This window comes from Ignavibacteria bacterium (assembly GCA_017303675.1).
Lineage (GTDB): Bacteria > Bacteroidota > Ignavibacteria > Tepidaquicellales > OLB5 > OLB5.
In genome coordinates, this window is sequence record JAFLBX010000001.1 from 1 (window position 1) to 922,746 (window position 922,746).

At 37.8% G+C, this 922,746-nt stretch carries 829 protein-coding genes, 6 tRNA genes, 3 rRNA genes and 2 pseudogenes (1 of these 840 only partly in view); 404 read left to right on the forward strand and 436 right to left on the reverse strand.

Annotation, left to right across the window (positions count from 1 at the left end; genetic code table 11):
* Nucleotides 1–127: 127 nt before the first annotated feature.
* The 8 genes from J0M37_00005 to moeB all read right to left on the reverse strand — a co-directional run bounded on the left by J0M37_00005 (nucleotide 128) and on the right by moeB (nucleotide 8,822).
* Entirely contained in the window at nucleotides 128–1,366 is a 1,239-nt protein-coding gene (locus J0M37_00005) for a hypothetical protein (GenBank protein ID MBN8583446.1), read from the reverse strand.
* Between the two features lie 17 nt (nucleotides 1,367–1,383).
* Nucleotides 1,384–2,841 (reverse strand): T9SS type A sorting domain-containing protein, encoded by a 1,458-nt coding sequence (locus J0M37_00010; protein ID MBN8583447.1) that lies wholly within the window; start codon nucleotides 2,839–2,841, stop codon nucleotides 1,384–1,386.
* Between the two features lie 364 nt (nucleotides 2,842–3,205).
* Nucleotides 3,206–5,830: a T9SS type A sorting domain-containing protein gene (locus J0M37_00015; protein ID MBN8583448.1), complete on the reverse strand. Its 2,625-nt coding sequence runs from the start codon at nucleotides 5,828–5,830 to the stop codon at nucleotides 3,206–3,208.
* A gap of 78 nt (nucleotides 5,831–5,908) precedes the next feature.
* Nucleotides 5,909–6,226: a DUF971 domain-containing protein gene (locus tag J0M37_00020; protein MBN8583449.1), complete on the reverse strand. Its 318-nt coding sequence runs from the start codon at nucleotides 6,224–6,226 to the stop codon at nucleotides 5,909–5,911.
* A gap of 4 nt (nucleotides 6,227–6,230) precedes the next feature.
* Entirely contained in the window at nucleotides 6,231–7,190 is a 960-nt protein-coding gene (gene nadA / locus J0M37_00025; GenBank protein MBN8583450.1) for a quinolinate synthase NadA, read from the reverse strand.
* 1 nt (nucleotide 7,191) lies between these two features.
* Nucleotides 7,192–7,419 (reverse strand): type II toxin-antitoxin system HicA family toxin, encoded by a 228-nt coding sequence (locus J0M37_00030; GenBank protein ID MBN8583451.1) that lies wholly within the window; start codon nucleotides 7,417–7,419, stop codon nucleotides 7,192–7,194.
* On the reverse strand, nucleotides 7,416–7,619 hold the full coding sequence (locus J0M37_00035) for a type II toxin-antitoxin system HicB family antitoxin (protein MBN8583452.1): 204 nt from the start codon (nucleotides 7,617–7,619) through the stop codon (nucleotides 7,416–7,418). Before J0M37_00035 ends, J0M37_00030 begins: the two co-directional genes overlap by 4 nt.
* Nucleotides 7,620–7,634: 15 nt before the next feature.
* Nucleotides 7,635–8,822 carry a molybdopterin-synthase adenylyltransferase MoeB gene (moeB, locus tag J0M37_00040; protein ID MBN8583453.1) on the reverse strand — a complete coding sequence of 396 codons (1,188 nt, stop codon included), beginning with the start codon at nucleotides 8,820–8,822 and terminating at the stop codon, nucleotides 7,635–7,637.
* A 146-nt stretch (nucleotides 8,823–8,968) separates the two neighbouring features.
* Between moeB and J0M37_00045 the strand changes: the two genes are divergently transcribed.
* From J0M37_00045 to J0M37_00055, 3 genes are read left to right on the forward strand one after another with little or no spacing between them, the layout of a single operon-like run.
* On the forward strand, nucleotides 8,969–9,268 hold the full coding sequence (locus J0M37_00045; GenBank protein ID MBN8583454.1) for a nucleotidyltransferase domain-containing protein: 300 nt from the start codon (nucleotides 8,969–8,971) through the stop codon (nucleotides 9,266–9,268).
* Complete coding sequence (locus J0M37_00050) at nucleotides 9,261–9,632, forward strand: DUF86 domain-containing protein (protein ID MBN8583455.1); 372 nt, start codon at nucleotides 9,261–9,263, stop codon at nucleotides 9,630–9,632. Before J0M37_00045 ends, J0M37_00050 begins: the two co-directional genes overlap by 8 nt.
* Before the next feature lie 6 nt (nucleotides 9,633–9,638).
* A complete protein-coding gene (locus tag J0M37_00055) occupies nucleotides 9,639–11,321 on the forward strand; it encodes a methylmalonyl-CoA mutase family protein (protein ID MBN8583456.1) in 1,683 nt (560 codons plus the stop codon).
* 435 nt (nucleotides 11,322–11,756) lie between these two features.
* Here J0M37_00055 and J0M37_00060 read toward each other — a convergent pair whose 3' ends face one another.
* Nucleotides 11,757–11,903, reverse strand: a complete 147-nt coding sequence (locus tag J0M37_00060) for a hypothetical protein (GenBank protein MBN8583457.1) — start codon at nucleotides 11,901–11,903, stop codon at nucleotides 11,757–11,759.
* 70 nt (nucleotides 11,904–11,973) lie between these two features.
* On the opposite strand from J0M37_00060, the gene J0M37_00065 reads away from it, so the two are divergent.
* Genes J0M37_00065 through J0M37_00075 form a run of 3 tightly spaced genes read left to right on the forward strand, consistent with a single transcriptional unit; the run spans nucleotide 11,974 to nucleotide 14,977 of the window.
* Entirely contained in the window at nucleotides 11,974–13,128 is a 1,155-nt protein-coding gene (locus tag J0M37_00065) for a hypothetical protein (GenBank protein MBN8583458.1), read from the forward strand.
* 34 nt (nucleotides 13,129–13,162) lie between these two features.
* Nucleotides 13,163–14,083, forward strand: coding sequence for a decaprenyl-phosphate phosphoribosyltransferase (locus J0M37_00070; protein MBN8583459.1), 921 nt, complete (start codon nucleotides 13,163–13,165; stop codon nucleotides 14,081–14,083).
* Between the two features lie 9 nt (nucleotides 14,084–14,092).
* A complete protein-coding gene (locus J0M37_00075) occupies nucleotides 14,093–14,977 on the forward strand; it encodes an EamA family transporter (GenBank protein MBN8583460.1) in 885 nt (294 codons plus the stop codon).
* Nucleotides 14,978–15,324: 347 nt separating this feature from the next.
* Here the strand turns inward: J0M37_00075 and J0M37_00080 are convergent, their stop codons facing one another.
* Nucleotides 15,325–15,693 carry a hypothetical protein gene (locus J0M37_00080; GenBank protein MBN8583461.1) on the reverse strand — a complete coding sequence of 123 codons (369 nt, stop codon included), beginning with the start codon at nucleotides 15,691–15,693 and terminating at the stop codon, nucleotides 15,325–15,327.
* Nucleotides 15,694–16,917: 1,224 nt separating this feature from the next.
* Between J0M37_00080 and J0M37_00085 the strand changes: the two genes are divergently transcribed.
* From J0M37_00085 to J0M37_00115, 7 genes are all read left to right on the forward strand, one after another.
* Entirely contained in the window at nucleotides 16,918–17,202 is a 285-nt protein-coding gene (locus J0M37_00085) for an acylphosphatase (protein MBN8583462.1), read from the forward strand.
* 78 nt (nucleotides 17,203–17,280) lie between these two features.
* Nucleotides 17,281–18,237 carry a type IX secretion system protein PorQ gene (porQ, locus tag J0M37_00090; protein MBN8583463.1) on the forward strand — a complete coding sequence of 319 codons (957 nt, stop codon included), beginning with the start codon at nucleotides 17,281–17,283 and terminating at the stop codon, nucleotides 18,235–18,237.
* 6 nt (nucleotides 18,238–18,243) lie between these two features.
* The gene (locus J0M37_00095; protein ID MBN8583464.1) at nucleotides 18,244–18,444 is read left to right on the forward strand and encodes a hypothetical protein; all 201 of its coding nucleotides are present in this window, start codon (nucleotides 18,244–18,246) and stop codon (nucleotides 18,442–18,444) included.
* Nucleotides 18,445–18,452: 8 nt separating this feature from the next.
* Nucleotides 18,453–18,716 (forward strand): type II toxin-antitoxin system RelE/ParE family toxin, encoded by a 264-nt coding sequence (locus J0M37_00100; GenBank protein ID MBN8583465.1) that lies wholly within the window; start codon nucleotides 18,453–18,455, stop codon nucleotides 18,714–18,716.
* Between the two features lie 19 nt (nucleotides 18,717–18,735).
* Entirely contained in the window at nucleotides 18,736–18,963 is a 228-nt protein-coding gene (locus J0M37_00105) for a LysM peptidoglycan-binding domain-containing protein (protein ID MBN8583466.1), read from the forward strand.
* Nucleotides 18,964–19,020: 57 nt separating this feature from the next.
* Nucleotides 19,021–19,872 carry a hypothetical protein gene (locus tag J0M37_00110; protein ID MBN8583467.1) on the forward strand — a complete coding sequence of 284 codons (852 nt, stop codon included), beginning with the start codon at nucleotides 19,021–19,023 and terminating at the stop codon, nucleotides 19,870–19,872.
* 10 nt (nucleotides 19,873–19,882) lie between these two features.
* Nucleotides 19,883–20,734, forward strand: coding sequence for a hypothetical protein (locus tag J0M37_00115; GenBank protein ID MBN8583468.1), 852 nt, complete (start codon nucleotides 19,883–19,885; stop codon nucleotides 20,732–20,734).
* Nucleotides 20,735–20,743: 9 nt separating this feature from the next.
* Here J0M37_00115 and J0M37_00120 read toward each other — a convergent pair whose 3' ends face one another.
* From J0M37_00120 to J0M37_00230, 23 genes are all read right to left on the reverse strand, one after another.
* On the reverse strand, nucleotides 20,744–21,883 hold the full coding sequence (locus J0M37_00120; GenBank protein ID MBN8583469.1) for a tetratricopeptide repeat protein: 1,140 nt from the start codon (nucleotides 21,881–21,883) through the stop codon (nucleotides 20,744–20,746).
* A gap of 92 nt (nucleotides 21,884–21,975) precedes the next feature.
* Nucleotides 21,976–23,283, reverse strand: a complete 1,308-nt coding sequence (locus J0M37_00125; GenBank protein ID MBN8583470.1) for a UDP-glucose/GDP-mannose dehydrogenase family protein — start codon at nucleotides 23,281–23,283, stop codon at nucleotides 21,976–21,978.
* Between the two features lie 13 nt (nucleotides 23,284–23,296).
* A complete protein-coding gene (locus J0M37_00130) occupies nucleotides 23,297–24,286 on the reverse strand; it encodes a flippase-like domain-containing protein (GenBank protein MBN8583471.1) in 990 nt (329 codons plus the stop codon).
* Between the two features lie 48 nt (nucleotides 24,287–24,334).
* Nucleotides 24,335–24,976, reverse strand: a complete 642-nt coding sequence (gene lolA / locus J0M37_00135) for an outer membrane lipoprotein chaperone LolA (protein MBN8583472.1) — start codon at nucleotides 24,974–24,976, stop codon at nucleotides 24,335–24,337.
* 168 nt (nucleotides 24,977–25,144) lie between these two features.
* Nucleotides 25,145–27,580, reverse strand: coding sequence for a TonB-dependent receptor (locus tag J0M37_00140; protein MBN8583473.1), 2,436 nt, complete (start codon nucleotides 27,578–27,580; stop codon nucleotides 25,145–25,147).
* 757 nt (nucleotides 27,581–28,337) lie between these two features.
* Nucleotides 28,338–29,969 carry a T9SS type A sorting domain-containing protein gene (locus tag J0M37_00145; protein MBN8583474.1) on the reverse strand — a complete coding sequence of 544 codons (1,632 nt, stop codon included), beginning with the start codon at nucleotides 29,967–29,969 and terminating at the stop codon, nucleotides 28,338–28,340.
* A 170-nt stretch (nucleotides 29,970–30,139) separates the two neighbouring features.
* Nucleotides 30,140–32,683, reverse strand: coding sequence for a DNA translocase FtsK 4TM domain-containing protein (locus J0M37_00150; protein MBN8583475.1), 2,544 nt, complete (start codon nucleotides 32,681–32,683; stop codon nucleotides 30,140–30,142).
* Between the two features lie 52 nt (nucleotides 32,684–32,735).
* The gene (locus tag J0M37_00155; GenBank protein MBN8583476.1) at nucleotides 32,736–33,536 is read right to left on the reverse strand and encodes a 2-phosphosulfolactate phosphatase; all 801 of its coding nucleotides are present in this window, start codon (nucleotides 33,534–33,536) and stop codon (nucleotides 32,736–32,738) included.
* Nucleotides 33,537–33,575: 39 nt separating this feature from the next.
* A complete protein-coding gene (gcvT, locus tag J0M37_00160; GenBank protein ID MBN8583477.1) occupies nucleotides 33,576–34,670 on the reverse strand; it encodes a glycine cleavage system aminomethyltransferase GcvT in 1,095 nt (364 codons plus the stop codon).
* A gap of 2 nt (nucleotides 34,671–34,672) precedes the next feature.
* A complete protein-coding gene (locus J0M37_00165; protein ID MBN8583478.1) occupies nucleotides 34,673–34,897 on the reverse strand; it encodes a type II toxin-antitoxin system HicA family toxin in 225 nt (74 codons plus the stop codon).
* The gene (locus tag J0M37_00170; protein MBN8583479.1) at nucleotides 34,890–35,123 is read right to left on the reverse strand and encodes a type II toxin-antitoxin system HicB family antitoxin; all 234 of its coding nucleotides are present in this window, start codon (nucleotides 35,121–35,123) and stop codon (nucleotides 34,890–34,892) included. Before J0M37_00170 ends, J0M37_00165 begins: the two co-directional genes overlap by 8 nt.
* Before the next feature lie 10 nt (nucleotides 35,124–35,133).
* On the reverse strand, nucleotides 35,134–35,781 hold the full coding sequence (gene fsa, locus J0M37_00175) for a fructose-6-phosphate aldolase (GenBank protein ID MBN8583480.1): 648 nt from the start codon (nucleotides 35,779–35,781) through the stop codon (nucleotides 35,134–35,136).
* Between the two features lie 82 nt (nucleotides 35,782–35,863).
* Nucleotides 35,864–36,337: a DUF2752 domain-containing protein gene (locus tag J0M37_00180; protein ID MBN8583481.1), complete on the reverse strand. Its 474-nt coding sequence runs from the start codon at nucleotides 36,335–36,337 to the stop codon at nucleotides 35,864–35,866.
* A 233-nt stretch (nucleotides 36,338–36,570) separates the two neighbouring features.
* Nucleotides 36,571–37,080: a hypothetical protein gene (locus tag J0M37_00185; protein MBN8583482.1), complete on the reverse strand. Its 510-nt coding sequence runs from the start codon at nucleotides 37,078–37,080 to the stop codon at nucleotides 36,571–36,573.
* A gap of 120 nt (nucleotides 37,081–37,200) precedes the next feature.
* Nucleotides 37,201–37,704 carry a DUF2085 domain-containing protein gene (locus tag J0M37_00190; protein ID MBN8583483.1) on the reverse strand — a complete coding sequence of 168 codons (504 nt, stop codon included), beginning with the start codon at nucleotides 37,702–37,704 and terminating at the stop codon, nucleotides 37,201–37,203.
* A 137-nt stretch (nucleotides 37,705–37,841) separates the two neighbouring features.
* On the reverse strand, nucleotides 37,842–38,870 hold the full coding sequence (locus J0M37_00195; GenBank protein ID MBN8583484.1) for a PorV/PorQ family protein: 1,029 nt from the start codon (nucleotides 38,868–38,870) through the stop codon (nucleotides 37,842–37,844).
* 180 nt (nucleotides 38,871–39,050) lie between these two features.
* Complete coding sequence (locus J0M37_00200; GenBank protein MBN8583485.1) at nucleotides 39,051–39,953, reverse strand: TraB/GumN family protein; 903 nt, start codon at nucleotides 39,951–39,953, stop codon at nucleotides 39,051–39,053.
* 29 nt (nucleotides 39,954–39,982) lie between these two features.
* On the reverse strand, nucleotides 39,983–40,567 hold the full coding sequence (locus J0M37_00205; GenBank protein ID MBN8583486.1) for a hypothetical protein: 585 nt from the start codon (nucleotides 40,565–40,567) through the stop codon (nucleotides 39,983–39,985).
* A gap of 96 nt (nucleotides 40,568–40,663) precedes the next feature.
* Entirely contained in the window at nucleotides 40,664–42,181 is a 1,518-nt protein-coding gene (locus J0M37_00210; GenBank protein ID MBN8583487.1) for a T9SS type A sorting domain-containing protein, read from the reverse strand.
* Nucleotides 42,182–42,342: 161 nt separating this feature from the next.
* Entirely contained in the window at nucleotides 42,343–43,845 is a 1,503-nt protein-coding gene (locus J0M37_00215; GenBank protein ID MBN8583488.1) for a VWA domain-containing protein, read from the reverse strand.
* Between the two features lie 178 nt (nucleotides 43,846–44,023).
* Nucleotides 44,024–45,163 (reverse strand): T9SS type A sorting domain-containing protein, encoded by a 1,140-nt coding sequence (locus tag J0M37_00220; protein MBN8583489.1) that lies wholly within the window; start codon nucleotides 45,161–45,163, stop codon nucleotides 44,024–44,026.
* Between the two features lie 34 nt (nucleotides 45,164–45,197).
* Nucleotides 45,198–45,626, reverse strand: coding sequence for a winged helix-turn-helix transcriptional regulator (locus tag J0M37_00225; GenBank protein ID MBN8583490.1), 429 nt, complete (start codon nucleotides 45,624–45,626; stop codon nucleotides 45,198–45,200).
* 80 nt (nucleotides 45,627–45,706) lie between these two features.
* The gene (locus tag J0M37_00230) at nucleotides 45,707–45,925 is read right to left on the reverse strand and encodes a DUF167 domain-containing protein (protein ID MBN8583491.1); all 219 of its coding nucleotides are present in this window, start codon (nucleotides 45,923–45,925) and stop codon (nucleotides 45,707–45,709) included.
* Nucleotides 45,926–46,083: 158 nt separating this feature from the next.
* Here J0M37_00230 and J0M37_00235 point away from each other — a divergent pair, with 158 nt between their 5' ends.
* Nucleotides 46,084–46,395, forward strand: a complete 312-nt coding sequence (locus tag J0M37_00235; GenBank protein MBN8583492.1) for a heavy-metal-associated domain-containing protein — start codon at nucleotides 46,084–46,086, stop codon at nucleotides 46,393–46,395.
* Between the two features lie 70 nt (nucleotides 46,396–46,465).
* Here the strand turns inward: J0M37_00235 and J0M37_00240 are convergent, their stop codons facing one another.
* A complete protein-coding gene (locus tag J0M37_00240; protein MBN8583493.1) occupies nucleotides 46,466–48,274 on the reverse strand; it encodes a T9SS type A sorting domain-containing protein in 1,809 nt (602 codons plus the stop codon).
* Nucleotides 48,271–48,480, reverse strand: a complete 210-nt coding sequence (locus tag J0M37_00245) for a hypothetical protein (protein ID MBN8583494.1) — start codon at nucleotides 48,478–48,480, stop codon at nucleotides 48,271–48,273. The genes J0M37_00240 and J0M37_00245 overlap by 4 nt, the downstream gene beginning before the upstream one ends.
* 326 nt (nucleotides 48,481–48,806) lie before the next feature.
* Here J0M37_00245 and J0M37_00250 point away from each other — a divergent pair, with 326 nt between their 5' ends.
* Nucleotides 48,807–50,264, forward strand: a complete 1,458-nt coding sequence (locus J0M37_00250; GenBank protein ID MBN8583495.1) for a hypothetical protein — start codon at nucleotides 48,807–48,809, stop codon at nucleotides 50,262–50,264.
* A 151-nt stretch (nucleotides 50,265–50,415) separates the two neighbouring features.
* Here J0M37_00250 and J0M37_00255 read toward each other — a convergent pair whose 3' ends face one another.
* From J0M37_00255 to J0M37_00270, 4 genes are read right to left on the reverse strand one after another with little or no spacing between them, the layout of a single operon-like run.
* On the reverse strand, nucleotides 50,416–53,607 hold the full coding sequence (locus J0M37_00255) for an efflux RND transporter permease subunit (protein MBN8583496.1): 3,192 nt from the start codon (nucleotides 53,605–53,607) through the stop codon (nucleotides 50,416–50,418).
* A gap of 23 nt (nucleotides 53,608–53,630) precedes the next feature.
* Entirely contained in the window at nucleotides 53,631–54,683 is a 1,053-nt protein-coding gene (locus J0M37_00260; protein ID MBN8583497.1) for an efflux RND transporter periplasmic adaptor subunit, read from the reverse strand.
* A gap of 38 nt (nucleotides 54,684–54,721) precedes the next feature.
* Nucleotides 54,722–56,029 (reverse strand): TolC family protein, encoded by a 1,308-nt coding sequence (locus J0M37_00265; protein MBN8583498.1) that lies wholly within the window; start codon nucleotides 56,027–56,029, stop codon nucleotides 54,722–54,724.
* Nucleotides 56,030–56,072: 43 nt separating this feature from the next.
* Nucleotides 56,073–56,702 carry a TetR/AcrR family transcriptional regulator gene (locus J0M37_00270; GenBank protein MBN8583499.1) on the reverse strand — a complete coding sequence of 210 codons (630 nt, stop codon included), beginning with the start codon at nucleotides 56,700–56,702 and terminating at the stop codon, nucleotides 56,073–56,075.
* A 154-nt stretch (nucleotides 56,703–56,856) separates the two neighbouring features.
* Here J0M37_00270 and J0M37_00275 point away from each other — a divergent pair, with 154 nt between their 5' ends.
* A complete protein-coding gene (locus J0M37_00275) occupies nucleotides 56,857–57,870 on the forward strand; it encodes a cation transporter (protein MBN8583500.1) in 1,014 nt (337 codons plus the stop codon).
* Between the two features lie 2 nt (nucleotides 57,871–57,872).
* On the opposite strand, the gene J0M37_00280 is transcribed toward J0M37_00275, so the two are convergent.
* From J0M37_00280 to J0M37_00295, 4 genes are all read right to left on the reverse strand, one after another.
* Nucleotides 57,873–58,853 (reverse strand): T9SS type A sorting domain-containing protein, encoded by a 981-nt coding sequence (locus tag J0M37_00280; GenBank protein MBN8583501.1) that lies wholly within the window; start codon nucleotides 58,851–58,853, stop codon nucleotides 57,873–57,875.
* A 947-nt stretch (nucleotides 58,854–59,800) separates the two neighbouring features.
* On the reverse strand, nucleotides 59,801–61,444 hold the full coding sequence (locus J0M37_00285) for an SBBP repeat-containing protein (GenBank protein MBN8583502.1): 1,644 nt from the start codon (nucleotides 61,442–61,444) through the stop codon (nucleotides 59,801–59,803).
* A gap of 12 nt (nucleotides 61,445–61,456) precedes the next feature.
* Complete coding sequence (locus J0M37_00290) at nucleotides 61,457–62,656, reverse strand: T9SS type A sorting domain-containing protein (GenBank protein MBN8583503.1); 1,200 nt, start codon at nucleotides 62,654–62,656, stop codon at nucleotides 61,457–61,459.
* Nucleotides 62,657–62,840: 184 nt separating this feature from the next.
* Nucleotides 62,841–64,172, reverse strand: coding sequence for a T9SS type A sorting domain-containing protein (locus J0M37_00295; protein ID MBN8583504.1), 1,332 nt, complete (start codon nucleotides 64,170–64,172; stop codon nucleotides 62,841–62,843).
* 243 nt (nucleotides 64,173–64,415) lie between these two features.
* Between J0M37_00295 and J0M37_00300 the strand changes: the two genes are divergently transcribed.
* The 7 genes from J0M37_00300 to J0M37_00330 all read left to right on the forward strand — a co-directional run bounded on the left by J0M37_00300 (nucleotide 64,416) and on the right by J0M37_00330 (nucleotide 71,850).
* Nucleotides 64,416–65,315: a hypothetical protein gene (locus J0M37_00300; protein MBN8583505.1), complete on the forward strand. Its 900-nt coding sequence runs from the start codon at nucleotides 64,416–64,418 to the stop codon at nucleotides 65,313–65,315.
* 315 nt (nucleotides 65,316–65,630) lie between these two features.
* Nucleotides 65,631–67,178 (forward strand): glutamine-hydrolyzing GMP synthase, encoded by a 1,548-nt coding sequence (guaA, locus tag J0M37_00305; GenBank protein MBN8583506.1) that lies wholly within the window; start codon nucleotides 65,631–65,633, stop codon nucleotides 67,176–67,178.
* A gap of 17 nt (nucleotides 67,179–67,195) precedes the next feature.
* Nucleotides 67,196–68,554, forward strand: coding sequence for an ABC transporter substrate-binding protein (locus J0M37_00310; protein ID MBN8583507.1), 1,359 nt, complete (start codon nucleotides 67,196–67,198; stop codon nucleotides 68,552–68,554).
* 19 nt (nucleotides 68,555–68,573) lie between these two features.
* Nucleotides 68,574–69,215, forward strand: a complete 642-nt coding sequence (locus tag J0M37_00315; GenBank protein ID MBN8583508.1) for a LysM peptidoglycan-binding domain-containing protein — start codon at nucleotides 68,574–68,576, stop codon at nucleotides 69,213–69,215.
* A gap of 220 nt (nucleotides 69,216–69,435) precedes the next feature.
* Nucleotides 69,436–69,714 (forward strand): hypothetical protein, encoded by a 279-nt coding sequence (locus tag J0M37_00320; GenBank protein ID MBN8583509.1) that lies wholly within the window; start codon nucleotides 69,436–69,438, stop codon nucleotides 69,712–69,714.
* Nucleotides 69,715–69,716: 2 nt separating this feature from the next.
* Nucleotides 69,717–70,601: a LysM peptidoglycan-binding domain-containing protein gene (locus tag J0M37_00325; GenBank protein ID MBN8583510.1), complete on the forward strand. Its 885-nt coding sequence runs from the start codon at nucleotides 69,717–69,719 to the stop codon at nucleotides 70,599–70,601.
* A gap of 169 nt (nucleotides 70,602–70,770) precedes the next feature.
* On the forward strand, nucleotides 70,771–71,850 hold the full coding sequence (locus tag J0M37_00330; protein MBN8583511.1) for a PhoH family protein: 1,080 nt from the start codon (nucleotides 70,771–70,773) through the stop codon (nucleotides 71,848–71,850).
* On the opposite strand, the gene J0M37_00335 is transcribed toward J0M37_00330, so the two are convergent.
* The 3 genes from J0M37_00335 to tmk are packed head-to-tail and all read right to left on the reverse strand — an operon-like array spanning nucleotide 71,800 to nucleotide 74,915.
* Nucleotides 71,800–72,615 carry a sulfite exporter TauE/SafE family protein gene (locus J0M37_00335; protein MBN8583512.1) on the reverse strand — a complete coding sequence of 272 codons (816 nt, stop codon included), beginning with the start codon at nucleotides 72,613–72,615 and terminating at the stop codon, nucleotides 71,800–71,802. The two genes, J0M37_00330 and J0M37_00335, sit on opposite strands and share 51 nt — an antisense overlap.
* A 6-nt stretch (nucleotides 72,616–72,621) precedes the next feature.
* Complete coding sequence (locus tag J0M37_00340; GenBank protein ID MBN8583513.1) at nucleotides 72,622–74,283, reverse strand: S41 family peptidase; 1,662 nt, start codon at nucleotides 74,281–74,283, stop codon at nucleotides 72,622–72,624.
* 8 nt (nucleotides 74,284–74,291) lie between these two features.
* The gene (gene tmk, locus J0M37_00345; GenBank protein MBN8583514.1) at nucleotides 74,292–74,915 is read right to left on the reverse strand and encodes a dTMP kinase; all 624 of its coding nucleotides are present in this window, start codon (nucleotides 74,913–74,915) and stop codon (nucleotides 74,292–74,294) included.
* A 164-nt stretch (nucleotides 74,916–75,079) separates the two neighbouring features.
* Between tmk and J0M37_00350 the strand changes: the two genes are divergently transcribed.
* The 5 genes from J0M37_00350 to J0M37_00370 all read left to right on the forward strand — a co-directional run bounded on the left by J0M37_00350 (nucleotide 75,080) and on the right by J0M37_00370 (nucleotide 81,133).
* Entirely contained in the window at nucleotides 75,080–76,027 is a 948-nt protein-coding gene (locus J0M37_00350; protein MBN8583515.1) for a sodium-dependent bicarbonate transport family permease, read from the forward strand.
* Between the two features lie 111 nt (nucleotides 76,028–76,138).
* On the forward strand, nucleotides 76,139–78,730 hold the full coding sequence (gene mutS, locus J0M37_00355; GenBank protein MBN8583516.1) for a DNA mismatch repair protein MutS: 2,592 nt from the start codon (nucleotides 76,139–76,141) through the stop codon (nucleotides 78,728–78,730).
* On the forward strand, nucleotides 78,727–79,155 hold the full coding sequence (locus J0M37_00360) for a GxxExxY protein (protein MBN8583517.1): 429 nt from the start codon (nucleotides 78,727–78,729) through the stop codon (nucleotides 79,153–79,155). The genes mutS and J0M37_00360 overlap by 4 nt, the downstream gene beginning before the upstream one ends.
* Nucleotides 79,156–79,202: 47 nt before the next feature.
* Nucleotides 79,203–79,658, forward strand: a complete 456-nt coding sequence (gene tadA, locus J0M37_00365; protein ID MBN8583518.1) for a tRNA adenosine(34) deaminase TadA — start codon at nucleotides 79,203–79,205, stop codon at nucleotides 79,656–79,658.
* 77 nt (nucleotides 79,659–79,735) lie between these two features.
* Nucleotides 79,736–81,133, forward strand: coding sequence for an MATE family efflux transporter (locus J0M37_00370; GenBank protein MBN8583519.1), 1,398 nt, complete (start codon nucleotides 79,736–79,738; stop codon nucleotides 81,131–81,133).
* A 30-nt stretch (nucleotides 81,134–81,163) separates the two neighbouring features.
* Here the strand turns inward: J0M37_00370 and J0M37_00375 are convergent, their stop codons facing one another.
* Together J0M37_00375 and J0M37_00380 are read right to left on the reverse strand one after the other, a co-directional pair.
* Nucleotides 81,164–81,802, reverse strand: coding sequence for a hypothetical protein (locus tag J0M37_00375; GenBank protein ID MBN8583520.1), 639 nt, complete (start codon nucleotides 81,800–81,802; stop codon nucleotides 81,164–81,166).
* Nucleotides 81,803–81,809: 7 nt separating this feature from the next.
* Complete coding sequence (locus tag J0M37_00380; GenBank protein ID MBN8583521.1) at nucleotides 81,810–82,568, reverse strand: hypothetical protein; 759 nt, start codon at nucleotides 82,566–82,568, stop codon at nucleotides 81,810–81,812.
* A gap of 144 nt (nucleotides 82,569–82,712) precedes the next feature.
* Between J0M37_00380 and J0M37_00385 the strand changes: the two genes are divergently transcribed.
* From J0M37_00385 to paaJ, 6 genes are all read left to right on the forward strand, one after another.
* The gene (locus tag J0M37_00385) at nucleotides 82,713–83,291 is read left to right on the forward strand and encodes a TetR family transcriptional regulator (protein MBN8583522.1); all 579 of its coding nucleotides are present in this window, start codon (nucleotides 82,713–82,715) and stop codon (nucleotides 83,289–83,291) included.
* 169 nt (nucleotides 83,292–83,460) lie between these two features.
* Nucleotides 83,461–84,450: a 1,2-phenylacetyl-CoA epoxidase subunit A gene (gene paaA, locus J0M37_00390; protein ID MBN8583523.1), complete on the forward strand. Its 990-nt coding sequence runs from the start codon at nucleotides 83,461–83,463 to the stop codon at nucleotides 84,448–84,450.
* A 60-nt stretch (nucleotides 84,451–84,510) separates the two neighbouring features.
* Nucleotides 84,511–84,885, forward strand: a complete 375-nt coding sequence (locus J0M37_00395) for a four helix bundle protein (GenBank protein ID MBN8583524.1) — start codon at nucleotides 84,511–84,513, stop codon at nucleotides 84,883–84,885.
* A 29-nt stretch (nucleotides 84,886–84,914) separates the two neighbouring features.
* The gene (gene paaB / locus J0M37_00400) at nucleotides 84,915–85,331 is read left to right on the forward strand and encodes a 1,2-phenylacetyl-CoA epoxidase subunit B (protein MBN8583525.1); all 417 of its coding nucleotides are present in this window, start codon (nucleotides 84,915–84,917) and stop codon (nucleotides 85,329–85,331) included.
* A 2-nt stretch (nucleotides 85,332–85,333) separates the two neighbouring features.
* Nucleotides 85,334–86,104 carry a phenylacetate-CoA oxygenase subunit PaaC gene (gene paaC / locus J0M37_00405; GenBank protein ID MBN8583526.1) on the forward strand — a complete coding sequence of 257 codons (771 nt, stop codon included), beginning with the start codon at nucleotides 85,334–85,336 and terminating at the stop codon, nucleotides 86,102–86,104.
* 112 nt (nucleotides 86,105–86,216) lie between these two features.
* Nucleotides 86,217–86,720, forward strand: coding sequence for a phenylacetate-CoA oxygenase subunit PaaJ (gene paaJ, locus J0M37_00410; protein MBN8583527.1), 504 nt, complete (start codon nucleotides 86,217–86,219; stop codon nucleotides 86,718–86,720).
* 67 nt (nucleotides 86,721–86,787) lie between these two features.
* On the opposite strand, the gene J0M37_00415 is transcribed toward paaJ, so the two are convergent.
* The 6 genes from J0M37_00415 to J0M37_00440 form a co-directional block, all read right to left on the reverse strand.
* Nucleotides 86,788–88,104 (reverse strand): trypsin-like peptidase domain-containing protein, encoded by a 1,317-nt coding sequence (locus tag J0M37_00415; GenBank protein MBN8583528.1) that lies wholly within the window; start codon nucleotides 88,102–88,104, stop codon nucleotides 86,788–86,790.
* A 126-nt stretch (nucleotides 88,105–88,230) separates the two neighbouring features.
* On the reverse strand, nucleotides 88,231–89,145 hold the full coding sequence (locus tag J0M37_00420; protein ID MBN8583529.1) for a CDP-alcohol phosphatidyltransferase family protein: 915 nt from the start codon (nucleotides 89,143–89,145) through the stop codon (nucleotides 88,231–88,233).
* Between the two features lie 39 nt (nucleotides 89,146–89,184).
* On the reverse strand, nucleotides 89,185–90,327 hold the full coding sequence (locus tag J0M37_00425) for an aminotransferase class I/II-fold pyridoxal phosphate-dependent enzyme (GenBank protein ID MBN8583530.1): 1,143 nt from the start codon (nucleotides 90,325–90,327) through the stop codon (nucleotides 89,185–89,187).
* A 4-nt stretch (nucleotides 90,328–90,331) separates the two neighbouring features.
* Nucleotides 90,332–91,537 carry a phosphoglycerate kinase gene (locus tag J0M37_00430; protein MBN8583531.1) on the reverse strand — a complete coding sequence of 402 codons (1,206 nt, stop codon included), beginning with the start codon at nucleotides 91,535–91,537 and terminating at the stop codon, nucleotides 90,332–90,334.
* Between the two features lie 130 nt (nucleotides 91,538–91,667).
* The gene (gene gap, locus J0M37_00435; protein MBN8583532.1) at nucleotides 91,668–92,714 is read right to left on the reverse strand and encodes a type I glyceraldehyde-3-phosphate dehydrogenase; all 1,047 of its coding nucleotides are present in this window, start codon (nucleotides 92,712–92,714) and stop codon (nucleotides 91,668–91,670) included.
* A gap of 158 nt (nucleotides 92,715–92,872) precedes the next feature.
* Nucleotides 92,873–93,232, reverse strand: a complete 360-nt coding sequence (locus J0M37_00440) for a hypothetical protein (protein MBN8583533.1) — start codon at nucleotides 93,230–93,232, stop codon at nucleotides 92,873–92,875.
* Between the two features lie 297 nt (nucleotides 93,233–93,529).
* Between J0M37_00440 and efp the strand changes: the two genes are divergently transcribed.
* From efp to accC, 3 genes are all read left to right on the forward strand, one after another.
* Nucleotides 93,530–94,093 carry an elongation factor P gene (efp, locus tag J0M37_00445; GenBank protein ID MBN8583534.1) on the forward strand — a complete coding sequence of 188 codons (564 nt, stop codon included), beginning with the start codon at nucleotides 93,530–93,532 and terminating at the stop codon, nucleotides 94,091–94,093.
* 153 nt (nucleotides 94,094–94,246) lie between these two features.
* Entirely contained in the window at nucleotides 94,247–94,753 is a 507-nt protein-coding gene (locus J0M37_00450) for an acetyl-CoA carboxylase biotin carboxyl carrier protein (GenBank protein ID MBN8583535.1), read from the forward strand.
* Nucleotides 94,754–94,826: 73 nt separating this feature from the next.
* Nucleotides 94,827–96,164: an acetyl-CoA carboxylase biotin carboxylase subunit gene (gene accC, locus J0M37_00455; protein ID MBN8583536.1), complete on the forward strand. Its 1,338-nt coding sequence runs from the start codon at nucleotides 94,827–94,829 to the stop codon at nucleotides 96,162–96,164.
* Between the two features lie 171 nt (nucleotides 96,165–96,335).
* On the opposite strand, the gene J0M37_00460 is transcribed toward accC, so the two are convergent.
* From J0M37_00460 to J0M37_00480, 5 genes are all read right to left on the reverse strand, one after another.
* On the reverse strand, nucleotides 96,336–96,851 hold the full coding sequence (locus J0M37_00460; protein ID MBN8583537.1) for a hypothetical protein: 516 nt from the start codon (nucleotides 96,849–96,851) through the stop codon (nucleotides 96,336–96,338).
* A 153-nt stretch (nucleotides 96,852–97,004) separates the two neighbouring features.
* Nucleotides 97,005–97,544 (reverse strand): transposase, encoded by a 540-nt coding sequence (locus tag J0M37_00465; GenBank protein MBN8583538.1) that lies wholly within the window; start codon nucleotides 97,542–97,544, stop codon nucleotides 97,005–97,007.
* 92 nt (nucleotides 97,545–97,636) lie between these two features.
* Complete coding sequence (gene rsfS / locus J0M37_00470; protein ID MBN8583539.1) at nucleotides 97,637–98,116, reverse strand: ribosome silencing factor; 480 nt, start codon at nucleotides 98,114–98,116, stop codon at nucleotides 97,637–97,639.
* A 96-nt stretch (nucleotides 98,117–98,212) separates the two neighbouring features.
* Entirely contained in the window at nucleotides 98,213–98,728 is a 516-nt protein-coding gene (locus J0M37_00475; protein ID MBN8583540.1) for a LytR C-terminal domain-containing protein, read from the reverse strand.
* Nucleotides 98,729–98,774: 46 nt separating this feature from the next.
* Nucleotides 98,775–99,269 carry a hypothetical protein gene (locus J0M37_00480; protein MBN8583541.1) on the reverse strand — a complete coding sequence of 165 codons (495 nt, stop codon included), beginning with the start codon at nucleotides 99,267–99,269 and terminating at the stop codon, nucleotides 98,775–98,777.
* Between the two features lie 388 nt (nucleotides 99,270–99,657).
* Here J0M37_00480 and J0M37_00485 point away from each other — a divergent pair, with 388 nt between their 5' ends.
* Entirely contained in the window at nucleotides 99,658–101,199 is a 1,542-nt protein-coding gene (locus J0M37_00485) for a hypothetical protein (protein ID MBN8583542.1), read from the forward strand.
* A 14-nt stretch (nucleotides 101,200–101,213) separates the two neighbouring features.
* Here J0M37_00485 and bshA read toward each other — a convergent pair whose 3' ends face one another.
* Entirely contained in the window at nucleotides 101,214–102,374 is a 1,161-nt protein-coding gene (gene bshA / locus J0M37_00490; GenBank protein ID MBN8583543.1) for an N-acetyl-alpha-D-glucosaminyl L-malate synthase BshA, read from the reverse strand.
* 218 nt (nucleotides 102,375–102,592) lie between these two features.
* On the reverse strand, nucleotides 102,593–103,369 hold the full coding sequence (locus J0M37_00495; GenBank protein ID MBN8583544.1) for a TIGR02757 family protein: 777 nt from the start codon (nucleotides 103,367–103,369) through the stop codon (nucleotides 102,593–102,595).
* Nucleotides 103,370–103,374: 5 nt separating this feature from the next.
* Between J0M37_00495 and J0M37_00500 the strand changes: the two genes are divergently transcribed.
* Complete coding sequence (locus tag J0M37_00500; GenBank protein ID MBN8583545.1) at nucleotides 103,375–104,046, forward strand: 3-hydroxybutyryl-CoA dehydrogenase; 672 nt, start codon at nucleotides 103,375–103,377, stop codon at nucleotides 104,044–104,046.
* A 24-nt stretch (nucleotides 104,047–104,070) separates the two neighbouring features.
* On the opposite strand, the gene miaA is transcribed toward J0M37_00500, so the two are convergent.
* From miaA to cdaA, 3 genes are read right to left on the reverse strand one after another with little or no spacing between them, the layout of a single operon-like run.
* Nucleotides 104,071–105,003 (reverse strand): tRNA (adenosine(37)-N6)-dimethylallyltransferase MiaA, encoded by a 933-nt coding sequence (gene miaA / locus J0M37_00505; GenBank protein ID MBN8583546.1) that lies wholly within the window; start codon nucleotides 105,001–105,003, stop codon nucleotides 104,071–104,073.
* Nucleotides 105,004–105,012: 9 nt separating this feature from the next.
* Nucleotides 105,013–105,645 carry a protein-L-isoaspartate(D-aspartate) O-methyltransferase gene (locus J0M37_00510; GenBank protein MBN8583547.1) on the reverse strand — a complete coding sequence of 211 codons (633 nt, stop codon included), beginning with the start codon at nucleotides 105,643–105,645 and terminating at the stop codon, nucleotides 105,013–105,015.
* Nucleotides 105,646–105,657: 12 nt separating this feature from the next.
* Nucleotides 105,658–106,473, reverse strand: coding sequence for a diadenylate cyclase CdaA (cdaA, locus tag J0M37_00515; GenBank protein MBN8583548.1), 816 nt, complete (start codon nucleotides 106,471–106,473; stop codon nucleotides 105,658–105,660).
* A 102-nt stretch (nucleotides 106,474–106,575) separates the two neighbouring features.
* Between cdaA and J0M37_00520 the strand changes: the two genes are divergently transcribed.
* The gene (locus J0M37_00520) at nucleotides 106,576–107,148 is read left to right on the forward strand and encodes a DNA-3-methyladenine glycosylase I (protein ID MBN8583549.1); all 573 of its coding nucleotides are present in this window, start codon (nucleotides 106,576–106,578) and stop codon (nucleotides 107,146–107,148) included.
* 44 nt (nucleotides 107,149–107,192) lie between these two features.
* Here the strand turns inward: J0M37_00520 and J0M37_00525 are convergent, their stop codons facing one another.
* Nucleotides 107,193–108,479, reverse strand: a complete 1,287-nt coding sequence (locus J0M37_00525; protein ID MBN8583550.1) for a T9SS type A sorting domain-containing protein — start codon at nucleotides 108,477–108,479, stop codon at nucleotides 107,193–107,195.
* A gap of 34 nt (nucleotides 108,480–108,513) precedes the next feature.
* Nucleotides 108,514–112,497, reverse strand: a complete 3,984-nt coding sequence (locus J0M37_00530; GenBank protein MBN8583551.1) for a T9SS type A sorting domain-containing protein — start codon at nucleotides 112,495–112,497, stop codon at nucleotides 108,514–108,516.
* 197 nt (nucleotides 112,498–112,694) lie between these two features.
* Between J0M37_00530 and J0M37_00535 the strand changes: the two genes are divergently transcribed.
* Nucleotides 112,695–113,504 carry a hypothetical protein gene (locus J0M37_00535; GenBank protein ID MBN8583552.1) on the forward strand — a complete coding sequence of 270 codons (810 nt, stop codon included), beginning with the start codon at nucleotides 112,695–112,697 and terminating at the stop codon, nucleotides 113,502–113,504.
* A 31-nt stretch (nucleotides 113,505–113,535) separates the two neighbouring features.
* Here the strand turns inward: J0M37_00535 and J0M37_00540 are convergent.
* The 3 genes from J0M37_00540 to J0M37_00550 all read right to left on the reverse strand — a co-directional run bounded on the left by J0M37_00540 (nucleotide 113,536) and on the right by J0M37_00550 (nucleotide 116,897).
* Nucleotides 113,536–113,622: transfer RNA gene (locus J0M37_00540), tRNA-Ser, on the reverse strand.
* Nucleotides 113,623–113,672: 50 nt separating this feature from the next.
* Nucleotides 113,673–113,754: transfer RNA gene (locus J0M37_00545), tRNA-Ser, on the reverse strand.
* Nucleotides 113,755–113,879: 125 nt separating this feature from the next.
* A complete protein-coding gene (locus J0M37_00550) occupies nucleotides 113,880–116,897 on the reverse strand; it encodes a T9SS type A sorting domain-containing protein (GenBank protein MBN8583553.1) in 3,018 nt (1,005 codons plus the stop codon).
* 195 nt (nucleotides 116,898–117,092) lie between these two features.
* Here J0M37_00550 and J0M37_00555 point away from each other — a divergent pair, with 195 nt between their 5' ends.
* The 4 genes from J0M37_00555 (at nucleotide 117,093) to J0M37_00570 (ending at nucleotide 122,990) form a co-directional block, all read left to right on the forward strand.
* Entirely contained in the window at nucleotides 117,093–118,907 is a 1,815-nt protein-coding gene (locus J0M37_00555) for a tetratricopeptide repeat-containing sensor histidine kinase (protein MBN8583554.1), read from the forward strand.
* 77 nt (nucleotides 118,908–118,984) lie between these two features.
* Nucleotides 118,985–120,763: a tetratricopeptide repeat-containing sensor histidine kinase gene (locus J0M37_00560; protein MBN8583555.1), complete on the forward strand. Its 1,779-nt coding sequence runs from the start codon at nucleotides 118,985–118,987 to the stop codon at nucleotides 120,761–120,763.
* Nucleotides 120,764–120,847: 84 nt separating this feature from the next.
* Entirely contained in the window at nucleotides 120,848–122,629 is a 1,782-nt protein-coding gene (locus J0M37_00565) for a tetratricopeptide repeat protein (GenBank protein ID MBN8583556.1), read from the forward strand.
* A complete protein-coding gene (locus J0M37_00570; GenBank protein ID MBN8583557.1) occupies nucleotides 122,622–122,990 on the forward strand; it encodes a cupin domain-containing protein in 369 nt (122 codons plus the stop codon). The genes J0M37_00565 and J0M37_00570 overlap by 8 nt, the downstream gene beginning before the upstream one ends.
* On the opposite strand, the gene J0M37_00575 is transcribed toward J0M37_00570, so the two are convergent.
* On the reverse strand, nucleotides 122,983–124,419 hold the full coding sequence (locus tag J0M37_00575) for a hypothetical protein (protein ID MBN8583558.1): 1,437 nt from the start codon (nucleotides 124,417–124,419) through the stop codon (nucleotides 122,983–122,985). The two genes, J0M37_00570 and J0M37_00575, sit on opposite strands and share 8 nt — an antisense overlap.
* 326 nt (nucleotides 124,420–124,745) lie before the next feature.
* Here J0M37_00575 and J0M37_00580 point away from each other — a divergent pair, with 326 nt between their 5' ends.
* From J0M37_00580 to J0M37_00600, 5 genes are read left to right on the forward strand one after another with little or no spacing between them, the layout of a single operon-like run.
* Nucleotides 124,746–124,958, forward strand: coding sequence for a DUF1059 domain-containing protein (locus J0M37_00580; GenBank protein MBN8583559.1), 213 nt, complete (start codon nucleotides 124,746–124,748; stop codon nucleotides 124,956–124,958).
* Nucleotides 124,959–124,990: 32 nt separating this feature from the next.
* Nucleotides 124,991–125,290 carry a hypothetical protein gene (locus tag J0M37_00585; protein ID MBN8583560.1) on the forward strand — a complete coding sequence of 100 codons (300 nt, stop codon included), beginning with the start codon at nucleotides 124,991–124,993 and terminating at the stop codon, nucleotides 125,288–125,290.
* 20 nt (nucleotides 125,291–125,310) lie between these two features.
* Nucleotides 125,311–125,673: a cupin domain-containing protein gene (locus tag J0M37_00590; GenBank protein MBN8583561.1), complete on the forward strand. Its 363-nt coding sequence runs from the start codon at nucleotides 125,311–125,313 to the stop codon at nucleotides 125,671–125,673.
* Between the two features lie 22 nt (nucleotides 125,674–125,695).
* On the forward strand, nucleotides 125,696–125,959 hold the full coding sequence (locus J0M37_00595) for a hypothetical protein (protein MBN8583562.1): 264 nt from the start codon (nucleotides 125,696–125,698) through the stop codon (nucleotides 125,957–125,959).
* A 46-nt stretch (nucleotides 125,960–126,005) separates the two neighbouring features.
* Nucleotides 126,006–126,380 (forward strand): cupin domain-containing protein, encoded by a 375-nt coding sequence (locus J0M37_00600; protein MBN8583563.1) that lies wholly within the window; start codon nucleotides 126,006–126,008, stop codon nucleotides 126,378–126,380.
* Nucleotides 126,381–126,424: 44 nt separating this feature from the next.
* Here the strand turns inward: J0M37_00600 and J0M37_00605 are convergent, their stop codons facing one another.
* From J0M37_00605 to J0M37_00625, 5 genes are read right to left on the reverse strand one after another with little or no spacing between them, the layout of a single operon-like run.
* Nucleotides 126,425–126,925, reverse strand: coding sequence for a hypothetical protein (locus J0M37_00605; GenBank protein ID MBN8583564.1), 501 nt, complete (start codon nucleotides 126,923–126,925; stop codon nucleotides 126,425–126,427).
* Between the two features lie 48 nt (nucleotides 126,926–126,973).
* Entirely contained in the window at nucleotides 126,974–127,288 is a 315-nt protein-coding gene (locus J0M37_00610; GenBank protein ID MBN8583565.1) for a hypothetical protein, read from the reverse strand.
* Nucleotides 127,289–127,301: 13 nt separating this feature from the next.
* The gene (locus J0M37_00615) at nucleotides 127,302–127,814 is read right to left on the reverse strand and encodes a class IV adenylate cyclase (protein MBN8583566.1); all 513 of its coding nucleotides are present in this window, start codon (nucleotides 127,812–127,814) and stop codon (nucleotides 127,302–127,304) included.
* 11 nt (nucleotides 127,815–127,825) lie between these two features.
* Nucleotides 127,826–128,311 (reverse strand): hypothetical protein, encoded by a 486-nt coding sequence (locus tag J0M37_00620; GenBank protein MBN8583567.1) that lies wholly within the window; start codon nucleotides 128,309–128,311, stop codon nucleotides 127,826–127,828.
* A 45-nt stretch (nucleotides 128,312–128,356) separates the two neighbouring features.
* Nucleotides 128,357–130,492: a thioredoxin domain-containing protein gene (locus J0M37_00625; protein ID MBN8583568.1), complete on the reverse strand. Its 2,136-nt coding sequence runs from the start codon at nucleotides 130,490–130,492 to the stop codon at nucleotides 128,357–128,359.
* A gap of 98 nt (nucleotides 130,493–130,590) precedes the next feature.
* On the opposite strand from J0M37_00625, the gene J0M37_00630 reads away from it, so the two are divergent.
* The 19 genes from J0M37_00630 to J0M37_00720 all read left to right on the forward strand — a co-directional run bounded on the left by J0M37_00630 (nucleotide 130,591) and on the right by J0M37_00720 (nucleotide 142,038).
* Nucleotides 130,591–131,211 (forward strand): hypothetical protein, encoded by a 621-nt coding sequence (locus J0M37_00630; protein ID MBN8583569.1) that lies wholly within the window; start codon nucleotides 130,591–130,593, stop codon nucleotides 131,209–131,211.
* Nucleotides 131,212–131,310: 99 nt separating this feature from the next.
* Nucleotides 131,311–132,120 carry a hypothetical protein gene (locus tag J0M37_00635; GenBank protein MBN8583570.1) on the forward strand — a complete coding sequence of 270 codons (810 nt, stop codon included), beginning with the start codon at nucleotides 131,311–131,313 and terminating at the stop codon, nucleotides 132,118–132,120.
* Between the two features lie 98 nt (nucleotides 132,121–132,218).
* Complete coding sequence (locus tag J0M37_00640; protein MBN8583571.1) at nucleotides 132,219–133,028, forward strand: hypothetical protein; 810 nt, start codon at nucleotides 132,219–132,221, stop codon at nucleotides 133,026–133,028.
* 78 nt (nucleotides 133,029–133,106) lie between these two features.
* A complete protein-coding gene (locus tag J0M37_00645; protein MBN8583572.1) occupies nucleotides 133,107–133,493 on the forward strand; it encodes a hypothetical protein in 387 nt (128 codons plus the stop codon).
* Nucleotides 133,494–133,586: 93 nt separating this feature from the next.
* Nucleotides 133,587–133,889, forward strand: a complete 303-nt coding sequence (locus J0M37_00650) for a DUF2442 domain-containing protein (protein ID MBN8583573.1) — start codon at nucleotides 133,587–133,589, stop codon at nucleotides 133,887–133,889.
* 142 nt (nucleotides 133,890–134,031) lie between these two features.
* The gene (locus J0M37_00655; GenBank protein ID MBN8583574.1) at nucleotides 134,032–134,793 is read left to right on the forward strand and encodes a class I SAM-dependent methyltransferase; all 762 of its coding nucleotides are present in this window, start codon (nucleotides 134,032–134,034) and stop codon (nucleotides 134,791–134,793) included.
* 132 nt (nucleotides 134,794–134,925) lie between these two features.
* On the forward strand, nucleotides 134,926–135,270 hold the full coding sequence (locus J0M37_00660) for a winged helix-turn-helix transcriptional regulator (protein MBN8583575.1): 345 nt from the start codon (nucleotides 134,926–134,928) through the stop codon (nucleotides 135,268–135,270).
* Nucleotides 135,260–135,607 (forward strand): nuclear transport factor 2 family protein, encoded by a 348-nt coding sequence (locus J0M37_00665; protein MBN8583576.1) that lies wholly within the window; start codon nucleotides 135,260–135,262, stop codon nucleotides 135,605–135,607. Before J0M37_00660 ends, J0M37_00665 begins: the two co-directional genes overlap by 11 nt.
* A gap of 27 nt (nucleotides 135,608–135,634) precedes the next feature.
* The gene (locus J0M37_00670) at nucleotides 135,635–136,105 is read left to right on the forward strand and encodes an SRPBCC domain-containing protein (GenBank protein MBN8583577.1); all 471 of its coding nucleotides are present in this window, start codon (nucleotides 135,635–135,637) and stop codon (nucleotides 136,103–136,105) included.
* A gap of 37 nt (nucleotides 136,106–136,142) precedes the next feature.
* On the forward strand, nucleotides 136,143–136,643 hold the full coding sequence (locus J0M37_00675) for an SRPBCC domain-containing protein (protein ID MBN8583578.1): 501 nt from the start codon (nucleotides 136,143–136,145) through the stop codon (nucleotides 136,641–136,643).
* A 25-nt stretch (nucleotides 136,644–136,668) separates the two neighbouring features.
* Entirely contained in the window at nucleotides 136,669–138,060 is a 1,392-nt protein-coding gene (locus J0M37_00680) for an MATE family efflux transporter (protein ID MBN8583579.1), read from the forward strand.
* Between the two features lie 28 nt (nucleotides 138,061–138,088).
* Entirely contained in the window at nucleotides 138,089–138,520 is a 432-nt protein-coding gene (locus J0M37_00685) for a DoxX family protein (GenBank protein ID MBN8583580.1), read from the forward strand.
* A gap of 1 nt (nucleotide 138,521) precedes the next feature.
* Nucleotides 138,522–139,013, forward strand: coding sequence for an SRPBCC family protein (locus J0M37_00690; GenBank protein MBN8583581.1), 492 nt, complete (start codon nucleotides 138,522–138,524; stop codon nucleotides 139,011–139,013).
* Between the two features lie 158 nt (nucleotides 139,014–139,171).
* On the forward strand, nucleotides 139,172–139,465 hold the full coding sequence (locus J0M37_00695) for an N-acetyltransferase (GenBank protein ID MBN8583582.1): 294 nt from the start codon (nucleotides 139,172–139,174) through the stop codon (nucleotides 139,463–139,465).
* A gap of 301 nt (nucleotides 139,466–139,766) precedes the next feature.
* Nucleotides 139,767–140,339, forward strand: coding sequence for a hypothetical protein (locus J0M37_00700; protein ID MBN8583583.1), 573 nt, complete (start codon nucleotides 139,767–139,769; stop codon nucleotides 140,337–140,339).
* A 63-nt stretch (nucleotides 140,340–140,402) separates the two neighbouring features.
* Nucleotides 140,403–140,744: a DUF3291 domain-containing protein gene (locus J0M37_00705; GenBank protein ID MBN8583584.1), complete on the forward strand. Its 342-nt coding sequence runs from the start codon at nucleotides 140,403–140,405 to the stop codon at nucleotides 140,742–140,744.
* An 11-nt stretch (nucleotides 140,745–140,755) separates the two neighbouring features.
* Nucleotides 140,756–141,277: a GNAT family N-acetyltransferase gene (locus J0M37_00710; GenBank protein MBN8583585.1), complete on the forward strand. Its 522-nt coding sequence runs from the start codon at nucleotides 140,756–140,758 to the stop codon at nucleotides 141,275–141,277.
* A 3-nt stretch (nucleotides 141,278–141,280) separates the two neighbouring features.
* Nucleotides 141,281–141,640, forward strand: a complete 360-nt coding sequence (locus J0M37_00715) for a cupin domain-containing protein (protein ID MBN8583586.1) — start codon at nucleotides 141,281–141,283, stop codon at nucleotides 141,638–141,640.
* A 20-nt stretch (nucleotides 141,641–141,660) separates the two neighbouring features.
* Complete coding sequence (locus J0M37_00720) at nucleotides 141,661–142,038, forward strand: STAS/SEC14 domain-containing protein (protein ID MBN8583587.1); 378 nt, start codon at nucleotides 141,661–141,663, stop codon at nucleotides 142,036–142,038.
* A gap of 33 nt (nucleotides 142,039–142,071) precedes the next feature.
* Here the strand turns inward: J0M37_00720 and J0M37_00725 are convergent, their stop codons facing one another.
* A complete protein-coding gene (locus J0M37_00725; GenBank protein MBN8583588.1) occupies nucleotides 142,072–142,620 on the reverse strand; it encodes a GNAT family N-acetyltransferase in 549 nt (182 codons plus the stop codon).
* A 4-nt stretch (nucleotides 142,621–142,624) separates the two neighbouring features.
* Nucleotides 142,625–143,662, reverse strand: coding sequence for a quinone-dependent dihydroorotate dehydrogenase (locus tag J0M37_00730; protein ID MBN8583589.1), 1,038 nt, complete (start codon nucleotides 143,660–143,662; stop codon nucleotides 142,625–142,627).
* Between the two features lie 110 nt (nucleotides 143,663–143,772).
* On the opposite strand from J0M37_00730, the gene J0M37_00735 reads away from it, so the two are divergent.
* Nucleotides 143,773–144,924, forward strand: a complete 1,152-nt coding sequence (locus J0M37_00735) for a cysteine desulfurase (GenBank protein ID MBN8583590.1) — start codon at nucleotides 143,773–143,775, stop codon at nucleotides 144,922–144,924.
* Between the two features lie 3 nt (nucleotides 144,925–144,927).
* Here J0M37_00735 and pssA read toward each other — a convergent pair whose 3' ends face one another.
* Genes pssA through J0M37_00750 form a run of 3 tightly spaced genes read right to left on the reverse strand, consistent with a single transcriptional unit; the run spans nucleotide 144,928 to nucleotide 147,099 of the window.
* On the reverse strand, nucleotides 144,928–145,698 hold the full coding sequence (pssA, locus tag J0M37_00740) for a CDP-diacylglycerol--serine O-phosphatidyltransferase (GenBank protein ID MBN8583591.1): 771 nt from the start codon (nucleotides 145,696–145,698) through the stop codon (nucleotides 144,928–144,930).
* Entirely contained in the window at nucleotides 145,698–146,357 is a 660-nt protein-coding gene (locus J0M37_00745) for a phosphatidylserine decarboxylase family protein (protein ID MBN8583592.1), read from the reverse strand. Before J0M37_00745 ends, pssA begins: the two co-directional genes overlap by 1 nt.
* Nucleotides 146,358–146,373: 16 nt before the next feature.
* Nucleotides 146,374–147,099, reverse strand: a complete 726-nt coding sequence (locus J0M37_00750; protein ID MBN8583593.1) for a phosphoribosylaminoimidazolesuccinocarboxamide synthase — start codon at nucleotides 147,097–147,099, stop codon at nucleotides 146,374–146,376.
* A gap of 166 nt (nucleotides 147,100–147,265) precedes the next feature.
* Here J0M37_00750 and J0M37_00755 point away from each other — a divergent pair, with 166 nt between their 5' ends.
* The 3 genes from J0M37_00755 (at nucleotide 147,266) to J0M37_00765 (ending at nucleotide 149,176) form a co-directional block, all read left to right on the forward strand.
* Nucleotides 147,266–147,853, forward strand: coding sequence for a GNAT family N-acetyltransferase (locus tag J0M37_00755; GenBank protein MBN8583594.1), 588 nt, complete (start codon nucleotides 147,266–147,268; stop codon nucleotides 147,851–147,853).
* Between the two features lie 21 nt (nucleotides 147,854–147,874).
* Entirely contained in the window at nucleotides 147,875–148,393 is a 519-nt protein-coding gene (locus J0M37_00760) for a hypothetical protein (protein ID MBN8583595.1), read from the forward strand.
* A 102-nt stretch (nucleotides 148,394–148,495) separates the two neighbouring features.
* The gene (locus J0M37_00765) at nucleotides 148,496–149,176 is read left to right on the forward strand and encodes a DUF4159 domain-containing protein (GenBank protein MBN8583596.1); all 681 of its coding nucleotides are present in this window, start codon (nucleotides 148,496–148,498) and stop codon (nucleotides 149,174–149,176) included.
* Between the two features lie 76 nt (nucleotides 149,177–149,252).
* Here the strand turns inward: J0M37_00765 and J0M37_00770 are convergent, their stop codons facing one another.
* Both J0M37_00770 and J0M37_00775 read right to left on the reverse strand, forming a co-directional pair.
* Entirely contained in the window at nucleotides 149,253–149,846 is a 594-nt protein-coding gene (locus tag J0M37_00770) for a dihydrofolate reductase family protein (protein ID MBN8583597.1), read from the reverse strand.
* Nucleotides 149,847–150,029: 183 nt separating this feature from the next.
* The gene (locus tag J0M37_00775; GenBank protein MBN8583598.1) at nucleotides 150,030–150,392 is read right to left on the reverse strand and encodes a hypothetical protein; all 363 of its coding nucleotides are present in this window, start codon (nucleotides 150,390–150,392) and stop codon (nucleotides 150,030–150,032) included.
* Between the two features lie 304 nt (nucleotides 150,393–150,696).
* On the opposite strand from J0M37_00775, the gene J0M37_00780 reads away from it, so the two are divergent.
* The 3 genes from J0M37_00780 (at nucleotide 150,697) to J0M37_00790 (ending at nucleotide 157,188) form a co-directional block, all read left to right on the forward strand.
* Nucleotides 150,697–154,149, forward strand: coding sequence for a hypothetical protein (locus J0M37_00780; protein MBN8583599.1), 3,453 nt, complete (start codon nucleotides 150,697–150,699; stop codon nucleotides 154,147–154,149).
* Nucleotides 154,150–154,346: 197 nt separating this feature from the next.
* Complete coding sequence (locus J0M37_00785; protein MBN8583600.1) at nucleotides 154,347–155,384, forward strand: T9SS type A sorting domain-containing protein; 1,038 nt, start codon at nucleotides 154,347–154,349, stop codon at nucleotides 155,382–155,384.
* A gap of 148 nt (nucleotides 155,385–155,532) precedes the next feature.
* The gene (locus J0M37_00790; protein ID MBN8583601.1) at nucleotides 155,533–157,188 is read left to right on the forward strand and encodes a T9SS type A sorting domain-containing protein; all 1,656 of its coding nucleotides are present in this window, start codon (nucleotides 155,533–155,535) and stop codon (nucleotides 157,186–157,188) included.
* 66 nt (nucleotides 157,189–157,254) lie between these two features.
* Here the strand turns inward: J0M37_00790 and J0M37_00795 are convergent, their stop codons facing one another.
* Nucleotides 157,255–157,590, reverse strand: a complete 336-nt coding sequence (locus J0M37_00795) for a hypothetical protein (GenBank protein MBN8583602.1) — start codon at nucleotides 157,588–157,590, stop codon at nucleotides 157,255–157,257.
* A 167-nt stretch (nucleotides 157,591–157,757) separates the two neighbouring features.
* Here J0M37_00795 and J0M37_00800 point away from each other — a divergent pair, with 167 nt between their 5' ends.
* The 10 genes from J0M37_00800 (at nucleotide 157,758) to J0M37_00845 (ending at nucleotide 176,254) form a co-directional block, all read left to right on the forward strand.
* Nucleotides 157,758–159,746, forward strand: a complete 1,989-nt coding sequence (locus J0M37_00800) for a tetratricopeptide repeat protein (protein ID MBN8583603.1) — start codon at nucleotides 157,758–157,760, stop codon at nucleotides 159,744–159,746.
* Nucleotides 159,747–159,756: 10 nt separating this feature from the next.
* The gene (gene mltG, locus J0M37_00805; GenBank protein MBN8583604.1) at nucleotides 159,757–160,800 is read left to right on the forward strand and encodes an endolytic transglycosylase MltG; all 1,044 of its coding nucleotides are present in this window, start codon (nucleotides 159,757–159,759) and stop codon (nucleotides 160,798–160,800) included.
* Between the two features lie 8 nt (nucleotides 160,801–160,808).
* A complete protein-coding gene (locus J0M37_00810; protein ID MBN8583605.1) occupies nucleotides 160,809–162,407 on the forward strand; it encodes a hypothetical protein in 1,599 nt (532 codons plus the stop codon).
* A gap of 1,319 nt (nucleotides 162,408–163,726) precedes the next feature.
* Nucleotides 163,727–164,344 (forward strand): T9SS type A sorting domain-containing protein, encoded by a 618-nt coding sequence (locus J0M37_00815; protein MBN8583606.1) that lies wholly within the window; start codon nucleotides 163,727–163,729, stop codon nucleotides 164,342–164,344.
* 1 nt (nucleotide 164,345) lies between these two features.
* On the forward strand, nucleotides 164,346–166,067 hold the full coding sequence (locus tag J0M37_00820; GenBank protein ID MBN8583607.1) for a T9SS type A sorting domain-containing protein: 1,722 nt from the start codon (nucleotides 164,346–164,348) through the stop codon (nucleotides 166,065–166,067).
* The gene (locus tag J0M37_00825; GenBank protein ID MBN8583608.1) at nucleotides 166,064–167,785 is read left to right on the forward strand and encodes a T9SS type A sorting domain-containing protein; all 1,722 of its coding nucleotides are present in this window, start codon (nucleotides 166,064–166,066) and stop codon (nucleotides 167,783–167,785) included. Before J0M37_00820 ends, J0M37_00825 begins: the two co-directional genes overlap by 4 nt.
* Nucleotides 167,782–169,866 carry a T9SS type A sorting domain-containing protein gene (locus J0M37_00830; GenBank protein ID MBN8583609.1) on the forward strand — a complete coding sequence of 695 codons (2,085 nt, stop codon included), beginning with the start codon at nucleotides 167,782–167,784 and terminating at the stop codon, nucleotides 169,864–169,866. Before J0M37_00825 ends, J0M37_00830 begins: the two co-directional genes overlap by 4 nt.
* Complete coding sequence (locus tag J0M37_00835) at nucleotides 169,863–171,962, forward strand: T9SS type A sorting domain-containing protein (GenBank protein MBN8583610.1); 2,100 nt, start codon at nucleotides 169,863–169,865, stop codon at nucleotides 171,960–171,962. Before J0M37_00830 ends, J0M37_00835 begins: the two co-directional genes overlap by 4 nt.
* Nucleotides 171,959–173,680: a T9SS type A sorting domain-containing protein gene (locus tag J0M37_00840; GenBank protein ID MBN8583611.1), complete on the forward strand. Its 1,722-nt coding sequence runs from the start codon at nucleotides 171,959–171,961 to the stop codon at nucleotides 173,678–173,680. Before J0M37_00835 ends, J0M37_00840 begins: the two co-directional genes overlap by 4 nt.
* 141 nt (nucleotides 173,681–173,821) lie before the next feature.
* The gene (locus J0M37_00845; protein ID MBN8583612.1) at nucleotides 173,822–176,254 is read left to right on the forward strand and encodes a hypothetical protein; all 2,433 of its coding nucleotides are present in this window, start codon (nucleotides 173,822–173,824) and stop codon (nucleotides 176,252–176,254) included.
* Between the two features lie 86 nt (nucleotides 176,255–176,340).
* Here J0M37_00845 and J0M37_00850 read toward each other — a convergent pair whose 3' ends face one another.
* The 5 genes from J0M37_00850 to J0M37_00870 form a co-directional block, all read right to left on the reverse strand.
* On the reverse strand, nucleotides 176,341–177,273 hold the full coding sequence (locus J0M37_00850) for a DUF4340 domain-containing protein (GenBank protein MBN8583613.1): 933 nt from the start codon (nucleotides 177,271–177,273) through the stop codon (nucleotides 176,341–176,343).
* Between the two features lie 52 nt (nucleotides 177,274–177,325).
* A complete protein-coding gene (locus tag J0M37_00855) occupies nucleotides 177,326–179,053 on the reverse strand; it encodes a Gldg family protein (GenBank protein ID MBN8583614.1) in 1,728 nt (575 codons plus the stop codon).
* Between the two features lie 47 nt (nucleotides 179,054–179,100).
* A complete protein-coding gene (locus J0M37_00860; GenBank protein ID MBN8583615.1) occupies nucleotides 179,101–179,823 on the reverse strand; it encodes an ABC transporter permease subunit in 723 nt (240 codons plus the stop codon).
* A gap of 4 nt (nucleotides 179,824–179,827) precedes the next feature.
* Complete coding sequence (locus J0M37_00865) at nucleotides 179,828–180,763, reverse strand: ATP-binding cassette domain-containing protein (protein MBN8583616.1); 936 nt, start codon at nucleotides 180,761–180,763, stop codon at nucleotides 179,828–179,830.
* Nucleotides 180,764–180,958: 195 nt separating this feature from the next.
* Nucleotides 180,959–183,103 carry a T9SS type A sorting domain-containing protein gene (locus J0M37_00870; protein ID MBN8583617.1) on the reverse strand — a complete coding sequence of 715 codons (2,145 nt, stop codon included), beginning with the start codon at nucleotides 183,101–183,103 and terminating at the stop codon, nucleotides 180,959–180,961.
* Nucleotides 183,104–183,228: 125 nt separating this feature from the next.
* On the opposite strand from J0M37_00870, the gene J0M37_00875 reads away from it, so the two are divergent.
* Nucleotides 183,229–184,035 (forward strand): DUF3667 domain-containing protein, encoded by an 807-nt coding sequence (locus tag J0M37_00875; GenBank protein ID MBN8583618.1) that lies wholly within the window; start codon nucleotides 183,229–183,231, stop codon nucleotides 184,033–184,035.
* A 52-nt stretch (nucleotides 184,036–184,087) separates the two neighbouring features.
* Here J0M37_00875 and J0M37_00880 read toward each other — a convergent pair whose 3' ends face one another.
* The 7 genes from J0M37_00880 to J0M37_00910 form a co-directional block, all read right to left on the reverse strand.
* Entirely contained in the window at nucleotides 184,088–185,386 is a 1,299-nt protein-coding gene (locus J0M37_00880) for a T9SS type A sorting domain-containing protein (GenBank protein ID MBN8583619.1), read from the reverse strand.
* Nucleotides 185,387–185,557: 171 nt separating this feature from the next.
* On the reverse strand, nucleotides 185,558–186,811 hold the full coding sequence (locus J0M37_00885; GenBank protein ID MBN8583620.1) for a T9SS type A sorting domain-containing protein: 1,254 nt from the start codon (nucleotides 186,809–186,811) through the stop codon (nucleotides 185,558–185,560).
* A gap of 113 nt (nucleotides 186,812–186,924) precedes the next feature.
* Nucleotides 186,925–188,160 carry a T9SS type A sorting domain-containing protein gene (locus J0M37_00890; protein MBN8583621.1) on the reverse strand — a complete coding sequence of 412 codons (1,236 nt, stop codon included), beginning with the start codon at nucleotides 188,158–188,160 and terminating at the stop codon, nucleotides 186,925–186,927.
* Between the two features lie 52 nt (nucleotides 188,161–188,212).
* Nucleotides 188,213–189,946: a PQQ-binding-like beta-propeller repeat protein gene (locus tag J0M37_00895; protein ID MBN8583622.1), complete on the reverse strand. Its 1,734-nt coding sequence runs from the start codon at nucleotides 189,944–189,946 to the stop codon at nucleotides 188,213–188,215.
* A gap of 122 nt (nucleotides 189,947–190,068) precedes the next feature.
* Entirely contained in the window at nucleotides 190,069–192,048 is a 1,980-nt protein-coding gene (locus tag J0M37_00900) for a T9SS type A sorting domain-containing protein (protein ID MBN8583623.1), read from the reverse strand.
* A 137-nt stretch (nucleotides 192,049–192,185) separates the two neighbouring features.
* Nucleotides 192,186–193,301 carry a metallophosphoesterase gene (locus tag J0M37_00905; GenBank protein ID MBN8583624.1) on the reverse strand — a complete coding sequence of 372 codons (1,116 nt, stop codon included), beginning with the start codon at nucleotides 193,299–193,301 and terminating at the stop codon, nucleotides 192,186–192,188.
* A 118-nt stretch (nucleotides 193,302–193,419) separates the two neighbouring features.
* Entirely contained in the window at nucleotides 193,420–194,778 is a 1,359-nt protein-coding gene (locus tag J0M37_00910) for a T9SS type A sorting domain-containing protein (protein ID MBN8583625.1), read from the reverse strand.
* Between the two features lie 166 nt (nucleotides 194,779–194,944).
* Here J0M37_00910 and J0M37_00915 point away from each other — a divergent pair, with 166 nt between their 5' ends.
* On the forward strand, nucleotides 194,945–195,535 hold the full coding sequence (locus J0M37_00915; protein ID MBN8583626.1) for a redoxin domain-containing protein: 591 nt from the start codon (nucleotides 194,945–194,947) through the stop codon (nucleotides 195,533–195,535).
* Between the two features lie 14 nt (nucleotides 195,536–195,549).
* Nucleotides 195,550–196,035, forward strand: a complete 486-nt coding sequence (locus J0M37_00920) for a TlpA family protein disulfide reductase (GenBank protein MBN8583627.1) — start codon at nucleotides 195,550–195,552, stop codon at nucleotides 196,033–196,035.
* A gap of 59 nt (nucleotides 196,036–196,094) precedes the next feature.
* Here the strand turns inward: J0M37_00920 and J0M37_00925 are convergent, their stop codons facing one another.
* Both J0M37_00925 and J0M37_00930 read right to left on the reverse strand, forming a co-directional pair.
* Nucleotides 196,095–196,532: a response regulator gene (locus J0M37_00925; protein MBN8583628.1), complete on the reverse strand. Its 438-nt coding sequence runs from the start codon at nucleotides 196,530–196,532 to the stop codon at nucleotides 196,095–196,097.
* Nucleotides 196,533–196,617: 85 nt separating this feature from the next.
* Nucleotides 196,618–201,984, reverse strand: coding sequence for a PAS domain S-box protein (locus J0M37_00930; GenBank protein MBN8583629.1), 5,367 nt, complete (start codon nucleotides 201,982–201,984; stop codon nucleotides 196,618–196,620).
* A gap of 259 nt (nucleotides 201,985–202,243) precedes the next feature.
* Between J0M37_00930 and J0M37_00935 the strand changes: the two genes are divergently transcribed.
* Nucleotides 202,244–203,368, forward strand: coding sequence for a glycosyltransferase family 4 protein (locus J0M37_00935; protein ID MBN8583630.1), 1,125 nt, complete (start codon nucleotides 202,244–202,246; stop codon nucleotides 203,366–203,368).
* A 1-nt stretch (nucleotide 203,369) separates the two neighbouring features.
* A complete protein-coding gene (locus tag J0M37_00940; GenBank protein MBN8583631.1) occupies nucleotides 203,370–203,843 on the forward strand; it encodes an NUDIX domain-containing protein in 474 nt (157 codons plus the stop codon).
* 25 nt (nucleotides 203,844–203,868) lie between these two features.
* Here the strand turns inward: J0M37_00940 and J0M37_00945 are convergent, their stop codons facing one another.
* Both J0M37_00945 and J0M37_00950 read right to left on the reverse strand, forming a co-directional pair.
* Nucleotides 203,869–204,393, reverse strand: a complete 525-nt coding sequence (locus J0M37_00945; protein ID MBN8583632.1) for a GNAT family N-acetyltransferase — start codon at nucleotides 204,391–204,393, stop codon at nucleotides 203,869–203,871.
* A gap of 5 nt (nucleotides 204,394–204,398) precedes the next feature.
* A complete protein-coding gene (locus J0M37_00950) occupies nucleotides 204,399–204,863 on the reverse strand; it encodes a GNAT family N-acetyltransferase (protein ID MBN8583633.1) in 465 nt (154 codons plus the stop codon).
* A 163-nt stretch (nucleotides 204,864–205,026) separates the two neighbouring features.
* Between J0M37_00950 and J0M37_00955 the strand changes: the two genes are divergently transcribed.
* Both J0M37_00955 and J0M37_00960 read left to right on the forward strand, forming a co-directional pair.
* Nucleotides 205,027–205,581: a YqgE/AlgH family protein gene (locus J0M37_00955; GenBank protein ID MBN8583634.1), complete on the forward strand. Its 555-nt coding sequence runs from the start codon at nucleotides 205,027–205,029 to the stop codon at nucleotides 205,579–205,581.
* A gap of 21 nt (nucleotides 205,582–205,602) precedes the next feature.
* Complete coding sequence (locus tag J0M37_00960; GenBank protein MBN8583635.1) at nucleotides 205,603–206,064, forward strand: hypothetical protein; 462 nt, start codon at nucleotides 205,603–205,605, stop codon at nucleotides 206,062–206,064.
* Here the strand turns inward: J0M37_00960 and J0M37_00965 are convergent.
* The 7 genes and pseudogenes from J0M37_00965 to J0M37_00995 all read right to left on the reverse strand — a co-directional run bounded on the left by J0M37_00965 (nucleotide 206,061) and on the right by J0M37_00995 (nucleotide 213,530).
* Nucleotides 206,061–207,209: pseudogene (locus J0M37_00965) on the reverse strand (metallophosphoesterase). The gene J0M37_00960 and the pseudogene J0M37_00965 overlap by 4 nt on opposite strands.
* Nucleotides 207,210–207,307: 98 nt before the next feature.
* Complete coding sequence (locus J0M37_00970) at nucleotides 207,308–207,721, reverse strand: PaaI family thioesterase (GenBank protein ID MBN8583636.1); 414 nt, start codon at nucleotides 207,719–207,721, stop codon at nucleotides 207,308–207,310.
* An 86-nt stretch (nucleotides 207,722–207,807) separates the two neighbouring features.
* Entirely contained in the window at nucleotides 207,808–208,719 is a 912-nt protein-coding gene (locus J0M37_00975) for a branched-chain amino acid ABC transporter permease (GenBank protein MBN8583637.1), read from the reverse strand.
* A gap of 40 nt (nucleotides 208,720–208,759) precedes the next feature.
* On the reverse strand, nucleotides 208,760–209,119 hold the full coding sequence (locus J0M37_00980) for a four helix bundle protein (protein ID MBN8583638.1): 360 nt from the start codon (nucleotides 209,117–209,119) through the stop codon (nucleotides 208,760–208,762).
* A 96-nt stretch (nucleotides 209,120–209,215) separates the two neighbouring features.
* Entirely contained in the window at nucleotides 209,216–210,355 is a 1,140-nt protein-coding gene (locus J0M37_00985) for an ABC transporter substrate-binding protein (GenBank protein ID MBN8583639.1), read from the reverse strand.
* Between the two features lie 242 nt (nucleotides 210,356–210,597).
* On the reverse strand, nucleotides 210,598–211,125 hold the full coding sequence (locus tag J0M37_00990; protein ID MBN8583640.1) for a GNAT family N-acetyltransferase: 528 nt from the start codon (nucleotides 211,123–211,125) through the stop codon (nucleotides 210,598–210,600).
* Nucleotides 211,126–211,217: 92 nt separating this feature from the next.
* A complete protein-coding gene (locus J0M37_00995; protein ID MBN8583641.1) occupies nucleotides 211,218–213,530 on the reverse strand; it encodes a LysM peptidoglycan-binding domain-containing protein in 2,313 nt (770 codons plus the stop codon).
* Between the two features lie 245 nt (nucleotides 213,531–213,775).
* Between J0M37_00995 and lipB the strand changes: the two genes are divergently transcribed.
* Entirely contained in the window at nucleotides 213,776–214,414 is a 639-nt protein-coding gene (lipB, locus tag J0M37_01000) for a lipoyl(octanoyl) transferase LipB (protein ID MBN8583642.1), read from the forward strand.
* Between the two features lie 147 nt (nucleotides 214,415–214,561).
* On the opposite strand, the gene J0M37_01005 is transcribed toward lipB, so the two are convergent.
* A complete protein-coding gene (locus J0M37_01005) occupies nucleotides 214,562–215,854 on the reverse strand; it encodes a T9SS type A sorting domain-containing protein (GenBank protein ID MBN8583643.1) in 1,293 nt (430 codons plus the stop codon).
* A gap of 257 nt (nucleotides 215,855–216,111) precedes the next feature.
* Between J0M37_01005 and J0M37_01010 the strand changes: the two genes are divergently transcribed.
* Together J0M37_01010 and J0M37_01015 are read left to right on the forward strand one after the other, a co-directional pair.
* Nucleotides 216,112–218,631 (forward strand): T9SS type A sorting domain-containing protein, encoded by a 2,520-nt coding sequence (locus tag J0M37_01010; protein ID MBN8583644.1) that lies wholly within the window; start codon nucleotides 216,112–216,114, stop codon nucleotides 218,629–218,631.
* A gap of 498 nt (nucleotides 218,632–219,129) precedes the next feature.
* Nucleotides 219,130–221,289, forward strand: coding sequence for a S8 family serine peptidase (locus J0M37_01015; GenBank protein ID MBN8583645.1), 2,160 nt, complete (start codon nucleotides 219,130–219,132; stop codon nucleotides 221,287–221,289).
* 297 nt (nucleotides 221,290–221,586) lie between these two features.
* Here J0M37_01015 and ispD read toward each other — a convergent pair whose 3' ends face one another.
* The 16 genes from ispD to J0M37_01095 all read right to left on the reverse strand — a co-directional run bounded on the left by ispD (nucleotide 221,587) and on the right by J0M37_01095 (nucleotide 240,697).
* A complete protein-coding gene (ispD, locus tag J0M37_01020; GenBank protein MBN8583646.1) occupies nucleotides 221,587–222,279 on the reverse strand; it encodes a 2-C-methyl-D-erythritol 4-phosphate cytidylyltransferase in 693 nt (230 codons plus the stop codon).
* 89 nt (nucleotides 222,280–222,368) lie between these two features.
* A complete protein-coding gene (gene queA / locus J0M37_01025; GenBank protein ID MBN8583647.1) occupies nucleotides 222,369–223,403 on the reverse strand; it encodes a tRNA preQ1(34) S-adenosylmethionine ribosyltransferase-isomerase QueA in 1,035 nt (344 codons plus the stop codon).
* 27 nt (nucleotides 223,404–223,430) lie between these two features.
* Nucleotides 223,431–224,717 (reverse strand): phosphopyruvate hydratase, encoded by a 1,287-nt coding sequence (gene eno / locus J0M37_01030; protein MBN8583648.1) that lies wholly within the window; start codon nucleotides 224,715–224,717, stop codon nucleotides 223,431–223,433.
* Between the two features lie 107 nt (nucleotides 224,718–224,824).
* Complete coding sequence (locus J0M37_01035; GenBank protein ID MBN8583649.1) at nucleotides 224,825–225,991, reverse strand: hypothetical protein; 1,167 nt, start codon at nucleotides 225,989–225,991, stop codon at nucleotides 224,825–224,827.
* Nucleotides 225,988–226,629, reverse strand: coding sequence for an O-methyltransferase (locus J0M37_01040; protein MBN8583650.1), 642 nt, complete (start codon nucleotides 226,627–226,629; stop codon nucleotides 225,988–225,990). Before J0M37_01040 ends, J0M37_01035 begins: the two co-directional genes overlap by 4 nt.
* 102 nt (nucleotides 226,630–226,731) lie before the next feature.
* Nucleotides 226,732–227,649: a prohibitin family protein gene (locus J0M37_01045; GenBank protein ID MBN8583651.1), complete on the reverse strand. Its 918-nt coding sequence runs from the start codon at nucleotides 227,647–227,649 to the stop codon at nucleotides 226,732–226,734.
* A gap of 115 nt (nucleotides 227,650–227,764) precedes the next feature.
* The gene (locus J0M37_01050; GenBank protein MBN8583652.1) at nucleotides 227,765–228,529 is read right to left on the reverse strand and encodes an inositol monophosphatase; all 765 of its coding nucleotides are present in this window, start codon (nucleotides 228,527–228,529) and stop codon (nucleotides 227,765–227,767) included.
* Between the two features lie 107 nt (nucleotides 228,530–228,636).
* Nucleotides 228,637–230,469, reverse strand: coding sequence for a 30S ribosomal protein S1 (gene rpsA, locus J0M37_01055; GenBank protein ID MBN8583653.1), 1,833 nt, complete (start codon nucleotides 230,467–230,469; stop codon nucleotides 228,637–228,639).
* Between the two features lie 194 nt (nucleotides 230,470–230,663).
* On the reverse strand, nucleotides 230,664–232,025 hold the full coding sequence (locus J0M37_01060) for a hypothetical protein (GenBank protein MBN8583654.1): 1,362 nt from the start codon (nucleotides 232,023–232,025) through the stop codon (nucleotides 230,664–230,666).
* A gap of 101 nt (nucleotides 232,026–232,126) precedes the next feature.
* Nucleotides 232,127–233,491, reverse strand: coding sequence for a T9SS type A sorting domain-containing protein (locus tag J0M37_01065; GenBank protein MBN8583655.1), 1,365 nt, complete (start codon nucleotides 233,489–233,491; stop codon nucleotides 232,127–232,129).
* Between the two features lie 313 nt (nucleotides 233,492–233,804).
* Complete coding sequence (locus J0M37_01070) at nucleotides 233,805–236,309, reverse strand: HEAT repeat domain-containing protein (protein ID MBN8583656.1); 2,505 nt, start codon at nucleotides 236,307–236,309, stop codon at nucleotides 233,805–233,807.
* A gap of 149 nt (nucleotides 236,310–236,458) precedes the next feature.
* Complete coding sequence (gene ispG / locus J0M37_01075; GenBank protein ID MBN8583657.1) at nucleotides 236,459–238,444, reverse strand: (E)-4-hydroxy-3-methylbut-2-enyl-diphosphate synthase; 1,986 nt, start codon at nucleotides 238,442–238,444, stop codon at nucleotides 236,459–236,461.
* A 1-nt stretch (nucleotide 238,445) separates the two neighbouring features.
* Nucleotides 238,446–238,730: a type II toxin-antitoxin system RelE/ParE family toxin gene (locus J0M37_01080; protein ID MBN8583658.1), complete on the reverse strand. Its 285-nt coding sequence runs from the start codon at nucleotides 238,728–238,730 to the stop codon at nucleotides 238,446–238,448.
* The gene (locus J0M37_01085) at nucleotides 238,715–238,972 is read right to left on the reverse strand and encodes a hypothetical protein (GenBank protein MBN8583659.1); all 258 of its coding nucleotides are present in this window, start codon (nucleotides 238,970–238,972) and stop codon (nucleotides 238,715–238,717) included. Before J0M37_01085 ends, J0M37_01080 begins: the two co-directional genes overlap by 16 nt.
* 15 nt (nucleotides 238,973–238,987) lie before the next feature.
* Nucleotides 238,988–239,902, reverse strand: a complete 915-nt coding sequence (locus J0M37_01090; protein ID MBN8583660.1) for a rhomboid family intramembrane serine protease — start codon at nucleotides 239,900–239,902, stop codon at nucleotides 238,988–238,990.
* A 63-nt stretch (nucleotides 239,903–239,965) separates the two neighbouring features.
* Nucleotides 239,966–240,697 (reverse strand): phosphocholine cytidylyltransferase family protein, encoded by a 732-nt coding sequence (locus J0M37_01095; GenBank protein ID MBN8583661.1) that lies wholly within the window; start codon nucleotides 240,695–240,697, stop codon nucleotides 239,966–239,968.
* 144 nt (nucleotides 240,698–240,841) lie between these two features.
* On the opposite strand from J0M37_01095, the gene J0M37_01100 reads away from it, so the two are divergent.
* Genes J0M37_01100 through J0M37_01120 form a run of 5 tightly spaced genes read left to right on the forward strand, consistent with a single transcriptional unit; the run spans nucleotide 240,842 to nucleotide 244,045 of the window.
* Nucleotides 240,842–241,702 (forward strand): hypothetical protein, encoded by an 861-nt coding sequence (locus tag J0M37_01100; GenBank protein ID MBN8583662.1) that lies wholly within the window; start codon nucleotides 240,842–240,844, stop codon nucleotides 241,700–241,702.
* Between the two features lie 19 nt (nucleotides 241,703–241,721).
* Nucleotides 241,722–242,390: a hexitol phosphatase HxpB gene (hxpB, locus tag J0M37_01105; protein ID MBN8583663.1), complete on the forward strand. Its 669-nt coding sequence runs from the start codon at nucleotides 241,722–241,724 to the stop codon at nucleotides 242,388–242,390.
* A gap of 44 nt (nucleotides 242,391–242,434) precedes the next feature.
* A complete protein-coding gene (locus J0M37_01110; protein ID MBN8583664.1) occupies nucleotides 242,435–242,764 on the forward strand; it encodes a hypothetical protein in 330 nt (109 codons plus the stop codon).
* Nucleotides 242,761–243,486 (forward strand): hypothetical protein, encoded by a 726-nt coding sequence (locus J0M37_01115; GenBank protein ID MBN8583665.1) that lies wholly within the window; start codon nucleotides 242,761–242,763, stop codon nucleotides 243,484–243,486. The genes J0M37_01110 and J0M37_01115 overlap by 4 nt, the downstream gene beginning before the upstream one ends.
* Nucleotide 243,487: 1 nt before the next feature.
* Entirely contained in the window at nucleotides 243,488–244,045 is a 558-nt protein-coding gene (locus J0M37_01120) for a GNAT family N-acetyltransferase (GenBank protein MBN8583666.1), read from the forward strand.
* Between the two features lie 11 nt (nucleotides 244,046–244,056).
* On the opposite strand, the gene J0M37_01125 is transcribed toward J0M37_01120, so the two are convergent.
* The 4 genes from J0M37_01125 to J0M37_01140 form a co-directional block, all read right to left on the reverse strand.
* Complete coding sequence (locus tag J0M37_01125; protein MBN8583667.1) at nucleotides 244,057–245,298, reverse strand: 4-hydroxy-3-methylbut-2-enyl diphosphate reductase; 1,242 nt, start codon at nucleotides 245,296–245,298, stop codon at nucleotides 244,057–244,059.
* A 1-nt stretch (nucleotide 245,299) separates the two neighbouring features.
* Complete coding sequence (gene hutU, locus J0M37_01130; GenBank protein ID MBN8583668.1) at nucleotides 245,300–246,952, reverse strand: urocanate hydratase; 1,653 nt, start codon at nucleotides 246,950–246,952, stop codon at nucleotides 245,300–245,302.
* An 86-nt stretch (nucleotides 246,953–247,038) separates the two neighbouring features.
* Nucleotides 247,039–247,803, reverse strand: coding sequence for a 1-(5-phosphoribosyl)-5-((5-phosphoribosylamino)methylideneamino)imidazole-4-carboxamide isomerase (locus tag J0M37_01135; GenBank protein MBN8583669.1), 765 nt, complete (start codon nucleotides 247,801–247,803; stop codon nucleotides 247,039–247,041).
* Between the two features lie 9 nt (nucleotides 247,804–247,812).
* Nucleotides 247,813–248,193 carry a hypothetical protein gene (locus tag J0M37_01140; protein ID MBN8583670.1) on the reverse strand — a complete coding sequence of 127 codons (381 nt, stop codon included), beginning with the start codon at nucleotides 248,191–248,193 and terminating at the stop codon, nucleotides 247,813–247,815.
* A 94-nt stretch (nucleotides 248,194–248,287) separates the two neighbouring features.
* Here J0M37_01140 and J0M37_01145 point away from each other — a divergent pair, with 94 nt between their 5' ends.
* Nucleotides 248,288–248,632, forward strand: coding sequence for a hypothetical protein (locus J0M37_01145; protein ID MBN8583671.1), 345 nt, complete (start codon nucleotides 248,288–248,290; stop codon nucleotides 248,630–248,632).
* A 204-nt stretch (nucleotides 248,633–248,836) separates the two neighbouring features.
* The gene (locus J0M37_01150; GenBank protein MBN8583672.1) at nucleotides 248,837–248,977 is read left to right on the forward strand and encodes a hypothetical protein; all 141 of its coding nucleotides are present in this window, start codon (nucleotides 248,837–248,839) and stop codon (nucleotides 248,975–248,977) included.
* A 362-nt stretch (nucleotides 248,978–249,339) separates the two neighbouring features.
* Here J0M37_01150 and J0M37_01155 read toward each other — a convergent pair whose 3' ends face one another.
* The 5 genes from J0M37_01155 to J0M37_01175 form a co-directional block, all read right to left on the reverse strand.
* A complete protein-coding gene (locus tag J0M37_01155; GenBank protein MBN8583673.1) occupies nucleotides 249,340–251,643 on the reverse strand; it encodes a hypothetical protein in 2,304 nt (767 codons plus the stop codon).
* A 105-nt stretch (nucleotides 251,644–251,748) separates the two neighbouring features.
* A complete protein-coding gene (locus J0M37_01160) occupies nucleotides 251,749–252,063 on the reverse strand; it encodes a tetratricopeptide repeat protein (GenBank protein ID MBN8583674.1) in 315 nt (104 codons plus the stop codon).
* Nucleotides 252,064–252,144: 81 nt separating this feature from the next.
* Nucleotides 252,145–252,429, reverse strand: coding sequence for a 4a-hydroxytetrahydrobiopterin dehydratase (locus tag J0M37_01165; GenBank protein MBN8583675.1), 285 nt, complete (start codon nucleotides 252,427–252,429; stop codon nucleotides 252,145–252,147).
* 55 nt (nucleotides 252,430–252,484) lie between these two features.
* Nucleotides 252,485–254,458, reverse strand: coding sequence for a T9SS type A sorting domain-containing protein (locus J0M37_01170; GenBank protein MBN8583676.1), 1,974 nt, complete (start codon nucleotides 254,456–254,458; stop codon nucleotides 252,485–252,487).
* Between the two features lie 382 nt (nucleotides 254,459–254,840).
* Nucleotides 254,841–256,766: a T9SS type A sorting domain-containing protein gene (locus J0M37_01175; GenBank protein ID MBN8583677.1), complete on the reverse strand. Its 1,926-nt coding sequence runs from the start codon at nucleotides 256,764–256,766 to the stop codon at nucleotides 254,841–254,843.
* Nucleotides 256,767–257,700: 934 nt separating this feature from the next.
* On the opposite strand from J0M37_01175, the gene J0M37_01180 reads away from it, so the two are divergent.
* Together J0M37_01180 and J0M37_01185 are read left to right on the forward strand one after the other, a co-directional pair.
* Complete coding sequence (locus J0M37_01180) at nucleotides 257,701–260,955, forward strand: DNA methyltransferase (GenBank protein MBN8583678.1); 3,255 nt, start codon at nucleotides 257,701–257,703, stop codon at nucleotides 260,953–260,955.
* A complete protein-coding gene (locus J0M37_01185; GenBank protein MBN8583679.1) occupies nucleotides 260,949–261,206 on the forward strand; it encodes a hypothetical protein in 258 nt (85 codons plus the stop codon). The genes J0M37_01180 and J0M37_01185 overlap by 7 nt, the downstream gene beginning before the upstream one ends.
* 45 nt (nucleotides 261,207–261,251) lie before the next feature.
* Here J0M37_01185 and J0M37_01190 read toward each other — a convergent pair whose 3' ends face one another.
* The 8 genes from J0M37_01190 to J0M37_01225 all read right to left on the reverse strand — a co-directional run bounded on the left by J0M37_01190 (nucleotide 261,252) and on the right by J0M37_01225 (nucleotide 272,273).
* Nucleotides 261,252–262,700 carry a T9SS type A sorting domain-containing protein gene (locus tag J0M37_01190; protein ID MBN8583680.1) on the reverse strand — a complete coding sequence of 483 codons (1,449 nt, stop codon included), beginning with the start codon at nucleotides 262,698–262,700 and terminating at the stop codon, nucleotides 261,252–261,254.
* 280 nt (nucleotides 262,701–262,980) lie between these two features.
* Nucleotides 262,981–263,391 (reverse strand): T9SS type A sorting domain-containing protein, encoded by a 411-nt coding sequence (locus J0M37_01195; protein ID MBN8583681.1) that lies wholly within the window; start codon nucleotides 263,389–263,391, stop codon nucleotides 262,981–262,983.
* Between the two features lie 442 nt (nucleotides 263,392–263,833).
* Nucleotides 263,834–264,250, reverse strand: coding sequence for a hypothetical protein (locus J0M37_01200; GenBank protein ID MBN8583682.1), 417 nt, complete (start codon nucleotides 264,248–264,250; stop codon nucleotides 263,834–263,836).
* A gap of 1,160 nt (nucleotides 264,251–265,410) precedes the next feature.
* Nucleotides 265,411–267,462, reverse strand: a complete 2,052-nt coding sequence (locus J0M37_01205; GenBank protein ID MBN8583683.1) for a T9SS type A sorting domain-containing protein — start codon at nucleotides 267,460–267,462, stop codon at nucleotides 265,411–265,413.
* A 424-nt stretch (nucleotides 267,463–267,886) separates the two neighbouring features.
* Nucleotides 267,887–270,172, reverse strand: coding sequence for a TonB-dependent receptor (locus J0M37_01210; GenBank protein ID MBN8583684.1), 2,286 nt, complete (start codon nucleotides 270,170–270,172; stop codon nucleotides 267,887–267,889).
* Nucleotides 270,173–270,192: 20 nt separating this feature from the next.
* A complete protein-coding gene (locus J0M37_01215) occupies nucleotides 270,193–271,119 on the reverse strand; it encodes an NAD-dependent epimerase/dehydratase family protein (protein MBN8583685.1) in 927 nt (308 codons plus the stop codon).
* 17 nt (nucleotides 271,120–271,136) lie between these two features.
* Nucleotides 271,137–271,601, reverse strand: a complete 465-nt coding sequence (locus J0M37_01220) for a DUF4188 domain-containing protein (GenBank protein ID MBN8583686.1) — start codon at nucleotides 271,599–271,601, stop codon at nucleotides 271,137–271,139.
* Between the two features lie 54 nt (nucleotides 271,602–271,655).
* The gene (locus J0M37_01225) at nucleotides 271,656–272,273 is read right to left on the reverse strand and encodes a TetR/AcrR family transcriptional regulator (GenBank protein ID MBN8583687.1); all 618 of its coding nucleotides are present in this window, start codon (nucleotides 272,271–272,273) and stop codon (nucleotides 271,656–271,658) included.
* Between the two features lie 204 nt (nucleotides 272,274–272,477).
* Here J0M37_01225 and J0M37_01230 point away from each other — a divergent pair, with 204 nt between their 5' ends.
* On the forward strand, nucleotides 272,478–274,460 hold the full coding sequence (locus J0M37_01230) for an excinuclease ABC subunit C (GenBank protein MBN8583688.1): 1,983 nt from the start codon (nucleotides 272,478–272,480) through the stop codon (nucleotides 274,458–274,460).
* Here the strand turns inward: J0M37_01230 and J0M37_01235 are convergent.
* Together J0M37_01235 and J0M37_01240 are read right to left on the reverse strand one after the other, a co-directional pair.
* Nucleotides 274,437–274,757 carry a type II toxin-antitoxin system RelE/ParE family toxin gene (locus J0M37_01235; protein ID MBN8583689.1) on the reverse strand — a complete coding sequence of 107 codons (321 nt, stop codon included), beginning with the start codon at nucleotides 274,755–274,757 and terminating at the stop codon, nucleotides 274,437–274,439. The genes J0M37_01230 and J0M37_01235 overlap by 24 nt on opposite strands.
* Nucleotides 274,757–275,056, reverse strand: a complete 300-nt coding sequence (locus J0M37_01240) for a type II toxin-antitoxin system Phd/YefM family antitoxin (GenBank protein MBN8583690.1) — start codon at nucleotides 275,054–275,056, stop codon at nucleotides 274,757–274,759. Before J0M37_01240 ends, J0M37_01235 begins: the two co-directional genes overlap by 1 nt.
* 249 nt (nucleotides 275,057–275,305) lie before the next feature.
* On the opposite strand from J0M37_01240, the gene J0M37_01245 reads away from it, so the two are divergent.
* Complete coding sequence (locus J0M37_01245) at nucleotides 275,306–275,992, forward strand: hypothetical protein (GenBank protein ID MBN8583691.1); 687 nt, start codon at nucleotides 275,306–275,308, stop codon at nucleotides 275,990–275,992.
* 62 nt (nucleotides 275,993–276,054) lie between these two features.
* Here the strand turns inward: J0M37_01245 and J0M37_01250 are convergent, their stop codons facing one another.
* From J0M37_01250 to J0M37_01260, 3 genes are all read right to left on the reverse strand, one after another.
* A complete protein-coding gene (locus tag J0M37_01250) occupies nucleotides 276,055–279,372 on the reverse strand; it encodes an AAA family ATPase (protein ID MBN8583692.1) in 3,318 nt (1,105 codons plus the stop codon).
* The gene (locus J0M37_01255) at nucleotides 279,372–279,893 is read right to left on the reverse strand and encodes a hypothetical protein (GenBank protein ID MBN8583693.1); all 522 of its coding nucleotides are present in this window, start codon (nucleotides 279,891–279,893) and stop codon (nucleotides 279,372–279,374) included. The genes J0M37_01250 and J0M37_01255 overlap by 1 nt, the downstream gene beginning before the upstream one ends.
* A gap of 114 nt (nucleotides 279,894–280,007) precedes the next feature.
* Nucleotides 280,008–280,847 carry a M15 family metallopeptidase gene (locus J0M37_01260; protein ID MBN8583694.1) on the reverse strand — a complete coding sequence of 280 codons (840 nt, stop codon included), beginning with the start codon at nucleotides 280,845–280,847 and terminating at the stop codon, nucleotides 280,008–280,010.
* 184 nt (nucleotides 280,848–281,031) lie between these two features.
* Here J0M37_01260 and J0M37_01265 point away from each other — a divergent pair, with 184 nt between their 5' ends.
* Together J0M37_01265 and J0M37_01270 are read left to right on the forward strand one after the other, a co-directional pair.
* Entirely contained in the window at nucleotides 281,032–281,739 is a 708-nt protein-coding gene (locus J0M37_01265; protein ID MBN8583695.1) for an SAM-dependent methyltransferase, read from the forward strand.
* Nucleotides 281,740–281,763: 24 nt separating this feature from the next.
* A complete protein-coding gene (locus tag J0M37_01270) occupies nucleotides 281,764–282,315 on the forward strand; it encodes a hypothetical protein (GenBank protein ID MBN8583696.1) in 552 nt (183 codons plus the stop codon).
* Between the two features lie 239 nt (nucleotides 282,316–282,554).
* Here the strand turns inward: J0M37_01270 and J0M37_01275 are convergent, their stop codons facing one another.
* Complete coding sequence (locus J0M37_01275) at nucleotides 282,555–282,833, reverse strand: HU family DNA-binding protein (GenBank protein MBN8583697.1); 279 nt, start codon at nucleotides 282,831–282,833, stop codon at nucleotides 282,555–282,557.
* 238 nt (nucleotides 282,834–283,071) lie between these two features.
* On the opposite strand from J0M37_01275, the gene J0M37_01280 reads away from it, so the two are divergent.
* The 5 genes from J0M37_01280 (at nucleotide 283,072) to J0M37_01300 (ending at nucleotide 287,790) form a co-directional block, all read left to right on the forward strand.
* The gene (locus tag J0M37_01280) at nucleotides 283,072–284,871 is read left to right on the forward strand and encodes an ABC transporter ATP-binding protein (protein MBN8583698.1); all 1,800 of its coding nucleotides are present in this window, start codon (nucleotides 283,072–283,074) and stop codon (nucleotides 284,869–284,871) included.
* A gap of 72 nt (nucleotides 284,872–284,943) precedes the next feature.
* Nucleotides 284,944–285,357: a Co2+/Mg2+ efflux protein ApaG gene (gene apaG / locus J0M37_01285; GenBank protein ID MBN8583699.1), complete on the forward strand. Its 414-nt coding sequence runs from the start codon at nucleotides 284,944–284,946 to the stop codon at nucleotides 285,355–285,357.
* A 299-nt stretch (nucleotides 285,358–285,656) separates the two neighbouring features.
* Nucleotides 285,657–286,148, forward strand: a complete 492-nt coding sequence (locus J0M37_01290; protein MBN8583700.1) for a DUF427 domain-containing protein — start codon at nucleotides 285,657–285,659, stop codon at nucleotides 286,146–286,148.
* 128 nt (nucleotides 286,149–286,276) lie between these two features.
* Nucleotides 286,277–287,221 (forward strand): hydroxyacid dehydrogenase, encoded by a 945-nt coding sequence (locus J0M37_01295; protein MBN8583701.1) that lies wholly within the window; start codon nucleotides 286,277–286,279, stop codon nucleotides 287,219–287,221.
* 2 nt (nucleotides 287,222–287,223) lie between these two features.
* Nucleotides 287,224–287,790: a hypothetical protein gene (locus tag J0M37_01300; GenBank protein ID MBN8583702.1), complete on the forward strand. Its 567-nt coding sequence runs from the start codon at nucleotides 287,224–287,226 to the stop codon at nucleotides 287,788–287,790.
* Here J0M37_01300 and J0M37_01305 read toward each other — a convergent pair whose 3' ends face one another.
* The 6 genes from J0M37_01305 to J0M37_01330 form a co-directional block, all read right to left on the reverse strand.
* Entirely contained in the window at nucleotides 287,791–288,849 is a 1,059-nt protein-coding gene (locus J0M37_01305; GenBank protein ID MBN8583703.1) for a CapA family protein, read from the reverse strand.
* Nucleotides 288,850–288,861: 12 nt separating this feature from the next.
* On the reverse strand, nucleotides 288,862–289,959 hold the full coding sequence (locus J0M37_01310) for a calcium:proton antiporter (GenBank protein MBN8583704.1): 1,098 nt from the start codon (nucleotides 289,957–289,959) through the stop codon (nucleotides 288,862–288,864).
* A 68-nt stretch (nucleotides 289,960–290,027) separates the two neighbouring features.
* Nucleotides 290,028–290,936 carry a nitroreductase family protein gene (locus J0M37_01315; protein ID MBN8583705.1) on the reverse strand — a complete coding sequence of 303 codons (909 nt, stop codon included), beginning with the start codon at nucleotides 290,934–290,936 and terminating at the stop codon, nucleotides 290,028–290,030.
* 127 nt (nucleotides 290,937–291,063) lie between these two features.
* The gene (locus tag J0M37_01320; GenBank protein ID MBN8583706.1) at nucleotides 291,064–291,420 is read right to left on the reverse strand and encodes a hypothetical protein; all 357 of its coding nucleotides are present in this window, start codon (nucleotides 291,418–291,420) and stop codon (nucleotides 291,064–291,066) included.
* A gap of 55 nt (nucleotides 291,421–291,475) precedes the next feature.
* The gene (locus J0M37_01325; protein MBN8583707.1) at nucleotides 291,476–293,548 is read right to left on the reverse strand and encodes a hypothetical protein; all 2,073 of its coding nucleotides are present in this window, start codon (nucleotides 293,546–293,548) and stop codon (nucleotides 291,476–291,478) included.
* A gap of 576 nt (nucleotides 293,549–294,124) precedes the next feature.
* Entirely contained in the window at nucleotides 294,125–295,948 is a 1,824-nt protein-coding gene (locus J0M37_01330) for a VCBS repeat-containing protein (GenBank protein MBN8583708.1), read from the reverse strand.
* A 170-nt stretch (nucleotides 295,949–296,118) separates the two neighbouring features.
* On the opposite strand from J0M37_01330, the gene J0M37_01335 reads away from it, so the two are divergent.
* Complete coding sequence (locus J0M37_01335) at nucleotides 296,119–297,597, forward strand: hypothetical protein (protein ID MBN8583709.1); 1,479 nt, start codon at nucleotides 296,119–296,121, stop codon at nucleotides 297,595–297,597.
* An 8-nt stretch (nucleotides 297,598–297,605) separates the two neighbouring features.
* Here J0M37_01335 and J0M37_01340 read toward each other — a convergent pair whose 3' ends face one another.
* The gene (locus J0M37_01340) at nucleotides 297,606–299,600 is read right to left on the reverse strand and encodes a glycoside hydrolase family 97 protein (GenBank protein MBN8583710.1); all 1,995 of its coding nucleotides are present in this window, start codon (nucleotides 299,598–299,600) and stop codon (nucleotides 297,606–297,608) included.
* Nucleotides 299,601–299,716: 116 nt separating this feature from the next.
* Here J0M37_01340 and mtaB point away from each other — a divergent pair, with 116 nt between their 5' ends.
* Complete coding sequence (gene mtaB, locus J0M37_01345) at nucleotides 299,717–301,024, forward strand: tRNA (N(6)-L-threonylcarbamoyladenosine(37)-C(2))-methylthiotransferase MtaB (protein MBN8583711.1); 1,308 nt, start codon at nucleotides 299,717–299,719, stop codon at nucleotides 301,022–301,024.
* Nucleotides 301,025–301,528, forward strand: a complete 504-nt coding sequence (sixA, locus tag J0M37_01350; GenBank protein ID MBN8583712.1) for a phosphohistidine phosphatase SixA — start codon at nucleotides 301,025–301,027, stop codon at nucleotides 301,526–301,528.
* A 7-nt stretch (nucleotides 301,529–301,535) separates the two neighbouring features.
* On the opposite strand, the gene J0M37_01355 is transcribed toward sixA, so the two are convergent.
* On the reverse strand, nucleotides 301,536–302,555 hold the full coding sequence (locus tag J0M37_01355; GenBank protein MBN8583713.1) for a site-2 protease family protein: 1,020 nt from the start codon (nucleotides 302,553–302,555) through the stop codon (nucleotides 301,536–301,538).
* Between the two features lie 210 nt (nucleotides 302,556–302,765).
* On the opposite strand from J0M37_01355, the gene J0M37_01360 reads away from it, so the two are divergent.
* The 4 genes from J0M37_01360 to J0M37_01375 all read left to right on the forward strand — a co-directional run bounded on the left by J0M37_01360 (nucleotide 302,766) and on the right by J0M37_01375 (nucleotide 304,746).
* Complete coding sequence (locus J0M37_01360; protein ID MBN8583714.1) at nucleotides 302,766–303,380, forward strand: RNA polymerase sigma factor; 615 nt, start codon at nucleotides 302,766–302,768, stop codon at nucleotides 303,378–303,380.
* A gap of 58 nt (nucleotides 303,381–303,438) precedes the next feature.
* The gene (locus J0M37_01365) at nucleotides 303,439–303,849 is read left to right on the forward strand and encodes a hypothetical protein (protein ID MBN8583715.1); all 411 of its coding nucleotides are present in this window, start codon (nucleotides 303,439–303,441) and stop codon (nucleotides 303,847–303,849) included.
* Nucleotides 303,850–303,888: 39 nt separating this feature from the next.
* Nucleotides 303,889–304,104, forward strand: a complete 216-nt coding sequence (locus tag J0M37_01370; GenBank protein ID MBN8583716.1) for a hypothetical protein — start codon at nucleotides 303,889–303,891, stop codon at nucleotides 304,102–304,104.
* A gap of 210 nt (nucleotides 304,105–304,314) precedes the next feature.
* Nucleotides 304,315–304,746 carry a CBS domain-containing protein gene (locus J0M37_01375; GenBank protein ID MBN8583717.1) on the forward strand — a complete coding sequence of 144 codons (432 nt, stop codon included), beginning with the start codon at nucleotides 304,315–304,317 and terminating at the stop codon, nucleotides 304,744–304,746.
* Nucleotides 304,747–304,803: 57 nt separating this feature from the next.
* On the opposite strand, the gene J0M37_01380 is transcribed toward J0M37_01375, so the two are convergent.
* The 4 genes from J0M37_01380 to J0M37_01395 are packed head-to-tail and all read right to left on the reverse strand — an operon-like array spanning nucleotide 304,804 to nucleotide 308,598.
* Nucleotides 304,804–306,294 carry a tail fiber domain-containing protein gene (locus J0M37_01380; protein ID MBN8583718.1) on the reverse strand — a complete coding sequence of 497 codons (1,491 nt, stop codon included), beginning with the start codon at nucleotides 306,292–306,294 and terminating at the stop codon, nucleotides 304,804–304,806.
* Between the two features lie 12 nt (nucleotides 306,295–306,306).
* Nucleotides 306,307–306,780 (reverse strand): T9SS type A sorting domain-containing protein, encoded by a 474-nt coding sequence (locus tag J0M37_01385; protein MBN8583719.1) that lies wholly within the window; start codon nucleotides 306,778–306,780, stop codon nucleotides 306,307–306,309.
* Nucleotides 306,781–306,800: 20 nt separating this feature from the next.
* Nucleotides 306,801–306,968 carry a hypothetical protein gene (locus J0M37_01390; GenBank protein ID MBN8583720.1) on the reverse strand — a complete coding sequence of 56 codons (168 nt, stop codon included), beginning with the start codon at nucleotides 306,966–306,968 and terminating at the stop codon, nucleotides 306,801–306,803.
* A gap of 19 nt (nucleotides 306,969–306,987) precedes the next feature.
* A complete protein-coding gene (locus J0M37_01395) occupies nucleotides 306,988–308,598 on the reverse strand; it encodes an SBBP repeat-containing protein (GenBank protein ID MBN8583721.1) in 1,611 nt (536 codons plus the stop codon).
* A gap of 334 nt (nucleotides 308,599–308,932) precedes the next feature.
* Here J0M37_01395 and J0M37_01400 point away from each other — a divergent pair, with 334 nt between their 5' ends.
* Nucleotides 308,933–310,369, forward strand: a complete 1,437-nt coding sequence (locus J0M37_01400) for a hypothetical protein (protein ID MBN8583722.1) — start codon at nucleotides 308,933–308,935, stop codon at nucleotides 310,367–310,369.
* Nucleotides 310,370–310,464: 95 nt separating this feature from the next.
* Here J0M37_01400 and J0M37_01405 read toward each other — a convergent pair whose 3' ends face one another.
* Both J0M37_01405 and J0M37_01410 read right to left on the reverse strand, forming a co-directional pair.
* On the reverse strand, nucleotides 310,465–310,902 hold the full coding sequence (locus tag J0M37_01405; GenBank protein ID MBN8583723.1) for a hypothetical protein: 438 nt from the start codon (nucleotides 310,900–310,902) through the stop codon (nucleotides 310,465–310,467).
* A 29-nt stretch (nucleotides 310,903–310,931) separates the two neighbouring features.
* Nucleotides 310,932–312,614: a T9SS type A sorting domain-containing protein gene (locus J0M37_01410; protein MBN8583724.1), complete on the reverse strand. Its 1,683-nt coding sequence runs from the start codon at nucleotides 312,612–312,614 to the stop codon at nucleotides 310,932–310,934.
* Nucleotides 312,615–312,957: 343 nt separating this feature from the next.
* On the opposite strand from J0M37_01410, the gene J0M37_01415 reads away from it, so the two are divergent.
* From J0M37_01415 to J0M37_01430, 4 genes are all read left to right on the forward strand, one after another.
* Nucleotides 312,958–314,409 (forward strand): hypothetical protein, encoded by a 1,452-nt coding sequence (locus J0M37_01415; protein ID MBN8583725.1) that lies wholly within the window; start codon nucleotides 312,958–312,960, stop codon nucleotides 314,407–314,409.
* Between the two features lie 118 nt (nucleotides 314,410–314,527).
* Nucleotides 314,528–316,081: a magnesium chelatase gene (locus J0M37_01420; protein ID MBN8583726.1), complete on the forward strand. Its 1,554-nt coding sequence runs from the start codon at nucleotides 314,528–314,530 to the stop codon at nucleotides 316,079–316,081.
* Between the two features lie 28 nt (nucleotides 316,082–316,109).
* On the forward strand, nucleotides 316,110–316,391 hold the full coding sequence (locus J0M37_01425; GenBank protein ID MBN8583727.1) for an ATP-dependent Clp protease adaptor ClpS: 282 nt from the start codon (nucleotides 316,110–316,112) through the stop codon (nucleotides 316,389–316,391).
* Nucleotides 316,392–316,460: 69 nt separating this feature from the next.
* On the forward strand, nucleotides 316,461–317,009 hold the full coding sequence (locus tag J0M37_01430) for a leucyl/phenylalanyl-tRNA--protein transferase (GenBank protein MBN8583728.1): 549 nt from the start codon (nucleotides 316,461–316,463) through the stop codon (nucleotides 317,007–317,009).
* Nucleotides 317,010–317,023: 14 nt separating this feature from the next.
* On the opposite strand, the gene J0M37_01435 is transcribed toward J0M37_01430, so the two are convergent.
* Nucleotides 317,024–317,476: an RpiB/LacA/LacB family sugar-phosphate isomerase gene (locus J0M37_01435; protein ID MBN8583729.1), complete on the reverse strand. Its 453-nt coding sequence runs from the start codon at nucleotides 317,474–317,476 to the stop codon at nucleotides 317,024–317,026.
* 184 nt (nucleotides 317,477–317,660) lie between these two features.
* Here J0M37_01435 and J0M37_01440 point away from each other — a divergent pair, with 184 nt between their 5' ends.
* The 6 genes from J0M37_01440 (at nucleotide 317,661) to J0M37_01465 (ending at nucleotide 329,011) form a co-directional block, all read left to right on the forward strand.
* Nucleotides 317,661–322,298 (forward strand): GAF domain-containing protein, encoded by a 4,638-nt coding sequence (locus J0M37_01440; GenBank protein MBN8583730.1) that lies wholly within the window; start codon nucleotides 317,661–317,663, stop codon nucleotides 322,296–322,298.
* Between the two features lie 23 nt (nucleotides 322,299–322,321).
* Nucleotides 322,322–323,791 (forward strand): response regulator, encoded by a 1,470-nt coding sequence (locus J0M37_01445; protein MBN8583731.1) that lies wholly within the window; start codon nucleotides 322,322–322,324, stop codon nucleotides 323,789–323,791.
* Between the two features lie 128 nt (nucleotides 323,792–323,919).
* Nucleotides 323,920–327,621, forward strand: coding sequence for a multifunctional oxoglutarate decarboxylase/oxoglutarate dehydrogenase thiamine pyrophosphate-binding subunit/dihydrolipoyllysine-residue succinyltransferase subunit (locus tag J0M37_01450; GenBank protein MBN8583732.1), 3,702 nt, complete (start codon nucleotides 323,920–323,922; stop codon nucleotides 327,619–327,621).
* Nucleotides 327,622–328,450: 829 nt separating this feature from the next.
* Nucleotides 328,451–328,525: transfer RNA gene (locus J0M37_01455), tRNA-Pro, on the forward strand.
* A gap of 1 nt (nucleotide 328,526) precedes the next feature.
* Nucleotides 328,527–328,781 (forward strand): GIY-YIG nuclease family protein, encoded by a 255-nt coding sequence (locus J0M37_01460; GenBank protein ID MBN8583733.1) that lies wholly within the window; start codon nucleotides 328,527–328,529, stop codon nucleotides 328,779–328,781.
* A gap of 56 nt (nucleotides 328,782–328,837) precedes the next feature.
* Nucleotides 328,838–329,011 (forward strand): GIY-YIG nuclease family protein, encoded by a 174-nt coding sequence (locus J0M37_01465; GenBank protein MBN8583734.1) that lies wholly within the window; start codon nucleotides 328,838–328,840, stop codon nucleotides 329,009–329,011.
* A 91-nt stretch (nucleotides 329,012–329,102) separates the two neighbouring features.
* On the opposite strand, the gene J0M37_01470 is transcribed toward J0M37_01465, so the two are convergent.
* Nucleotides 329,103–329,516 (reverse strand): hypothetical protein, encoded by a 414-nt coding sequence (locus J0M37_01470; protein MBN8583735.1) that lies wholly within the window; start codon nucleotides 329,514–329,516, stop codon nucleotides 329,103–329,105.
* 247 nt (nucleotides 329,517–329,763) lie between these two features.
* Here J0M37_01470 and J0M37_01475 point away from each other — a divergent pair, with 247 nt between their 5' ends.
* The 6 genes and pseudogenes from J0M37_01475 to ligD all read left to right on the forward strand — a co-directional run bounded on the left by J0M37_01475 (nucleotide 329,764) and on the right by ligD (nucleotide 335,545).
* Nucleotides 329,764–330,570: a hypothetical protein gene (locus J0M37_01475; protein MBN8583736.1), complete on the forward strand. Its 807-nt coding sequence runs from the start codon at nucleotides 329,764–329,766 to the stop codon at nucleotides 330,568–330,570.
* 30 nt (nucleotides 330,571–330,600) lie between these two features.
* Nucleotides 330,601–330,753 (forward strand): lmo0937 family membrane protein, encoded by a 153-nt coding sequence (locus tag J0M37_01480; GenBank protein ID MBN8583737.1) that lies wholly within the window; start codon nucleotides 330,601–330,603, stop codon nucleotides 330,751–330,753.
* An 18-nt stretch (nucleotides 330,754–330,771) separates the two neighbouring features.
* The gene (locus J0M37_01485) at nucleotides 330,772–332,289 is read left to right on the forward strand and encodes an FAD-dependent oxidoreductase (GenBank protein ID MBN8583738.1); all 1,518 of its coding nucleotides are present in this window, start codon (nucleotides 330,772–330,774) and stop codon (nucleotides 332,287–332,289) included.
* 4 nt (nucleotides 332,290–332,293) lie between these two features.
* The gene (locus tag J0M37_01490; GenBank protein MBN8583739.1) at nucleotides 332,294–333,064 is read left to right on the forward strand and encodes a Ku protein; all 771 of its coding nucleotides are present in this window, start codon (nucleotides 332,294–332,296) and stop codon (nucleotides 333,062–333,064) included.
* Nucleotides 333,065–333,077: 13 nt separating this feature from the next.
* Nucleotides 333,078–333,680, forward strand: coding sequence for a 3'-phosphoesterase (locus tag J0M37_01495; GenBank protein MBN8583740.1), 603 nt, complete (start codon nucleotides 333,078–333,080; stop codon nucleotides 333,678–333,680).
* Between the two features lie 37 nt (nucleotides 333,681–333,717).
* Nucleotides 333,718–335,545, forward strand: a pseudogene (ligD, locus tag J0M37_01500) (DNA ligase D).
* A 2-nt stretch (nucleotides 335,546–335,547) separates the two neighbouring features.
* On the opposite strand, the gene J0M37_01505 reads toward ligD, so the two are convergent.
* From J0M37_01505 to J0M37_01555, 11 genes are all read right to left on the reverse strand, one after another.
* Nucleotides 335,548–336,426, reverse strand: a complete 879-nt coding sequence (locus tag J0M37_01505; GenBank protein MBN8583741.1) for a YihY/virulence factor BrkB family protein — start codon at nucleotides 336,424–336,426, stop codon at nucleotides 335,548–335,550.
* Between the two features lie 76 nt (nucleotides 336,427–336,502).
* Nucleotides 336,503–338,761: a glycosyltransferase family 4 protein gene (locus J0M37_01510; GenBank protein MBN8583742.1), complete on the reverse strand. Its 2,259-nt coding sequence runs from the start codon at nucleotides 338,759–338,761 to the stop codon at nucleotides 336,503–336,505.
* A 6-nt stretch (nucleotides 338,762–338,767) separates the two neighbouring features.
* Nucleotides 338,768–339,718, reverse strand: coding sequence for a glycosidase (locus J0M37_01515; GenBank protein ID MBN8583743.1), 951 nt, complete (start codon nucleotides 339,716–339,718; stop codon nucleotides 338,768–338,770).
* A gap of 197 nt (nucleotides 339,719–339,915) precedes the next feature.
* On the reverse strand, nucleotides 339,916–340,704 hold the full coding sequence (locus J0M37_01520) for a methyltransferase domain-containing protein (protein ID MBN8583744.1): 789 nt from the start codon (nucleotides 340,702–340,704) through the stop codon (nucleotides 339,916–339,918).
* A 15-nt stretch (nucleotides 340,705–340,719) separates the two neighbouring features.
* Nucleotides 340,720–341,046, reverse strand: coding sequence for a phosphoribosylpyrophosphate synthetase (locus J0M37_01525; GenBank protein MBN8583745.1), 327 nt, complete (start codon nucleotides 341,044–341,046; stop codon nucleotides 340,720–340,722).
* A gap of 131 nt (nucleotides 341,047–341,177) precedes the next feature.
* Nucleotides 341,178–341,621, reverse strand: a complete 444-nt coding sequence (locus J0M37_01530) for a DUF421 domain-containing protein (GenBank protein ID MBN8583746.1) — start codon at nucleotides 341,619–341,621, stop codon at nucleotides 341,178–341,180.
* Between the two features lie 155 nt (nucleotides 341,622–341,776).
* On the reverse strand, nucleotides 341,777–342,289 hold the full coding sequence (locus tag J0M37_01535; GenBank protein MBN8583747.1) for a ferritin-like domain-containing protein: 513 nt from the start codon (nucleotides 342,287–342,289) through the stop codon (nucleotides 341,777–341,779).
* Nucleotides 342,290–342,355: 66 nt separating this feature from the next.
* Nucleotides 342,356–343,009, reverse strand: coding sequence for a hypothetical protein (locus tag J0M37_01540; protein MBN8583748.1), 654 nt, complete (start codon nucleotides 343,007–343,009; stop codon nucleotides 342,356–342,358).
* 196 nt (nucleotides 343,010–343,205) lie between these two features.
* The gene (locus J0M37_01545; GenBank protein MBN8583749.1) at nucleotides 343,206–343,880 is read right to left on the reverse strand and encodes a DUF3347 domain-containing protein; all 675 of its coding nucleotides are present in this window, start codon (nucleotides 343,878–343,880) and stop codon (nucleotides 343,206–343,208) included.
* Nucleotides 343,881–343,966: 86 nt separating this feature from the next.
* Nucleotides 343,967–345,325, reverse strand: coding sequence for a sigma-54-dependent Fis family transcriptional regulator (locus J0M37_01550; protein ID MBN8583750.1), 1,359 nt, complete (start codon nucleotides 345,323–345,325; stop codon nucleotides 343,967–343,969).
* Nucleotides 345,326–345,345: 20 nt separating this feature from the next.
* The gene (locus J0M37_01555) at nucleotides 345,346–350,676 is read right to left on the reverse strand and encodes a PAS domain S-box protein (protein ID MBN8583751.1); all 5,331 of its coding nucleotides are present in this window, start codon (nucleotides 350,674–350,676) and stop codon (nucleotides 345,346–345,348) included.
* A gap of 294 nt (nucleotides 350,677–350,970) precedes the next feature.
* Here J0M37_01555 and J0M37_01560 point away from each other — a divergent pair, with 294 nt between their 5' ends.
* The 16 genes from J0M37_01560 to J0M37_01635 all read left to right on the forward strand — a co-directional run bounded on the left by J0M37_01560 (nucleotide 350,971) and on the right by J0M37_01635 (nucleotide 362,530).
* Complete coding sequence (locus J0M37_01560) at nucleotides 350,971–351,378, forward strand: response regulator (protein MBN8583752.1); 408 nt, start codon at nucleotides 350,971–350,973, stop codon at nucleotides 351,376–351,378.
* A 53-nt stretch (nucleotides 351,379–351,431) separates the two neighbouring features.
* The gene (locus J0M37_01565) at nucleotides 351,432–352,055 is read left to right on the forward strand and encodes an outer membrane beta-barrel protein (protein MBN8583753.1); all 624 of its coding nucleotides are present in this window, start codon (nucleotides 351,432–351,434) and stop codon (nucleotides 352,053–352,055) included.
* Nucleotides 352,056–352,142: 87 nt separating this feature from the next.
* Entirely contained in the window at nucleotides 352,143–352,772 is a 630-nt protein-coding gene (locus J0M37_01570; GenBank protein ID MBN8583754.1) for a hypothetical protein, read from the forward strand.
* 2 nt (nucleotides 352,773–352,774) lie between these two features.
* Nucleotides 352,775–353,188, forward strand: a complete 414-nt coding sequence (locus J0M37_01575) for a YtxH domain-containing protein (protein ID MBN8583755.1) — start codon at nucleotides 352,775–352,777, stop codon at nucleotides 353,186–353,188.
* An 11-nt stretch (nucleotides 353,189–353,199) separates the two neighbouring features.
* A complete protein-coding gene (locus J0M37_01580; protein MBN8583756.1) occupies nucleotides 353,200–353,592 on the forward strand; it encodes a hypothetical protein in 393 nt (130 codons plus the stop codon).
* Nucleotides 353,593–353,766: 174 nt separating this feature from the next.
* Complete coding sequence (locus tag J0M37_01585) at nucleotides 353,767–353,904, forward strand: lmo0937 family membrane protein (GenBank protein ID MBN8583757.1); 138 nt, start codon at nucleotides 353,767–353,769, stop codon at nucleotides 353,902–353,904.
* Between the two features lie 4 nt (nucleotides 353,905–353,908).
* Nucleotides 353,909–354,412, forward strand: a complete 504-nt coding sequence (locus J0M37_01590; GenBank protein ID MBN8583758.1) for a sigma-70 family RNA polymerase sigma factor — start codon at nucleotides 353,909–353,911, stop codon at nucleotides 354,410–354,412.
* A gap of 32 nt (nucleotides 354,413–354,444) precedes the next feature.
* Nucleotides 354,445–354,771: a hypothetical protein gene (locus tag J0M37_01595; GenBank protein MBN8583759.1), complete on the forward strand. Its 327-nt coding sequence runs from the start codon at nucleotides 354,445–354,447 to the stop codon at nucleotides 354,769–354,771.
* Between the two features lies 1 nt (nucleotide 354,772).
* The gene (locus tag J0M37_01600) at nucleotides 354,773–355,642 is read left to right on the forward strand and encodes an SDR family oxidoreductase (protein ID MBN8583760.1); all 870 of its coding nucleotides are present in this window, start codon (nucleotides 354,773–354,775) and stop codon (nucleotides 355,640–355,642) included.
* The gene (locus J0M37_01605; GenBank protein ID MBN8583761.1) at nucleotides 355,635–356,084 is read left to right on the forward strand and encodes a low affinity iron permease family protein; all 450 of its coding nucleotides are present in this window, start codon (nucleotides 355,635–355,637) and stop codon (nucleotides 356,082–356,084) included. Before J0M37_01600 ends, J0M37_01605 begins: the two co-directional genes overlap by 8 nt.
* A complete protein-coding gene (locus J0M37_01610) occupies nucleotides 356,081–356,257 on the forward strand; it encodes a hypothetical protein (protein MBN8583762.1) in 177 nt (58 codons plus the stop codon). Before J0M37_01605 ends, J0M37_01610 begins: the two co-directional genes overlap by 4 nt.
* 362 nt (nucleotides 356,258–356,619) lie before the next feature.
* On the forward strand, nucleotides 356,620–357,165 hold the full coding sequence (locus J0M37_01615) for a hypothetical protein (GenBank protein ID MBN8583763.1): 546 nt from the start codon (nucleotides 356,620–356,622) through the stop codon (nucleotides 357,163–357,165).
* A gap of 43 nt (nucleotides 357,166–357,208) precedes the next feature.
* A complete protein-coding gene (locus J0M37_01620; GenBank protein ID MBN8583764.1) occupies nucleotides 357,209–358,696 on the forward strand; it encodes a hypothetical protein in 1,488 nt (495 codons plus the stop codon).
* Between the two features lie 24 nt (nucleotides 358,697–358,720).
* Nucleotides 358,721–359,416, forward strand: a complete 696-nt coding sequence (locus J0M37_01625; protein MBN8583765.1) for a hypothetical protein — start codon at nucleotides 358,721–358,723, stop codon at nucleotides 359,414–359,416.
* Nucleotides 359,417–359,743: 327 nt separating this feature from the next.
* Complete coding sequence (locus J0M37_01630; GenBank protein MBN8583766.1) at nucleotides 359,744–360,652, forward strand: fatty acid desaturase; 909 nt, start codon at nucleotides 359,744–359,746, stop codon at nucleotides 360,650–360,652.
* Nucleotides 360,653–361,234: 582 nt separating this feature from the next.
* Entirely contained in the window at nucleotides 361,235–362,530 is a 1,296-nt protein-coding gene (locus J0M37_01635; GenBank protein MBN8583767.1) for a PQQ-binding-like beta-propeller repeat protein, read from the forward strand.
* A gap of 17 nt (nucleotides 362,531–362,547) precedes the next feature.
* Here the strand turns inward: J0M37_01635 and hypE are convergent, their stop codons facing one another.
* The 26 genes from hypE to queF form a co-directional block, all read right to left on the reverse strand.
* Complete coding sequence (gene hypE, locus J0M37_01640) at nucleotides 362,548–363,588, reverse strand: hydrogenase expression/formation protein HypE (protein ID MBN8583768.1); 1,041 nt, start codon at nucleotides 363,586–363,588, stop codon at nucleotides 362,548–362,550.
* A 93-nt stretch (nucleotides 363,589–363,681) separates the two neighbouring features.
* A complete protein-coding gene (gene hypD / locus J0M37_01645) occupies nucleotides 363,682–364,770 on the reverse strand; it encodes a hydrogenase formation protein HypD (GenBank protein MBN8583769.1) in 1,089 nt (362 codons plus the stop codon).
* Entirely contained in the window at nucleotides 364,767–365,036 is a 270-nt protein-coding gene (locus J0M37_01650) for a HypC/HybG/HupF family hydrogenase formation chaperone (GenBank protein ID MBN8583770.1), read from the reverse strand. The genes hypD and J0M37_01650 overlap by 4 nt, the downstream gene beginning before the upstream one ends.
* 17 nt (nucleotides 365,037–365,053) lie before the next feature.
* On the reverse strand, nucleotides 365,054–367,312 hold the full coding sequence (gene hypF / locus J0M37_01655; GenBank protein ID MBN8583771.1) for a carbamoyltransferase HypF: 2,259 nt from the start codon (nucleotides 367,310–367,312) through the stop codon (nucleotides 365,054–365,056).
* 44 nt (nucleotides 367,313–367,356) lie between these two features.
* Nucleotides 367,357–368,001, reverse strand: a complete 645-nt coding sequence (gene hypB / locus J0M37_01660; GenBank protein MBN8583772.1) for a hydrogenase nickel incorporation protein HypB — start codon at nucleotides 367,999–368,001, stop codon at nucleotides 367,357–367,359.
* 7 nt (nucleotides 368,002–368,008) lie between these two features.
* Nucleotides 368,009–368,362, reverse strand: a complete 354-nt coding sequence (locus tag J0M37_01665) for a hydrogenase maturation nickel metallochaperone HypA (GenBank protein MBN8583773.1) — start codon at nucleotides 368,360–368,362, stop codon at nucleotides 368,009–368,011.
* A gap of 123 nt (nucleotides 368,363–368,485) precedes the next feature.
* Entirely contained in the window at nucleotides 368,486–368,980 is a 495-nt protein-coding gene (locus J0M37_01670) for a hydrogenase maturation protease (GenBank protein MBN8583774.1), read from the reverse strand.
* A 4-nt stretch (nucleotides 368,981–368,984) separates the two neighbouring features.
* Entirely contained in the window at nucleotides 368,985–370,448 is a 1,464-nt protein-coding gene (locus J0M37_01675) for a Ni/Fe hydrogenase subunit alpha (GenBank protein ID MBN8583775.1), read from the reverse strand.
* 60 nt (nucleotides 370,449–370,508) lie between these two features.
* On the reverse strand, nucleotides 370,509–371,483 hold the full coding sequence (locus tag J0M37_01680) for an oxidoreductase (GenBank protein ID MBN8583776.1): 975 nt from the start codon (nucleotides 371,481–371,483) through the stop codon (nucleotides 370,509–370,511).
* A complete protein-coding gene (locus J0M37_01685; protein ID MBN8583777.1) occupies nucleotides 371,476–371,979 on the reverse strand; it encodes a hydrogenase iron-sulfur subunit in 504 nt (167 codons plus the stop codon). The genes J0M37_01680 and J0M37_01685 overlap by 8 nt, the downstream gene beginning before the upstream one ends.
* Nucleotides 371,972–374,047: a CoB--CoM heterodisulfide reductase iron-sulfur subunit A family protein gene (locus J0M37_01690; GenBank protein MBN8583778.1), complete on the reverse strand. Its 2,076-nt coding sequence runs from the start codon at nucleotides 374,045–374,047 to the stop codon at nucleotides 371,972–371,974. Before J0M37_01690 ends, J0M37_01685 begins: the two co-directional genes overlap by 8 nt.
* Nucleotides 374,040–374,942, reverse strand: coding sequence for a CoB--CoM heterodisulfide reductase iron-sulfur subunit B family protein (locus J0M37_01695; protein MBN8583779.1), 903 nt, complete (start codon nucleotides 374,940–374,942; stop codon nucleotides 374,040–374,042). The genes J0M37_01690 and J0M37_01695 overlap by 8 nt, the downstream gene beginning before the upstream one ends.
* The gene (locus tag J0M37_01700; protein ID MBN8583780.1) at nucleotides 374,939–375,619 is read right to left on the reverse strand and encodes a 4Fe-4S dicluster domain-containing protein; all 681 of its coding nucleotides are present in this window, start codon (nucleotides 375,617–375,619) and stop codon (nucleotides 374,939–374,941) included. The genes J0M37_01695 and J0M37_01700 overlap by 4 nt, the downstream gene beginning before the upstream one ends.
* A gap of 389 nt (nucleotides 375,620–376,008) precedes the next feature.
* Nucleotides 376,009–376,485, reverse strand: a complete 477-nt coding sequence (locus tag J0M37_01705; protein ID MBN8583781.1) for a hydrogenase maturation protease — start codon at nucleotides 376,483–376,485, stop codon at nucleotides 376,009–376,011.
* Between the two features lie 5 nt (nucleotides 376,486–376,490).
* The gene (locus J0M37_01710) at nucleotides 376,491–377,915 is read right to left on the reverse strand and encodes a Ni/Fe hydrogenase subunit alpha (protein ID MBN8583782.1); all 1,425 of its coding nucleotides are present in this window, start codon (nucleotides 377,913–377,915) and stop codon (nucleotides 376,491–376,493) included.
* 51 nt (nucleotides 377,916–377,966) lie between these two features.
* Nucleotides 377,967–378,554: an NADP oxidoreductase gene (locus J0M37_01715; GenBank protein ID MBN8583783.1), complete on the reverse strand. Its 588-nt coding sequence runs from the start codon at nucleotides 378,552–378,554 to the stop codon at nucleotides 377,967–377,969.
* The gene (gene hoxU, locus J0M37_01720; protein MBN8583784.1) at nucleotides 378,541–379,287 is read right to left on the reverse strand and encodes a bidirectional hydrogenase complex protein HoxU; all 747 of its coding nucleotides are present in this window, start codon (nucleotides 379,285–379,287) and stop codon (nucleotides 378,541–378,543) included. The genes J0M37_01715 and hoxU overlap by 14 nt, the downstream gene beginning before the upstream one ends.
* Nucleotides 379,287–380,933, reverse strand: coding sequence for an NADH-quinone oxidoreductase subunit NuoF (gene nuoF, locus J0M37_01725; GenBank protein ID MBN8583785.1), 1,647 nt, complete (start codon nucleotides 380,931–380,933; stop codon nucleotides 379,287–379,289). The genes hoxU and nuoF overlap by 1 nt, the downstream gene beginning before the upstream one ends.
* Nucleotides 380,923–381,420: a bidirectional hydrogenase complex protein HoxE gene (gene hoxE / locus J0M37_01730; GenBank protein ID MBN8583786.1), complete on the reverse strand. Its 498-nt coding sequence runs from the start codon at nucleotides 381,418–381,420 to the stop codon at nucleotides 380,923–380,925. The genes nuoF and hoxE overlap by 11 nt, the downstream gene beginning before the upstream one ends.
* 69 nt (nucleotides 381,421–381,489) lie before the next feature.
* Entirely contained in the window at nucleotides 381,490–381,987 is a 498-nt protein-coding gene (locus J0M37_01735) for a hydrogenase maturation protease (protein MBN8583787.1), read from the reverse strand.
* Between the two features lie 82 nt (nucleotides 381,988–382,069).
* Nucleotides 382,070–383,359 (reverse strand): Ni/Fe hydrogenase subunit alpha, encoded by a 1,290-nt coding sequence (locus J0M37_01740; GenBank protein ID MBN8583788.1) that lies wholly within the window; start codon nucleotides 383,357–383,359, stop codon nucleotides 382,070–382,072.
* Complete coding sequence (locus tag J0M37_01745; protein MBN8583789.1) at nucleotides 383,349–384,125, reverse strand: oxidoreductase; 777 nt, start codon at nucleotides 384,123–384,125, stop codon at nucleotides 383,349–383,351. Before J0M37_01745 ends, J0M37_01740 begins: the two co-directional genes overlap by 11 nt.
* 2 nt (nucleotides 384,126–384,127) lie before the next feature.
* A complete protein-coding gene (locus tag J0M37_01750) occupies nucleotides 384,128–384,994 on the reverse strand; it encodes an FAD/NAD(P)-binding protein (GenBank protein MBN8583790.1) in 867 nt (288 codons plus the stop codon).
* A 28-nt stretch (nucleotides 384,995–385,022) separates the two neighbouring features.
* Nucleotides 385,023–385,481, reverse strand: coding sequence for a cyclic nucleotide-binding domain-containing protein (locus tag J0M37_01755; protein MBN8583791.1), 459 nt, complete (start codon nucleotides 385,479–385,481; stop codon nucleotides 385,023–385,025).
* A 43-nt stretch (nucleotides 385,482–385,524) separates the two neighbouring features.
* Entirely contained in the window at nucleotides 385,525–386,631 is a 1,107-nt protein-coding gene (locus J0M37_01760; GenBank protein MBN8583792.1) for a 4Fe-4S dicluster domain-containing protein, read from the reverse strand.
* Nucleotides 386,618–387,013 carry an NADPH-dependent 7-cyano-7-deazaguanine reductase QueF gene (gene queF, locus J0M37_01765; GenBank protein ID MBN8583793.1) on the reverse strand — a complete coding sequence of 132 codons (396 nt, stop codon included), beginning with the start codon at nucleotides 387,011–387,013 and terminating at the stop codon, nucleotides 386,618–386,620. Before queF ends, J0M37_01760 begins: the two co-directional genes overlap by 14 nt.
* A gap of 192 nt (nucleotides 387,014–387,205) precedes the next feature.
* Here queF and J0M37_01770 point away from each other — a divergent pair, with 192 nt between their 5' ends.
* The 3 genes from J0M37_01770 (at nucleotide 387,206) to J0M37_01780 (ending at nucleotide 392,685) form a co-directional block, all read left to right on the forward strand.
* Nucleotides 387,206–389,248 (forward strand): T9SS type A sorting domain-containing protein, encoded by a 2,043-nt coding sequence (locus J0M37_01770; protein MBN8583794.1) that lies wholly within the window; start codon nucleotides 387,206–387,208, stop codon nucleotides 389,246–389,248.
* A gap of 154 nt (nucleotides 389,249–389,402) precedes the next feature.
* Entirely contained in the window at nucleotides 389,403–391,442 is a 2,040-nt protein-coding gene (locus tag J0M37_01775; protein ID MBN8583795.1) for a T9SS type A sorting domain-containing protein, read from the forward strand.
* 115 nt (nucleotides 391,443–391,557) lie between these two features.
* On the forward strand, nucleotides 391,558–392,685 hold the full coding sequence (locus J0M37_01780) for a metallophosphoesterase (GenBank protein ID MBN8583796.1): 1,128 nt from the start codon (nucleotides 391,558–391,560) through the stop codon (nucleotides 392,683–392,685).
* Between the two features lie 31 nt (nucleotides 392,686–392,716).
* Here the strand turns inward: J0M37_01780 and J0M37_01785 are convergent.
* Nucleotides 392,717–392,799 (reverse strand) — tRNA-Leu (locus J0M37_01785).
* A gap of 231 nt (nucleotides 392,800–393,030) precedes the next feature.
* On the opposite strand from J0M37_01785, the gene J0M37_01790 reads away from it, so the two are divergent.
* Entirely contained in the window at nucleotides 393,031–393,603 is a 573-nt protein-coding gene (locus tag J0M37_01790; GenBank protein MBN8583797.1) for a hypothetical protein, read from the forward strand.
* Nucleotides 393,600–394,475, forward strand: coding sequence for a class III cytochrome C family protein (locus J0M37_01795; protein ID MBN8583798.1), 876 nt, complete (start codon nucleotides 393,600–393,602; stop codon nucleotides 394,473–394,475). The genes J0M37_01790 and J0M37_01795 overlap by 4 nt, the downstream gene beginning before the upstream one ends.
* Before the next feature lie 101 nt (nucleotides 394,476–394,576).
* Here J0M37_01795 and J0M37_01800 read toward each other — a convergent pair whose 3' ends face one another.
* On the reverse strand, nucleotides 394,577–396,967 hold the full coding sequence (locus tag J0M37_01800) for a hypothetical protein (protein ID MBN8583799.1): 2,391 nt from the start codon (nucleotides 396,965–396,967) through the stop codon (nucleotides 394,577–394,579).
* Between the two features lie 187 nt (nucleotides 396,968–397,154).
* On the opposite strand from J0M37_01800, the gene J0M37_01805 reads away from it, so the two are divergent.
* Entirely contained in the window at nucleotides 397,155–398,285 is a 1,131-nt protein-coding gene (locus J0M37_01805) for a glycosyltransferase family 4 protein (GenBank protein ID MBN8583800.1), read from the forward strand.
* Between the two features lie 15 nt (nucleotides 398,286–398,300).
* On the opposite strand, the gene J0M37_01810 is transcribed toward J0M37_01805, so the two are convergent.
* A complete protein-coding gene (locus tag J0M37_01810; protein MBN8583801.1) occupies nucleotides 398,301–399,776 on the reverse strand; it encodes an aminotransferase class V-fold PLP-dependent enzyme in 1,476 nt (491 codons plus the stop codon).
* Nucleotides 399,777–399,904: 128 nt separating this feature from the next.
* Here J0M37_01810 and J0M37_01815 point away from each other — a divergent pair, with 128 nt between their 5' ends.
* From J0M37_01815 to J0M37_01825, 3 genes are all read left to right on the forward strand, one after another.
* Complete coding sequence (locus J0M37_01815; GenBank protein ID MBN8583802.1) at nucleotides 399,905–400,798, forward strand: rhodanese-related sulfurtransferase; 894 nt, start codon at nucleotides 399,905–399,907, stop codon at nucleotides 400,796–400,798.
* A 64-nt stretch (nucleotides 400,799–400,862) separates the two neighbouring features.
* A complete protein-coding gene (locus tag J0M37_01820) occupies nucleotides 400,863–401,540 on the forward strand; it encodes a hypothetical protein (protein ID MBN8583803.1) in 678 nt (225 codons plus the stop codon).
* 9 nt (nucleotides 401,541–401,549) lie between these two features.
* Complete coding sequence (locus J0M37_01825) at nucleotides 401,550–401,954, forward strand: hypothetical protein (protein MBN8583804.1); 405 nt, start codon at nucleotides 401,550–401,552, stop codon at nucleotides 401,952–401,954.
* Here J0M37_01825 and J0M37_01830 read toward each other — a convergent pair whose 3' ends face one another.
* The 8 genes from J0M37_01830 to asnS all read right to left on the reverse strand — a co-directional run bounded on the left by J0M37_01830 (nucleotide 401,955) and on the right by asnS (nucleotide 411,059).
* Nucleotides 401,955–403,130: an NAD(P)/FAD-dependent oxidoreductase gene (locus J0M37_01830; GenBank protein ID MBN8583805.1), complete on the reverse strand. Its 1,176-nt coding sequence runs from the start codon at nucleotides 403,128–403,130 to the stop codon at nucleotides 401,955–401,957.
* A 4-nt stretch (nucleotides 403,131–403,134) separates the two neighbouring features.
* Complete coding sequence (locus J0M37_01835; protein MBN8583806.1) at nucleotides 403,135–404,643, reverse strand: hypothetical protein; 1,509 nt, start codon at nucleotides 404,641–404,643, stop codon at nucleotides 403,135–403,137.
* An 83-nt stretch (nucleotides 404,644–404,726) separates the two neighbouring features.
* On the reverse strand, nucleotides 404,727–406,265 hold the full coding sequence (locus J0M37_01840) for a YifB family Mg chelatase-like AAA ATPase (protein ID MBN8583807.1): 1,539 nt from the start codon (nucleotides 406,263–406,265) through the stop codon (nucleotides 404,727–404,729).
* A 44-nt stretch (nucleotides 406,266–406,309) separates the two neighbouring features.
* Nucleotides 406,310–407,386, reverse strand: a complete 1,077-nt coding sequence (locus tag J0M37_01845; protein MBN8583808.1) for a hypothetical protein — start codon at nucleotides 407,384–407,386, stop codon at nucleotides 406,310–406,312.
* 26 nt (nucleotides 407,387–407,412) lie between these two features.
* Entirely contained in the window at nucleotides 407,413–408,246 is an 834-nt protein-coding gene (locus J0M37_01850; protein ID MBN8583809.1) for an ABC transporter permease, read from the reverse strand.
* Between the two features lie 9 nt (nucleotides 408,247–408,255).
* Complete coding sequence (locus J0M37_01855) at nucleotides 408,256–409,188, reverse strand: ABC transporter ATP-binding protein (protein MBN8583810.1); 933 nt, start codon at nucleotides 409,186–409,188, stop codon at nucleotides 408,256–408,258.
* A gap of 3 nt (nucleotides 409,189–409,191) precedes the next feature.
* Nucleotides 409,192–409,683: an NYN domain-containing protein gene (locus J0M37_01860; GenBank protein MBN8583811.1), complete on the reverse strand. Its 492-nt coding sequence runs from the start codon at nucleotides 409,681–409,683 to the stop codon at nucleotides 409,192–409,194.
* Nucleotides 409,684–409,718: 35 nt separating this feature from the next.
* Nucleotides 409,719–411,059, reverse strand: coding sequence for an asparagine--tRNA ligase (gene asnS / locus J0M37_01865; GenBank protein ID MBN8583812.1), 1,341 nt, complete (start codon nucleotides 411,057–411,059; stop codon nucleotides 409,719–409,721).
* Between the two features lie 247 nt (nucleotides 411,060–411,306).
* Between asnS and J0M37_01870 the strand changes: the two genes are divergently transcribed.
* On the forward strand, nucleotides 411,307–411,996 hold the full coding sequence (locus J0M37_01870) for a hypothetical protein (GenBank protein MBN8583813.1): 690 nt from the start codon (nucleotides 411,307–411,309) through the stop codon (nucleotides 411,994–411,996).
* Between the two features lie 79 nt (nucleotides 411,997–412,075).
* Here J0M37_01870 and J0M37_01875 read toward each other — a convergent pair whose 3' ends face one another.
* From J0M37_01875 to J0M37_01900, 6 genes are all read right to left on the reverse strand, one after another.
* Nucleotides 412,076–412,717, reverse strand: coding sequence for a hypothetical protein (locus tag J0M37_01875; protein ID MBN8583814.1), 642 nt, complete (start codon nucleotides 412,715–412,717; stop codon nucleotides 412,076–412,078).
* Nucleotides 412,718–412,861: 144 nt separating this feature from the next.
* The gene (locus J0M37_01880; GenBank protein MBN8583815.1) at nucleotides 412,862–413,947 is read right to left on the reverse strand and encodes a beta-lactamase family protein; all 1,086 of its coding nucleotides are present in this window, start codon (nucleotides 413,945–413,947) and stop codon (nucleotides 412,862–412,864) included.
* Nucleotides 413,948–414,069: 122 nt separating this feature from the next.
* Nucleotides 414,070–416,007, reverse strand: coding sequence for a molecular chaperone DnaK (dnaK, locus tag J0M37_01885; GenBank protein MBN8583816.1), 1,938 nt, complete (start codon nucleotides 416,005–416,007; stop codon nucleotides 414,070–414,072).
* Nucleotides 416,008–416,094: 87 nt separating this feature from the next.
* Nucleotides 416,095–416,493: a hypothetical protein gene (locus tag J0M37_01890; GenBank protein ID MBN8583817.1), complete on the reverse strand. Its 399-nt coding sequence runs from the start codon at nucleotides 416,491–416,493 to the stop codon at nucleotides 416,095–416,097.
* Between the two features lie 2 nt (nucleotides 416,494–416,495).
* Nucleotides 416,496–416,939 carry a clan AA aspartic protease gene (locus tag J0M37_01895; GenBank protein ID MBN8583818.1) on the reverse strand — a complete coding sequence of 148 codons (444 nt, stop codon included), beginning with the start codon at nucleotides 416,937–416,939 and terminating at the stop codon, nucleotides 416,496–416,498.
* Nucleotides 416,940–417,090: 151 nt separating this feature from the next.
* Nucleotides 417,091–417,546, reverse strand: coding sequence for an Hsp20/alpha crystallin family protein (locus tag J0M37_01900; protein MBN8583819.1), 456 nt, complete (start codon nucleotides 417,544–417,546; stop codon nucleotides 417,091–417,093).
* Between the two features lie 264 nt (nucleotides 417,547–417,810).
* Here J0M37_01900 and J0M37_01905 point away from each other — a divergent pair, with 264 nt between their 5' ends.
* The 3 genes from J0M37_01905 (at nucleotide 417,811) to J0M37_01915 (ending at nucleotide 422,440) form a co-directional block, all read left to right on the forward strand.
* On the forward strand, nucleotides 417,811–418,203 hold the full coding sequence (locus J0M37_01905; GenBank protein MBN8583820.1) for a RidA family protein: 393 nt from the start codon (nucleotides 417,811–417,813) through the stop codon (nucleotides 418,201–418,203).
* Between the two features lie 182 nt (nucleotides 418,204–418,385).
* Nucleotides 418,386–419,630, forward strand: coding sequence for a pyridoxal phosphate-dependent aminotransferase (locus J0M37_01910; protein ID MBN8583821.1), 1,245 nt, complete (start codon nucleotides 418,386–418,388; stop codon nucleotides 419,628–419,630).
* Nucleotides 419,631–419,686: 56 nt separating this feature from the next.
* Nucleotides 419,687–422,440, forward strand: a complete 2,754-nt coding sequence (locus tag J0M37_01915; protein MBN8583822.1) for a S8 family peptidase — start codon at nucleotides 419,687–419,689, stop codon at nucleotides 422,438–422,440.
* 67 nt (nucleotides 422,441–422,507) lie between these two features.
* Here the strand turns inward: J0M37_01915 and J0M37_01920 are convergent, their stop codons facing one another.
* From J0M37_01920 to J0M37_01935, 4 genes are read right to left on the reverse strand one after another with little or no spacing between them, the layout of a single operon-like run.
* A complete protein-coding gene (locus tag J0M37_01920) occupies nucleotides 422,508–423,959 on the reverse strand; it encodes a T9SS type A sorting domain-containing protein (protein MBN8583823.1) in 1,452 nt (483 codons plus the stop codon).
* Nucleotides 423,956–425,245, reverse strand: a complete 1,290-nt coding sequence (locus J0M37_01925) for a T9SS type A sorting domain-containing protein (GenBank protein MBN8583824.1) — start codon at nucleotides 425,243–425,245, stop codon at nucleotides 423,956–423,958. The genes J0M37_01920 and J0M37_01925 overlap by 4 nt, the downstream gene beginning before the upstream one ends.
* 7 nt (nucleotides 425,246–425,252) lie before the next feature.
* Nucleotides 425,253–426,560: a T9SS type A sorting domain-containing protein gene (locus J0M37_01930; GenBank protein MBN8583825.1), complete on the reverse strand. Its 1,308-nt coding sequence runs from the start codon at nucleotides 426,558–426,560 to the stop codon at nucleotides 425,253–425,255.
* A gap of 19 nt (nucleotides 426,561–426,579) precedes the next feature.
* Complete coding sequence (locus tag J0M37_01935) at nucleotides 426,580–427,062, reverse strand: hypothetical protein (protein ID MBN8583826.1); 483 nt, start codon at nucleotides 427,060–427,062, stop codon at nucleotides 426,580–426,582.
* A 292-nt stretch (nucleotides 427,063–427,354) separates the two neighbouring features.
* On the opposite strand from J0M37_01935, the gene J0M37_01940 reads away from it, so the two are divergent.
* Entirely contained in the window at nucleotides 427,355–428,764 is a 1,410-nt protein-coding gene (locus J0M37_01940) for a hypothetical protein (protein ID MBN8583827.1), read from the forward strand.
* Nucleotides 428,761–430,188, forward strand: coding sequence for a hypothetical protein (locus J0M37_01945; GenBank protein MBN8583828.1), 1,428 nt, complete (start codon nucleotides 428,761–428,763; stop codon nucleotides 430,186–430,188). The genes J0M37_01940 and J0M37_01945 overlap by 4 nt, the downstream gene beginning before the upstream one ends.
* A gap of 31 nt (nucleotides 430,189–430,219) precedes the next feature.
* Here the strand turns inward: J0M37_01945 and J0M37_01950 are convergent, their stop codons facing one another.
* A complete protein-coding gene (locus J0M37_01950; GenBank protein MBN8583829.1) occupies nucleotides 430,220–432,295 on the reverse strand; it encodes an SBBP repeat-containing protein in 2,076 nt (691 codons plus the stop codon).
* A 296-nt stretch (nucleotides 432,296–432,591) separates the two neighbouring features.
* Here J0M37_01950 and J0M37_01955 point away from each other — a divergent pair, with 296 nt between their 5' ends.
* Nucleotides 432,592–434,028: a hypothetical protein gene (locus tag J0M37_01955; protein MBN8583830.1), complete on the forward strand. Its 1,437-nt coding sequence runs from the start codon at nucleotides 432,592–432,594 to the stop codon at nucleotides 434,026–434,028.
* 35 nt (nucleotides 434,029–434,063) lie between these two features.
* On the forward strand, nucleotides 434,064–435,497 hold the full coding sequence (locus J0M37_01960) for a hypothetical protein (protein ID MBN8583831.1): 1,434 nt from the start codon (nucleotides 434,064–434,066) through the stop codon (nucleotides 435,495–435,497).
* Between the two features lie 91 nt (nucleotides 435,498–435,588).
* On the opposite strand, the gene rpsT is transcribed toward J0M37_01960, so the two are convergent.
* Nucleotides 435,589–435,846: a 30S ribosomal protein S20 gene (rpsT, locus tag J0M37_01965; GenBank protein MBN8583832.1), complete on the reverse strand. Its 258-nt coding sequence runs from the start codon at nucleotides 435,844–435,846 to the stop codon at nucleotides 435,589–435,591.
* A gap of 152 nt (nucleotides 435,847–435,998) precedes the next feature.
* Between rpsT and J0M37_01970 the strand changes: the two genes are divergently transcribed.
* The 10 genes from J0M37_01970 to J0M37_02015 all read left to right on the forward strand — a co-directional run bounded on the left by J0M37_01970 (nucleotide 435,999) and on the right by J0M37_02015 (nucleotide 443,712).
* Entirely contained in the window at nucleotides 435,999–437,567 is a 1,569-nt protein-coding gene (locus tag J0M37_01970; protein ID MBN8583833.1) for a response regulator, read from the forward strand.
* A gap of 116 nt (nucleotides 437,568–437,683) precedes the next feature.
* Entirely contained in the window at nucleotides 437,684–438,196 is a 513-nt protein-coding gene (locus J0M37_01975) for a transposase (GenBank protein ID MBN8583834.1), read from the forward strand.
* 31 nt (nucleotides 438,197–438,227) lie between these two features.
* Nucleotides 438,228–438,671 carry a tRNA (adenosine(37)-N6)-threonylcarbamoyltransferase complex ATPase subunit type 1 TsaE gene (gene tsaE, locus J0M37_01980; GenBank protein ID MBN8583835.1) on the forward strand — a complete coding sequence of 148 codons (444 nt, stop codon included), beginning with the start codon at nucleotides 438,228–438,230 and terminating at the stop codon, nucleotides 438,669–438,671.
* The gene (gene tsaB, locus J0M37_01985; protein MBN8583836.1) at nucleotides 438,668–439,330 is read left to right on the forward strand and encodes a tRNA (adenosine(37)-N6)-threonylcarbamoyltransferase complex dimerization subunit type 1 TsaB; all 663 of its coding nucleotides are present in this window, start codon (nucleotides 438,668–438,670) and stop codon (nucleotides 439,328–439,330) included. Before tsaE ends, tsaB begins: the two co-directional genes overlap by 4 nt.
* Nucleotides 439,331–439,358: 28 nt before the next feature.
* On the forward strand, nucleotides 439,359–440,201 hold the full coding sequence (locus tag J0M37_01990) for an acetyl-CoA carboxylase carboxyltransferase subunit beta (GenBank protein MBN8583837.1): 843 nt from the start codon (nucleotides 439,359–439,361) through the stop codon (nucleotides 440,199–440,201).
* 33 nt (nucleotides 440,202–440,234) lie between these two features.
* Nucleotides 440,235–441,101, forward strand: a complete 867-nt coding sequence (locus J0M37_01995; GenBank protein MBN8583838.1) for a pantoate--beta-alanine ligase — start codon at nucleotides 440,235–440,237, stop codon at nucleotides 441,099–441,101.
* Between the two features lie 49 nt (nucleotides 441,102–441,150).
* Nucleotides 441,151–441,531 (forward strand): aspartate 1-decarboxylase, encoded by a 381-nt coding sequence (locus J0M37_02000; GenBank protein MBN8583839.1) that lies wholly within the window; start codon nucleotides 441,151–441,153, stop codon nucleotides 441,529–441,531.
* A gap of 14 nt (nucleotides 441,532–441,545) precedes the next feature.
* Complete coding sequence (locus J0M37_02005) at nucleotides 441,546–441,896, forward strand: hypothetical protein (GenBank protein ID MBN8583840.1); 351 nt, start codon at nucleotides 441,546–441,548, stop codon at nucleotides 441,894–441,896.
* A gap of 57 nt (nucleotides 441,897–441,953) precedes the next feature.
* A complete protein-coding gene (locus tag J0M37_02010) occupies nucleotides 441,954–442,802 on the forward strand; it encodes an NTP transferase domain-containing protein (protein ID MBN8583841.1) in 849 nt (282 codons plus the stop codon).
* A gap of 31 nt (nucleotides 442,803–442,833) precedes the next feature.
* The gene (locus J0M37_02015) at nucleotides 442,834–443,712 is read left to right on the forward strand and encodes a phosphatase PAP2 family protein (GenBank protein MBN8583842.1); all 879 of its coding nucleotides are present in this window, start codon (nucleotides 442,834–442,836) and stop codon (nucleotides 443,710–443,712) included.
* Nucleotides 443,713–443,788: 76 nt separating this feature from the next.
* Here J0M37_02015 and J0M37_02020 read toward each other — a convergent pair whose 3' ends face one another.
* Nucleotides 443,789–445,465 (reverse strand): T9SS type A sorting domain-containing protein, encoded by a 1,677-nt coding sequence (locus tag J0M37_02020; GenBank protein MBN8583843.1) that lies wholly within the window; start codon nucleotides 445,463–445,465, stop codon nucleotides 443,789–443,791.
* A gap of 232 nt (nucleotides 445,466–445,697) precedes the next feature.
* On the opposite strand from J0M37_02020, the gene J0M37_02025 reads away from it, so the two are divergent.
* Nucleotides 445,698–448,979 carry a tetratricopeptide repeat protein gene (locus J0M37_02025; protein ID MBN8583844.1) on the forward strand — a complete coding sequence of 1,094 codons (3,282 nt, stop codon included), beginning with the start codon at nucleotides 445,698–445,700 and terminating at the stop codon, nucleotides 448,977–448,979.
* A 7-nt stretch (nucleotides 448,980–448,986) separates the two neighbouring features.
* On the opposite strand, the gene J0M37_02030 is transcribed toward J0M37_02025, so the two are convergent.
* Both J0M37_02030 and J0M37_02035 read right to left on the reverse strand, forming a co-directional pair.
* Nucleotides 448,987–449,427: an OsmC family protein gene (locus J0M37_02030; GenBank protein ID MBN8583845.1), complete on the reverse strand. Its 441-nt coding sequence runs from the start codon at nucleotides 449,425–449,427 to the stop codon at nucleotides 448,987–448,989.
* An 82-nt stretch (nucleotides 449,428–449,509) separates the two neighbouring features.
* Complete coding sequence (locus J0M37_02035) at nucleotides 449,510–450,820, reverse strand: hypothetical protein (GenBank protein ID MBN8583846.1); 1,311 nt, start codon at nucleotides 450,818–450,820, stop codon at nucleotides 449,510–449,512.
* Nucleotides 450,821–451,235: 415 nt separating this feature from the next.
* Between J0M37_02035 and J0M37_02040 the strand changes: the two genes are divergently transcribed.
* Nucleotides 451,236–452,504 carry a T9SS type A sorting domain-containing protein gene (locus J0M37_02040; GenBank protein ID MBN8583847.1) on the forward strand — a complete coding sequence of 423 codons (1,269 nt, stop codon included), beginning with the start codon at nucleotides 451,236–451,238 and terminating at the stop codon, nucleotides 452,502–452,504.
* Nucleotides 452,505–452,628: 124 nt separating this feature from the next.
* Here the strand turns inward: J0M37_02040 and J0M37_02045 are convergent, their stop codons facing one another.
* The 12 genes from J0M37_02045 to J0M37_02100 all read right to left on the reverse strand — a co-directional run bounded on the left by J0M37_02045 (nucleotide 452,629) and on the right by J0M37_02100 (nucleotide 464,429).
* Entirely contained in the window at nucleotides 452,629–453,939 is a 1,311-nt protein-coding gene (locus J0M37_02045; GenBank protein ID MBN8583848.1) for an ammonia-forming cytochrome c nitrite reductase subunit c552, read from the reverse strand.
* 19 nt (nucleotides 453,940–453,958) lie between these two features.
* Entirely contained in the window at nucleotides 453,959–454,402 is a 444-nt protein-coding gene (gene nrfH, locus J0M37_02050) for a cytochrome c nitrite reductase small subunit (protein MBN8583849.1), read from the reverse strand.
* A complete protein-coding gene (locus tag J0M37_02055) occupies nucleotides 454,399–455,469 on the reverse strand; it encodes a hypothetical protein (protein ID MBN8583850.1) in 1,071 nt (356 codons plus the stop codon). The genes nrfH and J0M37_02055 overlap by 4 nt, the downstream gene beginning before the upstream one ends.
* A gap of 294 nt (nucleotides 455,470–455,763) precedes the next feature.
* Complete coding sequence (locus J0M37_02060) at nucleotides 455,764–456,828, reverse strand: hypothetical protein (protein MBN8583851.1); 1,065 nt, start codon at nucleotides 456,826–456,828, stop codon at nucleotides 455,764–455,766.
* Nucleotides 456,829–457,051: 223 nt separating this feature from the next.
* Nucleotides 457,052–457,459, reverse strand: a complete 408-nt coding sequence (locus J0M37_02065; protein ID MBN8583852.1) for an OsmC family protein — start codon at nucleotides 457,457–457,459, stop codon at nucleotides 457,052–457,054.
* A gap of 18 nt (nucleotides 457,460–457,477) precedes the next feature.
* A complete protein-coding gene (locus J0M37_02070; GenBank protein MBN8583853.1) occupies nucleotides 457,478–458,827 on the reverse strand; it encodes an acetyl-CoA hydrolase/transferase family protein in 1,350 nt (449 codons plus the stop codon).
* A gap of 68 nt (nucleotides 458,828–458,895) precedes the next feature.
* Complete coding sequence (locus tag J0M37_02075) at nucleotides 458,896–460,155, reverse strand: hypothetical protein (protein ID MBN8583854.1); 1,260 nt, start codon at nucleotides 460,153–460,155, stop codon at nucleotides 458,896–458,898.
* 205 nt (nucleotides 460,156–460,360) lie between these two features.
* The gene (locus J0M37_02080) at nucleotides 460,361–460,837 is read right to left on the reverse strand and encodes a DsrE/DsrF/DrsH-like family protein (protein MBN8583855.1); all 477 of its coding nucleotides are present in this window, start codon (nucleotides 460,835–460,837) and stop codon (nucleotides 460,361–460,363) included.
* An 85-nt stretch (nucleotides 460,838–460,922) separates the two neighbouring features.
* Entirely contained in the window at nucleotides 460,923–461,252 is a 330-nt protein-coding gene (locus J0M37_02085) for a TusE/DsrC/DsvC family sulfur relay protein (protein MBN8583856.1), read from the reverse strand.
* A gap of 1 nt (nucleotide 461,253) precedes the next feature.
* Nucleotides 461,254–462,552, reverse strand: coding sequence for an NAD(P)/FAD-dependent oxidoreductase (locus J0M37_02090; protein ID MBN8583857.1), 1,299 nt, complete (start codon nucleotides 462,550–462,552; stop codon nucleotides 461,254–461,256).
* A 169-nt stretch (nucleotides 462,553–462,721) separates the two neighbouring features.
* On the reverse strand, nucleotides 462,722–463,441 hold the full coding sequence (locus J0M37_02095) for a metallophosphoesterase family protein (GenBank protein ID MBN8583858.1): 720 nt from the start codon (nucleotides 463,439–463,441) through the stop codon (nucleotides 462,722–462,724).
* A 151-nt stretch (nucleotides 463,442–463,592) separates the two neighbouring features.
* Entirely contained in the window at nucleotides 463,593–464,429 is an 837-nt protein-coding gene (locus J0M37_02100) for a 2,3,4,5-tetrahydropyridine-2,6-dicarboxylate N-succinyltransferase (protein MBN8583859.1), read from the reverse strand.
* 231 nt (nucleotides 464,430–464,660) lie between these two features.
* Between J0M37_02100 and J0M37_02105 the strand changes: the two genes are divergently transcribed.
* Nucleotides 464,661–465,137, forward strand: a complete 477-nt coding sequence (locus J0M37_02105; protein MBN8583860.1) for a ubiquinol-cytochrome c reductase iron-sulfur subunit — start codon at nucleotides 464,661–464,663, stop codon at nucleotides 465,135–465,137.
* A 78-nt stretch (nucleotides 465,138–465,215) separates the two neighbouring features.
* On the opposite strand, the gene J0M37_02110 is transcribed toward J0M37_02105, so the two are convergent.
* The 3 genes from J0M37_02110 to J0M37_02120 form a co-directional block, all read right to left on the reverse strand.
* A complete protein-coding gene (locus J0M37_02110; GenBank protein MBN8583861.1) occupies nucleotides 465,216–466,118 on the reverse strand; it encodes a proline dehydrogenase family protein in 903 nt (300 codons plus the stop codon).
* A 61-nt stretch (nucleotides 466,119–466,179) separates the two neighbouring features.
* Entirely contained in the window at nucleotides 466,180–466,572 is a 393-nt protein-coding gene (locus J0M37_02115; protein MBN8583862.1) for a DUF2203 domain-containing protein, read from the reverse strand.
* A gap of 5 nt (nucleotides 466,573–466,577) precedes the next feature.
* Nucleotides 466,578–469,019, reverse strand: coding sequence for a leucine--tRNA ligase (locus J0M37_02120; protein ID MBN8583863.1), 2,442 nt, complete (start codon nucleotides 469,017–469,019; stop codon nucleotides 466,578–466,580).
* A 144-nt stretch (nucleotides 469,020–469,163) separates the two neighbouring features.
* Here J0M37_02120 and J0M37_02125 point away from each other — a divergent pair, with 144 nt between their 5' ends.
* The 9 genes from J0M37_02125 to J0M37_02165 all read left to right on the forward strand — a co-directional run bounded on the left by J0M37_02125 (nucleotide 469,164) and on the right by J0M37_02165 (nucleotide 478,990).
* Nucleotides 469,164–469,931, forward strand: coding sequence for a CPBP family intramembrane metalloprotease (locus tag J0M37_02125; GenBank protein ID MBN8583864.1), 768 nt, complete (start codon nucleotides 469,164–469,166; stop codon nucleotides 469,929–469,931).
* Between the two features lie 129 nt (nucleotides 469,932–470,060).
* On the forward strand, nucleotides 470,061–470,900 hold the full coding sequence (locus J0M37_02130) for a Cof-type HAD-IIB family hydrolase (GenBank protein ID MBN8583865.1): 840 nt from the start codon (nucleotides 470,061–470,063) through the stop codon (nucleotides 470,898–470,900).
* A gap of 381 nt (nucleotides 470,901–471,281) precedes the next feature.
* A complete protein-coding gene (locus tag J0M37_02135; protein MBN8583866.1) occupies nucleotides 471,282–472,439 on the forward strand; it encodes a hypothetical protein in 1,158 nt (385 codons plus the stop codon).
* 19 nt (nucleotides 472,440–472,458) lie between these two features.
* Nucleotides 472,459–474,240, forward strand: coding sequence for a T9SS type A sorting domain-containing protein (locus J0M37_02140; protein ID MBN8583867.1), 1,782 nt, complete (start codon nucleotides 472,459–472,461; stop codon nucleotides 474,238–474,240).
* A gap of 115 nt (nucleotides 474,241–474,355) precedes the next feature.
* Nucleotides 474,356–475,498, forward strand: coding sequence for a T9SS type A sorting domain-containing protein (locus J0M37_02145; GenBank protein ID MBN8583868.1), 1,143 nt, complete (start codon nucleotides 474,356–474,358; stop codon nucleotides 475,496–475,498).
* Between the two features lie 291 nt (nucleotides 475,499–475,789).
* Nucleotides 475,790–476,926, forward strand: a complete 1,137-nt coding sequence (gene purK / locus J0M37_02150) for a 5-(carboxyamino)imidazole ribonucleotide synthase (GenBank protein MBN8583869.1) — start codon at nucleotides 475,790–475,792, stop codon at nucleotides 476,924–476,926.
* A gap of 161 nt (nucleotides 476,927–477,087) precedes the next feature.
* Nucleotides 477,088–477,414 carry a GIY-YIG nuclease family protein gene (locus J0M37_02155; GenBank protein ID MBN8583870.1) on the forward strand — a complete coding sequence of 109 codons (327 nt, stop codon included), beginning with the start codon at nucleotides 477,088–477,090 and terminating at the stop codon, nucleotides 477,412–477,414.
* Between the two features lie 133 nt (nucleotides 477,415–477,547).
* On the forward strand, nucleotides 477,548–478,042 hold the full coding sequence (gene purE, locus J0M37_02160) for a 5-(carboxyamino)imidazole ribonucleotide mutase (GenBank protein MBN8583871.1): 495 nt from the start codon (nucleotides 477,548–477,550) through the stop codon (nucleotides 478,040–478,042).
* 135 nt (nucleotides 478,043–478,177) lie between these two features.
* Nucleotides 478,178–478,990 (forward strand): tetratricopeptide repeat protein, encoded by an 813-nt coding sequence (locus tag J0M37_02165; GenBank protein MBN8583872.1) that lies wholly within the window; start codon nucleotides 478,178–478,180, stop codon nucleotides 478,988–478,990.
* A 115-nt stretch (nucleotides 478,991–479,105) separates the two neighbouring features.
* Here J0M37_02165 and J0M37_02170 read toward each other — a convergent pair whose 3' ends face one another.
* Complete coding sequence (locus tag J0M37_02170; GenBank protein ID MBN8583873.1) at nucleotides 479,106–479,504, reverse strand: hypothetical protein; 399 nt, start codon at nucleotides 479,502–479,504, stop codon at nucleotides 479,106–479,108.
* Between the two features lie 85 nt (nucleotides 479,505–479,589).
* Between J0M37_02170 and J0M37_02175 the strand changes: the two genes are divergently transcribed.
* Complete coding sequence (locus J0M37_02175) at nucleotides 479,590–480,627, forward strand: tetratricopeptide repeat protein (protein MBN8583874.1); 1,038 nt, start codon at nucleotides 479,590–479,592, stop codon at nucleotides 480,625–480,627.
* A 167-nt stretch (nucleotides 480,628–480,794) separates the two neighbouring features.
* On the opposite strand, the gene J0M37_02180 is transcribed toward J0M37_02175, so the two are convergent.
* The 6 genes from J0M37_02180 to ndk all read right to left on the reverse strand — a co-directional run bounded on the left by J0M37_02180 (nucleotide 480,795) and on the right by ndk (nucleotide 486,388).
* Nucleotides 480,795–481,397 carry a hypothetical protein gene (locus tag J0M37_02180; protein MBN8583875.1) on the reverse strand — a complete coding sequence of 201 codons (603 nt, stop codon included), beginning with the start codon at nucleotides 481,395–481,397 and terminating at the stop codon, nucleotides 480,795–480,797.
* A 175-nt stretch (nucleotides 481,398–481,572) separates the two neighbouring features.
* Nucleotides 481,573–483,000 (reverse strand): type I glutamate--ammonia ligase, encoded by a 1,428-nt coding sequence (gene glnA, locus J0M37_02185; GenBank protein MBN8583876.1) that lies wholly within the window; start codon nucleotides 482,998–483,000, stop codon nucleotides 481,573–481,575.
* Between the two features lie 293 nt (nucleotides 483,001–483,293).
* Nucleotides 483,294–483,737, reverse strand: a complete 444-nt coding sequence (gene tnpA / locus J0M37_02190) for an IS200/IS605 family transposase (protein ID MBN8583877.1) — start codon at nucleotides 483,735–483,737, stop codon at nucleotides 483,294–483,296.
* A 102-nt stretch (nucleotides 483,738–483,839) separates the two neighbouring features.
* Complete coding sequence (glnA, locus tag J0M37_02195; GenBank protein MBN8583878.1) at nucleotides 483,840–485,240, reverse strand: type I glutamate--ammonia ligase; 1,401 nt, start codon at nucleotides 485,238–485,240, stop codon at nucleotides 483,840–483,842.
* The gene (locus J0M37_02200; protein ID MBN8583879.1) at nucleotides 485,237–485,704 is read right to left on the reverse strand and encodes an Lrp/AsnC family transcriptional regulator; all 468 of its coding nucleotides are present in this window, start codon (nucleotides 485,702–485,704) and stop codon (nucleotides 485,237–485,239) included. Before J0M37_02200 ends, glnA (J0M37_02195) begins: the two co-directional genes overlap by 4 nt.
* A gap of 267 nt (nucleotides 485,705–485,971) precedes the next feature.
* Entirely contained in the window at nucleotides 485,972–486,388 is a 417-nt protein-coding gene (ndk, locus tag J0M37_02205; protein ID MBN8583880.1) for a nucleoside-diphosphate kinase, read from the reverse strand.
* A 202-nt stretch (nucleotides 486,389–486,590) separates the two neighbouring features.
* Here ndk and J0M37_02210 point away from each other — a divergent pair, with 202 nt between their 5' ends.
* On the forward strand, nucleotides 486,591–487,115 hold the full coding sequence (locus J0M37_02210) for a hypothetical protein (GenBank protein MBN8583881.1): 525 nt from the start codon (nucleotides 486,591–486,593) through the stop codon (nucleotides 487,113–487,115).
* 96 nt (nucleotides 487,116–487,211) lie between these two features.
* On the opposite strand, the gene J0M37_02215 is transcribed toward J0M37_02210, so the two are convergent.
* The 5 genes from J0M37_02215 to J0M37_02235 form a co-directional block, all read right to left on the reverse strand.
* A complete protein-coding gene (locus J0M37_02215) occupies nucleotides 487,212–487,586 on the reverse strand; it encodes a VOC family protein (protein MBN8583882.1) in 375 nt (124 codons plus the stop codon).
* 32 nt (nucleotides 487,587–487,618) lie between these two features.
* Nucleotides 487,619–488,005, reverse strand: coding sequence for a RidA family protein (locus J0M37_02220; GenBank protein MBN8583883.1), 387 nt, complete (start codon nucleotides 488,003–488,005; stop codon nucleotides 487,619–487,621).
* Between the two features lie 138 nt (nucleotides 488,006–488,143).
* A complete protein-coding gene (locus J0M37_02225) occupies nucleotides 488,144–489,595 on the reverse strand; it encodes a serine hydrolase (GenBank protein MBN8583884.1) in 1,452 nt (483 codons plus the stop codon).
* A 135-nt stretch (nucleotides 489,596–489,730) separates the two neighbouring features.
* Complete coding sequence (locus J0M37_02230) at nucleotides 489,731–490,231, reverse strand: GNAT family N-acetyltransferase (protein ID MBN8583885.1); 501 nt, start codon at nucleotides 490,229–490,231, stop codon at nucleotides 489,731–489,733.
* 45 nt (nucleotides 490,232–490,276) lie between these two features.
* Nucleotides 490,277–491,344 (reverse strand): cellulase family glycosylhydrolase, encoded by a 1,068-nt coding sequence (locus J0M37_02235; protein MBN8583886.1) that lies wholly within the window; start codon nucleotides 491,342–491,344, stop codon nucleotides 490,277–490,279.
* 117 nt (nucleotides 491,345–491,461) lie between these two features.
* Between J0M37_02235 and J0M37_02240 the strand changes: the two genes are divergently transcribed.
* Nucleotides 491,462–491,974, forward strand: a complete 513-nt coding sequence (locus tag J0M37_02240; protein ID MBN8583887.1) for a hypothetical protein — start codon at nucleotides 491,462–491,464, stop codon at nucleotides 491,972–491,974.
* Between the two features lie 235 nt (nucleotides 491,975–492,209).
* Entirely contained in the window at nucleotides 492,210–492,893 is a 684-nt protein-coding gene (locus J0M37_02245) for a hypothetical protein (GenBank protein MBN8583888.1), read from the forward strand.
* Nucleotides 492,894–492,954: 61 nt separating this feature from the next.
* On the opposite strand, the gene J0M37_02250 is transcribed toward J0M37_02245, so the two are convergent.
* Nucleotides 492,955–494,415: a hypothetical protein gene (locus J0M37_02250; protein ID MBN8583889.1), complete on the reverse strand. Its 1,461-nt coding sequence runs from the start codon at nucleotides 494,413–494,415 to the stop codon at nucleotides 492,955–492,957.
* Between the two features lie 149 nt (nucleotides 494,416–494,564).
* On the opposite strand from J0M37_02250, the gene J0M37_02255 reads away from it, so the two are divergent.
* Nucleotides 494,565–494,900: a hypothetical protein gene (locus J0M37_02255; GenBank protein ID MBN8583890.1), complete on the forward strand. Its 336-nt coding sequence runs from the start codon at nucleotides 494,565–494,567 to the stop codon at nucleotides 494,898–494,900.
* A 183-nt stretch (nucleotides 494,901–495,083) separates the two neighbouring features.
* Nucleotides 495,084–496,961 (forward strand): M1 family metallopeptidase, encoded by a 1,878-nt coding sequence (locus J0M37_02260; GenBank protein ID MBN8583891.1) that lies wholly within the window; start codon nucleotides 495,084–495,086, stop codon nucleotides 496,959–496,961.
* Between the two features lie 3 nt (nucleotides 496,962–496,964).
* Here the strand turns inward: J0M37_02260 and J0M37_02265 are convergent, their stop codons facing one another.
* Nucleotides 496,965–498,425, reverse strand: a complete 1,461-nt coding sequence (locus J0M37_02265; GenBank protein ID MBN8583892.1) for a hypothetical protein — start codon at nucleotides 498,423–498,425, stop codon at nucleotides 496,965–496,967.
* 314 nt (nucleotides 498,426–498,739) lie between these two features.
* Here J0M37_02265 and J0M37_02270 point away from each other — a divergent pair, with 314 nt between their 5' ends.
* The 5 genes from J0M37_02270 (at nucleotide 498,740) to J0M37_02290 (ending at nucleotide 503,410) form a co-directional block, all read left to right on the forward strand.
* Nucleotides 498,740–499,072, forward strand: coding sequence for a fibronectin type III domain-containing protein (locus J0M37_02270; GenBank protein ID MBN8583893.1), 333 nt, complete (start codon nucleotides 498,740–498,742; stop codon nucleotides 499,070–499,072).
* Nucleotides 499,073–499,107: 35 nt separating this feature from the next.
* Nucleotides 499,108–501,000 (forward strand): T9SS type A sorting domain-containing protein, encoded by a 1,893-nt coding sequence (locus tag J0M37_02275; GenBank protein MBN8583894.1) that lies wholly within the window; start codon nucleotides 499,108–499,110, stop codon nucleotides 500,998–501,000.
* A 69-nt stretch (nucleotides 501,001–501,069) separates the two neighbouring features.
* The gene (locus J0M37_02280; protein MBN8583895.1) at nucleotides 501,070–501,279 is read left to right on the forward strand and encodes a hypothetical protein; all 210 of its coding nucleotides are present in this window, start codon (nucleotides 501,070–501,072) and stop codon (nucleotides 501,277–501,279) included.
* Between the two features lie 23 nt (nucleotides 501,280–501,302).
* Nucleotides 501,303–502,658 (forward strand): tail fiber domain-containing protein, encoded by a 1,356-nt coding sequence (locus J0M37_02285; GenBank protein MBN8583896.1) that lies wholly within the window; start codon nucleotides 501,303–501,305, stop codon nucleotides 502,656–502,658.
* Nucleotides 502,655–503,410: a T9SS type A sorting domain-containing protein gene (locus J0M37_02290; GenBank protein ID MBN8583897.1), complete on the forward strand. Its 756-nt coding sequence runs from the start codon at nucleotides 502,655–502,657 to the stop codon at nucleotides 503,408–503,410. The genes J0M37_02285 and J0M37_02290 overlap by 4 nt, the downstream gene beginning before the upstream one ends.
* A 162-nt stretch (nucleotides 503,411–503,572) precedes the next feature.
* On the opposite strand, the gene J0M37_02295 is transcribed toward J0M37_02290, so the two are convergent.
* Nucleotides 503,573–504,664, reverse strand: a complete 1,092-nt coding sequence (locus J0M37_02295; protein ID MBN8583898.1) for a T9SS type A sorting domain-containing protein — start codon at nucleotides 504,662–504,664, stop codon at nucleotides 503,573–503,575.
* A gap of 552 nt (nucleotides 504,665–505,216) precedes the next feature.
* Here J0M37_02295 and J0M37_02300 point away from each other — a divergent pair.
* Nucleotides 505,217–506,479: an amino acid permease gene (locus J0M37_02300; GenBank protein ID MBN8583899.1), complete on the forward strand. Its 1,263-nt coding sequence runs from the start codon at nucleotides 505,217–505,219 to the stop codon at nucleotides 506,477–506,479.
* 228 nt (nucleotides 506,480–506,707) lie between these two features.
* Nucleotides 506,708–507,613 carry an FAD-dependent thymidylate synthase gene (locus J0M37_02305; GenBank protein ID MBN8583900.1) on the forward strand — a complete coding sequence of 302 codons (906 nt, stop codon included), beginning with the start codon at nucleotides 506,708–506,710 and terminating at the stop codon, nucleotides 507,611–507,613.
* A gap of 31 nt (nucleotides 507,614–507,644) precedes the next feature.
* On the opposite strand, the gene J0M37_02310 is transcribed toward J0M37_02305, so the two are convergent.
* Complete coding sequence (locus J0M37_02310) at nucleotides 507,645–508,427, reverse strand: DUF4239 domain-containing protein (GenBank protein MBN8583901.1); 783 nt, start codon at nucleotides 508,425–508,427, stop codon at nucleotides 507,645–507,647.
* A 224-nt stretch (nucleotides 508,428–508,651) separates the two neighbouring features.
* On the opposite strand from J0M37_02310, the gene uvrA reads away from it, so the two are divergent.
* Nucleotides 508,652–511,492: an excinuclease ABC subunit UvrA gene (gene uvrA, locus J0M37_02315; GenBank protein MBN8583902.1), complete on the forward strand. Its 2,841-nt coding sequence runs from the start codon at nucleotides 508,652–508,654 to the stop codon at nucleotides 511,490–511,492.
* 99 nt (nucleotides 511,493–511,591) lie between these two features.
* Here the strand turns inward: uvrA and J0M37_02320 are convergent, their stop codons facing one another.
* Both J0M37_02320 and J0M37_02325 read right to left on the reverse strand, forming a co-directional pair.
* Nucleotides 511,592–512,614, reverse strand: a complete 1,023-nt coding sequence (locus tag J0M37_02320; GenBank protein MBN8583903.1) for a glycosyltransferase family 9 protein — start codon at nucleotides 512,612–512,614, stop codon at nucleotides 511,592–511,594.
* Between the two features lie 138 nt (nucleotides 512,615–512,752).
* Nucleotides 512,753–513,625 carry a lysophospholipid acyltransferase family protein gene (locus J0M37_02325; GenBank protein ID MBN8583904.1) on the reverse strand — a complete coding sequence of 291 codons (873 nt, stop codon included), beginning with the start codon at nucleotides 513,623–513,625 and terminating at the stop codon, nucleotides 512,753–512,755.
* 168 nt (nucleotides 513,626–513,793) lie between these two features.
* On the opposite strand from J0M37_02325, the gene J0M37_02330 reads away from it, so the two are divergent.
* From J0M37_02330 to J0M37_02370, 9 genes are all read left to right on the forward strand, one after another.
* Nucleotides 513,794–514,753: an aldo/keto reductase family protein gene (locus J0M37_02330; GenBank protein MBN8583905.1), complete on the forward strand. Its 960-nt coding sequence runs from the start codon at nucleotides 513,794–513,796 to the stop codon at nucleotides 514,751–514,753.
* 1 nt (nucleotide 514,754) lies between these two features.
* Nucleotides 514,755–515,711 carry a carbohydrate kinase family protein gene (locus J0M37_02335; protein ID MBN8583906.1) on the forward strand — a complete coding sequence of 319 codons (957 nt, stop codon included), beginning with the start codon at nucleotides 514,755–514,757 and terminating at the stop codon, nucleotides 515,709–515,711.
* Nucleotides 515,708–516,613 carry a dTDP-4-dehydrorhamnose reductase gene (gene rfbD, locus J0M37_02340; GenBank protein ID MBN8583907.1) on the forward strand — a complete coding sequence of 302 codons (906 nt, stop codon included), beginning with the start codon at nucleotides 515,708–515,710 and terminating at the stop codon, nucleotides 516,611–516,613. The genes J0M37_02335 and rfbD overlap by 4 nt, the downstream gene beginning before the upstream one ends.
* A 36-nt stretch (nucleotides 516,614–516,649) precedes the next feature.
* Nucleotides 516,650–517,912, forward strand: coding sequence for a serine--tRNA ligase (gene serS, locus J0M37_02345; protein ID MBN8583908.1), 1,263 nt, complete (start codon nucleotides 516,650–516,652; stop codon nucleotides 517,910–517,912).
* A 197-nt stretch (nucleotides 517,913–518,109) separates the two neighbouring features.
* Nucleotides 518,110–519,882 (forward strand): aryl-sulfate sulfotransferase, encoded by a 1,773-nt coding sequence (locus J0M37_02350; protein MBN8583909.1) that lies wholly within the window; start codon nucleotides 518,110–518,112, stop codon nucleotides 519,880–519,882.
* Nucleotides 519,883–520,059: 177 nt separating this feature from the next.
* A complete protein-coding gene (locus tag J0M37_02355) occupies nucleotides 520,060–520,968 on the forward strand; it encodes a trypsin-like peptidase domain-containing protein (protein ID MBN8583910.1) in 909 nt (302 codons plus the stop codon).
* A 7-nt stretch (nucleotides 520,969–520,975) separates the two neighbouring features.
* Nucleotides 520,976–521,335: a DUF423 domain-containing protein gene (locus tag J0M37_02360; protein MBN8583911.1), complete on the forward strand. Its 360-nt coding sequence runs from the start codon at nucleotides 520,976–520,978 to the stop codon at nucleotides 521,333–521,335.
* 121 nt (nucleotides 521,336–521,456) lie between these two features.
* Entirely contained in the window at nucleotides 521,457–521,957 is a 501-nt protein-coding gene (locus J0M37_02365) for an RNA polymerase sigma factor (protein ID MBN8583912.1), read from the forward strand.
* A 2-nt stretch (nucleotides 521,958–521,959) separates the two neighbouring features.
* A complete protein-coding gene (locus J0M37_02370; GenBank protein MBN8583913.1) occupies nucleotides 521,960–522,562 on the forward strand; it encodes a hypothetical protein in 603 nt (200 codons plus the stop codon).
* A 73-nt stretch (nucleotides 522,563–522,635) separates the two neighbouring features.
* On the opposite strand, the gene J0M37_02375 is transcribed toward J0M37_02370, so the two are convergent.
* The 15 genes from J0M37_02375 to J0M37_02445 all read right to left on the reverse strand — a co-directional run bounded on the left by J0M37_02375 (nucleotide 522,636) and on the right by J0M37_02445 (nucleotide 540,491).
* Nucleotides 522,636–523,997 (reverse strand): hypothetical protein, encoded by a 1,362-nt coding sequence (locus tag J0M37_02375; protein MBN8583914.1) that lies wholly within the window; start codon nucleotides 523,995–523,997, stop codon nucleotides 522,636–522,638.
* The gene (gene cyoE, locus J0M37_02380; GenBank protein MBN8583915.1) at nucleotides 523,997–524,932 is read right to left on the reverse strand and encodes a heme o synthase; all 936 of its coding nucleotides are present in this window, start codon (nucleotides 524,930–524,932) and stop codon (nucleotides 523,997–523,999) included. The genes J0M37_02375 and cyoE overlap by 1 nt, the downstream gene beginning before the upstream one ends.
* Nucleotides 524,933–525,013: 81 nt before the next feature.
* Complete coding sequence (gene coxB / locus J0M37_02385; protein ID MBN8583916.1) at nucleotides 525,014–525,781, reverse strand: cytochrome c oxidase subunit II; 768 nt, start codon at nucleotides 525,779–525,781, stop codon at nucleotides 525,014–525,016.
* A gap of 6 nt (nucleotides 525,782–525,787) precedes the next feature.
* Nucleotides 525,788–526,141, reverse strand: coding sequence for a cytochrome C oxidase subunit IV family protein (locus J0M37_02390; GenBank protein ID MBN8583917.1), 354 nt, complete (start codon nucleotides 526,139–526,141; stop codon nucleotides 525,788–525,790).
* A gap of 83 nt (nucleotides 526,142–526,224) precedes the next feature.
* Entirely contained in the window at nucleotides 526,225–526,848 is a 624-nt protein-coding gene (locus J0M37_02395; GenBank protein ID MBN8583918.1) for a cytochrome c oxidase subunit 3, read from the reverse strand.
* Between the two features lie 17 nt (nucleotides 526,849–526,865).
* On the reverse strand, nucleotides 526,866–528,557 hold the full coding sequence (gene ctaD, locus J0M37_02400; protein MBN8583919.1) for a cytochrome c oxidase subunit I: 1,692 nt from the start codon (nucleotides 528,555–528,557) through the stop codon (nucleotides 526,866–526,868).
* The gene (locus tag J0M37_02405; protein MBN8583920.1) at nucleotides 528,550–529,374 is read right to left on the reverse strand and encodes an SCO family protein; all 825 of its coding nucleotides are present in this window, start codon (nucleotides 529,372–529,374) and stop codon (nucleotides 528,550–528,552) included. The genes ctaD and J0M37_02405 overlap by 8 nt, the downstream gene beginning before the upstream one ends.
* Nucleotides 529,375–529,519: 145 nt before the next feature.
* On the reverse strand, nucleotides 529,520–530,437 hold the full coding sequence (locus tag J0M37_02410; GenBank protein MBN8583921.1) for a c-type cytochrome: 918 nt from the start codon (nucleotides 530,435–530,437) through the stop codon (nucleotides 529,520–529,522).
* 83 nt (nucleotides 530,438–530,520) lie between these two features.
* Nucleotides 530,521–531,618 (reverse strand): quinol:cytochrome C oxidoreductase, encoded by a 1,098-nt coding sequence (locus J0M37_02415; protein ID MBN8583922.1) that lies wholly within the window; start codon nucleotides 531,616–531,618, stop codon nucleotides 530,521–530,523.
* 109 nt (nucleotides 531,619–531,727) lie between these two features.
* Nucleotides 531,728–532,927, reverse strand: coding sequence for a DUF3341 domain-containing protein (locus tag J0M37_02420; protein MBN8583923.1), 1,200 nt, complete (start codon nucleotides 532,925–532,927; stop codon nucleotides 531,728–531,730).
* A 151-nt stretch (nucleotides 532,928–533,078) separates the two neighbouring features.
* Nucleotides 533,079–534,482, reverse strand: a complete 1,404-nt coding sequence (gene nrfD / locus J0M37_02425; protein MBN8583924.1) for a polysulfide reductase NrfD — start codon at nucleotides 534,480–534,482, stop codon at nucleotides 533,079–533,081.
* Between the two features lie 147 nt (nucleotides 534,483–534,629).
* A complete protein-coding gene (locus J0M37_02430; protein MBN8583925.1) occupies nucleotides 534,630–537,830 on the reverse strand; it encodes a TAT-variant-translocated molybdopterin oxidoreductase in 3,201 nt (1,066 codons plus the stop codon).
* Nucleotides 537,831–537,840: 10 nt separating this feature from the next.
* On the reverse strand, nucleotides 537,841–538,065 hold the full coding sequence (locus J0M37_02435; GenBank protein ID MBN8583926.1) for a hypothetical protein: 225 nt from the start codon (nucleotides 538,063–538,065) through the stop codon (nucleotides 537,841–537,843).
* 102 nt (nucleotides 538,066–538,167) lie between these two features.
* Nucleotides 538,168–538,761, reverse strand: coding sequence for a cytochrome c3 family protein (locus tag J0M37_02440; GenBank protein ID MBN8583927.1), 594 nt, complete (start codon nucleotides 538,759–538,761; stop codon nucleotides 538,168–538,170).
* Between the two features lie 218 nt (nucleotides 538,762–538,979).
* The gene (locus tag J0M37_02445; protein MBN8583928.1) at nucleotides 538,980–540,491 is read right to left on the reverse strand and encodes a hypothetical protein; all 1,512 of its coding nucleotides are present in this window, start codon (nucleotides 540,489–540,491) and stop codon (nucleotides 538,980–538,982) included.
* A gap of 347 nt (nucleotides 540,492–540,838) precedes the next feature.
* Here J0M37_02445 and J0M37_02450 point away from each other — a divergent pair, with 347 nt between their 5' ends.
* Nucleotides 540,839–542,104, forward strand: a complete 1,266-nt coding sequence (locus tag J0M37_02450) for a T9SS type A sorting domain-containing protein (GenBank protein ID MBN8583929.1) — start codon at nucleotides 540,839–540,841, stop codon at nucleotides 542,102–542,104.
* An 82-nt stretch (nucleotides 542,105–542,186) separates the two neighbouring features.
* Nucleotides 542,187–543,353 (forward strand): hypothetical protein, encoded by a 1,167-nt coding sequence (locus tag J0M37_02455; protein MBN8583930.1) that lies wholly within the window; start codon nucleotides 542,187–542,189, stop codon nucleotides 543,351–543,353.
* Nucleotides 543,354–543,579: 226 nt separating this feature from the next.
* Here the strand turns inward: J0M37_02455 and J0M37_02460 are convergent, their stop codons facing one another.
* Nucleotides 543,580–545,046 (reverse strand): hypothetical protein, encoded by a 1,467-nt coding sequence (locus J0M37_02460; GenBank protein ID MBN8583931.1) that lies wholly within the window; start codon nucleotides 545,044–545,046, stop codon nucleotides 543,580–543,582.
* A gap of 177 nt (nucleotides 545,047–545,223) precedes the next feature.
* Here J0M37_02460 and J0M37_02465 point away from each other — a divergent pair, with 177 nt between their 5' ends.
* Genes J0M37_02465 through J0M37_02480 form a run of 4 tightly spaced genes read left to right on the forward strand, consistent with a single transcriptional unit; the run spans nucleotide 545,224 to nucleotide 546,990 of the window.
* Nucleotides 545,224–545,493, forward strand: a complete 270-nt coding sequence (locus tag J0M37_02465; protein ID MBN8583932.1) for a cyclase — start codon at nucleotides 545,224–545,226, stop codon at nucleotides 545,491–545,493.
* Between the two features lie 6 nt (nucleotides 545,494–545,499).
* Complete coding sequence (locus tag J0M37_02470) at nucleotides 545,500–546,081, forward strand: cupin domain-containing protein (GenBank protein MBN8583933.1); 582 nt, start codon at nucleotides 545,500–545,502, stop codon at nucleotides 546,079–546,081.
* Nucleotides 546,082–546,097: 16 nt separating this feature from the next.
* Nucleotides 546,098–546,568: an ester cyclase gene (locus tag J0M37_02475; protein ID MBN8583934.1), complete on the forward strand. Its 471-nt coding sequence runs from the start codon at nucleotides 546,098–546,100 to the stop codon at nucleotides 546,566–546,568.
* A 26-nt stretch (nucleotides 546,569–546,594) separates the two neighbouring features.
* Complete coding sequence (locus tag J0M37_02480; GenBank protein MBN8583935.1) at nucleotides 546,595–546,990, forward strand: nuclear transport factor 2 family protein; 396 nt, start codon at nucleotides 546,595–546,597, stop codon at nucleotides 546,988–546,990.
* A gap of 248 nt (nucleotides 546,991–547,238) precedes the next feature.
* On the opposite strand, the gene J0M37_02485 is transcribed toward J0M37_02480, so the two are convergent.
* Nucleotides 547,239–548,279: a hypothetical protein gene (locus tag J0M37_02485; GenBank protein ID MBN8583936.1), complete on the reverse strand. Its 1,041-nt coding sequence runs from the start codon at nucleotides 548,277–548,279 to the stop codon at nucleotides 547,239–547,241.
* 34 nt (nucleotides 548,280–548,313) lie between these two features.
* Complete coding sequence (locus tag J0M37_02490; GenBank protein MBN8583937.1) at nucleotides 548,314–549,513, reverse strand: T9SS type A sorting domain-containing protein; 1,200 nt, start codon at nucleotides 549,511–549,513, stop codon at nucleotides 548,314–548,316.
* A 255-nt stretch (nucleotides 549,514–549,768) separates the two neighbouring features.
* On the opposite strand from J0M37_02490, the gene J0M37_02495 reads away from it, so the two are divergent.
* Nucleotides 549,769–551,226: a hypothetical protein gene (locus tag J0M37_02495; protein ID MBN8583938.1), complete on the forward strand. Its 1,458-nt coding sequence runs from the start codon at nucleotides 549,769–549,771 to the stop codon at nucleotides 551,224–551,226.
* 19 nt (nucleotides 551,227–551,245) lie between these two features.
* Here the strand turns inward: J0M37_02495 and J0M37_02500 are convergent, their stop codons facing one another.
* Nucleotides 551,246–551,518, reverse strand: coding sequence for a hypothetical protein (locus J0M37_02500; GenBank protein MBN8583939.1), 273 nt, complete (start codon nucleotides 551,516–551,518; stop codon nucleotides 551,246–551,248).
* Nucleotides 551,519–551,713: 195 nt separating this feature from the next.
* On the opposite strand from J0M37_02500, the gene J0M37_02505 reads away from it, so the two are divergent.
* Both J0M37_02505 and J0M37_02510 read left to right on the forward strand, forming a co-directional pair.
* Entirely contained in the window at nucleotides 551,714–552,973 is a 1,260-nt protein-coding gene (locus tag J0M37_02505) for a class I SAM-dependent methyltransferase (GenBank protein ID MBN8583940.1), read from the forward strand.
* Between the two features lie 35 nt (nucleotides 552,974–553,008).
* Complete coding sequence (locus tag J0M37_02510; GenBank protein MBN8583941.1) at nucleotides 553,009–554,373, forward strand: DUF389 domain-containing protein; 1,365 nt, start codon at nucleotides 553,009–553,011, stop codon at nucleotides 554,371–554,373.
* A 31-nt stretch (nucleotides 554,374–554,404) separates the two neighbouring features.
* Here the strand turns inward: J0M37_02510 and J0M37_02515 are convergent, their stop codons facing one another.
* A complete protein-coding gene (locus tag J0M37_02515) occupies nucleotides 554,405–555,265 on the reverse strand; it encodes a universal stress protein (protein ID MBN8583942.1) in 861 nt (286 codons plus the stop codon).
* A gap of 165 nt (nucleotides 555,266–555,430) precedes the next feature.
* On the opposite strand from J0M37_02515, the gene J0M37_02520 reads away from it, so the two are divergent.
* Nucleotides 555,431–556,519, forward strand: coding sequence for a hypothetical protein (locus tag J0M37_02520; protein ID MBN8583943.1), 1,089 nt, complete (start codon nucleotides 555,431–555,433; stop codon nucleotides 556,517–556,519).
* Nucleotides 556,520–556,536: 17 nt separating this feature from the next.
* Nucleotides 556,537–558,096 carry a GNAT family N-acetyltransferase gene (locus tag J0M37_02525; protein MBN8583944.1) on the forward strand — a complete coding sequence of 520 codons (1,560 nt, stop codon included), beginning with the start codon at nucleotides 556,537–556,539 and terminating at the stop codon, nucleotides 558,094–558,096.
* Between the two features lie 80 nt (nucleotides 558,097–558,176).
* On the opposite strand, the gene J0M37_02530 is transcribed toward J0M37_02525, so the two are convergent.
* Complete coding sequence (locus tag J0M37_02530) at nucleotides 558,177–558,680, reverse strand: cupin domain-containing protein (GenBank protein MBN8583945.1); 504 nt, start codon at nucleotides 558,678–558,680, stop codon at nucleotides 558,177–558,179.
* A gap of 153 nt (nucleotides 558,681–558,833) precedes the next feature.
* Between J0M37_02530 and J0M37_02535 the strand changes: the two genes are divergently transcribed.
* The 3 genes from J0M37_02535 (at nucleotide 558,834) to J0M37_02545 (ending at nucleotide 562,294) form a co-directional block, all read left to right on the forward strand.
* Entirely contained in the window at nucleotides 558,834–559,601 is a 768-nt protein-coding gene (locus J0M37_02535) for a hypothetical protein (protein MBN8583946.1), read from the forward strand.
* 245 nt (nucleotides 559,602–559,846) lie between these two features.
* Nucleotides 559,847–560,269, forward strand: a complete 423-nt coding sequence (locus J0M37_02540; GenBank protein ID MBN8583947.1) for a DoxX family protein — start codon at nucleotides 559,847–559,849, stop codon at nucleotides 560,267–560,269.
* A 603-nt stretch (nucleotides 560,270–560,872) separates the two neighbouring features.
* Complete coding sequence (locus tag J0M37_02545; protein MBN8583948.1) at nucleotides 560,873–562,294, forward strand: hypothetical protein; 1,422 nt, start codon at nucleotides 560,873–560,875, stop codon at nucleotides 562,292–562,294.
* A gap of 83 nt (nucleotides 562,295–562,377) precedes the next feature.
* Here the strand turns inward: J0M37_02545 and J0M37_02550 are convergent, their stop codons facing one another.
* From J0M37_02550 to J0M37_02565, 4 genes are read right to left on the reverse strand one after another with little or no spacing between them, the layout of a single operon-like run.
* Nucleotides 562,378–562,917, reverse strand: coding sequence for a hypothetical protein (locus J0M37_02550; protein MBN8583949.1), 540 nt, complete (start codon nucleotides 562,915–562,917; stop codon nucleotides 562,378–562,380).
* A gap of 33 nt (nucleotides 562,918–562,950) precedes the next feature.
* A complete protein-coding gene (locus tag J0M37_02555; GenBank protein MBN8583950.1) occupies nucleotides 562,951–563,421 on the reverse strand; it encodes a hypothetical protein in 471 nt (156 codons plus the stop codon).
* 8 nt (nucleotides 563,422–563,429) lie between these two features.
* Nucleotides 563,430–566,003 carry a T9SS type A sorting domain-containing protein gene (locus J0M37_02560; protein MBN8583951.1) on the reverse strand — a complete coding sequence of 858 codons (2,574 nt, stop codon included), beginning with the start codon at nucleotides 566,001–566,003 and terminating at the stop codon, nucleotides 563,430–563,432.
* A 6-nt stretch (nucleotides 566,004–566,009) separates the two neighbouring features.
* Nucleotides 566,010–566,177: a hypothetical protein gene (locus J0M37_02565; protein MBN8583952.1), complete on the reverse strand. Its 168-nt coding sequence runs from the start codon at nucleotides 566,175–566,177 to the stop codon at nucleotides 566,010–566,012.
* Between the two features lie 166 nt (nucleotides 566,178–566,343).
* On the opposite strand from J0M37_02565, the gene J0M37_02570 reads away from it, so the two are divergent.
* On the forward strand, nucleotides 566,344–567,795 hold the full coding sequence (locus J0M37_02570) for a hypothetical protein (GenBank protein MBN8583953.1): 1,452 nt from the start codon (nucleotides 566,344–566,346) through the stop codon (nucleotides 567,793–567,795).
* A 49-nt stretch (nucleotides 567,796–567,844) separates the two neighbouring features.
* Nucleotides 567,845–568,606, forward strand: a complete 762-nt coding sequence (gene truA / locus J0M37_02575) for a tRNA pseudouridine(38-40) synthase TruA (GenBank protein ID MBN8583954.1) — start codon at nucleotides 567,845–567,847, stop codon at nucleotides 568,604–568,606.
* Nucleotide 568,607: 1 nt separating this feature from the next.
* Here the strand turns inward: truA and J0M37_02580 are convergent, their stop codons facing one another.
* Nucleotides 568,608–569,528 carry a DJ-1/PfpI family protein gene (locus tag J0M37_02580; GenBank protein MBN8583955.1) on the reverse strand — a complete coding sequence of 307 codons (921 nt, stop codon included), beginning with the start codon at nucleotides 569,526–569,528 and terminating at the stop codon, nucleotides 568,608–568,610.
* A gap of 229 nt (nucleotides 569,529–569,757) precedes the next feature.
* Here J0M37_02580 and J0M37_02585 point away from each other — a divergent pair, with 229 nt between their 5' ends.
* Nucleotides 569,758–570,282: a DinB family protein gene (locus J0M37_02585; protein MBN8583956.1), complete on the forward strand. Its 525-nt coding sequence runs from the start codon at nucleotides 569,758–569,760 to the stop codon at nucleotides 570,280–570,282.
* 63 nt (nucleotides 570,283–570,345) lie between these two features.
* Here the strand turns inward: J0M37_02585 and J0M37_02590 are convergent, their stop codons facing one another.
* From J0M37_02590 to J0M37_02655, 14 genes are all read right to left on the reverse strand, one after another.
* Entirely contained in the window at nucleotides 570,346–571,191 is an 846-nt protein-coding gene (locus J0M37_02590) for a FecR domain-containing protein (protein MBN8583957.1), read from the reverse strand.
* A gap of 138 nt (nucleotides 571,192–571,329) precedes the next feature.
* Nucleotides 571,330–572,880, reverse strand: a complete 1,551-nt coding sequence (locus J0M37_02595) for a Ppx/GppA family phosphatase (GenBank protein ID MBN8583958.1) — start codon at nucleotides 572,878–572,880, stop codon at nucleotides 571,330–571,332.
* Nucleotides 572,881–572,910: 30 nt separating this feature from the next.
* Nucleotides 572,911–573,321 carry a HEPN domain-containing protein gene (locus tag J0M37_02600; protein MBN8583959.1) on the reverse strand — a complete coding sequence of 137 codons (411 nt, stop codon included), beginning with the start codon at nucleotides 573,319–573,321 and terminating at the stop codon, nucleotides 572,911–572,913.
* On the reverse strand, nucleotides 573,318–573,626 hold the full coding sequence (locus tag J0M37_02605) for a nucleotidyltransferase domain-containing protein (protein MBN8583960.1): 309 nt from the start codon (nucleotides 573,624–573,626) through the stop codon (nucleotides 573,318–573,320). The genes J0M37_02600 and J0M37_02605 overlap by 4 nt, the downstream gene beginning before the upstream one ends.
* 109 nt (nucleotides 573,627–573,735) lie before the next feature.
* Complete coding sequence (locus tag J0M37_02610; protein MBN8583961.1) at nucleotides 573,736–575,145, reverse strand: alpha/beta hydrolase; 1,410 nt, start codon at nucleotides 575,143–575,145, stop codon at nucleotides 573,736–573,738.
* A 366-nt stretch (nucleotides 575,146–575,511) separates the two neighbouring features.
* Nucleotides 575,512–576,285, reverse strand: a complete 774-nt coding sequence (locus tag J0M37_02615; GenBank protein MBN8583962.1) for an ABC transporter permease subunit — start codon at nucleotides 576,283–576,285, stop codon at nucleotides 575,512–575,514.
* A gap of 2 nt (nucleotides 576,286–576,287) precedes the next feature.
* Nucleotides 576,288–577,010, reverse strand: a complete 723-nt coding sequence (locus J0M37_02620) for an ABC transporter ATP-binding protein (GenBank protein MBN8583963.1) — start codon at nucleotides 577,008–577,010, stop codon at nucleotides 576,288–576,290.
* Between the two features lie 35 nt (nucleotides 577,011–577,045).
* Entirely contained in the window at nucleotides 577,046–578,254 is a 1,209-nt protein-coding gene (gene nosD, locus J0M37_02625) for a nitrous oxide reductase family maturation protein NosD (GenBank protein MBN8583964.1), read from the reverse strand.
* 129 nt (nucleotides 578,255–578,383) lie between these two features.
* Nucleotides 578,384–578,845: a nitrous oxide reductase accessory protein NosL gene (locus J0M37_02630; GenBank protein ID MBN8583965.1), complete on the reverse strand. Its 462-nt coding sequence runs from the start codon at nucleotides 578,843–578,845 to the stop codon at nucleotides 578,384–578,386.
* Complete coding sequence (locus J0M37_02635; GenBank protein ID MBN8583966.1) at nucleotides 578,842–579,432, reverse strand: hypothetical protein; 591 nt, start codon at nucleotides 579,430–579,432, stop codon at nucleotides 578,842–578,844. The genes J0M37_02630 and J0M37_02635 overlap by 4 nt, the downstream gene beginning before the upstream one ends.
* Before the next feature lie 59 nt (nucleotides 579,433–579,491).
* Entirely contained in the window at nucleotides 579,492–581,519 is a 2,028-nt protein-coding gene (nosZ, locus tag J0M37_02640; protein ID MBN8583967.1) for a Sec-dependent nitrous-oxide reductase, read from the reverse strand.
* An 85-nt stretch (nucleotides 581,520–581,604) separates the two neighbouring features.
* Complete coding sequence (locus J0M37_02645; GenBank protein MBN8583968.1) at nucleotides 581,605–582,054, reverse strand: cytochrome c; 450 nt, start codon at nucleotides 582,052–582,054, stop codon at nucleotides 581,605–581,607.
* Between the two features lie 25 nt (nucleotides 582,055–582,079).
* Nucleotides 582,080–582,817, reverse strand: a complete 738-nt coding sequence (gene ric, locus J0M37_02650) for an iron-sulfur cluster repair di-iron protein (GenBank protein MBN8583969.1) — start codon at nucleotides 582,815–582,817, stop codon at nucleotides 582,080–582,082.
* 709 nt (nucleotides 582,818–583,526) lie between these two features.
* Entirely contained in the window at nucleotides 583,527–584,219 is a 693-nt protein-coding gene (locus J0M37_02655; protein MBN8583970.1) for a Crp/Fnr family transcriptional regulator, read from the reverse strand.
* A 172-nt stretch (nucleotides 584,220–584,391) separates the two neighbouring features.
* On the opposite strand from J0M37_02655, the gene J0M37_02660 reads away from it, so the two are divergent.
* Both J0M37_02660 and J0M37_02665 read left to right on the forward strand, forming a co-directional pair.
* Nucleotides 584,392–585,306, forward strand: a complete 915-nt coding sequence (locus J0M37_02660; protein MBN8583971.1) for a hypothetical protein — start codon at nucleotides 584,392–584,394, stop codon at nucleotides 585,304–585,306.
* A 135-nt stretch (nucleotides 585,307–585,441) separates the two neighbouring features.
* Nucleotides 585,442–586,893, forward strand: coding sequence for a B12-binding domain-containing radical SAM protein (locus tag J0M37_02665; GenBank protein MBN8583972.1), 1,452 nt, complete (start codon nucleotides 585,442–585,444; stop codon nucleotides 586,891–586,893).
* Nucleotides 586,894–587,173: 280 nt separating this feature from the next.
* Here J0M37_02665 and tnpA (J0M37_02670) read toward each other — a convergent pair whose 3' ends face one another.
* The 8 genes from tnpA (J0M37_02670) to bla form a co-directional block, all read right to left on the reverse strand.
* Nucleotides 587,174–587,626: an IS200/IS605 family transposase gene (tnpA, locus tag J0M37_02670; protein ID MBN8583973.1), complete on the reverse strand. Its 453-nt coding sequence runs from the start codon at nucleotides 587,624–587,626 to the stop codon at nucleotides 587,174–587,176.
* Nucleotides 587,627–587,747: 121 nt separating this feature from the next.
* Entirely contained in the window at nucleotides 587,748–588,212 is a 465-nt protein-coding gene (locus tag J0M37_02675; GenBank protein MBN8583974.1) for a DinB family protein, read from the reverse strand.
* 10 nt (nucleotides 588,213–588,222) lie between these two features.
* A complete protein-coding gene (locus J0M37_02680; GenBank protein MBN8583975.1) occupies nucleotides 588,223–589,281 on the reverse strand; it encodes a hypothetical protein in 1,059 nt (352 codons plus the stop codon).
* Between the two features lie 9 nt (nucleotides 589,282–589,290).
* Nucleotides 589,291–589,785, reverse strand: coding sequence for a GNAT family N-acetyltransferase (locus J0M37_02685; protein MBN8583976.1), 495 nt, complete (start codon nucleotides 589,783–589,785; stop codon nucleotides 589,291–589,293).
* Between the two features lie 199 nt (nucleotides 589,786–589,984).
* On the reverse strand, nucleotides 589,985–590,443 hold the full coding sequence (locus J0M37_02690) for an ASCH domain-containing protein (protein ID MBN8583977.1): 459 nt from the start codon (nucleotides 590,441–590,443) through the stop codon (nucleotides 589,985–589,987).
* Nucleotides 590,444–590,450: 7 nt separating this feature from the next.
* The gene (locus J0M37_02695; GenBank protein MBN8583978.1) at nucleotides 590,451–591,065 is read right to left on the reverse strand and encodes a hypothetical protein; all 615 of its coding nucleotides are present in this window, start codon (nucleotides 591,063–591,065) and stop codon (nucleotides 590,451–590,453) included.
* A gap of 175 nt (nucleotides 591,066–591,240) precedes the next feature.
* Nucleotides 591,241–591,819: a YdeI/OmpD-associated family protein gene (locus J0M37_02700; protein MBN8583979.1), complete on the reverse strand. Its 579-nt coding sequence runs from the start codon at nucleotides 591,817–591,819 to the stop codon at nucleotides 591,241–591,243.
* Between the two features lie 320 nt (nucleotides 591,820–592,139).
* Nucleotides 592,140–592,901: a subclass B1 metallo-beta-lactamase gene (gene bla / locus J0M37_02705; protein MBN8583980.1), complete on the reverse strand. Its 762-nt coding sequence runs from the start codon at nucleotides 592,899–592,901 to the stop codon at nucleotides 592,140–592,142.
* A gap of 112 nt (nucleotides 592,902–593,013) precedes the next feature.
* Here bla and J0M37_02710 point away from each other — a divergent pair, with 112 nt between their 5' ends.
* A complete protein-coding gene (locus J0M37_02710; protein MBN8583981.1) occupies nucleotides 593,014–593,478 on the forward strand; it encodes an MGMT family protein in 465 nt (154 codons plus the stop codon).
* A 109-nt stretch (nucleotides 593,479–593,587) separates the two neighbouring features.
* Nucleotides 593,588–594,064: a hypothetical protein gene (locus J0M37_02715; GenBank protein ID MBN8583982.1), complete on the forward strand. Its 477-nt coding sequence runs from the start codon at nucleotides 593,588–593,590 to the stop codon at nucleotides 594,062–594,064.
* Between the two features lie 113 nt (nucleotides 594,065–594,177).
* On the opposite strand, the gene J0M37_02720 is transcribed toward J0M37_02715, so the two are convergent.
* Entirely contained in the window at nucleotides 594,178–594,627 is a 450-nt protein-coding gene (locus J0M37_02720; protein ID MBN8583983.1) for a hypothetical protein, read from the reverse strand.
* 200 nt (nucleotides 594,628–594,827) lie between these two features.
* Here J0M37_02720 and J0M37_02725 point away from each other — a divergent pair, with 200 nt between their 5' ends.
* From J0M37_02725 to pgeF, 16 genes are all read left to right on the forward strand, one after another.
* Nucleotides 594,828–595,049, forward strand: a complete 222-nt coding sequence (locus J0M37_02725; protein MBN8583984.1) for a hypothetical protein — start codon at nucleotides 594,828–594,830, stop codon at nucleotides 595,047–595,049.
* Between the two features lie 6 nt (nucleotides 595,050–595,055).
* Complete coding sequence (locus J0M37_02730) at nucleotides 595,056–595,409, forward strand: type II toxin-antitoxin system PemK/MazF family toxin (protein MBN8583985.1); 354 nt, start codon at nucleotides 595,056–595,058, stop codon at nucleotides 595,407–595,409.
* Between the two features lie 4 nt (nucleotides 595,410–595,413).
* Nucleotides 595,414–595,803 (forward strand): energy transducer TonB, encoded by a 390-nt coding sequence (locus tag J0M37_02735; protein ID MBN8583986.1) that lies wholly within the window; start codon nucleotides 595,414–595,416, stop codon nucleotides 595,801–595,803.
* Between the two features lies 1 nt (nucleotide 595,804).
* Entirely contained in the window at nucleotides 595,805–597,187 is a 1,383-nt protein-coding gene (locus J0M37_02740) for a radical SAM protein (GenBank protein MBN8583987.1), read from the forward strand.
* A gap of 372 nt (nucleotides 597,188–597,559) precedes the next feature.
* Nucleotides 597,560–598,294 (forward strand): class I SAM-dependent methyltransferase, encoded by a 735-nt coding sequence (locus tag J0M37_02745; protein MBN8583988.1) that lies wholly within the window; start codon nucleotides 597,560–597,562, stop codon nucleotides 598,292–598,294.
* A 252-nt stretch (nucleotides 598,295–598,546) separates the two neighbouring features.
* Entirely contained in the window at nucleotides 598,547–600,382 is a 1,836-nt protein-coding gene (locus J0M37_02750) for a DUF2029 domain-containing protein (protein MBN8583989.1), read from the forward strand.
* A 300-nt stretch (nucleotides 600,383–600,682) separates the two neighbouring features.
* Nucleotides 600,683–601,798: a glycosyltransferase family 9 protein gene (locus J0M37_02755; GenBank protein ID MBN8583990.1), complete on the forward strand. Its 1,116-nt coding sequence runs from the start codon at nucleotides 600,683–600,685 to the stop codon at nucleotides 601,796–601,798.
* A 340-nt stretch (nucleotides 601,799–602,138) separates the two neighbouring features.
* On the forward strand, nucleotides 602,139–603,332 hold the full coding sequence (locus J0M37_02760) for an oligosaccharide flippase family protein (protein ID MBN8583991.1): 1,194 nt from the start codon (nucleotides 602,139–602,141) through the stop codon (nucleotides 603,330–603,332).
* A gap of 56 nt (nucleotides 603,333–603,388) precedes the next feature.
* Complete coding sequence (locus J0M37_02765) at nucleotides 603,389–604,882, forward strand: B12-binding domain-containing radical SAM protein (GenBank protein ID MBN8583992.1); 1,494 nt, start codon at nucleotides 603,389–603,391, stop codon at nucleotides 604,880–604,882.
* 335 nt (nucleotides 604,883–605,217) lie between these two features.
* Entirely contained in the window at nucleotides 605,218–606,399 is a 1,182-nt protein-coding gene (locus J0M37_02770) for a DUF2029 domain-containing protein (GenBank protein MBN8583993.1), read from the forward strand.
* Nucleotides 606,400–607,131: 732 nt separating this feature from the next.
* On the forward strand, nucleotides 607,132–608,172 hold the full coding sequence (locus J0M37_02775) for a radical SAM protein (protein ID MBN8583994.1): 1,041 nt from the start codon (nucleotides 607,132–607,134) through the stop codon (nucleotides 608,170–608,172).
* Between the two features lie 525 nt (nucleotides 608,173–608,697).
* A complete protein-coding gene (locus J0M37_02780; protein ID MBN8583995.1) occupies nucleotides 608,698–609,318 on the forward strand; it encodes a methyltransferase in 621 nt (206 codons plus the stop codon).
* A gap of 30 nt (nucleotides 609,319–609,348) precedes the next feature.
* On the forward strand, nucleotides 609,349–610,605 hold the full coding sequence (locus J0M37_02785) for a metallophosphoesterase (GenBank protein MBN8583996.1): 1,257 nt from the start codon (nucleotides 609,349–609,351) through the stop codon (nucleotides 610,603–610,605).
* A gap of 124 nt (nucleotides 610,606–610,729) precedes the next feature.
* Complete coding sequence (locus tag J0M37_02790) at nucleotides 610,730–612,388, forward strand: peptide-N-glycosidase (GenBank protein MBN8583997.1); 1,659 nt, start codon at nucleotides 610,730–610,732, stop codon at nucleotides 612,386–612,388.
* 273 nt (nucleotides 612,389–612,661) lie between these two features.
* On the forward strand, nucleotides 612,662–613,366 hold the full coding sequence (locus J0M37_02795; protein ID MBN8583998.1) for a hypothetical protein: 705 nt from the start codon (nucleotides 612,662–612,664) through the stop codon (nucleotides 613,364–613,366).
* A 371-nt stretch (nucleotides 613,367–613,737) separates the two neighbouring features.
* On the forward strand, nucleotides 613,738–614,478 hold the full coding sequence (pgeF, locus tag J0M37_02800; GenBank protein ID MBN8583999.1) for a peptidoglycan editing factor PgeF: 741 nt from the start codon (nucleotides 613,738–613,740) through the stop codon (nucleotides 614,476–614,478).
* 6 nt (nucleotides 614,479–614,484) lie between these two features.
* Here pgeF and J0M37_02805 read toward each other — a convergent pair whose 3' ends face one another.
* From J0M37_02805 to J0M37_02825, 5 genes are all read right to left on the reverse strand, one after another.
* Complete coding sequence (locus J0M37_02805) at nucleotides 614,485–617,535, reverse strand: PAS domain S-box protein (GenBank protein MBN8584000.1); 3,051 nt, start codon at nucleotides 617,533–617,535, stop codon at nucleotides 614,485–614,487.
* Between the two features lie 152 nt (nucleotides 617,536–617,687).
* Nucleotides 617,688–617,963 carry a hypothetical protein gene (locus J0M37_02810; GenBank protein MBN8584001.1) on the reverse strand — a complete coding sequence of 92 codons (276 nt, stop codon included), beginning with the start codon at nucleotides 617,961–617,963 and terminating at the stop codon, nucleotides 617,688–617,690.
* 139 nt (nucleotides 617,964–618,102) lie between these two features.
* Nucleotides 618,103–619,770, reverse strand: coding sequence for a hypothetical protein (locus J0M37_02815; protein ID MBN8584002.1), 1,668 nt, complete (start codon nucleotides 619,768–619,770; stop codon nucleotides 618,103–618,105).
* A gap of 145 nt (nucleotides 619,771–619,915) precedes the next feature.
* The gene (locus J0M37_02820) at nucleotides 619,916–621,376 is read right to left on the reverse strand and encodes a hypothetical protein (GenBank protein ID MBN8584003.1); all 1,461 of its coding nucleotides are present in this window, start codon (nucleotides 621,374–621,376) and stop codon (nucleotides 619,916–619,918) included.
* A 163-nt stretch (nucleotides 621,377–621,539) separates the two neighbouring features.
* Nucleotides 621,540–621,824, reverse strand: coding sequence for a hypothetical protein (locus J0M37_02825; protein ID MBN8584004.1), 285 nt, complete (start codon nucleotides 621,822–621,824; stop codon nucleotides 621,540–621,542).
* A 205-nt stretch (nucleotides 621,825–622,029) separates the two neighbouring features.
* Between J0M37_02825 and J0M37_02830 the strand changes: the two genes are divergently transcribed.
* Nucleotides 622,030–622,716, forward strand: a complete 687-nt coding sequence (locus J0M37_02830) for a DUF4918 family protein (protein MBN8584005.1) — start codon at nucleotides 622,030–622,032, stop codon at nucleotides 622,714–622,716.
* 416 nt (nucleotides 622,717–623,132) lie between these two features.
* Here the strand turns inward: J0M37_02830 and J0M37_02835 are convergent, their stop codons facing one another.
* The 5 genes from J0M37_02835 to J0M37_02855 form a co-directional block, all read right to left on the reverse strand.
* Complete coding sequence (locus J0M37_02835; protein ID MBN8584006.1) at nucleotides 623,133–623,711, reverse strand: DUF4256 domain-containing protein; 579 nt, start codon at nucleotides 623,709–623,711, stop codon at nucleotides 623,133–623,135.
* A gap of 39 nt (nucleotides 623,712–623,750) precedes the next feature.
* Nucleotides 623,751–624,170, reverse strand: coding sequence for a hypothetical protein (locus J0M37_02840; GenBank protein ID MBN8584007.1), 420 nt, complete (start codon nucleotides 624,168–624,170; stop codon nucleotides 623,751–623,753).
* Between the two features lie 258 nt (nucleotides 624,171–624,428).
* Nucleotides 624,429–625,424, reverse strand: coding sequence for a hypothetical protein (locus J0M37_02845; protein MBN8584008.1), 996 nt, complete (start codon nucleotides 625,422–625,424; stop codon nucleotides 624,429–624,431).
* Nucleotides 625,425–626,427: 1,003 nt separating this feature from the next.
* Nucleotides 626,428–626,742, reverse strand: a complete 315-nt coding sequence (locus J0M37_02850) for a hypothetical protein (protein MBN8584009.1) — start codon at nucleotides 626,740–626,742, stop codon at nucleotides 626,428–626,430.
* A gap of 817 nt (nucleotides 626,743–627,559) precedes the next feature.
* Nucleotides 627,560–627,973, reverse strand: coding sequence for a hypothetical protein (locus J0M37_02855; GenBank protein MBN8584010.1), 414 nt, complete (start codon nucleotides 627,971–627,973; stop codon nucleotides 627,560–627,562).
* A 918-nt stretch (nucleotides 627,974–628,891) separates the two neighbouring features.
* Here J0M37_02855 and J0M37_02860 point away from each other — a divergent pair.
* Genes J0M37_02860 through J0M37_02880 form a run of 5 tightly spaced genes read left to right on the forward strand, consistent with a single transcriptional unit; the run spans nucleotide 628,892 to nucleotide 635,337 of the window.
* Entirely contained in the window at nucleotides 628,892–629,353 is a 462-nt protein-coding gene (locus tag J0M37_02860) for a very short patch repair endonuclease (GenBank protein ID MBN8584011.1), read from the forward strand.
* Nucleotides 629,343–631,046, forward strand: coding sequence for a DNA (cytosine-5-)-methyltransferase (gene dcm, locus J0M37_02865; protein MBN8584012.1), 1,704 nt, complete (start codon nucleotides 629,343–629,345; stop codon nucleotides 631,044–631,046). The genes J0M37_02860 and dcm overlap by 11 nt, the downstream gene beginning before the upstream one ends.
* 1 nt (nucleotide 631,047) lies before the next feature.
* Nucleotides 631,048–632,379: a hypothetical protein gene (locus tag J0M37_02870; protein ID MBN8584013.1), complete on the forward strand. Its 1,332-nt coding sequence runs from the start codon at nucleotides 631,048–631,050 to the stop codon at nucleotides 632,377–632,379.
* On the forward strand, nucleotides 632,379–634,373 hold the full coding sequence (locus tag J0M37_02875; protein MBN8584014.1) for a DEAD/DEAH box helicase: 1,995 nt from the start codon (nucleotides 632,379–632,381) through the stop codon (nucleotides 634,371–634,373). The genes J0M37_02870 and J0M37_02875 overlap by 1 nt, the downstream gene beginning before the upstream one ends.
* Nucleotides 634,345–635,337, forward strand: a complete 993-nt coding sequence (locus tag J0M37_02880) for a DUF3883 domain-containing protein (GenBank protein MBN8584015.1) — start codon at nucleotides 634,345–634,347, stop codon at nucleotides 635,335–635,337. Before J0M37_02875 ends, J0M37_02880 begins: the two co-directional genes overlap by 29 nt.
* Nucleotides 635,338–635,659: 322 nt before the next feature.
* Here the strand turns inward: J0M37_02880 and J0M37_02885 are convergent, their stop codons facing one another.
* The 8 genes from J0M37_02885 to J0M37_02920 form a co-directional block, all read right to left on the reverse strand.
* A complete protein-coding gene (locus J0M37_02885; GenBank protein MBN8584016.1) occupies nucleotides 635,660–636,400 on the reverse strand; it encodes a hypothetical protein in 741 nt (246 codons plus the stop codon).
* Between the two features lie 469 nt (nucleotides 636,401–636,869).
* A complete protein-coding gene (locus J0M37_02890; GenBank protein MBN8584017.1) occupies nucleotides 636,870–637,196 on the reverse strand; it encodes a HigA family addiction module antidote protein in 327 nt (108 codons plus the stop codon).
* 17 nt (nucleotides 637,197–637,213) lie between these two features.
* On the reverse strand, nucleotides 637,214–637,504 hold the full coding sequence (locus tag J0M37_02895; protein ID MBN8584018.1) for a type II toxin-antitoxin system RelE/ParE family toxin: 291 nt from the start codon (nucleotides 637,502–637,504) through the stop codon (nucleotides 637,214–637,216).
* Nucleotides 637,505–637,748: 244 nt separating this feature from the next.
* A 5S ribosomal RNA gene (gene rrf, locus J0M37_02900) occupies nucleotides 637,749–637,865 on the reverse strand.
* Nucleotides 637,866–638,057: 192 nt separating this feature from the next.
* Nucleotides 638,058–640,997, reverse strand: a 23S ribosomal RNA gene (locus tag J0M37_02905).
* A gap of 226 nt (nucleotides 640,998–641,223) precedes the next feature.
* Nucleotides 641,224–641,296: transfer RNA gene (locus tag J0M37_02910), tRNA-Ala, on the reverse strand.
* 25 nt (nucleotides 641,297–641,321) lie between these two features.
* Nucleotides 641,322–641,395 (reverse strand) — tRNA-Ile (locus tag J0M37_02915).
* A gap of 138 nt (nucleotides 641,396–641,533) precedes the next feature.
* Nucleotides 641,534–643,047, reverse strand: a 16S ribosomal RNA gene (locus tag J0M37_02920).
* Together the 16S, 23S and 5S rRNA genes with 2 tRNA genes alongside form the textbook arrangement of a ribosomal RNA operon.
* Before the next feature lie 842 nt (nucleotides 643,048–643,889).
* Between J0M37_02920 and J0M37_02925 the strand changes: the two genes are divergently transcribed.
* Together J0M37_02925 and J0M37_02930 are read left to right on the forward strand one after the other, a co-directional pair.
* Entirely contained in the window at nucleotides 643,890–644,540 is a 651-nt protein-coding gene (locus tag J0M37_02925; protein ID MBN8584019.1) for a site-specific DNA-methyltransferase, read from the forward strand.
* On the forward strand, nucleotides 644,530–645,663 hold the full coding sequence (locus tag J0M37_02930) for a hypothetical protein (protein MBN8584020.1): 1,134 nt from the start codon (nucleotides 644,530–644,532) through the stop codon (nucleotides 645,661–645,663). Before J0M37_02925 ends, J0M37_02930 begins: the two co-directional genes overlap by 11 nt.
* Here J0M37_02930 and J0M37_02935 read toward each other — a convergent pair.
* From J0M37_02935 to J0M37_02945, 3 genes are read right to left on the reverse strand one after another with little or no spacing between them, the layout of a single operon-like run.
* The gene (locus J0M37_02935; protein MBN8584021.1) at nucleotides 645,653–646,411 is read right to left on the reverse strand and encodes a R.Pab1 family restriction endonuclease; all 759 of its coding nucleotides are present in this window, start codon (nucleotides 646,409–646,411) and stop codon (nucleotides 645,653–645,655) included. The two genes, J0M37_02930 and J0M37_02935, sit on opposite strands and share 11 nt — an antisense overlap.
* 12 nt (nucleotides 646,412–646,423) lie before the next feature.
* Nucleotides 646,424–647,047, reverse strand: a complete 624-nt coding sequence (locus tag J0M37_02940) for a hypothetical protein (protein ID MBN8584022.1) — start codon at nucleotides 647,045–647,047, stop codon at nucleotides 646,424–646,426.
* Nucleotides 647,048–647,052: 5 nt separating this feature from the next.
* Nucleotides 647,053–647,262 (reverse strand): helix-turn-helix transcriptional regulator, encoded by a 210-nt coding sequence (locus J0M37_02945; GenBank protein MBN8584023.1) that lies wholly within the window; start codon nucleotides 647,260–647,262, stop codon nucleotides 647,053–647,055.
* A gap of 665 nt (nucleotides 647,263–647,927) precedes the next feature.
* Here J0M37_02945 and J0M37_02950 point away from each other — a divergent pair.
* Nucleotides 647,928–648,746: a hypothetical protein gene (locus J0M37_02950; protein MBN8584024.1), complete on the forward strand. Its 819-nt coding sequence runs from the start codon at nucleotides 647,928–647,930 to the stop codon at nucleotides 648,744–648,746.
* Nucleotides 648,747–648,837: 91 nt separating this feature from the next.
* Here J0M37_02950 and J0M37_02955 read toward each other — a convergent pair whose 3' ends face one another.
* Nucleotides 648,838–649,572, reverse strand: a complete 735-nt coding sequence (locus J0M37_02955) for a class I SAM-dependent methyltransferase (GenBank protein ID MBN8584025.1) — start codon at nucleotides 649,570–649,572, stop codon at nucleotides 648,838–648,840.
* Nucleotides 649,573–649,623: 51 nt separating this feature from the next.
* On the opposite strand from J0M37_02955, the gene J0M37_02960 reads away from it, so the two are divergent.
* Together J0M37_02960 and J0M37_02965 are read left to right on the forward strand one after the other, a co-directional pair.
* The gene (locus J0M37_02960) at nucleotides 649,624–650,139 is read left to right on the forward strand and encodes an HAD-IIIA family hydrolase (GenBank protein MBN8584026.1); all 516 of its coding nucleotides are present in this window, start codon (nucleotides 649,624–649,626) and stop codon (nucleotides 650,137–650,139) included.
* 101 nt (nucleotides 650,140–650,240) lie between these two features.
* Nucleotides 650,241–651,464 (forward strand): T9SS type A sorting domain-containing protein, encoded by a 1,224-nt coding sequence (locus J0M37_02965; GenBank protein MBN8584027.1) that lies wholly within the window; start codon nucleotides 650,241–650,243, stop codon nucleotides 651,462–651,464.
* Here J0M37_02965 and J0M37_02970 read toward each other — a convergent pair whose 3' ends face one another.
* Nucleotides 651,465–652,895 carry a hypothetical protein gene (locus tag J0M37_02970; GenBank protein ID MBN8584028.1) on the reverse strand — a complete coding sequence of 477 codons (1,431 nt, stop codon included), beginning with the start codon at nucleotides 652,893–652,895 and terminating at the stop codon, nucleotides 651,465–651,467.
* A gap of 263 nt (nucleotides 652,896–653,158) precedes the next feature.
* On the opposite strand from J0M37_02970, the gene J0M37_02975 reads away from it, so the two are divergent.
* The 4 genes from J0M37_02975 to J0M37_02990 all read left to right on the forward strand — a co-directional run bounded on the left by J0M37_02975 (nucleotide 653,159) and on the right by J0M37_02990 (nucleotide 661,163).
* On the forward strand, nucleotides 653,159–655,255 hold the full coding sequence (locus J0M37_02975) for a T9SS type A sorting domain-containing protein (protein MBN8584029.1): 2,097 nt from the start codon (nucleotides 653,159–653,161) through the stop codon (nucleotides 655,253–655,255).
* A 12-nt stretch (nucleotides 655,256–655,267) separates the two neighbouring features.
* Nucleotides 655,268–657,181 (forward strand): T9SS type A sorting domain-containing protein, encoded by a 1,914-nt coding sequence (locus J0M37_02980; protein ID MBN8584030.1) that lies wholly within the window; start codon nucleotides 655,268–655,270, stop codon nucleotides 657,179–657,181.
* A 12-nt stretch (nucleotides 657,182–657,193) separates the two neighbouring features.
* Nucleotides 657,194–659,278, forward strand: coding sequence for a carboxypeptidase regulatory-like domain-containing protein (locus tag J0M37_02985; protein MBN8584031.1), 2,085 nt, complete (start codon nucleotides 657,194–657,196; stop codon nucleotides 659,276–659,278).
* 247 nt (nucleotides 659,279–659,525) lie between these two features.
* Nucleotides 659,526–661,163, forward strand: a complete 1,638-nt coding sequence (locus J0M37_02990) for an SBBP repeat-containing protein (protein MBN8584032.1) — start codon at nucleotides 659,526–659,528, stop codon at nucleotides 661,161–661,163.
* A 26-nt stretch (nucleotides 661,164–661,189) separates the two neighbouring features.
* On the opposite strand, the gene J0M37_02995 is transcribed toward J0M37_02990, so the two are convergent.
* Nucleotides 661,190–662,644: a hypothetical protein gene (locus J0M37_02995; protein MBN8584033.1), complete on the reverse strand. Its 1,455-nt coding sequence runs from the start codon at nucleotides 662,642–662,644 to the stop codon at nucleotides 661,190–661,192.
* Nucleotides 662,645–663,000: 356 nt separating this feature from the next.
* On the opposite strand from J0M37_02995, the gene J0M37_03000 reads away from it, so the two are divergent.
* Entirely contained in the window at nucleotides 663,001–664,212 is a 1,212-nt protein-coding gene (locus J0M37_03000) for a T9SS type A sorting domain-containing protein (protein ID MBN8584034.1), read from the forward strand.
* Nucleotides 664,213–664,220: 8 nt separating this feature from the next.
* Nucleotides 664,221–665,567 carry an SBBP repeat-containing protein gene (locus J0M37_03005; protein MBN8584035.1) on the forward strand — a complete coding sequence of 449 codons (1,347 nt, stop codon included), beginning with the start codon at nucleotides 664,221–664,223 and terminating at the stop codon, nucleotides 665,565–665,567.
* Between the two features lie 120 nt (nucleotides 665,568–665,687).
* Here the strand turns inward: J0M37_03005 and J0M37_03010 are convergent, their stop codons facing one another.
* The 8 genes from J0M37_03010 to J0M37_03045 all read right to left on the reverse strand — a co-directional run bounded on the left by J0M37_03010 (nucleotide 665,688) and on the right by J0M37_03045 (nucleotide 672,433).
* Nucleotides 665,688–666,074: a hypothetical protein gene (locus J0M37_03010; protein ID MBN8584036.1), complete on the reverse strand. Its 387-nt coding sequence runs from the start codon at nucleotides 666,072–666,074 to the stop codon at nucleotides 665,688–665,690.
* A 124-nt stretch (nucleotides 666,075–666,198) separates the two neighbouring features.
* Nucleotides 666,199–667,131, reverse strand: coding sequence for a 1,4-dihydroxy-2-naphthoate octaprenyltransferase (menA, locus tag J0M37_03015; GenBank protein MBN8584037.1), 933 nt, complete (start codon nucleotides 667,129–667,131; stop codon nucleotides 666,199–666,201).
* Nucleotides 667,132–667,305: 174 nt separating this feature from the next.
* Nucleotides 667,306–668,055: an ABC transporter ATP-binding protein gene (locus tag J0M37_03020; GenBank protein ID MBN8584038.1), complete on the reverse strand. Its 750-nt coding sequence runs from the start codon at nucleotides 668,053–668,055 to the stop codon at nucleotides 667,306–667,308.
* A gap of 39 nt (nucleotides 668,056–668,094) precedes the next feature.
* Complete coding sequence (locus tag J0M37_03025) at nucleotides 668,095–668,451, reverse strand: four helix bundle protein (protein ID MBN8584039.1); 357 nt, start codon at nucleotides 668,449–668,451, stop codon at nucleotides 668,095–668,097.
* A gap of 86 nt (nucleotides 668,452–668,537) precedes the next feature.
* Complete coding sequence (locus J0M37_03030) at nucleotides 668,538–669,803, reverse strand: competence/damage-inducible protein A (protein MBN8584040.1); 1,266 nt, start codon at nucleotides 669,801–669,803, stop codon at nucleotides 668,538–668,540.
* Nucleotides 669,804–669,870: 67 nt separating this feature from the next.
* Nucleotides 669,871–670,452 (reverse strand): phosphatidylglycerophosphatase A, encoded by a 582-nt coding sequence (locus tag J0M37_03035; GenBank protein MBN8584041.1) that lies wholly within the window; start codon nucleotides 670,450–670,452, stop codon nucleotides 669,871–669,873.
* Nucleotides 670,453–670,477: 25 nt separating this feature from the next.
* Nucleotides 670,478–671,101 carry a CDP-alcohol phosphatidyltransferase family protein gene (locus tag J0M37_03040; protein ID MBN8584042.1) on the reverse strand — a complete coding sequence of 208 codons (624 nt, stop codon included), beginning with the start codon at nucleotides 671,099–671,101 and terminating at the stop codon, nucleotides 670,478–670,480.
* Nucleotides 671,102–671,218: 117 nt separating this feature from the next.
* Nucleotides 671,219–672,433, reverse strand: a complete 1,215-nt coding sequence (locus J0M37_03045) for an acetyl-CoA C-acyltransferase (GenBank protein MBN8584043.1) — start codon at nucleotides 672,431–672,433, stop codon at nucleotides 671,219–671,221.
* Between the two features lie 143 nt (nucleotides 672,434–672,576).
* Here J0M37_03045 and J0M37_03050 point away from each other — a divergent pair, with 143 nt between their 5' ends.
* Together J0M37_03050 and J0M37_03055 are read left to right on the forward strand one after the other, a co-directional pair.
* Nucleotides 672,577–675,498 carry a tetratricopeptide repeat protein gene (locus J0M37_03050; protein ID MBN8584044.1) on the forward strand — a complete coding sequence of 974 codons (2,922 nt, stop codon included), beginning with the start codon at nucleotides 672,577–672,579 and terminating at the stop codon, nucleotides 675,496–675,498.
* A 1-nt stretch (nucleotide 675,499) separates the two neighbouring features.
* Complete coding sequence (locus J0M37_03055; GenBank protein ID MBN8584045.1) at nucleotides 675,500–675,994, forward strand: hypothetical protein; 495 nt, start codon at nucleotides 675,500–675,502, stop codon at nucleotides 675,992–675,994.
* A gap of 46 nt (nucleotides 675,995–676,040) precedes the next feature.
* Here the strand turns inward: J0M37_03055 and J0M37_03060 are convergent, their stop codons facing one another.
* Nucleotides 676,041–676,712, reverse strand: a complete 672-nt coding sequence (locus J0M37_03060) for a hypothetical protein (GenBank protein MBN8584046.1) — start codon at nucleotides 676,710–676,712, stop codon at nucleotides 676,041–676,043.
* A gap of 311 nt (nucleotides 676,713–677,023) precedes the next feature.
* On the opposite strand from J0M37_03060, the gene J0M37_03065 reads away from it, so the two are divergent.
* Nucleotides 677,024–677,206, forward strand: a complete 183-nt coding sequence (locus J0M37_03065; protein ID MBN8584047.1) for a hypothetical protein — start codon at nucleotides 677,024–677,026, stop codon at nucleotides 677,204–677,206.
* A 108-nt stretch (nucleotides 677,207–677,314) separates the two neighbouring features.
* Here the strand turns inward: J0M37_03065 and J0M37_03070 are convergent, their stop codons facing one another.
* On the reverse strand, nucleotides 677,315–678,760 hold the full coding sequence (locus tag J0M37_03070) for a hypothetical protein (GenBank protein ID MBN8584048.1): 1,446 nt from the start codon (nucleotides 678,758–678,760) through the stop codon (nucleotides 677,315–677,317).
* A gap of 201 nt (nucleotides 678,761–678,961) precedes the next feature.
* On the opposite strand from J0M37_03070, the gene J0M37_03075 reads away from it, so the two are divergent.
* A complete protein-coding gene (locus tag J0M37_03075) occupies nucleotides 678,962–680,020 on the forward strand; it encodes a DUF3829 domain-containing protein (GenBank protein MBN8584049.1) in 1,059 nt (352 codons plus the stop codon).
* Between the two features lie 86 nt (nucleotides 680,021–680,106).
* Here J0M37_03075 and J0M37_03080 read toward each other — a convergent pair whose 3' ends face one another.
* From J0M37_03080 to J0M37_03115, 8 genes are all read right to left on the reverse strand, one after another.
* Complete coding sequence (locus J0M37_03080; protein MBN8584050.1) at nucleotides 680,107–680,937, reverse strand: transporter; 831 nt, start codon at nucleotides 680,935–680,937, stop codon at nucleotides 680,107–680,109.
* A gap of 290 nt (nucleotides 680,938–681,227) precedes the next feature.
* Nucleotides 681,228–682,007: a transporter gene (locus J0M37_03085; GenBank protein MBN8584051.1), complete on the reverse strand. Its 780-nt coding sequence runs from the start codon at nucleotides 682,005–682,007 to the stop codon at nucleotides 681,228–681,230.
* 98 nt (nucleotides 682,008–682,105) lie between these two features.
* Nucleotides 682,106–682,780, reverse strand: a complete 675-nt coding sequence (locus J0M37_03090) for a hypothetical protein (protein MBN8584052.1) — start codon at nucleotides 682,778–682,780, stop codon at nucleotides 682,106–682,108.
* 87 nt (nucleotides 682,781–682,867) lie between these two features.
* Nucleotides 682,868–684,136 (reverse strand): metal ABC transporter permease, encoded by a 1,269-nt coding sequence (locus J0M37_03095; protein MBN8584053.1) that lies wholly within the window; start codon nucleotides 684,134–684,136, stop codon nucleotides 682,868–682,870.
* A 106-nt stretch (nucleotides 684,137–684,242) separates the two neighbouring features.
* A complete protein-coding gene (locus J0M37_03100) occupies nucleotides 684,243–684,611 on the reverse strand; it encodes a four helix bundle protein (protein ID MBN8584054.1) in 369 nt (122 codons plus the stop codon).
* Between the two features lie 160 nt (nucleotides 684,612–684,771).
* Nucleotides 684,772–685,518: a metal ABC transporter ATP-binding protein gene (locus J0M37_03105; GenBank protein ID MBN8584055.1), complete on the reverse strand. Its 747-nt coding sequence runs from the start codon at nucleotides 685,516–685,518 to the stop codon at nucleotides 684,772–684,774.
* Between the two features lie 16 nt (nucleotides 685,519–685,534).
* A complete protein-coding gene (locus J0M37_03110) occupies nucleotides 685,535–686,434 on the reverse strand; it encodes a zinc ABC transporter substrate-binding protein (GenBank protein MBN8584056.1) in 900 nt (299 codons plus the stop codon).
* Nucleotides 686,435–686,836: 402 nt separating this feature from the next.
* Nucleotides 686,837–687,487 (reverse strand): metal-dependent transcriptional regulator, encoded by a 651-nt coding sequence (locus tag J0M37_03115; protein ID MBN8584057.1) that lies wholly within the window; start codon nucleotides 687,485–687,487, stop codon nucleotides 686,837–686,839.
* Nucleotides 687,488–687,656: 169 nt separating this feature from the next.
* On the opposite strand from J0M37_03115, the gene J0M37_03120 reads away from it, so the two are divergent.
* Entirely contained in the window at nucleotides 687,657–688,400 is a 744-nt protein-coding gene (locus tag J0M37_03120) for a DUF3298 domain-containing protein (protein ID MBN8584058.1), read from the forward strand.
* A 437-nt stretch (nucleotides 688,401–688,837) separates the two neighbouring features.
* Here the strand turns inward: J0M37_03120 and J0M37_03125 are convergent, their stop codons facing one another.
* From J0M37_03125 to J0M37_03135, 3 genes are all read right to left on the reverse strand, one after another.
* On the reverse strand, nucleotides 688,838–690,085 hold the full coding sequence (locus J0M37_03125; protein MBN8584059.1) for an MFS transporter: 1,248 nt from the start codon (nucleotides 690,083–690,085) through the stop codon (nucleotides 688,838–688,840).
* Between the two features lie 309 nt (nucleotides 690,086–690,394).
* Nucleotides 690,395–690,994 carry a glutathione peroxidase gene (locus tag J0M37_03130; protein ID MBN8584060.1) on the reverse strand — a complete coding sequence of 200 codons (600 nt, stop codon included), beginning with the start codon at nucleotides 690,992–690,994 and terminating at the stop codon, nucleotides 690,395–690,397.
* Nucleotides 690,995–690,997: 3 nt separating this feature from the next.
* Nucleotides 690,998–691,744 carry a pirin family protein gene (locus J0M37_03135; GenBank protein MBN8584061.1) on the reverse strand — a complete coding sequence of 249 codons (747 nt, stop codon included), beginning with the start codon at nucleotides 691,742–691,744 and terminating at the stop codon, nucleotides 690,998–691,000.
* A 228-nt stretch (nucleotides 691,745–691,972) separates the two neighbouring features.
* Between J0M37_03135 and J0M37_03140 the strand changes: the two genes are divergently transcribed.
* On the forward strand, nucleotides 691,973–692,392 hold the full coding sequence (locus J0M37_03140; GenBank protein MBN8584062.1) for a GxxExxY protein: 420 nt from the start codon (nucleotides 691,973–691,975) through the stop codon (nucleotides 692,390–692,392).
* Nucleotides 692,389–693,729, forward strand: a complete 1,341-nt coding sequence (rimO, locus tag J0M37_03145) for a 30S ribosomal protein S12 methylthiotransferase RimO (protein MBN8584063.1) — start codon at nucleotides 692,389–692,391, stop codon at nucleotides 693,727–693,729. The genes J0M37_03140 and rimO overlap by 4 nt, the downstream gene beginning before the upstream one ends.
* A 172-nt stretch (nucleotides 693,730–693,901) precedes the next feature.
* Here the strand turns inward: rimO and J0M37_03150 are convergent, their stop codons facing one another.
* The 7 genes from J0M37_03150 to J0M37_03180 all read right to left on the reverse strand — a co-directional run bounded on the left by J0M37_03150 (nucleotide 693,902) and on the right by J0M37_03180 (nucleotide 702,087).
* Nucleotides 693,902–694,546 (reverse strand): hypothetical protein, encoded by a 645-nt coding sequence (locus J0M37_03150; GenBank protein MBN8584064.1) that lies wholly within the window; start codon nucleotides 694,544–694,546, stop codon nucleotides 693,902–693,904.
* 214 nt (nucleotides 694,547–694,760) lie between these two features.
* On the reverse strand, nucleotides 694,761–695,297 hold the full coding sequence (locus J0M37_03155; protein MBN8584065.1) for a hypothetical protein: 537 nt from the start codon (nucleotides 695,295–695,297) through the stop codon (nucleotides 694,761–694,763).
* A 212-nt stretch (nucleotides 695,298–695,509) separates the two neighbouring features.
* Nucleotides 695,510–696,379 carry a T9SS type A sorting domain-containing protein gene (locus J0M37_03160; GenBank protein MBN8584066.1) on the reverse strand — a complete coding sequence of 290 codons (870 nt, stop codon included), beginning with the start codon at nucleotides 696,377–696,379 and terminating at the stop codon, nucleotides 695,510–695,512.
* Nucleotides 696,373–698,019, reverse strand: coding sequence for a hypothetical protein (locus J0M37_03165; GenBank protein ID MBN8584067.1), 1,647 nt, complete (start codon nucleotides 698,017–698,019; stop codon nucleotides 696,373–696,375). Before J0M37_03165 ends, J0M37_03160 begins: the two co-directional genes overlap by 7 nt.
* A gap of 279 nt (nucleotides 698,020–698,298) precedes the next feature.
* Entirely contained in the window at nucleotides 698,299–699,342 is a 1,044-nt protein-coding gene (locus tag J0M37_03170) for a hypothetical protein (protein MBN8584068.1), read from the reverse strand.
* A gap of 316 nt (nucleotides 699,343–699,658) precedes the next feature.
* Nucleotides 699,659–700,759, reverse strand: coding sequence for a trypsin-like peptidase domain-containing protein (locus J0M37_03175; protein ID MBN8584069.1), 1,101 nt, complete (start codon nucleotides 700,757–700,759; stop codon nucleotides 699,659–699,661).
* Nucleotides 700,760–700,824: 65 nt separating this feature from the next.
* Nucleotides 700,825–702,087: a hypothetical protein gene (locus tag J0M37_03180; protein MBN8584070.1), complete on the reverse strand. Its 1,263-nt coding sequence runs from the start codon at nucleotides 702,085–702,087 to the stop codon at nucleotides 700,825–700,827.
* Between the two features lie 605 nt (nucleotides 702,088–702,692).
* Here J0M37_03180 and J0M37_03185 point away from each other — a divergent pair.
* The 8 genes from J0M37_03185 (at nucleotide 702,693) to J0M37_03220 (ending at nucleotide 709,731) form a co-directional block, all read left to right on the forward strand.
* Nucleotides 702,693–704,708: an AIPR family protein gene (locus tag J0M37_03185; GenBank protein MBN8584071.1), complete on the forward strand. Its 2,016-nt coding sequence runs from the start codon at nucleotides 702,693–702,695 to the stop codon at nucleotides 704,706–704,708.
* Nucleotides 704,709–704,782: 74 nt separating this feature from the next.
* The gene (locus tag J0M37_03190; GenBank protein MBN8584072.1) at nucleotides 704,783–705,241 is read left to right on the forward strand and encodes a hypothetical protein; all 459 of its coding nucleotides are present in this window, start codon (nucleotides 704,783–704,785) and stop codon (nucleotides 705,239–705,241) included.
* Nucleotides 705,242–706,193: 952 nt separating this feature from the next.
* Nucleotides 706,194–707,087, forward strand: a complete 894-nt coding sequence (locus J0M37_03195) for a histone deacetylase (GenBank protein MBN8584073.1) — start codon at nucleotides 706,194–706,196, stop codon at nucleotides 707,085–707,087.
* 129 nt (nucleotides 707,088–707,216) lie between these two features.
* Nucleotides 707,217–707,639, forward strand: a complete 423-nt coding sequence (locus J0M37_03200; protein MBN8584074.1) for an NUDIX domain-containing protein — start codon at nucleotides 707,217–707,219, stop codon at nucleotides 707,637–707,639.
* Nucleotides 707,640–708,116, forward strand: coding sequence for a CHAD domain-containing protein (locus tag J0M37_03205; protein ID MBN8584075.1), 477 nt, complete (start codon nucleotides 707,640–707,642; stop codon nucleotides 708,114–708,116). It abuts the gene before it with no gap.
* Between the two features lie 129 nt (nucleotides 708,117–708,245).
* Nucleotides 708,246–708,770, forward strand: a complete 525-nt coding sequence (locus J0M37_03210) for a CHAD domain-containing protein (GenBank protein MBN8584076.1) — start codon at nucleotides 708,246–708,248, stop codon at nucleotides 708,768–708,770.
* Complete coding sequence (locus J0M37_03215) at nucleotides 708,767–709,435, forward strand: Crp/Fnr family transcriptional regulator (protein MBN8584077.1); 669 nt, start codon at nucleotides 708,767–708,769, stop codon at nucleotides 709,433–709,435. Before J0M37_03210 ends, J0M37_03215 begins: the two co-directional genes overlap by 4 nt.
* Nucleotides 709,436–709,533: 98 nt before the next feature.
* A complete protein-coding gene (locus J0M37_03220) occupies nucleotides 709,534–709,731 on the forward strand; it encodes a DUF2892 domain-containing protein (GenBank protein ID MBN8584078.1) in 198 nt (65 codons plus the stop codon).
* 63 nt (nucleotides 709,732–709,794) lie between these two features.
* Here J0M37_03220 and J0M37_03225 read toward each other — a convergent pair whose 3' ends face one another.
* The 3 genes from J0M37_03225 to J0M37_03235 form a co-directional block, all read right to left on the reverse strand.
* Nucleotides 709,795–710,433, reverse strand: a complete 639-nt coding sequence (locus tag J0M37_03225) for an intradiol ring-cleavage dioxygenase (protein ID MBN8584079.1) — start codon at nucleotides 710,431–710,433, stop codon at nucleotides 709,795–709,797.
* A 102-nt stretch (nucleotides 710,434–710,535) separates the two neighbouring features.
* Complete coding sequence (locus J0M37_03230) at nucleotides 710,536–712,248, reverse strand: zf-HC2 domain-containing protein (protein MBN8584080.1); 1,713 nt, start codon at nucleotides 712,246–712,248, stop codon at nucleotides 710,536–710,538.
* Nucleotides 712,245–712,844, reverse strand: a complete 600-nt coding sequence (locus J0M37_03235) for an RNA polymerase sigma factor (protein MBN8584081.1) — start codon at nucleotides 712,842–712,844, stop codon at nucleotides 712,245–712,247. The genes J0M37_03230 and J0M37_03235 overlap by 4 nt, the downstream gene beginning before the upstream one ends.
* 261 nt (nucleotides 712,845–713,105) lie before the next feature.
* Here J0M37_03235 and J0M37_03240 point away from each other — a divergent pair, with 261 nt between their 5' ends.
* Nucleotides 713,106–713,753, forward strand: coding sequence for a hypothetical protein (locus J0M37_03240; GenBank protein MBN8584082.1), 648 nt, complete (start codon nucleotides 713,106–713,108; stop codon nucleotides 713,751–713,753).
* A 55-nt stretch (nucleotides 713,754–713,808) separates the two neighbouring features.
* Here J0M37_03240 and J0M37_03245 read toward each other — a convergent pair whose 3' ends face one another.
* From J0M37_03245 to J0M37_03260, 4 genes are all read right to left on the reverse strand, one after another.
* Nucleotides 713,809–714,774, reverse strand: a complete 966-nt coding sequence (locus tag J0M37_03245) for an alpha/beta hydrolase (protein ID MBN8584083.1) — start codon at nucleotides 714,772–714,774, stop codon at nucleotides 713,809–713,811.
* A gap of 157 nt (nucleotides 714,775–714,931) precedes the next feature.
* A complete protein-coding gene (locus J0M37_03250; GenBank protein MBN8584084.1) occupies nucleotides 714,932–715,873 on the reverse strand; it encodes a hypothetical protein in 942 nt (313 codons plus the stop codon).
* 11 nt (nucleotides 715,874–715,884) lie between these two features.
* Nucleotides 715,885–716,358, reverse strand: a complete 474-nt coding sequence (locus tag J0M37_03255; GenBank protein MBN8584085.1) for a T9SS type A sorting domain-containing protein — start codon at nucleotides 716,356–716,358, stop codon at nucleotides 715,885–715,887.
* Between the two features lie 17 nt (nucleotides 716,359–716,375).
* The gene (locus J0M37_03260; protein ID MBN8584086.1) at nucleotides 716,376–717,653 is read right to left on the reverse strand and encodes a tail fiber domain-containing protein; all 1,278 of its coding nucleotides are present in this window, start codon (nucleotides 717,651–717,653) and stop codon (nucleotides 716,376–716,378) included.
* 202 nt (nucleotides 717,654–717,855) lie between these two features.
* Here J0M37_03260 and J0M37_03265 point away from each other — a divergent pair, with 202 nt between their 5' ends.
* The 4 genes from J0M37_03265 to J0M37_03280 all read left to right on the forward strand — a co-directional run bounded on the left by J0M37_03265 (nucleotide 717,856) and on the right by J0M37_03280 (nucleotide 722,500).
* On the forward strand, nucleotides 717,856–719,316 hold the full coding sequence (locus J0M37_03265) for a hypothetical protein (GenBank protein MBN8584087.1): 1,461 nt from the start codon (nucleotides 717,856–717,858) through the stop codon (nucleotides 719,314–719,316).
* A gap of 118 nt (nucleotides 719,317–719,434) precedes the next feature.
* Nucleotides 719,435–719,995 (forward strand): DUF4126 domain-containing protein, encoded by a 561-nt coding sequence (locus tag J0M37_03270; protein MBN8584088.1) that lies wholly within the window; start codon nucleotides 719,435–719,437, stop codon nucleotides 719,993–719,995.
* Nucleotides 719,996–720,381: 386 nt separating this feature from the next.
* Nucleotides 720,382–721,707: a caspase family protein gene (locus J0M37_03275; GenBank protein ID MBN8584089.1), complete on the forward strand. Its 1,326-nt coding sequence runs from the start codon at nucleotides 720,382–720,384 to the stop codon at nucleotides 721,705–721,707.
* 109 nt (nucleotides 721,708–721,816) lie between these two features.
* Entirely contained in the window at nucleotides 721,817–722,500 is a 684-nt protein-coding gene (locus tag J0M37_03280) for a DUF1361 domain-containing protein (GenBank protein MBN8584090.1), read from the forward strand.
* A 114-nt stretch (nucleotides 722,501–722,614) separates the two neighbouring features.
* Here J0M37_03280 and J0M37_03285 read toward each other — a convergent pair whose 3' ends face one another.
* Nucleotides 722,615–722,920 carry a PAAR domain-containing protein gene (locus J0M37_03285; protein MBN8584091.1) on the reverse strand — a complete coding sequence of 102 codons (306 nt, stop codon included), beginning with the start codon at nucleotides 722,918–722,920 and terminating at the stop codon, nucleotides 722,615–722,617.
* A 655-nt stretch (nucleotides 722,921–723,575) separates the two neighbouring features.
* Between J0M37_03285 and ettA the strand changes: the two genes are divergently transcribed.
* Together ettA and J0M37_03295 are read left to right on the forward strand one after the other, a co-directional pair.
* On the forward strand, nucleotides 723,576–725,249 hold the full coding sequence (ettA, locus tag J0M37_03290; protein ID MBN8584092.1) for an energy-dependent translational throttle protein EttA: 1,674 nt from the start codon (nucleotides 723,576–723,578) through the stop codon (nucleotides 725,247–725,249).
* Between the two features lie 165 nt (nucleotides 725,250–725,414).
* Entirely contained in the window at nucleotides 725,415–725,957 is a 543-nt protein-coding gene (locus tag J0M37_03295; GenBank protein ID MBN8584093.1) for an NUDIX hydrolase, read from the forward strand.
* Nucleotides 725,958–726,062: 105 nt separating this feature from the next.
* Here the strand turns inward: J0M37_03295 and J0M37_03300 are convergent, their stop codons facing one another.
* Nucleotides 726,063–727,511, reverse strand: coding sequence for a hypothetical protein (locus J0M37_03300; GenBank protein MBN8584094.1), 1,449 nt, complete (start codon nucleotides 727,509–727,511; stop codon nucleotides 726,063–726,065).
* A 299-nt stretch (nucleotides 727,512–727,810) separates the two neighbouring features.
* Between J0M37_03300 and J0M37_03305 the strand changes: the two genes are divergently transcribed.
* Complete coding sequence (locus tag J0M37_03305) at nucleotides 727,811–728,080, forward strand: fibronectin type III domain-containing protein (GenBank protein MBN8584095.1); 270 nt, start codon at nucleotides 727,811–727,813, stop codon at nucleotides 728,078–728,080.
* Nucleotides 728,081–728,117: 37 nt separating this feature from the next.
* Nucleotides 728,118–729,767 (forward strand): SBBP repeat-containing protein, encoded by a 1,650-nt coding sequence (locus tag J0M37_03310; GenBank protein ID MBN8584096.1) that lies wholly within the window; start codon nucleotides 728,118–728,120, stop codon nucleotides 729,765–729,767.
* A gap of 61 nt (nucleotides 729,768–729,828) precedes the next feature.
* On the opposite strand, the gene J0M37_03315 is transcribed toward J0M37_03310, so the two are convergent.
* On the reverse strand, nucleotides 729,829–731,313 hold the full coding sequence (locus J0M37_03315; GenBank protein ID MBN8584097.1) for a hypothetical protein: 1,485 nt from the start codon (nucleotides 731,311–731,313) through the stop codon (nucleotides 729,829–729,831).
* Between the two features lie 20 nt (nucleotides 731,314–731,333).
* Nucleotides 731,334–732,815, reverse strand: a complete 1,482-nt coding sequence (locus tag J0M37_03320) for a hypothetical protein (GenBank protein ID MBN8584098.1) — start codon at nucleotides 732,813–732,815, stop codon at nucleotides 731,334–731,336.
* A 321-nt stretch (nucleotides 732,816–733,136) separates the two neighbouring features.
* On the opposite strand from J0M37_03320, the gene J0M37_03325 reads away from it, so the two are divergent.
* The 15 genes from J0M37_03325 to J0M37_03395 all read left to right on the forward strand — a co-directional run bounded on the left by J0M37_03325 (nucleotide 733,137) and on the right by J0M37_03395 (nucleotide 746,970).
* Complete coding sequence (locus J0M37_03325) at nucleotides 733,137–734,780, forward strand: SBBP repeat-containing protein (protein ID MBN8584099.1); 1,644 nt, start codon at nucleotides 733,137–733,139, stop codon at nucleotides 734,778–734,780.
* Nucleotides 734,781–734,871: 91 nt separating this feature from the next.
* Complete coding sequence (locus J0M37_03330) at nucleotides 734,872–737,010, forward strand: T9SS type A sorting domain-containing protein (protein MBN8584100.1); 2,139 nt, start codon at nucleotides 734,872–734,874, stop codon at nucleotides 737,008–737,010.
* Nucleotides 737,011–737,172: 162 nt separating this feature from the next.
* On the forward strand, nucleotides 737,173–738,795 hold the full coding sequence (locus J0M37_03335) for an SBBP repeat-containing protein (protein ID MBN8584101.1): 1,623 nt from the start codon (nucleotides 737,173–737,175) through the stop codon (nucleotides 738,793–738,795).
* A gap of 98 nt (nucleotides 738,796–738,893) precedes the next feature.
* A complete protein-coding gene (locus tag J0M37_03340) occupies nucleotides 738,894–739,451 on the forward strand; it encodes a DUF3592 domain-containing protein (GenBank protein MBN8584102.1) in 558 nt (185 codons plus the stop codon).
* A 244-nt stretch (nucleotides 739,452–739,695) separates the two neighbouring features.
* On the forward strand, nucleotides 739,696–740,268 hold the full coding sequence (locus J0M37_03345; protein ID MBN8584103.1) for a hypothetical protein: 573 nt from the start codon (nucleotides 739,696–739,698) through the stop codon (nucleotides 740,266–740,268).
* A gap of 311 nt (nucleotides 740,269–740,579) precedes the next feature.
* On the forward strand, nucleotides 740,580–741,092 hold the full coding sequence (locus tag J0M37_03350; protein ID MBN8584104.1) for a hypothetical protein: 513 nt from the start codon (nucleotides 740,580–740,582) through the stop codon (nucleotides 741,090–741,092).
* A 188-nt stretch (nucleotides 741,093–741,280) separates the two neighbouring features.
* Nucleotides 741,281–741,748, forward strand: coding sequence for a hypothetical protein (locus J0M37_03355; protein MBN8584105.1), 468 nt, complete (start codon nucleotides 741,281–741,283; stop codon nucleotides 741,746–741,748).
* Nucleotides 741,749–742,023: 275 nt separating this feature from the next.
* On the forward strand, nucleotides 742,024–742,755 hold the full coding sequence (locus J0M37_03360; GenBank protein ID MBN8584106.1) for a hypothetical protein: 732 nt from the start codon (nucleotides 742,024–742,026) through the stop codon (nucleotides 742,753–742,755).
* A gap of 137 nt (nucleotides 742,756–742,892) precedes the next feature.
* Nucleotides 742,893–743,240 carry a hypothetical protein gene (locus J0M37_03365; GenBank protein MBN8584107.1) on the forward strand — a complete coding sequence of 116 codons (348 nt, stop codon included), beginning with the start codon at nucleotides 742,893–742,895 and terminating at the stop codon, nucleotides 743,238–743,240.
* Between the two features lie 113 nt (nucleotides 743,241–743,353).
* Nucleotides 743,354–743,737 (forward strand): hypothetical protein, encoded by a 384-nt coding sequence (locus J0M37_03370; GenBank protein MBN8584108.1) that lies wholly within the window; start codon nucleotides 743,354–743,356, stop codon nucleotides 743,735–743,737.
* A 239-nt stretch (nucleotides 743,738–743,976) separates the two neighbouring features.
* The gene (locus J0M37_03375; protein ID MBN8584109.1) at nucleotides 743,977–744,564 is read left to right on the forward strand and encodes a GNAT family N-acetyltransferase; all 588 of its coding nucleotides are present in this window, start codon (nucleotides 743,977–743,979) and stop codon (nucleotides 744,562–744,564) included.
* Nucleotides 744,565–744,676: 112 nt separating this feature from the next.
* Nucleotides 744,677–745,441 (forward strand): M48 family metalloprotease, encoded by a 765-nt coding sequence (locus tag J0M37_03380; protein ID MBN8584110.1) that lies wholly within the window; start codon nucleotides 744,677–744,679, stop codon nucleotides 745,439–745,441.
* A 26-nt stretch (nucleotides 745,442–745,467) separates the two neighbouring features.
* Nucleotides 745,468–745,944: an META domain-containing protein gene (locus J0M37_03385; protein MBN8584111.1), complete on the forward strand. Its 477-nt coding sequence runs from the start codon at nucleotides 745,468–745,470 to the stop codon at nucleotides 745,942–745,944.
* A 4-nt stretch (nucleotides 745,945–745,948) separates the two neighbouring features.
* On the forward strand, nucleotides 745,949–746,371 hold the full coding sequence (locus J0M37_03390; protein ID MBN8584112.1) for an META domain-containing protein: 423 nt from the start codon (nucleotides 745,949–745,951) through the stop codon (nucleotides 746,369–746,371).
* Between the two features lie 71 nt (nucleotides 746,372–746,442).
* Nucleotides 746,443–746,970, forward strand: coding sequence for a hypothetical protein (locus tag J0M37_03395; protein MBN8584113.1), 528 nt, complete (start codon nucleotides 746,443–746,445; stop codon nucleotides 746,968–746,970).
* Between the two features lie 39 nt (nucleotides 746,971–747,009).
* Here the strand turns inward: J0M37_03395 and nth are convergent, their stop codons facing one another.
* Nucleotides 747,010–747,657, reverse strand: coding sequence for an endonuclease III (nth, locus tag J0M37_03400; protein ID MBN8584114.1), 648 nt, complete (start codon nucleotides 747,655–747,657; stop codon nucleotides 747,010–747,012).
* A 150-nt stretch (nucleotides 747,658–747,807) separates the two neighbouring features.
* On the opposite strand from nth, the gene J0M37_03405 reads away from it, so the two are divergent.
* From J0M37_03405 to J0M37_03440, 8 genes are all read left to right on the forward strand, one after another.
* Nucleotides 747,808–748,371 (forward strand): DUF1572 family protein, encoded by a 564-nt coding sequence (locus tag J0M37_03405; GenBank protein ID MBN8584115.1) that lies wholly within the window; start codon nucleotides 747,808–747,810, stop codon nucleotides 748,369–748,371.
* Nucleotides 748,372–748,452: 81 nt separating this feature from the next.
* On the forward strand, nucleotides 748,453–748,890 hold the full coding sequence (locus tag J0M37_03410; GenBank protein MBN8584116.1) for a MarR family transcriptional regulator: 438 nt from the start codon (nucleotides 748,453–748,455) through the stop codon (nucleotides 748,888–748,890).
* A gap of 12 nt (nucleotides 748,891–748,902) precedes the next feature.
* Nucleotides 748,903–749,427, forward strand: a complete 525-nt coding sequence (locus tag J0M37_03415; GenBank protein MBN8584117.1) for a GNAT family N-acetyltransferase — start codon at nucleotides 748,903–748,905, stop codon at nucleotides 749,425–749,427.
* A gap of 119 nt (nucleotides 749,428–749,546) precedes the next feature.
* On the forward strand, nucleotides 749,547–750,032 hold the full coding sequence (locus J0M37_03420) for a flavodoxin domain-containing protein (protein MBN8584118.1): 486 nt from the start codon (nucleotides 749,547–749,549) through the stop codon (nucleotides 750,030–750,032).
* Between the two features lie 133 nt (nucleotides 750,033–750,165).
* On the forward strand, nucleotides 750,166–750,996 hold the full coding sequence (locus J0M37_03425; GenBank protein MBN8584119.1) for an N-acetyltransferase: 831 nt from the start codon (nucleotides 750,166–750,168) through the stop codon (nucleotides 750,994–750,996).
* A 145-nt stretch (nucleotides 750,997–751,141) separates the two neighbouring features.
* The gene (locus tag J0M37_03430) at nucleotides 751,142–752,167 is read left to right on the forward strand and encodes a magnesium transporter CorA family protein (protein ID MBN8584120.1); all 1,026 of its coding nucleotides are present in this window, start codon (nucleotides 751,142–751,144) and stop codon (nucleotides 752,165–752,167) included.
* 18 nt (nucleotides 752,168–752,185) lie between these two features.
* On the forward strand, nucleotides 752,186–752,482 hold the full coding sequence (locus J0M37_03435) for a DUF1330 domain-containing protein (protein MBN8584121.1): 297 nt from the start codon (nucleotides 752,186–752,188) through the stop codon (nucleotides 752,480–752,482).
* 29 nt (nucleotides 752,483–752,511) lie between these two features.
* Entirely contained in the window at nucleotides 752,512–753,072 is a 561-nt protein-coding gene (locus J0M37_03440; GenBank protein MBN8584122.1) for a hypothetical protein, read from the forward strand.
* Between the two features lie 100 nt (nucleotides 753,073–753,172).
* On the opposite strand, the gene rsmG is transcribed toward J0M37_03440, so the two are convergent.
* From rsmG to mnmE, 3 genes are all read right to left on the reverse strand, one after another.
* Entirely contained in the window at nucleotides 753,173–753,769 is a 597-nt protein-coding gene (rsmG, locus tag J0M37_03445) for a 16S rRNA (guanine(527)-N(7))-methyltransferase RsmG (protein ID MBN8584123.1), read from the reverse strand.
* A 472-nt stretch (nucleotides 753,770–754,241) separates the two neighbouring features.
* Nucleotides 754,242–756,131 (reverse strand): tRNA uridine-5-carboxymethylaminomethyl(34) synthesis enzyme MnmG, encoded by a 1,890-nt coding sequence (gene mnmG, locus J0M37_03450; protein ID MBN8584124.1) that lies wholly within the window; start codon nucleotides 756,129–756,131, stop codon nucleotides 754,242–754,244.
* 606 nt (nucleotides 756,132–756,737) lie between these two features.
* Complete coding sequence (gene mnmE / locus J0M37_03455) at nucleotides 756,738–758,102, reverse strand: tRNA uridine-5-carboxymethylaminomethyl(34) synthesis GTPase MnmE (protein ID MBN8584125.1); 1,365 nt, start codon at nucleotides 758,100–758,102, stop codon at nucleotides 756,738–756,740.
* A 965-nt stretch (nucleotides 758,103–759,067) separates the two neighbouring features.
* Between mnmE and dnaA the strand changes: the two genes are divergently transcribed.
* From dnaA to J0M37_03470, 3 genes are all read left to right on the forward strand, one after another.
* Nucleotides 759,068–760,642, forward strand: coding sequence for a chromosomal replication initiator protein DnaA (dnaA, locus tag J0M37_03460; protein MBN8584126.1), 1,575 nt, complete (start codon nucleotides 759,068–759,070; stop codon nucleotides 760,640–760,642).
* A 383-nt stretch (nucleotides 760,643–761,025) separates the two neighbouring features.
* Complete coding sequence (gene recN / locus J0M37_03465; GenBank protein MBN8584127.1) at nucleotides 761,026–762,738, forward strand: DNA repair protein RecN; 1,713 nt, start codon at nucleotides 761,026–761,028, stop codon at nucleotides 762,736–762,738.
* A 232-nt stretch (nucleotides 762,739–762,970) separates the two neighbouring features.
* Nucleotides 762,971–764,209: a hypothetical protein gene (locus J0M37_03470; GenBank protein ID MBN8584128.1), complete on the forward strand. Its 1,239-nt coding sequence runs from the start codon at nucleotides 762,971–762,973 to the stop codon at nucleotides 764,207–764,209.
* A gap of 140 nt (nucleotides 764,210–764,349) precedes the next feature.
* Here J0M37_03470 and J0M37_03475 read toward each other — a convergent pair whose 3' ends face one another.
* The gene (locus tag J0M37_03475) at nucleotides 764,350–764,805 is read right to left on the reverse strand and encodes a CoA-binding protein (protein ID MBN8584129.1); all 456 of its coding nucleotides are present in this window, start codon (nucleotides 764,803–764,805) and stop codon (nucleotides 764,350–764,352) included.
* A gap of 190 nt (nucleotides 764,806–764,995) precedes the next feature.
* On the opposite strand from J0M37_03475, the gene J0M37_03480 reads away from it, so the two are divergent.
* Nucleotides 764,996–765,403, forward strand: a complete 408-nt coding sequence (locus J0M37_03480) for a hypothetical protein (GenBank protein ID MBN8584130.1) — start codon at nucleotides 764,996–764,998, stop codon at nucleotides 765,401–765,403.
* A 302-nt stretch (nucleotides 765,404–765,705) separates the two neighbouring features.
* Here the strand turns inward: J0M37_03480 and J0M37_03485 are convergent, their stop codons facing one another.
* Nucleotides 765,706–766,791, reverse strand: coding sequence for a lipase family protein (locus J0M37_03485; GenBank protein ID MBN8584131.1), 1,086 nt, complete (start codon nucleotides 766,789–766,791; stop codon nucleotides 765,706–765,708).
* A 177-nt stretch (nucleotides 766,792–766,968) separates the two neighbouring features.
* On the opposite strand from J0M37_03485, the gene J0M37_03490 reads away from it, so the two are divergent.
* From J0M37_03490 to J0M37_03545, 12 genes are all read left to right on the forward strand, one after another.
* Nucleotides 766,969–767,448: a hypothetical protein gene (locus tag J0M37_03490; GenBank protein MBN8584132.1), complete on the forward strand. Its 480-nt coding sequence runs from the start codon at nucleotides 766,969–766,971 to the stop codon at nucleotides 767,446–767,448.
* A 25-nt stretch (nucleotides 767,449–767,473) separates the two neighbouring features.
* Nucleotides 767,474–768,895: a cysteine--tRNA ligase gene (locus J0M37_03495; GenBank protein MBN8584133.1), complete on the forward strand. Its 1,422-nt coding sequence runs from the start codon at nucleotides 767,474–767,476 to the stop codon at nucleotides 768,893–768,895.
* Nucleotides 768,896–768,911: 16 nt separating this feature from the next.
* Nucleotides 768,912–769,904 (forward strand): hypothetical protein, encoded by a 993-nt coding sequence (locus J0M37_03500; protein MBN8584134.1) that lies wholly within the window; start codon nucleotides 768,912–768,914, stop codon nucleotides 769,902–769,904.
* A gap of 22 nt (nucleotides 769,905–769,926) precedes the next feature.
* Nucleotides 769,927–770,274, forward strand: a complete 348-nt coding sequence (locus J0M37_03505; protein MBN8584135.1) for a hypothetical protein — start codon at nucleotides 769,927–769,929, stop codon at nucleotides 770,272–770,274.
* A 144-nt stretch (nucleotides 770,275–770,418) separates the two neighbouring features.
* A complete protein-coding gene (locus tag J0M37_03510) occupies nucleotides 770,419–770,619 on the forward strand; it encodes a hypothetical protein (protein ID MBN8584136.1) in 201 nt (66 codons plus the stop codon).
* On the forward strand, nucleotides 770,616–770,882 hold the full coding sequence (locus tag J0M37_03515) for a type II toxin-antitoxin system RelE/ParE family toxin (protein MBN8584137.1): 267 nt from the start codon (nucleotides 770,616–770,618) through the stop codon (nucleotides 770,880–770,882). The genes J0M37_03510 and J0M37_03515 overlap by 4 nt, the downstream gene beginning before the upstream one ends.
* 176 nt (nucleotides 770,883–771,058) lie before the next feature.
* The gene (locus J0M37_03520) at nucleotides 771,059–772,147 is read left to right on the forward strand and encodes a hypothetical protein (GenBank protein MBN8584138.1); all 1,089 of its coding nucleotides are present in this window, start codon (nucleotides 771,059–771,061) and stop codon (nucleotides 772,145–772,147) included.
* Between the two features lie 198 nt (nucleotides 772,148–772,345).
* Nucleotides 772,346–773,245, forward strand: a complete 900-nt coding sequence (locus tag J0M37_03525) for a hypothetical protein (protein MBN8584139.1) — start codon at nucleotides 772,346–772,348, stop codon at nucleotides 773,243–773,245.
* Nucleotides 773,246–773,465: 220 nt separating this feature from the next.
* Nucleotides 773,466–774,032 carry a transposase gene (locus J0M37_03530; protein ID MBN8584140.1) on the forward strand — a complete coding sequence of 189 codons (567 nt, stop codon included), beginning with the start codon at nucleotides 773,466–773,468 and terminating at the stop codon, nucleotides 774,030–774,032.
* 3 nt (nucleotides 774,033–774,035) lie between these two features.
* Nucleotides 774,036–774,317 (forward strand): hypothetical protein, encoded by a 282-nt coding sequence (locus J0M37_03535; GenBank protein ID MBN8584141.1) that lies wholly within the window; start codon nucleotides 774,036–774,038, stop codon nucleotides 774,315–774,317.
* A gap of 85 nt (nucleotides 774,318–774,402) precedes the next feature.
* Complete coding sequence (locus J0M37_03540; protein MBN8584142.1) at nucleotides 774,403–775,251, forward strand: VOC family protein; 849 nt, start codon at nucleotides 774,403–774,405, stop codon at nucleotides 775,249–775,251.
* A gap of 28 nt (nucleotides 775,252–775,279) precedes the next feature.
* The gene (locus J0M37_03545; GenBank protein ID MBN8584143.1) at nucleotides 775,280–776,521 is read left to right on the forward strand and encodes a hypothetical protein; all 1,242 of its coding nucleotides are present in this window, start codon (nucleotides 775,280–775,282) and stop codon (nucleotides 776,519–776,521) included.
* A 74-nt stretch (nucleotides 776,522–776,595) separates the two neighbouring features.
* Here the strand turns inward: J0M37_03545 and J0M37_03550 are convergent, their stop codons facing one another.
* Nucleotides 776,596–777,411 carry a DUF3298 domain-containing protein gene (locus J0M37_03550; protein MBN8584144.1) on the reverse strand — a complete coding sequence of 272 codons (816 nt, stop codon included), beginning with the start codon at nucleotides 777,409–777,411 and terminating at the stop codon, nucleotides 776,596–776,598.
* Between the two features lie 73 nt (nucleotides 777,412–777,484).
* Nucleotides 777,485–778,186 carry a ComF family protein gene (locus J0M37_03555; protein MBN8584145.1) on the reverse strand — a complete coding sequence of 234 codons (702 nt, stop codon included), beginning with the start codon at nucleotides 778,184–778,186 and terminating at the stop codon, nucleotides 777,485–777,487.
* A 171-nt stretch (nucleotides 778,187–778,357) separates the two neighbouring features.
* Between J0M37_03555 and J0M37_03560 the strand changes: the two genes are divergently transcribed.
* From J0M37_03560 to J0M37_03585, 6 genes are all read left to right on the forward strand, one after another.
* Nucleotides 778,358–779,002, forward strand: coding sequence for a ribonuclease HII (locus J0M37_03560; protein MBN8584146.1), 645 nt, complete (start codon nucleotides 778,358–778,360; stop codon nucleotides 779,000–779,002).
* Nucleotides 779,003–779,008: 6 nt separating this feature from the next.
* Nucleotides 779,009–779,359 carry a YraN family protein gene (locus J0M37_03565; protein ID MBN8584147.1) on the forward strand — a complete coding sequence of 117 codons (351 nt, stop codon included), beginning with the start codon at nucleotides 779,009–779,011 and terminating at the stop codon, nucleotides 779,357–779,359.
* Nucleotides 779,360–779,408: 49 nt separating this feature from the next.
* Nucleotides 779,409–780,128, forward strand: a complete 720-nt coding sequence (locus J0M37_03570) for a 3'-5' exonuclease (GenBank protein MBN8584148.1) — start codon at nucleotides 779,409–779,411, stop codon at nucleotides 780,126–780,128.
* A 77-nt stretch (nucleotides 780,129–780,205) separates the two neighbouring features.
* Nucleotides 780,206–782,458, forward strand: a complete 2,253-nt coding sequence (locus tag J0M37_03575; GenBank protein MBN8584149.1) for an aconitate hydratase — start codon at nucleotides 780,206–780,208, stop codon at nucleotides 782,456–782,458.
* Nucleotides 782,459–782,630: 172 nt separating this feature from the next.
* Nucleotides 782,631–782,975: a rhodanese-like domain-containing protein gene (locus tag J0M37_03580; GenBank protein MBN8584150.1), complete on the forward strand. Its 345-nt coding sequence runs from the start codon at nucleotides 782,631–782,633 to the stop codon at nucleotides 782,973–782,975.
* 178 nt (nucleotides 782,976–783,153) lie between these two features.
* A complete protein-coding gene (locus tag J0M37_03585; protein ID MBN8584151.1) occupies nucleotides 783,154–783,975 on the forward strand; it encodes a hypothetical protein in 822 nt (273 codons plus the stop codon).
* Nucleotides 783,976–784,032: 57 nt separating this feature from the next.
* Here the strand turns inward: J0M37_03585 and J0M37_03590 are convergent, their stop codons facing one another.
* On the reverse strand, nucleotides 784,033–784,557 hold the full coding sequence (locus J0M37_03590) for a hypothetical protein (GenBank protein MBN8584152.1): 525 nt from the start codon (nucleotides 784,555–784,557) through the stop codon (nucleotides 784,033–784,035).
* Nucleotides 784,558–784,662: 105 nt separating this feature from the next.
* Entirely contained in the window at nucleotides 784,663–785,064 is a 402-nt protein-coding gene (locus J0M37_03595; GenBank protein MBN8584153.1) for a DUF3788 family protein, read from the reverse strand.
* A gap of 137 nt (nucleotides 785,065–785,201) precedes the next feature.
* Between J0M37_03595 and xth the strand changes: the two genes are divergently transcribed.
* Together xth and J0M37_03605 are read left to right on the forward strand one after the other, a co-directional pair.
* Entirely contained in the window at nucleotides 785,202–785,981 is a 780-nt protein-coding gene (gene xth / locus J0M37_03600; protein ID MBN8584154.1) for an exodeoxyribonuclease III, read from the forward strand.
* Nucleotides 785,982–786,204: 223 nt separating this feature from the next.
* Nucleotides 786,205–788,361, forward strand: coding sequence for a T9SS type A sorting domain-containing protein (locus J0M37_03605; protein MBN8584155.1), 2,157 nt, complete (start codon nucleotides 786,205–786,207; stop codon nucleotides 788,359–788,361).
* A 211-nt stretch (nucleotides 788,362–788,572) separates the two neighbouring features.
* Here the strand turns inward: J0M37_03605 and J0M37_03610 are convergent, their stop codons facing one another.
* Nucleotides 788,573–789,760, reverse strand: coding sequence for a glycosyltransferase (locus J0M37_03610; GenBank protein ID MBN8584156.1), 1,188 nt, complete (start codon nucleotides 789,758–789,760; stop codon nucleotides 788,573–788,575).
* Nucleotides 789,761–789,916: 156 nt separating this feature from the next.
* On the opposite strand from J0M37_03610, the gene J0M37_03615 reads away from it, so the two are divergent.
* The 5 genes from J0M37_03615 (at nucleotide 789,917) to J0M37_03635 (ending at nucleotide 795,527) form a co-directional block, all read left to right on the forward strand.
* Nucleotides 789,917–790,852: a glycosyltransferase gene (locus J0M37_03615; GenBank protein MBN8584157.1), complete on the forward strand. Its 936-nt coding sequence runs from the start codon at nucleotides 789,917–789,919 to the stop codon at nucleotides 790,850–790,852.
* A 96-nt stretch (nucleotides 790,853–790,948) separates the two neighbouring features.
* A complete protein-coding gene (locus J0M37_03620; GenBank protein MBN8584158.1) occupies nucleotides 790,949–792,142 on the forward strand; it encodes a glycosyltransferase family 9 protein in 1,194 nt (397 codons plus the stop codon).
* Between the two features lie 9 nt (nucleotides 792,143–792,151).
* Nucleotides 792,152–793,222 carry a glycosyltransferase family 4 protein gene (locus J0M37_03625; protein ID MBN8584159.1) on the forward strand — a complete coding sequence of 357 codons (1,071 nt, stop codon included), beginning with the start codon at nucleotides 792,152–792,154 and terminating at the stop codon, nucleotides 793,220–793,222.
* A 200-nt stretch (nucleotides 793,223–793,422) separates the two neighbouring features.
* A complete protein-coding gene (locus tag J0M37_03630) occupies nucleotides 793,423–794,328 on the forward strand; it encodes an NAD-dependent epimerase/dehydratase family protein (GenBank protein ID MBN8584160.1) in 906 nt (301 codons plus the stop codon).
* Nucleotides 794,329–794,525: 197 nt separating this feature from the next.
* Nucleotides 794,526–795,527 carry an SDR family oxidoreductase gene (locus J0M37_03635; protein MBN8584161.1) on the forward strand — a complete coding sequence of 334 codons (1,002 nt, stop codon included), beginning with the start codon at nucleotides 794,526–794,528 and terminating at the stop codon, nucleotides 795,525–795,527.
* A gap of 39 nt (nucleotides 795,528–795,566) precedes the next feature.
* Here J0M37_03635 and J0M37_03640 read toward each other — a convergent pair whose 3' ends face one another.
* Genes J0M37_03640 through J0M37_03650 form a run of 3 tightly spaced genes read right to left on the reverse strand, consistent with a single transcriptional unit; the run spans nucleotide 795,567 to nucleotide 798,956 of the window.
* Nucleotides 795,567–796,361, reverse strand: a complete 795-nt coding sequence (locus tag J0M37_03640; protein MBN8584162.1) for a site-specific DNA-methyltransferase — start codon at nucleotides 796,359–796,361, stop codon at nucleotides 795,567–795,569.
* Complete coding sequence (locus J0M37_03645) at nucleotides 796,358–797,143, reverse strand: site-specific DNA-methyltransferase (GenBank protein ID MBN8584163.1); 786 nt, start codon at nucleotides 797,141–797,143, stop codon at nucleotides 796,358–796,360. The genes J0M37_03640 and J0M37_03645 overlap by 4 nt, the downstream gene beginning before the upstream one ends.
* The gene (locus tag J0M37_03650; GenBank protein MBN8584164.1) at nucleotides 797,133–798,956 is read right to left on the reverse strand and encodes an AlwI family type II restriction endonuclease; all 1,824 of its coding nucleotides are present in this window, start codon (nucleotides 798,954–798,956) and stop codon (nucleotides 797,133–797,135) included. The genes J0M37_03645 and J0M37_03650 overlap by 11 nt, the downstream gene beginning before the upstream one ends.
* A 298-nt stretch (nucleotides 798,957–799,254) precedes the next feature.
* Between J0M37_03650 and J0M37_03655 the strand changes: the two genes are divergently transcribed.
* The 6 genes from J0M37_03655 to J0M37_03680 all read left to right on the forward strand — a co-directional run bounded on the left by J0M37_03655 (nucleotide 799,255) and on the right by J0M37_03680 (nucleotide 805,023).
* On the forward strand, nucleotides 799,255–800,217 hold the full coding sequence (locus tag J0M37_03655) for a DegT/DnrJ/EryC1/StrS family aminotransferase (protein MBN8584165.1): 963 nt from the start codon (nucleotides 799,255–799,257) through the stop codon (nucleotides 800,215–800,217).
* 120 nt (nucleotides 800,218–800,337) lie between these two features.
* A complete protein-coding gene (locus J0M37_03660; GenBank protein ID MBN8584166.1) occupies nucleotides 800,338–801,396 on the forward strand; it encodes a hypothetical protein in 1,059 nt (352 codons plus the stop codon).
* A 19-nt stretch (nucleotides 801,397–801,415) separates the two neighbouring features.
* Nucleotides 801,416–802,159, forward strand: a complete 744-nt coding sequence (locus J0M37_03665) for a class I SAM-dependent methyltransferase (protein MBN8584167.1) — start codon at nucleotides 801,416–801,418, stop codon at nucleotides 802,157–802,159.
* Between the two features lie 20 nt (nucleotides 802,160–802,179).
* The gene (locus J0M37_03670) at nucleotides 802,180–803,220 is read left to right on the forward strand and encodes a hypothetical protein (GenBank protein ID MBN8584168.1); all 1,041 of its coding nucleotides are present in this window, start codon (nucleotides 802,180–802,182) and stop codon (nucleotides 803,218–803,220) included.
* Between the two features lie 16 nt (nucleotides 803,221–803,236).
* Complete coding sequence (locus J0M37_03675) at nucleotides 803,237–804,331, forward strand: glycosyltransferase (protein ID MBN8584169.1); 1,095 nt, start codon at nucleotides 803,237–803,239, stop codon at nucleotides 804,329–804,331.
* A 5-nt stretch (nucleotides 804,332–804,336) separates the two neighbouring features.
* Nucleotides 804,337–805,023 carry an alpha/beta hydrolase gene (locus J0M37_03680; GenBank protein ID MBN8584170.1) on the forward strand — a complete coding sequence of 229 codons (687 nt, stop codon included), beginning with the start codon at nucleotides 804,337–804,339 and terminating at the stop codon, nucleotides 805,021–805,023.
* Between the two features lie 68 nt (nucleotides 805,024–805,091).
* On the opposite strand, the gene J0M37_03685 is transcribed toward J0M37_03680, so the two are convergent.
* Nucleotides 805,092–806,036, reverse strand: coding sequence for a hypothetical protein (locus J0M37_03685; protein ID MBN8584171.1), 945 nt, complete (start codon nucleotides 806,034–806,036; stop codon nucleotides 805,092–805,094).
* Nucleotides 806,037–806,138: 102 nt separating this feature from the next.
* Here J0M37_03685 and J0M37_03690 point away from each other — a divergent pair, with 102 nt between their 5' ends.
* Nucleotides 806,139–807,221, forward strand: a complete 1,083-nt coding sequence (locus tag J0M37_03690) for a DNA alkylation repair protein (protein MBN8584172.1) — start codon at nucleotides 806,139–806,141, stop codon at nucleotides 807,219–807,221.
* 6 nt (nucleotides 807,222–807,227) lie between these two features.
* On the opposite strand, the gene J0M37_03695 is transcribed toward J0M37_03690, so the two are convergent.
* From J0M37_03695 to J0M37_03720, 6 genes are read right to left on the reverse strand one after another with little or no spacing between them, the layout of a single operon-like run.
* Nucleotides 807,228–807,746 (reverse strand): cytochrome P460 family protein, encoded by a 519-nt coding sequence (locus J0M37_03695; GenBank protein MBN8584173.1) that lies wholly within the window; start codon nucleotides 807,744–807,746, stop codon nucleotides 807,228–807,230.
* A 35-nt stretch (nucleotides 807,747–807,781) separates the two neighbouring features.
* The gene (locus J0M37_03700) at nucleotides 807,782–808,390 is read right to left on the reverse strand and encodes a hypothetical protein (GenBank protein ID MBN8584174.1); all 609 of its coding nucleotides are present in this window, start codon (nucleotides 808,388–808,390) and stop codon (nucleotides 807,782–807,784) included.
* Nucleotides 808,387–808,911 (reverse strand): cupin domain-containing protein, encoded by a 525-nt coding sequence (locus J0M37_03705; protein MBN8584175.1) that lies wholly within the window; start codon nucleotides 808,909–808,911, stop codon nucleotides 808,387–808,389. Before J0M37_03705 ends, J0M37_03700 begins: the two co-directional genes overlap by 4 nt.
* Nucleotides 808,911–810,497 carry a glycosyltransferase family 39 protein gene (locus tag J0M37_03710; protein ID MBN8584176.1) on the reverse strand — a complete coding sequence of 529 codons (1,587 nt, stop codon included), beginning with the start codon at nucleotides 810,495–810,497 and terminating at the stop codon, nucleotides 808,911–808,913. Before J0M37_03710 ends, J0M37_03705 begins: the two co-directional genes overlap by 1 nt.
* 11 nt (nucleotides 810,498–810,508) lie before the next feature.
* The gene (locus J0M37_03715; protein MBN8584177.1) at nucleotides 810,509–811,474 is read right to left on the reverse strand and encodes a glycosyltransferase family 2 protein; all 966 of its coding nucleotides are present in this window, start codon (nucleotides 811,472–811,474) and stop codon (nucleotides 810,509–810,511) included.
* Nucleotides 811,446–812,702 (reverse strand): glycosyltransferase family 4 protein, encoded by a 1,257-nt coding sequence (locus tag J0M37_03720; GenBank protein ID MBN8584178.1) that lies wholly within the window; start codon nucleotides 812,700–812,702, stop codon nucleotides 811,446–811,448. The genes J0M37_03715 and J0M37_03720 overlap by 29 nt, the downstream gene beginning before the upstream one ends.
* Before the next feature lie 200 nt (nucleotides 812,703–812,902).
* Between J0M37_03720 and J0M37_03725 the strand changes: the two genes are divergently transcribed.
* A complete protein-coding gene (locus J0M37_03725) occupies nucleotides 812,903–813,886 on the forward strand; it encodes a hypothetical protein (protein MBN8584179.1) in 984 nt (327 codons plus the stop codon).
* A gap of 81 nt (nucleotides 813,887–813,967) precedes the next feature.
* On the opposite strand, the gene rffA is transcribed toward J0M37_03725, so the two are convergent.
* The 11 genes from rffA to J0M37_03780 all read right to left on the reverse strand — a co-directional run bounded on the left by rffA (nucleotide 813,968) and on the right by J0M37_03780 (nucleotide 827,894).
* A complete protein-coding gene (rffA, locus tag J0M37_03730; GenBank protein ID MBN8584180.1) occupies nucleotides 813,968–815,104 on the reverse strand; it encodes a dTDP-4-amino-4,6-dideoxygalactose transaminase in 1,137 nt (378 codons plus the stop codon).
* 58 nt (nucleotides 815,105–815,162) lie between these two features.
* Nucleotides 815,163–816,119, reverse strand: coding sequence for a glycosyltransferase (locus J0M37_03735; GenBank protein MBN8584181.1), 957 nt, complete (start codon nucleotides 816,117–816,119; stop codon nucleotides 815,163–815,165).
* 29 nt (nucleotides 816,120–816,148) lie between these two features.
* On the reverse strand, nucleotides 816,149–816,847 hold the full coding sequence (locus J0M37_03740; GenBank protein ID MBN8584182.1) for a NeuD/PglB/VioB family sugar acetyltransferase: 699 nt from the start codon (nucleotides 816,845–816,847) through the stop codon (nucleotides 816,149–816,151).
* Nucleotides 816,847–817,923 (reverse strand): DegT/DnrJ/EryC1/StrS family aminotransferase, encoded by a 1,077-nt coding sequence (locus J0M37_03745; protein MBN8584183.1) that lies wholly within the window; start codon nucleotides 817,921–817,923, stop codon nucleotides 816,847–816,849. Before J0M37_03745 ends, J0M37_03740 begins: the two co-directional genes overlap by 1 nt.
* 143 nt (nucleotides 817,924–818,066) lie before the next feature.
* Nucleotides 818,067–819,818, reverse strand: a complete 1,752-nt coding sequence (locus J0M37_03750; protein ID MBN8584184.1) for a hypothetical protein — start codon at nucleotides 819,816–819,818, stop codon at nucleotides 818,067–818,069.
* A 27-nt stretch (nucleotides 819,819–819,845) separates the two neighbouring features.
* Nucleotides 819,846–821,240, reverse strand: a complete 1,395-nt coding sequence (locus J0M37_03755) for a hypothetical protein (protein ID MBN8584185.1) — start codon at nucleotides 821,238–821,240, stop codon at nucleotides 819,846–819,848.
* 19 nt (nucleotides 821,241–821,259) lie between these two features.
* Nucleotides 821,260–822,651, reverse strand: a complete 1,392-nt coding sequence (locus J0M37_03760; GenBank protein ID MBN8584186.1) for a hypothetical protein — start codon at nucleotides 822,649–822,651, stop codon at nucleotides 821,260–821,262.
* Between the two features lie 65 nt (nucleotides 822,652–822,716).
* Nucleotides 822,717–825,170, reverse strand: coding sequence for an NTP transferase domain-containing protein (locus J0M37_03765; GenBank protein MBN8584187.1), 2,454 nt, complete (start codon nucleotides 825,168–825,170; stop codon nucleotides 822,717–822,719).
* A gap of 144 nt (nucleotides 825,171–825,314) precedes the next feature.
* Nucleotides 825,315–825,932, reverse strand: coding sequence for a LemA family protein (locus tag J0M37_03770; protein ID MBN8584188.1), 618 nt, complete (start codon nucleotides 825,930–825,932; stop codon nucleotides 825,315–825,317).
* Between the two features lie 144 nt (nucleotides 825,933–826,076).
* Nucleotides 826,077–826,271 carry a hypothetical protein gene (locus J0M37_03775; protein MBN8584189.1) on the reverse strand — a complete coding sequence of 65 codons (195 nt, stop codon included), beginning with the start codon at nucleotides 826,269–826,271 and terminating at the stop codon, nucleotides 826,077–826,079.
* A gap of 144 nt (nucleotides 826,272–826,415) precedes the next feature.
* On the reverse strand, nucleotides 826,416–827,894 hold the full coding sequence (locus tag J0M37_03780; GenBank protein ID MBN8584190.1) for a hypothetical protein: 1,479 nt from the start codon (nucleotides 827,892–827,894) through the stop codon (nucleotides 826,416–826,418).
* A gap of 178 nt (nucleotides 827,895–828,072) precedes the next feature.
* Here J0M37_03780 and J0M37_03785 point away from each other — a divergent pair, with 178 nt between their 5' ends.
* Nucleotides 828,073–828,282: a hypothetical protein gene (locus J0M37_03785; GenBank protein MBN8584191.1), complete on the forward strand. Its 210-nt coding sequence runs from the start codon at nucleotides 828,073–828,075 to the stop codon at nucleotides 828,280–828,282.
* 9 nt (nucleotides 828,283–828,291) lie between these two features.
* Nucleotides 828,292–830,895, forward strand: a complete 2,604-nt coding sequence (locus J0M37_03790; protein MBN8584192.1) for a T9SS type A sorting domain-containing protein — start codon at nucleotides 828,292–828,294, stop codon at nucleotides 830,893–830,895.
* An 85-nt stretch (nucleotides 830,896–830,980) separates the two neighbouring features.
* Here J0M37_03790 and J0M37_03795 read toward each other — a convergent pair whose 3' ends face one another.
* From J0M37_03795 to J0M37_03805, 3 genes are read right to left on the reverse strand one after another with little or no spacing between them, the layout of a single operon-like run.
* Complete coding sequence (locus tag J0M37_03795) at nucleotides 830,981–832,735, reverse strand: zinc-dependent metalloprotease (protein ID MBN8584193.1); 1,755 nt, start codon at nucleotides 832,733–832,735, stop codon at nucleotides 830,981–830,983.
* Between the two features lie 7 nt (nucleotides 832,736–832,742).
* Nucleotides 832,743–833,219 carry a hypothetical protein gene (locus J0M37_03800; protein ID MBN8584194.1) on the reverse strand — a complete coding sequence of 159 codons (477 nt, stop codon included), beginning with the start codon at nucleotides 833,217–833,219 and terminating at the stop codon, nucleotides 832,743–832,745.
* Complete coding sequence (locus J0M37_03805; protein MBN8584195.1) at nucleotides 833,206–833,412, reverse strand: hypothetical protein; 207 nt, start codon at nucleotides 833,410–833,412, stop codon at nucleotides 833,206–833,208. Before J0M37_03805 ends, J0M37_03800 begins: the two co-directional genes overlap by 14 nt.
* A gap of 196 nt (nucleotides 833,413–833,608) precedes the next feature.
* Here J0M37_03805 and J0M37_03810 point away from each other — a divergent pair, with 196 nt between their 5' ends.
* The gene (locus J0M37_03810) at nucleotides 833,609–835,090 is read left to right on the forward strand and encodes a hypothetical protein (GenBank protein ID MBN8584196.1); all 1,482 of its coding nucleotides are present in this window, start codon (nucleotides 833,609–833,611) and stop codon (nucleotides 835,088–835,090) included.
* Nucleotides 835,091–835,124: 34 nt separating this feature from the next.
* Here J0M37_03810 and J0M37_03815 read toward each other — a convergent pair whose 3' ends face one another.
* Nucleotides 835,125–835,460 carry a DUF190 domain-containing protein gene (locus J0M37_03815; protein MBN8584197.1) on the reverse strand — a complete coding sequence of 112 codons (336 nt, stop codon included), beginning with the start codon at nucleotides 835,458–835,460 and terminating at the stop codon, nucleotides 835,125–835,127.
* 140 nt (nucleotides 835,461–835,600) lie between these two features.
* Nucleotides 835,601–835,978: a fluoride efflux transporter CrcB gene (gene crcB / locus J0M37_03820; GenBank protein ID MBN8584198.1), complete on the reverse strand. Its 378-nt coding sequence runs from the start codon at nucleotides 835,976–835,978 to the stop codon at nucleotides 835,601–835,603.
* Nucleotides 835,979–836,088: 110 nt separating this feature from the next.
* On the opposite strand from crcB, the gene chrA reads away from it, so the two are divergent.
* Entirely contained in the window at nucleotides 836,089–837,228 is a 1,140-nt protein-coding gene (chrA, locus tag J0M37_03825; protein ID MBN8584199.1) for a chromate efflux transporter, read from the forward strand.
* Here the strand turns inward: chrA and J0M37_03830 are convergent.
* The gene (locus J0M37_03830; GenBank protein MBN8584200.1) at nucleotides 837,167–838,282 is read right to left on the reverse strand and encodes a hypothetical protein; all 1,116 of its coding nucleotides are present in this window, start codon (nucleotides 838,280–838,282) and stop codon (nucleotides 837,167–837,169) included. The two genes, chrA and J0M37_03830, sit on opposite strands and share 62 nt — an antisense overlap.
* Before the next feature lie 181 nt (nucleotides 838,283–838,463).
* Here J0M37_03830 and J0M37_03835 point away from each other — a divergent pair, with 181 nt between their 5' ends.
* The 4 genes from J0M37_03835 (at nucleotide 838,464) to J0M37_03850 (ending at nucleotide 842,025) form a co-directional block, all read left to right on the forward strand.
* Entirely contained in the window at nucleotides 838,464–838,898 is a 435-nt protein-coding gene (locus tag J0M37_03835) for a DoxX family protein (protein MBN8584201.1), read from the forward strand.
* Nucleotides 838,899–839,086: 188 nt separating this feature from the next.
* Nucleotides 839,087–839,968: a hypothetical protein gene (locus J0M37_03840; protein ID MBN8584202.1), complete on the forward strand. Its 882-nt coding sequence runs from the start codon at nucleotides 839,087–839,089 to the stop codon at nucleotides 839,966–839,968.
* 24 nt (nucleotides 839,969–839,992) lie between these two features.
* Nucleotides 839,993–840,712 (forward strand): DUF1287 domain-containing protein, encoded by a 720-nt coding sequence (locus J0M37_03845; GenBank protein ID MBN8584203.1) that lies wholly within the window; start codon nucleotides 839,993–839,995, stop codon nucleotides 840,710–840,712.
* 86 nt (nucleotides 840,713–840,798) lie between these two features.
* Nucleotides 840,799–842,025, forward strand: coding sequence for a T9SS type A sorting domain-containing protein (locus J0M37_03850; protein MBN8584204.1), 1,227 nt, complete (start codon nucleotides 840,799–840,801; stop codon nucleotides 842,023–842,025).
* 5 nt (nucleotides 842,026–842,030) lie between these two features.
* Here the strand turns inward: J0M37_03850 and J0M37_03855 are convergent, their stop codons facing one another.
* The gene (locus J0M37_03855; protein MBN8584205.1) at nucleotides 842,031–843,464 is read right to left on the reverse strand and encodes a hypothetical protein; all 1,434 of its coding nucleotides are present in this window, start codon (nucleotides 843,462–843,464) and stop codon (nucleotides 842,031–842,033) included.
* A gap of 268 nt (nucleotides 843,465–843,732) precedes the next feature.
* Between J0M37_03855 and J0M37_03860 the strand changes: the two genes are divergently transcribed.
* The 4 genes from J0M37_03860 to J0M37_03875 all read left to right on the forward strand — a co-directional run bounded on the left by J0M37_03860 (nucleotide 843,733) and on the right by J0M37_03875 (nucleotide 847,904).
* Entirely contained in the window at nucleotides 843,733–844,056 is a 324-nt protein-coding gene (locus tag J0M37_03860; GenBank protein ID MBN8584206.1) for a fibronectin type III domain-containing protein, read from the forward strand.
* Nucleotides 844,057–844,164: 108 nt separating this feature from the next.
* Nucleotides 844,165–845,955: a T9SS type A sorting domain-containing protein gene (locus tag J0M37_03865; GenBank protein MBN8584207.1), complete on the forward strand. Its 1,791-nt coding sequence runs from the start codon at nucleotides 844,165–844,167 to the stop codon at nucleotides 845,953–845,955.
* Between the two features lie 137 nt (nucleotides 845,956–846,092).
* Nucleotides 846,093–847,715, forward strand: coding sequence for a T9SS type A sorting domain-containing protein (locus tag J0M37_03870; protein ID MBN8584208.1), 1,623 nt, complete (start codon nucleotides 846,093–846,095; stop codon nucleotides 847,713–847,715).
* Between the two features lie 12 nt (nucleotides 847,716–847,727).
* Complete coding sequence (locus J0M37_03875) at nucleotides 847,728–847,904, forward strand: FeoB-associated Cys-rich membrane protein (GenBank protein MBN8584209.1); 177 nt, start codon at nucleotides 847,728–847,730, stop codon at nucleotides 847,902–847,904.
* Nucleotides 847,905–847,981: 77 nt separating this feature from the next.
* Here J0M37_03875 and J0M37_03880 read toward each other — a convergent pair whose 3' ends face one another.
* Entirely contained in the window at nucleotides 847,982–849,439 is a 1,458-nt protein-coding gene (locus J0M37_03880; protein MBN8584210.1) for a hypothetical protein, read from the reverse strand.
* 172 nt (nucleotides 849,440–849,611) lie between these two features.
* Here J0M37_03880 and J0M37_03885 point away from each other — a divergent pair, with 172 nt between their 5' ends.
* Both J0M37_03885 and J0M37_03890 read left to right on the forward strand, forming a co-directional pair.
* On the forward strand, nucleotides 849,612–850,004 hold the full coding sequence (locus J0M37_03885) for a hypothetical protein (GenBank protein ID MBN8584211.1): 393 nt from the start codon (nucleotides 849,612–849,614) through the stop codon (nucleotides 850,002–850,004).
* A 138-nt stretch (nucleotides 850,005–850,142) separates the two neighbouring features.
* Entirely contained in the window at nucleotides 850,143–851,051 is a 909-nt protein-coding gene (locus J0M37_03890; GenBank protein ID MBN8584212.1) for a DMT family transporter, read from the forward strand.
* Nucleotides 851,052–851,101: 50 nt separating this feature from the next.
* Here the strand turns inward: J0M37_03890 and J0M37_03895 are convergent, their stop codons facing one another.
* The 4 genes from J0M37_03895 to J0M37_03910 form a co-directional block, all read right to left on the reverse strand.
* A complete protein-coding gene (locus J0M37_03895) occupies nucleotides 851,102–852,592 on the reverse strand; it encodes a hypothetical protein (GenBank protein ID MBN8584213.1) in 1,491 nt (496 codons plus the stop codon).
* 25 nt (nucleotides 852,593–852,617) lie between these two features.
* Nucleotides 852,618–853,799 carry an exo-alpha-sialidase gene (locus tag J0M37_03900; GenBank protein MBN8584214.1) on the reverse strand — a complete coding sequence of 394 codons (1,182 nt, stop codon included), beginning with the start codon at nucleotides 853,797–853,799 and terminating at the stop codon, nucleotides 852,618–852,620.
* 12 nt (nucleotides 853,800–853,811) lie between these two features.
* Complete coding sequence (locus J0M37_03905; protein MBN8584215.1) at nucleotides 853,812–855,023, reverse strand: T9SS type A sorting domain-containing protein; 1,212 nt, start codon at nucleotides 855,021–855,023, stop codon at nucleotides 853,812–853,814.
* A 131-nt stretch (nucleotides 855,024–855,154) separates the two neighbouring features.
* Entirely contained in the window at nucleotides 855,155–855,517 is a 363-nt protein-coding gene (locus J0M37_03910; protein ID MBN8584216.1) for a hypothetical protein, read from the reverse strand.
* A gap of 191 nt (nucleotides 855,518–855,708) precedes the next feature.
* On the opposite strand from J0M37_03910, the gene J0M37_03915 reads away from it, so the two are divergent.
* The 13 genes from J0M37_03915 (at nucleotide 855,709) to J0M37_03975 (ending at nucleotide 870,687) form a co-directional block, all read left to right on the forward strand.
* Nucleotides 855,709–857,202: a hypothetical protein gene (locus J0M37_03915; GenBank protein ID MBN8584217.1), complete on the forward strand. Its 1,494-nt coding sequence runs from the start codon at nucleotides 855,709–855,711 to the stop codon at nucleotides 857,200–857,202.
* Nucleotides 857,203–857,404: 202 nt separating this feature from the next.
* Nucleotides 857,405–857,731: a hypothetical protein gene (locus tag J0M37_03920; GenBank protein MBN8584218.1), complete on the forward strand. Its 327-nt coding sequence runs from the start codon at nucleotides 857,405–857,407 to the stop codon at nucleotides 857,729–857,731.
* A 261-nt stretch (nucleotides 857,732–857,992) separates the two neighbouring features.
* Nucleotides 857,993–859,273, forward strand: coding sequence for a transcription termination factor NusA (nusA, locus tag J0M37_03925; GenBank protein ID MBN8584219.1), 1,281 nt, complete (start codon nucleotides 857,993–857,995; stop codon nucleotides 859,271–859,273).
* Between the two features lie 92 nt (nucleotides 859,274–859,365).
* Nucleotides 859,366–862,305, forward strand: coding sequence for a translation initiation factor IF-2 (gene infB / locus J0M37_03930; GenBank protein MBN8584220.1), 2,940 nt, complete (start codon nucleotides 859,366–859,368; stop codon nucleotides 862,303–862,305).
* Nucleotides 862,306–862,313: 8 nt separating this feature from the next.
* Nucleotides 862,314–862,616 carry a DUF4160 domain-containing protein gene (locus J0M37_03935; protein MBN8584221.1) on the forward strand — a complete coding sequence of 101 codons (303 nt, stop codon included), beginning with the start codon at nucleotides 862,314–862,316 and terminating at the stop codon, nucleotides 862,614–862,616.
* 21 nt (nucleotides 862,617–862,637) lie between these two features.
* Complete coding sequence (locus J0M37_03940) at nucleotides 862,638–862,880, forward strand: DUF2442 domain-containing protein (GenBank protein MBN8584222.1); 243 nt, start codon at nucleotides 862,638–862,640, stop codon at nucleotides 862,878–862,880.
* 35 nt (nucleotides 862,881–862,915) lie between these two features.
* Nucleotides 862,916–863,299: a 30S ribosome-binding factor RbfA gene (gene rbfA, locus J0M37_03945; GenBank protein ID MBN8584223.1), complete on the forward strand. Its 384-nt coding sequence runs from the start codon at nucleotides 862,916–862,918 to the stop codon at nucleotides 863,297–863,299.
* A gap of 5 nt (nucleotides 863,300–863,304) precedes the next feature.
* Entirely contained in the window at nucleotides 863,305–864,051 is a 747-nt protein-coding gene (gene truB / locus J0M37_03950) for a tRNA pseudouridine(55) synthase TruB (GenBank protein MBN8584224.1), read from the forward strand.
* Nucleotides 864,052–864,057: 6 nt separating this feature from the next.
* Nucleotides 864,058–865,014, forward strand: a complete 957-nt coding sequence (locus J0M37_03955) for a bifunctional riboflavin kinase/FAD synthetase (protein ID MBN8584225.1) — start codon at nucleotides 864,058–864,060, stop codon at nucleotides 865,012–865,014.
* Between the two features lie 25 nt (nucleotides 865,015–865,039).
* The gene (rpsO, locus tag J0M37_03960; GenBank protein MBN8584226.1) at nucleotides 865,040–865,309 is read left to right on the forward strand and encodes a 30S ribosomal protein S15; all 270 of its coding nucleotides are present in this window, start codon (nucleotides 865,040–865,042) and stop codon (nucleotides 865,307–865,309) included.
* 193 nt (nucleotides 865,310–865,502) lie between these two features.
* Nucleotides 865,503–867,644: a polyribonucleotide nucleotidyltransferase gene (pnp, locus tag J0M37_03965; protein ID MBN8584227.1), complete on the forward strand. Its 2,142-nt coding sequence runs from the start codon at nucleotides 865,503–865,505 to the stop codon at nucleotides 867,642–867,644.
* A 162-nt stretch (nucleotides 867,645–867,806) separates the two neighbouring features.
* Nucleotides 867,807–869,129 carry a T9SS type A sorting domain-containing protein gene (locus J0M37_03970; GenBank protein MBN8584228.1) on the forward strand — a complete coding sequence of 441 codons (1,323 nt, stop codon included), beginning with the start codon at nucleotides 867,807–867,809 and terminating at the stop codon, nucleotides 869,127–869,129.
* A gap of 82 nt (nucleotides 869,130–869,211) precedes the next feature.
* A complete protein-coding gene (locus J0M37_03975) occupies nucleotides 869,212–870,687 on the forward strand; it encodes a sodium:solute symporter (protein ID MBN8584229.1) in 1,476 nt (491 codons plus the stop codon).
* Nucleotides 870,688–870,692: 5 nt separating this feature from the next.
* On the opposite strand, the gene J0M37_03980 is transcribed toward J0M37_03975, so the two are convergent.
* Entirely contained in the window at nucleotides 870,693–872,147 is a 1,455-nt protein-coding gene (locus J0M37_03980; protein ID MBN8584230.1) for a hypothetical protein, read from the reverse strand.
* A gap of 540 nt (nucleotides 872,148–872,687) precedes the next feature.
* Here J0M37_03980 and J0M37_03985 point away from each other — a divergent pair.
* From J0M37_03985 to J0M37_04010, 6 genes are all read left to right on the forward strand, one after another.
* Nucleotides 872,688–874,391 (forward strand): T9SS type A sorting domain-containing protein, encoded by a 1,704-nt coding sequence (locus J0M37_03985; protein ID MBN8584231.1) that lies wholly within the window; start codon nucleotides 872,688–872,690, stop codon nucleotides 874,389–874,391.
* 9 nt (nucleotides 874,392–874,400) lie between these two features.
* Nucleotides 874,401–875,636: a T9SS type A sorting domain-containing protein gene (locus J0M37_03990; protein MBN8584232.1), complete on the forward strand. Its 1,236-nt coding sequence runs from the start codon at nucleotides 874,401–874,403 to the stop codon at nucleotides 875,634–875,636.
* Nucleotides 875,637–875,671: 35 nt separating this feature from the next.
* Complete coding sequence (locus J0M37_03995; protein MBN8584233.1) at nucleotides 875,672–876,826, forward strand: beta-lactamase family protein; 1,155 nt, start codon at nucleotides 875,672–875,674, stop codon at nucleotides 876,824–876,826.
* 241 nt (nucleotides 876,827–877,067) lie between these two features.
* Nucleotides 877,068–878,048 (forward strand): hypothetical protein, encoded by a 981-nt coding sequence (locus tag J0M37_04000; GenBank protein ID MBN8584234.1) that lies wholly within the window; start codon nucleotides 877,068–877,070, stop codon nucleotides 878,046–878,048.
* Nucleotides 878,049–878,320: 272 nt separating this feature from the next.
* Nucleotides 878,321–879,685: a T9SS type A sorting domain-containing protein gene (locus J0M37_04005; protein MBN8584235.1), complete on the forward strand. Its 1,365-nt coding sequence runs from the start codon at nucleotides 878,321–878,323 to the stop codon at nucleotides 879,683–879,685.
* Nucleotides 879,686–880,119: 434 nt separating this feature from the next.
* Nucleotides 880,120–880,698, forward strand: a complete 579-nt coding sequence (locus J0M37_04010; protein MBN8584236.1) for a DUF2202 domain-containing protein — start codon at nucleotides 880,120–880,122, stop codon at nucleotides 880,696–880,698.
* A gap of 89 nt (nucleotides 880,699–880,787) precedes the next feature.
* Here J0M37_04010 and J0M37_04015 read toward each other — a convergent pair whose 3' ends face one another.
* A complete protein-coding gene (locus J0M37_04015; protein ID MBN8584237.1) occupies nucleotides 880,788–882,650 on the reverse strand; it encodes a peptidase M61 in 1,863 nt (620 codons plus the stop codon).
* Between the two features lie 286 nt (nucleotides 882,651–882,936).
* On the opposite strand from J0M37_04015, the gene J0M37_04020 reads away from it, so the two are divergent.
* Nucleotides 882,937–884,331 (forward strand): hypothetical protein, encoded by a 1,395-nt coding sequence (locus tag J0M37_04020; GenBank protein MBN8584238.1) that lies wholly within the window; start codon nucleotides 882,937–882,939, stop codon nucleotides 884,329–884,331.
* Nucleotides 884,332–884,359: 28 nt separating this feature from the next.
* Here J0M37_04020 and J0M37_04025 read toward each other — a convergent pair whose 3' ends face one another.
* Together J0M37_04025 and J0M37_04030 are read right to left on the reverse strand one after the other, a co-directional pair.
* Nucleotides 884,360–886,618: a hypothetical protein gene (locus tag J0M37_04025; GenBank protein MBN8584239.1), complete on the reverse strand. Its 2,259-nt coding sequence runs from the start codon at nucleotides 886,616–886,618 to the stop codon at nucleotides 884,360–884,362.
* 5 nt (nucleotides 886,619–886,623) lie between these two features.
* Nucleotides 886,624–889,125, reverse strand: coding sequence for a mechanosensitive ion channel (locus tag J0M37_04030; protein ID MBN8584240.1), 2,502 nt, complete (start codon nucleotides 889,123–889,125; stop codon nucleotides 886,624–886,626).
* Nucleotides 889,126–889,351: 226 nt separating this feature from the next.
* On the opposite strand from J0M37_04030, the gene J0M37_04035 reads away from it, so the two are divergent.
* The 6 genes from J0M37_04035 to J0M37_04060 all read left to right on the forward strand — a co-directional run bounded on the left by J0M37_04035 (nucleotide 889,352) and on the right by J0M37_04060 (nucleotide 895,918).
* Complete coding sequence (locus J0M37_04035) at nucleotides 889,352–889,957, forward strand: 2,3-diphosphoglycerate-dependent phosphoglycerate mutase (GenBank protein ID MBN8584241.1); 606 nt, start codon at nucleotides 889,352–889,354, stop codon at nucleotides 889,955–889,957.
* A gap of 281 nt (nucleotides 889,958–890,238) precedes the next feature.
* Nucleotides 890,239–890,793 carry an HDIG domain-containing protein gene (locus J0M37_04040; GenBank protein MBN8584242.1) on the forward strand — a complete coding sequence of 185 codons (555 nt, stop codon included), beginning with the start codon at nucleotides 890,239–890,241 and terminating at the stop codon, nucleotides 890,791–890,793.
* Nucleotides 890,794–890,877: 84 nt separating this feature from the next.
* Nucleotides 890,878–891,357, forward strand: a complete 480-nt coding sequence (locus tag J0M37_04045; GenBank protein MBN8584243.1) for a GAF domain-containing protein — start codon at nucleotides 890,878–890,880, stop codon at nucleotides 891,355–891,357.
* Between the two features lie 292 nt (nucleotides 891,358–891,649).
* On the forward strand, nucleotides 891,650–894,178 hold the full coding sequence (locus J0M37_04050; protein ID MBN8584244.1) for an LPS-assembly protein LptD: 2,529 nt from the start codon (nucleotides 891,650–891,652) through the stop codon (nucleotides 894,176–894,178).
* 42 nt (nucleotides 894,179–894,220) lie between these two features.
* The gene (locus J0M37_04055; protein MBN8584245.1) at nucleotides 894,221–895,063 is read left to right on the forward strand and encodes a diaminopimelate epimerase; all 843 of its coding nucleotides are present in this window, start codon (nucleotides 894,221–894,223) and stop codon (nucleotides 895,061–895,063) included.
* Nucleotides 895,064–895,240: 177 nt separating this feature from the next.
* Nucleotides 895,241–895,918 (forward strand): cephalosporin hydroxylase, encoded by a 678-nt coding sequence (locus J0M37_04060; protein ID MBN8584246.1) that lies wholly within the window; start codon nucleotides 895,241–895,243, stop codon nucleotides 895,916–895,918.
* 83 nt (nucleotides 895,919–896,001) lie between these two features.
* Here the strand turns inward: J0M37_04060 and J0M37_04065 are convergent, their stop codons facing one another.
* The 14 genes from J0M37_04065 to J0M37_04130 all read right to left on the reverse strand — a co-directional run bounded on the left by J0M37_04065 (nucleotide 896,002) and on the right by J0M37_04130 (nucleotide 911,109).
* Nucleotides 896,002–897,114 (reverse strand): redoxin domain-containing protein, encoded by a 1,113-nt coding sequence (locus J0M37_04065; GenBank protein ID MBN8584247.1) that lies wholly within the window; start codon nucleotides 897,112–897,114, stop codon nucleotides 896,002–896,004.
* A 126-nt stretch (nucleotides 897,115–897,240) separates the two neighbouring features.
* Nucleotides 897,241–899,556 (reverse strand): glycosyltransferase family 39 protein, encoded by a 2,316-nt coding sequence (locus tag J0M37_04070; GenBank protein ID MBN8584248.1) that lies wholly within the window; start codon nucleotides 899,554–899,556, stop codon nucleotides 897,241–897,243.
* A gap of 32 nt (nucleotides 899,557–899,588) precedes the next feature.
* Entirely contained in the window at nucleotides 899,589–900,089 is a 501-nt protein-coding gene (locus J0M37_04075; protein MBN8584249.1) for a cyclic nucleotide-binding domain-containing protein, read from the reverse strand.
* Between the two features lie 62 nt (nucleotides 900,090–900,151).
* Entirely contained in the window at nucleotides 900,152–901,375 is a 1,224-nt protein-coding gene (locus J0M37_04080; GenBank protein MBN8584250.1) for a HAMP domain-containing histidine kinase, read from the reverse strand.
* A 10-nt stretch (nucleotides 901,376–901,385) separates the two neighbouring features.
* Nucleotides 901,386–902,114 (reverse strand): methyltransferase domain-containing protein, encoded by a 729-nt coding sequence (locus tag J0M37_04085; protein MBN8584251.1) that lies wholly within the window; start codon nucleotides 902,112–902,114, stop codon nucleotides 901,386–901,388.
* A 793-nt stretch (nucleotides 902,115–902,907) separates the two neighbouring features.
* Nucleotides 902,908–904,419: a phytoene desaturase gene (crtI, locus tag J0M37_04090; protein ID MBN8584252.1), complete on the reverse strand. Its 1,512-nt coding sequence runs from the start codon at nucleotides 904,417–904,419 to the stop codon at nucleotides 902,908–902,910.
* A gap of 113 nt (nucleotides 904,420–904,532) precedes the next feature.
* On the reverse strand, nucleotides 904,533–905,543 hold the full coding sequence (locus J0M37_04095) for a squalene/phytoene synthase family protein (protein MBN8584253.1): 1,011 nt from the start codon (nucleotides 905,541–905,543) through the stop codon (nucleotides 904,533–904,535).
* A gap of 82 nt (nucleotides 905,544–905,625) precedes the next feature.
* On the reverse strand, nucleotides 905,626–907,098 hold the full coding sequence (locus J0M37_04100; protein MBN8584254.1) for a phytoene desaturase: 1,473 nt from the start codon (nucleotides 907,096–907,098) through the stop codon (nucleotides 905,626–905,628).
* 56 nt (nucleotides 907,099–907,154) lie between these two features.
* Nucleotides 907,155–907,454 (reverse strand): lycopene cyclase domain-containing protein, encoded by a 300-nt coding sequence (locus tag J0M37_04105; GenBank protein ID MBN8584255.1) that lies wholly within the window; start codon nucleotides 907,452–907,454, stop codon nucleotides 907,155–907,157.
* Nucleotides 907,451–907,774: a lycopene cyclase domain-containing protein gene (locus J0M37_04110; GenBank protein ID MBN8584256.1), complete on the reverse strand. Its 324-nt coding sequence runs from the start codon at nucleotides 907,772–907,774 to the stop codon at nucleotides 907,451–907,453. Before J0M37_04110 ends, J0M37_04105 begins: the two co-directional genes overlap by 4 nt.
* Before the next feature lie 4 nt (nucleotides 907,775–907,778).
* On the reverse strand, nucleotides 907,779–908,594 hold the full coding sequence (locus J0M37_04115; GenBank protein MBN8584257.1) for a carotenoid biosynthesis protein: 816 nt from the start codon (nucleotides 908,592–908,594) through the stop codon (nucleotides 907,779–907,781).
* A complete protein-coding gene (locus J0M37_04120; GenBank protein MBN8584258.1) occupies nucleotides 908,569–909,060 on the reverse strand; it encodes a hypothetical protein in 492 nt (163 codons plus the stop codon). Before J0M37_04120 ends, J0M37_04115 begins: the two co-directional genes overlap by 26 nt.
* A gap of 102 nt (nucleotides 909,061–909,162) precedes the next feature.
* Nucleotides 909,163–910,269, reverse strand: a complete 1,107-nt coding sequence (locus J0M37_04125; protein ID MBN8584259.1) for a glycosyltransferase — start codon at nucleotides 910,267–910,269, stop codon at nucleotides 909,163–909,165.
* Between the two features lie 138 nt (nucleotides 910,270–910,407).
* Nucleotides 910,408–911,109 (reverse strand): lysophospholipid acyltransferase family protein, encoded by a 702-nt coding sequence (locus J0M37_04130; protein MBN8584260.1) that lies wholly within the window; start codon nucleotides 911,107–911,109, stop codon nucleotides 910,408–910,410.
* Nucleotides 911,110–911,383: 274 nt separating this feature from the next.
* Here J0M37_04130 and J0M37_04135 point away from each other — a divergent pair, with 274 nt between their 5' ends.
* The 7 genes from J0M37_04135 (at nucleotide 911,384) to J0M37_04165 (ending at nucleotide 916,905) form a co-directional block, all read left to right on the forward strand.
* Nucleotides 911,384–911,815, forward strand: coding sequence for a T9SS type A sorting domain-containing protein (locus J0M37_04135; protein MBN8584261.1), 432 nt, complete (start codon nucleotides 911,384–911,386; stop codon nucleotides 911,813–911,815).
* Nucleotides 911,816–911,846: 31 nt separating this feature from the next.
* Nucleotides 911,847–912,557 (forward strand): hypothetical protein, encoded by a 711-nt coding sequence (locus tag J0M37_04140; protein ID MBN8584262.1) that lies wholly within the window; start codon nucleotides 911,847–911,849, stop codon nucleotides 912,555–912,557.
* Between the two features lie 332 nt (nucleotides 912,558–912,889).
* Nucleotides 912,890–913,750, forward strand: a complete 861-nt coding sequence (locus tag J0M37_04145; GenBank protein ID MBN8584263.1) for a hypothetical protein — start codon at nucleotides 912,890–912,892, stop codon at nucleotides 913,748–913,750.
* Between the two features lie 18 nt (nucleotides 913,751–913,768).
* Nucleotides 913,769–915,793, forward strand: a complete 2,025-nt coding sequence (locus J0M37_04150) for a carboxypeptidase regulatory-like domain-containing protein (protein ID MBN8584264.1) — start codon at nucleotides 913,769–913,771, stop codon at nucleotides 915,791–915,793.
* Between the two features lie 55 nt (nucleotides 915,794–915,848).
* Complete coding sequence (locus tag J0M37_04155) at nucleotides 915,849–915,998, forward strand: hypothetical protein (protein MBN8584265.1); 150 nt, start codon at nucleotides 915,849–915,851, stop codon at nucleotides 915,996–915,998.
* Nucleotides 915,999–916,006: 8 nt separating this feature from the next.
* Entirely contained in the window at nucleotides 916,007–916,189 is a 183-nt protein-coding gene (locus J0M37_04160) for a hypothetical protein (GenBank protein ID MBN8584266.1), read from the forward strand.
* Complete coding sequence (locus tag J0M37_04165) at nucleotides 916,186–916,905, forward strand: hypothetical protein (protein ID MBN8584267.1); 720 nt, start codon at nucleotides 916,186–916,188, stop codon at nucleotides 916,903–916,905. The genes J0M37_04160 and J0M37_04165 overlap by 4 nt, the downstream gene beginning before the upstream one ends.
* Nucleotides 916,906–917,139: 234 nt before the next feature.
* On the opposite strand, the gene J0M37_04170 is transcribed toward J0M37_04165, so the two are convergent.
* Nucleotides 917,140–918,360 carry a hypothetical protein gene (locus tag J0M37_04170; protein ID MBN8584268.1) on the reverse strand — a complete coding sequence of 407 codons (1,221 nt, stop codon included), beginning with the start codon at nucleotides 918,358–918,360 and terminating at the stop codon, nucleotides 917,140–917,142.
* Between the two features lie 21 nt (nucleotides 918,361–918,381).
* On the opposite strand from J0M37_04170, the gene blaOXA reads away from it, so the two are divergent.
* The 3 genes from blaOXA to J0M37_04185 are packed head-to-tail and all read left to right on the forward strand — an operon-like array spanning nucleotide 918,382 to nucleotide 920,453.
* Entirely contained in the window at nucleotides 918,382–919,149 is a 768-nt protein-coding gene (blaOXA, locus tag J0M37_04175) for a class D beta-lactamase (protein ID MBN8584269.1), read from the forward strand.
* A 3-nt stretch (nucleotides 919,150–919,152) separates the two neighbouring features.
* On the forward strand, nucleotides 919,153–920,064 hold the full coding sequence (locus J0M37_04180; GenBank protein ID MBN8584270.1) for a TIGR01777 family oxidoreductase: 912 nt from the start codon (nucleotides 919,153–919,155) through the stop codon (nucleotides 920,062–920,064).
* A complete protein-coding gene (locus J0M37_04185; GenBank protein MBN8584271.1) occupies nucleotides 920,061–920,453 on the forward strand; it encodes a GNAT family N-acetyltransferase in 393 nt (130 codons plus the stop codon). The genes J0M37_04180 and J0M37_04185 overlap by 4 nt, the downstream gene beginning before the upstream one ends.
* Nucleotides 920,454–920,458: 5 nt before the next feature.
* On the opposite strand, the gene J0M37_04190 is transcribed toward J0M37_04185, so the two are convergent.
* The 3 genes in view from J0M37_04190 to J0M37_04200 are tightly spaced (at most 17 nt apart) and all read right to left on the reverse strand, a layout consistent with a single transcriptional unit that may run on beyond the window.
* Nucleotides 920,459–920,893, reverse strand: a complete 435-nt coding sequence (locus tag J0M37_04190; protein MBN8584272.1) for a hypothetical protein — start codon at nucleotides 920,891–920,893, stop codon at nucleotides 920,459–920,461.
* Between the two features lie 17 nt (nucleotides 920,894–920,910).
* Nucleotides 920,911–922,449, reverse strand: coding sequence for a hypothetical protein (locus J0M37_04195; protein ID MBN8584273.1), 1,539 nt, complete (start codon nucleotides 922,447–922,449; stop codon nucleotides 920,911–920,913).
* A gap of 10 nt (nucleotides 922,450–922,459) precedes the next feature.
* Nucleotides 922,460–922,746: the final stretch of a hypothetical protein gene (locus tag J0M37_04200; protein MBN8584274.1), read on the reverse strand. 1,261 nt of this gene lie beyond the right edge of the window; only the last 287 of its 1,548 coding nucleotides appear in the window; its start codon lies off the right edge, out of view — the gene reads right to left on this strand; the stop codon is at nucleotides 922,460–922,462.

A 922,746-nucleotide genomic window follows, 5' to 3' on the forward strand; every position in this document is an offset into this window, starting at 1 on the left:
AAGTACAGTTATTTATTACGGTTGAATATTCCGTTAAGCCGATTGAAGTTGGCTGAGTTATATTTACTCCGTTATAAGCATTCTGTATTACGCAGTTAATTAATGTATCATTTGCGTCATCAGATAGTTAAATGCCATCCCAGGTTTCAGTCGAGTCAAGTGAGGTAATCTTAGCATTATTACAATTTATTCTTGAACCGTTCTGAAAAATTATCTTAGAATGTTTTCCCATTCGGAGTTCTGAATACGGCATCATATTGAATACGGCAGTGCTGTCAAAAACTAAAGTTGTGCTGTCAGGGAATTCTACTATTGCGCTGTCTTCCATTGTCATACTGCCTCCTTTGATAATTGCATCTGACCAGCCTGCACAATATGAAATTATACCTCTCCTTTCATATATTATTCGGACATTACCATTTATAACGCCGTAATTACATAATTTACTGCCATGCTTTACTACTAAAGTACTGTTGTTTTGGAATGTCAATATGCTATTTGATAAGATGCTGAATGTTGCTCCATTTTCAATATACATTGTTTCATTTTGCTTTATGAAAGCATGATGACCGGATGCTACACTTAAATTCATAAATAGACTTTTATATTCGTCGTGTTGCGGAAAACCAAAATCAACAGCATTTATAGGTAAGTTTAAGTACAAATTATTTCTTTCATTGGTAGTTTTAAAATTTCCTTTGTTAGGTATTTTATAGAATGTATAAGTAATAGGATTAACTGTGCCGATCTGTTGATATATTTTTAGATTTCGGTTTACATCTGGGTGAGCGATATTTATTATATTTCCATTTATAAATTTAAAAGTAATATTATTATCAGAATTAAATCGAATCCATACATCATTATGATTATCATTCGGTAGATCCCAATCACTATAATCAATATTTAAATAGTCAATTAATTCAATTGGCTGATCAGAATCTGGATCTACGTCCCAAAACTCAATTCTGTATTTGCCAATTCCAAATATACTATCACATAAATCATGACTCGAAACATCCCAGGATAAAAAGAAGCCTCTAGAGCGATCATTTTCACTGATACTATCATTACTTTTTAAAAGTCGTTTGTTTCCAGCAAAAATATGATTATCAAAACCAGGGTAATCATTTTCAGCTTCTGCCGAATACCTGTAATCCCTCACGAAACCTGTTAAATTATCATAATCTTCAATTACTTCTAATGGTTTCATATTAAAAACAAATCCAACTGGTATGACTTTAACAAAAATGTCTTTTGTAGTATCTCTATTCATAATGAAAATTTCTGATCGTGGGGTTTGTTGTGCAAACAAAATACTTGAATTTATAACAAAAAATAAAACAGCTTGAATTAAAGTTTTCATACAAGGAATTCTCCTGTTTATTTTATAAAAACAATTTTATTCGATTTAGAAAATGTTTTGTTATCTGTGAACTTTACAAAATAGACACCTGAAGTATAATTTGTAGCATCAAGATACGTACTATAAATACCTGCGCGGTGGTAACCCGCAACTAAAACTTCAACCTCCTTTCCCGATGTGTCAAAAATTTTTATAATTATGTCTGTTGGAGCAGGTACCTCATACTTAATTACAGTCCCTGGATTGAAAGGATTTGGATAGTTTTGGTGAAGTTGAAACTTTTTGGGGATTTCAGTTTCAGTATGCTGTATTCCAATAGGATCTGCTTTGGTAGTCTTTAAAACATAAAGAAATTGCGCATCCAGTTCAAGTGGCGGGAAATTAAAAGCGTCTCCACTGACAACATAAGAACTATCATTGCATAAATCAACAGATGATCCTGAAATTTCAAGTGTATCTAGCGGGTAGGTTTTTTCCCAAACTTTATTGCCTAAAGGGTCTATTGCCAATAAAAACGCTTCAGTGGATTTTACTCCTGTAATGACATAAGTGTTATTATATTCTACTCTAACAGCACAATCCGATGACCTCAAATTAAAATATGTATTTGTATCGCCATAAATTTTTGACCATTCTAAATTTCCGAAACTGTCTGTTTTTGTGTAATACAACTTAATGTATTGATTATTGTATACTATCGTTCCAATAATTAAATAGCCAAAATCTAAAGTTTCAAAAACATTATAGCCAATTTCATTAGAAATACTTCCATATTTATTAGTCCAAAGTGTATCTCCGTTTAAGTTAGTCTTAATCAAGAGTTGTTCAAGATTGTTTAATATAGTTATCACACCTGTAAGTACTAAACTCCCATTCGCTAATTGCTTTACATGATAAATTGTACTTTGAGTATTTCCCGGTCTAATTATTTTTGACCACAATTTATTTCCATTAGTATCAATTTTTACCATATATCCTGATCTTACAGTGGGGCTGCCGGTTTCACATTTACCAACTGCAATGATTTTCATATCATTCGTTTCAATCAAGTGATAGAAATACAAGCTATATCCGGTTTCTGGTATATTCTTCATCCAGATTATGCTGCCATCTGGTCTCAATTTTACAACCAATCGGTTGTCTCCCACTGCTACAAAATCACCAGTTGAAGTTTCAATTACAGAAGTCATCCCTATAGTTGCAGGTAAATATCTTACCCACAGAGTATCACCTGTATTATTTAATTTTGCCACAAAACCCCAGTACCCGCTTCCCCCTCTTCTCCCGGCAATTACGTAATTTCCATCACTCGTTTGTTTAATGGAATTTCCTGTAGTCCAATTAGAATAGAGATCAGTCTTCTGCCAAACTACTTCTTGACCTAACACAATTTGGTTAAAAAAGACTAACACTACAACAAAGCTAAATGCTTTTGCATTTATTAAATTTGTTCGTTTTACAGGTTTTTTACTCATAATTTTTAAAAATTCGGTTAGTTTCAGTTTGGCTTGTTTCCCGTTTTCACAGTAAACTCAAAGGATTCGGGTTTTATAGTATAATTATATATTTCAAATTAATATAAAATCAATCTATAGTCAAGCGTAAAATTGTAAATTATTAATCAATATTAGCTATTTTGCCAATCAAAACAAGCACCGGTAAATTGATTTCGGATTTGTATTCATCAAGGCTCGGGTATTATATAAATTTCTATAGGTAATTATAGTATCATTACAAATATAATACAGCTATTAAGGCAGAACAATGATTTGAGTCATAAAAAACCTGCCATGTCTTTAAGACCCGGCAGGTTTATGGATAATATAAAACAATTTTATACTATTTCACTAACATCATCTTTTTTGTTTCAGTAAAACTGCTTGTTGAAAGTTTGTAAAAATACACACCGCTCGAAAGTCCTGTTGCATCAAAAGTAATTTCATAACTTCCGGGTTTTATGTTCTGCTGTAAAATCGTATTTACAAGTCTGCCGGATATATCGTAAATATCTAAACTGACTGCCCGGAGGTCAGTCTCTACTGATGGAATACTGAATTTGATCTTCGTACTTGGGTTAAAGGGATTGGGGTAATTTTGTGAAAGCGAAAATTGTTTCGGTATTTCATTTGTTACCGGCTCTATTCCTATCGGATTTTCGATGAGGTCTCTTTCATAAATTCCGTTGCCGTGTGTAGTTGCCCTTATATTGCGGCTTGGGTACACTATAGTAAGATCAAACACCAGCGCAAAAGGCATTCCCGTTGTAAATGCTGACCAGTTAACGCCGCTGTTTGTTGATACATAAACACCAAGATCATTGCCAACATAAATATTTTGCGTATATAGTGGGTCTATGCATATCGACTGGTGCGGCACATCAGGCAGATTAGATGTAATGTTAACCCAGTTCGCTCCGCCGTTTGATGAACGGTAAACATGCGGGTTACCGAATCCGCCGAATGTCGCGTAAACATCCATTGAGTTATTGGGATTTACATGAATATCCGTGGGATATCGGTTTGGCAATACGCCGCCGCCAACATTTACCCAGTTTGTACCGTTTGTGGTCTTCCATATAGTAGCCGCTGCGCCGTTTAATACAGGGATGGTTCCGCAATAAACCGTATCGGTATTTGTTGCTGAGCCATCCATTGAAAGAACCTTCGCTCCGCTGAATGAACCGTACGGACCCTGCCATGATGTCGCGCCGTTTGTTGAGCGGTATATTGAAGTACCGCCGGCATACATTATATTTGAATTTGACCTGCATGCAATGAACGGTGCGGCAAAACAATAATTATTACCATTGCCGCTTCCCGGCGGGGGGCGCTGCGACCAGGTAACGCCTCTATCTGTAGAGCGGTAAATTGCGCCGTAAGTATATTCAGTGTAGCAGATATTATCATTCTGCGCGTTCACTGCGCACCACATGCCATCGCCGACAAATGTTTTGTACCATGCTGTTGTTCCCTGGTAAAATGTTGAGCGGTTATCCTGAAGACCCCCGATACAGAAAATTGAATCCTGCATAGAGTTCGCAAATCCCGCATAGAACTGTGTTGTTACATACCCGCCGTTGCAGGAATAATACGTTTCACCAAAATCATTGGAGCGGTAAAGACCGCCATCAGTTATGCAGTATATTTTATCGGGGTCACGCGGATTTGAAATGAAATAATGATGATCGGCGTGCGCAAAATCACTGGTCAAGCCTTCCGGCTCGCCGGGCGGTGTTGCGCCTTCATTCCACGCAGACCAGTCTGATTTTGTAACAAAGCTTGTTCCGCCATTGGTTGATTTAACGAGATCAATAGTGCCAACGATAATCTGGTTAGGGTCATTTGATTTAACCATATGGGCATTATTATACCAGCCCTGGTTCCCGATAGGAACGCTTGTAGATTTAAGTGTCCATGTAACACCGGCATCAGTGCTTGAATAGTATCCAACGTATGAAAGATCATTTGATACGCTTGCGTAAACAAAATTCGGATTACCCTTATAAAGCTCAATGGTAGTTTTACCGGTCCAGTTTGCGGGCAGGCCGCCGGTTAATTTTACCCAGGATGTTCCTGCATTGGTTGATTTATATATACCTACATTTGCATTGGGCACATTATTGGTTAAGTTGCCAACAGAAATATACAGTATGCTCGTATCAACCGGATTTATTTCCATATCCATCACCATCTGGTAATTTAAAACCTGGAACCAGGAAGAGCCGGCATTTATAGATTTCCACACACCTTCGCTTGTTGCTGCGTAAACTGTATTGCGGTTCTTTGGATTTAACAGTACACGCCAAACACCACGCTGGTTGTTGTAAGACCAGTCAAGTGATTTAGACCAGTTTACGCCGCCGTTGGTAGTTTTCAGGATCCCGATGCCGTACATACCGCGTGTAACGCGCACATCAACCCCGTTGAGTGAGTACTGGTAACCATAATTTTCACCGGTTCCAATGTACATTACATTAGGGTTTGCTGAATCAATTGCTATTGAGCTCACTGCAAGTGAAGGATATCCTGTTTCAATCCTTTGCCATGCGTTAGCGCCGAGTCCGCCGGTTACTGATTTCCACAATCCACCTGATGCAGAACCCATGTATAAAGTGGCTGTATCAACAGGGCTGAATTCCATACACAGGCTTCTGCCGCCAATGTTATTGGGTCCTATTGATTGCCACTGGGTTGGCGAATCATACAATGCGTCATATTGCGGCATAGTTTTGGAGTACTCAAATGCCCGGTAGAATTTATCTTCAGGTATATCCGGTTCAGGGAATGATCTGATTTCCGAAAGGAACTGCATTGAAAGCATTGCGCCCGAGGGTTTATTTATTTTCTTTTCTTTGTAAGATGGTTCATTTTCTACACTGTTCACATGAGTACCAACTACAAAATAAAAAGCAATTATAACCAAAGAAAATAAAACCCCTGTTATAATAGTGTATTTATTTTTCATTATTTTTTATGATTTACTTAATTATAATGTATAAAGGATAAATTTACAATTGAAATATAAAATAGTTAATTAACGTTATCAGTTAGCTTTCTTTATTAAGGCAAGTTCCCGTAAAAGACCCCAGTTATACAAACCGGTATTGTGGCCGTCTTTCCAGTGAAGCTGGATGGCATAATTTCCAACTATTTCCGCTTTTTCAAGATTAAATGAATCTTCGGTTAGAGGTGTTTTATTAACCGGTGAATATTTATACAGCAGCACTTCTTCACCGCTGCACTCCGCACACGGGCAGTGTTCACGAAGAAGCTTTGCAGTAATATCAAACTCCATTCCGTCATCAAATGATATATGGAATGAATTATTATCAGGATTTCGTTTAAACTGTGTTAGTGTCATTTTTTCAGCTCATTTCAAGCATTCGTTGTATTGGTCTTAAGGCTTTCAGCCTTGTTTCTTCATCAATAATTATCTCAGGCTTCCCCTCTTTCATACACAGGTACAGTTTTTCCATAGTGTTTAACTTCATGTAAGGACATTCATTGCATGAACAGTTAGCTTCAGGCGGCGCAGGGATAAATTTCTTTTCAGGCGAAGCCTTCTGCATCTGGTAAATTATACCTTCTTCTGTGGCAACAATAAATTCATTTGCGGGATTTTCCCTGGTGAAATTAAGCAGAGCGCTTGTAGAGCCGATAAAATCAGCCCTGTTTAGCACAGCTTCCTCGCATTCCGGGTGAGCGATCAGAAGAGCATCCGGATTTTCCGTCTTAAGTGTGATGATCTTTTTATCGCTGAATGTTTCATGTACGATACAGCTACCGTCCCATAACAGCATATTTCGTCCGGTCTTTTTCATTATATACCTGCCAAGGTTTTTATCGGGCGCAAATATTATTTTTTGATCTGCCGGAAGCTGCTCAACAATTTTTACAGCGTTGGAAGATGTACAGATTATATCACTCAGCGCTTTTACAGCTGCAGAGCAGTTTATGTAGCTTATTACTATGTGGTCAGGATATTGTTCGCGGAATTTTTTGAACATGGGCGCAGGGCAGCCTTCGGCAAGTGAACAGCCGGCATTAAGATCAGGCAGCAATACCTTTTTGCCCGGGTTAAGTATTTTGGCTGTTTCAGCCATAAAATGTACGCCGGCAAATACTATTACATCTGCATCTGTTGAAGCTGCGCGGCGGGATAGCTCGAGGGAGTCTCCAATATGATCCGCAAGGTCCTGTATCTCGGATTCCTGGTAATAATGCGCAAGGATAACTGCGTTCATTCTCTTTTTCAATGCAATTATCTCTTCTTCCAGATTGAGCGGTGAAAGATCTATAACGGGTTTATTTAATGCTGTTTCCATTTTACAATAATTTTAAGAAATCATCTAAATTCAACCTGGCTTGTTTTAATATATGAGATAAAGTAGAACGCTTTACAGGTTTATGAGCAGGTACGGTAATTTTCAAGATCTCATTTTCCAGTCTTTTCTGCAACCTAATATGACTACCTTTCTGTTTCACAATAATCCATCCTTTCCTTTGCAGAGCAGAAATGATCTTGAAATACGGCAACACTGGAACTTTACTCACAGAACAAGTTCTTTAGTTTCAACTCCTTCTTTCAAAATCATTTCATCATCAACCGGTTCAAGGTAAAGTTCTATAGCTTCTATTATATTAGCTTCTGCTTCTTCTTTATTCTCACCCTCACTTATACATCCAGGTAGAGAAGGAACATAGACTGTATATCCTCCATCATCACTTGGTTCAAGCACTATTTTAAGTTTCATATAATTATAATTAGTTTAATATTTCTTAACTTCAGGGTCTATCCTGTCATGCCAGGCGTGTATACCGCCCAATAGGTTCTTTACATTACTGTACCCTATGTTATCTTTAAGGTATAATGTAACATGATGTGAACGGTTCCCTGTTCTGCAATACACAATTATCTCAGTATCCTTATCCTGCGGAAGTTCATTCATTCTCTCAGGCAGTTCGCTCATTGGAATTAGCACTCCCCCAATATGGGAAATATCCCTTTCATGGGGTTCCCTTATATCAAGCAGGTACACTTTTTCTCCGCTATCGACTCTTTGTTTATATTCTTCAACTGTTATTTCCCATTCGTTGTGTTCTGTCATATTTTCTTTTGAATTTATATTTTTGCAGAATTGTTCATAATCTATTAATTCAGTTATTACCGGGTCGCTTCCGCAAACTGGGCAAGCCGGATCTTTTGCAAATTTAACTTCACGGAACTTCATATTCAGTGCATCAATAAGTAACAGGCGGCCATTCAGCATTTCTCCTTTACCGAGGATAAACTTTATCACTTCGTTAGCCTGCAGGGAGCCGATTATGCCGGGCAGAACTCCCATTACCCCGCCATCAGCGCAGTTAGGTGTATCGCCCGGTGCGGGAGGCTCCGGGTATAAGCATCTGTAACAGGGTCCGTGTACCGGTTCAAAAAAAGATACCTGGCCATCAAACCTTAAGATACTTCCGTAAACAAAAGGTTTACCAAGAATAACACAGGCATCATTTACTAAGTAGCGGGTGGCAAAGTTATCTGTGCCATCGGCAATAATATCATAATCCCGCAGAATATCCAAAGCATTATCCCTTGTAAGCCGCTCATTATATAGAGTAATTTCGATATTGGGATTTATTTCATTTAAACGCTCTTTTGCCAGCTCTGTTTTTAAATGACCCACATCATTGGTTGAATATAATACCTGTCTCTGCAGGTTTGAATAACTCAGCTCATCAAAATCCACTATCCCAATCCTGCCAACCCCTGCAGCAGCCAGATACATGGATATTGGCGAACCCAGTCCGCCGGCACCAAGGATCAACACACTTGCAGCCTTCAATTTTAACTGTCCATGTTTGCCAACTTCAGGAATAACAAGATGTCTGCTGTAACGCTCGAGTTCGTTTGAAGTTAACTCAATGTTTTCTGCTGTTATATTTTCAGGGAAATTTGCCATGCGAACAAAATTAGCTAAAAAGTAATTATATATAAAGGTTATAACAATAAATCATTATATGAAATTGCAGATTTTGAGTGTTTTTAGCCGCAGAAATACCGATTTAGCAATAGAATAGTAAGATAAAAATCATTATTTTTGCCCCAATGCAAAATTTAAACAAAGAAAATATCATTGAATTTATCAGGAAAAATAAGACTTTTCTGCATGATAAATATGGAGTTCTTTCAATTGGGCTTATGGGTTCATTTGCCCGTGACGAACAAAAAGCCGATAGTGATATTGACTTTATTGTAGAATTTGCTGAAGTAGATTATAGTAAACTTGTTAAAATGACCTCATTTCTTGAAGAAAAGTTCAAGACCAAAGTAGATATCATTATTAACAATAAATACTTGAGTAAAAAGTTTAAAGATTTAAATGAAAAAGATACGATAAATGCCTAGCGATGCGATTATTCTCAATAAATTTGAGATAATTAAAGGATCTGTCTTGATAATACTTGATCGATTTAAAGATGTATCAGCACCTGATGATTTTATGACAACTCCTAACGGAGTAATGAAACTCGATTCAATAGCAATGAGATTACAGAGTATCGGGGAATCAATTAAGAAAATAGATAAGTATAGACCCGAACTTTTGAGAAATTACAATGAGATTGACTGGAATGATATTATAAAGTTCAGAGATTTTATATCACATCATTATGATCTTGTTAATCCAGAAATGATCTATAATACCTGTAAAGAAAAGTTACCAATACTTAAAAGTACTATTGAAAAAATAATTAACGAAAATTTTAAATAAATATATATGTCCATCCAAAACGGAAAAAAAGCTAGTCCATTACTGAATAAGAGCGTTTCAAAAAAAGAGTGGCTCAAAACAGCTGAAGAGCTGCCGACAACTGATATGAAGTTCACTTCGCTAAGCGGTGAAGAAGTAGAGCTGTTATATACACCCGAAGATGTCAAGAACATCGATCATGATTCAGAAATAGGTTACCCGGGCGAGTTCCCCTATACACGCGGAATACACCACAACCTTTACCGCGGCAAGCTGTGGACAATGCGCCAGTTCGCCGGCTTTGGCTCACCTGAAGATACCAATGAGCGTTTTAAATACCTGCTGGCTCACGGGCAAACGGGACTTTCTACAGCATTTGATATGCCTACATTAATGGGGTGGGATTCAGATGATGAGCTCGCCGAAGGCGAAGTTGGAATTTGCGGTGTAGCAATTTCATCACTTGATGACATGAAGGTACTGTTCAACGGAATTCCGCTGGATAAAGTATCAACTTCTATGACAATTAACTCACCTGCTGCAATGATGCTCGCTTTTTATCTTGGAGTAGCAGAAGAACAGGGCGTACCTTTTGATAAGCTGCAGGGCACAATGCAGAACGATATTTTAAAAGAATACATCGCGCAGAAAGAATTCATCTATCACCCTGAGCCTTCTATGAGGATCATTGTTGATATGATAGAATACTGCAAGGATAATGTACCCAAGTTCAATCCTGTTTCAGTCAGCGGATATCATATCCGCGAAGCTGGCTCGACCGCTGCACAGGAGCTTGCTTTCACACTGGCTGACGGCTTTGCATACATTGAAGCTTGTATTGCCCGCGGAATGGATGTTGATTCTTTCGCGCCCAGGATCTCATTTTTCTTTAATTCACATTTAGACTTCTTTGAAGAAATAGCTAAGTTCCGCGCAGCAAGAAAAATATATGCAAAACGCATGCGCAATAAATACGGCGCAAAGAATCCAAAGTCATGGACTCTTCGCTTCCACACGCAAACAGCAGGATGCTCTTTAACAGCGCAGCAGCCTGAAAACAATATTGTAAGAACAGCGATCGAAGCGCTTGCTGCTGTACTTGGCGGCACGCAGAGCCTGCACACAAACTCAATGGATGAAACACTTGCGCTTCCTTCAGATAAGGCTGTAAAAATTGCCTTAAGAACCCAGCAGATAATCGGTTATGAACACGGTGTAATTAATACAGTGGATCCGCTTGGAGGCAGCTACTATGTTGAAGCCTTGACAAAGAAAATGGAAGATGAAGCGGAAAGCTATTTTGAAAAGATCGATGCACTCGGCGGTGTAATTCCCGCTATTGAAGCAGGCTTCTTCCAGAAGGAAATAGCTGATGCTGCTTACCGCTACCAGATGGAGCTTGATAAGAAAGAGAAAATTATCGTTGGAGTTAATGAATTTGTAGAAGAAGAAGAAAAGATAGATATCCCGATCCTTAAAATTTCAAAAGAAGTAGAACGCGTCCAGGTAAAACGCCTGCGCGAAATGAAGGCTTCCAGGAATAACGAAAAAGTGGAAGAAACTCTCGCTGCAATGGTACAGGCTGCAAATGATAACCTGAATCTAATGCCGAGGATTCTTGACTGCGCAAGGAATCATGTAACACTTGGTGAAATGTGCAATGCTTTAAAAGAACCGTTCGGCGTTTACGAAGAACAGGCTGTATTTTAAAATATAAATTATTGATGATTTCTTAACCCCTCCCATTATTGGTGAGGGGTTTTTTAATTTTATTTTTTTTACTTAATCCCGCCTTTGAAAATTGCCGCCATAATTTAGTAGCTTCTGGTTCAGATTAACCCGCTATTAAAAATAACCGTTTTTTGCAGGTATTTCTGAATTGAATATATCTTTCAAATGAGATACTTTTACTTTAATTATTATTGATATCTTAAATTATAGCTAAATAACAGGATAACAGCATATTATTTTACAATCATTCAAAAATACTGATAAGCACATTTTAATAATAATTATCCTTTACATATGTTTACAGGCGGCTTATTTAATTTCGGAATATACCATCGCAGGCGGAAGTTTCGGAGCCCCGCTTGACGATGTTTGGATTCATTTCCGCTTCGCTGAAAATTTCGCACACGGATTTTTCTACCAGTATAACCCCGGTGAACCTACACCCGGTACAACTTCACCGCTATGGGTAATTATACTTGCCGTTCCATTTCTTTTTTCACAAAACCTGATATTGCCGTACGCGCTGTTTGTAAGCTCTTTATTTTTTTTACTGGCTCTCATTCAGTTATACAAATTCTGTATTAAGCTTGGATTTGACGGAATATATTCCCTTTTAATTACACTGATAACAATGGCAGCCGGCAGGCTGCTTTGGTCGTCGCTTTCAGGAATGGAAATAACATTATTCGTATTGCTGAGCGTACTCATTATTAAAAGCCATTTAAAAGAAATAACAAACGGCAGGGTTACATTTTTAACCGGATTATTACTTGGTATAGCAGCAAATACACGTCCTGAAACATACCTGCTTGCGGGACTATATTACCTCACAACTTTATATCTGCTGCGTAATAAATTAAAAGGAAATTCCTCCAAGCTGATTTTATCAGGCGTAATTTTTTTAATACTGTTACTGCCATATCCTTTGTTTTCGTATATGCACACCGGGGGATTCTTACCCAATACCTATGAAGGACAGGTCGGTTCTGCGAAATACCTGCCAAACTTTACTTTTATAATTGAATCTGCTAAAATTTTCATAAAAGATAATTTCGTAATATTTATTTTATGGGGATTAAGTGCGATATATTTTGTATACACTATAATAAAGAAAAAAGTTGAAGGTAATTTCCTTTTATTAAATCTGTGGATATTCCTGCTGCCCCTGGTTTCAGCTTTTATAGCTCCAAACTGGCGGCATCATGGCAGGTATTTGATTCCCCTAATTCCATTTATTAACATTTCTGCAATATATATATTGCGTAAGCTGCACACTTATTACGAAGCAAAAGGTTACAGGCGTTATACCCTGTTCAGAAAAGGAACTATTGCCGTAATATTGATTGCTTCAGTTAACAGCGGTGTGCTGTTTGCCGGTGTGCTGGGATGGAACGTTGAAAATATCAACAACCAGCAGGGCAAAATTGCAGCATGGCTTAACCAAAACCTGCCCGGTGAAACTGCCTTCGGCATGAATGATATCGGGATAATTACATTCAAAACGAAGAAGTATGTAGTTGATATGGCGGGCCTGGTAACCCCGGAAGTTTTTGGCTTTCAGAAAATGAGCTATGAAGACGGCTCGAAAGCATTATTTAAATTCCTGAAAGCAAAAGGAGTGAATTATATTATAATTTACCCGGACTGGTTTGAGTATATTATGGCAAATTATTCCGGCGCATTCACTCAGGTACACAGCCAAAAGCTTCAAAAAAATACAATATGCGGCGGCATTGAGATGTTTGTATATAAGATAAACTGGGATAAGATATTTCCTGAAAAATAACCGGGAAAAATCATCCTGTAAGAGAACTTGATAAATGATAATCCACCTTTTTAAGCTTATTCGCCCCAAACAATGGATCAAAAACTTTTTCGTTTTTGCTCCGCTGCTTTTTTCACGTCATATATTCCACCTGGAATATTTGATACCTTCGCTTGCGGCTTTTATAATATTTTCACTTGCATCAAGCGCGGTTTATATCATAAATGATATAATGGATGTTGAAAGCGACAGGGTGCATCCAAAGAAAAAATACCGTCCTATCGCATCAGGGGAAGTAAGCGTAAAGCAGGCAATGGTTTTTCTGGTTTTGATCGTTGTAGGCATAGCTGTTGGCTTGATCTTCCAGAGACCTGTATTTTCATTTGTAATTGTTCTTTACCTTATAACAAACCTTCTGTATTCACTTAAGGTCAAATCAATTGTACTGCTTGATGTTTTTTTCATTTCGTTCGGATTTATGCTTCGTGTACTTGGCGGCGCAGCCGCTATTGGAGTATCGGTATCAAGCTGGATGATACTTACTACTATATTCATATCGCTCTTTTTGGCAATATCAAAACGGCGCAGTGAGCTCTCGCAAATTGTAAACAAAGAAAACATCGATAAGCAGCGTAAAGTATTAAAGGAATATTCTGTTGAATTTGCCGACCAGATAAACACCATCGCCGCAGCGGGAACGATTATTTCATACGCGCTGTACACAGTTTCAGAAAGAACTGTTTATACTTTCGGTACAGAAAAGCTGATATATACAACACCTTTTGTAATTTACGGGATATTCCGATATATGTACCTGATGCACCAGAAGAATCTGGGTGAGTCTCCAACATCAATAGTCACAAAAGATATTCCCATTATACTTGATGTCATAGCGTGGTTCGTATTTTCAATACTTATCATTTACAGGCAAAACATACCGTATCTGCCGCAGCTTCTGCAGAAACTTTATCCTTAATAAACTGCTTTGAAACGATATAAAGCAGAGCTGCTTTTATTCCTGACTGCCACTATATGGGCAGGCACTTTCCCCATAGTAAAAATTTCAATGGCTACAATTCCCCCGTTCTATTTTGTGGGAATAAGATTTTTAATTGGCGCAATACTCTTTACGCTTATATTCTTCAACAGACTTAATTTCAACTCCCCCGGCATTATTAAAGCCGGTTTGCTGCTTGGTTTTTTCCAGTTCGCGGGATTTTGCACACAAACCATCGGTATGATATACACTACTGCGTCAAACTCCGCGCTTATAACAGGCATAACAATACTGATAGTCCCTTTTTCGCAGTATGCAGTTGTGAAAAAAAAGGTGCACATTGAAAACTGGATTGGGGTTGTTGTTGTACTTGCGGGTCTTTACCTGCTGACCCAGCCCGATGTAAAGGGACTTAATATAGGTGACCTTATCACAATGTTTTGCGCGTTTGCATGGGCATTCTACATTATTTACGTTGATGTATATACTAACAAATATGATATAATTACGCTGATATTTATACAGCTTTGGTTTGTTGTGATCGCCGCAGGCGGAACGGGACTCATTTTTGAGGACTTCCGAGCCATAGCATTTACGCAGAATGAAATTTTATCATTGTTGTATATGGGTATTCTGGCAACATTTGTTACAACCATTCTGCTTAACAGGTTCCAGAAAGATACAACGCCTATACGTGCAAGTATTATATATACATGGGAGCAGCCTGCGGCGGTGCTGCTTGCAGTAATTTTCATTAACGAACATTTCTCACCCTGGCAGCTTTTAGGCGGCATCATTATGGTTGCAGGAATATTATTTTCTGAGACATACGAGTATTTTAGATCAGGTTCTCCCTCTAAAAAGGAGAATTAGAGTAGGTCATTTTAAAAGTCGTCGTTAGTGTTTACACCAACGACTAACATAAATTTACTTGGGACGTTGGTGAAAACACCAACGTCGGCAGGGAAATGTAATAAATTGCTTTCATTGGATTTCACTCCCATACTTAAATTTATGTTGAATTTGATGTTAAACAATAGTAAATAAGAATTTATGCAAACAAACTTTTTTGCATTTGTTGTGGGTAATAGAAAAGCAGGATTTCTCCTGCTTTTGTTGAAATAATTTTATCGTTTTTTTCTATGATGAAAAGTTCATGAATCGTTATTGGTGACGCTTCGCTAAATATCAACATTCAGGGGAACTAAGAAATTTTCAATTTACTTTATTTTGTTAATAATATCATTAATATCTTTATTTAGAGAATAACATCTTCCTTGATAAAACATTTTTTTATCTGTTATCCCAAATATTTCTTCATTTAATGCTTCATAAACTTTAATTTCATACTGACTATAGAATTTAATGATTTTGGGATCATAAGTACTTCCATTAATATAATCTTCAATAAAATAATCTTGAATAGATTTATCTTTTACAGTCTTTATAATTTGGAAGTCATTTCCTTTTCTTTCGTAAAATTGAATTGAATCAATTTTATTTTGATCTAAATTAACCTGGTATTTGTTTCCACAACTGCTAATAAATAACAAAATTAAGAAATTCAATATGAAAATTTTATTTAACATAGACTTTTCAAAAATATAAACTTATCGATTTATTTGTTTGGCAATGCTCCCCAGAAAAACGAGGTATTAATTTTATCACCAGGATCTTTTAACACACTTACATTTCGATTCATTCTTGGAGCTAAATCAAAAACATCTTTCCACAATTGATTAGGTGTTGTAGCTTCACCAACGATTGGAATGTTTAAAAGCCGTCGTTGGTGTTTTCACCAACGACAAAAATTATTTTACTCAGGACGTTGGTGAAAACACCAACGTCGGCAGGGAAATAGAACATAATATGAGCCATCTGATAAATATGCAGCATTATAAGATAATCTTTGTCTATAATCACTACCTAATTCTCCCCTAATAATATTTATAATATCTTCAATTTCTCCTGGTGTTCCAAAAAGGTAAATCCTTTTCATTTTTACCCATATCTCAAAAGCCGTCGTTGGTGCCTGCCTTGTTTCCTTGACTCGTTTTTGAGTTAAGGTTCTCACCAACGACAAATATCATTTTACTCCGGTTGTTGGGGTAAATACTAACTAAGGCGGGAATTATAAAGCTAGCAAAGGGAATTTACCGGATTTTTTACTTGCATTTGCCATATTCATATATTATATTTATGTATGTATGCATATTGCATATAAACTAAATACCGTTACCATGTATGATCAAAAAATTCCACGGCCTGGATCCAGGATTCTAATCTTCCAACTATTGTGGATTATACTCCCAAAGACTGGAAAAACGTCAATTTCAAAACATTTTGCCCATTCTAATCGGTCAATCATTCATTTTTAATTTATGAATTTTTAGAAATTCTAATCATTCAGTCAAAATGCCTTTGTAACCCGGATCGCTGATTCGGGTAAAAATTGAAACAGTGTTAGGATTTATATAGAAATTTTTTAATAAAGTTCTGTTTTTGATTTTTAGTCCCCTCCTTTGGATGGGATTTAGGGGAGGTCTTACGCAGCTTTTCCTGGATCTAAAAAGCTCAATGGCACCCCTTCGGGGTTTTGCTAAATAGCTAAAACAACGGCTGCAAAAATCTCACCCCTTCGGGGTTAAAAGCGAAGCGAAGTTTTGTCAGGCCCCATAGGGATAAACTAAGCTTGACAACTGCAAAAGCAAAAAACCTCTGTGTACTCCGTGTACTCTGTGGTTAAATGCTTTTGAACCTCTTACTTCACTTTTACTTATAATCTTCAGAACATTTTCATTAAATTGCTAAATATGAACTACATTCAATTCTCGTCGGTAAAAATTGTTGTCTCTGGACGTGTACAGGGTGTTGGGTACCGTTATTTTATAGCGCGATTTGCTGATGAGCTGGGGATGACCGGCTATGCAAAGAATTTGTTTAACGGCGATGTGGAAATAATTGCCGAAGGCAGGCGTGAATTCCTTGATGCATTGATACAAAAAGCAAGTGAAGGTCCCACAAGCGCCAAAGTAAATACCTGCAAAGTAGAGTGGCTTGACTTTAAAAAGAAATACGATAAATTTGAGATATTATAATAAATTAACAGGAAAAATCCCCGAAAAAATCTACTTTTTTAGCTTAAATTCTAAGCAATAACCTAAAAATCAATAAAAATGCTTAAAAAAATTGTATTCTTCGCCTTATTTTTAGCTTCGCCGATCTTTTTGAATGTTTTCGCGCAGTCAGAAATACCGGCTTTTGATTTTTTAAGAGTAGAGACCGGGGCAAAAGCATCATCACTTGCGGGAGCTTTTGATACTTACACAGATGACCCCAATGCGATGTTCTACAATCCGGGCAGCCTGAGCACTATTACTAATAATAAAGTATCAGCGGGATTCGGGAAGTACCTGCTTGATATGAACTTCGGTACGCTTGCTTACGCTCAAAAATATAAGGATATAGGATGGTTCGGTATTGGTGTTAAGTATTTTGATTACGGCTCTTTTGATAGAGCCGATGAATCAGGCACACCAACCGGAGAGACATTTAATGCCAACGACCTGATGGTCTCAGTGGGTTACGGTAATTATATTTATGAAAAGATCAATTACGGTATTACCGTAAAATATATATATTCAGGTATAGCGGAATATAAATCATCAGCTTTAGCAATGGATTTTGGTATGCAGTATCATATGCCTGAATCCCAGCTTTCACTGAGCTTCGGAGTGCTGAATCTCGGCGCGCAGCTAAGCTCATATATCAGCACAAAAGAAAAGCTTCCGCTTGATATACGCGTTGGTGTATCAAAAAGACTTGAACACACACCGGTCAGGCTGAATGTTACTTTTGCCAAGCTTAATGAAAGCCGCGAAAAGCTTGTTCAGCATTTTAAGGCATTTTCAATCGGTGCTGAATTCATATTCAGCGATTATGTATCTGCCCGCTTAGGCTATGATAATGAAAGCCGCCAGGATATGAAGCTCGGAACATCGCTGGGCATTTCGGGATTTTCTACAGGTTTAGGTATACGGTTTGCTGAAAAGTATGTTTTTGATTATTCGCTGAACTCACTTGGTAAAGTAGGAAGCACACACAGAGTAAATTTGGGGTACATATTCAATTAAATATTTATGGATAAAAAAATAAAGGACCTGACTGTTTCTGAATTCAGTACGCTAGTAAAGAGAATTGTAAGAAAAGAACTTAAAGAATTTGATCCGGATGAGGGATTGGAAGTTAAGGATGATGTTAAAAAACTTCTCCGCAAATCAGCCAAAGAGAGGAAATCCGGTAAACTGGAAACTATTCCTTTTGAAGAAGTTTTCAAATAATTTTTTAAATGGCTTTTAAAATTGACTTTACAAAAGAAGCTGTTAAATCAGTTAACAAGTTGCCGGAAGACATTAAAATTGGATTAAAGGAAAAAATAGTTTGGCTGGCAGATAATTCGGATAACATTATACATAGAAAGCTTAAAGGGAACTATTATTCTGAAGTTTTTAAACTACGATTCGGAAATTATAGGATATTATACCGAATAAATAAAACGAACAAAACAATTACAATAGAGACTGTCGGTCATAGAAAAAGTATTTACAAATAAAAATAAGGAGAAAACAAAAATGTTCAACGAAGAAGGAATTGCCGGCGGAGCCGGAATGGAAGGCGGAGCAGGCGGAGCGGGAAAAACCGAACGCACTTATATTGTGCAGTCAGGTGATACACTCAGCAAAATAGCAAAAGAGTATTATGGTGATGCAGGTAAGTATATGGATATTTTCAACGCCAATACTGATAAACTTTCTGACCCTGATAAAATACAGGTAGGTCAGGAACTGATAATCCCGTAATGAATTTAACAAAAGCCTGTTATTAAGAATAACAGGCTTTGATAATTAAAACATAAGATGCGAAAACAACTCACTTACTTCATCCAGTCCTTCATAATAATTTTATTTTCAGTATTTTTTATTTCATCGTGCGGAACTGATGCTCCTGTAACCAATACTCCAGCCCCTGAGCCGGTTGATACCTCTACTTTTGAGTATCCGTTCACAATAGGAACCAGCTGGAATTACTCGCTCACTATTTCGGCTGAAAATATCCGGCCGGATTCAGTCAGGTATTATTTCAATTCATACCCCGTTACAGGTTATGGATATTCAGAAATTCTTTACGATACTGTAGTAGCTCCGGGCGGACCGGCCAGGGTTTTATATGACAGGCTAATTGTTGGCACAGATACAACAGCCAGCAGGTATTATTATACTAATAATGAATATTCTATGGTATGTTACGGATTCAGGGGCTCAACAGGCGCTTCGTTTCCGTTCCGAAAACTGAATATCCCTTATTCCAATTTCAACGGTCTTATTTCTGAAAATATAACAAATAATTACAGTTCTGTTTCGGATACATTTATCTCTTTAAGCCCTCCCGTAATAGTTATAAAATACCCGGTAATTAGAAATACGGAGTGGGTAATCTTCAATTTCGGGGTTAATGATGTAAAAAAAAGATATACAGCCTGGGAAAATTATCATCTTGATACAGCAGTTATCCCTGTAATTCAGACACAAAGAATATGGTCAAATAACAGTGACTGGATCTTATACGATTACTATTCTAAGTACGGGCAAATGAAAAGGAACTATTTATTCAAAAATACACAATTAACAAATCAGTTTGGAATAACGATCGGGTATTACGATAAACGTGAAGTATACAATGTAACATCTTACAGCATAATTGCAAAATAAATTATCAGCGATGAAAACCTTTAAAGTTGTTTTAATAATTACTGCATTATCAATTATTATTAACGGCTGTAAAAACGACGATCTTACAGTTAATAATAATCAATCACCACCCGATACAGCCGCCTTTATTTTCCCGTTTGATATCGGTAATTACTGGAATTACCATACAATTTCAACTGTAACTGATATAAGGCCTGATTCAATTGCGGCATATTTTTCTGAATACCCTCTTTATGGCAGCGGTAATATGCGAATTGTTAAAGATACTTTAATGAACGGAATTACGGCCCGGCAATTTGCAGATAGCTACAACCAGGATTCATCAACTTACACAAGCAAAATATATTACATTAATTCCGATACAGCGTTAATACAAATTGCTTATTCGCTACAAAGCTCTTCAGGTATATTTCCTAGATCACAAAAAAGGATATTTATACGGATTGGAGAAAAGAACTTCAGTTCATTAACAGAGCTCATCAGGTTTTCAAAACTAAATCCTATGGATAATATTAGTGATACATTAATTTACGAAAACCCTGCACCTGAAGCTATGAGATATCCTGTGAAAACTGATTACCAATGGGTTTACAGATATTTCGGTCAGAGCATTCTTACCAAAAAATACCTGAATTTCGAATATGTCACTGTGGGTTCAAATATAGTAAGCAGTATAAAAACTGAATTCAAATGGTCTACAATTGATTACCTGGAAAGTTATACTTATTACTCTAAATTCGGAAAGCTGAGAGATTATTTATTTTTGAACGATGTAATGGTTTCTGATGAATTTGGCAATATACTTGGAACAATTGATATCAAAGATATCACAAATGTTACTTCATATTTTGTACAGGAATAAAGCCCCAGATTACTTCAGGGCATTATCTTTAAAACGCTGTGCGGTTTCCCTGGAATTTTCTACATCGCGCATGTTCAATACCATATCATAATATTTAATTGCTTCAGATTTGTTACCTTTTTGCTCATAGATAATACCCGTGCCAAGTACTGAAAATACATAATAAGGAGATTCTTCTCCGGGCTTATCGGTTATTTTGCAGATCTCAATTGCAGATTCATATTTTTTTAATGCTTCATCAATATTGCCGGTTCGGCTTAAACATACACCCAGATAATAATTAACTTCCCTGCGGATATAATTGTTATTGTACCAGGCTTTGCCGCTATCAGCTTTTGCAAGCATGCTGTTGTAAACTGTAAGGCCTGCATTAAAATTGCTTAAACCAACGTAACACTTACCAAGAAATCTTTCAAACACGGGATTATCCGGGTAAAGTGTAACCAGCTTCTGCGCGTATTTCTGCGCTTCAATATAGTTCTTTTCATATGATAAGTGTATATACGCAAGTGTTACATTTGCTTCTGTCTTTGAAAATCTTCCGTTTTCAGCGCAGTCGCGCAGCTGGCTTAAGCCAAGCTCTTTATTCCCTTTCGGGAAAAAGAATAGTACAGCTTTCAGGAAAGGATACCGCTCAACTACGTAATCAACTGCGTAGTTGTATATACCAAGTCCAAGTACTGCATCTTTATTTGAAGGGTTTAGCTCATATGCTTTTTGTATCAGGTTCAGCCCTTGTTTTCCGTCATCAATGGCTTTCAGCCAGTTATCACGCATTACATTCATAAATCCGCGGTAACCTATAACTCCGCCAAGCAGAAAGGTAGCCCAGTCATTATTTTCGTTTTCATCAAGGCGTTCTTCACATACTTTAATACAGGCATCTACTTTTGAAAGATAATTGTCATCATTTGAGCGGTCATCTTTGTTTATATATATTTTCCACCATTCTGACATTGCCAGGAAAAAATGACCTGTTGGATCCTTCGGATCCGAGTTTACAAACCCCTGGAAAATTGTATTGGCTGAATCAAATTCAAGCCTGTAAACATGATCAATTCCTTTGGTTATCTGTTCATCCCTTGTTTGCGAAGAAAGCTGTGATATGAAAAGGCTTAATAATATCAGTAATTTAAAATAAATTTTCATATTAAATATAACATAAATTAATGACCGATAATTTCAATAAAAAACCCCGAAACCTTAAAAAAGCATCGGGGTAATTAAATTAATTTATAAACCTAAAATCCAATGCCATAATATTTAAAACCATTCTGGCGGATAAATTTGGGATCGTAAATATTTCTGCCGTCAAAAATTACCCGCTGTTTCATCAGCTTTTTCATGCGGGTTATATCTATACGGCGGAATTCAGTCCATTCGGTTACAAGAATCAATCCCTCCGAATTCTTAAGAGCGGAGTAGTTATCTTTAAAGATTTTTACCTGTTTGAATTTTTTACCGTAAAGAAGCCTGAAGTTCTCATTTGCCACAGGATCGAAAGCGTGGACCTTTGCCCCTGCTTCAAGCAGTTTTTCTATGATAGTTAGTGCAGGAGCTTCGCGCAGGTCATCTGTGCGGGGTTTGTATGATAGTCCCCAAACAGTGAATGTTTTACCTTTGATATCATTTTTGAAATGTTTCAAAAGCTTGTTAACAAGCACCACCTTCTGTGTATTATTGATATCATCTACCGCTTTGAGCAGCCTGAAATCATAGCCATGCTCCCTGGAAGTATTGAGCAGTCCTTTCACATCCTTGGGGAAGCAGCTGCCGCCGTAACCTACACCGGGGAATAAAAAGCTGGAGCCAATACGTGGATCAGAACCGATGCCTCTGCGGATATTATTTATATCAGCTTTTACAATACCGCTTAAGTTAGCAAGTTCATTCATAAATGAAATGCGCAATGCAAGCATTGAATTAGCGGCGTATTTGGTAAGCTCACTTGAGCGTTCATCCATAAGTATGAATCTTTCAGAAACACGCATAAAGCTGCCGTATAGCTCCTGCATTACAGCCGCTGCCTTTTTACTTTTAGTACCAACTACAACTCTATCAGGTGACATAAAATCAGGTACAGCAGCTCCTTCTTTAAGGAACTCAGGATTGGATACAATATCAACTTTACGTTTTGTCCTGGAAGCGATAAGCTTTTTAAGCTTATCGCAAGTGCCTACAGGCACTGTGCTTTTGCTTACAATTACTTTATACCCGTTTATATATTTTGCCATGTTACCTGCAACTTCCAGTACTCTTCTCAGGTCAACTGAACCATCTTCAAGCGGCGGCGTTGGCAGGCAAAGGAATATTACATCATTTTTCTGTACTACATCCTTCAGGCTTGTAGTGAACTCAACCCTGCCTTCTGCAAGGTTTTTTTCAAGCAGCTCTTCAAGTCCCGGTTCATAAATAACAGGATCGCCCTTTTTAAGGCGTTCAATTTTCTTTTTGTCAACATCCATACAAATTACGCTATTGCCGTTTTCGGCAAAACAAACGCCTGAAACCAGCCCAACATACCCGGTACCGATAATTCCGATCTTCATAATTTTGGTAATTTCATGCAGCAGACTGCTGCTTTATATCAGAAAATTTATAATTATACTTAATAAAATAAAATAATCCCGCAGCAAGAAACAGAACAAAGCTCATTGCATGCGTAGCAGTGCCATAACCAAGAGCAGCAGGCTCTGATACCATGAACATATTTACAAGAGTTACTTTGCATATATAATGATAGGGTCCCGTTGCCGCAGGCGAAGGAATGAACATAGCAACATTAATTAGTACCAGCAGTAAGTTTGCATCCCACAGACCCCGAACAATACTTGTTCCTTCACCGGTGGTTAAGATATTAAATGAATAAAAGGGTATGTACGTGCTGATAAGGTAAAAGATCCAGATCAATGCTGAATAAAGCGCAATTCTGAAAAAAAGTGAAGGTTTTTTAAGTACTTCAAAACCGTTTAAGAGCGAATCAAAAATATTATCAACTTTTTCATGCAGTTTTGCCGGCAAGAATTTAGTGAAGAACTTTACTATAGCCAGGCTTTTATCCGGCTTAATAAGCATAAATAAAATCCACGCAAGCATCAGGAAAATTGCAGCGGAAAGTATAATTACCGCTGAACCTATTGAGGGAATAGCATCGGTTATTCTGTCCTTAAAATATATTAGAGCTATCCCGAACATCAGCAGGAACATCACAGTATCTATAATTCTTTCAACAATAATTGTCGCGAATGCTGATGCACGCGAGATATTTTCCTGCTTACCAAGCATATACGGCCTAACCACTTCGCCTGAGCGGGGAAACAGGTTATTCATCATGTAGCCTATTATTGTGGTGGCAAAAAGATTTTTGAATGAAATATCTTTTTTGATAGGCTCCATAAGCACGCCCCATCTGATTGCGCGCATAGCGGAACCGCCGAAAACACCGATCGACATTCCAATGAAAACATAAAGGTAATTAGTGGTTTTAAGTATATTCAAAAGCTCCGTAAGGTTCACATTCCTGAACGCCAGGTAAAGGAACAGGGCCAGCACCAGCGTGCTGATTACGATATTAAGTTTCCTGCCTCGGCTCAAGTTGTTTTATCTCATATCAATTACTTCAGTTCCTTCAGGGGGACTGAAAGTAAATTTAGAATTAGCTACACCAATATTAGTTTGAATATTTTTTATTGAATATGTTGATGAAGATTCATCTGTTACAATATAGATCTTTTTTATGATCCAGTCATCTTTACCAACCCAAAGCTTAGCTGATTTTACATAACCGCTTTCCCTTGGCTTCAGTGAAAGCACATATACATCTTTTCCGTTCAGCTTTTCTGTGCCTGTAAGATCGCTGTAAAAATTTTCAGGATACTGGAACAAATATTTATTTGGTGAAAATGTATTACCGGTCTCTTTGTAATAATCAATTACAACCTGTTTTTTGCTGGGAGTGTAAGACCATGATGTGCTGCCATCTGTCACAATTGTCTGCGAGCCGGTCTCTATCCTGTACTTGTTCTCTTTTTTGATGTAAAGAGTGCCTGAAGATGACTGCGCCTTTGATTTATTGAACTTAATTGTTTGCGAAAACGATGCCTTGGCATCTGTTATATCTTTGTAAGCATTCTGCACGTTTTGAATTACTTCCTGCGCAGTGATATCATCCTGCGCGAATAACGGTGAATTTACAAGAAAAACCGCTAAAATTAACAATTTTGTGATAATAAACTTTGTCATTTTTGCTCCTGAAATTTATAATTATGCAAATTTACATTAATTTAATGTAATAAACAGTGGAAAATATTAAGTCATTCCTTAAAAAAATCATGAAATTTGTAAATAAAGGTAAAAAAAGTGAGGGAAGATGCTGATCTTCCCTCATGCGAAGCATTTAATTAACCAAATTTATCTGCCGTTATTGCCATCCTGCTGGTCTGATTTTTCATTCTGATTCTGCTTAACCTTTTTATTCTTCTGCAGATAATCTTTTGTATTGCCGAAACGGAATGAAAGATTTAACGAAGCCTGACGCGAGCTCCAGTCATGATCAGAAGTTTGCCGGTATTCTGAAGTATTAATATCCTGACCCCACTGTGAAGTATCAAAAATATCGCTGGCTTTTAAGCTTACAGTTAATGCATCATTCAGAAATGATTTACTTATACCGATATCAAAATTCTGTGTTGGCACTTCAGTGCCCTGGGCATTTATCTTTTTGCCGGTGTACGAATAATAAAGCTCAAGATTAAACAGGTTGGTGAATGTGAATGTTGATCTTATATTCGCCTTCCATGTAAAGCCATCTTCTGATGCGTAATCTGTAAGACCCGGATCTGAATCAAATTTAGTATCATAAAAACTGAAAGTTCCGTTCAGATTGAACCAGCTTAAAGCTCTCGAGTTGATAAGAAGGTCCAGACCGTATGATTTAGAGCCTGTTGCATTTCTGAATGTTGTAACAGTAATTATCGAATCCTGCAGGTAATTATAGCTTGAAATTACATCATGGTTTTGCCTGTAAAATACCAGCGGTGTAATTGTAGCAACCGGTGAGAAGAACATAAAGCTTAGCTCGTATGAATCAGAATATTCAGGCTTTAGCTCAGGATTACCAACCATAGCGAACCTGGGGCTCCACTTTCTGTAAAAAGGATTCATACGCCACATATTGGGGCGTGTAATTCTTCTGCTGTAGCTTAGCTGCAGCTGGTTAGCGCTGCCTATCTTCTGTGATATACTTGCCGAGGGAAAAATATCAAAATAATTCTGTTTGAATTGAGTATTGTTAGTCAGCAGCTCACCCGTTGTATTGGTCTGCTCTACCCTGATTCCCGCTTTATAGCTGAAATCTTTTATAGAACCTGAAAATGTACCATAAACCGCGTTGATATACTCGCTAAGCTTGAAGCGGTTTTTAGTATCTGTGTTGGTTACAAAATTATTCAGACTGTAATCAAGTGTGTCTGATTTGAATTCGTTATCATTGGTTCTGAAAGTACCTTTATAGCCGGTTTCGATCTTTGTAGTCTGTGAAAGCGGGTGTGTATAATCAGTCTGTACATTCAGGTTATAATTTTTCATAAGCGTGGTATCACGCTGGTCTAAGGGGGTATTATTAACAGGCATTGAAAGTGAATCGAAATCCTGCTTATTTAGCTGCATTTTCATTTCATTGCGGTTACGTGAAAATGTGATATCACCTGACCATTCCCTACCAAGCTCATTGATCTTATTATTGAAATACAGGCTGCCGGTGAAATTTTCCCAAAGACCGTTGCGGTCGCTTGTTTGTGTGTAATAATCCATCAGGCTTCCTGAAGATGAAAAATTGCGTGCAAGCCCGTTATCGTTGTTAAACCACTTCCCTGTTCCAAGGCTGCCTTCAAATCCTATGTTTTTACCCTGCGCCAGCTCATACTCAAAACCACCCTGCGCCCATATCCAGTAACCGTGGTTCTTACCTGTGCCGCTGCTTTGCAGCACTGAAGGCTGAACGAGATATGTTGTAGTGCTAGAATACCCAGACTTATTATCCCATGTGCCGGAATAAAAATTACCAAATGCGCTTGTCTTTTTCTTCTTCAAGCTTATATCGAGTCCGCCCCAGCCTGAAAGATAATCCGAATAATTACCGCCGCCGTTCAGGCTGCCCTGGAAACCAAGGTTTTCATTTTTTTTCATTACGATATTAATGATACCGGTCACGCCTTCGGCTTCGTATTTGGCGGGCGGATTTGTGATAAGCTCAACGCGTTCAATAGCATCAGCGGGAATTTGTTTTAAGCTTGCAAAGCGTGAGGGTTTATCATCAATAAGTATTTTGACATTCTGGCTGCCGCGAAGGCTGACATTATCATTGATATCAACATCAACTAGCGGTGTTTTTTTAAGTACGTCAAGTGCGGTTCCGCCTTTGGTTAACGCGGATTTTTCCACGTTAAATATTTTTTTATCAGCCGTTAACTGAATTAGTCCTTTTTCTTCTTCAACCAGAATTTCATCAGTCGATACGTTCTGCTTCTTCAGTGTAATAGTATCAAGGCTTACGGTTTGACCCGATGTTAATGAAATGTTCTCTACGTTCATGGTAGAGTATTCTATTAAGCTTACTTCAAGCCTGTAAGTGCCGGCGGGAACCGCATCGAGTGAAAATTCACCTGATGCATTACATTTGGTACCTTTTACAAGGGCACTATCACCCTGTTTGAAGAGCTTTACATCTGCATCCACAGGCAGCGATGAAGAGAGATCGGAGACTTTTCCCTTTATCGTTCCCTGTGCATAAATTGCAGTAAATCCAACAATTAAGAAGGCTAAACAAAATTTAAATAAAATGGTCATTAATACTTATTTATTTGGTTTAATATCTGTTAGTAGCAGCGGAGCGTATTGTATTACATAATTAGATGCTGTGAAGGCTCAAATGGTTGCTTTTTAATTTGAGTTTTTAGTGCCTTTTGGGCATTTTTCTCATTATGAAAAACATGATAAATTCGATTTATTTTTTTTTGAGGATTTGCTGATGTTTTTTGCGAATCCAGCTTGTTTTTGATATTGAAATTTTCTCAAGATGAATATATTCATGTTGAGAATGGCATTTTTAAGGATATTCATAGTGAGAAAATTGCGAAAAAAATGATTATTTTAATGTTTTTATGATGCAAAAATGATGCTTTGAAAAATTGTAAATGATGCTTAAAATCAAATACTCATAAATCCATTTGTGAGAACCTTAAGCACCAAATTGGTACCGAATTTACTGTTTATTTTAAGAAAATTTACCAATATAAAGGAAAATTAAATTATATTTTATATGCCTTACGCATATACTAATTAATATAATATATGTTTTTAACATATGCAAGGGATTTTTTAAGCAGTTCCTCTGATGACTTCTGTTCCCGCAGAATCTCTATTATTTTTTACTGACATCACGGTGAATTTATACTCCTAATCCGGTTGCGGCGGAAATTTCCCCTCCTTCATCCAGCTTTCAGAGGGATCGCGAATCTGCAAGGCAGATTCTTGAAAGGAGGGAGCTGATTTTACCTCAGTTGTTGGTGACAACACCAACAACTGGGAGATAATAATTTATTATTTATTTGATCAATATCATTTTTTTTGTTTCACTATAATTACTTGTTATCATTTTATAAAAATATACACCGCTAGGAAAATTTTCTCCATTAAAATTGATTTCATATATACCCGCTTTCTTAATTCCATTATTTAAAACCATAACTTCCTTGCCGGCGATATCATAAATGGCTAATTTTACATTAGAATTTTGATACACCTGAAATTGTATTTTAGTTAAAGGATTAAATGGATTTGGATAATTTTGGTATAGCACACTGTTTACTGGAATTTGTCCATTATAATTACTAATACCCAAAGGCTGGCTATATTTAATAGTGGCAACCTCATTATAGGTTCCATTGTGACTTGTACCACTAACATACACATTTATATTTGTATCTATATACATGCCCGCAATGCCATCATCTGAATTAGAGGTAATCCCGTTATATGTCACAGCCCATTGCTGCGCACCATTAGTATTATATTTTATGCATATATAATCATTACCTGAAACTGGATTTACTGCTTTTCCGGTTACATATATGTTCCCAAATTTATCTAATTCTATGTCATTTGGTAGATTTACTTCAGCATTCACTCCTCCCCAGTATCTTCTAACCCATTGAGTATCGCCTGATGAATTATATTTCAATGTAACTATATCAGTACCTCCACCGCCTGTTCCGTTTGCGCAGTATGTTGTATAATAAATTTCACTTCCGGAGGGAGAGCAAGTAATCCCTTTTGGTGTTTGGCATCTACCATTACCAGGTATTATACCTGCAAAGATACTTGACCATATAATCGTTCCATTATTATTTAATTTTAATAATGTATTGTTGGAACTGGAAAAAGGAACATTATTACTCCCAACAACATAAAGGTTGCCTATTGAATCTAAAACTATTTTTTGAGGAATATCTGAATAATTTTGCGGGCTGTTATATAATGTGTACCAAATTAGGCTGCCATTAGGATTAAATTTCGTTATTAAATAATCAGCAGAAGTATTTCCATAATCTGCAACGGTATATATATTATCAAAATTATCTAATGCTAAATGGTTATTTTCGCTTTGTTGAGGCAATGCATCAAATTTTCTAGTCCATAATGTATCCCCATTTGAGTTATATTTTACAGTTAGAGCTCGTACAAAATTATTACTAGCAAAAACACCTATTATAATTATGCATCCCTGACTATCAATTTTTAAATCAAATCCACCTGCATCAATAAAAAATTTATCCCATTGAAATATACCATCAGAATTATACTTAACAGTAACCATATCATAATCAAAGTTAATACCACTATAACCTGTAATATAAACATCACCATTAGGGGCAACATCAAATGCATTTGGTCCTTCAGTATGATTAGAAGGAGAGTTATAAAACCTTTGCCAGAGCAAATCTCCATTACTGTTATACTTTATAACCCCAAAGTCACCGTTATTCCCCGGGTTTTGTGCAGCGCATAATACATAAATATTGCCATTTGCATCTGCTTTAATATCCTCTCCATAAGTATTTGAATTGCTGCTGTTAAACCTTCTCACCCACTCCTGCGTTGGCTGAGATACAGCAATTTGCAATGAGCAATTAGCAATGAACAATAACAGAATTATTTTTCGTGTTTTCAGTTTCATTTTTACTCTTTAAATTTTTAATCTTAATCACCGAAGCAAAGGTGGTTATGGGTAGTCGTAAATATATATTTTCTCAGGTCGCTACAAAATGCATGAATAATTGTGTAAAAGTCAAGAGTTAATTTGAAGTATGACGTAATTCAGGCAATATATAAGAAACTTTATAATTTTTATATCAGCTGTTCAAGCTGGGCTTCGGTTTCTACTAGGACTTCGCGGGCTTTGGAGCCGTCGAAGGGTCCGACAACATTAGCTGATTCAAGCTCATCAACAATGCGCGCAGCGCGGGCGTAGCCAATTTTTAACTTACGTTGAAGCAAAGAAACTGAACCCTGCTGGTAACGTACAATAATTCTTGCTGCTTCTTCAAACAGGTCATCTCTTTCATAGCTTTCTTCAAAACCTTTTTTCTTCTTCTGGTTCACAGAAGGAAGCTCATAGTTGCGGCTGAATCCTTTTTGTTTGCCAACAAACTCAGCAACTTTTTCAACTTCTTCGCTTGTAATAAACGGACTCTGTATCCTGATAGGCTTACCTACACCTGGCGGAGTGTAGAGCATATCACCTTTGCCAAGCAGTGTTTCAGCGCCGTTCATATCAAGTATTGTGCGTGAATCAACCTTAGAATTCACAAGGAAGGCGATCCTTGCCGGGAAGTTGGCTTTTATAACACCGGTAATGACATCTACCGAGGGGCGCTGTGTAGCAAGAATTAAATGTATTCCAACGGCGCGTGCAAGCTGCGCAAGCCTTGCAATAGGCTCTTCAACTTCGCGCGCGGCGGTTATCATTAAGTCAGCAAGCTCATCAATAATAACAATAATATAAGGCATCTTGCCGTGCTTTATATTCTCATCATCTTTAAGCCTGCCATCTTTGAATTTTTTGTTATAGTCAGCAATATTACGAACGGTAGCGTTCGCAAGCCGTTCATACCGCTTTTCCATTTCTATTTCCAGCCCTTTTAGAGCCATCACAGCATTCTGCGGAATTGTGATTATCTTTTCGGCGTAATCTTTTGATACTGCAAGGTAATGATTTTTAAGCTGGTCATATAAATTAAGCTCTATCTTTTTGGGATCAATGAGTATGAATTTAAGATCAGTTGGGTGCAGCTTGTATAACAGGCTTGTTACAATAACGTTTATACCCACTGATTTACCTGAGCCGGTGGAACCGGCAACAAGCAGGTGCGGCATTTTAGCCAGGTCATCAACATATACATCCCCTGATATAGTTTTACCAAGAGCGATCGGCAGCGCATGTGTTGATTCAGCGAACTTCTTTGAACCAACGACACTGCGAATCTTAACGGTTACTGGGTTATGGTTCGGTATTTCAACTCCAACGGTACCTTTGCCGGGAATGGGAATAATCATCCTGATACCTTTTGCTTTCATTGCCAGGGCAATATCATCTTCAAGGCTTTCGATGCGGCTTAGCTTAACATCTTCTGCGGGGACAAGCTCATACAATGTAACCACCGGACCCGGTGTTGCGATAACTTTTTCTATCTTAACGCCAAAGTTAAGCAGCTTCGCCTGAAGCAGCCTGCCGTTTTCTTTAAGCTCATCATCACTTATAACATCAAGCTCTTCCTTAAGCGGCTCATCAAGCAGGTCAAGGGTCGGCAGCTTGTAATCTTCGAGTAATTCCACAGGATAAACCGGTTCTTCTGCAGGTTCATCAGGGATAACATCACCAATTTCAGGGCGTTTATTTGAAACTTTAACCGGCGGAATAACTTCGCTAACAGGAACTTCAGGGATAACTTTTTCAACTTCAAGCGGCAGTTCATTTGCCGGCTCTTCTTTAACCGTAGGTTTAACTTTTGGTTTTTGTTCAACCACCATTTCATTATCAACCGGGCGGTTGATCTTGGTATCTTTTATTATAGGTTCTTCTTCTAAATCACCCGTTTCGCCGGCTGCTTTATTGAATTTTTTGGATTTAACAATTTTTTCGCGTTCATTGCGGATAAGTTCACGTTTTGATTCCCTTTCAAGCTCAGCTTCTTTTCTTTCCTTCATTTCGGCAATTGAAGCGCGGAATTTTTCGCGGAAAGATTCATACATAAGCTTAAGCCTTGCAAAGGATTTCGCTATATCCCTATCGATAAGCAAAAATATCAGGCCGGCAACCAGCCCAAAAAGAAGAATATAGCTTCCAAGCGTTCCAAGGAGAAGGTAAAATATGGATGAAAAATATTCACCGCTTGTACCAACAAAAGGGTACGGAATTTTATCCACACCAAGGGTGGTTCTGAACATACCAAAGAGCGCTGAGGAAAATATCATAAGGAAAAGCAGGTAAACTGAAAGCTGCAGCATTCCAAGCAGGCTGCGCTTTCTCATCATTTGAACACCGAAAATTATAAGCAGCGCCGGTATTATAAGCGAAAAATAACCGAACGCCCCGCGGACAAAAAATCCGGAGATAACAACGCCGATAATACCAAGCCAGTTTGAAGTTGTAAAGTTTGAAGACTGGTTCTCTTTTTTGAAGAGCTCTGTTACGTTTAATGATTCAAGCCGTGTTTCATCGGCAGCGGAGTAAGAGATAATGCTTAAGACTATGAGCACACTGAAGAGAATAAGAAAAAACCCGAGTATCTGCTTTTTATTGGATATGGGGAGCCCGTCTTCATATTTTTTTGAAGCGCTGCGGGAGCTTCCCCTTGGCTCTCTGCCGGAGGGAGTTTTTTTATCCTTCATTCTGCTGATATATTTGACCTTTGTATTTAATTAAAAAGATAATTTCCAGTCTTTACCCGGCAGTTTTTTGATTAACTTTTTTCATCGTAAGCTTAGGGTCAGATGCAAATGCTTCAATTGATTTGATAACACCGTTCCTTAATACAGGCAGTATGTTATATTTATCAATTTCACCGCATGCTGCCAGGTCCTCTTCAAAACCAAGGGATATGAGGAACTGACCGTGTTCAGAATCACGCAGCATTTTATTGATATCATTCTTATATGCAGAGTAAAGCTTTGAAGCGCCGCGGGAGGAATCGGTAAGAACATATTTGCCCCTGCCGGCAAGCTTTTTAAGCCTGCTTACAAGCATTCCGCCGCAAACAGTATCTTCAAGAGAGAACTCACCGTTTTTTCCCGCGCAAAGGATAATAAAATCCTCATTAAGCTCAAGCAGGTAATTGGCGACACGCTCCATATTAACAAAACCAAGCACAACGCAGTTGTGCGCGAACTTGGATTTTATAAGTGATGGTGTTCCGTTAGTGCTGTGGAATACAAGAATTTTTCCTTTAACGGTTTCTTCATTGTATTCTTTTATTGAATTGCCAAGATTGAAACCCTGAATAATTTTAGCGTTCTTTTCGCCGCATAACAGCGCTTGTCCTTCGGAGTTCCTGCCTATCATTCCCGCCGATGCGATACTATCGGTGGGGATAATTTCCCTGGCTCCGTTTGAAAGGCCTGTTATCATTGTAGTGGATGTTCTTAATACATCAATTACAACAACATTTTTATCTTTTAGAACAAGCTCTGATTCAACATAATCATGCGCAAAATACAAGCTTATCTTAAGGGGTTTAGTTTCCATTTTAGTTTGATCTGATATTTCCATTAAATAATTACTTCGTTAATCCTTTCCCACGAATGGTATTTTCACGACTTCTGCATCAATAAAATCGTTTCTTACTTTAATTTTAATCTTAGTGCCGGGAGCTGAATATTTTGCTTCAACATATCCAAGCCCGATATTTTTATTCAGGCAGGGCGACATGCTTCCGCTTGTAACGTGCCCTATTTTAGTATCGTTTCCGTAAATTTCATATCCATGGCGGGCTACCAGCCTGCCGCTTACAATAAATCCGCACAGCTTTCTTGCAGAGCCGTTTGTTAGCTCTGAATCAACTTTAGGCTTACCATTGAAATCACCTTTTTTCGGCTTGGTTATCCAGCCAAGGCCTGCTTCGATGGTATTGGTGGTTTTATCAATATCGTTCCCGTAGAGGCAGTAACCTGCTTCAAGCCTAAGTGTATCGCGCGCGCCTAAGCCGATAGGTTTTATATTATACTCTTCGCCTGCTTTAAATATTTCTTTCCATATTTTTTCTGATGTTTCCTTATCAGACGGAATATAAATTTCAAAACCGATTGCTTCGCCTGTGTAGCCTGTGCGTGAAATTATAGCATCAACACCTGCAATTTTGCCTTCTTTGAATGTGTAATATTTCATTTCATCAAGCACAGTATCAGTAAGCTTCTGCAATGTGTTAATTGCATTTTTACCCTGTACTGCCAGCAGTGAAAAGTCATCGCTGCGGTTAGTAAGCTCAACATCAAAACCGTTTTTGTTTGACGAGAGCCAGTTGAAATCTTTTTCAATATTAGAAGCGTTTACAACAAGCATGTAATAATCACCGAAGCAATAAACAAGCAGGTCATCAACAACACCGCCATCTTCATAGCACATTGCTGAATACTGCACTTTACCCGGAGTTAATTTGGATGCATCGTTGGTGGTACATTTCTGAATAAATGCCATGGCATCAGTTCCTTTTACAAAGAACTCGCCCATATGAGAAACATCAAAAACACCAACGGAGTTACGTACTGCCATATGCTCGGCAATGATGCCCTCGTATTGTACAGGCATTTCAAAGCCGGCGAAATCGACTATTTTAGCATTGTATGCTTTATGAAGATCGTAAAAAGCTGTTTTTTGTGCCAAAGTTAAATTAGGTCCTTTAATTCATCTTTTTTAATTCCTGCCTGTTTCAATATTTCCATAAATGTTCCTTTTGGCAGATCTTTTTTATGATAAGGAACAATGGTCATTCTTTTAGTTTCCAAATTTCTATAAATATGATGACTTCCTTTTATCCGGATCAACTGAAAACCTTTTTGAAGCAAAATCTTAATTATCTGATCCGAATTCAGACTTGGAGTTTTAGACATTTGCTTCTATGCTCAAAGTATATTCAAGAGTACCCTCTTCAGTCGGAATTGGTTCATTGAATTCCTTCAAGGTTTCAATGTACAATCCAATAGCTTCTTTGGCATTCTTAATGCATTCTTCTATAGTATCTCCATAAGTTACACATCCTTCAAGTGAAGGGACAGTAACTGTGTAACCACCCTCCGGTTCTTTTTTAAAAAGTAGTCTGTAGTTTAGTATTCTCATAAAATTGATTTTATCCCTGGTTCTTTTTCCAGTCAGCAAGGAATTTTTCGAGACCGAGATCCGTCAATGGGTGCTTAACAAGCTGCTTGATAACGTTGAACGGAATTGTACAAATATCCGCGCCGAGTAAGCATGAATCAACAAAATGCATCGGGTGGCGGACGCTTGCAACAAGTATTTCTGTTTCAAAACCGTAGTTACCGTAGATCTGGACGATCTGCTCGATAAGCTGCATTCCATCCTGAGAGATATCATCGAGTCTGCCGATAAACGGACTTATAATAGTAGCTCCCGCTTTAGCGGCAAGCACTGCCTGTGAAGGCGAGAAGCATAATGTAACATTTGTGCGGATGCCTTCATCAGCAAAAGTTTTTACTGCTTTAAGTCCTTCCATTATCAATGGAACCTTAACATAAATATTGGGAGCAATCTTTGAAAGCTCTCTGCCTTCTTTTAATATGCCTTCATAATCAGTGGAAACAACTTCAGCGCTTACGGGACCGCTGACCATTTTACAAATTTCTTCGTAGGTTTTGCGGACATCTTTATGTCCTTCCTTAGCCATAAGTGAGGGATTAGTAGTAACGCCATCCAAAATGCCGAAGCTTGCTGCTTCTTTAATTTCGTTTAAATTAGCCGTATCAATGAATATTTTCATAAGAAATTCCTTTAAATTATTTGATTATCTACAAATATAGCTAAAATTTAGGGTCTTTTCAATTTAACAGCAAGGGTATAAATCAGTGGTGATGACCGAATAATATGTTTAAAATCCACATTAATGCCAGAAATAAGACGGGAATGTACCAAAGTCTAAGCGCGGGCTTTTTGAGGATAATTTTCTTTTTAATAATAGCCAGAAATAAAACTGTAAAGAAAAAAAAGCCGAAGATAATATAAAATATCAATCCCAGGGGATTGTAATAAAAGCTTTCGGAAAAATGAAGATCCGTAATGCATGAAAACACCCTGCCCGTACCGCAGAATGGACATGGCACACCTGTAAAAGTAAGCAGGGGGCAGCCGTTGATACTTTCAACCCCCGCGACCTCATTCAAAAACGATTTCAGCGGTGCAAAGTAAACGTTGATCAAGCCCAGAACCATAAGCAGAAGCAGAATGTAAATTGTTTTCCTGCTTTGCTGCGGGGTGGTTTGTGATATGGTGAAATATTTGTTTGTTGGCTTGATAATATTTATTTTTAGGACCCTCACCCCCAGCCCCTCTCCCATAGGGAGAGGGGGGCAAGGTGGGGTTGATTAATTGTTTTGTGTAAAGATATTTTAACTCCTTCACCCCTCTACGAGTCTTGACTCGAAGAGTCCTAGACCCAGCTCCTTTCCTGTTGACAATTCCGCTAATCATAAAGCGGTATGGAAAAATGCGCCGGAGGGGTTAAGGTTGGAATATTTTTTATTTCTTATTTAGATCTTCTGAAATCTCATTACTATTGGTTAGCTGAATTCCTGCGTTTATTCAGCATAGAAGCAACAAGCAATCCCCCGATAGGACCAAAGATGCAATGCGATACAATACGTGAAAATAATTCAACGCCTATCATCATTATACTGAAGCCGTTCCTTTGGTATTCATCATAAACGCTGTTGAGTATCTTCTGCGTTTCGGGCGGAATGGCGAAGCCATACTGTTCGGTCATTTTGTACACCAATTCCACAGGATTTTGTTTACTGAGCATAATGATCATTGTAGAAAAAATAACGTAAACAATTGCCGAAATTATACCGGCAAGCAGGCCTATCATAATGCCGTCTTTGTTCTGAATGAATTGACCTGCTTTTTCAAGCTGGCGCGCGTAATACCATGTGCCGGCTGCGCCGCCGATAATTATTCCTGCGCAGCATAACAGGTTCAGCAGGTTCAGTCCGGGAAAAATGGAAATGAAAACCATTACAAACGAGCTGATGATAACGGGTGTAAATTTACTTGGTTGGTTCATATATTATACCTCACCCCCTGCCCCTCTCCTGTTTATAATCCCGCTAAACAGAAAAGCGGGACGGCAAAATGCGCCGGAGGGGAGCAATGTGGGTTAAATTTATTTACAAATTAAAACAATTTACTTCTTCGGTATAACATCAGGGGGAGTAAAGTACTCATAAAAGATCCTGATAGTACCCGGAATTATGAAAAACGGTAATACTATACCGATAATTGCTCCCGTAATTTCACGGGTTATGAAAGAATTTTTCTGCACATCGGCAATATCAAGCCCAACATCAAGCAGCATGAGTCCAACTGGTATAAAAAGCCACAAGAGTGAAGGCAGCTCAATATTGCTCAGCTTACGGATGAATGGGTATATTATCACTCCCAGCAAAAAAGCAAAATAAATAGCAGTGCAGCGAGAACATACACCGAGCTTTTCTCCGAATAAATGATGTGAACGATCGCTGAGCTGGTGGCATGATTTAGCATAAAACCCGTAGATACCTTCGGAGATATCACCTGTTACGCCATGCTCACCTGCCCAATAAGGCGCAAGTAAAATTCCCGCGCACCATAAGACCGAGATGGCGAGTATTACTGAATACACAATTTTTTGATATCGTTTGGTCTGCATTGTTATTTGTTTCCCAAACCGGAGCTTGGGAAACAGGAACTTGCTAACAGTTAGAGATCCTTCGCTTCGCTCAGGATATAAAAAAATGTCCCGCAAAATTACGGGACATTTGTGTTAAATTCTATGATATAATTTTATTATTCGCCTTTGCGTTTGAATTTCTCGTCATCAAGTGTGAACATTACAGAGATCCTGTGAGTATTGCCAAGCTGGTCAGAGCCGTCAAATTTAGCGAAGGAATAATCCAGGTTAAGCTTGGGTAATTTTACGCCTGCTCCGAATGTAAGCTGCTTAACATCATTGTAGCCTACTCTTAATGCAAAGAGGTCTTTGAAACCGTATTCAAGTCCTGCATGCATATCAAAGCTCACTGGTCCAACTGCTGCAAGCGAAGCAAACTTTCTGTTTTCGAACCTTACATCAAAATCAAGAGCCGGGGTTATTCTGCCTGTTTTGAAGAACGGAATATCGTATGAACCGCCTATTTTTGCAGTGGGAGTAATAAGCTCTTTGCGGCCGGTGTTCCATGCCAGAAGAGTTGTAGTTATATCCTGCAGGTTAGCGCCTACCCGGAATTTTGGAGTAACATTATAAATTGCGCCTACATCAAAACCGATACCCCATGCGGAGCCGTCATCGATAGAACGAGAAATAACTTTCAGGTTCACACCGTATGAAAGCTTTTCGCTGTGTTTTTTGGAATAAGTCGCTATGAAAGCCCAGTCAGCCGCATTAAAGAAATTTATCTGGCTGTAATCAAGCCTGTCGCCGTTATCAAAGTAACCGTTGTTATTGAGATCAACCCATGCATTTTTAGTATTGGGAACGTCATCAACACCAAGCCTGATAACGCTTAAGCCAAAGGATGCGTTTACTCCCCATGGAACAGCTACCGAACCGTAATCATAGTTTACAAGGTTACCGAAGCGTTCATCATGCATAAGTGAAAATTGCGGATAATTTATTCTGGCAAGCGCACCCGGGTTCCAGTACCCGGCTGTTACATCATTAACCAATGATACGAAAGCTCCGCCCATGCCAAGGGGTCTGCCCCCAACGCCTATAGCGAGAAACTCACCTGCATATTTATTTCCTGTACCCTGCGCAAGGATATTGCCTGAAGATACCAAAAATAAAAAAAGGAACAGAATTCTTCTGTGATACATTAAGGAAGCAATTTTTGTTTTTTGCATTATTTTGAGAATATTTGATTGGATAAAAGTTAAAACAGAAGAATTTTCTCTATAATTCCCTTTCTATTTGCTGTAAATAACGAGAATTTTTTAAGTAAGTCAAGGAAAAATTTTGTGATAAAACAGGGTTTTTCAATAAATTTTTAGGCTTTTTCAGAATTTTAAAGGTTTTACTTCATAGCCCTGCCTCTTCAAAAGGTTTATCAGCCCGTTTTTACCTGGCAGATGAGCTGCACCGACAGCTATGAACGATGAATTATAATTGATAATTGAGGGTATTTTTTGCATCCATTTTATATTTCGGCTTTCAAGAAAAATTTTATTTTCATTCGGAAATTTTGAGCCAAAAATCATGAATTCAGACATACAATTCAGGTCCTGTTTCAAATAACATGAATTAAGATACATTGTACCCATTTTCATATTTTCTTTTTTCGTTCTGATAGTTTCCAGTAATATTTTCAACTGATTTTTAATGGAAATACTATCGGTAAAAAAGCTCATTTGTTCATTCACACTTTCAAACCCTATCAATTTTTTATTCATCTCAGAAGCTTTATCCATAAAATAATAATCTAAAGAGATAAAATCTGATTTTATATCCTGTTCATTTTGTAAGTACCCGGTATAATAATACATGATCCAGTAAAACATAGGTTTTAAAATAAAATAGATATCCGAATAAGGTTTTAGTATTGAATTTTCGCTGAAGAATTCTTTTAAATATTCTTCGTCCCTGGAATCAGAAAAGCTGTAATATTCATCATCCTTCATTTTAATTGACTGCAGCAGCATAGCTGTATCGATATCATCTTTTACAGCTTCCGTAATCACAACATTTGAACTTGTGAGGCATTCAGCAATTATACTTGAAGTATCCACATAAGAGCCTCCGATAATATGATTAGTTCCGAACAGGTATGACTTATAGGTGAGATCATTGCGTGAAATTTCCCATAAGAGGGAATTTTCAAGTTCACCGGAATTATTAATTTCCTGCGAATATGCTTTACAAACTAATACCGGGAAAATTAAAATCAACAATATTTTTTTCATTCTGTAAAAAGGTTAAATGATCATGAATATTAAAACTGAACATCTGCGGGGACAGTGAATTCATCGGCTGTGAAAGCCGGGTCTTCGTTGATCAAAGTTGAAATTGTTTCCGATCCGGGTGAAGTTGATTTGAGCATAATTCTATCCCACAAGTAAAACTTTGTGCTTTGAAGAAGTATATTTACGGGACCCTGGTAAATATCACACTCTTTACCGTTCACGGTTTCGGTACCTTCAACTTTTTTATAGCTCATGTAAGCTTTCCCCGGCGGGATCCCCCTGAAAAAAACAGGGTATTGAAGGTAAAGAGCAACGTAATCATCATCCCATGCGGATCTCAGTCCTTTTTTTACGCCGTCTTTTTCTGTAACTGAAATAACTGTTCTATCAGTAATATCTATATATGTTGTAACAGTACCGGTTTCGGTTGGTGAATCACTCAGGTTTCTGACGAGCTTGTATTTTTCTCCATCTTTATACAATTTAAATATCATTTTATTGGCGGAGTTTTTGGCAGTATGCTCGTACTCTATATATACTTTAACAGGATCAGCATAGGTACTCAATGAAAAGAAAATGATTATAAATATTAAAACAATTTTGGATGAATTCATGTGTTTAGGTTTTAATTTTGGATGTAATTTAAGGCAGGTTTTGTAAATAAAAAAGGCGGGGTTTTTAGCCCCGCCGGTTAAAACATAAACCATTAATTATTTAACCAGAACCAGTTTTTTTGTATCCGTAAATTCACCTGCGGTGAGCTGGTAGAAATATACACCGCTTGTGAGTGAACTTGCGTTAAAATCAACTGTATAACTGCCAACGGTGAAATCCTTGTTTACCAGTACAGCTACTTCTTTACCAAGCACGTCAAATATCTTAATTGTAACCAGAGAATTTTTCGGTATTGAAAAATCTATTTGAGTATTTGGATTAAATGGATTAGGATAGTTCTGACTTAATGAAAATTTTTCGGGGCTGTTGTTATTATTATTTACACTTGTAACAGCTCCGAACCTGTCAAAATACAATCTCTTGTTAGCCCCGTCAATCCCGACCCATATAGCTCCCGCGTCAGAACCGGAGTTATTATATTCTATTAATGTCGGAATGTAACCTCTTGCTGACCACTCCATAGGACGGTCATTTATCTGAATCGGGGTTACAAAAGTGCCGGGAGTTGTATTTGAAGCATACGTATTGAAAAACTTATCTGAGGTTGTTGTAGGAGCTCCGCCCTGTAAACTATCAGAATAATAAACCAGATCTACACCGGAAGCATAATGTTTGGCGTCAAACCAATATTCATCCCTACCCGGCAAAGATCCAATAACAACAGGTGAGCCATAAGTTGTACCGCCATCTACACTGGTTATGCAATTCAGATCAATACTTCCGGTTAAACCGGTAGTATAGAATATCCATGCGTTTGACCCGTTTCTTACACCCATGAACTGGTCTTTGGGAACACCAACAGGAATTGGTGTAGTAAAAGAACCCACAACTACCAAAGTTCCCGGAACGCTTTCTCTGTACCGGACATTCCTGATCTGGGAAGTTAACGTATCTGCCAGCGGAGTCATGTAATTGATAAGACATGTATCACCGGTACCTGACATATACATTGTTGGTCTTGCTCCAGAAGAAGTAAGGAACACTGCTCCAGCCCATGATACACCGCCATTTACAGAACCGAAGAACCTGACATCATTATTTGTATTAAGATCAACTATAAGATAAATACTGTTTGTAGATGACATTACAGCGTCAAAATCTCTAATGTTGGTATAAGTTGTAAACGCGTTAAAGTTATTTGTAATAACATTCCATGAATATACCTGGCTTCCAACTATCAAAAAACAATAAACCGAATCAGAACCGGTTCGGCAAACCATTTTTACCTTAGGCACAATAATGCCTCCCGGAGATAAAGTAGCGGTAGTTGACCAATTAGCTCCATTGTTGGTACTTGATAATATCACTACACTTCTTCCAGACTGAATATTTGTATCAGGAATTGCAACATAAATTGTATTGTTAGTCGTTCTGTAGACACCGGATGGACGGCCCAGGGGCTCAGTAGTGGAAACAAGATAATCAGTACCCCAGGAATCCACCTGACCTGAATACGGAATAGGCGGATCGTATACTGTTGTTGAAACATCCTGTGAAACTAATGATGAAATACCCAAGACTAAGATAAACAAAGCAGAAAATAAATATCTCATGAGCCTTACTCCTTTTAAAATTTGTGAATAGTTCATAATAATGATTTATGAATGAAATTAAAGTATAAAAAAAGGCGAAACTATTAGTTTCGCCTGTTAATATTCTGTTTAATTATTAACGGAAAATGTTAATTGAAAATGTTAGTTTTATTCAGCGTTAATCAGTTCTTTTTACGAGTATTATAATTATCATATTTACCTGATTTCTGCATTTCATTGCGTTCTTCCTCAGTTTTTTCCTCCACTGATTCCACATCTTTAGAATACCTGTCAATATTTTCTGATTGTCTTTTCATTTCGGGTGAAGGTGCAACATCTATCATCTGTTTATCCATATAATCCCTGGCACCGCTCATAAGCTCTTTTGCCCTGGTGTAGTTCCCCTCATCAACATTTTTTAATGCTTCTTCCATTATATCATTAGCCTCAAACATAGCTACATTCTGTATTACAGTTTCATTTTTGCTGCGGTTATACTGGTCAATACTTGAAGTTTGCTGTATATTATTAACATTGCTTTCTGTAACAAGCCTGAAATCAGCAGTAACATCTTCGTAAGTCAGCTCATTTTCAAACACTAATTTTCTTTCTGAATTTTTGATAACATCAAACTTAAGCAGAACTGATTTTTTCTGAGATGAAAATACATCTTTAAAATCTATAGTCACATAGTCGCCTTCAACTTCATACGGATAGCCGAAAACCCTGTTAAGCCTGAGGTTTTCCTTCGGGAATTTAACCTTCATTTTGGTATTTTGGCCTACCAGGTTTTTCATACCTTTAAGCTCTGTCGCAAATATTTCAGGGATATCGCTGGAATTTTTAATGTAATAATAATTTCCTCTTCCGTATTCGGCAATATCTGTCATCATATTCTCATTGAATTCAGTACCAACTCCGAATGTAGAAATTGTAATACCATCTTTGCGGTTCTTTTCCTTAACCATGCTAGAAAGCTTGTACCTGTCTGTAATTCCCCGGTTTGCAAGGCCATCGCTTAATAAAAATACCTTGTTCACGTACCCGCGCATATAGTTAGAATTTACCTGATCATAACCTTCGAACATACCGCCGCTCAGGTTGGTGAAACCGCCGGGCTGAATAGCATTAATCTTTTCGCGAAGCTCATACTTATTGCTGACGATCTGCGTTTTCTGGAGTACATCCACATAGTCATCATATGTAACAATAGATACATAATCATCAGGACCTGTTTCATCAATTAAATATTCCACAGCTTTTTTTACATATTCAAGCTTGTTCTTTTCGCTCATAGAGCCGCTTCTATCTACAACAATAGATATATTCATCGGCGTTTTTGAACGGTTCTCAACTTTATCGGCTTCAAGATCTATATATAGATAGACGCTGTTTTTATCGTAATAATAATTATTATCAAGTGAAGAAGTGAATTTAATTGGTCCTGTACCAATTTTACCATTGGCATGCGGTGTGGAAATAATATTTTTGGCATTGGTTTGCTGCACTTTAACGGGATCACCTGAATTAAAAAATACGAGGTATGCTGATACAGTTAATGCTGTTAAAATGGTGAGGACCGCCAGAAATGGAAGTATGGTTTTTTTGGATTGTTTTTTCATGGCTTTATAGAATTTAGTTTGGCTGTTAAGGGTTTTACTGTAGTTTAGTTGAAAATGTTCCATAATTAAGCGGTTTTCTCATACTGACTCAAAACACAGAATTAACATAATTGAGTCAGCTAAAGCACAAATTCAGTTTAGAAACGCAAAAACCCCGGCTTAAAGCCGGGGTTAACATAGTTTGAGACAAACTGCTTCTGGCCGCTTAAACAAAAAAGCTATAAAATTTCTTAAAAATATTTTATTTCACTAAAATCATTCGTTTTGTCTGTATAAAACCGTCTGATTCTAGCTTATAAAAATAAACACCGCTTGAAAAATTTGATGCGTTCCAGTCAGCCTTATATGTTCCGGCTGAGAGTTCACTGTTCACAATTGTTTCAATCAGCTTACCCTGCACATCATAAACAGAAAGCTTAACGATTGAGGATTTGGGAACATCGAATTCTATATTGGTAACCGGATTGAACGGGTTGGGGTAGTTTTGAGAAAGCGAAAAATTTTCCGGCTCAATTGAATTAACGTTAATAATCCCAAGTGTAACCCCAGTCAGCACTCTAAGCGAACGCGTATTGTAATCAGAAATATAAAGTGTATCACCGGTTATAGATTTAACGATACCGTTTGGCCTGTTGAATGTAGAAGATAATGCCGGACCGTTAATCTGCCCTGCTGCGCCGGTACCTGCTACTGTCATCGTATCTCCGGATAGAGTAGTTCTGAAAATTTTATGTACATCAAAACCGGTGGAGTAAATGACATCATTTACTATTTCCAGAAATCCCAGCGAACCGGGAAGATCGGCAATTAGTGTGAATATACCGGTAGCTGTATCAACTGAAAATATCTTTCCGTCATTAAAATTTCCGATTATTAATTTTCCAGTTGAAGTATATCTAAGCCCGATAGGACCGTTGAGACCATTGCCGGTATATAAGGGGGAATAACTGCCGTTTGGTTCCACAAGATTAATCGCAGTCGGTGAGTAACAGGCAACTATCATTTTACCGTCAGGTCTGAACAATATTGCCGATGCGCTTGGCATATTAGGAACTACGTTGCTAACTACTCCGCCCGGTGATACCTTATCAATTCGGTTACCCACAGCGCTTGGCACATAAAGATATCCATCAGGTCCGAATGCCGTTCCGTTGGGAGAATTAAATCCTGATGCAAAAATTGTTGCTGTACCCTGCGGAGTAATTTTTGTAACGACCGTTCCGCTGTATCTTGAAGCATAAATATTTCCATCAGGTCCCATTGTCAGACAATCGTCAAATGTTGAAGGACCGGGAATTAATGTGCTTACAGTTTGAGAATTCAATCCGTTTACAAATAAAAGTAAAATAAAAAGAGGGCTAAGATAAAATTTAAATTTCATTTAATGATTTTTAATTAATAAATATTGGAAACTGCTATTTGTCTGCAAGAATTTGTCTTATTTGGTGCATACTTTGTTCAATTAAACTTCGTTCTTTTTCAGTAAGACCCGCGTAAAGTGTGCTTATTCTGCCATTTACATCTGATTCAAGAATATTTAATTCATTTTTCCCAAGATCAGTAAGTAAAATATAAAAATTACGTGCATCTTCAGCAGATCTTTTTTTGATTATTAGTTTTTTTTTATAAAAAATCTTTAAAATGCGGCTTAAGTAGCTTTTATCAATGTTTAGAGCATTTACAATATCTTTTGCGGTACAATTTGCAATATTATTTATTTCAAAAAGCACCCTGGCTTCAGGCAATGAAAACTTACTGTTTAGGATTTTTTTGTTCAACGAACCAAGAAAATCCGTATAAAAACGGTTAAATTTTCTGATATTTTTGATAAATTCATCTTCCATAATACAATTATAATAATATTAGTGGACTTTGTCAACTAATTTTTTATATAATTTATAAATATTATCATTAAAATGATAATTCAAACTATTTCAAATATTTTTTCCCTGTAAGTTTCACCGCTTAAAAGTGTTATTTTGGATTTTGGTATTTTAAGAAATCCAGAAAGCAGCTCAATAACCTTTTTATTTGCTTTACCTTTTTCCGGTGAAGCAGTTACTTTCACTTCATAAATATCTGATTCAAGCTGTTTTACTGAATTTTCCCTGGCATTTGGCTTAACTTTTACTGTAATTTTCAAGAAATTAATATACTCAATATATAGTTAGTAATATTGATTAATTTATTTTATTTTTACTTAAATATAAATCCAATTTGAATATGAATACAAAATTATCTGCATTTTTAATAATAATATTGAGCTTATTAATTATGGGCTGCGGAAAGTCTGATAACAAAATGGAAAGTACCGGTGATAAACATGACAACTCACAGAAAACAGAAAATAAAACAGATCAAAACAGCGACAATAAAACATTACAGGTTTCGGCAAATGATAAAGCCGTGGAGATAAAAACCAACGGTATGACATGCACCGGTTGTGAAAATACTATAAAGTCTAAAGTAAAAAAAGTTGACGGGGTAAAAGATGTAATTGCGGATTTTAAATCACAAACGGTAAAAGCTTCATTTGATCCGGGCAAAACGAACCCAGATGCAATTAAAGATGCTATCACATCGGCTGGTTATAAAGTTGAAAGTGTAAAATAAGATTATATTTTTTAAATAAATTTGTAAAAAAAGGCGGGTATTACCCGCCTTTTCAATTGGGGATTGTATGTTATTTTACCAGTACCATTTTTTTGGTATCGGTATAATTGTTTGTAATTAGTTTATAAAAATATATTCCGCTTGCAAGATGTGAAGCATTGAAATCAAAATTATAAGTACCTGCATTCAGCTCTTCATTTATAAGAAGTGCAACTTCCCTGCCTGAAATATCAAATACCTTTAAGGTAACATTTCCCGTCTTAGCGACCGCAAATTTAATATTTGTTACGGGGTTGAAGGGGTTAGGATAGATCTGTTCAAGCCTGAATGCGGATGGAATTTCATTTGAAACTGGAGTTATTCCGGTAATAAGGGATTCCATGTTGTAGTATACCCCTGTTGGTCCCACACCGGCATATCCAAATGCTGAGAACTTGTTAACACCATCTTTATAAATTGCACATACAGGAGCTAACTGGCCAGAGCTTGCAGCAGTATTCTTTTTGTACATCGGGGCACCAAGATCGCCGAGTATACCGTGTCTTACAGTTACTGAATCACCATTCAGATCAACATATGAAGATATAAAATCTTTACCTCCTGCAACCATAGTATCTGCACTGCAGGCAGTGTAATCAACAGGGGTTTGAACAGGACCCAGACCAAAATCAATATTCCAGGAAGCTCCGCCATCTGAGGAATAATGATAAACTGCCCTGTCATTCTTAGTGCATGTTACAAGAATCCTTTGCGGTAATGAAAAATGCCTCTGCTGAATAGCAATAGAAGGTCTTTCATAGATTGTTCCATTTAGAGCATCTGTTATATATCTTATGCTCCAGTTACTTCCCGGGATTTCAGGGGTAGCAAAGAGCCTGATTTCATGTTCATTGTTATTAATAACCCTTTCAACCGCTATATAAACAGAATCTGCACCTGTTTCGTTAGAAAATGCTGAAACCGGAAATTTATCATCATATGGTGTAGTAAATGAACCAACAGTGTGATTAGTACCCCAGTCAGTTGATCTGAAATGGTGAAGTTTAACAAAATCTCCTGAGTTTGTTTCTTCTCTTACAATTGTATGCATATAAGTTGATGCTTCCCAAAAAATACCGTCACTGCAAGCAGAAGGGAAAGCAAAACGGTTACCTGCAGTCGGATTTGCGACGTTAATAATATATGATGCAGAGCCATTCCTCCTGAATGAGGCACAAACTAAAAAGGCATCGTTCATATTAGAAACCAGACTGGCAGTTGTGTAAAGAAGAATTCGTGTAGAATCACCGATTGAATTATTCCTGCTTTCAACCAGCATTGAAATTCCGCTGTAGTATCCGGAAGCCGATGTAATACTTGCAACAGTATTCCATACTGCACCTCCATTTGATGAGCTGTAAACAGTAATGTAACCGGTAAATCCTGATACATTTCTTCTGTTAACAGCAAGATACATCCAGCCATCTTCACCCTGTTTAAGCTCCATTTGACGGTAATTACTGCCTGATTTAACATCTGAATTTGTAACCAGAACATCTGTTCCGTACCAATCTGTGGTAAAAGGTATATTATTGCCAACTATTATTTCAGAATTAATATTTTCGGTATTGAAAACTGCTTTGTCCAGATATTTTTCAATTTCCGTAGTTAAGTTATTTTTAAGCTCACTGTTTTTACTGTCAACAGCAGCATAATAACTGTTTAAGAGTGATTGAGGTATAGAACTAATTTTACCGGGTTTTTCTACCGATACTTCACTTGGAGATACATTCCTGAATGAACTTTGATTCAGCTTTGATTCAGATGTTGCATCAGGCTGAGCATAGACCGAAACAACACAAAAGACAGTTAAAGCGAGTAATAATTTTAGTTTTTTCATTTTTTTCCTTTTAATTTTTTATTTTTTTTGTTTTTAGATATTATTTCATTGTTAATTATAATTTCTGTTAAAATATTATCATCAGTTTCGAAATAAGGATCAAAAAGCTTGCTGATAATTATATCGTTTCTGTAATGAGAGTAATTTTCTTTTTTCCTTTCAATTATTTTTGTGTTAATATTTACAGCATTTTTTTTCTTTTTCATTTCAATAAGTATCTTACACAACAAATATATATTTATACTCTTTGGTAAAAAAAGAAAGGAATTTTTAAGAATAACATTTTGCAGTGTTTAAATTTAAGTGTAAAGTTAAATTATAAACCTATATACTACTGTTTATTAATAACTTCAGGAATGAAGGAAATCATTTGAAATAACAAATTTTAAAAAGGCGAGAATTTTTAAACACAGTAACACCGAAATATTACATTTTTAGAGAATTTGCATCTATTAAGCTATATATAATTAAGCAATTACCTTGCAATTAGAGCCTACAAAAAGTAACTTTAGAAAATGTAAAATTTTGAATAATGCATAAAAGCAAATCTGTACAGTTATTATCCACATTCAGCATTGATGAGATAAAAAGATTCGGGGATTTCATCAGGTCACCTTATTTTAATAAAAATTCCAGGGTGATTAAGCTATTTGATGAACTTAAGAAAGACCATCCGGATTTTACTTCCAAAAGCGTAAGCAAAGAGAAACTGTACGGAAAACTTTTTAAAGGAAAGAGTTATAATGACCAGGTCATTAAAAACCTGAACACTGAGCTTTTTAAGCTTGAGCGTGAATTTCTTGCTCACGATATGCTGAATAAAGATCAGTTCGAAAGATCTTTTATGCTTTTAACAAATCTGAATTCAAGGAATGCAGAGCTTTTGTTTGAAAAAGAAGCCGAAGGTATAGAAAATGCAGCAAGAGAAAACAGGTCAAAGATAAAAGACATTCATTTACTGCTTAACAGGATAGAGGAAGAAAAATTTACAAATCACCTTATTAATAACAGGCAATCAGAAGCTTCAGAACATATTCTAAAATCAGGCGAATACCTTATACTTTATTTTATGAAAAATATACTACGCCTTACGATCAACCAGCGGATAAATGAATTTTCATTTAATACTGTACCTGATTTCAATCTGCCTGCTGAATTTATTAATAAACTTGATATTGAAAAACTGCTGGATTTAATGGATAAAAATAAAATTGAGCATACAATTCATATCAGGCTGCTGTATTATTCGCTTCTATGCAATTTTGATGTTAAGGATACAGAGATTTATTTAAAATTTAAATCACTTTTGTTCCAAAGTATCAGCAGCTTTACAAAAGCAGAATTTCATCATTTACTTCATATGCTTGAATCTATAATTGCTCAGAAAATCAACTCAGGAATGACTGAGTATTACAGGGATCTCTTTGAAACTTATGATTATGAATTAAAGCATGATGTCTATAAACCACAAAAAGATTCACCTTTAACAGTAATGAAGTTCAGGAATATATATCTTTCTGCGTTAAAAGCAGGACAGTTTGAATGGGCTGAGAATTTTATACATAACTACAGAGAAGAGCTGCAAAAAAAAGACAGGCAAAGTATCGTTGAACTATCTTTAGCGCAGCTGAATTTTGAAAAACAGAATTTCGGGGCAACCCTCGAGCATCTGCAAAAGGTTCGTACATCACAGATATTTTACAAAATCGATGTAAAAATACTCAGTATGATGGCTTTATACGAGCTTTCTCATTTTGAAACAGCGCTTGCCTTGATAGAAAGCTTCAAAAAAATGCTGATTATAAACAAGACTTTAACAGAACAGTACCGGGAAAAAAACAAAAATTTTTCGACACTGTTAAGTAATCTTATAAAGGCAAAAATAGATAATTCAAATGGCAGTAAAGAGCAGCTTTTAAAAAAAATTGAAGAAAGCGGGCAGACCGCAAATAAAAGATGGCTTATAAACAAAGCCAATGAGCTGAAATAATCAATAATTATAAGAATTGAATAAAAACAAAAGCCCGGCTAAAAAGCCGGGCTTTATTGTTCAATTAACATTTGCTCTAACCATCAAAGAGCATTTAATCAAACGGAGGTAATGAAATCAATCAACAAATATCTGATACAATTTAAAAACCTTAAGCCTTAGCTGGCGCTTGTTCGCCTGCTATAGGTTTAGGTTCATCTTTTTTCTTTTTTCCTGTAATTTTTAGCATTACATCATCAACCCAGCTGAAAATTGCGGGGATAACAACAAGAGTCAGGAATGTAGCAACTGATAGACCGAAAATAATAGCAACACCCATGGGTCTCCAGAATGCAGTATTTTCACCGCCAATTACCCAGCTTAAAGTACGCCAGTCAAAATCAACACCTGTAGTTAAAGGTACAAGGCCAAGTATAGTACATGCTGCTGTAAGGAAAACAGGACGAAGCCTGATAACACCTGACTGAACAAGTGCTTCATCACGTGAGAGGCCGCGCTTGACAAGCTCCTTCTGGAAATCAAGCAGCACAATAGCATTCCTTACAACAATACCGCCAAGCGAAATTACACCGATACCTGTCATCATAATACCGAACGGGGTCTGCGTTACAAGCAGCCCGAAAAATACACCAATAAGAGAAAGAAGCACAGAGAACATAATTATCAAAGGTGTTCTGAGTGAGTTGAACTCCATCACCATAAAAAGAAATATCAGAAGCAGCGAGGTAAGGAATGCTTTTCCAAGGAACGATGATGCTTCCTGCTGGTCTTCATTTTCACCTGTGTAAGTCATCATATATTCATCAGGCATTTTATAATCTTTAAGTCTTTCCTGAACATCCTTCAGAACATCATTGCCCAGCCTGCCTTCGGCATTAGCCGAAACAGTAACTACGCGTTTCTGGTCTTTACGGTTTATCTTTTCAAGTCCACCGGAGAATTCTATTTTAGATACTGATGATAACGGGATATTTGCGCCATCCCTGTTTGTAATATACAGGTTTTGTATAGATGACACGTTATCTCTTTGAGTTTTATCAAGCCTTACAGTAATATCATATTCATCTTCACCAACACGAAACTTGCTGGCTTCAGTGCCGTTAATCGCAGTTCTGATCGTTGAAGCAATTGAAGCAGTGTTCAGCTTATATAAAGCTGCTTTTTCCCTGTCGATCGTGATCTTGATTTCGGGTCTTGATTCAATATAATCATCTTTAAGATCTGTTAATCCCGGGATATCTTTTATTTTACTCTTAATATCTTCAGCAATAGCTCCAAGCTTTACAAAATCATCGCCGGATATTTCTATATTAACAGGAGGGCCGGTAGGCGGACCTTCAGCCTGTTTATCAATATTAACATCGCCGCCAGCAATGCCTGATACGGCATTGCGGATATCTTCCATCGATTCAAACGAGCTTCGTTTACGGTTTAATTTCTCGTAAAAATTAATGGTAATTGTACTTTTATTCGAAACTGAGCCGCCAAAATCCATCGGATTGCTCGATGAACCTACATTGGAAACGTAATATTCAATATCATCGAAGGGTTTCAGCCTGTCTTCGATCACTTTAGTGAATTCATTGGTTTTTTCAATATTTGTTCCGGAAGGCATTACTATATTAATATTCGCCTGCCTGGGCTCAACATTCGGAAAGAACTCAACTCCATTATTAAACATTCCGTACACTATAAATGAAACTATAAGTAATCCAACTGTTCCGCCAATTGTTAATACCCTGTGCCTTAAAGCGTAGCGCAGGGTTTTTTCATACCAGTCAAGAACAATTGAAAAGAACTTTTCATCAAAATGCTCAATAAATCTGCTGATAGGCCTGAATTTTTTCTTTGCGTCTTTTTCCTTCTGCTTTTTAACATGAATGAACACAGCAGCCTGAACAGGGCTGATAACCATAGCAACAAACAGTGAAGAAAACAAACATACTATAAGCGTAATCGGCAGGTAGCGCATAAACTCACCTACAATTCCCGGGAAGAACAACAGCGGGAAAAATGATGCAATAATTGTCAGCGTTGCAATCGTAACCGGGAAGGCAACTTCACGCGGACCTTCAAGCGCCGCATCATAAGGGCTGTATCCTTCTTTTTCCTGCAATCGGAAAATATTTTCCATCACTACAATAGCATCATCTACAATTATACCCAATACGAGAATAAGTGTAAACAGCACAACGATATTCAGCGTAACACCCATTGCATTTAGCACTATGAATGAAATGAGGAATGAAAGCGGAATAGATGTAGCTGTTAGAGTTGCGATCCTTAATCCGAGGAAAAGGAACAGAACAATTACAACAAGCACCACACCGGTGATAACACCGTTTTCAAGCTCGTGAACAGTATTTTTTATAGATTTTGACTGGTCACCAGTTAAGCTGATCGTCATTCCGGCAGGAACTGTCTTTTCTTCTTCTTTTACAATATCTTTTATCTCATCAGCTATTCTGACAAGATTTTCACCGCTTTGCTTTTTGATAATTATAGTTACAGCGTCAACTCCATTTTCCCTGGAATAGCTTGTTCTTTCTTTGTAACCGTAAATTACCTGCGCAACATCTCTGATATAAATCGGATTTCCGTTCATATCAGATTTTACGATCAGCTCACCAAATACCCTGGGGTCTTCAACTTCACCCGGAACCCTGATAAGATAATTCAGGTCGCCAATATCAACGCTTCCGCCTGGTATGTTCAGGTTTTCGGCTGAAATTGTATTTGTTATATCATTCAGGCCTAAGCTGTAATATTTCAGCCTGTCGGCATTGACATTAATTTTAACTTCACGTTCAAGGCCGCCTACAACTTCTGCACTTAAAACTCCCTGTACACCTTCAATACGGTCACTCAGCTTATCTGCAGTTTCTTTCAGCTTAGCCAGGCCGTAATTACCGGCAATATTAATATACAGTATGGGCTGCTCAGAAAGATTTACTTCGGCTATGACCGGCTCTTCAATATCTTTAGGCATGTTTGATTTTGCCACAGATACTTTATCACGCACTTTTTGCAGCGCATCATCAATTTTAACATCGGGATTGAATTCCACGGTAATTGATGAAAAGCTTTCCCTGGAAACTGAAGTTATCTGCTTGATATCGGAAATACCTTTTACCTGTTTTTCAATTTCCATGGTAACAAGCTTTTCCATTTCTTCAGGTGAAACTCCTATATACAGTGTTGAAATAAAGACATATGGAATCTGTATAGAAGGCGAAGCTTCACGGGGCAAAGAGACATAAGCAGATATACCAGCCAGAATAATAAGAAAGCTGAATATATATACTACTACTTTATTATCTACAAATAATTTGAAAAATTTCATGTTCTGATCTTTAAGTTAGATTTTTACTGAACAACCTGTACTTTATCTCCATCTTTTAAGGACTGGAAACCGTCAGTTATCAGCTTATCCCCCGGATTAAGTCCGCTTTCTATTAAAACCATGTTACCGTTACGTCCGCCTATCTTAAGCTCACGCTTTTTGGCAGCATCACCATCAAGAACAAACAGATACTGTACATCACCATAATCAACTATCATATCCTGTTCAACAACAACCGCATTATCAACTGAAAACTCTGAGATCTGAACATTTGCGTTCATACCCGGCTTAAGCAGCTTATCGCCGTTGTTAATAAGTATCTCAATTTCAAAAGTACGGCTTGCGCCAACAAGCGCGGGGGCTATGTAATTGATCTTTCCTTCAAACTCAACACCAGGAAGAACATCAATGGTAACTTTCACGCTTTGCCCCTGTTTTACCTTTGTAAGGTACATTTCAGGAACACCTGCAGAAATTTTTACTGTAGATATATCGATGATACTGAATATAGGTGAGCCCGGTGCTGACATTTCTCCTTTATTCATGAACTTATCATCAACCACACCACTGATTGGTGAACGCACAAAACCGGTTTTAAGCCTGGTTTTCAGAATATCAGCACCCCTGACAGCGGCTTCATACTGCCATTTTGCAGTCAAATACTGGATTTCTGTTGTTGCGTTATCTTCGTAAAGCTGTTTCTGCTTTTCGTAGTTCATTCTTGCAAGCTCTACCTGAGCTTCAGTCTGTTCAAGCGAAGCTAATTCAACATCTTTTTTTATCCTGGCAAGAATTTCGCCTTTTCTAACATAGCTGCCCTTATCTTTTGTAAGGTACGTTATTACCCCGCCTTCTTCAGAAGATACTTTTGCAGATGTGAACGGCTTAATAACACCTACAACCTTAAAGTTATCTGAAAAAACCTGGGGAATGACATCCTTAACTTTTACCAGCGGCAATTTTTTATCTTTAGGCTGGTCTTTGGTTTCTTCACCTGACTTTCCGCATGCAGTAAAAAACACTGCGGCAGTAATTATCAGTATTGAAGGGAGGATGATGGATCTTATTTTTTTCATGGATGGTATGTTTAAAAATTTCTCTCTCATGTTATAAATTATTTTTCCAGAAGCTGTTCAAGTTCACTCCTGGCATTCAGGTAATCATAAATAGCCTGTATATAAGCAAGCTTTACCTGGCTTAAGGCAAGCTCTGCATCTACCACATCGATCTGGTTCAGCACTCCGCTTTTATAGCTGATAAGCGCAAGGTCATAACCGCGCTGTGCCGTATTAACAATTTCTTCCTGTGATCTTATCCTGTTTTTAGCGTCTTCGATCTGTAAAATTACGCTTTGGGTCTGTGTTTTAAGCAGCTCTTTAGTTTTAATAATTGTCTCTTCAGATTTTTTGACTTCAATTATCGACTGGTCTTCTTTATATGAATTCCTGAAAAGGTTCAGGTTCCAGTTAACACCGATGCCCGCAATTATTGAATTATAGAACCTGTAGCCGCCTATTGAACGGTCATCATTCTCATTTGCCTGGCTTTGCCACTGCCCGAAAACATAGAATTTGGGCAGGTAGTTGGCATAGTCAACATCTACGAGCTGCTCATTAATTTTCTTGCTCAGCTTAAGCTGGCGTATAGCAACGTTATTTTCAGAAATTTTTCTTATCAGCTCATCTGTAGAGCCCCAAACTTCAGTACTATCATAACTAAGCTCGCCAACTACATCAATATCGCTCTCATCCTTAAGCCCGATATTATTTTTAAGGAATTTTTTCGCGATCTCAAGATTATTCTGTGATTGCGTAAGCTGCGGTTTCAGGGTTTCTACTTTAACCTTAGCGCGGATAAAGTCATATTCAAGCGCTACGCCTGCTTTATACCTGGCTTCAACCACACGCAGGTTTTCAGATGCATTATCAATACTCTGCTGGTTAAGCTTAATAACTTCTTCAAGCAGAAGAACGTTGTAAAAAGATTTTTTTACATCGGTCTTAATTTTATTTTCAACGCTTTTAACATTTTCTTCCTGTATGCGGGAATAATATTCCGCAATCCGTATTCCGTTAAAAACAGGAGTACCTAAAAAGGGAATAGGCTCGGAGACGTCAATAGTAGTTGTAATACTATTATCCGAGCCTATTTCGAAGTTTTGCCCGAAGATATTTATGGTCTGTTTACGGAATGACCTGACATACCTTGAGCTTAACGTAATTGACGGGACTAAATTTTCACTGTAAACTTCACTAACCTGTCTATCAGCTTTTAATTTATCAAGCTTTGCTATTACATAATCAGAATTGTTCCTTTTTGCCAGATTTATCGCATCATACAGTGTAAGCGTCCTTACGCTTTGGCTGTAAGCAGCAGAAACAAATACGGTAAAAAGGATCAATGCGGCTGTTATTTTTTTCATAAATTAAATTATGATTTTAATTAAAGTGTTTTTCGGTATGAAATTAATTGTGCAGAACATTTTCAAATAGTTTCTTGGTATTTGAAAATTTTTCCTTGCCCAGCTCTGTCAAAAAGCCGTTAAAGAAAATTTCCGCAGTAATTCTCATAGCTTCATGGAATGAATATTTGCTGTTGAGTACAAAATCAGCATGCGTGACTGCTTCGATGGCGCCGTTAAGAGCTGTAATTATAATATCTACCGGAACGTGCTCAACAACTTTTTCTTTTTTGCCCTGCTCCAGCAGCTTTGACATTATCTTTGTGACTTTTTCCTGCCTTACTTTGGCAAATTCCCTGCTTAAGTGCGGCGCATGAACTTCAAGATCCCTGAACCAGACCGGTGAGCAGTTCATAGACATGCTTTTTTGCTTATGAATGATCTTAAGAAACTTGGTTATCGCATCTTCATCGCTTTCGACAACTTCATCAAGAAATTCTTCCATAAGCTTCATTCTCATTCCGCATACATTTTCCAGCAGTTCTTCCTTTGAATCGAAATGCTTATAGATCGTTTTTTTGCTCATCTGGAGGTCACGGGCAATTTCATCCATAGTGGTCTTATAAAAGCCCTCTGTGATAAACTTAGCATGCGTAAAATACAGTATTTTCTCTTTTTCCGTAACTTCTGCCATTTCTTTAAATATGGAAACTATTTTCGTTTCTTAAGTTTCCAAAATAATTAACGGAAACTATTTTGTCAAGTGGTAAATTAATATTCTGAAATTTAACTGAATTTTAACATATATTTGTGTAATATTGGAAACTGAATTTCAGTTATATCAGCACTTGGATAAAAAAGAAATTAACCTGAAGAAAAAAGCTGCCTTTATATCTCTTGCAATCGGATTTCTAATGTTCTTCGGTAAAATAGGAGCTTATATATTAACCGGTTCAGCAGCAGTACTTTCAGATGCCCTTGAATCAATAGTTCATATAGTCGCGACTTCTTTCGCTTTTTACAGCCTGCATCTATCAACCAAGCCGGCTGATAAAGAGCATCCTTACGGGCATGGAAAAATTGAGTTTTTCTCCGCAGGTTTTGAAGGAGCGATGATCATTATAGCAGCAATATCTATCATCGCATACGCGGTAAGAGATATTATCACCCCGCGTGAAATCTCATCTCTTGATATCGGAGCAATTATAATTACTGCAGCCAGCGTAATTAATTTACTGCTGGGTTTATACCTTATCAGGACAGGCAGGAAAACAAAAAGCCTGATACTTATAGCAGACGGCAAACATGTTATGACCGATTCAATTACAAGCTTTGGCGCAGTAGGAGCATTAGTATTGGTTTTAATTACTGATATAAAGTTATTTGATCCTGTAATTGCGATAATACTAGCAATGAATATTTTATGGACAGGCAAACACCTTGTGCGTGAATCAATAGGCGGGCTGATGAATGAGAACGATGATAAGATTATAAGCAGTATCGGCGCAGGATTGGAATCACAGCGCAAAGAGCATCCTGACTGGATAGATGTGCACAGGCTGAGGTACTGGAAGTCCGGGGATAAGTATATGGTGGATTTTCATTTAATAGTACCCTGCTACAAATCAGTGAGTGAAGCGCATGAAACAGTTGACAGGCTTGAGCACAGGGTAATAGAAGCACTGGGCACTAAGCAGGTAGAATCTTTAATTCATTTAGACCCGTGCAATCCAAGATGCTGTTATATATGCACAATGCCTGAGTGCGGCATCCGCAAAGAGCCAAATTCAAAATACCTGAAGTGGGATTCAAAAAAGATCATATCACTTCCTACATTTGATATTGATGAAGTAAGCAGTTAAGCTTATTTTATTAAAATCATTTTTTTGGTATCGCTAAACTCTCCTGCATTAAGTGTATAAAAATATATACCGCTTGGCAGCTCTGCTGCATTGAAATCAGCTTCGTAAATTCCGGGGTTGAGGCTTTCATTAACAAGTGAGCGTACTTCCCTGCCGAGGATATCGAATATTTTAAGCGAAGTGAACACACCATCACGCCCTGGCGTGACAAGCTGTCCGGCTTCGCCGGACACCCCTCTCAAGAGGGGAATCTGGAATTTTATTTTAGTTGATGGGTTGAATGGGTTTGGAAAGCTGTTATAAAGCTTAAATTTTACCGGAATATCGCCGTTAACCGGCTGAATTCCAACCAAAAATGTACCAAATTTCCATATTGTGGAATATGGGCTTATCCCGGAATTATTTTTAGCATTTACCCGCCACCAGTAATATTTATTCAAAGTAAAATTAATTAGGTAAACTGTTGAATCAGCTAAGGTAGAATCATTAAAAACAAGATTTGTAAATAATGAATCATTTGATACCTGCAATCTGTAGCTATCAGCAAACAAAGACCTGTTCCAAATAAACCTGACAGAAACTGCATTGTTAAAAGAATTGTGCGGAGGTGAAACAAGCACCGGTGCAGGCGGTGCAGTAGGAAGCTGGTTGCCGGTAGGGTCACGTTTAAAATAAATTTCCCTGTTGCCATCCCTGTCATCAAACCAAACTGTATGTACAAAGTTTCCAGACGTTATAACAGATGCATATCTTGAATCTGCAGAAGCATTTGTAAGCCTTGTATCTGCGCTCCAGTTAACACCTGAGTTTGTGGACCTTTTATAATAGATCTCATAGTTGCCGTCTCTCAAATCTTCCCAGGTTAAATGCAGAAATGTGCCTGATACAACAAGCGACGGATTATATGAATCACCCGAAGAATTTGTAAGCCTTATATCAGGCTCCCATGAAACACCTGCATTGGTTGAGCGTTTATAATACATTTCATAGTTACCGTCCCTGTTATCACACCATACAATCCACAGATTATTGCCGTTAGCTACTGCAACCGGGTTCTGCGCATTGAATGAAGTAACTGTTACCCTGGTATCAGAGCCCCAGCTCAGCCCTGCATCGGTTGATCTTTTAAAATACACCTGGTAAACACCGTCTCTCATATCCGTCCAGAATACATTCACTGTATTTCCCTGGACAGCAGCAGAAGGATACCATGAATCAGCTGAATTAACGGTAAGCCTTGTATCAGTTCCCCAGGTATTCCCGTTATCTGAAGACCTTTTATAATAGCACTCCATATTGCCGTCCCTTGATTCGCTCCAGAAAACATGAACTATGTTGCCGGAAACATATACACCCGGTGCCCAGGAATTACCTGCATCTGTGGTTAAACGGGTTTCTGTGCCCCAGGAATTACCGGCATCGGCTGACCTTCTGTAATAGATCTCCCAGCCGTTTCTCATATCCTGCCAAACTTCATGTACATACAATCCATTCACAGCAAGTGAGCCGCGTTCTGCAAAAGAATTTGATGTACTCAGCCTGGTTTCAGAGCTCCATGTTACTCCTTGGTTCAGTGAACGCATGTAATATACCTGTGTATAACCACCATTTCTTTCATCAAAGAACTGGACATGCAGGGTATCTCCTGCTGCAGCAATATTCCACCCGTAATTAAATGATGTTTGTGAAACCGCGGAATTGAATGTGAGGCGTGTATCGTTTTGCCATTGGGAAAGTATAAACAGCGGGGTCAAAAATAATAAAATACAAAAAACCTCAGAAGTTTTCATGGCTTTTTGAATTTAATTTAAGCAGTAAAATATTTACTGTTTCATTAAGATGAATTAAGGGTTAGATGGATGAATTAAGCATTTCTGTACAAAGTTAATATTGAAACTTTATCTATACAATGAAATAATATGAACTCACTTTATTTTACATATACCATCTTTTTTGAGTCAACAAACCCGCCTGCCTGTAACTTATAAAAATATATACCGCTTGGCAGCTCTGCTGCATTGAAATCAGCTTCGTAAATTCCGGGGTTGAGGCTTTCATTAACAAGTGAGCGTACTTCCCTGCCGAGGATATCGAATATTTTAAGCGAAGTGAACACACCATCACGCCCTGGCGTGACAAGCTGTCCGGCTTCGCCGGATACCCCTTTCATGAGGGGAATCTGGAATTTTATTTTAGTAGATGGGTTGAATGGATTTGGGTAATTTTGGTGAAGAGAGAAGTATTGCGGGATTTCTGTTGAGATAGGTTGAATGCCAATTGAATAATTAAGATACTTTATAGTGGTCATATCATAATTTGTGTTTGCGGTCCATGAACTTCCCAGCGAATATAAATTTTCTGATTCACTTACCTTTATTGATGAAGTTGAAAGTAATGCCTGATTTATGAAAGCCGGGATTGTATCAATCCAATTAATCACTCCGTTTGAACTATATGAAATGTTTATGAAATTATAACCATACAAGCCTTTTGTGTACCCTGAAACAAAAATATCACCCGATGAATTTACTGCTATAGAATTACTGCAATCAGTATCATTAGTAGAACCATTAAATCGCCTTACCCAGATAGAATCGCCCATACTGTCATATTTTATGGTAGTAATATCAAATTGAGAAGAAGTTCTATGACTAGAACCAGTTATATACACATTTCCTTTATAGTCTGCATATATTGCAGAAGGTCTATCATCTGCAAAACCTGTTGCTGAATATTTACTTAACCACAAATTGTTTCCTGATGAATCATACTTAAAAGTAGAAAAGACAGGAAAACCCAAACTTACTGATCCTGTTTGCCCTAAAATATATGTATTGTTATTCCTGTCAATAAACATATCATAAGGAGAATCGGGATAACCTGCATTATAGTTTTTGCGCCATATTAAATTTCCGTCTGGTTTTAACTTGACTATAAAAATATCTGAATTATTTCCTAGAGAAAAAAAATAAGAACCCGTAAGAATAATGTTTCCTTGATAATCTATCATAACTTTTACTAAATCAGTTATTGGAGCACTTACAATATTTCTCATCCACAAAAGATTTCCTGTTTTATCGTATTTTAAAATCATTGCATTACTTACAGTATCAAATCCATCAAGACAAACATAGATATTTGAATCTACTGCTATTGACGGTCCGCGAAAAACCCCGGTGGAGTTAGATTCAAAAATTCTGCTCCAAACTGTATCGCCATTTTCATTTAACATAATTGTTAAAACTTTATTCCAATCAAAATAACCGGTAAGGAAAATATTATTAGAAGAATCAATTTGAATATCTGAAATTGCTTGATTTTGATTGTTCTGCATAAAATTATATCTTTTTAACCATAATACATCTCCGCGTTCATCATATTTAATTAATACTAATTCATTATTGCTATTATTCCCAGAACATATAATGTTTCCGTTACCATCAACAATAAGTTTGAGAGCATGATCGTAATAATCAGGCATGGTATTAAATGTCCTTACCCACTCCTGCTGCACCTGGGCAAAAGAATCCATCGTTAAAATAATAAGGGCAATCAACATTAATGATCTTTTCATAAAAACCTTCAATTATTTTATTAATATCATTTTTTTCGTATCTATAAACTCCCCTGCCTGTAACTTATAAAAATACACACCGCTTGGCAAGTCAGCCGCATTGAAATCAGCTTCGTAAATTCCGGGGTTGAGGTTTTCATTAACAAGTGAGCGTACTTCCCTGCCAAGAATATCGAATACTCTAAGCGAAGTGAACACACCCTCACGCCCTGGCGTGACAAGCTGTCCGGCTTCGCCGGATACCCCTTTCATGAGGGGAATCTGGAATTTTATTTTAGTTGATGGATTGAATGGATTTGGGTAATTTTGGTAAAGTGAGAAATGGATTGGAATTTCTGATGAGATAGGGTTGATACCTGTTAGATCACCATACTTTAAAATTTTACCATTATTACTTATGCCCCATACATTAGATGAGTCATATGCATATAATTTTGTTAGAGGCATTGGTTCGGTTGAAGAAAATTGAAGCACCCAATTATTTCCACCGTTTGTTGTTCTATAAATATTTCCTCTAAGATCATTTGTCAAACCGGAGAGCCACCCATTTAGATTACTTATCATAATAACGGTTTCCAGAACAATTACATTCGCAAATTGTGAAACTGTCCAGTTTGCACCGCCGTTTGTGGTTCGGTAGAATCTTGAAGAATTGTGTCCATTTGTACCACAGCCTAAACCAACTGAATCGTTGAAAAAATGAGTGGAATGAATCTCATGAAATCCATATATATAGTACTGCCAATTTAGTCCACAATTTGTTGTTCTGTAAAGAGATCCTGTTTCTGCACCCGCACTAAACCAACCGGTATTATCATTCAGAAAAAAAATGTTTCTTATAAGATCATTTGTTGATGGATTGTTAAGTTTTGTCCAGTTGTTACCTGCATTGGTTGTCTTATATATCTTTCCAACTTCTCCTACACAAAAGCCTGTATTTGAATTTATAAAGTGAATATCAAAGAATTCTGCGAAGTCTTCTTGTATGTTGCAATCAATCCAGTTTAATCCACTATTAGTTGTCTTAAATATCTTGGAAAAAAACATATCGTCCAGGCCACAAATGAACCCGGTATTTTGATTGATGAAATCCAGGTCATAGCTTTTTAAACCATTAACCGACGATATATTGATCCAACTTTCTCCACTATTTGTAGTTTTCAATACAGCAGAATTAAAACTCAGCTGGCTTACAACATAGCCCGTATTCATGTTTACGAAATCAATACCCTGAAAATTATAATTACCAGAAAATTGCTGGTACCAACCATTTTGTGAACTAACATTACAGCAAAATAAAAACAATATTAACAATACAGTACAAAGTTTCATCTAATTTTACAATAAATTAAAAAAATCAATATTCAATTGTGATTTACGACTTTATCTGGAATTATTATTTCATCAGAATCATCTTTTTTGTAGCTACAAACTCTCCTGCATTCAGTTTATAAAAATAAACACCGCTAGGCAAGTCAGTTGAATTAAAATCTGCTTCATAAATTCCCGGCTTCAGGTTTTCGTTAACCAGAGTACGTACTTCCCTGCCGAGGATATCGAATATTTTTAGCGAAGTGAACACACCATCACGCCCTGGCGTGACAAGCTGTCCGGCTTCGCCGGACACCCCTCTCAAGAGGGGAATCTGGAATTTTATTTTAGTTGATGGGTTGAATGGATTTGGGTAATTTTGGTGAAGAGAGAAGTATTGCGGGATTTCTGTTGAGATAGGTTGAATGCCAACAAATCCAGCGTTTGTGGATTTATAAACATTTCCACTACTGCCTACAACGAAACCAATCTGTCCGTCAACAATTTGCATATCTTCAAAAGCCCAAACATTATGAATACCGGGAGTTATTGATTGAAATTCCCAGGTTAAACCACCATTTGTAGTTTTATTAAAAACAGCGCCCCTATATGTGGAAGGTCCGGGAATTAAATACTGACCGCAAGCATAGCCAAGGTTCGCATCAACAAAATGTATAACCCTATGATCATAAATTACTGAAACTGAAGAAGGATCTTTGAATACTTCTGTCCATGATGAACCCTGATCAATTGTTTTTAAAGTAAGTTTATAATTTCCCGAGGCATAACCTGTTGAATTATTGATGAAAGAAAAATTGTTTATTCCAGTTGCAAGTGGTTCGTTATATACTTCTGTCCAATTTAAGCCACCGTTTACTGTCTTAAAGATTTTTGAAAAAGACCCATTCTGAATAGATACCAATCCAATTTCTGTATTAAAAAACTTCAAGCCTATACCTTCGCTGGCATTTAAGACACTAAACCAGCTCAATCCCCCATTCGTTGATTTTCTTGCACCCTGCGAGGTAACCGCAAACCCGGTTAATTGATTTAAGAATTGAATCCTTCTTACTCTTCCCTGTATAACTGAATACGACCAGTTTGCACCGCCGTTTGTAGTTTTGTATGTTAATCCGTAATATGAACCAGCCCAGCCTGTCTGTTCATTAATGAAAAATAGACATTCAAATCTTTCGTTACCGGCAGTTGCCAAAACAAGATTCCAGTTTAAGCCACCATTTACTGTTTTATATATCCTCCCCGGGCTATCTTGTCCGCCAATATACCCCGTTTGAGTATTAATAAAAAAAGCAGAAAAAAGGTAATCGCTAATACCGGAATTTACCTTATTCCACTGTCCATGGGAATTTACTGCACTGCACAGCAAAAAAATTACTATTACAATGATTTTTTTCATAAAAATTGACTTTAAATTTTTTAAAACAAGCGTAAAGAGTTTAATCAGTAGAGAGAAGTTTTCTTTAAGCTTGGCTTTCGGGATAATCTTAAGAAAATAGAAAAAATTGTTTCTCTAACTAAGAAAATAGTTACTTATATTTATTTTATCAAGATTAAATTATCTATTCTTATATCTTTCATTAAGTCATATTCTTTTTATGCATTTATACTTATTTTTGCCCTAACATTTCTGAAAATTCAGTTGAAATATATTATAGCAATTGATTCCGGCGCGACAAAAAGCGAGGTTTTATTGTATCCGGTTGGTGAACCGCAGAATGAGAAAATAAGGCTTTATAAATTCCCGTTCATTAATCTGAATCTATTAGGATATGATGAATCACTGAAACGGCTGAAACGGATCGTTAAGGATATTTCAGGAATTGTTGGAAAAGGAAACATCTCAGCAGTCGCGGCTGGAATATCCGGCGCAAGGTATGAAAAGGACAGAAAAAAGCTATCTGCGGACTTAAGGAAAGCAACAGGAATTAAGAAAATTTTCATATTGCCAGATACAGAAATTGCCCTGGAAGCGGCATTTGGCAGAAATGTTAAGAATTGCGGGATTTTGATCGCAGGGACAGGCTCGATACTCTATTATAGAGCGGCAAATGGAAATATTAACCGTATTGGCGGGTGGGGCAGGCATATTGGCGATGAAGGAAGCGGTCACTGGATAGCAAGGGAAGCTCTATATAAAGTTACAAGACATTATGATAAACGCCATAAAGCTGAGATGCTTTCAAAAGTTTTAAAAAAAGAGTTCGGTATCGATGAAGCAAATATCATTCAGCACGTTTATCACAACGGATTTGAAATATCACAATTGACCAAACACGTTTTCCGCTGCGCTGAAAAAGGCGATAAAGTTTCTCGGGGAATAATAAAAGATGCCGCGGAAAATCTGATGACACATTTTATACCATTGAAGAAACAAAAGTACACAATTGCTATGATGGGTTCATTATTGACCGAAGAAAAGCTTCTTGGGGCTGAATTAAAAAAAGCTGCAAAGAAAAATTTTCCGAATATTAAGCTTGTACGGCCGGAGTTCGCTCCTGTTTGGGGTGCGGTGAAAATAGCTTTGCTAAATGCCAAATGATAAAGCTCAAATGTCAAAATGAGTTTTTAAATCTGGAGGTGAGATTGCTTCGTCACTTCGTTCCTCGCAAAGTTTTTTTCTATTTATTGGTGAGGTTTGGATGGCCTTCACTCGCCGAAGCGAAATAAGGCTGGCAAACAATAGGTTTCTCTGTAACTCTGTTTCTCTGTTGTTGGATATTTCAGTTTGGTATACTTCATCTATTCAATTGTCTCTGTTGTGGGGATTTTACAAGATCAAAGCCCAAATTCCTGTTTTCGCAGGTATGACAAGCAGTTAACCGTAATTTTTAATTCGTAATTCGTAATTTTATAAATGCACGCAGATAAAATAATAATAATCGATTTCGGCTCACAATACACCAAGCTTATAGCCCGCAAGGTAAGGGAGTGTCATGTATATTCAGAAGTAATTGCCTGCACAGCTGATATGCAAAGCCTTGTAAATGATAAGACCATAAAAGGCATAATACTTTCAGGCGGACCGCAGAGTGTTTACATGAAAAACGCCTATTCACTAGCAGAGCTAATTTTAGGGCTTAAGGTCCCGATACTTGGAATATGTTACGGTCTGCAGCTTCTTTCACATCACTTTAAGGGAAGTGTAAAGGGAGGCAAAACCAGAGAGTTCGGCAAAACCAATATTCATATTACTTCAGCAAAAGGTATCCTGAGCGGAGTTGACCGTGATCTGACGGTTTGGATGAGCCATAATGACCATATTAAAAAGCTGCCTCAGGGTTTTAAAGCTACTTCAAAAAGCGAGAACGGTCTTATCAGCAGCTTTGAAGCAGTAAAGCAAAGAATTTACGGCGTTCAGTTCCACCCGGAAGTTAATCACACCGAGCAGGGGAAAAAAATACTGAATAATTTCCTTTACCGTATCTGCAGAATAAAAAATAAATGGCAGATGGGTTCATTTGTACATGAAAAGGTAAAGGAAATTAAAGAGCTTGTTGGTAATGAAAGGGCAATTTGCGCAATGAGCGGCGGGGTTGATTCCGCAGTGGCAGCTTTTATGATCCATAAAGCAATCGGCAGGAACCTCATCTGCGTTCATATTGATAACGGTCTTATGCGCAAGAATGAAAGCGCAGAAATTGTAAAGTATTTCAAAGGCAGGCTTAATTTAAAATTCATAGATGCATCAAAGCTGTTTCTGAAACGACTCGAGGGTGTAACTGACCCTGAAAAAAAGCGTAAAATTATAGGAAAAACATTCATTGATGTGTTCCAGGATTTCGCCAAAAAACAATCCAAAGGCAAAAACAAAATTAAATACCTTGTGCAGGGCACATTATACCCTGATGTTATTGAATCATCATCATTTCACGGGCCGAGTGTAACAATAAAAACACATCATAATGTTGGCGGTTTGCCGAAATCTCTGCATATGAAGCTTATCGAGCCTTTCAGGGAACTATTCAAGGACGAAGTCCGTGTAATAGGCAGGCTGCTAAAGATACCGGAAGTTATTTTGGGAAGGCATCCATTCCCGGGTCCCGGGCTTGCGGTAAGGATACTTGGTGCAGTTACCAAAGAAAAACTTGATATATTACGTGAAGCCGACTATATTTACAGGTTAAACCTGCATAAACACGGTTTATACGATAAAATCTGGCAGGCTTTTGCAGTTTTACTGCCGGTTTCTACTGTGGGTGTTATGGGTGATCTGAGGACATACGAAAAAGTAGTGGCATTAAGGGCTGTTGAAAGCGTTGATGGCATGACAGCTAACTGGTTTCCAATGCCGGCAAAAGCTCTTGAGGAAATTTCGACCGGTATAACAAACAATGTAAAAGGAATTAACAGGGTGGTTTACGATATAAGCAATAAACCGCCATCTACTATAGAATGGGAATAAAGAATATAAAATTACAAATGCCAAATAACAAATGTCAAATTAAGATATTGGTGATTCTTTTTATCGGCATATTATTCCTTAACCCGTTAAAAATAATCTCGCAAAACACAGTTAAGATAGGTGTTGCACTGCCCATGTTCTCTGATTCTGAGGATGATACCAAAAAGCAGCTTGGCAATGAAATACTTGACGGTATAAAATTTGCTTTGCAGGAATACAGCAAAGGGGCGCCTGTAAAAGTAACACTGGAAGTGATGGATACCAAACGTGACCCTGTACTGGCCTCTGATATAATCAGGGCATTTGGTGAAGATGAAAGTATTATAGGGGTTATAGGACCGGTTTTCAGCAGTGAGCTAAGTGAATCAGCTTTAAACGGGCCTCAGTTCAGCCTTCCTATTGTTTCTCCTACAGCGACCGGTGATGAGCTTGCTGCGAATTACAATTATGTTTTTCAGCTAAACCCCAGCTATGAAGTAAGGGGCAAGCTTATGGCTGATTATCTAATTAAGAAAAACGGTTTAAAGAACTTTGCGGTTATCTACGAGGAAACTTACGGTGATAACTTCAGGAAACATTTTGACAGTGAAGTTAAGGTTTTGGGCGGGAAAGTCCTTGTAGCGCAGTCATACCCCAAAAATCCGCAGAACATAACCGAACAGTTAGGTTCCATTACAAAATATATCAGGGAAAATGACCTGTTCATAAATGCTGCTAACCTTAATCTGACACAAAGACAAAAACTGGAATCCAGCGGGGTACGATGGTCATTAATTGATTCATCAGTCAGCTTAAATATGGATGTAAGCATATATTATATGTTCGGTAAAAATGCCAAAAAAATTATTGATACACTTAACATAAAGCCTTACAAGCTAAAACCGGAAACCACAAAATTCGTACAGGGCGTAATTGATGCAATCTATATACCGATAGCAAACCCCGGAGAAATAAATGTAATTGTTCCCCAGCTTTTTTCTGAAGGGCTTGGAATGTATATTGCAGGCACCGGCGACTGGAACAATGAAAAGACACTGGAAGAAAATAAAGTTTATCTTAAAAATGTTGTTTTTGAATCAGAATACTTTCCTGATGAAACCAGGCTTGCTGAGTTAAAAGATAACCTGAAAAAAACAAAATATAAGATTTCTAAAAACTTTTTATTCGGTTATGATACAGGCAAGCTCCTGTTTAAGCTTATAGGTGACGGCGCAAAAACCAGGCAGGATCTGAATACTGCGCTTAAAAATCTGGTAAATTATGATGCAATTAAATCAAAAATATCGTTAGATTACCACGGTATCAATTCAGAGCTTAATATTTTAAGATACGATGATGTTATCAAGCTTGTAGAAACATATAAACTTTCAAAATAAACGGTTAAACCAAAAAGTATTGCTTAAATTTTTTAACATATTATTACTTATTCTCATTTTATCAGGCGAAGCTTTTGCGCAGACCGATAAACTGCCAGATAAGCTTCCTGATGACCTGAATCAGAAGCAATGGGAATTTGTAAGAGATATGTACGCAATTGACGCAATACTGCTGCTTGCAAAGCTGGATACACTTGCCCTTGAAATTGACAGCTTAAAGAAACTGAATGAATATGTTGATAACTTTGATTGTGAGGCTGAGCTATACGCAATTGTAGGGGCTACTAAAGAACAGGTTGCAGATTACAGGCTCAAGGTTCAAAACGCAGAATCAATGCTAAGCAGCAACACACCTATGGATGCGGCAAGAAGCCTGGTACAGGAGCTTTATAATTCAAAAATTAAATGCCTGCCTGAATTCAACGAAAGGGTTATAGCTTTACACAACAAAACAGAAAATATAAAATTCACAGAAGTAAAGCAAACCGGAGAAGATACTTATACAGTAGTATACGGTGACGTTCTTACGGGGATATCTTTGAAATATTACGGAACAGTAAACAGATGGAGAGAAATCTGGGACGCAAATAAGTCTGAAATTGACGATCCGAATTTTATTTATCCCGGTCAAATTTTAAAAATTCCGATGAATAAAGATTAATTTTTTCGGATACAGCAGTTAAAATTTATAAAATATTGAAATTTTTAGTGTATCAATTTTAGTACACATTTGTTAAAAATGCCATTTTTCCCTTGTTTTAAGCAAATACTACTGTATAGTTTTTTAGAATTCCACTTGACAAACGCAAACAAAAAAGTTATATTTGTTACGTTAATTAACCAATTTATAAACAAGCCAATTTAATACAGGAGGTATTTCAATGGCAAATTTAAGAAGCAAGCTTTATATGCTCTTAATAGCAGCAATGTTCTCCGGATCAGCTTTCATGGTTGGTTGCGGCGGCGGTGTTGACGAAGAGCAGATGGAAGCTTTAAATAACCTGAAAGCAGAAGTTGAAAGCTTACGCGCTCAGGTAAAAGGTAAAGAAGACGAAAAAGCTTCTTTACAGAAACAGATTTCAGACAAAGATGCTAAAATCAAAAAATGCAATGACGATATGGCAAAAACCAAGTCATGCGTAGACGGGATGGGTAAATAATAATGAAATTACATAAATTATTTATTTTATTCTTTTTAGCATTAGGTTTATCATTAAACAATGCTAACTTATTAGCACAGGATGATGACGATGATGATGATGATGATGATCAGCAGATGGAAGAAATGGATGAAGAAGAATGGCAGAGACAGATGGACGAGCTCAACGCTGAGAAGAGCAATTTAACAACAAAATTAGCTCAGTTAAACGGCGAGATCGACAACTTAAAAGGAACATCAGCTAACAAAGATAAAGAACTCGAAAAATGCGAGAACGATCTTTACGCTTTAGTTGGTACAACAAAGAGCGGTGTTGCTGATTTCAGAAAGAAATTTGAAGAAACAGAGAAGAAGATCAACGGTAAAGTTGGAACACCGGCTGATGCCCGCAAGATGTACTTCGACGAAATTTCAAAAGATAAAGCTCGTTGCTTACCTGAATTCCAGGACAGATATGCTTCCATGAAAAAGAAACTTGAAGATTGGGAAGGCATGAAATCACCTGAAGCTTGCTACACTGTTGTAAAAGGTGACTGCTTATGGAAAATCTCCAAGATGAAATACGGTTCACCGTATTACTGGCCGGCAATCTGGGATGCTAACAAAAACGGCGTTGCTAACGCTGATGCTCTGAAAAATGCTAGACACAAAAAGGTAACCAATCCTAACTTGATCTATCCTGGACAGTGCATGAAGATCCCGACACTCACTGACGCTCAGAAAAAAGAAGCTGAAATGAAGTCAAAGAAATACAGAAAAACAAGAAAAGTTAAGTCAACAACAACTGACACTAAAAAAGAAGACGTTAAAAAAGACGAGAAAAAAGACGTTAAAAAAGACGAAAAGAAAGATGTAAAGAAAGATGAAAAGAAAGACGTTAAGAAATAATTAACGCTTTATGAATCTGACTTTGTCTTACTTCTTTTAAGCAAAGTTTTTCTAAAGCCCTTGGACTTCGGTTCAAGGGCTTATTTATTTACCGGAACTTCATCATACCGCATACCTGTTTAATAACATATTTGTAACAACTATTTATTTACGAAGGGATTAATTTTAATTGCCATTAACCGATAAAAACATAATTCTTGAAAACGTTGATCTTGTAAACTTTGCAGGAATTAACGAAAGAAATATTGACCTTATAAGAGAGCGTTTCGCTTCTAATATAACTTTAAGAGGTGAAAATGTATTTCTAAAAGGCGAAGAAGAAGAAGTTGCCCAGCTGGAAACGATTATTAAAGAGCTTAAGCTTTTGCAAAAAAGGCAGGGTAAAATTACCGAAGGTGACGTAAACCTGATCATTGAGCTGGTTACAGGATCGCAGGACCTGGCCTTGGAGCGCCGTACAGGCATTAAACGCGAAGAGCTTGATGATGTAATTCTGGTAGAAAAAAGTGATTTCATTAAGCCCAAAACCATGGGACAGCTTGAGCTGTTTCAAAAAACCAAGACCAATGAAATTGTTTTCGCAATTGGTCCTGCCGGAACAGGAAAAACCTACCTTGCTGTTGCTATAGCGCTGGCTGCTTTAAAGGCAAAAAAGGTAAACCGAATTGTGCTTTCAAGACCCGCAGTTGAAGCCGGCGAAAGCCTTGGGTTTTTACCGGGCGATCTTTCGGAGAAGGTAAATCCTTACCTTAAGCCGCTGTTTGACGCTTTGGAAGATATGGTGCCAATGGATAAGCTGAAAACTTACTTCGAAAGGAACATTATAGAGATCATTCCCCTGGCTTATATGAGGGGTAGAACGCTTAATAACGCATTTTTAATACTTGATGAAGCGCAGAATGCTACCTCCATGCAGATGAAGATGTTCTTAACCAGGCTGGGAATTAATTCCAAGTGCATTATAACCGGCGATATTACACAAATAGATCTGCCTTCAAAACAAACTTCAGGACTTGTACAGATACAGAATATTTTAAAAAATGTAGATGGTGTTGCTTTTGTTTACCTTGAAAAGAAGGATGTAGTTCGTCACAGGCTGGTTAAAGATATTATAAATGCATACGAGGAATTTGCAGTGAAAACCAACGGAAACGGGAATGGAAAACCTGAAGGCTCTGATGACAGGAGTAATCCTGTATCAAAAAAAGATGAGCTTAAGGGAGACGATAATAATGAAAACCGCAAATAATTTTGTTAAAAGGTAATGATGTGTTTTTTTGTTGATGTAAACCCCTACTCTTGCAAACGGAATTGACGCTGCAATTACAGGTAATGCGCTTAAAGTATCCACCATACCAAATGAATACGGAATATTTACAGCACCTGCAGGCGAGTTAATGAAATAACTTATCACTCCCGCAGCAGCAGTAATAAGTATAGCTGCCGAAGATGTGCCAATTGCCTTTTTAAACGGTACTTTCATTAAATAGTGCATTAAAGGTATCACAAACACACCTCCTCCAAGACCTGAAAATGCAGCAATTGCCCCGCTTAATGTTCCGATCCCGAGTGATATCCATGGGCTGAATGTTTCAGGCTGATCTTTTGTTTTATCTTCACCTTTACCCTTTTTATCAAACAGCATTTTTAGAGCAACAATTATAAGTACAGCAGAAAATGTATGCTTAAGTATTTCACCCGGCAGAAGTATTGCGATTTTTGAAAAAAGAAATACTGTGACCGCACTTGATAAACCGATATAAAGCGCGGCTTTCCACTCTACATTACCATGACCGAAATGTTTATGGGCTGAAGAAATGCTGGTAAAGATAATTGTAAAAAGACTGGTGGCAATAGCAATATGCATTAAATAAGGTGAATCAAAATGGTTAAATGAATAAACCGCAAGCAAAGAAGGGACGATAATAATACCGCCCCCTACCCCGAAGAGACCGGAAAGAATTCCGGCTGCAATGCCAATACAAAAAAGAATTATTATGGTTTCTAAGCTCAATTAGTTTTATTTAGGCTGAAGCATGCTGTTATAAAAACCTTTATCTTTAATTATCCTTAATGCTTCCTGAAGCTGCAGGTCATCCTTCGCAGAAGCTTCAACTATGACTTTTTCGGGTTTGTTATATTTCCTTAATATTTCAACTTCCAGCTTCTGCCTGATAACGGGTTTTGAGCTTTCAAAATCTTTGAACTTTTCAGCTTTAAGCTCACCTTCAAGGAGCCCTATGTAGCTTTTTACTTTTTCAGAATACATTTTTTCATCTGTATCTTTTTTAAGCTGCGCCAGCTCGCGCTCTGCGCTTGTATTAAATTCAAATTCAGTTGTGCTGATAAATTCCAGGAAACGGCTCAGTATTTCATCATTCATAACAAAATTTGCTCCATCAGGATTTTCAGATGTATACTTTGCAGCAAATTTGTAATACATATCTTCATAGTTCAACGCTTCCAGAAGCTCATTTGCTTTTATGATATCTACTACAACATCAGGGGTGATACCGCCTTCGGCATAGACTGTTCTGCCGCCAATTGTTTTGAATTCCTTCTGGTTAAAATACGGGTTCGGCTTAAAAACGCCGTATTTATTTTCTTTAAAATAATTTTTTGCCTGTATCCACCTTCCGCTTGGAGTAAAGTATTTCTGGTTTGTAATTTTAAGCTGGTTTCCGAAGCTAAGCGGCTGGAATACCTGGACAAGTCCTTTACCGAATGATTTTGTACCGACTATTACTCCCCTGTCAAGATCCTGTATAGCGCCTGCAACAATTTCACTGGCGGAAGCAGTACCTTCATCTATTAAAACAACCAGCGGAATATCGCTGTTGACCATCGGGTTTTCTGTAGCAAAATATTTCCTTTCAGAATCCAGCTTCCTGCCTTTTGTTGTTAACAAAAGGTCACCTTTTCTTGTGAATTTGTTCAATATACCAATAGCTGCATCAAGCAAACCGCCCCCATTACCGCGCAGGTCGATTATAATACCTTTGAGCTCACCTTTGGCTTTTAGCTCAGTTAAAGCATCCACCATTTCTGTTTCAGCATAACGGCTGAAACGATCAAGCTTAATATAACCTACACCATCATCAAGAATCCCTTTATAACCGATATTCTTAAGCTGAATTTCCTGGCGGGTAAGAGTATATTCAATTTCCCTTTCACCGCGCTGAACCTTCATTTTCATCTGGGTACCAGGTTCACCGCGTGTAAAGGTACGCACATCGCTTACTTTTTTGCCAAGCATGCTTGTTCCGTCAATTTCCAGTATCTTATCACCTCTTTTGATACCTTCTTTCTGCGCTGAATATCCTTCAAGTATATCCGTTATAATGATAGCACTATCCTTCATGCCTACTGTAATTCCAACACCGCCGTATTTACCGGTGGTAAGAAGATCAATTTCATCTTTTCTAGACTCATCCAGGAAGTTTGTATACGGGTCGAGTGTACCCAGCATTCCTTCAATTCCTGCTTTCATAAATTTATCACCGTCAATTTCATCAACGTAATCAAGCATTATTTCCTTATACAGCTTGCCAAAGACATCCATGTTGCGGTTAATCTGCGTATAGACATCATCATCTCCCCCGCCGGGAAGGCTGGCACCGGTAAAAGAAATAAATATAATAAGGATAAAAAAGAGCCTTTGAAAATTTTTTAAATTGATCATTTTAAAATTTAATAATTGATTTTTAATTTTTTATTTACTTTTTCTATGATTGAATTATGTATCTCTGATATGGTAAGTGAGCCTTTAATGACAACAAATCTTTTTTTATTACGGTTTGCAATATCTTTAAAACCTTTATATACCTTATTGTAATACGCTAAGTTCTTGTTTTCCATTCGGTCTTTTGCGTTTCCTCTTAAATTTGCGCGGGAAAACGCAGCTTTGGGGGCAATATCGATCAGTATGGTCATATCCGGTTTTAAGCCTCCGGTTGCTATATCATTAACCTCCAATACCTGCTTAAGTTCCATTTTACCGCCGTAAGACTGGTATGCGGTCGAAGAATCGTAATACCTGTCACATATAACAACAAATCCTTTTTTTAGATGCGGTTTAATTACCTGGCTAACCAGCTGTGAGCGGGATGCAGAAAAAAGCATAAACTCAGTTAAAGGAGTCATTTCTATATGTTCGCGGTCCAGTATTATCTCACGTACTTTTTCTGAAATAGTTGTTCCGCCGGGCTCTCTAAGCAGCACTGAGCTGATCTTCTTGCTTTTAAGGTATTCGTGCAGCATTTTTGCCTGTGTTGATTTCCCTGAAAAATCCAGCCCTTCAAAAGTTATGAACATTTTTACATCGTAAAATTATCTGATTCTGTTAAGTTAATACTTTAAATAACATTAATAAATTGAGAATTTTAGGTATAAATTTACCGTTAATAAAAGATGATTGTTAATAAAGTATTTAATATTAATAGTATTATGCATAACTTTGGCGAATATTAATAAAATAAATGCATTTACTTGATCCTGTAATATTATTTTTCATCCTGGGTGTATTAGCTCAGATCGTAAAATCTGACCTGAAAATACCGGATGATTTTTATAATACAATCAGCATTTATTTACTGCTGGCAATTGGAATTAAGGGGGGTATTGAACTTCATACAACTGGTTTAAATACTGTAATTTATCCTGCTGCCGGTACATTGATCCTTGGTCCGTTCATTACAATTCTTGCATTTTTGCTGCTGCGCTTTATTTACAGATTTAACAAAGAAAATTCAATTGCTATAGCCGCACACTATGGTTCCTGCAGTGCTGTAACCTTTGCAGTCGTAACAGATTACCTCCGTACAGCACTTGTACCATATGAAGAATACAGCACGCTACTTCTGGTTTTTTTTGAAATACCCGGTATTGCCGCGGCAATTTTACTCGCAAAAATTGATGCGCATACAGAATTCAACTTAAAAGCGTTACTGCACGATGTATTTTTAGGTAAAAGTATATTACTTATGGGCGGGGGGATTTTAATAGGATATTTTATTGCTTTATCTGAAACGAAGCAGCTTAATTTTTTCTTTATTGATATGTTTAAAGGTTTTCTTGCTTTGTTTATGCTTGAAATGGGTATTGTTACCGCTAAAAGACTTACCGACCTAAAAAAAGTCGGAATACCTTTATTGATATTCGGTATTACTTTCCCGGTAATTGCATCGATCTTCGGAATTATAACCGGGATGATATGCGGCTTATCACCCGGGGGGACAATAATTCTCGCAACTCTTTCAGCAAGCGCATCATATATTGCTGCTCCGGCAGCTGTTCAAATAATCCTGCCAAAAGCTAACCCGACTTTATACTTAACTTTATCACTGGGCATCACTTTTCCTTTTAATGTATTGATCGGAATTCAGATCTATTCATGGCTGGCGTTCAAAGCATTTCAGATATTTTAACTCAGGACTTATTGATATTTTTTCTCAATTGAAACTCCCCCATTTTTAGCGTAATTTTGTAAATTCCACCAAAAATATTTCAATTTAATGGCAGAAACCCAGACACCGCTTATGCGGCAATATTCCCAAATTAAGGCAAAATATCCGGATACTATCCTGCTTTTCCGCATGGGTGATTTCTTCGAGACATTTGATACAGATGCCGGGATTGCCTCAAAGGTGCTGGGAATAACGCTTACAAAACGCTCCAATGGCGGCGCAAGTGATGTTGCTCTTGCCGGTTTTCCGCATCACGCCATTGATAACTACCTGCCTAAGCTTGTAAAAGCAGGCTACAAAGTAGCCGTATGTGAACAGCTTGAAGACCCGAAACTAGCTAAAGGAATTGTTAAACGTGATGTTGTTGAAGTGGTTACTCCGGGATTGACTTTCAATGATAAGCTGCTAGACCATAAAAGCAATAATTACATCTGCTGCCTTTTCACAAAGGAAGAAAAATGCGGTTTTGCTTTTTGTGATATTTCAACAGGAGAGTTCCAGGCGTGTGAAATTGCATTTAAGAATGTAAAGGAACAGTTAGAGCTGATCGGACCGGCTGAAATAATAATTTCAAAATCACAAAAAGGGCTGTTTTCAAATGTTATCGATATGGAACATAATCCGCTTGTGAAAGCAAGAATAACTGTCACAAAGCTGGATGAATGGATATTTAATTATGATTACTGCAATGAGCTATTGCTTTCACAGTTCAAAACTAAATCTCTTAAAGGCTTTGGGCTTGATGAGTACCCGCTGGGCATAATCGCTGCAGGCGGTATTTTAAGCTATATTAATGAAACACAAAAAGGCAGCGTAACCCATATAAATAAAATATCGTTTTATGATACCAGTGATTATATAATTTTAGATGATTCAACCAAAAGAAATCTTGAGATAATTTCGTCTATTTCCGGAGGAAACCGCGAAGGAACACTCATTTCTATCTTAGACCGCACTCAAACAGCAATGGGAGCCAGGCTGCTTAAGAACTGGATCTCACGCCCACTGAAAAAAATGGCTCAGCTTCACAAAAGGCAGGAGTGTGTAACAGAATTTTATGAAAATAAGCCCCTTGCCGGGAATCTGGCTTCATTATTCAAGAACATAGGCGATCTTGAAAGGCTTATTTCAAAAATTGCAACAGCGCGGGCTGTAGCAAGAGATCTTATCAACCTGAAATATTCATTAAAGAATATTACAGAAGTTAAAAAGCTGCTGAATGATTCTAAGTGCAGAACACTTGCCGATATTAATTCAAATCTGAAAGAGCTAACCGAACTGGCTGAGCTGATAGATGCTTCAATAAACGAAGAAAATTCCGTTCAGATGGAAAGCAAGCTTATTATCAGGCCGGGATACAGCGCAGAGCTTGATGAGCTGAGAAGCATACTTAACAGCGGCGAAGCCTGGATGGAAAATTACCAAAGAAAAGAGCGTGAAAGAACAAGGATAAACTCGCTTAAGGTAAGCTATAATAAAGTGTTCGGGTATTATATAGAAATATCAAAAGCAAACAGGGATAAAGCAGAAGGTCTTGAAGGATATATACGCAAACAAACCCTGGTAAATGCTGAAAGGTATATTACTCAGGAATTGAAGGAATATGAAGAAAAGATCCTTACTGCTAATGAAAAAATATCAGCGCTGGAATCAAAGCTCTTTGCAGATATCAGGCTGAAAGTTGTTGAATATGCCAATGATATCCAGCTTAACGCAGCAATGATAGGAATAATAGATGTACTGCTTGGATTTGCTGAAATTGCCAAACAATATAAATATACTAAACCGGATATTTCAGATAACAATGACCTGGAAATTATTGAAGGCAGGCACCCTGTAATTGAACAGCTTCTGCCTGCAGGTGAAAAATTTGTGCCAAATGATACAGTGCTTGATCCCGATGAAACGCAGATCATAATTATTACCGGCCCCAATATGAGCGGTAAATCAAGTTACCTGAGACAAGTAGGCTTAATAGTACTTCTTGCACAGATAGGCTCATATGTGCCTGCCAAAAAGGCAAAGATAGGCATTTGCGACCGTATTTTTACAAGAGTCGGCGCAATGGATAATATCTCAAGGGGTGAGAGTACCTTCCTTGTTGAAATGCAGGAATCAGCAAATATACTTAATAACCTGACGCCTAAGAGCCTTGTTCTGCTTGATGAAGTCGGCAGGGGTACAAGTACTTATGACGGAATCTCTATAGCATGGGCAATCACAGAGTATATACACGAAAATCCGGTTGCAAAAGCAAAGACGCTCTTTGCAACGCATTATCATGAGCTGAACGCTTTGGCAAGTCTATACCCGCGGATTAAAAATTCAAGGGTTGAAGTTAAAGAAGTTGGCGATAAAGTTATTTTTCTTCACAGGATAAACGAAGGTACAGCTGACCACAGCTTCGGAATTCATGTTGCTCAAATGGCGGGTCTGCCTGATATGGTAACCAAACGCGCGAAAGAAATACTTGGCAACCTTGAAAAACGCGAAGAGCGCACGAGAAGAAAAGATGAGTTCCAGATCAACCTGTTTGAATATAAAGATAATGAGCTTGATGATATACTGAGTAAGATAGATATTGAAAATATGACTCCTATAGATGCATTAAATAAGCTTCAGGAACTGAAGAGAATTTCAAAAGGTCTTAATAAAAGCAAATGAACAACAGAGAAACTGAGACACTGAGTTTGGAATATGTTCATAGACTGAATTCAATCAGTGGACAAGTATTAGATGCATCAATTGAAGTACACAGAAATTTGGGTCCGGGTTTATTAGAATCTATATATGAAATATGCTTACTTAAAGAATTAAAAAGCAGGGGAATTGAAGCCAAATCACAATTATTACTGCCGGTATATTACAAAGGTGAACTGTTAGAGAAACAATTTACAATTGACATACTTGTTGAAGATCTTGTAAAAGTAGAAATTAAGACCGTTGAGAGAAATATTCCTATTAACAAAGCTCAATTAATGACTTATTTGAAATTATCAGGAAAACACCTGGGTTTACTAATAAATTTTAACGTTCCATTGCTTGTACAAGGTTTTGAAAGAATTCTAAATGGTCAATTTCCAAAATAATAACTCTGTTTCTCTGATTCTCTGTTGTTAAATAATTTGTAATAAAAATGAATATGTCGACACACGAAATATGGATGCAGTATGCTTACAGGGAAGCGGAAAAAGCCTATGAAAAGGGAGAAATTCCGATTGGCGCTGTAATTGTTTTTGATAACATGATAATCGGCAAAGGACATAACCAGGTTGAAACATTAAAAGATCCTACCGCTCATGCTGAGATAATTGCGATCACATCTGCTGCAGAATACCTCACTTCTAAAGTACTGCTGGGCTGTACAATGTATGTAACACTTGAGCCGTGTTCTATGTGTGCCGGAGCTATAGTTCTCGCAAAGCTGGAAGGCTTGTATTTCGGAGCGTATGATAACAAATCAGGCGCATGCGGAAGCGTGCTGAATATTACGAATAATAAAGCTCTTAACCATCAGCTAAGTGTAACAGGTGGAATAATGGACGCCAAATGCGGTGAGCTGATAAGAAGCTTTTTTGATGTGAAGAGATGATCTGGTTTTACTTTTAAGTACTTTTTTTGAGATTGCTTCGCCGCTTACGCTCCTCGCAAATAACTTAAATATTTATATTGCTAACAACTTCAGGAAATTTAAATAAACAGATTGTAAGGCTTGCATGGCCGGTATTTCTTCAGAACCTGGGCCGAAGCCTTGCAGTTGCTATACTTGATTCATACTGGATAGGAAAAATTTCCAGCGAGCATCTTGCAGCGCTGGCTGTTGGCACATTTCTTTCATGGGGCGCATTTGCATTGGGCGAGCTTGTGCCGATAGGCACGAATGCACTTGTATCACAATCAGTCGGCGCAAAGGATGAAGATTCTGCACGGCATGTTGGTACGCTAAATCTGGTTAATTCTGTGATCTGGGGACTTTTGATAGCTGCTGTTATGATCCCTTTATTGCCGGTTTTATACGGATTCACAAATCTGGATGCCCCTAAGGCAGTACTTGCGAACGAATATCTGTTCCCAATACTGGTATTGCTGCCGGCAATTATATTGTTTGAATCCGGCAGTGCAATATTCCGCGGCCACGGAAATACGCAGACCCCGTTCAGATTATTGCTTGTGGTGTTTGCTTTAAAAATAATCCTTTCTCCCCTGTTAATATTTACATTTGATCTCGGTATCCGCGGTGCATCTATTGCTACAATGACATCTTATGGAAGCGTGTTTTTAATAATGCTTATACTGCTGAAGAAAAAAGGATTTATAACTTCAGTACAAAAGAAGTTTTCAAAAATAATAAAGGATGTTAAGTTCAACTGGAAGGTTACAAAGGAAACCATAAAGATAGGCTTACCGCTTTCGCTGGAAGGACTTGCTTTCTCATTCATTTATATTTTTGTGAGCCGCTATGTGGCTGATTTTGGCACAACTGGGCTCGCAGCGCTCGGAATAGGCCACCGCTCAGAGGCTATACCCTACCAGGTTGGCGAAGCGTTTGCAATTACAGCATCAATTGTTGTAGGGCAGAATATCGGCGCAGGTAATATTGAACGGGCAAACAAAGGAGCCTGGCGAGTATTATATCTATCATGGATACCAATGGCTGTATATGGAGTGGTGTTATTCTTTTTCCCTGCACAAATTGCGGGGATATTCACAACCGACCAGTCTGTGATAGAAACTGCGAAAGTTTATAATATGATAGCGGCATTCAGCATATTTTTTGCAATGAGCGAGCAGATATTTTCAGGCGCGTTTGCGGGAGCGGGAAATTCACTGCCGCCGCTTGCGATATATCTGCCTGTCACTGCTCTCAGGATACCGCTTGCTGCATTTCTAGCTCCTGAGTATGGTATGAACGGTATCTGGATTGCGATATTTGCAACATCAATCACTAAGGGTGTATTAATAGCATTCTGGTGGCGGCTTGGCAGATGGAAAAACCGCAAGTTCGCTCTTGGAAAAAAATCTGAGGAACCGGTGGAATCACCAATAGAGAAGTTTGATATACATTAAAAAAATTATTATCTTAACTAAATTATTTTATTACTTAAATATTTTTTTCATTTCTAAATCTAATATATCATCGCTAATAACTCCTTCTATATATTTATTACGTATATTCACCATTTCTTCAGTTAAAGTGTCTTCACGTACCCAACCTTGAGAAGAATATCTTAAATTATTCCATAAATAAGCCTCTACCTCATCCAAAAGTTTATAGCCCAAATTAACTTCTTCAATTTTAAATTCTTCCAATTTCATATGTAAATAATCACTTAATTTAGCCCAAAATCTTTCTAATTTTTTAAAATCAACAATCGATGTCCATTTATCTTGAGGTAGACCTGAATATTTACACCATAATCGATTAAAAAACAATACTCTTTCGTACTTATCAAAACCACCGGCATTGTTTTTTATTGCTTTTAGCATTTCTTTAACATCACCTGCTTTTCTTTCATCAGATTTTGTAAAACCTTTTCCATATTTAATAATAAAATGCCACTCAAAGATATAGCGTTCTATTGCTAATCTAAATTCTAAAGCTGAATATAATAATACTTTTTCTATTTTTTTTTCTATTCCATATCTTTTTAAATCAATTGCATTTATCAAATGGTTTGAAGATAAAACTCCTATTTTAGTATTAATGATTGCTTCAATTGTTTTATGAAATGGCATATTAGTATTATTTTATTTCTGTAATATTTATCTCATGGAATAACATTTCTTTTTCATTGTCATTCCAAGTTTTATTAAAGTTCAAAATATATTTTTGGGAAATAGTCTCAGCATTCTCACAACCAACAATAATTTCAAATGAATACGAACCAGGCAATAAACCATTTCTAAAATCTGGGGTTGGCCAATATACTGCTAAAACAAATACAACATCCCCTTCTATTAATCCTTTTGGCTTAATTTTATTATATTGAGGTTTAGTAATTGAGCCTAAATTACAATATTGATATGTCCCTGGTGAGATATATGGCCAATACATACGTTGCTTCACTTTTCCATCTAGATCGACTTCATGTGTACTCCACAATAAATTATCTTGTGATAATTCAATTAATTTTTCATTTTCATCTCGAATATCTTTAATTATTACTTCTACATTTTTAGCACTAATATTCCCAATGTTGTGAATTCGAAATCTAAAATAATATGTATGATAAGACCAATGGTAATGACAATCAGGTGGTGATAATATTAAATCACATTTTAGAATTGGTCTTGAAAACCAGCTTCTTATAATATCTTGAAATGATGCTATGATACCAAGAAATGTTGTTGCTATAGTAAGTATTATTGTCCAAAAAACTATTTCCCATTGTGAATCTAAATTATGGTTAAAAAATGTGTATTTACAAAATCTGTATAAAACTGGAATTATTATTGCTATTAATAGCAGTAAAATTAGTAACTTTATGATTTTATTCTTCATATGATAATTTAGTCAATCTTACCCAAAAATTTTATATAAAAATTTTTCTTTATAAATTTGCTTTTTAATTTGAGGCTTTATATATTTACCTAACAAACGTTAGTAATTTCCACAAATGTTGATTTTTCGAAGATAATGGACACTATTTCACGTAAAGAACAGATAATTACCATTTCGGCGAAGCTTTTCAGGCAAAAAGGATATGAGGCAGCTTCAATGCGGGATATTGCTGCTGAGCTTGGAATTGAAGCGGCGAGTCTTTACAGCCACATAAAAAGCAAGGATGAAATACTCGAAACTATATGTTTCCGTATGGCTGATGAGCTGCTGAAAGCTATTGATGAAGTAAACGATGTATATTTTAACGCCGAAGAAAAGCTTGCAACTGCTATTAAGAATCACGTTAAAATTGTTACCGGTGATCTTGATTCATCGACGGTTTTTCTGAGGGAGTGGCGCAGACTTCCAGAAGGCAAGCTCGGGGAATTCATAAAGCTGCGAAATAAATATGAAGACGGATTTATGCAGATTCTAATAAACGGCGAGAACGAAAATGTTTTTGAAGCGCCTGATAAAAAGTTCGCAGTGCTTACAATTCTCTCAGCAGTTAACTGGATAACCGAATGGTACAGTCCGAAAGGTAATATGACACCGGATGAAATATCTGAACATTTGTACAGGTTCATAACAACCGGATTGAAAGTAAAGGCTCTCCAATCCTGAGCCCGACAACAAGTGGAGGACAACCTCCGGGAAGATTCCCGAAACAATTGTAAAATCCGGTAATTTATAATTAAATATTTACAGAATTAAATAAAAGAACAAATATTAACAAATTTTAAATAATATAAACAGCAGCAGTGAGATCCTTCGCTGCGCTCAGGATAAAAAAATGTACGGAAATGCATACGTAGAATTATCAGATAAGGCTAAGAGCCTTATTGAGGGCGAAGACCCGCAGAAGCTTGCTGAGTTTGAAGCACGCATAGCAGCAGGCGAGAAAATTGAGCCAAAAGACTGGATGCCTAAAGCTTACCGGAAGCAGCTTATCCGCATGATAGAGCAGCATGCTCACAGCGAAATTATAGGCGCATTGCCGGAAGGCACATGGATAACCAGAGCACCGGGCTTCAGGCGTAAGCTTGCGCTTATGGCCAAGGTTCAGGATGAAGTTGGTCACGCTCAATTGCTTTACAGCGCAGCTGAAACACTCGGCAAAACACGAGAAGATATGATAAATGATCTTATCAACGGTAAATCAAAGTACTCAAATGTTTTCAATTACCCTGCTATGACCTGGGCTGATACTGCAATCATAGCCTGGCTGATTGATGCCGGGGCGATAATAAACCAGGTAACAAATTCAAAAGGTTCATACGGTCCATACTGCCGCGCGCTCGAAAGAATTTGCAGCGAGGAATCGTTTCATTTAAAATACGGACATGATAATGTTGTATTCCTTGCAACAGGAACACCTCAGCAGCGTGAAATGGTTCAGGAAGCATTAAACCGCTGGTGGCAGCCAATTATGCATTTCCACGGCCCGCCGGATAAAGCAAGCGACCACACCGAAATATTAATGAGATGGAAAGTTAAAATGGCTTCCAATGACGATATGCGCCACAGGTTCCTTGAAGAATATGTACCTAAAATTTGGGATCTTGGATTAACGATACCTGATCAGAAATTAAAGAAGAACGAACAGACAGGAAAGTGGGAATATACAGAACCTGACTGGGAGGAATTCAAACGTGTTATAAACGGAGATGGTCCATGCAATAAAGAGCGGCTGCAGGTAAGAAGATGGGCTGAAGAAAAAGGCGCTTGGGTGAGAAGAGCGCTTTTGAAAGCCGAATCCAAGTATACTATTCCATTAGCTTAAATTCAGATTACATATTTCAAATTACAAATTGCAAATTTAAAAAATAACTTATAAAATTAAATGGCAAAGATACAAAGATTTGAAGATTTAGAAGTTTACAAAAATGCATTAGACATATCTGTTTATGTTTATGAATTAACTTCACAAGGAAAATTATCAAAAGATTACGGATTAAAGGATCAAATAACGAGAGCAGCTGTTTCAATATCAAATAATATTGCCGAAGGTTTTGAATACGATAATAAGAAGGATTTCATAAAGTTTTTAAGGTATTCAAAGGGTTCAACAGGCGAAGTCAGAAATATGCTAAATTTACTGGTAAGGATAGAATTTATTGAAAAAGACAGGTATTCCTTTTTATACGAAAAAGTATCTTCCCTTTCTAAACAATTATTTGGTTTTATCCAATATTTAAAAAATTACAATAATAAGTAATCTGAAATCTGTAATTTGAAATTAGCAATATGAAAAAATCAATAGATCCAAGAATTAACCGGCTCGAACTGCCCGCAAATGAAGACGGGAAAGAAGTGCTTGATGAGCTGGAGCAATGGGAGACTTACGAAGTTTTCCACCAGAAAAAGCGCGGAGACCAGCATGTGCATGTTGGAATTGTTCATGCAGCATCAGCTGAAATGGCGCTGCTGCTTGCTAAAGAGCAGTATGCCCGCAGAAGGCAGACATCAAATCTCTGGGTTGTTAAAACCCGTGATGTGACTGCAACTTCATACGATGATTCAGATATATTTGAAACTACCCCTGAAAAAACATACCGTGAAGCAAGCGATTATTACTGTATGGACAGGATCAGGAAATACCAGCAGGAACACGGCATTAAAGACCGCAAGGAAGACAGAAGAAAGAAAAAGGAGTCTGCTTAAAAATGCAATACAATGAAACAGAACTTAAAGCAGTAAAAGAGTTTTTATACAAAATAGCTGATGACCAGCTTATAATAGGCCACAGGAACAGTGAATGGACAGGGCTGGGTCCGCTGGTAGAAGAAGACATTGCTTTTTCCTCGATCGCCCAGGATAAAATTGGGCAGGCACAGCATATATATGAAATTCTCCACACACTTGGCGAAGCTGATGCCGATACAATAGCGTTCACACGCAATGCCGCGGATTTCAAAAGCTGCCATTTAGTTGAATATCCGATCGGTGAATATGATTTCAGCTTAATGCGTAATTTTTTGTTTAACCACGCCGAAAAAATAAGATTTGAAATGCTTGCGGATACTTCCCTGGAGCAGCTTGCAAAGCTGGCAAAGAAATACCGCGGAGAGATTAAATACCATACTATGCATTCAGATACATGGATCACGCAGCTTGGCAGGGCCAACGAAGAAAGCCATGCAAGGATGCAGACAGCACTTAATGAAACCTTCAATCTTGCGCTTGGAATTTTTGAAGAAAGTGAATTTGCGGGTAACTTAAAAGAATTGAATATATTCGAAGGTGAATCTGCACTACAAAACAGGTGGCTTGAAGCAATTACTCCCCTGCTTGAAAAAGCTTCATTGGTTATCCCCGAAAGATCAGCATGGCAGCCGGTTTACGGCGGAAGAAAGGGATATCACACAGAATACCTGGAACCAATGCTCGAGGAAATGGGCGAAGTTTTCAGGCTTGATCCAAAAGCGGAATGGTAAATTGGGGTTAGGTGTCAGGTTACAAGTGACAAGTTCATAGCAAAAAAGCATCCCGCTGAGCAGAAAAGCGGGACCAGCATAAAGCGCTGGAAAGGCAAAAAAACAGAAGTAAATGAGATTTGGTACTTTGGTAAATATTACAAAAGAAGATGTACTTGAAGCTCTTCAGGATGTAAAAGATCCGGAGATACCTACAATTAGTGTTGTTGATCTTGGAATTATAAGGAATGTTGAAGTTGGTGAACGAATAATAAAAATTACAATGACCCCTACATTTTCCGGCTGCCCGGCGCTTAAGATAATGGAAAATATGGTGAAGGAAAAGATCACAGAGCTTACGGCACTGGATGTTGAAGTTACTACTAATTTTGATACGCAATGGAACACAAACATGATCACAGAAAAAGGGCTGGAAGGCTTGAAAAAGCACGGACTGGCACCTCCGCTGCGGCATGAAGGTTTAGTACAGATAGATATGATAACGCATGCTGAATGTCCTTTATGCGGAAGTACTAATACGGTAATTAAGAGTCCGTTTGGCCCTACACTTTGCCGCTCCCTTCATTACTGCAATGATTGCCTTAATGCATTCGAACAGTTCAAACCGGTTGAATAATTCAAAATATTATTTATAAAAAAAGCGTTCATAAGATTATGAACGCTTTTTTGTTACTATCCAATTATTATTTGCTAGGTATCTGAGATTTTATATACTCTGCAGGTACAAGATATATCTTGCCTACTTCTCCGTCGAATGCTTTTGTTATCATTCCAAGGAACTCACCGGCTTCATTAAATACCGCCCCGCCATCAAGTGAAATAGGCTTATTGGGTTTGATCTCAATTAGGCTGGTGTTTTTTGTCCATTTTTTTACGGCGCTCATCATTCCATCCATTGAATATACTATTGATGAAAGCGTATTGGGATAGTAGAACAGCTTAACTTTATCTCCGTACTTTGCAGATGAAACTGCAGCGTATTTTATCGGTTTGAACTTATCGGGCGCGCCGTAACGCAGGAACACCAGGTTCTGTTTCTGATCCAGGTCTTTTTCAGTCATATCGTCAATTCCTGCAAGTGAATCAGAAGGCAGTATAACACTGAAAAATCCTGCACCTTCTATAAGGTTCATAAGCTCAAAATTAGTGACAAGCAGCCCGTCTTTCAGTACAACTCCGGTACCAATTTTGACAGGTTCCTTATTCCTGTTATATACCTGGACTCTGATCAGAGGATTTTCCTTCTGGCTTACTTTGCCAATGGATCGGTCAATTTTTTCAGCGTAGGTCAGCTCCAGGGTCGGATCTTTGACCATTGAAGCTGTATCTGTCTGCTGGTTAAACATTATATTTTCAAATGTCATTTCCCATGTAAGTGTTCTGCCGGCAGAGGTCACAGCATTTGATTCTTTTATATCAAACGGGAATTCTATGGAATAAGTCACTTTTTTTGATGCGTAGGTTGGGCTGAACACACTGTTCATCAGCTCGTCATCAAAGCTGCGCTCAGCTTTGCGGGTTGTATGTTTAAATAACAGGTCGCCTTCATCATACTGGAATTTAAGGGTACTGAACTGAACAGGCAGCTGGTTTGACCAGCTGAATGTACATTCTTTAATAACCTTCAGCAGAACTGCGGGTTCATCAAAATGATACTGTAAAAAGACCTCTTTTGTGCCATCTGCATTAGTTGTCACTTTTACATCTTTCACAGAAGTACCGCCGACCCTGCCCATATCCATTTTAATGCGGTCTTCGATCATTGTGTTATCATTCACACTGTCGGCGCGTTTTTTCCATTTACCGGTAGCATCACTGGTTGCGAGAATATTCATTCTTTCAAAGAATTCCTTATCAAGCGTAACATAAATTTTTTCATCACCTGAACCATCGGGATTCATAACTATTTCCCTTTTTACATCAAAACAGCCGGTTGAGATGACAAGAAAAACCGTTAAAAAAGAAAGTAAAATAAATTTTGTAAATTTTACCTTATTCATGACTTATCTGATAATTTTTTTAGATTACAAAAATATTATTGTTTCTAACAACAGATCTAATTCAATCAATTTTAAGAATTACATATGTAACTTAAGACCTGAAACTTTTCACCTGTAACTTGCAACTTAAACTGTAACTCTATTAACCTGTTTCTGTACTAAAAATAAAACTAACATAAGTAAATTTAAAGGCAAAATGCAGATAATAAGGAATGCTTCCATGTTACCAAGCAATGCGCACACAACGCATAAGGTTATATGAGTAGTAGAGCCAACATAGCTCCATAACCTCAACAGCACACGGTTTTTGGCATAATATAATTTAGGGTTGGGTTTTTGCTCAACGTGGTTTTCTTCATGGTCCTTCTGAATTTTAAGCTGAAGAGCTGAATATTTAAGGTAAATAGAAATTAAAAACCGCTGGAAACCATGCGAACCGGATTCCTTAAGCCTTAAGCTTTCTTCTTCGTATTCTTTAATTTCTTCAATGATATTCTGCGCTTTGCCGTAAACCACCTCAAGGAATTTATTCCTGTAGAAATCAAAATAAAAGGCCTGAATGGCAGAAGAAACAGCCCCTAAAATGCTCGCAACCCAGATATAAGTAACAGGGTGCCAGTGCAGCAGTGAGTTTCCCCACAGCCCGATCTCGTGATCATTGAACTGTGAAGTAAGCCCGATGCCAATGCCAACAAACACAAAAATGCTTACAATATAATCAACAAAGCCGTCAACAATCCTGCCGACTTTTGTGCCGTTCTTTTTTAGGCGGGCTATCTGCCCGTCGGCGCAATCAAGTACATTGCTTGTAAAATACAAAATAGCCCCGATAACAAGGAATGTATAACTGCCGAATCCGAACATTATTCCTGATGTTGAGCCTATTGTGAGCGCTGCCGCTGAAACCCTGTCAGGTGTTAAGTTAAATGAATAAGTTGCCTTTACAAAAAGGAAGGCAAGCGGACGGTAAATAATAAGGTCGAAGATCTCTTCGACCTCAACTGCTTTGAGAGACGCTTTGTATTGGCTGTATAAACTCAATATTTATTTTTCTGTTCGTAAATAGCGGTTATCCGTTGTTTATTTCCAGTTTATCTCTTTGCAGTATTGAACTATAGTATCCATTAAGAGCTTGTTTTCCTGCTTTGTTCCCAAAGATATCCTTGCTTCTGTTCTGAAAGCATCTTCATCAAGGAATTTAATCCTCAGGTTCCTCTCATCGAGGTATTTTTTAAGTCCTGCGCGGATCTCAACAGGTATATCAACAAGCATAAAGTTGGCAAAAGACCTGAATGGTACAAATCCTTTTAAGCTAAGGAAGGTTTTGTACATCATTTCCTTATCTTTTTCATACTGTTTGCCTACTTTAAGATACCATTTGATGTTATCAAGAGCTATTTCTCCGAGTTTTTCTGAAACGCGGTTGTATCCAAGATACCGTGTTGTGAAATTGATAAGAACATCCAGGTTTTTACCGGCAAAAGCAAATCCAATGCGGAAACCTGCAAGAGCGAAGAACTTTGAAAAAGTTCTGCAGATTATCAGGTTTGGATATTCATCGATATACGGTTTTACATAATCATTTTCAGTTGAACCGAATCCCCAGTATGCTTCATCGATCATCGTGATAGTATCTTTGGTAGCATCTAGGAATCTTTTCAGGTCTTTGGAATCAATACGGTTACCTGTAGGATTATTGGGTGAAGCAATTACAACTACTTTTGGCTTGGTATCGTTATAGATCTGGATCATTGTATCAACATCATACAGGTAATACGGAATCCCTTCCATAACGCCTTTTTTCATGGGATACTCTACATTTGTACCGCCGCGTTCTGATGCAACTTTTTTATAATACCACCATGCTTCCCTGGGAATGAGGATCTTATCGCCCGGGTTTACATAACAATGGATTATCTGTTTAAGCAGATCTTCAGAGCCGTAGCTTAGCAGAACATGCTTTTCATCAAACCCGAAATCATCTGCAATCCTTTTTGAGAGCCTTGATTTAATTCCAAGCTGAAAGTCACGGGAATACCATGAAAGGTATTCAAGATCAGCCTTTTTTAAAAACTTATAAACTTCCGGAACCGGGCCGGTCTGTGATTCATTTCTGTCTAAAAATAAAGGTTCTTTGGGATATTTATTTTTATCAGATTTTACTTTTTTAGCTGATTTTTTGCTGATGGATGATTTTTTTGTTTTTTTCTTTTCTTTTGCCATAAAATTAGTTATTATTTAATGCCTCAACTCCGGGAAGGGTTTTACCTTCGAGGAATTCAAGGCTGGCGCCGCCGCCTGTTGAAACGTGGCTCACTTCTTTTTCGAGTCCCGCTTTTGCAATTGCGGCCGCTGAATCTCCGCCTCCTATAACAGTTACCGCGCCCTTTTTGGTTGCTTCAGCAAGGGCTTCAGCAATTTCAAACGTACCTTTGGCAAAGTTATCCATTTCGAAAACACCCATTGGTCCGTTCCATACAATTGTTTTGGCTTTCAGTATTTCACTCCTGAAAAGCTCAATAGTTTTTGCGCCGATATCCATACCGATCTTACCGGCCGGGATTTTATCAGCATCAACAGTGGAATATTCAGCGTCATTTTCAAATTTATCCGCAGCAACCACATCTGCCGGCAGAACAAGCTTATTGCCTGCTTCAGCTATAAGCTCTTTTGCAAGATCAATTTTATCTTCTTCAAGCAATGAATTGCCAATTTCATAGCCCATAGCTTTATAGAATGTGAAGATCATACCGCCGCCGACAAGAATTTTATCGGCTTTACCCAAAAGATTTTTGATAACATCAATTTTACCTGAAATTTTGCTTCCGCCAAGAATTGCAACATAGGGATGCTCAGGGTTAGCTATAGCCCTGGATAGATACTCCAGCTCCTTTTGCATCAGGTAACCTGCTGCGCAGGTTTTGATATAATGAGTAACGCCTTCTGTTGAAGCGTGCGCGCGGTGCGCGGTTCCGAATGCATCGTTAATGTATATATCGCCGTATGAAGCGAGCTTTTTTGCAAATTCAGGGTTATTCTTTTCTTCTTCATTATAAAAACGAAGATTTTCGAGTAGTAAAACATCACCATCCTGAAGATCGTTAACAATAGCTTCAGTACTTTCACCAATACAGTCATCAGCAAACAGAACAGGCTTATCAAGCAGTTCAGAAAGATGCATAGCAATGGGTCTGAGGGAATACTTCATGTTCTTTTCGCCTTTAGGTCTGCCCATATGGCTCATTAATATAAGCCTGCCGCCTTCTGATATAATCTTTTTTATAGTTGGCAGTGATTCAACTATTCTTTTATCATCGGTTATCAATCCCTCTGTTTCTTTAGACATAGGAACATTGAAATCGACCCTTACCAAAACTCTTTTAGACTTTAACCCGCCATCTTTTGAAAGGTCTTCTATTGTTAATTTATTCATAATTCTCTTTTAAAACCGTTGAAACGGTTTTGTTTATCTTTTTATATTACAGCCCACGGCTTAAGCCGTGGGCTATTATGATCAAATATTCATAAAACCACTTCAGTGGTTTTTATTGCTCGAAAATATTTTAATATCCTGCTTTAACTACTTTAACCAGTAGGTCAACTATCCTGCAGGAATAACCCCATTCATTATCATACCATGAAACAACTTTGAAGAAGCGTTTTTCGCCTTTCAGGTTATTTCCAACTGTTGCAAGCGAATCATAAATCGAAGCCCTGTCATCATGGATAAAATCGCTTGATACCAGCTCTTCATTGCAATATCCAAGAATTCCTTTTAAATATGTTTCGGATGCTTTTTTCATTAACGCATCAATTTCCTCTATAGAGGTATCTTTTTCACTTCTGAACGTAAGATCAACAGCAGAAACATCTGCTGTAGGAACCCTGAAAGACATACCGGTTAATTTGCCTTTTGTTACCGGTAAAACTTCTCCAACCGCTTTTGCAGCGCCGGTTGATGAAGGTATAATATTAATGGCAGCTGCTCTGCCGCCGCGCCAGTCTTTTTTGCTGGGACCGTCAACGGTCTTTTGTGTAGCTGTATATGCGTGTATTGTTGTCATTAAGCCGGTTTCAATTCCGATGCCTTCTTTAAGCAGAACATATACAACCGGTGCAAGGCAGTTTGTGGTGCAGGATGCGTTTGAAATTATATGGTGTTCTTTTGGATCGTACTCATTATCATTAACTCCCATTACAAGTGTTTTAACGCCGCCTTTTCCGGGAGCGGAGATAAGAACTTTTTTTGCTCCGGCATCAATGTGACCTTTTGCTTTTTCCATATCTGTAAATAAGCCGGTACATTCCAGAATAATTTCAGCGCCCAGCTCTTTCCAGGGCAGTTCTGCAGGTGTTTTGGTTGCAGCAATACATTTAATCTTTTCTCCGTTCACAACCAGAACGTCATCACCTTCGGTAGTAATTGTTCCGTTAAATCTGCCGTGAACAGAATCATATTTCATCTGGTAAGCGAAATATTTGGCATCAGTACTTACATCAACAACAGCAACTACGTCAATTTCTTTGCCTAAAATACCGCGTTCAGCCATAGCACTTAAAACCTGGCGTCCTATTCTTCCAAATCCGTTGATCGCAACTTTTGCAGCCATTGTAAGTTAAACTCCTCTTCTTTTAATTTTATATTGAACTGAAAATTTCAGTCCCTAAAATGTAAAAATACCCAAAATTGCAGATTTATTCAATGTATAATAAAAAAGCCTGTTCAAATTTAATCAAACAGGCAATTTTAAAACTATAGAAAAATCTTTTATTCCATTGCAGAATAAGTACCGTCAGCATTCAGTATCAGGGTATGAAGCTTACAAGCATCCATTCCTGTAAAAGTGATATAATTTCCGGCTAAATCTGTAATTTTCATATCAAATAAACAAGTCGAGCCATAATCTGCGGGAATATCAACTCTTACAGATGTACTGTTTTCAAAAAGGTCATTCGGGAGAATATCATTTCCCCAGTTATTTGTTTCAGCAGGGGTAACATAGATGTTATTTAATGTTACACTGGTGTTGTTGGTAACAAAGAAATATAAAGCCTGTGAATAAGTGCTGCTTTCAGCAAAAAGGAACATAACAACCAGCATTGAAGCTGCAACGAGGATTCTTTTCATTTTTTTTGGTTTTTAGTTTAAAAATTAATGGGACAAAGATACTAATTAAAATACTAATCTCCTATTTTAACGGTAATTATTTTATAAAACATCAGCTCAAAGAAGCGTTAAATTTTCCAATAATATGATATAGAACATTGATATTAACTCGATAGATAACTATATTTGTGAATAATATTTTACAGAAATCAGATGTTTTTACCCCATTTTTCATTAAAAAGCCCCTGATTTCACCTAAAAACACTCAAAAATCACTCAAAACTGATAACTAATAATTAAGGAGAATTTTCGCATTTTATGGGTTCAACATCAGATCTGCGCAACGGACTAGTAATAAAGTATAATGGCGAGCTACATGTTATAATTAAATGGGAACACAGAACACCCGGCAATTTAAGAGCCTTCTACCAGGTTAAAATGAAGAACCTGAAGAACGGTAAAACCATAGAAAACCGCTTCCGCTCAGGTGAAGAAATCGAGATCATCAGGATGGAAACCAGGGAGTTTCAGTATCTCTATCACGATGGGTCGGGGTATGTATTTATGGATAACAATAATTTTGACCAGGTATCTATCCCGGATGATATTGTTGGCGACCAGGCACAATTTATGAAGGAAAGTGAAACTGTGCAGATCATGTTTGACGGTGAAAAGCCGGTCACAGTTGAAATTCCCCCCCATGTTGAGTTAAAAGTAGTTGAAGCTCCCCCGGGGAATAAAGGCGATACTGCAACCGGCGGCACAAAACCTGTGGTTGTTGAAACAGGCGCAACTGTTAATGCACCTATGTTCATAAGTGAAGGTGATATTATAAAAGTTGATACAAGAAATTCAGCTTACCTTGAAAGAGTGAAGAAGTAACAAGGCACAAAGCAGAATGCAAAAAACGGATCAAAAGCATTCAGCCGCAACCGTAAAAAGAAAAAGTTTCAGAAAGTATACAAGCAGCAAAAATTGAAGACAATAATGTCTAATACCCACAATCTATTAATTATGTGAGGATAAATAAAGCAAATGAAAACTGATCTAAACTACATCAAAAAGCTTTTAAAGATCCTGGAATCAGGCGAGATCAACGAGATCGAGATCGAAGAAGAAGGTACCAGGGTTAGAGTCGTAAAATCAAAACCGCAGGAAGCAGCACAGGCACCACAGATGATAACTTACGCTGCCCCTCCAATGCAGCAGATGGCTCCCCAGGCAGCCGCCCCGGTTGCAGCAGCACCAACTGCACCAAAAACCGAAGAAAAGAAAGAAGCTCCCGCTCCAACAGGCAAGGAAATGATAGAAGTCCGCTCTCCGATAGTTGGTACTTTCTACAGGGCTCCTTCACCTAATGCAGATCCATATGTATCTGTAGGGCAGCAGGTATCAAAGGGCAATATATTATGTATAATTGAAGCAATGAAGCTTATGAATGAGATAGAATGCGAATACGAAGGTAAGATCACAAAGATACTTGTTGAAAATGCACAGCCTGTTGAATACAACCAGGTACTTTTCCTTATAGAGCCGAACTAACAGAGCTCTTTTTAAAGTGCAATTGAGCCGAAATTTTTCCGGCTCTCTAAAATTATTAAGACTACCTAAGAAATTGCTAAAGAAAATATTAATTGCAAACAGGGGCGAAATTGCCCTAAGAATAATACGGACATGCAGGGATATGGGCATCAAAACAGTTGCCGTATATTCCGAAGCAGATAAAGAATCTCTGCACGTCAGGTTTGCTGACGAGGCGGTATGTATCGGTCCGCCGCCATCGAGAGAGAGTTATTTAAGTATCCCTAGAATCATTGCAGCAGCAGAAATAACAAATGCTGATGCTATTCACCCCGGGTACGGATTCCTGGCTGAAAACGCTGAGTTTTCGGAAATTTGCAGGGAATCGGAAATTAAATTCATCGGACCATCAGCGGATATGATAAAATCCATGGGCGATAAAGCCTATGCGAAAGATACCATGAGAAAAGCAGGCGTTCCTGTGGTTCCCGGAAGTGACGGTGTTATTACAAATATTGAAGATGCAAAAAAAGTAGCTGCTGAATTCGGCTACCCGGTTCTTATAAAAGCTTCTGCAGGCGGCGGAGGTAAAGGTATGAGAATTGTGAACCAGGAAAGCGAAATGGAAACCGCCTTCAATATGGCAACCAATGAAGCGCTTAATGCGTTTGGCAACGGTGAAGTATATGTAGAAAAATTTGTAGAAAACCCGAGACATATTGAGATACAGGTACTTGGCGACCAGTTTGGAAACGTTGTGCATTTAGGCGAACGTGACTGTTCAGTTCAGCGCAGGCACCAGAAGCTTATTGAAGAAACCCCATCACCGTTTATTACTGAAGAGATCCGCGAAGCAATGGGCGCTGCTGCAGTTAAAGGCGCTAAATCAGTTAATTATGAAGGCGCAGGTACTGTTGAATTCATAGTTGATAAGAATAAGAATTTCTATTTCATGGAAATGAATACACGTATACAGGTTGAGCACCCGGTGACCGAACAGGTAACAGGAGTTGATCTGATACGCGAGCAGATAGCAGTTGCATCAGGGCTTAAGCTTAAAGTTAATAACGTAAAGCGTACGGGACACTCAATTGAGTGCAGGATCAACGCAGAAAATCCGGATAAGAACTTCGCTCCCTCACCAGGAAGGATCACATCATTCCATATGCCGGGCGGCTTAGGCATTCGCGTTGATACTCATGCATATGCCAACTATTATATTCCGCCATTTTATGACAGCATGATAGCCAAGTTAATTGTTACTGCAGATGACCGTGAAGAAGCGATAAAAAGGATGTACAGGGCACTTGATGAATTTATAGTTGAAGGTGTATTTACCACAATACCTTTCCATAAAAAGGTTATGAAGCATGAAAAGTTCATTGATGGTGATTTTGATACAAGCTTTATTGAGAAGTATGGCTTAGCGTAGAGATTACAGATTTCATATTTCAGATTACAAATTAAAACGGGCTTTTTAGCCCGTTTTTTTTATTTTCGTAACGTCTGATGACCTAACGGGAGGGGGTTTTGCAAAATGCTCGTGTCAGGTCCTTAGACCTGACACTTAATATGTAATTCCGGTCAGTTCTGGGGTACTGACTTAAGTGGAAAATGTCAAATTCAAAATATTAACTGGTGTTAACACTAAATACAAAAAAATATGTAATAACAAAACGAATATTAATAAACTATATTTTGCTAATTTATTGATATCAGTCATATTAAAAAAATAAATAAAAAATAATATACTTCCTATAATTCCCCAGTTATTAACAATTAATCCGTTTTGACGGACATCAAAACCATTATATTCAGTTAAACCCAATATAATTTCTAACCAAATAAAACAAATTAATGCAATTATAGTTGCAAATGTAATCTTTTTATTTAATTTCAGTTGAGTTTTTGAAATATTATTATGAAATGTAATTGCAATTAATACAAATAAAAATAAATCAAAAATTATTACAGAAATATAAATAGAAATAATTCTAGGATTTATAAAATAGTTGTAATTTGGTTCATATAGTTTTGAAGTCAATGAACCAATATTAGTTAAAATTGAAATAATCAGAAATACTAAGATAACAATAGAGAAAAGTTTACTCGATTTCATGAGGTTTAGATTATTTTCCCATCAGGTCTGAGGACCTGACGGGAACAGAAATGCAATACGTGAACAGTTCTTTTAAAATGCTATTTTCCGGAAGCAGGTTTACTGTTTGAGTCAGGTTTACCGTTTGTGTCAGGTCCTCAGACCTGACACAAATTAGACTCTCCAATCCGTTGATACGAAAATTACAGAATGATCATCCTGATAATAATTTCTTGCACTTGAGTATTTCCAATCAATCATCGTATGGACCAAACCTGCCTTTACAGGGTTATAATGAATATAATTCAGTTTAGTTTCCATTACTTTTTCTGAATACACTACTACAGAGTCAAATCTATCTTTCCATAAAGAAAACTCACCCCGCTTATTCTCAAATTGTGAAAGGAGGTTATAATTATTATTTTGCCGTAAAATATCTCTTATCTGAACTGATGTATATTTCTTAAAATCCCTCATAAAATCAGAAATACTTTTCTTCTCCGGAACAAATAATAAAAAATGTATATGGTTTGGCATTAATACATAACCAAACAAAGTGGAAGAATATTTATTTAAATAAAACCTGAGATTTTCAATTAAAATATCAAAGAAAGAAATATTTGCGGGGAAAATACTAATGAAATCTTTAACAGTAGTTGTGATGAAATGGGTTGTACCTAGTTTATCAAATTGTTTTCTGCCTCTTAAAACCATAAAAATAATAGTTTTTTTAAATAATTTTTCCCATCAGGTCTGAGGACCTGACGGGAACAGAAATGCTATTCGTGAACAGTTCTTTTAAAATGCTATTTTCCGGAAGCAGGTTTACGTTTTGCGGCAGGTTTTTTAGCTGCAGATTTCTTTGCAGCGGATTTTTTTACAGCAGGCTTTTTAACAGCTTTTGGTTTTACGGCCTTAGCCATCAATTTACCCTGCGGCGCCTCATCGGTTACTTCAGTAATTTCAGCATCACCCCAAAGCTTTTCAAGAGAATAAAAACTGCGGGTATCTTTCAGAAAAACATGGACAACAACATCAACAAAATCAAGGAGTACCCATGATTTCATATTGGTGCCTTCTTTATGCCAGACGGTTTCACCGTCTTTTTTGGCACCTTCCAGTATGGCATCTGCAACAGCTTTTACCTGCGGTTCAGAATGTGCTGTGCAGATCACAAAAAAATCTGCAATTGTTGTAATTTTCCTCAGATCAAGGATCTTGATATCATCAGCCTTTTTTGTTAAGGCAAGTTCTGCGAGCTTAAAAGACAGTGTTTTAGAATCCAAATTGTATAAACTTTCTATATGTTGTTAGTTGAGTTTAAAATATTCTAAATTATAGTTCTATTTCTAAAGATTCCCGCTTTCGCGGGAATGACAAGCTTAGGGTTTGGTTGGTGTTTCAGTTGAAGTTTTAAACGGAATTAATTCTTCATAATCCTTGCCAATAACCACGGTCGCATCCAGGAAATAGTTTTTATTCATCTGCTGAATCACGAATTTATCTGAAACTCCAAGTGACTGAGCCACGCGTTTTGCGTTTTTCATATTGCCCGCCCTGTCTATCACCATAGTGGTTTTAATATCCTGAGTTGAAAAGTTGCCCATTTCAACTACATCAAATCCTTTAGAGCGCAGGAATTCAGTGAATTTATCAGCAATTCCCGATACACCGCATCCGTTCTGCACATCGATCTGCAATGTGCCGCCGGATGGCTGTTTGGTTAAATATGTTGTGGAATCAACAACCTGCGTCTTAACATCTGTTTGCGGGGTTGTAAGGCGTTTAAATAGATTATAAAACAGGTAAATTGTTACAACTGCCAGCAGAACAATTAATATGTTAATGGAATAATTCTTGAACTTACTTACAAATTCACCTGAATTTGCTGATGGCATTAATAATTGTATTAATTATATGATAGTGATACCCGGCTTATAATGATCACCTGTTAAGCCAGTATGGATTGTAATATCCGTTATGATAATTATCGTAACCGTAATAACTGCCTTTAGTATTGAAGTAATTGATACTGATCATCATATCCTTTGTCGGCTGATAATCAAGTGATACACGGCTTAAGTTAATTCCGTTGAGTGAATTCTGAAAATCTTTATTAATAGCAGGATTGTTAGACCCAATTGAAGCATAGGGAGAGTACTGCATTGTAACATCAGCGCTCAGGTTCATATTCTTCAATATCTTATAATTCATAGTAGCTGTATAAGAAGCCAGGCTTACTGAAGTATTGCCGCCTGTCATCACAGACATTCCGAAAGAATGTGAAATGGAAAAATTTTTAGGGTTTATAAAGCCCAGGATCATACCGCTGCCGCTTTTCAGCTTTGTTTTGGTTTTACCGGGTATTTCTTTAAACTGCGAAAATGAAATTCCTGTTACGAGGGCTAAAATAACTGCTGTTAATGCTAATTTTTTCATTTTTTGCTATTAATTTAAGTACAGAATAATAAATTATGGTTATTAAATCAATTGAATTATAAGACTACTATTGTAACAAATTGTATTTAAAAATCGTTGCAATCGGTACAAAAAGTAAAAAAAAGGGCATCCTGTGAAGGAAACCCTTTTTCAAAAGATCGAAAGCTGCAGCAACTTTAATTACTTGGGGGTTAAATTAAAACAAACTGAGCAATCTTTCTTTAATTAACTATTTACTCCCATTTCTATGATACAAATATAAATCTAAATTTTACGCTCCCAAAACACAGTTTAAGCCAGTTTCATAAGTCAATATTTGCTTATACCCTATATTTTGCCCATTTTTTGCCTATTTTTGTAAAATTTACATGGGGGAATATAGAAGTCGATGAAAGTATCTGATGATCTTTTTCAGCTTATTAAATCAATGAGCAAGACAGAAAAAGGATATTTTAAGAAATTTGCTTCAAAACATACTATAGGAGAAAAGAATATTTATGTTAAGCTATTTGATGCAATAGACACGCTAAATGAATATGATGAGAGTATGATCAAAAATAAATTCAAAGGTGAAAAATTTGCAAATTCACTTTATTCCACCAAAAACTACTTGTTTAACCTTATACTCAAAGCATTAAGTTCTTATCATGCAGAAAAATTCGCTGTTTCAAAGCTCAGTATGATGATGATTGAGCTTAATGTGCTTTTTGAAAAGGGCCTGTATAAACAATTCAAAACCCTTTTAAACAAAGCCATTTCACTTGCAGCAGAAAATGATAAACCCTTTTATCTTGCACTCCTTTACAATAAAGCCTTCACTTCGGTAGCAACAGATTATTACACAAATTTTGATGACTTTGATTACGACAAATTAAAAAAGGATTCTTTAAATAACCTCGAAAAGCTTACATTAAATGAACAATACCATATATTATATAATGATATGTTCATGTTCACCAAAGAAACCGGCAATATAAGAAATGAAAAGGACCTAGAGAAGCTTAATAAAATATTTTCAAGCCCGCTTTTGCAGGATGAATCAAAAGCAGTAACCTTTGATGCAAAATTCAAGTGTTATACTATCCTTGGGCATTATTACCGCATAACAGATGATAAGGCCGGGTGGCTTAAATACAGGAAAATGCTGGTTAAGCTGATGGAAAGTGAAAAAAAATATATCCGGGAAAATCCAAGAAGCTATATACTTGCGCTGAATAACTATCTTCATGCCTGTGTATATACAGGAATGAACAGCGAGTTCGGGGAATATCTAAATAAATTAAAAGCATTCGCCAAGCCTTTTGAGAATAAGAAGGAATTTTTAGATATTCAATCAAGAATATTCATGCTCACAAGTGATCTTGAGCTGAATTTTTCCATAAGGTCACTGAAGTTTGATAAGATTTTTCAGATCATTAACAATATTGAAACAGGTTTTAAAAAATTTGGCAGCAAAATAAGCGAGAACAGGAAAATATCCTTATATAACAGGATGGCGTATGCATGTTTTGTAATGAAGGAATATGAAAAAAGCCTGCTGTATCTTAACAGAATATTAAACGCAACAAATAAAAAAATTGAGCCTGAACAGCATATATTTGCCAGGATAAGAAGCCTTATAGTTCATTATGAAGCGGGAAATTACGACCTTCTGGAATACAGTGTCAGAACAACTAAACGTTTTCTTGAAAGATCAAACAGGATATTTAAATTCGAAAAGCTTATACTGAAATTTATAACAACAGCAGTAAATTTCATAGATGAAAAGCAAAGGCTGCCTTTATACTACCAGCTACGTGGAGATATACAAAAGCTTCAGGATGACAGGTTTGAAAAAAACATCCTCGAACAGTTTGATTTTGTTTCATGGATAGAGAGCAAAATTGCAGATACAGCAATGCTTGATATACTGAAAAGGAAAGCTGTATAAAAATTCAATACAATTTATTCAGCAAGAATTTCCTCATAATATTTTTCGTATTCGGGTATAATTTTTTCCGCTGAAAATAGAGTAGTAGCCCTTTCAAGGGCATTTTCAGAAAATATCTTATACTTATTGGGATCTTCCAGGAGCCTGATCGCGTAATCAGCCATTTTATCAACATCGCCAATTTCAGCAATATAGCCGGTTTCTCCGTGCAGATTTAACTCCGGTAACCCGCCTGCATTTGATGATATAACAGGAACACCGCATGCCATAGCTTCCAGTGCAGAAAGCCCGAAACTTTCTGACTGTGAAGGCATCAGGAAAAGATCAGATACTGAAAGAATTTCCGTGAATGATTCCTGCTCACCGTAAAACTTTACATTATCTACCAGTCCAAGATCTTTAACCAGGTATTCACACTTGCTTCGCTCCGGACCATCACCAATAAGAAGTAATTTTGACGGCATTTTTTCATTAATAATTTTAAATGCTCTTATTGCATCATCCACCCTTTTTAATGGCCTGAAATTAGAAGTATGTACAAGTATCTTTTCACCGTTTTTTGAAAGCTTCTCTTTCAGACAATGTGTTTCATTATTTTCGATCTTTTTATAAATATCCTGATTAATGAAATTGGGTATTACTTTAATATCTTTGGTTATTTCGTACTGCGATTGTGTTTTGGTCTTTAGAAATTCCGATACTGCGGTTACCCCGTCAGACTTCTGCACTGAAAATTTCATTGTCGGTAAAAAACTTATCTCCAGGCCTGTCAATGTTATATCAGTTCCGTGAAGTGTCGTGATTATTTTTATGTTGCGGTTATTTTTCTTTTTTGAAAGAACCTCTTCTTTAATTATTTCGCGGGCAAGGTATGCGCTGGTTGCATGCGGAATTGCATAATGGGCATGAACAAGGTCAAGTCCGTTGAACTTTGCTACTTCAACAATTTTGCTTGCAAGCGCTATGCTGTATAAGGGGAAATCAAACAGCGGGTACGAAGCAATTTCCACTTTATGAAAGAATATGTTATCTGAAAACCCCATATTGAGCCTCAACGGCATGCTGTATGATATAAAGTGAACCTGGTGACCTCTTGCTGCAAGCTCTATTCCTAATTCTGTAGCAACAACACCTGAACCTCCATATGTGGGATAACAAAGAATACCTATTTTCATAAATAATATATATTTAGAAGTAATTTAAAATTGCCGAAATTTTTGTATTAAACAAAATAACTAATATTGTTAATACTTACTAACACCGTTAATATCACAATTATTTATACGGGCTTAGATACCATATAAGACGAATATCATTTTAAAATCTTTGAATTTTTGAGGTATATTTTAGGTGATATTAAAGGGGATTTCGATCTGCAGAAGAAAAGTAATTATCAGAATTTTTTCTTATCAATACCAATATGACAGAGAGCAAAGTCATATTTTACAGGATCAACTGCGTCAAAATTTTTCAATCTGTCTGTAAGTTCAATAGCATATTTAAGGTCGATACTTTTTCTAACAACCAATTCCAGTTTTTTGGAAATTCGCGCAATGTGAGTATCAACGGGTATTAATAATTTAGATGTTGGAATAGTGTTCCATATACCGGTATCTATCTCATCTTTTCTGACCATCCAGCGTAAAAAAAGATTCATTCTTTTACAGGTGCTTTTATTTACCGGATTTGAAAACAAAAAATGGTAACTGCTTTTTTCAGCTTTTGTTATACCTTTATTCAGTTCACTTGTAAAACCTGTAAGCGCAGGAATGATATTACAGTGTAAGTCGTCGTAGTGTTTTAAAAATAAATTTTTAAGAGAACCATGATCTAGCAGCACTTTATGAATTGCGCAGAACATATCAAGCAGGTCAAAATGAGAATTAAACCTGTAATACAGATCTTTTAAATGCTTTTTATCTTTACGTTTGGAAAAATTTATGGTAAATTCGTATGGTTTGTTACCGGTTTTCCTCAAAAGCTCATTAATAAACCTGTTTATCTGGTCAACTGAACCATATGCGTAAGCAGCGGTTATCAAACCAATAAGTTCAATATCTTTTTCATCAGAAAACCTGTGTAATATCCAGACAGGGTCTTTAGATGAAAATTTCATCTTATAGCTCAAAAAATGAGCGTCTAATTTTTCTTTTAATTCTGAATTTTTCAATATTTATGACAAAAGTTTATCTACAGGGTTCCGAATCAATCAACAGCGAGCTTAAAACATTGCTAAGCGGAAAAGCTGAATTCACAGATGAACCCGAAAAAGCAGGAATAATTTTTAATTCAACAAATTTCCCTGAATACGAAAAAAGTGAAGAACTTCAATATATAGAAACAGCTACACCGGATAAAGTTCCTATTTTTACTTCATCACTTTGTGTATCAGTATCTGACCAGTGCCGCCTTCAGGAAAAGCCGCAGCGGCTTATAGGAATAGGCTTATATGATACTTTTTCCAAAGCAAAACGTATTGAAATTGCACCGTCTAAAATAACAGATGCTTCAATACTTAAAAATGCAGAAAATTTTTTAAACGAAGCAGGAATTAATTATTCAATTGTACCCGATAGAGTTGGGCTGATATTCCCCAGAATTGTATCTATGATAATTAATGAAGCAGCGCAGGTTTACAGCGAAAAGGTCGCCTCAAAGGAAGATATAGATACAGCAATGAAGCTTGGCACGAATTACCCCTTTGGTCCGTTAGAATGGGCTGACAGACTTGGGGTTGACCTGGTTTACAACACTCTTGCTGCTTTGCAGCGTGATTTTGGGGAAGACCGTTACCGTCCGCATCCGTTATTGAAAGAAATGACGAATTTGAATTTAAAGTTTTATTAAATTGAATCTCAGGCTTAAGAAGCCTTAAAGCCGGATATTTATATTAGAATCTCTTTCAATCCACTTAATATTTTCATCCCGGCGGAACCATGTCAATTGCCGTTTTGCAAAACGGCGGGTATTTTGTTTGATAAGTTCTGTCATTCTTTCCCGGGTTGTTATTCCATCCAGAAAATCAAATATTTCCCTTGCACCTACAGTATTCAATGAATTATGCGTTTTATAATGGTAACCCTGTTTTTTTAATACTTCTATTTCTTCAATCATGCCACTGCTTAACATCAGATCAGCTCTTTTATTTATTTCTTTATATAACCTGCTGCGCTCCAGGTATATTCCATACATATCAGCCTTAAAATTTACTTTGATCTTTTTTTTATGATGAACTGAAATAGGTATTCCGGTTACATAATAGACTTCAAGTGCGCGTATAACCCGCCGTTCTTTTATTTCCTTCATTTTTTCATATGTATCCGGGTCGTGAGTTTTAAGCTCCTCCAAAAGGTATTCAAACCCTTTTTCGTCTTTTATCTTGTATATCTCATCCCTCATTTGTTTAAGTTTTTCATCAAGCTGTTTATCATCACTTCCTATTTCAAAGAAACCATATACAAGAGAATTTACATACAGCCCGCTTCCTCCAACTACCAGGGGTATCTTCCCTTCGCTGAAAAGCTTATCGATAAGTTCCCGGGCTTCAGCACCAAAATCACCGGCGTTGAATTCCTGGTCAAGCTCAAGGGTATTAATGAAATGATGTTTAAACATGCTCAATTCTTCTTTTGAAGGCTGTGCAGTTGTTACGGGAATATGTTTATAAACCTGCCGTGAATCAGCAGAAATTATTTCTACAGTTTTTCCTGTTTTACCAGTAATTTTTTCAGCTGTTTTTAAAGCAAGGGATGTTTTGCCTGAAGCTGTGGGTCCGGTTATTACAATTACTTTACGGTCAGTCATAACATGTTATTATGATTTCCATCCTTCTTCACCTATTAACGGAACGAATTTAAACTTATCGTAATATTTCTTTTCTATGCCGTTTTCTGTTTTATTTATAACAAGCAGCCTCTGCATTTCATGGTCACCTACCGGTATTACCAGCTTGCCTCCGGTGTTGAGCTGTCCTAAAAGATGCTGCGGAACATCAGGAGCACCGGCAGTAACGATAATTTTATCAAATGGCGCAAGCTCTTCCCAGCCAAGTGTGCCGTCATCCAGCTTCAAATGCACTTTAAAGCCAAGTTCATCAAGCAAAATTCCTGCATTTTCATATAGTTTTTCAATTCTTTCAACTGAAAAAACTTCTGCCCCTAATTTACTCAATACAGCAGCCTGGTAACCTGACCCTGTTCCTATTTCCAGGATCTTATCTCCCGGCTTAACTTCTAATGTTTGAGTCATAAAAGCTACTGTAAAGGGCTGGGAAATTGTCTGCGCGCATTCAATAGGCAGTGCATTATCATCATAAGCAAATTTTCTGAGCGCATCTGATATGAATTTTTCGCGGGGTATATCATATATGGCTTTCAGTACCTTTTCATCTTTGATCCCTTTGCTCCAGAGCCCTTCTACAAGCTTTCTTTTTTCCTCTTCAAGCAGCAGCAAATTTCATTACTCCTCATCCATTTCTTCAAATATCTCTTTTACTTCCTCTTTAACATCAGTTGATTCAAGCTCTTTTTTCATTTCACGGCGCAGTTCATCCAAACCTGATACAAATTTCAGTTTGCCATCTTCAGCAATTGAAAGTCCGCCTGTTTCTTCAGAAAGTATAATTACCATCGCATTAACATCTTCTGAAGCGCCAAGCCCGGCTCTGTGCCTTGTACCAAGCTTTCGGTTGCCGATTTTTTCGGTGGATGAAAGCGGCAGAATACACCTTGCTGCTTCAATAGTGTTATTATTGATTATGACTGCTCCATCATGCAGCGGTGACTTGGTATTAAATATAGATATCAGCAGCTCTTTGCTTACTTTTGCCTGGAGCTGTTCGCCAGTTTCTACAAAGCTTGTCAGCCTGTCACCCATAGATATAACAATCAAAGCCCCTTGTTTTCTCTCTTTTAACTCACGCAATCCTTCAACAATTTCATTGATTGTTTCGCCTGCGTTAATTTTGAGGAAATACCGCGCAATCCTTGTTCTGCCAATAACCAGCAGCAACCGGCGTATTTCAGGCTGAAAAAGTATTATAAAGGCTATGACCCAGATATCCGTTAAACGGCTGAAGATCCAGCCAAGTGACTTCATATTAAATGTCTGAGCAATCAATGAAGCCAATATTATAAGAGTTAAACCCAGAAAGATCTGTGAGGCTATAGTACCGCGCATTACAAGGTATAGCTTGTAAAAAATATAAGTGACTATAATTATATCAATTATATCTATTAAATTTACGGTAATAAAGCCTATTTTGAACAGTTCCATATTACTGCGAATTTAATGATTTGGCTTTTTACATAATAGTTAATAATTTTGAATATTACAGGTATATTAAAATACTTATGAATTAATTTAATATTGAATATAATGACCAAAGAATTAAACAGGTGTCCGTGGTGCGGAACTGACCCGCTTTACATGAAATATCATGATGAAGAATGGGGCGTACCGGTACATGATGACGACAAGCTTTTTGAATTTATTGTACTTGAAGGATTCCAGGCAGGACTTAGCTGGAGAACAATATTATATAAACGCGAAAATTTCAGGAAAGCGTTTGATAACTTTAACGCTGAAAAGATAGCCCGTTATAACGGTAAAAAAGTGCTGAAATTATTAAATGATGCGGGTATTATTCGAAACAAACTGAAAATTGCTGCTACTATCAGCAATGCCAAAGCATTCCTGAATATTCAGGATAAGACAGGATCATTTAATGATTACCTCTGGCAGTTCACTGGCGGTAAAGTGAAAAAAAATGCATGGAAAACTTTAAAGGAAATTCCGGCAAGAACACCTGAATCAGATGCCATGAGCAAACAACTCATCAAGGACGGTTTTAAGTTTGTAGGGTCAACTATCTGTTACGCTCACATGCAGGCAACAGGTATGGTAAATGACCATCTTGTTGACTGCCACAGGTATAAAAAAGTAAAATAAAAAAAGCGGGCACAAAAACATAGTGCCCGCCTCTTATTTTACCTTTACTTCACTAAAATGATCTTCATCGTTTTAGCGGTGATGCCATTATAATTTTGTATTAGTATTTTGCAAAAATACATTCCGCTAGAAAGTTCCGCACCATCGAAAAGGACAGAATAATTTCCCTTGTTTTGATACTCATTCACTATTTGTTTTAGTTCTTTCCCCAGGATATCGTAAATTTTTATTGAGATTAGTGATGTTTCGGATAGACTGTAATTTATAACAGAATTTGGGTTTGAAGGATTGGGATATACATAAAACATTTCTTTTTTCACTTCTAAAATATTTTCAGCTTTTACATAATCTCCCTGCTGAAACCATGTTGTTCCGCCATCAGTTGTTTTAAGGATAATACCATCTGTACCGCCTGTATAAGATATCAAATCATCTACAACAAAAAGGCAATTAAGATTATTTGCAACTCCACTGTTTTCATTGACCCAGGTTATTCCGCCATCAGTTGTTTTAAGGATTACACCGTCAGTTCCAACAGAAATTGCATTTTGATCGTCAGCAAACCTGATCCTGTAAAGGGTATTATTTACACCAGTATAAATTGTCTCCCAGCTTTCACCCATATTTGTGGATTTTATGATAGTACCGTTTTCTCCGGTTGCAAATGCTGTAATAGCATCAACCATAATTGCAAAAACAAAATTTACATTAGGAACAATTGAAGGTGAAACATACCAGGATAATCCTCCGTTTCTTGTTAAAAGTATAGTACCATTTTCACCCACAATAACACCATTAGTTTCACTGCCCATTGCAGTAGAACGAAAATTTACCTGCTTAATTATTCCAATATCTGCTGTAAGGGCATTCCAGGTTTCGCCCTGATCAGTAGATCTTAAAATTGTACCGTTATCGCCAACCACAATACCAACTTCAGAAAGCCTGCCTCCAAACGAAATTCCGTAAAGATCAGAATTCAACCCGGAGGGTTTTAAATTCCATGTTTCGCCCTGATCTGTAGTTTTTATAATTGTACCTCTTAATCCGGCAACAACTATATTTTCATCGTTTATAATAGCAGTTTTTTTGAGTGTATTTATAGTTCCGCTTGTCTTAGTTATCCAGCTCAATCCTCCATCAGTAGTTTGCCTGATAGTTCCTGAACCGCCTATTGTAATACCGTTTACATCATCAATAAATTCCATGCACCACAGGTCATTGCCTGCAGGTCTGTATTGAGGATAACAATAACATGTTACTATAGTAAGAAAAAGTATTAGTTTAATTATTGGAATTCTGATCAGTTTGATTATTTTAAATAAAGGTTTCATTATATATTACTCCGGTTATATTTTTATATTAAATTTACTTTACAAGAATTAATTTTAAAGTTTTAGAATAAGCTCCGGAATTTAGTCTGTAGAAATAGATTCCGCTTGCTATATTTGAACCGTCAAAACTTGCAGTATAATATCCTGCAGTAAGAAAATTATCTATTATAGTTTTAACTTCCCTGCCCTGGATGTCATATACTTTTATAGTAACTTTATAATCAACCGGTACCTGGAAGTTTATCTTTGAACTGGGGTTTGAAGGATTGGGGTAGTTCTGTGAAATATCATAATTTACAGGTTTGCCTATCACTACATCATGATTAAGATCATAATATTCATAACTACCGTTAAAATTGATCTGCTTCAGTCTGTAATTATATTTTGCAGTATTTAAATTGTTATCAAAGTATTCATAATTTTTTCCTGAATTTGAATTACCATTTCCCTCTACAAATGCTATTTTGTTCCACTTGTTATCAAACTCTGATTTTCTTTCAACATCAAACCCTGCATTATTTATTTCCATAGTAGTTTTCCAGATAAGCTTTACATTCCTACCCGATGCTGAGTAATTAAACGATTCAAGCAAAACCGGTAGGGGGTCATCAAAATCATCCAATGCAAAAAGGCTAAGATCACTGAGTCCGGTTTTATACACAGTTCTAAATGTATTATTTACCTCAGCATCATAATGCACCCAATTACTGTTAAAATAGCTTGCCATTGAGATCTTATCTTCGCCTGAAATTGTTCCGATCAAAGCAGGGTCATAATACAATTTAATATCAAATGTATATCCTGAACCTCCTGCAGCTGAAAATGTTAAATATGAATTCCCGTAATTTCCTGATATTACAGAAGGAGGATTGGTGCCCGAATAATACCTGGCACTGACTGATGTCGGCAATCCCGCGCCTGAATTGTGCCACGTGATAACTGCCGCTGTATCATTTCCGAATAAGAATAAAGTTGAACTTCCCTCGGCGATTACGCCTGATTGGAGCATTAAATTCGGCTCTGATACAGGGGTAAATTCATATGCCCCAATATCCGGTGCACCGGTGGCAAGAGCCGTACTTCTTATATTTTGAGAGAAATCGTTATTTACCGCGGCTATCTGAACTCCTCTACCGTTTAAAGTCCAGCAATCTGACTGGGTTATATCAGGAAGCAAATTTACATTTGAAGTATAACCCGGGTTGAAATTCAACGAACTTTTATCCTTCCCTGTTGCTATAATCCAATTACTGAGGGATAATGAGGAATTGCCTGAAATCTTTCCGATAGCTTTAACACCGTTACCAGATGGATTCACATAATAATTGTTGTAATCAATATTTGAAAACTGTAATGCACTTGACTGTGCAAATACTGCACAGCTTCCGTATGCAGAATCAGTCAATGTACCGAGATTATTCACAATTGAATTGTTTCTAAGATCGACGGCAGTTCCAGAAGTAAGAAAAATGCCGCTTGACATTGAAGATGATTTAATTAAAGTATTCCCATAAAGATTTATAGAATTATTATAAATATTGATGCCGCTTTGCGGAGTAGATGAATACAGCATAATTCCTGCCGGGTTATCAAGAAAATAAGCGGAATCATTATGATTCCACCCGTCACCATATATATTGTAAATAAGGTTATTCTTAATTGTCACGTCAGCATTAATGTGACTTGATGATATGTAAATTCCGTGCCCTCCCTGTCCGGAAGTTCCGGTATAGCCGATATTATAAATCCTGTTCCTTTCAGCGGTAATACTATGAGATCCATTTGCAATCCATATAGCTTTATCATCTTCAGCTGCTGTATTATTAAGGTTAGCTATTTCATTGCCTGAAATTTCAGCATTAATTATCCCCTGAACATAAATTCCCATAAAACCGGTTGCATCAGCTCCGGTTGAATTAATAACATTATCAATTATACTGATATCAGAGCCGTTTTGCGGAATAATTCCGCCGTTAACATAAATACCCTGTCTGCCTTTTTGAATAAAATTATTCTGAATAATTATATTATTAAAGTAACCAGGATTTCCGGCTACACTACCATCTGATACTATAACCGGCGTAGAACCCAGGCTTGTTTCACCTGCTTTTATATTGCAGTTTTTAACTTTAATGTTATTTACAGGGTTTATTCCGGATGAACCTATCCATATGCAATTTGAAACATTGCTATAGTTACTAATGATACTTAAATTTCTGCTTGTTCCGTTAATAGTGTTGCTTCCGTCGATAGTAATATACGCGGAATTTATTATCTTGAATACAGCGTTTCCGGATGCCATTAATATTTGCGTATTCACACCGGCTGCGGGCTTAAATGTTACTGTATTTACTATACCTGTACCATAAATTCCATTAATTGTGATAGGGAAAGTTTCTGTACTGTAAATAGCATCAACTAAGCTGAATATTACCGGTCCCTGGACACCACGGCTGCCAAGGTCATTTACTGCTGATGTTATGCTTGAATATATTCCGTTTACCTCATCGCCTATTAAAGACCTTCCGAATTTATTTCTCATAGCATTAGTAATCTCAATAAATCCTGGTTCTGAATATTGAGTCTCACCATCCATTAAAATAAAAGTATCATTTTTTGAAATGTAGTCATTTTCTGCCAGGTCATTGTATATATAAAATTGATCTGCTTTGCCTGATCTTTTATAATCTGTAATTTGCTTTTTTGAAAACTCTTTCAGTTTAACCTGTTTTTCAATTTTTTGATAGTAAAGGTTTTTACCGGTAACTAAATTAAATAGGGATAAGCCAACAGAATACGTACCTGTAAGCGGGTTGTTAGCAATTCTTCTTGAGCCTGATGGTGCCTGTATAGTTGGGGTTCTGGCAGAACCTACTGTAATAGCACTGCATTCTCCATCAACATAGTTTCCGGTTTGTGCATTGCTGTTTATATCATATGTTAACCAAAAGTAATTAGTTCCGCTTGCCAGCTGTTTTGTATCATTAAAATTTATTGTACCGTCAGGATTTACTATTACAGAACCAAACTGGTTTACAGCTGAAAATTCCGAAATATTTCCGGTATACCACATTCGAGCACTAGTTATATCAGAAGTATTTGTAGTACCATTGGTTTTGCATGTAATTGAAGTAATTGTTAATGAATTTAATGTACCCGTAACTACTACCAGTATTTTAATGACCGGATTATTCTGGGATCCTTTTTTAACAGTTGAAGTATCAGCTATTAGAGTTGTACTTGAGCTGTATGACATTGAAGCAGGGGTAAAAGTATAAGTTAATCCGGATGCAGGTTTTACACTTGTCGTAAGTCGAATAGTATTTGTATTTAATGAACCGGGAGAACTTGATGCCCAATTGCTTGTTGAAGTTCTGTTCTTAAAATCGGTATTTACCAGACCCCTTATCCCAAGCTGAGTAGGATTATTTGCTGTTGAAGTACTTGTATTTGTTGTGGTAACCGTACCGTAAACGTACTGGATCAAGAAATTATTTTCAGAAAGCCTGATCTGAAAATTAAAACTTTCGCCTGATGCGATATTAAATCTTCGGTAATTTTTCCACTGTATCACCAAAATTCTGTTGGGCGAGCTGCCGGTAAGCAGGTAACTCAATTCTGAACCTGCCTGTCCCTGCAGATCGCGCCCAAGCGGTGATAAAATATTTTCATAACCGGCTGCTGTTGAAATACTTAATGGAGTATATGTATTACCTATGGTAAAACTTCCATTGCCCAGTTTTATCCAGCCATTTGTATTAACTGCGAAATTGGTATACAATACACCGTTATAATTGAAATTGAAACCAATTGGAAATCCAATATCGGTTTGGGGAGCTGCCTCTCCGGTAGTATTATTATTGAATACTTCATCATCATTATTTACTGTGCCAAGTACTATCCCCCCGGTTATTTCGGTATATGTGCCTGATGAGCTGCTGAAATTATATGATGACGTTTGAGAAAGCAATAAAGGATTAAAAAAGTAAATAAATAAGAGTAAAAATAATGTTTTCATAATAGTAAAAGCAAAGGTTAATAAAATATTCTGTTATAAAAATAATACCTTGTAATGAAAACTGAACTAACCATAAAAGTTATTTTAAGGGGGGCGATAACTATCATATTATAAATTGATATTTATCTTTTTATGCTAAATAAATACATTCAAATTTTAGATTGTAATTTATAATTTATAAAAAATAATTTTAAATATTGAAAGCAAAACTCTGCCTCATATTAATATCTTTGATTTATTTTAATTGCGGTGAAAACGTTGAAATTAATTCAACATTGCAACCCACAGAAATCTATAATAAAGTAATTACCGCTCAAAGCGGTAATTACAGGTTTGAGGTATGGACTACAGGCAACGATACTCTAATGACCGGATATAACAAAGTTGGCTTCAAGGTTTTTGAAAATGACATGGAAAAAAGCGGCGGGTATGTAAAATTTTACGCAAAGATGTTCCATTTTACTTCTACAGAATTTCATGCAACGCCTGTTGAACCTGTTTATAATTATAATCCATCATTAAGGATGTTTACAGGTTACATTATTATGCTGATGCCTTCGGATACAACAAGCAGGTGGTACGGATATTATAATTATAATGATCTGTTCAGCGCAGATTCTGTAAGATTTGATGTTGGCTGGGATAACAAAACTAAGTTCAAAATATTTGCAGATATTGAAGTACAGAAAAGTTATTTAATAACTATGACAGAACCTGTTGATCCTGTTAAGGGTATCAATAATTTTTCGTGTCTTTTGCATGAGTCTCCTGATTTTGTTAATTTTAACCAGGTAAATTCCGCTAATATGTTTTTGAATGTAAGGCTTGATTCACTTAATCATTCTTCTTCCGGAAATATCAATCCTGTTTATTCAGGCAACGGAATTTATACAGGCAAAGTTAATTTTGATTATTCAGGCGGATGGAAAGTATATGATTCGATCTATTATAATAACAGGTGTATTACAAGTAACGGAACTCCTTATATATATTACCAGGTCCCGTAGTATAAGGTTATTTTTGAGGAAAAATTTGAAGCGGAGAAGGTGGGATTCGAACCCACGATACCGTTGCCGGTATACTACCTTTCCAGGGTAGCCTCTTCAACCACTCGAGCACCTCTCCTGAACAGAATAAAACAAGGGGTTACAACCCCTTGTTTATATTATTTTTTGCGGAGAGCGAGGGACTCGAACCCCCACAGGCTTGCGCCCGGCGGTTTTCAAGACCGCTGCAATACCATTATGCGAGCTCTCCTGTTGCTAAAAATGCTGTTTTTAAAGCATTTTTGATATTTACAAATTTAATAAAAATTATATAATATATAAAGTCACAACAAAAAAGCCCGGTTATCACCGGGCTTAAAATTCAATATTAAAATTTTACTTCAATATTACCAGTTTCTTTACATCAGTAAATTCACCCGATTCCATTCTGTAGAAATAAATACCGCTTGCTAGATAAGATGCATTGAATTCAATTTCATAATTACCTGCAATTCTCGTTTCATTTACAAGTGTTTTCACTTCCCTGCCAAGTATATCATATATCCTGATAAGAACAAATGACTGCTTAGGCACCGAATACCTGATATGTGTAACCGGGTTAAACGGATTAGGATAATTTTGAGCAAGCTCAAACTTAACCGGGATCTGCTGATTATTTACAGCAAGTACAGAATTATACAGTATATTCAGGCAGTAATTTTCTACCCTGCCTGTATCACCTGAAGCCTGGTCTGATACTTTAAATATCCAGGGGCCGTGAATATCCTGCCCGTTGAAAACATTGAGCGGGCTTTCGGGTCTGAATGAACCGGTGAAGGGAGCTGTACCGGCTGAAATTGATACTGATGCTGAATCATCAAAAAGTGTATTTATAAAATTATCACCCCCTGAACCACGCCTGTTGGAAAGTATTACCTCGATGCCGGCAGGTGATTTAATGCTGAAAGAAATATCGCCATCATATGAATGAATGAGAGAGTTCATTTTAAAATTGAAATCCACTATAGTTCCGTATTGAGGGATAAACAAAGTATCATATGAAGTAACATTATCCCTGATAGGCACATAAGTTGACCTGCAAAAGCTTGCTGAAGCCTGGTTTGTAATATAAAATTTAAAATAACCTGATGCAGGCAGCATTCCTATGTTATGATTTGATGAATTATCTCTTGCTTTGATAACATAAAAAATTGAATCGCCTGCTGCAACATCTCCGTTAACCGAATTAAACATTCCTGTAAATGTATTGCCTCCTGAATTATTCAGCCTGAACATTTTTATTGGTGATGGAGTATTTTTATACCATTCCACCCATACACTGTCTATCCCGATATTATCCGTTACATTGCCTGTAACATTTACAGGCCACATTGGCTGGCCAATGCCGTTCAGCTGGGTATGTGTAATTACAGGGGCTGTAACATCTGCTGACGCTGTAAAGCTGAAATATGATGTTGGAGCATCAGGAGGCAGTATTGTAACGCGGTTAAGCTGGTCGCATGTTTTCAGGTAGTATTTATACACTGCTGCTGATCCGTTTCCGGGAATTGCTGCGCTCCAGTTATTACCTGATGTATTGGTCATAGAAATACTGTCAGTAAATGCACTTCCGCGTGTCCAGAAGAGTTTTGTCTTTGCCGGATCTATTGCTGAGCCTGAAGGAGTAATAACACAATTCACATTATACGGCCCGTTCAGATTTTCTGTGTTTGGCAAACAGGTATGAGAAATTACAGGACCGTATGCTGCCTGGTAAATTGAAGGATCGCCAAAGCAATTATACATTTCAAGGTATCTTCTCATATCTGTAGTAACGCTTCCGTAGTGCTGCACAAGATAATATTTTGCCATTACGAACATAGGAGCAGTTTTTTTAAGCCCGTCAGTGAACATAGCCCTGTAAAGCCTGCGTTCAAGGATATCATCTTCATCCCAGAAAGAGTTAACAGATGAGCCCCAGAACACTGAACCTGCCTTTGGTCTGCGAACCCATGTTTCACCAAAGCATTCGGAATTTTGAAACTGCCCTGTAAGGCAAGCAAATGAATATACAAACGGGTAGTAGGTATTATTAAGGGCGTTCACTTGTGATTGCGACAGCGGCGGTCCATCGGCCCAGCTTGTTGTGCTGCCATGTCCTGAATATATAGCAAATACCTGGTTATTGTTCAATGCATCAATAAGCTGCTGTGTTGTTGCATTGTAGGTATGTGTATATAATTTAACATTCGTATAAACTGAAGGAACAAAGAAACTATCAATAACAAAGTTATGTGTTCCTTCGGTAATAGCCCAGTTATCAGTTGATGCCATAAAAACATTTTTTTTGGGCAATCCGCCGATGTTGCTTTCCATATATATAGTTTTGTTAATTATATTGGTAAGCTCAGCGGCTGAAGAAACGGGGAACCTGCCGATAAATGCATCGGCAAACGCATCTCCACCTTCAAGCAGAGTATAGTTAAGGTCAGTATGCGGATTGTCAGAACCTACTCCAGTCCATTCCGGGATCTTATCAATATCGCCTGCAAGCAGAATAAATTCAGGTCTTGTTGCAATATTGTTATAACGGTTTTGTATGTATGCAAGAATAGCTGCTGTAGTGGTTCCCGTTGTGCCGGTATTTACCATGAGAACATTATATCCCATGCTTGCTTTATAAGAAGCGAATGGACCCATTACAGATTCATATTCAGGAGGTGTAATGATAAGATAGTTGTTTGTACCTGCTGAACGGACAACTTCAGGATTTACTGCCAATACATTGAACAGCTCTGCAAATGAAGAGCCTGTTGAGGAGTAAAATGGAAGTCCTGCCGGAAGCTCAATTTTTATCCTGCTGTTTTTGGTTATAACCAGCCTTCCTTCAGAAGGATCGTACCTGAAAGGCATAATTGTGACCATTATTGCCTTCACTCCCCCGATAATTACCGGTTCAGATAATTTTACAAGAGGGGCATTCAGGCTGCCTGAGCTTTGATAATAATTCCTGTTAATTGTAAACGGACGGTCTTTAAGGTTTTTTGATTTTTCCCATGGCGCTTGCGCCGGGAATATCTTCCGCTGAAGATATTTTTCTTCAGTGGTTTCATGTTGTATATAATAAGCCGGTGAAGTTTCTGCTTGATTAATGATGAGGATGAAAGTGAGCTGTGGTAACATTGGTAAGCCTTCATTTGGGGTGATACCATAATTATTAATATTTATGATATCGAATGCTTCGCCTTCTTTAGTTACTGTTTCAGAACTGTATGAAGGCAGGCTGAATTCTATTTCATACCCGTTTGATGATCTGATTAACTTTACTCCGTTAATATTCTGCGAATATGAAACAAAATTTACCGCCATGCACAATAAAATAACTATTGGCACGAATGCAGTAAAACGCTTCATGTTTTTTAGCTCCTGGTGTAAGAATTATTTAAAAGAACGTATTTACACCATACAAATATAAGTTGTAAGCAAAGGTTTTAAAATATATTTATTTACGACAAAATTTCAGTTTTTCGGGAAATCACTTTCATACAGTGAAAAAGTGTTTTTATTTAATACATTCTTTGCAATATTTGAATAAATATTGAAAAGTTAATGAATCTTCCCGCAGGTTATAATGAAAAGTTGTTTGAGCTTCTCGATGAGGTCAACAAACTGAAATTCAGTGAACCTCACAAAGCACTCGAGCTTGCAAATTTGGTTTATGTACAGGCTCTTAAATCCGCTGATGAAGAGCTGGAAGTAAACTGTCTTTACCTGCTTGGTGTCTGCAATGAAATAGTTTCCAACTATCCGCAGGCAATGAAGTTCCTTTCTGAAGCCATAAAGCTTGCAAAAGATCTTGGCAATAAGAAAATAATGGGAGACTCACTTAATTATGTTGGTGTTATTCATGATAACCTCAATAATTATTCCAATGCCCTGAAAGCTTATTTCAGAGCGTTAAAGATCTATGAAGATATTAAAGAAAGCAAAAAAACAGCAATTGTACTTTCAAATATCGGATTAATTTATACCAATATAAAAGATTACCGAAACGCCTTAAAGTTCTATTCCCATGCTCTTGATATAGCCGAAGAAGAAAATGATTTTGAATCTTTATTAATTACAAATATTAATATCGGTCTTACACACAGCCAGCTCGGGAATTTTGATGAAGCATTAAAGTTTCTGAACGACGCATTTGAAAAAGCTTCAGCAGGAAACGATAAACGCAGGACGTCATTAACACTAGATCATATTGCTGAAACATATATCAAATTAAATAACCGCAACGAAGCATTCAGGCTGTTTGAACAAAGCCGGAAGCTAAAGCTTGAGCTAGATGATAAACGCGGGCTTGTCAGGCTTTATTCCACAACAGGTAATCTTCACCTGCTGGAAAATAACATTGTTGAAGCAAAAGCGAACCTTGAAAAAGCATTGGAACTGGCAAATGAACTGGGTATCAAAAGATCAGTTCATGAACTCCATAAAATGCTTGCAGAAACATATGAAAAAATAGATAATTCCACCAAAGCCCTTTATCATCTTAAGATCGCATATTCAAAAGAAATGGAGCTTCTAAAAGAAGAAGCTGAATTAAGGGCAAAAAATATTTCTACTCAGCTTGAAATTGAACAGGCTCAAAAAGAAGCTGAAATTCAGAGGTTAAAAAATATTGAGCTTGCCCAGGCGCTTGAAGATGTTAAAAAACTGAATATAAGCCTGAAAGAACTTAATGATGAAAAAAATGAGTTTATGGCAATTGCAGTTCATGACCTTAAAAATCCCCTTCAAAACATTCTCTCGACTGCAAGAATTTTAAAAAGAAGCAGCGACCTGCCAAAAGAAGAAATGGCTGAATTTACTTCAAATATTATTAATCAAACTGACCGGATGTTCAACATCATTAAAAAACTTCTCGATCATAATGCAATAGACCAGGGCGAGCTTAAAATAAATATTTCTCAGTTTGATATCAACACTGTTTGCAAAGAAATTGTTAATAATTTCAGAGAGGATGCTGAAAGAAAAAACCTGAAACTTGAACTAAACGGCACAGAAAGTGACCTCCTAATCAATTCAGATAAGATAATTCTGTATGAAATACTTCAGAACCTGGTTTCAAATTCAATTAAATTTTCTCCGGAAGGCAAAGTAATAAGAATAAATGTTTTTGATGATACAGGAACAGCAAAAATAGAAGTAATTGATGAAGGTCCCGGTTTCAGTGATGAAGATAAACGAAAAATGTTCAATAAATTTGCAAAGTTAAGCGCAAAACCAACAGGCAACGAACATTCGACAGGTTTGGGACTTTCAATAGTAAAAAAATTATGTGAATTAATAGGTGCTTCGTTAAAGCTGGAAAGTAAAGAAAATGAAGGCGCAAAATTCATTATAAAAATAAAAATGCCCGGTAAATAGCTGAAAGAATAGTAACTTCAACATAACTTATTCACGTTATTACATCTTTGCTAAACCCTTCTAAATTTACAATAAGTATGGATAAAAAAACAGAACAAATTCTTGCAAAAGGTCAGAAAATCCGTGAATCTTCACCTTCTGATGCTTTAAAATACTTCGAAAAATCATTAAATCTGGCAAAAGCGCAAAATGACCTGCAGGCTGAAATTGAAATTTTATTTGATATTGCCGTAGCAAAACACAACCTTTCCCTTCACAGAGAAGCCGCATCTATTTTCAGAGATCTTTTAAGCTGGAAATATCAGTATAAAGATCTCTTTATGAAAGCAAATATATTGCGATGCCTGGCAGTTCAGTATATACGTAACAATGATATAGAAGAAGCAATTAAATACCTGTACGAAAGTGAAAAAGTAAGTAAAGAGTGCGGCTATGAAGAAAATCTTCATATGGTCGAATCCACACTTGGAAGTATATACATACAGCTTAAGATGTTCAATAAAGCACTTGAACATGAAATGAAGTCACTTGAAATTGCCTTAAAAATGAATAATGAACAAATGATCAATTATTCATACCTGGGGATCGGCTCGTGTCACTACCTGCTTGGTGATTTAGATAATGCAGAAAATTACCTGCTCAGATCATTGAATGGAGATCAGACAAAATACTCTCAGGCAAATACATATTATTATCTTTCAAAAGTATATTTTGATAAAAAAAATATTGAACAATCTGAAAATTATGCTAAGCTTGGGTACAAGCTTTCAGTTGAAAACAATATAAATGACTATAAGGCATTATGTCTTGGATTAACCGGTACCATCTTTCTTGAATATGGAGAAAATGAAAAAGCGATCAATTCAATTCAAGAAGCAATTAGCTTCTCTGAATCATTTGAGAACAAACGGATCTATTTCAGTTTGTATAAGGATCTTATAAAAGCATACGATATTACCGGAAATTATAAGGCAAAATCTGAAGCTTATGAAAAATTATATAATTACCATACTGAGTATCTTGAAAACCAGTCAAAACTAAAAATTAAACAGCTTAATTCCGAATATCATATTGAAAAAGCAAATAACCTTGCAGAGATCGAAAGATTAAAAAATGTTGAACTAAGAAACGCACTGGAAAATGTAAAGAAACTTAATGCGGAACTTGAAGTTCTTAACCGTGAAAAAAATGAATTTATGGCAATTGCCGTGCATGACCTGAAAAATCCTATTCAGAACATTCTTTCAACTGCCCGGTTGATAAAACGCAATTCTGGATTAAATGAGGAACTTGTAAGCCTTTCAGAAAATATTGTACAGCAGACAGACAGGATGTTTAACCTGATACGAAAGCTGCTGGACCATAATGCAGCTGAAGAGGGGCGTATAAAAATAAATAAGAGTGAATTCAAGGCTGAAAGTATTTGCAGGGATGTAATGAATGACTATAAAGAAGCAGCAGAAAGAAAACAGCTTAAGCTTAAATTCACAAATTTCTGCAATGGCCACACTCTGAAAACCGATTATGAAATTCTATACCAGATATTATGCAATCTTGTCTCAAATGCGATTAAATTTTCTCCTAAAAACAGGAATATATATTTAAGCCTTAATGCAGAGAACGGTTCATTTTTATATGAAATTAAAGATGAAGGACCGGGATTCAGCGATGATGATAAGAACAGGCTTTTCAGAAAATTTTCTAAGCTTAGCGCGCAGCCTACTATGGGTGAGAGCTCTACAGGGCTGGGACTTGCCATTGCTAAAAAGTTAAGCGGGCTTATAAATGCCGACCTGAACCTTGAAAGTAATCATGGCAAAGGGGCTAAATTTACAATACATATTTCAGAAAATTAACCGAGGTATAATATAACTGCTTTAATTGAAAACAAAAAACACTTATGCTTCACATTTAAAATGTGAATTAACAAAAAAAATATTATGATAAAAATTTCAACTCTTATTGATGAAGGAACCCGGATTAGGCAAAACATGCCTGCCAAAGCACTTGATATCTTTACAAAAGCGCTAAATGAATCGGAGATCGAATCAAATGGTAAGTTCAGGGCTATTTCACTTTTTAACATTGCTATTACTTACCTGATCCTGGGAGATTACAATAAATCAATTTCATATTTCCAGGATACATTGAAAACCTATTATGCAAAAAATACACCTGAAATTACAGCCGAAGCATTAAGGGGTATTGCCGGAAATTATGCAAGGAAATACAATTACCGTGAAGCCTTAAAATATTTTTATCTTTCAGAAGAAGCCAGCATAAAATGCTGGCATATGGAAAACCTTCATTTAGTTTACCAGGGTATTGCATCATTATATACCAAAATAAATCTGAACGAAAAAGCCCTTGCATATACACTTAAATCACTTGAAATTTCTGAGCAGAGCAGGGATGATGGTGCGCTTCAGACTTCATTAATGTCAATTGGGGCATGTTATTACAAACTGGGCAACACCAAAGAAGCTAAAAATTATTTCGAAGAATCTCTTTCATTTTCAGCGCACCCGTTTGCCGAAGCTAACGCTCTTCATTTTCTTTCCATTATGAAATATGACGAGGGCTCCTTTGAAGAAGCTGCGGCTATGGCTGAGAGGCAGATAGAGATTTGCAGTGAAAATAATTATTACGATTTCGAAGCTTTAGGGTACAGGCTTAAAGGCAAAATTGCTTATATTAATGGATGGTACCCGGAGTCGCTGGAAAACTTTAACAAAGCCCTGGAAATACTGAATACTGCCGGTGACAGGAACATAAAATTTTCCATACAAAAGAACATCATTAATACCTATGAAAAAATGGGTGAAAAAGACAAAATGATAGAATTGTATGGAGAACTTTACAGCAATCATATAAACCACCTTGAAAAAGATATACAGATAAAAATTGAACAGCTTGATTTTGAGACTGATACAGAAAATATCAAAAAAGAAGTAGAAAAAGAAAAAGAAATCAACCAGCAGCTTTCATCTGCGCTTGATGAAGTGCAGATACTTAATAATGAGCTTAAGAAAATGCATGAAGAAAAAAACAATCTTATGGGAATTCTTGCTCATGACCTAAAAAACCCGCTTCAAAGTATATTATCTTCAGTTAAGCTGATAAGAACGGAAAATGATGATAAGGTATTTATAGAAGAGATGACCAACAATATTACTCACCAGTCTGGCAGAATGCTTTCACTAATTAACAGGCTTCTTGATTATAAAGCTATAGAAAGCGGTGTTATTCCCCTTAATATAACTGAATTTAATTCTTCGAAGCTTTCTGCGAAACTTATAAAAAATTCACTCATCAATGCGGTTAAAAAGGATATATCCATCATAAATCAATGTACCTGCGGCGGAGTTATTTTAAAAACTGATTATGAAATGTTCTACCAGGTACTGGAAAATCTTCTATCCAATTCCATAAAGTTCTCTCCTCAAGGTTCAAAAATCTATTTAAGATGTATCAGTAATTCAGATGCGACAGTTTTTGTGATTGAAGATGAAGGACCCGGATTTTCAGAAGATGACAAGAAAAAAATATATTCAAACTTTGCAAAGCTGAGTTCGAAGCCAACCGATAACGAACACTCAACCGGACTTGGTCTTTCTATTGTTAAAAAATTATGCGAAATTCTAAAAGCTGAAATTCAGCTTAATTCAGAAAAAAATAAAGGCTCTAAATTCATTATCACATTCAAAAACACAAATGAGTAAAAAATTTTCGATCCAGGCCAAACCATTTATAGTTCCCGTTGCTGATGGCAAGATTATTGAAGAATTTTTCGGATCTGCAAGCGTTTCCGCAGGTGATCTGAGCTTTGCGCATATGATCGCACCTCCCGGCTGGAGCGAACCTTACCAGCAGCCTGAGTTTGATGAAATTACTTATATAATTTCCGGCAAAAAACAATTTGAAATTGATGGGGAAGTTATTGTCCTTAAAAAGAATGAAGCTATCTGCGTAAATAAAGGGACAAGGGTAAGATACTCTAATCCGTTCAGTGAACAGGTGGAATATTTTTCGGTTTGCAGGCCTGCATTTTCAATTGAAAAAGTACACAGGGAAATTAACTGAGTTTTTCCAGAAGCCAATCCTTATGTACAACATTCTGCACAGCCTTAATATTATTTTTCAATTGACGGTCCTTTGTTTCGCCCGCAGATCTTTTTATCAATTCTGAAGTAAACTTAACAAAATTCAAATGTCTTTCCTTTAGGTATTCTGTTATCAGCCTGTTTTTATTTAAAAAATGCCTGTACGAATCAATAAAAGCCAGTGCCTGCTCATAGTAACCAAGCTCATAATAATTCTTTAAAGCCCAGCTTTTAATATCCATTTTTAAAATGATATAATCATTTTTTACCTTATTAAGCTCAACAAGAGAAGCCGGGAAATCTTTTTTTAAAAATTTAACAAGAGCCAGACCGTAATGATACATAGACTCAGTATATTCTTTCTGAACCAAAGATGAGTATTTTATGATAAAATCTTCAGCCCAATCAATTTTTTTCAAATTTACAGCGCTTATGAGAATATTCTTAAATCTTTGTGCTGTCATTGTATTTGTGTGAAATGAATATGCTCCGGTTTTAAGCATATGTTCATAAACAAAGAAAACCTCTTGCCTGTATTTTGCAGTATTGTATTTGCTTCGCATTAAACAGCAGGTTTCCAGGTAATTAAGAAAATGGTTATTTTCATCGGTTGATAAAATCTCCTGATTAATTAAATATACTTTCCTGAATTCATCATATTTTTCTTCATTGCTTTCATCAGTCAGCGCTTCCAGCAAAGAGTAATGCAGTTTAAGGATTTCGTATTGTTTGGGCCTGTATGGTTTGAGATTTTTTATGAATGTAAAAAGATCCACATTTCCGATGAAATCCATTAATATATTGTGATCATATTTTACATTATAAGTTTTTTCATTAATAATAATATCCTGCGCATTGTGTATAAGCTCAATTATCATGAAATAAATAAGATTTTCAGCCCTGTTAAGTATATTCCCGCTGATGTGCAGCTGTTTATCCTTACGCAGATGATACTCAACATTAATAACTTCAAGCTCAAACATTTTAAAGAATTTATCTCTTGAGCTGGTATAGTTTTTCACTGAATCTAAAGCTTCCTTATAATTTTTTTTATAAACGGCATCCAGGTTTCTGTCCCTAAGCTCCTGCAGAAGACGTATGTAATCAACAGGGCTTTCAGAATAATCTGAATTAACCGAGAGGAATTCCTCTGAGAGCTTTAAAAGGTCAGATAATAATATTCTTATGACAGTATCATTGAATTTTTTGCCCGGGAAAAGCTTTGTAAAAAGCTTTTCTTTTTTGATATTTGGAGATGTGTAATCCGGATGATATTTGCGCAGCTGATCAAGAGTTTTAATTACGTTCTTATTGGAATTATAGTAAGGAGATGCTACAAAATCACGAAATGATTTTAACTCAGCTTTTGAAAATGTTTTAAGTATATCTATGATTTTACTTTTTAACATGTAATAAATTTATAACATTTTTAGATTAAATGAAAACTAATAAATTATGATTATTTAATACTTTATATGAATAATTCATAATTTAATAAGGGTGGATAATTCCTGAATTTTTATAACATTTAATCAAATATTTCAGTTTTATAAACTGTTATTACATTTCACTCCATTGAAATAAATAAAAATGCCTTAATTCTGCCAAATTTATTGAAATCGATATATATATAAGTCTAAAATGTAAATTATAGCAATCTAAATTTTATAACAAAGAATGAAAGAATTCTTTGTCATAAAAATTAATGACATTTATCTTTGACGAAAACCAGAATATGAAGAAAATATTCAAAAGAAAGCCGAGGTATTATATCGATTGTCGTGAATATCCCAGCAATTCTAAATGCTCCCTATATTTATCCGGAAAGCTTACGGAAGTACTGAATACATATGTTCATCATGCAGTTGAAGTACATGGACATAAAAACACCCCGGAATTAAGAAAAGAAATAAGAAAATTATTACAGTCGGAAAAAAATAAAATATAAATTTAAACTTATTAGCAGAAAGGAAACAAATAATGATAGTTGTAAGAGATATTTTTTATCTGAAATTCGGTAAAGCAAAAGATGCTAAACAGCTCTTAAGCGAAGCAAAAGGTATAAATGAAAAATACGGTTTTACAAACAACAGAGCATTAACTGACCTGGTTACAGCGAAGTCATACACCTTAATACTTGAAAGCCAGTGGGAGAATCTGGCTGCATGGGAAAATGCAATGAAACAGGGATTGGGAGCTGAAGACTGGCAGAAATGGTATGCTAAATTTATCCCGCTTGTAGATTCAGCCAGCAGAGAAATACTAAATATTGTTAACTAAATTAGAATAAGGAAAAAACTATGTATAAAAAACCTGAGATTAAAAATTTTAGCAAATCAGACGAAACCAGAGAATTTCCTTTGGGAAAACTAGAAATGCTTAACATTGGTGGAGCAGAGATTGGAAAAGCTGTATTAATGCCGGGATGGAAATGGTCTGAATCTGTAAAGCCCATTGCCCAGACAAAAAGCTGCGAAGCACCGCATTTTCAATATCATATTGCAGGTACTTTAAGGGTAAGAATGGACGACGGTACTGAATATGATTGCGGACCCGGTGATATTTCAGTTTTGCCGCCGGGACATGATGCCTGGGTAATTGGAGATGAACCTGTAATACTGGTTGATTTTCATGGAATGAGTGAATACGCTAAATCCAAATAACTTAAAACAGGAGATAAAAAAAATGAACAGATACCTGGTAGAAACTTCTCACAACAGGGAAGATTGCCTGCATGTACTTGACGAATTCGTAATTCACGGGCATATAACTCATTTTGAGTGGGGTTGTAAGAGCGGTGTTTGCACCGGTTGGGCATTTGTGGATGCTGAAAGTGAAGAACAAGCTCTTTATGCAGTGCCTGCTTTGATTAGAAATAAAGCCAGAGTAATTAAACTATCTCAATTTACTCCGGAAAAAATACAGGAATTTCACGAGGAAGAGTTATAAATAAACTACCCGGAAATTTAAAGGGTCAATCGAAAGGAAGACTAACATGAAATACTGTTATATTATATTTACGTTATTTTTAATTTTTACAGTTAATTCTGTATATTCTCAAAACTGGGAAGATGTAGATCCTAAAATGACTAATGTAATTGTTGATACTACTCTGATAAAATCAACCATAGCAACAATTGAGCCTGGCGAAAAAAGTTCTTTTCACACACACTATGCACACTTTTTTTACGCTTTAACCGACGGAAAAATTAAGATCTATTACAAAGATGGCTCGAGTGCAGAAATGGTTCTAAAAGCAGGAGATTACGGTTTTGCTAACCCCGAGAAACATCATCAGACTGAAAACACAGGTAATGCAACTTTAAAATTTTTACTGGTGGAGCTAAAAGAACATCCATTTGTAAAATAAAAAAGGCGGAAAAAATTTTCCGCCTTTAATTGTTTATAAATTTTTTAATTTAATCTTTTTGCAGGATTGGTCCAGGCAGTTATATTCCTGAACTTGCCTTCGTAATTGGGATATTGCAAAAGCTTGTAGTTTGAGCAATTCACAATTGTATCACATCCAAGTGTTCCCAAAACTACAGGAATTTCGTTTGGCACTTTTGGATATTTAGACCATGTTGCAGCCAGATAGTATCTGCCTGATGGTATTCCATCCATGCTGAACGGGGTTTCATAAAGCCAGTCACGGGTTTTTAAATTTAGAGAATCTGTTCTGATTGGAACACGGTTATAAGGATTTACACTATCTGCATTATACAGGGATATTGAATAGTAGCCGCCTTCCATGTATAATACTGAATCATAATGTGTAACATAACCCGAGAGCTTATCTCCGGGTCTGTTAACTTCCAGCGGCGGATCGCATGCCGAAAAGACAACAAGCAAAAATAATAGTATTATGGTTACATATCTCATCCCGCTGCAATATGCAGCGAATAGTAAAAGCATACCATAACCAAATTAGCTATTTTATGGTAGTATATTCACGCTACTACATTATGGAATAATTTTAAATATTTCCCACTTTTGTGAACCCGGAATTATAACCTTTGCCATTCTTTCAGCAAATGGCTTAAATTGAGGCTGTGCCATATCGGCAAGGGCTTTTTCAAACTCTCCCATTGAATTAAAAACATATTCATCAACAACATGCGCAGCAGATCTGCCTATATAACCGGTATAAACTCTCCCGCCGGTAGAAAGTGAAAAGCCCGAGCTTTTGTGTTTTTCTTCGCCCCATTCCTTAATTATCTGCAGGGCTTCGCCCAGCTTGCCAAACTGAATATCCAAAGACCATTGACAAAGAAACATAATGCTGCTCCTTTCAAATATTTTTTATCATCATATCTGAATATGATGAATTTAGAATGAAATTTTTATTAATGTTGAAAATTTTTTTAATATACTTCATCTTTTCAGATGATTGAAATTCCTGTTTTGATGTTCGGCATACTATTTCAAACTCTATAAATTTACCCAGTGATTTAACTGTATCTAAATGAATCCTGACATTTTGCCAAAGGAATAATTTCCTTAGCTTAACAACGATCACCTTAACGCCTAAAATTTCTTTTAATGATTTTTCAAGCTGTACAGGGTGCGAAACTTTTACAATATAATAATTGCTGAATTTAGCAGAATCCCTGTCCGGTCTTCTGTAGTAAATAAGCTGATGCTCATTATTGTTTATAGTTCTCAGCTTCAGCCTGCCGGGTGATAAATTAAAATATACATCCCGCTGTTTTAATAATCCGGAATATTCAGCATCAAGATTTTTTAAAACAGCCAAAGCTGATCTATGATCGCGGCACCGGACTTTCAATTCAAAATTTTTCAATTATTCTTAACTTAGCTGAAATGATTTTTTTTCCGGAAAAATATTATCATTAAAATAAATGTTGCCAGCGGAATAAAAATATCACCTGCGTATAAAAATATCCCGGTATTGTATGGTGAGTGATCTCCTTTAGCAAGCTGTACAAAATGACCGTAAGCGGCACCCCACAAAAAAATACAATTTCCGGTAACTACCGCAGCCCAGAACTTTTCGCGGATGAATATACTTAAGATACCCAGCAGCCCGAATGAAAGATTAGCAATTGCTACTTCAAACTGGAAAGGGCTGCCCGGCGGCCAGCCTATTTCTGCGGCAATCTTATCGGGTATAAAAGCATGGCCCATGAATGAATATAATCCTGAAAGGCCGATATTCATTACAATAATATAAAGCAGGAATATTCCAGTTTTTTCTGAGCTATTAAGTTTTCTTTTGGTAACTGCTATTCTTACCGATGCAGCAAGCACTGCAATTATGAAAAAAATAACCGGGAACATGACACCTCCATAATATAAATTCGAAAATAGTGTTTCAAAGTCATACTAAGCAAGTAACTCTGCAAGTTCGCCCGCAGTTTTAACAGGAAGCCTGCATGAGAAATTTTCGCAAACATATGCTGTAGTCTCACCGGTTACCTGAACGATCTTTGAAGCGAATGTAATACTCTCAGAAGCCGCTTTGGGATCTATATTAACAACAATTTTATCAGGAATAAAGCGGTTTTGAACTTCACGCAGCATTCTGAATGCTGTTTCATCATTGCGTCCGGCAATGATGATCTGTTTGGGTTTATGCAGCAGCATATCAAGGGCAACAAGCATTTGCGGCATTGCATAAGGCATTTTTTCAAGCTTGCCGCTGAAGGCAAGCACTGATCTGTATGCCATATCATACCATGCGGTATTACCTGTTAAAGCTGAAAGCCTAAGAAGGTTAGAAATGGCAACGGAGTTGCCGGTAGGTTCAGCGGAATCGTAATCTTCCTTTGTTCTGACAAGTATATTTTTATCTTTGCCTGATGTATCAAAAAATCCGCCTTCGGCTTCATCGTAAAAATCATTTATCATCAGCTCAGTCAGCTCAATAGAAGACTTCAGGTATTTTTCATCAAAGGATGCCTCATATAGATCAATTAGCCCCTGTATAAAAAATGAATAATCTTCCAGAGTTGCCTCAATTTTAGACTCGCCCTCGCGCCAGCGGTGAAGTAATTTTTTGTTCCCCGGTTCATAAAGATTTTTCAGAATAAATTCAGAAGCCATTTTTGATCTTTCCAGGTAAACAGGTTCATTGAATACACTATAAGCTTTTGAAAAAGCTGATATCATCAGTCCATTCCATGATGTGAGTATCTTATCATCCTTATGCGGAAGCGGCCGCTTTTGGCGGACTTCAAATAATACTTTTTTGCAGGATTCGATGATGTTGTTAATTTCATCAGTTGATCTTTCAAATTTATTTGAAGTTTCGCTGAGTGAATGCGCTTTATACAGAATATTTTTTTCCACAAACACGCTGTGCGGGTCGCTGCCCTGCGGTGCGTTGCCATAATCATTTACCCCGAAATAATAATTGAAAATTTCCGCATCCTCACCAAGTAACGCATCAATCTCACTCTTGCTCCACACATAAAATGCACCTTCCTCCTTCACTAAAGTTTCGGAGGACAGGTCCTCTCTAGCGCTTGTCTGCCGAAGCGTTGGCGCAGGCAGAGACTCAGCATCTTCGGCTGAATAGAATCCCCCGTCCGGATGGGTCATAACCCTGCAGACATAATCCAGCACATCACGGGTAATGTCTCCGAAATACTTATCACCTGTAATCTGGTAAGCTTCCAGATAATTTACTGCCAGCTGCGCCTGATCATAAAGCATTTTTTCAAAATGCGGCACGCGCCAATAGCGGTCAACTGAATACCTGTGAAAACCCCCGCCCAAATGGTCATACATTCCGCCTTTAGCCATTTGCAGCAGCGTGCGTATCACCATTTGCAGCGATTCGGAATCTTCAAACCTGTAATAAGCCCTTAATAAAAAGTTTATCCCCGGCGGTCTTGGGAATTTAGGCGCGCCTCCGAATCCGCCGTATTCTTCATCAAATCCGTTTTTAAACTGCTGCGCGCCTTTAAGAAGCATCTCTTTATTCAGCTCACCTGCCGCTGTTATATTCTGCGAAGCTTCACGGATATGCTCAAGTATCTTTTCGCCTGATTCATTCACTTCATCTCTGCGGGTTTTCCATGCTTCGCCAAGCTGGTGAATGAGGTCTTCAAACCCGGGCAAGCCGTATTTTGATTTTGGAGGAACATAAGTTGAACCATAAAACGGCTTAAGCTCATTTGTAAGGAACATTGACATGGGCCAGCCGCCGGAGCCCGTCATAGCCTGCAGGGCTGACATATAAACACGGTCAACATCAGGGCGCTCTTCCCTATCGACTTTAATATTCACAAAAAGCTTATTCATTTCACCGGCTATGTGTTCGTTTTCGAACACTTCACGCTCCATAACATGACACCAGTAGCAGGTGGAGTATCCTATGGATAGAAATATCGGTTTATCTTCATCTTTCGCTTTTTGGAAGGCTTCATCACCCCACGGGTACCACTCCACAGGGTTATACGCATGCTGAATGAGATAAGGTGATTTTTCGTTGATCAGTTTATTTGGATTAGGCATTGAGTTTGTTTTATTAGCTGCAAATATAGTTTTAATATGGGGTTTTATATAGATAAAAATTTTGGAGATTGGTATATTTAAATTTATCAATAATATTATTGCATAATCTCAAATCTAAATTACTCCCTCAGCTTTTTATAATCTACACCCGTTATCTCATCGGTGCAGCGTTTGTGTTTGCGAGTGTTGTTAAAATTCAGGGTAAACGATTTACTACCATTGATGGCATTAATGAACCGATTAATTCCGCATGGCATATGTTTGAAACCCTGTACCAGTCAGGGTTATGGTGGAAAGTCATGGGGCTAGGTCAGCTTATTGCCGGTTTGCTGCTTATGACTCAGCGATATGCGAAGCTTGGGGCGCTGATGTTCCTGCCTATAATTGCCAACATATTCGTGATAACGCTTTCGTATGATTTCCGCGGTACACCCGTAATAACTGGCTTAATGCTGATTGCAAATATCATGCTTGTACTGTGGGACTGGGATGAATTGAAAATCCTTGTAAATAAAGCCCCAGTAATGCAGCAGCCAAATAGATTTGAGAACATACGCATTTGGGAAATCACAGGTCTAGCCTTATTTTTATTTACAGCCATATACAGAGCAGGGGTTGCAGGGTACAATATTCTTCCTTGGGCAGCTGTATGTTTTACGATCGGGCTAACCGGATTATTAATAGGACTATACAAATATAAAAAAACGCTTAATTCTTAAATATGAAACAGCACTCTCATGGAATAAAAGTTTCTATGAAATAAAAAGAATTAGCTTTTTGTACTTAGAAATCAATTTATTTTAAATTTAATTTTAACAATGACACCAAAAGATTACTCAGAAGATTCAGAGAATTTGTATTACAGTGAGCAAAATAAAAAAAAGGAAAAAGAGCTTAAGGAAAAGTATGGTATGTCAGAATTTATAGGAAACGGCGAGGCTCCGCCCAAAGTAATAAATGAATTCCTGAATTACGTTGATCAATATGAAGAAGCATATAAGCATTCGGAAGAAAAAACTATCAGGGAAATTATGAAATTTCCTGAATTTAAAAAGCTGGAAGAAATAAAAGAAGACGAGCTTGATGATGAAATTAATAAAGTACTAGATAAATATGGTGAATTCAGTATACAAATTGGAGTAATTGAAAAAGAGGATGTAAAAGAAGAAGATTTTTACAAATTTCTTACCGAAGAATTACAGGAACACTTAACATACCATATGGAAATACCGGGTATGAACACTAACTTTATTTATGAAGAATTTCATCCGAATCTTAAACTTAATATTAAAGATACTACCAGGTATGTAACAGACGGCATCAGGCTGAAAGACAAAGAACATACAGTTTTATGGGTCAATAATGAATGTATAGAATTAAATAACGTTAAATATAACAAAGATGAATTTGCGGAAAATCTGTTTAAGATATTTCCCGACAATATTGAAGATACACAATTAATTTTTAATGATATTAATGTAACTGAGTTAATGACAAACATTGATTTTATAGTTAACTATACTTCCGAAGGGGTAAAAAGATCTAAAGTTTATGATATGAATTTCAAATTCAACAAAGTTGAAGATAATAATATGGAAGTTAAATCGATTGAAATAATAGAAAGATAACAACATTGCCAAAATATGATGTAACACTTCTCACATCTTCAAAATACTTAACCGCGGAACCGGGTGATGAGTTTACAGAAAACATTCTCCATGAAGACATGCTGCTCAGCAGTGCGCTTGAAAAGCGCGGCCTGAGGGTAACACGTACTTATTGGAATGACCCTGAATTTAACTGGGCTGAAACAAAGTATGTACTGTTCCGCACACCATGGGATTACTTTAACCGCTATGATGAATTTGAGCCCTGGCTTAAAAACGCCGGCAAGGTTACAAAGTTCATTAATCCCATAGAAATAATCTACTGGAATATTGATAAGCACTACATGCTTGATCTTGAAAAAGCGGGTATAAACATTCCCCCAACAGTTTTTATCGAACCCGGTGATAAACGTTCGCTGAAAGAAATAACTGCCGGCTTAAACTGGGATGAGCTCATTTTAAAACCCGCAATATCCGGCGGGGCATGGCATACTTACAGGCTTAACAGATCAAACATAGCACAACATGAGGCGGTATTTGCGGAGCTTATAAAGGATAAATCTATGCTTGTGCAGGAATACCAGAAAACCATTTTAACTGAAGGCGAAGTATCTTATATGGTCATAGGAGGTAAGTTCACTCATGCTATCCTTAAAAAAGGCAAACAGGATGACTTCAGGGTACAGGAAAGCTTTGGAGGCACAATTCACGAATATACCCCATCCGAAGAAGAAATAGAGTTCGCACAAAATGTTGTGCGGGTTTCAAAACCCGGTATTATATATGCCAGGGTTGATGTAATGCGCGATAACAACGGAAAGCTTACCCTTGGAGAGCTGGAGGTATTTGAACCTGCTTTATGGCTGCGTAAAATTCCGCCTGCAGCAGATCTACTGGCCCAAAAAATTGCGGATATAATAGAATCCTGAAAGAATTAAAATAAACACAGAACCCTGCAGCCTGTTTTTGATGTTAATGTGATAAACACCGGAATGGAGTACAGATATATGTTAAAAACAGATAAAGCATTCAGCGGATTTTCAGTGGATGATATTTCAAAAGCTAAGGAGTTCTACGGAGGCACACTATCCATGACACTTAAGGAAGGAGAAATGGAAACCCTGGTGCTTCAAATAGCTAACGGAGCTTTAGTAATAATTTATCCCAAGCCAAACCATGTACCTGCTGAATTTACTATACTTAACATTCCCGTAGATAATATTGATGAAGCCGCAGATGAGCTGAAGGAAAAAGGCATTGAGCTCATACAGAATGATAATGAATCGATAAAAACCGATAGTAAAAGCATAATGCGCGGAAACGGTCCGAATATAGCCTGGTTCAAAGATCCTGCAGGTAATATATTAAGCATAATTGAAGCTGAAATACGCTAGCTTTTAAAACTATTTGATCTTTTAGGGTGTATTACATAGCTATACGGCACAAAGATGGTTATATTGTATTAACCGGTAACCATAGGATACATAATGGATGAACAAATAAAAAATGAACTTGCTGATACAGAACAAACAGAGAATGACCCGCAAAAGATATCAATAACAGAAGCGCATTATACTGCAGGTTACTCAATTGAAATGACATTCAGTGATAATACTTCAAAAACAATAAATTTTGAGCCTTACATGATCAAATCATCACTTCCCAATATCAATAAATATCTGGATAAAGGTAAGTTCAGGAAATTCTTTATAGTGAACGGAAATTTAATATGGAAAAATGACGAAATGACTTTCCCAATAAAAGACCTGCATTCAGGCAAGTTAAGCTGAAATTTTTTAAAAATACTTATGCTCTCTTACAAATAAAATTAATAGCTTTAATTTTTGATCTTCAATTTGTAAATTATTTTCATGCAGAAATGTCTTAATTAGTTTAAAAAAACTTTTTGCGCCATTGCCTGAAACATTGCACATGAAAATAAATAACACTGAATACAGTTACGATAAACAAAAGGTTAAATATACAGCAAACAGGCAAACTGATCCTGTTATTGCTTCGCTGATACACAGCGCACTTGGTGATGCCAAAACAGTAATTAATATCGGGGCAGGAACAGGCTCATATGAGCCGGCAGACCGTATCTTAACAGCAGTTGAACCTTCAGATATTATGCGGGCACAAAGAGGACCCCAAAAAGTACCGGCTATTGCGGCATTTGCCGAAGATCTTCCGTTTGAAGATAACAGCTTTGATGCATCCATGGCCCTGTTGACAATTCATCACTGGCCTGATCTGAATAAAGGGCTGCTGGAAATGAAGCGAGTTACCAAAAACACGATGGTGATCATGACATTCGACCCGGATGATGTACATAGATTCTGGCTTGCAGATTACTGCCCTGAAATGGTAGATATAGACAGGGCACGTTCGCCAAAGATAAAATATATTACAGATACCTTGGGCAGCAGCTTTAAAATTATAAAAATTCCCGTTCCAATTGATTGTATCGATGGTTTCAATGAAGCCTTTTACGCAAGGCCTGAAGCATTCCTGAATGAATCTATCAGAAGGTCTCAATCCTTCTGGGATTTCCTTCCGCGAGAAAAAGAAATGGAAGCGGTAAAAAAACTAAAAGAAGATCTCGATTCAGGAAATTGGGATAAAAAATACGGGCATTTAAAGAACCAAAATGAATTCGTAGGCGCCTTACGGTTAATAATTATAAAAAAATAATCAAATAAGTCAACCTATAAAAGCATAGTATTCAATTACTTATGCAAATAAATTTCAATTTGCTATTGCGAAACCGAAAGGTTTCATTTATATTTGCAACCATATGGTTTCATAAATAAAAAAGGATTAATTATTATGAGAGATGTATTCCAGGCAATAGCTGATCCAACAAGAAGGGAAATTCTTGGTATGATAGCATACCGTTCATTAAATGTAAATGCCGTATCGGGGCACTTCGAGATCAGCCGGGCAGCAATTTACAAGCACCTGAAGATCCTGCGGGAAGCTGGACTCGTTGAAATAAAACAGGAAGGCAGAGAGCGCTTCTGCAGGGCAAAACTGGAAAAGCTTGAAGCAGTTTCAGACTGGGTTGACCAGTACAGAAAGCTTTGGAATCAGAAGCTGGATTCACTGGAAGCTTACCTTGATAAACTGCAGAACAGAAATAAAACCGGAGGAGATAGCAATGACAAATAAGGAAATTATAAGAAAAGTTAATGCCGGCTTTAATTCTGGTGATACGGAAGAAATCCTGAAGTATGTGGCAGATGATGTTACATGGGAGTGTCCCGGCTTTTTTTCACATAAAGGGATTGAAGCATTCAGAAAAGAAATCCACAACGAAGCATTTTCCGGCCTGCCTGTTATAACAGTGACCAATGAGCTTGAAGATGGTGAACTGGTTGCAGCTGAAGGATATGTAAAGGCGGCAAAAAAAGACGGAAGCCCTTTTTCCTGCAGGTTCTTTGATATTTACAGGATTGAAGGCGGAAAGATCAAAGAAATGCGTTCATACCTTGTTGATATTAAATAATTTTGTAAACATAAATTTTTAAATACCATGGAAAAACAAAATGAATTAAAAATTGTAAGAAGTTTCAATGCTTCTAAAGAGCAGGTCTGGCATGCATGGAGCGACGAGGAACATTTTAAACAGTGGTGGGGACCCAAAGAATTCACCTGTCCTGATTGTTCCATCGATTTTAAAGTTGGCGGCAAATGGCTTGCCAGTATGATGGATAATAACGGCAATAAAATCTGGGCAACAGGTGTTTACAAAGAGATCGTTCCGTATGAAAAAATAGTTTTTACTGATTGTTTTGCAGATGAGAAAAGTAATGTGATATCTTCAGAAGTTTACGGGATGAAAGGAATACCTATGGAAATGCTTGTGACTGTACTTATAAAGGAAAGCAGCGGTAAAACAGAAATGACCATTATTCATAAAGGATTACCTGAAGGTGAGCTCAAAACTGGCGCTAATATTGGCTGGAATACTTCAATTGATAAAATGGAAGAAAGCTTTAAATAAAATAATTTACTTCATCCGTAAACCAAATTAATTAATTATGCAGCAAACTAAAGAAGACGTTACTGATTTAACAGGCAGGAAGCTGGTTATCGTCAGGGAATTTAACGCACCCGTAGAAACAGTCTGGAATGCCTGGACATCCGAAGAGCATTTCAAAATGTGGTGGGGACCGGAAGGATATACCTGCCCATATTGCAGGATCGATCTTAAAGTTGGAGGCAAATATCTTTTCTGTATGCGTTCATCAAACGGAAAGGAATACTGGACAACAGGAGAATACCTTGAAATATCCGCACCGGTTAAGCTTGTGTATACAGATTCATTTTCCGATGAAAACGGAAATCCCCTGCCGCCTCCTTTTGATCTCACTTCAGCGGAATTTCCTGAACCGGTGAAAGTATCCGTTATACTTCTGGATAAAAATGGAAAAACAGTTATGACCCTCATACATGAAGGTATACCTGAGGATGAATTAAAACAGCTTGCTGAAAAGATATGGAACGAAGCATTTGATAAAATGTCGGCAGTTGTTATTTAAATGAAGATAAAAAAACTTTAAAATTTTGCCTGAAAAAAGAAGCAGAGCTTTAAAAATATTTGATACGATAGTCCAATCCCTTAAAGGGGTGGAATATGACTACACCAAAGGAAGCATAAACAAGGCGGTGTTCCTGCTTGCAATACCTATGATGCTTGAGCTTAGCCTTGAAAGCGTATTTGCTGTAGTTGATATGTTCTTTGTAAGCAAGCTGGGTCCGAACGCCATTGCAACTGTTGGGCTTACGGAATCAGTTGTTACAATTGTATATTCCATATCTATAGGATTAAGCACAGGTGCAACGGCTATAATTGCACGCAGGGTCGGAGAAAAAGACCTTCCTTCGGCGGCAAAAGCCTGCGCGCAGTCTTTGATAATCGCACTGGCTGTTTCAGTAGTTATCAGCTTTCCGGGAATATTCTTCGCATCAGATATCCTTGCTCTCATGGGCGCCAGCCCTGAGGTGGTTAATGAAGGCGCTATTTTCGCACAGATCTTAATCGGAGGTAATCTTGTTATTATACTGCTGTTCCTTATTAACGGTATATTCCGCGGAGCAGGAAATGCGGCCATGGCTATGAAAAGCCTTTGGATAGCGAGCCTTGCGAATATTATTTTATGCCCAATCCTGATTCATTTTTACGGTCTCAAAGGGGCAGCAATAGCTACTGTTATTGGCAGAACGTCCGGGGTTGTTTACCAGTGCTACCATCTTTTCAACGGGAAAAGCTTTTTAAAGATAAGCAAAGAATATTTTAGGATAAATTTTGAGCTGATAAGATCAATTATCAAAATTTCATGGCCGGCAACTATGCAGTTCATAATAGCCAGCGGAAGCTGGATAGTTTTAACAAGGCTTGTGGCTGAAACAGGAGGAACGAACGCTTCAGCAGGATACCAGATCGCATTCAGGAATATGGTATTTTTCTTCCTTCCCGCATGGGGCTTAAGCAACGCTGCCGCAACACTTGTTGGGCAGAACCTCGGCGCGAAAGAGCTTGAACGCGCTGAACAAAGCGTACTGCTTTCTGTGAAGTATAATATAATTTTTATGGGACTGGTAATGGTAACTTTTCTTATCTTCCCTGAGCAGATTATAAGGATATTTACAAGTGATGAAGCAGTATTAAGCTACGGTGCGCATGCGCTTCAGATCATAGGAGCCGGATATATATTTTTCGGTATTGGGATGGTTTTTACACAGGCTTTAAACGGCGCAGGTGATACAAGGACTCCGACTATTATTAACCTGGTATGTTTCTGGGTTTTCCAGGTTCCCTTCGCATATTTTTTAGCTTATGTGCTGGAGCTCAGCTCAACAGGTGCTTTTATAGCTATACCGGCAGCAGAAGTTTTAATAGCACTGCTTTCCTGGTATTACTTCCGGAAAGGCAAATGGAAAGCTGTAAAAGTATAACTCAATTTAATAAATAAAAACTAAAACAATGTTCAGGAATTTTCTTCAAAAGTATTCAGATGCGGGATTATTATTTATCCGCATAGGTATAGGAATACCATTTGTATTTGTTTATGGCATAATGAAAATTGAAGGAGGCCCCGAGATGTGGCAAATGATCGGCGCTGCAATGTCAAATATAAAAATAAATTTCGGGCATGTGTTCTTTGGTTTCCTGGCTGCAGCAAGCGAATTTTTTGGGGGTATACTGATACTTCTCGGCTTATTCACCCGCACAGCAGCGGCATTTCTGGCATTTACAATGCTGATGGCATTCATAACCCATTTATCAATGCTCGATCCATGGCATGTTGCTATGCACCCAATGGAGCTGTTCGGTGTATTCATGGGCCTGCTATTTGCCGGAGCCGGAAAGTACAGTCTTGACAATATTTTATTTAACAAAAAAAGTTCTAATTAAAATGAAAACTGAAAACACTGAAGTAACTGAACAAAGCACAAAAACTGAAAAAGAAATGATCTTTTCCCGGATAATTGATGCACCGAGGGAGCTGGTTTGGAAAGTATGGACAGACCGGGATCATATTGCAAAATGGTGGGGTCCGGATGGCTTTACTATTACAACCAGGCAGTTTGAGCTTAAGCCTGGCGGTATCTGGCTGCATACCCTGCACGGACCCGATGGCAGGGATTACCCGAATAAAATTGTTTTTATGGAAATAGCTGAACCTGAAAGGCTTTTATACAGGCATTCAGATGATGACGGCGCTGAACCGGTAAGATTTCATGTTGAGGTAACTTTTAAAGAGACCAATGGGAAAACTCATTTAACAATGCACTCAATATTTGAAACTGAAGAAATGCTTAAATTGGTTGTTGAAAATTATGGCGCATTCGAAGGGGCGTTACAGCACCTGGCAAGACTAAGGGAATATATTTCTACTCTTAAGTAATATTTATTGTTAAAACTTTTGTTAAGCTGCCGGTTTATTCCCGGCAGTTTTTTTATATATCGTATTGTAACTTGATAATTAGTACATATAATTTGATTTTGCAAAAAAACATATACGCAGCCAATTGATGCCATGAAAAAAAGAAAGGTATAAAGATCATGAGTACAGTACTAAAAGATAATACCGATAAAAAACAGTTTGAGCTAGAAGCTGATGGCCATATTGCAAGAATTGAATATATCATTATGGCAAACAAAATATTATTAACTCATACAGAAGTACCGGCAGAACTTGAAGGTAAAGGCATTGGCTCAAAAATTGTTAAGCTGGCATTTGAAGAAATTGAAAAGTGGGGTCTCAAGCTTATACCGCTTTGCCCGTTTGTCGCAAAATATATAACAAAACATCCGGAGTGGAAAAAAATTCTGGCTGATGATGTAACAATAAAATGACAACCAGTTACTGCTTATACAGTCTAATATATATTAATCGGCCTTCCGGAGCATCTAATTTATGAAATTAAGTTTAAATTTGTTATAAATAGTATTTACAACTGATTTAAAAGGTTTAGTAGCTGTATAGAACTACAATAATTGCTGAAATAACATCTATTTTGCAGATTTTAAGACCTAAAATGTGCATAAATTTATACAGAAAAATATTTAATGAAAAATGGTATATTTGCAGGACTTACCGATATTATGAGCAGAAGTTCATTTTTTTTACGAAACTATATTATAAGGGTTAATTATCATGAAGGAAATTATTCAGCATTTCTTTAAATATTTTTCACAATCCCCTTTTGAACTTTATAACGAATCAGGATTAAGGCATGAATTAGGGATATTTCTTAAGAAATATTATCCGGAGCTTAATGTAAAGCTGGATTACCCTATTTCCAGAATGTTTAATCCGATCCCGAAACTTGCAAATAAAGAAGCAGATATTTTTATAATCGAAAGCGGCGTTCAGAAACATGTAATTGAACTTAAAATGCCGAAGGATGAAAATGCCAGCCATGTTGATCTTTACAGGGTTATCCAGGATCTTAAATTCCTTGAACAGCTTAAAGCCCAGGGATACGATACATGTACTGAAGTATTCTTAACAAAGCGTAAAAACATTTGGGAATCGATTAACGGCGGTATTTATAAATTGTTTGCAGGTGATTCAGTTAATCTGCGTTCAGTAAAAAAAGATGAGATCCAGCCTTTCCTTATTCATGGCGGTCCTATAGAGCTTGAAGGCACATACAAAGCAAAATGGGAAGTTATCCATGATGCCAAGGGTGATGAATACAGGTACTTTCTGGTTAACGTAAAATAAGCTATTACATTCTATTTACACAAAGAATTAACAGTTTCAAATAATATAGCAGAATAATATTTTTTGGTAATAACTGTTACATCAATAAAGCTGAAAAGTGTCTGGTATTTTTTCAGGCTTTCAGCATGGGGATATAAGATCCAGAAACAGCTGAGAAAAGAGCCCGGATTTATTAAAATGAAAAATACCGGCTTCGGCTCTGACCATTACACACTTTCCGTTTGGCAATCTGAAAACGACCTTAAAAGATTTGCTCGCAGCGGCGTTCATGCAGAAGCAATGAAACAATCAAGAAGCTTATCCACCGAGATCCGCACTTATACATTTACATCCGATATCATTCCGGGATGGCCCGAAGCAAAAGACCTGCTTCGATCAAAAGCAAAAGTACTACAATTTAAATAGCCGTTCTTAAAATGGATAAATTCATAATTGAATCCGAACGAATCAGGCTGCGTGAGTTCAATTCCGGCGATGGGGAGTTTATTTACAAACTACTAAATACTCCGGGATGGCTTAAATATATAGGAAGCCGGTCCATAAACTGCCCGGAAGACGGAGTAAAATATATTGAAGAAAAATTAGCCAAAGGCTACAAAGAAAACGGTTTCGGCTTTTATCTCATGATACTTAAATCCACCGGACAAAAAGCCGGGATGTGCGGGCTGGTAAAAAGAGACGGGCTTGATGATGTTGATATAGGCTTTGCTCTTCTGCCTGAATTTGAGAATTTCGGCTATGCTGCCGAAGCTTCGCAAAGTGTTTTACAGTTCGCAAAAGATGTTCTGAAACTGCACAGGATAGCTGCAATTACTGTACCTTATAACTATTCTTCTATTAAACTGCTTGAAAAGCTTGGGATGAAATTTGAAAAAACGATCAATATACCCAATGACACTGAAGATCTTCTGCTTTATACCAAAGAATTGTATGACTGAACCATGGAAAAAGTAATTATAAGCGATAAGCTTGAGCTTATTAATAAATACTGGGACCCGAAAATAGCCGGAGAGCTGAACGGACAGCATGTTAAGCTTGTTAAGTTCAAAGGAGAATTTGTCTGGCATAAACATGATAAAGAAGATGAGATGTTCTACGTCTTAAAAGGCAGCTTCGTTATGAAGCTTCGCAGCGGGGATATAACTATCAATGAAAATGAATTTATAATTATTCCCAAAGGGACAGAGCATTGCCCGATTGCTGATGAAGAAGTATCCGTTATGCTGTTTGAGCCGTCCGGGACCCTAAACACAGGCAACGTTATTAATGAATTTACTAAAAATGATCTTAAAACAATATAATTGTTTACCTGAGGATTATTATGCCGTACTCAATAAAATTTGAAACATCTCCCCGGAGGATCGAGGTTGAATATTCAGGAACTGTAACCGATGACGAATTTAATCAGGCTATTAATGATTTTGTAAATTTTAATAAAGATAAAAATTGTCTGCTGGTGCTCACAGATCTAACTGAAATGAAAGTAACCCCTTCCATTTTAAATGTTTATAATTCAATCAATACATTTGAAAAAATGGGTATTGATAACAGGACATCTGAAGCCTTGATTCTTGAACAAAATAAATTTGTAGAAAGTAATATTAAATTTTACGAAAATGCCTGCCAAAACCGTGGTTATAATGTCAGGATATTTTACAACAGGGAAGATGCGATTCATTGGTTAAAACTGCAGGAATGATTAACTAATTAATGTTCTTATACGATTTTATTTTTACAGTTCAAATTTCACCGGCGTTTTTGTTTTATTCATCCAGTCACTCTTTAAGATCGAATATCCCGTACAATCATACCTGATACCATCAGCATCAGGCCAGGCCTGGCGGTAATGAGCTTCCTTTACAAATCCGCATTTTTCAAATACACTGCGCATCGCTGTATTATCTATCCTTGTAGTAGCTTCAAACCTTAGCTTATTGGGGTAGTTTGTAAACACAAAATTTGTAAGCCAGTTTAAGGCTTTTTTACCGATTCCTTTACAGCGAAATTCTTCTTTAATTTTTATATCAAATAACGGGGTTTCATCATCTTCAGGTCCTGAACCCAGATCGAACAATCTTATTACACCTATCAATTCATCTTTGTTATTTAAGATAACAAATGTTCTGTGTCCTTCACCGGTAAAATACCCTTCGCTGAATTGTTTTTCCAGCTTTTCCCTGGGAATTTTGGGTGAGCTATGGAACGGCCAGTAACCGGAGGTAAGGAAATCCAATACTGAATCTTTTAGGTTAACATCAAATTCTTTTATTTCAATATCCATAATATTATTTCCGGGCAGAAAGCATTTCTTTTTTCAACCGCTTGATCAAACCGGGACCTTCATATATCAGTCCGGTATAAAGCTGAACCAGCGAAGCCCCGAGATCAAGCTTCTCTCTTATATCATCATATGAGGATATCCCGCCGCATGCTATTACTACAAGCTTACCCTGAGCCCTATTCATCACATATTTAATTACTGAATTGGAAATAGGTTCAAGCGGTTTACCGCTTAATCCCCCGCTTTCATATATACCTTCAGGCAGCGTATCTCTTGAAATTGTTGTATTGGTTGCTATTAGTCCTGTGATGTTATTATCTATTGAAACCTGGATAATGTCATCAAGCTCAGCTTCTGTCAGGTCAGGTGCTATCTTCAGATATATATCTTTTGCTGTATCAGAATATGTAGTATCCAGCTCCTTATTAAGCAGCTGCAAATGTTTTAATATTTCATCAAGGAATTTTTTCTGCTGAAGCTGTCTGAGCCCTTCGGTATTTGGAGAGCTTACATTAATTGTAAAATAATCTGCTGTTTCAAAACATTTTTCAAATGAAAACTTATAATCCTGGTAAGCGTCGTCAAGCTCAGTATGTTTATTTTTCCCGATATTAACCCCAACAATAAAATCACGCCTGATCTTTTCCTTTGATTCTTCCAGGTTTTTTTCAAATTCATCCGCGCCGGCATTATTAAAGCCCAGCCTGTTTATAACAGCGCCGAATTCCGGCAGCCTGAACATGCGCGGTTTTGGATTTCCATCCTGCGGAAGCGGTGTTACTGTACCAACTTCGGCAAAGCCGAATCCCATTGCATCCCATCCTGCTAGCGCAGTTGCATTTTTATCCATTCCCGCGGCAAGCCCGATCGGATTACGGAATGTTAACCTGCCTGCTTTAGTTTCTAGTTTTTTATCTTCAAAACTGTAAAGCAGCTTTAAAATTGCGGGAAATATTGAACCGGATAGTTTATCTATTGTAAAATTATGGACTTTTTCGGGGTCGTAATCGAATAAAAGCGGTTTGATGATCTTTTTATACATTATAAAACAAAGATAACTTAAATAATTTTTTTGTGCTATGTTGATTGCAGGTATTATACTATAATAAATTGAATTGAAGTACCCTGAATTTTAAGGTAACTTTGCAGCTTATGAGCCTTGTATACTTAGATAATGCAGCCACAACTCAGGTTGATCCGGAGGTAAAGGAAGCGATGCTTCCGTGGCTTGGAGGAAATTACGGGAATTCTTCCTCCGTACATGAAGCGGGCAGGAAAGCGAAGGTATTGCTGGAAGATACCCGAGACCTGTTTGCGGAATTCATCGGTGCAAGGCCTTCTGAAATATACTTCACATCAGGCGGTACCGAAGCAAATAACTTCGCTCTAAAAGGTTCTGCTTTTTACAATCTAGGCAAAAAAGATCATATCATAACAACCGCTATTGAACACTCCGCCGTTATAGATACTGCTGAATACTTAAAGAACAGGTTTGGGTTTAATATCACTTATTTAAAAGTGAACAAATATGGTAGGATCGACCTTAATGAATTAAACGACTCGCTTACAGATAAGACCTTTCTGATCTCTGTAATGCATTCAAACAATGAGCTTGGCATTATTAACGATATCACCGCAGCAGCAAAGCTGCTGAAGGATAAGGGTATTATGCTTCACAGTGATATGGTACAATCATTAGGAAAAGTTAAATTCAAAATTAATGAGCTGGGTGTTAATTTCGCGTCATTTTCAGGGCATAAAATTTACGGGCCTAAAGGCCTTGGGATTTTATATATCAAAAAGGATTCCCCGATAGATAAATTCATGCACGGAGGCAGGCAGGAGCGCGACAGAAGAGGCGGCACAGAGAATATCCCCGCAATTGCAGGGTTTAAAAAAGCAATTGAGATCTTGAAAATGAAAATGGATACTGATATTGAGAGATCTGTTGATCTGAGGAAAATTTTGATTAATGAAATACACTCTCAGTTTAAGGAAAAAATAACCATTAATTCCGCCGATGAAAACGGAATGTGTTTACCCAACATTGTGAATATTTCGTTTAATCACAAAACCACTAAAATTGATCCTGATACACTTTTAATTAAGCTTGATATGAAAGGAATTGCTGTTTCATCAGGCTCAGCCTGCACGTCAGGCTCAGTGCAGCCTTCACATGTACTAAAAGCTATAGGCTATGATGATGATACCGCAAGGTCATCTATCCGTATATCATTTGGCAGATTTAACAATGAATCAGATATTGAAGTTTTAGTTAAGGGATTGAGTGAGATACTTTTTTAAAGTCTAATTTGATTGCTTCAGCTTAAGCTCATCAGCATTTTCTTCATCATTACTTATTTTTTTGCTGAAAAAAAATTTACGGACCTGGTTTTTAGTGCTGCGGAATATTCCCGTGCTGATGTAAAACAGGCAAAAAGCGAACAACCCTTCCCCTTTTGTAACCGCAATTAAAATTACTGAAAGAATGACTATAATAGTCTTAACGGGATGTTCTTTTACTTCGCGTTTATTGAATTTGGGTGTAGTATCATATTTGAACTTGCTTACCATTAACAGCGGAAGCACGATCGCAATACAGTAAATGAAAATCTCGCTTACATGTGCATTAAAGTTCTGATTATAATAGAAAAGTATAAATGAAGAAACCGTAACCGCAGGTATTGGAACAGGTACACCGCTGAAATAATTTTTATCAAAGCCAACAAGCTGGGCATTGAACCTTGCAAGGCGCAATGCGCCGAATATCATTATAAGCGCAGAAAGCGCTATGCCAATGCCATCAAGAGAAAAGAAATATACTTTGTACAATATAAATGAAGGAGCAACCCCGAAAGAAACTAGGTCAGCCAGGGAATCCAGCTCAACCCCGAATTTTGAAGAAGTGCCTGTAAATCTGGCAACAACACCATCGAACATATCAAATAACCCGGCATATAAGATAAACAACGCAGCCTGCTCAAAGTTAAGCGCATCAGCATTAATAATTGCCATGAACCCGCAGAACAGGTTCAGCACAGTGAATAAGCTTGGTATAAATCCCATGCGGTTCTTCACTATTCAGGTACCTCCGCAAGGAGAGTAATACCCCCGGTTACTTTCTGATCTATACTTACTTTAATTTTTGCATTCACAGGCATTATTATATCTGTTCTTGAACCGAATTTGATCATTCCGAATTTTTCACCGATCTTAACTTTATCACCAACTCTTAATTCACAAACTATGCGACGTGCGACAAAACCTGTGATCTGTTTAAAAAGCACTTTAAACCTTTCGCCTTCTATCCCTATCACAGTTCTTTCATTCTTATCTGCTGAAGCATGATCATATGCTGCAATAAATTCACCTTTAATATACTGGTAGAATTTTACAGTGCCGGATATCGGCACCCTGTTTACATGAACATTAAGCGGAGAGAGAAAAATCCCGATAACTTTGGCAGGACCTTTGATAAATTCATTCTCCTGAACCTCTTCTATCATCATTACTTTACCGTCAGCAGGAGAAAGTATATCCCCGCTTTTCAGGTTCTGCGGTATTTGCCTTACCGGGTCACGGAAAAAATAAAGTGTGAATGAAATAAATACAACCGAAAGTACCAGCAAAACCAGCTTCACAATTTCATTGGGAATAAGAAGAGCGGCAATATCAATCGCAAGCGTAATTAATAGTGCTTTAAGTACTGTACTTCTGCCGTAAATTGTAAGTCTCAAATATTCTTAAACCTGTTTACTTTCCTGTAATTCGTTTTCTGACTTCCGCATATGCTTCATTTACGCCGCCAAGGTCAAATCTGAAACGGTCCTTATCAAGCTTTTTATTAGTTCTTTTATCCCAAAGCCTGCATGTATCGGGTGTTATTTCATCACCCAGCATGATCTTGCCCGTGTTATCTTTACCGAATTCAAGCTTAAAATCTACAAGCCTCAGTCCCCTTTTTAAAAAGAAAGGTTTTAATACCTTATTTATCTTCTCGGCCATTTGTTTAAGTGTCTTCAGGTCTTTTTCAGTTGCGATCTTCATTGCCAATGCATGTGAGTCGCTTATCATCGGGTCGCCAAGTGAATCATCTTTATAATAGAATTCTACTATTGGTTTACTTAGCTGGTATCCTTCTTTAAAATTTGTTTTTTTAAGCAGGCTGCCTGCGGCAATATTGCGGACTACAACTTCGATAGGTACTATCTTAAGCTTTTTAATGATCATTTCATTTGGTGAAACCTGTTTTACAAAATGATTCCTTATTCCTTTTTTTCTCAGGTAGGTAAAAAGGAATGTTGTAAGCTCACAGTTAATTATACCTTTGTTTAGGATTTTACCTTTTTTAAGCGCATTAAAAGCTGTGGCATCATCTTTAAATTCCTGCAATAACAGGTCCGGATGCCCTTTCAATGTATAAAGCTTTTTTGCTTTACCTTCGTAAATTTGTTTTATTTTTCTGTAATTTTCAGCCATTTTAGTGATTTAAAATCAAAATTACTCATATCTGTTTCAAATAACAATCCAAAGCAATAAACAAACTTTTATAAATATTATGAATTTAACCTTTTACATTTAAGCAGAAGTATTTTCCTATTAAATAAAATCAATTTGAGATAAATTAGTTTTCTCTATATTTCAAATGACTGAAAGAGCTTACGACATATTTAAGAATTTACCAATACTGGAAACAGAAAGATTGCGGCTCAGAAAGCTTTCGATGCGAGATGCTGCGGATGTATTTGCATACGCTTCAAATCCGGAAGTTGCCGAGCATGTTACATGGGAGTATCACAGGAATATTTCAGACTCCATGCATTACCTGAGGTTCATTACACAACAATACCAGGATGGTATCCCAAGTCCATGGGGAATTATACATAAAGAGCTTGGTAAGCTTATCGGAACAATAGGTTATCATGTATGGTCACTTGCCAACGGCTATGGCGAAGTTGGTTATGCCTTATCAAAAGATTTCTGGAATAAAGGCTATACCACTGAAGCATTCAATGAAGTAATAAGGTTTGGTTTTGAAAGACTGCAGCTTAACAGGGTTGAAGCAACCTGTAAAATAGCAAATTCAGCTTCAGAAAAAGTAATGATAAAATGCGGACTGGAATATGAAGGGATATTGAGAAAAAGATTATTCGCAAAAGGTGAATACCATGATCTTAAGCTTTACAGCATTCTGAGAAGCAAATGGGAACAAATTTTTTATAAAAGTATATAAAAGAACAGGATCACAATTTAATTGCCAAAAAGTAAAAAACTAAACCTGCTTGAGCTTCTAACTAAAAGAGAAGGCAAGTATGTTGGTATCGGGGTAAACCACGAAAAAAAAGATTTCAAGGGGATACTCGAGGTAAAATCTGTGGTAAACCACAAAGGAGTTTCATTCCGATACAAAGCTATCGGGATGGAAGGATCAGAATTCAATAAAGATACCGTTCTTTATAATGAAGAAACTGTACTGTATAACGAAGAGTATACTATTATTTGTTACGATAATGAAAATAAGCTGGCATTATGGACTTTGAACAATAATATTGGCACTATGGTGCGGTTCGATCTAAGAAGATACAGGCAGGTTTCACCAAAACACATACTGTTTATTTTCGGTTACGGGGACCCCGAAGATAACAATATCTTTCGCGAAGAAATAACAATTGAACTATGGGATAATGATGATTTAAGCTATAATTATTCCTGGGGTGAAGCCGGCGGGCATTTTTTATCAAGATCCTCTGTTAGAATGAAAAAGATTGATTAAAACTTTTTCACCATTAAGGCTTATAGTTCACTAAGCATTGCAGAAACAGCAACGAAAAGAATTTAATCCGATTAAACATATATCATACTTTTAGTATAGTTAATGAAAAAAATCTTCATCGTAATTTTAGCCTTCTTTGCTGCAGCCTCAGTTTACTCACAAAATGATGGCATCAACAAGCTTTCTTCATCATTTAAAATAGTGAGGCTTAAATATTCCGGCGGCGGCGATTGGTATAATGACCCATCTGCAGAAGTTAATATGATGGATTACCTGAAGAAAAATACTGTAATAGATGTTGATGAATCGAAGTTCTATTCAGTTGATATCAACTCAGATGATATTTTCAATTTCCCCTTTATACTTATTACAGGTCACGGCAATATTTCCTTCAGTGATACTGAAGTGAAACGCTTAAGGCAGTACCTTGAGCGGGGCGGATTCTTATACGCTGATGATGACTACGGCATGGATAAGGCCTTCAGACGTGAGATGGAAAAAGTTTTCCCCGACCAGAAAATGCAGGAGCTTCCGTTTGACCATAAGATCTACAATTCACATTTCAGCTTTCCGGGCGGGCTGCCTAAGATACATGAACATGATGCAAAGCCGCCGCAGGGATTTGGCTATTATTTAAACGGCAGGCTATGCGTTTATTATACTTATGAAACCAATATTTCTGACGGTTGGGCTGAACCGCGGGAACATGAAGACCCCCCCGAAAAACGAGAAGAATCATTCAAAATGGGTACGAATATTATTGTTTATATGTTGAATAATTGAATACAATTTCACTTCGAAGATACAAAGTAAAATAAGTTCTTATAAAATTTTTTATAGTTCTGTTACAACTATTGACCTAAACCTTAATTGCACCTGATTTAACTTTTCCTGACTTTTTATAATAAACAATAATCACCCCTGTAGATGTAACTAATTGTTTGATTAATTCAAAGGCAACAGGTACAGAACCACTTTCAAACAGCTTTTTTCCTCTTCCTAAAATTAATGGATGTATTTTCAGCCTGAGTTCATCTACAAGATCTTTTTTCAGCAGAAGCTGAATAAGCCTGCCGCTTCCCCACACATGAAGATCTGAGCCACTTGTTCTTTTCAGCTTTTTAAGATCATTAAGTGATTTCAGAAATATTGTATTTTCCCAGCCGGTTTTACTCCTGGTTTTTGAAAGTACATATTTTGTTCCGGTATTGATTCTCGGCCAGAAGTCAGCATGCAGAGGCCAGTATTTTTCCCAGATCTCAAATGTTTTTCTTCCCAAAAGATATTCAGCGGGCTTTAATTCTTCTTTAACTACCTTGCTGTAAACTTTATCTCCATAAGGCGAAACCCAGCCGCCATATTTAAAACCACCAGATGGATCTTCTTTGGGTCCGCCCGGTGCCTGCATAACACCATCGAGTGTGATCATTGAAAATATAATTATTTTTCTCATGTTAATTTGCTGTTTTCACTATAAACATTCATTGAATTCTTAAAATCTATTTTTTTTATACAAATCTCGCGAACAATATTGGCAAATACGCTGTGCAAATGCGACAATTTAAGAGGTTGTATGCGACCTTTTATATTCAGCAATAAAAGCCTTAACCTCTGAGGACACTGAGAGCACAGAGACTCAATATTCATTGTAAACTGAATCTAACAAAAACCATTTGCACTCATTGTAATCAAATTTGTAATGATACTTTGACCAAATGTATGCAAACTTGTTTTGACCAAAACTTATATCAATTACAACATCAGTTGTGTCCCAATCTGTCTTATCTAAAATAATACCAAATGAGTTTGTATGTACAAATTGATTCACAGTATCCGTTAGCAAATCAAGTTTTATAGAATCAGGATTAACACTTGACGAGATCTTCCAATAAAATACTGAATCCCGGATTGGAATATTCTTCATTCGAAGTACATTTCTATAATAAACGCTATCCTCACCAACGGGCTTTATGTCAATGTAAAAGTATCTTTTGCTCATGATGTCCTTTAATAATAATTCAATTTTATCAGCATCGCAACTTACTCTTACAGCTTTGTTGTTTTCTGGATTTCGGCTGCAACTAAAAATCACAAAAATCGAGATCAGACACAAGAGATATTTAATGATATCTTTCATACATCAAATATAATGATTCAAAATAATTTTGTTTATTGAAAAGAACGCATATTTTCAGCCTGTATAATTTATCTTGCATTTTGGGAACAATATTAGCATAATTAGGCTTAAATAGGTAAGAAACCATCAATAAACCGCAAATATTACGCCCTCTAAACAACAAATTATGAGCAGTTTAGAGCTTACATACCGCAGCTTTTTAAGCAGAATTACAGAAGTTGGCAAAAAAGATATATTTTTTGCCGCGATACGTCATGCAATTATGATGATGCTTGCATTTACACTTCTGGCTTTAGTGCTTATCTCCCTTGAAGCGGTTTTTGAGCTTTCTGTAACCCTGCGTAAAATTTTCTTCTTCGGATTCATTTCAGCATTCGCAGCAACTGCAGTTACTATTATTACAGGCGCTTTCAGCGCAATTTCCAAGCTGCACAAACCCGAAACAGTAACCAGGTACGCGCGCCGAATAGGCGGTTCTTACCCCCAGATAAAAGACAACCTCATTAATGCAATTCAGCTCTACAGCTATACTGTAAAATCAGATCATATATTTTCAAATTCACTTGCCGCTGAAACTATCAGCCAGGTGAATGAAAAAGCCAAACCGCTTGATTTCAAGCGCTCAGTGAGCTTTAAAAAAAATAATTCACTTTTGATATTTTTTGTATCTGCATTCAGTGTATTTACTCTCTTAATGTTCGCTTTCCCCAATACTTTTTTAGCCGCGGCTAACCGGATCGTAAATTACAATTTTACTTTTGTTGATAACACTCTTGGCATTGCATTTGAAGTAAAGCCGGGCAATGTGGAGCTTTCCAAAGGCGAGAGCCTTGAAGTTTCGGCATTAATAAAATTCCATGACCCTAACTACACAACTGATGAAGTTACTTTCCATACCAAAGAAGTTACACCTGACGGTATTGAAATTTCTGAAAACGATGAAAAAATAAAAGCTGCCGCCACAAATGAGTTTAAAGCCTCAATAAAAAATATCAATTCACAGACTATATACTGGTTTGAGTACCGCGGAGTAAAAAGCAGTCCATATACAGTAACGATTACAAACCGGCCGGTTATCAAATCGGTTAAAATCACAGTTTACCCGCCTGCATACACAAAGCTGCCATCTAGAGTTATTGAATCCGGTGAAATTACAACAATTGCCGGAAGCACAATTTATATAGAGCTTGAATCAGGTGATGATTTAAGCCGTTCTATGATACAGTTTGCAGGCGCATCAGCACCTGTGAATATGGAAGTAACAGGTAAAACCGCGCGCGGATCATTTGTCGCAGTTTCAAACGGCACTTTCTCTGTAAATGCCGTAAAAGATTTTAACGGTAAGGAGCTTACTGCTACAAATCCCAAAGATTTTACTCTCAGGGTTTTTCCGGACCAGTTCCCCGGAATATCTATTATTGAACCCGATAACAATGACCTGAACGTTCAGGGTAAACGGGAACTGCTTGTAAGATCAAGGGTCACAGATGACTTTGGCTTTACAAAAATGCGTATCGGTTATAAAACCGTAAGCTCAAAATTCGGACCTGCGGATAAAGATTACCGCTACAGCGATATTCCGGTTAAAAATACTGATGCAACCGGACTTGAAGTGCCGTATGTTTGGAATCTTTCAACTCTTAACTTAGGCTCAGAAGATGTAGTGGAGTATTTTGTTGAAGTGTATGATAACGATGGCTTCAGCGGTCCTAAATTGACTCGCAGTGAAGTAAAAAGACTCATTTATCCTTCAATAGAATCATTACTTAAGAAAACCGAAAAGACAAAAGATGAAGTTGAGAATTCTTTAAAAACAGCGATGGAAGAAGCGATGGAGCTGAAGAAAGATCTTGACGAGCTGAAAGATAAGATGGAAAAAAATCCCGAGGAAATGGGATTGAACGATCCTAAGAAGAACCAGGAAATGCAGCAGAAGCTGGAAAATATACAGAACAACCTGAATTCAACCCAGCAGAAGCTTGAAGAGCTGATGAAGGATCTTCAGCAGAACAGCCAGCTTTCGAAGGAAACTCTTGATAAGTACATGGAGCTGCAAAAAATGTTCCAGCAGATAGATTCCAAAGAGCTGCGCGATGCGCTGAAGAAGCTGCAGGAAGCCATGAAGAACATGAGTAAGGATCAGCTTAAAGAAGCAATGAAGAACTTTAAGTTTGATGAGGAGAATTTTAAAAAGTCACTTGAAAAAACCATGGAGCTGCTCAATAAAATAATGAATGAGCAGAAAATGGGAGAGCTTACCCAGAAGCTGGATGATATAAGCAAAAAGCAGGATGCTTTGAAAGAAGAAACAAAGAATACCGATAAAAATGACAAGAATGCTCTGAACGATCAGTCAAAAAAGCAGGATGATATTAAGAACAGCATGCAGGATTACCAGAAACAGATGAAAGAGCTTTCAGAGAATTTTAAGAAAAACGGCGACCAGCAAATGAGCAAGGAAATGCAGAAGATGCTTGAGGAAATAATGAAAAAAATGCTCGAGCAGAAAATGCAGAACTCAAAACAGAACCTGGAACAGGGCAATAAACAGCAGTCTGAGCAGCAGCAGCAGCAGATCTCTGAAGACCTTAAAGACCTGAACCAGCAGATGCAGGATATGCTTCAGAACATGATGGATAAAGAGAACAGCAAGATGATGCAGAAGATGCAGGAATTCCTTGACAGGCTTAAGGAACTTTCCAAAAAGCAGCAGGAATTAATGGATGAATCAGAAAATTTTGATAAAAATACTGACCCTAAAGATTTCCAGGAAAATAAAATGCAGCAGGATAAGCTGCAAAACGAGCTTTCTAATCTGACCGAAGAAATGATGAGCATGGCCCAGCAGATGGGAATGAGCCCGATGATGAGCAAGAATTTAGGCGATGCATTCAATGAAATGCAAAAGGCTTCAGACCAGTTAAGCAAAAAGGACGGCAAAAGCGCTAACAAATCTCAGGGGAATGCAAAAGAATCACTCGATAAAGCAGCTGAGAGAATGCAGCAGATGTGCCAGAACGGAAAACCCGGCAACGGCAAAAAACCCGGGATGGGACTGCAGCAATTGCTTGAACAGCTTCAGCAGATGATAGCCAAGCAGCAGCAGCTTAATAACCAGATGCAGGGAATGAGTCCAAACGGAAACCAGGGCAAGCTTTCACAGGAACAAATGGCTCAGATGCAGAAGCTGGCACTGGAACAGCAGCAGATAAAAGACGGGGTAAACCAGCTTAATGAGGAATTTAAAAAACAGCAGGAATCAGAAGGCAAAAAAATGCTTGGTAACTTGGACCAGGTGCAGAAAGATATGCAGGAAATCATAAAAGACCTGCAGGAAAATAATATTACTCCTGAAACCAAAAAACGCCAGGAGAAGATCCTTTCAAGGATGCTCGACTTCCAGCTTTCAACCCGTGAAAAGGATTTTGAGCAGAAGCGTGAATCCAGGCCGGGTAAAAATTTCGAAAGAAGCTCACCGCCGGAAATAGTGATCTCAAAACCAAATATCATAAACGGCATAAACCAGGATGCTCTTGAGCTTCAAAAGGAAAATTATACCGAAGATTATGAGATCCTGATCCAGAAATACCTGGAAAAAATTAAATCAGCACACAGGTAACCAAACTGACTTAATTTATAAGCTTAAGTCTTAATTTCCTTTACAGGAATTTAACAAAAACAGTAATTTAATGCATTTTTGAGCATTTTTATAATAATACCTTAACAATTTTCTCACGGTTAATTAATCCTAAAATCCTTATATTTGTATCAGAAATCAATAAACATATATCTTATTAACAAAAAGGAGATGAATTTATGAGAAGAATACTACTTCTTATAGTAGCTTTTATGTCATTCGTTATAGTTGAAAAGGCATCAGCCCAGATATTAATGACGGAAAATTTTGATTACCCTGCAGGTGATTCACTCGGCGCACACGGCTGGGTTTCATTCAGCGGTGGTAATACAAATGTATTGAATGTTGCAACCCCGGGTTTAACTTATTCAGGTTATCCGCTATCAGGCATTGGTAATTCAGCCAGGGTGGTTCGTACAGGCCAGGATGCTTACAAGCAGTTTTCAGGCACAGGTGATTCAACCGGAAATGTATATGTATCATTTATGCTGAGAGTTGACTCATCAGCAGCAACCGGTGATTATTTCTTTGGATTATTACCGGATAACTCAACAAGCAACTATACCGGCAGATTTTATGTAAAAGATACAACTGGCGGATTCAGATTAGGTATTGCTAAAGCTACCAACCCTATTGTTTATGCCAACCCGGTTTATAATTTCGGTACTACTTATCTTGTGGTTATAAAATATACATTTGTAGACGGAGCAAGCAATGATGAAGTTAGCTTATTCGTTTTCTCAGGTGCTGTACCGGGAACCGAGCCTTCACCACTGGTTGGACCGGTTACCCAGGCTATTGGCGATGCTCCGAATATCAGAAGAGTGGCTTTAAGACAGGGAACAGCTTCAAACGCCCCTGTATTATTAATTGATGGTATCCGTGTTTTCAAAACATGGGGCAACCTTGTATCTGTTTCAAACATAAGCACAGTTGCAGAAAACTTCTCGCTTTCACAGAACTATCCTAATCCGTTCAATCCTTCAACAAAGATAAACTTCTCAATTCCTGAAAGAAGCTTTGTTACAATGAAGGTTTATGATATGCTGGGCAAAGAGGTTATGACACTTGTTAATTCCAATTATTCAGCCGGCACTTATGCAGTAGATATGAATGCAGCGGCATTAAGCACTGGTATTTATATGTACAGCATCGAGGCAAGAACAGAAAGCGGAAATATCTTAAAAGATACCAAAAAACTTACACTGGTAAAATAATTTTTCAATTATCGAATATTTAATAGGGGCTTATAGCCCCTTTTTTATTTCCTGATTTATCCCCTGCATTTACTATTAAATTGTTTTTACATTAAAAATATATTAAAATGGTATTATTAATTCAGCATTTAAATATATTAATATAATTATGAACAAAATAATATTACTGTTTATAATTTCATCCATCTGTATCCCGTTTAACATCTTATCACAGCAGCTAAGCCCTGAGCTTCCGCAAATAAAAAGCGAAAGCATATATTCTACAGGCACTGTTCAAAACCGCGTTGCATATGTTAATGCACCGCCCGGGGTCCAAAACACCACACTTCAAAATCCTGCACTAAATCCTATTAACGCATCTTCCATTCGCTGGATCACAAGTGATCCTATCGCAATTGGTGACAGGTGTGCAACCAGCAGGAACGGGCTTTACCAGGTTACCGGGTGGGGGCTAAATACTGAAAGGGTATCGCTGTATAATAATTTATCCGCGGTTCCTTTGTGGGAATATCCCTCAAACCCGAATACATTTATCAATTATGTCGCTATATCTGATACCGGCGGTTACATTGCCAACGGCAGCTATCACAATATATATATTTTTAACCGCGCAAGCAGCACACCCATTTTCAATTTTAACCTGGAAACACAATTACCGGATACAGGAATTGCAGGGCCGGTTGAAATTACTTCGAACGGTGATTTTATAATAGCCACCGCTTCACGAAGCGATTCAAGCTGGATCTTCGGTTTCAACAGGAATTCAACCAATTGGGTATGGAGATACCGTGTTGGACAGACAAATAATACAGGCGGCGCAACTATACAGGGTGTTAAAATGTCCGGCAATGATTCACTTGTAATTGTAAATACATACCTTGGATTTTACGTGTTCAGAACATATACAGGACAGCTTGTTTATTCAGGTTCTGTGAATCCTTCATCAACAAGCGGAACGCAATTCCCCCAGGGAATCAGCGGTAACGGTAATTATATCGCAACAATTAATTACAGCGGTATTATGAGAGTTTACCAGTGGAACGGGACAACCTATAATTTTGTGTGGCAGGTTGCTGAAAGCGGTTCATGGATCACAGCAGTTGATATAAGTTATGACGGCACAAAAATTGCATATGGCACTCTTGTGTTTGTAAGTGGCGGCGGATTTGACGGAAGAATTAAATATTTTAACTCTTCCAACTCTACTCCTGTATGGACCTATCCAAATACAGGCGACCAGGTAACCAGTGTTTCCTTTTCAAGGAACGGAAAAGTTCTGGCTGTATCAACATATGCAGATCTTGGAAATAATAACTACGATCTTCTTGTATTTAAAACCAGCGTTCCGGCAGCTGCGCCTATATTCGGTGTATCTTCAGCGGGTTCTTTTTTCTGGTGCAATACTTCAAATGACGGCAGTACAGTTATAGCAAGCGGAAAAGCTGTTCATGCGCGTACTTTTGGTAACGGCGGTGAAGCTTATAACATATTTATTGATACCAATGATACACCCCTAGGCCTTGGGAATAACAATCTTCCGGCAACTTTCAGCCTGGAACAAAATTACCCAAACCCCTTCAACCCGGTTACTACAATTAATTATTCACTGCCTACCGGTGAATTTGTAAATATTACCATGTATGACCAGTTGGGCAGAGCTGTAAAAACTATAGTAAATGAAAACCGTCCCGCCGGCAGTTATTCTGTTCAGGTTGATGCCTCAGAGCTTCCCAGCGGTGTTTACTTTTACCGTATTCATGCAGGGATATTTTCTTCAGTCCGGAAACTGGTTCTGATCAAATAAGAAGGAAATTTTGCACAAAAAAAAAGCGAAGTGGATTTTCACTTCGCTTTTTTAATTTAAAACCGGTTATTTACCCTGCTTTAAATTTCGCTTTCTTAAAATAAAATTCAGAATATAGATATCAAAACATAAAAAAGTAATTACTCCCATTGCAATTACCATTGGATTTGCACGCCTGATGCCGATAATGATAAATGTAACTGCTGCAATAAGTGTTAATCCAACAGCAATATGAGCTGCAATATGATTATCTTTTTTTGTGGGGAACGAAAGCCCGAAAAGCACTAAACCTATAGCGGGAGCTATCAAAGCAGTAGGGCTTCCGGATGTAAAATAGCCATATATCCCTAATGCTATCAATATTACAGCATTGATCATCATAATAATGTGATTTTGTATCATATTTTATTCCTCTCCTTTAGTTTATTACCATAACAATATAGTTATTATCTTTTATAATGCAAATTAACTGTAAAAGATTTCTCATTTAAATTGAATAACAGGCATAAAATCGCTATTTTTGAGCTTCTACACACAATTTTTTAAGGATATTTGTAATATAATCATAAATGGCAAAAAGTACTAAAAAACAGGATAAACAACAAAAAAATTCTATTAAAATACCGGATGTTACTTTTAATCTGAATCTGAATAACATAACAGTTATCATTATAATGGCTGTTCTGTTAATTCTCTCAATAGCTCTGCCATATTATTATGTCAATTATGCTTATTCAATAAATCAATATAACAGCTTCCCGCTGGATGATCCCTGGATACATCTTCAGTTTGCCAAAAACATTGCCGAGTATGGCAGCTTTTCGTATTATAAGAACGAAGTAGTAACAGCGGGCTCTACTTCTCCGCTTTATACCCTGCTTCTTGCTGCCGGATTTATAGTTACAAAAAACGAAATGTGGCTTAGTTATATAACCGGAATAATATTTTTTGCTCTTTCTGTTTATTTTTTTTACAGGTTATCATCTGTTACATTTCCAAAAGAGAACTGGCTGGCAATTGCTGCGGCATTGCTGCTAGTATTTGATAAATGGCTGAACCTTATAACTGTAACCGGCATGGAAACAACTATGTATATTTTCCTTCTGGTTGCCTGTTACTACTATTACCGTAAAATGAATGCAGTTGGTTTTGCGGTAACCCTTGGGCTAACTTTCTGGACAAGGCCTGATGCGCTTGCCTTTATTGCAGCTATTGTCATTGATTATTTCTTCAGGGTTTACCTGAAAAGCAGATCGCCCAAAGAGAACACTGATGTAAATTTATTTGAGAAAAAAGATCTTTATAAAATTGCAGGAATATTCGGATTTATTATGGCTGCTTATTTCATAATGAACTTCTTAATTTCAGGGTCACTGCTTCCTAATACCTACGGTGCAAAGATAGCATATTATTCAGCGGAGTTCCGCAGCCGTGCTGAATTTCTCAAAGTTGAAGTATGGGATTACTTCACCGAATCAGCTTATATTTTGATCTTTATTCCTTTCGTGTTTGGTGTGGTCAAACTCTTCAGCGATAGTTTCAGGTTAAGGTATAATCCCCTGATCCCTGCTTTGCTGTTTATTGCATTCCTGATATTTATGTACTGGTATAAATTACCTTATGCACACCGTTTCGGCAGGTATTTGATGCCGATTTTCCCGTTCTATATACTGCTTGCTGTGTACGGCGGCAGAGAATTTTTTAAATGGCTGGCAAATTATATTGGAGATACCAAGCTTGTTAATGGACTTAATATTATTCTGCTTGCGGGCACTATAATATATTTCGCAGCAGGATATAATGAAATTAAAAAAGTTTACCAGGAGCAATCCAGGCATATATATATAAGGCAGGTTACTGCTGCCAAATGGCTGAAAGAAAATACGCCTGAAGGCTCGGTTATTGCAACTCATGATGTTGGCGCAGTTGCATATTATTCCGAAAGGAAAGTAATTGATGTTGTAGGCTTGATCAATCCTGAGTTCATTTCCAAACTGAACAAAAAAGAGTTTGTAGGGTTTGTGCTTGAACAAATGAAAGCTCAAAATGTATCATATATGGCATTTTTAAAAGAATGGTTCCAGGTGGTAAACCAGGAAGCATTGTTTGAAGGCGGTGAACAGAATTTTGAAATTATGCAGATATATAAATTCACACCTGATAAAACCCACATTCTTTCAACTGAAGTGAACAGCGGTATGCAGTATGCTATGAACCTGATCAATGCCCGGCAATACCAGCAGGCGCTTACTGTGCTTAAGCAGATAGCAGCCATGGACCCGAACAGCTCACTGACATTTATTCGTTTGGCATATGTATATTCAGCGCTTAATGACCCTGCTTCTGCAGAGCGAAGCCTATTAAAAGCGATAGAGATCTATCCGGGTTACAGAGATGCTATCCTTTCGCTTGCAAATCTTTATAAGGCACAAAATAAGATCCCGGAAGCGAAAAATATTATCGGTAAGTATTTAGAATCAAATCCGGGAGATACCACTGCCCTGAAAATTAATTCAGGCCTTGGAGAAGTAAAACAGGATTCTGTTAAACTAAAATAATATACGGCGGATGCCCCAAAAAATTGTATTTCCGGCAGTGTTCATATTTTCATTTGCGGTGTTTTTTGCACTGCAGCTTGGATTTTTGAACCGGACATATAATAATTCAGCCGGTGATGTTGTTATTAAGATAACTAAAGGTGATAACCTGAAAAGTGTCGCCGTTAAGCTTGAAGAAAGCCAGGCAATTTATAACAAGTATGTATTCATTGCATTAGGCCGATTTTTTGGCTACCAGGATAAACTTATACCGGGAGAATACAAGCTCCCTAACGGCTTAACATATCTGAATGTTCTGAACACTATAACAGACCCTGCAGTAATAAGGACAGTGACTGTAACGATACCGGAAGGACTTAACATACGGCAAATGGGAAGGCTTTTGCAGAGGCAGATAGGAGTTGATTCAGCCAGATTTGTTGAAGAAGCAAAAAATGACAGCCTGATTAAGATCCTTGGTATTGAAGCAAAAGATCTTGAGGGCTATTTATTCCCGGATACATACCAGTTCAGGTTCAATTCTCTAAACCGTGAAAAAGAAATTGTATCTCTTATGGCTGCTACTTTCAGAAAGCGGGTTACACCTGAAATGCGCGAGCTAATGAAGAGCAAAAATTTATCCTTAAATGAGCTCATTACTATGGCTTCTATAATTGAAGGTGAAACAAGGTTTGAGCCCGAGAAAAAAACAATTTCAGGGGTTTATTATAACCGCATAAAAAAGGGTATGAAGCTGCAGGCTGATCCTACTGTTCAGTATATTCTGCCGGGCGGACCCAAAAACAGGCTTTTATATAGCGATCTGAAAATAGAATCACCATACAATACCTATCTTAATAAAGGTTTGCCCCCCGGACCAATTAACAATCCCGGTTTAAGCTCAATACTAGCAGCTCTTGAGCCTGAAGAAAATAAATACCTGTACTTTGTTGCAAAAGGCGATGGTTCACACCGTTTTGCTGAAAGTTATGATGAACATAAAAAGAATATTCAGCTCTACCAGCAGATGTTAAAGGAGCTCGAAGAAAAAAAGCAGAAAGAACAGCAAAAGTAAATATATAGTTGATCAATAAAGTAAAAATACTGGGTTCATTGCTGCTTAAGCTTGAAACAAGGAGTAAAACAGGTTCCGGCAGAAAAATGCTGTATCTTAATATTTCTTACTTTATCCCCGGGGTATTTTTACCGTGGCTGCTTCTCAAACAAAACGCTGATCCAACAGGTTTCCAGTTTTCTTTTATAACATTTCTGTTTTATTCCCTCATTATTGCTTTTACAATAATTACAGAGCTTGATAATCTTATAACAAGTAAAACTGAAACGGAAGTACTTGCAGCTATGCCGATTGATAACAGGCTTTTGGTTAATGCAAAAATGTATATGGTAACCAGGTACCTGCTGCTGTTGTCGCTTCCGCTGCTTGTACCCGGAAGTATATATTATTTTGCTATAATGCGTTCCTTTCCAAGAGCGCTGCTTTTCTACCTTTCAGCATTTATGCTGTGTTTTTTTATTACAAATATCCTTATCCTTTTGTACAGCGCAGCAATCAGAACCTTCAGGTCAAAAAGTGTTGGTTCATACACAATGGTTTTCCAGGTTATCATGATACTTGTGCTGATAATGGCTTACCAGTTTATATCATTCGGCATTACTGGCAAACCGGGCAGCAGCGTAAACGGCTATATTTCTGCGCTTGTTTCAAAAGGATATATAGATTACTTCCCGCCGGCATGGTTTGCCTTTTTAACTACAAGGAACCAGTACTTACTTGAACCTGCTTTGATTATAAAGCTGATCTCACCACTGCTTATCACTTCTTTAAGCTATTACAGCTTAAAGCTGTACCTGCTTGAAAATTATCCCCACATCCGTGATAAGTTCATGAATTCAAGATCGATAGGTGAAAGTGTAAAAACCAAACAAAGGTTTTTTATTTTTTCTATGATAAGCGACCTTATCCAGAATGTTTATTTAAGAAATAATACTGAACGCTCTTCTTATGGCCTTATACAGGCATTATTCAGTAAAGATAAAACCGTACGCCTTGCTGTAATGCCTATGATAATAATACCTTTAGGACTTGCAATCTTTGCCCTGATCACAGACCAGCTTCCGGCACCTTTTGATAAGAATTATTTTGAGCTTAAGCCTGTATTTCATATTTCGCTGCTGTTAAGCGTACTGGTGGTTCTAAATACAGCTATTATCGGGGTAAAGATAACGAATTATCCCGGGGTATCATGGATTTATGATTCATACCCGCTTGTTTCAAAAAAGAATTTTAAAAACGGGTTCAGAAAGTTTTTTGTGGTTTACCTGTTAATTCCGACCTGCATAGGTCTTGGAATCATTTTCCTGTTTAAAATACCACTTCACCAGGCATTGTTGCATACTGTTTTTATTTTTGCTGCTGCGAATCTGTATAATACATTGTATAATCTCTTCAGCAAAGTATTACCGTTCACAAAAGAAAACACACTCATAAATTCCCTGCAAAGAATGACTGCGATAATATATCCTTTCATATACGGCTCAGTTATTGTATTGCTTCAGCTTTTTGTGTATAAAAATATGTTATCAGCCGTAATTGCTGTTCTGGCATTTATTACAATTACTTTCTGGCTGAATTATTTCGGCTTTGTCCGCAAAAAGGCGTAAATGTGTCTTTGTTATATTTTTATATTAATGTTGAAAATTGTTGTTTAAACTTCAAAATCAATAAAAATAGATATTTTTCAGGTTAAACAGCTGCGCTTATTTCTGCCTCAAAAACCATTAACGTAAATTAATAATTTCTCATTTATTTATTGACAAAACATGTTTTTTTAGTTATGTTTTAAAAAAAAGATATGAAAACCCTCAAAAACTATCTTATTCTCTTATTGATAGCAGCATCAATAATCCAAACAACATTTTTGTTTTCGCAATCACTTGCCCCGGCTCAAAGCATTTTTATGCAAGGCAATAACATCAATGCAGTTTTCAGAACTGACGGTCTTTTTAATTATGATAAAGTTACTTTTTCCAGCGGTTCTGCAGGGTTTATCTGGCCGGTTACTTCGCCGCAAAGATTAACAGCGGTGTTTACATCGGGAATATGGATTGGCGCAAAAGTGGGTCCCCAGCGCGAGCTGAGACTTGCCGCATCATTCTATAACACTCATTATTCACCGGGCAATATTCCGCAAACAGGTCAGGTTCCTCCATCATCTGTCTGCAGCGATCCCTCCTGGCGCGGGTATTATGTCCAGCTAACTGACCCTTCACTATTTTCAGGTGGTACACGATATAAAACTGCCGGCGGAAGACAATATACATTCAATTACGATTCTTGGGCAAACTGGCCGGTACAGAAAGGCGCGCCGTATGTTGAAGTAAACGGCATACCCGGTTATCAACCTGCATGGGATGGCGACCGTCCCGGAATAGGAAACGGTATGACAGCAAGACCCGAAGAACTCTCATTTTTTGTATATATGGATTATTACAACTGCACGAATAATCTACACTATTCAGAATTATCTCTACCCGGCGGAACATTACCGATGGGTGTTGAAATACAACAAATTAATTTCATGTTCAACTGCTTCCCGCTTCGGGATATGTACTTTGTAAAATACAGGGTCATAAACAAATCTTCATTTAATTGGGATAGTACATTTATTACAAATGTAAATGATCCTGATTTAGGAGAATCAATAGATGATGCATTGGGTTGCGATACCGTAAGAAATTTAGGATTTTATTATAATTTCGATAATGATGATCCCGTTTACGGCATGAATCCACCTGCTGTAGGAATGAGATATATTCAAAGCTCTGTCAGATCTACCGGTAATCAAAATGATACTTTAAGGTTACCTTACGATACATTAATCGGATTCAAACAGAATGGAATGACGGCTTTCAATCGTCTTTCGGGTGGATCAAATGAATGTTTATCGGATCCCGATAATGCTCATTTTGCTTTTAATTTTATGAGAGGTTTAAATGGATGCGGAGAACCATATATAAATTTTGTTACCGGGGCACCAACCAGCTTCAAATATAGTGGTAATTCATGTCAGCGAACCGGTTGGTTCGATAGTCTTTGGGGTGATTGCAGAGGATTCATGAGTACGGGTCCTGTTACTATGAACTCAGGCGATACACAAATTGTAGTACTAAACTACATGATTACTCGCGATGGCGGCAATAATTTCCAGAACGTTTGCGCGCTGCAATCGCTGTCAGACTCAGCATTAAAGTACTACTACAACGATTTCCGCACTTGCATGCCCATTGGAATTGAACCGATAAGCACTGAAATTCCGCAAAAATTTGAGCTGTTTCAAAATTACCCAAACCCGTTTAACCCGGCTACAAAAATAAGGTTTCATATTCCCCTCTCGAGAGGGGTGGCCGGCGAAGCCGGACGGGGTGTGTTGCTTAAAATATTTGACATCCTCGGCAAAGAAATTGCAGTGCTGGTTAATGAAAACCTCAAACACGGCATTTATGAAATTGACTGGAATGCTGAAAATATACCAAGCGGCGTATATTTTTACTCTTTAATAACAAATGAATTCACCCAAACAAAAAAATGGTGGTGTTGAAATGAAAAAAATATTAATGTTAATACTGATTTTATCATTTAATATATATGCTCAGTCGCTAGCTCCGGTACAAAACATTTTTATGCAGGGCAATAATATAAACGCAGTTTTCAGAACTGACGGTTATTTTAATTTTGATATAGTTAATTTTCTAAATGGAAGTGCTGGTTTGGTTTGGCCAAGTACATCTCCTGAAAGATTGACTGGAATTTTCACTTCAGGGTTATTCATTGGAGCAAAAGTGGGACCGCAACGGGAGCTCAGGGTTTCTGCATCATTTTATAATACTCATTATTCACCCGGCAATATACCCGTAATTGGTCAGGTCCCGCCATCATCAGTTTGTAGTGATCCATCATGGCGCGGATATTATGTCCAGTTGACTGACCCTTCGTTAATTTCAGGAGGTACAAGATATAAAACTGCAGGAGGCAGGCAGTATACGTTTAATTATGATTCATGGGCAGCATGGCCTGTTCAGAAAGGTGCGCCATATGTTGAAGTCAATGGTATTCCCGGCTACCAGCCAGACTGGAATGGCGATAGACCCGGAATTGGCAATGGAATGACTGCAAGACCCGAAGAATTACTGTTTATGGTTTATATGGATTATACCAATTGCAGAGATACTATACACAGTTCAGTATTGGGTTTACCCGGTGGTACACTGCCTCTTGGGGCTGAAATACAGCAATTGGTTTACAATTTTAATTGTTTACCTTTAAGAGACATGTATTTTATTAGTTATAGAATTATAAATAAAAGTAATAGTCATTGGGATAGTTTATATATTTCTAATGTAAATGATGCTGATATTGGAAATTCAAATGATGATGCTACAGGCTGCGATTCAACAAGAAATCTTTCATTTACTTATAATTTTAATCAGACTGATCCCGAATACGGAAACAACCCGCCTGTTATAGGAATCAGGATGCTTCAGACACCTATTGTATTTACTGGTATAAACAGCGATACATTAAAACTACCTTATGATACATTAATTGGTTATATAACGACTGGGATGTCAGGTTTTAACGGGATAATAGGTGGAGGGAGTGGTTGTACTGCCTATTTGGGACACGCAATTAATGCCTATAATTTCATGCGGGGAAAAGATGGCTGCGGAAATCCAATAATTAACTGGGTAACAAATAAAACCACAACATTCAGATGGAGTGGTAATGCTTGTTACAGATATGGTTGGTTTGACAGTACCGGTCAGGAAAAAAGAATGATTAGCAGTATGGGATCAGCTTCTTTGAACTCCGGTGATACACAAATTGTAGTTATGAGTTATATGATAACGCGTGACGGCGGCAATAACTTCCAGAATGTATGCGCGCTGCAATCGTTATCTGATTCAGCACTAAAGTATTACTACAACGATTTTCGCACATGTGTGCCTATTGGAATTGAACCAATAAGCTCAGAAATTCCCCAAAAATTTGAGCTTTTACAGAATTATCCGAACCCGTTTAACCCGGCTACAAAAATAAGGTTTCATATTCCCCTCTCGAGAGGGGTGTCCGAAGGACGGGGTGTGTTACTTAAAATTTACGATGTACTCGGCAAGGAAATTGCCGTACTGGTAAATGAAAACCTCAAACCCGGCATTTATGAAATTGACTGGAATGCTGAGAACCTTCCTAGCGGCGTATACTTTTACTCTTTATTAACAAATGAATTTACCCAAACAAAAAAAATGGTGGTGGTAAAATGAAAACAATATATCTGTTAATACTTTTTTTATCATATAATGTTTATTCTCAAGCTCTCGCCCCGGCGCAAAGCATTTTTATGCAGGGCAATAATATCAATGCAGTATTCAGAACTGACGGGTATTTTAATTATGATAAAGTAACATTTACATATGGTGCTGCGGGCTTTATATGGCCTGTAAATTCTCCTTCAAGGATGACTGCTGTGTTTACTTCCGGACTCTTCATTGGAGCAAAAGTGGGTCCGCAACGTGAGCTAAGGCTCTCTGCTTCAATGTTTAATTCACATTTTTCGCCGGGTAATATCCCTGTTATTGGACAGGTTCCCGGAACATCAGTTTGCAGCGATCCCTCATGGCGGGGGTATTACGTACAGCTAAGTGACCCTGCATTAATTAATGGAGGGACCAGATATAAATCAGCTGGCGGCAGACAGTATACTTTTAATTACGATTCATGGGCAAGCTGGCCTGTGCAAAAAGGAGCTCCATATGTAGAAGTCAATGGAATTCCCGGCTACCAGCCTGACTGGAACGGCGACAGACCCGGTATTGGTAATGGAATGACAGCAAGACCTGAAGAACTATTGTTTATGGTATTTATGGATTATACCAATTGCAGAGATACTATACACAGTTCGGAACTTAGTTTACCCGGAGGTACAATGCCTTTAGGAGTAGAAATACATCAATTGGTTTATAATTTTAACTGCTTCCCGCTTAGAGATATGTATTTCATTAAATACAAGTTCATCAACAAAAGCTCACAGGTTTGGGATAGTACATGGATATCAAATATAAATGATTTCGATTTGGGTAATTCAAATGATGATGCAACCGGATGCGATTCAACAAGAAATCTTTCATTCACTTATAATTTTGATAACAATGATCCCGAATACGGAACTAACCCCCCTGTTGCAGGTACAAGATTCCTTCAATCTCCTTTAAGATATACAGGAAACAATTCTGATACAGCTAAACTGCCTTATGATACTTTAACCGGATATAAAATGACGGGGATGACAGGTTTTTTCAGGTTTATTGGCGGAGGTAATGAATGTTTTGGTGATCCTGATGAGGCTTTTAGAGCATATAATTTTATGCGTGGAAAAGATGGCTGCGGCAATACGTTAATTAATTGGGTTACTAATCAGCCAACAACATATTTGTGCTCAGGAAATGCGTGTTTAAGAACCGGTTGGTTTGATAGTGTATCCGGGGATAAAAGAGGAATTTCGAATATGGGTCCGGTTACAATGCAGCCGGGTGATACACAAATTGTGGTATTAAGCTATATGATAACCCGCGATGGCGGCAACAATTTCCAGAATGTTTGTGCTCTGCAATCGTTATCAGATTCAGCATTAAAGTACTACTACAACGATTTCCGAACATGTGTGCCGATTGGTATTGAACCGATAAGCGCAGAAATTCCACAAAAATTTGAGTTGGTACAGAATTATCCAAATCCGTTTAATCCGGTTACAAAAATAAGGTTTCATATTCCCCTCTCGAGAGGTGTGTCCGCAGGACGGGGTGTATTACTTAAAATTTACGATGTCCTTGGCAAAGAAATAGCCGTACTGGTTAACGAAAACCTCAAACCCGGCATTTACGAAATCGACTGGAACGCCGAAAACATACCAAGCGGCGTTTATTTTTACTCTTTAATAACAAATGAATTTACCCAAACAAAAAAGATGGTGGTGGTAAAATGAAAAAGTTAATTTTTTTGATACTGCTATGCCCTTCTTCAATTCTTCTTTCCCAGGGAGGGTGGGAACTGGTTTACTCAGGTAATATTTCATCTTACCCGGTTTACAGGGATATTAATTTTATAAATGAAACTACAGGTTTCACATTAACTAATTTTGGCTTACTGAAAACTACGAACTCATCTCATAGCTGGAACCAGGTTATAATTCCGGGATTAACAGGAGAGATCAGCTGTTATTATATTCTAAATGAAAATAATATATGGGTCTTAACAGATCATAAAGTTAACTATACTTCAAACGGAGGTATAAACTGGAATACCATTGATACAACAATTTCAGAGCCCATGTCAATCAGCTTCATAAATGCTCTAAGCGGCTGGGTTTGCGGAAACGGCGGAATGATCAAAAAAACTACTAATGGCGGCTTTAACTGGATAAGCTGCATATCAGGAACTAATGATAATCTCAGAACGATATCATTCCAAAATGCCAATAACGGGGTTTGCGCGGGCGACTGGGGAAAAATTCTTTCAACAATAAACGGCGGGTTAAACTGGATAGTTTTTACGGATCCTTACCAGGGTTTTTTTAAAAATTCGCTCTTCTACTCACAAAATTTTTATATTAGCGGCTCAGGAGTCAATATCTACAGAAGCTCTAATAACGGAAATAACTGGAGCCTTTCATATCTTAATGCTTCGGTTATTTCCAGCATCAGATTCAATTCACAGGGAAGAGGTTTTGCTTTTGGCTCACCAAATGATATTTTTTCATCAATTAATAACGGGCTATCGTGGGAACGGATGAGTCCAAACGGGTTAAACCCTGCAGTTTATGGCTCATCTGTTACCCCAAACGGAACTATATGGATAGCTGCTGACAGCAGCATGATATTAAATTCAACTAATTCCGGCGCAGGCTGGAATGAGATCATCCGGAATTATATAACCGGGGAAAATTTAAATGCTGTTTATTTTACTGACCAATTCTCAGGTATAGCATGCGGGAATAAAGGAGTACTTATTAAATCTACTAATGGCGGAGTGAACTGGAAACATACCGGTTTAAATGAAACAGGAAATCTAAGGTCAGTAAAATTTACTGATAATAACACGGGTTTTATCTGCGGCGGTAACGGTTCAACTGAGGGAGTAATTTACCGAACAACGGATTTTGGGACATCCTGGGTAAATCAATTCAGGGATTCTTCCCACTTGAACAGTATTTTTTTTATCAATTCTCAAACAGGCTGGGCAGCCGGTGTAAAAGGTATATTTTTAAAAACCACAAATAGCGGTATAATCTGGGTAAGAGAGCGTTTTCAAGATACTACTATAAATAATATTTCTTTCTTAAATAATAATACAGGTTTTATTTGCAGCAGGAAAATATATAAAACCACTAACTCAGGAACAAACTGGTACCAGGTTTTGAATAATCCATCATATCAAATACAGGTTACAGGCAATACCATTTATGCGCTAAGCAAATCCTTAAACGTGAATTATATAAATAAAAGCACTGATTTTGGTGAATCCTGGAGCAGTACTTCGCAGGGAAGCGGTTCAAATTTCAGCTTTTACTTTGTTAACTCTGAGACAGGATGGTTTAGTAACAGTTCAGCAGTCAGAAGGACTACAAATGGCGGAGCAAACTGGAGCATACAGCCCGGCACAGGGATTTCAGTATTAACTATCTTTTTTACAGATCCTTTGCATGGTTGGGTTGCCGGTAATTCCGGTTCAATCGCAAGAACCATAACAGGGGGAATAGGTATAACACAAATATCATCTGATGTACCAATGGATTACCAATTGCAGCAAAACTATCCAAATCCTTTCAATCCCGCTACAAAAATAAGATTCAATATTCCTGCATTTGCAGAGATAACCCGGCGGATCGTCTCCCTGAAAATTTACGATATACTTGGCAAAGAAATTGCCGTACTTGTAAACGAAAATCTCAAACCCGGCATTTATGAAGTTGAGTGGAATGTACAAAATATTCCAAGTGGTGTGTATTTTTACTCTTTAATAACCAATGAATTTACCCAAACAAAAAAGATGGTAGTGGTAAAATGAAAAAAATAATACTGTTTATTTTTATAATTCTTATCTTCAAACTGGATTCATTTGGCGGCTGGGAAGTAATTTATCCCGGTTTGAATATTTACGGATCATATTATAAGGATATAGCGTTTTTCAATGATCAGACCGGATGGCTGTTAACACAATCAGATGTAAGAAAAACCACAAACGGCGCTCAGACCTGGATAAAGTATGACCTTTCAAGGGGCTATTACACATCAATGACCTGCGCCCAGTTTCTCAATAAAGATACAGGCTGGGTATTAGTCGGCAAATTCCTGAACTTTACAACAAATAGCGGAGCAAACTGGACGATAATGGATTCTTCTACTTCTAATATCAAAAGTATGCATTTTCTTGATATCAATAACGGCTGGGCATGTGGCAGCAGCGGTTCAGTTTATAAAACCACAAATGGAGGAAAAAACTGGTTAAGTATAAATACGGGCACATCAAACAATTTAAATGCTGTTTCATTTGCAGATAATAACTTTGGAGTTTGCGGGGGTGATTGGGGCACTATTATATGGACAACAAATGGTGGATTGAATTGGAATAATTTTACAGATAGTTATATTAATTTCTTTACAAATGTAAAATGTTTCAATAACCAAACCTGCATCGTTACAGGTACAGGAAGCATTTTATACCGGACAACCAATCGCGGAGCATCATGGCAGCCTCATTTTACAAATTTATTAATACAGAATACTATTGAGCTTGATCCAGCAAACAACGGTTATATTTTCGGTTCTCCGAATTCTTTTATAAGAACGGCAAATTCAGGAAGTACGTGGGAAACGATTACTTCCGTGAGCTTGTTTTCCCGGTTATATTCAGCTTCAATCACACCATCAAATACATTCTGGTGTGCAGCAGATAGCGGTATTATATTCAGATCATCCACTAACGGTAACAATTGGGATATAGCTTACAGGGAATACATTACCCAGGAAAATTTAAAATCAGTATACTTTGTAAATCAGTCAACTGGTTTAGCAGCTGGTACACACGGAATAATGCTTCGAACAACCAATGGCGGAATCAACTGGAACAGTCAGTTCCTTGGTACAGATAAAACATTTAATTCAATTCAGTTCGTTAATTCAGAAACAGGATATGCAGCAGGGGGTGAAAGCTATAGCTTTGGTATAGTTTATAAAACTACAAATTCCGGCATCAGCTGGCAGCAGGTTTACCGTGATTCACTGCAGTTGGTTTCAGTACATTTTATAAATCCATCAACAGGATGGAGCGCAGCCAACAGCAGGGCAATAATTAAAACCACGGATGCAGGAAATAACTGGAGTAAATCCATTATAACAACAACTCAACCCCTAAATAATATTTATGATATTTTTTTTATTAATGAAAACACCGGGTTTATAGGAAGTACCGGAATGTATAAAACAACTGACGGTGGTATAAACTGGTACAGGGTACTTGTTTATATTACACAATCCATCCAGTTTATTGGGAATAGCGGTTTTGCAATTACTAATGCAGCAGGAAATTTCATGAAATCAACAAACACCGGCGAAAACTGGGTGTCATATCCAACCGGAGGAAGTTACAGAGGAGACGTATTTTTCATTAATACTGAAACAGGCTGGGTTAATACACCGAATATTATCCGTAAGACTACTAATGGAGGTATTAACTGGGCTGTACAAAACACTGACTTAAACTCAATTTCTGCCAACGCATTATTTTTTATTAATGAAAATATTGGCTGGGCTGCAGGCAATTATGGCGGTATAATGCGAACAACTAACGGCGGCATAGGAATTTCAACTATTTCAACGGAAATTCCCAGGCAGTTCAATTTGTACCAGAATTATCCTAACCCATTTAATCCGGTAACAAAGATAAGATTCAGTATTCCCTCTACTCTGGAGAACCGGCAATCAGTCTCGCTGAAAATATACGACATTCTCGGCAAAAAAATCGTCGTGCTGGTAAACGAAAATCTGCTACCCGGAACTTATGAAACTGAATGGAATGCCTCAAATTATTCAAGCGGTATATATTTTTACAGTCTAATAACTGATAACTTCACCCAAACCAGAAAGATGGTATTAATAAAATGAAAACTTTAATATTATTTATTGCTCTTAGCTATTCTGTTTATGGACAGTCACTCGCTCCGGCGCAAAGCATATTTATGCAGGGCAATAATATTAACTCTGTTTTCAGAACAGATGGCTATTTTAACTACGATAAAGTAACTTTCCTGAATGGAAACGGAGGTTTTTTATGGCCTGTAACTTCACCTATACGAATGAGTGCTATTTTTACAACGGGTATCTGGATCGGCACAAAAGCGGGTCCGCAGCGTGAACTAAGGCTTGCGGCATCTACATATAATTCCCATTATTCACCCGGTAATATTCCCGTAATTGGTCAAGTACCGCCGTCATCAGTTTGCACAGATCCTTCCTGGCGGGGATATTATGTACATTTAAATGATCCTGCTCTTTTTAACGGCGGCACGAGATATAAGATGGCAGGAGGGAGACAATATACCTTCAATTATGATTCCTGGGCAAGCTGGCCCGTGCAGAAAGGTGCGCCATATGTTGAAGTAAACGGTATACCCGGTTACCAGCCTGCATGGAATGGGGACAGACCTGGTATCGGTAACGGTATGTCAGCAAGACCTGAAGAAATATTATTTATGGTATTTATGGATTATACTAACTGCACTGATTCCATTCACACAAGCGAAATGAGTTTACCCGGGGGTTCAAAACCATTAGGAGTAGAAATTCAACAAATAGTTTTCAATTTCAATTGTTTCCCATTGCGTGATATGTATTTTGTAAAATACAGAATAATAAATAAAAGTTCATTGGTTTGGGATAGTACCTATATAGGTATTTGCAGTGATACCGATCTGGGCGATGCCGGTGATGATGTAACCGGATGTGATACAACAAGAAATATGGGATTTGTATATAATTATGATAATAATGACCCGATTTACGGAACAAATCCTCCAGCAGTTGGTATTAGGCTGCTGCAAAGTCCTTTGCGTTTTACAGGTTCAAACTCTGATACTGTAAAACTGCCTTATGATACTCTAATAGGTTATAAATCAATTGGTATGAGTTCGCATATGTCATTTAAAAATAACGGGCCTTGCTATTCAGATCCATCTGATGCTGTAACCGCATACAATCTTTTATCCGGTTTTAATGGATGTGGTGAACAATTGATAAATTGGGTAACAGGTCAGCCAACAAAATTCCTATACAGCGGAAATGCCTGTCAGCGCACAGGCTGGTACGATAGTAATTCCCAGGATGTAAAAAATTTTATCGGCTCAGGCCCGTATATTATGAATTCCGGTGATACACAAATTGTAATGACAAGTTTTATGATCACACATGAAGGAGGCAATAATCTGCAGAATGTTTGTGCATTACAGACTCTTTCCGATACTGCTCTGTCAAACTATTACAGGGATTTTTCTAATTGTATTCCCATAGGTATCGAACCAATAAGCAGTGAAATCCCTCAAAAATTTGAGCTGGCACAGAATTATCCAAATCCGTTTAATCCTGTTACAAAATTTCGATTCTCCATTCCCCTCTCAAGAGGTGTGGACGGCATAGCCGGACGGGGTGTGTTGCTTAAAATTTACGATGTACTTGGCAAGGAAATTTCCGTTCTGGTAAACGAGCAGCTCAAGCCCGGCATTTATGAAATTGACTGGAACGCTGAGAACATACCAAGCGGCGTATATTTTTATTCACTCATAACAAATGAATTTACCCAAACAAAAAAAATGGTGGTGGTAAAATAGATTTTACAATTTGATTCATCAACCAAAATGGTGTCAGGTATATACCTGACACCACTTTTTTAATGTAAACAGGTCATATTAATTTTTACATTTAAATTGATGTAACTCCATTATATTTTGGGCTTTAAAATTAAAAAATTGATGAATTCAGCCCAAAATCCGGTTTCAGTTTCAAAAAATAATTATATTGGAATATTCCTCGTAGCGCTTTCAACCTTAATGTATGAAATACTGCTTACGCGTATTTTCAGCGTTACTATGGGTTATCATTTTGCGTTTATGGCAGTATCTCTGGCAATGTTCGGTATGACTGTTGGAGCTATAATTGTTTATATATTCCCTCATAAATTCCCACAGGAAAAAATAAATATTATATTAACAAAACAGGCGTTTTATTTCAGTATAGCAACACTTTTAAGCTTTTTAATTCATCTGTTCATTCCCTTCATTCACGGTATGTCCTTATTGGGAATGGCTGTAACTGCGTTTACTTATGCAGAAATTTCCGTGCCATTCGTATTCAGCGGAATATGTATCTCGCTGCTTTTAACACGATTCCCTGCATCAGTTAACAAGCTTTATGCCGCTGATCTGATAGGTGCTTCATTGGGCTGTATTCTTGTGGTAGTGGTGCTTAATGTTTCAGGCGGACCCACAGGTGTATTTATTACTGCGCTGTTTTCTGCTGCAGCAGCATATACCTTCAGCCGAAACTCTGAAATAAAAACATCGATCGGTAAATCCATTGCAGTATTTTCTCTTGTAATACTTGTATTTTCGGTATTTCATACAGTTCTTGTTCAAAAACATGAACCGCTTCTCAGATTATTCTGGGTTCGCGGTGAATGGGCTGAAAAGCCTTTATATGAAAAATGGAACTCGTTCAGCCGTGTAAGCATTGATGGCGACTCAACCAAATATGAAACGCCGTTTGGCTGGGGTTTAAGCAATAAGTATGACCGCTCAAGGAAAATACGTCAGCTTATGCTGAATATCGATGCGCATTCAACAACAGTGCTTTCGCACTTTAACGGAGATACATCAGAGCTTTCGCATTTAAAATATGATGTATCGAACCTTGCACAATATATGCGTCCTAACGGCGATATAATGATCATCGGCAGCGGCGCAGGGCGCGATGTGCTTTCATCACTGGCATTTGGGCAAAAAAATATCCTAGGCATTGAAATAAATAAGGATATGATAAGCGCTATCAATAATGATTTTGGCAATTTTACCGGGCACCTTGATAAATATCCGCATGTTGAGTTTGTCGGTGATGAAGCCCGAAGTTATATTCAGAGAATGGATAGCTCCCGGAAATTCGATATCATACAGGTTTCAGTAATTGATAACTGGTCTGCTGCAGCATCAGGTGCATTTGTACTCACGGAAAACGCATTATACACCACAGAAACCTGGAAGCTGCTCTTTAGCAGGCTGAAACCTGATGGAATATTAACCGTTACCCGTTTTTACCGTGCAAAGCCAATTGAACATTACAGGCTAATGAACATAACTGCTGATGCTCTTTTGGAATCCGGTATCAAAGATATCCGCAGCCATGTTATGCTGATAAAATGCCAGCAGCAGGAACGACTCGAGGACAGAAGCGGCACTGGTACACTTCTAATCAGCAAAACACCGTTCAGCAGCAAAGATCTGAACATGGTTGATAGTCTTTGCAGAACATTTGAATTTGAAGATATCATTTCTCCCCGAAATGCGGCAGACTCGGTTTTTGTTAAGCTCACAAATGAAAACCTAAGGGGTAACCTTAATAATAACTTTCCGCTAGATATCACTTCACCAAGCGATGATAAGCCTTTTTTCTTCCATTATATGAATTTTACAGACCTGCCAAATACTCAATTATGGAATATGTGGGATATGGGCTTTAATGCAAAAGCTATATTCATCCTGCTGACTCTTGCCGGTACAATGGGATTTTTATCTCTTTTGTGTATAATTGTTCCGCTTAAGCTTACCGCCAAAAAGATTCAGCTTAAAGGCACTTCATCATTCTTTATCTATTTTACCGGTCTTGGTCTAGGCTTTATGCTTATAGAAATTTCACAGATACAGAGGCTTAATATATTCCTTGGTCACCCGACATTTAGCCTTGCGGCGGCACTGTTTACAATGCTGCTTTCAAGCGGAATAGGCAGCTTTTTAAGCGGGGCTGATAAACCCGGTGCTGCAGGAAAAAGTAAATTGAGGTTTATTATATTGATGATCATACTGGTATTATTTGGTCTATTTACACCTTATATAGTTGAAACTTTCAGGGAGTATTCAACTGAAATCAGGGTTTTGGTTTCTGTACTTATACTTTTTCCAATGGGATTATTCCTCGGAATGGCATTCCCGATCGGTATGAAACTTGCCGGTGAAAAGGCTCCCGGAATTACACCGTGGTTATGGGGTATTAATGGTGTAATGAGTGTTCTTGCAACTGTACTTTCAATAATAATCGCAATGAATTACGGAATTTCATCTTCTTATTGGGCCGGAGCAATATGTTATTTAGCAGCGTTTGCTGCGCTGCTTTCTTTTACAAAAAAGAGAGCTTAATTATCATTTACGCAAAATAAAAAAGACCTGCCGCTGTTGGCAGGTCTTTTTTATTTACCTTATAATACTTTTACATTATGATACTTTTACTTGGTTGGTTTAGGCGGAATAAAATCTGATCGTTTTTTCATCAGCTGTGATGCTAATGCAGCAAATAATTTAAACAGCTGGTTATTTCCGCTTACCTGAGTTATATATGAAGCAACAGCATTCGGATCAGTCTGTGCTTCTTTATATAAATTTATCACTGTTGGCTGGCCTGCCCCGTTAATAGTAACTGTGTAAGTTGGCACCGGGAATGTTGTCATGACAGTATCTTTAAAATCATCAGTGTTAAAGTTTGCCAGCAGATTTAAAAACCCTTCCATAACAGAAGAAGATACTGAATCACCAGCGATACTCCACTTACCAGCTGAATCCTTTGCAACCGTAAAATCTACTTTATTTGAATCAGAGGATTTAAATGAGACTGAGTTTACTGTAAACGGCTGGATTGACAAGATAAATTTATTCCTGTAATCTTTTGATGGCTTTGTAAACAAAGCGGATGTTAATTCAGAAGCCAGTAAGATCCTGTTCTCTTCCGGTTTTTTGATATAGGAATTATTTGTAGATTGTGTTTTACCCAGTATAAAAGTACCCAGCAGCTTTCCTTCCTGGTATGTTGAGATCAGGGAATTATTCACTGAATCCAGATAGCTGTTGAATTTAGCCGGATTTTCCGAGGCAATACTTTCAATTGTAAAATTTTTCAGATCTTTTAAAAGCAAATATACATTTGTAGTATCAGCAGGATAGTTTATTGGCTTAGTCAGCTGCCACTGGTTGTTAATTTTTTCCAGTACCACAGTCTCACCTGTTTTTACAATTTCAATTTTATCAATTTTGGATGAATCTGCTACAAACAGCTTCGCATCGATTTTTTCAGTTGATACTTTTTCGCCGGTTCTGAAGAACAGGAAATATAATGCAATAAGTACCGCGAAAACTGCAAGTAATATTTTAATTGTTTTATTCATATACTGCTGTAATTATATCTTTTCTATTGATTTCTTTGGTTAATAATTTCTATCAGTTTTTAGCTGCTTTTTTTCTTCTCCATTTAAACAAACCGTATAACAGAACAAGTACCGGCGGTCCGGCAAGCATTCCGTATTTTACAATGGTTTTCGTACTGTCTTCAATGGAATCAAGCGGTTTGGGATTTGAATCTTTCATTCTGATAGCAGAAAGTCCTGCATCATCACTCATATAGTCTATCATATTTGCAAAGAAAAGAAGGCTTTCATCAGGTCCGCGGAAATCATCCTGGGGAAAATCGCCGTTGCCAAGAACTATAATTTTTGATGCCGGGCTTTCGGGTTTTACACTCGTTTGAGGCGCATTTGAACCTGCAGCAGTATCTGCCGGGATCGGCTTTCCGTTATAAAAGCTTTTAAATACACCTTCATATATTGCTCCAACATTCAGATCTTTTGCTTTGAACATTGTATCAGGCAGCATTTGCCCTGAAGCCTGAACAATAGCAAATTCATTTGAAACACCGGTTTTTGGAGATGTAGTTAACAGTGGAAGAGCTTTTATACCTTTACTTCCAGCTGCATTAATATCAATATCACTTGTAAATCCTAAAAATACCTGACCTATATTTGCGAAAGAAGGAATATCACGGTTTATGTTCACGATTTTCGGATAATACGGGAATGGTATTTGTGTATACATCTGAATTGGGCCCTGCTGAACAGGAACCTGGACAAATGCGCATTCTTTATCAGTGATAATTGTATTGTTCAGTTTTACGCCATAATTATCAAGCATATCTTCAAGACCGGTCTGAACAACTTGAGCGATCTGGAACTGCTGTTGTGATGCAACATTAACACGGCTCATCATGAACATTACTTTGCCGCCATTCATAATATACTGATCTATAGCAAACTTGATATTTTCAGGAATGACCGGAGGAGGAGCCTGCTGCTGACCCATCATTTGCTGCTGCTGAGGAGCTTTCGGTGAAAACACTACCAATGTCTTTATATCAGCAGGTATAGGATTATTTTTGGAAGCATCTACATTTGTAACATTATAGAATTTGGATAAATATTGATTAACCTTGCTTATCTTTTCTACACCTGGCATACCATCACCTGATAGAATACCGATCTTTTTAAGCTCAGGTTGTGTCAGCCTGTTAATAACGCCTGTTATTTCATACTCAAGGTTATCTGTGCTGCCAATGAAGGGAATAGCTTCCTGCTTTCCGCCATATAGTAAAACAACACCCATATAAGCTTTTAGCGCTTCTGCCCTGTCATTTTTCACGGTCTGCACCTGTACCGGCTGAATACCGTATTTCTGAGCTTCTTTTTCCAGCTCATCCTGGTCACTTGGACTGATGATCTCGTATGTAATTTTTCCGTTGGCGGCATTGCGGTAATCATCCAGCAATTCCTGCAGGTACCTGCGGTTATTGTTATACGGAGCAGGTAAATTATCCGTGAAGTAAGCTTTTACAACAAGCTTATCATCAAGCTTAGATACAATTGATTTACTTGCATCAGAAAGCGTATAAATTTTATTCGGAGTCAGATCCCAGCGGAAAAATACCTGTACTGCTATTACATTCAGCACTACAAGAATACCTGCTACCAGTAAAACGCTTAATATTGCCTGGCGGCGTTTTGATTCGGTCTTCTTTTTTCTGCCGGTTAACCGTTCATCCTGTTCAATCTCTTCGGATGATTCTTCGGTAACTTCCTCTTCTTTTAATTCGTCTTTATTTTCTAATTCTTCAGCCATATTTGTATATTAAAGATACTTGTTATTAAATTAATATAATTACCGGTTTACCACTTTCTGCTTTCAAGTGAAACCTTTGTTAAGAAGATCGTGAAAAATATCATAGAGAAGTAATAAATAAGCACTCGTGAATCGATAACTCCCCTGGATATATTGCTTAAATGATAGTCGGTAGTTAAATATTCAAAAAAGGAAACTACTGATGTCGGGAAAACTATAAGCAGCTTTCCGAAAAGGAAAAAGAATAAACAGATAAGCACGCTTACAATAAATGCAATGATCTGGTTTTCGGTGAGTGATGAAACAAATACACCTATACCGATAAAGAACGCGCTCATCAATATGTAGCCTAACAGGCTTGTTAAGAACGGCCAGAAAGGAATGGGTCCGATCATTTTAATGATAATGAAATATAAAACTGTAGGTGAAAGCGTTATAACTATCAGTGTGAGCGCTGAGAGATATTTGCCGAGAATAAGCTCAATATCAGTGACTGGCTTGGTAAGCAGCAGCTCAAGGGTTCCCTGTTTCTTTTCTTCAGAAAAGCTGCGCATTGTGATAGCCGGAATAAACACAACAAAGAGCACAAGCTGGATAAAGAAGCTGCCGAAAAATTCCCTCATTGAAGCTATATTTATCTGGAAGAAGCTCATTGTGAACAGGAATCCGGATATTGCCATAAACACTATCATAACAATATAAGCTACCGGGGAATTAAAGTATGATTTAAGCTCTTTTGTAAAAATTGTTTTTATATTCTGTGTATTCATAGTATTACTTTGTTAACTCCCTGAATATATCTTCTAATGATGATTGTTTTGTCTGCATTGAAAGCACCGTTGCCTTTTGCTGCATTACTTTGTTTGAAATTACTTCCCTGAGATCAGCGCCTTTATCACCAAAAATATTGAAAACAAATGAATCGCCGGTATCTTTTACGAATTCAACTTTGTTAACATTCCTGATCTCTTTTAAAGCGCCGCTAAGTGCAGATTTATCACAGTTGTTCTTAACTTCAAGAGTTACTACGCTTTGACCTTTTGATTTTGCCTGCAGCTCTTCAGGTGTACCGTCAGCAACGATCTTTCCCTTATTAATGATAATTACCCTGTTACATGTTGCTGTTACTTCTGAAAGGATGTGGGTTGAAAGAACTACAGTTTTTTCCCTGCCAAGCTTTTTTATCAGGTTCCTTATCTCGATGATCTGGTTCGGATCAAGCCCTGAAGTCGGCTCATCAAGTATCAGGACATCAGGATTATTGATCATAGCCTGGGCAAGCCCTACACGCTGCTTGAACCCTTTGGATAAAGTTCCGATATCTTTATGTCTTACTGAATCAAGTCCGCAAACCTTAATCATCTCTTCGCGTCTTTTTTTGATATCAGCTGCGGGAATACCATCGAGCTTCGCAACAAAATCCAGGTAATCAACCGGGTTCATATCATAGTATAGCGGATTGAGCTCAGGCAGATAGCCAAGCTTTTTCCTTACTTCAAGAGATTTATCTTCAACATCAAAACCATCAACTACTACTGTGCCTGATGTTGGCGGAAGATAAGTTGTAATTATCTTCATGGTAGTGGATTTTCCGGCGCCGTTTGGCCCTAAAAATCCAAGGATCTCTCCTTTTTTTGCTTCGAACGAAATATCATCAACGGCAAGATAGTCACCATAGTATTTCGTTAAATTGTTTACTTTTATTGACATAAATTATAAATTTTGAACTTAATTCATATAAAAAAGACGTAAAATTCCCTGTTTTTTGTTAGCTGGCTCCTTGAAAAAAAAGGCTTAAAAAGCCAATATTATCGGGTGGATAAGCACAATTATATAGATTTTATCACTTTTAAAAAAGGGATAAGTTGGGTATAATAACCTGCAGAAAAATACAACAAACACACATTATTTTATAAGAACCATCTTATTTGTAAACTTAAATTTACCTGATATAAGCCGGCAAAAATATACACCGCTCGCAAAACCTGTTCCGTCAAAATCTATACTATATATACCGGCTTTCAGATTACCCAACGGATATTGTCTGACTTCCCTTCCTGTAACATCGTAGATTTGAATATTCACGTCATCTGACTTAGAACTAAAAGGAATTGTAAATTTTATCTTAGTAACCGGATTGAATGGGTTTGGATAATTTTGGTATAATCTGAATTCATTAGGTAGAGTATTGCTAATCGGTTCAATACCGATTGGCTCACCGCCGCCATTTGTGGTTTTGATGATTGTTCCGTTTGAACCTACGGCATACCCGGTATTTTCATTTATGAAGTAAATACCATGCAGATCAGGAGATTTAGTTCTGATTCTGAACCAGTCATTTCCTCCATTTGTGGTTTTATAAGAAACCCCCTCTGCACCGGCGTAGCCAACATTTTCATTTACAAAATAAACACTGGAAAGCAGATAAGTACCCGGCAGGTATGTATAATCCCAGGTTATACCTCCATTGGTAGTTCTTACTATGAATCCTATATTATAGACTTTGTTGCCAACTGCAAAGCCCAGTTCAGTATTAACAAAATGAAGATCGGTAAAATAAAAAACCGAATCAAAATAATATGTAATCCAGTTTAAACCTCCATTAACAGTTTTCCTTATTACGCCCCTGTCTTCACGACCTGCGCAATATCCTGTATTATTATTCAGAAACTGAACATCTTCAAAATATAAGGTGAGTGGAAGTTTGTTAACTTGCCAGGTTAATCCGCCGTTAACAGTTTTTAAATTATGCCCGTTTTTGGATACTGCGTAACCTGTATCAATTGACGGGAATGATATTCCATGAACTGCCGACCCTAAGAGTGAATCAATAACAAAAACCTGCCAGTTAATGCCGCTATTAGTTGTTTTTGCTATATGCGACCAATTCGCGCCTGCAAACCCTGTATTTTCATTTATAAAATCAACACAGTTAATTCCATTATTATCAGCAGTAAATCCTATCCAGTTGTTTCCTGAATTAGTAGTTCTATAAATCTTTCCTCCGCTTGAAGCAATAAAACCGGTACTCGGATTTACGAAAACGATATCATCAAGGTAATCGGTAAAACCGCTGCTAATTTCATTCCAGTTTGTACCTGCATTACTCGTTGTAGAAATTACACTAGTCCAAATTTGGGACCAATTTAAGATACTTTTGAAATATAAATTTTGAGTACCTGAAGTCACATATCCTGTTGAGATCCAGTTTGAACCTGCGTTACTTGTTCTATAAACATCACTGTTTGAGTAGCCGTTACCAAAAGAAAATCCTGTCAGGTTATCTAAAAACTGAAAATTATTTGGAGCAAAGTTACCTACAGAGTCCCAGTTAATACCTCCATTTGTTGTTCGGTATAATTTACGCCCAAACCTTAACTGACTTATGAAGCCTGTTTGTTGATTTATAAAATGAACGCCCACTAAACTGCCAGTAGCAGATGTCTGAACAAGTTCCCAATTGCTACCTGCATTTGTTGATCTGAATAATCTTGATCTGTCATTAATGTTCTCGCCTGCCGCATAAATATCATTAATTGAAGCTATTGAAATACTAAATATAATTATTGAATCCGGTACATCAAAACATAATGACCAATTACTCCCTGAATCAGATGTTTTAAATATCCTTGTTTTAAATGATTCAAATTTCATCAATGCAAAACCATTTTGATTACCGCTAAATTTAATTGAAATTATCTTGTCGGGAAAACCGAGATAAGTACCATTAAAATTGTTACCACCATTGGTTGTTTTATAGATAATTCCATTATCGGTACCTATGAACCCTGTATTTTGATTCACAAAATGAAATGATTCAAAATTTTCAGTTATATTATTTTCCATTAAGAAATAACTGATTCCATTGTTTGTAGATTTAATTAATGTTCCGTTTGCACCAATCAAATAACTTGTATTATTTTCAGTAAATATTATACCTGAAAGATAATTCCCCTGCGGCAGCGGATTTTGCCAGAACCAGCCCTGCTGGGCATATATATTTAATGTGGAGATAGATAAAAAGAGAAAGGTGTAAACTATTTTTTTCATAACAAGGTGAAATATATTACTAAAACTTAACAAAATAATGGTGTGTTTTCAATACCATAATCCAAAATTATTATTTTCAGTAAATTATATGTTATAATTTCAAATATCTCATTATCTTGCTTTAAATGCAGGAAACAATAGACAAAACCGGGCATATCTGCCAAAACTGCGGAGCTGAATTATCTGGCAAATTTTGCTCTAATTGCGGCCAGGATAGTTCGCTGGCTTTTAATCGCTCAATTTTTTACATAATTATTCATTTTCTCGAAGAATTGTTTGTCTGGGATTCCAGGATATTCCGTTCGGTGAAATATTTATTCACGAAGCCCGGATTCTTAACCTATGAATATATCTCCGGAAAGATCAATAGTTATATTTCTCCGCTTAAAATGTTTCTCTTTACCAGTTTAGTACTCTTCTTTATTATGATACAAAGTGATCCTGATCATTACAAATCAATGATATCTGAATCTGAAGAAGATGATTATTTTGTATCATTTGTAATTGAACAGCAGAAAAACAGCAGCAGTACTCCTGAAGTTTTTAAAGATAATTTTAACGATCAGTTCAACGATAATATTACTTTATATTTACTGTTAACAATGCTTATATTTTCACTTCTGCTTAAGCTGTTATATTTTACAAGAAAATATTATTACAGCGAGCATTTAGTGTTTACCCTTCATTTTTTCACTTTTGTGCTATGGTGTCTGCTTGCAGGCGGATATTTAGAACGTTTTGTTGATGAACTGTTATTCTTTTTCCTATATTTTGTTCCGGGTATATATTTATTCTTTTCGGTTAAACGGGTCTATCATAAATCCTTTTGGGGAGCTTTTCTTGTTGCAGGTTTCATGACCGTTTCATACGGCATACTTATTTCTATATGGATCTTAGGTTCTGTAATGTTGAGCGCTTACCGCGCAGCATAAAAAAAGCGGCTGAAATATTCAGCCGCTTTATAAAAAATATTATAATTTAAGTTTATTTTAAAACTATCATTTTTTTGGTTTCTGTAAAATACCCTGCTGTCATTCTGTAATAATAAACCCCTGAACCAAGTCTGCCCGCATCAAATGTGATCTCATAATTGCCTGCCTGTTTGAATTCATTTACAGGAGTTGATAGTTCTCTGCCTAATAAATCAAATACCGATATTTTTACAGATGAACTTTGCGGAACTGAAAATGAAATATTTGTTGATGGATTGAACGGGTTCGGATAGTTCTGCGAAAGCGAATATTCATTCGGAAAATTATTATTGGAATTTATTCCGGTTAGAATATTCAGTGTATCTGCAAGTTTGATTATATTTCCGTTAGATGAAACCGCATAACCATATATTACCATTCCGGAGTGCATAAAATCAAAATGTGTTAAATTTGTAACTCCGGGTGTTGGTGTTGTGACCCAGCTTATGCCGTTATCAGTGCTTCTTTTAATTCCGCCGTTTGAACCCAGTATATATACAACAGGAGTTGCGGGAACCCAGACAAAATAACATGTTCCGGTAACTCCGCTGCCAATGTTAACGTTCATCCATGTTACCCCGCCGTCAGTAGTTCTTGATATATTCGGCAAGGAGGTAGCTGTTGCAGCAACCCCGTATAACTTGTTGGAATGGAAAGCTATAGCAGATGTGTAATTTCCGGATACGCTTAACTGCTGCGTATTCCACGAGCTGGAGTTATTTGTAGTAAGCCTTACTCTAGCAGCACCGTTATTCAGTCCAAATCCGTAAAAATCATTATCAACAATCATTAAGGAGTTTTTCGCATTTGAAACACCCGTTACACCGGCGCTTAGCTCAACCCAGTTTGCACCTGAGTTTGATGTTCTGTAAACCTTCTCAGCAATAGCCAGTCCGAAAATATTTCCATTGAGTTTTGTAAAAGCAAGCCCGGTAAAATGTCCTCCGTTTCCTGATGTTGTCAGGATCGGCTGCCAGTTCACACCGGCATTCGTTGTTTTGTACAACGAAGCATTTCCGTTTACTTCACCTTCGCCAACAAATGCAAGATTATCATTTAAAGTATATACACAATAAAGATCGTTTGCTATACTTCCGGTTGATACTGTTAACCAGCTTACACCGCCATTAGTCGTTCTGAATACCTTAGGTGCGTTACTGGAGCCTCCGGCTATCCAGACTGAGTTTATTCCGGATACGCATATACTCGGACTGCTACCTGGATTTGTAACAACACCAGCAGGCTGCCATGATTGTGAAATTAATGTAAAGGTAAATAAAAATTGTATCAAAATTATTATAAATCTAGTCATATCGACCCCCTTTTAACTAAATTAGCTAACTTATATAATGATTTAAATAACGAAATCAGGGTATATAAATTTTTTGCTAATGTTAGGTAAAATTGCAACTTTTAAAGGTTTTTCAAAAGAAAAGCCACCTTATAATACAATAAAGTGGCTGGGATTAAGATATTTCTACAATCATTTCAAAAGAATCATTTTTTTAGTTTGTGTGAAATCTTTTGTAATTATAGAATAAAAGTAAATCCCGCTGCTGAAATTTTCAGCATTCCAATATGCAGAATAACTTCCCAGGGAAAGTTCTTTTGATGTAAGTACTTCTGCCAGGCTTCCTTTCAGATCGTAAATTTTCAGCTCAACAAAGCTCTTTTCTGGAATACTGAAATTTATTACAGTGTTTGGATTAAAAGGGTTAGGATAATTCTGCTCAAGTACATATCCGTTTGGTACCTCATTACTTATAAGTGAAACAGAAAGCGGAATATCTTCACACATTACATAATATGGTTTTTTATTGTAGGTTGTATTCCAGATATTATAGATCTGAGTTAATGATTTCCACTGTACCCTTCCGCCTGCAGTTAAAGCATTTACTGAATCAATGAACTGGGAAATTTTAATGACCCTTGATGCATTCAGGTCTCCGACATTAAAAATTGAAAATGCAGGATAAAACCCGGAATCAGAAAGCCTTCCGTTATCGATCTGGCGGACAATATTTCGTACAGTTTCTGTATTATAATAAATATTGGAAGTATCTTCTATATGATTTTCGCAGCCATGAGCAAGCAGAACAAGATGCCTGGTTGAATCATGTACATAGTATTCATTCATACTTTTGGGCTTCCAGGCTCCAAGCGGGTATGGATCGTTAACATGAAGCGGTGTACCCCCGCCCCATAAAATATCAGGCTGCCAGAAATAAAAAGGATACATCCTGCCGTATTGCCCGTCATCAAGATCTTCCCAGTTATTTCCATTTATCACTGTATCATATAAAAAACCACCTACCACCTTTGTCGGCGTTATTCCAAGCTGCTGATGCAGGTAAGCAACATCAGCATAGTTGTAACCGTTAGCTTCGTGGGAATGCGGGTCGCAGAATACTCCTTTATCTTCAACCATCCATTTGATAAGATTTTTCCCGTTTGTATTTAAAACTACGGAACCGGTATCGAACATTGCTACGCCAAGCAGGAATTTCCAGTCAGACTGAAAGCTCCATGCAGCACCCTTGCTCTGCACAGTGTTTGCAAGCTGAACTAGCAGATCACGTTTTGGTTTATAATAGCTGTAAGTTGTCCAGTTAGTATTATCTTCATTATGTGAGACCAGTGTCATATACACAGGAGGATGTGTCTGAGACTTGATACCGTGAAAATGTGAGCCTGAAAACAGTATTATTGTAAAAACTGTAAAAAATAAAATTTTCATGATCTGCCTCCATAATATTTAATTATGAATTTGACAACTGAAGGCAAAATTGGTTTAATAAAAAAGGCGTTCATTTTGAACGCCTTATGCAAAAATTATTATTAGTGAAAATTTTACTTTACAAGTACCATTTTCTTTGTAGAGTTAAAATCACCTGCCTGGATAGAATAAAAATAAACACCGCTGGAAAATGCTGATGCATCCCAGTCAGCTTCATATGTTCCCGGCTGCATAGGTTTATTCAGAATTTCAGCAACTTCCCTTCCTGAAATATCATAAATTTTAAGTGATACACTTCCTGCAACAGGAATGCTGAATTTGAATTTGGTTACAGGGTTGAACGGATTGGGATAATTCTGCTCTAGTGAAAAAGCTTCAGGTATTTCATTGCTGAGCGGTTCAATAAAAGTAATACCGCCATTAGTTGTTTTGAGTATCTTACCTGACCAGTTGGAAATATATCCCGTAGTTGCAGATGTAAACCATACATCAGTCAGAATTTCATTTAACGGTGATGTTTGCGGGGTCCAGTTATCGCCTCCATCAGTAGTGCGAACAATAGCTCCGTTATTACCGCAGGCATAGCCTGTCACAGCATCTATGAAATATACACCAAAAAGTGACTGGGTAGTGCCTGAGTTTACCAATGTCCAGTTTGCTCCGCTGTTAGTAGTTTTTACAATTCTTCCTGCATCAGAAACATACAGCCCCAGGTTCTCATTGAAGAAATAGATCTCCCTGAAATTTTCAAATCCGCTAATTGAAGGAGCGTTCATATTTACCCAGTTTGCTCCCTGGTTTGTTGTTTTCAGTGCAATTGAATACCCTGAAATAAATCCTGTATTTTCATTTATGAAATGAATTGAATTAAGCGAAGTTTGTGTCGGCGATGCAAGTGTAAACCAGTTAATTCCTGCATTTGTGGTCTTCATTATCCTTCCTGTTGAGCCGGATGTAAAACCTGTTAAAGAGTTCACAAAATATAAGCCCCACAGCTGCAGTGTAGGTTCAGAATTCACCGTGATCCAGTTGTTCCCGCCATTGACTGTTTTAATAATTAAGCCGTCATTGCCGCTCATATATACAGTATCAGGATGGCGCAGCCAAATTGCCATAAACCGCATTGAAGTGTATCCTGAACTTTGATCAATCCAGTTTTGTCCTGCATTTGTTGTTTTATGTATATTGAATGTTGATCCGTTATACAGCGGAGCTGTAGTATAACCGGTGTTCTGGTCATAAAACCTGACTGTTTGCAGAGATTGAGCCGGACTGAAAGTTGTTTGTATAAACCAGCCCTGCGAATATGAAATGAAGGGAATTAATAAAATTAATATTATTTTTTTCATGTGATTTATTTATTTAATCCCGCGCTGCGGGACAGCCATAAAGTGACTGCCGTCACTTTATCAGCAGCATCTTTTTGGTTTCTTTATAACTGCCTGAAGTTAAAGTGTAAAAATATACTCCGCTTGAAAATGCAGAAGCATCCCAACGGGCTTCATAGTAACCGGGCTGTATTTCTTTATCAATAAGTGTTTCTACTTTTTTTCCTGAAATATCATAAATGGTTAAGCTTACATTTCCAGGTTCTGCTATCTGAAATCCGAAGTTAGTTACAGGGTTAAATGGGTTAGGATAATTCTGGCTAAGTGAAAATTCTGAGGGTACCCCATTTCCTGTTTGCTGAACACTCATCCATGGAATAACAGTAATGTAACATGTCCTCACCAGAGTATCTGTCCCAAATGAATTTGAAGCGATTAACGTAACCGGATAAGTGCCTTGCAGTGTATAGCGAACATTGGCAGGATTCTGGCTTGTGGAAACAGGAGTATTAGAACCGGGCATAAGCCATAACCAGCTGGTTGGATTAAACGAGGATTGATCGAAAAACGATACGGTATCAATGGTGAGAAAATAATTCTTATCGGCTTTAAAATCCGCAACAGGTTTTATGCTGTAATTTGTTTTATAGGCTTTAATTTCCGCACCGCTGCCGGCAGCGATAAATATTCCGTTTTGTCCCAGATTAGAGCCGCTGTAATAATTGTAAGGCACATTAAGTGTCCATTTAACGGTTTGGAGGTTCGGTGTGAATGCAACATATCTGCCGTTGCCTGTTTCACCGGTGCATACAATAATTGTTGAATCAGCACCGCAGGACATATATGCAAGCGGGGTACGCACCTGAGCGGAATCAAGTATGTTCCCGTTAGCAGGATCAAGCCTGTAAATATTGCTGTTTGCAAACTGAGAAGGATCGTTAATACTTGATGCATATATTGAGCCATCTTTGCCAACACCTTTTACAACATATCCGGGAGTACGGCTCCAAAGCTGAACGAATGAAGTACCATTATCCTGAAAAGCATATAATGCTCCTCCGTCACGGCAAATATAAATTGTGCCGTTTGGTCCAATACATAGATCATTTTCCTGGTCACCATCACCCGGCAGATCTGCGCTAGTATAACGTGTACTGCCTGTGTTCACATCAATAGCTATTAGCTTCTTAGGTGTGACAATTGAACCGGTCCAGTGATAATAAGTATTTCCGTAAATACAGTAACCGCCGTCAGGTGATACGGGGATGATGTAATTATTCGACCATTTTACCGTACCTGTATTTTTATTAATCCTTCTTCCCTTATCTATCGGGTCACCGTCACATGCAAAAAGCAGGCCAGTATTACCCGGGAACATATCGGACGTTATTGACCATTTTACTGATCCATCTGAAATATTGAGCGCATAAAGGATCCCTGTATTATAATCATGGGCATAAACTGCATCTTCGGTGAATCCAACCGCATACATACGCGAAGATGAATTTATCATCTTTTCCCATATCAATGCTCCTGAATTGATATTCCTTAATTCAATTTTACCTGTATAGGGTGAAAGCACTATTCGTGATGTAACGAACTTATCACCGTAAGTATAAATTGAATTTCCCCATGCGGTTGAATTGATGCTGTTAACAGTCCATAGCGGACTTGTTACACCTGAGGGTCCGGTAATTTCGCTCAAACCGTTTCGCTGTAAATTGCCGCCGGTTGTGCTCCAGTTTTGTGAAAATAATGCAGAGGTAAGGAAAAATAATGCTGAAAAAACTATTATCAGAGTTTTCATGTTAAAGAAGTTTAGATATTCAATAATATCAATGTTTTTGGAATATTTCTATAATAATATTAGTATATAAAAAAGCCTGTATAAATACAGGCTTTAAAAAGATTATCCAAATTTACAGTAATTTACTTCACCAATATCATTTTTTTCACATCTGTAAAATTACCTGATGTAATTCTGTAGAAATAAATTCCGCTGGTATAATTTGCGGCATTCCATTCAATATTATGGTTTCCGGCTGCCAGGTTTTTATTTATAATTTCATCAACAAGCTTGCCGTTAATATCATAAACTGCTAAAACTACATTCCCGCCTTCAGGAAGCCTGAAGCTGATATTTGTAGAAGGATTGAACGGATTTGGATAATTTTGGAGCAATGAATATTTATCAGGTATCTCATTGGTATTATTTGAAATTCCAACAAATCCCATATTGATATTGATAAATCTTTCATGAACAGGTGTTCCGTTCGGTCCGTTACCCAGTACTCTTATATTATAATTTCCGCTTGGAACTCCGCCGGAAGATTTGATCCTGAGCCTTAATGAATCAGGGAAGGTTGTTAAACGGTTCTGAAGTGTATTTGTGGTTTTATTCAGAAAGTCCAGTGTAATAGTACCTGTTCCCGGGGGATTTGTAACAGTAGCAGAAAATAATACTGTATCGCTGTAAAGCTTTACAGCTGGTACTCCGGTATATACAAATGCACTGTCATTTATACCGTTCATTCCAAAAGCATTTGGCTGAACTCTCATTGCAAAATCAGGAAAGTATGAACCCATGTTCAAAGCTGTTCCGTTCCTGTGATCACCCCATACACTGAAAGCTACTTTGGGATTATTTGCCATCATTGTTGTATAATCACCCCTGTAACATCCGGGTGAACAAGGCGGATTTGGAAATATAAATGACTGGTTGGTTAATCTCTGGTTTGCTGCAAAAGTTTGTCCGCCATCTGTTGTATATGTAGCGTAAATATCAGTTGTAAAATTTGTTGGATTTGCACGGTCATCATACCAGTGTATATATAATTTACCGGTTGTTCTTTCGCACCAAATTTCCGGGAACCACTGATCACTTGCTGTAGGATTAGCATTATCATTTACTCTTACCCTTGCGCTCCATGTTAAGCCCTGGTCTGTTGAATAACGCAGCCAGATATCAGGTTTATTGCCAGAACCCGGCGGATCATTTGAGGCATTAATAAAATATAATCTTCCTCTGTAAGGACCGTTGCTGTTATCCATCGCAATTTTTGGATGCGGAGCAGTTCTAGCATTGTTAATTGTATTTCTGCCGCCGGCATATGTTCCTACAAATCCAGACCAGCCTGACTGGCTGGACATTAATGTAAAGTTCGCACCTCCGTTAGTGGAACGGTAAAAATTATATACTCTTGTACCTGAGGCATCTGAACCTGTATTAGTTACATATATTACACATCCGCCGTTGGTTGAACCATCTGGTCCCACTGCTATATAGCAGCCGGGAAGTGAATTGCTTGGTGTAAATGTTGTAGTCCATGTTAAGCCTGCATCAGTACTTCTTCCGAAGTTTCCCGGTGTCATTGCTGCATACACATAGTTTGCATACGGTCCTGTTCCTGTATATTCAGCAGAAACATGGTTTCTGTCATTGCCGCTTACAGAAAGTATCGGTGCGCTCCAGGTTTGGCCGTTATTTGTTGAGCGGTAAATATACTGTCCTGTAACACCTGAAGCATATATCAAAACACCGCTGCCGGTATGCGCCGCCCATGGGTCACAGCACGTACCTGCCGGATATGTTGGGTTTGAAAGATACCAGTTTAAGCCGCCGTTGGTAGTACCTCTGAAATTCTGTGGACTTGCATTGGCACCAAAGAAAAACCATAACGGGTTCAGCGGGTTAGAAGAACCGTATTGCTCATAGTTATCAATACCAACATCAAAATTATCAAAATCGCTGATCGTTACTATATTAGGTGTCGGGTTTTGGTTGTGCCTGAAATGGGAAAATGATTCTCTTGTAGGCTGCTCAATATTGGGATTATTATCATCAAAATTATGCCCGGGTATATGCGCCTGGAGAAGTAAAACTCCGCAGGTAATTAGAAATAATATCAAAATCAAATTACCGGCTCTTGTAGAAAAACGGTTAACATTCTTCATTTGCGATAAATTTATTTGTGGAATATCTGAATATAACTGAAAATTTTTAAATCAATAATGCTAAATTATATTAATCCAATACCTTGATACAGTTACTTAATTAATACCATTTTTTTTGAAATTTTACCGTTTACTGCAGTTAATTCATAATAATAAATTCCGCTGGCATACGTAGAGGCATCCCACTGTATTTCATATTTGCCCGGTTTTAAATGATCATTTAATAAAGTTTCTGCTAATCTTCCTGAAACATCAAATATTTTAACCGTCGTTAATCCGTTTTTCGTTATATTAAAATTAATATTTGTTACCGGATTAAACGGGTTAGGATAATTTTGATATAATATAAAATCCTTTGTTATTTCATTTTGCGGGTTAATTCCAATCGGGGTCAGAATGATAGTAGTATCATCCTTTAAAGAATCTGGGTATGCAATAAATTTTATGTTAAGGCTATCTGTATAAGATGTAATGAACATTGCCCCGTAGTTTCCTGTGAACCTGAACCTGCTTTCTGGTACCACAGTTGCAAATTCCCGCCAGTCTTTTCCGCCGAGTCCGTTAACATAATACGTTAATCCTGTGCTGTCAACAAGCCTTTCGTAATTATGTTCATGTCCGCAAAATACTACAGTTGCGCCCCATTGTTTAAACGGCCACCGCATATCAAGGTTATTACCATGCTGCCCGGATGAATATGTCGGATGGTGAAAGTAAACAATTTTAAACCTGGCAACTGATTGCGTTAGTTTGTTCATTAACCAAAAGGCCTGCGGTGAGCTTGAAGTTATTCCATCAGGTTCATTAATATCACTGTTTATTACAAAGAAGTGAATGTTACCTTTTACAAAATCATAATATCTCTCATTACCGGGAAGCTGAAAATAATTAATGTAAGGCCTTGCAGAATCTGTTAACCAGTCATGGTTACCCATTGCCGGAAAAAATTTATTGAACGGTGCTCCTGTTCCGAAGTTTCCCGTATAAGGGAATATATAATCATGGTAAAACTGACCAATATTTGAATCAATTGTCGAATCAGCTCCGTATTCATAATTATTATCACCAAGTGTGATTATGAAATCGGGATTCATATCATGGATCATTTGTGAAACAAGCACTTCACCCGCGGTGTACCATCTACCATAGTCACCAATTGCAGCAAACTTTACAATATGCTGTGAATAAATATCATTTAGAGCAAGCAATAATACAAATATTAGTAGACAACAGTATTTCAGCATATTCTAATATAATAATAACAGATTAAATGTAATATAACCAATAAAAAAAGCCCGGCATAGCCGGGCTTTAAATTCAATTAAGTTATTTTATCAGCACCATTTTCCTGGTTTCTGAAAAATCTGATGAAATAAGCTTATAAAAATATACTCCGCTCGAATAATTTGCAGCATCAAAGTTTACTTCGTAGTTACCAGCTGAAATTTCACCGTTAATTATTGTTTCAACCAATGCTCCGCGGGAATTATAAATGGAAACATTTACAAATCCGTTTTGGGGAACACTGAATTTGAATTTAGTAAGCGGGTTAAATGGATTAGGGTAGTTTTGTTCTAATGAGTATTCAGAAGGAATTACTGTTCCGAGCTGATTTATTCCAGTATTGATCTTCCATGCAGCAATATTATTAACTGAAACTCCGCCGGCTTGAGTGAATGTTCCGCCGGTAATAATATCGTTAAGATAGCTGTTTATAGTTTTTACCCTTGGAGTTGGACCATTAATACCTGAACCAAGCGGACTCCAGTTTGTACCATTATATACAGCTATTCTTGAAGCCGGCTGAAGATCGGCAAAATCAAAAGTACCTCCGGCAAATAATGCTGAACCTAATGAATGCAGAGCATAAACTCCGTTGCTGAATCCAAATCCAACATTAGACCAGCTGGTTCCGTTCCATCTTGCGATCCTGTTAGTAGCAGAACCGCCGATAGTAGTGAATGTCCCGCCGGCATATAATGAGCTGTTATAAACCCTGAAACAATAAACTCCTCCGTCATCCATTCCAACTCCTAAAGTTGCCCAGCGTGAGCCATTCCACCTGGCTACTTTTTTAGCCTCTACAGAATCAGCTACATTAAAATTACCCCCTGCATACAACAAAGAGTTGTAAAATGCCAAAGCGTTTACATTGGCATCAAATCCCCAACCCATTGTTTGCCACGTTACATTATACCGGGCAATTCTTTGAGTGTTCAGAGAATTTACAGAAGTAAAGCTGCCGCCTGCAACCAGGAAGCTTCCCTGTACTGCTAAAGCATAAACATCGCCGTTGAACAAACCACCGGTAGAGCTCCACGAAGAACCATTCCACACAGCAATTTTATTACAGCTTACACCTCCTGCTGTAGTAAATTTACCGCCTGCAACAAGCATTCCGTTGTAAATTGTCAGTGCGAATATTGTATCATTGGTTCCTAAACCCAGTGGCAGCCATGTTGTTCCGTTCCATCTTGCGATATTGTTCACAAGCTGCCCGCCTGCTGTAGAAAAGAATCCGGCTGCAACAATTTCAGAATTGTAGTTTATTAAGGCATTCACAGAACCCGAAGCTCCGGTTCCCATATTAACCCATACCTGTGAATATGTGATTGTACAACTGGTAAAAACAATAAGGAAAACTGATAAAAAACTTTTAAAATTCAATACTGTAGATTTTTTCATTATTGCTATCCCCCGTTAAAGTGATTTTTCAAAATTAACAAGAAATATTTGAAATAATACAGTATAAATTTTTAGTACTATATAAAAATTGAAACTTTAATAGGCTGTTTTTCTTTATAAATATTAATAACTTTATAAATAATTTAATAAAAATACAGGAGATAAAATGTCAAAAAAGTTAATTTTAAGCTTATTTTTAGCGTTTTTTGCACTAACTGTTGATTTGCTTTCTTTAACTAAAGGTCCGGGGGATAAAATTGATAATTTTAATATCACAAGTATAGATGGAAATTCTTACAGCCTCAATGATGCTCTCAAATCCTCTGATAAAGGATTAATTGTCATCTTCTGGTCAACAGAGTGCCCATGGGTACAGCCCTATAACGACAGGATCAATGATTATGTAAAAGATTACAATGAAAAAGGATTTACAGTTTGGGTAATAAACTCAAACAATACTGAAAGCAAAGATGCAGTTATTGAGCACACCAAAAAGAACAGTTATTTTTTCCCGATGCTGAAGGATGAAAATAACGTAGTTGCGGATCTTTTCGGGGCTACAAGAACTCCAGAAGCTTTTGTTCTCAGCAAAGAAAACGTGATATTGTATCACGGAAGAATTTCCGATAACAGGACAGCTGCTGAACAAACAACACATGATCTTAAAAATGCAGCAGATGAAATTGCAGCAGGAAAAGATGTTTCGGTAAAAGAAACAAAATCTTTTGGCTGCGGAATTAAAAGAGTTGAAAAATAAATTATAAAAACCAAATGAAAACTATTGCGGGAATTATTGCTTTATTATTTTTCACATTAACATTACAGTCACAGGAAGTTAAGACAATTACTTCTACTGATGAGTATAAAGAGCTGCTTGATAATTCTAAAGGGAAAGTTGTGCTTGTAAATTTCTGGGCAACATGGTGCCCGCCCTGTGTAAAGGAATTCCCCGAGCTTGTTAAGCTGTACAACGATTATAAAAGCAAAGATTTTGTTCTGTTATTCATTTCTCTGGATGATAAATCAGAATATGATTCCAAACTGCTTCCATTCCTGAAAAAACAAGGCGTAGATTTTACATCTTATTTTGGGAATTTCAGCAATCCCGAAACAATTATGAACTATGTGGATAAATCCTGGCAGGGAGAAATACCTTTTACAGGAATATACAATAAAGATGGAATTCTTTCTAAAACTTTGATGGGTAACAAAACCTACGAACAGTTTGAAACAGAGATCAAAAAGTATATGGATTAATTAATCAGGCATTAACAAAAAAGCCCGTTCATTTAACTGAACGGGCTTTTTTTATACTTTTAGCCGGGCAGTTTTGCCATCTGGAACCAAAAATCCTCGATAATTTTTACTGCCTGTGTGTATTCATCAAAATCAACAGGCTTGGTAACATAACAGTTAGCACTGAGATCATAAGATTTTGTTATATGATCTTCTGAACTTGAGCTGCTTAACATTATTACAGGGATCTTTTTAAGCTCAGGGTCTTTTTTAATAGTATCAAGAACTTCAAACCCGTTCTTTTTGGGAAGGTTAATATCCAGCAGGATTATATCAGGTTTTATCCTGTCTGCGTATTTCCCCTTTGCATATAAATAATTCAATGCATCTTCACCGTCCCTGGCAACAGAAAAGTTCTTGTCAACCTTGCTTTCGCTGAACGCCTCTTTTATAAGACGCACATCACCTTCATTATCTTCTACAAGCAAAACCTGCAGACTTTTAGGAATATAATCCATTATTAAATTATGTTATCGTTATATATTCAAAAATACCAAATTAATAAATCAACAACAAGGTGAGAGTTTCATAAAATTAAACCGGTTATTCATTATCAGGAATAGTAAAAGTAAAAGTTGAACCTTTTCCGGGTTCAGATTCTACCCATAAATGTCCGCCTAATTTTTCTATTATCTTTTTACAAATTGCCAGCCCAATACCTGTTCCGGGATATTCAGAACTGTTATGCAGCCTCTGGAATATGATGAATATTTTATCACTGAACTCCTTATCAATTCCAATTCCGTTATCAGAAACAGTAAACAACCATTCATCACCGGCATGTTTTGCAGAAATATTTACTATCGGCTTAGTATCCGGTTTTCTGAATTTAATCGCATTGCTGATAAGGTTCTGGAATAACTGGTTCAGCTGCATCTGGTTTGCCCTTACTGTAGGCAGGTTCTCATAATTAACCGTTGCCCCTGTTTCAGCGATTGATGCTGCAAGATTTTTCAGGTTTTGTTCAACTATTCTATTGCAGTCAACATCTTCCAGCGGAGCCTCTTTTGTATTCACCCTGGAATAAGCAAGAAGGTCGTTTATCAGAGTTTTCATTCTGACAACGCCATCAACAGCGTAATTTATGAATTCATCTGCTTCTGCGCTGATGTTGCCTTTATATCTTCTCTGAAGCAGCTGTATATAGCTCGCAACCATCCTTAATGGTTCCTGCAGATCGTGTGAAGCTACATAAGCGAACTGTTCCAGTTCTTTATTTGAAGATGAAAGTTTTTCTGCCAGCTGTTTAAGCTTGCCTTCGGTAGTTTTATGTTCAGTAATATTTATCAATACACCAGCCATATGAGAGTCGCCATTGTTACGCACTTTAATCATATGATCTTCTACCCAAATGTATGTGCCGTCAGCCCTTCTTACCCTGAATTCCAGGTTAAGCACACCGGGTGATCCGGCCTTATGCCATTCTTTGGTCTTTTCCTCGATTGAAAGCCAGTCTCCTGGATGTGTAATGGTTTTAAAGAATTGCCTGTCACTGAACAAATCTGCACTGTAGCCAAGCATTTCACTCACATTTTCAGACATGAACTCCTTACCGCCGCCGGTTTCATATAATACAACATCCTGCAGGTTTTTAAGCAGTGTTGCAAGCCTGAACTGGGTTTTACTAAGTTCTTCCTGGGCTTTTTTGGATTCAGTTATATCGCGCTGTGAACCCCAAATGCGGATCAATGCATCATTTTCAACGATACCAACAAGATTGTTCATTAAGATCTTTCTGTTACCGTTTTTATCCATTTCGATTGATTCAATATTATCGATCTTATATCCGCCCATTATACTTTTTCTTATATAATCAATATTTTTAGGCTCAGATTCGATCAACAATTCTCCAATCCTTGCACCGGCAATATCTGCTGCGGATTCATAACCATACATTTTTGCGAATACATCATTACATTCTGCAAGATATCCGTATCTGAATACATTTTTAACCTGTTCATCAATCGGCAGCTTTGTGGAAATTGGTTCAAGGAACTCAAATCTCCAGATACCTTCAGTACTTTGTTTAACAAAAGCCCTGTATCTTTCTTCACTGTTCCTTAACGCTTTTTCAGTTTCTTTACGTTCAGTAATATCGCTGTAAATTCCGTAAACACCAATTTGGTTCTCTTCCAAAGTAATAGGATATGCAAGTACTGATACATCCACTGTACTTCCGTTTTTCCTCTTTCTTTCAGTTTCCCTGTGAATAATTTCTCCCTTAAGCACAAATAATGTCATTTGGGTTGCCTGCTCAAGCATGCTTTCAGGCACAATTATATCATTAAGGGTTTTTCCTTTAATTTCATCAGCGCTGAACTGGAACATACGCTCAAACCCTTTATTAGCGTTGAGTATCCTGTCTTGATTATCCAAAACCACAATACCTTCCGGCGAGTTTTCAAACAGCTGCTGGAAATATGATTTTTGCAGCAGTATTTCCTGCTCAGCTTTCTTTCTTTCAGTGATATCCCTGTAATTAAGAACAATTGCACCGATGGAAGGATCATTTATCAGATTATGAGCAGTTGCTTCATGCCAAGCTGAAAGTCCGCTGCTGTTTTTTAACCTGAACTGAACGTTGTTTACAATTTTACCTTCCTCAGATAACGTTTCTTTAAAAAGCTTTTCAGCGATTGGCCTGTCTTCATCATTGATAAATTCATATATATTTCTGCCGATATAATCTTCCAGGTCATATCCCAATAATTTTGTGACAGAAGGACTTGTGTAGATTATTTTTCCTTCCTGGTCAACAAGAGAAATAAGATCTGTAATATTTTCTATAAGAGCTTTAAATCTCTTATCTTTTTCAGTAAGTTCAACTTCGGCTTTTTTACGTTCTGTTATATCAATGCAGATCTGGTTTATTGCAACAGGAGTATTAAAATGGTCAAATTCCGCATACAGATATGTATCAAGCCAAATTACCGATTTATTCCTGTTTATTATCCTGTATTCAATATGCTGCGTGCCGCTGTATTTATCAGCAGCCCATTCTTTATAAAAGTTAAATACTTTTTCCCTGTCATCCGCATGTATCATTTCTACTAATTGGCTGTCACTAAGGTTATTATACTCTTCCATAGAGTAACCTGACTGCCTGATAAACTCACTGTTCACAAAATCATACGCCCCTGAATTCAGTAATACCCTTGTTACTGCAACCGGCGCATTTGCCGCAAGGTTTTTGTATTTATTTTCATTTTCTATGATCTTTTCCTGGGCTTTTTTCTGCTCAGTTATATCTATACATATCTGGTTTATGGAAACAACATTTCCATTTTCATCAAAATCTGCAAATAAGAATGTATCTACCCAAATTAATTCACCCAGGCGGTTAAAAGTCCGGTAATCAATATGCTGTGTATCTTTGTATCCGGAATTTCTCCAGTTATTGAAAAATTCTCTGACTCTTTCATGGTCTTCCGGAAATGCCATGGCTTTCAACTGTTCAGGTCCAAGAGCATTATACTCTTCCATTGTATACCCGGTCTGACGGGTAAATTCATCATTGACATATTCATATTTCAGAGTATCGGCAGATATTCTTGTTACAGCAATAGGCGCGTTAGCTGCAAGGTTTTTATATTTCTTTTCACTTTCAAGTATTGTGAGCTCAGCTTTTTTGCGTTCAGTTATATCAATACATATTTCATTCATCATAACAGCTCTGCCTGCATCATCAAAATCAGCATAAATAAATGTATCAAGCCATATTAGCTCTTTTTTAAGGTTGAAGATCCGGTAATCAAAATGCAGCATTCCTTTAAAGCCGTTTTTCTTCCAAAGGTCATAATTATCCTGAACTTTTTTTCTGTCTTCAACATAAATTATATTCGTCTTTTCAGCCCTTGAAAGATGGCTGTATTCTTCAACCGAGCATCCCATTTGCCGCGCAAATTCATCGTTGGCATACTCAAAATCATTTGTAGTCATAGAAAATCTTGCAACGGATACAGGTGCATTTTGTGCAAGATTTCTGTATTTCTTTTCACTTTCAAGCAGAGCTATCTGAAATTCCTTGTTAGGAGTAATATCTCTGCAAATAATGAACAATTCTTTCGGAATACCGTTAATATCTGAAATTAACCTTGTACTTTCATTTACCCAAATAACAGTTCCGTCTTTGCGAAGTTTTCTGAACTCAAGTTTTGCGCTTTCAAGTTTTTTAGAAAAAATTTCACTAATTCTGTCAATAACCAAGTCCCTGTCATCCGGGTGAACTACTTTCCATACTTCATTGCCAATAAGTTCATCTATCTCATATCCAAGATATTCAGCGCCAAACCTGTTAACTGACTTCACTTTACCTGTTGGAGATATTGAAAAATACATATCCGGGGCGCTGTCATACAGGTCCTGGAATCTTTTTTCACTTTGCTTTACGGCCTCTTCTGCTTTTTTTCTTTCAGTTATATCACTTGCAATACCAATATGCGCAACTGTTTTACCGGCATCGTTTTTCAGTATTGAAGTAGAAAGATAAACCGGGAACTCTTTGCCATCTTTAGTCCGGTTTATTAATTCACCCTGCCACCCGCCATTTGCGGTTTGTTTTATTATTTCATTATTTATATCAGGCGGATTGTGAACACTTCTTATAAATGTTATCGGTTTTCCAAGTGCTTCATCTTTGGTGTAGCCATAAACTCTTTCGAAAGCATCATTCACAAAAATAATCTTGCCGTCAAGATCCGTAATACTTACACATTCAGATATGCCTTTTACAGCCATAGCAAGCATATCAATTTTTTCCTGAGCCAGCTTGCGTTCTCTGATATCTCTTACGAATAACTGAACAACTTCTTCATCAAACAGCCTGATAAGCCGCATACTTATCTCAACATCTACAAATGCGCCGTCTTTGCATTTATACTGCGTTTCAAACTGGTAATTCCCTTTTTCTTTCAATGAAGAATAGATCATAAAGGTGTTATCAATGATATTTTCATTTATAAGCTCTGAAAATCTCATTTTTGAAAGCTCTTCTTTGGTGTAACCAAGAAGCTTACTTGCCTGGTTATTTACGGAAATTATCCTTCCGTTGAGTGATTGAACAAAAATAGCATCCGTCGCGTAATCAAACAGGTTACGGAACTTTGTTTCGCTTTCTTTAAGCGCATTTTCGGCAACTTTTCTTTCGGTAATATCCTGAATAATAAGGACAGCGCCGGTTATTCTGCCTTTATCATCCCTTAATGGAGAGGAGCTGTGATCAATTGATACTTCCCTGCCATCCCTTGCAATCAGTACAGTATGGTTACTTCTGCCTATTACAATGTTTTCCTGCAATACCCTTTCTATCGGATTTTGCACAGGTTCTCTGGTTTCTTCATCCAGCAGTATGAGCAGTTCGTATATTCTTTTTCCTGCAACTTCATTTAAAGACCAGCCGGTTAGCATTTCAGCAACCGGATTAAGGAATTTAATAAAACCATATTCATCTGTAACAATAACCGCATCACCAACACTTTTTAATATTGCACTCAGCCAGCGTTCGTTTTCTTTCAGCTTGGTTTCCATTTGGTGCTTATAAAGCGCCATTTCTATGCTTGAACGCAGGTACCTTTCTTCAAACGGTTTTAAAATGTAACCTAAGGGTTCTGTCATTTTAGCGCGCTTTAAAGTGCGGTCATCTTCATATGCTGTTAAATAAACAATAGGGATATTATATTTTTTTCTTATTTCTGCGGCTGTTTCAATTCCGTCAATATCACCCTTCAAAACAATATCCATCAATACAAGGTCAGGGCGCAGTTCCTCAGCTCTGAGGATCGCCTCTTTTCCTGTAAAGACAACATCAGGTACTATATACCCAAGACCTTCAAGACAATTCTTAATATCCTGGGCAATAATACCTTCATCTTCAACAACCATTATACGCGGGGTACCATTAAGGTTTGTCAATTGAAAACCCTCTTTTCGACATATTTATTTTTCAATATTACGTATATTTATTTGAACCATTGAAATTTGGTTCCTATATTATCTGCTCTCTTTCTGCTATTTTACCCTACTTGTTATAATGAACCTTATAAAATTTTAAATTTCGAGCAATAAGTTAACATTTATACGGTATAGCTTCAATACCGCCTAAACGTTACTTAAAAAGATTTATTTTAATATACTTTACCTTCTCCATATTTGCTGTTAAATTTGTAACAATATGCTGAAAAATAACAATAATTTTAACATTTTAATGTCTTGCGGCTCATATTCCTGGGGTGGTCTTGAAATGATAACGCTTGAAACAGCAAAACATTTAAGAGAAAATGGGTTAAATGTTAAAATATTATGTTCAAAAAGCTCAAAACTTGAAGATGAAGCCCAAAAAAGCTCTTTTGCAACTATTTCAGTTTTTGGTAAAAACAAACAGATACCTTCTTCTATAATAGAACTGAAAAAGATTTTAAAAAATTCAGAAATTAACGTAATACATTCACACCATTCCCATGACCTGTGGGTATTGACTCCTGCATTAAATTTTTCAGGCAGCATGGCAAAACTTTTTTTAACGAAGCATATGGCAAGCGGTATCAAAAAAAATGATATGTTCCACCGTTACCTATATAAAAGAATTAACAAAGTGTTTGCAATTTCAAGTTACATAAAAACGAGCCTCTTGAATACCACCCCTTTGAATAGCGAAAAAATTATGTTGTTGCCCGTTGGAATTGATTTGCAGAGGTTTGACCGGAAAAAATATGATACTATGCATCTGAAAAAATTTTTAAACATACCAAATGATAAAATTATAATAGGTATTGCCGGCAGAATGACCCCCGGAAAAGGCCATGAAGAATTTCTGGAAGCTGCAGGAATACTAAACAAAGAATTTCCGGGCATGCTTTATTTCCTGGTAATAGGTAATGCAAGTTATGGAGAAGAAAAATATGAGGAAGGAATTCTAAAATTATCAGAGAGCCTTGGATTGGATAATATCAAATTTACCGGGTACACTCCTGAGCCGGAAAAATTAATGTCGGTACTTGATATTCTTTCATTCCCTTCTCATGATGAATCTTTTGGAAGAGTTTTGCTTGAAGCAATGGCGCTGGAGATCCCTACAGCCGCCAGCGGATTTGCGGGAGTACTTGATATAACAGTTGAAAATGAAACTGGTCTTCTATTTGAACCAAAGAACTCAAAAAGCCAGGCTGAAGCCCTGGCGAAACTGATCACGAACGAAGAGATAAGAAAGAAATTTGCGGTTAACGGCAAAAAACGGGCGGCAGAAATATTCAGTTTTGATATAATGATAGAAAGCTTAATTAAACAATATAAAATGTAATATGGGTAAAAAAAGGATCAGTGCAGGTTTACTAATGTACAGAATTAAAAACGGGGTACCCGAAGTATTTCTCGCACATCCGGGCGGACCGTATTTCCACAAAAAAGATGAAGGACACTGGAGTATACCAAAAGGCGAACCTGAAATTGAAGAAGATATTCTAGTTACTGCGATGCGTGAATTTAAAGAAGAAACAGGAATTAATCCTGTCGGAAATCTCATTCCCCTGGGTTCAATAATGCAAAAAGGCGGCAAAGAAGTGTTTGCATGGGGTTTTGAAAGCGATCTCCCGCCGAATTACGTTCATGAATGTAATTTTTTTGAAGAGGAATGGCCGCCCAATTCCGGTGAATACAGGGAATTTCCGGAAGTAGATAAAGTTTCTTTCTTTACGATCGAAGAGGCAAAACAAAAGATAAAAGCAGCGCAAATTCCGCTTATTGACAGGCTCCTTGAGGAAATTAAACGAAATTAAGAGGGCGGTGATTTCCAATCATCTATTAATTATTCCACTCATCTCTTAATAGTGAATATAAATAGCCATCCCAATACTCATCATTATATTTTGTACACTTTCTTTTTAAACCTTCTTTTTTGAATCCAAGCTTTTCGTAACATTTTATCGCCGGTAAATTAAATGAATATACATTCAATTCGAGCCGTGTAATTCCAATTTCATTAAAAGCTAAACGAATTGTATATGAAATAAGCTTATTGGCTATGCCTTGTGAGCGGAATGCTTTATCTGTAAAGATCCTGCATAAGCTTGCTGTTTCATTATTTCTTGAAATTGCCCCAAGTTCACACATTCCCGCAATGTTACCTTTGCTGTCAACTGCTTTAAAGATCATCCTGTTCGGTTCAGGTTCTTTGGTTGCTGCAAAATATACTTTTAGCTGCTCAAGAGTTAACGGAAAGTCAAATACCGGACCGCACCACTCAAGCATTGTTTTTTCATCTTCTGCCCATGAAATTAGTTTTTCAAGGTCACTTTCCAATAACGGTACAATTTTTATTTCTTCCATATTTATTACCTGTTAAGCCATTTTGTCATAATATTTCTATTATGAGCAATAAATCCTTTTTTGCTGTAGAGTTTTTGAGCTGTTTGATTTAAATGTTCAACTTCAAGCCTAAGTGCTTTATATCCTTTGCCTGCTGCATAATTCAAAGCGAAATCAACTGCCTTAGCTCCAATACCCTTTCCGCGAAAAGCCTCTTCTATATATAGTTCATCTATGAATGCTGTTTCACCTTTGAACTCAATGCTAAAAAATGCTGTTATTGATATATATCCTGCCAGATTATCATTATAATATATCAGGAACACAGCTCCGAATCTGTCATTATTAACTAATTCTTTAAGTGCATTCGATACATCGGTTTCAACAAATTCCGTGTTTTCAGTCGCATATAATTTCCCGATCATTTCCGTAATTTTTGGTATATCTTCCGGGTTTGCTGAGCGAAAATCAATATTTAATTTTTGAGGCAAATGATCTGTTATTTTTTATTGTGTTTTGAACTTCAGGCTCATAATTTCAATAACAAAAGTGGATATAATTTACAATACATTCAATTTCAGAATTTATACCAAATAAATCCGGTTATTTAATATTCACAGATTTCATATTATATTGTAAAACATTAACAGAGAAATGACAATAAATCCTGAAAAAGGCAAAATACTGATATCCGAACCCTTTTTAAATGACCCCAATTTCAAAAGGACAATAATATTGTTAACTGAGCATGGAGATGATGGTTCAGTTGGATTTGTGATGAATAAACCCACAGATTACAGAATTCATGAAGTCATTGAAGATTTCCCCGTATTTGATTCAGTTGTTTATTATGGCGGACCTGTTCAATTAAACACCCTTCAGTTCATTTACAGGGGAGAAAATGTAATTGAAGGCTCAATTGAAATCTCTCCCGGACTTTATTGGGGAGGAAGCTTTGATATACTCAAAGCCTTAATAACATCAAATGCTGTTGATGCTTCTGATTTCAGGTTCTTCCTGGGATATTCCGGCTGGATCGAAGGACAAATTGAAGATGAATTAAAACTGAATTCATGGATAGTGGCAGATACAACAATTGAAAATATTTTTTCTGATGAACCGGATAAATTATGGCGTGAAACTCTAAAAGGTATGGGTAAAAAATTCGCAATTCTTGCAAGCTTCCCTGAAAACCCCAGTGTAAATTAAATATAAACTATCATTACATAAATGTACACTACATTACTATCGCTTCATTCAGTATTCCGCTGGCTTATTGTTATTGGTGTAATTTATACTTTATACCGTGCATATACAGGCTTAGCAGCCAATAAAACATTTACATCTGCTGATGCAAATACAAGGAAGTATACAGTAATAGCTGCTCATATACAACTTCTTTTGGGTTTGGCATTATATTTTTTAAGCCCGATGGTTCAATATTTCATGAGCAATTTCAGCGCAGCCGTAAAAATTAAAGAAATGCGGTTTTACGGAATGGAACATTCGATAGTGATGTTTCTTGCAATAGTTTTTATAACTATTGGCTCAGCAGTTTCAAAGAAAAAGGATACTGACCTGGCAAAATTCAAAGCCCTGGCAATATGGTTTACTATTGCGCTGATCCTGCTGCTGTTAATGGTTCCCTGGCCAATTTCACCTTTTTCAATGAGGCCCTGGTTCAGATTTTAAGGGATAAAACTCAGATTTATCACAACTATCTCCGGTCTGTTTCCGGTCCTTATCGGCGGACCCCATGTGCCTAAGCCGCAGCTTACGTAGAAATGAGTACTTCCTTTTTGTTTATATCCCATACTTACTTCGTAAATCTTTTTAGTGATAAAATTGAAAGGCCATAACTGCCCGTGGTGTGTATGCCCGCTTAGCTGAAGATCTATACCGTTTTTTTCAGCTTCTTCAAGGCGTACAGGCTGGTGGTCCATTAATATTACAGGCAAGGTTCTGTCAACTCCTTCAAGAAGCTGGTTCAGCGGCTTGCGGATTATTCCCGCAAATCCTTTGGAAGCACGGTCTTCCCTGCCAACCACGTAAAAAGAATCAGCAATTTTAACAGTATTATCCCGCAATTCTGTAATTCCGTGCTCTGTTAAATATTTTATTGAAGGCTCAACACCTCCAATATATTCATGATTACCGGTTACAGCAAATATTCCGTATTTCGCTCTCAATGCCCGCAGATCCTCACCGCAATTTTGTTTAATAACAGATTCAATATCCTCATCAACAACATCTCCCGGTAATAGTATTAAATCAGGTGATTGTGAGTTAATAATATCAACATATTTTCTGAGCCGCTTCCTGTTTATTATTGTTCAAAGGTGAATATCTGAAGCTGCAACTACCCTGAGTGATTTAAGTACTCCGGCTTTTTTATTGATCTTTATATTTAGTTTTTTTATTAAGGGACTTGCTGCATTCAAATATCCCGATATTACTATAAGTATTACAACAGTATTCACCCCAATAAAAAAGTACAAATTGTATTCCGGTGAAATGAAAGAAGCTGGCAATATGCCGAAAATAAAATTTAGTAACCGCAGCAAATCTGCTGCTAGAACAAACAACAGATAATAAACCATTGCCCCCAGCCAGAAGGAACCTATCCACACAAAAAAAGCAGAAACTGAATTCAGGAATTTCCTTTCAAGAAACCTGCCGATAATATAAGCCAGGTACAAAAACAGAAAAATTAGAGAATAAACTGACCTGAAATTTTCAGGAAGGGCATGTAAACCGGTAATGTAAATGTAATAATTGACCAGCGTATAAACGCTTAGAACTATTGTGATAAATACAGCAAATTGAGATTTTTTCAAGAAAAATAATGTAGTTGGTATTAGTTAAGACGGAAGATTAAACTTTTTATTTTACGAAATTCATTCATCCGATGACTCTAATTCATCGGATGAATTTCTCATAAATTCAGAATAATATAATTTACCTGTGCAACAGCAACATGGGTATTATTAATGTCATACAGATCTACAGCTACAGGGGCAAGAGTTCTGCCGTGTTTGATAACTTTCGCAATTGCCCGCACATCTGTTCTGCATGCTGCCAGAAAGCGTATATTCATATCTGTCGTTGTGATCTTTGCATCTGCACCGGTAAGTGTAAGAAGCGCGAACGCGCTGATGGAATCAGCTACTGTCATTAGTAAACCGCCGTGAAATGACTCGTATATTCCATCGTACTGTTTTTGATGTTTTACAATGGCTTCACAGATACCGTTATCCATTTCAAAAAACTCAAAGCCCAGTGTATCAACAATCGGAATTTTTTTTATGCGGGCAAGCACATCCTGCCTTATTATTTTTTCTGTCTTCACAATTTTTCATAAAAAAAGAGTGATTATCTCACTCTGAACTTAATCACCGGACAACTTGGGGTCATCCGGTGATCTATGAATAATACTTAAACTTTTTCAATTTCTTTTTTACCTAAAATACCTGTTGGCTTAAAGAGCAGAATTAGTATCAGTATACCAAACGCAATTGCATCGCGGTAAGTAGGCGAAATGTAACCGGTAACGAATGTTTCAAGCAGTCCTATTATCATACCGCCAAGCGCTGCGCCGGGTATATTGCCAATTCCGCCAAGTACAGCCGCAACAAATGCTTTTAATCCGGGCAGAATGCCCATAAGCGGATCTATACTTGGATAATTTAAACCATACAGGATACCGGCAGCGCCTGCAAGCGATGAACCAATTATAAACGTGAAGCTGATAACTGCATTAATATTAATTCCCATTAAGCTTGCAGCAGTTGGATTATATGAAACTGCCCGCATAGCTGTTCCGATCTTGGTTTTCATTACAATAAGCCTTAAGCCAACCATCAGCAAGCCTGCTGTAACAAGAACAACCACCGGGTTTGAGCCGATAACTGCACCGGAAAGATTTATCAGAGGTTTATTTTCCAGAAGTGAAGGGAATGATTTCGGATCTGCGCCGAAAACAAGCTGACCGCCGTATTCAAGAAAAAGCGAAACACCAATAGCGGTTATTAGAATAGTAAGCTTTGGTGATTTCCTGAGCGGTTTATAAACAAGCTTTTCTACTGAAAAGCCAAGAGCACCGGTAATTATCATAGCGCCAAGCATGATAAGTATAGCCATTCCGATAGAAGCAGCCCCTGAAACTGATGCGAATGCGAAAACAATTCCCAGGTAATACCCCGAAAACGCTCCTATCATAAATACATCACCGTGCGCAAAATTTATAAATCTCAGGATACCGTATATCATTGTATATCCAAGCGCAATAAGAGCATAAATGCTCCCAAGTGATAGCCCGTTAAAAACCTGCTGTATGAATTCAGTCATTTTAAAAAGTGAAATATTGAAATATCGAAATAGTGACTAATCATTTTCTGTTTGATTTTGCTGTTTTTCTTGATACAGCCATGATCTTTGTTAATTCTATTGTTTCATTGTACAAAGGAAGTAATTTCTTTTCAGAGACAATTTCGGATTCCATCAATAATTCCATCCAAAATGCTGATTCATCAGCTTCTTCTACAACTATAGATAATTTAGAATAAAACTCGGCACTAGACCTCCCGCGTGTCGCAGCTCTAAAGTTAGCTCCCACAGAACATCCCGATCTTAACAACTGTTTTCCAATTACTCTGGCTTCATCTGACTTAGGAAGTGATTGGAATAATTTTATTATCCTTAAAGCATATCTTTTCGTTCTATCTCTCAATTCATCATTGAATCCCATTGCAATAACCTTTCTATATTTTTAAGATTAAAAAAGAAATCATGGCAAATATAAGCTCTACTATTTCTCTATTTCATTATCTCACCATTTCGCCAGTTATGGAGAAACTGTTTCCTTAAACTTAAATTCGCCGCCTTTAATTTCCAGTATTACCGCAGGTTTTACAGCATTACGCTGTTCGTTAATGGATATCTTACCTGTAACACCAAGAAAATCTTTTATCTTTGCCAGCTCATTTTTTACTTTTTCAGGTTCAGTGGTTCCGGCTTTTTTCATAGCTTCAAACAGTATCAAGCCTGCATCGTATGCAAGGAAGGCCATAGCATCAGGCATTGCATTATATTTAGCTTTATACTTTTTGATGAATTCCTGGATCTTTGGATCAGGATTTTCTGTGGAAACATGTGTAGAAAAATAACATCCTTCAAGAGCGTCTTTGGCTTTGCCTTCTGTCAGCTTTTCTGATTCCCATCCGTCACTCCCGATAAGCGGAACTGTTAAGCCTATTTCACGAGCCTGGATAGAAATTAAGTTAACATCAGTGTAATATGCAGGAATAAATATTGCTTCAGGGTTTTTAGCTTTTATGGATGTAAGCTGAGCCTTAAAATCCTTATCACCGGCAGAAAATGACTGTACTTCAACAATTTCACCGCCCATGTTCTTAAATTCCTTTTCAAAGAAATCCGCAAGTCCTGTGCTGTATGCGTTCTTTACGTCTTTAAGCAGCGCTACTTTTTTAAGCTTAAGAGTATTTAATATAAATTTGCTTACTACAGTTGCCTGGAACGGATCAATAAAACAAACCCTGAAAATATAGTCGCCAATTGCGGTAACTTCAGGATTTGTAGAAGCAGGGGTTATCATTGGAATTTTATTCTGCTGGCAAATAGGCGCGCCGGCTTTGCTGTTTGATGAGGCAACTTCACCTATTACTGCCACAACATTATCATTTTTTATTAAGCGCTGTACTACTGTCTGTGCTTCAGAAGGTTTACCCTGGTCATCATAAGTAATTAACTTAACTTTTTTCCCAAGCAGGCCGCCGGCATTATTAAGCTCTTCAACGGCAAGTTTCAAACCGTTGGTGGAAGAAATACCGAAAGTTGCGTTTGGACCTGTTAATGAGCCATATTCTCCTATAAGAATTTCATCTCCGCTGCCTTTATTGCATCCTGATACTGAAAAAATTGCAATTGCCGCTATGGCTATCATACTGAAAAATAACTTTTTCATGGGCTTAATATGTTAAATTTTTAATAGATTAATTATCAATAATACCAATTTTGAGGTTTATATTCAATTAAATAAAAATACCTGATAATTGAGGATATTAAATGTAATCCGAAACCCTGTTTAGGTTTAGCTTGAACCGGCGATCCGGGTTACAGGAATTGATTCATTTAGTCCTTAAAATTGTTTTGCGGAATGTCATTTAGATCCTCCACTGTGCGCAGGATGACAAATTTTCGTTAGAACTATAGATCTTTACATAGTGTTTCAAAATATAGCTTCTCCATCGGATCTCCGAACGTATCGGGTCCCGGAATGAACTCTTCTATCTCTCCGGTTGATCGATAACCCCGGCGATAATAGTATTCCATAAGTTCAATTCTCCGGTTTATTACCTTCATTTTTATTTTATCAAGTTTCCAGTTCTCTTTGGTATACCTTTCGCATTCGCTGATAAGAAGCTTGCCTATTCCTTTATCCTGGTAATTAACATCTACGGAAAGCATTCCGAGATATGAATGGGTACCCGAATTTTCCAGGTGAACGCAGCCTAGTATATTTTCACCATCACAAGCAAGAACAATAATATCATCGTTACGTTCTAGAATTTCTCGGATTTTTTCCGCCGTAATTCTTATTCCTCCAAGAAATTCCGCCTCTGTTGTCCACCCTTTTTTGGAATTTTCGCCCCGGTAAACTGAATTTACAAGTTCTGTGATCTTTTCAACATCATTAAGTGATGCTTTTTTAAGTTCCAAAGTTTTATTATCCATTTTTATTTATAAAAAAGGGCAGATCATATAGACCTGCCCATTAAAAAAAATTTTTTAGATTAATATTTTTTTGCCTTTTGCTTTTTGCCTTTTTACTTTTTTACTATCAGCTTCTGCCCTATTTCAATGGTATCGCCTTTTATCTTATTCCATTTTTTAAGATCGGCAATTGTACAGTCATACTTATCAGCTATTTTACCAAGGGTTTCTCCTTTTTTAACAGTGTGATATGTAGTTTTAGACTTGGTTTCTTTTTTCTCTTTTTTAGTTGTTTCCTTTGTTGAGTAAAGCTTTAAAACCTGTCCTTCCTGGATAACATCGCTTTCAAGTCCGTTCCACTCTTTTATATCAGCTACAGAAACACCATTGGCATCTGCAATTTTTGTCAGGTTATCACCTTCTTTTACAGTGTAGGTTTTTGATTTTTTACTTGATGAAGTTACTTTTTTATCTGAATAAATTTTCAGCTTCTGGCCTACCATAATTTTATCTGATTCAAGGTCATTCCAGTCCTTTATATCCACTATATCTACATCATATGAATCTGCAATCTCTGTCAGGTTATCACCTTCTTTTACTGTATAGGTCTGGTAACTTTGTTTTTTCTTTTTTGTATCTGTGTTTTGTTTCTTTTCCTTCTTTACTTCATTATTAACTTCGGGTTCTTTTGTTATCTCAGGCTCTTTTTTTACTTCTGTATCTTTTTTAACATCAGGGTCGTTCCTGTGCTCTTTATTTACAAGCACTGTTTCGTTTGTGCCTTCTGAATTGGTTTCTTCAATTACTTCTTCTTTCACAGGATCTTTTGAATTGTTTTCAGTCACATCAATTTTCTTTTCTTCTTCAACTGAACCGTAAAGCTCCTGGTATTTCTGTTTTGTAAGCCAAACAGAAAGCTTATCTCCCTTTTTGGGATAAATACCGTAATTGATATTATTCCATACCCTCAGGTCACTGGGTCGAACTGAATATTTCAGCGAAACATTGTACAGGTCTTCGGTTTCAGCAATGTTATGAAACACCAGCTCACGGTTTGTTGTGCTTATTATATATCTTTTATCTTCAACGTGATAATCAGCAACTTTAAAATATGAATAAGACTCTTCATGGTTTACTGATGCTGTACCTTCGTTACCTTCAAAAACCGGTTTAAAGCCGTATTTTTCTATGTGGCTTGCTGCTTCATAATTATCTGAAAATTCCTTGAATTTACCTTTGGGAATTTTGATCAGGTAACCGTCTTCAAAAACCGGGGTAATATCGGTAAGCATTTGTGAATTCAGATCACGAATTGTTTCAACATCAGTATTGCTTAAAGTGGCTATCTCATCTACGGTCAAAGCAGATTTGATAACAACCCTGTCATACTCCAGCGGCTTGCCCCACTCTATATCAGTAAATCCGTATTTAGCGGGATTGAGGCAAATAAGCGCAACTGCAATGTATTGCGGAACGTAGTTGCGGGTTTCTTTAGGCAGGTATTCACGGAGTGTCCAGAAGTCTGTTGAACCTGATTTTTTGATTGCGCTTGTAATTCTGCCCGGACCCGCATTATAAGATGCCATTGCAAGATACCAGTCACCAAATGATTTATACAGATCCTTTAAATGCCGGGCAGCTGCATCTGTTGCTTTTTCAGGGTCGCGCTTATCATCATGGCTGCCATCGTAATACAAACCGTAAGCTGAGCCTGTTGTGGGCATGAACTGCCACAAGCCGATAGCTCCTGCCCAGGAGCTGATCTTGGGATCAAGACCTGATTCGATCATAGAAAGATAAATAAGCTCTTCCGGTGCGTTATTTTCCCTTAAAATAGCTCTCATCAGGTTGGAATATTTTCCAAGCCTGAAAAGCCACTTATCCATATATTTTCTGCCGGTTCCGGTGAAGTATGTAATATAATCCTGTACCGGTCCGTTTTCTACAAGCGGTATATCATTACACTGGGGAAGCTCATCGGGGTTAAAAGTATTTGTGAAAGATTTCTTTTCTATCTTTTCGTATTTTATACCAAGCTTTGATGCCAGCTTGAAAACTTTGTGATTTTCATCAAGATCACCGTGTGCAGTTATATAATCCTGAACAATGCTGGTAGTGAGCTCTTTATAGTCTTTTTCCCATGCAATATGTTTTTCAAGGTTTTTTGTATCTATTTTATTCAGGTGTTTTAAAGCAGATTCAAACTCTTCACCTGATAATTTTGAATCTGACTGTTCATTGAACTGAAGCGCTTTTGTATAGTGAATCCTTGCGTTTTCAAGCGCAGTGTATACACTTACGGAATCCTTTTTCTTTTTCTTATCTGCTGTTTCTTCTTCATCCACGTTAGAACCTCCGCATCCTGCGAGATACTGAAGTGAGATGAAGGCGAAAAGTATATATAGAAGGCCGGATAGTCTTTTCATATATTTACTTTCTCCATATTTAAATTAGCTTTTTTACGAATTCAGAACCGAATATAAAAATTTGAAGCCATAAAATCAAGTTAAATATTAAATAAACACCGCAATAATCATATATATAACGCAGATAGCTTTAAATTTTTGTGGTTTTTTAGGAAATTTCAGTAAGATAATTTACTGAATATTACTTATAACCTTTTTATGTTAAACTTGTTCCCTAAGCATACAAATTGGGTATTAATTATAAAATGGCAATTAAACATATAGATCTTGGGAATGCTGATTACAAAGAAGTTTGGGACAAGCAAAAAGAAATACACTTAAAAAAACAGGCTGAGCCTTCAGATGATATTTTATATACTGTAGAACATAACCATGTTTATACATTAGGCAAAACCGGTTCACGCGATCATATTTTAATAAGCGATGAAGATATGAAAGCAAAGGGTATCTCTTATTATGAAATCGACCGCGGAGGAGATATTACGTATCATGGGCCCGGACAATTGGTCGCATACCCAATTCTTGACCTCAATAATTACTACAAAGATACACACCGGTATTTGCGCGATCTTGAAGAAGTTGTAATACTGACATTAAAAGATATCGGTATAGAAGGACATCGTGAAGAGGAATTCACGGGTGTATGGGTTGGCGAGGAGAAAATATGCGCTATTGGCATTAAAGTTTCCAGATGGATTACAATGCACGGCATTGCATTTAATATTATTACAGATCTTGGCTATTTTGATAAGATAATCCCCTGCGGAATATTCCATAAAGGAGTTACAAGCATCGAAAAAGTTACCGGTAAAAAAGCGGATTTTGAAAAGATAAAGAATTTGTTTGTTAAAAATTTTATGCGAGTATTTGCAATGAAAGAATGATTCTGCCCTCCCCCTATTAGGGGGGAGATGGAGGGGGTCACTTAATTGTTTGTTAATCTCAGAAGGATGCGAGCTATTAAAGAGCTCGACTACTGTTAAGAAAATGTTAATATTTCGGAAAATCTAACACAGGCAATTGATCAGAATTTACTTTATCAAAACCATTTTTCGGCTTATAGATTTACCGTCTGTATCAAGTTTGTAAAAATACACACCTGAAGGGATGTCGCTGAAATTCAATGATATGCTGTGCCTGCCGGCGTTTTTAAATCCTTCATTATATCTTCGTATTTCTTTACCTGCGTTATCATAGATCAGTATAACAACTTCGGCATTTGAAGGTATAAAATATTCTATCATTGTTTCCGGATTAAACGGGTTAGGGTAGTTTTGAAACAGTTTCATTTCCGTAGGAATATTGGTCCCTGTGTTATTTAATCCAATAATAGAAGCGTTATATTTAAAGATCTTCCCCCGTTCACCGAAAGCATATCCAATTGTTGGACTTAAGAACTCAACATCATTTACTTCAACCTGTCCCGGTGTTTCAATGCACTCCCATCTTGAGCCCGGTTTCATTGAATCAAGATTTACAGCGAACTTACCTGAAAAATTAAGCGCAGCCCACACTTCACCCGGTGTTCTGAATGCGAAGCCTTCAGCATTCCCGAAACAACCGGTTTGTTCATAAACCCAGTTTGCGCCGGAATTGGACGATACAGCCATAATACTGCCGAGGTCATAATCACCCCCCATTACTGCAATTCTGCCATTGCCAAGATCGCGGATCTCATGAAGCGGCTCAGCAGCAACACACATTGAAAACCAGCTTGACCCGCCATTGGTAGTCTTCAGGAAAACACCCTGCAGGTCCAATACTCCGCCGCAGGCATAGCCCGTTTGCGAATTAATGAACTTGATATCATTTTTAGGAAATAGGTAAAGGCAGCTTGAGGTATCAATATTACAGATGCTCCAGTTTAAACCTGCGTTGGTGCTTTTGTAAATATAACCGCTGAATCCTGATACAAAACCTGTGGTTTCATTAATAAAGCAAACTGTTTTTAAAATTGTAGTTGTATCCTGAAAATATGTTTTGCTCCATGTTGTACCTGAATTTGTGGTTCTCAATAAAAAACTTTTATAGGTTGAATCAAATGATACTATCCAGCCATGAGTTCTTGATATAAATGAGAGGTCTTTGAATTCAGAGCTGAATTCACCTGAATTCTGAACTGTCCAGCTTGTTCCGGAATTAGTAGTATTGATGATAGTACCCGAATCACCCACAACCCACCCATAAGCAGTATCTGCAAAATATGCTCTGAACAGTCTTTTTTGAACAGGCGATGGATGATCAAGCCAATATACCTGGGAAAAAGTTGATGCAGTTAAAAGTAGAGTTAATATTATAAATTCAGATCGAAATTTCTTCAACATTATAATTTTTTTTAAAAATAGCTAAAAAAATAAAATTTTATCAAGTAAAAAACATAAGGAAATAAGGGATAATTTTATCCGCAACATTTAGTAGCTCTAATATACTATCAATAGATAAAAGTCATAAATACCAGATAAATATTAAAAATAAACTTGCATTTTTATAATTAATCGCTTAAAATGCGTTACAAAAAATCACTTTTTAATTAACCAAACTAAAATCATTTGGGTGTAATTTAATTTATACCCAGGAGGAAATGATGAAACTAAGATCAACACTTTTAATCGTGTGTGCATTGCTTTTCACAGGCAGTGTAATTTCACAGGATGTACCTGATTGGGTATGGAAAACACCCATGAGCAAAGTATATCCAACAGGTGAGTATTATAACCTGCCTCAGGCACAGGAACAGGTTAACTACGAAAATCCTAACAAGACTACAAGAGTAGTTAATACAGGCGAAGAGCTTTTAGTACTTCCGCCGAACGTAAGACCGTTCCCCCACACTGCAACACAGAGTGAGGTTGATGCGACAACAATGAAGGGCAACGGCTCTTTGATTTTCGCATCATGGAACTCATACGGACCATCATTCTTTGGAACAGGCTTTGCCTTTTCAAACAATGGCGGAACAAGCTGGACAGGCAGCCACCAGATGTACACACCTAACAGCGGTGACCCCGGTGCAATTATCTGGCCGGCAGGAAGCACATGGGCAGGCAGACTTGGACTTTCATGTATCCAGGGTTTTGGCCATTCAACAAACAACGGTACTTCATGGGTATTTGATATGAACTTCCCGGGTGCATCAAGCTTTGATAAAAACTTCTCAGCTGTTGACGAAACAACAGGCAGCCCGTTCTTTGGCCGTGCTTACACAGTATGGACAAACTTCGGCGGCACATTCGTTAACAGAATAGTTGGTTCTTATTCAACTGATGGCGGTGTAACCTGGTCAGCAGCACAGCCGGTATCACCGGTTCCAGCATCAGGACATCATCAGCAGGGCTGCGATGTTAGAGTAGGTCCAGGCGGTGTTGTTTATGTTGTTTGGGCTCATTGCACAACAAACGGACAGAATTCAACAGAAGATCATTTAGGTTTCGCAAGATCAACAGATGGTGGTGTTACATGGGTAAATCAGACAAACACAGCTGTTGATGTAAACGGTATCCGTGCATCAAACTTATTCAACGGAATCCGCGCTTCAGGTTTCCCGCGTTTAGCTATTGATATGACAGGCGGTTCAAGGAACGGCTGGTTATACGCAGTACTCGCTGAAAAATCAGGCGGTCCTTTAACACTCGATGTATCAGATGTAACTATCTGTATCTCTTCAAATGGCGGAACAAACTGGTCACATTCAAAAGTTAACCAGGATCCTTCAAACGGAAGATACAATTATATGCCTTCAGTTTGTGTAACTCCTGATGGCGGTGTAAACGTTGGTTATTATGACCAGAGAGGCACTACAGGATTTGTAACAGAATACTGGATGTCACGTTCATTAAACGGCGGTGCTACATGGACTGACGTTGCAGTAAGTGATCATACTTTCACACCTGCTCCGATCCCGGGTCTTGCAGGCGGTTACCAGGGTGACTATACAGGTATGACATTCTCATCAGGTTCAGGAAAAATATTCCCGTTCTGGGCTGATAACTCATCAGGTATTTACCAGGTTTGGACAGTTGGTATCACATACGGTCCTCCCCCGGCAAACGATGTAGTAGTTGGTCCGTTCTTAAGCTTACCCGGAACAATGACACAGGGTAACACATACCAGATAAAAGGTAAAGTTACAAACGGCGGAACAAACGCACAGACAAGCTTACCTATCAGGTTCTCAGTAAACGGAACACTTCAGACAACAAATACAATTGCAAACTTACCTGCCGGCGCAGTTGATTCATCATCATTCTCATGGACACCTGCAGCAGGAACATATACACTCAGAATTTTCAGCGGTGCAGCTACCGATGAAAACAGAGCTAACGATACTATCACAACTTCAGTAACAGTATTCCCGGCCGGTACCGGATTCTCACAGAACCAGTACTGCAGAAACGGTCTTAACATTTTAATTCCGTCACAGGGTTCAGCTCCAAGAGATTCAATCGTTGTAAACATCGCAAACTCATTTGATGTTGTTGATGTAAACGTAAGAATTGATACCGTATTACATACATGGGATTCAGATCTTACATTCAATTTAAGAAGAGGTTCAGCAAACGTTAACTTCATTAGTGCAGTTGGCAGTTCTGGTGATAACTTCATAAATACAGTATTAAACGATTCAGCTTCAACACCAATCAGCAGCGGAACAGCTCCTTTCACAGGAACATTCCAGCCATCAGCACCGCTTTCAGGACTTAACGGACAGACAGTAAACGGTTCATGGGTTCTTGGTATTGATGACGGAGCAGCTGGTGATTCAGGTGTATTAAAAGCATGGTGTATAATAGTTACATACAGAAGACTTATCGGCGGTATCGGTACAGTTGAAATTCCGAACTACTATTCACTTGCTCAGAACTATCCTAATCCGTTCAACCCGGCTACACAGATCAAATTCTCAGTTCCAAAAGCTGTGAATGTATCATTAAAGATCTATGATGTACTCGGTAAAGAAGTTGCAACACTTGTAAACGAAATGAAACAGCCCGGATTCCACACAGTGGATTTCGACGCTTCAAATCTCGCAACAGGTGTATACTTCTACAGAATTGATGCTGGCGAGTTCTCATCAGTTAAGAAAATGATGTTAGTAAAATAACATAAGTAAATATTAGTTTTACAAAGAGGCTCCTGAAAAGGAGCCTCTTTTTTTTTATCAGGGGGTAGAATTATTGTCTCGGCAAAATAACTCTGCAAAAAAATACTCTCCCCCTTTTTATAGTCTCCGCAGGAGGACTCTGCATTAATCGCCCTCCCCCTGATAGGGGGAGCTGGTCTACGACTCTTCGAGTCTTTGACTTGTAGAGAGGGGGTATTGAACATCGGTCAACCTCATTGTTTAAATACTAATTTTCATCTTGAGACTGCCGCGTCGCTTCGCTCCTCGCAGAATTCAAATGATTGTTGAATTGGAATGAAGTCACCCTCACCCTACAAGGAGGAGTTGGGGGGGATTACCAAATCAATCAATCAATTTAACAAATAATTCGTTCGAATACGGGATTAGCCCATACTAATCACAGCCCATTTTTGAATTGTAACTTTACAATTCAATTAATAACTTACTTCATTCCCATTAAAAGTAATCCACAATAATATGAAAAATTTTAAATTTTTTACTGTTTTACTGCTATTATTACTCACTTCCGCTGCAAATGCGCAGTTTATGCAGGCCGGCTTATCTGAAAGATTATACAACAAATTAAAGCTCACAGGCAAGAATGATTATGTAAAGATCATGATCGTCATGAAAGACCAGGTTGATATATCTGCCCTGGATAAAGAACTATACCGGCTAAATGCCTCTGCAGAATACAGGGCAAAAACTGTAATTACTTCTTTAATGAATAAAGCAGCATCAACCCAGGGTCCACTGCTTGGTTACCTTGCGGAGAGCTCAATTACAGGTAATGTAAAAAGTTTTAAACCCTTCTGGATAACTAATTTTATCTGGGCAGAAGTAAAACCGGATGTAGTATTTATCCTTGCAGGCAGACAGGATATAGCAGAAATGGATATTGATGCAGTTCTGGATTACGACAGACCTGTGGCATTTGAACCTGCAGGAGAAAAGGATGCAAGTTCTGAATCAGGATTAAAAGTAATAAATGCACATAAAATGTGGGCAATTGGCATCACTGGAGCCGGCAGGCTTGTTATGAATGATGATACCGGTGTTGACGGAAATCACCCCGCATTGAACTATAAATGGAGAGGTGCAACATCATCACCATGGTATCATGCATGGATTGATCCCGCAGCAGGAACCCAGTTCCCCAGCGATTGCGACAACCATGGCACACATACAATGGGAATTATGACCGGACGCGCTGGTACTGATACAATTGGAGTTGCTCCTGCTGCTGAATGGATAGCTGCTAAAACTATTTGCGCCGGTGATGGAACCAGCAACCATATGACAGCATGGCAATGGGCAATGAACCCTGATAGTAATGTAAATACTATAACAGATATGCCTGACGGCATCGGCAATTCATGGCATGACCCGACCGGTGTACCAACCGGCGGCGACTGCACAAGCACAATTTATCTCAATGCACTGGCTTCAATGGAAGCCGCAGGTATTGCTATCGTATTTTCATGCGGAAACTCAGGCCCTTCAGCATCTACAATTACAAGACCTAAAAATATTAATGTTTCACTTATTAATTCCTTCAGCGTTGGAAATATAAACGGAAATACTGCATACCCATGGGTTATAAACAATACATCATCACGCGGACCCGGGTACTGCGGCAATACCGGTAAATTCAGGTTTAAGCCTGAAGTATCAGCACCGGGAACAAGTGTTAGATCAAGTATAAGGAACGGGGCTTATGCGAATTTAACCGGAACCTCAATGGCTTGCCCGCATGTAGTAGGCGCCGTAACACTTTTAAGGCAGGCTTTCCCAAACGCTACAGGCAAACAATGCCTCGAAGCGCTTTACTGGACTGCACTTGATCTTGGAATACCCGGTGAAGATAATGCATATGGTATGGGAGTAATTGATGTTTGGGCAGCTTACCAGTACATGAAAAACAATATTACACGCCAGCAGAATATAATTATTCTTGATAATGCTACTAATTATGATACAGTTAATGTTTATTTCGGCGGCACTATAACAGATGTTAACTTTTCAATGAATTCATTGACTCACTCTAAAACAGGCGACCTTGAATTTTCTATTAAATCACCTGCCGGTACTGAAGTTATACTTTCAAGCAGGAGAGGCGCAGCCGGTGATAATTTTATCAATACAATATTCAACGATTCTGCAGCAAACCCGATCTCATCAGGTACTGCGCCGTTTACTGGCTCATTCAGACCCGAAAACCCGCTGAGCGCATTTAACGGACAGAATCCAATGGGTAACTGGATATTCAGGGTAAATGATAATGCAGCAAGTGATACAGGCAGAGTTATGAATTATGTTATAAATATTTCATATAATGCTACTGTAGGTATAAACAACAACAATAACCTGCCGTTCAGTTTTATTCTTGAACAAAATTATCCTAATCCGTTCAATCCTTCAACAAGCATTAGATATTCTGTTCCGGCAGCTGGAAATGTTACACTTAAAGTATTTGATGTAGCTGGCAAGGAAGTTGCTATCCTGGTAAATGAGATGAAGCAGCAGGGAGTATATTCGATCGATTTTAATGCTTCAAATCTTGCAAGCGGTGTTTATTTCTACAGAATAGAAGCAGGCGATTTTACTGATGTTAAAAAAATGCTTCTTGTTAAATAATTAGTAATTTTTTCTAAAAATAAAAAAGGCTCCTGCAAAGGAGCCTTTTTATTTTACGGGGGTAATTCAATAAGCCCCATACCCTGCTCTCCCCCTGATAGGGGGAGCTGGAGGGGGTAATGTACCTCGGTCAACCCCATTAGTTTTCATCATGAGACTGCCGCGTCGCTACGCTCCTCGCAGAATTCAATTAATTAATACTTAAATTAAAATTCTCCTGTATATGAGAATGGGACTTTATAAAAAATATACTTGCATTGTTAATTTAATGTAGAGACCATGAGGGAAGAAGGAAATCTATTTCATTAATTTTTTTAAAAGGGTCATATCTTCTGCAGTTGTTATTTTGATATTGAACCTGTAACCGCCAATCACTATAACTTTATACCCTGCATTTTCTGCCAAAGAAGATTCATCAGTAAAATCAGTTCGTTTACCTGCTACAATATATGACCTGCTGAGAGTATCGTAACTGAATGCCTGCGGAGTTTGTATAAGCCAAAGCTCATCCCTTGGAATAGTTTCAATAACAGCATTTTTATTGCATTTTTTGACCGTTTCTGATACTTTTATGCCCGGAATTACATCTCCGGTTTTCAAAGCCTCATCTATGAAGTTATTAATAAATGAAACAGGGATATTGGGCCTTGCAGCATCATGAATAACAACAATATCATCCACCCTGCAGGTTAACTGGTTAAACGCATTCTGAACTGATTCAAACCTGGTTTTTCCGCCCTCAACAAGTCTTGTTAGCTTTGTAATTTTATTTTTAACTGCAAGTGAATGCAGGTAATTGAATTTATCAGGTTCAGCAGATACTGTTATGCTCTTTACTTTCTTATTTTTCTGAAAAGCAAGAAGTGAATATAATATAACCGGTTTTCCATTAAGTGTAAGGAATTGTTTTGCTTTGGCTGCATTTTTATTTTTACTGAAACGCAGGCCTTTGCCTGCAGCAGTAATAATAACGTGAACATCTTTTTTCATTTCAGTATGTGATATTACAAAATAAAAAACCCCGGAAACAAATAATGACCGGGGTAATATAAAATATTTATGGTATAAGCATATTTTTGTTAGATGTAAAACATTGAATCGCCGTAGCTGTAAAAACGGTATTTATCTTTTACTGCTTTTTTGTACGCTTTCATAACAAGATCCTTATCTGAAAAAGCGCAAACCATCATGACCATTGTTGACTGCGGATTATGGAAATTTGTAACAAATTTATCAACAACTTTCAATGTTTGAGGCGGATAAATGAACTTATCGGTCCATCCTTTACCTGATCTGATAAACCTGCCTGCAGTCGTATTGGCTTCGAGTACCCTGGCAACTGATGTGCCGCAGGCAATTATTTTCTTTTTATTCTCAATTGCGCGGTTTACTTCTTCTGCAGTGTAATCAGGTATTTCAAAATATTCTGAATCCATTCTGTGTTTTGTTAAATCTTCAACTTCCACGTAGCGGAATTTACCCAGCCCAACATGAAGTGTAACCGGAAGCAGGTTAATTCCCTTTTTTTCTATTTTCCTCAGAAGCTCTTTTGAAAAGTGGAGACCCGCAGAAGATGCCGCAACAGAGCCTATATTTTCAGCAAAAACCGCCTGGTAATTTTCCCTATCAGCATCAGTAGGCTCGCGTTTTATATATTCAGGAAGCGGTGTTTTTCCCAGCTTATCGATATATTTCTGAAAATCGCCGCGATAGTTGAATCTGACAATTCTTCCCCTCGAGGTTGTATTATCGATAACTTCGCAATAAAGGTTTTTTGTTATGAAAATTCTGTTTCCAATTCTAACTTTTCTCGCCGGGTCAACCAGAACGTCCCATATATTTTCTTCCTGGCTAAGCTGCCTAAGCAAAAAGACTTCTATTTTAGCATTGGTCTTTTCCTTGGTACCGAAAAGCTTTGCAGCAAATACTTTGGAATCGTTCAGAACAAGGCAGTCGCCTTCATCCATATAATCAATAATGTCTTTGAACTTCTTGCTTTCAAGCTCCTTGGTTTTTCTGTTTATCACCATCATCTTCGCTTCATCACGGGGAAGCTTTGGATGCTGGGCAATTAATGTTTTAGGAATGGAAAATTTAAAATCAGTCGATTTCATTTATGCTTTCTATATATACGTAATTTATTAATTCAATCCTTTAAAGATGCTTCTGCCTGGATAAATAGCCATATCGCCAAGCTCTTCTTCAATGCGAAGAAGCTGGTTGTATTTAGCTGTCCTGTCCGTCCTTGAAAGTGACCCGGTTTTTATCTGCCCTGCATTTGTTGCTACCGCAATATCAGCAATTGTAACATCTTCGGTTTCTCCGCTGCGGTGGCTGATAACATTTGTATATGAGTTTGATTTAGCAAGCTCTATTGTTTCAAGTGTTTCAGTAAGAGTTCCTATCTGGTTAACTTTTACCAAAATCGAATTGCAAATACCTGCTTCAATACCTTTTTTCAGTATTTCTTTGTTCGTAACAAATACATCATCACCAACAAGCTGCACCTGGGAGCCTAATGCCTCCGTCAGAAGCTTCCAGCCGTCCCAGTCTTCTTCGCTCATTGCATCTTCCATAGAAATTATCGGGAAATCCTTAACCATCTGTTTGTAAAGCTCAACCATTTCAGCAGCCGATTTTGAAGGCTGGTGTGATTTATAAAAATCATATTTTCCTTTATTCCACATTTCACTGGAAGCCGCGTCCAATGCCAGGTAAATATCCTTACCGGCTTTATATCCTGCGCCTTCAATACCTGCTATTATAACCTCGAATGCTTCTTCGTTTGATTTCAGGTCCGGAGCAAAACCGCCTTCGTCACCAACAGCAGTATTCAGATTCTTTTTGTGAAGTACATTCTTAAGCGAGTGAAAAACTTCTGTTCCCATTCTTAAAGCTTCCCTGAAGCTTTTTGCTCCTGCAGGAATTATCATGAATTCCTGGAAGTCCAGGTTGTTATCGGCATGCTTGCCGCCGTTAACAATATTCATCATAGGAACAGGTAATACTTTTGCATTTGTTCCGCCAATATACCTGTAAAGGGGTGTCTTGTAATACAGGGCTGATGCCTTAGCTGCAGCCAGTGAAACACCCAGCACTGCATTAGCTCCCAGGTTGGATTTGTTCTTGGTACCATCCAGCTCGAGCAAAATTGAATCGATCTTAAGCTGGTCTGTCGGATCCATATCGATAAGTGAATTGGCAATGATATCGTTTACATTGGCTACGGCTTTTTGAACTCCTTTACCCATATAACGTTTTTTATCACCGTCGCGAAGCTCAACTGCTTCTTTTTGGCCTGTAGAAGCGCCGGAAGGAACTGCGGCTCTGCCGGTAGTACCATCATTTAAAATTACGTCAACTTCTACTGTGGGATTTCCGCGTGAGTCGAGTATCTCACGTGCTTTAATTTGTGTTATTTTTGGCATTTTTTGGCAAAATTAAACACAAATATAATAAATAAACTTCAGCAGAACAACTCATTAAAAAGTGTCTAACGTGTTTACGGGAGGCAGCTAAAGGTTAAATTCCGGAATTAATCCTTCGTTTCGCTCCAAAGCTTTTGATGTTCTTCAAGGTCTTTTTTCCATACTTCCATTCCGCCGTTTGCATATTCGGGGTCGATCTTCTTTGATTGTTTTTCGTAGTATTCAGCAAGCTGAGTTTCACCCAGGAAATAATATACTTCCCCAAATGTATCCCATGAGTTGGGGTCGGATGGATTTAACAATGTTTGCAGCCTTGCAAACGAAAGCGCTTTTTTCAGCTCCTTTTTGCGCAGCAGGCTGTAAACAGTAGAATTAATAATTGATGGCGGAATATTCTTTTTGATAATATCCTGAAGCATTTTATCCTGCTGCTCATCAAGAACATTTTGATCGGTTTCCATAAAACCTTTAATGATATCTGTGCCTTTGATTCCGTTGTTTACAACATTTTGCAGTCCGTGCATGGGCTGCATATCATTGGGTTCCTTTTTTTCCTTAGAAAGGCGTATGAGGTAATCAGGGGAAATTCCCTTGGTTGTAAGAAACCTGTGCAGGTCTTCTTCCCTGCCTGTCAGCATTTCTTTGCCGTCAACAGGCTCACCTTCCCACTTATTATACATACATGCGCAGTGAAGCACATTTTGCTTTGGCATGTAGAAGAACAGATAATCATCTGTGGGTACATTGGGGAAATCCTGTTTGGTAAAACGGTGAGCTGTTATGGAGTTTTTATTGTCGTTTATTACGAGTGAGTCGGTCACAAATATAAAATTTTCAGAATAAGAGCTGATAGTTACGGTATCAATAAACTTTTTTATTACATCATAATTCTTTTGTGTTGAAACTATTTTTACTCCGGCTCGCAAAAACGGATTCACAGTTGAAACACTGTGCGGGTGCCAGTGACTGTAAAGGAAATATTTAAGCGGCTTATTGTTGAAATAGGCGTTCAGTGTTCTTAAAATTTTTTCACCTCCATGCTCATGATCTTTTAGCTCTCTGGCATTTCCTCCCTGGTCTAAAACCGGTGCTTCAATGAGAGCAAGGAAATCTTCAAATTCCACTATGGTACTTTTTGAATTGGAAGAATCATAATACATAAAAAATATACCGTTACCGGATTCTTTAATTGTATTTATATCACCTGACTGAGAATAAATTAAAAACGGTAAAACAACAAGCGATAAGCAAAATATTTCCAATATTTTTTTCATTTTACTATGCTTAAAGTTATTCCGTCATCAATTGGCACCAGCAGAGATTCCACTCTGCTATCATTTGCTACAAGCTTGTTATATGCTATGATCCCCTGTGCTCCGGGTCCTGGGTTAGCATCTATTACTTCACCCCTGCGCAGCGTATTATCAGTAATTATTAATCCCCCGGGTCTCACCATGCCGATTACTTTATTAAAATAATTTACACAGTTCTCTTTATCAGCATCAATAAATACAATGTCAAATCTGCTTTCTGCAAGGGTATCAAGTGACTCTATAGCTTTGCCCAATATCAGCTTAATTTTGCCGTCAAGCCCCGCTTTTTTGAAATTACTTAACGCTTCATCTGCATGTTCTTTTGTAAGCTCGAGTGTTACCACTTTGCCTTCCGGCGGCAGGGCTCTTGCCATCCAAATTGTGCTGTAGCCTGTCAGAGTGCCGATCTCCAGCACATTTTTAGCGCCTATCATTTTGATGAACATTCCAAGCAGCTTGCCTGTTTCAGGCGATACCTGTATGAGCGGTATTTTTTTGGCTTCAGTATCTGTTACAATTTGTTTTAACAATTCATCTTCCTGTATAAAAATATCCGTGATATATTTATACAGCTCTTCAGTTAATGGTACACCCTTCATATTAGTTCGGATTTGAGATTTACGATTTCGGATTTATTAATATTCTCTTCTGTATTTTTGTTTCACATTTGACGTTTGACGTTTCACATTTGACGTTAAACATCAAAATCCGCTTGGCCCGAAAATAAGCGGCATATTTTTACCGTTCATAATAACCATTTTTGAATTATTGCTCTTTCCAAGCTCAAGTGTTGCTTCTATACCTTTTAGCTGCAGAACCTGGTCTGTGATGCTTTGAGAAACGATCCTGTTATAGTCTGCAATACCCTGCGCCTCAACTCTTTTACGCTCAGCTTCCTGCTTTTCTTTCTGCAGAACATATACCATCTGCTGCGCGCGCTGCTCTGAAGCTATTTTTTCATCAATTGCTGCTCTCACTTTTTCCGGCAGTTCAACATTTCTCAGCAATACTCTTTCCAGAATAATACCTCTTCCGTTAAAAGCATTTTCCAGGTTCTTTGTTACTTCTCTGACAAAATCTTCTCTTTTGATAGAATATATATCAGTTGCTGAATAACCCACAGAAACATCTCTTAAAGCGGTTCTTATAGCTGGTCTAACAATTTTTTCTGCGTAATCCATACCAATTGTCCTGTAAACCTGCGGGGCATCTGATTCGCTTAATCTGTACCAAATGGTCAGGTCAAGCTTTAAAGTCAATCCATCACTTGTAAGAGTTGAAATTGCATCGTCATTTTTCTGCTGCCCTTCATCCTGGATAGAGCTCATTGTATATGCTTGTGTTTTTACATCCATATATTCCACATTTACCAGCGGATTTACAATGTTTAAACCGCTGGGTAATGTCCTGTCCTGTACACTTCCAAATAATAACTGAACTCCTACTTCACCCGGACCCACCTGTGCGACACAGGATAAAATGACTGCAATAAAAACACCTATAAATGCTGCATTACGTATCACACCAAAAAGTTTTTGAGATGCGGTATTTAAAGTGTTTTTACGAAGCTGATGAACAACTAATGCTACAATAAGTAAAAAAATGATCAAGGCTATCATGATGATTTCCTCCTCTGTTTAATAAACGAAAAATGGATTAATATTATACAATATTAACCCATTTTGAGTTAAAAAACCCCTGCAAAAATTTTTCTTGTAATATTACATAAAAATTTTATTTATATGCTTTTTTCAGTACTTCTATCATTTCATTATGCAGCGTTTTGCCGTTGGAAGCAAGAATTTGCTTATCATAAACAGAATACTGCCCGCCTTCAAAATCTGTTACTTTGCCACCTGCTTCAAGAAGAATTAAATACCCTGCTGCAACATCCCATGCATTCAGGTTAACTTCCCAGAATCCTTCAAATCTTCCCGCAGCAAGCCAGCAGATATCAAGCGCTGCAGAACCCAGGCGCCGAATAGGAAGGCCCAGCTTAATAAAATTCACAAAATGATCTATACAATGGTCGTAGTTATCCTTTGATCCGTAAGGGAAACCGGTTACAAGCAAGCTATCCTTTAAGTTTTCTGTTTGGCTGACCCTTATCTTTTTATCATTCAAAAAAGCACCGCCGCCCTTTTCAGCATAAAATCTTTCATTGGTTTTGGGCGAATATACAACCCCAAGAATAATTTCGCCTTTATATTCCACAGCTATTGATACAGAAAAAACCGGTACAGAGTGTGCGTAATTCACTGTTCCGTCAATCGGGTCAACTATCCAGACATAATCAGAGCTTTTATGCTGATCTCCGCCTTCTTCACCCAAAACGTTATGCCCCGGAAAGGAATCATGTATAATTTCTATGATCTTTGCTTCACATTTTTTATCCACTTCTGTTACTAAATCGCTGTAATCACGTTTTCTGCCGATTTCAAAATCCTTTTCAAAGTATTCAAGCTGAATTCCCGCCGCTGCATCTGCAGCTTTGAACATTACTTCTTTGAGCTTCTTTATATCTTCCATTTGAAAATTATCCTAAACTAAAAAAGCATCCTGCCTTTTCAGGCAGAATGCTTTTAATTGTTAATTAACCATTTAAATTACTGAGCCTGTTCTTCTTTTTTTTCTGTTTCAATCACATCATCAATTTTAAAGTCCACTTCTTCTTTTGTATCAACTGGTGTTTTTGTCCTGTCAATTACATCAGCGAGTGTGAATTTTTTAAGCTTGAATTTTGCAGCATAGTTATTAACTTCTGCTTCATCTTTATCTTTAAGATATTCAAGAACTGAAAGTACTATCTTCTTTGATTCTTTATCAAATTCAATTACTTCAGCCATGAATTCATCACCGGTTTTAAAGAGCTCGCTGAAGTTCTTTACAGGTGTTACTGAAAGCTGTGAAGCCGGAATGAAACCGTCAACAACTGCCGGTAATTCAACAATAATTCCCTTTTCAATTGCTTTTATCACTTTGCATTTAGCTTCTGTTCCGGGTTTGAACTCATCGGTAAGCTTTTCCCACGGGTTATCTGTAAGCTGTTTATGGCCGAGTGCAATCCTCTGGTTTTCAACATCTATACCAAGTATTGTAACATCAATTTCCTGCCCAAGCTGTACAAAATCTTCTATATTGAAGATCTTCTTTGTCCATGAAAGGTCTGAAATATGAATTAAACCGTCAACACCTTCTTCAAGTTCAACAAACACGCCAAAGTTTGTAATATTGCAAACTTTGCCTTTGTGTTTAGAGCCTACCGGGAAGCGGTCTAATAATGACTGCCAGGGGTTAGGTGTAAGCTGTTTTATACCAAGTGAAAGCTTCTTTTCATTTTTATCGAGGCTCAGAACAATTGCTTCAATTACCTGTCCCATTGTAACAACCTGGGTCGGATTGGTTATATGCTGGGTCCATGACATTTCTGAAATATGAATTAAGCCTTCGATGCCTTTTTCTATTTCAATGAATGCGCCGTAATCTGTGATTGATACAACTTTTCCTGAAACTTTATCGCCGATCTTAAGCTTCTCTTCGATATTTTCCCATGGATGCGGCTGAAGCTGTTTTAAGCCAAGTGTAACGCGTTTCTTTTCTTTGTCGTATTCAAGTACTTTAACATCTATAGTCTCATCTAGACTAACAACATCGCTGGGGTGATTTATTCTGCCCCATGAAAGATCTGTGATGTGGATAAGTCCGTCAACACCGCCAAGATCAACAAATACACCGAAATCAGTTATAGCCTTAACTGTTGAAGTTAATACCTGTCCTGATTCAAGCGTTGCAAGCAGCTTGCCTCTTTGTTCTGACATTGATTCTTCGATGAGAACTTTATGTGATACTATTATATTCTCATTTGGATGGTTGATCTTCAGAATTTTGAAGTCCATCATTTTGTTCACAAATACATCGTAGTCGCGGATAGGCTTGGTATCGATCTGTGAACCGGGAAGGAACGCATTAATTCCGCCAAGGTCAACAACAAATCCGCCCTTGATACGGCGAACGCATTTACCCTGTATAACAGTATCGTTCTCTTTCGCAGCAGTGATCTTTTCCCAGTTACGGATAATATCAGCGCGTTTGCGTGAAAGGACAAGCTGTCCTTCGCGGTCTTCGATCTTTTCTACAAAGATCTCAACTTCATCGCCAATTTTTATGTTATCCGGGTCAGGGAACTCATCGATAGAAACTCTTCCGTCTGATTTGAAGCCGATATCAATTAAAACGTCATTGCCTGAAATGGCAACAACTTTTCCTTTTGCTATCTCGTTTTCCTTTATAACATTAAAGGTTTTTTCGTAAAGCTCTATATATTTTTTAAATTCATCTTCGCTGTAATCTTTGGCAACAAAATCCTTGGTTTTAATTACAGGCGGTTTTACCTCTTCAATCGTTGCATTATCATTAATTGTCTCGTTTGGTGCAGTCATCGTTTATTAAAATCTCCGTTAAAAATAGTTTAATTAATAAAAATCCCCGCCCGCATTATATTAGCGTTCGGAGCGTTAATTTAAGATCCACTTCCGTTTAGATATAAATTTTGGTGGAAAGACTACAAATATGCTGATTTTTCAGGAGAGTTTCAAGGCAGGGAAAGCGGGTTATTGTGAAGCGTATATTACTGTTATTTCAGTTCTTTAAGTTTCCTTTCCTCTAAAAAGTACTTAAACCTATAGATATTTGGCAAACTCTCATACTTTGTAAGATCTATGCCATTATTAAATGGATGGCCTACATGTATAATATTGAGCTTCTTAGCATAATTTCTTTGAATTACTTCTTCAAAATAGGTTAAAAATACACCTGACTGCTGATAGCCAAGAGGAATATCATAGAATATCAGAGTTGAGTTTTCAGGAAATTCGGAATGAATACTCTTTAGCTGAACCGGGATTGATTTGGCAATTTCACCTGACTCATACCAAAATCCGGAATTCTGGTATGTAAGCACACCACCATATACAGAATAGAATGCAATTAACAAAATACACACAATTTTCCAAACACTGTTTTTCTTAATCAAAAACGATAACCCTGAACCAATTATTATATAGGTGCCGAACATTGAGACAAACGAAAATCTCCCGGCATAACCATCTACAAACAAAAAAGGAATAAATGCCGCAATGAACCAAAATAAACCGAATAACAAATATTTCTTCTCCAGCTTAGAAAATAATAAACCTAATATTGACACAACTAAAGCTGTTAAAAAATATGGTTTCGTGATAATTTGGAATTTGATCATCTTCACAAAATCAGAAATCATAATATAAGGATCAGTGTTTAAAGCATTGGCCTCAGGCACGCCTGATAAAAAGTAATGCCTTAAAATCAGATAAACTGCTGATATCGAAATGTAACAAGCAAGAATTAATATACTCTTTTTGGTGAATAATTTTACGCCGCCAAGTATAGAAATAGAGATTAACAATAATGGTACGACTATTGTGCTTTCATATGATAACAACGCAAAAGAATAAAACATGCAAGACAGCAAAATATATTTTTTCTGTTCATCAGTTATAAATAATTGATAAAAATATAGCGCACCAAAAGAAAAAACTGCACCCAGCAAGACAGTCTGCGCTGATATCCAGCAAACAACTTCGTGGTTACCAAAATAAAAAATACATACAATAACTGATATTACTGAAAGGAGAGAATTTTTAGTGAGCCCAAATACCAGTTTGTAAAACAGAAAAGTTAATGTTGAGAAAAGAAGAATACTGAAAATATGGAAACCCGTAGGTGAATTTCCAAAAATCAAATATTGTAAATAAAATAATAATCTTGGTATTGGCCTGTAGAGAGCTCCGTGTCCCCAAGGGCCCCAAAAAGTACGTATAACATCAGTAAATTCTATTGGTTTTATCCAGTTATAATCGTCATTGACAAAATATGCATCAATACAAGGGAGATATAGTATTGTATATACAACAGTAAGAATTAAAAATAAATAATTTCTATTCAGCTTAAGTTTCAAGTTATGAGTATTAATTGGTAATATTCATTTAAAAGTAGGAAAATAAAAGAGATAAAAAACCCTCTGTTATTACTTTGTAACAGAGGGTTTGTAATTAGTATCTATTTATTAATTATGATTTTATCAGTAAAAATATCATTGCCGATTAAGGCACGATAAAAATACACACCAGAAGGTAGATTAGTCCCATCAAAATCAATTTCATAATCACCTTTTTTAGAATACTCATCCATTAATGTTGCAATTTCTCTGCCAATTACATCGAATATTTTAATACTTACATAAGATGAACTTCTAACAGAATATTTTATTTTAGTTTTAGGATTAAACGGGTTAGGATAACAACTTATTTTGCTTTTAAATAAATCCGTTTGTTTTGATTCAATAACTTCTTTGCTCTCTTTATCAACAGTCCCATACCAAAAAGATGCAGTAACAAAATCCATATTATCATACGATTGATCCATTATGCTTGTTGTTTGAAAAAAAAATGATGTATAATTTGACAATCTATTCAAAACATGAATTTCAGTCTTTCCTGATGAAGTTCCGTTCTTCAAAACTGCATAAACGTCTGGTTGCATAGTATATTGTCCAATACAGCTACCATGCAACATACGGCCTACTAACATTTGTATTTGAGATGGATGAGTTGCTGCAAGTGGGGTAATAACATCTGTTAATGAAGTGGCAAAATTATTACCATCGCGTACATGAATTTCAATATTCGTTAGTGCGTCCTGTACGTTTGGAGGTGTATTAGCATTATCGATCTCAACATCATCACATACCACTCTTTCATTTCTATAAATCTTAAACATGTATAAATCAGTAATGTTATCATAATTATAATCACCTAATGCAAACTGCCACGAATCTTTACAATCTATATAAATTGGCAAAACTGTTGAATAAATGACAGACTGGAAATTAGATTCGCCTGATAATATCTGTAATTCAAAATTACCAGAATTGGTATGGAATTTTTTAAGAACCCATAAATCACAAATGTTAGAGCTATAATAGTAGTTAAGATATTTACCAGCTAAAAAAATGTAGTCATTATTTGTCTCTGCTAAGACAGTACCTGTTTGATTTATATAAGTAGTAAAGTTTGTTCTAGGATCCAAAATATGAACTTCAGTTTTTCCTGTACCAGTACCCCACTTCTTAATAGCCCATAATGCTGGGTGTTGCTGACTATAGAATCCACTTTGATAATCGCCCGCAGTGAATTGAAATTTGCCATCATATACCTCTTCGACTGGCGTGACAACATTCACAATATATGAAGAATATGAAGTATTCTTATTCATAACATGTACTTCAGTGTTACCGCCACCAGTCTGATTTTTTTTTATCCCCCACACATGAGACATTGAGGTGCAATCATTATATTGTGCATAAAATCGCATGCTAAAAATCTGTGTAATCAAAATAAAAAATATAATTATTATTGTTTTCATTTTTTTGCCTCTTAAAAAGGAATTTTTATTAATTAAATTTGTTATTAAAATTGTAAAAGCAGACAAAAAGGGGGTAGCTTCTGTTACATACAGAAGTATAACAATAAAGCATGGCCGCTTATTGGTCTCCCTGAGTCTGCTATTTATTTAAAAACCATGGTGGATTCATACAAGGTAAGCCCTCCATTATAAAGTTAATTTTTAAAAATTATCTAAAATATGTTTTGTATTGATTAATAAGCGAAAAGTAAATTTTGACAAGGCCATATTTGTATTTTTAAGTATTAAAAACTAAACATTAAATTTTGAAAAGTCAATTCATAAATAACACTTTATAAATTCTTTCCCTAAATCTAATATCGTTGCTTTCATCATATAATTTTTGTAATATCTGCCTTGAAGATGGGTCTTTGGCCTTCTCAAGTAAGCCAAGAATAACACCTTGTGTACTTCTTGGGCTATCAAACAGATTATTATTCAAAAATTCAATTACCTTGGGGTCATTCAGAAAGCTATCCAAACCGCTTATAGCTATATTTCGAACCCTGGAAGTGCTGCCGATCTTACCGTACTTCAGGAATACATCTTTAGCACGGGGATCATTGGATTTAACAAGAGCTGTAAGCACATTACGGCGGATTATATCGACGTGTGAGTCCATTTCAATATACGGTATCACCGCATCATACATCATTTCCCTTTCCAGGATATCAGAAAGCGCGGTAACAGCGTCAGCAGCTGCGTAGTAGCTTGTTTCGCCGGCTATCAGGTTTGTAAGGAAGTATTGTAATACGGCAATGTTCTCTTTTTCTTCGGGGTGATTATCCAGTATGTTCTTAATATTAAGAAGGTAGGTTCTTCTTACTCTTGGATCACCTTCATCGATCATATACTTCATAAATATTTCAGTGACTGATCTGTTTTTAGAGCCCGCTATTACTTTTACGGCTTCATTCCTAACGCCCCAGAACTTATCATATCTCATCGTTGTTCTAAGGGCTTCAATGACTTCATCATCATTGATATAATCTTTCAAACCGTTCAGCGCAGTAAGCCTGTCAATTGCATCGGCAGAATTGTTAAGCTGATAAAGCCAGTCAGCTTTAGGCTTACTGAAATAAAGCTTACACAGGACTTTGTTCCCTTTATTAAAATTAACATTCAGGGGTTTGGAATCAAGCTTTATAACGTAAGTTTTAATTTCAGAAGTGGTTTCCATCGATAAATTCTGTTTACCTCCTTCGGTAACGATCTCAACGGGAACAGGGGTTTTAAACACTGAAGATGAATCCATTCTTTGTACCTGAACAGCAGTTAGCGTTAACTCATTGTTGTTTTCATTGAAGCTGTATTCAACTTTGAACTCAGGCTGGCCTGCTTTATATATCCATTCTTCGAAGAACCAGCTCATATTAGCCGGCATCCTGTCAAGAAGCGGGTCGTCAATTGCAGTATGCAGTGCATCTGCCAGATCTTTTGTAACTACAGGCTTGAACTGGTTTTTTGTGATATAAATATTCATGGTTTTCCTGAAATTTTCATCACCAACAAGGTACCGAAGCATATTAAGCACTACAGAACCTTTATCGTATGTATTGGTTGTTAACCCTTCACGAATATAAATAGGTTTGCGGTTTGTTGAATCAGCCTTAATTGCATCATTTCCGTTCCGGTAAATATTGTAATCAAATTCATCCTTACCCATAAGATGCTCGGTATAAAGACATTGAAAATATGTAGCAAAGCTTTCATTCAGCCATATTTCGTTCCAGTTTTTACAGGTCACAACATCACCCCACCACTGATGAGCAAGCTCATGGGCAACCAGGTTGGTTGCATTATAATCAGGTTCAGTTTTTTCATCATATACAGAACCTTCAAACAGGACAACTGCGCCGGTATTTTCCATACCTCCGTAAATAAAATCCTGCACGGCAACCTGGCGGAACTCATGCCAGGGATATCGAAAGCCGGTATACTCTGAAAAGAACTTTAAAATATCAGCTGTTTGTTCGTAAGCGTTTTCTCCCCATTGTTTTTTACCCGGCGGAACATATGAAATTATCGGGATACCGTCCCAGGAAGTGCTTATTGTATCCCAATTGCCTATCCCAAGCATCACTAAATATGATACGTGAGGTTTATCATTCACCCAGTGCCAGGTGGTATAATTAAGCTTATCGAATTTATTCTTTAATACCCCGTTTGAAATGGTCTGATACTGACTGCTTACTGTAACTATGATTTCAGTCGTAGCCATATCGTTGGGGTAGTCATAACAAGGGAACCAATACCTGTTATCTTCACCTTCGCCCTGGCTCCATACTTCATATCGTTTACCGGGGAATTCTGGAGTTGGCGAAATAAAATATAATCCTTTTTCAGGATTTGTTGTGTTGTAATTGATAATAAAATTCAGTGTATCGGATAAACTATAGCTGCTATCCAGGTAGATCTTAAGTTTGGTTTTATTGTAATCATACTTAAGGGTTTTCAGGTAATATCCTATTCTTTTTGTTTTACCAACATAGCTGATAATCATCGGTCCATTTGGGTCAAGCTCAACATTTTTTATTTTCATTCCAACAGCATCAAGCTCAAAACTTGTGAAATTTTCTTCTGCTGCTACAAGCTTTATAAAAGCCTTTCCTGTCACAAATTTTTCCTGAAGGTCAACAGCAATATCCAGCTTTATATGCTGAACGTCAAAATTACTTTTGCGTTCAGTGGGCTCCTGCCCGAACATTTGTGAATAGATATTGTAATTTAATAAGGGAAGTGTTGTAATCAGAAATACATAAATGTAAATTCTTTTCATTTCCGGGCTTTTTGATATTAATGATTATACCTGAAATTAAAACCCATGCTTAAAATAAAAAAGGGGAATTTATCCACTTAAATAGAACTTCAGTAGTCGCAGCCTTCAGGCTGCGTATTTAATCGTAAGCTAAAGCTTGCGGCTGAAAATCAATTTTCCACCCAAACACCGTCTTCCTTCATTATCCCAATCAGCTTATCCAACGCATCGGGGTAAGGAATGCCGCGCTCAATAACTTCTTTTCCGCGGTATAGAGTTATCCAGTCGGGACCTGAGCCTACGAAGCCGTAATCAGCGTCAGCCATTTCTCCGGGTCCGTTAACAATACAACCCATTATTGCGATCTTTACTCCTTTTAAATGGTCAGTGCGTTTTTTTATCATTGCAGTTGTGACCTGCAGATCAAACTGGGTGCGGCCGCAGCTTGGACAGCTTATGTATTCGGTTTTGGATATGCGTGTTCTTGTTGCCTGTAAAATTCCAAAGCTTATGCGATTGATAACATCAATGTTATTTTCAGCCTTTATCCATATTCCATCCCCCATGCCATCTATAAGTAAAGCTCCAAGATCAGTTGCGCTGCCTATGGTGAGGTCTTCATCATCTGTACCTGCAGCATAGCTGCGTGAAACTATAACAGGTGTTTCAATTCCCTGCTGCATCAGCTCAATTATTACTCTGCGCTCTTCAGCCATTCCGTGCGTATTGTTTGTATTTATTACCAGCACACAGAACTTATCATTTCTAACCGCTTCAAGCAGCTCGGAAGTAATATCATTTATAGTAACCGAAACGAAATTTATCCTGTATGACTTTCTTTCGGCTGTTAAAAATTGCTCTGGAGTGAATAATGGGAATGAATCCGATTTTTCCTCAAGTGTTTTCCAGAAGCTGTAATCAAAAATTTTCTTAAGTGTTCCGGGCAAAGCGTATGGAAGATCTTTTGTGCTAAGATATATAAAATCAGGCGCTAAGTCTCCGATATTCCATTTATCAAGCTCTTTGGAATAGATGTATGATATTTTTTCAAGTGTTGAAGGCTCTGAATAATTATTTGCATCAAGGCTTAATATTACAACAGGTACATGATGATTGCCAATTTTATCCGTCTCAGATGTTTTTCTCCGCTGATATGAAAATGGATCGTATGGGATTTCGGGTTGCGGATTTAAAATTGCAGAATTAACACGATCAGAAATCTTCAATCCTAAATCAGGAATTGGTTCGTGATGTTCACGGTTATTATATCTTGCAACTATTCTTTTACAAACGGGAATTTCAAATTCAGGGTCTTCAGTTAATGATACTCTAATGGTATCACCAAGGCCGTCTTCTAAGAGTGTTCCTATACCAACTGATGATTTTATTCTGCCGTCTTCGCCATCACCTGCTTCGGTTACACCAAGATGCAGCGGGTAATCCATGCCTTCTTCCATCATCCGGTTTACCAGAAGCCTGTATGCTTCAACCATTACCTGCGTATTAGAAGATTTCATGGAAAGTATTAATTCGTGGTAATTATGGTCACGGCAAATTCGTACAAACTCCAGGGCTGATTCAACCATTCCGATCGGCGTATCGCCGTACCGGTTCATTATCCTGTCGCTTAGCGAACCATGATTGGTACCGATCCTCATAGCGGTACCGTATTCTTTACATATTTTTACAAGGGGTGTAAATGATTCGTATATTCTTTCAAGCTCTTCGTTATAAAGCTCATCGGTAAAGCTGAATACTTTGAATTTCTTTTTATCGGCATAATTGCCGGGATTAACGCGGACTTTTTCAACTATCCTTGCAGCAATTTCGGCAGCATCGGGCTTAAAATGGATATCTGCAACCAGAGGTGTGTTATATCCGCGTGCACGCAGTTCATTTTTGATGTTCTCAAGATTTTTTGCTTCCTTCACTGCGGGAGCTGTAATTCTAACAAGCTCCGAGCCTGCTTCTATCATACGTATTGATTGTTCAACAGTACCCGTTGTATCCATAGTATCGGTTGTGGTCATTGATTGTACACGGATCGGATTATTGCCTCCAATTCCCACACTGCCAACCATTACTTTACGGGTTTTAAACCTTGAGTACTTTGTTAAAGAGTTACAGTATATTTTAGATGCTGTAAAAATTTCCATATTAATAATTTCGTTTCCTGGTATCAACAATTCTTGAAATTATTAATTTATTATTTAACACTCTATATATGATGTAATTATGCTTTGTGATTAGAAATTTTCTAAGATCTTTTCGTTTATTTGAAGTACTGCCAATATCAGGAAATTCTTTAATATTTTCAATTACAGTTTGCGTTTTTATATAAAAATCTTCTGCTGCCTGGTTTGACCAATCCAAAGACAAGTACTCCAAAATATCATTAAAATTTTTGCCCGCTTTTTTCAACCAGATTACTTCTTTAACCATTTTTTTGCTTCTTCCATAACCTGTTCATGTGGAATCAAATTACTTTCATCTTCACTTTCTTTTATTGAAAGATCAAGATCAGCTTTTTCTTCCGCTGTCAGTTCATCCCACCAGTCACCGCCGGATTTTTCGATATTCTGCTTCATAACAATAAAATACTCATAAAGCTTTGCAAGCTCTTTCTGATCTTCTATTTCATCTATCAGTTTATGAAAATTCGATTTTAACTCAAGTTGTGTCATTATAATTAACGTTCTTTAATGCATCTTTTTGCTTGCTTCAAACAAAATTCGTTTCTCTTCTTCGGTTAAGTTCTGGTAGCCGTCTTTTCCTATCTTATCCAGTATCTCATCAATTTTTTCCTGAGTAATTGTTTCACCGGTTTTATCATCCTTTGAAAAATATTCGGCATCGCTGATATCATTACCGCCGCTTACAGTATTATACTTTTCGTAATACCTGTTCCGGTAAATATTGGTAGGCCTGTTTTGAGTTACCTTGGGTTTTTTATCAAACCTGAACAGGTCATTTACATTATTACGGGTAATAAGCAGGTAAATAAAACCAACCAAACCGCCGCCAAGATGAGCAAGATGAGCAACACCTGTGTTGCTTCCAACTGAAAGCAGCTCTATAGCCATGTAAATAATTACAAAGTATTTTGCTTTTATGGGGAAAAGGAAATATAAGAAAATTTCCCTGTTCGGGAACAGCATTCCAAATGCTACAAGAATACCGTATACTGAGCCTGACGCTCCGACAGTCGGGAGGTTCAGCCCGGTGAATAAAGGAGTAAGGAGTATTGTAGCAAGTCCTGCACCAACCCCGCACATCAGGTAGTACATCAGGAATTTTTTAGAGCCCCAGATATTTTCCAGCTCCATTCCGAACATCCATAGCGCGAACATATTTAAGAAAAGATGCCAGAAGCCGCCATGCATGAATATATAAGTGAAAAGCTGCCACGGGTAAAAAGGAAATACTTCACTGCCTATAGGATTAAGTGCAAAATACTTCAGGAAAAAAACTGAAAGAGGTACACCGCCAACTTTGAACCCCGCAAAGATAAAATGCTGGAAAATAAAAATGGCAATGTTGGATATCAGCAGGTATTTAATTACCGGCGGAAAAAATGAGAATCCTCCGAACATTGAAGGTCTGTTATACCTCATATTATAATTTCCATACCTGTCTTTTTGTGAATTAATAAATCTCATTAATGCTGAAGCAAAAAATTATTGTGCTAAATATTTAATTTCTTCCTGCGCCTTTTCAAGATCCTCAGGAAAATCTATTTCCATGCATTTATATTCTGAAACATCAACAGCATACATAGCGTTCCCCTTATCATACAGCTCCTGGAAGGAAGCTTCGTAGAACTCATTTACATTATTTTCTTTAACTATTTTTCTTTCAAGCACATCGCCAAGCTTAACAAAAAAATCATATGAAAAGCGTTCTATACCAATTGATTCTCCGTAAGATGCCTTAATATCCAAATGTTTGCCAATATGCTCAATTTTGTTGGCAGTATCAATTATAACTTTAATCTCCTCTTCGCTTAAATCATGGCCTCTTTTTACTGCAAGGCAATTTGTTTGAGGAAACTCAAAAAGCTTTGATATTATGCGAAAATCGAACAAAATATCGCTATCAAGTAAAACGGAGTCGCCTTTTATGTAATTTTTAGTCATCCAAAGCGAATAGCTGTTATTGTTGTTTTCATAGTCTCTGTTGGTTAAGTATGTAATATCCAGCCCGGGAAATTTTTCGGAAATATGCTCTTTTATCATATTTTCCCTGTAACCGGTAACCATTACAAAGCTATTAACACCATTTTTCAGGATATTGTTAATAGTCATTTCAAGCAGGGTTTTACCCCCGGCTTTCAAAAGACATTTTGGTATTTCATCTGTAAGCGGGCGAAGCCGTTTTGCCATACCCGCTGCTAAAATTATTGCCTGCAATTTCGCTCCTTAATATAAACCACAAAAATACAAAAAATGCATGTTATATACAGTGGATAAATGTTCTTTATAATAGAGAAAAAGAATAGCCATTAGATAAATCAAAAACTTTCCTATATTTGAGCTCTCAATTAATAGAAAATTATGGAATTACTGAAAATAATTACGCTTATTGTTCAAATGGGAATGCCTCTGACATTTCCGCAAGGTGATGAATCACTGCAGCAGCCGCTGGCTGATAAAATTGAGGTGATCTGCAAGGATGAAAAATACCCTGAAGCATCTAAGCTGCATGATATAAAGAACATCACAAAATTCAAAAAAACAAAGCAATCAATATTTACAAAAGAAAACACAAAGAATCTTTATATATTCTTAACCCATATTGATTCAACATACCTGTATATCGAAGACTGCGATTACAGTATGCTGAAATTCCTGAGATATAAAACAAATAAACAAAACCTCCAAAACAAGGTAGTTGATTCAATGACATACTTTGTGAATGAAGAAAAGCTGAGGCTTGTAAGGTGGAATAACCCGGTAGGGTTCAAGATGTTTGAGAACAATACAGTATTTGAAACCACATTTGATACATATACGGAATACTGGGAATGCAGCAACAAGCTGGATTATTCACCCAAGTACCCGTATATATTCCCGAAGCAGACACCGCTAAGAAAGAACTATACAGATGAACAGCATGAAGACCTAGCATATATTTTAAAAAATCCCATAATGGTGTTTTCAATCCTGCCGCTGGATGAAATGACTTACGACCTGCCCTATAACCTCGAGGCATCTTCGCGCAAGGAAGAGCTTGAAACAAGCTCCGGTAAGAACATTGAAGGTAACGGAATTGACCTGGATAACGATAAGATACTTGATGCATTCTGGTACAATGAGGTTCAGGACAGCAAGATTGTTGAAGTTGCAACAAGACTTTATATAAACGTAGAAGGTAAATGGACACCGATATGGTATACATATTTCAGAGAAATGTAATTAACAGGAAGAGTATACTATGATAAAAGCAGTAATATTTGATATGGACGGCGTTATACTTGATTCAGAGCCGTTCTGGAAGGAAGCTGAAATAAGGTTATTCAATTCACTTGGTGTTCCACTCACGGAAGAAATGTGTGAAACAACTACAGGCATGCGCCTAGTTGATGTTATAAAGTTATGGCATGAAAAGTATCCGTGGGATTTAAAAGAAAATTCTTTTGAAAAAGTTGGCACTTCAATTGTAGATTCATTAATTGCACTGATAAAACAAAAAAGTGTTTTGAATCCCGGTGTAACTGAATTGCTTGAGATGTTCACAGCAAAAAATCTTCCAATGGCAATTGCCTCCTCGAGTGATAAAAGGATCATTGATTCTGTAATGAATAAGTTTAATTTAACTAAATATTTCAGGGTTATTCACTCAGCGGAATACGAAGAGTACGGCAAGCCGCACCCGGCAATTTATCTTACAACAGCAAAAATGCTGGGGGTTGAACCGCAGTATTGCCTTGCCATTGAAGATTCATTCAATGGTGTTGTATCTGCGGTATCAGCAAGGATGAAAACTGCAGCTTACCCGGAGAAAACTAACTTTTATAATCCAAAATTCGCGATTGCAGATATCAGGTTCAGGACTCTTAAGGATTTCACCGAAGAAGAATTTGAAAAATTAAATAATTTATAAATTTGCTATCACTGTTTTTGCAGAAATAGCAATATAATAGTAGTATGCTTATAGTTGTGGCGGGTCCGTACAACGCAGATACTGAAGAGAAGAGATCAACAAATCTTAAGGCAATGAATATTGCCGCTGCTGAAGTATACAGAAAGGGACACATACCGGTTATTGGCGTGAATACATCACTTAATGTTGCTGATGAACTCCCGGAACTGGACCGCAAACAGGTTATATCAGATATTTCATTTGCTGTGGTTGAGCGCTGTGATGCTATATTAATGATCGGTTCATCACCCGGAGCAGATCACGAACGTATGATAATGGAAAAAAAGGGATTGCCCGTTTATTTTTCTGCTGATGAAATTCCGGAGGCAAAATGAATCCTGACGTACCTTTTTACTCTGATATCTTACTGTTTCTTGTTATAGTAATAATTATCGCTTTTGTTTTTTATTCCCTTAAATTTGCCCTGCACTCAATGAACGCTCCTGCAGGTAAAATAAAAAAATATTATATAGTTACTGCGGTTATTATTGCAGGCTGGCTTTTCACATCTGCAATGATAGCATTCAACGGAACTCTTTCAGACTTCACCTCAACTCCTCCAAAACTAATGCTTGTAGTTCTTCCGCCGGTGCTGGCAATAAGTTATTTAAGCAGTTCAACCCGTGTTAATTCTCTTATACAGGAAATTCCTTCATCATGGCTGGTTTACATACAATCATTCAGAATACTTGTGGAATTTTTCCTGTGGATACTTTTCACACGAAACATTATTCCTGTACAAATGACATTTGAAGGTTTAAATTATGATATTTTAACAGGTTTAAGCGCTCCGCTTGTTGCATACTATGCACTTAGCCAGAATAAATGGCCCAGAATAACAGCAGTTCTATGGAATTTAGCCGGATTGCTTCTTGTTACAAACATTTTTTTAGTTGCTTTTCTTTCAACCCCGGGTCCTCTCAGGCAATTTTTTAACGAGCCGCCTAATACTTTAGTCTCTTATTTTCCTTATGTATGGCTTCCCGCTTTCATTGTTCCTTTTGCGTATTTAATGCATATACTTTCTATTAAACAAATAGTAAAATTCAACAAATAATATGGTCCTTCCTTATATAGAATCAGATAGATTGATCCTGCGAACACTTACTGTAAATGATACAGATGAACTCTTTGTTTTCAGGACGGAAAATGCGGATTTTTTTAAGCCGTGGAGCCCAGAATATCCAACTGGCTACTTCACCAGGGAATACCACCGCAAAAACCTGATACAAATAGAAGCAGATGTATTAAAAGGCACTCTTGTACAGTTTGGAGTATATCTTAAAACTGATGAAAAAAGGATGATAGGATCTGTAGTGTTCTCAAATATCATAATGGGTCCGTTTAAATCCTGTTACCTTGGTTACAGGATTGATAAAACCGAAATTAATAAAGGATATGCGACAGAAGCAATAATTGCCGGGTGTGTTTATATGTTCAAAGAAAAACAACTCCACAGGATCGAAGCAAATATTATCCCCCGAAATACCGCTTCAATAAAGGCGATTAAAAAAGCAGGTTTTACTTATGAAGGATTATCAAAGAAATATTTGAAGATTAATGGAGTTTGGGAAGACCACCTTCACTATGTGCTTCTGAATGAAGCAGTTGAGTAATATAATTTATTTTAGTTCAGGTTTTCTGTGTGAAAAGGTATCAGAGCTTTTTCTACCGGTTCAGCTTCAGGAAAAAACGATACTATCTTCTGCAGAACTTCATCAAGAATTGCATCAGGACAGGATGCACCGCTTGTAAGGATTATTTCAGTGGGTTTATCATTATTTGCTTTAAGCCAGTTCTTTGTAGTTGTTTCTTCATTTTTATGAATATTAAAATGGCTTATCACTTCATCTGAAATTATTTTTTCAGCTCCTGAAATAAAATATACGGGCAGCCTGGTTTCACACAGTTCCACTATATGAGAAGTATTAGAGCTGTTATATCCTCCCACAACAATAGCAAAATCTGCATTACCGTTTAGCAAGCCTAAAGTTGCCTGCTGGTTATCATAAGTAGCATAACAAAGTGTATCACTTGTATCAGCATAATGATCTTTGATCTTGCCTTCCCCGTATTTTTCTGACATCGCAGACTTGATCATATCAGCGATTGCCTGTGTTTCTGTAGCAAGCATTGTAGTTTGATTTACAACACCAACATGATCTAGGTCACGGTTAACATCAAACCCGTCAGAATACTTCCCTTCAAACAAAGTATAAAATTCCTTTGCAGGAATTTTTCCGAGGATAATATCACACAATAATTTCGTCTCTTCGATATTCCTTACAATAAGTGTCGGTGAGTTCTGTTTTGAATGTGAAAATGTCGCTATAGTTTCTTCGTGGTTATATTTACCGTGAACAATTATTGTATAGCTCTTTTTTCCAAGTGCTTCGGCACGGTTCCAGACTTTTTCCACAAATGGGCAGGTTGTATCATACTTGTAAGGATCAATTCCCCTGTTTGCCAGCAATTGCTGAATTTCAATCGTAGTACCAAATGCCGGCACTATTACAATATCCTCTGAATTCAGCTCATCCCAGGGAATAATCTGCCGGCCGTTATGTTCACGGATAAATTCAACGCCTCTTGATTTAAGATCTTCATTAACATTCGGGTTATGTATCATTTCGCTCAGCAAAAAAACCCGTTTACCCGGGTTTTGCTCGAGTGATTTGTATGCTATTTCAATAGCGTTTTCTACACCATAGCAAAACCCGAAATGACGCGCAATAAGAAATTTAACGGGACCGAAATCAAGAACTGAGGGAGTATAATCCTTTTTCCTGGGATCAGTTATTTTCCGCGCATTTTTTACAACAGATATCACAGGACTGCGGTAATATATTGGGATATCGAATTTTTTCACACTATTTAATCATAGGCATTTTAATGCCGAATTTCTTTTCGTTTTCGATTGCCTGTTCGTAACCGGCATCCGCGTGGCGTACAATTCCCATTCCGGGGTCGTATGTTAACACTCTTTCCAATCGTTCTTCAGCTTCTTTGGTTCCATCTGCCACTACAACCATTCCGCTGTGGATTGATAAACCAATACCCACACCGCCGCCATGATGAAGTGAAACCCAGCTGGCACCGCCGACCGCATTTAATGCAAAGTTAAGTATTGGCCAGTCTGCAATTGCATCGCTTCCGTCCTTCATTTTTTCGGTTTCGCGGTTTGGTGATGCGACACTTCCACAGTCAAGATGGTCACGTCCTATAACAATGGGGGCTTTTACTTTCCCATCACGCACCAGCTCGTTGAATATTTTTCCCATCTTTGCGCGCTCACCATATCCAAGCCAGCAAATTCTTGCAGGCAAACCCTGGAAGTGAACTTTTTCCTGCGCTTTTTTTATCCATCTTGCCAGAGCTTTATTTTCAGGAAATGCTTTTAACACATACTCATCAGTAACAAAAATATCGTTGGGGTCACCGCTAAGCGCTGCCCAGCGGAAAGGGCCTTTGCCGTCGCAGAAAAGCGGCCTGATGTATTCCGGTACAAATCCCGGGATATCGAAAGCTTCTTTGAAGCCGTGATTCAAAGCTTCGCCGCGAATGTTATTGCCGTAATCAAACACAATTGAGCCGCGTTTCAGGAAATCATGCATTGCCCTGCAATGCACAACAACTGTATCCCTTGAAAGTTTTATATACTTTTCCTGGTCATTTTTTCTCAGTTCCAAAGCCTGCTCTAAAGTCATTCCCATTGGTACATAACCATTCAGCATATCGTGGGCTGAAGTCTGGTCAGTAACAATATCAGGTATAATATTCCGTTTCAGAAGCTCAGGCAATACTTCTCCAGCATTGCCAACAAGCCCGATAGATTTTGCTTCCTTGTTCTTTTTCGCTTCTAAAACCCGTTTTATGGCTTCATCAATATCATCTGTAATTACATCGCAGTATCCGGTATCGATTCGTTTTTGAATTCTGGATCTGTCAACATCAATTCCAAGAATCACGGCACCGTTCATAGTAGCAGCAAGCGGCTGAGCGCCGCCCATTCCTCCTAAACCAGCTGTAAGGATAAATTTTCCTGAAAGATCACTGTTGAAATGTTTATCAGCGCAAGCAGCAAAAGTTTCGTACGTGCCCTGCAGGATTCCCTGGGAGCCGATATAAATCCATGAGCCTGCAGTCATCTGTCCGTACATTGTGAGTCCAAGTGCATCCAGCCTGCGGAACTCATCCCAGTTAGCCCAGGCGGGTACTAGTTGAGCATTTGAGATTATTACTTTGGGAGCATTTTTATGTGTTTTAAAAACTGCCACAGGTTTTCCCGATTGAACGAGCAGTGTTTCATCTTCATTAAGTTTTTTCAGCGAGTCAATTATCGCATTATAACATTCCCAATTTCTCGCGGCTTTGCCGCCGCCGCCGTATACTATAAGATCATCGGGCCTTTCGGCAACATCAGGATCTAAGTTATTCATTAACATACGCATAGCGGCTTCTGATATCCAGTTTTTACAGGATATTTCAGAGCCGGTTGGAGCTTTTATTGATCTTTTTGACATAATATTAAATAGGATTAAGATACAAAGATAAGGGTTTTAGAGAATGTTTAACAGGTGTAAAGAGAGCACCTTTTGAACTAAGAGAATTATTTTACTTTCGGCAAATCGAGTGAAGTATCAATCTTTTCCTGTTCACGCCAGATAGCCTGGCATGGAAATTTATTTTCATACAGCGCACGGCTCATCATAACAGAATCAACACCGAATTTTTCGAGATCCTGAATACTCCTAAGGTCAGCATAGCTGGAGATCCCGCCCGCTGCAGTTACTTTCAGGCCTGTTTCTTCTGCAATTTGTTTTAACCCTTCAATATCAGGTCCTGTTAATGTTCCGACTCTTGCTACATCCTGGTAAATTATCCGTTCAACGCCAAGTTTTTTCATTCCTAAGGCAAATTCCAGGGCATGTATATTTGTAACATTACCCCAGCCATCTTTAACTAAAAAGCCGTTTCTTACATCAACACTTATTGCAACCTTGCTTTTTCCGAATTCATCGAGAAGTTTTTTAATAAGATCAATATTATCAATAGCCGAAGTTCCGATTACAATTCTGTATACACCAAGCTCGCGGATCAATTGGTTTGCGATCTCGAAGGTTCTGATACCGCCGCCAAGCTGAATAGGTACACCAACGTTTTCTGTTATCTCTTTTATCAGCTCATAATTTTTACGTTTACCCGAAACCGCGCCGTCAAGATCGGATATATGAATAACCTTCGCATTTTCCTTGCGGAAAAGGCGTGCCATATTCAAAGGGCTTTCGGAATAATATACAGTTTTATCCTCAAGCCCTTCGACCATTCTTACTGACCTTCCGTTTTGTATATCTATTACGGGAATTACGAGCATATTAATTACTTACTTTGGATTCACTTTATATATTTTAAAATATCGCGGTGAAGTATCTGAAATGCCAAGACTCGGAAATTTTTTCATAAATTCAGGCTGTAAACTATATTTATCAAATTCCAGTGGAATAAAAATATCATTGGAATCTCTATCAATAACATAATCAGCCTGAATAAAGTTTAGCAGCCTGTGTGTAACCAGCCTGTCTTCAAGCGGAGTTGACATGATCTTATTATTTAATTCAAGATCACGATTGATCAGAGCAGCAGCATCAATAATATATCTTTCAGAATAGTAGCCGATTGCCCCAACATCGTTTACAAGTATTCTGGAGCCTGCCGGAGTGTTCTCTTTAAGCCATTTCCCTTCCGGTATTAGACATTCATTCATACCATAGGTAAAATCGTCTGTACTTGGCTTTACAAATTTATAAAATATAAACTGCGAATAAAATACACAAATAACAAGAACTGTAACTATAACAATGTTTTTCCTGTATTTTAACAAAGAAACTGACGTTAAGCCGATTAAAATCAAAAATGGTGAAATTATCAGTAAATATCTGGAAATTATATCCGCGTCTGTAATGATATATAAAAAAACCAGCGAAAACATCCAAATTATAAATGGAGCTAAATTTAATAATTTCTTTTTAGCAAATACTACAAAAATTGTTACTGTTGCCAAAAGCATTTCAATCATTGAAGCCCCGGCGAGAGTTTTTGAAATTTCAATTATCTGTGTTAAGAAAATAGCCGGGCTTAGAGTTAATGTTGATTTTCCCAGGGCAGTATTTGGCGTAAAGGTATCAAAACTAATTTGTGCATAAACAAGAAACGAAACAACAGGAATTGCAGTTAATAGAATATATTTGCCTAATTCTAATAAATTCAGTTCATTTTGTTTTAGTTTATTAATAACAATAATGGTGAATAATACCAAGACAAGTACAAAACCTTCAGGTCGTGTCAAATAAAATAGTCCTAATATAAAAAACATTAAAGAAAAATTTCCGCGGTAATACAAATAGAAAATGAGTACTACTATCAATACAGCAAAACTTGTTTCCATCCCTGTAAAAGACCATCTTATGAACCAGGCATTAAGGGTAAAAATTGTCATAGCTGCAACAGGCAATATTTCATCTTTGAAGATCAAAGAAGCAAGCCTGTAAAAAATAAAAATCGCGCAAAGAGCACAGAACAAATCAGCGAATTTAGAAAACCAAAAGGCATTTATCCCAATCATTGTTGGCAAGCTTAATAACAAAACCCATAAAGGACTGGTTACACCATAACTCTCTTCTCCGGGATTAAAGGAAAACCCGTTTCCAGCAGCAATATTTTTCGCGTATTGGAGATAGATATATGTATCATCCGGGACATAATACACCTTTAAAAAATTACTGTAAATAAAAATCAGAAGAATTGATGTAAATATGTAGAAATTTAATTTTTTCAAAGTAATGTTAATAAGAAAAAGAAATAGGGTAACCTGTTTGATTACCCTATTTAAAAAATTTCACTCAGATAATTTTTACTTTCTCACAACCGCAACTTTACCGGTGCATACCTGGCTTGCATCTTTATTATAACCCGCAATCAGGTATATACCGCTGGAAACAAAATTTCCGTTCAAGTCTCTTCCATCCCATTCAGCAATTCTGCCGCCCGGAGTTTCAAACTCTGCAACAAGAGTACCGCTGATTGTCATTATCTTGACGGTAGATTCAGAAACAAGCCCATCTATTTTTAACTTGGTATCGGATGGAACTAAAAACGGATTCGGTCCGCACTTTATTTTATCACAGGTTTCAAGCGGCTTAACCGCAATAGTATTTAGTGCTACCAATCCTTTTTCCGTTCCGAAATAGGCAACACCGGTTACCGGCGATACAGCAATACTTAATATCCTGTTAACGGGTAATGGTGAATTGGCTGTATTATACCTTGCCAGTAATGTTGAGCCATCCGGCGAAACATAAAGCAGACCGTTAGATAATGTACCTATCCACTTATTATTAAGTTCATCAACTGCAATAAACTGAACATTCTCTGTAAGAGGTGTGCTTATACCGTTTTCAATTAATCTCATTTTTTCCATTGATGGAATTGAACCGGGATTATTTATTACCTGTGAAGGCTCTCTTACAATTACTATCCCGTTATCTGTTCCAATCCACACTTCACCGTTCTTTTCAGATACTACATGATTCACGGAGCTGACATCTGACCCCATTAAAGAAGCATTTATCAGGGTACCATTAGGTGTTGTGCCTTCATTGAAATAAACTATACCTCTTGGCTGGTTTGGAAGATCATTGGGTAATGTCATCCATTTGGTGTTAAAATTATCAATAGCCATGTTGATTAGTGTTGTAACCGAAGCATTGGAAGGAGTTGGATATGAGAGACATTGATTATTCTCATTAAATTTTACAATTGGCAATGAATTGCTTGGGGCTCTGTTTATTAACCAGGTATTCCCTCCATTATCTTCCCATATTCCTTCAACAAGTGTAAAATTACCTTCAAGTGATACAAGACACGAATTTTGATTATTATAAAGGTATACACTATCTCCGCTGATTTTCAATAAACCTGAACCATAACCTCCTGCCCATACTGTATTGCCAAACTTAGAAGCATAAACATGCCTGAAATCGTTTGCCTGCATCCAGGGATAATCATCGGTTGTAAAATTTTTCCAGCTGTTAAAATTATACCGGTAAACACCTGCGTTCAATCCTCCGGAAACTCCGTATATATTACCGTTTATATCTATAGAAACATCCTGAAACACATTTGAAGCAGGTCCATTAGGAAATATATCAGTATAAACACCATTTCTTAATATTCGTACACCCTGTTTAACAGTACCAATTAATAAATCTCCTGCGGAATTTACCTTTAATGAATTTACTTCCGTACCGCTTTCAACAAGCTCTAAATTATTAAGGTTACCTGAACTTACTTTAAATATTCTGAAGTTACCTTTAAATCCTTCATAATTTGTGTAAGCAGAAAAATATAAAGATGAGCCCGATACTGCCATTTTACCTACCGGATCATTAAATGGCACTCCATTATACAAAGGATTGTAAGAATTTAATGTGCCATTTTGAAAATACACCATACCGCTATCAGTACCAATGAAAACTTTAGAGTCAAAATAAGCAAGACAGTTTGACTGGTTATCAAGAAGTACTGAGTTCCCGGTTGTAAATGAATTCCAGTTTGATGCGATAGGAAGGTTATTATTAATATTTGCATTAGCTATTCCGTTTTTAGTTGCTGCCCATAGAGTATCATTCACAACCATTATATCATAAACGGGTGTAGGGGCTGCCAGAGTGCCGAAGCGCGTATAAGGCTGATCAACAAACTGGAACTGGGGAATATTGAATTTTACAATACAGAACTCTGTTGCAAAGAACATAAGATTATTATATTCATAAAATGCATTTATTCTTTTTGAAGGTTCAGTGGAATTCAAAATATCCGTTATTTGCCTCCATGACTGGTCAGAAGTATTCAGCACACTTATCGCGCCGTTAAAAGCTCCTGCCCAAACGGTTCCGTTGCTTCCAGTAGAAACAGCGGTTAGTTCATTCGACCCTAAACCATCCAGTGAAGTATATTTTTTAACATCAGATGGCAGTGATGCATCAAAGCTGAATAAACCGCCTGAAGAAGCTGCCCAAACAGAATTACCTGATAATGAAATACCCTTAACTTCCCTGAGTGAAGTGTATATGTTCCACCCGCTTCCGGAATTTTGCGGAAAAATATTACCACATACTATAATAAACGCAGTTAGAAATACAAGTTTTTTCAGCATCTTTTTAAAATTAAGTTAGAGAATGTGTAGAGGTATTTATCTATAGTCAGAAGAAAAGTTTTTGGATATGTTTTTCACTTATATATATGATGTGTTTAGAGATATTTACATTAAATCATTCAGCGCCTGTTCAAGCTCACTTTTTGTATGATCATCATTTTGAGACCTGGCAACGAATATTCCTTTTTCGTAGATCTTCCTGGCGGCGGATTCATCGCCAAGCTGTTCATATGTTTTTCCAAGCTGGTAATATGTAGCTACATAAGCCGGGTCGAGAGCATATATCTCTTCAAAAATATTTTTAGCCTGCTCAAGATCATTTAATGAAATATACTCGAGACCTAAGGCGTATCGTGCAAATGTATCCTGCGGGTCTGAGGCAAGAATTGCCTTCAGGTTTTCAATTCTTGAATTATCCATTTCAGCTAATTTAAGCAACTTATATTAAAAATAAAAATAATAAAAGTGGAAAAATTTTCAACATTTTGTTAATTATTGCGTTTATAAAGGTATTTTTTCGAGATCATTTGCAATTTCTATATCTTTTATGGTTATTCCTCCGGCGGAATGAGTAGAAAATGAAACCTCAATTTCAGTGAATTTCATTAAAATATAATCAGGATGATGATTTCGTTTCTGGCAAAACCCGCCAACTGATGTTACAAATCCCATACTGGCAGGATAGCTTGAAGTTTTAAATACTTTTTTAATTGAACCATTTTCATATTTCCATCCGGGAAGTGCGCTTAATGCATCCAATATCTGTTCCTGTGTTAATTTTTCCATTTTAAATCAAGAGCGGGTTTAAAACCCGCTCTATATTAATTATTTATAATTTTGATTATTTGATAAGTATCATTTTCTTTGTATCAGTGTAACTGCCTGATTCCAGCTTATAGAAATAAACTCCGCTTGAAAATGCTGATGCATCAAAGGTAATTGAATTTGTGCCGGCATTTTTAAATTCATTTAAAAGAGTTTTTATTTCTTTGCCTGTAACATCAAATATCTTGAGAGAAACCATCCCGCTGAGCGGTAAGCTGAAGCTTATAGTTGTCACCGGATTAAACGGATTTGGATAATTTTGGCTGAGTGAAAATTCAAACGGTGATCCATTACCTCTATCATTTACTGAAAGCTCATCTGAAGCATTTACCAGAGGAAGATCGATATATGATTTGTTATTCAGATATACATAATTATAACCATTGTTGAGCACAGGCAGCACAAAAGGATTAGTTCCTAAAAACCACTGATCATCTGCATGTGTATCCAGATTTGTGATAATTATTTTTATACGGTTGCCTGTTTTAAAAATATGTGAGTGAGCCTGGCCCTCAAAGTTTGCGGTTCTGCGTGAATTGGCAGTATAATTTCTGTCAGTATAGTTTATCCTGTTGATCAGCTTTTCCTTGCCGTTAGGCAGAACTTCCAGCACCTGGAAATTATACTGCGTAAACGTTGAAGCTGATGAAATATAATCCAGGTTCACTTTTGGTATGCCAAGCCATTTTTTATCGGAAGTTAATGCTGTGCTTGTAAAAGCTACGGAGTTCTTTTTGAACTTTGATGTGAATGTTGTTCCGGTGAATTCTTCGTTTACAGCTTCTTCCATTGTTAAACCGCCTGTAACCTGGTTACGGATCGAAACGCGGGTATTATTATTAGTACCGGCAGAAGTTGTTAATCTTCCGTTAGTATTGAAATAAAGGCGGTACGGCGCTGTTATGTTCTGCAGAGCTGTTTTTGAGCTGTCATGTTTAAATGTCCAGTACAAGCCGTTTGCGGGGTACATGGTTGAAGCATAATCATAGTTTGCAACAGGCATTTTTGAGCCGTTAACATTAAACAGCCAATAGAAGAACCAATCATTGAAAAACTGCATATGCCAAGTATCTTCTGTTGGTGAGTTATCGCCTCCATGCCCCTGCACAGCTCCAAGGTAAAGCCTGAATGTTGAATTGGTATTAAGAACAGATGCCTTCATTATGCCCGAAGCATTGAAAAATTTATCCTGCCATGATCCTTCCATTATTAAAGGAACGCGGTTGTTTGAGATTGTTGTCATAAAGTCCCGGTTCTGCGGAAGATAAAACGCCAGGCTATCCCAATACTGTTTCTGCGATGAATAGATCCAGTCGCTCATTCTTTCAACCTGGGGAGTGTATCTTGCAGTATCAGGAGTATATTCCACTGTCCATAACAAAGTCATTTTGATACAGCCGTTTTCGATCCAGCTTGTAGCAAAATTCGGCGGAGCCAATGCAGAAATTATAGTTTTAACATTCATGCCCATAGTGCAGGCCATATAAGGAACAAGCCCTCCCTGGGAACCGCCCATAACAAGAATATTATCAGGATTAATACCGTTTGGAGTATCCTGTTTAATAAAATTAATGAACTGTATCATATCCTGCGCTTCTGTTCTTGAAATGAGATTAGAAAGACCGGTGGAATTACCCTGACCCCTCATGCTGAAAGTAGTAGTATAATACCCGTATTCAGCCTGCGCTTTTGCAAACCCTGCAAGGGTTTCTTTGTTATCTCCGTAACCGTGCACAAAAACTACTGTTGGCCAGCCGCCTGCCGGTGGAGTTCCCTGCGGTATGAATTTCAAAGCATCAAGTATAGTACCATCACTTAAAGTAACTGTAAAATCTACCCTTGTTACCGGAACAGCATCTGTATTTGAATATTTCGGTAAGAGCTTTAAATAGTCGTAATTATCTCTTGCCCGCTTTTGCTGAGAAAGTAAACTTCCCTGAATCAGGAAAACAGCAAGTAAAGCCAAAATTGTAAATTTAGCTGATCTCATTTTATTCCCTACTTTATATAATATTATCATAATTTAATAATAAAGGTATTTTGTTCCAAGACCACGGGATTTATACAATTTAAACCCCGTGTAAACACGGGGTTAAATTGGGATATGCAGTAGTTTGTTACTGCATACCAGGGTAAAGCAAAAATTTACGCTTTTTTGATCTGTTTGTTGCTGTAAAAAAGGTAGCCTAATATTACAAACGGAAGCAAAAGGAATACAAAAATTACCGGCAATATTAATAGTGACATTTCTTAACTCTCCTCTTTATAAATATTTTATTCATTTTATCATTTAATCAGATATGGATATCCTGAGATCAAGATATCCATTCTGATAATTTTCATATTTTGTTTAATTTATAATAATCATTTAACTATTTAACAAGTGTCATTTTTCTTATATCGGTGAATGAACCTGCAGTAAGCTTGTAGAAATACACACCGCTTGAAAGGTTCTGAGCATTGAACATTACATTATACGAACCGGGGTTTTGCATTTCGTTTACAAGCGTCTGCACTTCCCTACCAAGCAGATCGTAAACTTTCAATTCAACACGCTGAGCGTCAGCTATGGAGTACTGTATCATAGTGCTCGGGTTGAACGGGTTCGGGTAATTCTGTGAAAGGCTGAATGAAACAGGATTATTGTTTCCTTCTGAATTATCCTCTTCGAAAGCCAGATCGAACCTGTGGCCTGCATTTGTGATAATAGGAAGCTCAACATATGAATTGCTGCTGAGATAAACTGTATGATCTCCGTTTTTCATGGTAGGCAGAACGAACGGATTTGTACCGAAGAACTCAACATCTGTGTGCGCTTTATCAAGATTTGTAATAATGATCTGGATCTTGCTTCCTGCCTGGAATTTATGTGAATGAGCCTGGCCGCGGAATGTAACCTGCCTTCTCTGTCCTTTTGTATAATTCCTGTCTGTAAAGTTCGCGCGGTTGATGAATCTTCTTTCGCCGCTTGGAAGCACTTCATATATCTGGTAATTGAACTGGCAGAATGTCTGTGCTGCTGATTTATAATCAAGCCTTACAACAGGCGCCCCTGTCCATTCAAGCGGAGCTGTTAAAGCGGTTGAAGTGAACTTAACTGAATCTTTTTTGAACTTAGTTTCAAAATTCGCTCCTGTAAACTCATCATTAACTGCCTGCTGAAGTGTGTATCCGTTTGTAATCCTGTTCCTTAAAGTAACTGAATTGCTGCCTGATTGTACTGTGGTTTTTAATACACCGTTCTTATTCAGGTACAGCCTCATCGGAACAGAAGCATTTCTTAATAAAGTTGTGGAGCTATCATGTGTGAATGAAAAATAGCGGTTTTCAACAACCGGGAAATGTGTATATGCATACTGGTATTTAGCCTGGTCAAAGATCGGGGTCTGCATTCCCCACAAAGTCTGGAAGAAGAAATTGTTGAACCAATCCATATGCCAAACATCTTCAGTATAAGATACATCGCTGCCGTGGCCGCGAACTGCGCCAAGATATGAAGTTAACGGAGCATTTGTAATTTTATCAATGTGGAGCATCCATCCATCAGCATTGAAGAATTTATCCTGCCATGCAGCTTCAACGAGTACAGGTGTTGTAATATTGCCCAACCCGTTAACAAAATCCCTGCCGATAGGCATATAATATTTTAAGCTGTCCCAATATGGTTTTGTATCTGCATAGATCCAGTCTGACATTCTGTCAACCTGACCGTTGTATCTTGCAGTATCAGGGGTATATTCAATTGTCCATAATAATGACATTTTTGCGCAGCCGTTCTCAATCCAGCTTGAAGCGAAATCAGGGGGAGCAACTGAATTAATAATTGCTGCAACCTGCATTCCTCTGATAGCAGCTATCATAGGAACAGCGCCGCCCTGTGAGCCGCCCATGATGAGAATTTTTGAAGGATTTGAACCGTTAACTGAGTCACGTTTTACCCATTCAACTATTTCGATCAAGTCGTCTGCTTCAATTGTGCTGATGAGGTTTGATAATCCTCCTGATAAGCCCTGTCCGCGAACGCTGAAGGTCATAGTATAATAGCCGTATTCAGCCTGTGCACGGCAGAAATCTGCCAGAGTTTCTTTGTGATCGCCGTACCCGTGGTGCATTATCACTGTATTCCATCCGCCTGCCGGAGGTGTAACGCCAACCGGAACGTATTTTAAGCAGTCAATAATTACACCGTCACGCATTGTGATGGTGAAATCAGTGCGCTGAACTGCAGCGGGATTATCAGTCTGGATCGGGAGTAAATATGAAGGTGTCCATGTGTTAAGGTTTTTTGGTTTGTTCATGACCTTTTTGTTCTGGGTATAAGTAACCTCAGAGTAAGCCATAAAAAAAAGAGCCAATGATAAGCATATCATCAATAGTCTCTTTGTATTTCGGGTTTCAATAGCATTCATCTTAATAGATGTCCTTTCAGATATAGATTATTAATTAACAAAAAATCTATTCTGCTATTGTATTCCCTACGAATTATCTGATACAAATATAGCCCTCCGGCTAACCCTAAAACAATCGTAAATGCATGTAAATGCATAATTACCCTTAAAACCCAAATAATCCTCGATTCACTGTATAACGGTAGCCCGATATTTTCTAACGTAATCGGGTGAGTTATTTTGTTCAGTATAATTGTGAAAATAACATAATTGCTATAAAGCATTGATATATATGGATTTGGAAAATTGATACAAAGGTGTCTCACATATTTCTCAATATTCATATAATACTTTTGTATCGAATTTTGAGACAAAGCCGAATCGATCCAAAATGTCAATTTTGCAGGTGAATTTGAATTATTACTATGATGAGTAGTCTGGAAAACCCGAAAATCCGTGTAAATTTCAGGCAGCATTATTCTAATTTGTCTCATAAATTGAAGTGAAATATTAAAAACTCTGCATATTGTGTGATTCCCGTTAAATATTGCAGGAAGTCGCACCAATGGTCGTTTTTCAGTATAAATGAGACAGTGAGACACAACACAAAGTTCATGTAAGCTAGCGGGAATTAACAAAAATAGAGAATTGATCATATCCGGGTCATAATTGATTATATGCTTTACGCATATATCACAATATAATATATGATATTATCATATGCAAGGGGGTGATGTTATTTTATATATATAAATATGAAGTTTTAATGTATTGATTTATATGAATATGACAATTAATATGCATGAATTATCTTATAAATTAATTTAACTCAGCCTTTTCTTAAATGACAATAGAGCAATATATTGAAAGCGTTAATAAAAGGTATAGGCTTGGTAATGCAACTGAACACACTTTCAGAGGTGACCTTCAACAGCTAATAGAAAGCCTTGTACCGGGGATAAATGCAACTAATGAACCGCAAAGACAGGCATGCGGAGCACCGGATTATATCCTTACCAAAAAAGAAATACCTATTGGTTACATAGAAGCAAAAGATATTGGCGATACTGATCTTGACGGCACAAAAAAAACCGGAAATAAAGAACAGTTCGACCGCTACAAAGCCTCATTGGGCAATATAATTTTTACTGATTACATAAATTTCCATTTATACCGTGAAGGCGAATTTATTACTAAAATTGCTATTGCTGAGTTAACATCTAAAGGTATAAAACCCCTGCCTGAAAATTTTTCAGAATTTACAGTATTTATAAAAAGCTTTACTTCATATACAGGGCAAACGATAAAAGGCAGTAAAAAGCTTGCAATGATGATGGCTGATAAAGCTAAACTGCTTGCCTTAATAATTGAAAAAGCATTGGCGGGTGATGAAGAAACTCAGCAGAACAGTACATTAAAAGACCAGTTAACCGCTTTTAAGCAGATCCTGATACACGATATAACAGCAAAGGGTTTTGCAGATGTATACGCCCAGACCATTGCTTATGGAATGTTTGCAGCACGTTTGCATGACCCCACTTTACCAACATTCAGCAGGCAGGAAGCGGCGGAACTGATACCGAAATCAAATCCATTTCTGCGTAAGCTGTTTGGGTATATTGCGGGACCCGATATTGACGACCGCATAAAATGGATAGTTGACGACTTGACAGAAATTTTCCTGGCATGTAATGTAGAAGAGATACTTGCGAATTTCGGCAAGGCTACCAAAACAGAAGACCCTATAATCCATTTTTACGAAACTTTCCTGAGTGAGTATGACCCTAAACTGCGCAAAGCCCGCGGCGTTTGGTACACGCCTGCACCTGTTGTGAATTTTATTGTAAGGGCTGTTGATGATATTTTAAAAACTGAATTTAACCTGCCGCAAGGTTTAGCAGATAACAGCAAAACTAAAATAAAAGTAAATTTACAGGCAACAGATAAACGCTATAAAGAAAATATCAGAACTATTGAAGAAGAAGTTCACCGGGTGCAGATTTTAGACCCTGCAGCGGGTACGGGTACATTTTTAGCTGAAGTAGTTAAACAAATTTACGCAAAGTTCAAAAGCCAGCAGGGTATTTGGAGCGACTACGTTGAAACTAACTTACTGCCCCGCTTAAACGGTTTTGAAATACTTATGGCAAGTTACGCAATGGCGCATTTAAAGCTTGACCTGCTGCTTAAAGAAACCGGCTACAAGCCAACACACCCCTCCTTTGGAGGGGCAGGGGGAGGTCGCTTGAGAGTTTACCTTACCAACAGCTTAGAAGAAAGCCACCCCGAAACCGGAACACTATTTGCGAATTGGTTAAGTACAGAAGCAAATGAGGCTAATTACATAAAACGTGATACGCCTGTAATGTGTGTAATTGGAAATCCTCCTTATGCTGTAAGTAGTTCTAATAAGGGCAAATGGATCCAAAATCTAATTTCAGAGTACAAAATAGATTTAAATGAACAAAAAATAAATCTAGACGATGATTATATAAAGTTCATTCGATATGGACAGTATTTTATTGATAAAAATGGAAGTGGCATTTTAGCTTATATTTCAAATAATAGTTTTCTTGATGGTATAACGCACCGCCAAATGCGGAATCATCTTTTAAAAAGTTTTGATAAGATTTATGTTTTGGATTTACATGGTAATAGCAAAAAAAGAGAGGTTAGTCCCGATGGTTCTATAGATCAAAATGTATTTGATATAATGCAGGGAGTTAGCATAAATATATTTGTGAAAACTGGTAAAAAAAGAAAAATAAATTTAGGATCCGTTTACCACAGTGAATTTTTTGGCAAAAGAGAGGATAAGTATAAAAAACTAAACAAAAATACTATTAAGAATATAAACTGGGTTGAGCTAAATTATACCAGCCCCAATATGTTTTTTGTTCCAAAAAATTTTGATGAAAGTAAAATGTATGATTCATATATTAGTCTGGATGATTTATTTTTATTAAAAGGACCAGGTTGTAAAACTGAAAGAGATGGTGTAAATATTAAATTTAGTTACAGAGACTTAAAAAATATATTAATAGACTTTATTAATTTAGACGAAAATGGTTTAAGAATCAAATATAATTTAAATAAAGATAGTAGAGATTGGAAAGTAAATTGGGCTAAAAAAGATGTTAAGGATAATTTTAATGATACATTGATTAAAGAATACTTGTACAGACCATTTGACAAAAGATACATTTATTATTCTGGTATTTCTAAAGGTTTTGTTGGTACACCAGGCTATAAAAGGTTTGCAAATATGCTCAAAGAAAATATTGGTCTAATTTACCCTAGAATGTGTAAAGGTAGAGGTGGTTTTCAACATGGATTTATTTCAAAGAATATTATTGATGTTGCAAGTGGTGATGCTTTTTCAGGTGCGGGTACTTTTTTCGCCCCATTATACTTATATCCACTAACAAGCATTCAACAAAATGTTTTAGTATCCAAAGAAAGAACACCAAATCTTAATCCGGAAATTGTAAAGGAAATAGCAGAGAAATTGGGATTAACATTTGTGCATGAAAAGACCTCCCCAACCCCTCTAAAGGAGGGGCTCGAGAAGCAAACATCGGCTACCTTGAAGCAAGGTGAGACTTTTGCCCCGATTGATATTTTAGATTACATATACGCGGTGCTGCACTCACCAGCATACAGAGAAAAATACAAAGAATTCTTAAAGATAGATTTCCCGAGAGTTCCGTATCCAAAAGATAAAAAAACATTTTGGAAATTAGTTAAGTTGGGCGGGGAATTGAGGGAAATACATTTGCTTGAGAGTCCCGAGGTAGATAAATTTAAAACTAAATATCCGGTCACTGGTGATAATGTTGTAGATAAGCCAAAATATATTGAGGTAAAATCGGGGGTAGGCAAAGTACATATTAACAGTTCGCAGTATTTTGAAAATGTACCGGAAGCAGCATGGCATTTTTACATAGGCGGTTATCAGCCTGCACAGAAGTGGCTTAAAGACCGCAAAGGCAGAAAATTAGAGTTTGATGATATATTGCATTACCAAAAGATAATTGTTGCATTAACTGAAACGGGCCGGCTGATGAGTGAGATCGATAAGGTGGGGGTAGAGTGGTAAACAAAACGCTACAAAAAAATCTGGAAATACTAAAGTTTAAAGAAAGTAATAATTACGGTTCAATGGTTGGCTATATTGATGATATCCGTTTCACGGCAATTGAACATCCATTTGGCAAGGTTTTTCTTTTAACGGCAGATTGCTCAATTACTCGTACAGTTTCACAAATTGAAGAAAATGTAACGGTAGAAGCTGATTTAAAAGAAATAGCAGAGGTAATGGTAAAAATGTATGAAAAAGTAAAATCATAAATACTATTTTTAATAAATTCCGAAATACAATCAGTTTCACACTCTCTATTTTAGAAGTATCATTTTCTTTATATCTGAAAAGTCCGGTGTAATTATCCGGTAAAAATATATACCACTTGCATGGCTTTCGGCATTCCAATTTATGGAATATACTCCAGGGTTAAGTACTTCATTAACTAAAACCTCAACTTCTTTTCCGGTTATATCTGTGACAATTATTTTTACCAAATCAGTTTTAGGTAAATCAAAATTAATATTAGTTACAGGATTAAAAGGATTGGGAAAATTCTGCATTAATTCAAAATCACCTGGTATTTCATTTGATATTGGTATAATTCCAATTGGGTTAGCTGTTGGATTCTTTTTGTAATAAATTTCGCCATTGCCATGTCGTAAATCAGTCCACAGAATATTTAATGTAGAATTTGATACAGATAATGAAGTGTTATCAGAACTTAAAAGATTATTAGTCAGGAATAAATCTGGATCCCAATTTATACCAGAGTCCGTAGAACGCTTGTAACATACATCAGTATGTCCAGAAGTAGATTTTGAAAAAACTATATGCAGCGCATTTCCTGAAACCTCAATAAAAGGTTTTCGTGACGCAACTGTATTTGTAAGTCTCGTATCGGTTCCCCAACTTTCACCGTCATCTGAAGAAATTTTATAATATATTTCATAATTTGAACTTCTATAGTCATCCCAAGCTACATAAATATATTGACCCGAATGGGAAACAGTTGAATATTGAGAACTGCTGGTGTGATTTGTTAATCTGATATCAGATCCCCATGTTGTTCCATTGTTAGTTGACTTTTTATAATATATTTCTCCATTAATACCATCTCTGTTATCAGTCCATGTAACATGTAGGGTTGTTGCATTTACGGTAAAACTTTGTTGGTATGAAGAAGCTGAATTATTTGTTAATCTTATATCATTTCCCCAATTTAGTCCTGAATTTGTGGACCTTTTATAATAAACTTCATTGTTGCCGTCCCTATTGTCTATCCACAAAACATGTATATTTGTGTTATATACTTTAATACAAGGTTGTTGTGAAATATAAGCACTATTGGTTAATCTTGTATCAACTCCCCAGTCCAAACCGGCATTTGTTGAACTTTTGAAATATATTTCGTCATTGTTATTCCGCCTTTCAGCCCACACGATGTATATTTGCGAACCGTTTACCGCAATTGAAGGTGACGCAGAATTTTGCGGATCATTAGTTAATCTGGTATCTGCTTCCCAATTTGTTCCAACATCAATGGATCTCTTATAATATATCTCTGAATTTCCATCTCTCGTATCTTCCCAGACGACATGTACAAAATTTCCACTATTTGCAATACAGTTTGCATGTATTGAAGTTTGGGAAATATTTGTGTCATTAGTTAAACGAACATCAGGCAACCATTGTGTAAATATAGTTTTTGTTGAAATAATAGAAATAACAATTAATATTGTAAAAGTAAATTTCATTATCATATATTTTGTATAAATTTATTAAATATAATTGATTAACTTAATATTTAAAATCTTAATTCATCTTCGCATTAGTTTATTTACCGTCGTAGGATTTAATTGACTGCACGCCCTTTTGCCAATGCCTTCCGCTTCTCGAGGACTCAGTGGATTGTGTCCAAATTTATTAAGAATCAGTGGCGAATGGTTGTTGGTCACAAGACCAACAACAGGGTGAAAAATTTAAAACAAAAAACCCCTGATTAAAAAATAAACAGGGGTTGAAAATTTTTTTATTGTAATATTATTTAATAATATTCAATCTTCTTATTTCTTTGTAATTTCCAATAACCAGGCGGTAATAATAAATGCCTTTGGTCAGTTTTGCCTTGTTAAGATCCGCAGAAAATTCACCGGCTTTTTTATTTTCATTTATCAGAACGGATATTTCATTTCCGTTCGTGCTGAAAACTGAAAACCTTACGTAATCATTTTTAGGAATTGAAAAACTGAACAGTGTATTTGATGCCACTGAGAGATCAGTAGCTGAAGATAATTCTTCAGAGGTTAATAAAGCTGAAAGTGTTGTGGCTCCGGCTGCCCTGTTATCAGAATTTGATGCTGTTACAGTTCCGGCGGAAAATAAAAAAACAAATACCAGCAAAATTGCTGAAATTTGTCTTATAGAATTATTTCGGGGATCCATTGCTTTCATTTTAAATATAACCTTTCCTGTGAAATAGAATTAAATTCTTCTCTTCTGCTTTTCCCCTACTAATTGTATTACAAATATAGTTTTTATGATGCCCCCTAAACAATCGTAAACGTAAGTAAATATGGAATTACCTGTTAAACCCAAATGCTCCACTATTCACTGTAGGAAAAAATTTTGATAAAATCTAACGTGATATCGGTAGATGAACTGCCAAATTATTGATAATTATACAGAATTAATGGTAAAAATATAGCTATAAAATTTAAGAATTATATCTGATTAAATTAAATTTAAGTGAGGAAGGTAATATTTTAAAATTGTAACCGCTTCGGGTGATATAATTTCTGTAGTTATTAAAAGAAAATGAAAAAATATAATAAAAAAACCCCGGCAATTAGACCGGGGTAAACTTATTCGTTAAAACTGGATATTTTGTTATTTATTAATATATAACGTTCAATTTTCTGATCTCTTTGTGCTTTCCAACAACCAGGCGGTAATAGTATGTACCTGTTGAAAGGTTAGCGGGGCTGATATCTGCGCTGAAATCACCGGCATTTAATATTTCATCCATTAAAACTTTAATTTCTTTGCCTTTTGAGTCAAAAATTGAAAATCTAACATAATCACCTTTTTGAATAGCAAAGCTGAATATCATATTGCTTTCAATTGTGATCATTTCACTGTTAGAAAGCTCGCTGGAGGTTAATGTTGCAGTTTCAGAAGATTTTACTGTGGATGGGTTTTTTGCGCTGTTTTCATCAGCCAATGCTGCTGAAGTGCATAAAAAAAGAAGCATGAATGATAAAATAACCATTTGCTTCAGTGTTGAGCGGTTTGAGAAATTGATAGCTTTCATTTTTAAATATCCTTTCACGAATTAGTTTGTTTTAAACTTAACTCTGCTATCCTGGTTTTCCCTACCGAATTAGTAATACAAATATAGCTGTTGGGGTGACCCTAAAACAATCGTAAATGCATGTAAATACATAATTACCCTCAAAACCGAATACTTCAACCTTTCACTGTAGAGGCTTTTAGCCTGTTCACTCCATTCAAAAATGGCGGATATAATTAAGCCGATTTACCCAATATCCCTACCGGGATTTGGGGTATTCACGGTAGCCGGATTTTGGGGTAATTTGTTGATTTTTAGCATTTTTTGGGATTTTTTGAAGGTTTTAATGTACTGGTATCGGTTGGAAGATAGCATTTCGCACATAGGGAGCTGTTTAGAGAGAATTAAGGAAGTACAGGGTTTATGGGAATTTTGATCAGATGATTAGTTACAATTTCGCAAGCATAATTGAATTTTTGTTATTTCGCCCCTTCGGGGCTAATTTAAATTGTTCTGTCCTGTCTTGTACAACGCCTGGATATTGTCGCCCATCCAGAGATACCATTAGTTATTATAATTTTCCGATGGGCTTTGCCCATCGCTGTGATATTTCGCCCCCTCGGGGCTCTTGCGGAGCTATGATAGATAAAAATTGTACTTTACCCCCTCCGGATTCCCCTAACAGGGAAAGGTATATATAAAAATACCCCGGTCTTTACAAGACCGGGGCAATTTAAGCTGTTTACTCGCTTCAGTGATATCCTTCGTTATTTATCCCTGAAGTTTGGGGGTAACAGCATTAATCTGCGAAATAAATTCTTATGCCTTCTGCTGCAAACGGTAATATTGCGAACATTGTGAAAGCTAATATTATTATTGTACTCATTTTATTTTCCTTTTTCCTTTTTTATTGTTATCTGCTTTTTTTGCTGCTTAAATTTTACTGCTTTTTTTTGTTGCTGCTTTTTTTTGTTGCTGCTTTTTTCTTTTGCTGCTGCTTATTTCTGTTGCTGCTGCTTATTTCTGTTGCTGCTGCTTATTTCTGTTGTTGCTGCTCTTCTTTTTTTAAGTTAACGGGCTCACGTTTCATAGATTTCTTTAGTGGTGAGCCCTTTAACTTTCGGCTTAAACAGACCAGCTTCCCTTTTTTCCGGTCTGCTTATTTGCGAGATGAATGCAAATTATTTAACCAATGTCATTTTCTTTATGTCAGTAAAGCTTCCTGAAGTCAGCCTGTAGAAATACACACCGCTTGAGAGGTTCTGAGCATTGAACATTACATTATATGAACCGGGGTTTTTAACTTCGTTAACAAGTGTCTGTACTTCTTTGCCTAAGATATCATAAACTTTTATTGATACGTTTTCTGATTTAGCAACTGAATAGCTTATAACAGTATTCGGGTTGAACGGATTAGGGAAATTCTGTTTAAGCTCAAATTTCTCAGGAATATTGCTGCTGATGGTGCTGTTATCTTTTTCGAACAGGTTATCTGCATTGGGTCTGCCGCTGCCGTTATTTACGAACGGAAGATCAACGTAGAATTTGTTTGTTAACAGCATTATAGATGTACCTTTTTTCATTGAAGGCAGAACGAACGGGTTAGTTCCGAAGAACGCTGTTTCTTCAGCAGTTCTATCGAAATTGGTAACCTTAATTCTGATCCTGCTTCCTGCTGAAAAAATATGTGAGTGAGCTGAACCGCGGAAAGTAACATCTTTCCTTGAAGGAAGGAAACCATAATTGTTATTTCTATCCTGGTAGTTCAGTCTTGTTACGAATCTCTGTGTACCGTTTGGAAATACTTCATAGATATGGAAATTGAACTGAACGAACGGTTTTGCTGTTGAAATGTAATCCATTTTAATTACCGGTGTACCGGTCATTTCAGTGTTTGCTGTGAGCGGTGTTGTTTCATAAACAACGTCATCTATCTTGAAGTTATTTGTGAAGTTTGTTCCTTTGAATTCATCGAGTACAGCCTGCTGAATAGTATAGTTATTTCTTACATCATTGCTTAACATGTCAACATCAGGCAGCCAGCAGTTATTATTTGCTGTGGTTTTAAGCTTGTTATTGCTGTTAAAGTAAAGCCTTGTTGGTGTTGAAATGCTTTTTACAAGAACTTCTGAGCTGTCATGAGCGAAGGTCCAAGCATTATTTACAACAGGAGCTTTTGTTGAAGCGTATTGATATTTATCGATAGTAAAGATATTTGTCTGCATTCCCCATAAATTCTGGAAGAAGAAATTATTGAACCAGTCCATATGCCAGATATCTTCTGTTGATGAGTGCTCGCCGCCGTGACCCTGAACTGCGCCCATGTATGATGACATAGGTGAGTTGATGAGGTGTATGTTCTGCAGCCAGCCATCAGCGTTAAAGAACTTATCCTGCCATGAAGCTTCAACTAAAAGAGGAACTGTGTTGTTATGTAAAATTGTTGTGAAGTCTCTATCTTTAGGCAGCCAGTAAGCAAGGCTATCCCAATACTGTTTATTTTCTGCATAGATCCAGTCAGACATACGGTTAACCTGTCCGTTATATCTTGCTGTATCGTTTGTATATTCAATTGTCCATAATAAAGTCATTTTAACGCAGCCGTTCTCTATCCAGCTTGATGCGAAGTTTGGAGGAGCAACTGAGTTAATGATTCCTTTTACCGGAAGTCCGCCGGGCATACAGGCTGCCATAAGCGGTAAAGCGCCGCCCTGTGAACCGCCCATAATTAATATTTTATCTCTGCCAACGCCGTTTGCAGTATCGTTTCTAACAAAGTTCACTATTTCCTGAAGGTCCTGCGCTTCTATTCTGCTTATCAGATTTGAAACACCGCCTGAGAGGCCCTGACCGCGTACGCTGAAGGTCATAGTATAATAACCATATTCAGCCTGCATGCGGCAGAATTCTGAAAGTGTGCCTTTATGATCGCCGTAGCCATGAACCATGATAACTGTGGGCCATCCGCCTGCGGGAGCCGGAGCATCGGGGATCCATTTAAGACAGTCAATTACAACGCCGTCTCTCATTGTGATGGTAAAATCGGTTTTGGTAGCTGTGTAAGGATTATCGCCCGGAGAAGCGGGTAAATAATTTGGTTTCCATGTATTAACACCGCCGGGAATAGTTATTTCCTGGGCAGTTGTTGTGTAAACTGTAACAAATAAAAAAAGAAGCCCTGATAATAAACTGATCAATTGCTTCTTGCTGAACTGGGAAGTTATAGCATTCATCTTATGTAGATTTCCTTTCTGAGGAGTTTTTTAAATTAGTTGATTTAAAAATCTTCTCTGCTACAATTTTCCCTACCGAATTAGTGATACAAATATAGCCGGCGGGCGAACCCTAAAACAATCGGTTTTGTGCAGTATAAATGAAATTACCATTTAAACCGAAAATTTAATGTATTCACTGTATCAGGGTAAACCCGAAATCTTCTAACGTATTTCCACTAGAAAGGGTTTGCAGAGTATTACTTCTTAAATTAAAAATGCCGATTATTGTTAATAAACGGCATTTTTGGGGACTTTGTTTACATTCCCAAAATGGTCCGCCTTGGCGGATTGGGAATGAGAATTATTGAAGCAAGTTTAGTAATACTACAACTCAACGAGTCAAAAACTCGTAGAGTAGTTGACCAGCTCCCAGGGAGAGTTTTTAAAATTGGATGCTGAAGCCGCCGACGGGCAGGAATTTCCATTGGTAAATTGTGCCCTGCTCGTTTTTGTATTCATTCCAGAAGTATGAATATACATTTTCTGTGTTGAATGTATTTTGAAGCTCTATATATGTCACAATGCTCATATTCTTGAAATTCCATTTTTTATCAACTCTTAAGTCAAGCCTGTTATAATCTTTATACCTGAAGCCGTTAAAGTTATTGAAGTCACTGACTCCCCTGCCAACAACGGTAGAAGCGTTAATGTCAAAAGGCGTATAGGGTCTGCCGGTAGTATAGCGGAATTTCAGCCCAACGAGCCAGTCGTTGGTTAGCTGGTAACCTGCAATAATTGTTAAATTATGCCTGTAATCAAAGGAACCGGGTTTTTCTCCGCCTTCGAGTCCTGTAACCCGGCTATCTGCAAGCGAATAATTTATCATACCGTAAAAACCGTTGCCTGTAAGCTTTTTGTGCAGGGAAAAATCAATACCGCGAGAAAAACCTTTACCTTCGCTCACTGCTTCACCGAACATCAGGTTGGGGCCGTTCTCGGTTCCACCACTTATGAGCACATAAGTGGGTATAACTGTGCTTACCGGGTAATTTTTGTAATCCTTGTAATAAGCTTCTATTGACATGCGCAGCTCAGGTGAAAAAAGGTGCTCGATACCAACTACAAAATGATTTGCCTGTATGAATTTCAGGTTTTCGTTGCGTGGGTCTGCAGTTAGCCAAATGTATTCAGGTGACTGGTAATACATACCAGTTGATGCGCTGAGAGTTGTATTTGCAAATAAGCTGTAGCTTATGCCAAACCTGGGAGATGCAGCAATATTTTTTTTAATTCCTGAAAAATAATCAACCCTGGCGCCTGCATTAAGTATTACCCTGTTACCCGGTAATTTTAGGGTATACTGGGCAAATCCGGATGCTTTGTAATAGCTATCTTTTACATTTACGTTTGTTTCAGGTATGGGGTCACCGAAAGAAGTTGTATCGGCTACATAAAATGTTTCATTTTTAAATTTTATGTAGCGGGCGCTGCCGCCAAGTATTAAATTATTGGATTTATTCAGCTGGTAAAATACCTCTGATTTAAAATTAAAATCGCTTTCGTAGGAATCATACTTGAACTTCAGCTCATCTGTCCGCAGGTCATAATTAGTATAATTAAAAAACGCAGAAGAATTCGCAAGTACGGTTTGCCAGTAACCTTTTTTGAAAAGTTTCTTCAGATTAAATCCTGCAGTAAACTGCTGCTGATCTCCTTTAGCTTTACCATACGGATTATCATCGCTTATTTCGGGTGATTCACCTTCAAAGCTGATCTTATCCAGGCCGCCTATACCAACAAAATTCAGCCTGGTATTTTTATCAATATCATACACAGCTTTCAGATTAAAATCCCAGTAATCAGGCACGGCAGCAAGTCTTATAGCGCCTTTTATAAGATTGAGGTAACTTTTCCTGACCGAAAAAATGAATGAACCTTTTTTGGTGAAAAGCGGTCCTTCAAAAATTCCGCCAAAACCAGCGGTAGAAAGATTGATATCACTCAGAAAGCTTTTACGGTAACCTTCACGGAATTTGACATCCATAACAGATGAAAGCTTATCGCCGTAGCGGGCGGAAAATCCGCCGGTAGAAAAATTAACATCATCAATGAATTTTACATTTATCATACCAATTGGCCCGCTTGATGAGCCCTGAGTAGGGAAATGGTTGACATTGGGTATTTCAATACCGTCAATCATAGTAAGGTTTTCAGCCGGTGAGCCGCCGCGTACTATAAGATCATTACGCTGATCGTTGGCAGGAGATACACCGGGCATTATCTGCAGCATTCTGGAAATATCCTCAACAGCGCCGGGTGCGCGGCGTACCTCTTCAAAATCAAGGTTATAGCTGCTGGTGCTTACATCAGTGTTCTTCTGGAAATATTTGCCTTCGACATCAATTTGTTCTGTGGTGATATTTGAAAGCAGCAATTCAATTTCAACATTTGCCGGGCGCGAAGAATTCACGACAACATCTGTATGAATAAAAGCTTCATAGCCAAGGCAGGTAACTTTAATTTCATAAGTCCCCAGCGGAATATTTATAAACTGAAAATTGCCCCTTGAATCGGTAACGGTTTTTAGATCAGTATTCAAAACCGTAACGGTTGCTTCAGGAACCGGGTTTGTTGTTTCTTTATCAGTTACTTTTCCGTTTATTATTCCTTTATCCTGAGCGAAAACCGCTGCTGTAAAAATCATCAGGAATACAATAATTCTCTTCATATAGCTTTAATATTTTTAAATTATTTATTCAGTTTCATTTTCTTTGCTGTATCTTTTATTCCCGTTAAATAAGGTGCAGGTTTCAGGTTAAATGTTTTTTCAAACTTTTCTGATGAAAAAAGATAATCACTATCGTTTTGATAAAGCATTTCGATCGATTCTCTGATATTGGAATTAAACAAACCGATAATGCGAAGCATCCATTTAGGAACATTCATGTATTTGGGCACTACACCAAATTCACGTGCTATTAATGAAATAATTTCCTTTCCCGTCAAAACATTTTTATCTGTTGGCAGGTGCCAAACCTGGTTGTATGCAGCGGGTGTATTGCCCAGGAGGGCTGTCCCTTTGGCTGCATCAGCAGCGTAAGTGAATGAATGCCTGAATTTATCGCTGATAAGCCACTGCGCTTTTTTACCTTTGGCAAAATTCTTAAACACGGTTTCAGTGATAACCGCAAGAGTATCTGCCCCGTAAAAATCAGCTGCGCGAACAATCATTGCATTAAGATTACCTGCTTTTACATCATTCATAAGCATTTCAGCAATATGTTTACGCACTTCGCCCTTTTTGCTCACCGGGTTATAAGGAGTTTCTTCGGTCATCCATCCGTTCACTTTGCCGTAGGCGTAAACATTATCAAAGAAAACAAGCTTACTTCCGGTAGCTTTGCATGCATCAATGACATTTCGCATAATAACAGGCCATTCAGCCTGCCACACTTTAGTATCATATTTTAAACCGGCTGTCAGATAAACAACATCAGATCCTTTAACGGCATCAAATACCTGCTGCCTGTTCAATAGATCTGCTTTAAAAAGCTCATCAGACGGATTTACTTTTTTGGGGTTACGGCTGACTAGCCTGATTTTACCCGTATATTTCACCAGCTCGTTAGCCAGCAATCTGCCTATTATACCAGTTGAGCCTAATATTGTATGCATATAAATTTAATTAAAATTTAAAACCTTCCTTTTGCGTTTTCATTTTTCCCTGTAGCTTCATTTAAAAACCCGGCTTTACCCAAGCCAAAGAGAGGCATATTTACATATATGTTTTCATAATTCCCCCTGGAAACCTTGTAGGTTTCATGCCACACTCCAACTACTCCGCTTTGCCTTGCCTTCAGGTTAAAGGCTTTCCATGCGGGGAAGTGTTCCATATCTTTATTCTTCGCATATGCTTCCAGATGTTCGAATGATTTCCAGTACTGCACGGATATTGTTGTCCTGCCAAACCAGCTTTGCTCGCCCATAAATCCGCTTAATGGATTTTTATACAGCTCCTTTATCATCTTAGGCATAGCCATTGCTACGGGAAACCATTTGTGTATCATAAACCAGTTGTTCACCCTCATTCCAATTAAGAAGACAACAAAATCCCCTTCTAAACTTCCGAATTTTCTTCCTTTGATTATTTGTGCCATGTTTTCAGACCTCCCCTAAATCCCCTCCTTGGTAAGGAGGGGACTTGAGGATAGTTATTTGTTATTTGTAATTAAATGTGTGTACATAAAATTCAAACTTCCGTTCACAGTATGCTCAATTACATCTTCAGGCATCATTGCGCACCTGCCGCGGATAATTAAAGCTGCCATTCCGTGCACAAAGCCCCATATACCAAATGTCACAGCATCAACATTTGGATCATTGATATATCCCTGCTCAATGCACTCTTTAACAGTATCTCTCAGGTAATCATATGAACGCTGACCAACCTCCCACTCCTGCTTTTCCGTAATTTTTTCTGCGACACCTTTTGCTATGAACATGAGGTCGTAGTAATCGCGGTTTTCCAGTGCGAATTTCATGTAAAGCCTGCCCATTTGCGCAAGCTTATCAACCGGATTATTGACGCCATCAAGAGTTTTTTGCAGCGCGTATAATTTTTCAAATCCTTCAGTATGTATAGCGTGAATTATTTCACCCTTATCTTTAAAATATGAATATATTGAACCCGGTGAGTATTCTATTTTTTCGGCAATGGCACGTATTGAAACATTATCCATACCTTTTTCAATAAAAAGCTGCATGGCAGTTTTAATTATCAGTTGACGCATTTGCAGCTTTTCACGTTCTTTTCTATCTTCTGTACCCATTTTACCCGATAAACTTCGTTTATTTATTGAACATTGTTTAATTATTGAATGCAATTTAATATATGATTTGGTAAATGTCAATCATTTATTTAAAAATATTTTCATAATTAATTATAAATCAGTGGGATATCTCTTGTAAAATTTGAAATAAATTAGACTTTAAAATTTCGAACTAAATAACAATCTTTACTATTATAAAAACTGATGTCAGAGGAAACAGAAGAAAATACAGCAATTGAGGTTCCAAGAAGTCCACTGGAAATAAAACTTGGTAATCTCCCCCCCAATCCGGGAATTTACCAGTTTAAGGATAAAAGCGGGAAGATAATATATGTAGGTAAGGCTAAGAACCTGCGCAATCGCGTTCGCTCATATTTTATGTCCAAGCCTGTTGGTCCGCGGTTAACTAAAATGATCTCTCTTATCCGCGATGTTGAAATAATAAATACCGACAGTGAAGTTGAATCTCTAATACTCGAGATGAACATGATAAAGCAGCTTAAGCCGCGGTATAATGTTAATCTTAAGGATGATAAATCTTTCCCATATATAGTAATTACCAATGAACCGTATCCGAGAGTTTTCCCCACCCGCAAAAGGCGCAATGACGGCTCGAAATATTTCGGTCCATACACCGATGTGGGTAACATGAAGTTCTCTCTAAAAATGCTTCGAGAGCTGTTTATGATAAGGACATGCAGCCTAAACATTACACAGGAAGCCATCGAAAAAAAGAAATTCAAAGTTTGCCTGGAATACCATATACATAAATGCGAGGGTCCGTGCGAAGGCCTTGTTTCGCAGGCGAAGTATAATGAAATGACCGGTGAGATTGAGAAGGTGCTGCATGGCAAAACGACATCACTTATAAAAGAGCTTGAAGCAAAAATGCGGGAAGCTGCTGCAAGCGAACGGTTTGAAGAAGCTGCGCTGATAAGGAACAGGATTGAATCGCTGACTGTATATACCGAAAAGCAGAAGATTGTATCGGAAGACTTCATGGATAAAGATATAATCAATTTTGTTAAGGAAGGTGATGATGCCTGCGCTATGATATTAAATATCCGTGACGGCAAAGTGATAGGCAAACGGCATTATTACATTGATACCGTTGAAGATAAAGAGCCCGGTGAGATACTGGAAAATGTGATATTCAGGTATTACAGTGAGAACTCATTTATACCGGATGAAATTCATTTACCAGAAGATGCCGATACCAGCGAGAACAGCATTGAAGCTTTCAGTGAGTGGTTCATTAAAAATTTTAGCAAGAAAGTTGATTTCAAGATCCCAAAACGAGGCGAAAAAGTGCAGCTGCTGGCAATGGTTAAGACAAACGCCAGATATATGCTTGATGAGCTGAAGCTTCAGCGATTAAAACGCGAGTTTATACCTAACTCCGTTACTTCGCTGAAACGTGACCTAAGGCTCACAAAGCTTCCCCGCAGGATAGAGTGTTACGATATTTCCAATATCCAGGGCACGGATACTGTTGCAAGCATGGTGGTTTTTTATGACGGCAGGCCGAAAAAAAATGATTACCGGAAGTTTAAGATTCAGAGTGCCCTGAACGAAGTGGGCAGGCCCGATGACTTTGCTTCAATGCGCGAAGTGATATTCCGCAGATTCAGGAAGCTTGCTGAGAAGAAGATAGCTGAATCACCTGAAACGCACCAGAGTAATGTGCCTGATGGCGAAGCGCCGCAGGATATGAGCTTTGACGCAATGCCTGATCTTATAGTAATAGATGGCGGAAAGGGGCAGCTTTCAAGCGCTGTTAAGGTTCTGGGTGATATCGGATTGGGTGAGCTTAATATTATCGGTCTGGCAAAAAGGCTTGAAGAAGTATTTCTGCCGGGGGCTCATGAGGCGCAATCAATACCCAAAACATCAAGCGGAATTAAGCTGCTACAGCGCGTCCGCGATGAAGCGCACAGGTTCGCAATAACTTTCCACCGCTCGTTAAGAGATAAGCGCACACTCCGCAGTGAGCTGGAAGATATCAAAGGCATTGGTAAAACCACAGCTCAAAAGCTGCTGAAAGAGTTCGGCTCAGTTGATAATATTAAAATTATGATAAAAAATGATTACGATGAGTTTGCAAAACGAGCCGGTAAAAAAGCTGCTGAGAGAATTAAGGAGTGGGTAGAGAGTCCAGAGAAATTACCTGATGAGTCTGCTTCTTAGCTCATCTTCAAGATTTCTTCGGCCATCAAGAACTGCCAACACATATACAATTTGCTTTTGAATTTTGTATATGATCCTGTAGGGCTTGAAATAAACCTGTTTTATATCCGGCTGTTCATCATAAATTTCATTTATCCGGCTGCCCCTCTCGGGATACTTCGAAAGAGAAAAGACTCTTTCTTTTATTTTTTCGATTACTTTCTCAGCATTTTCAAAACTATCATTCATTGAAATATAATAATATATTTCAAACATATCATCGATGGCTGTTTCAGTAAGCTCTATCCTGAAATCCACTATCTTTTGTAATTTCTTTGTTTCTTAAGTGTCTTAATCTTTTTGTACAATTCCTTAAATGCACGGTCAAAAGGCAGAGTTTTCCCTTCCGAAATTTCTTTTTCGGATATAGCTATGATCTTCTGAAATGTAAGCTTATCCTGCAGCCTTTGATATTCTTTAATATCCATAAGTGCAGATTTAGCTTCACCATTCTTTGTAATGATATAAGTACTTCCATTTTCAAAAGTATCTTCAATCATTTCAGAAGCATGAGATTTAAGGAAACTGATTGGTTTAATATTACTGCTGTATTTCATAATTTTATAATTAACTAGATCCAAATATAGACTAAATTCAGACCTGTTTCAAATCAATTATATATACATTTTTCACTGCTAAAAAGTTTCAATTCTATTTTTAATTATTCCCTTGACAAAATCTGAAATCATCATTAAAATTACACCAAGGAGATATACAATAAGAATATACAGGTAACACTTTTAACGGTCACGGCTTTTGCAGGCAGTCATTTATTTTTTGTTAACTTAACTATTAATTAAATTGATATGGATAACAGATTATTTGACATCACCATTAAAGATTTTACCGGCATAAACGATCTTGAAAGCTCCAAATACCTTTTGCTGAATAAATTCAAATACTGCGAAAAGGAATTTAACGAAACACGGCTCTACCCTACTTACCAAATGCTGATCAATATATACATGCAGCTTGGCGATATAATGAAAAACCATAACAGGATTTTCAATAAAGAATATACTGATGCCATTTGTGAGGAGGAAATGGATGAGAAGATGATGCTCATTAACAATGAGCTGGAAAAAAGCTTTGAGCTTATGCACTGGGCATTTGCACATTTAAACCGTGTTATGGAACAGGGCAAGGCAATATATGATTTTGTTGATGAGAGCATTAAGATAGAATCAATTGGCATATTGAGCAAACATAACACTGAAGGGTATTTTATTCTTCCGGATAACAGGGACAGGCTGCTAAGGATAATAAAGTACAGCAGGAATCTGTATAAAATTTTAAAGACCAAAGAAGTTGGCAACCGCGAAATGAAGCTGATAACAATTCCGAATGAAGTGTTGAGAAATTACATGATATCAGATGATATAATTAACCAGATAATATATATGCTGGATACTGAGCTGAATTTTTCATATCAGCAAACCATACTGCCCGTTGCGAAGCGGAAGTTTCTGGGATTTTTGGAGGGGGTTGCATAATTCATCAAGACCGAAGGCCTGATGAAAAAATTAAAAAAAGGATCAGGATTTGAGTAAGATTTTTAAAACAATTTGTAATCAAGTTCCCGATATAGTCTATTTATCTCATTTTTAAAATATTGATTGCTCTCATCTGTTAACCAACCATTATCCCACCAATTAAAATACTTAATATTTAATATTTGCCAACCTGCACGTTTCAATACTGCAATTCTATTTAAATGAGCTTCAGTATATTTTGTAGAACCATTAATAAAGTGATCTTTCCCATCAACTTCAACAGCACAAGTTTTCTTTGTGATTTTATTATATAATACAAAATCTATTCTTTTTTGACCGCAAGCATTTACCTGGTTATAGATATCAATGCCCTTTTTGTCATCAACATATTTTAATAGATATTTATATACATAATGTTCAAAATCAGATTCCATTTTTGCAACATTGAACTCCCATTTGTCATATTGAGGTTCAATATTTTCTTCTCTAACATTTAAATCTGCATCTACAATTATATCATAACCGTAATGCAAAAAGTACTTTTTAATTAAGTTAATATTTGTTGGTAAACCTGCATATATTAAATATGTATAAAACTTAGCTCTGCTTGTAGCGACATTAAACCTATTTTTATTTTCATAGAATGCCTTGCCCCATTTAGAAACAGAATCTAGACCTAGGGTTATAAACATAACATCTCTTTCGTTCCCTTGAAATTCCTCAGGAGTTGCGACAAAAATATCATGTTTCTCTTTTAAATCTTCATATTTGTTTTCTATTAATTCTCTAATTGCTGCTACTTGATGGGTCAAAAATGACAAAATCCCTATTGAATATTTCTCTTTATTTTTAAAATAGTCTTGAAATTGAATAATTTCTGGTAAGTAATGGATTCTTCTTATTTCATCTAATATTCTTGATATTTCATTAACTTCATTCCAAATTAACTTTTTAATATTATCCCTTACTCCACCTACTTTAATAGCTTTAAAACAATCCTTCTCCATATTCTCTCCATTTTGAGTCATTATCTTCCAATTACTATCATAGAATTGTTTATTAGTGAATGAAGCTAAAGGAGGTAACGATCGAAAATGTTCATCCAAACTCGTAAATGGTATATTAAAATCATTTGATTCAGAACTTACGAAATCTAATATAGATGATTCAGTAACTAATAAGTTCATACTTTTAGCACGTTCATAGCTGATTATACCGGCATGTTTAGACATAACATTCTGCCAAGTTATCTTTTCAAAGGATTTACTTACACTGAAACCAACTCCCGTTGCATTTAAATTCAATTGATTTTTATCACCAACGATACAGTATTTTTTACCTCGATAATATGCCGGTATAATTTCGGCAATATTAACTTGAGATGCTTCATCCACTATAACCAAATCGAACAATTCATTTTTCATAGGCAGAACTTTTCCTAAATCCCTTAATTCCGAACACCAAAAGGGTAAAATTTCTAATAATTGTTGATAATTTATGCTCTCCATTTTACTTTTCAAAATGTCTGCTTTTTTGAAATGAAGCATTTTTCTGAATGAACTTATATTTTCCCTTTTAAATCTGTTTTCGACACCAGTTAACTTTGCCATAATATTATATTTATAAAAATATGGCAAATATTTTCCTAAAGTCTCTTTAATCTCAATATCAAGATTGGATATGTTTTTTCTTAATTGAATAACAACTTCTCTATTTATTGCTTTTAGAGTTAATGACAATTTTGAGAATAAATTGTTCAGATGTAATAAATCTTCAGCATATAAAGGATTTTCTTTTATGCTAAACAAATCAGCGCTAAACTTATTAATAAAATGTTTAGTGAACTTTATTTTGTATAATTTTTCAATTCTATTTACAGTATCCTTTTCAATATACTTACGGAATTTATATATAGCTTTTAGATAATCCTCTAGTTTTATTTTATTTGTAGTCCAGTTAAATTCTTTAATGTTATCTACACTATAGGTTTTCTCAAAGATTCCCCTCTTATCAAGAAATTCCTTGTGTAAATTAAAGTATTCGTTTTCAAGTTTTAGAACTTCATTAATCCTTTTGTTAGCTTCTGAATATTTTTTTAATAGATCCTTTATTTTTCGTTCATATTTCTCAACAATTACGGATAGTTGTTTGAGACTACCTGTATTTTCAAATAGATTCAATCTATAACTATCTGCTTCAGCAACAATGTTGCTTAAATATTCTTTAGTATTCGTTTTATCTTCTGTACCGAGATATAAAAGTGAGTTCTTTCCAAGTATTGAATCAACCATATCTTTTACAACAGTCAAAGCTGCCTTTTTATGGGATACTAAAAGAACTTTTTTTTTGAAAAATAGTGCATTTAAAATAATCGCTGTAATTGTATATGACTTACCCGTACCTGGAGGTCCTTGAATGTATGATATCTCTGAAGTTAAGCCCTTTATAATTGCTGTTCTTTGATTTTCAGATAACGACAAAGGTATAAAATTATTTAATACTTCTAAAATTCTATTTTCATTTAATTCTGTATCATATTTTATATCAAATTTCTCAGTTGTTAATATATTCTTAAATAATCTCTCCAATAATTGATTATTTATGGGTTTTTGTTTTAAAAGACTATTTAGCGCCTCATAAGTTGAAAGCTGGTGAGGTACTTGAGACAGAAATAAGAAAGGGAATGGATAAAACTTGTTTGTAGAAATTAGTTCTTTATTTAGTCTTTTTTTATAGTCAAACTTTTCTTCTGTATATTCAATATTACTAAATTCCGATACTTTGATAGCTAACTCATTAAATATTGTATTAGGATTTTTTAAGTATTTAATAATATTACTATCAAAATTATCTGAATATAATTTATTCTCTATGACGTCTATATTATTATATTTTTCAAGAATATTATCTGGAATTAAGTAATTTTCCAACTCTTCATTTTCATCATTAATCTGTAAATCAAACATTCTTGAAATCAAATCGTGATTTAATTGAGTTGCCTCATAATCTATTTCTACGATTATTTCGTTATCTTCTTTATCTAAATTAATGAAAGTATATAATAAGGGTGCACATACATATGTTTTTCTGTTTCGACCCAATAAAATTCCATGTATTAAGCCGCTTCCGCAAAATAACTTATATTCTGAGTTACTATCTATTTGTTTATAGACTAAATTAAAAGTTTTGTATAAAGGATTGTCTGGTTTTAGTATTATTTGTTGATCTCGAATTACTTCATTCTTTAAAAGTGTAAGATCAAAATAATAATTGAACTTGGATTTAGTTTCATTTGGTAATACATCAATAAAACCATTACGTGTGGTTATCTTACGACTAACATTTCGTAGGTATTCAATATAAGCATCTACTATTTGCATTATTCTAAGGTTATTGTTTCCTTCAATGTACTGTCTATGTTATCAAGTCCTTTTTTTAAATTAAGGTTCATTTCTTTTAGTTTAATATCATTCAATTCTTTAAATTCTTTAATATTAAGTACTAAATTTGTCAAATGAATCTCGAGTAATTTATTAAATTCATCAAACCTTTTATCATTGCTAGATTTAAAATCTTTAATATTAAAAACAAAATTGTTCAAATGTGAATCTATTATTTCATTATTCTTAACAAAAGCACCTTTAAGTTCAATAATCTCACTAGATGTAATTTTTTCAAATTCTTTAAAATTTAAACTAACATTATCTACGATTCGCTTTGTACTCTCAGAAATATTCAAATTGATGCTATTGTTACTATCACTTAACTTCTGAAAATTTAAATTGTTCTGCTCTATTAGGGAATTAAATACCTTATTTAGCTTATTTGCCTGCATTATTAAAAGGAGTAAGAGAAGAGAGATAAAGATTAAAATTATAGAAATTGTAAGTAAATTATCCATAAAATTGTAAGTTTATATTTAGAATTATGTAATTTCATAATTTTATTACAATTAATCAATTGAGTAAATTATACTATTAAATTTTTAGAGTCTAATAAGGTGTAATTTCAACTCTCATTCCACCAGCAGTTCAGGTCTGTATTCAAAATGCATAGTATCGTAGTGATACCATTTGCCGCCCCAGATGAAGCCGTGTTTTTCGAATATCTCAACAATTTCTATCGGTATCTGATTTTTCCAGGTCATGTTGCCATCCCACTGCCAGTAATTGCTGTATTTTGTATTGATATCAATTGCAGTGCCGAAGGCGTGCGTGCTGATGCGGTTGGTTCCCGCAATTTTGCGCCAGTTGAAGGTACCGGCAGTTTTGCTTACATACTTATGGAACTCCGCCCCGAGTGTTGCTTCAATTTCATCAGAAACTTCCCGCATTTTATCCGCTGCGCCGTTAATGTTATTGAACTGTATTGTACATCCGCAGATCGAGGGCAGCCAGCTAACGCTCACAAGATTACGCTTCACTTCGCCTGAAGATGAGCCATACATTTTTGTGAAAAAGGGTTCATACCTAACCCTGCCAGGCTCAAAATTTTCGGCGGGGGGTGAATCCCACTCAGCCCCTTTGGTATATTTTTGTGACATCATATCTTCAAGGTCGGGGTTATCAAGCTTCTCATCATGTGATTTGCCTGTGATACCGTCATCATACTGCATAACAGTGCCGTCATGCCAATAGAGATTATTTTCATCGGCTGTTTTAAGGAAATCAGGGTATGCCTTAAGGAGTCTTTTTAAGCCTTCGGGAACATTTTTTAAGCTATCAGAACTCTTTACCTTTTTATTTTGCTCATAATTTGTTTTATTTACCTCATTATTTTTCAGATCCTGCTTCAAATCTGAATCATTGCAGGCAAAAAAACTGAAAAAAGAGATAATATAGATCAGTAGATTCATGTTGGTAACCTCACCCCCATCCCCTCTCCTAAAAGGAGAGGGGGGAGAAAATTCGTTATTTTATGTTAATGGATAATTTGTTTTTATAACCTCACCCCAGCCCCTATCCTAAAAGGAGAGGGGGGAGAAAGATTTTAATTTATCGTTTAATTTGTAAATATACTTCAATGTGGCAAATTCTATAATGCAAAAAGGAAAACTGTATTTAATACCCAATACTCTTGGCAGCGATGACTTAAACAGGGTTATTCCGCCGTATATTAAAGAGGTAATAAATACGATAGATAACTATATAGTAGAGAACATTCAGACTGCGGCTAAGTTCCTCAAGCTGGCAGGTATTAAAAAAACGCTGCGTGAGCTTACTTTTTATGTGCTTAATGCCAAAACCGTGGATTCTGATATAATGACATACCTTGACGAAACAGAAAAAGGAAAGGATACGGGGCTGATCTCCGAAGCAGGGCTGCCGTGTATTGCTGACCCGGGAAGTGTAATTGTAAAACTGGCGCATCAAAAAGGGATACAGGTTGTGCCTTTAAGCGGCCCCTCATCGATTATGCTTGCCCTGATGGCATCGGGGGTAAACGGGCAGAATTTTGCATTCATAGGCTACCTGCCAATAGATAAAGCCGCAAGAGCAAAAAAAATTAAGGGACTTGGAAGCAAAATTAAGCAGGAAGGTCAAACCCAGATTTTTATCGAGGCTCCCCACCGCAATGATAAACTGCTTACAGATATACTGAGCAATTCACCCGGCGATATTACTCTTTCAATTTCAAAGAATCTGACCATGGATACTGAGCAGATAATTTCAGGAACAATTGAGCAGTTAAAAAGTAAGAACATTACACTTGGCAAAGAGCCGGTAATATTTGTAATGGGAAAATAGTTTAATTATAAATACTTAAGAAAAATGCTGAACAAAATAAAATTTTTAACTGGGCTTGTTATTATTACTGCAATTTTTTTTGCATGCGGGAAGTCAGATAAAACCGAAACAACAGAAAAGGAAAAGACTACAACCACTCAGGATAATAAACAGGAAACAGGCAGCAGCACTCAAAAAAAAGATGAAGCGGGTTCAACAGGCGCAAATGAAAACACAAAGCCCGGCAAACCTGAGCTGAGGTGGGAATTCAAGCGGGTTGGAACCGGCGAGTATGATACACCGATCAACGATGTAAACATAACGGTGAACGGCAAAAAACACTTTCTTGCAAAAGAATATTACAGCTTCAGTGAAATGCCGGTATCAGACTATAAGGCATATGAAATTCCCCCTGACGCCATAATTGCAGCACGCGGATGGTGGGCAGGTACCGGAATAGATTACTGGGCACTGCAGAAGGGAAATGAAATAATTGTTATGAAAAGAGAGATCGGTGAAACAACGAGTGAAGACGGTGAACCCGGTGATTTTGTTGGAAAACCCGAAAAAGTGATATCAATAAAACTTGATCAATAACTAAATATACTATTTTCATTATGGATGGATCAACAAAAAAAACCAGCCTTCTTTCCAAAGCGCTGATATGGTTCCTGGTTCTTTCAACAGCAGTTGTTATTTACATGACCGTTAAGCTATTAGTAGTCAGCGCAACTTTCAGGGAAATGTAGTTTAACTGTAAAATTGTTTAACAGGTAACTTGTTATGTATAACAAAAAAGGACGGCAATGCCGTCCTTTTTTTAAACGTTAAAAAAATTATTTACCGTTAACTGTATCTGAAAGACCTTTACCTGCTTTGAACTTAGCAACTTTTCTTGCAGGAATATTGATAGCAGCGCCTGTCTGCGGATTTCTGCCGGTTCTTGCACCGCGTTTTGAAACTGAAAATGTTCCGAAACCAACGAGTGATACTTTACCGCCTTTTTTTAAAGTCTTTGTAACACAGCCTATAAATGAATCCAGTGCGGCTTTAGCAGCAACTTTTGTTGTATCTGCATCTTCAGCCATTTTTGCAATAATTTCTTCTCTTGTCATTTGATTGAAAGTTAAATTGTTATTAATTATTTATTGGAAGTTCTACAAAGATAACTAATTCTTAACAAAATAAAAAATAGTTAATTACGTCTTAAATGATATACAGCAAGGTTTTGACCCCACTTTCCACCGGGAAAGCGGGTTAATTTTATTTAAAATTTCTTTATTGAAAGATAAATATGTAATACCTTTTTTAGTTAAAATAATTTAGTTAAAATTGCAGCCTAACCATATATAGATGAAATTACTTCTTTCGTATCTCAAAAATTACAGGGGATTTATAATCCTTGCCCTCGTTTTAGCAGCCATAAACCAGATGTTTTCAATGATGGACCCGCTGATCGTAAGGTACATAATTGATGATTATGCCACAAAATTCGATAAATATACCTCTGAGCAGTTCTTTAAGGGGGTTGGACTTTTGCTTGGACTGGGCATTGGAGCAGCCTTTGTATCAAGGGTAGCCAAGAATTTCCAGGATTATTATATAAACCTGATAACCCAGAAGCTTGGCGCAAGAATGTACGCTGACGGCATAAAACACTCCCTCGAGCTGCCTTACCAGGTATTTGAAGATAAGCGAAGCGGTGAAACTCTTGGCGTTCTGCAGAAAGTAAGAACAGATGTTGAAAAGCTAATTGCCCTGGCAATAAATATAGTATATACTACTTTGATCGGGCTCATTTTTGTAACCATTTATTCATTTTCGATACATTGGGTTATTTTCCCGGTTTACGCATTAACAGCTCCATTGATAGCATTTATCAGCTCGAAGCTTAGCAAAAGGATAAAGCTGATACAGAAAAAGATTGTCGGTGAAACAACAGCACTTGCGGGCACAACTACAGAATCGTTAAGAAATATTGAACTTGTTAAAAGCTTAGGTCTTGCAGGACAGGAAATCAACAGGCTGAACACTACGACGGAAAAAATTCTTGCCTTAGAGCTTAAAAAAGTCAGGTTTGTAAGAAGCCTTAGCTTCATTCAGGGTACAATTGTGAATTTTCTACGGACATCAATTCTGTTTTTGATGATGTACCTTATTTTTTCACGTGTAATAACGGCGGGTGAATTCTTTTCTCTCTATATATATTCATTTTTTATCTTCGGTCCCCTGCAGGAGCTTGGCAACATCATAAATGTATACAGGGAAACCGAAGTATCGCTGAATAACTTTAAAGATATAATTGAAACACCACTTGAAAAAAGACCGGATAATCCTGTATCGATAGGTAAAATAGAAACATTCGAGTTCGAGAACGTTACATTCAAACATCAAAGCGCATCAACTCACGCACTTGAGGATATTTCATTCAAAACAAGCGTGGGGCAGACAGTTGCGTTTGTGGGTCCTTCAGGCGCAGGAAAAACAACTCTCGTAAAGCTGCTGGTGGGTCTATACACACCGCAAAGCGGCACTGTGTATTACAATGGTGTGCCGGGTAAGGAAATAGAGTTTGATAACCTGCGCAACCAGATAGGATTTGTTACACAGGATACACAATTGTTTGCCGGAACAATTAAGGAAAATCTTTTATTTGTAAACCCTAAGGCTACAGATGAAGAGATAATGGATGCACTTAACAAAGCCGCCTGCCAGAATCTGCTTGCGCGGGCTGATAAAGGTATTGATACCGTTATAGGCGAAGGCGGTGTAAAGGTATCGGGGGGCGAAAAACAGCGCCTATCCATAGCGCGCGCATTACTAAGGCACCCAAGGCTGCTGGTGTTTGATGAGGCAACATCAGCACTGGATTCATTAACCGAAGAAGAGATAAGCCAGACTATCCGTGACGTTTCAGCAAGGACAGATCATATCACAATACTTATAGCGCACAGGCTTTCAACAATAATGCACGCAGATAGAATTTACGTGCTTGAAAAAGGAAGTATGGTAGAAGAAGGCAGACATGAAGAATTGATCGCAATGAAAGGTTTGTATTATGCAATGTGGCGCCAGCAGATCGGTGAACGCCACAGGCGTGAGGGAAACGGCTTGCCGGAAGAAAAAAAGCAAAAAGAGCTTGTAAAAGGTTAGATTTTTTATCCAAAAATTTGTCACTCGTTTTAAACCCATTGATTATATCCAAATATTGTGTTAAAATTACACATGCAAAACGTAACTACCGCTCATCAGATAGGTTCTGATACAACTACCGAAGGAGTAAGGGTTCAGGTATTCCCTGAATATATCCCCGAACAATCAAGCCCCGAAGTTAACCGTTATTCTTTCGGTTACAGGGTTATAATAACCAATACAGGCGAACGCAAGGTTAAGCTGCTTTCGCGGCACTGGCTTATAATTAATTCCGATGGTGACCAGGAAACTGTCGACGGCCCGGGCGTTGTGGGCTATACACCGGAGCTTGAAGCCGGCGAATCTTTTGAATACTCAAGCCACTGCCCGCTGAACACCAACTGGGGCACAATGGAAGGCAGCTATACCATGATGCGGAGTGACGGTACCCGTTTTGAGGCTAAAATTGAAAGATTTTACCTTGTAAGCGATGAAGTACTGGCTTAATATATTTTGAACATGAACAAAAAGGCAGATTTATTCTGCCTTTTTTTGTATGTGAATAATTCAGAGGCAAATTTTAATGAGAATTACCTGTTTTTCTATAAACCGTTAAAACGGTTTATAATGTTATAATTTTATTGTTCCCACGACTGAAGTCGTGGGCTGTTTTATGATAAATATGCAACTTAACTTTGTATCATTTAAAATTTGGGCGGTTGAATTATCAGGCACAAATAATAGCTCTGAGCTTTAGCCTGACTTTCGCTTTTGGAAAGTTGCCTGTGTGTTAGAAAAGAAAAATTATGAAACCGATAAAACCAAAAGCCGGTGAAGAAAGTGTGTGGGATTACCCAAGGCCTCCTCGAATAGAAGATTTTAAAGGTAATATAAAAATAATCCATAACGGTATTATTATCGCTGAATCTAAAAATGCCAAACGTGTCCTTGAAACTTCACACCCGCCGGTATATTACCTGCCGCCTGAGGATGTAAAAATGAAGATGTTTGAAAAGGCTCAGAATCACTCTTTTTGCGAATGGAAAGGCGAGGCAAGCTATTACCATCTGGATACAGGCGGTGATAATCAGGTAAGGTATGTTTGCTGGTACTACCCTGACCCGGTACCGGAATTTGCGAAATTGAAAGATCATTTGGCGTTCTACGCACAGAAGCTGGATGAATGTTATGTAAATGATGAGCTTGTTACACCGCAGCCCGGCAAATTTTACGGAGGGTGGATAACGAAGAATATTGTAGGACCGTTTAAGGGTGAAGAGGGTTCTGAAGGATGGTAGAAAAGCAGACTAACACGGAGACAGGGAAACAATAAATCAATTATATTAAATGTATATAGAAAGACTGAGATCCTTCGCTTACTGCCTGCGCTATCGCTTCGGCAGTCAGGCGCTCAGGATTTAAAATTATGAAAATATTATTTTTAAGCAAGCTTAGTAAAGACTGGGATGCGCCTTTAAAAAGATTAAAGGATGAATTTCCGGGGATTGAATTTAAAATTAATGATAATCCCGCAGACCGTATTGATGAGCTGGGTACATCAGATGCCGTTATAGCAGGGAGGCTTACAGCCGGGGAAATAGAATCAGCAAAAAAGCTGAAGGCAGTAATTGTTCCATTTACGGGATTGAATAATTTTCCGTTAGATGTTATCAACCAAAACAGCATTACACTTTATAACACCCATGCAAACGCTCCATATGTTGCAGAACACTCTGTTTCGCTTGCACTGGCTCTGCTTGGAAAAATTAATGAATTTCACAATGATCTAAAAAACGGAAAATGGAACCGCACCAAAGAAGCTGATGATATGTGGACAACTATAAGAAACAAAAGAATCGGAATACTTGGTTACGGGCATATAGGTAGATTTATTTCAAAATATCTGAAGGTATTTGATTGTTATACGATAGGTTTTAAAAGAAACGTTGATGGCGTAAAAGATTATCATGCTGATGAAATAACGAACAAATTAGATGAGGTAATTGCCAAAAGTGATGTATTATTCAATATTTTGCCTTTAAATCCGGAAACAAAGCATATAATAAATGCTGAAAAAATTGCTCAAATGAAGGGAAAATATTTAATTACTGTTGGAAGGGGTGAAACAATTTCTGAAGAAGCGCTGTATAACGGATTAAAGGATGGAACATTGGCAGGTGCAGCAATTGATGTTTGGTATAAATACCCGGGCAAAAGTGAAGGGCCTGTAATGCCGGCAAATTACCCGTTTTGGGAGCTGCCGAATGTAATTATGTCTCCGCATAAATCTGCTCACACATCAGAAGCTGTGAATGCAATGATAGAAGATACCTGCAATAACATCCGGAATTTCATAATTTCGAACAGGTAAAAATGAAAATAATAATTTTAATACTGCTTACAGTATCGATAAATATTTTATCACAGGATGTAACGGTTAAAATTTCTTCTAACAAAAGTGAATACAGGAAAATTTATTCACTGAATGAAAATACTGACCCCATATTGATAAATTACACATTGTATAACAATACTGCTGATTCAATACTGATCAAATACGAGCCGTTCTTTGAACTTAGCCGCAGAAGCGATGAATATGAAGGATATAGCCATTGTTTCCGTTTGCAACCGGTTAAAATTAATGGTGAAAAGGTTGAGTGGTATTTCAAATTCAATCAATACAGCTCATTTGTAAAAGTAGCTCCATATGATTCACTGGTTCACACCGGAGAGTTTGATATTTTCTGGCCATGCCGCAGCGCCCCGCCCCGGGGTGACTGGAATTTTAATATAACATACCGCAATACTTTTACAAAAGAAGGAAATTATTATTTAGTTAACAGCAGGTATACTGATTTCGCAAGCAAAGAGTTCATAAAAGCCTGGGAAGGCGAGCTGGTTTCAAATTCAATAAATATAACTATCCTTAGAGAATACTAATTATTTAAGCTCAAAGTATTCATTTTCATAAGCGGAATATTCTAACTTCCCTTTCAATAGAAACTCTTCCAGTTCCGTGAATTCATCATCGCCCAGCTCCCTTACCTGGTAATCATTTGTTTTGTTGTTTGTATATATTGGATACATATATATTTTTTCAGAATTATTTTCTATTGTAAGCTTCAGGATAGCGCTGTAAGGTTTGGCACCGGTTGTTCTGTACCTTCCGGGGGCGTTGAAGATAAAATTCCCGACATTATAAATAATCCATTTTCCGTTAAACTTCTCAATTTGCTGCAAAGTATGAGCGCCGTGTCCAACAATTAAATCAGCCCCGGCATTAATCCAGCTTCTTGCAAATGTTATTTGCCTTTGGTTAGCCTGTTTATAATTACTTCCCCAATGCGGGAAAATGATTATTTTAGCCGATGGGTATTCATTTCTGTATTTTGAGATCTCTGGATTCATTCTCAGGGTATCCAGTATATTAACTCCGGGAGTAATGGAATCAGCATAGAATTTATACATAGTATCATAGCTGGCACGGTATTCAAACCCGCCAAAAACTATCAATTTCATTCCTTTTTCATCTATGATTAAGGGTTTTATGGCTTCAATTGAGTTATTACCCGCGCCGAAATAATTAATTGCGTTATTTTGGAGCGATGTAATTGTTTCGGTAAATCCCGTAATACCCTGATCAAATACATGGTTATTGCCAAGACTGACATTTTTAATATTATTAAGGCTGAGATATTTTATGGTATTAACAGGATCAGACCAGTGAAGATAAGGCTTCTTTGAACTTACGGGAGTGAGATTTTTTGTCAGCGGTGTTTCAAGATTGCAGAAAGAAATATCTGATGAGAGGAGAATATCTTTTACATTTTCGAAGAAGTAATCATATCCATATTCATTAATTATGTTCACTCCCCTGCTGAATTTCGGGTCATATTGGTAATTATCGCCAAAGTGAGTATCACCTAAAAATAAAATGTTAAGGGTATCACAAGAGACTGTGGCTGTAAAAAGAAAAAGCAGTATTAAAGATCTGTACACGGGTGTTTTATTTCAGACAAAAATAAGGAAAACGAATGTAATGAAAAGAATAAAATGAATAAATCCCTGCAGCGCATTAGATTCCCCATCTTTACAGCTGAGTATTCCCACAAGAAGTGAAACGATAACCATTACGGATTGCAGCGGAGTTAACCCAAGCATTACATCCTGGCTTATCAGCAGACCGACAATAAGTACTGCCGGTATAGTTAAGCTTACAGTAGAAAGCATGGAGCCAAGGGAAATATTAATTACCCGCTGCATATCATCATTCAGCCCCGCACGTATAGCTGTGAGCGCTTCGGGTGAAACTATGATGATTGCAATTATCAAACCTGCAGCAGCAGAAGGTAAATGCAGCTTTGCTATACCGTCATCGACAAAAACCGAGAGGCTTTCAGCCAAAACAGATATAACTGCAATTGTTGCAATAAGCATTATAAAGTTATAAAAAGTGCTGATATCCTTCTTCGGAGGAAGGTGCTCATGCTCTCCGGAAATATTTTTTTTGGCACCTTCGAATTTAAAATAATAATTATGCTCTTTAGACTGCATTCTGAGAAAGAAAATATAAAGCAGCAGGCATATGATCACAAGAAAAATTTCATAAACATCATAACTCACCTGCGGAATTACCAGCGGCAGAAACAGCCCTATACCTACTATCCCGAATATCATTGAAAAGAAGGAGTTGGTGCTTTTTATGTTGTATTTTTGCTCACCGTATTTAAGTCCACCTATCAGCATAATAAGCCCTGTTAGTCCGTTAAGCAGGATCATCAGGGTTGAAAATATTGTATCCCTGGCAATAGCCGGATCTGAATCTCCATGCGTCATCATTGATGCTATCATGATAATTTCAACTGTTACAGCTGAAAGCGTCAATATCATCGTTCCGTATGGCTCACCGAATTTATAAGCAAGCAGCTCTGCGTGATGCACTACTCCCAAAGCCGCATATATTATTACGCTAAATACCAGTACAAATAATACGGCTTCAAGAAGTAATGATTCTTTAATAACAGGGTGACTGCCAAAAGCAGATAAGGCTGCAATTGCCGTCAAGGCAAGCAGAAAGGAGAGTTCTTTCCTGAGAAATTTTACTATCATCAGGGTAAAATAACAATTTAAGAATTAAAATAGGGTAACGAATTTAATATTTCAGACAAGCTGCAGCATCAGGTATAATCTACTTTTGCAAATGAGCGTTTTATTGCTTTTCTGTATTTATATTTCGGATATCCGAAAATGAGGAACAATCCCTCTTTAGATTCTCGGGGTATGTTGTATTTCTTTTTTAAAGCCTTCATATGTTTAAGGAAAGGCGCAATGCTCCCGATCATGCAGCAGCCGAGTCCCAGTGAATGTGCAGCCAACATTGCATATGTTGAAGCTATATAGGGGTCAGCGGGATCAGCATAACCGGAATTATAAAAATATACAGCCAGCGGGGCATCATAAAGCAGGTAATTTTTCTGCGAGGATCTGCTTTTTTCAAAAAAATCTATCAAAGGAGCAATAAAACCTTTGGTTAGCTCATAATCAGCTTTTTTAAGAAATGGTTTCATTAGGGCAGCCATAAAAGGTGAAAAGTATTTTTTCATCTTCTTCAGTTCATCAATAAAATCAAACGAAAAAGCTCGTACTTTTTCTTTACCGCTGAAAATCAGTATACCTACATCTGAAGGCGGCAATCCCATTGGCGCGGTAACAGCAGCATCAAGAATTTTCTGAATTAGCTCTTCGGGTACTTCCTTATCTTTAAAATCCCTGATGCTTCTTCTTGATACCAGAAGGTTCAGAAGAGAATCATATTTAGCTCTTACCTGTTTTATAGGCTGGTTTATAAAATCATGCGGGCTAAGAGTTCTGCCATCGACAATAATTGCGCCGGTAGGGCACACAGCGGCGCACTGGCCGCAGGCCATACATCCAAAAAGGGGTTTATTGCTTACAAGCAGCTTATCACCTTCGATAAATAATGAAAAATCCTTGCAAACTTCAACACATGCCCCGCATAAATTACATTTGCTTTGATCTATAGTAAGCGCAGCTGTTTCATTTGTCCTGCTGGTCGGGATCGGCACTTTCAGCCTCCTTTTTTAATCAAAAATAACCATGATCAAAAAATTATAATATGACCTGAGTCATTAAAAAAGCCGTTTTAAAATCAAAACGGCTTTAGTGTTAAAAATATGAATTTTTTTTGAGGGGTCAGCTTCCAAGCATGGGATCCATAGTCATCACAACGTCCATTTTCCGGGTATCTGATCTATCCTGCTGAATCCTTACTTCACACTCCCATGAATGCGCATTTTCATCCTTAAATTTGAAGCGGCTGGTATATGTTTCATCCGGTGTAACTTCTGCGCCTATCTTTTCCCACTTATGTTTTGTACTCAGGCGTTTACAGAATACATCTGAAAATTTTTCCGCAGTAAGATCAGTTTCGACCTTATATTCATATCTAAGCTTTTGGGGCTCTACACGGATTTCCCCTGAATGTAACATAGACCCGAATATGAAGCTATGAAGGGCAAAGACAAATGCTGCTAAGAGAACTTTTTGCATAGCTGTTCAATTTGATTTATGGAAAAGAATGTTAATTAAAACTTATATTTATGAACTAAAAATTAAATTCATAACTGACCTTAAAATATCTCCTTGTGTACTGCAGGCGGTCACCATCAAGATTAAGCACTAGATAAACATTGCTTCCGCCGAAAAACTCATACTGCACCATCGTATTCCATAAAGCGCGTTTGCCGTAAGTATCTTTCTGAAAATATGACCTGAGGTAAAGCTTATCAAAAACCTTTAAATCAAGCTTAACGCTGTAAATTGATTGCTTTACGTCAGCAAATTCACGGTAGTTATAACTTCCAATAAGCCTTAACCTTCCGAAAAACGAGAGGTCAATATTTGCGTATGGGTTATATAGAGTAGAGCCAAAATATTTACCGCCATAGAAACCTGCGCTTATAGAATTGCTGCCAAAAAGAACTTTTGCGAATGTTTCTCCTAACACATTATCGTAAGTAATTTTTTCATTATTGGCATCAAAATCATTTGGCCTGTCGTAAGAAAGATAATGTGAAATGTTAAGCCAGCCATTTACCTTATAAAAAGCGTTGAGGTTAAAACCGTTTTGATAATTAAAGCCATCACTTAACCTGCGGGCACGGTAAAAGCCGGCATTCACTGATATATTGCTGAAAGTTTTTGTATTTCTCACAAACTGGTATCCTCCGCTCACACTTATTTCATCGTAATCATTTCCGTAATTATTAAATAACGTTGATGCGTTAAAGTTGGAATCATACCTGGTATAGCTTGCATCCATGAACGGACCGCCATTGCTGTTCGATTCATAGAACAGGTAAGCATTATACATATTACCGCCTGAACCATCAGCATTAAAGCTGTGAGCGATCTGGGGAATAAACCAGAACCTGGATGGCCCTTTGATCTTTGCATCAACATCAACAACAGTTTCTTTGAAATTATTGAGTGTATCTCTGGTATGAACTATAAGCCCGCCGATATTAAAATCCTGGAAGTTGAATTTGGGACGGGCGGCAATGAACGAACGTTTAGAGCCGGGAGCGAACGGAAGAGTATCTTCCTGAACGTAAACTGCGCCGAGCTTGAACTTATCGCTGCGGTAGGTATAGTTAAAACCGTAATCAATATTGGAAATAGCCCTTGTGTAGAACAGGTTTATTGGTGTATTAAAAAGATCAAGATCCTTGCTGAAAAACGGGCGTTTTTCCTGAAGGAAGATCGGCCTGCCGTAGAATGAGAACCTGAAGGGATCAGCTTCAAGTGTTGATTCATCTGTATGGAATGTACTTTTTAATTTATGTTTATCAAGGCTAATTGCAAATTCACCGCCGTATTTAAATGCGCCATCCAGGTTATTGAATTTGTTAGCCATCAGGTATGGGGTTAAATTAAACCTAAGATTTAATTTTTCATCAAACGGTGTTGTAATATCGTATTTATAGAGATTCTTCAGGTTCAGCAATTCCGCATCTTTTGCTATAGAGTAGTAATAATAATTTCCGTCAGGCTTATATGAAAAAAGCTGCAGATCTATGCCAAACTGTTTTTTATTCTTATTCTGGATCCTGTCAACCGGAATCTTTATTTCCAGCTCAACATAGCCGGGTTGTCCGTCTTTAGGCTCACGGATAATTTTTGACTTATTTTCCCATTGCCAGTCCCACTCATATGACTGGTTGCGCTGGTTATACACAAGCGCATCGCGCTGGTTATCAAGAAAGCTTACTACAAAAATGTAACCGTTCTGAGATTTATTTTCCAGGTCCAGCAGTATAAAAAATTCGTTCTCTTCTTCAGTGCTTCTGTCACGGGTTAAGGATTGCCTGATGAGCTTTCCTTTAGGCCAGTATTTTATAGCAATGTATATAGCCTGTCTATCCTGTTTTACATAAGCAATGGTACTGTCATAATCTTTGCTTTCAGATTTAGGTATCATCATGTTAAAATCAGTGAAAACTTTAGCGCCGGACCATTCGCTTTCATTGATAATACCGTCAACTTTTGTATCAGATGTTTTTTTCGGAGAGGTTTTTTCATCGCCGGCAATTTCATTTCCTGCCTGCGCGTACAAGGATACGGCAAAAAAGAAAAGAAATAACAGGTTCAGAAATATTTTTGTAAAAAATTTTAACATTAACTTAAATTAAATCATTTTTAGAAATATCATTTATTGAAAATTGCTTTTTTAAACGGAGGAGATATAAAAGAGCCTGTGCGATGCCTGTCTCAAAAAATATTGCCTATGGGTCAAATACAGGTTAACACTTTCAGAGACAGGCGGCAGCCTACTTTTAACTAAGCCGCCTTCACGCTTGAGCCCTCAAAACAAGCGTCGCCCAATCGCACTGCTCTTTCATTCTTTTCCAGAAGGAGAAATTCTATAGTCTGTTTAACCAAACTGAATTTACCTTTTGATGCTCCTGTTTTTAAAAAGGTTTACTTCCTTTAAATGATTATTTAAATTAATGATACGTTTATGCTTATGATAACTTAGACAATTATTTATCCTGCAGTGTGACTATAAATATAGTTATTCAGAAAATTTAAACATTGCAGGACCTTTTTGATATTAACGCACCATTAATATTCTATTACAAATTTATAAAAATATATATAATAAACAATATAACTGCTTATACATAATTTGGATGATTGAGGTTATCAATTGGTTTAAAATTATATATTGTTGTTTTTATGTGATTTATATAATTCATTTAAGCAGGATCATTTTTTTGGTTATGGAATATTTATCACTATTTAGCACATAAAAATAAATCCCGCTGGGATTGCTGCCGGCTTCCCAGCTAATTTCATATTCACCGGCCAAAAACCGGCGGTTAGCCAAAACGGCAACTTCTTTGCCGGTTATATCATATACAACAAGCTTAGTAATATTTTCACTCAATCCCGCCGGAATATTGAACCTTATAGTAGTTTCGGGATTAAAAGGGTTCGGATAGTTCTGCTGAAGATCAAAGCCTTCCGGCAGCTCAATTCCGTTATTCTGGATACCGATTATACCTGTTCCCTGAACAATGCGTATTATCTGGTTCACCTGTACGCCTGTATAAACTTCAGTGCTGCCGGAAGACCATTCAACAACAATACTATCTATAACTGCTGTGTTACCGAGACCAAAATGCAGGTCCATATTCTGCCCGCAATAACCTGACTGCCCTTCAACAGTTCTGATCAGCCATACAGGATTTCCGTTTAGCACTGCCCTTACTTTTACTTTAGACGATATAGGAGAGATATTAGTTGCATTTGCCCCTGATAATTTTACTATGAGCCATTTATTTGAATTTCCGTTATTTAAGTATGCTGTGTTGTTTTCATTTTCTCCGAAAGTCCTTGCAGTAAAAAGATCCAGGTCGCCATCAGCATCCCAGTCAGCCCAGGCAAAACCGTATGAATATCCAAGATCATTAACAATTTCGCCATCAGTTATCTTCTCAAATGAAGGAGTACCTGATTCAACCAAAAGATTTTTATACAGACAGTTTGTAAGCGGTACATTGGCGGGACCGTAAGCCTGGGTAACATACATATCAAGATCGCCGTCATTATCATAATCTCCCCAGCCTGAGCAGGCAAAATAACCATTTTCATTAACAATGGGATCATTTACAATACGTGTAAAATTAAAATTACCGTCATTTCTGAAAAGAAAATTCTTTTGATTTTCAGAATTTGTTACAAAGAGATCGAGATCACCGTCATTATCATAATCTCCCCAGCTTGAGCTCCATGAAACACCTCCGCTTGTTGTGGGCGGAATGCCTGTAACAGAAGTAAAGTACCCGGCTCCGTTATTTTTATACATATAATCAACAGCTCCTGATTCATTTGCGATGAAAAGATCAATATCACGGTCATTATCAATATCTACCCAGTTGGCTCCCCTTGAAAGAAGACCAAGACTGTTAAACACAGCTCCTGAATCCACACTTACAAAAGTATTATTTCCTGTATTTTTATAAAGCCTGTTCCGTGAATTATTTGACCTGCTGTTGGTTACTATTATATCAAGTAAACCGTCATTATCATAATCTCCCCAGCTGCATGTTTCTGAAAATCCGCGGTTGGTTACTATTGGTGAATTACCAAGGTAGGTAAAATTACCGCCGCCATCATTTTTATACAGAACGCTTACGGAATCATACCATGTAACAGTGCAGAAATCCAGGAGTCCGTCGTTGTTAAAATCACCCCAGCTTGAACCGTCAAAGGGAAGGCTGTCGTTAACGGGGCCGGTGTTAAAGATTCGGGTAAAGCTGCCGCCATTATTCTGATATAAAAAGCTGCGCTGACCGAACCTTTTGCCGTTACTTACGTACAGGTCAAGATCTCCATCGTTATCATAATCAATAAAGTTCACGCTTCTGGATGCTCCGCCATCATTAACAAATGAGCCTGATGTTATTTTTGTGAAGCTTTGCGATACAGCATCACCGCAAGGAAGCAAAAGCAGAGTAAATACAAAAAAGAAAAATAAATTTTTGAGGGCGAATACGTTCATCTCAATTTTCATAATTTTAATTTGATTAATAAATATTATATCAATTTAATATATTAAACTGTTATAACTCTACCAAAGCCAAAAATGCCTGTAATATTTGATTTCTATTTATATTGGATTTATTGATAATATTCATAATATTGCTGTAATATATAATAATTCAGATAAATCATTAGATTTCTATGAAGGTTTCAAACGATCTTTTTGAACTGATCCGTTCAATGGATAAAACCGAGAAGCGTTATTTTGTTTTGAATTCAGGCAAAGTTAATCGCAGCAGCAAATTATATCTAGAGTTGTTCAAGGCTTTAGATAAAGAAAAAATTTACAATGAAAAAGAATTCAGAAGAAAATATAAAAACGAAAAGTTTTGCAGGAATTTTGCATTCAATAAAAATCACCTTTACGGATTGATAATCAGCAGTTTAACAGACTATAGTTACTCATCAAAGGCAGACGGAAGGATGCATGCAATGATAGCAGAATGCTGGGTACTGTTCAATAAAGCTCTTTACCCTAAATATTTCAGGGCAATTGCCAAGGCTAAAGAATTTGCATACCGCCATGAAAAATTCGGATACCTGCTGCAGATACTTGATATGGAAAGAATTATCATTCCCAAAAAGCTTATACAGGTTCAAAAAGCCGATGAAATCATGAATGAAGCTTCTGAAGCTGCCGGTAAAATGCTGAAAATATTTGAATACGGAAAAACCTCAAGCCTGCTCTTGAATAATTTCAGGTATTACGGCCTGAGCCGCGATAAAGAACAATCACTGGTGCTGGACAGAATATTAAAGGAAAATTTACCGGAAGCTGAAAATGAGGTTCACAGCAACAGGGCACTGGAAGGATACTGGAGAGTAATTGAAATATTATCAGGCATCAAGGGAGATAATGAAAAAAGATATGAAGCTTTATTAAAAAGATATGAAATTGTACAGAAAGATCCATACCCCTTTAAAGATTATATACTAAATTACCCTGTCAATATTCTGTATGCTTTAATAGAGTGCTGCCTTCCTCTGAATAAAGCAGAAGAAGCTGAATACTTTATGTCTAAGCTTTACGGGGAAATAAAAAATGAAAAATACAGCATTGATGATTTTGAAATATTCAGGGAATACCTGAATTTAAGGATATATTTAAAAAAGGGAGAGCAGGATAAAGCCGTTAAATTAATCCCGAAGCTAGAAAAAATTCTGATAAAATATAAAGATAAACTACAGATAGATACAGAGCTTTCAATAATGTACCATATTACAGTATGCCGGCTTGAGGAAAAAAATTACACAAAAGCATTACATGCGGCTAATAAGCTGATAAGCCACCCTTTACTGAACAAAAGATCAGATTATGAATGTTACATAAAAATTATCTACCTCATCATTCATTTTGAGCTCAAAAATTTTGAGCTTTTGAAACATCTGCTTATAAGCACATACCGATATCTCTGTAAACATGAAAAGCTGTTCAAAACTGAACAGCTTGTAATTGATTTTATACGCAAGCTTCAGAAAGTAAAAACAGATGATGACCTAATATTCAACTTCAGTATACTGAGCAAAAATCTCTCACAGATAAAAGAAGATAAATACGAAAAAAATGCATTTGAATATTTTGACCTTTTAAAATGGGTAAACGGAAAACTGAAGAAGTAAAAAACTTATCATTTGATTTTATTAAAAATTGCGGCAAAGCCGCCCCCTTTAACCATTTTAAGAGCTATTTTATTTGATGAACCGGTATTCAGCTTTGAAATTATGACTTTTTCAGGATTGGTGCTGCCATCTGAAGCATCAGAATAGATCATTGCGTCATATCTGCCGCTGCCCAGGAAACTTAACCCAAAATTAACATCTCTTGAATCAGAATTTGTCATACCGCCAATGAACCATGAATCCTTAAATTTCCTGGCAATTATTATATACTCCCCTATTTTACCATCAATTACAATTGTGGAATCCCATGTACCGGGAAGCTGCCTGTAAAGATCAAATTCAGGATACATCTCATAAATTTTGGGAGATTCACACAGCGATTGAATGCCGGTTTCATATACAATGGGCATTGCAAGCTGCTGGCAGCGGGTACCTTTTGTCATGGGGTGCCGCCACCTGCCTTCGAACTTTTCTTCGGGAACATTAGTAAATGAACCGGGGGTATAATCCATCGGCCCTGCAACCATACGTGTAAAAGCAAGCGTTACGTTATGCTTGGGGTGAGGGAAGCCGGTTATCCATCTTGCGTTTTCATTTCCAAGCACTCCTTCGTATGTTAAAATATTTGGATAAGTTCTGCTAAGTCCGTCCGGTTTATATGCTCCGTGGTAAGTAACAATCATCTTTCTTGCTGCGCATTCTTCGGCAGTTCTTTTATAAAAATCGGTCATATACTGGTCGTCTCTATCCATAAAATCAACTTTAATTCCTTTAACACCGAGCGATTGGTAATAATTCAAAGCTTCGGTCATTTGCCTTTCAAGCTCATACCACACAACCCAAAGGATAATTCCAACTCCTTTTGATGCGGCATACCTTGTTACTTCCGGCAGGTCAAGCTCTGGCAGTGATTTAGTGATATCATGAACGGCGTCATCTTTAGTAGCATCAAACCAGCCGTACCAGCCGCCATCAAGGGTTACATACTGAAAATTATTGGCGGCGGCAAAATCGATATAATATTTTACGGTTTTTGTAGCAAGTATCTGGTAACCGAAATCCTGGGGAAATCCCCTGTCTTCAGCCCACCAGCTCCATGTAGATTTGCCGGGTTTTATCCAGCTTTCTGCATCAGGAATTTTATTGGGATCATTTAAATTCATTATTAAATTTGATTCAATAAGATCGCCGGCGTTTTCGCCAATAATAAATAACCGCCACGGGCTGAAAGCCGGAGCGCTGCCTCTTACGGAAATATCTTTGTAAACTGTATCAGGCGCAAGCTTTGACCTTAATGTTTTACCTGATGTTTTTACAAGATGCATACCCGGATAATTTGTAATGTTAGCTTCTGAAACACAAACATAAAGATCTTCATTCATTTTCATAGTAAGAGGAAGTGTTATGTACGGGAAGTAACTTGTTGAATCACCGGGTTTGTTATCGATATTGCTTAGCCTGTACTCTCTGTATTCACCTTCATAACTGTGCCTGAAGCGGTCTTTCTTCATAGCCCAACACTGATAATCGCCGGCAAAGCTGAAATAGGTTTCTTCTGTAGAAATTATGAACGGGCTCATGCTCTTTTGCGCAGGGATACCATATCTTACAGCTGCTCCATCATTATATGCCCTGAAATACAGATCGAGTTTTCTGTTTGGCGAACTGCTTTCTTCGAGAGAAATTTTTATTTCATTGCAGTAATTTCTTGAAAACGCAGATTTACCGGAATATATTCTGAAAGTTTCATCTATTGAATTGGTTTCAGTACCTGAAATTTTAAAGCCACTGTTAAGCTCACCTGATTCTTTGAAATTCAGACCCAGGTTTGACCAGTTTAAAAATCCATTTGTTTTGTACGAAATTCTGTATTGAGGTTCACCATCGGAATTCAACCTGAAATTTACTTTTACATTTCCGTCAGGTGAAGTAACGGAATACTGCGAAAAGGCTGGATAAACACCGAATAAGACTATAAATGTTATTACAATATATAATTTCATACAAACTGTTTTTAATTGCTAAAAATGCAACAATTTAGTGTAATATACACTATAATTAATAATTCTGTAAATAAAATTCCATTATATATGTATCAATTTGTTATTAACTTTGTATAATGGCTAAATCTGTATCATTACATACTCTGGGCTGCAAGCTAAACTACTCAGAAACATCGACGTTAGCGGGAAAATTCCATTCAAACGGGTTTAACCTGAAGGAATACGGCGAGGCTTCTGATATATTTGTGCTTAACACATGCAGCGTTACTGAAAATGCCGATAAGGAATGCAGGCAGATAATAAGAAGTGTGCTTAACAGGAATCCGGAAACTTATATTATTGTAACAGGATGTTATGCACAGCTTCAGCCGAATGAAATAGCGGAAATTCACGGAGTAGACCTTGTACTTGGTGCCAATGAAAAATTCAGATTGTTTGATTACATTAACGGTTTTGAAAAGAAGGATCTTTCTTGTGTATTTACATCACCTGCAGATGAGATAACAAACCTGGATTATGCGTATTCAAGCGATGTTGAATCAAGAACGCGGGCATTCCTAAAGATACAGGATGGCTGTGATTATAACTGTTCATTCTGCACCATCCCGCTTGCCCGCGGAAAGTCCAGAAGCCTGCCGGTAAATACTGTAATAGAAAATGCCATAAAGTTACTGGATCTTGGCTACAAAGAAATAGTACTTACAGGGGTTAATACCGGTGACTATACTTATCAGAACGGAACACCGAAAGTAAATAAGCTGGCAGATATACTTTATGAGCTTGAAAAGCTTAACATTCCCAGGATACGGATAAGCTCTATTGAACCAAACCTTTTGAATGACGAGATCATCGAACTTACAGGCTCATCGGATAAATTCTGCAAACATTTCCATATTCCGCTTCAAAGCGGCGATCCGGATACATTAAAGCTGATGAGAAGAAGGTATAACAGGGATTTCTATGAGGGCTTAATAGAAAAATTAAATTCTAAAATTCCGGGTATTGGCATAGGCGTTGATGTTATTATAGGTTTCCCGGGTGAAACCGCTGAACGTTTCGGGAATACTTTAAGCTTCCTTGAAAACCTGCAGATAAGCTACCTGCATGTATTCACATATTCTGAACGCAGGAATACTTATGCTGTAACTTTGCCCGGCAGGGTTGAAATGAAAGACAGGAAAGAACGAAGCAGGATATTGAGAGAGCTTTCCAATAAGAAGAAGATGCAGTTTTATTCAGTTAACAAAGGGAAAAAACATAAGGTCCTTTTTGAAACTGCCAAAGAAGATGACCACATATACGGATTCACGGATAACTACATAAAAGTAAGAACAAAGCATAAGGCTGAACTTGAAAATAAAATTACAGATTTTGAAATAACAGGTTCAGAAAATTATATGTTTGCTGAAGGAAAAATAATTTAAATGGATATTTATATAATAAGGCACGGTGTGGCAGCTGATCTTGACAGTGAAATTGTTGAAGAAAGCTTCCGTTATTTAACTATACACGGAAGGAACCACTGCAGGATAGTAGCCCAGAGGCTGAAAGATATGAAAATTCGTTTCGACTGTATTTTATCCAGTCCTTTGGTAAGAGCGGTACAAACCGCTGAGGTTTTTGCTTCTGTGATGAAATATGATGAGGAGATCAAAACAGCTATTGAACTTATAGGCGGCAGCACTTATAATCGCTTTCACCAGCTAATTAAAAGGTATTCACATCATAATAGTTTAGCTGTTTTCGGACATGCGCCTGATGTAAATTTATATTCATTAAGCCTGATAAAGGATAACCCGGTAAAAGACCTTCAGCTTAACTTTAAAAACGCGAGTGTTTGCAAAGTAAAGTTTGATCCTTCAACAGCCGAGGGAAACTTTGAATGGTTTCTGAATTCAGAGAATATGAAGCTGATAGAAAAGCCTTAACAAAGATCTAAAAATCCTTTATCGGCGCGGGAGTAAAAGAGCTTATGAACATTATAAAAGCAAACATTCCCAGCATTTTTCTTCCAAATCCAAGCTTACCCTGATCATAGAACGGCGGGTGATCTATTTTAATCACAAAGAACAGCACCACAACCCATATAACCCACATAGGTGAACCAAGATCAGGATAATTTATAACTTCCATATAATTCATAATCCCGATAACTGACATAATAACCAGTAACCCGAAAAATATCCTTGTTACAATTTTATGCTTATTACCAAGCAATGCGTAAATAATGTGACCTCCGTCAAGCTGTCCTATAGGCATTAAATTCAGTGAGGTAACAAACAGCCCGAACCATCCTGCGCATAAGAAAGGATAATGATAGATCTCATTCATTGGCGGAATAAAAGCATTTTGAGGAAGCGGTAAAATTGCTTTCAAAACTGAATAGATGAGAGTATTTGAAAAAGTAAGTCCGGATACGGGCGGGATACCGCCGGTAACATATTCAGGGTGTATTGCATACAGGTAATCTATAGAAGGAAGCGTGAGTAAGCCGTATATAATAGATGCTACTGCAACTACAAATCCGGCAATGGGTCCTGCAATTCCGATATCAAAAAGCGCCTTTTTCGTTTTTATCGGTTCACGGATCCTGATAACTGCTCCCATTGTTCCGAATGGGTTAAGCATTTCGGGCATAGGGATATAAAAAGGAAGTGTAGTATCAATTTTATGAATCCGCGCGGCAAAGTAATGCCCGAATTCATGGAATGAGAGGAACATTATAACCAGCGCCGCATAAGTAATACCAAGATGGAAATTGCTGATATCGTAGGGATCTTTTCCCAGCCAGTATACACCTCCCATAGTTGTTGTAACGCAGGTAGCAAGGAACATTATAATATAAAGCCATGGGCCAATGGTTTTCTTTCTTAACGGGATAAAATTATAGTTTTTATCCCAGTTTTGTTCACCCGGCTGCTGAGGGTTTCCGTAGTTAGGTATGTTTTCCTGCAAAATAAATTGATAGTTTGGTACAAATTTAATGCTGATTACCGGTGATTAAAAAGGAAATAATTATTCTTGGATGGGTTTTTAATTATATAACGCCCCCCTGCGGGGCTGAAAAAAAATGGTTTGATTAATAAAACTTAAAATAAATTTTTTTAATACCCGTCTAACTAATTAGAAAGAAATAATGTTATTAACGCAAAACAAACCATTTAAATGGAAATTGCTGTTGCCGGGGAGCTGAGTAAAGATCTGACTTTGAAAGAAAATCTTGAAAAACAAAACTCCCTTTTAAAGGAAGTTATCGAAAAAGAAAGCCCCAGGCTGCTTGGCTTTATTAAGCGCAGAGTAGCGGTGGAATCAGACGCGGAGGATATCCTTCAGGATGTATTCTACCAGTTCACTAAAACTATGCGTGAAGACCCTGTGGAAAAGGCGGCATCATGGCTGTTCAAAGCTGCTTCAAACAAAATAATAGACTGGTACCGCAAGATAAAGCCTGTTTCACTGGATAAAATCAATGAATCTCTTTTTGATGAAGATGTTAATACTTCATATGGCATTGAGGATGAAAATTATACAGATACCCAGTCACAGGATATACTTTACAACAGGCAGGAATTCTGGCCAATGATGGAGGAATTACTCAATAAGCTTCCGGAGAAACAGCGTGAAGTTTTTATAATGCATGAATTTGAAGGAAAAAGCTTTAAGGAAATATCAGAGATAACAGGTACAGGCATTAATACACTTCTTTCAAGAAAACGCTATGCAGAGATATTTCTTAGGGAAGAATTAAAAGAGCTTTATGATGAAATTACATCAAATTAAAAACAAAAATTTTCAGTGAAACTGAAAAAAATTATAAATACAAATTCCGGGTAACAAAATGAAACACAGAAAGATCATCAGAGGACCGCTTTTTTTGCTAAAACTTATTCTGATACTTGCATTCACCTCAGCAGTATTAATGTTTTTATGGAACGCGCTTATTCCGCAATTATTTAACGGTCCGCAATTAAATTACTGGCAGTCTGCCGGACTGCTTTTGCTAGCAAAAATACTGTTTGGTTCTATTGGCAGAGGATTCGGAAGGAGAACACATTACCGCTACCCTGAAGAGATGTGGAAGCAAAAACTTCGCGCAAAATATGAAGCAATGACACCTGAAGAAAAAGAGAAGTTCAATAAAAAATGCAAAAGCAGGTTTGTATTCACTTTCAGCGATGATAACAACGAATCAGAAGCTGCCAAGGCAGAAGCAAAGGAAGAGCCACTAAATAAGAATAAAGAAAATTAATAATAATTTTTTAAATAAGAGCTAAATAATACTCAGAATATGGAAATATTCGTTTTTCGAACAGGAGTAATTGATCACACAGGTATAAGTAAAATAGCACCGCAGCTTAATTCAATGACCGGTATTTACAAATGGAACTTTGACCTGGATGACCACGAAAAAATTTTAAGAGTAGAAGCAGCAGGAATATTACCCGGACAGATAGTAAAAGTGCTTGAAGGCATGAATTACCATTGCGAAGAGCTGCCTGATTAATAAAAAATAATGATTTAAAAATAATCGAATATCTATAAGTAATTCAGAATTTTTGTTAAAATTTGCCAAAACTTAATACCTTTACTGAATGTTCACTATTTAAAGTTGCATTAAGTTAGAATAAATGTTATTTTAAGATATCACCGAATATATTAAGATAACTTTTTTACGGTCAGCTAAACCGATCCTGGCCAGAAAGGAGTACCAACCATGAAATCACTTCGCGATATCTGCACACACAAACCTATGCACTATGTAAATACAGGTATGACTGTATATGAAGTTGCTGGAGAAATGGCAAAGAATAATATTGGCGCTGTACCGGTTCTGGATGAAGGTGGAAAGCTCAAGGGGATTTTTTCAGAGCGTGACCTGATGACAAGGTGTGCTGCAAAAAAGCTGAATATGGAAGAAACCAAAATTGACGACGTTATGACAAAAGGAGTGATTTTAATGGAAGCCCATGATTCTTATAATGACTGTATGAACATTATGAAGCAGGAAAATATCAGGCATATGCCGGTAAGAGATGGTGAAAAGCTGATTGGTGTTGTATCAATGCGTGACCTGATGGCTGAAGATGCGGAAGAGAAGAAACAGGAAATTGAAAATCTGAATTCATATATTTACTATTATAAATAAACAATTTTAAATCGCAAAAGCCGGAAGAGGATTTCCCTTCCGGCTTTTTTATTTTTTTTACTCTTCTGATAACTTTAACTGTTCTGATAACTTAATCTGCTTTATATCATCTTTGCTGTTTTTGATGGTGCTGATTAGTTCTTTTATTGAGGATAACTCATTTCTTAAACTTTCAATTTCATTTTTCAATATTGTAGTTTCAGCAATTTTCTGATCTTCGAGTTCCCGGTTTTCTTGTTTCAGCTCCTGTATTGCTTTAATTATGGGGGCGAAGAGATCATTATACCTGATCTCATAATTTCCGTTCTCATCTATATTCAGCATTCCTAAAATTTTTGTATCTGTACCGCATTCATTTAATGCTTTTTCAAAATCCTGTGCAATTAAGCCAAGCTCTGTTTTTTGAGTGTTATCATTTTTCCTTGTATAAGAAACTGGTTTTAGCTTTGAAATAAATTCCAAACCGAGGTTAAGCGGCTTGATATTTTCTTTCCACCTTTCATCTGAAGTAATGCTCCACGCAACCTGGATCCCTGCATAAGTAATATTAGTATTACCAATGCGAACCTGGTTGTTTCCGGATGGCGAAGGTACATATGCATCATATCCAAGTGTAATATTATTGTTACCGGTAGTAATGTTTGCACCTGATTGATATCCAACAGTTGTATTTTGGTTGCCTAAAATGTTATTATAAAGCGCTAAGGGTCCAATTGCTACATTGTTGCTGCCAATGGTGTTACTGTTAAGCGCTGTACGCCCAAATGCGCAGTTATTTGTGCCTGTGGTATTATTATAAAGTGACCCTGTGCCAAAAGCCGAATTATTGCTGCCTATGAGGTTAAAACAAAGAGCTCCATAGCCGAAAGCATCATTATTAAAACCTGTTGTATTGTTATAAAGTGAACGGCTTCCGAATGATGAGTTAAAAAATCCCGAACTGTTAAAGTGCAGACTTTTATTCCCGAAAGCAGAATTGGAAAACCCGGATGTATTGCTGAAAAGCGAGTGAAAACCATGAGCAGAATTACTATCACCAGTGGTATTAAACGTCATAGAAAGATTTCCGTAGGCTGCATTATACTTTCCGGAGGTATTGTTAAACATGGTTCCCGCGCCAAATGAACAGTTAAAACTGCCTGTTGTATTTGAGTACAAAGCCTGAAGCCCATAAGCAGAGTTATGGCTTCCGGTAGTTAAACCTGATAATGTTTGGTAACCCGTTCCAGTATTTGCTGTACTTTCCTGCCCCGTACCTGTCATTGTGAAATTACCTGACTCTATCCCGAGAAAAGTATTAAAACCTGCAGAACCTGTAGGGAAATAAGTATGCAGGAACCTGGCAGAGCCTTTTAGAAGCGTACCATATTGGCTTCCCTGCAAAGGTTCAAACAGGTTCAATGAACCGTTAACCTGGTTAACGGTAAAAAAAGTATTTGAAGTATCCCTGATTATAAATTTTCCCCCAGTACCAAGCTTACCGTTGATATCCTGTGATAAAATAGCAGAAACTGAAAGTAACAAAGTGAGAATTATAAATTTTTTCATAAATTTATTATTTTATTTAATTAAGCTTAATTTAATTGTCTTTGTAAAATCACCTGCAGTAAACATGAGGAAATAAACACCAGAAGCCATACCGGTCCCGTCTATTGAAAGATCATAGTAGCCCGCATTCTGAGTTCCGGCAAAAAGCTCAGTGGCTCTGCCTAAAACATCAAACAGCATAACAGATACCTGAGACCTTGCAGGAAGCTGGTATTTTACAACAGTAGAAGGATTAAACGGATTGGGGTAATTTTGACCCAGGTCATATTTTACAGGCAGGTTAACTGCCTGTGGGTCCTGTTCAATTCCAATCACAAAGCTGCATAAAGTACCGCTGCCGTATATTAACCCGGTTCCGTTAAATATATTAGCGCAAAGATCAGATTGTACCAGGACACCCATGGATGTACCGGGTTCAAATGTAAGTACACTTTGAGAGCTCAGCTTTGCTGAGAAAATCAGAAAGATAATTATTATATATTTCATAAATTTCATTTTTAAAAATTTCATTTATTTTTTTTGTAAAAAAACACAAATGAACCGCCAATTACACCGCCAAGAGTGAAAGCGGGAATATTATTGAATAAATATCCTATCCCAAATCCAACAGCAGCAACAAGCAGCACCCAAAGAATTTTCTGTAACAGCAGATTTGAAGATTTAATGTTTTCCATTTTCTATATTTTAATTTTTTTATTTAACAAGAATCATCTTTTTTGTCTCTGTATAACTGCCCGCGGTAAGCCTGTAAAAATATATACCGCTTGTAAGCCCTGAGGCATTGAAATTATAATTATAGGTCCCGGCATTTAAGTAATTATCAATCAGCTTAGCAGATTCTTTTCCTGAAACATCATAAACAGCAAGCTTTACTGAGCCATGTACAAGGATATTAAAGCTTATATTGGTTTCAGGATTAAAGGGATTGGGATAATTCTGGCTTAAAGAAAAATGCCCGGGAATTTCATTGTTCAAAGACTGGATACCTGTAACTGAAGTATATTTTACTGTAGCATAATCATTAGCTCCCCCATTACTTGCGCCGGTAACATATACATTACCTGCAGCATCTGTGATAATTTTTGAAGCATAATCATTTCCGTTTGTCGGGGCATTATTATAAGCCATAAGCCATCTGAAATCACCGTTGGAATTGTACGAACATGTTAAGAAATCATCTGCGGTACCGTAAGCATTGGTTTTACCTGTAAGGAAAACATTACCGGCCGCATCCAGCGTCATATCGTATGCCCTGTCATCACCCCCAACATTCAGAGCTCTTACCCACTGTTCAGCACCTGAAGAGTTATATTTAATTGTCAGTACGTCAAATCCGGTAGCACCCTGGTTACTGAATCCTGTTACATAAACATTGCCTGAAGGATCTGTAATTATTCCCTGTGGTCTGTCTTCTGCATTTGCGCCTCCATTATACCTGTAAAGCCACCTGTAACTTCCCGCAGGAGTAAGTGAGTATGTAAAGAAGTCGAAACCTGTTCCGTAAGCGTCAGTATAACCTGAAATATACGCATTACCGGAAGCGTCAACTGCAATTTCAGTTCCTATATCATCACCTCCTGCATTCAAAGTATAAGCATACTGCAGGATGCCGGCTGAGTTATATTTTACAGTTACAAAATCGCTGCTGTTGCCCGGTACATAACTGGAGCCTGTAACATATACATTTCCGGAAACATCAACAGTCATATTTGAAAGATAATCGTTATTATTGCCGCTGTTGTTATAAGTTCTTGCCCATTGCAGCTGTCCGGCTGAATTATATTTTAAGATAACAAAATCCTTTTGCGTTGCTGTATAAGTTGAAATTCCGCCCACATAAATATTTCCTGCAGCATCAACTATCATTTTAATAATTTCATCTTCGCGCGCTTCAGGGTTTGTATATCTAACTTCCCATATTACGGAGCCCGTATTGCTGTATTTAACAATCATTATATCAAGGCTTGTACCGCCGCCAAAGCTGGTTCCGCCAACATAAACATTTCCTGAAGCATCAAGTCCGATTGAATACGCCTCATCGTTGTTAAAGCCGCCATTGCCAATGAACCTGGACTCCCATTGCTGCACACCGGCGGCATTGTATTTAATGGTTAAAAAATCAGAGCTGGTTGCGTTTACAATGCTTATACCTGTAACATATACATTACCGGATGCATCAACTGCCATATCGGTAGGAGTATCGTTTCCTCCTGAAGCGCTGTATCTGGCAATCCACTGTTGAGAAACCTGAGAATATGAAGATACAACACCTGCAAACATTAATAGAATTAATAACTTTTTCATTTTACTCTCCTTATTATTTTATAAATTTTCTGAATTTTATTATGATCAGGAGAAGCACCCTGTAAAACAGAGTGCCTTCCTTAGTTAGCGCACGGTAAAAAAGAATTCACCAATGCGGGATAGCCGGTATGAACAATTTTCCTGAATTTTTGAATGCGAGATTTCATGATCAATTCTTTATTTACGCTAACGATGCAAAGATATATTTTAGACTATGGCGATACAAGAATATTTTAATAAAAATAAATCACTTAATATTGAACTTATTTTACCATATATTGCATTTTCTTAAAAAAATACTAAAAATATTGCTTTAAAATAAATCACCAATAATATGAATAATCTCATTTCATTAATTAATTCATTTGACACGCAAACACTTGATAAATTTGGTGATTACATAAAATCGCCCTTTTTTAACAACAGGGGTGATATACAGCGTTTTTATAAATATTTCATAAACAAAATTCCATTAACAGAAATAAACCGCCGTGAGGTTTATGAAACAGTTTATAAAGGAAACGAATACAATGAACAGGTGATAGTTAATCTTTTCAGCAGGACAAAAAATCATTTATATGGTTTTTTAACAATAACCGGTTTGATGAACGATGAAATGGCTAAAACAAATGCACTGGCATTTGAACTGGCTAAAAAAGGATTGAATAAACAAACTGAAAAGGTAATTGAAGAAGCAATGGAAAATCTGAAAAATGAATTTTACACAGTAGAATATTTAAAAAAATATTATGATTACACTGAACTTAGGGAATCTCTGGCTGTAAGCTTAAGAAATTTCAGGCAGAAGGCTGAAAACGCATTGAACAGAGGTGAAGCATTTGTAAACTACTATATTCTAAATCTGCTTAGAATAGCAAATGATTTTATTGTATATAAATATGTAAACTCAGTGATAGAAAATGATGAGATATTTAACGGCTATTTTAAATATTTTGATTTCGAAAAATACATAAATAATCTTAAACAGATACAGTCTCCGTATTATGCAATTACTGCCGTTTTCTACTACGGGCTTCAAAGTAAAATGAATGATCCTGAAGGCAAGTTCAGAAATGAACTGAAGAAAATAGTTTTTGAAAATCTGGATTCCATGAAATACCAGGACCAGGCATCATGCTGGACAATGTTATTTGGCGCATACATTTTTTCTAATACTCCTCCCAAATATGATCCAAGCAGCGAGATACATGAAATAAATAAATATTTTGTTTCAATGGATATACTAACAAGGGATGAACTGGGCTATATAATGGAAAACAACTATCATAATATTGCATTCCAGGCGATCAACGCTAAAGATTACCAATGGGCTGAAAAATTCCTGAATGATTACAGATCAAAGCTGCCTCCGGGCACTAATGATGATACATATAATATATGTATGGCAAGATGCAGCTTCGATACAAAAAAATATGAAAGCTGTTTACAATATATCAGCAGGATGAAAATTGATAATGTTATGACAAGAACTACTATCGCGACCCTTTCGATAAGGTGCTATTATGAACTGGGGTATTATGAAGAAGCGCTTTCAGGCACAGAAGCTCTCAGGCAGTTTCACAAGAAGAACAAAGTTCTGCCGATGCATTTAAAAAAACCCTTATTTGATTTTGCCGGGTATGCTTCAAGGTTAATTAAGCATAAAGCGTCTCATAAAAAATTTCCAGAAGATATCTACCTGAAAGCTTTAAACGGTATACCGTTCAATTCCAAAATATGGGTAATTGAAAAGATGAAGGAATTGATCTAATTAATTTTTTAGATTGAAGCGAAGAAAAATAATGCAATATTAACTTAAAGTAATTCCCGGGAATAAATAATATCCCCGGGAAATAAAAATTTAACTCAATTTATTGTAACTTCACCTTTTGCAAGATATTTTGACAAATTACCATATTTAAAGTTCGTTTCCTTATCATTTTCATACATAAAATATACACGGTAATTACCCGGCGCGAGATAGATCTTTTCGGTAGTGCAGAAAAATCTTGCGCCATTATGGACAATTTCATAACCTTCTTCAATTCTCATTACATATTCACCCGCAAACTCTGCGTCCCTGCCATTTTCATCAGTTTTATATATACTCCATAAATAAAGCTGGTCATATACTTTCTCGGGCAGCTTTATAAGAAAATTCACACCGGACGCACCGTTCATGGAAGCTGAAGCGCCAACTGGGTTCCAGTTATCATCAACATATTCGCACATATAAAACTCCTGTGCGATTACTTTTACACAGAGAACCATAATTATTATAAATACTGCAGATAGTTTTTTCATTTTACTATTTCCTTTCGCGTGGTTTTTGTTTATTTAATCAGCATCATTTTTTTTGTTTCAGTATAGGATGAAGTATGTATAGTATAAAAATATATACCGCTGCTAAGAGCAGAAGCATTGAATTCAGCAGAATAAGAACCGGCTGATTTATTTTCATTTACAAGCACTGCAGCAAGTTTACCGGTGATATCGTAAACCATTAATGTAACCATTTCACTCTTAGGTATAGTGTAGTTAATAATAGTTGCAGGATTAAAAGGATTTGGGTAGTTCTGCCCAAGCTCATATTCAGTAGGAGCCGAATTATTATGATTAATACCTGTTAATCCTGAAGGCTGGATCTTATGTCCATACAGCTTAACATCAGGTGAATTCCTGCTGTCTTCCCAAACACATACCAAGCTGCCGGAACTTTCTACAGCAGCAGGATTAAAAGAAGTGCTCTTAGGACTTAAATATGATGATACGGGTATATGATTTATGCCCCAGGGAAAAGTACCGGCACTGCCTATTTTCTGTGCGAACAGAAAAATATTAGGGTATGCAGTAGAAGTAGCGGTAACAATGTAAACAGAATTACTGTCACCGCATGAAAGTGAAACAAGTCCGCATGGATCAGGGTTAATCCTGATACCATTAGCCTGAAAATAAGTATTGCCTGCCATATCGATCCTCTGAATGTACGGCCTGCTATCTGTATTTCTTTCATCATCCCAGGCAATATAAGCGCCGTAGTTATTATCATAAGTTATCTGCTGCTGCCACTGGCGTTCAGTTCCAATACCAATGGGTTTACCGGCAGCGCCCCACTGATTGCTTCCGTTCTTAACACGCTGAGCATAAATATCAAAATTGTTAGAGGGAACCCGTTGATCAATATTGGTAATTATCGCACCGCCAACACCATCATGGCAAATGCGGGGAAGAAACATATTTCCTACAGTGCCGCCGTAAGCGTCAAATCCTTCGCTTCCCCATTGTTTAACGCCTAGACTGTTAAGGCTTTGCGCTATAATTCTTTGGCCGCGTTGATAAACAATTATAGATGTCCCGGCCTGCCCGACACATATCTGGGGATTATCAAAATAAATTGTTGAATTTGAAGTAGCTACTACAGAACCATTGCCGCTGTAGTTCCTTGTTCCATCGTGGGAAATATTTTGTGCATGAATTTCAAATTTTGAAACCGCATTGTTATATCTTTTGTATGTTAACAGTATGCCGCCATTCTCATCAGAGGCGATCTTTCCCATTTCATCATCATTTGCTGCATTGTAAGGATCAGTAGCAGCAATATCGCCTGTCCATTGAGGAATACCGGCTGAATTAATTTTTCTGCAGTAATACATGGCAACAGAACCGCTTCTTGTTTCTTTCCAGCAGATAACAGCTCCGCCTGAACCATCCGGTATAGCCATTAATTCAGCAGCAAACTGCTGAGCTGAACTTAAAACCACACCGTTGGTTTGCCATTGGGGAATTCCGGAACTGTTAAATCTCTGCACATAGATCTTATCTGCTGATGCATTTCTTTTATCTATCCATGCTATAATAACTCCGCCGGATGCATCGCTTAAAACAACAGGGGAAAGCTTGCTTCCTGTTGCAGTGCATAACTGAGTATTTATACCCGGATTTGAAATCCACTGGCTGAACAGTGAAGCTGCGCTCAGTGTAATACAAGTGAGCAATGTAAAAATAAATTGTTTCATTTTGTCCTCCTGAAATTTATAGTTTATTGTTGAATTATTTTCTTAAAAATTCAGGGAAAATCCGCAAAAGCAGATCTTCCCTGTTTTGATAGCGCAATAAAACGAACAACCGGTCCGTTTATTACAGCAGATAATTCAATTAACTTACTATTTACAAAAAACTCAAAATTCAATTTTCTTCGGTTGTTTAAAGTTTTATTAATTCGCTATCGAGGCAAATATATTTTACAGCGTAAGGGGAACCAAAAAGAAATTCAACATTAAGTAATCATTTTAGATTACTAAATTTATTGATTATAGAATAAATTAAGTATATTTTAGCTTAATTAGTAACTGCCATATTATGCAAAGATCGATATTCAGCCAAATTTCCACTTTGAAAAATTCTGAATTTGAGAGATTTTCGAAGTATGTTTCATCACCGTTTTTCAATACCCGGAATGATGTTATAAAGTTTGTAAACTATCTTGCAAAGAAGATTCCGCTCACTGCCGGGAATAATATCAGTGATGAAGAAATTTACAGGGAAATATACGGAGGTGCCGGTTTCAGCAGACAGGTTGTAAAGAATCTGCTTAGCAGAACTTTGGCAATGCTGGACGGATTTTTTATTCAGCTTAGCCTGGAAGGCGACAAAGATATGCAGGTAACGGCACTAACAAAAGAATTACAGAAAAGAAAATTGAACCGGAAGGCTGAAAAGATACTGAATGAAAGAATATTGGACCTTAAAAAAAGCTCAGAGTATACTTTAGAATACTATAAAAAAATAAGTGAGCTGAAGGAATTAAAGCATGGCAATTTATCTGAAAGCGATTCTAAACAAAGGATAATCAGTGACGGCGAAAGGTTTTCTGCGGTAATGAAGAGTTTTCTTGTCTCTTTGCTTAGAATAGCAAATGATTATGAAGTTTACAGCTTTGTTGAAAACGCGCCTCAAAGAAATGAATATATCGAAAACATTACAAAAATAATTGATCTTGAACGAGCCTTAAAATTAATAAAAGAAAATGAACCCAATGAATACGCGCTCATTGCATGTTATTACTTTGGTTTACTAAGTAAAACCAACGACCCGCAAAATATTTACAGGGAAAAGCTTAAGGAATTCAGCTTCAAAAATATTGAACACTTCAGACATAACGACAACATTGAATTCTGGCAAATGATCTTTTCTTCTTATATATTTTCTAAGGCCCAAAAAGGGCCGGTTGATGTACAAACCTTGCACAGCATAAATAAAATGTATGTTGAAAAAAATGTGGCGCATAAAGATGAAAAAGGATATATTGATGAGAATAATTATCATAATATTATAATGCAGTCCATTGCAGCAAACGATTTTGAGTGGACAGAAAGCTTTATAAATAAATACAAAGATGAGCTGAACCCTGAAACCCGGGAAAATACTTACAATTTTTTAATGGGATACTTTATGCTTAATAAAGGTGAATACAGCCGCGTCATTCCGTATCTAAGCAAGGTCAGGTCCGGAGATATTCCCGTACAATTGACTATCCGCTGGATGTACATAAGGGCTTATTATGAACTCGGGCATTATTTTGAAGCTGAGTCCACAATTCATGCATTCAAAAATTTTATATCAACCAGCGGCAGAGTAACAAAAGAAAGCCGCTCCACTTATCCTGCTTCTCTGGGATTTATTGATGCTGTGGTAAAAAGCAGGTTATCAGGCAAGAACCTTGATGAAGAAAAATACCTGAAAGCTAAAAATTCCTCATTTATTGCAAAAAAATGGGTAATTGAAAAAATGGAAGAGCTGCTGAATATTTAACAACTATTAACAGTATCAGAATGTTTATCAGTTAATGATGCACTAATTTTTATGAAATTGATTTACATTATTTATTTGACTAATTTTTGAAAAATACATTTAGAAAGAATATTATTTAATGCAGAAGGACCACAATCTTCCGAAAACACTTGGCGAGCTTAAGAGTGCCGGCTATAAAGTACCGGCAGTAAAAGATGAACTTAGAAAAAACCTGGTTGAAAAACTCCGCAACAAAGAAGAGATATTCCCCGGAATAATTGGGTATGAAAAAACAGTAATTCCGCAGGTAATTAATGCCATACTTGCAAAACATGATATTATTTTTCTCGGGCTGAGGGGTCAGGCAAAAACCAAAATGGCAAGGATGCTGGTGGACCTTCTGGATGAATTCACTCCCATAATTAAAGGTTCTGAAATTAACGATAACCCGTTTAACCCTATTTCCAAATTTGCTGTAGATACAGTCAACGAAAATGGCGATGAAACTGAGATTGAATGGATAGCGAGGGAAAGAAGGTTCGGAGAAAAGCTTGCAACCCCTGATGTGACAATTGCTGATCTTATAGGTGATATTGATCCAATTAAAGCTGCTACTCAAAGGCTGCATTACTCTCATGAAGGAGCAATACATTTTGGGATAGTACCAAGAACCAACAGGGGGATATTTGCAATTAATGAGCTGCCTGACCTGCAGCCAAGGATACAGGTTGGACTTCTTAATATAATGCAGGAGCGTGATATACAGATCCGCGGGTTTAATATCCGCTTTCCGCTTGATGTATTTATAGTTTACACGGCAAATCCTGAAGATTATACTAACAGGGGTAATATTATTACTCCACTGAAAGACAGGATAGATTCACAAATTTTAACACACTATCCAAAAAATATAGAAGACGGTATAAAGATCACCGAATCTCAAAGCTGGATAAAAAGACATATTGATAAGGAAGTTATCATTCCCTATTATATGAAAGAAATAATTGAATCCGCAGCCCATGAAGCCCGTAAGAGCGAGTTTGTTGAGCAGAAATCAGGCGTAAGCGCAAGGATGACAATTTCAGCAATGGAAAACCTTGTAAGCAACGCAGAGCGAAGATCTATTGTAAACAATGAAACTATAATTTTCCCGAGAATCACAGACCTGGCATCAGTTCTGCCAGGAATGACAGGAAAAATTGAGCTTGTGTTTGAAGGTGAGCAGGAAGGTCCCGTAAAAGTAAGCAAAGCGCTGCTTGGAAGGAGTGTCCGCGAGGTATTCAGGAAATATTTCCCGGACCCATTGCAGAAAAAGCGCAGACAGGGTGAAGTTAAAGAGGGGCAAAAGCCTGCAATAAATCCATACGCAGAAATAGTAAAATGGTTTGAGTCGGGAAATTATATTGAACTGAATGACGATATGAGATTTGAGGAATATTTTTCAGCGCTGAAGCGTGTTGAAGGACTTGAAAAAACAGTAAGAAAATTTATTCCAACGGTTGAAAACGATCACGAACTGGCTTCCCTGATGGAATTTATGCTTGACGGGCTTCACAATAATTCAAAAATAGCAAAGGATGAACTTGAAGAAGGCATATCATATAAAGATATGGTCGGATCAATGCTCTTCAGCAAAGCAACCCGGGGTGCGGGAAGCTCGTCTTATGATTATGAAGCCGACTGGAATTATTAATTATAACTTTTTGAAACTACAGACAAAAATGCAGCAAACAGATGAATTAACTTCTCCCGTTGATATAGATACTACAACCAGCGGATTTACGCTGATCTTATTCAATGACTCACATCATGAATTTGACGAAGTAATAAGCCAGATCATGCTGGCGACGGGATATGGTTATGATAAGGCTGAATCGATAACACTGGAAGCACATAATAAGGGAAGAGCCGCGGTAATAACAGGTGAACTTGATAAATGCCTTTCGGTGCAATCAGTTCTCGAAGAGATAGCATTACGAACATCAATTGAAGTTAACGCCTGAAGATCCTTGGGTTCCCAGGCTTACACATATCACACTCTGCACTGGCACCAGGTATTAAACGGTTATGCAATGGGTATTTTCCCGATGGGAGAAGATGCTGAATCAATAGCATGGTTTGAAGCCTCACCGCGGGCAATAATGCCTGTGGAGCTTGAAACTAGCGGCCTGAATATTACACGATCTTTAAAGCAGGTATTAAATAAAAATATCTATGAAATAAGAGTAGATACTGCTTTTGAAAAAGTAATTTATGAATGCTCCTTAAGAGACAGCACCTGGATAAACAGCACCATCATGACCGCATACACGGAACTTTTCCACAGAGGGTACGCCCATTCGGTAGAGGCATGGGAAAATGAAAAACTTGCCGGCGGATTATATGGTGTGGCATATAAAGGAGCTTTTTTCGGTGAATCGATGTTTTACAGAGCGAACAATGCATCAAAAGTATGCGTGGTTAAACTATATGAGATCTTAAAGAAAAATAAATTTATATTATTTGATATTCAGATGATGACACCTCATTTTGAAAAATTCGGTGCAATAGAAATTTCCAAAAGGTCTTATCTGGAAATACTTGAACGGGCAATGGATATTAAATGTGAATTTAAATATTAGATACCCGGCAAACTTCAGTTCTTCTGAGAATCTTCAATCTTTTTAACTTTTTCAAGTCTTCTTACATATCTTTCTTCGGGCTTAAAGGCTGCATTTAGGAAAGAATTTATCACTTCAATTGCAAGAGATTCACCTACAATTCCGCCTCCAAGACATATAACATTCATATCATCATCTTCAACTCCCTGGTGGGCAGAAAAAGCATCGTGACAAATTCCCGCACGAATACCCCTGAATTTATTTGCTGCAACACAAGCACCGACCCCGCTACCGCAAATGATGATTCCTTTTTTACCTGCCCCTCCCTGAATAGCTTTAGCGAGGGCTTCAGCAATATCAGGATAATCAACAGAAGCTTCTGAGTTAGTACCCACATCAATAATGTTATACTTTTTAGAAAGCAAAACTTTAAGTTTTTCCTTCAGGTTAAAACCTCTGTGATCTGCACCAATAATAATGTTTTCCATGCTGTAAATTAGCAAATTTTTAGCTAACTATCAATAAAATAAAGCTGTTAGTTTGTAGTCAAATTAATTATATGAATTATTTTATTAAATGACTATATTAACACTATGATATTACCCAAAATACCGTAATAATCCATTCTGAGAGTTGATTGTATTATATTTATTTTTTTAAAAATTTGCCTGCATGCAAGAAAAAAATAAAACGAAAAAAATCAGACCTGTCAACAACATCCTAACAAAAGCCAAAAAACATTACAGCGTTTTTTTTAAATCATTTTATTCAAGTCCGGTTGCTAAAGCCCTGATCGATTTTGATACTAACAGATATATTGAAGTCAACAGTAAATTTCTGAAATTATTTGAATGCAAAAAATCAGAAGTATTAAATCATACTCCCATGGAACTGGGGTTTACTATTGAGAACGAACTATCAAAAAGGGTTTTAAAAAAATACTCAAAGAACAAAATTAACACTTTCAATTTTGATGTTTATACCAGGACAAAAAACATAAAAAATGTAATAATTACAACCGAAAAGATATCATTATTCAAAAAGAAGTATTTGATAGGTTATATAATTGATAATACATCAAAATCAGTTTATGAAAACAAAATAGAAGAAAGCGAACATAAATACAGCTTAGTATTAAAAAACACACCAAATGCAATTTACGAGTTTGATTTTAAAAAATCAGAATATACCTATATAAGCCCCTCTGTAAAAACGATACTGGGAATATCACCTGACATTTTCATTAAAAAAAGATTAAATATCATTACTCCCCTTTTAAGTACTGAATACAGGAAAAAGATCAAAGATCATTATAAGTCGCTGAAATTTTCTACAGGCAAGAGGAGAAGAAATTTCAGCTTTGAATATCCGTTCACACAGAAAAATAAAGCTATAATCTGGATAAGTGACACTCAAACTGTCATTTATGATAAAAAAGGGAAAGCTGATAAAGTAATTGGCAATTTAAGCGATATTACCTTAAAGAAAACCAATGAATTCCTGTTAAAGCAAAGTGAAGAACAATACAAATATCTCTTCTACGGTAATCCGCTTCCTATGTGGATATATGATTCAGAAAGCTTAAAGATTCTGGCGGTAAATGATTCCGCAATTAAGCATTATGGATATTCGGAAGCAGAATTTCTTAATATGGATCTGACTGATATTCGCCCGAAAGAAGAAATTGCAAAATTTCTTCGACATCAAGAACGTATCAAACAAGAAAACAGAACAAATAAACCATTACATACGGGCATTTGGAAACATGTTAAAAAATCCGGGGAACTTATTGATGTAGAAATCACCAGAACTCCGATATCATTTGAAGGTCGTAAAGCAGTATTGATTCTTTCGAACGATATTACGGAAAGACTAAAGTCAGAAGCTGCTTTGATAAAGCGAAACAAAGAGATAAGTGAGCTTTACAGGGCAGGCAATGAGCTTTCTAAAACACTCAATCCGGATAAGATATACAATAGTATATACAGTATCATCAGAAAGTTAATGCCGTGTGATTCAATGGTAATATCCGGTTACGATAAGAAAAGCGGTAAAATTACATGTAAAGCAGCATGGATAGGAAGAAAACGACTTGATGTTTCTGCTTTTCCATCAGTCCCGGTAAATTTTTCGGGTAACGGAATTCAAAGCAGAGCTATAAAAAGCGGGAAGGCTGAATTATTGCTGGACTTTGAAAAATCAGTTTCACAATCCGGAACTAAATTTTATTATAAGCCGGATGGTTCTGTAGCCTCTAATCCCAATAATAAAAATCTTTCAGAAAGATCAGCAATAATTGTTCCACTTAAGCTAAAGAACAAAGTTATAGGGGTATTACAGGTAAAAAGCCTTAAAAAAAATGCATATACAGAAAATGATGTTAAGCTTGCCGAAGCACTGGCAGCACAAGCTGCTGTTTCAACTTCCAATGCCGATCTTTATCAGCAGGCGAAAGAAGAAATAAAAATCAGAAAAGAAACTGAATCAAAATTACTGAAAACATCTATTGAAATATCTAATATTTATGAAATTTCAAAGGATCTTTCAGGTGCATTAACAACTAAAGAAATAAACAGAAAAATATTCAGAACCATAAACAGCTCATTTCCGGAATGCGATATTGGTATTTCTGTTCTTGATGAAAATGAGGAATATATAATACTTGAAGGATTGTTCACTAACGGCAAGGAAATAAACACTTCTAATTTCCCGCCGATAAAATTTGATAAAACAGGCAAGGGCTTACAAAGCAGTGTTCTGTTTTCAAAAAAAACAAGAATTGTTGAAAATTACAGAGAATATATAAAAAAATCCGGAGCAAATTTTTATGTTAATGATGATGGTACTGTTTCATACAAAAAAGATGATACTTTTGAAATAGCTGAGACCGCAATAATAATACCGATGATATATGAGAAGAAAGTAATTGGAACTTTGCAACTGCTAAATTACAGCAAGAAGGTCTTTTCAGAAAATGCACTGAAAATACTTGAATCCCTGGCTACTCATATTGCGGTATCCATTGTAAATGCCCAATTGCACAGTAAATTACAAAATGAATTACAGGAAAAACAGCAAGCTGAAAAAGCGCTGCAGGCAAAAACAGAAGAACTCCAGATGCTATACGATGCCCAGCAGGTTTTATCAGGTTCTCTGGATATTGACAGCGTATATGATAATACATACAAAATAATTTCTGCCAAAATCCCCTGCGACTCTATGATCATTTCCGAATATAACAAGGAAGCGAAAAATATAAAGATACTTTCTGTTTGGGCAGATGGTGTTAAACCGGATATAAACATTTTTCCACTGATCCCTCTGGCGCCTGAAGGAAAAGGCATACAAAGTGAAGTTATAAGAAGCGGTAAACCTCTGCTTATAGATAACTATAAGGAATATTATAAAAGAACGCAGACCCACATCAGCTACACAAACGATAAAATAAAAACGGAACCTGATGTATTGTACAATTCTGCTATGCTTGTACCTATGATACATGATGGGAATATTATCGGAGTAATCCAGTTATTAAGTTATTCCAAAAATGTATATAATAAATTGAGTTTAAGTCTGCTTGAATCACTTGCCAGCCCAATTTCAGCAGCAACATTTAACGCATCACTTTACAGGCAGGCTAAAACAGAAATTGCCGAAAAGCAAAAAGCGAGGGAAGAACTTGCCTTAAGAAACAAAGAAATTACTTTATTATACAGCGCCGGCAGAGAGCTTTTGAGCACGCTTAATCTTGAAGAAATTTACGACATTTTATACAGAAAAGTATTAGAGATCATTCCATGTGATTCAATGGTTATTGCTGAATATAATAAACAGGAAAATTTGATATTCTGTAAGGCTGCATGGGTTGGTAATACTAAACATGATCCCGGTAATTTCCCGCATCTTAAAGTTGGCAATAATTACAAAGGAACTCAAGTTGAAGCTATAATTACAGGAATGCCTTTAATTGTTAATAACTTTTATGACCTGATAAAAGATCGTGATGATAAGTATTATTTTGATGAAGAAGGCAATGTAATTGACTATAAAGAAAAGAAAGATGAAATTATCAATGAAGATCCTGTAATTCAATCAGCAATGTATATACCTATGAAAATAGGTAAAAACGTAATTGGCGTAATTTCTGTGTTCAGCTATACAAAAAATGCATATACTGAGTATGACCTTAAGATACTTGAATCTATTACAGTACATGTTTCGGTAGCGGCAGCAAATGCAGAGCTTTACAGGCGGGCACAAAAGGAAATTAGCGAAAGAATTCGTAAAGAAGAAGAGCTCAAACAAATTAGAAACAATCTTGAAGAAGCCCAAAGAATTGCACACATAGGGAGCTGGGTTTATAACCTCAAAGAAAATAAAATTTATAATTCCAGTGAACTGTATAAAATACTTGGATTAAAAAATGAACCGGAAAGTTTTGAATTTAATGAAGCTATGAACCATATTTACTCAGAAGACAGGCAAAGAACAATTGATAAAATACTAAATGCAGTCAAAAATAAATCCTCATATGAAAATGAAGACAGAGTAGTTAGACCTGATGGTGAAATAAGAAACGTAAAAATAGTGGGAGAACCGATGTATGATAAGAACGGTTTATTTACAGGTATGCAGGGTACTTTACAGGATATCACAGAGATCAAAAGAATTAATAATGAGCTAATAAAATCTCTTAATGAAAAAGAACTGATCCTAAAAGAAATTCATCACAGGGTAAAAAATAATCTGCAGGTAGTTTCCAGCCTACTCAGGCTTCAGTCAGAAAGCATAAAAGATGAAACAGCAATCGGCTATCTGAAAATGAGCGAACAGAGGGTTAAATCAATGGCTCTGATTCACCAGCAGCTATACAGAACCAAGGATCTTTCAAGGATAGACTTCAGGGAATATATTGAAGACCTCTGTAATTACCTGTTTTTTGCTTATGATATTAGCTTTTCGAGAATAAATTTGAAACTCGAAGTAGAGGAAATATTTTTCGGAATCGATACAGCTTTACCATGCGGTTTAATAATAAACGAGCTTGTTACTAACTCTATAAAACATGCTTTCCCTGATTACAGTATTGGTACTTTAACTGTAAAACTGTATAAGCTGGCAACCGGTAAGTACAGCCTGCAGGTTAAAGATGACGGAAAAGGAGCGGAGACAATTGATTTCGAAAAAACAACTTCATTGGGCATGGAGCTTGTAAAAACCCTTACAGAACAGCTTGAAGGTGAAATAAAAGTAAATTCAGATAACGGAACTGAAATTACGATAGATTTTTATGATCAGTATTCCGATTAATAATAAAACATAATTTTGAGAGTATGAACTTAATATTTAAAAAAGCAAAAGTACTTGTAGTAGAAGATGAAAAGATCATTGCCAAAGATATAGAAGCTACCTTAAAAAGGATCGGGCATGAGTCAGCGGGAAGTGTGGCCAAAGGTGAAGATGCAATAAATTTTGCAGAAAAGGAAAAGCCTGATCTCATTTTAATGGATATTACCTTAAAAGGTGAAATGGATGGTATTGAAGCTGCCAAAATTATAAATGATAAGTTCAGGATACCGATAGTATATATTACCGCGCACCAGGATGAAGATACAATCGAAAAGACAAAAGAAACCAACCCATACGGCTATATTACAAAACCGCTGGATGACAGGGATCTTAGTACTGCTATCAATTCTGCAATGTACAGGGTTGATGTTGAATTAAGGCTAAAAGATGCTGAGGAAAAGTATTTCCGTCTTTCTGAAAACGCACCGGATATGATCATAAGCCAGGATCTTAATACAAAAAAGTACAATTACGTTAACAAATCAGTTCAAAAACTTACCGGATATTCAATAGAAGAATTCTACAATAAACCGGGTTTGCTGGAATCCATTGTGGATGAGGAATGGAAGGAGCAATACCAATTTTCAATAAAGATGGTACTTGATTCTACAATTTCGATACCGTTTGAATTTATGATTGTAAATAAAAATGGTAAAAAATTATGGCTTAACCAGAGAAGTGTTGTGTTAAGGGACTCACATAAAAAAGCTCAAACAATTGAAGCAATTTTAACAGATATAACAGAAAGAAAAAACTACGAGACCAAGCTTGAAGAAACCACGCAAAAGCTGAGAGCTCTTACCAACTACCAGCAAAAAGTAAGAGAGGAAGAAAGGCTTCATATTTCAAGAGAGATCCATGACCAACTTGGCCAGGACCTGACAGTATTAAAAATGGACCTTTCAATGTTAGTAAAAAATATTGTAAAACAGAAAGATGAAAGTAAAAATAAATATCTGAATTCTATAACAGAAGAACTGAAAAAAATTACACCATACATTGACGATATAATTAACAAAGTTAGAAAAATTGCAACTGAATTAAGACCTGATATACTTGATAAATTAGGATTACTTGAAGCAATTGAATGGCATGCAGGAGAATTTGAAAAAAGATCAAACATAAAATGTATTACAGAAGTGGGAGATGAAGAAATAAACCTGAACCCTGAAAAAGCTATATCTGTATTCAGAATATTCCAGGAAACGCTTACTAATACAGCAAGACACTCAGGAGCAACAGCAGTAAAGATCAAAACTGATATTCAGCACGGCTGGATGATATTAACAATTAACGATAACGGCAGAGGTATAACCAATGAAGAGATAGAAAAAAGTACATCTCTTGGAATCCTTGGAATGAAAGAAAGAGTATTGTTATTAGGCGGCATATGGGATATTAAGGGTTCAAAAGAAAACGGAACATCTGTTGAAATTAAAGTTCCATTAAGTTAATTTAATTACTACCCCGGTTATTCATTTCAGTTATTAAGGCATTTTTATTCAAAATTTCAGGTTCAAAATATTGAAGTGAACTTGGTTTTAATTTTGATTAAATTTGCACTTATCATATAAAAATTACAATGAAATTAGAAGATTTATCACAAGAGCAGCGCGAAAAACTCGCAGAATTTGGCGTAAATACATGGTTTGTCATGGAGTTACTGGAGAACTTCGTAAATAATCCGAACTCTGTAGGAAAAGATTGGCAGGACCTGTTTACCGGCCTTAATATAGAAACAAATGGTAAAATTCACACTAAAAATGAAAATACCAACGGTAAAAGCAGCGTACAAACAGGTACTTATATAAATTATACTCAGCCTCCGGTATCTTCAACTCCTGTAATAAATATGCCGCAGCCTCAAAAGGGTGAAGAAGCAATACAGATAAAAGGCGTTGGCGAGAAGATCATAGAAAATATGACTTCCAGCTTAACAATACCTATTGCAACTTCATTCCGTGCAATACCTGTAAAGGTACTGGAAGAGAACAGGCTGATAATAAATAATTTTCTGAAAAAGACCGGCAACGGTAAAATTTCGTTCACACATATCATTGGCTGGGCAATAGTAAAAGCAATAAAATCAATTCCTGCGCTCAACAATGCGTATACAATAATTGAAGGTAACCCTCATTTACTTAAAAAGAATTCAGTAAATCTCGGGCTTGCCGTAGATCTTGAAAAGAAAGACGGTTCACGCTCTTTGATCGTACCCAATATCAAAGGAGCAGATAAAATGAATTTCCGTCAGTTCTTTGATTCTTACAATGATATTATCAACCGCTCAAGAAGCGGAAAGATAGATATTTCAGATTTTCAGGGAACAACCATTACTTTAACAAATCCCGGAACAATAGGAACAGCAGCATCACAGCCAAGGCTTATGGTAGGTCAAGGCGCTATAATTGCAACAGGCGCTCTCGACTATCCGGCTGAATACCAGGCAGTAACAAAAGATATAATTACTATGCTTGGCATAAGTAAAGTAATGAACATAACAAGCACTTACGATCACCGCATAATTCAGGGCGCTGAATCGGGAATGTTTTTGCAGAAAATGCATAAGCTTCTCATAGGGGAAGAAGGTTTTTATGAAACTATTTTCAGTGATCTTAACATGCCTGTAAAACCGGTTATGTGGAAAATAGATAATAACCCTGAAAATTTTGACGGAATTGATAATCTGGAAGAAATTGAAAAACAGGCAAAAGCAATTCAGCTTGTTAATATGTACCGCGTAAGAGGTCATTTGCTGGCAAACCTTGATCCGCTAAAGCCCCAGGCAAAATACCATCCCGAGCTTGACCCCAACACATATGGTTTCACGGTTTGGGATTATGACAGGCAATTCATAACACCGCGTCTTGCCGGATTAAGAACTGCGACACTAAGGGAAATACTTGATATACTGCAAAAAACTTACTGTGAAAATATTGGGGTTGAATACATGCATATTCAGGACCCGAAAGAAAAATTATGGCTTCAGGATAAAATGGAGCCGATCAAAAATCAGCCTTCATTAACAGCAGAAGAAAAGAAACATATTCTATATAAGTTAATTCAGGCGGAAAATTTTGAAAAATTTGTTGATAAAAAGTACATAGGGCATAAAAGATTTTCACTCGAAGGCTCCGAAACAATTATTCCTGTTCTTGATATGCTGCTGAGCCTTGCAGCTGCCGAAAAAGTGGATGAAGTTGTTCTGGGTATGGCTCATCGAGGCAGGCTAAACGTTCTTGCTAATATAATCGGCAAGAATATGCAGGAAATATTTTCTGAATTTGAGGATATTTCAGATGTTGATTCAGTTGAAGGCTCAGGTGATGTTAAATACCATCTTGGTTCCTCAGGTGTATATGAAACAATGTACGGGGATGATATCAATGTATCAGTTGCATCCAACCCAAGCCACCTTGAATTTGTAAACCCGGTAGTGGAAGGCATTGTACGCGCTAAGCAGCAGATGATGAATGATTCGCTTAAAAACAAATACATTCCGGTTCTGCTTCATGGTGATGCAGCAATTGCAGGTGAAGGTATTGTAGCAGAAACATTAAACTTATCACAGCTTAAAGGTTACAGCACCGGTGGAACCATTCATATAATTATCAATAACCAGATCGGTTTCACAACCAGTCCGGTTGATGCAAGATCAACAGTATATGCATCAGATGTTGCGAAGATGGTACAGGCTCCGATTTTTCATGTAAACGGTGATGACCCTGAAGCCACAATTCTGGTAACTAAGCTTGCCTATGAATACCGGATGATGTTTCATAAGGATGTTGTAATTGATGTTTACAGCTTCCGCAGGTTAGGGCATAATGAATCAGATGAACCGGCTTTTACACAGCCTGTTCTTTATAAAGCTATCAGAAATCATCCTACGGTAAAAAACATTTACCAGGAAAAGCTTTTAAATGAAAAAGTGACTGATACATCAGAGATCCAGAAAATGGAAACCGAGATATATGATATAATGGATAAGGGATATACGAAGGCACATGAAAGGGAAATGCTGTTTAAGGCTGATACTCCCATCAGGTTAACTGATGAACAGATAAAGATCCTTCGTTCAAACCAGCTTCCTGAGATCACAATGAATGATCTGAACAGAATTGTGGAAACTATAACCACTTTACCTGCTGATTTTCATTTACATCCAAAACTGAGAAAGTTCATTGAATCAAGAAGGGAGTTTCTAAACGGTGATACAAAGATAGACTGGTCATTTGCTGAAGCACTTGCTTTCGGCACCTTACTGCTTGAAGGAATACCTGTAAGACTGAGCGGCCAGGATAGCGCAAGAGGAACATTTTCACAAAGACATATTGTGCTTACTGATATGGAATCAGAAGAGGAAGTAATTCTTCACAATAATATAGCCCCTGATAAAGCGAAAATAGAGCCACTGGACAGCCTGCTTTCAGAAGCGGCAGTTCTTGGTTTTGAATTCGGATACAGCACTGCAGATCCGCTTTCACTTGTATTATGGGAGGCACAGTTCGGGGATTTTGCAAATGCCGGCCAGGTTATTATAGATAACTTTATTGCCGCTTCACAGGATAAATGGAACCTGCCGAGCAATATTGCAATGCTGCTTCCTCATGGTCAGGAAGGACAAGGCCCGGAACATTCAAGTGCAAGGCTGGAAAGATTTTTAACTTTGTGTGCTGATGATAACATGACCATTTGCAATCCTTCAACTCCGGCGCAGTATTATTATTTGCTGCGCTCCCAGGGTAAATATAATAACAGGCGCCCGCTGGTGATAATGACACCAAAAAGCCTGCTGAGACTTCCTGAGGCAAGATCTGACAAAAATGAATTTATCGGCGGTAAATACCGCTTAGTGATAGATGATAACACAGTTACGAACAAATCTGATATCAGGCGTGTAATACTGACAAGCGGAAAATTCTATTATGATCTGGCTAAATATAAGAAAGAGAATAACATTTCGCATATAGCAATTGTAAGAGTGGAAAGGTATTATCCATATCCATCAGAAGAAATAAAAGCTATCCTGAAAACTTATACCAATGCCACAGAAGTTTTCTGGGCTCAGGAAGAACCACATAATATGGGAGCTTTGATCTTCATGTCATACAGGCTGAAGAGGGACCTAAGAGAACTTGGGAGTAAAATGACATTATACGGCGTCAGCAGGGATGAAAGCCCGGCTCCAGCCCCAGGCTCAAACTCTATATTTAATCAAACCCAGAAAAGACTTCTTGCAGAAGCATTTTCAGAGATAAAAGAAGTTGTAGATGTAAAGTAGTTAAACATTATAATATAGATAATTAGAAAGGAAAACTCATAGGGTTTTCCTTTTTTTATCTCTATGAGTCATTAAATATTATGATTGTTATCCTGTTGGTATGCTGATTAATGTTAATAATTATGTTTATTAACCGATTAAGTCATATAACCTGTTTCGTTATTTACTAACGCTAATTAAAGCATTATTTTAGTATTGCAATTGTAGTTAAACTTAACAACCTTTACTTCTATAGAGGTAACAAATATGGAAACAGATCTAACAAAATTCAAAAAGAACAGTAACGTGTTTATTGCCGGAACAATAACCATTTTTCTTGTGATCGTAATTATTGGATTCATTTTCGGTTAATAAATTGTGATCGCATGTATCCGGCAAAAAAGAATTCTGCTGTCTGAAACAGGGCAGCAGAATTCATTTTTTTACAGACAAATTTAACCCTAACAATATTATAATTATACATATTAAATTCAATATAACTGTTTAAGGTGATTGTCCTTTGAACATTCAAATATTAATTTGATTTCAGAGAATTATACTAATAATAACTAATTTCAGAGGAGAAATTCAGTACAATGAACACGAAACAAATTAATGACAAAATCACAAATCAGCAAATGACTGAAGTTACAAAAAGCAGCAACATGTATATCGGCACAACAATAGTAATTATGCTTGCAATCATAGTTATTGGATTTGTATTCGGTTAAGAGTGTTTTAATATACTTTTTTATAAGGCTCTGTTCTTGAGAACAGGGCTTTTTTTATGGAATATAATTATCCTCGATTTTCTCAATTAGATTGATTATTTTTGTTTTTTACTACATTTCGGGGTGTGGCTCAGCCCGGTTAGAGCGCCTGGTTCGGGACCAGGAGGCCGGAGGTTCGAATCCTCTCACCCCGACTTGAAGTTTTACACTTACATATTACAATCAGAAATATCAGGAAAACTCTATATTGGTCAAACTAATGACCTTGAAGACCGTCTATTCCGCCATAATTCAAACCTGTCCTTAAGTACCAAAAATAAAGGCCCATGGAAACTTATTTTCAGTAAAGAGTTCAGTTCAAGAAGTGAAGCTGTATTACTGGAAATGAAGCTTAAATCTTTTAAAAATACTTCCAGAATTCTGAGATGGATTGAATTAAACGCAGGTTAGAGCGTCCCGACACTACGTGTCGGGAAGGCCGGAGGTTCGAATCCTCTCACCCCGACTTGAAGTTTTACACTTACATATTACAATCAGAAATATCGGGAAAACTCTATATTGGTCAAACTAATGACCTTGAAGACCGTTTGATACGTCATAATTCAAACCAGTCCTTAAGTACCAAAAATAATGGCCCAGCGTCCCTACACTTCGTGTCGGGGGGAAAGCCGTCCCGATAAAGCGGAATCTCCTGACAATTTTGTATAATAAAACAACAAAGGCTGTCATTTTTAAATGACAGCCTTTTTCATTCTAACAAAGAAAATTGCTTTATAACTCTATTGAAACGGCATCAGAATCTTTTTCACCACTTGCACCTGCAAGATAGACCAAAACTTCATTATTATTTTCACCATACACTATTATATAACCATATTCAGCAGAAACCTGGTGAATAATATTCATTTCATTCTTTTTCAGTTTATTTCCAAATTCATATTTATCGCCATTTCCTGAAATCAGTTCAGTGTTTTTTACCCATACTTCATTTTCTGCTGTAAGAATAATACTTTCCCCGAAAAATCTCTCCGAAAAACCATCTGCATTAATATCAATTACTAAATTTTTATATACAGGTGAATGTTTAATTACAGAATATTTCACAAAGTTACCTGAACCAGTACCATTATTTTGCTGAGCTAAAATAATTCCTGAAAACAGAATAAAAGTTAATATGTATTTCATAACAAATCCTCCTTAATGATTACTCATAAAAAACTCAAATTTTATGCCAAATTTTTATTTCATTTATAACATACTTTTGAGAATAAATATAAAATACAATATGACATTTATGACATAAGATTGACAAATCAAATAATATAAAAGCCTGTTTATTTTTCAAAAAGGTGAATAATTGAATTTAAAAATTGGCATAGTATTTGAGTAATCTATAATAGCATAATGTAAAAGGAGAAATAACATGATTAAAATGAAACTTTCATTATTCATAGTATTTATATTCACTACATTTTTAACCAATTCACAAAGCGGATTCGACTCAAAATTTGTAAATCAGTCGGTTCCGGATAGAATGTCACCGGGTCAGAAATACAATTTAATAATTACATTTCAAAACTCAGGAAGTATTGCATGGGCTCCGGGGGAAGTAAGATTAAAATTATACTCCAATGAAGATTCCAAAACACCTGTATGGGCAGTATCAGAGCTTGATCTGGTAAAAACCATTGAGTCAGAAAATACTGCTACATTTGAAATTACTGTGACAGCACCCAATACTGAAGGTGTATATAAATTCAGCTCACAGCTTACAAATTCAGCGGGAATTTTCGGAGAGATCAGTAAACCGCTGGAAATTTCAGTAAGCAGAGAAGTAACTTTTAATGATGCATTGAACAGCAGCGCATTTGTTGAACAAACTGTCCCGGCTGTAATGGAAGCAGGGAAATCTTACAAAGTAATGGTAAGCTACACTAATACAGGCAAAACTACCTGGGAAAAAGGAAATTACAGGCTGATTATGCTTGATGCGGCAGGTAATCCTTTATCGGGAAACTTCTGGAATACTTATTCTGTGAGCCTTGATGAATCAATTGCCCCCGGAGGTTCGAAAGTATTCAACTTTGATATCATTCCGTTTGCCCCTGGATCATATACAGTTCAGTGGCGAATGGCGGCAGGAGATAAAGGACTATTTGGAGATGTTTCAAATCCGGCAGTTATAACGGTATCACCTGTTCCTGAAATAAAAAATGAAGGTAAAAGCGGTAAACAATAAAAATATAAATATTAATAAGGAGAAAACATCATGCTTTGGACAATTGCAATAATATTACTGGTACTTTGGCTTCTTGGAATGGTAAGCTCATATACCATGGGCGGATTTATACATATTCTTATAGTTCTCGCTGTAGTAGCTGTATTGATAAGGCTGATCCAGGGAAGAAACCCGGTAGCTTAACCGATAATCCATGTATAAATGAAACCAGAATCCGGAAAGACTGAATCAATTTGGATGGGGACATTTGATGTCCCCATATTTAATTCATTGAAAAATGATACTAATGCTGATGTATGTATAATAGGTGCAGGAATTACAGGACTAACCTGCGCGTATATGCTGATGAAGTCAGGTAAAAGTGTGATAGTTGTTGATGACGGCAATATCGGAGGAGGTGAATCTTCAAGAACCACTGCGCATATTACAAATGTAATTGATGACCGTTATTACATTATCGAAAGGCTTCACGGAGAAAATGTATCACGTCTTGCTGCTGAAAGCCAGACCGCTGCAATTAACCTTATTGAAAAAATTATTACTGAAAATAAAATTGAATGCGATTTTACCCGCCTGAACGGTTATTTAATATTTAAACCGGAAGAAAGGGCTGGAGTTCTGGAAAGAGAATATGATGCCTGCCAAAGGGCCGGTCTGAATGTTAATATTGCCCCGCAGCCGCCAATTAGTTCGCTGGGAGACTATCCTTGTCTTGAATTCCCGGGACAGGCTGAATTTCATATGCTGAAATACCTTTCGGCGATTGCTGAAATTATCACTTCAAACGGCGGAAGAATTTTTACAAATATACATATAAATAAAATTACTGATGGCTCCCCGGCATCTGCTGAGACAAAAAATAAAATTAAAATTACTGCAAAAGATATTATAGTCGCAACAAACAGCCCGGTCAGCGATTATGTAGCTATACATACCAAGCAGGCTTCATACAGAACCTATGTGATAGGAGTAAGAATACCCAAAGATTCAGTACCTCATGCCTTGTATTGGGATAACGAAGATCCTTATCATTACATAAGGATTTACAAACAGCATAAAAATGATATTCTAATAGTCGGCGGTGAAGATCATAAAACAGGCCAGGAAGATGAACCTGAAAAGCGGTTCCAGGAACTGATAAAATGGACAAGTGAAAGATTTCCAATGGCTGAACATATTGAATATAAATGGTCAGGCCAGGTAATTGAGCCATTTGACGGTTTAAGCTTTATTGGCAAAGACCCTGAAAACAGCGAGCATGTTTATATAGCAACCGGTGACTCAGGTATGGGAATTACACACGCTTCATTTGCAGCTATACTTCTGGATGACATGATAAACGGGAGGCAAAATGATTGGGCTGATATATATGACCCCAAACGTATCACTTTAAAAGCGGCTCCTGAATTCGTCAGGGAAGGTTTTAACACTGCTATCCAGTACATTGATATTATCACGCCGCCAGAATATTCAGATGAAAGTGAGATCCCTTACGGAACCGGCGCTGTTTTAAGCTTCGGAAAAGATAAATATGCGGTTTATAAGGATCATAACGGAAAGATATATAAATTTTCAGCTCTTTGCCCGCATTTGAAATGTGTGGTAGAATGGAATAAAACCGAAAAAACATGGGATTGCCCGTGTCATGGGTCACGTTTTGAGGCCACCGGAAAGGTAATAAACGGACCGGCATTAACAGACTTAAAACCAATAAAATGAAAATATGAAAGCATTATGGAAAGGCTCGATCAGTTTCGGGCTGGTAAATATTCCCGTTAAACTTTATTCAGCATCACAAAGCCATACTCTGGATCTTGATATGCTGCGCAAGGGTGATCTTTGCCAGGTAAGATTTGCCCGCGTTTGCAGGGATGACGGCAAGGAAATTCCTTATGAAGATATAGTAAAGGGTTATAAATATGAAGAAGGCGACTACGTTGTATTAACTGATAAAGATTTTGAAAATGCCAGTGTAGAAAAATCTCATACTATAGATATACTTCATTTTGTCAATGAAAAGGAAATTGATCCTGTTTACTTTGAAAAACCGTATTTTCTCGAACCGGAAAGATCAGGGATAAAATCATATGCCCTGCTCCGTGAAGCAATAAAGCAGACAAAAAAAGCCGGAATAGGAAGGTTTGTATTGAAAAACCGTGAACATATCGGCTTATTACGCATCTTTGAAGATGTTATTATATTCAACCAGATAAGGTATTATGACGAGATCCGTGATACCGGGGAGTTAACTATACCGACTTCTAAACAGGTGACAAAAAAAGAAATTGAAATGGCAGTTGACCTGGTTAAACAGCTGAGTAAAAAATATAATCCGAAGGAATACAAAGATACTTATGTTGACGAGCTAAAAAAAATAATCACCAAAAAAGCAAAAGGCCAGAAAGTTAAGCCAAAGGGTAAAGAGCCGAAACCAAGCTCTGCAAAAAACTTAATGAAGCTGCTGAAACAAAGCATGAAAAGTAAAGCTGCATAAATAAGGATATCGGATGAGCCTTGGAACTTACAGAAAAAAAAGAAATTTTAAAAAAACAAGTGAACCTGCTGGCAAAAAGAAGAATGCAGGCTCTCAGCTAATTTTTGTAGTGCAAAAACATGATGCCAGCCATTTACATTACGATTTCAGGCTTGAGCTTGAGGGAGTTTTAAAAAGCTGGGCAGTACCCAAAGGACCTTCAATGAATCCAGCAGATAAAAGGCTGGCGATGATGGTCGAAGATCACCCGTTTGATTATAAGGATTTTGAAGGCATTATACCGGAAGGAAATTACGGGGCAGGAGAAGTTATTATTTGGGATACGGGAGTATATTTGCCTGTTGAAGGTGGAGAAGATAAAAAAGAAAATGAAAAGTTATTTAAAAAGGCGTTTTGGAAAGGTGACCTGAAATTTGTTTTGCTTGGAAAGAAACTTAAGGGTGAATTTGCTCTTGTAAATATGAAAAAAGATGAAAAATCATGGCTGCTTATAAAGAAAAAAGATGAATATGCCATGGAAACTGATATACTTAAGAAGAATAAATCAGTTATTAGCGGCAAAACCATAGAACTGCTTAAAAAATCCAATGGCCGCAAAAAAACAGAGAAAAAATAATTTACAAAAAATTCCTTTCCCCGGTGATATAAAGCCAATGCTGGCAACTTTAACAGATAAACCCTTTAACAGCAGAGACTGGATATTCGAGGTAAAATGGGATGGTTACAGGGTTATATCAAAGAAATATAAAAATACTGTCACCTTAACATCCAGAAACCTGGTATCCTTCGATAAACTCTTTCCAACAATAAAGAAAAACCTGGGTTCAATTAAAGGAAATTATGTAATTGACGGAGAAGCTGTAGCACTTGATGATTCAAATAAACCCGATTTCCAAAAAATACAGAACTATAAAAAAACGGGAATTGGTACTATTGTTTATTATGTTTTTGATCTGCTGTGGCTGAACGGATATAATACAGAAACACTTCCTGTAACCGAAAGGAAACAGCTGCTCAAGGAATTGATTCCTGAAACAGATAATATTTTTTACAGTGATCATACTGTTAATGATGGTATAAAATTATTCAATGAAGTAAAAAAACTACAAATTGAAGGCATTATAGCTAAAAAGGCTGATAGTTTATATTATGAAAATACCCGTTCACAAAGCTGGCTTAAAATTAAAACAGAAGAAACCCTTGATGCTGTAATTTGCGGTTATACAGAGCCAAGAGGCAGCAGGAAATATTTCGGAGCATTGATACTTGGTGTTTACAATAAAGGCAGGCTGATATATATAGGTCATACAGGTACCGGCTTTAATTATACAAATCAATTAAGTGTTTTTAATCTTTTGAAAAGATATGAAATTAAGGTAAGCCCGTTTGAGGTTCCGCCAAAGCCTAATGCACCTGTTACCTGGCTAAAGCCTGTATTGGTATGTGAAGTAAAATTTTCCCAGATCACAAATGACGGCATATTAAGGCACCCGGTCTTTTTGAGGATGCGTGATGACAAAAAAGCAGAAGAAATATCACTGAATACACAGTTAAAGAAAAAAATAAACTTATGATATCATGGATAAACAGGTAAAGATAAACGGCAAAACATTTGAGCTTACAAACCTGGAAAAAATATACTGGCCAAAGGAAAAATACTCAAAAGGAGAGCTGATAGAGTACTATCACAATGTATCCGGGTATATACTTCCGTACATAAAAAACAGGCCTCACTCGCTTAACCGTTTCCCGAACGGAATTAACGGCAAAAGCTTTTACCAAAAGGATGTAAAAGATAAGGTAGCAGGCTGGGTCACAACAGCTGAAGTGTATTCAGAATCGAACGATGAGAATATCCATTATTACGTCTGCACAGATGAAGCTTCGCTATTATATATGGTGAATCTTGGTTGCATAGAAATAAATCCCTGGTTCTCCACTGTCAAACTAATAAACAATCCTGATTATCTCGCAATTGACCTCGACCCTCTTGATATACCTTTTAAAAAAGTGATAGAAACAGCCTTTGCTGTTAAGGAAGTTCTTGATAAGGCAAAGGCAAAAGGATACTGTAAAACATCCGGTGCTACAGGTATTCATATTTATATACCGCTGAATAAAAAATATGACTTTGAAATAGCCAGGGAATTTGCACATGTAATAGCTCAATTAACCAATGAGCTTGTACCCGGATTTACAAGCATAGAAAGATCCCCCTCAAAACGCAGGAAAAAGATTTATATAGATTTTCTGCAGAACAGAACAGGCCAGACCCTGGCAGCACCTTACAGCGTAAGGCCTAAGCCAAAAGCTCCTGTTTCTACCCCGCTTGACTGGAAGGAACTCAAAGAAATTGAATCTCCCGAAGAGTTCACCATTAAAAATATTTTCAAGCGGTTAAAGAAAAAAGGTGACCTGTTCAAAGGTGTGCTTGGCAAAGGAATAGATATTGAAAAATGTTTAAAAAACCTTGATATGTAATATTAATTTTTCCTTTTGGTACTACCAATGACCGTGTTTTCTTTTTTCATTCGCTCATTTACCAGGTCAGATATTTTAGGGACCAATATAGCGTCTCCGCCCGGAACAAGTTTTGAATTGCTGAAAATTTTACGGTATACCTGGGTAAGCTCCGCGCCGAAATAAAGGATCAAGCCTGAATAGTACAGCCAGACAAAAATTACTACAAGAGATGCTGCTGCGCCATATGTAGAGCTGAAAGATGAGCTGCCGAGATATAAACTTATAAGATATTTACCAATTGTAAAAAGTACAGATGTGAGAATAGCTCCGAACCAAACATACTTCCACGATATCAAAACACCGGGTAATATTTTATATACAAGCGCAAAAAGAATTGTTAGTACTATCAATGAAGAAAGATTATTCATAATAAATACCATTGGTATAAGTGTTGGAAACTTTTCTCCCATAAATGTATTAATAATTGAAATTGCAGAGCTTATTACCAAAGATACTATCAACAAGAACCCTGTTGCAACAACCATGGAAAACGAAATCAGCCTGTTCTTGATAAAAAGCCACAACCCATTGCCAGGCTTAAGCTCAACTCCCCAAATAATATTAAGGGATTCCTGCAATTCCAGAAATACACCTATAGAACCTAAAAATAACAGAACCACACTTAAAATTGCCGCAAATATTCCTGTTGATTTGTTTGAAGCTCCTTTTAGGATTGTTTCTATCATCACTGCACCATCAGGACCGACCAGACTTTTCAATTCAGAGAAAATCTGCCCTTTTGCGGCATCCTCTCCGAAGAAAAATCCCGCAATGGCAATAACAATTATCAATAATGGCCCGAGTGAAAAGGCAGTGTAATATGAAAGCGCTGCAGCCATTTTAAATCCCTTATCATCCAGCAATTCATAATATGCCTTTACTATCAGTGAGGGTATGGCCTTTATTGAAAATTTTTTACTCAACCTGAAGTTCCTGTCTTATCCTGTACATTCTGTGCAGTGCTGTCAACCAGCTGATAGTTGATTCAGCTCCCTGATTTTGATTAGTAATAGCGGATGTAAGCCCGTCATAACAACCTCCGGTAGTAAAATCATATAATGGTTCCTGTCTGTCATTATTCCCCAGAAACCAGCTGAAAGCAACCCCGATCTTATTAATCCATTCCATATCTTCAGATATCAGGTATGCCTGGTAACAGGCATCAATAATCGAAGCAATTTCAACCGGCTGCTGATCAAATTTCGCTTTTTCCTGTCCTTTAAAATACCATCCGTCATTTCCGATTAAAGAAATGTAATTCTTTTCTTTTTCAATAATTATATCATACATCCAGTTTAATGATTCCAGCCCATTATACAAATAATTACTGTTCTTAAAATAAATGCCTCCCATAAGCAGAGCCTGAGAGAGCCTTGCATTATCATATGTCAAATATTGTTCAAACCATTTCCAATCACCTTTGGAATTAGACACATAAGCTTCATTAAGCTTTTCAAGCAGTTTTTTACAAATTCTTTTAACATCACGCGCTCCTGAAAATCTCTGCAGGTAAAAAATACATCCCATGATTATATGTGCAATGGAACGAAGGGAATTAAACTTTTCCATATTTTTTAATGTACAATCAAACAGCATTTTGCATAAAGCAAGGTGCGAATGATTTTCAGAATTTTTAATAAAGTATCCCAGAACAAACATTGTTCTGCCGTTTGAATCTTCAGAACCTGCCTCTTCAAGCCATTTCCTGTCATAACTCATAAAATTCCTGAATAAACCTGTATCTTTATTATAGGCATAATGAATAAAAGAGAGGTATGTATATAATAACTGATCCGCAACAGGATCATGAAACAGATATTTATTCATTATTATCACAAGCAAAGCCCTGCAGTTATCATCAATACAATAACCTTCATTTCTGTTTGGAATAGAAAAAACCGAATGCTGAAGGATTCCTGTAGTATCTGTAATATTACGCAAATGAGTAAGATTAACTTCTGGCAATGAGGGAATCATCTTATATTTTGGAGAAGGCACAAGGCTTGTTGAATTAATAGTGTATTCGGCAGCTGCCTTCTGAAATATTTCGTAATACTTTTTAGCTACTTCACCCCAAATCATTTTCCTGCCTGCTTCATAAGCGTTCCGGCGCAGCCTGTTGCGTTTGTTTTCGTCATCAAGCAGATCTTTTATGGAAGCTGAAAGCGATGCAATATCATGAGGTTCATACAATATACCTTTTTCATCTTTTAACAGTTCTTCGGCGTACCAGTATGGAGTTGAAATTATCGCTTTACCGGATGCAAGTGCATATGTTAATGTTCCTGAAACAATTTGTTCAAGGTTATGATAAGGTGAAACATAAATATCACTCATCAACAGAAATTCCAAAAGCTCTTCTGTATCTACAAAACGGTTTATAAAGATAACGTTGTTTTCCAAACTATGTTTTTTAACGAGGTTTTCAAGGCTGTTTCTGTATGCTTCGCCATATTGTTTTTTAACATGCGGATGTGTTGCTCCCAGAATTATATAAGCAACATCCGGATTGGTCTTAACTACTTCTGCCAGAGCATTTATAACATCTTCAACTCCTTTTCCGGGGCTAAGCAATCCGAATGTGAGCAGCACTTTCTTTTCTGTAAGCTGGAATTTATCTTTATAATACGTTGTATCCAGAAACTGCACATCATGCGCACCATGAGGTATGTACCTGATCTTTTCCTCAGAGATACCGTAAACTGACGAAAGCATGTTAAAGGCTTTTTCAGACTGTACAATTACATAAGATGAGAGGCGGCCTATTTCCTGGGTTACCTTCAGCTGATCTTCATTGGGATGCTCAAGAACTGTATGAAGAGTAGTAACCACAGGCTTTTTAAGGTTTTCTAACAGATAGAGAATATGCGAACCGGCCTCTCCGCCGTAAAGTCCGAATTCATGCTGCAGGTTTATTATATCTTTATCTGAGAGATTCAGATAGTATGCTGCTTCTTTAAAATCATTGATACTTTTATCTTTGATCTCAAATTTCACTTCTTTCGAATATTTATAGCCTTCAGGAATATCGTTTAAGGCTGTTACATTTGCTTTAAGAGTACTGCCGTTTTTGATATTTTTAAATGAACCTGAAAGATCACTTGTAAAAGTTGCAATACCGCATTGCCTTGGTATGAAAGAGGAAATGAATGATACTCCGAATATTTTTCCCATAAATTTTTATTGTTTCCTGATATATTCCAATACTTCTTTTAATGATGCAGTTGCTATTGCCATTGTAGTATCTGCTGCGCCGTAATACATAATAAGCTCATCTCCTTTAAGAACCACTCCACACGGAAATGTTACATCAGGTACATCTCCTACCCTTTCATAATACTCATTCGGGCCAAATACCCATTCATCACATCGCTTGATTATCTTGCTTGGATCGTCCAGATCAAGCAGGGCTAAGCCCAGCCTGTATAAAGAACCGGCTGCCGTGGTTTTCACTCCGTGGTAAATAATAAGCCACCCTTCGGGGGTTTCTATGGGCTGGGGTCCAAGTCCGACTTTATATGCATCCCACCAGCTTCCGCGCCTTGCCGGCAGTAGAATTGCGCTGTCACCCCAATGTTTCAAATCTGGTGAATAAGATATCCAAATATGAGCGCCAAGCAGGTAACTGGTTGGCGAAGGCCTGTGAATTAGAACATAACGGCCGTTGAATTTCCTGGGGAAAAGAGAGGCATCTTTGTCATCCGGCGGCATTATAACGCCGTACCTTCGGAATCCTTTGAAATCTTCAGTAGTAGCCAATGAAACAAGGGGACCGCTTTGCGAAAATGAAGTGTAAACAATTGCATATCTGCCTTCATCTTCAAGCTTTACGATCCTTGGGTCTTCAAGACCAAAAATTTCTTCCGGAAACTCTTCGGGTTTTGGCTGAAGAGTAGGAAGCTCATCGATCTTCCAGTTGGTATAGCCATCCCTGCTTTCTGCTTTGCATAAATGCGAAAATCCCTTCATATCTTCTACCCTCACAAGCAGCAAAACCTTTCCCTCAAACATTGTAGCCCCGGCATTAAAAACAGAATTCACTCTGTATTTCCACATTGCCGGAGTTAACACCGGGTTATTTTTATATCTTTTGAATAATTCGCTTTCCTGATAGATTATTTTTGAACCCATATTAATTCTCCCTTTTTATCAATTCACAGAAAGTGTATAACTATACATCTAATGCCTGCCATCCCCTTTTTTGCCGTATCTTCTGGCTGTATAATATATCGAATAAGCATAAATGCCCCAAACTGCCAAGGCTATTAGTACTCCAATTACAATATATTCCATATTATCCTCATTTCTGATTTAATTTTATTTATAAATTAAACTTCAGGGCTGTAATTTCCTAAATTTATCGGTTTTTCAGATCGCTGCGCTGTTAAACGGAAAATATTGATTAATTCTTCCTTATCATGCTCAAGTGCATCTGCTATAGCGTCATTCTTTCGTGTACTTTTGAAATCAGATATATATTCATTTTTTATAAAATTATTCTGCGGCACTAATTCTGAATTAAGTATCTTTAAATGACCTGTCTTATTCCAGAGCTTTACCCACCATTCAAGCGAATGCACAAAATACCATTTATCCTGGTAATGCTCTCTCATAAAATCAGGCACTTCTGCAAGATAATTTATTTCTCTGCTGAAGCAGATATCCACAATTCCGATAATTCCACCGGGTTTTAAAAACTGTGAAATATACGGAGTAAATTTTTCGTCCGTACCGAAATACATATAAGAATCAACGGATACTATTGCATCAAAAAAGTCAGCAGGGAAAGGCAGTTCTTTTGCATTAAGCTTCAAAGGATATACACTGTGTTCACAGTTCATTTCCTTTATGCGCTTGTAGTTATCAGATGGTGTAATGTACTGGTCCACAGCCCACACTTCCACTCCAAATTCCTTTGCCAAAAAAATTGCACTTGCAGCTTTTCCGCAGCCAAGATCAAGTACCCTCATTCCTTCTTTAAACTCAATGATCTCACATAAGCTTTCCAAGTTATACAAAACATTTTCTCCCAATGAATTCTTTTTAATCCATGATTTATCATACGCTGAACTAAGGGGAAAATGAATGTTCCTGAAAGTTGCCTGGTTTGTATTCATGATGTTACTTTTAATTTATTTATCCTGCAGGTCATGTTCTTCCCTTACAGGAATATCCCCTATTATCTTTGCAAGCTTAGGATCGGCGTAAGTTCCGTAAGAATCAACCAGTACTCCTTTAGTTCCGTCTTTAGCTGTAATGGCATAAATTATAGCGCTGTCAGATGGATTAGAATCCCCTTCATACCTTTCGGTTTTTTCGATTATCAGGTCTTGGGGCTCATACTTTTTTCCGTCTGAATCGCTGCATAGCTCTTCATTTTTTATACTGAAATCATGTATATAACCCTCTTCTCTTAACAATTCTATAATTTCTATCACTGATTTCATCAATCTGTACATATTTTCTCCTTTTATATTTTATGGACTTACGAGTACGATTATTGCTGCAAAAACATAAACCATTGTCAGAACATATACTATCAGATTTTTCATTTTCAGTTCCTCCTTAAATTCAGTTTATATTTAATAATTTATTTTTCAATAATGCTTATTCCGCCATCAGTTTCCAGTATGGCTTTTTCAACATTTTTTATATCTTTTATGCCATTTTGCCTTAATGCTTCATCAAGATCTTCCCTGGTTAAATTTTCCTTTTTCATTTTCTGTGAGTAAATCCTGCCGTTCCTTACAATCACAACCGGGTTCCCTTCCAGAAAACGTTTCATGAATTTTGATTTTAAAGCCAGCTTTTCTATAACGAAATTTGTAAATGTTAATGTAACAATGCATACAACAGCTGAAATAAAAGCGTTTTCCTGCGGTATCAAAGAGCCAATTGCTTCCCCTATTAAAATTATAAGCACTAAATCACCCAGTGAAAGCTCAGCCAGACCTTTTTTTCCAAGTATCCTAAGGCATGCTATGATCAGAATGTAAAGAGCAGCACTTCCACCGGCAACACCTAAAAATTCCATTATTTATTAATCTGGCTTATTTTAATATATTTCTGAATTACCAAAAAAGAGCACGTTTTAGCAAAAAAGAAAAATTAAGTATTATAAATACGGTCTGCTGTTTTACAGCAGACCGATGGGGTAAATTAATATTTGAATCTGATGAACATCTTATATTATTCTTCTTCAGTTTCAGCGGGTTCTAAAGCTTCAGCGTTCAGCTCTTCAGAAATTTCAGTTAATTTTTCATCAGCTGCACTTTCTTCCTGCTGAGTTTCTTCCAGTAATTTTTCTACATCTGTATATCCAAGTAACCTGGCATAGGTTTTTGCGCAGCCATAAGATGCAATTTCATAATGCTCCACTTTTTGGGCGGCAGCAATCAAAGCTACATCCCTTACTTCAGGTGTGCAGTCCTCTTCCATGATCTCCTTGCCTTCTTCTATCAATCCTTCCATTGCTTTACATTTTTTACCCGTTAAGGACCTGCCTGCGATCTTAGAAATCTTTTCAAGGCGCGCAACCTGATTTTCGGTTTCTTTTAAATGATCTTCAAACGCTGTTCGTAATTCTTCAGATGTTGCTGCTTTAGCCATTTTAGGTAGAGCTTTTGTAAGCTGTTTTTCTGCACTATAAAGATCTTTTAATTCTTCCAACAAAAAATCTTCCAGGGATTTCATTTTAGCCATTTTTTTATCTCCAATTAATTTTTGAACTCTCAATTTTAAATTGTTTCAGTTTTCTTAAATATTTGTTTAAAGCTGTTTTTCCTTTGCTCCTGTATTTCTTCTGTTCTGGTCATCGCGCTTTTTTTCGTCAGCAGTATGTGTGTAGTTATCTTTTTTAATGGTTCCACCAATGTTTTCACCCTGCTTCTTTTCATATGTTTCGGTTTTCGGCCTGTCTAATATTGAATCATCACGAGTATCATTTATCCTGGAGGCTTTATCTACATTCTGCTGCTTGCCCTGTTGATTAGTCCCCTGCCTGTTATCAGCCGGTTCATTATTTGCTTCATTCATTTTATCCTGCTGCCAATCAGCATCTTTGGTTTTAGGGTCAGTTGTCTTATCAAGTTCAAGCCTTTCAGTCCCATCTCCGCGTTTTTCCTTACTTGCGGATCCTTCTGTATTTTCAGGATCAAACCCTGTTTTGCGGCCTTTATTCTTATCTTCTTTTTGTGTTCCCTCCTGGCTTTCCGGAGCTTGTTTTAAACCTGTCTGCCCGGTATTTTCTTCAGGCTTTTCACCGTTTATTCCTGTAGTAATATCATCATTCTTTTTTTCAGGTGTAGGAAGGTCTACTTCCTGTGAACGGTCATTATTGGTTTCGGGATTTTTTTGATTCTGACCTTTATTATCATTATCATTTAGGTAATTTTGTTCGGATGGATTCTTAATCTGTGTCATAACGATTGCCCCTCTGTATCTTTAATTGAAATTTATATTGATTACTAAAATTATATTCAATTTCCGTGCCAAAAAAATATTGCAATTTTTAACGATTTAACGCTAATATTTTTCTGAAAAAGAATATTTATGACATTTATGACATAAAAAAAGCAGGCAAATTTGCCTGCTTTTGCAGTACTAAAACTTCTAATTCTTATTCAAATTTCCAGGAAGAAACTACCTTAATGCATTTATCATCTTTACCATTTGAAGTATCATTTCCTGAATACGGATTATCAAACTCTTTGGAATCAGTTAACCAATAAGTATTACCCGGCAAGGCTGCACAGGTTAATTTATATATTGTTCTCGTATCAAGTCCAAACTGTTTAACCATTGATTCCATTGATGCAGTAAGTTCAGAGAAACTTTTTCTCTGCGCTGATATTGAATTAGCAGCTGCAAGACTTGCTATAACTTTTTCAGAGGTAGATACCCAAAGTTTCCAGCTTTTATCCATATCGGCCGCCGGGGCATAAGAACCGGTTGTCATTAAAACTTTTTTCATGTCCTCGGCATTTTTTCTTACATCTGCCGTATCGTCATCTGCAAGTTCATCTTTTATATCTTCATATTTGTCAAAAATGTCATTAAGTGCAGAACGGAATTCTTTGCTTTTGAGGGTTGATCCGTTAACCGATTCAACAGGCGCACTGTTGAATATAGAATCATTGTTCAGTTTGGTATTTATGATGGTATCAAGCTCATGACCCAGCTTCTGTGAAGCAGAATCAATAGTTTGCTTCACTTCCTTTCTATCTTCTTTGGTACAGGAAATGATTGACAAGATTATTAAAACAAATGTTAAAAAGCCAAAATTTTTCAGCATTGTATAACCTCCTCTGATTAGTTAACAGAAAAGATTTATACAATCCTTATGCCAATTTTTATAAATTGCGGATATTGATTTGGTTTTTAACTGATACCCAGATTTTTAAGCTTTCTGTAGAATGTGCGTTCATTCATATTAAGCAGCTTGGCTGCTTTTGATTTGTTACCGCCTGATTCATCTAACGCACTTAAAATTGCATCCTTTTCAGCTTTTTTTGTAAGAGTTTCAAAAGTAGAGTTATCATTATTATCATTAACAGGTTCAAATACAGGTTTAGGGGCTACATCATCTGTAATACTTATTTTTTCCATTACACTGCCCGGTGTTAGCAATACAGCTCTGCGTATAGTATTTCGTAATTCCCTGACATTTCCGGGCCAGTGATGAGCTTTGATTTTTTTCATAACTTCCTCAGAAACGGAAGTAACTGATTTATTCAGCTCTTTATTGGCATCCTTGATAAAATGTTCAACCAGGTGTTCCAGGTCTCCGGTTCTGGCTCTCAAAGGAGGCAGATCAATATGAAACTCATTAAGCCTGTAATACAGATCTGCCCTGAATTTATTGTTATTAACAGCATCGGCAAGCTTAATATTTGTAGCAGTTAATATTCTTACATCAAGGCTTAAAGCTTTTTTACCGCCTATTCGTGTAATTTTTCTTTCCTGAATTGCCCTGAGTAGCTTTATCTGGTTAGAATCTGAAAGATTAGTTATTTCATCAAGGAAAATTGAGCCGCCGTTAGCCTGTTCAAATTTTCCTTCCCTCTGGGATTTTGCATCTGTAAAAGCTCCTTTTTCATGTCCAAAAAGCTCGCTCTCTATCAATGATTCAGGTATAGCGCCGCAATCTACGGCTATAAACGGTTTTCCTGCTCTTTCACTTGCTCTGTGGATCATGTTAGCAATAACTTCTTTTCCGGTGCCGCTTTCACCCTGTATCAGCACAGTTAAATTTGTCGGGGCAACAATTTTAACCTGGTCAAAAACTTCCTTCATCTCTGCGCTTGAGCCTATTATTCCTTCGCCTTTATATGAATCGTCCGTTCGTTTTCTTAAAATAGCAAGCTCTTTGTTCAGGTATTTTATTTCAAGCGCTTTACGCAGGGTGAGTATCATTCCATCATTATCAAATGGCTTGGTAAGATAGTCACTTGCCCCCTGTTTCATTGCTTCAACCGCATTTTTTATATCTCCAAAAGCTGTTAAAATAATAAACGGCAGCTCAGGATCTATTTTTTTGACTTCAGCAAGTATCTGCATTCCGTCCATTTTAGGCATTTTCATATCACATATAACCAGGTCGAACGATTTTGTTTTCAGAAGTTCGATAGCTTTCAACCCGTCTTCCACAGAAGTGGAGTCAAAGCCATTTTCCTCCAGAACGCTTTCAAGAGTATAGCGAAGTGATTCGTTATCATCAATTATTAAAATTTTTTCCATAATAAAAGGCTTACAGTTGATTAATTTTTAAAATTATTGACCGGTAGTTTTATTTCAACATGAGTTCCTTTACCGGGATGGCTGGTTATATTAAGAATACCATTATGTGATTTTATATATTGATATGCAAGACCCAGACCCAACCCGGTACCGGTTTCTTTGGTTGTAAAAAACGGTTCGAATATTTTATCAAGATTTTCAGGAGGAATTCCTTTTCCTGAATCAATTATATCAATAATAAGGATCCTGTTAACCTTATCTTCCCTTGCTTTAACTGAAATGTTGCCGCCCTCTTCGATAGCATCAATTGCATTTGAAATAAAATTCAGCATTGCATTTTCCAGCTTCACTTTATCTGCATGAAGAACCGGAAGATCAGCTGGTATATCTTTACTTAAAGCTATATGTTTATCCACACACCGGGCTTCTACGCTGTTCATAGTATTTTCAAGCAGTTCTGATGCAGGAAAATCATCATATACAAGGTCTTCAGGAGAAGCAAAGTTAAGAAGGTCTTTTATAATCTTATTGGCAATATCAGAATTGACCATAATATATTTAAGGTGTTTTTTCATCTTTTCATCTTCAATTTTTGATTTAGCGAGAAGCTGAGCCAGTGCGCTGATATTTGCCAGGGGATTTCGGATCTCATGTGCAATACCCGATGAAAACCTACCGAGCGCTGCTAATTTTTCATTATGTATCAGCTCTTTTTGGGCTTCAATAAGTTTAGCGTTGGTTTTTCTAAGCTCTTCTTCAACTAATTTTATTTCAGTGATATCCTGAACACTGCCGTATATTCTGACAGGTTTTTTGCGGCTGTCGAATTCGACCCTCAGATCCAGGCTCAGATATTTTAACCTGCCCGAAGGTGTAACAATCCGGTAGTCATGTTCAGCATTTTGGGGCATTTTTTCAAGGCTGCTTATAAGCTTATCCATTGAAGGCAGATCTTTATGGTAAATGAATTTTCTTATGTTTTCGTAACTTAAAGACTGGGATCCGGGCTCAAATTCATGAATTCTGTACATCTCGTCAGACCACTCGATATTCCCGGTTTTAAAATCAGCCTGCCAGCTGCCAAGTTTGGCAATACTTTGCGCTTCTTTAAGCTGTTTTTCGCTTTGTTTTACTTTTTCTTCGGCTTCTTTCATTTGGGTTACATCCATAAAAGTACCGACCATTCTAATGATCTTACCTGAAGTATCTTTTTCTATTTCACCCTGAGAATGTATGATCTTTACTTTGCCGGATGTACTTTTTATGTTCAAATAGTAATCAAATCTTCCGCTCCCTTCCATAGCTTTGCTGATCTCTTCCTCGCGGACCCTGCGGTTCTCTTCATCAAGAAGATCCAGATATACCTGCTGTGTGATCTCGGTATCACGGTCAATTTCAAAAATATTATACATTTCAGATGACCATTTTACTTTATCACTTAAGGTGTCCCATTCCCAGCTGCCCATTTTGGCAATTTCCTGCGCTTCTTTTAACCGTTTTTCACTTTCAACAAGATCCTGTTCAGCTTTTTTCCTTTCTGTGATATCGCGGGTAACTTTTACAAAACCTTTCAAAATATCGCCATCGTACAGAGGTGAAAAAATAATATCTGCCCAGAACATAGTTCCGTCTTTTCTTTTACGCCAGCCCTGGTTTTCGTATCTGCCCAGAAGGGCAGCTTTTTCAAGGTTGGCAGAAGGCAGCTGTTTTTCCAAATCTTCCGGAGTATAGAAGACACTTATATGTTTTCCGATTATTTCATCCCTTGAATATCCCTTAATATATTCTGCAGCTTTGTTCCAGCTTTTTACATTTCCGTTTTCATCCAGCAGAATTATTGCATAATCTTTGATATTTTCCATGATAAGCGAAAGGCGCTCCTCATTTTCCCGGATTTTCTGCTGCGCTTCAAAAATTTCGGTTATATCAAGGCACGTACCAACCAGCTTTGTAACATTACCATCATCATCAAGCCTGACGCCTCCGGATGAGCGCAGTACTTTAATTTTACCTGAAGGAGTAATAATCCTTTCATTAAACTCAAACGAACCTTTTTGTTTAAAGGCTTCTGATATTCTCTTTTTAATTTCTTCCCTGTCATCCGGATGCAGCCTGCTTAAAAAACTTTCATAAGTATGGTCAAAATCATCCCGGCTTATTTCATAAATATTATACATTTCATCAGACCATTTTACACTGTTTTCTTTTACGTTCCATTGCCAATTTCCCAGCTTTGCAATCGATTGAGCTTCAATCAATGTATTCCTGTTTTCGATAAGTTCATTTTCTATGGTTTTTCTTGATGAAATATCCCTTATCATGCCGGTAAAGTATATTTTTTCGTTCAGCTCCCATTTAGCAAGCGAAAGTTCAATAGGAAATTCAGTCCCATCTTTTCTTTTTCCCACAAGTTCAATAGTCTTGCCCAAAAGTTTTGAATTTCCGGTTTCTGAGACTCTTTTTAATCCGACCTTATGCTGATTAACATATTTATCCGGCATCAATAAAGTCAAATCATTGTTAATAAGTTCCTCATCTTTGTAGCCGAACATTCCCGATGTACTTGAGTTAACATAAATAATCTTACCATCAGAATCAGCCGTAATAATTGAGTCATTTGCAGTATCAGCAATAGCACTGAAATGTTTTTCACGTTCTTTTATTTCCCTGACAAATTCATTTTTCCTGATGACATTGCTGACTTCTGTTGAAATATTTACAATGCTATCCAGAACTTCCTTATCAAGGGTTTTCTCGAGGGAGTTGTAAAACTCCAATACACCAATAACTTCATTTATTCCAACCACAGGAACCCAAATCACAGTTTTTAGACCTATTTTAGTACAGAGCTCTGCACGCTTATATATATTGATGTCTTTCAGCTCAGAAATTTGTGTCCAAACCGGCTTCCGGTTTACAATTACATTTTCATATAATCCATGATCATTGCCAAAAGTAATTTCTTCAGTTAAAACCCTGAAGACATCGTATTCAGGCTTCAGGTCTTTATTCCAGATTCCCGAACTTTTAAGCAGGTTACCATCATAATTGAAATAGTGTCCAACATCCCATCCGGTATATTCGCATACTTTATCTATTGAATATTGTATACATGAATTATTATCGGTGAACCTGTTCGATTCAATTGCAACTTCGTTAATTAAGTTCAGAAGGCTGTATCTTTTTTCAAGTAAAGCGAGGTTGTTTTTTTCACTTGTGATATCCTGCACAATGCCAACAATAGCATCAACCTTACCATCCTCATCCCTTATTACTGAAGCAGAAAGATAAACATAAAACTCAGAACCGTCACTTCTTTTGTTTACAAGCTCCCCTTTCCATCCGTTCTTCAGTGCCTCAGAAAGTATCTCTTTCCTCTTTTCCTCGGTGATACTTTCTGTATAAAGTACAGGAATATTTTTATTGAGAATTTCACTTTCAAGGTAGCCATAAACTGATTCAAAGGCCGGGTTAACAAAAATGGTTCTGTTCTGCAGGTTGGTAATAAATACACATTCTTTAATACCGCGAAGCGCATGAGCGAAAAGCTTAAGCCTGCTTTGAACTTTTTCCTTGATTGCCATTTCATCAAGAAGCCTGTTCAGGGTATTGGCCAGCTCAACAGTTCTTTCATTCACCCTGGTTTCCAGCTCATCATATGCTATCTTCAGATTTTCCTCAGCTTTTTTCCTTTCCAGAAAATTTCCAACCTGGCTTCCGACAGATTCAAGAACTTCAAGTAAATCGCTTTTAGATGATAAACGGTTTTGGTTAAAGCATTCAATAACAGCTATAACCTTCTCGCCATCTTTGATTGGCACTGCAAAACCTGATGTCCAGCCTAGTTTTATCAATCCTTCTTTGCGGGGTAAATTATTATCTGCTTCAAGATCTTCGATCCATAAAGATTTTGCAGTTTGCCAGACTCTGCCCGGCAACCCTATACCTATTTGGAAAGTATATTTGTTATTAAAAACAGAGCTGTATTTTTTTGAGTCGTGCGGGTTATCGCTCCACATGGCTTTTTGAACTAGAATATCATTTTCAACAACCCAGGCGATCCCGAATTTCCAGTTAACCCCGGTGCAAATATTTTCAAGTACATTGCGCAATGCTTCTTCTGTCGATACGGCTTCGGTTAATGAATTAGATACAGAGTATTGAATTTTTAAGTAGCGTTCTGTTCTTTTTTTCTCGTGAATATCAATGGCAATACCTATGTAACCGGAAAATTCACCGCCAGTATACCGGGGGATACCCCGGCTTAATATCCACTTGTAATCACCATCTGCAGACTGCAGCCTGTATTCTATTTCAAATGGTTCCCTGCTTTCAAAATATGCAGAATAAGTACTGAGAACTTTTTCAAGGTCCTCCTGGTGAATTCCGTCAACCCACCCGTTGCCTGCTTCCTGGGCAAGGGTTCTGCCCCGGTAATCAAGCCAGCCCTTATTGAAGTATTCACATTTTTTATCAGTTCCTGCCAGCCAGATAAGAGCCGGTGCTGAATCAGCCATTTCCCTGAAGCGGCCTTCGCTTTCGCGAAGTGAGTTTTCAATTTTTATCCTGTTGTTGATTTCAGTTACCAGGCTTTCATTTGATGTTTTGAGCTCGGCAGTACGTTCTTCAACCTTATATTCAAGCTCATCATATGATTTAAAAAGAAGCCGGTCTGCTTCATTTTTATTCCTGATCATTTTGTTAAAAATGAAAAGAGATAGCCCCAAAACCATAAAAGCAAATAAACTGGTAATTATAATAAAGGTTTGGGTATCATTAAGATTTGTACTTGAGTTTTTTTGCCTAATATCAAGCAGCCTGAACTCTTCCGCTTTGATTTCTTCTGTAACAGTATTCAGTTTATCCAGGTCATCCTGTGCGATCATCGCAAGATTGGTTTGAGCAGGCAAAACCTTACCTTCTGCTTTAAAAAGTAATATTGATGAATCAAGAAGATTAGTTATGCTGAATGCAAGGGAATCCAGTTTTCGAATTTTATCTTTCAGCAGGGCATTATCTTTGATCAAATCATCCAGCTGCCGGATGGATTCGTTTAAACTGCTGCGCTGAATCTTATAATTTTCAAAATATTTCTCTTCTGCTTTAATAACATAGCTTCGCCTTTGTAAATGCAGATTTGACAATGCAAGCTTCACTTCATCTGTTTTCTGCAATACTTTATTAGTATGACCAACAAGCTCTACGTTAGCCTTATATAAGGATATGTTATTATAAGTAATTATGCTTAATATGATAAAACAAAGTAGAAAAATAAGAAATGCTGCCGGTATAAATTTTTCCAATGGCAGCCTGTCTGCAAATTTCCCGAATTTTTGCGGTTTTACTTCCAAATACTTTAATTTCCCCGAATTTTTACGACAATTTTGTCATAGACAATATGTTTATTATTTAAAATAACAACAAAAACCCCAAAAAAGATTTGGCACAGTAATTGTATTTCAGATAGGTACAAAAAGATACTAAAAACTAAACTAAATAAAAATGGAGGGAATAATGTTGGATTTAAGAATAGTTAAAGAAGATCTGGGATATTTAAGATTATTGATCGACCTGGCATCAATAGATTCGAAAGATAATAAAAAGAAAAATAAAAACTCACACGTTAATTAAAACATGAAAATATAATGAATATTCTGATATTAATAGTAGAAGATGACAAGTACATGAACGAAACACTCTGTGAAGTTCTGGAATCCGAAGGCTATAATGTTGAATCAGCACTAAGCGCACTAGATGCTATAAATAAAATAAAGCATAGTGAAAAAACATATCACTTGCTGATACTCGACTATAACCTGCAGTATCTCCAGGGAATAACAGGACTTGATATCTTTAAAATGGCAAAAGAGAACGATCCTGATGTAAAAGCTATAATGATCTCTGCATATGGCAAAGATAAGGAATTGAAAGAAAAAGCAAGAAGCACCGGTATTCAGGCTTTTATAGATAAACCTTTTCTTATAACAGATCTTATAGATACAGTTGATGATATATTAAGACATTCATCAGCACAGGAACCGGCAGCTAAATAAAAAACCGCAAATAATAAGCAGCGTGAAAAAAAAATAAAAAGGAGAATTATAAAATGAAAACTTTCAAAAATTTAACACACTTTGTAATTGTATTTTTAATAGCGTTTTCCGGAATAGTATACTCACAGGTAAAGAACACTCCTGTGAGCAATTCAAAAGTTAAAAAACAAAGCTTCCCGCAATTTTTTATTGCGCCTACAGGCGGTGCTATATTCCCGTTAACCAAAGATTTCAGGTCTGATTTTAAACCGGGCGGTGTTGTTGGACTTGATATGGGTTTAAAGATAAATAAAGAAGTAGGTCTTTACGGTAAATTCAATTACATGTTCATGTCATCCAAAAAGAGCGGAGCTCCTATTGGTCAATATATGGAATTTTCAGCGGGACCGAGATATTACTTTACTCATCCTAAACTGAAATCACAGGTATATTTTGAAGGCGGAGCAGGTGCATATTACTTCAAACAGAACAGCTATATAGATCCTATTGATGCAACTGTCACAGTTAACCAGGTATCACAGACCAATGCCGGTATTAATGGCGGTATAGGTGCAAGTTTATACCTTAGTGATGCAGTGAGCATTCTTGCAAAGACAAAATATCACAATGTGTTCACAAGAACAGGTTCAGTAGGATTTATGACAGTTAATGCCGGTCTTGAATTCACAATAAAATAAATAAATTAATAAATCATTTACTTAAGTTAAGCAGCAGGGCTATTTGTCCTGCTGCTATTATAAAAATCAAAATAAGGAAATACACAAATGAAACAATTAGCACTGATAATATTTTTATGTACTGCCGCAACATTATACATAGGCTGCAGTGAAGACGAAGACCCGATTACACCACCTTCTTCAGATACTTCGGTTGTAAACTACAATAATCTTATAATTTCAGAAAGAACGATACCTTTTGATGCAGCGCTGAGCGCGATTGATTTTTTTAACGGACAGATAGTACAGGATTCCAACAGATATAAAGATGCAAATCTGATAGATTCAATAGCTTTAGGTGATTCAGTTTATTATTTCCGTTCAGGTGACCAGTCTGATTTTCCTTCATCTGTACCTGGGTACAGAACAAGGTTTAAGCTTGTGATGCTGCAGGCTTCACAGACACAGTTCGATACTATGAAAGTAATACCTGATACCGATACTTCTTTAACTGAAAATGACTTTACTTCTGATAACACAGAATCCTTCAGAGCGCCGCTGCTGTTCAATACAGTTTATGCATTCTACCTGAAGGGTAAGTATGACGATAATGTAACTCCTTACCGGGTTTTTGGTCTGCTTTACCTCGATGAAGCTTACAATGAATCAACCGGTTTTAAACTAAGGTTTGATGTTAAGATTAATAAAGAAGGCAGAAATAACTTCAGATCACAATAAAAATGAACTATAAAGAGGAGAATAATTCTAAAATGGAAAACAGGACATCATCATCAAAAGGATTTTTGCTTGGCCTTCTGGCAGGCGGAGCAATCGGAAGCATTACAGCACTGCTGTATGCACCTAAAAGCGGAAGAGAGCTGAGGAAGGACATCGGCAATAAAAGCCGTGAAGTTGTAAAAGGAACAGAACAGTATATAGATTCTGCGAAAACCAGGGCAGCAAATATAATTTCTGACGGAAGGAAAAAAGCAGAAAGCCTGATTAGTGATGCCAGGAAAAAAGCAGATCAGCTTACAAAAGGAACTGAAAAGCTTTATACCCAGGGCAAGGAATATATAACCGATGAAGCAATAAAAATTAAAGATGCTGTTAAAGCCGGGGTTGATACTTATAATGAAGAGAGAAGGAAATAAGGTATAACCCAGTGGAAATACTGAATATCATAAGAATAGTAATAGAAATAATAATGTTTGCCGGAATTTTTACCGCAAGTATTTACATACTTGTATACCTGAAGAAATTCAACAGCAGCATTGATACCATTAACTCAAAGATCGAAGGTATTGGAAATGATATTAAACCTGTTCTTAATGATATCAGTATTCTCACAGGAAAGATCAATAATATATCTGATAAAGCAGTAAAAATAAGCGGAGATGTTGAAAATATCAGCGGCATTGTAGTACGCAAAACAGAAGAAGCAGAAATTTACATTGATGAAATCAGGGATTCTGTTTTAAATAAAGCAAGAAACATTTTGAACATAATAAATGCAGTAACCAAGGGTGTTGGATCTTTTTATAAAAAACTAAATTAAGCAGCCATGATAATAAATAAAAATACAGAACTGTTTAACGAACCAATAGAGGTTGAAGAAGAAGATAATGATGAAATATATAAGTGGCTCAGTATTCTTCTTCTGTTAATCTGGATATTTTCAATGTTTATACTATAAACTTATTTTAAAAATTAATTTACGGGGGTAAATTAAATGCTTTGGACCATATTTATTCTTTTGATAATTCTGTGGGTCCTGGGAATAGTTTCAAACTTCCTGGGAGGTTACATACACATTTTGCTTGTGATCGCATTTATAGTAATAATATTAAGCTTATTGAAAAGGAAATAAAAAAATGAGAAATATTATATCAACCAAAGATACACTGTTTATGAATGAAATCTATATTCATCATAAGTATTTCCTGAATATTGCAAGAAAAATGACAATGAATGAATTTGATGCGGAAAACCTGCTTCAGGATACATTTATCAGGGCATACAGGTTCCTGGACTCATTTGAGCCCGGCACCAATTCAAAAGCATGGATATTCAGAATAATGAAAAACCTGTTCATTAATTTTAACAGGAAAAAACAGGCGCATCCCTGCTACAGTCTTGACACAATAGTAAATGAACCGCACACTCCAGCCGAAGAAATTACTCTAAGGTATTTTGAGATAGTAAACATTATTGAAAAGATAAAAGATGATTACCGCCAGGTTATAATATTATTCCATCTTGAAGAATTTTCACTTATTGAAATTTCCAAAAAACTGAACTGGCCGCTTGGCACAGTTAAAAGCAGGCTCCACAGAGCGCGTAAAGAGTTCAGAAAAGTTTTCGAAGAAACAATATAAACTGCTAATTTAAACCACAGGAGGCAGCGGGTATGGAAAAAGTAGGGAATCAGCTATTTATAGAAGGCGAAAACAATAACCTGTTCATATATTTCCATCTGCAGGATTTCAAGGTGCACAGAGCCTCTGAAATACTGCACCGGTATATAGATAATTTCAGGGAACACGACATAGAAAAGATAAGTATTTCCTTTTGTGATAAAGGAGTACCGGGTGAACATTTAAGCAACTTCAGGAAGACAAATAACCGGGCAATTGCAAAAATCTTAAAAGGGATCAAATGTATCTCTGCATGTTTCCATTATAAAGAAAACAAATTAACCATCAATAAGCCTAGAGCACTTACAAAACTTAACTGATATGCAGAAGAGCTCTAAAAAAAGGAAAACCAGGAAAGCCGCTTCTCAACAGAAACAGCCCGGGCTAGAATACTTAATGGAGCCAAAACCGAAGTTCGCTTCAATTAAATACAAACCCTCGGGTAAGCTTTCAGGTAAAACAGCAATCATTACCGGGGGAGACAGCGGTATAGGAAGAGCGGTTGCTGTGGCATTTGCACGAGAAGGATGCAATACCGCTATCGTATATCTAAATGAAATAAAAGACGCTGAGTTTACACAAAATAAAATAAAAGAAATTAACGGGAACTGCATTCTGATAAAAGGTGATATTTCATCGGAATCCTTTTGTAAAAAAGCAGTTAACGAGTGTATAAAAAATTTTGGTTCCCTGGATATAATTGTAAATAATGCTGCAGTACAGTATCCGCAGGATGATATCACAAAGATCACTTCCCGCCAGCTTGAAAAAACATTCAGGGTCAATATTTTTTCACAGTTTTATATGGTGAAAGCCGGATTAAAACATTTAAAGAAAAATTCATCAATAATAAATACAACTTCCGTAACCGCATACAGAGGCAGCGGTCATTTAATTGATTATTCTGCAACAAAAGGAGCAATAGTAACATTTACAAGATCTCTTTCAGCAAATCTTGCAAAACGCGGGATAAGAGTTAACGGCGTAGCACCCGGCCCAATCTGGACACCCCTAATACCGGCAACATTTCCTCCTAAGGACGTCGCTACATTCGGTACAGATGTCCCTTTGGGCAGGGCGGGGCAGCCTGAAGAGACTGCCCCCTGCTACGTTTTTTTAGCCTCCGATGATTCTTCATATATCACAGGTCAGATTTTACATCCAAATGGCGGAGAAATTGTTAATGGCTAAAAAAAAGGACACTGATATATTTGAAAAATTATCAATTGTTCTAACCAGATTTTCAGGCAGTACCCCGGCATTTATTATCAGTATTTCCCTTATCGGTGTTTGGATTATCAGCGGTCCGTTCTTTGGATTTTCTGAAACGTGGCAGCTTATAATAAATACAGGCACTACTATTATTACATTTATAATGGTGTTTATTATACAAAGAACACAAAATAAAGATTCAGCAGCAATTCATTTAAAGCTCAATGAGCTTTTAGCTTCATCAAAAGATGCCAGCAACAGAATGGTGGATATTGAAGATATAAGCGAAGCAGAATTGGAAACACTCCACCGCCACTACAGAAAACTTGCAGTATTGTTTGAGAAAGAAAAAAATCTAAAAGTATCGCATTCCATAGAAGAAGCTGAAAATAGACACCAAAGAAAGGTAACAAAAAAATGAAAAATCCAAAATCAGTGCTTTATCTTTCAATTATGTTCGCCGTTTTGATTGTAATTCTTCCGGGATGTGAATTTATCGGTGATGTTTTCAAGGCCGGCATCTGGGTTGGAATTATTATCATCATAGCCATCCTTGCAGTTATAGCATTTATAGTAAAGATGTTCAAAGATTAAAATATTGAAGGGACATTTACATAAACCGAAAGAACCTTTTTTAAAGATAAATGTATTAATTCTTAAAGCATCATTGATGCATTAAGAAGAACTTTGATTATTGCAAAAGTAAAGGCTGCTAACCTAATTTTTATTCTAATATATTGAAAATATATGTGCTTGTTAAGTAATATCTATATGACATTTTTGTCATATGTCGCTTAATTTCGGCACTTTTTTACCCTAAAATATAATTTTTCAACAATAAATTTTTGGCACGTTTTTTGCAGTACTTGTAATTATATGGTTATAAACAGATTATAAAAATTTAATTAATCCTATATTTATTTGCATAAAAATAAATTAAGAAAGGGTAAAATAGAATGAAGATCAATCTAAAGTTACTTTTATTATCAACAGTTATAATTTGCGCAAGTTCTTTTAGTCAGCTTAAAGAAAAAGACAACCTGTTGGGTGGTTCTTTAGGTTTTTGGGCTAAAGGAAATGTACCGATGTTCGGTGTAAACTTTGAGTCTCAGCTAACACAGGCAGGTATAGGTACAGTGGGTTTAGGAGGTATCTTCAGATATTACACATTCACAAATACATATGGTAATGGAGATTCCAGGAGATATTCCTTCACATCAATAGGAGCGCAATTGAATTACAATTTCAACCAGATTGGTGACGGAAGCTTTGTTCCATACTTTGGAGTAGTAGCAGGTTATAATTATGTGAACAATACATACACAGATGTAACAAGGAATGCCGTTTACATAACTGATGTATCTTATTCAAGCGGCGCATGGTTATGGGGACAATTAGGCATGAGATATTTCTTCAGTCCGAAAGTAGCGGGCACAGTAAGGCTTGGTTTGGGTAACAATGATTTTAATACTTTGGAATTAGGTATCGATTTCAAATTATAATGATCAATAGAAGTTCATCAAAAATAACAAAAGGGGTTCAGCAATGAAGTACACAAAATTTAAAATTTCAGCAGCATTTCTCATACTGTTTGTTCTCAGCGGGCTTGTTTCATGTTCAAAAACATCAGATGAAACAGCCGGAGACGAAGTAAAAGAAGCTGACCTGGTTAACATTAACAATGATGATATCCAGGAAACAGATGAAGACCTCCTTAATGTTGATTACAAAGAGTTTTATGATGAGCTCTCACCTCACGGAGAGTGGATAGAGGTTAAAAGTGATGATATCGGGGTAAACCTAAAACGCGGTTCTGCTAGAGGCGAAAGCAGGAGATCGGTTTCATTCAAAGAAATTTTTGGTGTTAAAGACGCATATGCAGATGATGTTAGCTTCGGGGCATTTTTTGTATGGAAACCTGCTCCGAATCTTGCAGTAGGAATTACTGCCGGAGAGCCGCCTGTTTATCAGCCTTACACTAACGGACAGTGGATTTACACCAGCAACGGCTGGTATTTCAGGGCTGCATCTCAGCATGAAGAAATTACCCATCATTACGGAAGATGGGTATATACACCTTCAATGGGATGGCTATGGGTACCGGGCAGAGTATGGGCTCCCGCATGGGTAGACTGGCGCGAACAAGAGGAATACGTTGCGTGGGCTCCTGTTCCTCCAAGTGTATATATTGTTAACAATGTAATAATTGCACCGCCAGTATATGAAGAAAGATATGTTATAGTTGAAAGAAGATATTTTATTGAACCTGAAGTTTACAGGTATTCATATAAAATTCATAAACATAAGCACAAGGTAAAGATCACAGAATGGCACAGGCCTGAAGGAATTATTGTTGTAAATAATACTGTAATTAACAGGGGTCCGGATGTGACAATAATTCAAAACGTAACCGGCAGAACTTTTGAGCCGGTAATAATCAATCATGTTAACAGCCGCGGTAAAATAAACTATTCAGAAAGGGAATACACTGTTTATTCCCCGGATTTTAAAAAGGTTAAAAAAGAAATTAAGGTAAAACACCCGGTAACTAAGCCTAAAGAATTCAGTGATTACCACAGTGCTTCCAAAAAAGAAAATGAAAGAAAATATTCTTCTAAAGAATTCCAGGATAATTCCGGAAAAAATGAAAACAAAACAAATAAAAATCCGGGAATAGAACGAAAATATTCAGATGATAAAGAAATGTATAACGGAAAGAACAATGAGAGTAAGAACAATAACAAAGAATATAATAATGAAAAAAAGAACAAACATGATAGCGAAAATAAGATAAAAAATGATGACAGGAACAGGGATTCCAAACAAAAGGAAAAAATAAAAGAAAACAAGGGTAACGAAAACAAAGGGAACGATAATAAGTCAAAAGACATTAAAAAGAAAAGTGATAACAGCCCCGGTAAAGAAAAAGGGAATAAGAAATTCAGTAATGATAAAAAAAAGAATGAAAGAGGCAATGAAGATATGAAAAAAGACGGCGCCCAGAAAAAGAATACAGGAAAAAATAAAAAATAATATAAATTTAAAGAAAGGAATTAAATGTTCAGATCTAAACTTAAAATATTTTCAATTTTCTCACTTTTAGCAATAAGTTTTTACTTTTTGCAGGGATGCGGAGAAGATTCAGTATCTACCCAGGCTGATAATGTAGATTTCAGTGTAATGAGTTCAAGTGACAGCGTTGGCAATAATATCGGAATACTCATTCTTGATACTGTAAAAGTTCTGATCAAGGATATTAAGCTTAATGTGGCTAACAATAACCAGGATTCAACCAATTTTAAGGTCGGTCCGTATGTACTGTATTTGAATATGGCTTCAAGCCTGAATATAGTAAGTATAGCTTACATTCCGCCGGGAACCTATGATAAAGTAAAGTTTGATATACACAAGCTTTCAGATAATGAAACTCCCCCGGATCCTGATTTTGTGGATATAAACGGCAGGTACTCTGTGGTAGTAAAAGGAAGATACAGCGGCGTTTCATTTGTTTTTAAATCAGATAAATCAGCCCATCAAAAGCTGACCTTTCCGGGAAACTTGCAGGTATCGGCAAGCGGAAAATCAAATATAACTTTACACGCTAAACCATATATATGGTTTATTAAAAATGGCGTTTACCTTGACCCGGGTAATCCTGCAAACCACGGTGATATAGAAAATAATATCAAAGATAATATTAATGCACATTTAAAAGTTTTTGTAGATAACGACAGAAACGGTATTCCTGATTAAATTAATTTTTTAGTTAGGGTTATTAAGACCCGGTAATATTATTACCGGGTCTTTACATTTAAGTAACTACATATCACATGTTTATCTTTAATAAATTACAAATGGAATTAATTACTTTAGATTACGTTTAAGTATATATACAATTTGGTAATTTATGCTTAAATTACATACATCTGGTATAAGTTGAGAGTATTCATCAAATCAGCCGTATCCTTAGTCAGCAATTCATAAATTTCTCATCAATAAAATATCATTTCATGTTATCTTTCAGTTGACTGTCAGCATAACAAAAACAATTTTAATTTTATAAAACAAACACAATTTTTTATGCTTAGATACAAAGCAGATATCAAAACACTCATTTATATGTTTATTACTACAAGTCTGTTCATTCTGCAATGGACAGTTATAGGTTTTAATCCTGTAGTATTTATTATATATTGTTTCTTTTCTATTTCGGTTGCAGTTATAACACATAATCATAATCACGTGAGAATCTGGAAATCAAATTTTCTCAATACATTACAGGACTGGTGGCTCACAGTATTTTATGGATTTCCTGTATTTGCATGGATACCAACACATAATAAAAATCACCATAAAATGAACAATCGTATTGGTGATTACACAATAACCTACAGGTTCAGTGAAAAAAATAATTTTCTTACACTTTTAACTTACCCAACAATCAGCGGATTTTACCAGCAAAAAGCAATAAGAGATTACCTTAAGGATATGTTTAAAAATAAACGTTCAAGGTTTTACCTGGCAATATCACAATATTTCATTTTGGTATTGTGGATTGCAGCTTTTTTGCTTCTTGACTGGAAAAAAGCACTGTTATACGTAATAATTCCGCAGCAAGTTTCTCTTTTCAGTGTATTGATCTTCAATTATGTACAGCATGTACATGCAAATGAAGAATCTGAATGGAATCATTCACGTAATTTTACAGGATTCCTTAATTTTATGCTGTTTAATAACGGGCTTCATACGGTTCATCATGAAACAGCAGGCTTGCACTGGAGCCAGGTCCCGGAAGAGCATAAAAAGGTTGAACACTTAATAGATGATTCTTTAAAAGAAAGAAGTTTCTGGTGGTACATATTCAGAAATTACGCAATGGGATTCTTTAACAAAAAATATAAAACAGATTCCATGCGGCTGCAAAGGATCGAACAGGAGCAAAGAGAGTTAAGAAAACTTAGGGAAAATACAGACCCGGTAATAGCATGAAATTATAAAAAAGCCTGCTCAAAAAAAGCAGGCTTTACTATTCGTGGAAATAATTTAATTTTTTGAATGCTTTTTATGTAATTGAAAATGTTATATAATATTACATTTCCAACAAGTTTATTTTATAGGCACTCCTTTCGTTAATTTAAAACTGAAGTATTATAATTATTTACGTTAAGTATTCTTCACGTACTACTTTTCTGGCAGCTAATATCCTCTAAAGAATTGACCTTACAATATCAGCTGCCGGATCAGCGGTTAATTCAGAAATTTAACCGCGAACAATACAGAAGCTATTATTGCTGATATATATAATAAAGGTTCGATGTTTTTCAGTGTATTCATTGGTAATATTTAAATAAAGGTTTATTTCATGTTTCTGATTCAAATATAAAACACTATACATTTAATCTGAATACTCCTTTACAGGTATTATTTTGGGATAAATATCATATTCTTAACTGACTTATACTATCTTTAAAAGCTTAAATTTATCTGAAAACAATAAAGAATATTTTTCTGTGCATATTTAATGCGCCGGAGTTATATTTACATTAAATTATTACAGAAAAAAATATTAAAATGGAACCTCAGCACAATTATTCAGCAAATAACACCGGTATACAGCAGCAGGTTTATGGCAGAAAAAAAAGCAATAAGGGATGCTTAATAGCAGGATTGATAATATTTTTGCTGATAATTGCTGCTACAGTATTTTTAGGATATTATATTTACAATAAAACCAACAGCACCATTGAACAGATAACAGATAAGTTTAAAGATCTTAAAGATAAAGACAGATTTACCGGCACCAGAAATGAAGATAAAAGATTTAACGGCGCATTTATTGATGCCGTTACTGTAAACCGTACAGGAAACACACCTGTATTTTTCCTTTTAACCGATGCTTCAAAAACTTATATCGAAACTAAAAAAAGGCCGGGATATTATTCAACCGGCGCAGCCTGTATAGACTGTAAAACGATTGCTTATATTTACGATCCTATCAGCGATAAAGTAATTACCGAAACTGAATATAAATTCCCCGATATTATTGCTTCCACTCAGCTGATCCATAAAGATAATAAAGTATACCAGTTCACAAATGCTTACGGAGAAACACCGGCAGGAATAAATATTTATGATGCAGAAACAGGTAAACTGTTGAGTGAAACCGCGGAATTCATTTCAATTTATCCTGAGCTCAGCTCAGGTATAACAGAGTTAAGTGTTAGACCTGAAGATAAAACAGTGAAATTTGATACTAAAGACGGCAGGAACAATATAATCTTCAGTGTAGAGCTCCAAAAAATATTCAAAGATGATAGAGCTCTAAGGACTGAGCTGGAAAAATCTGCAGAAGGAAACAGCTTTATTTACGGAATGGCAAGCGAAGATAACGATTCAAGAAAACAGCTTTATAAGATCAGTGCTCCGGTAAAATACATACTTTCGCAGCGCTCCACTTTAATGAGCTATGCTGACAGAAATAACATGCTTAAGAGTTATGACGCTTCTTCTGTAAAAGTATCAGATAGATCATACATTGAAGGTATTATTTATGCACAGGATGAGAACAGTGTTTTTGTAATTTCTTTAACTGCTGCCGGAAAGAAATCCGAAAGGATATTCACCTGTATTGAAGCGACTACCGGCAATGAAAAATGGTCGGTGCAGCAAAGCGAGCTTTTTGATTACCTGAAAATTGACGAAGAACAAAATTCCCAGCAAAGTTTTTCATCATCAAAAGACAGGATCACAGTATCAGTATCCGGGAATATTGTACTGTTGAAGGTAAAAGGAGACGGAGTAATGGCATTTGATATTAATTCAGGTAAAAAGCTTTGGTCCATCCAGCCGGCACCCGCAGGGTTTTAAATATAATTTCTTAAGATTCAGCATATCCTCGGCAGCTGCTCACCGCTAAGCATATCAAGAATGCGCATTGTGCCAATGCGGCTTTTAAGCTTCACAATTGCTTCACCGGCGGCATTTACTTTTCCGATAATTGATGATTCATTGTTATGATTATGTAAAATATTCAAACATTTATCAGCATGTTCCTGTGGTACTATAGTTATAAACTTACCTTCATTTGCTACATACATAGGGTCAAAGCCAAGTATTTCACATGCGCCGCTCACATCTTCATGCACGGGAACTTTAACTTCATCAATTTCAATTTCATAACCTGCTGATTCTGCCAGCTCATTTAGTGTACTTGAAAGTCCCCCGCGTGTCAGGTCACGCATACAATGAACATCGATCCCGCTATCAATAATATCTTTTACTATAAAATTTAAAGGGGCGCAATCACTTTCTATTTTATGGTCAAACTCAAGACCTTCACGCTCAGCCATAATTGCAATACCATGCCTGCCGATATCCCCGTTAAGTAATATTACATCCCCCGGCTTGATACGTTTTGGAGAAATATTTAAATTGTGTTCAATGGTTCCGATACCGGATGTATTAATAAAAATCCCGTCCCCTTTTCCTTTATCTACAACTTTTGTATCACCGGTGGCAATTTTAACACCTGCAGCTTTAGCTGCTGAAGCTATGCTTTGCACTACCTTCCATAAATCCTCCATCAGGAAACCTTCTTCAATAATAAGTCCAAGGCTGATATATTTGGGTATTGCTCCGCTCATTGCAATATCATTAACAGTACCGTTAACAGCCAGAGAGCCGATATCACCGCCGGGGAAAAATAACGGTTTAACCACGTATGAATCGGTAGTAAATGCAATTTTTTTTGAATCCACATCAATCTGAGCAGAATCATGTCCCTGCATCAAAATATCATTGCTGAACGCAGCGCTGAACATTTTTTCTATCAGGTTATGCATAAGCCTGCCGCCGCCGCCGTGCGCTAAAAGTACACGCGGGTATTCACTTATTGGTATCGGACACTGGATATTGAAGTTTTTCATATCATTTATTCCCCTCTTAAGAGGGGTGGCATTGCCGATGGCAATGACGGGGTGTGTTGTATAAAGATTCCTGCCTTCGCAGGAATGACAAGTTTACTTATTTTTCCTGTACCTGTAATATGCTGCGCAGGCACCTTCGCTTGAAACCATAGTAGCTCCAAGCGGGTGCTCTGGTGTACATAATTTACCAAACGCATCGCACTCGTGTGGTTTTTTTAATCCCTGCAGAATTATTCCGCTGATACACTCTTTAGGTTCATCAACAACAAGCTCAGCTAAGCCGAATTTTAAAGATGCATCGTATTCGATAAAGCTTTCATTAAGTATCAAACCGCTATCGGGGATCTCACCAATCCCCCTCCACTTTCTTGTACCTACTTTAAAAACAGAACTCACAATATTCTGAGCATTAACATTTCCTTCCTTATTAACAGCGCGGGCGTATTGGTTTTCAATTTCAAACCTTCCCTCTTCAAGCTGTTTTACACACATATAAATTCCCTGCAATATATCAAGTGGTTCAAAGCCGGTTACAACAACAGGAACTTTATATTTTTCAGCAATGGGGTAATATTCATTATAACCCATAACGGCGCAAACATGGCCTGCAGCAAGGAATCCCTGTACCAAACAGCTTTCACTTGAAAGAATTGCTTCCATAGCCGGCGGAACAAGAACGTGAGAAACAAGAATTGAAAAATTTTGTATCCCATGCTCTTTGGCCTGGTAAACAGCCATTGCATTAGCCGGCGCTGTTGTTTCAAAACCAACAGCAAAAAATACTACTTCTTTATCCGGATTATTCTTTGCTATCTTTAAAGCATCCAGGGGTGAATACAGCATCCTGACATCACCTCCTTCAGATTTTACCTGGAGAAGATCTTTTTTTGAGCCCGGCACCCTAAGCATATCACCGAAAGAACAGAATATTACATTCGGGTTTGAAGCTATTTCTATAGATTTATCGATCAGTTCCAGGGAAGTTACACATACTGGACACCCCGGTCCGTGAATGAGCCTAATGCTTTTGGGCAGCAGCTCATCAAGACCGAATTTTACAATAGCATGAGTCTGACCTCCGCATACTTCCATAATATTCCAGCTTTTTGTGGTTATATTATGGATGAGTTCAGAATACTTTCTTGCCGCATCAGGATCTCTGTATTCATCAATATACTTCATATACTATTATTCTTTTCCCCGCCTGAAAGTTCATCCAATCCATCAATTTCCTTCAGGTATTCAAATACCTTCATTGCTTCAGATTCATCCACTGTATTGAGCGCAAAACCGACATGCACAATTACGTAATCACCTTCCTTTGCTTCAGGTGTATAAGCAAGGTTCACATCTTTTACAATTCCCCCGAAGCTTACTTTTCCGAACTTCATCAGTTCATTTTCGGAATCCTGAATGCTTAATATTTTTCCCGGTACTGCAAGACACATAATTTTATAATTTAATATTATAGATAAGAAGCAAATTTAATTTGACCAAGCGAAATACCTCCATCACCTGCCGGTACACGCTGTTGAGTGTATGCTTTAAACCCTGATTCTGTAAGTCTTTTTACAGATCTGTTCAGAAGGTAATTATTCATAAAACATCCGCCGGTCAAAATCACTTTTTCAATACTCAGGCGATCTGCAATCTGAACAATTGCTTCAGCCAGTGAGTTATGAAACTTAGCTGAAATTAATCCGGCTGCTACACCATCATTAATATCGGTAACAATACTTTTTAAAATTTGATGCCAGTTAAAAACCAGGCTGCCTGAAGCTTCCTCAATTGAAAAGGCAAAATAATCATTTGTATCAAAATCATCAGCAGCAAATTCCAATGCCATTGCAGCCTGTGCTTCAAAATCAGCATTATGATTTATACCTATAATTGCCGAAATCCCGTCAAACAGCCTCCCGCAGCTTGAAGTAACAGGTGAATTGATGTTTTTTTCCAGCATTTGGCGAATTATTTTTACTTCCGGTTGTTTTAAAAGCGAAATATTTTTCAGGTCATTCGCGTCACTACCGTATACTTCATAAAGCATTGAATACCCTATCTTCCATACATCATGAATCGCGGATTCGCCGCCCGGCAGGCGGAATGTTTTAAAATAACCGGCCCTTGTGAAATTTTTTCCGTTGGGAATAATGAACTCTCCGCCCCATATTGTTCCATCAGTTCCGTACCCAGTTCCATCCCAGCTAACGCCAAGCACATTTTCTTCCAGATCGTTTTCAGCCATACATGAAAGAACGTGGGCATAGTGGTGCTGAACTTTATGAAGCGGGATTTTTAGTGAATCAGAATATTTTGAAGAAATATAATCAGGATGTGCATCACATACAACAACTTCTGGATTAAGCTCATAAAATGAGCTGATATCATTTATTACTTTTTTGAATGCATTAATGGATTCGGTATTTTCAAGATCGCCTATATGCTGTGAAATAAAAACATTGCTGCCTTTGTTAACAGCAATTGTATTTTTTAAATGTGCGCCTGCGGCAAGAATCGTTTTTTCTTCAAGCTTTTTCAGAACTACTGGCAGCGGGGCATAGCCCCTGGCCCTGCGTATCATAACTTCGTTTCCTGCAGCTATTCTTAGTATGGAATCATCCACATGCCTTAATATCTTTCGGTTATGAATAAGGAAATAATCCGCAATACCTGAAAGCTTTGTGTAAGCTTCATCTTCGCTGATGCAGATAGGCTCTTCTGAAATATTACCGCTTGTGGCAACAACCGGTATTCCAAGCTCTTTCATTAATATATGATGAAGCGGAGAATATGGCAGCATAATACCAAGGTACGGATTGCCGAATGTACACTCATCTGATACTATAGAGACAATTCCTTTTTTCCTTTTTAAAAGCACTATAGGCGCTTCAACTGATGTTATTAGCCGCTCTTCACTTTCACTCAATTCCGTTTCTGCTTTTACACTTTTTATATCGGGGAACATCAGTGCAAATGGTCTCTGGCTTCTCCGTTTTCTCAGGCGAAGCTCTTTTACAGCCAGCGGATTTGCCGCATCACATAAAAGCTGGAAACCGCCAATTCCTTTTAATGCAATGATCTTTCCTTCCTTAATTGCTCTGGCTGCACTAACTATTGCATTATGTTTTTCACAGATCAATTTACCGGAATTATCCGTAAGCTTTACCTGCGGCCCGCAATTTGGGCAGGCAGTAGGCTCTGCATGAAACCTGCGGTTCAGCGGGTCTTTATATTCAGCCAGGCATTCATCGCACATTTCAAACTCACCCATAGTAGTATTGGGCCTGTCATAGGGCAGATCAGCAATAATGGAATACCTTGGCCCGCAGTTGGTGCAATTTGTAAAAGGATACAGGTATCTGCGGTTAGAAGGATCGAATATTTCTTCAAGGCAATCGCTGCATGTTGATATATCAGGAAGAACAAGGGCAGTTTTGCTCCCTTCTTCAAGGCTATCACGTATCTCAAATTCTTTGAATCCTTCGGGGTCTAACCAGGTATGTTCAAAACTTTGTAAATAAGAGTTTTTCGGTTTATCAGATTTAATTCTTCTTATAAAAGCTTCCAGGATTAAACGTTCTTCTTCTGCTTCAATAAATACCCCCTGAGAGGAATTGATTATCCATCCTTTGATATTCAGCTCGTTGGCAAGCCTGTAAATAAAGGGCCTGAAACCGACACCCTGAACAACACCCCTAATAATTATCTTTACTTTTTGTATCAATGTTAACGCTGCTCAGTCAAAAAAAAATTTAAATTATTATTTCTTCAGATACTGTTTTCAAGAAAACTGCAAAGTTCGTTTATCCCAGACCCTGATGTGCAGGAAGTTTCAAATATCTTAAGTTCAGGATTAATTTTTAAGGCGTTATCCTTTAAACCGGCAATATCACAGTTCACATATGGCAGCAGGTCAATTTTATTGATAACAAGGATTTTTGAATTCATGAACATTTTAGGATATTTAAGCGGCTTATCATCTCCTTCGGTTACACTGATAACAACCATTTTCATATCTTCACCAAGATCATAACCGGCAGGACAAACAAGATTGCCTACATTTTCAATTATTAACAAATCTGTTTTAACCAGGTCAAGTGCGTTAAGTGAATCTTTAACTAAATTAGCTTCCAGGTGACAACCGCCGTTAGTGATGATCTGCACAACAGGCACGTTGTAAGCTCCTACTCTTTGTGCATCCAGATCTGTCTGCACATCGCCTTCTATTACAGAAATATTCAGCCTGCCTCCGAAATGCTGAATAATTTTTTCAACAAGGCTGGTTTTCCCGGAACCGGGTGAACTTACCATATTTACCGTAAACACACCGTTATCTTCAAACAATTTTCTGTTCTCTGATGCTATTGCATCGTTTTTTGCTAGTACTTTGCGTTCTATCTTAATGATTTCCATAAAATTTTTATTTGGTATTTTCTAAAATTTTTAATTCCTTTATTTTCAGTTCATCCCCTGAAATTACAACTGTATCACTGCTGCCGCAATTCTCACACATCATCACTGGAAATTCAGGTTCAGTTTCTTCATTACATTGCCTGCAGTTTAATCTGAAAGGAATGTTAATAATTTCCAGCTCAGACTGTTCAAGTTCAGTTCCGGCTTTAATAGCATCAAAAGAAAAATTCAGGGAATCTGATACTACCCCTGAATAAGCGCCAATTTCGAGTACAATTTTTCGGAGTGCGGGCAAATCATCCGGTGAGAGTGTTTGCTTTACAGTATCAATTATATCCCGTGCTAATGAAAGTTCATGCATAAAAAATATCCTAAGTAAATCACATTTTCATTACAAATATAGTAAAATTGTAAACAGATAAATATGATTTAGCTTAGGAAATTATCTCAAAAAAATATATTTAATTATATATTTAACAATACATTAAGCCGGAATTTTATCCTCATGGGCATATATCCATTCATTTATCTGCTCAGAAATTTTTCTTGCATATAAATGAACATTATACCTGATCTTAAAAGAAAGCCCCTGCCTTATCGTAAACGGTTCATCAATTTCTATAACAAAAATCTTAATTACTTCCGGGAATTTAATGCCAAGCTTATCAGCAAGCAGTATTACCTCGGGAAGTCCGGCATAATGAGGTGAAGTTGAGAGTCTCCCGGAAAGCTCGGCAAGTGTCAGCTCCCTGAACTTTCCGGGCTCCCTGGTAGTAAGTATAGTATCCAGAATGATAACTTTTTCATAACCTTCCAGCAGGTCAAGCAGCATAAAACCGGCAGATGAAATCCTGAATATATCGATCTCATCTGCGTATTGTTTTTCCAATAGATCCGCAGCGGCAAGAGCTGCTCCGTCATCACCCATAATATCATTACCCAAAGCAAGAATCAATATTTTATTTTTTCGGGGTTCCATTTTTTCAATTGGTAATTTTTCTGATCAGCTCTCTATTATTATCGTATAAATTAATAATGATTGGCACATTTCCGGGTAACGAATGAGTTGCACACCCGTTGCACGGGTCATAAGCCCTGAATGCCATCTCTATCATATTAAGCAGCCCGTCATCAGCCTTACCGCCATGAATAAGCTCTTTGGCAGCCTTATCAATGCTCATTGCAATACGCGCAGAGTTGTTCTGGGTTGCAACAATAAGATTTACCATAGTGAGGATTCCCCTTTCATCAGTTTTAAAATGATGAATGAGAGTTCCTCTCGGGGCTTCAACTGCTCCGATTCCTTCAACAGGTTTTGCTGTTGGCAGTGTACGGATATTTTCCCCGGTAATTTCAGGATCATTCACAAGCTCAACAATGCGCTCTGCAGCCTGGAGTATTTCAACTACTCTTGCCCAGTGATTTGCAAGTGTGTGATGTACAGGTTTACCTCCAAGAATGCTGAAGTATTCTTCATAAACTTTCTGCGCTTCAGCAGTTGCCATACCATCTGCCGCATTAAGCCTTGCAAGCGGAGCAACTGCGTAAACGCTTGTATCATTGCCATCAATATATCCCTTCCAGCCAAGCTTTTTAAGATAATTGAACTTTACATAGCTCCATGGTTCAACACGTTCTGCAATGTGCTCCAGGTAATCCTTTATTTCAAACTTTACAAATTCCTTTCCATCCGGATCAACTACCCTCATTTTACCGTCATAGAAATTAACCTTGTTATCAGCATCAACCATTCCCATATAGTAGGTCTTATGAGTATATGCGTCAGAAATTATCATTTTAACATAATCATCATTTTTAAGAACAATATCTTTGAAAACCTGTAGTGTAAACCTTGCAAATTCCAAAGCTTCATTTGCAGTCTCCTTGAACTGCTGAAGGTCTGATGGAGCAATCCCTTTTGAAACACCACCCGGCAAACCAAATACGGGATGTATGACTTTACCTCCGAGGTAGTTAATAATATTCCTTACCTTTCTGCGCATATCGATAACGCGCTTTCCGGTTTCAAGACCAACTTTTTCAATAACTCCCAGCACATTACGTTTACTTTTATCAGCAGTGGGACCAACTATAAAATCGGGTCCGCCAAGTATATAAACATGAAGCGCATGGTCTTCGAGCATAAAGGCATTGTAAATAAGCTCGCGCAGCTTGCGGGCTGTTGGAGGCGGCTCTATGCTGTAGAGACTATCAAGTGCCTTTGTTGCAGCCATATGATGAGCTGTTGGGCATACGCCGCAAATACGGCTTGTTATCTGGGGCATCTCTTCGGCAGGCCTACCCAGACAGAATGTTTCAAAGCCGCGTATCTCGGGTATCTGGTAATAAGCATGCTCGACTTCTCCTTTTTCATCAAGCAAAATGTCGATCTTTCCGTGTCCTTCAAGTCTGGTAATAGGGTCAATTGTGACACTGCGGGTTTTCATGTATTCATTATCGGCCTTCGTAAGACCTTCGTTCCATTTCTCTTTTATTACAGTATCCATTTACACATCCTCCGTAATTTTTTTTCTCAGTAAAGATGAAGCCATTCCGTACCTGTAGAAAGTTCCGACAGGATCAGGAATATCATCAAGAACAGCATCAATGCCGCTTTCATCCTTCGGTTCTATATTTGAACAAAGTGATGACAGCATTTTTGCACCCTGATCTTTAACTCTGGACGTAGGACCAAAACAACCGCTGCATGGCATATTGCCGCTTATACATAAAGCTTCGCAGCCTGCGCGTGTTGCCGGACCCATACAAATTACGCCCTGTGAAAGCAGGCATTTTGTACTATCAAGCAGCACTGCATGCGGCCTGTAGAAATGCCTGAATGAAAGGTCAGCGGGTTTTGATTCCTTTCGCGGGCACTGGTCACATAATGCCTCATCAGGCGAAAGCACAGTTCCCTTTGGAGGCAGTTCTCCTGAAAGCAGAGTTAACACTGCTTCTTTCAAAAGCTTTGGTGTCGGAGGACATCCGGGCAGGTAATAATCAACATCAATTACCTGGTCAAGAGTGCGGACAAGATTCCGGATCTCAGGAAGAGTAACGCTCATAGAGTTATGTTTTACACTTAACATTGGTCGTGTCTTTTCAGGATTAACAACAGAAGGAGATTCCTGGTACATAAATTCCATTATTTGCTGTCTTGTGAATTCATTTGCCAGTGATGGAATTCCCCCCATATGCGCACATGAACCGTAAGCAATTACAATTTTGCTTTTTTGCCGGATGAGCCTTGCCATTTCTTCCTGCTCTGAAGTCCTTATTGCGCCATTAACCATGGTGGCAAGTATAGAGCCGTCAGCCATGGCTTCAACATCAGCTCTTTTAAAATCCATAGCAACCGGCCAGAATACAATATCAACAGCATCAGCAACCATCACTATATCTTCAGCCAGATCAACAACTGATTCTTCACACCCCCCGCAGGAAGCGCACCAGTAAAATCCGATTTTCGGTTTATCAGGCATGAGCAAGCTCCTCCTTTCCGGTTTCTTCACCGGGAATGTGTTTTAATTCCTCGTTAATTTCCAGTATGTGTTTTGGAATAGAAAGCGGACCAAGGGCTTTTACTTGTTCAACCATTTCATTGATAACGGTTTTAACCTTCTCTCCTTCAGAAGCGGAGATCCATTCAAGCCTCAGTCTTTCATCAGCAATTCCAAGCGTATTAAGCATACGCTTTAGCAGGCGGAACCGCCTCAGCATTTTGTAGTTACCTTCTGAATAGTGGCAGTCTCCGGGGTGGCAGCCGCCGATGAGTACACCATCTGCACCGCTGGCAAATGCCTGAAGTATGAATTGAGGGTCAACCCTTCCTGAACACATGATGCGTATAACCCTTACGTTCGGGGCATACTTAAGCCTTGATACACCTGCAAGATCTGCAGCAGTGTATGTGCACCAGTTGCAAAAGAATGCAACTATTTTGGGTTCAAATTTTTTATTTACATTTTTATCAGGCATGTGCTGCCTCCGTTTCTTCAAGTTCAAGCCCTGCGAATTTTAACAGGCCGTCAATTTCACTGAATATCTCTTCATCATCAAAGAGGTTCTGTATAATTGAGCCTGAAGGACATGCAGCAACACAGGTTCCGCAGCCTTTGCACAGAGCTTCATTTATATATGCTTTTTTGGATTCATCGTTATATGATATTGCCGAATACGGACAGATAGGAATGCAGGACTTGCATCCAGAGCAGTATGCTTCAGTAATACTTGCTGTATTAGGTTCAAGCTCAATGCTTCCTGCGCTGATTAGCGAGAGCACTTCAGCAGCAGCAGCGCCTGCCTGAGCAACAGAGTCAGGTATGTCCTTTGGTCCCTGGCAGCCGCCTGCTATGAAGATACCATCTGTAAATGTGCTTACAGGTGCAAGCTTGGGATGCCTTTCAAGGAACCACCCTTCGTTTGAGCAGGATATATTAAACATTCGCCTTATATCATCTGCATCTTTTCTCGGCTCAAGCCCAACAGCCAGTACCACCATATCAACAGGAACCCTGCGGACAACACCAACAAGAGTATCTTCAACCCTTATGGTGAGCTTGTTCTCCTCTTCAGGAACCAATGCCCAGTCAGTTACTTCAGATACCCTGCCGCGTACAAAATGTACACCTTCGGTCATAAGCTTATCATAGAATTCTTCGTAGCCTTTGCCCGGTGTGCGCATATCGATATAGAAGTTATAAATCTGCGCGCCGGTATGCTCCTTTATAAGGTGAGCAAGCTTTAACGAATACATGCAGCAGACCTTTGAGCACCATTTATGCGCCTTCTGGTCACGGGAGCCAACACAATGAATTATTCCAACAGATTTCGGCTTGATACCATCCTTGGTAACAATTTCACCAGCTGTGGGACCCGATGCGTTAACAAGCCTTTCTACTTCAAGCGATGTATAAACATTGGGATATCTTCCGTAACCGTATTGCGGTGAAAATTCGGCATCATAAGTTTTAAAGCCTGTTGTAAGAATTACCGTGCCAACATTAATATCTTTGTATTCAGGCACCTGTTTCAGGTCAATAGCCTTTCTGTCACATGACTCTATACAGGTTTTTTTGCAGCGGTGGCTCTTAAAATCGATACATGTTTCAGGATCGAAGAGCACCACCTGCGGTGTAGCCTGCGGGAAAGGAATATAAATAGGCTTGCGTTTGCTGAGCTTTTGGTTGAACTCATCAGGATATTTTGCTTCTTTGTATATGCAGGCATCAATGCACTCCATACAGCCAACACAAAGCTCTTCTATTACATAGCGAGGTTTGCGCTTTACCTGAACTTTGTAGTTGCCCACAAATCCTTCTACCTTTTCAACTTCAGAATATGTCCATAGTGTTATATTGGGATGTGATTTTACCGCTGACATTTTCGGTGTTAAAATACATGCGGCGCAGTCTAGGGTCGGGAATGTTTTATCGAACATCGCCATATGTCCGCCAATAGTGGGCTCACGCTCAACAAGGTAAACATGCTTGCCGGCATTGGCTATGGTAAGCGCAGCAGTAATACCTGCAATTCCCCCGCCAACTATAAGCACATCGTGGTTTACAGGTACTGATTTTTTAATAAGCGGCTTATGGAAATATACCCGCTGTATAGCCGCGCGGGTAAGATCTTTAGCTTTTTGTGTTGCAGATTCTTTATTATCATGTACCCATGAAACATTTTCACGGATATTTACCATATGGAAAAAGTATGGATTCAAACCTGCTTTTTCGGCAGCCTTGCGGAAAGTATGCTCATGCAGAAGCGGTGAGCATGATGCAACAACTATCCTGTTGAGACCAAGCTCTTTTATATCTTTCTGTATAAGCTCCTGTCCGGGATCAGAACACATGTATTTATAATCACGAGAAACGGCAACCCCGGGAAGCGCAGCTGCAAATTTCTGCACTTCTTCAACATCAACCTGTGAAGCGATGTTGTGCCCGCAGTGGCAAACATAAAAACCTATCTTTGGAGTGCTGCCTGCTTTTGCTGAACCGTTGGTTTTTGGTGAACCGTTGAATTTAACGTTATTTTCAGACATAAACGCGGTTACCTCCTTCCAGTATTTTATAAATATCTTCGGGCTGTACAAACAGCCTGTGTATTCCCAGCTTGTCAGGATCTATACCCAAAGCAATACCAAGTAACTGTGTAAAATAAATTACATCAATTTTAAGATCTGTTTTAAATTTTTTATTCATATCATCTTGGTAACACTCAAGGTTGAACTGGCATAAAGAACAGGCAGTAGTAACCACATCAGCCCTGCGTTTTTTGGCTTCATGCAGAATGATATAGCTCAAAGGCAATGCAACTTCCTGAATTGTTCCAGTTAAGCTTGCGCCACAGCATCTTGTTTTCATTGTCCAGTCAACTATTTCAGCACCGGCAGCTTTAAAGATTCTGTCCATAGTTACAGGGTTTCTCTGGTCGTCAAAAGTTGAATATGGCCTTACTGTCTGACAGCCATAATAGGAAGCAACACGGATGCCTTTTAATGGTTTTTTGATCCGTTTGGTTATTTCCTGTTCACCGATATCATTTACAAGCACATCAATCGGATGCCGTACCCTGGCTTTACCTGTATAGTTAAGCCCGGATTCTTTTAATGCTTTTGTAACTGCAGCCTTATCTTCCGGGTGATCTTCGAGGAACTTCTGGGTTTTAAGAAGTATCATATAACAGGCGCTGCAGGGTGATACTATATTAACTTCAGGTTCATTTTTAAGCTGTTCTTCTGCCAGCGCAAGATTTCTAGCTGCAAGCACAAATGCTTTTCTTTCATCAACAGCCATATATGCAGTTGCTCCGCAGCAGTTCCAGTCATCAAGCTCAACATAATCCATTTCCAGCGCATCAAAAACTGCCAGCAAAGACTCTTCGTACAGCTTTCCGGTGCTTTTTAACGAACAGCCCGGGTAATATATATATTTCATACAGCAGCTCCTTTCATACCTGCAGGAAGCTCTGCTGCATTTGATCTCTTGTTTTCTTCTACACTTTCAAGCAGCTTCTTAAGTGCTTTTTTATCTTTGATCCTTTCTGTTTTAACAGATATCCTTCCCCGCTTCCAGAGCTTAAAGCCCAGTATCATATTTTTAAACAGCATTAAAGGATTGGTTTTCAGATAAATTTTCATCAGCAGCGGACCTTCACTGTTCCTGCCGTTGTTTAATACCTGCTGAAAGAAATTGTTTGCTAAAATTGATGCAGGGGATTTTTTAGGATATACATTACTTGCAATCGCCTCTCTTTTGAGGGCATACATTACATCGGTTATCTTTATGCCTTTGGGGCACTCAACAGTGCATGCATAGCATGAGGCGCACAGCCATACTGTTGATGATGTTAAAACTTCTTCTTTGAATCCTTCCCTTACCATCTGGATTATTTTCCTGGGAGTATAATCCATGTAATGGCTTACGGGGCATGCTGCAGAGCATGTGCCGCACTGAATACAGCTGAACAACTGCTCACCATGTGCTGATTCTGCGATCTTATTTCTGAAGCTCTTATCTAGCTCACTTTCGTACTTAATTCTTCTGCGTATTTCAACAATATCTTTAGCTGCATTATCCAGTGCAAAGGATTCGGCAAATATGGATCTATCCATAAAGCAGAATTCTCCTTTGATCTTTTAATTTTCAGGATATAAATTTAAACTAAAGTTAAGATATTATTTACGGCAGCTTCAGCTTTAAAAAGAACGATTACAATAATATTAATTAGTTAAAATATAAAATAAAAAAAATTAACCAATAAAGCTGAAGAATATGATTTATGGTACAATAGATGTATGAGGAACTTAATGAAGATCCGGGGGTATTGAGCCGAAGTGGAATTAAACTATAAATTGCCGGGTAATTATTTTATAATAAGCAGGGTGAAGTAATTCCGGCATAATTATAAAAATACTGAATAACATTAATAAGTTACAGATATTAATGTTACTCAGTATAATTTAATATATCGATCTGCAAAAATAAGTGCAGAAATTTATCTTTACAGCATTGCCCCTGTAACGGCTGCTTCATTTTGATTAATAATTGAAAATATCATATCAATTACTTCCGGTATCCTGCTTTTTACAGCGGGAGTGATATTTTCGCCGGTTTCAAAATTGGTGCCGGTTACAGTCAGCAGGTGAATTTCAGGCATTTTACCGTAAAGCCAGTACCCCATTAAAAGAATGGTATCCAGTGTGAATTCATGTGCCGTAACCGCCGTATTTTTGAGGTCTTCCATCAAGATTTTCCTGTATTTTAACTCTCCCGGAATCAATGATGCTTCAGCATCAATAAAGATCAGCTTATCATAATTTGTAAAATCCAGGGAATGTTCAGGCATAAGCTGGTGGATATATTTCACGCTGGTATTTTCAGGCATTACCGTTCCCAGCAGCTCGCTTACTGTATAAAAACCCAGTGCATCATCACCTGCTAAAGAGTTGCCGTAACCTATTACAAGTATTTTATCCAAATTTTTCAGTTCCTTACCATCTCATCAATTTTTTCATTGCTGCTGTTAAAAAGCTGTATCTTCATAGGCATTTTGCCAACAGCATGAGTTGAACAGCTTAGACAGGGGTCATAACATCTTATTACAGCTTCCACACGGTTGGTCATACCTTCGTTCAGCTTATCATGCTTAATAAAATGTTTTGCAGCCTGCAGTATGCCCTTATTCATTGCATGGTTATTGTGACCGGTTGCAATTATCATATTAGACCATGTTATAAGTCCCTGTTCATTAATTTTATAATGATGCATTAACGTTCCCCTGGGAGCTTCACTTACGCCTACTCCTTCAAAATTATTGGGCTCAGCAAATGCACGGTAATGAGAGCTCAATATCTTTTCGTCATCCAGCAGCATTTTTATTTTTTCAATTCCGTAAAGTATTTCTATAAGCCTTGCAAAATGATAGTGGAAAGAGCTTAAAACTGCACCGCGCTCCAGGTCACGGAATTCTGCCCACTCCTGGTCAGCAAGCGGGGTACCGCACCTGTCAATTATATTAAGCCTTGCAAGCGGTCCTACCCTGTAAGTACCTTCGGGATAGCCAAGCGGTTTATAATAAGGGAATTTCATGTATGTCCATGGCTCGACTTTTTCTTCAATGTATTCATAATATTTTTGAGGGTCCAGCTTATCGGCAATAATATTTCCTACACTGTCAACGATCCTTAATTTTCCGCTGTAATGCTCAAGCTCATTATTTTCATTTACCAAACCCATGAAAAGCGAGGGGAAATTACCGAAAGTTCTCATTTCTTCCCTGAATGTTTCAAGAAGCGGCTTAACAGTATCAAGTGTCCATTGAATTGCCTTCAGTGCTTCCGGAATCGACTCAAGCATTGTTTTTCGCTGGTCTTCAGTCAGCTGTGTGCTTACGCCGCCTGCAATTACCCATGAAGGATGAATTCTTTTTCCGCCGAGCAGCTCAATAATTTTCTGCCCGAATTTACGGAGCAATATACCGTTTTTAGCAAGCTCCGGGTTGGATTTTACAATACCTGCCAGGTTTCTATCGGCAACCGGTGAATCAAGCCCAAGAACTATATCAGGCGAAGAAAGATAAAAGAAGCTGAGAGCATGTGACTGGATAATCTGCGCAAGATTAATGATCCTTCTCAGCATAATTGCAGCATCAGGAAGCCTTACGGCCAGTATATCATCGCAGGCTTTGGCACCGGCTATCAGATGGCTCACCGGGCATATGCCGCAGGTTCTCGCCATCAATGAAGGCATTTCATAAAACGGCCTTCCTTCGCAGAATTTTTCAAAACCGCGGAACTGTGTTACATGGAATCTTGCATCTGCAACTTTGCCTTCATCATCAAGATGAATAGTTATTTTTGAATGACCTTCAATTCTGGTTATCGGGTCTATTGTTATTGTTTTATACATATTATTGGATTCTTTCATAATTTCTGAATTTGTGCTTCTAAACAGTATATGCTATTTACCAAGCCTTGATACTTTTGTAAGATCGGGCATTCTTCCTTCGAGTAATTCCGTTAATAAAAAGTAGATCGCATCCGCAGGCGGCGGGCAGCCCTGCAGAAAAAGATCCACCTTCACAAAATTATGCACCGGCCTGGAATACTCAAACAGCTCAGGAACAACTTCATTAGGTATGATATCTTTTGTTACTGCAGTTTCTACATAAGCATGGTTCATAATAGCCTTTACACCGAAGGGGTTCCTCATGGAAGGAACATTAGCTGTAACAGCGCAATCTCCGAGTGAAACCAGTATTTTGGTGTGTTCACGAACCTTTTTAATCTTCTCCAGATCTTCATGGCTGCTGACTGCACCTTCAACCAGGGTTAGATCCACCATATCAGGAAAATCCTTGTGATCAACCAGCGGAGAATAACATAAGTCTACTTTTTGCAGCAGCTCTATGATCCTTTCATCCATATCCAGGAAAGACATGTGGCAGCCAGAGCAGCCATCAAGCCATACTGTTGCAGCTTTTACTTTAGCTGATGTTGTATTATCATCCGCCTTATTGTTTATAATATCTTCACTAACTTTGCTCATTTTTAACCTCTCTCATAGTTGTTAGGTAAGGAAGGAATTTTAACTTATCTTTTTTATATTTAGATGTTTTATCGACAGCATTTTTATACTTTTCAACAAGAGCACCGGTAGGGCACACCGCAATACATTTACCGCAGCTTGTGCAAGAATCAGAATCACCCCATGGTTTATTCAGGTCAGTAATTACCATGGATTCTATTCCCCTGCCCATAATATCCCATGTATGAGCGCCTTCTATTTCATCACATACTCTTACACACCTTGTGCATAATATACACCTGTTATGATCTAATACAAATCTTTCATGCGAAGCATCCACATTAACTTTAGGGAATAGGTACGGATAATGTACATGAGTCATACCAAGCTTCTGCCCAAGATTCTGTAGCTCACAGATACCGTTGGATACACAAACCGAACAAATATGGTTTCTTTCAGAAAAAAACAGCTCGAGAATCTTTATCCTGTAATTTTTAAGCCTGTCGCTGGCGGTTAATACTTCCATTCCTTCAGCAACCTTTGTTACACATGCCGGCAGAAGCTTATTTGAGCCTTTAATTTCAACAAGGCACAGCCTGCAGGCGCCAACTTCAGTTAAGCCGTCAAGGTGGCACAAAGTGGGAATTTCAATATTGTTTTCACGGCAAACTTCAATAACTGTCTGGTCTTCGGTGCCGCTTACATCTTTGCCGTCTATTGTAAATGTTTTTACTTTTTTTCCGGGTGTTACCATTATTCCATCACCTCACTTTTCTTTTTTCCGGCATGTTCGTGAATTTTACATACACCGGCCGGACATTTTTTATCAATAATATGGGCAACATATTCATCTCTGAAATACTGCAGCGTACTTAAAACCGGGTTGGGTGCTGCCTGTCCAAGTCCGCATAAGCTGGTATTTTTTACCAGGTCACAAAGATCTTCCAGCTCATAGAGATCTTCCATAGTACCTTCACCTTTTGAAATACGGTCAAGGATATTATAGAGCTGTACTGTACCAACTCTGCAGGGTACGCACTTTCCGCATGATTCATCTTTAGTGAAATCAAGAAAATACTTCGCAACATCCACCATACAGGAGGTTTCATCCATTATGATCATACCGCCGGAACCCATGATCGAACCAAGCTTGCTCAATGATTCGTAATCGATGGGATTATCTAGGAACTGCTCTGGAATGCATCCGCCTGAAGGTCCGCCTGTTTGTACTGCTTTGAATTTTTTACCATCAGGGATTCCGCCTCCGATATCAAATATCACTTCGCGGAGCGAAATACCCATAGGTACTTCAATAAGTCCGGTGTTTTGTATCTTGCCTGCAAGCGCAAAAACTTTCGTGCCCTTGCTCTTTTCTGTACCAATAGCAGAATACCATTCACCGCCATTGCGGATAATTGGCGCAATGTTAGCATATGTTTCAACATTATTAATTAAAGTAGGTGAGCCCCAAAGCCCTACTTCGGCTGGATACGGAGGGCGCGGCCTGGGCTGCCCGCGTTTGCCTTCAATGGAAGCGATAAGCGCAGTTTCCTCTCCGCATACAAATGCTCCTGCTCCTATTCTCAGATCAACGGTAAAAGTAAAGGTAGTGCCGAAAATATTTTTACCCATTACACCGGCACGCTCTGCCTGTTTGATGGCATTTTTTAATCTCTTGATGGCAAGCGGGTATTCTGCCCTGCAATAAATATATCCTTCATCAGCACCTACAGCATAAGCGGCTATTGCCATTCCTTCAAGTACCCTGTGCGGATCTCCTTCAAGAACGCTTCTATCCATAAATGCGCCCGGATCACCTTCATCAGCGTTGCAGATAACATACTTTTTAACTTTACCTGTCTTTGCTACAGTGCTCCATTTCAATCCGGTTGGATAACCTGCACCGCCTCTTCCTCTTAAGCCGCTTAAAGTGATTTCATCAATAACTTCCTGCGGGGTAAGCTCGAGTACTTCATGAAGAGCTTTATATCCGTCTCTTAATATATAATCCTGTATTTTTTCCGGGTCAACCTGTCCGCTGTTTTCAAGAACTATTTTTTGCTGACGGGTAAAGAAATGATCTGATTCCTTTTCAGGTTCAATTTTTAATTTTTCTATAATTTCAGAAGCCTGCTCAGCTTTAACTTCCTGGTATACCTTATTATCTTTATCAATTGTAACAAGCGGACCTTTACTGCATAAGCCCAGGCAGCCTACAGGTTTAATTGAGCATTCTTCTTCAAGCCCAAGCTCAGCTATCTTTTTTCTAAGCTCTTCTGTAACAGCTTCGCTTTTTAACGATAAACAGCCTGCAGCAGAACAAACCTTTATTTCATGCTTGCCCTTTTTTTCACGCAGGTTCAGCTTTTCGGCATATTCTATAAGTTCTTCAATTATCATTTGTCAGGCTCCTTAATGTATTGATAGTTTGCTCTGTTGTTAAATTCCCGTGAACTTCTCCGTCAATAACTACAGCCGGGGCTATGCCGCATGCTCCAAGGCATCTGGCCGATAGCAGGGATAACATTCCGTCTTCGGTAGTCTTTCCCATTGCCAGGCTGTATTCCTTCTTTATTCTTTCGGCAATATCATTGGTGCCTTTTATATAGCAGGCTGTACCCAGGCATACAACACAGGTATGTTTACCCTGCGGCTTAAGATTAAAGAAATTATAAAATGTTGCGACTCCATAAACCGAGCTTAATGGGACCTTTAAAGCAAATGCTACAAATTTTAATGATACTTCATCAAGATAGCCGAATGTTTCCTGTACTGTATGTAGTGTTTCTATCAAACAGTTAGGCTGGTATCCATGACGTTTCATAGTAGCATTAATTAACTTCCAGCGATTATCATCTGATGGCAGAACTATTTTCTTAATTAACATATTGATTTATTATTTAAACAGCGTAATATTAAAATATAGTTTAACAAAAAAAATGATTAATTTTTACGTTCAATAAGTACTGAATTTTTCAGGAATATATATAATTTCCTCAAGTATCTTTCTGGCAGTGCTTAAACATGCAAGCTCAACTTCATAAGAAAGATCAAGCCCGTAACTAAAGTTATCTCCTTCAATTGCATATACAATTAACCTTTCCGGAAGCCGGTTTATCCTGCGCGCAAGCTCTACAGCTTCAGCAAGACTGAAATTGTGGGAAGAATAATGGAAATAATCCTGTTGTAAAGGTGTATCAGCAGTATCAATCCTGGTTATTTTTCCGGGATTTCCAAAATTACGCGATGCATCTGCAAGGAAAACTATATTATAGTTTTCCCATTCCTGAATAAGCTCAGCACCTTCGCCTGATAGTTTTTTTATTTCTATAACGGGATTTAAAGGCGAGCCGTTTAACGCATCTTCAATCAGATCACAGACAAGCAAACCTGCCCTGTCATCACACCTGAAACTGTTGCCTATTCCTGCAACCAGGATCTTTTTCGTTTTCAATTTCTGATACCACTTTCAGCCTGATATGTTCACTCAATTCAGAGTTCCGGTTAATCATACTTCCGGTGAAACATAAAAAATTTTATTCCCTCTCAACATGCAAAGTAAGGAAGTGAGTAGCGCAAGAAATGCACGGATCATAATTCCTTACAGCCTGTTCACATTTCCAAACCAGCTCAGCTTCGGGTAAATTAATATGAGCTGGAATGAAATTCCTCAGATCATTTTCAATGGTTTTCTGGTTCTGTGAAGTAGGCGGCACAATCTTCGCATCCTCTATCAAGCCATTATTATCTATTCTGTACCTGTGATAGATCAAACCCCTGGGAGCTTCTGTTGCTGCATACCCGGTTGCTTCCCTGACTTTGTAACTGATAGCCGGGACTTCCGGCTTTTCGTATTGTGCAATTATCCTGAGCGCTTCTTCGCAGGCATAAATTGTTTCAATTCCGCGTATAGTAATGCTTTTGAAAAGGTTATCGCAGGTCTTGCCCATACCTGCATCTTTTGCAGCCTGCTTGCACAGCGGGGTCAGCTTATCGTAATTCAGATTATACCTTGCAACCGGTCCAACCAGATAATTACCGCGCTGCCTTACTTTGGAGTGCAGTGCATTTGAATGCTCTACATGCTCTTCTGTAAAATTAAAATCATATTCTTCAGGAAGTATATCAATTCCTTTGCTTGAAACGATCCTTCCTTCATTAAACGGGTATTCATCAGGGTGAACCAGTGAAACTGATTCATAATCCTGGTGAAAATCAGGGAAATCAAGCTTTGAAACAAACTTCACAGTATCAACTGCCGCATCCCTTGCCCACTTGATATCATCCACCATATCAAGCAGCTCTTTTTTTTCAGGTACACGGTAAAAACCGCCGACCTTCACATTTATAGGGTGTATCTCTCTCCCTCCGATAACCCGCATTATTTCGTTGCCTATCTTCTTCATCCTTAGCGCATTTTTAACAGCCTGCGGATGGTCTTTTGCCATTTGAACAACATCCTGGTATCCGAGGAAATCAGGTGCATGAAGCATATAAAGATGAAGCACATGGCTTTCTATCCACTCACCGCAGTAAAGCAGCCTTCTCAACTCTCGGAGTTGACCTGTTACCCTAACACCAAAAGCCTGTTCAATTGCATGCACAGCAGCCATTTGATATGCCACAGGGCAAATGCCACAAATTCTTGCAGTAATATCCGGAGCATCACTGTAAGACCTTCCCCGCAGAAACGCTTCGAAGAATCTCGGCGGTTCAAAGATCTTCAGTTTGATATCAGCAACTTCACCGCCTTTTATCTTAATATATAAAGCACCTTCGCCTTCAACCCTGGCAAGATAATCAACTTTTATGGTCTTATTTTTCATAAACTTCACTCTCTTTTCTGAACTGCTCTGCATATGCGTTAAAGCTTCTGAATAAGGACATTATCTCAAAATTGGTCTGGCCCATTGCCTTAAACTGCTTTGCCAGTGGTGATGTATTGGCTGAATCCATGGGACCGTAGCATCCAAAACAGCCGCGGTTATAAGAGGGGCAAAGGCTTCCGCATCCTGCCTGTGTTACCGGCCCGAGGCACGGCTTTGCCTGCGATACCATTACACAAATATTCCCGTTGAGCTTGCACTCACTGCAAACACTATTAGTGGGAATATTCGGTTTCCTGTTGTTTAAGAATGCATTTATAACTTCTATAAGCTGGTATTTATTTATAGGGCAGCCCCTCAGCTCATAATCGATATGTACAAAAGAGCCTACCGGCAGAGACCTATCAAGAGTAGAAATAAAATGCGGGTTCGCATAAACTATCTTGGTAAATTCCTTAACATCCTTCCAGTTCTTTAAAGCCTGAATACCTCCGGAAGTAGCACATGCTCCGATAGTTATAAGGAATTTACACTGTTTGCGTATTTCGCGGATCATTTCAACATTATCAGGATTGGTAATACTGCCTTCAACAAGTCCTATATCATACGGGCCGGGCATCATTTTCCGGGAAGCTTCGGGGAAATATGCAATTTCAATTTTTCCCAGTACATCAAGTAATTCATCTTCAGCATCAAGCAGTGAAAGCTGGCAGCCATCACAGGATGAAAGTTTAAATACTGCTAATTTTGGTTTTTTGTTTTTCATAATTACAATTCCCAGATATCAAAAATTTTCTTAACCTTTGAAAAATTGAAGACGGGACCATCTTTACATATGAAGTTTGGCCCGTACTGGCAATGCCCGCAGAATCCTACTGCGCATTTCATATTTCTTTCCATAGAAAGATAAATACTGCTTTCAGCAAGTCCGGCTTTTTTTAATTCATCAATTGTGAACTTCATCATAATTTCCGGTCCGCATACCATTGCAAGCGTAGAACGCGCATCTATTTTAATTGTTGTGAAAAGGTTTGTTACCACGCCTATATTACCGCGCCATGAGCTGTCGCCCCTGTCAACAGTAATAAGTATCTCTATGTTATGCTTCTTTTCCCACTCTTCCAGCTCTACCCTGTACAGCATATCAAGCCCGGTGCGTGAACCATAGAGCAGCACAACCCTTCCGTATTCTTTTCTGTGTTTAAAGATATAATATAGTGCAGGTCTTAACGGAGCGAGCCCTATACCGCCTGCTGCTATGATAACATCTTTGCCTTTTGCTTCATCCACAGGCCAGCTTGAACCGAAAGGTCCGCGCACTCCGATAACATCACCTTTTTTAAGCTGTGAAAGTGCGCTTGTTACATAACCAACTTTGTGAATTGTATGGGAAATAGTATTTGTTTTGGATGAATCAGAGCTTATGGAAATAGCGGATTCACCAAGCCCGAATTTATAAAGCATATTGAACTGCCCGGGCTTGAAATGGAACCCAAGCTCCCTTTCTTCATCCGGTTCAAGTATAATGGTGAAAGTATCCTCGGTTTCCCAAAAGTGTTTCTTTACTTTCATTGTAAAAGGAAGCATCGGGTCTGCTTTTGCCTGTGTCCTTGTTTTTTCTATTATCTTTTCCATTAAATAACCGCAAATTAATTTTTCTTTTTCAGGTATTCGTTATTGCTTTTAAAAGCTGCTGCCTGGCTGACTGAAGCCTTTGCTCGAGCAGCAAAGAGAACCGTTTATACATCTCATAACCCATTTTTGTATCTTTCTCGCATTTTTTCCTTAAACATTCTCCATCCATTGCAATAGCTCTTACTTCTTCTATTACATGTGCAGTAAAATGCCATATATTAGGAGAAACAAGCCAGCTCCAACCAAGCATTTGTCCCGGTCCTATAGTTTCAATACGTATCATTCCTTTATCTCTTCCGTTGAATTCCAGTGCTATCATTCCTGTTCTTATCAGGTAAAATTTCTCTGCTTTTTCACCTTCTTTGAATATTATATCATTTTCGTGAAAAACTACATTTGAGGCACAGCCTGTTATCTGCTTAACGTACTCCTCACTAAGATCTTCGATAAATGGATGCTGTTTTAAAATTCCTGATAGGTCTTCCATTGTTTTATTGTTTTAGTTAAATGAAATTACTTATTTATTCAATTTAATTTCTGTGAGTACTTCTAATCTGTTCAGCCTGTTTTGTAATATCGATACCGACTGGGCACCAGGTAATACACCTGCCGCAGCCCACGCAGCCTAATATGCCGAACTGTTCTTCCCATGAAGCAAGCTTATGGGTCATCCACTGCCTGTACCTGGCCTTAGATGTAGTACGGAAATTACCCCCGGCTACTTTTGAGTATTCAAGATTAAAACATGAATCCCACTGCCTCCAGCGCTCGGTATGATTTCCGGTAAGATCTGTAACATCTTCAACTGTTGAACAGAAACAGGTTGGGCAAACAAGTGTGCAGTTAGCGCAGCTTAAACATTTTGCCGCTGTCTCTTCCCACACAGGATGATCAAAATTCTTATAGAGAAGCTCTTTGATCCCCTTTGTATTCAGCTTTCTTCCCATTTTTTCTGCAGCTGCATTAACAGCATCCTCAGCAGTTTTTTTCTGTTCAGCTGATGCTGCAGGCGCTTCAAGGGCGGCAAGAAGCTTTTTACCTTTTGCGGATCCATCTTCTGCAGTAAAATAATGATCTTTGCCTGCTGATACTTCAGTAACAGCAATATCATAGCCAATGTGAGCTTTTGGGCCTGTATTCATGGAAGCGCAGAAGCAGGTAGCCCCTGCTTTTGTACAGTTAACTGCAACAATAAAAATGTTATCTCTGATCGCCTTGTAATGGGAGTCTGTGAATGAGCCGTTCATAAAAACTTTATCCTGGATAAGAATTGCATTTAGCTCGCATGATCTTACACCAATAAATGCGAATTTTTTATGAGCTTCGCCATTGTGTTTGATATCAAAGCTTTTGCCGTTCTTTTGGGCTGACCATAATTTAAGGCGTGAGGGGAATAAAAATTTTTTCCAGGATTGAGGACCAACATTGTAAGAGAATAGAAGATCATTGCCTGTGCTGTTAAGCTTATATTTACCGGAAGCCTGTTCATCTGTAAATCCGGCCGGCAGATCTTTCACGCTGTTTATTTCATCATAAACTATTGCGCCGTTTTTCAGTAAGGGTCCAATTGTTACATAACCATCGTTTTTAAGTGACTGGATGAGCTTATCAAGACTTTTTTTATCAAGTGTTTTCATTTTTTATTTTGCCATGACGGGCAATAATGGTAGAGTTTACGCCGCCTCTTACGGAAAACTCACCTTTTACTTCCATCCATTTGGGCTTTAATATACCAACAAGATCTTCAAGGATCCGGTTGGTAACGTTTTCATAAAAAATACCTTCATTTCGAAAAGACTGCAGGTAAAATTTTAGTGATTTGAGCTCTACGCATTTTTTGTTCGCAATATAAGATATACTGATAATGCCAAAATCCGGCTGGCCAGTTTTGGGGCAAACTGAAGTAAATTCATTAGCACGATGAATAATAAGATAATTTCGATTCGGAAAGGAATTTTCAAATGTCTCTAAAAGCTTGGTTTTAGCCGGGTTGGTATTAACGGGATTGAACTTTTTCATAGTTTACTGTTTCCTTTGATAATTTTACATAATTTAATGCAAAATTACCAAAATTTGCTCAAAAAACTATCCATCTTACACTTCAAAAATATCACTTTTATTGCCGATATATTATGACGCAAATCATAGGTTTTATGGCATAAAATGTATTATTTTTAAAAAAATTTTGTTTCTAAAATTAATATTAATGCTATGAAACCCAATATCTACATTCTGATAATCACACTCTTGCTGACAGGCACATTGTTCTCACAAATGCCGCTCAAAAGAGGAAGTGAGCTATGTTCTGAAAGGAAAATGTCGCTCCCTCATACATCTTTAGATCACGACTCACCAAATTCTCCGAAACATACATTTGATGTACTGGATTATAAAATGAACCTGGATATCAGAAATTGTTTTATTTCTCCATATCCCAAAAGCTTTACAGGCAGTATAATAGTAAAATTCAGAATTGATACTGCACTTAACAATATAAACCTGAATGCAGTAAATACATCATTGGTAATCAGCTCAGTCGGTCTTAGCGGGGTTTCATTTACGCATACAAATAATATTCTGAATATAGTATTAAACAGAACATACAATCCCGGTGAAGTAACGGAAGTATTGATAAACTACTCTCACAATAATGTGAGTGACGGCGCTTTTTATACAGGCAATGGCGGGTTGTTCACAGATGCAGAACCTGAAGGTGCACGCAAATGGTTCCCCTGCTGGGATAAGCCATCTGATAAAGCCACAGTTGATATTACATTAAAAGTGCCGGCAAATGTAAAAATAGGTTCAAACGGCAGACTGAATGATTCAACATTAACCGGTGATACTTTATATTATCACTGGGTAAGCAGGGATCCAGTTACAACATATTTAACAGTTCTGACAGGTAAAGTTAATTACAATTTAAATATCATATATTGGCCAAAGATTTCAAATCCGTCAGATCTGGTACCTATCAGGTTTTACTATAACTCAGGTGAAAATCCGGCTGCTATGATGAATATGTTCCCTAATATGATCACATATTTTTCACAGAAGTTCGGCGAACACGGTTTTGAAAAAAATGGTTTTACCACAGCCCCGGCATCAGGTTTTACCTGGGGAGGAATGGAAAATCAAACTTTAACAACATTATGTGCCAACTGCTGGAGCGAAAATTTAATTTCACATGAATTTGCACACCAGTGGTTTGGCGATATGATATCACCTGCTACCTGGGCAGATATATGGCTTAACGAAGGTTTTGCAACATATTGCGAAGCGCTTTGGTATGAAAAAACCGGAGGCTATTCTTCATATAAAAGCGATATAAACTCAGATGCCAGCGGTTACTTAAGCTCAAACCCGGGTTGGGCTATGTATAATCCGGAGTGGGCAGTAAATACTCCGAATACAAATACACTTTTTAATACAGCGATAACTTATAATAAAGGAGCATGTGTACTCCATATGCTTCGCTATACTGTCAATGATACAAATGTATTCTTTAACATGATAAGAGGCTATGCTACTGATACAGCAAACTTTAAACATAAATCAGCTGCAACAGATGATTTTACAGCAAAGATCAGCCAGGTTTACGGACAGGATCTATCCTGGTTCATTAACCAGTGGGTAAAACAGCCGAACCATCCTGTATATGGAAATGTATACCAGTTTTATAATAACGGCAATGGAACGTGGAAAGTTGGCTTCCAGGCAATACAAACTCAATCCAATTCTCCATTCCACCGTATGCCGTTAACATTAAGGATATCTTTCGCAACCGGCTCTGATACTACTTTCAGGGTTGATAATACTGCAAACAGCCAGATCTGGATATGGACCTTTAACCGTCAGCCAACTGCATTCGCATTTGACCCGAATAACGATATAGTTTTAAAAACCGGTTCAACTGTTGCAGGTACTGTACCGGGGGTTACCGGAATATCATCAACAAATAACGAGCTGCCCACTGTATTTGCATTACAGCAAAATTATCCTAACCCGTTCAACCCGGTAACAAATATCAGGTTTGATATTCCGAAACGTTCATTTGTTACATTAAGAGTATACGATGTAACAGGAAAAGGCGTTAGTGAAATATACAGCGGCTTAAGCGATCCGGGTAAATATACAGCAGATTTCGATGCATCCAGGCTGGCATCAGGAGTATATTACTACGAAATCACAGCAAGCTCAGAAAACGGCGGAGTTATTTTTAAAGATGTGAGAAAAATGGTATTGGTAAAATAACGCGGGTATTATTTTATTTGCTGATCTTTCAGCTGATAAAATAGTTAATATAAATAAATATCTAAAGGCGTTCATTAATTTGAACGCCTTTTTTTGTCATCAAAAAAGAGTTATTTTAAGAAAAATCCATCCAAAGGAAATAATATAATATTAAATGAAATTCATATTTTACATTTTAACAGCTCTCATTCTTGTGCCGGCACTTTTCTCACAGGAAGTTCAAAAAAGAGGTTCTGATCTTTGTTCTGAAAGAAAAAGATCAATGATACATAACTTTTATGCGGGTGATTCCCCTAACTCTCCGAAACACTCATTTGATGTGCTTGATTACAAGCTGAACCTGGATATCAGAAGCTGTTTTATTACACCATTCCCCAGATCATTCACAGGAAGCGTGATAGTGAAATTCAGAATTGATACTGCATTAAGCTCAATTAATCTGAATGCAATAAATACATCCATTACAGTAAGCTCTGTTGGTTTAAGCGGTGTTTCTTTCACTCATACAGGAAATATTCTGAATATTACATTAAACCGTGTATATAATCCCGGGGAAATTACCGAAGTGCTTGTAAATTACTCACACAATAATGTAAATGACGGTTCTATTTATACAGGTAACGGCGGGTTTTTTACAGATGCTCCTCCGGAAGGAGCGCGCAAGTGGTTCCCATGCTGGGATAAACCCTCTGATAAAGCAACAGTAGATATTACCGTAAAAGTACCGGCTAATGTAAAAATTGGTTCAAACGGCAAGCTAAACGATTCAACTTTAACAGGTGATACTTTGTATTATCACTGGGTAAGCCGTGACCCTGTTGCCACTTATCTTGTGGTACTTACGGGTAAGGTAAATTATAATCTGAATATAGTTTACTGGCCTAAAATTTCAAATCCAGCAGACAGTATTCCCCTGAGATTTTATTTTAATGCAGGAGAAAATCCAACAGCAATGCAATCAGCGCTTGTGAATATGACCACATACTTTTCACAGAAATTCGGTGAGCACGGATTTGAAAAAAACGGATTTGCAACTGCTCCTGCTCCGGGTTTTAACTGGGCTGGAATGGAAAACCAGACACTTTCTACATTATGCCCTAATTGCTGGAATGAAAACCTTGTTTCTCACGAATACGCACATCAATGGTTTGGAGACCTTGTGACCTGCGCTACTTGGGCGGATGTTTGGCTGAATGAAGGATTTGCAACTTACTGTGAATCTTTATGGTACGAAAAAACCGGAGGTTATACTGCGTATAAAAATGATATAAATACCACAGCTGCCGCTTATCTTAACAGTAACCCGGGCTGGCCGATATATAATCCGCAGTGGGCTGTAGTAACACCTGATATCAATACCCTGTATAATACAGCAATAACTTATAATAAAGGAGCATGTGTATTGCATATGCTTAGATATGTGCTTAATGATACCAATGTTTTCTTTAATTGTTTGCGCGGTTATGCAATGGATACTGCCGAGTTTAAATATAAATCTGCAACAACAGATGATTTCACAGCAAAGATAAGCCAGGTTGCAGGACAGGACCTATCATGGTTCATGGACCAATGGGTCAAACAGCCTAATCACCCGGTTTACGCAAACCTGTACCAGTTTGCAGATCTCGGAAACGGAAGCTGGAATGTCGGATTCCAGGCAAAGCAGACCCAGTCAAACACGCCGTTTCACAGAATGCCTTTGACAGTAAAAATAACTTTTGCTTCTGGACCTGATTCAACCTTCCGGGTAGATAACACAACAAATAACCAGATATGGATCTGGACATTCAACAGGCAGCCAACTGCTTTTGCTTTTGACCCGAACAATGATATAGTATTGAAAACAGGCACTACTACAGCAGGTGTTGTACCGGGAACCATCGGGATTTCTATAAATACCGGCATACTGCCTAAGGTTTTTTCCCTTCAGCAGAACTACCCGAATCCATTTAACCCGGTTACAAATATAAAGTTTGAAATACCGAAAACTTCAAATGTTACTTTGAATATCTTTGATATCACCGGAAAGCTGGTTAATGAATTATATAATGGATATAGTGAACCCGGGGTATATACTGCAGATTTTAACGGAACTGAACTTGCTTCAGGGGTTTATTATTATGAATTAACTGCAAGCACAATAAACGGCGGTGTAGTTTTTAAAGATGTAAAGAAGATGGTAATAGTAAAATAAAACATGCACCTGATATTAAAGGCGTTCATTTTAATGAACGCCTTTTTTTATGGATTATTGATAAGATATTTTCATTATTTTTGAATAATATTATATGTGATTAAAAGACTATTGAATGAAACATCGGTATATTTACCTATTATTTTTTCTGCTGTTTCAGCCGGTTACTTTTACAGGTCAAACTGTTATCTTTAACTCAAATGACGATACAACGGATATATCAACTACAGATTTTGACGGCCCATATATAATTTACAGGAATAATTCTGCAATAATAAAGCAGGTTCTAAAAGGTACAAACGGTTTCTATGTTAAAACTGATTCAACTGATAAAAATATAAAAGGCAGATCAATAACATGTAATATCAATGAATCTCTTTCATTTGCAACTCAGCTCAAAGATACATTAATCAACGAAAGATGCGTTTTCGAAATGCCGGAAAAGCTGATAGCAATTTCTGATATTGAAGGTAATTTCGCTGCGTTCAGAGATTTTCTTATTAATAACGGTGTAATAAATACCGGTAATCAATGGGTATTCGGCAACGGACACCTGGTTCTTGTTGGTGATTTTTTTGACAGGGGTTTGAATGTTACTGAATGCCTCTGGTTCATTTATCACCTTGAGCAGGAAGCTGTAAAAAACGGGGGCTACGTTCACTTTATACTTGGCAACCATGAAATAATGAATATGAACGATGACATTCGTTATGTCAGGAAAAAATATTTCGAAACATCAAAGCTTATGGATGAAGATTACAAAAACCTTTATAAACCAACTACTGAGCTTGGCAGATGGCTTGAGACTAAAAATATCGCTCAAAAGATAGGGTCATACTTATTTCTTCATGGGGGTATATCGGAAGAATTGAATTTACTTTATCCCGGTATTGAAGAAATTAATACCAAATCAAGAAATTATTATTTCAGGAGCAAAGCAGCCAAACAAAGCGGCGATACGCTTGTAAGTACAATTTTCAGGTCAAAGTATTCCCCATTCTGGTACAGGGGTTATGTTCAGCAAACTATTAAAGAAGATTCACTCAACTTAACACTGAAAATATTTGATGTAAACAAAATTGTTGTGGGACATACGATAGTTGATGATGTTAAGTATTTCTATAACAGCAAAGTTATCGCAATAGATACTGATCATGCATCAGGTGATACTGAAGGATTATTAATAGAAAACGGAATTGAATACAGGGTTGATATTTCCGGAAACAGATCGACCGTAAAATAAAAAGGAAAGCTATTGCCTTCCTTTTTTAGTGTGCGGGAAGGGGGACTTGAACCCCCATGCCTTGTGAGCGCCACCCCCTCAAGATGGTGCGTCTGCCAATTTCGCCATTCCCGCAAAACCCGCAAAAATACCTGATTTTCAAGGTATTTTGCATGTTGAATTACAAATTTAATAAATTTGAAATTGATTTAAAAGATAAAAAATTATTCAGCAAACCATATATAATGAAATTAATCTGTATTTGGAACTTAAATTATATAAAATTAATCATATTTATACTGAATATTTTTAAAGATTAAAATCATAAGAATTGAAAAAGCAATTAATAATTTTTGAACGATTGTTATGCAAAAATCTGTAGCATTAAAATACATCCTTCCTTTTGTTCAATGGTTCGGCCTGATGGTTTTAACAGCTATCTTCTTTGATTACCTGCTCCATAAATTTAATCTTTTATCAATAGGTTACTGGTTAAGCTATCCCGGAACACTTCTTATTATACTTTCTTTTTTGTACTCACTGCGTAAACGCAAATTAATAGAAAGAGGTTCGCCCAAAAAGTTGCTTTCTATTCACGAATATTTTGCATGGGCTGGTTCAATACTGATATTAGTTCACGCAGGAATACATTTTAATGCGATATTACCCTGGCTTGGCATAATTATGATGCTTGTAACCGTGGGCAGCGGACTAACCGGCAAATATCTTTTAAAAAAATCAACTGAAATATTAAAAGCTAAAAAAAAGAGTCTAAAAGAGCTTGGTATAACTGATGAAGATGCCTCTAAACAGCTTTTTTTTGATTCGATTTCAGTTGATCTTATGAAGAAATGGCGCGTAGTCCATATACCTATTACAATTCTATTTACAATACTTGCTTTACTGCATATAATAACGATATTAATGTTTATAAAATGAAAAAAATTTACGTTACAATTGTTACCCTAATTATATTAGGACTAATGTATGTATACCCGCATATTATGTTAAACCCGGGAGAGCTTGTCAGCGGGCATCAAAATATTAAAACAGAATGCTTTTCATGCCATAAACCCTTTTGGGGAATATCAAATGAGAAATGTATTGTATGCCATAACATTTCTGAAATTGGTTCAGAAAAAACAAACGGTATAATCAGCAATAAAATACTCTTTCATAAAAGTTTAACAACACAAAGTTGTTCGTCCTGTCATACCGATCATATTGGTTTAAAACCACTGAATTCCATCAGCAAATTTTATCATGAATTGGTTTCTGAAGATATACTAAACAATTGTAAGGGTTGTCATATAACACCTGCTGATAACAAACATATAAAATATAAAACTGAATGCGGAAGCTGTCATACAACAAAAAAATGGAATGATATAAATGCCTTCAAACATGAATTCATTCTTGAGAATGAAGTACAAAACTGCAATACTTGTCATAAAAATCCGGGTGATGAATTCCATTCCGGAATTACTGAAAATTGCAATGCTTGCCATAGCACCATCAAATGGAAACCATCAACCTTTGATCATTCTTCTAAGTTCATTCTGGATAGTGACCATAACACGAAGTGCATAACATGCCACACAAATAATAATTACAAAGCCTATACATGCTACGGTTGCCACGAACACACTGCAGGAAACATCTTAAGTGAACACAATGAAGAAGGAATAAACAATATTGATGATTGTGTTTCCTGTCATAAAAGCGCAGATGAAAAAGATATGAAAGAACAAAATAACAAGAAGAACAAAATGGAAAATAACCGTAACGATGAAGAAGAAGATGAAGATTAAATCAAAAGAAAAATAAAACCGCGGTCCATAAGACCGCGGTCAGCATCATACCCTGTAATATATCAGCAATTTATCAACATTTCCGCATGGGCAGGAGCTTTTTAATTCACTGAAAGCTTTTCTCTTGATCTTGTTTCAATGTATTTTTTTACTTCTGCATACATTGTTTCTGCATCAAGTCCGGCCTGGTGAAGCACGCTTTCTGCAGAACCGCTGCCGAGGTAATAACCTTTACGGAACGGATGCAGAATGTTATAACGGGCTTCAAAGCCTGTTATCCATTTATACATTGTTGGCAGCGTAAAGCCTGTAATTCCCAAAGCTTCGCGTCTAACAGTATAAGGAAGCAATGCTTCTCTTTCTTCCTTCGGATGAGCATCATAAAGCTCTGCGCTGGAAATATGATATATATTCATATTATAGCCGTCTTTATCAAGCATTGGCAGAACCTTTGTAACAAATCCAATTGTTACACCGCTTTCCTGAAGTATAATTGAACCATCAAGCGGCTGGTTTGGATCGGCTTTTCTTAAAGCGTAAACGCCTTTAGCAGCATCTGCTGCGGGAGCTATTCCCAGTTTTGCCCTGTCAATAATCAGCTCATTTGGACGTGTAACAAATGGTGAAAGTATTGCCGGCCTTTGTTTTAATCCTGCTGCAAGAAGTGTCCATATCTCACCGGGTTCCCAGGGAGTGAGCGTTATCAATATTCCCGGAGGAAAGTTTTCCTGAATTAGCTGCAGGCACTGCGGGTCAGCATGTGTAGGACCGTCTTCACCGGTCTTTAACCCTGCATGCGCATTTATAAGTATCCAGGTATTATAGTTACCGCCAAAATGCATTACTTTATTTTGCTCCCCTATGCCATGCAGTCTTGCTGCAGTATGCTCCATAGCGCTTATAAACGCACCATAGGAGGAGCTGACACCAATATGTTTGCCAAAAGCTGCAAGTCCTGACATCATTCCGCCGATAGCATCTTCGCAAATTCCGCCCACTGCAAGGATGCGGGATTCAGGGTTATCTACTGTATCATAAAATCCTTCATGAAATCCTGTCCCAACAAGATTAACAGAAGTTGAGCCCAGCAGATCAGCAGCTACGCCAAGAACTGCGCCTTTTGATTTTTTATTGATATAACCAAGTGATGAGCCAAGGACTCCGCGAAGCGTTGTAGTTTCTCCGGGAACAATATTTAATTCAGCGGGAATTTCTTTTTCATTAAGTATATCATTTTTATACAGCGCATTAATATCAGAACCTTCTCCTTTAGGTTTCCTGTTATCTTCAGTTAACCTGGCTTTGCTTTTTTCGATCGCTTCAGCGAAATATTTCAGGTAATTTTCTTTTTCAATTACTCCGCGAATGGTCATCAAAGTATCAAAGAAACATTTTTCTATATTATTTAGAGTTGCTTCGCCTTCAAAACGCGGAACCTTAACTCCGAATGCTGTTTCAAATTCACTGCAAGCCTGGTAATAACCTTCAGAGTTCATCTTATGTCCGGCACCGTGCGAAGCTCTTCCTTCTATTCCGTATTTCCATCCCTTTACTGTGCGGTAAACAATGGCAGTCGGCATTTTATTATCTATTTTTTTGGCAAAAAGCTGGGCAGCGGCAATTTTATTAAAGTCTTTTCCGTCATCTACATATATCACATTAAAATCATGAAGATAACAAAGCTCCATCGGATTCCATTGTACGTAATCGCCTTTTAATTCACCTTCACGACAAACACGGTTCGAATCAATTGAAGCCTGGTTAAAATCGATATGGAACTTAATATTATGCAGCCTCATAGCTGATGCTGCAGCAAGCGCTTCAGCTACCCTTCCGGGTGTTAAACCGCCTTCGCCTTCTATTACATGAATTTGCGGAGCATTCTCACCAAAATAATCTATTGCGCCAAGGGCAAGTCCGAAAGCAGCAGTATCTCCGACACCGCTTGCACCGGTAGCTATTTTTACATGAGGTGTTGCCGGGGTCGGATGACCATCCAGCGCTTTGGCGTTATATTTATGGAAGAGCGGAAGTTCATTTTCAGGATTTCTTCTGAAACCAAGCAGGTCTTCAAGCCTCATCTGGAATTTTTCTTCAGGAAGCAGTTCAGGCTTAAATGCTCTTACAAGCTCATTTCTGAGAGCATACATTGCATAAAGTCCAAGTGCTTTATGACCGGCTGCATAGACAACCAGGTCAGAATCATCACGGAAAGGATCTTTTATATCAAGATCCAGAATGTTATATAATATTGATGAAACAAATCTGCCTGATGAGATTGAGCCTCCTGGGTGTCCGCTTGTCGGCACAAAGTTAAAAAGTACAGCACATAAAGTTCTGTATATTAAATCAAGTTTTTCAAAATTTTCTGCTTCTTTATCTTTTAAAGGTAAACCGGATTTCAATACATCGTTTATATCGTAATATTTTCCTCTTCTTGCTGCAAATCCAAGATCTTTAGAAACTACCTTTTTATAATCAATTGTTTCCATTTTTATGATTTTCTTAATTTTTTTGATAAGAATATATTTTTTACCAATACTAAATTAACGTGCACGGTCATAATATCATATGATTTATACTATATAATGAACTGACATTTATCAGGTTTTATGCTGAATTTTATGTCATTTTTTCAATGTTTAAAATCTCCATTTAAAACCCTAATTTCGTGTGAAAATGACAGATAATAAGCCATTAAACATTCTTCTTTTAAACGCACTTGATATATATGGAGGCGGTGAGTTTTTTGTATATCAGCTGGCAAAGCTTCTTACACAGAAAGGCCACAAAGTCTGGGTATCCTGCAGAAAAGATAACATAATTTACGGCAGATGTATAAATGAAGGTATTGGTGTTTTTCCGCTGGATTATCCCGAACATTCCGGAAAAAGCGACCTATGGAAAAATTCAAGGATACTGGGCAGGTTCATCAAGGAAAATAATATTGATATTGTTCATTCAAACACTAATTACGATAGAACTGCCGGCGCTTTTGCTGCAAAATTTGCAGGTGTAAAACACGTTTCAAATGTGCACAGCTTTCACAGCATATCTCATAACATAACTCATTGGTACAGGAATAAATTTCTGATAAATCATTTTATGGTTGACGGGGTGTGCACAAAAGATCTTCTGATAAACGAAGATAAAATAGACCAGGCTAAAATTACGCTTCTTCACCTGGGACTTGACCCCGAACAAAATAAGAAAGACCCTGAAACAAGAAGACAAATAAGGAAAGAATTTGATGTAAAAGATGATGAAATACTTATAGGCAATGCCGCAAGGATGGTGCCTTTTAAAGGACAGGAATACCTTATTCGTGCATACCCTGAGGTAATGAAAAAATTTCCGCAAAGCAGGCTTATGATTATTGGTGACGGTGAGTTAAGAGATAAGCTTCACAAACTTGCCGGCGAGCTTGGAATAAGCGAAAGAACTATATTTCCCGGTTTCAGAAGTGATATTAAAGCTATGTATTCAGCATTTGATATTTACGCACATACATCAGTCGAAGGGGGCGGTGAGACTTTTCCTTATGCTATGCTTCATGCGCTAGCGCAGGGACTACCCATGGTTATTACGCGTGTTGGCGATATGCCCGCCATGGTTGAAGAAGGTGTAAACGGATTTATTCTGGATGATAAAGATGTAAATGGTATTTCTGAAAAACTTATGGTACTATGCTCCGATGAAAAGCTGAGGCTGGATATGGGTAAAAAAAGCTGCGAATTAATGCTTAAGAAATTTACTGTCGATATAATGGCAGCAAATATAGAAAAAGTTTACAGAAAGGTTTTAAAATAATTCACATTATCTTCTTTATACCCTTAAACTATACTCATCAAACCACTTATCAACCTGTTCGTTTTCAAATACCGGCCTGCTTTTATGAATAAAATTATTTTCATGAGGATCATATTCATAATCAAGAGCCCATGTTTTGAAATTTTCTGCAAGCTGTTTAACTGAATCACATATAAAATTTATTTCATCATCTCTCATTACCGGATGCATAGACATCCTTATCCAGCCGGGTTTTTCTGAAAGGTCATGATGTTCTATCATTTCTGTGATATGATGTGAAAGCTGCTTTGAAACATGGAGCAGGTAATGGCCGTATGTACCGGCACATGAGCAACCGCCGCGAACCTGTATTCCGAACCTGTCATTTAAGAGTCTTACGCCTAAGTTATAATGCATTCCTTCTATATAAAAAGAAATGACCGGCAGCCTCTCTTCGATATTTTCTGCAAGAAGCCTGAGCCCTGAAACTTGTTTAAGATTTTTAAATATTAATTCAGTTATTTGTTTTTCTCTGTTCCTAATATTAAGTACGCCTGTTTTTTCTTTTAATTTTACAGCCAGCGCAGCTTTGATAGTTTGCATAAAAGGCGGAGTGCCGCCATCTTCACGCAGCTCTACATCTTCATAAAAACTGTGTTCGCCCCAGGGATTTGTCCATTTAACAGTTCCACCGCCCGGCTGGTCAGGTGAAAAATGGCTGTCATACAGATTGCGGTCAAAAATAAGTATTCCGCTTGAACCCGGACCGCCTAAAAATTTATGCGGTGAAAAGAAAATTGCATCCAGCTTTTCAGCAGCATTTTCAGGATGCATATCGATATTTATATATGGGGCAGAACATGCAAAATCAACAAAACACCATCCATTATTTGCATGCATAATTTCCGCAATTTTATGATACGGAGTAAAAATACCGGTAACATTGCTGCATGATGTCACAGAAGCGATTTTTATCGAACGGTCTGAATATTTTTTCAATAAGTGTTCCAGGCTTGCCAGATCTACAAGTCCGTTTATATCTGCATCAATAATTTCAACATCTGCAATTGTTTCAAGCCACGTCGTTTGGTTTGAATGATGTTCCATATGCGTGATAAAGACTATCGGTCTTTGTTCCCCGGGAATATTAAGAAATTTTCTCAGTCTTGAAGGGACCTTGAAGCCAAGCATTCTCTGCAGTTTTAACATCGCTCCTGTCATTCCCGAGCCGGTTCCGATAATAGCATCGCTATCATTTGCATTTACATGCTTTTTAATAATTTGTTTGGCTTTAAGATATGAAAGGGTCATACTTGAACCGGTCACATTGGTTTCTGTGTGCGTATTGCCAATTAATGAACCGAATTCATTTGATAATTTATCTTCAATAGGTTTGTAAAGTCTCCCGCTGGCTGTCCAGTCAGCGTAAACCAGCTTTTTAAAGCCAAATGGAGTCTTAAACTCCGCGTCATAGCCGATAATGTTTCTTCTTATTTCATCAAAAATATCCATATACAAAAATAATTTGTCAAAAATCGCTATCCAATGATTAATATCATAATAAAAACCATTAAAATACCGTGTTTTAATCAAAAATGTTGTCATTTTATATTCAATGAATAATTAATATTTTGCTAATCATGTATAGAATATTACTATATTACAAATATGTAAAAATCGATAATCCTGAATTTTTTGCAGAAGAACATTTGGGTTATTGCAGAGATCTTGGACTACGGGGCAGAATTTTAATTTCACCCGAAGGAATAAACGGCACATGCAGCGGTTCATACAGCCAGACTGAAAAATATATGGCTCATATGAAGCTTGATGAAAGATTCAAAGATCTTTGGTTTAAAATGGATGACTCACCGGGTCATGTATTTAAAAAAATGCATGTAAGATATAAAGAAGAGCTTGTTACTTTCAGGCTGCCACAAGATCTTGACCCGAATGTATTAAGCGGCAAACATCTTGAGCCAAAAGAGTGGCTTGAGCTGATGCAGCAGGATGACGTTATCATTCTGGACGGAAGGACAGATTATGAGTTTGACCTTGGTCATTTTAAGAATGCTATCAGGCCGCCTGTTAAATCATTCCGTGAATTCCCCGAATGGGTAGAAAAAGATTTTAAAATATATAAAGATAAAAAAGTTTTAACATACTGCACCGGAGGTGTAAGATGTGAAAAGCTTTCAGGTTACCTGCTGCAGCAGGGATTTAAGGATGTTTACCAGCTAAATGGCGGCATTGTAAATTATTCCCACGATCCTGAAGTAAAGGGAAAGCTCTTCGAAGGCAAATGTTATGTTTTTGATGAAAGAATATCCATACCCATCAACTTTGCCGATGAATACACTATTACCGGAAAGTGCCTGCATTGCGGAACTCCTTCTGACAGGTACGTTAACTGCGCAAACCTTGATTGCCATAAACAGCATTTTGAATGCGAAGCATGCGAAGAAAAGTGGTCCCGTTCATGCAGCGAGGAATGTATGCAGGCCCCAAGGCATGAGCTCCTTCAAAATGCTTAAAACACTGTGATTCTTAATTTTCGAAATTAAGCGGTTTAATCTGTAAATTTTAAAGCAAAAAATTATGCAGCTATTAAACAGAACCAGCCTGTACAAAACCGTTGATAATGTTAATGAAGCATTGTTCTACGGAAAAAAGATCACAAAAAACGATGCTAAGGAAATTATATCGTGGATATCAACCCGTTATGATACTGAATATTCCTACAATCACAGTTACGGATTAACAGATAAAGATATGCGGTCATCGGTCCATACATTTACAGGTGAACGCCTGTTGTGCGCATCGATGAGACATATTATGGCAGAAGAATCTGCGAGAGTGGTAAAGCAGCTTTCAAAAATTGTAGGAGTAACTCCTGGAACTCTGAAGAAAACTGATGAGTGGTTCTACAAAATGCTTGAAGCATCTGAAGCTGCCGGAAAACCACTTGGTACTTTCTGCTGCGGACCCTGTACCATTGGGTTATGGAGATATTTAAATTCAGGGGGACTGCCAAAATACCATAAATATATTACAGACGGAATACGGTCACTGCACAGTAACCGCGATGAGGCAGGGAAATGGGGAAGGTTCCCGTTCTACTATACACTCCTGGCGCTTTCTGAAATTGACGATGAAGCTGCGCTGAAAGAAATAAATTACGCGATGACAGCATGTGAAAGAGCTTTGAAAAGAATGAACAAAACAAACATGTTTTCAAAACGAAAACGTGACCTGTTGTTAAAAATTATGAATTAATACAATATAATGGAAGGTTCAACACTGTATTTTGCAGTACTGATTCCGCTTGCAATTATAATATTGCTTGCGCTTTTTTTCTACAGGCTGTTTAATAAAAATATGAAACGGGATGAAGTAGAAAGAGAAAAATTAAGGGAGCTTGAAGAAATAAAAAAAAAGGCGGAATACCGCGAAGCAAGGATAGTGAGCGTTAGAGCGGAACCGCAATCAAATACCAGCCCTTCATTCAGGTTTGCAAATATTCGGTTTGAAATTAAGGATAATTCCGGAGAGTATAAGCTCCTGACGGCAAGATGGAATGCGGACACTTACTATCTATCAAGCCTGCAGCCCGATACCATTATACAGGTTAAGGTTTATGATGAATATGTCTTCCCGGTAAGTGATGATGCCAGATTGTATCCGGATTGATCAGACAAACTCTCCTGCTGCAAATCCGGAAGACCATGCCCACTGAAAGTTATAACCGCCAAGCCAGCCGGTAACATCGACCACTTCACCAATAAAATAGAGGCCGGGTACTTTTTTTGACTCCATGGTTTTGCTTGATAGCTCATTTGTATCAACTCCACCTTTTGTTACTTCCGCTTTGCCAAATCCTTCGGTTCCTTTAGGAACTAACTTCCAGCAGTGCAGCATTATTTCTATCATTTCAATTTCTTTATCAGAGAGTTTATTAACCGGTTTTGTTGGAAAATTAAGCTCACACCATTTTTCGGCAAATCTTTTCGGGAAAAATTTTGAAAGAACATTCACAAGCTCTGTTTTGTTGGGTTTATGTTCATTTAAAACTGATGGCAGATCTGTTTCAGGCAATAGATCGATGTTTACTGTATCTCCCCCGTTCCAATAGCTTGAAATCTGTAAAATTGCGGGACCGCTCAATCCTTTATGTGTGAACAATATGTTTTCACGGAAGCTGATATTGTTACAGCTGACAATAGAGTCTATGGAAAGCCCTGAAAGTTCGCTGTATGCTTTTTCATTCAGTGTGAAAGGTACAAGTGCCGGGACAGTTTTGGTTAATTTTAAACCAAATTGTTTGGCGATCTTGTAACCCAGATCACTTGCGCCCATTTGCGGAATTGAAATTCCGCCCGTAGCAATGACAAGTGATTCGGTTATAAACTCTCCAATATTACTTGTAATACGGAATGATGTTTCGCTGCCTGAATTGTTAATTTGTTCAATGTTATCAATGGTACAGTTTACCTTGATTTCAACACCCGCATCATCGCATTCATTTTGCAGCATTTGGACAATTTCTTTGGCGGAGCCGTCACAAAAAAGCTGTCCCAGCTTTTTTTCGTGATACTTGATGCCGTGATTTTCAACAAGTGATATGAAATCCTGCGGGGTATACCTAGCCAAAGCTGATTTGCAGAAATGCGGATTATTTGAAATAAAATTTTCGGGTTTAACATCAAGATTTGTGAAGTTGCACCTTCCTCCGCCGGAAATAAGTATTTTCTTCCCTATCTTTTCAGCATGCTCCAGCACCAGTACTTTCCTGCCGCGTTTTCCGGCTTCAATTGCACACATAAGTCCCGCAGCGCCCGCGCCGATTATGATGGTGTTGAAGTTCATTTAATTATTTTTTCCATCGTTCTTCATAAATATCTAAATATGTTTCTAATATTTCACCACTAAGAACAAAACCATTATTATTGAATCGTATCAAGATATCTTTTTTAATGAAGAATTCAAAAACATTTCCTACGATAGGTACAAACTCGTTTGAGTATGATAAATTCTTCAAATAATTAACAATGATTTCGTCATTAAAGAAGTTTACCACTTTCACAGAAACGCTGTCAACAAATATTCCTATCTCAGGGGGATTTGTTGCCGACAAAGAATCTTTAGGAAACATTGATAAAAAAAGTCTGCTTGTATAATTATTTTCAGTCTCATTTAGTTTGTCAAATCCAATAAATTGATAATAACTTACAAAGAATTTGATTTTATCTTTTTTGAAAATTGGAACGTATCCAATATTGCCAACTCTTGATGGTTTACTGGTATCGGTAATTATAAAATTTAAATCTGGATTTTTATTATATTCATATAAATATACATTCCAATTATTGATTTTGGGAAAACGCAGGGAATTCATTTCAATATTCTTCACATATTCCAAATCCCCATTCGCTTTCTTATACAATTCCAGATATTTCTTGCCACCTAGCTCGTTAAGCAAAAACGAGTTATACAATCCGGCTACCGAGTAGCTCATGCTTGCATCGTTGTTATAAAAGCCATCGTTAGTAATAATTGAATCATATGTTAGTATGGCTGATTTTTGAAGATAGTAGCCAAGATCCGTAACTACACGCGGAGCCATACCGCCCCGGCCGCCAACTGCTACTGCAAATCCTTCCATAAAGAAAGGAAGCGTGTACAATCCCAGTTTTTTGAGTTTGTAGTTAATTAAAATATGAGCGACTTCATGAAAATGCGTTTGATATGATGTAACTACCTCATCGGTGCCGAGCATTGCCATACCTTTTGCCTTAAAGCCTGTAATTTTTTCTACACTCGCCTCATCTTTACAGAAAATGTATCCTATCTTTTCTTTTTCAAGTATGCGTCTTTCTGCAATTGTAAAACCAAGAGTATCAGCAATCATATCAACAAACTGGTCAAGCCGCTTGATGCAGTAGTCATTGAAATATCTCGGCTCCTCTATGCGAAAAGTGAAATACTTGCTTTCCTGTTTTTCCCAAAATCCCGAATGATAAGTGCCGTTTGTTACAAAACCATTATTAAAGTAATATTTACGTGAATAATTCGCTGCAGATACATTGAATATTACTTCTTTGTAATTATCACTAAGGGGTTGTTCTTTGAGCTCATATTTATATTTTCCGCTTATGATGCCAGATTTTATTTCATCTGGTAATTCATAGCCAATCAGGATTTTGCTATTTACACCGGTGTATTCAATACCAAGCCTGTTGCTTAGAATACGCTCTTCAGCACTGATATAATTGATGATCTCGGATTTATCATAAATAAGTGCATCAATAAACTTTTCAGGAATTGATTGAGAAAAAGTAAAAGGGGCTAAAAATAATAGTATTAAAAGGTATTTGTACATTGTTGATAGTTTTTTTGTAACCTCATACCACGAGAGACAATTTTTGACATTTGGATTTTGGCATTTTGAAATTACGATTCTAATTATCCCATCCACATGGTTCTGTCAAGCGAGCGGTATTGTATAGCCTCGCTGATGTGAGCAGAAGATATATTTTCTTCACCTGAAAGATCAGCAATTGTTCGGGCGACTTTAAGTATCCTGTCATAAGCACGTGCAGATAGCCCAAGTTTGGTAATTGCCATTTTCATAAGTTCTTCACTTGCACTATCAATTTTACAGAATTCCCGGATATCTTTTGACTGCATATCAGCATTACTGAAAATATTTTTTTTATCCTTAAATCTTTTCAGCTGTATCTCCCGGGCTTTAATGACCCTTGCTCTGATATCTGCTGAAGGCTCACCGGTTTGAGCGCTTGAAAGCTCCTTATATTTAACAGCCTGAACCTGTATATGAATATCTATCCTGTCAAGCAAAGGCCCCGAAATTTTTGACATATACCGCTGTATCTGCTGCGGCTGGCAGCTGCAATCCTGGTTCGGATTGCCGTAATTGCCGCACGGGCATGGGTTCATTGCCGATGCCAGCATAAAATTACATGGGTAATCTACGGTGATTTTTGATCTGGAAATTGTCACCCTTCCGTCTTCAAGCGGCTGGCGCATAACTTCAAGTACATTCTTTTTAAACTCCGGAAGCTCATCAAGAAAAAGTACTCCGTGATGAGCGAAGGAGATCTCTCCCGGCTTTGCCGCGGGTCCCCCGCCAACAAGCGCAACATCACTTATAGTATGATGCGGTGAACGGTAGGGTCTGATCGATACCAGTGCAGTATTCGAAGGAAGAAGTCCGGCAACTGAATGGATTTTAGTAGTCTCAAGGGCTTCATCAAAAGACATTGGCGGAAGGATAGTTGGTATACGCTTTGCAAGCATTGTTTTACCCGAGCCCGGGGGACCAACCATTATAATATTATGCCCGCCTGCTGCTGCAACTTCGAGCGCACGTTTTACTTCTATCTGCCCTTTAACATCGGCAAAATCAACAATACTTTTCTGGTCAACATTAAATATTTCATCCAGGTTAACCCTGAACGGCTCCAGGCCGCCTCCGTTGTTCAGGAATTCCACAACTTCAATTAATGAACCAAGCGGATGTACATCAATACCTTCAACCATGGCTGCTTCGCGTGCATTCTCTTCAGGTATGATCATGCCTTTCAGACCCTGCCTTTTAGCTTCTATTGCTATTGGCAGGATACCTTTTACAGGTCTAAGCTTGCCATCTAAAGAAAGTTCGCCTGCAAAAAGGTAATCACCCAGCATATCAGGCTTAACCTGTTCTGTTTCGCACAATATTCCGATTGCTATAGGCAGGTCAAATCCGCTGCCTTCTTTTCTTACATCGGCGGGAGCTAAATTAACTGTAACTTTCTGTACCGGAAAGAATAAAGAAGAATTTTTGATAGCTGCGCTTACTCTTTCTGCAGATTCTTTTACAGCGCTGTCCGGAAGTCCTACAATAATTATTTTTGGCAGGGATTTTTCAACATGCGTTTCAATTGTTACCCTGAAAGCATTCACACCAACTGTGGTTGAGCCAATTACAGATGATATCATTAAATATTATTTTAAAGCCATAAAGGCAGGTTTATAAATTTATTTCAAAATATCCTTTGCAGCCGTATTTCCCTAATATCCTTTTCGCTTAGCTTTGCTTCAATTACTACAGTTTTATCAAATACATTTGTTTCAACATTATCCAGCAGCTTTATTGCCGGAGGCGGCTTTTTACCGCTTAATGTGGTCGAAAGCTTTGCAAGTGCAATTACAGCTTCCATTCTGTTCTTTAACTCAACTGCAGAATTGTTATCCTCGCATTCATTCTGCATAACTATATCAATTTCATCTGTCATCTTAACTGAAAAGGCGACAGAATTTATCTTTTTATAAATAGAAAATAATTCAGCCATTTCTTCACTTTGCGTGGTATCATTCAGGTTCAGTGAATCACCGCTCTCGCTACCGGGCATTACAGGCTGTTTCTTTTTGTTCATATCAGAAAAATTCTCAAATATTCCCCTGATAAAAAGCTTTTGATTTGAGATCATCCATAGATTTTCCTTGTACTTTATCATTTCAATCTCTTTCATAAGATTAAAATTCGTTAAAAGACCGGAGTTTGAAGTATCTGTAACAGTAAATGTATTTTCTATAAGCTTAAGGTAATTGCTGGCACAAAGAGTGAAATCATCTTTAAAATAAAAATTCAGGTTGGCATCTAGCTGTTTATAAACAGTAATTCCGTTAGGATATTCTATTTTAGTATAAAGGGTATCGGCTGAAACGTAATCGTTAACTCTTTTACGGTCAAATGTGCCTTTTACCACTATGGCGTTATCGCCTATCCATGAATTTGAAAAATACATTTCATCAATACCGTTTGATATGCTAACGCCTGCTGCCTGGTTTATGAGACTAAGAAACCCCCCGAAGTTGCGTTCCGCGCTGAAAACAGAATCCGAAAGGAACTGTTCCCAGAACCGGGTATCACGCATTTTTTTGAAGTTGAAATACATTACAAACTGCGGGTCATTTTGCAGTAAGGCCAGATTTTGCTTAACTGTCAGCGGTAACGGGTCAGGATCAAGCTTCTTTCCGCAATTTACAATGAACAATGAGCAATTAACAATAATTACGAGGTAAGCAATACTTCTGTACAGTCTCTTTTTATTGTTCATTGTTAATTGACAATTGTAAATTAAAATTAATAGTCTTTCTTAGCGAAATAATAAACTGAATAAGCCATAGTTACCAGTAAAAATAACACTGAGCTTACAGGTGAAAGCCATGATACAGTAAAGATTCCCGTTTCAGCATTAGAAGAACTTTTCCACATATTAATGGTATCTCCGTTTATCATAGAAGTGGTAACATCCCTGAATTCACCCGGCTTCGGAAGCAGGTAATACAGGAAATCAAATATAAATTTAACTGTTTCATTGCTTACCAGCGAAAATATAACAGCTTCTCTTACAGAAAGAAGCGGGCACAGAACAAATATCAGGAAAAAATTCACCAGAATAGCCACTACTGTGCTTTGGGTTGTTAAACCTATTATTACTACTATGCTGTACATTACTGCAAATGCCAGGGTTAACCATACAATTGAAAGCAGAAATGTCGGATCCCAGAAACCTGATTTTAGCGAAAGTATCAGCCAAATTGAACCCAATAAGAAAACCATACTGATAAATACGAACAGAACAGCACCTAAATACTTTGAAATCAGGATCATCGGTCTTGATATCGGTTTTGATATCAGCAGATCAATGGTGCCTTTTTCAAGCATTGAGGGGATGAAAGATGCAGTGGATATCAGTGAGAAAAAAATGATCAGGTTCCATGATATTGTCAAAAAGCCGGTTTCAACCTGCAGAACAAGCATTTTGGAATCAGCCAGGCTCATCACGCCTTCGACGGAATCCATGTTCACCAGAAATATCATAATTAGAATAACAATGGCATAGAATATATAATAACCTATAAATATTTTCTTTGCCAGCGCTTCACGGAAAGTATTTTGAATTATTGTCAGCATTATATATCCTTAGTTGGTATTATCCTTTTTGATTACGTTTATAAATAATTCCTCAAGAGTACTTGTTTTCTGATTTACGGTCTGTATCTTAACACCGCTTGAGCGCAGAGTATCAATTATAACATTCAGTTTATCGATACCTGATTCAGTATTAATTTCCTTTTCACCAATGCCTGCACTGCCATCAACTGCAAGAACCTTCTGCTTTACATCCATTGTTAATGCATCTACAGTATGAACGGCAAAAATATTTTCAGCCTTCGTAAGGTCATCAACATTACCTTCTTTTATAAGGTCTCCCTTATTTAAGATAGCAACCCTGTCACAAATCATTTCAACTTCTGAAAGCAGGTGAGAGTTTAGAAATATTGTCTTGCCTCTTGATTTGATCTGAGCAAGTATATCACGTATCTCTTTCCTTCCAATTGGGTCAACACCATCGGTCGGTTCATCAAGGAAGATCAGGTCGGGATCGCTTAACATTGACTGTGCAAGACCCAGCTTCTGCATCATACCTTTAGAATACTTCTTGATCCTGGTTTTGCGCCATTGCGTAAGATTCATCATACCAAGCATTTCATCGATGCGTTTATTCATATCAGCACCGGCCTTCATTCCTGAGAGCTGACCGTAATACATCAGCACCTGTTCTCCGGTCAAATAACTGGGAAACTTATGATTTTCAGGCAAATATCCTACCTTAGTTTTGGCTTTATGGTTCTTTACATCAGTACCAAAAAGCTTTGCTGAACCGTTTGTTGGAAATGTAATTGCAAGAAGTATCTTTATGAGTGTCGTTTTACCGGCTCCGTTCGGACCCAGCAAGCCAAAGATCTCTCCCTGCTCAACATTGAAAGTAAAATCATTCAAAGCATTAACTTTCTGCTTTGAAAACTTTTGGGTGTACTCTTTGTACAGATTCTGCGTTTCTATTACGTGCATATATTATTTTTTAGTAAATTCCTTTAGTAAAAATTCAAATTCGCCGCGGGTAACTACTGATGGTTTTTCCTTTGATTCACGAATAGCTTCAACCCGCTCAGTTCTTCTATCCTTTACTTCCCCCCAAAAGCTTTCCGATGTAAGTATCCTTGAACCGCATTCTTTTGCGAAGGATGATACTTCCCTGTCACTTGAGACTACTTTTAAAAGCTTTGGGTTTCTTGATTTTTCTATCAGGTGTTTTATCAATGCGTCAGCGTGGCCGTAGTCGGGTCCAACGCCTGTTTTAGAGAACTTTACGCTGATATTGCCTTCATGTTTATTCTGCCCGAAACCATCAAATACAATAATACATTTAGTGCTTCTGCCGTGGTAATGGTTGCGAAGCTTCTGTATCATGGTATCTACACATATATCCTGTGACTGAGCCAGCAGTATCCTAAGCTCGGTTACCTTATGCATCAGGTTATATGCGTCTATTATTATGGTTTCCATCTGATCTGTATAATTTCACTGAGCCAGCTAAAAATTTACGGCCGGTTCCTGTACATCAGCCTTGGGAACGGAATTGACTCTCTAACATGATCAAGCTTACATAACCAGCAAACAACACGTTCTATACCCATGCCGAACCCGCTGTGCGGCACGCTGCCGAACCTGCGGAGATCCAGATACCACTGAAACGCATCCATAGGCAGATTATGTTCCTTAATTCTTGTTTCAAGAAGCTGCAGGTCATCTTCACGTTCACTCCCGCCAACTATTTCACCGTAACCTTCAGGCGCAAGCACATCAACTCCTCGCACCACTTTTGGATTTTCAGGATCACGTTTCATATAAAATGCCTTTGCTTCAGAAGGCCAGTTGTATACCATTACAGGCCTGTCATAATCTTCAACAACTGCTTCTTCATGGGGAGCTCCAAAATCTTCACCCCATGGGAATGGCCTGATCTCCTCTTCACCGCCATCAGCTTTTTTACGGATTAGCGGAACATTCTTTTTATTGATTATCTCAACAGCTTCATCGTAAGTTATTCTTGGAAACGGTTTTTTGACCGCCTCAAGTTTTGATATATCACGCTCAAGTATTTCAAGCTCTTTTTTTCTGTTCTTAATTACGCGCTCAACTATATATACAATAAAATCCTCAATAAGATCCATATCATCGTAAATATCATAGAATGCCATTTCAGGCTCTATCATCCAGAACTCGGTTAAATGCCTGCGGGTCTTTGATTTTTCGGCGCGGAAAGTTGGGCCGAAATCATATACTTTACCCAATGCCATTGCGCCGGCTTCGGCATATAATTGACCTGTCTGCGCAAGATAAGCCTTGCCAAGATCGAAATAATCTGATGAGAACAATGTTGTTGTACCTTCAGCAGCGTTTGGTGTAAATATAGGTGAATCAAAAAGCGTAAAGCCGTTATCATACATGTAATCACGGCATGCCTTAATAATTTCTTCACGAACTTTAATTATCGCAGTCTGCCTTTGCGAGCGCACCCACAAATGCCTGTGGTCAGCAAGGAATTCAATCCCGTGATCCTTTGGTGTTATAGGATATGGATCTGCTATCTGCACAATTTCAATATCTTTAACATGCAGCTCATACTCTTCCTTCTTGGGATGTTTAGCAACAGTACCTGTTACAATGAGTGATGATTCCTGTGTAAGCTTTTTAAAATCTTCCCAAACTTTTTCTGTTACTTCTTTCTGTGATACAACTCCCTGAATGATCCCGGTACCATCTCTTAACTGCGGGAACATTAATTTACCTGAAGTACGGATATTATACAGCCATCCCCGGATAATTACTTCCTGGCCTACGAAATCTGCAATTTTATCTATGTAATAGCGATTTTTCACGATTTTCTCCCTGAAAATATAGGTTTTCTGTTGATATTACGGAAATTACCGAAAATTTGAGAGTGTTACAATGAATAAAATGGAAGGCAATAAGCATCGTCAAAGACGGATTTCAATCTGCAAAAGCAGATTTCAAGAAGTGAAAAAGCAAAAAATCAACAGTTGTTTCTACATTTAATATTACTAAAAATTGAAGTAATTTAGTTATAAGTTTAATTGAAGTAAAACCTTGAACAAAAAAATTATCATGAAAAACTTATTTTATATAACTGCTTCCTTAACTATACTTCTTTTTTTATCGTCATGCACAACAGTTTATATTCCAACTGAAGTAAATGCTCCCGCATTTAATGAAGCTAACCAGTTCAAAGGCGGAGTTTCTATAGGGAACAGCGGTACCAACCTGCAGGCAGGTTATTCATTTTACACTAATTTTGCTGTAATAGGTGATTTATCATATCTTGATAAAAGAAGCAGTGAGCCGCGCTTCCAAAGGCAGTGGGGTTTTGGGCTGGGGTATTTTACCCGGATGAGTAAAAAGGATTCAATGTTCTATGAGATATTCGGAGGATATGGTAAAATCAGAATAAACTCTTCTTATGAAGACCAGGCTTTAACAAACGGACCCGGTTTCGAAAATGCTGATTACCACCGGTTTTTTGTTATACAGAATTTTTCAGTCCAGCAGGAATTTATAGACTTTATTGTTTCTGTCAGGTTAAGCTATTATAATTTTATCAGGTATGAATTTCATGAAATAAAGGATCCCCTAATGCCGCAGGCAATTGGAATTGAACCCGCTTTCAAAATAAGAATGGGCGGAGAGTTCCTTAAGATTAAAATTCAATTGGGATATAACCTGATCAATTCCATTAAGGGGCCAGATTTCAATTATGACAGAGGCTTCGGGCTTGTAGGCCTTGAGTGCAGCTTCTAGATAAACCTTAACTTGTTTTGCCTTTTTACTTCTTGAAATCTGCGCTAGCAGATTGAAATCCGGCTTTGCCGGATGCCTTTTATTTTTTTAAAGGTCTTCTAACAACATAATCACCGCTAATTTTGTATTTGCCGTATATTACATTGTTGCGGATATTATCGCCGTTATCCTTTTGCCTGGTGCCGGCCCACCATGCTTTAACATAAACATCCTTTTTTGACTGAACAAGTTCTTCAAATATTATAACATGACCTTTCCACACAATAAGATCGCCTTTTTGAGCTGATGAAATATCTTTTACACCGACTACAGGAAGTATATCAGTAAATTTTTCTGTATCAACAAGATCTCGGCATAATGCATTTTGTTTCGGTGTTTTAAAGCCTGATTTATACAATACATTCAGCGCAAAAATATTACACTTTGTTGAACCGTTTAAAACTATAAGCTGATTATTAAGCCAGTATAAATAAGTTGAGTCCACGCTAGGTGAATACCATTCCACATTCTGCTCACTGGCAGCAATTCTCATTATCCTGGCACCGCCTGCATCACTAACATCGGTAACTTCTTTCTCTTTTTCTTCTTCCTTTTTCTCTTCTGTGGTTGTTTCAGTAGTTGGCTCTGAATCTTCTTCAGTTCTGGATGCCGGAAAACACCCGGTTAAATATATGCTTAATGAAAAGATTAGCGATATATATAGTAATTTTCTGTTTTTCATAACCTGTATAATTATATACGTTATACCAAAATAACCTAAAGATTATATTTAAACAAATGGTTGCTATACCGTAATTTGGGTATGACAAAAAAAGCCCCATTTTTAATAAAAAATGGGGCAGAAATTATGTGAAATTTTGTAAATTTACTCAAGCATTGGTAATATCGCCTTCAAAAAATCGTCAGGTGAGCGGTTTGACTGAGTATTATAGAATATAATCGCGGTTATTCCGGTTTTGGGTGAATGAACTGAAATGTTATGAAATCCGGGATAAGAACCGTTATGCCCTATATATGAATCACCAAGTATGAACATACCAAAACAGTATTTCAAGCCGTCCCTTTCCAGTCCGGGTTTCATTCTTTCAGCCATTGTTTCTTTGCTGATTAGCGTTCCTTCAGCCAAAGCCTTTAGATAGATCTTTAGATCTTCGATTGTTGAAACCATTGCTCCTGCTGCCCAGCCCCAGCTTGGATTATACTTTGTGGTAACATCCACCAGCGGGTAAACCCATGTGCCGTCATCTTCGCCGTATCCTTCTGGATGTGAGCCCCAAATTTCCGGCACTTCGGGGAAATCGGTATTTTTCATTCCGAGCTTATCGGTGATACGGGTTTTAATTTCCTGCGGTAAAGAATTACCCGTTACTTTTTCAATTATCATTCCAATTAACGCAGTATTTGTATTGCTGTAATGCCAGCCTTTGCCGGGTTCAAAATACGTTCCGTTACGAACCGATACTTCAATAAGCTCTTCGGGTTTCCATAATTTTTTTGGATGTGACTTCATGGAATCATCAAACTCTTTGGCTTCACTGTAATTATATAAACCGCTTGTCATATCGCCAAGCATTCTTACTGTAATGTTTTTTGCATTCGGAAGATTTGGAAAGTATTTATCAATTTGCTCATCAAGCGTAAGTTTTTTTTCGTCAACAAGCTGCAGCAGCACAGTGCATGTAAAAGTTTTGGTTAAGCTTCCTATTCTGAAACGGAAATCAGTCACCATTGGCGCTTTTGTTTCAATGTTGGCAAGACCTTTGGATTTTTCGTAAATTACTTTATCCCCTTTTGTGATACTGATTATCATTCCCGGCTGCAGCGCAGTGGTAAGTATGGAATCAGAATAATGTTCGATAAATTCTGTTAATTTATCATTCTGCGCATTTATATATGCTGAGCTGAAAACGACCAATAATGCAATAAAACGTGTAAACTTCATATATTTCATTGTTTTAGTTATATGCAAAATAACAATTTATTTCCATAAATAAAAAAGCCATCCCCAACTTCGGGATGGCTTATTTTGCTTTAATGGAGAATATATGATATTAAAGCTATGGGTACAACAAGTTACTTCTTTTCATCATCAACAACTTCGAAGTCGGCATTTTCAACCTTTTTGTCATCAGGCTGCTGGCCTTCAGCGCCGGCATTTGGATTTGCCTGCTGCTCACCGCCAGCTCCTGGCGCGCCGGTTGCCTGGCTGTACATCTGGGTTGAAGCTTCATTCCATGCAGCATTCATCGCATCCATTGCAGATTTTATTTCATCGGTATTTGTTCCCTTAACAGATTCTTTAAGTCTGCCAAGTGCTGTCTCCAGCTTGCCCTTCATATCGGGGGTAAGCTTTTCACCGAATTCTTTCATCTGCTTTTCAGTCTGGAATATCAAACTGTCTGCATGATTCTTAGTATCAACTTCTTCACGTCTTTTTTTATCTTCGCCTTCATGTTCTTTGGCATCTTTACGCATCTTTTCAATTTCAGCATCACTTAATCCGCTTGAGTGAGTTATTTTTATTGACTGTTCCTTGCCGGATGCTTTATCCTTGGCGCTTACGTGCAGTATACCGTTTGCATCGATATCAAATGTAACTTCGATCTGCGGTATCCCGCGCGGAGCAGGCGGAATTCCGTCTAAATGGAATCTTCCGATAGTCCTGTTATCCTGCGCCATTGGACGCTCACCCTGCAGTATATGAATTTCAACTGAAGGCTGGTTATCTGATGCTGTTGAATATACTTCTGTTTTCTTTGTAGGAATTGTTGTATTGGCATCAATCATCTTTGTCATGACTCCGCCAAGAGTTTCAATTCCAAGAGAAAGCGGTGTAACATCAAGCAGCAATACATCCTTAACATCACCCGTCAATACGCCGCCCTGTATAGCTGCGCCTATTGCTACAACTTCATCAGGATTAACGCCTTTATGCGGTTCTTTTTTGAAGAAGTTTTTCACTGCTTCCTGAACCTTAGGGATCCTGGTTGAACCACCGACAAGAATTACTTCATCAATCTGGTCAACTGTAAATCCTGAATCAGCTAGAGCTTTTTTGCATGGCTCCATTGTCCTTTGAATAAGATCATCTACAAGCTGTTCAAACTTAGCGCGGGTTACAGTCATATCAATGTGTTTGGGCACACCGTCAATTGCCGTAATGTACGGAAGTTTCACATCAGCCTGGGTCTGGCTTGAAAGGTCACATTTAACCCTTTCAGCTTCAACTTTTAATCTCTGTAATGCCATCGGGTCTTTTCTCAGGTCAATGCCTTCGAGCTTCTGGAATTCTTCAGCAAGATAGTCCATAAGCCTCTGGTCAAAGTCATCACCGCCAAGGTGTGTATCACCGTTGGTTGATTTAACCTGGAAGTTGCCTGTACCTTCGATATCATATAACTCTAAAATGGAAATATCAAATGTACCTCCGCCAAGATCATAAACAGCTACTTTTTCATCTTTTTTCTTTTTATCAAGACCGTATGCAAGTGCAGCTGCAGTAGGCTCATTGATAATTCTTTTTACTTCAAGCCCTGCAATTTTACCTGCATCTGTGGTAGCCTGTCTTTGCGCGTCATTAAAATAAGCCGGCACTGTAATAACAGCTTCTGTGACTTTTTGGCCTAAATAATCTTCAGCGGTCTGTTTCATTTTCTGAAGTACCATTGCTGAAATTTCAGGTGGTGAGTAAACCCTGTCACCAATTTCAACTCTCGCAGTATCATTTTCGCCTTTAACAACTTTATAAGATACCTTTGAGATCTCATCTGTTACTTCATTGTACCTTCTGCCCATAAATCTCTTTATGGATGATACAGTGTTCTGCGGATTGGTAACTGACTGCCTCTTTGCCGCCTGTCCCACGAGGCGCTCGCCGCCTTTGGTGAAAGCAACAACAGAAGGTGTAGTTCTGTGTCCTTCCGCATTAGGAATTACAACAGGGTCATTGCCTTCCATTACGGCAACTACCGAGTTAGTCGTTCCTAAATCGATTCCGATAATTTTTCCCATAGTTTTTATTCTTTCTGTTTTTTTAGATACAGTTAATCATAAGTAACCGCATCAATTTATTTTTTTTTAAAACTCTTTAGTATAAATTTATTTATTTAATTCTTCAAATTCTTTTAATGCTTCAGCTTTTTCGGGGATATCCATTTCCGAAGCCATTTTAAAAAGTTCTTTTGCAATTTCTAAACTTTTTAAGCTGTCATCAGTTTTTCCCTGGGATCTCAATATCAACCCCTCTTCTTTAAGTATTCTTGCAGCAAGATAGATTTTTTCAGCTTCTGATTCTTTGTTCTGGCTGAAAACATATTTAATTCCAGCTGCGCCAAGTGATCTTAAATGTCCTGTACCAAATCCGGTTACAAGCTTGCTTAATCCGTCCAGCTCTGATTTGGCATCGGTGTAGCTTTTTTGTTCCCTCAAAAGAATTATCTTAGCCATTGCTTTGATAAATTCTTCGATCATACGCATAATGTAATCTTTCCTGAACATATTTATTTCAGGTAAAGTGTTTTTTCAGCGTAATCGATCAGAGCCCTGTGTTTTTTAAGCAGGTCAGCACCCAAAACACCATCAATTTTTTTACTGCGTGATTTTTCCAGAGCATTGTTTACATGAGTAAGATCAACTGTTATAATAACTTTGTTAATAACAGAAAATTCCTTGATCCTGATAGTGTTACCCCTGCTTTTCCTGGTTTTTAATTGCGCAGTGCCAAGACCGCCAGCATCTTTTGAAACACTTTTTGAGATTTTCAGCAGGAATTTTTCAGCAGCTGATTCATCAATTACGGTATGTGAAGCGCCTGTATCCAGAATAAAGCTGCCGGTTTTACCGTTAATTTCCGCATTAAGCTTAAAGTGTCCGGCTCCGTTACTTTTAAGTGGAATTTTATGATAACCCTGTTTTACGAGTAAGCTGCTTATATTATTTTTCATAAAAATTTTCCTTAAAAATAACTTGTTTCATAAAATCAGCGCCGGAGGACCATCAACTCCGGCGCTTTTAAACTATAAGACAAGTATCTGTCTTATTTACTTCAATTAACCAAATAATAACTAACTTAGAAACATTCTTCTAAAAATCAGATTATTTTATATCGATCTGTTTTTCAACTATTTTTGCCTCTTCTGTTTTAGGAAGAGTAATGTTCAAAACACCTTCTTTATATTCAGCAGAAATCTTGTCATAAATTACTTCAGCCGGAAGTGTGAAGCTTCTTGAAAACGCTCCGTAATTTCTTTCTATCCTGTAGTAATTTTTCTTTTCATCTTTCTGTTCTGATTTCTTTTCACCGCTGATAGTTAATACATCGCCTACCAGGTTGATCTTAATATCATTCTTATCAACACCGGGTACTTCAGCATGAACATATAAATTTTCATTATCTTCAGTAACATCAACCCTGGGTGTAAATGCATTATTGCCGAAAGGTTTAATGCCCCAGTCACCGTTAAAAGGTGAATCAAAATCTTCAAAGAACTTTTTAATTTTCTTATCGATGTTTGAAAGTTCTGATGCGGGTCTGAATTTTACTAATGTCATTTTTAAAATCTCCTTTTATATTTTTATTTTTTATTTTTTCTTTCGCTTTAGTACATTACAATAGCTGTGCCAAACTTTTTTTGCCTTTAAATCAAAATTTAAGGCATTTGTGTATATTTGAGATTGACAAAATGTACATAAATATAAGCGATTTTTCCACAATTATGATAAATTTTACAATTTATATGTAATTTTGTCAGTGAATTGATTTTCACAAAATTATTGATTTACTTTGTATATCCTAAAAACTTAAATATCATTAAAATGCAAAAAAATATTATATATAGTAAAAATGCACCCGAGCCAATTGGTCCTTATTCACAGGCAATTAAATTAACGATGGATTCAGGTAAAATACTTTATACATCAGGGCAGGTTGCAATTGATCCGAAAACCGGAAATTTCATTTCCGGTGGAATAAAAGAACAAACAAGGCAGGTTATTGAAAACCTTAAGGCTTTGCTAAATGAAGCAGGTACAGAGTTAAATAAAGTGATAAAAACAACAGTTTTTTTAAAAGATATGAACGATTTTACTGTTATGAATGAAATTTACTCTGAATACTTCGGAGATTCAAAACCTGCACGTTCAACAGTTGAAGTGGCCAGGCTTCCTAAGGATGCATTGGTTGAGATCGAAGTTATTGCTGTTATATAAAATCTAATCAGACTTCCTTAGTCTAATATCGGGTTAAGAGTTTAACTATTAATATAGTTCTTCACTTTTCGGATTTTCAATGTTGTATAAAATAGTTAAGTTTGTAAATACACAAACCTATTTAAAATCCTATGCATACAGATATATTAGAAGTAAAGGAAAAGACCCTTAGAGTCTCTAAGATGGCAGAGACATTGATAGCATCTGAGATCATTAAGCTTGCCGGTGAAATTAACGAAAAAATAAAACAGGGAGAAAAGATCTATAACTTAACTATTGGAGATTTTGATCCAAAAGTTTTTCCTATCCCGGCAGAGCTAGAAGAAGAAATAATAAAAGCATACACTAACCACGAAACAAACTACCCTCCTGCCGACGGAATGCTTGAAACAAGGAAAGCAGTTTCTAAATTTTTAAAAGATAAAGAAGGTGTAGATTACAACCCTGCAACAGAAATTTTAATGTCAGCAGGCGCCCGCCCGCTTATATATGCTACATTCCAGACATTGGTTCAGCCGGGTGATACTGTACTTTTCCCTGTGCCTTCATGGAATAACAATCATTACACACACCTTTCACATGCGCATAAAATTGAGATTAACACAAAACCTGAAAATCATTTTATGCCAACTGCTGCCGAACTGAAAGAGCATATTAAAGATGCTGCATTGGTAGCTCTTTGCTCACCTCTGAACCCGACAGGCACAACATTTTCAAAAAAAGATCTCACTGAAATATGCGAAATGATAGTTGAAGAAAATCATTCCAGAGGCGAGAACGAAAAACCTGTTTACCTGATGTATGACCAGATTTACTGGGTTTTGACATATGGTGAAACAGAACATTTTAACCCCGTTAGCCTTGTGCCTGAAATGAAAAATTACACAATCTTTATAGATGGCTTATCCAAAGCATTCGCAGCAACAGGGGTAAGAGTAGGCTGGTCAGTCGGACCCGCACGTGTAATTGGCAAAATGAAATCAATTCTCTCGCACCTTGGTGCATGGGCTCCAAAAGCAGAGCAGGTTGCAACAGCAAAGTATCTAGCCAGAACAGAAGATGTTGACAATTATTTAAACAGATTCAAAAAGGAAGTTCACGACAGGCTTGACGGATTTTATGAAGGTTTCATGTCATTAAAATCAGAAGGTTTTAAAGTGGATGCAATTGCTCCGCAGGCTGCAATATACCTGACGGTTCAGTTTGACCTGCACGGTAAGAAAAAAGCTGACGGAACAGTGCTTGCTACAACAAAAGACGTTACAAAATACCTGCTGGAAGAAGCGCGTGTTGCTATAGTGCCGTTTTCAGCTTTTGGTGATTCCGAAGATTCCACATGGTACCGTTTATCTGTTGGCACCTGCAGGCTTGATGAAGTTACCAAAGTCATTGAAAGCCTGAGAAATGCATTAAGGAAGCTTTCCTGAAAAGATTTGGTGCAGCGCTGTTTTTAATTTCAGCCTGAAATTTAATTTCTGAAAATTTGAAAAAAAATACGGGATATATTTTCCTGACGGCAATTATTTTCCTGCTCGCGATCTCTTTATTCAGCGGCTTCCAGCGCAGCACAGAAAACCGGATCACAAATTATTATTATTTCATGGGAAATAAATTTTTCCTGAAAGAACGTACTGATCTTGTTTTCCTGAAATTTAAAACAGGTGTCACTAACAATTCTGCTTTTAATATCCTTTCCAAATATCCACAGATCGATCTCAGCAGATCTCAAATCAGGGTTGATGATGATAATTTCATTAAATTAACAGGTGAATTATCCCAGGCAGAATACATTGAGCTTATAAACAGACTTAAGCTTGATAATAACTTTGAAAATGCATCATTTGCATATTCACCATTCGGCATTAATGATGAAAAAACATTTTTCGGTTTAAATAATAACCTGATATTGCAGTTCAAGCCCGGTTATTCAAGGCAGCAAATTGATGAAATAAACCGCAAGTTCGGTGTTGAAATTGTTCAGAAAATAGATGTTACCGGCGGTGAGACTTTTTTGGCAAAAGTCACAACCTCTTCTGAGCATAATGCCATGGAAACTGCCAACAGGTATTATGAGAACGGTTTTGTAAACTATTCAGAGCCGAGCCTTTATTTTACCAACGCCGCATGTGATACGGTGAATGATCCTTTTTATCCTATGCAGTGGGCGCTTCGAAACACCGGAAGTAACGTCCCATCTAATCCGCCTAATATAATTGCTGATGCCGATATGGATGTTGACAGCGCCTGGAATATAACTAAAGGTGACAGTAATATTATTATCGCAATACTTGATACAGGTGTTGATACAACTCACCCTGATCTCAGGCGTGTTTACGGTTACGATTTTGTTAATAATGACGGCAACCCTAATGACGACGGTAATCACGGCACTGCATGTGCCGGCATAGTTGCTGCAATAGGAAATAATAATCTTGGAGTAACCGGAGTAGCATACAGGTGTAAAATAATGCCAATAAAAATATTGAATGATGCCGGAAATGTACCGGGTTACCATGTACCTGCATTCGGCACAATATGGGCATATCAGCACGGTGCCGATGTTATGAGCAATTCCTGGGGAATAGTAGGAGGTAACAGCTCACTCCTGCTGAACGCAATTAACGATGCAGCCCGGTACGGCAGGAACGGCAAAGGAACAGTGATGTGTTATGCAGCAGGCAATGAAGATACAAACCCTATGCGCTTTCCCGCAATTTACCAGGGAATTGATATTATTGTTGTCGGAGGATTAACTCCCTGCAACAAGCGTAAAAGTCCAACCGATGGCTGCTCACTTGAAACCTGGGGTGCATGTTTCGGCTCAACCCTTGATATTGTTGCACCGTGTATGAAGATATATACTACCGATAGAGTTGGACCGTTTGGCTATAACGGAACCGACTATACAAGTTCATTTAACGGCACATCAAGCGCAACGCCAAACGCGGCCGGAGTTTGCGCTCTGCTTCTTTCAGCAGCACCGGAATTAAAAGCCAGAGAAGTTGAAGCATTGATCTCTCTTAGCGCAGAAAAAGTAGGCGGATACAGCTATTCAACAAATTATCCTTATGGTTTATGGAACAACGAAATGGGATACGGGAGGCTGAATGCCAGGCTTTCACTTGGGTTAATATCAAATTTAGCAGATCCCGTAAAGCCGGAGATATACCATGATAATCCGGAACTTTCCGGTCCTGATTCACTTGCCAGAACAATTACAGCAATAATATGTGATAATAAAAAAATTGCATTCGGTGTTAATGCACCGAGGATCTATTACAGGATAAATGGCGGTTCTTTCAATTTTTCAAACGCATATTCAATTAGCATTGATACTTTCCGATTTTCAATTCCGGCACAAGTGCAAAACACAACAATTGATTATTATTTCGCTGCGCAGGATACAGCATTAACACCTAATGTAACCACATTGCCTTCAGGCGGTTCGGGTATAAATCCACCTGGGACAAACCAGCCTAATGTTTACTTTACTTACACAGTTGGCAGGTATAAAATCCAGCAGAGTGTAACAACTCCAAAGGTCTGCATAAATAATTCATTCATTCTGGATACAATAAATATTTCAGGCATACCAGGAAATGTTATAGATGTTAACGTAAGACTGAATATTTCGACCCGCGATGCGCAGGATGCAGACGTTTATCTAATTAAAGGGATAAACAGCTGCGAGCTTACAACCGATAACGGCGGTACCGGCGATGGTTATGTTGGAACTGTTTTTGATGATGAAGCACAGATCCCAATAATACAGGGTTCTGTACCTTTCAGGGGAAGTTTCAGGCCTGAAGCTCCTCTCAGCCAATTTGACGGTATATCTATGGAAGGCTTATGGATACTGCAGTACACCGATGATACCAATACAGGTTACAACAGCTCACTTGATAGCTGGACCATTGAGATAACTTATGAAACAGTTAACGGAATTATTCAAACATCGACTGTTCCTTCAGAATTTTCACTGTCTCAAAACTATCCTAACCCTTTTAATCCGGTTACAAAAATAACATACGGATTACCAAAGAATTCATCCGTAAATATCCGGCTTTTTGATATTACAGGAAAGGAAATAGCCATCCTGATAAATGAATACAGGCAAGCCGGTATATATGAAATTGAATTAAACTCTGATAATTATTTACTAAGCTCGGGCGTTTATTTTTACAGAATGGAATCAGGCAATTTTTCATTTGTAAAAAAGATGATACTTATAAAATAATTTCAATTTAATTTTTAAATGGAGCTTTTTGTAAGCTCCTTTTAATACTATAATTTATGAATAGTTTTTATTTAATTAAGATCATTTTCTTTGTTTCAAAAAAATCACCTGTTATAAGTTTATAAAAATAAACTCCGCTTGAATTTTTGCTGCCGTCAAAATCAACCTCATAAGTACCCGGCTTCATATTTTCATTAACCAAAGTTTCAATTTCTTTGCCAAGCATATCAAATACTGTCAATTTTACAAAGCCACTAATTGGCATTTGGAATTTGAACTTAGTCATTGGGTTAAAAGGATTAGGGTAATTTTGAGAAAGCGAATATTCAGCAGGGATTTCTGTACTTATATTTGTAACTCCAATTGTATTACCTGTAGGATTAAAGTCATAATAAAGTTCTGAATTTGTACTTCCATTACGCACATCGTGCCAGATAATATGAGCTTTACTTCCGGTAACTGCAATATTAGGGTAATACGCGCCGCTGAATGAACTTGATACTTGTGTACTTGTTTCCCAGCTATTACCGCTGTTTGTTGAGCGCTTGTAATGAATTTCTGAACCTGATGGCAAAACTCCCCATATAACATGCACAATAGTTCCTGAAAGCAAAATTGAGGGATTACCTGCATAAGCATAAACTGTCAATCTGGTATCCGGGCTCCAGGAATTTCCGTTATCAGTTGAACGTTTGTAATAAACTTCAGCATTAATATTTGAATCACGCAGGTCAACCCATGTTATATGTACATCTGAAGAATTACATTTAATTGAAGGAGATTCTGAAATCCTTAATTCATTAGTTAAACGTGTATCGGCGCCCCAGCTTAAACCACCATTTGTTGACCGTTTATAAAATATTTCGTAATCATCATTGTGACGAGTATCAGACCAGGCAATATGAAGATTAGAGCCATATACAGCCAATGAATTTAACGAAGCTAAACCTGTTGAGTGGGCTGTTAACATTGTATCTGAAGACCATGTGATTCCTCCATCAATTGAGCGTTTGTAAAACATCTCATATGTACCGCTTCTTGTATCACGCCAAATTACATTCACCGAAGAACCCTCTGCTTTGATTATTGGATCCTGCGAAACACCGGAACTATTAGTCAGTCGAACTTCAGACTCCCAGGTAACGCCATTATCAGTTGAACGCTTATAATAGATTTCCACATCATTGGTACGATTTTCCTGCCACACGATATGAACACTAGAGCCGGTTGACGAAATTGTTGGTAATGCTTTACTGGTTGGTTGATTTGTAAGCTGTAAATCAGATTCCCAGGTAACACCTTCGTTTGTTGATCTTTTATAGAATATTTCAGTATTACCATCTCTGGTATCCTGCCAAACAGCATGTAAAAAGCTGCCGCTTGATGAAAGATCTGAGTTAGTTGAAAACCCTGCTGCATTTGTCAGGCGAATATCGGGTTGCTGCCACTGTGCATAACAAATTCCAAATAACAATGAATAAAAACCAAATAAAATTGAAAATTTAAATATCTTTTTCATTTTACTAATACCATCTTTCTGGTTTGTGTAAAATCATCTGCAGTAAGCTTATAAAAATATACACCGCTTGAAGAGTTAGCTGCGTTCCAATCGGCAGAATATGTTCCTGCATTCAGTTTTTGGTTAACAAGGGTTTGAAGCTCTTTTCCGTTAACGTCATATATTACTATCTTAACTTCAGAACTTTGTTTAATCTGAAACTGAATATTAGTTACGGGATTAAACGGATTTGGATAGTTCTGCAATAGTGAAAATTCCTTTGGGATTTCATTGCTAATGTTTTTTATGCCGATAAATGGCGGGTCTTCTGATATGAGATATAACCCGCTCCCGTTTGAAAGCGCTGAAAATGTTTTTGAAGAGCGGGGTATTTCGGAAATAGATGTTATTGAACCATTTAAACCGTTAAATACGGGGTCTGAAAACCATGTTTCGCCGGCATTTGTTGTTATTCTGACTGTTCCGTTATCCCCGGAAACTGCTCCGCTGTCATTCCCACTGAAGAAAATTGAACGCAGTGTATTTGTTGTGCCGCTGTTTTTTAAAGACCATGTTGCGCCGTTATCGGTTGATTTAAATATCTTTCCCTGTGAACCCGCTATATAAAAATTAGTTGCATTAAAGTTCTGTCTCGTTCTTTGTGAAACACAGTACAGGTTAATTGTAGAGTCGGGCAGGCTTACGTTCATCCAGTTCTGACCTGAATTTGTAGTTCTTAATATTGTTCCTTTTTCGCCTACTGCAACAACAAAACCGCCATTCATACCTATTCCTTTAAGATTTCTGGTTGTTCCGCTCTGCTGAGCAGTCCAGTTAGCCCCAAGATTATAGCTAATCAGCAGCACGCCGTTATCGCCAGCACAATGCTGCGTGGCTGAACTAATATCAACAGCAAATAAATTTAAAGCGGTTACCTGTGGTGAAACCGCCCAGTTTTCTCCAAGATTAGTTGAACGAGTTATAGTTCCGTTATTGCCAACTGCAATTACTAACGGCTGAAAGGTTGTTGGCTGTATTTTCAATGCATTCAGGTTTTGTGATGTGCCGCTGTTTCTGGGAGTATAAATTATAGTGTCACCGCTTGATGTTTTATATATTGTACCGTTTGGACCAACGGTTATTCCAAAAGCAAAATCTGCGGCATTTGAATCTCCCACATTTACTTTTCCAAATGCTTCTGCAAATGCTGCAAATAACGTATGATATATTGATTTACACCCGCTGCTAAATGTAAAAGACATAGAAATACAGCAGCATAATGTTAAAATTGAAATAAATTTTTTCATTTTTTTCTCACTTTACTAAAACCATTTTTTTTGTTTGGATAATATCACCTGCAATTATTTTATAAAAATAAACGCCGCTTGAGTATTTACTGCCGTTAAAATCAACCTCGTAAGTACCGGGTTTTAAATGTTTATTAACAAGAGTTTCAACTTCTCTGCCTGATAGATCATAAATAATAAGCTTAACATCACTGCTATTTGTTAATTGAAAATTGATAATTGTATTGGGGTTAAACGGGTTGGGATAGTTTTGTGAAAGCGAAAACTCTTTCGGAATTTCTGTGCTGATCTGATTAATACCTATAACAGATATTACACTGTCTTCCGAGGCGACATATAAGGTGTTCGAATCTGACAGCGCAATAAATTTTTGCGGAAACAGGCTAAAAAGCGTTGGTGTTTTTATGCTTCCCGTTACATTAGAAAAATATGTATCTGTAAACCATAAATTGCCTCCGTTAGTTGTCATTCTGATGGTTCCGTTATCACCTGTAACAAATCCACTATCATCACTTGTAAAATAAATTGAACGCAACGTATTAGTGGTTCCGCTGTCTATCAATACCCAGTTTGCGCCGTAGTTTGTTGATTTATAAATCCTGCCCTGCGAACCGCAAATATAAAAAGGGTTAATATACGTTATTCCAATAGAGGCTGGATTAATTCCGTAAAAGTTTATGTTTGTATCAGCAAGGCTGACATTAATCCAGTTGAGACCTGAATTAGTGCTTCTCAAAATTGTTCCCTTATCTCCGGCTGCAACCACAAATTCTGTTTCGTCAAGATGAGCTGAGACTGCATTCAGTTTTCTTGAGGAACCGCTTGGGATAACAGCCCAGTTTAATCCAAAATTTGTTCCTCTGAGTATTGTACCATTATCACCAGCTGCAAATTGGTAGAATCTACCCCATCTAACAGCATTTAGATTTGCAGAAGTTACGGAATTAACAACATTCCATGTATTTCCGAAACTTAATGAACGAACTATAGTACCGTTATTGCCAACAGCAATCATCTCTTCACCGCTAGAGCGTATATCAAGGCTGTTTAGGTTTTGCGTAGTACCGCTTGCTTTAGGTATAAAATTAATAGTATCACTACCGGAAGATTTATAAATTGTGCCGTTTGGACCTATTCCAATTATAAATGATGATTCAAGACCTGATACATCAGTTTTACGATCAAAATGACTTGTTAATGCCAAGAAAAAAAAACTGTAAAACAATTGCTGGCTGCTTGTATTGCTGCAATTACCGTCTATCAAGCCTAAAGAAAGTGATGAACAAACCAAAATGTATGTAATAATTTTTTTCATAATAATTTTCTAATTTTAATTACTGAGTTCTTCTTACAGTAAATACTGCTATTATATTGTAGGTTGTAGTCCCGTCAGAAAAGATTCCGTTATATGTACCTTTTATCAATCCGCCAACACTTTCATACAAAGAAACCGTACCGGTAATTGAGCTTCCATTAAAGCTGCCGCCCTGGTAAGTCATAAACCCGAATGTAAACACAAAGCTGCCCGAAGTATTACCCGGAAAACTTACGGAAATATTCTGCTGTGTTGCCGTATCGTTTAACAAACAGTATGTGGAATTAGTAGAGCTGCTGTAAGATCCAATACATAGATTCCTGTCGTTAAAATGTAATGTATCTACTGGAACTGCACCATTATAAAGAATTACATACGCTGTAAATGATGTATCAACGGGATTGTTGCCGCCGCTATTTTGAAACGGGCTATCGCCGCCGCAAGAATAAACTATTATAGTTATTGCTGTAATTAACGGGAAAAATATTTTAAGTGTTTTCATATTTTGAGAAGTTAAATTTATTTAAACAGGCAAAAGCGCTTTGTAAAATGGATCTCACTCAGCGCTTTTTGCCTTGGTCGTCCTCTTTTTGGGGAGGTTCAAACTATTATTGATTAATTTAAGCGGACGACCAGATCCTGTGCAATTATATAGCTTAAAGTTTAACTCAGCAAAGAAATTTTTACTTGATTGTGGCAAGAATTTCTGTGCTTCAAGCTTAATAATGTGAATTTATATTGAATTTTAAATATTTATGTGAGATTTTACGGCAATTCTTTGTGGCACAAAAAATATGAAAAAAATACAGTTATTTGATTCTCTTAAATCTTTAAATAAAATAGAATTCCGTGAATTCGGGAAATTTGTAAGATCTCCTTACTTCAACAACAGGAGCGAGGTAATAAGATTTTATGATGCTATAAAAAAATACTACCCTGATTTCAAAACAGAAAAAATAGATGAGAGTAAGGTTTTTGAAGAAATATATCCGGGGAAAAAGTTTAGCAGCGTTTTGATGAGAAAAATTTACTCTTTATTTGTTAATCTGCTGATGGATTATATTGTAACTACCGGCTTCCGGAAAAACACACTCGAATATAATGTTAAGCTTTTATACTTTCTCTATGAAAGAAAACTTCCTGCCGAATTGGTAAAAAAATCTAAGCTAATAACCAATTTACTAAAGAACTCTTTTCACACTATTGAGTATTACGAATATAAATTTAAACATACAAGTAAGCTTAACGGCCATCTATCTGATTATGTAAGTATACCAGATTACCAGAAAGAACTGGATGACTTCATAGAGCAGTTTCTGGTTATAGCACTAGTATTATATCACAGATTATTAACAACCTCTAACCTGCATAAAATCAAATATGACCTGAAATTATATAAAGAGGTGCTTTTATTTATTGAAAACAATAATTTTGAAAACGTTACAATTGTTGCCATATATTACAACCTGGTAAAGCTTCTGGAAACACAGGATGAAAAGTATTTTTTAAAATTAATTAAACTTCGGGAAAAATTTAAGAAGAAATTAACACCTATTCTGCAATACAATATTTTCGTAACATTAGTAGATTACTCTTTAAACAGAATTTACAAGGGTGATATTGGTTTTAGAAAACATTTATATTTGCTGACCAAAAATTACTTTGAAAAGTTTACTTTCCCGGAAGAGAATAGCTATTTGAATCCGATTTTATACACTGGCGCAATCAGAAATGCAGCATATTTAAAGGAATTTGGGTGGATAAATAACTTTAAAAACAAGTATACAAAAGCAATTGACCCCGAAATACTAGAAGAAACTCTTAATTATTCAAATGCATTTATTGAGTTTGAAAAAGGTAATTATAAAGAATCCTTAAATTATGTTTGCAAAGTTAACCCGGTAAAAATAGCCGCTAAAACAAATTCAAAGAATTTATTTATTATGCTGTTTTATGAACTGGGATATTATGATGAGCTTGTTTCACAAATTGATTCATATAAGCATTTTCTCAGAAATAACGATGTGGGAGAGACTATCAGAAACAGATGTCTGCCATTTTTAAAATATCTTTCGGATTTACTGAAAATAAAGCAATCAGGCAATAAAAACAATCTGACATTGTTTTTAAAAAAACTAAATAATTCTGAATATTTTAACTTAAAAGAATGGATATTAAATAAAGCAGAAGAATTAATAAAATGAAAAACTCTCAGATATATAATGCTTTAAGATCTTTAACTCAAAATGAATTTCACGAGTTCGGAAAATTTATTAATTCACCATATTTTAATAACCGAAGCGAGGTAATAAGATTTTATGATGCCGTTAAAAAGCATTACCCTGATTTTAACATAAAAAAAGTTAACGAAGAAATGATATTTTCTAAAATTTATCCGAAGAAAATATTTAATGATGTACTGTTAAGGAAAGTTTTTTCGTTAACAACTAATTTGGTTGCAGATTTTCTTGCAATTTCTTCATTTAAAGAAAATGAACTTGAGTATAATGTGAAAATTGCTGATAAACTTCGCGAGAAAAAACTTTCCGTTATGTTCGAAAAAAGATCAAAGATAATAGAAAGCTTGTTTGATACTTTTCCGCATACTTTTGCTTACTATGAATCCAAATTCAATTTCACCACACTTAAAAACGGTTACTTTCTGCATACCGATGAAGGTAAAATGATAAAAGGGTTCCAGAAAGAAATTGACGATTTTATGGAATATTTTCTTTCGGTCAGTCTTTTGCTTTACATAAGACTTTCAGAATGGTCAAAAGCAAGAAGCATAAAATTTGATCTGAAATTTTATGATGAGGTATTAAATCATATTAAAAAGTATGATTATAATAATAACCCTTTAATAAACCTGTATTATAATATGCTGATGCTCTTGAATACAGAAGAGGAAAAATATTTTTATGAACTGCAGCAGGGAAGAAAAAACTTTGAAAACAAGCTGAGTCCCGGCGACGATTATAATGCAGTAATAACTTTAATGCAGTATTGTTATAAAAAAGTACAAAAGGGCGATAGTGACTTCAGAAGAAGACAGTTTGAGATGGTAAACATTGTACTAGATAAAAACATGCTGCCACCCGGGAATATTGAACCATATTTTTTCATTAACAGCGTCAGGAATGCAGCATTTATCAGAGAATTTGAATGGTGCACTAATTTCATTGAAAAATATAAATCACGATTAAACAAAGAAAGATTAAGCGAAACTGTCAGTTTTTCAAATGCATTGTTGGAATTTTGTAAAGGTAATTATGACACTGCACTTAATTGCATTTCCGCATTTAATACAGAGCGTTCAACAATAAAAACAGAGTTCAGGAATATACAGCTTATAATATATTATGAACTAAATTTTACCGATGAGCTATATTCACTAATAGATTCATATAAACATTTTCTCTCACGTGATAAGGATATAGCAGAAAAAACCAAAGAAATGTGTTCTGATTTCATAAAAATGTTCGTTAAGCTTGAAAAAATTAAACATGATGAAAATTCAGAAGCAGCTATTTTGCTTAAAAATGAAGTGGAAAAAAAACCATATTTCAATATGAAAGAGTGGTTTTTCTTAAAGCTTGATGAAATTATAAAAAAAAGCCGGAAGTGATCCGGCTTATATTCATTCTATTATTCAGATATTATTTTATTAAAATCATCTTCTTCACCGCTGAAAATTCATTCATTTCCAGTTTGTAAAAATACACCCCGCTTGAATAATTCGATGCGTTCCAGTCAAAATTGTAACTTCCGGCATCAAGATTATTATTCAGCAGGGATGCAACTTCCCTGCCAAGAATATCATACACGGAAAGTTTTACTAATCCTGCCTTAGGTAATTGAAATTTTATATTTGTAACCGGGTTGAAAGGGTTTGGAAAGTTTTGAGAAAGCGAATAACCCGAAGGTATTTCGCTTGAGATATTATTTATGCCAATAGGATTAGTACCTATCACAAAATTCAGAGACCACGCTTTAAGCATACCAGTATTTCCGGAGGTTCTGTCGTATATTTTCAGTATCCACGATCCGTTAACATTTGAGTTATTGAACACTGAAAGTTCTTTAGTTGGTCTAAATGAACCGGTAAATGGCGCCGTACCGCCGGAAATTGGATTTGCAGCGGAATCGTTAAGCACGGTATTAATAAAATTATCACCTGAGCCTCCGACCTGGTAAATAGCTGTATCAGTGATTCCGTTATGAACTAAATAGAATTCAAGGTCACCGTCATTTGGATGCAGTACAGTATCAATTTTGAGATTAACATCATAAACATAATAATTCGCCGGTGCGGTATAATCAACAGATATAGTATCATAAGCATTTTGAAGGTCTCCAATAGTTTTTGTTAATCCGCTTTTGGTGAACTCATTTGTAAATACTGATACCGGAGAATATTTGATTATCGCAATATCATTGCCGGTAGTATAATTATTGCTGTTACTGTTACCTGTAGTGTAAACATTTCCGTTCTGGTCAACGCCTACTGAAATAGCCAGATCAGTACTGTTTGTAGATAAACCGTTATATATCTTTGCCCACTGAAGTGATCCATTAGTATTGTATTTAACAGTCGCTATATTAGTATTGCCGTAAATATTTCCTATCACACAAACTCCGTTGTTATTATCAACTGCAATATCATAACCTGAATAACCATCCGGCACTGACCCGCCGTTGTAATTCCTTAACCATTGCAGGTTTCCGGCCGGGTCATATTTAATTGTAGTAATAGAGTATGAAAGCGGAAAGCCTGGCGCGCCGCTTTCCCCGGTAACATATACATTGCCTGAATTATCGGTAACTATAGCTCTTGGAATATCCGAGGAGTAATGATAAAAATTATTCCATGATAATGTTCCATCCGGATTGATCTTAAATACTGCGTAATCACTATTGTTTATGCCCGTTAAAAGTATATTGCTGTTAATATCAACCGTCATATCAAACGGTGAAGCCGGTGAACCTGAGCCTTTGCTGCCGCATCTTGCTGCCCAAACGAAATCAAGATTCTGTTCATACTTTAACACAACAAACCTTGAAGAATCCGGTAGATTAATATTACAGTATCCGCCAACAATTATCTTTCCGGCACCGTCTAAGGCAATTCTTCTTCCGCCTTCGCTTCCATAGTTATAGAATGTTTGTCCAATCAATGCACCTGCCGGGCTGAATTTTGCAATAAACACATTGTTTAAAGTAGTAACATTGGTAGCATATTCGCCTGTTACATAAACATTACCAGTGAGATCAGTTACAATATCATAGCCTCCGTTATAGGCAGAGCTGTATGAAAACCTGTATGACCATAATTGTGTTCCGTCGGCATCATATTTAATAACCAGCATTTTATTAGCTCCCCCTGAAACAATGTCGCTTTCACCTGTTACGTAGACATTTCCCGATGCATCAACATGTATAGCCCTTGTGAAAGCTCCGTTATCATTTGGTGCAATATAGTTCTGTATCCATTGCTGCACACCCTGGGAATTGTATTTAACAGTTACTGACTGAATATTGGTATTAGTTGTCTGCCTTTGAGAACCTGTAACATAAACATTACCCTGTGCATCTACAAACATGTCGTTAACGGCTTCATTTCTTACACTGTCAGAAGTGAATCTCTGCACCCATTCCTGTTGAACCTGTGCCTGCAATTGAACGCTGCATAAAAAACAAAATGTCATTATCAAAAAACGGTTAATAATTTTCATTTTAGATCTCCTTATATATAGTTTTGTTTGTTGTGTCATTATAATATTCCGCCAAACCCCGCTAATAAAGAAGAGGTCTTCGGCTATGAATTGCTCAAACAAATAGCGGGATATTTTGGCGGTAATAAGCTTGATTTAGAATTTGAACACCGGAAGACATAGCCGAACGATTCAAACTTACCCTGCATAGCTTTGGTAAACAAAGAAAGTTTTGCATATTTTTAGAAGCCTGATTTTGATATTATTGTGTTTATAGCTAAATTTGACAATATTTAATTGAATTTTTAGAGTCATTTATGCAAAAAACAAAATTGATAGGCTTATTAAGAATGTTTTCAAAACAGGAAATAAGCAGGTTTAATGAATTTATCCGGTCACCTTTTTTTAACAAAAATGAAAACAACGTAAAACTTGCCGAAACTGTTATAAAATACTGGCCTGAATTTGAATCAACTGAGCTTACCGAAGAAAATATCTATAAACAAATATTCCCAAAAGAAAAGTTCGAATACTTTAAAATCAAAAATATTATTTCTGATGTATATGGACTTGCAGCTGAATTTCTTAAAGTGACAATTTCTCAAAGCAGGAAACAGGATGGGGAAATAAATCTGCTGAATGCTCTTCATGACAGAAAGCTTGATAACATTTACAAACAGCGTGAAAAAAAGATCCAGAATGAATTATTAAACTCCAAAGTAAAAGATGAAGATAATTATTTACGGCAATACCAGCTTGAAAGGGTTAACATTGCACATTACAAATTCGCAGGTTCATCATATTCATTTAACAGCATTCAAAAAGAATTTGACAGCTTCCTCCAGTATTCTTTAACCGGCCTGCTTAGGCTTTACTCAAAAATGCTTCACAACAAAAATCACGGAAATATAAATTTTGATATGAAGATGTTTAATAATGTTTGGGATTATGTTAAAAATTCTGACCTGAGCAATAATCCTTCATGTATGGTTTACGAACAAATAATTAAACTAGAGCTTAGCAAGGATGAAAAGGAATACCGAAAACTAATTGAGATCAAAACTAAGTATAAAAACTACATTCCCGATGAGGAATTATATTACATTTTACTTGTCCAGAATTCATTTGCCGCCTACAAGTTAAAATCCGGGGATGAGAGTTACTACCAGGAACGGTTTTTAATTTTCAAAGAAATGGTAGAGCTTGGATTCATGTCTTACAAATATGTCATTTATCCCAATTTCATTTCTGCTTTTACTTCTGCCTGTATGGCAGGAGAATATATTTGGGCTGAAGAATTTCTCAAAAAAGCATCAAACGGGATCTCGCCAACAGAGGAAAAGTTCAATACACTGAATTACTGCAGGGGATTCATTGCATTCAGGCAAAAAGAATACGGGAAGGCATTGCAGTATTTTTCCAAAACAAACTTCAGGCTTTATTTAATGAAAGTAATGGTAAAAAGCTATTCTGCCCGTATATATTACGAACAGAACCTATATGAACAGACTATTTCTTCTGTCGATACTTTCAGGCATTACCTAAAGACAGAAAAAATGATGGATGAAGAACAGAAAAATGCGCACTATGAGTTTTTGAGGAACCTGGCTGAGCTTGCCAGGCTGAAGTTTGAAGGAATGGACAAAAAAAACAGGGAAGACCTTGCGATTCTCATAAAACAGATAAAAAGTATGAGCGCTAATCCGCTTGGAGCTAAGAACTGGCTGCTTGATAAAGCTGGGGAGCTGAATTGAACTTTAAAAACATAAAAATTCATTAAAGGATAAGTTTGAAGAATACCAAGTTAATATTACTGCTAAAGACATTTTCCAAAGAAGAAATCAAGAGGTTCAGGGATTTTGTAATCTCACCATATTTTAATAAAAATAAAAATGTTCAGAAATTAAATGAGACCCTGTTTAAATTTCACCCGAAGTATGATTCTTTGCTTCCGGATGAAGAAACAATTTACAAAGAAATATTTCCAGATGAAAAATTTGATTATTTTAAGATCAAAAATATTTCTTCTGATCTTTATAACCTGGGACTGGATTTTTTACGATTTACTTCTAATCCCGCCACTGAGTTTACATCTGAGTATAATCTTATAGTACAGCTGCGGCAGCGCAAACTATTTAATCTTCACAGAAAGCTTGTTAAATCTCTGGAAAAATCTTTCAAAGAAAAAAAAATAAAGGATAATCCTTTTCTTTACAATAATTACCTTGTCGCAATTGAAAGCCAGTTTGTAGATCTATTTGAAAAACCCAGCAGCATATCAGGTATTGTTAATGAATTTGATAGTTTTTTTGAATACTTCATCAATAATCTACTTTTCTATTATAACCTGTTTATCCATATCAGCAAGGATAACAATATCAAGCTTGATGTTAAAATGATGGATGAAGTAATTTCATTCCTTGAAAAAGGTCCGGTAAGCAGCCATCCAGTTACATTATCATACAGCTATCTCATCCTGCTTAAGATAAAAGGAAATGATGAGTATTTTTTCAGATTAAAGGAACACTATTTCAATAATTTTGAGTTTATGAATGAATTTTCCGCATATACAGTTCATATGTATATGTTCGGTTACTGCGCTGATAAATATAATATAGAAGGAGACAGGCGATATGTAAACGAAGGTTATGAACTTTACAGGCATTCATACTTAAACAACAGGGTTACATCCGGGGAACTTCTTTATCCGGATTTTGTGAATTACATAAAGATCTTTGTAAGAGCCGGCGATATTGAGCTTGCAAGAAAATTTATTGCTGATTTTGCAGCACAGCTGCCGAAAGACCAGCTTGATAACTGCCTGAATTATTCAAATGCTTACATTGCTCATTATGAAGGTGACTATAACAAAGCTTTGAAGCTTATAACAATGGTGAATTTTCCCCTCGCTATTTTAAAGGTACAGGTCAGGCTGATAGAAGTCCAGCTGAATTTCCAGCTTGAATATTATGAAGAAACACGAAGTATTATAGAATCATTTAAGAAAACATTTATGAAGGAAGCCGTTATTTCAGAAAGCTTGAAAGAATCGATACTTGGTTTTTTGAAATCCACGATAACCCTTATAAATCTAAAACAGGAATCTGACAGGAATAAACGGCAAACTGATCTATCTATGCTTAAAGACACGATATCAAAGAATCAAATGAATCATTTCGGAGTAAAATTCTGGCTTGAAGACAGGATTAAAGAGGTATTGTAGTTTTGACAATCAAAAAAGGAGCTAAATAGCTCCTTTTTCAGTTATACTTTGTACATTCACACGATACTATTTAGATAAAGTGTGAGAAGAATTATTTCAGCTTATTAACAGCTTTTGTAAGTTTTGATTTCTTGTTAGCAGCGTTATTTTTGTGAATTATGCCTTTTACTGCAGCTCTATCAAGAACCTTAACGGCTTTTTTAAGCTCTTTTTCAGCTTCGTCTTTTTTCTTTGCAGCTGTCACGTTCTTTAATGCGGATTTAATTTTCGCTTTAAAGTGTTTATTATATTCAGTTCTCTTAGGGGTCTGCCTTGCTCTTTTTTGAGCTGATTTATGTCTTAATGGCATCTAATTTTTATCCTTTTTATACTATTAATATTGATTTATTTTTACTTAATTTAAACTTAATTCCAAAAATAGCCATATCTTATAAGAAAATCAATTTACTATTTAACGCCCGCCTCTAAATCCGGGTAATTTTCAAACAAAAACACTAAAAAATGGAAAAATTGAAGAACAAAATCCTCTGGGTTGATGATGAGATTGAGCTTTTACGCTCAAATATCCTCTTTCTGGAAGATAAAGGCTATTTTGTTGAAAAGGCTACAAACGGGGAAGATGCCATTGACCTTGTGAAAGAAAAAGATTTTGACCTGATTTTTCTTGATGAAATGATGGCCGGTATGGGCGGACTTAAAACTCTTGCTTCTATTAAAGAAGTGCAGCCTAATGTTCCGGTGGTTATGGTAACCAAAAATGAAACGGAATCCCTAATGGAAGATGCTATCGGAGCTAAAATTTCCGATTACCTGCTCAAGCCCGTTAACCCCAACCAGATTCTGCTCGTCTGTAAAAAATTCCTCGAAGGCAAACGTATAAAAAGCGAAACAGTTTCGCGTGATTACATCCAGGAGCTCAACAAGATAAATATGGCTATGATGGAGCCTCTTGATTACAATGACTGGATAAAAATTAACAGCGATCTTACCCAATGGGAAATGGAGCTTGATGAACATCCCGAGCTTGGATTAAAAGATACTGTACTTGCTACACGTAAGGAATGTAACGCCGAGTTCTGCAGATTTTTTGAAAGAAATTACGTAGAATGGATCCACGGCAAAAAAGAAGGTCCGACATTTTCAAATGGAATTGTTGAAAAATACGTTCTGCCTGAGCTGGATTCAAATAAATCGGTTTTCTTTTTTGTAATTGACTGCCTGAGGCTTGATCAGTGGATGCTGATGGAAAAAATGCTGTATGATTACTTCAAGATCACAAAGGATTTTCATTATGGCATAATCCCTTCGGCAACACCATATGCAAGAAATTCAATTTTCAGCGGTCTCTTCCCGAGTGAAATAGAAAAACATTACCCTGAGCTTTTTGCCAAAGGAGAAGATGATGAGAACAGCAAGAACAATTACGAAAAAGAATTCCTGCAAAAACTGCTCGATAGAAAACGCATTAAGCTTAAAAACGAGCTGCGATATGTTAAGATACTTGATGCTGATTTTGGCAAAGGGATAGAAAATAAAATTTCGAGCTTTTCAAATACCCACCTGAATGCTATTGTTGTAAATTTTGTAGATATACTTGCACACAACCGTTCAGATAATGCCGTACTTAAAGAAATCGCGCCTGATGAATCAGCTTACCGCTCATTAACTCAATCATGGTTCGAGCATTCATCACTCTTCAGTATGTTCAAAATACTTTCTCAGCAGAAGGATATCAAGATAATTGTGACTACAGATCACGGCAGCATTCGCTGTATGCGCGGCTCTAAAGTACTGGGAGACAGGGAAACCTCTACAAATCTGCGGTATAAATACGGCAGAAATGTAAAAATAGATGACCGCCAGGCGATATTCATTCGCAATCCCCAGGATTACAAATTACCTAAACGGGGGGGAATAGTTAATTACGTGGTAACAAAAGAAGATTTTTACTTTGTTTACCCAACTGATTACCATTATTACCTCAGTCATTATAAAAATACTTTCCAGCATGGCGGTATTTCAATGGAAGAATTGATATTGCCGGTAGTAACCTTGGAGCCCAAAGTATAAAGCATTAAAAATATCCTTTTATTACATTCTAAATTATAAGAAATATATTCATATTATAATGTGGTGTGATAATTTAGTCATAATGTAGTCGCAGCCTTCAGGCTGCGCTTATTAAAATGAAAAAAACAGAAAAAAAGCATAGGTTAGATAAAAACAATTATCTTGGTTTTCAATCTGTTTCTTTTACAGGTTGTGTATTTGATATGAATAATTTATTTATTAATGATATGATGTTTGAAATTGTTCAGAAATATCTGCTGAAAGAAGCTGAATACTGTAAGATTGATCTAATCGTTTATTTATTTATGCCAGATCATTTTCATCTAATCACTTGTGGTAATACGCCTGAATCAGATCCATTGGACTTTATGAAAAGATTTAAACAGGATACCGGATATTGGTTTTCGCAAAACAAAATTGGGGAAAAATGGCAGAAAGATTTCTACGACCACATAATTCGAAGCGATGAAGACATAAAAAATCAGGTTTGTTATATTTTAAATAACCCGGTAAGAAAAGGTCTTGTATCAGATTGGAAAGACTATCCTTATAAAGGATCAACTATTTATGATTTAAACCATTTTATTATATCGCAGCCTGAAGGCTGCGACTACCGTATCTTTAATTAAGATAAACGTATCAGTGTAATTTACCTATCTTATGGAACACGATTTTGCAGTAACCACAAAAAACGAAACTGAAACTATTGAACTTGGAATAAAAATTGCATCTTCCCTTAAGAACGGAGATGTAATTTCTTTATACGGCGATCTTGGTTCAGGCAAAACCCGCCTGGTAAAAGGTATCTGTACCGGCTTAGGAATAAATAATGTAGTGAACTCCCCTACTTTTATATTAGTAAATGAGTACATTTCACCGGTTATTGGAAACGTTTATCACTTTGATCTGTACAGGCTGAGATCTGAAGATGAAATTCTCGCAATGGGTTTTGAAGATTACATGAATAACCGGGGCTTAATTTTAATTGAATGGCCTGAACATGCCGAACGGCTTTTGCCATCAGGAAATATTAAAATCCATATCTCCCACTCTGTTGAAAATGAAAATGAACGATGGATCAAGATAAGGGGATTAAGCATATGAACCTTCTTCTAATTAATTCCTCCGATAAAAATGCATTCGTTGCTTTTTACTGCAACGGAGTTTTAAAAACAGTATATGCTGAAGAATTTACCTCTAAAACAAATACTCCGGGAAGAAAAGCAGATAAACTTATCCATTGCCTGGATAAACTTTCCCGTGAAAACAGCCTGGAAGAAATTGATGCAATTGCAATTACAATTGGACCCGGTTCTTTTACCGGAATTCGTGTCGGGTTATCACTTGCCAAAGGTTTGGCATTTGGACTGGGTAAAAAAATTATCCCTGTTAACAATTTTGAGCTTACATTGGACAGATTAACGAAAATTAACAGGGATGCAGAATACTGCATTCTGCTTGAAGCAAAATTGCCTGAATATTATTACGCTGTTCGCAAAAATGGTGAAATTAGTTCAAAAGGATCTCTGGATCTGGAAAATATTCTAAAAAATCTCCAAAAAAACACTATAATTGTGGGAGATTTTGACGATGAAACTCAAATAAAACATTGTTATTTTAAGTATATTAATGTTAAAAATCTCAAAAGCGAAGCGGAATCATTTAGCCGGCTGGCTGAAGAAAAATTCCATAACAATGAATTGATAGATTCTGCTGAAGCAGAACCGCTTTATCTGAAAGATTTTAATTTTAAGAAAGTGTAACTATTTAGAAATTTTATTATGAATTAAGATGGCCTGGTTTAAGAGAACAAAACAGAATATAGCTACTCAGGAAAAAAAAGAGCTCGGAGAAGGACACTGGATAAAATGTCCAAAATGCGACGAGATAATGCATAAAAAACAGTGGGAAAATAATTTTTATCTCTGTACTAAATGCGACTATCACTTCAGGATAGGAAGTGAAGAATATTTCAAGCTATTGTTTGATAATGGTGATTTCAAAGAATTCGATAAAAAAGTTATTTCAAAAGACCCGCTGGATTTTGTGGATACTAAAAAATATAAAGACAGAATAAATGATACGATAAAAAAAACCGGTCTTTATGATGCAATTAGAAATGCTATCGGCGAAATTCACGGCAAAGAATGCGTGATTAGCGCGATGGATTTCAACTTTATCGGCGGTTCAATGGGCTCGGTTGTAGGTGAAAAGATAGCAAGAGGTATTCAAAAAGCCATTAAGGAAAAATGCCCGTACATAATTATATCTAAATCAGGCGGTGCAAGAATGATGGAAGCTGCTATTTCCCTGATGCAGCTAGCAAAATCTTCTGCCTGGCTTGCCAAGCTAGCGGAACATAAACTTCCGTATATTTCCGTGTTAACAGATCCCACAACAGGGGGAGCTTCAGCAAGCTTTTCTATGCTTGGCGATGTGAACATTGCAGAACCTGACGCTCTGATAGGATTTGCTGGACCAAGAGTTGTAAGGCAGGCAACGGGTAAGGATCTTCCCAAAGGTTTTCAGCATGCGGAATTCGTTCAGGAGCATGGTTTCCTGGATTGCGTAGTTAACCGAAAAGACCTGAAAGAAAAGCTGTATCAATTTATGGTTTACATGCATGATAAATAACAGCGGTAAATCAAATTCTATGCAGCCCGGTAAATGAAAATTCTCCGCACAATTGCAGAAACACAAAAGCTTACAACAAAACTCAGGCTTGAAAATAAAATAATAGGTTTTGTTCCAACAATGGGCTACCTTCACGAAGGGCACTTATCTCTGGTTAAGGAAGCCGCGAAAAAAGCAGATAAGGTTTTTTTAAGTATTTATGTAAATCCGCTTCAGTTCTCTCCAACAGAAGATCTTTCCCGATATCCCCGTGATTTTAAGCGTGATGAAATGCTTTGCCGTAAAGCCAGCGTGGATTATATATTTTATCCTTCCAATGAAATAATGTATCCGGAAGGATATTCAACTTACGCAATTGTTGAAAAGTTAACCGCAAAGCTTGAAGGAAAGATAAGACCGGAACATTTTAAAGGTGTAACTACAATTGTATTAAAGCTTTTTAATATTGTGCAGCCCCATTTTTCGGTTTTTGGTCAGAAAGATGCTCAGCAGGCTGCTGTGATCAAAAAAATGGTAAAAGATCTTAATGTTAATACATTGGTGAAAGTTCACCCAACTATCCGTGAATCCAACGGACTTGCAATGAGCTCGCGAAACGTCTATCTTACAAAAGAACAGCGTGAAGATGCTCCATTCCTTTATAAATCTTTGCAGTACGCTAAACGCAAAATAGAGCTTGAAAATTATAACAGAGATATTGATTTTCTTCGCGGACAGATGTCAAAACTGATAAAATCCAGGAAGACTGCAACAAAAATTGATTATATTTCGTTTAATGATTACGAAACACTTGAAGACATAAAATCGCTTAAAAATGCGGAAAATAGAAATATTTTAGTAAGCTTGGCAGTTAGATTTGGTAAAGTCAGGTTAATTGATAATATTGTAATTAAGCGTTAATTTTGTATTCATGCTGGATTTATAAGGCAATAGAAAGAGGTATCAAATCATGGAAAGAATAATGTGTAAATCCAAGCTTCACCGGGCAACAGTTACCCAGGCAGAGCTATATTACGAAGGCAGCGTTACAATTGATGCGGACCTGCTGGATGCTGCGGATATATTACCGTATGAAAAGATCCAGGTTGTTAATATAAATAACGGTTCAAGGTTTGAAAGCTATGCTATTGAAGGAAAACGCAGAAGCGGAACTATTTGTATAAACGGCGCTGCTGCAAGAAATGCCGCTGTTGGTGATCATATTATAATAATTACCTACGCAAATTATACCGAAGAAGAGCTTAAAACCTTTAAGCCTACCATTATTTTAATGGATAAAGATAACAAGATTAAAGATATTAAACATACAAACGAGATCCTGGAAGTTTAACCCGTTCCAATAATATGAAAAAGCTCACATTCCAAGCGCTTGTAACATTCTTTATACTTTGCAGTTCTGTGTTTGCACAGAAAATGTATAAAGTAAATTATGAATCACAGGCTGATCTAAAAATTTACGTAGTTTCGTATGAATCTCAAGCCGATCTGAACGTTTTCATGGTAAATTATGAATCACAGGCAAACAAAGATGGCCTGTGGTACAATGTATCATATGAAAGCCAGGCGGATTTTAAATTATATTTCGTAGATTATGAATCACAGGCTGATCTGAAGATTTATTTTGTAGATTACGAATCCCAGGCCGGCTGGCGTAACAAATCAAAGGAATACCTTCTGAAGTTCAAAAATCAATAATAATGAACCTGAAAATGATTTATCCTTCCCTTTTCTTCTTAATAAAACCAATTTAACATGCCGATAACTGATACAGATTTTAACAATAAAAAATCCGCTTTCCTTGAAAACAAGCTTGCGGAGCTTATGAAAAAAGTTAAAGATACTGAAGGTGAAATGAATAAAAAGCTTGCTGTTGCAATTCTAGCTGCTGGACTTGGCAAAAGAATGAAGAGTCCGGATAAACCCAAAGTGATGTTTGAGATAAACTCACGCCCAATGATAGATTATGTTGTAGAGCTGGCATTTAAAGTAAATGCAGATCTTGTGGTACCTATTGTTGGCCACCACAGGGAACAGGTAATTAACTATTTGGATAATAAATTTACCGGAAAAGATATAAAGTATGCAGTACAGTCTGAACAGCTTGGAACCGGCCATGCAGTGATCCAGACAGCTGAATTGCTTAAGGATTTTGAAGGCGAGATCCTTATCTTATCAGGTGATGTGCCGCTTTTGAAATTTGAAACCGTTGAAAAGCTTATCAATGAACATTTTTCTCAAGGAAATGAAGCAACATTGCTCACTACGGTATTTGATAATTCCTACGGTTACGGAAGGATAGTAAGGGATAGTGACGGTAATTTTACCGGTATAGTTGAAGAAAAAGACGCCACGGATGAACAAAAACAGATAAAAGAAATAAATCCAGCAATATATATAGTTAATTCAAAAGTATTATTTGATGCTCTTTCTAAAATATCACCAGAAAATAACCAGAAAGAATATTACCTGACCGATATATTCAGGTTTATTCCAAAGGAAAAGATCGGTACTGTTGTTACCAATGATGAGCTGGAAGTTACCGGTGTGAATTCGATTGAGCAGCTCAAAGAAATGGAAGATTCACTCAATTCAAGAACCTGAATTGGAAACTCGTGCTGTTAAATCACAAAAGTTGAATAAACTTTACCCCGAAGATATCATAGCAATGTCATTTTCGGGTATTACCATATTTATTCTCGCATACTATATTTCAGCAGGGAAAATTAATAATACTTCATCTATTATTGCCCCGGTTGTATCGCTGCTTATATTATCATTTCTTGCAGTTTACCAAAATAGCTCAGGTTCCAGAGTTTTAAAATTTCTTCGGAGCTATCTTCACATTCCGCTGTACGGAATTATTTTCAGCGCTTTCCAGGTATTTGTGCATATTCTTAACCCTACCGATTATGATACCCTGCTGTTAAAGTGGGATTATTCCGTATTCGGTTTTGATATTACCCGTTGGCTTGAGCAGTATGTAAGTAAAGTTTTAACAGAAATATTAACGCTTTCATATTTTTCTTATTACGTATTTCCATCATTAACCTTTGTAATGTTATATTTCAGCAAAAACACTTCCGCATTTGCAAACGCCCGAAATTATTTGCTTGCAATAGTAATTGGCTGGTATGGAGCATTTATATTCTATATAGTACTGCCTGCAGCGGGTCCCGATATTGCTTTCCCTGAAAATTACTCCGTACCGTTACAGGGACTCTCTCCATTAACCAACACTTATCTTGAAAACTTAGCAAAGTATTTGAAAGAATCATTTGTAAGAAACACTTTTCCAAGCATGCATTTTGCAATAATCCTGATAACGAACTATTTTGCTTACAGGTACAAAAGAAAATATTTCTGGTTTGCAACCCTGCCTGTAGGTACTCTTCTTGCAATAGCTACTGTTTATCTGAGGCAGCATTACCTTATCGACCTGGTTGGCGCTTTGCCTGTAGCAGCGTTAAGTATTTATCTTGCAGGTAAATTTATGAAAATTAAAACAAATTGAATTCTAAAAAGAATAAAACAAAAGGGGCTTATTAAGCCCCTTTTTTGCTGCTGAAAGTGATGTTAACCCGGAGGTATTACTTGATCAACATCATCTTTTTTGTATCTGAGAATCCCTCAGTTTTAAATTCATACAGGTAAATTCCGCTTGCAAGTCCTTCACCGTTAAAATCAATGCTGTGGCTGCCGCTTAACATGTAATTGTTCAGCAGAGTTTTAACAAGCTTACCGGATATGTCATATACCTTAACAGTAACATTTCCTCCTTCAGGCAGCGAAAATTCAATTTTAGTTACCGGATTGAACGGGTTAGGATAGTTCTGTTTCAGGCTGAATTCATCAGCTATTTCCGGGTTGCCGTTTATACCTGTTAAGCTTCCGCAGAAGCTTCTGATTACTGGAACCGGGTTGGTAACAACCGGTGTAACAGTTATTTCTGTTAGTGGAACAGTTGACCTTTGGCAATTACCAGACCACTGACCTGGTCTTACCTGGAACATCAGTGAATCCTGGCAAACAGAACTAACATTCCCCACAGTATTTGTTTTAATAAAAAGTACATCTTCTCCGGCGCTTGAAGAATTGAAGAATCTTCCTGTAACTGCATATCCTGCCGGGGAACCAGCTTCTTTAAGATCGTAGCCATTATCGGCACCTGCGGAATTGGGAAATCTTTTTATCCAAACCGGCACTCCAACTGCAAGTGTAACTTTAGAAAGGATCACGTCCTCAGTGGCTGCAGCTTTTAAGCTGCCTGTATATACCAGTGATGCATCACTTGACTGAAAGATCAGGCTTTCACTTTTTTCTGTAGCTCCAATGCTGCCGTAAGTATTCTGCCAAATAACCAATCCTGTTGGGCCAACCCTTAACATGTAAATATCACCGGCTGGATCAAACGCTGTGCTGTTTCCGGTTACTGCGAAACCGCCGTCAGGCAGCGCAACAATTTTTTTGCCTTCAGAATGCAGTCCTGCCATTGGTGCGTAGCCATAAAACCAAATCGGTGCGCCTGCAGCTGAAATTTTCATTATAAAAGCCTGGTATATTCCGCCTGCTCCTGTAAACCTGTTCGTTACACCGGTAATTGCGTAACTTCCGTCAACGGGCTGATATGTAATTGAGTAGGCTTTTTCATCAACCCATGGAAATGGTGGAATATAGTTATACGCCCAAAGTAATGCTCCTGCAGATGAATGTTGAGATGCAAGGATATGATTCTGATAAACACCTGATGTAATGAAACTTCTTATGCATCCTGCTGCTGTAAATGCGTCAGAAGTATTTTTTACAACCTGCCTGTATTCATGATTTAATGAGTCAGAGATCTGTTTTGTTAAAACATGTCCGCAGGATGTATCAATAATTGAAAATGAAGCCTTTTGCCTTCCGGCTGGGTTATTATAAAATCCTGCAAGAACATTATTTCTGTTTCCCGAAAGCTGAATATGCGAGAAACATGAATCTGATTGACTGAATCCCAATAAAACGGAACAGCTTATTGAACCAGAGTTATCAAGTTTCAGGAACATCCAGTCATAACTGCCGGCGTTCGGGGTTGAATTGGAAACTCCTGCAATAGACCACTTTCCCGCTACTGTTCCGTCAAAATTTCTTTCAATTGAGTAACCGTAATCTGTTTTACTGCTGTAAGGAGGAAAGTCATAAGTATTTACAAAATACTGTGAGTTTGCCTGTAAAGTGATTAAGAGGAAAAATACAAAAGCTGTGATTTTGAGTACTAAGTTATTCATTTTTTTGTTCTCCATCCTCTTTTAAAGAGGAAATTTAAGTTTGTTGGTTTTAATTAATTGGTTATACAAACTTAAATTCAGAGCATACAAAAACCTTATCAGAATCCTTATCGGCTTATTAACTTATGTTTTATCAGTATTTTATCGTTAATATTATAGAGTTCACATTTTATTAATTGTATATTTTAAATCAATGAATAGTTATATTTATGTAAATACTTAGCTTATATAAATGCAAAGCCAGATAAATTATACCCGGATCACACTTCCATCGCAACCGGCAGGTATTATAAAACGGGATGAGCTTATTTTAAAGCTGAATGAAAATTCAGATAAAAAGTTGATATTGCTGAATGCTCCTGCAGGTTACGGTAAATCTACTCTTATAAATTACTTTTTGCGAAATCAAAAGAAGGATTACGGGTGGATAAGACTGCAGCAGGATATTGATTCATCATATATATTGTTATTATATATAATAGAAGCACTTAAAAAGATAAACAATGATTTCGGAAAAGAAACATTACAAACACTTGAACTCCTCGGAAATGATCCCAAAAAGATCATCTCGCAGGAACCAGCTCTTCTAAGCATCATTAATACATTCAGCAATGAATTTTCTGCCGTATTCAACAGTGATATAACAATAGTGCTTGATGATATCCACGAACTTTCTCAGCAAATCTGGATAAAAAAATTCATTGATCTGCTGCTTAATGAAACACCTGATAACCTTCGAATAATTATTACAACAAGATTTCTTGCAGAAATTAATATCTCGTCCCTTAAAGCAAAAAGGAAAATCCTCGAGATCACACAGAATGAACTGGCGCTGAGTCCGGAAGAATTTTCTGAGCTGGCTAAAAAACTGTATAATATAAAATATTCGGCTGAAGATTCTTTAAATCTGGTAAAATATATGGGAGGCTGGGTAACCGGCATTCATTTATTGCTTCAGGTATCCGAACCCGGCAATATTCTTTCATTTGCCGGTAAAAGTGTGCTGCCTGAAAATTTATTTGAATTTTTCGCTGCAGAAGTTTACTCAAAACTTGATGAAACTGTACAGGATTTTCTTTTAAAAACTTCATTAGTTGTTGAATATGATATCGAATTCTGCAATGAGCTGTTAAATATCAGCAACAGCGGCGAAATAATAGAATTGCTGGCCGGAAGAAATATTTTCATAGAATCAATAAGAAGCTTTGATTCAGATACTCATCACCAGGTTAAATTCACTTATAACAGACTGTTCAGAGACTTTCTTAGGCAAAAAGCAATGGAAATGCCGGAAAATATATTAACGGATATCTATAATAAAATTGCATTTCTTTATCTCGCAAAAAATCAACCCGGCACTGCATTTGAATATTTTATTCTTGCAAAAGAATATGAAAAGGCCTTTGATCAGTTACAGATATTTTTTAACGATTATTTTAATCAAAGTAACTTTGAAAAACTTTGGCAGTGTATTTCTGCTTTCAAAACTGATTTTACTGATAACAATAAATTGCTTTTATATTATAAAGGTATACTGTTAAAGTTTTACAAAGGAGAAATTGACCAGGCATTAAATTGTTTTAATTCAGCTTTGAAGCTGAATGATAAAGATCTGAAATTTAAAATATTATGTACACAGGCTAAAGCCGGTATATTATTAACCCTGGGTAAAGGCAGAATAAATGAAGCGATCGAAATATTAAACGATATCCTGATAAGCGAACCAAACCGGCTTGAAAATGCAAAAACATATCATTTGCTCGGAAATTCCTATTTCAATATAAATAAACCGGAAGTTTCAGAAACATACCTGGAAAAAGCGCTGCAAATCTGCAATGAACATCCTGATGCGGAATTGGAACATGATGTTTACAGTATGCTGGGAAATATTAAAATTACCAATGGCGATTTTATACAGTCACATCATTATTACGAGCTGGCTCTCAACAAAACAAACGGGCTGTTTAAAAAAATAGTAATACTCGGAAATCTCACAGTATTGTATTCACGCTCAGGAAAATTTTCAAAAGCGGCAGAATTTTTACAAAAATCAAAGGAATTATTAAAAAAATTTAAAACTCCCATATTTGAAATAATTGTAAAAATGACCGAATATTCACTTTTATTTGAAACAGGAGATTATGCTGCTGGTATAAAACTTGCTGAAGAAATTAAAGAACTTGCGCTACGCTCCAATAACAGTAACTTTATTTTTCTGAGTTATCAATTTTTGGGTGAATGCTGTTATTATTCCGGAAATCCCTCCAAATCAATCGAATTTTATAAACTTGCAGGAAGATTTATAGATGAATCAAATGAATCAGATGAAATACTGCTCTCACTTTTAATTGTAATTAGTGAAATGCAGCTTAAGTTAAACCCTGAAATTGAAACCAAACTTTTAAGAGCATATACGTTTTTAGATGCTGTAAATTCAAATTATGATAAAACCATTGCAGGTTACTATCTTGCCAAATATTATTTTAACACCGGGCAACCATTAACAGCTTTAAAGTATTTTGTTAAAAGCGTAGAACAGGCATCTATTCATGAATATAGATCTTTTTTACTCAGAGAATACATGTTTCAGGATAGTATTTTTAACCTGCCTGAACACGATTCAGAAATTAAATCCATAGTTGAAGCTATACGCTGCAGCATTTCTGATCTTTTTGAATTACCATGGATTTCCGGTAATCATAAAAATTCTTTAAACGATCTCATTAAAAGAAGCTATGATCTTAAAATGAAGATATTCGGGGGTCTGGAGTTTATTGTAAAAAATGAACCAGTTAAAGAAAGCGAGTGGAAACGTAAAAAAAGAAAATTAATACTTTGTTACCTTATTTTGAACTCCGGAAAAAATATTAGCAAAGATAAAATTGTAGATCTTTTTTTCGGGGAGTCCACTGCAGAAAATTCAGATAATTTATTTCACCAGGCAATTTCAAATATCAGGACAGCATTAAAAGCAGCATACTCCGCATCAGAGCCGGCTTCTGAAAGCGGCACTTTTGCTGATAAACAATTAATTGTATATGAAGGCAAACAATTAAAAATCCCAAAGGGAATATCAGTATATTCTGATGCTTCTGTGTTTGAAAGGCTGATACAAAATGCATCAGCTTCAGAAAACATTAAAGATAAAATCGTTTTTTATAAAGAAGCTGTTGAACTGTATACAGGTGATGCACTCGAAGGATTTTATGAGCCCTGGTGTGAAGAAGTAAGGTCTGAATACAGAACAAAATATATAAAATTACTGGAAAATTATAGCAGGCTTCTGTTTGAAGAGGCAATGTATGATGATGCCGTAATTTATTCTGAACTGCTTATTAAAAAAGAACCGCTGAATGAGATTGGCTTTGAAATTTTGATCGGTTCTCTGTTTAAATCAGGAAAAATAAACCTGGCGAAAGAAAAATTTGAAGAATTAAAACGGAATTATAAGGATGAACTGAATGAAAATATTCCGCCTGAATTAGAAAAAAGAATTCTTTCGATGTATAAATAATTTTTCTTTAATGACGTGTATGCTCTTCCATATCCTGTCCGTCAGGAAAGTGCAGCTTCAGGTCAACATCAATATCTGGATGAATGCTTTTTGATACCGGGCAATGAAGCGCAACGGCTTCAAGAATTCCTCTTTTATCGAACGGTATTCCTGCGGGAAAATTTATCTCAGCTACGAGCCTAATTACCCTTCTGGGAATATCTGTGCTCATATGTTTTTCAATACGGCAGGTTGCACCTTTTAAATTTATTCCCCTGTCTTCAGCGGCAATGCCCATTGTAGTTAAATAACATACACCAAGTGATGTAGCAAGCAGATCAGTTGGAGAAAAGCTCTCGCCTTTTCCTCTGTTATCAACCGGTGCATCTGTTTCAATTATTACTCCGCTGGGTGTATGAGTAGCTTTGCAGTGCAGTCCGCCTTCATAGGCTGTTTTAATTTCAACCATAGTGTTATACCTCCTGGTGTAAATTACTAAATTTTCAATGGGTTTTATACACCATTATTCAGTGAATTTTTTAAACTTATAGTCAGTTTTCATTAATTTCGGCAATTTTTTGTAGTAACCAGGGCCTGTACATAATAATTCGTGTGTTAAAGTTATTTATTTCCGGACTTTCAGCCTGTTTTAATCTGTATTTGATAAGCTGTAAAACCTGTAAAATAAAATTATTGGATCTTTCTTTTACATACGGAGTAATAGACCGGTATTTAGAAATAAAATGCCTGAAAGAATCCGCCAGCCAGAAAGCTTCTTCATAATATTCTGCTTCATAATAGATCATCAGGTTTAATGCTTTGATCTTGAACTTATCGTAGTACTTTCTGAATTTTACGCGGCTGAGATATTTTAATGCTTTTTCGTAATCTCCCCTGAACATAAACAATGCAGAGTATGCAAGGTTCTCATATGATAATTTTTCATCTTCAGGAAGGTTATCTTTATATTTTCTTATAAAATCCTCTGCCCAATCATATTTTTTCAGCATTAGCGCATTGTTTGCCATAGAAATGAACATATCCGGAAATATATAACCATCTTTTAGATGGAAACCGTTTTCAAGAACAATGTTCACAATTTCAAATCTTTCATTCAGAAAATTAAGGTCACCATTATCTACTTTTACAAAACAATAATTGTGAAGATATGTATAAATTGCTGCAAGCTCATTTTTATCAAGCAATTGTTTATTTTTTGCCAGCATTTGTTTAATGTTTTTATAATACTCTTCATTTTCCGGCATTAAATAAGATTTTACTAGGTTGTTCAGAATATATGCGATCGGGTTTTGTACGGTGATCCCCTTTTCTTCAAATATTCTTACAAGGCTGTTAAGTATATCAAGATCAATGCTGCTTTTTTCTTTTCTGAACCGGGCATCATTCAATATAATATAATAAAACTGCAGAACCGTTAAAGCTGAATAATTAACAAATCCATCCATTGCCTGTTTCCAGTCTGTATCAGGGTTTAGATTTGTTTTTAAGTTACTTATTGTTTTAGAGTAACTTTCAAAAATATATTTATTGTAATAATATTTTTCATTTCGTAAAGGATTTTTCTCAAGCACGCTCAAAGATTCCTTTGCTGATTTTTCTGCTTCATCGTAGTTTTTAAGCTCTATCAGCCTGTCTATCAGCTTGCTTCCGTAAGCCATTTTATCCTTTTGGAAACTGCTGATCGCTAAGTAGTCATTCAGCATGTTATTCAACTCAGAAAGATATTTTCTCATCAGTACATCGTTGAATGGTTTACCCGGATTAGCTGCTGAATAAATTTCTTCTTTGGTAACTATAAAATCAGGGAAGTACTCTCTGATCTTATTGAATATTACCGGCAAACTTTTCCTCTTTAGAAAATATTGTGAATTAATAAATTTTTCAAATTCATCAAGTTGTTTATAATCAAGATGTTTTAGACTTTTTATAAATTTACTGTTAGTCATAGCTTGTCACAATTGGACCCTAATTATTCGTTTTAACGCTGTTTTCTTCATTTTTATAGCTTATGATAGTCACAATTTAGCTTATTATTCTTTGAATTACTATGCCACAATAGCTTAAGTTTGTTATAATTTTATGAACATTGCATATAAAATTTGTCACAACGGATGTAAAAATATAAATACAGTTTGCCTTAAACATCTTTTGTAAAAAGATGTTTTGTCACAAACACGAAATTTATTCCGGGAACAGACAAATCATAAACATGTTAAATGAATACAATAAAAATTTATAATATAACTTAATACTAATATGAAAAATCTACTTTATTCTTTTTTGGTTTTTGCCTTAATGATATACACTTCCAATACCGCTTCACAATGGCAAATTGTATCAAGCGGCGGGGCTGTTGCTTATAATTCAATTTCATTTTATCAAAGCTGGGGCTTTGCCGGGGGTGACTTAGGTTTAATTAAAAAAACCGTTGATCACGGTTCAACATGGACAACCTTATCTCTCGGTGCAACTACAAAGATCAATGATGTGTATACATACAATAATGTTATAGCATATCTTTGCGGTGTTGACGGGATGATCTATAAAACACCAAACGGAGGTTTAAACTGGACAGCGCAAACAACAGCAGCTGCATACAGGTATTATGACCTCGATTTCATAAATTCTACAACAGGAATGGTTGTTGGTGATGACGGCAGAGCCGGATTCACAACAAACGGCGGTACAAACTGGCTGCAGGCACAGCTTAATGTTTCACCGGGCGCAAAACTTGATTACAAAGTTTGTGATATGATAGACATGAACACATGGTTAGTTGCTTCTGCGGATACACAAATTTCAAATATACAATATTCATATTTACACAGAACCACTAACAACGGCGCAAGCTATCAGAATGTTTACACTATGGTTGGTGGGCTGACAAACGATGTTTCGTTTATGTATTTAAGAGTTATGACCTCAACAACAATTTATGCCGTATCTGCCAATGGGTATTTTTTAAGATCAATAAATAATGGTACTACATGGACAGCAATTCAGCTTCCTACAATACCTCTTGCAGTTGATTTTGCAAATATGTCAACGGGATATTACTGCGGCCAAAATGGTGTCATTAGAAAAACCACGAATGGAGGAATTAACTGGATAGAACAAACTTCTCCGACAACGCAGGCGCTTAAGACTATTTTTTGCAAAGATACAAGCAATATTTATGCAGCAGGAAACAACGGAACAATTGTAAGAACTCAAAACGGGGGAAATTTTGTAGGTGTAAACCCTGCTGGAAACGAAATCCCGGAAACATTTAGCCTGAATCAGAACTATCCTAATCCTTTTAACCCCTCAACCAGGATCTCATTCGATATTCCTGTTGCATCATTTGTAAATCTTACCGTTTATAATATTCTGGGTAAGGATGTAAAAATTCTGGTAAATGAAAATCTGAATGCAGGTAAATTCGAAGCAGAGTTTGATGCAGCAGATTTACCAGGAGGTATATATTTTTACAGGTTAAATGCCGGAAAATATACTGAAACCAGGAAAATGATACTTGTAAAATAATAGATTTTCTAAAGGAGAAAAATGCCGTTATTCAAACAAAAATGTTCTCCCCTGTTTGAATATAACGGCAGAAATTAAAAAAGGGAGCAATTGCTCCCTTTTAATTTCATTTTATGATATCAATTCACTTTACAGCAAGATTTTTCATCAGTCTTTCAGCCGCAATTTGAGATTGCCTTGCATAATCAATAGCATTACTCAAAGTTTTAAGTGTTTCCTGTGGTGAATGGAATCCCATGGAATTTTCTGCTGCAACAAAATCCCATCTCATCTGCGCGCGTTTGTGCAGCTTTCTTGCTTCCTTTAACTGCTCATCAGTTGCGCCTGCATCTTTTGCGGCTTTGATCGCATTTATTGCGTCAATAATTGCCAGCTCTGTTCTGTACATTGTTTCATATGTTCTATCCTGAATGGTCTTAACGCGGTTCGTCATTTCCTGTTCGCTCCATTTATGACAGGTCTGGCAGGCGTTATTTACGTTCTTAAGCGGACTCCTTATCCAGTGATCGGTAACTTTTACAGAACCGCTCTTTACATAAGGCATATGGCAATCAGCGCAGCTAACGCCGCTTTTTGCGTGAATGCCTGTTGACCATGTTTCAAACTCAGGGTGCTGCATTTTTAACATTGGCGAGCCTGATGTTTCATGTGTCCAGTCATTAAAATTAATTTCGTCATAATAAGCTTCTATACTGTCAATCTGCAAACCTTTATCCCAGGGGAAAGTTAAATACTTTCCGTCTCCTTTAAAATAATACTCAACATGGCACTGTCCGCATACATAGCTTCTCATTTCCTGCCGCGAAGCTTTTGTAACATCAATTCCCCTTCGCTGCATTGCTTCTATAAAAGCAGGACGGCTTATACGCAGCTCCATTGTTTTGGGGTCATGGCAATCAAGGCATCCTATACTTTTATCATAATGTGCCCCTACATCTTTGAACATTGCTTTGTAAAAATTTTCGGGTCCCATTTTTTTAATATCCACTGCAACACTAGAGCTTTTACAGCTTATACATGTATTCGGTGTTTTTTCGTTGATACGCTTGGTTTCTTTTACATCAGTAATCGCCCAGTAGTGTCCGCGCTCTTCGCGGTAATCCTTTGAAAAAGGATTACCCGCAAAAAGCTGTATTAAATTAGGATATTTTTCCAGCTTCTGGTAATTATCGCTGCCTCCGTAAAAAGTCGGACCTTCATTTGTTTCTGTCTTTTTATATGTATCATATTCAAACGGGAAATTCTCTCCCCATACCTTTGGATCAATTTCTTCATCGCCTACAGGCTTAAATACCGAAGGGTAGAGCGTAGCTTCCTGTTTCTTTTCGAAAATGTTAACCAGAAGCAGTGTTATTCCTGCGGTAATAACCGCTGTCAGGAAAAACAGAACCAGGTATTTTACACTGAATGGTTTATCTTTTTTATTTTGTTCCATAATAAGTTATATTTTAAAATTATTTCATATGTCCAACACTCAAATGGCACGATGTGCATTGTATCTTCGTATCTTCGGTTTCATGGAAAGTTAAATTATGCGTAAGCATATCATGGCAGCGGCGGCAGTTCTCTTCTGCCACTTCCCTGTTCATTTTATTTATCCTGATGGGTTTATGGTAATCATCAGATGTAAAAGCATAGCTGTGATTCCAGCCGTTAATGGCTTTTACAGTGTATTTGCCGATAGTTGTACTAGGAGTGTGGCAGTCATTGCATGTAGCAACAGAACGATGCGAGGATTTTTGCCACGAATAATACTGGTCATTCATTACATGACAGTTTTTGCAGGCTGCAGGGTCATCAAGCATGTAGGAATACCCTTTGGCGTAGTAGAAAGTAGCAGAGCCCAGCCCGACAATAACTCCTATACAAACCGATAATATTAAATATAATTTTATCATTTATATATATAGAAGAATGTCAGCCGAGCCGCAATATCTGAATCTTTTTTAATTTTTGCACTGCTTTTATCTGTGTATGAATTTATCCAGATATTAGGCATTATATGAACTGATGGTATCGGCATATAATCCAGACCTGCAACAATAAAATTTTCTTTGAATCCCGCAGAATCCAGGTTTTTATCAGGATCATATATATCAAATCTGGCGAATGCGTTCAGCTTTGGAGCTTTGCTTTTTTTATCTTTTATCAATGTGCCGTGCGCGTAAAGCGAAATGCCAAATGGATTTACATTACTGTTATTTATACCGGAATTTTTCTTAAGCTGGTTTATAACTTCTGTTCCAATTGTATAAAATGGGGTTTGATATGCAAGCACGCCTTTTAATGTAAGCTTGTTCTTCTCATCAGCAGCGGGTTCATATTCTGTATAAGCTTCTATGTTAAGATTATCAATAGGTTTTGCGTTAAGTGATGCGTAATAATTTTTATACTTATTGTTTTCGGGTTTTGTGCCTGTGCCATTGCCTATCATAACGAAGTAACCGTATTTCATGTTCTTATCGAAGTTTCCTTTTAAGCCAACGCCTATATCAACGGCAGTTGTTAAGCCGCGGAAATCACTGATGGTTTTTTCAACTGAGCGGTAGCCCCACATTTTTTCAGATATTCCCCAGACAAAAGCGGGTGTCGGGAAGTATCCGGCAACAAGGCTTGAGCCGCTGAAAATATTTTTCCACTCAATAAAAGCGGTTTTAATGATAACAGAAAACCTGCCGGTCGTAAGATATTTGTTCCCCCCTTCGAGTGAAAAACCTGCCGTGAAATTATCTGAGAGCGAGTGCTCATAGCTGAAAATTACACGCCTTAAATCAAATGCCTGGTGATCTTTTTTGTAAGGCGAGTATTCGCCTTGTGAGCCGGATGAGTCGCCCTGGACTTTAAAAAAGTAATCGCCGAAAACATACCCTGAAAGCTTGTAAGGTGATTTATCCTGTGAATTTATCGGATTAAAACCGGATGAAAGTACCATTAAAACCATCACAAAAGTCGTTATATTATTCATATTTATCTCCTTAATTATACTCAAAAATACCAAAAATACGGCGCATTTAAATTGACTTAAGTCAATGAATAAGATGATAATTAATTTAGAAAAATGGGTGATTCCCGCCGTCGTTGGTCTTTTGACCAACGACAACTATGTTCAGGATTTTGACGTTGGTGAAAACACCAACGTCGGCTTCATAATTTGTGGATAGCAAGAAGATGGTATTGATAAAGTAATTAATAAAATCGTAACATATAAAATAAAAAGGGGCTATCGCCCCTTTTGTGTTATCCGGTATTTTTTCAAACCTTATTTGAATACAAAATAAAATGTCATTCTGCCAACAACATCGGTTTTGCGCTCTGTTGCCGCGGAATTTTTAGCAGAGTAAGTATTCACCCAAACATTCGGCATAAAGTGAACGTTTTCTATTGGCATGTAATCAAGTCCTGCGGTAATAAAATTTTCTTTGTAGCCTGTTGAATCATTTTTTGTATCAGGGTTATACATATCATATCTTGCAAACACGTTAAGTATGGGCTTATTTTCCCTGCCAAGAAGGTTGCCCCAAACAAACGCGCTTATACCAAATGGCACGGCGTCAATATCTTTGCCGCCTGCATTTTTCTGTGTTTGCTGAAACGCTTCAACTCCAAAATTGAATTTTTCGTATGTATATCCTATGAAACCTTTTAACGTTGTTTTATTTTTATCATCAGCAGCAGGTTCATAGTCTCCGTAAACTTCCATCTGCAAACCCTTTACAGGCTTTGCATATAGTGTACCGTAATATTTTTTATATTTATTGAACTCCGGCTTCTGACCGTTCCCGTTCCCTATCATTAAGCCGAACCCGTAGTTGCCTGCTTTATCAAATTTACCGCGCGCGCTGACACCAAGATCGCTGGCTGATCCCAGTCCGCGCATATCAATTATGGTTTTTTCAACTGAGCGGTAGTTCCATGCCTTCTCATTCAGAGCCCAGCTCCATGTTGGTGTTGGTACAAGCCCAATTGCAAAGCTCATTTTTTCAAACGCCTTCCATTCAACAAATGCTGTTTTGATAAATATTCCAAGTCTTGTACTGGTTAAGATCTTATCATTGCCTTCAAGCAAAAACTGTGAGCTGAACTTATCGTTAAATGTGTAATCATACCCTAAATACGCCCTGCGTATTTCAAATCCCTGGTATGAATTCGGGTAAGCTGAATATTGAGTAGAGCCGCCGGTTGAATCACCCGAGCCTTTAAAAAAATAATCGCCGAATACATACCCCCACACTTTACCGCCGGTTTCAACCGTCTTTTTATCCTGCGCTAAAGCGCCGGATGCGGTAAAGCACACAGCCAAAATCAGTAAAATCAGTTTATTCATTTTATAGTTTTATTTGATTAGTGTTAAAAACTTAATATTTAAAGTAAAATTATAGTTAAGTCATTAAAATATTGTAAAATTTATATTAAGATTTCATTAAGAAAAAACCCCCGAAACATCCAAATATCAGGATATTACGGGGGCTGGCTGTGTTTACCTTTCGGTAAGCGAAATTATTATTGTTTTCTTCACTAAATCTTAACCAAACGGGTTAATATTGAGTTCATTTGTTCAGATTATATGAAGAAGTTATTTCTGAAGATTTGCTGAGCATTGCATGCACCCTGCAGTATTTTTCTTCACTTAAGCTGATAGCCCTTTCGATCAATTGTTCATCCAGCTCAGTGCCGGTAAAATTATAAGTTACATGAATTTTACTGAAAATATTAGGATGACCGCCCGATTCTTCGGCAGTAACATCAACCCAGAATTTATCGATCTTCTTCCTTGCCTTACCAATTATAAGTACGCAATCCATCATAGTGCATCCTGCAAGCGCCTGCAGCAGAAGCTGCGCGGGCGAAGCTGCTGTTGCGTTCTCACCGGAATCCATCATTACAGTTTTTCCGTTATCGGTCTTACCTTCAAGCCTGTAGCCTTCAAGCCAGTCAACTCTTGCTGTTTTTGTCATTTTATAATCCGCAATTTATCAGATATATTTCTTTTCTTTTGCAGCCTTTTCAATTTCTTCACGGAACTTGGGATGAGCTACGCTGATTAAAGCGTGCACTCTTTCTCTCACATTCATTCCATGCAGGTCAACTGCTCCGTATTCAGTAACTATCCAGTGAACGTCGCCGCGTGATGTTGTGACACCGGCTCCTTCTTCAAGCCTTGGTACAATTCTCGAGATAGTTCCTTTCTTGGCTGTTGATTGCAGCGCAATTATCGGCTTGCCGCCTTTGGATCTGGCAGCTCCGCGGATAAAATCAACCTGTCCGCCGAAACCACTGTAAAAATTATAACCTATCGAGTCAGAACATACCTGTCCGGTCATATCAACCTGCAGGCATGAATTTATTGCTATCATCTTATCGTTACGTGCAATTGTGAACGGATCATTTACAAATTCAGTAGTTCTCATTTCCACAAAAGGATTTTCGTGGATATATTCAAACAGCTTATGAGAACCCAGTACAAATGAAGTTACCATTTTTCCGCGCAGCAGTGATTTTTTATCACAATTAATCACACCGCTTTCAATAAGCGGAATTGCGCCATCGCTGAACATTTCTGTATGAATACCAAGGTCTTTCCTGTCGCCAAGCCTTGCCAGCACCGCATCAGGAATAGCGCCGATACCCATTTGCAAAGTTGAGCCGTCTTCAATAAGATCTGCGATATTCTGTCCAATTTTTTCAAATACCAATGTTTCTTCGGGATCTTTTTCAGCGTGCATACCGGGAAGCTCCTGCAGCGGCTGCTCGTATTCAAATGCAAAATCAATATCATTGATATGAATAAAGCTGTCGCCGTGCACTCTTGGCATCATCGGGTTTATCTGTGCAATTACATATTTCGCAACATGAACGGCAGCCTTGGTGCAATCAACCGCTACACCCATGCTGCAGAATCCGTGCATATCAGGCGGTGAAACCTGGATAAACACCACATCAACCTTATGTTTCGTATCATGCTGTATAAGCCTTGGTATTTCGCTTAAAAATATCGGCATAAAATCAGCTTTGCCTTGATTTACATGTTTTCTTGTGTTGCCTCCAAGGAAAAATCCGTTATGCCTGAAGTGTCCTTCCATTTCAGGTTTCATATACGGCGCTTCACCGAAAACCATCAGGTGGCAAAGCTCAACATCATGCAGCTCGGGCGCGCGTTCAACCATCGCTTCTACAAGCTTCTGTGGGTATGCGCAGCCGGACTGAATATATATCCTGTCGTTTGATTTAATAACTTTTACTGCTTCTTCGGGGGTTACATACTTTTTCGAGTATTTCTCCTTCGTTCTGTTCGATTGTTCTTTAATTTTGTTTAACACAGCCATTTTCTCCTGTTACAATATAAATATATAAATTGTATAATATGTTTTTGTGAATCTAAAATTACTATAGATTATTTCTTTTCACGTTCATCAAAAAAGTCACCAAGCTTGAACCTTGCATTTACAAACGCTGTTATCACGCCGAACTTACCGCTTTGGGTTTTTGAAAGCCTGACTGAAGGACCGAAAGCGAATGCATTCAATGCAAATCCTTCACCTATATTTGAGACCATTACTTCAAGCAATATCTGAAAGTTTCTTATCTTTTTCAGTGTAATATTGGTTCTGAAATCGAATACTGCGCCTGCCAAACGGCTTTCACGGGTGATAAGACCGATATTCATCTCATTGGCGTAATAAGCCGCGTATACCTGTGTGCGGGTAGAACCGAACATCCTGAACGGGTAACGGAATTCAGCGTTAAGATAAGTTCCGCGCATTACATTGTTCGGCATTGGCTTGGCAGAATCACCATTCTCAAAAAAAGTGTTCGGCGGTCCGTATGCACCTGTAGTATATTTTCCGTATTTGATATCGCTTAAAACGCCTACTTCCAGAAAGTTTCCAAGCGGTATTACATAAGTAAGCTCAATTGCCCTGAGCGGTGAAAAAATGTTATTGTACTGCTTCCAGGGATAATTATCGCCCGTTTCGGGATTGTATGCATGAGTGTTCAGGTTATCAATGGTAGTATTGTAATTTATACTAACTCCTATGATGTTCATACCAACACTTACAAGATCACTTTCAAAAGGCGCACTGTATTTATTTCCGATACCAAAAGTAAAACCGATAGATCTTTTTATCGGTATACCAAGCTTTTCACCGCCAAAAAGCTGAAAGTAAGGATTAATATAAGCTGTTGTGCTTCTTATCGTTCTTTCTTTTTTGGGCGGAGCAACAAATTCCTTTATCTTAATCTGCCTGATAACATCAAGAAAAACGCTTGCATAATCCAGGCGTTTTGCGTTTAAATTTTCCTTGTTCGTTCCGGTCCAGTTAATAAGCCCGTCCTGTACTTTTTTTGAAAGCTGGCTCCAGGCATATCTTTGTGCAGCAGGATCGGATTCATCACCAAGCACTACAAACTGGTTCTGAGCATTTGCATCACTCAGGTTAACTACTATGGTATAGCTTTCGAGCTTGGGCTCAATTCCCATATCATCCTGACCGATGATAAAAATACTGTCATCTTCAGCCCGGGCATAAATTTTAAAATATTTCCAGGTTCTGGGATTATCCGGGTCATCTTCCTGCTGGCTGTAGCCAACACCTGTAAATACTGAAACTGTAAAAATCAAAAGGGCAAAAAATCTAAATAAGGAGTTCATCTTCATATTATTAATTATGTAAAAGTTAAAAAATTCGGCACTGCAAACCGGGTTCCTTCGGAAAACTGAATTTTTAAAAGAGCGCTATAAAGGAAGGCTTGCAATATTTTCTTGATTCAAAATTACACCGTAAATACGTTAGAAGTTAGTATATTTTATACTATAATAGTGTAATTAAATATATTACAAGTTTAAAATTTTAAACTTAAGTAAATATTATACTTGCGCCGGCAGATTTTTCATAAAAATCACCAACAGTAATAATTTCATCAACCTGTTTGCAAAAATCATCTTTCTTCAGGTGAAACATATCAACCGAAGCCTTGCAGGCGTAAATATTGCAGCCTGCGTCATGTATCATTTCCAAAAATTCCCTTACCGGGGGAATATCTATCTTTTCCATCTCTTTTTCCATCATATGCGTTGCCAACGCGCTCATTCCGGGCAGTGAACCAATAAGTGTCGGCATATGCATTGCGGGATTCCCCACTGTCGCAACTTTTAGGTGATCCATCTTCTTTTTTATTATTGCTTCCATACCGAAGAAAGTAAAGAACAAATTAGCTTCAATGCCTTCCATTCTCGCGCCATTTGCCATTATCAGCCCGGGATAAACTCCTTCAAGCGATCCCTTTGAAACTATAATAGATACTTTTTTAATTGGTTCGTAATTATTTTCCATGACTTTAGTTTCTGTTAGAAAATCATCTTTTGTGCTTTTTTGAATGTCACATCACATTTCACGTTTCACGTTTGACGTTTCACGTTTAAATGCATCCTTTTGGTTTTGGCAAGCCTGCTATTCTTGCGGCTTTTTTTGCAGGTCCTTTTGGGAACAGAGCATAAAGAGTTTTAGTATCAACTCCGCTTTCTTTTGTAAGCTTTCTTATAGAAGGAGCATCACCTGATTCAGAATACACTTTTCTCATATAATTTATAACCTGCCAGTGTTTATCTGTCAGCTCATCTATTCCCTCTTCCTTTGCCAGCTCCCTGGCTATTTCTTCATTCCAGTCACTTAAGTTTACAAGATTGCCGTCTGCATCAATAGCCAGTGTCTTTCCCAATATTACAATTTCTGCTGCTGCGGTTGACATTTTATATTCCTCCTGAGAGTTTTGTTATTTGCTGTTCATCTGTTACAAATTCATTCTGCGAAAAATGCTCGTCCAGAATTTTCCCTTTCAAGCTCATTAAAGGTCCCATAGGCAATTCTTTACCTTTAAGAAGCACATTCCAGTAAACCCATTTAAACATCAGCTTTCCTAAATGATTTGTTCTGGATTCTTTGAGAAGTGAAAACGGTCCAAAGTGCGCAAGCGGGAATTTACCCGGCATTGGTTCAACATCGTAATTAAAATCAATTAAAAATGCCCTGCCGTGGCCTGATTCAATAAAACAGTTTGCATGACCATCAAACTTTGCTGCAAGCGGCATGGCATTTATATAACTTAAAATATTTTCGGTTAAAATTTCTGAAGCAAAGTGCGCTACTGAACCTGCTTTGCTGGCAGGAATATTTGAGGCATCGCCAATTACAAATACATTCTTATGAGCAAGTGATTGAAGAGTAAATTTATCAGTTGGCACAAAATTCAGTTCATCACCCAAACCGCTTGTTTCAATATAGTCGGCGCCTTTATTTGTGGGTACAGTTACCAGCAGGTCAAATTCAATTTCTCTCTCATCCCATGAAACAAGCTTTTTCTCATCGTTATCAATTCTTGCGGTATTGAACTCAGCTTCAAGCTCTATGCTTTTATCATCAAGGTAATGACCCAAAACCTCGGCGCATTTATGTTTTGTAAACGCTTCAGCAAGTGGAGTTACATATGTAATATGAACTTTTTCACGGATACCCCTGTCTTCAAAAAATGCATCGGCAAGAAATGCGAATTCAAGCGGAGCAACCGGACACTTTATCGGCATTTCCGTAATATTGATGACTAATTTTCCGCCTTCCCAGTTTTTGAATTTTTCTGCCAGGGCAAGCGAGCCTTCGAGTGTATAAAAATCAAATATATCTTTGTACCAAAGCTTATCATTTAATCCTTCGGTTTCCTCAGGCGCAGTTCTTGAACCGGTTGCGATAATAAGTATATCATAATCAAGTATAATACCATTGGTAAGGTGAACTTTATTGAATTCAGGCAGTACTTTAAAGATCTCTGATTCTATCATATCATACCCGTCTGGGAAGAACTGTTTTTTGGGTTTTACTACATCTTTTTTAGAATAGACCCCGAACGGTATCAATAAAAAGCCGGGCTGATAGTAATGATCTTTCTCATTATCAACTATTGTTATTTTCCACGTACTTTTATCAAGCTTTTGATAAAGCTTGTTAAGCATCATAGTGCCTGCTGTTCCTGCCCCTAAGATCACCAGATTTTTCATTTGAGTATTCACCTTATCTTACTATACAAAATTACGCCTATCAGTGATTGTACCAAATGATATATATCAATGGTTCTTATGATAATAGTCATAACCTATATAATTAATTTACAGAAGCTTAGAAATGAATTGTGGTGATGTTGGGATTTTTGGAGTACGTAATTAAATCCTAATTACCTGTAAGGATCCTTTGAGCCAGGAAAACAGGTAATCCCTCTTTGTATATCTTTATGCTTGCGGAGCTTCTGTCATAATCAGCTCGAATATTCGAGTACCTGTATTCTTCAGTATCGAAAAAACCAAATGAAAGCCTGTTGTTTTTATCTCTGGGCTGGCCAACACTGCCAACATTTATAATATACCGGCTGCCGGTTTTTAATTTACCTTCTACAGCAGGCGCAGCTTCGCTGCCTGAGTTTTCAAATATCCGCGGTATGTGGGAGTGACCGATGAAACAAATTTTTTCTGTGAATGCACCGAAGTTAGTTACAGCGGCTTCTTCGTTCAATACATATTTGTAGTTTGCAGGTTCAAACGGACAGGCATGAACGAAGAGTAAATTATTTTCACTGTGTGTAAACGGAAGGGTCTTAATATACTCCAGGTTTTCAGGATGCAGTATTCCCCTTGTATGAACTGAAGATATCCTTGCAAACTCCCTGAATCTCTCTGAAATATACTGATGAAACTGCGCTTCATCGTGATTACCGAGAATTACTACATCGCAGTTATTTTTAATTAATGATATCACTTCGTTCGGCTGCGCGCAGTAATCTACAAGGTCACCCAGGCAGATGATGCGGTCTGCTTTTAATTTTTCAATTTCCCTTAAGCAGGCTTCGGCTGCTTCAAGGTTTGCGTGTATATCTGATATGATCGCGTATTTCAAAATTTAGTTGGGTTATACAATTTGATTATGCAAAGATAGAAATGTCTATGCCACCTTAGTTTAATTTAAATTCAATTTTGTTTCACTTTCGCCTTAGTAAGCGAAGCGAGAGATGGTTTGTCATTTGAGCTTTGACATTTGTCATTTTGACCTATCTAAGACTCTCTTCCAGAGCAGTCCCTGCATCGGTTTTTTCATCGCGGTATTTTATTATCATCGGAGTGTAAACCGATAAATGATTTTCCATGCCGAACTGGTTTGCCAGCGGGCGTGAGCCCGCAACTACAACAGCGCCTTCGGGAATAACAAGAGGCTCATCTTTAGTTTTGCGGTAGATTTTTCCTTTAACAGTATCATATACAGGTGTTGATCCTGTGATAATACATCCTGCCCCTATCACTGCTCTTTTCTGCACAATTGTGCCTTCATATATTCCGCTGTTGCCGCCTATCATTACTTCATCTTCTATTATAACGGGTACTGAATTTATTGGCTCAAGCACTCCTCCTATCTGCGCTGCCGCGGAAAGATGTATCTTTTTACCTAATTGCGCGCATGAGCCAACTAGCGCATGTGAATCAATTAGCGAGTTATCATCAACATAAGCGCCAATATTTATATACATTGGCGGCATACAAATTACACCTTTACCAATATATGCGCCGGTTCTTATAGATGATCCCCCCGGCACTATCCTTACGGCATCATTCAGCTTCAAAGGTTTAATGGGCAAAGTATCCTTATCAAAAAACAGCATCTGCCGGTAAATTGACATATCCTTGTTCTTGCCGAGCCTGAATCCAAGCAGTATGCCTTTTTTAACCCATGTGTTGGCTTTCCACGTGCCGTTGGTTTTTTCTGCACTGCGCACAGTGCCGTTGTTGAGCAGCTTAACCATTTCCTTAAACGCTGCCATTGCTTTCTTTTTTTCGGCAGCTTTAATCTCACCTGCTGAAAAGTATTTTTCGATATCCTGCTCTAAACTCATATATATTTTCGTTTTGAATTTATTCTGTAATTTTGCAAAATACCTGTATTTTTAACGTTTTTCAATTGAAACCATATAATCTCAATGAAAAATTAGCTTATAACTCAATAAAACACATTTAATTGCAAATAATTGTAACATTAATGTAAATATATTGAATGTTTAATAATGATACTGTAATTTTAAATATTAAAATTGTAAAAGGGTAAAACTATAAAGGAGCAAAATTTCATGTCAGGCAAATTATCAAGAAGAGATTTTATAAAGCGTTCAGCGGTTGGTGTAATAGCCTCCGGCGCGATGCTTTCAAGTATAAATATTTCCGCATTCACTAAAGCAGCAGCAGCTTCAAAGGCAGTGTTCCGCAAAACAGGTGATGATATTGTAGTAAAGCTTTCAGAAAATGCAGCGCTCACAAAAACAGGCGGCAGTGTTAAGATAAACGATGAGCTTATGCTTATTAGGAATTCTGAAACAACCTTTTTGGCTATCAGAACAATTTGCACACACAAAGGCTGTGATGTTGAGCTTGAAGGTGATAAATTCGTTTGTCCATGCCACGGCTCTGAATTTTCATTAACAGGAAAAGTTGAAACAGGTCCCGCAAAGGATAACCTGAAAACATTTGAAACAATTTTTGATTCCGATAAAGGCACGGTTACAATAAAAACCGATGGTGCCGATAAAAAGGAAGAAAAAAGCAATTAGGTTTTACGTTACTGATAAATAACAAAGGCTGTATCATTTAAATGATACAGCCTTTTTGTTTATTCAAAATTTTTCCTGTTACTTACCACCGTTCAAAATACTTTTTACAACATAACCTGCCATCTGCGGATTTTCCTTAAAGCGCCTGATCGAATACTGGTACCAATGAGTACCGAACGGAATATAAATCCGCATACGGTGACCGTCCTTAACTATCTTATCGCGCATACCTTCTCTTACTCCCAGCAGCATCTGAAATTCATACCGGTCTTTTGGTTTTTTAAGCTCATCAATAAGCTTATACGCGCCATCAACAAGGTATTCATCGTGTGTAGCAATTCCAACGTATGAATCCTTTTCAAGCATGAGCCTTAAAATTTTCAGAAAGTTATCACGGACCTCCTGTCTTTCTTTAAAAGCAATTTCCTCAGGCTCAATATAAATTCCTTTGCAAAGCCTGAAGTTTGTTCCGCTTTCTATCAGCTTTGCGGCATCATCATAGGTCCGCCGTAAGTAAGCCTGCAGCACAATGCCGCAGTTGCTGTATGTCTTTCTTGCTTCGGTAAATACCCAAATTGTATCATCTGTCACACTTGAATCTTCCATATCTATGCGCACGAAGATATTATGCTCCTTCGCTTTTGCGAATATTTCCTTCACATTGCTTAAGCAGAATTCCCTGTCAATTTTTAATCCAAGTGATGTCAGCTTAATTGACTGGTTTGAATTAAGGGAATGTTTCTTGATCGCACTAAGCACTTCGAGGCATTCATTTTTTGAGCGTGTTGCATCTTCCTTTTCAAATACATCCTCGCCAAGCACATCTATGGTTCCCATAATGCCTTTGGCATTAAGCTTCTCTGATGTTATTACTGCATGACCCAGTGTTTCACCGGCAATATATCGGTTCGCGAATCTTCTCACTATTGCTTTTGGAACAAGCGGCAGGGTGCCGACGACTAACTTATTAATTATACCCATATATTTTTGTTTCTCATTTGTATTAATAAAAAAGGGAACAAAAAAGCTGCTCCCTTAAACTCTATAACTCACTGATATTTCTTCTTCCTGTAAACCCGTCGGGGATAGTATGCCACCAGTTGATATCACCTTCACCGAACTTCCAGCATAAATAAACTTCCTCGCCGTTATTGCGGATATGAGGGAAGTCCACCAGTCCCCTGTCAATTCCTTTTACCATTACCCCGTCATCATTAAGCTTCCGTAAAATATCTATCAGCCTGTCCATTTCTTCAGGGAAAGCGCTTTTGCCGTTGGGTCCCGAACCGCCCAGGTATGAATGGCTGTATACATCATATCCCTTCTGGTCAAGCCTGCGCTTAAGGTTTATCATCTCTTCAATATCACCCTTAATGCTGTCCAGCTTATCATTGGCTTCTTCAAGCGTAAAATGTATGATGTGCTGATAATTCATGTTACTTATTTTACCACAATATTTACTAGCTTATTTTTTACAACAATTTCCTTCACTATCTGCTTGCCTTCAATGTATGATCTTATCTTCTCATCATTTTTCATCATCTCCAGCAGCTTTTCATCAGGTGTATCGGTTTCTGCTTCTATCCTTGATCTTACCTTCCCGTTTATCTGCCCAATAACTGTTACAACATTTTTCTGTACTTTAGCGGGGTTATATTCAGGCCATGGCTCAAAGGAAATGGTTGAATCATTACCCAGCCTGTTCCACAGCTCTTCTGCAAGGTGAGGCGCAAACGGAGCCAGCAGCTTTATCAATGTAACAACAAGCTCCTTCGGTATTGTTTCAAGACGCGAAATTTCATTAACATATATCATCAGCTCACTTACGCAGGTATTGAACTTCATATCCATATCTTCAATATCTTCGGTGACCTTCATGATTGTTCTGTGCATAACTCTCTCAGCATCACCTTCGGGTCTGGCATCAGTTATCTTCGCATTAATTCCGCCTTCTTCATTAACAACAAGCCTCCATATTTTATTCAGGAAACGGTAAACCCCTTCAATGCCCTTGGTTGACCACGGCTTTGTTGCCGAAAGCGGACCAAGGAACATTTCAAACAGCCTTAATGAATCAGCCCCGTAGCCGTTAATCACATCATCGGGATTAACAACATTACCCCGGCTTTTTGACATTTTGTTTGAATCTTCGCCAAGTATCATACCCTGGTGAAACAGCCTTACAAATGGCTCACGTGTAGAAACGTAACCAAGATCGAACAGCACTTTGTGCCAGAACCTTGCGTACAGCAAATGCAGAACGGCATGTTCAGCTCCGCCTAAATACAGGTTAACAGGCATCCAGTATTTTTCAGCTTCTTTGTTTACAAATTCCTTATCATTATTGGGGTCAAGGAACCTTAAGTAATACCAGCATGAACCTGCCCATTGCGGCATCGTATTGGTTTCACGCTTTGCCGGCTTGCCTGTTTCAGGATCGGTAGTATTGACCCATTCGCTTATCCCTGCCAGCGGACTCTCACCCGTTCCAATGGTTTTATAATTTTCAACTTCGGGCAGCATCACAGGAAGCTCATCTTCGGGCAGTAATTTTACTGTGCCGTCTTCAAGGTGGATAATAGGGAAAGGTTCACCCCAGAATCTTTGGCGAGAAAACAGCCAGTCGCGCAGCTTATATTGAACTGTACCTTTTCCCAGTCCTTTGGCTTCCAGCCACTCAATTACTTTTTTCTTTGCCTTTTCGGTTTTAAGACCGTTAATGAAATCAGAGTTCACAGCTACACCTTCTGAACTGAAGGCTTCTTTTGTGATATCGCTTGTTTCATTGCCTGCAGGCTTTACAACATCAATTATGGGAATATGGTACTTAGTAGCAAATTCCCAGTCACGCTCATCGTGTGCCGGCACTGCCATAATAGCTCCGGTACCATAGCCCATCAGTACGTAATCACTTATCCATATCGGTATTTCAGCATTGTTAACCGGGTTAACTGCATATGCTCCGGTGAACACACCTGATTTTTCCTTCTCCAGAGCCTGGCGCTCAAGATCAGATTTATGTTTTGCGTTTTCCTTGTATATTTCAACTGCGGTTTTACACTCTGCTGTTGTTATCTTATCCACCAGCGGATGCTCAGGCGCCAGCACCATGTATGTTGCGCCCCACAGTGTATCAGGACGAGTGGTGAAAACTTCAATATTTACCCCGCCTAAATCCTCCCCCGCTATCCTGAAAGTTACTTTTGCGCCTTCAGATTTTCCTATCCAGTTACGCTGCATTTCTTTTGTACTCTCAGGCCAGTCCAGCATATCAAGATCAATAAGTAATCTTTCGGCATATTCGGTAATTTTCAGCATCCATTGCTTCATGGGCCTGCGTACTACAGTATATCCTTTTTCGATCTGCTCAGGCACTTCTTCGTTTGCAAGAACAGTGCCAAGCTCAGGGCACCAGTTCACGGGAATTTCAGCCTGGTAAGCCAGCCCTTTTTTGTAAAGCTGCATAAAGATCCACTGAGTCCATTTATAATATTTCGGATCAATTGTTGCGATCTCTCTTGTCCAGTCAATTGAAAGTCCGATTGATTTAAGCTGCCGCTTAAAATTTTCAATGCTTTTTTGAGTTGTGATGCGCGGATGTATCCCTGTTTTTATAGCGAACTGTTCAGCGGGTAAGCCAAAGGCGTCCCATCCCATTGGATGAAGTACATTAAAGCCTTTCATCCTTTTATACCGGGCAATAATATCTGTTGCTGTATAACCTTCGGGGTGTCCAACGTGCAAACCATCGCTTGAAGGATACGGAAAGAAATCCAGTACGTAATACTTGGGTTTTGTGTGATCTATTTCTGCGGCAAAGGTTTTGTTTTTATCCCAAAATTCCTGCCATTTTTTCTCAATTTCTGTAAAATTATACTTCATATCTTACAAAATTACTAATTTGTAATCTAATAATCAGTGGAAATATGATTCTATAAAATACTGTTTTGAATCAAATTTATTTGCTAATTTACAGTTTACTGATATTTTTTGCTGATATATTTTAATTCATAACAATTATTATTTATGGAAAAAAATACTTCGACTGAAATTTTCAGAAACAAAAGTTTAATCCTTATAATTGCCGGTTATATAATATTATACGGTACTTTTGAACTGACAGCCAAATTAACCGGCGATACTATAAACCCTTTAAATGCGCTTCTTATTTCTGTATGTGTACTTATTGCAGCTGCAATAGCTGAAGTATTGTTGTTTAAGACCGGGATTTCAGACCTGGTAAAAATTCTTGGTTTAGGAAAACCCGGCAGTAAAGCAATTATAACATCTCTTATAATTACACTACTTCTGTTTTTATGTTATCCTTTGATAACAATGCTTACGGGATACAACTTCTCTATACCTAAAAACTGGATATGGCTTGCCATCGGAGTATTTGTATTACATGGGATAGCGGAAGAAGTATTGTACCGCGGGTTTTTATTCCGCCGCCTGCGCGAAGGAAGAAGCTTTTGGAAAGCAGCATGGCTAGCTGTAATTTTATTTTCAGTTGCGCATATTCCAATTATTATAAACCAGGGGTTGCTTGTTGGGGGAATGGCAGTTTTGCTGGCGGTCGTTTCATCATTTCCTTTTTCATATTTGTATGAAAAAGGAGGGAACACTATTTGGGCACCGGCTATTGTTCACGCTGCAATTGATACAATAATTCCTGTGCTTGCTGCAGGTCCTATGGATGAGAGGGCAACACTTGCTGTTACACTCTGGATGGCTGCTTCTATGATTATTCCATATATATCGTTTTTGATACTTAAGAAGAAAATGGCAGTGTGATTAATAATCATTAGTCCATATTACATACTACAAAACCTTCAAAATGAATTTTATTTAAGCATTCATATAGCTAAATTTGCAGGCAGTTTATAACCTGTTCACAGTACTAAATTACCTGAAATTAATAAATTGACCCACAGATTAAAGGACATAAAATTAATAGTAATAGATATCGACGGTACGCTTGTTGATCAGCACGGAAATGTGGGAGCAAAAACCCTGCATCTTGCAAAAGAACTGAAAAAAAAGAATATCTTCTGCACACTTTCCTCAGCAAGGTCTTTCCATTATTCCTCTCATATTGCTGATGACCTGGAAATAGATATCCCTTTTGTAACACTTGATGGTGCACTTATAAAAGGCAGAAAAGGTGAATCTGTATACAGGGGTATCATAAAGGATTCATTTGTACACAAAGCTATCGCTTTGGCAGAAGATAACTACGGCAAGATAACAATGTGCGATGAACATAATCTGTTTGTTACACCCAATAACGCAGTGGTAAAAGAATACACTAAGCTTTCAGCCCCGATAAAAGAAATTTCGGATTTTACGGGAGTAAAAGATATCCTGGAAATTCTTATCTATTGCGAAGATAAAGCCAGCATGAAACATATTAAAGCGGGCTTTGGCTTTTTTGAAAAACTCGGTGTTCACCTAAGTGTTACCAAATCACCCCGCAATGATTATTACCTGCTTACTATTAAAAATAAACGCAGCAACAAGCTCGAAAGCGTTAAAAGGCTTGTTAAGCATTTGGGTTTTAATAAAAAAAATGTGGCTGTTATCGGCGACTGGCATAACGATATGCCGCTGTTTGATTTCGGCGCTTATAACATAGCTGTTAAAAATGCCATACCCGAGCTGAAACGAAAAGCTGACTACGTGACAAACTCAACAAATAACGAAGACGCAGTTGGCGAAGTGCTTGAGCTAGTTAAAGCGCATGCTGCAAACGGTACAAACTGAAGAACCCTTTCTTTTTAATTACAATTAAATTTTTACAAAACCATATTAGGTATATTTCGACTTATGCCGTATTATCATAAGAAGTTAACCCACAACAAAATAATCAAATAGGATAGTTCTAACCCCACACTTTGACGAGAAACTGCTATAGGTAAAGTATGGAGTAAAATTTTATCCTTGTTTTTTTTTTTTTGAATTTACAAATTTTACAACACATCTTTAAATAATTAACTTTAATATATTATGCAAATCAAATTAATACTACTACATCTACCAAACCACGTTATATCTGTTTAACCGAAAACGATACTAAATATTTGCTATATTTTTAATTTCTAGTAAAAAAGATTCTTAACTTTAAACTAATCAGGAGGCAATAAAATGAAAAGGAATTACGCTATCTTAATTTACCTTTTTTTCTTTTTTGTTTTACAAATTAGCATAAATTCACAATGGCTGGAGAATGAAAATGGAATATATTATACAGGTGGTTCAGTCGGGGTTGGACTGCCACCAGCACCGTTTTACAAACTAAATGTAAGCGGTATCACTAGAAGTAATCAATTTGATTGGGGACTTGGTTCAAGATTAACTGAAGAACAAGGAGGTTCAATTGAACTAGGTGTTAACAACTCTGAAAGTGAAACCCCTTATGTTGATTTTCATTTTGGACTAAGTACGGGTGTACAAGATTTTAATACCCGCATCATTAATTCTGCTGATAATAAGTTGGATATCATATCGCAAAATGGTTCAAAAATGACTTTTGATGGTAAAACTACCCGCTTTGGTTTTACATTACCTTCAGTAAAATTAACGAACAGTATTCTGAATGGGTTTACAAGCGGAAACAGCTTGATTTTTCAGAATGCAAACGGAACACTTGGAATTGACTTTTGGAAATTCGGGTCAACTAACGGTGTAATTAATTTTTATGCAGATTACGAAGAGGAAAACTACACTCAATTATCTATCAAATCAGATAATACAGTGGGCTGGGGAAATGATGAAAGTTGGCTTTCTGCATGGAATCCAACAAACAATGGACCGGGGATAAGTCTTAACAAAACAGGGACACATACCGGAGCTACTCCTTATATAGATTTTACTTCAGGTTACAGTAGTGAATCTAATCATATAGATGTGAGGATTAAAAATTCTGGTACAAATACTCTGGATTTCTGGACCGACATGGATAATAGCGGCAATGGTGGTATAAAAGTTGTGACAATAAAACCAGAAGGTGTTTTTGCGAAAAAACTTACTGTGCAGGCAAGCTGGTCTGATTTTGTCTTTAAGAAAGGCTATCATTTGATCAGTTTAACAGAGCTTGAAAAATATATAAAAGAAAACGGGCACTTGCCCGAAATACCGGATGAAAATTATGTACACGAAAACGGTATTGAACTTGGCGAAATGACTTCTAAATTATTGCAAAAAATAGAAGAACTTAGTTTATATTTAATCGAAATGAATAAGCAAGTGGAACAATTAAAAAAAGAAAATTCTGAAATTAAATCATTATTAATTAATAAATAAAATTATTGGAGAATTAATAATGAAAAAATTAATTAGAATTTTTATATTTATTGCGGTATATTATGTTATGAATATTGGCGAAAGAATAGAACTTAAAGCGCAGAATTTTCAATGCGCGCCAGCGCAAACAAATACTATTATTCCTAATAATTCAGCCAATCTAAATTTAAGTGAAAACTCTGTAGCTGTTCACCCTTTAAATGCTAAAATTGTTTTGAGCGCAAACAATATCAACTTACCAGGTGGTGTGTCCGCACATGTATCAGTGGATTGGGGTGTAACATGGAATCCACAAACCTACAATATTTTACCAGGCAGTGGTTTTGACCCAACTGCAATGATTGATTTACAAGGGAATTTATATGTTTCATATTTAGGTAATGGAGGTGTAAGCGTTGCCCGTTCTACAGATTTAGGCAATAATTGGTCTTCTTTTCCGCTACCGAATAGCAGCGGAGCTGATAAACCGCATTCAAAAGTTGATAATAGCTGCACTAGCCCATATTCTGGACGAATATATTGCGCTTGGGATTATAGCAGCATATTATTCACATATTCAACTAACCAGGGTGCCAACTGGATAACACCAATTTCACTGCCAGGCTCGTCACCCGGACATGGAGTTAATATTACAACTGATAATTCTGGAAATGTTTATGTAATGTGGCCTATTCATGGACGGGAACCGACTCCATACAATGCTTTAAGATTCACTAAGTCATCTGATGGCGGAGATACTTGGAGTCCACATGTTACAATAAATTTGCAATATTCTGTGACAAAGTCATATTCAGGGTGGCCATCTATGTCTGTTAATTTGCAGGATGGAACTTTATACTTAGTTTATTCAGGTAATACCAACGGTTCTCCCAATTTTTATGATGTTTTCTTAAAGAAATCTTACGATGGCGGTTCTACCTGGTCTACCGAAAGTCCAATAAATCAGGTTCGAACAAATGATCAAGTATTTCCTTGGATATCTTGTGATCCGATTTCGGGTCATCTTGCGTGTATTTATTATGACACCAGAGAGGGTGCACCATCGGTAAAACATGCTTTTGTTTCAATATCAACAAACGCCGGGATGAATTGGTGTGATATGAGAGTCAGCACAGAAGGTGTTGGGCTTGCTACCGGAGATGGCAGTCATTATATTGGGATAGAAATTAACAAAGGTATAGTTTATCCCATCTGGACAAAAAGTGATATTAACTCAACTTATAGGACAATAGTATATCCGTTTGATGTTATACCTAAAGATTTAAATGTTCAGAATCAGGTTTATTATGGTTATAATATTATTCAGTCTGCAAAATCAATTTCTTCTTCTGATGTTACAATAGCAATAGGTTCTAATACAGTATTCCGTTCAAGCGAGAGTATTACTCTTAATCCCGGGTTTACAATGGGTAAATCCAGTACCTTTATTGCAGAGTTATATAGCTGCGAAAACTTGGGAATTGAAAATACATTTGCTATTGATTATTATAAAAATATTAACAGGCAAGATAATGAAACGCCTTTAGAATATTCATTATCTCAAAATTACCCAAATCCGTTTAATCCGGTTACCAAAATAAATTACACATTAAAAAACGATTCCAAAGTTACTTTGACGATCTATAATATCCTTGGACAGTTGGTTAAGGAAATTGTTGATAGTTTTGAAAGTAAAGGATTAAAAGAAGTACTGTGGAACGGCACAAATGAATTTGGCAATCAGGTATCAAGTGGTGTCTATTTTTATAAGTTAACCGCTGGCGATTTTGTAGATCAAAAGAAGCTGGTTATTATCCGTTAACAAAATTTTAAAAATGATTATGCAAACAATTAAGAGAAATAATAAATTGCTTATAGTAATTGCAATCTTATTGATTGCAATTACAAATATCTACACGCAACAAGGCTGGCAAAATTTGAACACATCATTTGGCGGTGGTGATATATATTTCAAAAATATAAATACAGGTATAATTTCAGGTTATAAGACAACAAATGCTGGTAATAATTGGTATTCAATTAATTTTGGTGGTTATATGAGTTTTCCGGATCAGAATACTGGTTATGCAACAAGTGGAGGGTTTTTAGTTAAAACCACGAATTTTGGCGAAAACTATTCTATACAGAATCTCCCGCCTAGTATAATTCTAAACGATATAAGCTTCCCAAATGTAAATATAGGTTATGGTTGCGGCGAGACCGGTAAAATTGTAAAAACCATCAATGGCGGTGATAATTGGTTTATAGTTAATAATCCGTTGAACACAAATTACAATCTGTATAATGCGCATTTTACTGATACTGAAACAGGATATGTCTCCGGTGTTACTTATTTTTTAGATACCAGCGTTTTTATGAAAACTACAAATGGAGGAAATAACTGGAGTGTTCAGTATTATTTGCCTTCTAATTGGGGATGGTTTACTGCCATGTTTTTTGTTAATGTTAACACAGGTTACATTGGCGCCGCCTCACGTAATTATATGCTAAGAACTACAAATGGCGGAGTAAACTGGCTTCAATATAATATCCCGACTTCAAACGGCATTTATTCAATCCACTTTCCCAGTGCTAACACTGGTTATGCAAGCTGTTACAGCGGGCAAATAATTAAAACAACCAACGCAGGCGTTAACTGGTTTTTACAAACTACAGGTACAGGGAGTTCATTACGAAGTATCTTTTTCCTGAACGATCTAACGGGGTATTGTTCAGGTGAAAATAACACTGTATTAAAAACCACCGATGGCGGCGGAGCGCCAATTGGTATTACACCAATAAGTAATGAAGTGCCAAAAGATTTCAGGCTGGAGCAGAATTATCCTAATCCGTTCAATCCGGTTACCAATATTAATTTCAGTATACCAAAAGCGGGTTATACCTCGATCAGGATATATGATATAATGGGCAGGCTTGTGCAAACACTTTTCGAAACACAGTTAGTCCCCGGCAGTTATAAGGCTGACTGGAATGCATCTCAAATGCCTTCAGGGATTTATATATACAGGATCGAAAGCGGAAGTTTTACCCAAAGCAAAAAGATGATACTCGTCAAGTAAATCACTTTTAAAATTATCTACAAAAACAAAAGGCGGGCTAAACCCGCCTTTCTCTGTCTTCGTTGGCGCATGATTGCCTTAAGCATTTTTCGACAAATACAAACTGGTTGCATTGAATCTTCGGTGTTATTTGTCGTTTGCGGGAAGCTACTTTGGTAAACTTTCAAAACCATGGTGAAATAGATTCTAAATTACATATTTTAATTAGATTTTATTTCTGCAAATTTTTTTTGATATTTGTCTGAAAATCAGTTCATTTTATTCATTTCTGCTTTAAAATTCAGCTAAAAATTGAAAAAACCAATTTGTATAGGTATTTTAGGCGGCGGGCAATTGGCCCGGATGTCTGCCTTTGCTGCAATACGTATGGGTTTTGATGTTGCTGTGCTTGAAAAGGAAGCAGGCTCGCCTGCGGGAATAATATCTTCTGCAGAATTGATAGGCACCCCTTCAAATAAAAAGCTTCTCAACAAGCTTGCCACTATAACTAATGTGATTACACTTGAAAACGAATTCATAGATTACAGGATACTTGAATATCTTGAATCGCTTGGCTGCAGGGTTTTTCCTTCATCAGCAACTATAGCAATGATTCAGGATAAGCTGATTCAGAAACAAACTCTTAAGAAACATAAAATACCTTTACCGAAATTCACAGCAGTAAACCATAAATACGATTTTGAAAGAACAGCAAATGAGCTGAAGCTGCCGTTTGTCCTTAAATCGAGGAAAATGGGTTACGATGGTTACGGCAATGCGCTTGTGAGGAATAAAAAGGAATTTGAAAGAGCATTTGATAAACTTACACACCGCCACTCTAAGCTGCTTGCCGAAGAATTTGTACATTTTAACAAAGAGCTCGCTGTAATGGCAGCAAGGACACCAAAAGAGACCGCAGTTTATCCGGTAGTGGAAACAATACAAAAAGATCATATTTGCCATACTGTAATTGCACCCGCGGGATTAAATACCAATATTCAGAAAAAAGCTGCGAAGATAGCTATTCATTGCGTAAAAGCTGTTAAAGGATTCGGTTTATACGGTGTAGAAATGTTCTATACATCTGATTGCAGGATTCTGGTGAATGAAATGGCTCCGCGCCCGCATAATTCGGGTCATTACACCATTGAAGGCTGCGTAACATCACAGTTTGAAAATCATATCAGGTCAATACTCAGTTTACCGCTTGGCAGCACAGAAATGGTAAACCGCTCCGCAGTTATGATAAATCTATTGGGCAAAACGAATAAAGAAGGTGTTGTAAAAAATTACGCTTCTGCACTTGCCGATAAAGATATTCATCTGCATATTTACGGTAAAAAGAATTCAAGAGTGGGCAGAAAGATGGGGCACATAACTGTTACCGGCAGCAATTCTGCAGCAATATTAAAAAAAGCAAAAGCTGCTGAAAAGAAAATTGTAATATAATATTTTATCATCAATTCTGACTACATTGTTTCTAAGGCATTGGCAGTATTCTTAAAAGCTTGTCATTCCTGCGCAAGCAGGAATCTTAAATGCTTGTCATTCCTGCGCAAGCAGGAATCTTAAAAAATATATTTAAAAATTAAAATTACTAACTATTTGAAATGTACAGTTTCTGCGTATATATTCTTGCAAGCAAAAAGTATGGTGTTTTATACACAGGAGTAACAAATTCGCTTGTAAAAAGAGTCTATGAGCATAAACATAACGTGAATGAAGGCTTTACAAGTTTATACTTTGTTAAACGGCTGGTATATTATGAGGAATACAAATATATAAACGATGCAATTGCAAGAGAAAAATGTATTAAGAGATGGAAAAGAGAATGGAAAGATAAATTGATTAATGAAAAAAATCCAGAATGGAAAGACCTGTATTTTGAAATTGGTGGTGAAGAATATGAAAAGAGTATGATGTTGTTGGAAAATTAATCTAAACAATAAAACAAGATTCCTGCCTTTGCAGGAATGACAAAAGTTAAAAAAAAGATTCCTGCCTTCGCAGGAATGACAAAATTTAAAAAACAAGATTCCTGCTTTCGCAGGAATGACAAAAATCCACAAAATGAAAAAACCAATAGTAGGTATAATAATGGGCAGTGATTCAGACCTGCCGACAATGCAGGAAGCCGCAAATGTATGCGATGAGTTCGGTATTCCTTATGAAATAAAAATTACCTCTGCGCACCGAACACCGCATTTTATGGCTAAGTATGCTGAAACTGCTCACAAACGCGGTATTAAAATTATCATCGCAGGAGCAGGCGGCGCTGCACACCTGCCGGGAATGGCAGCATCTCACTCTCCCCTTCCTGTTATCGGCGTTCCGATCCGTTCAAAAGCACTGGAAGGAATCGACTCCCTGCTTTCTATTGTACAGATGCCTTCCGGAATCCCCGTAGCAACCGTCGCAATAGGTAATGCAAAGAATGCGGGACTTCTTGCTGTTGAAATTCTTGCGGTAAACAATAAATCTTTACTGAAGAAATTATTGCTCTTTAAAATGAAATTAGCTGCAGAATCTATGGCAAAGAATAAGAAGATCAAACCTAAAAAATAAAAATTTGCTTCTTTACCTAACGAAAATTAAATACCGTTATTACGGTATTCATTTCTAACCCGAATAAGTTAATCTTTGTAATACTTAATTTTTGTTTAACAAGTTACTTTCTTATTCAATATATTTGAATATTATATGAAATTATCAAAGTTTATGATCAGAAATATTATTTCAATTGCTGCACTTTTTTTGATTGCTTTTTCTTTGCTGTTCGCAGGATGTACCAAAAAAACTGAATCTGAGCTGCGCAGAGAAAAAGACTCTCTTGAACAGGTAAAATATGATGAAATTATCAGGGAATTGATAGATTCAAACCTGATAAGACAAAGGGACAGTACAGATATTTACGGAACCGGAAATTTTGATTACAGGGATTCACTCGAATCATATCACAGAGGTTACAGTATTCCCAGGGATAGTATTTATAAAGTATGGAATACACAGGCATTTCAGGAGCTTAATGAACTGATCAAGAAAAAACCGATTAACCCGGGACCGTATCTTGATAGGGGAAATCATTTCCAGAACATAAAGTTTTACCGTGAAGCCATATCTGACTATAATGAATATATCAGGCTTACGCAGTCAAATCATTCTGCTTATATGAACAGGGGTAATGCTTACGAAAGATTTAAGATTTACGACTCTGCGATGGCAGATTATAATATGGTGCTTTTCCTGAAGCCGGATGATACTATAGCCAATTTTAATAAAGGTAATATATATGATATTCTTGGAAAACCGGATTCAGCAGTATATCAATATGATACGGTAATAATAAAAGATCCAAGACTTGCAAAAGGCTATTATAACAGGGGAACTTCATATCTTGCACAGCGAAAGTTCAAAGAAGCAGCACGTGACTGGGAACAGGCAATTCTGCTTAACAGAACATACGAAGCAGAGCTTCGTCCCAAGATCAACAGGATAAAACCGCTGATCAGATAATATGGTTTTTAATTAATTTTCACTTAACAACCGTTAAAGGTTTTAAGTGGGGAAATAAAAAAAGGAATGACTTAATTGTCATTCCTTTTTGTTTTATACGCTAAACGAAAAATTTTTACTCTCTGTAAACTGACCATTTACCTGTTGATTTAACATCAAGAATGTATGCAGTTGTTTCGGGAATGGTGAGCTCTTTTTTACCTTTGAAATCACCTGTACCTTCAGCCAGTATTGCAAACTCCGTCCCGTCATTTTTTAATAAACGGATCTTATACGGACCCGAGCCCTGGTGCATTATATCAAAAGTAGCTGGACCTTTAATAAGGTCATGCATCTGGTTTTTATCTCCTTCAAAAATTTCAGCTATCCTGTACTGATCTTTATTTATATCCATAGTATCTTTTGGCTGAACTTTATAATTATCTACAACTTTATTATCTTTTTTATTACCGCAGCCCGATAATAAAATTGCTGAAATAATTATTAAAAACACGGTTTTTGCTTGATTTTTCATCTTTTTTCTAACTTTTTTACGGTATTACAAGTAAATTTTTAATTATATAAACTTACTACATTAAATACAAAAATTCAACTTAAATATGTTATATAAATACATAGTTATTATTTTATTACTCTCAGCTCTTATACTGGGTTGCGCAGGCAGAAATCCGGAAGAATCAGCAAAACATTTAAGATCAGGCATTGAGCTTCAAAACAAGGGCAAGCTTGATGAAGCAATGACTGAATATAATAAGGCAATAGAACTTGATAAAAAGAACCAAACAGCATGGTATCACAGGGGGATCCTGTTCATTTCGAAAAATGACCTGCCCAAAGGAATAGAAGACCTGAGCGAAGCAATTGACATTGCCCCTGATACCGCAAGATTTTATGATGCAAGAGGCTATGTTTACATTACAATGAATGATTACGGCAAGGCAATGGTAGATTTTGAAAAAGCTGTTGAAAAAGATCCGAAAAGTGCAGTATATATTAACAGGCGCGGATACGTTTATGCACTTCTGAAAGATTATATACAGGCAGTTAAGGATTATTCAAAAGCTATTGAGCTTAATCCCAAATATGAAGATGCGTATTCAAACCGCGGGTTCGCGTATCTGAGCCTTAATAAATTCGATAATGTTATCAATGATTTTACAAAAGCAATAGAGCTGAATCCTAAACGCGCAGTTTATTATAACACCAGGGGTTATGCCTTCGCGAACCTTAAGAGACTTTTTGACGCCCTGCCCGATTATGATAAAGCTATCCAGACTGATTCATCATTCGCAGATGCTTACATTAACAGGGGTTATGTTTTCCTGAACACTGAGCAGTTCCGGTTCGCATTCGAAGATTTTGATAAAGCCATTAAGCTTGGCTCAACTGCAGCACTTAACTATAATGCAAGAGGTTTCGCACTTGCCAATTTAAGACAGTACCCGCTGGCAATAAATGATTACACAAAAGCAATTGAGCTTGATCCAAACCTGACAGATGCATATGTCAACAGAGGTTTTTCATATTTTAATTCACTGGATAAACCCAATGCGCTTAAAGACTGGCAAACAGCTGTAAGCCAAAAGCCTGCGCTCGATAGCTCTTTAAAAAACTACATGGAAAAAGCCGCAAAATAATTATAACTGCAATATAAATTTTAGCTTCAAAAATATATTTACCTCCATAAAAAAGGCTGCTTAAGCAGCCTTTTTACTTTTTACCTAAATATGAGAACCGGAACAACCTTTTTAGTAAAACTCATTTACTTAAAAAATGTCACATTTACATGTGGCGGGGTATTAAATTATTTTTCTGTAAATTCTATCGGCACGGCTTTGCCTTCTATCATAACCCTAAGGCCTGTCGGAGCCTCGCCGTTGTTTACAACAAATGAAATTGTATTAACCCCGTTCACAAAACCATCCTTAATTTCAAACGGACTGAATCCGTACCTGAATGCATCATAAACAGTAAAAAAACCTGTACTTTTTCCGTTTATAAGTATATCAGCTCCGTTGTTATCAGATATCCAGAATCCACGGATCTCTGCAGTTTCATGTTTGAAACCGTGAAGAGAAAATGAAAGTGTATATACATACATTCCCGGGGAGTTCCACTCTCCCGCATCAGCTCTTGGTGCTATCCATTTTGAAACTGCATCGTTATAAATCCACGGACCGATTGGAAACCCGTCTGAAAAAACCACTTTTGTATCCGGACCTGCGAACTGCGGGTCAGCGCTGATGCTTAACACATAATGGGGATCTGTTTCACCATCAAGAAGCGGCATTTTATTATTATCAACCCCTGTATTAAATAAAGTCGGTATGGGAATTTTTTTCAATTCCTGGGAATTTAGCCCGCCGGAAAAGATCAAAATTGTTAATATGATATAAATTTTTCTCATTTAAACAATTGTTGTTTTCTAAAATATTACAATTTATAAAACATATCAACCACAAATAAAAATCCCTGGAAATAAACCAATAAAAAAGCGGCTCTATCGAGCCGCTCAAGTATTTATTTCAATTCCAAAATCCGCTTTAGACGGGACTCCGTTTTACTTATGACCTTTCACTTTACTACACTTCATAATATAAATGGAATTCATAAGGATGAGGCCTTAATGCCATAGGCTTTACTTCCTTTTCCATTTTATATTCAATCCATGTTTCAATCAGGTCATCTGTGAACACTCCGCCCTGCTTTAAATATTCGTTATCATTCGCAAGGCATTCTAAAGCTGACTCCAGGTTATCGGGAGCCTGGGGGATATTTTTAAGCTCCTTGCTGCTTAAATGATAAATATCCATTTCCATTGCTTCACCCGGATCGATCTTGTTTATGATTCCGTCAATACCTGCCATTAACATCGCCGAAAATGCCAGGTAAGGATTCGCAGTACCATCAGGGCAGCGGAACTCTACGCGCTTAGCTTTGGGACTGTTTGAATACATCGGTATCCTGATAGCTGCGCTCCGGTTTCCTTTTGAATAAGCTAAATTAACAGGCGCTTCATATCCGGGCACAAGGCGCTTATATGAATTTGTTGTCGGGTTAGTTAATGCCAAAAGAGAAGGAGCGTGTTTAAGCAAACCCCCGATATAATATAAAGCTGTCTGGCTTAATCCTGCATATCCATCACCTGCAAATAACGGCTTGCCGTTTTTCCATAAGCTTTGGTGAGTATGCATTCCGCTTCCGTTATCACCGAATATTGGTTTGGGCATAAATGTTGCAGTTTTGCCATGCTGCCTTGCAGTATTTTTTACGATATATTTGAACATCATGAGCTTATCAGCGCATTCAAGCATTGGGCAGAACCTGTAATCAATTTCCGCCTGGCCTCCTGTTGCCACTTCATGATGCTGTGTTTCAACTTCAATCCCGGCATTCAGAAGATGCTCAACCATAGCATTACGGATATCGTTAGTGCTATCAGCAGGCGGAACCGGGAAGTAACCTTCCTTCAGTCTGATTTTATGACCCAGGTTTGCTTCAAGCTCTGTTCCTGTATTCCAGAAACCTTCGCGTGAATCAACTTTATACCAGCTGCTGTATTCGTTGACATTATATGCTACATGATCCAGTATAAAAAATTCTGCTTCAGGTCCGCAGTAAATAGTATCAGCAATTTTTGTTGATCTCAGGTATTCTTCAGCCTTCATAGCAACATATCTTGGGTCACGGCTGTAGCGCTCTTTTGTTGCAGGTGAATAAATATCGCAGATCATTGAAAGATTCTTAGTGACTATAAAAGGATCTATATTGGCAGTGTTAGGGTCAGGAAATACCAGCATATCTGATTCATTAATTGATTGCCATCCTCTGATCGATGAACCGTCAAACCCTAATCCTTCGGTAAAAACTTTCTCATCCAGATTTTTAGCGGGTATGCTGAAGTGCTGCCACTGCCCCGGCATATCTGTAAAACGGAAATCTATCATCTTAACGTCATGCTTTTTTATCATAGCAAAAACGTTTTTAATAGCCTGCTGATTTGCTGCCATTTATTTTAATTCTCCTTTTGACCCCAAAAGAAATGGGGCTATTATTTAAATTGAACTTGTTTATTTAATACCTTTAATGTGGATACTGCAATTTATTCCTATTATACACCCACGGATATATCCGCAGGCGAAATTATTATTTATTTTCTTGAATTAGTAAAGTTAATTTTTTCATTCTAACTCAATTTCAATAAAACTGAATAACCCTTTCTTCTTTGTTTCAACGCACAGTTTCAGTCGTTAGCCCACGACTTTAGTCGTGGGAAAAATATAGTTACACTCCTGAAACCGTTTCAACGGTTTACAAGATCATTACCGTATTTCTTCATAAACAGATCATACTCTTCTTTAAAACTTACTTTTTTATGATGCTCTTTCTGGTTATTTACATACTTGACTACAGCGTCCAGCATTGATTCGCTGACTGAAAATGCACTATAACCTGTTTGCCAGGCAAATTTGAAATTTGAAAAGTCATGGGAATTAACCCAGTGGGATGACTCACCCTTGATATACTTCATAATATCAATTAACGAAAAATTAGGGTTGAGCCTGAATACAATATGCACATGTTCCTGCATACCATTTACTGCCCGAACCTCAATTTCAAATTTCTTTGATAGAGATTGCTTCAGGTGATCATGAAGTTCAGATTCGAATTTATCCAATATTAATGGACTTCTATCTTTAGTAGAGAAAACTGCATGCAGCCAGATTTTGGTGAATGAATGTGACATTTTTGGAAACCACTGAAGTGGTTGATCATTTACTCTCCTATTAAATCCCACGGCTAAAGCCGTGGGCTAAAAACTGCAAAATCTAAACAAAATTAGTATATTTTATAATGTAAAATACATTTTATACTCAAACGGGTGAGGCATAGTATTAATGGAGTTTATCTCCCTGTGCTTATTTTCTATCCACTGTTTTATAAGCTCATCACTGAATACATTATCACGCCTTAAGAATTCACTGTCCTGTTCCAGCGCATCCAGCGATTCTTCAAGATTGCGCGGCAGAAAATCAACTTTTTCATGGTGAGCGTGGTCAACAATATTCTTTTCAAAAGGACCAAATCCCTCTTTTACCGGGTCTATTTTATTTATGATACCGTCAATCCCAGCCATTAAAATGGCTGATAAACAGAGGTAAGGATTCGCTGTTGAATCAGGCGGCCTGTATTCAAACCGTGTCATTTCTGGATTGGAAACATACGAAGGAATCCTGATAGCTGATGAACGGTTTCCTTTGCTGTATGTTAAAGCAACAGGTGCCTCAAATCCGGGTACCAGGCGTTTATATGAGTTTGTACTTGGATTAGTAAACGCCGAAAGCACTCTGCCATTTTTAAGTAATCCCCCTATAAAATACCTGCCCAGCTCATTGATATTACCGTATTCACCTTTCTTGTAGAAAGCGTTTTTGCCGTTCTTTGTAAGGAATGTGTGTACGTGCATTCCGCTGCCGGGCTGCTTGAACATCGGCTTCGGCATAAATGTAATGTGAATGTTGTTCTGCCTGGCTAAATTAAAAAGAGCATATTTTACAGTCACTACATTATCTGCGGTCTTAAGCAGTGTTTCAAAATATGTTTCTATTTCCTGCTGTCCGCGCTCCCCTGTTTCGTGGTGATGGTACTTTACTTTAATCCCGAAATCTTTCAGCATTTTACATGCTTTATCACGGAAATCATCATATACATCAAACGGGTTTGCTGCATGGTATGCATTGGTGAAAAATTCCTCAGCATGTTCTACTTCATAAAATGATGCCGAGGTCCTTGTATCATATTTTACCTTGCTGAAAATGTAGAATTCAAACTCGGGTCCCCACCAGGAAGTATCTCCGCCGGTATATTTTTTCACAAGCTCTTCAGCTTTGCGGGCTATATGTCTGCCATCCTGGCCAAACGGGGTCCGTGCTTCATCGGTTAAGAAAATGTTCGCGTAAAAGCTGAGTGTTTTGGACTCACGGAATGGGTCTATAACAGCAGTTGCAAGATCAGGCACCAGTATCATATCGCTGTTCTCAACTTTACGGAACCCGTAACTTGAACCGTCAAACCCGACGCCTTCATTTATCAGAGTGGTAATAATTTCCGGGTAAACCGGGAGTGATATATGATGGAGCCTTCCGGTCAGATCAATACATTTTATATCTACTACTTCGATGTTCTGTTCTTTAATAAGCTTATTGATCTTCAGAATTTCAGTATTCAGCGCTTTATTGGTATTTTTCATTTCAGATAATTTTTTAGGTCTATTGTAAAAGTTTCTTTATGTGATGAAAGGACAATTGATGTACGCGTGGAACGCACTCCTTTCCATGACTGGATCTTGGCTAAGAGCTTTTCAAGTGAAGAGGTGTTTTCTGTACGAATTTTAAGCACATGAGACCCATCACCAGTAATGGAGTGACACTCAAGTATTTCAGGAGAAGCAAGGGCATGATGGATAAAATCTTTATAATGTGCGGATGAATCACTTGCTACAAAAATGAAAGCAGTTATATCCTTCCCCAGCCTTTTGTGGTTAAGTTTGGCATTATACGATTCAACTACTTCTAACTCTTCAAGCTTATTCATTCTGTCTGTTACAGAAGGAAGTGAAAGCCCGATCTTTTCAGCAATTTCGTTCCTTTTCATCCTGGCATTTTCCTGCAGGAATTCCAGAATTTTCAGGTCTGTTTCGTCTATTGTATGCATATTTTTGGTTTAATTGCCTTAATTATTAAGGTAATATTAAAGATTTGCTTTATTTTATTAGGCAATTATTCATATTTACCTGCAAATATAAAGCAATGTTTTTAATTAGTCAATAGTAATATTCACAATTTTTACGGTAATTATTAAGTAAAGGTATGCTCTTTTGGGGGATGGGTGAAGAGAAACTAATTTGCGGGGAACGAAGTGACGAAGCAATCTCATTATATAATATAATAATTAATGGGATTGCTTCGCTTCGCTCGCAATTTAAACTAGATCATTCTCATTAAAGAAATGAGCAATTTCATTCTTTGCGTTTTCAGGTGAATCGGAACCGTGTACAATATTGCGCTCAATTGAATCAGCGTACATTTTGCGTATTGTGCCTTCTTCAGCGTTGGCAGGATTTGTTGCGCCAATAAGCTTTCTGAAATCAGCAACTGCATTTTCTTTTTCCATACAAATAGGTATTACCGGGCCCGAGGTCATATAAGCAACAAGCTCTCCGTAAAACGGCCTTTCCTTATGTACTTCGTAAAACTTCTTTGCGGAATCCTCTGTGAGGTGCATTAACTTCATACCTTTTATTTCAAATCCCGCATCAAGTATATGCTGTATAACTTTTCCCTGTACCTTTTTTTCCAGGCAGTCGGGCTTTAAAATCGCCAGTGATCTTTCTTTCATTTATTCTATGTAAATATTTATTTATTAATAAGTTATTTTTATTTTCTATTACAAATTTAGGACTAAATTATTAATTATTAAACTCAATAAAATTTACCCAAATTATTAAAACATATCGTTATTTTTAAAAACAATTTTTGATAATTTTCCTGAAACAAACATATTTTTTAAAAGTTCAAGATATAACTAAAATTTAATGCAAATGAAAAAAATATTATTGATTTCACTTATTCTTTTTTCATTCTCCTGTGCAAACAATGAAAATAAAAACAATATTAACGATAAGAAAAAAGATGATAAATCCGGGAATACAGAAACCGGAAAAAATGATGTTGACCTGAAACCAAACCAGACGGTAATCCCTGCACCTGTAAAAATGGAGTGGGCATTCGGAAGGAACTACAAACAATACAACCCGACAACAGATGATATTAAAACAGCAGAAGAAGTGCTGAAAGACTGTTTTACAAAGGAAGCATCCGGTACAGTAAATCCATTTTTCGGGAGAAAGCTTGAAGATTACAACATGCAGTTTGTAGGCGGTGAGCTTGAAGGCGGAGATAAAGTGATCTGGGTAAATTGTTTCTGTATGGCTGAATCTGAAATATTGAAGAAATGGAAAACTGATATTGTGTATGTTGCCGATGGAGGTAATTGTTTTTTTAACGTAAAGATCAACCTGAAGAAAAGAGAATATTACGGCTTAATGGTAAATGGTATGGCTTAAGCTTTATATCATAAATTTGCCGGAAGCGCTAGCGGCGAAGCAATCTCCTAAATTCACGGGAACGCCTCGCTAAGACCGCAAAGCACCTATTTTCAATTACCCATGAAACTCCATGAATTCTATCCTGTTGCCGAACGGGTCATAAAACGAAAATCTTTTTCTCCCCGGAATTTCAGTTTCATCTTTTATATCAACTCCATTTTGTATCAAATGAACCCGCACCCTGTTCAAACCTTCAACAACAAAAGCCGGGTGAGCTTTTTTCTTTGCCGGATTAAAGTTTTCTTCAACACCAAGGTGCAGTTCTATATCACCTGCTATGAACCATACGCCTCCGGTGCTTTTTAAAGATTCAGGTTTTTCTATTTCCTGCAGGCCAAGTATCCCTGTATAAAATTTCCTGGCAATAGATTCAGAATTTAGAGGAATTGTGATCTGAACATGATCAATTTTACTGATTTTTACCGGCATAACTATATCAACTTTTTAATAATTATTAATAATTAAACAGATATTGCTTCTGTTTCTATTTCGATAAGCATATCACGATGAATGAAACCTTTCACTTCTACCATCGTTGCGCAGGGCTTAATATCCTTAAAAAACTCAGCATGAGCGCGGGCAACATCTTCCCATTTGCTGATATCTGTAACGAACATTCGGTTCCACACCACCTGCTGCATGGAGCTTCCGGCTTCCTTCAGGTATGTTTCTATCTTCTGAAAAATAAATTTAGTTTGCGCATATGCATCTCCAATACCGTGGATATTACCGTTCTCATCAACTGATGTTGTTCCGGTAACCATTACCCTGTTACCTGCTTTTATGGCACGGGAATATCCTACTATATCTTCCCATTTAGCCCCGCTAGAGATTTTCCTGATTTCCATATTATTGAGCTTAATTAATCAAATTTTATTTAAAATAATTATAACAAAAATACATTTTTTATTCACTTGCAAAAAAAATGCGGAGCATCTTAAAATACTCCGCATATTATACGCTGACGTCAATATATTATATGAAATTTACTTCTTTTCCTGAAGCTTTTTCAGCATTTCTTTACCGCCTTCGTTCTCAGGATTAAGCTCTATAGATTTTTTATAGTTCATAATAGCACTATCAATTTCACCGGCTTCAGCAAGCGCTTCGCCGTAGCTGTCATACACGTTCCATGATTCCGGATAAAGCTCAGTGTTAAGCCTGAATACCTTCACTGATTCAGTGATTTTCTTTACAGTTAAAAGATTGTAGCCAAGCTGGTTGATCTCTCTCTCGCGGGTAACGTATTCATCTTTGTTATCTTTGAATTTCTGAAATTCAGCTATTGCATTATCAATACCAAGTTGAACTATAAGCTTCGCTAATTCTTCTGCTGAGCTTTTTTTCGGGCTGGCAGGTTCAAGCCCGTATAGTATGTTCACAATTCCTATAGTAATCTGGTTTAGATTGCCGCCTTCAAAATTATTCAGCAGCATTATAAATTTATTTTCATCTACAAGCCTTGTTTCCAGGGAGTTAAACCCGAATATTCCCCCGCTGTGAGTAACTACCTTAAGCTTTTTCTCACCTGCCGGGTGCTCAATAATTTGCCAGCCGCAGGCGTAGTTATTCAGTACGGGAGTAAACATTTTATCTTTGTATTCTTTGCCAAGTAATTTATCCGAATACAAGATCCTGTCCCATTTATACATATCTTCAACTGTGGAATACATCGAGCCTGCTGAATACGGAATGGTCATTTCAATGAATTTTGAAGGTTTATACTCGCCCAGTGTTCTGATGTAGCCTTTAGCCTGGTTCTCATATGTTCTGCCGCTGTGTTCGTTGCCTGAATTCAGCATACCCGCCGGGGTTAAAATATTTTCCTGCAGGTTTTCTTCCCAAGATTTACCGGTTAACTCTTCAATTACCAGGCCTAGAATAAAATAGCCCGAGTTGGAATATTCCCATTTAGTGCCTGACTCAAAGATCAGGTCCTCACTGCAGTATTTAAGTACAAATTCTTTTGGTGTAACTTTTATTGAAGATTCATCCTGCATGAATTTACGGTCATTGGTATAGTTTGCAAGTCCTGAAGTGTGGCTCAAAATTTGATGAATTGTTATCTTTTCTCCAATATCTTTCCTGTAATACGGCAGATAATCAGAAAGCTTTCCTTCAAGCTTCAGCTTCCCCTTTTCTGCAAGCTGCATTATCAACATTGCAGTGAACTGCTTGGTAACACTGGCAAGCCGAAACTTTGTTTCGTTGGTATTGGGAATTTGTTTTTCAAAATCAGCCATACCGTAACCTTTGCTTAAGATTATATTTCCATCTTCAGCAACTAAAACTGCGCCGTTGAACTGGCCCAGAGATTTGTATTTCTGAACAAGCTCGTCAATTTTCTGAACTTTATCCTGTGAATGTGTGTGATGCGTAAAAACAATAAGCAGCAAAGCTGCGTAAAAATATAAAGCAATTTTAACGATTTTGGGCATTTTCTGGGATTATTGATTGTTAAAAAATAACGCAGGCTTAATATGCCTGCCGGTATCATATAAAGGTTATGACGAATAAATCATTCGCGGGGTTTCAACTGAAGATTCGTAACGTGTATTACATATTTTTTTAGTTCATTTTTCTACAGCATACATCAGCATTTTTATTCCCATATAGTCATATTCTTTTTCGTACTTCATTCCGGTTTTTTCTATCACTCTTATACTTGGTGAATTTTGCGGGTAGACTATTGCTACAACACGTTTTAATCCGAGTTTTTCCTGTCCATACTCAAGCGTTGCCTTTGCAATTTCCGTTGCATAACCGCTGCCCCAGTAAGGCTCATCAAGCATATAAGAAAGCTCAATATCGCTGTTATCGGGTAAATAATTAAAACCGCATTTGCCTATAAATGCATTGTCTTCTTTCCTGATAACAGCCCAGCTTGTGAAGCCATGTTCCCGTTCATAGTCATTCCATCTGTTTATAGATTGTTCAGCAGCTGAACGCGGATAAGTTTTTCCGTCCCCAATAAAACGCATAACTTCTGCGTCACTGAACATCTTTCCGATAACTTCAGCATCTTCAGGCTGCTGATTTCGCAGCATTAATCTTTCGGTTTCAAGTATTTTCATATTGTTTTCAGTATCACAGAAACTGGTTTCTGCGTATAATTTTAATTAAATATTTTTATTCCACTTTTTCACAACTTCCTCAAATCCTTCACCCGGGCCAAAACCGTAATCATGGCCGTCTTTATTCCATCCTTGCACTTCAAAAGACCATAACATGATCCCGTCAATCCCTGATTCAAATTTATTCTTTATATCAATTTCCATGATTTTAACCCTGTTTCTTCCCGGGATATTTTTAAATCCTATTTCACCGATATAAACCGGCTTACTGATACTTTTTGCAAAACCTGTATCCCTATTATTATAGATGTTCCAAAGCCAGCGAAGGGTTAACGGGAAACGGATCAATTTTCCTTTTCTTAAGTAATACCCGTCAAGGCCCGCAAAAGGTTTTTCAATCGACTTCCCAATTGCAGAATACCGCTCAGCTTTTTTCAGCTCACCCTTAAAGCGGTATAATATATCAAGTCTTTCGAATACACCTGAATCATAGCTGTAATCATGCAGTGAAACTGCATCAAGTGAATTAAGTGAATACAGCTTTTTGAAATTGGATTTATTGAATACTGATAAATAAGACCCGAACTTATCACCTACACCGCCTACTGTTCCAACTGATAACAGGTGATTTTCGTTCACATTCTTAATTTCTTCTGATACTGCTTTAGCAAATTCATAAAACACATTAAAGTTATCAGTTTCAGGTTCATTAATAAGCTCCCAAATCATTATTTCGCTTCGTTCTTTAAACTCCCCGGTTACAGCCGTTACATATTTCAAATATTCATTTCTGTACCCGTTTATATACCATTTTTCATCTATTTTGTAGTTCTGCAAATAGCCCCATTTATCTGCCAGCGATATTATAAGCTTTATTCCGTATGGCTTTACAGCATCACAGATCTCATGCAGCTTTTTTATCTGTTCAGCCAGGGATTTATTTTCGAACAGCCAGAATCTTAAAGCTTTAAATCCAGCCTCTGAGGAATCAGCTATAACCTGTTTGGTTATGCTGCTCTCAAGGCTCGCAAGCTCATATACATTCGCCCCTAAGAACCTGAATGGTTTCCCGTTTAATTTAAAGCTGCCCCCTGATGTTTTCACAAAATCCATAACTCAAAGATAAACATATCTTCCAAGATTACAAATAAATTTTTATTTGTAGATAAGAATATTTATTAGTTATATTTGTTAATGCGGTGTATCATACTTTTAATAATGCTGGTGTGTATGTTAAGTGAAGCCAGCTCCCAGGAACAGGTAAGCTTAAAGTATTCAGCTAACTCTACAAAAAGCGAAGCAGGTAATACCCTGGTCCTCGGCTCTATACTAATTTTAACACCGACTCTTGTTCTGCAGGATTCCCGCGCATACTTTGGACTTTCCAAGGAGCTATCAATTGGCAAGTTTCCTTATGGCAGGGCAGAATTCGATTATACCTTTGTATTCAGAAGTGAAAGAAATAGCCTTATTCATCTTTCATACAACCTTGATATTCCGCTGAATTTCGATTTCAGGCAATCCTCAATATTTATGTTATCACCGGGAGCCGGGTATTATACTGATCTTACAGATAAGGGTTACTTTATTCAGCTTGCATTTGGTGTATGGGCTTCCACAGGATTACTTGAAGGGCTTTCTATCCACCCAAATATAAAATTCAGAAATGTTTTCAAACAAAACGGAAAACCCGGGCTATTTGAAGCTTCTTTAGGAGTAGGCTTTGGATTTTATTCCAGGTAATACTCAGATTTCAGAAATAATTTTATTGGTGGTGCAAATTAAAGAGAATAAATTTTAAATAGGAATTTTATCGCAATAACTCACAAAATTTGGTGATATTTAGCTAAATTTTATGTTTTTAACCGCAAATACCCCTTTTTACAGGTCACAATCAGAAATAAGTTTCTTTGTAAATTTTTAATTTTCCCGATAATTTCGTATCGTTCAATAAACTATTAATATTCCGGAGGGAAAATTGAAAAACACACAGAAAACATTTTTCAAATCTTTGTTGATCTTCACAATGGCTTTTGGACTGGCATTTTATTTTACTGCCTGCGTTAATGTTAACCAGAAGACTGCAATAAACAGTGACGGTTCAGGCACTATAAAACTAGAATACTGGGCAAAGATGAACAACCTGAAATCTTCAACTGAGCTTGGTTCATTCAGCTTTAAAGAAGAAACCGCGAAGAAAAATTATACATCCTCAAACAGCGAAGTTACCAGCTTTAAGATGGAAGATAAGCTTGATGATTCAACAAAACATGTTTACATGGATATAAAATTCAAGGATTTCAACAATCTTACTTCTGCAAAAGGATTTGAAAAGACAAAAGCTGGCTGGAAAGAAGGAAAAGAAGGAAAAGATTTCAGCTTCACTCTTCTGCAGGATACTTCGAACGCAAAAACAATGGGTTCAAGTGATTATAAACTGACCTATACTTTTGAGTTCCCCGGAGAAGTATTACAGACCAACGGCCGCAAGGATGGAAAATCTGTAGTTTGGGAAAAAACATTAGCAGACCTGAAAAAAGATGTAGAGATGACTGCTACAGTTAAAGATGAAGGCAAAAAATGCGGTTTGTTCGGCATTGAGATGCCTTTGATATTTGCAATTGGAATGACCTTGCTTGCCGGTTTTAAGAGGAAAAAATAATACTCCCCTCAGGAAAAATCTCCGCCGCTTTTTCAGGGCGGGGTTTTTCATTTATACCTTCTTATATCGAGCCTTCAAGCTTTTCGATCAACCATGACCTGAAATTCACATCGTTATCCTTTTTTAGCTCAATTAATATTTCACCTGGATCCATTTTTGATCTTCCCGTTTTCAGATCAATTAAATTTTTGCAGTATTTCAGGAAGCTCTCTGTAATATTCCTGTAATATTCAGATACCCCTTTATTTTTACTTATAAAATGTTTGTATGAATCAAGAAGCGATATAGCCTCTTCTATGTAGCCAAGTTCGATGTATATCCTCATCATCAGGTTCCTTATATCGAACTTCAAAGTAAATACATCAAAATCTATCCTGTTTAATATTGAAAGCGATTCTTCGAATTTTTGTTTTTCAAACAGCAAGTGTGCATCGGCAAATAATTTAAGATTATTCCTGATCATTTCGGGAAGATATTTAGAGTAATTTTCCGCGAACTGCTCTGCCCAAACACTTTCATTCAGCTGCAGAGCGGTCATAAGTATTTGCCTGAACAGCATAAATCTCATTGTTCTGCCATCAGGAAGGAAAACCCCTGCTTCAAGCCTCATTTTATTTATTTCGAACAATTCTCTTCGGTATCTTTCTCTGTCAACAACAACCATTTTCTGCCAGCATATCGCTTCAGCCATTTGGTATATATTATATTTTTCATACTCCTGAAAATAATTTATTGCTTCAGGTAATATATTTTTCAGTTCTTCAAAATATGATTCATCTTTTTCATAATAATTATTTAAAATGAACAGAACATATACCCTCATTGCCTTCTTTGTGTTATCTGATAATTTATCAAGTGCAATAAGCTTATCGATCTTTGAAAGGTCAACAGAAGTTATAAAATCATTGATAAATTTACTCTCTGAAATATTAAATATAACTTTATTGACACGAACATTATGCATATAATATGAAAGCCGCAAAATAAAATGGTATATAAGATATTCTACCTCATTGATGAAATTCGGTGAAATTTCTGACTGCTTGTTTGTGCTTAGCTTTATCTGTACAAGCCTGTCCTCATAGTCAAGACGGTTTTGAACGTATTCGTTGCTCATCGGGCCATCTGTACCGATTCTTTTTATAATTTGATCAAGCTCTTTTTCTGCTTCTTTAAGAAGCCCCCTGCGGCTGTATTCAAACGATTTTAAATACCTGGCTTCAACAGGGTTTGAATCCAAAACTTTATTATAAATATATGTATCCAGAAGTTTCTTCAGATCAGAAGTCAGCCTTCGAATTACTTCATCACTATACTGCTTATCCGGGTAAAGATTTTCAAAAATGGCTTTGCGGTCTACAGATCTTTCCGGGAATTCGGGGTAATATTTCTTTAATTCCTCATAAAATCTTGTTAGGCTGGGCTGGTTATTAAAAAATGGCGAAATAATGAATTTATCAAATTCCTTAATTTCACTAACTGAAAGACTTCTTAAAATTGTAATTACTGAAGTTTTTATCATAAATAACTCACACAAAAATGCGAATTAAGTATATTAACTGCAAATAAATAAATATTTCTTATTAAACTTAACTCACATTTTTCAAAAATTATCTTTGAAAAAAGATTGATTGACTGCTAAATTTGATTAACTAAACAGAAAGGTTTAAAATGTTTAAAATAAATCTAAAAGCTATTCTGGTTTTAATAATTTTCACTTTTGTCTCAGTTTCAGCATCAACATCATATGCCGGTGATGACTTTGGCAGCCCGGAAGAAAAAGCATCTGAATGGGCAACATGGTTAAGCAATAAAGTTGGTCTAACCAGCACACAATACAGCCAGGCTTATGATATTTACCTTAAATATGCCCAGCAATATAAAGCCGATAAAGAAAAGAAAAGCGGTAAAATTAAAGGCGGTTATAAAGATTACAGAAAAAAAGCAAATGAAGAAATTAAACCGATTTTAAATGATGAACAGCTGAAAAAATGGAAAGGTAAATAGTAAATTTTTGGTCAGAATCCTTCCTGTATTGTGATGCTGACCATTCACTAAAGGAGGAAGCATAAGCCCGTATATTAAAATATACGGGTTTTTTTATTAAATGTTAAAATAGTTTGGTTAAAACAAAAAAATTTCATAAAAAAGAACCTTTTTTATGATTTTGATATTAAATATCTTATATTGATGATTAACAAAAAATCCATACTTTTACTGATCTTTCTGCTGCAGGCAGGAATTTATGCCCAGTCCATTTATGTTCCGCTTGAATATTTGGCTGCTTATGAAAACGGAACCCGCTCTCTTGACGGCAAACCCGGAGCGGAATATTGGCAAAATCATGCCGACTATAAAATAAATGCAAATTTAAACCCTGCTACGGGAATACTAATAGGCTCCGCATCCATTATTTATTATAATTCCAGCCCGGATACACTTGATAAAATAGTATTAAGATTATACCAAAACATCAACAAAAAAGACGCTATGCGTGACTTTCCATACAAGTCAGTCAGCGATTCTGAAGGTATAAATATAAGCTCACTTACAGTCGGTAAAAAAAGCTTTAACATTCCTGCTGATACTTCACTGGAATTTACAGGCACAAATTTGATAATTAAAAATATTTCCGTAAATCCCGGAAAACAAATTACAGTTAATGTATCATGGGAATTCCGCGTCCCGAAGGAAAACGGGATCAGGATGGGACAATATGATTCCACCCTGTTTTTTATCGCTTACTGGTATCCGCAGATAGCCGTTTATGATGATATTGATGAATGGGATCTGACTGAATATACCGGCAATACAGAATTTTATAATGATTTCAATAATTATGATATAAAAATAACCGTTCCTTCGGAATTCGGCGTGTGGGCTACCGGTGATCTTCAAAATCCTCAGGACGTTCTTTCCCAGGAAATTCTTTCAGGATATTCTGAAGCAATGACCTCTCCTTCACTTATTAATATTATTTCTGCCGATGATCTGTCTTCAGGCAAACCGCTTTTCAGCAATTCAACCCAAACCAATACATGGCATTTTATTGCAAAACATGTAACTGATTTTACATTCGGAACCGGCAGCGGTTTGTTATGGGATGGCAGAACTGCAGAAGGGGTTAATAAAAAGGTTTTTGTTAACGCAGTTTATAAACCGTCTTCTGTTACTTTTTATGAAGTGTGTGATATAGCTGCTAAATCAGTTGAACTTCTTTCTAAAGAGCTTCCGGGAATTCCTTTTCCTTTTCCCAAAATTACAGTCTTCAACGGAAGGGGCGGAATGGAATCGCCGATGATGGTAAACATGGGCTCGGGCGATCAGCGTATATGGACTGTACATACAACTGTACATGAAGTGGTTCATTCGTATTTCCCGTTTTATATGGGTAATAACGAAAGAAAATATGCCTGGATGGATGAAGGTTTAACGCAGATGATTTCTGAATATATACAGTATGAAATTGATAAAACAATTGATTTCAGAGCAAGGAATGTGACCAGGTACCTTGATTATGCAGGTCAGTATGATGAAGTCCCGATGATGTATCCAAGTTACATGATCCGCGGAGAAATGTACGGAAACCATGCTTATTTCCGCCCGGCAAATGCTTTTAATATGATGCGTGATTTTATGGGTGATGCGTTATTTAAAAAAGGGCTTCAGGAATATATTAAAAGATGGAACGGCAAACACCCATCACCTTATGACCTGTTCTTCACATTTGAAGATATCACTGATGACGAGCTTGGTTGGTTTTATGAACCCTGGTTCTTTAAACAGGGCTATCCGGATCTTGCAATTGATTCTGTGTTTGCAAAAGATGATTTGCTGAAGATCGAGGTTACAAAGGAAGGGGAGCTGCCTATTCCGATAGCTTTAACTGTAAAGTTTAAGGATGGAAGCACTAAAAGAGCTTACAGGACGGTTTCTGTTTGGAAAAACGAAGAAGATGAATCCGTATGGGTGGATATTGAAACAGATAAAAAACCTTTATTGATCGAGCTTGGAAGCTCTTACATTCCTGATGCTGATACAACAAATAATTATTTACAGTTTAAATGATCCTTAAATTCCTTTTCTTTGCATTAATTCATCTGTTTTTTCCATCAGCCATTTCCTGTGATTAATCATTTCACAGGCGGCAATATCTTCCTTCAGGCTTTGCAGGTTAACTTTATAGCTATACCTTGCTTTGCATAATTTACTGCTGTATTTTATAAAATTACCGCATATTTTACGGTTACCTTTGCTTAACAGCTTATCGTTCTGAATATATTTTCTGAAATTTTCCAGCTCATTGAAAACTTCTTCAATATTTCCCAATTCATAATCTATTGTAATTCTTGCTATCCTTGCATTCACCTTCATATGAACGTCGGTATAGGTAACCTTTGATATATATTCTTTTGCGGTCTTATAATCACCGGTCTTTTCGTAAATTTTGCAGTAGCAGTAATTCCTTTCATTTTCCCTGATATCAGGAGGCAGTTTTCTGTAGTTTGATTCTATAAATTCTTCTACCCACCTGATCTCATTCTGACCTAGAGCAATTATAACAATATTTGTGAAAACTTCTTTATCAAAATACCCGCCCTGAACCCTGTTATATAGATTTTTCTCAACTATATACTTGTTCATTTCAAACATCATTTTATAGAACTCTTTTTTTCCGCTGTAAACTTTTTCTATGCATATGTTCGCAAGTATGGTTAAGCCGTCTCTCCTGTCGAATTTTTCTATAGGAGTTGCATCATTACAGAGCTCTTTTTTGATCTCATACATCAATTCTTCATTTGAAGGATCAAGCAGAAGCTTTATCTGCCTGTAAAGTAATGAAAGAACTTTGTTCTGCAAGTATGATCTTCCTTCGTTTTCAAGAAACCCGAGAATGTAAGGAAGAAAATCCAGTTCAAAATCTGTATCAACAGTAAATGATTTGTTTAAAAGGTAACGGTATCTTTGAAGGACCATTATAAGATAAAAATATGTAAGGTTATTAGATTCCGCAAGCAGAGACTTATCCGGTTTATCTTTTACCGTAGTAGCAATATAATTTCGTGAGTAAATTATATCTTTAAGTTTTTCAAGCTCAAATTTCCTTTCGTAATATCTTGCTTCAAATACCCTGGTGTTTTTTAACTGCTTTTCTGTTTGCGTGATAATCTTTTGTGCACTTTTGTCAAGACCAAGCTCCAGCAGGCTTTGTGTTACATATAATTCCCTGTCGGTTGGTATTTTTGTCATTTCAGTATATGCAAGGTAACTTTCGGTTAGCTCAGTCAGCTTGAATATTATCATACGCATAAAGCTGTCATTGTATTCAGCCGGGGAAAACAATTTATGATAAATATACTCTTTCCTGGTTTTTTCCGGGTTAAATTCAGGATGTACCAGCCTTAGATATTCAAACAGTTTTTCCGCACTTTCGTTTTTATTAAAAAAAGGAGACTTAATAAAATCACTAAGCTCTTTCATTTGCCTGGATGAGAGTTTGGAAAGTATTTCAACAAGATAAGTTTTCTGCATTAATTACAAACTTTCAATATTTAATTATCTGTTAATTTTGTTGAAAATCAGCTCATTTTAAAACAATTTAAATCTGATAATAATCTTACAAAGAGTTTTTCAAAAACATTTCTGCTTTAAATTCCAAAACTCAGTTACTGTAACAATCTTCAAAAACCTTCTATTAAAAATCCTGAAAAAGTATCACTTTTCGGCATTTGCAGTCTTTTCGCTCAAATTTTGATCAAAAAAAATTCCAAATAAGTTTCTTTGAACCAACACGCTTCCTTAATCTATCTTTGTAAGGAAAATAATTATTCTCAAATCCAATAAAAATGAAAAACAGCGTTTCAAATGAAATTGAATCTGAAAATACCGAACATAGCTTTAATACATCACAAGAAGCTCCGGACCCGGTTTATGCAACAATTGGTAGTATGCCGGGTGAAATATTCCTTCAATGGGATTCTATTAAATCCGCAAACAAATATATGATCGAAATTTCACTTAAATACCCGGTAAAGTGGCAGCAGGTTGATATTGTTAAAGACCCGGTTTACAATTTCACGGGGTTAAAACCCTCAACCGAATATCTGTTCAGGGTAGCAGCAGTTTACCCGGAAGGTACAGGTAAGTGGAGCAGGTCAATAATCAAAAAAACAAATTAATTAAATTATAAACAAATAAAACAACAAAAAACAAAATGAAAAACAAAACTATTTACATTTACACAGCAGTTTTCCTGGCATTTATTTCCGGAATAATTCCCGGCTCGATCTATTCTCAAAACAAACAGGCGCCACCGCCTCTTGAAATTCTTTACTCAAATTCAAATGGTAATGTTAATGAACCTGAATTAACAAATACTGCACCTGAACCTAAAATGAAAAGCAAAGAACTCATCCGGCTTGAAAAACAGCTTGATGCAGCAAGGCTTTCGGGCAACTCAATCGCCGCAGCAACTATTCAGGGGCAAATTGATAACTTACTCGGCAACATTCAGGTTTATCACCCGACTATGAACAGTACTGTGAATGAAGGTTCAGGCACAATATTACCTGAAACTGACTATAACCAGTCAACCATTCATTCATGGAGCATTTATTCACATGCTTTCGGTGTTGCACCTGCCAACTCAAATGTTGCAGGCAGGCTGTTCTACTGGCTTAGCCAGGATTCACAATCAGGTGCTGATACTATTAAGCTTATGTATTCAACAAATAACGGTACATCATGGTCAACATCTTTCTGGATGTCTTTGAACGGTTACAGCTTCAACAAAGATGAAATGGATATAGAAATTGTATTTGACGGCACAAATACCTGGATCTTCGGCGTAGCCGGTGTAACTAACCAGGCAGACGGCAGAAAAAAGATCCTGTTCATAAGAAGAAATGCTGTTTCAGGCACAGATTACTACTGGACCATTCTGAACTTTCCGGGAAGCGGAACAGGAATGAACTATTACAATCCCAGAATAACAAGTGATAATTCCAACTATACATCAAATGCTTATGTTATGATGATCTGTTCAATGGATTCAGCTGTTGGATCAAATCATTTCATCAAGCAAAAATATATGTATTCCAGCTCCCCTTTTGCTTCTACACCGGGCTTCACTTATACTCAGCCAAACGGTTCCAACGGATTTCACTGGGCAACTTCCGGAGGCACAACAGCAGGGCTCTACCTATATGGCGATATTGCTTACTACAAAGATGAAGGCGGTACAAATGAAAACAGGATCATGACAGTTTACAATTGTTACAACAGCGGCTTTAATAACATTTATATTGCATACCTAAGCAATTACAGCACAAGCGGCAGCAGCATGGTTGTAACTGAGTCAAATATTAATAAAGATCTTCGTATTGCATTTAACGGCGGCTCAAACAACCGTAATGGTATGATAACATACGTAAGGCAGTTTAACTCGAGTGACTGGGATATTTTTGCCCTCAAAACAGGTGTTGGAGGAAATAATGCCGGCGCATGGACAAGAGATACCATTGATTATTCAGGTGACCGTACGAGAACCTGTGATCTCATAGCAGTAAGAAACGCATCAAGCCAGTTTAAAGTATGTTATGCCCAGGATAACCCCTCTGTACCTGCGGGATTCTACAGGTCATACTCGGGTTCATCATGGAGCACAAAAATTCAGATGACTTCCTCAATACCTGATACAAACTGGGCTGAACCTCGCGCCGGGTACATTCTTGGAGGCGGTGATGATGGTATTGGTATTTGGTCTCTGACCGGCGGATATAACGGATATTGTGCAAAAAACATGCTTTCAACAACGGGAATTTCCGGGAATAATGAAAATCCTGCTGGATTCAAATTAATGCAGAATTACCCGAATCCGTTCAACCCGTCAACTACAATAAAATTCTCTGTACCTGTTAGCGGATATGTATCACTTAAAGTATTTGATATTACAGGCAAACTTGTATCAGAAATGATTAACGGGAAATTAGAAGCCGGTAATCACGAAATATACTTTAACGCTTCTAATCTCTCAAGCGGAGCTTATTTTTACAAGCTTGAAACACAGGGTTTTTCAGATATTAAAAAAATGATGTTAGTAAAATAATTACAGTTCATCTCTCCCCTCCTCATTAAGGGGGAGGGGCTTGGGGTGAAAAACTAAAGGAGGGTAACAATGTTAGACGACTTAACAAGATCTGTAAAAGAAGCAGTAAGCGATAGTATTCAGGATCCGTTGAATACAACAGGAAGCAGCTTTTTTGAAAATATTATGACCAGGTTTAAAGGCAGGCTATTGTTTTCAGCAATTTTTTTCCTCGTATTCGGAGCAGTTGCACTTTTTATAATATTAATGATTGCTTTTTTTGTTTTTAAAGCAATGTAATGCAGAATTAGGAGAAACCAAAAATGAAATTCAGGAAGTTAATTTTTCTGTTAATAATTTTTCCGGCTTTAATAACAGCGCAAAATATCAACAATACTCTCGGAGTAACCGGACAATTTAAAATTAAAGATGCTACAAACACATATTTTACACTGTCACAAAGTAACGGCTACACAGAACTAAACAAAAGTCTGAAACTGCAGGAAACCACTGACCTGAATACCGGGGTAATTTATAAAGGAACATCGCATTTTATACATAATTACAAAAATGCTTCCAATATGGGCAACAATACTTTTGTTGGAATAAACTCCGGAAACTTCACACTGGGCGGGGCTTCTTTCACACATGGTTCAATGAATACCGGCATCGGAGCTAATACATTAAGCAGCTTAACAACAGGAAGCTGGAATACAGCCCTGGGGTATCAATCTCTTAACGCCAATACTAGCGGAAACTACAATACAGCATTAGGTCATTTTGTGATGAGCTTAAATACTACCGGAAGCTTTAATATTGGTGTCGGCGGTCAAACACTCTACAACAATATCAGCGGTGTAGCAAACGTTGCTGTAGGTTACTATGCGTTGCTGAATAATATTACCGGGGGAAACAACACTGTACTTGGTACCAATGCTATGGAAATCAATACATCCGGCTCTGATAATGTTGCAATAGGTAAAAATTCACTTCAAAACAATGAAACAGGGTTCAGAAATACTGCGGTTGGTCATTCTTCTTTGACACAATCACTGGGTGCATATAACACCGCAATAGGATATGACGCTGGCTCCAATGTAACAACAGGTACAAATCTGACACTAATAGGTAATAATTCTGAACCGTCTTCAGGTACTACTCAAAACCAGGTTACACTGGGCAACAATTCTGTAACATCTCTTCGCTGTAACGTGCAGACTATAACTTCGCTTTCAGATGTAAGGGATAAAAAAAATATCAACGAGCTTTCTCTTGGGCTGAACTTTTTAATGCACCTAAAACCGCGCGAGTTCAACTGGGATAGGCGCGAATGGTATGAAAACAATAACGCAGACGGCACTAAAATGGAAAGCATTCAAACTGCAGGCTTCATTGCACAGGAACTGGACTCTGTACAGAATGAATTCAATGCTGAATGGCTTAAGCTGGTTCTTAAAGATAACCCCGAAAAATGGGAAGCAACTTACGGCAATCTTCTTCCGGTTATTGTTAAGGCAGTACAGGAGCTGAAAAAGGAAAATGACATACTTAAAGAAGAAAATTCAGTTTTAGCCGCTGAATTAAACCGGCTTAAGAACTTGGAAGCTCGTATTTCAGAGCTGGAAAACAGGCTTAACTCAACTGATGATTCTAAAAAAATTAAAAATGCCTCCAGATGAAAAGTGCAATTATCCTGTTGATAATCTTTTTTGCCCTGTTATGCTGTACCTGGGTATTTTCACAACAAAGCAGCATTACCTATGAATCAGGTTCCACCATTGAAATACAAACCGGCGCTGATGTTTGCGCAGATATAATAACTATCAACGGTTCTTATTCCGGCGGGGGTTCTATTTGTACAGGGGCTTTGCCGGTATATCTTGCTTTGTTTTATGCCGGCAATGAAAAAAATAATGTAAACTTATTCTGGAAAACCGAAAGTGAAATAAATAATTCAGGATTTGATATAGAACGAAAAACCGATGCCGGGGAATGGAGTAAACTATCTTTCATCAGGGGTTCCGGCACTACAAGTCAGCCGGTTGAATACAGCTATATTGATAAAAAGCTTAAGCCGGGTAAATATTTTTACAGATTAAAACAAATTGATTTTAACGGAAATTATGAATATTTCGATCTGGCTGTGCCGGTTATTATTTCAAAACCAACAGATTATGCCCTCGGGCAAAGCTACCCGAACCCTTCCAACCCCAAAAGCAGCATTGATTTCCAGCTGCCTGAACGAACAAAAGTGAACATCAGTGTTTATAATCTGCTCGGGCAGCTGGTTTCAACTTTAATTGATGAAGAGCTCGAAGCTGGAATTCATACTGCAGAATTCAACGGCAGCAGCCTTGCCAGCGGTACATACATTTACAGATTTCATGCCGGCTCATATACTGAAGTAAAAAAATTAATTTTAGTTAAATGATAATGTTTATTTGATCTTCAATACTCGAAAAAAAAGTTCTGTTATTCTCCGGTGCAATAAAGCACAGGCAACAGAAAGGGGGAGCCCCCTTCCCCTGTATAAATAAGAAAGGACTCCTTTTCAAAGGAGTCCTTTCAGCTATTAACAGTATATAGCAGAATATTATTTAACTAAAACCATTTTCATGGTTTTACGGAATTCACCGCTTGAAATGCTGTAATAATAAACACCGCTTGCCAGACCACCTGCATCAAATGTCACTTCATAGCTTCCGGCCGGTTTGTATTCATTAACTATCGTTGCAGATTCTTTACCTGTTAAATCATATACTTTTATAGTTACATAATTCCCTTCAGGTATGCTGTACCTGATGCCGGTTGATGGATTGAACGGGTTCGGATAATTTTGTTCAAGTGAATATTTTTCCGGTATTAAATTTCCGTTGTTCCCGTTTGAAAGTAGTGCGCCGGGATTATAAGGTGTTATATACTGAAGGTTTGCCGCAGTTGTGATAGTACGTATTAAACTTCCGGTTGTTGAATCAATTTCGTGAACCCCTCCGCCGTTAGTTACCAGGTATCTTCCATTGCCCAGTAAATATGCACCGCGGTTACCTGTAATTCCTGTCAATGTTCTGACATATGTGCCCGTTGAATCAATAATTGTAAACCCGGAATTAGGGATACTGAAAGCAGAAATTCCAATTCTACCTCCCGGTAACTTTATCAGTTGCTGAGGAAAGTTTACATCAGCAGCGGTATAAAAATTTGATAAAAAAGCGCCTGCAAGGTCATACCTTGTTATTTTGTTTGCCCCGGATGAATTTGATACAAGTATATCTCCGGTTCTTATCAATACATCAAACGGAGAGGATAACCCTGTACTTATAAAACTACCTATACTTACGCCGCCTGTATCAAACTGCTGAACAGTATTTGCGCTCGCGCCTGAACCAACAGTAACCAGAAGGTTACCGTTAGGTCTGTAACAAATACCCCTTATGTTATCGAGAATGGATGTGTTTACTCCTGAAGATGGAGCATAGAAGCCAATATATGCACCGCTTGTATCAAATTTTTGCACAACATCACTTAACTGGTCTGATACAATTATAAACCTGCCGGAAAAATGCTGCTGGGCATCTTTTGGACTTTGCAGCTGCGGTGAAGTGGTTGGAATAAAATTAGCATCCAAAAGGTCGCCGGTCTGCGCATCAAATAAATATACTTTATCATCTGTCCATTCAGGTATCATCAAAAATCTGTCTGCAGTTATCATGCTTGATACAACCGGATCAAGTTTTCCGTTTGTGTTATCTTTAACTGTTCCGTTAGCATAATAAAGTTTTGAATTATTATTATCATACAAAGAAGTTATTTCATCGTAAAAAGCTGCATACCCTCCGTTGAAGATATTTACCGGGTCGCTTATTACTGCATAAACTACTTTTCCGTCTTCAACGGATTTTGCGTCTATTAAATATCCTGTGGTGGTTTTAATGCTGTATGGCTGGTTATTGCTTAATGCTATTTTTCTTGCATCTAATTGTAATTGGCGGTTTTGTTCAGCATTGATCATAAGTTCTTTAAAACTTATTCTTGGCTTTGATATTATAGAAATTGTTGAAAAGAATAATATCAGAATAATTGATAAATATTTAAACATAAAATACTCCTTAATTAGGTTAAAATATATTTAAACTTAAATATTTAAGCTCCAAAATAACACAGATAAATAATTCTCTAAACTTAAAAAATAAAAATTTGGTGCTTAAATTATTGAAAATATTACATTAAATTTCAGAATATGAAAAACAGGATATCACTTGTTGCTGCTGTTTCTATTGGTATAGGGGGTATGATCGGAGCAGGCATATTCTCAATTCTGGGAGTTGTTGCTGAAGCTTCCGGAGCCGCAATGTGGCTCTCATTTTTAATTGGCGGAGTAGTCGCGCTGTTTTCAACTTACTCATATGCCAAGCTTGGAGCAAAATTTCCCACTGCCGGAGGAGCCGTGGAATTCCTTGTGCAGGGCTGGGGTAAAGGTACTGTTTCCGGCGGCCTGAATTTATTCATGTGGATAGGTTATGTGATCGCGATCGCATTATATGCCCAGGGATTTTCATCATATGCTATGACATTCATTACAAATAACCCTTCGCCTCTGTTAATTAAAGCGGTTGCCGCAGGTGCTGTAATACTTTTTACACTGATCAATATGCTTGGAGCAGGCGATGTGGGCAAGGCTGAAACATTTATAGTTGCTGTTAAAGTATCGATCCTTGTTCTGTTTGCAGGGGCCGGACTCTTCTTTATTAACCCGGCAAATTTAGCTCCTGTTCACTGGAACTCATCTGAATATATTTTCTTCGGAGCGGGAGTTTTATTCATAGGTTATGAAGGATTCGGTTTAATAACAAACGCAGCGGGAAATATGGATAACCCTTCCAAATCATTGCCAAAAGCCTTATACATGGCGGTTTTTATTGTAATACTTATTTATCTTGCTGTATCTATAACTGTAACCGGGAATTTAACTACCGGCCAGATAGCCGCTGCACGTGATTTCGCGCTGGCAGAAGCTGCAAAGCCATTCCTTGGTATGCTGGGTTTTAAGCTCATTGCAATTGCTGCATTGTTTTCAACAGCATCTGCAATTAACGCCACTTTGTTCGGAGGCTCAAATGTAAGTTACATGGTGGCAAAAGATGGCGAGCTTCCCGCAGTCTTTGCCCGGGATGAAATTAAAGGGGCTACTGGCGGACTCTTAATTACTTCACTGATGGTGATCTGTTTCATATTATTTTTTGACCTGGCGGGAATCGCAATGATGGGCTCAGGCGCTTTTTTGCTTGTATATGCAGCAGTTAATGCTGGACATTTGAAAATACTTAAACAAACCGGCGCAAAAGGCTGGATAGTGGTTACTTCATTGGTGTTATGTTTGATAATGTTCGTAATACTCGAGATCTATACGTTCCGTAAAGCCCCGGAGGCAGTATATACTATGATAGCGTTATTAATCGTTTCATTTGCCGCTGAGGCTGTTTGGCAAAAATTCAGGAAGTAAAAACCGTTACATTTATAAAGTAAAGGCTGTTTAAGCCTTTAAACTTCCATCACAATTTACTATTTTGCATCAATTCACTCAAACAAGCAGTCTTTTAGGGATATTTTTGTTTAATACTCCCGCTTCATTACAATTAATAATTCAATTTAGCACAAAAATTACATGTCAGCAGAAAATAAGGATAGTATAAATAAAGAATACACCGAAGTACCGGAAACCAATCCAATTATGGAATCACTCGAGCGCCCCAAAGTTGCTACGCTTGATGAAATTTTAGGCAAGCCGTTCAAAGTGCTTGATGACGGCTTTATCCGCGTAATTGATTACATGGGTTCGGATGAATCCATCGTGCAGGCAGCAAGGGTTTCATACGGCAAAGGTACAAAAAAAGTTCATGAAGACCGCGGGCTTATAAGATATTTAATGCGCCATCACCATACAACCCCGTTTGAAATGTGTGAGATAAAATTCCACGTGCGTGTGCCAATGGATTGCTGGAGGCAGTGGATCCGCCACCGCATGGCTAATGTAAATGAGTATTCCACCCGCTACAGCGTAGCGATTGATTCTGCGCAAACTACCGGAGAAGCTGAATGGCGCATCCAGGCATCAGGCAACCGCCAGGGTTCAGCAGGTTTTGCCGGCGATGCTGAAGGCAAAACACTAACGGAAAAAGAGCGTTACCTGCAGTCACTTGCCCGCGAAATTTATGATGAACGTCTTAAAATGGGAATTGCGCGCGAGCAGGCAAGAAAAGATCTGCCGCTTTCCACTTACACAGAAGCATACTGGAAAGTTGACCTGCATAATTTACTCCACTTTCTTTATTTAAGAATGGATGCGCATGCGCAGTATGAAATACGCCGCTATGCGGAGATAATGGGCCATGAAATTGTAGCTAAATGGTGTCCTGCCGTTTGGGAAGCATTTATGGATTACAGGGTGAATTCAAACAGCTTTACTAGGCTTGAAATGGAAGTATTGACCGCAATGACTCAGGGTGATAACGAAAAAGCTGTTTCACTGGGCAGATCATTTAACTGGCTGGATGATACCGGCAAACCTAAAAAGAACCGAGAACGGGCAGAATTTGAAGATAAGCTCTCAGGGCTTGGCTTAAAAGCGCCGTGGTAGTTATTTTCACAATTACATACTGCTGATAAAATTACATTCCCCTGTTTAATAGCTGGATCACATACTCAAATGGTTTCGGATCGATTTTTATATAACCGCTGAAAGGATTATCAAGGATCAAGATCATATATAGTATTAAAGTATTAAGTACGGTTAAAGCTGATGTCATTACAAACTGGTGTATGATATTTTTTGCATAGAAAAAATAAGTATATATAACAGTTACAACAGAGCCGAACAGCAATACTACCCAAATTATCCCGGGAATATTATTACTGCTGTCAAATATCCTCATCCTTCTTCTCTCACCTGCATCATTAAGATGCTTAAGGGTTTCCTGGTAAGCAATTTCATTCTTAATTACAGCGCGGTCCATAGTTGCAAAGAAAGTCCAGATATTACTAAAGCTTTCCTTTGCTCTTTCGCTTGGCTGGCCCTGTTCCAGCAGCTTCCATTCATCATTTAAAACATCTTCTGTGTATTTCCTCAGCAATGGAATAACCTGCTGCCTGTATGGTTCCGGCAGAGCTTTTGAATTATGGAATATATCGGCAAGCTCTATAGATTCAATTTCAACATTCTTTTTTGAGTTATCATATTCTTCCCAAGTTGCAAAAACAACGAAGGCTACCAAAACGGCATAAATTATGCCGAAGGCATTGAAAATAAATCCTCCTACTTCATGGTTTTGTTTAAGTACATCTTCGGTGTAAAATTTCCTTACTATCTTTAATCCAAGGTAGGAAATTAACACTGTAATTGAACTTAAAAATGTTAAAGCAATAGCGGGGTGCCAGTCTAAAATAAATTCCATAGCTCAAAAATATAGGTAAAATTAATCTTAAACAAGTAAATTATATACATTTTACCCCTGCCCTTCCATCCAAATTCATTCATTTTTTCTTCAAACATTTTCAGTTAACTTACCCTCTTAGTCAAATTTGATTTCCCGAAAATATGCCTGATTCATGAACAAAGGGCTGCAGCAACTTGTTCGGTTGTTTTTGGGATATCAATTCAAAACACAATAAAACTAATTTGTCATTCTTAGATAAAATATCCATACAGGGCGCGCGTGTTCACAATTTAAAGAATATCGATATCGATATTCCGCGCGATAAATTTGTTGTGATAACCGGCATATCCGGCTCGGGAAAGTCGTCGCTTGCTTTTGATACCATTTACGCTGAAGGCCAGCGCAGGTTCGTTGAAACCCTTTCGGCATATGCCCGCCAGTTCATTGGCGGGATTGAACGCCCTGATGTTGATAAAATTGAAGGGCTTTCGCCATCAATTTCGATCGAACAAAAAACAATTTCACACAACCCGCGTTCTACTGTTGGTACTGTAACTGAAATTTACGATTTCTTAAGGCTGCTTTATGCTAAGTGCGGCACACAGCATTGTACAAACTGCGGACAGCCCGTACAAAGGCAAAGTGTACAGCAGATAATAGATCATATCAGGGAAAATCTTGATACAAGAAGAATAAATATCCTGGCTCCCGTAGTTAAAGGCAGAAAAGGCCATTACCGCGAGCTCTTCGAGCAGATTGAAAAAGACGGCTTCACAAAAGTAAGGGTAGATAAAGTCATTAAAGATATTACTCCCAAAATGAAGCTTGACCGTTATAAGATACATGATATCGAAATTGTTGTTGATAGAATTATGGTCACAAAAGCCACTTCTCTCAGGCTGACTGATTCCATAGAAACAGCACTGCGCTTCGGTGGCGGCATTGTTATTATTACAGAATCAGACAGCGACGGCACAAAAGATATGCTGTTCAGCGAAAAGCTTGCATGCCCATCCTGCGGAATAGGCTTTGATGAACCGGCGCCAAATTCATTTTCTTTCAACTCACCTTACGGCTGGTGCCCTGATTGCCTTGGGCTGGGGGCACGTAAAGAGCTTGATGAAAGGCTGATAATTACCGATCATGACCTCTCAATTTCAGAAGGCGCTATTGCGCCGCTTGGCAAGCCAAGGACTAACTGGACCTTCACAGTTTTAAAACAGCTCATTGAATCATGGGGATATGATTTTGATACCCCGCTGAAAAAGCTTACGAAAGATGAGCTTGAGATAATTATGAACGGCGACAGCCAGAAGCGAAATTACAAGTATGTTGATTCCCGCGGTATTCAAAGGGAATATTCCCATAAGTTCCAGGGTGTTAAAAAAATAATTTTAGATTATTACCGCAACCAGACCTCAGAATATATTTCCAACTGGGCAGAAAGCTTCATGACATCCAATACCTGCGATACCTGCAAAGGCGGCAAGCTAAAGGCTTCAAGCCTTGCAGTGCTTATAGAATCAGACTCCGGCAAAAAGAACATATATGAAGTTTCGCTTCTTTCAATAAAAAAGGCGCGTGAATATTTTGATACGTTAATATTAAATGAACGCCAGCAGATAATAGCTAAACAAATTCTTAAAGAAATTAAAATGCGGCTTGAGTTCATGCTTAATGTAGGGCTCGATTATTTATCACTAGATAGAAATGCACGAACACTCTCAGGCGGCGAAGCCCAAAGGATCAAGCTCGCAACACAGATAGGCTCACAGCTTCGAGGGGTTCTTTATATACTTGATGAGCCAAGCATCGGACTTCATCAGCGTGATAATGAGTTGTTGATAAGATCACTTAAGAACCTGCGTGATATAGGCAATACTGTTATAGTTGTAGAGCATGATAAGCAAATGATGGAAGAAGCTGATTTCGTTGTGGATCTGGGTCCGGGTGCAGGCGAGCATGGCGGAAAAATTGTAGCCTTCGGCAAACCCGGCTCATTGAATGGCAACTCCCTTACTTCGCTGTATATATCAGGTAAAAAAAATATCGAAGTCCCCAAAAAGCGCAGGATAGGCAACGGCCAGTCACTTGTTCTCAAAGGCGCATCCGGAAATAACCTTAAAAAAGTTAACCTGACTGTTCCTTTAGGTAAATTCATCTGTATAACTGGAGTAAGCGGTTCAGGCAAATCATCGCTTATCAATGAAACCCTCTACAGGGTGCTTTCAAGGAAATTTTTTAAAACCCCCGAGCCTCCGCTTCCGTATGATACAATTGAAGGGCTTAAGAATGTTAACAAAGTAATTGAAGTTGACCAGTCGCCTATTGGCAGAACTCCGCGCAGCAATCCCGCGACATATACGGGTTTATTCACATTCATTCGTGATCTTTTTGCAACTCTGCCTGAAGCAAAAATACGCGGCTATAAGGTCGGCAGGTTCAGCTTTAATGTAAAAGGCGGCAGGTGTGAAGCCTGTGAAGGCGGCGGTTTGAAGAAGATCGAAATGAACTTTCTGCCTGATGTGTATGTAACCTGTGATGTTTGCCGCGGCAAAAGATATAACCGCGAAACCCTTGAAGTTCGTTATAAGGGCAAAAATATTTCTGATGTGCTTGAAATGACTGTTGAAGAAGCAGTCAGCTTCTTTGAAGCTATTCCTTCGCTTAAGCGCAAGCTTCAGACATTGTATGATGTGGGTCTTGGTTATATAAGGCTTGGCCAGTCAGCAGTGACACTATCAGGCGGAGAGGCGCAGCGCGTTAAGCTTTCAACTGAGCTTTCAAAAATTCAAACCGGGAAAACAATTTATATACTGGATGAACCTACAACAGGCCTGCATTTCGAAGATATCAGCATGCTTCTGAAGGTTCTGAACCAGCTTGTTGATAAAGGTAATTCCGTTATTGTGATTGAACATAACCTTGACGTGATAAAAACCGCTGACTGGATAATAGATCTTGGTCCTGAAGGAGGCGAAGCCGGTGGAAAAATTATTGCTGAAGGCACTCCCGAAGATATTGTAAAAAAATACATGAAAGATTCCGTTACAGCGAAATTCCTGAAGCCTGAATTGAAGTAATTTACTTGGAGTGCGCTTACGTGTCAGGAAATACCTGACACCACTTTTGTACATTCAATATTGATTTGACATTTGGATTTTGGACTTTGACATTTCTCTTCATATCAATTCTTCCATCAAAGCAACTATCTTCTCAGCGCTCTGGTCAACCATACATTTAAAATGTCCCAACGGGCATTTATCCCTGCCGTGATCCGTACAGGGCCTGCACTCAAGTGAATCAATTTCTGCAATTTTATATTTAGAGGTAAGCGGGTAAAATCCGAATGAAATATCTGTAGAACCATAGATCAAAACTATCGGGATACCGCTTGCAGAGCCTAAATGCTGCGCGGCGGAATCTGCACTTACTAATGCTTTGGAATATGTCATAACTTCATAGGATTCAAGCGGGCTAAGCTTTCCGCAAAGGTTCATAAGAGAGTCATCATTTACTTTTTGTTCAAGTGCATTGCAGTATTCTGCGTCACTTTCTCCGCCCAACAAGGCTACATTATAACCCTTTAACAGCAATAATTTACATATTTCCAATGCCTTTTCAGCCGGAAGCTGTTTTGTAAACCATTTAGAGCACGGTGCCAGGCTTACCAGGTTTGCTTTGTGAATAAGCAATTGCCTTACCCTGTCTTTTTGCAGTGTGGTTGGATACAGCCTTGGCGTTAAGGATACTTTTTTTTCATCATATTGTAAACCCGGGATCTGCCTGATAAGCTCAAGATTGCGCAATATTTCATGCTTATCTTTTACATATTTAACTTTATTGGTTAATAAAAAACGCAGGGAATTTTCTTCGAATCCTATGCGTACTTTGCTTTCACTGTAATAAGTAAGCAGCGCGCTGCGGAAAAATCTGTGGGGTGATATAACAACATCATATTCAACCTCACGGATCTCATTCAAAACTTCGATGAATTTATCCAGCTTATCGCCGCCTTTTTTATCATACGGAATTACAGAGTGTATTGCAGGATGATTTTGAAGCACACTTTCTGTTGATGGTATGCATAAAAAATCTATCTCTGTATCCGGCAAATGAGCTTTAATGGTCTGCACCATTGGCAGCGCCAGGATAACATCTCCAAGAAATGCTGTTTGTATTATTAATATTTTTTTATTTTTCATTTTAATCCCCCTTGTAAAGGGGGAGGATTAGCTCAAATATTCTATAAACTATAATTTGTTATAAATTTATGTCCTTCTAAACAGCTCAATTGGGGATTTAAATATTTAATACTTTCAATATTCACACAAAAGCTGCCTTCAAACAACATTCTTAAACCTCCTGTGAAACCATAGCCAGTGATCAGGCCTTAATTTGATATACTCAACAAGCAGGTTTACATGATCTTGTGTTAAGGCTTTTATATTTTCTTCAGTCGGTTCTTTATATTTTGATGTATCTATTTCATGCATTTCCAGTGAATAAGTTCCGTCATGATCTCTGGTAGATACACCGAACAATACCGCTGCCCCGGTTTTGATCGCTATCCTTGCCGTTCCTTCATACGTTGGCACACCTTTAATAAAAAAATCAACCTTCACATTTTCCTTTGGGGCTGATTGATCTCCAAGCATCGCTGCAATACCGTTATTTTTTAATACTGTCAGTATCCCCCTGAGTGAATTCCGCATATCGAGCATTTTGTTTCCGCTGTAAGTCCGTATCTTATTTATTCCTTCGTTGACTCTTTTATTGGTCTGCTCTTTAACAATTACATTAAAAGGAACATTAATTAATTTGCTTACACCAAATGCAGTTAATTCCCAGTTGCCGTAATGTGCGCTTATCAGAATAATTCCTTTGCCCTGTTTCAGCTTCTCGTTAAAAATATTGATATTTTTAACCTTCATTTGTTTTGTAAGCTCACCGGCTGTAAGCTTTCTCATATAAAAAAACTCAGCAATTACGGTTATTACATTTATATAACAGCCTTTAACTGTTTTATTAATTTCAGCTTTACTTTTCCCGGGGAAAGCTAGCTGCAAATTGCTGATTGCGGTTTTTTTCCGAACCGGTATTATATAATAGAACATTTTACCTATAAGCTTTGCAAGTAACCTGATAAATCCAAGCGGAAAAATCGGTATTATCACCTTAAGCAATGAAAATAATACGTAAAGCAGAAAATTCATCTGAATTCCGGGTAAATGTTCAAAGTTTTCAACAACAAAACTAACCAAAAATCACACATATAGCAATTTATTATAACTTACTGTTAACCTTTACGGTAACCAGCAGAAAAATGACTATATTAAACATTTGCTAATTGCTATATTTGCTGAATATTTATAATAAATAAGATGAAATACAGGCAGCTTGGTAAATATGGCTTAAGGCTTTCGGCAATTGGTATTGGCAGCTGGTTGACTTATGGAATGTCAATTAATGATAAAACCGCCTTAAATTGCATAAAAACAGCCCTTGATGAAGGTGTAATTTTCTTTGATACAGCAGATATCTATAATAAAGGCGAAGCTGAGCTTTCTTTAGGCCGGATATTTTTTGATGAGCTGAAAATCAGGCGTGAAGATGTTGTGATTGCATCAAAATGTTTCTGGCCCATGTCGCAAAATCCAAATGACCAGGGACTTTCCAGAAAGCATGTTTTTGAATCTGTTCATAAATCGCTAAAACGGCTTAAAACAGAATACATAGATCTTTATCAATGCCACAGGCATGACCCCAATACCCCGATGGAAGAAATTTGCCGTTCATTCAATGATCTTATCCTGCAGGGAAAATTATTATACTGGGGTGTAAGTGAATGGTCTGCTGAAAATATCAATGAAGCGGCAGCGGTATGTGAAAAATATAACCTGCACAGGCCGGTCAGCAATCAGCCGCAATACAATATTATCCGCCCGCAAATCGAAACGAACGGAGTAATGGCAGCATGCGAAAAATACGGAATGGGTGAGGTGGTTTGGTCACCGCTTGCACAGGGCTTGCTGAGCGGCAAATATTCAGGTGGCAAAATACCTGGTGATTCGCGGGCAGCAAACGAAAAAGTAAACCATTTTATAAAAGAGAGCATAAGCAATACAAAGCTTCTTGAGCAGGTTGATAAATTCACGGAACTGGCCAAAAGTATCGAAGCAACACCTTCACAGCTTGCGCTGGCATGGTGCCTGCGAAAAGAAAATATTACCAGTGCTATTACCAGCGCTTCCAAGCCCGAACAGGTAACAGAAAACTGTAAAGCTGCTGAAATTGATTTTTCGCCCGCCTTAGAGCAGGCTGTAAAGGAGATCTTCTCTTAAATTGAAACTGGCAGTCATCGGTGAGCCCTGCATGGATTATATTCATAAAGGAGCTTTTACCACTCAAAAACAGTTCGGGGGAATTCTTTACTCACTTGTTTCACTTGCGGTAATTTCCAAAGGAAATGCGGTTGTTTATCCCGTTATGAACCTCGGAGAAGATGAGTTTGAAAATGTAACAGGGTTTCTGAAAACAATTGGCAACATTGATCTTTCTTATATAAAGAAAACTTCACATAAAACCAGGGTTGTAAATCTATTTTACAAGGATAAGGATTCTGTTCTGAACGTATCCACTAAAAAAACATATGACCGTGAAGAAAATTCTACTGAACCTACGTTGCCTGTTCAATATGAACAGGTTAAGGAGCTCCTTCCGGAACTCGATGGAATTCTTGTTAACCTGGTATCAGGTGTAGATCTTGCGCTGGAATCTCTGCAGAAAATAAGAAGTAATTTTAACGGATATATTCATATGGATCTCCATAACCTTGTAATGCAGACATTTCCGGACGGAACACGTAAACAAATGCCTGTTGCCAAATGGCAAAGCTGGGTTTCCAGGCCGGATACACTGCAAATGAATGAATCTGAGCTGAACATTTTAACCGGTGAAAATGTAACCGAGTACCAAACAGCAGCGAAGATATTAAGCAGCGGTTATACAAGGTCACTTGTCGTTACAAGAGGGCGCTCAGGTGTCAGCCTCTTTAGTATGAATAAAGAACGTGATGCTGAAAACAACGAGCTTTCTAAAACTGATGTTCCCAGAATTGACAGTCCGGGTTTTATAGATTCAACCGGCTGCGGTGATGTTTTTGCAGCAAGCTATTTTTACAAAAATGCCGAGCTTAAGCTCGCCGATTCATTAGCCGCATTAAATTTTGCAAATAAAATGGCAAGTATAAATGCTTCGCTTCACGGAGTAGAAGATCTGCCAAAGCTTACAGAACTTTGAATAAACCTAAAAAAATATTAATCACCGGCGCTAACGGCCTGCTTGGGCAGAAAACAACCGAGCTTTTCAGGCATGAAACTCAGCATGAAGTGATCTTAACTGACCTGCATGATAATGCATATGAATCACGCGGATTTGATTATTTCCCGATGGATATCACCAAAAAGGAAGAAGTTAAAGATGCCGTGAAGAAATATCTTCCTGATATTATAATTAATACCGCTGCTTATACCAATGTTGATGGATGTGAAACCGACCGTGAATTAAGCTGGAAGGTTAATGTGGATGCAGTAAAGCATTTTATTATCGCATCAAGAGTTAATTCTTCTAAAATAATTCATATTTCCACTGACTATATCTTTGACGGCAAATCAGGCAATTACAGTGAAACATCAAAGCCAAATCCTTTGAGCTATTACGGTAAAAGCAAGCTTGCCGCTGAAAATGCTCTGGTAACCAGCGGGATAGATTTCGCAATAATAAGGACAATGATCATTTATGGTACAGGTAAGAATCTAAGGCCAAATTTCGCGGTGTGGCTGATAAATATGCTTTCCGAAAAGAACACTGTCACTATTGTTGATGACCAGTTCGGTATGCCAACCATGGTTGATGACCTAGGATGGGCTTTGGTAAAAATGGTTGACCTGAATAAATCAGGTATTTATAATGTTTGCGGCAGCGAATATTTAAGCAGGTATGAATTTGCGGTCAAGCTGGCTGAAATTTTCGGCTTCAACGAAAACCTGATAAAGCCAATAAAGACAACAGACCTTAACCAGGCTGCTTCGAGGCCTATGAACTCGAGCTTTATACTGCTTAAAGCTAAAACAGATCTCGACCTGAAACCGCTGAATGTAACCGAAGGCTTAAGCCTTCTTAAAGTTCAGCTTGGATTGTAAAAATTTTCTAATACGTAATTCCAAATTGAATAATATATGTTAGATCTAAAATTAATAAGAGAAAATCCTGAGCTGGTAAAGCAAAAGCTTCTGGCAAGGAATATGACAGCAGAAAGCGTGGAAAAAATCCTTGAGCTTGATATTAAACGCAGGGAATATATCGGCGAAGTTGAAAAGCTAAAAAGCCTCCGTAATAATGTATCTCAGGAAATCGCTAAAATGAAAAAGGAAGGCGCAAACGCTGATGATAAAATTGCCGATATGAAAAAGGTATCAGATGATATCAAGCTTATAGATGAAAAGCTGGCTGAGGCTGAAAAAAATATCGGTAACATTCTGCTTGATATACCTAACCTGGCTGATGATTCCGTTCCCCCGGGAAGGTCAAGCGATGATAATGTTCAGTTCAAAATTTGGGGTGAAAAAGCTTCCGGTGATTTTAAATACCTGGATCATGTTGAGCTTGGCAAAAAGCTTGATATTCTTGATTTTGGCGTCGGGGCAAAGATCTCAGGCAGCGGATTTCCTTTCTACAAGGGCAAAGGTGCAATTCTTGAACGCGCGCTTATAAATTTTATGCTTGATACGCACAAAAGCAACGGTTATACTGAGGTTGGCGTTCCGTTCCTTGTAAACCGTGAATCAATGGAAGCCGCTGAAAAAGTACCCAAGTTTGAAGAAGATATGTACCGTACTGATCCGGATGATCTTTTTGCTATCCCCACTGCTGAAGTTCCTATAGTTAACATTCACAGGGATGAAGTAATGGATATGAAGAATTTCCCGGTAAAATACTGCGGCTACACCGCATGCTTCCGCAGGGAAGCCGGCAGCTACGGCAAGGATACAAAAGGATTCCTGCGCGTACACCAGTTCAACAAGGTTGAGCTTATCAATTTCTGTCTGCCCGAAGATTCATATGCGCAGATGGAAGAAATGCTGAATCATGCCTGCGGGATCCTGGAGGCACTGAACATTCATTACCGCGTAGTGAATGTTTGTACAGGTGATATGGGCTTTGCCGCAAGCAAACAGTATGATATTGAAGTATGGTCACCGGCAGAAAACAAATGGCTAGAGGCTTCAAGTGTAAGTAACTGCACTGATTTCCAGTCACGCCGCGCTATGATAAGGTTTAAGCGCGATAAAAAAACGGAATATGTTCACATTCTTAATGGTTCAGGACTTGCAACATCAAGGCTGTATGTATCGCTTATTGAATCAAACCAAACTCCCGAAGGGAAGATCATTATTCCCAAAGTACTCCAAAGTTATACAGGCTTTGATACAATAGGTTAATATAATTTTTACATTTTTCTAAGCCGGCTTAATTAAACTAAGCCGGCTTTTTTTTGTCAAAAATTAAAGGTTTTCATTAACCGTAATTCTTATGTTTTATAATGATTTATACTAATTTTTTTCCATATACTTATACTTTTTTTGTGTTAAGAATTTAATATTTTACCAGAAGGATTTTATAAAATTAATATATTGTTATGAAAAAGCTCTACATATTAACCGCAGTATTTTTTTTATTCATACAATGCGTCGATACATTTTCTGAAATAAATTATACAGTACCTGTTAATAATTCTAAATACGTAAAAATTAACAGTAATATTATCATTGGTTTTAATTACTCCTTACCTTACGATCTTGCCTTGAATGATATCCGGTTCACCGTTACTGGTTCAATCAGCGGTCTAAAACAGGGTACAGTTACAATCGCAGGCGAAAGGAAAAAAATTATATTTCAGCCCAACAGCTCTTTTCACTACGGCGAAAAAGTTCAAGTAAAGGCTGAGATTAGGTCAAGTAAAATTACTGAAATTACTGAGTTTTCTTTTACAGCAGAAAAATACCGTGTAAAAAATGGAATTAACAGTAATCAAAGGGAATTTTATTCATATGACTTATTCAAAGAATATAACAACCTTCTCACAGGTGATATTCCCAGTTTATCCGTTACTGTTTCAGAAAATCCTGCAGAAGGAAAAATTTTCATGTCTAATTTTCCGTTTACAGCAATACCAAACACTCCGCATCTTATAATAGCGGAAAATTCAGGTGAGGTCTATTCTGCCTTTAAGCTTGGCGCAAATGCCCTTGATTTCAAAAAAGAACCCAACGGCAATTTGGTCTATTTCAATTCAGTCCTTAGCAGGTATTATGAGTTTAACAGAGAATACCAGTTGATAGACAGCTTTTACTGCGGAAACGGATATATTACAGATGGACACGAACTCCGGATTCTGAGCAATGACCATGCCCTTTTGATGAGCTATGATTCCCAAACAGTGAATATGTCTACAATTGTGCCGGGCGGCAATCCAAACTGTCTGGTCATAGGCCTGGTTATCCAGGAAATTGACGCTCAAAAAAATGTCGTGTTTCAGTGGAGAAGCTGGGACGCTATCCCGATAACGGACGCGCAGCATCAGAACATGACCGACTCATTCCTGGATTACATTCACGGAAATGCAATCGATCTTGATCATGACGGAAATATTCTGATCTCTTCCAGGCATCTAGATGAGATTACAAAAATAAGCAGGGAAACAGGACAGATAATTTGGAGACTCGGCGGACCGGCAAACCAGTTCACGTTCGTAAACGACCCTGATAAATTTAATTACCAGCATGGCATACGCAGGCTTCCCAATGGAAATATTCTGCTTTTTGATAACGGCAATTTTCATACTCCCCCGCATTCCAGGGCTGTTGAGTATTCATTAGACGAGGTGAACAAAACAGCAACCCTTGTTTGGCAGTACAGGAATACACCTGATAACTTCGGGTTCGCTATGGGATTTGCCCAAAGGCTTGATAACGGAAATACCCTTATATCCTGGGGTTCAACAAATCCAACCCTTACAGAAGTAACACCTGCAGGAACGATCGCGCTGGAAATGTCACTTTCTCAGGGTGTGTATTCATACCGGGCTTTTAAATTTCCGTGGGATGGCAAGCCACTGTACATTGATCTTACCGCTGCCAAGATCCCGACAGCATACAGGTTAAAACAGAATTATCCAAATCCTTTTAATCCTGCAACTAAAATCGATTTTGATCTTCCTGAAAATGCTTTTGTAAATCTGAGCATTTATGATGTATTGGGAAAAGAGGTTAAAAACATTTATAACACAGAGCTTCCGGCTGGTCCGTATTCAGTAAGCTTTAGCTCATCCCAACTGCCTTCAGGTGTATATTTTTATAAATTAACCTCCAATAATTTTACGGAAACCAAAAAAATGGTGATCATCAAATAAACATTAATTTTATGCGGAATTAAGGGTTTTTAACCCAATAAACTTCCGGAACAAAGCGCTGCCGGTAATAGTTAAATCAATAAACGGCAGAAGTTTATAAATTTAAGCGCCGTACCATTGTATTTGCATTGATACGGCGCTTTTTAAATTTATATATTATACCGTAAAATTAAAAATATGAACATTAGACTATCTTCATTTGTATTGCGTTTTTTATTGATCCTGGTCCTTTTTACCGGGATTACCTTCCCCCAGGATAAATCAGAAGTATATAAAAACACAGTTGCTTCCGTTGGACTTATCACTGACAGGACCGGCGCTGTTGCAAGCGGTTTTTTTATCAATCCAAAAACATTTGTTACAAATCATCATGTAACAGAAGATCTTGATATGAAAACTGCAAAGATAGAAATGAAAGATGACAGGGTTTTTAAGGTTAAAAAAATTGTAAAAGAGATCAAGGTATGTGATCTTGCAATAGTTGAAATTTCCAGTGAATGCGATGATATTCTGCCGCTGGCTGATGAAAGCGGAATTGAATACTATGATGATGTTTATTCACTTGGCAATCCCACAGATGAGGATATGAATGTAGATTACTTTCATTTAACCAAGGGAAAGATCAAAAAGATAGATACTGATTCCTGGTTTTATGATGGTGATGAAGATTATACCCACGAGGCATATGTTATTCAGCATACTGCTATGATTAAGCCAGGGAACAGCGGCGGGCCGCTGCTCAACAGCCGCGGTGAAGTAGTCGGGGTAAACACCTTCTTTTACGGAGATTCGCTCAATTATGCTATACATATTAATGAGCTTAAATCAATTCTTGATGATAACAATATAGCCTATAACAAATCAGTAGGTGAAAAAATATTCACCAAAAAAGAAAAACGCTCCAGGACGCTTGGCGAAAGAATTGAATATGTAGTGTTTGAACGCCAGTTTGAAATAATAGAAATATATTCATATGTTTTTGTATCGCTTGGCGCACTTTATTTTGCATTTATATTTTTCGGAATTATAATGATTATTGTATACACCACAGCATTTAAGCCTGTGAAGTATAATAATCAAAGATAATCCTTCTATGAAAAACAACTGGACTGCTGCCGGCGCTGCCTTTGGCTTTCTTGCAGTTGCTATCGGCGCTTTTGGAGCTCACCAATTAAAAAATGTTCTTTCCCCTGAAATGATGGAAGTTTACAGAACGGGGGTTCTTTACCACCTGCTTCATGCCGTCATTATTACGGCTATCGGGTTCACTGCCAATCCAAAGTATTTTAAAGCTGCATTATTTCTTTCCATCGGAATTATTCTGTTCTCCTTTTCTTTGTATATTTATACTGTTACCGGTATAAAAGCGCTTGCAATGATAACACCCGCAGGAGGAGTAAGCTTTCTCATTGGCTGGCTTTTAATCTTTATATCTTCACTAAAACGAAAATGAATTCCGGGCAGCAATATTATATAGTAATTCTGCTTTTGTAATAAAATCCTTTATTAATATACTAAACAATAAAATATTTCGCTGAACTAGTGACTATAAATACCTGGAAATACCGGACTTAATGGAAAAGGACCAGCTTTTTAACGAGGTACTTTCCCAGAACAAAGACAGGATCTACAGGATATGCTGCGCCTATGAAAGAGACCCTGATGAACGCAATGACCTTTACCAGGAGATCATGATAAATATTTGGAAAAGCCTCGATAAATTCGAAGGGCGCTCACTGATAAGTACATGGATCTACAGGATAGCTGTAAATACTTCCCTGCTGCATGTAAAACGCTCAGCACGCAAAAAACAGATGCATACTGCAGATGATGTGGAAACACTTAATATACCTGAAACTGATTCAACAGAAGAAAAGATAAGGACAGGTACTGAAATTGAAAAGCTGTTTGAATGCATTAACAGGCTGAAGGAAGTTGACAGGCTGATAATATCAATGGTGCTTGATGACCTTTCCTACAAAGAAATAGCCGAAGTAACCGGTATGACAACAAGCAATGTTGGGGTTAAAATAAACAGAATAAAAAAAGAGCTTGCAAAAATGATGGGGTCTTAAAATTGGAAATTGAAGAAATCAAAAACCTCTGGAAAGAACAGAAGACAAAGGATATTGAGGTTAAGTCAACTCAGTACTATTCTTCTTTGCTAGACGGCTTAAGAAAGAATGAAGCCAGGGTTAAGCGCAATTATATAATTATGAGCATAGCTATGCTTTTTACAATATTTTTTATTGATAAAGTAGCTGTTGAAAGCATGAGCGATAAAACCGTATTAACTTGGGTTGGCTTCGGGCTTATTTACCTGGCAATAACTGCAATTATTTATGTTTCTTGGGCTACAGTAATTAAGTTTGATGCAAACGGACTGACTGAATCTAGCCTAGAATTCCTGAGAACAGCCCAAAAAAAGCTTAGATTAAGGAACAGGCTCAGAACTATTGGAATTCCCGCTTACACGCTATTACTTACCGTTGGTATAACATTTGTTTATATACAGGTAACTCAGCATATGGAGCTGCAGTACAAGGTCTTAACATTCACCTTATTCTATCTTTTTATAAGCATTATTACTGTTGTATCATATATCCGGGAAAAGAAAAAGTATCTTAAGGAAGTAAAGCCCATCGAAGATAAAATAGATACACTGATAAACGAACATTGAGCACAGGCTCAAATTATCCCATAAAAAAAAGCCGCTTAACTAGCGGCTTTTTAATTATCAAATTATTAATTTACTACTTCTTGTTTACTTTGTCTATCAGCCACTGCGCCATTGCATTGGCTTCTTTTTTCTTTAAGCCCTGGTTCGGCATCGGCGGGTAAGCGGGGTCAATCTTCTGCGGATTGAAAATATATGCAGAAAGCTTTTGTACATCCCCGTTATACTTGGCTACAGCTTCATTATACGGCGGACCTACCAGCTTCTGGTCAAACTTATGGCAGGCAGAACATTTCTGCTTAAATATCTCCTCAGCATTTATACCTGTAGACTCCATTGTTTTGTTTTTTACAAGCTTTTCCTCTTCAACCGCTATTTTATTAATTTCCTTTGTGTTCTCAGATACTGCGTTTCCAAATGCTGCCTGGTCTTTAATTACATTGAATAAAACAAGCAGGAATACAAGTATAAATACTGTTGTTGCAGAATTATAATCTGAATTCTTGAACATTGAATATATAAAATTACCTGCAATAAGGAAAAGTATCAATACAGCAACCATATAGAAAAATACTGTTGGTGACTGTGACTGAAGCGGTAAATAAGCATAACTGATAATAAGCATAAGCGGGAACATAATTCCTGAACCAAGCGCTATTTTACCGGCTACGTTTTTAACCAGCGCCGCATATTCTTCTGTCATATCCCTCAGCCCGCCATCCCAGCTGAAGAAATAAAACATTATAGCGCCCCCTGTAATAATACCGGCTAATGAAACTAGCTCGCCGAAATTAAACAGTGTTTGCCATGAAAAAATTACTTGCAGTACATTGCCAACATGAGCCCATTTATCCGGACTTGAAGCAAGCGCCATTGCGCCAGCAAAAATGTATGCTGCGGTTAAAAGGACCCACTTTCCTGTAGAACCCGAAACTGAATTAGTACCGAGGTTTTTTTCTTCAAATTCCTTTATTTCCTTAACGTTCTCGCCCTCACCTTTCAGCGCTTCGGCGGGTGATATGCTTTTAAATGCGTCCAGAATTCCTTCAAGCTTGAATGTATTGCGGTATTTGTAAATAAATACAAATGATATTATGAACAATACAACTGATAGGGCCATCATTGCAACTGAAATTGTTTTGGCTGTATACAGAAGCTGGGCGTATGCGAAAAATACCGAAAGAACAGGTATAGTTCCAAGTGCAAGCTCTGCGCTTTTGGTGATTGTAAGCTTTTCTATAACATCTTTGGCAAACCTTAAATACATGCTGTTCTTTTCAGTTTTACCCTTTTTCCTGAAATGTGTGGAAATAAAAGTTGCTCCAAGCAGCATGCTGATATAAGGTACAAACAAAAGCAGAGAAATAGTCAGCATATACTTTATCAGCATGATGTGATTTTCAGATGCCGGAATTACCAGTTCGTCAAAAAAATTCATTAGAATACTTTAATTAATTTATCAATTGATAAGATAGTTATTAAAAGCAAAGTGTAAAAATTTATTGCAATAAATGTGTTTCTGATACTTTTTCTTTCTGTGCTGCCTCGAAGGAATTTAAAAGATACCCAAAGCATCCACCCGGAAATTACGCATAATGCAATAAAGCTTGCAGAATAATTAATATATAAGAACATAGGAATTAACATAGCTGTCATAACATTGCCGATAAGCCACATAAATGTTATCCTCTTAAGCTGTTCAGGGGCAAAAACTTTGTTAAGTGTCGGGAAGCCCCCTTTTTCATAATCACTGCCATAAAGCATAAGCAGCAGCCAGAAGTGCGGTATCTGCCAGATAAAGAAATATACAGCTATCATAATAATTCTGCCGTCAAACAGGTCCCCTCCTGCTGCTGTCCATCCTGCAACAGGCGGCAATGCTCCAACCAAAGCGCCCGGTATGATCGCAAACGCAGTTTTGCGCTTCAGCGGTGTATAAACACCATTATACCAGAAAAATGTAAATAAACCCACCATAAAGGTGGTAAAATTTGTTGTAAATAAAAGAACGATAGAACCTGAAACCAGCAAGCCAAGTGAAACATATAATGCAGCCGCAGGTTCAATTCTGCCTGCAGGTATAGGACGGAACTTGGTTCTGTCCATCAGCGCATCGGTATCTTTTTCCTGCCAGTGATTTAGTGATGATGAAGCTGCTGCAAGCAGGAAAATACCTGCAATAGCCCAGAACATCGTGAAGCTTAAACTATTGGAAGCCAGTATAAACCCAAGTCCTGTAGTAAATGATACTAAAGCCGTAATTTTGAATTTTGTCAGCTCGCTGAACACTTTCAATAACTCCGTTAAAGAACCAGTGAAATTATTTTCAACTGCTCTAACTGCAATACCTGTATTTGCGCTGCTTCTCTTCAAATGGATTTATTGTTTTATACTTGTATTTTTGCTATGCTCTTTGTTTCGCGTTTCACGTTTAACATTTCACGTTTCTCGTAACTACTTTTCTTTTCTCTTCAGGCTGTCCTTGGGATTCATTTTCAATGTATCCTTTTTATTTCCCGGTGCCTTACTTGTATCAGTTGAAACCTGTGTTGATTTAAGTGAATCCGTTTTTACTGTGCCGGTCTTCAGCGTATCAGTTTTAAGTGAATCCGTTTTTTGTACTGAATCAACTTTATTGTACCACTCTAAAAATTCTTTTTCAGGCACTATTTTAACTTTGCCAAGCATGTATGAATGGTTCAGGCCGCAGTATTCCGCGCATTCTATATCGAACAATCCAACATTTGTTGTATGAAACCACATATGATTGGTCCTCCCGGGAACGCAGTCTTCTTTTACCCTGTAAGCCGGTACATAAAAGCTGTGGTTAACATCAGCTGATTCCAGCTCAAACCTCACATCCTTGCCCTGCGGCAGGATAAGAAGTGTATCACTGGTTTTTTTATTGGCATATTCAAAATGCCAGAACCACATTTTGCCTGTTACTTTTACCACCATTGCATTTGGCGGAATTTTTCTCATTTCCTTAAAGCCTTCATAGCCGTAAAAGAACATTGCCAGCACAAGTATAAGAGGAATGACCGTCCACAGGATCTCCAGTGTCGTACTTCCTGTTATTGACTGGTCAGGCTTCGGGTTGTTCTTTTCGCTGTACCTGAAAACAAAATATATCATCGCAACGGTAACGCCTACTAAAAGCAGTACCGAAATTGCTATTATAAATATAAACGAATTATCTACTAGTTCTACTATTGGATTCATTTTTTATTACCTGAATGATAGATCACTGAATGTCAAGATCCAGAATGTTAAAAATATTACTAGACAAACCAGAACAAAAACTTTGATTATAACATTATCGTACTTCAAATGCATAAAATGGTAGCCTACAAGCGCAGTTTTTACAGATGCAATAAGCATTGCTGTTATAAGCGTAAGGCTTCCTAAATGTATGCCTGCTATAGTAACAGTTACTGCCGTTAAGGCAACAAGTCCCAGCCATACCATAAAATATGTACCGTAGCTTACGCTGTGAGCGTGGCCTTCAGCATGAGCTTCACCGTGGGCAGCACTGTGAGCCTGTGATGCAGCTAACTCTCCTGTTTGTGTCTGTTCACTCATTATTTGATGATCTTATTATTATCTTAATATTAAACTCTTGTAAACTTTAAAAAATCTATGCTGCTTATTCTCTGTTATTCAGATCAATGCAGCAGGTAAAACAGCGGGAATAAAAATATCCAGATCACATCAACAAGATGCCAGTATAAGCCGGCATTTTCAAGCTTCTGGTAATTTGTGCTTGTGATCTTATCCCTTGAAATAAAATTCATAATAAAGCCTATAAATATCAAACCTACAATAACATGCAGACCGTGGAGCCCTGTCATAACATAATACAACCCGAAGTAAATTACTTCACCATTGGACATGTTCTCAAGAGCGGGTCCGCCGGGGTAAATACCGTTGTGAATTTCATGGCTCCATTCAAAATACTTATTGATCAAGAACGCTATACCGCAAAGTATTGTGAACCATAGCATCGCCATTGTAAGCCTTTTCTGGTTGCGCTGAATAGCCGCAATTGAAAGAGCTACCGAAAGTGAGCTTGTGAGTAGTATTATTGTATTTACCGCGCCTATGAATGAATTCATATCCGCAGCGGCTACTTTAAAGCCGTCAGCATATTCAAACCTGTATGCACCGTATAATAGAAACAAACCGCCGAATAAAAGCAATTCCGTGAAGAGGAAAAGCCACATCGCCATTTTTGAGCCTTCATCATCGCGATGAACGTGCGCTCCTCCGTGCGATGACCCTTCGTGCATTACTTCACTGTGTTCTGTCATAATGCAGCCTCCTGGTTAACTGTTTTATTTGCGCCGTTCGCATTGATCGATTCTTTGCTTGGATGCATGATATATGTTGATTTATTGTGAACATACGGTCCGCCTGTAACAATTGGAATTTCATCAAAATTTTCAAGCGGCGGGGGTGAAGGAACCTTCCACTCAAGTGTTGTGCCGCCCCATGGATTTACAGCAGCCTTGGGTCCTTTTAACATAGCGTAAAATAAATTACCGAACATAAATACTATTCCGCTTACAAGTATCCATGAACCTACAGTGGAAAGTATATGCCAGCCTTCAAACTGGGGAAGGTAATCATAATACCTTCTCGGCATTCCCATATATCCCATAATGAAGAACGGGAAATAAAGAACATTAAAGCCTATAATTATAACTGTACATGCTACAACAGCAAGCTTTTCATTGTACATTTTACCGAATACCTTGGGGAACCAGTAATGCATGGTTGCAAAGAACATGATACCCATTCCGCCAAACATTACATAATGGAAGTGGGCAACAACAAAATATGTATCGGTAACGTGAATATCGGTTGCCAGTGCACCAAGCACAAGGCCGGTTAAGCCGCCGATTGAAAATATAAAAATAAATCCAAGTACATAATAAAGCGGCGCGCTGAACTTAATTGAACCTTTGTAAAGCGTTGCAACCCAGTTAAATATCTTTACGCCGGTTGGAATAGCAACTAAAAATGTTAAGAGTGAAAATACTATTCTTGATGTATCGCTCATTCCGCTTACGAACATATGGTGTCCCCAAACAAGGTAACCGATCAGCGCGATACCAAGTGATGATATTGCGATCTGTTTATAGCCGAAAATATCTTTTCTTGCGAATGTTGGCAGTATCTCAGAAACTACACCCATCGCAGGAAGGATCATAATATATACAGCGGGATGTGAATATATCCAGAATAAATGCTGGTAAAGTATCGGGTCACCGCCCAATGCGGGATCGAATACTCCGATACCCATGAACCTTTCAAGCATTATAAGCGCAAGCGTTATACCAATAACCGGGGTTGCCAGAACCTGGATCCAGCTTGTGGCATACAAGCCCCAAACAAAAAGCGGCATGCGGAACCATGTCATTCCCGGCGCTCTTAAACGGTGAATTGTAACTACAAAATTCAAACCGGTTAATATTGAAGAAAACCCTAATACAAATGCTGCGAGAGTTGTCATAGATACATTCTGCGCAGAACGGATACTGTATGGTACATAGAATGTCCATCCTGTATCAGCGGCACCGCCGCCTGTAAACAGGGATACTATAGCAAGTATTGCTCCTATCATGTATAGATACCATGAAAACAGGTTAAGCCTGGGGAAAGCAACATCCTTTGCCCCTATCTGAATAGGCAGCATAAAATTTCCGAACACAGCAGGTATTGCAGGTATGATAAAAAGAAATACCATGATAACACCGTGCAGAGTAAATACGGAATTATATGTGCTGGGCTTCATTATTGTTTCACCCGGCGTAAGCATTTCAAGCCTCATCAGTACGCCAAGTGTCATAGCTACAAAAAAGAATACAAGGATACCCATAAGGTACATCAGACCAATGCGCTTATGATCAACACTAAGCAGCCAGCCCATGATCCCCTTATGCTTGCCTTCGTATTCTAAGTAACTTACATCATTTGCTAATGATCCATTAGCCATTGTTTATACTTCCTTTCCCGTTCGAATTTACGGGTATATTGTGTTTATTTTTTTTCTTTTTCAGCGTTAATATCAGAACAAACCCGGCGATCAATATCAGCATTCCGCCGCCGGCAATCCTTGTTACATTTAAAACATACTTTCTGCCTGCCGGGTCATAACTGTAACAGATTTTTAACAGCTTGTTAATTCCCGGTGTTGATTTTCCTTCTGATGCTTCGATTACAGCAAGCTTAATATCCATAGGCAAAAAATCAGTGCCGTATAAGTATCGTGCTATTTTGCCGTCCTGTGAAAGAACTGTTACTACTGCCCCGTGTATGTAATCTTCGCCCTGCTGCTGGTACCTGAAACCTACTGCATCAGTTATCTTCGCTATGGAGCTGCTGTCACCGGTTAAGAATTTCCAGCTTTCAGCCGGAATTTTCTTCTTCATATTGTTCAGGTAATTTTCTTTTTTACCTGAAGCCATTAAATAATCTTCTCTCGGATTAAAGCTGATAGTTACTATATTAAAATCCTTGCCCGGCTCCATATCAACTTTATCCACTACACTTGATACACCATTCATTAACGGGCTGCAAATCCCGGGACACCTATAATAAACCAGGGTTAACAATGTTGGTTTATTTAACAGGCTTCTTAATGTTACCGGCTTGCCGGTTTCATCCAGAAAAGAAAGATCAAGAGGGATAACCTCGCCCAGCTTTTCATCTACACCAACCTGCTGTTTCGTAGTATCCGCAATACTTGATTCCCGGCACAAGCCGAGCATCATAAAAATTAAAAGGGCGAATATTTTTGTGATCTTTAACAAATTATTTACCTTTATTCCTTTTTCAAACCTCTAGTCTCCGTTTGCGAGGAACGTAGTGACGAAGCAATCTTAACAACTTATGTTTGAATCTGAATATTTAGAACTACCTGCAATAATTGACAGGTTTGGAAAATTTCATTTAAACCTAAACAACCCCGAACAATTTCCTCAAATACGCATGAAGCTGTGAAAGCTGTGCCTGAGTCAGCATATACGATGCCCTTGCCCTGAAACCGTTCTGCACAGGATTATTATCAAATATCTTTATCAGCGCCATTTCATTTGAATTCCAGCTTGAATCCTGCGCAAGCACTGTTAATGCTTTTGTCAGATTGGAAGTTATACCCTTTAAAATATAAGCTGCTGTATCTGATTTGCTTTCATTTACCTGTTTCACCATGGCAGCAACCTTCTGGTCAATTGCGGAATTCTGCTGAAGTATCTTATCCATAGCAAGCTTTACGGGAATCTGGTTAGGCATCTTAACGCCTTTTGTAAGGCTGTAAACCTGGTCAATTGAATCAAGCTGCACCAGTGTTACCGGTGGATAGTTCGGTAAAATTGTCCTGATATACATTATCATATTCAGCCTGTCTTCAGGCGGCAGGTTAGCATAAGAAGCCATACCTCTGTTTGTTATACCTTCCTGGAGAGTTTTATACATCATTGTTAATGATGGACCGTTCGTCCAGCCGTTCAGATCGTGGAAATTTCTCGGTTTTGGGTTAAGGCTTGCTCCTGCAACACCATCACCCTTGCCCTGCTCGCCATGGCAGCTTGCGCAGTTCATTGTAAATAAAGATTTTCCTTTATCGATCATTTCAGGTGTAGCTGATATGTATTTCATTACATCAGTCGGAGGAGAAAGTGTGCCTTTAACCATCGGAAGATCTGCAGTCTGTCCTGTGGAATCTTTCGTCGAATCCTTAGCCACTACAGGAAATCCGCCGATTTTTTCTTTGGTTACATTCGGCAGGTCATTAATATACATTGTTCCCATAACTATTATTGCAGATATGACAATAATGTAAACCGCTCCGTAAAATTTAAAATAATCTTTCATTATTATATACTATATAAACTTCTAAACTATATTTTTCTCATAAACCGAATTTTTTTACCTTTTGACTTTTGCCTATTGACTATTTACAGATGAAAGTCCAGTCCCATTTCCATTTTCGGATCTTTAACAGCCATCAGGTTTTTCTTATTGGCGCTCAGTTTGAATACTATCATAGTTAAGCCGATAACTATCAGCGGGAAGCTGAGTTCCTGCCATCCAAAAGAAGCATTCCCTTTGAATAATGTCGGGAAGATCAGCCAGTACAGGTCTAAAGCATGAGCAAACAGCATCCATGGAGCCATCCATTTTAATAAACCAAGATTTGTTTTGGCATTCCTTCCGACAAGTATTAAAAACGGAAGCACAAAGTGGAAGAATAATAGTGCAAGTGAAACAAACTTCCAGCTTCCTTCCCAGCGGTGTATCATCCAGAATGTTTCTTCAGGAAGATCAGCATACCAAATAAGTATGAACTGAGAGAACGCTATATATGCCCAGAACACATTAAAGCCGAACATCAATGTTCCTAATGAATAAAAACTATCATTGCCTAAGTGTGAATCCAGGTAACCGCCTTCTTTCAGCTTAATGCTTGCAAAAGTTGATGCTGCCAAAGCTGCAATAACAGTACCTGCAAAATAATAAACTCCGAAGATTGTACTGAACCAATGCGGCTCTAAGCTCATTGCCCAGTCAATTGCAGTTATCGTAATAGTAATTACAAATAATGCTGCAAATATGGTTGAAAGTGTAACATTTCTTTTTGTGTACTTTGGGTCGCCGTCCAGGTCCTGCTTTTCAGAATTTTTAGTCAGCATATAATAGAATAATACCCATAACAGCAGGCAAAATGCTGTTCTTGCTATAAAGAACGGGACATTCAGATAAGGAGATTTTGACTGCAGTATCGCATCATGTTCTACTGCTTCGGCATGAGTCCAGTGAAACAGGTCATGCAAACCGAATAACAAAGGGATTGCAAGCAGTATCAGTACCGGGGTCATAGAAGCCATGATCTCTGTAATTCTTCTGAAAGGAGTGCTCCAGGTTGCGCCAACAAGATACTCCAAAGCAACAAGCGCAAGCGAACCAACACCAATTGATACCAGGAATAAGTAGATCCAGAGGTAATCAAAAAATGCCCGCTGCGGTGTAAATACAAAAGCAGCGCCTAATATCATAACGCCCAAAGCAAGCAGTATTCCGCCTGTTTTGGTAAGTGAATCCGGTAATTGTTTTTTAATATAATCCATTTAGAAAACTATATGTAAAATTCTTTCTTAAGTTTTATTACTTTCCTTCAACATCACTATCCGGCGCATTTGCTGATCTTTGCAGAACACGCAGGTAATGAATAATTGCCCAGCGGTCATCCCTTGAAATTGAGCTTGCATACGAAGGCATTGTATTCTGGCCGTTGGTTATTACATGATAAATATTCGCGTCTTTCCAGTTTGTAACTTTCTGAGAGTGCAGCGTTGGCGGAACCGGGAACTGTCCGCGGAGCCTGCTGTCGCCCTTACCATAATTTCCGTGGCAGGGTGAGCAGTATGTATTGTACCTTTTCTTGCCAAGATCAAGAACTTTTTGTGTTACAGGAAGCGGGTTCGGGGTTGCTACAACCAAACTATCAGGCATTCCTTTGAATTCATACGGCATAAATCCTCTTGCAACTGTTCCCTCAACCGGTTTACGCATTGAGTACCCGTCTTTAAAGAACTTGCTTTCTGTCTGCGGAAGCACCTTGGGCTGGTAATGCATCCAGTTAAATGGCGGTAAAAATAAAAGTACGTTAAGAACAAAATAAGTAACTGCGGCTGTAACTAAACTTGTGCCTACCAGTGCACCAACAAACTTGGTGTTCATTAAAGGATTTTTTGTATCACCAACTTCATACTCAGCTTCGTGTATATTGCTGATATCTGTTGAGCCAAGCTCCTCAAACAATTTACGAACTTCTTCAAGCTTGAACTTCGGATCAGAAGCCTCAATATAAATACCGAACTTATCGCTGGTAACCCGTTTAATGAATTCAGTATCCATTAACGGATTAGCGTTTGCCGGCAGCTTCATGAATAAAGCTATTAAAGAACCAACCAGTGTTAATGCTGAAAGCAGAACTGTCAGCTCGAACATTATCGGGATCGATGCCGGCAGGTTAAAGTATGGTTTACCGCCGAAGATATTCGGATAATTAATTCCAACCATCCACCATATCATCAGGAAAGCCAGGAAAGTGCCGCTCATACCGGCTATTAAACCAACCCACCCTATGCCTGTTGGCTTCAGGTTCATTGCTCCGTCCATCCCGTGAACAGGATACGGGGTCAGCACATCAAATTTTTTGTAACCCGAGCCGGATACTTTTTCGGCTGCGTGTATTATCTGATCAGGAGTGTCATATAAAGCGGCAACTGCGAACAGTTTTCCTGTCCTTGGCTCGCTCTTTAAAAACCTGTCATCAAACTTCTTTAATATTTTACCTATCATGCTTATTAAATTGGTAATTTCTTTTTTTTACTAAGACCATCTGTCTCTTTTTGCAGAACTTCATAGCTGCTATTTTAAGAACAAAAACATTTTTGCCTTTTTACTTCTGACTTCTTGACTTACTCTGCTTCAGCAGAGGAAGTTTGCTCTTCTAAAACTCAGTGCGGTAATCTATCTTTTCTTCTTTTTTGTGCAGATGTTTCGGCTGCGCACCTTCTGTTACCGCTTTGATCTCACTCATTGCAACAACAGGCATCGTTTTTGCGAACAGCAGAACTAGCGTGAAGAACATTCCAAAGCTGCCAAGCAGAATACCGAAATCATACATTGTCGGGAAGTACATTCCCCAGCTTGAAGGCAGATAGTCGCGTGTTAAAGATGTTACAATAATTACATATCTTTCAAACCACATACCAACATTCACCAGCAGTACAAGCACAAATGTTAAAGGAATATTCCTTCTGATCTTTTTGAACCAGAAAAGCTGCGGGAAAAATACGTTGCAGCTGAACATAATCCAGTAAGCCCATGAATAAGGACCAAATGCGCGGTTAATGAATGTGAACTGTTCTATTGGGTTGCCGCTGTACCATGCAATAAAGAATTCCATTGCGTAAGCATATCCAACCATTGTACCGGTTGCAAGAAGAATTTTGTTCATCTTCTCAAGTGTGTTCACTGTAATGATATGTTCCATATCAAATACTTTGCGCACTATAATAAGTACTGTTGATACCATACCAAAACCTGAGAAAATAGCGCCAGCTACAAAGTACGGCGGGAATATTGTTGTATGCCATCCCGGAATTACCGATACAGCAAAGTCAAAGCTCACAATTGTGTGTACTGAAAGCACCAGCGGAGTTGAAAGGCCCGCTAATATTAAATATACTCTTTCATAATGCTGCCAGTGGCGGTTTGAGCCTCTCCACCCCAGGCTTAATACTGTATATATTGCTTTCTTTATACCGCTTGTTGTCCTGTCACGTAAAGTTGCAAAATCAGGTATCAAACCTATGAACCAAAAAACGAATGATACTGTGAAGTATGTTGATACCGCAAACACATCCCATAACAATGGTGATGTAAAATTTACCCATAATCCGTGCTGGTTTGGATACGGAAGCAAATAGCCATCCAGCCAGGGACGGCCAGTATGAATCGCAGGGAATATACCTGCTGTCATAACCGCGAAGATCGTCATACCTTCGGCAAAACGCGCAATACCGGTTCTCCATTTCTGGCGGAAAAGGAAAAGTATCGCAGAAATAAGCGTACCTGCATGACCGATACCGATCCAGAATACAAAGTTGATAATATCAAACGCCCAGCCTACTGGCTGGTTATTGCCCCAAAGACCTACGCCATACCAGAATGTTAAACCTAAACATACAGCTCCCACCAAAAAAGCTGTAGAGCTGATACCTATGGCAATAAACCACTTGATATTGGGCTTAGTCTCTGTTGGCTTTGCAATTACATCATCAATTTCCTTGAACGAAGATCTTCCTTCAACTAATGGAAGCTCACGTGTGTATGTTGCGTCAAGACTCATTATTATGTATTATTTCTATAATTTAAAAATCGAATTTTCTTTTTTTTGCTTCCTTGCGAAATGCATTTATCACAAAGCTATCTGTAATATCCCTACTTACCTACTTACCTACTCACCCACTTACCCATTTTTCCGTTTCACATCAAACTACTTATGCTCTTCCTTCTTCTTCACGTCATCTTGCTTCTTATCATCTGAATGATGTTCTTTCCTGTCGCCCGTTGTAAGCGGCTCGAAAATATTTCTCAGCTTAGCCATGTATGTAACATTTGGCAGAACTTTTATTTCTTCAAGCACACTGTAACCTAATTCATGCGTGCGGTATTTTGCAATAGTTGATTCTTTATCGTTAATATTACCAAACTCAATAGCATAAGCCGGGCACGCTTCCTGGCAGGCGGTCTTAACATTTGATCCTTCAACACCGCGGTTTTCCTGGATTGCATCCTGTCTTTCCTTCATAATTCTCTGAACGCAGAATGTACATTTTTCCATTACACCTCTTGAGCGGACAGTAACTTCAGGATTAGCCATCAGGTCCATAGGTTCTGCATACTGTATGCCGTCACCGGTGCGGTCCCTGTAATCAAAATAATTAAACCTTCTTACTTTATAAGGACAGTTATTGGAACAATATCTTGTACCAACACACCTGTTATATGCCATTCCGTTAAGCCCGTCTTCGCTGTGTGTTGTTGCTGCAACAGGGCAAACGTTCTCGCACGGAGCGTAATCACAATGCTGGCATAACATCGGCTGGAAGTTGGCTGATGGTGCATCAGGTGAACCGTAATAGTAGCGGTCAATCCTCATCCACATCATTTCCCTGTTAGCTTTAACCTGGTCTTTGCCAACTACGGGAATATTGTTTTCAACATTACATGCTGTTACACATGCTCCGCAGCCTGTACATTTATTAAGATCAATAGCCATACCCCATTTATAACCCGTAAAACCTTCCCTGTCATAAACAGGCGGGTCATTTATAGGCTGCAGGTCCATTTTATGCATGCTTTCCTGAAGGAACTTGGGGTTCTTCTTATATTCTTCAACAGTTCCCTGTCTAATGATACCTCTTCTGAACTGAATATCTTTTAATAAAGGATCGCTGTCTATCGGGTAATGCTCCTGGGTGGAAATCAGCTCATATTTTCCTCCGGCTGATGCTACCTGAGCATTATTATAAAACCTTTCATTCAGCGGAGCGTTTTTTGCAATAAGCATATTCGCATTCACACCTACACCGGTACCTATGGTACCCGCTGCTGTCCTGCCGTAACCTAAAGAGATCTCAATTGTCTTATCTGCCATTCCCGGCTGAACAAATACCGGGAAGGTCTGCTTGCGTGAACCAATAGTAATATCAATTGTACCATTGGTATCAACACCAAGCTCACTTGCGCTCTGTACTGATATCGCAGCATAATTATCCCACACTATTTTAGTTATTGGGTTCGGTAATTCCTGGAGCCAGCCGTTGGAAGCGAAACGTCCGTCACCAACATTATTGTTTGACTGCAGCAGTATTGCATAATCATTTGATGCCTTCATTTTGGGTGAAGAAACAAATGAATCAACCGCAAATGCGCCGCCTGCAAGCTCAGGTTTTTCATTCAGAAATACAACGCCGTCATGAAGTACTGAATTCCAGAATTTTTTAAATGGAGCAGCGGCTCCCATTAACGGGTAAATAACTTTTTCCCAGTTCGCTGTTAAATAATCTCTGTATATTGTTTCACTGAAATCTTTCGGTTCTTTCCAGCTTAACAGTATCGCTTCCTTCTGTCTCGTATTGTATAACGGAGCTATTATAGGCTGCTGCATACTGTAAAATCCGGTGCGGGTTTTAAAATCATTCCATGATTCAAGCGGGTTATGGATAGGCAGAACATAATTCGAAGCTTCTGATGTTTCAGTAACCTGCTCTGTTAATGTAACACTGACAGGCACTTTTTTCATTGCCTCTTCGTATTTATATTCAGGTGAAAGATTGTAAACGGGGTTTGTATCAAAGTGAACAACTACCCCAACTCTACCGCCTGCCATTGCCTGAACAAGGCTCTCCATTTCTGCGGCGGTTGAAAGAGGCATCAGCTCAGTGTTTTCAGCTTCTGCTGAATATAATTTGTTATTGCCAAGCGCTTCATTAAGCAGGTTAATAACAATGTGTGTTGATTCAGGCAGTTTATCACCGCCAAGAACAATCGCTTCGCCCTGGAACTTTGCAAGATCATTTACGATATGATTAACAACTTTTTCATCCAGCTTGTATTTAGCGGCGAATTGCTTAATATCATTTGATGAGAATACACTGGTTACGCGTGAATCCATTGCGTAGCCGGAAAGTTTTTTCTTTCCAACAAGCTCGTTAAGCAAACACATCACAAACTCTTCGATAGCATCTGTTCTTAAGCGGAGCCTGTAATCTGCATTCATACCTGTATTGGTAACAGCTCCCTCAACAGCATAAAGCCTGTTGAATTCATTTTTGCTCATTACATCGCGGTTCTGTGTGAACATCCTTGTATATTCAAGCATATTTCTGTCATTTCCAAGGAAGTCTGATTCAAGCGCAAGTATTACTTTGGCTTTATCAAGCTGAAGCACAGGTATGCTTCTTTTGCCGTATGATTTCTGCCATGCGTTAACACGTGCTGAATCATTGAATACTTCGTATGAATATATTTTTGCTGAAGGGAATGTTAATTTAAATTCATCAAGTAATTTTTTAAGCGTTGGTGAAAGGATCGTATGCGAAACAATTGCAATTTCTTTGCCGGAGCCTGATGCAGAGCTTAAGGCAGCTGCAATAGCTTTATTGGCATCATTCCAGTTTGTCTGCGCCTTGTTAAACATCGGCTCTCTTAAGCGCTCAGGGTTATAAAGATTCATAACGCTGGCCTGGCCTTTTGTACAAATCTTTCCTTTGTTTACAGGATGGTCTGGATTTCCGTCAACTTTGATAGGTCTGCCTTCGCGGGTTTTAACAAGTATTCCGCATGCGCTTGTACAGCCTGTGCAAGTTGATGCATAGTAATTCGGAAGACCCAGTGTTACCTCTTCGGGCTTCTGGTTATAAGGAACAATTTTTCCTTTATCCTGGTAGTTTCCGCAGCCTGCTGCAGCAAATGCTGCTGAGGCACCCATAAGCGCAAGGAACTTCCTCCTTGTAACTGCAGACATATTGTTCACTTCGGGCTTTTGTAAAGCCTCGGGTGAAAATTCATTTTTTAATGCTTTATCAAACGAAGGGTCGTTATATAATTCCTTAAAGCTGCGCCAGTATCCGCTTTCTTTTGGCTGATCTTCTTCGGTGCTGTTTTTTACAGGTTTATTCAGTTCATCCATTTCTTTCATATTATCCTCTCACCTCGCCTTTCGGGCTTCTGCTCATATCTCTTTTTACTGCATAAGGATTCGGTTTAACCTTAATGCTGGCTTCCGCTTTCAGTTTTTTACCGAACAGTTTGAAGGGAAGCTTTGTTATAGCTGCCGCGGCAACTGCGCCTGCGCCAAGATACACGAAAAAATTCCTGCGCTTTATTTTTGTATTATTTTTGTTACCGGAATTATTTGAATTCATCTTGTATATTTTCTATACTATAATATAGGATATTCTTTTATTTACTTTTTTCTGTTTGAAACCCGGAATCAACTCACAATATACTGCCGCCGGATAAATTTTTTATCTGTGGCATGCCGAACAGTTATCCGGTCCTTTTTTCAGGTCTGGTAAGTTCGGGAATTTATCGTGTGCCGTTCTGTGGCAATCCAGGCAGGCACCCATTGTAAATGAATTTACCTGGCCTGTGGATTTGAATTTGTTGTTTATCAGGGTATCCATGTTCTGCACTTCACCGTGGCAATCCTGGCAAATAATACCCTTATTTACGTGAACACTATGGTTAAAGTACGCAAAATCAGGCACTCTGTGAATTCTTTTCCACGGTAGCGGCTTATTTTCGTTGTAATATTGAGTAAGTTTCTGGATCTCAGGCTGGTCTTTTCTGGCAATTGCATGGCAGCCCATACAGACATTCACAGAAGGAACGCTGGCAACCCTTGATTTTTCGACACCTACGTGGCAATATTGGCAATCAATGCCCATATCACCGGCATGCAGTTTGTGTGAATATGCAATCGGCTGCTCGGGCTGGTACCCTATTCCCGTGCGCTCTGCGTAGGTTATATAGTAGGTTAAGGCAAAAGAAGCGGCAGCTACAAATAAAATTATCGGCAACCGTACCTTGATGCCGTAGTCAAGTAGAAATTTTTTCATTCAGTTCTTTATAATACAGATGGCAAAATTATGAATTAATAATTAAAATTGCCATATAATTTTTTCCGCTATTAAATTTAATCTGTACTTTTTTGGCAATTTTAAGTTGTAAACGGGTATTTTTCAGGATATCAGGCATAAGAAATTATGACAATGATCTATATTAAGAGAAAAATTTTTACACTAAAAATCTGTATTAGTATCATCTTATATTGGTGTTATACAATCTTCTTTTCAAGCCACAATAAAATATTAAATGCGTCAAATGCATTTTCCTCGAACGGGTCGTTTTGTATAGCCTTCAGGTCACGGTGCATCAGCTCTAACATCTCATTTATTTCCCGCTGAGATCTCACTCTGAATGCCTGCCTTATATAACCAAGTATTATCTTTTCATATTTATAGATCTTGTTCCTTTTTGTAAGGAAGTAATAAGCTCTTCTCAGTTCATGTTCTATTCTGTCCGGGTTCCCTGATTCATAAGCAACCACCAGATTCATTATTCTTGCGTAACACTGGTAATCCTGTGAAACATCAATGTTCGGTATCTGTATCAATCGATTTAGCCACCTTCCGGCATCAGTGTATGAGCCTTTTGTAAAACAAAACCTGGCAATAACAAAGAACCATACGATCTTCTGCTGTGTACTTAATACTCTTTCATAATTTCTGAAATTCTCATCTGCATCAATAAGCATTTGTTCACCGCGCTCCGGTTTGTAGTTATCCGCGCTTGCCGAAAACACCGAAAGCCCCAGGTTGAATGATGCTTCAAGCCTGTCACGCTCAGTTGCCCACGGGAAGCGTGACTGAAAATCTTCAAGCCTGGAATAAGCAGTTTCGTAAATATCCATCTTATGAGTTCTGACAGATGACGTTAAAACTGAATATTGAGAGATGATAAATTCGTGTAAAGTAGCCCTGTTATTTGTCACAGCCTTTTCTACTTCATCAGCATATTTTTTTGCATATCCCAATGAAGCCTCATTATCGCCTGACCATTCACTCAGAATTACATTAAAATTGTAAAATCTTTTCAGGGTTGTACCGCTCAGCATCTTGCTTTCATCGCTCATAAGCGGGTTGCTGAATATATCATCCCTTTCTTTCACTCCTGCCTCATCCCTGGTCTTTGATGTAGGATATTTCTGCAGCAAAAGTGTGATCCTGCTTCCAAGGTCATTCATATCAGCCAGGTTTTTTAGCCTTTCCAGGTTTTGGGTCTGTTCATTATGAACCCTATCTACCACCCTGCTGTATCCTTCTGCATCAAGCATATACCTCGCCAGGGTACGCTCACGGTTAACTATACTGTTTAACTCCATGAACAGTTCATTTTCACGGGCGATCTTTTTTGCTCTCTTCAAAACCCCTTCAGCCTGTTTTAGCAGTGACATTGAAAACAGGATCTCATATTGCTCAAGCAGGCTTTTAACTTTGTTTTCATTACTGTTTTCGCGGCGGTATTCGGTCAAACTCTTAAGTACCAGGTTATAAAGATTATTTTTAGTGACCGGAAAGTGACGTAAAGTTGATTTATCAACTGAAAGCTTAAATTCGTTTTCGTTGTAAAGATCATTGTGAATTGTATAATCAACATATCTCTCAAATAATCTCAACACAGCGCCGTTCCTTCCGGCAGAGTGCAGCCTGAAATATCTCCTGAAAAAAGACCTTTCCTTCCTTGTCATAACCCTGATAATATCAAATATCTCGTTTGAAACTGGCATTTCGGCTTAATCCTGAGCTTATTTTATTTTCGAATTTGTTTTGTTTTTGTTAATTCTCGGTAAATTTAATGATTTTTTTAGATTAATCCACTTCATTAATTGTTTTGTTCTGCCTAATACCAAATTATATCTTCGCATCAGTATCAAACATGATGTCCCGGATCAGTTTTAATCCCACCGGGGAAAACGTTCTCCACACTGAGACACATTATAAGGGCTGAAAAGAGGTAAGTTCATCCGGAGAACTTGTCTTGTGGTCCGGCCGCGAAAAAATTTATGAATCAATATACCCGTTAAGCTTAGATCACGGGGTAAATAAAAAACCAAAAGTTTCAGAAAGGCAAAAAATGAAAACAATTTCAAAGTTAATAATATTCATATTTACATTTTTACTGTTTCAGAACCTTGCATCTTCTCAGTGGGTACAGGTTACCTCAGGAACATCAAATTTCCTAACTTCAATATCAACAATTTCTACCACAATAAACTATGCTGCCGGATTTACTGGCACCTTTTTAAGATCAACCAACAGTGGGCAGACGTGGACAACTCAAACCAGCCCTTCTGCTTCAAATATTCAGGCTATTTCTTTTCCGCCTACGGGTAACGCAACAACAGGCTGGGTTGCAACCACCACTGGTATCTACAAAACCACAAATAGCGGTACAAACTGGGTGCAGCAGATAGCATCAGGATCTTTTACAGATATACTTTTTCCGTCTGTAACAACAGGTTTTGCGCTTAGGACAACCAACTCAATTCTAATTACCACTAACGGTGGAACGAACTTCACTTCGGTAAATTTTACACCTAATAGCTTAGTCAGCGGAAACAAGATAATTCCGTTATCGGCGCAGAACTTCCTGATACTTGGCGTTGACAATACAAATGATACCTCTTTCATTTTCAAAACTACTAACCAGGGCGCAAACTGGACTCAGCATGGAAAAGTTACAGGTGTATTCTTCAATATTGCATTCATAAATCAAAGTACCGGTATAATTTGCGGAGACTTAGGCGCAGCAATGCGAACAACAAACGGAGGTGTAAACTGGACAAGTGTTACGACCGGAACTACTAATGATCTGATTGGAATTCAAACCGTTTCATCAAACATTCTTTATATGGTAGGCTCATCAGGTACAATTAAAAAATCTACAAATGCCGGGATAAACTGGCTAACACAAACGTGCCCGGTTACTGCAAATCTCAGAAGTATTGATATGTTCTCAACTGATGATTTTGGTTTAATAGCAGGAGCCTCTGGAACAATTCTGAAAACTACTAATGGCGGGACATTCACAGCGGTAATACAGAATGGAAATGAAATTCCGGAAAACTATTCTTTAAACCAAAATTATCCCAACCCATTTAATCCAATAACAAAAATCAGATTCTCAATTCATAATACAGGACTAAATAACAAGTCAAATGTCCGTTTGGCAGTATTTGATATCCTTGGCAACGAAGTTGCTTTATTGGTAAACGAGAATTTAACTGCCGGGAATTATTCAGTAGATTTCGATGCATCATCACTGCCTACCGGCACATATTTCTACAGGCTGCAGGCAGGTGAATTTACCGAAACAAAAAAATTAGTCTTAATTAAATAATTAAATTCTCATCGGATGACCTAAGACCTCACCGCCTAATCAGTTCATCTATTAAATAAAATTAACAGGAAAGGAAATAAAATTGGATACCACAAAAATAAAAAACAAAAATATTGGGAATTTCAAAGCTTCAGTTAAATCCGGTATAACCGTTGATAAGAATAAGCTGAACGGAAAATTCATGGATAGACTGAACGATATGCTTCACAAATCATCAGCTGCCGATAAACTTAAAGCGGTTGAAAAGATCGCCGGAAATACTGTGAAGCTTGGCTTTGAAAAAGCCGTGGCACATTTTGAAAATCCCGCATTATACCCGCTTCCGCAGGGTGAAAAAAACCTGGAATCCGCGGTGTTTGACCTGCTTAGCGTTCTGCCTAAGAAAAAGAGGAATAAATTAATTGATAAAGTAAATGAATTGCTCAAGGCTCCCGCAGAAAAAAGAACGCAGGTTTATGGTGATATTGTTAATGTTGATTTTCGCTCAGCAGTATCAATTGCAGAGCAGGTCAAAAATAAACCTGAACTGAAAAAATACAGTTTCACTGAAAAAGAAATTGAAGAATTCAATTCTGCGTTTAAAACCCTAATCGCTAATTCTAATTTACCGCAGCCACAGCAGGCGGCTTCTGCCGGCACGCTTGGTTTTTTTGTTGACAGCATGACATGTTTGAACCCCGATGATGCATTTAAAGATGAAGTTAGTTTAGGGGGATTTCTGATAGATAGTGTTGGCAATACTATTGATCTTGCCCCAAGATTCATCGGTAAGTTCAGGAAAAATGAAACTGTCAGCCTTGGAGCAAATAATAAGTTGTTTACTGTTACCATAGATCCGGCTTTACAGCAGCAGACATTTTCTGCTAACTTATTTATCATAGAAGGTGATCTGGTAAGCAACCTGGATGCACTGGATAAATTTCTTGTTGTTATGGGAATAATTGCTTTGACCCTGGGTCTGGTTGCTTTTGGTATTGTAATAGCCGGTTCTTTAGGTGCTGCTGTTACGTTTACTCAATTCTTCATAGCATTCTTTGCGGCCACAGGGCTTGGTCTCATTAATTTAAATATTCTGCCGCTATTGGGAGATGATATATCAAATATTACAGCTGATAACCTGTTTTTTGAAGGAAGAATTGAAATTGGGCAGGAATTTACCAGAACAATTGAAATAGGAAAAGGATTCGATTTCAACAGCACATTTGATGGTAAATATACGGCGGCAGCAAGATGGGTTGGCGAAAACTAAACATTTTACCTAACAATTATTAGGTTTACAGAAATAAAAAAAGGGCATAAATGCCCTTTTTCTGTATTATAATGCCACAACTGAATGATCATGACATATCAAATAGTGTTTACGGAGGTAATTTGTAAATCAGCTATTTCAAGGTTAAACTATACTTACTGCACCATAAGTTCCCACATTTTTAAATTAAATTACGGTATAATTTGTAATTAAATGTAACAGCAGGTCATCTGTATTTAATTTTCCTTTGTGAATCATTTAATCTTTCTTCAATCCAAACTTTATCCGCATAAATCATTTCTTTTTTAAGCAGTTTTTGTACTTCATAATCGCTGTCCTTTTGTTCCGGCTCAACCATCCGGCCTACACAATTTATAAAATTGGTGTATGATTCATGTAACCTTTGCGGTATCAGCTCTTTTCTTTGAAGAAATTTTCTCATAGCCTCAATTGTTGATAGTACTCCTTCGGGTTCTGACCGTTCCCAATAGATCTTTATCAGCATATCCTTTGCCATCAGGTAATATGAATAATTCGGGTAATCAACGTTTACCAGATACTTCATCGCTTCGCTGTAATCTTTTTTGGTAAAATAAAGATTGGCCATTGCAAGGTTATGCGTTTCATCCCTGAATGCCGGGGGAATATATTCCTTTCTCCTTTTTACAAAGCTTTCTATCCATTCATACTCACCCGCCCTTGATGCGTTGGTAACTGCGTTTATATAAAAGATGTGGAACGCAAAGAACTTCCATATTGGGATATCTTCACGGTCTATTGTTTTTATTATATCATACAGCTCGCCATTGCCCTTCACAAAGCCCCTGTTAAGCCTGTAAATACTGTGGTTATATAAATATACATAGAATTTTTCAAGTTCCTGTCTCACAAACCTGCTTTTGTTTTTATCTATGTATGATCTCAGTTTTTCGTAATGTTTGTTTTCTGCCGGCTCAAGCAGCATTTTAACGGATAAATAATCTGCGTAAATTGAAATATGATCACTTTCGATCTCCTGCTTGTTTTTTTCTATGTACTTTACAATTTCATCAAATCCCCACATATCAAACTGTATGCTTTTATTGTAATGAAGCTTAAGGTTCAGAATATCATAATAAAAAAGCAGCTTAAGTGAAAGATAATAATGGTCAAGCCGTTTTGAAAGTTCGCTGATCTGCTCTTCAGGTGAATGCAGCCCTGAACCTGAATAGCTGAAAGCTAACCTGCCGGTTTGCAGACTGTTGTAATAATAATTGTTATCTTTTTCCTGAGCGAATTCATAAAATTTCTCAAGCTCATTAAGTGCCTGCCCTGCCGGACGCTGAATATTCCTTTTTATTAATGAGCTCAGTAATAAATTTTTTGTTTTTGCAGGCTCGCTTTTTGCTTCAACATCAATTAAAAATTCACCGGTCAACTTTGTAAAATCAGATAACTGCTTTCTGAGAAGTACATCATTGTATCTTTTTCCCGGATAAAGCTCATTGTAAATTGCTTTGCGAGTAAGAGAACCTGTCCTGTTATTTACTCTGTATTTTTTAAAAATATTATACAGCTGTTGCATTGTTCTGCTTTTATTGAAATAGGGCGAGCTTAAAAATAAACCAAATTTTTTATACTCTTCATTCGAAATTCCTTCCAGCATATCAGAAAGCTTTGAATTTTTCAGTGTTTTTTCTTCGTTTTTTCTCATATTACTCTTCACTAATATACTAAAAATATTAAGAATTTACTCAAAAATCAACAAAATATCTGCAATTCTACAAAATTTAATCTTCACTATATTTATAATTTGTCCCTTTGCATTTTTGTTCTTCCGGTATATCTTCGCATCAATAAAAATTAATTGTAAACAATAAGGAGAAATTCAATGGTATACATTTTAGTTTGGCACAAAATCGCTGACTGGGATAAATGGAAACCCGTTTTCGATAAAGATGAAGAAGAAAGAAAATCTTACGGTGTTAACCTGAGGAAATTATTCCGTTCAGTAAATGATCAGAACGAAATATTCTGCTTGTTTGATGCACCGGATGAAAATGCTGCCAATGCATGTATAAACCGCCCGCATCTTAAAGATCTAATGCAAAGCGCAGGTGTTATTACAGAACCTGTTTTTAAAATTCTTAATATTTCTTAATAAAGTATGGTTAAAAAAGGTGATATAATCACAAATAAAATAACCGGTGATGTTGTAGAGTTCCTGGAGACCTCTGCTGAAACTGGAGGTAAGTACACCAAGATAAAATTTACAGTAAAGCCGGGCGGATTCAACCCGGTGGAGCATGTTCACCCGCAGTTTGATGAATCATTCAAAGTGTTAAGCGGAAAGCTAAGCTATACGCTTGATGGAGACAGCTTCCATATCGCCGCAGGCGGGAAGATAACACTGCCTAAAGGTATACCCCACACTCATTATAACGGTGAAACAGAAGACCTCGTGATGGAGCAAACCTTCACACCTTCGCTTGACGTCGAGGTCTTTCTTGAAAATCTCCTCGGCTTAACAGCCGATGGAAGGCTGCATAAAGGCGCGCCGGAGTTCCTGCAGGTTATGGTATGGCTTAGAAAGCTTAAAGCGAAAACTTACCTGGCAAAAATTCCTCTCGGAATTCAGAACCTCCTATCATTTTTACTTGCACCTGTAGGATCAATACTTGGATACAGAGCCAGCTACGAAAAATACAATACTTCAGGAACTCTTCAAAACGCAGTAAATAAAAATTAAACAGAAAGGAAATAAAATGAATATTAAAAAATGTTTTGCAGTTATACTTTGTTTTGCAGCAGCTGTTTCAATAAATGCCCAGGATAAACTTACGTTAAAGATCTATGACGCATACAGCGTAATAAACATGCAGCAATACGATAAGTTCGGTGAGTATATTACTGAAGATTTCATTGAGCACTCTCCATTCCCGGGACAACAGCCCGGTTTAAACGGACTCAAAGATGCATTCAGAATGTTCTTTAAAGCCTTTCCTGATCTCAGGATCGAAGTTAAAGATGTTATCGTAAGCGGGGATATGAAAAAAGCTGCCGTAATGATTAGACTGACAGGTACAAACAAAGGTGAGTGGATGGGAATGCCGCCAAGCGGTAAAACAATAGATATAACAGGACTCGATTGGCTGCTTTTTAAAGATGAAAAAGCCAGCGAACACTGGGGTTACTGGGATTCAGAGGCAATGATGACACAGCTTGGCATGAAATAATTCAATAACTTAATAATTTAGTAAAAATGACAAATACACAAATAGTACAAAAGCTTTATGAAAATTTCGGAAAGCGTGACATACCCGCAATAATAGATATGCTTGCTGATGATGCAGAATTCCATGATAGTGCATCACTATGGATAGACGGCAAACCTCATGTGGTTCCGTTTGCAGGTGTATACAAAGGAAAAGAAAGTATGCCTGGCTTTTTTGCAAAAATGGGAGAAACCACAGAGATACTTAAGTTTGAACCTGTAAAATTCTTTGAAAATGAAAACCATGTTATCGCACTGATAAATCTGAAAGGAAAATTCAAAACAGATGGAACTGAGGGCGAATCACTTTGGGTGATGCTTTGGGAAATTGAAAACGGAAAAATTAAAAGCAACAGGGTTACAACAATGCCGGGTATTTTGTAAATTTATATTAACATTAGTTTTCAAATATTAAACAATTAGAGATCTAAATGTATTTACTGTTTCTTTCAATCATAAGCTATTTAACTAATTTGTTTGGCAGCTTGCGAAAAAAATTATTAAAAAAAAGAGAAAGTGACATTGCTGAAACTTGTGATGAAAGAATGATCTAAGTTTTATATATAAACTTAACGGGAGCATAACAATGCTCCCGTTAATTTAAAGCTTTATGTATATATTATATTGTAAAATTACCTGCCCCCCATCACAAACATATACTCGCCTCCAACATAATTTATATCCCTGGTCAGAAAGTTTATAGAGGTTTGAGTAAATGTAGTCCCCATATCAGTAGATAGTTTTATTCCTTCTCCGGTTGAAAGAATTATCAGATTTTGATTTAATGTCAGAAGATCATAAAATTGAAAATTTGAATAACTGACGTTAAACACCCACGTTGCTCCAAAATCATTTGTTTTATATTGCTGTTGGTTTCCGTTACCTGAACCCTCAAAACAAATACCATTGCCATCGCTGCCTATAGAAAGATTAGTGCCGACTGGAAAAGTTTCAGGAAGAACGATTGACCAATTCTCACCTCTGTTTGTGGATCGCAGTATTCCTCCTGTATATACTGCGACTGCGGTACCACTACCGTTTGATGGATACTGAATATCGTATACAGGGTTATTTGAAGTTGAATATGCTGTTTGCCAGGTATCTCCGTTATTATCAGAATATTTTAAATCACTGGTTTCAGTAGCCAGCCATCTGTCTGAAAAACTTACAGGCACCACTTTTGTAGGGTTCGGAAGAGAAAGTTCTGTCCATGTATTTCCGTCATCAGTTGATCTGAATAATTTTCGATCATAATTGCCCTCTGATATGGCAAATATTACCGAGCCGCTGTAATAATTTTCTATTATTTGACTGAAATAGTCCAATTCTGATTTAACCTGTGTCCAATTTTCACCCTGATCAACAGATCTCCATATAGCACCCTGATCCTGGGAATTTGTACCGCAAATAAGATATGTGCCCGTTGACCCAATAAGTACACCGGAATACAGTTTTTTAAATTCAGGTCCGAAAGAATCAGCATTACTCCATGTTCTTCCGCTGTCATTTGATTCTGAGAAAAAACAAAATTCTGTAGTATTGCCCGGTGTACCGGGATTTTCGGTTCCGCAGCCAGTTGAGGTAAATGTTATACACAAAAGAAGCGAACACATTAAAAAATAAATACCTGCTTTTTTAAGATCAGAAATGTCTTTTTTTATTAATTTTTCCATATAGTTAATATTATTATTTAATTTATTGCACTGCTTATTTTATTAATATCATTTTTTTTGTTTCTTTAAAATCTCCGTTCTGCAGGGTATAAAAATATATTCCGCTGGAATACTCTGTTGCATCCCAATCAATTTCATATGTTCCGGGTTCAAGCCGCTGATCTAAAATAATAGAAACCTCTCTTCCTGTTATATCAAAAATTACAAGTTTTGTGAACCCCTCTTTTGGCAGCATGAAATTAAGTTTTGTTACAGGGTTAAACGGGTTCGGATAGTTTTGCCCAAGGTTAAAGTTTACCGGTAAACTGCTGCCGGTCTGTTTTATTCCGATAATTTCACCCGCCGGTCTCCGGTAAACTGCGCTGTCCCATGTTCCTGCAAAAATATAATTGTTATGAATGTGCAGGGCTCTTAATTCGCTTACGTTCAAACCTTCATTTCTTTGTTGCCAGTTTATACCATTATCACCCGAAACCCAGAAAACTCCGTTATCATCATAAGTGCCGGCAAAAATATTATTGCCAAAGCTGGCTAACGATGTAATGTTTGCAGTATCAAATCCCGATGATATCCAGTTTGAACCGCTGTTTGTTGATTTAAATACTCCCGGCAGGATACCGCCGGCTCCGCCGGCAAATAAAGCGGTACCGTTATAAGTAAAACAATGTGCGCCGTTGAAACCGGAATTGAGTGTAACATTTATCCAGTTTAATCCGCTGTTAGAGCTTAAATAAATATCATTGGAATTTGTACCGGCTATAATGATATTGCTCACTTCTATAATAGCTCTTAAAGGAAAACCTATATTTCCCGTTTGGATCCAGTTAACTCCGTTGTTGGTCGATCTATATACCCAGTCAAGATCAGTTGCTGCGTATAGACTGTTACCGCTTTTAATTATTGAACGAACTGTTTTATTCAGCGAAGCAGAGCTCCAGTTTACCCCGTTATTTGTTGATTTTCTCAATCCGCCGCTAAGAGCACCGGCATATAATGTAATGCTATCAGAAAGCAGGCAGTAAACAGAATTGTTTGTTAATCTCTGTACCCATGTATCACCGTTGTTTGTACTGTAAAATACTCCCTGGCCGCCGGTACCCATAAATAAATTTCCATTATGGCTGGTAAAACAGTTTATATTTATACCGGGATCAGGTAAACCATTTGCTGTTTTTACCCATTGGGCATTGAATGAAGAGGTCAATAATAAAATAAGCAGAAAAGTTTTCTTCATGTATTTAAATAATTTATAAAAAATCCCCAATAGTTTAATTTATTACAGAATTTATCAGCGCATAAATTTTATCTGTATTAAAACTACCGGGGATTAAACTTTTTTTACAATTAATCCATAAATTTATGCGCTTTTCAAAACTAATATAAATTGTAATAGAGGGCAAATAAAATTAATTATAATTGTATGGGATTGTTGTATAAAATATCCTGTTTTTTGTTTATTTTTAAAGAATTCAAATAAATATTGTAAGGGATGAAAGAGACTAAACTGTTTAAATTATTGCACACTTTTTCTTTAAAGGAAATAAAAGAGTTAGAGCTTTTTGTAAATTCTCCTTTTTTTACATCAGGAAAAAATTATTCAACCGAAAAAGTAGTTAAACTAATGAATATTATTACCGGTTTGTATCCTTTTGATGAAAGGAATTTTCCAGGAAAAGAACAAATATATTCTTTGCTTTATCCCGGTAAAAAATATAACGATCCTGTATTGCGTAATCTCTTTTCAAACTTATATGGCCTTGCAGAAGAATACCTTAAAATAAAAAGATTTAAAGAAAATAGTTTTGAAGGTGAGCATTATTTGTTAATTGAATTTTTTGAAAGGAGACTGAACAAAGAATTCGAAAAACAGACCGGAAGAAATTATTCAATACTTAAAGAGAGAATACATTCCCCGGAATATTTTTACGACAAACACCGAACCGATGATTATAACCATCATTACTTATCCGGTTCTGAGGGATTCAAATATAATGAAACACAGGAAATGATCAACAGCTTTCACATGTTCTACATATCACGTGTAATGCAGCTTTTCCTGCTTGCCGTTAATCTTGAAAATATGATAAATTTCAGGTTCACCCTGCCTTTGTATGAAGAAGTGTTAAAGCATATCAATGAAAGTCCTTCGTTGTTTGAAGAAAATAAACTTATACTTATATATTATAATCTGGTTCTGATGCTGAGAACAAAAGAAGAAAAATTTTATTACAGCCTGAAAGAGCTGTTCAGCCGGAATTATAGTGTGTTGGAAACGGTTGACAGAAACAACCTGTTTATTTGTTTAGGAAATTATTGCCTTGATAAAATATCACAGGGAGATGAGAAATTCCACCTCGAAAAATTTGATAATGACTGCGCATACCTATCAAGCGGTCTTATATACAGAAAGCAATCATTTAACGTTTCACTTTTTTTGGGAATTGCGATGAATGCAGTAAAGCTCAGGAAATTTGAATGGACAGAAAATTTTCTGAAAGAAAATATCAGCAGGGTATCTGCCGATAGCAAGTTGTTCTGTGAAAATTATATCAGCGCAGAAATTCTTTATGCTCAAAAAAATTATGGCGAAGCATTAAAAAAACTTGCAGTAATTTCTACTGACTTTCCATATCACAAACAAATGATGAGAAATCTTACAGCAAAAATATACTTTGATCTTAATTATTTTGACGAAACCGAGTCAGTTATAAATTCATCGTTGAAGTTCCTGAAAGGAGATTTCGGACAACAGGAAGATGTTAAAAAAGATATGAAACTGTTTTTAAAGTACCTGGGGTTACTGCTTAAAATCAAGCAGCAGCTAAAGGAAAAAAATAAAGCAGGCTTTACTGAGCTTAGCCTGCTTAAAAAAGAACTTGCTTCAATTCAACACTTCAGAAACAAAGACTGGCTGAATGAAGCGATCGGGAAATTAACTGCAAAATGAGATCACTCCGCTAAACAAATTATCTTCTTCTGAACTTCCTCTTATAGGTTTCATGTGAGCCTTTTGTATAAACCAGAATTGCTACCACAATATGTATCCAGAACCAGGGATTTTCCCAGCCCATGTTATCATAAATATATATGATCATCAGCAGTCTCGGAAAAAATGCATACAATAATATATCGCCAATGAACGGAATATTGTTTGCCGGTATCTGGTGGCTGAAGTAAGCTATAGCCAGCGCTATTCTGGGCAGAAACAATGTTACTACTAATATCCAGGTTTCTATCATATAAGTATATGGTTATTTGTACAAATATAGTAAAATTGATTTTGATTTTTGTTAAATAAAATCATCAATACTGTTAAATATAACCAAAATATATTATTTACCTTGTTATTATCCCCGAAAATTTTACATTGTATATGATCAATACCATTACTAACTGAATTATTGAATTAAAATTTCATTACAGGAGGTTTTATTATGTCAAAGATAAGAAGCAATCAAAACCGTACCGAGTTTTACGAAACAGCTGTTTCGATGGGTTTTTACGGCAATGAAGAAGCAAGTCTTTTCGGGAAAAAAGACAATGTAAGAAAATTCTGGGAAGATATGGTACTGAAAACATATTGCAGACCTTTCATTGAGAAATTCTTAAAAGAGCACTCAACGATTACAATACTTGATCTGGGCTGCGGCAGCGGAGAAGGTATAGAGCTTTTAACACATATACCGCCTTCAAACCCCAAAGAAATGGTAAACAAAAATTTCGTCCTTCTTCCTATCAAGATACGCGAGTATTACGGACTGGATATCAGCCCTTCGATGATCACGCAGGGTCGTGCAAATTATAGGGGAAAGCACAATTTCAAGTTTGAATATGCAAATCTCGAAGAAGGTCTGCCGCCGGCAATTCTGAACCATGAACCTTTCAATATTTATTTTTCGTCTTATGGCGCTCTTTCTCACCTTACACCGGATACATTAGAATCTCTTTTCAGACAGATCTTCTCGCACGCTCAAAAGGATTCAGTATTCATTTTTGATGTACACGGAAAATTTTCACCTGAATGGCCTGTACACTGGAAATCAGATAAAGAATTACTGCCTTACTCTATGGCATATCTTTACAATAAAGATAAACGCGAAAAAAATAAAATTGAGTGGTTTAACTTATGCTACTGGAAACCTTCTGATCTCAAAATGAGACTGGAGCGCGCCGCCAAAGAAGCCGGCAGGAAAATAGAAATTAGTTATATGCACGATAGAAGCATCTTTGTGGGAAGACATATGGATACCGGGCTGTTGAGTCCTGTAACAACTCAACTGCGCTACCAGATTAACAGGCTAATAGATCATGGTTACCGGGGTGAACCTAAACATCTTAAGATAAACCTGGAATATTTAGAAAAGTACATCCCGGAAAATTCAACTTTTTGGAATAAGCTTGTCACTTATAAGAATAGCTGGAACAGGGTAATATTCTTTCTTGAGGCTTTACTCAATCATAAAGATAAGAGGATCTCTGCATTCATTGAAAGTGAAGAGATCGAGCTTATGGAAGAGGAATTTAAGTTTCTTGCATGGCTTTTCAGGAATTCAGACCGCTTTCCTGTCGCCGATTTCTGGGCAAGCGTAATCGGGCCGCAGGTGGCAATGATCCTGAGAAATATTGAAATGGCATATTCAGATGCTGAAGGTATAGGTCACGGGCTGATGTGTGGCGTTAAGATCATAGAATAATTTTTTAAATAATACTATATTGAATTTTACTGTTTATGCTTAAGCCTTTTAATAATAAATTACACAGCTTTATTGCAAAGTTCCAGGACTATTTTGACCTGAAATCAGATACTGATAAGGTTAATACTGTTGCATCTATTAAATCAGCTATACCCATGAGGGGAGCTAACCTTTGGTACCTTATCTGTTCTGCTTTGCTGGCTTCAATAGGTCTTGATGTAAATTCACCTGCAATTATAATCGGCGCCATGCTTATATCTCCGCTTATGTCGCCGATTTTAGGAATTGGTCTTTCTTTCGGTATTCACGATAAAGAATCAATACTTATCTCGGTAAAAGAGTTTACGATCGCTGTTGTTTTAAGCATATTAACAAGCACTGCGTACTTTCTGGTCTCTCCGCTTGGCAGCCCCACGACCGAGATCCTGGCAAGAACAAACCCAACACTGCTTGATGTTGGAGTCGCATTTTTTGGCGGAGTTGCCGGAATAGTTGCCGGGTCCCGCTCAAAGGCTGCAAATGCAATCCCGGGGGTGGCAATTGCTACAGCTTTAATGCCTCCAATTTGTTCAGCCGGTTTTGGTCTTGCCAGCGGAAACGCGAAGATCTTTTTCGGCGCAATTTATCTCTTCTTCATTAACGCCGTATTTATCAGCCTTTCGGTATATTTTATTGTCAGATTCCTCAGGTTTCCGTATAAGGTCTATCCTAACGCTGCAACTAAAAAAAGAATGCGCTTTGTCGTTATGGCACTTGTCTTATTAATTACAGTACCCAGTATCTATATTTTTTACGGAATAATAATCGAAGCAAGAACAAACGCAAAGATCAATATTTTTATCAACCGGAATGTTGCTTCGGATAAAACTAATGTACTGAGGTGGAATTCCATCAGAAAAGGCGATTCAACTACTTTGAAAATACTTCTTGCAGGTGAACAGATTGATTCTCTTAAGCTGGATTCATTAAGCAAGAAGATGTCCTCTTTTGGGTTAAATGATATGAAATTAAGTATCATTCAGGTAGGATTAGTTGATGAACACGAAGGGGAAGAAACAAGGAATACTATCATAGAGCTTGCTGAGCTCAGCAAAAGACTTGATGAAAACGTAAAACGAACTGAACAGCTGGAAGAAAAACTTAACTATTATACGAATGATTCAATTATCTTTTCTCAATCGGCAGCAGAGTTAAAGAGCAATTATCCAGATATTGAAAACATTAAATTCGAAAAGTCTGTTGAAAATAATTACACTGATTCTCTCAAAGTCAGAGTAATACCTTCATTTACTATTAACTGGGGAAGGAATATTTCATCAAAGAACAGGAAGATCGCAATTGAAAAGATCTACGCGTATCTTAAAGAAAAATTCAAAACAGATACAGTGATAATTAAGTAACGCCTGCTTGTATTGATCCGGCCGTACGCAATTAAGGAATATCAATTGCGAGTACAGGTATGTTTGTTAACCTGCAAACCCCTTCAGCTGTCCTGCTTCCCAATATCCTCGAAGCTCCTTTTTTTCTTTTCAGTCCTATTGCTATAAGATCTGCTTTAACTGACCTGGCGAACCTGGTAATTCCTTCATCAATTTCATAACTTGCCCTAACGTGCGGAACAAAATTGCCCTGGAATCTTTTTGAGAATTTATTGATGCCGTCCTTCAATTCATCAAAGGACTTGAATTCGTTTTTAGTGTTTATTCTGAGTAAATGTATAACAGGATTAAAATCTTTGACCAGGTTATTTAATGCGGGATATACCTTGTAACAATCCCTTTCAAATCTGGATGCAAATACTATTTTGTGGATCTTATTCTGGCCGTGGCGGCCGCGTATTACTATCACAGGAATTGAAGTTAATCTCATTATCCGTTCTGTTTTTGAACCAATGAATGTTTTCTTTAAAGATGAACTACCGTTTGAACCCATTACTATCAGATCAGCGTTTTTATCTTCTGCAAATGATATTATATCTGAATATATGTTACTACCCGCTATTACTGTGCTTTTGACTTGAACAAATTTCAAATAATCCGTACTTTCTATATAAGATAATCTCACTTTGTTATTTCGCATCAATTCAGAAACCATATTCTGATGCGAGCTCAGGACCTGCGCAGAAGTAATCCCGGCATCCGGATATGCGAAAAAATAATTTAATCCCGGTATAATATTAATTAAATGTATTTTTGAGTTGTATTTTTTTCCCAGGAACGCGGCATATCTTACAGCCTCTATTGACGCCTGGGAAAAATCAACCGGGACAATAATTGAATTAATTTTTTTCATCTGTTTTCTTTCGCGGTAATTAATAAAGCAAACATATTAATTTAATAATAATATAATAAAAAGTAATGTAATCAAATAATAATTTAAATAAAGCATAATTTAAACTATTCATTATTTACTGATTTATGGATTAAATTTTGCTTTCTAAAAGAAAAGGATATAAAGATGAACAGACAAATCTTAAAGGAGCTTCAGAATAAAGGAACATTTCCCTGTGTTTCAATTTTAATGCCTACCCACCGGAGTTTCCCCGAAAACCAGCAGGATAAGATAAGACTGAAAAACCTTGTCAGCACAGCGCAGCGCAGGCTCAGGGAAGAATCCGAAAAAAGTGACATTTCAGGCATAACTCAAAAACTGAACGATCTTGCTGAGAGTGTAGATTATAATAATCTGCTCGATGGCTTGGCTGTATTCATAAGTAACGATGACAATTATAAATTCAATTTCAGTTTCCCGGTAAAAGAACGTGTAATAATTGATAAGAGTTTTGCGACCAGGGATCTTGTATTTGGCCTTAACCGTTCGCAGCCTTATCTAGCATTAATAATCGATGAAAAAAATACCCGGTTCTATTCGGGAATAAGGGAAAATCTTATTGAAATTAATCACCCCGAACTTCCTTTAAAGAATTTTGTTCATGATATTAAATCAGGAGAAATTACCGATACTTCATTTAACGACAGGATACACGAAAATGAAGAAAGATTAAAAAATTATTTGCGTGAAGTAGATCTATTGCTGATTGAAATAAGCGGTTCAGAAAATATACCGTACATAATTGCAGGTACCCAAAAGCAAATCGCTCTTTTTAAGGAGATCTCAAAATCTAGGTCCCGCGTACTGGGTGAGCTTACCGGAAACTATGGAAACTCATCCCGCGATGAATTGGCAAAACTTATCTGGCCAATCGCTAAAAACGGATTTGCCGTGATAAGAGCTGATATTCTTAAAGAAGTTGAAAAAGCCGCAGGTGCAAAAAAATTTGCCGCCGGAATTGATGAGGTTTGGAAACTGGCGAAAGAAGGCAGGGGGTTGACCCTGCTAACAGAAATCAACTTTTCAATGATAGGTACTATTACCGAAAAGGGTTTTGTACCCGGTGACAAGTCCGCCTCTGACAGCGATTTACATACTGATGATGCTGTTGACGAAATTATTGAGAATGTTGTATCAAAGGGCGGCAAGGTGGTTTTTTTTGAAAACGGAAAACTTGATCAGTACGGCAAAATTGCCCTGATATTAAGATATTAATCTAAGGAGGAAAATTCATGAGTGAATTAAACCTGAAACAGTTCGAAAAAAAACTGAAGATAAGACCTCTTGAAGGTAAAGATTATGATGCTATAACGGTTCTTCAGAAAAAGTGTTTCCCGAAAATGAAACCCTGGTCACCTGAGCAGTTTAAAAGTCTTATTTCAGTTTTCCCCGAAGGACAGGTGTGTATTGAATATGACGGAAAGATCATAGCTTCTTCTTCAAGCCTGATACTTAATTTTGATGAGTACTCCTCTGTGCACAACTGGAATGAAATTACCAATGGCGGATTTATAACAAACCACGATGTGAACGGGGACACTCTCTACGGAATAGAAATTATGACTTCTCCTGATTTCAGGGGACTGAAACTTTCCAGAAGGTTGTATAATGAAAGAAAGAAGATTGCCCGCAGTTTCAATTTAAAAAGGATCGTCATAGGCGGAAGGATTCCGGGGTACTCAAAGTACTCCGCTAAAATAGGTGCCAGGGAGTATATTGATAAAGTTATTTCAAAAGAGCTGGTTGATCCGGTTTTAACCCCGCAAATCTCAAACAACTTTGTATTAATAAGACTTATCCCGGATTACCTCCCATCTGATAAAGAGTCGATGGGATACGCTACGTATCTTGAGTGGACCAATATTGATTACGATCCTAATTCATCAAGATCCTTCAGCAATAAACCTGAGTATGTAAGGGTTTGCGCTATTCAATATCTAATGCGTCAATTGAAAGATTTCAAAGATTTCGCGAAATATTGTGAGTATTTCATAGATGTTGCTTCTGATTACAGATGCGATTTCATTCTTTTCCCTGAAATGTTTACCAGCCAGCTCCTTACGTTTATGAAACCCGAACGCCCGGGCATAGCGATGCGCAAACTATCAGAATATACCCCTAAGTATCTCCAGGTCTTTACCAAACTTGCTATAAAATATAATATAAATATTATCGGCGGTTCACATTTCACCCTTGAAGGTAATGATCTTTATAATATCTCCTATCTCTTCAGGCGTGACGGTACAATTGGCAAACAGTATAAAATTCACATAACTCCAAGTGAACGTAAATGGTGGGGAGTTAAACCCGGCAATAAAGTAGAAGTTTTTGATACGGATAAAGGCAAAATAGCAATATTGATCTGTTATGACATTGAATTTCCGGAACTATCCAGAATTGCTGTAGAAAAAGGAGCAAACATTATATTTGTCCCTTTCAATACTGATGAAAGATCAGCCTATTTAAGAGTAAGATACTGTGCGCACGCAAGATGTGTTGAAAACCAGGTATATACTGTTATAGCAGGATGCGTGGGAAATATCCCGGCTGTTGAAAATCTTGATATTCATTACGCTCAATCAGCAATATTAACCCCTTCCGATATTCCGTTTGAACGTGACGGAATTGCCGCGGAATGCTCGCCAAACATAGAAACATTAATATTCCATGATCTTGATATAAACCTGATTAAACGTCAGCAAAAACTTGGAAGTGTTCTGAACTGGCAGGATAGAAGAAAAGACCTGTATTCAATTCATTTTAAAGAAGATGAAAAAAATTTAGAAATGTGATCTAACCCTGATTTTGCTTCCTCCTATATAAGTTTAGTGCGGCTGAAATGAATTTTTTACTCAGCCGCATTAAACTTTTTTTAATTCCCCGTTAATCGTTCAATTATTTCCTTATACTGGGGAAACAATTTCAAAAGCTCATCACGTTCTGCTAATTCAAAATCATCAAAATGGAATCCCGGAGCGACCGTGCAGCCAACCAGGCAGAATGAATCCGCAGAACTTACCTTTGCGCCAAACCACACCCCGTGCGGAATGACACACTGAAGCACTTCACCGCTTTCAATATTTCTTCCCAAAGTGATCTCGCTGTAAATTCCTTCACTGCTTATCATATAAATTGTAACGGGTGAGCCTTCGTAAAAATGCCAAAGCTCATCGCTTTTAATTCTGTGGAATGCCGAAAAAGTATCTGAGCTCAGCAAAAAGTATATCGAAGTTGAGTGATGCCTTTTACCCGAAAATCTTTCCGGCAGATGTTCGCCCGATATTTCCTCTGATGATCTGTAAACTTCCTTAAACCACCCGCCTTCCGGGTGTTTTTCGAGTCCAAGCTTTTTTATGTAATAATCTGAATTTTGCATTTTATTGAATTAAATTCCCCTCTTGAGAGGGGTGGCACGAGCAAAGCTCGTGACGGGGTGTGTTTAAAATTTTATACTTAATTTTGTATCAACGGAACAAAACCACGGAAATTTCAGTAACATAACTAACTGAAAAATATTATGAAATTGAAAATGAAGTATTTAACAATAGCTTTAATTAATATAGCGTTCATATTCAGCGGATTTATCTGCGCAAAAAGCACTTCCGGCTCTGATAACACTCCCCTTCCTGAAAAACGCCCCGATAACATCACATTCAGCTATTCCCAAAGCGGCGGCATGATGTATTACAGTGAAAATATTTATATATCTAAAGATTCCTGTTTCTATAAAATAAATGATGGCGGCGCAATTACCCGCGTTGATTTTAAATTATCGGATTCTGAGCTTGATAAGCTTTATGCAGTGTTCAGGGATAACAGGTTCGATGAAATTGATACATTTGAAGAAAAAGTTTATGACCGCGGCGGTGAAAGTATTTACTTAAGCTGGAAGCCGGGTAAACACGCTAAAATAAGTAATTCAGGTATGAGCTTTGTTCAAAGTTCATGGAGCAAAGAGTGGAATAACTGCGTAAATGCAATTGAAAAGATCGGAAAAGGTGAGATGGAAAAACAACTAAAGAACTACGAAATTATTTTTGATAAATCTCTGTACGGCAAAGAGCTCTATATGCAGATAAACCGCGATGTAGTTTTTAAAAAAGGAAAATTAATTAGTGAATTAAGCAGCGATGAAAATTTTGTAAAAATTGTAATGCTCTCACCGGGATATCATAACGCGTCAGTTACCGTTGATAAATCATATAACACCATAAAGATAAATGCCGACAGCACCAAAAGCCTCCGGCTTTATATGGTCAACGATTCCCTTAAACACGAATTCACTATTAAGAAATAATAATTGTATAATTTTGCTCCCCTCCTTAATTAAGGAGGGGAGGCAATCCGGCAACCGCCGGATTGCGGGGTGGTATCAAAATGCTCCGTTGAAATTACAAATCCAAATTGCTGCTTTCTCGCATTAAAATAGTCCGTTACTTCGAAATAGAGACAGCCCCTTATTATTATCCACACCCCTGAAACTTATTACACCTATATTTGTGTTACAACACATAACTAACCGCTAACTAACTATAAATTATTATGATAACAAACTTTCTTAACAAGTACAGCGATGCAGGAACGCTTTTTTTGCGAATTGGTATCGGTTTTGCGTTTATTTTCGTTCACGGATGGGGTAAAATGTTCGGGGGACCCGAGCTTTGGACTAAGCTGGGTGGCTCGATGGCAAACCTCGGCATAACATTTGCGCCAACTTTCTGGGGATTTATGGCTGCTGCCGCAGAATTTGGCGGGGGAATTTTGATCCTGTTCGGTTTATTCACCAGACCCGCAGCTGCTTTTATGGCATTTACAATGCTTGTAGCTTTCATTCAGCATACTTCCAAGCTCGATCCATGGAACAGGGTAATTTATCCTATGGAAATGTTCGCAGTATTTATGGCTCTTCTTTTCATCGGTGCCGGTAAATACAGCATAGATGCACTTATATCAAAAAAGAAATAATAAGTTATTTAACTTAGTGCTCCTATCTAACCACCATTTCTGATGGCATGAATTATATTCTTGGTGCAGTTATTTTTCAGATTAAAGGGGCTATTAAGCCCCTTTTTTAATTGTGATGTAAAACAATTTTGAAGCAGTTTCCCATTTCAGCATTTTACTCACATATAAAACCGCCTTTGAAAATTTCCGTAAAAAAATTAGCTTCGCAGTATGAACACAGGAAAATTTGTTTGAGTCCGGCAAATCGCACCTAGGGTGCGCATCAAGCCGGACGGGTTATTTTCCTGTACGGCGAAGATAATTTTAGGAAATTTTCATCAGCGGTCGATTTTTCTTTGGTTACTTTCTGGCGCATGTCCCGCACATGATGCGGGAATCGCTCAAAAGAAAGTAACAGAATTTTCACTTGTTTCAAAATGCTCCTAAGAAATCCTTTTTGAGATTTATTTTGAAAACTACTCCTCGCAAATGGGTGGATTAGAAACGAAAAAATTTTTCAATGCAGCCCTTTCATTCATTTTCAAGTCAGCTTTTTTGATAACAGGAAATTAATATTTTCTGTTTATTTTTGTATATTAATCAATTAATTATTCTAACACCATCATGCTGAAAAAACTATTTTTCTTAATGGTTTTGCTTGTACCATTTGTTACAATGGCACAATTCGAAGATATCATCAAAAAAACTGTCGTTCCGGATATCCTCGAAGAAAAAAATATCACCACATCAATAGATGATGCCTACCCTGTTTCATTCTGGGTAAATGATATAGGAGATTATTACGATCCGGTTGAGCCTGCTGACTATAACGCGCCGCTTGGACCCGGTTACTACAGGCTTACTGTGCAAAGCTACTGCCTTAAAGCCGGAACACACGGACCCACAAAAGGTTCAGGTCATTTAATAGCACCTATCAAAGGCAAGCTTGATAACCTGGTTACAAATATTTTAACCCGATCAGCAGATCACCCGGAAATTGCGCAAAGAGATATCCAGCTTTTACTGTGGTCAATTATTTACGGTGCTAAATTCACAGACCTGCAGCCGGAGCTTCAGCTCCGCGTAAAACCGCTTCTCACTCCTTCGGAAATTGCAGAGCTTAGTGTTGGCATAAGCGATGTACCGCTTGACCTTCTGCCGGAAGAAGTCCGATCTACGGCAAAATTCTACAAAGACCTGCGCGGAAAATTAACCGATCCCTCAAGCAATTTTGAAGAAATTGAAAGTATGGCGGTATTGCCGGGCGACCCGCCTTCAAACCTGATGAAGAAACAAATTGACCCGGGCAACTGGGCTTATATTGGCGATGGCTTCTACATGAGAATGATGCCCGAAGGTTACCAGAAATCAATTTTGGAATTTTATCGCCCGCAGGCTGTAAATATCACACGTGATGATAAAGGGAGAATTACGCTTTTTGAAAAAAACGGCGATAAGATAGAAGTAAGCTATTTTGATGAACCGGGAAGCGATGTTATGAAAGGTGATGATGGAAAATTCTACCCGATTTACCGCTTTAAGTCAGTTAAATTCACAGGTACAAACCCCGGAGAAGAAGAGCTTGTTGAAAATTTCGGGTGGATGATTCGCGGTGACGGCAAGGAGCTTAAGAATGTTACTGAGTTTAAATCATATCCAAATGACCCGACTTCAGCGCTTTATAAAGCGCGTTTAACAACAGCTAACGACTTCTTCAAAAAAATCGCAAAGTATCGCAAGGATTCCAATAACCCGGGCAAAGGCAGTGAATCAGGCAACATGGATGAATTCAATGCCGATAAACACATGAAAGATGGTATGGATGCGGTTAAGAACCCAACTGACTTTAACAGAAAAAGTAACTGGTTCAGAAGACACCTGGATTATGTTAAAGACTGGTGGAACTGTTCATCAAACCAGCTTGCAGGCAGTTCATGCGATAATGATGATACACCCAGAAAACCCAATCCGCAGAAAAAAACCGCCGCGCCGGGAAATACAAAGGGTCAGCGAATAGCTCCAAGTCTGCGTAAATGGGGCGAGTAAAAAAGCCTGTACATAAAATTCACAGTTAATAATAAAGCCTGCTTTTAAAAAGCAGGCTTTATTATTATGGCCTGTTGGGTGATTTATAATCCCATAAACTTTATATTATCTGTGGCCCCGTTCTCTATAATCAGCCTGTCAGTTTCTCTGAATGTGCCATCAGGCTGAAGCATTCCCGAAATTACAGTTGCTGAAAATTCGAGCTGAATTGTATTATCAGTAAGATCAAACCTGTTCAGCTTAAATTGTGCATTAAGCATAACATAATTATTCTCTGTCCTGTTTTTATCCCTGTTATAAGTAAAGTAAAACATATGCTCTGCGGAATTTGTTGTCAGGCGCGGGTACTGAACTTCATAGTTTGCAGTAAAAGGCATTTGTAGTTGAATCATTTTTTTAGGCTGCGAAATTGCAAACTGAAATAGCCCGCCGCTTCCGTTTTCTATGTTGAAATTCAATACATCATCAGCAGCCATATAAATTGCGGAGGTTATTTTTCCGCTGAACGGCGTTCCGCCTATTGTGCAGGTTAAGTTGCCGCTGTAAGGCAGATCCTGGGAATAAATTTTTGATGCAACTGTTACCGCAAATAATACAAAAGCTAAAATTAATTTTCTTTTCATCGTTGTTCCTTATAATTTAATTTGTTGAATTATTCAATTTTGTCCCATACAATACCATATTATGGTTTTATTGCCTGTTTTTAGGGTTGTACACATATTTTTATCATATTCATGTGTCATTTGTTTTTCCAGATTACCGGTAATTTTATTCAGTATTAAAATTTTACCGGTGGAAATTACAACACCTTTTACCATTCTCAATTTCTCAGATAACCCGGGGTCTCCGGCTGCACTGTCAGCAATAATGTTTCCCGTGCCTTTATAATTAATAAATACCTCATAAATTTTTTTTGCAGCCGGGCTGTTTGAATAGCTTTTTACCGTTTCAAGAAATATATCATATTCTGTGAACACACAAAAATCGTTGTTATCTATCAGTGTTATTATCCTGCCGCCGTCTTTCAGCAGGGTTGAATCACCCGGTTCTGTATATTTATAATCATCACTTTGGCTGAAAGCAGAATTAATTACTGAAAATAATACTATTATAAAAACAGTTCTCATAATTTTAATTATTTTACCAGTATCATTTTTTTAACGTCACTGAATCTCGAAGTGGTTATCCTGTAGAAATATACACCTGATGCAAGATTAGAGCCGTCAAATTTTACCGTATGGCTGCCTTCTTTAAACCTGGAATTTACAAGCTCACTTACAACCTTACCTGTAATATCGTAAACTTTAATGTTAACATTTTCTGCCCAGGCAAGTGAAAATTTTATTGTTGTCGCGGGATTAAAAGGGTTGGGATAATTCTGGCTTAAGCTGAATTTAGCAGGTGTTTCATTGTTATTAAATCCCACAAAGTTATCGTTAGCTCCGTCTCTTATCCATGCTCCTCTGCCGTGTGAAGCCGCCATTATATAGAATTTACCGTTAGAAACACTGTCAATATACTCCAGTTCTGTTATTTTGTTGCCAACAGGCATTCCCGCTGTCCACCTGAACCAGTTTGAACCGCCGTTTGATGTTTTCCACATTCCGTAATCTGATGCCAGGAATAAAATATTATCGTTTACAGGGTGCGGAACTAGATCCATAACCGGAATGTTAGGCAAGTCTCCGGTAATATTGGACCAGTTTATGCCCCTGTTAGTAGTTTTAAAAACTTTCTGATTACTTTGAAAGTTTTCCGTTAATGCATAAGCTTTATTGTTATTTCTGGGATGCTGTGCAACATATCTTAATGGTACCAAAGGTAATCCTGCAGCGCGGTTATACCAGCTGCCGTTATCATAAACCCACAGCATATCATCGTAATTTGGATTCCCCCCGTTCCAAAGAATAGAATATATGACTGTCTGTGAACTTAAGTACTTAGCCGCATTAATGCGCCACACATTGGTATTGAAGGTTTGAGAAGTAAATTGAGTCCAGGTTGAACCCATATCGGTTGATTCAAAAATTTTATTTCCGTTTCCAATGTATAAATAAGGAGCAATGTTTGGTGTACCGTCATTTTCAATATTGGAAATATTTATTGAACCGTTTAAACCTGTACCCGCGGGTGACCAGTTAACCCCCCAATTTGTAGTTTTGGAAAAACTTCCGTTAAACCTGCAGAACATTCTGCTTGGATTGCTTTTATCTATATCACAATCATACCCATCACCACCAGTTACAATATTCCAGTTCGCTCCGTTGTTTGTGGAAATAACTACTCCGTTATCCTGCGTACCGCCTCCCATAAAAATTGTATTGTTAAATACAGCGGCATCAAACCCGTAAAATTGTGTAAAAGGAAAATCATTAAGAATTGTGTACCATGTTAATCCGGCATCTGTAGAATAGTTGATTCCTCCGTCATTGCCTATATAAACATTTTGGCTGTTGTACCATTTAATTATTTGCTGGTCAGGATGCACATCAGCGCTGCTGAACTCAAACCAGTTTGCTCCGCCGTTCGAAGTTCTGAGCAAAGACCCGCCGCCCAGCAGAACCACATCCCTGTTAACAGGTGATACTGAGATACAGTTGTTATAATTGCCCTGGTTCCAGTGAATATCCACAATTTCGTTTAAATGATTTCTCCATGAAATATCCTGCCATGTGTTTCCCCCGTTTGTAGTTCTGAAAAAACCCGTTGTTCTTCCGTTAAAGTTTGCAATAGATACATATACATAATTAGGGTCTGAAGGTGCGATAGATACTGAAGCTGTAGCCCAGTTACCGGCAGAAACCGGAATTGTATTTATCCGGGTAAAATTATCTCCGTTATTGTTTGATCTATATAAACCATCTCCATATACAGCGGCATATAATATATCCGGACTTGAAGATACAACAGAGACATCTGTCACAATTCCACTGAGGAGCAGATTCCACGAGCCGGAAATCCCTCCGTTATCAGAGCGCATATAACCTCCATTAGTAGCGGCATGAACCACACTGTTAGAGCCGGGACGGTATTTAATTCTGTAAAAATTATTAGGCTGCAATGGAAGAGCAACCGGAAGCCAGGTTATCCCACCGTTAGTAGTCCGGAACATCCCGTCTCCTACGGTTACGGCTGGTTCACCTGTTCCAATTAAAATGTTATTTGTATCATTTGGATTAGTTGCAAAAGCTCCTATTATTAGCTTGGATACATCATCTGATATTGCAGCCGGAATACTTCCGGCTCCCCATAGTTTCCATAAACCTCCGCTGGCTGAACCAACCAGCAAAGTAGGCGCTCCTTCAAACCCAAGATCAAGCACCCGGCCGCAGTATTTTTTATCAATATCAATCACCATTCCGTTTGGACCAAGGCTTTTCCATGTATCATAAGGCTGCATATCTGTAATGTCTTCACCGGGCATTGAAAATACTTCTTTTTCTATTCTGTTAAGCTCTTCCGTTGATGGGATTTTTTTGTTATATGCTTTCTCGTAATTTTCATATGGATTTTTATTTTTTCTCTCTTCGTTTTTCTTTCTGCGTTTCTCAAGGTTTTCTTCTCTTGTTTCAAAATATTTTTGTTCTTCGCTTTTTGATAAGCTGCTCCAAAATTCATTTAAAGTTCCGGAAAATGAAAAATATACTACAATAACCGCTATTGATACAATTGATAGTAAGTATTTTAGGTTTTTTATACTGTAATCCATTATATTTTATTTATTAATTTTTTTTACTTTTTGATTGTAATACTGTTCGCAGGCTTTATATATTATGGTATCAGCGCTTGTATCAAACATTTCCTGCAAAACTTTTATCAGTTCATGTGTCTCAGGCTTTAATCTGTATCCCTTTGATATTTTCCTGGTTTTTGGTTTAGTCATTTCTTAATGTGCACAATTGTGCTCAAACGTGCACAATAATAACTTACAGGGCCAAGCAGAGCAAAGAAAAATATAACAAAATATAATATCGTAAAATGCGGGTACGCACGTATTATTCTCGATTTTTGCAAAATTTATGCATATTTTACCGGAAAATATAATAACGATGCTGAAGACTAAATCTCTGGAAATCCTGAAAACACTCTCAAAAACAGAGTTTTCTGTTTTTGGTGATTTTATTGAATCACCATATTTCAATAAAAATTCTAACTTAGTTAAGCTTACTGCGTATTTAAAAAAATTCTACCCGTCATTTACATCAGATGAGCTGAACAATGAGAATCTTTACAGCAGCGTATTCCCGGGTAAAAAATATAATGATAACATTCTCAAGAACCTGCTTTCAGATTACTATAATAAATGCCTCGCTTTTTTGGAATTTGAAGCATTTAAAAACGACAGCAGGCTTCGGCAAAAAAAACAGGTTTCTGATTTAAATAAAAAAGGGCTTGATAAGTTTTTTATAAAAGCGCTGGATTCATTAAGAAACGATCTTACAAAAAACTCTTTTGATTCAAATTATTTCAAAGATCTTGTTTTCATAAATAATGAAAGCGCGCACTATCTTTCTGTGCGGAGCCGGCAGCATGAGGCGTTTAATAATATAGAAGAAATTGCATCAAGCCAGCTGTTTGATTTCCTGGTAGCGCACTATAAAACCCGCGCAAACCTGGTTTTGATTGGTGATTACTATAAACGGCAGGGCAAAGATGTAAAATTCCTGAAGTTTAATGATTTGATAAACGATGAAGGCATTATAGAGCTTATCAAAGAAAATTATCCTGATGAGTTTATTTTTATAGCACCTTATTACTATGCTGTAAATGCCGTTATAAGCTCTGAAGATAATACATACTATTACCTGCTTAAGGAAATAGTATCAGCGCACCTTTCAAAATTCAGCTTTAAGGAAAAGTTCCTCCTTCTTTCAACTGCTGAAAATGTCTGCGCTAAAAAAATTAATTCAGGCGATCACAGCTTTATCAGGGAGCTGTTTGAGCTGAATATTATTAAGCTTAACAACAGTATTATTTCCTACAATGGTTCAAATTCATTTCACCCGTCACTCTTCCGCAACACGTGCAAAACCGCCGTTGATCTTGGTGAAATTAAATGGGTGAAAAACTTTATAAATGAGAACGGTAAGCTGATTTCAGATGACGACAAAAACAATACTTTGAACTACTGCAGAATGCTTGTAAGCCTGAAAGAAAAGGATTTTGAAAGTGTACTAAAATCTGCGCAGAAAATAGATCTGAATACTGCATTTTACAAGCTTGAAGTCAGAAGCTCAATGCTTATTTCGTATTTTGAGCTCAGTTATTATGAAGAAGCTTTAAGCCTGCTTGAAACATTCAAAAAATATCTCAATAACAGCACGGAGATCTCTGATTTCCAGAAGCAAACATACCTAAACTTTGTTTCATGTTTCGGCGAGCTTGTTCAGTACAGGATTTCAGACGATAAAAACAGGCTGATTAATGCAGAAATGATATTTAAAAACAATCACTCGATTGGCTTAAAAGACTGGCTTGAAGAAAAATTCAGTAATAATTAGTACCGGTTTAATTATATACCTATCTTTGTAATATGAAAATCAGCAAAATATGAAATTCAAGATTTATCTCGAATACGCCGGGGCTAACTACTCAGGCTGGCAGAAACAGCCGGGAGAAACCAAGGTTAAAACCGTACAGGGCACGTTGATTACTGCTGTACAGGCTGTTTTTAAAAGAAACAAAGGCGTAAATAAATTTATCGACCTGCAGGGCTCAGGCAGGACCGATGCAGGCGTACACGCATCAGAGCAGGTTGCACATTTGGAATGCGAAACAATGCTTGCGCCCGAGATTCTGAAAATGAAGATCAATGATGAGCTGCCCGGTGATATTAATATCCTGGAAATTGAAAAAGCACGGCCTGATTTTCATGCCCGCCACAGCGCAAGATCAAGGCAGTATCTCTATGTTATATCTAAACGCCGGACGGCGTTTGAAAAACGCTTTGTGTGGTGGGTAAAGGATAAGCTAAGTGTTAAGAAAATGAAAGAAGCGGCACCTTTGTTCACGGGAATGCATGACTTCAAAGCGTTTTCTGATGATACTCCCGGCGAAAAATCAACCAAGTGTATGGTGGAATCCTTAACCATAACCGAAGACGAAAACAAAATTTATATCCGCATCAAAGCTTCACATTTCCTGTGGAAGATGGTACGCCGCATAGTCGGCACACTTGCTGAAGTTGGCAGGGGAAAGCTTTCCGCAGATGAAATATTCCCGCTGCTGAACGGAAAACACGCCGGCAAGTTTAAACCGGCTGAATATACAGCACCGCCTTCAGGCTTATTCCTAGAAAAGATAGAATATTAATTCAGCTGTAATTTATTATCCTTCTTAATTGCCGCTCGCTTTTCAGCCCGCACTTGCGCGCTATCTGCAGCCTGGATATATCAGGATTTTTCATTAATTGATTTATTCTTTCAACCCTGATTTTTCTTATATACTCTCCAACAGTTATGCCTGTTTCCTTTTTAAATATCCGTGTGAAATTCCTTTCGCTCATATTTGCCGCATCAGCAAGATCAGCAACAGCCAGCCCTTTATCCAGTGATTCGTTTACCATATCCTGTGCGCGGTGAATTCCATAATGCATATGGTTCCTGAACTCAAGTAATATACTTTTCTGGGCATGCTCCCCGTTACGCCTGTTGTATACAACTAGCTCGCGGGCAACCTTGTATGCAAAGTAGCTTCCTTTCAGCTTTTCAATTATATGAAGGGTCAGGTCTATTCCCGAAGCAATACCTGCGCTTGTATATATTCCCTTTTGCTCTGTGAAGAGAATATTTTCGCGAACTTTAACCAGGGGGAAAAGTTCTGCAAGCTGTGCCGTTCTTTTAAAATGTGTAGTAGCTTCTTTACCATCAAGCAAACCTGCCTGTGCAAGTGCGAATGATCCTGAACAAATACTGCAAACGTTTACTTTTCTGCTGTATTGTAAATTTAACCAGTCAAAAAATTCCGTTTCTTTTTTAAATTTATCTGAAAGAAAATAATTTACTCTGGAACCCGGAATAAAAATAAAATCACCCTGATTTAAAATGATTTCCCTGTAATTTTTCAATACACTGATATTTAATCCGCTGTAAGTATTTATTCCCTCATTGATCCCGCAGTGTACTATTTCAAAATCAGCGCCAAAATCAATTGATTCTACTATTGCCTGTTCCGGTCCCGCAAGGTCAAGCAAATGCATTTCAGGGAGCATTACAAATAAAAATTTTATTGCCATATCTTTATGATTTCAGCAAATTTAATTAATTTTCACAGATCAAATAAGCCATATGGCGGTCATATTACGCCAAAAATATATCGGCTTTAAATGTCATAAAAATGACCGTTATTTTTAACTTAACTGATTTATATTTGTTTATTATAATGGCTGTGTTTGAAAATTTTCAGTTTATATTCATACAATATCAGTTATTATAATAATACAACGCGATCAATTAAATAGTAATATGAAAATGAAACTCTCTGAAATTAACCCAATGCCCGAATATTTTGAACGCTATATGAATAAATGTGATGATGTTGATATCCTGACAGCTATAGAAATATCCATAAAGGAAGTTGAACAAATTCCCGTTGATAAATGGAATTCAATAGGACTTAAAACTTATGCCCCGGGTAAATGGACGATCAATGATATTCTTCAGCATTTAATTGATACAGAAAGAATATTTATTTACAGAGCGCTTTCAATTGCGCGGGGCGAAAAACAACCGCTGCCGCCCTTTTCTGAAAATGACTATGTAACCGAAGCAAATGCTTCAGTTAGAGGTCTTGAAACATTGATCTCTGAATTATTAAATCTTCACAGGTCATTGCTGGATATGTACAGGTCATTTACACCGGATATTTTACTGCGTAAGGGAAAAAGCTTCGCTGGTGAATACACAGCTGCAGATATTGGTTTTATACTTCCCGGCCATCAGCGCTGGCATTTTGATGTGATAAGGGAAAGGTATATGAGCTTAATATGATTAGGTTATAAAAAATCCCCTAAATAGCGGGGATTAATTAAACACCGTTATGTAATAATTCGTCTATTTAAATCTTGCATCTTCAAACCATTTTGTTTCCCCTGGAGGAATTGGTTCCGGCATTCCGATTTTATTTGTTAATGTAACCATATAACCTGCTTCAACAAGAGTTGGTTTTATTTCCCCGGCCTGCTGACTTGCAAGTTGTGATAAAGCAAGTAGCTTTGTCGTAAATTCTTCTGTTGTCATTTTTCCCGCTTCATAATCTTTTTGAAGCTGTTCCATTTGTTTCGCTGAGCTTTCCAGCTCGCTCATATCTTTTGGCGGATTTACTTCAAAAGAACCTTCATAAACTTTTACAATATCTTTTCCATTCAAAACTTCATATGTAAATTCAGTTCCCCTTACCCCACCACCGCCATTTTCTGTTGATATTTCAAACTTACCGCCGCCTAGCAATTTTTTTACTTTTGTCCAAATACTGCCGTTGATAAGCTTTACAACCGTTTTTGTTTCTTTACACAGATTTTCTGTGAACATAAGCGAGCTGTTCGGTCCAACAATCATTACAGAACCATCAGCAAGTTCAAGCTTAACAAAACCGTCTTCACCTGTTTTCACTTCCTCATTTTCTACTATATCAAAGCCAACTTTCAGCTGCTCTCCGTTTAGGGTACGATAAACAGTATCAACCTCCTCGCCGCATGCCTGCAGCAATTCCATGATCTTAACTGAACCTATTACCAGCCCCGATACCTGGACTACTTTAACCTTGCATTCATTGCTGTATGGAACTGAAATTTTTGTACCAGAATCATCAAAAAGCAGTGAGTCGTGCCCGCCGCCAAATGAAAAGATCTTTGATGAAGCAAAAAAAATTAACAGAAAAACCAGTATTTTTCCCGTCATATTATATCAAATTAATTTATTTAGAATTTTCAAATATAAGAATATTGAAAATACTTTTAAACAATCATTATAAAATAAAATTTTTGAAATAATTTGTGTTTAAGGGTGTGCACATTTTATATTAAAATTTATACCTGTTCATAATGTAGATTTAAACTCAACCTCTACGCCAAAAACTTCTTCAAACAATTTCTGTTTGCTTTCTGCACCCCATATTTCAAGCTCAATATTTTCAGCGTTACCGGTAATGCTGAATGTTACCCTGCCTTCACTGTGAGATATATCAATATTACTTATAGATGATGTATGGCTTCTGTCCAGTCCGTCTGCAATACGCAATATTGCTGCAAGCTTCCTTATCACAAGCTGCTCATCAGCCGTAAGCTTGGCAAAATCCGGGTGCTTAAGTTTAGGATGGCTCTTGCGGTGGTATCTTGCAACATTAGCTACAATTTCCTTCTCGTTCTCAGTAAAGCCAAGCATTTCCGCATTCCTGATAATGTAATATGAATGCCTGTGATGCTGGGAGTGTGATACAAACCCGCCCACTTCATGCAGAATAGTCGCAGCTTCAAGGTATTCACGCTCCGCGGGTCCAAGCTTATGCAGCCTTTTTGTGAGGTCAAACATCTTAAGGGCAAGCCCCGTAACATGGGCGGAATGTTCTTTCTCTATCCTGAAATTTTCTGCAAGATGCATAACACTGTTATACCTGATGTTGCTAAGGTGATCTTTATCCTTCAGCAAAAATTCTTTTTCAATGGTATCAAGCACTATTCCTTCGCGCAGGGCATATTCTGATATCATCATTTCTTTTATCTTCAGCTCTTTGAATATCTGCTCAAGCAATATAGCTCCTGCGGTTATAATATCCGCCCTTGCAGGGTCTAAACCCGGTATCTTCAGCCGTTGTTTTATTGTCCCCGCTTCGATGATATCATTAACCGCTCCGTAGAGCTCATCCCGGGTAAATATAAAATTGTTAAGCCTTGCCTCAGCTTCGCCGCCACGCTTAATATTAATTATGTTTGCAAGGTTCATAATTGTACCCGATGAACCCACCGCAATATCATATTTATGATGTTTACTCTCTCGGGTAACAGTAGTCATAAATCCTTTAATATACTCCCTGCACGCTTTAACTGATCTTGAATCGGTATCTTTTTTTCCTGCAAAGAACCTTTCTGTCAGCCTGATAGCACCAAGCTTTAAGCTGTTATCATAATAAATATCCCTGCCCCTGCCAATTAAGAACTCTGTGCTGCCGCCGCCGATATCAATCATTAAAATGGTTTTATCAAATACGGGTACTGATTGCAGTATGCCAAGATATATATAACGCGCTTCTTCAATACCTGAAGCAACTTCAATTCTTATGCCGGCTTCAAGTCTTGCGCGCATTATGAACTCATGCTGGTTTTTTGCTTCCCTTACAGCACTTGTGGCAATGGCGCGCACCTGCGCGCCGGCTGAATCAGCCAGTGCGGTAAATTTCTTAAGAGCTGCAATTCCGCGGTCCATTGCTTCCTTGCCCAGGTATTTCATGTCCGCTGAGCCTGAACCAAGCCGTACGCTTTCCTTTTCCCGCCCAAGTATATTGAACTTGCCGGTATTGGTATCCACTTCAACTATTACAAGGTGAAATGAATTTGTTCCTATATCAATTGCCGCCAGTCGTGGCTTTATCATCTACGGTTTATATAAAAATTTCAATAAGGATTAAAATAATGTCAGCTTACTTTCTTCTTTATTAAGCTTTTTCAATACAAAATCTTTAATTTTGCGTGCTGATTCTACTGCTTGTCCTGCTTCTGTAATATTGGGAATATAAAATGATTCCGGATAACGTGTATCTACTGCGTAAATAGATAAACCATCGACATTGATAAAATCAAATTCAGGATCGTCTTTAATACATAAATGATGTAAGAATTTCAGATTATGAGTTCTTGGGTAAGAAATACTTCTGCTGCTTAAATAACATTTCAGGAGTTTTTCAACCGATTGTTGTGAATTAAAACATATCGTATCGGTGTAAAGATCATTTTTTGATATACTCAATAGCTGTTCCGCCGTTTTGAGGTCCCTGATAGCTTTAATTAGCCCTTTAGTAATCAGATCATCAGTCATATTAACTGACCTTCTTCAGCAACAAACTTTATAATGCTGTCACTATTTTCTGAATTCTGCTGCAGGATTTCTTCATTTCCAATTAAAATATCTGAGCATATTTCTGCTTCTGCCAGTTTACCGGAAAGTAAGTCCATCAGCTCAATTTTTTGGTTTCTGCTAAGCTTCTCTTTTAAAACCAAATAAAGATCATAGTCACTGTTTACATCATAGTCACCGCGTGCTCTTGAGCCAAACAATATTATCTTTTCAAGGGTGTACCCGTTCAGATTATTTTCTATAATATTTCTGATCTTTTCTTTCATTTTTTACTAAAATACTCAAATCTTTACGATATTTCTATGAATATAAATTTTTTAAAATTTCACTATTTCATTATTTCATTATCTCACTACTTCACTTTTCACTTATATCTCACTGATTTTGCAGCTTTATCCACTCTGTTATATCATCCAAAAAACCCGGGACAAACTGCTTAGGTAATTGCGGGTATTCATTCGGACTCCCTGTTCCCGCTTCCTGGAATAAATGATTCGCATCAGGATAAATAAGAGTAGTATAGTTACTGTTACCGGCTTTTTTCAGCGCGTCTTCCATCGGCTTTTGGTTCTGCCCTACGGGCACCTGCAGGTCCTTGCCTCCAAATAGCATCAATACCGGAATGGTCGTTTTTTCGAGCGCATAAGAAGGGTCATAGCTCAGGAAAAATTTCATCCATTTACTGCTGAACTGATTTATGGCGTCTTTGGCTGTCTGCTTTACATATTCATCTTTGTTTTTTATAGCTGATTTTTCTTCAGGTGACATTTTATCATAGCTGTCACTCACATTTTTTTCAAGCTGTTCTTCAAGCTCTTTAATATTGCCGTCTTTCACAAGTGTTTCATATATAAGGTTAAGCATTACAATGTAACCTGAAATTTCATCTTCGGTTGCATTTTCTGATTTCATTATTAGCTTCGATTGCTCCTTAATTATATCTATACCTTTTACACCTGTTCCTGCCATTAATATCATGTAAGCAATATTTGTTTTGCCCGCAACAATCGGGGCTACTATACCGCCTTCACTGTGTCCCAGCAGACCTATAGCCATCGGATTTACATACTCTTTTGTCTTCAGCAGTTCCACTGCTGCTGCAACATCACCGGCAAAATCCATGGTGGTTGATTCATTTACGCTTTTGCCTTTTGAGCCGCCAACACCTCTGTCATCATACCTTAGAACGGCAATATCTTTGTTAGCAAGATGCTCGGCTATTATCTTAAATATCTTAAATCCGTAAATATCCTCATCCCTGTTCTGAGCTCCGCTGCCGGTAATAAGCACCACTGCCGGGTATTTGCCTTCACCTTTTGGATAAGTGATAGTACCTGCAAATGTATTTCCGTCATTGAAGAAAGTTATCTCTTCTGTATTGAAGGTTTTTGGGACAGTATCAACCTGTGTTGTACCGTTATCAAGTCCGCCCCTGATAAGGCTGAACCTTCCGTTAATGCCGGATTGTAAAAATGTGCCGCCTATTGAATCACCGTAATACAGCCCGTCAAACACGGCAGTTCCGTTTGAAGCAGGCAGCTCAAAATGTACCTTCGGGTTGCTGAATGATACTTTATCAAGCTCTAAACCCATTGCGCCCTGTTCCGGTATATCCATCACAGCCTGAACTGTTTTTCCCGTTGTTGTGAACTTAACGCCGATACCGATCTTAGTGCCCATGATATCAATAGCACCGTTCCATGATGTATCAATTTCGGATTGTGAGTATAATAGTGGAGTAACAAATACAGATATAATGAGCAGAAAACATTTGAGAGTATTCATAAATTTATTTAGTTCAATAACTATTTCCCAAATTAAATATGCCCTCTCCTTTGGGGAGGGCAATCACGCCGGAGGCGTGATGGGTGGGGTCTATTATACAAAAATACAAAACATTTAATTACCCTGCTATTAAAATAAAAATACAATATGGGTTATCAGACTTCATAAGTCTATTTGTATTTTCTATGATAAATTATTTGGAGGATATGGTTTTCTTGGATAAATGTTAAGACTTTTGAAGTCTTATCTTTAAATATGTGTGGTTTTTTGACTTTGCAACTGAAACTTACAGGATAAATTTGTGTAATCCGTGAAATTCGCCCTAAGGGGGCTTATTCGGAGTGGTTCAATTTTTTAATATCATCTTCAAAAATTCTTCCTGTTAAACACTCTTAATGCCAGCAGTGTAGGCATTACTGCCCAAAGAAGAAGGAAGCCTAAAGAAAACAGCATACCAAAAGCTGAACCAAAGAACTGCTGAAGCGTTGCGCCTGTATAACCCATAAGCGCGCTTACATCAAGCTTTAAAAGTATCAGTATGCGGGCAAGATCAACCGGATTCAAAGCGGATACTATTATTGTAGCTTTTTCAAGCGGGTATGAGCTGAACACAAAATAAAGCACAAGTACAAGCGCGTCAAATATAACTGACATATAGAACCATATAACCAGCGATATGCCGATACCTTTGGCTTTATCTTTGTTTATCACCGAAGCCATAAATGCTAAAGCTGTAAAAATGAAAGTGAGAAATATTCCGCTCAGTAGCAGGTAAAATGAACCTGCAGCTCCGCCGTAAAGTATCAGCGGCAGACCAGTTCCTAACATAAACCCTGCAGCAAGGGCTATTGAAAGCCCTGCATACTCAGCCCAGAAAATATTCTTACGCTTAACGGGCATTGCAAGCAGCATTTCCATGAATTCCTTTGAGTTGTAGAAATGGATAGTCCCGAAAATTATGCTCACCAGCGGAACAACAAGCAGAACAATATTCAGTAAGCTTATTACTGCTTTTGATACATCTTTGCCGGTGTATATTATTCCAAACGATATTGCAAAAAGCAGAAGAGTGTATATTATTATCATTTTGCTCCTCAGCACATCATATAAAACATATTTTAAAATCTTAAGAGTTGTCATGATTAATTTTTTCCTTCACTTTCTGCTGTCTTTATCAATGATGCTATCGCCTGGTTCAGGGTAGCTTTGCCGGTTGAGCTGTACAATTCATCCTTGGTATTACTAAAACATATCTTGCCTTCAAGCATATAAATTATTCTGTCTGCCATTGCCTCAACTTCACTTACAATGTGCGAAGTAATGATTATCAGCTTTCCTTTTTTCTTTTCTTCAAGAATTTTATTCTTCACAATTTCACTCGAAACGGGGTCAAGCCCAGCTGTAGGTTCATCAAGAATAATAATATCACCGCCGAACAAAAAAGCAGCTGCGCTGCTTACGCGCTGTTTCATTCCGCCTGAGAGCTGCCCTATTTGCTTATCATTCATTTCATGGATTTTAAGCTTTTCTATCAGCTCTTCATCATACACGCAGTGATTTCCGCGAATATCCTTTATCATAGCCATCACTTCCTTAACCTTCAGGTTTTCCGGGAAGCACGAGTACTGCGGCATATAACCGATATGTTTGCGGTATTCGCATTCACCGTTAACATGGCAGTCATTTACATATATATTACCTGAATCAGCCTTAACAAGTCCAAGTATGCATTTAAGCATCGTGGTCTTGCCGCTTCCATTCGGTCCCATCACCGCAGCAACAGTACCTTCACCAAGTGCAAGCGATACACCCTTCAATGCTTCATTTTTATCGAACTTTTTCTTCAAATTCTCTATCTTTATCATATCATTACTCATTGTTAATTGCTCATTGCTAATTGCTAATTGATCACCCTTTCCATCATTGGTGTCTCATCAATCAGAGACTCCGGTGTAAATACCGGCACAACTCTTTCTGCCATATCAAGCAGGTCCGCAACAAAGCTCCTTAGCAAAAACACAGCTTCCGGTGTATCTTCAACAATTTTGCTGAATAAACCTACCGGCCTGTAAGGTACATCGCCTGTCCCGTTCTTATCAAGATCGTATCCTTTATATTTATCCCAGTAATTGCCCATAAACAGATTACTGTTGCGTGAGCTGTTGGTTGTCACATCAAATGTATTGGCGTTGAAATTATTCCCCCGAACCGTATCATCTGTGCAGTTGCCCAATATCTTCAGTGCATAGCCGTTTGAATAAAATTCATTTCCGGCTATCAATAGCCGCGTTCCGCCTTCAGAGTATATTCCCACCGTGTTGCCTGTAAAAGTGTTGTTTTCAATGTAGCTGTCGGTAATTTCTTTTAGCAGCAGACCGTATGAATTAGAGCCGTTATTGAACTCAAACCGGTTGTTTATCATCTTAACATTTTTGGTGTACATAACCGCAACACCAGCGCCGTTGTTTGCAAATACATTATTAACATATTCATCGTTATGTGAAAACATAAAATGCAGCCCGTATCTTACATTATTAAAGCTTGAATTATTTTCAGCGCGGCTGTAAGTAGCGAACTCAAAATAAATGCCATCGCGGTGCCCTGTAATGGTATTGTTCTTCACCAGAATATAGCTGCATTTCCATAAGTGAATCCCGTTGCCCGAAGAGCTCTCGGTAACCGCATTGCTGGTTGCTTCGTTGTAGATCACATTGCATGAATCACTGCCGGCAAGATAAATACCAAAGTAATTATTGATGAGCTTGTTTGAAATAATATTGCAATGTTTTGAATCTTCCACTCTTATGGCTGCATAATCACGCATCCCGCTGAAACCTGAATTATTGATATAAAATCCTTTAACTGTAACACTATTGCTGCGTATTATGATAATTTCGCCTTTCGAAAATCCGTCAATTGTGGGGTATCCTTCTCCTATTAGCTCTAACTTTTTATCAATTAATATTTCAGCTTCTTTATACAATCCTTCCTTAACAATTATCCTGTCACCATTTACTGCAAGCTCTACGGCGCTTTTAATGCTCTCACCCGGATTTACTATTATATCTTTCCCAAAAATATTCAGAGCAGTTATTGCAAGGATTATCATTATGTATATTATCTTAATCAATTTTCTTTATCTGTATAACTTGTATTTCTATTGTACCTGCAAATCGAAACCTGATTCTGAAAACCTGCCACCTGAAACCTGCAGCATGTAACCCATTCACCCACCCAACTACTTCACCTTGAATTTCACCAACAGGTCGTCCCATGTTTTCATCTCGCCGCCGTGCTGCTTTTGGTTTGCTTCCGCATCACTTTTTTTGCTGTACGCTGAAAGGTTCGCGCCCATCGGGCTTGGCAGCTTTTCGCTGATCAAATATGAAGCTGTAATGCCGTCAATCAATTGTTTTGGATTCGATGCATTAATAACATAAAATCCGGCTGCATCGTTATAGTTCACATTTCCAAGGCTCAGGGCATTGAACATACACTCAGCTGCATCGTATTTGAATATTTTCCCTTTTTTTGTAACTATTTCAGCACCGAAGCGGTGCTCAGAAATATTCATTCTGCATAAAGAGCACTGGTCAACACCGAAGTTTATTTCTTCAGGGTCTGTGCTGCAGGCTGAATTTGTAAATCCCATAACAGCTATCATCAAAACAAATAATACCTTGTTCATTAATCGGTTCATTTTACAATTTCCTTTGCTGCAATATTTTTGTTAAACTTTAATTCATATATGTATAATAATACTGTCAATATTCCCGCTCCTATTACTATCCATCCCCCGGTATCGGGGTAGGAGTGTGCCACAAAATTCAGGAGCTGCTTGCTGCCTATCAAAGGCGGCTGGTAGCTCATCCCCGGAACAACAATTGCTGCGGTAGGATCAAGGTCATGCCCGTAATCATACTCCCACATATAAAAATCCACGCCGCCGGCAATACCTGCAATTAAAAATACAACTGCAAATACCGCAAGAAGCTTTTTTTTGCCGGCTATAGCAGTAATAATTCCGAAGGCAATAAGCCCGCCAAGTATATACGGCATAACAGTAAGCTCTTTAATTGAATCAGGCTCGATCTTTTTCATACCGATGTAATGATTCAGTCCGTTTATAGTATTAAGGTCGCCGGTGATCTTACTTATCCATATCTGCATTCCTAAGCCTTCGGGATACTGCGGTGCTTCAAGATCGATCATCCAGATTGGAGTTAAGAATGCTGCTATCATTGCAAGCGATGAAGCAATTATTAATATTTTGGTTATCTTTTTCATTTTTCCAGTCCTTTATCCCCCCCTCTCCTAAATTAGGTGAGGGGGGATAGGCCATCACTCTATTTCTTTACACCCAGCGAGAACTTTATCTCTCCGCTTGAATTTGTAGGCTGAACTCTTATGTATCCCTGCATTTCCTGGTGAAGCGCGCTGCAAAAATCAGTGCAGTAGAACGGATATACTGTTGCAATCTTGGGTTCCCAAACCATTGTCTGTGTTTCACCCGGCATTATAAGCATTTCTGATGATGTTAATCCTTTTACCACAAATCCATGCGGTATATCCCAGTCCTGCTCAAGGTTTGTAACGTGGAAAAATACCTTATCACCCACTTTAACTCCTTCAATATTATCGGGGGTAAAGTGTGATCTTATCATTCCTACATATACATGAACTTCATTCCCTTTTCTTTCAACACGGGCATCATTAACTGATTTTATTGCATCGGGATGTTTATTTTCATCAAGCTTGAATATCTTAACTGAGTTTTTCATTAACAGGTCTGCAGGGCATGCCTGTGCATAATGCGGCTCACCGATAGTTGGAAAGTCCAGCAGCAGCTTCATCTTCTCTCCTGAAATATCATAAAGCTGCGCTGATTGTGTCAGCTCAGGACCGGTTGGCAGGAACCTGTCTTTTGTGATCTTGTTCATTACAACAAGGTATTTGCCGTAAGGTTTTTTGCTGTCGCCGCCGGGTATCATAATATGTCCTACAGAATAGAAAGATGCAGCCCTGTCAACTACTTCAAGCTTCTTTACATCCCATTTAACAACTTCACTGCTTACAAACATAGATGTGTATGCAAAGCCTTTATCATCAAATTCTGTATGTAAAGGGCCCAATCCCGGTTTCTGAACCTCACCGTGTAATGCTGCTTCGTATTTTATAACAGGAATTCCCGCAACATCTCCATCGAACTGTTTAGATTCAATAGCTTTTAACATCTTTGAAAAAGAGAACACCGGAATTACCGTTGCAAGCTTGCCGCCGCCAACTATATATTCACCGCTGGGATCAACATCAGCGCCGTGGGGTGATTTGGGGCAGGGGATGTAATATATCATATCAGGGCAGTCTTTGGGATCAAGCATCTTAACTGTTTTTAACACTTCGCTGGTAGCCATATGTTTGCTCTCATCATAAACATTATGATAGTACTCTGAGGCAACATCTTTTGCTTTGCCTTCTTTTAAATACTGTTCTGCTTTTCTCCAGTTAACCGCCATAATAAAATCTTTATCCTTCTGGCTTGCGTTAACTTCTAAAAGTGTGAAAGCTTCTTCAGTGTTGTAGCATGAAAAGAAGAACCAGTCCTTTGAAGGACCCTTTCCTGCATGGCTCAGGTCATAATCAAACGGCGGGGTCATTATCTGGAACTCAACGTTCATGTTTCCGCTCTCGGGATTCACTTTAATAAAGCTTACTGTACCGTTGAACTTTTCCCTGTAGCTTTCTATAGGCACATCAAGCTCTTTTATTGGTATGCTGAAACGTGTTCCGCAAACTACGTATTCTGAGTTTTCTGTGGTGAAAGGTGAAGAATGGTTTCCTGCGCTGTTTGGTATTTCAAGTATTTCAGCGGTGCGGAATGTTTTGAGGTCAATTCTCGCAAGCCTTGGCGTATTGTTCCCGTTCAAAAAAACCCATTTGCCGTTTGGCACACCGTCTGTCATGCTTAGTTCAGAATGATGTGAATCGTCCCATGGTATAAATCCATGCGAGGTCATAAGCATAGGCTTTGTTTCTTCGGTATAACCCCATCCTTTTTCGGGATCGACAGAGAATACAGGGATAACCCTGAACAGCCTTCCTGAAGGAAGCCCGTAAACTGCAAGCTGACCGCTGAACCCGCCTGATATAAATGAATAAAACTCATCATATTTACCGGGCTCTACATATACTTTTGATGCTGCATCTTCGCTCATGTTCAGATTTGTTGAGCCTTCCTTTTTACCGCATCCTGCAAGCAGTATCACAGAAAATGTTATCGCTAAAATAAGACCCGCTGTGATCGGCGGCAATATGGATGATGATGCTACCTGAGACACTAACCTTTTTGAGAAATTCCCTAAATTGAATTTCATTTTGATTTTCTCCTTAATTATAGAACCGTTTTATTTGCTGTTATCACTATACTATTTGATCTTTGTTATTTGCTATTTGAATAAGTTATTCTTTTGGAGTTACTTTACCTTCATCAACTGCCCTCATATATTCAAGCAGCGCTCTTGCATCATCATGGGTTACATCCTGGAATGTCATCTGTACGAGATATTGCGCAAATAATTCCTTGGTCACTTTATCTTTCTGAGCCATTTCTACTGGGTTAAGTATCTGGTTCATTATCCATTCCGGTCTTCTGCGTTTTGTCACATCTTTAAGCGGGGGCCCCACAAGCCTTGAACCGAATTTATGGCAGGTAATGCATTTTGAGTTAAAAATTGTTTCACCTTTAGCATATAATGCTGCATCTACCGGGGCAAGCTTCATTTCTTCCTTTACCGGTCCAATTCCAAACTCATCATTCTTGCACCCGTTGAATGCAATAACAGAGATCGCAAGGGTTAAACATAACACAGATACTGATATAATTTTTTTGTTATAAAATAATGCTTTCATTTAATTAACCTTCCTTTATATTTTATTATAATGTTGAATAAACTTTCTTTAATTTTTCTTCCATAGCTTTTGCTTTAGGAAAAAGAACATTGTTTTCAAGGTGAATGTGCATATGCAGATCTTCTTCAAACTCTCTAAGCTCGCCATAAAGCACTTTAAAAGTTGCACATGCATCCTGCGGAGGAATATATCCTTCGGATAATGCGTTCATCTTTTTAAGCAATAAACCGGCATTATCATGTTCTGTTTCCATTACTTTTATCGGGTTATCAACCGAACCGAAAGGCGCAGCAGGCATTTCAATTGAGTTCTTTATTGCGAAACTTAGCTTTTTTATATAAGGAAACAGCATTCGTTCTTCTTTTGCCATATGCTCAAGAAGCTCATTTTTCAGCTCAGTAAAAATATATTCTATGCTGCAAACTTCCGGATGCCTTACGCCGTGCGCATACACTACTTTCTGCAGATGGTGCTCTATGGTTGAAATTGCATTGTTAACGTATGCGTGGTGATTGTTGATTATGTAGTCTGTTAAAAAATCAGCTTCCCATTTATCAAAATGCGCTGAAGCAGGATTATTGGCATTCAGCTTTTCCAGCTCCGCTAAAAGACTGCCGGTATCTATACCTTTTGTTCTGCAGGCTTCTTCTATAGTTCTTTTTCCGCCGCAGCAGAAATCCATACCGTAGCTTTCAAATACTTTTGCGGCATGAAAATTCTCCGCTACCACATCACCTACTTTTGTTTCCTTTTGTATCAGCATTACTATACTCCTTTAAATTTTTCAGGTTTTCTTTTCTGTTACAAAGTTACCTAACGGATGTGAGTATCCCATTGACTTAAGTCAATACAGGAAAATTAGTAATAAATTATTGATAATAGATGGTTTAAGGGGATATAAGATCTGAGTCCTTTATAAAAGAATCCGGGGGATATCATTATATTCAGTATTAATGATAAGACTTCAATCCCGGAAATTTTTTAATAAAATTAATTAGCCCCGCTCTTCAGAGCGGGGGACAGGTATAACTCAAACGGGACTTTAGTCCCGATTAATTCTTCAGAAAAATCATTTAGAGTCATACGACTTCAAAAGTCTTATCATTTCTTAATAAAAATTACATTAAACTTGAAATTAATAGATCAGGGAAAGACCAAACAGACTTTTGAAGTCGGATTATTCATTGGTCTCTGAAATTTTTCCATAAAATTGTTTAACCCGCCTTATAAAAATTACCGTTAAGAAATTTTCTAAACGAAGCGTAACAGGAAAATCTGTTTAAGTCCGGCAGCCGCGGCCCCGTGAGTGGCATTAAAAATCCCCCTTATAAAGGGGGACTATTACCACGGGAAAAAATTATCTTCAATTAATATATTGGTAAACTTAAAGCGTAAATTTTCGATGGGGATTTTGCAGAAAAAAACAAAAAACCACTCTCATGAAAAAACCATTTTTTTCTAACTCAATTCACTCACACAACAAAATCTTTTAATCTATCCATATCACATATCTTAATCACCTTACCGTTAACTGTGATCATATCCTCATCCTGCAGTTTTTTTAATGTACGTGAAAGTGTTTCGGGTATTGTGCCTAAATATGCGGCAAGGTCGTTCTTGCTGATATTAAGTGATATTGTTTCTGAGTTCTGTGATTTCTTTTGTTCTGTAAGTATATAACCGGCGACCCTGCGGGTTACATCCTTAAGCGTAAGCTCTTCGATGTGATGGTTCAGATGCCTTAATCGTTTCGCAAATCCCGATACCATCTTTATACATATCTTCGAGTTATTTTCAAGCAGCTCCCTGAACTGCCTGGCAGGTATCAGCAGCACCCGGGTATCATCTTCCAGCGCCATTGAGTTTGCCGGGTAGCGAAAGCTTTCTTCGAACATCTCGTTGAAATTTTCAAACAGCGGCACTTCAGCAAATGTATTGAACGGAGGAATAAGATGAAGTATATGCTCCTTGCCATCCCTTGATATCTTATATATCTTTACCAGTCCGGTAACTGTGATGTAAAACCCAAGGTACGGTTCCGTATCGAAAAAAATAATATCACCTTTATTGAAGGTTTTTTGTTTTACTATAGCTGAAAGGGTATCAAGCTCATCATCATCCAGACCGGAAAATATGTATACTTTTTTTAAATTATCTTTAAGCATTAATCTCTAACGGTTATTTTAACCGCAAACATTTTAATTAATGGACTTACAAAGTTACATAAATTTAAATTTGTTTAAAATATAGGGTTTTGAAGTAGTATATTGCAGCTAATCATAGGATTTAGATAAATATTGCATAATTGATAATTTATGTAGAAATTTCAGTTATAAAATGGAAGAATTGAAGAAAAATATAATTAAAACCCTGCTTTATTATGATATATTTTCTCATCCGCTTAAGCCGGAGGAGATATATTCATTTCTTCCCCGTAATTCCATTACTAAAAGTGATGTGAAAAATTTCCTTGAAACAGCAGCCAAACAGGGTTCAGTTCCTTTCGCTGAAAAAGACGGGTACTATTACATCAAGCCCGCTGAAGAAAATATTTCCAAACGGATAATCAAAGAAAACTATTCGCTTAAAATGTGGAAGCGTGCTGCGCTTGTTACCCATATAATCAAACGCTTTCCGTTTGTCAGGGCTGTATTTGTTACCGGCAGCCTCTCAAAAAATTCCAGTGATCCTGCAAGCGACCTGGATTTTATGCTTGTAACCAAAAAGAACCGTTTGTGGATCTCCAGGACACTGCTGATGCTTTTTAAAAAGATATTTTTCCTCAACAGCTATAAGTTCTTTTGCATCAATTATTACGTTACAGAAGATAATCTTGTCATATCAGAGCGCAATATTTTTACCGCCACTGAAATTGCTACTATAAAAGCAACATTTAATACAGAGCTGCTTAATGAATTCATCCGGCAGAATGAGTGGGTAAAGGAATACTTCCCTAATTATGTATTATGCGACCCGATGCTTCACTCCAGCGGCTGCAAAGTGAACAACCGCAGGAGCAAATTACAGCGCTTGATCGAATTTTTTATTCCCGGAAAGCTGGCTTCTGCAATTGATAAAAAGCTTATGTGCATGACCCGTAAACACTGGAAGAAAAAATACCCGCAGCTTCCGGATAATGAACGGAACCATATGTTCAAATCAACAGAAAATGTTTCCAAAACACATCCCGGCAACATGCAGAAAAAAATTCTTGGCATGTACAGCCAAAAACTGCAGGAATTTAACCTTTGAACCGGGATTTAATTATAGTTCCATTACACTAACCAATTTAAAACCGTTTAACCGATTAAACCATAAACCGATTAACCGTTTAACCGATTAACTGTTTAACCAGATAACCGTTTAACAATTTAACTGATCAACCAATTGTCCGATATCCTGTTTGCAAATACGTATTTTTTAAAGCATGACCTGAAGGAATTCCGCAACATGAATCTTTATGCGCCTTTGGGTACTCTGTATGCCGCAGCATACGTTATGCAGAAAGGCTATACTGCCGCCTTGTTTGATACTATGCTCGCAGATTCTGAAGAGGACCTGAAGGCATCACTTGCACAGCATAAACCCAGATATATGGTGATATATGACGATACTTTTAACTATCTCACCAAAATGTGTTTAACCAGGATGCGTGAAGCGGCTTTCCGTATGAGCGAAATCGCAAAGGAATTCGGCTGCACTGTGATAGTATCAGGCTCCGATAGCGTTGACCACCTTGAAAAATATTTCCGGCATAAAGTTGATTATGCCATCTGCGGCGAGGGAGAACAAACCCTCGGTGAACTTTTGGACTATTTACAAAATATTTTTGCGAGCGAAGCAAAGCAATCCCATAAACAGAACCTCCCGCATAACATCAACGGACTCGCTTTCCTCGAAAACGGCAAAATAACACGCACCGCTCCAAGAAAAGTATTAAAAGAACTTGATACACTGCCTTACCCCGCATGGGAGCTGGTTGATCTTGCAAAGTACCGTGAGTTGTGGCTGAAACATCACGGGTATTTTTCCATGAACCTGGTAACAACCCGCGGATGTCCCTTCCACTGCAACTGGTGCGCAAAGCCCGTTTACGGGCAGGTGTATAATTCACACTCACCCCAATATATTGCGGGTCAGGTTAAGCTGCTTAAAGAAAAATATTCCGCTGATCATATCTGGTTCTGTGATGATATCTTCGGGCTTAAGCCCGGCTGGGTCAAAGGTTTTGATGAAGCTGTAAATAAAGATAGCATTAAGCTTCCCTTCAAATGTCTTTCACGGGCTGATCTTTTACTGAAGGAAGATAATATTTCGCATCTGGCAAATGCGGGGTGTGAGTCGATTTGGATAGGCGCGGAATCAGGTTCACAAAAGATACTCGATGCCATGGATAAGGGTACAACAATTGAAGAAATCTACGAAGCAACCCGCCTGCTGAAAAAACACGGCATCAAAACATGTTTCTTCCTGCAGTTTGGCTACACCGGTGAAACAATGAATGAGATCAACCAGACCATTAAAATGGTTAATGACCTTATGCCGGATGATATTGGTATTTCGGTTTCATATCCCCTGCCCGGAACGAAATTTTATGAGCGCGTATCATCGCAGATGAAGAAAAAGCATAATTGGGAGCTCTCGGATGATTTCGAAATGATGTTCGACGGGACTTACTCAACTGAATTTTATCGCGTACTGCACAAACGCGTTCATAAGGAATACCGCACCCGCCAGCTTCTTCACGAACCCTTAAAACGCTTCACATCACTCTGGAAACTGCCCGTGTATGCCGCGGGGTGGATGGCAAGCTCGAGAAAACTGAGATCTCTAAATTAAAATTTTGTGGATTGAAGTTTATTAATAGCTCCCCTCCTTTCTTAAGGAGGGGAAAGACTGCCCAAGGCAGTCAGGGGTGGTAACTTTGCCACAATATATCACAAGCCCAGAAGCGGTGCAATATATCAACGATGGGCGAAGCCCATCGAAATATGCACACATGTATCGCTAGCCCTGAAAGGGCGGTATAACCTAGCGATGGGCGAAGCCCATCGAAAAAATACACACATAAAACCCAAGCCCTGAAAGGGCGTCATAAAAAACACACTCCCCCAAAAAATTATTCCCAAATATATCTCTCATCATAATCAACCTTATACTTCTTTAAAAATGCCAGATACTCTTCTTTAAATGTCTTCATTCTGTGATGATCATGCTGGTTTTCTATATATGCAACAACCTTATCAATTTCTGAAGGATTTACAGAAAATGCCCCGTATCCATCCTGCCAATAAAATTTTTTTAATAATTCACCTTTTGTCTTCATCCATTTTGATGAATGTGACTTTACTTCTTCGATCAATTTCATTAATGCAATTTTTTTGGATAAAAGACATACTATATGAACATGATCAGTGTAACCGCCAATTTTTATCGGAGTACATTCTAACTTTCTGCATATTCCGCCAATGTATGAATGCAGCTCGCTTTCTACCGGAGATTTTATGAAAGGAAAATTATTTTTTGTTCCGAATATTATATGAACGTAATTTTTTGTAAGTGATTGCCCCATAGCTTTATTGATTACGCCCTTACAGGGCTTTAATTATTTTATATAACTTCGATGGGCTTCTCCCATCGCTGGTATCTTTCGCCCCTACGGGGCTTAACTGATTTTCCACAACACTTCACCCCTATCCTTCATCAATCATCTTCTTTATCAGCACAATCTGTCCCAAATGATATGTATCATGAATAATGATCGACAATACCAGCTCATAATATGAATAACCGCTGGCAGGTGATATTTTTTCCAGGTGTGAGTCTTTTTGCTTACCAAGAAAAGTTAATATATCCTTCTGTGACTTCTCGAATTTTTTGATAGTATCTTTCCATGCACCGGCAGTTGTGTTCTTTATTTCAAAGATAAAATTATTCTCAGGATGCCGCACGGGTTTATCTTTAACCCGTGCAATAAGCGCGTTGCGCCATGATATCATATGCAGTACTATCTGCCAGATGGAATTCATTCCCGCCGGCTTCAGCGCCGCCTGCTTTGCAGGCAATGACCTCAGTGTTTTTATTATTGTTACATCTATCCACGGGTCACCGTTGTAGTGATCTTTCAGTAATTTGTTTATATGCTGAATATTGGTCATGGTTTTATTTTTATTCGCATTCCGCATCATACATGCTGCCTATACCGTTATACTGCATTACATCAGAGTATCTTGAGCCGTCATAATTCTGCCAAACGCTGAACTCAGCGTAACGGCAGGTGCCGTCAGGCCACTTGCCCAGCAGTGTTACATCAAGCGATCTACCGGTAATAATGCTTGTCCATTCATTCCTCGAAATATACCAGTCATAACTGGTTATAACCGCTTTGTAATATCTTTCCTTCCAGCCTTCGGCTGCCGCGTAGCGGTTAATTGCGTCAATTGCATCCTGCTCAAGTTTGCTGTTTTTCATTCCTGCAGGTAACTGGCTGAATATCTTAAGTACAGGCTTGTATAAAGTGAACTCACCTGTTGCAACAGGCTCCTTGCCGCTTTGTCCGCCCGGAGTGCCCTTCCACATTTCTACGTTTATAACATGTTTGCCGCCCGGCAGATCGTTCACCTGCTTTTCAAAATCCTCAGCGTCGCCGGTTAACTCAGTTTCATATAAAGTGAGTGCGGAAGTATAACCGGATATCTCATTTCCCATAAGTACACCGGCAGGTTTATATTCTGCTTCACTGAAATTTATATAAAACTTCAGGTAATAGTCGCCCGTTGGATACTGCTGCACCGTTGGCGTTGTTTGTTCTGGTGAATCGTAAACCGGGTATTCACCGAAAGGAGCATTCAGCTTTACGCATGCGGTGATTATTTCCTTAAAATTAAAGCTTTCATTATAACGCGGTTCGCCTTTGGTAAGATCCGGTTCCTTTTCGCGGGTGAATTTCATTTGTACGGTTGAAAAATTTTTCTTCACCGCAACTGAAGTTGTATCAGCCTTTTTCTTTGTTTTCTTTTCTTTCTTAGGGGCAGATGTAGTATCGATGTACTTTTCAATTTCTTTTTTTACTTTCCCGAATACGTCATCAAGCTGTGAATAAACCGGGTGTGTAATAAACAATGCTGCTAAAACGATTATTGAAATATAAGTTTTCATTTTTGGGGTGTTATTTCTGAATATGTAGTAATAATTAACAAAATTACCTGTTAAAGTAAGTAATTTCAAAGAATTTACTTAAAGTTGGAGCCCCATAACATATTCATCCATGTATTTGCCATCCAATTTTGCTTCACGGATCTTTTTGCCTTCTTCAATAAATCCGAATTTTTTATACAGCGCTATACCTGCAGCATTATGGCTGTAGACTTCGAGGCAAATTTTCTCAAGACCGTTAACCCGTGCCTGTTTAATGCACTCTTCCATCATACGGCTGCCCAAACCTTTGCCGCGGTGCGGCTTTAAGATACCCATTCCGAGTCCGCCTGTATGAGCAAATACTTCACGCTTTCTGCGTGTAATATCACACCAGCCAACAACAGTTTCGTTAAGCACTGCGTAAACCTGTATATCATTATCTCGTATAAGCTCTGATACAAATTTACGCATATGTTCATATGACGGCGCTTCAGTAAATGCAAGCCAGGTTCTTTCGCGCGCTACTGAATCCAGCGCATCGCGGAATGAATCCGCAAGTTCTAAAGTTTTATTTACAATTTTTATTTCTTCCATAGAATTAATTCCCCCTTTTGAATGGGGACTAAAGTTTTGAGGTTAAATTAATTAAAATAAATCAAAAATCTACAGTTGTGAAAAGATCTTTGATGGGGATGTTTTTGTTAATATTTATTTTTCTATAAGAAGTCCCTCCGCGAGATCTCTTCAAGTTCTTCCTTCACGCCTTTGCGTCTCTGCGTGTAATATATACATTTCACTTCCAAACAACCTTAAACCTCTCGCACACAAGCGGCATATCGTCGGCAAATTCCCTGCCAATTGCCGGCAGTGTACGAGTGAAAAATCTTATATGCGCTTCGCGCCAATAGTCTAATGATAGGTCCCCTTCGCCCTCATCCCGCGCAAAGGCTGCATCTACCTCATTGTAATTTTTTAAAGTGACCTCAACTGTTTCAATTATACAACGGGGCTCACCTTTACCATCTACTATAACAGAAAGCAGCCCGGGTTTGGGAATATCGCCGCCCTCATGCTCCCACTCCCACAATGCTGAGCATGTCGCAGTTTTTAAACCGCTGAGTACGGGCTCTAACAGCTCATCCGCCATTTCAGGTGAATCACCGAATTTATCAACTATATAATCCCCGGAAGAAAACTCATTCTCCTTGCCGAGTGATTTAAGATATTGTATGTAAAATTCTTCGGGTGTCATGTTTTTTTTAACTTATCCAAAGCTGTCTGTTATCAAATAATATCCATTTACCATTTTCCTTCTTTAGCCACAAATAATTTGCTTCACCCCACAATCCAGCTTTAAAAAAAGTAATATAAATTACTGCAACATTTTCTTCTATATTTAAAGAAGGCTTTGAAAAATTAATAAAGCCCCATATATCCGGATATAGTTTATATATTTCTTCATAATTTTTAACATTCGCAACATCTTTATCAGAATAAGTTTTAATTGATGTTATTTTATTCTGGTCTATTTTATATTTTCTTTTATTAAGCGGTTTCATTCTGTCTGTAAGGTATTTATCATTAAATCCCTTATCTTTATGTTGATCAAAAGACCAATTCGAAAGATATTCTATACCTGTAGAGTCTGGTATTATTACTGCTAGAGGTAATCTATTTCCGGTTCCTTCATAAAACAAGGAATCGTCTGCGGAATAACTTCCTTTTTTATATTTATCCAAATACAAATCAATAGCTGCTGATATTACTTCGTAATCCATTTCGTCAAGTTCCGGCAGTAACGCTTGGTTAACTTGCCGATTACCTGAACATGAAATAAAGAATACAAACAATAAAAAGTAAGTTAGGTTTTTCATACTTTATTATTCCGCCCTTTCAGGGCTTTGATTTTCTTTGTTGCTTCTTACCGATGGGCTTTGCCCATCGCTTTTATATTACGCCCCTTCGGGGTTTTATATTACAATATGCTCTTTGCGGCTTTGCGCCTTTGCGACTAAATTCTTCTCTGTGTCTCAATGCCTCTGTGTTAGTTTATTTCTTATCCTTCAAAGGCGTCAATAGACCAATCCTCCTGCCTGCTTCGGTATCCGCAATTAGAGTCTTCATCCGTCGAAGCCTGGTTTCTTCCTGTTTGGCTGAGATCACCCACCATGTCGAGGTTTTCCTGTATCCCGGCGGCATTTTGCTGAAATTTTCCCATGCTTTTTTGTTCGCCTTCAGCATTTTCAATAACACTCCGGGAAATTTTATTTCCTTCTGTTCATTTGAATACAATCCGGCCCTTTTAAGGTCTCGGTTCTTATAAACATGCAGCCCGTGCGGATGCATCTTACCGTTTTTGATAAGTTCCTCAGCCTTTTTGATATTCACAGCGCTCCATATACTGCCTTTGCGGCGCGGAGTGTAACGCTGGCAATAGCTCTCTTCATCAATACTTCTTGAAATGCCGTCTATCCAACCGAAGCAAAGGACTTCTTCAAGCGCTTCTTTGTATGTGATGCTTTTTTTACCGCTGGCTTTTTTGTAATAACCCAGCCACAGCTCATCTTTTTTTGCGTGATTCTTTTCAAGCCAGGCCCTGAATGCAGCCTGTGTTTTAAAGAATTTTATATTAGTTGGTTCGTTAGCCGGCAATTTTTCTAATTAATATTGTTTTATGTTAATGAATTTTAAAACTGGATTTCAGAAAAAAAAAGCTTGTAAACCCCCATTATAAATAATCCAAAAAAATTATCCTTTACGATAAATTGGGTTTTATTTGTTTGCTCAGATTTTGACTCCCCTTTAACAAAGGGGGGATGAAAATCATTAAATATTTGAATTTCGAAAATTAATCTATAAGCTTAATTCACTTTAATTTCCAAATGGGGGTTCCACTTTTGTACAAAACCCATATTCATAATTATAACCATTTCCCCGGGGTCTAAAACTCACTTATCCTCAAACTGCTTCTCTTTATAATTCTTCTCTTTCTTCATTCCGTTGGCTTCTTTAAGCAGCTCATATGTGTACTTAAGGCTGCCAAGGTCACGCCAGCTTTGGTGACCCGGTATGATATACTTTGCATCAGGGAATTTCTGCATGACCTTCTCAGCGGCAGTTTCCCAGCTTTTTGTATCTGCGTGTGAAAGATTCCCCAGTCCGCCTGATTCCGTACTCTTTATAAAACAGCCGCCGTATAATATTTGAGATGCGGGCAGCCAGATGACAATATTATCCGGTGCGTGACCCGCGCCCGGAAAGAATGTTTCAAACTCCACACCGCCGATATTAAACACCGTATCACCCGATAAAACAAATTCCGCAAGCGGCCTCTTGGTTTCTTTGCAGAGCTCATAAGTATGCCGTGTGGAGTATGTCCTTACACCAAGCCTTTTTAATATATCAAAACCCGCTGTCCTGTCATCATGGAAATGTGTAGCAATGCACATAACTACATCCTTGCCGTGCCTGGCTTTTATGGAATCCATCAGCGGTATTACCTGGTTAGTATCCCAGGGAGTATCAAACATTACAACCCCGGCGGGGGTTACAGCATACATGCTGTTTGAAGGAAATGGCGTGCCTTCATAATCAACGTATGTGATATAAATATAAAAATCGCCGGCCAGGTGTGAAATTTCAAGTTTACCCTGCGAATAAATATTAAGTGAATACAGGCAGCTAAATAATAAGATTAATGTTTTGAGCATTTATAATTTTAAATAATAATTAAATTTGAATACAGGAAATTTATTAAAAATAATGCTTTCCTGAAAGTAATAAAATACTAAATAAGTTCATAATAATACTCAATAAAATATCATGCCGCATAAAACATGGAATGAAAAACTGAACACTACGGGTGACCTGCCCAAGGTAGTAATGCTCAACCCTAAACAGATCGCAAAGTTTAAAGCTAATACACTTGCAATTCCCTCACCGCCGGAGGTGAATGAACTGATGTCAAAAGTACCAAAAGGTAAGCTGAATACGATAAATATAATGCGTGAAAAAATTGCACGGCGGCATAAAGCTGATGCGGGCTGTCCCATAACAACGGGGATCTTCGCATGGATATCTTCCTTTGCTGCTGAAGAATCACGTGAGCTGGGCAAAAAGCGAATTACCCCCTATTGGCGCACATTAAAAAATGGCGGGGAGTTAAACCCAAAATACCCGGGCGGAATCAAACAACAGCAAAAAGCTCTTGAATCAGAAGGTCACACAATAATACAAAAAGGCAAACGATACTTCGTTAAAGATTACGAAAAAAAGCTGGTGAAATAGTGAACCCTCCCCTTCGGGGAGGGCAGGGTGGGGTCACCTGAAACATTTTCACTCCATTGAACATATAATATAAAACAGTTAATTTATCACAAATAAAAGGGGTTTTACCATGAAATATTTAATTACAACAGCAATTATTCTGAGCTCACTTTTTCTGTTGAATTCACGCTCATTCAGCCAGTCAGCCACAACTATGCAGGATATACTGGAAACGGTATCTGCAAAGGTTGTTGAGCTTGAAGACCAGCGCAACCAGGAAATTGTCAATATGACATTTGACCTTCTGGTTAACACCGGTAAAAAATCTTTGTGGCGCTATCTTGATCCTGCATTTGATTATGATGTAATGGTCATAGGCGATAGAAGAATTGAGAAGATTAAAGTAACAGTGTATAAAAAAAATGCATCTAATAATGAGTGGGAATTTGTTGATGAGTATTCCTCTGATAAGCCTGTTATCAGGCTTGACCCGCTGGAATTTGAACAGTATGAATTCACAGTTACGGTGGATAAATTCAAAACCGGCAGCACAACAGGACATTTTGCGCTGCTGCTTTACCACCAGAACCCCGAAAGAGGAAAATAGATAAGTTTGACATAGCAGTATTAATAAAAAATATCCGGTCTTAATCCGGATATTTTTATTATATAATTATCCTCGTTCCCAAACTCCGGTTTTGGAACGCACTTTTGAAACACTTATTGCTTGGTAACCTTTACACTCTTCAGTCTAACATACCTCGGGAAAGTTGGTGTATAATTATTCAACTGCACCACAAAGGAAAAATATGTGCTTCCCGCAGCTAAATTCTGATTGAGAGAAAACGGCTCATCCCTTGGTGCAAAAATATCGGGAAAATATACTGGCACCGGTGTTGAATTTGTAGAAAACCCGAATCTGCCGTAAGCTGATGGGGTATCAACATTGGACTGCAGTGTGAATTCAACCAGCACATTACCGCTTGTTGAAGTTGAGTATGAAACGGAATCCCTTGCAAAACCAGTTGAGCTTAACCAAACGCTTATTGAATCAGCCGAATACATAACTGTTCCTGCAGGTACACCGGGATTATTTGTTGTTGTATCATCACTGCATGAGCTGATGATTGAAACAAAACTAACCAATAGTAATAATAGTATATATTTCATATATAACTTTTTTTGATAGTAAATGTTCTATTTTACAAATTTAGCAATTTTATTAAATATAAGTTCTAGCTTAAATAGTTATTTATTTTGAAATTCTTCGGGATAACTGAATATGATCCGCTGCAGCTGAGCTGCTTGCATTGTAAATTAAAATATAATGGTATATATTAATGGTATATACTAATTTAATTTTTACTTTCATGAAAAATCTTTCATTGAAGCTTAAAGAAGAGATATACCGCGATACCGAAAAGGTCGTAAAAAAACTGAAGGTGCCGCGAAATTCCTATATCAACAAGGCGGTGGATTTCTACAACAAAGTAAACACCCGCAATATGACACGCAAAAAGCTTTTCGAAGAATCATTGCTTGTAAGCCGGGACTCCATGGAAATATTGCAGGAATTCGAAAAGTTAAGTTAACCCTTAATGAAACAGCCAAACCAAATAAAACAGTTTGATGTATGGATAGCTGATCTGAATCCGCCGAACGGAACTGAACCCGGAAAAATCCGCCCGGTGGTGATAGTACAAACTGATCTGCTGAATAATTTTCATCCTTCAACACTTATTTGCCCGGTGACTACAAATATTTTTACAAAGGCTGAAATATTACGGGTTAATATGAGTAAGAATGAAGCTGGTCTTAAGCAAAGGTCAGCAATACTGGTTGACCAGCTCAGGGCAATTGATAACAAAAGACTTGTGAAACGTCTTGGCAGACTGAATAAAAGCAGCAGGGAGAGACTTATAGATAATCTTAAAGTTATTATGGAGCTTTGAACGAATGAAGTACTTCATAATTATTTCCTCTTTGTTGTTAGCTGATTCTGTAAATATATTTGCACAGAAAGAAATTCAATATCTTTTGTATGATTCGGCAAATATTGGATATGACACAGTAATTACTAAAGAACCTCCTGTGTGTATAAATTATTCAGAAGTTCAAGGAAAACTTGAGTGGCCCTACCGGGCTGATGCCGAAGGTTATGTCTATGCAACATGTATGATAGACACTTTAGGGAATGTTGAAGCTCTGACGGATATAAAAGGAGTTGAAGTGTTTTTTAATGAGGTAAAACGAGTAATCTATATGTTGAAGTTTTCACCTGGCAAAATTAACAATCAACCTGTTAAATATTACGGAGTGGTTCCGTTTAAATTCATATTAAAATAATTTGAAGATCTTCCTCACACATGGCTACTATTTAAACTCCGATCCCAATGAAATGCGGATCATGAAACCCTATGTACCTTTGGGAATACTATATATATCAGCTTATCTTAAACAGCAGGGATTCAGTACAACAGTATATGATTCAACTTTCAAATCATTTGAAGAACAGAAAAATGCCATGCTGGCTGAAAAGCCTGATATAATTGCGATATACTGTAACCTTATGACGAAGCTGAACGTGCTGCCGCTCGTAAAGTTCATCCGCCAAAGTAACGAATTAAAAGACAGCAAAATAATCTTAGGCGGACCCGAGCCGCCTTTCCACGCTGCAGAATTCCTGAACTACGGTGCTGATATTATTGTTGAAGGCGAAGGCGAAGAAACCATGCTTGAGCTGTGCAGGGAGCTGTCAAATCCCAACGGAGATCTAAACAAAGTAAACGGAATATATTTTAAAAAAAATAATTTAATTGTAAAGAACCCGCCGCATGAAAAAATTAAGGATATTGATGTGCTGCCCTTTCCTGACCGCAAGGCTGTTGATCTTTCGTTATATCTAAAAGCATGGAAAAACGCCCACGGGTACAGCTCAGTAAGCATCAACACAATGCGCGGCTGCCCCTACACATGCAAATGGTGCTCACACACCGTTTACGGCGTAAGTTACCGCAGACGCTCACCCGAAAAAACCGCCGATGAAATAGAATTCATCACAGCAAATTACAACCCTGATATGCTTTGGTTCGTTGATGATGTATTCACAGTGTCACATAAATGGCTTACAAAATTGCTGCAGGTGTTTACCGCGCGCGGAATTAAAATTAAATTTGAGTGCATCTCACGCAGCGATAGACTAAATGAAGAAGTGATAATTACTCTGAAACAGCTTGGTTGTTTCAGACTGTGGATAGGGGCAGAGTCAGGCTCGCAGCATGTGCTGGACCTCATGGACAGGCGCGTCAGCGCCGCAGATACGCGCGAGAAGATTAAGCTTACCCGCAAACACGGCATCGAAGCCGGTACATTCATTATGCTTGGCTATCCCGGCGAAAGAAAGCAGGATATCCTCGAAACCACGGAGCATTTAAAGGATTCAAATCCCGATATATTTTTAACAACTGTAGCGTATCCCATTAAAGGAACGCCGTTTTATACCGAGGTGGAATCAAAGCTGTTAACAGATAAAAAGTGGGACCAGCGCACTGACCGTGACCTGGATTTTGAAGGAAGGTATTCAAAAAATTTCTATAAACACGCCAATCGTTACATGGTTAACGAGGTGAATTATTTTAAAATGAAAAACAGCGGCGCGGGTTTCACCTCGTATGGTAAAACCTACCTTAAAGCAAAGGTATCAAGAATAATGATGAGTTTGATAAAATAGCCCGCTTTTGAACGGCCTATGGAAAACTGCGTAAAAAAATTTGAGCACGCATTAATTAATGCAAAAAATCTGTTTGAGACGAAGTCGAGTTATTTTTTGCATCTATTGCGTGCGAAAAGTTTTAGCAGTTTTCCATCAGCCTTGACTTTTTTGGTTCTTTTTGTGTCAAGACAAAAAGAACAAATAAATTGAAAGAGTGTCAGGCAAGCCTGTCACCTACCAGAAACAGAATTACAGTATTTACGGGTTTAAAAAAATTAAACAATAATTCAGCTAATTTTTAAAGATCATACATACAATACCAAATCCGCATTCGACGCCATAGCGGCGGATTATGATGCTCGCGACAATCAGAATCCAATTCTGCAGTGGATGCGCTCACTCGTACACAGAGTGTACTTAAAGTATATCCCGGAGGGAAGCAGTATACTCGAGCTTAACGCAGGCACGGGAGTGGATGCGGTGTTTCTTGCTGAAAACGGATATCAGGTTTTAGCAACTGACCTTTCTGAGAAAATGATAGGGATCATTCAGTCAAAAAGCAAAAGCCTGCCTGCCGAAACGAATGTGCAGGCAGGTGAAAAGGCAAAAATAGAAGCAAAAACTCTCTCTTTTGATGAGATATCAACAATTAATGGAAACAATTTTGATGCAGTGGTTTCAAACTTTGGGGGACTGAATTGCACTAACGATTTTTCGAAACTTTCGGGTGATCTTGCAGCAAAACTTAAACCAAACGGGTTATTTATAGCTGTAGTTATGAATAAAATCTGTCCGTGGGAAATATTTTATTATATAGTAACACTAAAATTTGGTGAGGCATTCAGGAGGTTCAGAAAGCAGGGCATCATGGCGGATCTAAACGGCGAAAAGGTTCTAACATATTACTTCACACCGGGTGAATTCACCGCGGCTTTCAGCCGCAATTTTACGAAAGTAAAATTGTTTTCACTTGGCTTAAAAACTCCCCCGCCCTATTTACTGGGAATATACAGCAGGCTTAAACCTCTCGTAAAATTGTGGATGAAGCTTGATGAAATCTTCATAGGTTTACCAATACTCAACCAAATGGGCGACCATTTTATAATCGTAATGAAGAAGAAATGAAAAATTATGCTCTGATTTTTTCCCGCCTTTGAAAATTGCCGGCTGACTGCGGTAGCAGTCAGGAAAATTATTTGAGCAGATACAACACGGGAAAAGCTGTTTGAGACCGCCGGAGGCGGGTGAGTTCTTTTCCCGAAAGGCGAAAATAATTTCAGGCAATTTTCAGCAGCGGGCGATTTTTCTTTGGTTACTTTCTGGCGCTTGTCCCGCACTCGATGCGGGAATCGCTCAAAAGAAAGTAACGTAAAAATATTGTTTAAGTATAAATCCCAGGATAAAATCAAAAGGAACAATTTAATATCAATTTCACTGTTCATAATCCTCACCGGAGTATTCATATACTCCGTATTCATCCCTTCTGTTCAAAAAATCAACACAGATTTCCCCAACTACTATGTTTCATCCAACATGTATCTCGATGGCAAAGATATGAAGACTGCTTACGATAATGTTGAATTCAACCGCCAGCTTTTGATGTACGGTATTGATGATCAGATCGTATCATATACTCCTTACCCGCCTTTAACGGCTTTATTGATGCTTCCAATTGCTAAGCTAACACCGCTTGATGCGAAGCTATGGTGGAATATTTTTAACCTCGTGGTTTTGCTAGCCTGTATCGTAGTTCTCTCAAAAATAGCGCAGCTTGATTTTTTCAAATGCGGCTTGATATTTTTTCTTTCCGGATTCGCACTTGCAAATAACTTTATGTTCGGGCAGGTTTACCTTCCTGTATTGCTATTCCTGCTGCTATCAATGTACTTTATGCAGCGGGATAAAGATATTTTATCGGCTCTGTTCATAGCTTTAAGCATCGTGCTGAAATTTTATACCATATTTTTTATATTCCTTTTTATCTTTAAGAAAAGATATAAGCTGCTTGTATATACTATAGTTTTTTCCCTGTTGATATATATACCGGTTGTTTTGCTTACCGGATTTGATTTAAACTGGTTCTATTTTACAACAATAATGCCAAGGCTTGGTGATGCATGGGTCGGCACGGTTTATGCGGCGGAGTACCAGTCATGGCTCTCGCTTCTTCACCGCTGGTTCAGCTATGAACCAATGCTGAATCCCGAACCGCTTTTTGAAAGCACACTCGCCTTCTATGTATTAAAGTACTCATACATATTTTTCATCTTAACCTTGGCAATATCGGTATTAAAGCGTTCCGCTGAAAATTTAAAGCTTGAGCTTTCCCTGTTCTGCATAACCTGCCTGCTTCTGCTGCCGGTGAATGCATCATACCAGTTTGTTGTTTTGATTCCAGCCGCAGCTATACTTTTTAAATATTTCTATGATAAAAAGAAATATTTCGCGGGAGCTTCACTTGTACTGCTTATGTTTTTAATGAATTCACATGTTCAGATATTTATAACCAATTCATTTAAGAGTTCTCCATTTAATATTTTTGCATATTTTAAGCTTATCGGGCTATTGATATTCTTTGCAGTAAATTTAAAAATACTGCTTTGGCTGAACGGAACAAAACTCTTTAACCGCCGTACTTTTCGCCTGCTGGCTATTGGCGGTATTCATGTCATAGTGTTAACAATGATTTCTTACAGCCTTAATAAACCGATTAATGATACCGAAAAAGCTGAATTCATTCCAACCGGCAACAACTACCTGGTTTCTATGCCTTCGGCATTTGGAAATAAGCTTTTATGGACAGAATGTATTAACAATAAATTCGTTTTGCGTTCAAACTTCGGTTACTCTTATGATAAAGAAAATGTATTTTATCCAATGCTGATAGATTCTCAACATATAGCCTTTGAAACCATTGAAGACCGCGCGCCAAAACAAAAGATCATTGATATTACTACGGGAATTCAAAGAGATGCTTCAGGGTTAAAACTCGGCGTACGTTCATTCAATAAAAATAAGACCCTTGAATGTTATTCTGATAATGGAGTGATCATTATTCAAGACCCTTTCACAGGGAAACATTACCCCTTAACATCAGGTAAACAAATGTGTTACTTCCCGGTATTTGCGGGTGATGACAGCTCCGTGATCTTCTGCTCTGACCGAAACCGCGGCGTAAGCTTCACCGCATTATATAAACTGAAAATAAAATGAGTAACTTTAATATAAAGAAAAACGGCCTACGAAAAACGGCGTGTAAAAACTTGAGAACGCATAGATAAAAAGCAAAAAACTGTTTGAGTCCGGCAAATCGCACCTATGTTGCGTATCAAGCCGGACGAGTTTTTTTTGCGTCTATTGCGTTCGAAAAGTTTTAGCCGTTTTTCGTCAGCCTTGACTTTTTTGGTTCTTTTTGTGTCAAGACAAAAAGAACAAAACAACATTTAATGTAAAGACTGAAAATAAACAATTAATCGAAAAGGGTCAGAAAAAACCACTTTGAATATCCCGTTAATGAAATACGCCGATGAATACATCGGCAGGATAATGTGCTTCCTGTTCGGCAAAAATAAAGCTCAGCAGGCAGCATTTACAGGTAAGCCGGGTAATATTCTTTTTATTAAGTTCTGGGGAATGGGCAGCATTATCCTTACCGCGCCTGCTGTGCACACAGTGCGTGATAAATTCCCGCAGGCGAAGCTTCATTACCTTACTTTTGAATCTAACCGGGAGGTACTAACGGTAATCGGTAACACAGATAATATAATCGGTATAAGGCTCACAAATCCGGTAAATTTTTTTATCGATACACTGAAGCTGATAAACACACTTAAAAAAATCAAATTTGACCTGGTTTATGATTTTGAGTTCTTTACATATTACTCCGCATTGATTAACCGCTTCATAAAACCAAAATTCAGTACCGGCTTTGATAATAAAAAGAATAAACGTTCACGCTTATTCTCACATACAGTGTTATTTAATGATCATATTCATACCCGCGATAACTTCCTGAATTTGGTATCAAGCGGTAATAGTAAGTCGCATAAAGAATTTCCTAGGCCGGTATATGGCAGTTTTAAAGAAAGAATTGCAGCACCTTACATTGTCATCAACCCCAACGCCAGCAAAATGGCATATGAGCGCAGGCTTCCTGATGAGTATTTTGTAAAGCTTACTGATGCGCTCTCAGAATACGGAAAATTCCGTGTCATACTCACCGGTTCCGTTGAGGAAATAAGTTATGTTTCGGCTATTCATAACAGATCAAAAAATAAAGAAAAAATTACAGATCTTGCGGGTAAATTAAGTGTAAATGAGTTATTTTCGTTGATTGCAGGGGCAGAATGCCTCATCACAAACGATAGCGGTCCGCTGCACATTGCCACAGCGTTAAACAAACCTGTAGTAGCATTCTTCGGACCCGAATCACCTGTGCGCTACGGACCCTTAAGCTCTAAACAGCTTGTATTTTACCGCTCACTTGAGTGCTCCCCCTGCATGAGCGTAAGCAACAGCAAAACCGTGAACTGCATTTACAACGAACCCAAATGCATGACAGGTTTTGATATTGAAGAAATTATTAAGAAAATTAAGGAATTCCTTGTTTCTCAAACCGAAGTTAGTTAGCAAAATCCTTTCGGAGGGAAACGGGCAAGAAACAGATTTGAATGTAATTTTTAATACTTAATCCCGCATTTTGAAAATTACCGTTAAAAAATTATTTGAGCAGAATGAACGCGGGAAAAGCTGTTTGAGTCACGCAAATCGCACCTATGGTGCGCACCAAAGCGTGACGAGTTCTTTTCCCGTAAAGCGAAAATAATTTTAGGTAATTTTCAACAGCGGGCGATTTTTCTTTGGTTACTTTCTTTTGATCGCTCAAAAGAAAGTAACGTATATAAACAAAATATTTAACGAAGAACTGAAACAACTCACAAACAAAATATTCAAAGATACTTTCATAGTAATGATATCAAACATCATCAACTATGGCGGCATGTTCGTGCTTGCGGTATTGATAACACGAATGCTTGGTGTAGATGCCCTGGGTGAATTTACATATATCTTTGCGGTAAGCTCAATACTGGCAGTAATATCAGAACTGGGACTATCTCAGCTTCTGGTAAGAAAGATCAACGCAGAACGTACATTAGTATTTTCACTTGTTCGGAATGTGAATATTTTTAAAATTTTCATTTCAATTGGCTGTGTTTTATTAACCTCAATGATTTTTTATATCTTCCCCGGTTTCAATCTTAGCATTACACTTATTATCGGAATCGCAGTAATTATCCCAAAAACCATACAGGCAACATATGATTCATCAATTCGCGCGTTACAGAAACAGGCGATTCCGTCAATTATCAAGAGCATAAATACCTTCCTCCAAATTATCTTTGCTTATTTTATTTTGGTTTACACAGGAAGTTTGCTGAATATTTTTATTATGATAATTATCATGGAAACTCTCACAATGATAAAGTTTTATATCATAAACAAAATTTTATGGAACAGGTCTGGAATTATATTCGCAGATTCAATTCCTTACAGCTACAACTACATTAAGCCTGTGCTTGCAGAATCATTCCCGTTTTTCGGAAGCAGTTTTCTTGCGCTGTCTATTCCCCGCATAATTGTGATAATTTTGGGATACATGACAAATGCAGTATCACTCGGAATTTTTTCTGCCGCTTCGCGTTTTGCCAATGGTGTTGGCTTATTTTCGGGTGCCGTGTATAATACATTTTACCCGGCTATGACAAACCCTGATACTTCCGTTGGTGAAAAGTATGCACTCGCCAGAAAACTTACGTTGTACGCTTTCATTTCCGGTTTAATGATCTCACTGACTATTTATTTTCTTGCAGAAATATTAATTGACCTTACATTCAGAATACCGGAAGCCGTGCCTGTGCTTAAACTTTTAGGATTCTCAGTAATTCCTATTTTAACTTATTCAGTTATTCAGCCATATTTAATTTCCACTCATAATGAAAAATATATTTTCAGAACTTATTTTTTAGTCTGGTTAATAAATATCATTCTGGGACTATTTATTATCCATCATCTTGGCTATATAGGCGCAGTATTTGGTAATATTATAATTGAGTATTTCATTCTTTTAATTTTATTCTATAAATTTATTAAGATCAGGTTTTGATAAGGGGTCAAATTTCAACTTCATTTAACCATCCTTATCACTAAATTTGCAGTTCTATGATAGCACTCGTTAATCCAAAATCGGCAAATTGGGGCTTCAGGGTCCCGAATTCATTACTCACCCTCGGGGCTTTCCTCGAAGGAAGGTATGACTATGCTATTATAGATGAAAATCTGGGGGTAAATGCTGTAAATGAGCTTGCTAAGCTCATACTGAACGGAGTTAAATACATCGGCATCACCGTAATGCCCGCTTTGCAGCTTCGCGGAGCGTATTCAATTTCTAAGGAAATTAAAAACCGCTTCCCCGATGTAAAAATTATTTGGGGCGGATACTTCCCTTCAATGCATCCAAACACTGTGTTAAAATCACCTTATATTGATTTCGTTCTAAAGGGTCACGCTGAATTTTCATTTATAGAGTTGATAGACTCACTCGAAGCTAAACCCGGAGCAAAAGCGCTCAAACAAATAGCAGGATTATCGTTTAAGCATGATGGTAGCATTTCACATAATGTTAAGGCAAAGCCGATCGACCCTGATCTTATTCCGCGCCTGCCATATCAAAGGGTTGATGTTGATAAATACCTGAGCATTGGCAAAACATACCTCGGTCCAAGAACAATCGGCTACCACTCAAGTGTTGGCTGTCCGTTCCTCTGCGGATTCTGCGCCGTTGCGGGCATCTACAAAGGTAAATGGCTTGGCAGAAGTGCGGAGCTTACAGCCTCGGATATAATTTTCCTGAAGGAAAAATATAACATCGGCGCGGTGGAATTCCACGATAACAATTTTTTTGTGGCAGAAAAACGCGTGTATGATTTCGCAAAAGCTGTAAATGGCCTGGGCATAGGATGGTGGGGCGAAGCAAGACCCGACACCGTAATGAAATTTTCCGATGACACGTGGCAAATGATGGCTGATGCCGGCTGCAAAATGATATTCTACGGCGCTGAAACCAGCAACGATGAATTACTAAAGCTTATGCATAAAGGCGGCACGCAAAACGCGCAGACACTGATTGATCTTGCGGAAAAATCAAAAAAGTACGGCATTGTGCCTGAGCTTTCCTTCGTGCTTGGTAACCCGACTGATAATGTTACGCGCGATATTGAAACAGACCTGAAGTTCATAAAAAAAATTAAAGCAATTAACCCCGCAGCGGAAATTGTCATTTACACATATTCACCGGTGAATTTCGAAGATTCAGAAATGTCGCTTGCCGCCAAGCTGAAAGGGTTTGATTATCCCAAATCACTCGAAGAGTGGGTTTCACCCAAGTGGCAGAACTTTGACCTGAGGAAAAATCCGCTAACCCCATGGCTGAAGCCGCATCATTTTAAAATGATACGGAATTTTGAAAAGACACTGAACGCGTACTACCCGACAAACAGTGATCTAAAAATAAGGGGATGGAAGCGTTCATTATTACAGTTCATGGGAAGCTGGCGTTATAAAACGGATTTTTACACAGCGCCGTATGAGATCATGCTGACCCAAAAGCTGCTGAAATACCGCCAGCCCGAAATTGAAGGCTTTGCATCATCGTGAGTATAGAATTGCTTATTAAAAACCGTTTCTAAGGTTTAGGTGTTTCTTTTGATTTTATTCGGCCTCTGAAAATTTCCGCCAGGAAATTATTTGAGCAGAAACAACACGGGAAAAGCTGTTTGAATCCCGCAAAGCGGGCGAGTTCTTTTCCCGTGAAGCGAAAATAATTTCAGGAAATTTTCAGCAGCCTTGATTTTTTTGGTACTTTTTGTATCAAGACAAAAAGTACATAATAATAACTTTAATGATTAAACAAGTTAAGATTATAAAAATCAATATCAATTAATCTGAAACACATAAAAATAATACTTGCTGTACTCATCTCCCTCGCGTTAATGCATCTCATTTATTACACATGGCTTAAATCACCCGTGCTTACGCACGGTTTCGCCTCGTATTATACCTCAGCCAGAATGCTCACCGATGGAAGCGATATGACCGCGGCTTATGATACCACTTACTATTTCGCAAAAATGCAGAGCTATGGTTTCGGTAAAGTTAAAGATCTTTCAAACCTCCCCACCGGATCTTTTATAATGCTGCCTCTGACTGGGTTTGAACCCGTTACAGCCAAAGTTATATGGAATATTCTCGGAATTATATTTTTGTTCATTTCAATACTGCTGCTTTTCAGATCATTCGATATTTCCTTTAACGGCTTACCGGGTTTACTGCTGGTTCTTATTACCCTGCTTTTCTACCCGTTCTATTATAATATCGTTTATGGACAGGCGTACGCTTTACTGCTTTTTCTTGCATCAGTTTCTGTTTTCGGGTTCAGGAAAAATAACGCGCTTCTTACAGCTTTTCCCATTGCTTTGATAATTATCTTAAAGGGCTACGGATTCTATCCTCTGGCAGCTTTGCTGCTGATGAAAAAACCCAGGGTATTTTTATATACCATTGGATTAACTGGCGCCGTTTTCCTGTTAACACTCCCTTTGTTCGGCTTATCAGCCTGGCAGATGTATTACGCAAAATTTTATTCTGTGGTAGCATACGGTGAGTATTCTTCAAATGTGGCGTACCAAACCATAGGTAGTTTACTGGGACACATATTCAGCTATAATTCAGCAGTAAACACAAATGCGCTGTTATCTATCCCGAAAATATATGTTTATTACTTTACGCAAATTACAGGATTGGCTGTTTTATTCTTTTTATCAAGAAGATTCACCCGTGAAAATTATTTGGTATTTTTTGTTTTGAGCTTCGCGCTGAATGTAGTCTTCTCCCCTGCGGCTGAAGATTATCATTCGTTATTTTACCTGCCATTGATAATTATGACCGGCAGCGTACTATTTAAAGAAATAAATTTTAAGTCACCCGTGATCTATATTTTCGCAGCAAACCTGCTGCTTTTATTGCTGCCGCTGCCTTTCAGGCAATTACAGGATTCAGGCTTTCCATTGTTTATATTAGCATATCCACGGCTGTATGGTGCAGTAATTATTTCCTTTCTGGTTTTAATCTATTCACAACAAAGGCTCCCCTCCTTTCAAGAAATCACGCAGTGATTTCGAAGTCCCGCTTAAGCGGGATTAAGGAGGGGAAGAGAACTATTTCCGACAGGAAATAGTTCGAGGGGTGGTTTCATTCAATTCTTAGTACACGGATTCAACCATGGGTAAAGATTATTTATTAAATACCCGCCTTTGAAAAATTGACGTTAAGAAATTATTCGAGCAAGCGTAGCAAGAAAAACTGTTTGAGTCACGCAAATCGCACCTATGGTGCGCACCGAAGCGTGACGAGTTTTTTTCTTGCAGCGAAGCGAGAATAATTTTAGGCAATTTTTCAGCAGCGGGCGATTTTTCTTTGGTTACTTTCTGGCGCTTGTCCCGCACTCGATGCGGGAATCGCTGAAAAGAAAGTAACAACATCAGCCAAAATAGGAAATTTGCGTTATAAGATATTAGGGACTAAAGTCCCATTTTGTGATGAACATTGCTCCCCCCGCTCTAAAGAGCGGGGCTAATCAAATAAGTTCATATAAATGTAAGATAAAAGATAATTGTTGGATCAAGATATGGATTCATTCAATTATTAGCCCACGGATTTATCCGTGGGGAAAAAATGCTGACAAATCCACCAAACCGTTCCAACAGTTTATAGCATCCCCAAACTGGTCCGCCTCGGCGGATTGGGAATGAGAAAGAATATTCCTTTGCGCCTCAGCGTCTTTGCGTGAGCTTTCTTTTCCTAAAAAAATTTTTGACATTTGAAATTCATTTTATCATATTGCATAAGTGAACTACAAAGCATTCTTCAATACCGTATCAAATAAGGCGCATTGCATGCCGGTTGTGATATTATACGTCACAGAAGGCTGCAACCTGAAATGCCTCTCATGTTCATACAGATTGCCAATGCCCGGCGAGCTTAGCTTTGATGAAATTAAACAATTAGCCCGGGAGCTCTCCGCCTTCGGCTTAAAACATATTGTATATTCAGGCGGTGAGCCGCTTATAAGGCGTGATTTCTGGGATATCTGCAACCTGTTCACTGTACTTAAAGCTAAACAAACACTGCTTACCAACGGCCTGCTGCTTGCAAAACGCGCTGAAGAGTTTAAAGGAGTATTCAATGAAATTATTGTTTCAATTGATGGCGCTGATGCCGAAACTCATAACCGGCTCAGGGGAGTAAATTCATTTGACTTTATACTCGAAGGAATAATAAAAGCACGCAGCATAAATGCTGCACCTGAAATTTCCATACGCACCGTTCTTCAAAAACAAAACTTTCGCCAGCTTCTGGGTTTCATTGAGCTGGCAAAACAAACGGGAGTCAAACGGATTTCTTTTCTTGCAGCGGATGTTTCAAGCGAAGCGTACGGAAGGGATAACCTCGAAACCCGCTCACAAACTACCGACCCAAACGGAATGATTCTTGATAAAACAGAGGTGCTTGAGCTTAAAACCCTGATATACGAAGCATCTCAAAAATATGCTGCTGAATTTTCTTCAGGCTTTATTTCTGAATCACCCGAAAAGCTGCAGCATATTGCGTATTACTACGCAGCCGTAAACGGCAGTGATACCTTTCCTAAAAATTTCTGCAATGCTCCCATGGTCTCGGCGGTAATAACATCAACCGGTGATATTCACCCGTGTTTTTTTCTTCCAAAGTATGGAAATATCCGTGATAACAGTTTTAAAGAGCTGATTAATTCTGAACCTATTATCAAAACACGCAGCCGCGTAAAAGTTATGGAGCCTGACCGCTGCAAAAAGTGCGTCTGCACACTGTTCATCCCCCCCCGTGCCGCATTGATGGATAGATTTTAAATTTAAATATTCGATTACATTCATGCCATTGAAAATTTCCGTTAAGAAATTATTCGAGCAAGCGGTTGAAAATGTCTTTTGATTATAATCGGCCTATGAAAATTTCCGTCAAAAAATCTGATTTGCAGTATAAGCACAGGAAAATCTGTTTGAGTCCGGCAAATCGCACCGTTTGGTGCGTATCAAGCCGGACGAGTTATTTTCCTGTAAGGCAAAGCAGATTTTAGGAAATTTTTAGCAGCCTTGATTTTTTTGGTACTTTTTGTATCAAGACAAAAAGTACATATTAAAATTTAAACAATCAGTATGCAATCCATACGAAGTGAAGGATTGATCAAAATTCACAGAAGGAAATATTCATCCTATGACTTCAAGGCATCGGATAAATAACTTAAGCCATACGTTTTCCATTTAAACTATTGTTTTCTTTAATTACTTTGTAAATCAATTATTTACAAGGCTATCAAAGGGATCTTAAGAAAAATAAACTATCTTTATAAGTACCATTTTATTGTAAAACCTAAAATGGGAAAAATTATTCGCCAAAAATTGGCGGGTTATGTATTTACAGTCAGGCCCACTGTTTTTAATCCTGCTGATTTTATTTCAAGCAAAGTATTTATTTCGTACATAAAATCCATCGACTTAACAGGCAAGCACATACTCGATATGGGCTCCGGCTCGGGGGTGGTTAGTATAATAGCAGCCTCAAAGGGCGCAAATTGTATTGCTGCAGATATTAACCCTGTCGCCGTAAGATGTATCACAGAAAATGCTTTGCAGAACAATTTTGCCAAACAGATAACTGCGGTTGAATCAGACCTGTTTGAATCGCTTATTAACATCTCTCCTGGTAAATTTGATATCATATTCTTCAACCCGCCGTATTACAAAGGCAATCCGGGTAATAATTTTGAACGGGCGTTTAAAGGCGGACCCCATCTGGAAGTTATCACCCGTTTTCTTGAAAATGCGAAAAGCTTTTTAGCGCCCACAGGCAGGTTATGTATGCTGGTTTCATCTGATATGGATCTGGATGAATTTTACAACAATGTAAAAACAGCTGGTTATGATTACAAAATTTTACAAACCAATAAAAAATTCTTTGAAACGTTTTATATACTAGAAGCAGTTATAAGTAAGTGAAATCACTATATTATATATTAAAAGCAAAGCATGGGGTTCAGAGCAATTTTCACCACATTATTTTTATCTTTACAGGCACTTGTTTATTTTACGTTTATAAGATACTGGAAAACCACCAAATATTATAAACCTTCTCACCGCTGGTGGGCGCTTGCGCCGTTTGTAATATTTAACCTGTCATTCATTATTGTTTCCTTTATTTGGGGCAGAAATTTCGCTCCCCCGGAATGGTTTAAAATTCTCGGACTTTACCCGTTCTATATCTGGATGGCAGCAACATTCTTTATTTCTGTTTGGCTGCTGGTCGGCAAGGTTATAAAGCTTCCGTTTCAGATACCTATCTGGATTGCAAAGATATTCAAGCCGCTTCGCAGGAAGATAAATTCCGTTAAAGAAAAGAAGGTTGTTAAAACAGTTGACCTTTCCAGGAGAAAATTTGTGCGCTATGCAACTATGGGCATTTCTACATATGCGTTTGCAGGCGCAACATACGGAATGTTAAGGCATGACTCCTACGAAATTGTACACAAAAATATCACAATAGATAACCTGCCCGCTGAGCTGCGCGGCACAACGATCACTCTGTTAAGCGATATTCACGCGGGACAGTATATGAATGAAAAAGAAATGCGTGAGTATGCTGATGTTATCAATTCGCTAGAAAGTGATATCGTTTGTATACCGGGTGATTTTGTTAATTTTGATGTAAGAGATGTTCACATGCTTACAAATGCTTTCAGGGATGTTAAAGCCAAACACGGAATTTACGGCTCGCTTGGCAACCATGATTTCTTCCAGGATGCTGATTATGTTGCAAAGGCGATCAATAATGAATCACCCATCCAGGTATTAAGGAATGAACACCGGGTTATCAGCATTAAAGGCAAGCCGCTTTATATGCTTGGTATAGATGATACACAGGGGTCAGGCGCAAAAATGCAGGAAGTATTAAAATACTACGGAGCAATGGATGAATATCTGAAGAACAATGATCCTGATTTCAACAGCTCCCCTAAAGTACTTTTATGCCATAAGCCATATGGCTTTGATACGCTGGCCACCAAGGAAATAGATCTCATACTTTCAGGCCATACACACGGCGGTCAGGTTGTTCCCCTGAAATTCGGGAATTTTAATATGTCTTTTGCCGCAACTGTAAGCAAATACATCGAAGGTATCTATAAGATCGGGAAATCAAACATGTATGTAAGCCGCGGCATCGGCTCAGTCGGCCTTCCTATCAGAATCAACTGTCCCCCTGAAATAACAAAAATTACACTGGTGTAAGATTTTTACCCCCTCTTAATCTCCCCCTGTCAGGGGGAGAAGAGCCCGCCTTAGGCGGGCGAAGTAGGGGTCAAAACATAATTTATAGATAGAGTTTCATCGATTTTTATTCGTATTTTTGCAGATGAAATACATTTTACTTCTGCTGGCACTGCTTAACTCTACGCTTATAGCACAGAACTCCGCCGTAATTACATACAATTTCTATTCAAACGGCTCTCCCGCAGGTACACCGCCATTAACACTGGAAGCATCAGCAAATCTTTCCAGATACACCAATGCATCCGGCGAAACATTCTATCTGGATTACACTTCCTCAAAAACATATCAAACCACAACACTTAAAAACGGCCAGATTATCACAGATGAAGAATCATTTGGCACTTATAATGTACCTGAACTGCAGAGTGATACTATGACGATCCTCGGCTACCTCTGCAAAAAAGCGCATACGGTTATACGTTCAAATCATATTGATATATGGTATACAACCCAAACGGAATTTAAAGGTACACCCTCAATTAGTATCGGACCCCAGCTTGGACTTGTTCTTAAAATAGTGCGGAACGGTAATTTTGAAATTACCGCGGAAAAAATAGAGCTCAGCTCTCAAATGATCACACTACCCTATTCAATAGGTGAAATAGTAGAGTTGCCGTATTACAGGTTCAGGGTAACAGCGCAGAATTACACCACTATTAATATTTTCCAAAATGAAAAAATTAATTTTGGTGATAAACCCGTAAATCTTTTAACTAATGAACCGGGTATTACTTACCGTTTTGCCGAAGGCACTGTAATTCTGAAAAAAGTCAAGCTTCCTGAAAATATGGGCAAGCATTCCGTTATAGCTGAGCTTACCGAAAAATCTACGGGTGATGCTTATGACAGAACAGGCTCGCTTTTTATAATACCTGATATCACAAAGGATACTTCACTAACATTCATGGATGCCTTCATTAACGGAATTTCAGCTCTGCCAAAATATGACGCAAAGAATAAAAAAGATTACCGCGGGTTTACTTTGACCGATAAGTACACACCGCCGATTGAACTGATGCGTTTTATTACTCCGTTCGGGATCGGTCATTACAACAGCCAGGTGCAGGTTTATAATACAGTGTGGCTGGATTCCGTTACATACAAACAGGATGTAACAAATCTGCTGCCTGCCCTCGAGGGTGAAGTATGGTTCGGTATATTTATCGGCTGTTATGATAAAGGCGGCCATAGCGTTAGCCTGGATCTGAAATATTACCCTGATGATATTCCGCAGGAACCGGCGGAGGTAAGCAATGAATGGATTCAGCCGCTGATATTTACAACCAATATAATGGAAGTCGCTTCGCAGGAGTATGCAACAATTTTTGAAAATGATACATTACAGGTTACAGTTGATATTCCCGATGGAATTAAATCGGTGACATTGCGTTATATCAGTACAGGACACGGCGGCTGGGGTGGCGGTGATGAGTTCAATAAAAAAATGAATTTTATTTTCGCTGATGGGAAGCTGATATACAGCTACATTCCGTGGCGTGATGACTGCGGTATGTACAGAAACTATAATCCCGCCTCAGGCAACTTCCCGAACGGAATGTCATCAAGTGATTTCAGCCGCTCGGGGTGGTGCCCTGGCTCAACCAGCGTGCCTGTTGATATTCCGCTAAATAATTTGAAACCCGGCAGGCATACATTTTCGGTATATATCCCAATGGGCAAACCCGAAGGCACCAGCTTTTCTGCATGGAATGTATCAGCCGTACTTATCGGCAAGTATTGAAACATGTAAAGCTCCCCTCCTTTTTTAAGGAGGGGAAATCACGCTGAAGGCGTGATGGGGTGGTCAAGTTATAGTACATGATTAGCCGCATAGCGGCGCGATACACCAGCAATGGGCAAAGCCCATCTTGAAAATCTTTCAGCAAATATTGATAAAACACATAATCCAATTCCCCCTTATAAAGGGGGACAATATTGTTAAGATTCAAAAAAATCAGATTGAAAATTTAATGTTAATATTCGTTAATCACAGATGGGGATTTATAAATTTACGGTGATCAGGTTACTCATAATACAAGTAATAGCAGCAATAATATCTTCAACTCTCTATTCGCAAAATCCGTATATAGAACACTCTCCCCATAGCGATACTATACCTTCGTGTAATTTATCAACATTACAGGCTGATTCCATTTTCAACTTCATCATATCAAATAAACACCTTATCGATCTGGATGACTGCAATATCTGTAAATCACGTGCCCACATTATTGCCCGCATTATAGAAAAATATTTCCCCGGTGTAACAACAGCTAAAGTATGGCTGATAGCTGATTGCAAAAGAGCTTCAAAAACTGAATATTACAGGTATAAGCCGGAAGTACTTCTGCATTCCCCCGGCAAGTGCCGCAATTGGTCATATCATGTTGCCCCGGTTATTATTACCGCTGAAGATACAATTGTAATAGACCCCTCAACACAGGCTAAACCAGTTAACTTAAATAAATGGGCTGGTGATATAATTCCCGATAACGGTGACGGATTTTTGATAATTAAAGATAAGAGGTATTACATCTATCCGCAGAATAAAGATGACCTAATGCTTGATACTTTAAATAACTGGGATATCAAAAACAAAAATATGACCGATGATAAATATTTGCGATCTGTCGATGAAACACTCCGCGCTAAACACAGTCTGTATGAGCCATGGAAGTTCAATTATTACATTTCTGAATTAATGAAGCTGCTGGAGTAAAAAATTGTTTATTACATACCCACTCCTTTATTAAAAGTGGGTATGCTTATGTTCTTTCAATACTCATTTAAAATCCCGCCTATGAAAATTGCCGTCTCGGAAATTATTTGAGCAGATACAATACGGGAAAAGCTGTTTGAGTCCGCAAATCGCACCTATGGTGCGCATCAATGCCGGACGAGTTCTTTTCCCGTAAGGCGAAAATGATTTCAGGCAATTTTCAGCAGCGGGCGATTTTTCTTTGGTTACTTTCTGGCGCCTGTCCCGCACTTGATGCGGGAATCGCTCAAAAGAAAGTAACGTATAAATTGCAATATGCTGTTATATAGTTTCCCAAACTGGAGTTTGGAAACAGAAAAAGATCAATTTTTATGATAATCACTTCCAAAATACTGTCATCACACAAAGAGCTCATCCACGGCATCTCAACACGATTTGCGGATGAACCGCCGTTTTACAATAACCTGAGCAAACATGTCGGAGATGAGCATAATACAGTCATGAAAAACCGCACGCGGTTTTTCGGTTCTCTGGGAATCGCAGAAGCATCACTCGTTCATGCCAACCAGGTTCACAGCGATGGCGTATCAATAGTAACAAAGCCGGGCCTCTATCCAAACACAGATGCGCTTATCACTTCACAACCGGGCTTGAATCTTGTTATATCCGTTGCGGATTGTATGCCCGTAATGATATTTGACAAATTAAACGGTGTGATAGCAAACATTCATTCCGGCTGGCGCGGCACCCAGAAAAATATTACAGGTAAAGTAATTTCAATTATGGTTAATGATTTCGGCTCAAAGCCCGAAGAGCTTGCAGTATTTATGGGTCCCGCAATAAGTAAACCTAATTTTGAAGTGGATAAAGATGTTGCTGATCTGTTTCCCGGGGAGTATGTTTCACCAAAAATAAATTCAGATGGAAAATATATTGTTGATACAGGCTCTATGGTTTACCAAAGCCTGCTTTCAGCAGGCGTGCAGCCGGGTAATATTGAACAATTCAATGAATGCACTTTTAATAGCGCTCACCTGCATTCATACCGAAGGGATAAGTCAACCTCAGGCAGAATGTTTGCGGTCTTAGGAATGAAGAATATAAACATTTAACTTCACTTATACTCTTTTTTTATATCTCAGTTCTTTAAAATCTATAACTATTTCAGTTCCTACTTTATTATTTATTACTGCTTCGCCATCAAGCTGAGCGGTAAGGCTTGTGAGAAGTGTCATGCCCAATGAATTGGTTTTTCCCGGGTCAAAATTTTCCGGCAAACCTTTGCCGTTATCTTTTATCTTAAGCCTGTATTTACCTAGCCCATGAAAGTTGTTAAATCCGCCTGCAATGTTTGGATCTATACCCTCAAGCTCAACTCTTATTTCACCTTGAGCTCCTTCCGGAAATGCATGCTTAAGTGAATTTGAGATCCCTTCGTTAAGTATCAGGCCCAGTGGAATGATGGTATCTAAGCCAAACTCGATACCATGCGTTTCACAGAAAAACTTTACACGCTCAAAAGATACTCCGTATGATGAATAAATGTTCTTGGCAAGCATTATCAAATACTCTCTCAATGAGGTTTTGCCTATGTTCTCGCTCTGGTAAAGGTTTTCATGAACAAGCGCCATTGCCTTAACCCTGTTGCGGCTTGAATTAATTGCGTCAATTGCCTCGGGGTGTTCATACTGCTCAAACTGCATATTAAGAAGACTGGATATCACCTGAAGATTATTTTTTACGCGGTGGTGAATTTCCTTAAGCATTATCTCCTTTTCTTCCAGTGAATCCTTCAGCTCTTTATCCTTTTTTTTCTTTTCAGTGATATCCTGTTTTATGGCAATGTAATGTGTTACCCTGCCGTTATGGTCTGTTATGGGACCTATTGAAGCAGCTTCCCAGTAAAGCTCTCCGTTTTTCTTCAGGTTTAAAAACTCGCCGTGCCATGTTTCACCTTTGTTCAATGCCTCCCATAAGCCTGAATAGACATGGCTGTCTGTCTGCCCTGATTTCAGGATAGATGGATTTTTACCGAGCACATCTTCAAGCGTAAAGCCGGTTAGCTCTGTAAAATATGGGTTAACGTATTCTATTTCAGAATCAGCATTGGTAATAACTATGCTGTTCGGGCTGTGTTCAATCCCTTTGGAAAACTTTCTCAGCTGTTCAAAAGCAGCGTCTTTTTCTTCCAGCTCGCTTTGCAGCTTCCTGTATAGCTTTGCTCTTTGTATAGCCGAAGCAAATATAAACGCAAACGGCTCAAGCTTCATTAAATCACTTTCGGTAAACTTACCGGTTTCTGCGTTCTGCACCTGCAATACCCCTATTACTTTATCTGCATGTTTAAGCGGTATCATAATTGCAGAGTGAGAAACATTCTCAATTTCTCCGCCGGGTGTGCTTAGTTTTCCATCCTGGTCAACAAAAAATTTATTTCGCGAACCCTTAACGCGCTCTTCAAGATCGTTCACTATCTGCGGTTTACCGGATAATATGGTTCGTGTTAGCGGTCCCTTACCTTCGGGATTAAGCTTCATTAGGGGAATGTTTGATGTATCAATATTCTCACCCTTCATCCACAACGCGTCATATTTTATATGCCGGTTATCATCTGTAACAAGTGATACCATTAATCCAGTAACATCAAGTATCAGGTTTATGTAACTGAAACAGACCCTGTAAAGCTCTGATACATCTACTGCTTTATTTGCTGCAAGGCTAGCCTCGTAGAGAATTTTAAGGTAATCTTCATTTTTCTGTTTTGATTCGGCAAATTTCTTTTCAAGGGTAATATCTACTCCGTATGCAAGGATAGATTCAATTTCGCCGTTCATTCCGCGAACCGGTTTTGCATGAACCCTGATAAATACAGGGCTGCCGTCTTTTCTTTGCCTTAAAAATTCAATGCCGTTTAAGCTTTCTCCGCGCTTGAGGATATTAAAAAAGGTTTCAAACTCACCGGATCTATCAGCAGGTATAATCGGCAGCTTTCTGCCCAGAACTTCATCTATTTTCCAGCCGAAAATTTCCTCCGCTGCTTTATTCCATATGCTCAATACCTTTCCTTCAGGATCCAGGTTATAGATCGCTATAGGCGATACTTCTATTATTGAATTTAAGTAAGCAGAATTTTTTTCCGATTCCTCTTTTGATCTTCTCAGCTCAGTAATATCAATTGCGCTGCCAAGCACTTCTATGGGTATACCGTTTTCATCCCTTTTGAAAATACAGTCATGGCTTCTGAACCAGCAATACGTTCCGTTTTTCCGTCTCATTCTGTATTCAAATTCGGCAATTTCCCCGTCTTTCAGATTCAATACCTCTTTTTGAACGTAATCTGAAATCCTGTTCTTATCATCCGGATGGATAAAATCATTTAAAATATTTACTCCCGGTGCCTGCATCTCATCTGGCCTGTATCCCAGTATTTTTATAAGCGCCTTATTAGTAAAAATCTGGTTTTGGTTTATAAGATTATAAATATATACTATTACATTGCTTGAATCTACGAGGTGTCTGTTGAATCTTTCAGATTCTTCAAGCTGCAGCATACTCTGCATCATCTCAGTTTCATCGGTGAGGATTGAGAGCACGGATACAATACTGCCTTCATTATTCAGTTCAGGGTATGTGTGAACAGAAAGATATCTTTCGCCGTATTTTACTTTTCTTACAACGCTCTTACCTGTTTCTTTTATATAATTTACAGTACTTTTAACGCGGCTGATAAGATCATTATCTTTATATATTTCCTCAGGAAATAAACCGGCTATATTTCCTTCAATATCAGGTTTTAAATAATCCTGCAGAATGTTCCTGGCAGCATTGTTCATAAAAATATACTTACCTTCGGGTGTACATCTTATTATACCTGCTTTTAAGTGGCGGGCAAGCGTGCTGTATTCCGTTTCTTTTTTAAACAGCTCTGTATTGCTTTTATGGTAAGCCGCAAAATATTTTTTGAGAAGGTAAAATATCAGCAGTGAAGATAAAGTAACAAACAGCATTCCTTTTCCGATCTCAAGAAGTACCACTCTGAAATTATTATGAAGGTAAATGCCATTCAGCAGGTCAGAAAGCAGTATCCATGCTGTGCCTATAAAAAAGTATATTAAGCTGATCTTTTTTCCGTAAGAGTCTTTATTTTGTGGTTTAATGCTTTGATCCATACAAATTCATAAAAGTTAACCCCGAAAACACGGGAAAATACTTTACAAATTACTAAAACACAGTATTTATCAAAATGAGAAGGGTCATTTTAATTTATGATTTTTATCCACTGTTTGGTACAGTATATATTTGTTATTTTATTGATATCTCGTTATTTATCTAAAGTATGCATTGTGCAATAACTGTTAAAATATGTAAAATAATTGTTTTTTATGCAAAATTTCTGTCCATATTCATACCGCAGGTATACGCCTTCTGATTCATAGTTTCTGAGAATTGCAGCAGCGCTGTAGCGCGGCATTAGCCGGTAATAGAACTTGCAGTTGAAACATCTCTTTCCAGGAGGCGCGAACTCCGGGAGCAGTATATTGGTATGATCACTTTTGAATTCCGACATATCCCAATATACCTGCTGTTTCTTTTTCATGTGTATCAATTAATGATATAAAAAAGACGGGCAAAAGCCCGTCTGATCATATACAAATATATTTTTATTTAACTTGTTAAAGGATTATTTTTTGACCGATTAACCGATTAACCGTTTTACCGGTCAACCATTTAACAAATTACGGTTTTGCTTCAACAAAATACATATCATTGCCTTTTGAGGCTATGAATGTAATTGTGCCGTCATTCTTTACATTTACATCTGTGTAAGCTGAATATGTATCACCAAGCTTTTTATTATTTACATAAAGTGAGTAGTCATATATATAGAGATCTTTTTTAATCATATTTCCGGCAAAATATACAAGCTTTCCGTTCACATATTTAAGATCGCTGATATTATCAAATGTTTTGCTCTCACCGATATTTGAATAAACATTATATTTATAACTGTAATTTTTCTTATCAACCAGATCGCCTGCTAAAAATGAATAACCATTGCTGCCGTTGGTTAATATTATCTGGTTCGTTTTCCAGTCTGCTGTATTGATAGTGTTATACGGACCCATTTCTTCATCATCAATTATCACATAACTTTTATCGGGAATATTCTTATCATAATTACCGTACTTTACCCCTACGTAAGCTATATTTCCGTTCGGCATGAACTTTGCTTCGCTTATGTAATCATATTTTCCCGATATCTGTTCGCCGTTAAGCACCACAAAGTATTTGTTATCCTTATCAGAAGCCGTAAAAAGAACATCGCCCTTTTTATTAAAAATCGGGTAATTAACTGATGAATATTTACTGCTCTTTTTACCGCCAATAACCAATGTTGCTGAATATACATACTCGCCTTTCGAGTTGGTGCTTTCTTCTGAAGTAATGTAGTACAGCTTTCCTGCCTCATTAAAGCCGTAATTATAGATGCTTCCGCTCACGCTTTCAATTGCTGTTTCGCCCTGCATAAGCGTTGAGCGGTATTTATATTCGCCAACCGAATCCTGTCCAACATACATCGGGTTGCCGCTGTTATCAAATGTTATCGGGCCGTAAACCCAGTCAAAAGATTTAAATTCCCTGTTACCTACAACAACAAATGTATTGCCTCTTTCCATGTAGAACTGCCCGGATGATCTTGCAATATAGCAGGGTTCATCATTAGCATTGAACTTCAGGTCATACCATGTAATATCGCTGTAATGCTTCTGCTCTTTATCGCCTATTACAAGGAATGTTTCATTGTTTTCCCTGGCTATATAATAAACGCTTCCTGATTTTGTGAAGCCAACATAACCTATAGGCTCACCTTCAGAATAGCCATCAGGTGTATATGCAAGCCGTACCTCATCGTATACTTTTCCCTTGGTTATACTTCCTGTTTTGGTATCATACATTGCTAAAAATGATTTTCCGCCTTCGCTTGCTGAATAATAAATTACGTTATCTTTAATTGTCCATCCTTCGGTGACAAAATCATATTCTGCAACCACATCATTATTCTTTAATATTGAATATTTATAAACAGTATCCGTGATATTTTCGCTACCTATTATGTATGAATTTCCATCTGTATCAAACAGAGCGTTATATGTCATAGCGTAATTGAAAGGCTTAGAGGAGCCTTTCGGTGTAATTATCGTATATTTTGTAGTTGTTGTATCATAAGATGCATATGCCCAGCCGCCTGTAGCTGCATCGTATTTCAGTGAATAAGCGTCAACAGTTCCGTTCCCCTGGGGAATTCCTGTTATCAGCTTTTGGTTAATTGTCTGAGCGCCTGCCTGCATAACTAACATTATGCATAAAAACGCTGAAAATAATGTAATATTGACCCTTTTCATGTAGTTTAGTTTATTATTTAAATTTCTGATATACAAAGATACTCAAACAAAAATCATCTGCCAATCTATAAAATTACAATATTTACGGAAAAATTCGCGCGTTTGTTTTTAATTGAAATTCTTTATAAAACAGGTAAGGATTTACTTAAGATTTTGAAGCATTTTCAATTTCATCGGTTTTTTCAAGAAGCCATTGCCTGCCTATGGTTTTTGAGGTCAGTATTTCATGTCTTACTTCATCCACCGGTATATCGGTTTCCTTCTGCTTTATTCTGAAGAGCTTTGAAGCATGGGTAATAAAATTCCTGATAGGCGTTATCAGGTTTTCGTTCCACGAGCCTTCTTCTTTTATCAGATGCCGGATGCTGTCAACAGTATAATAGAATTCCTCATAGCTTCCCGTCTCATAAAATATCTTGAGATAAATATTTTTTATCAGCCACTTATCATTTATATGCTGGTAAGTTGCTTTTGCAAGATATTCAAGGGCTTTGCTGTAATCTTTTTTGTGCATAGCAAGCTGTGCAAGCGCATGGTTCACAACATTTTCACTGTCATTGCCTGATACCGCGGAGCGGTATTTATTGATATATTCTTCTGCGAATTTTATTTCGCCGGCGTTAAATATTTTAAAGAATATTCCGCGGAACCAGCCTGGATCAATTACCCCGTTATTTATGATCATCTCTTTTTCTATCATTTCCTTTGAAATTTCAAACTCCACCCTGCTGTAATCCACATCCTTTTTCAGCTTGTTGATGTTGCAGTAATTGAACAGGTGAATGTAAAGATGAAACAGCTCGTTCTTGCTGAAAAGCGCTGTGTTATCTTTGATAAGCTGTTTAAGCTTATGGAAATCATCATCATTGTTACTCTCAGCATACAGCCTGAATGCCCTGTAGTAGATCTCAATGGCAACAGAGCCCATAAAATTTGAGCTTGTTGCAATATGCTGCAGCTCATCTGCGTATTTAAGCTCATACTCCTTATTAAAGAAAAATTTCTCATACTCTCCGAAACCATAAAGTCTAAGCATTGATGAAAGAAGGTACTTCCAGTGGTTCACTATCTGTTTTTCAAACCCAGATCTTTTATATGTAGGGTCATATTTCAGCATTTGGTTTCTTTCTATTTCATTTAAAGTGCTGAGATTGTAAAAATATTCCGGATCATTTATTTCCTGTGACTCCAGGAAGCCCTCTATATTTCTTAGCTGCTTTTTAAATGATTTATCTGCGTTTTTTGTGAAGTAGAAATTCAGTAGGTCTTTTTCGTATTCAAATTCATTTTTCCGGCGGCTTGTATATGCACCGTATTCTTCACCAAGCTTAAATAGATTGCTGTTAAGCCTTCTTATCACATCATCCCTGAAAGCTGTTCCGGGGTACAGTTCTGCGAACACATTTTCTTTGGTGAACTCTTTATGAGAAAAATCCGGGTAATATTTTTTGATCACATCAAAATAACTGCTTACCTCGCTGCGGTTGTTAAAGAACGGCGAGTGTACAAACCTGTCAAACTCCCTAAGCTCATTTTTATCCAGCAGCTTCAAAAATCCAATAGCCAGCGTTAAGCCAAGTGAATCACTTTTTTCATTATCCGGCATATTTTAAGAATCCTCTTTCTTTTTCTTTTGGGGACCTTTAATTTGCGTTGCCGCAAATATCGTAAAAGAAACACAAAATATGCAGGATAAAACTAAAGCCGGTATTTTACCCGGCTTTTTAAAAATTTGGTGTATAACAAGGGTATCAATTAGATAAGATCAATTACCTGCCTTTACCTTTGCTGCCGTTCCCTTTTTTATTCATCTTTTTGGAGCCCTTTTTATTTTTGCTGCCCTTTTTATTCTTTTTGCCTGTGCCGTCTTTTTTAGGAACGCAGTTCGGGTCCTTCTGCTGAAGCCTGTCACGCTTTCTATCCTGGGTGCCGGTGCAGGCCTTCAGGGGATCGCCGTTTCCGGCAAAATTCATTTCTGCTGCTGTTACAAGTGTGGTGGATATGGATGCTGCGGCGAAGAGCACAACGAAGAGTTTCAAAAATGTGCTTTTCATAGTAATTACTGTTTTATTGTAAAATTGCATTTCTGCCTGCTTACATATATATGACAGTTGCTATTAGCAAAGGTTTAATTATATCTCTAAAATTGTTCTTAAGGTTGTAAATATCAGTTACTTCTGAAACGGCTGAAGATAAACAAAGGTTCTTTAATCTTTCCGCTGATTAAGCTATCTTTGTGGTTTACAAATAATATTAAATATGTCTGCACTTGCACAGGGAATCCTGGATTTTAACGCTTCGCTGAAATTCACAGCACCATTGCCAAAAGGCATCGGGGTTATGAACCCGTTTTGCAATAACCCTGAAATAACCCGGGTTACATCACTTTTTTACAACAAGTATTACTCTTCCGGCAAACCGCGGTATATGATACTTGGCATAAACCCCGGGCGCCACGGCGCCGGTGTTACGGGTATCCCCTTTACCGATACAAAGCGCTTAAGCGAGTTCTGCGGAATTAATATCAACGGCTTCAGCTCTCATGAGCTTTCAAGTGTTTTTATTTATGATATGATAATGGCTTATGGCGGCGTAAAGAAATTTTACAGCCGTTTCTATATTAACTCGATCTGCCCGCTGGGCTTTGTATCGCTGCATGCAAAAGGCAGGCAGAAAAACTATAATTATTACGACTCCCCTGAGCTTACCCGCGCAGCTAAGGATTTCATCATAAAAAGCATTAATGCCCAGCTTAAGCTGGGCTTTCGCCGGGATAAATGTTACTGCCTCGGTACGGGAAAGAACTATAAATTCTTAACAGCATTAAATGCTGAGCAGAACTTCTTCGGCGAAATTATCCCGCTCGATCACCCACGGTTCATAATGCAGTACCGCCTCAAAAAGAAAGATGAGTATATCCGCAAATACCTGGCGTTACTGAAATAAACCTCTCCCCTTAATAAAGGTGGGTCGATAGGTAAGTTTTAACATACTATGATCTTCGGTGGGATTGCTTGAGCTTTTGATTCTAACCGGCCTATTTCTCAAAGAGCTGTAAGCTGTAGGCGTCCAGTGGAAAGGTTTTTGATCTTTTCTTTTTCCCCGCCTTTGAAAAATTAGCGGAAAAAAATTATTTGAGCGAACGTCGCAGGAAAAACTGTCTGAAGTTCAGGCACGTAAGTGACGGAACGAGTTCTTTTCCTGCAGTGAAGTGAAAATAATTTTAGCTAATTTTTCAGCAGCGGGCGATTTTTCTTTGGTTACTTTCTTTTCATCGCTGAAAAGAAAGTAACATTAAACTTAATTCACCGGGTGTTCTAAATACTAATCACATTAATCAAGCTAATCAGGGTAATCATGGTTTATACCACAAGCTTCCCGCGGAAGCCGCGCGCAGCGTAATAGCTTTCTGCGCCGTTATGATAGGTGAACACGCGGTCAAACCTGCGGTCGCAGAATATCGCGCCGCCAAGATCGCGCACTTCAGGCGGAGTTAACACCCAGCTTGATGTCTTCAGGTCAAACTCGCCAAGCTGCTGCAGGGCGCGGTATTCATCTTCGGTTAAGAGCTCAATGCCTGTTTCGCGGGCCAGGTCACAAGCGGAATTCTTCGGCTTATGCTCTTTGCGCTTATCAAGCGCTTCGCGGTCATAACACAGGCTCCGCCTGCCGGCGGGTGTTTCAGCGGAGCAGTCATAAAATGTAACAGCTCCCGTTTTTTTATCGATGGCAATTACATCAGGCTCGCCGCCGGTGCGCTCCATTTCTGCCAGCGAAGCAAGCTTCTCCGGGTTCGCTTCAAGCCTTTTGGAAACGCTTTCCCAGGTTATACCCTTATGGCGCTGTTTATTTTTTTCAAACCGCTCTTTTAATATATCAAGCAGGTCTTCAAATTCCGGCGCTTTGTTCGTTTTTTTGCTGCTGCTCTTTGTGGTTTTCATGTTTGGTACTGTTGTGTATAGATGAATGACAGATTGAATTTACTTTTCCAAAAGCATACGCACGTATGCGGATGCGATAATATCACCATTTGATTTAACCGCGCTTACTTTATATTTGCCCGGGTGTTTAAATACTATTTTATCGAAGAAAATATAATCCCAGTTTGCCTCAACATCAAAAGGCTCGGTGGATACTTTTTCTTTAATGCCCGCTACATCACGCTCAATAAGTATGCTTACCGATGTAACGCCTATAGCTTTCAGTGTGCGGAGCATTACCGTAATATAGCCGCCATCGGCTGATATATAGAACTCATCATCGTTGCCTATCTCTTTGCTATCCTTATATTCCTCACAGAAGTAAAGTGTATCGTTTTTCTGGCGCTGGCTGTAAGAATCGCCGGCTAAAGCAGCAAATGCTGCAAGTATAACTATAGTGTATGCTGTTATCTTTTTCATCAATTGTGTGGTTAATTATTAGAATTTTTGCCGAATTTACCGCAAGTTAGCGGTTAAAGTGATTTATTACAATATTTAAGTTCGTGATAAGATCAAAAACGTATCTACTCCCCCTCAAAGCATTTAATAAATATAAGCTCCCCTCCTCTATTGAGGAGGGGAAAGCAGCAAATTGCAATAGCAATTTGATGCAGGGGTGGTATGAACAATACTTGAATTGAGTCTGCCCATCAGCTTAAAGAGGACAGCTTAATTTCGTCATATATTTTTTTTGCACCATGCAGAAACTGTTGTTTCGATCTCAGGCAGATCCGGTAAAAATGATTCGCTTACGCTTCCTTCAGGCGGCGGATTAAAGCTTATAAAAACTACCAGGTCTTCACGTGTTACTTTCGGTACAAAATGCTGAACTACTTTCAGAAAATAATCAAAATCAGATCCGCATTTCGGACCTTCTGATTCATAATCCTTTAGTATTTTATCTATCATCACCAGATCTTTTATCCCGTGAACCTTGCCCTGTGAAAAATGACGTATCTGTTCTGCGCATAAATGTTTGTTGTTTATTTTGGCTGTTTCAAGAATGTTCATTCCGCCTGCTGCCGCTGAATTGGTAGTTATCCGCTGGATATCCTTTACAGCATCATACCCTATCTTAAGCTCATGCCCTTTGATCTTTATCCGGATAAATGTTCCCGGTACCATATCTTTTATTGAAAATATCTTTTCAATAAAAACCCCAACATCCTCGCCTCCCGGTATTTCATAATCATATTTCCTCAATTGTTTAGCCTTGTGACCGGTTTCAATACCCAAGCGGGTTTCAATACCCAATCCGGATTTTAAACCCGTACCGTTTTTTTCTTGTGATAACTTTTTTTTATTTTTTTGATGTGCTTCTGTTTCCTTTTCTATTTCACTTCTTATCATATCTATTCTGTCCCAGCTGTAGCTCATGCCAAATCTGGATTCCATTTCATGGCGTATCCGTTCGATATCCATCTGCCGGTAAAGCATCCCCCCAAGAAGCTCTTTTTCCTTTTCGGTTATTTCACGTACCGGCGGGTTGTATTGCGGTCTCCTGTAATACCCCGGCGTATCCTTTTTCATCTCACGGTAAACGGTAGCCTTGCTGATCTTATGCTTAGCCATTATTTCAGCTTTCCGCTTATTGAAATCTGACTTATCTTTTTTCATATGCAGCGTTTTTAATTCTGTGATATCTGCGTTAAGAGCTTTATTGAACTTTTTCATATTCATTAACATCCCCGCGCAAGCGGTGATCCCTGGTTTAGTTATAAAATAAATTTAAAAAATTTGTAAAGTCTAAATGCGCACAAAGTTAATAAAAGCTCCCCTCCTTCCTGATTGCCTTAGCAGTTCTTAAGGAGGGGTGGCACAACGTGCCGGGGTGGTATTTACAAATCTCCGCAAAGCTGAACCCCCATCTAAAATTTAGGATTATCCTAGCGTAAAGTTTAATTTCAGATTTTCCTTAAGCAGAGATATAGTCCCCCCTTCGGTTGAAGGGGGGAGGAATTCTATAATTATCAATAAATTCAAAATTTATCAGTAAACTTTAACAAACATTAATCTGAGATGGGGGTTGCTTTTGCTTTTGATTTTGATTGAGCTTTTGATTCCAAACAGCCTATGAAAAACAGCTTAAAAAAAATCAAATCTTTTGACCCGCCTCAGAAAAACGATTAGCCCCCCTCTTTAGAACAAAAAATAGACACCAAGTCTCAAAGGAGTACAAAGCTTTTGCTTTTAAAACGGCCTATGAAAATTTCCGCCAGGAAATTATTTGAGCAGAAACATCACAGGAAAAGTTGTTTGAGTCACGCAAAGCGGGACGAGTTCTTTTCCTGTAAAGCGAAAATAATTTCAGGAAATTTTCATCAGCCTTGATTTTTTTGGTACTTTTTGTATCAAGACAAAAAGTACATAATCATAACGCCCTTTCGGCTCTGGTTTATCCTGCGAAATTGTATTAGTGGGCTTTTCACATTTCTGATATATTAAGCCTTTTCATTGCTGATTATCCGAATTATTTTTTTTCAAAACCGGCTGCCAAGTCTCAAAAGAGCACAAAGCTTTTGCTTCTAAAACGGGATATAAATACAACATAAAACTCCAGGCTTCTGAACCCCGTAGAGGTGACACGTTATTTACAATAACCCCCGGTAAGCATAGCAAAGAAAGGGGCGTAAGCTGCCCCTCCCTTAGATATGAAAGAAAACATAAGGGTTGTAATTTAATTCATAGAAAAATTATTAAACGCCTGCTTAACCAGCTTACTATCCCTTACACACTTCATCATTATAGCAATGTACTCTTCAGTTAACTTAATACTTTTCATTGTTTTCATGATCTCCTCAGGCTCCATTTTAAGATCTGTTAAAAGCATGTCAATAGCCCTGTCTGCCATCTCATATTCACCGGTAATAAGAAAACATTTAAGAGAAGCGCAAAAAACCACCTGCGCTTCGTTAATTTCGCCAACTTTCCTTTCCGTCAGCTTTTTGAGTGTTTCTTTTGCTTTTTCAAGCCTTTTTTTGTTTATCTGCATTTTATTTTTTGTTTAATTTATAAAAGTTTGCTCTTCTTCCCCTAACAGGCCTTACGGACTGGCGAAGACACGTGGGAGCTAGAGGGGGTCTCTACAAAAACTCCATTGTTTATGCCTCCGGCAGTTTCGAAGTTCCGCTGAAAGCGGGATTACATTTGACATTTCACAATTAACGTTTGACGTTTTACTTTTGACGTCTCACATCGACCAACAAATATAACCTATGCCAACAGCATATTCGTATCATTGCATGATACTTTTTTGGCATACACCCGGATATTTCCATAAATGATTGATTTTATAATAAGTCCCCCTTGATGAGGAGGCTGGTCAATGACTCATCGAGTCGACTTGTTGAGGAGGATTTGTCTAGCTCAAGCAAAGCCGCCATATAAAGCTAACCCCCCGTTGGAGATTAAGCCGAGATCGAGCTAAAGTTTAATTGAAGATATACCAATTGGCTTAGAGTCTGTCCCCCCTTTGATAAAGGGGGGATGAAAATCCTGAACAATAAATAATCTGTGATTAAACGTTAATATTGATTTTCTATAATTTAAAAAGGGGGTTCATTTAAACTACACCTGGAATTTTATTATGTCACCTGAATTCTTGCCTGCTGAACCAACATACAGTCAAAAGTAAAGCATGACAAAAAAATAGCCTTTTGGTTACTTTCTGCCCCTGTCCCGCACCCGATGCGGGAATCGTTGAAAAGAAAGTAACAGGCTTTTATCAAGACAAAAAGTACATAAGCTAAATATTAAAATAGAAACGAACCAATTTCATTACAAATAGTAAAAAAGATAACATACCGCTTTTAAAACCACGTTCCTTTTTTATACTCCGTATATTTCCCGCCGAACGCACCGAGAAGCACAGCTTCTTCTTTTTCCATGTAAATAAGATGAAGCGTTACAAGCACTCCCCATATAAAAACAAGCCACCAAACGCCCGTTATGAGCACAACGCCGAGCAATACCAGGTCAATAAATATATACAGCGGATGCCTGATCTTTGAGTATATGCCGCGTGTTGCGAGTCCTTTTGCCGCAGGCAGTACGGCGAAATATTTACCTATATGCACCCTGCTGATAAGGAGCAGAATAAACGAGGGGATACCAAGAGCTAATCCGGCAGCGAGCCGTACGTTATATGAGAGATTTAAAGCAGCCCAGGCAGTTATAACGGCAAGGATTATAGCAGCCAAAGCCTTCCCTGCTGAGATCTTCAATTTTACACCTCCGTAACTCGAAAGAGAACCGTTACAAAATTAATAAAATAAGATGTGATTTGAACTGCTCTTGCTTTGGCACCCTCCCCCTGACAGGGGGAGATGGAGGGGGTATAAAATCAAATTCAATAACTTTCACCAAACTAACTGTAGAGACGTCCCGCCTAGCCAAGCCAAAGGCATGGTGGGTCGTCTGCTTATTATGGTTTTTGGCGGACTTAAATTTGCGAAGAGAAATAAGGAAAGTCAGGCGGAGGCACTGAACTTTTATAAATCTAAAAGTCAGGGGCACTGAGTCACGTATCAGCTTTTTGTCACCCTGAACTCCTGCCTGAACTGCCGTTACGGCAGGCAGGTGCTTCAGGGTCTGCTCTCCTGCACATACATCTTAGAGGATGCGATCAAATGCATTTGTAGTTGTTACGGTTTAGTTTACTCCTTGGGAGCCTGACACCCCACAAAGCAAAAGCATTTCACCGCTCCGAAGGTTCAAAGTACAACTATGGAGAGCCCCTTTGGGGCCAAGACGCCAAACTTTAAAGTCAGGTACGCTATGTTTTATTTTTTGTTTTTGATTGGCCTTTGAAAAAAAGCGTAAAAAAACACGAAGGCGCATTTAATAACTGCAAAAATCTGTTTGAGGCGAAGCCGAGTTATTTTTGCTTCAATTGCGACTGAAGTGTTTTAGCTTTTTTTCAGCAGCCTTGATTTTTTTGGTACTTTTTGTATCAAGACAAAAAGTACAGATTTGTTTATCTTTGCATTATGGCAGATGTACACACAAAAAAATGGTATATGCACCATATTATTACTAATGTTAATTTTCAATGATTTTATTTAATAATTTTACTTACTATATTTGATAGTTAGGGGGACTCGTTCTGAATTTCTTTCAGAGTGGGTTTCCTTTTTTTATTCATGAAAAAGGATAACAATATCTTCATACGCGATGGAAGAGCACCAATACCACGAAATGTAAATATTTCAAGGGTTATGAGTGCAAATAGAGCAAAAAACACAAAACCTGAATTACTAATTAGAAATGAACTTTATAAAAGAGAAATTAGAGGTTACAGGATTCATCCCAAAAATATACCAGGCAAACCTGACATTGCATTAACTAGAAATAAAATAGGAATCTTCATAAATGGATGTTTCTGGCATAGATGTCCATATTGTAAACTTAAGATACCCCAAAGTAACAAATATTTTTGGGAAAATAAATTTGCAAAAAATAAAGAACGTGATAAAAGAAAGATTTATGAATTAAAAAGAATGGGCTGGGTAACATTAACCTTATGGGAATGCCAGATCAAAAAAGATGTGAATAAACAAATATTAAAAATTGAGAAAAAGATCAAAGATAAAGATGCAAAATGAAAAGTTAACAGTTTTAGATTTATTCTGTGGAGCTGGTGGATTTTCAGAAGGTTTCAGGCAACAGGGCTTTGAAATCATTATGGGTATCGATCATTGGAAACCTGCAATAGATACCTTTAACAAAAATTTTGATCTTAATTGTCAAATTAGGAATATTAAGGATTTTAGTTCTTATTTAGAAATTGAAAATTTACCAGATACTGATGTAATTGTTGGGAGCCCACCTTGTGTAAGTTTTTCTAGCTCAAATAGATCTGGAAAGGCTGACAAAACCGAAGGTATTTTATTAACTAAAATATTCTTAAAGATCATTGCTTTAAAAAAACATAAGCCAGGTTCAATTTTAAAAGCATGGTTCATGGAAAATGTGCTTAATTCACAAAAACATTTAAAGGAATTTTATACTTTTAATGACCTGTATTTAACCAGTTGGGCAAAGAAGAATAATATTGATCCAAATAATATTGCAATTAATTTAAAAGGTAATAATGCTGTAATAAATTCAGCCGATTATGGTGCACCGCAAAGAAGAAAAAGATTAATTACGGGTGAAATAATAAAATTAAATAAATTTGTAATACCGTCTAAAACGCATTCTATAGTAAATAACAAAGAAAATTTACCTGAGCACATTACAATAGGATTTATAAAGAATACATTACCTAAACCAAATGAAAAAGAATCAAAAAGAGAAATAATTGATCCAGTTTATGGTTTTTCAATAACCATGGATAAATTAACTGATCATTTTTATGATACCGGCATACATAAACATGATTGGGAAATGTCTAAACGCCTGAAAACAAATCACCCATATATGGGACGGATGTCGTTTCCTGAAAATATGGATGCACCAAGCCGGACCGTAACTGCTACAAAAATTGGAAGTTCTAGAGAAGCATTAATATACTTATCTGAATACAATAGAGAAGGTAATGGAAAATATAGAACTGCAACTGTTAGAGAAGCAGCTGTTTTTATGGGTTTTCCTATTACCTACCAATTTATTGGGAATGAGAATCCAAAGTGGAGATTGGTCGGAAATGCAGTCTCTCCTAATGTCTCGCGAGCTTTAGCAAAAGAGGTAAGGCGTGCATTAGGATTAGAATCTATTTGTAATCCTCAAATAAAAGTTGATCAAGATATTAATCAAATTGTTAACTTGAATACATTTAAGGAAAAAGTGTTCCAAAAGTTTTTCAAAAAGAAAAAAGGTTGTCGTTTTAGAGGTCATATTATAAAAGAAGGTAATATGACTGTTACATTATCCAATTATGATATTAGTAAAAAAACAAATTTAAAAAAATGGTTCACATCTGTTCAATACGGCACAGGAGAAGGTTTTCCTACTCATAATTATCCTGACCATTTTTACTTAAAATTAGAAGAAACCATAATTAATTTTAAAAATGGTGACAAATTTTTAGATATGATTAATAACGGTTTTTCTGATAAGATTGCTCCAAGTAATTTGATGCAATATATGTATGAGAATCAGCGCAATATTAATAATTTTTTAGAACCTACAGCATTAATTGAAGAAGCTTCAAAAATAATTTTACATTTAAAAAATGATAAATTAAATTATAAGCAAGGTAACTTAAAAATTTTCAAAAAAAATATAGTACCTATAAAACAAATACTAGCTCTTTATGCAATAAATAAAATTTGTACAATAACCAACAAACAATAATATGAACAAAGACCTAAGAATTGAACAATTAGATAATATCAAAAAATCCGGAAAACCTTATTCTAAAATGGAAGTATTTTATAAAAATGACAGACATAAAATGGATGTATTTGAGATTGATTTAGAATTATTAATTTACAATAAATATAATGGCCGTATTTCAAGTATGGTTAAATCTTATGAAAAACAATTCGAAGAATTAAATCCTGAACAGGATAATCATAAAAAGAAAATTGAGGAGTTTTTATGGAATTCGAGTTTAAATTATAACAAGAACACTGAAACAGATATAAACGAAAAAGGTCAATTAAAATATGGTATAGTTACTAAAGACGGTATTATTATTGATGGGAATAGAAGAGCTCTTATCTTAAATAAAATTGCCAAAGAAAAAAATATTAGACCCCAATACTTTAAAGCTGCAATTTTAGATGAAACTTTGGATGATAACCCAAAAGAAATAATGAGACTGGAAACAATGTATCAAATGGGGGAAGATGCGAAAGTCGATTATAACCCAATAGAAAAGTATTTAAAATGTAAAGATTTGAAAGAAATTGATTTTACTAAAGAACAAATTGCTAAGATGATGGGAGATAAGCCTTCTAATGTTCACGATTATTTAGCAATAATGAAACTCATGGATGACTATTTAGATAAATTAACATATTCAGGCATATATACAAGATTAGAAAAAACTGAAGGGATATTTGTTGATTTAGAAAACTATTTATCTTCTTATGGATATATTTACAACGAAACCAACAATGAATTTCAATATAAAAATACAGGTAATGGTCTGAGTAAAATGAATTGGAACCCACAGGAAACCGATATAAACGAATTAAAACTAATTTATTATGACTTTATCAGAGCGAGATACAGTGGCGAAGGAAAAGAGTACCGTATTATAGGAAAACCTAATAAGGAAGATAGTATTTTTTGCAACAAGTCCATTTGGGATGAGTTTAAAGAAAACCATTTTAAAAAAACAGATAATATTCTGGCTTCTGAACCAACAATAGATGAAATAAGAAAAGATAATCCTAAAGGTGATTTAGCAAAGTTATTGAAAAGTAGAGATGAAAAATGGACAAGCGATGTCTCGGGTTTATTAAAAGGAAATTTGAATATTGCTAGTGATAAGTTAGCAAATGTAAAGTCTATAAAAGAACCAAAAAAATTATTACAAAAGGCATTAGATGCACTTTTGCAAATAAACACGGATATAGAAGCTTTTTATTTAGATAATGAGGTTGAAGCCTTAATAAAGGAAATAAACAGTTTAACATGGGACTTTAAGCAAGTTATAAAACATAATAAACAGAATTAATGCTAATAACTATAAATATTCTTGAAGACTTACAACAATTTGAAATTACTGGTGAAATTCATGGATTACAATCAAATAGAAGAATAAATTCATTTCTAGTTGATTTTTTGAATGCACATTTTGGCCATGATTCTATCCTAGTTCCATATAAAGTATCATCACAAAATCAAATTTTAAATAATTTACAACAACTTTTCAAACAGTATAGTATTAAACATCATTTTACTACAAAAGTACAAAATGTATTGAGTGAATTTTTATTAAACGAGTATAATTTCGAGTTTTTTTCTAATGAAGCTAAGAATATATGGGAAAACAAAATAAATATTCAGGACTTTAAAGATTTTTCTGAATGCATAAAAAAACATTTACCAACAAGAACACTATACTATTTACAATTATTAGCTTCTTTTCACTTAGCTTTTTCTCAAAATGCTTGTAATTTTTCAGTACCTGGTTCTGGTAAAACGTCTATAGTATTTGCAGCTTATTCTTTTTTAAAGAATCTTGCTTCTAATAATGTTAGACATGTTAATAAATTACTAGTTATTGGACCTTTAAGTTCGTTTGCCCCATGGGAAATGGAATATGAAAAATGTTTTGGAGAAAAACCCTCCTCAAAAAGATTATCTGGCGGAGTTTCCAAAGAAGAACGAGAATATATATTAAACCCAGTTTCAAGTATAGATGAATCACCTGAATTACTGTTAATGTCATATCAAACGTTATGCAACGAGATAGAAAATGTCAAGAATTATCTTAACAAAAAAGGTAACAACGTTATGGTTATTCTTGATGAAGCTCATAAAATAAAGAATACTGATGGTGGTGTATGGGCACAAGCTGCGTTGAATATTGCACCTTTTTGTAAAGCAAGGGTTGTTTTAACTGGTACACCAATGCCTAATGGATATGAGGATTTATATAATTTGTATAAATTTATTTGGCCGGATAAAGATATTTTAAAATTCCATTTGTTTCAATTAAGAGATATGACAAATAATAGATTTGATCCAAGGGTTAAGAATTTAATAAACAATGCTTCTTCTTTTTTTATAAGAATAACCAAAAAAAATCTAAAAGAACAATTTGGGTTACCGAGTCCAATTGAAAACCCACCAATTACAGTACCTATGGGCTTAAATCAAAGAAAAATATATGATTTTATAGAAAATAAATACCTATCGTATTTCCAAAATACTCAAGAGAATCAATGGTCATCTACATTATTAAAAGCTAGAATAATAAGATTATTACAAGCTTCTTCTAACATTAACTTACTTAAAAATCCTTTGGACAATTATTTCAATGAAAATGAAATCGGGAACCAAGTATTTATTGATGACAGAGAAATTTTAAAAAATATTTTAGAATACAGCCAATCTGAAATACCTGCTAAATTTTTAGCAACTTTGTCTTTAATAAAAAAAATTATTAACAATAATCAAAAAGTCATTATTTGGACTACTTTTATCCAAACCGCAAAAGAATTAAAAACTTTTTTAGCATACAACAATATACAAAGTGAACTTTTAATAGGTGAAATACCTGTAGAAATAGATGATACAATTGAATCTGTAATTACACGTGAAAAAATTATCAAAGAATTCCATAATCCATCCTCTAAATTCAAGGTTATAATTGCAAATCCCTTTGCTGTTTCGGAGTCTATTTCTCTCCATATGGCTTGTCATAATGCTATATATTTAGAAAGAACATTTAATGCTTCCCAGTTCATTCAATCCAAAGATAGAATTCATAGAGTTGGATTAAATATTGATGATAAAATAAATTATTATTACCTATTAGCAGAGAATTCAATTGAGCAAACCGTACATGATAGATTAATATATAAAGAAAAAAGAATGCTTGAAATAATAGAAAATCAACCAATTCCTTTATTTGAAAAAAATATGGATTATGATGTAGACTTTGAGAGTGATTTAAAAGCAATCATTAGAGATTATGTTAGAAAAACTACTCGAATTCAATAAACTGGGCAATAAAACTCAATTATTTACGGTTTTAAAATCTATTTATATTTCAACAAAAATTTCAATTGATGATTTAAAATCGTTTTGTATTGTTAATTCATTTGCTATAAGTGCCTCAATTGATGGCATTTTAAGTTTATTTGAATTTCTGAATTATATCAAATATGAAAATTATTTTATATCAATAAATCTGAGGAAGTTCACAAAGTTTAATATTAATGAATCATTTTTTACATCTGATGCTTTTATTCTCGATCTATTGAATTCTCTAAAGAGAGAAAATGCACTTGTTTCAATATTTAATTCAGATTCTATTAAGTATAATTCTAATGAAAAAATATATTATATAAAAGAAAATATTATTCCATACAAATATTTAGCCATTAAAAATTTATTTGTTTCCATCGGTTTCCTTGATAGGAGTAATGACTTTGAATTCATTATTGTAAATAAAATTTATAATCAACTGTTTGAAGATAGCATAATAAGTTATCTCATTACAACCTATGAATTAAATTCAAAAAACAAATTACCTTTATCGAAGTTAAAATTCAGTTTAAAGAATCGTGAAGATCAAGGCCGAACAGCTGAAAATTTTGTTTTAGAGTTTGAAAAAAAAAGATTAGCAAAACACTACCTTTTACACAAAGTTAAAATAATATCAGATGATTTTGTAGATGTAGGATATGATATTCAATCATATGAAGATTTAGATTCAATATTAATCGATCGATTTATTGAAGTAAAATCATTTTCTAATGATTTTACTTTTTACTGGTCTAAAAAACAAATTGATGTAGCACAAGAATTGACCGATAAATACTTTCTATATTTAGTTGATATAAACAAAATTAAAGATAAAAGTTATTTGCCAAGTATTTTTCAAAATCCTTATAATAAAATATTTCAAAACAAAATTTGGAAAAAGGAAATCGAAAAATGGAAAATTACTTTGATAGATTAAAACAAAGTATTATTCCTTAAACAAACTTTTAGAATTTTGACTAATTTATTTGACTCACTGTAAATACAACAACCTTCAATTGAATTATCAACAGATGCTTAGTAATTTCCAAAAATAAGATTCCCTGCCTGTAATTTACATAAAAAATACTTTGTGTACCTTTAAAAGCTTGGTGTCTTAGTGCCTGCCCGCCTGCGGCGTGGGTGATTCTTTGCCTGCCTTACGTAACTATAGTGCAGAAAGTTTTTGCTTTTATATAATAAAAAAACCCTGCCGGATAAATCCGACCGGGTTTAAAATATAACTTTAAATCACTGTGGTGTTATTTATTTCTTTTCCTTGCCAGGCCAAGCTTTGCTGCCCTGATATTTATCATGTCATGGCTTCGCTCAAGCTTCTCTGCAATTTGTTTTGTAGGTATCTTCCTGTAGTTTTCACGTATGTAACTGTCATCACTCTCTTTCCACGGGCGCGGGGATTGTTTTAACTTTAATCCTAAACGGCTTGCTTTATGATATACAGCTCCTTTGCTCATACCCAGATCTTTTGCAATCTGCCAAAGCAGTTTTTTCCTGTAATTCTTCTTAAGGTATTTCTCCTCTTCCGGGGTCCATGTGTGCCCTCTGGCGGGTCTGCGCAGCCCCATTTTCCATGCCATATGGTGAACAGATGTAAATGTTTTGTTAAGTATTTTTGCAGCTTCCTTTTGAGAGTATTTATTGCTGCCCCATAATTTCTTCAGCAAAGCGCGCTCTGCATCGCTCCATTTTTGCGGCTTAGGTACATATATTCCCAGGTTCCGCGCCTTATTTTCAACTGATGCAACATTCCTCTTCAGCGAGCGCGCAATAGATTCAGGTGATTTAATACCGTAATTCTTTAATAAATAATTCACTTCAAACCGGCTCCACACCTTAATTGCTTCTGATCTTATCCCCAGGGAGTTTGCCTTAATAACTACCGATGATGCCGGGTGCCCCGTTTTGCGCGCAACATATTTTGAGCCTTTAGCAGAGTAATTGCGCTTTAAGATACCAAGCTCGGCTTTAGTCCATCTTGCCATAAAATCCTTTTCTTAATAAAACAAATATAAAATAATGTTAATTTAATTTACAGTGCTTTAATTTTTTTTGAGGCGGCGGCATTTTTATCACCTTTTTAAAATATGCCAGGCAAGCTCCTAAAGGCAGGCTGGGTGAAAATTATATATAAACATACATATATCTCTGTTCCTCTGTGTTAAGGCTTTTGCTTTTTGAATAAGATTTTACTCCGTTGTTGGTGTTGTCACCAACAACAAACAACATTTCGCCCCGCCGGGGCTCTTTTTATGGGGTTATACTAATCCCCCGCTCTAAAGAGCGGGGCTATAACAAATTGAATTATATTTTTGTGTACCTCTGTGCCTCCGTGTCTCTGTGGTGAAAGCTTTTGATTTTGAAATAGTGTCGGGCATACCTGACACCTACATAAAGCTGCAAAAATAAAAAAAGCCTCAGCTGAATACTCAACTGAGGCTTTAAAATAAAATATCAATATTTTACTGTGTTAATTTTTTTAAAGGGTCTTTTAAGTGCAGTTTTTGAGCCTGCTAGCTGATTCAGAGATTTTTCTGCCTTATATATATCACATGCTGCCTGAAGGTTCATCCAGAACTGCGTTGATGTTCCCAATACATATGAAAGCAAAACAGCAGTCTCGGCGGTCATATCGCGCCTTCCGTTTATAAGAGTATTAACCCTTTGCACAGGTACGTTCATTTTTTCTGCCAGTGCAACCTGCGATATACCCATTGGTATTAAAAACTCTTTTAATAAAATTTCGCCCGGCTTAACCGGTTCTCTGAATTTAGGGATCATATTTCCTTTTAATAAATTTAATGATAATCTGTTATTTTTACGTTTGCTGCGCCTGAATTTATCCATTTAAAAATTATTCTGAACTGGTCATTAATTCTAATAGAATAATATCCGTCAAGCTTAGCTTTCAGCTTCTCAAGCCTGTTGGCTGGCGGAATTTTAAGATCCCTCAGCTCAGCTGCAGCATCTATCATATCCAGCTTTCGTTGCGCAATTTTCCAGATTACAATCGGTATTTTTCTGGCAGATTTGGAATCCAGTCCATTATATATATCTTCAGTAGTTTTATCTGTAAAATTAATGATCACATTTTAAACTTAATGCTTTAACGTATAACATTCAAGCAATAAATTTATCATATAAATACCCGGCCGGATAAATCCGATCGGGTTTAAAATAAAATCTGCCTGCCCCGTTGGGGGCGGCTACCGCATTTTATATCGCCTTAGCGGGCATCACACAACCGGCTATAGCCGGGTGGGAGAGCAGGTCATTAATATTAATTCATAAAAAAAGCCTCAGCTGAATACTCAACTGAGGCTTTAAAATAAAATCTGGCGACGACCTACTCTCCCACAACCCTGCGGTAGTAGTACCATCGGCGAGGCGGAGCTTAACTTCTCTGTTCGAGATGGGAAGAGGTGTGACCCCCGCTCTATAATCACCAGAAAATTTTTATACATATTATAAGATTCCTGCTTTCGCAGGAATGACAAACAAATGTAAAAATCAAAAGGTAAGTTTTTCCTGTAAATAAACCCCGCTGCAATTTTTTAGTTGGCTTAACCAACGCTGGCTGGCGCCAGCAATTACTTTAAGCGAATTTACCAATGCTAAATTCTATCTGATCGATAAAAATTAAAGGTAAAGTCTTCGGCTTATTAGTACTTCTCGGCTGAACACATTACTATGCTTACACCTGAAGCCTATCAACGTCGTCATCTTCAACGAGCCTTATTCCCCGAAGGGAAGAGAAACCTAATCTTGAAGCGAGTTTCGCGCTTAGATGCTTTCAGCGCTTATCTCAACCGAACATAGCTACCCAGCGGTGCCTTTGGCAAAACAACTGGTACACTAGAGGTTCGTTCGTTCCGGTCCTCTCGTACTAAGAACGAGCCTTCTCAAGTTTCTTTCGCCCGCATAGGATAGGGACCGAACTGTCTCACGACGTTCTGAACCCAGCTCACGTACCGCTTTAATTGGCGAACAGCCAAACCCTTGGGACCTTCTCCAGCCCCAGGATGCGATGAGCCGACATCGAGGTGCCAAACCTCCTCGTCGATATGAACTCTTGGAGGAGATCAGCCTGTTATCCCCGGCGTACCTTTTATCCTTTAAGTGCCGGCCCTTCCACTCGGAACCGGCAGATCACTAACTCCTGCTTTCGCATCTGCTCGACTTGTCTGTCTCGCAGTTAAGCAACCTTATGCGTTTGCGCTCAACACCTGATTACCAACCAGGTTGAGGTTACCTTTGAGAGCCTCCGTTACAATTTAGGAGGCGACCGCCCCAGTCAAACTACCCGCCTAACAGTGTCCCCCACCCGGATGACGGATGCAGGTTAGAATTCAAATAAGCCAAGGGTGGTATTTCACATTTCGACTCCACGACGGCTAGCGCCGCCGCTTCAAAGTCTCCCACCTATTCTACACATAGATTACCCGAATCCAGTGCTAGGGTGCAGTAAAGGTGCACGGGGTCTTTCCGTCCATATGCGGGTAACCGGCGTCTTCACCGGTACCACAAGTTCACCGAGCCCGTGGTTGAGACAGTGACCAAATCGTTACACCATTCGTGCAGGTCGGAACTTACCCGACAAGGAATTTCGCTACCTTAGGACCGTTATAGTTACGGCCGCCGTTTACTGGGGCTTCGGTTCAAAGCTGCCGGCTTACGCCATGACCTCTCTCCTTAACCTTCCAGCACCGGGCAGGTGTCAGTCCATATACATCCCCTTCACGGGTTAGCATAGACATGTGTTTTTGTTAAACAGTCGCTTGGCCCATTTCTCTGCGGCCCAAATAATTGGGCACCCCTTATCCCGAAGTTACGGGGTTAATTTGCCGAGTTCCTTAACCACGGCTCACTCGAGCGCCTTAGAATACTCATCTCATCTACCTGTGTCGGTTTGCGGTACGGGCGCCTTAGTATACGCCGGAGCTTTTCTTGGCAGCCTGATTAGGGAGAGTTTATAGGCTTGCGCCATCCCGTTCGGGTTTCAGATTGCTCCTACGCCCTTAGACCACCATCCATCAGGTGGCTCTCCTTTCACTTCTGCGTCCCTCCGGTTTAAATTTCGGCGGTACAGGAATATTAACCTGTTATCCATCACCTACGCCGTTTGGCCTCAGCTTAGGACCCGACTAACCCTGAGACGATTAACGTTGCTCAGGAACCCTTAGATTTTCGGCGACAAAGTTTTTCACTTTGTTTATCGTTACTTATACCAACATCTTCGTTTCTGTACGCTCCAGCCCCCGTTGTCCGGAAACCTTCGCTGCATACAGAATGCTCTCCTACCACTAATTACTTAGTCCACAGCTTCGGTGCTATGTTTAAGTCCCGAGTATTATCGGCGCTAAGTCGCTTGACTAGTGAGCTATTACGCACTCTTTAAATGAATGGCTGCTTCTAAGCCAACATCCTAGTTGTCTCAGCAACTTAACATCCTTAGTCTGTTAACATAGACTTGGGGACCTTAGCTGGTGGTCTGGGTTGTTCCCCTCTTGGCAATGAAGCTTATCCCCCACTGCCTGACTCCCGGAAAACATATGTACGGAATTCGGAGTTTATCTGGGTTTGGTACCGTTGTGACAGCCCTACCCCAATCAGTGCTCTACCTCCGTCATACTATTATCCGAGGCTAGCCCTAAAGCTATTTCGGAGAGAACGAGCTATCTCTGAGTTTGATTGGTCTTTCGCTCCTAGTCACAGCTCATCCGAGCAGTTTTCAACCCGCACCGGTTCGGACCTCCACAAGGTGTTACCCTTGCTTCATCCTGGCCATGACTAGATCACACAGTTTCGCGTCTGCCGCATCATACTAATCGCCCGTTTCGGACTTGCTTTCGCTGCGGGTGCATTCCTTAAGAATTTACCCTGGCATGATACGAGCAACTCGTTGGTTCATTAAGCAAAAGGCACGCAGTCACCCCTTTGAAGAGCAAGCTCTTCATAGGTGGCTCCTACCGTTTGTAAGCACACGGTTTCAGGTACTATTTCACCCTCCTGTCAGGAGTACTTTTCACCTTTCCCTCACGGTACTTGTTCACTATCGGTCACTGGTTAGTATTTAGTCTTACGAGATGGTTCTCGCGGATTCCCACAGAATTTCACTTAGTCCGTGGTACTTGGGATACTTTCAAGAGCCTATCGTTTTCGCTTACGAGGCTATCACTCTCTATGGCTGTATTTTCCAAAACGATTCAGCTAACGAATCAGTGTACTCTTTGATCTACTCGAAATTGATCTGAAAGTCCCGCAACACCTGTGATGCAACGATTCGAGTCTTTAACACACCACAAGGTTTAGACTGTTTCCATTTCGCTCGCCGCTACTCCGGAAATCACTATTGTTTTATTTTCCATCAGGTACTTAGATGTTTCAGTTCCCTGAGTTTGCTCTGATGCACCTATTTATTCAGTGCATAGTAATACGACATTACTCGCATTGGGTTGCCCCATTCGGAAATCCCCGGGTCTAAGATTGCTTCCATCTATCCGAGGCTTATCGCAGGTAACCACGTCCTTCATCGCCTACCAGTGCCAAGGCATCCGCCGTGTGCCCTTAGTAACTTTTACCAAAAATCTTTATCGATACAGATAGAATTTCTGAATAAATGATTATTCAGAGTCGCATCGATAAACTTGTTTATCTACGGAAAAACTTACCTTGTTAAAAGAACAACAATCTATCCTAATACGCATTGTATTTCGGATTCTTGGGAAGTAAAGAAATTTTAAATCCTGTTACTCCATTTAAAACGCAAAAATTTTTGAGATCCTTCGCTTCGCTCAGGATAAATAAGTGGAGCCAATCGGGATCGAACCGATAGCCTCCTGCTTGCAAGGCAGGTGCTCTCCCAGTTGAGCTATGGCCCCAAAAGAAAATTAGTTAAGAAAAACGTGGGCCTAAATGGAGTTGAACCATTGACCTCACGCTTATCAGGCGTGCGCTCTAACCATCTGAGCTATAGGCCCTGCTTGCATGGTTGAATATTCACAAAATATTCAGTCTTCAAGAACAAGGGATGTTAGTCCCTTGTTCATAGAAAGACCTATATAAAAATTAAATGTGTGCGTAAATCAACTTGGTTTAATCAAATCGAATCTCTTTAGAAAGGAGGTGATCCAGCCGCACCTTCCGGTACGGCTACCTTGTTACGACTTAGCCCCAGTCACTGGTTTTACCTTCGGCGCTTATTAAAGGCGACTTCGGGTACCCCCAACTTCCATGGCTTGACGGGCGGTGTGTACAAGGCCCGGGAACGTATTCACCGCGCCGTGCTGATGCGCGATTACTAGCAATTCCAGCTTCATGGAGTCGAGTTTCAGACTCCAATCCGAACTGAGACCACTTTTTAGGGATTAGCTCCACCTCGCGGTATTGCAGCCCTTTGTAGTGGCCATTGTAGCACGTGTGTGGCCCTAGGCGTAAGAGCCATGCGGACTTGACGTCATCCCCACCTTCCTCACTACTTGCGTAGGCAGTCTTTCTAGAGTGCTCGGCATTACCCGGTGGCAACTAGAAACAGGGGTTGCGCTCGTTGCGGGACTTAACCCAACACCTCACGGCACGAGCTGACGACAGCCATGCAGCATCTGTAATAGCTCCCCTTGCGGGACACCGGCTTTCACCGGCTTTAGCTATCATGTCAAGCCTAGGTAAGGTTCTTCGCGTTGCATCGAATTGAACCACATGCTCCACTGCTTGTGCGGGCCCCCGTCAATTCCTTTGAGTTTCAACCTTGCGATCGTACTCCCCAGGTGGAATACTTAATGCGTTAGCTGCGACACTGAGTTTAACCCCAACGTCTAGTATTCATCGTTTAAGGCGTGGACTACCAGGGTATCTAATCCTGTTTGCTCCCCACGCTTTCGTGCTTTAGCGTCAATAGTGGACCAGAGGACCGCCTTCGCCACTGGTGTTCTTTCTGATATCTACGCATTTCACTGCTACACCAGAAATTCCATCCTCCTCTTCCACATTCAAGCCTTGCAGTATCAAAAGCAGTTCCAGAGTTAAGCCCTAGGATTTCACTTCTGACTTACAAAACCGCCTGAGCACCCTTTACACCCAGTAAATCCGGACAACGTTTGCCCCCTACGTATTACCGCGGCTGCTGGCACGTAGTTAGCCGGGGCTTACTTTTGAGGTACCATCATATTCCACAGAGTGGAAATTTTTTCCCTCACTACAGAGGTTTACAAGCAAAAGCCCTTCATCCCTCACGCGGCGTTGCTGCTTCAGGGTTTCCCCCATTGAGCAATATTCCTTACTGCTGCCTCCCGTAGGAGTCTGGACCGTGTCTCAGTTCCAGTGTGACTGATCATCCTCTCAGACCAGTTACTGATCGTCGCCTTGGTGGGCTATTACTCCGCCAACTAGCTAATCAGACGCAGGCTCATCTTCAGGCGCCGAAGCTTTAACAACTGTCTTGATGTCAAGCCGCTGCATCATCTGCTATTAGCTCCGGTTTCCCGGAGTTATGTCAGACCTGAAGGCAGATTACCTACGTGTTACTCACCCGTGCGCCACCTCCACAAGATATTGCTACCTTGCTTCAGTTGACTTGCATGTATTAGGCACGCCGCCAACGTTCGTCCTGAGCCAGGATCAAACTCTCCGTAGTAATTTTTTTTAATACTTTGGAGTTTGATTTTTTTATAACCGACATGATAAATAAATTTATCACTGGTTGTTGATGAAACTCAAGAAGAAATTACGCACACAAACTTATTATGTTTGCGTGTTAAAATTGTTGAAAGAACGTAATTATACTTTTATGAGATTTTTGAATCCGGTATAATTAATCAGGGTTACGAAATTAGCTGTATTTCTTCTCAATGTCAAGGAACAAAACAGGTGAGCCGGGGTAAATATTTTATAGGTATTACACTTATGTTAGCTATCTGTTAAGCAAATAATGCAGATAGCAAACCACTTTTTTTTAAAAAAAAGTTAAAATTTTTTTATTTTTTTAGGTTTTCTGCTTGATCAAATTCCGAATTTAACTCCGAAGACATCGGAATACTCTTTTATATTACGTAAATACATATGTTTATATCCCGCAAAGCGGGAAATCGGCTCCAGAGGAGTTCATGCGTGACAAAAAACTCTGAAACACAGGTTACATGTGGCAGTTTGAGAAAGCAAAGTAACCCTTTATCGGAAATTTAATGACATTTGAATGTAATGAAATATTTACGTTTTAGTAGCATTAGATTTTTTTCCCCACATTTGGCCGGCCTTTTATGCAAAAAATATACGTGCCTACAAACGAAATTATACTTAACCTGACTTTTTGCTTTTGGTTTGCCGCAATTTGTGATGGAGGTTTTAGTAATAATCAGTTTTGATTTTAGAAGATTGGATTCGCTCCAAAATTCTCACAAAATTAATTTGTTTTGAATATTTTTATTGGGTTTTGCCATATCACCTTTAAAAATATCCATATTTTTTGTAATTTGGGGAATGGATGAAGCACTTTACAACAAAGTATACAACATTGACTGTTTGAAAGGATTTCAACAGCTTGAAAATGAAAGTATTGACTTAATACTTACTGATCCACCCTACGGTTTAAATACAACTGGAGTCAGCAATGACGCGAATTTAGATAGTTATTATTCAATTTTGCCAGAAAGCTATAGGGTTTTAAAGAATGATGCTTTTTTTATAACTTTTTTCAGCACTAAATACTTTCCACTTGCATTCCAAAATAATCCTTTTAAATATTTCTGGAATTTTGTATTATATTGCCCTAACGGGCAAGTAAACTCACCAATTGGCTATACTAAATACATGTCATGTATTGTTTTCAAAAAAGGTAACCCTAAAATGATAAAACGCTCTAAAGATATTTATGTAGATACACCTGGAAGAATGGTAGAGCCTGATGAAGGTTTTATAGACCACCCCACACCTAAACCCAAGACATTTATTATGGAAATATTAAAAATGTTTTCTAAAGAAGGAGATGTAATTTTAGATCCTTTTATTGGGAGTGGGGCAACAGCAGTTGCTTGTAAATTAATAAATAGAAATTTTATAGGATTTGAAATTGATAAGAAGTATTGTCAGTTATCATTAAAAAGGCTTAAGAGTTTTGAGAATGGAAAATAAGAAAGAAATATTAGGGCAATATTTTACTAAATTAGAGGTAGCAGATAAGCTTGTTGCCTTATGTTTAAAGTATAAAATCTTCAATGACAATATTTCTGTTTTAGAGCCTTCTTACGGGACAGGTAATTTTGTCGCTGTCCTTGAACAAAAAGGCTTTACAGAAATTGAGAAATACGAAATTGACAAAGAACTGACTGATAATCCGCGAGATTTTTTTGATTTACCACTGAGCAGTAAATTTGATTTAATAATAGGGAATCCGCCTTTTACCAAATATAATTTAATTGAAAGTTATTTTAAGCCTGCTGATTATTTTAAAAATAAAATAAAGCCATGGGATTACTTACCAATTAAAGAGGCAAAAACGGAAAAACTTAGAATTGAAAACGCTTTTATTTATAAGTGTTTAAAACATATAAACAAAGATACAACTTCTGCAATTGGATTTGTTCTTCCCATTTCATTTTTTATTAAGAACAGGAATGCTTCTCTTAAGCATGAACTGAAAAACAAGTTTAATACAGTAGTAATATATCAAAATGATAAACCGTGGTTTGATTATAACATACCTTGTTGTTTTGCAATATTTACAAATACAGAAGACTACAAAGATAAAATTCATTTAATATATGAAAATTCTGATAGGCATGAATACCAATATAATTTAGATATGATTTGCGAGGAGATTATACCTGAAGTTGTTTATAACAAAGAAAGCGGGCAGATAACTAATGATGAGGGAATTTCGCTCAGTGATTACCTGGATAATAAACCTGTTCACGTAAGAAAATCATTTACTGGTAATAATGTTTCTGCTAAAAATATTCTCGAAAGGCAAACAATTCCTTTGGGTAAAGATGTTGAAGATTATAGGTTAGCTGTGGTTAGGGTCGGTAATTCCAGTGTTGGTAAATCAGGATTAATTAATATTAAAGAAGATACATTAAACGATATGTTTTTCGTTTTTGATTTAAAAAAAAATTACTCTAAAGATAAGAAAGTAAAAGAAAGTGTTTGCCAATCAATAAACAGTAATCTTGATTATTTTAAAAAAGTAACAAGTAGGGTGGGAAGTAAGTCTATCAAGAAAGAAGATATTTATAACTTTAAGATTATCTTATAACACTTTTTACTGCGTTAATAATATTCCTTACATCTTCTTTATGTTGTTGTGAAGTTAATGCAAAAATCTTTATACAGTCTATTATAAAATTGTTGTTTGTTTTTGTTAAGATATATTTTACATACTCATTCTTATTTGCTTTTCTTCCTACTATATTTTCGACAGATTTATTTAAAGGTAAACAAACATAAATCATTGTTTGATATCCGATTGCCCTTTGTTTATGCCTTACAGAACATTCAACAATGTAGTCATCTTTTTTAACGGTAACCGTATTATAGATATCAGTAAATTCATTAAATGTTATACCCTTTATTACTTTTGAACTTTTAGGTATTCTTTTTATTGTGTCCGGTTTATCTAGTAGTTCTCTTTCTTCGATAGAATTAATATACTCAATTAGATCATCAAGTTTTGTAGCTTCGATTATATCGTTTTTAACAGCTAAATATAATAACCTTGATAGTTCATATCCATATTTTAACTTTTCATTTCTTTTGAATTTAATTTTTTTTATAATTCCTTTATTTTTTTTACCTTCTTTATCCTTATCATTTGATTCATAACCTATTTGCCATTCGACATAACATTTATTATCAATCTCCTTTTTCCTTGTTGGGAAAAAATGACCAAAACTATCAGTTTCTGGCCTTTCTTTTACTCTAATTTTGCTGCTTGGGGCTGTAATAGGCAAACTAATAACTATTGTATTCTTTGAAGATGAAATTTTTGCATACGTTTTAGCCATTATGGTATTAAATTATTTATTAAACTTTCTACTTTCAGATTCAAACGGCTCGGGGACCTCAACTCCCCATAACGTTGGTCTCTCCTGTACTTCTTTTGAATCACTTGTGGCAATTTTACTGAAGTGGAGATTAAAACCTATGCTGCATTGTAATCTTCTTTGTTTTTTGGAGTCAATTTTAGGGTTTAATGTTATTGAGCAATCACAATAGGGCTGTTTGGATTTTAACAATTGAGCTTGTTTTCTTATTTCGCTAAAATGAACACTATAAGATTTAATTAACTTGTCTAATTCGTATATATCATCAAGAGATAATGGTGCCCACAGGGAATTCCATAAAGCCTTGTCAATCTTTGTGGAAGTTACATTTACAATCCTTTTTAATTTTCCTTCCTGCTTCCAAAATCCCACAAGTAGGATGAAATCTTCATCAATTGATCTCTGCCTGATGGCATCACCCATATTTATTGAAGAAGCATATTTTATGGTCTTAATAGAGACCGGCAAATTCCCGTATCGTTTGTTTGCTTCTTTGGCTATATCCCACTTTGCACCGTAACCAGTTTCATACTTTTCAAAAAAAGTATCTCTTACCCATTTTTCAAATACGAAACCATGTGATTGAACTTCAGCCATAAGGTTTAAACCTCCTCTAATAGATCTTTTACTTTAACTTTTAATGCTTTTGCAATCTTTTCAATATTTACCAACGATACATTTCTTCTACCATTTTCTATGCTGTTTATATAAGTCCTATCTAAATCAGCTTCAAGAGCTAAATCCTCTTGTGAAAATTTCCTTATTTGTCTTAATTCTTTAACTTTTTTGCCAAATTTTTGTTTAATGTCCATTTACAAATATCCTCCTTTAGTTGACTATAAGTCAATTGACTATGCGTCACGTTTCAATAATACTGAAGAAATAGGGAGTTGTCCTTATGCTTCTAAGAGGAGAGTATTAACATACCCTTTCGACTCCCATTCCAGAGGCAAACACAGCACAAAAAAGGGTTAAACAAGGAAATACAAAAAGAGACAGTCAGGACAATAAAAAACCCGATTAACATTTAAGTTAATCGGGTTGAAAAATGGTTTCTATGTGTGTATTAATTAAGCCGGTTCAAATTCATAATGCAAAAGCAAAAGTTATTCAGAATCAACTGCGGCTAAAGCAATTGTTTACCACTTCAGCTTTGTTTCGCACTTTTCCACGGGGGTTTAGGTTTTGCGAAACAAAAAAATGACCACACCCCGCGCGCGTTCCGCTAAAAGCGGGACTTCCCCTCCTTAAAAAAGAAGGGAGCTATGATCAAAATCCATTTCGGGAACAAAAAATCAAAAGCGTGACAGATATGAGGTCTAAAAAAAAATATCATCACATGATACACATATATGCACATTGCATATATAAATTTGTATTAATATTTACGGGTAACCCTGATAAATTAAAAACACTCTGCTTAAATTTATTTATCCAACTTTAAATTTTTAAAACTGCCTAGGAGGGCATTCAACATATGAAGCAATATAACAAAGAGCTTGCTGAAGATATTTCTTTACTAAAGGCAATGCATGCCAAAAAGGATAAAAGTGGTTTCAACGCTCTTAAAGAGGAAATTATGCGAAAGCATAACATAAGCAAAGCTACGGTTTACCGTGAGCTGAAAAAAGACATGCCCGGTGTTTATAAAACACCAAACTACAATCCCCCTAAAATGGAAATTACCACAGAAGAAGCGTTGATGGTTCGCGAGCTTCTTTTACAGGGCAGGCAGAACCAGGAAATAATGAAGATAATGACTCGTGAGCTTGGAATTCATTATTATTGGGACAGGTTTGACCGTGTAAGAAAAATGGCTGAAGAGCTTGATGAAAATGTTTATGATATTAATCGTTCTTATTTTCCTGAGCGGGGTAATATGTTCTTTGAAAGAATATTGGGAACTGAATATATGGCTGAAGGCGCTTATAAGCTGATAGATATAGACGGTAAAATGATCCGGTTAAGCAAAAATACCCTTGATATGTTTAAGGTATATGTAATGAGAGATAACCCGATAAGCGGTGAGCCGCCGCAAATGAACTTTCTGGAAAATGAAATAATTTTTCATGCAGAAATAACAGAAGGGCTGCGCAGAAAACTTAACATGATGCATAAGACGGGAGAAATGCCGAGCGCTTATGCATTAAGGAGCTTAATGGAAACAAAACAACTGATAGAGAAACGTGAAAATGCAATAAACCGGCATAGAGAAATACTTTTAAAAGAAAGAAAACTCTTAGAAGAAAGAAATCTTAGTGAAGAAAACAATAACGGTAACAGAAAAAAGAAATAAATATGTACACCGCAGGGAGCAGCTGATATTCGTTCAATATTGTTTAATGGATCAACAGTCATTTACGACCTGCTCTATTAAGTGGAATATTTTAAATCTCCGTTTTTTTCATTACAATAATAAATCTATCTAAAGTTGTTTTGAAGCAGCCTTCGCTGCGAATAATTTCAGAAGCGGCGAGCAGCTTATTACGATATTTTTCCCCGGAAAAATCCGGCACAAGCCAGCTGACAGTATTTATATATGCTGTCAGCACATCCGGGTCGCAGAATTCTGTATATCCTTCGCATTCATCCTGCAGAATAACACTGAATGGATATTCACCCAGATCTTTTAATGCTTTTTGCAGAGACCAGTCTTTATACTCAGGGTCGAACTTTACGCCCAGCAGTTCAGGGATCTCTTTATCACAATTCCATTTTACCTGCTGGGTAATAAAATAGCCGCCCGGCTTCAGTATGCGGCAGATCTCTGATGTATCGTAATATTCATGCCTGTTTATAACAAGGTCAAACATACCACCGGCAAACGGAAGTGAGCTGTCTTCATAGCCGCTAATCACCTTTACTCCGAGCGGGTTGAGGTTATCTTCTGCTATTTTAATATTCGGCAGATAATTTTCCGTTGCATAAGTATTGGCAGGAAGGGGAGATAGTGTTTTGAGAAACTCACCGCCGCCTGTTCCCATATCAAGCAATTTATTGGTATTGCAGAAATAATGTTTTACTATTTCGCTGTAATTCCACGACAGGGGAGTTTCTTTCATTTTCCCGCTGTTGAAGTAAGCGGAAAAATCCCACCCTGTTATTTTCTCATCGAAATTCATTTATAAAATCATTAATTATATGCAATTTACATAATAATTAATAATAATTTAATGAAAGATATTAACAGCGTAGATTTTTCAAAGATAAAATTTGTATTGATGGATTGCGACGGTGTATTAACCGACGGTTCATTGTTATATATGCCAAACGGAGATGTTATTAAGAACTTCCACGCGCATGACGGTTACGGCATTGAGCGCGGCCACCATCACGGGCTGAAGTTCGCGATAATATCAGGAAGAAAAGCTGAAGCCAATAAGCACAGAGCTGAAAGGCTGAAAATAGAAGAGCTGTACGAAGACTGTAAGGATAAATGCAGCGCAGCAGAGGAAATTACCAAAAAATATAATATCAGGTTTGAAAATTTCTGCTACATAGGAGATGATTCTTTTGATATTCCGCTTCTTGAACGGGTCGCATTTTCTTGCGCACCGCCGGAGGCGGTGGAAGATGTGAGAGCAGCAGTTCATTACATCACAAAAATTCACGCCGGTAAAGGCTGTGTCAGGGAAGTGATTGATATGATTTTGAAAAAGCAGGGTAAGATACAGATGTCTGAAAAATAGAACCTTACCAATGTGAAGGATGTTATATTTTAATGACTTCACATAATTGATACTTCACAGAGTTTATAGTAATTTGCAGAAAATATAAAAGGAGAGCAGCGATGAGAATAAAATTATCAGTTATTTTACTTTTTTTCATTTTTACAGCTTCAATCAAGTCAGACTGGCAGCAGCAGACATCAGGTACAACTGAAAATCTATTTTCCTCATTCTTTATTAATATGAATACAGGATGGGTTGTTGGTGCAAACGGGAAAATACTTTTCACATCAAACGGCGGCACCACATGGAGCCCGCAAACATCAGGCACTACGCAGACACTCTTTGATGTAAAATTCCCTTCCGCTCTAAATGGATTCATCATAGGCGGATCAAATACTTTCCTTAAAACAACCAATGGCGGTATTAACTGGGTTTTGTTTACTGTTCCGAACATGACAAGCACTAACGACCTGGATTTTACAGATAACAACACAGGTTACGTTTGCGGCACAGATGGTGATGTATCGCGCACTACCAATGGCGGCATTAACTGGACCAAGTTTGATATTGCTGCTTCTGATCTATTTACTATTAAAGTTTTTAACGGAGCAACTGCAATTGCAGCCGGTGTAGGCGGCTCGGTATTCAAGACTACCAACAGCGGTGCTAACTGGGTTCAGCAAACAACAGGTACAAATAATTTTGTAAGCAGTATTGTGTTTTCCGATATCAACACCGGGTATTTTACAACACTTGGGCTTACAGAAGCTGTGTTCAGAACCACAAACGGCGGGACGAACTGGACTGCGGCAACATCACCGGGAAATACTTCAGGTCTCAACGGGCTTTCTATAGTGAACGCATCAACTGTATATGCGGCCGGACCCGATGGCGTAATAAGAAGAACAACCAACAGCGGCTCAACCTGGGAAACTCAGCCTTCAGGTGATACTACAACTTTTCTGAGGGGAATAACTATGGTTGACGGCAATATTGGATATGTAGTAGGTAACAACGGCAGGATATTAAAAACTGTAAACGGCGGTATAGGCATTCAGCAAATTAGTACTAACGTACCTGAAGGATTTAAGTTATCTCAAAACTACCCTAACCCGTTTAACCCGGTTACTAACATTATTTTCAGTATTCCAAAAAAAGGTGTTGTAAAACTTACTGTATTTGATGCTGCCGGCAGAGAAACAGCAGAGCTGTTTAACGGAGAGCTTCAGGCAGGTACATATAATTATGACTTTGATGCATCGCATCTTGCCAGCGGAATATATTTTTATAAGCTGGAAGCAGGTGAATTTACACAGACTAAAAAAATGATATTGGTAAAATAATTAAAGCTTTGCGGTTTTTTCAATAAGCCAGTGGTTTATTCCGAAGAGATTAGAGTTCAGTTTTTCAGATGAAATCCTGAACTCTGCCACGGCTTTTCGCCGCTCTTTGACAGAAGATATTTCGTATACTCCAATAAGTCCTTTACACAATTTTAAAAAATTTTTGATAACACTTTTGTACAATTTATTTATGGTTGATTCCCTTGCAAGAAACTGACTGAATGAGTGTATAGCAGCTCGCGCTTCTTCATAATTTTGAGTATCAATCAGAAGCTGCAGGTGAATCAATTTCACCTGCAGCTTCATGATAAAAGAAGGAAAGTTGACTTTAGATATGTAATAAAGCGCTTTTTCGTAACTACCCTGTTGGTAATGAATCAACGCTTTTAGGTGATTCATCGTACTATCCTTATGCTGTTCATCAATTTTGTAGAAGTAGTTCTTAATGAATTTTTCAGCTGTTTCAATATCCCCGGCGCGGATAAATATCTTCGCGTAATGAATGAAATCAGGGTAATGGAATGTACCCAGGGCGACTGCATCCTTGCTGAAGGCGTGTTTGAACAGGTCGCGAAGCTCGAAAATATATTTTTTTTCAGCAAGGTTATTATATCTTTCAGCGCAGAAGCTGTTAAGATAAAAAAGAGCCATATATGAATCTTCTTCATCAAGGCTTTCGTAATCTTCAATATATATTTTTTTCAGCTCCCTGTAATGCTCTTCAGTTTTTTCCTCAAGCAGCAGGGCAATAAGCCTGTACTCCTTCAATGTAATGTTTTCAAAGCCGCTGTGTTTTTTTATATAACCCAGCACTTCTTCATACATCTTCATTGAAAATTTCTTGTCGTTTTCAATGCTCACGTGCTTCATAATGGTATATTGTTTCAGCAGGTTTAGCAGGGAAAGCTCAAACTGCGCACTGAATGTTTCATTGAATCCTTCATTGGCATTGGGTTTTTTGATCGTGTTAAGTATCTGCCTTTGATCTGCCAGCAAAAATTTATTGTATAAATAAATTCCATCCCTGGTTTTTGATGATCCAAGTTTTTTTTCTGCGGCATTCAGAATTTTTTCGTGAAGATCGAGCGCTCTTAAAGAACGGAGATTGACTATCAGGTTTAATTCAGGAGTAAACTCCGTAAAGTAAACAGGCTTTGTTCTGAGATAATTGTATGCAAGGTTCAGCAGGTCTGATAAGAGATTTTTAATTTTCTGGTACTCGTATTTTTCGACCGGGAAAAGTTTTTTAAAAACTGATTCTTCATCAAAAGCCGGCGGGCTGAATTCAGGGTGATATTTCAGAATAAATTCAGCAAGCTTTATAAGCTTCTTGTTTTTATTATAGAAAGGGGAGCGGACAAAATCCATGAATCTTCTGATATCCTGCTGCGGGAAATATTTTAATAATTTTATAAGCCTTGTATTGTGCATATGATAATTTTTCCCAAAAATAAGGTTTTTTTTGATAAAAACAGTGAATTTAATAGTCAGAAATTTTCTAAAACACAGAAAAAGTGTGTTTGAACCGGGTTATCAATTAAAGCTATGTTTGCATCACTAATGGCGTTAAAGGTGAAAAAAAATTTTCACCCCGCATTACTTCATAAGCATATAAGCATCTTAACGCCATTAGGATACTTTAAGCAAGTATTGGAAGTTTGCGGGGTATTTTAATTTGCAGGAGGAATTGCCGAATGAAGTTTATATTTTTTACTTTAATTCTGATATTATTCAGCACCAGCATCCAGGCGCAGTGGAGCCAGCAAAGCTCTGGAACAGTTAACAATCTTCATACCGTATATTTTATCAATAATAACACAGGATGGTGTGCGGGAGGCGGAGGTACAATACTTAAAACCACCAATGGAGGTGTTAACTGGATATTAACTTCCGTTTTCGGGGTTGACCAGTTTGTATCTATTCATTTTATAAATGAAAATACCGGGTGGGGTGTTACTTATCTTTATAAACTTGTTAAAACTACCAATTCCGGAGTTAACTGGAGCATTTTAGGTGAGGTAACCAACAGCAATTCGATCAATTCAATGAAATTTATTGATGCCAATACCGGTATTGCCGTTGGCAACAGCACAAGCATTTACAGAACAACTAACGGAGGTTTAAACTGGACGCAAACTCCTTCGTTGAGCTTCCGTCCGCTGCGCTCAGTATATTTTGCTGATCTTAATACGGGTTATGCGGTTGGTGATTCCGGTACAGTGCGCAAAACTACAAATGCAGGAGCAGACTGGAATGTTATGCCTGTAGTTAACGCGCTGTACAATCTTAACGGTGTTTGTTTTGTTAATCCAAATACAGGATGGGCTTCAGGACAGTTTGGAAAAATTTATAAAACAACAAACGGAGCAAGTACATGGGAAGAGCAGAACAGCGGTATTTCAGGAATTTCTAATCCACTTCATGCAATTCATTTTGCCGATATTAATACAGGCTGCGCCGTGGGCTCAAACGGCAATATAACAAGAACAACAAACGGAGGTACAAGCTGGGTAGCAGAGGCAAGCGGTGTTACAAGTGTTCTATTGGGTGTGCACTTTCCGGCGGGTTCAACCGGTTTTGCCGTAGGAGCTCAAGGTAAGATACTCAAATATTCCTCAGCCCCGCCGTTAAGTGACTGGTCTTTGCTTAACAGCGGTCATGCAGGACAGTTCTCCTCAATTCAGTTTGTAAATGAAAATACCGGATGGGCTCTTGGGAGCAATGATACAATTTTAAAAACAACAAACAGCGGCTTAAACTGGAGTGTTCAGAAAACAGGTGTGAATAACATCTACTATTCAGCTTATTTTAATGATATAAATACGGGTTATGCTGCAGGATATAACGGGGTCTTATATAAAACCACAAACAGCGGAAATAACTGGTTTGCTTTAACAAGCAATACCGGGCAGATATTGTTAAGTTTAGATTTTGTAAACAACAACACCGGATTTGCCTGTGGCACAAATGGTATTATTATAAAAACTACAAATGCAGGTCTGAACTGGCAAACACAAAATACTAATTTAACTGCAAGTATTCACTCAATAAAATTTATTGACCAGAACACAGGATTTGCCTGCGGCAGCTCGGGTAAAATCATCAAAACTACAAATGGCGGAGCAAACTGGGGTGAGCTTTCCGGCGGTACAGCTTCTACATTATATTCAATAGAACCTATCAGCGCAGCGGTAATTTATGCTTCAGGTGATAATGGTACTATTCTTTATTCAGTTAACGGAGGTACGAACTGGGTTATGCAAAGTTCAGGCAGCGCCAGTACAATCAGGAAAATTAAATTCCTGAATGGTGTTACGGGATATGCTGCCGGGTTTAATGGTACCTTACTTAAAACAACCAATAATGGCGCAAACTGGACTGCTGTAACAGGTATAGTTAACAGAAATTATCATTCGATGAGCTTTTACGGAAATTCAGGGTGGCTGGCGGGAGATGCAGGTACTATTCTCAGATCAACCAACTCAGGCGGAGTAATAGGAATTATACAGACCGGCAATGAATTGCCCGAAGCTTTCTCGCTTGCACAAAACTATCCAAACCCGTTTAACCCTGTTACAAATATTGAGTTTGAAATTACCGATCAAGGGCTGGTACGTTTGGAAATATATGATATACTCGGAAGGAAGACGGCAACTCTTGTAGAAAATGAACTGAAGCCCGGCAAGTATAAAGCAGAATGGTCAGCAGATGGTTATCCATCCGGAATATATTTTTATCGCTTAAGTTCAGGATCATTTACATCTACAAAGAAAATGATAATAGCAAAATAATAAATAATAAAAATGAGAATCAAAATAATATATTCTTTGGGTCTATTTATATTAAGCCTGGTTTTTAATTTCCGGGGTTATGCCCAATGGCAGCCGGAGCTTAGGCTCACAAACGAGCTAAGTGCAACCGGTTTATCAATAAATAATTCACGCTCTGTTGCAGGGAGCGGGGCAATATTGCATATAGTATGGCAGGATGGAAGAAATGGCTCTCCCGGAGAAATATATTATAAACGCTCAACGGATGGCGGATCAAGCTGGAGTGGTGATATCAGGTTAACTAATGATCCTGCTGCTTCAGAAGTTCCGACTGTTGCTGTAACCGGAAACGATGTGTTTGTTGTTTGGATAGATAACCGACACGGAAACCCAGCAGAAATATACTATAAACGCTCAATTGATGGCGGCTTAAGCTGGAGTGCCGATACGAGGCTGACCTTTAGCCTGGGCGGTGCTTACAATCCATCTTTATCCTTATCGGGAGGCAATGTGCATGTTGTATGGCATGACTACCGCCACAGTAATTATGAAATCTATTACAAAGGTTCTCAAAACAACGGGCTTAGTTGGGGAACAGATAAAAGGATTACCAATAATTCTGCAAGCTCGTTTTATCCATCGGTTGCCTCAACAGGTAATATCGTTTTTATTGTATGGCAGGACGGACGGTTTGGCAATGACGAAATACTTTTTAAAAGTTCTCCAGATAATGGAAATAATTGGGGTTCAGATACTTCAGCTATCAGGCTTACAAGCGCTGCGGGATTTTCCTGGGCTCCTTCTATATCAGCAGAAGACGGCAAGGTTCATGTAGCATGGCGGGATAACCGCGATGGCAATTATGAAATTTATTATAAAAAATCTAATAACAACGGTGCAGACTGGAGCGCGGATAAAAGGCTCACCAATAATTCAGCATGGTCTTCTTCACCATCAGTTTATTCATCCGGTAATAATGTACATGTAGTATGGGAAGATCAAATGTTTTCAAGCCCTGAAATACTTTACCGCCGCTCTTCTGACGAGGGTTCAAGCTGGGGAAGCGATTCGGCAATTACAAGGCTGACAAATTATCCGGCTGATAAACTTAATCCCTGTATTTTTGTATCCGGTAATGCAGCGCATGTGATATGGCGGGATAGACGTAACCTTAACTTTGATATTTACTATAAGCGCAGCCAAAATACAAACTTTTCCTCATTTTCAAAACAGAATTTAAACAAGCCGATTTATGACTACCAGAATATTTTTGATACTATTATTGTGCCTAACGTTTATCCCGCAGGATATACTGCAGAAATAAATTTGATGATTGATACTGTAATGCACTCTAACACAGGCGATCTTGAGTTTACTCTCATTCACCAGGGTATAAGCGATACTGTTATATACCAGGCTGGCGGCATTGGAGATAATTTTATAGGAACGGTACTTGATGATGATTCACAAAACCCTGTTTCCGGGGGTTCCGCTCCATTTACCGGAACATATAAACCATTTAAACCACTTTCTCAGTTTATTAATTCAAACCCCGCAGGTTTATGGATACTAAAAGTATTTGATAGGACAGCCGGTAACACAGGGTTTTTGAAAGCCTGGGGTTTATCAATTGATATATCAAATAATCCAATAGGAATAAATTCAATATCCGCTGAAGTTCCGCAAAGATTTTCACTGGGTCAAAACTATCCTAATCCATTTAACCCAACAACTAATATTGAGTTTGATATTACCGTTACCGGTATGGTAAATATGGAAATATATGATATACTTGGCAGGAAAGTAACAACTCTTGTAAACAATGAACTGAAGCCCGGCAAATATATAACAAATTGGTCAGCAGATGGTTATCCTTCCGGAATATATTTTTATCGCTTAAGTTCAGGATCATTTACATCTACAAAGAAAATGATAATAGCAAAATAATAAATAATAAAAATGAGAATCAAAATAATATATTCTTTGGGTCTATTTATATTAAGCCTGGTTTTTAATTTCCGGGGTTATGCCCAATGGCAGCCGGAGCTTAGGCTCACAAACGATACATTATATTCTGCAGCTTCTGAAAATAACGCATGGAGTATTGCTGCAAGCGGTGATACAATTCATGTAGTTTGGACCAGCGCAGTATATATAAGCACATTTTCAGAAATTTATTATAAGCGGTCAACAGATGGCGGGTTAACATGGGAAGCCAACATTCTTATTGCGAATCAAAATTCCCCGGGTCCGGCGGCTGTTTCGGTATCAGGAAAAGAAGTTCATATTATCTGGACACAAACGCCATCAAGCCAGCACTATGATATATATTACCGGCGCTCAACTGATGGCGGCGGAAGCTGGCTGCCGCCGGTGGAAATATATACAGGGGGAGAGTCATTATATCAATCTATAACCGCATCGGGCTCAATAGTTATAGTAACATGGGCAGAAGATCTTCCTTCCAATACTTCAGAAATATATGTCAGAAATTCCACCACAAGCGGAAACAGCTGGGGTTCGGCAACAAGGCTTACAAATGTAAATTCCATTAAAACTTATCCCTCAGCATCAATTTCAGGACAGGCGGTTAATATAGTTTGGCAGGATGACCGTGACGCCAATACTAACGAAAGCGAAATATACCTGAAGCGTTCAACAACTGGCGGTAACAGCTGGGGACCTGATATCCGTTTAACAAACGCTCCGGGTTATTCATGGCATCCTTCGATCGCTTCTGTTGGCTCAACGGTTCATGTAGTCTGGGAAGACCGCAGAAACGGACTGCAAAGCCATGATATCTACTATAAGCGTTCTTCCGATAATGGTGTGAACTGGGGCAATGATTTCCGAATTTCATCCACAACTGCCGCACAGAACCCTTCAGTATCAGCGGAAGGAAACAATGTACATATTATCTGGCAGGATTCACCTTTTTTTGATAATGATATACACCACAGGTATTCAGTAAATGATGGTGTAAGCTGGGGGAATACTTTAAGTTTAACATTTGATGCAGAAGACCAGGAGGGTCCATCGGTTTCTGTATCAGGCTCGGTTGTGCACACAGTCTGGACAGACTACAGGCACAGAGGAAGCAATAATAATGCGGAAATATATTACAGAAGAAATCCTTTCGGCTCAACTGTATTTTATACCTGCTCAGGAACTGTAAAATACAAAGATAACAATCAGCCGGTAAAACGCGGGTATGCAAAAGCTTTAAAATACAAATTTCAAACAGGTGAAATTGAAACAGTTGATTCTGTATCTATTTTAAGTGATGGTACTTATACGTTTACCGGTATGCCGCGTGGTGATACGCTTTATATTATGTACTACCCTCCTGCTGATACTTTAGATTTTGTGCCGGGGTATTATGTTTCTACAACTGACTGGCAGCAGGCAGCAAAAATAATACCGCTGCAGAATTTAAACAACACGAACGGTCAAGTGGACAGGATCAACAACAGCATAAATCCATATACTATCAGCGGTCAGGCTTTTCAAAACGGATCATTGGATGCAGCTCCGGCACCTCTAAAAAATGCAGTAATATATGTATTACAGGGTTCAGTGTACAAAAATTACGGTATCACAAACAGCAACGGGGAATACATTGCAGCAAACCTGCCGCCGGGTACATATACTTTAACGGCACGCCGTATAGGGTTTGCCCCTGTTACACAGAATGTAACAATTACAAACAGCAATTTGCAGAATATTAATTTTAACTTCGGCAGTCCTATAGGAATTGAGGTGATTTCATCGGATGTGCCGGGCAGATTTTCACTGGGTCAAAATTACCCGAACCCGTTTAATCCTGTTACCAACATTAAATTCAGTGTTCCCAAAACAGGTGTTGTTAAGCTTACAGTATTTGATGCTGCCGGAAGGGAAATTGCAGAGCTGTTTAACGGAGAGCTTCAGGCAGGTACATATAATTATGATTTCGATGCATCGAAATTAGCCAGCGGAATATATTTTTACAAACTGGAATCAGGAGATTTCACGCAGACGAAGAAGATGGTGTTGGTTAAATAGTTAAGTTACGGATACTTTCTTGAATATTTTTAAAAACGGAGCAGAAATGCTCCTTTTTTGTCAATATAAGCTGGCTATACCACTGATTAACAATGAATATCATATTAATTTTATGTAATTTTATGACAATAATTTTGAGGTTAGTTGATTCGATAAACTTACATACAATTGAATTTCACCTGCAAAAAATATTGTCAAACTCTTTTTTCTCTTAATATAGTTAATTCGGAAAGGTATTAAAAGTAAAATGAAGATCTTAATAGTTTTACTGGTTTTACTTGTATCCAGCTCCATGGGGCAGGTAACTCAGCAATGGGTACAAAGATATAACGGATCTTGGAATCGTTCTGATCTCGGTAAGTCTGTAACTGTTGATAAAACCGGGAATGTTTATGTTATAGGAAGTACTGCTAACGGAATTACAACTGATGTCATTACTATCAAATACAACACCTCTGGTTCAATGCTTTGGCTGCAAATATATAACGGTCCAGGTGAAGATGTAGACCACGGAGAGGCAATAAAAGTTGATGATGCAGGGAATGTTTATGTTACAGGTTCAAGCAGGGGTTTGACTTCGAGAGTAGATTACGTAACAATTAAATATGACTCGAACGGGATATTAAAATGGGTTCAAAGATTTGATGGTACAACCAGTATGCATGATTATCCAACTGATATTGCAATTGATAATTCAGGGAATGTTTATGTTACAGGGTGGAGTTCAAACGGAGCTCTTTTTGATGATTTTGCAACTGTTAAATATAATTCAGAAGGTATATTACAGTGGGTCAATAGATACAATGGGCCTGGGAGTAGCACAGATATAGCTCGCTCAATCGCAGTTGATCTAACAGGTAATATTTATGTAGCAGGTTATAGTTCCAATACCATTACGGGTGATAATTATACTGTAATAAAATATAGTTCTTCGGGTGATACTTTATGGGTCAGAAGTTATAACGGACCGGTAAATGGTGTAGATAATCTGAATTCCATGTCAATAGATATGAATAGTAATGTTTATGTTACCGGAAGAAGTGAAGGGAGTAATGGAATAGATACAACATTTGATTTAGCGACAATTAAATACAATGCAATGGGTGTGTTACAATGGGCTCAAAGATATAACGGACCGGCAAACGGAAACGAAGAAGGCTTTAGTATTGATGTTGATAATGCGGGGAATGTGTACGCGACCGGTTCAAGCAAAGGGTTTACTACTGCTTCTGATTACTTAACAATTAAATACAGCAGTTCTACAGGTGACCCTCAATGGGTTCAGAGATATTCGGGTATTATTAGCGGAAGTATTAACACAGCCAGTTCTATTACAATAGATATTTATGGCAATGTTTATATCACGGGTCATAGTGGAGATAACATGCCAAATCAATACGATTATGCGACAATTAGATACAATCCGGATGGAAATGTTCAGTGGATTCAGAGATACAACGGCCCGGCAAACGGAATAGATTGGGTTCATTCAATAGCAATTGATTCTGTTGGTAATGTTTATGTGACTGGGGAAAGTTCAGGAATAAACTCAGGAATGGATATTGCCACTATAAAATATTCTCAAACAATCGGGATACATCCAATCAGCACAGAAATTCCGGTTGAATATACTTTGCAGCAAAACTATCCTAACCCGTTTAACCCGGTTACTAACATTATTTTCAGTATTCCAAAAAAAGGTATTGTTAAGTTTACAGTATTTGATGCTGCCGGCAGAGAAACAGCTGTGCTGTTTAACGGAGAGCTTTCGGCAGGTACTTATAATTACGATTTCGATGCCTCACAATTAGCCAGCGGAATATATTTTTATAGGCTTGAAGCAGGTGAATTTACGCAGACCAAGAAAATGGTGCTTTTAAAATAATTAAAACTTTGTTTAAATTAAGATCCTCAAAGCAGTTCAAGTTTTTCCAATAACCATTCCCGGTAAAGAATACTTTCTGTTTTGAGGATTTCTTTTTTCAGTATACTTTGTTCGTCCTTTATATTACCTGTTTTGGCTTTTACGATCTTTGAGGTAAAGCTGATAAAACCGGTACACAATAATTTATACCTGGGTGAAATATATTTGCTGCCTGAAATAAAATGCCTGTATGAATCAATTGCTGAAATTAACTCCTCGGTAAAGCCCAGCTCGTAATAAAGCCTGATCTGAAGGTTCTTTAAATCAATTTTAAAGTGGAACAGGTCAAAATCAATGCTGTTCAGTTTTTCAAGAGAACCCGTATAATCCTTTTTTTCAAAAAGGAGCAGGGCTATTGCAAGATTGCCCATACTTTTTTGCGAAACCGCGGGAAGCTTTGGAGTATAATCCGTTATAAATTTTTCCAGCCACGTTGTATTTTTTACCATTACCGCTGTATGGACAATATTTCTGAATATCCTTAAAATAAACTCACCACCGGGAGTGTATGAATATAATCCCTTACTCAGCATTCTTCGGTAAGCTTCAAAAAGGATCCCTGAATATTTTGCGACCCCTTTTTCAATTTTAAGCGTACATGCGGCTTCAAAAATTGTATAAAAATTTATTTTTTCTATATAACTGAATTTATCAAGTCCGGTATCAATTACTTTTGTAAACTCTTCCAAAAATTCTTCATTGTCCGGTTCAAGCAGAGACATTGCCTGGTAATATTCAGCAGCTAAAACAGGATAAAATTCACTGTTCTTTTCTTCAAGCGTTTTTAAAAATTTACCCAATTCAAGATTACGGATCAGGCCATAAAAATCACTTCCTGCCGTACCTGTACCGAAATTTTTTTCATTAATAAACAGGCTTATCAGACTTTTGCATATAACCACAGCGGTATGATACGCAAACATATCTGTTCTTTTGAAAATAGCCTTTGAGGCAAGGTGATCGTTACCTGAATAAGAATAAAGTGAATTTTTGTGACGTTCTAAAAGATATCTTTTCCAGAAATAAAATTCGTAATCACCTCTTTGGCTGCTGTATTTTTTATCTGCGTATTCAAGCTTTTTTTGAGACCGTTTTAGCAAACCTCTTTCAGATAATTGTATTGAAAGCGATAGATCAAAATAAAAAGGATCGCTTTTGAGGCCTTTATAACTTAAGTAATCTTCCAAAAGCTTTAACAGGTACGAATTAAGCCTTCTTACAGCCTGCGGATTGAATTTTTTTCCGGGATACATTTTGGCGAATAAATTTTCGGGGGTAAATTGTTTGTTTTCAAATTTTGGATAATACTTTTTTATAAGATTAAAGTATACTGCCGTTTCCTTTCTGCCGTTAAAAAACGGTGAACCAACAAACCTGGAAAATTCCCTCATCTCTTTTAAGCTTAAAGCGGAAATTAATGAAATCAACGAAGGTTTCAGCATAAATTTTGCGATTATTAATAGTATATATTCCCTTAATTTAAGCAATATTCAGCAATTTATCAATGTTTAGTATAAATTAATTTGCGATTTTTTCGATTAACTTTCTTTGTCTATATCTAAAGGAGTTAATAACTTTGATATAATCTTTAAGATCTATAATTACGGGACAGTCTGAAATGAAAACTACATTCATCAATCCTGGTCATTACTTAATTTATATAATTATTATCAGCCCGGCAGAAGGCAGGAAAAAATACACCCGTTTTTAAAAAACGGACTGTCCCGTATTTTATATTCCTGCCGTTCCGGGCATCTTTTTTAAGGTTAAAAAATTTTTAAAATAAAATATTTCCGATATGAAAATCATTATTAACGCATTACTTGTTCACATTTTGTTAACCCCGGTTTATTCACAGGGCTGGTTTGCTCTTTCCAGTGGCACACCGTACAACTTAAGCAGTGTGTATTTTGTAAACGATCTGACGGGCTGGGCAGTGGGTGATGTTGGTACGATCAGAAAAACTACAAATGGCGGAACTAACTGGTTTGCACAAACTGGCAGCAGTGCATTAAGCTCTGTGTATTTTATAAATTCCGTTACGGGGTGGGGCTCGGGTCCGGGGGGCCTAATTATTAAAACAACCAATTCAGGTGATAACTGGGTAACGCAGACAAGCGGGGTTACATCACAGCTGCGCTCAATATTCTTTATAAATACATTAAAAGGATGGGCTGCAGGTGATGGCGGAATAATAAGATACACATCAGATGGAGGAACAAGCTGGGCACAGCAGATAAGCGGTACAACAGAAACACTTTTCAGCATCTGCTTTGTTAATGAGAATCGTGGATGGATCTCGGGAGCAAACGGGAAAATATTATACACAAACACAGGCGGCGCTAACTGGGTTTCGCAGATAACAGCCACAACGTTTCCGTTTTATTCCATAACTTTTATAAATGATCAGACCGGCTGGGCAGCGGGATACCAGGGAATACTCCGCAAAACAACCGATGCCGGAGCAAGCTGGCTTGCGCAAACAAGCAACGTTTCAAGCTGGCTGTACGGGATCCGGTTTATTAATTCACTTACGGGATTTTCCTGCGGTACAGGAGGTACAGTTATAACAACTCAGAACGGAGGTATTAACTGGTCTGCGCAAACAACCCCTGTAGGCGATAATCTTTACGGGCTGAGTTTCAGCTCTACTTTGACAGGTTATGCAGTCGGCACAACTGGCAGAATTATAAAAACTACAAACGGGGGAGTAACTTTTATTACGCCGATAACGAACGAATTACCTGAAAAATTCAGCATATCACAAAATTATCCCAACCCGTTTAACCCGGTTACAGAATTTGAAATGCAGATAGCAGAATATGATCGAGTAAATTTAGAAATATTTGATGCTGCGGGCAAAAAAGTAGAAACGGCGGTAAATGAATATTTGCAACCGGGGAGCTATAAAGTAGTGTGGAATGCTTCTGCATACAGCAGCGGTGTATATTTCAGCAGAATGACTTCAGGGAAATTTTCTAAAATGATTAAAATGATATTAATAAAATAAAAACTAAAATGAAAAAAATTAAAATTATTGCTTTTTTTCTGGTCATAAGCCTGGTATTATTTCCCCTGGAAATGTTAATGACCCAATACAGGGTTGAATGGAGCAATGAACATACTACAACAGGTAAATTAAGTATTGATAAAGCCGGTTTTATAGCTGCTGATAAACAGGGAAATATAATAGTAACGGGTGTTACTAATTCAGAAGGTAAGGGCGATGATATCACCACTATAAAATATAATAAGGATGGGAAACAGGTATGGCTTAATGTATTTGACGGATCGGGGAATTATAACGACAGGCCGGCGGGTATTGCTGTTGATAATTCGGGAAATATTTACATTACAGGGTCAAGTACAGGTTCAGGCGGCACATCAACTGATCTTATCACATTGAAATACGGTTACGATGGGAATTTGCTTTGGTCAAAAGTTTTTGCTTCAGCCGGCGGATTGCTGGATGAAGGCAGCTCGATTGCAGTTGATGCCAACGGTGATGTATATGTAACGGGTACAGCAGCACATATAGTAACTGAAAATTCAGGCCAGGACTGGATAACCATAAAATATAATACAAACGGTGAAATTATATGGCAAAAAGCTTACGATGATAATATATCAAATGACAAAGCTGAAACGCTAACTATTGATAATGAAGGTAATGTTTATGTTGCAGGCCGGTGTAACGCACCTGCATATCATATCGGGATAGCTAAATATGACCGTGAGGGTAATCTGTTGTGGATAACAAAATATGACGGCGAGCTAAATTCACATGATAAACCCGCCGAAATTCTAGTTGACGCATCCGGCAATGTTTATACAGCAGGTTACAGCTCTGAAGCAAATAAAGACCTGCTTGTTATTAAGCTAGATCACTCGGGAAACATATTATGGAAAAAGACATTTAACGGCACGGCAAACGGCTCTGATGAAGCTAATAACCTGGTTACGGATGATAAAGGTAATGTTTATTTGCTTGGAACTGTGGAGGGCAAAAAAAACAAACACTACCGAATAATTATAAAATATGACGGCTCGGGTAATGAGATCTGGAAAAATATATCCGATAAACCGCTTTCAAAGAACATTGAATCTTTGCAGCTGCTGCTTAACCCAAACGGCAGCATTGTGGTGACAGGTTCATCTGTTGTACAGGGTAATGTTTATTCAGAAATGGCAGCAGATTGTTTTTCTCCCGCTGGTGAATTATTATGGCAGCTATCTTTTTTGAAAGAGAACAATATTCCATCAGCGCTTAATGCAGCTTTAGACCCTGACGGCAATGTTATACTTTGCGGATTTATAACCGGAACGGGGAATTTAAATTACTGTACAGTAAAATTCAGCAAATAAACTTATTTATCAAAAATTTCAGGTTATATTTCATAACATAAAAGGAGCTTTTTAAAAGCTCCCTTTATTAAAAATATTTTATTTTTTGATAATAATCGCCTTAGGTATAACATTGCCTGCTTACTCTATATAAACCTTAAGGGTATATTCCGCATTTCCTCTGGTACCGCCCACAACAATCCGGTAATCTCCTTTAGAAGGCAGGCTGCCTTCCCAGCGTTTTGCATCGTCAATTTCGCCCGCGCCTTCCAGGTAATATCCTGTTTCTGTATCGACGATCTGGAACACAGCATTATCTTCAATTGACATAATAGTAACGATCATATATTGGTTCTTGTTAGCGCCAACAAGATAAGTATCCCTTTCACCCCTGATAACACCGCCTTCAACAGTTGCGGAGTTTTCACCTTTTTTAAATTTTATGCGTTTATCATTAACCTGTGAATTTATATTTGCCGCAACGGTAAAGAAAAAAAGCATAATCAGAATAATGTTCAGTTTTTTCATTTAATTTATATGTTTAAAAATTAAGTGGCGGCAGTTTTAAACTGACGCCACAAAGTTAAAACCAGATATTTTAGTAAATTTGAAAATTCCCCTAAACTCACTTCGTTCGTTGGGGATTAACAGCCTAGCCTATTAACTTTGTAATTATTAAGCTGACAGAAAGAAGTACCCCGAAAATTAAAGTAAGCTGCGCAGTCATTGCATCAAGCATAGCAATCTTTCCTGTATCTTCAATTTTAACGCCCTTGATCATGTTCATATTCTTAAGCGCGACCGGAAGCGATAAGAAAACAAGAAGTGACCATACTGAAAGAACATTAAACACAACAAGAAGCACTACGGTAATATATGCGCCAACAATCAAAAACACATACTCACCTTTGGCAAAGCCTTCGCCGAAAACATTGGCAAGTGTTTTTATATTAGCCCGGCGGTCATTAATTATATCACGCAGGTTATTTGCATGCAGAATCCCTGTAACAAGCAGGCCAAGGGGGATAGAGATCAGTGCAGCGGTAAATGAAAATACTCCGGTAAGCGCATACAGCGTACCGGTAACAATTGCGGGACCGTACAGAAGAAAAATGAAAATATCACCAAGCGCTACATATTTATATCCAATGGGTCTGCCGGTATAAAAGAAACCGCCGACTATACCCAGAATACCAAGCCATAATATCATCATCCCGCGGTCTAAAATTATTGGTAAACCAAAAAGAACAGCAAGCGCAAACAGTATCATACCAAAACGGAACATTTCCTTCGGGCTTAAAAGACCTTCAGGAAGCACCCTTGAGCCGCCAAGGGTATCTTTTGCATCAACGCCATGTTTATAGTCATCAACATCACTGATTACATTTGAGCCTGCATGAAGAAACAGGAGTGAAATTGCAATAAAAGGCATTAAATACCATGAAATGCTGCCGCCCTGCAGCAATGCAAGCATTGCGCCAAGCAAGCAGGGAATGAGTGATGCAGGAAATGAAAAAGCTCTGACAGCCTGAAAATATACTGCTCCCTTGGATGGCGTTTTTGAAGCATTCTGAGCCTCTGACATACTTAAAATTAAATCCTTTCTATATATAGAATGAAATTATTCAGATACAATTATCAGCAAAAATAATGATATTTTTCGTAAGGTTAAATTGAAATCAAAATATAAAAATATATTATTGTTTTATTGCAGTTTACATAAAACAATTGAACGGTAAAGATTGTTTAATATATGATCTTAATGTTTTGCTTTTTTCTCATCAGTCCGTTCCAGGAACTGGCGGACTATGGGGTCACTTGTTGCCCTTAGTTCTTCAGGTGTTCCGTTGAAATGAACTTTACCTTCATACATCATGGCGACCCGGTCGCCGATCTCATACACGGTAAAGATATCATGAGTAACAATAATTGAAGTAACTTCAAGCTCTTTATTAAGCGCAACAGATTCCATAAGCTCATCAATCGTTTCGCTGGTTATGGGGTCAAGTCCCGTGGTAGGTTCATCATATAATATATATTGAGGGTTTGTGGCAAGGGCTCTTGCGAGTCCAACGCGTTTACGCATTCCACCGGAAAGCTCAGAAGGCATCAGGTTCTCGGTTCCGGGCAGGTCCACCATACCGAGTTTTTCAGAAACGATACGGTTGATCTCAGCTTTTGGCGTGAGAGTATTTTCACGCAAAGCGATCCCTACATTTTCACCAACAGTCATTGAATCAAACAATGCAGCGCTCTGGAAAAGGAATCCGAATTTTTTCCTGATAGCGTATATTTCCTTTTCGTTCATTTTGGTAATATCCTCGCCGTCTATCAGTATCTGTCCTTCATCGGGTTTGAGAAGTCCCACAATATGTTTCAGCATAACAGATTTGCCGCATCCGCTTGCGCCGATAATTACATTGGTTTTGCCTTCTTCAATGTTGAGATCAACTCCGCGCAGAACTTCTTTGTTACCAAAGCTTTTTTTGAGATTTTTTATTTCTATCATACAATTAACAATTATCAATTAACAATTATCAATAAGGCATCAGGGTTGATCCGGAAAATTTATTTTATAAATTATCCTGCACAATTCATCTGCATCATTGAACAGACTATCAAAAATCTTTTTTTGCTCTTCGTTTTCAACCTGGGTATCAACAATAAGCCGGATCCAGTATTTACATTCCCGGGCTTCTTTATAAGCAATGTTAAGTTTGTGGTTAAAATCCTTCCTTGAATATCCGCCTTGTGATTCTTCAACATTTGCTCCAATGGATGTACCTGCTCTGAGAAGTTGTTTTATTAAAATATATGAATCAATCCTATTCTTTAATTTTCGAACTGCAATTATGGTGTTTACCGCAAACATATAACTTTTTTCAACAATTACATTTTGTTTCATGAAATAGATTATGATTTCTTTAATAATTACTATGATTCATTCTTATAATTGAAAACTGATAATTGTTAATTGCTCATTGCACATTGTTAATTGCTCATTGTTAATTGCTGTCTCACCATTTCCAGCGCCATTTTTGCCATAATATCTTTATTTCTTAAACGGTCTTTTGTAAAAATAAAATCCCTGGCAAAAGTATTTTTGCTGTCGCTGTAACCTATCCATACATAACCTATGGGCTTACCGGGTCTTGCCCCGGTTGGTCCTGCAATTCCCGTGACAGATATGCCGATATCTGTTTTAGAGCGCTTTCTTATTCCGGCAGCCATTTCTTCGGCAACCTTTTTGCTTACTGCGCCATATGCTTTAAGAGTTTTAGCCTTTACACCAAGCAGCCTTCGTTTGGCTTCGTTGGAATAGGCAACTATAGCATCCATAACATAGTCAGCGCTACCGCCTATATCGGTTAGCTTGGATGCAATCAGACCGCCGGTGCATGATTCAGCCACCGCTATGGTCAGATCCTTTTTTTTGAGCATTACCCCCACGGTTTTTTCAATGGGGCTTTCATCAGAAGAATAAATATACTTTCCGGCTTTTTTCCTTAAGAGCTTTTCAGCTTCGCCGATAAGCTTTATGGCTTTACTCTGATTATTGGCAATTGCAGTTATGCGCAGCCTTACTTCGTAGTTTGAAGGAAGGAAGGCGAGCTTAACTTCGTGATCTTTACCTTTACGAACAATCTTTGTTATATCACCAATTCTTTCAGCAAGAACAGATTCACCGATACCAATAGTATGCAGTGTTTTTTGTTTAATAACCCTTGTGATCTTCTTTTTATATTTTTTATTTAGGTAAGGAAACAGTCCGGTTTGGCTGATATATTTCATTTCATATGGAACGCCGGGCATAACACAGAATACCTTACCGCCTTTATCTATCAGCAGCCCCGGCGCAGTACCCGTTTTGTTTTCAAGAACCCGGGCAACATCAGGCACGAGTGCCTGGCCAATATTTGCAGCAGGCATTTTAATATTTCTGCGGGCAAAAATGCTTTTTACGTGCTTTAATACTTTTTCATTAAGCACATACCTGCTTTTAAAGAATTTTGCTACTGTTTTTACGGTTATATCGTCATGAGTCGGTCCTAAACCGCCGGTTACAACAATTACATCAGCATCTTTAACGGAACGTTTGAATTCCTTAAGAATCTCTTTTTCATTATCAGCAACGGTAACTACCCGAATGGCGGGTATACCGATAGCAAGAAGCTCTTTGCCAAGCCATGCGGCATTAGTGTTAACCACCTGCCCGATCAAAACTTCATCACCTATTGAAATTATTATTGACTTCATGGAGAATAAAGAGGATAAAAAAATTAAATATTATTAAAGGATACCGGTTTCAAAACCGTTAAATTGCTCAGCCAAGATAAACTCTCAAAAACTGGTACCATGCAAGATGAGTAAGCACGGCTGAAAATATTCCCGCATAGAGTCCTGCGGCAATATCATCCATCATAATGCCGAAGCCTGAATCCCTGTTATCAAAATACTTTGCGGGTTCAAGCTTTACAATATCGAAGAAACGGAAAGCGAAGAACCCGATAATTCCGAACACCAGCTTTGTATCGAAAGCTGTTGCGGGATCGAAGGATTTGAACGGGAAAAAAAGCTCAAACACTATTGAACCGATAAGGTAAGTAAACAGCTGGCCGGCAATTTCATCAATCACAATTTGCGGCGCATCTTCACCGTAGCGGCCCTTCATTTTTTCGGCGCAGAATATGCCGGTTATAAATATCAGCAGAAGTACGAGGCTTAAATAATAAAACTCTGACATTTTGGGAGCAAGATAGAGTCCAAACCCTATAAGCGAGCCGAATGTACCTGAAGCTACAGGAATGAACCCGATAAAAAATCCGCTCCCAAGCAAAGTAACAATGAACGGTACTTTAACTTCTTCATTAACCGGATTTTTTTCTTTAATTAATCTGAATGCCATTTATGCTTTGAAGCTGTTTATATGTTTAATTAAAAGTTTGTTTTTCTATGTTATCACCTGATTCAAAAATATAAGCGATACCGCTTACCGCGGTAAGTATGGTGATAAGAAGCAATATATAATAATTAATCTGTGAATGCAAATAGTTACTTATACTTATACTGATCGAGCTTCCCGAAGTTATTGCTGCTGCCGAAATAAGCGCAAGCACAAGGAAAATGAATGACATCTGGATAAATGTTTTTGTTTTTGAAACCATTGATGTCCTGAACTCTTTGCCCCTCAGCTCCTGGACGCTTCTTGCGACAGTTAAAACGATATCCCTGAATAGAATGACGGCTACCAAAGCAACAAACGGAACGGGTTCGGAAGATCCGAAAAAGCCCGGATCTTTTTGTTTCATCAGGTAAAAGCCTATAAAAGCCGCAGATGTAAGAATTTTATCTGCAAGCGGATCGATGAACTGGCCCCACCTGGTTTTAAATCCGTAGCGGCGCGCATACCATCCGTCATACCAGTCAGTTAAAGCTGCAACAGTATATACAAAGAACGATGCGGCGACAAGCCCCGGTGAATCTGACAGGAACAGGTACAGAAATACCGGCGCAAGCAGTATTCTTATCAGGCTTAATGTATTCGGAAAATTCATCAGTTTTGAATTCGGATCGCGGATCTTCGATTTCGGATTTAATACTTTAAAAAAATTATGATTTCAGAAATAATAATTTAATCCGCAATCAACTATCCGAAATCCTGAAATAAAAAATTAAACTCGTTCAATAATTGCTGCAATTCCCTGTCCAACACCAATACACATGGTTGCCAGACCGTACCTTAAATTTCTTTTTTCCATTTCATGCAGAAGCGTAGTGATGATCCTTGCACCGCTCATACCCAGCGGGTGGCCTAGCGCAATAGCGCCGCCGTTGACGTTCACTTTATTCATATCAAGTCCAAGCTCATCGATGCAGGCAAGTGATTGTGCTGCGAATGCTTCGTTCAGCTCTATAAGGTCGATCTGTTCAAGCTTCAGCCCGGCGCGCTCAAGCGCTTTCCTTGAAGCGGGGATGGGACCAAGCCCCATACAGTCAGGCTCAACACCTGCAACCGCGCTTGAAACTATACGCGCGCGTTTGGTTAAGCCAAGCTCATCGGCTTTTTCAGCGGATGCAAGCAGCATGGCGCAGGCGCCGTCATTTACTCCGCTGGAGTTACCTGCGGTAACTGTGCCGCCTTCTTTGGCGAATGCCGGCTTAAGCTTTGCGAGCTTATCCATTGTTGTATCAAACCTGGGGAACTCATCAACATCAAATACCTGTGTTTCTTTTTTAGAAATAATTTCAACCGGCGTAATTTCGTTCCTGAACTTACCGCCGAATATCGCATCCTTGGCTTTCTGCTGTGAGTGCATTGCGAACTCATCCTGTCTTTCGCGGGAGAGGTTATTCCTCTTTGCGACATTTTCAGCAGTTTCTCCCATTGAATATGGGTAATACATCTTTGCAAGCCTTGGATTTGTAAACCGCCAGCCTATAGTAGTATCGTAAACCGCATTTGTTCTGGTGAATGCTTCTGATGCTTTAGGCATAACAAAAGGAGCTCGTGTCATAGATTCCGTACCGCCTGCAATCATAATATCACCTTCACCAAGCATAATAGCGCGGGCTGCATCAATAACAGCCTGCATGCCTGAGCCGCAGAGCCTGTTCACAGTAACGCCGCCAACATTGATAGGAAGTCCCGCAAGCAGAACGCTCATTCTAGCAACGTTGCGGTTATCTTCGCCTGCCTGGTTGGCGCAGCCAAGAACTGCGTCTTCTATAATATCTTTGGAAATTCCTTTATCTTCCAAAGTACGTTTGACCACTTCTTTAATAACACCTGCAGCCAGGTCATCGGGTCTGATATCTTTTAAGCTGCCGCCATATTTTCCGATAGGTGTCCGCGCCGCATCAACTATAAACACTTCTTTTTTATGCATTTAGATACTTGAAATATACTTGATTTTATAAAAAATATTTCGCTAAATTACTCAATTATCACGCGTTAAACAAGGTAGAGGAATTTACGGGTAGTTCCAGAGGACTACTGCCTTAGAAATTATATTTACTGTAATTCTTAATTATGCCTGTAAAAGAAAAGTTAAGCGGGATAAGTCTTGAAGCCTTAATACCCGCTAAAACAAAATTAACGCGCAAAATAATCATTAAGGATGACTCTCTAAGGTCATCTCAATTCGTAATTCCCCAAAACAGAAAATCAATTTCATCATTTACCGGCAGAACAAAAGAGCTTGATTACCTGCGAATGCAGTATTCCAAAACACTTCAGCAAATTAAAAATAAAGTCAGTGAAGAAGAAAAAGCATTTAAGCCTATAATAACAGGAATAAAGGGTGAACCGGGTATTGGAAAATCCAGGTTAATGCAGGAGTTTTTAAACCGAACAGTAAAGCTTTCTGCCGGTAAAATAAATAATGTTGTTTCGGGCAAAAATTTAAAGACTTCACAAAACTCTCTTGGGCCATTTGCAGAAATAATACCTGAATTTAATCAACAAAAATTCTTGCCGTGTGAAAATGGAAATTACAGAGAAGCAGCCAATTTTATAAAAGTAAAGCTGTTCAAAAAAGCAGAATTTTTAAACTCAAAGGGTTTACCCCTTGTACTGGCTATTGAAGATATGCAGTGGGCTGATGAAAATACTCTTTACATACTTGACCACTTATTAAAAGCAATAAACCTTTACGGGGAAGGAGAACAGCCACTAATATTTTTAATGCTGAATTACAGGAACAGCTTTAAGCCTACAAAGGTAATGTGGCAGGAAAGCGAATATCATGAACTTATGCTCGAAGCATTAGATGAAAAAAATACTTTTAATCTAATAAATAACCTTACGGGCAGCACTAAGCTGAATACAAAAATTAGAGAGTTAATTGCGGTTCGCGCTGACGGCAACCCATTTAATATTGAAGAATGGTGCAGTCTGGTAACAGCCAATAAAAAACTTAACAGGGTACCGCAGACAGTACGGCATTTGCTTGTGGAAAAAATCAGCGGGCTTACACCAGGGGAAAGATCAATTTTAATAGCAGCGTGCATTTCGGGCAGAAAATTTGATATCAGGTTTGTAAACGAAGTGTTAAAAAGGGCAGGGAAAGCGGAGGCTGAATCAGACGACATAAAAAACCTTGAAGAAAAAAGATACATAATAAATTTAACCGGCAGTACATATGAATTCCGGCACGATATATTACACGAAACCTTATACATGCAGCTTGAGGCAGGGCTTAGAAGAGAATTACACAAAATTGCTGGCGAAGTAACGGAAGAGCTTTATAAAAGCAAGCTGAGCGATCATTTTTATGAGCTTGCGCGCCATTACAATAATGCAAAGAATAAAACTAAAACAATAGAGTATCTTGAAAAGGCGGGAGATAAGGCGAAAGATAACTATGAACACGAAAGAGCATTAAGGTTTTACAACAGGCTGCTGCCGCTGCTTGAAAAAGTCCCAAGGATTAGGGTTATCTTAAAGATCTGTGATGCACTTAAACATTTAGGCAGATATACTTCTGCATTAGAGTTTTTAAGGAATATAAAGAAGAGTATTCTTGATAAAAAGAAATACTTCACAATAGAAATGTTAAAATGTGAATGTATGAACCTTGCAAACAATAGATATGAAGCTATATCCTCATACAAGAAATTGAAGAAGAAATTAGAAAAAGATAAACAAATAGAATTACTTTGTGAAGTAAACGGATATATCGGAAAAATTTACCTAGGTCTTTCTAATTTTAACTCTGCAAATCACTATTTCAACCTGCAACTTAAAGACTCTATAAAACATCAGAACATTTCCACAAAAGCACAAGCTCTAGAAAGCATTGGGATATTGAAAAGATTTAGAGGAAATTACACTTCTGCATTAATTCATTATGTTGAATGTAAAAGAATATATAATTCTTTGGCAGATGTAAAAAAAATAGCGTTTTTAAATGACAGAATAGGAACGATTCACTACTATACTGGGAATTTTGATGCAGCTTTCAAACACTATTACAATGCAATCCAAATGTTTAAAGAAGTTGGCTCTTATGAAGGACAAATTAATACACTAGGCAATATAGCAGTATTATATACTACATTAGGACAATATTCGCAAGCAAAAGCGATTTTAAAAAAAAGTATAACTTACTGCCAAAAAACAGTCAATGAATCTTTGCTTGCAAACACACTTTTTTCACTTGGGATCATAAATCTTAAGACAAATGAATTAGAGGCAGCTCTTTCACAATTTAAGAAGAGCATGAAAGTCTTTAAAATTATAAATAATGTGCGGGGTCAATCACTTGTTTTTTCAAACATGGGGTTAGTATATCAAGCAATGGGTAAACATAATGAGGCTCTGATTTGTTTCGAAAATCAAATCAGAATAGATAATAAACTTTTTAACAAAGAGGGCTGTATGAGAGGAGCCATAAACATGGCTAATAGTTTGAACATTAAGAATCAAAAAATCCAATCAATAAAATACTATAAGAAAGGGATTAGAATTGGTAGGCTTCTTGGATATCTCCAAAACTTATCAATAGCATTATTCAATTTGGCTGATGTCTATTTTGATATTGAAAAATATAATCTATCTCTTAGAGTAAATCATGAATCATACATCATAAACAAGCAACTTAGCCAACACAAAGAAATTATTAGAAATAACTTGTTATTCAATAAAATCAATCTATATGCTTACTTAAACAGAATACCTTCGAACACCGTACTTTCAAAAATAAAATTGAAAAAACTACAAAGTTATTACTCGGCTATAAGAAATATGCTTGACTACAATATTGAAGATGAATTGCGGGGATTTATTTATTTTGAACTTTCAAAGATCAGTTTAGTAATAAGCAGACACAATATAGGCGTACATTTTACGGATTATTCCATTCTTGCAAAAAAATATTTAAAAAAATCAGTTTCATTGTCATTTAATAAAAGCTTTGAAATTTACGAACTGAAAAACAAAAAAAAGGATTGAAATGAAAACACACTTTAAGCATTTAACTTCTCTTTTCTCTATTATTCTTTTAAGTATACTTATAATATACGGATGTAGTGGAAAAAAAGTCACCAGAAATACAGTTGACCAAAATTCATACGGTTCAACTACATATTTAGAAATTGTAAATGAACTATCCAACAGTGATACACTAATATTACAGGTTTTTGATAACGTACAAAGAAACTTAAGAAGTGACTCTGAGTATTTTGAACCTCGATCCGATCGCCAAAGGCATAATTACGGAAGCGTGTTCGACTCCCTAGTTGATATATATTATGGTAGTATAAGTGATGAGAATAAATTTGGTAGTGAAATTATAAAATCGAATAGCACTTATCGAATTTTTTGGTATCCATCCAGTAGAGATTCAATAATTGATTCCATTATTAATAATCTAAAAAACAACAAGGACATTCAATATCCAAATAAGATCATAGCTTATGAAATGAATGAAGGAAAAGGAATTGAATAAAAAACATCATGAATTTAAACATTTAATCAAATCCAAGTTCTTTATGTTATTTCCCCACAACCCTCCACCTTCTATATATCTCCGGGTGGTGCTTTTTGTAGTGGGATTGATTAGTTTTGATGTGCGATAGAATCTCTGCAGAAAAATTTATATGTTCGGTGCCGTAACCAAGTGCAGCGGATTTTATCATATTTTCAAGCTTCATTAAAAGCCATATGTTATCGGTATTTTCATCAATTTTCTTTAAGCCCGCTTTGCGGGCTTTTTCTTTCATTGGTAAAAGATCATAAACCGCAGACATGTAAACATTATTATAGTATTCAATATCTTTCTTCCCTGAGCCGGCAATTTTAATTTTAAGCAGCCTTTTATGCGCAGATTCGCTTTTTACTTTTCCCGCTTTCCTGTAAATATCTATCAATTCATCCCTTTGAACTTCTGCTAAGTTGTTTTCCTTCAGCAGCAGGAAAATTTCAGCAAGCTTTACAAAATCAGAAAGCACCATCCGGAAGTTTGCAGCTTTTAATACTTCACCCATTGAAGCCGCATCAAACAATTCCTGATCTGTAAATGATCTTCCGGGGTTTACTTTAATATAATTCCATAACGCTGTTACTCTGGAATTTTTATTAAAAAATGGACTTTTAACCAATTCATCAAATCTTTTACCATCCCTTATTACCAGGGATAGTACTTCGGTAAACCTTTTATTTTTCATAAGCCTAAAAATAATTCAAAATTGAACTGAAACCCGATTTGCAAATATAACTAAAATATTGTATTTATTTGCATATATCAGCATAATACCTGAGAATTTTGATTTGCAAATTATATATTTTCTTATTGGAATGGCTATTGAGGCAGATTAACTTTGTGGCGTATTCAATTTTCTCCTGCCGGCAGTTTGAGGAAATCTGAAACGGAGTTTGCATGCGGAGTTTTCCATATCCCGTGCAAATCACCGCGCAGGCGGGGCAGAAGCCCCGGCGTAAATTTCCATAAACCATTTTTACATAGGAGAAAAATACTATGAAAAAGTTATCAGCCAAAGCTGTACTGTTTGGTTTGCTGTTTGCCGCAGTTGCAGGTATATTTTCAGCGGCAGCGCTTTCAGCACCGGCAGAGCCGGTTGAAAGGATAAGCTGGATGATGCCTGACTCTACAGGTGATACAACAGACGGCGGAATCCGCAACCCGGGATACGGCCACTAAAAAAATACAGGTACTTTTTTTAAGGGTGCAATCAAAAAGGTATACTTGTAAAAAAGCGGGGCATTAAAAGCCCCGCTTTATTTATATTATTTATAAACCCGGTAAGGCTCAATCACTTACTTTTAACTCGGCAAGCTTATCCTTCAGCCAATTCCTTGCGTACACAGATCTTGTTTCGGCGGTAAATTCTTCCTTCAGCTTTTCGAGCTCAAAGCCGCCGCCCGAGCCTGTTTTTATCTTAAGCATCTTTGCAGCATAATGAAGAAAACGCTTTGAGTTATTCCTGTTATACTCAGGCAAATCTTTATTATGCTTAAGGTATTTTAATGTTGAGCCAATTAACAGCTCTGCTTCATCAAAATTCGATGCATCGTACTCCATACAAAAAAGGAACAGCTTTGAATCCAGGTAATGAATAAAATCCCGGTAATCAACTTTGGCAAGATTAATTCTGGCAGCTTTAAGATCACCTTTAAAGCTGTTTACTTTCGCAAATTCCAGGTTCACAATATTTTTCCTATCCGGGTCATCAACAGTATCAGCATACTTCTTTACAAAATATTCAGCCCAGTTTATATCATTCAGGTGCAGGGCGGTATCGGTGACCTGTTTAAAAGTGTAGAGGTGAATTTTATTTTTGCCTGAATCATACAAGAGTCCTTTGGAATCAAGCAACTTATAAAGTCCAAGCAGCGGCTTTCTGAAAAAATGGTCACCATCTGAAATTCTTATTGTAAGATAGTTATAAAGATCACTGTAATAATCTATTAGCTGCGCCCGGTCAAGATCTTTTGCTGCTGCTTCAAGGTATTCCCTGTACTCAATTACAAGCTCAACATCAGAATGCTCAAGCATTTTGAGCATCAGGTATTTTAAATAAATATCCGGGAAGCTCTTTTTTATCCTGCTCTCATTTTTCTGTATGAACCCGATAATTTCCGCAAGCATTGATGTATCATATTTTTTGGAGCTGTTAAGCTTTTCTTTTGAATACATAAGCTGGAATAAATACAGTTTCCTGCCAATGTAATAAGCGTCAAGGTGTTCGCTTTCGGCTTCGAGGGCAGGTGAGAACTTATGGAAATCAGGGGCTTCTTCCAGCAGGTTCAGCTCTTCAAATATTTCAGCGGATATTTTATTTTTATTTTCAGATGAGGGAATTTTTTTAAGATCCTTAAGAATATTATCAAGGGTATGCCGCGCCTTTACCGCGAATCCTTTTTGCCTGTAAGCTTTGGCAAGCTTTAATTCTGTTTCATGCGTGTTAGTGTTGATGCTGCTATATACCAAATATCCTTCAAGGGCACGGTTGAAATCACTGTACAGCTTCCGCAGGGCGGTATCATCAGAGCTGTTTTTCAGTATTCCCAAAGCAAGCTGCCGCCGGGAAACTTTGCCGGCCATTATTTCATCCTTATGTTTTAAAATATTTTCATAAAGCTGCACCAGTCTTTTGGGAATGCGGAAAAATGGAGAGAGGAGGTAATCTCTGAATTCTTCCAGCTCCTTATGGCTGAGCAATGAAAATATAAACGAAATATCGGTTTTTTGCATTTCGCCGGGCCGGTTAAATGAAATTTTCAGGTAAATTTTTCCAAAAATATGCTATTTTTAAGGAACAAACAAATATAAACCTGAGTGGAACAATATAAATATCATAATCTTATTAAAACAAACCGAATTTTGTTTCTTTTGTAAATTACTGCATTAAAGTTATTTTTGTATAATAAAAAACTATAAATATACGGAGGCAATATGTTCAAAATAAAATTTATATCAGGGCTGGTAATTACTGTTCTGCTTGTAACAAGCTGTTCTATGGTTGATAAGCTGAAGGAAAAAATAAGCTCAAAAGATAAAGAAAGCGGCAAAGAAGAAACCAAAAAAGAAGAGACCAAAGAAGTTACATCGACTGCGGATCTTGAATTTTACAATAAGTATATAGAGGTATCCAATAAAGTACAGGATGCCGGTGAAAAGCTTTATAAGGATTATATGAGCGATATCCCCGAGCCTAAATCAATAAGCAAGGGTTCATTTATAATGTCAGTTTCGTTCAAGCTTTCCGCTGATAACCTTGAGCGCGTTTATAAGGAATACCAGCGTTCTTTATTTGACGGCGGAGCTCTTTCAAAGCTTAACGCCTCGGCTGAAATGAAAAATGAAATAGAAGGAAATTTTAAGGATGTGCTCAAAAGCATGGAAGATTATTACAATACTTCGGTGAAGGTCGCAAATTATTACAGCAAAAGCGAGTATAAAAACGACCTATCAAAAGCCGAAGGCTATGATGAAGAAATGAAGGCTGTTTACGGAAAATACAAAGCTGCATTCGATAAATTTTCGGCTTCAGTAAAAAAATTCAAGCCTCAGCGTAAAGTAAGGGATATTGAATCAATTAGTAATCCGGATGAAAAGTCAGTTGCAATACTTATGAACTCGTATGAAAACACACTAGATATGGCAGAAGCATTTTATGACGCGTTTAACGGACTTGAATATAACGGCGATATCACGAAGTCAAAGGATAAGTTCAGGGAATTTGAGAACTCATTTAAAGATGATAAAAATATGGTATTAAATGCGGAGTTTTCAGAAAAAACCAAATATATGAAATACAGCTACGAGGATTATTTTGTAAAAATGACCAATATGTTCCTTGATGCCGGGACCAAGTTTTACGATAAAGCGCCATCAGCAAAAGATGAACGCGAGTTCAACAGGCTGTATGATGATGTTGTGAACAATTACAATTACATGATAACGGCCTATAATACAAATATCAATATTGTAAATAGTTTCAGGGTGTATTAAGAGGGCATAGAGAAAAAAATTAGCTCCCCTTCTAAGGCAGGAGGGGAGCTTATAAAATTCCCGGTTACACTACTCACCCAATTTACCTATGGGAACATAAAACCAATTCCCCCGCTGCCAAATATATCCGGAGCGCGCTCAGATATTCCGAAACCTCCCTGCATTACGGTTAAAACGTTCCGTGAAAAACGATATGTCAATCCGGCGCCGATACGATGGTCAGGCCTGTAGTGAGGCTGAAAAAAACTGAAGGCTTCGGCGAATGCTCCAAGCTTTTTGCTGATGTTTGCATTCATTGAAACAGAATAGCTGCCGTATTTTTTAGTGTAGAATTCATAAACATTCCACCCGTAACCGGCATTTGCGCCAATACTGAAATTTTTCGAAATGTTCTTCTGAAGCATCAGCCTGAAAACAGGGGAAACATAATCCATATGAAAATAAAAATTTCCTGCAGGAATAAACACATCCGCTTTTACGGCTGTGGAAGGAATTAACCTGTTTTCTTCCAGCAGTTTTACTTTTAATCCCGCTTCAATGGGTCCGCCGGAATAAACACCATTTCTGCGTTCAGTGTAAAACCATGAGTCACTCGACAATGTGCCGTAAAAATCCTGTATGAACACAAAACCAAGCCTGAGCTCAACATTTTTAATTATACCCAGCCTGAAAGCAAGCGAGGGATTATTTATCCGTAAACTATAATAGGTTGCCGTGTATTGGTCAGGGGTGCCCTGAAGCTGGGTATAAGTATTTTCTGAGTACCAGCAGCTTCCGCCCACTTCTGCCTGCAGTTTCCACTCGGGTACAATATCTGTTGATAAGGTTACTTTGGAATGATCAACCGAAATAACGGAATCATTTTGTGAATATATATTTGAGACCAGAATTAATAGAAGAAGGATTGTTGTTTTCATGATAAGATTTGTTTTGAATGATAAAACAAAAATGGGATATTTTGAGGAATTATAAAATGATGATAATCATAACAATGTATGACAAATGCGATTAACAACATTCGACTTCTGCGGAGCCGTTTTGATTTAATACTAGTGAAAGTGATCAGAACGGTAAATTGTAATGAAACAAGAGAAAGGCGGTTGGATTGAGTGTTATTCAGGAATCCAGGTTCCGTCCCAAGTGGAAACTTGGGACGGAGAATGAAAGCTATTTTTGCCTTTTCACTTTTGCTTATTTACTTTTCAAACTACTTAGGCAGCCTTACTGATACGCCGCCGCCGATGAAGTAATCGGGTGAACGTTCTGATATGCCAAAACCGAAAGCGGCATCCACCTGTACATTTTTCAGGATTAGGTACGTAAGCCCTGCATCGAAGCGGTGGTCAGGCGAAGTTTTCTGCGGCATGAAGCCATAGAGCTCAACAAAGCCTGAAAGCTTGTTCACAAGGCTTGCGCCGAGCGCTATTGTATAAAGTCCCGTTGCGCCCGGAGCCCCTGCGCCAAACTCGCCGCCGATGTTGTATGAAAGCGAGAACCGTTTGGTGAGATTATTTGTCATAGCAAAACGGAATTCAGTGCCGATATAATCAGACTGAAAAGCGCTGTTATCTTTAAAAGGGATTGTAATGCTCAGCAGCAGTGCGGTTTCAGGCATTGAGCCTTTTTCACTGAAGAGCTTTATTTTTGTTCCGGCCATTATGGGACCCATACCGTTTTCACTTGTAGAAGTTCCGCTGATTGTGGTTTTGCTGTTAATTACTTCTATTCCTCCGCGCAGCTCAACATTTTTGGCAATTCCGTATCTTAACAGAACAGAAGGCGCAGAAAGCGAGTTGGTCTTGAAATCCTTAACAGGCTCATCATTTTCAGATGTAACCCCGGCTTCAATCTGGAAATAACCTTTATCCATAAGATAAGGTGATTCACTTTGATCGGGCCTGTCAGTAGATATATCGCCTGACTGTGAAAATGAATTCTGAGAAATAAAAATTGCGCAGAAAAGTAATATTACAAATAAATTCTTCATTTTAATAAGCTAAATTAATTGAGATTATTTATAGCCCACGGATTTATCCGTGGGAAAGATTAAATACAGACATCCTAAACCGTTTTAACGGTTTAGAATTACTGAAAGAACGGGAATGGTATTGTAACCATCCTGATAAGCGAAAGCACAAGTATAACAACTCCAAGGATAACATATGACTTCTGCATTGTTGAGTGTGTTTTAAGCGAAGCCAGACCAAGGAAGAACAATACAACCGTAAAGAGCACAGTACATAAAGTAAAATCATCACCGTATTTGTTGGCTGAATTGCCTTTGGTCAGAAGTACCTTTGCCGAATCATTATGTTTTTCAGATTCATCAAGCCTTGCCATGATACTATCAAGATAGGCAGCCTGTTCCTTATCATATTCACTTACATCCTTCGGGTCATCAGCAAGATCCTTTTGCAGGCCGGGGCTCAGCTTGGTGAAAAAATAAGCTGCATCTTCAACATCGCCTTTTTCTGTGTTTTCCTTCCACTCTGAATAAATAATATCATCTTTCATATCATTCACTTCAAAGGAATTCAGGTCACTTAAGGCTTCAAGATAAATTGTATTGCCGTGGTTGGTAATTGTAACTGACTGAGTGTAGCTTGACTGCATTTCGCCGCCCCATAACGCTGAGCAATATGCCGCAAATGCTCCAAGTATGGTTGTAAGGCCCAGCAAAACCGTAATGACCACTTCAAGCTTAGTTGCTTTCTCTGGTTCTGTTTTTTCCCCGGGTTGGTTTGTGTTACCTTCTGCCATGGTAGTTTTCTCCTGTTTTAATATTCAATCAGCAAATATAATATTATTTTTCTGATTTTTATTGTATTTCCCGGGTTTTTTGATGATTTATTTTCTCGGTATTTCAGAACCGTGCGGATCTTTTTCGGGGTAACCAAGCTCTTCATCAAGCTCATCCACCATATCTTCAGTAAGTACATGCTCAACTTTTTCTGCTTCGGGGTGAATATGTTCTATATCAACTACGTTCTTGCTGGTAATATATGTTTCCCAAAGCCTGTGTGTTCTTACCAGGCGCAGAGCGTATTTCACGCCTGCATCTGTCAGTATATATGACCCGTTAGTTTTGCTCATCAGCCCTTTTCCTGTCAAAGTTCTGATAACTGACTCAACCCTGCTGTTTGATATACCAAGCTCATTTGCGATTTTATCCACAAGCTCAGTTTTGCCCGCTTCATCCTTAAAGCGGTATGAAAGCTTTATCACATCTTCTATAAGCACCATCTTTGAAGCAGACCTTCTGCGGAAAAATTTGGTAACAACACCTTCTTTGGGTGAAAACAAAAATGCCAGAAGAAATAACACAACGGCAACCAGCACAATGGATGCGCCTGATGCGAAGTTAAAGTGGTATGAAAGATACAATCCCGTAATAGCTGATATTGTGCCGAACGTTGCCGAGAGCATCAGAATTTTCTTCAGGTCATTGGATAGCAGGTAGGCTGTTGCAGGGGGAGTAATAAGCATTGCAATAATTAGTATCACGCCAACTGACTGCAGTCCCGCCACAATTGACATAGAAAGCAGCGTCATAAGCATATAATGCACCAATGTTGTTGAGATCCCGATTGTCAATGCCATGGTCGGATCGAACGAAGTAAGCAGAAGCTGCTTGTAGAACAGTACGATACACAATATAATTACAAACATAATAATCATCGAAAGCGTGATATCACCTGTTGATACGCCAAGCACATCGCCGAAGAGGTATGAAGAAAGATCGATATGCACCTGCTTAAGCTGTGAGACAAGCAAAATACCAAGCGCGAAGGCGCCGGTAAAGATTATACCTATGGATGTATCTTCTTTTATCTTTGAATTTCGGTTCACAAACCCGATAAGCAGCACTGTTAAAATACCCGATACAACGGCGCCGATAAAAAGCGCAACCTCGCTTTTGCCGGCAACCATGAAGCTTACAACTACACCCGGTAAAACCGCATGTGCTAAAGCATCGCCTATGAGCGACATTCTTCGCAGCATAATATATGTGCCAATCAGCCCACAGCTTATACCAATGGTTACTGATGCGATGAGTGCACGCTGAATGAATTCATAATTTAGCGGGTCCAGAAGGTATTTAGTCAGAAAATCCATTTATTTTTATTGAAAAATTATCGTATTTGTTGAAAAGTTAATTGGTTAATTGGTTAAATAGTTAAATGGTTAAATGGTTAATCCGATTATTTGGGTATCAATAAATTTATTTTGTGTTATTCCCGTTTTTCTTATTGCTTAAATATCTTATGTAACCGTTTATCAGTTTTATACACAGATGACTTTGATTGTATAAGTCAGTAAATAATTTTTTATCAATATATTCTTCATCAATACATACGTAAAGATCGTCAATACATTCATAAATTGAACCCCTGCTTTGTCTTAAATATTGTATGTTTTCCTGGTAGTGAAACCTGCCATAACCTTCCGAAATATTATTTGTAATTGAGCGGCATGCTCTTGTTAACTGATCTACCAATCTAAATCTTTCGTCAGGCGGCAGTCTTTTAGCCAAGTTCCGAAATTCGATTCTTAACTTTCGGCATTCTTTCCAGACCTCCAGGTCTTCCATTTGTGGAAATTTTGAATCCATTCTGCTGTTGTTAAAATTTTTCTAAAATTATTTCACAATTACATGATTTTTTCATCCAAAAAACTGATTAACTGATTAACTAATTAACCGATTAACGAATCAAACAATAAACCAATTAACCGATCAACCACTCAACCACTCAACCACTAACGAGCTCCTCTGTTTTTTGCAGCATTGTAAGCCTGCCGCCGTAGGTTTTATTGACCAGTTCTGGAGTAAAAACCTTTTCTGAGTCGCCGTAAGCAATTAAGGTCTGGTTTATCATTATGAGCTTATCGAAATAATCTTTAACCATGCTTAAGTCATGATGCACAACAAGCAGGGTTTTGCCCATATCTTTCAGCTCCTTCATTAATTTGAAGATCGCCCTTTCGGTTTTTGCATCAACGCCAACAAAAGGTTCATCAAGAAAATAAATATCGCTTTCCTGCGCCAGCGCGCGTGCCAAAAACACTCTTTGCTGCTGCCCGCCTGAGAGCTGCCTTATCTGCCGATTGGCGTATTTATCCATTTCAACTTTTTCGAGTACCTGCTCAACAATTTTTTTATCACCCGCTTTCGGAAAGCCGACAACAGGCAGGTGCGCATAGCGTCCCATCATAACCACATCTTCAACGTTGATGGGGAAGTCCCAGTCAAACTGCTCACGCTGCGGAATATATGATATTCGCTTACGGGATCTGTCAATTTCTTCTCCAAATATCTTTATATCACCCGTATCAAACGGCAATAAGCCAAGCATTCCTTTCAGCAGGGTTGATTTACCAGCGCCGTTAGGACCGATAATACCAATCACGCTTCCCGGCTCGATATTCAGGTTAACACCTTTTATCGCGGGCTTTTTGTGGTATGATATTGTTAAATTCTTTACAGTTATTACGTACATAAGATCATTTAAAAAATTATTTAAGCGCGTTCACTATAGTGTTAACATTATGTGTAACTGCGCCAATGTAAGTTCCTTCAAAGGTGCCTTCGTCACCAACGGAATCAGAATACAAAGTACCTCCGACTTTCGCGCCGGTTTCACGGGAAATTTCTTCAAGTAATTTTGGGTTAACACTTGTTTCAATGAATACCGAGCTTAGTTTTCGTTCCTTTATGAGGTCAATTAGCTTTTTTACATCTTCGGTCTGCGCCTTTGCTTCGGTAGATATTCCCTGCAGTCCGCGCACTTCGAGTCCGTACGCCTTGCCGAAATAGCGGAACGCATCGTGTGATGTTATCAGCACCCGTTTTTCAGCGGGTATCTTCTGAATCTCGGTCTTTATCCAGCTATCAAGTGAATCAAGCTTTTTTGAATAGCTTTCAAGATTGGCTTTATAATACTCCTCGTAGGCTTTATCTTTTTCTATGAACGCTTTTGCTATGTTTGAGGCGTATGTTTTTACGTATTGAACGTTGAACCATGCATGCGGATCCGGGTCGCCGAAGCCTTTTTCATCTGTCATAGGCGTTAAGCCGTTAGAAACGGTTACAACCGTTTTATTGCCGCCGGCGTTATGCACCATTTCCTCTATCCAGTGCTCAAGCGCGAACCCGTTGATAAAAACGAGGTCGCTTTCTGAAACCAGGCGGGGATCGTTGGGCTTGGGTTTGTATGTATGGGGATCGAGTCCAACGCCGCAAATGCTTTTGGCATCGACTTTATCACCGCCGATATTTTTAACTATATCGTTTATTATAGTGATCGATGATACGGCGGAAAGCTTTCCGCTTTTGGTTTTGTTATCGTTATTACCGCAGCCGAATAAAATGATTGCTGCGGCAATGATTGTAAATAAGTATAGTATTCTATTCATAATTTATATTAAAAAGTAACCTTTCAATAGCTAAGTTGAATTATGCTTTGATGCAAACACACCCCCCGGCTAAAGCCGTACCCCTCTCCAGAGGGGAATCAATAGTAATGTTTGACATTTGACATTTGACATTTGATATTTCACGTTTCACGTTTCACCACCCTTCGACAAGCTCAGGGTGAGGAATTAATGTAATGTTGTATTGCCCGTCTACTGCCGTGCATAATGAAGACGCAGTTCTCCGGGTAACAAGCGTTTAGTTTGTTACACACCCCGTCCGCCTTCGGCGTCCACCCTCCCGCCTTTGGCGGGACAAGCTTCTCCAGAGGGGAATAAAATTTACGTTTCACCACCCTTCGACAAGCTCAGGGTGAGGAGTTTTTTTAACTTTTGCCGTTCTAATCATCCTGCCACAAAGATCTGTTCTGCCATGATCTTGCTCAAAAGATTTTTCTTTCCTTCTGCTATTATTACCACTGAACCGTCGAACTCAATTTTTTCACTGAGTATAATTTTTGAATTCAGCTTTATACCTATCTTGGTTAAGTACTGCAGAATTTCTATTGACGAATCCTTTACCTTTGCGATTGTATATTCTCTGCCGGGCTCTGTATTGAGCAGAAGCTTATAATGAGTCGGCGCTATGTTCAGCTCTTTATCCGGGATAGGATCACCATGCGGATCGAACTTAGGATAGCCCAGGTATTCTTCAAGCTTGTTAATGAACATATCGCTGCATACATGCTCAAGCGCTTCGGCTTCTTCGTGTACCTGGTCCCATTCATACTGCAGGTGTTCCTGCAAAAATACTTCGAGCAGGCGGTGTTTGCGGATCAGGTTCAGCGAAATTTTTCTGCCGTTACCGGTAAGCTCAAAGCCGTGATATGGTTTGTTATCGATAAGGCCTTCTTTGGAAAGCTTGTTCACCATTTCGCTGACAGATGCCGGCGAGATTGAAAGGGCTGATGCGAGAATGCCGGTATTAACCTTTCCGCCTTCTTCTGAAATGTGGTAAATATTCTTTAAATAATCCTCTTTTGAGCGTGTAGTCATGCGTAATTTAAAAATTAGGTTTACATTATTACAAATTTAGGCATACCTAAACTTAAAGTCAAGGATGTTTTTAAACTCATACGATGAGTAACTTCTTTTACCTATTGTTGGTCTTGTGACCAACAACATTATGAATTAAATTGCTTTAAATATTAAACAAATTTAGAATATGAAAACAATTGCTTCGGTTATTTTTCTGTTCATAATAATTTTTAATTCAGGTTCGCAAACATTAAACATTAAGCCGTATTCAATGGGTGAAGCTGACTCAAATAACAAATACCATCTCTCGGCTGATTACCCGAAAATTGATTTCGGTCCCGATGCCCTGATGGGCGTTAGAGGCATTGCAGATGATATCAACGGACAAATACTGAAAATGATTGACGGGCAGTTTAAGCCTTTTAAAGAGCAGGCACTTCAGGATACTATGAGCAGCTGCCCGCAGACAGAAAGTACACTTGAAATAAAATATACTACAATATATAAAAATAACGGGTACCTTTGTTTTTTATTTGAGACCTTTTCAAATCCACGCTGTGCTGCACACCCTATGACCTACCAGACATCGTTCAACTACAGCTATACAGGCAAAGGATTGCTGACCATTGGCGACCTGTTCGCGCCGGGCTCCGGCTGGCTGGAGTATATTTCTGATTACTGTATAAAGGAACTGAACGCCAAAGCAAAAAAAGACGGCCTTGAAAACAATGAAGAGAGCATTAAAGAAGGCGCGGGGCCGAAGGAAGATAATTTTTATACTTTCACGGTTGACGATCACTCACTGAACATTATCTTTAATCTGTACAGAGTGGGTCCGTATGTTTGGGGCTTTCAGACTGTAAGCATACCATGGAAGGGATTGGTAAAAAAGCTTGACCCTGCGGGTCCGCTGGGATTTATGTTGAAGTAAAATGTTGTGATATATAACTCCCCTCCTTTGATAAGGAGGGGAAGGCCCGCTTCAGTGGGACAGCTTGTCCCGCCAGAGGCGGGAGGGTGGTATCAGCATATTTCAATTTACAAAATCAAAAACAAACCCCCATCTATAATAAATTCAACCATTGAGTTCTGAGAATAATTATCATTTTATTCAAATCTATAAATATACTCCCTCCTTCGAGAATGAAGGGGGGACGATTTACAAAAAAGGGCTCCAGTGTCCCTTTTACTTATATATCTAATGATCTTCCTTCCCAAACCAGAGTTCGGGAAGGAGATAATGCTTATCATCTTATCACTAATATATTAAAACCCTTCGTGTAAATTCATTACTCATTTCGCAGATTAAAGACACTTCCAAAAATTTAGGTCAGGATACCCGCCTGCGCGGGTATGACAAAGCAGAACTCAAAAAGGTTCATGACCTGTTTCAACGCCGCGGTCTATATACATCTGCTTAAGAACGGGCATCTGCGCTTTCATCGTAAATGCGAAGATAAATCCGGAAGCTACTGTTAAAGCTCCTATAATTATTATAGTGATTTCCATACCCAGATATTTAGCCAGGTAGCCCAAAGCCATAATTACCAGCGCCATTACGCCCCAGTTGAATGATGTGTTAACGCCAAGCACCCTGCCGCGCTTGGGTTCTTCGGTAAGCATTTGCAGCACCGTGTTATTTATACCCATTGCTGCTATGAATGCAAAATCAACGCCCATTGCGAAAATGAATGTAGTTACAATGTTTCGTGATAAGGCAATTCCTGTTATGCTGATACCTGAAATAAACGCGCAGATTATGAGGAAACGCAGAATGTTCTTTGTAGATTTTCTTCTGCTCATGTAAAGGCCGGATGCGAGTCCCCCGATAGCGCCCGCCAAATAAAGCACTCCGAGTGTTTTTGAGCCGCCCTTGAGAAAATCAGAATCAATTATAGGAAGCTGGAACGTAACAAAACCGAAAACTATACTTATCATTGTTGATATCAATACAACAGCAAGCAGCGGGCGATAATGGAACACATATTTTATTCCCGTAACAAACTGAACTTTTACTGAATCACTTTCCGGGTTGGGCTGCTGTTTTGGTTTTTTGAGAAGTATAATTGAAACCAGCGCTACCAGGTTAGCCAATAGCGCAGTGGCAAATGTACCAACCGCGGCGAAAGCCGCAAAGAGCAAACTGAAGGTTGATGATGCAGCAACCTGTCCGATCTTAGCGTTTGATGCAGCAGCACCCATAACTCTTGGGAACTCCTGCTTATCGGTAACGATATCTTTAACTAGCCCGATCATGCTTGGATAGTTTAGCGCAAACACGCTGCCGAGCGAGAATCCCATAAGCAAAATTAAAGGGAATGAAAGCAGATCTGTAACAACAAGTATGATCGATATAACCGTTACAAGCGTTAAGCCGATATTGCATTTTATCACATTGCTCTTTCTGTCATACCTATCGGCAAGCACGCCGCCGTAAATACTGAAAAGCAGGAAAGGGAGGTTTTGCGCAAAACCTATGGTGCCTAAAGCGGCAGGTGAGCCTGTTAGCTTGAATGTTATCCATGAAAGGGAAAAGAATGAAAGATAAACGCTGATAAATACGTTTATATCGGTCAAAAAATATTTTATGATATTTTTCTTTGTGTCAGATGTCATTTTATATTTACGGATTGTGAAAGGGCAATATAGCGGTTTTTAGTTTTTGATTCTATAAATAATTTGAAATAGCCTCGGTGGCATAGATATTCCTCTCTGTGTATAAAAATGAGATTTTCATATATTCATCACTATTTTCAAATCACAGATTAAGGGTATTTGCTTAAATTTGGGTCTGGATACCCGCCTGCGCGGGTATGACAACACCAGAATAAAACAGCACAAGGGGCTCTCGTCCCCTTGTGCATAAATATTTCATAATCTTCCTTCCCAAACTGGAGTTTGGGAAGGAGATGCGGAACACAAAATCTACTTCAGCTGTGATACTATCTCATCGCTCATAGGCTTAACCGCGCTGGAGTAATACTTCACTAAATTACCCTCTTCATCAAGCAGGTATTTATTAAAATTCCATTTAGGCTGCTGGTCATTCCACCCGTTAAGATCCTTGCTTGTAAGCCATTTATAGATAGGGGCCATATCATCGCCTGCAACGGAAATTTTTTCGAACATAGGGAATGTTACGCTGTATTTGGTCTTACAGAATTCCTTAATCTCTTCATTGCTTCCCGGCTCCTGGCCGCCGAAATTATTCGCGGGGAAACCAAGGATGATCAGCTTATCTTTATAAGACTGGTAAAGCTTTTCAAGGTCTTCGTACTGCGGAGTGTAGCCGCACTCAGATGCGGTGTTCACTATCAGCACTTTTTTACCTTTAAGACCGGAATAATCATATTCCGTACCGTCAATTGATCTTACTTTCGCATTCGGGTTTGATTCGAGAAACTGGTAGAATGTGGATTTATCAGACATGTTAATATTCTCAGGTTTTGATTTTACCTGTTTGCATCCGAAAAAGCTCAACAAGGCATACAGGATAGACATTGTAATTATAATTTTAGATTTCATTTTTTAACTCATTTCAGCATATGTTTGATATTCAACCGAAACGGGATTCTCTATAAGGAACAGTCTTCCCCCGGCAGCGGTTTCAAATGTGAATTCATTTTCATCTTTAATAACAGCAAAATCATTTGCCTTCATTTGGCCTGTGCCTGTTGTTATATCACCTTCAATAAGGTAAAGCGAGCTGATCTTACCCGGATTCAGTCCCAGCTTATGGCTGCCGGCTTTAAAATTTATTTCAACGGCGCTAACACCGGGTGTTTCCATTTTCAAAGGCGAGCCTTCACCGATATACTGCCTGAGCTCAAACCCGTTGTTTACAGTAACAGGGAAATCCTTCTGCTCATGATCATCATAAGAAGCAGGCACCTGCATAGCTTTGCGAATATCAGGATCGAACCACACCTGGAAGACGTGCGAGCCGGCGTTGAGCTTTTCTGAATGGCTGATGCCGCTGCCTGCGCGGATTATCTGCGCACCGCCTTCGGCAATGGGTATCCATTTCATGTTATGTGAATCATAATGCTCAATGGTACCCTTAATTATAAATGTGATGATCTCAAATGCCTTATGCGGATGCTCGCCTATAGTTGAGCCCTTTTCGCTCCATGCATGCGCCCAGTAGAATAAATTGGAATAAGGCAATAAGTATGCGGGGTTATGTGTCATAACCACGGGGCGGTTCTCAAGAATTTCGCCATTGTTAAATCCGCCCGGAGCCTGAGACTCAAACGGGTAAATAATAATTGACATAATTTAATTGATTTTGGTAAAATTGATAATAATTGTATGAAATAAACAGGTATTTATAATATGACTAACGCATGTAAGCATTTTTTAATTCCTCGAAAGACTCTATATATATAGCTATTTTTGACCTTGATTTTCCTGATTCACTTGATTTTCTTGATTACCATAATCTATTCATAGATAACTTTTTAATTTTAAGTTATTAATTTTTAATTTTAAATCAGATTTACATTGAAATACGAAGAACTAACGGGAAAAATCATTGGCTGCGCCATGAAAGTACATACAGTATTGGGTAACGGGTTCCAGGAAATAATTTATCAGCGGGCACTGGCAATTGAAATGACTTTGGCGGGATTAAGTTTCGAAGCGGAAAAGGAAATGAAGATATACTACCGGGGACATCAAGTGGGTACCAGAAGATCAGACTTTTTTGTTGAAGAAAAAATTATGGTTGAGATCAAAGCCAAAAGTAATCTGGATGATGAAAACCTTAATCAGGCAATGAACTATTTGGAAGCATACAATATGGAAATAGGATTATTAATAAATTTCGGATCTAAAAGCCTGCAATTTAAAAGAGTACATAATAATAAAATGATCAATGATTGTACGAAAGCAAATCAAGGAAATCAGGGAAATCAAGGTTGAAGACACGAACCACCAAAAAAAATAAAGTAAACGTTATAACGCTCGGATGTTCGAAGAACATTTACGATTCCGAAGTGCTTATGGGACAATTGCGCGCCAATGATTTTACAGTCTCCCATGAAGATGATAACTCCGACGCGCCTGTTGTAATAATTAATACATGCGGATTCATAGATAACGCCAAGCAGGAATCAATTAATACAATTATTGAATGGGCGGACGCGAAAGAAAAAGGACTGGTCGAAAAAGTCTACGTTACGGGGTGTCTATCGGAGCGGTATAAACCCGAGCTTGCTAAGGAGATACCCAATATTGATGATTACTTCGGAACGCGTGACCTGCCGAGGCTGCTGAAAACACTTAATGCTGATTATAAACAGGAGCTCATAGGCGAACGCCTGCTTACGACTCCAATGCACTACGCCTATTTTAAGGTCTCAGAAGGCTGTGACAGGCCGTGTTCATTCTGCGCTATTCCATTGATGCGCGGCAAGCATGTATCAATTCCGATGGAGCGGCTTGTGCAGCAGGCAAAAGATCTTGCCAGGCAGGGCGTTAAGGAATTAATATTGATAGCACAGGACCTAACTTACTACGGTCTTGACCTATACAAAAAACGAAACCTGGCTGAACTTCTTGAAAAGCTGTGTTATGTTGAAGGTATTGAATGGATCAGGCTTCATTACGCATTTCCGCAGGGTTTCCCCATGGATGCCATAGATGTTATAGCGCGTGAGCCGAAAATCTGCAAATATCTTGATATGCCGCTTCAGCATATAAGTGATAACATGCTTAAAAGTATGCGGCGCGGTACAACCAAGCAGCGGACAATTGATCTTGTAAACGCTATCCGTGAAAAAATTCCCGGTATCGCTTTACGCACAACATTAATTGCAGGCTACCCCGGCGAAACTTTGGAAGATTTTGAAGAGATGAAGGAGTGGGTCATAAATACAAAGTTTGAAAGACTTGGTATTTTTACTTATTCACATGAAGAGAATACCCACGCTTATAAGCTTGATGACAATGTGCCGGCAAAAGAGAAGCAGCGACGCGCTAATGAAATAATGAAAGTGCAGAAGAAAATTTCGCTTGCGCATAACAGATCATTAATTGGCAAAACATTAAAAGTGCTTATTGACCGGAAGGAAGGTGACTACTTTATCGGGCGAACGGAGTATGATTCACCAGAAGTTGACAATGAAGTATATATAGCGGCAAACAGACCCCCCTTAGTCCCCCCTGGCAGGGGGGAGATATACCTTCGCACCGGCGATTTTGTTGATATAAAAATTATCAAAGCGAAGGAATATGATCTGGAAGGCGAAGTAGTCTGAATCACATGAACAAAGGGCTGCAGCTCTTTGTGTTTCAATTGATTATCGGGTAAACACCTGACACCACATTAAAAAAACCCCGGCACTTTTTCAGGCACCGGGGTTTTGGTTTTATTTCGGCTTGCAGCAATTTTAATTGCCGCTATGCTGCTTTTTTGCGTGATGAAAATTATCAGTCACTTACATCTTCAGAAAATAATGTGTTCATACTGTAGACTTCATATCCTGCAGCAGTATTTTTTTCTGTGTAATCCTTATACTGCCATATATCAGTTCTGAAGTCACGGATAGGAACATTTTCATTTCCTGCTACCGGCTTATAATAATTTACTCCGTGCGGCGGAACTATTGTATTGGTATGAACAGTAACTACAGGCGCCGGTTCAAGATAATTGATCACGTAGTCTTCATTATCTGAAGGCCTTACATAATTCCTGTAAACTACGAACGGCCTATCGCTTTTAACTTCTGCTACTGCCGGGTCAGCAGTGGGGTCAAACCATCTTGCGTGTACATTAGTGTATTTTGCGTACGGATCGTACGATTCAGACGGAAGCGCTGCATAATAAAATGACCCGTGATAAACGTAGCGTGATCCAACCGCTGTTTTACTTCTTTGATCAGAGCTGTGCATTATCCACACGTCACTGTACGGGGGATACCCGATAAGCGCTGTAGACTGTGCATAGCCATCTTTGCTGTTAATATTGCTGTTCAAAGAAGCAGCATCTGAACTTCTCTGCCAACCGTTACTTAGTGCATTAGCAGCCGAAATAAATAAAACCAACATTAGTGATACTGCGAGTTTGTTTAACATAGCTAACTTCTCCTTTCATATATAAAAATTGAACAAATGAAAAGATAGTTCTATTGATTACATCCCAAAAACAATAATTTAGGAAATTTTTTTAATAAAGGAATGATTTTCAAAAATTTATTTCGGGTTCAAAAACAATGACTTAGAGATTTTTATCCACTTATTACAGAACAAGGGGCTGGAGCCCCTTGTTGAAGAATGAAATTATTGATTGTTATTTTGTCATATCGGTAGTGGGAACGTCTTTGCCAACTTCTTCAAGTTTGAAACCGGAGATCCATGAATTCCCCGTGCCGTTTACAAGAAATCCATAAGCAATTCCAATAGCTTCCGGAGCAACATCAAGCACTATTTCATATTTGGTCCAGTCATTGGTACCGGCAATTGCCCGGTTAACCATGTTATCAAATGCCAGGGAAGTATTCTTATCTGTGCCATCGACTCTCATCCACATTCCCGCCCAGCCTGTAATGCTTTCATTTTTAATATTGCCGCTCAGCCTGATCCGTTTGCCGGAATACTGTTCGGGCATAATGTATGTCATGATCGTCCCGAAGCCATCTATTGGAGATTCTTTTGACTTCAGAAAATAAACAGCTCCCTCATTATATTTTTCATCAGCCTTGCCCCAGTCATATGATTCCGGCTTGCTTCCCGCTTTGAACCATCCATCAATTTTTTGTGAATATGCTGTTTGAGCAAACAGTGTAACAACAAACATCAAAGTAAGAATCCTGATCGTGGTTTTCATATTATTATTTATTTAATTGATGATATTTTTTTTATTTTCACTGGTCAGTCAGTTTTCTGCTTCAAAGCTTCGGACTCATAATAAAGAGCCCTTAGACATACTCATCTTTGGCGGGCAATAGGCTCAGGGGGACAAGTATGAGCAGTTTCACATCTGCAACCCCCCTTAGTCCCCCCTTAAAGGGGGGGATTTTACAGAACAGGCACACCGCACTATTTCACCAGAACCATTTTCTTTTCATCTGAAAAGCTGCCTGCGGTTAAACGGTAAAAATAAACGCCGCTTGCGTAATTTGAGGCATCAAATACTACAGAATAGATACCTTTTTTATAGTCAGCATTTACCAATTGGGCGACCTGTTCACCCAGCAGATTATAAATTTTTAAAGTTACCTTTGCATCTTCAGGCAGGCCGAAAGATATTTCGGTTTGCGGGTTGAAAGGATTGGGGAAATTCTGGAACAGCTCGTATTTTGTCGGTACTATTCCGCCAAATCCTTTGCCTGTATGTGTAAAGTGGTCTATCCACACCACGTCAGAATTTCTTCCGAACGCACCGGCATCTTTGATGTAATAATTTACTGCAAAGTAAATATTTTTTCCTGCATATGCCGAAAGGTCATACGCTTTTTTATGCCATGAGCCTACGGGTCCGTTTACCTTAAAATAATCAATCATAGTAAATGAAGAAAGGCTGTCATCAGTTGTTGAGATCCATATTTTCAATGAATCCTTGAATTGCCTGTCAATTGCGCCGCACCAGAAAGAAATTGAATCACCTTCATGTATATCATAGATGCGCGGAGAAATTATCCAGTCATCAATAACATTGAAACGGTTCATATTTATGAAGCTTAGCTTGAAGAAGTAGCTTCCGGCGTGCGGGCTCTGTACACCAAGCCCGAAAAATTCAACCGGTGAATAAAGCTCAATATCAGCGCCGCCTTTATCATTATTAACCAGCTTCCAGCCGCGAGTTTCAATATTTTTATCGGGAAAAGTTTCTTCCCACTTTATTCGCTGTGAATACACTGCAGAACAAAACAAAAAAGTATATAATAATACAAAAATATATTTTAACATGAGTATGACACCTTTAAAATTTTAATTACTTCCTTAAGAAATGATAAGCCATCGCCGATAGTTTTTATGCCGGATGGCGGATGTGAACTGCCATAGGCAAGGGAGTTGGCAACCCCTATGAAATCCTTCTGGAAACCTGTGAGCGGCTTATCAAGGAAGAAGTCCTTATCGCCCTGTGTATATTCCTGCCTTGGCGCGGTAACCGGCCAATCGCTCGGGTTCCTTGGAAACTCACGCGTTAAATATCCTTCAAGCGAAGGCGAAGTGAGGTCTCTCTGTGTCAAATGCCCAAGGTTCCATTTATTGGAAAGTGTTTTAATAACGGATGTATGAGTAAGCTGATCGCTTATCACCGTACCGCTGTTAATATATGCTGAAACAAGTATAGCGGGAACGCGGATACCAAGCCTTCTGAAATCAAAATCCATTTCATTGTTTGTGGTATTGCCCGGGGGCTGAACTCCCGCCGGCGGCTGAACGTGGTCATACGTTCCGCCCGCTTCATCAAAAGTTATTATGAATAATGTGTTCTGCCAGTTATTGCCAACTGAGCTTGAGGAGTTCTTAATAGCATTGTAAACTTTGTGAATAAGCTTTTCACCCGGTGTTACAGAAGAAGGAAATGTTGTAATGTTGCTGTTGCCAACAAGCGGAGCGGGCGGATGCTCATCGTTATGGAAGAACATCATTCTGGGCTCAATAAATGTATATTCAGGCAGCCTGCCGGAAGCGCAGTCATCATAGAATGCATCCATACTGCAGATATGGTCATGGGCATATGGCCTTAGCGCATTAAAATGAATAAGCAGGCTCATGGGGAAAAGATCAAGATGATCAAAATACAGCTTCCAGTTATAGCCCCTGCTTTGCAAGCGCTGAAAAATAGTTTCAGAGGTGTTAAGCTGCCACTTTGTGTAGCCATCGGGGCAGGAATTTGTAACATTACCGTTTGACTGCGCGCTGTTCAAAAATGAGCGGTTGCAGAAAGTCTGTGAAGGAACGGCGCAGTGCCAGTGATCGCAAACTGCAAATCCTTTTGCAAGCGTGCTTATAACGGGAACTACCTCTGGAGGGAAGCAGCTCATGATAATTCTGTATTCACTGTAAGTGGGCATTCTGCCCTGTGTGGCCTTAAAGTTGTTAATATAGTCCATTAAAAAACCGTTCATCGGGTAAACCTGCGGAATCGTATCGGGCACGTTCCACGGGCTGACCATATCGCATGCATCAACAAAACGGTTGCTGTCGGGAAGTATTGTTCCGAACATGGAAGCGTTCATATGAGGATACTCTTCGCCGGGGTCCGGGTTCGGGTTATTCATTATTGAATCCTTATGCACAGGCACGCTGCCCATAAAAGATGAATCAGCGTACGGCGGTATAGGATTTGAAAGGTTATGGTATGCCACGCCTTCGAACGGCTGGTTATTTGGCGGCGGGTTTTGCGGTGTATATAGATAGCCCAGCAGGTTATCAAATGACCGGTTTTCCATCATAAGCACAACAACGTGGCTGAACTTATCAAGTCCGCCGGCGATTTCTTTGAACCTGTAAATGGAAGGGAAGGCAGAGCCTATCGCTCCGATAGCCAGCGAGGAACCCGCAAGCTTCATAAATTGTCTTCTGTTGATCTTTGCCATTAAATATGTTTACGGTATTATAAATTGAATAAAAAAAATTATTTTTTTTGTTTCACCCTTCGACAAGCTCAGGGTGAGAATTCCCTTCGACAGGCTCAGGGTGAGAATTCCCTTCGACAACTGCAGGGGCAGTGAACAGCTCAGGGTGTGAATGCCCTTCGACTCACTGCCTACGCCAAGGCTTCGGCAGTCAGGCGCTACTTCTTTCGCTGCACTCAATAAGGTAGGGCGATAAAATCATATGACTGTTAATTGCTAATTGTTAATTGTTAATTGAATTTACACTCCAAACACAAATCCTGTTGTCAGTGTTTTCCACAGGCCGCCGTTGTATTTGTTCAGGTTATAACCGCCGCCTTCGTAGTAGCCATCGTAGGTGATAACTTCAAGGACTCCGTCGCCATTCATATCAACAACGCCTTCTGCCATGCTGAATGTAAAGTTATTTACGGCAAGCGGCATGAACTCAGAAATTACCTTACCTTCAGCATCCATTACGAAAACAAGCGAGGTGAAGTTTGTGAAGTCATTCTGCAGCCTAACGCTTACAAGGAACTCATTTTTATCTTTTCCGGTAAAGCTTCCTTCAAATATCTTAATATCTTCGTTTGATATTTTTTTAAGCGGAACGGTTTTGGCCTCACCCTTATCGTTGTATTCAGATACCATTACCCCTTTTAATTTGGGCATGATATATCCTTTGAACTCATCTATAATGCCCTGGTTAGTAACGCCTTTCCTGTTTACTGCGCTGATGCTGCTGTTGTACGAACAGACAACAACTTCGTATTCATCAAGCTTCATCTCTTTGGGAGGCATAACAACAGCATAGAATATTGTACCCGCGCCCACCATATCATCCATGTTCACATAGTACCCTGATACTTCAGCGGGGTAAACCCCGCTTGTTCCGGATAAATAAATTTTATCACCTATCTTAAAGCTGGTGTACTCGGCAAATTCAGGTTTGTATTCAGAAAAATAATAATCAGGAAAATTTTCATTATATGTTGCGTATTTTGCGATCACTTCTTTAAGCTTAGAGCCGTACAGTTCATAACCGTAACCGGTGGAATCACTTAGCTTTTCATTTGCGGAGAATTTGTAATAATCATCTATTATAATTTTTTTACCGTCATACCTTCCGAAAAAAACTCTTTCATCAGAAGATACATCATTTATTTTTTTTGAATTGTTTACAGGTGTATCGCCCGCGGTTTTTTTATCATTTGATCCGGGAGTATCGCCTGCTTTTTTGGTGCAGGCAGTAAGTGATACAGAAAGCAATAAAAAGGCCAGGAAAAACAGGAAATACTTTTTCATTTTTATGCAGATTGATTTTTATATTATGTCAAAAATAAGGATTTATGTTTAAAAATGCTTCCAGTGTTTAGTACACATTTTTTGAAAATGTAAAAGTGAGTTAATAGGGGAATAATTTTATTTACCGGGAATAAGATATTGCAAAAAATGGTTCCGGAAGAAAAAACCGCATTAAGAAGTCTATCTCAAAACTGGTTTTTATGTAAAATCTTTGTTAAAATTTTTCAAGATTCCTGCTTTCGCAGGAATGACAAGATACTTTTTGAGACAGCCGGAACGAGCCGGGTTTTTGTTTTTTGGTATTTGTTATTTTAAATCAAGCTTCATCGGTCACTCTTGGCTGCGCGCCATACTGATCAAGCAGGATATTATCGTATTTATCAGCATTGGCAAAAAGTGTCTTCAGGTTTTCAAGACCGGTTTCATATGTTAAATACTGGTCATAAATAAACGTGGAAAGTATCACATCCTGGTTATTTACGCTGAACATCATGCCTTCGAGGTTATAATTTTCCCTTAACAGGAACTCATACATTGCGGCGATGTTAGATTTTGGAAGCATGCAGAGCATGCTGTCGCAAACTATGAAGCCATCCTGGTTGTAGTTGATAAAAATTTTGGCAGTGCCTTCTTCAACTTCCCAGCTATAGGGACCTTTTCGCGCTAGCTTAACATCCTTGCCAAGCTGCTCTAAAATTGTTTCAACAATTGCCGATGCCCCGGTTGGCTTGTACTCGCCTTCTTTTTTAAGCGCGGGGAACTCCAGCTTGGTGCCGCAGTTGGGGCAGTATTCGCCGGCATCAAGGCTTTCTTCTGTAACGTAAAATCCGCAGCTCGGGCACTTCATGGTATATTTACCGAAGTACTGCCTGTATTCCTTCAGGTCTTCTTCAAGGTACTCAACCGGCAGGGCAAATCCCAGGTTATCGCCGCCTGCAATTATGAAAGTATTCACACCAACAACATCACCATTGGAATTAACAAGGGGTCCCCCGGAATTACCCGGGTTTATTGCTGCATCTATCTGTATATAATTTATACCGCGCTGCAGGCGTTTTGATTTTGAAACAATGCCCTCGGTAGCTGTATAGTTCAGCCCGTACGGGTGGCCGATCGCTATTACCTGGTCGCCTTCTTTTACATCAAGCCCGGGCGCAAGGTTAATATCAGGCAGCTCAATGCCTTCGGGTACCTTGATAAATGCAAGGTCGTACTTGGCGTCATTAAAAAATACAGGTGATATCTGCTTGGGAAGTGATCTTCCGCTGATGACAGCTTCTGAGTTACCCTTAACCACATGATCATTGGTAATTATCAGGTTCTCCTTTTTAACATAAAACCCGGTACCAGTACCCTGCGGTGTTGCTATTTGTATAATTACATGCTGAAATTTATCTATTATATGCTGAGTATCCATTTTATTACTTAAATTTTCTGTGATGTTAATCTAAATTTTTTTGCCTTTTGTTATTTGCCGTTTGCTTACTGATTATAATTAAGCTGCTGAACTTCTGCTATATAGCTTTTCAGGAAGCTGACCATTGAATCGAACTTCAGGTTCGCCGTGTTGAACTTAAGCTCAGGATAAAGCTCTTTGCCTTCGGTGATAATTGCATCAATTTTATTATTTATTAATTGTTCGCTGAATTTTCCGGATGCCGGATCATGAAGGCTCTCGCCAACACCAAGAGCCGTGAAATAATCCTGGTTAGTTATATTAAGCATCAGGTGAAACAGCTTTGCATCGGGCTTCGGCAGGCCGTAGCTGAAGAGGCAGTATGTTGCAAGATATTCATACAGCACTATTGCTATATCTAAATAATTGTTATCAACGTACCATTTTACGTTCTGCAGGTTATTTGTAAAAAGATCAACAACAGCCTGGTGCGGCGCGGGGTTTGCGATACCGAAAGTGGATTTCACCCTGTAAAGATCTTCTGTCACAGCTTCTTTGGGTTTATCAAGAAGCTTTTGCAAAGCTTCTTTCATCCTGCGGTTCTTTTCAACATATGGCTTGTTATCCTTTGCGAAGTAATCCCAGCTCATTTTTTCAAGCTCGTTCATTAATGTGCCTTCGGGCGCAATGAGGTAATCAATTTTATAAGCTGTGTTAAGCAGCAGGTATGAAATACCGCCTGAGAAGGCGTCTTCGTTAAGCTCGTTAATGCGCGTGATGGTTTTTTCAAGCCAGGTTCTGTAAAAATTATATTTGATTTCCTTTTCAGTATCAGGCAGTTGCTCTGCGTGTGCGTTACCGGTTGACCTCAGCATGGCGAAGTCATCTATAAGCAGGTCATCCTGTTTATCGGCGCGGGTTGCAAGCTCCTTCCAGCCGTAATAAAGCTTGCGCGGCGGAGCCGCTGCTATGGTGCTATCAAACTTAATACATATGCGGTTATCCTTAAGCGCGTACCGGCTGTAGAAAAGTGAATAGTTCATTTCCATAAGCCTGCGCATGAAGGCAACTGAGAGCTTATCATACTCCGCAACATCTGCTTCGGCAATTACCTTGCCGTTTGCAATTGTGCCGCGGATTATTTTTGAGCCCTGAAGCAGCTCAAATGTAATATTATCGCCGTCTTTTCTGAAGCTGACGTTGTTTACATCGTCATCCCGCAGGTAGTTAAAGAAGGCTTCGTAACTATCTATATATTTCTTTTCGAGAAAAAGCCTCTCTGATGTATTCCAAGCCTCAACTTTGGCTTTTGGCTTAAAGCTGTCTGAAAATCTTCCGAATGTTATCATATTGTTTCCATTCCCGAAAGTGCGGGAACATCTATTAATAATGTTTAATTTATCCTGTACTCATTAATATATCAAATTTTAGAGCCCAGGTATTTTTAACAATCCTGCAAAATAGTTTTTATCAATTTGTTATTCAAAGTAAAAAAGCTTCTTACCCCGGGAAAAAATTAAGGGATTGTTTGAGGGAGGTTTTTTGCTTTTCTGTATGATTACCGGTGTGGTTTCAAAATTAAAACCTAAGGCCTGCCACTAAGACTCAAAGACTCTAAGGAACACAAAGAGTGTGAATTTGAAGGCGGCATGGTCCGTTGGACCTGCCGCATATAAGAATAAAATCAAAAGCTTTTCAACACTGAGTGCACAGAGTACACGAGAAGATATAACAGGAAAGTTAAAAGACTTGCGTAAACTGTTAATATTTTTTATGTTTGTTTATCATGCGTACGTTCCGTGCAATGCGGAGCGTTAAAATAGAGGGCTTTACTCATTGAAACACCGAATACGGCTTAGATTCGTATTGTGGGTTGTTAATGAGTAAGGCTCTTTTTTGTTAAAGAATAAACTAATGAAATAAATAATATCTATAATTAAATAAAAGATAAAAAATGAAAGTTGAACCCATAATAAATGCAAAATTTAATAGATTTAGAGACCAATTTGATCTAAAAAAAACACCCGATGGTATCGCGTTTGAGAGGTTTGTTAACTATTCAATTTTAAGCGTACATCAACCAGATGCTTTCAACGGTGATTCCGAATTATTTGATATCATAAATGTTGGCGGTAACAATGATATGGGAATTGATGGAATAGCAATTAAAGTTAATGGGATTCTGGTTAGAAATATTGATGAGGTAAAAGACTTAGTTGAAAGGTTTAAAAGAACTACTATAGAGTTTATTTTTTTGCAATCAAAATATAAAACAAATTTTGACAAAGGTGAATATAATAATTTCTTAGATGGTGTGAGAGAATTTCTAGCTGAAAATCAAAAACAACCAAAAAACCAAGCAATTGACTATCTGCTAGAAATTAAAGACTATTTATTAAGTGAAAATGTTATATTCACGTGGGAAGATAATCCAACTGTGCGGATTTATTACGTAGTGATGGGTAAATGGATGAATGACAGTAATTTATCTGCATTAGCTAATCAGTTTCAGGAAGATGTTGATAGGATAGGAACCTATAAGAAACCAAAAATACATTTTATAGACACTGAACATTTCAAGGAAATATTAGATTCAAATGAAAATAATTTTTCAACTATCATAAATTCGATTGATACAATGCCCTTGACATCTGTTAGAAATGTTGAAAATTCTTGTGTGATTTTATGTTATGCATCCGAACTTCAAAAATTATTGAAAACAAGCGATGGCTTGATTAGAAAGTCTTTATTTAATGATAATGTGAGAGATTTTCAGGGCAACAATACTGTAAATGACGAAATCAGAAATACTGTTGAATTAGAGCCCGAAAAATTTGCATTATTAAATAATGGAATTACAATTGTGTGTGAGGAGTATTTGCCCAGCAACAGACAAGTGAATCTAAAAAACCCACAAATAGTAAATGGTTGTCAAACATGTCATGTTTTATATTATTCTGCAGAAAAAAGTGAAGACTTATCAAAGGTACCCGTAATCGTTAAAGTAATTGCTACTAAAAGTAACGAAATTACAAATCAAATTGTTAGGGGCACAAATAGGCAAAATATTGTATATGATGAAGCTTTCGAAACAACCAAAAAATTTCATAAAGAATTAGAAGAATTTATCAATGCCTTATCTAATGAATACGAAAAATTTTATTATGAGAGACGCTCAAAACAATACCAAAATAATCCAACGATTAAACAATATCAAAAACTCAATTTAAGAATTATAGTCCAATCATTTGTGGCGATGTTTTTTAACGAACCCCATGTCGCATTTAGGCACGAATTAAAACTACTTGAAAAATTTCCAAATTCTTTGTTTCAAGATCATCAATCCAAACTGCCATATTTTACGGCTGCATATGCTTTTTTTTCATTAGAAAAATTGTTTAGGAATAACCTTTTTGAAAAAAGGAATTTATACTCTTATCGTGCGCATGTTCTAATGGCATTTAGAGAACTTGTGGCTGGAAAAAATATCGATATAAATAACGAAAAAATGATTGACGAACATTGTCAAATATTACTAAAAGTATTAAAGAACGATACCGAATGTAAGAAGTTTTTTTCAAAGGCGATCGAAATATTTGAAAATTGTAAAAACATATGGATAAAAAAGAAAAGAAGAAGTATATATGGGATTAAAGACATTAAAGAATTTACTGAGTTACTTTTATTGGAAATACGAAAAATTACTAACATGAAAACTGATTCAATCAAAACAGGAAATTTTACTTATCAAGGTGAAGTAATAAAGATTTTGAGAGACAGATATGGTAAATATTGTGGTTTTATCAAACGCAATCCCCAAAATATTTTCTTTCACTCAAAATCAATAAAAGGATTAAATGTCAATAATTTGTTAGGGAAACAAGTTACCTACAAAGTTACTACAAATCCGAAAAACAACTCTTTAGTTGCAACTGATATAGAGTTGATTAATAATATCCTGAATATTTGAAAAAACTTAGAAGCAAAAGAGACGATAAAAGTAGACGATTAATCGGATGAAGTAGAGGAAAATAATAAAATAATATGGATTTCACATTTTTTTTAGCAATTTATGGTGCGCTACTTTCTACATTAATAGCGTTTTGGAATGTTTATATCTACAGTAAAGATAAAGGTAACCTAAAGGTTGATTGTTCATTTACATATGAAATTGGGTATCTGGCTAGAAATGAAATACATCTTTCATTTACGATAACAAATATTGGAAGAAGAGATGTAGTAGTGAAAGGTTTAGCTGGAACTTCAAAAAACAAAAAGAAATTTTTGCTCTTTGCCGGAATGAATAATACAAAATTACCTAAAACCTTAAAACCTGGCGAATATGTTATTGAGCAAATATTTAATTATAAAGATTTGTTTTCAAACAAAATAAACACAATTTATGTTTACGATTCATTAGGTAATGAGTATTTTGTACCTAAAAAGGATATCAAGAATATAGAAACAGAATTTTTAGCAATAAATTCAATGCAAAGACCATAGAAATAGTAATATTAGATAATCGCGAAAGAGCCTTATTAATTTGGGGTGTATTTTTATTCATTTTATCTTTAACCAGTAAAGATATAAGAAAATCGTTAGTTAATTTCTTAAAGGTATTAACTTCTAATACTATTTTGGTGTCTCTACTGTTGATTACTCTCTATGTCCTTTTCTTACATTACATCTTGTGGGTAAGTCTTCTGTGGAATCCTAGTTTTATTAAGGATTCAATTTTTTGGTATTTTGGTGTTGCGATAACCTTATTCGTTAATGTCAATAAAGTAAGTGATAAATCGTTTTTTATAAACATACTTTACGACAATTTGAAAATTTTGGTTTTGATTGAATTCATTGTCAATTTTTATACTTTTAGTTTTATAGTTGAAATGATACTTGTTCCTTTTATATTATTTATTACAGTGTTAAATGTAGGTAATAAAGTCACATATAAAAATTTGATTCTTGACAAATTAACTAATTTCTTTTTTATTAGCTTTGCTCTGATCCAATTATTCTTTATTGTTTATAAAATAGCCCTTGAATACAAGTCTTTGGTAAATTATGAGAGTTTGAATGCGTTCATACTATATCCAGTATTAACGATTATGTATTTGCCATTTATCTATCTTTTTGCAATATATTTAAAATATGATACGATTTTTATAGTTGTCAGCAGAGGGCTGAAAGAAAGGAGTTTACTAATTAAGGCAGCAAAAAAGAAAATATTTTTTACTTGCGGGCTAAATTTGAGGAAAATAAATATTTTTCATAGAACTTCTGTATATAAATTTTTTGAAGCCCAGAATTTAAACGATGTTAATGGTATTGTCTTCTATTTTAAAAATTTTTGGAAAAAATATAAAGTGCGTTACAAATCTTGTTAGTTTTTGCGTGTCTTCCCCTAATTCCCCTTTAACTTGCAATCATATTCAAATATCTTTGCTTCCTGCAAATGAAAGTATATTACTCAGATCATTACACTGTTCCGCTGCCTGAGGGGCATAGGTTCCCCATGGAAAAATACAGGCTGCTGAGGGAAAAGCTGCTGGAGGAGGGTATCCTGGAGCCGGGTGAGCTTTATGAACCTGAGCTTCCCGCGCGCGAGGTTGTTACGCTTGCGCACTCGCCTGAATATTTTGACTCATTTGCAAACGGTACAATTGACCCCAAAATTATCCGCCGCATAGGGTTGCCGTGGAGCAAAGAATTGTTTTACCGTTCACTGGCTTCTGTTGGCGGAGCCATTGGCGCGGCACGCAGCGCCATTGAGTGCGGCATCGGCGGGAATCTTGCCGGGGGCACGCACCATGCTTTCCGTGATCACGGCGAGGGGTTTTGTGTATTCAATGATTTTGCCGTGGTGATACTGCATCTAATAAAATGCGGAATGATACACCGCGCCGCGATTGTTGACCTGGATGTTCACCAGGGCAACGGAAACTCCGGGATACTTGGGGCAAATCCGGATGTTTATATATTCAGCATGCACGGCGCGAAAAATTACCCGTTCCAGAAGGTGCCTTCAACATGTGATATCGGGCTTGCTGACGGTACTGGTGATGACGAATATTTATCCTTACTTAAAGAAAATTTACCTGCTATTTTTGAGTTTAAGCCTGATATAATATTGTACCAGGCAGGGGTTGATCCGCTTAAGGAGGATTCACTCGGCAGGCTTTCACTTACTCCCGGTGGTTTAATGGAGCGCGACAGGCTGGTGCTTGGTGAGTACAAATCAAGGGATATCCCGGTATCGCTCGGCTTGGGCGGGGGGTACTCAAAACCTATCACGCATACAGTTGATGCATATGCGGGGACGTATAGGGTGGTGAAGAGTTTATACTGAATAAGCGAAGCTACGGAAATAATGAAGTAAGTTTTTAAATCTCATAAGGTAATTATTGGATTTAGGAATTAATTGATATATTCCAGTCTTCGACTCCGCTCAGACTGACATATTGTTTTGATTAGAAAAATGACAAAGAAAAAACAAATACAATCAACACGGTTCGGGGTTTATGCCGTATTAAAGTATAAGGATAAGTATGTACTGATCCAGAAGGGCAAGGGTCCGTTCAAAGGCAGGTGGGACCTGCCCGGCGGGAAAACCGATTTTGGCGAGACACCGGAGCAGACCTTAAAGCGCGAAATTACTGAAGAGACGGGTCTGAAGCTGAGGTCATATAAGCTTATAACGGTTGAGGCATATACACATGAATCAAAAAAAGAAGAGTTCCATCATACGGGTGTGATATATAAAGCTGAAGCGAAGGATATAGATAAATTAAAGCGCGAGCCTGACGGCAATGATTCATTTGGCGCTGAACTTTTCACAAAAAAAGAGCTGAAGAAGCTGAAGCTTACTCCGCTTGCAAAAAAAGCGCTGAAGGATATTTAATTGGCAAAAGCAAAAAAAATACCGGGGCTTGATCCTGAAAGGCCGCTTGCCGAAGGCCTGCTGAAGATACTGCGCACAAGGTTTGATGAAATGACGGCGAATGAGCAGGGCACAATTGATGGCAGCGATATAGAGGCATTGCATGATATGCGCGTAGCTTCGCGGCGTGTGCAGGCAGTATTTAAAATGTTCCGCGGTGTTTTCCCGAAGAAAAAATTCAAAGCAGAATACAATGAGCTGCGCCTGCTGATACGCTCACTTGGCGAGGTCAGAGATTATGATGTGTTCATAGATAAGATAGAAAAGATGAAGGCTGATGTAAGTGAAAGAGATACCCGCGCAATCGATCTGCTTATTATAAGGAAAAAAGCCGAACGTGAGCAGAAGCGAAAGCTGCTGATACAGCATATTAACACGCTTAACAGGGCGGGATATAAAGAGCATTTCCATAATTTCATTACGGAGAATTTATCATAGATTTGTTTGCACGGAGTGCAAACGTTACCATGTAGAGACTGACCTCCGGGCAGTCATAAAGATAATACATATGTTTGCATGGGGTGCAAACGTTACCATAAGTGCTAACATTACCATAGGGTTTATCATTTGAAAAGAAAATATTCCATAAAGAAAAAATTATCGCTCAGGGAAAATCTGAAACGGGTTATACCTGAGATGTATGATGATTTTTTTTCATATGCGCCTGTTGTGATAAATTTTCCGCTCAGGAAAAACCAGCTTCATGAAATGCGTAAGGCAGGCAAGCCGCTGCGCTACGCTATGGAGCTTGGCGAATACTGCTTCTCACCTGATTTTAAGCTGTGCCTTGATGAGGTAAAGCTATCACTTGACCTAATGGGTGAGGTACATGATTCAGATGTAATGATACCTGATATTAATCACCACATCAGGGAAATCAGGCATTTTAACAATACCATTAAAGATCAGGAACAGCGGATATCCACAAGGCAGCTTCGTAACTGTATATTGAACCTGAGGGAAAAAAGGCGGAATGAATATGCTGAGCTGGAGGCAAAGCTAAGATCATGGAGCGAAAATAATTTCAAAGCCCGAATAATAGCGGCTATGGAGATCCCGGAGCCTGTATTAAATAACTCCGTTAAAAAATGATACCTGAGGAAATATACCAAAAACTCCGAGAAGCATACCCGTTTTTAAAGTCACTTTCAGATAGCGAAGCTGAGAGCATAAAGCAGTATTCAATTTTTAAAACACTGCCTGCGGGTGAAACGGTTTTTCTAAAAGGAGATACCTGTTCATTTTTCGCATTTATACTCTCTGGCAGGGTGCGTGTTTTTAAAGCCGGTGAAACCGGCAGAGAGATAACCCTTTACCGCTTCGAAAAGGGCGAGAGCTGCATATTGACAGCTTCGTGCATACTGAGCAAAAATTCCTTTCCCGCCGAAGCCGAAGTTGAAGAAGAAATTGAAACAGTGCTTATACCCAATGAGCTTCTGCGAGAATTTGTAAAAGGATATGACCCGTGGAGAAAATATTTTTTTGACCTGTTATCATCAAGGCTATCTGAAGTAATGGAAATTGTTGAAGAGGTCGCCTTCCGCAAAATGGATTCAAGAATTGCGGAATACATTACCCGCAACTCTCATAACGGATTATTAAGCGCAACGCACCAGGAAATTGCAAAAGAGCTTGGTACTTCAAGGGAGGTTGTAAGCCGCATTCTGAAGGATCTGGAAAAGGAAAAAATAATAATTCTTGACAGAGGTAAGATATTAATAAACAATCAATTAGCCCTTCACTCAAGGCTTTCTTAGTTTTGCTGTGTGATATTGTCACACAATAATCCCGCGGTCTTGGTATATCTTTGTATCAAAAGAATATATCATTAATTAAAATTCCGGAGGAACAAAAAATGAAAGCAAACGTAGGAAGCGCAGATAAAGTTATCAGAATAATTCTTGGTGTGTTAATTATTGGCGCGGGATTTTATTTTAAATCCTGGTTCGGCTTAATCGGGATCGTACCGCTGTTAACGGCATTCATGAACTTCTGCCCGCTGTATTCAATAATAGGCGCAAACACATGCGGTGTAAAACAATCAAATAAGTAACAATTCAAAATTCAGATTTAAATAAAAGGACTCTCGTTAACGGGAGTCTTTTTTTATGATTCATTACTTATAATTCGGAATATTCTTCCCGAGTATTAAATTGCGCTTTGAGGTATAAACACCGCTTTCATTTTTTGTCAATGATACAATTCCATCACCACCGCGGTTCTCAGCATTTTTCCTGTATGAATCATCCACAAATTTATCATCATCAAACACATAGTCATCTATCCAGTATGGAGTTTTTCCGGACTCTTTAATTGTTGGGTGAATATGCGCGGGGAATGTGGCATTGGGATATGGAGCAGGTCTGAGAGTATAAAATCTATATTCACCTTTATCATTGGTCTTAAGCCACCCTCTAAGGTAGCCGTGTCGTCCTGTTTCATTTCCTTTTTTTGAATAATACCCGTTTTGATCGGTGTGATAGAGGTATAATACAATTCCCGGGGCAGGCGTGATACCATCAGACTGATAGATAACTCCGCTGATCTCGAGCTTAATTTGGGCTGCATTAAAATCAGGCAGTGTATCAACACTGCTTAGTTCTTCAAGCGGTACTGGCGAGTCATAAACAGCATCGCAGCCTTCGCATCCATCACCGACTTTTATTATTGTTTCCTTAACGGGCTTATCGTCATTTTGTCCGCAGACAAAATTTGTGAAGATCAATACAGCCGTAAGCGAGATAATAATTTTCATATTTGATATATTAAAAGTTATAAAAAACCCGCCGTTTTAAGGCGGGTTATATTTTTTATTTTATAATTTAATAAAATCGTTGCACGTTTGAATTTTCACATCTTAATTATCATCATCATCGCCGGTATCGCTAGGCTTTCTGTGTTTTTCTGATTCCTTCTTTTCCTTTTCAATTTCTTCCTTGTGCAGCTGTTTTTCGCGTTCAACTTCCTTCTTAACTTCTTCCATATCTATCTTTATCTTTTCATTAACGCGTTTAAGCTCTTCTTTAACTTTTTCCATTTCCTTTTTGAACTCTTCGTTATCAATTTTCAGGTCTTCCTGCATCTGTTTCATTTCTTCTTCAAGCTCTTTCTGGTCTTCTTCAGTCCAGCCGTTCACGCCGGTTTTGTAAAGGAATTCCATAGTATCGTTGCCCGGCGGTATTACATAATTAAAATTCCAGCTTTTTTTAGAGTGATCCTTCCAGTTTTTTTCCCAGTCCTTCTGCCATTTTTCATTATCAAACTGCTTCATATTTTCTTCAACCCTAGCCATATTTTCCCGGATCTGAATATTAACTTCTTCCATTATCTTATCAACCCATTCATTAATATCTTCAGCACGTTTGAACCTTGAAATACTATCTTTTGGTATGACCCTTGGCGGTGCAACATATGCAGCCACCTTGTTATAGACCTCATATTTATACTGCGCATCGACCCTTGGCATCATGTTAACCAGTGTTACAGCATCGGTCTTTTTGGAATTATTAAGAATTGTTTTTATACACTGTGAGCCGCAGTTACCGAAATCAAACTCCATAAGCGCCTGTTTAAGCTGTGGCGAGGAGTCTTCTCTGAACGGTGTGCCGGGGCCGATATCCTGTTTGGTTACGCAGAACTTGCCTTCGGGAACAAGTGATTCCCTGCCGGCTGATTCCAGTGAAACCTTGCCCTGTCTTACATAAAGCAGGCCGTCGCCGGCTTTATCGACTGAGAATTTATATGAACAGCCAAGATCGACAGCAGTAACGGTGCCTGCATCAACAAAGAATGTGCGCGGTTTTGCGTTTATATTGGCGTCAATTGCGCCGTAATCAAGCTGAATTCGTTTTTCATTATTGCTGCTTTTTGTAAGCTTAACTTTGCTGTTCGGTTCAATAATTACTGTGCCAAGTCCCGCAACATAAAGCTCTGCCCTGGATGAATCGTTGGTTGTGATAACACCTCCCACGCCCAGTGAATCAATTGCCTTCATCACAAGATCATTGATCATAGGGCTGCCTTTAAGTGATGTTACCATCCATTTGGGTCCGCCTGAAACTTCGACTAAATTGGTATTGAGCTCAATTCCGTTATCGCGGAATTTCATGTAGCGGTTTACTCCGTAAACTATGAACGCAAGGATGAGCACTGCGGCAATGCCGCTGAAGTAGTATCGCATACTTCCCCAGGCAGATCTTACCGGAACCGGTTCTTTGCTGCCTGATGAAACTGAAATATATTCATCTTCAAAACCGTTCATGTTATAGATGTGTGTATCTTTATGCTCGGGTAATTTTGCGTTTATCTTTGCTTCGATCGCGTTCCACAGCTCCTGCTGTTTGTTCTTAGGCAGCAGCTTTTCGCTTTTTTCGTCTTCCTGGGCAATAAGGCTTGTTCTTTCAATAAGAAGAACGGTATCTTCCAGGTATTTTCTGCAGGCGGGGCAACATTTAAGATGCTCTTCCATCTGCTTCCTGTCTTCATTTGAGATCATACCTTCAAGGTAATCATCTACCAAGAGCTCGATCTCTTCGCAATTATTATGTTTCATGGTTATTTCATTTTTCATTTTGCCAGCTCCTCTCTCAGCATTCTTCTGGCCCTGTGTAAATGGGCTTTTGAAGTACCTACCTCTATATCCATCATTTTGGAAATTTCGTGATGCTTATATCCTTCAATATCGTGAAGAACAAAAGCCATCCTGGCCTGCTGCGGCAGCTTTTCAAGGGCACCTTCAATATCAATTCTTGAATCATACCCCTGTTTAACTTTTGCCTGGGGATTATCCCTGGAAATAATTTCAGTAAGCTCGCTTACGCGTTCCTGAAATCTTTTTTCAGAGCGCTTCATCATCAGGAACTGGTTCACCGCAATTGAGTGAAGCCATGATGAGAACTTGCTTTCAAAGTGAAACGATGAAAGCTTTTCCCATGCTTTCACAAATACTTCCTGGGTCAGCTCTTCTGCGGTATCTCTATCCTGGCATGCGCGGAGACAAACTGCATACACACGTTTTACGTTGTTGTTATACAGCTCCCTGAATGCATGAGAGTTCCCTGCCGCCGCCTGGCGAACCAGCTCAAACTCTCTATCCGGACTTGTAGATACCAGCTCCAGAGCTCCCCCCTCGGCAGTGCTGCCTGCCTCGGCTAAATTAGACCGCATATTTTCTCCTAAATTACAATAATATGATGCAAAGTGATATGAAAAGGTTTAGTTATATTATAGTATAAAAGAGAATTTGAAAAATCTTGTTTTTTCAGCGTTTATGTATAGTTTTTGCGCTTATTGGGCATAAAAACAAAAATTACGGCTTAAAAATATCACGAATATCGTTACTTGATAACTCTATATATTATACTATCTTTGGTTAATTTAATTGCAGTATACAATATTCAATTCAAATTTTAGCCGGGGGGCGCTGATATGAAAAAGGGAAAAAAGTTTTTAGGTTACATTTTATTTTTCGCAGCTTTGTTTGTGCTTAGCTTTGTGCTTCACAATAATGTATCTGCTGTAGAAGATTCACAAAAACCCTATCAAAATATTTTAAACATTAACAGCAGCTCAGAGGTATTACATAAGGTAATATGGCGTGAAGATATTTACGATCCTTCACTGAAGGCAAAGGTTAATGTTATTAAAATTGATGACAGCTATTTTGCGGGCATCAGCGGACCGGAAAAAGCAGTGTTGGGCTATCTTGCATCAACAATTGGCAATGAGTGTTTTGCTGAAGGCAATAAACAGAATGTAAAGTGCAAGATACTTACCGCATTGAACCTGGGCTACCAGTGCAGCGAAGAAAGCAAAACATATTTAAAGAGCTGGTTCCGTGATGATGCAGCGATCGTAAGCCAGATAGAGAACTGCAAGCCGACAATTGCTTCAACGGTTGAAAAAACATTCGACGAAGTAAAGATATCTTCTGCTGATAATGTTATAAAAGTTGAGCTTAAAGGCCTAAAGCTGAATATCAAAGAAAACTCCGCAAGCAAATGGAGCGAATCAATGAGCTTTAAGGTTGATGGCGATAAAGTATCATTAACAGAAAGAACAAAGAAGAACGATTAAGCTAAAAATTAAAAATTATTAAAGGAGCCTCTTTGCGGGCTCCTTTTTTTATGCACTACTCTCTTAAGAAATCACTTACCTGTTTTAGAAATTCAGGAAGAGCCTGTACGTGCGGAATATGTCCAACATTTTCAAGCTCAACAAGTTTAGAGCCATTGATAAGGCTGTTAACTTTTTTCCCAAGCGAGGGATAATTACCGTATATTTGTTTTGCCTCTTCGTTCAGCAGATTTTTTCCCACTACGGTACGGTCATATTGCCCTATAACAAGCAGGGTTGGAACCGTGATATCTTTCAGCTCGTAGATAACCGGCTGCTCATAGATCATCTGGTATGTAAGAGCATTTGCCCATGCAACGTTCCGGAAGTCATCTCTTGAGAGATCCTGTGACTGTGCAAGAACATAATGTTCATATTCGTCCTTCCATTCGGGGTAATATGTCTTTTGATATTCCTTAATGCTGTTATAGGTAGCGGCAAGCTCCCTGATATACTGCGCTTCAACGGGCTGGTAAGGAACAAAAAGGCGGTAATCTTCAAGCCCGACCGGGTTTTCAAGCACAAGCTTTTCTGTTCTTTCAGGATACATTAAAACAAATCTGGCGGCAAGCATTCCCCCTGTTGAATGGCCTATAACATTTACCTTTTCAATTCCGAGAGAATCAAGCAAGCCCTTATTGTTCAAAGCCAGCAAATGAAAGCTGTAATGAATGTTTGCCCGTGATGACTTCCCCCAGCCAACCTGGTCAGGCGCAATAACCCGGTAGCCTGAGCCTACAAAGAATTCAATCACATCCTTCCAGTAATAGCCGTTAAAATTCTTGCCGTGGAAAAGTATTACGCTTTTGCCGTTGGCTGCTGCGGGATCAGGCTTTACATCCATGTAAGACATAACAAGCTGCTGTGATTCAAGCGTGAATGTAATGGAATCTGACGGGTAAGGATAACTGATATACTGCGAATAAGCAAGCGTGGCGAAAAAAATCAATAAAACAGGGATCTTCAAAATATTCATCAGCATTTACCTTTATTACTCCTCTAAAGATAAACACCGGGCGGTAACCTTAGTTTCCGGTGAATACAAAAAATCTGTATTAACCGGATTTACGGTTAAAAAACTAAAGTAATTTTAATATCCTCATCAGAGCAAATTCATATCATGGGCAGAAGCGAATTATTTATTTTGCTTCATCTTCATCACCCGTACCAAGCGGTTCAATGCTGTAGGATGATTTGCCCAATATACATTTATTGCCCTGGTCAACTATAAATGGTTTCATCTTATCTGAAAGCTTGCCGGTATTAGCCTGGAACTCTTCAATTTTTGTTGTCATTTCTTCCATTGTAATTTTTCCGGCCTGGAAATCCTGCGCAAGCTGCTCCATTTCTTTTCCTTTTGATTCATAATCAGAAAAATCGCTCAGTATATGCGAAATCTCGACAGAGCCTTCATACACACGGACAACATCAATACTGTCCCCGCCATCAACAAGCACTTCATGGGAATACTTTGTTTTGTTATGGCGAACCGAAGATCTTTTCCCTTCTGTTCTGATTTTAACCTTATCAGAAGGCGGGGAATCATAGGTAACTTTTCCTTTGATAATAAGTACTTTCTGGGCAAGCTCGCCCTGCCACTCGATCTTCAATTGTTCGCATAATGCATCAAGCACCGGAATTTTCATAAGCGAATATTCATGTGCTGTCATAAAAAAGCGCCCCGTCCGCGTGGGGTCACTTTTCATAAACACAGCTACTGATATCATTGCTCCTGCGCCGGTTTCAATAACGGTCCCGTCAGAAAGGATATCACCTTCCTTCAGGGTATCATCTACAACGTAATACGATGTATCGGGCTGGCCGCACATGTTCCCGACATCCATTTTCCGAACTGTCCCGAACGCATATCCTTTCAGCTTAACAACCTTCCATGAACACGGATAGTAGCCGCCGTCATAATTACCCCTGCTTAAGTTTTTTCCGGGACTGGAGTTACTTCCGTCGAAAAGTAGTGAATCATGGGGTCCGCCTGCAAACACCGGCTTACCTGCGGAAAAAGAAAAATTAAATGCTGTTAGTATTACAGCAAATACCGGCAGAAAAAATAATTTTTTCAGCATAATTATTCCCCTTACTTTATTAAACTGATCTTTAATATTTTAAAAATTCCGTTATAACTGACCTTCAAAAAATAAATTCCCGAAGCAAGTCCGCCTGCATTTATAACCATGCTGTAAAAGCCGGTATTTTGCTCTCCTTCAAATAATTTCAAGGCTTCACGGCCAAGCTGGTCATACAGCTTTACTGTTACAAAACCGGCTGCGGGAATCTGGTATTTTACTGTTGTTACAGGATTAAAAGGATTGGGATAATTACTGAAGACCTCAAAACTTAAGGGCATTTCGTTTGTTACTTCTCCCGTGCTGACAAGTCCGCCGCAAATTGTGCCATCACCGTACAGTATACCGCCTCCGTTAATAATGCCCGCGCATATATCCGCGGTTGTTAAAACCCCGAGCGATGTCCCTGCATCAAGCGTTAGAACGCTTTGCGCCTTCAGCGGAATTAACAGCACAAGAAAAAATGTTATTGCTATTGTTTTCAAAGTTCTTTCCTCTGGTTCTACTTTTCGTTTTCAGTCATTGAAGCGTTCTTTACCCCGGAGAGCTCTTTTACAGTTTCTTCAAGGCGGGTAAGCTTATCTTTAAGCATGTTCAGTGACTGAATTTCCGCAGAAAGCTTTGTGTTCTCATTCTTCAGCTCATCATTTTGAGCTTGAAGCTCCTGAATAGCTTTTACCATCGGCGCAAAAAGATCATTGTATCGCATTTCATAATTGCCGTTATCATCTTTGGAGATAATTCCGGAGGTCTTTATTCCTTCTTCCATAAGGGTCTCTTCAACATCCTGGGCAATAAAGCCGTATTCGGTTCTTTTACCCTGATCATTTTTTCTGAAGTAAGATACGGGCCGAAGTTTGCTGATAAAACTCAGTCCAAGCTCTGAGCTCTTTATATTTTCTTTCCATTTTCTGTCGCTTGTGATAGTCCACGCAACCTGAACACCTGCATAGGATATCAGGGTATTGCCTATTCTAACCTGGTTGCTGCCGGTATTGCTGGGCACCTGGGCATCGCTGCCTATACCAATATTATTATTGCCGGCGGTCAGATTATATAGCGACTGGTTTCCGACTGCTGTGTTTTCATTGCCGGAAACATTGCCGTAGAGCGCAGTAAAGCCCAATGCAGTATTTCTGATCCCGGTTTGATTGCTGTACAATGAGTAATATCCAAAAGCAGAATTGTTATTCCCGGTTAAATTATTGAACATGGATTGCGTACCAACAGCAGTGTTCTGCAAAGCTGTTGTGGAATTGTAAAGTACCTGGTAACCCATTGCGGTATTATTATAGCCTGTTGTATTGCTGTACATGGTGTACCTGCCCAGTGCTGTATTCTGGTAGCCTGATGTATTCATCATAAGCGCCTGCGAACCAATACCGCAGTTTGCATATCCGGTTGTAAGCATGCTCAAAATATTGGAACCAACTGCAATATTATAGCTGCCTTCGCTTCCGGTACCGCTAAGCGTAAAGTTTCCGCTGTTTAACCCGAGGAAAAGATTTTCGCCTGAAGTGCCCGTACCTTTGTAATCATGCAGGAACCGCGATGAGCCTTTGAAGATTATTCCGGTACCTGATGAAATTGTGAGCGGAAGTACAAGGCTTCTGTTAAGCGAAAGATACCCAGTATTCTGCGCCAGCGAAAGATATGTTGCGGCTGTATCTCTGATTATAAACTGTCCGCCTGTACCAAGCTTGCCGTTAATGTTCTGGCTGAAGGCGGCTGCTGAAAAAACTATCAGCGCAATAACCGCTGAAAAAATGTTTCTGGTCAATTTCTGCATAAACCTGTTTTCCGTTAATTTTAAATGTTACCCCAATTTGCCTTAGAAATGATTCAAACATAAAACTAAAGTTTACACAGAACAAAGAAATTTAAAGCTCAAAATGAAAGATTTTATACGGGAATTAGCTTGAATATTGCTTAAATTTTACAGATTTTAACAATATTACACCTTCTAAAATGAAAGGTTTTTTATGGTAGATTCAGCATTTATAAATATCCTAAAATCATTTTCAAAGGCTGAGATAAGGGGTTTCAGCAGATTTGTAAGCTCACCTTATTTTAATACCAGCGCAAACACTGCCTTATTATATGAAGAAATAAAAAAATTCTACCCTTCATTCGGCGGCAAGGATTTCACACGTGAAAAGCTTTTTGCTGTAGTTTATCCCGGCAAAAAATACAATAAAGACCTGATGAACAGGCTCCTTTCAAACCTGATAAAGCTTGCAGAAAAGTTTATTTCCTTAGAAAGCGGCAGGTATGAAAAGCAGAACCTGCTCTACGGGTTAAGGCAAAAAAAGCTGTACGGTCATTTTCTTTCTGCAAAGAAAAAGTATGAAAAAAATTCTAAGCTGAATTTATTTGAAGATGAAGATGTAATGCAGCACCTGCTGCTGGATGATGAGTACGGCAATTACTTTCTTGATACCGATAAATATATCAACTGGGATCTTCATACAGATCTCTCGATGGAGTATCATTTAATTCATTTCCTTTACAAGGTTTCACAGGTCTTCCGCCAGAAAACATTCTACTCCACCCAAAAGGACAGAAACAGAAACGCGGCATTCCACCTGGAAGAGTGTATGGACCTGAAGAAGCTTTACAGCACGGTTAAAAGCTCTGAGATAAAGAACAAAGAGCTGATATGCCATTACCTTACTCTTGTGATTATGAACTCCACAAAAGATAAACAGCTGTATGAAGAAATAAAGACTTACATATTTTCAAATAAGCAGATAAACAGCACCAGGAGCATTTACATAGGCTATATATATATGCTTGATCTCCTTTCGGATGTACTTAAAAATACAACAGGCGAAGAACGAAGATATTACCTTAAGGAAAAGAACCTTGTTTATAAAAAAATCGAAAACGTATATTTTGCAACAGGCAAAGTAAAAATGCTTTTTGTTTTTTTCAGGAACTTCATTCTTTCAGGAATAAACACCGGAGACCTTAAATGGAGCGAATATGTATTCAATAAATATATCCGGGATGTAAGGGAAAAAGGAAATGAATCGGTTGGCAAATATTACGAGTCACTGATACTTTTCCATAAAGGAAAATTTGAAGAAGCACTCCAGAAGCTTTCGCTGCTTAAGTCAGAAAAATTCCAGATGGATAAGAACCTATATTTTTATGATATAAGAATATTAAGGCTGATGCTTTATTATGAGCTTAACTACCTGCAGGAAGCGTTAAGCAATGCTGATGCATTTGTGCATATGCTGAACAAAAGCAGCAAAATGCCGGTTGCCCATAAAGCTTCCGCTTCGTATTTTGCCTCAGGATATAAAAAAATTCTCGCCTGCAGAATGGATAACAACACTTCATCCCTGCCTGCTGCCATAAAGAAGATATCCGCTGAAAGAAGCTATTACGGTAAAACCTGGCTGCTGAATAAAGCAGCGGAAATGATGAGAAGATGATAAATTTCAGGTACATTTTTAAGGAACAATAAGGATTTTGTGCAGTTAAATTAAAGCATATTTATTTTGAATATGCATATATTTGTGAAATTACGGATTAAGGAATATGGATATAGCAATCGGTATTTGTCTCGGTTTAGGGCTCGCAGCAAGCTGCGGCTTCCGCGTATTTGTGCCGCTTTTGATAAGCAACATTGCCTCATTAACAGGCATTGTGAATATCGGCGGGGGATTTGAATGGATGGGTTCATGGCCGGCGTTCGCAATATTTTTGACCGCAACTATTGCGGAAATTGGCGCCTATTACATTCCTGTGCTTGATAATGCGCTCGATACAATTTCAGTCCCGCTTGCGGCAATTGCAGGTACACTGCTTTCGGTAACATTCATAACCGATGTGCCGCCGATGGTGCAGTGGACACTTGGTATTATAGTAGGCGGCGGCTCAGCCGCAGTGATAAAAAGCGGCGCAAGCATGGCTCGTTTGAAATCAACTGCTTTCACAGCCGGGTGGGCAAACTGGCTAATAGCGACATTTGAACATATAACATCGTTCGTTATGAGTGTGCTTACTGTGTTGATACCGGTTGTAATGGGTGTAATAGCTCTTGGTGTACTTGGATACTTTGGCTGGAGGCTTAGTAAAAAGAAGAACCATGATTCAAGGATTAAAAGATGAGCATGGTTTATATTATTTTCAATGGGGGCTAAAGCCCATAATATTTATTTTCTTAATCCACGACCTAAAGGTCGTGGCAACTCAACTAACATGGTTAAAGTTAGAGAATATGGTTAGGCAATCCTTAGAATACTCAGATATATGTCGTTTCGTAAAGAAATATTTTTTTAATTTGCCCAGCTCTCCTGACTGCTCCGGCAGTTTAGAGCGGGGATTAATCTTGCCCTCAACCTGTGGGGCTTTAGTCCCAGTTTAGTTCATAAAAATAGATTATTGGGGTAAACAACTCCCCGTTGCAGAGTTATATAAATTAGCGGTATCGAATAATCCGCACATAATAAAATCCTGAAAATATCCTCCCCCTTTACAAGGGGGATTTTGAACAAATGAAAAAATTTATATTACTTCTCGTTCTGCTTCCATTGTTCGTTAACTGCTCAAAGTTAAACGAGCTTACTTCCCGCGATTCGAAGCAAAAGAAAACCGGCAATACCGTTATCACTTCCGATATAAAGCCCGGTGAAAATACATATGGTGTAATAGCAGGCGTGCTGGAGTGGAAGGACCCGGGATTTTCGCCATTCAGCAGCCGCAACAGGAAAGATAAAGAGCTGTATACGCTGCTTAAATCACAGGGTATGAAGCCCAAAAATGTAAAGCTGCTTATAGATAACGAATCAACAGTTGATGCCATGAAAACTGCTGTGCTGGATGCGCTTGAAAAAGCGCCGGAAGGTTCAGAGTTTATTTTTTATTATGCCGGTCACGGTGTAAAAGATGATGACAGCAAGATATATTTCGCAAGCTATGATATCACAACAGGGAAATATAAAAGCACGGGTTTTGATGTAAGCTGGCTTGGTGATGCTGTACGCGATAAATTCAAAGGCAGGCTTGTTTGGCTGCTGGCTGACTGCTGTTACTCGGGTGCGCTGCTTGATGAAGCGGAGAGGATAAGCTCCGTGGGTAAGAATGTAATTGTGTTAACTTCAGCGGCATCGTGTAATATATCAACTGCCAACTGGACTTTTACACAATCAATAATTGATTGCCTTTCGGGGCTGCCCTTAGCCGACAGGAACAATGACGGAATAATTTCGATCAGTGAAACCGGCACTGAGCTTGGCGATGCGATGAAATACCGCGAAAGGCAGATGTGCGGTTTTAAGCTGTTCGGGGTAGATGAAACAAGCGCATTATCAAAATCAACCGGCAAAATTGGAACCGGGAACTCAGATTTCCGTGTTGGTTCATATTTTATGGCGCCAAAAGGCAATGATTTGGCAGCAGTAAGAATATTAAATGCGGATAACAACAAAATTGAATGTGAATTCTATGATTACAGCGATAAATCCACGGAAACATTTAACAAAAGCGAGCTGCAGCCGATACACTTCGTGAGCTTTTCTAACGGTGATAAGATAAAGGTTTCATGGGAAGGCAAGTGGTATGATGCGGAAATAAAAAGATCTGAAAATGACTTCTATTATATCAAGTATGATGGCTACGAGGATTTCTGGAATGAGTGGGTTGCTTATGACAGGATCAGAACAGGGAAGGAAAAAACTGTACAGGTGGAATCAAAGGGCTCATGGTATCCCGCGGAAGTGCTTGAAGAAAAAGACGGGAAGTATTTTATCCGCTACAATAATTACAGCTATGTTTGGGATGAATGGGTTGGTAAAGAAAGAATAAAATTCTGGGCAAAGTGAAGAATCTATATATGGATCCTTCGCTACGCTCAGGATAGACATTTGAAACCAAACTACCTACCTTTACGTTAAAGAAGAAAACCAAAATCAGACCATTAAAATCGAAATTATGTCATCATTTATCAGCAATTTACGGGAAAATAACAGGCTAAGTGTAACTGTTATTCTGGCAATGTCATGCCTTTTAAGCGTATCAATTGAAGCCTTCAGGGTATACTACTCAGGCTACAATACTTATTTATTTCTGATCTGGAATTTATTCCTTGCCATTTTACCGTATGTGATAAGTACATTGTTCCTGCTGTATTATAAGAAGATAAATTCACTGCTGCTTACGGGAATAATTCTTTCAGTGTGGCTGCTGCTTTTCCCCAATGCGCCCTATATTGTAACAGATTTTTTTCACCTCGATAAAAAAGCAGGAATACCATACTGGTATGACCTTGGAATGATACTTTCATTTGCGTGGAACGGTTTGATACTTGGATTCATTTCTCTTTATGATATTCAAACCGCATTAGCCAGAAAGTATAACGCTTTTAAAGGCTGGGCGTTCGCCATATTTTCGCTGGTGCTGGGCAGCTTCGGAATATATCTCGGCAGGTATGAGCGTTTTAACAGCTGGGATGTGTTAACAAATCCGGTGGAGCTGTTTGTTGATATAGCAAACCGTTTTATTCACCCAATGCAGCATCCGCGCACAATGCTGATGACAATATTATTTTCTGTAGTCCTGATCTTTGGATATGTAACACTGGTTATGATGTTTAAGCCTGGGCGAGCAGAAAAATAAAAATATGAACTTTCCTTCAAACCACCCCAAACTGAAACAAAACAATAGATGCGGCTCCCTTAGTCCATTACACGTCATAATGATCAAAACTTCGGAAATGGGATACCCGGATACTCAATCTCCATAATCCAGGATCCTGCCAACACCGCCGCAATGCTGTGTCATATCCATGATCCTGGCTGCAGGTGTGCCGTCAATAAGAACAGTGGGGTCACCTTCTATTATGGTAAATGTATTTTGCCCGCAGCATGAGTTAGGACTTTTATGAATTCCTGTATCTCCCATCCTTGCCGCAGGCTTATTCCTTACTTTAATTGTTGGGCTGCCTGTAGTAATGGGTCCTTTAACCGTATGCGGACATCCGGTACAGCCGTGGGAATCTTCCTGGCACCTGGCAATATCTCCAACTGCGGCATACATATCACTGTTTACAACATTGAACCTGTATGTTCTTTTTATTTTACTGCCATTTATTAAACACGTCAATGTAATTTCATTCGGTCCCAAATTACTGAATACGGGATAAACATAATCACCGGATTTTGTGCAGCTTTCAAAAGTCCCGCTCCACTCAATTTTATCAGAAACATCAGCTCCGGTAATGTTATCAATACCTGAGGCTGAAAAAACCCATCCGCTATTAAACACCGAAGGGCTGTATCCTGTAACATATATAATATTAACAGAAACGGTGGAAATACTTTTAAATGCTTCGTAATTTTTATCGGTGAAACTTAACAAAGGGAACAGTAAAAGGAAGATCAATAATTTTTTCATTTAAAGCTCCTTTCGGTATATGCGGTTAATTTTCTGCAGAGAATCCCGGAAAATATATAAATTTCAAACTGATCTTTTTATGATTTTCATTAATTGCAAATATGATAAATATCCATTTAAAAACCGTAAAAATTATGTTTGAAAAACCAGGTAATCGCTTTGAACCTCTATACAGGAGAAGATATTTTAAAAATAATTTCCTGTTTTAGTACCTTAAGTATTGGATTTAATGCTTAAATGCAAATAGTTATCTTTGCCTCTTACCATAAAATTACAAACATAAATACAAATATCGCTGATGGCAGATAATAAAATCATATTTTCAATGGTAGGCGTAAGCAAAACTTTTCCACCGCAGAAACAGGTATTAAAGAACATTTACCTTTCGTTTTTTTACGGGGCTAAGATAGGTATCATCGGTCTTAACGGCTCGGGTAAATCAACCTTGCTGAAAATAATTGCAGGTGTTGAAGATAACTTTGACGGCGAAGTACATTTTACCAAGGAGTATTCCATCGGGCTGCTTGAGCAGGAGCCGTACCTTGATGAAACGAAGACCGTAAAGGAAATAATCCAGGAAGGCGCGCAGGAAATTGTTGATATATTAAAAGAGTATGAAGAAGTGAACAATAAGTTCTCGGAGCCGATGGATGATGATGAAATGACGAAGCTTATCGAAAGACAGGGCGAGCTGACTGAGCTTATAGATCACCTTAACGGGTGGGAGCTTGACGCGAAGCTTGAGCGCGCAATGGATGCGCTCCGCACACCTGAAGGTGACGCGCTTATCAAAAATTTAAGCGGCGGCGAAAAACGCCGTGTTGCATTATGCCGGTTATTATTAAAAGAGCCTGATATACTTTTACTTGACGAGCCGACCAACCATCTTGATGCGGAATCAATTGACTGGCTTGAGCAGCATTTGAAGCAGTATAAAGGCACGGTAATTGCAATCACGCATGACAGGTACTTTCTTGATAATGTTGCGGGATGGATATTGGAGCTGGATAGAGGCGAGGGGATTCCATGGGAAGGAAATTACTCAAGCTGGCTTGAGCAGAAAACCAAAAGATTAGAGCAGGAAGAGAAGCAGGAATCAAAACGCCGCAAGACACTTGAGCGTGAGCTTGAGTGGGTAAGGATGTCCCCAAGGGCAAGGCATGCAAAATCAAAAGCAAGGCTGCAGAATTATGATACAATGATGAACGAAGATACCAAGCAGAAAGAAGAGAAGCTTGAGATATTTATTCCGAACGGTCCAAGGCTTGGCAACAAAGTAATTGATGCCGTAAAAATTAAAAAAGCCTTCGGCGATAAGCTTTTGTTTGATGACCTGAACTTTCAGCTGCCGCCGGCGGGAATTGTGGGTATCATCGGTCCAAACGGAGCGGGTAAAACAACGCTGTTCAGAATGATCCTCGGCACTGAAAAGCCTGATGCGGGCGAGTTTGAGGTTGGTGAAACCGTGCAGGTTGGCTATGTTGACCAGGCGCATGCTGAAATAGATCCCAATAAAACCGTATGGGAAGCAATATCAGAAGGAGCGGAATTTATTGAGCTTGGCGGCAAGCAGTTCAACAGCCGCGCGTATGTTTCGCGCTTCAACTTCAGCGGCACAGACCAGAGCAAAAAAGTCGGAGTGCTTTCAGGCGGTGAGCGCAACAGGCTGCATCTTGCGCTTACTTTAAAATCACAGGCTAATGTTTTATTGCTTGATGAGCCGACAAACGATATTGATGTTAACACACTCAGAGCCCTTGAAGAAGCGCTTGAGGATTTTGCAGGCTGTGCTGTGATTATATCACATGACCGTTGGTTTCTGGATAGAGTGGCAACGCATATATTGGCATTTGAAGGTGATTCCGAAGTTTATTACTTTGAAGGCGGCTACACCGATTACGAAGAGAACAAGAAAAAACGCCTTGGTGATATTGAACCGAAGAGGGTGAGATATAAAAAGCTGGTGGAGTAGTTTATAGTGTTGAGGTGAGGTGTTTTCTGAAATCTTTCCGGAGAAAAAATTCTGTTATATAGAAACATTTAAAAACATGTCGCTCCTACGGAGCTCTAAGAAAAATATTCTTACAAAGCTACAAACATATCGCTCCTAACGGAGCTTTATCAGACTAAGCAATTTATGAGCTGGAAAAAATTAAAAAGCGAATACATACTTAATTCCAAATGGCTGAAAGTACGGAAAGATACTGTCAAGATAAATGATGAGCTGGTTGTTAATGATTATTACATAATGGAAAATAAAGATGTTGCAATTATTTTTCCTGTTATAGATGAAAAACATGTAATGCTTAAGAAGGAATATCGCTACCCTATAGATAAAATAACACTGGAATTACCGGGCGGTACGTTTGATGAATCAAAAGAAGATGCTCTTTCTGCGGCAAAGCGTGAACTTCTGGAAGAGACAGGTTTAGGCTCAGATAGCTGGATAAACTTTGGTGAATTTTATGATTACCCTACAAAGGATACACATAAAATGCACCTCTTTTTGGCAAAAAATTGCATAAAAACGGCAGAACCAATAATTGACCCACAGGAAGAAATTGAGCTGGTAAAAATTCCGATTGATGAACTTGAAGAGTTAGTAAAAAATAACACTATAGAGGTAACTGGCTCAATGGCTTGTATATACAGGGCATTGTTGTATTTGAAGGATAAATAATTAACATATTGTTCGTCCAAAACCCTTGAATTGACTCTAAGCAAATATTACAAAAGTGCCGGTTTTTATTTATTTTTAAATTTATCATTTGAATTTCCTTCAGAATTACTTTTTCATCAATTGCTCAATTTTCTCCAGCAGCCATTGTCTTTCGTTTATATTAAATGTATTGGAAATTTCAGATTGTATCTTACTTAACGCTTCTTTATTGCCTGAAAACTTCAGCAGAGAGTTATAATATTTCAGAAAATTAGAATTTCTTTCTCTTTGCGCCATTGGAAGTAAATTATCCCTTGAAAGGAATTTCCGGTAAGTATCGGCAACATCCAAAGCCTCTACGAAGCGCTCCATTTCGAAATATATCATTAGAGTCAGGTTCTTAATATTTGTTTTGTGCGAAGCGTTGTTTAACGATGTTATTTTGCTCAGGCTCATCAGGGCTTCCTCATGCCTGCCGAAGGCCAGGCTGAGCCTTGCGCGCGAAATGCATCCGGGATTTATTTTATATTCCGGATTTAGCTGCGGCTCATATTTCTTTATAAAATTTTCGCACCAAACAAGCTCCTTCATCTGGATAGCCACAACAACTATGTTAATAAAAAGCTGCTCATCAAAGTAACCCCCTTTTTCTGAGGAACTGTATAGATTATTTTCTAAAATAATTTTATGCAGTTCAAATCTTTCCTTCATATAATCAGCGCTGCCTTTATAAAACTGATCGATTGCAAACGCTGAGAGCGCTGACATGGCATTAAAACGGTCTATCCATACAATCTTTTCCATTTCGTCAACAAGCAGCTCCTTTGTTTTCAGGTAATATTCAGGCTTGCCTTCCTTCAGCATAAGAGCTTTATTAAATACCAGGCTGAGAAGCGTTGAATTGTATTTTTCGTAGTTTTCCTTCAGATACTCAAATAATATATCCATAAACTCAAATTCGTATTCAAAATTTACGATCTTTTTCTGTGTGTCAACAAGGCTGAACTCTTTTAAGATCTTAATGAAAAAGAATGTTAATATTGACCTGTATTTTGTGTAAGCTTCCTGTTCGGGCAGGTCTTTGTAGTTAAGGAATCTCTGGTTACTAAGCCAGTGGGCTTCCCTGAAAGACTGCATATTATACTTGCTCAGAAAAAAGTTTTCGTTCTTATATTTTACCTTTTCAAGATTACCTTCTGCCGCTTTTAACTTCCTTAAAAAAGGTCCCTCGATGTTTCTTTCTTCAAGCTCTCTTAATATCCGTGTTTCTTCTCCCAGCGGTTCTTTGCGGTACTGGATGTATCCTAAGTAATCTTCTGCAAGATGTGTGAGGTTAAAAATTAATGTTTTCACGAAACTTTCGTTATATTTTGCCCCGGGAAAAAGCTTTTTGAACATTGACTCTTTATTCAGCAATTCATCTTCAAAATCAGGAAAGCTCAATGCCAGGTAATCATACAGCCTGGTAACAGATTCATTTTTATTAAAGAAGGGTGAGCGGACATAATCACCGAATTCCCTGAACTCCTGTGAAGATAAACTGCCAACAATTTGCAATAAGCTGCTCTTTAACATTCAATTTTTCTTTTATTTTGGGGATAAATTAATGTTTTTTTCAGACATTCTAAAGAATTGAATTTATCCCATACCTAAGGTGCAAAACTTCGTTCAAAAAGTTTCCGCAGAAGAAGTGTATTAAACCAGCCGCAATTTTGTTTCCATATAAATTTATTGATTTCCGCATTATTTAAACAAATTCAGATTTGAGCCTGCATTTTACCGTATTCAGCGGGTTCATATTCATTCATTTAGTTTCTTTGCCGGGGCGTGTATTTGAGTATATTTTTGTAAGAAAGAATTAAACGAGGTGCAAATTGAAAATTGAAAAATTCTACGCTACGCATGGAGATACCGAAGGAGATATTGATCTTCAATGGGAGCCATCAAAGGATTCTAAATATTATGTACTGGAAATGTGTATGAAAAAAAACGGAAATCCCGGTTGGAAAACCATAGACATGGTTTCAAGATCAAGCTATAAAGTTACCGGTTTAAAGAAGAATGTCACTTATAGCTTCCGGGTTGCAAGTGTTACTTCAAAAGGGCAGGGCAAATGGAGCAGTGAAATATCAAAAAGAATATAAAAATTTTAACTAATTAAATAATTAAACAAATCTAAAAATGAAAACAAATTTATTCACGCTATTTTTAATTGTAATTGTAATACTGATGTTTAATGCCGGGGTTTCAAGTGCACAGGTTGGTGAAATATGGACTCAAAGATATAATGGACCTGCGGACAGTACGGAATTTTTAAGTGCGATGACAGTTGACCTGGAAGGAAATGTATATGTTACGGGCAGCAGCATTGGCAGCAGCGGAGCTTATTATGATATTGTTACTATCAAATATAATAATAACGGTTCTGTTCAGTGGCTGCAAAGATATAACGGACCTGCGGACAGTACGGATATAGGAAATTCAATAATTGTCGATGGTTCCGGAAATGTTTACATAACGGGAGAAAGTTATGGAGTCGGAACAAAAAGCGATATAATAACCATCAAATACAACTCTTCGGGTGTACAGCAGTGGCTGCAAAGATTTAATGGACCGGAAAATATGCAGGATGAGGGAAGACAAATACTCCTTGATGCTTCGGGTAACCTGTTTGTAAGAGGTGTTACATTAACCGGCGCAACCAGTTATGACTATATTGTTCTGAAATATAATTCGTCCGGAATGCAGCAATGGATGAAAACTTATAACGGTACAGGAAGCTCGTCTGACTCACCTTCTGACTTAAAGATCGATGCTTCGGGTAATGTATATATCACGGGTTACAGCACAGGTGTTGGTACCGGATATGACTGGTTAACAATTAAATATGACCCAACCGGCACCCAGCTATGGGAAAAAAGGTTTAACGGACCCGGAAATTCAACGGATGTAGCAAATTCACTTGCTGTAGATGCCTCCGGAAACATTTACGTAACAGGTTTCACCGGCGGTAACGGAACAGGAAATGACATTACAACAATAAAATATAACTCTTCAGGAATTCAGCAGTGGATACAAACTTATAACGGACCCGGAAATGCAAATGACAATGCAAGATCTTTGGTTCTTGATGCGGACGGAAATGTATATATCACAGGTTACAGCGCAGGCGTTTCCTCAGGGTCAGACTATACGACAATAAAATATAACTCTTCAGGCGCTCAGCAATGGCTCGTAACTTATAACGGACCCGGAAACGCCGGTGAAGATGCATTTTCTTTGGTTCTTGATGCTGCCGGAAATATTTACATCACAGGCTCAAGCGTTGGCAGCGGTACAGATTATGACTATGCGACAGTAAAATATAATCAATCGGGTGTTCAGCAGTGGGTGCAAAGATATAACGGAACCGGAAATTCATATGACGAATCAAGACCTTTGGCAATTGATACTTCCGGAAACGTGTATGTTGCCGGAACCAGCCGGGGCAGCAATACCGCCAGAGATTACGCAACGATAAAATATTCACAGACAATTGGCATTCAAAATATCAGCAGCGAAATACCCAAAGGTTTCTCGCTTTCACAGAATTATCCTAACCCGTTCAACCCGGTCACCAATATCCGTTTGAATATTGCTAAATCCGGGTTCGTTTTGATGAAAGTATATGATATCACAGGAAAAGAGGTTGCTGTACTGGTAAATGAAGATCTTTCAGCGGGTGTTTATAATGTGGATTTCGATGCTTCCATGCTTTCATCAGGCACATATTTTTACAGCATGGAAACAGCCGGTTTCCGCGATGTTAAAAAGATGGTGGTTGTAAAGTAACACAGAAACAATCAGTTTTGTAACGTTCTTTATCCCTCCTTCGTCAACGAAGGAGGGATCTTTAATTTACGAGTTCTTTCAGCTCTGCTGTTTTTCTCATGAACCAGTCTTTACGTGCTGCAAGATACATCTTTGCAGATTTTTCCAGCTCTATAATATCATTAAGTGAATACTTTTCCGGGTTAGCTTTGATTTTAAACAGCTTTTCAAGCACCATAACACGTGAAGTTAAATGCAGTTTCATCTGTTCGTTAAATTCTGCCGCATCCTTCATAAAGTGTTTCATGGAGTCTATGGCAGAGAGTCCCTGCTCAACATACCCCAGGTTATAGTATGCAACCAGCGCCACCATTTTTACCGAATATTTCGCCTGGTAATCAGAAAACTCAACATCACGGATATATTCAAGTACTTTTTCGTTATTTCCTTTTGCTTCTTCAATAATCGCCATTGAGTATGCAAAGGAACTTTTCCTTTTACTCTCTTCTATATCCGGCAGGTGCTTATTTATAACTTCTATCGCGAACTCAAGGTCTCCCATAATTACAAATACTTCAATGATATTCCTGAAAACACCTGCCTGCAGCGGCGCCAGGCCTTCTGTGTTGAACTTAACATTGGCAAGCTGCGTTTTCCTGATAAAAGCCAGCTCTTTTAAATTTTCTTCTGAGCTTGAAATAACATAATTGTTAAGTATAAAATCAAAAAGCGCCGATGTAAGGAACCATTTTTCAGAATTGGAATAGTTGCCTATACCGCTGATGATAAAATCCTTAAGCTCCCTGTAATTCTCATAATTTTGAGGTTCCCTATAAAGCTTCATCAGCCTTATCTGCAGGCTGATATAATTATAATGTTCCGCCTGGAGCCCTTTAATTTCCTTCAGGAAATTTTCGAAATTAAAATTCCTGTAAAACGCTTCTGTAACATTTATTTCGGGTATATAGTTAAGCTGGTTCTGCAGGTATTCCATGCCCGCAATATCTTTTTTTATCGTAGCAATCATATCGCATGTGCTGAAAATACTCATCGGATACAATGTAACTGAGGCCCCGGTATATTTGCTTTTTATTGTATAGTGTTTGTGAAGGGTTTCAAGCAGCCTGCCGCGGTTGCGGTAATACCCTGTGCTTAAAACAGAATATTCCGTTTTCTCTTCAAGCTTATTATATTCTGAAAGAAAAAGCTTTTCGAGTGAGTGTTTATTATAGTTCTTAAGCCTGTTCAGCGCATCTTCAAATTCCCTGCCGGGCTCACCTTCCACGGGATTCACAGCAAGGAATTTTTCGCACAGCCTGAAAAGCTCGCTGAGCAGGTTTTTCATAATGCCGTAATTGTATTTTTTGCCGGGATAGATCCGCTTAAACAGATCTTCTTCATGCAGCGGTTTTCCGGATTTTTTCTGCAGGTACATTCGAAGCAGCTTAAAGAGCTTAACCACAGCCTTGTTCGAATTATAATACGGCGACTCAACAAACAGCTCAAAAGATTTAAGCTCAGCCGGTGAAAGTGCTTTTATAACTTCGAATGATTTATTTTTTAACATAGTTTGTGCGCGGTTAAAAATTAAAAATATTTCTGTTTAAGCTCTTCAAGCTTTTCAAGATACCACTCCTTTGGATTTATACCGGAAGATCTAACGAATTCGCTATGTTTATCAAGCTTTCGTACATCATATTTTTCAGGTGAGGAAGATATTTTAAACAACCCTGTATAAGCCCTGATGCTGTCGTTGAGCTTTTTCCTGAAATCAGGGTGCAGCTCCCCGGTATCGGCAACGAATTTTTTGAATGTATCGATCATAGAAAATCCCTGTTCAAACAGTCCAAGCTCATAGCAGCACCTGAGGTACAGAAATTTAGTCCGGAGCTTTATATGAAAATCAGCCTGGTCCGTAAGGGCAAGCTCTTTAAGGCTTGATTCATAATCCTTTTCCGCAGCAAAAATATATGCCCTTGCAAGCCTGTAGGCTACATCCCTCACAGAAGGATCAACATCCTTTCTGAACTCTTCGGCAAACCATGATACATACCCGGTATCGCCAAGCCTGATGCCTGAAAGCACTGTATCAAGATACACGGCAAGGAAGATATATCCTGTATCTTCGCTGTTCATTTTTACCAAAGAGAACATTTTTTTAAGAATATTGTATTTTTCTGCATAAAACTCCCTGCTTCCTTCAGAAGCTCTTTTTTCGGCATATAAGAGAAGATAGTTGTTTATAAGGGTATCAAGCATTTTGTTTGAATACAAATCAGCATTACTGAATATCACATCACGCAGCCTGTAATATATTTCATCGTTATTGCTGCCTGAGAGAAGCTCTATCAGATTCAATCTTAACAGTATATCATCCTTATGTTTAACAGAAGAGTTTTTTATGAACTCTGAAAAATCCCTGATATCAAGGCGCGCTATAAATTCCTCAAGAAGATCTGTTTGCGGCCTTTTATTGGCTGAGTGTTCCGCAGCATACCGCATTGCGTATTCATCAGTAAGTATTGAAATGACGTGCGGAAAGATATGTTCAATAACCAAAAGTCCGTTCTGAACATATTCATTCAGACTGCTTCTGCTTCTGTGAAAATCCTTTTCGGCTTCAAAGATCCTGCTTAAGTTATAATAATAGCTGCCGCTGATCTTTGCGGCTTCGATCTTATTTTTTGTTTTAGCCAGGGTGTGCCTGAAGTGGTCATCAAGACCTCTTTGCTCAAGCTCACCAAGCAGTACAAACTGCTGGTCTATTCCGTTTATTGTGTTATTGTTTAGATTGATCACAAGGAATTTTTCAGCCTGCTTAAAGAGCTCGCTCATAAGGTTCTTCATGATCCCGTAGTTATACTTTTTTCCTTTAAAGATCTTTCCGTACAGAATTTCTTCGGTTATTTCACCGGCTTTTTTACCGGTTAATGTTTTTTTTATTTCATTAAAAAGCTTGACCAGGGTTTTATTTGAATTGAAAAATGGTGACTGCAGGTAGAGGTAAAACAGCTTCAGTTCATGCTCATTAAAAGTTGAAATAACATCAACAGCTTTATTTTTTATCATGATTTTTTATGAAAATTATCGCTTCAAAATACGCAAAATTTAAACAAATTTCACGTTTTTTTAAGATTACCTGTTTTAGAGTTTTGTGAAAAACCGCATAAAAATTCTTTGAAACGGGGCAGCCTGACAGGCTAACTTTGTATCAGTTAAAAAATCCGGTGGGGACCGATGTTCGATCTGAACAGAATAATTCAATTTTAGGTAATTCTCCATCTCCAAATCCCACCGGAGATACGCTGAAAAAGGACCTGTCTGCAGAATAGCAGACGGGTCTTAAAGGCGGTATAAAAAATTTTTATAAATTCTATTAAGGAGAGATACATGAAAAGTATAATAACAATAATTGCGATAATGATCATCTGCTCGCCGCGTGACACAAGCTCACAGGTAAGCCAGCAGTGGGCAAAAAGATACAATTCAACCGGTACGGCTAATGATTACGCCAGGGCAATTACTTTTGACGCAGCAGGAAATGTATACGTAACAGGCTCGGCAAACAATGATTACTTAACGATCAAATATTCGCCCTCTGGTGATACCCTGTGGAAAGCTGTATACAGCGGACCCGCAAACGATAACGATACTCCGAAGGATATTTACGTTGATGCTGCCGGAAATGTTTACATAACCGGCTCCAGCTTCGGGAACAGCAGTGAAACTGATTATGCAACAATTAAATATGATGCAAACGGTAACCAGCTTTGGGTTCAGAGATATAACGGAACAAATAACGATAACGATGAGGCGGTAAGCGTGGCAGTTGATGGTTCGGGGAATGTATATGCCGGCGGCTGGTCATCAACGCTGAGCGGCAGTACTGATTTTGTGATCGTAAAATATTCACCCGCTGGTTCTCAATTATGGACAAGAACCTATAACGGAACATCAGGCGGGAATGAATTTATGAGTAAAATGATAATTGATGCTGCCGGAAATATCTATGCCGCAGGCAGAAGCAGGGGTGTATCCAATGATGATTTCCTTACGGTAAAATATAACAGCTCGGGAACGCTGCAATGGGCATCCAGGCTGGACGGTAACGGCAACGGAAATGACGATGCGGTATCGCTGACAGTAGATAATTTGGGTAATGTTATTGTTACCGGTTACACTTTGGGCAACGGAACAGCAAAAGATTACACAACCGTAAAATACAATAATGCAGGTGTTCAGCAGTGGATAAAGAACTATAACAGGATCTCAGCAAGCGAAGATGTACCGGTTGGAATAGTTAATGACCAGCAGGGAAATGTTTATATAACCGGTTACTGCACGGGGCTGAATACAACATCGCTTGATTATATGACAATTGCCTATAATTCCAACGGTACTCAGCTTTGGGCAAAAAGCTTCAACAGCGGACTGGTTGGCGCTGATGATAAAGCTTCTTCAATTGATATCGACGGCTCTGGTAATATTTACGTAACGGGCAGCACAATAAGCAGCGGAAGTGATTTTGATTTTGGTACGGTAAAATATTCACCGGCCGGAGAAGTACAGTGGACAATTTTATATGAGAACATTGTTGCCGTGGATGACAATGCAGTAATGGTGAAAGCAGATAATAACGGTAATGTATATGTAACGGGTTTATCATCGGGATTTTCAGGGGTTGATTTTATGACAGTAAAATACTCGCAGCCCATCGGTATAACGCAGCTCGGCACTGAAGTGCCGGAAGGTTTTTCCCTGGGGCAGAACTACCCTAACCCGTTTAATCCGGTGACAAATATCAGGATTCAAATGCCAAACAGCGGATTAGTAAAGCTTACTGTATTTGATATTACGGGCAAAGAAACTGCGGTATTGATTAATGGAAATCTGAGTGCGGGAACATATAATATCGATTTTGATGCATCACATCTTGCATCAGGAACATATTTTTACAGGATGGTTGTTGGTGACAACACCCACAAAGGGGAAAATGGTTTTACCGACGTAAAGAAAATGATTTTGGTGAAGTAGTGAAATGTCAAACGTGAAACGTGAGATGTGAGACAAATGAAATTTTAGAAAAATTAAACAATACAGGTCTGTACAAAAGGAGTAAACAAAAATGTTAAACAAAACAATTGCAACTTTCATCTTAAGCATAGCGCTTATAGCGGGATCGCTGCATGCGCAGATGTTCTGGAACCAGGCAGCAAAGTTTGAAAATGGCGGATACATCGCCTGCCCAAACACGCTTTCGCTGAATATAATTGGCAGCCTGACAATGGAGGCGTGGGTTTACCCCACTGTTAATTCCGGGGTAAGGTATATCATATTCAAGGGGAACGCATCCAACGGTTACTATCTTAGACTGAATTCAAACAACACGGTATCACTTGGAACTAACGGTACCAACAGGATAACAAGCACGGCGGTAATTCCGGCCGGTAAATGGAGCCATGTTGCAGGGTCGTACGATGTTTCAATTAATGGTTACAAATTGTTTGTGAACGGTCTTGAAGACGCATCTGTGATAAGTATAATTAACAGCACGCCTAACAATAACACCGATTCATTATTGATAGGTAAATTCGGGGCAAACACTTTTACAGGTTTGATGGATGAAGTGCGGATATGGACAAAGGCAGTAAATCCTACCATGGTAAGAAGAAGTTTCAGAACATCACTTTCAATTTCAAACGGGCAATATGTATCGCTGCTGTTTTCAATGCCGTTCCAGAGAATAAACAGTTCGGGTACATCATTTACGATTCAGGACCTTTCACTTAACCCTATCTCGGTGAATCCCACATATAACCGCGGTGTAACAGCGGTTGATCTCAGCAGCAGACCTTCGGATTATTTAAGCGGGAACGAATCACTGGTTTTTGAAGGAAACAATGATTCTTATGCCGAAATAGCAACCAATTCCCTCAACAGCATTACCGGCGCTATGACAATTGAGGCATGGATAAATATAACAGGCTCTTCGGCAGTAAATCAATACATAATCCATAAAAATGCGCCCGGCGGTAACGGCTACAGGCTAATGGTGAACAGCTCACAGAAACTAAGTTTTTCAATTAACAATTCCGTTTTCAACAGCGGCTCTGCTGTAATTGAATACAACAAATGGTATCATGTAGCATGGGTTGTTTCCGCATCGGGCAGTTCCTCGCTCTATATCAACGGCAATCTTGATGCATTCTACGGATCATCGGGTACACCGGCAGCAAATCCCGAACCGGTATATATAGGCAGAGGGCTAAAGGGCAACATTGATGAGTTGCGGGTATATAAATTTGAGCGCTCAGTTGGTGATATTAAAAAATATATGTTTGAATCCATGGATGAAACAAACGCTCCTGCGGGTGATTGTTTTGTATTTAATTTCGATGGTTCTGCCTGGGCACAGAAAAACTTTCAGGTTTATACATTAAACGGAAATACTTTCTTATCAAATACTGCAGCATTTAACAGTACTTCAAGTCCGCTTGTAAGAGCTGATAATATTAATTTTCGTGAAGGATTCTATAAAAAGGTTTCAGACCGCAGGATCCCGGTAACGGGCACGCAGGGCGGAATGACTGATGATTCAATATTTATTCCGGATAATGTAAACATCAATGATGTAAACCTGTATCTGAGTTTTAACCATGGCGCAGCGGAGCAGCTTGTTGTAACGCTTATTTCACCAACCGGTCAAAGTTACCAGTTTATGAACGGTTACGTGAGTCCTGCTTTGGGTAATAATTTCACAACAATTTTTGATGACCAGGCTGACAGCATTCTGGCAAACAACAAATATTATAACCTTCTTCCGCGGGTTAAGACGACCGGCAGTATTAACAGCGCTTTCACCGGGAACAGTTCCGCCGGAGTATGGAAACTCAGGATCAATGATGTCTCGGGGCTGGAAATTGGATATTTAGCTGCATGGGGAATTCAGATCAACAACTCACCCGTAATCGGCATACAAAACATTTCAGGTGAAGTACCGGAAAGATTTTCCTTAGGGCAGAACTATCCGAATCCGTTTAACCCAAAAACAAATATCAGGATCCAATTACCAAACAGTGGTTTTGTGAAACTCACAGTATTCGATATCACGGGCAAAGAAACTGCGGTACTTGTGAATGAAGAACTGAGTGCGGGCGCGTATAATATAGATTTTGATGCATCGCAGCTTGCATCAGGAACATATTTTTACAGGATGGAAACTGCAGGATTTACTGATGTTAAAAAAATGATATTACTGAAATAATGCGATTATTTTTGAAACCCATGCCTGCATACAGTATGATCGGTTCTACAGTTGGTAATGTAATGTATCAATCTGAAAGATTTTATTGTTGTACATAAAAGTATTTAAATAAAAAATAAATCCGGATACCCGCCTTCGCGGGTATGACAAAGAAAGAAAACTATGAAAACAATAATATTAATAATTTTAATCGGATTAACGATAGAGTGCACTTCGCAGATAATGCCTGAGCCATCATATATAAACCAGTTATGGAAAGCGGAATTTGGCGCAGAGAACCAGAAAGGTATGACAGTTGATGCTGCCGGAAATATTTATGTTATCGGTACGATTTTTAACGAAAGCTTTGACTGGCTGATAATAAAATACAGTCCTTCCGGTGAAAGGCTTTGGTTTACGCAATTCAATGAAGATTACGGCGGCGATCGTGATGATATACCGCATGCAATAGCTGTTGATAACTTAGGCAATGTATACGTTACGGGTGAAAGCTATTATTTATCAGCTGATTACCTTACTATAAAATATAATTCCCAGGGAACTGAACTGTGGCAAAAAAGATACGGCGGCCCGGGTCAGGATATTGCACTGGGAATTGCGCTGGACGAGAACAGAAATGTGTATGTCACCGGAAAAGAAATGACAAGCGTTAACCTTAACTGCGTAACTTTAAAATATTCTTCAGGCGGAACGCTCCTGTGGGAAAAATCGTACGACGGTCCTTCCGGCAATTACGATATGGGAAAAGTAATTGCCGCTGCTTCAGACGGAAGCATCTATGTTGCAGGCAGCACTGAAACCCCTGCAAACGGGTATGACTATTTGCTTATTAAGTATAATTCATCGGGAACAGAACAATGGGTAAGGACTTTTGACGGTCCCGCGCATGGAACTGATGGTGTCAGAAATATGGTACTGGGGTATAACAGCAGTATTTTTATTACAGGAATAAGTGAAGGCGCAGGAACAGATTATGATTACCTTACAGTAAGGTATAATGCAGCCGGATATATTCAGTGGTCAAAAAGATATAACGGCCCTGTAAACGGAGAAGACCAGGCAGTATCACTTGCGGTTGATGATATCGGGAATACATATGTAACGGGATACAGTATGTCAAATTTGGGATATGACTATGCAACCGTAAAATACAGCCTTAACGGAACTTTCCAGTGGTTAAAAAGGGAAGATGGCAGCAATGCATCTGATGATTATGCCGGTGATATTGCTGTTGATGATGACGGTGATATATATGTAACGGGTCATTTTAAAAAAGCCAACGATAACTACCTGATGGCAACGGTAAAATACAGCTCTTCGGGCAGCCAGAAGTGGGTCAAAAAATATAATGTTTCGGGGAAGGTAAGTGAAGGGAGGAATATTTTTGTTGACGGATCTGAGAATATTATTATTGCCGGTATGAGCGACCAATCCGGAAGCGGCCACGGATGGTACGAGCAGTTTCTAGTTGTAAAATACACACAAAATCCGTATATAATTGTGAACAGAAACGGAATACCCACTGAATTCTCGCTTTCGCAGAATTATCCTAATCCTTTTAACCCGGTAACAAAAATATCTTTCAGTATCCCTGATAATTCGTACACAAGGCTTACGGTGTATGATATTTCAGGCAAACTGGCAGCTGAGCTTGTTAACGGTGTGCTTGAAGCAGGCTCGTATAATATAGATTTCAATGCATCGCAGCTTGCATCAGGAACATATTTTTACAGGATGGAAACTGCAGGATTTACTGATGTTAAAAAAATGATCCTGATAAAGTAAAAAAGCTGCTGAGAATTATTTTAAACAGTTTAAATAATAATTAAATTCGTAAATTACCTCTCCCTCTATGGGGAGAGGAATATAAAAAGAAGAAAAAAATGGATAAATATGAAAACGCAATAGATAGAACCCTGAACACGGTTAACTCTGTTTACAGTACAGGCAGAAGGATTGGTTATGTTGTTATGGGTCTTTTTTTTATGTTCACTTCCATTGTACTCTTTGCTGCAGGGATATACTTATACAAGACCCGTATCAACGAAGCAGCTACATTTACAAAAACCACGGGCACGGTAATTGAGCTGAAAGAAGTGAAGGGTAATGTGGATGTGGGAACAACCTATAAGCCTATATTGAAGTACAAAGATAAAAACGGCAGGGAATTTATTTATACTTCTGCAAATTCCAGTGACCCGCCTGCATATGATGTTGGCGAAAAGGTCGATATGTTTTACAATGAAGCAAATCCTGAAGAGGCTTTTATAGATTCCGTTTGGGAAAAGTGGACCGGGACTGCAGCTCTTTTTATATGCGCTGTAATTATATTCCCCATAGGAATATGGCTGATTTATTCAGGGTTTAAAAGGAATAAGCCGGCGAAAAATATGAGCTCTAATACTAACAGCGGAACTTCATCGTATGTGAGTATTGGGTGAGGGGTTGAAAGATCGGTTTCGGGGAAATAAATCACGCTCTTGCAGCGGGACTCTGGCTGACATAAAGTAATGTAATCCTGAGCGAAGCGCTTGCCTTGTTTCTAAGGAAGGATCCAGACGAAATTATAGTGGTGTTATTCTCAGAAAGACCTAACCTATTGAACACGGAGTGAGTTTTTGGAACAAATTAATAATCATTCAATAATTTTAAATAGAGATACCCGCTTTCGCGGGTAATGTAATCATGGGAATATTAAATAGTATTTTCAAAGGATTTCACCAGGTGATAAACGGAGGCAAGGATGTGCTTGCCCCGGTTGAAGGAATTTCATTTGAGGACTGGGCGAAGGCTAATGCGGGCATAGCTTCCGGCAAATCAGTTGATGAAACAGCAAAGCTGCTTGGGGTTGACCGCCCCCGGTGGGATAGAGCCAATGAAGAATGGCTTTCACGAATGAAGAACGATAAAACATTCACTCTTTCCATGAAGTATGCATCTATATTCAATAACAATGCGGCAGGCAACCTTCCTCAAAAAAAGGATTTTAATGACCAGACTTACCCAATTGAAAAATACGCGGAGGTTATGGTAGCGATGGATTACCTGGGAAGGCAGGGCCGTGACGCGCAGGATGTGCTGAAGGATTTCGGGCTTACGGTTGCTGATTACAGCAACTTAAGCAGCTATTATACCAAGAAAATATTTATGAGCCCGATGGGGCTAGGAATGAAATTCCAGAACCTGATGATGGAGTACCGCGCAAAGTATGAGAAGATCATCCAGGATGACGGCACTCATGATGATATTAAGTTTTAATGAATTGCATAATACAATCACCGCCGTTGTTGGTGTTTAACTGCTCCGCCAGTTTTAGCGAAGCGTCACCAGCAACAGAACAATTTGGACAGTGGTGAAAAACTGCCTATTGCAGTCAGGCACAACGTCGGCTTAAAAATATAAAATTTATACCGGTTTCACATAAAATCAGCAAAATAAATAACAAAATTCCCTTAAAACATTCTGAATATTTTTTCCGCAAAAAACACCTTAAGCAGTCTTTTATTATTAATCACTAATAACTATTTTAACATCATTAATACATTAAAAACTTAAAGGAGAGTAACAATATGTCAAGCATTTTAGAGCCTGTTGAAGGCGTAACACTTGAAGACTGGGCAACAGCAAACGCAAAAATGACATCAGGCACAACCAAGGAAGAGATCTGCGGTTTGCTTGGAATAGACGCACCGAAATGGGACCGCGTTAACGAAGAGTGGCTTGCGAGAATGAAGAACGATACATCGTTCACAATTTCAACCAAGTATGCGGCAGCATTCAACCAGTCAGCCAGCGGCAACCTTGGCAAAGGCGGCGCAGCAGCGGCACAATCGATCAGCTTTGAAAAATACATTGAGGCAATGGTAGCACAGGATGTGCTTGGCAAGCAGGGCCGTGACGCGCAGGATGTGCTTAAGGATTTCGGCATGACTGTTGCTGATTACAGCAATGTCAGCTCTTACTGGTCCGGCCAGATGATGAGCGATTTTTCACTGGCTATGAAAATGAATAACCTGATGAATGAATACAAGGCAAAGTATGAAGCAATGAAGCCTGATTCACACAGCGACCTGGAGTTTTAAGAGAAATTGCAGATTGCAAATTAAAGGTTGCAGTTTTTTTTGAGGATAAACAAAGCTCCCCTCCTTTCCCAAGGAGGGGAAATCCCGCTGAAAGCGGGATGGGGTGGTCGTTTCAATTCATAAATATAGTTTTTTAAACATTGCAGTAAAGGTTTAATCAATGAGACCCTTCACTGCGTTCAGGGTATATGATGACAGAATTTAACAAAGAAATTGACGCTGCATTTCAGAAGGCGTGGCATTCAAATAAAGGAGGAGATGCCGCCTGGTATGAATTCATGCAGCAGTACGGCGCGGAGCCGCTGAGTGAGGGCTTAAAAAAAGAGCTGCTTGAGTCGGAAATGAAAATTGCGCGCGGGGCTTTCCCAATAGAGCTGCGCCGCGTGATGGAAAAGATCATGGCGAAGCATCCCAATGACGCTAAGAATTTCGCAATGGACCAGAAGGTGCTGGAGTATTACCAGAAGATCAAGCCGTTTACCGGGCTGGGTGATATTTTCGCCAACGCATCAACAGGCACCCAGAAATACTCACAGGGCCTGCAGAAAGCCAAGCATAACACTATCAAATGCAAGAATTGCGGCGCACCGCGCCTTGAGGAAATGCAGTATGATAACTGTATGTTCTGCGGCAGCGAGCTTTTTGAAAGAGCGTAGGTAAGGCATCCCGCTTTCAGTGAGACTGCGACTTGAAAGACATATAGTTTTTGATTAGCCCCGCTCTTTAGAGCGGGGTTTAACGAAATTCCCCAATATTCGGGCTTTAGCCCTGATTGACGTTTTAATAAACCGTTGAAACGGTTATGAGTATAATCACTTTATTGTGCCCGCGGATAAATCCGTGGGCTGGTTTATGATAATTAACTTATTCTATAAATTATCGAAGCGAATGCTCTCCGAATGAGACCCTTCGTTTCACTCAGGGTATAATTATGGCAGACTCATCCCAGGCAGTACAGGATCTTGTTACAAGATGGAACGGGTTCCTGAAAAAAATAGAAGCGCGCTATTATGAAGTGCTTCAGCAGACAGAGGCACCGCTTGATAATGTAATAGCGAACCTTCAGTTCGATAACATTATCATTCACAACATTTCAAACGGCTTAAAGAACCAGACCGTTACGCAGCTTTCAGAAAAAGTTGACGGCGCTGCCGGAAAATTTGAAAGCGAAATGCGCGCAGCAGGCGCATCTTCGGGGCTGATCTCGCAGGAGCGCGGCAAAACGCATGTACTTAAGAACTGGATGGAAATTGAATACCTGAAGTTTGAAAACAAGCTGGCTGCACGCGCCGCAAGGAAGATACTGGAAAATGTTAACGCGCACATTGACGAGAAAAAAATGCACCGCTGCACCCAATGCGCTGCTGATTTGAAGATAAATGTATATTCATTTATGGCGGTTAACATAAAGTGTGAAAGCTGCGGCTCGGTTAACACGTACCAGCCTGATGACAGGGTGCGTGCGCTTGAGTGGTATGTTATTACTCCCCTGGCGGAAGAATACGCGTTTGATGAAAAGCTGAAGGCCCGCACAGATAAAAGCGCAATGAAAGAGTATTACCGTAAATTCTATACCTACCTTATGGAAAATGTACCCGATAAAAAGCAGTATTACGAGCGTGATATGAACGAAAGGCTTACAAATCCGATGTTCATGATGTAATTTTTCTGTACATTGCCCTGAATCTTATAAACAGAGTAATTTGTTTTAAATTATGACCGGATTATCTATCCCTTAATTTTAATTGCTGAGAGTTAGAAATATTTGTTTTATTGTAATTAAACTCAGGGAAAAAACAAATGGCGGCAGATAAACAGATTATAGCAGATACATTGAACTGGATCTTCAGGGAAAAAAGCGCAGCGATATTTGCCATCGAAGACCATTACGTGCAGGCAGCGGCTGCGCTGCCATCAGATATATACTGCGAAGCTGTAAGCCACCATTATCATTCAGCAATAGATATCGGGCTTGAAAGCAAGTTCACGGAACTGGGGTTTCATCTTGAAGAAGGAGGCAACTACAGCCGCAGGTATTATGCCGGAAACGAAGATTCCGCAGAAAAAATAGCCGCTGATATTTTATATATTTTTGAAGAGATATTCAGATCCAATCCAAATGCTCCGTTTGAAGTAACTGAGCTTTAATTTTTACTATCCCGGCGCACCGCACCTTTATGAGCTTTTATCACATTAATTATTTTCAAATTTCCAGTTATATTTGATGTAATAAATTAAATATTACCGGAGATATATTATCTATGAAAAGGCTTTTATTGGTTTTATTTTTGCTTGTGTCAGTAAAATTCATTTATGCTGACCAGCTTGCCTGGATATCGGAAGAGCAGGCAATGCAGACAGTTGATTATTTCAAAGAAAACAAGGTCAAGAATGTAATTCTTTGGTGCGCCTGCTGTGATAATGACGAAAAGATGAAAATTAAAGTGACCCGGATATATTACAAATCCATAGAGAACCAGCCATATTTCCAGGTTTGGATAGAAGGTAAAGATAAGGACGGAAAAAAACTAAAGCAGGGTGTTGACCTGGCATATGTACACATTAAAAAATCAGGTGAGTGGCACAGTGTTGGTACTGTTATGGGATTCCAATGTGATCCCTGTACGAAGCCGTTTAAGTTTTGAGGAAACATTTCACCCTTCGACAAGCTCAGGGTGAGATACCCTTCGACAAGCTCAGGGTGAGAGACCCTTCGACAAGCTCAGGGTGAGAGACCCTTCGACAAGCTCAGGGTGAGAGACCCTTCGAGAGGTTCAGGGTAAAATACTTAGAGTTATTTCTCATCCCGAGCTTGTCGGGGGATGATCCGGATCAGTTGATTCATGCATAGTTTTAACCTTTGATAATGACCGAGAATTTGAAAATGCCGGAAGCGCTTGAAGGCAAAAGGGTTAAGTTAATTCCCTTAAGCATGGCGCATGCTGAAGAACTTTGGGATTCAGCCAAAGAAGAAGACCTGTGGACACATTATACCTTCCGCAAAATGGGAAGTTTAGAGAAGTTTAAGGAATTCCTCAAAGGCTCACTTGCGGAAGCTGAATCAGGCAAAGGCTTTACGTTCACTATTATAGATAAAGCCTCCGGCAGGATGAAAGGCGGCACAAGCTTCCTGGATATTCAGCCGGCATCGCGCTCACTGGAAATAGGCAGAACGTGGCTTGCTAAAGAGCTTCATGGCACCGGTTTTAACGCGGAGTGCAAGCTTCTTTTGCTGCAATACTGTTTTGAAAAGCTGGGATTAATAAGAGTATTTTTCAAAACTGACAGCAATAACAAACGTTCACAAAGAGCTATGGAAAAAATAGGCGCTAAATATGAAGGCACTCTTCGCAACCATATGATAAGAGAAGACGGAACTTTCAGGCATTCCGTTTATTATAGTATTATAGAAAGTGAATGGGAAGAAGTGAAGTCCATTCTGAGAGAGCAAAGCGAACGAAGAATCTCATAGACCAGATGATTTCATTAAATTGATACTTTTAATAATTTATCTTTATCGCGTTTCTGAATGAGATCCTTCACGGAGTTTTTCCCGCATAATTAGCGCGGGATACAGGATTAATATGAACTATAAAATAAGAATAATTATCGGAATTTTTATCGCTATAATAGCGGTAATTTCCTATTTCCTCAAAACGGATGAGAACCCGGTTACGGGTGAAAAACAAAGAGTAAGCCTTACTGTAGATGAAGAAATTAAGCTGGGTTTGCAAAGCGTTCCCGAGATGATATCGGAATTTGGAGGCGAACATCCAAATAATAAGCTTCAGGTATATGTTGACAGAGTTGGAAATAAGCTGGTGCAATCAACCGAAGCGGGAAGCTCGCCCTATAAATTTGAATTTTATTTGCTTGCTGATGCAAATACAGTTAATGCTTTTGCGCTGCCCGGCGGTCAGATATTTATAACTTACGCACTGCTTAACAGGCTAAAAACTGAAGACCAGTTAGCAGGCGTTCTTGGTCATGAAATAGGTCATGTGATAAACCGACATGGCGCTGAGCATATTGCCAAGCAGGAATTAACACAGGGGCTGATTCAGGCAACAGATATTGCGACAGGTGACCCGGGTATGATCTCGAGGTTTGTTGGCAATATGATCAACATGAAATACGGCAGGGAAGATGAGCTTGAATCTGATGATTACGGGGTGAAATACATGGTCCAGGCGGGTTATAACCCGGAAGCTATGATCGATGTAATGCGGATACTGAAGGAAGCATCGGGCGGCGGAAACCAGCCGGAATTCATGAGCACGCACCCGAGTCCGGATAACCGCATTGAAAAGCTCAAAGAGGTAATTGCCAGGTATAAAAAGAAACAGTAGAAATTATTATTTTAACTGAACAATAATTGAATGATAAAAATAGAGATCCTTCACTGCGTTCAGGATTTTATATAACCAACATGAAAACAATAAATATATTCACTTTACTTACAGCTTTATTTTTTGTTTTAATTTTAAGCAGCTGCTCGGGTACCAAAGAAGCTACAACTTCGGGTAAGCTCGAAGGGATCGAGTGGAAACTGGAATCATTAAACGGCAGCGCCGTTAAGCTTAACAGCGGAAAACCCATTACGCTGAGCTTTGACGGATCAAAACAGGGTATAGGCGGTACTGCAGTATGCAATAAATATTTCGGCAGCTACATTACAAACTCAGGCAAGCTGTCATTTTCTGAGATCGGCTCCACAAAGATGATGTGCGATGACAACCTGAATGAAGCCGATTATTTTTCCATGCTTGGCAGCGTTGATAGTTATTCGGTTTCAGGCGGCAAGCTTAGCTTAACGGGCAAAGGAAAAACACTTGCCGTATTCACAAAATAAAATTATGAAACCATTATATATAATATTATTACTCGTTACTGTAATTTTTGCGGCGGGATGTAGTTCTTCGGACAGCAGCAGCAGCAATAACAAGCCGCTTACGGGCACTGAGTGGGTATTATATGAGATCGGCGGTAATAAATATGAAGCGGCGGCGGGTAAAGACGTTACAATAAAGTTTGACGGAACTGAACAAAATGTTAACGGCAAGGCTCCCTGTAATACTTACGGTGGACCTTATATAAAGAGCTCCAATAAACTCTATTTTGGCGGCTTATATTCCACTGAAATGGCATGTGATGAACTTAAATCTGAACAGGAGTATTTTAAAATACTTGGAAAGGTATTTTCATACCGTATCTCAGGCGATAAGCTTTATTTTTATGATAACGTTGGCCTGGTGATAGCGAGATTCAAAGCCAATTAGAAGTTTTAATTCTAAATTTTAACCCTGCGGCTCTTGAAAACATTTTATAGAACCGCAGGTTTTTTATATCTATGAATAACGGCATACAAAAAGAAGAAAGACCCTGCACATTTGAAGATCTGGCAAAGCTTGAGATGGCAATGTGTAAATCCAAGAGCGAATTGCAGATTGCAGGGATTGTTATTCTGATTCTTTCGGTCATATTACCGTTCCTGCCGCCTAAGTACAGCGGCAATAAAGCAATGCTTGATATCATGAGCTATGGTTCAGCCGTTACCGGAATTGTGATTGTATTTGGTGTTGTTTTCCTGTGGTCAGTTTACTTTATGTTATATGGCTTGTACAAAGATCTTAAGAATAAAATAAAGATCTGTGTAAGCACTTATGTAACATCAACGGGCTGCACAAAATACAGGGGTAAACAGCATTTCTATTTTACAGCAGCGGGGCTGCCATACAGATTGGTCAGAATTCCGATCGATAAAAATGAATTTGAGAATATGAAACAGGGAGATAGTGTTATTGTTGAATATTCAAAATTCGGAAAACGATTGTTGGGATGGAGATCAACCAGTCGTTCTAAAGTGAATCAAATCTAATAGCTGCATTTTTCATTTTTCATTATTCAATGTTCATTGTTAATTGAAACTATTGCAGCTTGGGCAAAGTGCGCATACTACACACTCCCCGCAAAGCGGCTTTTTCGCTTTGCAAATTGACCTTCCGTGCTGGCCTATAACATGTGAATATTTTACCTGCTGCTCATCCGGAATAATTTCCTTCAGTTCCATTTCGATCTTTTCAGGTTTATCGCTATCGGTCAATCCAAGCCTTTGTGAGACCCGGTTTAAGTGTGTATCGGTCATAATTGCGGGCTGGCCGAAACAATTACCCAGCACAACGTTCGCGGTTTTTCTGCCAACTCCAGCAAGCTTGGTGAGCTCATCCATAGTATTGGGCACTTCACCTTTATGCTCATTAACAAGCGAAGCGCAGCAGCTTAATACGCTTTTGGTTTTATTGCGGTAAAAGTTAATGGAGCGCAGCTCATGCTCAAGCTCAGTTTGTGCGAGCTTAAGAAAATCCCGGGGTGTTTTATATTTTTTATACAATGGCACCATTACAGCATTCACTCTTTCATCGGTACACTGCGCTGCAAGCAGAGTTGATATCAGCAGCTCGAACGGATTTTTATAATCCAGGTGGCAGCCTGCACCCGGATATTCGTTCGAAAGTTTATCGAGTATCTTTAAAGCACGGGACTTTTTATTTTTTAATGATTCCATATTTGCTGATATTTATTGTAATTTTATAAATTATGTTTAATATTAAAATGTAATTAGAATGATTTAATTATAATAATTTAAAAAGTAATAAACTGAATTGTTTTAATTTATTCTGTTAACTAATTTATTCAAATTTATATTTTTGAGGATATGGATACAGAAGAATTAAAAGGAATTTTAAAACAATTTGAATACTACAAAATGCTGGGCGAAAAAACTTTTTCGCAGCTTACCGATGAAATGCTCTTCAGGCAGTTCAATACAGAAAGCAACAGTATTGCGGTAATAGTAAAACACCTTTGGGGCAATATGCTTTCAAGGTGGACAGATTTTCTGACAACTGACGGTGAAAAAAAATGGCGCAACCGCGATGCAGAATTTGAATCAGATATAACCAACAAAGATGAGCTGATCAATAAATGGAATGAGGGATGGAATTGTTTGTTTGCGGCATTAAATGATCTTAAGCCGGAAGATATGAACAAAACTATTTATATCCGTAACCAGGGACATACAGTGTCAGAGGCTATATACAGGCAGCTTGCGCATTATTCATACCACATTGGGCAAATAGTATATATCGGAAAAATGTACAGCAATGAATGGAAATCCCTTTCAATCCCCAAATACAGCTCAAAAGCTTTTAATGATGCAAAATTTGCAGCAGATAAGCATAAAGAACACTTTACGGACGAATTTCTAAAAAAAGAATAAATATCGCAGATAATAAAATAAATATAAAACAGCCTATTTATTGATATATCAATTATTGATATATCATATTATATTTATCAGATGAAAACTGCTGACGCTAATAACATTGAGTTTTTCAATACTTTAGAAACTTCACTAAAACGGTATAAAAAGCTGATTAACGCAAAGCTTGAACATTTTGGAGTTCAGATAACCTTTGACCAATGGCAGGTTTTGGATATTATTGTTAATTATACAGATATAACACAAGCGGAAATAGCAGCAAAAACCTCTAAAGATACCGCTTCAGTTACGAGGATAATTGAAATATTAAATACCAAGGGGTTGGTGGCGCGGCAAACTAATCCGCAAAACAGAAGAAAATATTTACTCAGGGTGAGCAATCACGGTGAAAAAGAATATAATAAAGCTACAGAGGTGATAACTAAGTTTTCTGCTGCAGCTGTTGAGGGTATTAAAGAAAAAAGGCTTCGCAAGCTTAAAAAGATATTTAAATCCATTTCTAAAAACTGCGCGTAAGCAAAATATAAAATGAATTCACCCAATATAAAATTAAGAACCGCTGTGATTGATGATATTCCGGATATTATTGAAATGAACAGGCAGACTGTGTTTACTGTTAACGCTAAGGATTACACGCCGGCTCAAATTAAAGTTTGGGCTGATGGCGCACTTATTTTTAAAAGGTGGGAGGATGCTTTAAAGGATCAGTATTTTGTGCTGGCAGAAGAACATACCACCCCCGGGCTAAAGCCCGACCCCTCCTTAAAAAAGGAGGGGAGTAATATTGTTGCCGGATTCTCTTCACTGGCAAAGGATGGTTACCTGGATTTTATGTATATTAGCAAAGACTTTCAAAGATGCGGTGTTGCCTCTAAGCTGCTGGCAGCGATAGAACAAAAAGCTAAAGAGCAGAAAAATCCGGAAATATATTCACACGTAAGTAAAACCGCAAAAGGATTTTTCCTAAAAATGGGTTATGAACATAAAGAAGATATAAGCGACCTGTATAAAGGAGAGCTTTTTATTAACGCGTTAATGGTGAAAAAGCTCTAAAATACGCCTTTTTGCATTGTTTGATATGTTCCATTAAACTATTTTTGTTAAGTACCTTAATTGAATGCGCTCATCTCCGGCCGCCAAGCCATCCCTTTAGATAATTATATTTCACAAAAATGAAAACGGCAATAATCTTTAAAACCAAACACGGCACCACGGAAAAAGTAGCGTATATGCTGGCGAAGGATCTTTCTTCTGATGGCAGCGAAGTCCGCGTAATAGATCTCGCAAAAACAAGGCAGCCACACCTGGTAAGTTATGAAAGAATAATAATCGGCGGTTCAATTCACGTTGGTAAAATTCAGCGCGAGATAAGAACATTCTGCGAGAGGCATACCGATGTGCTGCGCACAAAAAAGCTCGGGCTGTATATCTGCTGCATGGAAACCGATGATCAAAAAAGGCAGAAGGAGTTTGAAGACGCCTTCCCCGAAAACCTGAAGAAGCATGCATCGGCTAAGGCAATAATGGGCGGCGAGTTTCTGCTTGAGAAAATGAACTTCATAGAAAGGCTTGTTGTAAGAAAAGTCGCCAATACACGGGAATCTGTTCACGATATCGATACCGAAGCCGTGGAAAAATTCCTGAAAGAGATAAAATAAACAGTGATGTATTGGCTTAAATTAAGGCCATTAAATGATTTTTACGGTTTACTTTTTAATTGTGCCTAATAATTGTTATTTTTGCTGATATTAAAAATATACTGTTCAAATCAAATTATTATTAAAGGATTCAATGAGAGACCAATGGGCTAAGGAGCTGTATGTAAGGGGCGAAAAGGCAGCCGATTACGATACAATCACAGAAATAAACCGTCTTGCTTTCGGCAGGGAGGATGAAGCAAACCTGGTGAACGCCATAAGGAAAACCAAAAGCTATGAGTTCGGTTTTTCTCTTGTGGCAGTAAAGGAAGATGTTATCCTCGGGCACGTTCTGTTTTCAAAAGGATTTATAACACACCGCGGCAGAAGGTTCAAGTGTCTGGTACTGGGACCCATAGCCGTACACCCGGAACATCAAAGAAAAGGAATTGGCAAGGCCCTGGTTAACGAAGGATTAGAGCGCGCGAAGGAAGTTGGTTTCGGCGCTGTTATTGTTGTTGGCGACCCGGCTTATTACGCCGCCTTCGGCTTTAAGCCTGCGGTTACAATGAAGCTTCGCACCACGCTTGGCGTACCGGATGAGAATTTTATGGCGAAAGAAATTTCACGCAATGCCCTAAGAGGTATTATCGGTACAGTAATGTTCCCGCGTGAATTCTTAACACTTGCTGAGGCAGATAAAAAACGTGCAGATGAAAAAGCGAAGCTGGAAGAAAAAGCAAAACTCGAAGAATCTGTAATGCTTGAAGCAAGAAATATAGCTTTAAACACATTCAATAACCCCGGGGTTGCTGAGTCCGCTGAGATCACAATCGCCGAACAGGAAACCGAAACCGTGATTTCGCAGGAAGAAAATTCTCCGGTAAATGCACCGGCTGATGAAAACATTGAAATAAACACCAACGATCAGACAGATGAAAATTCAGGAGGCGATAAACCTGCTGATAACAATACAGTGATGTAAAATTATTAAATGTTTTAAATTGATAACCCGGGGGCTGATAAGCCCCTTTTTTGTTGGCAGACTTTTACGTTTTAAATTTAAATTACATAATATTATGTTTACTTTTGTACTGTATATTACTTTTTATATTCATTAAGGGGGTTTTATGCTGCAGAAGTATAATTTTTCAAATGGTGCTCTGGCGGAAACATCCGACAGTGATTGCAGGGTGTGGGTTTATGTAAATCCGGATAACGATGAAAAGGAATTTATAGAAAAAGAATATAATATCGACAGGCATAATGTTGAATCAGCCACCGACCCGGATGAAATATCTCGTATTGAGTTTGAAGATGATAACATTTTTATCATATGGAAGCGTCCGAAGAATTACTTAAGCTCAGATAACTTCCTTTTCGGTGTATCTTCGATCGGTTTATTCCTATTCAAAGATAAGCTGGTGGTTGTGCTGCCCGAAGATGTATCGTTATTTGATCAAAAGAACAGCCTTCAGTTCAATTCATTAATGGATATAATAATTAAATTCCTTTATAACTCAATTCGCCACTACCTGGATCACATTAAGGCGATGAAGATAATTTCACGGGAAATACAGATTAAGCTCAACGCATCAATGGAAAATGAGTATCTTATCCAGATGTTCAACCTGAGCGAAAGCTTAATTTATTATATTAATGCTATAAGTTCAAATCTGACCGTGCTGATAAAGCTGCGGAATTACTTCGAAAAACATTCGGGGGATGCCTTTCACGGTAACGATGAGAGGTTCGAGCAGCTTGAAGATATAATTATCGAAAATAACCAGTGTTTAAAGCAGGCGGAAATTTATTCATCGGTACTATCGGGTTTAATGGATGCGCGCGGCAATATCATAAACAATAACATGAACGTGCTGATAAAGAACCTTACGATGATAAATATAATTTTCCTGCCGCTGAACCTGCTGGCAAGCATTGGGGGAATGAGCGAATACAGTATGATGACCGATGGCATGGACTGGAAGTTATCATACGGCATTTTTATTGGGGCAATGGGGGTGCTTGGATGGGTAACGCTGAAATTCATAAACCGTATTAATGCAATGAGCCGGCAGTCGCATATTGTGAGAAAATCATTATTCAGCAAGTTAAAGAGCTGGAAGCAGTCCGGCGGGAACTCAGGCGGGGTGTAATTAACCGTGGATAAATTTATCTTAACGCAGCTTATCTATTTAAATGACGGCGGCGAAAAGGATTTCCTTGAGTTTGAATCAATAGTTCTGCCGCTGCTTGAAAAATACGGCGGTAAGCTTATGTTCAGGATCAGGCCGGCAAGTGAGAGTTTCGTTTATCCCGCCGAAGGCGAGCTGCCTTATGAGGTCCACATAATTTCATTCGAAACAAAAGACGATTTTTTAAGGTTTAAAAGTGACCCGGTAAGGGCGGAGCACCTGCATCTTGGGACCGGCTCCATAAAAAAAATAATTTTATTTGAAGCCGGCGCTTAATTTATTCAATAATTAATACAGTTGAAACAATGGTAAATTTTCAAAGGTATGTTTATTATATAATGATCTTTGTGTTTATGGTAGTGTGTTCTGAAGAAACATTTCCGGGTGATAATGATAAATATTTAAAATTCGCAGCTCTGGTTAAGGATTTTGATACTACCGGTTATTCACTGATCAGGGGTGCTGATCACGAAATTAATATAAAAAATTCAGCCGGTAATATTCTGAAGTTCCGGGTCTCAGACAAAAATGAGCTGATGAGTTATCATTGCGGGATTGTATTTATATATTTTGAGTTCAACGGTGGGTGGCTGCAAAGATATACCACGCTTGATAAGGACGGTGTTTTAAAAGGTGATGAGGAGTTCGGAGATCTTGCAGCCGTGGAATATGAGATAAGAAAAATGAATTTGCTGCATGCTAAATTCGAAGTACTTAACGAGGCAGACGGGAATATCCAGATGAATGACGCAAAAGATGAGATCGTGTATATGAGGGCATATGATTCAAAAAACAAACTGATTAAAGAAAATTATATATCTTCTAAGGAATACTGGAACGCCAATAATGTTTTGTACGGGCCGTAAGTTGATACATGTGACCCTTCGACAGGCTCAGGGTGAGGACCCTTCGACAACTGCCTGCGATCGCACTTCGGCAGTCAAGGGCTCAGGGTGAAATTTTTCCTTATACAAAATCTACAGTAACTAATATCCTTTCGCCGAATTCTTTCCTGTGAATATTTTTAACATACGGCAGCCTGCGTGTTTTATCAATTTCGCCGCGTATATCGCCGCCTTTCAGCGTAACAAGCTTACCGCCGGGTTTAACCAGGCTTTTTGACCATGCACAAAGATCCTGAAGCACTGCAACGGAACGAGAAACAACGTAATCGTAATGATTCTTCATTTTCCCGTTCATGAAACCGCCCGTTACCAGGGCTTCAGCCCTGCCGCATATTGCGGCGGCGTTGGTAAGCTCCATCCGTTTTATGATATCAGAAACTACGTTTATCTTTTTTTGTATGGAATCAACAAGCACCAGGTTAACTTCCGGGTGATGAATAGCGATCACAATACCGGGGAATCCCCCGCCGGTTCCGAGATCAAGAATATTGAGCCCGGGTTTAAAATCGATGCCGTTGAAGAATAATCTGGAATCTTCAATGAGATCAAGAACATTTGGTTTTTTGCGGGATACCAGGTTAATTTTGGAATTCCATTCAATAAGCAGGTCGTTGTATTGCTTTTCTTTTACGAGTGTTTGCCAGTTTTCTGTTTCCATGTTAGCAAAAATGGTGAATTGTTGTGATTAAAGAAATGGATGGATGCGGGTAGATGCGGTACATATGACCCCTACGGGGTCATTTCATTCTTATACAAAAGCGCTATAAATGTGTGACCGCTATGCGGTCATTGCGTGTCTCACAAGCTTTTTTCATCCTGATTCTCTTTTGTAAGCAAATAGATTGTAACAACTGAAGTGGTTGGAGAAGGAGATTTTTGAATGAACGAATGTTTTTCCATTTCAAATAAGTTCAAAAATTAAACCCGCTGTTGACTCCGTTAGGAGTCAAACGTTTATAGAAAATCGAACATTAAAGCAAAACGACTCCGTAGGAGTCGAACGTAAAAAGGCCGGGAATTTAAATTAATCAGACCACCCTCCCGCCTCTGGCGGGACAAGCTACCGCGAGCTTCGCTCGTGTCACCCCTCCTCATCTGAGGAGGTGAGCTTTTTTAATAAAATGCAATATTCATCCCTTAATGTAAATAGAAAGTATCGATGCGTCAGAAGGTGATACGCCCGCGATTCGTGATGCCTGGCCAATTGAGCGGGGTCGGATCTTATTTAGCTTTTCCCTGCCTTCGGTTGAAAGGGATTTTATTTTATTAAAATCAAATTTTTCCGGTATCTCAACCGATTCCATTTTGTTGAACGCCTCCACCTGCTCTGCCTGCCGGGTAATATAACCTTCGTAACGCAGCTCAATTTCAACCTGTTCAATAATTTCGGGGCGCTGTTTTATTATTTCCAGCAGCGGGTTGCCTTCAAATGCAGGTATGTTGATAAAATCCGATAGGCTGGTTTCATTGCGTTTTATTATCTGCGAAAGCCTGTCTGACTGTTTCAGCTCAGGTGAGCCCTTTGAAGCCAGATATTCATTCACATCCCTTGGCGAAGCAAAGTTTGACTTGAAATAATTCACACCATCACTGATAAGCTCTTCCTTTTCTCTGGTGCGCTGATAAATATCATCAGGTATTAACCCGAACTTATTGCCGTATTTCATCAGCCTTCTATCCGCATTATCCTGTCTCAGTATGAGCCTGTATTCCGCGCAGGATGTAAAAATGCGGTAAGGCTCTTCGGGAATTTTGTTTATCAGGTCATCGATCAATACGCCAATGTATGCTTCGCTGCGTTTCAGAATGAAGGGCTCTTCCCCTTTAATTTTAAGGGCTGCGTTTATTCCCGCTATCAGTCCCTGTGCCGCGGCTTCTTCATAGCCCGATGTTCCGTTGATCTGTCCCGCTACATAAAGTCCGGGTATAAGCTTAGTCTCAAGCGTTAAGCCGGTCTGGTAGGTCGGAAGGAAATCATACTCCACCGCATAACCGGCGCGCATCATTTTAACATTTTCCAAACCAGGAATTGTTTTTAATGCTGCGTACTGAATCTCCTCCGGCAGGCTTGATGAAAAGCCGTTCATGTAAACCACGTTGGAATTAATTCCCTCGGGCTCAAGAAATATCTGGTGGCGTGACTTATCGGCGAAGCGGAAAATTTTATCTTCTATTGATGGACAATATCTCGGACCCGCGCCTGTAATTCTGCCGGTGAACATTGGCGAATCATCAAAGCCGGTACGCAGAATATTATGCGTATCTTCGTTGGTATAAGTAAGGTAACATGAGATCTGCGGCAGCAGTGGAAAATTACCATTTGAAAAAACAGAAAATGGTGTTGGGTTCTCATCTCCGGGCTGCTCCTGGCAAACCGAAAAATTTATCGTATCAAGCTGCAGCCTTGGCGGAGTGCCTGTTTTAAGACGAGTCGTTTTAAATCCTTGATTTATCAAATACTTAGAAAGTCCTTTGGCTGATTGCTCTCCGAATCTGCCGCCTTCATTTTGGCTGTGACCCATATGCATAACTGCATTCAGAAAGGTACCGCTTGTGATTATGACAGCCTTGCAGGAAATATCGTAACCGAGCGAAGTTTTTATTCCCGAGATATTTCCGTTTGAATCCCGCACAAGCTCATCCACAGTATCCTGTATTAACGAAATATTCGGGCAGCTTCGAATGTATTTTGCCGCAGTAACAGAGTACAGATCGCGGTCACTTTGGCAGCGGGGTGACCAAATGGCGGGTCCTTTAGACTTATTAAGTAAACGGAATTGTATTCCGGAGTCATCCGCAATTCTGCCCATTACTCCGCCGAGCGCGTCAATTTCTTTTACCAGGTGACCCTTCGCTGTACCGCCAATAGCCGGATTACAAGACATTCGGCCAATTGCATCAAGATCCATGGTAACCATTCCAACGGTGCACCCCATACGGGAGGATGTCCATGCGGCTTCAATCCCGGCATGCCCGGCGCCGATTACGATTATATCGAAATGTTTGTTATGTTGTGACAATTTTTGCTATAAAATTTTTGATTTTTGCTCATACAGAGCACCCTCCCGCCAGCGGCGGGACAAGCTGTCCTCTGCTTTGCGCACCCATCCTTATCAATGGAGCAGAACTATGATGCAGCCTCACTGATGTGGCAAGCATAACATTGTTTCACGTGAAACAATGTTGTTAATTGCAGGGATCAATCCCCCACTCATCTTTTCCGCGGCATTTCCAGTTGCGGTTTACAACCACAATCTTCCAGGTTGTCTCATTCTTTTTAACAAGCAGCTCAAATTTTTCTGCCGACATATTTTGGTGGACCGGATTGTGGTTTATCATAACAACGAGCACTCTGCCGTGGGTTTGAGGACTAAGCTCATATGTGAACTTACCTTCTTCGTTGTTATATAAATAATCATGGTAAAACCGGGATAACTCCTCAGGGGAAGATATATCATATTTTACAGATAAAATCTTATTTATACCAGAAACATCTTCCGAAATAGAATCTTCCCCACAGCCACAAAACAGGGTTAGAAAACCAGCAAAAAATAGCACGTTTAATAAATTTACAAATGTTTCACGGGAAACATTCTTTAAAAAAAGCCCATTTTTGCGGATTTGTATCACTTACCAATGCAAAATTTTGAAAATATGTTGTTTAAGATATCAACATTTGCGGTTTTCCCGATGATCTCAGAAATGGAATCCATAGCTGCCCTAATTTCAAATGAAATCAACTCGTTACCGCCACCCTGCTGAATTTGTTCTTTTGCATTCACAAGATATTCACAAGATTTCAACAAACAATCTCTGTGTCTTTCATTGGTAATTATCACTTCACTATGGCTATTTTTATTAATCAGCTCCTTAGCCCTGGAAATAATGGCGCTTTCAAGTTCGTCCATATTTTCACCTGATTTTGCAGAAACAGCTAATCCATGTTTTGATACCCCCGGCATTAAGTCAATTTTATTAATCACCTTAATGGTCTTGCTGCTGAAGTCTGTTTCAGAAAGAGCGTCAACCTTAATATCTGAATTTGTTACTTCATCAATCTCAAGCACAATATCAGCTTCTTCTATCTTAACTTTTGAGCGCCTTACGCCCTCTTTTTCTATGATATCTATGGTTTCTCGGATACCTGCAGTATCAACCAGATTGAACCGTATACCGCCCATGATCAGTGGTTCCTCAAGAAAATCACGGGTTGTACCCGGGATATCGCTTACAATTGCGCGATTTTCATTTAGGAAATAATTAAAAATACTTGATTTACCGACATTGGGTCGGCCTATTATTGCCAAATTGACGCCGTTTTTGATTATTTTGCCGCTTTCATAACTTTGCGTTAATGATTTGAATTTATCAATCAACTTATTGACCTTTTCAAGCAGTACGTTTTTTTCAACCAGGTCAATTCCCTCTTCAGAGAAATCGAGTTCAAGCTCAAGCAGTGAACAATAATTGATCAGGTCTTCGCGCAGCTTTTTTATCTTTTCGGAAAATTTACCGGTGAGCTGGGCAAGAGCAAGCTTGTTTGCTCCATCGGTTTTAGCTTTAATAAGATCAGCAACCGCTTCGGCCTGTGCAAGATCCATCTTACCGTTCAGATACGCTCGCTTTGAAAATTCCCCCGGCTCTGCGTGAAACGCTCCTAGCCGGTTGAGCAGCTCGCTTACTTTTCGGTAAATGAAGCTTCCTCCGTGTGTGGAAATTTCAGCTACATCTTCGCCTGTGTATGAATTAGGAGCTTTGTAGAATGTAACAACAACTTCATCGATAAATTCCGCACCGTTAAACAAATAGCCATGATGTGTAGTATGTGAGATGTAGTGGTCAATCGGCGCAGCGATAAAATTCAGATAACTCTTTGATAAACAGTTAGATACGAGCGAAAATGTGTCTTTTCCGCTCAGTCTGATCACTGTTATGCCAGACTCCCCCACCATGGTAGCCGGCGCAAATATTATTCTGTTATCAAAGCTCATAACAGCAAAGATAGCGATTAATGATGAGTGAAAAAATGAAGAAGGAGAAACGCAATTTCAAATGTCAAAATCCAAATGTCAAAATACATTATAACGTGTGACCCCGATGGGGTCAATGTGTTGTGAATAAATTTAGCTATAAATGTGTGACCGCTCTGCGGTCATTTATTAGAAAAAAAATATTCAGAAGAAAGAAGCCCGGGGGCTAGAGGAGCCGAACATTCTGACCACCCCGACTCAGGCTTCGCCTGAGCCACGCCTCCTTAAAAAATGAGGGGAACTTTTGTAATTTGACTCCGCTATGAGTCAAACATTTATAGATAATGGATTATTCTATATCATCCCGACTCCAGCGGAGTCGCACATAAAAATATGCACATGTGACCCCTAGGGGTCAGACTGTTTTGTAAATACTTTTAGCTATAAATATTTAACCGCTCTGCGGTCGTGAATATCATAGCTTAAACAATTAACGGGATTTACGCGGAATTGTTAATAAACCGTAAGCCGCAATTAACGTAGTGCGTGTATTTAGGGGAAATCAGGTGTATTTCCAATAAAAACATTGACAAAACTGGTTTTTTTAGCTATTATGCAAAGCGAGACTGAGATTTTTAATGTTAATAAGTTGTGAATAACTGTTCATAGCTTGTTAAAAATTGTTTAAAACACTCTCCTCTGTTTATATCAATATAATAAAGTTATTAACATTTTTATGTTAACAACACCTCCGCCAAGAGGTTAAAGCAATGATTTTCATAATTTTAGTTTTTTATTTAAATTGTTAATTACTTTATGAATATTGAAGTTTTTAAATATTTAAAGCGTTTGTTTTAATCTTAATTTTAAATTAACACAGTTTACTCGTTTAAAATATAAACTTAACCAAACATTAACCGGCAGAAATTTTATGCCGGAATATTTTAACTGACCATTTTATATAATTATTTTTTTAGAAAAAGAAATTGAACGGACACGAATTACAACACAGTGAAGATACCTATACAGATCAATCCATTTCAAAAAAAGATATAAACGAAAATATTTTTTCATCTGAAAAGAACACTGCAGATGATATCGCCACAGAAGATTTAAAGCGCCAGGAAGCTTTTAATACATGGACGCGTTTCATGGATATTGTTAAGCTTAATGTATCAGACCTGAAGCTTAACACATGGTTCAAGCCGATAAAAGCTATTTCGCTTGAAGGCAGTGTGCTGACAATTTCGGTGCCCAGCCAGGATTATTATGAAATGATAATTTCACGCTTTGGCGATATAGTTATCCGCGCAATAAGATCGATACTCGGCGATGAAGCAAAGATTGTTTATGTTATCGACCCGAAGACAACCTTTTCACAGGAGCCTGAATTACTCGAGGCTCCCCCGCTGACACATGAATCCGTAAACGTAACGAAGGCCGGCACAGACCAGAACACATTTGATCCGAATTTTTACCGTCCGGGCATAACTGCCGTTCAGGTAACACCTGAAAGCGACCCTGCTTTAACACAGAAATGTTTTTTGAATCCGGAATACACCTTTGAAAATTTTGTTAAGGGTAAAAATAATGAGTTTGCAACGGCTGCGGCAATATCAATTGCCAATAAACCGGGCGCGCAGTATAACCCGCTTATGCTTTATGGCGGCGTGGGACTTGGTAAAACCCACTTAATGCAGGCTATAGGCAACCAGATAAAGGCTGCTAACCCGCAGATGAAGATCATGTATCTTTCGGGTCCGGATTTTACCACCAATTTTATTCAAAGCATCCGCATGAACAAGGCGCATGAATTTGAAAGATTTTATAAATCGCTTGATATGCTGATTGTTGATGATATCCAGTTCTTAGAAGGCAAAGAGAGCACTCAGGATTCATTTTTCCAGATATTCAACTCATTGTACCAGCTCAAGAAACAGATAGTTCTTTCATGCGATAAGCCGCCGCATCAGCTCGAAGGTCTTGAAGAACGCCTGATAACCCGCTTCCAGTGGGGTTTAACGGTGGATATCCAGGCGCCTGATCTGGAAACAAGAATTGCAATCTTAAATAAAAAGTGTGAAAAGGAAGGATTCGGGGTTCCATATGAGGTGCTCGAATTCATAGCTTTAAATATCAAGGATAACATCCGTTCACTCGAAGGCTGCTTAAAAAGCCTGTTATTCGATGCCGAACTTACCCGCTCCCCTATCAATATCGATATGGCCAAACGCAGCGTATTAAAATTCGGCGGCATTAAGAACCGCAGGCAGAATATTGATATCAGCGTGATAATAGCTTCGGTTTCAAAATACTTTAATATTGATGAATCATTGTTAAGGCTCAAATCAAAGCAGCAGGAAATAGTTCACGCCCGCCATACGGCTATGTATCTAAGCAAGGAGCTTACTTCATCATCGCTGCAGACAATAGGCGCGCACTTTGGCGGAAGGAACCATGCAACAGTAATACATGCCTGCAAATGTATAGAAGAAGTTATTAACAAAGATCCTTCATTCAAAGATAAACTCGAACAAATCAAGGAGATGTTATTAACATAAAAATGTTGATACATCATAAATTTATATCAAGCTATCCACAATACACGGATAGCTTTTGTTTTTTATAATATGTGTGTTGGCTGATGTTAACAAACTGACATATATTTAACAAAGATGTTAACAAAAAATATGTTTATTAGTTTTATTTTCATTCTATATTTAAAGATAAGTAGTTAAATTTATACTTATAAACAGTACTACTACTACATCTTTTTTTTATTATATAATAAAGAATAAGTATAGTAATTAAATCCTGAGCGCAAGCGAAGGATCTCATCAATAGAAAATTTATTTATATTGAATTTTGAAATCACTTTTAAAAAATAATTTATCTAAAATATTAGTTATCTGAATGAGACACTTCACTTCGTTCAGTGTTTAATATGCTCGAAAAACTCACAATAAAAAATTACCTGCTGTTAAAGAACATTGAAATTGATCTTTCAAAGGGATTTAACATTATTACCGGTGAAACCGGCGCGGGTAAATCAATACTTATCAACGCTCTTAATTTATTGCTGGGCGGCAGGGCTGATTATTCAATTATCAGCAAAAGTAAGGATAAGATGATAATTGAAGGGATAGTGAGTATTTCCAGGGATAATAAGGCTGCAATCGGCAAAATCCTGAAAGAGCGCGAAATTGAATCTTTAGGTGAAAATATTATAATAAGGCGTGAATTATATACCAAGGCTTACAGCCGGTGTTTTATCAACGATACGCCGGTTGGCACCAACGATCTGAAGGAGCTTGGTGAAATAATAATTGATATTCACTCGCAGAATGAACACCAGTCTTTGCTGAAAAAAGAAATGCATATTGAGCTGGTTGATTCATACCTGGTAAAAAAAGAAGGCAAAAAGTTTGAAGACAGGCTGAACAGTTATAAACAGGGTTATGAACAACTGTTAATAAAACAAAATGAGTTTGATGAAATTAACAATAAGAAAAGTGATCTTGACAGTAAACGAAGTTTTATAGATTTTCAGCTGAAAGAAATTAATGAAACTGACCCTCTGCAGGGTGAAGATGAAGAGCTTGAAAATGAACTTAAGACCGGCGAGAATATAGAAGGTATTAGGGAATCATTAACGCTTGCATATTCCAATCTATATGATGATTCAGGCAGCGTGCTTGAGAGAATAAAAATAGTTGAAAAAGAGCTTGGCAAAATAGGGGAGTATAACACAGATATCCAGAAAATACTGGGTGATGTCAGCGAATCAACAACAGCGCTTCGTGAGGCGAGCCGCCTGATAGGCTCACTGCTTGATAACCTGAATTTTGACCCGGCAAGAGTTGAGGAAATCCGCGAAAGGCTGTATAAGCTGCAGTTCTTAAAGAAAAAATACGGCGGCTCAATTGATGAAGTAATAAAGCTGAAGGAAACCCTGGAAAAAGACCTTGGACTGGTAGATAATTTTGATGAAACTATAAGCAATCTGAAAAAAGAAATTGATGAGCTGGTTAAAGAGCTTTTCAAAAAAGCAGGGGAGCTATCAAAGATTCGCAGGGAAAAATCAAAACAGCTTGAGACTGAGACAGTAAAAATTTTAAAAGAAGTAGGATTTGAAAATGCTGAGTTCAGGGTGGATATCAAATCAGCCACCGGTACGAAGGGATCCTTCGCTAACGCTCAGGATTTAAAGAACAACGGATATGATGATGTAGAATTCATGGTTAAGATAAACAAAGGTGATGAATTTTCATCATTGCGCAAGACTGCATCAGGCGGCGAGGTATCGCGTATTATGCTTGCGGTGAAATCGGTATTAGCCGGAGCTGATAAGGTTGATATCCTGGTCTTCGATGAAATTGATACTGGCATCAGCGGCCGCATAGCACAGAAGGCGGGAAGGGTAATGAAGGGACTTTCTGCTTACCGCCAGGTTATTGCAATTACTCATTTAGCACAGATAGCCGCGCTTGCCGACGAACACCTGCTTGTGGAAAAGGAAACCGAAGGTAATTCCACAATTACAAGGATAAGGCCATTGGATAAAAACGAGAAGGTCATTGAGGTTGCAAAATTACTTAGCGGCGAAAAGGTAACAGACGCAAGTATTAAGAGCGCGAAAGAATTAATGTCAGCGTAATATTATAAGTTCCCCTCCTTTTCTAAGGAGGGGAAAGACCGCCGAAGGCGGGATGGGGTGGTTTCAGAAAAACTAAATTCAACATAATTTTTAGTATACCCAAGTAACAGCTCTGTTGCCATGGCTGGATAAGCTGTCATAACTCGCCAAGGTTTGTTAAACCTTACTTTCCATAAAACGGAGGGAAGCTATCTGTATTTAGAGTTAACTTTTAAGAATCAACAAGATTAAAATGAAGCACTTACCCTACTTTGAACTATACAATTTATTAAAACAAAAGTTTGCTTCGGCAGAACGGGAAATTATTATCCCGGAATTAAATATTGTTATATCGCGCCGTAAGTTCCGCTCACAGGGGGCAGAGGTTCTGCCCGGGAGGGAGAACTACTGCTGCAGCAAACACGGCTGTACTTTTGCCGGAGAGCGGGCAGATGAAATTCCCGGTGAAACAGAGGAGAGATCTATTCTGCATATACCTGATTCAGAAATAAGCTGCAATGAAGAATTCGATTATATTGTGATCGGTAATTCAGGAAGCCCAGAATCAGCTAAAGCAATAATACTTTTTCACGGGCTCAATGAAAAAAAATGGGATAAATATCTGCCATGGGCTTACAGGCTGCTTGAGAGCACCGGCAGGCCGGTGATACTTTTCCCGCTGGCATTTCATATGGACCGCGCGCCAAAAGACTGGTCTTTACCGGCTAATATGAACGCGGCCGCAAGGGAGCGCGCAAAAGGTGATCTGCTGAACAGCCACACATCTTTTGTTAATGCCGCAATAAGCACAAGGCTTGGCGCAAATCCGCAGCGGTTTTTCTGGTCTGGACTTGAAAGCTACATTGATGTTACCTCATTTTTGGGCGAGCTTAACAGCGGCAGGGTAAAAGGGTTTTCCCGCGGCACAACGGCAGATATTTTCGGTTATTCGATCGGTGCATATTTCGGGATGATACTTATTATGGCCGGCGCCGGCGGGCTGACTGAGAGCTCTAAGCTTTTCGCATTCTGCGGCGGAGCTACACTGGACAGAATGTACCCGATCTCCAAATACATCCTTGACGCGAAAGCCGCAACGGCAATTGGAAGCTATTACCTTGAGCTTTTGAACAATAATTTTAAAAATACCCCAAGGCTCAGGCATTATTTAAGCGATGAGCATACAGGTGAGAGCTGTTTTAAGGCTATGCTGTTATACCACCATTACAAGGAGCTGCGCGAAGACCGGCTTAGGCTTGCCGCAAAACGCATAAGAGCCGCCGCTTTGAGGCTTGATACAGTTGTGCCGCCGGTCGAGGTTATGAATACGCTGCAGGGAGAAATGCGGGATATAAATATCACAGTAGATATTGAAGACTTCCCGTACCAATATTCACATGTGAATCCATTTCCTTTAGCCGAAAAACATGCGGAAGAAACAAATAAAGCATTTCTAAAAATAATGGATAAGGCAAGTGCGTTTTTTGGGTGAGGAGTTTTAAAAAAGACTCCGTCAGGGGTTTAAGATTTATAGAAAATATTAAAACATAAATAATCAACTCCGGAGGAGTCGCATATTATAAATAAACATGTAACCGCATTGCGGTCACATCACAACGCAAACAGCATGTTTTATCTATCAGCGCCGAGGCCCCAGACCCACTTATGTATATTGTGGGGGAATCCCGGGTGATCGAGGAACATCAAAACACACTCACCGCTTACAACGTTTATACCGCTTAGCTCACAAAAACGCACAGCCTTTTCGCTTTCAGCTCCCTGCTGGAACCAGATATTTTTTATTCCCGCCGCAATTGCCTCATTGGCAGCATGTTCCGCTTCGTGCGGCGGAACGACTATTATTGCAGCTTCGGGCAGCCGCGGAAGCTGGCTGAGTGAGTTATAGGCTATTAAGTTATCGATTAATTTTGCGGAGGGGTGAACGGGGTAAACAGTGTATCCTTTTTTCTTCATTGCGGCAAGTATCATGTTGCCGAACTTTTTCTTTTTCGCCGATGCGCCGAAAAGCGCAAATGAGCGAAGCTTCATAAAATTTTCTATTTGCTGTATGTTCTTTTCTTTTTTCATGGGTGTAATATTCCGGTACATTCAACAAAATTAAGCGAAACCATGTGATATTTGGTATGACAGGGGTCAGATGAAACTATGATTAATAATCCGCTAAAAGCTGTTGAATTTGCATAGCATAACTACTCTACGGCAGGTAAATTTGTAAATTGGTTTTTTATATATATTACTGAACTAAACTAATATTTAAATGAAAAAAACAGCAATCATTTTAACGGGATTATTTTTTATATTTGCAACGGCTGATATTTTTGCGGATGATAAATGGCCGGAGCTTGAAACTTTCCACAAAATAATGTCAACAACATTTCATCCCGCCGAAGAAAACAATTTTGAGCCCATAAAAACACGCATTGGCGAAATGGTTGAAGCAGCAGCAAAGCTTACTGCAAACCCGGTGCCGGCTGAGTTCAACAAGCCAGATATAATTGATGCAGCCAAAAAACTTGAAGCCGGAACAAAAACCCTGGAAGAAAAGATAAAGGCAAACGCATCAAATGAAGATATTTTTAAAGAGCTTAACTCGCTGCACGATACCTTCCACACAATAGTAGGTTTATGTAACCCGAAGGAAGAGCATAAGGACGAGAAGAAGTAGAGGTTGATATTTAAGTCCCCCTTTTAAAGGGGGACAATTTCTATAATAACCCCTGCATTGATAATCAAAGAATTTTTTACCGGGATTCCGAGATTCACGCCGGGGATTTTTATTTTTGTTAGCATTAAGTTTTCAAATCCCCATCGCCGTTTATCGAAAATTATTGCTGTGGTACAATTTACATTTTTTAGAAAAATATAAATTTCCTCCCCCTTTAGAAGGGGGACTTATTGGCATTAATTTTCGTGAAAACCATTCGCTTCACATGTCATTACATTCCGTGTGAAGCTCAGGATTAAATATCACTTCATATATTCTTCCTTAAGAAGGTAATAATATGCAGGCATCATGTGGTGAGCAAAGGCGCCTGCAATGCCGCCGGTTGAAAAGAATTTCTGTTTATACTCTTCTGTTGGCATTAATATAACCGGCGAGCCGGTTACGGTATAATCCATTGAGCTTACATATTTCGGCTCTTTAAATTCCGGCAGGAATTTATTAATTATTTTATAAATCTCTTTGCCCGTGTATTTTATAAGTACATCTCTTGCGTCATCCATATCACCAAGTACCGATCTTTGAATAAGTCCAATTACTACGCGGGGGAAAAATCCAAGGTTTGCAGCAAGTGTTGAATCAACCGGTGTGAACGGATCGTTATGTTTAAAGTCATACCGCGTCTGAACTGTCGGCGGCATTTGCGGGACCCAGTCCATTTGATTAACCACGCGGTGAGACCATCCTCCGCGGGTGATGAACTCAAAATCATACGCGTAATAAAGATTGCCCGGCTTTGGGGCGGCGCTGCAATAGGTTTTAAATGTGATATCATTTGGCAGCGTGCCGTATGGCAGGTAATAAAAGTATGAGCGCATCAGGTAGGCGATTGCCGCACCCTGGCTGTGCCCGAAGAGAATAAAATCCTTTACACCTTTTGCATAATACTCATTTATCTTTTCTATTATCGATGGCGCGAGGAATTTCATTCCGAGCAGGAATCCGGTATGAACCGCCGCATTTTTATCTGAGGCAAGCTTGTAGCTGAATACTTCCCTGCCGAATTTCAGCGAACCTTCGGCAGGTACCAATGGCGCGTAGAAATCAAGCATCCATGATCTTTCGGTGGCAATTGTGCCGCGGATATTTATTACAGCAACGGAGTCGCTGCTGAGCCACATATCCCAAAGGTTATCAAGCCCAACAGTTTCGCTGCGGTAAACATGCTGCCACCCGTAGGGATATGGATCTTGCGGCGGAAATTTTAAAGTATCGGTAAATCTTTCGGTCATTTCAAGGCAGCGGGCATATTCATTTGCATCAAAGCCCGGTTTAAGCCTTTGTGAAAATATTAAAGCCGGAACGAACAGAAAAAGTAATATATATTTCATACCAGAATAAAATTTTGACAAAGATACTTAAATTATTGTTAACTGCAAAGTAACATGGTTTCACATGCTGTTCTATTAGATTTACTGCTGTAATTTTCTTCATTTAACCATTTAACAAATAAGAGTATATTGTTATAATTCATAAAATTAATTAATAATTTTTACTGTTGTAAACTTATGAAAAAACAATTCTTTTTAGGAGTATTTTTAATTTTTATTTCATCTGTGCTTTATTCCCAGGTTTATGGTACTTTTAAAACAAGGTTTATTGTGAACGATGACTCCACCAACGCTAAGAATATTGTTCAGGAAAAGACATCGGTATTTATTGAGCCGCTTGGAGTTTTCGGCAGCCATGAAGACCTGGGTAAATATTCCTTTGTATGGAAGAGCAAGAAAAATTCCAAAGAAGTGGTTGAATCAACATTCAACCTGCCAACAGCGGAAAGTGATGATTTTGTATTTGAATGGGGACCGTACAACGATAAATATGACGCATCCGGAAACCGCGTTACAAAATTCAACATTCTATCAGGCAGCGTAAGAACTGAAATTTCAGGAAAGACGATAAGATATTATTTTAACGCAGTTGGCGAAGATGAAGGCAAAAAGATAGAAATGCGCGACGGAGTTTTTGAATATACTCTTTTGAATTAAACGGTTTAATAAATTATAATTTTGAATGGATATAAAGCTTTTTAATACATTAGGCAGGCAGAAACAGGTATTTGAGCCGATAGAAGCAGGCAAAGCAGGGCTCTATACCTGCGGTCCGACTGTATATGACTTCCAGCATATCGGCAACTTCAGGACATTTATGTTCGAAGACCTGCTTAAGCGCGTGCTGATATATAACGGATACGAAGTTACGCACATTATGAACATTACCGATGTGGGTCATTTAGTTAGTGATGGCGATGAAGGTGAAGATAAAATGGAAAAGGGCTCTGCCCGTACCGGCAAGACCGTCTGGGAAATTGCCGAGTATTACACGCAGTTCTTCCTTGATGACGCAAAAGCGCTGAACCTGTTACCTCCTACAAAATATACCAAGGCTACCGATTATATTCAGGAGCAGATCGATATGGTTAAGTGCCTGGATGATAAAGGCTATACGTATGTAACCAGTGACGGCGTGTATTTTGATACATCAAAGCTAAAAGATTACGGCAAGCTTGCAAATCTTGATATCGAAGGGCTTGAAGAAGGCTCGCGCATACAGTTTTCTGCCGAGAAGAAAAATAAAACCGATTTTGCGCTGTGGAAATTTTCACCTAAAGATACAGACACAAAGCGTCAAATGGAGTGGGATTCACCCTGGGGCAAAGGATTCCCCGGTTGGCATATTGAGTGCTCCGCAATGTCGAGGAAATATCTCGGTGATACTTTCGATATTCACTGCGGCGGAATAGATCACATACCGGTACACCACACCAACGAAATTGCGCAGTCAGAAGCCTGCACAGGCAAGCCGTTTGCGCATTACTGGATGCACGGCGCGTTTCTTGAGGAAGAATCAGGCAAGATGAGCAAATCAAAGGGTGAGTTCTTAAGGGTTGAAACACTAATTAAGCACGGCTACACACCGATGGATTACCGCTACCTGTGCCTTGGCACGCATTACCGCAAGCGGCTGCTTTTCAGCTGGGAAATACTTGAGCAGGCTAAAACCGCAATGACAAGGCTTAAGCAGAATGTGCAGCAGATACGCGATGAAGCTAGTAAAAATTTTGATGAGCGCGATGCATCACTGCCCGAAGGCGAGAGGGAGAAATTCCTTGAAGCGGTGAACGATGACCTGAACATGCCGCAGGCACTTGCAGTGCTGTGGGGTGTTGTAAGAAATGATAAGCTAACAGCAATTGAAAAGATGAAATTGGTAAATGATTTCAACCGTGTGCTTGGTTTGGATCTTGATAAAGATATAGAAGCAGGAAGTACGAACGTTCCGGCAGAAATTATGGAGCTTGTTGAGGAGCGTATTGCCGCAAAAAAAGCTAAGGACTTCAAGAAGGCTGACGCACTGCGCGATGAATTAAAATCGCTCGGCTGGGAAGTACTGGATAAGAAGGATGGAGTTGAAGTGAAGGAAATCGGGAAGTAGGAGTTTAAAATTACGAATGAAATCTTCTTTGAAAATATTGGTTTTGTTGATATCTGGTATTACTTACTCACAGAATTATAATATCCCAGAACAGCAAAACAGTGAGGCATTAAAATCTATTAAAATAATAGAGAGTATAATGCATTCACTTGATACAACTTTTAATGCTACATGGGAAACGAATAGACCGGAAAAAATTGACTCAATTTGTTATAGCCACAAAACCCAGTTTGATATATTGTTAGAAAAGAATGGAAGGTATCGGGAAATAACTCAGCTGGGAAACAGACTGGAGTACTATGATCATACTTTAGGTGAACTGAAAGTAAGATATGTAATATTTGATAATAATTTATGGAAGATTAAATTTAACTTTGACTTTACTTACGTTAATACAGACGACACCCTGTATTATTATCAACCAAGTATAAATTTTTTGGATTCGATTAAAACCACCACTCAACTTCCTATAAAGTTTGAATATTCGGTTTATGAAAAAGAAATCATGGGCTATAGCTATACATTTGTTTTTCCTAGAATAGACTATGAATTAAGAAAATATTTCAAAGGAAAACTGAAACCCTATATGGAGGTAAAAAATAAAGACAGTGAATTCAAAAAGGATGTTGAATTTGTAAATGACCCGATTAATTTATTAGTATATGGATTTGCCTGCGGAATCGGGGGGACTCCGCCTGACGGACTCTGGGAATTTGCCAAAATTATACATTATAAGAAAATTTACCTTGCCGAAGAATTACTTTTTTCCCCAAACCCTGTTACGAGATTGATGGCTCATGATGCAGTAGAATTTTATATAAAAACTAACTTCTATTTTCCAGGCACAAAGATTATTAAACAGCTTAAAGAAATAGAAAAAGACGAAACAATTATTCGAACTTGTTGGGGATGTTCTTTCGAAAATATTTCAATGAAAGAAGCAAACATTAAAGCTGCAGGCAATAAAAAACATTTATATGAAGATTTTATTTTTCTAAAGAATTTTTAGAAATATTAACTTATATGTCATAATGAAAAAACTACTCGCTTCTTTATTCTTTCTTGTTTTAATTTTAGCAGCGCAGAATATTTACTCACAAAAAGCCTATGATGTTGAAGGTAGGTATGCTATCGGTAAAACATATTGTACCATTGAGTGGAGCGAAAGCTCGAAAGCTTTCCGCGTCTATTGGGATAACGGCACCGGCTATACGCTGCTGTTCTACAGCGATGAATACCCGAACGGCAATATTGTTTACACTGAATATGAAAATGACGGCGTAACATATACCGGGACATTCACATTTACAGACAGCGCATGCAATACAGGCACATATGACAGGTGGGACGGCAAACAGTTTTCGATAAGGAAGCGGTAAAACGACCCCTCCCCATGCAACGCTGAATAGAAAATAATATTATATTGTTGCGCTATTAGAGGTAACATATGGTCTTTATTATGACTTTTTGGGTATTTTTGAACATCAGTTGAAGTCCACTGAAATAATAGTTATATTTAATATATGAAATCAATAGTAATAACACCAAAAACCCGCACCGAACTGGATTTATTATCAGCGCTTTTGAAAAAGCTAAATATAGAGGCAGCATATATAAATCCGGAAGAGAAAGAAGATTTAGGATTGAAAATATTAATGAGGCAGTCAGATAGAAAAAAGATTGTTCCCAAAAGCAAGGTTATCAGAAAACTTAAGTCAGCATGAAAATAGTTTTTCTTTCAAAATTTTACAAGGATTTAGGTAAAATTAAAGATAAGAATACGAGGGAGCGGCTTTTGAAAATTATTGAAGAGATCGAATCTGCCAACTCCCTTTTGGATATTAACAATATAAAAAAATTATCGGGAGATAAAATATCCTATCGAATCAGACTTGGTGACTATAGATTAGGAATTTTTTATGAAAACAATACAGTTGAACTTGTTCGTTTTGTTCACAGAAAAGATATATATAAAGTTTTTCCATAAAGCCGTTTAATTGTGCGCCTCCAAGTCTCCGCCTGGAAACCAGGGAAAACGGAAAGATTGCATCCTTCCTACCGCTTCATGGTTTTTAGGCAGGTGTCACTTCGTTCCCCGCAGAATATTTCAAAATTGAAACAAAAGTCCTTTACGCCAAGTATCATATAAAAAAGGAGATTACAATGATTTCTCTGTTTATTTCTCTGATGCTGATCTTCACAGTATGTACTAACTCTGCTGAACTGCCGGGCGCTGATAAAACTACCCGTGATACTTGCCGCAGTATGGCTGAGGCAGAAAGTCTTGCCAATAAAGATGCCGTTATTTACGGATGGCTGCAGAAATACACACCCGTTACACAGGGCAAAGGGAGAAACCATATGTTCTGGCATTGGGAAATAGAATTTCCGGACGGTTCAAGCATTCCCGTAGTCAGTAAGGATAAATCCGACGGCGAATCCATAGTATTTGATGAATACGCATTTTCTAATGTAGTGATATACGGAAAAATATTTTTCGGCACTATCATTGGTGATGGTGACCCTTCTCATCAGAGCGCAAGCGGTTACAGGATAGACGCAGACGGTATTGATTTTCTGCCGGGCTATGAGCCTCAGAATAAAGTTGATACATGCAGAATATTCATTGACCTTGAAGCCAATGCGAACAAAAAGATCATAGCAGCAGGAAAGCTGCTTAAATATGAACCGCCGCATGACGGCAGCAAGCTTGGCGATGAAATGATATGGGGATATGTTCTGGAAATGCCCGACGGAACCATTCTGCCCCTAAAAAAAACCGGCGATGACCTTGAACCTGAATCTTTTATTAAACGCGATGTTTATATTTACGGCTTTTTAAAGCATGGCATAATTTTCGGCAGTGAAAATACTGCCAATTTGAAAGGTTACAGGCTTGACCCACTGGAAATTAAAGTAAACGAAAAAGGAAACGTAATACCGCTTAACGAACTGAAGATCAAAATGAACCTTACTGAATTTAATGAAGATGGTTACCGTGTCCGCCCAGACGGCGAAAAAAGCACGGCGCATTATGAGTTTTGTATTCCCGCAAATGATTCGATACTGGCAGAAATAAAAGCGATGGATCCCATGGCCGAGGTCATGAAAGGTTCCAAAGGCCGCTCAGGCTGCACAGATAAAGAGTGGCTTGTAATTTCATCAACACGCAAAACCGGATTCAAAGATATAATTAAAAAACAGGCAGAGCTTCAGTATGTGAGGAAAATTACAGAGACGTTTTGGGAGTGAGTAGAAGCGAAACGTCAAATGTCAAAGCTCAAATGTCAAAAATATTTTTGTAGCGGGCAGGCTTGCCTGCCCCTGAAAAGGCGTCGGGCAAGCCGCGACGCCTACGAAAAAAAAATCTCTTTAGCAGAAATAATTATATTTAAAAAATTTTAGCGATATTTGTATGATTTAAATTTTCTTCATCCATAAAGTTCATAAATGATAAAAAAAGTTTTACTTGGGATATTTCTGCTTTTAATTGCGGCGGTGATATTCCTTTTTTATTTCGCCTGGCGCTCGCCAGCTTTTTACGAGGGCAGTATGGCATGTAAATTTGCCGCACCGCCGATGAGCATGGCAGAGTATGACAGCGCTGCGCAGACACATCCCAGACCCTTTATTATAGATATTAACGCATCAAAGAAAGATCCGAAATGGGGTAAGGTATTGTTTTACGGGGCAACACATACCCGTGACCCTCAGGATCAGCAAATTGCGGATATTGAAAAACGCTGGGATAATTTTGATCCGAATGTTTGCCTGGTAGAAGGCAGGCTGGGATTTTTGGTTCCGGGCTTAATGGATCCCGTTAAGGAATACGGCGAAATGGGTTATGTTTATAAGCTCTCACGCCGTGACGGAGTTGAAGCCTTTACATGGGAGCAGCCCCTGGATAACGAAATTACAGCCGTACTGAAAAAATTCAAGCTCGAACAGGCTGCGGTGTTTTATATACTTCGTCCGTATTTCAGTAACCTGCGGTTTGGCAAGCCCGAAGATCCTGATGAGTATGTTAAGGGGTTTATTGAAAAGCGTACTCAGCATCCGGCACTGCAGAATACAATAAAGAGCGTTGCCGATATTGATGCAATCTGGAACAGGGAATTCCGCGGAAACGATAAGAATGGTAAGCCAATTAAAGATTGGCGTGAAACTTCAGATGAATACGGCCTGCCGTTATGGCTGGGTGATATTTCCGCCGAAAGTAATTATGTACGCAATGAATACCTGGCATGTTTAATTGTAACACTGGTTAAACAGGGTAAACGCGTTTTTGTTATAGGAGGTTCAAGCCACCCGGTATGCATTGAAAGGACGCTGAATTCAGAATTAAGGTAAATTATATAAAATATAAGAGTCAACTGTAGCGAGAGGTTCCAATTTAGTAAACAAAGCCATTTCGCCTGCCGGGAATGTTAATTTTTTTGTAGCGGGCGCGGCTTGCCCGCCCGTAAATGGTAACAAACAAAGGCGTCAGGCAAGCCGTGACGCCTACAGGATAAAGATCATGTTTTTGCAAGGGGGGTGGCTTGCCCGCCCGCAAATTATTTAATTACATATGCCATTTAAAAAATACAAATCGTTAAGGTTAAAAGATTACGATTACACTTTGCCCGGAGCATATTTCATAACAATATGTGTAAAGGATAGAAAATGTTTATTCGGCAATGTTTCAGGCGGAGTAATGATTTTGAATGCAGTCGGCAAAATTGTTCAAAATGAGATGATAAATATTGCAACACACTATCAGAATATAGAAGTTGGTGAGAATATTGTAATGCCGAATCATGTGCATATGGTTGTTTATATATATGAATTAACGGGCGTCAGGCAAGTCGTGACGCCTACAAAACGCATACGGCTTCAGGATGTAGTTGGTTCGTATAAATCAGGCGCATCCCGGGAAATCAGAAAAATCAAAGGATGTGAGAACTTCAGATGGCAGCGGTACTATCATGATCACAGAATTAGAAACGATAAAGCGCTTGTGAATATTTCACAATATATCAGGCTGAACCCTGTAAACTGGGCAGAAGACATTGAAAACGAATTATACGTTATGGGTATTACTCAAAAAGAAAGAACAGATAAGGCAAAAAAATTTTATAAAAATTTAACAAAATAAAATATGTTTACAGTATCCACACCGCATTTTTTGGTTAACGTTGTTACCAAACCCGAAGTCGCAGATCACCTGATACCGAATATTAAGAAATTTGATATTGTTTATTATGTCAGGGAAGATCTGAAAGGCTCAAGGCCGGCAGACCCGGAAGAAAAAGATATAACAAAAGTTCAGATGCTTTGCCGAAGAGGAATATTAAGCGAAGTAATGAGCTATGTTAAGGAATATTACATAAAGGGCTACGGCGCTGTGTGTTATTACGAAGAGGTTAATGTGCCGATGTAGGCATTCGCGATTTCGTGCTGCGAAAAAGAAAGAGATTATGTTTAATTCCCTTATTTAAAAAAATATAATTGATTAATTTTGTTTTATGGGCGAGCTAAAAGCTAAAGATTCCGTAATACTGAACTACCCGGTTGATTATGTTTACCGCACGGTTACAGATATTGCTTCTTACAGCAAATGGTGGCCGCATGAAGTTAAAAGCGAGCTTGAGTATCTTGATCCCGCGATAATAGGCACGCGAATAAATGTGCAGAACGGTCCGCTGGTTAAGTGGAAGTCTGTGGTAAGCGGGTTCAAAACAAACAGGCTTCTGGCGATTGATTATGTTGAGGGCGCGTGGATAGGTAAAACAGCCTGGCGGTTTGAAGAACTGCCTTCGGGTACCAAGCTCACAATGGAAATTGATATCAGCTGCAACAGGTTGTGGCTGAAGGCTGTATCAAAGCTGATGAACTTAAGCCGCATGCACTCAAAACAAATTACGGGTATCTTTTCTAACCTGGGGAAATACCTGGAGGAGAATTTTGAAGAATATAACAGGCAGCATAACGGCGGCGGAATTTCAGTATCAGGGATCGATCATTTGGTGCTTCATGTGAGTGATATAAAAAGATCTGCAGAGTTCTATAAAGATGTATTCAGGGTTGAATACATCAAAAACGGCACCGGCGAAACCACGCTGAAATTTGGCAGCCAAAAAATCATGCTGGTTGAGCATAAAAACGGGCTTTCGGCAAATAAAACAGATGTAATTTTCAGGATGGAGCTGAATACACCGCCGGACAAAGTAAAAGCCATTCTGCATGAAAAGGGGGTAGAAGTACTTCCCGGCCCGTTCTATTCATCTGCAGTAAATACCAATAATGAGCTGTTCTTTATCAAAGACCCTGACGGATATTTAATCGCATTAAGATCTAACAAAAAAAACCAATAACCGTTTTACTGATTTTCATAATTTAAAGATGAAGATAAAAACATTATCAGCAATATTTGTTCTTGTTATTTTTCAGAATATTAATCTGCTTTCCCAGGATGCTGCTTATTTATCAAAACAGGGCGATTCTCTTTATTACCTTAAAGAATATGAAAGCAGCGTAAGTAAATACGAGCAATCACTTCAACTAGACCCACAGAACACAGATGTGATATACAATGCCGCCTGTGTTTATTCTTTATTGAACAGAGCTGACGATGCTTTTGCGAAGCTGGAGCTTCTGCCGCAGCTTGGATACGAAAACGTAAGATGGATTTCCAGGGACAGCGACCTTGAGAAAATGCGGAGCGATGAGAGGTGGAAGAGGCTGATGGAAAAGCTGCAGGCTAATCTTGAAAAGCGAAAAGATATCAGCAATATGAAAATAGTTACAGGCGATATCACTAATTTTTGGGAAATGTACGATGTTTATAAAATGAGCGGGAGTATAGATGACATTTCAAATCTGTATTTTGCCAAAAAAAGCGCGGGACTGGATGCATTTACTAAAAGACGGGTTATAAACCCCAAAGAAATGGAAAAAGTCCTTAAAGCATACCCCCGTTATCTTGAATCAATAAGGAGCAACACTTTAAAGCTTGATGGAATTAAAGATAAGCTTAGGAAATATATGCTTAAGCTCAAAGAGATATATCCTGATGTTTACTACCCTGATATTTATTTTACTATTGGGTGTTTCAACACCGGCGGCACTGTTTCGGGGAGAATGCTTTTAATCGGCGCAGAAATGATGTGTGCTGATGAAAATTCACCAAAGGATGAGCTAAATACCTGGCTTAAAGGCAATATTGGCGATTTCAGCAATATAGAAAAGATCGTGTTGCATGAATCCATTCACACACTGCAGGTGACGGGCTCAGAATCATTGCTTGAAGCTGCGATCTTAGAAGGCGCCTGTGACTTTATTACATATTTGATAACAGGAAAAGAAATGACTGCACCTCATTACGAATACGGTAATAAATATGAAAAAGGGCTGTGGAAAGAATTTAAAAAAGAAATGAACGGTACCGGGTTTACCAGGTGGCTGTATTCAGGAGAAAATTCCATAGGCAGGCCCAGCGATCTGGGATATTTTATAGGCTATAAAATATGCGAAGCATATTATGAAAACGCAGAAGATAAACAGCAGGCAGTTAAAGATATTATAGAAGTAGAAGATTTCGGGAATTTCCTTAAGAAAAGCAGGTATGAAGAAAAGTTTGATTAGTTTTAATACTGTATTAAAAACTAAAGGAGGCTATAAAAGCCTCCTTATTTATTGAACAATGTTTGGTTTTATATTTATTTCAGGGGACTGTTCTCAGAAAGCAGCGGTGTTATTTCTGCTTTAGTCAAAGTAACCTCGATGGGTCCTGCAGCATACGGCGCAATTTCATACGGGTTATAATAGAATGTAAGGCTGCCATCTTTATTTACCTTCCAGTTGTAGTTAAATGTGATCTTATTATCAAACAAACCGCCTTTATCCGTCAGGTTTTCACCCGGCTGAATATTGTTAGCTTTGCGGAATGATGCATCGATAAGCTCATTAAGTTTTTTTTCAAATCCCGCCGCAAAGATATTGCCCAGTGAAAGCGTATCGCCGGTTTCCCTGCTTATATTAAAATACTGGAGGTAGCTGTTTGGATGCGCGCCGCCCATAAATGAAGAGCTTCCCGAGGATAAACTAATCAGCTTTTTGTGGTCCTGGTTCGCTGATACATTCAGCTCAAGGTACCAGTACTGCGCAGTGCCGGGATTTTCTTTTCTGAATGCGGTATACTGCGTTATGAACGAATCAGCAGCCGCCTGCACGGTTGTAAGCACAGTATCGCCAAACGTAACTCCTCTGTTTAAAATCCCGGTAATAAATTTATTTACTTTATCTTTATTTTTTCCGGAAACAGCTTCAATATAATCCACTTTAAAATAAGTGCAGGTATCGTTAGGTGAGCAGTTGTTGTATGATTTAAGCAGTGATTTATCAGAAAACTTCAGGTCTTCATCAGTAGGCTTGAAATCTTCTGTTTTTTTACCATCCGTTGTTTTTGTATCATCCTTCTTTGAACAGGATGTAATGAATACCGCAACAAACAGTACAAGAATTATATATTTCATTATGGTAAAATTAATTTAGAGGTTTTACAAATATAACAATAATAAAAATTCACCCCAAAGAGCTAAAAAAAGATTATACAACATTAATTTTAAGCTCCGCATAAGCTGCTGAACATATCCACAGCTTTCCGCATCCGGCATTCTTTAGCTCGGCGGCGCATTCAAGTATAGTTGCACCAGTAGTAATAACATCATCTGTAAGTATAATATTTTTTCCGGAGATCTTTCCTTTATGTGCGGGGTTTATGCTGAAAGCTCCGCTGACATTTTCCCTTCTTTCTGATCTGTTAAGCCGGGTCTGCGTTGGAGTGAACCGTGAGCGTATGAGTGCATCGTTTATTACTTCAATTGAAAGTATATTTTTTATTCCCGCCGCTATATATTCACTCTGATTGTAAGTTCTATCGCGGTACTTAGCTTTGTGCAGCGGCACAGGGATGATGAGCTCAAACTCATTTTTGCAAGCCGGGGTGATCAGCTTTCCGATCTCTTCACCCAGCATTATTCCTGCTTTCTTAATTTTTTGATATTTGAGCGCATGAAAAAGCTGCTGAATTGCTGTTGCTTCGCGAAACCAGAAAACACTCGCGGAATTATCTATTATTCCCGCAGAGATCTTCTCAGCCTGCCAGGGGTGAACTTCATTATATTTTTCCAGGCTTCCGTAACATTTGCCGCAGAGGTATTTTTGCTCACCGTTAATCGGCGCTTCACAAGCCAAACAAGTGTTTGGCAGGATAAAATCAAGGAGTCCGTTTAATAAACTTTTAAACACAATTTGGGTAAATCATTTCATGGTTAAATTTATAAAAACTCTTTAAAAACAGCACGGTAAGATAACTTTTTGAATTTTAAATTCAAAGTAAAAATTATAAATTCAAGTTTTACGCAAAAAATCACCTCGAGAGCTGCCTTCTGTTAAAATTTACAGAGGCATTTACCAAAAATGGCTAAAACACCATCCATAAGAACCCGGGAATTAATTGAATACGATAACGCCATAAGGGGCGAAGGCAAAGGATTGCTTTGCGGGCTTGATGAAGCAGGACGGGGACCTATTGCGGGACCGGTAGTTGCTGCTGCTGTAATTTTTGGTGATGATGTTTATATAGAGGGGGTTTTCGATTCAAAAAAAGTAACAAAGAAAATGCGTGAAAATCTTTACGAAGAAATTATCACTTATGCTTTAAGCTGGGGCGTTGGAATAATTGATAACAGGCAGATAGACGAGGTAAATATCCTTAATGCAACAAAAGTCGCAATGAATACTGCTGTAGGAAGTCTTTGCGAAACGCCGGGTATAATTATAGCTGACGGGAATTTTTATATAAACCCCGCAGCCGAAGTAAGGAACGTGATAAAAGCCGATGAAAAAAGCTTTTCGGTTGCAGCGGCATCAATAATTGCCAAGGTTACCCGTGACAGGATAATGTGTGAATACGAAAAAACCTATCCCAACTTCGCATTTTCATCGCATAAGGGTTACGGTACATCGGCTCACCTGGAAGAAATACTGGAGTTTGGCTATACGGATATACACAGAAGGTCATTTAAGCTGAAAGCTGCTGAACAGTTATCACTTAACCTGTAATTTGTTATGAAGCTGGGCAGAACGGGCGAAGCAATTGCAAAGGAATATTTTGAATCGCTTGGCTTTGAAGTTGTTGCTGAAAACTACCGATTTGAACGCGCTGAGACTGACCTGATAGTGAAGGATGAAAGAAACAGGGTGCTGGTGTTTGTTGAAGTAAAAACCAGGCGAAATAAAAATTTCGGCGAACCGCAGGAATCCATTACCCCGAAAAAACAGCAGCAGATGGTAAAATCAGCCGAAGGCTTTTTAATGATAACACCGGGTTTTGAAAACTATGAAAAACGGTTTGATGTTGCGGCTATAATGATAGCTGACGGAAAGGCAAAGATAGATCATATTGAGAATGCTTTTTAAAGCATAATTTCAAATGACAAAACTCAAATGTCAAAAAAATAATTAATAAATGCTGGACAGAATAAGCCTGAAAAATATACTGGTACTTGATATAGAAACTGTGCCGCAGTATGCTTCCTATGAGGAGCTTCCGGTAGAGTGGAAAGAGCTATGGAAGAAAAAGATGGCGCGTGATATCAAGGAGGGTCTAACACCCGAAGGCTTATACCAGCGCGCGGGCATTTATGCCGAGTTCGGGAAAATAATCTGTATTTGCGCCGGTTATTTTTTTGAAAACGGATCAGGTCTGCAGTTCAAGGTGAAGGCATTCTACGGTGATGATGAAAAAAAGCTGCTTGAAGATTTCAGCGAAACACTTAACAGAAGCTTCAGCACTGACGAACATTTATTATGCGGGCATAACAGCAAAGAGTTTGACTTTCCGTACATTGCACGCCGGTGCTTAATAAACGGGCTGCCAATACCTTACCTGCTTGATAATGCAGGCAAAAAGCCGTGGGAGGTTCAGTTAATTGATACTATGGATATGTGGAAATTCGGTGATTACAAAAGCTTTACTTCGCTTAACCTGCTGGCAGCAGTATTCGGGATAGAATCACCAAAGGATGATATTGACGGAAGCCAGGTTTGGAGCACATACTGGCTGGAAAAAGACCTTGAGCGAATAAAAAATTACTGCATGAAAGATGTTGTTACAGATGCGCAATTATTGCTTAAGTTCAAGGGTATGGAACTTCTTAAGCCGGAAAATATAAGTTTTACAAATTAAAAAAGTTTATCAGAGTTATCACATAAATTTATTAAGATTCCTGCTTTGGCAGGAATGACAAAGCAAAGGATTATTAAATGTTCGATCTGGATCTAATTAAAAAAGTCTATTCAGGATTCAAAGCAAAGGTAGATGCCGCCAAAAAAGTTCTTGGCAGGCCAATGACATATGCAGAGAAAATCTTATATGCTCATTTATGGAATGAAACGGTAACGCCGTATACAGGCGGCAAGGATTTTGTTGAGTTCGCACCCGATAGAGTAGCTATGCAGGATGCAACAGCTCAGATGGCGCTTCTGCAGTTCATGTCTGCGGGTATTCCCAGGGTTGCGGTACCTTCAACGGTGCATTGTGACCACCTCATACAGGCAGAAATTGGCTCAGCGAAAGACCTGCTGAATGCAGAGAACGAAAATAAAGAAGTGTATGACTTCCTCGCAAGTGTTTCCAATAAATACGGAATAGGATTCTGGAAGCCCGGCGCCGGAATTATACACCAGGTAGTACTTGAAAACTACGCTTTCCCGGGCGGTATGATGATAGGGACTGATTCACATACGCCGAATGCCGGAGGACTTGGTATGATAGCAATTGGCGTTGGCGGCGCTGACGCAGTTGACGTTATGGCAGGCATGCCGTGGGAGCTAAAATTCCCCAAGCTGATCGGCGTAAAGTTAACAGGTAAATTAAGCGGATGGACCTCACCAAAAGATGTTATACTTAAAGTTGCCGGAATACTAACAGTAAAAGGCGGCACAGGCGCTATTGTTGAATACTTTGGCGAAGGCGCAGATATCATTTCATGCACGGGTAAAGGTACCATTTGTAATATGGGCGCTGAAATAGGTGCGACAACATCGCTGTTTGCATATGATAAAAAGATGTACGAATACCTTGCCGCAACTGAGCGGGAAGAGGTGGGTAAGCTTGCCAACGAAATTGCAGACTATCTTAGACCCGATGAAGGCAGTGATAAATATTATGACCAGGTAATTGAAATAAACTTAAGCGAATTGGAGCCGCACATAAACGGTCCATTTACACCGGACCTTGCATGGCCAATTTCAAAATTTGCACAGGCAGTTAAGGAAAAGGAATACCCCGAAGAGCTTAAAGTAGCGCTCATAGGAAGCTGTACTAACTCTTCATATGAAGATATGGAGCGTTCAGCCTCGGTAGCCAAGCAGGCACTGGAAATGGGGCTTAAGGTTAAATCAGAATTTACAATTACACCGGGCTCAGAACAAATACGCGCTACTATTGAGCGCGACGGCCAGCTTGAAATATTTGAAAAGGTCGGCGGGCTGGTGCTTGCAAACGCATGCGGTCCGTGTATCGGACAGTGGAAGCGTCATGATGTTAAGGAAGGAGAGAAGAATTCAATTATAACTTCATATAACAGGAATTTTTCAAAACGTAATGACGGGAATCCCGCAACAAATGCTTTTGTTGCTTCCCCCGAAATAGTGACAGCGCTTGCGTTTGCGGGCAAGCTTACTTTTAACCCGTTAACCGATACATTAAAGAACAGCAAAGGCGAAGACGTGAAGCTTGCCGAGCCAAAGGGAGATGAGCTTCCTAAGAACGGGTATTTAAAAGGTGTGAACGGCTATGTTGCTCCTGCAGCCGATGGTTCAGCAGTAAACGTTGAGATCGACGCGAACAGCAAGCGTCTGCAGAGACTTTTCCCGTTTGTTCACCCTGATTACGAAAAGGATTTTAAGAATATGAACCTGCTTCTTAAAGTAAAAGGTAAATGTACCACAGACCATATTTCTATGGCTGGTCCGTGGCTGCGTTTCAGGGGACATCTTGATAATATTTCAAACAACATGTTCATAGGCGCGGTGAACGCATACAATGATAAAACCAACCACGTTAAAAACCACCTTACCGGAAACTATGATGAAGTACCCAACGTTGCCAGACATTATAAAGCTAATTTTATACCCTGGGTTGTAGTTGGCGAAGAAAATTACGGCGAGGGTTCATCACGTGAACATGCTGCTATGGAGCCAAGACATCTTGGCGGCAAGGCGATAATTGTAAAATCTTTCGCAAGGATACATGAGACCAATTTAAAAAAACAGGGTATGCTGCCGCTTACTTTTGCAGATCCGGCGGATTATGATAAGATAAGGGAAGATGATAAAATTGACCTTGATGTTAAAGATATTGCGCCCGGAAGCCAGGTTAAGATGACGCTGCGGCATTCAGACGGAACGGCTGATGAAATAATACTGAACCATACAATGAACCAGCAGCAGATCGACTGGTTCAAAGTAGGCAGTGCGCTGAATTTGATGGCGAAGAAAACTGAGAGCAAATAACAAACAGCAGATAACAAATAACACCGGGATTAATCGCAGAATACAACAATCAGCAGCGGTTGTTCAATTTATAAACCAGTAATTTAAAGGATGCCCGTTATACGGGTAAAAAAATTTGAACAATAAGGTAATATTAGCAATAGCGGTTGCAGCAGTTCTGGTCTTTGTGTATATGTTCTTCTTAAGCGGTCCTAAAAGTACCTCAGAAGATGTTACACCTGAAAAGTTCAGCGAGCTTTCAAATGAACCAGATGCAGTGATACTTGACGTGCGCAGCGCGTTTGAGTTTGGCGGTGATAAAATAAAAGGCGCGCAGAATATGAGCTATACATCAAGCGGGTTTAAAGCATACCTGGATAAGCTGGATAAGAGCAAATCGTATTTGGTCTATTGCGCATCGGGCTCAAGGAGCGTTGGCGCGGTAAAGCAGATGAAAAGCATGGGATTTGAGAAGGTGTATAATCTTAAAGGCGGAATTGAACACTGGAAATCAGCAGGCATGCCGGTAGTGAGATAGTAATGACAAATGACAAAGCTCAAATGTCAAATGAGATTCCGCCATGCAGGTGAGCGGAGCCAGCACAAAGCGCGTGAACGCGAAACGTGAAACGTCAAATGTCAAACATGAAACGTAGAATAATGCAGCCGGTTTTTGGAAAAAGTATTAATTCATCCATTTCTTTTAATTTGAAATAATGCAAAACTTCCCATTATTACAGGAGCAGCAGTATGTTAAGACCAGGCGGAGGATCCACTCCGTTGCGAAGCTTATAGGCAGGCTTCGTGAAACGTTTGTTCAGCCTATAGCAAAAAATGACAATTTATGGCTGAGCGTTGTAATTAAGGGATTCTGCACGCCCCCTATGAATGCATTAAATGAACTGGAAATCGGCTTCAATGCTGAAATACTTGCAGTAGAAATTGCGGATAATAAGAACCGTTATGCATCGGTTACAGTTACAGGTAAAACTCTGAGTGAACTTTGCGCTGAAGTACTTGATGTTTTAAAAGCAGAGTTTGGCATAACACCGAATGTAACAGCGGGTGAGTTTGATAATGAACGCAAAATTGAAATTGACCCGGAATCAGCGCAAGAATTTCTGAAGCAATTTGTGAATTTTTCTGAGTTACTGAATTCCTTCCATAAAGGCATTCCTTTCAGCGACGGCATTAAGTCACAGATTTGCCTCTGGCCGCATCACTTTGATAATGCATTCAAGTGGTTCAGCGGGCGGAAGATAGATGAGAGCGATGAACAAATGGGCATTGGTGTATCTAACGGTGATGAAATGTATGAGCTGCCCTATGTGTATATGACAATTTATCCTGAGCTCAGAAAAATGAATACGCTCGATATACCCGAAGGCGCGCATCTGCATGATTCCGCCTGGCAGGGGCTTTTATTGACTTATGAAGCCATCATAGAAAAAACTACAGCCGAAGAGCAGGCCGCGCTGATAAATAATTTTCTAGATAGTGGATTTAAAGCTATTAAACGGGGATTTTCGAAGAGGTAAAGAATCAAAAGATCAGCCACGAATTTCACAAATAACACGAATTAAAGCATTAAGAGCCTATATATCTATAATTAATATTGCCCAGAAAGATTTTTTGTATTTATTAATGCTAACTATCTCCTCACCTTTTCTTCTAGTATAAAAGCTTAAACGGTCACTAATATAGTGCATTCCATCGTCTTCTATTTTTAAAGATTTATCAAATAGTTTTCCAAGCTCAGGAGTTTGAAATGAATACCAAAATCTAACACCTTTTACGTTATTATTTTCGAACTTTTCTGCCAATAAATAAAGGGTTTTTACTCCCAACATAAATACTTTTTTGTTGGTTGGGTTTTTAATATACCAATCTACATGAAAATGATTATGCGAATCTTCAACTATAGACTTATTTTCAGATTTATCAGGTGCTGGTTTTAGATTTTTAAATTTTTTTAAAGTAATGCCTAAATCATTTATTAAAATTTGATCGTTAAGAATACCTTTGATTTCTTCAGGCAGTTTCACTCCAAATGAAAAATTATCAGGTAATTTATATCCTTTCATCATTTCTTGAAACAAGGAATTTGACTGAATTTTCATTTTTTTAGAGTATTAAATTGAACAATGTTGACGATAAATCATTAGTAGAGTTTGCCCTCACATTACTATTTTTTAAACCGTGCTAATTTTTTGACAAAAAGATAGTTAAATCCTGATTTTTATTTTTACCAGCACCATAAGATCATCAATTATAGCCTTACTTTTTACATCAAGCCTTATACCCCTTCCCTCAGCATACGGCTTCGCTGCTTTCAGCTCATTTTTAATTTCAGCTGATACATCACTTTCCATAACCGCATCATAAGCTTTACCACCAAAGACAATTGCACATTTAAAGAATTTATCCCGCGGCAGCAGGTAAATAACCACCCGTTTATTATCACTTATCCTGTAACTCCACCCAAACTTTGCGCCTGAAAAATGCCAATTGCCTTTTGCTGCAGGTTCTGCTTTTAATGTGAATTCTTCAATCGTTTTCCAGTAAGGGTAGGTTTTGCTTAATGCTGATTTCAGTTCAGCTTCACCGGGCATTTTGCCCTTATCCATAAATATGCTTTGCATAATTTACACGAATTTTAATCTATGAATTTTGAAGACAAACAATTAATTTTGCGCTTACATCATAAAAATAATTACAAATTAGGTAAATGGATACCCGCTTTCGCGGGTACTGCGCAAATAATATGGCAAAAAAAGAGATAAAAATATTCTGCTGGAATGTTAACGGTATAAGAGCGATCTGGAAAAAGGATTTCCCGAAATGGTTCAAAAAAACCTCGCCTGATATTTTATGCCTGCAGGAAACAAAGGCTCAAGCTGAACAGCTTGATGATGAGATCAAAAAATACTGCGGCTGCTGGAGTGAATTTTTCTCAGCCGAAAAAAAGGGATACTCAGGAGTTGCCACGTATTCAAAAATTCCCCCGATTGATTTCAAAAAAGGGTTCGGCAATCCATATTACGATAACGAAGGACGCGTACTGCAAACTGATTTCAAGGATTTCACTATATATAATGTTTACTTCCCGAACGGCGGCAGGGGACCCGAAAGAGTAAAATATAAGCTCGATTTCTATAATGAACTTTTTTTCAACATTGAAAAAAAACGCAAGAAGCAGAAGAACATAATCATTTGCGGTGACTATAATACAGCTCATAAGGAAATTGATCTTGCCCGCCCGAAAGAAAACTCAAAGAACACTGGATTCCTTCCGGAAGAAAGAGCATGGATAGATACTATTATTAATATGGGCTATATAGATATCTTCAGAGAGTTTAATGATAAGCCGGAACAATATACTTATTGGGACCAGATAACCCGCGCCCGTGAACGAAACGTTGGCTGGAGAATTGATTATTTTATGATCACCAAAGAAATGCGCTCAATGGTAACTGACGCTAAGATCCATTCCAAAATAATGGGAAGCGACCACTGCCCGATTGAGCTGGTCATAAAAGCATAATATGTAACTTAATATTTTAACTTCGAAGTAATCCCTTTACGTCATAATTAAAACACTATAAAAACATAGAGATAGGCAGAATTTGTCTATTGCTACCCTAATCACGGTATAGTAATCGCTAACCATATACCCTATTTTTGAATCGGGGAATAATTAACGATATAAGCTATAACAAATGAACATTTATACCGTAATATTTGAGGGAAGAAAAACAAAATCAGAAATGAAAACCTTTATATTTATAATAATTCTATTCTCATTATTTACATTTAAAACTGCAGCACAGGTAGGTTGTGACCCGCTTCTAAATTCCAGCCTGCCTCCATCTCCCTATATTGACGGTTATATTACATTTGACGGCAAGGGTGACTTTTTAAGAACAGACGATCTTAACCAGCTCGAGTTTCCGTATAACAGCACAGATAGTTTTACCATTTCAGCAGAATTAAAAATAGCTCAGCCATATAAGGCTATGTATATTTTCGGTAAATACCGTTCTGCCGGCTGGATAGTTGGATACAATACAAATGAATCAGGTTATTTAAGCATATATATCAACAACAGCTGGAAAAGGATCTTCCAGCTTGGTTCAGATACATCATGGCATAAATACGATATCAAATACAGCAAACAGGGTTTAACCCTCCAAACATATGTTGACGGTGCACTGACAAATACATACAGTGATTTTACATATAACAGCATGGCAGATAACTGCGCATTTTCAGTCGGAAACGCAGGCTTCTTTGCGCAGTACGGGCCGCAATCAGTGAACCTTTCATCCTTATGGTTCAAAGGTTCAATTGCCTCGCTTAAAATAAATGCAAATGCCAATACAATTGTAAACTACGGTTTCAATGAAGGCGGCGGACAGATAGCAAGAGACTCACTTACATATTTTTATTCCGATAGATCATACCCGGGCAGCTCAACATGCGGCGTATCGCACCTGATGCTTGGCTTTATGCCGTCAGTAGATTCATGCGACCCCGAGTGGAGTGCGTTTGATAACCCGGTGAACTCAAGGTTCACAGCACTTGGCAGCGGAACGCAATACTGGTACAGCAATAACGGAATGGAATACTATGCTGAGCATTTTTCAACTGCTATGACCGTGTGGAACAATAGGCTTATCAATACGGGATATTTTAATTTAGCGGGCGGAACGGACGCAAGATGCATTGCCGCATGGGATGGCAGTACATGGGAACCGCTTGGCGGAGGATTGAACCATGAAGCGCTTGGGCTCGCCGGATACAAAGGCAGCCTTTATGCTGCAGGATATTTTGATTCAGCCGGAAGCGTTGAAGCAAAATATATTGCAAAATGGGATGGTATATCCTGGCAAAGTGTTGGCGGAGGATTTGATAATATAGTTAACACACTTATTGAATTTGACGGCAAGCTGATTGCCGGAGGCTGGTTCACAACAGCCGGAGGAAGCGTAATAACGCCATCGGTGGCAATGTGGGACGGAAACGAGTGGAGCCCGATGAGCTCAGGAATGAACGGACCGGTCTACACATTCTGTATTTACCGCGGTGAGCTTTATGCCGCAGGTGATTTTACAACTGCAAGCAGTGTACCCGCAGGCGGTATTGCAAAATGGGACGGTTATAAATGGCAGCCCGCAGGCACCGGTGTTCTTGGCGGTGAGAAGGCAATATATACACTTGAAGTTTACAATGATGAGCTTTATGCCGGCGGTTCATTTATTAAAATGGATGAGATATTCTGCTATAATATTGCAAAGTATAATGGTATTAGCTGGCGTGCAGCCGGCAGCGGAGCTGACGGCGCATTATGCAATGCTTCAAGAGGCTATATCAGCTCACTGAAAGTTTGTAATAACGAGCTTTATGCAGCCGGACATTTCAGCAGGATAAACGGAGTAATTGCAAATAAGCTGGCACGCTTCAATAGTATTAACTGGTGCAGCGTTGAGTATGGTGTAGATTTGAGGCCAAGAGCCCTGGAAGTTTTTAATAATGACCTGATAATAAACGGTGATTTTTACAGCGCATCGGGAGTTGACTGCAACAATATTGTAAAATACACTCCGGTAAGAAATCTGACAGGGATACAAAATAACAATATACCACAAAATTTTAAGCTTGAGCAGAACTATCCGAATCCGTTCAACCCGGAGACAAAAATAAGCTTCAGTATTACAGAAAACAGCAGGGTTACATTAAAAGTATTTGATATTACGGGAAAAGAAATTGCAGTGATACTTAATAAAGATATATCAGCAGGTAACTATACTGAAAATTTTAACGCCGGTAAATTCGCTTCAGGTGTTTATATATACAGAATCGAAGCAGCATCAAAAGACGGTGTTATAAAGAGTGAAAGTAAAAAAATGGTTTTGATAAAATAAGTTTTCCACCTATAAAGTACCACGGTTTTTTAGTACCTCGTTTTTTTCTTCATGTTGTTGTTCTTCTCCATTCCCCCGGCCGCCGCAGTAATGCGGCGGCTACTTTTTTAGCAGCACATTAACCACGAATATCACAAATTGCACGAATCTTCTATAGCTCTAACGCTGCCCGTTTTGTAGCCAACAGAAAAAAAAACACAAAAATTATAAATTATACCAATAGCTTTTCCACAATCCCCAAATACCTGTCCCGCATAATTTCCCAGCTCAGTTTATCGTAGTCAGCGCGGGCGCTTGAGGTTTTTTGCTGTACCAGGGATTTATTATAATACACTTCTTTAATTTTTTCGGCAAGCTCATTAACACTTCCTGAATCAAAATAAAACAGCGAATCCTCGCTGTAATATCTTAAATATGTTTTAAGCCTTGTGGCTATTACGGGAATTTTGAGATATACGGTTTCAATAAGCTTGATGGTGTAAAAAAGATCACTGTAAATATTCTTAAGCGGCGGAAGAATCAGCACCCCGGTTTTTAAAACTTCCTTTCTCATTTCAGCGGGCTGGAGGTAACCCATATACTGCACCTTATCAGCAACGCCCAGCTTATCTGCCAGGCTTAATATTTCACTCAAGGCGGGGCCATCGCCGTATAAGCGGAACACGATTTTAGAAAAATCACTCGAGGGCATTTCATTTTTAAGCTTCGCCAAAGCCTCTGCTATCATTGTAAGGTTAAGCAGCTTTACAATAGTGCCGTTATATATAATAATAAAATTATTTTCATCAGGCTTTGCGGGGTTCGGGAATTCACCCGGGTCAACGGAATTCATAACAACAGAAATTTTTTCTTCGCTTAAATTATTCCGTTTTATAAAAATATCCCGGGCGTTATCGTGAATGGTAATAACTTTGTTCGCAAGCTTTATGGAGTATTTTTCCGCGGTTTTAAGCAGGTTAACCTTGAATGAATCATACGCCGCGCCCGTGCGCGCCATATAGAGCTCAGGAAATATTTCATGCAGGTCTAAAATTAACTTCGCGCCAAAAATTTTATTCCACAGAGCGGCAAATATCAGGAAGTCAGGCAGAGTATGAACATGAACTATCTTAAATCTGTAGCGAAGCTGCAGGTATAAAAGCAGGAAAGAAGATATCCAGGCGAAGAGTAAATATTCAAGCAGGGTTAAAAAAAAGCTTCCGCGTTTTTTTGAAACCGGTATCCGGTAAACCAGGTTGCCTTCAATATTTTCAAAATATTTTTCGTTCTTCTTCTTGCTGCAAACCACTATGCAGTTTCTGCCGGTGCTGTTTAAGGCGTTAACATACCTGCGCACCCTCGGGTCGCGCGGATACTCTTCATACAGCAGGTGGCACACCGGAAATCTGGGTTTACTCATAATGATTCAGCTAAAGAGCCTTATTTTATCAGCAGTTTACGGATATAAATAGCGGATTTTTAACAGTTTTTATAGGATTTAATATAAATAAAAAAATATTTATTATTAATTGCAAAATTACGCAAAAACATAAATTTTGGGGTGTAAAACAAAGACTTGGATAAAATTTCCGTAGTAATACCGGTCTATTATAACGCTGATGTTCTTAAAGAAACCCACTCCACGCTTTCGCGTGTGCTGGGAGAGCATGCCGCTAAGTTTGACTACGAAATAATTTTTGTTGATGACGGCTCGAAGGATGAGTCATACCGCGTAATGCTGGAAATCTCAGCCCGGGATCCCAAAGCGAAGCTGGTAAAGCTATCCAAAAATCACGGCGCATATGTTGCGATACTCTCAGGTATGAATTATGCCTCGGGTGATTGTGTTGTTTTTCTAGCTGCAGACCTGCAGGACCCGCCGGAGCTTATTCCGCAAATGTATGATGAGTGGGTTTTAGGGAATAAACGCGACCTTGTGCTGTGCGTAAGGCAAAGCCGCTCAGATCCTTTTCTTTCAAAAATGTTTTCCGCTGCATTTTATAAAATATTCCGCGCGCTTGTGCTGCCTGAGTATCCCAAAACAGGTTTTGATCTTTGTATGATAAACAAACAGCAGGCAAAGATACTTGTTGATATGGATGAAAAGAATTCGCACTTAACAGTACAGATAATATGGCTGGGCTTTGGAAGGCGTTTTTTGAACTATCACCGCAGGGAGCGCAAACACGGCAAATCAAGGTGGTCTTTTTTCAAGAGGCTTAAGCTTGCATTCGATACATTTTTCGGCTTCTCAGCGCGCCCGTTAAGAATTGCCTCATTTATCGGAATGCTTACATGGGTTCCCGCATTCCTGCTGGCGCTGTATATAATTCTGCGAAAAATCCTGCTGGATGCTCCACTGTTCGGAGTTCCGGCGCTCATAGCCTCCATTTTTGTAACGGGCGGGCTTATTCTGCTGAGCATTGGCATTGTTGGCGAGTACCTGTGGCGTAATTTTGATGCGACACGTAAACGCCCCACATTTATAGTGGAAGAAACAAAAAATATATAGTACAGATATCCGCATTCTGCGAGGGCGATTTATCGCCCGCGGCAGTCTTATCAAAGCCGCCGGATTCCTTTTTTTATCAGAACGATTTTAACTTCAATGATAGAGCTTCCTGTAATACATTTCGACTGCCTGCATTTTTACGGAGACAGGCCATGCAAGCCTAACAAGGAGCATGGTGTATTCTGCGGAAGCTGTTCATATTATGAAAAGGACCCTGGGATAAATGAGCCGTTCCCGGATATCCCGCAGACCGGGGCACACAATGATACGGAAGGCGAAAAAAAGATAATTATTGTTAAGCTTGATGCCGTTGGCGATGTACTGCGGACAACTTCTGTTCTGCCAAGCCTTAAGGAAAAATATATTGATTCAAACATAACGTGGATAACCAAGGAACGCTCTTACGAGGTACTGAAGGATAATGACATGATAGATGAAATTTATTTCACTACCGATGAGCTTGACCATGTTTACAATGATACGTTCGATATTGCAATAAATCTGGATAGCGGCAGCGACAGCTGCGAAATAATGAGAAGGATCAATGCAAAGCAATCATACGGCTACACGCTTGCAAACGGCAAGCCCTACCCGGTTAACAACGCCGCGAATGAGTGGTACCTGATGGGAATAAATGATGATGTAAAAAAACAAAACACTAAAACTTACCATCAGATAATACACGAAATATGCGCGCTGAATTATGAAAATTCAGAGCCGTACATTTATATGCCCGCGGAAAAAAGAAAACGCGCAGGTGAAATTTCAGAAAAATTTTCATTGGGCAGCTTCAGCAGAATGATACTTATCAACCTGGGCGGCGGTAACCGCTGGCAGTATAAAAAATGGACCGCCGAAGGCTATACTGAGCTCGCGGGCAGTTTAAGCAGCGGCCACCCTGATACTGCCATAGGCATTATTGCCGGCGATGAGGACAGGGAGTTTTACAATGAAATCACCGCTAAATTAAAACAGCTTAACAGGAGCAATATAATATTTTTCGGAACTGAAAACTCCATGGAAGATTTTATCTGCATAGTATCACTTGCGCAGGAAGTATTTACATCTGATTCCTTATGTTTTCATATAGCAACAGCTTTAGGCAAATATACCATAGTGGTGGTTGGACCCACATCTTTTACAGAGCTTGATGTTTTCGGCAACGGCAGGGTGGTTTATTCGCACAAAGTTGATTGTCTTTGCTGCTACCTTAATAAATGTTCAAAAACCGTAACATGCATGAATACCCTTTCTGCAGGAGATATTTCAGAACTTTTCAACGTAAATTAAGGCTGAAAATTGAAAGTAGTTTACCTCACTTCTGAAAGCTATATAGACCACAGCTATACTGTTGTACAGGAGCTAAAGAAACATATTGACCTGCAGATCTTTCTGCAGGCAAGGGAATCTACAATTGAAATTGACAGGTGGTGTAAAAAGTTCAGCGCTGAATTTGTTCCTCGCAGAAGATTCAGAAATCCGCTGAGCTTTATCAGTGAAATTTTATTTTTACTTAAGATCAGGAAAATGAAGCCGGATGTGGTATGGTTCAACACTATGACCGTTTACCAGGTGCTGCTGGCTGATATCCTGCTGAGGAAATTTTTGGTTGTAATGCATGATGTTGACCTGCACCCCGAAAGCGGCGACAGGCACGGGCTTTTTTCAGTTAAGATGACAATGAAGCTTGCCCTTAAGAAGATATGCGCGGCAAGCATAACGCAGGCTGAGATATTTAACAGGCAGCACGGTTTTTATCCGCCTGTATTCAGGCTGCCGGTTATAAATTATTACAAAGAAACCGGCGAAGAAGTACCCCCCAGAATACCATCAGGTAAGGTAAGGTTCTTTTTCTTCGGTTCAGTTGAAAGATACAAAGGCATTGAAACACTGCTTGACGCAGCGGAGCTGCTAGAAAAAAAAGGACTTAAGTTTGAGCTGAACATTTACGGAAGAATAAAATACAGCGAAGAGCTTATTGTTGACCGCATAAGGAATCTTGTTAACGTAAGCATTCATAATGAATTTATTGATTACAGGAAGATACATTCAATATACAGCAGCAATGATGTATTGATACTGCCCTACAGGCAGGTTACACAATGCGGACCGCTGCTTATTGGCTACAGCGAAGGTGTGCCGGCAATTTGCAGTGATCTTCCGGGGTTCAGAGAGTATGTAACCGATGGAGTTGACAGCATGATCTATAATAATTCAGCCGAAAGCCTTGCGGAAAAGATGGAAGAAATTATAAAAAACCCGGAAATTATCAAAAAGCTTTCCGCGGGAATTGAAGGAAATGCTACGAAAAGATTTTCGATGCAGGCACTGGCGGGTGAATACATCGAAAATTTTAAAAGGCATGTGTGACCCCTACGGGGTTTGAAATAGTATTATAGTACAGCTATTAAGTGATTTACTTTGAGTTCAAAATAAGTTCTTAGTGACTATAAAGAACGAATAAATCATAAAGCAGTCATAAAATATAAAAAGCCGTTAAATAAATATATTTTAAATGCTTCAAGATATGGCTATTTTAGCGGTTGTAAATTAAAAATTACAGTAACTAAATGAAAATACTGGTAACAGGCGGCGCGGGATTCATAGGCTCACATGTGGTTGATGTGCTGATGGAACAGGGGCATACACCAGTAATTTATGACCTTGAAGCGCCGGTTTACGGGCAAAAATGTGAAAATATTACCGGTGACGTTAACGATACTGAAAAGTTCAAAGCTGCATCAAAAGGTTTTGACGCCATATATCATATGGCTGCGCAGGCAAATGTGAATATATTCTTTAATGAACCTGTTGTTTCTAACCTGAACACATCTAACTCCACAATTAACGTGCTGGAAGCTGCGCGGGAAAATAATGTGGGACGCGTACTGCTTTCATCAACTGAGTGGATTTACGGCAGCGTGGAAGGTGATGATGAATCACAAATAACCGAAGAGACAATTTACGCTCAGAACCCGGACCATTTATACACATCTTCAAAAATTGCCGCTGAGATGTTCTGTAAAAATTATAAAAATCTTTACGGTGTTAATTTTACGATAATGCGCTACGGAATACCATTCGGTGAGCGCGCCAGAGCGGCGACAGTTACTCCAATATTTATAGATAAAATTTTAAAAGGGGAAGAAATTACAATTCACGGCACCGGAAGCCAGACACGGCAGTTCATTTATGTGCGCGATCTTGCCGAAGGCAATGTAAGCTGCTTAAAACCCGAAGGCGAGAACCAGGTATTCAATATAAACGGCAGGGAAGTTATAAGGGTAATTGATATTGTAACAACGCTTGAAGAAATACTTGGAATAAAAGCTAGGGTAAAGTTCATAGAAGACAGAATGGGTAATTATAAAGGCAGGTTTATTTCAAGCGAAAAAGCTGAGCGAATGCTCGGCTGGAAGCCGAAGTATTCATACCGCGAAGCTATGGAAAAGTATGTGAAGACGGTTGTGCAATGAGCAATTATCAATTAACAATGAATAATTAATAATTTTTCAACTCCGTTAGGAGCGTAATGTTTGTAGAAAGATCATATGTTATAATTGAGCTCCGTAGGAGCGGTATGATATTTTGACAAAGCTAAGTTATTTCGTAGATAAGTAAATATATATCCAGTAAAAATTGAGATACCCGCATACGCGGGTATGAAGAAAAAATGAATAAAGTTTTAGTAATTGGAGGAGCGGGATATCTTGGGTCGGTGCTTACTGAGCAGCTTCTGAACGAAGGGTATTCAGTCAGAATACTGGACAGCTTTATTTACGGCAAGCGTTCTGTGGAAAAGTATACTGGCGATAAAAGGGTAGAAATTACCGAAGGCGATATCCGCAATATTGAAACTGTTAACACCGCTATTCGCGATACTGAAAGTGTAATTCTGCTTGCCGCTGTTGTTGGCGATCCCGCAAGCAAAGCAAGGCCTGAGCAGACAGTTGAAACGAATTTTCTGGCCGCGCAGGTAGTAGCTTCATCAGCGAAGCTGGCGGGAGTCAGCAAATTCATTTATGCATCCACATGCAGCGTTTATGGAGTAGGAAGCGATATACTTGATGAGGAAGCGCCGCTGAATCCTGTGAGCCTGTATGCCAAAACAAAAATATCCAGCGAAGAAAGCATTATGGGCATTGCTGACGGGAATTTTAAGCCTGTTATAATGCGAATGTCAACATTATACGGCTGGTCTCCCCGTATGCGGTTTGATCTTGTTGTAAATACTATGACAATGACGGCTTATACTGAAGGCAGGATAAATGTTTTCGGCGGTAACCAGTGGCGGCCGCTGCTCTCGCTGCCAGATGCTGCAGATGCGTATATAAAGGTATTGCAAAAAGAACAGTCAGCAGGTAAGATATATAATGTTGGCTCAGAAGAACAGAATTATATTATTGCTGATGTTGCAAAGCTGGTTGCAAAGGGAATCAAGAGTGCGAGCGGGAAGGATATACCCGTGAATATCGAAGGCGAGAGTGTTGATGCCCGCGATTACAGGGTGTCATTCAAAAAAATACAGAGCGAGCTTGGGTTTACGGTAAAGCACTCCATAAGCAGCGCAGCTGCTGAAATATGGGGTAAGCTTGAATCAAAGGAAATTAAAGACCCGAAGCAGAAGGTTTATTATAACCATTATTTTGATCCTAGTGAAGAGCTGATAGGGTGATTGTATATTTGTATGTAATTGGATAAATGAAATAATCTATTAAGCAATAGCTTGATATTTAAATTCAATCTTTACCTGAGAAACTTCTGACCCATCATCTTCTTTAACGTTCGACCGTTTTTGTAAAATACGATTTTCTGCAATTTCAAAATAAATTGGATCAATCTCAAAACCCACAAAATTTCTCTTGAATCTTTTGCAAACTACACCGGTTGTACCCGAACCCATAAAAGGATCAAGAATTGTATCGTTTTCTTTTGAGCCGATTAGAACGATTCTCTCTAATAATACTTCTGGTTTTTCCGCAGGATGTATCGTTTTGTGACGTTGAGCATTTACTTCCCATACGTTCTTCATTTGTTTACCCAAATTGATTTTTTTTGCCATATCATAATCAAAAAAATATTTCTTTGATTTGCTAGCAACCCATATCAATTCAGAACAAGGTGCGAATCTATTTTGCGATAATAATGGAGGTCCGTTCTTCTTATACCAAATAACATCATTAATTAACCAAAAACCTAGTTTTTTCAAAATTACACCAACAGAGGGATGGTTATGTAATGTACCGCTAATCCAAATAGTACCTGAATCTGATAATACTCGTTTACATTCCGTTATCCATTCTTCATTAAACTTATCTAAATCTAATATTTTATCCCAAGACCCTTTATCGCATTTTACGGGTTTTCCGTTTTTTACAGTTATAAAGTTTTCTCCAGATAGATTGTAAGGAGGATCTGCAAAAATCATATCAATGCTACCAGACTTAAGTTCCTTCAGCAGTTCTAAAGAATTGCCTAAGGAAAGTTTAACTTTATTTGTTAATTTCATTCGTTTTTAAATAATCTTTTTTTTGCTAATTTTGCGTATTCAACATTGTTTTCTATCCCAATCCAATTTCTCTGCATTTTCTGAGCAACAAATCCTGTTGTTCCTGTACCAAAAAAAGGGTCTAAAACAACCTCATCCTTATTGCTAGAGGCAAGTACAATTAGCTCTATTAATTTTTCTGGTTTTTGAGTAGGATGGGCTGCTCTACCGCTCAAACCTTTAAGCCTCTCTTTACCTTGCAAAATAGGTATTTCTATGAAATCTAAAAAGTCACGAAGTTGTTTATCTTTGCCCTCTTTAGTTTTATGGGGATTAAACTTTTTTACATCTTCATAATTGAAAATCCAATTTTTACCCTTTACAAACCAACATACGAATTCAGTAGCGTGCGTAAATGTTCTTTTGGTAATATTTGGCATGGAATTAGTCTTATACCAAGTAATTATATTATTGAGCTTTAGATTCAATTTTTTAGCTATATTGATTATTTCGCCAATATTATGTTGTGTACAAGAAATATACAAACTGCCATTATCCCTAAGTACTTTTTGGGATAAAAACATCCATTTCGCCGTAAAAATGGTATAATCATCGGGCAGCCAAGTGTCCCAAGTTTCGTTAATTTTATAATAAGCACCACCTGTTTTATTTTTTAGTAAATTTATACCATATCCCGAAATATTGTATGGCGGGTCTGCATATATTAAATGGATAGAGTCATTATCAATATCATTTTCAAGTGCTTCAATACAGTCTTTTACATATATGTGGTTAATTAGCATTTTGTCTTTTTAGTTTGTTTTCTGCCCAGTTTACTATGTAGTTAGGTATTTCACGTACCCATGTTTCTGAATCACCCGTAACATCAACTTTGCTTAAAATATTATCAAATAGACCTGATAAGTCAGAATGATAGAATGAAATTCTAGCTTCTTTCATTTTTATTAGATATTCCAATAAGAGAATTAAATCATTAATACGTAGAGGTACAATTTTTTGCTTGCGTCCTTCATATTCATACTTAATCGATATCCAGAAGGTATTTATTGTATCTCTGTGTAGCGAAGGGGCAACAAACAAACAATATGCTTGTTTATCAATATTGTCATCTTCAAAATTTCTTAAATGTCGCATCACTGGCTGCCCCTCATTAATCCACTGTGCGCGATTTGTTAACAAGGTAACCTCACAAATTGTATTAAATGAATTATAAAAACATTCAATATCTGGCTTGTTCCCGGGTGCAGTAAAAGTTGGTTCGTTGTCGTCGCCTACCGGATAATTTGGTTTAATTTTTATAGCATCATTTAGAGAGTTTAGAGCCATTGTAACATATTTTTCAAGCATTACGGTTCTATTCGGCAAATCTCTAATCCCATTCAATTTCCGTATGTATTCTCTTATGTTTTCAACTTCTTTTGCGTTAAACTTTATTTCAAGCTCATTTAATGTTCTACGAAAGTTCCTTAATGTTTCAATTGCTTCGAGATATTCCCCTGTTGTAAAATTTTCATATTCAAATTCTACAAAATTTGGTAATGTTATACCGGTGGCAGATAAACGCCCTCTGTAATTTTTAATTTCTGCAAATAGACCCTCTATGATGTTTTTTAGATCTTCAATTCTTTCCCAAGGCAATATTGGTAAATCAAAATTCCCAATGTACTCTATATAGTCTTCCTTACTTTCAAAATTTAAAGCAGCAGCATTATCAGATTCAAGTAATCGCGTAATTTCTATTAATCTTCTGGGTTCAATATCAATATACCATCCATTGCCCCTGATATAAAAGTAGGAGGTTAGTCTAAAAAACCTAATAGCGTTATCCATATAGTCTTCAGCATTTCTCAAATTTGTGTATTCTGTTAAATTATCAGATATATATCTCTCAACGTAATCGGCTTTCTCTGTAGGTGTATTTAAAGCCTCATAAATTTCTCTGAATGAAACTAAATTTTCAGCATGTTCTTGTATATCATTATAGTTTATTAGGGTCAATGCAAATAACTTAAACTCTAATCGTGAAATTCCTTTTGTGGCTAGACCCCGTTCTCTACAAATGGAATTCACTTTATGTATTAAATGTAAAGTGCCAACAAACGGTTTAATAGAATAACCATCTTCTTCACTAAAATCTCTCATATCTGGATTTGGCAACTGCCACTTCAAAAAACTTTTAAAAAATATTTTCGAAATGTCGAAATTTTCCTGTAAGAAATTGTTTCCTGTTTGAGTAACTCTAATCTTTCCAGCATTGTCTATGTAAGCAAGTCCCATTTTCTCTAAAGGATTAAATGATAGTCGGCCACGCATAGCCAAACCACCAACATAATTTTTACTCAACATTATGTCTTTAGCCTGCTCATAACTCAGATCGATATTTGAGTTGATCAAGTCAATTTGTTCAGTTGAGAGGTTATTGTAAAATTGTGTAATTCCGTAACCATAATATTTATTTTTTAATAATAAAATTTGAAGTTTTGCTTGAGTTTCATCATTCCAGTCCTCACCTTCAATTTCGTTTAATGTTTTTAAAAAATCTCTTATCCTATAGGGGTTTCTGACTGCTACCTCAATAAGCCAAATTCGTGCCATAATTTTTAGGATTATTTCTTAATATTAATTAATTAAATTTGAAGTATAAATGCAATTCATACATACATCTATATATCTATGAATTTTTCAATCGGTTTTGATAAAAGAGATGTTTAGACCCTCACCCCCCAGCCCCTCTCCCAAAGGGAGAGGGGAGCAAAGACCGAAAGATAATAGATTTTAATCTGAAAATATCCCGATTGATGATTGACGATGGAATGTGATTAAGAACAATTTAGGATTAAAGTGATTTAATAATTATCATTCCCCTATATAAGGGGGATAAAAAACAAATATTATGAATTTTTCAATCGGTTTTGATAAAAGAGATCTGCCAAAGGTGCATGAAGCATTTGATAAGATCGTGGAATCAAATAAATGGACAGAAGGGTATTACACCGAACTGTTTGAAAACAACTGGGCTAAGTGGAACGAGCTGGAATCAGTGGCATTTTCAAGCTGGGCAGGCGCCGCGCTTGCAGCTCTGGATTTTTATAACCTCAAGGGTAAAACAGTACTGTGTCCAAGCAACACATTTATGGCAACTCCCCTGGCAACACTGCAGGCGGGAGCCGAGGTTCAGTTTGTTGACTGCAATAAGTTTGACCTGTGCATGAGCTATGATGATATGGTAAAAAAAGCTGAGCTGTATAAACCTGCGGCAATATGGGTTGTGCACATTGGCGGTCATTTGACATTTGAAATTGAAAAGATCGCAGAGTACTGCAAAGCTAATAATATTGTTCTGCTTGAAGACTGCGCCCATGCGCACGGTGCATCATTTAATTGTAAAAAGCCGGGAATGTGGGGAGATGCGGGATTTTATTCATTCTACGCTACCAAGACAATTTCTACCGGTGAAGGCGGAATGCTGGTATCAAAACATAAGGGTGTTATTGAACATGCTAAAAAATACCGCAATTACGGAAAGTTCGATTATAAAGTAAAGGGACTGAATTACAGGATCACGGAATTCCAGGCGGCAATAGGCGCGTTTGAAACTGAGCGTCTGCAGGAGATCGTGGATTTCAAAAATAATTATGCGGAAACTCTGCATACATCTCATCCAAACAGGCTTAAGCTTCCTGAAGGGATGATCTCAGGGTATTACAAATATATAGTTTTTGACCCGATAGAAAAATCAACCGGCAAAGTTTATGAAGAACAATGCCACCATATATTGAAGCATAATGTTGAGCTTCCAAACAGTGACTGGATAGCGGGAAATCACTGGTGCGTGCCGATATATTATAATCCGTAGAGCGACCCCACCCCAACCCTCCCCGAAGGGGAGGGAGAAGAAGTTGAAAATTGAAATTTTTTGCCTGCTTTCCTGTTTGATCTGCCGTCTCGGCAGGCAGGCGCGGTTATAGAATAATAAATGAATCCATCTCAATATTACGATTATACTCCTAACAGCGTTGATTTTTCCGGGTATGAGCGCGGTGAATCAAACAAGATACCTTATGGATATTTAGGATTGTATCTTGTGCTATCAATCGTAATATGTTACCTGTATCATAAAAAAATTGTTGCCACAGCAGACTGGAATGCGCCAAACAGCCTGAATGCTGTTGCTTCCTTTAATACTGCTAAACCGTACCAGTTCAGGCTATTAATGCCGCTTATCTTTGATTTTTTCAGGCCGCTGCATGCTGTTTACGGTAAATATCTTTATAATGCGTGGAATGTTGCCGCGGTGTTATTGATACAGGTTGTGTTCTACAAATTGTTATGCGGGTATTTTAAGAATAAAAAATATCTGCTGTGGGTTGCGCCTGTGATACTATACCCGATCCTTTTTAATTATATAATACTGAACCAGTCTTTCCAGTATTATGATTTTACCGCGATATTATTTTTTACCGTTGGTCTTTATTATATATTGAATCAAAATACTACGGCTTTTTTTATTTTTTTTGTTATTGCCGTTATAAATAAAGAAACTGCCGGTTACCTGATATTCGCTTATATGTTCTTTAACTATAAAAATCTGTTCACAAAAAAAATAATAGTTAACACGTTTATACTCGGGGTGATATTTATAGGCTACAAACTACTTCTTGGATATATTTTCCGCTTAAACCCGGGGGATAGCTTTGAAGTAGGATATTATGAGAACATCAGGATAGTAAATGAGCTTTTCAGCAACACCACTTTGCTTAAAAATCTTGCGCTGAACTTCGGGGGACTGTATATTTTTGTGATTTTACTTTTTGTAACCGGTTTATGGAAAAAATATCCGGACAGAAGAAAAGTATTTATGAACCTTGCGATTGTTCCTTATTACCTGTTCGGTATTTACATAACTTACATTACCGAAGTAAGGGTTTATACGGAACTTATTCCTATGATAACTGTTTTATTTTTGATATTTTTAAGCAATTTCAGGTTTTCGGGATTAATTCCGCGGGAATTGCCGCAGAAAAACATAAATTGAATAATTTCACCAATAATATTTGAACACAGAATTAAAAAATACACAGCAGGAACAAAAGAAACAAACAGGCGGCGAAAGCCAGGTGAGCTTTGATGATTACGTAGAGACCTACAGGTCAGAAATTGATGACTCTATAGGGTTCATAGGGCAGGATGTGGATTTTTTTATTGAAATTAAAGCGGAGCTCTTGCTTAAGCTTGCAAAAAAGAATTTCGGCGACCTCTCAAAAGTAAAAGTACTTGATATAGGCAGCGGGGTTGGGCTTGTTGACCGCTATCTGAAAAACGAAATAAAAGATCTATACGGCGTTGATGTGGAAGAGGGAGTGGTGGAAAAAGCTAAGTTCAACAATCCCGAAGTAAATTACAGGTTATATGACGGCGCGAAACTGCCGTTTGATGATAATTCATTTGACCTTTGTTTTGCCATCAACGTAATGCATCATGTGCCGCCCGGAATGTGGGAAAATTTTTCGCGGGAAATGCACCGGGTTTTAAAACCCGGCGGCATAGCCGCAGTGTTTGAACATAACCCGCTGAATCCCTTAACAAGGCTGGCGGTTGCAAGGTGTGAGTTTGACCGAGACGCTGTTCTGCTGAACCACGGAAAGATAAAAAGCCTTTTTAGATCAGCCGGATTAAAAGTGTTCGATGATTCTTATATCGTATTTTTCCCCTTTAAAGCAAAGTTCTTCAGAGGAATTGAAGCATTCCTGGGGTGGCTTCCCGTGGGTGCGCAGCATTATGTAACCGGGAAAAAATAAATATCTGCTGAGGGTAAATATTGATAAAATACTTAAATAAAAAATTTCCGAACGACAACTACCCTTCTGTTTTAATTCACCTGTATTATTTAATGATATCATTCACCTTATGTTATGTGTATTACCATAAGTTTATAACAAGGGCTGATTTTTATTCACCTGAATCAAGCGGAGGCATTTATGCCGTGCTCAACGGGGAAGCGCTTAAGCCGGTGCAGTTCAGGATACTTATCCCGCTGATATTTAAAGCGGCGCAAAGCGTCATATTTCTGGTTAAAACAATTCCGGATAAAGCGCTTTTTTTCATTATCACAATAATGCTATGTTACCTTATATTATTTTCATTTTACCTTCTGCTGGGCCAGTATTTTAAAGGAAGAGCTATGAACTGCTGGCTGGCTTCCATTATCATATATCCAATGCTGTGGAACCTGGTAATAATGAATGGGCAGTTCTTTTATATGGATTTCAGTATCCTGCTTATAATTATACTCGGATTTTACTGCATAGCAGCTGAAAAATATAACCTGCTGCTGCTGGTATTTTTTCTTGGTGTGCTTAACCACCCTTCAGTTGGATACCTCATAATTGCATTTTTGCTCTACAATTACCACAGCCTGTTCAGGCTTAAAACGATCATTTATACTGCGGTAATGAGCATTATGTATATATGTATATACAGGGTTATGGATGCATATTTCCCCAGTACTGCGGGGTATTTTATAATTTATAATCTGCCGCGCAACCTTGAAATACTGCATATACTGCCCATGCATATCATACTTAGAGATGTATTTTTCAATTTCGGCGGGCTGCATTTATTTGTGATAATGTTTTTCCTTTCAGGCGCATGGAAAAGATACCGCGGACCGCTGCTGTATGTTAATCTTGTTATAATACCGTATGTAATTTCAGTACTTATAAATTTCAGCATCGAAGAGATAAGAAATTATGTTACCATCATTCCATTTGTGCTGATACTTACGCTTTTATTTCTCAGCTCGTTTGATAATTCTTTTTTAAAGCCGGTCGAGAGGCTTTTTGAAAAACAGGGAAAATAACAGGCCGGGATAAAAAATGAAAATTCTTTACGTAAGTTCAAACGGCGGGATACATGATTACAGGTTCTTAAAAAAGCTTGCCGAAGATTACGAAGTACTTTTTCTGCATTATGCGGCCGGAGAAATAATTGACGAGATCGACAGGATTGGAAACCTGGAGATCATCTCCAAGAAGCCGGCTTTCCGCAGCATGCCCCTAATAAGTGAGCGCTCACATTTTAAAAAAGTTGTAAAGGAACTTAAACCGGATATAATTCACTCAGGTTATGTATGGCAGGTGGGCATACTTGCCGCGAACTCAGGTTTCCATCCGCACCTTTCTATGCCGTGGGGTTCTGATATACTTACAGAACCGGATAAAAGTTATTTCCGCAGGCGGCTTGTTAAAAAGGTGATGGAAACCTGTGACCATGTGCAGTGCGATGCCGAGTTTGTAAAAAAGAAAATTATGACAGATTACAGCCAGCCGGCAGAAAAGATATCGGTTTTTCCATGGGGAATAGATCTGAACCAGTTCCGCAAATCAGATAAAACCCAGGCAAGAAGAAAGCTGAACCTTGATGAGAATAAATTCATAGTCCTTTTCAACAGGTATTTTGAACCGGTTTACGGGGTGAATTACCTGCTGGATGCATACAGGGATTTTTCTTCAGGCAAAGAAGAGGTTATGATGCTTATGCTTTCTGACGGCAGCGGCAAAAATGATGTTTTAAGGTATATCACAGAAAAAGGGCTTGATGAAAAAGTGCAGTTAATAGGGAGAGTTCCTAACCATGAGCTTCCGGATTTTCTCAATGCGGCAGATGTATATGTATCACCTTCGCTGAGCGACGGTACCTCACTTTCACTGCTGGAAGCTATGGCTTGCGGAACCGGGATGATCGTAACAGATGTTCCCGCAATTAAAGAATGGGTAAACAGTGAGAACGGCCTGATGGTAAAAAAAGGCAGTTCGGCAGAGATAAAAACCGCGCTAGAGGAGTATTATATTAACAGGGAGCTTGTTAATACACACGGAAGAAAAAATATAGAAATATCAGCAGCCCGTGCTGACTGGGATAAAAACTACCTTAAGCTTAAAGAAATTTACAATAACCTGTTAACTAAATAACCTTGATGAAAAATCTATTGTTACTGCACGGCGCATTAGGATCATCGCAGCAGATGGAACCACTTAAAGCTTCTTTAAGCGGGATATATAAAGTACACACTTTAAATTTCAGCGGGCATGGCGGCGGTGAAATACCCGCAGAACCGTTTTCTATGGAAATGTTCGCAGGTGATATCATAAGATATATTGATAATAATAATATAGCCGGAACAGATATTTTCGGCTACAGCATGGGCGGCTACGCCGCATTGTATGCAGCGCTTAAGAATCCCGGGAAAATTGGGAAAATATTCACGCTTGCCACAAAGTTTGAGTGGACACCGGAAACTGCCGAACGTGAAGTTAAAATGTTTGATGCTGAAAAGATAAAACAAAAAGTACCAAAGTTCGCAGAAGAGCTTTCCTTACGTCACGGTCAGGGTATCTGGATTAATGTACTCACGAAAACCGCTGAAATGATGATGGCTTTAGGCAGCAATAATATGCTAACACATGAGCTGCTTGGCGAGGTGAAAAATGAAGTACTGGTTGGGATAGGCGACAGGGATAAAATGGTAACACTTGAAGAAACCATTGCTGCTTACAGAGCTTTGCCGAATGCAAGCTTAACTGTATTAGCTGAAACGCCACACCCTATTGAGCAGATTGATACAGAAAAACTTACAAATGAAATAATGAGATTTTTTAAATGATCGATTTCACTTTTACACAACTTTGTTCCTTTTAAATCTTAGGTGAAAGTTGTGACAGCGCTTTACCGCTAACCCGCTGCGCGCATTATTAAAACTGTATTGATAAGTACATACGCAGCAACTACAGAATAAAAGCTTATGCGGTCAAGCTTTTTAGCTCTTGTGATATATTCCGGTTTTTCGGTTTCATTCCATTTAAAAGAAATAACCGCTACAACGAGAATAACAAATATTGCAATAAATGTAATGTTATGAATATTATCAAACAGTGTATTTGAGACAGTGGAAGGTACAGCGGATTCGATAATGTACTTATTACCTACTGCGGCAAAAAGTCCCCCTACGCAAAGACCAAGCCTATCGCTGGGTTTCACAAAAAACGCCAGCAGCACAATTGAAAACGCAACATATACACCTGTAAGCATTTTAAACAGCGTATTCCAGGAATTTTCGCGGGTAAGGTATATATCAGCAGTTACCGAAGGATATGTGCTGGAACCCTTGATAACGGGGTCGCCGAAAGTAGTATTATAGGTCTGGTTATTTACGTAAAATGCCAGCGAATCAATTTTCCAGTTGCTGAGCACAAGGTTTGAATCAATTGCTGAATTACCCTCATCTGTAATGAAAGCGAGCCTTTTAGTATCATAAATAGTGTGATCAATATGGAGGGTCAGTTTTTGTTTATCAAACGGGAAGGCTGATACATCCCACTCCTTAAAAACAACAGCGTTGAACTTCATCATATCCCAGTTTATGCCTTCCTTTTTCATCTTTGCGTAGTTGGAAAAAGATGAAGATTTAGAATTTGTAACTTCGAGGGCATCATTGAACTGAAGGCTGTCATTTTTATAATTGAACCACATCCAGAAATCAGCCGAAAAACTCTGATCGCTGATATTGAAATCGGTAAGTGAATTGAAATAAATACCGACTTTGCAGGTATCATCTGCTGAACGTGTAATAACTGTAAGAGATATTAATAACAGAATTACAGATAAAATTTTATTCATTAAATATAACTTTATTTAAAATTAACTTACTTTTTTATTGTGACAGCAAATTTAGTAATGTAAAATTTTAATTGTTAGTTAATAATTTATAACAGTTTGAAAATGGCAGAACCATTAAAAAATATGTATAGCAAACCCTACCTGGAGAAATTCTCAAGGGTGTTTAAAGATATCTATCCGGCATTCGACACAAAACAATTTTTAAAATTGGTTTTTGATAAGGAATGGGAAAGCCGTGAGCTGAAACAAAGAATGAGCCATATAGCACTGTGCCTGCATAAAACGCTGCCGGGTGATTACAGGAAAAATATTTCGATCTTAAAAAAAGCCGTACCGCATTTTAACGGATTTCTTTCTATGATATTTCCGGATTATGCACAGCAGTTTGGCTTAAATGATCCAAAAACATCTGTTCCCGCACTGAAGCTTTTCACGAAATACGGCAGCAGTGAATTTGCAGTAAGACCCTTTATCATTAAATATCCCGAAATGCTGATGCCTGAAATGCAGAAGTGGGCTCGGGATAAAAATCACCATGTAAGAAGGCTCGCATCTGAAGGCTGCCGCCCAAGGCTTCCCTGGGCAATAGCACTGCCTGTTTTCAAGCGCGACCCCGCGCAGGTATTGAAAATCCTTGAAATTCTGAAGGAAGATGATTCTGAATATGTAAGAAAGAGTGTTGCCAACAATCTGAATGATATATCAAAAGATAATCCTCAGACTGCACTTAACACTGCGGTCCGCTGGTACGGCAAAAACAAAAAGACAGACTGGATAGTTAAACACGGCTTAAGGGGGCTGTTAAAGAAGGGGAATCCGGAGGCATTAAAAATGTTTGGCTGGTATGGGGCAGAAGGTATAGAAATAGAAAGATTTAAGCTTAGCGGAATTAAAGTACCGGTCGGCTGCAGTTTAGAGTTTTCATTTGATATTAAACCTGTTAATCCTTTAAATGAAAATATGAGGCTTGAATATTCCATTGATTTTATTACTTCAACGGGAAAAACAAGCAAAAAGATATTCAAGATCACTGAAGCCAGGGTAGAAAAGGGTAAGGTATGCAGCTTTAAGAGGAAACACTCATTTAAAAATCTTACAACAAGAAAACATTTTAGCGGAAAGCATAAGATTTCATTAATTGTTAACGGTAAAAAAACTGAAGAAAAAGTTTTTTATATAACCTGAGTAATCTTATTTATAAATTTCAAATATCCTTACATTATCATAAGTAGATTTGTGACAAGAAACACAAACTTTGCCGTTTTTACTTACACTGTATTCAACTTCACCTGTTGGCGAATATTCCGCCCAAAGCCAGTCTTTATTTGTATTTGCAGCGCCTTTTAGCTTAACCATAACAGCAAGAATTTCAGCTTTGCCCGTCTTTTCTGAGTAGATTTCCTTTATTATAACAGATGAATCCGGAAACATAATGCCTTTGGGCAGGTGTCCGTCTGAATTAAGAACAGAGGCTGCTTTATTGTTAAATTTTACACGCATAAAATTATCATGTGCGCGTTCAGTTTCTTCGCTTGTTGGCAGAATATCCGGTGAGTGTTTGTAATAGTAATATTCTTTTTCAGAGCTTATCCATTTATACAAGCTTTCATCATCAGCAGTTTTTTTAGGCGCAAACAGGAAGATGTATCCAGTAATTGCGAACGCAATAAAAACAAAAGATATGGTTTGTATAAGCCTTCTTTTATTCATGTAATATTAATTAAAATTGTTATAAAATGATTTTATTAATCCATAAACCAATAGCCAAAATACGGCGTTAAACGGAAAGCCGCAAAGATAAGTAAATAAAATCCAAAAGCGTAAATATATTTTTTATCAAAACCGTTTTTAACAGAATCAATTACTGCCAGGAAAACGGGAGCTAAAATTAAAATGAACGCTAAAAGGAAGAACGCCATTACCCCGATGCTCCACGCAATGCCAATATCAGTATATGGAAGCAATGATTTCGGGTCATACATAGAAGAAGTACCGGCTTTAAATACAAACTGGAGCCCGTTTGCCCAGTAAGGAGTACAAACCCATCCTGTACAAATTACCGCCAAAAGAATAAAGTAGTTCAATATTTTATCTGCAGCAGTAGAGTTTTTATCTGCGGCAGATCTCAGGAATATTATCAATGCTGCTACTGTTAACAAAAGACCCGGGTAAATGAGCAGCCTGCGAAGCCAATCGAGACCATCAGGGTACGGATTAAGTTCAACTGGACCGACAAAGTTATTTACTTCAACAGGTTTTGATATTAGTATTAAGCATAATATTGCGGGAACTACAACTAAACCCCAAATAACTATCAGAATATAAGTACTATGCTTAACTGAACTTTTTTTCATTTGCCAGTTCTTACTCCTTTAGTAAGTATGTTAAAAAGAATTGATACAAATTTCTGAATAGAAACCGGAATCACAGGGTGATAAATATTATATTTTCCGCACATTCGTGCGGCCTGTAAAAAAGTCGGCGCACCATTTGGTTTTGATCTGCCTATTGAAGCCAGGCTGAACATTTCCACAAAAAAATCTTCTGTATTTAGCGCCGGAACGAAACTTACGGTTAATACGGATGCTTCATCATTATTGTTCCACCAGCGGTGTGGTTTGCCCTTATCCATTAGTACTTTTTCCCCGGGATTTATTACATATCCTGTTTCACCGATCTCTACGTTTACTTTCCCATGTATAACCTCAAAAATTTCATCCTGAAGGGTGTGTACATGTTTCATTGGAACAGTGCTTCCGGGTGCCAGCTCCAGCCGGAACTCAAGTAATTTTCCCTCTGTCACAGAAGCAGTTTTTGTAAACGTAATGGTCTCTTTAGTTATAGTATTAATAATAACATCACCGGGATTCGCCATTAAAGATCGACCGGTTCATAAGTTAGAACTATCCATTTTTCTGTTTCCATCAGCAGGGTAATATCGTTCCTTACATACGGCCTTTTAGCTGTAAGCTCGCTAAAGATGCGGTTCATAAGAGTGTTTGGATTCTTACGGTACATTATGAGGCCGCGCGGATTTTTTTTCATAAAAGATTTTATCTCACCGGTAAGCCCCTCTTTATCAACGGGTACATTGTAGCTGCTTATCAGGATTTTTTCCGGCGGAGCAAGCTTAGTTCTATAAGGAACATAAAATATACTTGATGCATTATCGTCAGCATCGAACATAAGCGCGGGGTATTTATCGATATAATGATCTATTACATAAATGAGCTTCCATGATTCTTCCGGCTCATCGGAAGTTACAAGAAACTCGATGACCTTGGGAAAAAGCTTGTTGTATTTTTCGGGTACCCATTCCTTAACATATGATAGCGGTATGCATGAAAGTATTACCACAGAAGCGACTGCAGCCTGAAGGAAGCCTGAGCGCATTTTTGAAAGATCTGTGTTTAGACCCGCTGCAGCAATTACGGGCGCTATAAAGAACATAAGGTACAGGTAATGCGTGGTATGATAAATTGTTGATTTTGCACCTGCGAGACCGTTAACCAGTGCCGGAGCCAGTACAGGAATTAATAAAGCTATAAGGAAAACTTTTGGATATCCCCTGTAAAAAAAGATAATGCCCTTGATAAAATACCAGAAGAGAATTATCGTTAATCCGAGTGCAAGAAAATAATAGGGGAGGAAAAATCCTTTTGCCCTGAGCCCCAGGCTTAAGCCCTGTATATTAACTGTATCGGTATACTGATCTGCAGCATTAATGGTTTTAAAAGGCTCTCCGTATAAAACGTAGCTTATAACGATCCATATTACCTGGAAAAGCAGTGAAAGCCCTATATAGTAACAGCAGCCGTTACGCCGGGTTAAAAATGCGAGTACACAGAAAGGAACAATAACAAAGATAGCCTCGGGCCTTGATGCCAGCGCTATGAAAGAAAAAATTCCGGCGATAACAAAATATTTCACACTTTTTTCTGATGCGAGAGCTTTAATAAAATAATATATCATAATACATGCGGCCGCCAGAAAGGTCTGCTGTGCATATGGTTCAAAGTTAAGCCTGAAGATAACAGGATTGAGTGAAGATATTATGAAGGCCAGCAATGCCGTTTTGAAATCTGTCAGGGCAAGCGTCATTTTAAAAACATAAATGCACGCAATGGTCATAACAGCAATCATTGTAAAGGCTGATGTATAGAAAAATTCACCGGTAATCTTAATTATCGGACCCATAAAATAGAACCAAAGCGGGTGACCCGATTCAGGCAGCACAAAAAACGGTTTTTGTGCCCACCAGAGCGCATTCCATACGCGCGTTGCGGAATCACCCATATCCATCATGTTGAATGGTATGAGATATATTTTAACCGCAACAGAAATTATTACGGCAGCAGCAAATATCCCTATTTGCATCCCGGAAAGCTTTTCGGAATGCAATTTAAAATCACCGCTGCCAAGCAGCTTAGGAAATAAAAACGGTCTTTTAATATTATCCATTAATAAAATTTTTATTTTACAAAATACAGATTCGGCTTGCCTTTATGTCCCAGCAGACCGGCGTAAGTACCTTTGATATAATACCAGCCAAGCTTAAGATCACAAACTTTTATGAACCACACGAGCCGCCACGGGAATAGCAGGCTATCTTTTAAATACGATAAGATCAAACTTATAAATAAACGATATTTGCGAAAATACAAATATTTATTTCTTTGAATAAGGTAGTATTCAAAGTAATAGCCCTGTTTATTTTCTTTGTTCCATTTATGATTATGCCATATAACGGCGTTTTTGTTTACGAGGCAAATATAACCGGCTTCTTTTATCCGCCGGGCAAGATCAATTTCATCGCCGTAAGCAAAATAGCTTTCTTCCCACAAACCGGTTCGTTTAAGAACATCAGTCTTTACCATCATAGCTGCGCCGGGAAGAACATCAGCCTTTGCTGAATCCGGGATGTTTTGAGATGAGAGGGAATAATCAGAGCCTTCGAAATGTTTTTTTATTGTGTATGAATTAAAATCAGCGCTTGAACCAAATTCCTGAACCCGCTTTTTTACCGTATCTCCTTCCCAGAAAAAAATTATAGGCGAAGCTGCAGCAGCCCGGGGCTCATTTTCAAGAGATGTAAGAAGCTGCTCTATACAGGTACTTTCTATTATAGTATCATTATTCAGAAAGAAAATATATTCACATCCTGCTGAAATAGCTTTTTCAGCGCCAAGGTTATTGCCGCCTGCAAAGCCGGTGTTTCTGCCGGCAGAGATATATTCGATATCCAGTTTAAACTGCTCATTAAGCTGTGCTGAAAACCCTGAGTCTGAACTATCGGGATTATTATCTACAAAATATATTTTAAAATCTTTAAAAGATTGCCCGGCAAGAGAGCTATAAAGCAATTCCAGGTTCTGCTTTTGGCGGTACATTACCAGAATAACAGCAAGCTTAGCCAATGAACCCGCCTTCATAAACATTTTTTATCAATGTGGTATAATAATCAGACACTTTTTCCAGTGTATGATTTTCAACAGCAAACTTTGCGGCATTTTTTCCAAGCTCTTTGGTTTTAGCCGGGTCTGAAATAAGAGTTCTTAGCGCATTTACAACTGAATCGGCGGTTAATTCAACCATCATTCCGTTATTTTCATTTATAAACAGCTCCGTATCTCCTCTTCGGGAAGCAATTACAGCGTTGCCGCATGCCATAGCTTCAAGGACACTTTGAGACGGATAGTTAGTGCCTGATTGCAGCGTTACAAATATTGATGTGCGGCTGAATATCTCAGGGGGATTGTTATGAAACTCAAAATTAATGTTATCTTTGAGATTGTTTACAGCAATGTAATCATTAATTTCATTCACCAACGAGCCTTCGCCCAGCAAATGAAACTTTACTGCGGGAAATTCCTTCAACACTTCACGGGCAGCTTCAAGATACAGCATCGGGTTTTTATCCGGTTCAAGTCTTGATGCGAATGCTATTTCCATTCTGGTTTTATCACCTATAGAACATTTGCTGTAGTCAATAAATGAACATGGAGCAATTGATATTTTTTCCGGGGGAATATTTACCCCCAGCTTTTTTACGCCATCGGCTATATAGGGGCTCAGGAAATCCACTTTATCGGCAATTTGAAGAATATGATTAAATGAATAATATTTCCTGTACCAAAGCTTTTTAGTATCTTTAATCACATCGCTGAACCAGCTGTCCATATCTGAAAAAATAATTTTAACACCGGGGATATTATTTTCTTTATAAAAAACCAGGGGCAGGCCGCCCGCAAAGATCCCGACAAATACTTTTATATCTTCTTTTTTTCTTATGGCTTCAATCTCTCTGAATATTTTTTTCTGCCTGATTTTGTTTTTGTAATACCAGTAATATTTTCTTGCGGCTGTTGCGGCTTTGTCTGTTTCATAAGGATCCGGAATAATATCATTATATTTTCCGGGCATTGATCCGTTTGAATCTTCTATGATTTCATTTGCTGCAGTAGTTATAATTTTAATGTTGTTATCCGCAAGATCCGGAAAAACACGGTTTAGATGCTTCATCATAAGCGGATTTATGATGTAGCAGAAATTTCCCGGATACTGATTCTGTAAATTAATGAACAGGTTGGTAAAACGCTTTTCAGCGCCGCCAAAAGCGCCTGATGGCAGAATTACAAATGCAGTTTTTGGGATCAGTTCGCTCAACTTAACAACCTGACAAATTAATATTTATAGAATTTTTTGGCATAATAAGTTCAAATATAGTTTACCAGCAGATTTATTAACAGTAAAAAAGCAGAATATTTGATTAATTTTGAAAAAACTCACGTTTTAGGGGTATTAAAATCGACTTGCAGATAAAATGAATGGTTTTTAGATTTATAGTTCAAATTAATAAAAATGCAATGAAAATATTATCTTATGTTTTAGCGGTTTTGGTTATAGCAGGTAGCGTTTTATATTACGGTTGTGATGATTCCGGGCAAATTCCAAAACAGGAAACAGCAGGACAGGTAAAGTTCACACAGAGCATAAAGCTTCCGCAGCTTGATCCAGTTAACGACGGATATTACAATCTCTTTATATTATTGACCGATACACTTGGCAATCCAAGGTTTTCAAACCTCGGCAGGTTCAATGTGTTGACAAGCGGACAGCTTGTTGATCCTTCCGGCAATCCAATGACCCTGCAGGTTAACGCGAACGATACATTAGATCTTGCAAGAGCTATATATGCAGTTATAAGTATTGATATGGGTGTAGTAACACAGCCGGGCATTACAAGAATTGCCGCTGGCCCGATCACAGTTCACCCTGATTCAGTGACTGCAAGATTGCTGATAACAGATACAGCAGCTATCGGCAGCCCTATGACGGCAGCTCTTGGTCCTAACAGCGTTTTTTATATTGTGAACGCACCGACAGGAACAGCAGGAGACTGCGGGAAAGGATTATGGTTCTGTGACCAGGATGGAGTTCTTTCGTGGCCAAACGGTAGCGCATTAAATCCCGGGATGGGCTGGCAATATCACGGGTATGTTAGAAATAAATCTACAGGTGAATTATTTTCAACAGGTATATTCTACGATCCCAATAATTTTGATTCAGACGGTGCGGGCGCTTGCGCAGATACACTTGGCACAGCTTACAGCAAACCCGGGCAGGACTGGATAAGAAACGGTTGCGGTAATATTTCGAACATACTAGACGGCAATCATGAAGCATTTGTTACGCTTGAACCGGAGTTCAGGTCAGGCTCTCTGCCGCCATTTGTTCTTAAGCTCTATTACCAGAACATTATCATCAGCGGGTTAAACTGCAACAGGCATGATAACATGTTCACACAAAGACAGAATATTCCCGATATTCTGTTAAGGGTTACAAGGTAAAACAGCTATATATGAAAGTAAATCAAAAAGCCATTTATCCCGGAGGGGTAAATGGCTTTGTTGTTTAATTATGAATATTAATTATTTGCCTGAATAGAATTTTTCTATAAAAGTAACAACAGTTTCAACCATATCCAGGTTCATTTCAAAGAACAGCGGCAGCCGCAAAAGAGTATCTGAATATTTATCTGCATTTGGCAGCTTTCTTTTACCGTGTTTTTTTGAGTAATACGGTGAACGGTGAAGTGACAGATAGTGAAATACCGCAATAACACCGTTATCCTTAAGATATTCAGCAAGCTTTTGCCGCTCTTCAAGATCGCGGGTAAGAAAATAAAAGATATGCGCGTTATTAGTTGCATAATCCGGAATAACAGGAAGCGTTATAAAACCCTTATCATTGAGCGGTTTTAATCTTTCGTAGTACGTATTCCAAAGCAGCAGCCTTTTTTCCTGGATCTCGGCAAGATGTTCAAGCTGGCCCCATAAATAGGCAGCAAGAATTTCAGAAGGAAGAAAAGAAGATCCGATATCAACCCAGTTATATTCTTCCACTTCTGCCCTGAAAAAGGCGGCGCGGTTCGTTCCTTTTTCACGAATTATCTCAGCGCGTTTTATCATATCATCCCGGTTTACTGCTATCATTCCGCCTTCTCCGCAGATAATATTCTTAGTTTCATGGAATGAAAACGCGCCAAGCTCACCGATCGAGCCCAATGGCTTTCCTTTATAAAACGAATCAACTGCCTGTGCGGCATCTTCAATTATATTAACATTATTTTTCTTTGCTATTGCCATGATCTCATCCATCATACAGGCTATACCGCCGTAATGAACGGTAACAACAGCTTTGGTTGCGGGAGAGATGAGCTTTTCTATTTCTGTGGGATTAATGTTGGGGATATTTTCAATTGAATCGGCAAAAACCAGCTTCGCGCCTCTTAAGGCAAACGCGTTTGCCGTGGAAACAAATGTATACGAAGGAAGTATTACCTCATCGCCGGGGTTTATTTCACAAAGCAGGGATGCCATTTCAAGAGCATCGGTGCAGGAAGTTGTTAAAAGAGTTTTTTTAAAGCCGTAATTCTTTTCAAAGAACTGCTGGCACTTTTTTGAAAACATTCCGTCACCGGAAATTTTTCCTGAGCTAACGGCTTCTTTAATGTATTCAATTTCATTACCTGCAATGAAGGGTTTGTTAAACGGGATCTTTATCATTTAAAATAATCCAGGTGAGTTATATATTTCTACAGTTGGTAATTTAAGTATTTTCTGTTCAATCATAAAAGCTTTCAATAACATATGCCTGTCTTCTTCTTACCTCATCAAGGGTACGCCAAAGATACTCACCGATAACTCCAAGCATAAGCATTTGGAACCCGGAGAGCAGTAATACTAAGATCATAAGCGGCGCCCAGCCCTGGAACGGGACATTCCCGGTAATTTTAGCTATTACTATGAAGATGGAATATATGAATCCCGAGAATGAAATAAGCAGTCCAAGAATCGACATCAGCCTAATTGGCAGGAAGGAATAACCAAGCACGCCATCAATAAGATATTTTAGCTTTTTTGAAAAGGTCCATTTTGATTCGCCAAGCTCGCGTTTTTGGCGGGTATAGGGTATGAACTTGACCCTGTAACCGGTCCACAGAATTTGCCCCTGCCAGAATGCATTGGCTTCCATGTTGCTGAGAAGCAGGCTTTTAACTTTCTGGTCAATCAGCAGGAAATCGAAACCGCCTGCCGGCATATTTGAAAAGCTGAGCTTGCGCATGGCAGCATAAAATATTTTAGAAGTGGTGCGCCTTGCGAATGATTCATCACGGTCTGAACGGGTGCATATCACGATAGGGTAGTTCTCTTCGTAATGATATTTGAACATTTCATTTATAAGCTCGGGTGAATCCTGAAGGTCAGCTGAAATATTAACAATACACTTTCCTTTAGCCTTTGAATACCCGGCATAAATCGCATTTACCTGTCCGAAGTTGCGGGTAAATTTAATGATTTTGATAAGCCCTTCATGTTTATTTTTCAGTTCAACAAGCTTTTCCAGGGAGTTATCATATGAGCCGTCATCAACAAAGATCACCTCAAAGCTTAAATGCGGATTTTTCTTAATAACAACCTCATTAATTTTATTGAAGGTTGGCTCTACATTCAGCTCATTGCAGAAAACGGGAATGACAATAGAGCACGAAATTTCTTTGTTTTGTTCCTGCCCGGTCATATTATGTTCAGATTATTTTCCAATTTTATTTAGTTTCTGCGTTTAATTACTTTTGCCGGGATACCAACGGCAACAGAAAATTCCGGAATATCTTCCTTTACAACGGCACCTGCGCCAATAACAGACCACTTTCCTATCTTAACACGCGGCAAAACAACAGCACCGGTTCCTATATTAACACCTTCTTCAAGGTGAACGCCGCCGGTGATATTTACACCGGGTGAGAGATTGCAGAAATCTTCAATTATTACATCATGAGCTATGGTGCAGTGCGGGTTAACATTCACCTGCCTGCCCAAGTGAGAGTTTACGGTTACCGAACTGTTTGCGAAAATTATTGTCCCGTCTCCAAAAACATTATCATGTCCAATTTCAACCGAACGGTGAATTACGGGTCCGGGAAGCAAGCAGCCGAACTCAAGCATCCTTTGAGTAAAGCTCTTTTTGGCTTCCGTGGTGCCAATTGCAGGCAGAATAAAATCAAAATCACTGAAACCTGATTTAATGATATGATCAAGGCTGCCTAAAATTTTAAGCTCACGTGTTACCTTTCCTTCGGAACCCTGAAGAACCGGTTTTCCGCGCTTGGCTTCATCATCATCCAAAAACCCCGTTACAGTATAATTTCCAAAACCGTCCTTAATTTCATTAACCGCCCAAAGAGTTTCCCTGGCAAAAGCGCCGGCTCCCATCATAACTATCTTTTTAGCTGTATTGATTTTGTTCATCAGCTGCAGGCAGTGTTTACAATTGATGTTACTTCTTTAATTTGAACCGGTGTAATATGAACAGAAAGCGGAAGGCATAACACCCTGTGAGATATATCATATGCAACGGGGCATGTAACTTTATTGCCAAATACCATTTCGAGGCTGGGACTGAAATACTCACGGGGATAAATGTTGGCTTTATTAAGCATTTTAACCGCCTTGCTGCGTAATGCGTTATTTTTGAAGATCACCGGAAAGTACGCATAGTTTTGTTCAGCATTAAATTCCTGGTATGAGATCCTGTAATTATTTTTAAGATATTTCCGGTAAAGTAAAAATGCCGCCTTGCGTTTTTTTAGATTATATTTTAAATACTTAAATCCAGCAACACCAAGTGCGGCATTAAGCTCGCTCATTTTACCGTTAATTCCGAGTGAAAGTATTTTATAATTACTGTACCCGAAATTCCTTTTAAAGCCAAGCTCCCTGGCAATATTATCATTATTAGTGAAAACAGCTCCGCCTTCTGCAGTATTAATAATTTTGGTTGCATGAAAGCTCGTTGTGGAAATATCTCCGTATGCAAAAAGAGGCTTGCCTTTATAATTAATACCGATAGCATGAGAAGCATCGTATATTACCTTTAAGCCGTGTTTACGGGCTATTTTATTTATTGCGTCTGTATCACAGGGATTGCCGTAAACATGTACTGCCATTATTGCCCTGGTTCTGCGTGTAATTTTCTTTTCGATCTGTGCGGGATCGATATTCAAAGTACCCGGATCTATATCAGCATAAACAGGTTTGCATCCTTCCCATATTATTGATGAAGTAGTTGCAATGAATGAAAACGGAGTAGTTATAATTTCCCCGGAAATATTCAAAGCTTTAATTGCTGCCTGAAGTGCAATGGTACCGTTATTAATGCATAGAGCGTGTTTGCAGCGGGAAAGCTTTCTTAAGTTCTTTTCGAGCAGCTTAAGATATTTGCCGTCATTGGTAAGTACACCGGTCTTCCAGATATCTTTGAGAAGCTGAGTATATTCGCTCAGCGGAGGAAGAAATGACCGTGTAACATAAAGCGGTTCCTTCATAATGAACTTTCCGGTAAGATGCTCAAAATGTAATTCCTGAAATTTATCAATAAAATGCTGTTAAATTTGGGAAATATAACCAAAATAAAGCGTTTAAAACAGGAATTTGTTCTTTGAGAAAAGTAAATATCCTGCCAGAGTATCTATTTTTTTATTTTGTAGAGTTCATGCTTGGGTGTGCTGAAAATAAGCTCTTTTTTTACGCCAAGTGAATCGACCTGTACATATATCTTTTCAAAACCAAGAGGATAAAAATCCCGTGTTACGATCATATATTTTTCCACGGGGTTAGAGCTTAGCGATTCCTTCATTTTATCAAATGTGCAAACAGGGTTTTCAAGATAGTACTGCGCAACCCAGGTGCCATTATAGATAGTATCTTTTTCACCTGTATATTTTTTCAGGTTCCTGTAAAAATCCTTTTGTGAAGTATCATATACAGGGGTTGTGAAAAGCCTGTTACGGTAACCGTCCAAATCAAACTGAACGCCATCGTTATAGCCTATATATGCATAAATTATGTTTGCAGAAAATCCATATGCCATCAGTAACAATACGGCAGATGCAGAAAATATCCTGACTGCGCGCTGCTGAGCCGGGAACTTCAGAATGAAATCATTATATATTCTGACAGCAAGTATAGCTGCCATCAGGCAAATTGTTATAATGCCCATGAACGGGTTCCGGTAAGTAGTGAGCGGGTATAAAAAGATCCACCACAATACAGTAACAACAGAAAAATAAAACACAGCGCGCTCAAAAATATTTTTTGAGTAATAATAAAATGCGGATGATATAATTATAAACAAAGGTATAGGGAAGAACCTGTTAAAGAGCTGGAATTTATCCAGAATTACAGACCATGACGCGTATGCCGGACCCGCAAAGATATCGGTTATTAATATCATTCTGCGAAGCAGCGTATAATCAAAAATTAAAACAGGGATAGTTCTTATAAAAGAAAACAAGCCCGAGAACAGGATAACATAACCCAGAAGCTTTAAAACGCCTTTGTTCCTTTCGGAAATAAATAAAGCAAGCAAAGTGAAGGTAATGATAAATGCTACCTGGAATTTTGTATGTACAGCCAGAGAAATAAGAAGAGAGGCTATAATTATGTTACGCCTTGATTCCAGATTTTTGCCTTCTGCAAATGCATAATAGAATCCATACAACAGGAATGCTGCCTGGAGCAGCTCTCCGAAATATGAGGAGGCAATAAAGCCGAATCCGGGCTGAACGCAGAGGAAGAACAAAAACAGTACAGCAGCAACAATTCCGTATCTTTTTTTGCTTAACCTGAAAAGAAAAACAAGGGATAGTGCTGATAATATCACCGAAAGTGTTTTGAAGTGCCACACATCTGTTAAATTAAACCAGAACAAAGGAAGTGATGCAACATAATAAGGAAGCATTGCAATGGTATCAACCAGGATTATTTTTTCATTAAGATTAATGTACACAACACCGCTTTGGGCGAAGTATTTTGCGTATTCAAGATATACAGCTTCATCATAACCCAGGTCAAAATGCCCCGCTGCAACGGGGAACAAAACAGCCAGGTACAAAATTACTGCTGCAAAAAGGGTTTTTATGGTAAAGACCCCCAGAAAACCGTTGAAAGCAGACGAAAGAAAACCGGTGAGTTTTTTATAATAAGAGCTGTTATAAAACCAAACTGCTAAGAGCGAAAATACAGATAAAGCAATAAGCGCTGTTAGCTGCTTATAAAAAAGCCTGTTTATTCTATCGGGATTATTAATAGTATAGTTAAAAACGGAATGTAATATTTCAGTTGGTTTAACTATAACGAGAAGAATATATAATGCTATAAACAGCAGGGAAGCCGCTGCGGGCAGCAGGTATTTATTTTTAAACAGAAAATTTTTGATCATGTTAATAACAGGTAATATTTAATTTCATTAAAGATCGTATCTATCTTTAATGTTTTCGTGCTTATATACCAGCGCTGCAATATAAAATGTAATAGACCAGAAGCCCCATAAACCAACCGATAAGCCCGAATAGGCATAGTTAACCACTGTATCAAAAAATAACCTTGAAAGAAAGACCAGAACGAAAAATACCAGCAGGTCATTATAAACAGCATTCTTCATTACCTTAAGACAAAGGATAATGTAATATATCTGGAAGAGCACAGCGAGTATAAAACCTATAAGTCCGTACGCAGTAAGTACAGAAGCCCATCCAACATCTGAAAATCCCCATGCATAAATATTTTCTTCAACAGTTTCGGGTCTGACTACCCAAAGCGGGTGCATACCTATGCCAATGAATATATTACTGTTTTGCCACAGTGAAAGCAGGGCTTCAATGTTGGCAATACGTGTACCAAATGTACCTTCTTTATATTTAATATCTTCCTGGCCCTGTTCAACACGGGCTTCTATAGCTTCGAACAGGTAATCTGACTGCGGCACAAACTTTGTAAATGAATAGAACAAACCGCCTATCAGCAAACTCATAAGTACTATCTGCCTTACAGCTAGCTTCAATTCTTTTTTCTTCAGGGAGTACCATACGATCATAATAAATATTGTTAGCAGGAAGTAAACCCAGGCCGATCTGCCGAATGCAAGGATATGGGGAATAATAAAAAGAATAGCAAGGAAAAGCTGATAAACCCTGAATTTTTTGGTCATCCACTGGTAAATAAATCCCAGGAAGAACAGCTCTCCGTAAAACGTACCGCCGTAAACGCGGAACACCTTTAACCCGCCGGGAAGGTTCTGCTCTGAAATACCTATATCAGGCAAAAAGGCTATACCGGTTACCGCTGAAAGTATATATAAAAAGTTTGAAACTATGGCAACGGGAAGCATTATTTTAACAAGGTATCCGAGGGCTCTGCGTTTAATTAAAAGTAAAAACGGAAAAATCAAAAAACACATCCATATACCTTTGAGCCTGAAAAACAATTCAATGAAGTTGTAATCATACATCATTGAGCTTACAACAAACTGAAAAAGGAAATAGACAAGAAGAATCTTTGGAAGCAGTAAAGCCCGGCTGTGATAATATTTTGAAAATTCCTTTACATTAAACAGAGAGTAAGCCGTAAGTGCATATAAAAGAAAATCCGAAACACGCATATTTCTGTAAACAAAATAAAATTGTTTCGGTATTAACCCAAGGGTACCGTTTTCAATAAAAAAGATAAGGAATATACCCCACGCCAGCAGCTTGGCATTTAGAGTAAGATAGTTCCTTTCTTCCAGTACCTCACTGAACGTGGGCTTATAATCAGGTTTTTTACCCGAGGTAACCCTTAAATTATTTGCAAGTCTTACGACCAAATATCAATTATATTTAAATTCAGCTTATAATTCCCTTCTTCTTATAGTCTTCATACATATAAACCATTACGGGAATATAAATGTTCAAACCGGTGAAAAATCCCCATAGACCCGTTGAAACAAAAACATATGAAAACCCAACCGTGCTATCAAAAACAAGCTTTGAAAACATCAGTATCAGTATAAATGTATACAGGCTAACCTGGGGAGAGTTCCTGATAATTTTGAATGTAATAAAGATATAATAGAACTGGATAATCAGCGTTAATATAAACCCGACCAGTCCGTAAGCAGCCAAAACCGCCGGCCAGGCTACATCGCACAAGGCACCGTAAATGATAGCCTCCTCCCTGGATTCAGGTCCCAGCACCCACATAGGGTGAAACCCAATTCCCAAAAATATATCGCTGTTCATCCAAAGATATACAAGTGCGTTATTCTGCATTATAACCCGGGTACCATAAGTGCCTTCATCATATTTAACGTCATCCTGCGCCTGGAAGACCCTGGCGTTTAATGCATCAAGGTAAAAATCAGATTCAGGGATAAACTTTATAAATGCATAAGAAATGCTTATGCCCATGATAATGAGCAATACTGCCTGTCGCAACAAAATATGGTAGTTTCTTTTGTTCATTGAGTTAATAAGGATCATAACGAGAATAGTAAAAACAAATCCTACCCAGGCAAGCCTTCCGAAAGCAAGTACATGCGGTATTATAAACAAAATCACCAGCCCCATTTGCCATAACCTGAAGCGTTTGGTGATCCAATAGTAAATTATCCCAAGGAAAAAAAGCTCGCCATAGAAAGTTCCGCCAAAAACCCTGAAGACTTCAATATCTCCGGGGAGCCTTTGCTTTATAATTGATACATCAGGCAAAAACGGGATACCCGTTAACGCTGTAATTATATAAAGCAGATTTGAAATTATCGCGACAGGAAAAATTATTTTTATAAGAAAAGGGAATCCGTTTCTTTTAACAAGCAGCAGGTAAGGGAAAACCAGAAACGAGGTCCAAATACCCTTCAGCCTGAAAAAATATTCAACGGGGTTGAACCCGTACCTGACGTAGCTTACAGCAAATTCAAACAGCAAAAATAAAAGAAAAACTTTGGCAACCAGAAAAACTTTGCTTTTATAAAGGTCTTTAATTTCTTTATAGCAGAAAAAAGTATAAGCTACCATACCGTATAACAGAAGGTCAGATATTCTGACACTTCTGTAAACCATATAAAACTTCTGGGGTACCAGCCCCATTGTACCGTTTTCAATAAAGTAGTAAAGGAAAATACATATAGCCAGTACCCTGGCCCGGAGGTTTATAACAAGCTCTTCTTTAAAGAAATTTTCGCTGTAAAGAACGGAGTTCCTATCTGCTTTAACAACAGAAGAGCCAATTACTGGCATACGTTTACCGCGAAAATTATTTATGGAAGTTCTTAGCACCTTATTTCGTTATGGTTGTTCAATATTCAGCCATGGTATTTTTTGATCTTCTGTGAATATTCTTTAACCAGCTGCTCGGCGCGTTTAAGTGTTTTTGCTTCTGCGTTTACATGGAATATCTCTCTTTCGCTATCCGGGATACATAAAACCCATGTGTATTCATCAAAAAATATTTTGATACCGTCAATCATTTGTCTTTTCTTGCCTTCAGAGTCTTCAACCAGTTTGCGCATTATTTTGCCTTTTTGATCAAGGTTACAGAACACATTGTTTTTTGCCATATAAAGCATAGGGGTTTTCTTTTCGATCTCGCTCAGCTTTTTGTGCGATCTTGCTGCCAGCTCCAGGATCTTCATAATGGAGAACATTCCGTCGGTGGCGAACGAAAATCCGGGGAAAATTACTCCTCCTTTTGTGCCGCCGGCAAGCTCAACATCAGGGTCTGAAGTAGAATTCATTATCGCGAAGTGTGAATCTTTAACCCTGACGATATCAGTGAAATATTTTTTAGCGACAATATCAATTTCTCCTGAAGCCTGTATAGGCACTGCGATCTTTTTTGTTTTAGGGTAAAGGCTAAGATACATATAAACCACCAGGCTTAAGAAACGGTCATAACTGAGTATTTTTCCGGTATCATCAACCAGGTAAATTTTTTCACCGCCGGCATCAATTAAAAAGCCGGCATCGTATTTAAGTGAAGTTACTATATATGATAGCTGCTGAAGTGCAGTTTTAAATTCTTCGGGTGAACGTGATTGTTTGGCTGAATCAAGGTGGGAATCCAAAGTAACAAGCTCAATATTAAAATCGCCCAGAATATTCGGCAATATTGTAGAGGTTATACCGTGCGAGAAATTGATAGCTATCTGGAATTTTCTGCGGTTGATAATATCCTTATCAAGCATTGAAATGAACCGTTCCTTATAGCTTTCATATGTTCTTTCGGCGTAATTTATAGAGCCTATTTTATCAAAAGGAATAGGACGGGCATCGTTCGAAATGACTAATCGTTCAATTGATTTAATCTTTGCCGAAGACAGGTCCTTACCATTGGAATCAAAAAAAATGATATCACAGCGTGATGAATCAAACGGGGACTTCCTGACGAATATTCCGCCTGATGCTTTGCCTTTGCCTAGCTCCTGGCGGAGAATCGGAATTGGCGTTGTCTGGTAATCAAGCACAGTTACACCGCTGGAAAGAAGGCCGGATGTAATTGCCCCTTTTATCATGAGTGATACGTTATCAATATCACGGGAGATGAGTATTTTTGACTCGAGTCCCGCAAATACACCGTAAGCCATACCAAGCTTTGCGCTGAAATCCGGTGTTATTTCTATATTGCTTAAGCCGGTGATGCGGGAATCAGTGAACAGGGTATCTTTCCATCTTTCTTCCCATATAAGATTTTTTGTAACAATTGAGTTGCTGTCAACAATTTTTTGCGGCCAGATCTTAACATCACTGCGAATAGTCACATTACTGCCTACAACAACATTACTGCCAAGGAATACATTTTCATTTATTTTGCAGTTAGGCTTAATGCGAACGCCGTCACAAACAACATCATTTGTTACCCTTGAGTTTTCTTCTACCGAAGCATTGTTCCAGAGAATAGAATCTTTTACTACGGCACCGGGGGCAAGATAGCACTTTGCACCAATAACCGAGTTTATTACTTTTGCATTACGTGAAATTTTAGTACCTGCGGCGATAATACTGCCGTTTTTAACCATACCTTTTGCCAAAGGAAGATTAATTTTACCTTTCAGCGCTTCGAGGTTTGTTTTGATATAGTCATCAAGCGAGCCGACATCACGCCAGTACCCTGTCAGTGTTGCGCCATAAAGCGGCATTTTATGCTTCAGCAGGTAAGGAAAAAGGTCTTTTGAAAAATCACAGTCAGCTTTATTGCCTCGGGCTTTGGGAACAAGTCCCAGTGTTTCTTTTTCAAGTACGTATATTCCGGTGTTGATGGTATCACTGAATACTTCTGACCAAGAGGGTTTTTCAAAAAACTTGGTAATTTTACCGTCTTTATCTGTGAGGACAATACCAAACTGAAGCGGATTTTTCGCGCGGGTCAATACAAGTGTTGAAACTGATTTTCTGTTCTCATGGAATTTTACTGCCTGAGAGAGATCGAAATCAGTAACAACATCTCCGCTTATTATAATGAACCTGTCGTTGATAAGTTCATAGCCGCAGTATACCGCTCCGGCAGTACCGTAATCTGCATCCGGCTTTACATACTGTATCTTAACGCCGAACTTTTTGCCGTCTTTAAAATAATCCCGGATAATTTCAGCCTGGTGGTAGAGGATCATAATAATATCTGTGATCTCATGCTTTTTTAAGAGTTCAATAATATGCTCAATGATAGGCTTATTTAAAAGCGGAGTCATTGGTTTTGGAATATTTGCCGTAAGCGGTCTTAGCCTTGTGCCGAAGCCGCCTGCCATCACAACTGCCTGCATATAGTTTTTTCCTTTAGCTTAAATTTTTAGCACTGACACAGTCAGCGCACTCCAACGAAAAACAAAAGCAACGAACAATGAAAAGCAAACAAAAAACAAGGTTTTCAGTTTACACATTTCACGTTTGACGTTTCACGTTAAGACTTACTTATTTTCTTTCTTCTTATCAAAATCGAAATTCACATCAGGGGCTTTATCGGTGCCCGGGGCTGACTTGAAGTACTGTTTTTCCTTAAAGCCCATAATTTTTGCGGTGATCAGGGTTGGGAACCTGCGGACTGAAGTATTATACTCCTGCACAGCTTCGTTGAATTTTTTGCGCTCTACCGAAATTCGGTTTTCTGTTCCTTCAAGCTGAGACTGCAGCTGGAGGAAATTTTCATTTGCTTTAAGCTGCGGGTAATTTTCGGCAACCACAAGCAGGCGCGAAAGCGCACCTGAGAGCTTATCCTGTGCATCAGAGAACTGTTTGAATTTCTCTTCATCAGAAAGGTCATCGGTTGAAAGCTTTATCTGTCCTACTCTTGAACGAAGCTCTGTAACTTCCGTTAAAACGCCTTTTTCAAAATCAGCATAACCCTGAACAGTTTTAACTAAATTCGGGATAAGATCAGCCCTGCGCTGGTATTGGTTTTCTACCTGAGCCCAGGCCTGGTTTACTTTTTCATCCTGTTCAACAAGCGAGTTATAACCGCATCCTGAAAACGATGCAATTATGATTAAAAATAAAGATAAATTGAAAATATATTTAATTTTGGGCATAATTTTAGTATAATTTTAGGGAAAATTACGAAAGATAGTAATTAAATACAATTTGAAAAAATTTGCGGGAAAATGAGGTAACACAATAATTTATCCGCTAAAAGATTTGCGGATATTTATCTTTGGGCAGATTTCAGTTTAAATTTACTTTACAAACGAAATAGTTGGACGGTAATATTCTTTACTTTGAAGGTTTACATAATAAACCGAGGCAAAGAAGATCAACAGGAATAGTATTACCTTAATTATTTCGAATTTAAAGAATTTAATGAATCTGAAGATCGCAGAGCCGGTAATAAAATTTTGAGGGGCTTTTAAAGCTGCTGTTATGTTATGCATTGATATAAAATATAAAATATTTTTTACACTTTCAAATACAAATTTTGTTAAAATTAATAAGTAAAATATTATGATTATGTTAAGATGCCGTTATAAATGCCGCTTTAATGTTAGAACATGTTTACCGGTCTTAGTGACAGTTCCTTATAAATTCGGGGAGTTTTTTAATTCGGTAATTTTTCTGATAAGCCAACCCTTGCTGTTTAAATACTTTTGTTTTTCTACATCTTTTAATAGAACTATCAGCTCATTTGCCGGCTTGTTTCCGGTTCTGAATCGCGTGATAGCCCTTAGATATTTTATATAGTTTTCATGCCTCTTTAAAAGGAGCGTATTCATTATATCTGAGTTATTGACCATATGAAGGTATGTATCAAGCAGAGAAAACAACGGTTCTATTGAGTTTGTTTCATAGTAGATTTTGGATTGAATATTCTTCATTTCAATTTTATAAATAAATTGATCCGTTTTAACCAGGCTAATATGGTCAAGGGCTTTATCAAAATTTTTATTAGTAAATTCCACCTTTGCCATTCCGTAATTAAATAAAGTTTCTTTGTATTTGGGTTCAAGTTCTTCTAAATACTCATTTATGAAATTTCTTATCCACTCGGTCTCTTTGATACTGATTCCAACAGAAATAACATTCCTGAAAAACCTTCTGGGCATGAATTTTAATTCACCGCCTGTGAAATAATACAGTTTCTCTTTTAAAACGATTTTATAGATCTCAAAACTTTCCCTGAGCCATTTTGTATCTCCTCCCAATGTTTTAGCAATGCAGATACCAAGTAAGTTTATATAACACCTGTTTTTTAGATCTTTATCAAGTTTATCATAGTTTTCTGTAACTAAAGCCCTGGCTTTAAAATAATAGCTGTCGTTTTCGGGATGTTTGTTTGCCAGCAGCAGGAAATAGTATATTTTCAGCAATACAGTATTATCGGGGCTGTCTCTTTCAAGTACGGATATCATTTTTTCAAAAGGGGTAATTTTTAAAATGCTGCCAAAGCTGCTTTTAGTATATTTTTCGTTAGAAAAATTTACAGTGCTCAGCAATTGATTTTCTGCCTGTATAAGCATATGAAGATAGTACCTTACGAGGAACAAATTACTTTTGTTTATTGCTGAATACAGCCTTGACCGCTCATCATTGATAAAATAGTGATCGTAGATTTCTTCGTAAAAAGAATATTTTTTAAAGTAATCCATGAAACCGATTTTATCTTTATCAAAAGAAGAAAGAACTTTATTTATTAAAAGATCAGCTTCATTTTTTAAACCTTTAAGGCTTAACTCTCTTGTCAGTATTGTTTGTTTTCTGTGTAAATCTTTTTTTAGGTCTCTGTGAACCAAATAATCTTCAGCCAACGAATATAAGCCGGAAAGCATAGTGTTAATTACTGTTTCTTTAAAAGTTTTTCCGGGAAAAATCTTTTTATAAAGGTTTTCTTTTATAAGATTTTGCGATTTATACTCGGGTGAGAATTTTTTTAATGCTTTTATTAACGGAATATAATTTCGGCTTTTATTAAAGTAAGGTGATGCCGCAAATTTCTCAAAACCTTTCCACTCTTCCTTAGAAAAAGTTTTAAGTAACCTGAATATCTTGTTTTCTTTCAAAAATCCTGTTTAAAATATTTGTTATAAAATAACGAAACCGGGCAAAAAACGCAATATATTTGGAATTTCTTTCTCAAAATTTGTTTAAAAATGAACAAATATTTCTTTGCTGTGCACATACACGATGCACTATCTTCGCAGTGTTGCACAATTGTGTGCACTAAAATAAAACTTCAAAATGCAGGAAGAAAATTTCGAAATTAAAAAGACTGAACTTAGGACAGCAAGAGGATACAGGCTTAAGCTTTCAACTCACCAAATGATAAAAAGTCTGCAGGAATTAACCGGCAGCGATGCTGATACGGTACTTACAGAATCAGTACTCCTTATGTATAAAAAGGTTATAGCAGAAAAAGAAAGTAAAACAAAAATAAACATAATCTCATAAGGAGGAAATATGAGAAATTTTGTAAAGAAACATAAAATATTAATTTCAGGGATACCGATTTTAACCGGTATTATAACGGCTGTATTAATTCTGCTCTCACATGATAAGGAAGTAAAATTCAAAACGTACGATGCTGAAGGAAATGAGATAGAAATTACAGAAGAACAGCACCGTAACAGAATAAAAAAGCAAAAATCGAGTGAAGTTAAAGGTAAAATGGTTCATCTTGCTCCTGGATACGAAGAGTTTATGAAGAGCTACACCCAGGAAAAAATGATTCAGAAAATGAATGAACATTTGAACATGCCTTCAGAAAACGATCCCGGTGATATGCCTGTAAACAACTGGATCTTTAAAGGACCTTACTCGGCTGATTCCAGAACATGGCCGGGAATGAAAATTTGCGGGAGGATCAGGGATCTTGAAATTGAAGGTGTGCCAAGCCTTAGGGCAGCAAGCGCTACCGGAGGTTTATTCAGCAGTGTTCTGATCTTTCCTTACCCGGTAAGCGATAATATCACAACATTAAGTATAGGCGCTTTTGCTACAAATCCGTCTGATTCTGCTATAATACTGCTTGGAACCGGCGAGCCGGAGTATTATCCCGGAAACGGTATGTGGAGAACGACCAATGGAGGCCAAACATGGAATCAGATTCCATCGAACTATATACCTCAATCAGGGCAAATCAGAGAAATAAGATTTCAGCCCGGAAATAATAATATAGTTCATGCCGCCGGGAACAATGGCTACTTCAAATCAGTTGATGGCGGGGTTACATGGTCTCAAAAAGTTTCAGGTAATATAACCAGCCTCGATGTTCCAACATCATCATCAAATATAATTTTTATTACAAAAAGAAATGATGGTGTATATAAATCAACCAATTTCGGTGAAAATTTCAGCAGGCAAAACAATTATCCGTTAACTGGCGGTAATTTAAAAACAGCCAGTGTTTCGATTGCTTATTCAAATATCAACTACGTTTATGTAACCGCCTCCGGTGATGATGGATTAACAAGAGGTCAACACCGGACCACAGATGGAGGAGCAACATGGCAGGATATTACATATAGAGTGAGCGGTAATGTTGTACAGATTCACGGTACTAACGGTCAGGGTGACAGGAATAACTGCATAGGTGTTTCGCCAACTAATCCAAATCTTGTTATAATAGGCGGAGTTGACGGAATCAGATCAACAAACGGTGGTGCATCATGGGCTTACATTCCTTTAAATATCGGCACAGTTCATGATGATTTTTGTGTGATAAAATGGCACAGCAACGGCAATTCAGTTTATATTGGTACAGATGGGGGCATTTCACATTCTGTTAACGGTGGGGCAACATTCAGTACTGTTACAAGTATTTTTCCGGCGATGCAATTTTGGGGAATAGATGCTGCAGCCAATAGTACAGGGTTCGTTATTACCGGCGGTACACAGGATAACTCAATTGTAAATTCATCAAATAATGGAAGTTCATGGTTTGTTTCTTCAGTTTGGGATGCAAGCCATACTACTATTGATAAAAATAATCCCGCTGTACAAATGTCAACACTTTTTTCAACTTCTGCGCATTCTGTATACAGAACAACTAATTACGGTTTAAGCTGGTCTGATGTCACTGTTCCGTTTTCAAGCATTTATGGAGGAATGATCAGGAATGATAATGTAAGCCCGGTTTGGTATTACGTAAACCGCGGAAACAGGGTCTATGTATCAACTAATATTGGTACAAGCTGGTCTCAGGTAGGCGCTTCTTTTCCGGATGCTTATGTAGCCAACATAAGTGTTGGAAGGTATTCTGCTCCTTATGCACCGTTATACGCGGTTCTGCCGAATACAACAACAAGAGTTTTGCTGTTTGACGGCTCAAATTGGGTTCAAAGAAATTCCGGTCTCCCGACAGCCAATATGAGTGTTATGGGACAACACCCTACAAATAATAATATTGCATTAATTTCAACAGCTTACGAAAGTTATCCGGGTCAAAAAATATATAAAACTACCAATAAAGGGGTCAGCTGGACGAACATATCCGGAAATTTTCCGAATTTTAGCATTACATCGCTTATTTTGCATCCAACTCTGAACAATGTTATGTTTGCCGGTACAACCTGGTGGGGTGTATATAAAACAACTGATGGCGGCTCAAACTGGTTCAGGTGGATGAACGGTATGCCCCAAAGCCAATGGGTTGAAGCATTAGCGTATGTTGACAGCAGTTCAATTAATGGTAAATTTTATGTAGTTGCAGGTACTCATGGAAGAGGCGCTTATGTAAGGGAGTCTGGCGGCGATGACCCGCTGACAGGCAATAACAACAACAATACCAGCCTGCCAAAAGAGTATTCATTGAATCAGAACTATCCTAATCCATTCAATCCTTCAACAAGGGTTGATTTTGATCTGCCTGTTAGTGATGTTGTTACATTGCAGATATTTGACATCACAGGAAGGCTGGTGAAGGAGATCATGAACAATAAGCTGTATCCGGCCGGAAGCCATTCATTTAATTTTGATGGCAGAGGACTTTCCAGCGGAGCATATTTCTACAGGATAACTACTCCGAAATTTACAGATGTGAAGAAAATGGTATTAGTAAAGTAAAAACTATGTTCAGCAATAACAAAAAGTCCCGCTTTAACTCCGCGGGACTTTTTTGTTTACACAATATTTATTAAATAACTTAAATTTATTTTATAAGAACCATTTTTCTTGTTTCGGCAAATCCATCTGTTTCAAGCTTGTAAAAATAAATTCCGCTTGCATATTTTTCCGCATTCCAGTCGTAATTATAAGTACCGGGAAGCAGATTTTGATTTATAAGTACTTCTACAACTTTACCGGTAATATCCATGACGGTTAAGGAAACTGCTGAAGCTTTTAGAATATCAAACCCGATATTAGTAACCGGATTAAAAGGATTTGGATAATTTTGCTGCAGGCTGTAATTTTTGGGAACTTCAGTTGAAATATTCTGAATACCTATTAAGCAGTTAGCCTGTGAATACCTTAACCTTATAGTATCACCCGGCATTGGACCAAAACCAACAGCGTAGGAAATTCCTCCGCCTAATCCTTCACAAAAATGACAATAGCTCATAATAGTACCATATCTTGGACTGTAGCATCCGTTACTTTGTGGCTGAGGAATACATCCTTCGGGAAAACCATACTGGTTTGAATTTTCGGGTGTTATAATACAGGTATCAATTGGTCCCCCGGGCCACATGCAGGCATGTGTATGCCTTGAGCCTACATTATGTCCCATTTCGTGTGTTACAACAGATACTGTCCATGAATACTGCGGATACGGCAAGTAGCTGGTTTGGATAACACTTACAGCATAAGAACCCGAAGAATCGGCGGGATTATATGGTTTACATAAGCTTCTGATGTGTGCGATACCTCCGCTTACATCTGTTCTTGTTGAAATTAAATGTGCTATATGGCTGCCGGACATATTGTTCTGGATCTGTGCACCAAACCTTTGCCTCATATTGTAAGTATCGTATCCTATCATCGGGTCGGGGCTGTTGTAATATAATATTGAACCAATTTCCATAGGAATGTTTTCATTCTGGTAAAGAGTTTTTGTGACAGCAAAAAAGCCGTTAATGTAATTCACAAGCGTAGTTGTGTTTTGACCAGCATCTAACCACATTTGGTAATCTGCAACAAATAAAACTTTAACCGGATTATTAACCATATTCATTTGGGGAGTTTCACCTGAAACATGGTTAGCTTCAACCGGAAAAGTTGATTTTTCTTCTAATCCTTCAAGCTTGCAGACAAAAGGATTACTTTTGTATAAAGTAAAATCATTATAATAAATATAGTCACCGGGGGAGCTTTCTCCGTTATTAACAGGACCCAGCACCCAGTTTCCGTTTTCATCAGAAACAATACCTTCTATATGATCTTCAAAAATGCTGATTACGGCAACTGAACCGCCGTTTCCTTTTATTATGCCGTTGTAATGCAGAGAGTTTTGTCTGAAAGACTGTTCTTTATAAATTCCTGATTCAAAAGAGTATATTTTAAAATCATCAGAAAGTGGTTTAAAGGCAGTCAGTTCAAGTTCAATATTTTTGTTGCCGGCAGGAAAAATAAAATTTATGTTGCTGTATTTAGCTGATAAAAATTCTGACAGAGCCTGCCTGTTAATTTTTAAGAATTCGCTTTGATAGGCAAATTCGCCGCGGGCTTTTTGGTTCACCGGAGCAGGAGAAAAAATTTCTATATTGCTGAAATACTCATTTCCTTTTTTTAACGCAATGGTTTGAGCAGCAGTTTTATTGGATTTAAGCAATTCTCTTAAATAAGAATTTTGAGGAGTATTGTTTGTATGTCCGGGGTTATTACTGAACCCTATAAAAAAAGCAACCGATGCAAACAAACATAAAACAAAAAAAAAGCTGAAAAAACCGGTTTTAAATTTATTCATAGTTAATTTATTGTTTAATTTTATTAATCGTTAATTTTCCTTTTGATTTTAAGCCCGAATAAGTAATATGGCTCCAGTTGCCCGTTGAGGGCTTACCGGATGCCTCTATGGTGAAATATACGTTATCATCTGTTGCATCGGGGCAGAATTTAATTCCTATTAGTCCGGTACTTTTATCATAATTCGTTTCTGTTTTGCATCCGGCAATTTTATTATTAATGTAAAAATCACCGGCAAATACAGTATCAATGTTGATAACTGATGACAAATTTCCGGAATTGTTTAATTTAGATATCAGAATATCGCCTGAATGTATAAGCCCTTCAGCAGAGTCAAGCATACTGTAGTAATATTTACCTTCCGGGTTATTGCTTTTCTTTTTATCCGAAGACGCTGAACATGAAATAATAGCAAAACAGAATATCATAAACAAAACAATTAACATATAATTGCCGGTATTTTGCAGAAATTTAGATATCATCATTATTTTTCCTTTGTAAATGAAATTTTTCAGAGTTATCCAGTTCTTTAAGCAATAACAGGCAACAGCGGTTTAAAAGCTTATCATGATCATAACCTGTAATATGTTTAAGGTTAGCTATCAGGTTGTGAGTTGATTTTGTCAGCCTGTATCCTTTTGAAATCCTTATTTTATTTATATTTTTTTTAATCATCAAAACGGATTGTGCACTTTTTAGTGCACTTAAGTGAAAATAATAAAAAATTCCGGTGCACTCCAAAGAAAAATTTGAATAATTGTGACAGTTAAATGTAAACCGCAATAACAGAAATTTAATAAAAAGAGATGATTTTTGGCATTTTTAGCGCATATAAAATTGACGAATTTTAGGGTATAAAAATTACCGGATATAATTGCATTCACTCAAAATTACTGAAATTCTGAAGACATTTTCAGTAAAGGAACTGAAAGAATTTGAAAAATTTATTTCCAGCCCGTTTTTTTCCAGGGGAAGAAATGTTGTGCCAATTTATAAAGCAGTAAAAAAATTTTACCCTGCGTTTAATGATAAAAAATATAATAAAGAAAATATTTACAGACTTGCGTATAAAAATAAAAAATTCAGCAGCCCTGTATTCAGAAGGCTGATTTCGGACCTGACTTTGCTTGCAGAAGAATATTTAAGGTATTTATGGTTCAATTCTGAAGGTATAGAGCGCGAAATAGCCTTAGCGTGCGGATACTCACGGAAAAAGAAATTTAAACTAATGGCTCCTTCCCTTAAAAAGCTTTCTCAGCGGCTGTATACTATGCAGATTGATCAGGATTATTTTGAATATTTATATCAGCTGCAGTGTATGTATGTACATTACTATCAATGTACCAGCGATAACTACAGGCTGCATTTAAGAAATTGTATCGATAAAGGCGAATTTCTTGTATTAAACGTTTTAAGCAGGCTGGCGCAGATACTGCATGATAATTTTGTTCTTAAACACGCGTATAACTGTGATTATGAAGAAAATATTCTGAATGCGTTTAAAGATAATTTTTCAATTGAAGGTTTTATTAATATGGTTTCCCGCAAAGAAGGCAGGTATAATAAAATTATCAATTTTTATTCTTCATTAATAAAACTTTATATTGATGCAGAAAAAAAGATAAACAATAAAGTGCAGGAAATTGAAGATGATTTTATGATGTCTTTCGGCAGCCTTAAAGAAATTTATAATGAGCTTTATTACAGCGAAAGAAATCTTGCCGGCGTAATATTAACTACATACTGTACACTAAAGATAAACGAAGGACTGGATGTTTTTGTGAAGCATATTTTTGAGCTGTATAAATTTACGCTTCAGGAAAATATACTGCTTTACAACGGTTTTATTCCTTACCAGATATATCTTGATTATATTTCAAAAGCAATTTTTCTTAATAAAACAGAGGATGCAGAAAACTTTATAAATGAATATACGGAAAAGCTAAACCCTGAAGTAAAAGATCTTGCCTATGGGCAAAGTATGGCAATGCTGATGCTGAATAAAAAAAATTTTACGGGCTCTCTGGAAATTTTAAAAAAAATAAAACCTTTTGATTTAAAAAACAAATGTGAAATCAGAATACTGCAGGCGGTAAATTTTTATGAATTAGGATACTATGATACCCTTGAGCATTTTATTGAAACTACTTTAAAGATGCTTGAAAAAAATGAAAATATTACAATCTACAAAAGAAAAATATATGTTCCGTTTTTTTCTTATCTTAAGAAGTTGATTAAATTGAGATACAAAAATACAGATAAAATTGAAGCAGAATTATTGATCAATAATATTAACTCCGAAAAATACTTTTCTTACAAAAAATGGCTGGTGGAAAAATTTAAAGAATTTGTTTGAAAGCAAATAATAAGTTAAATTAATAAATCAGTTCCTAATCGCCGTATTTAATTATTTTCACTTTCTCCTCGGTTATCAGAGAGCTTCCGATCATACCGGTTTCTTCAAATACATCCTTAAGACGGTTGATGTTATCTTCCGTATCGGCAATTTCTATTACTATTGGCAGATCGCTTGATAACTCAATCAGGTCGCTGGTATGGATAAGGCTTGCCCTCCCAAATCCTGTGATGCCCCGCAGAACGGTAATGCCCGCATATTGATGTTCCCTGAGATAGTTCGTCAAATATTTGTAAAGATTTTTGCCTTCATATTTATCGCTTTCGCCTATAAATATCCTGAGCAGTGTACCGGTGGATTCTTTTTGCATGATCTTTATTCCCGCAATGCAGGAACCCCTTAAATTTACGCTTTCAGTAAGAATTGCGCCAAGAATTTAAAATCATTTTGTTATTACAACACCACTATATATAATAACAGGAATTACAATTTATTTGTTGCAGAAAACGATCATTTTGCAATCAGTATGGCAAGCTCCTTGCCCGCATATACTGCGGCTATACAAAGAATTACGTTTAGAGCGATGTTAAGGGCAAACAGCATCATCTGGTTAAGCTCCATTAGGCGGAAAGATTCATATGCAAAGGCTGACATTGTAGTGAATCCGCCAAGCATTCCAATGGTTATAAAATCACGCATTTCCGGAGAAATATTTCTGCCAAGTGAAACGGAATAGATAATAAATCCTAATACAAAACTACCCAGAATGTTGACTGCCAGCGTGCCCAAGGGGAAAGCAGGCAGAAGGTTGTTTATATACCGCGATAGTAGGTAACGCGATACCGCGCCTATGAATCCGCCGAGACCTATGTAGAGTATATTCAACATAATTCAAAATTAAATATATAAGAGCGAATATTAAAGGGAGAAGAAAGAAAAGTCTAGCATCACTTTTAATTGACTTAAAAATCCGGAAAACTTTTATGAAATTATTAATGATGAAAGCTTCGACTGAACATAAAACATCTCTGAAGGAAATCGCACTGTTATTTCTGAAACTGGGAATAACAGGCTTTGGCGGGCCCGCCGCGCATATTTCTATGATGAGGCATGAAGTTGTATTGAAAAAAAAATGGCTAACCGAAGAGCATTTTCTCGATCTCGTAGGCGCGACGAACCTCATACCCGGACCCAACAGCACAGAAATGGCAATTCATATCGGAAGGGAAAAAGCCGGCTGGAAAGGGCTTCTGACCGCTGGTGTCTGCTTTATAATGCCTGCTGTGATAATAACAGGAATTATTGCATGGTTCTACAGTCAGTACGGAGCATTACCCGAAGTGCAGGATTTTTTATTCGGCATTAAGCCTGCTATAATTGCAATAATCATTGTAAATATTTATCCACTCGCCTTAAAGGCAGGTAAATCAGTTGTACTGGTTCTGCTTGGAGTGATAGCCGCAGTATTGAGCCTTCTTGGCTTCAATGAAATTATGATAGTGTTTGGTGCAGGTATTGTTTCTTTGTTGATTTCTTTTTTAAAGAAAGGAACAAAAGGAAACAGGCTTAATTCAATTATCCCGATATTTGCAGCGGGTTTCCTGCTGCAGGGCGCGCCGGGAAATTTTTCTTTGTTCTTAATATTTCTTAAAGTGGGTTCAATTCTGTACGGCAGCGGTTATGTGCTGTTCGCATTTCTGGAAAGCGAACTTGTAGCTGCGGGTATTTTAACTCAGCAGCAGCTGGTTGATGCAATTGCCGTAGGGCAATTCACCCCGGGGCCGGTATTTTCCGCCGTAACTTTTATTGGCTGGCAAATTAACGGTATTGAAGGAGGGCTTGTTTCAACGCTTGGAATATTCATTCCATCATTTTTGTTTGTAGCATTTCTTAACCCGCTGGTTAAAAAAATGCGCACATCAAAGGCTTTTTCTGCAATACTTGACGGAGTTAATATAGCTTCGGTTGCATTGATAGCATCAGTGTGTTTCATGTTTGGCAGAGAGGCATTTGCAGATTGGCGCGCAATACTGATAGCTATTGTATGTCTTATAATATGTTTCAGGTTTAAAAATCTTAATACTGCCTGGATAGTACTTGGCGGCTCACTTGCGGGATATATCCTTCTTTTACTTTGATCTTTCTTTTAGCCAGCCTTGCCAGTACAGCCATATTTACAAAAAAGCCAATAATAGCAACTCCGTTTATCATTCCCGCCCAGTGTTTATAAGCTGCGGATTCCGGTATAAAAGTAAAAACTCTGAATACCAGCGAAAGATTTAAAAGCGCATACCATATATAAAGAGTTTTACCGAACGGACTGAAGTTCAGCTTAAGCACGGCGGGCAAAATAACAGGCGCATGTGCAAATATCATCATAAACACAAAGCCAAGAAAGAAAGCATGTAAAGAAGCATCATAAAATGAACCGATGTATGCGCCGAGAGCGAAAAATATCCCGGTAAAAAATAACCATAAATAGCCGGTAATAAGCAGCAGCCCTGAATAGAAGCTCTGCCCCGGTTTTTTTAGCGAGTGTTTTGCCATATCAAACCTGAAGAGCCATAATGCAGCTCCGGCTAAAGAAAAAGCAGAAATAATGCTTCCGGCTGATGAATGGAACGGAAGAAAAATACTGACCACGAATAAAACTATAAGAGCTGTTAATACTGCCTGCTTTTTAGAAGCATTTTTCAGCAAAACAAAACGCGAAAGCTCCAGTCTTTCACCGGTAATTGTAAGGAATAAAAACGCTATCCACCACATAACCACAGAAGGGTAAAATGAGGTATTAAATAAAACAGCGCTTCCTGTTAAATAACACAAAGCACCTGCCATCATGATCAAATTTTGTATTCCTTTATATTTTACATACACAAGGTAATATATGCCTGTTAATCCAGCTCCGCCAAGTATCAGAAAAAAATATGCCGCCTGAGGCATTGAAAGCAGAAAAAATATAATGCTGATTGAATTTATCGCAGGAACAAGTAACGCAATTTTATTTGGATAGCTTACGCTTCGCTCTATACAAATAAGGGTGCCTAAAAACGACCCAACCATTAAAGCGCCATGCTCACCAGAAGGAAGCGAAACCGGCAGGTTCCATCCTATACGGAACCAGCCTGAAAATATTCCAGTAAGCAGGCTTAAAAGGACAAGGGGAAGTATGAAGATATGTTTATTTTTCATCTTATTTTCATTTATCTGTTCAAATTTACACTGATATTATTTCAGTTCATTTGACTTATATCAATTGAAAAAAAAGCGAAATTCAGGGATCCGGAGATATAAATCATATGCCCGGGTATCAAATGTCATTTTCCCGGCGGGCAGTAAACGTTATTTTTGATATGAAAGGAGGGCTGATAAAATGTACCTTCTTCATAAAATAGATGTATGGTCAGAAAAACATCACCCGCTCTGGCTGGATTTCTTCCGCGTACTGCTTGGTACTATCCTGGTATGGCAGGCAATTTATTTTATTATTAACAAAGCCGCAATTGTACAGATAGTTGATCAGTATGGTTTTGGATTCTATACAATGACAGCGGCACATGCTGTAATTGGAATTCATCTTGCAGGAGGACTACTGATATTTTTTGGATTATTAACCCGGTTTGCAGCGGCAATACAATTACCTGTTTTACTGTGCAATATAATTTTTATTGTATTACCCAACGGGTTTATGTCATTAAGATCTGAAGCAGAGCTGACAATTGCTGTTACGGCATTAGTGCTCCTTTTTCTGTTTGAAGGTTCAGGCCATTATTCTGTTGATTCCTATCTTAAGAGGCATGTAGATTAGCCTGAATATTGTCTTAAGTATTTTTATACCCGGTACTGTATTAACATGTGCCGTCAGGAATTATATTTCCCATGCCTCTGTTAATTCTTATACTATATTTCCAATTTAATTATAGAATTGAAACACATTCCTTAAATTGTTAAACTTGCTTTAATTGATCTAACTTCTCAAAAATATATAATACTGATATGATAAAACACTCTTTATATTCCGCTGTGATAATGCTTCTTTTGCTGCAAAATATATATGCACAATGTTCTGATGCGGGCGTATGTACTATTGGCAGGCACCAGGTGAATGAAACTGTATTAAAAAGCAATCACATATATTTTGGCTTTAATTACGGAACAAGCGGCAAAGACCCTGATATTAACGGAAACACAAACGATATCAGCTACGGCTCAGTTAAACTGGAAGCAGATCTTGATCTCAAAAAAGGATTCAGGGTAAATATTTCGATGCCGTATTCTTTTATAAACGGACCCCTTGGTGAAAATAACGGCCAGGGAGATCTTGAAGCAGTATTTTCAAAAACATTCAGCATAAAGAAAAAACACCTGTTAACTTTTTTTCTCGGAGGAAAATTCGCAACAGGCAAGGTGAACTCAAATGACTCGCTTCCGCAAAGATATATGCCCGGACTCGGAACCAATGATCTTATAGCCGGGGCTGTATATACAGGGGTGAATTATTTCTTCGGGATAGGTTACCAGAAGCCTTTTGGCAGAAGCGCAAATTACATTACACGTTTAAAAAGAGGTGATGATGTTTTTTTCCGCGCGGGATTTTTTGAAGAGTTCAGTAAAGTAAGTATAAAAGCTGAAGTATTAACAATTTTAAGGTTACAAAAATCGAGCGTACTTGGTTCAATTGCCGGAGAAGAATCTTTTGTGGAAGTTCAAAACAGCAACGAAGCGCAGGTAAACCTGCTGGGTACAGCAAGCTACAAAGCATCAGATGTAGTTACAATCACACTTCAGGCGGCACTGCCGTTTTTAAAACGTGATTACAATTTTGACGGGCTGAAGCGCAAATTTTCTGTGGGCGCAATGGTTTCGTATAATTTTTGAATATGTAAAGATCATTAAATGAAATTGAAATATATATTTAATATGATACTGAAAGCCATAACATTCTTAACTGTAGTTTTATTCATTTTTTCCTGCTCAAAGCAGGAAGTAAAATCAGATAACACAAACAAAACAATAAATAAAACTGACTCCACCCTTTCCAATAAATCTACATTAACAGAAAACCAGAAGAAAGTCCTTGATGGCGCAAAGAAGTGCCTGGAGGCGAAGTTCAGCTATGATATGACAATGGGTTATTATGTATGCACGTACAAGGATGGTGAGAACACGGGCTCCAGGGTTTTCCCCGGGGGTGATGTTGCACCTGATATGGGAGTATGCACCGATGTAATAGTCCGCGCACTCCGCTGGGGCGGGGTTTGTGACCTGCAGGAAGAAATTTATAATGACCTGAAGGCAAACTGGAGCGATTACCCGATGTCGAGATGGTCAGCCAAAAAACCCGACCCGAATATCGATCAGCGAAGGGTACCTGTTCAAATGGTTTGGTTTGGTAAATACTGGCAGGAAATAAACGCTGAAAAAGAAAGTGATTTTCAGCCAGGTGATGTTGTTGCCTGGGATATGAATGGCGATGGTTGGGGTGATCATATAGGGATTGTATCAGATAAATCAGTGAACGGTGTTCCTTATCTCATACATAACTTTCCAGACCCGGGCTATGTTGCCGAAGAAGATGTTCTGCATGAATGGAATATTCTTGCTGTTTACAGGGTTAAATAAAAAAAATTTTAGCGGGTTTCAGTTTTTCAATTGGAATTAAATTTCACTCTTTTCTTAATTATATTTGTTTATATAAAACTTTACATATGATTAAGATTCTTACATTCATTTCTATCATTTTTATCATTACATCTTCATTAATTTCCGCTGAAGGCTGGAAAAGGCAATACTCAAATGCTACTGAGCGCCTGGAGGACGTTTTTTTTCTGAATAATAATACCGGATGGATCTCGGGCGCAGACGGTACATTTATGAAAACAGAAAACGCAGGATTAATATGGAAAAGCAGTAATTTTTCATCGCTGCATTTTATTGGCTCAATATATTTCATAAATGAAAACACAGGCTGGGTTTCAGGCAGGTATGATTATATAAGCATTTCCTATAAAACCACTGACGGTGGCATAAACTGGAACGTACAATTGTTTGATTTAACCGCCTTTTATTCTGCCGGACTTCGTTTTTTTAATGAAAACACCGGCTGGCTTATAAACTGCGGAAACACTGACGGATGGAGAATTTTGAAAACCACAAACGGGGGGGATATATGGATGAATACATATGTAGGGCATTATGTCTCGTCGATATATTTTTTGAATGAACAAACTGCTTGGGCAACAGGCTGTAATTCCAATGCAACACAGGGCGCTATATTAAAAACCACAAATGGCGGAGTTAACTGGATTGATACATTTATTCCGGAAACCGTTCAGCTTCAGTCAGTTTATTTTGCAAATGAAAACACCGGCTGGGCAGTTGGAATAGACGGCGCGGTGTTAAAAAGTACAAACGGTGGCAGTGGCTGGATCGAGCAGAATAGGACCAGGTCTTTAACATCAGTTAAGTTTATTAATGATAAAACAGGGTGGATTTCGGGATTTGCAGGTATCTTAAAAACCACAAACGGAGGTGATGACTGGGGTTACCAGAATGTTAACCAGCTGATATGGGGAACATGTTTTGTTAACGGTAATACCGGATGGGCTGTGGGAACTGAAGGATTAATTTACAAAACTACTGATGGCGGCGGTGATTTTGAGGTTATACCTAAGAAATTTGAACTGTTTCAAAATTACCCTAACCCGTTTAATCCAAAAACAACAATAAAGTTCAGCATGCCCGAAAGAGGGAGTGTTAAGTTAAATGTATATGATTTAAGCGGTAAACTTGTTGCAAAACTGGTTGATAATGTTTATGAGAAAGGCAATCACAAAATAGTTTTTAATGCAGAAGGGTTAGCATCAGGTGTATATTTCTATAAAATAGTAACGGATAAGAATGTTGTTACAAAGAAGATGGTTTTAGTTAAATAAATTCTTTACACCATCCTTTCCAAAAGCCATTTTTTATGAACAATGTTTTTTACCTGCTTTAGGCTGTTTTTAATTTCATCAGCAGATCTTTTGCCTGAATTTAACTTAGCCAGCTTATTGTAATAATGCAGGAAATTCCTGTACTGCTCATTGTACACAGGGTTCATAAGGTTTTCCTTTTGTAAAAAATGGCGGAATGAATCAGCTGCCGCCAGCGCCTGCTCAATAAGCCCGGCATCATAATATACCCTAAGCTGCAGCGCTTTCAGGTTCAGCTTATATGATACAACTTTTACATTCCTTATCATTGCCAGGTGTTTCAGCGCTTCATCAAACTCACCCCTTTTGCATTTTAATTCCGCTGCTGAAAAATTGATCCAAAAGTTCTGCTCTTCAGGTTCAAGCTTTGGACCGTATTCATTTATGAATTTTTCAGCATCATCAATTCTGCCGAACTCAATAAAAGTGCTGAACAGATTATTGTACCTGTTGGTATCGAAGTAATCATCCTTATCAAATGAAGTAATCCCGTTTTTTAGTCCGAACAAAAGTATCTCCAGCTTTTCATCAAGAAATTTTTGATCCTCTGTTAAAAAATAGTTTTTATGACAGAAATTTATGATAATGGAAATAATATTATAACAATCTTTATGTCCAAGCTCCTTAAAAGAAGAATAAAACGCATTCTTCAGCCTGTAAAGGTCATCGATGTTATTGTTTTTCAGCAGAAGTACCCTGAGGTAAGCCAGGTTTAGTGTGGGATATTCCAGGTATTCCGGGTTTTTCTGAAGAAATAAAATGATCTCATCCAGGAATATCAGCTTTGGAGTGTAATTGATTATCTGGCTCTGGTTTAAATGGTAAAAATGGTCAGCAAGCATTCTAAGCAAAAAATAATAAGTAAGGAATTTCTGTTCATCATACAGATGTTCAGAAGGCATTTTATCCTTGCTTGCAGTAAAGCTTGTGCTGTAAATATATTTCCTGTAAAATGCCATATGGTATTTTTCAAGGTAGTCATCAGGACCTTCCGGTATAATGTTATCAGCTTCCTTTAGGCCTTCCCTTAGTACTCTTTCTGCCAGCTTTGTGTTGCCCGGATTATTCATAAGCTGATCGAGCAGGAATTTCTTTTTCAGCAGCTTTTCTTTCTGAAATCCTTTTAATGATAAATATTCCTCAGCAAGATCCTGCAGGTTAGACATCAACACCCTGAAGAAACCATCGCTGTATTTTGTTTTGCCAAACAGCTTTTTGTGAACAAACTGTTTTTCAAGCTTTTCATCAATGAACTCAGGATGTTGTTTCCTTATGTATTCGAACAAAGAAATAATGGCCTTGTTTGAATTAAAGTAAGGAGATTTTACAAAATTGTTAAACTCCTTAAGCTGCTGTTTATCGAAATTTTTCAGTAATAAAATGAGGCTGCTGTTTTTCATAACATTATTTAAAACAATATACTTACAGTAAAACTAACCGGAATCTTTATGCAGAAATTTTAAACAAATCTAAATTTTATTCCGATACAGAAATTTACTAACAATCCAAAAAATAAAAACAACGTAATATAATCAAAAAACAGATTTAATCAACAGTATTTTTCATTTTAACTTGTGAAACCCGGAAACAAATTTTAAAAACATTAGTTGAACCGCATCACCTGCGGATGTAATTTTGAACAATTAATTTTTTTGCTGATCAAAAAAAATGAAAAGTATGGTGATTGATAATATTTATGTTGCTAAAGGTGATGAGGCGGGTGAATTGAACTTAAGCTGGGATTCCCTGAAGGAAGCGGAGCTTTACGTGATACAGTACAGGGATATTAAATATCCAAGGACCAAAAAAATTAATACAGATAAAAAAAGCGGTGCAAAGCTGAAAAGTTTATGGAAAGTAGCTGATATAACCAACGAACCCAAATATACTATTAAAGGCCTGAAAAGCAAAAGGAAGTATTCGTTCAGGGTTGCAGCAGTAAATTCCACCAGGCAAGGTCCCTGGAGCGTTACAGCAGTTAAAGAAATTTGAAATTAAATATAATATAAAATTTATGATAAGTCCAAGAGATGCAATGAACGGATAGTTCAGTTAATAAAAAGTATTTGGGGGAATTTAAAAATAAAAGGAGAGACCAAAATGAAACAGATCAAAACGTTTTTGATTCTAACTACTGTGATATTTATCCAGTCAGTTTTTGCACAGCAAACAGTGCCGAACAGCTGGGGCAAAGGCAGCGATGAAACAGAACCTTCAGTTGGGCAGGAAAAACTGCCCGCAGAACTTCTGAACAGGCTGAATAATTTCAGGGAAGAAATGGGCGAAGAGCAGAAAATGCAGCTCAATTCAGAAGCAGACAGCTATCTTGGCGCGGAACGCCCGGAAGATATTTACGGCTTAACGCAAACATCAGTTATAACTTCAAGCTTCAATAATCCGCCTTTCAACCCTGAATGGTATACAACTGACGTTCTTGTACACAGCGGAGGCATAGCATCTGCCGGAGGCTATAAACAGCTTGACCTTCAGCAGGGAGAAGACGGCTGGATGTATTATGTTGTAAACAGAGTAGGTACCCCGGGACAGTTTTCAATATATATGTCATCAAATGGCGGTGCAACATGGGCCGGTGCAATTAACTATAATGCAGGCAGCGGATATATCCATAATATTTCTGCGCTTGTAGAATCACGGACAAATGGTGTGCTTGATTCCACAAGGATCCTGGTATACTTTACCTTCAGCTCATCATCCAATGGTGATAACGCTTCTCTGTATATGCTTAATGTAAAAAGGAACGGAATTGGCGGTATTGTTTATCCCGCAGGAAATCCTGCCGGCGGAAATAAATATGAATATGTTACAGCATGCAGCGATGGTATGTATTATACTTCAGCAACATATATGCACGCTGTTGTCAGGGAATGTACTAATGCCGGCACACAGGTGGGTATCAGGCATTTCAGGACAACGAACTGGGGTTCAACTCATTCAAGCGCGCTGATAAACACAACTTATAACGATTACTATCCAAGCTCTGCATTTTCAGTGGAAACAGGCACTGATTCAATTTACATAGCAGTTGAAAGAAGAATTAGCACAACTGAATATGAACTGAGAATGATAGTTACGCCCGATGCTCCGAGCACCAGCAACAGGATATTCTATATTACAAGCGCTACATCAGGTATAAAATATGAAAAGCCTGCGATCACAATCGTTCAGCAAAGCGCAGGTGTTCCAAAAAAAGTTATGGTTACATGCACAAGAAACCGTAATCCAAGATATCACTATTCATCCGATGGAGGCGGTACCTGGGTAATTGATCAGCTTCTTGCTCCTAATACAGCGCAGATAGCTGATTATACAATTTGCGGCAGTGATTCATTGACTTCAGGCGGACAGTATGTAATTGCCGGTTATGTAACTGATGACGGTGATTCAGTAAGCGTTAAGCAGGGTACGATACCGGGCGGTTTGCCGTTTTCATACTATAAAAGGAACAGTAACCAGGCATCAGGTGTTGTTGCCCCGGTATGCGCAATATTTAAGAGCGGTTCAACAAAATATGCTGTATTCGGTTACGCAGGTTTTGGGCCCTCAAACGCATACTATAACGGCGAACAGCTTTTTACAGGTATAGAACCTATAGGCAGCAATATTCCCGATAAATTTTCTTTAAGCCAGAACTATCCGAATCCGTTTAACCCGGTAACAAATATTAATTTTTCAATTCCGCAGTCAGGGAACGTTAAGCTGGTTGTGTTTGATATGACCGGCCGCGAAGTAGCAGTACTTAATAACGGAATACTTTCTGCCGGCTCATATAAAGTAGATTACGATGCATCGAACCTTGCAAGCGGAGTATATTTTTATAAGCTTGAAACCGAAAGCTTTACTGATGTAAAGAAAATGATGCTTATCAAATAAAAATGAACTTTAATATTTAATAAATTAAATGAGCAGTAAATTGAACAGTTGAAACTTTGTGAAAAAGTTGATTCTCCGTTTGATTTTGCTCCCAATAGCCCGGCTGAAAAACAGCCGGGCGTTAATTAATTAAAATTATGATCAATAAAATTTTTTTAATACTGCTGGCTCTCACGACCGGCAGTTCGTGTTTGTTTTCGCAATACCAGGAGTGGGTAAAAGTATACAACGGTTCAGGCAACAGCGGAGATGAAGGATTTAAGCTTAAAGTAGATTCGCAGGGCAATACTTATGTGCTGGCAAAGGTACTTAGCACGGGCTTTAATACAAATATAGGTATCATAAAATATGATGCTGCAGGAGTGCAGCAGTGGGCTGTGGAATATAACGGTCCTGCAAACCTTGAAGATTACGCTGCGGATATTACAATAGATAATAACGGCAACAGCTATATATGCGGAATTATATCACAGGGCAACAGCAATCTTGATATTGTAACCCTTAAATATAATTCAGCGGGTACTCAGCAATGGGCGGTTACATGGGCCGGCACAGCACAGTTTGATGATGAAGCATCTGCAATTTATTGTGATGACCAGGGCAATGTATATGTTTGCGGCTCAACCGAAGTTACAAGCGGCCAGAATTATAATTATATCACACTAAAATATAATTCATCAGGTGCGCTGCAATGGGCAAAGCAATACAGCGCGCCGATAAACAGTTATGATATGGCATTGTTTATCGGAGGTGAAGGAAGCAATGTATATATCACAGGTACCAGTAACGGCCAGGGTACAGGGTCAGACTTCCTGACCATTAAGTATAATTCATCCGGAGACTCATCATGGGTTGTGCGTTACAACGGTACAACTCAGATAAATGAAATACCTTATGGATTCAAAGTTGATGCCTCGGGGAATGTTTATGTTACCGGCATGTCACAGGGCTTATCTTCAGGGGTAGATTATGTTACAATTAAATATAATTCCTCAGGTGTGCAGCAATGGCTTGCAAGATATACCAGCCCCGGAGCTTCACAGGATATACCCGAGGGACTGAACATTGATAATGCGGGCAATGTATATGTAACGGGCAGAACACGCATCAACAGTTCATACAACGATTTTGCAACTGTAAAATATAATTCATCAGGGGCTGAGCAGTGGGTGGCTGTTTACAATAATAACGGGGTTGACCGTGATGATTACGGGTATGATGTAATAGCGGATAACCAGGGCAATGTATATGTTACAGGGAACAGTCAGGAAAGCGGTACTAACCGCGATGCCCTGACCGTAAAATATAACAGCGCCGGTATTGAGCAGTGGGTAGCCCGGTATGACGGATCTAATGCCGATGAAACATATTCCATTGGACTTGACGCAGCGGGAAATGTTTATGTAGCAGGATATAACAGCTCGCCAAACCAGAACATACTTACAATAAAATATTCACAGGTCAACGGGATCACACAGCTTTCAAATGAGATCCCTCAAAGGTTCAGGCTTGAGCAGAATTACCATAACCCCTTTAACCCGGTCACAAATATAAAACTGCAAATAGCATCAAAGGTTTTTGTTTCACTGAAGCTGTATGATATAACCGGCAGGGAAGTAAAAACGCTTGTTAATGAAGAGCTGCAGGCGGGAATTTATAATGTAGATCTTGATGCGTCTTCTATGACATCAGGGGTTTATTTTTACAGGCTGGTTACAAAAGATTTTTCAGATACCAAAAAAATGATCTTATTAAAATAATTAAATACTTCTATGGGATACTTTGATAAGCTTTCAGATTATTACAGGTCAGAACAGTTCAATAAAGACAGCAAAAGATTTGAAAGGCAGGCTAAAAATACATTTCTTTCAACTGCTATAATAATTGGTGCTGTATTTTTGCTTATTGCAGTGCTTGTTATCTATTCAGTTATCAGTTCAATTTTCTGATAGCTTTGAATAAGAGTTTAAAATGAACTGAAGCTCTCATTAACAAATCAACCCGGAATTTAAATTGCGGGTTGATTTTATAATATTTCAGAACATTTCTTCAGCAGCCATTTCCGCTGGATCAGATCTTCATTGCCATTAACTGATTCATAAATATTAACAACGTTCCCTGAGTTCTTCTCACGCGCTTCAAACAGCCTGTTTGCAGCATTCAGAAAATCGAGGGCTCTTTGCCTGAAAACATTGCTTATAAGATCTGTTGACCTTACAAACTGCCGGGTTGAATCCACCAGCAGTCCGAATTCTTCCCAGAGATTCAGCTCATACAGCGCAATAAGCTTCAGGATCCTGAAATTCACTTTATTGTATACCAGGAATGGATCATGTTTATATATAAACTCAAGGGCTGAGCGGTAATTTCCCCTGGCAAGCTCAAGGCTTGCGTGGGTATAGTTAATGGTATCTTCCGAATACTCTCCTTTAAGCTCACCTGAATATTTTTTGAAGAACTTTTCTGCTCTTGCAAATTGATTTGCGTCTATATGCGCCTCCATACCCACAAGAAAATTCGCCGGAATGATAATTTTCAGCTGCGGGTCGAGAATTATCCCGAACTCATCAGCTTTTTCTATAACATTGCTGAGCTCTGAAGTAAAATCATATTCATTGCTTTGGCTGTGCTTCAGGCAGTAATTGATAAGAAAAATGAAATAGAAATAACAAACCCTCCGGGGCATATCTGCGCCCTTTGCAAAAAGAAAGTCACGGTAATTAAAAAAATGAACATGCCCTTCTTCAGCGCGGTACATATTCATCATCAGGCGGTTGACCTCAAAAGTAGGCATGTAGCTGAAATTTTGTTTTTCAAGTACTGCCGCAAATGAATTAAGATCTATATGGCTCAGCATTTCTTCAGCAATATTGAACTTTGCGGAGTTATTGTAAATATTTTTTTCAACCCATGTCCGGGCAGTTTCCTGCATTAATATTGATAAAAAATATATTATCCCGTAGCAATAATATGTCATGCGGTACTCAAAGTTCTTATGTGAGTTATTGTTATCGGTAGCGTAGTTCATCCACTGAATCTGCAGTATATGCCTTTCAAGCAGCCGCTGAAAGTCATATACCGATAAGTCATCAAACCTTTTTTCAAGCTCTCCTGCTTTTAACTCAAACAACCTGTTCAGCCTGCGCTCTCTGAGAGATACTGCAGCGAACAGCTCAATGAACCATGCAGTATCTGTATTTGCTCTTTTTAAACCAATATACTGCTCTGCCATTTTATGAAGCAGCGATGCGATCTTTCTAATTACCGTATCATCATATTTTTTCCCGGGGTAAATTTTTTTAAATAACTTTTCCCTTTCAACTTTATCTTCTTTAAATTCGGGATAGTATTTCCTGAGCTCACGCCAGAATTTATTTATGTAAGCGCTTCCGCCAAAATACGGTGAGCGTACCACTTTATCGAACTCTTTGAGTTCCTGTTTACTAAAAGTTCTTAATATACCTGTTACCGCAAATTTATTCATATTTTTAACTCACTGTTAATATGCAAATATCTTCGATTTATTTAAATTATTGCAATTTTATGCTAATTGAGCGTAAAAATCAATTCACAAAATCAAAAATTTCTCATTGGCAGATTAAATGGAAAAATGTAATTTTGAGCAATTACAAACAATAGTTGAAAGGAAAAATTTAATGAGATCAAAAAAAGCTTTATTCCTGCTCCTGTTTGGAATAATTATGATGGCATTTGCTTCGGAGGCTGAAGCGCAGACTTTATATTTCTGTGAAGGTGTTGATGACAGCGGTTACCCTATAACAGAATCATCAGTATTCAATATTTCTTCAAGCGGCGGATATTTGTATGCGCTGGTAAGGCTTCCGTACTCACTTGAATGCCGTTCTGTAAGAATGGAAATTTACAGAAATGGTGATTACGATAACACGATATATGTAGATACCGAAAAAAGCTGGACATGGTTCTGGAAAAAAATTACATTTTACAAACAGGGTTCTTATACTTTCTATGTATATGACTGCTTTGATTACAAGCTTGCTTCCGGAACAGTAAAGATACAGATCAGGTAAGCTGAATATATTTTTTTCGATTATTTTTATGCCGCTTATTAACAGCGGCATTTTTATTTAATATATTATTCCGGGTTTTTTCCTGATGGATTTTTTCTTAACCTCCAATGATTTATCTTGCGTAAATTTTTATATTAAATGTCAATTATACCCGCTGAAAAAAAGACAGAGCAATCAATAGCAAAAGGAATAGTTTCTGCTTTAACAGGATTATTTTTTCTTTCACTGGTGGCAGTGTGTGTAAAGCTTGCCGGTAAAACCGGGGCGCAGCTTGGGTGGATAGTATTTATGCAATATTCAGCCGCATTTACATTTGCATTAGTTTTAAGCGCTAAAGAAAAATTCCGGAATATTAAGCCTGCAAATTATCCTTTGGAAATTCTCAGGGGTTCAGCCGGGGTTATTTCGTTTCTGCTGTTTGCGGCAGCTATGACGGAAATTCCGATGGTTGACGCTTCTTTGCTTCAAAACACAGCGCCAATATTCATTCCTATTATCGGGTTAATATGGCTAAAAGATGTTGTAGAAAAACGAATATGGCTTGGCATTGTTATCGGGTTTATAGGCATCATCCTGATAATTAAACCCGATGAAAATGTTTTTAAGACGGGAGATCTTATCGGGCTGGCATCCGGTGTTCTGCTTGCGGTAAGTTATGTCGCAATGAGGATAATTACCCGGTCAGACGGATTTAAGACAATTCTTTTCTATTTCTCTCTATCTGCAATGATTCTTTCTCTGCCGTTGGGTATAATCTACTGGTCAAATCCGCCATTAGAGGGCTGGCTGTACTCTCTTGCCGGAGGCGTGTTTCTGGTTGCATACCTGAATATGCAGCAATATTCTTACAGGCACACAGAAGCATCTAAGTTAAGCCCGTTCAATTATTTTGTAGTTATATATGTTGGCTTAATGGACTGGTGGCTTTTTGGACATGTTCCTGATCTGCTTACTATAATAGGAATTGTGATAGTAAGCTTAGGCGGCATAATTGCAATATTAAAACACGAAGAAGATAAAGATAAACTAAAGCATAGCTGGCATTAGGGTGGGGGTACAATGATTTTTGTTAGGAGATAAAAAATTTCTTGGTTTTGCTATAGTTTCTGTTTATACAATCGTTTTATAGAAGTTATCTCCCAGTTGCCTTTGCAATTATTAATACCGAACTTGTCAGTAAATTTTCCGTTACTATTGGAAGGATCAAATGAATCATAAGTTACGGTTACTTCAAAAATACAATCAGAAATTTTATAGCTGTAAATATCTTCATCATATACTTTGGTGCCTGTTATTCCTCCGTATTTTTTAGTTGAGGAAAAAGATTCAAAATCATCCCGTATTGAAGGCGACATTTTTTCATATGCTGATCTAAAATCTCTTTTGCCCAGATTTTCAATCCACTCGGTTACTTGCCTGACGGCCTCCTTTTTATTGATACTACTTTGTGTTTCTGTAAAATTGAAATTTGTTTTTGTAATTGGAAATTCTTCATATTTATTGCCGTTCCATCTAAAAAGAGTAACAATAGTATCCCGAGTAATCATCATATCTCTTAATCCATTATTAAAAGAACCTAAAAAATTTGAAAATTCGTTATTTGCCTCTTTATATAATTCATTCCATTTCCCGCTTTGACTTTTCTTTAAAATTACTGTTTCGCTTTTACCGGGTCCAAAACATTTTTTACTGCCATAGTATCTTCTTATTACCTCCGGGTAGTTATCATAATCCAGATCAATAAATTCAAAATTACAGCTAACCAAGCTATCGCATTTTCCATCTTTTGGCAGAAACTGCCCTTCCATTTTGTTTAACATACCATCTGTTATTTCTGAAATTATTTTTGCGGTATCTTCACTATTTAGTAGTATATTAGGTGATCCCGGCTGAATTTGAAACTCCGGACCTATTTTAGCAAGTGGAATTAAATATATTCCCCTGGAAGCAAACGAACACGGGGTACCAAATTCCATTTCAACTAAATTGCCATCTTTAATTCCAAACTGCAGTTTCATCAAATCGTCGTTTGATTTTGGATTGGAAATGTAATCTTCCCAGAACATATCACCATAACCGCAAATGTTTCTGAAATAACTGGTAACAATTTTTTTGAAATTCGAAAGCCCCACTTGTTTTACATTAAGGTCTTCATTATTAAGGATTCGTCCATTTTTCAGATCAGCGTTAACAGTAACAACCTCTAAGCGAATTCCAGCCGAGGTGCCTGTGCCATCAACCATTCCAGAGGATTCCTGGCTCAACGAGAGGATACTATCATTTAGGGTCAGAATTTCAAACGAAAGAGCTGAATTAACCATTCCCTCTGCGCTGCTGTAAATAAAGTCATTTACATTTCGGGTAAAAATACTGTTTAATTTATCTTCAAATTCTTTGTTTTTTAAACCGGATATTTTCGGGAAATGACCATCAATCGTTATACCATCAGTTTCAATTGGGTTAAAGAAGACCGGGTCAATTTTTATTCCGATTGATGAAGAATTATCAGTATTTTTTTGATTTGTATCTTGTTTAGAGCAAGTTAAAAAAACAAAACAAATCATTAATGATAAAATTACATTTTTCATAAAATTTTTATATTCACAGTTTAAATCAATATATTTTTTTATAATATAAACCAGGATCAGGTTTAAAACCGCTATACAACCAAACCATATGTAACGAAGAAGCTGAAAAACATATTGAAGGTTCAAATGAATGTCCTTCCCAATTGGTAATTTGAGCTGCTTGCTCCCAAGTTTGACCGTCATCTAAAGATCTTGCAAGTTTTAATTGTCTCTTAAAATCTTCTTCTTCTACCCATGCTAAAAAAATAATATCGTTATTGTGGCTAATTGTAGGTGTTGAAGTTACTCCTGTATTGTTGGAAATTTTTATGTCAGCACTCCAACTCTCGCCATAGTTTGTAGATCTTTTCAAATAAATTCCCGACTTTTTGTTTTTATATTGATTCCATGCAATAAATACATTGTTATTATTGCTGGTAATAACTGAAGAGTATGTCCACGAATAATCACTATTACTTATTTTAATATCTGATCCCCATGTATTCCCATTGTCTGAGGATTTTTTGAAATAAATTTCGCAATGCTCGTTACGGAAATCATACCAGGTTAAATAAATATTACTATTGTAAGCGGATAATATTGGACTATGTGAAGCAGCCCCATTGTTTGTTAATCTTGTCTCAGAGCCCCAACTTATTCCATTATTATTGGATTTTTTATAATAAATTTCGAAATTACCATCTCGATAGTCAACCCAAGCAACGTGAATAATTTCATCTACCGCTATAACAAATGGTTCTAAATCAGTCGCTCCACTACTACTATTTGATAATTTAATTTCAGTTTCCCAGTTTACCCCGTTATCTGTTGAACGAGTATAAAAAACTTCCAAAGTACCATTCTTAAATCTTTCAGTTGTTGTTCTTTCGTCTTCCCATACCACATGGATTGTTGAACCAGAAACACAAATTGCTGGATTATTTGAATAATACTTGTCATTTGTAATCATTATAGGCTTTTCCCAACTCAAACCTTCATCTTTAGAATTCGCATAGAATATTTCATGGCTTTCCTTTGACCCAAATTTTTCTTTGACACCAGTCCAAATAACATGTAAATCATTTACATTACCAACTATTCTACATGGGTTATGCCCATAGGCATCTTGACGTACAGGAAAATCATTTTCATTTAATTTAAATTCCGTAGTTGTTTGAGCATATAAAACGGATAAACCTAAAACTGTTAATAAAATTATTTTTTTCAAATTTTGCCCCCACTATTTTACCAATATCATTTTCTTAGTTTCCGAAAAATCACCTGCGGTTATTTTATAATAATACACTCCGCTTGGGGAATTTGTCCCGTTCCAGTCAGCTTTATATGTGCCGGGTGATAATTCCTGGTTCACAATTACTGCAATTTCCTGCCCGATAGAATTAAATACTGCCAGCTTAACCAATCCCTTTTCTTTAACATCAAAATTAATATTTGTAACTGGGTTAAAGGGGTTTGGGTAGTTCTGTGAAAGTGAAAATTGTTTTGGAATCTCGGTTGATATTGGCTGAATACCGATTAGCTCGGAAAGTGGTCTGCGGTAAACTGCGCCGGTTTGGTAAACCATAGCAAATGCATGAGTACTGTTACATACAATTTCATCAATACCAATGTTTGCAGGTAAACCTATCGAAACATCTGACCAGTTAGTCCCGTCATTTGTTGATAAATAAATCTTGCTACTATTGGTAGCAACAAAAATATTTGATTTAATCACCGATAAAGCCCACAAACTGGTATTGGTCCACGAAGGATTTAAGTTCTCCCAGGTTGTACCATTGTTACTGGAAGACCAAACACCGCCTTTGGTAGCGATATACAGCTTGTTATTCGCAAACCTTATTTCGTCAACATCTTTGGAATTTCCCGTTAAGTTTCCATTAATTCTTGTCCATGATGTTCCGCCTAAAAAAGAAACATAAATTCCCTCAAAGTCTGCCGCATATACATAATTGTTATCTATTGCTATACCGCCTTCGCCCCAAGGCTCGGTTCCACCATCCATAATTATCCAGTTTGCACCTAGATTGGTTGTATAATACACATAAGTGCCATTTGATGCCAATACATATTGATTGGACGCAGCAACAGAGTAAACTCTTGTAAAAGAAGCGCTATACTCCCTGATCCAATTCTCGCCGTGATTTAATGAAAAATATAATCCGCTGCCATCATTACCGCTCCACAATTTTCCTTCTGAATATGTAAAATCGTAAATTTTGCGGTAAGTATTAAATCCATTGTTAATTGTTATCCATGTATTACCGTTATTCGTAGTTTTATACGCTCCAAAATCTGTGCCTGCAAATACAGTATCTCCTACACAATAAAGAGTGTTTCCATATGCAGTGCCCGTACCGGCCGTTAACTGCCATTGCGAAAGCAGGCTTAAATTCAAAATGATTAGCGTGAAAATTGTTAAAGTTGTTTTCATTATTTATTTTCTCCTTAAGTTTGGTTTTTTATAAAATAAAACAGGGATAACCCCGCAGCATTGCTGCGGAGCTATCCCTCTAAACGCGTGAATGCAAATATAGTTATTAATGTTGTTAATTATCAATTTATTTATTGAATATTGATTTTAGAACTATGCATAATATTACCATTATTATCAAAGGCCTCAAGCGTACAATCAAATTTTGCGCTCTCTTTTCCTGTTTTAAACATGACACCGTGTAAACCTTTTGATATATCACCATCAACCAACATTGTTTTTGCGCCGGTTTGTAGATTGATTGCATATAGAATAGCGTAACAGTCATCATTCAAATTGAATTTGATATTAATGCATTCATTATTTGAATTTGCCTGAAATAATGCAAATCCCGGGCTGCCCGCAGATGAATTATTTGTGCTTTGAGCATTTGTTGAAAAGCAAGCAAAAAACAAAAAAGCTGTGAAAAGTGCGATTTTTGATATTGTTTTCATTTTGTTTGTTAGTTTATTTTTTATTAATTTAGTTTTAATATATTTTCCTATTCTGAACTGTTACAAATATATTCACCTGCTTTAAGTTGAACAAAGAGAAATTAATCCTGAATTCATCTCAGGAAAATTCTAAAATGTATTAAAAACAGCAAAAAAAAGAACATTTCTTAATAATTCTTTCATCTCAATTTATGCTGAAAAGTAATGCTTTAGAGATCATTAAGAGCCTCACAAAACAAGAAATTGCCGAATTCAGCGATTTTTTGATCTCTCCTTTCTTCAATAAAAAAAAGACTGTAATTAAATTATTCACTGAAACAATGAAGTATGCGCCGGATTTTACGGATAACAGCTTAGAAAAGGAAACGTTATGGTCAAAAATATACCCGGATAAAGAATTTAACTATGGGGTTATGAAAAACCTTATACATGACCTGACCAAACTTGCTGAAGAATATATTACACAAAAAGAGTATAGCTTAAAAGAACTGCTGCAATTTGAGCATCTTTATGCTTCGTTGAATAAAAGAAATTTAAGAAATGTTTGCCTTAAAAAAGAATCATTACTTAATAAAAATTTCAGAGATGATGTTTCTGACTTTACAAATACAAACTTTGATGAATTTTACGGCAGCTTAACAAAGATTTATGAAACAAAACTTTGGGATTCATCTTTTAATGATCAGCAGGAATATTTTAATGAAGAAATTAATTGCATGACAGATAATTTTGTAACGGGTATTTTAATTCATTTAATTAATGTTTATTATTTAGCGTTAGTAAGCTCGTATAATGATAAAGGTAAAGAGATTACCGGCAATACAGCCGGTATTATTCTAAAAAATATTTCCGATGATGCTATTGAGACTGTTATAAAAGAATTAGGTAACCGTTCAGAATTTAAAACAAAGTTAATTAAGGGTTATTTTCTGGCTCATAAAGCTAATACTAATTTAAATGAGTCCAGGTATTTTTTTGAATTTAAAAATTACTTTTTGAATAATTATCAAAACATGCCATATAATTATTTAAAAGATTTGGATACTTATTTACTTAATATTCTATCTTCACTTAAGGACTCCTCGGTTGATAAAAAGAGCGAATTCTATAGTTATCATCATTTCAGACATGCAAACAATCTGGTGCCGGAGCGAAATAATCAACTAAACAGTATTCAGTTCATACCCTGGATGTTTCTTTTTTTGGATGAAAACAGACCTGATGAACTTGAAGAATATATCAAAAGCTATAAAGATTATATTGTGGACGATGACAGAGAAGCTACTCATATTTTTGCAGAAGCGATGACGTTTTTTTTGAAGTCAGAGTTCGGGAAGTCATTATCGTTAATAAATACGATCAAATTTAAGTCAGCAATGCTGAAAAATATTCTTAAAAAATTTTCTCTTATGAACTTTTATGAACTGAAAGACTTTGAAGGGTTTAGTTTTGCTTACGATTCTTATAAACATTTCTTAAATTATGGTAACTGGGCGAAAAAAGAATGGATAGAACATTATATAGAAAAGACCAAAATATTTGCGGGTGTAATAGACACATTATTTAAATTATGGGAATCAGAAGATAAAACCAGAATATTAACTTACGAAAAAAAACTTGTTAATCTTAATATCGATAACAAGAAATGGTTTCTGAGAAAAATTAATGAATTAAAAACAAATTAAAACCTAGCTTTTACATCTAAAGAACAATGTTACCGATACTTAGGCGGTATAATTGCAATATTAAAACACGAAGAAGATAAAGATAAACTAAAGCATAGCTGGCATTAGTAATTTTGAGCGGTATAAATGTAGTTAAATCAACTACAACTGTTTAAGCAATATTATTATTGAGTGCGTAAATACTATATATTAATATTGCAGCATGAAAGAAACCAGACCGATCAGTATAACAATTTTAACAGCAATTTTCTTAATTTGTCTTTTGGCAATAAGCTTACAAAGCGCAGAAAATTCACATGTATATTCAAGCCCAAAAGACCGTGAAATAGAATCCCTTAAACAGGAAATTCAGATATTAAAAGCAGAAAAAGTTATTTATTCAGCCGGCTTTAGCTCACCTGCAGTAAATATCCTGGTTATCCTGCTGTTTTCTTCAGCAGCAGGTATTGCCACCGCATACTGGACAAAACGTAAAACCCGGTCATTGTGCCATTGCAACAACAGAAGAATGAAAATGCTAAAAAAATGAAAGAAAACACTAACAGCTAAATAACTATTTAACAGTTTGTTAATTTAAATCTCTTCCAGGCTATCATTAGTACACAATTTACCGTTCATTACCTTGCTTCCAACCTAAAAAACTGCTATATTTGTGAGATAATTAATGTTTATGAATTGAAAATGGCGCTCCTAAAAGCGTCTTTTTTGTTCTATAGCCCTGCTTTTTTCAAGGGACTTAAATTCTGATTAAAAATTAAATAAAAATATATATACATATGAGGCTTAAGAAATGAAATCTGAGATAGTTGAATCCTTTTCACAAATGGTGAAGGATAAAAAAATCGACAGGGACCTGCTTGAAAGTATAATCAAGGAAGTGTTCGGGATGATGATAAAGAAAAAGTACGGGCAGAATGCAAACTACGACGTAATTGTGAATATGGATAAAGGCGATATTGAAATGTATGTTTCAAAGGCTGTTGTTGAAACAGTTACCGATCCTGAAACAGAGATTACGGTCGAAGAGGCAAATGAGCGTTCAGGCGAAGAGCTTGAAGTTGGTGATGATTACACCGAAGTACTTGATTATGTTTCCTTCGGAAGAAGACATATTGTGAACCTGAAGCAGAACCTGAACCAGAAGATCCGTGAAGTAGAGAAGGAAATTATTTATAACGACTATAAAGATCTTGTCGGTGAAATTATTGTCGGAGAGATCTACCAGATAAAGCCTCACAGCATTCTGCTTATCCACAACGGGCATGAAATACAGTTCCCTAAAGGTGAACAGATCGCCCGCGAGCGGTACAAAAAAGGCGAATCAATAAGAGTATACGTTAAGGAAGTATCTAAGAAGTCTTCGGGACCGCCTTCAATCATAGTATCGCGCTCCGCTGATGATTTCTTAAAGAAATTATTTGAGCTTGAAATCCCCGAAATTTATGACGGTGTGATAGAGATAAAAGGAGTAGCGCGTGAACCGGGTGAAAGAGCCAAGGTAGCGGTTTATTCTTACGATGACAGGATAGACGCAGTTGGCGCATGTGTTGGTATGAAGGGCATCAGGATACACTCCATAGTGCGTGAGCTTGCCAATGAGAATATTGATGTAATTAATTACAGCGATGATATTGGACTGTATATTGCAAGAGCTCTTGCCCCGGCCAAGCTTAAGGATATATATCTTGATAAAGCCAATAAAGTAGCAAAGATCGTAGCTGATGAAGACCAGATCTCGCTGATAATCGGCAAGAACGGCCAGAACATTAAGCTTGCAAGCAAGCTGACGGAATATGAAATTGATGTAGAGCGCAACAGCGGCAGGCCGAAAGATATTGAAGAAGCTCTTGAGCGCGAGCTTGAGCTTCAGGCTGAAGAAGCTGAAAACGAAGAACTGGAGGAAGCTGAAGATTCAGCTGAAAATGAGGATGAAAACATTCCCAAGCTGCCAAAGGATATGAAAGATTCAGATGATGACGATGATGATTCAGATGATGATGGAGACGACGACGAAGAAGAAGGTGAAGAAGAAGAGGGCGGCGAAGAAGTAGCAGAAGAGGAAAAGAAATAAACGGGGTCCCGCAGGCTTTAACAGGCGGGCTAAAGCAGTAAAACTGATTCAACGCTAAGCGAAATTAATAAAGTAAGGTAAAAATAAATTTAATGCCCGAAACAACAAATAAAGGTTCAAAAGGAATACAGATATCAAAGATTGCCAAGGAAGTAAACAGGCAGTCCGGAGAAATACTTGAATACCTGAAGCGTATAGGTGTCGAGGTAGGCGGAGTTATGTCTAAAGTTGATGAAAGTGCTTACCAGAAAGTGTTAGGGCATTTTAAAAGTGATCTCGAAGAAGCTGAAAAGCATAAACAGAAGCTCGTTGAGTTCAAGAAAAAGCATAAAGGCATAGAAATTGCCGAAATTGAAGATGAGGTCCGCAAGGAAAAGGAAAAGAAGCTTAAGGAAGAAGAAGAAAAGCAGAAGCTTAAAGAAGCAGAAGATAAAGTAAAAGTTGAAAGAGAATCACAGCTTCAGAAAGACCTTGAAGAAAAGCGCAGGCTTATAAAGGAAAAAGAGGCTGAAATTGAAAGACAAAAGCAGAAGGAAGCTGAAGAAAAGAGGCTTGCCGAGCTTGAAGCGTTAAAGCCGAAAAAAGAAGAACCGGTAAAAACAGAAGCAGTAAAGCCGGCAGAATTGCCGCAGGTGAAAAAACCTGAAGAGACTAAAGAAGCCGTTAAGCCGGCAGATAAAAAACCCTTTACACAAAAGCCGGGTGAGTTTAAGACTAAAAGGCATGACGACCGCCATGGCAGAAAAGACGGCGGCGGATATAAAGGCAAAGGCACAGGTACAGGTACGGGAACCGGCCAGGGGTCGCAATCAACCGGGTATAAAAAACCGGGCGGTTACCAGGGCAGAAAGACCGGCGGAACATTTGAACGTGTAACAATAAAGGATGATTTCCGTAAAAATAAAAAGCCGGCGCCCGGACAAAAGCCGGGATTCAAAAAGCCTTTCACTTCACGTGAAGATGAAAAGAAAAAAGATGATAAAGGAGTTGTAAAGCCGGCAACTGAAAATGCTGATGCACTTGCGAAAAAACGTGACTTTGACAAGAATCTAAAATCAAAGAAACAGAAATACCAGGACGGAGCTGAGGCAAAGAAGAAAAAGAAATTAGCAGATGAAGAGGTTACAGCGGAAATCGAAGAAGCGATCCGCGAAACCATGGCTAAGATGGATGAGTCAGGTTCTGCTACAGCTAGACAGCAGCTTAGGAAAAAGAAAAAGAAGGAAAGACTTGAACAGGAGCAGAAAGAAGCCGAAGAAGTACTTGCTAGAGCTAATATAATTCAGGTTACTGAATTTGCTTCCACATCAGAGCTTGCGACACTTATGGGTATTGAAGTAAGCCAGCTTATACAGAAATGTTTTGAGCTGGGAATGATGGTTACTATTAACCAAAGGCTTGATAAAGATCTTATTACCCTGCTTGCTGATGAATTTGGATTCAAAATTGAATTCCAGAAAGAATACGAAGTTGACGCTCTTGCAGATATTGTTGATGATGAAACAAAGCTTATTCACAGGCCCCCGGTGGTTACAATTATGGGTCATGTTGATCATGGAAAAACATCATTGCTAGATTACATCCGCAAAGCCAGTGTTGTAGCCGGCGAAGCAGGCGGAATAACCCAGCATATCGGTGCTTACCAGGTAAAACTTGAAGACGGAAGGCTGATATCATTCCTTGATACGCCGGGTCACGAAGCGTTTACCGCTATGAGAGCGCGCGGCGCGCAGATTACAGATATTGTTGTTCTTGTAGTAGCTGCTGATGACAGCGTAATGCCTCAAACAATAGAAGCTATTAACCATGCGCTTGCGGCAAATGTGCCGATAGTGGTGGCGATAAATAAAATAGATAAGCCGAACGCGGACCCGACTAAGATCAAAACACAGCTTTCAGAAAAAGGTGTGCTGGTCGAAGAATGGGGCGGCAAATACCAGTCAGTTGAAATTTCCGCAAAACAGGGTACTAATGTTGACCAGCTTCTCGAAAAGATCCTGGTTGAAGCCGAAGTGCTTGACCTGAAGGCAAACCCTGACAGGAATGCCCGTGGCGCGATAGTTGAAGCCAAGCTTGATAAAGGCAAAGGTATTACGGCAACTGTACTCGTTCAAAAAGGTACTTTAAGGCTGGGTGATTCATTTGTAGCCGGAAATTACAACGGAAGAGTTAAAGCAATGTATGATGAACGCGGCCACAAAGTTAATGAAGCTAAGCCGGCAACACCTGTACAGGTTCTCGGCTTTGACGGTATGCCCCAGGCGGGCGATGTATTGGTATCAATGGATAGTGAACGCGAAGCAAGGGAAATTGCATTAAAGAGACAGCAGCTTAAACGTGAACAGGATTTCCGCCAGGTGAGATTCATAACGCTTGACGATATTTCCAAACAGATCAAGGAAGGCAAGCAGGTTGACCTTAATGTTATCATTAAAGGTGATGTTGACGGTTCGGTTGAAGCACTTTCTGATTCACTGCTGAAGCTTGGAACAAGCGAAGTAAAAGTAAGCATTATTCATAAAGCGATCGGTGAAATTACTGAATACGACGTTCTGCTTGCAGCAGCATCAAGCGCGATAATAGTTGGCTTTAACGTAAGACCTAATTTGAAAGCAAGAAAGCTTGCCGAGGCAGAAAAAGTTGATATAAGGCTGCATAATATTATTTACGATGTAATTAACGAGATCAAGCTTGCTCTTGAGGGTCTGCTTGAACCGGAAAAAACAGAAGAGGTACTTGCAACCGTTGAAGTTCGCGAAACATTTAAAGTGCCTAAGATAGGCACAGTGGCCGGCTGTTATGTTGTTGACGGCAAGGTTGTAAGGAATAATAAAGTAAGGCTGCTGCGTGACGGCTTCGTTGTATTTGACGGCCATATTAACGCTTTGAAAAGATTTAAAGATGATGTAAGAGAAGTTGAACAGGGCTTTGAGTGCGGTATGAGCCTTGAAAATTTCAATGATATCAAAGTTGGTGATATAGTTGAATCATACACAATTGTGGAAACAAAAAGGAAGCTGGAGCAGAAGTAGGTTAATAATTGCCAAAGCTATATGAATATTTGGGAATTGTAGTTTTGTTCTATTCAAACGAGCATACTCCAATACATGTTCACGGAAATTACCAGGGGTCCGAATGCCGGGCAGAAATAATTGTAGTAGACGGGAGTATCGTTAAGATAATTTTCAAAAGAGTTAAAGGAAGAAAACAATTACCTGTATCAAAATTGACAGCATTCAAGAAACTGGTTAATAAATATTCTTCAGATATTGTAAAAAAGTGGGTGGATTATTTTGTCTATAATAAACCAATAAAACCCAAAAGAATAACAAAAGTAATATAAACAGTGGCTTTTAAAGAAGAAATATTAGAAATAAAATCGGCAATTTATATAAAAGATTATAAATTAAAATTGCTGTTTAATGATGGCAAAAGTAAAACTGTGGATTTCGGTGATTTTTTAAAGAACTCTTTAAATCCCATGACAAAAAAATTCTTGAAAAAATCTTTATTTCAGGATTATTCTATTAAATATGGAGATTTGGTTTGGGGTGATTACGAAATGTGTTTCCCAATTTGGGATTTATATGAGGGAAAGATTTCTTAAGAGGAAGATATTTTGAACTTGTTTGGAAACTAGTTATGTCAATAAGAACAGAAAAAGTAGCGGAAGAAATTAAGCATCAGCTTGCCAATATTTTAACCAGGGATCTTGCTGAGCTAAAACTTGGGTTGGTGACTGTAACACGTGTAAGAATTAGCAGGGATCTTAAAAATGCCAGGGCATATGTCAGCTTTATCGGCAATAAGGAGCCCGCAGAGGTTTGCCTGGAAAAGATAAATAACAGGAAAAAACAGATAAGGATGCATTTAGGTTCAAGTATGCATTTGAAGTTTGTGCCTGAAATAGATTTTTATTTTGATGATAACATGGAATATGCCAGCAGGATCGATGAGATAATAAAAGAGATCCATAAGGATGAACAGGATCTGCCGGCTGAGAGCAATGATAAAGGAAAAGAATAGTTTTGATGGCTCCGGATACGGATGTTAAGAGTATTGATGTAATAGGTGATGATTTCTGGCAGCTGGGCTGGCAGCAGCGAAGTGAAAAAGCCGGTAAAGAAGGTATTACCGTTCTTTTTGATAAGCCAAAGGAATATACAAGCGCGAGGCTTGTAAACATTGTAAAAAAATTCCTTGATGTGAATAAAGCCGGGCATTCAGGCACACTTGATCCCAAAGCCACAGGCCTGATGATCATCTGTACAGGCAAAAGAACAAAAATGCTGAACATGCTTTTGGGATGCGATAAGGAATATGAAGGCGTTATTGTGCTGGGCGAGAGGACAAAAAGCTTTGATAGCGAAACTGAGGTTTTTGAAAAAAATGATATCAGCTTTTTAACCCCTGAAATTCTTGAAGCTTCAGTTAAAGAGCTTACCGGCGAGATCGAACAGGTGCCGCCAATGTATTCTGCCGTTAAACACAAAGGTAAGCCGTTATATAAGATGGCAAGAAAAGGCATTGAGCTTGAAAGAGCCCCGAAAATTGTAAATGTAAAAGAGTTTGAAACAGGGCTTATTACCGGTAACGAAGTAACTTTCAGGGTTGTATGCTCCAAGGGTACTTATATAAGGTCACTTGTAAGCGACCTGGGCGATAAGCTGGGAACCGGCGCATATCTAAAGGAATTAAGAAGAACCAAAATAGGTGAATTTGATATTAAAGAAGCAATGAATGTAGATGATTTTATTAACAGAAACACCGAACGCTGAACATTGATGAACGTATACAGAGATTTAAAGGAAGTTCCTTTTGATAAAAGATCTGCGGTAACAATAGGTACTTATGACGGGCTTCACCTGGCGCACAGGCAGGTAATAAATAAAGTGATTGCGCTTTCCGGAGAAAAAGGCCTTCGTTCTTTTATAGTTACATTCGAGCCGCATCCGCAGGAAGTACTTAAAAATAAAACGCCTGATATAAAGCTGCTTACGGCAATTGATGAAAAGCTAAGGCTGTTTGAGGCTGCGGGTATAGAAAATGTTCTTGTGATAGAGTTCACTGAAGAATTTTCAAAAACCAATGCCCGTGAGTTTTATGAAAAATATATAGCCGGCGGCATTGGCTTGAGCGATCTTGTTATTGGATATGACCATCTTTTCGGCAGGAACAGGGAAGGCAGCTTTGAGACATTAAAAGAGCTTGGCAATGAGTTTGGATTTGAAACGCACAGAGTTGAAGAAATTGATGTTGAAGGCAGGCCGGTAAGTTCTACCCGTATACGGCATGCGCTGGCAGAAGGCAACATTGAAGAAGCCAACAGGCTTCTTGGGTATGAATATGGATTTGACGGAATTGTAGTAGAAGGCGATAAGGTCGGAAGAACTATAGGTTACCCGACAGTTAATCTGAAACCCGTAAAAGAAAACAAGGTAATGCCCCGTGAAGGCATATACTGCGTAAGGGTTATCCATAACGGAAGAGAATATTTCGGCATGATGTACCACGGTTACAGGCCTACTTTAAGCGAAGGAATAAAGCGCGCGCTTGAAGTTCATATATTCGATTTCAGCAGCAATGTTTACGGTGATAAAATCACTATAAGCTTTTTGACCCGCTTAAGAGATGATAAAAAATTCTCAGGCAAAGAGGAGTTAATAGCGCAGATAGATAAAGATAAAGAAGATTCACTTAGATACATAAATGAGTTCAGAAAAAATAAAATTAAACAATAAATAATTTAAGGAGACAAAAGTAAAGATGTTAACCAAAGAAGCAAAACAGGAAATAGTATCCAAGTACGGTTCAAGCGCTAAAGATTCAGGCAAAACCGAAGTACAGATCGCTATTTTAACAACAAGAATAAACACGCTTACAGAAAGCCATTTTAACACCAAGAAAAAAGACAACCATTCAAGGCTTGGACTTTTGAAAATGGTTGGTAAAAGAAGAAGGCTTTTAAAGTATCTTGAAAATAAAGATATAACCAGGTACAGGGCTATAATTAAAGAGTTAAATATAAGAAAATAATTTCAGGCAGGGCTGTTATAAACAAAAGAGGTTATTCTGTTAAACAGGGCGACGAAATACCTATCGCGTATAAACACGGCAGGCATTTCGCCATCCTGCTTTTTAGCATAATCAGTTGGTTATGTGAACGCAGAATAACTCCTTTAAAAAAATAACAGCCCTTAATTAATTTAAGGAGAAATAAAAAACAAAGATGGTAACAGTAAAAGAAATGGATCTTGGCGGAAGAACGCTGAGACTTGAAACAGGAAAGCTTGCAAAACAGGCTAGCGGATCTGTACTTGCAAGGTACGGCGATACAGTTGTACTTTGTACAGTAGTAGGGGCTGATGAGCCGAAAGAAGGAATGGATTACTTTCCGCTGCAGGTTGAGTTCCGTGAAAAAACCGCAGCAGTAGGTAAAATTCCCGGCGGATTTTTTAAGCGCGAAGCAAGGCCGAGCGAAAAGGAAATATTGACAGCAAGGCTTATTGACAGGCCAATAAGGCCGCTTTTCCCCGAGGAATTTATGTGCGAAGTGCAGGTTATCTGCACGGTTTATTCAAGTGACCAGGAAAACGACGCTGATGTTATTGCTGCAGTCGGCGCATCTGCTGCACTGATGGTTTCAAACCTTCCCTTTGAAGGTCCGATGGGCGAAGTTAGAGTAGGCAGAGTTAACGGTGAGTATATTGTAAACCCCACGCACTCACAGCTTAAAGAGAGCGATATGGATATGGTCATCGGCGGAACGGCTGATTCAATTGTAATGGTTGAAGGTGATGCAAAAGAGCTGAGCGAAGCCGATATACTTGGAGCAATTAAATTTGCGCATGAAAACATAAAGAAGATCTGCGCAATGCAGTCTGAATTTGCAGCAGAACGCAATGTTGCCAAACGTGAAGTTAAGCCGATTGAGTATGACCAGGAGCTTAAAAGCTCAGTTAAAGAGCTTGCCGCAAAAGTAATTTCTGAAATTCACAGAAGCGATGTTACCAAGGATGAAAGAAGCCAGAAGTATAAAGAGCTTTATGAATCAATAGAAGAAAGCCTGAAGGAAAAATTCCCCGAACAGGAAAAGATCATTGCTAAGCATTTTGATGATATCCAGTATTACGATATGAGAGAGATGATACTTACTGAAGGCAGAAGGCTTGACGGCAGAAAAACGACTGAGATCAGGCCGATAACCTGTGAAGTTGGATATCTTCCGCGTAATCACGGCTCTGCTTTATTTACCCGCGGAGAAACACAAAGCTTAACATCAATGACACTTGGCACTGCAAGCGACCAGCAGATCATAGACGGCTTAATGCCGGAAGATAAGAAGCGTTTCATGCTTCATTATAACTTCCCGCCGTTTTCAACCGGTGAAACCGGCAGATACGGTTCAACAGGAAGGCGTGAGATCGGTCACGGGCATTTGGCAGAAAGATCACTTGAAGGAATGCTGCCTGCTGAGGAAGACTTTCCGTATACTATCCGTATTGTAAGCGATATACTTGAATCGAACGGTTCATCATCAATGGCAACTGTGTGCGCAGGCACGCTGGCGCTGATGGATGGCGGCGTTCAGATAAAACGCCCTGTTGCAGGTATTGCAATGGGTCTGATAAAAGAAGGCGAGAGAGTTGCCGTGTTAAGTGATATCCTTGGCAACGAAGATTTCCTTGGTGATATGGATTTCAAGGTATGCGGTACATCAGAAGGCATTACCGGCCTGCAGATGGATATAAAGATTAAAGGCGTATCATTTGAAATTATGGAAACTGCATTGGCTCAGGCTAAAGAAGGCAGAATGCATATACTTGGTATAATGAAGGAAGCTATTGCAGAACCAAGAGCTAAGATATCAGATTACGCTCCGCATCTTTACACAATGACAGTACCTGTTGATATGATAGGTGCAGTTATCGGACCCGGCGGAAAAAATATCAGGCATATTATAGAAATGTCAGGTGCTGAAATTAATATTGATGATGACGGAACAGTGGTAATTGCTGCTGTATCAGGTGATTCAGCACGTATAGCACAATCCATGATAGCCAAGATCACAGAAGTACCCGAAAAAGGCAAGACCTACAACGGCAAAGTTGTTAAGACAACCGATTTCGGCGCTTTTGTGGAAATACTTCCAGGCAAAGAAGGCCTGCTGCATATATCACAGATAGATAAAAAGCGTGTCGCCAAAGTTGAGGACGTATTAAAACGCGGCGATATGATAACCGTAAAGGTACTTGAAATTGACAGCAAGACCGGAAAGGTATCACTTAGCCACAAGGCTGTAATGGAAGATGAAGAAAAAGCCGCTAAGGGTAATCCCGAAGAAGTTAAGACGGAAGAAAAACCGGCTTAATACAAATAGCAGTTAAAAATTACAAATAGTAATTCACAAAAGCCTGTTCAATCTGAAATTGAGCAGGCTTTTTATTTAATAATTTTTAAATATTGCATTTTGAATTAATTAGCAGATTTATATATTATAATAAGCAATCATTTATGAACCATAATATATTAAATGAAAAAATTTTATTTTTTAACAGTCCTTCTTATCCTGTTTCTGTTTACTACCTCACAGGCACAAACACCACAATGGTATCTTTTACCTGACTCACCCCCGCAGGGCAGATATGATGATCTGTATTTTATAAATGCTTTTACCGGCTGGGCAGTAGGTGAAGGCTCAGTTTCAAGGATAATTAAATCCACTAACGGCGGAATAAACTGGCAGCTCTTATCCTCACTGAATAATTCATATTCCAGGGCAATTTGTTTTTTGGACTCAGTAAACGGATTTATTGGTACTTTAAACGGTTCTCAGCATTTATACAGGACAACTGACGGCGGTCATAACTGGGCTTATGTTGACCTAAAAGACGATTCCATTTTAGGTATTTGCGGGTTGAATTCCTTTGGAAATACGATTTTAGGAAGCGGAATGTATTCAGGCTACCCAAGGATCGTGATTAGTACAGACCGGGGTTCAACATGGCGGGTAAAAAACCTGGTCGCTTATGCAAACGCTCTTGTGGATTGTTATCTTGTAAATGAAACCGAAGCCTTTGTAACCGGTGGGATCGGTTCAACGTATGCCAACAGAAGATCAGTAATATTATATACCTCTAATGCCGGTGAAACTTGGGAAACTAGATTTACTTCTAACCGTGCGGGAAACTGGGGATGGAAGATCAGCTTTCCTTCACAAACAACGGGGTATGTAAGCCTGGAAAATAACAATCTTGAAGATACGAGTTACTTTGCAAAAACTACTGACGGTGGAATAACCTGGAGTGAAAAACTTTACGGCGCAGGTTTGAATTTCAGAGAGCAGGGAATTGGCTTTGTGAATGAAACAACTGGCTGGATGGGCGGTTATACTAAATTTTATGTGACAACTAACGGGGGAAATGACTGGAATCAGCTAAATCTTAATCCGGAATTTACATCAATAAACCGCATAAGATTTTACGGAGACACATTAGGATATGCAGGAGGGAAAAGGATTTATAAATATACAACCGATAACACAATTGGAGTATCAGGCACTCAGCATATACTGCCGGTTGAAATTGCGCTGCACCAGAACTATCCGAACCCGTTTAACCCTGTTACAACCATTAAATATGAAATATTTGAAACATCAATGTCTAAGATCACTATATATAACGTTTCTGGTGAAGAAATATTTTCTTATTCAAATGGTTTCAGAGCTCCCGGTAATTTTGAATTTATGTGGTTTGGTACAGACCACAGGGGCCGCCAGGTACCTTCAGGGGTGTATTTCTATACTCTGGAAACAGAAAATCATATTGAAACTAAAAAAATGATATTGGTGAGGTAGAACTCAATTTTAACTTCAGCCCCGATTTTCGGGGCTTTTTTATTTTTTAAATCCTATATTTGCAGATAACTAAAAACTGTAAATGAACTTTTCATATCTTGACCTGATAATTGTAGTAGTTTACCTTGGCGGAGTAACCGCATATGGTATTATCAAAGGCGGCAAGCAGAAATCAGCCCGTGATTACTTTGTTAGCGAAAAAGCCATCCCCTGGTGGGCCGTATGTTTTGCAATTGTTGCCACTGAAACCAGCGCGCTCACTTTTATTAGCGTGCCGGGAGTTGCATATGTTGGCAATCTGAATTTTCTGCAAATAGCCATTGGATACATACTTGGCAGAATAGTAGTGAGCTGGTTTATGCTTCCGAAATATTACGAAGGCGAGCTATTGACAGCCTACGCATACCTTGGCAAAAGATTTGGCGCTAAAACAAAGAATACTGCCTCCACTGTATTCATGGTTACTCGTGTGTTTGCTGATGGCGTCAGGCTGTACGCAACGGCCATTCCGCTTGCGCTGCTGCTAAAGGGATGGAATGTATTCCCAACTGCGCCGGATTGGCAGATATACACTTATTCAATAATAATAATTGCAGTAATTACCCTGGCATACACTTATTTAGGCGGCGTTAGAGCTGTTATATGGACTGATGTAATTCAAATGTTCATTTATATAGGCGGAGGGATACTTGCTGTTTATGTGCTGAGCGGTAAAATGACCATGGGTTTCGGCGAAGCAATTTCTCAGCTTGGCGCGCAGGGCAAGCTTAACTTTTTTGATTTTTCATTTGATTTTACAAAACCTTATACTATTCTTGCAAGTGTTATTGGAGGCGGATTCCTTTCGATGGCTTCTCATGGAACCGATCAGCTTATAGTGCAGAGGCTTTTAACAACTGATTCTCTTAAATCTTCCCAAAAGGCTTTGATAACCAGCGGTTTTATTGTGTTCCTGCAGTTTGCGCTTTTCTTGTTTGTGGGTTCGTTATTGTTCGTATTCTTCAATGGGGAAACAATGAAGTCCGATGAAGTTTTTCCGAAATTCATTATTAATTATATGCCAAGCGGCATATCGGGTATTATTATAGCCGGACTTCTTGCAGCGGCGATGTCAACGCTATCGGGTTCAATTTCTGCGCTCTCATCAACTCTGGTTGAAGATATTTACAAACCGTATTTCGGCAAAGGTAAAACTGATGTTCAGCTCTTGAGAGTTTCAAAGGTAATTGCATTATTATGGTGCGGGGTTCTGATACTTTCTGCTTTCCTGTTTATGAATTCCTCGCAGGCCGTTGTAGTGCTGGGATTATCCATAGCGTCATTTACATACGGTGGGTTACTGGGTACCTTTCTGCTTGGGGTATTTTTCAAGCGCATCAGTCAGGTGCCCGCTATATTCGGATTTTTATGCGGTATAACCGGAATGATATTCATAATCTACTTCACAAAGATCGCATGGACCTGGTACACGTTGATAGGAGTTGCAATTACAATTATTATGGCGAATATATTTTCTGCGTTTACTTCCAGAAGGGATGCAGGAAAAAGTGTTTCATAATATTTTTACAGCATCTCTATCATTTCTATAAGCCAGTGTTTATTGTAAACATTTGGCGACATAGACTCCATTTTTGTTATCAATTCACTTTTCCCTGATGTTTTTTCTCCGGATGATGTTCTTAAAAGGTCGTTATACACTGCAGCAAAGTTAAGATAAACATTCCGGTAAGCTTCGCTTATAGTTTTATTTTTGTAAAGAAATTGTTTGTACGAATCTAGCGCGAATCCGGCCGATTGGTAATCTCCTTTTTCATAATATATCCTCAAATAGAATGTTTTAATAGAAAGCCTGAAGAGGAACTGGCTCAGTTTGGTTTTGTTTAATACCTCAAGAGCTTTATCAAAATCTTTACGTTTATACAATATGATTGCTCTTGCAAAATTCAATGCGCCTTCTTTGATTTCAGATTCCAGTTCGACGTAATACTTCTCAGCAAATTCTTCTGCCCAGTCTATCTGGTTGATCTCAACTGAATTAATAAAAATATTCCAGAACTTAAGCAAATTCAGGGTTCCTTCTTCATACAGTTTCAAAAGACCCAGTTCAATGGTTTTGCGGTGAATTGAATTAAGTTCTGCCCTGTATTTTGCGGAATCTAACTTGATGTTATTGATGCAGAATGTTTCCATTGTAGTTACAAGGTTATAGTTGGTTGCCCTCTTAAACAGAGATGAATTGCTGAAAAATAATTCCTTAAACTTTAAGTAATCTTCTTCTTTTCCTTCAAGCGAAAGAATGGCTCTGTAGTAGAAGATTTGCAGAACAGAATAATCCGTTTCAGAAGTATTTTTCAGTTTTTTTAAGATTAAATCAATATCAAGCCCTTCAAAGAGTTTTTTGGTAAATGTGTTACTATCTTTTATGCTATAGTAAGTTTCGTTTACCTGCATATCAATAATGTGATTTATCAGTTTTGAAATATAATCATATGTAAGCAATTCACCCTGCTTTACAACAACAGGGTAAACACCTTCCTGCCTGTTATGAGTAAGCTCATTGAGAAAAACTTCACACTCAAGTTTGTAAAGATGCTCAAAGTATAAAAAGTCGAGTGAATGATCCTTCTGAACTGATTTGTAAGCGGCCTTAAGGTTTTTATCATACAGCGCGTCCAGGTTTCTCGTTCTCAGTTCATGTAATGTGTATCGCATTTCTACATTAACATCTTTGCTAATCCCTTCAATGGTTAAAAATTCATAACTTAGCTGCAATGCGTCGCTCATTAGATTTCTCATAACCTGGTCATTATATGTCCGGGTTGAAAAAACTTTAGTGTATATTTTTTCTTTGGTAAAATTTCTGTTATCAAAATCCGGGTAATATTTCTTCAACAGCTCCACCAGTTTTGAAACTGACTTGCTGGAATTGTGATATGGTGAATTGGCAAAATCAGAAAATCGTTTTACTTCCTCTTTTGAAAATGTTTTGATTACATCTATGAAGTTAGTTTTGATCATTTTTTAATTACAGTTACTTGAAACAAATTACCTTTAAATATTGAAATTGCATATAGTTAAGTTCAGTTGTTATACTATTTATACATTTTAGCTGATTACAAATTACTAAAACTTTTAATCTAAAAAAAAGTTATTACAAATCATATTTTTTTACAAACAATATCCTTTAAAAACCGGCTAAAACTGCAAAATTAGTTGTACACAGGAACAATTATACAGTAAAATCAACAATGCTTTCCGTTTAAAATAGGGTTACAGGGGCAAATAGTTCTAATTGAATTGCGCTCACCGCATCCGCTATTTTTGAGAAGAAATGAAAAACAGGAATAAGCGAATTATGAACGGGCACGCAAAAAGTAAAAAAAAGCAGTCAAATATTGCAGTGTTCGAAACGGTGATGGATGAATTTTATCACACACATATTTTAAAACTACTGTTTCAGATTGAAAGCAGCAATCCGATAAACGGAAGCAATAATCACTTAGAAAAGAAAAAAAATAGAACTATAAAAAATATTAATAAATTAAAAAATCGATAAAAATGAAAATTAAAAACTACAAAAATGCGGAATCCGGAAACAGGAACCCAATAGTATCAAAGATCAGTTACAGCGCTTTTGTAATGTTAGTTTTTTTCAGTACGTTTGCTTACGCGCAGCCTTCAGAAATATGGTCGAGTATGTACAGTAACCCCAATGGTACCGGCTATGATTATTGTGATAAATCTATTGTTGATGCGGAGGGCAATACATACATAGCGGCAAGCACAAGAACTGCAAATACAAACGATGATATAATGCTGGTGAAGTATAATGCGGCCGGTACCAGATTATGGACTAAAATTTACAACTACAGTTATAATGGAATAGAACAACCAAATGATATTTGTTTTGATGGCAGCGGAAATATTTATATTACCGGAACAAGTACCAGAGGACCGGGCGGAGTGTATGACTGTATAGTGCTAAAATATGACCAGAACGGAAATATTATCTGGGTAAGAAGAATTAACAGGACTAATTTTGCAGACAGGAAGTGTGAAGGTGTATCGTTAGTAGCAAGGGATGGTTTGTATATAGGGATGAGTTTTGATTATAACGGCGCTTCAGAGTGCGGAATTGCTAAATATTCTTTTACAGGTGATTCAATTTCATACACATCTTTAGGCGCGCTGGCAAACTATACATACAGAATGATAAAAATAGTGAAGGATAATTCTCTGAATATTTATTCTGTTTGTGTTGGCAATATAAACCCAAACGAAGAAAATGATTTTATAGTGAGAAAGATAAATACCAATGGGAATATTACAATAGAATGGAGCAAAACATTTACCGGAGCCTCTCATATGGATGATGCAGCAAATGATATTGCTGTTGGACCGGATGGAAATGTTTTTGTAACGGGTTTCACCGGAGTTGCAAACCAGGGAGCAAATGTTTTGCTTCTGAAGCTCGGAAGGGATGATGGTTCAACTATATTTCAGAAAACATATAATAATGCCATTTCAAATCAGGATGATGGAGCTACGCACATTGGTTTTGATATAAATTCAAACATTATTCTTGGAGGATATACTTATTCGTCACAGCAGGCTCCTTCAAGTATGCTTTTGATAAAATATTCCCCGGCAGGCACACAATTATGGGTTAATAAACATGATTTTGCGGGCAATAGAGCAGACTGGCTCAAAGACATGAAAATGGATAATGCTGATAATATTTATTTAGTAGCAGATCTCACTGATTATCAGGCTCAGCAAACAAGCCTGGTTACTGCAAAATTCAGCTCTGCAGGCGTAATGGATTGGTTCATTGAAAGGACAGGATCAAATACCAGCCAGAGTTTCAGATCGATACATATTTTACCCGATGGTACTTTAATAACAGCAGGCAATACAGAAACCGCAGGTGTAAGAAAATCATTACTTATTAAATACGGTTCAACTATAGGGATCGAGCCGGTTTCAAATGAAATTCCGGAGAAGTTTTCTTTAAGCCAGAATTATCCCAATCCGTTTAATCCAGCCACAAACATAAAGATGCAGATACCTAAGGAAGGATTTGTAAAACTCAGAGTATTTGATGTAACGGGCAAAGAAGTTGCACTGCTTGTGAACGAAAATCTAAATGCCGGTGAGTATAAAGTAGATTTCAATGCTTCTGGATTAACAAGCGGGGTGTATTTTTACCGCATTGAAGCAGCCGGTTTTACCGATGTTAAAAAAATGATATTAGTAAAGTAGGATAAATATATGAAGATTAAAACAATAATTATTGCAGCTTTGATCTTTTCATCAAGCATATTCTCTCAGTGGACTCAAAATGACCTTCCCGGCCAGTATGGCAATTCTAATGATGTATGTAATGTTTCAGAAACAATAATCTATTCAGCCGGGCATGATATACACAAATCAACCAACGGCGGTTTAAACTGGGTGAAACAGACAAACCTTGCTTATGAAAAACAAAGGAGTGAAATAGATTTTATCAATGCAACAACAGGCTGGTCACCGGGGCAGGATGGCAGCGTGCTTAAAACTACCAACGGGGGCGAAAACTGGATAGAATCATTCGCGGGATTTGAAAATCTTTCAGGAGTTGATTTCCTTAACGCCAATACAGGCTTCTTAACGACTGTTACAGGTAAAGTGTTAAAAACCGTTAACGGCGGAGATAACTGGGTGCTTCTTGAACCGTCATTTTTCTCATATTTAAAATCAGTGATGTTTATAAATGATCAGACAGGATGGATATCCGGTTCAATGAATACCCAGGGCAAAGTTGCTAAAACTACAAATGGCGGCCAAAACTGGACAGTTCAGCTTGATAATGTATTTAACGCGGTTAATCAGGTATATTTCAGGAACTCACAGACCGGATTTGCTTCATGTTATAAGAAAATTTACCGCACAATAAACGGCGGAGCCAACTGGGATTCAGTAACCGTAAACACTGAAGTGAGGGATATAAATTGTATTGTGTTTGTAACTCCGCTGGTTGGATTTGCAGCCGCATCGGTTTACAGCAATTCGGGGGGTGTTTTAAAAACATTCGATGGCGGACTTAACTGGTACCTGCAATGGGCTAACTCTCCAAACTCATGCAACAGCATTGATTTTTACGGATCAGATATTGGATGGGCAAGCCTGAATTCAGGTATTCTGTTAACTGATAACGGCGGAGGAAATGTTATAGGTATTGAGCAGATATCAAACAGTATGCCCGATAAGTTTTCACTTAGTCAGAATTATCCGAATCCGTTTAATCCCACAACCAACATTAAGCTGCAGATCCCCGAATCAGGAAATGTAAAGCTTACTGTTTTTGATATCACGGGGAAGGAAGTTGCCTTACTTGTAAACGAAAATTTGAGCGCAGGTGAATACAAGATAGATTTCAATGGAACAGCTTTAACCAGCGGTGTATATTTTTACCGGTTGGAAACAGTTGACTTTACAGATGTTAAAAAAATGATCTTAGTAAAATAAAAGAGTCTAAAAAACAAAGGAAAATCTAATAAAACATGAAACTAGTAAAAGCAAACAGATTAATATATTTAACGCTGCTGATCTTAGCCGGTTTTTTAACTTCTTGCGGTGAAGAAGGTATAAACAATATTCAGTCAAATGATCAGGTTTTTAGTATGGATAAATTCGAGAAGAACCTCAGGGCCTCGCTTGACGGTCAAACTGTAGGTTATGTTTATGCAATTAACTTAAACGGACAGTTAAACCGCTCGGGAGATTCAGGTTTTGCAAGAACCACCATAGACGGCCAGATACTGCAGTCAGCATCAAAAAGAATGAACATTGCTTCAATTACAAAAACCATCACAGCAGTTGCAGTGCTGCAGCTGCTTGAAAGACGCGGTCTGACAATTGATTCGCTCATTGCTCCATGGCTGCCCGCTGACTGGAATTTGGGAACTGGGGTAAGCAGCCTTACATTCAAAAGCCTGCTTACGCACCGCACCGGTTTCAATACTGCGAACTCAAATTTCAACGCTACTCTTTCTTTTAATGCGTTAAGGGATTCAGTAGCTACCGGCTGTATTAATCCGCAATCACATTTATATATGAACATGAACTATGCGCTGTTCAGAGTGATAATTCCCGCATTATGGAAAGGGTTACCGGGCGCGCCGGGAATAACAGAAATAAACGCTTCATCTGCCAGCTTCTTTTACAGGCTTTACATACAGCAGGAAATCTTTGATAAGCTTGGGGTTCTGAATGCGGATTGTGTAAGTCCTTCAGCAGAGCAGCCAACTTTATTTTACACAAATGCCGCCAATACACCGGGTGTAGATTTCGGTGACTGGACGATGATATGCGGCGGCGGCGGTTATTATCTTTCCGCAATTGATCTTGCAAACTTCCTGGCAAATATAAGGTATAATAACGATATACTTTCTGAGGTGAACCGCAATATTATGAGGGATAATTACATTGGCTGGTCAGAAAACGGAACACTCAACGGTGAACACGGCGAGTATTTTAATCACGGCGGTTCAATTAACAGCACGGGACCTGCTGGCGGAAACCAGGGGAATATGCGGGGATTAATAGTGCAGTTTCCCAATAATGTTGATCTTGCAGTTATGACAAATTCAGAAATAGGGGCTGACCTGAGCATAAGAACTGTGGTTTTGAACGCTTACGATAATGCATGGGAGTAATGCTTCAATAAATTGAGATAATATTTACCGGTTAAGTAAATCCCCAATTGAAAATGCGGTAAATATGATACAGGGCTCTCTCATTCTTGAGAGGCCCTGCATTTATATTTCATAAGGAAGTTTTGTTGTAATTTTTCATTAAACCTTTTAAACATCTGCTTGTCTTATTGATACAAAAGGGTTATAACCACCTGAAAAGTACAAAAACAGCGAAAAAATCAATAATAAAGGAGAAAATATAATGAAATTCCTAAAACCATCAAAAAAATTGTTAATTTTAACGTTTTCTGCGGTATTTACCATATTCATGGCAGCATGTAACGATAATTCCGTTGAAGAATCACAAACAGACGACCAGTATATAACAGAAGTTATTACCAATGGTTACTCAAATCCAAATGCTGAAGATGATGATCTTTTAAAAGCAGAAGTTACCGATTTTGACGATGGCGGCGCTGTCGGTGATCTGGACGGCGGAGATACACCCATAGACTCATTGATGAGATGGGGCAGAATAGTAACAGGCTCAAGCGCTACAGTTACTATAACTAATGAAGGTGATAGCCTTAAATATGCAAATATCACAAGAACAATAACGGGTAACTATGTTATTGTTGGCGTGGTTGGTGGAGTTGTTGACACAATATTTAAACCATACACACAGGAATTCAAAAGAACTGCAATATTTAAACGCGTAGGTAATAACCCCCGTCCGAGGCAGAACTGGAGATTATACAAAGTATCTATGGTTGATGGCAGAACAACCTCACCGCAGAACAGTAATGATTATATCCAGATGCAGCAGATACAGGTATATGTGAACGGTACATTAACATATACTTTTGCCGGGCCTGATTTTACACAAAATATATTTACAACCAGAAGATTTGACGGGGCAGGAATTCCTGAAGTGAATGCAGGCGACCAGGTAAGATTTGTTGTTACAACTTATTCAGCTCAGTCAGAGCAGGACATTGTAGCATGGCATTGGGGCAAACGCAATTTCGGATTCCACAGGGAGCCGTTTGTTATGACAAGCCAAACACCAAGCGGTGCCGGATGGTTAAGAACATACGATAAAGCATTTACTATCCACTCAGGTCACAACCGCGGCAGGTTCAATGGTTTTATCAGTGCATCAACACGCAAATCATTATATGATGATTCACCTGTTGAATTTGCCAGTGATGCAGTTGGTACACCATACAGGGTTCTTCCGTAACAGTTTCTTCTCTAAAATACGCAGATCGAAAATCTGCAGATGTAAAACAGTAAATAAGCCTTCCGGTATCCCCCCGGAAGGCTTTTTATTTATCAATATCCATCTAAAAAAATTATTTAATGCAATGTTTATCAAACAATTAAACCCAATTATACAGTGATATCGTTAATTGAAACGGTTATATATTTCCTCTTTACTTACCTATTATTGCTAACTATATTGGTTATACATTAATAAATATTACTTTTCATAAATTTTAAAAGGGGGAAATTATGAAGAAGTTTTCAATTAGTAAATTACTCATTGCAGCAATACTGCTCTTCTTCCTTACATTCATTACAACTGATCTTCTATCGCAAAACTGGTCTGCCTGCGGTACAGGTTCTAATGACGAAGTAAGGGCACTTGTAAATTACGGCGGGCAGCTTGTAGCAGCAGGCGATTTTACAAGTATAGGAGGAATTTCCGCTAACAGGATAGCATCATGGAACGGGACTTCATGGAGTTCACTTGGGCTTGGAACGAACGGAAGGGTTTCAGCTCTTATCGTTATGAGCGGTGAGCTTATTGTTGGGGGTGATTTTTCTCAGGTTGGTGGAGTGGGTGCAGGAAGGCTTGCCAAATGGAACGGTACAAACTGGCTGCTCTTCGGAAGCAACCAGTCTTTTAACAACGATATTTATTCTCTGGCTGTTTATAATAATGAGCTTTATGCTGCAGGCAGCTTTACAAGTGTTGGAGGAAATACCAGGAACAGAATTGCGCGGTGGACAGGTTCTTCGTGGGAATCTGTCGGACTTGGGCTTAACGGTACAGTAAGAACACTGAAAGTATATAACAATACGCTTGTTGCCGGCGGCGAGTTCACAACTGCAGGGGGAATAAACGCAAACCGTATTGCTTCATGGAACGGAAGCTCATGGAGCGCACTTGGCCTGGGTGTAAACAACACCGTATACGCGCTGGAAGTGCTTAACAATGAACTGGTAGTAGGAGGAAGCTTTACTACTGTAGGCGGTGTTTCTGTAAACCGCATAGCAAAGTGGAACGGAAGCTGGTCTGCTATTGGAACAGGGACTAATAATACCGTATACTCACTTCACTCAAGCGGAAGCTATTTATACACTGGTGGTGAATTTACTTCCGCTGGCGGCATAGGTGCCAACAGGATAGCGCGGTGGAACGGATCAAACTGGTCTGCCATGGCATCTGGAATGTCCGGAGGCGACCCTATAATAGTTATGGCAATTTCAGTTTTCGCTACTCTGCCTTATGCCGGCGGTGATTTTACTTCCGCAGGCGGAGTAACTGTTAACAACATCTCAAAGTGGGGTTCACCCACAGGTATAGAGCCCACAGGTACAGCGTTACCTGAAAAATTTTCACTTGGGCAGAATTATCCTAACCCGTTCAACCCGGTTACAAAAATAAAATTCGGTTTAAATGCACCGGGGCAAACTTCACTGGTGATATATGATAACACCGGAAGGGTTTTAGATATACTGGCCAATGAAAACCTGCCTGCTGGGAATTATGAAGTTAGCTTCGATGCCGCAAAATATTCCAGCGGTGTTTATTATTACGAGCTCTCATCAGGAACATACAGAGATGTAAAGAAAATGACTTTGATCAAATAAAAAGTACTGCTTAACAATAGGAATTTAAATGATTTCATATTTAGCCCGGTCTGTATTTAATATTGACCGGGCTAAGTTTTTTATATCTAAATAAAGAAAGCCCGGGGGTTATAAGATCTCAGATAAAAATTTTACAAATATTTGTATTAAATTTTTTATCAATAATGTTCAGCAAAATAGTTTATTAGCCTTGATACCTTAACAATTTCGTATCATATTTTTAGAATGTAACTATAAATATCAGGAATTTAAATTTCATTTCTTAACACAAAACTCCGGTTCTTAACACTTTAACTTCATTTTAACTATATAATAATATGAGATTTATCATATTATTAATTGATATTTAACATTGTTAAAAATTTTTAAATAGGTTAAGTTTGAATTAAGATATAGTTCAGAAACTGTTAGCTACAGCAAAGGGGCAGTGAAAAATGAAAAAAATATCAGGAATTATCTGGTTGCTATTACTCAGCAGCATATTCAGTTATTCTTCAGGTACCAATGACAAAAATGAATATAAAGATAACAGGGATCTTTTCCTGAAGCTTTACCAGGAAGAAAAAATGGTTTATGACCTGCTTGGTGAATTTCATGAAAGATGGTCATTGAGCGTATTTTATTCTGTGCAGCAGCGGGAAGCAAGGCATGTATGGTGTGTTGAAAGAATAATGGATAATTACGGCTACAACTACAAAACCAATTCAAATACAGGTTCATACCAGGATAAAGAGATACAGAAAATTTATGACGAGCTGACAGTAAAAGGATGTATAAGCGATCTTGCAGCACTTGAAGCAGCAGCCTTCATTAAAGAAAAATATATTTACCAGCTTCGCCAGAGAATCCGTTACCAGGAAGATGGCTATGTAGTGAAGGTGATTTTTCTTATGGAAAGTGCGGCACAATCTCACCTGAGAGCGTTTGTCAATAGTATAAAATTATCAGGCTCAGAATATACCCCCCAATTTTTTACAGATGAAGAATTCAGCAGTATAATAGAGAGAAATTAAAAAGTGTTTCAAAATTTGTGTAGATTTACGTAAAAATAAAAGACCCCATTTGGGGTCTTTTAATAATAAATAATATGAATCGCCATTTCTTAATGGTTGATCCAGGCTTTCCGGATCTTTAACTGTAATTCATCAGGCTGCGCAACCCCTCTTATTACATGTAATTCGTTCTTTTTTACCAATGTGGCAATTGAAGATAAAGTTATATTTTTTATCTCGCCCTTTTTATTTTTACGCTTTACTTCCACTGTATATTTATCACCCGGTTTGACTAATTTATTGGGTGTAAAAAGCAGATTTTCAAAAGCAGTTAACGTCAATGGATTGCCATTAATTGAAACAAGTATATCATCTTTTTTAATATTTAGTTTTTTACCGAACTCTGAAACATCTGTAATATAAACAGAGCCCTTAAAATCCGGTTTAGCGGTACCGCCAATTAAATCAAGCACTTCTGCCTCACCATTTGGCAGGTATTCAAACCCGGCAAAAACGAGAAAGTCATTTAATGGCAGCCTGTTTGAACCTTCAACATAATTTTTTAAAAAAACACCGATTTCAGGATAGGTTAAACCTGTAATTGCATCAAATAATTCATCATCATCAAAAGGTTTATCGGGTCCGTATTTATTCATAAGGTCACGTTTCAGGTTTTGCAGTCCGTATTTACCTTCTGATAGCTTTAAAAGATAGAGGTCTAAACACATATTGATCAATGCACCTTTTTGGTAAACGTTGCCATATTGGGGTTTGTAAATGTTTAGCGCACCCTTGCTTAATTCTGTAAAAGAAAGCGAATCATTATAAATTAAAAGAGAGTAGAAAACTTTTTTCCTCATTCTTTGCAGGAAGTCTTCCGGAGTTATTAAAGAGGTTTTTACCTGAAAATGCTGTGCGTAATATTCCGTTGAGCCTTCATAGAGCCAAAGGTGTTTGCTCATTTTTGGTGCATTAAAATCGAAATAATGAATTTCTTTTGAATGAATACTGAGAGGAGTTACAATGTGAAAGAACTCATGTGAAATAACATCATTGAACCCATCAACAAAAGCGGCATTATCAACTTCTAAGTTAGTCATTACCGTTGATGTAAAATGCTCCAGGGCACCGGTACTTCCTGATTTCGGCAATGCACCAAAAAGGTAAACCAATACCGAATACTGCTTTGCCGGCAGCGAACCGCCAAGATATTCACCCTGTGCAGTGAATAACTTTTTAGTGTCCTCTTTCAGATAGTCAACATTAACTTTTTTATTGGGTGAATAGACAGATATAAGCACTTTCATATTGTTAACCATCATTGTGGCTGTATCAGGCAGGCAGTAAAGGATAGGATTATCGTGAAGCTGAAAATAATTTTGAGCTGCAAATACATCGGTGCTTTCATTTGTTGAAATTAAAGGCAGAGAGGTTGAGCCGTAAAAGCCTTTAGGCTTATTAACAGTTAAAGAAAAAGGGCTATCTTTAAAGCCGTCAAAATATCCAACAAAACAAAAATTATTCAATACAAAAGCCTTTCCTGAATCTATACAAGAACCGGCAGGCTCAAAAACAACCGGAAGATCATCTGAGTGGTATGAATCACGCACTATATATCCTATATGATGCAGGTTTGATGCCCCTGTTATAATCCAAATATTGGTATCTTTCCTTTCAACCTGCAGCTCTGAATTATTGATGTCATATGCCCTGAGGTCTGAAACAAATCTTCCAAAGTTATTTATGGCATAAGTACCCGGAACAATTTTAGGGAAATGATATTCGGCAGTTTCTGAGGTGATATTGGGTGCCTTAACTTCTACATACAGTCTGTGATCGCCGGTAGCTTTGGTGAGATCGATAGCTGCTTCGGTAATGTTAGCTGTATCTGAGAATGTTTGCGGTTCGCCGGTATAAGAGTTTCTTGATACTGTTATTACAAACAGGATGAACAGAATTTTCAGGATTTTCATGACAGTATATTTTATTTAATAAAGTGATATTAAAATATTCTATAAAGTTGATATAATCAAAGCAAATATATAAAATTTATATTTTTATATTGTTTAAATTAATTTATAATATTATCCTGCGGTTACTAAATTTAATAATCTGGACTTTATTACATCTTAATACAGGAGTTTATTGCGGGATTTTATGAATAACAAATGCAATTTTCAAAATCTACCCTTTTTTTTAATTATCATTATATTGATTTTGTCCGGTTCAGCCAGGTCTCAGGATCTAAGAGAGCGGGCCATGAATGCATTTGTTTTCTGGCACGGCTTTAAGTCTGAAATGACAATTAAGGAAATTGTATCATACTGTGCGCCTGTATTCTGGTTTTCACCTGATGAACCAATGCTGTATAATAAGACCGGCAAAGATATTAAAATACCTCAGAGATTTCCATTTGATACGCTTGCATCAAGCCCTGCCGTATATTACATGGTTAAGAACATTTTTACTCTTAAAGATAAAGAACATCTTGCAGTCAGGCTGAACAAATTAAATATAGATAGTTCAGTTATAAATCTTAATTATGTTAACGGTATGGATATCTGTTATAATCATTATTATGAATTTGAAGCAGGACTCGGTAAACATCACCATGATACAGAGCAGTCTGAATTCAAGATATTTGTACAATATAAACAGGTTAACGATACTTTAAGGGAATATTATCTTATCCTTCTGCAGGTTACAGCTAAAGCCCATGCGCTTGAGTGGTATGATAATGTGTTTAACGTTGATATAGATGCACTGGAAACTAACCTGCCTTTCAATATTCTGGTAGAAGAAGGCAAACATGCAAGCTGTACCGATGTAAATGGTGATGGTTACTACACTCCGGGATATGATGTTAACCTGAGAAAAAATGACGCCTGGGGTTTGCGGGACGTTATCCGGTCAGGGGAGCTGTTTACTTCACAATATCAGGCATATATGTCAAAAATAAGGAAACCCGAACATAAAGTTCTTCCTCCGCTTCCATATGATTCACCGCACCGCCATAAATATATAATTGATAGTGTTTACGCTCCGCATAATTCTGTATATGAACTCAGACCCATGCCCAAACCTTCTATGGCTGGTAAAGATTATCATTTGAAAAATGATATGATAGGTTACTATTCCAAAAACTGGCCGGAAATATCTGATAATACAACGAATGTGGAAATTGAAGAATGGTGGGAAAGCGGTCAGCTTATAAAATCCATTGGAATAATGGGAAGATATAATAATACTTTTGGTATTTCAGCAACATTTCCGTTGCTGCTTATAAAAAACGTAGAAGCACCGTTAATAGGCGGCTGGATTGTGAACAGGATATATTTACAGGGAAATGAACTTCGGGATATAGGCTATAACCTGCTGATCACTCCATCTGCATCAAGGTTTATGGATCCTTATTTTGCGGCAGGGGTTGAGTTTAATCAAAAAGAAAACTACATCAGCGGAGAAAGTAAGTACAGTACGGATTTCGTTCTTGAAACCGGACTGAAATTCAGGGCAAACGTTAGATTTACGCCGTTGAAATTCCTCAGCGCTATAACAGATTTCTGGGGTTTAAGAGTAGGGATAAAAAACAAGGGTTTCAGGAACATACGTGAGCTGACGTATGTAATTGAATTTGGAGCAGGAGTATGGTAAATCTTAATTAATTTTCTGCACACGATACTCAATAGTAATACACAAATAAGCCCTGGCCGCCGGTTGATATCCAAAGCTCATCTTTTGTATCGCGAAGTTTTAATGATCTGACAGAAGGTATTACGCCATGCCCGGGAATATAAATATGCTCCCATGTAGCGCCGCCATCTTTTGATAAATAAATTTTATTATAATCGTCGCCATCTTTCATTCCGAATAATGCAATAGTATTGCCTTTACAATCAACATAAAACACAGAAGTAAAAGCAGGCAATTTTTCAAATGAGCTGCCGCGGTTATTTGATCTGAAAAGCCCGTAATTCCTGATACCAGCCCAGATCATTCCGCCGCCAAGAGGGTCAACATCAATAGCCCCTTTGTTCCTGTAATCAATCGCCGGGTTTTGCACAATATAATTTTTAAAGCTGAATGTTCTGCCGTAATCTGTACTGATAAAAAAACCACCCGCCTGCACACCGGATTCATTTCCGCCTTCGATATAAAAATATACAATGGAGGGATCAACAGGATCAACTTCGATATAATCTGTAGTATTAAAAAGTCCGCTTACAATTGAATTTTTATAAATTGCATCAGCTTCGCCCGTAAAAACTGATTTTTCAAAACTTATTCCGCTATTGGTACTGAAGTATAAACCATACCAATATGCCCCCGGGTTTGAGGCATCATAAATTGTATGGTTATAAACTCCGCCTCCCATTAGAACTATTAATATATCGTTTTTACCGTCTGTCGTGATATCACCATCATTTAATATAGCATCATATCCCGGACCAGCTTCAGGGTAAGAAAGGATCCCCGTTGGTTTCAAAATAGAATAACTGCCTGGTTCGCCGCGGTTATTTGAAACAGCTATTGCGGGGTAATATGTAAATACGCTGCCGCCTATAAGATAAATTTTGTTCGGGTTATTTTTTGAAACCAGGGTTCTGCAAACATTTGGCAGGTATGAATCCCCGTTATTTTCAGGCGGGGGAGGGTCTTTGGTATAATTTCTTGAATAGTTAATTATCCGCGGTAGATTTTTGTCATCGGTTCTGGCCATTCCCCAGTCACTTATAGGAATATAAATATCACCGGATGGAGAAAATGTAACATCATAAACCACCGTCATATCTATCCCTTCACCATTAAAGCGCCAGCTTTTACCTTTATTAGTGGTGATAAACGGACCTGCCCCGCCGCTGGAGTATATAATATTATTATCAGCCGGATTTTGAAAAGTTATTATATTTGAAGTATAGATCTTATCCTGTGTTTCAAGTGTATGTTTGGGATTATATTGTTTTTCCAGCAGGAATTCAAGCTGGTTTCCCCAGCTGTCGCCATCATTTACAGATATTTTTGCCGGGTAACCCATCATGTTGCAGAAAAGCTTTGATTCATCATAATCATAAAATGTAATGCCTATTATTTCAGTACCGTATCCGGAATAATAACCGAAATTTCCGGTAAGCTCCGTAATAGAAGACGCATCGTTGTTTAACCTGAACAGCTTTCCTGTTGTCACAAAACCGGTTAAACCTCCGCTGCTGTTTTGTTTCAGCAGTATCTGGTAAACGCCATCTATCTGCCCGGGAAAAATTTTCTCACTCCATGTGTTTCCGTTATCTCTTGTTATCCATAATCCTTCATCTGTTCCTATCCATATCTCTTCAGGATATTTGGGATGTATCTGAATGCTAACTGTATTCCCGGTTAATGTTGAATTATGATTAACTTCTTTCCAGCTTGATCCGTTATCATCGCTCATGTATATTTCAGGATGACCGGAACTGTTCTTCAGGGTACCGGTTATAATTCTGCCGGGTAAAGAGGGATGATACCTTGCGCACGGACCGCCCAGCTTTACCCTGAATAAATTCCCGCCATAATTAACACCCGTAAATCCATTTTCAGGACCAAGGATCTTTTTCCAGCTTACTCCTCCATTATCAGATTTCCACAAACCTCTGCCGTTATCATTACCAAGATAATCCATTCCGCAAGCTGCAATTATTTCTTCCGGGTTGTTTGGATTAATATCAATAGCCTGTACCATAAGCGCACCGGGCGTTACCGCGAACTCGCTTATAAATTTCCAGTCTTCATTGCCTGATTTTTTATATACGCCTCCCACATCGGTTCGCGCATAAATTGTATTTCCATCAGGTGTTGGTACCTGCGCAAGAACGAAGCCGCCCGCTTCAAAATCAATTCTGTTGTAATTCTGTGTAAAAGTTAAAGCCGTACATAAAAAGAACAGGATCAGGATTTTACCGTACATGTTGATTAATTTTCTTTTTTATTTTCTTCGGTTTTATTTTCTGCGGAAATTGATTCTTTAAGTTTATCTTCTTCGGCTCTCAGAACATTCTGAATAGTATAATAGACTTCACTTTTTATCTGTAAATAATCATTTACATCTCCCCAAAAAAGTATTCTGAATTCAGCTTCTGATCCCTTTATGCTGTTAACAAGTACCTGGGGAGGAGGTAATTTCTCTACATTGTTGTTTTCATCAAGCAGTTTCAAAATCAATGATTTGTATTTATTGATATCTCCGGGTTCTTTTACAGAAATGAAAATTTCTGCGCGGCGTTTATTGTTTTTTCTTGTCCAGTTAATAACATGTTTGGATAAGAGATCGCCGTTTGGAATTATTACATCAGAGCCCTCAAATGTTTCCAGCTTAGAGCTTCGGATACCGATTTCTTTGATGATGCCTGTTTTTCCGTCAACTTCGATCTGGTCACCAATTTTAACAGGTTTTTCGAAGGCTAAAAAAACTCCGCTGAAGAGGTTTCCGACAATTGACTGCAGGCCCAAACCAATACCAACACCTAATGAACCGATAATGATAGTAAGCTTATCCATTGGAAATCCGGATGAAACAAAAGCGATCAATAGACCCGCTGAAAATACTGATATTCTTATTAAAAGCAGCCAGTTGCCTATTCCTCCGCGCTCATCTTTACCTGAAAATAAACCTGCAGATTTAAGCTCTGAATACAGGGAAATGAATTTTGAAATTACCGCTGAAATTACTGTAATTACAATAAATAGCAGTATATTTTCGATTTTAAATGTAAAATCACCAAGTGTTCTTGTGGTTCCCAGAAATATAGAAAGCCCTTCGGCAAAATAATCATATAAATAAAAATTACGGGATATTAATATAATTACCCCGGCAGCCAGAAGATATTTTGCTGCCTTAGGAAAGCTTCGTTTAAGGTTCTGCATATTCCGGGTAAAGCTGTTATCGGAATTTTCTTCAGAAAATTCAGCAAGAATAATTAGCGCTTCATTCAGGTATGTATATACAGCATAAAATAAAATCGAAAGATACATTGTTAGCAATGTAGATATAACAATTTGTTTTGTTAGATTAAAATATCCGGTAATATTGGTTATTATGGAAACAGCAAATACAATTAAGCAAATAAAGAGAATTGTTTTCATCCATCTTTTATCTGCTATGAAATCTGCTGCGCTCTTCTTTATGTAAAAAAGTGAAATTAACGATACCACCGAAAGAATCAATAATGCCCATCTTTCAGCAGTAGTTACAATAAGCAGTAAGTTGCTGTTGAAGATCAAAATATATATTATCAGTATACATAGCCACACGAGGCTGATTTTTTTCTCTTTTCTTTTATTTATAAGAATTAAAAGAATAAAACCTGTAAGGATCCATAATATCCCCGAAAATACAAGTGGAGGCCTGGAAAGTATGAACTGTAAAACAGAAAAACTTAAGAATAAGGCTGACCAAAAAGGTTTGGTGACAAATACTGATGTCCCGAATTTTGAAGATAATAATTTCTCGGTTACTATTTTTGATCTGAATTTGCGAATTGCATAATAAATAACTACCGCAAATAAAATTAATATCAAAACAGTAAACAGGTTATTTACTATATAAAACATCAGTACTCTTAAATTTTTGGCAGTTGAATACTTAACTGCTTCACTGAAAGATTTATGCTGAACTGAATTATCCCAGATAAAGGGATAATTCTTCTTTAAAAAGCCGCCGGAAAAAAATGACAGCTCATCGTTAGCGCGTATAGATTCAATACGCCAGATGCTTTCATTAAGCTTTGTTGAAATATCATTGATTCGATTCTGTATAATATTCAGTTCACTCAATGAATTAATAAGCATAGAATCAACGGGATTGTAAGCCTGGCCCAGCGCCGCCAGCATTTTAAAATATTCCGCTATTTCCGAAGTATCTTTTGGGATCTTAAATATTATAGTATCACTGGCAAGTGAATCAAGATTTTTACGGTGCGCTGTTACTTCTGATATCCGTAATTTTACTTTAGCGCTAATAAGCTCAAGGTCATTAAGCAGTTCTTTGTTTAAAAGCAGTGAAGTTGTCAGGTTGCGGGGTGTTGTTATATTTACATCATCGTTTACAAGTATATCGGATGTAATTTCGTATCCTGATTCTGCAAGCCGGATCAGATAATTGTATTCAGAGGTATCTATTCCTTTGGAAATATATGATCTTATTTCATCAATTTTTGAATAGACCCTGTTTAACTGTTCTTCTCTTAATCTTTTGATCCGTTTTTCATTATTTTGCCGTATAATTTCACCAACAAAAATTTTCTCTAAATTCTCAATAGCATTTATTTCGTCGGAATCATTTACTGATAATTTTTCAATTTTTGTTAGGTTTGTATCCTTTGATTTTTTATCCTGTGAAATTGACTGCAGATTTGAAAAAATGAGTACCAGAGTTACCAACAGAATCTTCAGTATAAACCTGCAATTATTATCCATATATTCAACAGTTTTTTGTGTAAAACAAAAATAATAAAAAAAATACTGTTAATGTAAAGAATTTTATTTCTTTCTGTGATTTGCTGGATTTTTTTGTATTAAGTTCTGTTATGAAAGCTTAAATTATGTGTTATAGATGATGAAAATTTAGGGTATTTAACCCTATTTTTCTAACTCTTATATTGAACTTTATTATTTTTGAAAAATTAAACAAATACAGGAAATTATGCCCAATTTAGTACTAATTAGACACGGACAATCACAATGGAATCTGGAAAACCGCTTTACAGGATGGATCGATATCCCGCTTTCGCCAAAAGGTGAAGAAGAAGCATCGTTAGCCGGCGAAAAGTTAAAAGGTATGACCTTCGATAAAGCGTTCTCTTCTGTTCTGCAAAGAGCTACCAAAACATACGAAATTGCAGCCCAGAAAGCCGGATTTAAACATCTGGTATGCGAACGCGACGAAGCGCTGAATGAAAGAATGTATGGCGACCTGCAGGGATTGAACAAAGATGAATGCCGTGAAAAATTTGGCGCAGACCAGGTCCACATCTGGCGCAGAAGCTTTGACGTTCCCCCTCCGGGAGGAGAAAGCCTGAAAAATACTGCTGAAAGAGTACTGCCTTATTATTATAAAAAAATTGAACCGATGCTTAGAGAAGGAAAAAATATCCTTATAGTAGCACATGGTAATTCTTTGCGCGCTTTAATTATGCACCTCGAAAAATTATCAGGCGAGCAGATCGTAAAAGTTGAGATCCCAACCGGTGTGCCTATTTTATATGAGCTTGATAATGGTCTGAATATAGTTTCCAAGAAAGAACTGTAAAGCTGAGATATTTGCTGTAGAGACGTGCCGCCCAGACTGGTTAAACAGTTGGCACGTCTATAACTTATGGGATTTGATACAGGTAATATCAATATTTGAGACGCCCCAGCGGGGCTCTGTACAGGGAATTGGCAGTATATGAATATGATTATCCCCGCTCTTTAGAGCGGGGGACAAAGGGCTCCTCCCTTTTTTACAAATAGATTGCTTTGACAGCTAAAGCGGTCTCGCAAAAGATAGCTTTTCTTTGCGTACTTTGCGGTCTTAGCGGTTTAAATATTATGACAGAATACGATAAAGCACTGGAAATAATACACGAATTTGTGAAGAACGAAAATCTGCGCAGGCATATGTATGCCGTGGCAGAAGCCATGCGGCAATATGCCCGCAAATTCGGGGAAGATGAAGATAAATGGTCTGCAGTGGGTTTGCTGCATGATTTTGACTGGGAAATACACCCTACAGCTGAAGAACACCCGGTAAAAGGCAGCGCAATATTAAAAGAGCGGGGTTACAGCGATGAAATTGTGCGTGCAATACTTTCACATGCTGATTATACAGGATTCGAAAGAATTTCGCTGATGGAAAAGACGCTCTTTGCAGTTGATGAGCTCTCAGGCTTTATTGTTGCATGCGCGCTTGTGCAGCCCGAAAAAAAGCTGGCTGATGTGAAGACGGATTCTGTTATAAAAAAAATGAAGAAGAAAGAATTTGCGCGAAACGTAAACCGTGATGATATCACTGGCGGCGCGGCCGCGCTTGGCGTACCGCTTGAGGAGCATATCGAATTCACTAAGAACGCTATTACCGGAATTGCTGATAAAATGGGAATGTAAAATGTTTCCGGTTATGAGAAAATAAAGTTAAACACACCCCGTCACGCTTAAGCGTGACACCCCTCTCAAGAGGGGAATAACTGTATGCCAGAAGAAATCAAAATATCAGAAAATCTCACCAAGGCAGAGCGGTATGAACAGCTGCTGCCGCAAATAAAAGCGCTAATTGCCGAAGAAACTGATATTATTGCGAATCTTGCCAATATATGCGCAGTGTTAAAGTATAATATGCCGGGTTTCCTTTGGATAGGGTTTTATCTGCTTAAAGGTAATGAGCTTGTTTTGGGTCCGTACCAGGGACCCGTTGCATGTACGAGGATACAGATGGGTAAGGGAGTCTGCGGAGCAGCCGCTCTGCGGCGTGAAACTGTAATTGTTCCTGATGTTGATAAATTTCCGGGGCACATTGCCTGCAGCAGCTTATCAAGGAGTGAAATTGTTATTCCCCTGTTAAAAGAAAATGAAGTTTGGGGTGTACTTGATGTTGATTCAGACAGCCTGAATTTGTTTGATGATATTGATAAGAAGTATCTTGAAGAGTTATGCGGTTGGGTGAAGTTATGATGACCTCACCAATAACTTACATAAACCGTTAAAACGGTTTATGGATTTTTTAATTTTTCAATACCACGGATAAATCCGTGGGCTGGAAAAGTTTAATGGTCGTTTTTTTTTGCATTAAACCGAGTGTTCGTTTACAGTAATTTTCTTTAGCCCATGACTTCAGTCATGGGTAAATATGCGGGTTAGTATTGTTAAACCGTTTCAACGGTTTACTTGTACGAAATTTGAGTTTTAATAGAGCGGGTAAACCTGCTGACTCAAAATCACCTCTTTTGAATTTAAAAGTTGAAATTTGAAATCCTATTTCAAAATATTTCTATTTCTAATAGCATCACAATTATACTCACAGCAATCAGGTGATTCGCTTCTTTATGTCCCGATAAATGATTCAGTAAAAAACACAATTGATTCAACCCGATCAGGGGATATTGACGCTATCATTGAATATTCCGCAAGTGATTCCGCAATATTTGATGTATCAGGTGATAAGCTTATGTTATACGGCGATGCGGAGCTAAAGCATAAGGAGTATGACCTGAAAGCCGCCAGAATAACACTTTACCGCGAAAGTTCAATAATGGAGGCAAACGGGATTCCGGATACCAGCAAGCCCGGAAAGTTTATTGGAACCCCGATATTTATGGAAGGCTCTAAAAGATATGATGCAGCTAAGCTGCGTTATAATTTTTCAACCCGCAAGGGAGTGATAGATATGGGCTCAACCGAGCTGGAAGGCGGTTACTACCTTGGCGAGAAAATAAAAAAAGTAGATGAGGATATTTTCTTTATACAAAACGGAAGGTATACAACCTGTGATAAAGCTGAGCCTGATTATTACTTCGGAAGCCCTAAGCTTAAGATAATACAGGGAGACAGGGTAATTGCAGAGCCGGTTTATCTTTATATTGATGATGTGCCAATATTTGCGCTGCCGTTCGGAATTTTTCCCAACCACTCAGGCCGCTCAAGCGGCATTATTCCCCCGGCTTACGGCGAAGACCCGACTTACGGAAGGTATCTTTCACACCTGGGTTACTTCTGGGCGATAAATGATTATTATGATATTGCGCTGCAGGGTAATTATTATACAAAAGGCAGAATTGACCTCAGCTCCCGCTTCCGTTATGTGCTGCGCTATAAGCTCTCAGGAAGTGTTGATATTGGCGGCTCCAGAATAAGGCTTGGTGAGGATACTGATAATGATAAGGTTTTCAGTGATGAATGGAGAATAGGGGTTTATCATAATCAGACCATAGACCCTACAACAACGCTTAACGCAAATGTGAATTTTTTGAGCAGTAAAAACTATTACAATACTTCAACAAATAACCTGGATGATCTTTTAAGGCAAAATGCTCTTTCTAATGTTACACTAAGCAAATTCTGGGAAGGTACGCCGAATTCATTAACACTGAATTATTCCCGTGACCAGAACCTGACAACCGGGGAAATTCTGCAGACAATTCCGCTAGTTACATTTAACAGAAGCCAGACATTCCCTTTCCGCGGAAAAAACACTTCACTGCTTGATCTCAAATGGTATGAACAGCTATCCTATTCTTATAACTCTCAGTTCAAATACATAGATGAAAAACGGCTTGTGAACTCAGCAATTATAGACGGTAACTTTAACCGCAATACCCGCGGAGGTATCAGGCAGTTTGTAAGTATAAATGCTCCGTTAAAAGTATCGGAGTTCAGCTTCACGCCATTTTTTAATTATAATGAAATATGGTATAATAAATCGGTTGAAAAAATTTTCAATCCTGCTGATAGTACTGTTACAACAAATAATGTTGATGGCTTTAAGGCTTTCAGGTATTTTAACACCGGTGTATCTCTTAATACCAGGCTGATTGGTCTTTTCAATACCCGCTTTTTCGGAATAAGGGGATTCAGGCACACGGTAACACCATCAATTACATACAGCTATACGCCGGATTTCAGCGAGCCTCAGTGGAACGCTTATAAATCTTACACCAACCAGTATGGCCAGGAGGTTAAATATTCTATTTATGAGCGTGAAGTATTCGGCGGTGCGCCGTTAGGCGAGCAGCAGGCTTTGAATTTTTCTGTAGGCAATGTTTTTGAAATGAAGGTAAAAGATACTGACTCAACAGATACCAAGTTCCAGCTGCTGAATCTAACCGCAGGTATCAATTACAATTTTGCTGCTGATAGCCTTCGCTTCAGTGAGCTTGGGATCAGCTACAGAACCCAGGTAGGAAGTTTTCTGAATATCGGAGGCAGCGCATCATTTAACCTGTATAAATATGTAGATGGAGTTGGCAGGATTAACCGTTTTTTATGGAATGAAGAAAAAAAGCTGGCGCAGCTTACAAGCTTTAATATTTCACTTTCAACAACGCTGGCCGGGGGAGAGATAGTTGATGAAAATGATTCCACTGATGAAGAACGTGAGCTGAACGAAAGCAGTACTTATGAAAGCGAATATGTTGGAATTTACGGGGATAAGCCTGTTGATTTTTCAATACCATGGTCAGTTACTTTAGGGTATAACTACAGTATTTTAAAGCCTGTGCCAAGTGTGATAAGCAAATTTTCCAATATTTCAGGCAACCTGAATTTTAATTTGACGAGGAACTGGAAATTCACTTTTACAACAGGGTATGATATTTTCCTTCAGCAGTTTTCAACTCCGTATGTAACAATATACCGCGACCTACATTGCTGGGAAATGAGCTTTAACTGGGTGCCGACCGGTGTTTACCGCGGGTTTAAATTTGAGCTGAGGATAAAAGCTCCGCAGCTTCAGGATATTAAGGTGACCAAACAGACAAATTACAGGGGAGTGTTTTAAACTGAGTGAAAAAGCAGAAGTGAAAAAGCAAAAATTGTTTACATGAAATACGAATTATACAGCGGCGCAGGAAATGACTTTGTGATGATAGATAACATCACAGAAAAAATTCCGTTTGAAAAACAGCAGGAGCTTACCATTAAGTTTTGCACTGATAATTTCCCGCAGATAGATGGTGTAATTTTTGCCGATAAACCAATAAGCGAAGGTGCAGCGGTTAGAATGAACTATTACAACCGTGACGGGAGCTTCGGCGCAATGTGCGGCAACGGCGCAAGATGTATAGCGATGTTTGCATTTAAAACCGATATTACAGAAAAAAAGAAATTCACGCTTGAAGCAGTTGATGATACCTATATTGCTGAAATTCTGGATGATGAAACCGTCAAAATTGATTTTCCTGAACCAAAAGAAATAAGGACTGATATTATAATTACAGATGAAACAGAAAAACCACTTAGTGTAAGCTGCACTAATGTTGGTTCCGATCATATCATTGTATTTATTGATGAAGATTTAAATAAGCTGTACTTGAATTGCAGCAATATGGATAAGCTGGATGTTGATAATACAGGCAGAAAGCTCCGCTTTCATAAAGATTTTGAACCAAATGGCGGGAATGTTAATTTTGCACAGGTATTAAACGACGGCACTATCCGCCTGCGGACCTATGAACGCGGTGTTGAGCGTGAAACGCTTGCCTGCGGCACCGGGATAATTTCTACCGGCATAATTGCTATGCTGAAAAAAGGATTCACATCTCCTGTGAAGATCAAAGTTCAAAGCGGTGAAGTGCTGAAGGTAAATGGAATGATTGAAGCCGGCAGGGTTTTAGGTCTAAGCTTAACAGGCAGCGCGCGTAAGTTTGGTGAGGGAAGTTTATGAAGTTTTCTATCCTGTAAAGACGTGCCGCTGGCACGTCTCAACAATTATTATTAAATTTACTCAAGTGCCTGAAACAGTTTCTTAATTTCAAGAATCAAAAATTTTAGCATATTTACTCAATTTTTCATTTTTGAATCAATATTTAGATGCCCGCCTTCGCGGGCATGACAAACTAAAATGATATTTTTTAAAAGAATACTCGCAAGAATTAACAGGATAATTAATCCGCCAAAAAACATTGAAGAAGAGTTTCATGCCAAATATTATTACAGTAAGGTTTGGGCAGATACCTATTTTATGGGAAAGAAAGTATTTAAGTGCCCCAATGACCTGTGGATTTACCAGGAAATATTATGGGAGACCAAACCCGATGTAATAATTGAGTGCGGCACGTTCCATGGCGGCAGCACGCTTTATTACGCCAAGCTTTTTGATATGATGGGAATTGATGGCGAAGTTATAACTATTGATGTCGACGCTATGCCTGATATGCCGCAGCATCCCAGAATTAAATACCTGATGGGTTCGAGCACTTCGGAAGGAATATTATCGCAGGTAAGCTCACTGATAAAGGATAAAAAACGGGTAATGGTGATACTTGATTCAGACCACTCCTGCGATCATGTATATAAAGAGCTTGAACTGTACCACGGTTTCGTAACACCGGGGCAGTATCTTGTTGTGGAAGATTCAAACATTAACGGGCACCCCGTATACTCCGGTTTCGGGCAGGGTCCGGGACCCATGGAAGCGATGGAAAAATTCCTTCCTGCTCACCCGGAATTTGAAACTGACAGTTCCAGAGAAAAATTTTTTATGAGCTTTAACCCAAAGGGATATTTAAAGAAGAAATAATAAGTATTAATAAAAAACCCCGCTTTAAAGCGGGGTTTTATTTATCCTTGGGGGATTGTTTATGAATATAGCTGCTTAAAAACTTATTTTTCGCTTATTAATTTAAGATGATCCTTTACCATTGAAAAATCTTTTTCATCAACAATATAGTTCCAGTCTATATATGAGATCATTCCATTTTTATCTATTATAAATAGTGTTCTGTTGTTATAACCAAGCGAATTATAGCTTGAGTATTTATATGATATTTCCCCGTTGTAATCAGATACCAGCTTTACATTTTTCACATTCATATCATTTTTCCATTTATCCAGTATCTCCAGTCCCGAATTGCTGATCATAAGAATTTCAACATCATCAACCGAACCAAGCTGTGAATTTGAAATATTCTGCAGTGTTTGTTTTTCTGCATAAGCATCAAAGGTAGTAAGCTCCATGGCGCAGCTCATACTAAATGGAGCCGGATAAAATGCAAGTATTACGTTCTTTTTACCAATGTAATCAGTTAACCTTCCCGTGTTTCCGGATGAAATATCATTTCCTTTTAAAGAGCTGAATGAATATTCGAAATCAGGGGCTGCATCTCCCGGGTAAAGTGTATTTGTGAATTCTGAAAGCCGGCTGCCCGGATCAGTAATGCTAAACTGTGTGAACAATTCTTTCTGGACTGCTCTTAATTTTTCCCCTTCTCCTTTATAGTCGTGGTTTGCATAAGTTATCATGTTATTTTTATCAACAATATAAACATACGAACCTTCTGAACCAGAATCCCATTTGGTTATTCCGAATGAATGTGCCATATCAAGGTTAATATCCGGCGCTATATCAAATTCATAACCATTATTATATAAAATATCTCTTACTGTTGACTGGTCATTATTGGTAACTATCAGCACTTTCAGGCTGCCCCTGTAAAACTGCCATTGATAGGGTTCCCCGAATGCCATTCCTTTTGAAAAATATGTATCAAAAGCTGAGATCATTACCTCGGCATAATTATTCTGTGAAGAAATATCCGGCATAAACGCAACCAGAAGGGTTTTATCCTGTTTATAATCATATAAATTTACGGTGCTTCTTAATCCGGCAGTAACATCATAGCTGTTTTCGAACAGGAATTCCGGGTTCGGTGAAGTTTCACCAACCTGTAAACCGTTCCCGCCTGAATATATATTGCCTGAGATGAATAATATCAATAAAGCAGCCAAAAACCTTAATTTTATTTGAAAAATACCCATATTTTAAAAAATTAATATTTTATATTAAATTATATAAGAGTTTTACTTTGGCTGAGTTAATTTGTTCCCGCTGCCTGAATGATCTTAAAAATATGTGAATACTATATCCAGCATATGGTCTCCCTGGTAGCGGTTCAAAAAAGGAAGCATAAAACCGTTGCGGATAATTATCTGCGAAACATCAGAAGATTTTTTCATTAAGGCATTGTAATTAACATTGGGGAACATTGCTATGATCCGTCCGATAGGATAATATGGTTTTTTGAGAAATTTGTCGCGGTGTTCCCTGATTTTTTTATTCAGCCAAGTTGAATCCGTTTTAACAGTATCATTCAGAGTAATAAAATCATACTTATCTATATAAACACTGTCTCCAATATATACCGGAAGCTCTTTGCGGGTTACTTCGTCAAATACTGAAAGATGTATTTCATATAAACCGCTTTCAAACGGCGATGATTTGAATTTAACGGAATAATTAAGCGCCGCAAAAGGTTTTATTATTAAAATATTTTTTATTTCTTCCGTTTCGAAAAATTCTTCTACGTTACGTTCTGAAAAAATATTATTGTACGTATCAAAAGCTGCCGTATCATTATCAACCGGTGTGAGCTCAAGGTGAGTTTTATACCTGCCGAACTCTTCATTTTCAGAATTAAGACTATCCAGTATAGAAGCGTCTGCTATCTGCCAGTTTAAAGTTATAGTCTGCGGGTTCATACCGAAGTTAGTATTATCAATACGGAAATCTTTCAGGACAAGTTTTTTATCAAATGATATTTCATCAGGGCCAAGCTGTTTGCTTCCGTTGGTTACCTGTATATTCCTGCCTGTGGAATCACGCTCGCTGCCGCGTTTGTAGTATATCTTGCTGTTTGAAATATAAAAGAGATGGTAGTCTCCGATCACTTCGAATTTATAGCTTAGCTTTTTCAGCTTGTCTATCAAGAGGTCGCTCCTTACAATAAAAAGCTTTATTTTTTTCTCTTCTATGAACTTCCTTACTTCAAGTATATTTAGCTTCAGCTGCTCTTCTTCACGTTTTTTCTTCGAAAGTTTTTTTGATACAGGCGGATCAACTGCGAAGTATGTAGGTATTGTATCGCTGTTAAACCTAGAAGGATCGTTTGAAATAACCTGCAGCGGATAAATATCATAATACCCGGGTACCATTTCAAAATATATTTTATCACCCGGCTCCAGGTAATTTATATCAATAAGCTGCTTGGTAAGCTGTGCAACTTCAAAGGTATCTTCCCGGTATGCCTGCTGATAGTAGAAGCTCCATATCATATTGACAGTTATCAGTATAACCGAACCTCCTATGAGTATATACTTTCTCAGATCGCAAAGCTGCCAAACGGCAAACGGAAAGAAGAGTATTGCGTTGAGTACAATATATCTTGAGATCATATTTGTTCCCCCGGAACCTACAATACCGGAAAACATTAGCAGAACAAGCTCTATAATATTAAACAGCAGGAAAACCCTTAACAGGGAAAAATTACCAAGGAAACCGTTATGTTTATTTCTCACGGTCCTAATAATTTTCCATAATCCAAGTACAGTTGTAAGCGGGGCAATATAGAATATGAAAAAGGGATACTGAATGCTTCTTTGAATAAATCCCGCGCTGCTTAAGCCTGCGTAAATCTTCGTAGTTTCTTTTATAAAGAAAAACGCATCGCCGTAATCGCTGTAATTCTGCCAAAGCCACCATAAGATACTGAGATACGAAATAAAGGAATACCCGAAATTGATAAACAGCTCTTTGGTTAAGCGGAACTTTCTGTAGGAAAGCAGAAGAACCATTATAATAAATGCTATTGTGAAGAACCAACCTTCATAACGCAAAAGGTTGGCAAAATTCAGGCTAACAGCGGCTGCAATAAGGTAAACATGACTTTTGGAGCGCATTTGTAATCCATTATACCACAATATAAAATAGTAGAAAGCTGCTGTAACAAAAAAGAAGAACGGGAATTCAGGCATTGCCGATGTGCTTAGCCAAACCTGGAAAGGGAAAACAGCGAACAGCAGGCATGATATTACTGCAATTTGTTTGGTGAAGATCTTTTCGAAGAGAAGATATAAATATACCAGGGTCAATATAGAAAAAACAGTACTTGATATAACCGGCGCCAGGGTCAGATCACGGAAGATCCAAATAAATAATCCATTAAGCCAAAAGTGTGTACTTAGCCAAACGCCTGAATATATACGGGGATTCTGCAGCCAGTCCCATGAAATTACAGTTCTGCTGTAATCATCTGCGGTAAGCCATCTTAAGCCGCTTTGAATAACTATAAGCTGAAATACCAGTTTAAAAATAATAAGAGATGCTATTACAGATATTTTATTTTGAAAAAGTTTTTGTATATATTCAGAATATCTTTTCAATTATCAGACTTACGATTTTTTAAAGATTAATTTTAAATTTGACTTAAAAGCCCTGATAGTTTTTGTTTTAGATCTTTATTTTCACTGTATAATTCATCCAGTTTTTCACCGAAGTATTCAAGGAACTTAAGCAGAGCCTTGTTGCCTGCTTTGGGATCTTTTTTTATTAAGTCTTCAAAATCCGGTTTCGCGAAAACTATCAGCCGCGTGATCTCTGCAGCAGCGGCACTGACTGAATGGGTAGTTTCGCTGAACAGGTGTACTTCAGAAAAATAATCTCCTTCTGAAAGCTGCTTTAAAACATGGACTTTATCGCCGGATTCAGCAATAATATTAACTGAACCCTTAACTATTATATAGAAGCAAAGCCCTATAGTTCCGCGGGTGAAAATTTTTTCGCCTTCAGAATAGTCGCGAATATGCGAAATTTCCAGCAGTGAGCTTATTTCCCTGCCCGAAAAACTGCTGAATAACGGACATTCTTTCAGCCTGGTTTTTAAAAGATCCCGGTCTGAATTATTTTTACCAAACATAATGTTTTATTGTAAAATTGTTAATTGCTCATTGCTAATTGTTAATTGCTCATTGGTAATTGTTAAGCTGCTTTATCCAGCCTGATGCGGAACGTAGTACCTTTTCCGGGCTCGGATTCTTTTACAAACAGCTTGCCTTTATGGTAAGTTTCTATAATTCGTTTGGAAAGGCTTAAGCCAAGCCCCCAGCCCCGCTGCTTTGTGCTGTAACCGGGGCGAAAAATATCTTTCTTAAAACGCAGGTCTATACCTTTACCTGTATCGGTTACATCAATAAAAATATGGCTCCCTTTTTCTTCAATATCAAATGTAATGCTGCCCGCTGAATTTTCTATTGCGTCCAGAGCGTTTTTGGTGAGGTTTTCAATTACCCATTCGAACAATTCGCGGTTAACAAGCGCTGTTGAAGTGGTGAGCCCTTTAATTTCAAGATCAATTTTCTTTTTAGTATTGCCTTCAAAGGTACCTTTGCTAATACTTGGTATCCTTATCTCGAAATATTTAACAACCTTTTTTATAATTTCATGGATATTTTCCGGCTTAAGATCAGGCTTGGATCCAATTTTGCTGAAACGGGTTGCGATCTTGCTTAAGCGGTCAATATCATTTGACATTTCCTCTGAAAGCTGGGTGACTTTCAGCGGGTCTGTTGCTGCGGCTTTAATAAGCTCATTCCATCCCATAAGCGATGAAAGCGGCGTGCCAAGCTGGTGAGCTGTTTCTTTTGATAAGCCTACCCATATATTGCTTTGCTCTGTGCGTTTGATATAATTAAAGCCAAAGTAACCCAGGAATATAAATATTCCCGCAACTATGAACTGTATAATAGGAAGCTGTTTAAGCCTGTCAACTATTTTTGACTGGCCGTAATGTACATAACTTAAAACCACGGAATCCTGAAAAGTAACCTTGATAGGCGGATTTATTTCATCCATTTTTTCTATCATGCCTTTAATGATCTCGACCTGTTTCTGGCGGGGCAGGGTAGAATCTATTTCAAGGTTCTTTGTAAAAGTCGGCTCCATTGATTTAGCATCGGTAACAATAATAGGAAAGTTAATTGTGTTAGAGCTTACAACATTGCTGAGAACAAAGTTATATTCACCTGATTGTGATTCATCAGTTGCGATATATTCAATAGCCTTGGCATAAAGATTTGCAATTTCGCGCTCACGCTCAAGGATATCGGAGACAAGTACCTGTGTGTAAATAAGTGTTGCAATGATAATTACAACACCGGTTACCAAAAGCGCGATCTTTATATTTGCTGAGCCGTAGCTTTTCATATTCGAGTTTTTACTTCTTAACCACTGAGCAGACTATGCAGTTTCTCAGCCATTTAAATGAATTTAATCTCTGAACTTTGTATAACATATATGAAACATTAAAAACAAATGGATTAAACATGTGGATATCTTCGACTGCAGTCAGCTCTTCGATCTCAAAACCGCTTCTGTTAAATAACCTCTCAATATCACTTAATGTATTTGCGGGATATGTGGTTACAAATATATCATGTGATCTTACACCGAAGATTTTGTATATAATAAGATCTTTCACTTTTTTTGGCAGCAGGTTACCAATAAAAAGCGAGGGGTAGAATCTGTTCGTTGTTCTAAATATAAATCGTCCGCCGGGCTTCAATACCCTGTGGAATTCTTTTAGTACAAGCTTGATATTTACAATATGCTCTACTACCATATTGGCTGTAATAAGATCAACGGAACTATCTCTAAATGGTATATTCTCCAGAGTTGTGTTTATGAAACGATCACTTGATGTCACCAATTCCGGGTGAATAACTTCATCTATTCCCGTTCCGTTTGGGGCGATCTCTTCAAACTCCTTTACCAGGCTGTTGTTTCCGCATCCGGCATCTATCCAAACAGATTGAAAATTCAAATTATTTTTTATCCAGTTTTCGTACAGATCGTTGCTGAATATATAATCCGGCATTTTTGAATATAATTTTGCCTTCAGCTTGTTTTCTGTATGTATAGCTTTTTCGCGGATATTATCTGCCATCGTTACAAAAAATAACTGATAGGGTTAACAATAAAAATATAATTTTCCTGCCTTAACGAGATGTAATGAGGGAAGGAGTTACCAAAAAACGGTAAAAAGTTCATAAAAACAAAGGCTTTTTAACCACAGAGTCAAGGAGAACACGGAGAGATTTATATAGCTCCCCTCCTTTATTTAAGGAGGGGAAGAAATCCGGCGACAGCCGGATTGAGGGGTGGTTTCTTTTACTTCGCCGTCGTTGGTGCCTGTCTTTTTTAAGGTTCTCACCAACGACAATAACCAAAGTACCTTTGCAGGGTTACGCCAAATTTTTGTAGCTCGAATCGCTGATTCGGGCAATCGAAACGGCGTTTCGCTTTACAGAAAATTTTTGACCCCGTTGTGTCTCCGGTTATTCTTATTTTTATTTTTTGGGCTTGACAAGTCCGGCAGTATATATTATATTTGCTATATATGCATACTGCATATATATACTAAATTTTCCCTGCTTAAAATGAGAATATCATAAACAAAAACTTGTTTGCTGCTTAAAAAACCACCGGTATTTAACAGGTTCCAGGGATTTTTGTGAGTTCGTGTCTCAAATGTCTCATTTATACTCAAAAACCACCATTGGTGAGAAACATTGCAGTTTCATAACGTTATCAAACAATATGCAGAAAAAAATATATTTGAGTTTATTTTATGAGACAAGTGAGACAATGAAATTCAAACGCCGTTGCTGGTCTTTTGACCAACGACAACGTTATTAAAATTCAGGCGTTGGTGAGAACACCAACGCCGGAAAAAAATTTTACCGTTCTTTGATAATTTTTTCTGCGGCTATTTTACCAGAAAGTATAACCAGCGGTATACCGCCGCCCGGGTGGGCAGAGCCGCCTGTGAAGTAAAGTCCGTTATACTGCTTTGACATGTTTGGCTGGCGTAAAAATGCCGCATTGCGGCTGTTGGATGATATTCCGTAAATGCTGCCTCCGAAGCTTCCTGTTTGCTCCTCAATATCCTGAGGTGACATTATGGATTCTGTTTCAATTTTATCTTTTATATCATACCCCGTCAATGCCTTAATTTTGTGGAGTATTGTTTCTTTGATTTCATTAATACCCCATCTCAGTCTCTCCCTTTCAGGGAGAGAAAGTTGTGCATTCGGCGCGTTTATCATTACGAACCAGTTCTCTTTGCCTCGAGGCGCATCGCCCTGCGAGAATTTTGAGGAAATATAAATGTAAATTGTGGGGTCAGCGGGATATATTTTTTTATCAAAGAGCTCTTCAAATTCCTTTTTATAATCAGCGGAAAACAGAATATTGTGTGCATCGAGTTTTTGTGAAGTTACATTAACTCCCCAGTAGAACACCAGCGCTGATGAAGATGGTTCGAGCTTGTTATATTTTTTTGCAGCGGAGCTTTTGTTATCATTCAGCAATTTTCCATAAGTTGAGTACACATCAGCATTTGAAACTACAGTATCACTAAAAATTTCTTTGCTGCCGGCTCTGATGCCTTTAACGTTTTTTCCATCCGTAATAATCTTCTCAACGGGTGAATTGAAATTGAACTTCACGCCTTTTTTCAATGCGAGCATGTATACCGCTTCAGTTAAAGAATACATTCCGCCTGAAGCGAAATATCCGCCAATTGAATATTCAACATGAGGAATAATGTTTAATGTGGCGGGGCATTTAAACGGATCACTGCCATTATACGTTGCGTAGCGGTTAAATAGCTGCAGGATGCGTTCATCCTTAAAAAATGAACGGTTGGCTTCATTCATTGTACGGAAGGGATCTATTTTATGCAGCTTAAAGAGTGTCTTTAAGGCTTTAAAATTAGTGTATGTTCCCGCGCTATATAGATCTTTAAATAAAAAAATATCTGCTGTCAGATCATAAATGGTTTTACAGTATTCAAGATATTTATAAAGAGAGTTCCTGTTTTCGTTTGTATTAGCTTCAATCTCTTCTTCGAATTTCTCTAAATCAGAATAGGCATTCAATACCGTGCCATCAGGGTAGTAATATCTGCAGAGATTGGTGAGTTTGTTTAATGAGAGCCATTCATCCGGGTTTTCACCAACGGATTGGAAAAGCTCCCTTATGACAAAGGGCATAGTAATAAGCGAAGGGCCGGTATCGAACCGGTAACCGTTGAGCTCTAATGATTGGGCTTTGCCGCCCGGCGAGGAGTTTTTTTCGTAAACGGTTACATCAAATCCCGCATGTGCCAGCCGGATGGCTGCGGAGAGACCGCCGAGACCTGAGCCTATAATAGTGATTGATTTTGTTTTAATTTGGGATGGTTTCAATGTGTATCAACGGGAATTGTTTATTTGTTGGTCACAAGACCAGCATCGGGGTGAAACGGGTTATTTGTCATAACGCATTGAGACAGTCAATGCAGTCCAAAAAAAGACAAATGTTACATATCAAAATTCATGTTGGGATACAGTGAACGAAGGCGCTCATGATGCTTTGAATCCGGCAGCTTGGAGTATTTTCTTCTTTCGCTTCTGTTTAATAAATACAAGCCTGTCAGCTTAAGCTTTTCAGCAGTGCTTACAAATCTTCTGCCTGAATAAATATCATATCCGTATGCTTCGATCTCACTGAGTATGCGGGAATAAATTTTATACATCAAAACAACTGTTGTGCGGGAACCGTCATTGGTAAGATACGGAAAGCCGTGTGTTGAAAGCTCGTAATATGCCCGGGCTCTATCAATATTAAAGCGCATCATCATGGCAAAATTTTCGTTCATACTGCCTGATGCAATATCCTCTTCTGAATATTCAAAACATTTCAATTCTTCTTCCGGAATGTAAATCCTGCCCATCTGGTAATCTTCTTTTATATCCCTCAGAATGTTGGTTAACTGCATTGCTTTGCCCAGGTAAACAGCATACGGGAGAGCTGCTTTATGAGTGTACCCGAATATTTCAGTCATAATTAGCCCTACAACAGAAGCAACCTTGTAACAGTAATTTTCAAGTTCAGCAAAGGTTTTGTACCGTTTATGTTCAGTATCCATGCAAACACCTTCGATGAGATCATTGAAATATTTTCGCGGTATTTTATATTTGATAACGGTTTCGGCAAAAGCAGAACGGTTAATATGCGCCGGAAGAATACTGCTTATATTTCCGGTTTCTATTGCTTCACCCGGGATATTGTAAACATCATCAAGAAATGAATTAAGCTCATTGAATTTTTCACGAATGTTTTCTGTCGAAGCCATAATTCCGCCATCCACAATATTATCTGCATAACGGCAGAAGGTATAAACTGCATATGCAGCAGCGCGTTTTTCCTTAGGGAGCAGAAATGATGAAAAGTAAAAACTCTTGGCAAAATTGCGCGTGTAATCTCTGCACTCATCAAAAGTGCAGCTCATCGGTGTTATGGAATCAACAGAGTGTAATATTTCCTTCATTCGTAATTACTAAATTTTGTTTTCTTTATTCATTCATTTTCTCCTCAGCAAGAAAAGGAAATGAGGTGACATTTCAATATATTCAATCAATAAGCTTTTCAACAATTTTTGCCGATGAAAGCACACCGGGCAATCCTGCACCGGGATGAGTACCCGCGCCGGCAAAATACAGGTTCTCAAAATCTTCAGAGCGGTTATGCGGACGGAACCAGGCTGACTGAGTGAAGATCGGTTCCACTGAAAATGCTGAACCAAGATAACTGTTCAGGGTACCTTCAAAATGAAGCGGATCAATATAATGTTCAGCTATTATATTTTCTTCCAGCTCAGGCAGGTATGACTCCTGAAGGAACCGCATAATTTTATCACGGTACGGTTTTGCTTCAGTACTCCAGTCAATCCCTGAACCCTGGTGCGGAACAGGCGATAATACATAAAAACCTTCGCAGCCATCGGGAGCAATTGAGCTATCCGTTATGGTTGGCATGTGCAAATATAATGAAAAATCTTCAGCTAAAATCTTACGTTTAAATATATCATTCAGCAGCTCTTTATAGCGAGGACCCAGTATTATATTATGGTGCGCAATACTGCCGTTATTGTAGCGTTTTTTTGTACCGAAATATATAACAAAAAGCGACATGCTATATCGCATATTTTCAATTTTACGGTCAGAATATTTACTGCGGTATTGTTTACCTATCATATTACGGTAGGTATAGGCAACATCTGCATTAGAAACCACAGCATCTGCGGGAATAAAAGTATTATCTTCAAGCATTATACCCGTAACTTTTTTATCTTTTACTGTTATTTCCTTTACATCAATATTGTAATGAATTTTTCCTCCAAGCTCCAGGAAAAATCTTACAAGCCCATTTACGACCGTACCCGTCCCGCCCATAGCGTAATGTATGCCCCATTCACGCTCAAGGTAATGAATAAGCGCATAAATAGAAGTTGTATCAAATGGGTTGCCGCCCACCAATAATGGGTGGAAGGAAAAACACTCGCGCAGAAATTCATTTTTAATGAATTTTGATGCGTATTGATACACTGTTTTGTGTGACTGCAGCTTGATCATATCAGGCACAATTTTCATCATATCGCCAAAAGTATTGAAGGGCTTATCAGCCAGCTCTACAAATCCTTTCTGGAAAATAGCCTTTGTTGTTTTGATGAAATCAAGATATCCCTGTTTATCTTCGGGACTGAATTTTTCTATCTGGCTTAAAGTAAATTCCGTATCTGAATTATAATCGAAAAATTCTTTTTTATGATTAAAGATCCTGTAGAACGGATCAAGCGGCTTTAGAGTAAAGTAGTCCTCTTTTTTCTTACCTGCCAGTGCAAAGAGCTCATCAAATAAAAAAGGGGCAGTAATAACAGTTGGGCCGCCATCAAATTTAAAGCCGTTTTTTTCATAGACGTAAGCCCTGCCCCCGGGTTTATCGCGTTTTTCAAAAATTTCCACATCATAGCCTTTGGCTGCCAGGCGTATAGCTGCGCCCAGTCCGCCAAACCCGCTGCCGATAACAATAATTTTTTTCTTCAAGAATATAAACACACCCCGTCACGCCTTTGGCGTGACACCCCTCTCAAGAGGGGAATTTATTTTTTTAGTTTACGGGAAAAGAATTCCCATAAAGAAATGTTCATGGTTAAAAGTGAAAAACCGTAAATAAAATCTTCTATCGGGATTGTGAACAGCCTTATACCAAGATAGAATCCCTCGCCATACTGAACAATGGGTCTCCAGGTCAAATAACCGTTCACAATAAATATCAGAACAAACATTACGCACCAAAAAATCCAGAACTTTTTATTTACAAGAAGTTTGGTTCGTAAAAAAAAATCAAAAAACACAGCCACTACTACGGATACAAACGCAAGAATTGTGTATTCCTTCATTTATCCTCCGATTTCATATTACGGGTAAAGTACTTAACGCTCTCCCAGGTAAAGAGTCCGCAAAAAGGTATGACTATAAAGAAAAGGATCTCTTCAATAGGCAGACCTAAAATTTTGAAGCCAACTGTATACAAGGGATTGAAGCTCCAGTGGCCGCGTGCTGTAACAAAACTATCCCATAAGGTAAAGATTATAAACGGTATCAGTATTGCGAATATAAGCCGGGATGGATATCTATAAAAATCCATTTTTTTGCTGAAGCTGAGTACCAGCGGAGCAGCAATACTTACGGCGAGAACCAAAAAATATTCAGAATGCAATAATTTATATATTATTTCCCGGAGAAATATCTGAGCCGGAGTGTTTTTTATTCTTAATTAAAATTACAGGTAATATTAAGATCACAAATAGCAGGAGCCCAAAAACTGTAATAGTAATATAATTATTGAATATGTTCACTACGGCAAAATTCACAATGTTAATAAGCATGATAATTACAGGTATCTTATACAGGGCAGAGCTGTAATCAGCATTATTATTCCATTTTATTAGCTGTGAAAACGTAAATATGAAAATAAGCCCAATTGCATACCAGCTTACAAAATTCTGCATTGGTATTGCCGATTCGCTCCAAAGCCAGAATTTATTTACAAACGCTGCGAATGGTTCGAGCAATACATCTGCAGCAAGTATGAATACCGAAGCAATTGAAATTGCGGATATTTCAGAGCTGCCTTTAAGCAGGAACCTTGCGGCAAGAAGCGAGCAGGATGAAAGTGTGAACCATGCAAACATAATTGCAAGCGGTACACCGCCTATATGCGGAGAAAGTATACCGCTATATGAATAACTGCCGAACGGAAAACCGGTGGTAACACCCCAATACTCAATGAACCATGATGCCATAAAAATTACCGCTGTGGTGATAACAACCGAAAGAAGATCTGCCAGTTTGGTTAGGATGATGAAGGTAATAAGGGCCTCGAGCCCTAAAAAGATCGTTGTTGTCCAGAGAAATCTGCTGCCGAACTCTGTAAACATGATAATAAAGCCAAAAGGGAACATTACGATCAGGATCCCTGTGAGAATTTTTAATATTAAACCTGCTGCAGCTTTATTTTCCTGAAGTTCTGCTTGCAATATACATATCTTTTGTTGCTTTGGATATAAAGGTTTCAAGATCGCCCTCAAGCTTATCTTTCATCTGCTCACTAAGGAATTTTTCACCCAGAACTCCCGCTAAAAAATGTATATCACTGGCTTTTTCACGTGTCATAGAAATTTTAAACAGGAATACTATCTTGGTTTTCTTTTCACTTGGCTGGCTTAATATTCCCTGGCAGAAAAGATAATCGTTGGTTTTATCCTTTGATTCAAAAAGGAGTGTATCGCCGGAGCTTTTATCTTCTAGTACGAATGTAAGGTTATAAGGAGTAGCAAGCGGAGCTTCAACTCTGTAAAGCCACTCGCTTTCTTTATCGTTAAGCTTGCTTACGCTTACTATATTCGGAAAAAATTTCGGATAGATCTGAAGATCTTTAATGTAATTAGCTACAAAATCCTTTTCAAGACCTATTGATGTGTTCCGTTCAACTTCTGCTGACATAGTAAAAGATACTGTTTCTGACCGAAGGACGGAAACGCTTAATATCAAAATGGAAAAAAATATAATTATACTTTTCATTAAAAATTTATTTATATAAATATGTTATTTATTGTCTTCTGCGGGATTGTATACACGGCCTTTCCATTTTGCGCCTGAACCGGCTTTTATCCAGCGCCATGAATTCATGGCTATGACAGGAACCGATAATGCGCCAACGGGATGCAGAAGCGTTGAAATGATGCCAAGCTTAAACCTTGCTGAGATAATTATCCGTGTAAGATATAATATTAAAACCTGAATTCCGGTTAAAATCAGCAGAAAATTTAAGCTGAATTGCAAAGATAACTGAATAAAAAATAACAAAAAAGGAATAAAAAACAGCAAAAAATAGAGCAAATTAACAGAAAATAGGGCAATTGAAGAAAATTCAAATCCCGCAAATATATTCTTTGAAAATCCGTTCCATATCTCCTTAAAATTCCTGTACATTCTGACACTCAGCATATGCTGGCCGTCTTCAACAATTAGCTGCAGGCCGTGCTCTTTAATTTTTCTCGCAAGCCATACATCTTCAACTATTGCATTCTTTACAGAATCATGCCCACCAATAGCAGCGTAAGCAGACCTTTTAAAAAGCATAAAAGGCCCTATCCCGATCGAAAATTTTATGAAGCCTTTTTTATCAACAAAGTAGAACGGAAGCATCATCATCACTGTGAACCATAACATCGGCATTACCAGCTTTTCGGCGAAGCTTACCATGGTCATTTTAGGAAATAATGTTACCATATCCGCATCTCTTTTGAGCGCAATTGTAATGGAATCACGAAGTGAGTTCTTATTATGAAGAGTATCGGCATCGGTAAACAATATGTATTCACCCGCTGAAGCTTCAAAGAGCTGTTTACATGCAAAACATTTTCCGGTCCATCCTTTTTCAAGCGGCTTGCCGTTTAAGATTTTAAGCTGCGGATGTAACTTTTTGATATTGTGTAATATTTCACCGGTACTGTCATCGGAATTATCATCGAGAACTATTACTTCAAATGAAGGATAATCCTGCACAAGCAATGAGTTTACTATCTGCGAAATATTATGCTCTTCGTTTCTTGCGGGTATAAGCACTGAAACAAACGGGAGTTTCTCATCATTAATTTTCGGATAGCTTTTTCTGCGGAGGATATAAAGATTCCATATGCAGATAAGCATCAGCACGAAGAGAATAGCCGTAATTAGTATGTTGTAGTAAAGCAGAGTTTGACCTTATTGTTTAAATTATGAATATAAATAATACACCCCGCCGCTTCGCAGCACTCCTCTCAAGAGGGGAATATAAGCAAAGTAATTTCAATCAAATGATTTGTTGCGGGAATCTTTTCCTTTAAAAATGGTTATAAAGTTTTCTGTCTTTCCGTAAACTACGTCATCCCGCAGGATGTCAAGCTGTGACTCAAGCTTACTGCGCAGCTTCTCCGGCAGGCTGCTTTCATTTTTTCCGGAAAAAATATCAGGGCTGCCGATAGATATAAATATTTCAGGCCGCTGTTCCATAAGGAATTCATACCTGAAGCAAACAGGAATAAGATATACATTCCCGGCTTTCTCTGCGATCTTTGAAATACCTGAATAAAAATTCAGCGGGCGTTTATCCTGGGGAAACATTTCACCCTGCGGAAAAATCCAAAGGTACCTTTCACTGCCCCTGATCAAATCAGCAGCATAGCTAATTGACCTGATTGCTTCGGCAGGTTTTTCCCGGTCTACAGAAAATACACCGATGAATTTAAAGAAAGAATATTTCATCATTTGCTTAATATCCATCATAAGGTAATCATCTTTTTTCAATACGCGGTTTGTAAGAAAGTAAGCGATAAATCCATCCCACCAGTTTGAATGGTTTGCATACATAATTACCGGCAATGAAGGATTTAGAGCCTGAATATTCTGCAGCCCGTTAATGTGAACCGCATAAAAATGCTTTTTTAAAAGCCTTTTATGGTATAAAGAGAACAGCCTGCCAATAAATTTATTTTTTTTTGCGGTTATCATCCGGTGTGCAAAAATAAGTGATCAATAATTCTTATAAAATCCAATATTCAAAGTGACTGTAGTATGTGAGAAATACTAAACAAAATAATATTTTTTTAAAAGCATAAACTAATTATTTAACAACATATTAAAATACTCTACCGAAAAACCCTAGAAAATAGCACTTGACAAACGGAAAATAATCTGCTATTATTGCCGTAGTTATACATACGGCAATATTTAAGTTAATAAAAAATAGCTAAAATTTAAAAAATACACATAAAAATAAGAGATAATGAAATTTAAGTTAATTACAGCCATGTTTTTTGTAATTTCGGTAGCTTTTCCAATAAATTCACAATCAGTTAAAGATATGAAATGGGAATTACCATCATGTGAAATAAAGTTAACCGGGTCTATGGGTTCAGGCAATTTGCCAGGCGAAATAGAGGAAAAAGTGACAGAGAGAAATTCTGACTTTACTTCCGCTGGTGATTTTTACAATTCAATCAACACTAATAATGTAATTGAATTCAAGCTAACAAAACCGGGATTTGTTAATATAAAAATCTATGATGCTAAAGGAAACACGATCGATGAACTGGCAAGAAGCAGTTTCAGCAAAGGTGATCACAAAGTTACCTGGAACAGCTCAAAATTTTCAGAAGGAATTTATTATTATTCAGTTATAACCGGTGAATACTCAATAACAAAAAAATTAAAATAAAAAATATAAAGAAATAAATTTCAAATAAAATATGAAAACAATAAATAAATCATTAAGGCTCTTTATTTCGGCAGCAATTTTAAACATTATTCCTTTTTTAATAACCGGTTGCGATATAGGGGGAGATATAGTAATTCCAAGCGGAGCAACGGAGCTTAGTGTAAACGTTAAAGCTGATGATAATATTTCAGATAATCCGGCTGATGTTGTGGTAATAACCGAAGCAAAGGCACTGATTACAGATATACAGTATGAAAGAGAAAGAGACGGGTTGAATCAGCTTCACCACACTGGACCTTATGTCATTAGCCTTGATCTAAACGGCAGCTTGAAAGAACTTATGAAAGGTTATGTTGTACGCGATATTTATACAAAGGCAAAATTCCAGGTGCATAAAGCAGAAGATGGCCAGCAGATATCAGATCCTGAGTTTATCGAAGGTACCGGTGAAAACCAAAGATATTCATTCATAGTAAAAGGCACCTATAACGGAACGCCTTTTATATACAAATCAAAAAAATCGATGGATATTGTTATCAATTTTAACAAATCAAGCAATGTAAAGAACAAAACTCATAATTTCACAATGCTATTCAACAAAACAGGCTGGTTTAAAAACGGGACAACCGTTCTAAATCCAAACCTTCCGCAGAATGCTGATATGATTGATAACAACATAAAATCATCATTTAGAAAAGTGTTCCTTGACGATAACAAAGATGGCGTTGCAGACGATAATTAAGAATAAATTTTATCATTAAAAAAGGTGAATAATATTTTGAAAACATCAGAGTGGTTTAAAATCAAATTCAATTCAACTAATACATATTTTTGGATCTATAATAATGGTACACTTGAAAGCACTAATAATAATAGAAGCAATTCAGAGCTTTTAAAGAATTACCACAGGCGTTCAATTGAAACAACGAAACAAGACTTAAAGAACAAATTAAATAGTCAATAAATTACTAAATAACAGAGATATAAGAGTTTATATATTAAATTATTTATAGTATTGACAAAACAAACTTATTATATTATTATTGCCGTAGTTAAACAGACGGCAGAAATTCAATGAAAGAAATCATCCAAAATCTCGAAGCTTTAGGGTTCACAAATTACGAATCCAAAGTATTTTGTGTGTTGTTTGAAGGAAATCTTCTGACGGCAAGCGAAATAGCAAAGAAAGCTGAAATTGCCCGTTCTTCTGCATATGATATACTTAAATCGTTTACAGAAAAAGGGATATGCAATGAGATACAAACGAGCAGCGTAGCAAAGTATGAAATTATCGATCCGAAAGTTGTACAGGATAAGATAGAAAAAGAAATACATGATACATATGTAAGCAAGTCAACAAAACTTAAGGATTCTTTTGATAAGCTTACGCCGATCTTTAAAGCTAAGGAGCTTGAGGGGGAAAAGGTCGACGTGGAGCTTATCAAGGGATTCAACAAACACCGCTCAGCAAAATTCATGCAGCTTTGGGAAGCATCAACAAAAGAATTATTGCTTATGAATAAGCTGGAAGTTATGGCGGATACATCAATAGATGAGTTTACCGCTAACTTTGTTAAAAACGGCGGCATTATAAAAACAATTTATGAAGTAAGCGAAAATTTCAGGATAAATGAAGGCGGCAAATGGGTTGTGGTGGGAGCTGAAAAGCTTATAGATATTTTAAAAGAAACCGAAGGTGAAGGCGGAGAAGTTAAGCTTACTAAAAAAGTTTACCAGAACATGGCAATATTTGACAGAAAGATAGTTTATATCAGTCTTGTTGATCCGACAGTATCAAGATACAACAGGAGTGATATTATTGTGAAGAACCAGAATTTTGCAGAGGCTATGGCATTGTATTTTGAGCAATCCTGGCGTGATGCAGAAAAGCCGGAAGATTTTAGGGATAAATTTCTAACGGTAAACAACGGATAAATTAGAGGGAATATAAATTTGAAGACAATTATTAAGATATTTATTGTTGCGTTACTTTTTACCCGGGGAGCCTTGATATTTTCACAGGCTTATACCTGGCAGCCTTTGGGCAGCGGACTTAATAACGGTACAAACGATACGGTAAAAGCAATTACTTCGTTTAACGGAAAAATAATTTACGGGGGAAATTTTTCTCAAGCTGGCGGGATCAGCGCACAGAACATAGCCGCTTATGACCCTATAACTAATACCTGGTCAGCATTAGGCTCGGGGGTTAACGGCGAAGTAAAAGCTTTGTTCGTCTCCGGTTCAGAATTAATAGTAGGGGGAAGCTTTACACAGGCAGGCATTACAAATGCTAACCGTGTTGCAAAATGGAACGGTACGAACTGGTCTGCTATGGGAAGCGGCTTTGGTGATGATGTAAATGCTTTAATAGTTTACTCAGGTAGCATTATTGCCGGCGGGAATTTTTCAATGCCGGGCGGAAATAATAATGTTGCACGGTGGAACGGCTCCAGCTGGGTCACAATGGGTAACGGACTCACCGGCAGCGGTGACAGGGTCAATGCATTCACACTATTCCAGGGCAACCTGGTTGCAGGGGGCCGGTTTGAGGAATCAGGTTCAACCAATATCAGCAATGTTGCCAAGTGGAATGGCTCAACATGGACAGCATATAAAAGCGATGAATTTGATGACGATGTAAATACGCTAACAGTATATAATAATGAACTGTATGTTGGCGGAGATTTTACCCACATTGGCGGTAATGACAGAAGATACATTACAAAATGGAACGGTTCAAACTGGTTAAATGTAGGCGGCGGACTTGATGACGGGCCGGTTGAAGCATTGAGTGTTTATAAGAACACACTTATTGTAGGCGGAAACTTCAGGGAAACAGGAACAGGTTTATTTGTTGACAGAATTGCAAGCTGGAACGGAAGCATATGGGGAAGAATGCTTACCGGGCATAATGATCATGTCTACGCTCTTTATACTTATAATTCTACAGATACAATACTGTTTACAGGCGGTGAATATTCAACAGCCGGAGGTAAATGGTGCTACAGTGCTGCAATGTGGGGAAGTTACCCCACAGTAACAGTCAGCGGCCAGGTAAGGTATGCCGATAACAATGCTGTAGTAACAGGCGGTAAGATAAAGATACTCAGAATGGATGTAATTACCAGGGAGATCATTGCCGTAGATTCAACAATTGTTGATGCGCTGGGAAATTATACTCTGAACCGTGTACCCAGAAGAGACAGTACTTTAAGAGTAATGATATTTCCGGATGATGAATTATTAGACCAGCTTATTGATACAGGTTTTGTACCGACTTATTACCCGTCAACAATTCAATGGCTTACAGCCGGTGTATTATACGCAAATACGAATTTAAGCAGCATTAATATTAATGTGATCAGAAAAAATGCTTTTTCAGCAGCCGGCAGCATTGCTGCAAATATTGGCGGTTACGCATATTTAAACATTATGCCTGAGCTTCCCGGTACTGGATTTCCGTTCCTGAAAGGTTCAGTTGTTTATCTTAAAAAAGATACCAGCATGGTAAGCTTTGCAGTCACAAACGAAAACGAGCAGTATACTTTTCAGAATATACCGCCGGGAAATTATTCATTAACAGTACAAAGGCTGGGATATGAAACTGAAACCAGGCAGGTAACAGTAGGTTCGGTAAACCTGGATACAGTAAATTTTTACCTGGATACTATGAATGTAATAGGGATCGTGAATATCAGTTCAAATATTCCTGATAACTTCAGTCTCGGGCAGAACTTTCCGAATCCGTTCAACCCTGTAACCAGGATCAGGTTTAATATCAAAAACTCAGAATTTACCGAGCTTAAAATTTTTGATATGCTTGGCAGGGAAGTAAAAACACTGGTAAGTGAAAACTTAGCGGCAGGCGAATATGAATATTCATTTAACGCTTCATCACTTCCAAGCGGCGTATATTTTTACAGGCTAAATGCCGGGAATTATTCAATGACAAGGAAAATGGTTCTTATCAAATGATAATTATATCTTCAATAAATTAATAACTTAATAGTTAACTAGGGGGAATACTATTATGGATCTTAATTCAGTAATCATCAAATCTTTTAAAAACATTTTATTTGCACTCGCAGTACTTGCTATGACACTTCCTATACTGCTTTCAATGCCCGGTTTTTCAGGGTATATAGTCAACGCTTTAAGCGTTTTAGGAATAGGGGAATAAAAAAGAAAGTGACAATTAAAGCAAAATGGGATAAGCTTTACCAGAGGGATATAAACACCTATATGTGGGTGTTCGTAAACGGGAGAATGTTCGTGATTAACGAGGCAGAATATGAACATAAAAAAGAAAAATTAAACAAGAAAATTTATGATGAACTGGTCATAAATAAAGAAAAAGAGAGGAACAAATGAACACACAAAAAAAATCTATAGGTACAACCATATTGCTGGGCATATTATTTATAGTTTTACTGGCATTTACTTCAGGCTGCGGCGATAGCAGCAGTGTTACAAACTCAAACGGAACCGGAAATTCAACCGATAATACAAGCTTAAGCGTTAAGCTTGATGAAAGCGTTACCGGCGCAAACTACCCGGTAATAACCGAAGCCAAAGCTCTTATTACTGAAATTGAGCTTGAAACAGAACCTTCAGGCATCAGCCAGGAGATCAGGATATCACCGGTTGTGATATATTTTAACACAGGCGGGCAGGTAATTTCCGTAACAGCAGCGAACCTTCCTTCAGGTACGTGGAATAAGATCAAATTACAGATACATAAACCGGAAGATACTGAGCCGATACCTGACCCTGAATTCCGTGAAGGAACTAGCGGCAACCAGAGGTATTCATTTATCATAAAAGGTACATATAACGGCAATGCCTTTGTTTATAAATCGAGGAAACGCGCTGATATAATAATAAATCTAAGCACACCGCTTACAACCGGCAACGGTTCAAGGAATATAACATTACTGGTTAATCCTTCATTGTGGTTTATGAATAACGGTAATGTGCTTGACCCCGCAAATTCTTCAAATGATGATCTGATAGATGATAATTTAAAGAATTCGTTCAAACGCGGATTCAGGGATGATAATAAAGATGGTAGACCTGATGATAACTAAATCGTATTAAGTTTATCCCGCTATGCAGAAAAGCGGGACCAGCAAAAAACGCTGGAACGCGGCTTCAGGGATGATAATAAAGACGGCAGACCTGATGATAATTAAATCAGAATATTAATTTTAAGGGATATGAAGTTGAAAAACTTTAATTAACGAGTGCTTCAAAGGTCATGGCAACATGATTCTCCTCTAATATCCCATGGGGTATGGCTCTAACAGGCTGTACCCCTTTTTTTATATTTTTCTGCAATGGTAAAAAAGCTTTTCTTTCTTATCGTTTGCTGTAAAAAAGAAATATTCTTCGCCTCCATCTTTTAGACGGAATACTTTTTTGATCTCCTCAGGCTTAACAGGGAAATTATTTACCGAAACATTAGCCTGGCGTATCGATTTTTCTTTCAGGTACTTTATTACTGCTGATTTCCCGAACGGGAAGTGAGCAACTATCCTGAATTGTCTTCCGAAGCTCACGTTTGAAGGCACGCCAGATGTGCAATACTTTCCGGTATCAGATACCTGAAGTAAATTATATTTTAAAGCGTAATTTTCAGCAAGTCCTGCTTTTATGAGTGAGGCAGAAAGCTCAATAAAATAAACCTGGTCTGTATCAGGACTGTGTTGAGAGGTAAATGTTCTGTTTTCTGAATATTCCTGTATACTTCCATTATTCAATATATTAATTGCCGCGGCAGCAGGGCTGCCTGTGTGATCTCTTTCAAGCAGCACAAGAATTTCCTTAACTTCATTTTCGATCGATATAACCCAGAACCTTTTAATATTATCCAGGTTCTTTTTTATATAAGTAATATCAGTGAGCGGTGAAAGCTTTATCAATACCCGGGAGGATATTGTGAATAATCTTTTCAGAATGTGCAGGATGTTTGGTGAGGAATTATGCAGTGTAACTGACTTTTTACCGGAACTGTCTGCTCTGCGGTCAGCATCAAGATATATAAGTTCTGCAGTTATATCTTCTCTGATATAATCTTCAGCCTTTGCGGTTATTCGTTTTATATTGGTAATCCCAAGCTTTCTGAAGTTCACCTCAGCAAGGAGATTTAATTCACCGTCACTATCAATCGAGGTGACATTTTTAAACTTAGCCGAAAATGCAATATCATCTATCCCAAGTCCGCCTGAGAGATCCAGAAGTTTGCCGCCTTTGAACAACGATGCTTTAAATTCCGCCGCAGCTTCAGAGCTGGCCTGTTCATAGCTTTTTGTGGTTAAATAACACCAATTAGAAGTGAATATTGGAAGTTTTCGGGCAGCTTTAGGGTACAGTGCCAACTGGGCAGCCAGCAGCCTGTAGTTTACAGGGAATGAATTTTTAAGATTCAGTGATGTAGCCCCGGGGTAGTCATTAAGGAATGATTGTAAATCAAACTTTAACAGGTTATTTTTGTATTCTTCAGGTGAGCTCATAACTGCAATATTTGTAAATTCCGGTAACATTTAAATACATAAATTTTTAACATGAAAATTTTATTAACCGTATTGTTCTTAACCAGCTTTACCGTACATTCGCAGGATATTAAGAAATACTTCGATGAATATGATGTTACAGGTTCATTTATGGTATATGATATGTACGCAGATAAATATTATTATTATGATTCATCACGCTGTTTTACCCGTTTTACGCCTGCCTCAACATTCAAAATACCCAACAGTATTATTGGTTTAGAAACAGGTGTTATAGCCGATGAAAATTTTATTATTCCCTGGGACGGAACCAAAAGCAGGGAAACCTGCGATAAAGACCTGACACTGAAGGATGCGATCAGGTTTTCCTGTGTTTGGTATTATAAAGAGCTTGCGCGAAGAGTAGGCGCAGATAAAATGCAGGAAATGCTGAATGCCTTCAATTACGGGAACATGGATATTTCAAGCGGTGTTGATAAATTCTGGCTGGAAGGCAGCCTGAAAATTTCGCAGGCTGAACAGATCGAATTCCTGAAGAAGCTATATAAATATGAGCTTCCGGTTTCAAAAAGATCAGTTGATATATTAAAGAACATAATTATGCTTGATTCAACCGCAGACCATATTTTACGCGGAAAAACTGGCTGGGGTTTTGAACGCAATAAAAATATAGGGTGGCTGGTTGGGTGGATAGAAAAAAGCGACAATATATATTTTTATGCTATAAATATAGAAACAGAAAAAGATAATCCGCGTTTTGCTGAATCAAGGCGGGCAATTACAGAAAAAATATTCAGGGATCTCGGAGTAATTAAATAACATATGCCAAAAACTTTTCTTATTACCGGTGCAACAGGGCTCATTGGTGGATATTTAACCCGGCGAATAATTCAAAATGGTGATAACTATATTGCAATAACCCGCAATCCAGAAGCTGCAGCAGGGAAGCTTAAGGATGCCAAAAAAATATTAAGCCTTGATAGTACGTTAAGTTTAAAAAATGAAGTAATCCACGCGGTAATAAATCTTGCAGGCTCAAATTTAGGAGCAAAAAGGTGGACACAAAGCGCAAAAAAAGATTTTTATGATTCCCGTATAAATATTACTAATAGCCTGGTAGATTTGTTCAGGGCAATGCCTGAAAAACCGGAGGTTTTTGTAAGCGCTTCAGGTGTGGATTATTACGGAGATACAGGCAGCAAAAATATGTTTGAAAACGCCCCCCCGGCCAGAAGCTTTTTGGGTAAATTAACCAATGACTGGGAACAGGCAGCAATAAATGCTGAAACGCTGAATGTGAGAACTGTAATACTGCGGACCGGCCTGGTAATGGCTAAGGATTCCGAAGCTATTAAAAAACTTATTTTACCTGTTAAAATGTTCGTTGGCGGAGCGCTTGGCAGCGGCAAACAGTATGTTTCATGGATACATATTGATGATCTGGTTGATATGTATATTTATGCTGTTGAAAACAGTAACATTCGGGGTATTTATAATGCAGCCGCTCCATATCCGGAAACAAATGCCGGATTTATAAAACACGCTGCAAAGCTGCTTTCAAGGCCGGCTTTTGCGCAGGTACCGGCATTCATGTTAAAGGCTGTACTTGGAGAAATGTCAGCAGTAGTGCTGGATGGCAGGAGGGCAGTTCCCAAAAAGATAATTGATGCCGGTTTTAAATTCAGGTTTGAACATGATACAGATGCATGGAGGGATATACTGAAGGTAAAATGATAAATTACAGAAATAATACAGCCGGAATAATTGAAGCTGACCTTATACCATTTTTTGAAGGTTGGCCTAAAAAACCGGAACCGAGCAAAAGACTGGATATTCTTAACAATAGTGATTATGTAATAATTGCATCAGATGGTAATAAGATAGTAGGCTTTATAACTGCAATCTCAGATAAAACTCTTTCTGCGTACATTCCGCTATTGGAAGTATTGCCGGAGTACAGAAAACAGGGAATAGGAAGTGAGCTTGTAAAACGAATGCTTGAGTTACTTAAAGAATATTATATGATAGACCTTTGCTGCGATGAAAACCTGGAAAGGTTTTATAAAAATACAGGTTTAACAAAAGCAACCGGTATGATAAAACGTAATTATGAGAGGATATAAACTTTTTATTTTCTTGATTTCGGTTCAACTATTAAACCTGCCGGCCCGTACCATTTTTTAATTACTGCCTCTAATCTGCCGTTGATAATTGCAGGGTCGCGGTTCATTTGTTCGCGGGCCTCTTCTTCCGAAACTACATCCAGAATTACAATTCCCCGCATTTCGCCGCCATCCATAAAAGGTCCTGCTAGTTTTGATTTACCTTCATAATACATTCTTTCAAGATTTTCCATATGTCCTTTTTGAATTTCCATTGCTGTAGCTGAATCAATCACCGGTCTATCCTTTACAGCGTTTAGAAAAACAAAATAATACACTTTCATTTCCCAATCTGCCTTTTCGCTGCTGTTTTTTACCGAATCTGCCTGAGTTTTCGAGCTTAAAGAACCGGTACACATCATTAAAGAAATTAATAAAACTACCGTAAAAATTGTTTTCATTTTAAATATAATTTTTATTATTTATTGCTTGATCTTTTTATTTCTTCCATCATAGTAACTCCTTCAGCTTCAGCTTTTGCCCATATTGAAAAATTAAGCATACTGTATAGATTTTGTATGTTGTTATCCACAGGCAGGTTTTTAAGATTAAAATGAAGTTCCCTGAAAAGTTCTTTATGTGCCCGGGGCTCTGCCTTTACCAGCCTCTTGAAATGTGTAAAAATAATGGCTTCGGCTTTTTTTAAAGCATTTTTTTCTCTGAAGAATTTGTACGTGTTTTCAACATTATATTCCAGGAGGTCATAGTTTTCCAGGCCGTAATGAATAACCAGGTTCAGCATTCTGCCGAATAAGTAAACATCACTTTTAAAATTCAATCCTGATTCTTCTGTAAGCCTGTTGTTGTATTTCAAAGCGTGTTCATAATCTCCATCCATTACAAGAAATGCTGCAACATTGCTTAATAAGGAGATCCTTAACTGCGGCGGAATTTCATTGCCGTATTTGGGGAGCTCATCATCAAGTCTTTTTATAAGATTTCTCCCCCTTCTTATATCAGCAGAGCTTTTATATACCAGCATTTCAGAGTTTGCCGCATGAAATGAAATCTGCAGCTGAAGCGAGAGCGGTACCTTATTTTTTAATTTCTTTCTTAAAGCATTAAGCTTAGTGATTGCCGAAAGTACTTCGTTTCTGTGTCCGGTCAACTGAGAAAACATCAGATAATTAATCAGTGCGCTGGAGTAATTCCTCGGATTATCCTCAATGAAATGCCTGTTATTTTCAAGAAGCTCAATTTCCTGCTGAAGCAGTTCTTTTACATTCACTAATTCATTTCTGCCTAAATGATAGAATAGTTTTGTATGTAAAAGGTAAAATTCCATATTAAGGTCTTCAGCACTGCTATATTTACTTATAAGCGGCATTTGCATGATCTTATCCATTTCCTTGCTTCGCTCTGAGTCAGTGAAATCACCTTTTTGTTCTACACAAATAACCATCTGGTCTGATAGCCAGCTGTAATCGAAGTTCTTTTTCAGCTTTCTTACAGTTTCAATTTCCTCTTCATAAAGCTGTTTTCTCATTTCTGAAATATTTTTATCGGGCATTACAGCCAGAATATTTCTTTCGGCAATTAGAGCATCAAGTAGGATCAGGTAATTGGAAAATTTCCTGGCAAGCTCCTTGGCTTTTTTCAGCTGTTTTAATGCCTCACGGAACAGGGCTTTGGATGATAGTACCCTTGAGTTTTCAATATATTCCTTCATCCGGGTTCCAGCATCAGCAGATACTGAATTCGGCCCGAGCGATCTTAAGATCAGGTTAAACAGATAAACCTTATATACCGGAAGCTGTTTTATAAATGATTCATTTTTCAGCTTTTTTTTCAGCAGATCTTCATCATACTCACTCATCGAATCTATAGCGTTAAATAAAAGGATATAATTCTGTTTGCTGCCTGCTTCATTTTTGGCAGCATACTTTTTGAAATATCCTTTCTCTGATTTGTTCATTGATTTTATCAGCCTGAACAGATCATCGCTTACTGTTTTCAATTTTCAGTCCCTAAGCTCTATTTTGTTTATTTTTTTGTTTTAATACTTCAACAAACTGCCTGCCGGAGAGTTTGGATTCAGCCCATGATATAAAATCAAAGAAGACAAGAAAGCTTTGCTCATGGATGTTCTTTTCTTCTTTTTTAAGCTTATATTTCAATTCACTAAACAGCTCATCCAGTTCATCTTCACGGACCTTTATAACCTTTTTAAAGAATTCAATAACCGCAGCTTCTGATTTAAGCAGCTTTTTCTTTTCTTTGAAGAATTTTTCGGTTGAGCTTACAAGATATTCAA

Coding starts and splice junctions, on each gene's coding strand:
- J0M37_00005 (MBN8583446.1), bottom strand. CDS start 1,366: ATGAAAACTTTAATTCAAGCTGTTTTATTTTTTGTTATAAATTCAAGT.
- J0M37_00010 (MBN8583447.1), bottom strand. CDS start 2,841: ATGAGTAAAAAACCTGTAAAACGAACAAATTTAATAAATGCAAAAGCA.
- J0M37_00015 (MBN8583448.1), bottom strand. CDS start 5,830: ATGAAAAATAAATACACTATTATAACAGGGGTTTTATTTTCTTTGGTT.
- J0M37_00020 (MBN8583449.1), bottom strand. CDS start 6,226: ATGACACTAACACAGTTTAAACGAAATCCTGATAATAATTCATTCCAT.
- nadA (MBN8583450.1), bottom strand. CDS start 7,190: ATGGAAACAGCATTAAATAAACCCGTTATAGATCTTTCACCGCTCAAT.
- J0M37_00035 (MBN8583452.1), bottom strand. CDS start 7,619: ATGAAACTTAAAATAGTGCTTGAACCAAGTGATGATGGAGGATATACA.
- moeB (MBN8583453.1), bottom strand. CDS start 8,822: ATGGCAAATTTCCCTGAAAATATAACAGCAGAAAACATTGAGTTAACT.
- J0M37_00045 (MBN8583454.1), top strand. CDS start 8,969: ATGCAAAATTTAAACAAAGAAAATATCATTGAATTTATCAGGAAAAAT.
- J0M37_00050 (MBN8583455.1), top strand. CDS start 9,261: ATGCCTAGCGATGCGATTATTCTCAATAAATTTGAGATAATTAAAGGA.
- J0M37_00055 (MBN8583456.1), top strand. CDS start 9,639: ATGTCCATCCAAAACGGAAAAAAAGCTAGTCCATTACTGAATAAGAGC.
- J0M37_00060 (MBN8583457.1), bottom strand. CDS start 11,903: ATGAGAGCCAGTAAAAAAAATAAAGAGCTTACAAACAGCGCGTACGGC.
- J0M37_00065 (MBN8583458.1), top strand. CDS start 11,974: ATGGCAGCCGGCAGGCTGCTTTGGTCGTCGCTTTCAGGAATGGAAATA.
- J0M37_00070 (MBN8583459.1), top strand. CDS start 13,163: ATGATAATCCACCTTTTTAAGCTTATTCGCCCCAAACAATGGATCAAA.
- J0M37_00080 (MBN8583461.1), bottom strand. CDS start 15,693: ATGTTAAATAAAATTTTCATATTGAATTTCTTAATTTTGTTATTTATT.
- J0M37_00085 (MBN8583462.1), top strand. CDS start 16,918: ATGAACTACATTCAATTCTCGTCGGTAAAAATTGTTGTCTCTGGACGT.
- porQ (MBN8583463.1), top strand. CDS start 17,281: ATGCTTAAAAAAATTGTATTCTTCGCCTTATTTTTAGCTTCGCCGATC.
- J0M37_00095 (MBN8583464.1), top strand. CDS start 18,244: ATGGATAAAAAAATAAAGGACCTGACTGTTTCTGAATTCAGTACGCTA.
- J0M37_00100 (MBN8583465.1), top strand. CDS start 18,453: ATGGCTTTTAAAATTGACTTTACAAAAGAAGCTGTTAAATCAGTTAAC.
- J0M37_00105 (MBN8583466.1), top strand. CDS start 18,736: ATGTTCAACGAAGAAGGAATTGCCGGCGGAGCCGGAATGGAAGGCGGA.
- J0M37_00110 (MBN8583467.1), top strand. CDS start 19,021: ATGCGAAAACAACTCACTTACTTCATCCAGTCCTTCATAATAATTTTA.
- J0M37_00115 (MBN8583468.1), top strand. CDS start 19,883: ATGAAAACCTTTAAAGTTGTTTTAATAATTACTGCATTATCAATTATT.
- J0M37_00120 (MBN8583469.1), bottom strand. CDS start 21,883: ATGAAAATTTATTTTAAATTACTGATATTATTAAGCCTTTTCATATCA.
- J0M37_00125 (MBN8583470.1), bottom strand. CDS start 23,283: ATGAAGATCGGAATTATCGGTACCGGGTATGTTGGGCTGGTTTCAGGC.
- lolA (MBN8583472.1), bottom strand. CDS start 24,976: ATGACAAAGTTTATTATCACAAAATTGTTAATTTTAGCGGTTTTTCTT.
- J0M37_00140 (MBN8583473.1), bottom strand. CDS start 27,580: ATGACCATTTTATTTAAATTTTGTTTAGCCTTCTTAATTGTTGGATTT.
- J0M37_00145 (MBN8583474.1), bottom strand. CDS start 29,969: ATGAAACTGAAAACACGAAAAATAATTCTGTTATTGTTCATTGCTAAT.
- J0M37_00150 (MBN8583475.1), bottom strand. CDS start 32,683: ATGAAGGATAAAAAAACTCCCTCCGGCAGAGAGCCAAGGGGAAGCTCC.
- J0M37_00155 (MBN8583476.1), bottom strand. CDS start 33,536: ATGGAAACTAAACCCCTTAAGATAAGCTTGTATTTTGCGCATGATTAT.
- J0M37_00165 (MBN8583478.1), bottom strand. CDS start 34,897: ATGTCTAAAACTCCAAGTCTGAATTCGGATCAGATAATTAAGATTTTG.
- J0M37_00170 (MBN8583479.1), bottom strand. CDS start 35,123: ATGAGAATACTAAACTACAGACTACTTTTTAAAAAAGAACCGGAGGGT.
- fsa (MBN8583480.1), bottom strand. CDS start 35,781: ATGAAAATATTCATTGATACGGCTAATTTAAACGAAATTAAAGAAGCA.
- J0M37_00185 (MBN8583482.1), bottom strand. CDS start 37,080: ATGAACCAACCAAGTAAATTTACACCCGTTATCATCAGCTCGTTTGTA.
- J0M37_00190 (MBN8583483.1), bottom strand. CDS start 37,704: ATGCAGACCAAACGATATCAAAAAATTGTGTATTCAGTAATACTCGCC.
- J0M37_00195 (MBN8583484.1), bottom strand. CDS start 38,870: ATGTATCACAGAAGAATTCTGTTCCTTTTTTTATTTTTGGTATCTTCA.
- J0M37_00200 (MBN8583485.1), bottom strand. CDS start 39,953: ATGAAAAAAATATTGTTGATTTTAATTTTCCCGGTATTAGTTTGTAAA.
- J0M37_00205 (MBN8583486.1), bottom strand. CDS start 40,567: ATGAATTCATCCAAAATTGTTTTAATATTTATAATCATTTTCTTTTCA.
- J0M37_00210 (MBN8583487.1), bottom strand. CDS start 42,181: ATGAGATATTTATTTTCTGCTTTGTTTATCTTAGTCTTGGGTATTTCA.
- J0M37_00215 (MBN8583488.1), bottom strand. CDS start 43,845: ATGGAACATTTTCAACTAAACTACAGTAAAACCCTTAACAGCCAAACT.
- J0M37_00220 (MBN8583489.1), bottom strand. CDS start 45,163: ATGAAATTTAAATTTTATCTTAGCCCTCTTTTTATTTTACTTTTATTT.
- J0M37_00225 (MBN8583490.1), bottom strand. CDS start 45,626: ATGGAAGATGAATTTATCAAAAATATCAGAAAATTTAACCGTTTTTAT.
- J0M37_00235 (MBN8583492.1), top strand. CDS start 46,084: ATGGAAAGTACCGGTGATAAACATGACAACTCACAGAAAACAGAAAAT.
- J0M37_00240 (MBN8583493.1), bottom strand. CDS start 48,274: ATGAAAAAACTAAAATTATTACTCGCTTTAACTGTCTTTTGTGTTGTT.
- J0M37_00245 (MBN8583494.1), bottom strand. CDS start 48,480: ATGAAAAAGAAAAAAAATGCTGTAAATATTAACACAAAAATAATTGAA.
- J0M37_00250 (MBN8583495.1), top strand. CDS start 48,807: ATGCATAAAAGCAAATCTGTACAGTTATTATCCACATTCAGCATTGAT.
- J0M37_00255 (MBN8583496.1), bottom strand. CDS start 53,607: ATGAAATTTTTCAAATTATTTGTAGATAATAAAGTAGTAGTATATATA.
- J0M37_00260 (MBN8583497.1), bottom strand. CDS start 54,683: ATGAAAAAAATAAGATCCATCATCCTCCCTTCAATACTGATAATTACT.
- J0M37_00265 (MBN8583498.1), bottom strand. CDS start 56,029: ATGAAAAAAATAACAGCCGCATTGATCCTTTTTACCGTATTTGTTTCT.
- J0M37_00270 (MBN8583499.1), bottom strand. CDS start 56,702: ATGGCAGAAGTTACGGAAAAAGAGAAAATACTGTATTTTACGCATGCT.
- J0M37_00280 (MBN8583501.1), bottom strand. CDS start 58,853: ATGTATTATAAACGCTCAACCAATGCAGGTGTTTCATGGGAGCCTGAT.
- J0M37_00285 (MBN8583502.1), bottom strand. CDS start 61,444: ATGAAAAGATCATTAATGTTGATTGCCCTTATTATTTTAACGATGGAT.
- J0M37_00290 (MBN8583503.1), bottom strand. CDS start 62,656: ATGAATACGGGCTATGTTGTAAGCCAGCTGAGTTTTAATTCTGCTGTA.
- J0M37_00295 (MBN8583504.1), bottom strand. CDS start 64,172: ATGAAAAAAATCATTGTAATAGTAATTTTTTTGCTGTGCAGTGCAGTA.
- guaA (MBN8583506.1), top strand. CDS start 65,631: ATGCACGCAGATAAAATAATAATAATCGATTTCGGCTCACAATACACC.
- J0M37_00310 (MBN8583507.1), top strand. CDS start 67,196: ATGCCAAATAACAAATGTCAAATTAAGATATTGGTGATTCTTTTTATC.
- J0M37_00320 (MBN8583509.1), top strand. CDS start 69,436: ATGGCAAATTTAAGAAGCAAGCTTTATATGCTCTTAATAGCAGCAATG.
- J0M37_00325 (MBN8583510.1), top strand. CDS start 69,717: ATGAAATTACATAAATTATTTATTTTATTCTTTTTAGCATTAGGTTTA.
- J0M37_00340 (MBN8583513.1), bottom strand. CDS start 74,283: ATGATCAATTTAAAAAATTTTCAAAGGCTCTTTTTTATCCTTATTATA.
- tmk (MBN8583514.1), bottom strand. CDS start 74,915: ATGTTCATAACTTTTGAAGGGCTGGATTTTTCAGGGAAATCAACACAG.
- J0M37_00350 (MBN8583515.1), top strand. CDS start 75,080: ATGCATTTACTTGATCCTGTAATATTATTTTTCATCCTGGGTGTATTA.
- mutS (MBN8583516.1), top strand. CDS start 76,139: ATGCGGCAATATTCCCAAATTAAGGCAAAATATCCGGATACTATCCTG.
- J0M37_00360 (MBN8583517.1), top strand. CDS start 78,727: ATGAACAACAGAGAAACTGAGACACTGAGTTTGGAATATGTTCATAGA.
- tadA (MBN8583518.1), top strand. CDS start 79,203: ATGAATATGTCGACACACGAAATATGGATGCAGTATGCTTACAGGGAA.
- J0M37_00375 (MBN8583520.1), bottom strand. CDS start 81,802: ATGCCATTTCATAAAACAATTGAAGCAATCATTAATACTAAAATAGGA.
- J0M37_00380 (MBN8583521.1), bottom strand. CDS start 82,568: ATGAAGAATAAAATCATAAAGTTACTAATTTTACTGCTATTAATAGCA.
- paaA (MBN8583523.1), top strand. CDS start 83,461: ATGTACGGAAATGCATACGTAGAATTATCAGATAAGGCTAAGAGCCTT.
- J0M37_00395 (MBN8583524.1), top strand. CDS start 84,511: ATGGCAAAGATACAAAGATTTGAAGATTTAGAAGTTTACAAAAATGCA.
- paaB (MBN8583525.1), top strand. CDS start 84,915: ATGAAAAAATCAATAGATCCAAGAATTAACCGGCTCGAACTGCCCGCA.
- paaC (MBN8583526.1), top strand. CDS start 85,334: ATGCAATACAATGAAACAGAACTTAAAGCAGTAAAAGAGTTTTTATAC.
- paaJ (MBN8583527.1), top strand. CDS start 86,217: ATGAGATTTGGTACTTTGGTAAATATTACAAAAGAAGATGTACTTGAA.
- J0M37_00415 (MBN8583528.1), bottom strand. CDS start 88,104: ATGAATAAGGTAAAATTTACAAAATTTATTTTACTTTCTTTTTTAACG.
- J0M37_00425 (MBN8583530.1), bottom strand. CDS start 90,327: ATGGCAAAAGAAAAGAAAAAAACAAAAAAATCATCCATCAGCAAAAAA.
- J0M37_00430 (MBN8583531.1), bottom strand. CDS start 91,537: ATGAATAAATTAACAATAGAAGACCTTTCAAAAGATGGCGGGTTAAAG.
- gap (MBN8583532.1), bottom strand. CDS start 92,714: ATGGCTGCAAAAGTTGCGATCAACGGATTTGGAAGAATAGGACGCCAG.
- J0M37_00440 (MBN8583533.1), bottom strand. CDS start 93,232: ATGAAAAGAATCCTCGTTGCAGCTTCAATGCTGGTTGTTATGTTCCTT.
- efp (MBN8583534.1), top strand. CDS start 93,530: ATGGGTTCAACATCAGATCTGCGCAACGGACTAGTAATAAAGTATAAT.
- J0M37_00450 (MBN8583535.1), top strand. CDS start 94,247: ATGAAAACTGATCTAAACTACATCAAAAAGCTTTTAAAGATCCTGGAA.
- J0M37_00460 (MBN8583537.1), bottom strand. CDS start 96,851: ATGAAATCGAGTAAACTTTTCTCTATTGTTATCTTAGTATTTCTGATT.
- J0M37_00465 (MBN8583538.1), bottom strand. CDS start 97,544: ATGGTTTTAAGAGGCAGAAAACAATTTGATAAACTAGGTACAACCCAT.
- J0M37_00475 (MBN8583540.1), bottom strand. CDS start 98,728: ATGCCATCAGCAAATTCAGGTGAATTTGTAAGTAAGTTCAAGAATTAT.
- J0M37_00480 (MBN8583541.1), bottom strand. CDS start 99,269: ATGAAAAAATTAGCATTAACAGCAGTTATTTTAGCCCTCGTAACAGGA.
- J0M37_00485 (MBN8583542.1), top strand. CDS start 99,658: ATGAAAGTATCTGATGATCTTTTTCAGCTTATTAAATCAATGAGCAAG.
- bshA (MBN8583543.1), bottom strand. CDS start 102,374: ATGAAAATAGGTATTCTTTGTTATCCCACATATGGAGGTTCAGGTGTT.
- J0M37_00500 (MBN8583545.1), top strand. CDS start 103,375: ATGACAAAAGTTTATCTACAGGGTTCCGAATCAATCAACAGCGAGCTT.
- miaA (MBN8583546.1), bottom strand. CDS start 105,003: ATGACTGACCGTAAAGTAATTGTAATAACCGGACCCACAGCTTCAGGC.
- cdaA (MBN8583548.1), bottom strand. CDS start 106,473: ATGGAACTGTTCAAAATAGGCTTTATTACCGTAAATTTAATAGATATA.
- J0M37_00520 (MBN8583549.1), top strand. CDS start 106,576: ATGACCAAAGAATTAAACAGGTGTCCGTGGTGCGGAACTGACCCGCTT.
- J0M37_00525 (MBN8583550.1), bottom strand. CDS start 108,479: ATGAAACCTTTATTTAAAATAATCAAACTGATCAGAATTCCAATAATT.
- J0M37_00530 (MBN8583551.1), bottom strand. CDS start 112,497: ATGAAAACATTATTTTTACTCTTATTTATTTACTTTTTTAATCCTTTA.
- J0M37_00550 (MBN8583553.1), bottom strand. CDS start 116,897: ATGAAGCGTTTTACTGCATTCGTGCCAATAGTTATTTTATTGTGCATG.
- J0M37_00555 (MBN8583554.1), top strand. CDS start 117,093: ATGAATCTTCCCGCAGGTTATAATGAAAAGTTGTTTGAGCTTCTCGAT.
- J0M37_00560 (MBN8583555.1), top strand. CDS start 118,985: ATGGATAAAAAAACAGAACAAATTCTTGCAAAAGGTCAGAAAATCCGT.
- J0M37_00565 (MBN8583556.1), top strand. CDS start 120,848: ATGATAAAAATTTCAACTCTTATTGATGAAGGAACCCGGATTAGGCAA.
- J0M37_00570 (MBN8583557.1), top strand. CDS start 122,622: ATGAGTAAAAAATTTTCGATCCAGGCCAAACCATTTATAGTTCCCGTT.
- J0M37_00575 (MBN8583558.1), bottom strand. CDS start 124,419: ATGTTAAAAAGTAAAATCATAGATATACTTAAAACATTTTCAAAAGCT.
- J0M37_00580 (MBN8583559.1), top strand. CDS start 124,746: ATGAAGAAAATATTCAAAAGAAAGCCGAGGTATTATATCGATTGTCGT.
- J0M37_00585 (MBN8583560.1), top strand. CDS start 124,991: ATGATAGTTGTAAGAGATATTTTTTATCTGAAATTCGGTAAAGCAAAA.
- J0M37_00590 (MBN8583561.1), top strand. CDS start 125,311: ATGTATAAAAAACCTGAGATTAAAAATTTTAGCAAATCAGACGAAACC.
- J0M37_00595 (MBN8583562.1), top strand. CDS start 125,696: ATGAACAGATACCTGGTAGAAACTTCTCACAACAGGGAAGATTGCCTG.
- J0M37_00600 (MBN8583563.1), top strand. CDS start 126,006: ATGAAATACTGTTATATTATATTTACGTTATTTTTAATTTTTACAGTT.
- J0M37_00605 (MBN8583564.1), bottom strand. CDS start 126,925: ATGCTTTTACTATTCGCTGCATATTGCAGCGGGATGAGATATGTAACC.
- J0M37_00610 (MBN8583565.1), bottom strand. CDS start 127,288: ATGTTTCTTTGTCAATGGTCTTTGGATATTCAGTTTGGCAAGCTGGGC.
- J0M37_00620 (MBN8583567.1), bottom strand. CDS start 128,311: ATGTTCCCGGTTATTTTTTTCATAATTGCAGTGCTTGCTGCATCGGTA.
- J0M37_00625 (MBN8583568.1), bottom strand. CDS start 130,492: ATGCCTAATCCAAATAAACTGATCAACGAAAAATCACCTTATCTCATT.
- J0M37_00635 (MBN8583570.1), top strand. CDS start 131,311: ATGACACCAAAAGATTACTCAGAAGATTCAGAGAATTTGTATTACAGT.
- J0M37_00640 (MBN8583571.1), top strand. CDS start 132,219: ATGCTGCTCAGCAGTGCGCTTGAAAAGCGCGGCCTGAGGGTAACACGT.
- J0M37_00645 (MBN8583572.1), top strand. CDS start 133,107: ATGTTAAAAACAGATAAAGCATTCAGCGGATTTTCAGTGGATGATATT.
- J0M37_00650 (MBN8583573.1), top strand. CDS start 133,587: ATGGATGAACAAATAAAAAATGAACTTGCTGATACAGAACAAACAGAG.
- J0M37_00655 (MBN8583574.1), top strand. CDS start 134,032: ATGAAAATAAATAACACTGAATACAGTTACGATAAACAAAAGGTTAAA.
- J0M37_00665 (MBN8583576.1), top strand. CDS start 135,260: ATGACAAATAAGGAAATTATAAGAAAAGTTAATGCCGGCTTTAATTCT.
- J0M37_00670 (MBN8583577.1), top strand. CDS start 135,635: ATGGAAAAACAAAATGAATTAAAAATTGTAAGAAGTTTCAATGCTTCT.
- J0M37_00675 (MBN8583578.1), top strand. CDS start 136,143: ATGCAGCAAACTAAAGAAGACGTTACTGATTTAACAGGCAGGAAGCTG.
- J0M37_00685 (MBN8583580.1), top strand. CDS start 138,089: ATGTTCAGGAATTTTCTTCAAAAGTATTCAGATGCGGGATTATTATTT.
- J0M37_00690 (MBN8583581.1), top strand. CDS start 138,522: ATGAAAACTGAAAACACTGAAGTAACTGAACAAAGCACAAAAACTGAA.
- J0M37_00695 (MBN8583582.1), top strand. CDS start 139,172: ATGAGTACAGTACTAAAAGATAATACCGATAAAAAACAGTTTGAGCTA.
- J0M37_00700 (MBN8583583.1), top strand. CDS start 139,767: ATGAAGGAAATTATTCAGCATTTCTTTAAATATTTTTCACAATCCCCT.
- J0M37_00710 (MBN8583585.1), top strand. CDS start 140,756: ATGGATAAATTCATAATTGAATCCGAACGAATCAGGCTGCGTGAGTTC.
- J0M37_00715 (MBN8583586.1), top strand. CDS start 141,281: ATGGAAAAAGTAATTATAAGCGATAAGCTTGAGCTTATTAATAAATAC.
- J0M37_00720 (MBN8583587.1), top strand. CDS start 141,661: ATGCCGTACTCAATAAAATTTGAAACATCTCCCCGGAGGATCGAGGTT.
- J0M37_00725 (MBN8583588.1), bottom strand. CDS start 142,620: ATGGATATTGAAATAAAAGAATTTGATGTTAACCTAAAAGATTCAGTA.
- J0M37_00730 (MBN8583589.1), bottom strand. CDS start 143,662: ATGTATAAAAAGATCATCAAACCGCTTTTATTCGATTACGACCCCGAA.
- J0M37_00735 (MBN8583590.1), top strand. CDS start 143,773: ATGAGCCTTGTATACTTAGATAATGCAGCCACAACTCAGGTTGATCCG.
- J0M37_00750 (MBN8583593.1), bottom strand. CDS start 147,099: ATGGCTGAAAATTACAGAAAAATAAAACAAATTTACGAAGGTAAAGCA.
- J0M37_00755 (MBN8583594.1), top strand. CDS start 147,266: ATGACTGAAAGAGCTTACGACATATTTAAGAATTTACCAATACTGGAA.
- J0M37_00765 (MBN8583596.1), top strand. CDS start 148,496: ATGAAAAAAATCTTCATCGTAATTTTAGCCTTCTTTGCTGCAGCCTCA.
- J0M37_00770 (MBN8583597.1), bottom strand. CDS start 149,846: ATGAGAAAAATAATTATATTTTCAATGATCACACTCGATGGTGTTATG.
- J0M37_00775 (MBN8583598.1), bottom strand. CDS start 150,392: ATGAGCAAAAGATACTTTTACATTGACATAAAGCCCGTTGGTGAGGAT.
- J0M37_00780 (MBN8583599.1), top strand. CDS start 150,697: ATGAGCAGTTTAGAGCTTACATACCGCAGCTTTTTAAGCAGAATTACA.
- J0M37_00785 (MBN8583600.1), top strand. CDS start 154,347: ATGAGAAGAATACTACTTCTTATAGTAGCTTTTATGTCATTCGTTATA.
- J0M37_00790 (MBN8583601.1), top strand. CDS start 155,533: ATGAACAAAATAATATTACTGTTTATAATTTCATCCATCTGTATCCCG.
- J0M37_00795 (MBN8583602.1), bottom strand. CDS start 157,590: ATGATACAAAATCACATTATTATGATGATCAATGCTGTAATATTGATA.
- J0M37_00800 (MBN8583603.1), top strand. CDS start 157,758: ATGGCAAAAAGTACTAAAAAACAGGATAAACAACAAAAAAATTCTATT.
- mltG (MBN8583604.1), top strand. CDS start 159,757: ATGCCCCAAAAAATTGTATTTCCGGCAGTGTTCATATTTTCATTTGCG.
- J0M37_00815 (MBN8583606.1), top strand. CDS start 163,727: ATGAGAGGTTTAAATGGATGCGGAGAACCATATATAAATTTTGTTACC.
- J0M37_00820 (MBN8583607.1), top strand. CDS start 164,346: ATGAAAAAAATATTAATGTTAATACTGATTTTATCATTTAATATATAT.
- J0M37_00825 (MBN8583608.1), top strand. CDS start 166,064: ATGAAAACAATATATCTGTTAATACTTTTTTTATCATATAATGTTTAT.
- J0M37_00830 (MBN8583609.1), top strand. CDS start 167,782: ATGAAAAAGTTAATTTTTTTGATACTGCTATGCCCTTCTTCAATTCTT.
- J0M37_00835 (MBN8583610.1), top strand. CDS start 169,863: ATGAAAAAAATAATACTGTTTATTTTTATAATTCTTATCTTCAAACTG.
- J0M37_00840 (MBN8583611.1), top strand. CDS start 171,959: ATGAAAACTTTAATATTATTTATTGCTCTTAGCTATTCTGTTTATGGA.
- J0M37_00845 (MBN8583612.1), top strand. CDS start 173,822: ATGAATTCAGCCCAAAATCCGGTTTCAGTTTCAAAAAATAATTATATT.
- J0M37_00850 (MBN8583613.1), bottom strand. CDS start 177,273: ATGAATAAAACAATTAAAATATTACTTGCAGTTTTCGCGGTACTTATT.
- J0M37_00855 (MBN8583614.1), bottom strand. CDS start 179,053: ATGGCTGAAGAATTAGAAAATAAAGACGAATTAAAAGAAGAGGAAGTT.
- J0M37_00860 (MBN8583615.1), bottom strand. CDS start 179,823: ATGAATACACAGAATATAAAAACAATTTTTACAAAAGAGCTTAAATCA.
- J0M37_00865 (MBN8583616.1), bottom strand. CDS start 180,763: ATGTCAATAAAAGTAAACAATTTAACGAAATACTATGGTGACTATCTT.
- J0M37_00870 (MBN8583617.1), bottom strand. CDS start 183,103: ATGAAAAAAATAGTTTACACCTTTCTCTTTTTATCTATCTCCACATTA.
- J0M37_00875 (MBN8583618.1), top strand. CDS start 183,229: ATGCAGGAAACAATAGACAAAACCGGGCATATCTGCCAAAACTGCGGA.
- J0M37_00880 (MBN8583619.1), bottom strand. CDS start 185,386: ATGACTAGATTTATAATAATTTTGATACAATTTTTATTTACCTTTACA.
- J0M37_00885 (MBN8583620.1), bottom strand. CDS start 186,811: ATGAAAATTTTATTTTTTACAGTTTTTACAATAATACTGTTTTCAGGC.
- J0M37_00890 (MBN8583621.1), bottom strand. CDS start 188,160: ATGAAAAAAATAATATTAATTTTATTAATTCCCTTCATTTCATATTCG.
- J0M37_00895 (MBN8583622.1), bottom strand. CDS start 189,946: ATGAAAACTCTGATAATAGTTTTTTCAGCATTATTTTTCCTTACCTCT.
- J0M37_00910 (MBN8583625.1), bottom strand. CDS start 194,778: ATGAAAAAATCTACAGTATTGAATTTTAAAAGTTTTTTATCAGTTTTC.
- J0M37_00915 (MBN8583626.1), top strand. CDS start 194,945: ATGTCAAAAAAGTTAATTTTAAGCTTATTTTTAGCGTTTTTTGCACTA.
- J0M37_00920 (MBN8583627.1), top strand. CDS start 195,550: ATGAAAACTATTGCGGGAATTATTGCTTTATTATTTTTCACATTAACA.
- J0M37_00925 (MBN8583628.1), bottom strand. CDS start 196,532: ATGGATTATATTCCTAAAAGTCTGCAGGTTTTGCTTGTAGAAGATAAT.
- J0M37_00935 (MBN8583630.1), top strand. CDS start 202,244: ATGCTGAAAAATAACAATAATTTTAACATTTTAATGTCTTGCGGCTCA.
- J0M37_00940 (MBN8583631.1), top strand. CDS start 203,370: ATGGGTAAAAAAAGGATCAGTGCAGGTTTACTAATGTACAGAATTAAA.
- J0M37_00945 (MBN8583632.1), bottom strand. CDS start 204,393: ATGGAAGAAATAAAAATTGTACCGTTATTGGAAAGTGACCTTGAAAAA.
- J0M37_00955 (MBN8583634.1), top strand. CDS start 205,027: ATGACAATAAATCCTGAAAAAGGCAAAATACTGATATCCGAACCCTTT.
- J0M37_00960 (MBN8583635.1), top strand. CDS start 205,603: ATGTACACTACATTACTATCGCTTCATTCAGTATTCCGCTGGCTTATT.
- J0M37_00975 (MBN8583637.1), bottom strand. CDS start 208,719: ATGACTGAATTCATACAGCAGGTTTTTAACGGGCTATCACTTGGGAGC.
- J0M37_00980 (MBN8583638.1), bottom strand. CDS start 209,119: ATGGGATTCAATGATGAATTGAGAGATAGAACGAAAAGATATGCTTTA.
- J0M37_00985 (MBN8583639.1), bottom strand. CDS start 210,355: ATGAAAAAGTTATTTTTCAGTATGATAGCCATAGCGGCAATTGCAATT.
- J0M37_00990 (MBN8583640.1), bottom strand. CDS start 211,125: ATGGATAATAAAACTTTGGAACTTAAAAAAGCATCACTTAATGATGTT.
- J0M37_00995 (MBN8583641.1), bottom strand. CDS start 213,530: ATGAAAAGACTATCCGGCCTTCTATATATACTTTTCGCCTTCATCTCA.
- lipB (MBN8583642.1), top strand. CDS start 213,776: ATGGCAATTAAACATATAGATCTTGGGAATGCTGATTACAAAGAAGTT.
- J0M37_01005 (MBN8583643.1), bottom strand. CDS start 215,854: ATGTTGAAGAAATTTCGATCTGAATTTATAATATTAACTCTACTTTTA.
- J0M37_01010 (MBN8583644.1), top strand. CDS start 216,112: ATGATGAAACTAAGATCAACACTTTTAATCGTGTGTGCATTGCTTTTC.
- J0M37_01015 (MBN8583645.1), top strand. CDS start 219,130: ATGAAAAATTTTAAATTTTTTACTGTTTTACTGCTATTATTACTCACT.
- ispD (MBN8583646.1), bottom strand. CDS start 222,279: ATGAAAAAAGATGTTCACGTTATTATTACTGCTGCAGGCAAAGGCCTG.
- queA (MBN8583647.1), bottom strand. CDS start 223,403: ATGAAATCGACTGATTTTAAATTTTCCATTCCTAAAACATTAATTGCC.
- eno (MBN8583648.1), bottom strand. CDS start 224,717: ATGCCAAAAATAACACAAATTAAAGCACGTGAGATACTCGACTCACGC.
- J0M37_01035 (MBN8583649.1), bottom strand. CDS start 225,991: ATGAAAAAAATATTGGAAATATTTTGCTTATCGCTTGTTGTTTTACCG.
- J0M37_01040 (MBN8583650.1), bottom strand. CDS start 226,629: ATGAAGGGTGTACCATTAACTGAAGAGCTGTATAAATATATCACGGAT.
- J0M37_01045 (MBN8583651.1), bottom strand. CDS start 227,649: ATGATAGCCTTGATCATTTTTTTACTTATTGTAGCATTAGTTGTTCAT.
- J0M37_01050 (MBN8583652.1), bottom strand. CDS start 228,529: ATGTTCAAAGCTGCAGATGCAGCGGCGGGAATTCAGCTTGAATACTTT.
- rpsA (MBN8583653.1), bottom strand. CDS start 230,469: ATGACTGCACCAAACGAGACAATTAATGATAATGCAACGATTGAAGAG.
- J0M37_01065 (MBN8583655.1), bottom strand. CDS start 233,491: ATGAAAACAATAATAATTATATTTTTTATTTTGATTACACAGATTTTT.
- J0M37_01070 (MBN8583656.1), bottom strand. CDS start 236,309: ATGAAAAGAATTTACATTTATGTATTTCTGATTACAACACTTCCCTTA.
- ispG (MBN8583657.1), bottom strand. CDS start 238,444: ATGGAAATTTTTACAGCATCTAAAATATACTGTAACTCTTTAACAAAG.
- J0M37_01080 (MBN8583658.1), bottom strand. CDS start 238,730: ATGGTTAAAGAAGTAATCTGGTTGAAAAAAGCGGGCAAAAATTTTAAT.
- J0M37_01085 (MBN8583659.1), bottom strand. CDS start 238,972: ATGACACAACTTGAGTTAAAATCGAATTTTCATAAACTGATAGATGAA.
- J0M37_01090 (MBN8583660.1), bottom strand. CDS start 239,902: ATGAGGTATAACAGACCTTCAATGTTCGGAGGATTCTCATTTTTTCCG.
- J0M37_01100 (MBN8583662.1), top strand. CDS start 240,842: ATGGAATTACTGAAAATAATTACGCTTATTGTTCAAATGGGAATGCCT.
- hxpB (MBN8583663.1), top strand. CDS start 241,722: ATGATAAAAGCAGTAATATTTGATATGGACGGCGTTATACTTGATTCA.
- J0M37_01110 (MBN8583664.1), top strand. CDS start 242,435: ATGCTTATAGTTGTGGCGGGTCCGTACAACGCAGATACTGAAGAGAAG.
- J0M37_01115 (MBN8583665.1), top strand. CDS start 242,761: ATGAATCCTGACGTACCTTTTTACTCTGATATCTTACTGTTTCTTGTT.
- J0M37_01120 (MBN8583666.1), top strand. CDS start 243,488: ATGGTCCTTCCTTATATAGAATCAGATAGATTGATCCTGCGAACACTT.
- hutU (MBN8583668.1), bottom strand. CDS start 246,952: ATGTCAAAAAGATCAATAAAAGCTCCAACCGGCTCTGAAATATCCTGT.
- J0M37_01135 (MBN8583669.1), bottom strand. CDS start 247,803: ATGCTCGTAATTCCCGTAATAGATATACAAAACGGAAGGTCAGTAAGA.
- J0M37_01140 (MBN8583670.1), bottom strand. CDS start 248,193: ATGAATGAATGTCTAATACCGGAAGGGAAATGGCTTAAAGAGAACACT.
- J0M37_01145 (MBN8583671.1), top strand. CDS start 248,288: ATGTTTTTCCTGTATTTTAACAAAGAAACTGACGTTAAGCCGATTAAA.
- J0M37_01150 (MBN8583672.1), top strand. CDS start 248,837: ATGAGTACTACTATCAATACAGCAAAACTTGTTTCCATCCCTGTAAAA.
- J0M37_01155 (MBN8583673.1), bottom strand. CDS start 251,643: ATGCTGAAAAAACTTGTATTTCTAACTGCGTTTATTATAGTATGTGGT.
- J0M37_01160 (MBN8583674.1), bottom strand. CDS start 252,063: ATGGATAATTCAAGAATTGAAAACCTGAAGGCAATTCTTGCCTCAGAC.
- J0M37_01165 (MBN8583675.1), bottom strand. CDS start 252,429: ATGGAAAAATTAACACAGGAACAGATATTGGATGCATTAAGCGCACTT.
- J0M37_01170 (MBN8583676.1), bottom strand. CDS start 254,458: ATGAGATCAGCTAAATTTACAATTTTGGCTTTACTTGCTGTTTTCCTG.
- J0M37_01175 (MBN8583677.1), bottom strand. CDS start 256,766: ATGAACAAACCAAAAAACCTTAACACATGGACACCTTCATATTTACTC.
- J0M37_01180 (MBN8583678.1), top strand. CDS start 257,701: ATGACAATAGAGCAATATATTGAAAGCGTTAATAAAAGGTATAGGCTT.
- J0M37_01190 (MBN8583680.1), bottom strand. CDS start 262,700: ATGATAATGAAATTTACTTTTACAATATTAATTGTTATTTCTATTATT.
- J0M37_01195 (MBN8583681.1), bottom strand. CDS start 263,391: ATGAAAGCAATGGATCCCCGAAATAATTCTATAAGACAAATTTCAGCA.
- J0M37_01200 (MBN8583682.1), bottom strand. CDS start 264,250: ATGAAAGCTATCAATTTCTCAAACCGCTCAACACTGAAGCAAATGGTT.
- J0M37_01205 (MBN8583683.1), bottom strand. CDS start 267,462: ATGAATGCTATAACTTCCCAGTTCAGCAAGAAGCAATTGATCAGTTTA.
- J0M37_01210 (MBN8583684.1), bottom strand. CDS start 270,172: ATGAAGAGAATTATTGTATTCCTGATGATTTTTACAGCAGCGGTTTTC.
- J0M37_01215 (MBN8583685.1), bottom strand. CDS start 271,119: ATGCATACAATATTAGGCTCAACTGGTATAATAGGCAGATTGCTGGCT.
- J0M37_01220 (MBN8583686.1), bottom strand. CDS start 271,601: ATGGCACAAATAATCAAAGGAAGAAAATTCGGAAGTTTAGAAGGGGAT.
- J0M37_01225 (MBN8583687.1), bottom strand. CDS start 272,273: ATGGGTACAGAAGATAGAAAAGAACGTGAAAAGCTGCAAATGCGTCAA.
- J0M37_01230 (MBN8583688.1), top strand. CDS start 272,478: ATGTCAGAGGAAACAGAAGAAAATACAGCAATTGAGGTTCCAAGAAGT.
- J0M37_01240 (MBN8583690.1), bottom strand. CDS start 275,056: ATGAAATACAGCAGTAATATTAAACCAATCAGTTTCCTTAAATCTCAT.
- J0M37_01245 (MBN8583691.1), top strand. CDS start 275,306: ATGGATAACAGATTATTTGACATCACCATTAAAGATTTTACCGGCATA.
- J0M37_01250 (MBN8583692.1), bottom strand. CDS start 279,372: ATGCAAATAGTAGATGCTTATATTGAATACCTACGAAATGTTAGTCGT.
- J0M37_01255 (MBN8583693.1), bottom strand. CDS start 279,893: ATGGATAATTTACTTACAATTTCTATAATTTTAATCTTTATCTCTCTT.
- J0M37_01260 (MBN8583694.1), bottom strand. CDS start 280,847: ATGAATCTACTGATCTATATTATCTCTTTTTTCAGTTTTTTTGCCTGC.
- J0M37_01265 (MBN8583695.1), top strand. CDS start 281,032: ATGCAAAAAGGAAAACTGTATTTAATACCCAATACTCTTGGCAGCGAT.
- J0M37_01270 (MBN8583696.1), top strand. CDS start 281,764: ATGCTGAACAAAATAAAATTTTTAACTGGGCTTGTTATTATTACTGCA.
- J0M37_01275 (MBN8583697.1), bottom strand. CDS start 282,833: ATGACAAGAGAAGAAATTATTGCAAAAATGGCTGAAGATGCAGATACA.
- J0M37_01280 (MBN8583698.1), top strand. CDS start 283,072: ATGAAATTACTTCTTTCGTATCTCAAAAATTACAGGGGATTTATAATC.
- apaG (MBN8583699.1), top strand. CDS start 284,944: ATGCAAAACGTAACTACCGCTCATCAGATAGGTTCTGATACAACTACC.
- J0M37_01290 (MBN8583700.1), top strand. CDS start 285,657: ATGAAACCGATAAAACCAAAAGCCGGTGAAGAAAGTGTGTGGGATTAC.
- J0M37_01295 (MBN8583701.1), top strand. CDS start 286,277: ATGAAAATATTATTTTTAAGCAAGCTTAGTAAAGACTGGGATGCGCCT.
- J0M37_01300 (MBN8583702.1), top strand. CDS start 287,224: ATGAAAATAATAATTTTAATACTGCTTACAGTATCGATAAATATTTTA.
- J0M37_01310 (MBN8583704.1), bottom strand. CDS start 289,959: ATGATAGTAAAATTTCTCAGGAAAGAACTCTCCTTTCTGCTTGCCTTG.
- J0M37_01320 (MBN8583706.1), bottom strand. CDS start 291,420: ATGCAAAAAGTTCTCTTAGCAGCATTTGTCTTTGCCCTTCATAGCTTC.
- J0M37_01325 (MBN8583707.1), bottom strand. CDS start 293,548: ATGTTAAAATTTTTTACAAAAATATTTCTGAACCTGTTATTTCTTTTC.
- J0M37_01330 (MBN8583708.1), bottom strand. CDS start 295,948: ATGAAAATTGAGATGAACGTATTCGCCCTCAAAAATTTATTTTTCTTT.
- J0M37_01335 (MBN8583709.1), top strand. CDS start 296,119: ATGAAGGTTTCAAACGATCTTTTTGAACTGATCCGTTCAATGGATAAA.
- J0M37_01340 (MBN8583710.1), bottom strand. CDS start 299,600: ATGAAATTATATATTGTAATAACATTTATAGTCTTATTCGGTGTTTAT.
- mtaB (MBN8583711.1), top strand. CDS start 299,717: ATGGCTAAATCTGTATCATTACATACTCTGGGCTGCAAGCTAAACTAC.
- sixA (MBN8583712.1), top strand. CDS start 301,025: ATGGATATTTATATAATAAGGCACGGTGTGGCAGCTGATCTTGACAGT.
- J0M37_01360 (MBN8583714.1), top strand. CDS start 302,766: ATGGAAATTGCTGTTGCCGGGGAGCTGAGTAAAGATCTGACTTTGAAA.
- J0M37_01365 (MBN8583715.1), top strand. CDS start 303,439: ATGAAACACAGAAAGATCATCAGAGGACCGCTTTTTTTGCTAAAACTT.
- J0M37_01370 (MBN8583716.1), top strand. CDS start 303,889: ATGGAAATATTCGTTTTTCGAACAGGAGTAATTGATCACACAGGTATA.
- J0M37_01375 (MBN8583717.1), top strand. CDS start 304,315: ATGAAATCACTTCGCGATATCTGCACACACAAACCTATGCACTATGTA.
- J0M37_01380 (MBN8583718.1), bottom strand. CDS start 306,294: ATGAAAAAATTTATAATTCTCACTTTGTTACTTTCAGTTTCTGCTATT.
- J0M37_01385 (MBN8583719.1), bottom strand. CDS start 306,780: ATGAAATATATAATAATTATCTTTCTGATTTTCTCAGCAAAGCTGAGC.
- J0M37_01390 (MBN8583720.1), bottom strand. CDS start 306,968: ATGGAAAACATTAAATCTTCAAATCTGCTGTTACAGAAAATTCTTTGG.
- J0M37_01395 (MBN8583721.1), bottom strand. CDS start 308,598: ATGAAAAAGTTATTAATTCTATTAATGTTTGCAGGTGTTGTATCTTCA.
- J0M37_01400 (MBN8583722.1), top strand. CDS start 308,933: ATGAATAATCTCATTTCATTAATTAATTCATTTGACACGCAAACACTT.
- J0M37_01405 (MBN8583723.1), bottom strand. CDS start 310,902: ATGAAAAAACTATCTGCAGTATTTATAATAATTATGGTTCTCTGTGTA.
- J0M37_01410 (MBN8583724.1), bottom strand. CDS start 312,614: ATGAAACAATTTATTTTTACATTGCTCACTTGTATTACACTGAGCGCA.
- J0M37_01415 (MBN8583725.1), top strand. CDS start 312,958: ATGCAAAGATCGATATTCAGCCAAATTTCCACTTTGAAAAATTCTGAA.
- J0M37_01420 (MBN8583726.1), top strand. CDS start 314,528: ATGCAGAAGGACCACAATCTTCCGAAAACACTTGGCGAGCTTAAGAGT.
- J0M37_01425 (MBN8583727.1), top strand. CDS start 316,110: ATGCAGCAAACAGATGAATTAACTTCTCCCGTTGATATAGATACTACA.
- J0M37_01430 (MBN8583728.1), top strand. CDS start 316,461: ATGGGTATTTTCCCGATGGGAGAAGATGCTGAATCAATAGCATGGTTT.
- J0M37_01435 (MBN8583729.1), bottom strand. CDS start 317,476: ATGGAAAACATTATTATTGGTGCAGATCACAGAGGTTTTAACCTGAAG.
- J0M37_01440 (MBN8583730.1), top strand. CDS start 317,661: ATGCAAGAAAAAAATAAAACGAAAAAAATCAGACCTGTCAACAACATC.
- J0M37_01445 (MBN8583731.1), top strand. CDS start 322,322: ATGAACTTAATATTTAAAAAAGCAAAAGTACTTGTAGTAGAAGATGAA.
- J0M37_01450 (MBN8583732.1), top strand. CDS start 323,920: ATGAAATTAGAAGATTTATCACAAGAGCAGCGCGAAAAACTCGCAGAA.
- J0M37_01470 (MBN8583735.1), bottom strand. CDS start 329,516: ATGAAATACATATTAACTTTTATTCTGTTTTCAGGAATTATTTTAGCT.
- J0M37_01475 (MBN8583736.1), top strand. CDS start 329,764: ATGAAACTTTCATTATTCATAGTATTTATATTCACTACATTTTTAACC.
- J0M37_01480 (MBN8583737.1), top strand. CDS start 330,601: ATGCTTTGGACAATTGCAATAATATTACTGGTACTTTGGCTTCTTGGA.
- J0M37_01485 (MBN8583738.1), top strand. CDS start 330,772: ATGAAACCAGAATCCGGAAAGACTGAATCAATTTGGATGGGGACATTT.
- J0M37_01490 (MBN8583739.1), top strand. CDS start 332,294: ATGAAAGCATTATGGAAAGGCTCGATCAGTTTCGGGCTGGTAAATATT.
- J0M37_01495 (MBN8583740.1), top strand. CDS start 333,078: ATGAGCCTTGGAACTTACAGAAAAAAAAGAAATTTTAAAAAAACAAGT.
- J0M37_01505 (MBN8583741.1), bottom strand. CDS start 336,426: ATGGCTGCAGCGCTTTCATATTACACTGCCTTTTCACTCGGGCCATTA.
- J0M37_01510 (MBN8583742.1), bottom strand. CDS start 338,761: ATGGGAAAAATATTCGGAGTATCATTCATTTCCTCTTTCATACCAAGG.
- J0M37_01515 (MBN8583743.1), bottom strand. CDS start 339,718: ATGGGTTCAAAAATAATCTATCAGGAAAGCGAATTATTCAAAAGATAT.
- J0M37_01520 (MBN8583744.1), bottom strand. CDS start 340,704: ATGAATACAAACCAGGCAACTTTCAGGAACATTCATTTTCCCCTTAGT.
- J0M37_01525 (MBN8583745.1), bottom strand. CDS start 341,046: ATGTACAGATTGATGAAATCAGTGATAGAAATTATAGAATTGTTAAGA.
- J0M37_01530 (MBN8583746.1), bottom strand. CDS start 341,621: ATGGAATTTTTAGGTGTTGCCGGTGGAAGTGCTGCTCTTTACATTCTG.
- J0M37_01535 (MBN8583747.1), bottom strand. CDS start 342,289: ATGGCTAAAATGAAATCCCTGGAAGATTTTTTGTTGGAAGAATTAAAA.
- J0M37_01540 (MBN8583748.1), bottom strand. CDS start 343,009: ATGACACAGATTAAGAATCCATCCGAACAAAATTACCTAAATGATAAT.
- J0M37_01545 (MBN8583749.1), bottom strand. CDS start 343,880: ATGCTGAAAAATTTTGGCTTTTTAACATTTGTTTTAATAATCTTGTCA.
- J0M37_01550 (MBN8583750.1), bottom strand. CDS start 345,325: ATGGAAAAAATTTTAATAATTGATGATAACGAATCACTTCGCTATACT.
- J0M37_01560 (MBN8583752.1), top strand. CDS start 350,971: ATGAATATTCTGATATTAATAGTAGAAGATGACAAGTACATGAACGAA.
- J0M37_01565 (MBN8583753.1), top strand. CDS start 351,432: ATGAAAACTTTCAAAAATTTAACACACTTTGTAATTGTATTTTTAATA.
- J0M37_01570 (MBN8583754.1), top strand. CDS start 352,143: ATGAAACAATTAGCACTGATAATATTTTTATGTACTGCCGCAACATTA.
- J0M37_01575 (MBN8583755.1), top strand. CDS start 352,775: ATGAACTATAAAGAGGAGAATAATTCTAAAATGGAAAACAGGACATCA.
- J0M37_01585 (MBN8583757.1), top strand. CDS start 353,767: ATGCTTTGGACCATATTTATTCTTTTGATAATTCTGTGGGTCCTGGGA.
- J0M37_01590 (MBN8583758.1), top strand. CDS start 353,909: ATGAGAAATATTATATCAACCAAAGATACACTGTTTATGAATGAAATC.
- J0M37_01595 (MBN8583759.1), top strand. CDS start 354,445: ATGGAAAAAGTAGGGAATCAGCTATTTATAGAAGGCGAAAACAATAAC.
- J0M37_01600 (MBN8583760.1), top strand. CDS start 354,773: ATGCAGAAGAGCTCTAAAAAAAGGAAAACCAGGAAAGCCGCTTCTCAA.
- J0M37_01605 (MBN8583761.1), top strand. CDS start 355,635: ATGGCTAAAAAAAAGGACACTGATATATTTGAAAAATTATCAATTGTT.
- J0M37_01610 (MBN8583762.1), top strand. CDS start 356,081: ATGAAAAATCCAAAATCAGTGCTTTATCTTTCAATTATGTTCGCCGTT.
- J0M37_01615 (MBN8583763.1), top strand. CDS start 356,620: ATGAAGATCAATCTAAAGTTACTTTTATTATCAACAGTTATAATTTGC.
- J0M37_01620 (MBN8583764.1), top strand. CDS start 357,209: ATGAAGTACACAAAATTTAAAATTTCAGCAGCATTTCTCATACTGTTT.
- J0M37_01625 (MBN8583765.1), top strand. CDS start 358,721: ATGTTCAGATCTAAACTTAAAATATTTTCAATTTTCTCACTTTTAGCA.
- J0M37_01630 (MBN8583766.1), top strand. CDS start 359,744: ATGCTTAGATACAAAGCAGATATCAAAACACTCATTTATATGTTTATT.
- J0M37_01635 (MBN8583767.1), top strand. CDS start 361,235: ATGGAACCTCAGCACAATTATTCAGCAAATAACACCGGTATACAGCAG.
- hypE (MBN8583768.1), bottom strand. CDS start 363,588: ATGAAAAACTTCAATATCCAGTGTCCGATACCAATAAGTGAATACCCG.
- hypD (MBN8583769.1), bottom strand. CDS start 364,770: ATGAAGTATATTGATGAATACAGAGATCCTGATGCGGCAAGAAAGTAT.
- J0M37_01650 (MBN8583770.1), bottom strand. CDS start 365,036: ATGTGTCTTGCAGTACCGGGAAAAATATTAAGCATTCAGGATTCCGAA.
- hypB (MBN8583772.1), bottom strand. CDS start 368,001: ATGGAAATCATTAAGATAGAACGCAAAGTACTAGCAAAAAACGATGCA.
- J0M37_01665 (MBN8583773.1), bottom strand. CDS start 368,362: ATGCATGAACTTTCATTAGCACGGGATATAATTGATACTGTAAAGCAA.
- J0M37_01670 (MBN8583774.1), bottom strand. CDS start 368,980: ATGGAACCCCGAAAAAATAAAATATTGATTCTTGCTTTGGGTAATGAT.
- J0M37_01675 (MBN8583775.1), bottom strand. CDS start 370,448: ATGAAAACCCGCAGTGTCACAATTGACCCTATTACCAGACTTGAAGGA.
- J0M37_01680 (MBN8583776.1), bottom strand. CDS start 371,483: ATGCCTGATAAACCGAAAATCGGATTTTACTGGTGCGCTTCCTGCGGG.
- J0M37_01685 (MBN8583777.1), bottom strand. CDS start 371,979: ATGCCTGATAAAAATGTAAATAAAAAATTTGAACCCAAAATAGTTGCA.
- J0M37_01690 (MBN8583778.1), bottom strand. CDS start 374,047: ATGTCTGAAAATAACGTTAAATTCAACGGTTCACCAAAAACCAACGGT.
- J0M37_01695 (MBN8583779.1), bottom strand. CDS start 374,942: ATGAAATATATATATTACCCGGGCTGTTCGTTAAAAAGCACCGGAAAG.
- J0M37_01700 (MBN8583780.1), bottom strand. CDS start 375,619: ATGGATAGATCCATATTTGCCGAATCCTTTGCACTGGATAATGCAGCT.
- J0M37_01710 (MBN8583782.1), bottom strand. CDS start 377,915: ATGTATAAAACAATAACAATAGACCCGATAACCAGAATTGAAGGTCAT.
- J0M37_01715 (MBN8583783.1), bottom strand. CDS start 378,554: ATGAGCAAAGTTAGTGAAGATATTATAAACAATAAGGCGGATGATAAT.
- hoxU (MBN8583784.1), bottom strand. CDS start 379,287: ATGGTAACACCCGGAAAAAAAGTAAAAACATTTACAATAGACGGCAAA.
- nuoF (MBN8583785.1), bottom strand. CDS start 380,933: ATGATAATTGAAGAACTTATAGAATATGCCGAAAAGCTGAACCTGCGT.
- hoxE (MBN8583786.1), bottom strand. CDS start 381,420: ATGTTAATTAAGAAAATAGTTCTGCCATCAGATGATAATCGCTGGAAG.
- J0M37_01740 (MBN8583788.1), bottom strand. CDS start 383,359: ATGAAAAATAAGACCATAAAAGTTGATTATCTTGCCAGGGTTGAAGGC.
- J0M37_01745 (MBN8583789.1), bottom strand. CDS start 384,125: ATGAAAAACAAAAAACCAAAATTAGCAGTATTTAAACTTTCATCCTGT.
- J0M37_01750 (MBN8583790.1), bottom strand. CDS start 384,994: ATGGAAAAGATAATAGAAAAAACAAGGACACAGGCAAAAGCAGACCCG.
- J0M37_01755 (MBN8583791.1), bottom strand. CDS start 385,481: ATGGAAGACCTATCAGGAATTTTAAAACAGCATCCATTTATCGAAGAT.
- J0M37_01760 (MBN8583792.1), bottom strand. CDS start 386,631: ATGAAAACACTTGATAAAAAAAGTCTTGATAAGCTCATCCAGTCACTT.
- queF (MBN8583793.1), bottom strand. CDS start 387,013: ATGAAAAAGTTCAATCCCGTTAATACCAACCCGGCTAAAACCAAGCTT.
- J0M37_01770 (MBN8583794.1), top strand. CDS start 387,206: ATGAAACCCAATATCTACATTCTGATAATCACACTCTTGCTGACAGGC.
- J0M37_01775 (MBN8583795.1), top strand. CDS start 389,403: ATGAAATTCATATTTTACATTTTAACAGCTCTCATTCTTGTGCCGGCA.
- J0M37_01780 (MBN8583796.1), top strand. CDS start 391,558: ATGAAACATCGGTATATTTACCTATTATTTTTTCTGCTGTTTCAGCCG.
- J0M37_01790 (MBN8583797.1), top strand. CDS start 393,031: ATGCAAAAATCTGTAGCATTAAAATACATCCTTCCTTTTGTTCAATGG.
- J0M37_01795 (MBN8583798.1), top strand. CDS start 393,600: ATGAAAAAAATTTACGTTACAATTGTTACCCTAATTATATTAGGACTA.
- J0M37_01800 (MBN8583799.1), bottom strand. CDS start 396,967: ATGGAAACAATTGATTATAAAAAGGTAGTTTCTAAAGATCTTGGATTT.
- J0M37_01805 (MBN8583800.1), top strand. CDS start 397,155: ATGACAGATAATAAGCCATTAAACATTCTTCTTTTAAACGCACTTGAT.
- J0M37_01810 (MBN8583801.1), bottom strand. CDS start 399,776: ATGGATATTTTTGATGAAATAAGAAGAAACATTATCGGCTATGACGCG.
- J0M37_01815 (MBN8583802.1), top strand. CDS start 399,905: ATGTATAGAATATTACTATATTACAAATATGTAAAAATCGATAATCCT.
- J0M37_01820 (MBN8583803.1), top strand. CDS start 400,863: ATGCAGCTATTAAACAGAACCAGCCTGTACAAAACCGTTGATAATGTT.
- J0M37_01825 (MBN8583804.1), top strand. CDS start 401,550: ATGGAAGGTTCAACACTGTATTTTGCAGTACTGATTCCGCTTGCAATT.
- J0M37_01830 (MBN8583805.1), bottom strand. CDS start 403,130: ATGAACTTCAACACCATCATAATCGGCGCGGGCGCTGCGGGACTTATG.
- J0M37_01835 (MBN8583806.1), bottom strand. CDS start 404,643: ATGTACAAATACCTTTTAATACTATTATTTTTAGCCCCTTTTACTTTT.
- J0M37_01840 (MBN8583807.1), bottom strand. CDS start 406,265: ATGATATCATCTGTAATTGGCTCAACCACAGTTGGTGTGAATGCTTTC.
- J0M37_01845 (MBN8583808.1), bottom strand. CDS start 407,386: ATGAACAATAAAAAGAGACTGTACAGAAGTATTGCTTACCTCGTAATT.
- J0M37_01850 (MBN8583809.1), bottom strand. CDS start 408,246: ATGCTGACAATAATTCAAAATACTTTCCGTGAAGCGCTGGCAAAGAAA.
- J0M37_01855 (MBN8583810.1), bottom strand. CDS start 409,188: ATGCACGTAATAGAAACGCAGAATCTGTACAAAGAGTACACCCAAAAG.
- J0M37_01860 (MBN8583811.1), bottom strand. CDS start 409,683: ATGGAAACCATAATAATAGACGCATATAACCTGATGCATAAGGTAACC.
- J0M37_01870 (MBN8583813.1), top strand. CDS start 411,307: ATGAAAAACTTATTTTATATAACTGCTTCCTTAACTATACTTCTTTTT.
- J0M37_01875 (MBN8583814.1), bottom strand. CDS start 412,717: ATGAAAAACAGAAAATTACTATATATATCGCTAATCTTTTCATTAAGC.
- J0M37_01880 (MBN8583815.1), bottom strand. CDS start 413,947: ATGAAATATATGAAGTTTACACGTTTTATTGCATTATTGGTCGTTTTC.
- dnaK (MBN8583816.1), bottom strand. CDS start 416,007: ATGGGAAAAATTATCGGAATCGATTTAGGAACGACTAACTCGGTAGTT.
- J0M37_01890 (MBN8583817.1), bottom strand. CDS start 416,493: ATGTTCAGGAAAGATTACATTATGCGTATGATCGAAGAATTTATCAAA.
- J0M37_01895 (MBN8583818.1), bottom strand. CDS start 416,939: ATGAAAAATAATATAAGCAGCTTACTCGTAAAACAGGGTTATCATAAA.
- J0M37_01900 (MBN8583819.1), bottom strand. CDS start 417,546: ATGACATTAGTAAAATTCAGACCCGCATCAGAACTTTCAAACATCGAT.
- J0M37_01905 (MBN8583820.1), top strand. CDS start 417,811: ATGCAAAAAAATATTATATATAGTAAAAATGCACCCGAGCCAATTGGT.
- J0M37_01910 (MBN8583821.1), top strand. CDS start 418,386: ATGGCAGAGACATTGATAGCATCTGAGATCATTAAGCTTGCCGGTGAA.
- J0M37_01920 (MBN8583823.1), bottom strand. CDS start 423,959: ATGAAAAAGATATTTAAATTTTCAATTTTATTTGGTTTTTATTCATTG.
- J0M37_01925 (MBN8583824.1), bottom strand. CDS start 425,245: ATGAAAAAATTTATTTCAATTTTAACATTATGCTGCTGTATTTCTATG.
- J0M37_01930 (MBN8583825.1), bottom strand. CDS start 426,560: ATGAAAAAAATTATTACATACATTTTGGTTTGTTCATCACTTTCTTTA.
- J0M37_01935 (MBN8583826.1), bottom strand. CDS start 427,062: ATGAAAACACTTAAAATATTTTTCCCGTTAATTACAGCAATAACTATA.
- J0M37_01940 (MBN8583827.1), top strand. CDS start 427,355: ATGAAAAAAATACAGTTATTTGATTCTCTTAAATCTTTAAATAAAATA.
- J0M37_01945 (MBN8583828.1), top strand. CDS start 428,761: ATGAAAAACTCTCAGATATATAATGCTTTAAGATCTTTAACTCAAAAT.
- J0M37_01950 (MBN8583829.1), bottom strand. CDS start 432,295: ATGAAAATTATTAACCGTTTTTTGATAATGACATTTTGTTTTTTATGC.
- J0M37_01955 (MBN8583830.1), top strand. CDS start 432,592: ATGCAAAAAACAAAATTGATAGGCTTATTAAGAATGTTTTCAAAACAG.
- rpsT (MBN8583832.1), bottom strand. CDS start 435,846: ATGCCATTAAGACATAAATCAGCTCAAAAAAGAGCAAGGCAGACCCCT.
- J0M37_01970 (MBN8583833.1), top strand. CDS start 435,999: ATGGAAAAATTGAAGAACAAAATCCTCTGGGTTGATGATGAGATTGAG.
- J0M37_01975 (MBN8583834.1), top strand. CDS start 437,684: ATGAAAAAAACAGAAAAAAAGCATAGGTTAGATAAAAACAATTATCTT.
- tsaE (MBN8583835.1), top strand. CDS start 438,228: ATGGAACACGATTTTGCAGTAACCACAAAAAACGAAACTGAAACTATT.
- tsaB (MBN8583836.1), top strand. CDS start 438,668: ATGAACCTTCTTCTAATTAATTCCTCCGATAAAAATGCATTCGTTGCT.
- J0M37_01990 (MBN8583837.1), top strand. CDS start 439,359: ATGGCCTGGTTTAAGAGAACAAAACAGAATATAGCTACTCAGGAAAAA.
- J0M37_01995 (MBN8583838.1), top strand. CDS start 440,235: ATGAAAATTCTCCGCACAATTGCAGAAACACAAAAGCTTACAACAAAA.
- J0M37_02000 (MBN8583839.1), top strand. CDS start 441,151: ATGGAAAGAATAATGTGTAAATCCAAGCTTCACCGGGCAACAGTTACC.
- J0M37_02005 (MBN8583840.1), top strand. CDS start 441,546: ATGAAAAAGCTCACATTCCAAGCGCTTGTAACATTCTTTATACTTTGC.
- J0M37_02010 (MBN8583841.1), top strand. CDS start 441,954: ATGCCGATAACTGATACAGATTTTAACAATAAAAAATCCGCTTTCCTT.
- J0M37_02020 (MBN8583843.1), bottom strand. CDS start 445,465: ATGAATAACTTAGTACTCAAAATCACAGCTTTTGTATTTTTCCTCTTA.
- J0M37_02025 (MBN8583844.1), top strand. CDS start 445,698: ATGCAAAGCCAGATAAATTATACCCGGATCACACTTCCATCGCAACCG.
- J0M37_02030 (MBN8583845.1), bottom strand. CDS start 449,427: ATGGTTGAAATTAAAACAGCCTATGAAGGCGGACTGCACTGCAAAGCT.
- J0M37_02040 (MBN8583847.1), top strand. CDS start 451,236: ATGAAAAATCTACTTTATTCTTTTTTGGTTTTTGCCTTAATGATATAC.
- J0M37_02045 (MBN8583848.1), bottom strand. CDS start 453,939: ATGGAACAAAATAAAAAAGATAAACCATTCAGTGTAAAATACCTGGTT.
- nrfH (MBN8583849.1), bottom strand. CDS start 454,402: ATGATAAAATTATATTTAATATTATCGGTTTGTATAGGAGTTATTGTC.
- J0M37_02055 (MBN8583850.1), bottom strand. CDS start 455,469: ATGAATAATATAACGACTTTTGTGATGGTTTTAATGGTACTTTCATCC.
- J0M37_02060 (MBN8583851.1), bottom strand. CDS start 456,828: ATGAATAAACTGATTTTACTGATTTTGGCTGTGTGCTTTACCGCATCC.
- J0M37_02065 (MBN8583852.1), bottom strand. CDS start 457,459: ATGACAAAAACAGCAAGAGTTGACTGGCTTGAAGGCTACAGGCTTGAA.
- J0M37_02070 (MBN8583853.1), bottom strand. CDS start 458,827: ATGGCTGTGTTAAACAAAATTAAAGAACAATCGAACAGAACGAAGGAG.
- J0M37_02075 (MBN8583854.1), bottom strand. CDS start 460,155: ATGAACTCCTTATTTAGATTTTTTGCCCTTTTGATTTTTACAGTTTCA.
- J0M37_02080 (MBN8583855.1), bottom strand. CDS start 460,837: ATGGAAAATAATTACGAACCAATTAAAAAAGTATCTATTATAGTTTCA.
- J0M37_02085 (MBN8583856.1), bottom strand. CDS start 461,252: ATGTCAACCGCAGCAGCAGAAATTGTAATATTGGGAAAGACACTGGCT.
- J0M37_02090 (MBN8583857.1), bottom strand. CDS start 462,552: ATGAAAAATCTGGTGATCTTAGGGGCAGGAACAGCAGGCACTATGATG.
- J0M37_02100 (MBN8583859.1), bottom strand. CDS start 464,429: ATGAGTTTAGAGCAGGATATCGAAAAATACTTTTCAGCAGGTGAGATT.
- J0M37_02105 (MBN8583860.1), top strand. CDS start 464,661: ATGTCAGGCAAATTATCAAGAAGAGATTTTATAAAGCGTTCAGCGGTT.
- J0M37_02110 (MBN8583861.1), bottom strand. CDS start 466,118: ATGGGTATAATTAATAAGTTAGTCGTCGGCACCCTGCCGCTTGTTCCA.
- J0M37_02115 (MBN8583862.1), bottom strand. CDS start 466,572: ATGAATTATCAGCACATCATACATTTTACGCTTGAAGAAGCCAATGAT.
- J0M37_02120 (MBN8583863.1), bottom strand. CDS start 469,019: ATGAAGTATAATTTTACAGAAATTGAGAAAAAATGGCAGGAATTTTGG.
- J0M37_02125 (MBN8583864.1), top strand. CDS start 469,164: ATGGAAAAAAATACTTCGACTGAAATTTTCAGAAACAAAAGTTTAATC.
- J0M37_02135 (MBN8583866.1), top strand. CDS start 471,282: ATGAAAAGGAATTACGCTATCTTAATTTACCTTTTTTTCTTTTTTGTT.
- J0M37_02140 (MBN8583867.1), top strand. CDS start 472,459: ATGAAAAAATTAATTAGAATTTTTATATTTATTGCGGTATATTATGTT.
- J0M37_02155 (MBN8583870.1), top strand. CDS start 477,088: ATGTACAGTTTCTGCGTATATATTCTTGCAAGCAAAAAGTATGGTGTT.
- purE (MBN8583871.1), top strand. CDS start 477,548: ATGAAAAAACCAATAGTAGGTATAATAATGGGCAGTGATTCAGACCTG.
- J0M37_02165 (MBN8583872.1), top strand. CDS start 478,178: ATGAAATTATCAAAGTTTATGATCAGAAATATTATTTCAATTGCTGCA.
- J0M37_02170 (MBN8583873.1), bottom strand. CDS start 479,504: ATGAAAAATCAAGCAAAAACCGTGTTTTTAATAATTATTTCAGCAATT.
- J0M37_02175 (MBN8583874.1), top strand. CDS start 479,590: ATGTTATATAAATACATAGTTATTATTTTATTACTCTCAGCTCTTATA.
- J0M37_02180 (MBN8583875.1), bottom strand. CDS start 481,397: ATGAGAAAAATTTATATCATATTAACAATTTTGATCTTTTCCGGCGGG.
- glnA (MBN8583876.1), bottom strand. CDS start 483,000: ATGGCAGCAAATCAGCAGGCTATTAAAAACGTTTTTGCTATGATAAAA.
- tnpA (MBN8583877.1), bottom strand. CDS start 483,737: ATGTCACATTCATTCACCAAAATCTGGCTGCATGCAGTTTTCTCTACT.
- glnA (MBN8583878.1), bottom strand. CDS start 485,240: ATGAAAAATACCAATAAAGCGCTGAATACTGAAATTCTGAAGATCAAT.
- J0M37_02200 (MBN8583879.1), bottom strand. CDS start 485,704: ATGCATACAATAGACGAAACAGACCTGAAAATTCTGGAATTCCTGCAG.
- ndk (MBN8583880.1), bottom strand. CDS start 486,388: ATGAAAGAAAGATCACTGGCGATTTTAAAGCCCGACTGCCTGGAAAAA.
- J0M37_02210 (MBN8583881.1), top strand. CDS start 486,591: ATGAAAAAAATATTATTGATTTCACTTATTCTTTTTTCATTCTCCTGT.
- J0M37_02215 (MBN8583882.1), bottom strand. CDS start 487,586: ATGCCGGTAAAAATCAGTAAAATTGATCATGTTCAGATCACAATTCCT.
- J0M37_02220 (MBN8583883.1), bottom strand. CDS start 488,005: ATGGAAATCAGGAAAATCTCTAGCGGGGCTAAATGGGAAGATATAGTA.
- J0M37_02225 (MBN8583884.1), bottom strand. CDS start 489,595: ATGCCCAAAATCGTTAAAATTGCTTTATATTTTTACGCAGCTTTGCTG.
- J0M37_02230 (MBN8583885.1), bottom strand. CDS start 490,231: ATGAAAATACTTGAAACCGAAAGATTAATGCTGCGAAATCAGCAGCCT.
- J0M37_02235 (MBN8583886.1), bottom strand. CDS start 491,344: ATGGATTTTGTGAAAACATCAGGGGGCAGCTTTAAATTAAACGGGAAA.
- J0M37_02240 (MBN8583887.1), top strand. CDS start 491,462: ATGTTAAGTGAAGCCAGCTCCCAGGAACAGGTAAGCTTAAAGTATTCA.
- J0M37_02250 (MBN8583889.1), bottom strand. CDS start 494,415: ATGATAAAAACTTCAGTAATTACAATTTTAAGAAGTCTTTCAGTTAGT.
- J0M37_02255 (MBN8583890.1), top strand. CDS start 494,565: ATGTTTAAAATAAATCTAAAAGCTATTCTGGTTTTAATAATTTTCACT.
- J0M37_02260 (MBN8583891.1), top strand. CDS start 495,084: ATGATTAACAAAAAATCCATACTTTTACTGATCTTTCTGCTGCAGGCA.
- J0M37_02265 (MBN8583892.1), bottom strand. CDS start 498,425: ATGCAGAAAACTTATCTTGTTGAAATACTTTCCAAACTCTCATCCAGG.
- J0M37_02270 (MBN8583893.1), top strand. CDS start 498,740: ATGAAAAACAGCGTTTCAAATGAAATTGAATCTGAAAATACCGAACAT.
- J0M37_02275 (MBN8583894.1), top strand. CDS start 499,108: ATGAAAAACAAAACTATTTACATTTACACAGCAGTTTTCCTGGCATTT.
- J0M37_02280 (MBN8583895.1), top strand. CDS start 501,070: ATGTTAGACGACTTAACAAGATCTGTAAAAGAAGCAGTAAGCGATAGT.
- J0M37_02285 (MBN8583896.1), top strand. CDS start 501,303: ATGAAATTCAGGAAGTTAATTTTTCTGTTAATAATTTTTCCGGCTTTA.
- J0M37_02290 (MBN8583897.1), top strand. CDS start 502,655: ATGAAAAGTGCAATTATCCTGTTGATAATCTTTTTTGCCCTGTTATGC.
- J0M37_02295 (MBN8583898.1), bottom strand. CDS start 504,664: ATGATACCTGAATGGACAGATGATAAAGTATATTTATTTGATGCGCAG.
- J0M37_02300 (MBN8583899.1), top strand. CDS start 505,217: ATGAAAAACAGGATATCACTTGTTGCTGCTGTTTCTATTGGTATAGGG.
- J0M37_02305 (MBN8583900.1), top strand. CDS start 506,708: ATGGAATCACTCGAGCGCCCCAAAGTTGCTACGCTTGATGAAATTTTA.
- J0M37_02310 (MBN8583901.1), bottom strand. CDS start 508,427: ATGGAATTTATTTTAGACTGGCACCCCGCTATTGCTTTAACATTTTTA.
- J0M37_02320 (MBN8583903.1), bottom strand. CDS start 512,614: ATGAAAAATAAAAAAATATTAATAATACAAACAGCATTTCTTGGAGAT.
- J0M37_02325 (MBN8583904.1), bottom strand. CDS start 513,625: ATGAATTTTCTGCTTTACGTATTATTTTCATTGCTTAAGGTGATAATA.
- J0M37_02330 (MBN8583905.1), top strand. CDS start 513,794: ATGAAATACAGGCAGCTTGGTAAATATGGCTTAAGGCTTTCGGCAATT.
- serS (MBN8583908.1), top strand. CDS start 516,650: ATGTTAGATCTAAAATTAATAAGAGAAAATCCTGAGCTGGTAAAGCAA.
- J0M37_02350 (MBN8583909.1), top strand. CDS start 518,110: ATGAAAAAGCTCTACATATTAACCGCAGTATTTTTTTTATTCATACAA.
- J0M37_02355 (MBN8583910.1), top strand. CDS start 520,060: ATGAACATTAGACTATCTTCATTTGTATTGCGTTTTTTATTGATCCTG.
- J0M37_02360 (MBN8583911.1), top strand. CDS start 520,976: ATGAAAAACAACTGGACTGCTGCCGGCGCTGCCTTTGGCTTTCTTGCA.
- J0M37_02365 (MBN8583912.1), top strand. CDS start 521,457: ATGGAAAAGGACCAGCTTTTTAACGAGGTACTTTCCCAGAACAAAGAC.
- J0M37_02375 (MBN8583914.1), bottom strand. CDS start 523,997: ATGAATTTTTTTGACGAACTGGTAATTCCGGCATCTGAAAATCACATC.
- coxB (MBN8583916.1), bottom strand. CDS start 525,781: ATGAATCCAATAGTAGAACTAGTAGATAATTCGTTTATATTTATAATA.
- J0M37_02390 (MBN8583917.1), bottom strand. CDS start 526,141: ATGAGTGAACAGACACAAACAGGAGAGTTAGCTGCATCACAGGCTCAC.
- J0M37_02395 (MBN8583918.1), bottom strand. CDS start 526,848: ATGCACGAAGGGTCATCGCACGGAGGAGCGCACGTTCATCGCGATGAT.
- ctaD (MBN8583919.1), bottom strand. CDS start 528,557: ATGGCTAATGGATCATTAGCAAATGATGTAAGTTACTTAGAATACGAA.
- J0M37_02410 (MBN8583921.1), bottom strand. CDS start 530,437: ATGAAAGATTATTTTAAATTTTACGGAGCGGTTTACATTATTGTCATA.
- J0M37_02415 (MBN8583922.1), bottom strand. CDS start 531,618: ATGATATTAGGCGCTGCTTTTGTATTTACACCGCAGCGGGCATTTTTT.
- J0M37_02420 (MBN8583923.1), bottom strand. CDS start 532,927: ATGATAGGTAAAATATTAAAGAAGTTTGATGACAGGTTTTTAAAGAGC.
- nrfD (MBN8583924.1), bottom strand. CDS start 534,482: ATGAGTCTTGACGCAACATACACACGTGAGCTTCCATTAGTTGAAGGA.
- J0M37_02430 (MBN8583925.1), bottom strand. CDS start 537,830: ATGGATGAACTGAATAAACCTGTAAAAAACAGCACCGAAGAAGATCAG.
- J0M37_02435 (MBN8583926.1), bottom strand. CDS start 538,065: ATGAATTCAAATAATTCCGGTAACAAAAATAATACAAAAATAAAGCGC.
- J0M37_02440 (MBN8583927.1), bottom strand. CDS start 538,761: ATGAAAAAATTTCTACTTGACTACGGCATCAAGGTACGGTTGCCGATA.
- J0M37_02445 (MBN8583928.1), bottom strand. CDS start 540,491: ATGCCAGTTTCAAACGAGATATTTGATATTATCAGGGTTATGACAAGG.
- J0M37_02450 (MBN8583929.1), top strand. CDS start 540,839: ATGAAAACAATTTCAAAGTTAATAATATTCATATTTACATTTTTACTG.
- J0M37_02460 (MBN8583931.1), bottom strand. CDS start 545,046: ATGAGAAAAAACGAAGAAAAAACACTGAAAAATTCAAAGCTTTCTGAT.
- J0M37_02465 (MBN8583932.1), top strand. CDS start 545,224: ATGGTATACATTTTAGTTTGGCACAAAATCGCTGACTGGGATAAATGG.
- J0M37_02470 (MBN8583933.1), top strand. CDS start 545,500: ATGGTTAAAAAAGGTGATATAATCACAAATAAAATAACCGGTGATGTT.
- J0M37_02475 (MBN8583934.1), top strand. CDS start 546,098: ATGAATATTAAAAAATGTTTTGCAGTTATACTTTGTTTTGCAGCAGCT.
- J0M37_02480 (MBN8583935.1), top strand. CDS start 546,595: ATGACAAATACACAAATAGTACAAAAGCTTTATGAAAATTTCGGAAAG.
- J0M37_02485 (MBN8583936.1), bottom strand. CDS start 548,279: ATGGAAAAATTAATAAAAAAAGACATTTCTGATCTTAAAAAAGCAGGT.
- J0M37_02490 (MBN8583937.1), bottom strand. CDS start 549,513: ATGAAGAAAACTTTTCTGCTTATTTTATTATTGACCTCTTCATTCAAT.
- J0M37_02495 (MBN8583938.1), top strand. CDS start 549,769: ATGAAAGAGACTAAACTGTTTAAATTATTGCACACTTTTTCTTTAAAG.
- J0M37_02500 (MBN8583939.1), bottom strand. CDS start 551,518: ATGATAGAAACCTGGATATTAGTAGTAACATTGTTTCTGCCCAGAATA.
- J0M37_02505 (MBN8583940.1), top strand. CDS start 551,714: ATGTCAAAGATAAGAAGCAATCAAAACCGTACCGAGTTTTACGAAACA.
- J0M37_02510 (MBN8583941.1), top strand. CDS start 553,009: ATGCTTAAGCCTTTTAATAATAAATTACACAGCTTTATTGCAAAGTTC.
- J0M37_02515 (MBN8583942.1), bottom strand. CDS start 555,265: ATGAAAAAAATTAATTCAATTATTGTCCCGGTTGATTTTTCCCAGGCG.
- J0M37_02520 (MBN8583943.1), top strand. CDS start 555,431: ATGAACAGACAAATCTTAAAGGAGCTTCAGAATAAAGGAACATTTCCC.
- J0M37_02525 (MBN8583944.1), top strand. CDS start 556,537: ATGAGTGAATTAAACCTGAAACAGTTCGAAAAAAAACTGAAGATAAGA.
- J0M37_02530 (MBN8583945.1), bottom strand. CDS start 558,680: ATGCAAAATTCAGATTATTACATAAAAAAGCTTGGACTCGAAAAACAC.
- J0M37_02535 (MBN8583946.1), top strand. CDS start 558,834: ATGAAGTATTTAACAATAGCTTTAATTAATATAGCGTTCATATTCAGC.
- J0M37_02540 (MBN8583947.1), top strand. CDS start 559,847: ATGATAACAAACTTTCTTAACAAGTACAGCGATGCAGGAACGCTTTTT.
- J0M37_02545 (MBN8583948.1), top strand. CDS start 560,873: ATGCTGAAAAAACTATTTTTCTTAATGGTTTTGCTTGTACCATTTGTT.
- J0M37_02550 (MBN8583949.1), bottom strand. CDS start 562,917: ATGAAAAGAAAATTAATTTTAGCTTTTGTATTATTTGCGGTAACAGTT.
- J0M37_02555 (MBN8583950.1), bottom strand. CDS start 563,421: ATGAGAACTGTTTTTATAATAGTATTATTTTCAGTAATTAATTCTGCT.
- J0M37_02560 (MBN8583951.1), bottom strand. CDS start 566,003: ATGGATTACAGTATAAAAAACCTAAAATACTTACTATCAATTGTATCA.
- J0M37_02565 (MBN8583952.1), bottom strand. CDS start 566,177: ATGACTAAACCAAAAACCAGGAAAATATCAAAGGGATACAGATTAAAG.
- J0M37_02570 (MBN8583953.1), top strand. CDS start 566,344: ATGCTGAAGACTAAATCTCTGGAAATCCTGAAAACACTCTCAAAAACA.
- truA (MBN8583954.1), top strand. CDS start 567,845: ATGAAATTCAAGATTTATCTCGAATACGCCGGGGCTAACTACTCAGGC.
- J0M37_02580 (MBN8583955.1), bottom strand. CDS start 569,528: ATGGCAATAAAATTTTTATTTGTAATGCTCCCTGAAATGCATTTGCTT.
- J0M37_02585 (MBN8583956.1), top strand. CDS start 569,758: ATGAAAATGAAACTCTCTGAAATTAACCCAATGCCCGAATATTTTGAA.
- J0M37_02590 (MBN8583957.1), bottom strand. CDS start 571,191: ATGACGGGAAAAATACTGGTTTTTCTGTTAATTTTTTTTGCTTCATCA.
- J0M37_02595 (MBN8583958.1), bottom strand. CDS start 572,880: ATGATAAAGCCACGACTGGCGGCAATTGATATAGGAACAAATTCATTT.
- J0M37_02600 (MBN8583959.1), bottom strand. CDS start 573,321: ATGACTGATGATCTGATTACTAAAGGGCTAATTAAAGCTATCAGGGAC.
- J0M37_02605 (MBN8583960.1), bottom strand. CDS start 573,626: ATGAAAGAAAAGATCAGAAATATTATAGAAAATAATCTGAACGGGTAC.
- J0M37_02610 (MBN8583961.1), bottom strand. CDS start 575,145: ATGAATACTCTCAAATGTTTTCTGCTCATTATATCTGTATTTGTTACT.
- J0M37_02615 (MBN8583962.1), bottom strand. CDS start 576,285: ATGACAACTCTTAAGATTTTAAAATATGTTTTATATGATGTGCTGAGG.
- J0M37_02620 (MBN8583963.1), bottom strand. CDS start 577,010: ATGATAAAGATAGAGAATTTGAAGAAAAAGTTCGATAAAAATGAAGCA.
- nosD (MBN8583964.1), bottom strand. CDS start 578,254: ATGATAATCCTTGCAATAACTGCTCTGAATATTTTTGGGAAAGATATA.
- J0M37_02630 (MBN8583965.1), bottom strand. CDS start 578,845: ATGAACCGATTAATGAACAAGGTATTATTTGTTTTGATGATAGCTGTT.
- J0M37_02635 (MBN8583966.1), bottom strand. CDS start 579,432: ATGAAAAAGATAACCAAAATATTAATAATTGCTTCATCGCTTGCAATG.
- nosZ (MBN8583967.1), bottom strand. CDS start 581,519: ATGAAATTCAATTTAGGGAATTTCTCAAAAAGGTTAGTGTCTCAGGTA.
- J0M37_02645 (MBN8583968.1), bottom strand. CDS start 582,054: ATGAAAGCATTATTTTATAACAAAAAAATTATATCAGTATCTGTGTTA.
- ric (MBN8583969.1), bottom strand. CDS start 582,817: ATGCTGATACAAAAGGAAACAAAAGTAGGTGATGTGGTAGCGGAGAAT.
- J0M37_02655 (MBN8583970.1), bottom strand. CDS start 584,219: ATGCTTAAAGATAATTTAAAAAAAGTATACATATTTTCCGGTCTGGAT.
- J0M37_02660 (MBN8583971.1), top strand. CDS start 584,392: ATGGAAGAATTGAAGAAAAATATAATTAAAACCCTGCTTTATTATGAT.
- tnpA (MBN8583973.1), bottom strand. CDS start 587,626: ATGGGGCAATCACTTACAAAAAATTACGTTCATATAATATTCGGAACA.
- J0M37_02675 (MBN8583974.1), bottom strand. CDS start 588,212: ATGACCAATATTCAGCATATAAACAAATTACTGAAAGATCACTACAAC.
- J0M37_02685 (MBN8583976.1), bottom strand. CDS start 589,785: ATGGAAGAAATAAAAATTGTAAATAAAACTTTAGAACTTGCGGATTCA.
- J0M37_02690 (MBN8583977.1), bottom strand. CDS start 590,443: ATGACACCCGAAGAATTTTACATACAATATCTTAAATCACTCGGCAAG.
- J0M37_02695 (MBN8583978.1), bottom strand. CDS start 591,065: ATGAAAAACCTAACTTACTTTTTATTGTTTGTATTCTTTATTTCATGT.
- bla (MBN8583980.1), bottom strand. CDS start 592,901: ATGCTCAAAACATTAATCTTATTATTTAGCTGCCTGTATTCACTTAAT.
- J0M37_02710 (MBN8583981.1), top strand. CDS start 593,014: ATGCCGCATAAAACATGGAATGAAAAACTGAACACTACGGGTGACCTG.
- J0M37_02715 (MBN8583982.1), top strand. CDS start 593,588: ATGAAATATTTAATTACAACAGCAATTATTCTGAGCTCACTTTTTCTG.
- J0M37_02720 (MBN8583983.1), bottom strand. CDS start 594,627: ATGAAATATATACTATTATTACTATTGGTTAGTTTTGTTTCAATCATC.
- J0M37_02725 (MBN8583984.1), top strand. CDS start 594,828: ATGAAAAATCTTTCATTGAAGCTTAAAGAAGAGATATACCGCGATACC.
- J0M37_02730 (MBN8583985.1), top strand. CDS start 595,056: ATGAAACAGCCAAACCAAATAAAACAGTTTGATGTATGGATAGCTGAT.
- J0M37_02735 (MBN8583986.1), top strand. CDS start 595,414: ATGAAGTACTTCATAATTATTTCCTCTTTGTTGTTAGCTGATTCTGTA.
- J0M37_02745 (MBN8583988.1), top strand. CDS start 597,560: ATGCGCTCACTCGTACACAGAGTGTACTTAAAGTATATCCCGGAGGGA.
- J0M37_02755 (MBN8583990.1), top strand. CDS start 600,683: ATGAAATACGCCGATGAATACATCGGCAGGATAATGTGCTTCCTGTTC.
- J0M37_02760 (MBN8583991.1), top strand. CDS start 602,139: ATGATATCAAACATCATCAACTATGGCGGCATGTTCGTGCTTGCGGTA.
- J0M37_02765 (MBN8583992.1), top strand. CDS start 603,389: ATGATAGCACTCGTTAATCCAAAATCGGCAAATTGGGGCTTCAGGGTC.
- J0M37_02770 (MBN8583993.1), top strand. CDS start 605,218: ATGCATCTCATTTATTACACATGGCTTAAATCACCCGTGCTTACGCAC.
- J0M37_02780 (MBN8583995.1), top strand. CDS start 608,698: ATGGGAAAAATTATTCGCCAAAAATTGGCGGGTTATGTATTTACAGTC.
- J0M37_02785 (MBN8583996.1), top strand. CDS start 609,349: ATGGGGTTCAGAGCAATTTTCACCACATTATTTTTATCTTTACAGGCA.
- J0M37_02790 (MBN8583997.1), top strand. CDS start 610,730: ATGAAATACATTTTACTTCTGCTGGCACTGCTTAACTCTACGCTTATA.
- pgeF (MBN8583999.1), top strand. CDS start 613,738: ATGATAATCACTTCCAAAATACTGTCATCACACAAAGAGCTCATCCAC.
- J0M37_02805 (MBN8584000.1), bottom strand. CDS start 617,535: ATGGATCAAAGCATTAAACCACAAAATAAAGACTCTTACGGAAAAAAG.
- J0M37_02810 (MBN8584001.1), bottom strand. CDS start 617,963: ATGAAAAAGAAACAGCAGGTATATTGGGATATGTCGGAATTCAAAAGT.
- J0M37_02815 (MBN8584002.1), bottom strand. CDS start 619,770: ATGAAAAGGGTCAATATTACATTATTTTCAGCGTTTTTATGCATAATG.
- J0M37_02820 (MBN8584003.1), bottom strand. CDS start 621,376: ATGCCGGATAATGAAAAAAGTGATTCACTTGGCTTAACGCTGGCTATT.
- J0M37_02825 (MBN8584004.1), bottom strand. CDS start 621,824: ATGAAAAGCACATTTTTGAAACTCTTCGTTGTGCTCTTCGCCGCAGCA.
- J0M37_02830 (MBN8584005.1), top strand. CDS start 622,030: ATGTCTGCACTTGCACAGGGAATCCTGGATTTTAACGCTTCGCTGAAA.
- J0M37_02835 (MBN8584006.1), bottom strand. CDS start 623,711: ATGAAAACCACAAAGAGCAGCAGCAAAAAAACGAACAAAGCGCCGGAA.
- J0M37_02840 (MBN8584007.1), bottom strand. CDS start 624,170: ATGAAAAAGATAACAGCATACACTATAGTTATACTTGCAGCATTTGCT.
- J0M37_02845 (MBN8584008.1), bottom strand. CDS start 625,424: ATGAAAAAGTTCAATAAAGCTCTTAACGCAGATATCACAGAATTAAAA.
- J0M37_02850 (MBN8584009.1), bottom strand. CDS start 626,742: ATGCAGATAAACAAAAAAAGGCTTGAAAAAGCAAAAGAAACACTCAAA.
- J0M37_02860 (MBN8584011.1), top strand. CDS start 628,892: ATGAAAAAGGATAACAATATCTTCATACGCGATGGAAGAGCACCAATA.
- dcm (MBN8584012.1), top strand. CDS start 629,343: ATGCAAAATGAAAAGTTAACAGTTTTAGATTTATTCTGTGGAGCTGGT.
- J0M37_02870 (MBN8584013.1), top strand. CDS start 631,048: ATGAACAAAGACCTAAGAATTGAACAATTAGATAATATCAAAAAATCC.
- J0M37_02875 (MBN8584014.1), top strand. CDS start 632,379: ATGCTAATAACTATAAATATTCTTGAAGACTTACAACAATTTGAAATT.
- J0M37_02880 (MBN8584015.1), top strand. CDS start 634,345: ATGTTAGAAAAACTACTCGAATTCAATAAACTGGGCAATAAAACTCAA.
- J0M37_02885 (MBN8584016.1), bottom strand. CDS start 636,400: ATGGCAAGATGGACTAAAGCCGAGCTTGGTATCTTAAAGCGCAATTAC.
- J0M37_02890 (MBN8584017.1), bottom strand. CDS start 637,196: ATGATCCCTAAATTCAGAGAACCGGTTAAGCCGGGCGAAATTTTATTA.
- J0M37_02925 (MBN8584019.1), top strand. CDS start 643,890: ATGGATGAAGCACTTTACAACAAAGTATACAACATTGACTGTTTGAAA.
- J0M37_02930 (MBN8584020.1), top strand. CDS start 644,530: ATGGAAAATAAGAAAGAAATATTAGGGCAATATTTTACTAAATTAGAG.
- J0M37_02935 (MBN8584021.1), bottom strand. CDS start 646,411: ATGGCTAAAACGTATGCAAAAATTTCATCTTCAAAGAATACAATAGTT.
- J0M37_02940 (MBN8584022.1), bottom strand. CDS start 647,047: ATGGCTGAAGTTCAATCACATGGTTTCGTATTTGAAAAATGGGTAAGA.
- J0M37_02945 (MBN8584023.1), bottom strand. CDS start 647,262: ATGGACATTAAACAAAAATTTGGCAAAAAAGTTAAAGAATTAAGACAA.
- J0M37_02950 (MBN8584024.1), top strand. CDS start 647,928: ATGAAGCAATATAACAAAGAGCTTGCTGAAGATATTTCTTTACTAAAG.
- J0M37_02955 (MBN8584025.1), bottom strand. CDS start 649,572: ATGAATTTCGATGAGAAAATAACAGGGTGGGATTTTTCCGCTTACTTC.
- J0M37_02960 (MBN8584026.1), top strand. CDS start 649,624: ATGAAAGATATTAACAGCGTAGATTTTTCAAAGATAAAATTTGTATTG.
- J0M37_02965 (MBN8584027.1), top strand. CDS start 650,241: ATGAGAATAAAATTATCAGTTATTTTACTTTTTTTCATTTTTACAGCT.
- J0M37_02970 (MBN8584028.1), bottom strand. CDS start 652,895: ATGCACAATACAAGGCTTATAAAATTATTAAAATATTTCCCGCAGCAG.
- J0M37_02975 (MBN8584029.1), top strand. CDS start 653,159: ATGAAGTTTATATTTTTTACTTTAATTCTGATATTATTCAGCACCAGC.
- J0M37_02980 (MBN8584030.1), top strand. CDS start 655,268: ATGAGAATCAAAATAATATATTCTTTGGGTCTATTTATATTAAGCCTG.
- J0M37_02985 (MBN8584031.1), top strand. CDS start 657,194: ATGAGAATCAAAATAATATATTCTTTGGGTCTATTTATATTAAGCCTG.
- J0M37_02990 (MBN8584032.1), top strand. CDS start 659,526: ATGAAGATCTTAATAGTTTTACTGGTTTTACTTGTATCCAGCTCCATG.
- J0M37_02995 (MBN8584033.1), bottom strand. CDS start 662,644: ATGCTGAAACCTTCGTTGATTTCATTAATTTCCGCTTTAAGCTTAAAA.
- J0M37_03000 (MBN8584034.1), top strand. CDS start 663,001: ATGAAAATCATTATTAACGCATTACTTGTTCACATTTTGTTAACCCCG.
- J0M37_03005 (MBN8584035.1), top strand. CDS start 664,221: ATGAAAAAAATTAAAATTATTGCTTTTTTTCTGGTCATAAGCCTGGTA.
- J0M37_03010 (MBN8584036.1), bottom strand. CDS start 666,074: ATGAAAAAACTGAACATTATTCTGATTATGCTTTTTTTCTTTACCGTT.
- menA (MBN8584037.1), bottom strand. CDS start 667,131: ATGTCAGAGGCTCAGAATGCTTCAAAAACGCCATCCAAGGGAGCAGTA.
- J0M37_03020 (MBN8584038.1), bottom strand. CDS start 668,055: ATGATAGAAATAAAAAATCTCAAAAAAAGCTTTGGTAACAAAGAAGTT.
- J0M37_03025 (MBN8584039.1), bottom strand. CDS start 668,451: ATGAAACAAAATGTAATTGTTGAAAAAAGTTATATGTTTGCGGTAAAC.
- J0M37_03030 (MBN8584040.1), bottom strand. CDS start 669,803: ATGAAGTCAATAATAATTTCAATAGGTGATGAAGTTTTGATCGGGCAG.
- J0M37_03035 (MBN8584041.1), bottom strand. CDS start 670,452: ATGGCATTCAGATTAATTAAAGAAAAAAATCCGGTTAATGAAGAAGTT.
- J0M37_03040 (MBN8584042.1), bottom strand. CDS start 671,101: ATGAATTTTCCGAATACATTAAGCCTGATAAGAATACTGCTTGCGCCG.
- J0M37_03045 (MBN8584043.1), bottom strand. CDS start 672,433: ATGCATAAAAAAGAAGTGTTTATAGTTGATGCGGCGCGGACACCTATC.
- J0M37_03050 (MBN8584044.1), top strand. CDS start 672,577: ATGCCTGTAAAAGAAAAGTTAAGCGGGATAAGTCTTGAAGCCTTAATA.
- J0M37_03055 (MBN8584045.1), top strand. CDS start 675,500: ATGAAAACACACTTTAAGCATTTAACTTCTCTTTTCTCTATTATTCTT.
- J0M37_03060 (MBN8584046.1), bottom strand. CDS start 676,712: ATGAAAAATAAAAGGTTTACCGAAGTACTATCCCTGGTAATAAGGGAT.
- J0M37_03065 (MBN8584047.1), top strand. CDS start 677,024: ATGAAAAAGTTATCAGCCAAAGCTGTACTGTTTGGTTTGCTGTTTGCC.
- J0M37_03070 (MBN8584048.1), bottom strand. CDS start 678,760: ATGCAAAAAACCGATATTTCGTTTATATTTTCATTGCTCAGCCATAAG.
- J0M37_03075 (MBN8584049.1), top strand. CDS start 678,962: ATGTTCAAAATAAAATTTATATCAGGGCTGGTAATTACTGTTCTGCTT.
- J0M37_03080 (MBN8584050.1), bottom strand. CDS start 680,937: ATGAAAACAACAATCCTTCTTCTATTAATTCTGGTCTCAAATATATAT.
- J0M37_03085 (MBN8584051.1), bottom strand. CDS start 682,007: ATGAAGAATTTATTTGTAATATTACTTTTCTGCGCAATTTTTATTTCT.
- J0M37_03090 (MBN8584052.1), bottom strand. CDS start 682,780: ATGGCAGAAGGTAACACAAACCAACCCGGGGAAAAAACAGAACCAGAG.
- J0M37_03095 (MBN8584053.1), bottom strand. CDS start 684,136: ATGGATTTTCTGACTAAATACCTTCTGGACCCGCTAAATTATGAATTC.
- J0M37_03100 (MBN8584054.1), bottom strand. CDS start 684,611: ATGGAAGACCTGGAGGTCTGGAAAGAATGCCGAAAGTTAAGAATCGAA.
- J0M37_03105 (MBN8584055.1), bottom strand. CDS start 685,518: ATGTACGTAATAACTGTAAAGAATTTAACAATATCATACCACAAAAAG.
- J0M37_03110 (MBN8584056.1), bottom strand. CDS start 686,434: ATGAATAGAATACTATACTTATTTACAATCATTGCCGCAGCAATCATT.
- J0M37_03115 (MBN8584057.1), bottom strand. CDS start 687,487: ATGACTACACGCTCAAAAGAGGATTATTTAAAGAATATTTACCACATT.
- J0M37_03120 (MBN8584058.1), top strand. CDS start 687,657: ATGAAAACAATTGCTTCGGTTATTTTTCTGTTCATAATAATTTTTAAT.
- J0M37_03125 (MBN8584059.1), bottom strand. CDS start 690,085: ATGACATCTGACACAAAGAAAAATATCATAAAATATTTTTTGACCGAT.
- J0M37_03130 (MBN8584060.1), bottom strand. CDS start 690,994: ATGAAATCTAAAATTATAATTACAATGTCTATCCTGTATGCCTTGTTG.
- J0M37_03135 (MBN8584061.1), bottom strand. CDS start 691,744: ATGTCAATTATTATTTACCCGTTTGAGTCTCAGGCTCCGGGCGGATTT.
- J0M37_03150 (MBN8584064.1), bottom strand. CDS start 694,546: ATGTTAAACAAACTCGCAGTATCACTAATGTTGGTTTTATTTATTTCG.
- J0M37_03155 (MBN8584065.1), bottom strand. CDS start 695,297: ATGAAAACCACGATCAGGATTCTTACTTTGATGTTTGTTGTTACACTG.
- J0M37_03160 (MBN8584066.1), bottom strand. CDS start 696,379: ATGTTAAAATATATTTTTGTATTATTATATACTTTTTTGTTTTGTTCT.
- J0M37_03165 (MBN8584067.1), bottom strand. CDS start 698,019: ATGGCAAAGATCAACAGAAGACAATTTATGAAGCTTGCGGGTTCCTCG.
- J0M37_03170 (MBN8584068.1), bottom strand. CDS start 699,342: ATGAAAAAGTATTTCCTGTTTTTCCTGGCCTTTTTATTGCTTTCTGTA.
- J0M37_03175 (MBN8584069.1), bottom strand. CDS start 700,759: ATGGATACTCAGCATATAATAGATAAATTTCAGCATGTAATTATACAA.
- J0M37_03180 (MBN8584070.1), bottom strand. CDS start 702,087: ATGATAACATTCGGAAGATTTTCAGACAGCTTTAAGCCAAAAGCCAAA.
- J0M37_03185 (MBN8584071.1), top strand. CDS start 702,693: ATGAAAGTTGAACCCATAATAAATGCAAAATTTAATAGATTTAGAGAC.
- J0M37_03190 (MBN8584072.1), top strand. CDS start 704,783: ATGGATTTCACATTTTTTTTAGCAATTTATGGTGCGCTACTTTCTACA.
- J0M37_03195 (MBN8584073.1), top strand. CDS start 706,194: ATGAAAGTATATTACTCAGATCATTACACTGTTCCGCTGCCTGAGGGG.
- J0M37_03200 (MBN8584074.1), top strand. CDS start 707,217: ATGACAAAGAAAAAACAAATACAATCAACACGGTTCGGGGTTTATGCC.
- J0M37_03215 (MBN8584077.1), top strand. CDS start 708,767: ATGATACCTGAGGAAATATACCAAAAACTCCGAGAAGCATACCCGTTT.
- J0M37_03220 (MBN8584078.1), top strand. CDS start 709,534: ATGAAAGCAAACGTAGGAAGCGCAGATAAAGTTATCAGAATAATTCTT.
- J0M37_03225 (MBN8584079.1), bottom strand. CDS start 710,433: ATGAAAATTATTATCTCGCTTACGGCTGTATTGATCTTCACAAATTTT.
- J0M37_03230 (MBN8584080.1), bottom strand. CDS start 712,248: ATGAAAAATGAAATAACCATGAAACATAATAATTGCGAAGAGATCGAG.
- J0M37_03235 (MBN8584081.1), bottom strand. CDS start 712,844: ATGCGGTCTAATTTAGCCGAGGCAGGCAGCACTGCCGAGGGGGGAGCT.
- J0M37_03240 (MBN8584082.1), top strand. CDS start 713,106: ATGAAAAAGGGAAAAAAGTTTTTAGGTTACATTTTATTTTTCGCAGCT.
- J0M37_03245 (MBN8584083.1), bottom strand. CDS start 714,774: ATGCTGATGAATATTTTGAAGATCCCTGTTTTATTGATTTTTTTCGCC.
- J0M37_03250 (MBN8584084.1), bottom strand. CDS start 715,873: ATGCTGAAAAAATTATTTTTTCTGCCGGTATTTGCTGTAATACTAACA.
- J0M37_03265 (MBN8584087.1), top strand. CDS start 717,856: ATGGTAGATTCAGCATTTATAAATATCCTAAAATCATTTTCAAAGGCT.
- J0M37_03275 (MBN8584089.1), top strand. CDS start 720,382: ATGAAAAAATTTATATTACTTCTCGTTCTGCTTCCATTGTTCGTTAAC.
- J0M37_03280 (MBN8584090.1), top strand. CDS start 721,817: ATGTCATCATTTATCAGCAATTTACGGGAAAATAACAGGCTAAGTGTA.
- J0M37_03285 (MBN8584091.1), bottom strand. CDS start 722,920: ATGTATGCCGCAGTTGGAGATATTGCCAGGTGCCAGGAAGATTCCCAC.
- ettA (MBN8584092.1), top strand. CDS start 723,576: ATGGCAGATAATAAAATCATATTTTCAATGGTAGGCGTAAGCAAAACT.
- J0M37_03295 (MBN8584093.1), top strand. CDS start 725,415: ATGAGCTGGAAAAAATTAAAAAGCGAATACATACTTAATTCCAAATGG.
- J0M37_03300 (MBN8584094.1), bottom strand. CDS start 727,511: ATGTTAAAGAGCAGCTTATTGCAAATTGTTGGCAGTTTATCTTCACAG.
- J0M37_03310 (MBN8584096.1), top strand. CDS start 728,118: ATGAAAACAAATTTATTCACGCTATTTTTAATTGTAATTGTAATACTG.
- J0M37_03315 (MBN8584097.1), bottom strand. CDS start 731,313: ATGTTAAAAAATAAATCATTCGAAGTTATAAAAGCACTTTCACCGGCT.
- J0M37_03320 (MBN8584098.1), bottom strand. CDS start 732,815: ATGATAAAAAATAAAGCTGTTGATGTTATTTCAACTTTTAATGAGCAT.
- J0M37_03325 (MBN8584099.1), top strand. CDS start 733,137: ATGAAAAGTATAATAACAATAATTGCGATAATGATCATCTGCTCGCCG.
- J0M37_03330 (MBN8584100.1), top strand. CDS start 734,872: ATGTTAAACAAAACAATTGCAACTTTCATCTTAAGCATAGCGCTTATA.
- J0M37_03335 (MBN8584101.1), top strand. CDS start 737,173: ATGAAAACAATAATATTAATAATTTTAATCGGATTAACGATAGAGTGC.
- J0M37_03340 (MBN8584102.1), top strand. CDS start 738,894: ATGGATAAATATGAAAACGCAATAGATAGAACCCTGAACACGGTTAAC.
- J0M37_03345 (MBN8584103.1), top strand. CDS start 739,696: ATGGGAATATTAAATAGTATTTTCAAAGGATTTCACCAGGTGATAAAC.
- J0M37_03350 (MBN8584104.1), top strand. CDS start 740,580: ATGTCAAGCATTTTAGAGCCTGTTGAAGGCGTAACACTTGAAGACTGG.
- J0M37_03355 (MBN8584105.1), top strand. CDS start 741,281: ATGATGACAGAATTTAACAAAGAAATTGACGCTGCATTTCAGAAGGCG.
- J0M37_03360 (MBN8584106.1), top strand. CDS start 742,024: ATGGCAGACTCATCCCAGGCAGTACAGGATCTTGTTACAAGATGGAAC.
- J0M37_03365 (MBN8584107.1), top strand. CDS start 742,893: ATGGCGGCAGATAAACAGATTATAGCAGATACATTGAACTGGATCTTC.
- J0M37_03370 (MBN8584108.1), top strand. CDS start 743,354: ATGAAAAGGCTTTTATTGGTTTTATTTTTGCTTGTGTCAGTAAAATTC.
- J0M37_03375 (MBN8584109.1), top strand. CDS start 743,977: ATGCCGGAAGCGCTTGAAGGCAAAAGGGTTAAGTTAATTCCCTTAAGC.
- J0M37_03380 (MBN8584110.1), top strand. CDS start 744,677: ATGAACTATAAAATAAGAATAATTATCGGAATTTTTATCGCTATAATA.
- J0M37_03390 (MBN8584112.1), top strand. CDS start 745,949: ATGAAACCATTATATATAATATTATTACTCGTTACTGTAATTTTTGCG.
- J0M37_03395 (MBN8584113.1), top strand. CDS start 746,443: ATGAATAACGGCATACAAAAAGAAGAAAGACCCTGCACATTTGAAGAT.
- nth (MBN8584114.1), bottom strand. CDS start 747,657: ATGGAATCATTAAAAAATAAAAAGTCCCGTGCTTTAAAGATACTCGAT.
- J0M37_03405 (MBN8584115.1), top strand. CDS start 747,808: ATGGATACAGAAGAATTAAAAGGAATTTTAAAACAATTTGAATACTAC.
- J0M37_03410 (MBN8584116.1), top strand. CDS start 748,453: ATGAAAACTGCTGACGCTAATAACATTGAGTTTTTCAATACTTTAGAA.
- J0M37_03415 (MBN8584117.1), top strand. CDS start 748,903: ATGAATTCACCCAATATAAAATTAAGAACCGCTGTGATTGATGATATT.
- J0M37_03420 (MBN8584118.1), top strand. CDS start 749,547: ATGAAAACGGCAATAATCTTTAAAACCAAACACGGCACCACGGAAAAA.
- J0M37_03425 (MBN8584119.1), top strand. CDS start 750,166: ATGAGAGACCAATGGGCTAAGGAGCTGTATGTAAGGGGCGAAAAGGCA.
- J0M37_03430 (MBN8584120.1), top strand. CDS start 751,142: ATGCTGCAGAAGTATAATTTTTCAAATGGTGCTCTGGCGGAAACATCC.
- J0M37_03440 (MBN8584122.1), top strand. CDS start 752,512: ATGGTAAATTTTCAAAGGTATGTTTATTATATAATGATCTTTGTGTTT.
- rsmG (MBN8584123.1), bottom strand. CDS start 753,769: ATGGAAACAGAAAACTGGCAAACACTCGTAAAAGAAAAGCAATACAAC.
- mnmE (MBN8584125.1), bottom strand. CDS start 758,102: ATGAGCTTTGATAACAGAATAATATTTGCGCCGGCTACCATGGTGGGG.
- recN (MBN8584127.1), top strand. CDS start 761,026: ATGCTCGAAAAACTCACAATAAAAAATTACCTGCTGTTAAAGAACATT.
- J0M37_03470 (MBN8584128.1), top strand. CDS start 762,971: ATGAAGCACTTACCCTACTTTGAACTATACAATTTATTAAAACAAAAG.
- J0M37_03475 (MBN8584129.1), bottom strand. CDS start 764,805: ATGAAAAAAGAAAAGAACATACAGCAAATAGAAAATTTTATGAAGCTT.
- J0M37_03480 (MBN8584130.1), top strand. CDS start 764,996: ATGAAAAAAACAGCAATCATTTTAACGGGATTATTTTTTATATTTGCA.
- J0M37_03485 (MBN8584131.1), bottom strand. CDS start 766,791: ATGAAATATATATTACTTTTTCTGTTCGTTCCGGCTTTAATATTTTCA.
- J0M37_03490 (MBN8584132.1), top strand. CDS start 766,969: ATGAAAAAACAATTCTTTTTAGGAGTATTTTTAATTTTTATTTCATCT.
- J0M37_03495 (MBN8584133.1), top strand. CDS start 767,474: ATGGATATAAAGCTTTTTAATACATTAGGCAGGCAGAAACAGGTATTT.
- J0M37_03500 (MBN8584134.1), top strand. CDS start 768,912: ATGAAATCTTCTTTGAAAATATTGGTTTTGTTGATATCTGGTATTACT.
- J0M37_03505 (MBN8584135.1), top strand. CDS start 769,927: ATGAAAAAACTACTCGCTTCTTTATTCTTTCTTGTTTTAATTTTAGCA.
- J0M37_03510 (MBN8584136.1), top strand. CDS start 770,419: ATGAAATCAATAGTAATAACACCAAAAACCCGCACCGAACTGGATTTA.
- J0M37_03515 (MBN8584137.1), top strand. CDS start 770,616: ATGAAAATAGTTTTTCTTTCAAAATTTTACAAGGATTTAGGTAAAATT.
- J0M37_03520 (MBN8584138.1), top strand. CDS start 771,059: ATGATTTCTCTGTTTATTTCTCTGATGCTGATCTTCACAGTATGTACT.
- J0M37_03525 (MBN8584139.1), top strand. CDS start 772,346: ATGATAAAAAAAGTTTTACTTGGGATATTTCTGCTTTTAATTGCGGCG.
- J0M37_03530 (MBN8584140.1), top strand. CDS start 773,466: ATGCCATTTAAAAAATACAAATCGTTAAGGTTAAAAGATTACGATTAC.
- J0M37_03535 (MBN8584141.1), top strand. CDS start 774,036: ATGTTTACAGTATCCACACCGCATTTTTTGGTTAACGTTGTTACCAAA.
- J0M37_03540 (MBN8584142.1), top strand. CDS start 774,403: ATGGGCGAGCTAAAAGCTAAAGATTCCGTAATACTGAACTACCCGGTT.
- J0M37_03545 (MBN8584143.1), top strand. CDS start 775,280: ATGAAGATAAAAACATTATCAGCAATATTTGTTCTTGTTATTTTTCAG.
- J0M37_03550 (MBN8584144.1), bottom strand. CDS start 777,411: ATGAAATATATAATTCTTGTACTGTTTGTTGCGGTATTCATTACATCC.
- J0M37_03560 (MBN8584146.1), top strand. CDS start 778,358: ATGGCTAAAACACCATCCATAAGAACCCGGGAATTAATTGAATACGAT.
- J0M37_03565 (MBN8584147.1), top strand. CDS start 779,009: ATGAAGCTGGGCAGAACGGGCGAAGCAATTGCAAAGGAATATTTTGAA.
- J0M37_03570 (MBN8584148.1), top strand. CDS start 779,409: ATGCTGGACAGAATAAGCCTGAAAAATATACTGGTACTTGATATAGAA.
- J0M37_03575 (MBN8584149.1), top strand. CDS start 780,206: ATGTTCGATCTGGATCTAATTAAAAAAGTCTATTCAGGATTCAAAGCA.
- J0M37_03580 (MBN8584150.1), top strand. CDS start 782,631: ATGTTCTTCTTAAGCGGTCCTAAAAGTACCTCAGAAGATGTTACACCT.
- J0M37_03585 (MBN8584151.1), top strand. CDS start 783,154: ATGCAAAACTTCCCATTATTACAGGAGCAGCAGTATGTTAAGACCAGG.
- J0M37_03590 (MBN8584152.1), bottom strand. CDS start 784,557: ATGAAAATTCAGTCAAATTCCTTGTTTCAAGAAATGATGAAAGGATAT.
- J0M37_03595 (MBN8584153.1), bottom strand. CDS start 785,064: ATGGATAAGGGCAAAATGCCCGGTGAAGCTGAACTGAAATCAGCATTA.
- xth (MBN8584154.1), top strand. CDS start 785,202: ATGGCAAAAAAAGAGATAAAAATATTCTGCTGGAATGTTAACGGTATA.
- J0M37_03605 (MBN8584155.1), top strand. CDS start 786,205: ATGAAAACCTTTATATTTATAATAATTCTATTCTCATTATTTACATTT.
- J0M37_03610 (MBN8584156.1), bottom strand. CDS start 789,760: ATGAGTAAACCCAGATTTCCGGTGTGCCACCTGCTGTATGAAGAGTAT.
- J0M37_03620 (MBN8584158.1), top strand. CDS start 790,949: ATGATAGAGCTTCCTGTAATACATTTCGACTGCCTGCATTTTTACGGA.
- J0M37_03630 (MBN8584160.1), top strand. CDS start 793,423: ATGAAAATACTGGTAACAGGCGGCGCGGGATTCATAGGCTCACATGTG.
- J0M37_03635 (MBN8584161.1), top strand. CDS start 794,526: ATGAATAAAGTTTTAGTAATTGGAGGAGCGGGATATCTTGGGTCGGTG.
- J0M37_03640 (MBN8584162.1), bottom strand. CDS start 796,361: ATGAAATTAACAAATAAAGTTAAACTTTCCTTAGGCAATTCTTTAGAA.
- J0M37_03645 (MBN8584163.1), bottom strand. CDS start 797,143: ATGCTAATTAACCACATATATGTAAAAGACTGTATTGAAGCACTTGAA.
- J0M37_03650 (MBN8584164.1), bottom strand. CDS start 798,956: ATGGCACGAATTTGGCTTATTGAGGTAGCAGTCAGAAACCCCTATAGG.
- J0M37_03655 (MBN8584165.1), top strand. CDS start 799,255: ATGAATTTTTCAATCGGTTTTGATAAAAGAGATCTGCCAAAGGTGCAT.
- J0M37_03660 (MBN8584166.1), top strand. CDS start 800,338: ATGAATCCATCTCAATATTACGATTATACTCCTAACAGCGTTGATTTT.
- J0M37_03675 (MBN8584169.1), top strand. CDS start 803,237: ATGAAAATTCTTTACGTAAGTTCAAACGGCGGGATACATGATTACAGG.
- J0M37_03680 (MBN8584170.1), top strand. CDS start 804,337: ATGAAAAATCTATTGTTACTGCACGGCGCATTAGGATCATCGCAGCAG.
- J0M37_03685 (MBN8584171.1), bottom strand. CDS start 806,036: ATGAATAAAATTTTATCTGTAATTCTGTTATTAATATCTCTTACAGTT.
- J0M37_03690 (MBN8584172.1), top strand. CDS start 806,139: ATGGCAGAACCATTAAAAAATATGTATAGCAAACCCTACCTGGAGAAA.
- J0M37_03695 (MBN8584173.1), bottom strand. CDS start 807,746: ATGAATAAAAGAAGGCTTATACAAACCATATCTTTTGTTTTTATTGCG.
- J0M37_03700 (MBN8584174.1), bottom strand. CDS start 808,390: ATGAAAAAAAGTTCAGTTAAGCATAGTACTTATATTCTGATAGTTATT.
- J0M37_03705 (MBN8584175.1), bottom strand. CDS start 808,911: ATGGCGAATCCCGGTGATGTTATTATTAATACTATAACTAAAGAGACC.
- J0M37_03710 (MBN8584176.1), bottom strand. CDS start 810,497: ATGGATAATATTAAAAGACCGTTTTTATTTCCTAAGCTGCTTGGCAGC.
- J0M37_03715 (MBN8584177.1), bottom strand. CDS start 811,474: ATGTTTATGAAGGCGGGTTCATTGGCTAAGCTTGCTGTTATTCTGGTA.
- J0M37_03725 (MBN8584179.1), top strand. CDS start 812,903: ATGAAAATATTATCTTATGTTTTAGCGGTTTTGGTTATAGCAGGTAGC.
- rffA (MBN8584180.1), bottom strand. CDS start 815,104: ATGATAAAGATCCCGTTTAACAAACCCTTCATTGCAGGTAATGAAATT.
- J0M37_03735 (MBN8584181.1), bottom strand. CDS start 816,119: ATGACCGGGCAGGAACAAAACAAAGAAATTTCGTGCTCTATTGTCATT.
- J0M37_03740 (MBN8584182.1), bottom strand. CDS start 816,847: ATGAACAAAATCAATACAGCTAAAAAGATAGTTATGATGGGAGCCGGC.
- J0M37_03745 (MBN8584183.1), bottom strand. CDS start 817,923: ATGAAGGAACCGCTTTATGTTACACGGTCATTTCTTCCTCCGCTGAGC.
- J0M37_03750 (MBN8584184.1), bottom strand. CDS start 819,818: ATGATCAAAAATTTTCTGTTTAAAAATAAATACCTGCTGCCCGCAGCG.
- J0M37_03760 (MBN8584186.1), bottom strand. CDS start 822,651: ATGCCAGTAATTGGCTCTTCTGTTGTTAAAGCAGATAGGAACTCCGTT.
- J0M37_03765 (MBN8584187.1), bottom strand. CDS start 825,170: ATGCAGGCAGTTGTGATGGCAGGCGGCTTCGGCACAAGGCTAAGACCG.
- J0M37_03770 (MBN8584188.1), bottom strand. CDS start 825,932: ATGCCCAAAATTAAATATATTTTCAATTTATCTTTATTTTTAATCATA.
- J0M37_03775 (MBN8584189.1), bottom strand. CDS start 826,271: ATGCATAACATAACAGCAGCTTTAAAAGCCCCTCAAAATTTTATTACC.
- J0M37_03785 (MBN8584191.1), top strand. CDS start 828,073: ATGCAGGAAGAAAATTTCGAAATTAAAAAGACTGAACTTAGGACAGCA.
- J0M37_03790 (MBN8584192.1), top strand. CDS start 828,292: ATGAGAAATTTTGTAAAGAAACATAAAATATTAATTTCAGGGATACCG.
- J0M37_03795 (MBN8584193.1), bottom strand. CDS start 832,735: ATGAATAAATTTAAAACCGGTTTTTTCAGCTTTTTTTTTGTTTTATGT.
- J0M37_03800 (MBN8584194.1), bottom strand. CDS start 833,219: ATGATGATATCTAAATTTCTGCAAAATACCGGCAATTATATGTTAATT.
- J0M37_03815 (MBN8584197.1), bottom strand. CDS start 835,460: ATGCAAAAAGAATCCACCGGTACACTGCTCAGGATATTTATAGGCGAA.
- crcB (MBN8584198.1), bottom strand. CDS start 835,978: ATGTTGAATATACTCTACATAGGTCTCGGCGGATTCATAGGCGCGGTA.
- chrA (MBN8584199.1), top strand. CDS start 836,089: ATGAAAGCTTCGACTGAACATAAAACATCTCTGAAGGAAATCGCACTG.
- J0M37_03830 (MBN8584200.1), bottom strand. CDS start 838,282: ATGAAAAATAAACATATCTTCATACTTCCCCTTGTCCTTTTAAGCCTG.
- J0M37_03835 (MBN8584201.1), top strand. CDS start 838,464: ATGTACCTTCTTCATAAAATAGATGTATGGTCAGAAAAACATCACCCG.
- J0M37_03840 (MBN8584202.1), top strand. CDS start 839,087: ATGATAAAACACTCTTTATATTCCGCTGTGATAATGCTTCTTTTGCTG.
- J0M37_03850 (MBN8584204.1), top strand. CDS start 840,799: ATGATTAAGATTCTTACATTCATTTCTATCATTTTTATCATTACATCT.
- J0M37_03855 (MBN8584205.1), bottom strand. CDS start 843,464: ATGAAAAACAGCAGCCTCATTTTATTACTGAAAAATTTCGATAAACAG.
- J0M37_03860 (MBN8584206.1), top strand. CDS start 843,733: ATGAAAAGTATGGTGATTGATAATATTTATGTTGCTAAAGGTGATGAG.
- J0M37_03865 (MBN8584207.1), top strand. CDS start 844,165: ATGAAACAGATCAAAACGTTTTTGATTCTAACTACTGTGATATTTATC.
- J0M37_03870 (MBN8584208.1), top strand. CDS start 846,093: ATGATCAATAAAATTTTTTTAATACTGCTGGCTCTCACGACCGGCAGT.
- J0M37_03875 (MBN8584209.1), top strand. CDS start 847,728: ATGGGATACTTTGATAAGCTTTCAGATTATTACAGGTCAGAACAGTTC.
- J0M37_03880 (MBN8584210.1), bottom strand. CDS start 849,439: ATGAATAAATTTGCGGTAACAGGTATATTAAGAACTTTTAGTAAACAG.
- J0M37_03885 (MBN8584211.1), top strand. CDS start 849,612: ATGAGATCAAAAAAAGCTTTATTCCTGCTCCTGTTTGGAATAATTATG.
- J0M37_03890 (MBN8584212.1), top strand. CDS start 850,143: ATGTCAATTATACCCGCTGAAAAAAAGACAGAGCAATCAATAGCAAAA.
- J0M37_03895 (MBN8584213.1), bottom strand. CDS start 852,592: ATGAAAAATGTAATTTTATCATTAATGATTTGTTTTGTTTTTTTAACT.
- J0M37_03905 (MBN8584215.1), bottom strand. CDS start 855,023: ATGAAAACAACTTTAACAATTTTCACGCTAATCATTTTGAATTTAAGC.
- J0M37_03910 (MBN8584216.1), bottom strand. CDS start 855,517: ATGAAAACAATATCAAAAATCGCACTTTTCACAGCTTTTTTGTTTTTT.
- J0M37_03915 (MBN8584217.1), top strand. CDS start 855,709: ATGCTGAAAAGTAATGCTTTAGAGATCATTAAGAGCCTCACAAAACAA.
- J0M37_03920 (MBN8584218.1), top strand. CDS start 857,405: ATGAAAGAAACCAGACCGATCAGTATAACAATTTTAACAGCAATTTTC.
- nusA (MBN8584219.1), top strand. CDS start 857,993: ATGAAATCTGAGATAGTTGAATCCTTTTCACAAATGGTGAAGGATAAA.
- infB (MBN8584220.1), top strand. CDS start 859,366: ATGCCCGAAACAACAAATAAAGGTTCAAAAGGAATACAGATATCAAAG.
- rbfA (MBN8584223.1), top strand. CDS start 862,916: ATGTCAATAAGAACAGAAAAAGTAGCGGAAGAAATTAAGCATCAGCTT.
- truB (MBN8584224.1), top strand. CDS start 863,305: ATGGCTCCGGATACGGATGTTAAGAGTATTGATGTAATAGGTGATGAT.
- J0M37_03955 (MBN8584225.1), top strand. CDS start 864,058: ATGAACGTATACAGAGATTTAAAGGAAGTTCCTTTTGATAAAAGATCT.
- rpsO (MBN8584226.1), top strand. CDS start 865,040: ATGTTAACCAAAGAAGCAAAACAGGAAATAGTATCCAAGTACGGTTCA.
- pnp (MBN8584227.1), top strand. CDS start 865,503: ATGGTAACAGTAAAAGAAATGGATCTTGGCGGAAGAACGCTGAGACTT.
- J0M37_03970 (MBN8584228.1), top strand. CDS start 867,807: ATGAAAAAATTTTATTTTTTAACAGTCCTTCTTATCCTGTTTCTGTTT.
- J0M37_03975 (MBN8584229.1), top strand. CDS start 869,212: ATGAACTTTTCATATCTTGACCTGATAATTGTAGTAGTTTACCTTGGC.
- J0M37_03980 (MBN8584230.1), bottom strand. CDS start 872,147: ATGATCAAAACTAACTTCATAGATGTAATCAAAACATTTTCAAAAGAG.
- J0M37_03985 (MBN8584231.1), top strand. CDS start 872,688: ATGAAAATTAAAAACTACAAAAATGCGGAATCCGGAAACAGGAACCCA.
- J0M37_03990 (MBN8584232.1), top strand. CDS start 874,401: ATGAAGATTAAAACAATAATTATTGCAGCTTTGATCTTTTCATCAAGC.
- J0M37_03995 (MBN8584233.1), top strand. CDS start 875,672: ATGAAACTAGTAAAAGCAAACAGATTAATATATTTAACGCTGCTGATC.
- J0M37_04000 (MBN8584234.1), top strand. CDS start 877,068: ATGAAATTCCTAAAACCATCAAAAAAATTGTTAATTTTAACGTTTTCT.
- J0M37_04005 (MBN8584235.1), top strand. CDS start 878,321: ATGAAGAAGTTTTCAATTAGTAAATTACTCATTGCAGCAATACTGCTC.
- J0M37_04010 (MBN8584236.1), top strand. CDS start 880,120: ATGAAAAAAATATCAGGAATTATCTGGTTGCTATTACTCAGCAGCATA.
- J0M37_04015 (MBN8584237.1), bottom strand. CDS start 882,650: ATGAAAATCCTGAAAATTCTGTTCATCCTGTTTGTAATAACAGTATCA.
- J0M37_04020 (MBN8584238.1), top strand. CDS start 882,937: ATGAATGCATTTGTTTTCTGGCACGGCTTTAAGTCTGAAATGACAATT.
- J0M37_04025 (MBN8584239.1), bottom strand. CDS start 886,618: ATGTACGGTAAAATCCTGATCCTGTTCTTTTTATGTACGGCTTTAACT.
- J0M37_04030 (MBN8584240.1), bottom strand. CDS start 889,125: ATGGATAATAATTGCAGGTTTATACTGAAGATTCTGTTGGTAACTCTG.
- J0M37_04035 (MBN8584241.1), top strand. CDS start 889,352: ATGCCCAATTTAGTACTAATTAGACACGGACAATCACAATGGAATCTG.
- J0M37_04040 (MBN8584242.1), top strand. CDS start 890,239: ATGACAGAATACGATAAAGCACTGGAAATAATACACGAATTTGTGAAG.
- J0M37_04045 (MBN8584243.1), top strand. CDS start 890,878: ATGCCAGAAGAAATCAAAATATCAGAAAATCTCACCAAGGCAGAGCGG.
- J0M37_04055 (MBN8584245.1), top strand. CDS start 894,221: ATGAAATACGAATTATACAGCGGCGCAGGAAATGACTTTGTGATGATA.
- J0M37_04060 (MBN8584246.1), top strand. CDS start 895,241: ATGATATTTTTTAAAAGAATACTCGCAAGAATTAACAGGATAATTAAT.
- J0M37_04075 (MBN8584249.1), bottom strand. CDS start 900,089: ATGTTTGGTAAAAATAATTCAGACCGGGATCTTTTAAAAACCAGGCTG.
- J0M37_04080 (MBN8584250.1), bottom strand. CDS start 901,375: ATGAAAAGCTACGGCTCAGCAAATATAAAGATCGCGCTTTTGGTAACC.
- J0M37_04085 (MBN8584251.1), bottom strand. CDS start 902,114: ATGGCAGATAATATCCGCGAAAAAGCTATACATACAGAAAACAAGCTG.
- J0M37_04095 (MBN8584253.1), bottom strand. CDS start 905,543: ATGAAGGAAATATTACACTCTGTTGATTCCATAACACCGATGAGCTGC.
- J0M37_04105 (MBN8584255.1), bottom strand. CDS start 907,454: ATGAAGGAATACACAATTCTTGCGTTTGTATCCGTAGTAGTGGCTGTG.
- J0M37_04120 (MBN8584258.1), bottom strand. CDS start 909,060: ATGTCAGCAGAAGTTGAACGGAACACATCAATAGGTCTTGAAAAGGAT.
- J0M37_04125 (MBN8584259.1), bottom strand. CDS start 910,269: ATGCTTATCTGCATATGGAATCTTTATATCCTCCGCAGAAAAAGCTAT.
- J0M37_04130 (MBN8584260.1), bottom strand. CDS start 911,109: ATGATAACCGCAAAAAAAAATAAATTTATTGGCAGGCTGTTCTCTTTA.
- J0M37_04135 (MBN8584261.1), top strand. CDS start 911,384: ATGAAATTTAAGTTAATTACAGCCATGTTTTTTGTAATTTCGGTAGCT.
- J0M37_04140 (MBN8584262.1), top strand. CDS start 911,847: ATGAAAACAATAAATAAATCATTAAGGCTCTTTATTTCGGCAGCAATT.
- J0M37_04145 (MBN8584263.1), top strand. CDS start 912,890: ATGAAAGAAATCATCCAAAATCTCGAAGCTTTAGGGTTCACAAATTAC.
- J0M37_04155 (MBN8584265.1), top strand. CDS start 915,849: ATGGATCTTAATTCAGTAATCATCAAATCTTTTAAAAACATTTTATTT.
- J0M37_04165 (MBN8584267.1), top strand. CDS start 916,186: ATGAACACACAAAAAAAATCTATAGGTACAACCATATTGCTGGGCATA.
- J0M37_04170 (MBN8584268.1), bottom strand. CDS start 918,360: ATGTTACCGGAATTTACAAATATTGCAGTTATGAGCTCACCTGAAGAA.
- blaOXA (MBN8584269.1), top strand. CDS start 918,382: ATGAAAATTTTATTAACCGTATTGTTCTTAACCAGCTTTACCGTACAT.
- J0M37_04180 (MBN8584270.1), top strand. CDS start 919,153: ATGCCAAAAACTTTTCTTATTACCGGTGCAACAGGGCTCATTGGTGGA.
- J0M37_04185 (MBN8584271.1), top strand. CDS start 920,061: ATGATAAATTACAGAAATAATACAGCCGGAATAATTGAAGCTGACCTT.
- J0M37_04190 (MBN8584272.1), bottom strand. CDS start 920,893: ATGAAAACAATTTTTACGGTAGTTTTATTAATTTCTTTAATGATGTGT.